General features: G+C 36.6%; 951 protein-coding genes, 1 other RNA gene, 22 pseudogenes, 14 riboswitches and 4 other annotated features (2 of these 992 only partly in view). Of the genes and pseudogenes, 746 read left to right on the forward strand and 228 right to left on the reverse strand.

Annotated elements, in window-relative coordinates; translation table 11 throughout:
* From FI644_RS17880 to FI644_RS17890, 3 genes are all read left to right on the forward strand, one after another.
* A protein-coding gene (locus tag FI644_RS17880) for a spore germination protein (RefSeq protein ID WP_379999331.1) crosses the window boundary here: on the forward strand, positions 1-1,242 show its 3' portion. 228 nt of this gene lie to the left of the window's left edge; only the last 1,242 of its 1,470 coding nucleotides appear in the window; its start codon lies beyond the left edge, outside the window; the stop codon is at positions 1,240-1,242.
* A 149-nt stretch (positions 1,243-1,391) separates the two neighbouring features.
* Complete coding sequence (gene lysA, locus FI644_RS17885; protein ID WP_056685463.1) at positions 1,392-2,711, forward strand: diaminopimelate decarboxylase; 1,320 nt, start codon at positions 1,392-1,394, stop codon at positions 2,709-2,711.
* 464 nt (positions 2,712-3,175) lie between these two features.
* Positions 3,176-3,547: a GNAT family N-acetyltransferase gene (locus tag FI644_RS17890; RefSeq protein WP_142108682.1), complete on the forward strand. Its 372-nt coding sequence runs from the start codon at positions 3,176-3,178 to the stop codon at positions 3,545-3,547.
* Here the strand turns inward: FI644_RS17890 and FI644_RS17895 are convergent, their stop codons facing one another.
* Together FI644_RS17895 and FI644_RS17900 are read right to left on the reverse strand one after the other, a co-directional pair.
* The gene (locus tag FI644_RS17895; RefSeq protein WP_056685460.1) at positions 3,548-4,096 is read right to left on the reverse strand and encodes a DUF309 domain-containing protein; all 549 of its coding nucleotides are present in this window, start codon (positions 4,094-4,096) and stop codon (positions 3,548-3,550) included.
* A gap of 123 nt (positions 4,097-4,219) precedes the next feature.
* Positions 4,220-4,315 (reverse strand): YjcZ family sporulation protein, encoded by a 96-nt coding sequence (locus FI644_RS17900; protein WP_075209178.1) that lies wholly within the window; start codon positions 4,313-4,315, stop codon positions 4,220-4,222.
* A gap of 351 nt (positions 4,316-4,666) precedes the next feature.
* Between FI644_RS17900 and FI644_RS17905 the strand changes: the two genes are divergently transcribed.
* The 17 genes from FI644_RS17905 (at position 4,667) to FI644_RS17985 (ending at position 20,593) form a co-directional block, all read left to right on the forward strand.
* Positions 4,667-5,428, forward strand: coding sequence for a segregation/condensation protein A (locus FI644_RS17905; protein WP_053476863.1), 762 nt, complete (start codon positions 4,667-4,669; stop codon positions 5,426-5,428).
* Positions 5,424-6,011: an SMC-Scp complex subunit ScpB gene (scpB, locus tag FI644_RS17910; protein WP_053477580.1), complete on the forward strand. Its 588-nt coding sequence runs from the start codon at positions 5,424-5,426 to the stop codon at positions 6,009-6,011. The genes FI644_RS17905 and scpB overlap by 5 nt, the downstream gene beginning before the upstream one ends.
* A gap of 128 nt (positions 6,012-6,139) precedes the next feature.
* Positions 6,140-6,559 carry a hypothetical protein gene (locus tag FI644_RS17915; RefSeq protein ID WP_053476862.1) on the forward strand — a complete coding sequence of 140 codons (420 nt, stop codon included), beginning with the start codon at positions 6,140-6,142 and terminating at the stop codon, positions 6,557-6,559.
* A 146-nt stretch (positions 6,560-6,705) separates the two neighbouring features.
* The gene (locus FI644_RS17920; protein ID WP_053476861.1) at positions 6,706-7,596 is read left to right on the forward strand and encodes a superoxide dismutase; all 891 of its coding nucleotides are present in this window, start codon (positions 6,706-6,708) and stop codon (positions 7,594-7,596) included.
* Between the two features lie 100 nt (positions 7,597-7,696).
* The gene (locus FI644_RS17925; RefSeq protein ID WP_053476860.1) at positions 7,697-8,842 is read left to right on the forward strand and encodes a D-alanyl-D-alanine carboxypeptidase family protein; all 1,146 of its coding nucleotides are present in this window, start codon (positions 7,697-7,699) and stop codon (positions 8,840-8,842) included.
* Positions 8,835-9,422: a nucleoside recognition domain-containing protein gene (locus tag FI644_RS17930; protein WP_053476859.1), complete on the forward strand. Its 588-nt coding sequence runs from the start codon at positions 8,835-8,837 to the stop codon at positions 9,420-9,422. The genes FI644_RS17925 and FI644_RS17930 overlap by 8 nt, the downstream gene beginning before the upstream one ends.
* A 304-nt stretch (positions 9,423-9,726) precedes the next feature.
* Positions 9,727-10,263, forward strand: coding sequence for a spore maturation protein (locus FI644_RS17935; protein WP_053476858.1), 537 nt, complete (start codon positions 9,727-9,729; stop codon positions 10,261-10,263).
* A 169-nt stretch (positions 10,264-10,432) separates the two neighbouring features.
* Positions 10,433-11,152, forward strand: coding sequence for a 23S rRNA pseudouridine(2605) synthase RluB (rluB, locus tag FI644_RS17940; RefSeq protein ID WP_053476857.1), 720 nt, complete (start codon positions 10,433-10,435; stop codon positions 11,150-11,152).
* A 165-nt stretch (positions 11,153-11,317) separates the two neighbouring features.
* Positions 11,318-11,842 (forward strand): thiol-disulfide oxidoreductase ResA, encoded by a 525-nt coding sequence (resA, locus tag FI644_RS17945; protein ID WP_053476856.1) that lies wholly within the window; start codon positions 11,318-11,320, stop codon positions 11,840-11,842.
* A 19-nt stretch (positions 11,843-11,861) separates the two neighbouring features.
* Positions 11,862-13,487 (forward strand): cytochrome c biogenesis protein ResB, encoded by a 1,626-nt coding sequence (gene resB, locus FI644_RS17950; protein WP_142108683.1) that lies wholly within the window; start codon positions 11,862-11,864, stop codon positions 13,485-13,487.
* Between the two features lie 12 nt (positions 13,488-13,499).
* Positions 13,500-14,684, forward strand: a complete 1,185-nt coding sequence (gene ccsB / locus FI644_RS17955) for a c-type cytochrome biogenesis protein CcsB (RefSeq protein WP_053476854.1) — start codon at positions 13,500-13,502, stop codon at positions 14,682-14,684.
* Between the two features lie 132 nt (positions 14,685-14,816).
* Complete coding sequence (locus tag FI644_RS17960; protein WP_053476853.1) at positions 14,817-15,533, forward strand: response regulator transcription factor; 717 nt, start codon at positions 14,817-14,819, stop codon at positions 15,531-15,533.
* A complete protein-coding gene (locus FI644_RS17965) occupies positions 15,530-17,311 on the forward strand; it encodes an ATP-binding protein (RefSeq protein WP_053476852.1) in 1,782 nt (593 codons plus the stop codon). The genes FI644_RS17960 and FI644_RS17965 overlap by 4 nt, the downstream gene beginning before the upstream one ends.
* 350 nt (positions 17,312-17,661) lie before the next feature.
* A complete protein-coding gene (gene sigX / locus FI644_RS17970; protein ID WP_142108684.1) occupies positions 17,662-18,213 on the forward strand; it encodes an RNA polymerase sigma factor SigX in 552 nt (183 codons plus the stop codon).
* Positions 18,188-19,417: an RsiX family anti-sigma factor gene (locus FI644_RS17975; protein ID WP_053476850.1), complete on the forward strand. Its 1,230-nt coding sequence runs from the start codon at positions 18,188-18,190 to the stop codon at positions 19,415-19,417. The genes sigX and FI644_RS17975 overlap by 26 nt, the downstream gene beginning before the upstream one ends.
* Before the next feature lie 119 nt (positions 19,418-19,536).
* Positions 19,537-19,716 (forward strand): hypothetical protein, encoded by a 180-nt coding sequence (locus tag FI644_RS17980; protein WP_056685453.1) that lies wholly within the window; start codon positions 19,537-19,539, stop codon positions 19,714-19,716.
* 64 nt (positions 19,717-19,780) lie between these two features.
* Positions 19,781-20,593, forward strand: coding sequence for a histidinol-phosphatase (locus tag FI644_RS17985; RefSeq protein ID WP_053476848.1), 813 nt, complete (start codon positions 19,781-19,783; stop codon positions 20,591-20,593).
* 256 nt (positions 20,594-20,849) lie between these two features.
* On the opposite strand, the gene serA is transcribed toward FI644_RS17985, so the two are convergent.
* A complete protein-coding gene (gene serA / locus FI644_RS17990; RefSeq protein ID WP_142108685.1) occupies positions 20,850-22,430 on the reverse strand; it encodes a phosphoglycerate dehydrogenase in 1,581 nt (526 codons plus the stop codon).
* Between the two features lie 208 nt (positions 22,431-22,638).
* Positions 22,639-22,842: riboswitch (FMN riboswitch) on the forward strand.
* 164 nt (positions 22,843-23,006) lie between these two features.
* Here serA and FI644_RS17995 point away from each other — a divergent pair.
* The gene (locus tag FI644_RS17995; protein WP_053476846.1) at positions 23,007-23,591 is read left to right on the forward strand and encodes an ECF transporter S component; all 585 of its coding nucleotides are present in this window, start codon (positions 23,007-23,009) and stop codon (positions 23,589-23,591) included.
* Positions 23,592-23,693: 102 nt separating this feature from the next.
* Here FI644_RS17995 and FI644_RS18000 read toward each other — a convergent pair whose 3' ends face one another.
* Positions 23,694-23,942, reverse strand: a complete 249-nt coding sequence (locus FI644_RS18000) for a ferredoxin (RefSeq protein WP_053476845.1) — start codon at positions 23,940-23,942, stop codon at positions 23,694-23,696.
* A gap of 304 nt (positions 23,943-24,246) precedes the next feature.
* Here FI644_RS18000 and FI644_RS18005 point away from each other — a divergent pair, with 304 nt between their 5' ends.
* From FI644_RS18005 to FI644_RS18025, 5 genes are all read left to right on the forward strand, one after another.
* On the forward strand, positions 24,247-25,308 hold the full coding sequence (locus tag FI644_RS18005; protein ID WP_246066966.1) for a YpbB family protein: 1,062 nt from the start codon (positions 24,247-24,249) through the stop codon (positions 25,306-25,308).
* A complete protein-coding gene (locus tag FI644_RS18010) occupies positions 25,305-26,810 on the forward strand; it encodes a RecQ family ATP-dependent DNA helicase (RefSeq protein WP_056685447.1) in 1,506 nt (501 codons plus the stop codon). The genes FI644_RS18005 and FI644_RS18010 overlap by 4 nt, the downstream gene beginning before the upstream one ends.
* Positions 26,810-27,409: a CPBP family intramembrane glutamic endopeptidase gene (locus FI644_RS18015; protein WP_142108686.1), complete on the forward strand. Its 600-nt coding sequence runs from the start codon at positions 26,810-26,812 to the stop codon at positions 27,407-27,409. The genes FI644_RS18010 and FI644_RS18015 overlap by 1 nt, the downstream gene beginning before the upstream one ends.
* The gene (locus FI644_RS18020; RefSeq protein WP_142108687.1) at positions 27,402-28,094 is read left to right on the forward strand and encodes a LysM peptidoglycan-binding domain-containing protein; all 693 of its coding nucleotides are present in this window, start codon (positions 27,402-27,404) and stop codon (positions 28,092-28,094) included. The genes FI644_RS18015 and FI644_RS18020 overlap by 8 nt, the downstream gene beginning before the upstream one ends.
* Before the next feature lie 85 nt (positions 28,095-28,179).
* Positions 28,180-28,638, forward strand: coding sequence for a YpbF family protein (locus FI644_RS18025; protein WP_053476841.1), 459 nt, complete (start codon positions 28,180-28,182; stop codon positions 28,636-28,638).
* 41 nt (positions 28,639-28,679) lie between these two features.
* Here FI644_RS18025 and FI644_RS18030 read toward each other — a convergent pair whose 3' ends face one another.
* The 3 genes from FI644_RS18030 to FI644_RS18040 form a co-directional block, all read right to left on the reverse strand.
* Positions 28,680-29,249, reverse strand: coding sequence for a manganese catalase family protein (locus tag FI644_RS18030; protein WP_053476840.1), 570 nt, complete (start codon positions 29,247-29,249; stop codon positions 28,680-28,682).
* A gap of 80 nt (positions 29,250-29,329) precedes the next feature.
* A complete protein-coding gene (locus FI644_RS18035; RefSeq protein WP_053476839.1) occupies positions 29,330-29,590 on the reverse strand; it encodes a spore coat protein CotJB in 261 nt (86 codons plus the stop codon).
* Complete coding sequence (locus tag FI644_RS18040; protein WP_053476838.1) at positions 29,587-29,814, reverse strand: spore coat associated protein CotJA; 228 nt, start codon at positions 29,812-29,814, stop codon at positions 29,587-29,589. Before FI644_RS18040 ends, FI644_RS18035 begins: the two co-directional genes overlap by 4 nt.
* Before the next feature lie 137 nt (positions 29,815-29,951).
* Here FI644_RS18040 and FI644_RS18045 point away from each other — a divergent pair, with 137 nt between their 5' ends.
* The 5 genes from FI644_RS18045 to FI644_RS18065 all read left to right on the forward strand — a co-directional run bounded on the left by FI644_RS18045 (position 29,952) and on the right by FI644_RS18065 (position 35,008).
* A complete protein-coding gene (locus FI644_RS18045; RefSeq protein ID WP_053476837.1) occupies positions 29,952-30,584 on the forward strand; it encodes a CBS domain-containing protein in 633 nt (210 codons plus the stop codon).
* A gap of 123 nt (positions 30,585-30,707) precedes the next feature.
* On the forward strand, positions 30,708-31,481 hold the full coding sequence (locus FI644_RS18050) for a metallophosphoesterase (protein ID WP_053476836.1): 774 nt from the start codon (positions 30,708-30,710) through the stop codon (positions 31,479-31,481).
* Positions 31,482-31,591: 110 nt separating this feature from the next.
* Positions 31,592-32,164 carry a genetic competence negative regulator gene (locus tag FI644_RS18055; protein WP_053476835.1) on the forward strand — a complete coding sequence of 191 codons (573 nt, stop codon included), beginning with the start codon at positions 31,592-31,594 and terminating at the stop codon, positions 32,162-32,164.
* A gap of 378 nt (positions 32,165-32,542) precedes the next feature.
* Positions 32,543-33,817, forward strand: a complete 1,275-nt coding sequence (locus tag FI644_RS18060; protein WP_053476834.1) for a Glu/Leu/Phe/Val family dehydrogenase — start codon at positions 32,543-32,545, stop codon at positions 33,815-33,817.
* 225 nt (positions 33,818-34,042) lie between these two features.
* Positions 34,043-35,008 (forward strand): YpdA family putative bacillithiol disulfide reductase, encoded by a 966-nt coding sequence (locus FI644_RS18065; RefSeq protein WP_142108688.1) that lies wholly within the window; start codon positions 34,043-34,045, stop codon positions 35,006-35,008.
* Between the two features lie 52 nt (positions 35,009-35,060).
* On the opposite strand, the gene FI644_RS18070 is transcribed toward FI644_RS18065, so the two are convergent.
* Positions 35,061-36,038 (reverse strand): asparaginase, encoded by a 978-nt coding sequence (locus FI644_RS18070; RefSeq protein ID WP_142108689.1) that lies wholly within the window; start codon positions 36,036-36,038, stop codon positions 35,061-35,063.
* 200 nt (positions 36,039-36,238) lie between these two features.
* On the opposite strand from FI644_RS18070, the gene prsW reads away from it, so the two are divergent.
* The 9 genes from prsW (at position 36,239) to fni (ending at position 44,015) form a co-directional block, all read left to right on the forward strand.
* Positions 36,239-36,910, forward strand: coding sequence for a glutamic-type intramembrane protease PrsW (gene prsW, locus FI644_RS18075; protein WP_053476831.1), 672 nt, complete (start codon positions 36,239-36,241; stop codon positions 36,908-36,910).
* A 132-nt stretch (positions 36,911-37,042) separates the two neighbouring features.
* Positions 37,043-37,900 carry a spore cortex-lytic enzyme gene (sleB, locus tag FI644_RS18080; RefSeq protein ID WP_053476830.1) on the forward strand — a complete coding sequence of 286 codons (858 nt, stop codon included), beginning with the start codon at positions 37,043-37,045 and terminating at the stop codon, positions 37,898-37,900.
* A 14-nt stretch (positions 37,901-37,914) separates the two neighbouring features.
* Positions 37,915-39,264, forward strand: a complete 1,350-nt coding sequence (gene ypeB, locus FI644_RS18085) for a germination protein YpeB (RefSeq protein ID WP_142108690.1) — start codon at positions 37,915-37,917, stop codon at positions 39,262-39,264.
* Positions 39,265-39,370: 106 nt separating this feature from the next.
* Complete coding sequence (locus FI644_RS18090) at positions 39,371-40,027, forward strand: flagellar brake protein (RefSeq protein ID WP_053477578.1); 657 nt, start codon at positions 39,371-39,373, stop codon at positions 40,025-40,027.
* A 71-nt stretch (positions 40,028-40,098) separates the two neighbouring features.
* Positions 40,099-40,278, forward strand: a complete 180-nt coding sequence (locus tag FI644_RS18095) for a YpfB family protein (RefSeq protein ID WP_053476828.1) — start codon at positions 40,099-40,101, stop codon at positions 40,276-40,278.
* A 123-nt stretch (positions 40,279-40,401) separates the two neighbouring features.
* Complete coding sequence (gene cmk / locus FI644_RS18100; protein WP_053476827.1) at positions 40,402-41,076, forward strand: (d)CMP kinase; 675 nt, start codon at positions 40,402-40,404, stop codon at positions 41,074-41,076.
* A gap of 3 nt (positions 41,077-41,079) precedes the next feature.
* Entirely contained in the window at positions 41,080-41,661 is a 582-nt protein-coding gene (locus FI644_RS18105) for a lysophospholipid acyltransferase family protein (RefSeq protein ID WP_056685431.1), read from the forward strand.
* Positions 41,662-41,813: 152 nt separating this feature from the next.
* Positions 41,814-42,953, forward strand: coding sequence for a 30S ribosomal protein S1 (rpsA, locus tag FI644_RS18110; RefSeq protein ID WP_053476825.1), 1,140 nt, complete (start codon positions 41,814-41,816; stop codon positions 42,951-42,953).
* A gap of 12 nt (positions 42,954-42,965) precedes the next feature.
* A complete protein-coding gene (fni, locus tag FI644_RS18115) occupies positions 42,966-44,015 on the forward strand; it encodes a type 2 isopentenyl-diphosphate Delta-isomerase (RefSeq protein ID WP_053476824.1) in 1,050 nt (349 codons plus the stop codon).
* A 285-nt stretch (positions 44,016-44,300) separates the two neighbouring features.
* On the opposite strand, the gene FI644_RS18120 is transcribed toward fni, so the two are convergent.
* Positions 44,301-44,441, reverse strand: a complete 141-nt coding sequence (locus FI644_RS18120; protein ID WP_075209177.1) for a YpzI family protein — start codon at positions 44,439-44,441, stop codon at positions 44,301-44,303.
* 119 nt (positions 44,442-44,560) lie between these two features.
* Between FI644_RS18120 and FI644_RS18125 the strand changes: the two genes are divergently transcribed.
* The 37 genes from FI644_RS18125 (at position 44,561) to FI644_RS18305 (ending at position 79,008) form a co-directional block, all read left to right on the forward strand.
* Complete coding sequence (locus tag FI644_RS18125; protein ID WP_246066967.1) at positions 44,561-45,178, forward strand: YphA family membrane protein; 618 nt, start codon at positions 44,561-44,563, stop codon at positions 45,176-45,178.
* Positions 45,175-46,068, forward strand: coding sequence for a YIEGIA family protein (locus FI644_RS18130; protein WP_056685428.1), 894 nt, complete (start codon positions 45,175-45,177; stop codon positions 46,066-46,068). Before FI644_RS18125 ends, FI644_RS18130 begins: the two co-directional genes overlap by 4 nt.
* Positions 46,068-46,253, forward strand: a complete 186-nt coding sequence (locus FI644_RS18135) for a capping complex subunit for YIEGIA (RefSeq protein ID WP_053476821.1) — start codon at positions 46,068-46,070, stop codon at positions 46,251-46,253. Before FI644_RS18130 ends, FI644_RS18135 begins: the two co-directional genes overlap by 1 nt.
* 608 nt (positions 46,254-46,861) lie before the next feature.
* On the forward strand, positions 46,862-48,172 hold the full coding sequence (gene der, locus FI644_RS18140) for a ribosome biogenesis GTPase Der (RefSeq protein ID WP_053476820.1): 1,311 nt from the start codon (positions 46,862-46,864) through the stop codon (positions 48,170-48,172).
* An 83-nt stretch (positions 48,173-48,255) separates the two neighbouring features.
* Entirely contained in the window at positions 48,256-49,296 is a 1,041-nt protein-coding gene (locus FI644_RS18145) for an NAD(P)H-dependent glycerol-3-phosphate dehydrogenase (RefSeq protein WP_053476819.1), read from the forward strand.
* A 365-nt stretch (positions 49,297-49,661) separates the two neighbouring features.
* Entirely contained in the window at positions 49,662-49,862 is a 201-nt protein-coding gene (locus tag FI644_RS18150) for a DUF2768 domain-containing protein (RefSeq protein ID WP_053476818.1), read from the forward strand.
* 66 nt (positions 49,863-49,928) lie between these two features.
* The gene (locus FI644_RS18155) at positions 49,929-50,642 is read left to right on the forward strand and encodes a YphF family lipoprotein (protein ID WP_053476817.1); all 714 of its coding nucleotides are present in this window, start codon (positions 49,929-49,931) and stop codon (positions 50,640-50,642) included.
* A gap of 226 nt (positions 50,643-50,868) precedes the next feature.
* The gene (gene spoIVA, locus FI644_RS18160) at positions 50,869-52,347 is read left to right on the forward strand and encodes a stage IV sporulation protein A (protein ID WP_053476816.1); all 1,479 of its coding nucleotides are present in this window, start codon (positions 50,869-50,871) and stop codon (positions 52,345-52,347) included.
* A 496-nt stretch (positions 52,348-52,843) separates the two neighbouring features.
* Positions 52,844-53,116, forward strand: coding sequence for a non-specific DNA-binding protein Hbs (hbs, locus tag FI644_RS18165; protein ID WP_053476815.1), 273 nt, complete (start codon positions 52,844-52,846; stop codon positions 53,114-53,116).
* A gap of 250 nt (positions 53,117-53,366) precedes the next feature.
* Complete coding sequence (gene folE, locus FI644_RS18170; RefSeq protein ID WP_142108691.1) at positions 53,367-53,933, forward strand: GTP cyclohydrolase I FolE; 567 nt, start codon at positions 53,367-53,369, stop codon at positions 53,931-53,933.
* Between the two features lie 260 nt (positions 53,934-54,193).
* A complete protein-coding gene (mtrB, locus tag FI644_RS18175; RefSeq protein WP_053476813.1) occupies positions 54,194-54,430 on the forward strand; it encodes a trp RNA-binding attenuation protein MtrB in 237 nt (78 codons plus the stop codon).
* A gap of 202 nt (positions 54,431-54,632) precedes the next feature.
* A complete protein-coding gene (locus tag FI644_RS18180) occupies positions 54,633-55,445 on the forward strand; it encodes a heptaprenyl diphosphate synthase component 1 (protein ID WP_142108692.1) in 813 nt (270 codons plus the stop codon).
* Between the two features lie 5 nt (positions 55,446-55,450).
* Positions 55,451-56,158 carry a demethylmenaquinone methyltransferase gene (locus FI644_RS18185; RefSeq protein ID WP_053476811.1) on the forward strand — a complete coding sequence of 236 codons (708 nt, stop codon included), beginning with the start codon at positions 55,451-55,453 and terminating at the stop codon, positions 56,156-56,158.
* 96 nt (positions 56,159-56,254) lie between these two features.
* Complete coding sequence (gene hepT / locus FI644_RS18190) at positions 56,255-57,217, forward strand: heptaprenyl diphosphate synthase component II (RefSeq protein WP_053476810.1); 963 nt, start codon at positions 56,255-56,257, stop codon at positions 57,215-57,217.
* Positions 57,218-57,322: 105 nt separating this feature from the next.
* Positions 57,323-57,769 carry a nucleoside-diphosphate kinase gene (gene ndk, locus FI644_RS18195; RefSeq protein WP_053476809.1) on the forward strand — a complete coding sequence of 149 codons (447 nt, stop codon included), beginning with the start codon at positions 57,323-57,325 and terminating at the stop codon, positions 57,767-57,769.
* A 145-nt stretch (positions 57,770-57,914) separates the two neighbouring features.
* Entirely contained in the window at positions 57,915-59,003 is a 1,089-nt protein-coding gene (locus FI644_RS18200) for a sensor histidine kinase (RefSeq protein WP_172797654.1), read from the forward strand.
* A gap of 13 nt (positions 59,004-59,016) precedes the next feature.
* On the forward strand, positions 59,017-59,649 hold the full coding sequence (locus FI644_RS18205) for a response regulator transcription factor (protein WP_053476808.1): 633 nt from the start codon (positions 59,017-59,019) through the stop codon (positions 59,647-59,649).
* 157 nt (positions 59,650-59,806) lie between these two features.
* Positions 59,807-60,739, forward strand: a complete 933-nt coding sequence (locus FI644_RS18210) for an ABC transporter ATP-binding protein (protein WP_053476807.1) — start codon at positions 59,807-59,809, stop codon at positions 60,737-60,739.
* A gap of 13 nt (positions 60,740-60,752) precedes the next feature.
* The gene (locus FI644_RS18215; protein WP_053476806.1) at positions 60,753-62,015 is read left to right on the forward strand and encodes an ABC transporter permease; all 1,263 of its coding nucleotides are present in this window, start codon (positions 60,753-60,755) and stop codon (positions 62,013-62,015) included.
* Positions 62,012-63,109 (forward strand): ABC transporter permease, encoded by a 1,098-nt coding sequence (locus tag FI644_RS18220; protein ID WP_053476805.1) that lies wholly within the window; start codon positions 62,012-62,014, stop codon positions 63,107-63,109. Before FI644_RS18215 ends, FI644_RS18220 begins: the two co-directional genes overlap by 4 nt.
* A 117-nt stretch (positions 63,110-63,226) precedes the next feature.
* Positions 63,227-64,000: a CheR family methyltransferase gene (locus FI644_RS18225; RefSeq protein ID WP_053476804.1), complete on the forward strand. Its 774-nt coding sequence runs from the start codon at positions 63,227-63,229 to the stop codon at positions 63,998-64,000.
* 196 nt (positions 64,001-64,196) lie between these two features.
* Entirely contained in the window at positions 64,197-65,369 is a 1,173-nt protein-coding gene (aroC, locus tag FI644_RS18230; protein ID WP_056685419.1) for a chorismate synthase, read from the forward strand.
* Between the two features lies 1 nt (position 65,370).
* On the forward strand, positions 65,371-66,453 hold the full coding sequence (gene aroB / locus FI644_RS18235; protein WP_053476802.1) for a 3-dehydroquinate synthase: 1,083 nt from the start codon (positions 65,371-65,373) through the stop codon (positions 66,451-66,453).
* 2 nt (positions 66,454-66,455) lie between these two features.
* A complete protein-coding gene (gene aroH, locus FI644_RS18240; RefSeq protein WP_053476801.1) occupies positions 66,456-66,833 on the forward strand; it encodes a chorismate mutase in 378 nt (125 codons plus the stop codon).
* A 46-nt stretch (positions 66,834-66,879) separates the two neighbouring features.
* A complete protein-coding gene (gene hisC / locus FI644_RS18245; protein ID WP_053476800.1) occupies positions 66,880-67,998 on the forward strand; it encodes a histidinol-phosphate transaminase in 1,119 nt (372 codons plus the stop codon).
* 71 nt (positions 67,999-68,069) lie between these two features.
* On the forward strand, positions 68,070-69,176 hold the full coding sequence (locus FI644_RS18250; RefSeq protein ID WP_053476799.1) for a prephenate dehydrogenase: 1,107 nt from the start codon (positions 68,070-68,072) through the stop codon (positions 69,174-69,176).
* Between the two features lie 49 nt (positions 69,177-69,225).
* Positions 69,226-70,509, forward strand: a complete 1,284-nt coding sequence (gene aroA, locus FI644_RS18255) for a 3-phosphoshikimate 1-carboxyvinyltransferase (RefSeq protein WP_053476798.1) — start codon at positions 69,226-69,228, stop codon at positions 70,507-70,509.
* Positions 70,510-70,673: 164 nt separating this feature from the next.
* Positions 70,674-71,573 (forward strand): hypothetical protein, encoded by a 900-nt coding sequence (locus FI644_RS18260; protein ID WP_053476797.1) that lies wholly within the window; start codon positions 70,674-70,676, stop codon positions 71,571-71,573.
* Between the two features lie 40 nt (positions 71,574-71,613).
* Entirely contained in the window at positions 71,614-72,870 is a 1,257-nt protein-coding gene (locus tag FI644_RS18265) for a tetratricopeptide repeat protein (RefSeq protein ID WP_142108694.1), read from the forward strand.
* A 49-nt stretch (positions 72,871-72,919) separates the two neighbouring features.
* Positions 72,920-73,471 carry a ReoY family proteolytic degradation factor gene (locus tag FI644_RS18270; protein WP_053476795.1) on the forward strand — a complete coding sequence of 184 codons (552 nt, stop codon included), beginning with the start codon at positions 72,920-72,922 and terminating at the stop codon, positions 73,469-73,471.
* Positions 73,472-73,615: 144 nt separating this feature from the next.
* Positions 73,616-74,080, forward strand: a complete 465-nt coding sequence (locus tag FI644_RS18275) for a YpiF family protein (RefSeq protein WP_053476794.1) — start codon at positions 73,616-73,618, stop codon at positions 74,078-74,080.
* 149 nt (positions 74,081-74,229) lie between these two features.
* Entirely contained in the window at positions 74,230-74,736 is a 507-nt protein-coding gene (locus FI644_RS18280) for a QcrA and Rieske domain-containing protein (protein WP_053476793.1), read from the forward strand.
* A gap of 3 nt (positions 74,737-74,739) precedes the next feature.
* On the forward strand, positions 74,740-75,414 hold the full coding sequence (gene qcrB, locus FI644_RS18285) for a menaquinol-cytochrome c reductase cytochrome b subunit (protein WP_053476792.1): 675 nt from the start codon (positions 74,740-74,742) through the stop codon (positions 75,412-75,414).
* 51 nt (positions 75,415-75,465) lie between these two features.
* Positions 75,466-76,233, forward strand: a complete 768-nt coding sequence (locus FI644_RS18290; protein ID WP_053476791.1) for a menaquinol-cytochrome c reductase cytochrome b/c subunit — start codon at positions 75,466-75,468, stop codon at positions 76,231-76,233.
* Positions 76,234-76,767: 534 nt separating this feature from the next.
* Complete coding sequence (lhaT, locus tag FI644_RS18295; RefSeq protein WP_053476789.1) at positions 76,768-77,361, forward strand: lipoprotein heptaprenylglyceryl N-acetyltransferase LhaT; 594 nt, start codon at positions 76,768-76,770, stop codon at positions 77,359-77,361.
* Between the two features lie 108 nt (positions 77,362-77,469).
* Positions 77,470-78,258, forward strand: coding sequence for a sporulation protein YpjB (gene ypjB, locus FI644_RS18300; protein ID WP_142108695.1), 789 nt, complete (start codon positions 77,470-77,472; stop codon positions 78,256-78,258).
* A 69-nt stretch (positions 78,259-78,327) separates the two neighbouring features.
* Positions 78,328-79,008, forward strand: a complete 681-nt coding sequence (locus FI644_RS18305; protein ID WP_142108696.1) for a zinc metallopeptidase — start codon at positions 78,328-78,330, stop codon at positions 79,006-79,008.
* Between the two features lie 63 nt (positions 79,009-79,071).
* On the opposite strand, the gene FI644_RS18310 is transcribed toward FI644_RS18305, so the two are convergent.
* Positions 79,072-79,944: a YitT family protein gene (locus tag FI644_RS18310; RefSeq protein WP_053476786.1), complete on the reverse strand. Its 873-nt coding sequence runs from the start codon at positions 79,942-79,944 to the stop codon at positions 79,072-79,074.
* Between the two features lie 184 nt (positions 79,945-80,128).
* Here FI644_RS18310 and FI644_RS18315 point away from each other — a divergent pair, with 184 nt between their 5' ends.
* From FI644_RS18315 to FI644_RS18400, 18 genes are all read left to right on the forward strand, one after another.
* The gene (locus FI644_RS18315) at positions 80,129-80,458 is read left to right on the forward strand and encodes a nucleotide pyrophosphohydrolase (RefSeq protein ID WP_053476785.1); all 330 of its coding nucleotides are present in this window, start codon (positions 80,129-80,131) and stop codon (positions 80,456-80,458) included.
* Between the two features lie 12 nt (positions 80,459-80,470).
* The gene (gene dapB / locus FI644_RS18320) at positions 80,471-81,271 is read left to right on the forward strand and encodes a 4-hydroxy-tetrahydrodipicolinate reductase (RefSeq protein WP_142108697.1); all 801 of its coding nucleotides are present in this window, start codon (positions 80,471-80,473) and stop codon (positions 81,269-81,271) included.
* A gap of 14 nt (positions 81,272-81,285) precedes the next feature.
* Positions 81,286-81,717, forward strand: coding sequence for a methylglyoxal synthase (gene mgsA, locus FI644_RS18325; protein WP_053476783.1), 432 nt, complete (start codon positions 81,286-81,288; stop codon positions 81,715-81,717).
* Positions 81,698-82,414, forward strand: a complete 717-nt coding sequence (bshB1, locus tag FI644_RS18330) for a bacillithiol biosynthesis deacetylase BshB1 (protein WP_056687224.1) — start codon at positions 81,698-81,700, stop codon at positions 82,412-82,414. The genes mgsA and bshB1 overlap by 20 nt, the downstream gene beginning before the upstream one ends.
* Positions 82,411-83,559, forward strand: coding sequence for an N-acetyl-alpha-D-glucosaminyl L-malate synthase BshA (bshA, locus tag FI644_RS18335; RefSeq protein WP_053476782.1), 1,149 nt, complete (start codon positions 82,411-82,413; stop codon positions 83,557-83,559). Before bshB1 ends, bshA begins: the two co-directional genes overlap by 4 nt.
* Positions 83,556-84,755 carry a CCA tRNA nucleotidyltransferase gene (locus FI644_RS18340; RefSeq protein WP_056685414.1) on the forward strand — a complete coding sequence of 400 codons (1,200 nt, stop codon included), beginning with the start codon at positions 83,556-83,558 and terminating at the stop codon, positions 84,753-84,755. The genes bshA and FI644_RS18340 overlap by 4 nt, the downstream gene beginning before the upstream one ends.
* Entirely contained in the window at positions 84,740-85,723 is a 984-nt protein-coding gene (locus FI644_RS18345; protein WP_082446637.1) for a biotin--[acetyl-CoA-carboxylase] ligase, read from the forward strand. Before FI644_RS18340 ends, FI644_RS18345 begins: the two co-directional genes overlap by 16 nt.
* A gap of 273 nt (positions 85,724-85,996) precedes the next feature.
* A complete protein-coding gene (gene panB, locus FI644_RS18350) occupies positions 85,997-86,833 on the forward strand; it encodes a 3-methyl-2-oxobutanoate hydroxymethyltransferase (RefSeq protein WP_142108698.1) in 837 nt (278 codons plus the stop codon).
* On the forward strand, positions 86,830-87,684 hold the full coding sequence (panC, locus tag FI644_RS18355) for a pantoate--beta-alanine ligase (RefSeq protein ID WP_053476778.1): 855 nt from the start codon (positions 86,830-86,832) through the stop codon (positions 87,682-87,684). The genes panB and panC overlap by 4 nt, the downstream gene beginning before the upstream one ends.
* 11 nt (positions 87,685-87,695) lie before the next feature.
* Positions 87,696-88,079 carry an aspartate 1-decarboxylase gene (gene panD, locus FI644_RS18360; protein WP_053476777.1) on the forward strand — a complete coding sequence of 128 codons (384 nt, stop codon included), beginning with the start codon at positions 87,696-87,698 and terminating at the stop codon, positions 88,077-88,079.
* A 162-nt stretch (positions 88,080-88,241) separates the two neighbouring features.
* Positions 88,242-91,043 carry an ATP-dependent DNA helicase DinG gene (gene dinG, locus FI644_RS18365; protein WP_142108699.1) on the forward strand — a complete coding sequence of 934 codons (2,802 nt, stop codon included), beginning with the start codon at positions 88,242-88,244 and terminating at the stop codon, positions 91,041-91,043.
* A gap of 193 nt (positions 91,044-91,236) precedes the next feature.
* Positions 91,237-91,407: a YpmA family protein gene (locus FI644_RS18370; RefSeq protein WP_075209175.1), complete on the forward strand. Its 171-nt coding sequence runs from the start codon at positions 91,237-91,239 to the stop codon at positions 91,405-91,407.
* 14 nt (positions 91,408-91,421) lie between these two features.
* A complete protein-coding gene (locus FI644_RS18375) occupies positions 91,422-91,895 on the forward strand; it encodes a cell wall elongation regulator TseB-like domain-containing protein (protein WP_053476775.1) in 474 nt (157 codons plus the stop codon).
* 13 nt (positions 91,896-91,908) lie between these two features.
* Positions 91,909-93,099 carry a pyridoxal phosphate-dependent aminotransferase gene (locus tag FI644_RS18380; protein WP_053476774.1) on the forward strand — a complete coding sequence of 397 codons (1,191 nt, stop codon included), beginning with the start codon at positions 91,909-91,911 and terminating at the stop codon, positions 93,097-93,099.
* 406 nt (positions 93,100-93,505) lie between these two features.
* Positions 93,506-94,801 (forward strand): asparagine--tRNA ligase, encoded by a 1,296-nt coding sequence (asnS, locus tag FI644_RS18385; protein WP_142108700.1) that lies wholly within the window; start codon positions 93,506-93,508, stop codon positions 94,799-94,801.
* 152 nt (positions 94,802-94,953) lie between these two features.
* The gene (locus FI644_RS18390) at positions 94,954-95,664 is read left to right on the forward strand and encodes a DnaD domain-containing protein (protein ID WP_053476772.1); all 711 of its coding nucleotides are present in this window, start codon (positions 94,954-94,956) and stop codon (positions 95,662-95,664) included.
* A 25-nt stretch (positions 95,665-95,689) separates the two neighbouring features.
* Positions 95,690-96,343: an endonuclease III gene (nth, locus tag FI644_RS18395; RefSeq protein ID WP_056685403.1), complete on the forward strand. Its 654-nt coding sequence runs from the start codon at positions 95,690-95,692 to the stop codon at positions 96,341-96,343.
* A complete protein-coding gene (locus FI644_RS18400; protein WP_056685400.1) occupies positions 96,343-96,867 on the forward strand; it encodes a YpoC family protein in 525 nt (174 codons plus the stop codon). Before nth ends, FI644_RS18400 begins: the two co-directional genes overlap by 1 nt.
* 31 nt (positions 96,868-96,898) lie before the next feature.
* On the opposite strand, the gene FI644_RS18405 is transcribed toward FI644_RS18400, so the two are convergent.
* Both FI644_RS18405 and recU read right to left on the reverse strand, forming a co-directional pair.
* Positions 96,899-99,529, reverse strand: coding sequence for a penicillin-binding protein 1A (locus FI644_RS18405; protein ID WP_053476769.1), 2,631 nt, complete (start codon positions 99,527-99,529; stop codon positions 96,899-96,901).
* A 53-nt stretch (positions 99,530-99,582) separates the two neighbouring features.
* Positions 99,583-100,194, reverse strand: a complete 612-nt coding sequence (gene recU / locus FI644_RS18410) for a Holliday junction resolvase RecU (RefSeq protein WP_053476768.1) — start codon at positions 100,192-100,194, stop codon at positions 99,583-99,585.
* A gap of 116 nt (positions 100,195-100,310) precedes the next feature.
* Between recU and FI644_RS18415 the strand changes: the two genes are divergently transcribed.
* From FI644_RS18415 to FI644_RS18425, 3 genes are all read left to right on the forward strand, one after another.
* Positions 100,311-101,306, forward strand: coding sequence for a DUF2515 domain-containing protein (locus FI644_RS18415; protein WP_053476767.1), 996 nt, complete (start codon positions 100,311-100,313; stop codon positions 101,304-101,306).
* Between the two features lie 404 nt (positions 101,307-101,710).
* Positions 101,711-101,983 (forward strand): hypothetical protein, encoded by a 273-nt coding sequence (locus FI644_RS18420; protein WP_053476766.1) that lies wholly within the window; start codon positions 101,711-101,713, stop codon positions 101,981-101,983.
* Positions 101,984-102,051: 68 nt separating this feature from the next.
* A complete protein-coding gene (locus tag FI644_RS18425) occupies positions 102,052-102,426 on the forward strand; it encodes a YppE family protein (protein WP_053476765.1) in 375 nt (124 codons plus the stop codon).
* A 38-nt stretch (positions 102,427-102,464) separates the two neighbouring features.
* Here the strand turns inward: FI644_RS18425 and FI644_RS18430 are convergent, their stop codons facing one another.
* Positions 102,465-102,647, reverse strand: coding sequence for a YppF family protein (locus FI644_RS18430; protein ID WP_053476764.1), 183 nt, complete (start codon positions 102,645-102,647; stop codon positions 102,465-102,467).
* Between the two features lie 215 nt (positions 102,648-102,862).
* Between FI644_RS18430 and FI644_RS18435 the strand changes: the two genes are divergently transcribed.
* The 3 genes from FI644_RS18435 (at position 102,863) to FI644_RS18445 (ending at position 106,828) form a co-directional block, all read left to right on the forward strand.
* Positions 102,863-103,456 (forward strand): YppG family protein, encoded by a 594-nt coding sequence (locus tag FI644_RS18435; protein ID WP_075209174.1) that lies wholly within the window; start codon positions 102,863-102,865, stop codon positions 103,454-103,456.
* Positions 103,457-103,578: 122 nt separating this feature from the next.
* A complete protein-coding gene (locus FI644_RS18440) occupies positions 103,579-104,442 on the forward strand; it encodes an ABC transporter permease subunit (RefSeq protein WP_056685397.1) in 864 nt (287 codons plus the stop codon).
* Positions 104,435-106,828, forward strand: coding sequence for an ABC transporter permease subunit (locus tag FI644_RS18445; protein ID WP_053476762.1), 2,394 nt, complete (start codon positions 104,435-104,437; stop codon positions 106,826-106,828). Before FI644_RS18440 ends, FI644_RS18445 begins: the two co-directional genes overlap by 8 nt.
* Before the next feature lie 36 nt (positions 106,829-106,864).
* On the opposite strand, the gene FI644_RS18450 is transcribed toward FI644_RS18445, so the two are convergent.
* Together FI644_RS18450 and FI644_RS18455 are read right to left on the reverse strand one after the other, a co-directional pair.
* Entirely contained in the window at positions 106,865-107,335 is a 471-nt protein-coding gene (locus tag FI644_RS18450; protein WP_053476761.1) for an Hsp20/alpha crystallin family protein, read from the reverse strand.
* 131 nt (positions 107,336-107,466) lie between these two features.
* Complete coding sequence (locus FI644_RS18455; RefSeq protein ID WP_053476760.1) at positions 107,467-108,159, reverse strand: Crp/Fnr family transcriptional regulator; 693 nt, start codon at positions 108,157-108,159, stop codon at positions 107,467-107,469.
* 209 nt (positions 108,160-108,368) lie between these two features.
* On the opposite strand from FI644_RS18455, the gene FI644_RS18460 reads away from it, so the two are divergent.
* The 9 genes and pseudogenes from FI644_RS18460 (at position 108,369) to FI644_RS26415 (ending at position 117,430) form a co-directional block, all read left to right on the forward strand.
* Complete coding sequence (locus FI644_RS18460; protein WP_142108701.1) at positions 108,369-110,654, forward strand: DEAD/DEAH box helicase; 2,286 nt, start codon at positions 108,369-108,371, stop codon at positions 110,652-110,654.
* Positions 110,644-111,909, forward strand: coding sequence for a DUF6340 family protein (locus FI644_RS18465; RefSeq protein ID WP_053476758.1), 1,266 nt, complete (start codon positions 110,644-110,646; stop codon positions 111,907-111,909). The genes FI644_RS18460 and FI644_RS18465 overlap by 11 nt, the downstream gene beginning before the upstream one ends.
* A gap of 324 nt (positions 111,910-112,233) precedes the next feature.
* Positions 112,234-112,551 (forward strand): CotD family spore coat protein, encoded by a 318-nt coding sequence (locus FI644_RS18470; RefSeq protein WP_053476757.1) that lies wholly within the window; start codon positions 112,234-112,236, stop codon positions 112,549-112,551.
* A gap of 173 nt (positions 112,552-112,724) precedes the next feature.
* The gene (locus tag FI644_RS18475; protein ID WP_053476756.1) at positions 112,725-113,291 is read left to right on the forward strand and encodes an SLOG family protein; all 567 of its coding nucleotides are present in this window, start codon (positions 112,725-112,727) and stop codon (positions 113,289-113,291) included.
* A gap of 78 nt (positions 113,292-113,369) precedes the next feature.
* Positions 113,370-113,672 carry a cell division regulator GpsB gene (gpsB, locus tag FI644_RS18480; RefSeq protein ID WP_053476755.1) on the forward strand — a complete coding sequence of 101 codons (303 nt, stop codon included), beginning with the start codon at positions 113,370-113,372 and terminating at the stop codon, positions 113,670-113,672.
* An 81-nt stretch (positions 113,673-113,753) separates the two neighbouring features.
* Positions 113,754-114,156: RNase P RNA component class B (rnpB, locus tag FI644_RS18485), an RNA gene on the forward strand.
* Between the two features lie 175 nt (positions 114,157-114,331).
* Positions 114,332-116,044, forward strand: coding sequence for a putative bifunctional diguanylate cyclase/phosphodiesterase (locus tag FI644_RS18490; protein ID WP_053476754.1), 1,713 nt, complete (start codon positions 114,332-114,334; stop codon positions 116,042-116,044).
* Positions 116,045-116,054: 10 nt separating this feature from the next.
* Positions 116,055-117,188 (forward strand): annotated as a pseudogene (locus tag FI644_RS18495) (THUMP domain-containing class I SAM-dependent RNA methyltransferase).
* A 68-nt stretch (positions 117,189-117,256) separates the two neighbouring features.
* Complete coding sequence (locus FI644_RS26415; protein ID WP_156319134.1) at positions 117,257-117,430, forward strand: hypothetical protein; 174 nt, start codon at positions 117,257-117,259, stop codon at positions 117,428-117,430.
* Between the two features lie 63 nt (positions 117,431-117,493).
* On the opposite strand, the gene FI644_RS18500 is transcribed toward FI644_RS26415, so the two are convergent.
* A complete protein-coding gene (locus tag FI644_RS18500) occupies positions 117,494-118,705 on the reverse strand; it encodes an MFS transporter (protein ID WP_053476752.1) in 1,212 nt (403 codons plus the stop codon).
* A gap of 1,280 nt (positions 118,706-119,985) precedes the next feature.
* Between FI644_RS18500 and FI644_RS18505 the strand changes: the two genes are divergently transcribed.
* A complete protein-coding gene (locus FI644_RS18505) occupies positions 119,986-121,911 on the forward strand; it encodes an ATP-dependent DNA helicase (RefSeq protein ID WP_053476751.1) in 1,926 nt (641 codons plus the stop codon).
* Between the two features lie 32 nt (positions 121,912-121,943).
* Here FI644_RS18505 and FI644_RS18510 read toward each other — a convergent pair whose 3' ends face one another.
* The 7 genes and pseudogenes from FI644_RS18510 to FI644_RS18535 form a co-directional block, all read right to left on the reverse strand.
* Entirely contained in the window at positions 121,944-122,243 is a 300-nt protein-coding gene (locus FI644_RS18510) for a metal-sulfur cluster assembly factor (protein WP_053476750.1), read from the reverse strand.
* Between the two features lie 12 nt (positions 122,244-122,255).
* Positions 122,256-123,506 carry a hypothetical protein gene (locus FI644_RS18515; RefSeq protein WP_142108702.1) on the reverse strand — a complete coding sequence of 417 codons (1,251 nt, stop codon included), beginning with the start codon at positions 123,504-123,506 and terminating at the stop codon, positions 122,256-122,258.
* Positions 123,507-123,514: 8 nt separating this feature from the next.
* Entirely contained in the window at positions 123,515-123,721 is a 207-nt protein-coding gene (locus tag FI644_RS18520; RefSeq protein WP_053477575.1) for a DUF2249 domain-containing protein, read from the reverse strand.
* A gap of 5 nt (positions 123,722-123,726) precedes the next feature.
* Positions 123,727-123,960 carry a DUF2249 domain-containing protein gene (locus FI644_RS18525; RefSeq protein WP_053476748.1) on the reverse strand — a complete coding sequence of 78 codons (234 nt, stop codon included), beginning with the start codon at positions 123,958-123,960 and terminating at the stop codon, positions 123,727-123,729.
* 34 nt (positions 123,961-123,994) lie between these two features.
* A complete protein-coding gene (locus FI644_RS18530) occupies positions 123,995-124,684 on the reverse strand; it encodes a Crp/Fnr family transcriptional regulator (protein WP_053476747.1) in 690 nt (229 codons plus the stop codon).
* Positions 124,685-124,830: 146 nt separating this feature from the next.
* A complete protein-coding gene (locus tag FI644_RS27165; protein ID WP_256376266.1) occupies positions 124,831-124,965 on the reverse strand; it encodes a hypothetical protein in 135 nt (44 codons plus the stop codon).
* 5 nt (positions 124,966-124,970) lie between these two features.
* Positions 124,971-126,137, reverse strand: a pseudogene (locus FI644_RS18535) (MFS transporter); the annotation flags it as partial.
* 193 nt (positions 126,138-126,330) lie between these two features.
* On the opposite strand from FI644_RS18535, the gene FI644_RS18540 reads away from it, so the two are divergent.
* The 3 genes from FI644_RS18540 to FI644_RS18550 all read left to right on the forward strand — a co-directional run bounded on the left by FI644_RS18540 (position 126,331) and on the right by FI644_RS18550 (position 129,172).
* Entirely contained in the window at positions 126,331-126,564 is a 234-nt protein-coding gene (locus FI644_RS18540; protein WP_053476745.1) for a DUF2249 domain-containing protein, read from the forward strand.
* A gap of 118 nt (positions 126,565-126,682) precedes the next feature.
* On the forward strand, positions 126,683-128,197 hold the full coding sequence (locus FI644_RS18545; RefSeq protein WP_053476744.1) for a carboxypeptidase M32: 1,515 nt from the start codon (positions 126,683-126,685) through the stop codon (positions 128,195-128,197).
* A gap of 57 nt (positions 128,198-128,254) precedes the next feature.
* Positions 128,255-129,172 carry a DMT family transporter gene (locus FI644_RS18550; RefSeq protein ID WP_053476743.1) on the forward strand — a complete coding sequence of 306 codons (918 nt, stop codon included), beginning with the start codon at positions 128,255-128,257 and terminating at the stop codon, positions 129,170-129,172.
* 34 nt (positions 129,173-129,206) lie between these two features.
* Here the strand turns inward: FI644_RS18550 and FI644_RS18555 are convergent, their stop codons facing one another.
* The 3 genes from FI644_RS18555 to FI644_RS18565 are packed head-to-tail and all read right to left on the reverse strand — an operon-like array spanning position 129,207 to position 131,509.
* Positions 129,207-130,859, reverse strand: coding sequence for a b(o/a)3-type cytochrome-c oxidase subunit 1 (locus tag FI644_RS18555; protein ID WP_053476742.1), 1,653 nt, complete (start codon positions 130,857-130,859; stop codon positions 129,207-129,209).
* Positions 130,859-131,335, reverse strand: a complete 477-nt coding sequence (locus FI644_RS18560; RefSeq protein WP_053476741.1) for a cytochrome c oxidase subunit II — start codon at positions 131,333-131,335, stop codon at positions 130,859-130,861. Before FI644_RS18560 ends, FI644_RS18555 begins: the two co-directional genes overlap by 1 nt.
* A gap of 21 nt (positions 131,336-131,356) precedes the next feature.
* Entirely contained in the window at positions 131,357-131,509 is a 153-nt protein-coding gene (locus tag FI644_RS18565; RefSeq protein ID WP_053476740.1) for a cytochrome c oxidase subunit 2A, read from the reverse strand.
* A gap of 382 nt (positions 131,510-131,891) precedes the next feature.
* Positions 131,892-131,993, forward strand: a riboswitch (purine riboswitch).
* A gap of 145 nt (positions 131,994-132,138) precedes the next feature.
* Between FI644_RS18565 and FI644_RS18570 the strand changes: the two genes are divergently transcribed.
* Both FI644_RS18570 and FI644_RS18575 read left to right on the forward strand, forming a co-directional pair.
* Complete coding sequence (locus FI644_RS18570) at positions 132,139-132,735, forward strand: xanthine phosphoribosyltransferase (RefSeq protein ID WP_053476739.1); 597 nt, start codon at positions 132,139-132,141, stop codon at positions 132,733-132,735.
* The gene (locus FI644_RS18575) at positions 132,732-134,039 is read left to right on the forward strand and encodes a nucleobase:cation symporter-2 family protein (protein WP_053476738.1); all 1,308 of its coding nucleotides are present in this window, start codon (positions 132,732-132,734) and stop codon (positions 134,037-134,039) included. Before FI644_RS18570 ends, FI644_RS18575 begins: the two co-directional genes overlap by 4 nt.
* A 570-nt stretch (positions 134,040-134,609) precedes the next feature.
* On the opposite strand, the gene FI644_RS18580 is transcribed toward FI644_RS18575, so the two are convergent.
* Entirely contained in the window at positions 134,610-135,068 is a 459-nt protein-coding gene (locus tag FI644_RS18580) for a chemotaxis protein CheX (RefSeq protein ID WP_053476737.1), read from the reverse strand.
* 283 nt (positions 135,069-135,351) lie between these two features.
* On the opposite strand from FI644_RS18580, the gene FI644_RS18585 reads away from it, so the two are divergent.
* The 6 genes from FI644_RS18585 to FI644_RS18610 all read left to right on the forward strand — a co-directional run bounded on the left by FI644_RS18585 (position 135,352) and on the right by FI644_RS18610 (position 143,015).
* Positions 135,352-136,440 carry a type III polyketide synthase gene (locus FI644_RS18585; RefSeq protein ID WP_053476736.1) on the forward strand — a complete coding sequence of 363 codons (1,089 nt, stop codon included), beginning with the start codon at positions 135,352-135,354 and terminating at the stop codon, positions 136,438-136,440.
* Positions 136,441-136,444: 4 nt separating this feature from the next.
* Positions 136,445-137,005, forward strand: a complete 561-nt coding sequence (locus tag FI644_RS18590; RefSeq protein WP_056685384.1) for an isoprenylcysteine carboxyl methyltransferase family protein — start codon at positions 136,445-136,447, stop codon at positions 137,003-137,005.
* 319 nt (positions 137,006-137,324) lie between these two features.
* Complete coding sequence (locus FI644_RS18595) at positions 137,325-140,984, forward strand: dynamin family protein (protein WP_142108703.1); 3,660 nt, start codon at positions 137,325-137,327, stop codon at positions 140,982-140,984.
* A 4-nt stretch (positions 140,985-140,988) separates the two neighbouring features.
* Positions 140,989-141,180, forward strand: a complete 192-nt coding sequence (locus FI644_RS26650; protein WP_053476733.1) for a hypothetical protein — start codon at positions 140,989-140,991, stop codon at positions 141,178-141,180.
* Positions 141,177-142,022, forward strand: coding sequence for a sulfurtransferase (locus FI644_RS18605; RefSeq protein WP_053476732.1), 846 nt, complete (start codon positions 141,177-141,179; stop codon positions 142,020-142,022). The genes FI644_RS26650 and FI644_RS18605 overlap by 4 nt, the downstream gene beginning before the upstream one ends.
* Positions 142,023-142,127: 105 nt before the next feature.
* The gene (locus tag FI644_RS18610; protein ID WP_053477574.1) at positions 142,128-143,015 is read left to right on the forward strand and encodes a 5'-3' exonuclease; all 888 of its coding nucleotides are present in this window, start codon (positions 142,128-142,130) and stop codon (positions 143,013-143,015) included.
* A gap of 33 nt (positions 143,016-143,048) precedes the next feature.
* On the opposite strand, the gene sspL is transcribed toward FI644_RS18610, so the two are convergent.
* Positions 143,049-143,186 (reverse strand): small, acid-soluble spore protein L, encoded by a 138-nt coding sequence (sspL, locus tag FI644_RS18615; protein ID WP_053476731.1) that lies wholly within the window; start codon positions 143,184-143,186, stop codon positions 143,049-143,051.
* A 100-nt stretch (positions 143,187-143,286) separates the two neighbouring features.
* Between sspL and FI644_RS18620 the strand changes: the two genes are divergently transcribed.
* Both FI644_RS18620 and FI644_RS18625 read left to right on the forward strand, forming a co-directional pair.
* The gene (locus FI644_RS18620) at positions 143,287-143,745 is read left to right on the forward strand and encodes a divergent PAP2 family protein (protein ID WP_053476730.1); all 459 of its coding nucleotides are present in this window, start codon (positions 143,287-143,289) and stop codon (positions 143,743-143,745) included.
* A gap of 64 nt (positions 143,746-143,809) precedes the next feature.
* Complete coding sequence (locus FI644_RS18625; RefSeq protein ID WP_053476729.1) at positions 143,810-144,085, forward strand: DUF6123 family protein; 276 nt, start codon at positions 143,810-143,812, stop codon at positions 144,083-144,085.
* A gap of 171 nt (positions 144,086-144,256) precedes the next feature.
* Here FI644_RS18625 and FI644_RS18630 read toward each other — a convergent pair whose 3' ends face one another.
* A complete protein-coding gene (locus FI644_RS18630) occupies positions 144,257-145,183 on the reverse strand; it encodes a DMT family transporter (protein ID WP_053476728.1) in 927 nt (308 codons plus the stop codon).
* A gap of 18 nt (positions 145,184-145,201) precedes the next feature.
* Positions 145,202-145,588 carry a reverse transcriptase-like protein gene (locus FI644_RS18635; RefSeq protein ID WP_053476727.1) on the reverse strand — a complete coding sequence of 129 codons (387 nt, stop codon included), beginning with the start codon at positions 145,586-145,588 and terminating at the stop codon, positions 145,202-145,204.
* Positions 145,589-145,738: 150 nt separating this feature from the next.
* Here FI644_RS18635 and FI644_RS18640 point away from each other — a divergent pair, with 150 nt between their 5' ends.
* A complete protein-coding gene (locus tag FI644_RS18640) occupies positions 145,739-146,395 on the forward strand; it encodes a reverse transcriptase-like protein (protein WP_142108704.1) in 657 nt (218 codons plus the stop codon).
* Between the two features lie 32 nt (positions 146,396-146,427).
* Positions 146,428-146,604, forward strand: coding sequence for a zinc-finger domain-containing protein (locus tag FI644_RS18645; RefSeq protein WP_075209173.1), 177 nt, complete (start codon positions 146,428-146,430; stop codon positions 146,602-146,604).
* 45 nt (positions 146,605-146,649) lie between these two features.
* On the opposite strand, the gene cspD is transcribed toward FI644_RS18645, so the two are convergent.
* Positions 146,650-146,850, reverse strand: coding sequence for a cold-shock protein CspD (gene cspD / locus FI644_RS18650; protein WP_053476725.1), 201 nt, complete (start codon positions 146,848-146,850; stop codon positions 146,650-146,652).
* A 304-nt stretch (positions 146,851-147,154) separates the two neighbouring features.
* Here cspD and FI644_RS18655 point away from each other — a divergent pair, with 304 nt between their 5' ends.
* The 9 genes from FI644_RS18655 (at position 147,155) to mntR (ending at position 155,585) form a co-directional block, all read left to right on the forward strand.
* Positions 147,155-147,442: a hypothetical protein gene (locus tag FI644_RS18655; RefSeq protein ID WP_053476724.1), complete on the forward strand. Its 288-nt coding sequence runs from the start codon at positions 147,155-147,157 to the stop codon at positions 147,440-147,442.
* 177 nt (positions 147,443-147,619) lie between these two features.
* Positions 147,620-148,225: an alpha/beta hydrolase gene (locus FI644_RS18660; protein ID WP_142108705.1), complete on the forward strand. Its 606-nt coding sequence runs from the start codon at positions 147,620-147,622 to the stop codon at positions 148,223-148,225.
* A 177-nt stretch (positions 148,226-148,402) separates the two neighbouring features.
* Positions 148,403-149,014 carry an NAD(P)H:quinone oxidoreductase gene (wrbA, locus tag FI644_RS18665; RefSeq protein WP_053477573.1) on the forward strand — a complete coding sequence of 204 codons (612 nt, stop codon included), beginning with the start codon at positions 148,403-148,405 and terminating at the stop codon, positions 149,012-149,014.
* Positions 149,015-149,218: 204 nt separating this feature from the next.
* Positions 149,219-150,145, forward strand: coding sequence for a metal ABC transporter solute-binding protein, Zn/Mn family (locus tag FI644_RS18670; RefSeq protein WP_053476722.1), 927 nt, complete (start codon positions 149,219-149,221; stop codon positions 150,143-150,145).
* An 11-nt stretch (positions 150,146-150,156) separates the two neighbouring features.
* A complete protein-coding gene (locus FI644_RS18675; RefSeq protein ID WP_053476721.1) occupies positions 150,157-150,906 on the forward strand; it encodes a metal ABC transporter ATP-binding protein in 750 nt (249 codons plus the stop codon).
* 10 nt (positions 150,907-150,916) lie between these two features.
* Positions 150,917-151,858, forward strand: a complete 942-nt coding sequence (locus FI644_RS18680) for a metal ABC transporter permease (protein ID WP_053476720.1) — start codon at positions 150,917-150,919, stop codon at positions 151,856-151,858.
* Positions 151,848-152,726: a metal ABC transporter permease gene (locus FI644_RS18685; protein ID WP_142108706.1), complete on the forward strand. Its 879-nt coding sequence runs from the start codon at positions 151,848-151,850 to the stop codon at positions 152,724-152,726. Before FI644_RS18680 ends, FI644_RS18685 begins: the two co-directional genes overlap by 11 nt.
* 127 nt (positions 152,727-152,853) lie before the next feature.
* Positions 152,854-155,007 carry a DNA topoisomerase III gene (locus FI644_RS18690; RefSeq protein WP_142108707.1) on the forward strand — a complete coding sequence of 718 codons (2,154 nt, stop codon included), beginning with the start codon at positions 152,854-152,856 and terminating at the stop codon, positions 155,005-155,007.
* Positions 155,008-155,150: 143 nt separating this feature from the next.
* Positions 155,151-155,585: a transcriptional regulator MntR gene (mntR, locus tag FI644_RS18695; protein ID WP_053476717.1), complete on the forward strand. Its 435-nt coding sequence runs from the start codon at positions 155,151-155,153 to the stop codon at positions 155,583-155,585.
* Positions 155,586-155,595: 10 nt separating this feature from the next.
* On the opposite strand, the gene FI644_RS18700 is transcribed toward mntR, so the two are convergent.
* Entirely contained in the window at positions 155,596-155,814 is a 219-nt protein-coding gene (locus FI644_RS18700) for a DUF3892 domain-containing protein (protein WP_053476716.1), read from the reverse strand.
* A gap of 180 nt (positions 155,815-155,994) precedes the next feature.
* On the opposite strand from FI644_RS18700, the gene FI644_RS18705 reads away from it, so the two are divergent.
* Together FI644_RS18705 and FI644_RS18710 are read left to right on the forward strand one after the other, a co-directional pair.
* Complete coding sequence (locus tag FI644_RS18705) at positions 155,995-156,678, forward strand: class I SAM-dependent methyltransferase (protein ID WP_053476715.1); 684 nt, start codon at positions 155,995-155,997, stop codon at positions 156,676-156,678.
* Between the two features lie 16 nt (positions 156,679-156,694).
* Positions 156,695-157,387, forward strand: a complete 693-nt coding sequence (locus tag FI644_RS18710) for an AIM24 family protein (RefSeq protein WP_053476714.1) — start codon at positions 156,695-156,697, stop codon at positions 157,385-157,387.
* A gap of 973 nt (positions 157,388-158,360) precedes the next feature.
* Here the strand turns inward: FI644_RS18710 and metA are convergent.
* Positions 158,361-159,266 carry a homoserine O-acetyltransferase MetA gene (gene metA / locus FI644_RS18715; protein ID WP_053476713.1) on the reverse strand — a complete coding sequence of 302 codons (906 nt, stop codon included), beginning with the start codon at positions 159,264-159,266 and terminating at the stop codon, positions 158,361-158,363.
* A 174-nt stretch (positions 159,267-159,440) separates the two neighbouring features.
* On the opposite strand from metA, the gene FI644_RS18720 reads away from it, so the two are divergent.
* From FI644_RS18720 to FI644_RS18805, 18 genes are all read left to right on the forward strand, one after another.
* Positions 159,441-161,129: a formate--tetrahydrofolate ligase gene (locus FI644_RS18720; RefSeq protein ID WP_053476712.1), complete on the forward strand. Its 1,689-nt coding sequence runs from the start codon at positions 159,441-159,443 to the stop codon at positions 161,127-161,129.
* A gap of 13 nt (positions 161,130-161,142) precedes the next feature.
* Entirely contained in the window at positions 161,143-161,664 is a 522-nt protein-coding gene (locus tag FI644_RS18725; protein ID WP_142108708.1) for a hypothetical protein, read from the forward strand.
* A gap of 231 nt (positions 161,665-161,895) precedes the next feature.
* Complete coding sequence (locus tag FI644_RS18730) at positions 161,896-164,961, forward strand: GNAT family N-acetyltransferase (protein ID WP_053476710.1); 3,066 nt, start codon at positions 161,896-161,898, stop codon at positions 164,959-164,961.
* Between the two features lie 10 nt (positions 164,962-164,971).
* Complete coding sequence (locus FI644_RS18735) at positions 164,972-165,826, forward strand: amidohydrolase family protein (protein ID WP_056685358.1); 855 nt, start codon at positions 164,972-164,974, stop codon at positions 165,824-165,826.
* Between the two features lie 97 nt (positions 165,827-165,923).
* The gene (locus FI644_RS18740; RefSeq protein ID WP_053476708.1) at positions 165,924-166,772 is read left to right on the forward strand and encodes a DegV family protein; all 849 of its coding nucleotides are present in this window, start codon (positions 165,924-165,926) and stop codon (positions 166,770-166,772) included.
* A 301-nt stretch (positions 166,773-167,073) separates the two neighbouring features.
* Positions 167,074-167,733: an HD domain-containing protein gene (locus FI644_RS18745; RefSeq protein WP_172797652.1), complete on the forward strand. Its 660-nt coding sequence runs from the start codon at positions 167,074-167,076 to the stop codon at positions 167,731-167,733.
* Complete coding sequence (locus FI644_RS18750) at positions 167,730-169,610, forward strand: ABC-F family ATP-binding cassette domain-containing protein (RefSeq protein WP_053476706.1); 1,881 nt, start codon at positions 167,730-167,732, stop codon at positions 169,608-169,610. The genes FI644_RS18745 and FI644_RS18750 overlap by 4 nt, the downstream gene beginning before the upstream one ends.
* 129 nt (positions 169,611-169,739) lie before the next feature.
* A complete protein-coding gene (locus FI644_RS18755; protein WP_056685352.1) occupies positions 169,740-170,867 on the forward strand; it encodes a conserved virulence factor C family protein in 1,128 nt (375 codons plus the stop codon).
* Between the two features lie 375 nt (positions 170,868-171,242).
* Positions 171,243-172,955, forward strand: a complete 1,713-nt coding sequence (ilvD, locus tag FI644_RS18760) for a dihydroxy-acid dehydratase (protein ID WP_056685348.1) — start codon at positions 171,243-171,245, stop codon at positions 172,953-172,955.
* 75 nt (positions 172,956-173,030) lie between these two features.
* A complete protein-coding gene (locus FI644_RS18765; protein ID WP_056685344.1) occupies positions 173,031-173,465 on the forward strand; it encodes a BrxA/BrxB family bacilliredoxin in 435 nt (144 codons plus the stop codon).
* A 76-nt stretch (positions 173,466-173,541) separates the two neighbouring features.
* Complete coding sequence (locus FI644_RS18770; RefSeq protein WP_053476702.1) at positions 173,542-174,315, forward strand: class I SAM-dependent methyltransferase; 774 nt, start codon at positions 173,542-173,544, stop codon at positions 174,313-174,315.
* A 433-nt stretch (positions 174,316-174,748) separates the two neighbouring features.
* A complete protein-coding gene (locus FI644_RS18775) occupies positions 174,749-175,354 on the forward strand; it encodes a YpjP family protein (protein ID WP_053476701.1) in 606 nt (201 codons plus the stop codon).
* An 89-nt stretch (positions 175,355-175,443) separates the two neighbouring features.
* A complete protein-coding gene (locus FI644_RS18780; RefSeq protein ID WP_053476700.1) occupies positions 175,444-176,025 on the forward strand; it encodes a TerD family protein in 582 nt (193 codons plus the stop codon).
* 84 nt (positions 176,026-176,109) lie between these two features.
* Positions 176,110-176,883, forward strand: a complete 774-nt coding sequence (locus FI644_RS18785; protein ID WP_053476699.1) for a TerC family protein — start codon at positions 176,110-176,112, stop codon at positions 176,881-176,883.
* 156 nt (positions 176,884-177,039) lie between these two features.
* Positions 177,040-178,251: an HpcH/HpaI aldolase/citrate lyase family protein gene (locus tag FI644_RS18790; RefSeq protein WP_056685334.1), complete on the forward strand. Its 1,212-nt coding sequence runs from the start codon at positions 177,040-177,042 to the stop codon at positions 178,249-178,251.
* Positions 178,178-179,545, forward strand: a complete 1,368-nt coding sequence (locus tag FI644_RS18795) for a phosphoribosyltransferase family protein (protein WP_075209172.1) — start codon at positions 178,178-178,180, stop codon at positions 179,543-179,545. Before FI644_RS18790 ends, FI644_RS18795 begins: the two co-directional genes overlap by 74 nt.
* 193 nt (positions 179,546-179,738) lie before the next feature.
* On the forward strand, positions 179,739-180,857 hold the full coding sequence (locus FI644_RS18800) for a cysteine protease StiP family protein (protein WP_053476696.1): 1,119 nt from the start codon (positions 179,739-179,741) through the stop codon (positions 180,855-180,857).
* Positions 180,854-181,657, forward strand: a complete 804-nt coding sequence (locus FI644_RS18805; protein ID WP_142108709.1) for an HAD family hydrolase — start codon at positions 180,854-180,856, stop codon at positions 181,655-181,657. Before FI644_RS18800 ends, FI644_RS18805 begins: the two co-directional genes overlap by 4 nt.
* On the opposite strand, the gene FI644_RS18810 is transcribed toward FI644_RS18805, so the two are convergent.
* Positions 181,654-181,902 (reverse strand): hypothetical protein, encoded by a 249-nt coding sequence (locus FI644_RS18810; protein ID WP_053476694.1) that lies wholly within the window; start codon positions 181,900-181,902, stop codon positions 181,654-181,656. The genes FI644_RS18805 and FI644_RS18810 overlap by 4 nt on opposite strands.
* 282 nt (positions 181,903-182,184) lie before the next feature.
* On the opposite strand from FI644_RS18810, the gene FI644_RS18815 reads away from it, so the two are divergent.
* From FI644_RS18815 to FI644_RS18845, 7 genes are all read left to right on the forward strand, one after another.
* Positions 182,185-183,822, forward strand: coding sequence for a YceG family protein (locus FI644_RS18815; RefSeq protein WP_142108710.1), 1,638 nt, complete (start codon positions 182,185-182,187; stop codon positions 183,820-183,822).
* 4 nt (positions 183,823-183,826) lie between these two features.
* The gene (locus tag FI644_RS18820; protein WP_142108711.1) at positions 183,827-184,936 is read left to right on the forward strand and encodes a toxic anion resistance protein; all 1,110 of its coding nucleotides are present in this window, start codon (positions 183,827-183,829) and stop codon (positions 184,934-184,936) included.
* A 67-nt stretch (positions 184,937-185,003) separates the two neighbouring features.
* Positions 185,004-185,618: a TerD family protein gene (locus tag FI644_RS18825; protein ID WP_053476692.1), complete on the forward strand. Its 615-nt coding sequence runs from the start codon at positions 185,004-185,006 to the stop codon at positions 185,616-185,618.
* Between the two features lie 188 nt (positions 185,619-185,806).
* Positions 185,807-186,508 carry an anthrax toxin lethal factor-related metalloendopeptidase gene (locus FI644_RS18830; RefSeq protein WP_142108712.1) on the forward strand — a complete coding sequence of 234 codons (702 nt, stop codon included), beginning with the start codon at positions 185,807-185,809 and terminating at the stop codon, positions 186,506-186,508.
* A gap of 71 nt (positions 186,509-186,579) precedes the next feature.
* On the forward strand, positions 186,580-187,374 hold the full coding sequence (locus FI644_RS18835) for a thymidylate synthase (protein WP_053476690.1): 795 nt from the start codon (positions 186,580-186,582) through the stop codon (positions 187,372-187,374).
* The gene (locus FI644_RS18840) at positions 187,371-187,856 is read left to right on the forward strand and encodes a dihydrofolate reductase (RefSeq protein WP_053476689.1); all 486 of its coding nucleotides are present in this window, start codon (positions 187,371-187,373) and stop codon (positions 187,854-187,856) included. The genes FI644_RS18835 and FI644_RS18840 overlap by 4 nt, the downstream gene beginning before the upstream one ends.
* A 103-nt stretch (positions 187,857-187,959) precedes the next feature.
* A complete protein-coding gene (locus FI644_RS18845) occupies positions 187,960-188,691 on the forward strand; it encodes a lysophospholipid acyltransferase family protein (protein WP_142108713.1) in 732 nt (243 codons plus the stop codon).
* Positions 188,692-189,017: 326 nt separating this feature from the next.
* Here FI644_RS18845 and FI644_RS18850 read toward each other — a convergent pair whose 3' ends face one another.
* Complete coding sequence (locus tag FI644_RS18850) at positions 189,018-189,254, reverse strand: hypothetical protein (RefSeq protein WP_053476687.1); 237 nt, start codon at positions 189,252-189,254, stop codon at positions 189,018-189,020.
* A 186-nt stretch (positions 189,255-189,440) separates the two neighbouring features.
* Between FI644_RS18850 and ilvA the strand changes: the two genes are divergently transcribed.
* The 4 genes from ilvA (at position 189,441) to FI644_RS18870 (ending at position 192,333) form a co-directional block, all read left to right on the forward strand.
* Positions 189,441-190,709 carry a threonine ammonia-lyase IlvA gene (gene ilvA / locus FI644_RS18855; RefSeq protein ID WP_053476686.1) on the forward strand — a complete coding sequence of 423 codons (1,269 nt, stop codon included), beginning with the start codon at positions 189,441-189,443 and terminating at the stop codon, positions 190,707-190,709.
* Between the two features lie 238 nt (positions 190,710-190,947).
* Complete coding sequence (locus tag FI644_RS18860) at positions 190,948-191,145, forward strand: twin-arginine translocase TatA/TatE family subunit (protein ID WP_053476685.1); 198 nt, start codon at positions 190,948-190,950, stop codon at positions 191,143-191,145.
* Between the two features lie 86 nt (positions 191,146-191,231).
* Positions 191,232-191,990 carry a twin-arginine translocase subunit TatC gene (gene tatC / locus FI644_RS18865; protein ID WP_053476684.1) on the forward strand — a complete coding sequence of 253 codons (759 nt, stop codon included), beginning with the start codon at positions 191,232-191,234 and terminating at the stop codon, positions 191,988-191,990.
* 91 nt (positions 191,991-192,081) lie between these two features.
* Entirely contained in the window at positions 192,082-192,333 is a 252-nt protein-coding gene (locus FI644_RS18870; RefSeq protein WP_053476683.1) for a DUF2535 family protein, read from the forward strand.
* 80 nt (positions 192,334-192,413) lie between these two features.
* Here the strand turns inward: FI644_RS18870 and FI644_RS18875 are convergent, their stop codons facing one another.
* Positions 192,414-192,917 (reverse strand): PCYCGC motif-containing (lipo)protein, encoded by a 504-nt coding sequence (locus tag FI644_RS18875; protein ID WP_056685323.1) that lies wholly within the window; start codon positions 192,915-192,917, stop codon positions 192,414-192,416.
* Positions 192,918-193,123: 206 nt separating this feature from the next.
* Here FI644_RS18875 and FI644_RS18880 point away from each other — a divergent pair, with 206 nt between their 5' ends.
* The 5 genes from FI644_RS18880 (at position 193,124) to FI644_RS18900 (ending at position 198,048) form a co-directional block, all read left to right on the forward strand.
* Positions 193,124-194,740: a sensor histidine kinase gene (locus tag FI644_RS18880; RefSeq protein ID WP_053476681.1), complete on the forward strand. Its 1,617-nt coding sequence runs from the start codon at positions 193,124-193,126 to the stop codon at positions 194,738-194,740.
* A gap of 66 nt (positions 194,741-194,806) precedes the next feature.
* A complete protein-coding gene (locus FI644_RS18885) occupies positions 194,807-195,787 on the forward strand; it encodes a nucleoside hydrolase (RefSeq protein ID WP_053476680.1) in 981 nt (326 codons plus the stop codon).
* A gap of 108 nt (positions 195,788-195,895) precedes the next feature.
* Complete coding sequence (locus FI644_RS18890) at positions 195,896-196,471, forward strand: SCO family protein (RefSeq protein ID WP_053476679.1); 576 nt, start codon at positions 195,896-195,898, stop codon at positions 196,469-196,471.
* Between the two features lie 174 nt (positions 196,472-196,645).
* Entirely contained in the window at positions 196,646-197,467 is an 822-nt protein-coding gene (locus FI644_RS18895) for an SGNH/GDSL hydrolase family protein (RefSeq protein WP_053476678.1), read from the forward strand.
* Positions 197,464-198,048 (forward strand): YpmS family protein, encoded by a 585-nt coding sequence (locus tag FI644_RS18900; protein ID WP_053476677.1) that lies wholly within the window; start codon positions 197,464-197,466, stop codon positions 198,046-198,048. Before FI644_RS18895 ends, FI644_RS18900 begins: the two co-directional genes overlap by 4 nt.
* Positions 198,049-198,075: 27 nt before the next feature.
* Here the strand turns inward: FI644_RS18900 and FI644_RS18905 are convergent, their stop codons facing one another.
* On the reverse strand, positions 198,076-198,840 hold the full coding sequence (locus tag FI644_RS18905; RefSeq protein WP_053476676.1) for a DUF4397 domain-containing protein: 765 nt from the start codon (positions 198,838-198,840) through the stop codon (positions 198,076-198,078).
* A gap of 353 nt (positions 198,841-199,193) precedes the next feature.
* On the opposite strand from FI644_RS18905, the gene rsgA reads away from it, so the two are divergent.
* The 8 genes from rsgA (at position 199,194) to FI644_RS18945 (ending at position 207,115) form a co-directional block, all read left to right on the forward strand.
* On the forward strand, positions 199,194-200,273 hold the full coding sequence (gene rsgA / locus FI644_RS18910) for a ribosome small subunit-dependent GTPase A (protein ID WP_172797714.1): 1,080 nt from the start codon (positions 199,194-199,196) through the stop codon (positions 200,271-200,273).
* 172 nt (positions 200,274-200,445) lie between these two features.
* On the forward strand, positions 200,446-200,616 hold the full coding sequence (locus FI644_RS18915; RefSeq protein WP_142108714.1) for a YjcZ family sporulation protein: 171 nt from the start codon (positions 200,446-200,448) through the stop codon (positions 200,614-200,616).
* Between the two features lie 174 nt (positions 200,617-200,790).
* Positions 200,791-202,143, forward strand: a complete 1,353-nt coding sequence (locus FI644_RS18920) for an aspartate aminotransferase family protein (protein WP_053476673.1) — start codon at positions 200,791-200,793, stop codon at positions 202,141-202,143.
* The gene (locus FI644_RS18925; RefSeq protein WP_053476672.1) at positions 202,143-202,835 is read left to right on the forward strand and encodes a 3-oxoacid CoA-transferase subunit A; all 693 of its coding nucleotides are present in this window, start codon (positions 202,143-202,145) and stop codon (positions 202,833-202,835) included. The genes FI644_RS18920 and FI644_RS18925 overlap by 1 nt, the downstream gene beginning before the upstream one ends.
* On the forward strand, positions 202,820-203,458 hold the full coding sequence (locus FI644_RS18930) for a CoA transferase subunit B (protein WP_053476671.1): 639 nt from the start codon (positions 202,820-202,822) through the stop codon (positions 203,456-203,458). The genes FI644_RS18925 and FI644_RS18930 overlap by 16 nt, the downstream gene beginning before the upstream one ends.
* Before the next feature lie 35 nt (positions 203,459-203,493).
* Positions 203,494-204,759, forward strand: a complete 1,266-nt coding sequence (locus FI644_RS18935; protein ID WP_142108715.1) for a peptidase — start codon at positions 203,494-203,496, stop codon at positions 204,757-204,759.
* A 97-nt stretch (positions 204,760-204,856) separates the two neighbouring features.
* Entirely contained in the window at positions 204,857-205,702 is an 846-nt protein-coding gene (gene ablB / locus FI644_RS18940) for a putative beta-lysine N-acetyltransferase (protein ID WP_053476669.1), read from the forward strand.
* Between the two features lie 12 nt (positions 205,703-205,714).
* A complete protein-coding gene (locus FI644_RS18945; protein ID WP_075209171.1) occupies positions 205,715-207,115 on the forward strand; it encodes a sigma-54 interaction domain-containing protein in 1,401 nt (466 codons plus the stop codon).
* A 58-nt stretch (positions 207,116-207,173) separates the two neighbouring features.
* Here FI644_RS18945 and FI644_RS18950 read toward each other — a convergent pair whose 3' ends face one another.
* Positions 207,174-207,881, reverse strand: coding sequence for a Crp/Fnr family transcriptional regulator (locus tag FI644_RS18950; RefSeq protein WP_056685320.1), 708 nt, complete (start codon positions 207,879-207,881; stop codon positions 207,174-207,176).
* 196 nt (positions 207,882-208,077) lie between these two features.
* Here FI644_RS18950 and FI644_RS18955 point away from each other — a divergent pair, with 196 nt between their 5' ends.
* From FI644_RS18955 to yodN, 24 genes are all read left to right on the forward strand, one after another.
* The gene (locus tag FI644_RS18955) at positions 208,078-209,109 is read left to right on the forward strand and encodes a FecCD family ABC transporter permease (protein ID WP_142108716.1); all 1,032 of its coding nucleotides are present in this window, start codon (positions 208,078-208,080) and stop codon (positions 209,107-209,109) included.
* A gap of 35 nt (positions 209,110-209,144) precedes the next feature.
* A complete protein-coding gene (locus FI644_RS18960; RefSeq protein ID WP_053476665.1) occupies positions 209,145-210,161 on the forward strand; it encodes an ABC transporter substrate-binding protein in 1,017 nt (338 codons plus the stop codon).
* Between the two features lie 12 nt (positions 210,162-210,173).
* A complete protein-coding gene (locus FI644_RS18965; protein ID WP_142108717.1) occupies positions 210,174-210,962 on the forward strand; it encodes an ABC transporter ATP-binding protein in 789 nt (262 codons plus the stop codon).
* 32 nt (positions 210,963-210,994) lie between these two features.
* The gene (locus tag FI644_RS18970; protein ID WP_053476664.1) at positions 210,995-211,951 is read left to right on the forward strand and encodes a magnesium chelatase ATPase subunit I; all 957 of its coding nucleotides are present in this window, start codon (positions 210,995-210,997) and stop codon (positions 211,949-211,951) included.
* An 11-nt stretch (positions 211,952-211,962) separates the two neighbouring features.
* Positions 211,963-212,436: an AAA family ATPase gene (locus FI644_RS18975; RefSeq protein WP_082620687.1), complete on the forward strand. Its 474-nt coding sequence runs from the start codon at positions 211,963-211,965 to the stop codon at positions 212,434-212,436.
* Complete coding sequence (locus tag FI644_RS18980; protein WP_142108718.1) at positions 212,423-213,190, forward strand: hypothetical protein; 768 nt, start codon at positions 212,423-212,425, stop codon at positions 213,188-213,190. Before FI644_RS18975 ends, FI644_RS18980 begins: the two co-directional genes overlap by 14 nt.
* A gap of 69 nt (positions 213,191-213,259) precedes the next feature.
* Positions 213,260-213,805 (forward strand): vWA domain-containing protein, encoded by a 546-nt coding sequence (locus FI644_RS18985; protein WP_142108719.1) that lies wholly within the window; start codon positions 213,260-213,262, stop codon positions 213,803-213,805.
* Between the two features lie 15 nt (positions 213,806-213,820).
* Positions 213,821-216,103, forward strand: coding sequence for a cobaltochelatase subunit CobN (locus FI644_RS27170; protein ID WP_082620684.1), 2,283 nt, complete (start codon positions 213,821-213,823; stop codon positions 216,101-216,103).
* 8 nt (positions 216,104-216,111) lie between these two features.
* Positions 216,112-217,575 carry a cobaltochelatase subunit CobN gene (locus FI644_RS27175; RefSeq protein WP_142108720.1) on the forward strand — a complete coding sequence of 488 codons (1,464 nt, stop codon included), beginning with the start codon at positions 216,112-216,114 and terminating at the stop codon, positions 217,573-217,575.
* A 275-nt stretch (positions 217,576-217,850) separates the two neighbouring features.
* Entirely contained in the window at positions 217,851-219,275 is a 1,425-nt protein-coding gene (gene kamA, locus FI644_RS19000) for a lysine 2,3-aminomutase (protein WP_053476661.1), read from the forward strand.
* A 12-nt stretch (positions 219,276-219,287) separates the two neighbouring features.
* Positions 219,288-219,572 (forward strand): YokU family protein, encoded by a 285-nt coding sequence (locus FI644_RS19005; RefSeq protein ID WP_056685313.1) that lies wholly within the window; start codon positions 219,288-219,290, stop codon positions 219,570-219,572.
* Between the two features lie 148 nt (positions 219,573-219,720).
* Positions 219,721-219,912: a hypothetical protein gene (locus FI644_RS19010; protein WP_053476659.1), complete on the forward strand. Its 192-nt coding sequence runs from the start codon at positions 219,721-219,723 to the stop codon at positions 219,910-219,912.
* Between the two features lie 307 nt (positions 219,913-220,219).
* The gene (locus FI644_RS19015; protein ID WP_142108721.1) at positions 220,220-221,053 is read left to right on the forward strand and encodes a class II fructose-bisphosphate aldolase; all 834 of its coding nucleotides are present in this window, start codon (positions 220,220-220,222) and stop codon (positions 221,051-221,053) included.
* A gap of 25 nt (positions 221,054-221,078) precedes the next feature.
* Positions 221,079-221,777 carry a triose-phosphate isomerase gene (locus tag FI644_RS19020; RefSeq protein WP_142108722.1) on the forward strand — a complete coding sequence of 233 codons (699 nt, stop codon included), beginning with the start codon at positions 221,079-221,081 and terminating at the stop codon, positions 221,775-221,777.
* 2 nt (positions 221,778-221,779) lie between these two features.
* The gene (locus tag FI644_RS19025) at positions 221,780-222,289 is read left to right on the forward strand and encodes a YjbQ family protein (protein WP_053476656.1); all 510 of its coding nucleotides are present in this window, start codon (positions 221,780-221,782) and stop codon (positions 222,287-222,289) included.
* A gap of 102 nt (positions 222,290-222,391) precedes the next feature.
* A complete protein-coding gene (locus tag FI644_RS19030) occupies positions 222,392-224,371 on the forward strand; it encodes a BglG family transcription antiterminator (protein ID WP_181758129.1) in 1,980 nt (659 codons plus the stop codon).
* A 28-nt stretch (positions 224,372-224,399) separates the two neighbouring features.
* Entirely contained in the window at positions 224,400-224,867 is a 468-nt protein-coding gene (locus tag FI644_RS19035) for a PTS sugar transporter subunit IIA (protein WP_053476654.1), read from the forward strand.
* Positions 224,864-225,148: a PTS sugar transporter subunit IIB gene (locus tag FI644_RS19040; RefSeq protein ID WP_053476653.1), complete on the forward strand. Its 285-nt coding sequence runs from the start codon at positions 224,864-224,866 to the stop codon at positions 225,146-225,148. The genes FI644_RS19035 and FI644_RS19040 overlap by 4 nt, the downstream gene beginning before the upstream one ends.
* A gap of 17 nt (positions 225,149-225,165) precedes the next feature.
* A complete protein-coding gene (locus FI644_RS19045) occupies positions 225,166-226,482 on the forward strand; it encodes a PTS galactitol transporter subunit IIC (RefSeq protein WP_053477571.1) in 1,317 nt (438 codons plus the stop codon).
* A 21-nt stretch (positions 226,483-226,503) separates the two neighbouring features.
* The gene (gene rpe, locus FI644_RS19050; RefSeq protein ID WP_053477570.1) at positions 226,504-227,145 is read left to right on the forward strand and encodes a ribulose-phosphate 3-epimerase; all 642 of its coding nucleotides are present in this window, start codon (positions 226,504-226,506) and stop codon (positions 227,143-227,145) included.
* Between the two features lie 100 nt (positions 227,146-227,245).
* The gene (locus tag FI644_RS19055) at positions 227,246-228,724 is read left to right on the forward strand and encodes an aldehyde dehydrogenase family protein (protein WP_053476652.1); all 1,479 of its coding nucleotides are present in this window, start codon (positions 227,246-227,248) and stop codon (positions 228,722-228,724) included.
* Positions 228,725-228,766: 42 nt separating this feature from the next.
* Positions 228,767-229,033, forward strand: a complete 267-nt coding sequence (locus FI644_RS19060) for an HPr family phosphocarrier protein (protein WP_053476651.1) — start codon at positions 228,767-228,769, stop codon at positions 229,031-229,033.
* A gap of 236 nt (positions 229,034-229,269) precedes the next feature.
* Entirely contained in the window at positions 229,270-229,491 is a 222-nt protein-coding gene (locus FI644_RS19065; protein WP_053476650.1) for a YozE family protein, read from the forward strand.
* 153 nt (positions 229,492-229,644) lie between these two features.
* A complete protein-coding gene (yodN, locus tag FI644_RS19070; protein WP_053476649.1) occupies positions 229,645-230,343 on the forward strand; it encodes a germination protein YodN in 699 nt (232 codons plus the stop codon).
* Here the strand turns inward: yodN and FI644_RS26420 are convergent.
* Positions 230,340-230,510, reverse strand: a complete 171-nt coding sequence (locus tag FI644_RS26420; RefSeq protein ID WP_156319132.1) for a hypothetical protein — start codon at positions 230,508-230,510, stop codon at positions 230,340-230,342. The two genes, yodN and FI644_RS26420, sit on opposite strands and share 4 nt — an antisense overlap.
* A 174-nt stretch (positions 230,511-230,684) precedes the next feature.
* Here FI644_RS26420 and FI644_RS19075 point away from each other — a divergent pair, with 174 nt between their 5' ends.
* Both FI644_RS19075 and FI644_RS19080 read left to right on the forward strand, forming a co-directional pair.
* Positions 230,685-230,858, forward strand: a complete 174-nt coding sequence (locus tag FI644_RS19075; RefSeq protein ID WP_075209169.1) for a YozD family protein — start codon at positions 230,685-230,687, stop codon at positions 230,856-230,858.
* Positions 230,859-230,993: 135 nt separating this feature from the next.
* The gene (locus FI644_RS19080; protein WP_053476648.1) at positions 230,994-231,764 is read left to right on the forward strand and encodes a sporulation protein; all 771 of its coding nucleotides are present in this window, start codon (positions 230,994-230,996) and stop codon (positions 231,762-231,764) included.
* Positions 231,765-231,805: 41 nt separating this feature from the next.
* On the opposite strand, the gene FI644_RS19085 is transcribed toward FI644_RS19080, so the two are convergent.
* Positions 231,806-232,645, reverse strand: a complete 840-nt coding sequence (locus FI644_RS19085; RefSeq protein WP_231690095.1) for a glycerophosphodiester phosphodiesterase — start codon at positions 232,643-232,645, stop codon at positions 231,806-231,808.
* A gap of 351 nt (positions 232,646-232,996) precedes the next feature.
* Between FI644_RS19085 and FI644_RS19090 the strand changes: the two genes are divergently transcribed.
* Positions 232,997-233,305 carry a hypothetical protein gene (locus FI644_RS19090; RefSeq protein ID WP_053476646.1) on the forward strand — a complete coding sequence of 103 codons (309 nt, stop codon included), beginning with the start codon at positions 232,997-232,999 and terminating at the stop codon, positions 233,303-233,305.
* A gap of 19 nt (positions 233,306-233,324) precedes the next feature.
* On the opposite strand, the gene yoyE is transcribed toward FI644_RS19090, so the two are convergent.
* The gene (gene yoyE, locus FI644_RS26425; RefSeq protein ID WP_165571569.1) at positions 233,325-233,474 is read right to left on the reverse strand and encodes a protein YoyE; all 150 of its coding nucleotides are present in this window, start codon (positions 233,472-233,474) and stop codon (positions 233,325-233,327) included.
* A 20-nt stretch (positions 233,475-233,494) separates the two neighbouring features.
* Positions 233,495-233,623: a hypothetical protein gene (locus tag FI644_RS27180; protein ID WP_256376268.1), complete on the reverse strand. Its 129-nt coding sequence runs from the start codon at positions 233,621-233,623 to the stop codon at positions 233,495-233,497.
* Between the two features lie 191 nt (positions 233,624-233,814).
* Here FI644_RS27180 and deoD point away from each other — a divergent pair, with 191 nt between their 5' ends.
* The 6 genes from deoD to FI644_RS19120 all read left to right on the forward strand — a co-directional run bounded on the left by deoD (position 233,815) and on the right by FI644_RS19120 (position 239,687).
* Complete coding sequence (deoD, locus tag FI644_RS19095; RefSeq protein ID WP_056685309.1) at positions 233,815-234,519, forward strand: purine-nucleoside phosphorylase; 705 nt, start codon at positions 233,815-233,817, stop codon at positions 234,517-234,519.
* A gap of 281 nt (positions 234,520-234,800) precedes the next feature.
* Positions 234,801-235,652 (forward strand): M15 family metallopeptidase, encoded by an 852-nt coding sequence (locus FI644_RS19100; RefSeq protein ID WP_053476644.1) that lies wholly within the window; start codon positions 234,801-234,803, stop codon positions 235,650-235,652.
* Between the two features lie 109 nt (positions 235,653-235,761).
* Positions 235,762-237,228 (forward strand): lmo1851 family serine protease, encoded by a 1,467-nt coding sequence (locus FI644_RS19105; protein ID WP_053476643.1) that lies wholly within the window; start codon positions 235,762-235,764, stop codon positions 237,226-237,228.
* A gap of 99 nt (positions 237,229-237,327) precedes the next feature.
* Positions 237,328-237,726 (forward strand): hypothetical protein, encoded by a 399-nt coding sequence (locus FI644_RS19110; RefSeq protein WP_053476642.1) that lies wholly within the window; start codon positions 237,328-237,330, stop codon positions 237,724-237,726.
* Positions 237,726-238,643: a CobW family GTP-binding protein gene (locus FI644_RS19115; RefSeq protein ID WP_056685308.1), complete on the forward strand. Its 918-nt coding sequence runs from the start codon at positions 237,726-237,728 to the stop codon at positions 238,641-238,643. Before FI644_RS19110 ends, FI644_RS19115 begins: the two co-directional genes overlap by 1 nt.
* A gap of 198 nt (positions 238,644-238,841) precedes the next feature.
* Complete coding sequence (locus FI644_RS19120) at positions 238,842-239,687, forward strand: hypothetical protein (RefSeq protein ID WP_142108725.1); 846 nt, start codon at positions 238,842-238,844, stop codon at positions 239,685-239,687.
* 19 nt (positions 239,688-239,706) lie between these two features.
* On the opposite strand, the gene FI644_RS19125 is transcribed toward FI644_RS19120, so the two are convergent.
* Positions 239,707-239,949, reverse strand: a complete 243-nt coding sequence (locus tag FI644_RS19125) for a hypothetical protein (protein WP_053476639.1) — start codon at positions 239,947-239,949, stop codon at positions 239,707-239,709.
* Between the two features lie 105 nt (positions 239,950-240,054).
* Here FI644_RS19125 and yoyC point away from each other — a divergent pair, with 105 nt between their 5' ends.
* From yoyC to FI644_RS19155, 6 genes are all read left to right on the forward strand, one after another.
* Positions 240,055-240,327: a protein YoyC gene (yoyC, locus tag FI644_RS19130; protein WP_075209168.1), complete on the forward strand. Its 273-nt coding sequence runs from the start codon at positions 240,055-240,057 to the stop codon at positions 240,325-240,327.
* A gap of 83 nt (positions 240,328-240,410) precedes the next feature.
* Complete coding sequence (locus tag FI644_RS19135) at positions 240,411-241,388, forward strand: YncE family protein (RefSeq protein ID WP_053476638.1); 978 nt, start codon at positions 240,411-240,413, stop codon at positions 241,386-241,388.
* Positions 241,389-241,390: 2 nt separating this feature from the next.
* Positions 241,391-242,074, forward strand: coding sequence for a response regulator transcription factor (locus FI644_RS19140; protein WP_053476637.1), 684 nt, complete (start codon positions 241,391-241,393; stop codon positions 242,072-242,074).
* Entirely contained in the window at positions 242,071-243,468 is a 1,398-nt protein-coding gene (locus tag FI644_RS19145; protein ID WP_053476636.1) for a sensor histidine kinase, read from the forward strand. The genes FI644_RS19140 and FI644_RS19145 overlap by 4 nt, the downstream gene beginning before the upstream one ends.
* Positions 243,469-243,545: 77 nt before the next feature.
* On the forward strand, positions 243,546-244,010 hold the full coding sequence (locus tag FI644_RS19150; protein WP_053476635.1) for a FixH family protein: 465 nt from the start codon (positions 243,546-243,548) through the stop codon (positions 244,008-244,010).
* 430 nt (positions 244,011-244,440) lie between these two features.
* Positions 244,441-245,211 carry a CAP domain-containing protein gene (locus FI644_RS19155; protein WP_142108726.1) on the forward strand — a complete coding sequence of 257 codons (771 nt, stop codon included), beginning with the start codon at positions 244,441-244,443 and terminating at the stop codon, positions 245,209-245,211.
* A 283-nt stretch (positions 245,212-245,494) separates the two neighbouring features.
* On the opposite strand, the gene FI644_RS19160 is transcribed toward FI644_RS19155, so the two are convergent.
* The gene (locus FI644_RS19160; RefSeq protein ID WP_142108727.1) at positions 245,495-245,968 is read right to left on the reverse strand and encodes an Hsp20/alpha crystallin family protein; all 474 of its coding nucleotides are present in this window, start codon (positions 245,966-245,968) and stop codon (positions 245,495-245,497) included.
* Positions 245,969-246,154: 186 nt separating this feature from the next.
* On the opposite strand from FI644_RS19160, the gene FI644_RS19165 reads away from it, so the two are divergent.
* Positions 246,155-246,928: an SDR family oxidoreductase gene (locus FI644_RS19165; RefSeq protein WP_053476632.1), complete on the forward strand. Its 774-nt coding sequence runs from the start codon at positions 246,155-246,157 to the stop codon at positions 246,926-246,928.
* A gap of 50 nt (positions 246,929-246,978) precedes the next feature.
* Here the strand turns inward: FI644_RS19165 and FI644_RS19170 are convergent.
* Positions 246,979-248,258 (reverse strand): annotated as a pseudogene (locus tag FI644_RS19170) (MATE family efflux transporter).
* Positions 248,259-248,425: 167 nt separating this feature from the next.
* Here FI644_RS19170 and FI644_RS19175 point away from each other — a divergent pair.
* Positions 248,426-248,737 carry a hypothetical protein gene (locus FI644_RS19175; protein ID WP_053476630.1) on the forward strand — a complete coding sequence of 104 codons (312 nt, stop codon included), beginning with the start codon at positions 248,426-248,428 and terminating at the stop codon, positions 248,735-248,737.
* 82 nt (positions 248,738-248,819) lie between these two features.
* On the opposite strand, the gene FI644_RS19180 is transcribed toward FI644_RS19175, so the two are convergent.
* The 4 genes from FI644_RS19180 to FI644_RS19195 all read right to left on the reverse strand — a co-directional run bounded on the left by FI644_RS19180 (position 248,820) and on the right by FI644_RS19195 (position 252,467).
* Positions 248,820-249,383: a GNAT family N-acetyltransferase gene (locus tag FI644_RS19180; protein ID WP_053476629.1), complete on the reverse strand. Its 564-nt coding sequence runs from the start codon at positions 249,381-249,383 to the stop codon at positions 248,820-248,822.
* A 492-nt stretch (positions 249,384-249,875) separates the two neighbouring features.
* Positions 249,876-251,000, reverse strand: coding sequence for an amidohydrolase (locus FI644_RS19185; protein ID WP_053476628.1), 1,125 nt, complete (start codon positions 250,998-251,000; stop codon positions 249,876-249,878).
* Between the two features lie 80 nt (positions 251,001-251,080).
* Complete coding sequence (gene uptA, locus FI644_RS19190; protein WP_053476627.1) at positions 251,081-251,662, reverse strand: undecaprenyl phosphate transporter UptA; 582 nt, start codon at positions 251,660-251,662, stop codon at positions 251,081-251,083.
* A 25-nt stretch (positions 251,663-251,687) separates the two neighbouring features.
* Positions 251,688-252,467 carry an undecaprenyl-diphosphate phosphatase gene (locus tag FI644_RS19195; RefSeq protein WP_053476626.1) on the reverse strand — a complete coding sequence of 260 codons (780 nt, stop codon included), beginning with the start codon at positions 252,465-252,467 and terminating at the stop codon, positions 251,688-251,690.
* 241 nt (positions 252,468-252,708) lie between these two features.
* Between FI644_RS19195 and FI644_RS19200 the strand changes: the two genes are divergently transcribed.
* From FI644_RS19200 to FI644_RS19220, 5 genes are all read left to right on the forward strand, one after another.
* Positions 252,709-253,032 carry a DUF4870 domain-containing protein gene (locus FI644_RS19200; protein ID WP_053476625.1) on the forward strand — a complete coding sequence of 108 codons (324 nt, stop codon included), beginning with the start codon at positions 252,709-252,711 and terminating at the stop codon, positions 253,030-253,032.
* A 109-nt stretch (positions 253,033-253,141) separates the two neighbouring features.
* The gene (locus FI644_RS19205) at positions 253,142-253,351 is read left to right on the forward strand and encodes a PLD nuclease N-terminal domain-containing protein (protein ID WP_053476624.1); all 210 of its coding nucleotides are present in this window, start codon (positions 253,142-253,144) and stop codon (positions 253,349-253,351) included.
* A complete protein-coding gene (locus tag FI644_RS19210; protein WP_142108729.1) occupies positions 253,351-254,259 on the forward strand; it encodes an ABC transporter ATP-binding protein in 909 nt (302 codons plus the stop codon). The genes FI644_RS19205 and FI644_RS19210 overlap by 1 nt, the downstream gene beginning before the upstream one ends.
* Positions 254,256-255,032: an ABC transporter permease gene (locus FI644_RS19215; RefSeq protein WP_142108730.1), complete on the forward strand. Its 777-nt coding sequence runs from the start codon at positions 254,256-254,258 to the stop codon at positions 255,030-255,032. Before FI644_RS19210 ends, FI644_RS19215 begins: the two co-directional genes overlap by 4 nt.
* A gap of 96 nt (positions 255,033-255,128) precedes the next feature.
* The gene (locus FI644_RS19220) at positions 255,129-255,971 is read left to right on the forward strand and encodes a patatin-like phospholipase family protein (RefSeq protein ID WP_142108731.1); all 843 of its coding nucleotides are present in this window, start codon (positions 255,129-255,131) and stop codon (positions 255,969-255,971) included.
* Between the two features lie 58 nt (positions 255,972-256,029).
* On the opposite strand, the gene FI644_RS19225 is transcribed toward FI644_RS19220, so the two are convergent.
* The gene (locus FI644_RS19225) at positions 256,030-256,590 is read right to left on the reverse strand and encodes a YdcF family protein (protein WP_142108732.1); all 561 of its coding nucleotides are present in this window, start codon (positions 256,588-256,590) and stop codon (positions 256,030-256,032) included.
* Positions 256,591-256,717: 127 nt separating this feature from the next.
* Between FI644_RS19225 and FI644_RS19230 the strand changes: the two genes are divergently transcribed.
* The gene (locus tag FI644_RS19230) at positions 256,718-257,491 is read left to right on the forward strand and encodes a hypothetical protein (RefSeq protein WP_053476619.1); all 774 of its coding nucleotides are present in this window, start codon (positions 256,718-256,720) and stop codon (positions 257,489-257,491) included.
* A gap of 122 nt (positions 257,492-257,613) precedes the next feature.
* A complete protein-coding gene (locus tag FI644_RS19235; protein ID WP_142108733.1) occupies positions 257,614-258,183 on the forward strand; it encodes a TlpA disulfide reductase family protein in 570 nt (189 codons plus the stop codon).
* A gap of 40 nt (positions 258,184-258,223) precedes the next feature.
* On the opposite strand, the gene FI644_RS19240 is transcribed toward FI644_RS19235, so the two are convergent.
* Positions 258,224-259,018 carry an EcsC family protein gene (locus FI644_RS19240; protein WP_053476617.1) on the reverse strand — a complete coding sequence of 265 codons (795 nt, stop codon included), beginning with the start codon at positions 259,016-259,018 and terminating at the stop codon, positions 258,224-258,226.
* 177 nt (positions 259,019-259,195) lie between these two features.
* Between FI644_RS19240 and FI644_RS19245 the strand changes: the two genes are divergently transcribed.
* The 6 genes from FI644_RS19245 to FI644_RS19270 all read left to right on the forward strand — a co-directional run bounded on the left by FI644_RS19245 (position 259,196) and on the right by FI644_RS19270 (position 265,762).
* Positions 259,196-260,497, forward strand: a complete 1,302-nt coding sequence (locus FI644_RS19245) for an NCS2 family permease (RefSeq protein WP_053476616.1) — start codon at positions 259,196-259,198, stop codon at positions 260,495-260,497.
* A 110-nt stretch (positions 260,498-260,607) separates the two neighbouring features.
* Positions 260,608-260,752: riboswitch (FMN riboswitch) on the forward strand.
* A gap of 127 nt (positions 260,753-260,879) precedes the next feature.
* A complete protein-coding gene (gene ribD / locus FI644_RS19250) occupies positions 260,880-261,971 on the forward strand; it encodes a bifunctional diaminohydroxyphosphoribosylaminopyrimidine deaminase/5-amino-6-(5-phosphoribosylamino)uracil reductase RibD (protein WP_053476614.1) in 1,092 nt (363 codons plus the stop codon).
* A 4-nt stretch (positions 261,972-261,975) separates the two neighbouring features.
* Positions 261,976-262,632, forward strand: a complete 657-nt coding sequence (gene ribE / locus FI644_RS19255) for a riboflavin synthase (protein ID WP_053476613.1) — start codon at positions 261,976-261,978, stop codon at positions 262,630-262,632.
* 25 nt (positions 262,633-262,657) lie between these two features.
* Positions 262,658-263,851 carry a bifunctional 3,4-dihydroxy-2-butanone-4-phosphate synthase/GTP cyclohydrolase II gene (locus tag FI644_RS19260; protein WP_053476612.1) on the forward strand — a complete coding sequence of 398 codons (1,194 nt, stop codon included), beginning with the start codon at positions 262,658-262,660 and terminating at the stop codon, positions 263,849-263,851.
* A 15-nt stretch (positions 263,852-263,866) separates the two neighbouring features.
* Positions 263,867-264,334 (forward strand): 6,7-dimethyl-8-ribityllumazine synthase, encoded by a 468-nt coding sequence (gene ribH, locus FI644_RS19265; RefSeq protein WP_053476611.1) that lies wholly within the window; start codon positions 263,867-263,869, stop codon positions 264,332-264,334.
* A 183-nt stretch (positions 264,335-264,517) separates the two neighbouring features.
* On the forward strand, positions 264,518-265,762 hold the full coding sequence (locus FI644_RS19270; protein WP_053476610.1) for an EAL and HDOD domain-containing protein: 1,245 nt from the start codon (positions 264,518-264,520) through the stop codon (positions 265,760-265,762).
* 41 nt (positions 265,763-265,803) lie between these two features.
* Here the strand turns inward: FI644_RS19270 and FI644_RS19275 are convergent, their stop codons facing one another.
* Entirely contained in the window at positions 265,804-267,630 is a 1,827-nt protein-coding gene (locus tag FI644_RS19275) for a DNA ligase D (protein ID WP_053476609.1), read from the reverse strand.
* A 150-nt stretch (positions 267,631-267,780) separates the two neighbouring features.
* On the opposite strand from FI644_RS19275, the gene ku reads away from it, so the two are divergent.
* The 5 genes from ku to FI644_RS19300 all read left to right on the forward strand — a co-directional run bounded on the left by ku (position 267,781) and on the right by FI644_RS19300 (position 273,695).
* Positions 267,781-268,611, forward strand: coding sequence for a non-homologous end joining protein Ku (gene ku / locus FI644_RS19280; RefSeq protein ID WP_053476608.1), 831 nt, complete (start codon positions 267,781-267,783; stop codon positions 268,609-268,611).
* 125 nt (positions 268,612-268,736) lie between these two features.
* Positions 268,737-269,285, forward strand: coding sequence for a glycerol-3-phosphate responsive antiterminator (locus FI644_RS19285; protein WP_053476607.1), 549 nt, complete (start codon positions 268,737-268,739; stop codon positions 269,283-269,285).
* Between the two features lie 164 nt (positions 269,286-269,449).
* Positions 269,450-270,274 (forward strand): MIP/aquaporin family protein, encoded by an 825-nt coding sequence (locus FI644_RS19290; protein WP_053476606.1) that lies wholly within the window; start codon positions 269,450-269,452, stop codon positions 270,272-270,274.
* Positions 270,275-270,309: 35 nt separating this feature from the next.
* A complete protein-coding gene (gene glpK / locus FI644_RS19295; RefSeq protein WP_053476605.1) occupies positions 270,310-271,800 on the forward strand; it encodes a glycerol kinase GlpK in 1,491 nt (496 codons plus the stop codon).
* A 230-nt stretch (positions 271,801-272,030) separates the two neighbouring features.
* Complete coding sequence (locus FI644_RS19300) at positions 272,031-273,695, forward strand: glycerol-3-phosphate dehydrogenase/oxidase (RefSeq protein ID WP_053476604.1); 1,665 nt, start codon at positions 272,031-272,033, stop codon at positions 273,693-273,695.
* A gap of 180 nt (positions 273,696-273,875) precedes the next feature.
* Here the strand turns inward: FI644_RS19300 and FI644_RS19305 are convergent, their stop codons facing one another.
* From FI644_RS19305 to FI644_RS19315, 3 genes are all read right to left on the reverse strand, one after another.
* On the reverse strand, positions 273,876-274,670 hold the full coding sequence (locus tag FI644_RS19305; RefSeq protein ID WP_053476603.1) for a nucleotidyltransferase domain-containing protein: 795 nt from the start codon (positions 274,668-274,670) through the stop codon (positions 273,876-273,878).
* Positions 274,671-274,766: 96 nt separating this feature from the next.
* Complete coding sequence (locus FI644_RS19310) at positions 274,767-275,027, reverse strand: DUF3006 family protein (RefSeq protein WP_053476602.1); 261 nt, start codon at positions 275,025-275,027, stop codon at positions 274,767-274,769.
* A gap of 2 nt (positions 275,028-275,029) precedes the next feature.
* Positions 275,030-276,235 (reverse strand): MBL fold metallo-hydrolase, encoded by a 1,206-nt coding sequence (locus FI644_RS19315; protein WP_053476601.1) that lies wholly within the window; start codon positions 276,233-276,235, stop codon positions 275,030-275,032.
* An 813-nt stretch (positions 276,236-277,048) separates the two neighbouring features.
* Between FI644_RS19315 and FI644_RS19320 the strand changes: the two genes are divergently transcribed.
* From FI644_RS19320 to FI644_RS19335, 4 genes are all read left to right on the forward strand, one after another.
* Complete coding sequence (locus tag FI644_RS19320) at positions 277,049-277,249, forward strand: cold-shock protein (RefSeq protein ID WP_053476600.1); 201 nt, start codon at positions 277,049-277,051, stop codon at positions 277,247-277,249.
* 327 nt (positions 277,250-277,576) lie between these two features.
* The gene (cshA, locus tag FI644_RS19325) at positions 277,577-279,031 is read left to right on the forward strand and encodes a degradosome RNA helicase CshA (protein ID WP_053476598.1); all 1,455 of its coding nucleotides are present in this window, start codon (positions 277,577-277,579) and stop codon (positions 279,029-279,031) included.
* Between the two features lie 123 nt (positions 279,032-279,154).
* Positions 279,155-279,355: a cold-shock protein gene (locus FI644_RS19330; protein ID WP_053476597.1), complete on the forward strand. Its 201-nt coding sequence runs from the start codon at positions 279,155-279,157 to the stop codon at positions 279,353-279,355.
* 129 nt (positions 279,356-279,484) lie between these two features.
* Positions 279,485-279,892: a hypothetical protein gene (locus tag FI644_RS19335; protein WP_053476596.1), complete on the forward strand. Its 408-nt coding sequence runs from the start codon at positions 279,485-279,487 to the stop codon at positions 279,890-279,892.
* Positions 279,893-279,938: 46 nt separating this feature from the next.
* On the opposite strand, the gene FI644_RS19340 is transcribed toward FI644_RS19335, so the two are convergent.
* The gene (locus tag FI644_RS19340) at positions 279,939-280,226 is read right to left on the reverse strand and encodes a DUF6509 family protein (protein ID WP_053476595.1); all 288 of its coding nucleotides are present in this window, start codon (positions 280,224-280,226) and stop codon (positions 279,939-279,941) included.
* A 587-nt stretch (positions 280,227-280,813) separates the two neighbouring features.
* On the opposite strand from FI644_RS19340, the gene FI644_RS19345 reads away from it, so the two are divergent.
* Positions 280,814-281,026 carry a cold-shock protein gene (locus FI644_RS19345; protein WP_053476594.1) on the forward strand — a complete coding sequence of 71 codons (213 nt, stop codon included), beginning with the start codon at positions 280,814-280,816 and terminating at the stop codon, positions 281,024-281,026.
* Between the two features lie 69 nt (positions 281,027-281,095).
* On the opposite strand, the gene FI644_RS19350 is transcribed toward FI644_RS19345, so the two are convergent.
* Positions 281,096-281,275: an H-type small acid-soluble spore protein gene (locus tag FI644_RS19350; protein ID WP_053476593.1), complete on the reverse strand. Its 180-nt coding sequence runs from the start codon at positions 281,273-281,275 to the stop codon at positions 281,096-281,098.
* A gap of 148 nt (positions 281,276-281,423) precedes the next feature.
* On the opposite strand from FI644_RS19350, the gene FI644_RS19355 reads away from it, so the two are divergent.
* Entirely contained in the window at positions 281,424-282,770 is a 1,347-nt protein-coding gene (locus FI644_RS19355; RefSeq protein WP_053476592.1) for an amino acid permease, read from the forward strand.
* Positions 282,771-282,811: 41 nt separating this feature from the next.
* Here FI644_RS19355 and FI644_RS19360 read toward each other — a convergent pair whose 3' ends face one another.
* The gene (locus FI644_RS19360; RefSeq protein ID WP_053476591.1) at positions 282,812-283,441 is read right to left on the reverse strand and encodes a LysE family transporter; all 630 of its coding nucleotides are present in this window, start codon (positions 283,439-283,441) and stop codon (positions 282,812-282,814) included.
* Between the two features lie 186 nt (positions 283,442-283,627).
* Between FI644_RS19360 and FI644_RS19365 the strand changes: the two genes are divergently transcribed.
* From FI644_RS19365 to FI644_RS19385, 5 genes are all read left to right on the forward strand, one after another.
* A complete protein-coding gene (locus tag FI644_RS19365; protein ID WP_053476590.1) occupies positions 283,628-284,302 on the forward strand; it encodes a response regulator transcription factor in 675 nt (224 codons plus the stop codon).
* A complete protein-coding gene (locus FI644_RS19370; RefSeq protein WP_142108734.1) occupies positions 284,299-285,675 on the forward strand; it encodes a sensor histidine kinase in 1,377 nt (458 codons plus the stop codon). Before FI644_RS19365 ends, FI644_RS19370 begins: the two co-directional genes overlap by 4 nt.
* A gap of 107 nt (positions 285,676-285,782) precedes the next feature.
* Positions 285,783-286,169 (forward strand): hypothetical protein, encoded by a 387-nt coding sequence (locus FI644_RS19375; RefSeq protein ID WP_053476588.1) that lies wholly within the window; start codon positions 285,783-285,785, stop codon positions 286,167-286,169.
* Positions 286,170-286,291: 122 nt separating this feature from the next.
* Positions 286,292-286,951, forward strand: a complete 660-nt coding sequence (locus tag FI644_RS19380) for a TVP38/TMEM64 family protein (RefSeq protein WP_053476587.1) — start codon at positions 286,292-286,294, stop codon at positions 286,949-286,951.
* 335 nt (positions 286,952-287,286) lie between these two features.
* Positions 287,287-288,948: a peptide ABC transporter substrate-binding protein gene (locus FI644_RS19385; RefSeq protein WP_053476586.1), complete on the forward strand. Its 1,662-nt coding sequence runs from the start codon at positions 287,287-287,289 to the stop codon at positions 288,946-288,948.
* A gap of 57 nt (positions 288,949-289,005) precedes the next feature.
* On the opposite strand, the gene FI644_RS19390 is transcribed toward FI644_RS19385, so the two are convergent.
* Positions 289,006-289,512, reverse strand: coding sequence for a DoxX family membrane protein (locus tag FI644_RS19390; protein ID WP_053476585.1), 507 nt, complete (start codon positions 289,510-289,512; stop codon positions 289,006-289,008).
* A gap of 259 nt (positions 289,513-289,771) precedes the next feature.
* On the opposite strand from FI644_RS19390, the gene FI644_RS19395 reads away from it, so the two are divergent.
* From FI644_RS19395 to FI644_RS19430, 8 genes are all read left to right on the forward strand, one after another.
* The gene (locus FI644_RS19395) at positions 289,772-289,999 is read left to right on the forward strand and encodes a hypothetical protein (RefSeq protein ID WP_053476584.1); all 228 of its coding nucleotides are present in this window, start codon (positions 289,772-289,774) and stop codon (positions 289,997-289,999) included.
* A 194-nt stretch (positions 290,000-290,193) separates the two neighbouring features.
* Positions 290,194-291,279, forward strand: a complete 1,086-nt coding sequence (locus FI644_RS19400; RefSeq protein WP_053476583.1) for a SpoIIE family protein phosphatase — start codon at positions 290,194-290,196, stop codon at positions 291,277-291,279.
* Entirely contained in the window at positions 291,280-291,726 is a 447-nt protein-coding gene (locus FI644_RS19405) for an ATP-binding protein (RefSeq protein WP_053476582.1), read from the forward strand.
* A 13-nt stretch (positions 291,727-291,739) separates the two neighbouring features.
* Entirely contained in the window at positions 291,740-293,425 is a 1,686-nt protein-coding gene (locus FI644_RS19410; protein ID WP_053476581.1) for a methyl-accepting chemotaxis protein, read from the forward strand.
* A gap of 15 nt (positions 293,426-293,440) precedes the next feature.
* The gene (locus FI644_RS19415; RefSeq protein WP_197282531.1) at positions 293,441-293,752 is read left to right on the forward strand and encodes an STAS domain-containing protein; all 312 of its coding nucleotides are present in this window, start codon (positions 293,441-293,443) and stop codon (positions 293,750-293,752) included.
* Positions 293,753-293,978: 226 nt separating this feature from the next.
* Positions 293,979-298,562 carry a glutamate synthase large subunit gene (gene gltB / locus FI644_RS19420; RefSeq protein WP_142108735.1) on the forward strand — a complete coding sequence of 1,528 codons (4,584 nt, stop codon included), beginning with the start codon at positions 293,979-293,981 and terminating at the stop codon, positions 298,560-298,562.
* A 16-nt stretch (positions 298,563-298,578) separates the two neighbouring features.
* On the forward strand, positions 298,579-300,057 hold the full coding sequence (locus tag FI644_RS19425; RefSeq protein WP_053476580.1) for a glutamate synthase subunit beta: 1,479 nt from the start codon (positions 298,579-298,581) through the stop codon (positions 300,055-300,057).
* 26 nt (positions 300,058-300,083) lie between these two features.
* Entirely contained in the window at positions 300,084-301,385 is a 1,302-nt protein-coding gene (locus FI644_RS19430) for an ammonium transporter (protein ID WP_053476579.1), read from the forward strand.
* 14 nt (positions 301,386-301,399) lie between these two features.
* Here the strand turns inward: FI644_RS19430 and FI644_RS19435 are convergent, their stop codons facing one another.
* Together FI644_RS19435 and FI644_RS19440 are read right to left on the reverse strand one after the other, a co-directional pair.
* Entirely contained in the window at positions 301,400-302,035 is a 636-nt protein-coding gene (locus FI644_RS19435) for a LysE family transporter (RefSeq protein ID WP_053476578.1), read from the reverse strand.
* A gap of 152 nt (positions 302,036-302,187) precedes the next feature.
* Positions 302,188-303,012, reverse strand: a complete 825-nt coding sequence (locus FI644_RS19440; RefSeq protein WP_053476577.1) for an aldo/keto reductase — start codon at positions 303,010-303,012, stop codon at positions 302,188-302,190.
* A 176-nt stretch (positions 303,013-303,188) separates the two neighbouring features.
* Between FI644_RS19440 and FI644_RS19445 the strand changes: the two genes are divergently transcribed.
* A complete protein-coding gene (locus tag FI644_RS19445) occupies positions 303,189-303,497 on the forward strand; it encodes a hypothetical protein (RefSeq protein WP_053476576.1) in 309 nt (102 codons plus the stop codon).
* 117 nt (positions 303,498-303,614) lie between these two features.
* Here the strand turns inward: FI644_RS19445 and narI (FI644_RS19450) are convergent.
* The 4 genes and pseudogenes from narI (FI644_RS19450) to FI644_RS19465 form a co-directional block, all read right to left on the reverse strand.
* A pseudogene (gene narI, locus FI644_RS19450) lies at positions 303,615-304,285 on the reverse strand (respiratory nitrate reductase subunit gamma).
* Positions 304,261-304,836, reverse strand: a complete 576-nt coding sequence (gene narJ, locus FI644_RS19455; RefSeq protein WP_053476575.1) for a nitrate reductase molybdenum cofactor assembly chaperone — start codon at positions 304,834-304,836, stop codon at positions 304,261-304,263. The pseudogene narI (FI644_RS19450) and the gene narJ (FI644_RS19455) overlap by 25 nt, the downstream one beginning before the upstream one ends.
* Positions 304,837-304,919: 83 nt before the next feature.
* Positions 304,920-305,975, reverse strand: a pseudogene (gene narH / locus FI644_RS19460) (nitrate reductase subunit beta); the annotation flags it as partial.
* 94 nt (positions 305,976-306,069) lie between these two features.
* A complete protein-coding gene (locus tag FI644_RS19465; protein ID WP_053476574.1) occupies positions 306,070-306,768 on the reverse strand; it encodes a Crp/Fnr family transcriptional regulator in 699 nt (232 codons plus the stop codon).
* 184 nt (positions 306,769-306,952) lie between these two features.
* Here FI644_RS19465 and FI644_RS19470 point away from each other — a divergent pair, with 184 nt between their 5' ends.
* Positions 306,953-308,155: a nitrate/nitrite transporter gene (locus FI644_RS19470; protein ID WP_053476573.1), complete on the forward strand. Its 1,203-nt coding sequence runs from the start codon at positions 306,953-306,955 to the stop codon at positions 308,153-308,155.
* Between the two features lie 74 nt (positions 308,156-308,229).
* Here FI644_RS19470 and FI644_RS19475 read toward each other — a convergent pair whose 3' ends face one another.
* A complete protein-coding gene (locus FI644_RS19475) occupies positions 308,230-308,436 on the reverse strand; it encodes a hypothetical protein (RefSeq protein ID WP_053476572.1) in 207 nt (68 codons plus the stop codon).
* A 461-nt stretch (positions 308,437-308,897) separates the two neighbouring features.
* Here FI644_RS19475 and FI644_RS19480 point away from each other — a divergent pair, with 461 nt between their 5' ends.
* Positions 308,898-309,617 (forward strand): YebC/PmpR family DNA-binding transcriptional regulator, encoded by a 720-nt coding sequence (locus FI644_RS19480; protein WP_053476571.1) that lies wholly within the window; start codon positions 308,898-308,900, stop codon positions 309,615-309,617.
* 566 nt (positions 309,618-310,183) lie between these two features.
* Here FI644_RS19480 and FI644_RS19485 read toward each other — a convergent pair.
* Together FI644_RS19485 and FI644_RS27390 are read right to left on the reverse strand one after the other, a co-directional pair.
* Positions 310,184-310,378, reverse strand: a pseudogene (locus FI644_RS19485) (spore coat protein); the annotation flags it as partial.
* A 411-nt stretch (positions 310,379-310,789) separates the two neighbouring features.
* The gene (locus tag FI644_RS27390; protein WP_369692254.1) at positions 310,790-311,263 is read right to left on the reverse strand and encodes a CBO0543 family protein; all 474 of its coding nucleotides are present in this window, start codon (positions 311,261-311,263) and stop codon (positions 310,790-310,792) included.
* Positions 311,264-311,485: 222 nt separating this feature from the next.
* Between FI644_RS27390 and FI644_RS19490 the strand changes: the two genes are divergently transcribed.
* Complete coding sequence (locus FI644_RS19490) at positions 311,486-311,611, forward strand: hypothetical protein (RefSeq protein WP_439952620.1); 126 nt, start codon at positions 311,486-311,488, stop codon at positions 311,609-311,611.
* A gap of 63 nt (positions 311,612-311,674) precedes the next feature.
* On the opposite strand, the gene FI644_RS19495 is transcribed toward FI644_RS19490, so the two are convergent.
* Both FI644_RS19495 and FI644_RS19500 read right to left on the reverse strand, forming a co-directional pair.
* Positions 311,675-311,968, reverse strand: a complete 294-nt coding sequence (locus FI644_RS19495) for a spore coat protein (RefSeq protein WP_053476570.1) — start codon at positions 311,966-311,968, stop codon at positions 311,675-311,677.
* A 20-nt stretch (positions 311,969-311,988) separates the two neighbouring features.
* On the reverse strand, positions 311,989-312,192 hold the full coding sequence (locus FI644_RS19500; protein WP_053476569.1) for a hypothetical protein: 204 nt from the start codon (positions 312,190-312,192) through the stop codon (positions 311,989-311,991).
* A 140-nt stretch (positions 312,193-312,332) separates the two neighbouring features.
* Between FI644_RS19500 and FI644_RS19505 the strand changes: the two genes are divergently transcribed.
* The 3 genes from FI644_RS19505 to FI644_RS19515 all read left to right on the forward strand — a co-directional run bounded on the left by FI644_RS19505 (position 312,333) and on the right by FI644_RS19515 (position 314,380).
* Positions 312,333-312,785, forward strand: coding sequence for a YndM family protein (locus tag FI644_RS19505; RefSeq protein ID WP_053476568.1), 453 nt, complete (start codon positions 312,333-312,335; stop codon positions 312,783-312,785).
* Between the two features lie 281 nt (positions 312,786-313,066).
* Entirely contained in the window at positions 313,067-313,342 is a 276-nt protein-coding gene (locus FI644_RS19510; RefSeq protein ID WP_075209165.1) for a YqhV family protein, read from the forward strand.
* 249 nt (positions 313,343-313,591) lie between these two features.
* Positions 313,592-314,380 carry a TraR/DksA C4-type zinc finger protein gene (locus tag FI644_RS19515; protein WP_142108737.1) on the forward strand — a complete coding sequence of 263 codons (789 nt, stop codon included), beginning with the start codon at positions 313,592-313,594 and terminating at the stop codon, positions 314,378-314,380.
* 113 nt (positions 314,381-314,493) lie between these two features.
* On the opposite strand, the gene FI644_RS19520 is transcribed toward FI644_RS19515, so the two are convergent.
* The 7 genes from FI644_RS19520 to FI644_RS19550 all read right to left on the reverse strand — a co-directional run bounded on the left by FI644_RS19520 (position 314,494) and on the right by FI644_RS19550 (position 322,912).
* Positions 314,494-314,928: a GtrA family protein gene (locus FI644_RS19520; RefSeq protein ID WP_142108738.1), complete on the reverse strand. Its 435-nt coding sequence runs from the start codon at positions 314,926-314,928 to the stop codon at positions 314,494-314,496.
* The gene (locus FI644_RS19525) at positions 314,882-315,919 is read right to left on the reverse strand and encodes a glycosyltransferase family 2 protein (protein ID WP_142108739.1); all 1,038 of its coding nucleotides are present in this window, start codon (positions 315,917-315,919) and stop codon (positions 314,882-314,884) included. Before FI644_RS19525 ends, FI644_RS19520 begins: the two co-directional genes overlap by 47 nt.
* Positions 315,920-315,937: 18 nt before the next feature.
* Positions 315,938-317,596: a DUF6044 family protein gene (locus FI644_RS19530; protein WP_379999324.1), complete on the reverse strand. Its 1,659-nt coding sequence runs from the start codon at positions 317,594-317,596 to the stop codon at positions 315,938-315,940.
* Between the two features lie 187 nt (positions 317,597-317,783).
* A complete protein-coding gene (locus tag FI644_RS19535) occupies positions 317,784-318,230 on the reverse strand; it encodes a flavodoxin domain-containing protein (RefSeq protein WP_053476564.1) in 447 nt (148 codons plus the stop codon).
* Positions 318,227-319,273, reverse strand: coding sequence for a ribonucleotide-diphosphate reductase subunit beta (locus FI644_RS19540; protein WP_053476563.1), 1,047 nt, complete (start codon positions 319,271-319,273; stop codon positions 318,227-318,229). The genes FI644_RS19535 and FI644_RS19540 overlap by 4 nt, the downstream gene beginning before the upstream one ends.
* 22 nt (positions 319,274-319,295) lie before the next feature.
* Entirely contained in the window at positions 319,296-321,584 is a 2,289-nt protein-coding gene (locus tag FI644_RS19545; protein ID WP_053476562.1) for a ribonucleoside-diphosphate reductase subunit alpha, read from the reverse strand.
* Between the two features lie 165 nt (positions 321,585-321,749).
* A riboswitch (cobalamin riboswitch) is annotated at positions 321,750-321,929 on the reverse strand.
* A gap of 125 nt (positions 321,930-322,054) precedes the next feature.
* A complete protein-coding gene (locus FI644_RS19550; protein ID WP_053476561.1) occupies positions 322,055-322,912 on the reverse strand; it encodes an MBL fold metallo-hydrolase in 858 nt (285 codons plus the stop codon).
* 208 nt (positions 322,913-323,120) lie between these two features.
* Here FI644_RS19550 and FI644_RS19555 point away from each other — a divergent pair, with 208 nt between their 5' ends.
* The 8 genes from FI644_RS19555 to FI644_RS19590 all read left to right on the forward strand — a co-directional run bounded on the left by FI644_RS19555 (position 323,121) and on the right by FI644_RS19590 (position 331,877).
* Complete coding sequence (locus tag FI644_RS19555; RefSeq protein ID WP_231690132.1) at positions 323,121-323,207, forward strand: hypothetical protein; 87 nt, start codon at positions 323,121-323,123, stop codon at positions 323,205-323,207.
* 140 nt (positions 323,208-323,347) lie between these two features.
* Positions 323,348-324,826 (forward strand): methyl-accepting chemotaxis protein, encoded by a 1,479-nt coding sequence (locus FI644_RS19560; RefSeq protein WP_142108740.1) that lies wholly within the window; start codon positions 323,348-323,350, stop codon positions 324,824-324,826.
* A 165-nt stretch (positions 324,827-324,991) separates the two neighbouring features.
* Positions 324,992-325,174, forward strand: a riboswitch (cobalamin riboswitch).
* A gap of 212 nt (positions 325,175-325,386) precedes the next feature.
* The gene (locus tag FI644_RS19565) at positions 325,387-327,261 is read left to right on the forward strand and encodes an anaerobic ribonucleoside triphosphate reductase (RefSeq protein WP_056685239.1); all 1,875 of its coding nucleotides are present in this window, start codon (positions 325,387-325,389) and stop codon (positions 327,259-327,261) included.
* On the forward strand, positions 327,258-327,707 hold the full coding sequence (nrdG, locus tag FI644_RS19570) for an anaerobic ribonucleoside-triphosphate reductase activating protein (protein WP_053476558.1): 450 nt from the start codon (positions 327,258-327,260) through the stop codon (positions 327,705-327,707). Before FI644_RS19565 ends, nrdG begins: the two co-directional genes overlap by 4 nt.
* A gap of 47 nt (positions 327,708-327,754) precedes the next feature.
* Complete coding sequence (locus tag FI644_RS19575; protein ID WP_053476557.1) at positions 327,755-328,069, forward strand: YciI family protein; 315 nt, start codon at positions 327,755-327,757, stop codon at positions 328,067-328,069.
* Between the two features lie 237 nt (positions 328,070-328,306).
* Positions 328,307-330,145, forward strand: a complete 1,839-nt coding sequence (locus FI644_RS19580) for an SLC13 family permease (RefSeq protein WP_053476556.1) — start codon at positions 328,307-328,309, stop codon at positions 330,143-330,145.
* 211 nt (positions 330,146-330,356) lie between these two features.
* The gene (locus FI644_RS19585) at positions 330,357-330,638 is read left to right on the forward strand and encodes a DUF1450 domain-containing protein (RefSeq protein ID WP_053477565.1); all 282 of its coding nucleotides are present in this window, start codon (positions 330,357-330,359) and stop codon (positions 330,636-330,638) included.
* A gap of 6 nt (positions 330,639-330,644) precedes the next feature.
* Entirely contained in the window at positions 330,645-331,877 is a 1,233-nt protein-coding gene (locus tag FI644_RS19590; RefSeq protein ID WP_053476555.1) for a hypothetical protein, read from the forward strand.
* Between the two features lie 57 nt (positions 331,878-331,934).
* Here FI644_RS19590 and FI644_RS19595 read toward each other — a convergent pair whose 3' ends face one another.
* Complete coding sequence (locus FI644_RS19595) at positions 331,935-332,093, reverse strand: VanZ family protein (RefSeq protein ID WP_082620704.1); 159 nt, start codon at positions 332,091-332,093, stop codon at positions 331,935-331,937.
* A gap of 130 nt (positions 332,094-332,223) precedes the next feature.
* On the opposite strand from FI644_RS19595, the gene FI644_RS19600 reads away from it, so the two are divergent.
* Together FI644_RS19600 and FI644_RS19605 are read left to right on the forward strand one after the other, a co-directional pair.
* Positions 332,224-333,273, forward strand: coding sequence for a DUF418 domain-containing protein (locus FI644_RS19600; protein WP_142108741.1), 1,050 nt, complete (start codon positions 332,224-332,226; stop codon positions 333,271-333,273).
* Positions 333,264-333,523, forward strand: a pseudogene (locus FI644_RS19605) (sensor histidine kinase); the annotation flags it as partial. The gene FI644_RS19600 and the pseudogene FI644_RS19605, both read left to right, overlap by 10 nt.
* 129 nt (positions 333,524-333,652) lie before the next feature.
* Here FI644_RS19605 and FI644_RS19610 read toward each other — a convergent pair.
* Together FI644_RS19610 and FI644_RS19615 are read right to left on the reverse strand one after the other, a co-directional pair.
* Entirely contained in the window at positions 333,653-333,847 is a 195-nt protein-coding gene (locus tag FI644_RS19610) for a hypothetical protein (protein ID WP_053476552.1), read from the reverse strand.
* A gap of 66 nt (positions 333,848-333,913) precedes the next feature.
* Positions 333,914-334,279 (reverse strand): Na-translocating system protein MpsC family protein, encoded by a 366-nt coding sequence (locus FI644_RS19615; protein WP_379998740.1) that lies wholly within the window; start codon positions 334,277-334,279, stop codon positions 333,914-333,916.
* Between the two features lie 239 nt (positions 334,280-334,518).
* A riboswitch (cyclic di-AMP (ydaO/yuaA leader) is annotated at positions 334,519-334,654 on the forward strand.
* A gap of 345 nt (positions 334,655-334,999) precedes the next feature.
* Here FI644_RS19615 and FI644_RS19620 point away from each other — a divergent pair.
* The 4 genes from FI644_RS19620 (at position 335,000) to uvsE (FI644_RS19635) (ending at position 339,583) form a co-directional block, all read left to right on the forward strand.
* Positions 335,000-336,337 (forward strand): TrkH family potassium uptake protein, encoded by a 1,338-nt coding sequence (locus FI644_RS19620; protein ID WP_053476551.1) that lies wholly within the window; start codon positions 335,000-335,002, stop codon positions 336,335-336,337.
* A 97-nt stretch (positions 336,338-336,434) separates the two neighbouring features.
* Entirely contained in the window at positions 336,435-337,388 is a 954-nt protein-coding gene (gene uvsE, locus FI644_RS19625) for a UV DNA damage repair endonuclease UvsE (protein ID WP_056685227.1), read from the forward strand.
* A gap of 193 nt (positions 337,389-337,581) precedes the next feature.
* Positions 337,582-338,598, forward strand: coding sequence for a DUF3231 family protein (locus FI644_RS19630; RefSeq protein ID WP_053476549.1), 1,017 nt, complete (start codon positions 337,582-337,584; stop codon positions 338,596-338,598).
* Positions 338,599-338,617: 19 nt separating this feature from the next.
* Positions 338,618-339,583, forward strand: a complete 966-nt coding sequence (gene uvsE / locus FI644_RS19635; protein WP_053476548.1) for a UV DNA damage repair endonuclease UvsE — start codon at positions 338,618-338,620, stop codon at positions 339,581-339,583.
* A gap of 208 nt (positions 339,584-339,791) precedes the next feature.
* On the opposite strand, the gene FI644_RS19640 is transcribed toward uvsE (FI644_RS19635), so the two are convergent.
* Positions 339,792-340,214 (reverse strand): pyridoxamine 5'-phosphate oxidase family protein, encoded by a 423-nt coding sequence (locus tag FI644_RS19640; protein WP_053476547.1) that lies wholly within the window; start codon positions 340,212-340,214, stop codon positions 339,792-339,794.
* Between the two features lie 13 nt (positions 340,215-340,227).
* On the reverse strand, positions 340,228-340,593 hold the full coding sequence (locus FI644_RS19645; RefSeq protein ID WP_142108742.1) for a carboxymuconolactone decarboxylase family protein: 366 nt from the start codon (positions 340,591-340,593) through the stop codon (positions 340,228-340,230).
* 206 nt (positions 340,594-340,799) lie between these two features.
* Here FI644_RS19645 and FI644_RS19650 point away from each other — a divergent pair, with 206 nt between their 5' ends.
* Positions 340,800-341,045, forward strand: coding sequence for a transcriptional regulator SplA domain-containing protein (locus FI644_RS19650; RefSeq protein WP_053476545.1), 246 nt, complete (start codon positions 340,800-340,802; stop codon positions 341,043-341,045).
* Complete coding sequence (gene splB, locus FI644_RS19655; protein WP_056685221.1) at positions 341,042-342,070, forward strand: spore photoproduct lyase; 1,029 nt, start codon at positions 341,042-341,044, stop codon at positions 342,068-342,070. The genes FI644_RS19650 and splB overlap by 4 nt, the downstream gene beginning before the upstream one ends.
* 94 nt (positions 342,071-342,164) lie before the next feature.
* On the opposite strand, the gene FI644_RS19660 is transcribed toward splB, so the two are convergent.
* Entirely contained in the window at positions 342,165-343,103 is a 939-nt protein-coding gene (locus FI644_RS19660; protein ID WP_056685218.1) for an AEC family transporter, read from the reverse strand.
* 115 nt (positions 343,104-343,218) lie between these two features.
* Here FI644_RS19660 and FI644_RS19665 point away from each other — a divergent pair, with 115 nt between their 5' ends.
* The 3 genes from FI644_RS19665 to FI644_RS19675 all read left to right on the forward strand — a co-directional run bounded on the left by FI644_RS19665 (position 343,219) and on the right by FI644_RS19675 (position 344,783).
* Complete coding sequence (locus FI644_RS19665; RefSeq protein ID WP_053476542.1) at positions 343,219-343,971, forward strand: YqcI/YcgG family protein; 753 nt, start codon at positions 343,219-343,221, stop codon at positions 343,969-343,971.
* Between the two features lie 111 nt (positions 343,972-344,082).
* Positions 344,083-344,256 carry a hypothetical protein gene (locus tag FI644_RS19670; protein ID WP_053476541.1) on the forward strand — a complete coding sequence of 58 codons (174 nt, stop codon included), beginning with the start codon at positions 344,083-344,085 and terminating at the stop codon, positions 344,254-344,256.
* A gap of 197 nt (positions 344,257-344,453) precedes the next feature.
* Positions 344,454-344,783 carry a DUF378 domain-containing protein gene (locus tag FI644_RS19675; protein WP_053476540.1) on the forward strand — a complete coding sequence of 110 codons (330 nt, stop codon included), beginning with the start codon at positions 344,454-344,456 and terminating at the stop codon, positions 344,781-344,783.
* Positions 344,784-344,913: 130 nt separating this feature from the next.
* Here FI644_RS19675 and FI644_RS19680 read toward each other — a convergent pair whose 3' ends face one another.
* Entirely contained in the window at positions 344,914-345,342 is a 429-nt protein-coding gene (locus tag FI644_RS19680; RefSeq protein WP_053476539.1) for a YugN family protein, read from the reverse strand.
* A gap of 199 nt (positions 345,343-345,541) precedes the next feature.
* On the opposite strand from FI644_RS19680, the gene FI644_RS19685 reads away from it, so the two are divergent.
* From FI644_RS19685 to FI644_RS19700, 4 genes are all read left to right on the forward strand, one after another.
* A complete protein-coding gene (locus FI644_RS19685; protein WP_053477563.1) occupies positions 345,542-346,474 on the forward strand; it encodes an MBL fold metallo-hydrolase in 933 nt (310 codons plus the stop codon).
* A 123-nt stretch (positions 346,475-346,597) separates the two neighbouring features.
* The gene (locus FI644_RS19690; RefSeq protein WP_142108743.1) at positions 346,598-347,194 is read left to right on the forward strand and encodes an AAA family ATPase; all 597 of its coding nucleotides are present in this window, start codon (positions 346,598-346,600) and stop codon (positions 347,192-347,194) included.
* Positions 347,195-348,073: 879 nt separating this feature from the next.
* Positions 348,074-349,096, forward strand: coding sequence for a polysaccharide deacetylase family protein (locus FI644_RS19695; RefSeq protein WP_082620679.1), 1,023 nt, complete (start codon positions 348,074-348,076; stop codon positions 349,094-349,096).
* Positions 349,097-349,204: 108 nt separating this feature from the next.
* On the forward strand, positions 349,205-350,032 hold the full coding sequence (locus FI644_RS19700) for a DUF2935 domain-containing protein (RefSeq protein WP_053476537.1): 828 nt from the start codon (positions 349,205-349,207) through the stop codon (positions 350,030-350,032).
* A gap of 35 nt (positions 350,033-350,067) precedes the next feature.
* Here FI644_RS19700 and bcbE read toward each other — a convergent pair whose 3' ends face one another.
* Complete coding sequence (bcbE, locus tag FI644_RS19705) at positions 350,068-351,324, reverse strand: bacillibactin exporter BcbE (protein ID WP_053476536.1); 1,257 nt, start codon at positions 351,322-351,324, stop codon at positions 350,068-350,070.
* Positions 351,325-351,480: 156 nt separating this feature from the next.
* Here bcbE and FI644_RS19710 point away from each other — a divergent pair, with 156 nt between their 5' ends.
* From FI644_RS19710 to trpA, 8 genes are all read left to right on the forward strand, one after another.
* Entirely contained in the window at positions 351,481-352,119 is a 639-nt protein-coding gene (locus FI644_RS19710) for an MOSC domain-containing protein (RefSeq protein WP_053476535.1), read from the forward strand.
* Positions 352,120-352,181: 62 nt separating this feature from the next.
* Positions 352,182-352,432, forward strand: a binding site (T-box leader).
* A gap of 37 nt (positions 352,433-352,469) precedes the next feature.
* Positions 352,470-352,740: a binding site (T-box leader), on the forward strand.
* Between the two features lie 65 nt (positions 352,741-352,805).
* Positions 352,806-354,206, forward strand: a complete 1,401-nt coding sequence (gene trpE, locus FI644_RS19715; RefSeq protein ID WP_082446617.1) for an anthranilate synthase component I — start codon at positions 352,806-352,808, stop codon at positions 354,204-354,206.
* The gene (locus FI644_RS19720) at positions 354,190-354,801 is read left to right on the forward strand and encodes an anthranilate synthase component II (protein ID WP_142108744.1); all 612 of its coding nucleotides are present in this window, start codon (positions 354,190-354,192) and stop codon (positions 354,799-354,801) included. Before trpE ends, FI644_RS19720 begins: the two co-directional genes overlap by 17 nt.
* A complete protein-coding gene (trpD, locus tag FI644_RS19725; RefSeq protein WP_053476532.1) occupies positions 354,773-355,798 on the forward strand; it encodes an anthranilate phosphoribosyltransferase in 1,026 nt (341 codons plus the stop codon). The genes FI644_RS19720 and trpD overlap by 29 nt, the downstream gene beginning before the upstream one ends.
* On the forward strand, positions 355,799-356,593 hold the full coding sequence (gene trpC / locus FI644_RS19730) for an indole-3-glycerol phosphate synthase TrpC (protein ID WP_053476531.1): 795 nt from the start codon (positions 355,799-355,801) through the stop codon (positions 356,591-356,593).
* Positions 356,590-357,225 carry a phosphoribosylanthranilate isomerase gene (locus FI644_RS19735; protein ID WP_053476530.1) on the forward strand — a complete coding sequence of 212 codons (636 nt, stop codon included), beginning with the start codon at positions 356,590-356,592 and terminating at the stop codon, positions 357,223-357,225. Before trpC ends, FI644_RS19735 begins: the two co-directional genes overlap by 4 nt.
* Entirely contained in the window at positions 357,200-358,399 is a 1,200-nt protein-coding gene (gene trpB, locus FI644_RS19740) for a tryptophan synthase subunit beta (RefSeq protein WP_053476529.1), read from the forward strand. Before FI644_RS19735 ends, trpB begins: the two co-directional genes overlap by 26 nt.
* Complete coding sequence (gene trpA, locus FI644_RS19745; protein WP_053476528.1) at positions 358,399-359,184, forward strand: tryptophan synthase subunit alpha; 786 nt, start codon at positions 358,399-358,401, stop codon at positions 359,182-359,184. The genes trpB and trpA overlap by 1 nt, the downstream gene beginning before the upstream one ends.
* A gap of 57 nt (positions 359,185-359,241) precedes the next feature.
* Here the strand turns inward: trpA and FI644_RS26430 are convergent, their stop codons facing one another.
* Positions 359,242-359,397, reverse strand: a complete 156-nt coding sequence (locus tag FI644_RS26430; protein WP_172797648.1) for a hypothetical protein — start codon at positions 359,395-359,397, stop codon at positions 359,242-359,244.
* 148 nt (positions 359,398-359,545) lie between these two features.
* A complete protein-coding gene (locus tag FI644_RS19750) occupies positions 359,546-359,737 on the reverse strand; it encodes a hypothetical protein (RefSeq protein WP_056685203.1) in 192 nt (63 codons plus the stop codon).
* A 297-nt stretch (positions 359,738-360,034) separates the two neighbouring features.
* Here FI644_RS19750 and FI644_RS19755 point away from each other — a divergent pair, with 297 nt between their 5' ends.
* On the forward strand, positions 360,035-360,586 hold the full coding sequence (locus FI644_RS19755; protein WP_053476526.1) for a hypothetical protein: 552 nt from the start codon (positions 360,035-360,037) through the stop codon (positions 360,584-360,586).
* Here the strand turns inward: FI644_RS19755 and brfA are convergent.
* Positions 360,572-360,808 (reverse strand): ribosome rescue factor BrfA, encoded by a 237-nt coding sequence (gene brfA / locus FI644_RS19760; protein WP_053476525.1) that lies wholly within the window; start codon positions 360,806-360,808, stop codon positions 360,572-360,574. The two genes, FI644_RS19755 and brfA, sit on opposite strands and share 15 nt — an antisense overlap.
* A 47-nt stretch (positions 360,809-360,855) precedes the next feature.
* On the reverse strand, positions 360,856-361,185 hold the full coding sequence (locus FI644_RS19765) for a hypothetical protein (protein WP_053476524.1): 330 nt from the start codon (positions 361,183-361,185) through the stop codon (positions 360,856-360,858).
* A 191-nt stretch (positions 361,186-361,376) separates the two neighbouring features.
* Here FI644_RS19765 and FI644_RS19770 point away from each other — a divergent pair, with 191 nt between their 5' ends.
* The 20 genes from FI644_RS19770 (at position 361,377) to FI644_RS19860 (ending at position 377,373) form a co-directional block, all read left to right on the forward strand.
* The gene (locus FI644_RS19770) at positions 361,377-362,459 is read left to right on the forward strand and encodes a respiratory nitrate reductase subunit gamma (protein ID WP_053476523.1); all 1,083 of its coding nucleotides are present in this window, start codon (positions 361,377-361,379) and stop codon (positions 362,457-362,459) included.
* On the forward strand, positions 362,446-364,623 hold the full coding sequence (locus tag FI644_RS19775; RefSeq protein WP_053476522.1) for a molybdopterin oxidoreductase family protein: 2,178 nt from the start codon (positions 362,446-362,448) through the stop codon (positions 364,621-364,623). The genes FI644_RS19770 and FI644_RS19775 overlap by 14 nt, the downstream gene beginning before the upstream one ends.
* On the forward strand, positions 364,624-365,187 hold the full coding sequence (locus FI644_RS19780; protein WP_053476521.1) for a 4Fe-4S dicluster domain-containing protein: 564 nt from the start codon (positions 364,624-364,626) through the stop codon (positions 365,185-365,187).
* Positions 365,188-365,199: 12 nt separating this feature from the next.
* Positions 365,200-365,727 (forward strand): Rieske (2Fe-2S) protein, encoded by a 528-nt coding sequence (locus FI644_RS19785; protein WP_053476520.1) that lies wholly within the window; start codon positions 365,200-365,202, stop codon positions 365,725-365,727.
* Positions 365,717-365,908: a hypothetical protein gene (locus tag FI644_RS19790; protein ID WP_053476519.1), complete on the forward strand. Its 192-nt coding sequence runs from the start codon at positions 365,717-365,719 to the stop codon at positions 365,906-365,908. The genes FI644_RS19785 and FI644_RS19790 overlap by 11 nt, the downstream gene beginning before the upstream one ends.
* 5 nt (positions 365,909-365,913) lie before the next feature.
* A complete protein-coding gene (locus FI644_RS19795; protein ID WP_053476518.1) occupies positions 365,914-366,225 on the forward strand; it encodes a hypothetical protein in 312 nt (103 codons plus the stop codon).
* Between the two features lies 1 nt (position 366,226).
* Positions 366,227-366,499, forward strand: a complete 273-nt coding sequence (locus FI644_RS19800; RefSeq protein ID WP_053476517.1) for a hypothetical protein — start codon at positions 366,227-366,229, stop codon at positions 366,497-366,499.
* Entirely contained in the window at positions 366,492-367,997 is a 1,506-nt protein-coding gene (locus FI644_RS19805) for a nitrate/nitrite transporter (protein ID WP_053476516.1), read from the forward strand. The genes FI644_RS19800 and FI644_RS19805 overlap by 8 nt, the downstream gene beginning before the upstream one ends.
* An 11-nt stretch (positions 367,998-368,008) precedes the next feature.
* Positions 368,009-368,659: a sensor histidine kinase gene (locus FI644_RS19810; RefSeq protein WP_053476515.1), complete on the forward strand. Its 651-nt coding sequence runs from the start codon at positions 368,009-368,011 to the stop codon at positions 368,657-368,659.
* A gap of 84 nt (positions 368,660-368,743) precedes the next feature.
* Positions 368,744-369,397, forward strand: coding sequence for a response regulator (locus tag FI644_RS19815; RefSeq protein ID WP_053476514.1), 654 nt, complete (start codon positions 368,744-368,746; stop codon positions 369,395-369,397).
* Positions 369,398-369,412: 15 nt separating this feature from the next.
* Positions 369,413-369,850 (forward strand): GAF domain-containing protein, encoded by a 438-nt coding sequence (locus tag FI644_RS19820; RefSeq protein WP_231690092.1) that lies wholly within the window; start codon positions 369,413-369,415, stop codon positions 369,848-369,850.
* A 22-nt stretch (positions 369,851-369,872) separates the two neighbouring features.
* Positions 369,873-371,600 carry a sensor histidine kinase gene (locus FI644_RS19825; RefSeq protein ID WP_053476512.1) on the forward strand — a complete coding sequence of 576 codons (1,728 nt, stop codon included), beginning with the start codon at positions 369,873-369,875 and terminating at the stop codon, positions 371,598-371,600.
* Positions 371,601-371,860: 260 nt separating this feature from the next.
* Positions 371,861-372,643 (forward strand): threonine/serine exporter family protein, encoded by a 783-nt coding sequence (locus tag FI644_RS19830; RefSeq protein ID WP_053477561.1) that lies wholly within the window; start codon positions 371,861-371,863, stop codon positions 372,641-372,643.
* 22 nt (positions 372,644-372,665) lie between these two features.
* The gene (locus FI644_RS19835) at positions 372,666-373,121 is read left to right on the forward strand and encodes a threonine/serine exporter family protein (protein ID WP_053476511.1); all 456 of its coding nucleotides are present in this window, start codon (positions 372,666-372,668) and stop codon (positions 373,119-373,121) included.
* Between the two features lie 68 nt (positions 373,122-373,189).
* A complete protein-coding gene (locus FI644_RS19840; RefSeq protein WP_053476510.1) occupies positions 373,190-374,905 on the forward strand; it encodes an ABC transporter ATP-binding protein in 1,716 nt (571 codons plus the stop codon).
* A 141-nt stretch (positions 374,906-375,046) separates the two neighbouring features.
* Entirely contained in the window at positions 375,047-375,181 is a 135-nt protein-coding gene (locus FI644_RS27185) for a hypothetical protein (RefSeq protein WP_256376269.1), read from the forward strand.
* An 89-nt stretch (positions 375,182-375,270) separates the two neighbouring features.
* Entirely contained in the window at positions 375,271-375,690 is a 420-nt protein-coding gene (locus FI644_RS19845; RefSeq protein WP_053476509.1) for a hypothetical protein, read from the forward strand.
* A 268-nt stretch (positions 375,691-375,958) separates the two neighbouring features.
* A complete protein-coding gene (locus tag FI644_RS26945; RefSeq protein WP_246067087.1) occupies positions 375,959-376,087 on the forward strand; it encodes an NUDIX domain-containing protein in 129 nt (42 codons plus the stop codon).
* A 263-nt stretch (positions 376,088-376,350) separates the two neighbouring features.
* Positions 376,351-376,914, forward strand: a complete 564-nt coding sequence (locus FI644_RS19855) for an MOSC domain-containing protein (protein ID WP_142108746.1) — start codon at positions 376,351-376,353, stop codon at positions 376,912-376,914.
* A gap of 18 nt (positions 376,915-376,932) precedes the next feature.
* Positions 376,933-377,373 (forward strand): GNAT family N-acetyltransferase, encoded by a 441-nt coding sequence (locus FI644_RS19860; RefSeq protein WP_056685197.1) that lies wholly within the window; start codon positions 376,933-376,935, stop codon positions 377,371-377,373.
* Positions 377,374-377,464: 91 nt separating this feature from the next.
* Here the strand turns inward: FI644_RS19860 and FI644_RS19865 are convergent, their stop codons facing one another.
* The 3 genes from FI644_RS19865 to vanR form a co-directional block, all read right to left on the reverse strand.
* Positions 377,465-378,412: a D-alanyl-D-alanine carboxypeptidase family protein gene (locus tag FI644_RS19865; protein WP_053476506.1), complete on the reverse strand. Its 948-nt coding sequence runs from the start codon at positions 378,410-378,412 to the stop codon at positions 377,465-377,467.
* A 90-nt stretch (positions 378,413-378,502) separates the two neighbouring features.
* Positions 378,503-379,630, reverse strand: coding sequence for a vancomycin resistance histidine kinase VanS (vanS, locus tag FI644_RS19870; protein WP_053476505.1), 1,128 nt, complete (start codon positions 379,628-379,630; stop codon positions 378,503-378,505).
* Complete coding sequence (gene vanR / locus FI644_RS19875; RefSeq protein ID WP_056685195.1) at positions 379,620-380,315, reverse strand: VanR-ABDEGLN family response regulator transcription factor; 696 nt, start codon at positions 380,313-380,315, stop codon at positions 379,620-379,622. Before vanR ends, vanS begins: the two co-directional genes overlap by 11 nt.
* A 199-nt stretch (positions 380,316-380,514) precedes the next feature.
* On the opposite strand from vanR, the gene FI644_RS19880 reads away from it, so the two are divergent.
* From FI644_RS19880 to trhO, 5 genes are all read left to right on the forward strand, one after another.
* Complete coding sequence (locus tag FI644_RS19880) at positions 380,515-380,880, forward strand: cupin domain-containing protein (protein ID WP_142108747.1); 366 nt, start codon at positions 380,515-380,517, stop codon at positions 380,878-380,880.
* Between the two features lie 8 nt (positions 380,881-380,888).
* On the forward strand, positions 380,889-381,356 hold the full coding sequence (locus FI644_RS19885) for a hypothetical protein (protein ID WP_053476502.1): 468 nt from the start codon (positions 380,889-380,891) through the stop codon (positions 381,354-381,356).
* Between the two features lie 58 nt (positions 381,357-381,414).
* Positions 381,415-381,978, forward strand: a complete 564-nt coding sequence (locus tag FI644_RS26655) for a hypothetical protein (protein WP_056685190.1) — start codon at positions 381,415-381,417, stop codon at positions 381,976-381,978.
* A gap of 550 nt (positions 381,979-382,528) precedes the next feature.
* Positions 382,529-383,446 (forward strand): UDP-N-acetylmuramate dehydrogenase, encoded by a 918-nt coding sequence (gene murB, locus FI644_RS19895; protein WP_056685188.1) that lies wholly within the window; start codon positions 382,529-382,531, stop codon positions 383,444-383,446.
* A gap of 99 nt (positions 383,447-383,545) precedes the next feature.
* Positions 383,546-384,520 (forward strand): oxygen-dependent tRNA uridine(34) hydroxylase TrhO, encoded by a 975-nt coding sequence (trhO, locus tag FI644_RS19900; protein ID WP_142108749.1) that lies wholly within the window; start codon positions 383,546-383,548, stop codon positions 384,518-384,520.
* A 256-nt stretch (positions 384,521-384,776) separates the two neighbouring features.
* Here trhO and FI644_RS19905 read toward each other — a convergent pair whose 3' ends face one another.
* Positions 384,777-385,412 carry a helix-turn-helix transcriptional regulator gene (locus FI644_RS19905; protein ID WP_053476498.1) on the reverse strand — a complete coding sequence of 212 codons (636 nt, stop codon included), beginning with the start codon at positions 385,410-385,412 and terminating at the stop codon, positions 384,777-384,779.
* Between the two features lie 220 nt (positions 385,413-385,632).
* Here FI644_RS19905 and FI644_RS26435 point away from each other — a divergent pair, with 220 nt between their 5' ends.
* Positions 385,633-386,169, forward strand: coding sequence for a CueP family metal-binding protein (locus FI644_RS26435; protein ID WP_172797647.1), 537 nt, complete (start codon positions 385,633-385,635; stop codon positions 386,167-386,169).
* Positions 386,170-386,261: 92 nt separating this feature from the next.
* On the opposite strand, the gene FI644_RS26440 is transcribed toward FI644_RS26435, so the two are convergent.
* The 6 genes from FI644_RS26440 to FI644_RS19940 form a co-directional block, all read right to left on the reverse strand.
* Positions 386,262-386,411 carry a hypothetical protein gene (locus tag FI644_RS26440; protein ID WP_156319130.1) on the reverse strand — a complete coding sequence of 50 codons (150 nt, stop codon included), beginning with the start codon at positions 386,409-386,411 and terminating at the stop codon, positions 386,262-386,264.
* A 76-nt stretch (positions 386,412-386,487) separates the two neighbouring features.
* Entirely contained in the window at positions 386,488-387,660 is a 1,173-nt protein-coding gene (locus tag FI644_RS19920; RefSeq protein WP_053476495.1) for a Ger(x)C family spore germination protein, read from the reverse strand.
* Positions 387,657-389,117, reverse strand: coding sequence for a spore germination protein (locus tag FI644_RS19925; RefSeq protein ID WP_056685185.1), 1,461 nt, complete (start codon positions 389,115-389,117; stop codon positions 387,657-387,659). The genes FI644_RS19920 and FI644_RS19925 overlap by 4 nt, the downstream gene beginning before the upstream one ends.
* On the reverse strand, positions 389,114-390,196 hold the full coding sequence (locus FI644_RS19930) for an endospore germination permease (RefSeq protein WP_053476493.1): 1,083 nt from the start codon (positions 390,194-390,196) through the stop codon (positions 389,114-389,116). The genes FI644_RS19925 and FI644_RS19930 overlap by 4 nt, the downstream gene beginning before the upstream one ends.
* A 373-nt stretch (positions 390,197-390,569) precedes the next feature.
* Positions 390,570-391,586 (reverse strand): DUF3231 family protein, encoded by a 1,017-nt coding sequence (locus FI644_RS19935; protein ID WP_053476492.1) that lies wholly within the window; start codon positions 391,584-391,586, stop codon positions 390,570-390,572.
* A 143-nt stretch (positions 391,587-391,729) separates the two neighbouring features.
* Complete coding sequence (locus tag FI644_RS19940) at positions 391,730-392,071, reverse strand: cupin domain-containing protein (RefSeq protein ID WP_053476491.1); 342 nt, start codon at positions 392,069-392,071, stop codon at positions 391,730-391,732.
* 208 nt (positions 392,072-392,279) lie between these two features.
* On the opposite strand from FI644_RS19940, the gene FI644_RS19945 reads away from it, so the two are divergent.
* The 3 genes from FI644_RS19945 to FI644_RS19955 are packed head-to-tail and all read left to right on the forward strand — an operon-like array spanning position 392,280 to position 393,618.
* The gene (locus tag FI644_RS19945; protein ID WP_053476490.1) at positions 392,280-392,480 is read left to right on the forward strand and encodes a DUF1657 domain-containing protein; all 201 of its coding nucleotides are present in this window, start codon (positions 392,280-392,282) and stop codon (positions 392,478-392,480) included.
* Positions 392,481-392,536: 56 nt separating this feature from the next.
* Positions 392,537-392,743: a DUF1657 domain-containing protein gene (locus FI644_RS19950; RefSeq protein ID WP_053476489.1), complete on the forward strand. Its 207-nt coding sequence runs from the start codon at positions 392,537-392,539 to the stop codon at positions 392,741-392,743.
* 14 nt (positions 392,744-392,757) lie between these two features.
* Positions 392,758-393,618, forward strand: a complete 861-nt coding sequence (locus tag FI644_RS19955; protein WP_053476488.1) for a DUF421 domain-containing protein — start codon at positions 392,758-392,760, stop codon at positions 393,616-393,618.
* 221 nt (positions 393,619-393,839) lie between these two features.
* Here the strand turns inward: FI644_RS19955 and FI644_RS19960 are convergent, their stop codons facing one another.
* Complete coding sequence (locus FI644_RS19960; RefSeq protein WP_056685182.1) at positions 393,840-394,355, reverse strand: hypothetical protein; 516 nt, start codon at positions 394,353-394,355, stop codon at positions 393,840-393,842.
* 305 nt (positions 394,356-394,660) lie between these two features.
* Between FI644_RS19960 and FI644_RS19965 the strand changes: the two genes are divergently transcribed.
* From FI644_RS19965 to FI644_RS19975, 3 genes are all read left to right on the forward strand, one after another.
* Positions 394,661-395,914 carry a coiled-coil domain-containing protein gene (locus tag FI644_RS19965; RefSeq protein WP_053476486.1) on the forward strand — a complete coding sequence of 418 codons (1,254 nt, stop codon included), beginning with the start codon at positions 394,661-394,663 and terminating at the stop codon, positions 395,912-395,914.
* A 165-nt stretch (positions 395,915-396,079) separates the two neighbouring features.
* Positions 396,080-398,257, forward strand: coding sequence for a malate synthase G (locus FI644_RS19970; RefSeq protein WP_053476485.1), 2,178 nt, complete (start codon positions 396,080-396,082; stop codon positions 398,255-398,257).
* Positions 398,258-398,288: 31 nt separating this feature from the next.
* Entirely contained in the window at positions 398,289-399,056 is a 768-nt protein-coding gene (locus FI644_RS19975) for an IclR family transcriptional regulator (protein WP_053477560.1), read from the forward strand.
* A 170-nt stretch (positions 399,057-399,226) separates the two neighbouring features.
* On the opposite strand, the gene FI644_RS19980 is transcribed toward FI644_RS19975, so the two are convergent.
* Positions 399,227-400,081 carry a glycerophosphodiester phosphodiesterase gene (locus tag FI644_RS19980; protein WP_053476484.1) on the reverse strand — a complete coding sequence of 285 codons (855 nt, stop codon included), beginning with the start codon at positions 400,079-400,081 and terminating at the stop codon, positions 399,227-399,229.
* 150 nt (positions 400,082-400,231) lie between these two features.
* On the opposite strand from FI644_RS19980, the gene FI644_RS19985 reads away from it, so the two are divergent.
* From FI644_RS19985 to clpP, 17 genes and pseudogenes are all read left to right on the forward strand, one after another.
* Positions 400,232-401,365, forward strand: coding sequence for an ABC transporter ATP-binding protein (locus tag FI644_RS19985; protein WP_142108750.1), 1,134 nt, complete (start codon positions 400,232-400,234; stop codon positions 401,363-401,365).
* Positions 401,362-402,276 carry a carbohydrate ABC transporter permease gene (locus tag FI644_RS19990; RefSeq protein WP_142108751.1) on the forward strand — a complete coding sequence of 305 codons (915 nt, stop codon included), beginning with the start codon at positions 401,362-401,364 and terminating at the stop codon, positions 402,274-402,276. Before FI644_RS19985 ends, FI644_RS19990 begins: the two co-directional genes overlap by 4 nt.
* Positions 402,273-403,085, forward strand: coding sequence for a carbohydrate ABC transporter permease (locus FI644_RS19995; RefSeq protein ID WP_142108752.1), 813 nt, complete (start codon positions 402,273-402,275; stop codon positions 403,083-403,085). The genes FI644_RS19990 and FI644_RS19995 overlap by 4 nt, the downstream gene beginning before the upstream one ends.
* A gap of 20 nt (positions 403,086-403,105) precedes the next feature.
* Positions 403,106-404,470 carry an ABC transporter substrate-binding protein gene (locus tag FI644_RS20000; RefSeq protein ID WP_053476481.1) on the forward strand — a complete coding sequence of 455 codons (1,365 nt, stop codon included), beginning with the start codon at positions 403,106-403,108 and terminating at the stop codon, positions 404,468-404,470.
* A gap of 214 nt (positions 404,471-404,684) precedes the next feature.
* Positions 404,685-404,795 (forward strand): annotated as a pseudogene (locus FI644_RS27395) (hypothetical protein); the annotation flags it as partial.
* On the forward strand, positions 404,772-406,748 hold the full coding sequence (gene fdhF, locus FI644_RS27400) for a formate dehydrogenase subunit alpha (RefSeq protein ID WP_369692296.1): 1,977 nt from the start codon (positions 404,772-404,774) through the stop codon (positions 406,746-406,748). The pseudogene FI644_RS27395 and the gene fdhF, both read left to right, overlap by 24 nt.
* A gap of 298 nt (positions 406,749-407,046) precedes the next feature.
* On the forward strand, positions 407,047-407,442 hold the full coding sequence (locus FI644_RS20010; protein WP_053476478.1) for a GntR family transcriptional regulator: 396 nt from the start codon (positions 407,047-407,049) through the stop codon (positions 407,440-407,442).
* Positions 407,429-408,334: an ABC transporter ATP-binding protein gene (locus FI644_RS20015; protein ID WP_053476477.1), complete on the forward strand. Its 906-nt coding sequence runs from the start codon at positions 407,429-407,431 to the stop codon at positions 408,332-408,334. Before FI644_RS20010 ends, FI644_RS20015 begins: the two co-directional genes overlap by 14 nt.
* On the forward strand, positions 408,309-410,264 hold the full coding sequence (locus tag FI644_RS20020; RefSeq protein ID WP_075209164.1) for a DUF6449 domain-containing protein: 1,956 nt from the start codon (positions 408,309-408,311) through the stop codon (positions 410,262-410,264). Before FI644_RS20015 ends, FI644_RS20020 begins: the two co-directional genes overlap by 26 nt.
* 34 nt (positions 410,265-410,298) lie before the next feature.
* Positions 410,299-410,820 (forward strand): RNA polymerase sigma factor, encoded by a 522-nt coding sequence (locus FI644_RS20025; RefSeq protein ID WP_231690089.1) that lies wholly within the window; start codon positions 410,299-410,301, stop codon positions 410,818-410,820.
* A 99-nt stretch (positions 410,821-410,919) separates the two neighbouring features.
* Complete coding sequence (locus FI644_RS20030) at positions 410,920-411,603, forward strand: response regulator transcription factor (RefSeq protein ID WP_053476475.1); 684 nt, start codon at positions 410,920-410,922, stop codon at positions 411,601-411,603.
* A 1-nt stretch (position 411,604) separates the two neighbouring features.
* Entirely contained in the window at positions 411,605-412,609 is a 1,005-nt protein-coding gene (locus FI644_RS20035; protein ID WP_053476474.1) for a sensor histidine kinase, read from the forward strand.
* A gap of 86 nt (positions 412,610-412,695) precedes the next feature.
* Complete coding sequence (locus FI644_RS20040) at positions 412,696-413,379, forward strand: ABC transporter ATP-binding protein (protein WP_142108753.1); 684 nt, start codon at positions 412,696-412,698, stop codon at positions 413,377-413,379.
* Positions 413,376-415,964, forward strand: coding sequence for an ABC transporter permease (locus FI644_RS20045; RefSeq protein ID WP_053476472.1), 2,589 nt, complete (start codon positions 413,376-413,378; stop codon positions 415,962-415,964). Before FI644_RS20040 ends, FI644_RS20045 begins: the two co-directional genes overlap by 4 nt.
* A gap of 114 nt (positions 415,965-416,078) precedes the next feature.
* Entirely contained in the window at positions 416,079-416,804 is a 726-nt protein-coding gene (locus FI644_RS20050) for a (S)-benzoin forming benzil reductase (protein WP_053476471.1), read from the forward strand.
* A gap of 262 nt (positions 416,805-417,066) precedes the next feature.
* Positions 417,067-417,759, forward strand: a complete 693-nt coding sequence (locus FI644_RS20055; RefSeq protein ID WP_053476470.1) for a sigma-70 family RNA polymerase sigma factor — start codon at positions 417,067-417,069, stop codon at positions 417,757-417,759.
* Positions 417,760-417,776: 17 nt separating this feature from the next.
* Positions 417,777-418,358: an ATP-dependent Clp endopeptidase proteolytic subunit ClpP gene (gene clpP, locus FI644_RS20060; protein WP_053476469.1), complete on the forward strand. Its 582-nt coding sequence runs from the start codon at positions 417,777-417,779 to the stop codon at positions 418,356-418,358.
* An 84-nt stretch (positions 418,359-418,442) separates the two neighbouring features.
* On the opposite strand, the gene FI644_RS26445 is transcribed toward clpP, so the two are convergent.
* Both FI644_RS26445 and FI644_RS26450 read right to left on the reverse strand, forming a co-directional pair.
* Positions 418,443-418,616 (reverse strand): hypothetical protein, encoded by a 174-nt coding sequence (locus FI644_RS26445; protein WP_156319128.1) that lies wholly within the window; start codon positions 418,614-418,616, stop codon positions 418,443-418,445.
* A 24-nt stretch (positions 418,617-418,640) separates the two neighbouring features.
* Positions 418,641-418,781, reverse strand: a complete 141-nt coding sequence (locus tag FI644_RS26450; RefSeq protein ID WP_156319127.1) for a hypothetical protein — start codon at positions 418,779-418,781, stop codon at positions 418,641-418,643.
* Positions 418,782-419,126: 345 nt separating this feature from the next.
* Here FI644_RS26450 and FI644_RS20065 point away from each other — a divergent pair, with 345 nt between their 5' ends.
* From FI644_RS20065 to FI644_RS20090, 6 genes are all read left to right on the forward strand, one after another.
* Positions 419,127-419,849 carry a class I SAM-dependent methyltransferase gene (locus FI644_RS20065; RefSeq protein WP_246067090.1) on the forward strand — a complete coding sequence of 241 codons (723 nt, stop codon included), beginning with the start codon at positions 419,127-419,129 and terminating at the stop codon, positions 419,847-419,849.
* 1,006 nt (positions 419,850-420,855) lie between these two features.
* Positions 420,856-421,194, forward strand: a complete 339-nt coding sequence (locus tag FI644_RS20070; protein WP_053476468.1) for a DnaJ family domain-containing protein — start codon at positions 420,856-420,858, stop codon at positions 421,192-421,194.
* A 98-nt stretch (positions 421,195-421,292) separates the two neighbouring features.
* On the forward strand, positions 421,293-421,553 hold the full coding sequence (locus tag FI644_RS20075) for a hypothetical protein (protein ID WP_053476467.1): 261 nt from the start codon (positions 421,293-421,295) through the stop codon (positions 421,551-421,553).
* A gap of 129 nt (positions 421,554-421,682) precedes the next feature.
* Entirely contained in the window at positions 421,683-422,078 is a 396-nt protein-coding gene (locus FI644_RS20080; protein WP_321172061.1) for a group-specific protein, read from the forward strand.
* Positions 422,079-422,094: 16 nt separating this feature from the next.
* Positions 422,095-422,610: an RNA polymerase sigma factor gene (locus FI644_RS20085; RefSeq protein ID WP_053477558.1), complete on the forward strand. Its 516-nt coding sequence runs from the start codon at positions 422,095-422,097 to the stop codon at positions 422,608-422,610.
* On the forward strand, positions 422,591-422,842 hold the full coding sequence (locus FI644_RS20090; RefSeq protein ID WP_053476465.1) for a hypothetical protein: 252 nt from the start codon (positions 422,591-422,593) through the stop codon (positions 422,840-422,842). Before FI644_RS20085 ends, FI644_RS20090 begins: the two co-directional genes overlap by 20 nt.
* Before the next feature lie 77 nt (positions 422,843-422,919).
* Here the strand turns inward: FI644_RS20090 and FI644_RS20095 are convergent, their stop codons facing one another.
* On the reverse strand, positions 422,920-424,293 hold the full coding sequence (locus tag FI644_RS20095; protein WP_053476464.1) for an MDR family MFS transporter: 1,374 nt from the start codon (positions 424,291-424,293) through the stop codon (positions 422,920-422,922).
* A gap of 234 nt (positions 424,294-424,527) precedes the next feature.
* Entirely contained in the window at positions 424,528-425,025 is a 498-nt protein-coding gene (locus tag FI644_RS20100; RefSeq protein ID WP_053476463.1) for a DUF6985 domain-containing protein, read from the reverse strand.
* 342 nt (positions 425,026-425,367) lie between these two features.
* Here FI644_RS20100 and psiE point away from each other — a divergent pair, with 342 nt between their 5' ends.
* From psiE to FI644_RS20125, 5 genes are all read left to right on the forward strand, one after another.
* A complete protein-coding gene (psiE, locus tag FI644_RS20105) occupies positions 425,368-425,778 on the forward strand; it encodes a phosphate-starvation-inducible protein PsiE (RefSeq protein WP_053476462.1) in 411 nt (136 codons plus the stop codon).
* 296 nt (positions 425,779-426,074) lie between these two features.
* Complete coding sequence (locus FI644_RS20110) at positions 426,075-426,641, forward strand: sigma-70 family RNA polymerase sigma factor (protein ID WP_053476461.1); 567 nt, start codon at positions 426,075-426,077, stop codon at positions 426,639-426,641.
* Complete coding sequence (locus tag FI644_RS20115; RefSeq protein WP_053476460.1) at positions 426,638-427,756, forward strand: DUF4179 domain-containing protein; 1,119 nt, start codon at positions 426,638-426,640, stop codon at positions 427,754-427,756. Before FI644_RS20110 ends, FI644_RS20115 begins: the two co-directional genes overlap by 4 nt.
* A gap of 411 nt (positions 427,757-428,167) precedes the next feature.
* On the forward strand, positions 428,168-428,935 hold the full coding sequence (locus FI644_RS20120) for a 3-hydroxyacyl-CoA dehydrogenase (RefSeq protein ID WP_142108755.1): 768 nt from the start codon (positions 428,168-428,170) through the stop codon (positions 428,933-428,935).
* A gap of 87 nt (positions 428,936-429,022) precedes the next feature.
* Entirely contained in the window at positions 429,023-429,676 is a 654-nt protein-coding gene (locus tag FI644_RS20125; RefSeq protein WP_056685150.1) for an HAD family hydrolase, read from the forward strand.
* 297 nt (positions 429,677-429,973) lie between these two features.
* Here FI644_RS20125 and FI644_RS20130 read toward each other — a convergent pair whose 3' ends face one another.
* Positions 429,974-430,204, reverse strand: a complete 231-nt coding sequence (locus FI644_RS20130) for a ricin-type beta-trefoil lectin domain protein (RefSeq protein ID WP_053476458.1) — start codon at positions 430,202-430,204, stop codon at positions 429,974-429,976.
* Positions 430,205-430,225: 21 nt separating this feature from the next.
* A complete protein-coding gene (locus FI644_RS20135; protein WP_142108756.1) occupies positions 430,226-430,783 on the reverse strand; it encodes an isochorismatase family protein in 558 nt (185 codons plus the stop codon).
* A gap of 272 nt (positions 430,784-431,055) precedes the next feature.
* Between FI644_RS20135 and FI644_RS20140 the strand changes: the two genes are divergently transcribed.
* From FI644_RS20140 to FI644_RS20155, 4 genes are all read left to right on the forward strand, one after another.
* The gene (locus FI644_RS20140) at positions 431,056-431,553 is read left to right on the forward strand and encodes a GNAT family N-acetyltransferase (protein ID WP_142108757.1); all 498 of its coding nucleotides are present in this window, start codon (positions 431,056-431,058) and stop codon (positions 431,551-431,553) included.
* 32 nt (positions 431,554-431,585) lie between these two features.
* A complete protein-coding gene (locus tag FI644_RS20145) occupies positions 431,586-431,786 on the forward strand; it encodes a hypothetical protein (protein ID WP_053476456.1) in 201 nt (66 codons plus the stop codon).
* 96 nt (positions 431,787-431,882) lie between these two features.
* Positions 431,883-432,503 (forward strand): HAD-IA family hydrolase, encoded by a 621-nt coding sequence (locus tag FI644_RS20150; protein ID WP_053476455.1) that lies wholly within the window; start codon positions 431,883-431,885, stop codon positions 432,501-432,503.
* Between the two features lie 55 nt (positions 432,504-432,558).
* Entirely contained in the window at positions 432,559-433,536 is a 978-nt protein-coding gene (locus FI644_RS20155; RefSeq protein ID WP_246066969.1) for a DUF2268 domain-containing putative Zn-dependent protease, read from the forward strand.
* Positions 433,537-433,626: 90 nt separating this feature from the next.
* Here the strand turns inward: FI644_RS20155 and FI644_RS20160 are convergent, their stop codons facing one another.
* Together FI644_RS20160 and FI644_RS20165 are read right to left on the reverse strand one after the other, a co-directional pair.
* Positions 433,627-434,499 (reverse strand): AraC family transcriptional regulator, encoded by an 873-nt coding sequence (locus tag FI644_RS20160; protein WP_053476454.1) that lies wholly within the window; start codon positions 434,497-434,499, stop codon positions 433,627-433,629.
* Positions 434,500-434,588: 89 nt separating this feature from the next.
* On the reverse strand, positions 434,589-435,479 hold the full coding sequence (locus FI644_RS20165) for an aminoglycoside phosphotransferase family protein (RefSeq protein WP_142108758.1): 891 nt from the start codon (positions 435,477-435,479) through the stop codon (positions 434,589-434,591).
* A 117-nt stretch (positions 435,480-435,596) separates the two neighbouring features.
* On the opposite strand from FI644_RS20165, the gene FI644_RS20170 reads away from it, so the two are divergent.
* From FI644_RS20170 to pssA, 6 genes are all read left to right on the forward strand, one after another.
* The gene (locus FI644_RS20170; protein ID WP_053476452.1) at positions 435,597-435,803 is read left to right on the forward strand and encodes a DUF5316 family protein; all 207 of its coding nucleotides are present in this window, start codon (positions 435,597-435,599) and stop codon (positions 435,801-435,803) included.
* A gap of 205 nt (positions 435,804-436,008) precedes the next feature.
* The gene (locus FI644_RS20175; RefSeq protein WP_142108759.1) at positions 436,009-437,154 is read left to right on the forward strand and encodes an acyl-CoA dehydrogenase family protein; all 1,146 of its coding nucleotides are present in this window, start codon (positions 436,009-436,011) and stop codon (positions 437,152-437,154) included.
* A gap of 14 nt (positions 437,155-437,168) precedes the next feature.
* Positions 437,169-438,320, forward strand: coding sequence for a thiolase family protein (locus tag FI644_RS20180; protein WP_053476450.1), 1,152 nt, complete (start codon positions 437,169-437,171; stop codon positions 438,318-438,320).
* Positions 438,321-438,506: 186 nt separating this feature from the next.
* Positions 438,507-440,069: a fatty acid--CoA ligase gene (locus FI644_RS20185; protein WP_053476449.1), complete on the forward strand. Its 1,563-nt coding sequence runs from the start codon at positions 438,507-438,509 to the stop codon at positions 440,067-440,069.
* 24 nt (positions 440,070-440,093) lie between these two features.
* On the forward strand, positions 440,094-441,197 hold the full coding sequence (locus tag FI644_RS20190) for a CaiB/BaiF CoA transferase family protein (RefSeq protein WP_142108760.1): 1,104 nt from the start codon (positions 440,094-440,096) through the stop codon (positions 441,195-441,197).
* Between the two features lie 142 nt (positions 441,198-441,339).
* Positions 441,340-442,029, forward strand: a complete 690-nt coding sequence (gene pssA, locus FI644_RS20195) for a CDP-diacylglycerol--serine O-phosphatidyltransferase (RefSeq protein WP_053476447.1) — start codon at positions 441,340-441,342, stop codon at positions 442,027-442,029.
* Positions 442,030-442,247: 218 nt separating this feature from the next.
* Here the strand turns inward: pssA and FI644_RS20200 are convergent, their stop codons facing one another.
* Entirely contained in the window at positions 442,248-442,625 is a 378-nt protein-coding gene (locus FI644_RS20200; RefSeq protein ID WP_053476446.1) for a nucleotide excision repair endonuclease, read from the reverse strand.
* Positions 442,626-442,908: 283 nt separating this feature from the next.
* Here FI644_RS20200 and FI644_RS20205 point away from each other — a divergent pair, with 283 nt between their 5' ends.
* The 8 genes from FI644_RS20205 (at position 442,909) to FI644_RS20240 (ending at position 453,446) form a co-directional block, all read left to right on the forward strand.
* Positions 442,909-443,679, forward strand: coding sequence for an ABC transporter ATP-binding protein (locus FI644_RS20205; RefSeq protein WP_142108761.1), 771 nt, complete (start codon positions 442,909-442,911; stop codon positions 443,677-443,679).
* A gap of 65 nt (positions 443,680-443,744) precedes the next feature.
* Positions 443,745-445,661 (forward strand): AMP-binding protein, encoded by a 1,917-nt coding sequence (locus FI644_RS20210; protein ID WP_181758131.1) that lies wholly within the window; start codon positions 443,745-443,747, stop codon positions 445,659-445,661.
* Positions 445,661-446,545, forward strand: coding sequence for a branched-chain amino acid ABC transporter permease (locus FI644_RS20215; protein WP_053476444.1), 885 nt, complete (start codon positions 445,661-445,663; stop codon positions 446,543-446,545). The genes FI644_RS20210 and FI644_RS20215 overlap by 1 nt, the downstream gene beginning before the upstream one ends.
* 4 nt (positions 446,546-446,549) lie before the next feature.
* On the forward strand, positions 446,550-447,611 hold the full coding sequence (locus FI644_RS20220; RefSeq protein ID WP_053476443.1) for a branched-chain amino acid ABC transporter permease: 1,062 nt from the start codon (positions 446,550-446,552) through the stop codon (positions 447,609-447,611).
* Positions 447,612-447,685: 74 nt separating this feature from the next.
* Positions 447,686-448,861, forward strand: a complete 1,176-nt coding sequence (locus tag FI644_RS20225; protein WP_053476442.1) for an ABC transporter substrate-binding protein — start codon at positions 447,686-447,688, stop codon at positions 448,859-448,861.
* A 142-nt stretch (positions 448,862-449,003) separates the two neighbouring features.
* Entirely contained in the window at positions 449,004-449,792 is a 789-nt protein-coding gene (locus FI644_RS20230; RefSeq protein WP_142108762.1) for an ABC transporter ATP-binding protein, read from the forward strand.
* On the forward strand, positions 449,792-450,964 hold the full coding sequence (locus FI644_RS20235) for a phenylacetate--CoA ligase family protein (RefSeq protein WP_053476440.1): 1,173 nt from the start codon (positions 449,792-449,794) through the stop codon (positions 450,962-450,964). Before FI644_RS20230 ends, FI644_RS20235 begins: the two co-directional genes overlap by 1 nt.
* A 316-nt stretch (positions 450,965-451,280) precedes the next feature.
* Positions 451,281-453,446: a sensor domain-containing protein gene (locus tag FI644_RS20240; protein ID WP_181758132.1), complete on the forward strand. Its 2,166-nt coding sequence runs from the start codon at positions 451,281-451,283 to the stop codon at positions 453,444-453,446.
* A 105-nt stretch (positions 453,447-453,551) separates the two neighbouring features.
* Here FI644_RS20240 and FI644_RS20245 read toward each other — a convergent pair whose 3' ends face one another.
* The gene (locus FI644_RS20245) at positions 453,552-455,591 is read right to left on the reverse strand and encodes a molybdopterin oxidoreductase family protein (protein ID WP_053476438.1); all 2,040 of its coding nucleotides are present in this window, start codon (positions 455,589-455,591) and stop codon (positions 453,552-453,554) included.
* A 267-nt stretch (positions 455,592-455,858) separates the two neighbouring features.
* Here FI644_RS20245 and FI644_RS20250 point away from each other — a divergent pair, with 267 nt between their 5' ends.
* Both FI644_RS20250 and FI644_RS20255 read left to right on the forward strand, forming a co-directional pair.
* Complete coding sequence (locus tag FI644_RS20250) at positions 455,859-457,220, forward strand: MATE family efflux transporter (RefSeq protein ID WP_053476437.1); 1,362 nt, start codon at positions 455,859-455,861, stop codon at positions 457,218-457,220.
* Between the two features lie 231 nt (positions 457,221-457,451).
* Positions 457,452-457,536, forward strand: a riboswitch (cyclic di-GMP riboswitch).
* Positions 457,537-457,617: 81 nt separating this feature from the next.
* A complete protein-coding gene (locus FI644_RS20255; RefSeq protein WP_053476436.1) occupies positions 457,618-458,799 on the forward strand; it encodes a sensor domain-containing diguanylate cyclase in 1,182 nt (393 codons plus the stop codon).
* 53 nt (positions 458,800-458,852) lie between these two features.
* Here the strand turns inward: FI644_RS20255 and FI644_RS20260 are convergent, their stop codons facing one another.
* Positions 458,853-459,062, reverse strand: a complete 210-nt coding sequence (locus FI644_RS20260) for a methionine aminopeptidase (RefSeq protein WP_082620676.1) — start codon at positions 459,060-459,062, stop codon at positions 458,853-458,855.
* A gap of 189 nt (positions 459,063-459,251) precedes the next feature.
* Here FI644_RS20260 and FI644_RS20265 point away from each other — a divergent pair, with 189 nt between their 5' ends.
* The 3 genes from FI644_RS20265 (at position 459,252) to FI644_RS20275 (ending at position 461,761) form a co-directional block, all read left to right on the forward strand.
* The gene (locus tag FI644_RS20265) at positions 459,252-459,794 is read left to right on the forward strand and encodes an NADPH-dependent FMN reductase (RefSeq protein WP_056685102.1); all 543 of its coding nucleotides are present in this window, start codon (positions 459,252-459,254) and stop codon (positions 459,792-459,794) included.
* A 266-nt stretch (positions 459,795-460,060) separates the two neighbouring features.
* The gene (locus tag FI644_RS20270) at positions 460,061-460,819 is read left to right on the forward strand and encodes a TerC family protein (protein WP_053476433.1); all 759 of its coding nucleotides are present in this window, start codon (positions 460,061-460,063) and stop codon (positions 460,817-460,819) included.
* Positions 460,820-460,942: 123 nt separating this feature from the next.
* Entirely contained in the window at positions 460,943-461,761 is an 819-nt protein-coding gene (locus FI644_RS20275; RefSeq protein ID WP_053476432.1) for a squalene/phytoene synthase family protein, read from the forward strand.
* A gap of 57 nt (positions 461,762-461,818) precedes the next feature.
* Here the strand turns inward: FI644_RS20275 and rluF are convergent, their stop codons facing one another.
* Both rluF and FI644_RS20285 read right to left on the reverse strand, forming a co-directional pair.
* Positions 461,819-462,526 carry a 23S rRNA pseudouridine(2604) synthase RluF gene (gene rluF / locus FI644_RS20280; RefSeq protein ID WP_056685097.1) on the reverse strand — a complete coding sequence of 236 codons (708 nt, stop codon included), beginning with the start codon at positions 462,524-462,526 and terminating at the stop codon, positions 461,819-461,821.
* A gap of 131 nt (positions 462,527-462,657) precedes the next feature.
* On the reverse strand, positions 462,658-463,497 hold the full coding sequence (locus FI644_RS20285; protein WP_056685094.1) for a formate/nitrite transporter family protein: 840 nt from the start codon (positions 463,495-463,497) through the stop codon (positions 462,658-462,660).
* Positions 463,498-463,813: 316 nt separating this feature from the next.
* On the opposite strand from FI644_RS20285, the gene FI644_RS20290 reads away from it, so the two are divergent.
* Positions 463,814-464,686, forward strand: a complete 873-nt coding sequence (locus tag FI644_RS20290) for a TRM11 family SAM-dependent methyltransferase (protein WP_142109072.1) — start codon at positions 463,814-463,816, stop codon at positions 464,684-464,686.
* A gap of 405 nt (positions 464,687-465,091) precedes the next feature.
* Here the strand turns inward: FI644_RS20290 and FI644_RS20295 are convergent, their stop codons facing one another.
* The 3 genes from FI644_RS20295 to FI644_RS20305 all read right to left on the reverse strand — a co-directional run bounded on the left by FI644_RS20295 (position 465,092) and on the right by FI644_RS20305 (position 468,466).
* Positions 465,092-466,006 carry a nuclease-related domain-containing protein gene (locus FI644_RS20295; protein ID WP_053476428.1) on the reverse strand — a complete coding sequence of 305 codons (915 nt, stop codon included), beginning with the start codon at positions 466,004-466,006 and terminating at the stop codon, positions 465,092-465,094.
* A gap of 91 nt (positions 466,007-466,097) precedes the next feature.
* On the reverse strand, positions 466,098-466,322 hold the full coding sequence (locus FI644_RS20300; RefSeq protein ID WP_245637793.1) for a hypothetical protein: 225 nt from the start codon (positions 466,320-466,322) through the stop codon (positions 466,098-466,100).
* Between the two features lie 116 nt (positions 466,323-466,438).
* Positions 466,439-468,466, reverse strand: coding sequence for a bifunctional diguanylate cyclase/phosphodiesterase (locus FI644_RS20305; RefSeq protein ID WP_142108764.1), 2,028 nt, complete (start codon positions 468,464-468,466; stop codon positions 466,439-466,441).
* A 332-nt stretch (positions 468,467-468,798) separates the two neighbouring features.
* Between FI644_RS20305 and helD (FI644_RS20310) the strand changes: the two genes are divergently transcribed.
* Positions 468,799-471,072: an RNA polymerase recycling motor HelD gene (gene helD / locus FI644_RS20310; RefSeq protein WP_056685083.1), complete on the forward strand. Its 2,274-nt coding sequence runs from the start codon at positions 468,799-468,801 to the stop codon at positions 471,070-471,072.
* Between the two features lie 40 nt (positions 471,073-471,112).
* Here the strand turns inward: helD (FI644_RS20310) and hmpA are convergent, their stop codons facing one another.
* Positions 471,113-472,402 (reverse strand): NO-inducible flavohemoprotein, encoded by a 1,290-nt coding sequence (hmpA, locus tag FI644_RS20315; RefSeq protein WP_142108765.1) that lies wholly within the window; start codon positions 472,400-472,402, stop codon positions 471,113-471,115.
* Between the two features lie 243 nt (positions 472,403-472,645).
* Between hmpA and FI644_RS20320 the strand changes: the two genes are divergently transcribed.
* Positions 472,646-473,752 (forward strand): HD-GYP domain-containing protein, encoded by a 1,107-nt coding sequence (locus FI644_RS20320; protein ID WP_053476422.1) that lies wholly within the window; start codon positions 472,646-472,648, stop codon positions 473,750-473,752.
* Positions 473,753-473,785: 33 nt separating this feature from the next.
* On the opposite strand, the gene FI644_RS20325 is transcribed toward FI644_RS20320, so the two are convergent.
* A complete protein-coding gene (locus FI644_RS20325; protein ID WP_181758133.1) occupies positions 473,786-474,556 on the reverse strand; it encodes a S1 family peptidase in 771 nt (256 codons plus the stop codon).
* A 226-nt stretch (positions 474,557-474,782) separates the two neighbouring features.
* Between FI644_RS20325 and FI644_RS20330 the strand changes: the two genes are divergently transcribed.
* The 11 genes from FI644_RS20330 to FI644_RS20380 all read left to right on the forward strand — a co-directional run bounded on the left by FI644_RS20330 (position 474,783) and on the right by FI644_RS20380 (position 488,483).
* The gene (locus tag FI644_RS20330; protein ID WP_053476420.1) at positions 474,783-475,499 is read left to right on the forward strand and encodes an MBL fold metallo-hydrolase; all 717 of its coding nucleotides are present in this window, start codon (positions 474,783-474,785) and stop codon (positions 475,497-475,499) included.
* 3 nt (positions 475,500-475,502) lie between these two features.
* Positions 475,503-476,063 carry a TetR-like C-terminal domain-containing protein gene (locus FI644_RS20335; RefSeq protein ID WP_053476419.1) on the forward strand — a complete coding sequence of 187 codons (561 nt, stop codon included), beginning with the start codon at positions 475,503-475,505 and terminating at the stop codon, positions 476,061-476,063.
* Between the two features lie 127 nt (positions 476,064-476,190).
* Positions 476,191-477,192 (forward strand): LLM class flavin-dependent oxidoreductase, encoded by a 1,002-nt coding sequence (locus tag FI644_RS20340; RefSeq protein ID WP_053476418.1) that lies wholly within the window; start codon positions 476,191-476,193, stop codon positions 477,190-477,192.
* A 419-nt stretch (positions 477,193-477,611) separates the two neighbouring features.
* Positions 477,612-479,801, forward strand: coding sequence for an NAD-dependent epimerase/dehydratase family protein (locus tag FI644_RS20345; protein WP_053476417.1), 2,190 nt, complete (start codon positions 477,612-477,614; stop codon positions 479,799-479,801).
* Complete coding sequence (locus tag FI644_RS20350) at positions 479,794-480,681, forward strand: hypothetical protein (protein ID WP_142108766.1); 888 nt, start codon at positions 479,794-479,796, stop codon at positions 480,679-480,681. Before FI644_RS20345 ends, FI644_RS20350 begins: the two co-directional genes overlap by 8 nt.
* Positions 480,671-482,506: a DUF2194 domain-containing protein gene (locus tag FI644_RS20355; RefSeq protein ID WP_181758134.1), complete on the forward strand. Its 1,836-nt coding sequence runs from the start codon at positions 480,671-480,673 to the stop codon at positions 482,504-482,506. Before FI644_RS20350 ends, FI644_RS20355 begins: the two co-directional genes overlap by 11 nt.
* Entirely contained in the window at positions 482,507-483,934 is a 1,428-nt protein-coding gene (gene pelF / locus FI644_RS20360) for a GT4 family glycosyltransferase PelF (protein ID WP_142108768.1), read from the forward strand.
* Positions 483,922-485,322, forward strand: coding sequence for an exopolysaccharide Pel transporter PelG (gene pelG / locus FI644_RS20365; protein WP_142108769.1), 1,401 nt, complete (start codon positions 483,922-483,924; stop codon positions 485,320-485,322). Before pelF ends, pelG begins: the two co-directional genes overlap by 13 nt.
* A gap of 39 nt (positions 485,323-485,361) precedes the next feature.
* Complete coding sequence (locus tag FI644_RS20370) at positions 485,362-487,053, forward strand: CotH kinase family protein (protein WP_142108770.1); 1,692 nt, start codon at positions 485,362-485,364, stop codon at positions 487,051-487,053.
* Between the two features lie 28 nt (positions 487,054-487,081).
* On the forward strand, positions 487,082-487,780 hold the full coding sequence (locus FI644_RS20375; RefSeq protein WP_142108771.1) for a polyphosphate polymerase domain-containing protein: 699 nt from the start codon (positions 487,082-487,084) through the stop codon (positions 487,778-487,780).
* 22 nt (positions 487,781-487,802) lie between these two features.
* Entirely contained in the window at positions 487,803-488,483 is a 681-nt protein-coding gene (locus FI644_RS20380) for a DUF4956 domain-containing protein (protein ID WP_181758135.1), read from the forward strand.
* Positions 488,484-488,530: 47 nt separating this feature from the next.
* Here FI644_RS20380 and FI644_RS20385 read toward each other — a convergent pair whose 3' ends face one another.
* Positions 488,531-489,358: an endo alpha-1,4 polygalactosaminidase gene (locus tag FI644_RS20385; RefSeq protein ID WP_053476409.1), complete on the reverse strand. Its 828-nt coding sequence runs from the start codon at positions 489,356-489,358 to the stop codon at positions 488,531-488,533.
* A 41-nt stretch (positions 489,359-489,399) separates the two neighbouring features.
* Positions 489,400-489,484: riboswitch (cyclic di-GMP riboswitch) on the reverse strand.
* 165 nt (positions 489,485-489,649) lie between these two features.
* On the opposite strand from FI644_RS20385, the gene FI644_RS20390 reads away from it, so the two are divergent.
* Together FI644_RS20390 and FI644_RS20395 are read left to right on the forward strand one after the other, a co-directional pair.
* Positions 489,650-489,871: a DUF2187 family protein gene (locus FI644_RS20390; protein ID WP_379998650.1), complete on the forward strand. Its 222-nt coding sequence runs from the start codon at positions 489,650-489,652 to the stop codon at positions 489,869-489,871.
* Between the two features lie 227 nt (positions 489,872-490,098).
* Positions 490,099-490,440, forward strand: a complete 342-nt coding sequence (locus FI644_RS20395) for a zinc ribbon domain-containing protein YjdM (protein WP_142108773.1) — start codon at positions 490,099-490,101, stop codon at positions 490,438-490,440.
* 118 nt (positions 490,441-490,558) lie between these two features.
* Here the strand turns inward: FI644_RS20395 and FI644_RS20400 are convergent, their stop codons facing one another.
* The 4 genes from FI644_RS20400 to FI644_RS20415 all read right to left on the reverse strand — a co-directional run bounded on the left by FI644_RS20400 (position 490,559) and on the right by FI644_RS20415 (position 493,632).
* Positions 490,559-490,861 carry a DUF5634 family protein gene (locus tag FI644_RS20400; protein WP_053476407.1) on the reverse strand — a complete coding sequence of 101 codons (303 nt, stop codon included), beginning with the start codon at positions 490,859-490,861 and terminating at the stop codon, positions 490,559-490,561.
* An 86-nt stretch (positions 490,862-490,947) separates the two neighbouring features.
* Positions 490,948-491,667: a toast rack family protein gene (locus tag FI644_RS20405; protein WP_053476406.1), complete on the reverse strand. Its 720-nt coding sequence runs from the start codon at positions 491,665-491,667 to the stop codon at positions 490,948-490,950.
* Between the two features lie 371 nt (positions 491,668-492,038).
* Positions 492,039-493,019, reverse strand: coding sequence for a biotin synthase BioB (gene bioB, locus FI644_RS20410; RefSeq protein WP_053476405.1), 981 nt, complete (start codon positions 493,017-493,019; stop codon positions 492,039-492,041).
* Entirely contained in the window at positions 493,003-493,632 is a 630-nt protein-coding gene (locus FI644_RS20415) for a biotin transporter BioY (protein ID WP_053476404.1), read from the reverse strand. Before FI644_RS20415 ends, bioB begins: the two co-directional genes overlap by 17 nt.
* Positions 493,633-494,082: 450 nt before the next feature.
* Here FI644_RS20415 and FI644_RS20420 point away from each other — a divergent pair, with 450 nt between their 5' ends.
* The 7 genes from FI644_RS20420 (at position 494,083) to mtnA (ending at position 503,425) form a co-directional block, all read left to right on the forward strand.
* A complete protein-coding gene (locus tag FI644_RS20420) occupies positions 494,083-495,789 on the forward strand; it encodes a HAMP domain-containing methyl-accepting chemotaxis protein (RefSeq protein WP_053476403.1) in 1,707 nt (568 codons plus the stop codon).
* A gap of 83 nt (positions 495,790-495,872) precedes the next feature.
* On the forward strand, positions 495,873-496,997 hold the full coding sequence (locus FI644_RS20425) for a sugar ABC transporter substrate-binding protein (protein WP_053476402.1): 1,125 nt from the start codon (positions 495,873-495,875) through the stop codon (positions 496,995-496,997).
* Between the two features lie 372 nt (positions 496,998-497,369).
* The gene (locus FI644_RS20430) at positions 497,370-498,482 is read left to right on the forward strand and encodes a sugar ABC transporter substrate-binding protein (protein ID WP_053476401.1); all 1,113 of its coding nucleotides are present in this window, start codon (positions 497,370-497,372) and stop codon (positions 498,480-498,482) included.
* A gap of 104 nt (positions 498,483-498,586) precedes the next feature.
* Complete coding sequence (locus FI644_RS20435) at positions 498,587-500,095, forward strand: sugar ABC transporter ATP-binding protein (RefSeq protein WP_053476400.1); 1,509 nt, start codon at positions 498,587-498,589, stop codon at positions 500,093-500,095.
* 2 nt (positions 500,096-500,097) lie between these two features.
* Complete coding sequence (locus FI644_RS20440; RefSeq protein WP_053476399.1) at positions 500,098-501,099, forward strand: ABC transporter permease; 1,002 nt, start codon at positions 500,098-500,100, stop codon at positions 501,097-501,099.
* 16 nt (positions 501,100-501,115) lie between these two features.
* The gene (gene mtnK / locus FI644_RS20445) at positions 501,116-502,354 is read left to right on the forward strand and encodes an S-methyl-5-thioribose kinase (protein WP_053476398.1); all 1,239 of its coding nucleotides are present in this window, start codon (positions 501,116-501,118) and stop codon (positions 502,352-502,354) included.
* Complete coding sequence (gene mtnA / locus FI644_RS20450) at positions 502,355-503,425, forward strand: S-methyl-5-thioribose-1-phosphate isomerase (RefSeq protein ID WP_142108775.1); 1,071 nt, start codon at positions 502,355-502,357, stop codon at positions 503,423-503,425.
* Between the two features lie 55 nt (positions 503,426-503,480).
* Here the strand turns inward: mtnA and FI644_RS20455 are convergent, their stop codons facing one another.
* The gene (locus FI644_RS20455; RefSeq protein WP_053476396.1) at positions 503,481-504,242 is read right to left on the reverse strand and encodes a DeoR/GlpR family DNA-binding transcription regulator; all 762 of its coding nucleotides are present in this window, start codon (positions 504,240-504,242) and stop codon (positions 503,481-503,483) included.
* Between the two features lie 338 nt (positions 504,243-504,580).
* Between FI644_RS20455 and FI644_RS20460 the strand changes: the two genes are divergently transcribed.
* The 15 genes from FI644_RS20460 to FI644_RS20530 all read left to right on the forward strand — a co-directional run bounded on the left by FI644_RS20460 (position 504,581) and on the right by FI644_RS20530 (position 515,917).
* On the forward strand, positions 504,581-505,369 hold the full coding sequence (locus FI644_RS20460) for a class II aldolase/adducin family protein (RefSeq protein WP_142108776.1): 789 nt from the start codon (positions 504,581-504,583) through the stop codon (positions 505,367-505,369).
* 17 nt (positions 505,370-505,386) lie between these two features.
* Positions 505,387-506,961, forward strand: coding sequence for an aldehyde dehydrogenase family protein (locus FI644_RS20465; protein ID WP_142108777.1), 1,575 nt, complete (start codon positions 505,387-505,389; stop codon positions 506,959-506,961).
* Positions 506,962-507,291 carry a BMC domain-containing protein gene (locus tag FI644_RS20470; protein WP_231690086.1) on the forward strand — a complete coding sequence of 110 codons (330 nt, stop codon included), beginning with the start codon at positions 506,962-506,964 and terminating at the stop codon, positions 507,289-507,291.
* A gap of 14 nt (positions 507,292-507,305) precedes the next feature.
* Positions 507,306-507,596 (forward strand): BMC domain-containing protein, encoded by a 291-nt coding sequence (locus tag FI644_RS20475; protein ID WP_053476392.1) that lies wholly within the window; start codon positions 507,306-507,308, stop codon positions 507,594-507,596.
* Entirely contained in the window at positions 507,593-507,964 is a 372-nt protein-coding gene (locus FI644_RS20480) for a BMC domain-containing protein (RefSeq protein ID WP_075209162.1), read from the forward strand. Before FI644_RS20475 ends, FI644_RS20480 begins: the two co-directional genes overlap by 4 nt.
* A 27-nt stretch (positions 507,965-507,991) precedes the next feature.
* On the forward strand, positions 507,992-508,267 hold the full coding sequence (locus FI644_RS20485; RefSeq protein ID WP_053476391.1) for a BMC domain-containing protein: 276 nt from the start codon (positions 507,992-507,994) through the stop codon (positions 508,265-508,267).
* A 47-nt stretch (positions 508,268-508,314) separates the two neighbouring features.
* Complete coding sequence (locus tag FI644_RS20490; RefSeq protein ID WP_053476390.1) at positions 508,315-508,590, forward strand: BMC domain-containing protein; 276 nt, start codon at positions 508,315-508,317, stop codon at positions 508,588-508,590.
* A 14-nt stretch (positions 508,591-508,604) separates the two neighbouring features.
* The gene (gene pduL / locus FI644_RS20495) at positions 508,605-509,270 is read left to right on the forward strand and encodes a phosphate propanoyltransferase (RefSeq protein WP_082446605.1); all 666 of its coding nucleotides are present in this window, start codon (positions 508,605-508,607) and stop codon (positions 509,268-509,270) included.
* 15 nt (positions 509,271-509,285) lie between these two features.
* A complete protein-coding gene (locus FI644_RS20500; RefSeq protein ID WP_053476389.1) occupies positions 509,286-509,570 on the forward strand; it encodes a EutN/CcmL family microcompartment protein in 285 nt (94 codons plus the stop codon).
* Positions 509,571-509,691: 121 nt separating this feature from the next.
* The gene (locus FI644_RS20505) at positions 509,692-511,023 is read left to right on the forward strand and encodes a CoA-disulfide reductase (protein WP_142108778.1); all 1,332 of its coding nucleotides are present in this window, start codon (positions 509,692-509,694) and stop codon (positions 511,021-511,023) included.
* A 66-nt stretch (positions 511,024-511,089) separates the two neighbouring features.
* A complete protein-coding gene (locus FI644_RS20510) occupies positions 511,090-511,923 on the forward strand; it encodes a CoA transferase subunit A (protein WP_142108779.1) in 834 nt (277 codons plus the stop codon).
* Positions 511,920-512,645, forward strand: a complete 726-nt coding sequence (locus FI644_RS20515; protein WP_053476386.1) for a CoA-transferase subunit beta — start codon at positions 511,920-511,922, stop codon at positions 512,643-512,645. Before FI644_RS20510 ends, FI644_RS20515 begins: the two co-directional genes overlap by 4 nt.
* Positions 512,646-512,970: 325 nt before the next feature.
* Complete coding sequence (locus FI644_RS20520; RefSeq protein WP_142108780.1) at positions 512,971-513,744, forward strand: GNAT family N-acetyltransferase; 774 nt, start codon at positions 512,971-512,973, stop codon at positions 513,742-513,744.
* A 129-nt stretch (positions 513,745-513,873) separates the two neighbouring features.
* Complete coding sequence (locus FI644_RS20525; protein ID WP_142109074.1) at positions 513,874-515,349, forward strand: protein adenylyltransferase SelO; 1,476 nt, start codon at positions 513,874-513,876, stop codon at positions 515,347-515,349.
* Positions 515,350-515,410: 61 nt separating this feature from the next.
* Positions 515,411-515,917, forward strand: coding sequence for a VOC family protein (locus tag FI644_RS20530; RefSeq protein ID WP_142108781.1), 507 nt, complete (start codon positions 515,411-515,413; stop codon positions 515,915-515,917).
* 109 nt (positions 515,918-516,026) lie between these two features.
* On the opposite strand, the gene FI644_RS20535 is transcribed toward FI644_RS20530, so the two are convergent.
* Complete coding sequence (locus FI644_RS20535) at positions 516,027-516,563, reverse strand: DinB family protein (RefSeq protein ID WP_142108782.1); 537 nt, start codon at positions 516,561-516,563, stop codon at positions 516,027-516,029.
* A gap of 218 nt (positions 516,564-516,781) precedes the next feature.
* On the opposite strand from FI644_RS20535, the pseudogene FI644_RS20540 reads away from it, so the two are divergent.
* From FI644_RS20540 to FI644_RS20550, 5 genes and pseudogenes are all read left to right on the forward strand, one after another.
* Positions 516,782-517,841, forward strand: a pseudogene (locus FI644_RS20540) (LLM class flavin-dependent oxidoreductase).
* Positions 517,842-518,049: 208 nt separating this feature from the next.
* Positions 518,050-518,106: a hypothetical protein gene (locus FI644_RS27405; RefSeq protein ID WP_369692297.1), complete on the forward strand. Its 57-nt coding sequence runs from the start codon at positions 518,050-518,052 to the stop codon at positions 518,104-518,106.
* Between the two features lie 275 nt (positions 518,107-518,381).
* Entirely contained in the window at positions 518,382-518,519 is a 138-nt protein-coding gene (locus FI644_RS26455; RefSeq protein ID WP_172797645.1) for a hypothetical protein, read from the forward strand.
* A gap of 163 nt (positions 518,520-518,682) precedes the next feature.
* Positions 518,683-519,540: an MBL fold metallo-hydrolase gene (locus FI644_RS20545; RefSeq protein ID WP_053476381.1), complete on the forward strand. Its 858-nt coding sequence runs from the start codon at positions 518,683-518,685 to the stop codon at positions 519,538-519,540.
* 90 nt (positions 519,541-519,630) lie between these two features.
* Positions 519,631-520,692 (forward strand): C45 family autoproteolytic acyltransferase/hydrolase, encoded by a 1,062-nt coding sequence (locus FI644_RS20550; RefSeq protein ID WP_053476380.1) that lies wholly within the window; start codon positions 519,631-519,633, stop codon positions 520,690-520,692.
* A 110-nt stretch (positions 520,693-520,802) separates the two neighbouring features.
* Here FI644_RS20550 and FI644_RS20555 read toward each other — a convergent pair whose 3' ends face one another.
* Entirely contained in the window at positions 520,803-521,012 is a 210-nt protein-coding gene (locus FI644_RS20555; RefSeq protein ID WP_053476379.1) for a hypothetical protein, read from the reverse strand.
* A 272-nt stretch (positions 521,013-521,284) separates the two neighbouring features.
* On the opposite strand from FI644_RS20555, the gene FI644_RS20560 reads away from it, so the two are divergent.
* The 8 genes from FI644_RS20560 to FI644_RS20595 all read left to right on the forward strand — a co-directional run bounded on the left by FI644_RS20560 (position 521,285) and on the right by FI644_RS20595 (position 529,147).
* Entirely contained in the window at positions 521,285-522,070 is a 786-nt protein-coding gene (locus FI644_RS20560; protein WP_053476378.1) for an NUDIX domain-containing protein, read from the forward strand.
* Between the two features lie 59 nt (positions 522,071-522,129).
* Positions 522,130-522,825, forward strand: coding sequence for a nicotinamide riboside transporter PnuC (pnuC, locus tag FI644_RS20565; RefSeq protein WP_053476377.1), 696 nt, complete (start codon positions 522,130-522,132; stop codon positions 522,823-522,825).
* Positions 522,826-523,854, forward strand: coding sequence for a multifunctional transcriptional regulator/nicotinamide-nucleotide adenylyltransferase/ribosylnicotinamide kinase NadR (gene nadR / locus FI644_RS20570; RefSeq protein WP_142108783.1), 1,029 nt, complete (start codon positions 522,826-522,828; stop codon positions 523,852-523,854).
* 16 nt (positions 523,855-523,870) lie between these two features.
* Entirely contained in the window at positions 523,871-524,713 is an 843-nt protein-coding gene (locus FI644_RS20575; protein ID WP_142108784.1) for an ADP-ribosylglycohydrolase family protein, read from the forward strand.
* Between the two features lie 192 nt (positions 524,714-524,905).
* A complete protein-coding gene (locus FI644_RS20580) occupies positions 524,906-525,097 on the forward strand; it encodes a hypothetical protein (protein ID WP_053476374.1) in 192 nt (63 codons plus the stop codon).
* Between the two features lie 94 nt (positions 525,098-525,191).
* Complete coding sequence (locus FI644_RS20585) at positions 525,192-526,145, forward strand: ribose-phosphate diphosphokinase (RefSeq protein WP_379999311.1); 954 nt, start codon at positions 525,192-525,194, stop codon at positions 526,143-526,145.
* A 198-nt stretch (positions 526,146-526,343) separates the two neighbouring features.
* Positions 526,344-527,675: an aminotransferase family protein gene (locus tag FI644_RS20590; RefSeq protein ID WP_142108785.1), complete on the forward strand. Its 1,332-nt coding sequence runs from the start codon at positions 526,344-526,346 to the stop codon at positions 527,673-527,675.
* Between the two features lie 47 nt (positions 527,676-527,722).
* Complete coding sequence (locus tag FI644_RS20595) at positions 527,723-529,147, forward strand: aldehyde dehydrogenase family protein (RefSeq protein WP_142108786.1); 1,425 nt, start codon at positions 527,723-527,725, stop codon at positions 529,145-529,147.
* A gap of 131 nt (positions 529,148-529,278) precedes the next feature.
* Here FI644_RS20595 and FI644_RS20600 read toward each other — a convergent pair whose 3' ends face one another.
* Positions 529,279-530,709, reverse strand: coding sequence for a hypothetical protein (locus FI644_RS20600; RefSeq protein WP_053476371.1), 1,431 nt, complete (start codon positions 530,707-530,709; stop codon positions 529,279-529,281).
* 255 nt (positions 530,710-530,964) lie between these two features.
* Between FI644_RS20600 and FI644_RS20605 the strand changes: the two genes are divergently transcribed.
* On the forward strand, positions 530,965-531,648 hold the full coding sequence (locus tag FI644_RS20605; protein WP_142108787.1) for a peptidylprolyl isomerase: 684 nt from the start codon (positions 530,965-530,967) through the stop codon (positions 531,646-531,648).
* A gap of 87 nt (positions 531,649-531,735) precedes the next feature.
* Here FI644_RS20605 and FI644_RS20610 read toward each other — a convergent pair whose 3' ends face one another.
* Positions 531,736-532,041 (reverse strand): hypothetical protein, encoded by a 306-nt coding sequence (locus FI644_RS20610; protein WP_053476369.1) that lies wholly within the window; start codon positions 532,039-532,041, stop codon positions 531,736-531,738.
* A 164-nt stretch (positions 532,042-532,205) separates the two neighbouring features.
* Between FI644_RS20610 and FI644_RS20615 the strand changes: the two genes are divergently transcribed.
* Positions 532,206-533,714 (forward strand): mechanosensitive ion channel, encoded by a 1,509-nt coding sequence (locus FI644_RS20615; RefSeq protein WP_142108788.1) that lies wholly within the window; start codon positions 532,206-532,208, stop codon positions 533,712-533,714.
* Positions 533,715-533,797: 83 nt separating this feature from the next.
* Positions 533,798-535,099 (forward strand): hemolysin family protein, encoded by a 1,302-nt coding sequence (locus FI644_RS20620; RefSeq protein ID WP_142108789.1) that lies wholly within the window; start codon positions 533,798-533,800, stop codon positions 535,097-535,099.
* Positions 535,100-535,168: 69 nt separating this feature from the next.
* On the opposite strand, the gene FI644_RS20625 is transcribed toward FI644_RS20620, so the two are convergent.
* Positions 535,169-535,561, reverse strand: a complete 393-nt coding sequence (locus tag FI644_RS20625) for a hypothetical protein (RefSeq protein WP_053476366.1) — start codon at positions 535,559-535,561, stop codon at positions 535,169-535,171.
* A gap of 155 nt (positions 535,562-535,716) precedes the next feature.
* On the opposite strand from FI644_RS20625, the gene FI644_RS20630 reads away from it, so the two are divergent.
* From FI644_RS20630 to FI644_RS20655, 6 genes are all read left to right on the forward strand, one after another.
* On the forward strand, positions 535,717-536,658 hold the full coding sequence (locus FI644_RS20630) for a magnesium transporter CorA family protein (RefSeq protein WP_053476365.1): 942 nt from the start codon (positions 535,717-535,719) through the stop codon (positions 536,656-536,658).
* A gap of 228 nt (positions 536,659-536,886) precedes the next feature.
* Positions 536,887-537,120: a hypothetical protein gene (locus FI644_RS20635; RefSeq protein WP_142108790.1), complete on the forward strand. Its 234-nt coding sequence runs from the start codon at positions 536,887-536,889 to the stop codon at positions 537,118-537,120.
* Between the two features lie 196 nt (positions 537,121-537,316).
* A complete protein-coding gene (locus FI644_RS20640; RefSeq protein WP_053477550.1) occupies positions 537,317-537,643 on the forward strand; it encodes an STAS domain-containing protein in 327 nt (108 codons plus the stop codon).
* The gene (gene rsbW, locus FI644_RS20645; RefSeq protein ID WP_053476363.1) at positions 537,640-538,122 is read left to right on the forward strand and encodes an anti-sigma B factor RsbW; all 483 of its coding nucleotides are present in this window, start codon (positions 537,640-537,642) and stop codon (positions 538,120-538,122) included. Before FI644_RS20640 ends, rsbW begins: the two co-directional genes overlap by 4 nt.
* Positions 538,088-538,870 carry an RNA polymerase sigma factor SigB gene (sigB, locus tag FI644_RS20650; protein ID WP_053476362.1) on the forward strand — a complete coding sequence of 261 codons (783 nt, stop codon included), beginning with the start codon at positions 538,088-538,090 and terminating at the stop codon, positions 538,868-538,870. Before rsbW ends, sigB begins: the two co-directional genes overlap by 35 nt.
* Before the next feature lie 316 nt (positions 538,871-539,186).
* Positions 539,187-539,621 carry a hypothetical protein gene (locus tag FI644_RS20655; protein ID WP_053476361.1) on the forward strand — a complete coding sequence of 145 codons (435 nt, stop codon included), beginning with the start codon at positions 539,187-539,189 and terminating at the stop codon, positions 539,619-539,621.
* Positions 539,622-539,743: 122 nt separating this feature from the next.
* Here FI644_RS20655 and FI644_RS20660 read toward each other — a convergent pair whose 3' ends face one another.
* Positions 539,744-539,998: a GlsB/YeaQ/YmgE family stress response membrane protein gene (locus FI644_RS20660; RefSeq protein WP_053476360.1), complete on the reverse strand. Its 255-nt coding sequence runs from the start codon at positions 539,996-539,998 to the stop codon at positions 539,744-539,746.
* Between the two features lie 243 nt (positions 539,999-540,241).
* Between FI644_RS20660 and FI644_RS20665 the strand changes: the two genes are divergently transcribed.
* Together FI644_RS20665 and FI644_RS20670 are read left to right on the forward strand one after the other, a co-directional pair.
* Positions 540,242-540,568, forward strand: coding sequence for a YflT domain-containing protein (locus FI644_RS20665; protein WP_142108791.1), 327 nt, complete (start codon positions 540,242-540,244; stop codon positions 540,566-540,568).
* A gap of 114 nt (positions 540,569-540,682) precedes the next feature.
* On the forward strand, positions 540,683-540,862 hold the full coding sequence (locus tag FI644_RS20670; protein ID WP_053476358.1) for a hypothetical protein: 180 nt from the start codon (positions 540,683-540,685) through the stop codon (positions 540,860-540,862).
* Positions 540,863-540,966: 104 nt separating this feature from the next.
* Here the strand turns inward: FI644_RS20670 and FI644_RS20675 are convergent, their stop codons facing one another.
* A complete protein-coding gene (locus tag FI644_RS20675; RefSeq protein ID WP_053476357.1) occupies positions 540,967-542,328 on the reverse strand; it encodes an amino acid permease in 1,362 nt (453 codons plus the stop codon).
* Between the two features lie 171 nt (positions 542,329-542,499).
* On the reverse strand, positions 542,500-543,084 hold the full coding sequence (locus FI644_RS20680; protein ID WP_053476356.1) for a LysE family transporter: 585 nt from the start codon (positions 543,082-543,084) through the stop codon (positions 542,500-542,502).
* A 115-nt stretch (positions 543,085-543,199) separates the two neighbouring features.
* Between FI644_RS20680 and FI644_RS20685 the strand changes: the two genes are divergently transcribed.
* From FI644_RS20685 to FI644_RS20695, 3 genes are all read left to right on the forward strand, one after another.
* The gene (locus FI644_RS20685; RefSeq protein ID WP_142108792.1) at positions 543,200-543,754 is read left to right on the forward strand and encodes a helix-turn-helix domain-containing protein; all 555 of its coding nucleotides are present in this window, start codon (positions 543,200-543,202) and stop codon (positions 543,752-543,754) included.
* 135 nt (positions 543,755-543,889) lie between these two features.
* Positions 543,890-545,218, forward strand: coding sequence for a radical SAM/SPASM domain-containing protein (locus FI644_RS20690; RefSeq protein ID WP_056684987.1), 1,329 nt, complete (start codon positions 543,890-543,892; stop codon positions 545,216-545,218).
* Positions 545,219-545,788: 570 nt separating this feature from the next.
* Complete coding sequence (locus FI644_RS20695) at positions 545,789-546,274, forward strand: GNAT family N-acetyltransferase (RefSeq protein ID WP_350494519.1); 486 nt, start codon at positions 545,789-545,791, stop codon at positions 546,272-546,274.
* A 362-nt stretch (positions 546,275-546,636) separates the two neighbouring features.
* Here FI644_RS20695 and FI644_RS20700 read toward each other — a convergent pair whose 3' ends face one another.
* Positions 546,637-547,527, reverse strand: a complete 891-nt coding sequence (locus FI644_RS20700; protein ID WP_053476351.1) for a helix-turn-helix domain-containing protein — start codon at positions 547,525-547,527, stop codon at positions 546,637-546,639.
* A gap of 433 nt (positions 547,528-547,960) precedes the next feature.
* On the opposite strand from FI644_RS20700, the gene FI644_RS26460 reads away from it, so the two are divergent.
* From FI644_RS26460 to FI644_RS20720, 5 genes are all read left to right on the forward strand, one after another.
* On the forward strand, positions 547,961-548,107 hold the full coding sequence (locus FI644_RS26460; protein WP_156319124.1) for a hypothetical protein: 147 nt from the start codon (positions 547,961-547,963) through the stop codon (positions 548,105-548,107).
* A 104-nt stretch (positions 548,108-548,211) separates the two neighbouring features.
* Complete coding sequence (locus tag FI644_RS20705; protein ID WP_053476350.1) at positions 548,212-548,961, forward strand: glucose 1-dehydrogenase; 750 nt, start codon at positions 548,212-548,214, stop codon at positions 548,959-548,961.
* Positions 548,962-549,062: 101 nt separating this feature from the next.
* Entirely contained in the window at positions 549,063-550,022 is a 960-nt protein-coding gene (gene msrA / locus FI644_RS20710) for a peptide-methionine (S)-S-oxide reductase MsrA (RefSeq protein WP_053476349.1), read from the forward strand.
* 307 nt (positions 550,023-550,329) lie between these two features.
* Entirely contained in the window at positions 550,330-550,830 is a 501-nt protein-coding gene (locus FI644_RS20715; RefSeq protein ID WP_053476348.1) for an Lrp/AsnC family transcriptional regulator, read from the forward strand.
* Entirely contained in the window at positions 550,830-551,987 is a 1,158-nt protein-coding gene (locus tag FI644_RS20720) for an aminotransferase (protein ID WP_142108793.1), read from the forward strand. Before FI644_RS20715 ends, FI644_RS20720 begins: the two co-directional genes overlap by 1 nt.
* A 75-nt stretch (positions 551,988-552,062) precedes the next feature.
* Here FI644_RS20720 and FI644_RS20725 read toward each other — a convergent pair whose 3' ends face one another.
* From FI644_RS20725 to FI644_RS20740, 4 genes are all read right to left on the reverse strand, one after another.
* Positions 552,063-554,003, reverse strand: a complete 1,941-nt coding sequence (locus FI644_RS20725; RefSeq protein ID WP_053476346.1) for an FtsX-like permease family protein — start codon at positions 554,001-554,003, stop codon at positions 552,063-552,065.
* The gene (locus FI644_RS20730; RefSeq protein WP_053476345.1) at positions 553,993-554,754 is read right to left on the reverse strand and encodes an ABC transporter ATP-binding protein; all 762 of its coding nucleotides are present in this window, start codon (positions 554,752-554,754) and stop codon (positions 553,993-553,995) included. Before FI644_RS20730 ends, FI644_RS20725 begins: the two co-directional genes overlap by 11 nt.
* Positions 554,755-554,857: 103 nt before the next feature.
* Positions 554,858-555,862, reverse strand: coding sequence for a sensor histidine kinase (locus FI644_RS20735; protein ID WP_053476344.1), 1,005 nt, complete (start codon positions 555,860-555,862; stop codon positions 554,858-554,860).
* Positions 555,855-556,550, reverse strand: a complete 696-nt coding sequence (locus FI644_RS20740; protein ID WP_053476343.1) for a response regulator transcription factor — start codon at positions 556,548-556,550, stop codon at positions 555,855-555,857. The genes FI644_RS20735 and FI644_RS20740 overlap by 8 nt, the downstream gene beginning before the upstream one ends.
* A gap of 184 nt (positions 556,551-556,734) precedes the next feature.
* On the opposite strand from FI644_RS20740, the gene FI644_RS20745 reads away from it, so the two are divergent.
* The 10 genes from FI644_RS20745 to FI644_RS20785 all read left to right on the forward strand — a co-directional run bounded on the left by FI644_RS20745 (position 556,735) and on the right by FI644_RS20785 (position 566,461).
* Positions 556,735-557,712 carry a ring-cleaving dioxygenase gene (locus FI644_RS20745; protein WP_053476342.1) on the forward strand — a complete coding sequence of 326 codons (978 nt, stop codon included), beginning with the start codon at positions 556,735-556,737 and terminating at the stop codon, positions 557,710-557,712.
* Positions 557,713-558,305: 593 nt separating this feature from the next.
* Entirely contained in the window at positions 558,306-558,455 is a 150-nt protein-coding gene (locus FI644_RS26465) for a hypothetical protein (protein ID WP_156319123.1), read from the forward strand.
* Positions 558,456-558,477: 22 nt separating this feature from the next.
* A complete protein-coding gene (locus tag FI644_RS20750) occupies positions 558,478-559,233 on the forward strand; it encodes a GTP pyrophosphokinase (RefSeq protein ID WP_142108794.1) in 756 nt (251 codons plus the stop codon).
* Between the two features lie 24 nt (positions 559,234-559,257).
* Positions 559,258-559,878 carry a TetR/AcrR family transcriptional regulator gene (locus tag FI644_RS20755; RefSeq protein ID WP_053476340.1) on the forward strand — a complete coding sequence of 207 codons (621 nt, stop codon included), beginning with the start codon at positions 559,258-559,260 and terminating at the stop codon, positions 559,876-559,878.
* Between the two features lie 186 nt (positions 559,879-560,064).
* Positions 560,065-560,850, forward strand: coding sequence for an SDR family oxidoreductase (locus tag FI644_RS20760; protein ID WP_053476339.1), 786 nt, complete (start codon positions 560,065-560,067; stop codon positions 560,848-560,850).
* 120 nt (positions 560,851-560,970) lie between these two features.
* Positions 560,971-562,851 (forward strand): molecular chaperone HtpG, encoded by a 1,881-nt coding sequence (gene htpG, locus FI644_RS20765; protein WP_053476338.1) that lies wholly within the window; start codon positions 560,971-560,973, stop codon positions 562,849-562,851.
* A gap of 70 nt (positions 562,852-562,921) precedes the next feature.
* On the forward strand, positions 562,922-563,395 hold the full coding sequence (locus FI644_RS20770; protein WP_053476337.1) for an SRPBCC family protein: 474 nt from the start codon (positions 562,922-562,924) through the stop codon (positions 563,393-563,395).
* Positions 563,396-563,488: 93 nt separating this feature from the next.
* Complete coding sequence (locus FI644_RS20775) at positions 563,489-564,457, forward strand: bile acid:sodium symporter family protein (protein WP_053476336.1); 969 nt, start codon at positions 563,489-563,491, stop codon at positions 564,455-564,457.
* A gap of 22 nt (positions 564,458-564,479) precedes the next feature.
* Positions 564,480-565,430 carry a DMT family transporter gene (locus tag FI644_RS20780; protein WP_350494551.1) on the forward strand — a complete coding sequence of 317 codons (951 nt, stop codon included), beginning with the start codon at positions 564,480-564,482 and terminating at the stop codon, positions 565,428-565,430.
* Positions 565,427-566,461: a DmpA family aminopeptidase gene (locus FI644_RS20785; RefSeq protein WP_053476334.1), complete on the forward strand. Its 1,035-nt coding sequence runs from the start codon at positions 565,427-565,429 to the stop codon at positions 566,459-566,461. Before FI644_RS20780 ends, FI644_RS20785 begins: the two co-directional genes overlap by 4 nt.
* Positions 566,462-566,717: 256 nt before the next feature.
* On the opposite strand, the gene FI644_RS20790 is transcribed toward FI644_RS20785, so the two are convergent.
* Positions 566,718-568,625, reverse strand: coding sequence for an endonuclease MutS2 (locus tag FI644_RS20790; protein ID WP_142108796.1), 1,908 nt, complete (start codon positions 568,623-568,625; stop codon positions 566,718-566,720).
* Between the two features lie 602 nt (positions 568,626-569,227).
* Here FI644_RS20790 and FI644_RS20795 point away from each other — a divergent pair.
* Positions 569,228-569,686 (forward strand): SRPBCC family protein, encoded by a 459-nt coding sequence (locus FI644_RS20795; RefSeq protein WP_142108797.1) that lies wholly within the window; start codon positions 569,228-569,230, stop codon positions 569,684-569,686.
* A gap of 61 nt (positions 569,687-569,747) precedes the next feature.
* Here the strand turns inward: FI644_RS20795 and FI644_RS20800 are convergent, their stop codons facing one another.
* The gene (locus FI644_RS20800; RefSeq protein ID WP_231690084.1) at positions 569,748-570,161 is read right to left on the reverse strand and encodes an acyl-CoA dehydrogenase family protein; all 414 of its coding nucleotides are present in this window, start codon (positions 570,159-570,161) and stop codon (positions 569,748-569,750) included.
* A 176-nt stretch (positions 570,162-570,337) separates the two neighbouring features.
* Here FI644_RS20800 and FI644_RS20805 point away from each other — a divergent pair, with 176 nt between their 5' ends.
* Genes FI644_RS20805 through FI644_RS20815 form a run of 3 tightly spaced genes read left to right on the forward strand, consistent with a single transcriptional unit; the run spans position 570,338 to position 574,031 of the window.
* Positions 570,338-571,834: a spore germination protein gene (locus FI644_RS20805; RefSeq protein ID WP_053476330.1), complete on the forward strand. Its 1,497-nt coding sequence runs from the start codon at positions 570,338-570,340 to the stop codon at positions 571,832-571,834.
* Between the two features lie 30 nt (positions 571,835-571,864).
* Positions 571,865-572,962: a GerAB/ArcD/ProY family transporter gene (locus FI644_RS20810; RefSeq protein ID WP_172797644.1), complete on the forward strand. Its 1,098-nt coding sequence runs from the start codon at positions 571,865-571,867 to the stop codon at positions 572,960-572,962.
* Positions 572,946-574,031, forward strand: a complete 1,086-nt coding sequence (locus FI644_RS20815; protein WP_053476328.1) for a Ger(x)C family spore germination protein — start codon at positions 572,946-572,948, stop codon at positions 574,029-574,031. The genes FI644_RS20810 and FI644_RS20815 overlap by 17 nt, the downstream gene beginning before the upstream one ends.
* Positions 574,032-574,118: 87 nt before the next feature.
* Here the strand turns inward: FI644_RS20815 and FI644_RS20820 are convergent, their stop codons facing one another.
* Both FI644_RS20820 and FI644_RS20825 read right to left on the reverse strand, forming a co-directional pair.
* Positions 574,119-575,318 carry an MFS transporter gene (locus FI644_RS20820; protein ID WP_056684978.1) on the reverse strand — a complete coding sequence of 400 codons (1,200 nt, stop codon included), beginning with the start codon at positions 575,316-575,318 and terminating at the stop codon, positions 574,119-574,121.
* Between the two features lie 306 nt (positions 575,319-575,624).
* Positions 575,625-576,542, reverse strand: a complete 918-nt coding sequence (locus FI644_RS20825; RefSeq protein ID WP_246066974.1) for a spore germination protein — start codon at positions 576,540-576,542, stop codon at positions 575,625-575,627.
* A 135-nt stretch (positions 576,543-576,677) separates the two neighbouring features.
* On the opposite strand from FI644_RS20825, the gene FI644_RS20830 reads away from it, so the two are divergent.
* Together FI644_RS20830 and FI644_RS20835 are read left to right on the forward strand one after the other, a co-directional pair.
* A complete protein-coding gene (locus tag FI644_RS20830; protein ID WP_142108798.1) occupies positions 576,678-578,048 on the forward strand; it encodes an aldehyde dehydrogenase in 1,371 nt (456 codons plus the stop codon).
* Between the two features lie 75 nt (positions 578,049-578,123).
* On the forward strand, positions 578,124-578,381 hold the full coding sequence (locus tag FI644_RS20835) for a hypothetical protein (protein ID WP_053476323.1): 258 nt from the start codon (positions 578,124-578,126) through the stop codon (positions 578,379-578,381).
* 38 nt (positions 578,382-578,419) lie between these two features.
* Here FI644_RS20835 and trhA read toward each other — a convergent pair whose 3' ends face one another.
* The gene (trhA, locus tag FI644_RS20840) at positions 578,420-579,067 is read right to left on the reverse strand and encodes a PAQR family membrane homeostasis protein TrhA (RefSeq protein ID WP_053476322.1); all 648 of its coding nucleotides are present in this window, start codon (positions 579,065-579,067) and stop codon (positions 578,420-578,422) included.
* 141 nt (positions 579,068-579,208) lie between these two features.
* On the opposite strand from trhA, the gene FI644_RS20845 reads away from it, so the two are divergent.
* The 10 genes from FI644_RS20845 (at position 579,209) to FI644_RS20885 (ending at position 586,748) form a co-directional block, all read left to right on the forward strand.
* Entirely contained in the window at positions 579,209-579,796 is a 588-nt protein-coding gene (locus FI644_RS20845) for a DUF1836 domain-containing protein (protein WP_053476321.1), read from the forward strand.
* A 355-nt stretch (positions 579,797-580,151) separates the two neighbouring features.
* Entirely contained in the window at positions 580,152-581,216 is a 1,065-nt protein-coding gene (locus tag FI644_RS20850) for a multicopper oxidase domain-containing protein (RefSeq protein WP_053476320.1), read from the forward strand.
* A 167-nt stretch (positions 581,217-581,383) separates the two neighbouring features.
* Complete coding sequence (locus tag FI644_RS20855) at positions 581,384-582,745, forward strand: right-handed parallel beta-helix repeat-containing protein (protein WP_053476319.1); 1,362 nt, start codon at positions 581,384-581,386, stop codon at positions 582,743-582,745.
* The gene (locus FI644_RS20860; RefSeq protein ID WP_053476318.1) at positions 582,735-583,208 is read left to right on the forward strand and encodes a nitrous oxide reductase accessory protein NosL; all 474 of its coding nucleotides are present in this window, start codon (positions 582,735-582,737) and stop codon (positions 583,206-583,208) included. The genes FI644_RS20855 and FI644_RS20860 overlap by 11 nt, the downstream gene beginning before the upstream one ends.
* 38 nt (positions 583,209-583,246) lie before the next feature.
* On the forward strand, positions 583,247-584,200 hold the full coding sequence (locus FI644_RS20865) for an ABC transporter permease (protein WP_053476317.1): 954 nt from the start codon (positions 583,247-583,249) through the stop codon (positions 584,198-584,200).
* Position 584,201: 1 nt separating this feature from the next.
* Positions 584,202-584,900, forward strand: a complete 699-nt coding sequence (locus FI644_RS20870) for an ABC transporter ATP-binding protein (RefSeq protein WP_053476316.1) — start codon at positions 584,202-584,204, stop codon at positions 584,898-584,900.
* Positions 584,901-585,021: 121 nt separating this feature from the next.
* Positions 585,022-585,171 carry a hypothetical protein gene (locus FI644_RS26470; protein ID WP_156319122.1) on the forward strand — a complete coding sequence of 50 codons (150 nt, stop codon included), beginning with the start codon at positions 585,022-585,024 and terminating at the stop codon, positions 585,169-585,171.
* Between the two features lie 32 nt (positions 585,172-585,203).
* On the forward strand, positions 585,204-585,839 hold the full coding sequence (locus FI644_RS20875) for an FMN-dependent NADH-azoreductase (protein ID WP_053476315.1): 636 nt from the start codon (positions 585,204-585,206) through the stop codon (positions 585,837-585,839).
* 388 nt (positions 585,840-586,227) lie between these two features.
* Positions 586,228-586,488 carry a CGCGG family putative rSAM-modified RiPP protein gene (locus FI644_RS20880; RefSeq protein ID WP_053476314.1) on the forward strand — a complete coding sequence of 87 codons (261 nt, stop codon included), beginning with the start codon at positions 586,228-586,230 and terminating at the stop codon, positions 586,486-586,488.
* On the forward strand, positions 586,473-586,748 hold the full coding sequence (locus tag FI644_RS20885; RefSeq protein WP_053476313.1) for a hypothetical protein: 276 nt from the start codon (positions 586,473-586,475) through the stop codon (positions 586,746-586,748). Before FI644_RS20880 ends, FI644_RS20885 begins: the two co-directional genes overlap by 16 nt.
* Before the next feature lie 33 nt (positions 586,749-586,781).
* Here the strand turns inward: FI644_RS20885 and FI644_RS20890 are convergent, their stop codons facing one another.
* Positions 586,782-587,921 carry a CAP domain-containing protein gene (locus FI644_RS20890; protein ID WP_053476312.1) on the reverse strand — a complete coding sequence of 380 codons (1,140 nt, stop codon included), beginning with the start codon at positions 587,919-587,921 and terminating at the stop codon, positions 586,782-586,784.
* 216 nt (positions 587,922-588,137) lie between these two features.
* Here FI644_RS20890 and speD point away from each other — a divergent pair, with 216 nt between their 5' ends.
* Entirely contained in the window at positions 588,138-588,950 is an 813-nt protein-coding gene (gene speD / locus FI644_RS20895; protein ID WP_053476311.1) for an adenosylmethionine decarboxylase, read from the forward strand.
* A gap of 94 nt (positions 588,951-589,044) precedes the next feature.
* On the opposite strand, the gene FI644_RS20900 is transcribed toward speD, so the two are convergent.
* A complete protein-coding gene (locus FI644_RS20900; protein WP_142108799.1) occupies positions 589,045-589,956 on the reverse strand; it encodes a MerR family transcriptional regulator in 912 nt (303 codons plus the stop codon).
* Between the two features lie 242 nt (positions 589,957-590,198).
* Between FI644_RS20900 and FI644_RS20905 the strand changes: the two genes are divergently transcribed.
* The 10 genes from FI644_RS20905 to narI (FI644_RS20950) all read left to right on the forward strand — a co-directional run bounded on the left by FI644_RS20905 (position 590,199) and on the right by narI (FI644_RS20950) (position 600,257).
* A complete protein-coding gene (locus FI644_RS20905; RefSeq protein ID WP_053476309.1) occupies positions 590,199-590,858 on the forward strand; it encodes a TetR/AcrR family transcriptional regulator in 660 nt (219 codons plus the stop codon).
* A 14-nt stretch (positions 590,859-590,872) separates the two neighbouring features.
* Positions 590,873-591,643: a CPBP family intramembrane glutamic endopeptidase gene (locus FI644_RS20910; protein ID WP_053476308.1), complete on the forward strand. Its 771-nt coding sequence runs from the start codon at positions 590,873-590,875 to the stop codon at positions 591,641-591,643.
* 82 nt (positions 591,644-591,725) lie between these two features.
* Entirely contained in the window at positions 591,726-592,454 is a 729-nt protein-coding gene (locus FI644_RS20915) for an AAA family ATPase (RefSeq protein WP_053476307.1), read from the forward strand.
* A gap of 224 nt (positions 592,455-592,678) precedes the next feature.
* Positions 592,679-593,104 carry a hemerythrin domain-containing protein gene (locus FI644_RS20920; RefSeq protein ID WP_056684965.1) on the forward strand — a complete coding sequence of 142 codons (426 nt, stop codon included), beginning with the start codon at positions 592,679-592,681 and terminating at the stop codon, positions 593,102-593,104.
* A gap of 40 nt (positions 593,105-593,144) precedes the next feature.
* Positions 593,145-593,456 carry a hypothetical protein gene (locus FI644_RS20925; RefSeq protein WP_245637792.1) on the forward strand — a complete coding sequence of 104 codons (312 nt, stop codon included), beginning with the start codon at positions 593,145-593,147 and terminating at the stop codon, positions 593,454-593,456.
* A gap of 14 nt (positions 593,457-593,470) precedes the next feature.
* Positions 593,471-593,767, forward strand: coding sequence for a hypothetical protein (locus FI644_RS20930; RefSeq protein WP_053476304.1), 297 nt, complete (start codon positions 593,471-593,473; stop codon positions 593,765-593,767).
* Positions 593,748-597,431: a nitrate reductase subunit alpha gene (locus FI644_RS20935; protein WP_056684960.1), complete on the forward strand. Its 3,684-nt coding sequence runs from the start codon at positions 593,748-593,750 to the stop codon at positions 597,429-597,431. The genes FI644_RS20930 and FI644_RS20935 overlap by 20 nt, the downstream gene beginning before the upstream one ends.
* Positions 597,421-598,923, forward strand: a complete 1,503-nt coding sequence (gene narH / locus FI644_RS20940; RefSeq protein WP_053476302.1) for a nitrate reductase subunit beta — start codon at positions 597,421-597,423, stop codon at positions 598,921-598,923. Before FI644_RS20935 ends, narH (FI644_RS20940) begins: the two co-directional genes overlap by 11 nt.
* Positions 598,920-599,522 (forward strand): nitrate reductase molybdenum cofactor assembly chaperone, encoded by a 603-nt coding sequence (gene narJ / locus FI644_RS20945; protein ID WP_053476301.1) that lies wholly within the window; start codon positions 598,920-598,922, stop codon positions 599,520-599,522. The genes narH (FI644_RS20940) and narJ (FI644_RS20945) overlap by 4 nt, the downstream gene beginning before the upstream one ends.
* A gap of 42 nt (positions 599,523-599,564) precedes the next feature.
* Positions 599,565-600,257 carry a respiratory nitrate reductase subunit gamma gene (narI, locus tag FI644_RS20950; protein WP_053476300.1) on the forward strand — a complete coding sequence of 231 codons (693 nt, stop codon included), beginning with the start codon at positions 599,565-599,567 and terminating at the stop codon, positions 600,255-600,257.
* Between the two features lie 125 nt (positions 600,258-600,382).
* Here the strand turns inward: narI (FI644_RS20950) and FI644_RS20955 are convergent, their stop codons facing one another.
* The 3 genes from FI644_RS20955 to FI644_RS20965 all read right to left on the reverse strand — a co-directional run bounded on the left by FI644_RS20955 (position 600,383) and on the right by FI644_RS20965 (position 602,955).
* The gene (locus tag FI644_RS20955; RefSeq protein WP_053476299.1) at positions 600,383-601,876 is read right to left on the reverse strand and encodes a nitrate/nitrite transporter; all 1,494 of its coding nucleotides are present in this window, start codon (positions 601,874-601,876) and stop codon (positions 600,383-600,385) included.
* A 134-nt stretch (positions 601,877-602,010) separates the two neighbouring features.
* Complete coding sequence (locus tag FI644_RS20960) at positions 602,011-602,439, reverse strand: cell wall hydrolase (protein WP_053476298.1); 429 nt, start codon at positions 602,437-602,439, stop codon at positions 602,011-602,013.
* A gap of 69 nt (positions 602,440-602,508) precedes the next feature.
* Complete coding sequence (locus tag FI644_RS20965; RefSeq protein WP_053476297.1) at positions 602,509-602,955, reverse strand: OsmC family protein; 447 nt, start codon at positions 602,953-602,955, stop codon at positions 602,509-602,511.
* 156 nt (positions 602,956-603,111) lie between these two features.
* On the opposite strand from FI644_RS20965, the gene FI644_RS20970 reads away from it, so the two are divergent.
* Positions 603,112-603,867: an exodeoxyribonuclease III gene (locus FI644_RS20970; protein ID WP_053476296.1), complete on the forward strand. Its 756-nt coding sequence runs from the start codon at positions 603,112-603,114 to the stop codon at positions 603,865-603,867.
* A 60-nt stretch (positions 603,868-603,927) separates the two neighbouring features.
* Here the strand turns inward: FI644_RS20970 and FI644_RS20975 are convergent, their stop codons facing one another.
* Genes FI644_RS20975 through FI644_RS20985 form a run of 3 tightly spaced genes read right to left on the reverse strand, consistent with a single transcriptional unit; the run spans position 603,928 to position 605,874 of the window.
* A complete protein-coding gene (locus FI644_RS20975; RefSeq protein WP_142108800.1) occupies positions 603,928-604,638 on the reverse strand; it encodes a hypothetical protein in 711 nt (236 codons plus the stop codon).
* A complete protein-coding gene (locus tag FI644_RS20980) occupies positions 604,635-605,513 on the reverse strand; it encodes an ATP-binding cassette domain-containing protein (protein ID WP_053476294.1) in 879 nt (292 codons plus the stop codon). Before FI644_RS20980 ends, FI644_RS20975 begins: the two co-directional genes overlap by 4 nt.
* The gene (locus FI644_RS20985; protein WP_053476293.1) at positions 605,506-605,874 is read right to left on the reverse strand and encodes a GntR family transcriptional regulator; all 369 of its coding nucleotides are present in this window, start codon (positions 605,872-605,874) and stop codon (positions 605,506-605,508) included. Before FI644_RS20985 ends, FI644_RS20980 begins: the two co-directional genes overlap by 8 nt.
* A gap of 566 nt (positions 605,875-606,440) precedes the next feature.
* Between FI644_RS20985 and FI644_RS20990 the strand changes: the two genes are divergently transcribed.
* From FI644_RS20990 to menC (FI644_RS21000), 3 genes are read left to right on the forward strand one after another with little or no spacing between them, the layout of a single operon-like run.
* The gene (locus tag FI644_RS20990; RefSeq protein ID WP_053477549.1) at positions 606,441-607,592 is read left to right on the forward strand and encodes a M20 peptidase aminoacylase family protein; all 1,152 of its coding nucleotides are present in this window, start codon (positions 606,441-606,443) and stop codon (positions 607,590-607,592) included.
* Positions 607,589-608,416: a GNAT family N-acetyltransferase gene (locus tag FI644_RS20995; protein WP_231690082.1), complete on the forward strand. Its 828-nt coding sequence runs from the start codon at positions 607,589-607,591 to the stop codon at positions 608,414-608,416. The genes FI644_RS20990 and FI644_RS20995 overlap by 4 nt, the downstream gene beginning before the upstream one ends.
* A gap of 24 nt (positions 608,417-608,440) precedes the next feature.
* Positions 608,441-609,547: an o-succinylbenzoate synthase gene (gene menC, locus FI644_RS21000; RefSeq protein WP_056687201.1), complete on the forward strand. Its 1,107-nt coding sequence runs from the start codon at positions 608,441-608,443 to the stop codon at positions 609,545-609,547.
* 424 nt (positions 609,548-609,971) lie between these two features.
* Here menC (FI644_RS21000) and FI644_RS21010 read toward each other — a convergent pair whose 3' ends face one another.
* Complete coding sequence (locus FI644_RS21010) at positions 609,972-610,598, reverse strand: LysE family translocator (RefSeq protein WP_056684954.1); 627 nt, start codon at positions 610,596-610,598, stop codon at positions 609,972-609,974.
* 190 nt (positions 610,599-610,788) lie between these two features.
* Positions 610,789-610,889: riboswitch (purine riboswitch) on the forward strand.
* 87 nt (positions 610,890-610,976) lie between these two features.
* On the opposite strand from FI644_RS21010, the gene FI644_RS21015 reads away from it, so the two are divergent.
* From FI644_RS21015 to FI644_RS21085, 15 genes and pseudogenes are all read left to right on the forward strand, one after another.
* Positions 610,977-612,146, forward strand: coding sequence for an MFS transporter (locus tag FI644_RS21015; RefSeq protein ID WP_142108801.1), 1,170 nt, complete (start codon positions 610,977-610,979; stop codon positions 612,144-612,146).
* Positions 612,147-612,201: 55 nt separating this feature from the next.
* Entirely contained in the window at positions 612,202-612,759 is a 558-nt protein-coding gene (locus tag FI644_RS21020; RefSeq protein ID WP_053476289.1) for a hypothetical protein, read from the forward strand.
* Between the two features lie 118 nt (positions 612,760-612,877).
* Positions 612,878-613,087 (forward strand): hypothetical protein, encoded by a 210-nt coding sequence (locus FI644_RS21025; protein ID WP_056684951.1) that lies wholly within the window; start codon positions 612,878-612,880, stop codon positions 613,085-613,087.
* Between the two features lie 276 nt (positions 613,088-613,363).
* Positions 613,364-613,627: pseudogene (locus FI644_RS21030) on the forward strand (DinB family protein); the annotation flags it as partial.
* A gap of 38 nt (positions 613,628-613,665) precedes the next feature.
* On the forward strand, positions 613,666-614,148 hold the full coding sequence (locus FI644_RS21035) for an HXXEE domain-containing protein (RefSeq protein ID WP_053476287.1): 483 nt from the start codon (positions 613,666-613,668) through the stop codon (positions 614,146-614,148).
* Between the two features lie 222 nt (positions 614,149-614,370).
* The gene (locus tag FI644_RS21040) at positions 614,371-614,733 is read left to right on the forward strand and encodes a VOC family protein (RefSeq protein ID WP_142108802.1); all 363 of its coding nucleotides are present in this window, start codon (positions 614,371-614,373) and stop codon (positions 614,731-614,733) included.
* 433 nt (positions 614,734-615,166) lie between these two features.
* Positions 615,167-615,544, forward strand: a complete 378-nt coding sequence (locus FI644_RS21045; RefSeq protein WP_056684945.1) for a VOC family protein — start codon at positions 615,167-615,169, stop codon at positions 615,542-615,544.
* A gap of 175 nt (positions 615,545-615,719) precedes the next feature.
* Entirely contained in the window at positions 615,720-616,499 is a 780-nt protein-coding gene (locus FI644_RS21050) for an ABC transporter permease subunit (RefSeq protein WP_245637791.1), read from the forward strand.
* A complete protein-coding gene (locus FI644_RS21055) occupies positions 616,492-617,421 on the forward strand; it encodes an ABC transporter permease (protein ID WP_053476283.1) in 930 nt (309 codons plus the stop codon). The genes FI644_RS21050 and FI644_RS21055 overlap by 8 nt, the downstream gene beginning before the upstream one ends.
* A 238-nt stretch (positions 617,422-617,659) precedes the next feature.
* A pseudogene (locus FI644_RS21060) lies at positions 617,660-619,669 on the forward strand (S9 family peptidase).
* Between the two features lie 282 nt (positions 619,670-619,951).
* On the forward strand, positions 619,952-620,479 hold the full coding sequence (locus FI644_RS21065; protein ID WP_053476281.1) for a GNAT family N-acetyltransferase: 528 nt from the start codon (positions 619,952-619,954) through the stop codon (positions 620,477-620,479).
* 87 nt (positions 620,480-620,566) lie between these two features.
* Positions 620,567-620,902 (forward strand): hypothetical protein, encoded by a 336-nt coding sequence (locus FI644_RS21070; RefSeq protein WP_053476280.1) that lies wholly within the window; start codon positions 620,567-620,569, stop codon positions 620,900-620,902.
* Between the two features lie 55 nt (positions 620,903-620,957).
* Positions 620,958-621,514 (forward strand): annotated as a pseudogene (locus FI644_RS21075) (class I SAM-dependent methyltransferase).
* Positions 621,515-621,724: 210 nt separating this feature from the next.
* Positions 621,725-622,186, forward strand: coding sequence for a VOC family protein (locus FI644_RS21080; protein ID WP_053476279.1), 462 nt, complete (start codon positions 621,725-621,727; stop codon positions 622,184-622,186).
* Positions 622,187-622,505: 319 nt separating this feature from the next.
* Positions 622,506-622,968, forward strand: a pseudogene (locus tag FI644_RS21085) (NUDIX domain-containing protein).
* Between the two features lie 148 nt (positions 622,969-623,116).
* On the opposite strand, the gene FI644_RS21090 reads toward FI644_RS21085, so the two are convergent.
* Positions 623,117-624,022, reverse strand: coding sequence for an NAD(P)/FAD-dependent oxidoreductase (locus FI644_RS21090; protein ID WP_053478074.1), 906 nt, complete (start codon positions 624,020-624,022; stop codon positions 623,117-623,119).
* Positions 624,023-624,452: 430 nt separating this feature from the next.
* Here FI644_RS21090 and FI644_RS21095 point away from each other — a divergent pair.
* The 17 genes and pseudogenes from FI644_RS21095 to FI644_RS21170 all read left to right on the forward strand — a co-directional run bounded on the left by FI644_RS21095 (position 624,453) and on the right by FI644_RS21170 (position 640,709).
* Positions 624,453-625,585 (forward strand): IS3 family transposase gene (locus FI644_RS21095; RefSeq protein WP_425388891.1). Its coding sequence is split into 2 segments (ribosomal slippage): positions 624,453-624,687 and positions 624,687-625,585, totalling 1,134 coding nucleotides; the frame shifts between segments, so codons are not numbered across the junction.
* A 112-nt stretch (positions 625,586-625,697) separates the two neighbouring features.
* Positions 625,698-626,393 (forward strand): annotated as a pseudogene (locus FI644_RS21100) (amidase family protein); the annotation flags it as partial.
* A 588-nt stretch (positions 626,394-626,981) separates the two neighbouring features.
* A complete protein-coding gene (locus tag FI644_RS21105) occupies positions 626,982-628,055 on the forward strand; it encodes a phosphotransferase enzyme family protein (RefSeq protein WP_172797642.1) in 1,074 nt (357 codons plus the stop codon).
* 187 nt (positions 628,056-628,242) lie between these two features.
* Entirely contained in the window at positions 628,243-628,992 is a 750-nt protein-coding gene (locus tag FI644_RS21110; RefSeq protein ID WP_053476278.1) for a 2-phosphosulfolactate phosphatase, read from the forward strand.
* Positions 628,993-629,136: 144 nt separating this feature from the next.
* Positions 629,137-629,760 (forward strand): alpha/beta family hydrolase, encoded by a 624-nt coding sequence (locus tag FI644_RS21115; protein ID WP_246066975.1) that lies wholly within the window; start codon positions 629,137-629,139, stop codon positions 629,758-629,760.
* Between the two features lie 181 nt (positions 629,761-629,941).
* Positions 629,942-630,259, forward strand: coding sequence for a hypothetical protein (locus FI644_RS21120; RefSeq protein ID WP_379999924.1), 318 nt, complete (start codon positions 629,942-629,944; stop codon positions 630,257-630,259).
* Between the two features lie 675 nt (positions 630,260-630,934).
* Positions 630,935-632,089, forward strand: coding sequence for an MFS transporter (locus FI644_RS21125; RefSeq protein WP_053476277.1), 1,155 nt, complete (start codon positions 630,935-630,937; stop codon positions 632,087-632,089).
* Positions 632,090-632,353: 264 nt separating this feature from the next.
* Entirely contained in the window at positions 632,354-632,578 is a 225-nt protein-coding gene (locus tag FI644_RS21130; protein WP_142108804.1) for a hypothetical protein, read from the forward strand.
* 555 nt (positions 632,579-633,133) lie between these two features.
* Positions 633,134-633,556 carry a DUF1801 domain-containing protein gene (locus tag FI644_RS21135; protein WP_082446599.1) on the forward strand — a complete coding sequence of 141 codons (423 nt, stop codon included), beginning with the start codon at positions 633,134-633,136 and terminating at the stop codon, positions 633,554-633,556.
* Between the two features lie 55 nt (positions 633,557-633,611).
* Positions 633,612-633,770: a hypothetical protein gene (locus tag FI644_RS26475; RefSeq protein ID WP_181758137.1), complete on the forward strand. Its 159-nt coding sequence runs from the start codon at positions 633,612-633,614 to the stop codon at positions 633,768-633,770.
* Positions 633,771-634,003: 233 nt separating this feature from the next.
* Positions 634,004-634,702, forward strand: a complete 699-nt coding sequence (uppS, locus tag FI644_RS21140; RefSeq protein ID WP_053476275.1) for an undecaprenyl pyrophosphate synthase — start codon at positions 634,004-634,006, stop codon at positions 634,700-634,702.
* A 210-nt stretch (positions 634,703-634,912) separates the two neighbouring features.
* On the forward strand, positions 634,913-635,485 hold the full coding sequence (locus tag FI644_RS21145) for a histidine phosphatase family protein (RefSeq protein ID WP_053476274.1): 573 nt from the start codon (positions 634,913-634,915) through the stop codon (positions 635,483-635,485).
* Between the two features lie 129 nt (positions 635,486-635,614).
* Positions 635,615-635,841, forward strand: a binding site (T-box leader).
* 98 nt (positions 635,842-635,939) lie between these two features.
* Positions 635,940-636,506, forward strand: a complete 567-nt coding sequence (locus FI644_RS21150; RefSeq protein ID WP_053476273.1) for a GNAT family N-acetyltransferase — start codon at positions 635,940-635,942, stop codon at positions 636,504-636,506.
* A 249-nt stretch (positions 636,507-636,755) separates the two neighbouring features.
* Positions 636,756-637,214 carry a DinB family protein gene (locus FI644_RS21155; protein ID WP_142108805.1) on the forward strand — a complete coding sequence of 153 codons (459 nt, stop codon included), beginning with the start codon at positions 636,756-636,758 and terminating at the stop codon, positions 637,212-637,214.
* A gap of 462 nt (positions 637,215-637,676) precedes the next feature.
* The gene (locus tag FI644_RS21160; protein WP_245637790.1) at positions 637,677-638,063 is read left to right on the forward strand and encodes a hypothetical protein; all 387 of its coding nucleotides are present in this window, start codon (positions 637,677-637,679) and stop codon (positions 638,061-638,063) included.
* Positions 638,064-638,679: 616 nt separating this feature from the next.
* Positions 638,680-639,663 carry a phosphotransferase enzyme family protein gene (locus tag FI644_RS21165; protein ID WP_056684912.1) on the forward strand — a complete coding sequence of 328 codons (984 nt, stop codon included), beginning with the start codon at positions 638,680-638,682 and terminating at the stop codon, positions 639,661-639,663.
* A 479-nt stretch (positions 639,664-640,142) separates the two neighbouring features.
* Positions 640,143-640,709 (forward strand): CBO0543 family protein, encoded by a 567-nt coding sequence (locus FI644_RS21170; RefSeq protein WP_053476269.1) that lies wholly within the window; start codon positions 640,143-640,145, stop codon positions 640,707-640,709.
* A 234-nt stretch (positions 640,710-640,943) separates the two neighbouring features.
* On the opposite strand, the gene FI644_RS21175 is transcribed toward FI644_RS21170, so the two are convergent.
* Positions 640,944-642,155 (reverse strand): aminotransferase class III-fold pyridoxal phosphate-dependent enzyme, encoded by a 1,212-nt coding sequence (locus FI644_RS21175; protein WP_181758138.1) that lies wholly within the window; start codon positions 642,153-642,155, stop codon positions 640,944-640,946.
* Between the two features lie 365 nt (positions 642,156-642,520).
* On the opposite strand from FI644_RS21175, the gene FI644_RS21180 reads away from it, so the two are divergent.
* Positions 642,521-643,081 carry a sugar O-acetyltransferase gene (locus tag FI644_RS21180; RefSeq protein WP_053476267.1) on the forward strand — a complete coding sequence of 187 codons (561 nt, stop codon included), beginning with the start codon at positions 642,521-642,523 and terminating at the stop codon, positions 643,079-643,081.
* A 346-nt stretch (positions 643,082-643,427) separates the two neighbouring features.
* On the opposite strand, the gene FI644_RS21185 is transcribed toward FI644_RS21180, so the two are convergent.
* Positions 643,428-643,769, reverse strand: coding sequence for a DapH/DapD/GlmU-related protein (locus FI644_RS21185; protein WP_142108807.1), 342 nt, complete (start codon positions 643,767-643,769; stop codon positions 643,428-643,430).
* Between the two features lie 8 nt (positions 643,770-643,777).
* On the opposite strand from FI644_RS21185, the pseudogene FI644_RS21190 reads away from it, so the two are divergent.
* From FI644_RS21190 to FI644_RS21205, 4 genes and pseudogenes are all read left to right on the forward strand, one after another.
* Positions 643,778-644,137: pseudogene (locus FI644_RS21190) on the forward strand (TetR-like C-terminal domain-containing protein); the annotation flags it as partial.
* 192 nt (positions 644,138-644,329) lie between these two features.
* Positions 644,330-644,437: pseudogene (locus FI644_RS21195) on the forward strand (GNAT family N-acetyltransferase); the annotation flags it as partial.
* Between the two features lie 422 nt (positions 644,438-644,859).
* Complete coding sequence (locus tag FI644_RS21200) at positions 644,860-645,609, forward strand: alpha/beta fold hydrolase (protein ID WP_056684902.1); 750 nt, start codon at positions 644,860-644,862, stop codon at positions 645,607-645,609.
* A 6-nt stretch (positions 645,610-645,615) separates the two neighbouring features.
* Entirely contained in the window at positions 645,616-646,197 is a 582-nt protein-coding gene (locus tag FI644_RS21205; RefSeq protein ID WP_053476265.1) for a TetR/AcrR family transcriptional regulator, read from the forward strand.
* A 519-nt stretch (positions 646,198-646,716) separates the two neighbouring features.
* On the opposite strand, the gene FI644_RS21210 is transcribed toward FI644_RS21205, so the two are convergent.
* Both FI644_RS21210 and FI644_RS21215 read right to left on the reverse strand, forming a co-directional pair.
* Positions 646,717-647,988, reverse strand: coding sequence for an IS110 family RNA-guided transposase (locus FI644_RS21210; protein ID WP_056681801.1), 1,272 nt, complete (start codon positions 647,986-647,988; stop codon positions 646,717-646,719).
* A 315-nt stretch (positions 647,989-648,303) separates the two neighbouring features.
* Positions 648,304-649,173, reverse strand: a complete 870-nt coding sequence (locus FI644_RS21215) for a LysR family transcriptional regulator (RefSeq protein ID WP_142108808.1) — start codon at positions 649,171-649,173, stop codon at positions 648,304-648,306.
* Positions 649,174-649,301: 128 nt separating this feature from the next.
* On the opposite strand from FI644_RS21215, the gene FI644_RS21220 reads away from it, so the two are divergent.
* The 25 genes and pseudogenes from FI644_RS21220 to FI644_RS21335 all read left to right on the forward strand — a co-directional run bounded on the left by FI644_RS21220 (position 649,302) and on the right by FI644_RS21335 (position 666,337).
* Positions 649,302-649,487, forward strand: coding sequence for a hypothetical protein (locus FI644_RS21220; protein WP_053476263.1), 186 nt, complete (start codon positions 649,302-649,304; stop codon positions 649,485-649,487).
* Positions 649,477-650,370, forward strand: coding sequence for a DMT family transporter (locus FI644_RS21225; RefSeq protein WP_056684895.1), 894 nt, complete (start codon positions 649,477-649,479; stop codon positions 650,368-650,370). Before FI644_RS21220 ends, FI644_RS21225 begins: the two co-directional genes overlap by 11 nt.
* Positions 650,371-650,639: 269 nt before the next feature.
* Entirely contained in the window at positions 650,640-650,840 is a 201-nt protein-coding gene (locus FI644_RS21230; RefSeq protein ID WP_056684892.1) for a hypothetical protein, read from the forward strand.
* 40 nt (positions 650,841-650,880) lie between these two features.
* Positions 650,881-651,108: a DUF4181 domain-containing protein gene (locus tag FI644_RS27415; protein ID WP_056684889.1), complete on the forward strand. Its 228-nt coding sequence runs from the start codon at positions 650,881-650,883 to the stop codon at positions 651,106-651,108.
* 285 nt (positions 651,109-651,393) lie between these two features.
* The gene (locus tag FI644_RS21240; protein WP_053476259.1) at positions 651,394-651,912 is read left to right on the forward strand and encodes a hypothetical protein; all 519 of its coding nucleotides are present in this window, start codon (positions 651,394-651,396) and stop codon (positions 651,910-651,912) included.
* Between the two features lie 66 nt (positions 651,913-651,978).
* Positions 651,979-652,146 carry a hypothetical protein gene (locus FI644_RS26480; RefSeq protein WP_156319120.1) on the forward strand — a complete coding sequence of 56 codons (168 nt, stop codon included), beginning with the start codon at positions 651,979-651,981 and terminating at the stop codon, positions 652,144-652,146.
* A gap of 32 nt (positions 652,147-652,178) precedes the next feature.
* Positions 652,179-652,367: pseudogene (locus tag FI644_RS21245) on the forward strand (hypothetical protein); the annotation flags it as partial.
* A gap of 88 nt (positions 652,368-652,455) precedes the next feature.
* On the forward strand, positions 652,456-653,001 hold the full coding sequence (locus tag FI644_RS21250) for a DUF1697 domain-containing protein (protein WP_056684887.1): 546 nt from the start codon (positions 652,456-652,458) through the stop codon (positions 652,999-653,001).
* A gap of 211 nt (positions 653,002-653,212) precedes the next feature.
* Positions 653,213-654,433, forward strand: coding sequence for a translocation protein TolB (locus FI644_RS21255; RefSeq protein ID WP_142108809.1), 1,221 nt, complete (start codon positions 653,213-653,215; stop codon positions 654,431-654,433).
* Between the two features lie 294 nt (positions 654,434-654,727).
* On the forward strand, positions 654,728-655,369 hold the full coding sequence (locus FI644_RS21260; RefSeq protein WP_056684880.1) for a DUF6944 family repetitive protein: 642 nt from the start codon (positions 654,728-654,730) through the stop codon (positions 655,367-655,369).
* 511 nt (positions 655,370-655,880) lie between these two features.
* Positions 655,881-656,861 carry a glycerophosphodiester phosphodiesterase family protein gene (locus tag FI644_RS21265; RefSeq protein ID WP_056684877.1) on the forward strand — a complete coding sequence of 327 codons (981 nt, stop codon included), beginning with the start codon at positions 655,881-655,883 and terminating at the stop codon, positions 656,859-656,861.
* Between the two features lie 312 nt (positions 656,862-657,173).
* The gene (locus FI644_RS21270) at positions 657,174-657,887 is read left to right on the forward strand and encodes an MOSC domain-containing protein (RefSeq protein ID WP_056684874.1); all 714 of its coding nucleotides are present in this window, start codon (positions 657,174-657,176) and stop codon (positions 657,885-657,887) included.
* Positions 657,888-658,216: 329 nt separating this feature from the next.
* Positions 658,217-658,786 (forward strand): dihydrofolate reductase family protein, encoded by a 570-nt coding sequence (locus FI644_RS21275; RefSeq protein WP_056684872.1) that lies wholly within the window; start codon positions 658,217-658,219, stop codon positions 658,784-658,786.
* A gap of 180 nt (positions 658,787-658,966) precedes the next feature.
* On the forward strand, positions 658,967-659,260 hold the full coding sequence (locus FI644_RS21280) for an antibiotic biosynthesis monooxygenase family protein (RefSeq protein WP_142108810.1): 294 nt from the start codon (positions 658,967-658,969) through the stop codon (positions 659,258-659,260).
* A gap of 327 nt (positions 659,261-659,587) precedes the next feature.
* The gene (locus FI644_RS21285; RefSeq protein ID WP_053476253.1) at positions 659,588-659,866 is read left to right on the forward strand and encodes an ArsR/SmtB family transcription factor; all 279 of its coding nucleotides are present in this window, start codon (positions 659,588-659,590) and stop codon (positions 659,864-659,866) included.
* A gap of 108 nt (positions 659,867-659,974) precedes the next feature.
* Positions 659,975-660,358: a VOC family protein gene (locus FI644_RS21290; RefSeq protein WP_053476252.1), complete on the forward strand. Its 384-nt coding sequence runs from the start codon at positions 659,975-659,977 to the stop codon at positions 660,356-660,358.
* A 342-nt stretch (positions 660,359-660,700) separates the two neighbouring features.
* Positions 660,701-661,393 carry an aspartate/glutamate racemase family protein gene (locus FI644_RS21295; protein ID WP_053476251.1) on the forward strand — a complete coding sequence of 231 codons (693 nt, stop codon included), beginning with the start codon at positions 660,701-660,703 and terminating at the stop codon, positions 661,391-661,393.
* 162 nt (positions 661,394-661,555) lie between these two features.
* Positions 661,556-661,960: a VOC family protein gene (locus FI644_RS21300; protein ID WP_053476250.1), complete on the forward strand. Its 405-nt coding sequence runs from the start codon at positions 661,556-661,558 to the stop codon at positions 661,958-661,960.
* A gap of 247 nt (positions 661,961-662,207) precedes the next feature.
* A complete protein-coding gene (locus FI644_RS21305) occupies positions 662,208-662,522 on the forward strand; it encodes a hypothetical protein (protein WP_056684863.1) in 315 nt (104 codons plus the stop codon).
* 325 nt (positions 662,523-662,847) lie between these two features.
* Positions 662,848-663,330 (forward strand): DUF2975 domain-containing protein, encoded by a 483-nt coding sequence (locus FI644_RS21310; RefSeq protein ID WP_056684860.1) that lies wholly within the window; start codon positions 662,848-662,850, stop codon positions 663,328-663,330.
* 10 nt (positions 663,331-663,340) lie between these two features.
* Positions 663,341-663,562, forward strand: a complete 222-nt coding sequence (locus tag FI644_RS21315) for a helix-turn-helix domain-containing protein (protein WP_053476247.1) — start codon at positions 663,341-663,343, stop codon at positions 663,560-663,562.
* A gap of 111 nt (positions 663,563-663,673) precedes the next feature.
* On the forward strand, positions 663,674-664,465 hold the full coding sequence (locus tag FI644_RS21320) for a DUF817 domain-containing protein (protein WP_156319149.1): 792 nt from the start codon (positions 663,674-663,676) through the stop codon (positions 664,463-664,465).
* Positions 664,466-664,810: 345 nt separating this feature from the next.
* Positions 664,811-665,395, forward strand: coding sequence for a ribonuclease FAU-1 family protein (locus FI644_RS21325; protein WP_380000828.1), 585 nt, complete (start codon positions 664,811-664,813; stop codon positions 665,393-665,395).
* A 187-nt stretch (positions 665,396-665,582) separates the two neighbouring features.
* The gene (locus FI644_RS26485; RefSeq protein WP_075209159.1) at positions 665,583-665,888 is read left to right on the forward strand and encodes a hypothetical protein; all 306 of its coding nucleotides are present in this window, start codon (positions 665,583-665,585) and stop codon (positions 665,886-665,888) included.
* A gap of 101 nt (positions 665,889-665,989) precedes the next feature.
* Positions 665,990-666,337, forward strand: coding sequence for a hypothetical protein (locus tag FI644_RS21335; protein ID WP_053476245.1), 348 nt, complete (start codon positions 665,990-665,992; stop codon positions 666,335-666,337).
* Positions 666,338-666,421: 84 nt separating this feature from the next.
* On the opposite strand, the gene FI644_RS21340 is transcribed toward FI644_RS21335, so the two are convergent.
* Entirely contained in the window at positions 666,422-667,225 is an 804-nt protein-coding gene (locus FI644_RS21340) for a hypothetical protein (protein ID WP_053476244.1), read from the reverse strand.
* Between the two features lie 1,049 nt (positions 667,226-668,274).
* Here FI644_RS21340 and FI644_RS21345 point away from each other — a divergent pair.
* The 4 genes and pseudogenes from FI644_RS21345 to FI644_RS26970 form a co-directional block, all read left to right on the forward strand.
* Positions 668,275-668,802: an RNA polymerase sigma factor gene (locus FI644_RS21345; protein WP_053476242.1), complete on the forward strand. Its 528-nt coding sequence runs from the start codon at positions 668,275-668,277 to the stop codon at positions 668,800-668,802.
* Complete coding sequence (locus FI644_RS21350; protein WP_142108811.1) at positions 668,786-669,865, forward strand: DUF4030 domain-containing protein; 1,080 nt, start codon at positions 668,786-668,788, stop codon at positions 669,863-669,865. Before FI644_RS21345 ends, FI644_RS21350 begins: the two co-directional genes overlap by 17 nt.
* A 299-nt stretch (positions 669,866-670,164) precedes the next feature.
* The gene (locus FI644_RS21355; RefSeq protein WP_053476240.1) at positions 670,165-671,007 is read left to right on the forward strand and encodes a DUF2935 domain-containing protein; all 843 of its coding nucleotides are present in this window, start codon (positions 670,165-670,167) and stop codon (positions 671,005-671,007) included.
* A 307-nt stretch (positions 671,008-671,314) separates the two neighbouring features.
* Positions 671,315-671,449, forward strand: a pseudogene (locus FI644_RS26970) (GNAT family N-acetyltransferase); the annotation flags it as partial.
* A gap of 132 nt (positions 671,450-671,581) precedes the next feature.
* On the opposite strand, the gene FI644_RS21365 reads toward FI644_RS26970, so the two are convergent.
* On the reverse strand, positions 671,582-672,301 hold the full coding sequence (locus tag FI644_RS21365) for a hypothetical protein (RefSeq protein ID WP_056684858.1): 720 nt from the start codon (positions 672,299-672,301) through the stop codon (positions 671,582-671,584).
* A 110-nt stretch (positions 672,302-672,411) separates the two neighbouring features.
* On the opposite strand from FI644_RS21365, the gene FI644_RS21370 reads away from it, so the two are divergent.
* The 7 genes from FI644_RS21370 to FI644_RS21395 all read left to right on the forward strand — a co-directional run bounded on the left by FI644_RS21370 (position 672,412) and on the right by FI644_RS21395 (position 678,469).
* Positions 672,412-673,164, forward strand: coding sequence for a gluconate 2-dehydrogenase subunit 3 family protein (locus FI644_RS21370; protein WP_053476238.1), 753 nt, complete (start codon positions 672,412-672,414; stop codon positions 673,162-673,164).
* 50 nt (positions 673,165-673,214) lie between these two features.
* Entirely contained in the window at positions 673,215-674,930 is a 1,716-nt protein-coding gene (locus FI644_RS21375; protein ID WP_053476237.1) for a GMC family oxidoreductase, read from the forward strand.
* A gap of 21 nt (positions 674,931-674,951) precedes the next feature.
* On the forward strand, positions 674,952-675,143 hold the full coding sequence (gene tatA, locus FI644_RS21380) for a twin-arginine translocase TatA/TatE family subunit (RefSeq protein WP_053476236.1): 192 nt from the start codon (positions 674,952-674,954) through the stop codon (positions 675,141-675,143).
* A 199-nt stretch (positions 675,144-675,342) separates the two neighbouring features.
* On the forward strand, positions 675,343-676,350 hold the full coding sequence (locus FI644_RS21385; RefSeq protein WP_053476235.1) for a ketoacyl-ACP synthase III: 1,008 nt from the start codon (positions 675,343-675,345) through the stop codon (positions 676,348-676,350).
* Positions 676,351-676,454: 104 nt separating this feature from the next.
* Positions 676,455-676,598: a hypothetical protein gene (locus tag FI644_RS26490; RefSeq protein ID WP_172797603.1), complete on the forward strand. Its 144-nt coding sequence runs from the start codon at positions 676,455-676,457 to the stop codon at positions 676,596-676,598.
* Positions 676,599-676,881: 283 nt separating this feature from the next.
* The gene (locus FI644_RS21390) at positions 676,882-677,499 is read left to right on the forward strand and encodes a nitroreductase family protein (protein WP_380000820.1); all 618 of its coding nucleotides are present in this window, start codon (positions 676,882-676,884) and stop codon (positions 677,497-677,499) included.
* Between the two features lie 31 nt (positions 677,500-677,530).
* Entirely contained in the window at positions 677,531-678,469 is a 939-nt protein-coding gene (locus FI644_RS21395) for a ring-cleaving dioxygenase (RefSeq protein WP_053476233.1), read from the forward strand.
* 170 nt (positions 678,470-678,639) lie between these two features.
* Here FI644_RS21395 and FI644_RS21400 read toward each other — a convergent pair whose 3' ends face one another.
* Positions 678,640-679,077, reverse strand: a complete 438-nt coding sequence (locus tag FI644_RS21400) for a GNAT family N-acetyltransferase (RefSeq protein ID WP_053476232.1) — start codon at positions 679,075-679,077, stop codon at positions 678,640-678,642.
* 199 nt (positions 679,078-679,276) lie between these two features.
* Between FI644_RS21400 and FI644_RS21405 the strand changes: the two genes are divergently transcribed.
* The 4 genes from FI644_RS21405 (at position 679,277) to FI644_RS21420 (ending at position 683,613) form a co-directional block, all read left to right on the forward strand.
* Positions 679,277-679,849 (forward strand): helix-turn-helix domain-containing protein, encoded by a 573-nt coding sequence (locus FI644_RS21405; RefSeq protein WP_053476231.1) that lies wholly within the window; start codon positions 679,277-679,279, stop codon positions 679,847-679,849.
* A 252-nt stretch (positions 679,850-680,101) separates the two neighbouring features.
* Positions 680,102-681,337, forward strand: coding sequence for a CynX/NimT family MFS transporter (locus FI644_RS21410; protein WP_053476230.1), 1,236 nt, complete (start codon positions 680,102-680,104; stop codon positions 681,335-681,337).
* A gap of 264 nt (positions 681,338-681,601) precedes the next feature.
* On the forward strand, positions 681,602-682,888 hold the full coding sequence (locus FI644_RS21415; RefSeq protein WP_056684855.1) for a histidine--tRNA ligase: 1,287 nt from the start codon (positions 681,602-681,604) through the stop codon (positions 682,886-682,888).
* A 281-nt stretch (positions 682,889-683,169) separates the two neighbouring features.
* Complete coding sequence (locus tag FI644_RS21420; RefSeq protein WP_053476228.1) at positions 683,170-683,613, forward strand: SRPBCC family protein; 444 nt, start codon at positions 683,170-683,172, stop codon at positions 683,611-683,613.
* 179 nt (positions 683,614-683,792) lie between these two features.
* Here FI644_RS21420 and FI644_RS21425 read toward each other — a convergent pair whose 3' ends face one another.
* On the reverse strand, positions 683,793-684,608 hold the full coding sequence (locus FI644_RS21425; RefSeq protein ID WP_053476227.1) for an MBL fold metallo-hydrolase: 816 nt from the start codon (positions 684,606-684,608) through the stop codon (positions 683,793-683,795).
* 263 nt (positions 684,609-684,871) lie between these two features.
* Between FI644_RS21425 and FI644_RS21430 the strand changes: the two genes are divergently transcribed.
* The 25 genes and pseudogenes from FI644_RS21430 (at position 684,872) to ppsA (ending at position 714,317) form a co-directional block, all read left to right on the forward strand.
* Entirely contained in the window at positions 684,872-685,288 is a 417-nt protein-coding gene (locus FI644_RS21430; protein WP_053476226.1) for an Rrf2 family transcriptional regulator, read from the forward strand.
* Positions 685,289-685,337: 49 nt separating this feature from the next.
* Positions 685,338-685,582 (forward strand): annotated as a pseudogene (locus FI644_RS26975) (NUDIX domain-containing protein); the annotation flags it as partial.
* A gap of 190 nt (positions 685,583-685,772) precedes the next feature.
* Entirely contained in the window at positions 685,773-686,252 is a 480-nt protein-coding gene (locus tag FI644_RS21440) for a GNAT family N-acetyltransferase (RefSeq protein WP_380000813.1), read from the forward strand.
* Positions 686,253-686,758: 506 nt separating this feature from the next.
* Positions 686,759-689,014, forward strand: a complete 2,256-nt coding sequence (locus FI644_RS21445; protein WP_056684848.1) for an ATP-binding cassette domain-containing protein — start codon at positions 686,759-686,761, stop codon at positions 689,012-689,014.
* A 122-nt stretch (positions 689,015-689,136) separates the two neighbouring features.
* Positions 689,137-689,353, forward strand: a binding site (T-box leader).
* A gap of 48 nt (positions 689,354-689,401) precedes the next feature.
* Positions 689,402-691,093, forward strand: coding sequence for an arginine--tRNA ligase (gene argS, locus FI644_RS21450; RefSeq protein ID WP_053476224.1), 1,692 nt, complete (start codon positions 689,402-689,404; stop codon positions 691,091-691,093).
* Between the two features lie 291 nt (positions 691,094-691,384).
* Entirely contained in the window at positions 691,385-692,614 is a 1,230-nt protein-coding gene (locus FI644_RS21455; protein WP_056684846.1) for an MFS transporter, read from the forward strand.
* Between the two features lie 281 nt (positions 692,615-692,895).
* Positions 692,896-693,621 (forward strand): beta-ketoacyl-ACP reductase, encoded by a 726-nt coding sequence (locus FI644_RS21460; protein WP_056684842.1) that lies wholly within the window; start codon positions 692,896-692,898, stop codon positions 693,619-693,621.
* Between the two features lie 37 nt (positions 693,622-693,658).
* Positions 693,659-694,114: a GNAT family N-acetyltransferase gene (locus tag FI644_RS21465; RefSeq protein ID WP_053476221.1), complete on the forward strand. Its 456-nt coding sequence runs from the start codon at positions 693,659-693,661 to the stop codon at positions 694,112-694,114.
* Positions 694,115-694,266: 152 nt separating this feature from the next.
* Complete coding sequence (locus FI644_RS21470) at positions 694,267-694,692, forward strand: SRPBCC family protein (RefSeq protein WP_056684840.1); 426 nt, start codon at positions 694,267-694,269, stop codon at positions 694,690-694,692.
* The gene (locus FI644_RS21475) at positions 694,693-695,025 is read left to right on the forward strand and encodes an ArsR/SmtB family transcription factor (RefSeq protein WP_053476219.1); all 333 of its coding nucleotides are present in this window, start codon (positions 694,693-694,695) and stop codon (positions 695,023-695,025) included. It begins immediately after the preceding gene.
* 142 nt (positions 695,026-695,167) lie between these two features.
* Positions 695,168-696,202, forward strand: a complete 1,035-nt coding sequence (locus FI644_RS21480) for a DUF3231 family protein (protein WP_142108812.1) — start codon at positions 695,168-695,170, stop codon at positions 696,200-696,202.
* A 117-nt stretch (positions 696,203-696,319) separates the two neighbouring features.
* On the forward strand, positions 696,320-699,532 hold the full coding sequence (locus FI644_RS21485) for a DEAD/DEAH box helicase (RefSeq protein ID WP_056684838.1): 3,213 nt from the start codon (positions 696,320-696,322) through the stop codon (positions 699,530-699,532).
* A 35-nt stretch (positions 699,533-699,567) separates the two neighbouring features.
* Complete coding sequence (locus FI644_RS21490; protein WP_056684836.1) at positions 699,568-700,746, forward strand: DHH family phosphoesterase; 1,179 nt, start codon at positions 699,568-699,570, stop codon at positions 700,744-700,746.
* Between the two features lie 163 nt (positions 700,747-700,909).
* The gene (locus tag FI644_RS21495) at positions 700,910-701,446 is read left to right on the forward strand and encodes a GNAT family N-acetyltransferase (protein ID WP_053476215.1); all 537 of its coding nucleotides are present in this window, start codon (positions 700,910-700,912) and stop codon (positions 701,444-701,446) included.
* Between the two features lie 20 nt (positions 701,447-701,466).
* Positions 701,467-702,024 (forward strand): histidine phosphatase family protein, encoded by a 558-nt coding sequence (locus tag FI644_RS21500; RefSeq protein ID WP_056684833.1) that lies wholly within the window; start codon positions 701,467-701,469, stop codon positions 702,022-702,024.
* 33 nt (positions 702,025-702,057) lie between these two features.
* Positions 702,058-702,687 (forward strand): kinase, encoded by a 630-nt coding sequence (locus FI644_RS21505; protein ID WP_056684830.1) that lies wholly within the window; start codon positions 702,058-702,060, stop codon positions 702,685-702,687.
* 59 nt (positions 702,688-702,746) lie between these two features.
* Positions 702,747-703,550, forward strand: a complete 804-nt coding sequence (locus FI644_RS21510) for a GNAT family N-acetyltransferase (protein WP_056687192.1) — start codon at positions 702,747-702,749, stop codon at positions 703,548-703,550.
* Between the two features lie 23 nt (positions 703,551-703,573).
* Entirely contained in the window at positions 703,574-703,996 is a 423-nt protein-coding gene (locus tag FI644_RS21515) for a DUF1801 domain-containing protein (protein WP_056684827.1), read from the forward strand.
* Positions 703,997-704,028: 32 nt separating this feature from the next.
* Positions 704,029-704,280: a hypothetical protein gene (locus FI644_RS21520; RefSeq protein ID WP_056684824.1), complete on the forward strand. Its 252-nt coding sequence runs from the start codon at positions 704,029-704,031 to the stop codon at positions 704,278-704,280.
* A gap of 4 nt (positions 704,281-704,284) precedes the next feature.
* Positions 704,285-705,505 carry an MFS transporter gene (locus FI644_RS21525; RefSeq protein ID WP_056684821.1) on the forward strand — a complete coding sequence of 407 codons (1,221 nt, stop codon included), beginning with the start codon at positions 704,285-704,287 and terminating at the stop codon, positions 705,503-705,505.
* A 202-nt stretch (positions 705,506-705,707) separates the two neighbouring features.
* Positions 705,708-706,163 carry a GNAT family N-acetyltransferase gene (locus FI644_RS21530; RefSeq protein ID WP_056684818.1) on the forward strand — a complete coding sequence of 152 codons (456 nt, stop codon included), beginning with the start codon at positions 705,708-705,710 and terminating at the stop codon, positions 706,161-706,163.
* 588 nt (positions 706,164-706,751) lie between these two features.
* Complete coding sequence (locus FI644_RS21535; protein WP_056684815.1) at positions 706,752-707,318, forward strand: RNA polymerase sigma factor; 567 nt, start codon at positions 706,752-706,754, stop codon at positions 707,316-707,318.
* Positions 707,296-708,912, forward strand: coding sequence for a DUF4179 domain-containing protein (locus FI644_RS21540; protein ID WP_142108813.1), 1,617 nt, complete (start codon positions 707,296-707,298; stop codon positions 708,910-708,912). The genes FI644_RS21535 and FI644_RS21540 overlap by 23 nt, the downstream gene beginning before the upstream one ends.
* A gap of 341 nt (positions 708,913-709,253) precedes the next feature.
* Positions 709,254-711,590: an RNA polymerase recycling motor HelD gene (gene helD, locus FI644_RS21545; protein WP_142108814.1), complete on the forward strand. Its 2,337-nt coding sequence runs from the start codon at positions 709,254-709,256 to the stop codon at positions 711,588-711,590.
* Positions 711,591-711,707: 117 nt separating this feature from the next.
* The gene (ppsA, locus tag FI644_RS21550) at positions 711,708-714,317 is read left to right on the forward strand and encodes a phosphoenolpyruvate synthase (protein ID WP_053476205.1); all 2,610 of its coding nucleotides are present in this window, start codon (positions 711,708-711,710) and stop codon (positions 714,315-714,317) included.
* A gap of 220 nt (positions 714,318-714,537) precedes the next feature.
* Here the strand turns inward: ppsA and FI644_RS21555 are convergent, their stop codons facing one another.
* Positions 714,538-715,473 (reverse strand): serine hydrolase domain-containing protein, encoded by a 936-nt coding sequence (locus tag FI644_RS21555; RefSeq protein WP_342668489.1) that lies wholly within the window; start codon positions 715,471-715,473, stop codon positions 714,538-714,540.
* 180 nt (positions 715,474-715,653) lie between these two features.
* Here FI644_RS21555 and FI644_RS21560 point away from each other — a divergent pair, with 180 nt between their 5' ends.
* The 3 genes from FI644_RS21560 (at position 715,654) to FI644_RS21570 (ending at position 717,842) form a co-directional block, all read left to right on the forward strand.
* Positions 715,654-716,289 (forward strand): NUDIX hydrolase, encoded by a 636-nt coding sequence (locus FI644_RS21560; RefSeq protein WP_321172058.1) that lies wholly within the window; start codon positions 715,654-715,656, stop codon positions 716,287-716,289.
* A 9-nt stretch (positions 716,290-716,298) separates the two neighbouring features.
* On the forward strand, positions 716,299-716,835 hold the full coding sequence (locus FI644_RS21565) for a small multi-drug export protein (RefSeq protein WP_075209158.1): 537 nt from the start codon (positions 716,299-716,301) through the stop codon (positions 716,833-716,835).
* 74 nt (positions 716,836-716,909) lie between these two features.
* Complete coding sequence (locus FI644_RS21570) at positions 716,910-717,842, forward strand: UCP032817 domain-containing protein (RefSeq protein WP_231690074.1); 933 nt, start codon at positions 716,910-716,912, stop codon at positions 717,840-717,842.
* 56 nt (positions 717,843-717,898) lie between these two features.
* Here FI644_RS21570 and FI644_RS21575 read toward each other — a convergent pair whose 3' ends face one another.
* Genes FI644_RS21575 through FI644_RS21595 form a run of 5 tightly spaced genes read right to left on the reverse strand, consistent with a single transcriptional unit; the run spans position 717,899 to position 722,510 of the window.
* Positions 717,899-719,062 carry an ABC transporter permease gene (locus FI644_RS21575; RefSeq protein WP_053476203.1) on the reverse strand — a complete coding sequence of 388 codons (1,164 nt, stop codon included), beginning with the start codon at positions 719,060-719,062 and terminating at the stop codon, positions 717,899-717,901.
* A gap of 15 nt (positions 719,063-719,077) precedes the next feature.
* Positions 719,078-720,334 carry a hypothetical protein gene (locus FI644_RS21580; RefSeq protein ID WP_053476202.1) on the reverse strand — a complete coding sequence of 419 codons (1,257 nt, stop codon included), beginning with the start codon at positions 720,332-720,334 and terminating at the stop codon, positions 719,078-719,080.
* Positions 720,331-721,209 (reverse strand): ABC transporter ATP-binding protein, encoded by an 879-nt coding sequence (locus FI644_RS21585; RefSeq protein WP_053476201.1) that lies wholly within the window; start codon positions 721,207-721,209, stop codon positions 720,331-720,333. Before FI644_RS21585 ends, FI644_RS21580 begins: the two co-directional genes overlap by 4 nt.
* Positions 721,196-721,969, reverse strand: a complete 774-nt coding sequence (locus tag FI644_RS21590) for a hypothetical protein (RefSeq protein WP_053476200.1) — start codon at positions 721,967-721,969, stop codon at positions 721,196-721,198. The genes FI644_RS21585 and FI644_RS21590 overlap by 14 nt, the downstream gene beginning before the upstream one ends.
* A complete protein-coding gene (locus FI644_RS21595; RefSeq protein ID WP_053476199.1) occupies positions 721,953-722,510 on the reverse strand; it encodes an RNA polymerase sigma factor in 558 nt (185 codons plus the stop codon). The genes FI644_RS21590 and FI644_RS21595 overlap by 17 nt, the downstream gene beginning before the upstream one ends.
* Before the next feature lie 329 nt (positions 722,511-722,839).
* Here FI644_RS21595 and FI644_RS21600 point away from each other — a divergent pair, with 329 nt between their 5' ends.
* The 3 genes from FI644_RS21600 to FI644_RS21610 all read left to right on the forward strand — a co-directional run bounded on the left by FI644_RS21600 (position 722,840) and on the right by FI644_RS21610 (position 725,700).
* The gene (locus tag FI644_RS21600) at positions 722,840-723,964 is read left to right on the forward strand and encodes a serine hydrolase (protein ID WP_056684806.1); all 1,125 of its coding nucleotides are present in this window, start codon (positions 722,840-722,842) and stop codon (positions 723,962-723,964) included.
* A gap of 97 nt (positions 723,965-724,061) precedes the next feature.
* Complete coding sequence (locus FI644_RS21605) at positions 724,062-724,781, forward strand: ABC transporter permease (RefSeq protein WP_053476198.1); 720 nt, start codon at positions 724,062-724,064, stop codon at positions 724,779-724,781.
* 13 nt (positions 724,782-724,794) lie between these two features.
* Positions 724,795-725,700 carry an AraC family transcriptional regulator gene (locus FI644_RS21610; protein WP_231690073.1) on the forward strand — a complete coding sequence of 302 codons (906 nt, stop codon included), beginning with the start codon at positions 724,795-724,797 and terminating at the stop codon, positions 725,698-725,700.
* Positions 725,701-725,704: 4 nt separating this feature from the next.
* Here the strand turns inward: FI644_RS21610 and FI644_RS21615 are convergent, their stop codons facing one another.
* The 3 genes from FI644_RS21615 to FI644_RS21625 all read right to left on the reverse strand — a co-directional run bounded on the left by FI644_RS21615 (position 725,705) and on the right by FI644_RS21625 (position 730,196).
* Positions 725,705-726,940 carry an MFS transporter gene (locus tag FI644_RS21615; RefSeq protein ID WP_181758139.1) on the reverse strand — a complete coding sequence of 412 codons (1,236 nt, stop codon included), beginning with the start codon at positions 726,938-726,940 and terminating at the stop codon, positions 725,705-725,707.
* A gap of 318 nt (positions 726,941-727,258) precedes the next feature.
* Positions 727,259-728,806 (reverse strand): sensor domain-containing diguanylate cyclase, encoded by a 1,548-nt coding sequence (locus tag FI644_RS21620; protein ID WP_053476196.1) that lies wholly within the window; start codon positions 728,804-728,806, stop codon positions 727,259-727,261.
* Between the two features lie 196 nt (positions 728,807-729,002).
* Entirely contained in the window at positions 729,003-730,196 is a 1,194-nt protein-coding gene (locus FI644_RS21625) for a chromate transporter (protein ID WP_056684801.1), read from the reverse strand.
* Positions 730,197-730,467: 271 nt separating this feature from the next.
* On the opposite strand from FI644_RS21625, the gene FI644_RS21630 reads away from it, so the two are divergent.
* From FI644_RS21630 to FI644_RS21645, 4 genes are all read left to right on the forward strand, one after another.
* Entirely contained in the window at positions 730,468-731,481 is a 1,014-nt protein-coding gene (locus FI644_RS21630; RefSeq protein WP_056684799.1) for a S66 family peptidase, read from the forward strand.
* 26 nt (positions 731,482-731,507) lie between these two features.
* The gene (locus tag FI644_RS21635) at positions 731,508-732,110 is read left to right on the forward strand and encodes a hypothetical protein (protein WP_053476193.1); all 603 of its coding nucleotides are present in this window, start codon (positions 731,508-731,510) and stop codon (positions 732,108-732,110) included.
* Positions 732,111-732,154: 44 nt separating this feature from the next.
* Complete coding sequence (locus FI644_RS21640; RefSeq protein ID WP_053476192.1) at positions 732,155-732,625, forward strand: GNAT family N-acetyltransferase; 471 nt, start codon at positions 732,155-732,157, stop codon at positions 732,623-732,625.
* A 134-nt stretch (positions 732,626-732,759) separates the two neighbouring features.
* Positions 732,760-732,972, forward strand: a complete 213-nt coding sequence (locus FI644_RS21645) for a DUF3951 domain-containing protein (protein WP_053476191.1) — start codon at positions 732,760-732,762, stop codon at positions 732,970-732,972.
* A 75-nt stretch (positions 732,973-733,047) separates the two neighbouring features.
* Here the strand turns inward: FI644_RS21645 and cydS are convergent, their stop codons facing one another.
* The 3 genes from cydS to FI644_RS21655 are packed head-to-tail and all read right to left on the reverse strand — an operon-like array spanning position 733,048 to position 735,528.
* Entirely contained in the window at positions 733,048-733,146 is a 99-nt protein-coding gene (gene cydS, locus FI644_RS27490; RefSeq protein ID WP_425388901.1) for a cytochrome bd oxidase small subunit CydS family protein, read from the reverse strand.
* A gap of 13 nt (positions 733,147-733,159) precedes the next feature.
* Complete coding sequence (locus FI644_RS21650) at positions 733,160-734,185, reverse strand: cytochrome d ubiquinol oxidase subunit II (protein WP_056684795.1); 1,026 nt, start codon at positions 734,183-734,185, stop codon at positions 733,160-733,162.
* A complete protein-coding gene (locus FI644_RS21655) occupies positions 734,182-735,528 on the reverse strand; it encodes a cytochrome ubiquinol oxidase subunit I (RefSeq protein WP_053476189.1) in 1,347 nt (448 codons plus the stop codon). Before FI644_RS21655 ends, FI644_RS21650 begins: the two co-directional genes overlap by 4 nt.
* Positions 735,529-735,852: 324 nt before the next feature.
* On the opposite strand from FI644_RS21655, the gene FI644_RS21660 reads away from it, so the two are divergent.
* The 4 genes from FI644_RS21660 (at position 735,853) to FI644_RS21675 (ending at position 738,300) form a co-directional block, all read left to right on the forward strand.
* On the forward strand, positions 735,853-736,764 hold the full coding sequence (locus FI644_RS21660) for an aminoglycoside phosphotransferase family protein (protein ID WP_053476188.1): 912 nt from the start codon (positions 735,853-735,855) through the stop codon (positions 736,762-736,764).
* Positions 736,765-737,007: 243 nt separating this feature from the next.
* Complete coding sequence (locus FI644_RS21665) at positions 737,008-737,439, forward strand: NUDIX hydrolase (RefSeq protein ID WP_053476187.1); 432 nt, start codon at positions 737,008-737,010, stop codon at positions 737,437-737,439.
* A gap of 72 nt (positions 737,440-737,511) precedes the next feature.
* Entirely contained in the window at positions 737,512-737,721 is a 210-nt protein-coding gene (locus FI644_RS21670; protein WP_053476186.1) for a hypothetical protein, read from the forward strand.
* Positions 737,722-737,889: 168 nt separating this feature from the next.
* Positions 737,890-738,300 carry a VWA-like domain-containing protein gene (locus FI644_RS21675; RefSeq protein ID WP_053476185.1) on the forward strand — a complete coding sequence of 137 codons (411 nt, stop codon included), beginning with the start codon at positions 737,890-737,892 and terminating at the stop codon, positions 738,298-738,300.
* Between the two features lie 39 nt (positions 738,301-738,339).
* Here FI644_RS21675 and FI644_RS21680 read toward each other — a convergent pair whose 3' ends face one another.
* Positions 738,340-739,923 carry a GNAT family N-acetyltransferase gene (locus FI644_RS21680; RefSeq protein ID WP_056684792.1) on the reverse strand — a complete coding sequence of 528 codons (1,584 nt, stop codon included), beginning with the start codon at positions 739,921-739,923 and terminating at the stop codon, positions 738,340-738,342.
* Between the two features lie 351 nt (positions 739,924-740,274).
* Here FI644_RS21680 and FI644_RS21685 point away from each other — a divergent pair, with 351 nt between their 5' ends.
* The 9 genes from FI644_RS21685 (at position 740,275) to FI644_RS21725 (ending at position 749,258) form a co-directional block, all read left to right on the forward strand.
* On the forward strand, positions 740,275-741,510 hold the full coding sequence (locus tag FI644_RS21685; protein ID WP_053476183.1) for a dicarboxylate/amino acid:cation symporter: 1,236 nt from the start codon (positions 740,275-740,277) through the stop codon (positions 741,508-741,510).
* A gap of 139 nt (positions 741,511-741,649) precedes the next feature.
* Positions 741,650-742,111, forward strand: coding sequence for an NUDIX hydrolase (locus FI644_RS21690; RefSeq protein WP_075209156.1), 462 nt, complete (start codon positions 741,650-741,652; stop codon positions 742,109-742,111).
* On the forward strand, positions 742,101-743,681 hold the full coding sequence (locus tag FI644_RS21695) for a putative polysaccharide biosynthesis protein (protein WP_142108815.1): 1,581 nt from the start codon (positions 742,101-742,103) through the stop codon (positions 743,679-743,681). Before FI644_RS21690 ends, FI644_RS21695 begins: the two co-directional genes overlap by 11 nt.
* Before the next feature lie 91 nt (positions 743,682-743,772).
* Positions 743,773-743,869: riboswitch (guanidine-I (ykkC/yxkD leader) on the forward strand.
* 61 nt (positions 743,870-743,930) lie between these two features.
* Entirely contained in the window at positions 743,931-744,269 is a 339-nt protein-coding gene (locus FI644_RS21700; RefSeq protein WP_056684786.1) for a DMT family transporter, read from the forward strand.
* Positions 744,266-744,580 carry a DMT family transporter gene (locus FI644_RS21705; protein WP_053476180.1) on the forward strand — a complete coding sequence of 105 codons (315 nt, stop codon included), beginning with the start codon at positions 744,266-744,268 and terminating at the stop codon, positions 744,578-744,580. Before FI644_RS21700 ends, FI644_RS21705 begins: the two co-directional genes overlap by 4 nt.
* Before the next feature lie 142 nt (positions 744,581-744,722).
* Positions 744,723-746,408 carry a methyl-accepting chemotaxis protein gene (locus tag FI644_RS21710; RefSeq protein ID WP_056684784.1) on the forward strand — a complete coding sequence of 562 codons (1,686 nt, stop codon included), beginning with the start codon at positions 744,723-744,725 and terminating at the stop codon, positions 746,406-746,408.
* Positions 746,409-746,583: 175 nt separating this feature from the next.
* Entirely contained in the window at positions 746,584-747,036 is a 453-nt protein-coding gene (locus tag FI644_RS21715; RefSeq protein WP_053476178.1) for an HIT family protein, read from the forward strand.
* Positions 747,029-747,838, forward strand: coding sequence for a PP2C family serine/threonine-protein phosphatase (locus FI644_RS21720; RefSeq protein WP_142108816.1), 810 nt, complete (start codon positions 747,029-747,031; stop codon positions 747,836-747,838). The genes FI644_RS21715 and FI644_RS21720 overlap by 8 nt, the downstream gene beginning before the upstream one ends.
* A gap of 247 nt (positions 747,839-748,085) precedes the next feature.
* Positions 748,086-749,258: a TraB/GumN family protein gene (locus FI644_RS21725; protein ID WP_056684781.1), complete on the forward strand. Its 1,173-nt coding sequence runs from the start codon at positions 748,086-748,088 to the stop codon at positions 749,256-749,258.
* A gap of 153 nt (positions 749,259-749,411) precedes the next feature.
* On the opposite strand, the gene FI644_RS21730 is transcribed toward FI644_RS21725, so the two are convergent.
* Positions 749,412-750,284 (reverse strand): DUF1259 domain-containing protein, encoded by an 873-nt coding sequence (locus FI644_RS21730; protein WP_056687186.1) that lies wholly within the window; start codon positions 750,282-750,284, stop codon positions 749,412-749,414.
* Between the two features lie 385 nt (positions 750,285-750,669).
* On the opposite strand from FI644_RS21730, the gene FI644_RS21735 reads away from it, so the two are divergent.
* The 4 genes from FI644_RS21735 to FI644_RS21750 all read left to right on the forward strand — a co-directional run bounded on the left by FI644_RS21735 (position 750,670) and on the right by FI644_RS21750 (position 754,394).
* Complete coding sequence (locus FI644_RS21735; RefSeq protein ID WP_056684778.1) at positions 750,670-750,891, forward strand: hypothetical protein; 222 nt, start codon at positions 750,670-750,672, stop codon at positions 750,889-750,891.
* A gap of 376 nt (positions 750,892-751,267) precedes the next feature.
* A complete protein-coding gene (locus FI644_RS21740; protein WP_142108817.1) occupies positions 751,268-752,320 on the forward strand; it encodes an ATP synthase beta subunit C-terminal domain-containing protein in 1,053 nt (350 codons plus the stop codon).
* Positions 752,321-752,780: 460 nt separating this feature from the next.
* The gene (locus FI644_RS21745; RefSeq protein WP_053476173.1) at positions 752,781-753,356 is read left to right on the forward strand and encodes a nitroreductase family protein; all 576 of its coding nucleotides are present in this window, start codon (positions 752,781-752,783) and stop codon (positions 753,354-753,356) included.
* Between the two features lie 192 nt (positions 753,357-753,548).
* On the forward strand, positions 753,549-754,394 hold the full coding sequence (locus tag FI644_RS21750; RefSeq protein WP_056684773.1) for a DUF2785 domain-containing protein: 846 nt from the start codon (positions 753,549-753,551) through the stop codon (positions 754,392-754,394).
* A 140-nt stretch (positions 754,395-754,534) separates the two neighbouring features.
* Here FI644_RS21750 and FI644_RS21755 read toward each other — a convergent pair whose 3' ends face one another.
* Together FI644_RS21755 and FI644_RS21760 are read right to left on the reverse strand one after the other, a co-directional pair.
* Positions 754,535-754,732, reverse strand: a complete 198-nt coding sequence (locus FI644_RS21755; RefSeq protein ID WP_056684770.1) for a YwbE family protein — start codon at positions 754,730-754,732, stop codon at positions 754,535-754,537.
* Positions 754,732-754,926, reverse strand: coding sequence for a hypothetical protein (locus tag FI644_RS21760; protein WP_056684767.1), 195 nt, complete (start codon positions 754,924-754,926; stop codon positions 754,732-754,734). Before FI644_RS21760 ends, FI644_RS21755 begins: the two co-directional genes overlap by 1 nt.
* A 160-nt stretch (positions 754,927-755,086) precedes the next feature.
* On the opposite strand from FI644_RS21760, the gene FI644_RS21765 reads away from it, so the two are divergent.
* The 6 genes from FI644_RS21765 (at position 755,087) to FI644_RS21790 (ending at position 761,576) form a co-directional block, all read left to right on the forward strand.
* Complete coding sequence (locus FI644_RS21765; RefSeq protein WP_056684764.1) at positions 755,087-755,815, forward strand: nucleotidyltransferase domain-containing protein; 729 nt, start codon at positions 755,087-755,089, stop codon at positions 755,813-755,815.
* 78 nt (positions 755,816-755,893) lie between these two features.
* Entirely contained in the window at positions 755,894-756,958 is a 1,065-nt protein-coding gene (gene murG / locus FI644_RS21770; protein ID WP_056684761.1) for an undecaprenyldiphospho-muramoylpentapeptide beta-N-acetylglucosaminyltransferase, read from the forward strand.
* Between the two features lie 504 nt (positions 756,959-757,462).
* Positions 757,463-758,917, forward strand: coding sequence for an Msr family ABC-F type ribosomal protection protein (locus tag FI644_RS21775; protein WP_142108818.1), 1,455 nt, complete (start codon positions 757,463-757,465; stop codon positions 758,915-758,917).
* Between the two features lie 160 nt (positions 758,918-759,077).
* Positions 759,078-759,425 (forward strand): PadR family transcriptional regulator, encoded by a 348-nt coding sequence (locus FI644_RS21780; protein ID WP_053476167.1) that lies wholly within the window; start codon positions 759,078-759,080, stop codon positions 759,423-759,425.
* Entirely contained in the window at positions 759,406-760,044 is a 639-nt protein-coding gene (locus FI644_RS21785) for an HAAS signaling domain-containing protein (RefSeq protein ID WP_053476166.1), read from the forward strand. The genes FI644_RS21780 and FI644_RS21785 overlap by 20 nt, the downstream gene beginning before the upstream one ends.
* A 71-nt stretch (positions 760,045-760,115) precedes the next feature.
* Entirely contained in the window at positions 760,116-761,576 is a 1,461-nt protein-coding gene (locus FI644_RS21790) for a DUF4153 domain-containing protein (protein WP_053476165.1), read from the forward strand.
* A gap of 221 nt (positions 761,577-761,797) precedes the next feature.
* On the opposite strand, the gene FI644_RS21795 is transcribed toward FI644_RS21790, so the two are convergent.
* Together FI644_RS21795 and FI644_RS21800 are read right to left on the reverse strand one after the other, a co-directional pair.
* Positions 761,798-762,013 carry a hypothetical protein gene (locus FI644_RS21795; protein WP_053476164.1) on the reverse strand — a complete coding sequence of 72 codons (216 nt, stop codon included), beginning with the start codon at positions 762,011-762,013 and terminating at the stop codon, positions 761,798-761,800.
* Positions 761,997-762,492 (reverse strand): annotated as a pseudogene (locus FI644_RS21800) (NAD(P)-dependent alcohol dehydrogenase); the annotation flags it as partial. The gene FI644_RS21795 and the pseudogene FI644_RS21800, both read right to left, overlap by 17 nt.
* Before the next feature lie 78 nt (positions 762,493-762,570).
* Here FI644_RS21800 and FI644_RS21805 point away from each other — a divergent pair.
* Genes FI644_RS21805 through FI644_RS21815 form a run of 3 tightly spaced genes read left to right on the forward strand, consistent with a single transcriptional unit; the run spans position 762,571 to position 764,394 of the window.
* Positions 762,571-763,083, forward strand: coding sequence for a sigma-70 family RNA polymerase sigma factor (locus FI644_RS21805; RefSeq protein ID WP_053476163.1), 513 nt, complete (start codon positions 762,571-762,573; stop codon positions 763,081-763,083).
* Complete coding sequence (locus FI644_RS21810; protein ID WP_082446586.1) at positions 763,067-764,092, forward strand: anti-sigma factor; 1,026 nt, start codon at positions 763,067-763,069, stop codon at positions 764,090-764,092. Before FI644_RS21805 ends, FI644_RS21810 begins: the two co-directional genes overlap by 17 nt.
* On the forward strand, positions 764,077-764,394 hold the full coding sequence (locus FI644_RS21815; protein WP_053476161.1) for a hypothetical protein: 318 nt from the start codon (positions 764,077-764,079) through the stop codon (positions 764,392-764,394). The genes FI644_RS21810 and FI644_RS21815 overlap by 16 nt, the downstream gene beginning before the upstream one ends.
* 34 nt (positions 764,395-764,428) lie before the next feature.
* Here FI644_RS21815 and FI644_RS21820 read toward each other — a convergent pair whose 3' ends face one another.
* The gene (locus FI644_RS21820) at positions 764,429-765,439 is read right to left on the reverse strand and encodes an AI-2E family transporter (protein WP_053476160.1); all 1,011 of its coding nucleotides are present in this window, start codon (positions 765,437-765,439) and stop codon (positions 764,429-764,431) included.
* 217 nt (positions 765,440-765,656) lie between these two features.
* Here FI644_RS21820 and FI644_RS21825 point away from each other — a divergent pair, with 217 nt between their 5' ends.
* The 7 genes from FI644_RS21825 to menC (FI644_RS21855) all read left to right on the forward strand — a co-directional run bounded on the left by FI644_RS21825 (position 765,657) and on the right by menC (FI644_RS21855) (position 772,691).
* Positions 765,657-766,340, forward strand: a complete 684-nt coding sequence (locus tag FI644_RS21825) for a M50 family metallopeptidase (protein ID WP_053476159.1) — start codon at positions 765,657-765,659, stop codon at positions 766,338-766,340.
* 350 nt (positions 766,341-766,690) lie between these two features.
* Positions 766,691-767,797, forward strand: coding sequence for an ABC transporter ATP-binding protein (locus FI644_RS21830; RefSeq protein ID WP_053476158.1), 1,107 nt, complete (start codon positions 766,691-766,693; stop codon positions 767,795-767,797).
* A complete protein-coding gene (locus tag FI644_RS21835; protein ID WP_056684758.1) occupies positions 767,787-768,590 on the forward strand; it encodes an ABC transporter permease in 804 nt (267 codons plus the stop codon). The genes FI644_RS21830 and FI644_RS21835 overlap by 11 nt, the downstream gene beginning before the upstream one ends.
* Entirely contained in the window at positions 768,587-769,387 is an 801-nt protein-coding gene (locus FI644_RS21840) for an ABC transporter permease (RefSeq protein ID WP_053476156.1), read from the forward strand. The genes FI644_RS21835 and FI644_RS21840 overlap by 4 nt, the downstream gene beginning before the upstream one ends.
* Positions 769,387-770,460, forward strand: a complete 1,074-nt coding sequence (locus tag FI644_RS21845) for an ABC transporter substrate-binding protein (protein WP_053476155.1) — start codon at positions 769,387-769,389, stop codon at positions 770,458-770,460. Before FI644_RS21840 ends, FI644_RS21845 begins: the two co-directional genes overlap by 1 nt.
* Before the next feature lie 101 nt (positions 770,461-770,561).
* Entirely contained in the window at positions 770,562-771,332 is a 771-nt protein-coding gene (locus FI644_RS21850) for a divergent polysaccharide deacetylase family protein (RefSeq protein WP_053476154.1), read from the forward strand.
* A 252-nt stretch (positions 771,333-771,584) separates the two neighbouring features.
* Entirely contained in the window at positions 771,585-772,691 is a 1,107-nt protein-coding gene (gene menC / locus FI644_RS21855) for an o-succinylbenzoate synthase (RefSeq protein WP_056684754.1), read from the forward strand.
* 169 nt (positions 772,692-772,860) lie between these two features.
* On the opposite strand, the gene FI644_RS21860 is transcribed toward menC (FI644_RS21855), so the two are convergent.
* Together FI644_RS21860 and FI644_RS21865 are read right to left on the reverse strand one after the other, a co-directional pair.
* The gene (locus FI644_RS21860; protein ID WP_053476152.1) at positions 772,861-774,093 is read right to left on the reverse strand and encodes an ATP-binding protein; all 1,233 of its coding nucleotides are present in this window, start codon (positions 774,091-774,093) and stop codon (positions 772,861-772,863) included.
* 164 nt (positions 774,094-774,257) lie between these two features.
* Positions 774,258-776,000 carry an AAA family ATPase gene (locus FI644_RS21865; RefSeq protein ID WP_056684751.1) on the reverse strand — a complete coding sequence of 581 codons (1,743 nt, stop codon included), beginning with the start codon at positions 775,998-776,000 and terminating at the stop codon, positions 774,258-774,260.
* Between the two features lie 185 nt (positions 776,001-776,185).
* A riboswitch (TPP riboswitch) is annotated at positions 776,186-776,288 on the forward strand.
* Positions 776,289-776,354: 66 nt separating this feature from the next.
* Between FI644_RS21865 and thiT the strand changes: the two genes are divergently transcribed.
* The 5 genes from thiT to qoxD all read left to right on the forward strand — a co-directional run bounded on the left by thiT (position 776,355) and on the right by qoxD (position 781,264).
* Positions 776,355-776,954 (forward strand): energy-coupled thiamine transporter ThiT, encoded by a 600-nt coding sequence (thiT, locus tag FI644_RS21870; RefSeq protein ID WP_056684748.1) that lies wholly within the window; start codon positions 776,355-776,357, stop codon positions 776,952-776,954.
* Between the two features lie 512 nt (positions 776,955-777,466).
* The gene (qoxA, locus tag FI644_RS21875) at positions 777,467-778,390 is read left to right on the forward strand and encodes a cytochrome aa3 quinol oxidase subunit II (RefSeq protein WP_053476149.1); all 924 of its coding nucleotides are present in this window, start codon (positions 777,467-777,469) and stop codon (positions 778,388-778,390) included.
* Positions 778,391-778,438: 48 nt separating this feature from the next.
* The gene (qoxB, locus tag FI644_RS21880) at positions 778,439-780,388 is read left to right on the forward strand and encodes a cytochrome aa3 quinol oxidase subunit I (protein ID WP_053476148.1); all 1,950 of its coding nucleotides are present in this window, start codon (positions 778,439-778,441) and stop codon (positions 780,386-780,388) included.
* A complete protein-coding gene (gene qoxC / locus FI644_RS21885; RefSeq protein WP_053476147.1) occupies positions 780,385-780,981 on the forward strand; it encodes a cytochrome aa3 quinol oxidase subunit III in 597 nt (198 codons plus the stop codon). Before qoxB ends, qoxC begins: the two co-directional genes overlap by 4 nt.
* A 1-nt stretch (position 780,982) precedes the next feature.
* Positions 780,983-781,264 carry a cytochrome aa3 quinol oxidase subunit IV gene (qoxD, locus tag FI644_RS21890; protein ID WP_056684746.1) on the forward strand — a complete coding sequence of 94 codons (282 nt, stop codon included), beginning with the start codon at positions 780,983-780,985 and terminating at the stop codon, positions 781,262-781,264.
* Positions 781,265-781,285: 21 nt separating this feature from the next.
* Here qoxD and FI644_RS21895 read toward each other — a convergent pair whose 3' ends face one another.
* On the reverse strand, positions 781,286-781,513 hold the full coding sequence (locus tag FI644_RS21895) for a hypothetical protein (RefSeq protein ID WP_053476145.1): 228 nt from the start codon (positions 781,511-781,513) through the stop codon (positions 781,286-781,288).
* A gap of 168 nt (positions 781,514-781,681) precedes the next feature.
* Positions 781,682-781,822 carry a YwzD family small protein gene (locus FI644_RS26495; RefSeq protein ID WP_172797641.1) on the reverse strand — a complete coding sequence of 47 codons (141 nt, stop codon included), beginning with the start codon at positions 781,820-781,822 and terminating at the stop codon, positions 781,682-781,684.
* Positions 781,823-782,062: 240 nt separating this feature from the next.
* Here FI644_RS26495 and FI644_RS27190 point away from each other — a divergent pair, with 240 nt between their 5' ends.
* The 3 genes from FI644_RS27190 to FI644_RS21905 all read left to right on the forward strand — a co-directional run bounded on the left by FI644_RS27190 (position 782,063) and on the right by FI644_RS21905 (position 785,168).
* On the forward strand, positions 782,063-782,191 hold the full coding sequence (locus tag FI644_RS27190; protein WP_256376270.1) for a hypothetical protein: 129 nt from the start codon (positions 782,063-782,065) through the stop codon (positions 782,189-782,191).
* A gap of 126 nt (positions 782,192-782,317) precedes the next feature.
* Positions 782,318-784,477 (forward strand): beta-propeller domain-containing protein, encoded by a 2,160-nt coding sequence (locus FI644_RS21900; RefSeq protein WP_142108819.1) that lies wholly within the window; start codon positions 782,318-782,320, stop codon positions 784,475-784,477.
* Positions 784,478-784,586: 109 nt separating this feature from the next.
* Entirely contained in the window at positions 784,587-785,168 is a 582-nt protein-coding gene (locus FI644_RS21905; protein WP_053476143.1) for a glycerol-3-phosphate acyltransferase, read from the forward strand.
* Positions 785,169-785,186: 18 nt separating this feature from the next.
* Here FI644_RS21905 and FI644_RS21910 read toward each other — a convergent pair whose 3' ends face one another.
* Positions 785,187-785,579 carry a globin domain-containing protein gene (locus tag FI644_RS21910; protein WP_053476142.1) on the reverse strand — a complete coding sequence of 131 codons (393 nt, stop codon included), beginning with the start codon at positions 785,577-785,579 and terminating at the stop codon, positions 785,187-785,189.
* A 238-nt stretch (positions 785,580-785,817) separates the two neighbouring features.
* Here FI644_RS21910 and FI644_RS21915 point away from each other — a divergent pair, with 238 nt between their 5' ends.
* Positions 785,818-786,000: a hypothetical protein gene (locus FI644_RS21915; protein WP_439952624.1), complete on the forward strand. Its 183-nt coding sequence runs from the start codon at positions 785,818-785,820 to the stop codon at positions 785,998-786,000.
* Positions 786,001-786,229: 229 nt separating this feature from the next.
* On the opposite strand, the gene FI644_RS26500 is transcribed toward FI644_RS21915, so the two are convergent.
* Positions 786,230-786,388 carry a hypothetical protein gene (locus tag FI644_RS26500; RefSeq protein ID WP_156341146.1) on the reverse strand — a complete coding sequence of 53 codons (159 nt, stop codon included), beginning with the start codon at positions 786,386-786,388 and terminating at the stop codon, positions 786,230-786,232.
* 130 nt (positions 786,389-786,518) lie between these two features.
* Here FI644_RS26500 and FI644_RS26505 point away from each other — a divergent pair, with 130 nt between their 5' ends.
* Both FI644_RS26505 and FI644_RS21920 read left to right on the forward strand, forming a co-directional pair.
* The gene (locus tag FI644_RS26505; protein WP_172797640.1) at positions 786,519-786,659 is read left to right on the forward strand and encodes a hypothetical protein; all 141 of its coding nucleotides are present in this window, start codon (positions 786,519-786,521) and stop codon (positions 786,657-786,659) included.
* Positions 786,656-786,970, forward strand: a complete 315-nt coding sequence (locus tag FI644_RS21920; RefSeq protein ID WP_053476141.1) for a DUF3889 domain-containing protein — start codon at positions 786,656-786,658, stop codon at positions 786,968-786,970. Before FI644_RS26505 ends, FI644_RS21920 begins: the two co-directional genes overlap by 4 nt.
* Before the next feature lie 48 nt (positions 786,971-787,018).
* On the opposite strand, the gene metH is transcribed toward FI644_RS21920, so the two are convergent.
* The 4 genes from metH to FI644_RS21940 are packed head-to-tail and all read right to left on the reverse strand — an operon-like array spanning position 787,019 to position 794,616.
* Positions 787,019-790,471 carry a methionine synthase gene (gene metH, locus FI644_RS21925; protein ID WP_142108820.1) on the reverse strand — a complete coding sequence of 1,151 codons (3,453 nt, stop codon included), beginning with the start codon at positions 790,469-790,471 and terminating at the stop codon, positions 787,019-787,021.
* The gene (locus FI644_RS21930; protein ID WP_053476139.1) at positions 790,449-792,314 is read right to left on the reverse strand and encodes a bifunctional homocysteine S-methyltransferase/methylenetetrahydrofolate reductase; all 1,866 of its coding nucleotides are present in this window, start codon (positions 792,312-792,314) and stop codon (positions 790,449-790,451) included. The genes metH and FI644_RS21930 overlap by 23 nt, the downstream gene beginning before the upstream one ends.
* Positions 792,315-792,316: 2 nt before the next feature.
* Complete coding sequence (gene metC / locus FI644_RS21935; RefSeq protein WP_056684725.1) at positions 792,317-793,507, reverse strand: cystathionine beta-lyase; 1,191 nt, start codon at positions 793,505-793,507, stop codon at positions 792,317-792,319.
* The gene (locus tag FI644_RS21940) at positions 793,495-794,616 is read right to left on the reverse strand and encodes a methionine biosynthesis PLP-dependent protein (RefSeq protein ID WP_056684722.1); all 1,122 of its coding nucleotides are present in this window, start codon (positions 794,614-794,616) and stop codon (positions 793,495-793,497) included. Before FI644_RS21940 ends, metC begins: the two co-directional genes overlap by 13 nt.
* 83 nt (positions 794,617-794,699) lie before the next feature.
* Positions 794,700-794,810: riboswitch (SAM riboswitch) on the reverse strand.
* A 411-nt stretch (positions 794,811-795,221) separates the two neighbouring features.
* On the opposite strand from FI644_RS21940, the gene FI644_RS21945 reads away from it, so the two are divergent.
* Both FI644_RS21945 and odhB read left to right on the forward strand, forming a co-directional pair.
* A complete protein-coding gene (locus FI644_RS21945; protein WP_142108821.1) occupies positions 795,222-798,062 on the forward strand; it encodes a 2-oxoglutarate dehydrogenase E1 component in 2,841 nt (946 codons plus the stop codon).
* A gap of 1 nt (position 798,063) precedes the next feature.
* Positions 798,064-799,323, forward strand: coding sequence for a 2-oxoglutarate dehydrogenase complex dihydrolipoyllysine-residue succinyltransferase (odhB, locus tag FI644_RS21950; protein WP_053476135.1), 1,260 nt, complete (start codon positions 798,064-798,066; stop codon positions 799,321-799,323).
* A 120-nt stretch (positions 799,324-799,443) separates the two neighbouring features.
* Here odhB and sda read toward each other — a convergent pair whose 3' ends face one another.
* Entirely contained in the window at positions 799,444-799,575 is a 132-nt protein-coding gene (sda, locus tag FI644_RS21955; RefSeq protein WP_053476134.1) for a sporulation histidine kinase inhibitor Sda, read from the reverse strand.
* A gap of 309 nt (positions 799,576-799,884) precedes the next feature.
* Between sda and FI644_RS21960 the strand changes: the two genes are divergently transcribed.
* The 5 genes from FI644_RS21960 to FI644_RS21980 all read left to right on the forward strand — a co-directional run bounded on the left by FI644_RS21960 (position 799,885) and on the right by FI644_RS21980 (position 803,341).
* Positions 799,885-800,682: a VOC family protein gene (locus tag FI644_RS21960; RefSeq protein WP_142108822.1), complete on the forward strand. Its 798-nt coding sequence runs from the start codon at positions 799,885-799,887 to the stop codon at positions 800,680-800,682.
* A 163-nt stretch (positions 800,683-800,845) separates the two neighbouring features.
* Complete coding sequence (locus FI644_RS21965) at positions 800,846-802,489, forward strand: AMP-binding protein (RefSeq protein WP_181758221.1); 1,644 nt, start codon at positions 800,846-800,848, stop codon at positions 802,487-802,489.
* Positions 802,490-802,583: 94 nt separating this feature from the next.
* Positions 802,584-802,820 carry a hypothetical protein gene (locus FI644_RS21970; RefSeq protein ID WP_053476132.1) on the forward strand — a complete coding sequence of 79 codons (237 nt, stop codon included), beginning with the start codon at positions 802,584-802,586 and terminating at the stop codon, positions 802,818-802,820.
* Between the two features lie 48 nt (positions 802,821-802,868).
* A complete protein-coding gene (locus FI644_RS21975; RefSeq protein ID WP_053476131.1) occupies positions 802,869-803,072 on the forward strand; it encodes a DUF6501 family protein in 204 nt (67 codons plus the stop codon).
* A 68-nt stretch (positions 803,073-803,140) separates the two neighbouring features.
* Positions 803,141-803,341, forward strand: coding sequence for a GNAT family N-acetyltransferase (locus FI644_RS21980; protein WP_142108824.1), 201 nt, complete (start codon positions 803,141-803,143; stop codon positions 803,339-803,341).
* Between the two features lie 43 nt (positions 803,342-803,384).
* On the opposite strand, the gene FI644_RS21985 is transcribed toward FI644_RS21980, so the two are convergent.
* Positions 803,385-803,948: a YhcN/YlaJ family sporulation lipoprotein gene (locus FI644_RS21985; protein ID WP_142108825.1), complete on the reverse strand. Its 564-nt coding sequence runs from the start codon at positions 803,946-803,948 to the stop codon at positions 803,385-803,387.
* Positions 803,949-804,090: 142 nt separating this feature from the next.
* Between FI644_RS21985 and FI644_RS21990 the strand changes: the two genes are divergently transcribed.
* On the forward strand, positions 804,091-804,474 hold the full coding sequence (locus FI644_RS21990) for a fluoride efflux transporter FluC (protein WP_053476129.1): 384 nt from the start codon (positions 804,091-804,093) through the stop codon (positions 804,472-804,474).
* A complete protein-coding gene (gene crcB, locus FI644_RS21995; protein ID WP_142108826.1) occupies positions 804,475-804,846 on the forward strand; it encodes a fluoride efflux transporter CrcB in 372 nt (123 codons plus the stop codon).
* Between the two features lie 24 nt (positions 804,847-804,870).
* Here the strand turns inward: crcB and yidC are convergent, their stop codons facing one another.
* Together yidC and FI644_RS22005 are read right to left on the reverse strand one after the other, a co-directional pair.
* On the reverse strand, positions 804,871-805,656 hold the full coding sequence (gene yidC / locus FI644_RS22000; protein ID WP_053476127.1) for a membrane protein insertase YidC: 786 nt from the start codon (positions 805,654-805,656) through the stop codon (positions 804,871-804,873).
* Positions 805,657-805,685: 29 nt separating this feature from the next.
* Entirely contained in the window at positions 805,686-805,976 is a 291-nt protein-coding gene (locus FI644_RS22005; protein ID WP_053476126.1) for a hypothetical protein, read from the reverse strand.
* Positions 805,977-806,149: 173 nt separating this feature from the next.
* Here FI644_RS22005 and FI644_RS22010 point away from each other — a divergent pair, with 173 nt between their 5' ends.
* A complete protein-coding gene (locus FI644_RS22010) occupies positions 806,150-807,073 on the forward strand; it encodes a lysylphosphatidylglycerol synthase domain-containing protein (RefSeq protein WP_053476125.1) in 924 nt (307 codons plus the stop codon).
* 27 nt (positions 807,074-807,100) lie between these two features.
* On the opposite strand, the gene FI644_RS22015 is transcribed toward FI644_RS22010, so the two are convergent.
* The gene (locus FI644_RS22015; protein ID WP_142108827.1) at positions 807,101-807,682 is read right to left on the reverse strand and encodes a biotin transporter BioY; all 582 of its coding nucleotides are present in this window, start codon (positions 807,680-807,682) and stop codon (positions 807,101-807,103) included.
* 172 nt (positions 807,683-807,854) lie between these two features.
* Here FI644_RS22015 and FI644_RS22020 point away from each other — a divergent pair, with 172 nt between their 5' ends.
* Both FI644_RS22020 and nadE read left to right on the forward strand, forming a co-directional pair.
* Positions 807,855-809,330, forward strand: coding sequence for a nicotinate phosphoribosyltransferase (locus tag FI644_RS22020; RefSeq protein WP_053476123.1), 1,476 nt, complete (start codon positions 807,855-807,857; stop codon positions 809,328-809,330).
* A gap of 11 nt (positions 809,331-809,341) precedes the next feature.
* Positions 809,342-810,166, forward strand: coding sequence for an NAD(+) synthase (gene nadE / locus FI644_RS22025; protein WP_056684711.1), 825 nt, complete (start codon positions 809,342-809,344; stop codon positions 810,164-810,166).
* Positions 810,167-810,448: 282 nt separating this feature from the next.
* Here the strand turns inward: nadE and FI644_RS22030 are convergent, their stop codons facing one another.
* The 4 genes from FI644_RS22030 to pflB all read right to left on the reverse strand — a co-directional run bounded on the left by FI644_RS22030 (position 810,449) and on the right by pflB (position 814,905).
* A complete protein-coding gene (locus FI644_RS22030) occupies positions 810,449-810,670 on the reverse strand; it encodes a hypothetical protein (protein WP_142108828.1) in 222 nt (73 codons plus the stop codon).
* 22 nt (positions 810,671-810,692) lie between these two features.
* Positions 810,693-811,772, reverse strand: coding sequence for a hypothetical protein (locus FI644_RS22035; protein WP_142108829.1), 1,080 nt, complete (start codon positions 811,770-811,772; stop codon positions 810,693-810,695).
* A gap of 95 nt (positions 811,773-811,867) precedes the next feature.
* A complete protein-coding gene (gene pflA, locus FI644_RS22040) occupies positions 811,868-812,596 on the reverse strand; it encodes a pyruvate formate-lyase-activating protein (RefSeq protein WP_053476119.1) in 729 nt (242 codons plus the stop codon).
* An 83-nt stretch (positions 812,597-812,679) separates the two neighbouring features.
* Entirely contained in the window at positions 812,680-814,905 is a 2,226-nt protein-coding gene (gene pflB, locus FI644_RS22045; RefSeq protein ID WP_142108830.1) for a formate C-acetyltransferase, read from the reverse strand.
* A gap of 468 nt (positions 814,906-815,373) precedes the next feature.
* Here pflB and safA point away from each other — a divergent pair, with 468 nt between their 5' ends.
* Positions 815,374-815,886 carry a SafA/ExsA family spore coat assembly protein gene (safA, locus tag FI644_RS22050; protein WP_053476117.1) on the forward strand — a complete coding sequence of 171 codons (513 nt, stop codon included), beginning with the start codon at positions 815,374-815,376 and terminating at the stop codon, positions 815,884-815,886.
* A gap of 39 nt (positions 815,887-815,925) precedes the next feature.
* Here the strand turns inward: safA and FI644_RS22055 are convergent, their stop codons facing one another.
* The 3 genes from FI644_RS22055 to modA all read right to left on the reverse strand — a co-directional run bounded on the left by FI644_RS22055 (position 815,926) and on the right by modA (position 817,952).
* Complete coding sequence (locus tag FI644_RS22055; protein ID WP_053476116.1) at positions 815,926-816,378, reverse strand: cupredoxin domain-containing protein; 453 nt, start codon at positions 816,376-816,378, stop codon at positions 815,926-815,928.
* A 99-nt stretch (positions 816,379-816,477) separates the two neighbouring features.
* Positions 816,478-817,131, reverse strand: coding sequence for a molybdate ABC transporter permease subunit (gene modB, locus FI644_RS22060; protein ID WP_053476115.1), 654 nt, complete (start codon positions 817,129-817,131; stop codon positions 816,478-816,480).
* Positions 817,132-817,136: 5 nt separating this feature from the next.
* Entirely contained in the window at positions 817,137-817,952 is an 816-nt protein-coding gene (gene modA / locus FI644_RS22065; protein WP_053476114.1) for a molybdate ABC transporter substrate-binding protein, read from the reverse strand.
* 119 nt (positions 817,953-818,071) lie between these two features.
* On the opposite strand from modA, the gene FI644_RS22070 reads away from it, so the two are divergent.
* Positions 818,072-819,004 (forward strand): substrate-binding domain-containing protein, encoded by a 933-nt coding sequence (locus tag FI644_RS22070; RefSeq protein WP_053476113.1) that lies wholly within the window; start codon positions 818,072-818,074, stop codon positions 819,002-819,004.
* 46 nt (positions 819,005-819,050) lie between these two features.
* On the opposite strand, the gene FI644_RS22075 is transcribed toward FI644_RS22070, so the two are convergent.
* Positions 819,051-819,293 (reverse strand): YkuS family protein, encoded by a 243-nt coding sequence (locus tag FI644_RS22075; protein ID WP_172797639.1) that lies wholly within the window; start codon positions 819,291-819,293, stop codon positions 819,051-819,053.
* Between the two features lie 113 nt (positions 819,294-819,406).
* Between FI644_RS22075 and FI644_RS22080 the strand changes: the two genes are divergently transcribed.
* The gene (locus tag FI644_RS22080) at positions 819,407-819,544 is read left to right on the forward strand and encodes a YuzL family protein (RefSeq protein ID WP_075209152.1); all 138 of its coding nucleotides are present in this window, start codon (positions 819,407-819,409) and stop codon (positions 819,542-819,544) included.
* 50 nt (positions 819,545-819,594) lie between these two features.
* On the opposite strand, the gene FI644_RS22085 is transcribed toward FI644_RS22080, so the two are convergent.
* A complete protein-coding gene (locus FI644_RS22085; RefSeq protein WP_053476111.1) occupies positions 819,595-821,214 on the reverse strand; it encodes an ABC-F family ATP-binding cassette domain-containing protein in 1,620 nt (539 codons plus the stop codon).
* A gap of 230 nt (positions 821,215-821,444) precedes the next feature.
* Between FI644_RS22085 and FI644_RS22090 the strand changes: the two genes are divergently transcribed.
* Together FI644_RS22090 and FI644_RS27195 are read left to right on the forward strand one after the other, a co-directional pair.
* Complete coding sequence (locus FI644_RS22090) at positions 821,445-823,811, forward strand: penicillin acylase family protein (RefSeq protein ID WP_053476110.1); 2,367 nt, start codon at positions 821,445-821,447, stop codon at positions 823,809-823,811.
* Between the two features lie 141 nt (positions 823,812-823,952).
* Positions 823,953-824,087: a hypothetical protein gene (locus FI644_RS27195; protein WP_256376271.1), complete on the forward strand. Its 135-nt coding sequence runs from the start codon at positions 823,953-823,955 to the stop codon at positions 824,085-824,087.
* Between the two features lie 61 nt (positions 824,088-824,148).
* Here FI644_RS27195 and FI644_RS22095 read toward each other — a convergent pair whose 3' ends face one another.
* The 3 genes from FI644_RS22095 to FI644_RS22105 form a co-directional block, all read right to left on the reverse strand.
* Positions 824,149-825,168, reverse strand: coding sequence for a DUF3231 family protein (locus tag FI644_RS22095; protein ID WP_053476109.1), 1,020 nt, complete (start codon positions 825,166-825,168; stop codon positions 824,149-824,151).
* Between the two features lie 138 nt (positions 825,169-825,306).
* Positions 825,307-825,906: an SCO family protein gene (locus FI644_RS22100; protein WP_053476108.1), complete on the reverse strand. Its 600-nt coding sequence runs from the start codon at positions 825,904-825,906 to the stop codon at positions 825,307-825,309.
* A 229-nt stretch (positions 825,907-826,135) separates the two neighbouring features.
* Complete coding sequence (locus FI644_RS22105; protein WP_053476107.1) at positions 826,136-827,620, reverse strand: aldehyde dehydrogenase family protein; 1,485 nt, start codon at positions 827,618-827,620, stop codon at positions 826,136-826,138.
* A 394-nt stretch (positions 827,621-828,014) separates the two neighbouring features.
* On the opposite strand from FI644_RS22105, the gene FI644_RS22110 reads away from it, so the two are divergent.
* The 6 genes from FI644_RS22110 (at position 828,015) to FI644_RS22135 (ending at position 833,592) form a co-directional block, all read left to right on the forward strand.
* Positions 828,015-828,611, forward strand: coding sequence for a 4Fe-4S dicluster domain-containing protein (locus FI644_RS22110; protein WP_053476106.1), 597 nt, complete (start codon positions 828,015-828,017; stop codon positions 828,609-828,611).
* Positions 828,612-828,724: 113 nt separating this feature from the next.
* Positions 828,725-831,265, forward strand: a complete 2,541-nt coding sequence (gene napA, locus FI644_RS22115) for a nitrate reductase catalytic subunit NapA (protein WP_053476105.1) — start codon at positions 828,725-828,727, stop codon at positions 831,263-831,265.
* A 17-nt stretch (positions 831,266-831,282) separates the two neighbouring features.
* A complete protein-coding gene (locus tag FI644_RS22120) occupies positions 831,283-831,699 on the forward strand; it encodes a nitrate reductase cytochrome c-type subunit (RefSeq protein ID WP_053476104.1) in 417 nt (138 codons plus the stop codon).
* A gap of 170 nt (positions 831,700-831,869) precedes the next feature.
* Positions 831,870-832,133 carry a chaperone NapD gene (locus tag FI644_RS22125; RefSeq protein ID WP_053476103.1) on the forward strand — a complete coding sequence of 88 codons (264 nt, stop codon included), beginning with the start codon at positions 831,870-831,872 and terminating at the stop codon, positions 832,131-832,133.
* Complete coding sequence (locus tag FI644_RS22130; RefSeq protein WP_053476102.1) at positions 832,130-832,687, forward strand: 4Fe-4S dicluster domain-containing protein; 558 nt, start codon at positions 832,130-832,132, stop codon at positions 832,685-832,687. The genes FI644_RS22125 and FI644_RS22130 overlap by 4 nt, the downstream gene beginning before the upstream one ends.
* Positions 832,688-832,698: 11 nt before the next feature.
* Positions 832,699-833,592 (forward strand): NapH/MauN family ferredoxin-type protein, encoded by an 894-nt coding sequence (locus FI644_RS22135; RefSeq protein WP_231690072.1) that lies wholly within the window; start codon positions 832,699-832,701, stop codon positions 833,590-833,592.
* A gap of 113 nt (positions 833,593-833,705) precedes the next feature.
* Here FI644_RS22135 and FI644_RS22140 read toward each other — a convergent pair.
* Positions 833,706-834,301 (reverse strand): annotated as a pseudogene (locus FI644_RS22140) (nucleoside transporter C-terminal domain-containing protein).
* 178 nt (positions 834,302-834,479) lie between these two features.
* Between FI644_RS22140 and FI644_RS22145 the strand changes: the two are divergent.
* The gene (locus tag FI644_RS22145) at positions 834,480-835,670 is read left to right on the forward strand and encodes an MFS transporter (RefSeq protein ID WP_380000843.1); all 1,191 of its coding nucleotides are present in this window, start codon (positions 834,480-834,482) and stop codon (positions 835,668-835,670) included.
* Positions 835,671-835,832: 162 nt separating this feature from the next.
* On the opposite strand, the gene FI644_RS26510 is transcribed toward FI644_RS22145, so the two are convergent.
* A complete protein-coding gene (locus FI644_RS26510) occupies positions 835,833-835,976 on the reverse strand; it encodes a hypothetical protein (RefSeq protein ID WP_156319115.1) in 144 nt (47 codons plus the stop codon).
* A gap of 219 nt (positions 835,977-836,195) precedes the next feature.
* Here FI644_RS26510 and FI644_RS22150 point away from each other — a divergent pair, with 219 nt between their 5' ends.
* A complete protein-coding gene (locus FI644_RS22150) occupies positions 836,196-836,339 on the forward strand; it encodes a cold-inducible protein YdjO-related protein (RefSeq protein WP_231690071.1) in 144 nt (47 codons plus the stop codon).
* 205 nt (positions 836,340-836,544) lie between these two features.
* On the opposite strand, the gene FI644_RS22155 is transcribed toward FI644_RS22150, so the two are convergent.
* Positions 836,545-836,724, reverse strand: a complete 180-nt coding sequence (locus tag FI644_RS22155) for a hypothetical protein (protein ID WP_053476096.1) — start codon at positions 836,722-836,724, stop codon at positions 836,545-836,547.
* A 132-nt stretch (positions 836,725-836,856) separates the two neighbouring features.
* Positions 836,857-836,991 carry a protein YhfH gene (gene yhfH, locus FI644_RS22160; protein WP_075209151.1) on the reverse strand — a complete coding sequence of 45 codons (135 nt, stop codon included), beginning with the start codon at positions 836,989-836,991 and terminating at the stop codon, positions 836,857-836,859.
* 252 nt (positions 836,992-837,243) lie between these two features.
* Between yhfH and FI644_RS22165 the strand changes: the two genes are divergently transcribed.
* A complete protein-coding gene (locus FI644_RS22165; protein ID WP_053476095.1) occupies positions 837,244-839,403 on the forward strand; it encodes a PAS domain-containing protein in 2,160 nt (719 codons plus the stop codon).
* A 43-nt stretch (positions 839,404-839,446) separates the two neighbouring features.
* Here the strand turns inward: FI644_RS22165 and FI644_RS22170 are convergent, their stop codons facing one another.
* Positions 839,447-840,217: a hypothetical protein gene (locus FI644_RS22170; protein ID WP_056684699.1), complete on the reverse strand. Its 771-nt coding sequence runs from the start codon at positions 840,215-840,217 to the stop codon at positions 839,447-839,449.
* A gap of 323 nt (positions 840,218-840,540) precedes the next feature.
* Between FI644_RS22170 and FI644_RS22175 the strand changes: the two genes are divergently transcribed.
* The 3 genes from FI644_RS22175 to FI644_RS22185 all read left to right on the forward strand — a co-directional run bounded on the left by FI644_RS22175 (position 840,541) and on the right by FI644_RS22185 (position 843,196).
* Positions 840,541-841,122, forward strand: coding sequence for a TerD family protein (locus FI644_RS22175; RefSeq protein WP_053476093.1), 582 nt, complete (start codon positions 840,541-840,543; stop codon positions 841,120-841,122).
* A gap of 95 nt (positions 841,123-841,217) precedes the next feature.
* On the forward strand, positions 841,218-841,796 hold the full coding sequence (locus FI644_RS22180; RefSeq protein ID WP_053476092.1) for a TerD family protein: 579 nt from the start codon (positions 841,218-841,220) through the stop codon (positions 841,794-841,796).
* 134 nt (positions 841,797-841,930) lie between these two features.
* Positions 841,931-843,196 (forward strand): glycosyl hydrolase family 18 protein, encoded by a 1,266-nt coding sequence (locus tag FI644_RS22185; protein ID WP_053476091.1) that lies wholly within the window; start codon positions 841,931-841,933, stop codon positions 843,194-843,196.
* An 11-nt stretch (positions 843,197-843,207) separates the two neighbouring features.
* Here FI644_RS22185 and FI644_RS22190 read toward each other — a convergent pair whose 3' ends face one another.
* Positions 843,208-843,483, reverse strand: coding sequence for a hypothetical protein (locus FI644_RS22190; protein ID WP_053476090.1), 276 nt, complete (start codon positions 843,481-843,483; stop codon positions 843,208-843,210).
* A 204-nt stretch (positions 843,484-843,687) separates the two neighbouring features.
* On the opposite strand from FI644_RS22190, the gene FI644_RS22195 reads away from it, so the two are divergent.
* The 6 genes from FI644_RS22195 to FI644_RS22220 all read left to right on the forward strand — a co-directional run bounded on the left by FI644_RS22195 (position 843,688) and on the right by FI644_RS22220 (position 848,144).
* Positions 843,688-845,757, forward strand: coding sequence for a transglycosylase domain-containing protein (locus FI644_RS22195; protein ID WP_053476089.1), 2,070 nt, complete (start codon positions 843,688-843,690; stop codon positions 845,755-845,757).
* A gap of 178 nt (positions 845,758-845,935) precedes the next feature.
* The gene (locus FI644_RS22200) at positions 845,936-846,130 is read left to right on the forward strand and encodes a hypothetical protein (RefSeq protein ID WP_053476088.1); all 195 of its coding nucleotides are present in this window, start codon (positions 845,936-845,938) and stop codon (positions 846,128-846,130) included.
* Between the two features lie 305 nt (positions 846,131-846,435).
* A complete protein-coding gene (locus FI644_RS22205) occupies positions 846,436-846,873 on the forward strand; it encodes a peptidylprolyl isomerase (RefSeq protein ID WP_053476087.1) in 438 nt (145 codons plus the stop codon).
* 96 nt (positions 846,874-846,969) lie between these two features.
* Complete coding sequence (locus tag FI644_RS22210; protein WP_053476086.1) at positions 846,970-847,161, forward strand: YbxH family protein; 192 nt, start codon at positions 846,970-846,972, stop codon at positions 847,159-847,161.
* Between the two features lie 114 nt (positions 847,162-847,275).
* On the forward strand, positions 847,276-847,800 hold the full coding sequence (locus FI644_RS22215) for a mismatch-specific DNA-glycosylase (RefSeq protein ID WP_053476085.1): 525 nt from the start codon (positions 847,276-847,278) through the stop codon (positions 847,798-847,800).
* An 86-nt stretch (positions 847,801-847,886) separates the two neighbouring features.
* Positions 847,887-848,144: an MGMT family protein gene (locus FI644_RS22220; protein ID WP_053477534.1), complete on the forward strand. Its 258-nt coding sequence runs from the start codon at positions 847,887-847,889 to the stop codon at positions 848,142-848,144.
* Positions 848,145-848,209: 65 nt separating this feature from the next.
* Here the strand turns inward: FI644_RS22220 and FI644_RS22225 are convergent, their stop codons facing one another.
* Positions 848,210-848,467, reverse strand: a complete 258-nt coding sequence (locus FI644_RS22225; RefSeq protein ID WP_053476084.1) for a YpbS family protein — start codon at positions 848,465-848,467, stop codon at positions 848,210-848,212.
* Positions 848,468-848,599: 132 nt separating this feature from the next.
* Between FI644_RS22225 and dacB the strand changes: the two genes are divergently transcribed.
* Positions 848,600-850,078 carry a D-alanyl-D-alanine carboxypeptidase/D-alanyl-D-alanine endopeptidase gene (gene dacB, locus FI644_RS22230; protein WP_053476083.1) on the forward strand — a complete coding sequence of 493 codons (1,479 nt, stop codon included), beginning with the start codon at positions 848,600-848,602 and terminating at the stop codon, positions 850,076-850,078.
* A 253-nt stretch (positions 850,079-850,331) separates the two neighbouring features.
* Here the strand turns inward: dacB and FI644_RS22235 are convergent, their stop codons facing one another.
* Positions 850,332-850,865, reverse strand: coding sequence for a YceI family protein (locus tag FI644_RS22235; protein ID WP_053476082.1), 534 nt, complete (start codon positions 850,863-850,865; stop codon positions 850,332-850,334).
* A 198-nt stretch (positions 850,866-851,063) separates the two neighbouring features.
* Between FI644_RS22235 and FI644_RS22240 the strand changes: the two genes are divergently transcribed.
* Positions 851,064-853,631 (forward strand): DEAD/DEAH box helicase, encoded by a 2,568-nt coding sequence (locus FI644_RS22240; RefSeq protein WP_053476081.1) that lies wholly within the window; start codon positions 851,064-851,066, stop codon positions 853,629-853,631.
* 272 nt (positions 853,632-853,903) lie between these two features.
* On the opposite strand, the gene FI644_RS22245 is transcribed toward FI644_RS22240, so the two are convergent.
* Entirely contained in the window at positions 853,904-855,037 is a 1,134-nt protein-coding gene (locus FI644_RS22245) for a zinc-dependent alcohol dehydrogenase (protein WP_053476080.1), read from the reverse strand.
* Positions 855,038-855,195: 158 nt separating this feature from the next.
* Between FI644_RS22245 and FI644_RS22250 the strand changes: the two genes are divergently transcribed.
* The 4 genes and pseudogenes from FI644_RS22250 to FI644_RS22265 all read left to right on the forward strand — a co-directional run bounded on the left by FI644_RS22250 (position 855,196) and on the right by FI644_RS22265 (position 857,718).
* The gene (locus FI644_RS22250; protein WP_053476079.1) at positions 855,196-855,846 is read left to right on the forward strand and encodes a spore coat protein; all 651 of its coding nucleotides are present in this window, start codon (positions 855,196-855,198) and stop codon (positions 855,844-855,846) included.
* A gap of 131 nt (positions 855,847-855,977) precedes the next feature.
* A pseudogene (locus FI644_RS22255) lies at positions 855,978-856,079 on the forward strand (helicase-related protein); the annotation flags it as partial.
* Positions 856,080-856,203: 124 nt separating this feature from the next.
* On the forward strand, positions 856,204-856,782 hold the full coding sequence (locus FI644_RS22260) for a hypothetical protein (RefSeq protein WP_075209149.1): 579 nt from the start codon (positions 856,204-856,206) through the stop codon (positions 856,780-856,782).
* A gap of 15 nt (positions 856,783-856,797) precedes the next feature.
* The gene (locus FI644_RS22265) at positions 856,798-857,718 is read left to right on the forward strand and encodes a DUF1002 domain-containing protein (RefSeq protein ID WP_053476078.1); all 921 of its coding nucleotides are present in this window, start codon (positions 856,798-856,800) and stop codon (positions 857,716-857,718) included.
* 22 nt (positions 857,719-857,740) lie between these two features.
* Here the strand turns inward: FI644_RS22265 and FI644_RS22270 are convergent, their stop codons facing one another.
* Complete coding sequence (locus FI644_RS22270; RefSeq protein WP_053476077.1) at positions 857,741-858,100, reverse strand: hypothetical protein; 360 nt, start codon at positions 858,098-858,100, stop codon at positions 857,741-857,743.
* A gap of 138 nt (positions 858,101-858,238) precedes the next feature.
* Here FI644_RS22270 and desA point away from each other — a divergent pair, with 138 nt between their 5' ends.
* From desA to FI644_RS22345, 15 genes are all read left to right on the forward strand, one after another.
* Positions 858,239-859,273 carry a Delta(5) desaturase DesA gene (gene desA / locus FI644_RS22275; RefSeq protein WP_053477532.1) on the forward strand — a complete coding sequence of 345 codons (1,035 nt, stop codon included), beginning with the start codon at positions 858,239-858,241 and terminating at the stop codon, positions 859,271-859,273.
* Positions 859,274-859,337: 64 nt separating this feature from the next.
* On the forward strand, positions 859,338-860,456 hold the full coding sequence (locus FI644_RS22280; protein ID WP_053476076.1) for a sensor histidine kinase: 1,119 nt from the start codon (positions 859,338-859,340) through the stop codon (positions 860,454-860,456).
* A 15-nt stretch (positions 860,457-860,471) separates the two neighbouring features.
* Positions 860,472-861,071 carry a response regulator transcription factor gene (locus tag FI644_RS22285; RefSeq protein ID WP_053476075.1) on the forward strand — a complete coding sequence of 200 codons (600 nt, stop codon included), beginning with the start codon at positions 860,472-860,474 and terminating at the stop codon, positions 861,069-861,071.
* Between the two features lie 261 nt (positions 861,072-861,332).
* A complete protein-coding gene (locus FI644_RS22290; RefSeq protein WP_053476074.1) occupies positions 861,333-862,424 on the forward strand; it encodes a branched-chain amino acid aminotransferase in 1,092 nt (363 codons plus the stop codon).
* Between the two features lie 55 nt (positions 862,425-862,479).
* Positions 862,480-862,586: riboswitch (TPP riboswitch) on the forward strand.
* A gap of 78 nt (positions 862,587-862,664) precedes the next feature.
* Positions 862,665-862,754, forward strand: a riboswitch (TPP riboswitch).
* Between the two features lie 90 nt (positions 862,755-862,844).
* Positions 862,845-863,534 carry a thiaminase II gene (tenA, locus tag FI644_RS22295; RefSeq protein WP_053476073.1) on the forward strand — a complete coding sequence of 230 codons (690 nt, stop codon included), beginning with the start codon at positions 862,845-862,847 and terminating at the stop codon, positions 863,532-863,534.
* 18 nt (positions 863,535-863,552) lie between these two features.
* Positions 863,553-864,299, forward strand: coding sequence for an ABC transporter ATP-binding protein (locus FI644_RS22300; RefSeq protein WP_053476072.1), 747 nt, complete (start codon positions 863,553-863,555; stop codon positions 864,297-864,299).
* Positions 864,286-865,053: an ABC transporter permease gene (locus FI644_RS22305; RefSeq protein ID WP_053476071.1), complete on the forward strand. Its 768-nt coding sequence runs from the start codon at positions 864,286-864,288 to the stop codon at positions 865,051-865,053. Before FI644_RS22300 ends, FI644_RS22305 begins: the two co-directional genes overlap by 14 nt.
* A 24-nt stretch (positions 865,054-865,077) precedes the next feature.
* Positions 865,078-866,076, forward strand: coding sequence for an ABC transporter substrate-binding protein (locus tag FI644_RS22310; protein WP_053476070.1), 999 nt, complete (start codon positions 865,078-865,080; stop codon positions 866,074-866,076).
* A gap of 29 nt (positions 866,077-866,105) precedes the next feature.
* Positions 866,106-866,627: an energy coupling factor transporter S component ThiW gene (thiW, locus tag FI644_RS22315; RefSeq protein WP_053476069.1), complete on the forward strand. Its 522-nt coding sequence runs from the start codon at positions 866,106-866,108 to the stop codon at positions 866,625-866,627.
* Complete coding sequence (gene thiD / locus FI644_RS22320; RefSeq protein ID WP_053476068.1) at positions 866,596-867,402, forward strand: bifunctional hydroxymethylpyrimidine kinase/phosphomethylpyrimidine kinase; 807 nt, start codon at positions 866,596-866,598, stop codon at positions 867,400-867,402. Before thiW ends, thiD begins: the two co-directional genes overlap by 32 nt.
* A gap of 21 nt (positions 867,403-867,423) precedes the next feature.
* Entirely contained in the window at positions 867,424-868,227 is an 804-nt protein-coding gene (gene thiM / locus FI644_RS22325) for a hydroxyethylthiazole kinase (protein ID WP_053476067.1), read from the forward strand.
* A complete protein-coding gene (thiE, locus tag FI644_RS22330) occupies positions 868,224-868,841 on the forward strand; it encodes a thiamine phosphate synthase (RefSeq protein ID WP_142108831.1) in 618 nt (205 codons plus the stop codon). Before thiM ends, thiE begins: the two co-directional genes overlap by 4 nt.
* A 145-nt stretch (positions 868,842-868,986) precedes the next feature.
* Entirely contained in the window at positions 868,987-869,859 is an 873-nt protein-coding gene (locus FI644_RS22335) for a 2OG-Fe(II) oxygenase (RefSeq protein WP_142108832.1), read from the forward strand.
* Positions 869,860-869,973: 114 nt separating this feature from the next.
* Positions 869,974-871,224: an ATP-binding protein gene (locus tag FI644_RS22340; RefSeq protein ID WP_053476064.1), complete on the forward strand. Its 1,251-nt coding sequence runs from the start codon at positions 869,974-869,976 to the stop codon at positions 871,222-871,224.
* Between the two features lie 77 nt (positions 871,225-871,301).
* Entirely contained in the window at positions 871,302-871,631 is a 330-nt protein-coding gene (locus tag FI644_RS22345; RefSeq protein ID WP_053477531.1) for a rhodanese-like domain-containing protein, read from the forward strand.
* An 18-nt stretch (positions 871,632-871,649) separates the two neighbouring features.
* On the opposite strand, the gene FI644_RS22350 is transcribed toward FI644_RS22345, so the two are convergent.
* Both FI644_RS22350 and FI644_RS22355 read right to left on the reverse strand, forming a co-directional pair.
* Positions 871,650-872,111, reverse strand: a complete 462-nt coding sequence (locus FI644_RS22350; protein ID WP_246066976.1) for a CBO0543 family protein — start codon at positions 872,109-872,111, stop codon at positions 871,650-871,652.
* Positions 872,038-873,192, reverse strand: a complete 1,155-nt coding sequence (locus tag FI644_RS22355; RefSeq protein WP_369692255.1) for a DUF2515 domain-containing protein — start codon at positions 873,190-873,192, stop codon at positions 872,038-872,040. The genes FI644_RS22350 and FI644_RS22355 overlap by 74 nt, the downstream gene beginning before the upstream one ends.
* Positions 873,193-873,267: 75 nt before the next feature.
* Between FI644_RS22355 and FI644_RS22360 the strand changes: the two genes are divergently transcribed.
* From FI644_RS22360 to FI644_RS22385, 6 genes are all read left to right on the forward strand, one after another.
* Positions 873,268-875,166 (forward strand): terpene cyclase/mutase family protein, encoded by a 1,899-nt coding sequence (locus FI644_RS22360; RefSeq protein WP_053477528.1) that lies wholly within the window; start codon positions 873,268-873,270, stop codon positions 875,164-875,166.
* Positions 875,167-875,290: 124 nt separating this feature from the next.
* On the forward strand, positions 875,291-876,202 hold the full coding sequence (locus FI644_RS22365) for a hypothetical protein (protein WP_053476063.1): 912 nt from the start codon (positions 875,291-875,293) through the stop codon (positions 876,200-876,202).
* A 13-nt stretch (positions 876,203-876,215) separates the two neighbouring features.
* Positions 876,216-876,872 carry a DUF4129 domain-containing protein gene (locus tag FI644_RS22370; RefSeq protein WP_053476062.1) on the forward strand — a complete coding sequence of 219 codons (657 nt, stop codon included), beginning with the start codon at positions 876,216-876,218 and terminating at the stop codon, positions 876,870-876,872.
* Positions 876,873-876,880: 8 nt separating this feature from the next.
* The gene (locus tag FI644_RS22375; protein ID WP_053476061.1) at positions 876,881-878,020 is read left to right on the forward strand and encodes a DUF4350 domain-containing protein; all 1,140 of its coding nucleotides are present in this window, start codon (positions 876,881-876,883) and stop codon (positions 878,018-878,020) included.
* Entirely contained in the window at positions 878,017-878,946 is a 930-nt protein-coding gene (locus FI644_RS22380; RefSeq protein ID WP_053476060.1) for an AAA family ATPase, read from the forward strand. Before FI644_RS22375 ends, FI644_RS22380 begins: the two co-directional genes overlap by 4 nt.
* On the forward strand, positions 878,897-880,255 hold the full coding sequence (locus FI644_RS22385) for a DUF58 domain-containing protein (RefSeq protein ID WP_056684691.1): 1,359 nt from the start codon (positions 878,897-878,899) through the stop codon (positions 880,253-880,255). Before FI644_RS22380 ends, FI644_RS22385 begins: the two co-directional genes overlap by 50 nt.
* Here the strand turns inward: FI644_RS22385 and FI644_RS22390 are convergent.
* Positions 880,233-881,213, reverse strand: a complete 981-nt coding sequence (locus FI644_RS22390; RefSeq protein WP_053476058.1) for a stage II sporulation protein M — start codon at positions 881,211-881,213, stop codon at positions 880,233-880,235. The two genes, FI644_RS22385 and FI644_RS22390, sit on opposite strands and share 23 nt — an antisense overlap.
* A gap of 128 nt (positions 881,214-881,341) precedes the next feature.
* Between FI644_RS22390 and FI644_RS22395 the strand changes: the two genes are divergently transcribed.
* On the forward strand, positions 881,342-882,142 hold the full coding sequence (locus FI644_RS22395) for an RDD family protein (protein WP_053476057.1): 801 nt from the start codon (positions 881,342-881,344) through the stop codon (positions 882,140-882,142).
* 403 nt (positions 882,143-882,545) lie between these two features.
* On the opposite strand, the gene FI644_RS22400 is transcribed toward FI644_RS22395, so the two are convergent.
* Positions 882,546-883,667, reverse strand: coding sequence for a glycosyl hydrolase family 18 protein (locus tag FI644_RS22400; RefSeq protein ID WP_053476056.1), 1,122 nt, complete (start codon positions 883,665-883,667; stop codon positions 882,546-882,548).
* Between the two features lie 108 nt (positions 883,668-883,775).
* A complete protein-coding gene (locus FI644_RS22405) occupies positions 883,776-884,546 on the reverse strand; it encodes a hypothetical protein (protein ID WP_142108833.1) in 771 nt (256 codons plus the stop codon).
* A 195-nt stretch (positions 884,547-884,741) separates the two neighbouring features.
* Here FI644_RS22405 and FI644_RS22410 point away from each other — a divergent pair, with 195 nt between their 5' ends.
* Complete coding sequence (locus FI644_RS22410) at positions 884,742-885,314, forward strand: TetR/AcrR family transcriptional regulator (RefSeq protein WP_053476054.1); 573 nt, start codon at positions 884,742-884,744, stop codon at positions 885,312-885,314.
* Positions 885,315-885,407: 93 nt separating this feature from the next.
* A complete protein-coding gene (locus FI644_RS22415) occupies positions 885,408-886,343 on the forward strand; it encodes an SDR family NAD(P)-dependent oxidoreductase (RefSeq protein WP_053476053.1) in 936 nt (311 codons plus the stop codon).
* Between the two features lie 284 nt (positions 886,344-886,627).
* Here FI644_RS22415 and FI644_RS22420 read toward each other — a convergent pair whose 3' ends face one another.
* Positions 886,628-887,131 (reverse strand): DinB family protein, encoded by a 504-nt coding sequence (locus FI644_RS22420; RefSeq protein ID WP_053476052.1) that lies wholly within the window; start codon positions 887,129-887,131, stop codon positions 886,628-886,630.
* 147 nt (positions 887,132-887,278) lie between these two features.
* Between FI644_RS22420 and FI644_RS22425 the strand changes: the two genes are divergently transcribed.
* Positions 887,279-889,231: a GTP-binding protein gene (locus tag FI644_RS22425; RefSeq protein ID WP_142108834.1), complete on the forward strand. Its 1,953-nt coding sequence runs from the start codon at positions 887,279-887,281 to the stop codon at positions 889,229-889,231.
* Between the two features lie 38 nt (positions 889,232-889,269).
* Here FI644_RS22425 and FI644_RS22430 read toward each other — a convergent pair whose 3' ends face one another.
* Positions 889,270-889,707, reverse strand: coding sequence for a DUF6376 family protein (locus tag FI644_RS22430; RefSeq protein ID WP_053476050.1), 438 nt, complete (start codon positions 889,705-889,707; stop codon positions 889,270-889,272).
* Positions 889,708-889,925: 218 nt separating this feature from the next.
* On the opposite strand from FI644_RS22430, the gene FI644_RS22435 reads away from it, so the two are divergent.
* The 6 genes from FI644_RS22435 to FI644_RS22460 all read left to right on the forward strand — a co-directional run bounded on the left by FI644_RS22435 (position 889,926) and on the right by FI644_RS22460 (position 896,857).
* Positions 889,926-891,155 (forward strand): DUF438 domain-containing protein, encoded by a 1,230-nt coding sequence (locus tag FI644_RS22435; RefSeq protein WP_056684686.1) that lies wholly within the window; start codon positions 889,926-889,928, stop codon positions 891,153-891,155.
* 138 nt (positions 891,156-891,293) lie between these two features.
* Complete coding sequence (locus FI644_RS22440; protein WP_231690070.1) at positions 891,294-891,833, forward strand: putative ABC transporter permease; 540 nt, start codon at positions 891,294-891,296, stop codon at positions 891,831-891,833.
* 118 nt (positions 891,834-891,951) lie between these two features.
* Complete coding sequence (locus FI644_RS22445; RefSeq protein WP_056684683.1) at positions 891,952-893,619, forward strand: ribonuclease J; 1,668 nt, start codon at positions 891,952-891,954, stop codon at positions 893,617-893,619.
* Positions 893,620-893,737: 118 nt separating this feature from the next.
* Positions 893,738-894,667, forward strand: coding sequence for a D-2-hydroxyacid dehydrogenase (locus FI644_RS22450; RefSeq protein WP_142108835.1), 930 nt, complete (start codon positions 893,738-893,740; stop codon positions 894,665-894,667).
* A gap of 68 nt (positions 894,668-894,735) precedes the next feature.
* On the forward strand, positions 894,736-895,869 hold the full coding sequence (locus FI644_RS22455; protein WP_142108836.1) for a glycerate kinase: 1,134 nt from the start codon (positions 894,736-894,738) through the stop codon (positions 895,867-895,869).
* 22 nt (positions 895,870-895,891) lie between these two features.
* Complete coding sequence (locus FI644_RS22460; RefSeq protein ID WP_142109082.1) at positions 895,892-896,857, forward strand: 2-hydroxyacid dehydrogenase; 966 nt, start codon at positions 895,892-895,894, stop codon at positions 896,855-896,857.
* A 37-nt stretch (positions 896,858-896,894) separates the two neighbouring features.
* Here the strand turns inward: FI644_RS22460 and FI644_RS22465 are convergent, their stop codons facing one another.
* Positions 896,895-897,515 carry a DUF3298 and DUF4163 domain-containing protein gene (locus FI644_RS22465; protein ID WP_075209148.1) on the reverse strand — a complete coding sequence of 207 codons (621 nt, stop codon included), beginning with the start codon at positions 897,513-897,515 and terminating at the stop codon, positions 896,895-896,897.
* A gap of 359 nt (positions 897,516-897,874) precedes the next feature.
* Between FI644_RS22465 and FI644_RS22470 the strand changes: the two genes are divergently transcribed.
* The 6 genes from FI644_RS22470 to rbsB all read left to right on the forward strand — a co-directional run bounded on the left by FI644_RS22470 (position 897,875) and on the right by rbsB (position 903,620).
* Positions 897,875-898,861: a LacI family DNA-binding transcriptional regulator gene (locus tag FI644_RS22470; RefSeq protein WP_056684672.1), complete on the forward strand. Its 987-nt coding sequence runs from the start codon at positions 897,875-897,877 to the stop codon at positions 898,859-898,861.
* A 5-nt stretch (positions 898,862-898,866) separates the two neighbouring features.
* On the forward strand, positions 898,867-899,775 hold the full coding sequence (gene rbsK / locus FI644_RS22475; protein WP_056687179.1) for a ribokinase: 909 nt from the start codon (positions 898,867-898,869) through the stop codon (positions 899,773-899,775).
* A complete protein-coding gene (rbsD, locus tag FI644_RS22480; protein ID WP_053476043.1) occupies positions 899,772-900,167 on the forward strand; it encodes a D-ribose pyranase in 396 nt (131 codons plus the stop codon). Before rbsK ends, rbsD begins: the two co-directional genes overlap by 4 nt.
* Before the next feature lies 1 nt (position 900,168).
* Positions 900,169-901,671, forward strand: a complete 1,503-nt coding sequence (locus FI644_RS22485) for a sugar ABC transporter ATP-binding protein (RefSeq protein WP_056684669.1) — start codon at positions 900,169-900,171, stop codon at positions 901,669-901,671.
* Positions 901,668-902,612 carry an ABC transporter permease gene (locus FI644_RS22490; protein WP_053476041.1) on the forward strand — a complete coding sequence of 315 codons (945 nt, stop codon included), beginning with the start codon at positions 901,668-901,670 and terminating at the stop codon, positions 902,610-902,612. The genes FI644_RS22485 and FI644_RS22490 overlap by 4 nt, the downstream gene beginning before the upstream one ends.
* Positions 902,613-902,681: 69 nt before the next feature.
* A complete protein-coding gene (gene rbsB / locus FI644_RS22495; protein ID WP_380000687.1) occupies positions 902,682-903,620 on the forward strand; it encodes a ribose ABC transporter substrate-binding protein RbsB in 939 nt (312 codons plus the stop codon).
* Positions 903,621-903,668: 48 nt separating this feature from the next.
* On the opposite strand, the gene FI644_RS22500 is transcribed toward rbsB, so the two are convergent.
* Complete coding sequence (locus FI644_RS22500) at positions 903,669-904,259, reverse strand: guanylate kinase (RefSeq protein WP_053476040.1); 591 nt, start codon at positions 904,257-904,259, stop codon at positions 903,669-903,671.
* Positions 904,260-904,574: 315 nt separating this feature from the next.
* Here FI644_RS22500 and FI644_RS22505 point away from each other — a divergent pair, with 315 nt between their 5' ends.
* From FI644_RS22505 to FI644_RS22585, 17 genes are all read left to right on the forward strand, one after another.
* Entirely contained in the window at positions 904,575-905,453 is an 879-nt protein-coding gene (locus tag FI644_RS22505) for a proline iminopeptidase-family hydrolase (RefSeq protein WP_056684666.1), read from the forward strand.
* 35 nt (positions 905,454-905,488) lie between these two features.
* Positions 905,489-905,737 carry a DUF2085 domain-containing protein gene (locus FI644_RS22510; protein WP_142108837.1) on the forward strand — a complete coding sequence of 83 codons (249 nt, stop codon included), beginning with the start codon at positions 905,489-905,491 and terminating at the stop codon, positions 905,735-905,737.
* Positions 905,738-905,787: 50 nt separating this feature from the next.
* The gene (locus tag FI644_RS22515) at positions 905,788-906,234 is read left to right on the forward strand and encodes a hypothetical protein (RefSeq protein WP_053476038.1); all 447 of its coding nucleotides are present in this window, start codon (positions 905,788-905,790) and stop codon (positions 906,232-906,234) included.
* Positions 906,235-906,297: 63 nt separating this feature from the next.
* The gene (locus tag FI644_RS22520; RefSeq protein ID WP_053476037.1) at positions 906,298-907,542 is read left to right on the forward strand and encodes an aminopeptidase P family protein; all 1,245 of its coding nucleotides are present in this window, start codon (positions 906,298-906,300) and stop codon (positions 907,540-907,542) included.
* 145 nt (positions 907,543-907,687) lie between these two features.
* On the forward strand, positions 907,688-908,473 hold the full coding sequence (locus FI644_RS22525) for a class I SAM-dependent methyltransferase (protein ID WP_231690068.1): 786 nt from the start codon (positions 907,688-907,690) through the stop codon (positions 908,471-908,473).
* Between the two features lie 132 nt (positions 908,474-908,605).
* Entirely contained in the window at positions 908,606-908,791 is a 186-nt protein-coding gene (locus FI644_RS22530) for a hypothetical protein (RefSeq protein WP_053476036.1), read from the forward strand.
* A 13-nt stretch (positions 908,792-908,804) separates the two neighbouring features.
* A complete protein-coding gene (locus FI644_RS22535; RefSeq protein ID WP_053476035.1) occupies positions 908,805-909,059 on the forward strand; it encodes a spore coat protein in 255 nt (84 codons plus the stop codon).
* A 154-nt stretch (positions 909,060-909,213) separates the two neighbouring features.
* Positions 909,214-910,212: a glycosyltransferase gene (locus FI644_RS22540; RefSeq protein ID WP_142108838.1), complete on the forward strand. Its 999-nt coding sequence runs from the start codon at positions 909,214-909,216 to the stop codon at positions 910,210-910,212.
* Positions 910,213-910,382: 170 nt separating this feature from the next.
* Positions 910,383-911,633 (forward strand): CYP152 family fatty-acid peroxygenase CypC, encoded by a 1,251-nt coding sequence (gene cypC, locus FI644_RS22545; protein ID WP_142108839.1) that lies wholly within the window; start codon positions 910,383-910,385, stop codon positions 911,631-911,633.
* Positions 911,634-911,992: 359 nt separating this feature from the next.
* Positions 911,993-912,592, forward strand: coding sequence for a nitroreductase family protein (locus FI644_RS22550; RefSeq protein WP_053476032.1), 600 nt, complete (start codon positions 911,993-911,995; stop codon positions 912,590-912,592).
* 218 nt (positions 912,593-912,810) lie between these two features.
* Entirely contained in the window at positions 912,811-913,296 is a 486-nt protein-coding gene (locus tag FI644_RS22555; RefSeq protein WP_053476031.1) for a CBO0543 family protein, read from the forward strand.
* 15 nt (positions 913,297-913,311) lie between these two features.
* On the forward strand, positions 913,312-913,785 hold the full coding sequence (locus FI644_RS22560; protein WP_053476030.1) for a hypothetical protein: 474 nt from the start codon (positions 913,312-913,314) through the stop codon (positions 913,783-913,785).
* Between the two features lie 117 nt (positions 913,786-913,902).
* The gene (locus FI644_RS22565; RefSeq protein ID WP_142108840.1) at positions 913,903-914,922 is read left to right on the forward strand and encodes a DUF3231 family protein; all 1,020 of its coding nucleotides are present in this window, start codon (positions 913,903-913,905) and stop codon (positions 914,920-914,922) included.
* A 258-nt stretch (positions 914,923-915,180) separates the two neighbouring features.
* On the forward strand, positions 915,181-915,978 hold the full coding sequence (locus FI644_RS22570) for a hypothetical protein (RefSeq protein ID WP_142108841.1): 798 nt from the start codon (positions 915,181-915,183) through the stop codon (positions 915,976-915,978).
* 193 nt (positions 915,979-916,171) lie between these two features.
* Positions 916,172-916,555: a VOC family protein gene (locus tag FI644_RS22575; RefSeq protein ID WP_053476027.1), complete on the forward strand. Its 384-nt coding sequence runs from the start codon at positions 916,172-916,174 to the stop codon at positions 916,553-916,555.
* A gap of 108 nt (positions 916,556-916,663) precedes the next feature.
* Positions 916,664-917,623: an aminoglycoside phosphotransferase family protein gene (locus tag FI644_RS22580; protein WP_056684656.1), complete on the forward strand. Its 960-nt coding sequence runs from the start codon at positions 916,664-916,666 to the stop codon at positions 917,621-917,623.
* A gap of 107 nt (positions 917,624-917,730) precedes the next feature.
* A complete protein-coding gene (locus FI644_RS22585; protein ID WP_142108842.1) occupies positions 917,731-918,228 on the forward strand; it encodes a kinase in 498 nt (165 codons plus the stop codon).
* 302 nt (positions 918,229-918,530) lie between these two features.
* Here FI644_RS22585 and FI644_RS22590 read toward each other — a convergent pair whose 3' ends face one another.
* Both FI644_RS22590 and FI644_RS22595 read right to left on the reverse strand, forming a co-directional pair.
* Entirely contained in the window at positions 918,531-919,379 is an 849-nt protein-coding gene (locus tag FI644_RS22590; RefSeq protein WP_231690067.1) for a cytochrome c oxidase assembly protein, read from the reverse strand.
* Positions 919,336-919,854: a DUF2243 domain-containing protein gene (locus FI644_RS22595; RefSeq protein ID WP_142108843.1), complete on the reverse strand. Its 519-nt coding sequence runs from the start codon at positions 919,852-919,854 to the stop codon at positions 919,336-919,338. Before FI644_RS22595 ends, FI644_RS22590 begins: the two co-directional genes overlap by 44 nt.
* A gap of 495 nt (positions 919,855-920,349) precedes the next feature.
* Here FI644_RS22595 and FI644_RS22600 point away from each other — a divergent pair, with 495 nt between their 5' ends.
* From FI644_RS22600 to FI644_RS22615, 5 genes are all read left to right on the forward strand, one after another.
* A complete protein-coding gene (locus FI644_RS22600) occupies positions 920,350-920,724 on the forward strand; it encodes a GntR family transcriptional regulator (RefSeq protein WP_053476023.1) in 375 nt (124 codons plus the stop codon).
* Between the two features lie 11 nt (positions 920,725-920,735).
* A complete protein-coding gene (locus FI644_RS22605) occupies positions 920,736-921,605 on the forward strand; it encodes an ABC transporter ATP-binding protein (protein ID WP_197282539.1) in 870 nt (289 codons plus the stop codon).
* Positions 921,589-921,930 carry an ABC-2 transporter permease gene (locus FI644_RS27200; RefSeq protein ID WP_256376272.1) on the forward strand — a complete coding sequence of 114 codons (342 nt, stop codon included), beginning with the start codon at positions 921,589-921,591 and terminating at the stop codon, positions 921,928-921,930. The genes FI644_RS22605 and FI644_RS27200 overlap by 17 nt, the downstream gene beginning before the upstream one ends.
* Before the next feature lie 37 nt (positions 921,931-921,967).
* The gene (locus FI644_RS27205; protein ID WP_252240213.1) at positions 921,968-922,246 is read left to right on the forward strand and encodes an ABC-2 transporter permease; all 279 of its coding nucleotides are present in this window, start codon (positions 921,968-921,970) and stop codon (positions 922,244-922,246) included.
* Positions 922,247-922,676: 430 nt separating this feature from the next.
* On the forward strand, positions 922,677-922,746 hold the beginning of the coding sequence (locus FI644_RS22615) for a DUF4256 domain-containing protein (protein ID WP_053476021.1). It continues 512 nt past the right edge of the window; only the first 70 of its 582 coding nucleotides appear in the window; its start codon is at positions 922,677-922,679; its stop codon lies beyond the right edge, outside the window.

Below are 922,746 nucleotides of genomic sequence, written 5' to 3' on the forward strand. Positions count from 1 at the left end.
GAAAACAGGTTAGTTCACCAATCAGTTGCCCAAATAAAAACAATGGATGAGCTTGTGGACCAAGTCTTATCAGGCCTAATTGTTGTTGTAATGGAAGGGGTTACCCATGGATTAGTTATTGATGTCCGCAGTTATCCGGGCAGAACACCGATGGAGCCGGATACGGAAAAAGTGGTGCGGGGATCAAGGGATGGGTATGTAGAAAATATTATCATTAATACTGCACTGACAAGAAGAAGAATTCGAGATGAAAGACTTCGCTTTGAAATTATGAGAGTTGGTGAAAGATCAAAAACGGATGTGGCAATAGGATACATTAAAGATGTTGCCAATCCCGATTTAATTAATATCATTCGAAAGGAAATTGCAGCCATAGACATTGATGGAATTACAATGGCTGATAAAACAATCGAGGAATTTCTATTAAAACAAGGATTTAATCCTTTTCCGCTAGTACGTTATACAGAGCGAGCGGACGTTGCTGCAACCCATTTGCTCGAAGGGCATGTTCTAATATTTGTGGATACCTCACCAAGTGTGATGATTTCACCTACAACATACTTTCATCATTTGCAGCATGCGGAAGAGTATCGACAATCCCCTGCAGTAGGTACGTTTATCCGCTGGATTCGTTTTCTTGGAGTAGCTTCTTCTTTGTTTTTGCTGCCGCTTTGGTTTTTATTTGTATTAGAGCCGTCACTATTACCCGAAAGTATTGCATTTATTGGACCGAACGAAGAAACAAATATACCTGTGATTCTTCAATTATTTCTTGCTGAAATAGGGATTGAATTGCTGCGGATTGCTGCCATTCATACACCAACTCCATTATCAACAGCTATGGGCTTAATTGCGGCTGTCTTAATTGGACAAATTGCTATTGATGTTGGTTTATTTGTTCCGGAGGTCATTTTATATGTGTCACTTGCTGCAATTGGGACTTATACGACACCAAGCTATGAATTAAGTATCGCAAACAAGCTATTCCGGCTTTTATTTTTAGTTCTGGTCGCAATATTCCATACACCGGGATTTGTCGTTGGGATTACGCTGTTTATCCTATTCCTTGCGAATATGAAACCGTTGAATACACCGTATTTATGGCCATTTATTCCGTTTCATCCAAAAGCATTATGGCGAATTTTAGTTCGTGCATCAGTACCTGGTTCGAGTATACGACCGAGTATTGTTCATACGACAAACCGTTATAAGCAGCCGCCAAAAAACAGTTCCTCAAAATGATGTCTACTCATTGCGAACTTCACTGAATTGTGTTAAAATTTCTTAAAATTAATAAACAAAATATGACAGCAAGCAGAAAATAGACAGTTTCTTATAAAGATACTGTCTATTTTCTAATTAATATAAGCCAAGAGGGAAGAGGTAGATCTATGCATTTAAACGGTACATCGAAGGTTAATAACAAGGGACATTTGGAGATAGGCGGATTGGACACTATAGAGCTAGCCGAACAATTTGGTACACCTTTATACGTTTACGATGTTTCTTTAATTAGAGAAAGAGCGAGAGGATTTAAGCAAACATTTGATAAATTAGGGGTAACTGCTCAAGTAGCATACGCGAGCAAAGCCTTTTCTACGATTGCGATGGTTCAGCTTGCTGACGAAGAAGGGCTTTCACTTGATGTTGTTTCTGGCGGAGAATTATATACAGCGTTAGCAGCTGAATTCCCAACTGATAGAATTCATTTTCATGGGAACAACAAAAGCAAAGAAGAGTTGGAAATGGCTCTTAAACACGGTGTTGGCTGTATAGTAGTCGATAATTTCTATGAGTTGGAGCTCCTTCAATCCATTTGTGAAGAGATGGAAACGAACGCGAAGATTCTATTACGGGTTACACCTGGGGTTGAAGCACATACACATGAATATATTACAACTGGGCAGGCAGATTCTAAGTTTGGCTTTGATCTTCAAAATGGACAAGCAGAGAAAGCAATGAAGGCTGCTTTACAATTTTCCAAAATTGAACTGCTGGGCTTGCATTGTCATATCGGTTCACAAATATTTGAAACTGCTGGGTTTCTTGTAGCGGCACAGAAAATATTTGAGAAACTAAATGAATGGAAAGAGTCATATGCTTTTGAATCAAAGGTATTGAACTTAGGTGGCGGTTTTGGTATTCGCTATACGAATGAGGATCAGCCTCTGCCGGCAGGTCAATATGTGGAAGAGATTATCGAAGAAGTACAAAGACAGGCTGATCATTTTGCAATGAACATGCCCGAAATATGGATTGAACCAGGTCGTTCTCTTGTTGGGGATGCCGGTAGCACATTATACAAGATAGGCTCTAGTAAGGATGTTCCTAGCATACGCAAATATATCGCTGTGGATGGTGGAATGAGCGATAATATTAGACCCGCTCTTTATCAAGCAAGGTATGAAGCCATCTTAGCTAATAAAGCATTAGAGAAAGCAGAGGAAACTGTCTCTGTTGCTGGAAAATGCTGTGAATCCGGTGATATGCTCATATGGGATATTCCACTTCCAAAGTCGGATCATAATGATTTGCTAGCAGTTTTTTGCACAGGGGCTTATGGATATGCGATGGCAAATAATTATAATCGAATTCCAAGACCGCCTGTCGTCTTTGTTGAAAATGGGGAAGCAAAGCTAGTTGTAAGAAGAGAAACGTATGAAGATCTCATTCGGATGGATTTATCAATCAAAGAAAAGATTAATAATTAATCGTAGCATTTTATTAGTTAGAGAATGCAGTGAAAAAGCTTGTAGGATAGGAGTGCATGTTATTTGGGTCATTAACTGGACGTGCTTCCTGCAGGCTTTTTTGTATTTAATCGTATTAATTAATCGAGTAGCATGGAAAAATAGTAAGGATTCGTGTAGAATAGAACTAATCCTTGGATATGTGAAGACATAATGAGTTTGTAACAGGAGGTTTTATGAAAAAAAGCAATTGGATTCTTTTTATTCTATTAATAGCGATGAGTTTAGCATGGGGACTTTATTATTGGTTTTTTATCGTTCCATCTAAGTAGAGCCCAGTAATAATTTTTAGAATAAGTAAACAGTTAAAAGATCAGTTATTAGTGTACAAACTAGTGCTGTATACATATATTATTATTACAGTTTGAAATACTAAATTTTTGGGGAAAATAAGATGGAATGCTAAAATCTAATGAGGGATAAAAATGTTAATTCGATATAAAAAAACATTCGAAAAGATTGCTATGGGTTTGTTATCTTTTATGCCAAATGAAAAAGATCTCAAGAAGCTCCAGCAAACGATGAAACAATACGAAAGTGAGGAGAACCTGCAATTATTTCTATGGAAAGCAGGGGAAGATATAATTGGATTAGTGGGTGTTCTTATGAATGAAGATTCAGCCAAGATCCAGCATATCTCTGTCAATCCTTCTCATAGACAGCAAGGGATTGGGAAGTCAATGGTCAAGGCATTAAACGAACTATTCCCAGACAAAAAGATCATAGCAAATGATAATACCGAATCATTCTTGAGCAAGTGTGATATTACGATTCATACAGAAAAAGGCAGCGAATAATTATTCATTGCCTTTTTTTATGTGTTGTTGTATGAATCTTGTGTTCCTTTTTAATGCTTCTAATCGTTCCTCGATGACACTGCTTCGGTCTCTAGTGGAATGGCGATGAACCACTTCTATATTATTCATATCACTAACTGATCCCCATATGAAACCGCGATCGATGCAGCCAGCTTGGCAGCTCGCAATTAACATCGGATCAATGATTGGAATTGTATAGCTATCATAGGGTTTTCCTAAGGCAATAGCCTTTTGTCTTAATAGGAGGTCGTACATTAATTTATCAGCATCGATTCCTAAAGGGAGAAGCTTATTTTTTTCGTTTTTTAGGATGGCAATTGATTTGGCAATGGTCTTTTTAGCACCAAGGTAATTTTCACGCCGGTGATGATAATTTGAAACCGCTAGGAGGATCAGACCTACCCAAATAGACTGTTTATTGTTTGGGTCAATCTCTTTCCAGTATTCTTCAAGGACTTCATGACATTCGAAATAATCTCTATCCCCATGAAAATGTATCAAAAATTCGATATATGCTTTTGGATACACCACTTCACCTCCCTATTAATATATGTTAATCATATCATAGAACACTCGTCCTAAAAATCAAACAACAGTTTTAAATCAAACAAAAAAACCCGGAAAAAACCGGGTCATAAATACATAATTAGCTTAGCACCAAGCAGCTCCTACAATAATCAGCAGGATGAACAAAACGACAAGTAAAGCAAACCCTGTTCCACCGCACCAGTTGTTTCCTTTAGACATACATCATACCTCCTGTTTCCTTTTTTTGTTTCAAGATCATTTTATGTAGGCAAATACCAAATTGTATGGGCGAATGAAGGAATAATTTCATATGCTTTGAATCAGATAGTTGTCTGGCTACAGCGCCTATCGCCTATCAAACTTCAGGTCCCCTCCCTACGATAAGTCAGCATCGGTTCGCTTACACTCACCGTGTTTCCTTTATCTCAGTCGTGACCCTTCCAGTTTGTACGGCGATGACCAAGGCGTTTTCGCATTTCTAATATTTTTCTATTGGATAGCTCACTTTTATAATTTATACTATAGTAGTCTTTAATGAGGAACTTAATAAGGAAATTTTGGTGAGTAGTAATGGAACATTATAATGTAAAGATTGATGCGTTTGAAGGACCGCTTGATTTGCTTCTTCATTTAATAAATCGGCTTGAGATTGATATATACGATATTCCAGTAGCGGAAATTACTGAGCAATATTTATTGTATATCCATACGATGCAAGTGCTGCAGCTTGATGTGGCAAGTGAATATCTTGTTATGGCGGCCACGTTGCTTGCGATTAAGAGCAAAATGCTTCTCCCAAAGCACGAGGAAGATTTGCTTGATGATGAGTTAGGCTTAGGACATGAAGAAGACACGATGGAAGAGCTTGTTGAAAGATTAGTTGAATACAGAAAATATAAAGAGGCTGCAGTTGATTTTAAAGAAATGGAAAAAGAGCGAGGCTTAATGTTTACAAAGCCTCCAAGTGATTTAAGCGATTATGCAAAAGACATTCAACCGGAAAAAACGGAATTAAACGTCTCCTTGTATGACATGCTTGGAGCATTTCAAAAACTATTAAGAAGACAAAAGCTGCAAAAACCGCTTTCAACAAAAATAGCACGTCAAGAAATCCCAATAGAAACGAGAATGGCTGAAATCCTTGATGATTTAAGGCAATTCAAGGTGCGTAAAAGCTTTTATGACCTCTTTCCCGTTCTTGACCGTGAAAATATTGTGGTTACTTTTTTAGCAGTGTTAGAGCTAATAAAACGCCATGACATCTTTATTGAGCAGGAAGGCAATTTTTCGGAGATTTATGTAAGTGCAATGGAAGGGGGAGAAGAGTATTAATATTATAAATTGGAAGGGCATTGTTGAAAGTCTATTATTTGCTGCAGGAGATGAAGGACTAACTTTAAAGCAGATGGCTCTTGTTCTCGAAGTCGAGGAGCTGCAAGCAGAAGAGATTATTCATGAATTAATGGAAGATTATCGTAATGATGCCATGCGAGGCATCACAGTTATAGAGCTAGCAGGCACTTTCCAGCTCGCTACAAAAAAGGAGAATTCAGCCTATCTAAAAAGGCTTGTCGTTACGCCGCAGGCTTCGACATTATCGCAAGCAGCGTTAGAAACACTAGCAATTATTGCTTATAAACAGCCCATTACAAGAGCAGAGATTGAGGAAATAAGAGGAGTGAAAACGGAGCGGCCAATACATACACTCATGGCTAAGGCACTCATTAAAGAAGTGGGTCGAGCAGATGGCTCGGGAAGAGCATACCTATATGGCACTACGAAAGAATTTCTTGATTATTTTGGATTAAAAAAGATTGAAGAGCTGCCGCCGCTTCCTGAAAAGATAGAAGATGATTACCAGCAGGATGATGCAGATTTGTTTTTTGGCAGGTTTCAAGAAACAATGGACTCTTGAATTTTTCATACAATTTAATTTTTTTGTGATAATATATACTTGTAAAATAATGCTTCATTTTCAAAATGGAGCATTTTCTATATCGTTTTTGTTATTACATATGGGGAAATGTTCGAGGAGGCGTTAAGATGCTAATTAAACAATGCAAGGGATATGAACTGGAAAAGGAGAAATCGAATACATCTGAGGATTTCTTTAATCGAAGTGAAGTTACCTTTGAAGAAGATGGACAAGAAAAGACACTACATGTCCTATATGTCAGGTATTTTGATGAACTGGTTCATGAATTTACTTCATTTGAAGCAAATCCAATTTTTAAAGCAGGGACTAGGGAAGTTGAATTTAAAGATATTGTGGCACTGATTTGTTTATTGAAGAATCCAGGTTTCCGCCATCGCAAGCGTGTATACATCAATTCTAAGTTTGATTTCGCATCCTATTTCCAGGATGTTGACTACGCTAAGCTGCCAGCTATCTTTGAAGATTTAGAAACGAAAAAAAGCTTTAATCTTCGTTCACCCTTAGAGTACATTGTTCAGCCTCAATAAGAATATTATTTTTTAAAAGGAGCAGCCTTTAGGTTGCTTTTTTTATTAGAAAATTGCCAGCTGTTTGCATATAAAACACTGGAAAAGCAATTTTTCTTCTGGCTGCTCATACGATAGAAAGGGACTATTTAGGAAAGAGGGATCGTATGAGCAAAATGAATGACTATATTCATGATGTGTTTAAGTGGAATAAGGAACTTCGGGCGTTTCTCGAATCAGAAAATGTCGACGAAAACAATGAGCTTTGGCAGAAGATGAATCGCATGACTGATATTATGGAGGGAATCCAAAATCCATTAGATAATCATGAATTGTTGGAGATTCAGAACTATGTAGAAGAACTGCACGCGGACATGGAGAACTATTTCGTGAAAAGGCAAGAGCTTGGAAGTGTTTATGTCAATCCCCCTCAAGTTGCTGCGGGCAATCATTCATTGCCTCCTTTGCCATATGCATACAATGCATTAGAGCCGTATATTTCTGAGGAAATTATGAGATTACATCATGAAAAGCATCATCAATCATATGTAGATGGACTGAATAAAGCGGAAAAAGAGCTAAATAAGGCAAGGAAATCAGGAGATTTTTCTTTAGTTAAGCATTGGTCACGGGAGCTTGCCTTTCATGGGTCCGGTCATTATCTTCATACGATTTTCTGGAATAATATGATGCCTAAAGGCGGGGGAAAGCCCTCAGGAAGCTTGTTAAAAGCAATAGAAAAGTATTTTGGCAGTTTTGAAGCATTTAAAAAGCAATTTACTGAAGCAGCAAAGCAGGTGGAAGGTGTTGGCTGGGCTGTTCTTGTCTGGTCACCTAGAGCCCATCATCTCGAAATACTGCAATCAGAGAGGCATATGCTTTTAACACAATGGGATACGATCCCTCTGCTTGTATTGGATGTCTGGGAGCATGCCTACTATCTTCAATATAAAACTGACCGTGCTGGCTATGTGAAAAATTGGTGGAATATTGTTAATTGGAAAGATGTGGAACAACGGTTTATGAAAGCTTCTGAGCTTAAATGGAAACCATTTTAATAGATTTAAAAGGCGAAAAACAATCTATGTTTTTCGCCTTTTATTGTCATATCAATACTTGTCCTGCATAAAATTGTACAAACCAGTGAAGGAGACTGCAATGAAAAATATGAAAAAGCTGATAATCTTTCCCCTGATTGCTGCAATTCTAATCTCGTTTATTCCTCAGGTGGCACATGCTTCTTTTTCTGTTAGTGCACATAGTGCCATTTTAATGGAGCAAAGTTCTGGCCGGGTTTTATATGATAAAAATGCAAATAAGCCGATGAGAATTGCAAGTATTACAAAAATCATGACAGCTATTTTAGCTATTGAATCAGGAAAAATGGATGAATTGGTAAAGGTAAGTGAAAAGGCAGTCCGTGCTGAAGGCTCCTCCATTTATTTAGTTCCGGGTGAAAAAATAAAGCTGGAGGATTTAGTTTACGGTCTAATGCTCCGATCAGGCAATGACGCAGCTGTTGCTATTGCAGAGCATGTTGGTGGAAGCCTGGATGGTTTTGTTTATTTAATGAATCAGAAGGCAGAAGAAATTGGTATGAAGAATACTCATTTTGCCAATCCGCATGGGCTTGATGACCATGAAAATCATATGTCAACGGCATATGATATGGCACTTTTAACACGTTATGCAATGAATAATGATGATTATGAGAAAATTTCAGGCACGAAAGTCCATAGTGCACCACATCCAACAGAAGAGTGGGATCGGAAGTGGAAGAATAAAAATAGACTGCTAACAGAGCTTTACAAATATACAACAGGTGGAAAGACAGGCTTTACGAAACGTGCGAAGCGCACATTAGTAACGACAGCTGCAAAAGGGGAGCTGAACTTAATTGCTGTGACTCTAAATGGTCCGGATGATTGGAATGACCATATTCAAATGTATGAGTCAGGGTTTAATACTTATCGTTTAGTAGAGGTTTTGCCAAAGGGAAATATTGCCCAGGTGAAGGATAAATTTTATAAAAAGAAGGTATATGTTGAACATGGATTTGACTACCCAGTAACATCAAAAGAAAAGAAACAATTCAAAATTGAATATAAATTAATAAAGCCAGAAAAGGAATGGAAAGAGAATCCCCCTGAAATTGTTGGTCAAGTAACTGTTTATTTCAACAAACAGCAGGTGAAAAAGATGCCAATATATTACAAGCATGCTGATAATAAAGACAAGCAATCGTTTTTTGAGCAATTTAGAAATATATTTCTCGTGATGATTGGTGTGAAAAAAGATGGTTAATATTATATGGGTGTTCTTAACAGTCATAGGGATTATCTTTGCAATGGTTAATGGGACGATGGATCAAGTGAATGAAGCTATCTTTAATGGGGCAGCGGAAGCCGTTACTTTATGCATCGGATTAATCAGTGTTCTTGTTTTTTGGCTAGGAATGATGAAAATAGCCGAGGATGCTGGGCTATTAAAAAAACTGTCACTCTTATTTAGACCAATTGTGAAAAAGCTTTTTCCGGATGTACCGAATGATCATCCTGCAATGGGCTACATACTTTCCAATATGATGGCAAATATGTTTGGGCTTGGGAATGCAGCAACCCCGCTGGGAATTAAGGCGATGGAAGAACTGAAACGATTAAATGGCGGATTGGATGTAGCCAGCCGTTCGATGATCACCTTTCTGGCGATTAATACTTCAAGTATAACGCTAATACCAACGATGGTTATAGCCATACGGATGAAATATGAATCCGCATCTCCGACAGAGATTGTCGGTCCCACGTTAATTGCATCCTTCTGCTCTGCAATAGGCGCCATAATCATTGACCGATATTTTTATTATAGAAGAAAGAAAAAAGCGTAAACGCCTTGAATAGTCCCGACAAGTATAAGACAAGTCTCACTAAAAAGGTGTACTTTACCTTTCTGGGAGGGTTAGCTTGTGACTTCGAGGTCGACAAATACGCGACGTCCTCTTAAAAGCTTCACTTTTAGTCGTGCGATGCATTGCTGACGAAGCTTTCCTTGTCCTGTCGCATTGTCGAAACTAGGACGTCCTGTACGTCGGGGCTAGACAGCTTGCGCTTGGTGCAGAAAATTAACTCAAAAAGAGGTGGACATCATATAGATGAAAACTATCTAAAAGAGCGAGAAAAGGATGAAGTCGTATGCAAGTTGTATCGGTTATCTCCCTCTGGTTTATTCCTGTTCTAATTGGTTTTATATTAATATATGGGACGATAAAACGTGTGCCTACTTATGAAAGCTTTGTTGAAGGCGGAAAAGAAGGGATAAAAATCGCTGTCTCGATTATCCCTTTTCTTGTTGGAATGCTCGTGGCTATTTCCGTTTTTCGGGCTTCTGGAGCCCTGGAGTATTTCATGGAGTTTATTCGGCCAGTGCTGGAGGCAATCGGCATACCTCCTGATATTGTCCCGCTCGCCATCATTCGTCCGATTTCAGGTTCAGCCGCACTTGGAATAACAAGTGATCTTATAGCCGTTCATGGCCCAGATTCATTTATCGGAAGGTTAGCATCTGTTCTCCAAGGCAGCACAGACACAACTTTTTATGTTTTGACTGTTTATTTTGGTGCGGTTGGAATTAGGAAAATGGGAGACGCCTTAAAGGTCGGACTATTGGCAGATTTAATTGGAATCATCGCAGCAATCGTAGTTGTGACGCTAATTTTCGGCAGAATATGAAAGATACAAACAATCTAAAAACCCATCAAAGATACCTAAAACAATAGGTATTTTTTTTGCTTTATTATTTGAAAAAAGCGTCTACTTTGAAAAAAAGATGATTTATGTCATAATTCATAAGGATGGAAATAGGTATAATTCTTATTAAGTATTAGTCGGGGTGACATAAATGGAAAGATTGCAAAAGGTAATTGCTCATGCAGGATTTGCTTCACGCAGAAAAGCAGAGGAGCTTATCAAGGAAGGTCATGTAAGGGTTAATGGAAAAACTGTAAAGGAACTTGGTGTTAAGGTTTCATCTTCAGATCGAGTAGAAGTGAATGGCATTCCAGTTGAAAGGGAAGAACCCGTTTATTTTCTTCTATACAAACCAAGAGGTGTTATTTCAAGTGTAACGGATGATAAAGGGAGAAAAGTGGTAACTGACTTTTTTCAACAAATTGAGCAGCGAATTTATCCAGTAGGGCGTTTAGACTTTGATACTTCAGGCCTGCTTCTTTTAACAAATGATGGGGAGTTTGCGAATCTGCTCATGCACCCAAAGAATGAAATTGAAAAGGTGTATGTTGCAAAGGTGAAAGGAATTCCTTCAAGAGAGAAAATGAGAAGCCTTGAAAAAGGAGTTCGCCTGGAGGATGGGAAAACAGCTCCTGCAAAGACAAAAGTGCTTTCAATTGATAAGAAAAAGCAAACCGCAATCATTGAATTAACCATTCATGAGGGGCGAAATCGTCAAGTCAGAAGGATGCTCGAGGCAATCGGCCATCCAGTCATAAAATTAAAAAGAGAAAGATACGGCTTTTTAACACTGCAAGGGTTAAAAGCGGGAGAAGCAAGAGAATTAACAGCACATGAAGTCAAGCAATTACGCACGCTATCCAAATCATAAAATCTTTTGCTTATTTGTGTTAATTTTCGACCAATTAAGGGAAATTTCATAGAAAAGTCACAGTTACTTCAAATTGTAAACATTATTAGAATGTTGATAAATGGTATAATAAAAATCGGCTGTTTCGTTTTAAGACGCACAGTGTTTTTTAAAGGGGAGAGTGTGATGAAAAAGCGTCGTTTAGTGATAAGAACGATTATTTTGCTAATTTTGGGTGCAGCTGTCGCCTATACTTTGTATGCAAATTTCACAAAAGATGATATTAAAAAGGTTGTAATTGGAGAACAAGCACCTGATTTCGTTCTCGTCGATTTGAATGGAGAAGAGCATCGTCTCTCAGATTATAAAGGTCAGGGTGTCTTTCTTAATTTCTGGGGTACATATTGCAAGCCATGTGAAAAAGAAATGCCGTATATGGATAACCAGTACAAGCAATTTAAAGACAAAGGTGTACAAACTTTAGCTGTTAACGTAGGTGAGTCTGAGTTATCGGTTAGTAAATTTGCTGAAAGACATAAGTTAACTTTTCCAATTGTATTGGATAAAGACGGGCAAGTTCAGACTGCTTATAAAATTGGCGCACTTCCTGCAACATTTATGATTGATAAAGATGGAAAAGTTGTTAAATATCACACAGGTCAATTGACGGAAGAAATGATTAAAGAGTTAATGGAACAAGTTCAACCATAAGCTACGGGGAGTTTTTTAAATGAAACATGTAAAATGTGAATGCGGGCATGTGAATCCGCATGGAACCATTCTTTGTGAAGCATGTGGAAGAGTTCTTCAGGAATCGGAAAAAGATAAGAAACTTGTTGATATGCGCTATGAAGGCAGTGCACGTCGATCACAAACATACAACAAAACAATCATTGATAAAATTTGGAACTTTTTCTCATCTGTAAAAATTGGTGTTTGGCTGATAGTTATTACACTGATTGCTTCAGCACTCGGAACGATTTTACCGCAAGAAATGTACATACCTCCTGTTATGCCTGCTGCAGAGTATTATGAGGATCAGTATGGATGGATAGGGAAATTGTATTATGAACTTGGATTTCATAATTTGTATAGCTCATGGTGGTATCTTGTATTAATCGCATCAATTGGTATTTCCTTAGTCATATGCAGTCTTGACCGGATGATACCGTTATGGCGGGCTTTAAAAGCGCAACGTGTCGCAAGGCATGAAGGGTTTTTAAAACGCCAGCGAATCTTTGGCGTCTCAGAGGCTAGCAATCTTGATGTATCCTATGAAAAGATAAAAGAAAGATTAAAAGCAAAGAGATATAATATCCGAGAAGAAGATGGGAATATTCTTGCAGAAAAGGGCAGATTCTCTAGATGGGGTCCATATGTTAACCATATCGGTCTAATTATCTTCTTAATCGGCGGAATGCTTCGGTTTGTTCCAGGGATGTATATTGATGAAGTCCTTTGGGTTCGTGAGGGTGAAACAAAAGTTATTCCGGAAACAGACGGACAATACTATTTAAAGAATAATAAGTTTATTTTAGAAGTTTATGATAAGGATAAAGATAATAAAGCGTTTAGTAATGCAATTGAGGAAAAAGGGATGGTAGCTAAGAATTACCAATCAGATGTAACCCTATATAAAAAGAAGGGTGAAACGGTTGCAGGACAAGCACCAGAACTTGAGAAGGTAAAGGATTATTCGATTAAAGTAAATGAGCCGTTAAAGTTTGAAGGATATGCACTCTATCAAGTTAGTTATAAATTAGATGAATTAAATCAAATGACCTTTAGACTGAATAAAAAGGATTCAGAGGAATCGTTTGGCGAAATAAAAATTGATTTAAATGACCCGAAGGATCGCTATGATCTTGGCAATGGCTATGCAGTAGAAGTAGTAAGCTATTTTCCTGACTTTGAATTTGATGATAGCGGGGAGCCGATCACGAAATCAAAGGTTCCAAACAATCCCGCTTTTGTATTCAAAATGATTAGCCCTGATAAAAAAGATGGAGAAATCAGCTTCGTAGCGATTCAGCAAACGATCGAGCCATTTGGTGATAATGAATATAAAATGAATTTTGCTGGTATTGATACGAAACATGTTTCATCCATAACAGTTCGTAAAGATTTAACACTATGGATCATCGCTTTAGGCGGACTAATCTTTATGATAGGCGTTGCGCAAGGATCGTATTGGAATCATCGCCGTATCTGGCTTCGCAGAGTAAATGATGAAGTTTGGATTGCTGGACATACGAATAAAAACTGGCATGGATTAAAAAGAGAAATTCAGTCTGTACTAGAGGGTACTGGAATTGATGATCCTGAAGATCAAGTGCAGAAGGAAACTAAAGAATAAGGAGGGAAATCAGTGGTAAGTTTGAGTGGAAATTTATTATTTTCTTCGTTTATCCTGTATTTAATCGCCACTGTCTTTTTTGCTGGTTCGATTAAGGATAAAAAAGGAAAGATGAAAGAAAAAGGCCCAAATAAATGGGCGAAAATTGCTGTTTTTATAACAATTGTTGGATTCATTTGTCAATTAGGTTATTTTATTACTCGCTGGATTGTTGCTGGACATGCTCCAGTAAGTAATATGTTTGAATTTGGAACGTTTTTTGCATTATCATTAGTCGGTGCATTTATCGTTTTATACTATATGTATAAAACACCATTGCTCGGTGTATTCACCTTGCCTGTAGCACTCTTGCTAATCGCATTTTCAAGCATGTTTTCACGTGATATATCACCACTCATTCCTGCACTGCAAAGTCATTGGCTTTATATTCATGTAACAACGGCGGCAATGGGACAAGCAATTTTAGGAATGAGTTTTGCAGCAGGCTTAATTTATCTTGTAAAAGCAGTAGACCAATCAAAACCAAGTAAACGGACTTTTTGGCTAGAAACAATCATGTTTGGTCTCATTTGTACTCTTGGATTTGTACTTGTAACAACTACATTTTCATTATTAGATTATAAAGCTGAATTTAATTGGATTGATAAGAACGGACAACAGTTAAAACAAGAATATACGATGCCTGCGATCACTGGCCCGAATGAGGGCGAGTTATTAACAGCAGGAAAATTTGAGCCGCTTGTAGAAATGCCTGGCATTATTAATGCGAAAAAGCTGAATACCGTTATATGGTCCTTATTGTCAGGAACTATTATATACTTATTATTCAGGTTGATTATTCGTAAACGTGTAGGGGCTGTGTTGCAGCCAGTAGTGAAAAATATTAAACTAGATTTAGTAGACGAAATTGGCTACCGCTCAGTGTTAATTGGTTTCCCAGTATTTACCTTGGGGGCATTAATATTTGCCATGATTTGGGCCCAAATTGCTTGGACACGATTTTGGGGCTGGGACCCGAAAGAAGTTTGGGCACTCATCACCTTCCTATTCTATGCAGCTTTCCTGCACTTACGATTATCAAAAGGGTGGCATGGCGAAAAGTCTGCTTGGCTAGCTGTTATTGGATTTGTCATTATTATGTTTAACTTTGTAGCAGTAAATCTTGTTATTGCTGGTCTGCATTCCTATGCAGGTTAATCAAGCAGTAATATATTTTCGAAAAAGAAAGAGTATCGACTTAAATTAGGGAAAAAGCCTTCACTTCACGTTAGTGAAGGCTTCTTTTAAAAGATATTTTGGGGGATATATGAAAAGAGGGGGATATGAGTTATGGACAAAGACGTTAGGATTTTAGTAGTGGATGATGAGGAAAGGATTCGACGTTTATTAAAAATGTACCTAGAGAGGGAAAACTATTTCATAGACGAAGCTGAGGATGGGAATGAAGCGGTAGCAAAGGCATTAGGAAATGAGTATGATGTCATTCTGCTCGATTTAATGATGCCCGGGAAAGATGGAATCGAAGTATGCCGTGAAGTAAGAGAGAAAAAAGCTACGCCAATTATCATGTTAACAGCCAAAGGGGAGGAAGTTAACAGAGTACAAGGTTTTGAGGTTGGCACTGATGATTATATTGTGAAGCCGTTTAGTCCAAGAGAAGTTGTTTTGCGTGTAAAGGCATTGCTGCGCCGTTCATCAAAAACATCTTTCATTCAAACAGAAACGACTGCGAAAGATGTCATTGTCTTTCCTCATTTAACAATTGATCATGATGCGCATCGTGTATTAGCGGATGGAAAAGAAGTAAGTCTTACTCCGAAAGAATATGAACTGCTTTATTTCTTAGCAAAATCTCCTGATAAAGTTTTCGATCGGGAACAATTGCTTAAAGAAGTGTGGCATTATGAGTTTTTTGGTGACTTAAGAACGGTCGATACACATGTAAAGCGCTTGCGTGAAAAGTTAAATAAAGTGTCAGAACAAGCGGCAAAAATGATTGTAACTGTTTGGGGAGTCGGCTATAAGTTTGAGGTTATTAATGAATGATGCTGTGGCGCAGTGTTGTAGGTAAACTGTGGATTACCACACTTTTGCTCGTATCTTTTGTGTTATTTATTTTAACGATTATGCTCCTTGAGTTCTTTGAAAATTATCATATCAACGAAACAGAAAAAGGGCTTACAGATACTGCGCAAAAAATTGCTCGGATTCTGGAGGAACATGAGAAAGAAATCGGGCTGGAAATTGCGTGGGAATTAGTTGATGACTTTACAAAAATTGTTATCATTCACAAAGAAAATGAATACAATTATTCACCTAATAAAAACCAATCATTTCAGTTGCCTTTGTCGTACTTAACGGAAGATAAAGATTTACAAAAGGTATTTACCGAAAAGAAAACAGTACAGAAGATTTCCCCCTTTTCTATAAAAGAGGAAATGGATAATGATAAGACGAAAATATTAATTATTGGTGTGCCTTTAAAGGAAACAGATAATGAAAATGGTGCTGTTTTTATATACCAGTCATTAGAGGTTATGCAGGAAACAACTCGGACGACAACGAAATTTATTTTTCTTGCTGCGGGTGTAGCCATTATTTTAACAACTATTTTTGCCTTTTTCTTATCCACTCGTATTACTGCTCCACTTCGTAAAATGAGAGAGGCTGCATTTGAAGTGGCAAGGGGGAAATTTGATACGAAAATCCCTTTAACCTCTCATGACGAGATTGGTGAATTGGCGATTGCCTTTAACCAAATGGGGAAACAGCTGAAATTTAATATGAATGCTTTAAGTCAGGAAAAAGAGCAATTTGCCAGTATTTTAAGTGGGATGGCAGATGGTGTCATTACGTTTAATAGAGATGGTACGATTTTAATCACTAACCCTCCTGCAGATCGCTTTTTGCATAATTGGTATTATGAACAAGAGGAAGGCAATGCAGATACAGCGGCTGTTCCTTCAAAAGTAATGGAGCTTTTCCAACAGGCTGTTAATACAGAAAAAGAACAAGTTGGTGAAATCTCTATTCAGGGAAGGTTCTGGGTGATGATTGTAAGTCCACTCTATAATAATAAATATATTCGTGGTGCGGTAGCTGTTATCCGTGATATGACAGAAGAAAGACAGCTGGATAAGCTTAGGCAGGATTTTATCGCAAATGTTTCGCATGAACTTCGGACACCCATTTCAATGATGCAAGGGTATAGCGAAGCCATTGTAGATGATATAGCTGGAACTGATGACGAAAAGAAAGAGATGGCTCGAGTCATTTATGATGAATCCTTAAGAATGGGCAGGCTTGTCAATGAATTGCTAGATCTTGCTAGAATGGAAGCTGGTCATATCCAATTAACAATTGAAGAGATTGAAGTTCATTCTTATTTTCAAAAAATTATTCGGAAGTTTCAAGGACTTGCAAAAGACAAGGGGATTATGCTGGAGCAGGAACTTGAAGGAACTGAAGCTTGGTTTAAATTTGATCCTGATCGATTAGATCAAGTATTAACCAACCTAATTGATAACGCGATTCGCCATACACCTGAAAATGGATTTGTAAAGGTCTCCGAACAAATGGATGAACGCGGCTTGATCATAGAGGTGAAAGATTCGGGTTCAGGTATTCCAGAGGAAGATTTGCCTTTTGTTTTTGAACGGTTTTATAAAGCAGACAAAGCGAGAACAAGAGGACGATCAGGAACAGGATTAGGACTGGCCATTGCCAAAAATATTGTCAATGCACATAAAGGTCAAATTACCGTACAAAGCAAGCTTGGTCAAGGAACGACATTTTCTATCCTTATTCCTCGAAAAAACGAATAATATTGTAGACCATGCCGATTGTTCTTGATTCACGGGAAACAATAGAAAAGCGGAAGCGCCTTGATCATCGCCGTACAAACTGGAAGGGCCTGTTCTTTCGATAAAGGAAACACAATGAGTGATAGCGAATTGATGTTGACTTATCGTAGGGAGGGGACCTGAAGTTTGGTAGGCGATAGGCGCTGTAGCTAGACAATTCTCGTCTTTTTAAAACAAATGAATCATGAACAAATGCAAAAGGAAGGATTCCTGAGAAAATCCTTCCTTTTTTGTATAGAAAATACTATATTTAAAGGTGTAACTTTTTCATTTTTTTATTCGACTAAATTAATGAACGGGGAGGGGAATCGATGGACTCCGTTTTTGATGAATTATATAGAAAATATCATCATGACGTTTTTCAATTTCTTTTTTATATGGTCAAAAACAAAGAACAGGCTGAAGACCTTGTACAAGAGGTATATATAAGAGTATTAAAATCGTATGAAAGATTTGAAGGAAAAAGCAGTGAAAAGACATGGCTTTTTTCGATTGCCCGTAATGTGGCAATTGATTCTTTTCGTAAACAAAAAGGGTGGAAGCAAAGAATTTTAGAAAAGTTTGATTGGTCTACCTCTCAGGTTAAGGATGATCAGCCCATACCTGAAGATATCGCGGTACAAAATGAGGAGATTCAACAAATATACAAGTGTTTGGATCAGTGTACGGTTGATCAGCGGCTTGTCATCGTTATGAGGTATATTCATGAGTTTTCAATCTTAGAAACCGCGGAAAGCTTAGGCTGGACGGAAAGTAAGGTAAAGACGACTCAGCACAGAGCATTAAAAATTTTAAAGAAACAGATGGAAGAAATGATTGGAAAGGAGGGGATGGAAAGTGAAAAAATCAGAATGGAGCGATGAACAGCTTAAAGAATTATTAAGCCAAATGCCAAAAATTAAAGATGAACGTGATCCTCGTGAGATATACCAAAATATTACCATTCGGATGAATAAGCGAAAACAACGAACATGGATCATGCCTTCTGCAGCAGCTGCTTTAGCCGCCGTTCTATTTTTTATTCTTGTCCCTAACCTTTTTAATTGGCAGAGCTCAGAAGAACAGGTGGCAGATCTTGCAAATCAATCGGAATCCTCTCAAAAAATTTCAATGAAGGAAAATGCTGATTTACAAGAAACAGAGGAAAAAGTAAGCATTGAAGAAGAAAATGCGATCCCGTATACGGCAGAGCAGAACCCTGAAGTGCAAGACAAGATGGAAATCAGATCATTGGACATGGAAGATCTAACAACGGCTGTATATGAAGAGGATATTGGCGGGATGGAAGTACTGACTTATGCGATCCCTGATGAAAAGGCAATGATGGCGGTACCAGTTAGTGTACTAGTAGCAAAGGAAGAAGATAAAACCAAATTTGATCTTTTTGAAGAAAATATGATGAATTTAAATGAAAAAGAGTGGGGACTGAAGGATTATTTCCCATTAAAAGCAGAATTTATGCTTGATGAGCAAAGCAAAGTACTAACAGTCGATTTTCCTGTCGACCATCCATACGGAGACGGTTCAGCAGCTGAAACGGTTTTTAATGTAGCGCTTAGCTACACGCTGTCCGCTTTAGATATTAGTGAAATTAAGTTTACAACAGATGGGAAGCCTGGGATGGACCTTGGGAATAGTGGCGTTATAGAAGAATTTATACCTGAATATGGAAATCATGCGTATTATTTTTATTATCCGAATGAGACGGTAAAAAAGCCTTATATTGTTCCGTATGGAGAAAAGTTTAGTTCAATCAGCGAAGCATTAGCGGCTATGAAAGAAAACCAGGAAAAAGCAAAATTATTTGCTTCAATACCTGATGATATAAATTTTGAAACAGAGGTAAACCAGGAAGAAAAGAAGTTAACCATTCACTTTGGAGAAGGTTCCGTCATTAATAACGATGAGTCTACATTGCATACAATCGAGGCCATTCTTTTAACAGCTAAAGACTTTAATTACCAGGCAGTAAAAATGGAGAATGCGAAAGTAGAGATGGTAGGCAGATTTAATTTAACCGAGGAAATTAAAGTACCGGTTGCAGCAAATAAGCGCAGCTTACCATAAGTAAAGCGGAAGCGACTTCGTAACAAATAAAAACAGTTTGGTAAAGAACAAAAGAAGATGAGCCAATGGCTTGTCTTCTTTTTATGTAATAAACATAAGATCCACATCATATGGTGAATATGGCAGGAATTAAAGAAAGAAGAGGAGCGGGGAGCAAGGTGGATTACATCAAACGTTTTATTATTGCAATTATAATGGTACTCTGTGTCAGCCTATTATTTCTTGGCGGAAAAAATACACGGGCACATCACGCAGAAGCAATAGACACACCAGTGGAGTTATCTCAATTTATTTCATAGAATCTATGATTTGCTAGTCTGTAGCCTTCAAAGTATAATAGGTAAAAATTAGGGAGGCGAAAAGGTGCTTACAGATTATCATAATCATTTGGAAATGGGTACTTTGAGTTTAGACTATTTACGGCAGTTTACAGATATGGCAAAACAAAAAGGAATAAATAGCTTTGGTATTTCAGAGCATGCCTATCATTTTTATCAGACAGCAGACATTTTGCAGAATCCATGGGTAAATGAGAGACGTTATTATGATATGAAGGATTATATAAGTCTATTTCAAGAAGCATGGACAAAAGAGATAGATGTAAAAATGTCGATCGAAATGGATTACACTCCAGGGAAGCATGAGGAAATGAAGCAATTCATTCAAGCCTATTCCTTTGATTATGTAATAGGCTCGATCCACTGGATAGGCGATTTTGGCATTGACTTAGCAGAGTATAAACATGAATGGGAAAAAAGGGATATTTACGAAATTTACAAGCAGTATTTTGACCAGGTTGTTACCCTGGCCCAGTCCAATTTGTTTGATATTATTGGACATATTGATTTAGTAAAAATCTTTAAATATGTACCGGAAAATGAGGAGTTTCTTTTAGAACAGTATGAGCGTGCTACAGATGCTTTAGCCGAATCAAAGACATGTGTGGAAATAAGCACAGCAGGCATAAGAAAACCGGTGGGAGAGCTATACCCAGATAAACGGCTATTAGAAAAATGTTTTGCGAAAAATATCCCAATCGTATTGTCATCAGATGCTCATTTCCCGGAGCATGTGGGTGCGGACTTTGATCAAGCAATAACTTTGGCAAAAGAAGTTGGATATACATCAATCATGACTTTTTCAAAAGGAGAACGACAAACATACCCACTAGGTTAATAAAATAAGAAAAGCGCAAGCGCCTTGATCATCGCCGTACAAACTGGAAGGGACAACGACAGCGATAAAGGAAACACGGTAAGTGAGCGAACCGATGTTGACGCAATCGTTGCGGAGGAGACCTGAAGTTTGATAGGCGATAGGACGCTTGCGCTAGACAATTTCCTTTTTCCAAAGTTATCCACAACATTCGATTTTATTATTTCCTAGACTACAAGAAAGGGAGGACTCCACTTGCGAGTCATCCCTTTCTTGTTTAATCAGATACTGTTATTCGATTGATTGAAATAATATCATCAAGCTTTGTTAGTAATGCGAATGTGTCGTCCTCCAATGGCTTATCAAAAGAAAGCACCATGATGGCCTCACCGCCTGCCTCTTTTCTTCCTACCTGCATTGTCGCGATATTAATGGAATAATCCCCTAGTATTCTTCCAACACGTCCAATGACACCAGGGCGATCCATATGCTGAATGTAAAGGAGGTTTCCTTCTGGGAGAAAATCAATATTAAATCCATTTAGATAAACAATACGAGGCCCGTAATGCTCAATATATGTTCCTCTGATTGTAAATGAAGTTTCTTCACCCTTAGCAGTTACAGTAATGCAGTTAGCATAGCCATAAGAATCAGCAGATATTTTTTCTCCAACGGTGATGCCACGTTCTTTGGCTGTCAGCAGGGCATTTACTTCGTTAACATTAACAGCGATTCTATTTTTAAAGAATCCTGCTAATGTTGCTTTCGTCAAATAGGAAGTTTCTAATTCGGCAACAGTTCCTGAATATGTAATCGATAGTTCACGAATCCCTTCTTTTATGCATTGAGATATAATATAACCCATTTGTTTGGACATTTGATGAAATGGACGAATTTTCTCAAAAATATCTTTTGAGATTGCCGGTAGATTGATAGAGTTTGAGACTGGATTATTTTCTAAAAATAATCGCACTTCCCTTGCCACTTGGGTAGCCACATTTAGCTGTGCTTCTTTTGTTGAAGCGCCTAGATGAGGAGTGGCAATCACATTATCGAATTTAAACAGTGGATTTTCACCTGGAGGCTCCGTTTCAAAGACGTCAAGAGCAGCACCGGCTACATGTCCAATCCCAATATACTTAGCAAGTGCTTGTTCATCAATAATGCCTCCGCGGGCGCAATTAAGAAAGAAAACCCCTTTCTTCGTTTTGCTTAAAGCTTGTTCATTAATCATGCCTTTTGTTTCTGCAGTGAGTGGGGTATGGACAGTTATAATGTCCGAGTCCTGTAATACTGAATCAATGGGACAAGACTCAACTCCTAGCTTTGCTGCGCGGTCTTTTGTTAAAAATGGATCAAATACTTTAATCATCATGCCAAATGCTTTTGATCGCTTAGCAAGTTCTGTACCAATCCTACCCATCCCGATAATACCTAATGTTTTTCCAAAGAGCTCTGTTCCAAGATAGTTATTTCGCTTCCATTCTAAATTTTTGACTGTTTGATGGGCTTGGGGAATATTTCTCATCATGGAGGCCATCATGGCAAAGGTGTGTTCGGCGGTAGAAATTGTATTGCCATCAGGTGCATTAATGACAACGATGCCTTTGCGTGTGGCTGCATCAACTTCAATATTATCAACTCCTACACCAGCACGGGCGATAATTTTTAAATTCGGCATCTTGTTTAATAATTCATCGTTAACCTTAGTTGCACTTCTTACAAGTAAGGCATCAATGACCTCTAGGCTAACTTCTGGATCTGAGGCTTTTTTTTGAATAATCGTAGCATTATCCATTTCTAATAACGGTTGTAAACCTTCTTCGCTAATTGCATCAGCAATTAAAATAGTAAACATGTAAACACCTCGAATGGAAATAATATTCAGATAATTTTACAAGACAGACAGACATCTGTCAATTCACTAAGCATACTTATTTCGTTTGGAAGCGCTTTAATATTATAAAGTTAATAAATTGTCATTTTATAGCCTGAATGGTGGCAAAGTTAAAGCCTTCCCTTTTTATTTTTTTTCGAGTATAATAATATTTGTAAAAAATTATACGGTCTATCTTCGGGGCAGGGTGAAATTCCCGACCGGCGGTGATGAGTATTATTTACTCTAAGCCCGCGAGCCTATAATAGCTAAAGCATAATTCAATGAAACCTTAGCAGCAAAATGCTGATGTGATCTTTGGATGTTCTAGCTTGGGGCAGGATTTGGTGCGAATCCAAAGCCGACAGTACAGTCTGGATGGGAGAAGATGGAGGTTCTGCAGACGTTCAAAAAATGCAGGTTATTTGAACGTTTATTTAGTGAGCCTTTGTAATCTCCCTCAAGCGATGTGCTTGAGGGTTTTCTTTTGCTTAGGCTTTATAATACTGCTGAACCTTTCTTCTTTAGGAGAGATAGTCCTAACAAGGAGAGAGGAACATGAAAAAACTTACGGTTAAAGCTTTAGTTGGAATTGGGATGCTCAGCAGCATTTCGTACATTTTGATGCTATTAAATTTCCCATTGCCGCCATTTCCAAATTTTCTAATGATTGACTTTAGCGATATACCTGCATTGATTGCTGCGTTAATCTTTGGTCCAGTGGCTGGGATTTTAGTGGAATTGATTAAGAACATATTAGATTACTTTATGACTGGAAGTGCAACTGGTGTGCCAGTAGGCCATATTGCAAACTTTGTGGCGGGTATCCTATTTATATTACCGACATACTTCGTGTATAAGAAATTAAAAACAAAAAAAAGTATGACAGTTGGATTAGTAATTGGCACCTTTATCATGGCTGTGATCATGAGTGTATTAAATTACTTTATCATTTATCCGGCATATACCCTCTTTTTGAATATGCCAGCAATGTCTGCTCCAGAAATACGTACAGTCGTTGTAACGGCTATCTTGCCTTTTAATATTATCAAGGGGTTATTAATTACTCTTGTATTTATGCTATTATTTACACGCATGAGTCCTTGGATTAACAAGCAAGGTTCATATAAGAATGCGATCTAATATAAAAAAGAAAGCAACGGCCTGCACCGTTGCTTTTTCTTTATATTAAAAAACTCCCTTTTAATAAAAAAAGGGAGCAGTAGCGTTCACTATAAAAGAAAACTATTCGAATTTAAGTGGATCTCCATCGAATGAATCATCAGCAACTTTAATGGAATCAGTTGGGCAGCCTTCGAAAGCATCCATCATATCGTCGATTAATACATCTGGAATTTCAACAATTCCTTGGTTATCATCTAGTGTAACGAACGCAATGCCTTCGTCATCGTAATCATAAATGTCTGGTGCTGCAGCTCCACATGCCCCACATGCGATACATGTTTCTTTGTCAACAATTGTATACTTTGCCATGAAAAAACCTCCCAAAATTTAAAACAAATATTCTGATATTTTTTGAAGATTAAAACGTATTCCTCATACCTATTGTAAAACTGAATGGTCAACATTTCAATAGAAAAAGTATTGAGAATGCTTATCACAACAAGTTTGAGCGATTTCCTATAAAAGTGAGATTAAATCAGACTCAAAATTTTTATTCATGATAAAATGTAAGATGATAGAAAGTTCCTATCATAAAAAGAATAAATTTCCAAAGAAAAATAGAATTATTTTAATTATGGATATGTTTGTTTCAGTAAATCTAAGGCTGTGTGATATGATGAAAAATTCTTATCTTTCTATGATTGTTTTATACTGTTTACATAAAATAAATGGGGAGCGGACCATTTATTCCATTCTTCATCTATTGAATGGAAAGAAATCATCGCAAACTATTCAGGATGCTCACATTTTTAATTTAACGACATTTTTTAGTACGTTCCCATTACTAAAAAGAGCAGAATTAGACATGTACATTGACATTTTGAACAAACAAGGATTCGTTTCAACAAATGCGGAGCAGAGCTATTGTGTGACGTCCGTGGGTTTAAAGCAGCTTGAAGAGTACTTCAAACCAAATCCTATTCCCGCCAATTTGAATGGCTGGAAATTTCATAACTTAACAGATCTTTTTTGGGAAAGGCTTTCACTAGCTATCCAAGTAATCTCCCATCTGAAAAATCGCAATTCTAAATATTTGCCCATTCAAAAGAGCAAGGAACATCATAAGTGGCTAAAGGGTTACTTATATAAATGTAAGCTTAGCAAGGATGAACTAGCTGAGAAGTTATATGATGAACTTGTGGCATGCCTGGAAACAATGGACGGTCTAGATCCGTCTATATTTGTGAAGAGAGTAACAGGCTATCAAATAATTGGATTAACTGAAGCACAGGCTGCTGATCAATTTGACATGGATGAAGAAGCTTATCATATACAATTCCTTAGTATACTTCATTATATGCTGGAAAAAGTCGGAACGAAACAAGGCGATTTTCCGCTTCTTAGCTGTATGATTGAGGACAAAAAAAGGGCCACGCCACTCACAGAGTCAAGTAATCGAACGTTTAATCTATTACAGATGGGATACAGACTTGAAGAAATTGCCCAAATGCGGAAATTGAAAAAGAACACGATTGAGGATCATCTCGTCGAAATCGCCTTGAATATTCCTAATTTTGATATCTCAGCCTTTGTAAATATAGACAAGCAAAAGGAAATAAAAATGGCAATCAACTCAGTATCATCAAAACAGCTTAAACATATTCGAGAATTAGTTCCAGATGTAGACTATTTTGAAATCCGTTTAGTTTTAGCAAAAGGCGGTGAAAAGAAATGAAGCTGGAGGAGCATTTGAAAAAGTATTTTAACTACACGACTTTTAGAACTGGACAAAAAGAAGTGATTTCCTCCATTTTAGAAGGGAATCATACGATAGCGATGCTCCCCACTGGAACGGGAAAATCATTATGCTATCAGTTGTCAGGTTATTTGTTAAAAGGACAGGTTATCATTATTTCTCCACTTTTATCTTTAATGCAGGATCAGACGGAGCAGTTAATGATGAACGGGGAAAAGAGAGTAATAGCATTCAATTCTTTTTTAACGCCACAGGAGAGAAAACAAGCCTTATCTCAATTGAATACGTATAAATTTATCTTTCTTTCTCCAGAAATGCTGAAATCTGATTTTATCTTGAATAGACTGAGGGAGCTTCAAATCGCACTTTTCGTTATTGACGAAGCACACTGTATTTCTCAGTGGGGGTACGATTTTAGACCTGATTATTTAAAGCTTGGGGATTTCAGGCGGAAATTAGGAAATCCGTTAACCCTTGCGTTAACTGCAACGGCAACACCTGAAGTAAAGGAAGAATTAATTTCTTCACTAAGCTTGAAAAATTGGAATGAATATATATATTCAGTAGACCGCCCGAATATTGTATTAGCTGTTGAGGTCATTGACTCCTATCATGATAAATCTGATCGATTAGTGGAGCTGGTACAAAACCTTGAAGGTCCAGGGATTGTATATTTTTCCAGTAAAAAAATGGCTGAAAAGATGACAATTCACTTAAAGCAAAATGGGATCGATCGGGTGATGGCGTATCATGGAGGGATGGAACAAGAAAATAGGGTTCTTATTCAACAGCAATTTCTTCATGACCAGCTGGATGTCATTTGTGCTACTAGTGCATTTGGGATGGGGATTAATAAAGAAAATATTCGTTATGTGATCCATTTTCATATGCCGCTCCAGCTCGAATCCTATTTGCAGGAAATTGGGAGAGCAGGCAGGGATGGAATGAAAAGCATTGCCCTCCTTCTATATTCTCCAGGAGATGAGCAGCTGCCATTTCAGCTTGCAGAGGGAGAACTGCCAAGTGAGGCACAGCTTGATTTTGTCTATCATTTACTTGAAGAAAAAAATAATTCAATTAATGATTTAGGTGAACTTGAAAATGAACTGATAAGTCTTTCCGGCTTAACAGAGGTCCAGTGGAGGGTAGTAGCAGATTATTTATTTGGGAACACTAAAGAGCCTATGCAGCAAAGGTATGTACAATTAAAAGTCTTCATTAACGAGCGTTTACAGGTGAAGAGGAAAAAAATTAACGATATGCTTATATGGACACAAGCACAATTAAATGGCTGCAGAAGAAAAAATATCTTGAAGTATTTTAAAGAAGACAAGACAATAGAGATAGATGATTGCTGCGATCAATGTGGAATTGATTTAACTGTTTTTTATCCGAAAACAAAAAATCATAAAACTGCTGATAATTTTTTTGATTGGAAAAAACATCTGGCAAAAATTCTTTTAGTAAGTGAGCGAGGCTGATGAAGAACAATTATGCTGATATGATTAAGGAAATTTCTACTAAACAGCTATTATTTCATCTCTATTTTACCCAATTGATCCTATTAACGATTTCACTTATTTTAGGTATCATTTTATTTGATAGTCTTTCAGAGTTTTTGAACCTGTTTCAATGGACTGATTATCGGATATTTTTAATTGGGGGAGTGGCTGGATTAGCAGTGGTCTTACTTGACCTTATTTTAATGAGAATCCTGCCGGCATCTTATTATGATGATGGGGGATTAAATGAGAGAATCTTTCGTAACCGAAATATCATACACATAGCATTCATTGCAGCAGTAGTTGCCTTCTGCGAGGAAGTATTATTTCGGGGCATTATCCAGACGCATGTCGGATTAGTATTCTCTAGTATAATTTTTGCTATCGTTCATTATCGCTATTTATTTAACTGGTTTTTATTTGTAAATATTATTGTTTTAAGCTTTTTTATTGGTTATCTTTTTTTACTAACGGGGAATTTATGGGTAACCATTTTTATGCATTTTATTATAGATTTTTTACTTGGTATACTTATAAGGAACCGTAATAACAAACAGGAAGGGATGTTCAATGAATAGAGAAGATCCTTACAGAGATCAAGCTGAACGGCTTAGGAAGAAAATTGAGAAAAATTTAGATAATGAAAATGAACCGGTTAAAGAAAAATTGCCGCCGAGGAGCAGGCTTCACCACCAGAAAAAAAAGAAAAATAAATGGAAAATAAAGTATCCTGTCATTAGTTTACTTGCTTTATTTTTTATCTTGCTGCCAATAGCGGTTTTAAGTATTTATCATTCTTTGAATGGTGATAGCCCGAGAAGTTCTGAAAAGGCGAGCACAGCGAATTCAGGGTTTGAAACGGTAGGCTACGAAAATAAAAAAGACAAAGAGACAGTGATAGAAGTAAAAGAAGATACCCCGAATACAAAAGATGACGCAGCTAAAAATAATAATCAGGCAGATTCTGATTCTTCTATCCCAACTCCAAGGGATCCAGTTAATGGCGACGAAAATGATAAAGGTTTGACGGAAACCTCAAAAGAATCCGAAAATCAATCAAATCAAGAACTGCCAAAAGAACAAGAAGAACAAAAAGAGGAAGTAGCAGTCATTTATCATACAGTTAAGTCAAATGAAAATCTGTTTCGTATTGCTTTGAAATATTACCAATCTCAAGATGGCGTTGAAATTATAAGAAAGGCGAATAATTTAAACGGTACCGACATTCATGTAGGTCAAGTATTAACGATTCCCAAGAAGTAATTTCATCTTCCTTAATCATATACCTGCGTACAAGCTCATATAGTAGGAGTATAGTGAGCTGTATGGGTATACGAGGAGGGGGAAAATGGAATCATCGATTAAAATGCTTGATGAAAGAACGGATCAAGCAACAAGAAAAATGCTTCAAAAGGTAGTAGAAAGAAAAAGAAAGTTTGATAATTTTAAGCGCCGACATTTATATGTTATGTGGGCAACGGTTTTTATAACCTTCTTCTACTTACTTTATATTAATCAAACCGTGATTGAACCGTATTCCTACTCCTTTGCTGCCATGTTTTCTGCTTATGTGAATAATTCAGCTAATTTATATTTAATTGTTTTTACAGTTGGATTGTATGGGTTAATGAATTTATTAAAAGCCAAAAGAGAAAAAGCAGAGAAAGAATACCATGCATTAAGATGTGAAATCATTGATAAAAGCAAGGATCTCTGGAAGAAGGAAGAGGAATGGAAAAACAGGCATCTTGTTTTTGACATGATGAAAGCAAATTATGATATTAATCTTTTTCATGAAAATAAATAAACTAGAAAAGAAGCATGGTGAATTGCTTCTTTTCCAGTCTATTAAAATATTCTCTTTTTACCTTGTTCATCTTTCAGGATTTCAACGGCCTCTCTAAAGCGCTGGGAATGTATAATCTCTCGTTCTCTTAAAAAGCGTAAACTATCATTTAAATCTGTATCGTCACTCATATTGATAATCCATTGATAGGTAGCTCGAGCCTTTTCTTCCGCAGCAATATCCTCGTATAAATCCGCGATCGGATCTCCTTTTGCTTGAATATACGTAGCAGTCCAAGGGACACCGCCCGCATTTTCATAGTAAAGGGCGTTATCGTGATTTGCGTAATGTGCACCTAACCCTGCGGCCTTCATTTGTTCTGGTGTTGCATCTTTAGTTAGCTTGAATACCATTGTGGCAATCATCTCTAAATGTGCAAACTCTTCTGTTCCGATATCTGTTAAAAGTCCTATCACCTTATCTGGAATCGTATACCTTTGGTTTAAATATCTTAATGCAGCTGAAAGTTCTCCGTCCGCTCCGCCGTATTGTTCAATCAAAAATTTTGCAAGCATCGGGTTACAAGTACTGACTCGAACAGGATATTGTAATTTCTTTTCGTAGACCCACATAGAACCCCTCCTTCATTCTTTCTAATAATACTTTCAAAATCTGCTATCTTACTGCCCGAACCGAATCCTTCCTCCAGTCCTTAAACTTGCCATGGCCATGGGGCATCGTCCCAATTCCAAGGGGTACCTGAATAGCTGTGGCCGAAGTGCATTAGTGGACCGTACCTGCTTTCATATGCTTTCCTTAACTTTTTCCGCTCACTGACATAATGGTTAAATTGCTTTATTGCCTCTTCATCTCCATTATGTGTGTCAAGGTATAAATTTAGTTCAACTAATACGAAGTCTACTGCCTGAAGCTGTTCTAAAAGCTGATAATATTCTGCTGGCAGCTGTTTCATGAGCGTCCCTCCTTTACCTTCTCATATGGACTGAAATATGGATCATAGAATGGTTTCCATAGAGTTCCTGCTCTGAGAGCCTCCATGGGGCTGAATTGAGGAAGATTAGGAGGCTGAAAACCCATATAAAGATTGGGGGGAGTGGAGTAGGTTTTTACTTTAATGGGTGGGCAAGGATCGAAAGGACTAATATATGGGTAGTAAGCTTTAGTAGGTGTAAACATGTAATCCCTCCTTTGTAAGTAGGTCATTCAATCATATGAATAAAATTTTGCTTTCATGTTAAATTTTAAGAAGGGTTTTGCTGTTTCGTGTGGAATAATAAATTTGTAGCTGTAAATAATACTTTGAGGTGATAAATATGTTTGTGAAAAGCGTCATGATTCCAAAGTTTAAGAGTTATACGATTGATCACGACAAGACAATTAAGGAGGCCCTTGAAAAATTAGAAGAACATCAAATTGATGGGTTACCAGTTTTAGATGGGGATTCCTATGTTGGAATTGTTACACGATACGGAATTTATGAAAATTATTTTAAAGCTGAACAAACGAAGGAAGATTATTTACAGAATACACAAGTGAAGCAAATTGCAACTCATAAAGAACATTATTTACGTGGGGATGAAATATTTGAACATACCCTTATTGATTTGAAAGATTTCCCATTGCTTGCTGTGTTGGATGACAGTCTTAAGTTCTTGGGGGTCGTGACACGTTATGACGTTCTTGCACAATTTCAATCTGCTTTTGGAATGAATAAGCCAGGCATTCGAATTGCTTTTACTTCATCTGAAACAGAGGGAAGACTGGCACGTTTAGCAGATATCTCCCAGCAGTTCCACGAACAAATTATCTCTCTCGTTACTTTTGATGAAACGGATCGACTTATTCGAAGAATCGTCATGAAAATCGAGAAGAAAGACAACATTGACAAGTTTATTGAAAAGCTTGAAGGATCAGGTTTTCGTGTTCTTGATGTAAAGGAAAGCTAGCATTAAAGAGGAATAATGGGCACCCCCTCTCACACAATTATAATGGGAGGGGATTTTTTTGTTTCGATTATGGTATTATTTCTAAAGACTGAAAATAGCTAGGAATTTTGAGCAGGAGGAAATATGGGATATTTGTTCTTAGTCGTATTTATCTTAGTAATTGGACTGATTATTTATATGGTAAAGGAGGCCTTTGCTAATCGTGTCATTTATAAGGAGATTACTTTTTCTGATTTTCCCGAAACGTTTGGTGAAGTAAAGCTGTTTTTTATTTCTGATATACATAAAAGAGTTATTTCGGATCATATTATTCAAGAAGTTCAGCGTTCGAAAGCGGATATTGTAATTATTGGCGGCGATTTAGCAGAGAAAGGTGTTCCTTTTGAAAGAGTAAAAGAAAACCTCCTCAAATTGAAGACGCTCGGGGATGTTCTTTTTGTATGGGGCAATAATGATTATGAGGTGGATTATCGGTATTTAGATGCACTAATGCTCGATTGTGGTGTGAAAATTCTCGATAATACGGCTGCTTTTTTTGAATCAGCAGAAGGCGAACGGCTGATTTTTATGGGAATTGATGATATAAGCTTGAAAAGAGATCGATTTGACCTTGCATTAGCAGATGCAGGCATTGATGAGGGCTTCAAAATCCTGGTAAGCCATAATCCGCAAGTAGTTAGCAAAATAAAAAGCGAACATCAGATACGACTTGTTTTAAGTGGACATACCCACGGGGGGCAAATTCATATTCTGGGATACAGTCCATATGAAAAAGGAAAACTAAAAAAAATGAAACAGACGACACTGTTAATAAGTAATGGGTATGGAACAACTGCTCTCCCGCTTAGATTAGGTGCCAAAGCGGAAACCCATCTAATTACCTTAAAAAGAGGATAATATGGCTTAAAAAATATAAGCGCCATTTAGTATATGGGTGGACGACTCACAAACATTAATTGCTCTCATATACTAAACAAAAGAGTTGGTTCACGGCAGGGGGCATTTACATGCGCTTAGAACGATTGAATTATAATAAAATCAAAATTTTTCTAACGTTAGATGATTTATCAGAAAGAGGTTTGACGAAAGAAGATATATGGAAAGATTCCATGAAATGGCATCAGCTATTCCATGAAATGCTTGAGGAAGCAAGTGATGAGTTTGGTGTGGAATTTCAAGGGTCTGTTGCAGTTGAGATATTTTCTATGCAGGCACAAGGAATGATTATGATCGTTACGATGGAAGAAGAGCAGGAAGATAGCTTTGAAGACGGCTTTATCGAGATGCAATTAATTATAGAGGGCAAGGATATTCTTTTTGAATTTGAGGAATTTGAATATGTAATCCAGCTAACGAAAAGGTTATGCACGATTCCGATGAATTTTGGTTCACTATATGCTCTTCATAATAAATATTATATTCACCTCGGGCTAAACGACCCGAATGAATTAAACAAGCTTATTGCGATCCTTGCTGAATATGGAAATCCATCATTAGTAAGTATTCATACATTGCAGGAATATGGAAAAGAAGTTATCAAGGATCATGCCATTGAAACAATTATCAAGTATTTTCATTGAAAAGGGGAGAGATAGCACTCTCCTCTTAAACATATATCCCTGTTTTTAAATTCTTAAAAGAATAAGTATAACATTTTAGAATTTGGCAGCTGTCTAGCACAAGCAGTCTATCGTCTATCAAACTTCAGGTCTCCTTCCTCCGATAAGTCAACCTCGGTTTGCTCACGCTCAACGTGTTTCCTTTATCGCTGCAGTTGTTCCCTCCAGTTTGTAAGGCGATGATCAAGGCGCTTGTGGTTTTCGTATTTGAGAGCGTTTACATAAAATTATCGAAAAATGCAAAAAAAACCTTTTTTCATCTTGCATAAATTAAACAAAGGTGTATACTATGTCATGAAAGCGGACAACAAATGAAAGAGATTTCTAGGAGGTTTACTAATGGTAGCCAATAATGGTACTGAAACGAATAAAGAAGACAAACTTGACGTATTAAAGTCAACTCAAACTGTCATTCACAAGGCATTGGAGAAGCTAGGATATTCAGATGAAGTGTTTGAGCTTTTAAAAGAGCCACTTCGGATGATGACAGTGAAAATTCCAGTCCGGATGGATGATGGAACTGTGAAAGTCTTTACTGGCTACCGGGCGCAGCATAATGATGCAGTTGGCCCAACTAAAGGTGGTATTCGTTTCCATCCAGGTGTTACAGAGAAAGAAGTGAAAGCACTTTCTATTTGGATGAGTTTAAAATGTGGAATTGTGGACCTTCCCTATGGCGGGGGAAAAGGCGGAATTGTATGTGATCCAAGAAACATGTCCTTCCGTGAATTAGAAGCGCTAAGCCGTGGGTATGTTCGTGCAATTAGCCAAATCGTTGGCCCGACGAAAGATATCCCTGCACCAGATGTCTTTACTAACTCACAAATCATGGCATGGATGATGGATGAATATAGCAGAATGGATGAGTTTAACTCACCAGGGTTTATTACTGGGAAACCTTTAGTTCTAGGTGGATCTCATGGCCGTGAATCTGCAACGGCAAAAGGGGTAACTATCTGCATTAATGAAGCAGCTAAAAGAAGAGGGTTTGATTTAAAAGGTGCAAGAGTGGTTGTGCAAGGATTTGGGAATGCAGGAAGTTTCTTGTCTAAATTCTTACATGATGCCGGAGCAAAAGTAATTGGTATTTCAGATGCTTATGGTGCATTACATGATCCAAACGGTTTGGATATCGATTATTTACTTGACCGTCGCGATAGCTTCGGAACCGTAACGAATTTATTTAATGATACAATTACTAATAAAGAGCTTTTGGAATTAGAGTGTGATATATTAGTTCCAGCAGCAATTGAAAATCAAATTACAGATGAAAATGCTCATAACATAAAAGCTAAGATTGTTGTTGAGGCTGCAAATGGGCCAACTACTTTAGAGGCAACACAAATTTTGACTGAGCGAGGCATCTTGTTAGTTCCAGATGTATTAGCTTCTGCAGGTGGAGTAACAGTATCCTATTTTGAATGGGTTCAAAATAATCAAGGGTACTACTGGTCTGAAGAAGAAGTTGAAGAAAAATTGGAAAAGATTTTAGTCAAATCTTTTGAAAATATTTATGAAACTGCTGAATCCCGCAAAGTAGATATGCGTTTAGCTGCCTATATGGTTGGTGTTAGAAAAATGGCTGAAGCATCAAGATTCCGCGGTTGGGTATAAAGTGTATTTGAATATTTTCAAAAAATCCCCTATCCTAATGGATAGGGGATTTTTTGAAGACTCTTATCTAAAAAGTATTGTTTTGTCATATGAAGGACGACTGTTGAAAAAATACAAAGTTGACTGAAGCGTAAGTCAACATCTACCGCTATATTTAATTAGCAGCAAAACTATTTACGAAAACACGGTTTTGTAATGAAGTATAACAATTAAAGGAGTAAAAAAATGTATAAAGAAGATGCCATTATCGTTGGGGGAGGTCCATGTGGGCTTGCTGCAGCCATTGCACTGCAGGAGATTGGGCTAAATCCTTTAATTATTGAAAAGGGTAATATTGTGAATGCGATCTACCATTATCCAACACATCAAACTTTTTTTAGTACAAGTGAAAAGTTAGAAATAGGGAGCATTCCTTTTATAACGGTTGAATATAAGCCTCGAAGAAATGAGGCTTTAACCTATTATCGTGAAGTGGTTAAAAGAAAAAATATTAAGGTGAATGCATATGAAAAGGTTACCAAAGTAGTAAAGCAGGATGGAAATGATTTTCTAATCATGACAAACAAGAATCAATATGCAGCAAGTCATGTGATTATTGCAACAGGATATTATGACAATCCGAACTTTATGAATATTCCAGGTGAAGATTTATCAAAGGTGTTCCATTATTTTAAAGAAGCCCACCCATATTTTGATAAAGATGTTGTTGTTGTAGGAGGAAAGAATTCCAGTGTAGATGCCGCGTTAGAATTGGTTAAGGCTGGGGCAAGGGTAACAGTCATTTACCGGGGAAAAGAATACTCTCCAAGCATTAAACCTTGGATATTGCCAGAGTTTGATTCACTCGTTCGAAATGGGGTGATCCGAATGGCGTTTCAATCACATGTGAAAGAAATTCTTGATGATAAAGTCATCTATACAAAAGAAGGGCGAGATTTCGAGGTTAAGAATGATTTTGTATTTGCAATGACAGGCTATCACCCTGATCATCGTTTTTTAGAAGCGATGGGTGTTCAGATAGACCATAAATCAGGCAGACCCTTATTTAATGGTGAAACGATGGAAACAAATATAGAAGGCATTTATATCGCCGGAGTGATAGCTGCAGGAAACAATGCGAATGAAATTTTTATTGAAAATGGACGTTTCCATGGAGGACTTATTGCACAAGCGATTAAAAATAAGCAATAAATGTAAGCGAAAAGAAATCAGCTGGATGGCCGATTTCTTTTCGTTCAAACGATTAAACTTGGAATATTTTCTCTATATCCATTATGTTTTGTGAGCTCTCTAGTCCAATTAGGAGTTTTAGTCTTGCTTTTTGTCCATTCAACCCATTAGAAAAGATAACCCCAAAATCTTTTAAATGTTTTCCGCCGCCTTCATATCCATAAACATCCTGAGCAATCCCGTTAAAACAGCGGGAAACGATAACGATCGGGATATTTTTTTCAATCAGTGCTTTAATCCCATCAACAGTAGCAGGCGGTAAATTGCCCTGTCCCAGAGCTTCGATAACTACACCATGATATTCCAAATCTCTTATCGCCCATAAAAGAGTAGAATCCATTCCAGCATGAGCTTTAATTAATGCGACCTTCTTTGATATTCCGGAAATTTGATAATATTCATTTACAGTCGGTAGATGGTGGAAAAATACCCCTCTCTTCGTGACAATTCCGATAGGTCCATATTGTGGGCTTTGGAAAGTGGAAACATTACTTGTATGGGTTTTAGTTACATTTTCTGCGGTATGAATCTCATCATTAAGAACAACAAGAACTCCTTTGTTCTTTGCCTCTTCACAAGAGGCAACGCGAATAGATGAAATTAAATTGTAAAGACCATCTGCACCAATTTCATTGCTTGAACGCATGGCGCCTGTTACAACAATTGGCATGGATGTTTCAATGGTTAAGTGAAGAAAATAGGCAGTTTCTTCTAGTGTATCTGTTCCATGTGTAATGACTACACCTGAAATTTCATTCAAAGCAATATATTTATCAATTAATTTTTTTAGCTCGTACATTTCAACAGGAGTAATGTGTGGAGAAGGAAGATGAAATGGTTCCTCGATGACAATGTCTGCTAAAGTTAATAATTCATTTGTTTTTTGTGTCAGTGGGTTATTTTCGGTTGGTTTCACAGCTCCAGTAGAGGCATCTTCGCTCATAGAAATTGTTCCGCCTGTATGGATAACTAATATCTTTTTCTTCTGCATCTTACATTCCTCCGAGGTTGAATTTAAATGACTGTCTTGCTCCTGTGCCCAGCGGCTAGTTGTACTTAAGGCTCCTCCAATACATACATTGCTATGCATGGCACTTTTCGCATTTCGATTCCAAATTTTGAAAAATCATTTTCAATCTTTACATATCATGTTACGATTAAAGAAAACTAAAATTGAAATGAGGGCAGCTCATGCTTGGAATATTATCTGCGGGGATTGCTCCAGGATTAGCATTATTAAGCTACTTTTATTTGAAGGACCAATATAGCTCTGAGCCCATTTCAATGGTGTTCAAAACCTTTTTTTTCGGCGCGCTGCTTGTTTTTCCAATCGCGTTTATTCAGTATGTACTTGAAACGGAAAACTTGATTCATTCAAGTTTTATAAATGCTTTTCTCTCAGCGAGTATGCTAGAAGAATTTTTTAAATGGTTTATCCTATTTTATGCTGTGTATCAGCATGTAGAGTTTGATGAACCATATGATGGAATTGTGTATGGTGCTTCTGTTTCATTAGGATTTGCTACTTTAGAAAATATATTTTATCTAATTGCCCACGGGGTGGACCATGCTATAGGAAGAGCGCTTTTACCAGTATCTAGTCATGCCTTATTTGGTGTCATCATGGGTTATTATATCGGAAAAGGGAAATTTACAGCAACCAAAAAATTCAAATGGATATTTTTATCCTTATTTTTTCCTTTTGTTCTTCATGGAACATATGATTTTATTTTAATAACGCAAAAGAACTGGATGTTCATTATGTTTCCATTTATGATTTTCCTATGGTGGCTGGGTTTAAGAAAGGTTAAAATGGCACGGGCATTAACTGCCAAACATATAGAAAATCAGCTTCACTATTAAAAAACTCTTCATTGTGAAAAATGAAGAGTTTTTTTTATTACACAATTATCACTATCATCATTGCATAAAAAGTTAGTTACTACAAAATATAGAGATAATGAGATAAAGATTTCCACTGGAGGTTACAATTCCATGAAAAAGAATTTGTTTATAACGAAAGTCATTTTAATCATTTCTCTCTGCATGCTGTTTGTGCCAATTAGCGGAAATGATAGGAAGGTAACAGCCTTTACAAATCAAGTCATTCAGCAAGGTGCTGTAGGGGATGATGTAATTGAACTTCAATCAAGGCTGCAATATCTTGGATTTTATAACGGAAAGATTGATGGGGTGTTTGGATGGGGGACATATTGGGCTTTAAGGAATTTTCAATATGAATTCGGGTTGGATATTGATGGAATGGCAGGGGGAAAAACGAAGAAAAAGCTTGTAGATGCGTCAAAGTATGATAAGGCATTTGTGAAAGAACAAATAAATAAAGGAAGCAAATTTACTCATTATGGGGGAGTGGATTTAGAAAAGCAGAAAAAGCCTGCTGGGCAATCTGCAGAGAAGCCAAAGGCACCTGCAAATAACAATGGCGGCGGCCAAAAAGCCGAGCAGAAACCAACAGCAACTAACATCCCTAATGGATTTTCTCAAAATGATATCCAATTAATGGCTAATGCCGTTTATGGGGAAGCGAGGGGAGAACCATATACAGGTCAGGTAGCTGTTGCTGCTGTCATATTAAATCGTGTAGATAGCGCATCCTTCCCAAATACGGTTTCAGGCGTTATTTTTGAACCGCGTGCCTTTACAGCTGTAGCGGATGGGCAAATATGGCTAACACCGAATGAAACAGCTAAGAAAGCAGTTATGGATGCTTTAAATGGATGGGATCCAACTGGAAATGCCCTTTATTATTTTAATCCTGATACAGCTACAAGCGGCTGGATTTGGTCTCGCCCGCAAATAAAACAGATCGGCAAACATATTTTTTGTAAATAGAGAGGTGAAGAATATTGCTTAGAGGAATATTAATTGGTGTACTTGCGTTAGGTGTGGCAGGAACTGCTTTTTGGGGGTATCAGGAGCATCGTGAAAAGAATGCTATCCTGATCAATGCAGAAAATAATTATCAACGAGCCTTTCATGATTTAACCTATCAAATAGATGTTTTACACGACAAAATTGGGACAACTTTAGCAATGAATTCTCGGAATTCCTTATCGCCAGCATTGGCTGATGTTTGGAAACTTACATCTGAGGCACATTCCAATGTTGGACAGCTGCCATTAACCTTGCTGCCATTTAATAAGACGGAAGAATTTCTTGCTAGCATTGGAGATTTCAGCTATAAGACTGCAGTAAGGGATTTAGATAAGGAGCCGCTATCTGAGAAGGAATACCAATCATTGAAGAAATTGTATTCACAGGCTGGAGAAATCCAGCAAGATTTACGAAAGGTACAGCATATGGTGTTAAAAAATAATCTTCGCTGGATGGACGTGGAAATGGCATTAGCGACGGATTCTCAGCCAGCAGATAATACAATTATTGACGGGTTTAAAACAGTTGAAAAAACAGTTGATGGCTATGGAGAGACAGATTTTGGTCCAGCATTTGTAAATATGCAAAAAAAGGACGAAAATTTCAAATACCTTGAAGGCAAAGAAATTACAAAAAAAGAAGCTGAGAATATTGCGAAAAAGTATGCTGCCTTCGGTAATAATGTAAATATAAAGGTAACAGAAAATGGAGATGGATCGAAATATGGCTTCTTCAGTGTAACCGTTCTAGACAACAAAACAAAGAATGAAGCAAACATGGATATCACAAAAAAAGGCGGCTATCCAATCTGGTTCATCCTTGCAAGAGATGTGAAAAAACAAGTAATCAGTCTGAATGATGCTAGTATAAAAGCAATACAATTTTTGAAAGATAATGGGTTCGAAAGCTTGGATTTATTTGAAAGTGCACAGTATGATAATGTAGGTGTATTTACATTTGTAACGAACGAAAATGATATCAGAATTTATCCGGATTCTATAAAGATAAAAATAGCGCTGGACAATGGAAAATTATTAGGGTTTTCAGCAGAGGATTATTTGAGAGCCCATCATGTTCGAGATATTCCTAAACCTGTAATAACTAGAGAAGATGCACGTTCAAAAATTAATCCCCAAGTAAAGGTCATGGAAGAGGGCATGGCGATTATTATAAATGATATAAATCAAGAAGTTCTTTGCTACGAATTCCTTGGCACATTAGGGGATGATACGTATCGAGTATTTATTAACGCAGACGATGGCAATGAAGAACGAGTAGAGAAATTAAAAAATGCAGAACAAATATTTGATGATGTTGTTTAAAGGAAAAGCCGCAAGGCTTTTCCTTTTAATATGAATGACAAAACTGTTTATCCATGTCATAATTAAGTATCTAGATGATCCTTTTGAACAAGAAAGTGTGGTCTGTATGATAAATATTGGTGATGTTTTACTGTTAGAACCTAGTCATTCTGAAAAAGTTGAAAAATATAAATGTAAGATTGTTGAAAAGTCAGAGAGCAAAATATATATCGATTACCCGATTAATATGGATACCAATAAAACAGTATTTTTGATGGATGGCACTCAATTAAAAGGGACGTTTGTTTCTGAGGATGGTTCTGTGTATTTATTTGAAACGGAAGTCCTTAGAAGGGTGAAACAGAAGATTCCAATGATTGTTCTTTCCTATCCTGGTGAAGAACAATTAGTTAGAATTCAGCGAAGACAATTTGTCAGAGTGGAAACAGCTGTCGATGTTGCGATGCATCCTATACATATGGAATTTTCTCCAATGATATCTATAACAGAGGATATTAGTGCTGGCGGAGCAGCGATTATCTGCCAAAATTCATCAGTGATTAAACCAAATATGATGATACATAACTTGTTTGTATTGCCAATGCAAAATGGAGAAATTCATTATTTAAAGTTAAAGAGCAAAATAGTTAGGGTGCTCGAGAAAAAGGATTCAAAGCCTGTCGCTTCTGTCCAATTTGTAGATACTTCGCCTAGTGACCGTCAAATGCTTCTTCGTTTTTGTTTTGATAGACAGCTCGCGTATAAGAAAAAAGGGTTAAAATAAAAATGATGGAATAATTTTTTCAAAATGATCGCATACTAATCGTAAAGTAAAAAAAAAGCGGAGCGATTGTGATGAAGACATTTGAAAGAATCCTAGTGAAAATTGCCATAATACAATGTTTATTCCTAATTATTACGCAAATATTTTTTCACAAATTGAATGCTTTTCCCGAATTAAATCAGATCAGCCAGTATGAAGGTGTGACAGATAATAATTTCATGGAATTGCTAGAAACATTTAAAGGGAAATAAGTAAGCAGACAAATTGTCTGCTTACTTTTTATTTTTAAGTAAAGATTAAAAAAGCTCATTTTGTATCATCATATGTTAAAATATAATCTAAAATAGAGCATTAAGGTTATTTTAGGAGGCATTATGACGAATAAAATTTCAATTGCAATTGATGGGCCAGCAGCTGCTGGGAAAAGTACAGTTGCAAAAATCGTAGCAGAAAAACTTTCTTATATTTATATTGATACAGGTGCTATGTACAGGGCATTAACGTATAAAGCAATCTTAAACAATAGTAACTTAGAAGATGAACACGAACTAATGAAAATATTAAATGAAACAGTTATTGAGCTGCAGCCTGGAAATCAAGGTCAATTGATTTACTTAGATGGAAAGGATGTAACAAGCGAAATCAGAACATCTGAGGTAACCAATTCTGTGTCCATTGTAGCTAAACATAAACTGGTTAGAGAAGAAATGGTTAGAAGACAGCAAAGCTTTGCAGTAAATGGCGGTGTTGTTATGGATGGAAGAGATATCGGAACACATGTGCTGCCTAATGCAGAAGTGAAAACCTTCCTTTTAGCTTCGGTGGAGGAAAGGGCAATTCGCAGACATAATGAAAATATTCAAAAAGGGTTTTCGTCTGATTTGGAGAAATTAAAGGAAGAGATTTCTTTAAGAGATAAGTTGGATTCTGAACGCGAAGTGGCCCCGTTAAAAAAAGCAGACTGCGCTGTTGAAATTGATACAACTGCCTTATCGATTGAACAGGTTGTAGAAAAAATTATGAACCTGGCTAATGAAAGGATCGGATGAATCGTGACGTTTTACTCTTTTGCAAAATCGGTCGTATATGGAGTATTAAAACCTATCTATCGATTTGAAGTAATTGGGAGAGAGCATTTTCCTAAAGAAGGCGGTGTGCTCCTCTGTTCAAACCATATTCACAATTTTGATCCTCCTGTGGTTGGCATCAATGCCCCAAGGCCTGTTCATTTTATGGCAAAGGAAGAACTATTTAGTGTTCCGATTCTCGGGAAGCTCGTCCCGCATTTAAATGCATTTCCAGTTAAAAGGGGAATGAGTGACCGAGAGGCATTAAGAAAAGGACTTTCTATTTTAAAGGATGGCCATGTTCTAGGACTGTTTCCAGAAGGTACACGAAGCCAAACTGGCGAATTAAAAAAAGGGCTAGCAGGTGCTGGTTTTTTTGCCCTGCGAACAGATGCAGCTATTGTTCCTTGTGCAATTATTGGTCCTTACAAGGCTTTTAAAAAATTAAAGGTAGTTTACGGAAAACCGATAGACATGGAAAATTTACGTGAAAGAAAAGCTTCTGCTGAAGAGACAACAGAAATAATTATGGGTGAAATTCGCAAACTGATTGACGAACATCGCTAGACCTTCTTGCTTGACAAAAGAAGTCGTTTGTAAGAAGTTAAATAAAAGGCATTTTTTTAAAATAGAATAGGTGTATAACAGTTTGGTTGCTATTTAATCTTAGCATCATCTAACTAAAGCACTTTTCGCATTTTAAATTAGGAGGAATACATATGTCAGAAGAGATGAATCAAGTTGATGTGAGAAATTTCGAAGTTGGCGATAAGGTTTCTGGCCTTGTTACGAAAGTGGAAGAGAAGCAAGTCATCGTTGATATTAGTGACAGCAAATTAGATGGAATTATTCCAATTAGTGAACTATCAAGTCTTCATGTTGAAAAAGCTAGTGATGTAGTTGCAGTTGGGGATCAGCTAGACCTTGAAGTATTAAAGGTGGAAGAAGAAGCACTAATCTTATCAAAGCGTAAAGTAGATGCGGAAAAATCTTGGCAGGAGCTTGAAGAGAAATTTAATAATGGCGAGATTTTTGAAGCAGAAATTAAAGATGTTGTTAAAGGTGGACTTGTTGTTGATTTAGGTGTGCGCGGATTTGTACCGGCATCACTTGTTGAAGCATTTTTTGTTGAAGATTTTTCTGAGTATAAAGGAAAAACGATGACATTTAAGATTGCAGAGTTAGAAAAAGATAAGAACCGCTTAATCCTTTCTCATCGTGCAGTAGTAGAAGAGGAAAAAGGAAAGCAAAAGCATCAAATACTTGATTCGTTGAAACCTGGTCAGATTATTGAGGGGACCGTACAAAGAATTACTGATTTTGGCGCGTTTGTTAACATTGGCGGAATTGACGGACTTGTTCATATTTCACAGCTTTCATATGAACATGTTGATAAACCATCAGAAGTAGTTGAAGAAGGACAAAAGGTTCAAGTGAAAGTGTTAAGTGTTGACCGTGACAATGAGCGAATTTCTTTATCGATTAAAGAAACATTGCCTGGACCTTGGAGCAATATTGCAGAGAAAGCACCAAAAGGAAGTTCACTTAGCGGTGTCGTAAAAAGATTAGTTTCCTACGGTGCGTTTGTCGAATTATTCCCAGGGGTAGAAGGTCTAGTTCATATCTCACAAATTTCTCATAAGCATATTGGAACTCCACATGAAGTATTAAAAGAGGGTCAGGAAGTTCAAGTGAAAGTTCTGGATGTAAATGAAAAGGATCAGCGATTATCATTAAGTATTAAAGAACTGCAAGAAAGAGAACAGGAATATGTAATTGACTATGAGCTTCCAGAAGAATCAAAAGGATTCCAGCTCGGTGAAATGATTGGGGATCAATTAAAGAATTTAAAAAAATAATGGTGATAAATGGTGTCTAGATCAAAAAGAAAATGGGATCATATACGGCTTGCTCTAGCAACTGGGCAGGAAAGAAATGCTGGTTTTGAGGATATTACCTTTATCCATCAAAGCTTGCCAAATACTTCTTTAGAGCAGGTAAAGCTGGACACGAAAATTGGCGAACTTTCCGTAAGTTCGCCAATTTTTATCAATGCGATGACTGGTGGCGGTGGAACCCGTACGTTAGAAATCAATCGAGACCTTGCTTTTGCTGCTAAAGAACTGGGGATGGCAATTTCTGTCGGATCACAAATGTCTGCACTAAAGGACCCGGCAGAATCGGAGTCTTACCGGGTAATACGAACAACATATCCGGATGGAATCGTGATTGGAAATTTAGGAAGTGAGGCAACAATTGACCAGGCAAAAACAGCGGTTGATATGATTGAAGCAAATGCGCTGCAAATTCACTTAAATGTTGTCCAAGAGTTGACGATGCCTGAAGGAGATCGGAATTTTTGCTCTGCGCTTACACGGATTGAAGATATTGTGAAAAGTTTAAATGTCCCAATTATTGTAAAAGAAGTTGGGTTTGGTATGAATAAAGAAGCGGTATCAAGGCTCCTTTCAATCGGTGTGTCTGCGGTAGATGTGGGTGGGTATGGCGGAACTAATTTTGCTAAGATTGAAAATAATCGTCGGGAAAATGCATTTTCCTTTTTTAATGATTGGGGAATTTCAACCACTGTATCTATTGCAGAAGCTAAAGCTGCGGGTAAAGAATTATCAGTGTTAGGCTCTGGAGGGGTACAGAATAGCTTGGATATAGCAAAAGCTATTGCTCTTGGAGCAGATGCTGTCGGTGTGGCAGGCTATTTCTTGAAAATCCTGATGAAAGAGGGAGTGGATGCTCTAATAGAAGAGCTTCATCTCATTCATGGAGAAATTACGATGATGATGACCGCACTTGGTGTTAGGACAATAAAAGAGCTTCAACTAGTCCCAATTATTATTTCCGGTAAAACTCATCATTGGTTAAATGAAAGAAATATTGATACAAAGCAATACAGCCAAAGATAAAAAATTAACAAAAAAAGGTTCTCGCATTTGCGAGAACTTTTTTTGTTGCAAATGAAAATTTAAAATCATCTGTTGTGTACCACTTTGTGAATAGTTTGGCTACGTTCAGCTCCAGCACCTACCCCCTCTTGGGGCTAAGCCAAGCCTCCCAGAAAGGTAAATTACACCTTTCCGTGATGCGCGTCTTATGCTTGCCGGGGTGAGCACTAAGGAAAGCTTCTTAGAATAATCTCCGCAGGAACAATCGGGTTTAAGATTGTTCCGAAGGCGCTTCCGCATTTGTTCTTATAGTTTATTATTATTCAAATCTCTAGCTTCTTCAGGGCTTTGCATTTTCGTAGCTCCAGGATAATGAAGGGCTTGGTCACGATCTGATTCCACCTTTTTACTTTGTTTTAATTTTCTTTCCTGACGATCCTTACCCATAAATACACCTCCCTCTCTTTAACATGGAACGAGTATGGCGAATTTAATCGTAAATTTATTTATTTCTTTTGATAAAGATTAAAGTACATAGTAGACAGCCATAATGGGAATAGTAGGAGGTGAGTATTTTGGAAGGATTAACCTTTTATTGGGTATCATGGTTTTTTTGGATTATAGCAACCTTTTTTATGAATAAGAATGGTCGTTCAAGGCTCATGCTATCATTGTTTCTTTTACTATTAATAATTGTCTCTCCATACACGGTTGTGCTTTTCAATTTTGAGTTATCGATTGCTGGTCTATTACTATGCTGTCCATTATATTCTTTTGCTGCACGTTTAGATTGGAAAAAGAGGATGTATTTATTAATTTGTTCTTTTATTATTATGCTGGCATATGTTTGTTTCCATTTATTTGCCCTATTTGATCCGGTATGGCTTATTTTTCCTCGTAATTGGATGCTTGCTGTCATACTCATGCTCTTGTCTTTTGTATTAAATGGAAAGAAAATCCATCGAATGTATATCGTTGTACTTGGGGCAATCCAAGGTGAGTTTTTGTATGCACTTATTTTAAGTAAATATTCATTTCCCTATGTAATTGGTTCACTGACATTCTTAGATGTTCTTTCACTTTCAACGATACTCATTGTTTTGTGGAGTGGAATGGAGTCATTAGCGTCATTCTATGAAAGACATTTTAATCAACTGGAAAGGGAGAAACAAAAACTATCATGAATGAATATACATTACCGATTATATTCGGGATCACAATTGGCACTTTAACAAGAATATACATGCTAAGGACTGACTATCGCCAGTATCCCACCTATCTTCATGGGAAAATTATTCATACGGCACTTGGTTTTATAGCGGCTGGTCTTGGATCAGTGGCCATCCCATCTATCCTGAATGAAGAATTTACAGCGATTACTTTTCTAACGTTAGCTGCTTCCCAATTTCGAGAGGTACGGAATATGGAAAGAAATACATTAACTGAGTTAGATAGCTACGAAATGGTTCCTAGAGGAAAGACGTATATCGAAGGAATAGCTATTGCTTTTGAAAGCAGAAATTATTTGGTCATCTTTACTTCTCTTGTCAGCGTTCTTGGTTATTTGCTATTCAATATTTGGGTTGGACTCATCTTTGCAGTGATTGCCTTAATAATCTCAAGAGTCCTTATGTCGGGGGGCAAAATAGGTGATATTGTAGATGTTGAATATGTTAAACCACGCTTTGATGGTGCAGGTTTATATGTTGATAACATTTATATAATGAATATCGGACTTCCGCAAAGACAAGAAGAAGTTTTAAGATATGGAATGGGGTTTATTCTTAGACCAAAGAATTTTAATGCTCGCTCAACCATTGCCAATTTAGGGCAGAGACAAGCGATTCTCCATGATGTGTCAACTGCATTGGGTGTTTATCGGGATTCAGGTACACCTGCACTTGTGCCGCTCGCCAAACGAGATTTAAATGATGGGAGAGTAGGAGTATTTGTCTTGCCGCAAGAGAAAAATATCGATAAGGCTTTAAAGATCATAGGGGCTGTACCGACCCTTGAAAACGCGATTCGTATGCCTACAGAAAGAAATACTTCCGAAGAAAGGAGTCAATCGTGATGGTGCTGGAAAAATATATACTCGCAGTTATTACGACAAATCCTTCGAAGGTGCCTAGCGGTGCAACGGTATTCTCTTGCGAAAACAAAGAAGAAATGGAATCGATCGCCGCAAATCTTGAAGCTATTCTTGACGGAATCGCACACGCATTAAATGAAGAATTATATGTAATAGTGAAACATTAACCACTCTGCCAAGTTTTTCTGCATTCAGCTCCACAAGGACCACTTCGGCAGCATAGGCATCAAACGAGTATAAGCGGTAGCTTATAGGAGGAGCGCCTACCCCTGACGTACAGGACGTACTAATGTCGACAATGCGACAGGACAAGGAAAGCTTCGTCAGCGATGCATCGCACGACTAAAAGTGAAGCATTTAGGAGGACGTCGCGATTTTGTCGACCTCGAGGTCACAAGCTTGTCTAGTTGCGGCTCCTAGGAACTCGTGTCTTTAGCCAATCCCTTTCAGAAGGCAAAATACACCTTCTTACAGGTCTTGAATTATGCAGTCGTCCCTGGACAGTCGCCTCCACATTTCAATCAATCCTCCCAGAAAGGTAAAGGACACCTTTCCGGAAGGCTTGTCTTGTGCTTGTCAGGGGTGATTAAGGCGCTTGCGCATTTGTTCTTGATAGTATGGTACTGCTTTGATAATATAATGAAGTTAGGCCCTTCTATTTAAGAAGGGTTTATTTTATAAAGAATTACTTTTGTACGTTCTTAGGCTGCAGGTTAGGATACATTCGAATGTTTAAGTAATGTTTGAAAGAAATAAAGGTAAAGGGGTGATGTTCATGGCAAAACCAGTAGTGGCGATTGTCGGACGTCCAAACGTTGGAAAATCAACGATTTTTAACAGAATTGTAGGTTCTCGAATTTCAATTGTTGAAGATATTCCTGGTGTTACAAGGGATCGTATATACAGTTCAGGGGAATGGCTAACACATGAATTTAATATTATTGATACAGGTGGAATCGATATAGGGGACGAGCCTTTCTTAGAGCAAATTCGCCAGCAGGCAGAAATTGCTATTGATGAAGCGGATGTGATTATTTTTCTTACAAACGGAAGAGAAGGTGTAACATCTGCAGATGAAGAGGTAGCAAAAATCCTTTATAAAGCAAAGAAGCCTGTAGTACTCGGTGTAAATAAAATCGATAATCCGGAAATGAAGGACCAAATTTACGACTTCTACGCATTAGGATTCGGGGAACCATTCCCTATTTCGGGTTCACATGGGTTAGGACTTGGTGATTTACTTGATGAAGCAGCCAAGCACTTCCCGAAATCGGGTCAAAAGGATTACGAGGATGATGTGATTAAGTTTTCTTTAATTGGGCGTCCGAATGTTGGGAAATCCTCTCTTGTTAATGCAATTCTTGGTGAAGATCGAGTGATTGTGAGCAATATTGCGGGCACGACTAGAGATGCGATTGATTCCGAGCTGAAGTTTAATGGGGATAAATATGTCATCATTGATACAGCGGGTATGCGTAAAAAGGGAAAAGTTTATGAGACAACTGAAAAGTATAGTGTTCTTCGGGCATTAAGAGCGATTGAACGTTCTGATGTCGTTCTCGTTGTTATTGATGGTGAGGAAGGCATTATTGAACAGGATAAACGTATCGCTGGATATGCGCATGAAGCGGGAAGAGCGGTCGTTATCGTTGTGAATAAGTGGGATGCTGTTGAAAAAGACGAAAAGACGATGAAAGAATTTGAACAAAAAATTCGCGAACATTTCTTATTTCTTGACTATGCTCCAATTGTTTTCTTATCTGCAAAAACAAAAAAACGAATTCATACCTTGATTCCAATGATAAATAAAGCAAGTGAAAATCATGCACTGCGTGTAGAGACTAGTGTGTTAAATGATGTCATTATGGATGCGGTGGCTATGAATCCAACTCCGACAGATAAAGGAAAGCGTCTAAGAATATATTATGCAACACAAGTCGCTGTAAAGCCGCCTGCTTTTGTTGTGTTTGTAAATGATCCAGAGCTTCTGCATTTCTCATATGAGCGTTTCTTAGAAAATAGAATTAGAGATGCTTTCGGCTTTGAAGGAACCCCGATTAAGATATTCGCTAGAGAGAGAAAATAACTAGAAAAGCGAAGCGGCTTGCCCAGGGGCATTAAGCCCCTAGCCATGCAAGATAGACAATATCATTTAAAGGTAGTGATCTTATGGAGCGGAAAAGGGAAAGCATTGCTGTCATCGGAGCTGGCAGTTGGGGAACTGCTTTAGCAATGGTGTTAGCTGATAATAATCATGAAGTAAAGCTCTGGGGACATAACCCTGAACAAATTAAAGAAATAAATGAACACCATATTAATAAAAAATATTTGCCAGATATCCTGCTGCCAGATGGAATTACCGGCTTTGCATCATTAGAGGAAGCCTTATTTGGAGTAAATACAATTATTCTTGCGGTCCCTACGAAAGCGATTAGGGAAGTGATCGGCAAAATTCGCGCCATTAGAAAAGAACCTTTGACCGTTGTCCACGTAAGTAAAGGGATTGAACCAGATACGCTGCTGCGCATATCTGAAATGATTGAAGAAGAAATGCCAGCAAGCCTTTTAGCAAGCGTAGTTGTGCTTTCAGGACCAAGTCATGCGGAAGAGGTTAGCTTAAGGCATCCGACAACAGTCACTGTCTCATCTAAAAATATGGCAGCTGCGGATCAAGTTCAAGATTTATTTATTAATAATAATTTCCGGGTATATACAAATCCGGATATTGTTGGTGTTGAAATTGGCGGAGCACTTAAAAATATTATTGCTCTGGCTGCAGGAATTACGGATGGCTTAGGTTATGGAGATAATGCCAAGGCTGCATTGATTACACGTGGTTTAGCTGAAATTGCCCGCTTAGGAATGAAAATGGGTGCAAGCCCGTTAACCTTTTCTGGGTTAACAGGAATAGGCGACTTAATTGTGACATGCACGAGTGTCCATTCCCGAAATTGGAGAGCGGGTCATTTGCTTGGGAAAGGCCAAAATCTTCAAGAGGTTTTGGACAATATGGGAATGGTCGTTGAAGGGGTAAGAACGACAAAGGCTGCTAAGCAGCTCGCAGAGAAATATGAAGTCAACATGCCGATAGCAGATGCTCTTTATGACGTCTTATTTAATAATATAAATGCAAAAGATGCAGTTGACCGCTTGATGGCTCGTGGAAAAAAAGATGAAATGGAGGACCTCACAAACGTTCTCGATATATAAAAATGAGTATCGATGCAAATAAATATTTGAAATATAGGCATTCGAGGATACGCGAGAGAAACTATTTGCATACAATGCAACGAAGCAAACTGGTGAATTGAACAGGGTATTAGGGTTATTTAGTCACAGGCTAAGTTAAAGAATTGCCCCTCTTTAACTTGGCTTTTTTTTCGTTAAGAGTGTTTAAGGGTAGAAACATCGGTTTGTGCAGCTAAACTGGCTGTAAGACCCCACTTCAAGAAGTTAAGGGAATAGAAATTTTTAAGTAGGGGAAGAAGGAGTTCCTTACTAATTGAAGTTTCACTTTATGTGCCAATCGTCTTGGTGATATGATATAATACTTCTCGGAAAAAGGAGTTGAAATCATGTCACCATCATTAATGAAAATGTGGATATCACTTGCGTCTATGGGGTTTATGTTTTTGGCCATATTACTGATATATTTTAGTCGTTTTAAATTAGGCGGGGTTTTTAAGTTTGTAACCGCTCTAGTTGCCTATATTTTAATGATTGTATCAGGAATTATCATATTTCTTGTTGTCTTTAGCGGTCCCACCCCTGAGTAGAAGAGGAAATGTAGCGGCCGTTTTATGAAAGTACAATAAATACATAGCCAAAAAGGATTGATTCGGTTGAAAAAGGAAATACGGCTTCTTTCTTTGCTTCTATTAGTTATTTCAGTATTATCGGGATGCATGTATCCTGAAGAAAGACTTGCAGAAAATCAAATCCCTTATGAGGACCAGATTCAAGCTGTTCAATCAGTAATAAATAAATATAAAGAGGATACTGGAGGACTTCTTCCAATTAAAACGAGGGATCAAACGACTCCTATCTATCAAAAGTATCCGATTGATTTTAAAATGGTCGTACCAAAGTATATGGCGGAACCGCCCGGAAATGCATTTGAATCCGGGGGCATTTTTCAATATGTACTTGTTGATGTAGAAACGAACCCAACAGTTAAAATATTTGATTTAAGAATGGCTGAAACCATTCGCGATATTAAACTGCGGATAAAAACTCAAGGGTATCCACCATATAAAGAACAAATTGCTGACCATGTTTTTTCATTGGATTTTAGCAAATTAGGCTATAAAGAAGATCCAACAGCTAAAAGTCCATACACGGGACTTCCTTTGCCATTTGTTGTAACAGGAGATGGGGAGGTTTATGTGGATTATACAAGTGATCTTTTTGAAGCAGTAAAAACGAAAAAAATGAATTATCAGCCGGGTGAAGATATCAGAGGGATACTTGTTGAAGACTCAGCATTTGTGCCTGCTTATTCTTTGCCATATACAATTGATGAGAATACGAAACAGCCAATCTTTTTGGCGAAATAGTCATAACCCTTCTTCTGCAAAATATATTGTAGGAGAAGGGTTTTTTCTTCGTTTTGATTATGACCTTAACAGTAATGAATTGGAAATAAAGTGTTTAAGTTTTACTTTCAAAACGGGGTGATTTAAAAAAAACTGTCATAACGGAGTAGGACAACATCATAAACATATAATGTCCAAACGTAATTGATAGGATAATTTTATCCCACAGATTTTAGGAGGGGATCACTTGGAAAAGGTAGATATTTTCAAAGATATTGCCGAAAGAACTGGCGGTGATATCTATTTCGGTGTAGTTGGAGCTGTACGTACAGGCAAATCAACTTTTATAAAAAAATTTATGGAGCTTGTTGTATTGCCGAATATGAGCAATGAAGCTGACCGCGCTCGCACCCAGGATGAACTCCCTCAAAGTGCGGCCGGTAAAACAATCATGACAACTGAACCGAAATTTGTACCAAACCAGGCAGCTACTGTTCACGTTGATGAAGGTTTAGATGTAAACATCCGCTTGGTCGATTGTGTCGGCTACACGGTACCTGGGGCAAAGGGTTATGAGGATGAAAATGGTCCAAGAATGATCAATACTCCATGGTATGAAGAACCAATTCCTTTCCATGAGGCAGCAGAGATTGGTACAAGGAAAGTGATTCAGGAGCATTCAACGATTGGGGTTGTTATTACTACGGATGGTACAATTGGCGAAATCCCGCGTAGCAACTACCTTGAAGCTGAAGGAAGAGTGATTGATGAACTAAAAGAAGTTGGAAAGCCATTTATAATGGTCATCAATAGTGTTCAACCGCACCACCCTAATACGGAAGCGCTTAGGAATGAATTAGCTGAAAAGTATGATATCCCAGTACTGGCCATGAGTGTAGAAGGAATGAGGGAATCGGATGTATTAAACGTCATGCGTGAAGCATTATATGAATTCCCTGTGCTTGAGGTGAATGTGAATTTGCCAAGCTGGGTCATGGTTTTACATGAAAACCACTGGTTAAGAGAAAGCTATCAAGACGCCGTAAAAGAAACAGTTAAAGATATTAAGCGACTAAGAGATGTCGATCGAGTGGTCCATCAATTTAGTGATTTTGAGTTTATTGATCGTGCCGGCTTAGCAGGAATAGAAATGGGTCAGGGAGTAGCCGAAATTGATTTGTTTGCTCCAGATGACCTTTATGATGAAGTATTAAAAGAAATTGTCGGGGTAGAAATAAGAGGGAAAGATCATTTACTTGAGCTTATGCAGGATTTTGCACATGCTAAAACAGAGTATGATCAAATCTCAGATGCTTTGAAAATGGTAAAACAAACAGGTTATGGGATTGCGGCACCATCACTTTCTGATATGAGCTTAGATGAACCGGAAATCACCCGCCATGGCTCGAGATTTGGTGTTAGATTAAAAGCAGTTGCCCCTTCCATTCATATGATTAAAGTCGATGTTGAATCGGAATTTTCGCCAATTATTGGAACAGAAAAACAGAGTGAGGAGCTAGTCCGCTACTTAATGCAGGATTTTGAGGATGATCCGTTATCTATTTGGAATTCAGATATTTTTGGACGCAGCTTAAGTTCTATTGTGAGAGAGGGAATCCAAGCGAAGTTAGCGATGATGCCGGAAAATGCCCGATATAAACTAAAAGAAACGCTTGAAAGAATAATAAATGAAGGTTCAGGCGGATTAATTGCAATAATTTTATAATTAAAGGACTCCATTGGGGGTCTTTTTCTTGTTTTATTCCCTAATAAAAGAGGGATAATCAAACATTTTCGTCAAAATATATGAAAACTTCCCATTTAAACATGAAATATTCTTGATAACCGCAAATGATTGTGATAATCTTTAAACTGAATTACACGAAAAGTGCTCTAACCCTTAGTATTAAAGGTTTTTTAATACAAATGAATTGATATTTTTTCAAATATGATTTATTATTGGGCATGTTAAACAAAAATACATGAAAATGTTTAGAAATCAGTAAATTTGTTTACAAATGTAAGTAAGAATACTATTATGACTTAAGAAGATTCTACTTTTACGAGTTAGACAGATGTCTAGCTTCAGCGCCTAGGGGCTCGAGGTCATAAGCCAATCCGTCAAGAAGGTTAAAGTACAACCTTCCTGCCGGCTCGTCTTATGCTTGTCGCCCCTGATCAAGGCGCTTCCGCATTTCGTTTTTTGGGAGGAGGTGAAAGGCATGAATAAGACAGAACTAATTAATGCAGTTGCTGAAAGCAGTGAGCTTTCTAAGAAAGACGCTACTAAAGCAGTTGATGCTGTTTTTGATGCAATCTTAGATGCTTTAAAAAATGGTGATAAAGTTCAACTAATTGGTTTCGGAAACTTTGAGGTACGTGAGCGTGCTGCTCGTAAAGGACGCAACCCTCAAACAGGTGAAGAAATTGAAATCGCTGCAAGCAAAGTACCTGCTTTCAAACCAGGTAAAGCATTGAAAGATGCAGTTAAATAAGTACATATTGTGCTAAAAGCTTTTGCTTGAGCTAAAAACCGCGACTCTCTCGCGGTTTTTTCTTTTAAAAAAAACAAAAATATACATACTAGAAATTTTGCAAAAGGATCAATGGATTTTATTGCTTTTTTACAAAGATTAACTGTATGGCCAGCTTCCGCTTTTCTTTTTTGCTAGTAACGAAATGATTGTGCTAATATGGACATATTACGTTAGATTTAGATAGTTGTGAACTTGAGGAGGATGTATGATGGCAGAGGTAAATCGTGCGCAGATTGAGGATGCGGTACGTTTAATATTAGAAGCAATCGGAGAGGATCCTAATCGTGAGGGTCTGCTCGATACACCGAAAAGAGTGGCAAAAATGTATGAGGAAGTATTCCAAGGATTGAATCAAGATCCAAAGGAATATTTTGAAACGGTATTTGGCGAGGACCATGAAGAAGTTGTACTAGTAAAAGATATACCTTTTTACTCTATGTGTGAACATCATCTTGTCCCGTTTTACGGCAAAGCTCATGTTGCTTATATTCCAAGGAACGGAAAGGTAACAGGATTAAGTAAGCTGGCAAGAGCAGTGGACGCAGTTGTGAAAAGGCCGCAGCTGCAAGAAAGAATAACATCAACCATTGCGGAGTCAATCTTAGAGAAGCTTGATCCACATGGAGTTATGGTCGTTGTAGAAGCAGAGCATATGTGTATGACCATGCGCGGTGTGAAGAAGCCTGGTTCACAAACAGTGACTACTGCAGCAAGAGGCGTATTTGCTGATGATGAAAGAGCACGTGCTGAAGTGCTTTCATTGATTAAATTCTAAACTGTGTTAAAGGTGAATGTTGATTGCCGCAGAACGTACGAGAATCCTCGGAAATGCTGTCGTATTGACTAGATGCGGTGTTAGTATTCAAAGATGCTTATTCTGCAGGAGTAGGACAGGTAAGTCGCCACATGAGCTTGTTCTTCGATAAGGCTTACTGTCCATTCTGCGATAAGCGTGTGCTTCCAGCGAAAATCAACTGCAACATTCAGCACAGCCAAATTCTAAGATCAAATCACTATAGGCAAAAGGGTGTTTATATGGAGAATAGAATTCAAGTAGGAAATGAATATGTCATTATTAAAGCAAAAGAAGACGGTGTAAATGTAATTGGGTTGACAAGAGGGTCAGATACTAGATTTCATCATTCTGAGAAACTAGATCATGGAGAAGTAATGATTGCTCAATTTACTGAACATACGTCTGCAATAAAAATTAGAGGAAATGCCGTCATAATGACTGCCTATGGAGAAGTTGAAAGCGAATCCAAAAAATAAAATTCATACTAAATGTAAATTAACGTTCACAAAGCCGCGGTTTCTTCGAAAATTCCCTGACATTGATTTGTAATATATGATATAATGGTCTCTGCCTTATGTATACGTAAAAATAGACTAGTAAAGGGTCTATTTTCCTTAAATATAAATAGAGATCTTATTGAAATGAAGAAGAAAACTCAGGGAAAACAAGGGTGATTGTATGCAAAACTTGATGGTTAAATTAGCAGATGTGAAAGAGCAAATCAATGAAAAGATTAAGCACCCTTATTTACTTAAGCATATTGAACCGCCAATAATCGATGAAGACAAGCTTTTGCTCCTTCTTTCACTTCTTAATAAAGGAAGTGTACCGGAATTAATCGCGAAAAAATATTGCATAACAATCATGCTTATTCAAATTGCCCTTGATACTCATGAGCTTGTATCGAATCACAGACTAGATTCTGAGGAACTAAAGTCTAGGCAGCTTACCGTACTAGCTGGTGTATATTATAGCGGATTATATTATAAAATTCTTGCCGGTATTGATGATATTGAAATGATTCGTTCATTAGCTGAAGGGATAAAAGAGGTAAATGAACATAAAATTTCCCTCTACCAAAAATCAGCTAATACTTTTGATGACTTAATGAATGATATAAAAAAGATTGAGTCTTCTTTATTTGTAAAGGTCGCTTCTTATTTGGATGACACGGAATGGAATGATTTTTCAGCTAATCTTTTATTCGTCAAAAGGCTAAACGCTGAGAGAGAATTATTCCTACAAGGAAGAAAGTCAATTGTTTTTGAAGCAATCAAGAATATAGTTGGCAAAAATGAAACATGTCATGATACGAATGATCAAGACAAGGATTTGCTCGCTATTTGTGATCATTATATTGACTGCTCAAAAAATCTCATTCAAAAGCAATTCAGGAAGTTCCCAATAATGGATGAATTATTAGTTAAGAAAATTCAGTCGGTACTTAGTAAGAATGAATCCTATGCAAATACATTAGTGGAAGAAGGGTAAGCAGTATGCAGCAATCTAAAGAAGAACGTGTCCATCATGTATTCGAAAAGATTTATGGGAATTATGACAAAATGAATTCCGTCATCAGCTTTCAGCAGCATTTAAGATGGCGTAAAGATACAATGAAGAAAATGAACGTCCAAAAGGGTGCGAAGGCTCTTGATGTGTGCTGTGGAACAGCTGATTGGACAATTGCATTAGCTGAGGCAGTCGGTCAAAAAGGCGAAGTGATCGGATTAGATTTCAGTAAAAATATGCTGAAAATCGGGGAACAAAAAGTAAAAGAAATGAATCTTAAACAAGTCCAGCTAGTGCATGGAAATGCGATGGAACTCCCTTTTCCTGATAATACTTTTGATTTTGTAACAATCGGATTTGGTTTGCGAAATGTACCGGATTATTTACAAGTATTAAAAGAAATGCATCGAGTTGTAAAGCCAGGAGGATTGGCTGTTTGTCTTGAAACATCTCAGCCAACGATGATTGGCTATAAACAAGCTTATTACTTCTATTTCCGCTTTATTATGCCGATGTTTGGTAAGATATTTGCGAAAAGCTATAAAGAATATTCATGGCTACAAGAATCTGCACGAGACTTCCCAGGAATGAAGGAGCTTGCCCGCATGTTCGAAAATGCTGGTTTTGATCAGGTTAGCTACAAACCATATACCGGAGGAGTAGCAGCTGTTCATATAGGGAAAAAAGAAAAATAATATTTTTTCTGAATGCTTTTTCATAGGAATGTTTGTGCATATAATAACATGATGTATGGAAGCAGCAGACAGGATATAAGCTGGGTGAGTATAGATATGAAGTTGAAAATGATGTATTCATTTTTGAATTCAGATTTAACGATTATTGAAGAAGCACTCGAGGAGACAGTCCAAGCAGAGTCTCCTTTATTGCATCAAGCATCCTTGCATTTATTAAAAGCCGGGGGAAAACGAATCCGCCCAGTTTTTGTTTTGCTAGCTGGAAAGTTTGGAAATTATGATATCAGTAGAATAAAAAATGTTGCTGTATCGCTCGAACTAATTCATATGGCCTCACTTGTTCATGATGATGTCATTGATGATGCTGAACTAAGAAGGGGCAAACCTACGATAAAGGCTAAATGGGATAATCGCATTGCGATGTATACAGGGGATTATATATTTGCACGCGCGCTTGAATTAATGACTAAGATTGAAAAGCCATTTGCTCATCAAATTTTAGCGGATACCTTAGTTGAGCTATGTATTGGTGAAATTGAGCAAATTAAAGATAAATATAATTTTGATCAGAATGTACGTAATTATTTTCGGCGAATAAAAAGAAAAACGGCGATTTTAATTGCTGTTAGCTGTCAGCTAGGTGCGATTGCAGCTGATGTTGAAGATGAGGTGCATAAAAAGCTTTACCAATTTGGCTATTATGTTGGAATGTCTTATCAAATTATTGATGATGTGCTTGATTTCACTGGTACAGAGAAACAGCTAGGAAAGCCAGCAGGTGATGATCTCCACCAAGGAAACATTACACTTCCCGTTTTATTTGCGATGAAAAATGAGGAAATCCGCGAAAAAATAATTAAAGTAAATGTGGCGACAAAGCGTGAGGAAATTGAACAAATGATTTCTTTGATTAAGAATTCCGGTGCAATTGAAAAGTCTTTGAAGGTAAGTGACAATTACTTAAATAAAGCGCTTGAAATCTTAAATGAGCTTCCACATAATCGAGCTAAAAAAACACTAAGAGATATTGCTAATATGATTGGTAAACGGAAGTTTTAAACGCTGTATTCCGAATATATTGCTAAATTATCAAAAAAATGTTACTATTTTCATGGGTTGTCTTCTTAGGTAATTCACTATACATATGTTTTAGGAGTGGAAATCATGGAAAAAACATTTTTAATGGTAAAGCCTGATGGTGTTCAACGTAATTTAATTGGAGAGATTGTCTCTCGTTTCGAAAAGAAAGGGTTTCAACTTGTAGGCGGTAAGCTTATGAGCATTCCGCAAGCGCTTGCAGAGGAGCATTACGGAGAACATAAAGAGCGCCCATTCTTTGGAGAATTAGTTGACTTTATTACTTCTGGACCTGTATTTGCAATGGTTTGGGAAGGTGAAAATGTCATCGCTACAGCTCGTCAAATGATGGGGTCTACTAATCCTAAAGATGCAGCACCAGGTACAATCCGCGGTGACTTCGGAGTTACAGTTGGTAAGAACATCATTCACGGATCCGACTCACCTGCAAGTGCTGAACGAGAAATTGGTCTTTTCTTTAAAGAGGAAGAACTTGTAGAATATGCTAAACTAATGAATGAATGGATCAATTAATTGATTTGTTTGAAAAGCACTTGCTTTTAGCGAGTGCTTTTTTTGTTAGGTCGTTTAGATATTTTCATTTCTATATTGACCAATGATATCCAATTTGTTACGTTAAATCCATCTTTATTTAATAGAGTTGATGGGTGGAATGATCTTGCTTTCTTTTCGTATTCGTTTTATTTTATTATTTTCAATTTGGGCATTAATCATCCTTTCTCCTAGTAAGAATACTGGCGTGTTCGTATTGCTCTTTTGTGCTCTTTCACTATCTGTTTATTTTCTTCTTCCTCTTTTTAAAAAAAAGCTGCCTATTACCCTAATCTTACTAGCTATTACGTACATGTATGCATTTTTATTTGAGGAAAAACTCATGCCATTTTTTGTATTATTAATTCTCTTATATAAATTGGAGTCTGCTTTTTATTTATCTCCACTCTATTTTCGTAGTTTGCTAATTGGAGTAAATATTATTTTAATAATTTACCTTGTTGTAACGGTGGAGTCAGCAAGTGTACTGGCAAGTCTGTTTATTTTGATCCTCCTCCTCTTTTATGCTTTTTGGTACTTAAATACTCATTATTTTAATCTCATTCATCAATCCCAATTATATGAACAGCTTATTGATGAATATAGAAAGGTAAAAAGATATGCAGCAAAAAATGAGAAAGCAATACGAATGGAGGAAAGGACTCGGATCGCAAGAGAAATGCATGATTCTGTCGGACATAAGCTAACCGCTCTAAGTATGCAATTAGAAATACTCCTTATGAATGAGAAAAATGATGTCCTTCAATCGATGAAGGACATTGTTAATGAAAGTTTAGAAGAGACAAGAAAAGCTGTTAGGGCTTTAAATATGGATGATGTCGAAGGAATATCTTCAGTTATTCAATTAATAAGAAAACTGGAATCAGAGAGTCACTTACGAGTACATTTTACAACAAAGCAGGGAGCTTTAAGTCTCACCTTATCTAATCAAAACAGCATCACCTTATACCGGGTTTTACAGGAATCCTTAACAAATGCAATGAAGTATGGACAATCTAGGGAAGTGTTTGTCACATTAGGAACAACTCCGCTTGGCCATTTATATTTTGATATTAGAAATTCATATGATCATATGAAACCATTTCATGAAGGTTTTGGTTTGAAAAATATGAAGCAAAGGGTGGAAGAAGCGGGTGGTACGCTCGAAATTTATCAATTAGATCATACCTTTATTATTGAGGGGTCATTGCCATAGAGGAGAGATGAAATTGATTCGTGTATTAATTGTAGAAGACCAAAGCATCGTCCGCCAAGGGATAAAAATGATTCTGGAACAAAACGAGCTATTTTCCGTTGTTGGAGAAGCGGAAAATGGCTTAGTGGCGATTGATTTTTTGGAAAATCATCTTGTAGATGTTGCTTTAATGGATATACGGATGCCGAAGATGAATGGAATAGAGGCAGCTCACAAAATGAAAGAAAGATGGCCGAATATTAAGATTCTAATCCTTACGACATTTAATGATGAGGAATATGCACTCCAAGCCTTAAAGCTTGGTGTAGATGGATTTCTGTTAAAAACCTCAGATGGGCATAAGTTAATTCATTCAATAAATAGCTGTCTTGAAGGTGGCATGGCAATACATGAACAAGTAGCAGCAAAGGTGCTGCCAAGGCTGTTAGAAAAACCAGAAATCGATTCAATCGACATTCATTTAACACCAAGAGAATTAGAAATTACAAAGCTGATTGGAAGAGGAAAGACGAATAAAGAGATTGCAAGTGAACTCTACTTGTCCATTGGGACGGTTAAAAATCATCTAACACAGATTTTACAAAAACTTGGTTTAAGAGATCGCACTCAGCTGGCGATCTTTGCTATTAAGCATGATCTTCTATAAGCAAAAGCTTTTTTTATGAGTTATGTCAATTGACATAGCTTTTTTCATGATAAGGAAAATGACTAAGGTCATGGATAAAGGGTTTTTTAATGACTTAGGGCAGTGTAGAAAGCTTTAAATCTTTTCTATACTAATCATGTACAAAGGAGGGAATTTCATGTTAGAAGTGGTGGAGTTATCCAAGCATTTTAAAAATAAAAAGGCAGTTAAAGGAGTTAACCTGTATTTGGAAAAAGGGGAGACAGTTGGCTTGCTCGGTCCAAATGGTGCAGGAAAGTCAACAACGATATCATTAATCTCTTCATTGGTTCATCCAACGAGCGGAGATGTTCGGCTTAAAAATGAAAGTATAATAAGGAAACCGGAGAAAATAAGAAAGATTCTAGGCGTCGTTCCTCAGGATATTGCCCTGTATATGGATTTAACAGCAGAAGAGAATCTCGAGTTTTTTGGAAGGATTCATCGTATTAAGAAAAAAGACTTACAGAGAAAAGTGGAAGAAGTATTAGATATAATTGGCCTTACAGATCGAAAAAAGGATTTGGTAAAAACCTTCTCAGGTGGGATGAAAAGACGTTTAAATATTGGTGTTGCATTACTTCATGAACCTGAATTAATCATTATGGATGAGCCGACAGTCGGCATTGACCCCCAATCAAGGAACTATATCCTTGAAACGGTCAAACGATTAAATACGGAAAAAAATATAACTGTATTATATACAAGTCATTATATGGAGGAAGTAGAGTATCTGTGTGACCGTATTTATATAATGGACCATGGGGAAGTGATTGCAGCAGGCACGAAGGAGGAAATAAAGGCCATATTATCTTCAGAACAGTCCATTGCAATAAAAGTAGAAATCTTGAAAGGGGAATATTTACAACTTCTGCAAGCCCTTCCTAATGTAAAAAATATCTCAGTTCAAGACCCAGCAATTACTTTAATTGTCCCTAAAAAGGCAAATATTCTAAAAGACCTTTTCAAATTAGCAGAAGAGACAAAAACAAATATTATCTCTGTTCATATTGAGACACCCACTCTGGAAGATGTGTTCCTCCATTTAACAGGCAGGCAATTAAGGGATTAGGGGGAGGACGAAAATGATAGCTCAATTAATTAAAAAAGAATTGCTCATGGTATGGAGAAGACCACGTGAACTAGTCATCCTCCTCTTTATGCCTTTTGTCCTCATCACTATTTTAGGAGCTGCATTAGGATCAATTATTGATGGTGAAGCTCCTGATTTGGATATTAAACTCGCAGTTATTCAAAAGGATGATGCCGCTTACGGAGAAGAAAAAATGATTAAAAAAATGGCAAGCTTGCCGATCTCTCCAGAAGAAAAAGCAGTGGCAATTGAAGGAATAAAAAGCTTCAATCCGATAAGAATCTTATTTGATGACGTATTTGCAAGCGAGGAATTTAAAGATAGTATTCAAGTAACAGAAATGGAAACTGTGCCATCTGACAAAGAGGCACTTGAATATAGTGGAATTCTAGAGATTCCTGCAGGCTTTACGGAACAATTTTATCTTCATGCTTTTTTTAATGAGGACGAAGTCCCTAAATTAAACCTTAAACTAAATGAATCAAGCACACTAGAAGGCAGCGTGTTAAATGATATATTTACCTCTTTTCAAGAAGATATTTCTCTATGGTCAGCTCTGCCATCACTAGGAATTGATCCGGAAACACTGCAAAACAGTATTATTTCTAAAGTAGGAAAAACAGAAACAGTAACAAAGAAAAAGCCAGTTAATGCTGTCACTTATTACGCAATTGGGATGTGCGTGATGTTTATGTTTTACGTAGCAGGAAATTCGGCGGCGTTGGCATTAGAAGAAAAGGAAAATCAGATTTATGGACGGATTTTGTTAGCAAACGTACCCGTACCGATATTTTTTGTTGGCATTTTTGTGTCAACGATTATTATCACCTTTGTGCAAATGAATATATTGTTTGGCTTATCTGCACTTATCCATGGTGTAAGCTGGCCAAATGTTATTGATTATTTTGTTGTCACTTTTACTTTATGTGTGATGGTTGGAGGGTTTGCTGTTTTTATTTCAGCAATTAATTATCGTTCGAATTCAAGAAGTGCAACACAAGTATTTTCAAGCTTTTTAATACCAATTATAGCTTTTGTTGGCGGAAGTTTTATTCCAGTTTCACAAATCGGTGGTTTTTTTGAAATGATATCTCAATACTCACCTGGTGGGGCAGGGATTTCTGCCTACTATAAAATCATGCAGGGATATTCTCTAAGTGACGTATCAAGTCAATTATTGTCTGTGTCGATTACAACTGTCCTGTTACTATTGTTGGCAATTTTGATCCGGCCGAGAAGAGGTGAATCGATATGAGAGGAATCATATGGGCGAATTTCCGCTTGCTACTTAGGAAGCCAGGTGCATTTATTACAACGACGATTATTTGTATCGCATTTGCCTATTTATTAGGGAAGTCATCCTTCACAAAAGTTGAAGTTCCCGTTTATAGTTCCTTACCTGAAGAAGAGGTAAATTTAATTATAGAAGATCTTAATAAGGGTGACGCATTTGAATTTGTCGTTGAAGATGAACAAGAGGTTAAGAACAAGGTTGCTGCAGGAAGTGTAGAAGCAGGTATTTTACTTGAAGCTGATTCCTTTACATTATATCAAGTGGGCAATACTGAGAATTTTCATCTGATTAATCAATATGTGGAAAGATACTATATAAAAAGATTAAAAGAAAAAGCAGTCATTGACCTTGCTGTTGATACAAATAAAGCGTTAGAAAAAATTAATGAAGTGAAAGAAAATCAACTTTTCCAGCTTTCCTTAGCATCTTTTTCAGATGAAGAACAATGGGTTTATGATCCGGGTCTGCAATCATTATTTGGATTTGCCTTGTTCTTCTCAATTTATACTGTTGCATTTAATGTAGTTGAAATATTGCGAGAGAAACAAATGGGAATTTGGGATCGGCTGATTCTATCTTCTACGACAAAGATGGAAATGTATATCGGGAATTTACTTTATTGTTTTTTCATTGGCTATATACAGATTGCCTTAATATTTGTCGTTTTTAAATACGGTGCAGGAGTGGACTTTTATGGTTCATTTGGTAAGACCTTGATCCTGATTATTCCTTATTTATTTTCGATTGTCGCATTATCAATCTTTTTAACTGGCATCGTTAAAACAATCGGTCAATTTAATGCATTAGTTCCGTTAATAAGTGTGAGCTTTGCTATGCTTGGTGGAGCTTATTGGCCAATTGAAATTATTACTTCTGAGACACTTTTAACTATTTCAAAGGCTATCCCCATTACATATGGGATGGAGCTTTTAAAAGGGGCAACGATATCTGGATTATCATATAGCGAATTATTATATCCGATTTCTATATTAATTTTAATGGGTGTAGTCATGATGGGGATTGGCATTCGGTTAATGGAAAGAAGGCATGTATAATCGCGAGTCACCCACATTTTACGCAAAATTTTCAACAAAATACACTCCAATATGCCAAATTTCAGCTATACTAATAATGTATATAAGAAAAATTAGCAATGAATAGAGGAGTAGGCAATGTCGCAGGATTATCAGAATTTCATTGTAAATATTAAAAAGAAAACAGGGATAGATTTATCCTTGTATAAAGAAGCACAAATGAAAAGAAGGCTCCAATCGTTATATGAAAAAAAGGGGTTTAAGTCTTTTAACGATTTTTTTGATTCTATGAATAAAGATAGAGAATTACTAAATGAATTTCTTGATCGAATGACAATTAATGTGTCAGAGTTTTATCGAAATGCCAAAAGATGGGAAGTGCTTGAAAAAAAAATTATTCCAAAACTGCTTACGAAGAATAAGCGTTTGAAAATTTGGAGTGCCGCATGTTCGACAGGAGAAGAACCATATACACTTGCCATGGTTATGTCGAATTTTATGCCATTATCACAAGTCCAAATCTTAGCAACAGATTTAGATGAAAATGTAATTGCTAGAGCAAAAATGGGTGTGTATCCGGAAAGGTCTTTAAATGAAGTGCCAGAGGAAAAGAAAAAGAAATATTTCACGAAAGATGGAACTTTTTTTACAGTATCTGATGATGTGAAGAAAACAGTAACCTTTCGCAAGCAAAATCTCTTAGCTGATACTTTTGGGGGTCCATTTGATTTAATCGTCTGCCGAAATGTGCTTATTTATTTTACAGAAGAGGCGAAGGATGAGCTCTATTATAAATTTAGCGGGGCATTAAACAAAGATGGCATCTTTTTTGTAGGAAGTACGGAGCAAATCTTTAATCCAGGGAAATATGAGTTTGAAACAGAAGACACATTCTTTTATCGGAAAAAGTAACTGAGGACCTGGAGAAATCCAGCCTCTTTTTTTTACATTGCATTGCTTTTCTTTTTTGAGTAACCAACCATTTCATGTTAAAATGCATTAAATATAGAAATAAATTATAGGAATTTTCTTTTTTTAACTATTTTTATTATTTATCCTATGTTATATTGGTACATAATCCTTTAATGAGTTGAAGGGGGAAAGAGTTTTGCGATACTTAACTTCGGGTGAATCCCATGGTCCGCAGCTGACGGCCATTATTGAAGGGCTGCCAGCAGGTTTGCCGTTACTGGATACAGATATTAACTTTGAATTGGCAAGACGGCAAAAAGGACATGGCAGAGGAAGAAGAATGCAAATCGAAAAAGATACTGTCCAAATTGTAGGAGGCATTAGACATGGGTATACCCTTGGATCGCCAGTTGGATTAGTTGTTGAAAATAACGACTGGAAGCATTGGACGAAAATTATGGGACAGGGACCAATTGCCCCTGATGAAGAGGAAGAAATCAAAAGAAAGATTACACGTCCTCGCCCAGGTCATGCTGACTTAAATGGTGCACTAAAATATGGACATCGGGATATGCGAAATGTTCTTGAGCGCTCATCGGCAAGGGAAACAACAGTGAGAGTAGCGGCAGGAGCAGTCGCAAAAAAACTATTAAAAGAGCTTGGAATCGAGGTTGCTTCACATGTTATTGAAATTGGCGGAGTGACGTCTGCTATTAAAGAATATGAATCTCTTCAAAAATTACAAGAAATCACTGAAGGTTCGCCAGTAAGATGCCTTGATCCAGTCGCAGAAAAGAAGATGATGGATGCCATTGACGAGGCAAAACAACAAGGTGATTCTATTGGTGGAATTGTTGAAGTTATTATCGAAGGTATGCCTCCTGGAGTAGGAAGCTATGTTCATTATGACAGAAAGCTTGATGCGAAACTAGCTAGTGGAATGATGAGCATCAATGCATTTAAGGGCGTTGAGATTGGTATTGGTTTTGAAGCTGCTAGTAAGTCTGGCAGTGAGGTTCATGATGAAATTGCCTGGAGTGAGGAACGGGGCTATTACCGGAAAACCAATCGTTTAGGCGGCCTTGAGGGCGGGATGTCTACAGGCATGCCAATTGTTGTCAGAGGGGTAATGAAGCCGATACCTACTCTTTATAAACCGCTTCAAAGTGTTGATATTGAAACGAAAGAACCCTATTCGGCGAGTATTGAACGTTCAGACAGCTGTGCTGTTCCCGCTGCAGCAGTCGTTGCCGAAAATGTGATCGCTTGGGAGCTTGCAGCTGCGATTGTTGATCAATTTTATTCTGATCGATTGGAAACATTGAAGGAGACAGTTGATAGGCAAAGAGCTTTTGCAAGGGAGTTTTAATATGAAACAAATTACCATTCAAACTGCCTCAAAAACATATCCTGTTTTTGTTGGTTCGGGTGTTATTAAGGAATTGTGTACATTTATTAATAGTGCATTCTCTTCCATATCAAAAGTAATGATTATTACGGATGAAACTGTTGCCGATTTGTATTTATTTGACATTGAACATGCGTTGGCAGATTTCCAAACACATACATGTATCGTCCCAAGCGGAGAAATAGCAAAAACGTTTGATGTGTATTACCAATGCATAACCTTTGCGCTTGAGAACAAGCTTGACAGGAAATCGCTTGTCATTACGTTTGGCGGAGGTGCAGTTGGTGATCTTGGAGGATTTGTTGCTTCTACTTTTATGAGGGGAATCCCATTTATACAAGCGCCGACAACCATTCTTGCCCATGACAGTGCAGTAGGTGGGAAAGTAGCTATTAATCATCCTTCGGGGAAAAATATGATTGGAGCCTTCTACCAGCCGGAAGCTGTTTTTTATGACTTGAATTTTCTTCAGTCGCTTCCATTGCATGAAAAAAGATCTGGCTTTGCCGAAGTGATTAAGCACGGACTGATTCATGATTCATCCTTTTTTTTCTGGCTGCATGATCACATTCTTTCATTGGAAAAGCTACCAGTGCCTGATTTAGGTTATATGCTTGCTAGAGGAATTGAAATTAAACGGGATTTTGTTTCTGTTGATGAAAGAGAGACAGGCATTCGTGCATTTCTCAATTTTGGTCATACACTTGGCCATGCGATCGAAGCGGAGGCAGGTTACGGCAAGTGGACCCATGGAGAGGCAGTTGTAATTGGAATGTTATTTGCATTGGAGCTAAGCCGGAAAAAAATTGGTCTATCTTTTAATCATGAACATTTGAAGAGATGGCTCGAGCAGTTGGGATATGCTACAGAACTTCCGAAAGAATTAAGACTTAATAAACTTCTTGAGCGTATGAAACAAGACAAAAAGTCGATCAATCAAAAGGTGAATTTTGTATTGTTAAAGGATATTGGTAGCCCCATCTCATATGAAATGACGGATGAAGAGTTATTAAATGGGCTGTACATATTTCAGAAGGGGGAATGATTGTGATTCGAGGTATAAGGGGAGCCACTACTGTAACTGAGAATATAGAAGATGAAATTATCGAAGCTACAGAAATCCTGCTAAGACAGATGATTGAACAGAACAAGATTGAAGCAAATATGGTTGCATCTGTTTTTATTTCTGTGACAGAAGACATTACTGCTGCATTCCCGGCAAAAGCCATCCGTTTAATTAATGGCTGGACGTTTGTCCCTGTTATGTGTATGAGAGAAATTCCTGTTCCATCTGCATTGGCAAAATGTATCCGCGTTATGATGCATGTAAATACAATGATTCCGCAAGAAGAGATAAGCCATATTTATTTAGGTAATGCAATAAGTTTAAGGCCAGATTTGAAAGTTGAGAATAAGTCCTTATAATTCATAGAATTGTATTCGCAAAAATGATAGGAAAAGGTGAATGATCATGAAATGGAAAGAGCAGCTGCTTCAATTAACTCCCTATCAGCCAGGGAAATCAATCGATGAAGTGAAAAAGCAATATGGCCTAGATAAGATCATCAAGCTCGCATCCAATGAAAATCCCTTTGGGTGTTCAGAAAAAGTTGTTGAAGCTTTAAATAATGCTCCTTTAACATTCCCGTTATACCCAGATGGATATGCGACAGAATTAAGAACAGCAGTAGCAGAACATTTGAAGGTCAATGAGGAGCAATTAATCTTTGGGAATGGTTCAGATGAGATTATTCAAATGATTTCAAGGTCATTACTAGGAAAAGGAACAAATACAATCATGGCAGAACGGACATTTCCACAGTATAAGCATAATGCCATTGTTGAAGGAGCAGAAATTCGGGAAGTTCCTTTAATAAATGGAGAACATGATCTTGATAACATGCTAGCGTCTATGGATGAGAATACGTCTGTTGTTTGGATTTGCAACCCGAATAATCCTACAGGCCATTATATTCCTGAGCACCAATTGCTCTCTTTCTTAGAAAAAGTACCGAAAGATGTTCTTGTTGTTCTTGATGAAGCTTACTGCGAATATGTGGATGCTTCAGATTATTGTGAATCTATTTCTCTATTGCAGCTTTTTCCTAACTTGATTATTCTGCGAACATTTTCGAAAATTTATGGGCTTGCAAGCTTGCGTATAGGCTATGGAATTAGTCTGCCAAATACTATACGTGCACTAGAACCAGTTAGAGAACCCTTTAATGTGAATCGTGCAGCACAAGCAGCGGCAATTGCTGCGATTAATGATCGATCATATGTTGAGCAATGTAAGCAGAAAAATCGGGAAGGGCTGGAACTTTTCTATCATTTTTGTATGGAAAACAAGCTCGAGTGTTACCCTTCACAAGGCAATTTCCTTTTAATTGACTTCAAAACAGATGGAAATGAAGTGTTTCAATATTTACTTGAAAGAGGATACATTGTACGCTCCGGTAAGGCTCTCGGTTTCCCGACTTCGGTTCGTGTAACTGTTGGGTCAAAAGAGCAAAATGAGGGTGTAATGAAAGTAATGGGAGACTATTTAACGTATAAAGCATCGTGCTTGGAGAGTGCGAAAGCTCAGTAATAATGATAAAAGTGTAACTTTTCAGAGGCTGTCTATAGCCTCTGAATTTATTTAAAAAGGTGGTGAGGAGCTTGAATGGCCGCGTATTTATCATTGGATTAGGATTGATTGGAGGTTCCCTCGCACTATGTATCAAGAAGCAGCATAAGAATGCAACTATTATTGGCTTTGATGTCATTTTCGAGCAGGCAAAGCTCGCAAAAATGCTTTCTGTTATTGATGAAATTGCCCCTTCAATCGAAGATGGTGCGAAAGAAGCCGATCTCATTTTAATCGCTACACCTGTCCAAGAGACGGAAAGAATTATGCAAGCTTTAGTGAATATGGAGCTAAAGGATCAAGTAATTATCTCAGATGCTGGGAGTACAAAAAAGGAAATCGTTAAGCGGTCAAAATTATTGGCAGATAAAGGGGTTGCATTTATTGGCGGACATCCAATGGCTGGATCTCATAAAAGCGGGATCACTGCTGCAAAGTCAATCTTGTTTGAAAATGCTTTTTACTTGTTAACACCTGAAGATCATATTCGTGCTGAACAGGTACAGCAGCTGCAAAGCTGGCTTTCAGGGACGAAAGCAAGATTTATCACGTTGTCTCCAGATGAGCATGATTATTTAACAGGTGTTATTAGTCATTTTCCTCACGTAATTGCAGCTTCGCTTGTGCATCAAGCAGAGAAAACAAGTGAAACGAAAAAGCTTGTTCCACGTTTAGCAGCCGGTGGTTTCCGCGATGTGACGAGAATTGCATCTAGCAGTCCTGAAATGTGGAGAGATATTTTATTACATAATAAAGAGGTTCTTCTAAGTCTATTAGTAAACTGGCAGGAAGAAATGCAAAAAGTTACAAATATGCTGGAAACTGAAAATAGTGAAGAAATCTATGATTACTTTTTAAGAGCAAAGCAATTTAGGGATGAATTGCCGCAAAAACAAAAGGGGGCAATCCCTGCCTTTTACGATCTTTTTGTAGATGTTCCTGATTATCCTGGTGTCATTTCAGAAATAACAGGAATTCTGGCCAAAGAGGAAATAAGTATTACAAATATTCGTATTCTTGAAACAAGAGAAGAAATATACGGTGTACTAGTAATTAGCTTTCAAACTGAAGAGGATCGTGAACGTGCGGAAGCATGTATTCATTTACATACAAGCTATGAGACTTCAGTTGCCCTATAAAAGATTATGAATATTAGTTTCCATTAATATTTGCGAAAGGATGATGAGGATGCCAAAAAAACTAGTAACCAAAGTGGAAGGCTTGAATGGGGAAATTGCCATTCCAGGAGATAAGTCGATTTCCCATCGGTCAATCATGTTTGGGTCAATAGCGGATGGAAAAACTGTTGTGACAAATTTTTTATTAGGTGAGGATTGTTTAAGTACAATCGATTGTTTCAAAAAAATGGGTGTCATGATCGAGCGGCAGGAAGAAAAGGTTATTATTCATGGCAATGGCTTTGAAGGGCTAAATGAGCCTTCAGAGATACTAGATGTTGGTAACTCTGGCACGACGATCCGTTTATTATTAGGGATATTGGCTGCGCGGCCGTTTCACTCTGTTTTGATTGGTGACCAATCAATTGGAAAAAGACCGATGACAAGAGTAACAAAGCCTTTGCAATTATTTGGTGCAGCCATTAATGGGAGAAAGAATGGTGAATTCACACCTTTATCCATTAAGGGCGGGAATCTAAAAGGAATTGAATACGAGCTTCCTGTAGCGAGTGCTCAGGTTAAATCTTCGCTACTTTTTGCTGGTTTACAAGCTAGCGGAACGACAACTGTCATTGAACCGGTGAAAACAAGAGATCATACTGAACGAATGATCAAACAATTCGGCGGAGAAGTAGAGAAAACCGGAACAGCGATCCGAATAAAAGGCGGACAGAAACTAACGGGTACATCGATTCATGTTCCAGGAGATATTTCATCTGCAGCCTTCTTTTTAGTTGCGGGTGCCATTGTACCAGGCAGTGAAATTAAATTGACAAATGTAGGTCTGAATCCGACCAGAACGGGCATTATTGATATTATGAAAGAAATGGGTGCAAAGATAACGATTAAACAGCTTACAGAGGATGAGTTTGAGCCAAGAGGAGATATCGTCATTCAATCATCTGCATTAAAAGGAATGACGATTGCAGGTGAGATCATTCCAAAGTTGATTGATGAAATTCCGATTATTGCTTTATTGGCTACCCAAGCCGAAGGTGTTACAGTAATTAAAGATGCACACGAATTAAAGGTAAAGGAAACGAATCGGATTGATACCGTTGTGGCTGAACTAACGAAGCTTGGAGCTACTATTGAGGCAACCGAAGACGGAATGATTATCTATGGCAAAACAGAATTAATTGGTGGCACTGTATCAAGTCATGGGGATCATCGGATTGGCATGATGCTATCTGTTGCGGCGACATTATGTAAAGAGGATGTCTACCTTGAGAATGAAGAGGCTATTTATGTATCCTATCCTACATTCTTTACTCATTTACAAAGTCTTATTTAGTTATTTGTCCACTTGGAGCTGCCTAAGCAGCTCCTTTTGTGTGAAATGTAAAACGTCAATCGATATTTACATGCTTGGTTGTGAACATTGCTCTAATAGATATTTGTCATATTTTATTTAACAAATACATAGCTTGTCATAAGACCGTATAAGAGGGGGGTTTTATGACTTATATTATTGAAAATGCAACCATATTAAAGGAACGAAAGATGACAAAGGCGTCACTGCTGATTGAAAATGGGAAGATTTTATCGATTAAACCGGATTATAAACGTTATGGGTTTATTCGAATGAATGCAGCTTCTTTTATTATGACCCCCACATCGACTCTTTTACTTAAAGAGTTCCCGTTAAATTTGCCTTTCCAAGAGTTAAAAAAATTCTTTATTGATGAATTCATTCTCAAAGGTTGTACAACCTTTTTAACGTTAGCTGTGGTTGCTCATGAGCAAGCGTTATTGAAAGAAATTAAACGAATTCATACACGGTTGTTAAATAGTCCAATCGATTATATTATTGGTGTAAAAATCTCTTCACGATTATTAACTCCGTCTATATTAAGAAAGTGCAAGCGTGAAAAGGTACCTGCTATCTTTGTAGAAATACATCATGTGGACGAGTTAGATGTTCTTCCTTGGGGATGGCTGAGGGAGGCAATGTTTCCATACAATAGTCCGCTGATCCCGATTTTTGTAAATGACAATGAGAAAGAAAGAAACGAAGCAAAAATCAAATGGAAGCGGGTCATGGAAAAAGAAAAAATTCCATCTATTAATGATGAAATAGCAGAAAATGAACCGATCCCATATCCTGTTTTGAAAAAAATAGGAATTTTCCCGAAGAAATCAAGTATTCATCAAGGCCTTGAGTTATCATATAACTTATACTTGAAGAGCAGGGAAATCAGAAATATTGAAGAAGTCGAGCTCTTTCATTATCATAGACATATGCTTGTTCATACTATCCATAAGGGCGAAGTCATCCGGGCACAGGATTATATTGATTTTCGTCCAGGGTTCGGTGAACATGTTAAAATAAACACACCATCCTATTTTACTATTTAATATACTGTAAGTTAGACAATCGTCCTGAAAGGAATTAATTATGGAAAAAGTAGATAATATTATTGAGCTAATAGAAAAAGGCCAGCATGAAGAAGCGATGAAGCAGCAGAAACAAATTTTGCTGCAAGGATCCCATGAGGAAAGATTTGTACTTGCGGAAGAGCTGTTTCAATATGGTTTTGTAGAGGAAGCAAAGGCTTTGTTTGAGCGATTACTGGAAGCATATCCAGAAGAAGGGGAGCTGCTCGTTCTTCTAGCAGAGGCTCATATCGACCTTGGTCAGGAAGATGAAGCAATCCTCGTCCTTGAACGAGTGCAGGAGGATGATCCAAGCTTTCCGCAATCGCTTCTCCTGCTAGCGGATCTTTACCAAATGGAAGGACTCTATGAGGTCAGTGAACAAAAGCTGCAGGAGGCTAAGTCCATCTTGCCAAATGAAATCATTATTGATTTTGCACTTGGAGAGCTATATGCTGAGCAAGGTAAATTTCTAGAAGCTACAAGAGCTTACGAAATGGTATTGCATAAAGAAGATGTAATTGCGGGTGTGAATGTTAACCAACGGATGGCTGAAGTCTTGAGTGTTGGTGGTGCATTTGAGGAATCAATGCCTTATTATGAAAAGGCATTGGATGATAAAATTGAAATTAATACATTGTTTAGCTATGCGTTCACAGCAATGCAAGCAGGCTTTAATCGGACCGCGATTGAAAAGTTTAATGAGCTAAAAGAGCTGGATCCTGAGTATCATTCTTTATATTTAAATCTGGCAAAAGCCTATGAACGGGAAGATGAGCTTGAAAATAGCTACCAAGCGATAAAACTGGGAATCAAGCAGGATGAATATAATAAAGAGCTGTATTTTAGTGGTGGGAAGCTTGCATTAAAGCTTGGCAAGGGAGAAGAAGCGGAAAAGTTATTTAGGGAGTCATTAGCTTTAGATCCAGAGTTTACAGAAGCTGCTGTCACGTTGACAAAGCTGTTCCTTAAACAAGAGCGGTATGAAGATATTATAGAAATTACTGAAATGATGAACGATCTTGAAGAAGAAGAGCCACGGCTTCTATGGGATGCTGCAATCGCCCATCAGCACCTTGAAGAATATTCACAGGCATTAAACAAATACGACAGTGCATATACTTTTTTTAAGGAGCAGCCAGATTTTCTTTCAGACTATGGATATTTTCTAATTGAAGAAGGAAAAAGTGCCGAGGCTGCCGAAATTTTTAATACACTGATAAAAATAGAACCAAACAACTTAGAATATCAAGATATAGTACAAAGACTCTCGGAATAATCAACGAGGAGCTTGTCGCATTACAATTTGCAGAGGAGGGAATCTAATCATGTCAGCCCCTGTTTCTGTCAACGAGAAGAAAGATTTTATTCGCTGGTTTCTCAATCATTATCAATTAAAAAGGCGAGAATGCGTATGGATATTAAATTATTTAATGAGCCACGACCAACTAATGGAAAAGGTCCATTTTGTAGAGCAAGCGCAATATTGCCCAAAGGGTTTAGTGATGTCTACTCATTGTGTGGATGAAGTCCCTTTTCGTTTTTATAAGGAAAATGTCATGACTACAGACGCGGAGAAATCATTCCATGATATTAGATTGAACCGGGAGGAAGAAATCTTTATTCAATTAAACTTTCATGCATCAAACAAAACCCACCAATATGCAGCTGTTCTTGAGGAAAATCCTTTCATGCCAAAAAAGCTTCGAATTAATGAAAAAGACCGGCTGATTGCGGAACGATTCTTAGATAACTGTTTAGAAAGGTTTCAAAGGGATCATCTCTTGCAAAAAATTGATGAAGCGCTTGATAATCATGATGAACAGACCTTTTTACTGCTAACTGAGAAATTAAAAAAACTAAAGACAGATTTTCATTAGCTTGCTATACTGGCAAGCTTTTATTTTTTGCTTTGCTAGTGTGCTAAACTTCCTTTTAGTAAGTGAATTATAGTGATATGATTAGAAAGGATTATGGAATGTCAGTTATTTATTAGGACAAATTAAAGATATGGAGTGAAATGGATGAAGTGGATTTCCCAGGATATTGATATGTACTTAAAATCAAAGGAATATGTAGATACAGCTGTCCTGCCTTTGTTTCCTGTATCGTTACGAGATGATATAAAGCAAACGGCTGCGATGTCAGAGTTTATTTCTTTATTGAGTATTCAGCTTGAAAGACAGTTCAGAGGAAGATTGGTTATGTTCCCAGGCTATTCTTACTTAAAATCATTCCCTGAGGACAAGCTTATAAGTGATATAAAGCTATGGGAGAAAGAACTGACAGAGAAAGGATTCAAACACGTACTCTACTTAACATCTGATAGCAGTTGGAAAGCGCTTGAAAGTCAATTTGATGGTGGATTGATATGGCTGCCTTCCCTTCCGCTAGAACATATGGATGAGCAGTATAAAAATACGATTCTTGATGATCAAGTAAAGCAGCTCCTTCAATTGTTTCTGCAAAAATGGCAATCAGGCGAGTAAATGGCAATTTTAGTCACACAGTTGACATGTTTTCGTCAAACGATATATTGACCTTCAATTAAGATTGATATATCATTGTTATGTCCTAGTTTTATATTGTGTTGAATTTTGTCCGTTGGACTTAACTTCATAATAGAGGGGGGAAAGGTATGAGCAAAAATCGTGTTTCAAGACGTCAATTTCTAAGCTATACACTAACTGGTGTAGGCGGCTTCATGGCTGCTGGAATGTTGATGCCAATGGTTCGTTTTGCAGTTGATCCAGTATTGCAGGCAAAAGCTGGCGGTAATTACATTCCAACTCCGCAAAAGGTTGCTGATATTACAGAAGTGCCAACTCGTGTTGACTTTACATTTGAACAACAGGATGCATGGTACAATTCTGAAGAAACTGGAACTGCGTGGGTATACAAGGACGACAAGGGAGAAATTGTCGCACTTTCACCTGTTTGTAAGCATTTAGGGTGTGTGGTTAACTGGGAAGGGGATAAATCTAATCCTGACCATTTCTACTGCCCATGTCATGGAGGACTTTATACAAAAGATGGTACAAATGTTCCAGGTACACCACCTATTGCACCACTTGATGTATATCCTTACATTGAAAAAGATGGTTACCTGCACTTAGGTAAAGCAGAGCCAAAGAAGGGGGCGTAATCCTTGTTAAACAAAATTTATGATTGGGTAGACGAGCGTTTAGATATTACGCCTTTATGGCGCGATATTGCAGATCATGAAGTGCCAGAGCATGTAAACCCTGCCCATCACTTTTCTGCTTTCGTTTATTGCTTCGGCGGTTTAACATTCTTTGTTACCGTTATTCAAATTTTATCTGGAATGTTCTTAACGATGTATTATGTTCCAGATATTAAAAATGCATGGGAATCCGTGTATTACTTGCAAAACCATGTGGCATTTGGACAAATTGTTCGAGGAATGCATCACTGGGGAGCGAGTTTAGTCATCGTAATGATGTTCTTACATACGTTACGCGTATTCTTCCAAGGTGCTTACAAGAAACCGCGTGAATTGAACTGGGTTGTCGGCGTATTAATTTTCTTCGTTATGCTGGCTCTTGGTTTAACAGGCTACTTACTGCCTTGGGATATGAAAGCATTATTTGCAACAAAAGTTACAATGCAAATTATTGAATCTGTTCCGTTAATTGGGGTATATCTAAAAACCCTCATTGCTGGATCACCGGATATTGTCGGAGCGCAAACAATTACTCGTTTCTTTGCGATTCACGTATTCTTCTTGCCAGCAGCATTGTTCGCATTAATGGCTGCTCACTTTGTAATGATTCGTAAGCAAGGTATTTCAGGACCATTGTAAGATGAAATGAACAAAAAGAGGATTTTTAGATAAAGGAGGGGGAATCGCCCAATGCATCGTGGTAAAGGTATGAAATTCGTAGGAGACTCTCGTGTTTCTGCTGAACGAAAACCGAACATTCCGAAAGACTATTCGGAGTACCCTGGCAAAACGGAAGCATTCTGGCCTAACTTCCTATTAAAAGAATGGATGATAGGTGCCGTTTTCCTAATCGGATTTTTATGTTTAACAATTGCACATGAGCCGCCACTTGAAAAAATCGCGGATCCAAGTGATACAGCATATATTCCATTGCCAGACTGGTATTTCTTATTCTTATACCAACTATTAAAGTATACTTACGCATCAGGTCCATTTAATATTGTAGGTGCCTTAGTAATTCCAGGTCTTGCTTTCGGAGCATTGCTGCTTGCACCATTTATCGACCGTGGACCAGAACGCCGTCCATCAAAGCGTCCATTGGCAACAGGCTTTATGTTATTGGCAGTAGCAGCAATTACATTCTTAACTTGGCAGTCTGTAGCAACCCATGACTGGGAAGCAGCAGCGAACCAAGGGAAAATTGTTGCAGAAGTTGAAATTGATACAGAAGCTGAAGGCTACAAGATTATGGAAGCGAATACTTGTTTAACTTGTCATGGTGGAGAACTCCAAGGTGGAGGAGGAGCACCTGCTCTTATTGACACTGGTCTAACTCCTGAAGAAATAAAAGAAATAGTTACAAACGGTAAAGGTGCAATGCCAGGAGGACTTTTCAAAGGTACGGATGAAGAGTTTGACAAATTGGCTGAGTATATTTCAGGTATCGTAAGTGAATAAATAACAAGGCTGACGTTGATTCGTCAGCTTTTTTATTTTGTCTAGCGCAAGCAGCCTACCCCCGACGTACAGGAAGTACTAGTGTCGACAATGCGACAGGACAAGGAAAGCTTCGTCAGCGATGCATCGCACGACTAAAAGTGAGGCTTTTAGGAGGATGTCGCGCTTTTGTCGACCTCGAGGTCACAAGCTTGTCTAGTTGCGGCTCCTAAGGACTCGTGTCATAAGCCAATCCCTTTCAGAAGGAAATACACCTTCTTACAGGTCTTGTCTTATGCAGTCGTCCCTGGACAGTCGCCTCCACATTTCGATCAAGCCTCACAGAAAGGTAAAGAACACCTTTCCGTGAGGCTCGTCTTGTGCTTGTCGGGGGTGAGCACCAATGCAAACTTTCTTGAATATTCCTCGCAGGAACAAGCGGGTTTTGCTTGTTCCGAAGGCGCTTCCGCTTTTTTTAGTTTGCGTGCATATATTGTTCAGGCCTCTATGGTAAAATAATGAAGAAAATAAACATATATAGAGAAGAGGACAATCATGAAGTGGATTTATCCTGTTTTAGGAAATAAAGCTGTATTATGGCTACTGTTAGTTATCAATAGTGCAGGGACGATATACGGGTATATTTGGTATAAATGGCAGCTGGTTGATACACCTGCAATATTCTTGCCTTTTGTACCTGACAGTCCGACCGCAAGCCTATTCTTTGTATTTGTTTTAATTGCTTTTCTGTTAGGAAAAAATTGGCCATTATTTGAAGCTTTGGCAATCGTAACGTTAATTAAATATGGCATCTGGGCTGTTGTAATGAATTTATTAGTATTCCAAGTGACCGGAGAGCTTGATTGGATAGCATTGATGCTTATATTCTCTCATGGGGCAATGGCTATACAGGGAATGCTATATGCGCCTTTTTACCGTGTAAAAACGTGGCATCTTGTTGTTACAGGTATTTGGACGCTGCATAATGATGTCATTGATTATGTGTTTTTTATGCTTCCGCGCTACACGATTTTGGACTTATATACTCCACAAATTGGCTATTTTACATTTTGGCTAAGTGTATTTTCTTTAGGGATCACTTACTTTTTGACGATTAAAAAAAATCGTTTTCAACTAGAAATTAAATAACTGCTAATACTAATAGATAATAGAATTTAAACAACCGAAAATGGATTTCTGGTCTATCCTTGTCCCATCTCTCATACATATTTAATAGTAATTTGAGGGGGGACAAGTATGAAATCCAGAATAATGATTGCAATCATGATTTTTCTTCTATTGCCTATAGCAGGATATGCGGAAGAAACCTCATCTATTGATAGATTGGATCAATTATCAGATGAAGCACTGCAAATGGTCAAGCTTCATCGATATGAGGATGCCAAAAAGCTTCTAGATTATTTTTCAGATCAATTTCGTGCAACATCAGGACAAGTTAGCATATTGACTTCTGATGAGATGCGAATCCTTACTGTTTCTCATGATGAAGCGGTACAAGCTACCGCTAATGCCACTATTAATCATAATGAGAAAATCAATCGAGTAACAAAGTTTAGACTCGTTATGGATGCCATTTCCTCTCAAAATCAGCCTTTATGGACAGAAATGGAAGCCCCGATTATGACTGTTTTTGGAGAAATGAAAGAGGCAGTCTACAACGGAAATAAAGAACATTTTCAATCGAAATTTAATACTTTTTTGTCTTTATATGATGTTATTTATCCAAGTATGAAAATTAATGTAACTGGGGAACGTATTCAAAGATTAGATACTCGTATTGATTATATCGATCGTTACCGTCCTCAAGTGTTGGCTGATGAAGGGACACAGCACGAACTTGAGGCGCTCGAAGCTGATTTACAGCTTTTATTTGATGAAATGTCTGATGATGAAGCAGATCCATCTCTCTGGTGGGTGATTATTTCAACAGGCAGCATTATTATTCTTACATTGTCTTATGTTGGCTGGAGAAAGTATAAGGGGGACCAGCAAAAGGAAAAGAACCGTTCAAGAGGGCAAAAATAGTGACTTCATATTTCAGCAAGTGTACAATATAAAAAAACAACTAGAATTAGCGGAAATGGGAGGTTAATTATGGGTGGATACCTTATTTACTTCGCTATCATCATTTTAGTGCCTCTTTGGGCACAATTTAGAGTAAAGGGCTCTTATGCAAAGTATTCAAAAGTCTCATCTTCATCCCATATGAGGGGGGCAGAAGTAGCGAGAAAGATACTAGATGCAAATGGTTTATTCCATGTTGGAATAGAAGAGACAAGAGGACATTTAACGGATCATTATGATCCTCGTTCAAAGACTGTCCGTCTTTCTTCAGTGAATTATCATGGACATTCTGTTGCAGCTGCAGCAATAGCAGCACATGAAGTTGGTCATGCGATACAGGATCAGCAGGATTATGCGTTTTTAAGATTCCGCCATGCGCTTGTCCCGGTTGCAAATCTCGGGTCTAACTTTTCCTGGATATTAATTATGATTGGATTTCTTGCAGGCTACAGCGGCTTTGTTTTATTAGGGATTATCTTTATGGCAGCTGCTGTTGTTTTTCAGCTTATTACCTTACCGGTCGAATTTAATGCATCCAATCGAGCGATGGATCAGGTGGTTTCACTTGGCGTCATTCGAAATGATGAAGAAAGAGAGACCAAAAAGGTTCTAAACGCGGCAGCTCTCACTTATGTAGCTGCAGCAGCAGTAGCAGTGATGGAACTGCTTCGTTTAATTCTAATTTATACTGGTATGCAAAGAAATGATTAAAACCAGCCACTTGGCTGGTTTTCTTTTGTCTTATCCTTGTCGAGGCTGAACAGTTTCAATGGATTAATGTTCGAGTGGTTTTTTGTTTTCATCTAATGTGAACCCTTCTCCAAGGACGTCATGAACAACGCTAACGGAGACAAATGCATGTGGGTCAACGGATGTAATGACATTCTTCAACCGGACAATTTCATTTTTCCCTACAACACAATATAGGACTTCTCGTTCTTTTTTTGTAAAAGAGCCGTGCCCCTTTAAAACAGTTACTCCTCTTTCCATTTCATTCATAATTTTAGCGGCAATTTCTTCATTGAGATCTGAAATGATCATTGCCCCTCTAGCAGAATAGGCTCCTTCCTGCATGAAATCAATCACTCTTGCACCGACAAAAACGCAAACAAGCGTATACATGGCTTCTTGATAGGACAGGTAGAAAATTAAAGAGAGAGTAATAACAACTGCATCAAACATAAACATTGTTTTCCCCATGCTCACCCCAGCATATTTATTTACTAAACGGGCGATAATATCAACCCCGCCAGTTGTACCGCCAAAGCGGAAGATAATACCAAGTCCAACACCAATAAAAACCCCGGCAAATAAAGCGGCTAATGTTAAATCCTCGTTCAGCGGCATGTTAATTTGATAGCGCTGGAAAATCCATAAAAAGACTGAAACGCTGACTGTTCCGATTATAGTATACAAAAAGGCGTTCCGCCCTAGCAATTTCCATCCAATAAAGAAAAGTGGGATGTTTAAGAGTAAATTCGTGTAAGAAGGATCCCATTTGAAAAGGAAGTATAGAAGTAATGTAATTCCAGTAAAGCCACCCTCAGCCAAATTATTTTGCATATTAAAATGTACAATCCCAAATGAAAAAATGATTGATCCAAGAAGGATAAAGATAATATTTTTAAGTTTAAGTCCAATTTTCATATAAACCCTCCACTACCAAAATTTCACTTAGATAATTGTGCATGTAATGGAATAGGAAAGTCAAGTTTGTTCATTAAAGGAATCAAGCGAGGGCAAAAATGTTTGTAAAAGAACCGTTGATTAGCTAACATGAAAGAAGGCAAATGAATCAATTTTCAAAGCATTAAAATGGAGAGTGGAATAATTGAAAGAAAAAACAATGAAAGAGCTTCAAACAGAAGTTGATGAATACATTGGTCAATTTAAAGAGGGTTATTTCAGCCCGCTTGCGATGCTAGCAAGAATGACTGAGGAGCTTGGTGAGCTTGCTCGGGAAATCAATCACCAATACGGTGAGAAGCCAAAGAAATCGTCTGAGAAAGATAAAGCAATTGAAGAAGAAATGGGTGATATGCTGTTTGTTCTCATTTGCCTTGCAAATTCTTTAAATATTGATCTGGAGAAAGCACATGATCTAGTAATGAACAAATTCAACACCCGGGATAAGGACCGATGGACGAGAATCAAAGAGTAGAGGAGTAATATAATGAGGGATATTAAGATTGTCATTGCTGGTCCCCGTGGACGTATGGGGAGAGAGGCGGTCAGACTTGTACAACAAACAGATAATTTTCATTTAGTTGCTGTTGTTGATCATAAAAATGATGGTGGATCTTTAAGTGATTTTGACGGGTTTTCAGGGCTGGATATTCCTGTTTATACGAATATAGAAGAATGCTTTCAAAAGGTGGAAGCTGATGTTCTTATTGATTTAACCACTCCTGAATTTGGGATGCTGCATACAAAGACAGCACTATCATACGGAGTGAGACCTGTGGTGGGAACAACTGGGTTTACAAAAGAGAACGTAAATGAGCTTGAAGCCATTTGCAAGGAAAAGGGTCTTGGCTGTATTATCGCGCCTAATTTTGCGATTGGAGCCGTTCTTATGATGAAATTTGCCCAATTAGCAGGTAAGTATTTTAACGATGTGGAAATCATTGAATTACATCATGATGAAAAGCTAGATGCTCCTTCTGGAACAGCAGTGAAAACTGCAGAAATGATCGCAGAAGTAAGAGAGGCTAAGCAGCAAGGACACCTAAATGAAAAGGAAACGATAGCTGGTGCAAGAGGTGCCGATTTTGATGGTATGCGTATTCATTCTGTCCGTTTGCCTGGATTAATTGCCCATCAGCAAGTAATGTTTGGAGCGACCGGACAGACGCTAACCATTCGTCATGACTCATATAACCGTGCTTCATTCATGTCTGGTGTAAAGCTGGCTGTAGATACAGTGATGAAAATAGATACGCTCATATACGGGCTAGAAAACATTATTGAATGATGGAGGGCAAAACGATGAATATAGCTTTAATTGCTCATGATAAGAAGAAAGACCATCTCGTCAGCTTTACGACTGCTTATAAAGATATATTGTCTAAGCATCATCTTTTTGCTACTGGAACGACAGGTTTAAGAATAATTAATGAAGCAGGCCTGGATGTTCATCGCTTTCAATCTGGTCCGTATGGAGGCGACCAAGAAATCGGCGCATTGGTTGCGAATAATAAAATGGATATTGTCATTTTTTTTCGTGACCCTTTAACATCACAGCCACATGAGCCTGATATTAGTGCGTTAATTCGGTTATGTGATGTATATTCTGTGCCGCTTGCGACAAATCTTGGAACAGCAGAGATATTAATCAAAGGGCTTGAACGAGGAGATTTAGCTTGGAGAACGATTGTGAATGGAAGAAGTGGTGAAACAAATGGAGCAGATCAAGCTTGATATACTTGCATTTGGCGCACATGCAGATGATGTTGAAATAGGCATGGGTGGTTCCATTGCAAAATATGCAGAGAATGGAAAGAAAATAGGGATATGTGATTTAACAAAAGCGGAGCTGTCATCAAACGGAACGGTTGAAATTAGGCAAATGGAAGCAAAAGAAGCGGCAGAAATCCTAGGAGTTGTTACAAGGGAAACACTTGATTTACCTGATAGGGGACTTTTTCATAATCAGGAATACATAAAAAAAGCTGTTCGTGTAATTCGTAAATATCAGCCGGCTATTGTGTTTGCTCCATATTATAAGGATCGCCACCCAGATCATGGCGGCTGTGCCCGCTTGGTTAAGGAGGCTGTATTTTCTGCAGGCATAAAGAATTATGATCCAGAGGATGGGATTCCTCCCCATAAGGTGAAAAATCTATTTTTTTATATGATCAATGGATTTCTTGAACCTGATTTTGTTGTCGATGTATCTTCCTATATGGATAAAAAGATAGCTAGCTTACAAGCGTATAAAAGCCAATTTACAAAAACAGCTCAATCCTTTAATACGCCATTAGTAAACGGTTATGTTGACATGATTGAAGCAAGGGAAAGACTTTTTGGCAGCCAAGTGGGTATTACATATGCGGAAGGTTTTAAACAAAATAAACCGCTAATTATGAATGATGATTTATTTGGAGAAGAGTTATGAAAGAGAAAAAATTAAAAATCGGCATTACCTGTTACCCAACTGTTGGGGGATCAGGTGCAATCGCAACAGAGTTAGGAAAAATGCTTGCGGAAAGAGGACATGAAATTCATTTCATTTCTTCAAGTGTTCCTTTTCGTTTAAATAAAATGAATCCGAATATTTATTATCATCAAGTTGAGGTAAATCAATATTCTGTTTTTCAGTACCCGCCATATGATATCGCCTTGGCAAGTAAGATGGCGGAAGTAATTAATCGTGAGAAACTGGATCTCCTACATGTGCACTATGCCATTCCTCATGCAGTTTGTGCCATCTTAGCGAAACAAATGTGTGATAGAGATATCAAAATTGTAACAACCCTCCACGGAACAGATATAACAGTCCTAGGCTATGATTCAACTTTAACGGATGCGATCCGATTCGGAATCGAAAAATCAGATGCTGTAACGGCGGTATCAAATGCTTTAATCGCTCAAACATATGATGTCGTCAAACCGAATAAAGAAATCGAGGTTGTTTACAATTTTATTGATGAACGTGTGTATCGATTAACTAATTCTTCGTATTTAAAAAAAGAGTTTGGGATTAATGAAGGGGAAAAGGTAGTCATTCATGTTTCGAATTTTCGAGCAGTAAAAAGGGTTCAAGATGTAGTGAAAGCATTTTCGAGAATGGCAGAAGATATTCCTGCCAAGCTTCTTCTAGTCGGTGATGGTCCAGAAATGACGGTCATTTGTAAGCTTGTTAGCCAATTAGGGATTGCCGATCAAGTTATCTTCCTAGGGAAGCAAGATAATCTAGAGGAATTATATTCTATCAGTGACCTTATGCTTTTACTATCTGAAAAAGAAAGCTTTGGATTAGTGGCGTTAGAAGCCATGGCTTGTGGTGTTCCGTGTATAGGGACGAATGTTGGCGGAATTCCAGAAGTAATTAAGGATGGAAAGAACGGCTATTTATGTGAATTAGGGGATATAGAAGCAATCGCCATAAAAGGTGTTTCATTGCTTACTGATGAAAATCTTCATCAAAAATTTTCTACGGAAGCGGTAAATTCTGCTTATATTCATTTTCGTTCAGGACTTATTGTAGCTCAATATGAAGAAATTTATTATGATCTTTTAAAGAATAGGGAGGACATATGAACGAGCCATTTTTATCTGCTGTTCCCTTACTAACAAAAATTGAAGATGAGGGATTCGAAGCTTATTTTGTTGGAGGCTCTGTCAGAGATTTATTACTCGGAAGGGATATAGCAGACATTGATATTGCGACATCGGCAACTCCTCAAGAGATTCAAGCTATTTTTCCGAAAACGATTGATGTCGGTGTAGAACATGGAACAATTGTTGTTCTATTTAGTGGGAAGACGTATGAGGTAACAACCTTTCGTACAGAAGCAGAATATGAAGATTGCCGTAGACCATCCGAGGTACAATTCATTCGATCACTGGAAGAAGACTTGAAGAGAAGAGATTTTACGATGAATGCCATTGCGATGGATAAGAGAGGGCAGTTCATTGATCCCTTTCATGGCAAACGAGCAATAGAGAATAGGGTGATTCAAACGGTTGGGAAGGCTGAAGAGCGTTTTAGCGAGGACGCATTAAGAATGATGCGTGCTGTACGGTTTTTCAGTCAGCTTAATTTTCAAATTGAAACCACAACAAGAGCTGCGCTTATTCAATATGCTCATTTGCTCAAACACATTTCAACGGAAAGAAAACTCATTGAGTTTGAAAAATTATTAGTCGGAAAAAATCGTAAGCATGCATTAGAAATGCTGCATGAAACTAGATTATATATGTATTTGCCTGGAATGGCTCCTTATTCAGAAGGATTAACTCGAATGTGCAAATACGATACTACGAGTTTGACAATTGAAGAAATGTGGGCATTTCTTATTTATCAGTTGAGAATAAATAATGATGAAATCAATTCCTTTTTGAAAACATGGAAGCTGCCTGTAAAGAAAATCAAAAAAATTATTCACTTAGTAAAATGGCTAATGATAAGATTGAAAATAGATTGGACGGATGAAGCCCTTTATAAGGCCGGAATGAATACAATTTTTTCAACAGAAAGAATATATAACTTATTACATAATCAGGAAATAGACAGCCGAATTGATCGCTTATTGGAACAATATGAAACACTGCCAATTAAACAACGAAGCGAGCTTAATGTGACAGGAAATGATTTACTGGATTGGTTTCAGAAGAAGCAAGGTCCTTGGATAAGGGAAAAAATAGAAATGGTTGAAAAGGCTGTGATTCATCGCAAAGTTAGTAATCACAATCAATCCATAAGGGAGTGGCTAATCGAGTGCAATCAGAACTAAGAAAAAAGCTGCTTGATGCATTTTCCAATAATCAGGAAGAGTTTTTATCGGGACAAGCGCTAGCCGATTTAGTAGGATGCTCAAGGACGGCAGTCTGGAAGCATATTGAAGAGCTGCGAAAAGAAGGCTTTGAACTGGAAGCTGTAAGAAGAAAAGGCTATAAGATTATTAAGACTCCTGAGAGGGTAACTGCTGATGAAATAAGACTTGGGTTAAAAACGGAATTCATGGGCAGACATATTCATTCGGAGGATGTTGTTGATTCCACTCAAAAAGTAGCCCATCGCCTTGTTTTTGAGGGGGCGTCAGAGGGAACAATTATTATTGCTGAAGAGCAGCTATCAGGGAGAGGACGAATGGATCGAAAGTGGCATTCGCCTAAATATACGGGTATTTGGATGAGTGTCATTTTACGTCCGAATCTTCCGCCTGCAAAGGCGCCACAGTTAACTTTAATTACTGCTGTTGCAGTTGTCCAAGCGATTGAGGAAATGACTGGTATGACACCAGAAATCAAGTGGCCAAATGATATATTACTAAATGGGAAGAAAGTAACCGGTATTTTAACGGAAATGCAGGCAGATGCAGATCGTATCCAATCGATAATTATCGGAATTGGAATCAATGTGAATCAGCAGTTGGAAGACTATCCTGAGGAATTAAGACCGATAGCAACTTCCCTAGCGATCGAATATGGGAAGAAGCTGGAACGGGCTGAACTAATTAAAGTTCTGCTCGTAAAATTAGAAAAGCTGTATTCCTTATATTTAGATCAAGGTTTCTATCCAATTAAGCTTCTTTGGGAAAGCTACGCCATCAGCATCGGGAAGAATATTACAGCAAGAACGATAACGGGAAGCATATCTGGACAAGCATTAGGAATAACGGATGATGGAGTTCTAATGATCGAGGATTCTCACGGGATCGTTCATCATGTCTATTCCGCTGATATTGAATTGGAAAAATAATATTTTTGTAGTCAGGTTATTCCTTGATTTGATATACTTTATTTGAAAAACGAAAGTGTTTTTCTCGGGCAGTATCCTCTTGTTGAACTGCACCAATTTGATATCAAATAAATTAAAGATTTCTGCCTAGATCCATAATGGACCGGGACAGAGGGATGAATTGCAAATCTGAGCTAAATTTCTATCCTTCTGTGTATTCAGAAGGGTTTTTATTTTGCAAAAAATAGCTCTAGCTTTATATCACCCTCTTCCTTAAAAAAAGGAGGACAAGAAATGAAGCAAACGACCGATTTCATGAAAATGAAAGAAAATGGTGAAAAGATTGTCATGTTAACGGCCTATGATTATCCAGAAGCGAAACTAGCTGAGAAATCTGGAGTCGACATGATATTAGTCGGGGATTCATTAGGAATGGTTGTCTTAGGGTATGAATCAACCATTCCGGTAACAATGGATGATATGGTTCACCATGCGAAGGCAGTGAAGCGCGGAGCAAAGGATACATTTATTGTTGTCGATCTTCCGTTTATGAGTTATCACTTATCCATGAGAGACACGCTTTTAAATGGAGCAAGACTGATTCAAGAAACAGGTGCACATGCGGTCAAGATCGAAGGGGCAGATGAGGTTATTAACAGCATTCGCGCATTAACAAAAGCAGGCATTCCAGTTGTCGCTCATTTAGGACTGACTCCGCAATCGGTTGGTGTTTTAGGAGGATATAAGGTTCAAGGCAAAAATGCAGAAGCTGCGAAAAAGTTAATTGAGGATGCCAAAAAATGTGAAGAGGCTGGGGCTTTTGCCCTTGTATTAGAATGTGTTCCCAAGCAATTGGCAAAAGAAATTTCCACATCCATTAAGATTCCAACAATTGGAATTGGAGCTGGAGTGGATACTGATGGACAAGTTCTTGTCTACCATGACGTGCTTACTTATGGTGTGGAACGTGTTCCGAAATTTGTTAAGCAATACTCGCAGTTGAACGATCATGTTGAACAAGGGTTAAAATCCTATTGTCAGGAAGTGAAACAAGGTTTATTTCCGAATGTTCAGCACAGCTTTACGATGAAGGAAGAAGAATTGCTTAGTTTGTACGGAGGGAAAGCATGAGAGTAATAACAACAATTGAGGAAATGCAGAACACGATATCGCATGCAAAACAAGACGGACAATCAATCGGATATGTTCCAACAATGGGCTTTTTACATGAAGGCCACTTAACCTTGATGGAAAAAGCCCGAGAAGAAAATGACATAGTTGTCATAAGCATTTTTGTCAACCCACTTCAATTTGGTCCAACGGAAGATCTCAGTTCTTATCCAAGGGATTTTGAAAGAGACAAAGAATTAGCGGAAAAGAAAATGGTTGATTACATCTTTTACCCATCGGTGGAAGAGATGTATCCGCACCCATCTTCTATTACGATAAAAGTAAATGAAAGAACAGATGTCTTGTGCGGGAAATCTCGACCTGGTCATTTTGATGGTGTGGCAACTGTGCTGACAAAACTCTTTCATATTGTACAACCTGAAAGGGCTTATTTTGGGACGAAGGATGCACAGCAGGTGGCTGTCGTGGAAGGGCTAGTAAATGATTTTCACTTTCCGATTGAAATTATTCCTGTCGAAACGGTCAGAGAAATGGATGGGCTGGCAAAAAGCTCAAGGAATGTAAACTTGCTTCCAAATGAAAGAGAACAGGCTCCTATACTTTATCAAAGTCTTTTAAGAGCAAAAGAAATGATTCTTGAAGGAGAAAGAAATCCACAAACAGTGATCACTTTCATAACAGAGATGATAGCTGAGAATACGGATGGCAAGATTGATTATATTGAAGCATATTCCTATCCGATGCTGGAAGAAATGACTAAGTTAAATGGGAAGTTTATTATTGCGATGGCAGTAAAGTTTTCGAAAGCACGTTTGATTGATAATATCATTTTAGAAATTAATGAAAAATAGGGGGAAACATCATGTTCCGCACCATGATGAACGGCAAAATTCATCGTGCCGTTGTCACAGAGGCAAATTTAAATTATGTAGGAAGTATTACGATTGATACAGACATTCTTGATGCAGTCGGCATGGTTCCAAATGAGAAAGTGCAAATTGTTAACAATAATAATGGTGCAAGATTTGAAACATATATTATCCCCGGGGAAAGAGGTTCTGGTGTTATTTGTGTAAACGGAGCGGCAGCACGCCTTGTTCAAGAGGGGGATATCGTTATTATTATTTCCTACGCAATGATTGCTGAGGAAAATGTTCCGAATCATGAACCAAAAGTAGCCATCATGGATGAAAACAATCGAATCAAAAATATGATCAACCATGAACCGGAGAAGACGATTTATTAAATGTGATGATCAATAGCTGACTGGATATATCTGGTCAGCTTTTCTTATTCAGGTATGGATACAGGTAAATATAGCTAAAAATATAATTAGAAAGGTATATGTCTTTTTCTTTTTCCATTTTTGTGATACCGTTTGATTGACTGAATGTTAGAGGTGTTTAGTATGGGTAATAAATATGTTGTAATTGATTTAGAAACAACTGGTAACGCTCCAAAGAAGGGCGATAAAATCATACAATTTGCTGCAGTTGTCATTGAAAATGGAAAAATTACTGAAGAATATTCTTCTTTCGTCAATCCCGGAAAAGCGATTCCGCCTTTTATTGAAGAATTAACCGGCTTAAATGACCAGATGGTTGAGAATGCCCCTGATTTTTCAGAAATTGCCCCTAAAGTATTAACCCTATTAGAGGGAGCATATTTTGTTGCCCATAACGTACTTTTTGACCTTTCATTTTTACAAGAGGAATTAATTGAAACAGGGTATAACGGATTTTATGGCCCAATATTGGATACAGTGGAAATGTCGAGAGTACTTATGCCAACGGCAGATAGCTTTCAATTATCTGAACTTGCGATAAGAGAAGGGTTAAACCATGAACGTCCACATCAAGCTGATAGTGATGCATACGTTACAGCAGAGCTTCTTTTGCGTCTTTTAGAAAGACTTGAGCAACTGCCATTAAATACGGTAAAACAGCTTCATAAGCTTTCTAGCGGCTTAAAAAGTGATTTAGACCTTCTTATTGACAATATTATTGTAAAAAAAGAATCGTCGATCGAAACTATTCCAGATATTCTTGAAATTCATCATGGAATTGCGCTTAAAAAAGGAATGGATCAAACAGAAAATAGCAAAATGCAGCAAATTAACTATCCCGTGGGCAATGAGGAGAAAGAGGAGCTATTTCGAAAAGCTTTTCCCGCTTTTGAAACCCGCTTAGGTCAATTCGACATGATGGATTCTGTTTATGATGCTTTTAATCAAGAGAGGCATGCGATGATCGAAGCAGGTACTGGTGTTGGAAAATCCCTTGCCTATTTGATTCCTTCTGCTATTTATGCGAAAGAAAATAACCGAACGATCATAATTAGTACATATACGACTCAGCTGCAGGAACAATTGCTGTCTAATGATATTCCAAGGCTTGCAAAAATGCTTTCTTTTCCAATTAAAGCGGTGTTGTTAAAAGGCAGAAGCCATTATATAAGCCTTACCAAATTTGAACAAACATTAAAGGACCAAGACGATAATTATGATACGATTCTTACGAAAATGCAGATTCTTGTTTGGTTGACAGAAACGAATTATGGAGATATCGATGAGTTGAATTTATCTAGTGGGGGGATGCTCTACTGGAATAAAATAAAAAATGACGAAACCGTCTTCTTGAAAAATAAATCTTGGCTGTCTAGGGATTTTTATATGCGTGCAAGAAAAGAAGCCTTGCAATCAGATATAATTATTACAAATCACTCCTTACTTTTAACCGATCTTGTAACAGATCATAAAATATTGCCTGAATATACCCATGTGGTTATTGATGAAGGACATCATTTTATGAAAGTATCGGGAAAGCATTTCGGTTTTACTTTTGATTATTTATCTACCCGATTGCTTCTTAGTCAAATTGGTCTCATCGAGCAAAAGCAACTGTTGCATAAGCTAGAGCAAATTTTGGAAAAGGAATGGGTAAACAAGCATGAACTCATTCATTCTTTTGAAGTGAACCAAATGATGGCTGAGCTAAGTATAGAAGCAGATGAACTATTTAAAGTGATCAGCTATTATGCTAAAAAGAGAAAGAAGTCGAGTAAAGGATATAACAGAATTAGCTGTCGATTGACTGTTGATGATGCAAATATGGAATGGAGAGCGGTTGAAATTTCTGCTGAGCGATTTATTTTCTTCGTTAAAGATTTCGTTGAAATGGTTCATGCAAGACTTGATTTCATCAAAACAGTTCAGGAATCGTTATCCGCTAGGGAAAAGTCCTCAATGGAAGAATTAACGTCACTTGTTGAAGAATTAAAGGACCTCTCTTTCGTTGTCAAAAATATCTTTTTACACCCTTCTGAGCAATTTGTATCATGGATTGAAATGGACGAGCGTGCCATGCAAAATGCAACAACAGTGTACGCACAGCCAGTTACTGTTGAGAATTATTTAAAAGAGCAATTCTTTGAAAAAAAGAAGTGTGCAATCATAACTTCTGCAACTTTATCAGTGAAAAATTCGTTTAATTATATGTTAACAGAGCTTGGATTAACGGCATCAGATTGTTCAGTACAGCAAATTCAATCACCATTTAACTATAAGGAACAAGTAAAGCTTATTATTCCTGATGATCTACCTGAGGTAAATGCCGTTCCGCTGGAAGAATATGTTGCATCGATTACGGAACATATTATTTCCATTGCAGAAGTAACAAAAGGGCGAATGCTTATTTTATTTACCTCTCATGAAATGCTTAGAAAAACGTATGAACTCATAAAGGAATCAGGATTTCTAAATGACTATGCAATTATTGCCCAAGGAATTTCAAGTGGAAGCAGGTCAAGATTAACAAGGAATTTTCAAAAGTTTGATAAAGCAATCCTATTAGGAACGAGCAGCTTCTGGGAAGGTGTAGATATACCTGGCGAGGATTTAACTTGTTTAATTATTGTTCGCTTGCCTTTCTCACCTCCGGATGAACCGTTAACAGATGCGAAGTGCGACCAAATTAAACAAAGCGGCGGTAACCCTTTCTCTGATTATTCATTGCCAGAAGCGATTATCCGTTTTAAACAAGGCTTCGGCAGATTAATTCGAACGAAAAATGACCGAGGGCTCATTTTTATTTTTGACCGCAGGCTAGTGACTACCAAATATGGGAAAGCATTTTTACAATCGATACCGGAAGTACCAGTTGAAAAAAGTGGGATAAATGAAATTATTCCATTGATTAAAGAGTGGATTTAAAAAAATGCTGCGCTAATTCTAGCGCAGCCAAAAGACGTAAGTGGATTAGAAGAAATTTAAAGTTGATATTTAATGCAAATCATTTAGCTGTTATACTAATTTAAAGGTTTGAACAGTTACGTACATATAGTTTATCCGTATGAATCAAACATATAAGTTACAAATTTTGTTGCCTATGAGGAGGATTTCCAGTATGGAAAGTAAAATTGAAGTCATTTCGACAGTTAAAATTCAGTTAAGCCCAGATCTTTATAAGGTGGTTGATGTGTTAAATCGTACATTAAAAGAAAAGGATTTAATGTTTGGGTTAGCACTTGACAAAGAAGATCAAAATAAAGCTGTATTTTCAATTTATCGTACATAAGAAGAGTGACATTCGTGAAAAAAATAATTATTATAAGTATATTCATAATTCTCATTGTTTTGGTTTCTGGAACAATTATTTATCAAAAAGCATTAAAGCCTGTGAAAACAGCTGAGGAAAAAGCCGTTCAAACAGCGATGGAGGAAACGGAACTTACGAAGGCAGAAGATTTTTATTTATACAACGGACAAGAAACTTATTATGTTGTAAAAGGTAAAAATGCTAAAGGTACAAACATTTATGTATGGATTCCTGAAAAAGAAGGAAGAATCATTGTTCGGAAGCAGTCAGACGGTGTTTCTGAAAAAGAAGCGGTAAGTAAACTTCGTGAGGAAAAAAATCCGAAAGAAATAGTTTCTGTACGCTTAGGGATAGAAAAAAATATTCCCTTATGGGAAATTTACTACCGTTCCGAAGGTGATTTAATCAATTATTATTATGTTAACTTTGAAACAGGTGAATGGCTGAAAAAAATTGAAAACTTATAGATGGAGGAAGAAAATGGAGATCCAATTAGCACAACGAGTGAAAACATTAACCCCTTCTTCAACATTGGCAATTACTGCGAAGGCGAAAGAATTGAAAGCACAAGGTTTTGATGTCATTGGTTTAGGCGCGGGGGAACCAGATTTTAATACCCCACAGCATATAATTGATGCGGCGATACAATCAATGAATGAAGGGCATACGAAATATACTCCTTCTGCTGGACTTCCGGCTTTAAAAAAGGAAATCGTAAATAAATTTGCTCAAGATCAAGGAATTACTTATGATCCAAGTGAAATTATCGTTACGAACGGTGCTAAGCATGCATTGTATACATTATTCCAAGCCTTCCTTAATGAGGGGGATGAAGTCATTATTCCAACTCCTTATTGGGTCAGCTATCCTGAACAAGTAAAGCTAGCGGGCGGACTTCCTGTTTACATTGAAGGAAAAGAAGAAAATGATTATAAAATTACTCCAGAGCAATTAACGTCGGCAATATCTAAGAAAACAAAGGCAGTCATTATTAACTCACCGAGCAACCCAACAGGAATGCTCTATTCACAATCTGAGCTAGAAGCAATTGGTGAAGTTTGTCTGAAGCATGAAGTTTTAATTATTTCGGATGAGATTTATGAAAAATTAGTATACGGCAATAATAGGCACGTCTCTATTGCTGGGCTTTCACCAGAATTAAAGGAACAAACGATAATCATTAATGGTGTATCGAAATCACACTCAATGACTGGCTGGAGAATTGGCTATGCTGCAGGAAATAAGGAGCTTATTAAAGCGATGACAAATCTTGCAAGCCATAGTACATCCAACCCAACAACAACAGCACAATACGGATCTATTGCAGCTTACGCTGGATCACAGAAAATGCTTCAAGAAATGCGTGAAGCGTTTGAGCATAGACTTAATACCATTTATGAAAAATTAATTGCCATTCCTGGTTTTACATGCTTAAAGCCGCAGGGAGCCTTTTATCTATTTCCAAATGTAAGCAAGGCATGCGAATTAACAGGCTTTGCAAATGTAGATGATTTCTCCCAAGCTTTATTAGAAGAAGCGATGGTTGCAGTGATTCCTGGCTCCGGTTTTGGTGCACCAAATAATATTCGTCTATCCTATGCAACATCACTTGAATTATTAGAAGAGGCTGTTCGTCGGATGCATGAATTTGTTGAAAGCAAACTGAAATAATTTGTGAGCTGGCAGCCGAATTAGGCTGCCGCTTTTATCATTATAGGGCATTGGCGAATATGTATGGTATTTTGGCGAATAAATTGAATAGCACGGCGCATATATCGGCTGCTACGGCCAATATATGCGAATAACGGCGAATAAACATACCATATTGGCGAATAAGTTTAAGTCGGGGCTGAACAGTCGCCTCCGCTTTTCATTTGTCTAGCTGCGGCTCCTAGCCCCTCGAGGTCATAAGCCAAGCTGGCTAGAAGGTTAAAAAACAACCTTCTAGCCAGCTTGTCTTATGCTTGTCGGGGCTGAACCAGTCGCCTCCGCTTTTCTTAGTTGCTTGTCACAATGTCGGAAGGTATAATAAAAAGGATACATAAGTCGAGATTTACTAGTTTTTGGAGGGAACACAGTGGTTAAAACAACGATATCTGAAGTTTACAAATATGAAGATCAAGAAGTGAAGATTGGGGCTTGGATTGCTAATAAACGCTCAAGCGGAAAGATTGCATTCCTTCAGCTTCGTGATGGAACAGGCTTTATTCAAGGGGTTATCGTAAAAACAGATGTACCTGAAGAAGTATTCCAAGAAGCAAAATCAGTAACACAAGAGTCATCCGTTTATGTTACTGGAAAAGTACAAAAGGATGAGCGTTCTCCAATTGGCTATGAATTGCTTGTAACGAATATTGAAGTCATCTCAAGAGCTGTAGATTATCCAATTACTCCAAAGGAACATGGAACAGAGTTTTTAATGGATAATCGTCATTTATGGCTTCGTTCACGCCGTCAGCATGCGGTGATGAAAATTCGTAACGAAATTATTCGTGCTACGTATGAATTTTATAATGAGCAAGGATTCGTGAAGGTGGACCCGCCGATATTAACTGGAAGTGCACCAGAAGGAACATCTGAATTATTTGCAACAAAATATTTTGATGAAGATGCGTATCTTTCACAAAGTGGACAATTATATATGGAAGCAGCTGCAATGGCGCTTGGAAAAGTATTCTCTTTCGGGCCAACCTTCCGTGCGGAAAAGTCAAAGACACGCCGACACTTAATTGAGTTCTGGATGATAGAGCCTGAAATGGCATTCTATGAGCATGAGGATAGCTTAAAGGTTCAAGAAGAATATGTATCATTTATCGTACAATCTGTTTTGAAAAACTGCAGCCTAGAATTAAAAACGCTTGGCCGTGATACATCAAAGCTTGAAAACATTAAAGCACCGTTCCCGCGTATTTCTTACGATGATGCAATCAAATTCTTAAATAAAAAAGGCTTTGATGATATTAAGTGGGGCGATGATTTTGGTGCGCCACATGAAACAGCTATTGCTGAGAGCTACGATAAACCAGTGTTTATTACTCATTATCCGAAAGCAATAAAGCCATTCTACATGCAGCCTCATCCTGAGCGTGATGATGTTGTTCTATGTGCAGATTTGATCGCTCCTGAGGGGTATGGAGAAATCATTGGCGGCTCTGAGCGTATTCATGACTATGACTTAATGAAGAAGCGTCTTGAAGAGCATAATTTAGAAATGGACGCTTATAAATGGTATTTAGAATTGCGTCAATATGGATCTGTACCACATTCTGGGTTTGGACTTGGACTGGAAAGAACGGTTGCCTGGATTAGTGGGGTTGAACATGTTCGTGAAACGATCCCATTCCCGCGTCTATTAAATCGTTTATATCCATAATTATTTAAGGGAAAATCCGCTTTTTGCGGATTTTTTCTATTAAAGTGAAGAAACTCTTTAATGTCAAGTAGCGATTAATAGGAATGATTGCCTTTCATATTCTCCTTACTAGCTAGGGGTGTTCATGCTATACTTATGAAGAGGTGTCTAGAATGTCAAAAACAAGTTTATTAAAGTGGATCCAGGAAGGAAATGTAACGATCCCTGGAGTTTTACTCACTCATTATAAAGAGATGAATTTAGATGAAAATGAGCTAGTGCTTTTACTGCAAGTTATCTCCTTTATTGAAAATGGAAATGAATTTCCTACTCCTTTTGAATTGTCTTCCCGCATGACTATATCCGTTTCAGAATGTACTGGAATTCTCCGAAAATTAGTTCAAAAAGGATTTATTGAAATAAAAGAAAGTTATTCAGGAGACGATGTTCGATATGAAAGATATGATGTAGAACCGTTATGGGGAAAATTAATTGATTGCTTTTTGCTAAGAGGTAAACAGGAAGCTGTGATAGCTAATCAAAAAAATGAAACGGATTTGTATACTTGCTTTGAACAAGAATTCGGGCGCCCTTTATCTCCATTCGAATGTGAAACACTTGCTATGTGGATGGATGATGATCATCATGACCCGCATATTATAAAAGCTGCGTTAAGGGAATCGGTTATTTCCGGCAAGCTAAACTTTCGTTATATTGACCGAATTTTATTTGAATGGAAAAAGAATGGAATTAAAACCATTGAACAAGCCAAGAGCTACGGAAAAAAATTCAGACAAAGTCAAACTCCGCAGCGAAACAAACAAAATGAGGATGCCAATCCAACATTAAAATCTGTTCCGTTTTATAATTGGCTTGAGCAATAATTAGAAGAAGTAAGTGGTGGGATACATGTTAAATAAAACTCAAATAAGATATTGTCTTGATCAAATGGGGGAAATGTTTCCCCATGCACATTGTGAATTAACACATTCCAATCCTTTTGAACTAGTCATTGCAGTGGCTTTGTCAGCTCAATGCACGGATGTTTTAGTAAATAAAGTAACAAAAAACCTATTTCAAAAATATAAAACACCTGAAGACTATTTAAATGTTTCTTTAGAAGAGCTGCAAGGGGATATTCGTTCAATCGGATTGTATCGGAATAAAGCAAAGAACATTCAAAAATTATGCCGGATGCTACTGGATGAATATGGTGGCATTGTTCCGCATGATCGGGATGAATTAACAAAGCTTCCTGGAGTCGGACGGAAAACGGCAAATGTTGTTGTCTCAGTTGCGTACGGCATTCCAGCAATTGCGGTTGACACACATGTAGAGCGAGTAAGCAAAAGATTAGCCTTTTGCAGATGGAAGGACTCCGTATTAGAAGTAGAAAAGACATTGATGAGAAAAGTACCCATGGACGAATGGTCTGTTACGCATCATCGAATGATATTTTTTGGAAGGTATCATTGCAAGGCGCAAAATCCCCAATGTTCTGTATGTCCATTGCTCGAACTTTGCAGAGAAGGGAAAAAGCGCATGAAGGAGAAGGGTGCATAATGAGTGAGCAATTAATTTTATCCATTCCGAATGAATTGAATAATCCTTTCTTTTTTTCTGCTAATGAAAGAATGACTGTTGAGAAAAGTCAATTACAAAATATGGTACTGAACATTCCTTTTCTGTATGAAGCAGCCTTTTATGCAAATATTGAGGCACTTAAGCCCTGGCAGTCACATGAGAATTCCATTCCTTTAATAAAAAGTGAGTGGGATACTGAAAAAAATAAACTTGAGCAAATCTTTACCAAAAGAAATTATAAGGATGCAATCGTACCTATGAAAAAAGGGATAGGTTTATTTTTGCAGTTTGTTTATTGGGCAAATGGTCAGCCCGTTCATTTTGGTATGCCATTATCAAGTAAATCATTAAAAGTTCAGCCTGTAAATTTAGAGGAGAGAATCGGCTTTATTATTCAGCGGCCAGCTCTTTATCATTCTTTTATACAATTAAATGAGCTTTTGATTGAAATGGAAAAGCAGTATGTAAAACATATGGCTATCAAAAAAGCGTCTAAGCAATAGCTTAGGACGCTTTTTTTTATATTTCATATTCTTATTGTCCGCCTGATCCTTGAGTCCCATCTGGATTGGTTGATCCATTGTTTGTATCGTCTCCGCCTGAGGTGTTTCCGCCGCCTTGGCCATTTTCGGTCCCGTTGTTATTTCCGTTACCGTTACCCCAGCCAGAACCCGAACCATCGCCATTTCCATTATTGCCGTTTCCGTTGTTTCCAGATGTTCCATCTTCTATCTCTTCTTCTTCTTCAAAGTCATCCATTGGATCACCGTCTCCAAATCCATCATCAATTTCAGATTCTGGAATAGGTATTTCAACTTTTACAGCAGCTGGATCACTGCGCATTTCACCTCGAATGGCAACTACCTTAAATTGATAGATGCCTCCAGGTACAGGATTGGCAATTTTTATGCCTTTTTCTGATACAACCTGTAGTGGCTGCTCTGTTCCATCATTTAGTGCAACCGAGACTTCATATTGTACATCTTCTGCTTCCTCAGGATATTCCCAAGTTAATGCAATTTCATTTGTTAGCTGATCATAAGATCCGTTAACATTTACAGGTGCATCAAGCTTTTCGAATTTGTCAGAAACCTCCTTAGGTGCCTGGCCTTTTACTGCATATTCGTAAATGATCTGATCTTTAGGTGTAAACTCACTTGCAAGCTTAGCAGGCATGGTTCCTTTTTCAATTGCTACCTTTTCAACACTATTTGGCATTTTAAAGTCTGGTGTATCAACATCCTTTGAAACATATGCCATTAAATTTTTGAACAATGCTTGGGCTATCTTTTGATCCTTAGGAGCAATCGAACTTTTCATGTTTGGATATCCAGTCCATATGGCTGCTGTATAGTTTGTCGTATAGCCAGCAAACCAAATATCAGGAACACCGCCGCTTTGGATTTGCCAATCTTTCTTTTCTTTAGAAGAATAGTTTGTCGTACCTGTTTTTCCTGCTAAATGGAGGTTAGGTACATTCGCTTGCTTACCAGTTCCGAAGGAATCCTTCACAACACTTTTTAAGACGTCAGTGATCATGAACGCTGTATAATCCTGCATAACAGCTTCAGTCTTAGGTGTCGCATCAATCGTTGTCTTATCTCGCATTTCAATCTTCTTAATGGAATGTGGCTCAGTATAGAAGCCTTCGTTGCCAAAAGCACTATAAGCCCCAGCCATTTCTAATGATGAAACTTCCTCAGTACCAATTGCACTTGATTCATAGACTTCATCCATATCAATACCCAGTTTATTAACGAATTCCTTTGCCTTATCTAAGCCAACCTCTTTTTCAACTGCCTGTAATGTTTGCAGGGCAGCCGTATTACGTGAACGCGCTAGCGCTTCCCGTAATGACATTTTTCCCATATGCTTCCGGTCCCAGTTATTCATCTGCTGACCGCTTGAATAGGTGGTAGGTTTATCATCAAGGGTATGGTACGTACCCCATTTTAAATATTCAACTGCTGGACCGTAATCCATAATTGGTTTAAATGTCGAACCCGCTTGTCGTTTTGAATCGGTAGCATAATTAAATCCTCTTTTTACTTCTTGATTTCTGCCACCGCCAATTGCTCTAATTTCCCCTGTTTTCGTATCAAGTAAGGTTATTCCTGCCTGAAATTCATCATTTGGAAATTGAACAATATCGTTCGAACTTAGCATTTTTTCAACATAGTCCTGTGCTTTTGTATCTAATGTTGTATAAATAGTTAGTCCATCAGAAGAGATATCTAAATCAGGATATTTACTTTCTACTTCCTCAATTACTACATCAACAAAGGCATCATATGGTGAATCATTTCTTTTTCTATCTTCTTCCTTAACTAGACTTGATTCGACTGGGATGGCTTGTGCAGCCTTCATTTCTTCCTTTGTAATAAATCCGTGCTGATTCATTAATGAAAGAACAATATTTCTTCTTTTCTCTGCACGGTCTGGATGTTTAAATGGGTTGTAATTTTCTGGGCTTTGTGGCATCCCGGCCAGCAAAGCTGCTTCGTGTAATTCTAATTCGTTAAGTTCTTTGCCAAAATAAATATGGGAAGCAGTCAATACTCCATGGCTTCTCTCTGACATCCATATTTTATTGACATACATTTCAAAAATTTGCTGTTTCGTATATTTCCGTTCTAGCTGGAAGGCAAGCCAAGCCTCCTGTGCTTTTCTGCTTAACGTTTTTTCATTATTAAGGAAGGAGTTCTTTACAACCTGCTGTGTAATCGTACTAGCTCCCTCTGATCCAAAACCACGGGTAACGTTGGCAAGTACTGCACCGCCTAAGCGGATTAAATCCATACCGTTATGCTTATAGAATCGGACATCTTCTGTAGCGAGAAATGCATCTTCAACTAGTTTAGGAATGTCCTCATAATTAACGTATTCTCGATTTTCTAAGCCAACTTCCGTAATTAGCTCTCCATTAATATCGAGAATTTTTGAAGAAATAGGGTCCTTTAATGCTTTCTCATCAAGCTTAGGTGCATCCTTTACCATAAAGGCAAAGGTAGCGGCACCAACTAGCATACCTGCAATGCCAAGGGCAATTAATATTAAAAAGATTCGTTTAAAAATACCTTTAGAAGGCTGTTTTCCGCCTTTTTTCTTTTGTTTAGAAGCATGCTGTTTTCTGCGCTCCTCTCTTGATTGATAATTCTCTGCCATATCTATTCATCCTTTCTGGACTGTAAAGAAAATATGATTCCTTTTAAATTTGTTTAACTAAGTTTATAAAGATAATCGATTTTTTTAATATAGTCAATTCTGGGCTGATATCCAAGTGGAATCAGATGACCAAATGTTTCAATTTCATCCTTTGTAATCGATTTTCTTCCTCCATCTTCCATCCTTTTCCAGAAGGTGAGCAAATGATCTGCTTCAAGAAGAAATATTTCTTCAGTAAGTGAAAACCTGAGCAGGACAAAGCAAATACCATCTTGCTTAAGGATCGTTTCCATGTGCTTGATCTGGTGATCATGAAAATTCTTTAATGGAAAAGATGTTGGATTTTGTGTTTCCTTTGCTTCAAAATCAATATATCTCCCTTTATATACCCCATTATAGTCGGTTGTAGAAGCTTGTTTAAAATAAGCTTCCTTAATGACTGCTGCACTTCTTTTAGGGTAATCGACTTGAACGATTTGAAGAGGTGTTGGTTTTTTATGGATGGCTGCAATGTTCTGTTCCAAGTAATATTCGTTTGTTATGTTAATATCTTCCTCCAAAGTCATTCCACGGTTGCTGTAGGACCATTTTTTCTCTTTCTTTATTTTTATTGTCTCCTTTTTTTCCGGTATATATCTCTTGCCGTTAGGATAATTGAAATTCATTACACTCACCTCACAAGCTATTTCTTATCATACCAAAACTTTGTTCGATTTGGTTGAATAAAAAGTATTAGTTTGCAAAAGTTAAGCTAAATGCTTAAGGAGAGGCTGAGTGAACAATGTTTTATCAAAAAGGACTAACATTGAAACAGCTTTCCGTGGAGGAAATTGAATTAATTACCCAAATTAATAAAAAGACGAAAAGATGTAATATGGATAACATCTCCAGAACAAAAGCCTATCATCATTATTATAGTAAAAATCCGGAAATTAAATGGTCCTTTCTTGCCAGTATGGTATCCCGAAATGCTGGGTGGAACATGTGTGATCTTGAAGGGACTTTATTTTTAAGAGCATTAGATAAAGGTTTTCGGAAAAAGCTTTTTTTTACATACGAGCGTGCTAACTGGCTTATTTTTCAGGATGCTTTTCCACAATTGCTGCTCTATCAATATTCGACGAAAATAAAACGGCCAATGTTTCATTTATTAAAATTTTTTCATGTTTCTTCTTTTATGGAAAGAGAGTGGCAAATGTTTTGGGAGGAACGACATGTAAACAGATTAATGACGTCATTAATTATAAATGAGCAGAATGTGATTCAAAAACCAGTTATAAAGCATCCTGTCTATGAATCTACTGTTTTTCGTTCATTTTTATTTTTTTTTCAAGATTGGCTTCATTTTAGCTCAGTTATTTTTCCAACATGTGAAGGTGAATTATTTGGGGCCAGTGTGAATGGGTTTAAGTCCGTTTCTAAACGAATTGATTTAGGGAAGAGATTAGCAGATATTTTGTTTGAGAAGATGCTTTACCCTAGATTTTATGAATTTGCATATCGTACAGAGCATACGGGCTCAAGATTTGACTATGAACAATATTTTGCGCAAAAAAAAATAAGAACAACTCCATTTTTACGTTGTACTTATCCGATTGTGAAGCATCATCGCCATGATCGGAGAGACTGGTCAAGATCTGGACGAATTAAGAAAAAATGGATAAAAGAGATGGTAGATCATAAACATCCCATACAAATAACTGATTGGTATGAAAAGAAGCAGGATCAATTAAAAAAAGGGGTCTATTTAAGCGAATGGGTTAAATCTAACAAATAAAAGAGCTGAAATCGACGCGTGCTGATTTCAGCTCTTTTATTTATAGCACAAGCTGCTAGCTAAGTCTCTTATGTAGAAGGGCGGTCAGGTCCTTCAAGTTTTTTATCGCCGTACCCTGTTTTTGTTTCGTTTAGATTCTTGGGCTGTGTTTTATTTTGTTTTTGTTGCTTTTTCATTTTTCACACCTCCTTTAGTTAGTGTTCTTTTTTTTCATCACTTTTATTCTGATTTAATCTTGTCGAATAAGCGGGTTAGTGATTAAAAAATACTTCTTTATTTGCCGAATCACTTCTAGTTTTGTCAGTGATGAAGGATTGATAAAAGACAAGACGAATAGTGTGTAATAAGACAACATACATTTGGGTTAGATTGTGTACTTTTGCATTAATAAGGAGGCCAAATCAATGGATAAAAAGATCATTGCAAAAGAAGAACTGTTAAGCATGCTTACGGAGATTTCTGACCAATTGGAAGAACTGGAAGGGATTTTGGAAACGAGTCTATCTAAAGCTCGTCAAAATGTCCAAAGTGAATATACCGCAAAAATAATTGCATGTGAAGAACAACTTACTGCACTTGAAAATGAGACAGCAAACACCTTAAAAGAAAATGAAGCACTTGCAAATGCCAGTAAATTACATCGTCCAAATAGCATGAAGCTTGAACTAGGATATTAATTAAATTACAATGAAATGATCAGCAGCTTGAAATATAAAGCTGCGTTTATTTTTGGAGTTGAAGAGAAATGAAAGATTATAAAGAGCTTTTACAATTAACACAAAAATTACTTTCATACGTAGATACCCTTTCATTGAAATACATTCAAGTTAGAGAAACAGGCGAGAGCGGAGACTTTTTCGGAGAAGTAAAGCCATTTGCAGATGAAGTGAAGGAAGTAAACGATGAATGGAAGAAGCAGGCATATGAATGGATTAAAGATGTGGGACCAAAAAACTTGTATCATCAGCAAATCGATTCTGCCTCTGAACATATTGAAACCATTTCGGTCCAAGCATTTTTCCCGAACACGAGCCGTTCAAGATTTAATGATGTAGTAGCTTCAGCAAAATTTATCCTAACAAGTATCATTCATGAAATAGAAGGGGAGTCCTTGAAATAAGGACTCCCTTTAATTTTTTTGAGCATTTGGGAAATAGATTAGAAGCTTTCAGGAACTTCTGCTCCTTGAGCTTCGAGCTCACGAACTAGCTGCCGATAAACATTAATACAAATATCATTTTGAATATACGCCTTCTTCGTAAAATCTAGTAATTCATTTACATTTTCAGGACTGTAATTTCGCATTTGAAGAAACTTCATGTTTAGTTCGTGAACATTCATTTATAATTCCCTCCTCAAATTTGTATAAAAATGCTTTTTTCTTTTTATATATACTATCATGAAATTGAAGCTGTCCATTATTTTTAAAAAATTTAGACTTCCGACAGTTTATTTCATAATCTGACAAAGTGTTTAAATTTCATTTTTATTCACATGGTGGGCATTATGAACATAAATTACATTAATGAATAATACATTAAGGAGGAAGTCTGCCCATGTTTGGACGAAGAGGACACTCAGCATATACAGCTCCATTTCCTGCCCATCAGCCGTATTCAAACATGAATCGCTATGGACCGAGCATGTACAATCAACATTTTTACCGTCAGCAACAGTCAGCTTTTTACCCGAATCTCCCAGAACAATGGGGAAGTTCCTATTCCCAGCAAACAGTACCATATAATCAAATGCCACCCCATGGATATAATCCCTATCCGATCTCGCATCCATCGGTAAATCCATACCATGGGGCGGCCCCTTACCATAATTATGGCATACAGCCGTATGGACAGCAGAAACAGCCTAATGATATCCAAAGTATTTTTCAAAACCCGTTAGAGCCTGAACCAGACTCTAATTTTACAAACTCGAAGCAGCAATATTCTGTTAATCCATACATGAATCCTTATCCTAAACAATCATTTATTGCGAAACAGCCTTCAGGAGTTAAATCGATTATGAACTCCTTTAAAGGTCAGGATGGAACGCTAGATATTAATAAAATGGTTGATACAGCTGGTTCGATGATGAATGCTGTGAGTCAGGTCTCTTCAATGGTAAAGGGGTTAGGGGGAATAATAAAAGTGTAGGAAGAAAAATGGCTGTATGGCCATTTTTTTCATTTGTAGAATTATATGAATTCACATAATTTTATTGACAATTGCTAACGTAAAGTGAAAAAATAGATTTTGATAAGAAAGGAGGAGTGGATGTGTTAAGAATCATACAGCAATTTATTATTATCTTCCTCTTAATACTTTCATTAGCTGCACTGCCGATGATCATAGAAGTGAATTCGGCTGAGAACAAGCTGGAATGGAACTTTGAACAACTACCTAAAATATATGGATCATTTATAAGTGAAGTAAGTAAAGGAAGTCTCGGCTCATACCAATTGGGCACACAGGTTAGGGAAATCGAACAAGACATAGGAGACAACTTTTTAACGAGTTTAAAAGTTATGCTTATCGGAGTAAATGCAAGCATAATCATCAGTTTGCTATTTGGCATTTTCCTTAGTCGTTTCCGGTTAACTAAAATATTCAACTTTTTTATTAATATCTTGGCTGCCATACCCGATTTTATTATCATAATTATGTCAATGATTCTTGCTGTGAAAATTTATAGATGGACAGGAATAAGAGTAATCTCGCTAAGACCAGATGCGGGTGCATTAAATACTTGGTTTCCAACACTACTCGTTGCAATCGCACCAACGCTCTATTTATTTAAATTAATTGCTGTTAAGTATTTTCAAACGAGCAGCGAAGATTATATTAAAACAGCTGTCGCAAAAGGGATGAGTTTAAATTATATAAATTTCCAGCATGTATATAAAAATATTGAACCTTTCATTACAGCTGAATTAGTAAAGGTCATTTCTCTAGCGATTGGAAACCTTTTTATCATTGAATACATATTAAATGTTTCAGGCATTACAAAGTTTATTTTTCAAAGCAATGAGATTCAGCCGATTGCGATTGGGCTGTTTGCCATGCTGTTAATATCAGCGATTGTCTATGTATCAGTAAGATTAGTATTCTATCTATTCAAACGAGGATTTATTTATGAATAAACTATTAAAAATTAACTTCTCACTATACATAGGAATATTCTGTGTTTCGCTCTTACTTTTTCTATGTGTATTTGGACCGATGATGGCGTCGCATTCGTTGACAGAAACACTAGAAACACAGTATACGGATGGAAAAGTTATATCACCCCCAATGGAGCCGTTTGAATCAAAGGACTATCCATTAGGAACCGATAAATGGGGGTACGACTTACTGTCAATGATTTTTCATGGCATTCGTTATACGGTGTTTATTGCATTAGCAATCACATTGATAAAAATGCTGGTCGGTACGGTACTTGGTTTATATATAGGGCAATGGAAAAGGACACCTAGCTGGATGATTGCCTTTGAAAATGCATGGAGCTACGTGCCTTTATTTTTGATTCTTTACTTTTTTATGAGACCGATCAATTTTAATAGTCAGCTAGAAACGAATACACTGCTAGGCTATTTTATTCTTATTGCATCCATAATAAGTATACCGAGTATTGTTTCTTCTGTTAGGCTGAAAACAGCTGAACTAAATAAATCCGTTTATATAGAGGCAGCAAGAGCGTTAGGAGCAAGTAGGAACAGACTCATTTGGAAGCATATTTTTCCGCAATTGAAAGAAACCATTTTAGTTATGTTTATTCTTGAAATTGTCTATGTCATTACTATTATGGGTCAGCTTGCTTTGGTAAATATATTTGTTGGAGGAACGCTCGTGCGTTTTGACCCACTTATTTACCTTTCAGTAACGAAGGAGTTATCAGGCTTAGTTGGTCAGGCAAGATTAAATATATATGGGAATACTCATATTCTCATTGTTCCATTAATCGTGTTATTATTTACGACTATTTCATTTAGTCTGCTTGCAAATGGTTTGAAGAATCGATTTCAATCGAATTATGCTAGGACACCTTGGATAAAAATTGGACAAGTACCACGTATGAAGCCTGTTAGAAAACAGTTTGGCGAAAAAAGTAAATTTTGGTCACCGAGCGGGGAAAAATTAGCATTCCTTTCATTGATTATCGTCTTTATTGGGGCAGGCACATATGTTTATTTAACGAAAGATTCTGATGTGGGTGTGAAGAATTTTAGTAAAGCTGCGTACGAAATGCAGCTTGAAATGGATGAAAATGGGGAATTTGATACGGCAGTAACCATTCAAGTGAAGAACAAATCGGATGATGATTGGGATGAGCTCGTATTTTATTTTATTCCTAATGTATTTAAAGAGGGGCATGCTTTTGAATCAGTTAAAGGCAGTGCCAAAGTGAAAATGAAGGAGATTGAAGTAAATGGGGAAAAGGCTGATTACAGCTTGGAAAAGGATACACTAAAGATAGTCCTCCCTAACAATATGAAAGAAAAAAGGAAACATACGGTAAAGGTTGAATATGAGTTTACCCCTCCAGAACAGGGAGTTCGCTTTTCCAAAGAAAAAGATAATTATTACTTAGCTCAATGGTATCCAATGCTTGCAACTTATCAGAATGGCAAGTGGAACAAAGAGGATTATTCTGATGGTGTAGAGACCTATCATGTTGACTTTGCCAATTATAGGGTAGAATATAAGCTTCCAGAAGGCTATACATTAATTTCCTCCGCGGAAAAGGACCCTAAACCTGGAGTAAATAAGGGAACTGTAAAAATGAAAAAGGTAAGGGACTTTTTCATTGCTGTTACAAAGGATATGGATATCCATGAAACGACTGCAAATGATGGAGTGAAGATCCGCTTGTTTACAAAAAGCGATCATGACAAGAAAATCGATGATTCATTAGCACTTGCTAAAGGTGCACTTTCATTCTATCAAGAAAAAATTGGTGCTTACCCTCATAAACAATTGGATATCATCCTTGATAACGGACCTTTTATGGAATACCCTGGAGTTGTAACGATCAATCCGTATATTCAAGATATGAATTTTTACCGTACCTCGATAGTCCATGAAATTGCCCATCAATATTTCTATGGGGTCGTGGCGAATGATCAATATAATGAGGGCTGGATTGACGAAGGGATAACAGAATTTGCGACATCTATGTATTTTTATGCTGCGGAAAATCAGAGGGAGGAACAGGCGTTTGCTATTCCTAAACACCGGATGGATTTGATTAAAGAAGCTGGTCTGGGCAGACAATATTCTAACGTTCCAGTCCATGAATTGAAGCATACCGGCTACATGTATGGGCAGCCTACAGTCGAATTGTTAAAAATGATGAAGGTAAAGTATCGATTAAAAGGGGATGATGTAAAGGAAGTGAGCATGCAGTTCCTTTCAGATTACTATCATCACTTTATGTATAAGGAAGTGAATACGGAAGAATTTGTTCGTTTTACAAAGGATTATTTCTTAGTTCCATCTGGTTATTTTAATGGTTGGTTAAATAAATAGACAAAAAAACAAGCAGTCTAAAACGCTGCTTGTTTTTTATTCGATTTTATCAATCATTATTTTTTTTCCTTTTTGCTTAGGTATACGTATTTTTAATAAACCATTTTGATAGGAAGCTTTTACTTTATTTTCATCGATTGGCTGTGGAAGAGGAATACTTCTAATTGATTTTTTCATTGAAGTCTGTTTTTTGATGATTTCCTTATGATCGTTTTCTTCTTTGATGGATTCTAAGGAAAGGACAGTGATTGTGACATAATTATCAATCACATCAAGTTGGATTTGTTCTTTATTCACACCTGGAAGTTCAGCGGAGATGACGTGCTCATCATCCGTTTCGCTTACACTTACCTGAAATGATGATGCAGAAGAAGTGAACGGATTTTTGAAGAATTCATCCATCGTTTGTAACAAACCTCTTACAGGCTTTTCATGGAAAAATTGATTCATTGATTTCATTAAATCTCCAAAAGGCTCATTTTTTTCTTTTTTATTCCGCTCATTCATAATTATAGCTCCTTTCATAGAAAAGCGTAGGCCGTCTTTGTAGTATTTACGCCATGATATCTTATGAAAAAAGGTGGGTAATTGTTCCAGTTGGCGAAAAAAAGAAAGAACCGTAGGAATCACGGTTCTTGTTAAATAATCTCTTCTAATAACTTTTCGGAATCGATAATGATATTGCCAGAGGCATCTGTTTCAATTAATTTATCTTTTTTCAACTTAGTTAACGTCCTGCTGACAGTTTCTCTTGTCGTACCAATCATATTGGCAAGATCTTTGTTTGTAAATTCAGCTTTCAAAAGGAATAAACCATTTTCAAGCACCTCTCCATGAAGCTTTGCTAAACGTACGAGTAGTTTAATTATTTGTTCATACGTGTTATTTAATACTTGTGCTTCCAATCGTTCTTGTAAATCCACAATTTTTTCACCCAGAACATTAAATACTTTAATGCATAATTCAGGGTTTTCAATTAAGACACTCTCAAACTGATCAATCGGAACAACAACTAGTTTGGCATTTTCGAGTACTTCTGAGAAAGCTGGATATCCCCCTTTACGGAAGAAGCCGACATGAGGGAACATATCCCCGCTTTTGGCAATTGTGACAATCTGCTCTTTTCCGTTTATATCACTTTTATAAATTTTGATCCGGCCGCTTTGAATGAAGTAAACATTTTCAAGCGGATCGTCCTGCATAAAGACGTGGCTTCCTTTCTTCCATTCTCTTGAGATTGAAATACCGACTATTTTGTCCATCTCTTTATCACTAAGCCCGCGGAAAAGGGTAAATTGAGAAAGCATTTTTTTAATTTCGATTGTTTCCATATTTTCACCTCTACTGGTAAAAGCCATTATTACCAATATTGTAACAAAAAAAACATTTGAAAAAAGCGTATTCATGACAAAAATTTGAACGTTATATGAAAGGATTTAATGAAAGGGTAAATTTGGCAATGGAAATAAGAAAAAAATACAAGGAATCTCTTTTTTAACGAACGCTTATTCGCTAGAATGATAGGTATGAGGTGAATGAAATGAAAGTGCGAAAAGATCTTAATGAAATAATGAATCATTTAAAAGTAGCTGAATCATTTAAAGAAAACATTGTTCATTGGCAAACAATTGAAGAAAAGGAAGCTAGTACGGATGAGCTGCCTTTAGACATACACCCAGCTCTTAAGGAAGCATTACAGAAACGGGGAATTACAAGACTTTACACCCATCAGAAATCTGCTTATGAAGAAGCCATTCAAGGAAAAAGTATTGTGGCTGTTACTCCGACTGCTTCAGGGAAAACATTATGCTATAACCTGCCAGTTTTGCAGACGATCATAAATGATGCAAATTCTAGGGCATTATACATGTTTCCGACAAAAGCCTTAGCACAGGATCAAAAGAGTGAAATTAATGAAATTATCGAAGAGGCAGGCCTGCCAATTAACAGCTATACATATGATGGAGATACCCCTTCGAATATTCGTCAAAAGGTACGAAAAGCGGGACATGTTGTAATTACAAATCCGGATATGCTCCATTCGGCTATTTTACCTCATCATACGAAATGGGTCTCGCTATTCGAAAATCTGAAATATGTTGTGATTGATGAACTCCATATATACAGAGGTGTTTTTGGAAGCCATGTAGCAAATGTGATCAGACGTTTACAAAGAATTTGCAGGTTTTATGGAAGTAATCCTACCTTTATTTGTACATCTGCGACGATTGCCAATCCGCTTGAGTTAGCAGAAAGTCTCACAGAAAAACGTATTTCTCTTATTGATAATAATGGAGCACCAAGTGGGAGGAAACATTTTGTCTTTTACAATCCTCCGATTGTTAATCATCCGTTAAATATTAGAAGAAGTGCTACACTAGAAGTAAGAAAACTTGCAAGTGAACTATTGAAAAATAAGGTTCAGACGATTGTTTTTGCAAGAAGCCGTGTGCGGGTGGAGATATTAGTCACTTATCTGCAAGAGCTTATCAAGCATAAATTGGGGCCAAAAGCTATACGCGGGTATCGTGGAGGCTATTTGCCAACGGAAAGGCGTGAGATCGAAAAAGGCCTCCGTTCAGGCGAGATATTTGGAGTAGTAAGTACCAATGCACTTGAATTAGGTGTTGATATTGGGCAGCTGCAGGTTTGTATTATGACAGGATATCCTGGAACGATTGCAAGCGCATGGCAGCAGGCTGGACGGGCAGGAAGAAGGCATAGTGAATCCCTTGTGATTATGGTCGCATCAAGCAGTCCTCTTGATCAATTTATTATTCAAAACCCTGATTATTTTTTCAAGCGCAGTCCGGAAACGGCAAGAATTAATCCAGATAATTTGATCATATTAATTGACCATATGAAGTGTGCAGCTTACGAGCTTCCATTCAAGGCAGGTGAGCAGTTCGGTTCCTTTGAAACAGAAGAAGTGCTTGAGTACTTGGCAGAGGAGCGGGTTCTTTATCAAAATGGCGATAAATATTACTGGATGAATGACTCATTTCCAGCTCACAATATAAGCCTTCGTTCTGCCTCCCAAGAAAATGTTGTCATTATTGATCAAACTGATGTAGCGAATGTTAAGGTTATTGGTGAAATGGATCGTTTTTCCGCAATGACTTTATTACATGAGGAAGCCGTTTATTTGCATCAAGGCAGACAGTTTCAAGTAGAACTGCTTGATTGGGAGGAAAAGAAGGCATTTGTAAGAGAAGTGGATGTTGATTATTTCACAGATGCTAATCTTGCCGTGCAGCTAAAAGTTCTAGAACAGGATAAGCAGCAATTCATCTCATCAGGCGAAATCGGTTATGGGGATGTAAGTATCACAGCAATGGCAACAATTTTTAAGAAAATTAAATTTGAAACACATGAAAATATAGGTTCTGGACCGATCTCGCTCCCAGAAGAGGAACTGCACACAAGTGCTGCTTGGATTTCTTTACATAAAGATATCGGGCAATTTAATCAAGAAAGATTAGAGCAAGGGCTAATAGGTACATCACATGCGCTTAAATCAATTGCTCCTTTATTTGTCATGTGTGATCCACAAGATATTCATGTTGTTCCTCAAGTGAAAGCAGCTCATAATGAAAAACCAACTATTTTCTTCTATGATCGCTACCCAGGAGGAGTCGGATTGAGTGAAAAAATATTTGATGGATTCCAGCTTGTTTTGAAAGAGGCTAGTGATCTAGTGAAGAAATGTCAATGTGCCCATGGATGTCCTTCATGCATTGGCATTGATTCCTCTTCACAAACAGCAAAGGCTGATGTTCTGAAAGTATTTGAAACGTTTATGAATGGTGAGATACATGTCAATTAAAAAGAAGCTGAACAGGCTAAAATCACATCTGTCACACGAAGTGAGCACAAAAAGTGTCCTCACAACATGTCAATCCATCGAAAGTGAAATTCCCTTTATAGAAGTATGGGAAAACGAAGGCGTGACTCCTTATTTTTTTGATGGAAGCTATTGCCTAATTAGAGAACGAAGGTTTCCAATTGACCAACAACATGGAATCTATACATTTTCCCAATTCTCAATTGCAGTGAATGCTTGGAATGAAAGCGGGATGAAACATCCGCTTTCAGCTGCAGGCATTAAACCTGAAAGCTTCGTTTTCTTTGATACAGAAACAACAGGTTTAGGCGGAGGTGTGGGAAATTCAATCTTTATTCTTGGCCATGCTAGATTGTCAGGAGATGAAATTCATTTAAAACAACATATCCTTCCCTCTCCTGGAGCAGAGGTCCCTTTATATCAAAGTTTTCTTGAAAGTGCGGACTATACAACGATGGCTACGTATAATGGGAAGTCCTTTGATTGGCCACAGGTAAAAACCCAGCATACATTAATACGAGAACATGTGCCTAAACTCCCATCGTTTGGACACTTTGATTTATACCATGCATCAAGAAGAATGTGGAAGCATAAATTAGAACGAATGAAGTTGTCTATTGTAGAGAAGGAAGTGCTAGGAATTGAACGAAAGGATGATCTTCCAGGCTTTTTAGCACCGATGATCTATTTTGACTTTGTGGAAAGGAAAGATCCACAAGGAATGCTAGGGATATTAAAGCACAATGAAATAGATATTTTATCGCTCATCAGCCTATATACACATCTGTCATTTCAAATTCTTGGCCTTGATCAAAAACAAACAGCTAAGGAAATGTATGAAATAGGAAGATGGTTTTCTCACGTAGGAGAAGCAGAAGGAGCGAAAGAATCATTTTCTCGTTTGGCAAACACCACTAACAGTGAAACGGCTGCAGCCAAGCATGCACTTGCATTTGAATACAAGAAAGAAAAAAAATGGATGGATGCACTACACATATGGGAAGACGTTGTGGATCAAGGAAATGAAGACGTGATAAGGCTAGAGGCATGTATTGAAATAGCAAAGATATATGAGCATCGAGAAAAAAATCTGCAAAAGGCGATTCATTTTACTAGAAATGCAGAAGCAATTTCTCAAAAATTGCAAAGTGTTAACAATAGGAAACTAACAATTAGTCATCAAGAAATCATGAAAAGATTAGAGAGGCTTAACAAGAGATTATATCGTTCATTTTGAGCAACTATCAAATTATTTTAAAAACCCACTATTTCCTAGTTGTTTGTCCATATTGAAAACTGTAAAATGTATAATTGTGTGGTGTATTTAGGCAGGAATAATTTATGTGAGGCTGACTGGCATGTATAAGACAATCTTGTTCATATTTTTTATCGTTATTATCTTTACAGCTATACTTTTTAGTAATTTTAGAGATAGTTTTTATAGCATGTTTTAAATTCATTTTTAAATTGGGTATAAATTAGACTTTTTCATTAGTACAAGATTAACCCTTTTAACATAGGCTGTTAATGTAAGTAAACTATGTAGAAAGGGGATCTTTAAATGTATTGCGGACCAAGACCTACTAATGTATTGCCAGCAATTGTTCATCCAACAAAATGTTGTGTAAACCATACGTTCCAAAACAATGTGGTTCCACATATTCATCCAACACATACAACGAATGTAAACCACATTAACTTCCAGCACCAACATTATTTCCCACAAACGCAATCAACTGTGAATCAAGTAACGAATCAGCAGTTTGTTGCATCACCAGGTCCAGTTCCTGGTGGCTTTGGCGGGCCTGGCCCAGGAGGCTTCGGTGGCCCAGCAGCAGGAGGCTTCGGTGTACCAAGACCGGGCTTTTTTGGTAGATAGGTAGGTTTGCGAAAGAGATGCGGTTTCGTTTGGAACAAGGGCATAGAGCCCTTGTTTCCTTATATAATATAATAATAAATGCTAATTTTCCTAATAAAAATAATAATTGACTCTCATTCCCTTTTAAGGCAAAATTTCAAGTATTAGAGCATACATAGAGGGGCTTACGAAAATTGGCAAAGATTGCGATCATTTCAGGTTACAAACCTTTTGAAATTGGAATCTTTAAGGATGATGATCCTGCAGTTGCATTTATCAAGAAAGCAATAAGAAATCAGCTTATTTCTTTACTGGAGGAAGGGCTGGAGTGGGTGATTATTAGCGGCCAGCTTGGTACGGAATTATGGGCTGCTGAGGTTGTCTTTGAACTGCAATTAGAAGAATATCCTGACCTGCAGCTAGGGGTAATTACTCCTTTTCTGAACCAGGAGGAGACTTGGAAAGAACAGAACAAGGAATGGTATGAATCGATTTTAGCCCAAGCGGACTTTATTGACTCTGTTTCAAGAAAGCCCTATGAAAATTCTTGGCAATTTCGCTTAAAAAATCGATTCTTTGTCGAAAAAAGTGATGTCCTTCTGCTGTTTTATGATACAGAAAAAGAAGGAAGCCCAAAGTACCTATTTGAGACTGCAAAAAGACAGCAAGAAAAGAACAATTATGATATTCGCTTAATTAATTTTTATGATTTACAAGTAATTGTTGAAGAAGAACAAATGAAAGAACAAGACTATTTTTAAAAGAGTAAGAAAAATTGACAAATATGCATATCTTTGAAAAAATATAAATACTGATTGGTGTATATTGAGGTGAGTGTTATGCATTCGGATAAAATCAAATTAACAGCAAAAGATATTTTAGAGAAAGAATTTAAGTCAGGCATGCGAGGCTATAAACCAGAGGATGTTGACAAGTTCTTAGATTTAGTCATTAAAGATTACGAAATGTTTTATCAGGAAATTGAAGATTTGCAGCAGGAAAACATGAAATTAAAGAAGCAATTAGATGATGCTTCTAGGCGACCAACAGCATCACAAACAGCGGGTACGACAAATTTTGACATTTTAAAACGTTTATCTAACTTAGAAAAACATGTTTTTGGCAGCAAATTGTACGATTGACATTTTTTTCTATTTCTTCAAATTAAATACCATTGCTATATGAGCGAAAGTTGCATATAATAACTTTTGTACTCATTAATGACGTTCGGGTAATCGCTGCAATGAGCATTATGCTACATTGTAGAGGAAAGTCCATGCTCGCACGGAGCTGAGATGCCTGTAGTGATCGTGCCTAGCCAATTCATAAGCTAGGGCAGTTTGGCTTTAAGCTGAACTGACGGCAGGGAAAATGCCTAAGTCCTTTGGATATGGCATGACTACCTTGAAAGTGCCACAGTGACGGAGCCTTTTCAGAAATGAAAAGGGTGGAACGAGGTAAACCCCACGAGCGAGAAACCCAAATAATGGTAGGGGCACTTTCTCTGAGGAAATGAACAAGGAGAAGGACAGGTGACGAATGGTAACCTGTAGATAGATGATTACCACCTAAGTACGAGGTCTATGACCGTTTGTAGTACAAAGGAACAAAACATGGCTTACAGAACGTTATTGGTGAATAATTTATGAAACATGATTAAAGCTCTCCTTTTTTAAGGGGAGCTTTCTTGTATTTACGCATAAATACATATATGATAAGAGGATGTGAATGACTTATCAAACGTGATAATAGAAGAAACGTAAAAGACTCATAACGTTATGCGAGCAAGGATGAATATATTATGTTGGAGTTTATAAAACAAAGAGATTCACTTAATATCGTTAAGATTGCAATGAAAGTCTTTGAAAATACGAGTGAAGGAGTTATGATTACCGATGCCCGCGGCAGAATCATATCAGTCAATCCCGCATTTGAAATTGTCACAGGTTATAATGCGGAAGAAGTAATTGGTAATAATCCTAATATCCTGCAATCGGGTGTACATGATGAAGCTTTTTATCAAACTATGTGGAAGCAAATATATAAAACGGGCGTATGGAAGGGTGAAATCTGGAATAAACGTAAAAACGATGAGCTCTATCCGGAATGGCTGACGATTAGCGTGATTAAAGATGATAGTGGAAATGTAACAAACTATGTTGGTGTATTCAGTGATATTTCAGATCAAAAGACCACAGAAAAACAGCTTAGGTTTTTAGCACATTATGATTCATTAACAGGTGTTGCGAATAGGTACAGTTTGAATAAACGATTAGAAGGTTTATTACAAACGGCAGAAAAATATCAGCAGCAGCTGGCCATCCTATTTCTTGATTTGGATCGGTTTAAGCAAGTGAATGATACGTTAGGACATAATTATGGGGATTTATTGTTAAAACAAGTATCTTCTAGGCTAAAAGGCTTGCTCAAAAATAAAGATATGATAGCCCGTCTTGGCGGAGATGAGTTTGTCATCGTTTTGCCAAATTTTAAGCACCCGAAAGAAGCTATTCATATCGCTGAACGTATCATCGAGTCTTTATCCAAATCATTTTTTCTTGATAGGTATGAAGTGTATGTCACAGCAAGTATCGGTATTAGCCTGTATCCACTTGATGGAAGCGATGCGGAAACCTTGCTAAAGAATGCAGATAAAGCGATGTATGATGCAAAATCTGGCGGGAAAAATCAGTACGAGCTTTACCATCAGGATATGCATCAGAATGAAACTAAACAAATGATATTAGAGACATACTTACGGAAGGCTTTGGAACGTAACGAATTATATCTTGTTTATCATCCAATTGTAGATACAAATACAATGGAAATAGTAGGTGTGGAAGCACTTGTAAGGTGGAAACAAAAAACACTTGGCAATATCCCTCCATCAGAATTTATCCCTCTAGCGGAAGAGACAGGGCTAATTGTTCCATTAAGTGAGTGGATCATCCAAAAGGCATGTGAAGACCTAAACAGCATCCATCTAAACGGCTCAAAAATTAGAATGAATATCAATGTTTCTTCCCTCCATTTTAGTCAGGATGGATTTATTAAATCATTAAATGAGATTTTCCAAAAGACAAATGTTAGCACACGACATATTGTATTAGAGCTAACAGAAAGCATGATCATGCCAAATGCACTAGAAACAGTAGATAAACTTGTTAAACTAAAGCAGCTTGGTATAAAATTATCAATAGATGATTTTGGGACTGGCTATTCCTCATTAAGCTACTTAAGACGCTTTCCTCTCGATACATTGAAAATTGATCAAAGCTTTATTAAAGGAATAGCCATGTATAAAGAGGATAGTTCGATTGTTGAAGCGATCATTATGATGGCTAATCGCTTGAATTTAAAGGTCGTTGCTGAAGGGGTAGAAAATAAGAAACAATACGAACTATTGAAAAAAGAAAAGTGTGACTATATTCAAGGATATTACATAACAAAACCACTCCCGAAACATCAGCTACTAGCATTATTGCAAAACTGGGATGAGAACAATTTAATATAAGGGTGAAATTATGTTTGATTTAATTGCAACATCAGCTATGGGGCTTGAAGCCTTAGTAGCAAAGGAAGTACGAGATCTTGGATACTAATGCGCGGTTGAAAATGGACGAATCTCATATAAGGGGGATGCGTCAGCAATTGTGCGCTCAAATCTATGGCTGCGGACAGCTGACAGAATTAGAATTAAGATTGGAGAGTTTAAGGCAACAACCTTTGATGAGCTTTTTGAGAAAACAAAAGCACTTCCATGGGAAAACTTTTTGCCTGAAGATGCTGAATTTCCGGTTACAGGGAAATCTGTTAAATCCAAGTTGTTTAGTGTATCAGATTGCCAGGCAATTGTAAAAAAGGCAATTGTTGAAAGAATGAGAAAGCACTATAAGAAATCTGGCTGGTTTGATGAAAATGGTCCACTTTTTAAAATCGAAGTGGCACTTCATAAGGATGTAGCCCTATTAACAATCGATGCCAGCGGAAGCGGACTGCACAAACGCGGGTACCGTGCGGGACAAGGGGAAGCGCCTTTAAAAGAGACACTTGCTGCAGCTCTTGTTATGCTAACGAATTGGACACCAGACAAGCCGTTTGTTGATCCGTTTTGCGGCTCTGGTACGATTCCGATTGAAGCCGCATTAATTGGCCAAAACATTGCTCCTGGCTTCAATCGAGAATTTGTTTCTGAAGGCTGGCACTGGATTCCTGAAAAGGTTTGGGAAGAAGCAAGGCTGGAGACAGAAGATTTAGCAAACTATGATCAGCCATTAGATATTACAGGTACTGATATCGATCATAGAATGGTAAAAATTGCTGAAGAAAATGCATTTGAAGCAGGTCTTGGCGATTTAATTCATTTCAAGCAAATGCAGGTGAGAGATTTCACCACAACAAAGGAATATGGTGTAATTGTAGGCAATCCGCCATATGGAGAACGGTTAGGAGATAAGGATGCAGTTCAAAAAATGTATGCGGAAATGGGTGCGGCATTGGCTCCTTTGGATACATGGTCTGTTTATATCCTTACTTCGAATGAACAATTTGAGCAATTCTATGGAAAACCTGCCACTAAGAAGCGAAAGCTATTTAATGGATTTATTCGTACAGATTATTATCAGTATTGGGGAAAACGCCCGCCTAGAACAAAATAACGGGCATATATTCTCCTGATCATGAATACCATATACTTATATCAAAAATGGTCAGGAGGGCTCTTTATATGTACGATACAAGAATTGATTTTAATAAAATCTCCCAATCTTTAACTGATACGATCGAAGCAATAAAGGCAGATCCGAATATATTATCAACCACAGCTCTCGAACAGCTTCAACATGCACAAAATGAACTCCATCAAGCCATGTCCTACTCATTCTCAACCTTACATAAATAGAGAATGAAAAATAATGATTAAAAATCCCCGTTTGTTGGCAAACGGGGATTTTTTTATTTTGACTTAAGAAACTTTATTAGTCACCTCTACGTTCGTTCTAAGCTGCTTAAACCTGAGATAGAAGGAGGCTGTCATAAACAGGGATAACGCACCAAAAATGATGGCCATATGCTGGAGACCTACTGTATCTAACAAGAACCCTGTCATTAAAAGTACGACCTGGAAGGTAACACGATCAAGCATATTTTTGAATGAAAAGAATCTGCCGTGAAACTCCTTTGGTACTCTTGTTTGAAAAATGGTTGCAGCTGTTGGGAAGAAGCAGCCAACAGCAAAGCCGAATACTAAAAAGGCCAAAACAGTTAATATCGGTACATTTGCAAAATAAAGCAGGAGCTGAGAGAAGCCGATAACAAATGAAAACAGAAACAGAATCGTGTACGGTGAGCTTCTTAAGCTAATTTGCTTTACAAGGAAAGCACCAAGCATGAAGCCAATCCCTTCTGTTGCGTAAATCCAGCTCTTAATAACTGAACTATCTTGAATCTCACTTATATTTATGACCATTAAATTAAATCCGCCGATAAACAAAAGTGGGACAAGCGTTAATACTAAGGTCATTAACACAATAGGAAGCCCCTTGATAATCGGAAATATATCCTTAAAGCTTGTGCTAGCAGCCGACGCTTTGTTTGGATGGTTCTGTAATGTAATTGGCTCATTAATTTTCAGAAAGCATGTAATCACGAATAATCCCGCATATGCTGCTAGAGACATAACATAAAGCATAGATAATGGCATAATAACTAATAAAATGCCGGCAACCGCAGTTCCTAGTACACGTGAAAGAGTGGACACATTCATGTGCACTCCGTTAAGCTGTAAAAGGTTATTTTCTTCAACAACAAGTGGGATTGCTGCTTGTAAAGCTGGGAAATAGAAGGCAGCGGAGATTTGGAGAAAAACAAGAAAGACAACCATCCACCAAACAGAACCTGTTTCAATAGCGATTAGCATAAAAACTACACTTACTGTCCGAACGGCTCCAGAAACAAGCATAACTGTTTTTTTGTTCATTTGATCAGTAACTTTTCCTGCCCAGGGGCCAACTGCAATACCGGCAAGCAATCCTGCCGCCAGAATAAGTGATTTGACAAAATCAGAGGGGACTTTTTCCTGCATAAACTCAAGATTTCCAATAATACCAAGCCAAAGTCCTAAACCAGCAATAAATTCACCGATAAGTAAAATCCATACATTTTTATTTTTCCACATAAATCTGCCTCTCGTTCGTTTGTATTTCGTCTCTCTAAAGATACTACAAATAATATTGAAAATGAATCAATTTTATAAATATTTTTGCAGATTTAAAGATGACGCACTTCAGCTAAGCACCATAAAATTTCAAATAAGCGCTTGGGATAAGTTAACCGGAGGTCGTTCATGTGGTTGATGGAGACCCAAATCGAGTAACAGCAAGGGGGAAAGTTCATTCATACAGCAAATGAAGTCCCCAATCGAGGAAGGGCACGAAAAAAAGGTTGTCTTACTACTGATGAAGTCCAATATGACATAAGTGAAACGAAGCAAAGTAGTGACTTTTTTTTCGGGGAAAAGCAGTTTGAATTCCTTCACATTTCTCATCACTGCAGTTTCAACGGATTCCTCGTACCTGCATTCTTGGCAAATGCATATTTTACCATTAATGAAAACCGAAATAGAGGTGCAATTGTCACAAGTAATTCCTTTTTGCAGCTGCTCGTATTTATAAGAAGGCAATAGTTTAATAGGAGAGTCTTCAATATGGTGGAAAATGATTTTGTCAGCTAACCATCTGTGTTTTTCATTTAAATTAGAGGAGTTCAGATTTAGTTTTTTCAAATAACTATTAATTTGTGTTGGCAATATAAATGGTTTATTGAGAGGTGTTTGATATAAAATGAATTCGGGGTTGATAAATACGACTTTTACATTGATGGGTAGATTGGATCCAATGGTTTGAAGGAACTGACCCAGAAGGGATTCACTTCTATTCATTTGAATTAAAGGATTAATAATTCAGATTTAGTTCGAGGTTTAAATAACATAGTCTACTCCCTTTCCTGTTTTTAAAGCTCCAAAACTATTATAATAAAAAAATGGATCAATTTTTTCAAAATAAATGAACACTTTTATAAATTGCCATAACTATTCTTTATTAGAGCAGAGTCTTGCGTTAAGAGGCTGCTGTTTATACATATGAAATAGTGTCTATAATATATTAAACTGTTCCGCATTGTTCTTTGCAAGCATGCGAATAATAGCAGTTACATATTGCTAATGATGAAAGAGCGGGCAGAAGGCACGCTCTTTCACTATTTATTACCTATCCAGAAACATTACTTGACACTGTCTCAATATACGTTAAAATGATTGTTGGTCTTTTATTTATGAAATCGTATAAAAATATTAAATTCCTAGAGCGGATTGAAGGAGAGAACTCGTAGTGTTGGGAAAAAGAAAGCTATCCCAACCGTTATACCTCTAACCTTCGAACTCTAGAACGGAGGGATACTATGCAAAGCAGAATGCCATTTGCATTGTCCAAAAGTGAATCGTTTTTTGAGAAATTAAGTGAATGGATTGGTGATGTTTTTTACGATATATTGCCTGAAGCAGGCTTTGAATTACGTGATGAACAAATTTTTATGGCTTTTCAGGTGGAAAAGGCATTTAAAGAAAAGAAGGTTATCTTTGCAGAAGCAGGTGTGGGAACAGGAAAAACACTTGTTTATTTACTCTATTGTATTGCTTATGCTAGATATGTAAATAAGCCCGCGATTATTGCCTGTGCGGATGAAACATTAATTGAGCAGCTCGTGAAAAAAGAAGGAGACATTGCGAAGCTTGAAAAAGCGCTAGGATTAACAATTGATGTAAGGCTGGCGAAATCAAGAGATCAATATTTATGTTTAAATAAGCTCGACCGGCTGATTGCAACAGAAGATATGGATGCATATAACTCTATCTATGACCGACTCCCAGAATTCGTACACACTGGCTCTTCTATGCAGATTTTTGAAAAATATGGTGACCGAAAGGAATTTCCAGAACTCCCTGATGAGAAATGGGGAAATATTGCTTGGGATCCACTTCAAGATTGCTTCACATGTGAAAAGCGTCATCGTTGTGGACAAACCCTCAATCGGGACTACTATCGAAATGCGAAAGATATCATTATATGCTCGCATGATTTTTACATGGAGCATATATGGACGAAGGAATCCAGAAAGCGGGAAGGACAGCTGCCATTGCTGCCAGAGAGTTCTTGTGTGGTATTCGATGAAGGGCATTTGCTTGAATATGCTTCTCAAAAAGCACTCACCTATAGACTGACTGAACAAACGCTTGAAACACTTTTAACAAGATTAATGGAGAATGATGTAAGGGAAAAAACTTTAAATATTATTGATGAAGCGATTATTCAAAATGAGCTGTTCTTTTCTGCCTTGACGAATACTTCAACTGTTTCTGAGGGATCGGATAAAAGAACGATTCAAAAAACGGCAGAGGTTATGAAACAAGGAAAAAAATTGCTTGATTTAATAAGTGCACTTGAAGAAGAGCTTGTGTTTGAGAGTGAAATGTATGTAATTAATGAGTATGATTTAAAAATTGTTGAAGAATATTTGGAACAGATCTCTTATTCCCTTTCTCTTTTCTTAAAGGATTTAAAAGGGATTACTTGGTTTGAAGAGAATGATGGGGAAAGGACACTCGTCATTATGCCGCGTATGGTTGAGGATATTATGAGAGAAGAAGTCTTTTCGCAAAAGAAACCATTCATTTTCTCTTCAGCTACCTTATCAGAAAATAAATCATTTGATTATATGGCAAAAAGCCTTGGAATTGATAATTTTTTATCTTTTTCCGTAGCCTCTCCATTTGATTATGAAGAGAATATGGCCATTTCCATGCCTAGTTTTTCTGAAAATAAACTCGAAGCAAAAATGCAATATGTCCATGAGCAAATTGAAAAATCTGAGGGCAGAGCATTAGTATTGTTTACAAATAAACAAGAGCTTGCAAGCTTTAAAAAGTATATAACTGGAAAGACCACTCTTTCTCTATACTTTGAAGGGGATGCTGAAATTAGCACATTAGTATCCAACTTTCAAAATGATGAGCATTCTGTCCTTTGCTCTGTTCATCTATGGGAAGGGTTGGATATTCCAGGAAGATCACTAGAAAATGTAATTCTATTTACATTGCCTTTTCCTCCACATGACCCTGTTTTTACAGCAAAAAGGGAAAGTGTGAATGATCCTTTTAAAGAAGTCGATTTGCCATACATGCTCCTTCGTTTAAGGCAAGGCATTGGCCGTTTAATTCGAACACATGAGGATAATGGAACCGTTCATATTTTAATGAGGGAAAATGAAAAACCAGAAGTAATCGAATTCGTGAAAAGTGTGCTGCCTACTGCATTGTCAGTGAAATAAGAAAATCCCCTCATTGTGAGGGGATTTTCTTATTAACGGCCGATTTGCTTTAATCCATCCGGAGTCATCTTTTCAGGTGACCAGGCAGGCTCCCATACGAGATTAACCTCTACCTTCGAGATTTCCTCCATCTCTTCAAGACAGTATTTTACACCGCTTGTTATGCTGTCATGCAAGGGACATCCAGGTGTTGTTAATGTCATTGTAACATAAACAAAATCCTCTTCAGGAAACTCAATATCATAAATTAAGCCTAAATCAACAACATTTATATTAAGCTCAGGATCCATTACTCTTTTTAAATTGCTTAGTACTTTTTCTTTTAATGTCATGATAGAACCCTCCTATTTTGTAACTACTTTGGCAATGGCAAAACAGAATAAGAAGCAGGCGATTGTAAATAATAACTGACCAGATATGAACAGTGCCTTGCTGCCGATGAATAAAGAAAGAGCTACACCAATTATTCCGATTACTAGACAAGCAAACACAGGTGTAGATGCTCGATCATTGACCATATCTTTTAGTGATGGAACATCTTTTTTTCCAATTTCCTTGCTGTACTTTGCTGTCCACCATAAGAAGGGGACAATTTTATACAAGTAGCCAATGATACTAAAGGCAATCCAAAAGAAAAGATACATCATTAATAAAGGACCAACTGCTTTTGAAAAAACACCGGTTAGTGCTGTGATAAACGCAGCAAAATGAATTAATCCGCCACTTAAAATAGCAATTAATGCAAATGTAAACGAACGGTCAAGCTTCTTTTTCACTCTTTTTTTAAGGATGAGCGAAATATGATAAATAAATATGGCAAAACCAATGAGCTGCAGCAATAGACCAGCTATTAAAGCAACGCTTGACTCTGTAAAGAAGGAGACAATTGCTACAAACAGTCCTCCAGCATAAAACGGATAAACAAACTTCGCAGGCTTCATGCTGTATCCATGGGATAGAGAGAACATCGGCACCATTTTATAAGAAAAGCCGAAAATTAGCATCGTAAACCAGCCAGCCGTTCCAAGCAGTAAATGGCTTTTAAAGATCGCAAAATATTGATTGGCTGCTGCACCTGATTTCATGCTATAAAGCATAGTGATACCAAGTCCAATCGTTAGAAGCAGACAAACTAATGCGGTGCCAACATATAATGTTAATATATTTGGCTTTGCTTGTTTACGTAAGGTCATAAACATTTGAAAAAGGAACATGAGTATCCCAATTAACGTAATGATTCCTGGGATGAGCGCATTTTGTGGATCATGAAACAAGAAATGCGCGAATGCAAAAGTCCCGATGGCAGTCACACCAAATTGAATAAAACCGAATTTTTCATTCCAAATGGGGGTCAAGAAAGCGACGGGAACGAGCTGGTACATCGCTCCCATTGCTATCATTAATGCCCAGCCTAAAATGAACAGATGAGCTGCCGACCAGATGCCAGGAACACGGAATTGACCATCCATTAAAAAATCGCCCTGAAATAAAAGTAGAATCTGTGATGCCAACAAAGCGACCATGCTGACAAAAATAAAAGAAAATGGGAGTTTAATATTTGTTTCATTGCCTGAAGCTGAAGGACCCAACTTCATCACCTTCTTTATTTCGTAATTTCAATTAAATAGCTTCCATCTTCCCGTTCAGATGTTACATGTTTATATCCTTTTTCATCTAATTGTTCATATAAAAACATCGGTCTTCGATCATTAATAATTGATAATGTTTCACCAACGGATAAGGATTCCAGCGCATCAAGCGTCCTCATCATTGGCTGAGGCGGTTCAAGACCCCGATTATCTAGAATCATAGCCATTACCCTCTTTTCGTAAAAGTAACTTTCCAATGTTTCTTCTCTAATTCCTCTGCTTCATGTTCAAACCCTTTTGCTTTCAAAACAGTAAATAAGGGAGCTGGCTTAAATGGAGCATGAAGGATAAATACATCTCCTTTTTCCAGTCCGTTTATCGCTTGCATGATCTTTTGAAATGGTTCTAATTTGTTTTTAATATCTTCTCTAACATCTAATTCGATTACTTTATTTTCCATGTTTAACTCTCTCCTTCAAATATGAAATATATAATTATAGAATTTCTTGTTTAAGACCATCTCGATTAACTAGAAAGAATCCCTCTTCATCCGTTAACAAAAAGTCCTTTTTCTTTAATTGGCTGATTGTTCTGCTCACTGTTTCCCTCGAAGTTCCAATCATATTTGCCAGTTCCCGATTGGTGAAATGAGTAGTGATTTTATATAAATCATCTAATTTCATTCCATTTGTTTTGCAAAGCCTTAAAAATAGCATGATTATTTGCTCATACGTATTATGAAGAATTTGTTCCTCCAGCCGGTTTTGTAAATCAACAATCTTTTCCCCTAATACTTTGAATAGCTTAATACAAAGCAATGGATTAGTAAGGAGGATTTTTTCAAAATCATCGATTGGGATTGTTATTAGTTGTGCTTCTTCAATCACTTCCGCGTGTGCTGGATAATTCCCTTGTCTGAAAAAACCAGCGTGGGGGAACATTTCTCCGGCTTCAAGAACGGAAACAATTTGCTCTCTGCCAGATGTATCTGTTTTATAAATCTTTATTTTCCCCGAATGGATGAAGAACACGCGATCAAGCGGATCGCCCTGCATGAATACATATAATTTATACTTATACAATCGGGTTTGGGCGATATCTACAATATGGGAAAGCTCCTCTTTCTCTAAATCTTTAAATAGAGGAACTGCCTTGAGGCGTTTTTCAATATCCTCAATTCTCAATTAGCTCACCTTCTTACAATTTTCTAGCTTAATATAAACCAAGTGTAGCACGATATTTTTGGAGAATAAGTGACCTGAATCATAGTAAATAAATATTTTGATTCTCATTCTCAACTAAGAAAAAGCAGAAAAAAAGGAACCCACTCCTAAGTGGATTCCTTTTCCTCTGCGCAATCAAAACAAAGTGTTTGCTGCTCATCTGTATGAATACCATTGAAAAAACCATCGATACAATAAAGATCCTTCCCGCATAAGTGACATTTACTTACGAGCTCTCTCAATATTTTCACTCCATTCCTTCATGTAATGCTGCTTTTCTTTTGAAATAAATAAATATCCAAATACTGTTAGCAAATAGTAGACAGGCTGCAATAATAAATCCTGTACTAAAAGAAACAGATAAAATGCCTGTTAATGAAGACCCAGCAACAACACCGAGTGAGAAAAATGCATAAAACAACCCAAATGCTTTTCCTCTTGTCTCTTCATCCGTTTGTTCAACAAGCATGGCAGATATAGAAGGAAATAAAAAGGCAAAGCCAGCACCGTATAAAATCATACAAATAAATAGATATGGAAGGGAAGCTGCATTGCTTAATAGAATGAGAGCAAATCCAATGATGGTCATTCCAAGCACCATCGTATGATGATGCGGATATTTATCAAATATCCGATTGGTCGGCAACCCGAAAATTAAAATCGCAGTAATTCCGAATGTACTTAGCAGCATCCCGCTAAAATGAGTTCCGTAGTTAAGCGATTCAACCTGTAAAGGAAGCATATAAGCTAAAACACCTTGAGCGAACATCAATGAAAAAGCACCAATGAAACTAAAGGCTAATACAGGAGTCTTCAAAATGGAAAACAACGTATAAAAAGACGATTCGACCTTGCTGCTCAGTGTGACTGATCGATTTGGCAAAATAAACGCTGAACAACCCGCAATCAGCAGCATTGCACAGGCGATGATTATAAACACCCATTCAACATTGTATTTAGATGCGACAATTCCTCCAAATGCAGGACCGATAATAGCGGAAATCCCAACAGCAACGCCTGAAATTGCCATTGATTTCCCCTGTTTACTCTCTGTTTCTCTATTTGCAAGAACAGTAAATGCAGCTGGAACGAGAAATCCGCTAAATAAACCATGAAAGAACCTTACGGCCATTAACTGGCCAGGTGTAGTGACGATCGTATACAGCAGCAATATTGCAGCGGTTAGGGGAAAGCCGAAAAGTAAAACCTTTTTGCCGCCTTGTTTATCAATCCAATAACCGGCCAAAATATTTCCGAACATATTAGAGAATGAGTACATCCCGACAATTAAACCAATGAAAGCGGGGGATGCACCTAAGCTTTTAGCAAAAGGACTCATGATCGGCAATTGGGAGAACATATCGAAAAAAGATATCAAAACGATAATTAAGATAAATTGTTTCATATAAACTAATCTCTTCCTATTATATAGATTTCCTTATTCCTATTATAACGGTTTCTAAAAAATAAAACGATGATTGTTCATTTTGAACCGATATTTTTGCTGTGGGGGAAATATCATAGGATAAATGTGACCCCTCTCACTAATTGTTTTCCACTAATTATATAAAATGAGGTTGTTAATAAATGATTAGGGGGAAAGAAACATGAAAGAATTTGCTCAAACAATCAATGCACCTGATTATCCGCCAAGAGAAAAGCATCCAACAATTTTTAAAGCATTTGATTCATTACAATCAGGTGAATGTATGCAATTAATCAATGATCATGACCCTAGACCGTTACAATACCAATTTATGATGGAAAGAGAAGAGCAGTTTACTTGGGAATACCTTGAAGAGGGTCCTGATACTTGGAGAGTAGCAATCGGAAAGAAATAGACCTTTGCTTCATTATATTGAACGAAAAGGCAACAGTTTGAATGCTGTTGTCTTTTTCCATTTTTCGAAAGAATATGATAATATAGAAGGGGTCATATGAAAATGAGGGGGAATATGAATGAGCGAGACTGTAAAACTAGTAGAAAAAGAGTTTTTGGATTACGTGAAAAAGATGGAAGCGTATAAAGAAGCCCTCGGATTAATTTATTGGGATTTACGGACAGGGGCTCCAAAACAAGGGGTGGAGCAGCGCTCGGAAGTAATTGGCATGTTATCTACTGATGTATTTAAAATGTCTACGTCAGAAGAAATGGAAGCTTACATAGTAGAATTAAGTGGCAATGAGTCGATTCTCTCTGAAATTACGATGAAAACACTACTTGAATGTAAAAAGGAATATGATCTCAACAAAAAAATTCCTGCTGAAGAGTATAAGGAATATGTCATTCTCCAGTCAAAGTCTGAAAGTATTTGGGAAGAAGCAAAAGCAAAATCAGATTTCGAAATGTTTCGCCCATACCTTGAGAAGCTTGTAGCAATGACAAAGCGTTTTATTCAGTATTGGGGTTTTAAAGGGAATAAATATAATACATTATTAGACATGTATGAACCAGGTGTGACGGTGGAAGTGCTCGATCAGGTATTTGGCCAGTTGAGAGAAAAAATCGTCCCGCTTGTACATAGTATTTCACAGTCAGAGCAAAAGTTAGAAACTGGCTTCTTATTTGAACATTTCCCTAAGGAAAAGCAGCGTGATTTTAGTTTAGAAATTCTTAAGCAAATGGGCTATAACTTTAATGCTGGGCGCCTTGATGAAACAGTACATCCGTTTGCGACCGGGTTAAATCCTGGTGATGTTCGTGTAACCACTAAATATGATGAACACGACTTCCGGACAGCTGTATTTGGGACGATTCATGAAGGTGGTCATGCACTTTATGAACAGAATATATCTACAGATTTAATTGGTACGCCTTTATGTGATGGAACTTCAATGGGAATTCATGAATCTCAATCACTTTTCTATGAAAACTTTGTTGGAAGGCATTACTCCTTCTGGAAAAAGAATTACGATTTACTAAAGGAGTATTCTGCCGGACAGTTTGATGAAGTTGGCTTAGATGACTTTTATCGGGCGATAAATGAATCGAAGCCTTCCCTCATTCGGATAGAAGCAGATGAATTAACTTATCCCCTGCATATCATCATTCGCTATGAAATTGAAAAAGGTTTATTTAACGATGAAATGGAAGTAAAGGATTTGCCGGAAATTTGGAATAAGAAGTATGAGCAATATCTAGGTGTTAGACCAGAAAATGACGCGCAAGGGGTTCTGCAGGATGTTCACTGGTCAGGCGGAAGCTTTGGATACTTCCCTTCTTATGCATTAGGATATATGTATGCAGCACAACTGAAGAATGCGATGATCAAGGATCTCCCAAACTATGATCAATTAGTAGAAGAGGGGAACCTATTGCCGATTAAAGAGTGGTTTACCGATCACATTCACAAATTTGGAAAGATGAAAAAGCCGCTTGATATCTTAAAAGATGTTACTGGTGAGGAATTAAATGCAAATTATTTAATTGATTATTTATATGAAAAGTATAGTAATGTGTACCAATTAAAATAAGTAGGATGAAGGGGATGGCATCTGTCATCCTCTTTCATCATATATGGAGAGAATGCTTTGAAGAAAATATTGCCTTATATCATGATTGCATCAGGAGCAAGCCTATGGGGGATAATTGCTTTCTTTGTTAAAGGGTTAGGAGCATATGATTTTACAGCGATGGAAATTGTGGCAATTCGTGTGATATTTGCAGCTGTTTTTTTACTAATTATCGGCATTGTCCGATATCCGAAGGAGATGAAACTAAAAGAAGTAAAGGATGTCAGGCTATTTGTCGGAACAGGAATCTTGAGTATTGTATTTTTTAACTTTTGTTATTTTACAACCATAAGTCAAATGAATATTTCTGTTGCGGTTATTCTCCTTTATACATCTCCTGCATTTGTGACAATCCTTTCCTTTATTTTTCTCAAAGAAAGCTTAACTATAACAAAGATCGCTGCAGTAGCAGGGACAATCCTAGGCTGTGTATTAATTGCGGGAATATCAATGGAAGATAGCAATATTACCTTTTTGGGAATTATCACTGGATTAGGGTCAGGGCTAGGATATGCACTGTACACGATATTTGGAAAGTTTGCCCTAAAAAAATATCAGCCCTTCACGATTACTTTATATACTTTTCTTATTGCGGCAATTGCACTCATTCCGGTAACAAGGCTTTGGACCAGGCTTGAAATATTAATGGACATGAAGGTTTTGCTGTATGGGATTGGCTTAGGATTAATTCCTACTGTACTAGCTTATTTCTTGTATACCTGGGGACTAGAGAAAACAGAGGGGAGCAAAGCGGCTATTATTGCCACAGTAGAACCAGTTGTTGCAACAATGTTAGGCGTATTCCTATATGGGGAAAGACTTGGCGTATTTCAAGTAATTGGTGCCTTATTAATCCTAGGATCTGTATTAATCGTTAACCTCTCTTTCCGGAAGAGGAGATTGAATGAAAGTGGGAATACGGATATAGCACAATAAAAACACTCCGATCGATTGATCGGAGTGTTTGAACTTACCAAAGTTTAAATCCTTTTGATCCTGGAGGAGCATTTTGAATTAAATCAATGAGCGGAAGAGTGTAAGCGAAAACGATAAGTATAGCTGAAATTCCAAGCCATAGCTTCCAATTATCGAATACTAATGGTGTTTTTTCTGCCCCTTTAGCTACTTCACCAACAGGGAATTCTTGTTCTCCTTTAGGAGCAAAGAAAGCAAGATTAATAAAGACATAAACCATAAGAATGATAGAAATGAATAGAATTGATCCACCAACTGCTTGAGCAATTTGATATGGTATCCATTCCGCAGCTTGAGCTGCTCCGCCATATTCAGAGAATGCAGAACGACGTGGTCCTCCGAGCAGCCCCTGAATATGCATTGAACTTGACATGAATAACATACCGATTGTCCATGTTATTCCTTGGATCATCGCTAATTTATTCATTTTCTTTGTTAAAATTCTTCCTGTTAAATGAGGGATTAGCCAATAAGCAACCCCATAGAATGTTAGAATAACAGCAAATGCAACAGTCATATGGAAGTGTCCAGTAATCCAAATCGTATTATGGACAAGCTGGTTCATTTGGTGTGAAGCGTTAACAATACCGCCTGCACCGCCTGGAATAAATCCTAGCATACCAATGAACGGAATCGTAAATCTTGCATCACCCCAAGGCAGCTTTTTGAACCAGCCAAAAAGTCCTTTTGCCCCTTTCGAACGTCCATAGCTTTCAAACGTTGCGAATAATGAGAATGCGGTCATTAAAGAAGGAATGACAACTAAGAAAGTTAAGATAACTTGTATAAACTTCCAAGCTGGATCAATTCCAGGCTCTACTAACTGATGGTGTAAACCGACAGGAATGGAGAAAAATAAGAGCAATACAAAAGACAAACGTGCTAAAGAATCAGAGAATATTTTTCCGCCAATAATTTTCGGAATAATAGCATACCAAACCATATAAGCTGGCAATAACCAGAAGTATACAAGTGGATGTCCAAAATACCAGAATAATGTTCGTGAAAGACCAACATTAATCGTTTCTACCAACCCTAGAGACCAAGGCAATATTTGGAATAAAACGGTTGTCGCTACACCAATCGTAGCGATATCCCACATCATTAATGTAATTACTGCCATAAAGGTTAATAATGGGCTTGATTGACCTGGATTAGCTTTTCTCCATTCACCATATTTCATGAAAACAGCTGCACTGCCTACCCAAGAACCAACGACAACTAATGTTAGTCCTATGTAAAAAACTGCATGAGCTTGCAATGGTGCATAGAAAGTATAAAGTACAGATGCTTCATTTAATAGGATCATAATAGCTGCCATAATTGTACCAATTGTTAATAAAGCAAAACTGATCCATGCTAAAGTACGCTGGCGATTTGTATAAGTACCTGCAGTTTTACTAACGACTGCATGTAAGAAGCCCATAATAAAGAATGTAGTCATAACGAGTGCTAAAACAACGCCGTGCAGGGTTAATAATTGATAATAGCCAATTCCAAAGGGTAATTCAAATTTACCGGATCGAACGAATGTTTGTAATAAACCTGCTAGACCCCCTATTGCCAAAGCAACGATGAAAACATAGAAGTGAGCCATTGCTAGTTTTCCATCACGCGGATCCACCTTAAGTTTCGCTTGTATGTTCATTATTCAACCACCTCAATCATCGAGTGCATCATATGGTGTCCAACACCACAATATTCATTACATACAATTAAGAATTCACCTGGGTTTTTAAATGTTGTTACAACTTCACTTATATATCCAGGTTCAAGCATCATATTGACATTTGTACCTGCAGCTTGGAATCCGTGCATAACATCCTTTGATGTAGCGATTACTTTTACCTTTGCTCCAAGCGGTACTTCGACGCGTGCCGGGCTATAAGAGAACGCAGAAGCTACAAAAACTAATTCGTAATCCCATTCTTTTCCTTCTACCTTTTTCAGTCCTGGCTCATTAAATGGTGCAGTAGTGTCAACCTTTTCAGGATCAATTGTTGCCAAACAGCTTGGCGGCTGGTTTCCAAGATAAAATGCGCTGACACCAATTACTGTTAGAAATACTAACAGCGCACCAAACCCAAAAATAAGCCAGATCTTTTCAAACTTATGCATGTGCATGGTTTTTTTCCCCTTTCATTATTAACGGCTTAAAAATAGCATATAAAGTCCAACCCATGTAATAATTAGGATAGCTCCTAGAATCATTACGGAAGCTAATGTTCCATTTAGATTTGTACTATCCTCAACTTCTGTTTCAGTATCTATCTTCCTGTTGAGTTCCGTCTTCGCCATTTTCTTTCACTCCCTTCGAAAATTTGAAAAAAGTAAATGATTACAATTTCATAATACAAGACAATCGCTAGGAATCTACACCGTTATTGGGATTTCACAAAATGTTCATTCCTAACTTAATTACTATAGTAATAGTGAAAAATTGATTTTTCAGTGATAAATATCACGTCTAGAGTGTGATAAATGTGAAGAAATTGTGAAGCTTAATATGGTATCTTGACAAGGTTATTTATCAAACAGAATATTTCGTGAAATCAAGTAAAAGTCTATAGATATTGAATATTTTAAATACACGAACATTTGTGGTTTTTGGTTTAATATAGTTCGTTTTGTTTTTGGGAAAACTATTGATTTTTAAAAAGAGGATGGTATAATAACTTTATTAATTTAATAGTCTTTCACTCATATAATCGCGGGGATATGGCCTGCAAGTTTCTACCGAGTTACCGTAAATAACTTGACTATGAGTGAGCAATGGATAGAGATTTTCTGTCTCTTTCTCGCCATTCACTTTACTTGTAAAGCCTGAAGGTCATTGCTTCACTCATTTTATGATGTGAATGCATTGTCCTTCAGGCTTATTTATATTTGATCAACCTGAAGAAATCATTAGAGGAGGTACAAACAACATGGATTTACTTATTCAAACGATTAAAGAGGAAGGAATTGTTCTGTCTGATTCAGTATTAAAAGTAGATTCCTTTCTAAATCATCAGATTAATCCTCAACTAATGTTTGAGATCGGGAAGGAATTTGCAAACCGTTTTAAAGAGGATGGAATTACAAAGATCGTAACGATTGAGTCTTCTGGAATTGCACCATCCGTTATGGCAGGCTTACAATTAGGCATTCCAGTTATCTTTGCTCGAAAGAAGAAATCACTAACATTAGTAAATGATTTACTAACGGCGAAAGTTTATTCATTTACAAAGCAGGAATCAAATGATATATCCGTGTCGAAAAAATATATAAATGAAAATGACCGTGTTCTTATTATTGATGATTTTCTTGCAAACGGTCAGGCTGCGATTGGACTAGCGGAAATTGTCAAACAGGCAAATGCAGAAATTGCAGGTATTGGGATCGTCATTGAGAAAGGCTTTCAATCTGGCGGTAAGCTTCTTCGAGAACAAGGCTACAGAGTTGAATCACTAGCAACCATTCATTCACTAAATGAAGGAAAAGTGACATTTACATTGGATAAAACAGAGGAGGCAGTAAGATGAAACAGCACCCATTTAAAATTGCTTCACTAGGTATCCAGCATGTATTAGCCATGTATGCAGGTGCTGTTATCGTTCCGTTAATTATTGGAGGAGCACTTGGATTAACTGGGGAACAGCTGACTTACCTCGTATCAATTGATATTATGACAAGTGGCTTGGCAACCATTCTGCAAGTATGGAGAAATAAATATTTTGGCATTGGACTTCCGATTGTCCTCGGATGTACATTTACTGCAGTAGCTCCAATTATTGCGATTGGAAATTCATACGGGATTTCGGCGATTTATGGAGCCATTATTGTATCAGGTATATTTGTCGTTTTAATCGGTAAATACTTTGGCAAGCTTGTTCGATTTTTCCCTCCGGTTGTAACAGGATCTGTTGTAACAATTATTGGGATTACACTTGTTCCGGTTGCTATGAACAATATGGCTGGCGGACAAGGAAGTCCAGACTTTGGCTCATTATCCAATATTGGTCTGGCATTTGGAACGTTGCTATTTATTGTTCTTCTTTTCCGTTTTTCGAAAGGATTCATTCGTTCTATTTCGATTTTAATTGGCTTAATTGCTGGAACAATCGTTGCTTTCTTCATGGGAAAGGTTGATTTTAGTGCTGTTGGGGATGCTTCATGGTTCCATATGGCAAAGCCATTTTATTTTGGAATGCCAACATTTGAAATAACTCCAATCATTACAATGATTCTCGTGGCAATGGTAAGTTTAGTTGAGTCTTCTGGTGTTTATTTTGCACTTGGGGATATTTGCGGAAAGAAAATTGAAGAAAAGGATCTTGTTAAAGGCTATCGTGCGGAAGGGTTAGCAAGTATTATTGGCGGGATATTCAACTCATTCCCATATACAACCTATTCACAAAACGTGGGTCTTATCCAAATATCAGGTGTAAGAACAAGCAATGTCATTTATACAGCTGCTGGAATGTTAATTTTGCTTGGGTTTGTTCCGAAAATTGGTGCACTCACAACCGTTATTCCTCCATCCGTTCTAGGTGGCGCAATGATCGCAATGTTTGGGATGGTTGTTGCTTCTGGGATTAAAATGCTAAGTAAAGTAGAATTTGCTTCACAGGAAAATTTATTAATTATTGCTTGTTCAGTAGGGATGGGACTTGGTGTCTCCGTTGTACCAGGATTATTTTCACAGCTCCCAGAAAACATCCGAATTTTAACGGAGAATGGAATTGTCGCTGGAAGCTTAACTGCTATCTTGTTAAATATCTTATTTAATGAATTAAAAATAAAACAAAAGCAGCCTGATATCATTGAGGAGCCAAAAGCTTCTTAAGGTGTTTTTAATTTTAATGTGGCTTTGCGAATACTAATAAAGTTGAAACTATCGTAATTTTCATCATTTAACTCTTTATCAAAAAAACAGCTAATCAAGATATTAGCTGTTTTTTTGTAATAAAAGTCAGTTTCTTCACTCTATCTAACAAGAAAAAATATGAGTTCCTGATGGAGGAATTGAATTTTCACCTCATAAATTAGGTGATTTAGTTATACCATTTACCTTGACAAAACTATTTGCAGAGAAAAACCATGCTTCATCAATAATTAATGCCTTATGGGAAAATGAATAAATCAAAAAAAAAACTTTTCTTCACACATTCATCAAAGGAGTAATATGATAGCTTATAGTTTACATTCAGGATGTGTATTGAAGATGATGGAGAAATATTATTGCGATAACTGCAGGCTTTTATATAATCAAGAAGGAAGTTGTACAGTATGCGGTACAATAGTGAAAAACAAATTAGTCATTGAAGTGCATAAGCAAAATAATTCGAACAATTATGCAGAACCGGAGTAATCCGGTGTTTTTTTTTTGAAGAAAACGGTACTGTAATGTACCGTTTTAGCTTCCTTCTATCATAAGCACAATCATTAAATCTCCAACATTTTGAATTTGAATAGGTAATTTTAATGCCTTAGAAAAGCCATAAACCTTCGCACCCCCAACAAGAACGGTTGGTGGGGTAATATCCATTTCAAATCCTTTATCGGAAATAAAAGTAGAAAGATTGCCAGCGATCATATTTCCAAGTTCTCCAGAAAATGATTCCAGCATTTCACCTTCAAGTGCCATTCCAAACATTGCCTCGCCAATTTTGCCAAAAACAATTGAATCGCCATCAATTATTATTCGGCCTCTTACATCGCCTGTCATCCCGATTAAGACACCAATAGAATGCTGCGTGAAAGGTTGTGTAAATATTGATGGTTTATCTACAGTTATTTCTAACGGCAATATGGCTTTGACTGCATGTATAGTACCGTTTAAAATGTCTGTTACACTTTTCGTAATTGTTGTCACACCGCATTCCTCCAATAAAAAGCTATTTTTAATATTATCATATTTGTCGAATTTTAGATGTAAAGAATCATAAAAAACTATGCAATTTTTTCATAGATGATAGATTAAATAAAAGTTGGAAAATATTTGTTAATGAAGAGGGTGTGAAATAATCTTATAATGAATGTGCACAACAACTCCTTCAAAACAATATGCTTCCTCCGTAATGGGGGAAGTATTTTTTTTGTATAATAATTTCCTTTGTGGAAAAAATATCCTTAACTAGTTGAAGGAGAGGGTATGTATGCCATCAATTGTTTCGGTAGGGGAGGCCATACCTAAACATATATTAAAACAGGATGAAGTAATGATTTTTGCCAAGGAATTATTTTCTGAATCCTTTCGGGATATCGGTCGATTATTAAATGTGTTTCATAATGGTCAAATCGAAAAAAGACATTTTGTAAAAGGGATGGATTGGTTTCGTGAAGATCGATCATTTAAAGAAAGAAATGATGCTTACATAGATGGAGCTGTCGAGTTGGGGATTGAGGCCATTGAGAACTGTTTAAAAAGTAATCGATTTCTAAAAAAAGAAATATCGACAAATGATATTGATGCAATCTTTTGTATATCAAGTTCAGGCCTTGCTACGCCAAGTATTGAAGCGCGAATTATGAATAAGCTTCCCTTTGCACCACATACAAAAAGAATTCCGATTTGGGGTTTAGGTTGTGCAGGCGGTGCATCGGGACTTTCCCGAGCATATGAATATTGCCTTGCTTTTCCCGATGCAAAAGTATTAGTGCTTACTATTGAATTATGCAGCTTGACATTTCAAAGAAATGACCGCTCCAAAAGTAATTTAATAGGTACATCTCTTTTTGCGGATGGGGTCGCATGTACACTCGTAACTGGTGATCATACGGACAAAGCTTCCTTTCAAAGGCTTGAATGCAGTCCCTTAATTATTGCTACACAGTCGACGCTATTGCCTGATTCTTTGGGTATTATGGGGTGGGAAGTGAAGAATGAAGGATTGTATGTTGTTTTCTCGAAGGATATCCCTTCGATTGTTGAAGGCTGGCTCAAGCCGAATGTAACTTCCTTTTTATCCGAACAGCAGATGGGGATCAAAGAGATTCAGCATTTTATTGCCCATCCAGGCGGAAAGAAGGTGCTTGACGCATATGTTCAATCATTAGGGATTGATCCTTCTATGACCAATAAATCACTAGAAGTATTAAAATCTTACGGAAATATGTCTTCATCAACGATTCTATATGTACTGAAACGATTTATGGAGGAAGGACGGGCAGGTGATTACGGACTTGCTACAGCACTAGGACCTGGATTTAGCTCTGAGTTGCTCTTATTGAAATGGGAGGCATAAACGGATGTTATTTTATACTTTTGTTTTCCTTTTAATTAGTCAAAGGGTGTTAGAATTATTGATTGCTAAACGAAATGAACGCAGCTTGAAACAAAAGGGCGCAATCGAATTTGGACACTCCCATTATCCTTTTATTGTGGCTGTCCATAGTTTATTTTTTGTTTCTTTAATCTTAGAAGTAATTCTTTTCCAAAAGCATTTAACGCCAAGTTGGCCGATTTTTCTTTCTCTTTTTTTAATTGCTCAGTTTGGCAGACTATGGGCGTTAACTTCACTAGGGACATTTTGGAATACGAAAATTATTGTCTTGCCCGAAGGGGATATTGTCAAAAAGGGACCTTACAAGTATGTAAAGCATCCAAATTATATCATTGTTTCGATTGAGCTGATCGTCATCCCACTCCTATTTCAAGCCTATATGACCGCCCTATTATTTACGATTCTTAATGCTATTATCCTAAGTATCCGTATCCCTGCGGAGGAAAGAGCATTAAATTCATTAACTGAATACAAAGAAGCTTTTGCAAAAGACCCTTCCCAAATAAATGATGTTAAAAAAGTGTGACGATTTAACTTTTATATTGATAATGATTATCGTTCGTGATAAAATTCTAATTGAAGATGAAAATTGTTCTCATTTCAATTTTAACAGGAAGGTGTTGTTACATATGGTAGCGATATTTATTGCAGGCACAGTAACCGCCTACGCATTAGTAATGAAGCATGTTTTAAACAATGTTGTGAAGCCGCATACTCGATAAATTTGATAGGATAGATGGAAACCAGGTGCCCCCCTGGTTTTTTTATTTTGTCTAGACATAGGAATTATTAGAAAAATCATTTAAAATAGAGAGTAAATTTAATGAACAAGGGGATACGAATTCATGGTTCAAAAGGTATTACAACTAGAAGCAACGGAACTTATGAGTAAAATAATTGCTTTATATGATTATTTTCATACAAATGGAGATAAGAAGACGGCTGAGAGGGCAAAGGATTTAGCCGTGAAGCTCAATAAAGAGGAATATTCGATTGCCTTTTGTGGGCATTTTTCTGCCGGGAAATCGAGTATGATTAATCAAATCATTGGTGAAAATTTACTGCCATCCAGTCCGATTCCAACGAGTGCTAATCTGGTGAAAATCAAATCGGGAGATAGTTACGCAAAAGTGGTTTTTAAAGAAGGGAAATCGCGAATCTATCCGGCTCCTTATGATTATGATCAAATTAAATCATATTGCAAGGATGGTGACCAAATACATTCGATTGAAATTAGCTATGCGAACACGAGCCTACCGAAGGATGCCATAATTATGGACACACCTGGCATTGATTCAACAGATGATGCACACCGGATTGCAACAGAGTCCGCTCTGCATCTTGCTGATCTCGTATTTTATGTCATGGATTATAATCATGTACAGTCTGAATTAAACTTTCTTTTTACAAAAGAATTAACAGCTGCTGGGAAACAAGTTTATTTAATTATTAATCAAATTGATAAGCATCGTGACGATGAATTAAGCTTTGATGAATTTAAGTCAAGTGTACAGGATTCATTTGCCTCATGGGGAGTAAAACCGGCAAGAATCTTTTACACCTCTTTAAAGGATTTGTTTTATGAAGAAAATGAGTTTTCTGACCTGCAGCAATTCATCGAAGACACGATCACGAAAAGAAAATCATTGCTTCCTGAATCCGTTTTACAGTCATTAACAAAATTGACGGAGGAGCATCTAATCTTTTTAGAGGAAAAACAATGGGAAGCTAGAGAGAAATACGAAGGTATTCTAGCTGAACTATCTTCTGAAGAGAGAAAGTTATTACCAGAACAATTGGAAGCGAACAGAAATATGTTAGCTGAAATGACAGCAATCGCAGCGACTACCGAAAATAGTCTCAACAATAAAGTAGATGAAATATTAAAAAATGCCTATTTAATGCCTTTCCAAACGAGAGAGTTGGCTGAGGCGTATATCGAGTCACGGCAATCTAATTTTAAGGTCGGCCTTTTCTTTTCAAAGCAAAAGACGGAACAGGAAAGAGAATCTCGTTTGAGTCAATTTCATAAAGGCTTTTTAGAAAATGTTCAATCACAGCTTGATTGGCATTTAAAAGAACTGTATGTGAAGGAAATGAAAAAATTTGATATTCATGATTCAGCACTTTTGGCAAAAGCACAAAGCTTTCAGCTAGATGTGCCAGAATCGTTGCTTGTTCAAGCTGTAAAGGACGGGGCCATGTTATCTGGTGATTATGTTCTCCAATATACAAATGAAGTGGCAGAGCTCGTTAAAAAGCTAGCAAAAAATAGCTTATTGCCATTAAAAGCCTCATTCCTTGAAGCACTGCAATCAATAAATGAGCATGAGAAGCAAAAGCTGGAAAAAGAATGCAAACAATTAAAAATTTATGCGGATGCATGGGAAGGATTAAAAAGTATAAAAGAAGTTCAAGGTCAATCCAAGAAACAAGTCTCTGATTTTCTAGCTGGGAAATTTTCAATGGAGCAAATGGAAGAAAAAACGGAACAATTATTAACTAGTGCAACAGAGGACGCAGAAATTGTCTATCAAATAGAGGAATCATCCATAAATTCTGAAAAAGACGAGCAGGATATTAAAGAAGAAACCGATGTACTAATAAAAGATAAAAAAGGTCTTGATCCATCTTCCATTCATAATTTAGTAGAGAAACTAAACTTTACGGCAAAAAAAGTTCAAACTGTTCCAGGCTTTAAAAAAATGGCTGAAGAGTTAGTACAAAAAGCAAAACGTCTTCAGAATAAGCAATTTACTGTTGCACTTTTTGGTGCTTTCAGTGCAGGAAAATCTTCTTTTGCCAATGCACTAATTGGAGAAAAGGTTCTTCCAGTTTCGCCAAATCCAACAACAGCGGCAATCAATAAAATTATGCCGATAAATGGGCAGCATGGACATGGAACGGTGTTAGTAAAGGTAAAGGATTCTCATATATTATTTGACGATGTGAGCCGTTCACTTAAATTATTTGATTTGACCGCTATCGATTTTGATGATGCATTAAAAAAAATAGCTAAAGTTATAAATGGAAAAATAGATTTTGAAGCAAATGAAAAGACTCACTTTGCCTTTTTACAAGCTTTTTTACGAGGGTTTGAAGCATTCCGTCAAGTACTTGGAACAACTGTGGAGACGGATCTAGATCAATTAAAGGATTATGTGGCAATCGAGGAAAAATCTTGTTTTGTAGAAATGATCGAAGTGTATTATGACTGTGCGCTCACTCGACAGGGAATTACGCTCGTGGATACACCTGGAGCAGATTCGATTAATGCTCGCCATACAGGCGTTGCTTTTGATTATATTAAAAATTCAGATGCCATTCTTTTTGTTACTTATTATAACCATGCATTTTCAAAGGCTGATCGCGAGTTTCTCATTCAACTTGGTCGTGTAAAGGATTCATTCGAGCTTGATAAAATGTTTTTCATTGTGAATGCAATTGATTTAGCTAATAATGAGGAAGAAAAAGATTCTGTACTTGAGTATGTGAGAGAACAGCTCACCCAATATGGGATTCGCCGGCCGAATCTATTTGGCCTATCCAGTCTCCAGGCATTGGCAGAAAAGCTAAATCAAAAGGCAGCGACCGAGTCAAAATTGAGTATTTTTGAAGAAAGCTTTTATTCATTTATAACGAATGAATTGATGGAAATATCCGTAACATCGGCTGAGATGGAATGGCAGCGTGTGTTAGAGCAGCTTAGAAACTTTATCCAATCATCCCAGGACGATAAAGAAAGTAAGAATCAGAGACGAAATCATTTAGAAAATGAGCAAAAAATGATTGAAGATATGATTCGCAAGCAAGATGCAGCTTTTTTTTCACAAAGGCTGACACAGGAAGCAGACGAGCTTGTCTATTATATAAGGCAGCGTGTTTTTTTACGATTTAATGATTTTGTTAAAGAAGCGTTTAATCCAGCTCTCCTTAAAGACGATGGAAGAAATTTAAAGAAAGCGCTGCAAACGGCACTCACTGATTTTCTGCAAAGCTTCGGCTTTGATTTTGCTCAGGAGCTGAGAGCAACAACCGTTCGAATGGAGGTATATATCGGAAAACTTCTAAAGGAAGCGCAGGATAGACTAATTGCTTCAACACGTGAAATTAATTTAGAGCTTAAGTTTAGTCCGTTTGAAGGGAAAAAGCTTGAAGGCATCGATTTTGAAACAGCTTTCCAGAATGAAGACCAAGCCCAATTTAAAAAGGCACTTGCTCATTTTAAAAACCCGAAATCCTTTTTTGAGAAGAACGAACGGAAACATCTAAGTGATGAGCTTGAGGAAAATATGCAGGACCCTTCTGCTATTTATTTGCAAACGGAAAGTATGCGGCTGAAAAATTATTATGAGGACATGCTGAATGAAGAATTTGCTCGTTTTCTAGCCGTTCATATGGAGCAGGCAGAGGAATACTATAATGGTTTGTTAGCTGTCTTAAGGGATGACTTCCCGATTGAACAGCTAAAAGAAATGGAGAAGGAAATAACGGGCAAAGGGTGAAAAGATGAATATTGAAGCCTTTCATGCGTGTGCAACCTGTATCCACTTCCATGCTGAAAAAACTAAAACGGGAATGAGTTATTTTTGTAAGCGTTTGGGCTATGAAACCCGTCCCAATTATCAGTTTAACTGCTGGACACCGAAAAAACATGTCCAAGAATTAATCAATAAGCGAATGGAGGAGAAGAACCGATGAATTATTTTATTGAGAAAGAATGGCTGCTGGAGCATTTACAGGATAAGAATATTCGAATTGCCGATTGCCGATATAATTTGGGTTTATCTGAGGAAGGGTACGACTCTTACGTAAAGGATCATATTCCAGGAGCAGTTTATTTCCATTTATCAAAGGATTTATCAGGTCCTGTTTCTGTACATGGCGGCAGACATCCATTACCTGCTATCGAAGATTTACAGGAAACGTTTAGTCTCGCTGGAATTTCTGAGGAAACAACTGTCATCGCATACGATGGTGGCGAAGGTTCATATGCTGCTCGTCTATGGTGGCTATTAAATTATGTTGGTCATGAAAAGGTTTATATTTTGAATGGAGGATATAAAGCCTGGAAAGATGCTGGATATCCAACAAATGACACTATACCAACGTATTTAAAGACAGAATTTAAGGTTCATTTGAACGATAAAATATTTGCCTCGCAGGAAGAGGTAAAGAAAATGGTTGAAGCGAAGAATGACGAAACAGTTATCATCGATTCTAGAGAAAATAAACGCTATTTAGGCATGGAAGAGCCGATTGATAAAAAAGCGGGCCATATTCCGGGAGCAATTAATAAAGTTTGGACGGAAGGCTTTGAAAATGGCCGTATCAAATCCATTAAAGAACAAGAGAAAAGATTTAAAGAAATAGATAAAGATAAGCAAGTGATTGTCTACTGTGGTTCAGGAGTGACAGCAACGCCAAACTTCATCGCACTTAAGATGGCAGGCTATAACAATGTCAAACTATACGCCGGAAGCTTCAGCGATTGGATCACATATGAAGAAAACGAAGTGGAAACGGGAAAAAATGTTAGATAAGGATATTTTCAGCTATCCTAGTTGTAAAAGTTTACATTCTTATTCACACAAGACCCATGTTATAATGGTATTTATGAAATAAAGGACATGGGAGAGAAAAAATTGATTAATGAAAAAAAACCTTCATTTATGCTAGTAGATGGAATGGCTTTATTATTTAGAGCCTATTTTGCCACTGCTGTTACAGGGCAGTTTATGATCAATTCGAAAGGGATTCCAACTAATGGAGTATATGGATTTGTGAAGCATTTTCTAACTGCAGTTTCCACATTCAATCCATCCCATGTAGCCGTATGTTGGGATATGGGAAGCAAAACGTTTAGGACTGACATGTATGATGGGTATAAAGCAAATCGACCTGATGCTCCCGTTGAATTGATTCCTCAATTCGATTTAGTAAAGGAAATGGTTGAAGCCTTCGATGTGCCTAATATCGGACTGGCAGGCTATGAAGCAGATGACTGTATTGGAACGATTGCCAAAGATGTCGGGGGAGATGCGAGTGTTAGAATCATAACGGGAGATCAAGATATTCTGCAGCTGATAGATGAACATATTACCGTTGCTTTATTACAAAAAGGCTATGGGAACTATTTAGTTCATACAAAGGATACCTTTTTTGAAGCAAAAGGCATTCTACCGAAACAAATGATTGATTTAAAAGCATTTATGGGTGATTCTAGCGATAATTATCCAGGAGTGAAAGGCATTGGAGAAAAAACTGCCCTGAAGCTTTTACAGCAATACGAGCATATAGAAGGTGTACTTGCTAATTTAGAACTGCTTACAAAGGGACAAAGGCAAAAGATCGAGCAAGATCTTGAAATGCTGCATTTAAGTCGCCAGCTAGCAGAAATTAAATGCGATGTTCCTATTCAATATGATATAAATAAAGCCATTTTCCAATTTAACCGCGATAAGGTAATGGGCAAGTTCGAGGAAATTGAATTCCGTGGACTTCATCGTTTTCTGGATATAAAAGAATATGCATAAAAAAGTGCTGTCTCAATTTGAGACAGCACTTTTTTACTTTGTATTTTTCTTTTTCGCCGCATTCTCTAATTTACTTTTTGGTTCTTCAGCAAATTCAGCATCCTGCCCATAACCTTGTGGTGTCACACCAGGTGCTTTGGTTCCTCGATTTCGGTTCTTACGGTTACTCATTTGTGATACCTCCTATAATTTTTCCTCGCAAGTAGTAGTATTTCCTAAAAGAATAATATCACTCCGATTTCTTCACACTAGAGGTAGAGGTGAATTGATTATGAATAAAGGGGTTTACATTGCCTTATTAAGTATAGGACTGGCTCAAGGGTTAAAGATTCCAATCCATTTTATTAAGAAAAATGAATTTCGTCCTGAATTGTTTTTTCAAACAGGCGGGATGCCAAGCTCTCACTCTGCGGGAGTAGCGTCATTAACTACATTTATTGCGTTAAAACGCGGATTGCCGACCATTGATTTTGCTCTTTCCCTTATCTATGGATTAATTGTTATGTATGATGCACAGGGAATTAGAAGACAGACAGGGGAATTAACATTAAAAGTGAATAGTATGGGTGAACTAATGGAGAAAATCCATAAAGATGAGGCAGTCGAATTTAAAGAAGAAAAGCCAAGAAAGCTGAAAGAAATGCTAGGGCATCAGCCCGCAGAAGTAATTGGCGGAGCATTGCTAGGAGTGGTAACAGGATTAATCGGCCATAAATTAACAAAAAAATAATAGATAATTGTCAAAATTTGCGATAAAATAAATAGGGCTTTGGGAGTAAAGGGAGTGGGATGGCATGTCTTTAATGACAGTGGAAGAATATATACAATTTTTACAGGGAAAAGGATTTCAGCTTCAAGAAGATGCAATCGGTTTTATTCAATTTGGCAAACAATACACTAATGCTTCAGATGAACTGACAAATACAGCGATTGAATTAACATTAAAGGCACAAAAAGGTTTTGACGGAAGCTTCTATGTTTCATTGCTTGAAATGCTTGTTTCAAATCAAATAAAAACGAGGCCTGAAGCTATAAAATATGTCAAAGAAAAAGATTTAATTTCTATTTAATTCTAGAAACGCGTGCCGAAAACATGCCTTTTTTGTCTAGCGTAAGCGTCTTACCCATGACGTACAGGACGTCCTATTGTTCGATAATGCGACAGGAAAAGAAGAGCATCGACAGTGACACATCGCACGAACAAGAGGGTTTTGCTTGTTCCGAAGACGCTTACGATTTTCTTACATTGCCTCTTTCTGTTTCTTTTTTAAGAGCTGCTGCGTCTTTTTCAGTGGGACTTCTGCAAAAATCATTCCAGCAAAGATGAGAAGGCAGCCAATGATTGCACTATATGAAAGTCGTTCATTTGCCCAGAGAAAAGCTGTTCCAGCTGCAAATACAGGTTCCATCGCAAAAATAAGGGCAACTCTCGTCGGTGTTGTGAATTTTTGGAATCTTGTTTGTGCAAAAAATGCAAGTGCTGTTGCAAAGACAGAAGTAATGACTAAAGCAGATATTACATTTCCTTGAAAGATCACCTCAGGATTGATCGCCTGTCTCCAGTCCTCAGTAAAAAATGCGAATACAATCGACAGGACGGAAACGGTTGTAATTTGGATAACTGTTAATAGCAGTGAAGGAAAATGACTGCTGTACTTCCCAGTAAAGATAATATGCATGGCAAATCCAATTGCACAAATAAATACAAGTCCATCACCAATATTTAATCCAACCCGATCGGTCATTGTCAGTAAATATAAACCAACTGTAGCAATGGATACACCAATTATTGCATTCATTCCAGGCTTACTTTTTAATAATAGCAATGAAAATAATGGAACCAATACTACGCTTAGTCCTGTGATAAAGCCAGCTTTAGATGATGATGTATATAATAGCCCCATTGTTTGAAAGGCATAGCCGATAAATAGCCAGATCCCAATTATGATTCCCGAAACGACTATTTTCCAGTTTAATTGTTTTAGCTGTTCTATTTCAAAAATGAGAAGCCAAGCACACAGCAAGCTGGCTGCAATTAAAAATCTTAATCCATTAAAAGAATGAGGCTCTAAAAAGGCAATGGCGTTTTGGACAATGACAAATGTAGCTCCCCAAATAAATGCAACAAGTAAAAGGCTTGCATCTGCAAAGAAAACGTTTTTTTTCAATCGAGTTTCTCCTTCCGTCTAGTTTAATCGTATGGCAGCTCTAGCGAGTTCATCAGCTGTTTTGTTTTCGCTGCTAGGAACCCATTTCATGAAAAATAAATCTAACTGCTTGCTTAATCCTAAAGCTTTTTCTAAAAGAGGGGCATATCCTTTATTTTTTACATATTCCTTTTCAATCGCTCGGTTCACTGCTTGGGAATCCGTTCGAAACGAAACGACCTTGTAATTATTCTTTATACAGATTTCAAGTGCTTGAATTAAGGCTTGAAATTCTGCTGCATGATTTTCCATATTTCCAAGAGGGATAGAGAATTTTTCTACTTTGCCATCATAATTTATAAAAATGCCAGCACCACTTGGTCCAGGATTGCCAGCACTTGCTCCATCTATATATACTTCAATCAATAGAAACTCCTCCAATATTTAATTCAGATTCACCATACTTATTATCAAAGGGCATATCAGGGTAAGATAAAGTGAAACTTCTATCAGTTAGGTTCTTACTGCCCGTTAATCTGCGATAAAATTAGTTTATCATAAGAAAGGCTGAAAAAAATGAAATATAAATTAGAATGGAAATATAAACTAAAAGGAACAGAAGGAACCATTTTTACATCAGATTGGTTAGATGGAGAGTTGGCATTACAAATAGGCGAAGACCTTGAAAGGAGTGGAAAGACTTCCGAGGTTATTTATCATGACGAGCGTGGCACAACCTGGATCACAAAGGAAATGAAAAAGCTATTAGAAGAAATTGAAGAGGATCCACATGACTTGACCATTTATTTTGATGGCGGATTTAATAAAAAGACTTTCCAAGCGGGGTTAGGAGCGGTCATTTATTTTAAGCAAGGGAAAAAGAAATACCGTATTCGCTCGAATGAGCTGTTTGATGAAATTGAAAATAATAGCGAAGCAGAGTATGCTGCAATGTATTATACAGTTAATATGCTTGAAGAAATGGGAGTTCACCACATGACCTGTGAGTTTAAAGGAGATGCACAAGGTGTGTTAATGCAGCTAAAAGGGGAATGGCCATGCTACGAAGAAAACTTAAATCGCTGGCTTGATCGAATTGAAGAAAAGCTGAAATCACTGAAGGTTGATGCAAAGTTTACTCCAATCCCCAGAACTGAAAATAAAGAAGCAGATAAGCTTGCAACCCAAGCACTTGAAGGGAAAGTGATCAATAGTAAGATGCAAATTATTTAAGCTGATGTGAGGTGAAAGGACGGTGTCAGGGATTGAAACGAAAGCAATTATTTAATGAAGTTGAGGAATTATTAAACAATTACTGCGATGGATGTTTTCTTTATAAGCATCATAAGGCTGATAAAGGTCGTCTATATGCGCATAAATTCTGTATTTCAAAATGTACAGTTGGCGAGAAAATAAAGGCAATTGGCAGTAAATTGTCTTGAGAATAAATAAAGGCTGGCAAGATGCCAGCCTGATTATTTATTAGATTATAGTTTAACAACGTTTGCAGCTTGTGGTCCACGGTTGCCTTCAACGATTTCGAAAGAAACTTCTTGACCTTCTTCTAATGATTTGAAGCCTTCGCCAGTGATAGCTGTGAAGTGTACGAATACATCGTCTCCGCCTTCAACTTCGATAAAACCAAAACCTTTTTCATTATTGAACCATTTTACTTTACCGTTTTGCATGTAACTTTTCCTCCTAAACCTTTCAAGACACGTTAAAGGTGTCTTCGATGAATATTATCACTCAACATCCTACACAACAGATATTTTCTAGAAATAACGGAAATATATTCTGTTAAATGATGCCTTTAATATACACGATACTTCATTATCAGTCAAGGAGTTTCACAGGATTTTCACAAAAAACTATTAAAAATTCGAAATATTAAAAAATTACTTCTTTACTAGATTTAATTCTTATTCATAATTATCAAATTTTCTCATAGCTATTATTAATTATACTCTTTTTAAGCAAGAGGGTGAAGCAATGTACCGATTTTCTATTGGCAGTCAGGAATGGATTTTGCGATTTTCTCCACATATTGAAATTGAGCCAGAAATTAAACAGGCTATTGTAAGCACGATCCTCCAGCTTGGAAGTGAACTTCAAACATACTCACATGGTGAATCTTTTGTAATCATAAATGACTACGTAGGCATAATTGTCTTTAATGTTGAAAAACTCCCTTCTTTCATGTTAACAGTCTCAAATATTGTCAGTGAGGAGAATTGGTACATTCAAAATAATTTAACGCTTAAAAAATACAAGCAGTAAATTATTAAAATCGGCTAGTTGCCGATCTTTTTCTTTTAGAAGGAACGATAATCATGTTTGACAAAAAAGTAACAATCCATTATTATCTTGAATTAGAGATTATTTAATTAAAAATAATTAAATTCAAATGATTATTTTCGGCAAGTAATGAAAAAATATAAAAAAGGAGAAAAAAGCATGAAGCATATTTTCGAAAAAGGAACAGATTTAATTAAACCAACTTTATTATTACTTCATGGTACAGGAGGTAATGAATTAGATTTATTGCCGCTTGCTAAAGAAATCGACAAAGAGGCTTCAGTGTTAAGTGTCCGGGGAAATGTGCTTGAAAATGGAATGCCTCGGTTTTTTCGGCGATTAGCCGAGGGTGTTTTTGATGAAGAGGATCTCGTATTTCGAACGAAGGAATTATATGCGTTTCTTGATGAGGCTTCAATTTCATATGGATTTGATAGACATAATGTAATTGCTGTTGGCTATTCCAACGGAGCGAATATTGCGGCAAGTTTATTATTTCATTATCAAGATGCATTGAAAGGAGCGATCCTTCATCATCCAATGGTTCCAAGAAGAGGGATTGAATTGCCCGACTTAACAGGAAAAAAAGTGTTTATTGGTGCAGGGAAGAACGATCCGATATGTCCTTCTGAGGAATCGGAAGAACTAAAATTTTTATTGGAAAATGCAAATGCTAACGTTCTTTTACACTGGGAAAATCGCGGCCATCAGCTGACATTTGATGAGGTTGCTGCGGCAGCAGAATGGTTTCGAAAACAAATTTAAAAATATTAATTAGGATGTTGTCATCAAGAATAATCTCCCTTTTTAAGGACAAGATTTTATATGAATCAATTGTTTTTAGAATAGGGGGTTGATTAGCATAAGAATAAACTAGGGGTGTAGAAATTGGGTTTTTTAAATAAATTATTTGGCAGAACAAATGATCAGGAGGAACAAACAATGACAAATGTAAAGCTAGCGGTAATCTATTACAGTTCCGGAGGCACTAACTTTCAATTAGCAAAATGGGCTGAGGAAGGTGCAAAAGACGCAGGTGCCGAGGTGAAGGTATTAAAAATTCCTGAAACAGCTCCACAAGCAGCCATTGAATCAAATCCTGCATGGAAAGCACATACGGAAGCAACTAAGGATGTACCAGAAGTGACCTTAAATGATTTAGAATGGGCAGATGCCATTATTTTCAGTGTGCCAACACGCTTTGGAAATATAGCCTCACAGGTTCAAGCCTTTATAGATACAACAGGCGGTTTGTGGTTCCATGGGAAGCTTGCCAATAAAGTAGTAAGTGCGATGAGCTCAGCACAGAACCCACACGGAGGACAAGAGGCTACTATTTTATCACTCTATACTACCATGTATCATTGGGGTGCCATTGTTGCAGCACCTGGTTTTACAGATCCAGTCACATTTGCTGCCGGCGGGAATCCTTATGGAACTAGTGTAACAGTAGGGCAGGACGGAAAGATGATTGAGGATGTTCAGGCAGCAGTTAAACATCAAGCAAAACGTACTGTCACTGTTGCGGAATGGGTGAAAAAAGGAAATCAATAATTAATTAAATAAGTATAAAACAAAAAATCGGTGAAAGCCGATTTTTTTATTTTGTCCAAGCTTAAAATGTTGCATAAGGGAAACTTTTATAGTTTAATATAAAACAAGTGGATAAACAAAAAATATGTGCACTTAAGTAAAAAAAGTGCATAGACTCATTTAAGAGGCTGTAACAAAAATCATAAAAAAGGGAGATGGGAAAAGATGAAAAAAATAGTAGGGATATTTCTTGTTATTTCTTTGATCTTTGTCAGCGCTTGTTCGAAGCAGAAGGTTAATGAAGGAAATGATGACAGCAAAATAATCGTAACTACTACGATTGGGCAAATTGCTGATGCGGTTAAACATATTGGCGGGGAGAAAGTAGCTGTAAAAAGTCTGATGGGACCAGGAACAGATCCACATTTATATAAAGCAACACAAGGGGATATAGCTAAGCTTGAAAAAGCCGATATTATTTTCTACAGTGGTCTTCACCTTGAGGGGAAAATGCTTGATGTATTAGAGAGAATAAACAAAACGAAACCAACCTATGCGATTGCCGAAGCAATCGATAAAGAATCGCTATTATCTGCAAACGGTGGCAGCTATGCGTATGATCCACATGTGTGGTTCGATATAAACCTATGGAAACAGGCACTGGAGGAAGTGAAAACAGGCTTGATTGAAATAGACCCTGATAATGAGGCCTACTATGAGGAAAATGCGCAAAACTATTTTAAACAGCTTAATGAATTACATGCGTATGCTGCTGAGGAAATGGCCCGAATTCCGGAGGAGCAAAGAGTGCTTGTCACTGCACATGATGCATTTGGATACTTTGGCAAGGCATTTGATATGGAAGTGATGGGGCTGCAAGGTCTAAGTACAGATTCGGAGTATGGTCTCGGAGATGTCCAAAAATTAGTAGATACATTAGTTAAGAGAAATATTAAAGCGGTGTTTATTGAATCAAGTATTTCTGAACGTTCCATCAATGCGGTCATTGAAGGGGCTAAGAAAAAAGGGCATAAAGTGAAAATCGGCGGAGAATTATACTCAGACGCGATGGGTAAAGAAGGAACGGATGAGGGTACTTATATTGGCATGTATAAACATAACGTGAAAACTATTTCAGAATCAATTAAATAGGAGGGAGTAAAATGAAGCCTGTTGTTGTGGAAAATCTAACAGTTGCTTATCAGAAAAAGCCTGTTTTATCAAATGTCAGCTTTGAAGTGCCTGAAGGTAAGTTAATTGGAATCATCGGACCGAATGGGGCTGGAAAGTCGACATTGATTAAAGCTATTTTGGGCTTGATACCAAAAGCGGCTGGGGAAATAAAAATTTATGATAAAAAATATCGCGCAAAAGATAGAGTTGTTGGTTATGTTCCACAAAGAGGTTCTGTAGACTGGGATTTTCCGACAAATGCCCTTGATGTTGTATTAATGGGGCGATATGGCCATGTCGGCTGGTTTAAGCGTCCTGGAAAAAAGGATACAGAAATAGCTATGGAATGTTTAAAGAAAGTTGGAATGGAGGAATACGCAAGCAGACAAATCAGCCAGTTATCAGGAGGACAGCAGCAAAGAGTCTTTCTAGCACGTGCTCTTGCACAGGATGCAAAGGTTTATTTCATGGATGAACCGTTCGTAGGGGTAGATGCAGCCACAGAAAGAGCCATCATTGAATTATTAAATGAATTGAAAAGGCAAGGAAAAACCGTTCTAGTTGTTCATCATGATCTGCAGACCGTCAAAGAATATTTTGATCATGTCATTTTATTAAACGTCAACACCGTTGCTGCTGGAGCAACAGAGGAAGTATTTACACTTGAGAATCTGCATCGAACGTATGGCGGAAAACTATCCTTTTTGGAAAAAGACCAATTGGTTGTAGAACAAAAATGAGGTGCTGAGGATGAACGATCTTTTGAAAATGATTCTTTTTGATGCGAATACTCAGTGGGTATTGATCGGGACGATGCTGCTAGGAGTTGCAAGCGGAGTTCTTGGAAGCATTGCACTTTTAAGAAAACAGAGTTTAATAGGGGATGCTGTAGCACATGCGGCGCTGCCAGGCATATGTATTGCATTCTTGCTTTCCGGGGAAAAATCTTTATTTGTCTTATTGATTGGGGCAACCATGACAGGACTATTGGCTGCCTATTGTATTCAGTTCATTATTTCTTCATCAATTATTAAAGAAGATGCCGCCATCTGCTTAGTTTTATCTGTGTTTTTCGGCTTTGGAATTGTACTTTTAACAAAGGTATCTCAGACTCCATCCGGTAATAAGAGTGGGTTAGATGATTTCATTTTCGGTCAGGCTGCTTCTCTAGTTGGAAATGATGTGAAACTAATGGCAGGTGCAGCAGCCGTTTTAATTTTTATAACAGCATTAATTTTTAAAGAACTGAAGGTATTAACCTTTGATCCTTCATTTGCTAAAGGGCTTGGATTGCCAACAGGCTTGCTGAATTTTCTTTTCCTCTCCCTGCTAGTTGCTGCTGTTGTCGTTGGAATTCAGGCAGTAGGGGTCATTTTAATGGCTGCTCTCCTTATTACGCCTGCGATTGCTGCACGATATTGGACGAATTCATTAAGTAAAATGATTGTTATATCTGGTATATTTGGCGCTTTATCAGGCATGGCAGGAACGCTTATAAGTACGATAGGTGAGGGACTCCCGACAGGGCCATTCATCGTTGTAACTGCAACGGCATTATTTCTTCTTTCGATGCTGTTTGCTCCTGAAAGAGGTTTAGTAACAAAGTGGGTAAAAAGAATGGCAAATAATAAGCAGCTTAGAAGGAATAAGCTTCTGCAGGGAGAAAAAAGGAGCGGTTTTCATGAGCTATGAGTCTTGTATTTTAATTGTAGGTTCCTTAGCTGGGATTACGTGTGGAATTACCGGCTGCTTTTTGATATTGAGGAAACTCTCAATGCTTGCTGACGCGATTAGTCATACTGTCTTGCTTGGGATTGTACTCGCGTTTATCGTCAGTCAAAGCATGAGTGGAGTTTATATGCTAATTGGGGCAGCTGTTGTCGGCTTACTCACTGCCGTAGGTGTCCAAATGCTCCATCAGGCTGGGATACAGGAGGATGCTTCAATTGGGGTAGTGTTCACATTTCTGTTTGCCGTAGGGGTTATTTTGATTACAGTGTTTGCAGATGATGTTCATTTAGATGTGGATCATGCGCTAATGGGAGAAATTACTTTTGTTCCTTGGGATCTCGTGCAATGGGGCTTCCTTCCAGAGCTTCCAAAAGCATTCTTGATGCTATCAACGGTGCTAGTCATTAACCTAGTTATTATTGGATTATTTTATAAAGAACTGAAGATTACTTCATTTGATCCTCAAATGGCCGCTGCCATCGGTATACCAGTCTTGCTAATCCACTATTTGTTAATGGGATTAGTATCTATTACAACGGTGGCCTCCTTTGATAGTGTAGGAGCCATTCTAGTTGTCGCTATGCTGATTGCCCCCGGTGCCTCCGCCTATTTAATAACGGATAAATTAAGTATCATGCTTCTTTTAAGCGCATTAATAGGGGTTGCAGCAGCTGTGATCGGCTATTATCTTGCTAGCTGGCTAGACGTGTCAATTTCAGGAAGCATGGCAACGATTAATGGAATCATCTTTGCTTTAGTTTTCTTATTCTCACCAACAAAAGGGTTACTATCGAAGAAAATTTCAATGAAAAGGTTAAAAATGGATTGAGTGTAAGCTCCTCGTTATTTTAATGAGGAGCTTTTTTATTGTACCATGTTTTTCCTAGTCCTTTACTGATTAATTGAGTAGAATTAAAATAAGTATCTAATCTAGTAAACTGGAAGTGAGCAAAAAAATGAAACTCATTATTGCGGAGAAGCCTGACCAAGGGCTGACTCTTGCTTCTATTTTTAAAATAAAAAAGCATCAAGGGTTTGTTGAAATTTTCCCAAATGATGTTTTTCCTGAAGGTGCTTATGTAACGTGGGCAGTAGGGCATCTTTGTCAGCTCGTTGCACCGGAAAGTTATAATTCTCAGTGGAAGAAGTGGTCATTGACTACTTTACCGATCATTCCTTCTCAATTTGAATATGAAGTAACGAAAGATAAAACGAAGCAGTATGCTGTTATTAAAAAGCTGATAAACAATCCTTCTTTAACAGAAGTCATACATGCTGGAGATGCAGGGCGAGAGGGAGAGTTGATTATTCGTAATATCCTTCGTATGACGAAATCAAGCCTTCCGATGAAAAGATTATGGATCTCCTCATTAACACCAAAAGCAATCAAGGAAGGATTCCTATCATTATTAAATGAATCAGATACTAGAAACCTCTATTATGAGGCATATACGAGAGCTTGCGCGGATTGGGTTGTTGGAATGAATGCTTCAAGGCTGTATAGCCTTCTTCTTCAGCAGCAAGGATTCTCTGATGTTTTTTCAGTAGGCAGAGTGCAGACACCGACACTTGCACTAATTGTCAAACGAGAATTAGAGATTCAAAGCTTTGTTTCCGAGCCTTTTTGGGAGGTACAGGCTAGATTTAATATCGATGGAAAAAAATATCTAGGAAAATGGGAAAAGGATGGGGAAACAAGAATTAAGACGAAGGAGCTAGCTGAAAAGATTGCTGCTTTTTGTGAGAAAAAAGCAGCAGAGGTCACAGATGTTAAGGCTGAAAAAAAGGAATTTCTTCCGCCTATGCTCTATAATTTATCTGCCCTCCAAGCAGAGGCAAATCGACGATTCAAATTTCCGCCAAAGAAAACGCTCGATGTGCTGCAAAAGCTGTACCAAAAAGGAATTGTCTCTTATCCCCGTTCTGATTCAAGGCACGTTACACAAGGGGAAGCAGAAATGTTTGCTGAAACATTGAATAAAATAGCCGCGATCGATGAATACAAAACGCTCTTTCCTTTGCCGACCAGTTCAATTATGGATAATAAGAGATATGTAAATGACAAGAAAGTGACCGATCACTACGCCATTATCCCAACAGAACAAGTTCCTGGCATGAATAAGCTTTCTCCAGATGAAAACACTCTTTATGACCTCATTGTAAGAAGCTTAATTGCTGCTCATTATGGGAAGGCAGTAACCGAGTATACAACAGTCACCACCCTTGTCGATGGGAGGGCTGCATTCCTATCAAAAGGAAAGGTTCAGCTTGAAGAGGGCTGGCGTAAGGTAATTCCGCCGTTTGAAAAGGATAAGGAGGCACTTCTCCCTTCGATACAAATAGGAGAAAAAGGAAATGTCATGAAGGCAGAGGTGAAAGAAAGCAAAACTCAGCCGCCAAAAAGGTATACGGAAGGCCAGCTGATTACACTGATGAAAACAGCCGGAAAGCATATTGAGGATAAGGAATTAGAAAAGGTACTTATGAAAACAGAGGGTCTTGGTACTGAAGCAACAAGGGCAGGAATTATAACGATGTTAAAAGATCGAAAGTATATTGATATTAATAAGAACCTCGTGTATGCAACACCGAAGGCAAAAATATTAATTGGTGCAATTGGATCTGAAATTCTTGCCTCCCCTGAAATGACGGCAAAATGGGAGAAGCGATTAAAGGATATTTCGGAAGGAGAGGCTTCACCGAAACAATTTATGGAACAAACGAATAAAATGATATCACACCTCATTGAAGTATCTGTAAAAAACGCAGGGGATTGGGCTTTTGATGAGGAGGACAAAAGCAGCTTTACCCCAGCGAAGTCTAAATTTAAACGTCCAACTCAATTAGGGAAATGCAAGCAATGTGATGGCCAGGTTATTGACAAAGGCAGCTTTTATGGCTGTTCATATTACAGCAAAACAAAATGTAATTTTACAATCTCCAAAAAGATTTTGGGTAAATCAATCACTCAAAAAATAGTCAAACAGCTCTTGAAAGACGATGAGACAGAAATGATAGAAGGTTTTTCAAATAAGGACAAATTATTTTCAGCTAAATTAACTTGGAATGATAATGAGCGGAAATTAAAGTTTATTTTTCCAAATAAATAGACACATTCCTTCTATAATAGATAACCTTGTCTCGCCTACCCTTATATAGTAAACTTTTACTTGACTGTCTTCATAAAATGTAATGATTGATAAAAATGGAACTAACAGAGACCTTCAGCACGGTTCCTATGGGAGGGTTTGGGATGCCAACACCTAGTATGGAAGATTATATTGAACAAATATATATATTGATTGAAGAGAAAGGGTATGCCCGTGTGTCTGATATAGCAGAAAACCTTTCCGTTCATCCCTCCTCTGTAACGAAAATGGTTCAAAAGCTCGATAAAGATGAATATCTTGTTTATGAAAAATACAGAGGACTGATTTTAACTCCAAAAGGAAAGAAAATTGGCAAGCGGCTTGTATATCGCCACGAATTACTTGAACAGCTTCTTCGCTTAATTGGGGTTAAGGAAGAAAATATATACGAGGATGTAGAAGGAATTGAGCATCATTTAAGCTGGGATGCAATAGACCGAGTAGGAGACCTTGTTCAATTTTTCGAAGAGGATGATAGCAGGATTGAAGCGTTAAGAGAGATTCAAAGAAATAATGAGGATATAGCAGAGGGTCCATAAATGGACCCTTTTAGTATACATTCGGCAACTCATCAAATGAGGATGTGAAAGCTGGCGTAAGATAGGGAGTACCATTCTGCCCTTCTTCTATAGTTACCCCGGTTATTACCCCTTCCTTCGCTTCTTTCAATGCTTTTCTGTAAGAAATCATTCTCCCCTCAGAAGTTTGAAAAGAAATGATTTCCCCCAGATAGTTGCGATGAACAGCGACTAACTGTTCTCCTAACATATAATCAACTCCTTCCGAGTCATAATTAAATTACTCGTCTATTCAATCTACATCTTCATTGTTGCACCATTTTCTTTTCTTTAATCAAAGGGATATTTACTTTTCTTGGCGAAAATATAATAGTCTGAAACTTTTTAAGCGAGTGAACGTATAAATGGTGAGGGAAAAGCGAGGGATACGATGAGCGATTTTAATTGGAGTAAGGAAGCAGAAAAACAATGGGATGAGCGTTCATCTGGATGGAATACAATGAGTAAGGAGATGTGGAAGTCAGGAAGCCGGAAGGAGATTGCTCCGTTTTTCGCAAAGCATGTAGAGCTTAATGGAGCGGTTTGTGATCTTGGCTGTGGAGATGGGTATGGATCATTAAAGTTAGCTGAATTAGGTTATTTAGTAACCGGTTTAGATGTTTCAGAGGAAATGATACATAAAGCGAGAGGAACAAATAAAGGAAATACGGCTCAATTTATTAAGGGAGATATTTCAAATTTACCATTTGAGAATGATTCCTTTGATGCGGTATTAGCCATTAATTCACTTGAATGGACAGAAGATCCGCTTAAAGTGATAATGGAAATTCAGCGGATTGTAAAGCCTGGAGGGTTTGCTTGTATTGGCATTCTTGGTCCTACGGCTGCCCCAAGAATAAATAGCTACCGACGCCTATATAATGAAAAAGTCATTTGTAATACGATGATGCCTTGGGAATTAGACCAGCTTGCTGAAGAAAATGGCTGGGGCAAGGCTGATAGCTTAGGGGTATATAAGCGAGGGACTGATCAAATGCCTATTGGATCATTGTCTACTGAACTAAGGCAAGCCCTCTCGTTCATGTGGGTTTCCATGCTTAGAAATAATAAATAAGAAGGGTTGGAATACGATGAGTCGCTATTCAATTGAAGATTTTGTAAAACAAACACAACAGCAAGATAAAGGAGAAGGGTTATTTGAACTAGAATCTCCGAGAATACTTGAAATCAATTTAACGAACCAAATATGGACAAAAGCTGGAGCTATGATTTCTTACCGCGGAAATATTAAATTTGAACGAGAAGGAATTTTCGAACACGGCTTAGGAAAATTATTTAAAAAGGCACTAACGGGTGAAGGAACTGCCTTAATGAAAGCTACAGGAAATGGGAAGCTTTATGTGGCTGATCAAGGGAAAAAAATATCCATTTTAAATTTGCAAGGGGACTCCATTTTCGTTAACGGCAATGATTTACTTGCTTTTGAACCATCAATAAGTTGGGACATTAAATTAATGAGAAAGGTCGCTGGTATGCTTTCTGGCGGATTATTTAACGTGCGTCTTGAGGGGAGTGGAATGATTGCCATCACTTCCCACTACGAACCACTAACCCTGCTAGTTACACCAGATAATCCGGTATTTACTGATCCGAACGCAACTGTCGCATGGTCAGGAAATCTGCAGCCTGAATTTGTGACCGATATTTCCTTTAAAACCTTCTTAGGAAGAGGTAGCGGCGAATCTGTACAAATGAAATTTGCTGGGAATGGATTTGTTGTCGTTCAGCCGTTTGAAGAGGTCTACTATTCAGAGCAATCTTAAATGCTAATCATTAAATTCAGGATCGTTTTTAAAAAGGCAGCAACAAATATTAGAGCATATGCAGAAGCTCAACATTAACTTTCACTAAAGAAAAAAGAATATTATATACTTAAAGAATGGCTCATGATTTAGAGCCATTTTTCTATTTTAAGTGGATGGTTATACGCATTTTTTGCTTGTTCTACGAGAATTCCCTTTAGTTCAGACGAGACTATTTTTACTCAGCTTTACCTGTCAAATTAGCTTAATAGATCGTAATTTTGGGGTAGTAAAGTCTAACCTAAATCGACCTCTGACATCTTTGTTAATATTATGGGTAATCGAGTCCGAACTGCGGTGTAGTTTAGATAGCTATGGTGATTCTAGGTGAAGTGAGTCCGAACCGCAGTCGAGTTCAGACAGCTTTTGTGACTTCCAGGTGGATCGAGTCCGAACACCAGTCAAGTTCGGACAGCAATGGCGATTTTAAGGTGAATCGAGTCCGAACACCAATCAAGTTCAGACAGCAATGGCGATTTTAAGGTGAATCAAGTCCGAATAGCAGTCGAGTTCAGACAACTTTGGCGATTTTCAGGTGAAATGAGTCCGAACACCAATCAAGTTCAAACAGCAATGGCGATTTCAAGGTCAATCAAGTCCGAACACCAATCAAGTTCAGACAACTTTGCCAAGACTCGAGTTCTGATAGGACCAGGTAACTTTCATCTACCCTTATCTGAAAACCACTATCAATAAATATTTTTTATTTCTAATATACTCAGATCTGAAAATAACACCTTTCAATCACCGAAAAAATAATTATTTCCACTCTTTTGATTCCTCCTTGAATAGACTGCTTATAACTCCATTGCTATAAAAATAACAAAACACACGATATTTCCAATGTGAAATGTCGTGTGTTCCAATTCAACTTTATTAATAAACTACTTATTTAAACAGGTTTGTCTGTTTTTCTTGCATCTTTTTCGGCAGCTTAATCCCATTCAAACGGAGTTTCTTGGTATACATAATAATTTAACCAATTCGAAAATAATAAATGGGCATGTGATCGCCACTTATTTGATGGGCTTTTCGAAGGATCATCATTTGGAAAATAATGCTGTGGAAGAATATTTAGCCCTTTTTCCAAATCCCGTCTATATTCTTCTGCTAGTGTACTAGCTTCATATTCTAAATGGCCGGTGATCATAATTTGCTTGCCGTCATTGGCACACATAATAAATGGACCTGCTTCTTCAGAAGAAGAAAGTAATTTAACAGTTGAATTCGCTTGCAGCTGCTTGATAAAAATATCTGTATTTCTTGAATGAGGTGCTAAATAAACATCATCAAACCCTCTTAATAATTTTTCTGATTTGTCGTCAATATGATGCCAGAAAACACCAGTGCATTTTTGTGGAAGCTCATATTTCATGATGCCAAAGTGATGATACAACGCTGCTTGTGCTCCCCAGCAAATATGTAGAGTAGATGTTACATTATCTTTCGTCCAATCCATAATATCGGTAAGCTCTTTCCAATAATCCACCTCTTCGAATGCAAGCAGTTCGATTGGTGCTCCAGTGATGATCATTCCATCAAATTTCCGCTGCTTAATCTCCATGAAGGTTGTGTAGAATTGATCCAAGTGCAGCGAGCTTGTATTTTTTGATTCATGCGAAGCTGTCTTCAGAAACGAGATATTAACTTGCAGAGGGGTGTTTCCTAACAGTCTTAAAAGGTGTGCCTCCGTTTTCTCTTTCTCCGGCATTAAATTTAATATAAGGATATTGAGCGGGCGAATATCTTGTGTTAATGCACGATCCTCATCCATAACAAAAATGTTTTCTTCTTCTAATATTTCTCTGGCTGGAAGCAGTCTTGGAATTTTAATTGGCAATTCATTATCCCCCTTTTAGAAAATTCAATTAAATTCATTATAAAGACGATTAAACCTCACCGCAATCATATGTTTAAAAAATCACAAAATTGACTATCTACTAATATGGCATGGAATGGTACAATGTAATAGTAGGAAAACGTTTTCAATAATTGAATGCTTAGGGGGATATTTATGAACGTAAAACCTGTTGTCAAATCAGACATTGAAATCGCTCAACAATCATTTATGAAACCAATTACAGAGGTCGCAGAAAACATCGGCCTTCATGAGGATGACCTCGAATTATTTGGAAAATATAAAGCAAAATTATCGACAGAGGCATTGAAAAAGCTTGAAACAAAGAAGAGTGGGAAAATTATTCTTGTAACTTCAATTAATCCAACACCAGCTGGAGAAGGAAAATCAACAGTAACTGTTGGATTAGGAGATGCATTTACGAAAATTGGCAAGAAAGCAATTATTGCCATGCGTGAACCGTCTCTTGGACCAACGATGGGTGTGAAAGGGGGAGCAACTGGCGGAGGATATTCGCAAGTATTGCCGATGGAAGATATTAATTTACATTTTACTGGTGACTTGCATGCGATTACGACTGCTAATAATGCACTTGCAGCCTTCATCGATAATCATCTTCAGCAAGGGAACGAGCTTGGCATTGACCAGCGCAGGATTGTATGGAAGCGTGCCCTTGATATGAATGACCGTGCTTTAAGAAAGGTAGTGATCGGCTTAGGTGGTCCAATGCAAGGGGTTCCTCGTGAAGATGGTTTTGATATTACGGTGGCCTCTGAAATCATGGCCGTATTGTGCTTATCAACCGATCTCCAAGATTTGAAAAAGCGCTTAGGTCAAATGGTCATTGCCTATAACTATGATAAACAGCCTGTAACAGTAGCAGATCTTGGTGTTCAAGGGGCATTAACAATGCTGCTGAAAGAGGCAGTTAAACCGAACTTAGTACAAACCATTGAACATACGCCTGCATTTATTCATGGTGGTCCTTTTGCAAATATTGCCCATGGATGCAATAGTGTCATCGCTACCAAAACAGCGTCAAAGCTTGCTGATTTTGTTGTTACTGAAGGAGGCTTTGGAGCTGATTTAGGAGCCGAAAAGTTCCTTCATATTAAGGCTAGAAGTGCAGGGATTAAACCAGAAGCAGTAGTCATCGTTGCAACGATTCGTGCATTAAAAATGCATGGAGGTGTACCGAAAACCGACCTTAGCCATGAAAATGTACAAGCACTTACGACAGGATTTGCCAACTTAAAGAAGCATATTGAAACAATTGAAAGCTTCGGCTTGCCGTTTGTCGTTGCGGTTAATAAATTCATTACAGATACGGACCAAGAGGTTAAAACACTAATGGATCTTTGTGATCAAACAGGCATTCCTGTGTCCTTAACTGAAGTATGGGAAAAAGGCGGGGAAGGCGGAGTAGACCTCGCAAACAAGCTGTTAGAGGTCATTGATAAGAAAGAGTCAAACTTCCAGCCATTATACGATTTGTCCGACTCACTTGAAAATAAAATTCTTACGATTGCCCAAAGGGTTTATGGAGCTGAAAAAGTCGAATTTTCATCAAAAGCGAAGAAACAGCTGAAGGATTTTGATAGCTTTGGCTGGAGCCACTTACCAATTTGTATGGCAAAAACGCAGTATTCTTTATCTGATGATCCAACAAAGCTTGGACGACCAACTGGGTTTACAATCACAATTCGTGAATTTAAACCTTCCATTGGTGCTGGATTCATCGTCGCTTTAACAGGAGATGTGATGACAATGCCTGGATTGCCTAAGTTACCTGCCGCACTGAGGATGGATGTGGATGAGAACGGCAATGCCATTGGACTATTTTAACAGGTTGACTTGAATGTTTGATCCAACTGCATTTGAAAATATGAAAGTTGTCATTGATGGCGCGATATATGATGAGGATTTATCAGGTGGTATCACAATTATTGATCGAAATGATTTATTAAACTCTGCAAAGCTTTCTCGGAAATACGAAGTAACTTTTACTTCTCAAGCGGATAACCGAGTTGCTTGCACATTTATGATGGAGGCAGGATTGGAAAATTTGGCTGCCGAGCTATTGCCATCTGCTCAATCGGATATTCTTGCTGGGTGCCAATTGTTTGTGAAATTTACTTTTATGCATCCGAATGAACACTACTACTTTCAAACGATTGAAAGATGTCTTAAAGACATTTGGGGTCCTGAACGGACAATCAGTCAATCTGCCTTCTTCAATCCTTTTGACGAGGACAATACGATAAAGAATGAGGCAATCATTTCTTTTAACCGCTTAGTTTACGAAGATCAAATGGATGATATCCTAGAGATGGTTAATTACATGATTATTAGCCTAGAAAGATTGAGGGCCATAATATAACCACGAAAAGCTCTGCCTGTACACGTTCAGGCGGAGCTTTTTTATCAGAAATGGAGGTAGAAGATTCAAAATTATCTTTACATTACAACGAGCAGCTTTTACGATATAGAAGAATGTGGAAAACATTCAAATAAATTAAAGGAGGAGAAGGTAATGAGTAAGATAAAGGCAAAAGGTGAAGGAATCGATAGAAAAAGGAATGAAGTAACCTAGTTAGGGAGGAACAAAAGGATGAGCCAAATGACGAATACAATCATCATCACGGAATACCGAGAAGAACATGCACAGGCAATTGCGAAAATGTGGAACCTTAGCCGTGACAGCTGGGGTGGGGATACAAGGGTTCATACGGAAGAATCGGTCAAAACGAAGGAAGCGAATGCGGGGAATATTGCTCTATATTTAGCTATAGATGGGGGAGAGGTTGTAGGCTATTGCAGCTTGTCTGAATATAAGGAGGATGTTGGCTCCTTATACATCCCTTTGCTAAATGTTAGACCTGATTATCATGGCAAGAAGATCGGTAAAATGCTTGTTATGAAAGCAGTTGAAAAAACAATTGAGCTTGGCTGGCCAAGGGTTGATCTATACACATGGCCGGGCAATGTAAAGGCTGTACCTCTGTATAAGAAATGTGGATTTTTTTGGGAGGATCGGGATGACACAACCCACTTGATGAATTTTATTCCTGCGGTCATCAATACACCCCTATTAAAGTCAGTTTTCGCAAAAGTAGATTGGTATGATGCAAGTATAAGAGAAATAGAAGTTAAACCGGACGGATTGAAGGAAAATGGCTTTACCTTCTACGAATATGAGTGGAAAGATCAACAGACGAGTGCACGTGTAAGATTTGAACGAAGCGGAAGAGGCATTAGCTTGATTGAAACGGATGATTATCTGCTCGAGCTAAAAATGGCTGACCATGAAGTAATTGAAGAGATGTCACAAAAAGTTGAACTGCTATTTGTAAATAAAACGGCTAAACCAGCCATGTTAAAAGTAGACGGAAACGATCATGAGCGTACTGTATCTGCTTTTAAGGATGAATTATTAGTAGCAAAGCGAGCGATACTCTCAGATCAAGTGATTTTTAAAAAAGGGGAAGAACCAAGTGAGTGGAAAACACACCCGTTTTTCTCTGTAAATGTGTCCATTAATGGAGAAGAATGTGAATTGAGGCTTGGAGTGAAACCAAAACAGCCAGCGAAATTAACCGCAAAAATTGATGGGAACTTGAGCTTCCTAGGCGAAAAAAAAGGGATAGAACTAGAGGTAGAAAACAGTGTAAAGGAAGAGGCTGTTTTTGAACTAGTTTTTTCTTCGGATGAACATGTCGAGTTAGAAAGGAACACTTTCTCTGTTTCTTTAAAAAAGAATGAGAGAAAACTAGTTGTGATTCCATTTGTTGTGAAGAAATTTGGTTATTACCAGCCACATATTACGATCACAGCACAAAATGAGAATGGTTCAGAGTATACCTTTGAAAATAACTTAGTTGGAATAGCTCTGAAAGGCTTTGGTGAAAAATTTGGCGGGGAAACGAAAGATTTTTGGCATATATATAATGGCAGTTACCAAGTGAATATACGAAAACGGGATTTTTTAATAACGGCTGGAAGAAATCAACAAATGAATCATCCTTTTGCATTTTTTGTGCCAAAGCTCGGTAAGCCCTATTCAACGGAATTTTCTAAGCAAAAGCCGGTAACAGTGGAGTGGTATTTCAATGACACAGCGATGATTTTTAAAATGGTTTTTCACTCTACTGAATTTGCAGGAGTCACCCTTACTCTTTATACAGCCCTCTATGGGGATGGAATCGTGAAGAAGTGGGCTGAGGTTGAGAATGAAAGCAACGAAACTATACAACAACTATACTTGAATCAATCACTGTATCATGAAAAAAGTCATGCGTATTTCCCGCTTGAAAAAGAAATAATTGAGTTTTCGGAAATAAAAGCTGTCGATTTTGGAGATATTCACTCTCAGCATTTAACAGAGAATTGGTATTTTACAGTGGATCATGGAGAACCAACTGGCTTTTGCTGGCCAGCAGAATGTAAGGCAAATTTTGAAGGCTGGCAATTTTACTTAGAATATGAACTTGGGGCCATTCAGCCAAAAGAATGTAAACGACTAGAACCATGTTATTTATCTATTGGTGCGTTTCGGACATGGCAGGAGCAAAAGGCATTTGCAAATAAAGTGTCGAATGTGGTGCCTACCCAATCTATTAACGAAAAATCATTAAAATTAGAGAGTAATAATCCAGTCGTTTACAAAGATCATCTATCCTTAGAGTTGCAGACCTCCCGTACGAGCTTTATTAGCGGATCTATTGAGCTGTTTTTAAATGGTGAACCGAAGCTATCTGATCAAATTTCATCAGAAGATGAGAGAACAAATTATCAAGCTTCTATCCCAGTTATTGATGCACAGCCTATCTCATTAGTAATGGGAAGTATGCAAAGTGATAGTACAACGACAAACTTAAATCAATTAATGGTTGTTCCAAGAGGTAAAGTGGAAGCCTTTACTGAAGCAGAACAAGGGATCACTTCCTATATTTTAGATAATGGCATCATTCGAATCAAAGCGGCACCGGAATTTTACCCAGGTTTATATTCACTCGTCTATAATGAGAATGAATGGTTTGATACTTCCTTTCCTGAGAAAGTTGCAAAGGGATGGTGGAATCCTTGGGCAGGTGGAATGAAAACATCCCCTGCACAGCTAAATACATTTTCATTAATGAAAGAGTGCACAACTGCTGAGTTTATGGATATTGAAGATAAGCATGGAAATCAGTGGAGAAGCATCGCCTTGCACACGAAAATAGTGAATCATCCAATTTGGAAGGGGCTTCACTATACACAGTATTTTGCACTTCTTCCTGGTGTGCCAGTTCTCGCCTATTTTGTAAAGGTCGTTGATTCTGGCGGCAAATCATTGCTTTCAGAGACGTTGGAAACGGACATTTACTTAGTAGGAGAATCTTTAAAAGATCTTAATGTCATTTCCAATTTCAATGACAATAAAATAAATGCAGGAATGGAAGAACAGGGATTAAATTTGAAAAATGTAAGCTACATCTCCTCAGAGATCAGAAAAGAAAAACTTTATCATATTGAAGGAGAAGAAAATGATATCTTTGAAGGATATATGAATAAAGATGCGTTTGAAGTGATCCTTCTCCAGGAAATAAAGGAAACAACAAAACCGGGGTTTATTTTATTTGATCAAAGAGAGATTTCGAAAGCAATCCTCGAGAATCTTCGGCGGATCGTATTTTAAAGGAGACAATATGAAGATTATTGATGCACACGTCCATTTCTCGAACATCCAATCCTTTCACCAAACAGCTAAAGAGCTTTCTTTTGTCGACTATTCTTTTGAGGGATTTGTAAAAGAATACAGCGAGGCAAATGTCGCTTTAAGTATAGCGATGGGGGTTACAGAAACGAATGGAATGGGATTTCCAGATTATGATGTAACAACACCGATGGGGATTGACCTGGCTGAGGCAATTCCTGAAAAAATGGTCTATTGTCCTGGGATAAATCCCTATGATTTAAATGAACAGACTCTGGAAAAGCTAGAGCTTGAAATTCAACATCCGCGGGCTGTTGGGATTAAAATATATTTAGGCTATTACCCTTTCTATGCGTATGATCAAGTGTATGAACCTGTTTATGCATTAGCACAACAATATCAGCTGCCTGTTGTGTTCCATACAGGGGATACGTATTCGGAGAGAGGCCTGTTAAAATATGCACATCCATTAACGATTGATGAGGTGGCAGTGAAGCATCGCAAAGTAAATTTTATGATGGCTCATTTTGGTGATCCGTGGACACTTACAGGCGCTGAGCTCATATATAAAAACTCCAATGTGTATGCAGACCTTTCGGGTTTAATCGTCGGAACGGAAAAGGAATTGAAAAAACATAGTGAAAGCAGATTTTTGGATCATTTACGGCACGCACTTGTCTTTTCTGATTCATATGATAAGCTCTTATTCGGTACTGATTGGCCGCTGGCACCTATTGGCCCATATATTGAATTTATTAAAGCATTAATTCCTGAACAATATCATGAGGATGTTTTCTACAATACAGCATTAAAGGTATTCCCAAAGATTAAGCCGTTTTTAACATAAGCAATATATGCTGGAGACTGGCATTTTTTCGTCAGTCTCCAGATATTTTAAACCGCGATTCCTACATAATAAATGAAACAGAAAAGGGGTAGAGATTTTGACAAAAATCGCATGGGTTATAGATAGTACAGCTTTCATTGATGAGGAATTGATCAACCACCCTCATGTGTATCCCATTCCAATTACGATTTTACTTGATGAAAAGGAGTATACAGAAGGGGTAGATATTACACCAACCGAGCTCTATGAAAAATTGAAAACGTTAAAAACTCCTCCGAAAACATCGCAGCCCTCGATTGGGGCATTTCAGGAATTATATGAGCGTTTGAAAGAGAAATACGAGCTTGTTATTGCCGTGTTGCTTTCTAGTAAATTAAGCGGTACCGTTTCTTCAAGCGAGCAAGCTGCACAGCTGGTTGATATCCCGGTTTTAACCATTGATTCGAAAATATTAACTTATCCCCTAACAAGAATTTTGAAAAAAGGTGTGGAACTGGCAAATTCAGGTTTTGAACCAGATGAGATCAAACGTAAATTAGAAGAGTTAAGTGATACAAGTGAAACGTACGTATTGATAGGAAGCTTAGAACAGCTGCATAGAAGCGGCAGAATGTCGGGTGTGCAATTTTTCCTTGGAAGTATGCTCAATGTAAAGCCGATCATCTCCATTGAGGGTGGTACTTTGCATGTGAAAGAAAAAGCTAGAAGTGAACGAAAGGCGAAGGATAAAATAATTCAGCTGCTCCGTATTGCTCATGAAAAGAAGCCTTTAAAAGAAGCATACATTTTATATGGATTACATGAGGAGGAGGCACTGAATTGGAAAGAAGAACTCATTAAGGAATTTCCTGAGATCGAATTCGGACACTATCCAATCGGTGCCGCAATCGGCGTGCATGCTGGAGAAAATACATTGGGGATCAATTGGTTTAATGGATTGGATTAATTTTTGAGGTTCATTTTTACCTTATTATGTAAAAATAGGTAACGTAAATTAGTATATGAGCTGTAATTTTCTATATTTTGGGATATAAGGGTTCAAAAAGTGTTTTGGAGCTCAATTTTACCGTTTAATGTAAAATCGAGTATTATAAAAATATTATAGAGCCCTTTATTCCTATATATTGGAATAATGCAGTTCCAACCCTTATCTTATAAATTAAAGTGCTGAATAAAGCACTTTTTCTTTTGCTTATTTTTCTTCCTATCCTCCTCTTCATGGTAAAATAAATCTGGAATGAAAAAGGATGGTGCTTTTAGTGAAAGAAGATATGATTGTGAGAACGGAAAGCTTTGTGAGAGATGTGCTTAGTGATGACAGTACCGGACATGATTGGTATCATATTGAACGCGTAAGAAAAAATGCCTTATATATAGCGGAAAAAGAAAACAAGGGCGACCGTTTTATTATTGAAATGGCTGCATTGCTGCATGATATTCCTGATGAAAAGTTGAACGAATCGAAAGAGGCTGGGGAAAAGAAACTAACGGATTTCCTCGAATTATTAACACTAGAAAAAACGACTCAAGAGAAAATTGTTGAAATTATACATTCCATCTCCTTTAAAGGTGGAAGAAAGACAGAATTAATGAGTGTGGAAGCTGAAATTGTTCAGGATGCAGACCGATTGGATGCAATTGGAGCGATTGGGATTGGACGGACCTTCGCTTACGGTGGAAAAAAAGGTCATCTTCTTTACGATCCAACGATTAAAGTTAGAGAAGAAATGACAGAGAAGGAATACCGCACTGGAAAATCATCAACGATCCATCACTTTTATGAGAAGCTATTAAAGCTAAAAGATCTGCTTAATACGGATACAGCACGAGAATTGGCTTCGAAACGGCATCAATTTATGGAACAATTCCTTGAGCAATTTTACAGTGAATGGAATGGTCAGATATGAAAATGCTTTCAGTTGAACATGTAACAAAAACATATGGGGAAAAAGAGCTTTTTAACGATATTTCCTTTACGATTTCTGAAAAGGACAGGATTGGACTTATCGGTGTAAATGGAACAGGTAAGTCTTCCTTATTAAAAATAGTTGCAGGTGTGGATCTTCCAGACTCTGGTGAAATCAGCTCTCCGAAGGATTATACAATTTCCTACTCAGCCCAGCAGCCGGATTTAAATCCTGAACTTTCTGTTCTGGCACAGGTGTTTGCAGGTGATGCACCAGTACTTGTCTTGCTTCGAGAATATGAAGAGACACTTCTTGAGTTAAATAAGACTCCTGATAATCAAGCGATTCAAGAGAAGCTTTTTGAGCAGCAAAAGAAAATGGATGCCTTGAACGCTTGGGATGCAAGTACGAATGCAAAATCAATTTTAACGAAACTTGGTATTGAAAGTTTTGATAAAAAAATCGGGGAGCTTTCCGGTGGACAAAAGAAAAGGGTTGCCCTCGCCCAAGCACTTATTCAGTCACCTGATTTGCTGATTCTTGATGAGCCGACAAACCATCTTGATTATGAGTCGGTTAAATGGCTTGAAGAATACTTAGGACGATATCAAGGTGCTCTCTTACTCGTTACCCATGACCGCTATTTCCTTGACCGTGTAACCAATCGAATGTTTGAACTGGATGGCGGGAACTTATATAGCTATAAAGGAAACTACGGTGCCTTTCTTGAAGCGAAAGCCATTCGTGAAGAAAACGAAGCCGCCACGATAGAAAAAAGAAAAAATCTTTATCGAAGAGAGTTAGAATGGATTCGTAGAGGAGCGAAAGCGAGAACAACAAAACAAAAAGCACGAATCCAGCGTTTTGATCAATTAGATGATCAGCTTGCGTCTGTGAAACAAACAGAAAAGCTTGATATGTCTTTAAACGGAAGCCGGCTTGGGAAGCAAGTGTTTGAATTAAAGGATGCGTCAAAGAAATATGCGGATCAAACCATCTTACATTCATTTGACCTTCTTGTGAAGCCTGGAGATCGAATTGGAATTATCGGAAAGAATGGAACAGGAAAATCGACTCTTCTCAATATCCTTGCTGGAAAAATCCCATTAGATTCTGGTGAACGAATCATCGGACAAACAGTGAAAATCGCTTACTACACACAAGAAAGCGAAGATATGGACGAGAATAAGCGAATGATTGAGTATTTGAAGGAAACGGCACAAGTTGTAGAAACCTCAGATGGGAAAACCATTTCCGCAGCTCAAATGCTTGAGCGCTTTCTTTTTCCCACCTTTACACATGGAACCCCGATCCGCAAACTTTCAGGCGGGGAGAAGCGCCGTCTGTATTTATTGAAAATCTTAATGACAGAACCGAACGTTCTTCTACTGGATGAACCAACAAATAATTTGGATACACAAACATTAACGGTGCTTGAGGATTATCTTGAAGATTTCCCCGGAGTAGTTATTACTGTATCCCATGATCGCTATTTCTTGGATAAGGTGGCTGATCAGCTTCTTGTCTTGCAAGGAGAGGGACGGATTGACACTTTCTTTGGCAATTATAGCGAATATCTTGAAAAAGAAAATGAAAAACCTGTTGTGCAAGTAAAGACCGCGGCTCCTGTTCTCAAAGAACAGGAAAAACCAAAGAAGAAAAAGCTAAGCTATAACGAACAGCGTGAATGGGAAGGAATCGAGGATAATATAGCGAATACAGAAGCTCGTTTAGAGGAAATTGCTGTAGAAATGAACAATACAGGCAGTGATTTCGAAAAAGCAAGCTCATTAATGGAGGAAGAAGCCACTCTAAATGAAAAACTGGAACAGTTGATTGAGAGATGGAGCTATCTTTCAGAGATTGCCGAACAATGAATTTACAGCAGCCTGCCCTATATGGGCAGGCTGCTTTTGTACATGAAGCTCATCTTATGATTCGTAACATCTATTATGTTAAAATGATTTTAGTTATTACTGTGACAATATTGCAAAGGGTGAAAAACTGTGAAAATAAATGCAATTGAGCCAACACCAAGTCCAAATACGATGAAGGTTATTCTGAATGAAGAGCTTCCAATGGGGAAAAGCAATAATTATAAAAAAGATCATCGTGAAGGTGCACCTAAAGTCATTCAAGATATTCTTGAAATTGAAGGCGTAAAGGGTGTTTACCATGTAGCTGACTTCTTAGCTGTTGAAAGAAATGCAAAATATGATTGGAAAGATCTTCTGCCGCAGGTAAGAAGTGCTTTTGGCGAAGACGCGGAGACAGATACTGAAAACCAATCTGCGATGAATGAACACTTTGGTGAAATAAAAGCGTTTGTCCAAAAGTATAAAGATATTCCTATGCAAGTAAAGCTAACTGACGGGACAGAGGAACGGAGATTCGGATTGCCTGAAGCGTTTATGAATGCATTGGCAGCAGCACAGCTTGAAGGAGATAATGTAGTTTTAGTTCGAAAATGGGTAGAGGTTGGAGTCCGTTATGGCGACTTCGAACAGATTGGCCATGATGTAGTTGAAGAATTAATTGCAGCCTATCCTGAAAGCAGATTACAAATGCTTGTTGATCAGGCAATAAATCCAGACAATGTGCATGAGAAGCATAGCCGGCAGCTGCTGAAACTTACATTAGGGGATTTAGATCATCCGGATTGGCGGGAACGCTATCAAAAACTAGAACAAATGAATGATCCAGAGCTAGAGGATTTACCTGTTTTAGAAAAAGCATTACAAGATGAAAAAGCTTCAATCCGAAGACTGGCAACGGTTTATTTAGGTATGATTGAAGATCAAAACGTTCTTCCGCTCCTATATAAAGCTTTAAAGGATAAAACGGTCACAGTGAGAAGAACAGCTGGTGATTGCCTATCAGATCTTGGCTTTAAAAAAGCAATGCCTGCTATGATAGAAGCATTGAAGGATACGAGCAAGCTCGTGCGCTGGCGGGCAGCGATGTTCCTCTACGAAGTAGGGGATGAAGAAGCCATTCCTGCATTAAAAGCAGCAGAAAATGATCCTGAATTTGAGGTAAGCATGCAAATTAAGCTTGCGATTGAAAGAATTGAGCAAGGGGAAGAAGCAAAGGGCTCTGTTTGGAAGCAAATGACGGAATCTAGAAAGAAATAATAGTAAAAATAAGATATATTTGTGGAAATTATTTGCAAATCCAGATTTTTAATTGCAAAAAACTAAATATATTTGCAAATCCAGATTTTTAATTGCAAAAAACTAAATATATTTGCAAATCCAGATTTTTAATTGCGAAAAACAAATTATTTTTGCAAAGCTATGTTTTGTTTGCGAAAAACCAAATATCATTACAAAATCTGAATTTTAGTTTGTTTACGATAGACAAGATATTTTTATAATTTCAAGACGCCATCGCTCTTTGCAGCATGGCGTCTTTCTGTTTGTGGAATAAAATTAATTTTGGGAAAATTGTTGCAATTCTATTGAAAAAGGTCTATATTGGAAAGAAATTATTTTTGGGGGGAATCATCGATGTCGAAGGATTTAAGAATTCGCAGTCATGTAATTAGTGATGATGAAAGAAGGGCACCTAACCGGGCGATGCTCCGAGCGGTAGGATTTACAGATGAGGATTTTCAAAAACCAATGATCGGGATTGCAAGTACTTGGAGTGAAGTGACACCATGTAATATACATATTGATGAACTAGCTGTTCAAGCAAAGAATGGGGCAAGAGAAGCTGGGGGTGCTCCGTTAATTTTTAATACAATTACTGTTTCTGACGGAATTTCCATGGGGACAGAAGGAATGAGGTATTCGCTTCCAAGCCGTGATTTAATTGCCGATTCTATCGAAACCGTTGTAGGCGGTGAATCTTTGGATGGATTTGTGGCAATTGGAGGCTGTGATAAAAACATGCCAGGCTGTATGATGGCTATCGCCCGAATGAATTTGCCTTCTATTTTCGTCTATGGCGGCACGATCAAACCAGGGAAGCTGCATGACAAAGACATTGACATTGTTTCCGTCTTTGAGGGGGTTGGTCAATTCAATGGAGGTGCTATTGACAAGGAAGAGTTAACAAAAATCGAATGCCATGCTTGTCCAGGGTCGGGTTCCTGTGGTGGAATGTATACTGCAAACACGATGGCAAGTGCGATTGAAGCACTTGGACTAAGCTTGCCAGGAAGTTCTTCGAATCCAGCCGAAACAGCCGAAAAGCGCAATGATTGCGTAGAAGCTGGCAAGGCAGTATACAAACTGCTAGAAAACAATATTCGCCCGCGTGATATTTTAACGAAAAAGGCGTTTGAAAACGCAATAACAGTCGTGATGGCACTTGGAGGCTCAACCAATGCGATCTTGCATTTAATGGCCATTGCCCATGCGGCAGAAGTTGATTTGTCTTTAGATGATTTCAATCGATTGCAGAAAACGGTTCCCCATATTGCTGACCTAAAGCCGAGCGGCAAATATGTGATGCAGGATCTCTTCGAGGTCGGCGGAGTACAAGCAGTAATGAAGCTGCTATTAAGAGAAGGCTTGCTTCATGGGGATTGCTTGACGGTTACAGGCAAGACTTTAGCTGAAAACCTTGCAAAAGCAGCAGACTTAAAGGAAGGTCAAAAGGTTATCTACCCGCTTCAACAGCCGTTAAGAGAAAATGGACCGCTAGTTGTTCTTAAGGGGAATCTTGCACCTTCTGGGGCAGTTGCTAAAGTTTCGGGATTAAAGGTCACCCGTATGACTGGACCTGCAAAAGTATTTGATGACGAAGAGTCAGCCACAGTTGCAGTTATGAACGGTGACATTCAGGCAGGAGATGTTCTTGTTATCCGCTATGAAGGGCCAAAGGGCGGACCAGGTATGCCAGAAATGTTATCGATTTCGGGTATTTTAGTAGGAAAGGGCTTAGGAGAAAGTGTAGCCTTATTAACGGATGGCCGTTTCTCAGGCGGTTCGCACGGATTCGTTATTGGTCATATTGCGCCAGAAGCACAAGTTGGCGGCTCAATTGCATTAATTGAGAATGGTGACTTGATTACGATTGATAGCGAAACCCAGGAATTATCTGTAAATTTAACAGGCGAAGAATTTGCTAGAAGGAAGGAAAACTGGACTGCACCTCCTTTACTATCTAGAGGAACATTGGCAAAATACACTAGGCTTGTCTCTTGTGCATCTAGAGGTGCGGTGACAGATTACTTTGAAGAGGCAGAAGAGAAAGTCAACCAGAAAGTTTAAACACTTCCTTTTGCAAAATAACCATAGATTATAGTATGCTTACAATACAAATGTTGTAATGGAGGCTGATTGAACATGTCTATGGCATATGAGGAATATATGAAGCAAATGGTTCAACCGATGAGACAAGAGCTTGTAAATGCTGGGTTTAATGAATTACTATCTGCAGAGAAAGTAGAAGCATTTATGGAAAAGACTGAGGGGACAACGCTTGTTGTTGTTAACTCTGTATGCGGTTGTGCGGCAGGACTTGCACGTCCAGCAGCAACGCAGGCTGTACTAAGAACTGAAAAGAAACCAGATCATTTAGTAACTGTATTTGCAGGACAAGATAAAGAAGCAACAGCGAAAATGCGAGAGTACTTTGCTGGATATGAGCCATCTTCTCCGTCTATGGCTTTATTAAAAGGAAAAGAAGTTGTCCATTTTATCCATCGTTATGATATTGAAGATCATCCGATGGAAGCAATTATGGAAAACTTGCTTGCTGCATTTGAAGCGAATAATTAAAGTGAAAAAACAAAAGGATGTCTAATGACGTCCTTTTGTTTTTTCGTAACTCGAAGGAAAAGGTGACATCATTACAATGATTATTACGACAGCAGGCAGGACAAATGAAGAAATGACGAGGCAAGCGATCAAAGTGGCTCAAAATTTAGATGGCCGCTTTGTTGAAAGGAAGAAGCGTTCGGTCCAAATGATTCAGCAAGTGGAGAAAGAGGATTGCATAGTTGTAGGGAAAGAGAGGTTAGAACTCTATCCAATCGATGAATTGGAACCATTCTTTTTCCACCCTAATTCCGCCATGTTTAGAGTGAAGCGATTAATGAAGGGGGAGCATGATCCGTTTGTGGATGCAGCGAGGCTTCATGCAGGCAAAACGCTTCTCGATTGCACATTAGGTCTTGCCTCTGATAGCATTGTTGCGAGCTTTATCATTGGAAGAGAAGGAAAAGTGACCGGTATCGAAGGAAATCCGTATTTAGGTTACATTGTGAAAAATGGGCTGCAATCATGGGTCTCTGGGATTCAGGAAGTGGATCAGGCGATGAAAAGAATACAGGTAAAAAATAATATGACCTTGCCATTCCTAAAAAGTATTCCTGATCAATCCTATGACTGCGTATATTTTGATCCAATGTTTGAGGAGCATATTCTGGAATCTGATGGCATTAAAGCATTAAGTCGTTTTGCTATTTACGAGGAAATGACTGAACAAGTGATAGAGGAAGCTAAGAGAGTAGCGAAGGAATGCGTTGTTCTAAAGGATCATTTTCGAAGTCCGCGGTTTGAAAGATTCAACTTTCATGTACATAAGAGAAAAACAGCAAAGTTCCATTTTGGGGTCCTTGAAAAATAAAAACGGAATAGAGATTGGACTCTATTCCGTCCCACTTATTCTGCAATAGCTAAATAGACAAAGTAACCTAGCAAGATAAATGAAATAATAACAATAAATACAGTCCAGTCCATATAGAGCTTCTCCTTTCTTTTGGCTAATCAGAATTTATGTCTATAAATTCTGAACGTATAAGAAAAACTAAGGCATTTGCCGAAATGCTTGGCGAATGCCATGCCTTTCTAATATTTAATTTAGTTATATGGTCTTTTTCCCTTACTATTCCCTAAATAAAAATAATTATTCATAGCTTATATTTTTTTTGCGAAAAATTAAGCCTATTTTTCCATTTTTCTAAAGAACAAAGTATAATAATAGAATAAGAGTATTTCAGGATTTAAAAATCGATTGAATTAGAGATAGATGGTTAAAGAATAGAAGGGAGACTAAAATCATGCCAAATTGGCTTCGTAAATCGTTCGTCGTCATGGTAACTATCTTAACCTTTGGACTAGTTACCCCTTCACATGCTATATTTTATGATAATTCTAGTACAGATAAGAACCCGAAAAGGGATATTATTGAACCTACAAATGAGGAAGGCCGTTCAGCCAATATCCAGTCTTCTACTTCCGAAGAAATTGGGCATATTAATAAAGAAGAATTTATCAGGAAAATGATACATGAGGCTGAAAATCAGTCATATGCTAAGTTTGGACCAAAAATAAAACCTGTAATTGAAAATGAATTTTCTGAAGTCGTTCTGCCAAATATCGAAAAAGCAATTCAAAACGTGGCTGAGCAGTATCCAGAGGAAGAATTGGCTTTTTTAGCGGTGACTGAACGTCCTGGCGGCGGTCAATCCGAGAAAATTTTCCATATAAAAAATGAAACAACAGATGAAGACATTATCCGTTTTCATGTTAGAAGAGATCAGCCGCCTCAGCAGGGCTATTGGTTTAATTTTCATTACCATACTTACCATGATCAATTTCAGGTACACCATGAGCTAGGAACAATTTATTGGGATAAAAACACCCCGCCAAAATGGATGAGTTAAATTTTGGCAAGGGATTTTTTATATTTTTTTTGAAACCTTTTTGAAAACCTATCGTATTAAAAAGTATTCTATTAAATGGAGGTAAAAAAATGGCAGTTAGCTTATCAAAAGGACAAAAAGTAGATTTAACAAAAACAAATCCAGGACTAACAAAGGTGGTAGTAGGTGTTGGTTGGGATGTTAACAAATATGATGGTGGAAATGATTTCGATCTAGATTCATCCGTTTTCCTTTTAGGAGATAATGGAAAAGTAACTTCTGATAGTGACTTCGTATTTTATAATAATGCGAATGGCGGAAATGGTTCTGTTGTACATACAGGGGATAATCGCACTGGAGCAGGAGATGGGGATGATGAGCAAGTAAAAGTAGACTTAGCTAATGTTCCAGCCAATATTCAGCGTATTACATTTACAATTACTATCCATGACGGGGAAGCCCGAAATCAAAACTTTGGTCAAGTTTCAAATTCATATGTCCGAATTATGAGTGAAGATTCTGGTGAAGAATTGATTCGTTATGATTTAGGTGAAGATTTCTCGATTGAAACAGCTATTGTAGTTGGTGAATTATACCGTCATAATGCAGAATGGAAATTTAGCGCAATTGGAAGCGGCTATCAAGGTGGTTTGGCAGCACTTGCGAAAGATTTTGGACTGCAAATTGGCTAAGTAGAAAATTTTTGAAAAGATTCGGATTAACTGGGTCTTTTTAAATCAAAATTATAGATATATAATCAGGAGGAACATACAAGAATGGCGATTTTAGAAGGTATATTAAATACCTATGCCCAGTTTTTTGATTGGGGAATGTGGGTAGAGGTTTTAACAAATCCAGTCAGCTGGGGATTAATTGGAACACTGGTTATCATGGAAGGGCTTTTATCAGCGGATAATGCACTCGTTCTTGCGGTTATGGTTAAGCATTTACCAGAAAAACAGCGAAAAAAAGCATTGTTTTATGGATTGCTAGGTGCTTATATTTTCCGTTTTATTGCGATTGGGATCGGTGTATTCTTAATCGAACTTTGGTGGGTAAAAGTATTAGGAGCAGGATATCTTGCATGGCTAGCAATTAAATATTTCATTGATAAGAAAAAAGAAGCAGATAGTGAAGATGAAGAAGAAGCTCAAGGAATAAATAAAGGCGGCATCCTCATTCGACTATTTGGAACATTTTGGGGAACCGTTGCAGCTGTTGAAATAATGGATATTGCCTTTTCCGTTGATAGTGTTCTTGCTGCCTTCGGGATTAGCCAGGAAGTATGGGTCTTGTTGCTCGGAGGAATGCTTGGTGTATTGATGATGCGAGGAGTTGCAGGCGTATTCTTGAAATTAATTGATGCAGTGCCTGAACTGGAAACCTCTGCATATATTCTCATCTTGATCATTTCTGCCAAAATGCTATTGGGTGTTTTCGGCATTCATATTGAACATATTTATTTCTTCATCCTATTACTAGTTGTATTTGCAGCTACATTCATTATCCACTTCATGAATAAAAAGAAAGAAGCAACTAGTGGAGAATAATTAATTGCATAATCAATAAACCAAAAGGGAACAGACAATTGTCCGCTCCCTTTCTTTTTACCTTTTTAAGGGAATTAATGAGGATTCTATGCTATCCTATCTTTTATAAAGTTATAATCAAAGACCTATTTATTTTTTTGAAACGGAGTTAGTGGGATGAGATTATTTTCAGATCTTCATGAAGAAGAATATGACCGAATTTTCTATAAAAAACCTTATCATTTTTCAAAAAATTCTCAGAGGAAAATCCTTGCGTATGCACTAGGTGCAACCCTTTATATGCCAGCAACCCGGCCTAACATCCATCAAGATTTACTATCGAAGAAACACGCCGGACTGACTTCGATGGTTATTGATTTAGAGGATGCGATTGGTGACGAAGAAGTACAGGTAGCTGAAACACTTCTCATTGAGGAACTGAACAACTTAAGTCAAGAGATGGAGAAAGGTTTGCTAAATGAGGATGACCTTCCGTTAATCTTTATTCGGATAAGGGATATTGATCAATTTATGCGGCTGAAAAATCGTATACAGAAAGGGCTGCAACTGCTCACGGGCTTTGTTATCCCTAAATTTTCTCCAGAACATGGCGAACCCATTTTACAAGAAATTAAACTACTAAATGATAGAGGACATCAACTATATGCTTTACCCATTTTAGAAACAAAAAAAGTGATTGAAAAGGAAACGAGGCTACGGGAGCTTCTTTCTATTAAAACTCTCGTTGATCAGTATGAGGAATATATTTTAAATATTCGTATTGGTGCAACTGATTTTTGTGGTCTTTATGGCATCCGCAGAAACTCAGATACAACGGTATATGATATTGCTGTAATAAGAGATTGTATATCAGATATTATCAATGTATTTTTACGCTCCGATCATCCGTACGTTATCTCAGGTCCTGTATGGGAGTACTTTTCTTCGAAGGAAAGAATGCTGAAGCCTCAATTAAGACAAACGCCATTTCGTGAACGCTTTGGCCAGGATGGAATAGATTTAAGATCGAAGTTAATTGATAAGCATATGGATGGCCTTATTCGGGAAATTCTGATGGATATTACGAATGGATTAACTGGAAAGACAATTATTCATCCGACACATATACGTCCTGTTCAGGCATTGAATACTGTAACCTATGAAGAATATTTGGATGCAAAAAGCATTATTAGCCAAGCGAATGGGGAAATCGGGGTAATGAAAAGTGCGTTCCAAAATAAAATGAATGAAATAAAGCCTCATTATTATTGGGCGCAAAAAGTACTTTTGAAATCAGAAATATACGGGGTGCTAAATGAAGAATACACATACATTGACCTGCTTACCAATGAAATTAACACTTCCAATCCTGAACCAGTTAACAGTTGAGATAGAAATTACGGATAATCCATATGGGCTAACACTGGATGATTTATTTCAGATGGCTGCCAGAATGAATAAAAAAAGATCGTTTCTATTTGTTAGTAAAGTATTGGGAAAGCATATTCCAATCAATCCGAAAATGGGGCTATTAACCGGAGCATTGCTGGCAAACCGTTATATAGAAACGGTGAAAGGGATTGAGACAGGATGCAGGGAGGATTTGCTTTTCTCGTTCTTAAACGATTCAAAAAGGTATGTAGACGATCCATTTATTGATGAACGAGTGAATCCTGTCATCATCGGCTTTGCTGAAACAGCTACTGCACTTGGACATGCATTCTATCATTCTTTTAAACAGGCGGATTTCTTCCATACAACAAGGGAGGAACTGCTGGGAATCGCCCCGGTTATTACATTTGAGGAAGAGCACTCACATGCGACATCTCACCGCTGCTATGTAGATGAATCGATTCTAAATAACGATCGTGAAATCATACTTGTCGATGATGAAATGACGACAGGAAAAACAAATGTGAATATCATTCGTTCCATACATGCAAGATTTCCAAGAAAGATGTATACAGTTGTCTCCATATTGGATTGGCGTGCGGAAGAACATCTACAATTGTATAAAAAACTTGAACATGAACTAGGAATTACCATTCATTCAGTTAGTTTACTTAAAGGGAACATCGAGGTAGCAGGTTCCCCAGAGATTGAAGAACAATTATCCGAAGAAACAGAGAGTATATGTCCTACGGCAGCAGTATCGACTATTCATATAAATGAAAGATTTTCTAATGAGTTAACACCAATTAATTATTCCTCTATTTCCCAAGAGAGGGTAGTCAGGGATATTCCTTTTTCAACTGAAACGGGACGCTTTGGTTTAAGTGCCGGATCGAATAAGCTGATTGATCAATCACTTGAGGAAATAGGACAATTTTTAGCAACTGTGAGAACCGGGAAAAAAGTCCTTTGTCTTGGGACAGGTGAATTTATGTATGTGCCGATGAAGCTAGCTTCCTATATGGGACAAGGAGTCAGCTACCAATCAACCACACGAAGTCCGATATATATAGAAAATCACAAACAATATGGGGCAAAATATGGGATCGCCTTTCCAAACCCAGAAGATTGGGGAATCAAGCAGTTTGTTTATAATATTCCTCCGAATGAATATGATCAGTTATTCGTATTTTTTGAAAGAGCTGTTTCAATGGATAAATTGCAGCCAATGCTAAATGAGCTGATGAAAGCAAAAATTCCTGAAATAAAAGTAGTTTTCTTTAATGGTTAGGAATTTAGTATCTTTGAATTTTGATTACTGTCTAGCTTCAGCGGCCAGCAGCTATTGTACTTCGGTCGCTTCCCTTCGATAAGTTAACATCGAATCGTTATCGATCTTCGTGTTTTCTTTATCTTAGGCGGAGCTCTTCAGTCCATACGTTGCTATGCGGGGCGCATATGTATTTCTAATGGGAGTTGTTAGAATGAATAAAGTTATAGACAAAAAAAGTCAGTTTGGCTCATATCATGAGAATGATGTTATTTTTTTATTAAAGGATTTAAGTAGCTATGAGCTTGAAGGCACTACTGAGAATCGAGAGAAAAATATTCAGTCAGGGCAGCATTATAGTGAGACATTGCCTATTGAGTACCAGCCGCCAGCACATTATATGCAGGTTTTCAGGAAAACGCTTGAAGAGTACAAGCGAATGGTTGCTTTATGTTCGGGGATTGTTGCTGAGCAAATTTTTCACCAAAAAGGAAAAAATACTGTTTTGGTGTCTTTAGCTCGTGCAGGGACTCCAATTGGCGTTCTCATTAAACGTTATATTCTATCAAAATATCAAGTGGATCTTCCACATTATAGCATCTCGATTATCCGGGACAAAGGAATCGATGAAAATGCTATTCATCATATTCTAAATAATCATCCTGAAAAACAAATTCAGTTCATTGATGGCTGGACTGGAAAAGGGGCGATATCAATTGAATTGACAAAAGCATGCAAGGTATATAAGGAAAAGTACGGGATTGTTCTTGATGATACACTCGCTGTTTTGGCAGACCCAGGACAATGTACAAGTCTTTATGGAACAAGAGAGGATTTTCTCATCCCGAGCGCATGTTTAAATTCTACTGTTTCAGGCTTAGTCAGCAGAACGGTATTAAATGATCAATTGATCGGACCGAAAGACTTTCATGGGGCTAAATATTATGAAAACTTGATTGATACCGATGTTTCCAATGAGTATATTGATATTGTTTCAAAGGAATTTCCAGCGATCCAGAAAGAGGCATTTGAAGAGTCTGAACGGTTACTGAAAAATCAAAATGAGGCTGCTTTTAAAGGGATGGATGAAGTGGTAAGAATGGCTAAAGAATTTGATGTTGATTCCACCCATTTTATCAAACCGGGGGTCGGAGAAACAACGAGAGTCTTGCTCCGCAGAGTCCCTTGGAAAATATTAATGAAAGATCCTGATAGTCCATATGTTCGGCATATCTCGCTGCTAGCTAAAGAAAGAAACGTGGAGGTCGTTCATTATCCAAACATGAGCTATACCTGCTGTGGACTAATAAAAAAGGTAAGTGATAGTCAATGATGATGTTTGCCTCTGATTTAGACCGTACCCTGATCTATTCCAATCGGGCACTCGCTGATTTTAAGCAGCAAACAGTAAGCGATCTAATTGCTGTTGAGCTAAAAAATGCTCAAGAAGTTGCCTTCATGACAAACAAAGCATACAGTTTATTAAAGGACCTAGCTGCTTCTCTTTTATTTATCCCTGTTACAACGAGAACATATGAGCAATATAAAAGAGTTTTTATTTTTACAGAGTCTTTTTGCTTAAAATATGCAGTCACATCAAATGGAGCAACAATCATTTATAATGGTCTTCCCCTTCAGGAATGGAGAGAATCCGTTCAAAAACGGCTAGAAAATGAGTGTGTACCTCTTCAGAAAATGATGGAAGAAATGAACGGGCTGGAGATAAATGGTGCCTTAAAAAAAGTAGAAAATCTTTTCTTTTATTATATTTTAGAGGCCCCATTAGCTCTGGATGCAAAGAATGTTATTCAAAAAATTGCAGACACGAGCGGCTGGAGAATTTCCATCCAAGGAAGAAAGCTGTATTTAATGCCGAAACCAGTTTGTAAAGGGGAAGCAGTTAAGTTTATTAAAGAAAGGGAAGGGATCCATACTGTTTTTGGTGCGGGTGATTCCATCCTTGATAATGATTTCCTAAAAATATGTGATTACGCATTTGTTCCTTCCCATGGTGAATTAAAAAATGAGGGGATTCATTGTTCCAAATATTTATTTACTGTTCAGCAAGGAGTGATGGCGGGAGAAGAAATTTTACATAGGATTTCAAACGCAGCGACAGAAAAGAGCTCTTAATTTTGTGGTTCTTTCATCCATCTTCTTAAAAACAAGTGCAGGCTTGCTCCAAAAATATAGGAACTAATAAAAATGGTACATGCCCCAAGTAATGAAAAATGAAGGGATAATGTGAGTAGGGTCATTAATAGTGACCAAAAAAACAAATCTATGAAAATAAAAAAGTCAGAACTCAAAACATCCTCTACTACTTTTGTATCCAATTCATGTGTACGGTATTTTGCCCTTCTATAAAGAAACCTCATAGCTGCTCACCTTCTAATCATAGTACTCAACTATATGCATGGACAAGTTGAAAGGTGAAAGGATAAAACGAAAGAAAATTACGATATGCGGGTTTAGCCGCAGGAACTTGAATGATTTTTTATGATATTTGGAGGAATCGTTTTAGAATTCAATGGCACGTATGGTATCATGGTAATAAGTTTACATTTATTTTTAACTCCATTCCTTTTTGGAGTTAGATTTTAGTAGTTTTTATTATTCTTTATTACAGTCTTTCGCTCATAGAGGGAAGGGATTATTAAATGAACGAGACATATAGTCAAATGAAACCTCATTTATTGCCGATTTCTAATGAGAATTGGCTACCAACATTAAAAAAAGAAACAAAGGAAAGGCCGCAATTTTCCATTGAACAAAGAACGATTCATTTTGGTCAAGTGGTTGCTCGTTTTTTGGGTGTTCCATTAGATGAAGATGAGTACTACAACAAGCTGTATGATTTTATTCATACGGAAGCAGCAGGACTTGTTTTGCTAAGCGAGGACACCCTTGATAAAACGATTGATAATCAGCAATTTCAATCCATCCAAAAGGTTTTGAATATTAATCGGGAACAGAATTTATCAATTAATCGATTTGTTGCCTTCCTTGATGGAGAACAGCTTTTACTGAAATCAACCATTCCTTCATTACATAGGAAAACAAGAGAAGCGATGATTGCTGTTCTCGAGCTGTTTTCAATCCAGGAACCAGAGGGATTAAAGAGTCAGGAATTGAGACGTGTCCTTGTTGATATCATTAAATGGACCATTAATCATCTTGGTGTGGATTGGAATAAGGTAAACCCTGAAAAGTCGATGCCAAAATTTTTATGGTATGGGAATTCGAATAAAAGCCAGCATTATTTTCTATACTATTTATTCCAAATGGGATGTGACATCATTGTTTTCTCTCCATCCGGGGATGACATTGCAATTGGTGGTCATACAGAATTAGAGAAAGCGTTTATTCACAACTATCCGGAGCAAAAACAGCCTGAGCCATTCCCAACTGAAAAAAGCAGGCGTTCTTCTACCGTTGCCTATCGTGCTTCTAGAGAAATTGAATCCATATTAAACCATGAAGGTTCGGGATTTTATAAGCCGTGGCAGCTTCGAGAGTATACTCCATTATCGGTAACGTTGAAAACGACCTATGATGAACTATTTCTTTTAATTAAGGAAAAGGCAATGGTACGGCCAAACTTTGAGGTGAAGAATGGCCAAGTGAAAATTCCTGCTATTTTTGCTAAGGTGCAGGGAGTGAGCAAGAACCGGAAAGAATATTGGGATCGATTACAGATGATTACCCAAATGGATCATAGTCTTCTTATCCAAAGGTTTCCATTCACGAATAATGTTAACAACGATTTCCGTTTTCATTATCGAAATGCACTCGGAAATGATGGCTTACTCGATACGAAAAAAATGGTGTCAGCTCATTATTGGAAGTATCAGCAATTGCCAACAGGGCTTCAGAACGGGATTGCAACGGCTATCCGTAATATATGTGCGAGACCTTACATTAAGCCGGTTTATCATGAGGATATAGAGGAACTCGGATCATTTCTCTTTACTCAAGGAATGCAAATACCTGTCAGTATTTTGCAGCTTCTGCAAAAGTTTGATTATTCCCAGGACGTACCAAAGCTAGTTCTATATAATAATGAGCTTAATGGCACGATGACGCGAACAGACGCTGCATTGCTGTTGTTACTTAATCAATTTGGCATTGATATTGTTTTGTATAATCCTCCAGGGCATAATGATTTAGAAAACTTTATTGAAGAAGGGGTCTATGATGTCCATTGGCTAGAGGATGTAGTTTTCGAACAAGAATTTAAAGAACCATCACTGTTAAATAGAGTAAAGGGCATTTTCAAAAATTTAAGAGGAGATTGAAGCAATGAATCAAATACAGCCAACAAATCTTGATCCTACATTAACGAAACCAACAGAAGATAAATTGACGGAAACCACTGCTTCAGAAATTAAGCTGGCTCTTCGTCAAGACCCAGAAGTGCAAAATCTAGCACGGTCGATTGATGAACGAGATCAAATTCAAATTCTTGAATTCGGGAAAGAGCCAGCAACACAAATCTCTCGTTTCTCCGATCAAATTCTAGGCAATATGCGAGCAACAAAGGTCGAAGATTCAGGTGAATTATTAAAGCAGCTCGGTCGTATCATGGATAAGTTTGATAAGAAGGATTTTGAAAAAACTTCAGGCGGATTATTCGGAAAGCTGTTCAAAAAAGGTGAAAAGCTTATTGATAAGCTGTTTGGAAAATATCAAACGATGGGACATGAAATTGACAAGGTATATGTAGAAATTTCAAAGTACCAAAATGAGATGGTTGAATCGACAACCATGCTGGATCAAATGTATGAGCAGAACTATCAATACTATTTAGCACTTGAAAAATATGCGGTAGCAGGGCAAATGAAGGCGGATGAGCTGAAAGCCAATCAGCTTCCCCAGCTGGAATCACGAGCAGCTGCTGGCGACCAAATGGCATCGATGCAGCTGGATACCCTCAGAAATGGCATTGAATTACTAGAGCAGCGTGTATATGATCTGGAAATGGCGAAAATGGTTTCCTTACAAACCGCACCCCAAATACGTCTTTTACAAAGAGGAAACACAAAGCTTATCGGGAAAATTAATTCAGCTTTTGTAACAACAATTCCGATATTCAAAAATGGAATCATTCAAGCCGTTGCAGCGAAAAGACAGAAGCTTGTGGCTGACTCAATGAATGAGCTTGACAGAAGAACAAATGAAATGCTTTTGCGCAATGCACAAAATATTTCTACCCAAAGTGCTGATATTGCAAGACTTGCAGGTAGTCCAAGCATTAAGATTGAAACCATTGAAGAGTCTTGGAACATCATTATTAAAGGAATGCAGGAAACAAAAGCAATTGAAGAAGAGAATAAGCGTATGCGTGAAGAAGGAACAAGAAGACTTGAACAGCTTCAGGATAATTTTAAAAAAATTAAGCTGCAAGGTTAATAGGCAATTGGTTTTTTGCCAATTGTTTACATAAAATTACAACCAATAAAATTATGAGGTGAAAATGATGGCAATTAACTTACAAAAAGGACAACGTGTTGATCTTACAAAAGGAAATCCAGGTCTTTCAAAAATCATGGTAGGCCTAGGCTGGGATCCGGTTCAAAACCGTGGTGGCGGCGGGCTGCTTGGCTCTTTATTCGGAGGTGGCGGAGGAGGTGCAAATATCGACTGTGATGCGTCCGTGATTATGCTTGGTGAAAATGGAAAAATTAGAAGCAACAGTGATGTCATTTATTTCGGAAACTTAAAGAGCAGCGATGGTAGTGTCCAGCACACAGGCGATAATTTAACAGGAGACGGAGACGGCGATGATGAGCAAATCTTAGTTGATTTAAGCCGTGTACCTTCTCAAGTACACAAGCTTGTCTTTGTGGTTAATATTTATGATTGTGTGAAAAGAAAGCAGCATTTCGGAATGATTCAAAATGCATTCATTCGTATCGTGAACTCAGCTAATAATCAAGAAATGATCCATTTTAACTTAACCGATGATTACAGTGGACAAACATGTCTAGTTGTTGGCGAAATTTACCGTCATGGAAATGAGTGGAAGTTTGCAGCAGTGGGAACTGGGACGTCAGCACCAGGCTTAGGTGATGTTGTCCGTTCATTCTCTTAATCAATTGAATGTTGCTTAAAGCAGGGACCAGACAATATTGTCTGTGTCCTGTTTTTTTGGAAAACATTGGACCGCCCCCTATATTCTTCTAGATAACAACTACTCAATTAGATATTCCCACATGATATAATAATAGTATTCTATTAAAAATCACTTGACCTCAACGAATGATAGAAGGTGTACTTCTTATGCGAAAAGTGAGCCTATTTATATTTATCCTGTTTATTTCTCTAGCATTAATGGGCAGTTCTCAAGCAGCAATGGGTGGTATCCAGCTAAAAGATTATCCAAGTCACTCAACCTTAAAAAAATCACTTGTGCTTAATTCTCCATCTGTTCTTGGAAGTATTATTCTTTTACCAACGGACCCATTTGATGAGCGTGAAGCCTCACAAATTATTTCTAGAGTAGATAATTTGCCATTTTCCTTATTATCAAAAGTAGGGGAAGAAAATATTAAACTTAAATTATTTATTGGCAGACTAACTGATAATCCAACGGCAGCCCATCTTGAAGGAATGATTCCAAGAGGATATAATGGCGGAACAACATGGGATGACGTACCTGGCATTGGAGGGTCCAAAACAGTCCTAGTGAAGATTGGCTTCAGTGATAAGGGAAGTGGTCATAGTTCGGTGAATTTAGAGCTTCATGAGCTAGCTCATTCTATTGATCGCTATGTTTATGATGGGATGCGTAATAATCAGAAATTCTTAAAGATTTGGAAGAAGGAAAAACCGTTAATATTCCCAGCACAGGATTATTTCTTAACCTTTCCTGAAGAATATTTTGCGGAGACCTTTGCGATGTATTTCCTTGGTGGGGATTCAAGGAATCTGCTCAAGGCCAAGGCACCCGAAACATATCGTTTTATGAAAAGCTTAAAATAGAGGAAAGTATTTTTTTACCCCTCCCAATTTGATACAATAAAAACAATGCGAAAATAAAAGGTTGGGTTGAAATGAAACAATATTTAGAGCTTTGCAAGCATGTCCTTGAAAAAGGAGTGAAGAAGGAAGATCGAACAGGAACGGGCACGATTAGTACATTTGGCTATCAAATGCGATTCAATTTAGCAGAAGGTTTTCCGCTTTTAACAACAAAAAAGCTGCATATGCGGTCAATCATTTATGAATTGCTTTGGTTTTTAAATGGGGATACAAATGTCAAATTTCTTCAAGATAATGGTGTAAGGATCTGGAATGAATGGGCAGATAAAAACGGAGAGCTTGGTCCTGTATATGGTCATCAATGGCGTTCATGGACAGGGGCAGACGGGAACACGATTGATCAGATCAGCGAACTCATTCAGCAAATAAAAACAAATCCTGATTCAAGACGGATGATCGTAAATGCGTGGAATGTCGGTGACCTTGATAAAATGGCTTTGCCTCCATGCCACTGTATGTTTCAATTTTATGTAGCAGATGGGAAGCTATCATGCCAGCTCTATCAGCGTTCAGCAGACGTATTTCTTGGTGTGCCATTTAATATCGCTTCATATGCTCTGCTTACACTTATGATTGCACAGGTTTGTGATTTAGAGCCAGGTGAATTTATCCATACATTTGGAGATACACATATTTATTTAAATCATCTCGAACAAATTGAGCTACAGTTAAGCCGTGAGCCGCGAGCTCTTCCAAAATTGAGAATAAATCCAGAAGTGAAGGATCTCAACGGATTTCAGTTTGAAGACTTTGTTCTCGAGGAATATGATCCACATCCACATATTAAAGGAGTGGTAAGTGTATGATTTCACTCATGTGGGCAATGGACAATAACCATGTTATTGGTTATAATAATCAGCTTCCTTGGCATCTTCCAGAAGATTTAAAGTTTTTTAAGAGAACTACGATGGGACATCCAATCGCAATGGGCAGGAAAACATGGGATTCCATTGGACGGCCGCTTCCTGGAAGAGAAAACATCGTAATCACTCGCAATCCTGAATTCACATGTGAAGGATGTACCGTCCTAAACTCAGTTGAAGCCCTTCTTGAATATAGCCGACAAAAAGAAGAGGAAATCTTTGTGATCGGCGGGGCGGAAATTTTCAAACTCATTTTGCCTGATGCGGACAAGCTTTATTTAACTCGAATATACGATGAATTTAAAGGAGATACCTTTTTCCCAGCACTAAATTTGGAAGAATGGTCCTTGCTCTCTCGAGAAAAAGGCATTAAAGATGAGAAGAACCCATATGATTATGAATTTATGATTTATGAAAAAAAATAGTGTACAGAAGCTGCTCATATGTGAGCAGCTTTTCTTTTGATCCTAGTTAAAATAGCCTATCTATTATATAATGATAAGATGCAGATAGATTGGGAGGAACAGCATGATTCGATTAATCGCATTTGTAGTATATATGATTAGCTATTTAGTTTATAGTTTGCCGACTCTAGCAAAAATGAAGAAGCTACATCCAGAAATGCCAGTTGCTGAAAGGGATCGACTCATTCATCAATTACCTAGTAAATGGTCAAGCACAATCATGAAGATCACTGGCTCAAAGGTGGAAGTGAAGGGACAGGAATTTTTACCTGAAGGTCCAGTTGTGTTCGTATGCAATCATGAAGGTGATTTTGATATTCCGGTTTTATTAGCGTGTATTGATAAGCCATTTGGTTTTATTTCAAAGGTAGAAGTGAAAAAGGCACCGATTATCTCATCATGGATGGAAGTAATGAATTGTGTCTTCATTGATCGTAAAGATCGGAGAAGTGCGGTCAAATCTATTCGGGATGGGGTTGAAAAGCTAAAGAGCGGGCATTCCATCGTTATTTTTCCTGAAGGTACAAGAAGCAAGGGTGGACCTATTGGGGATTTTAAAGCAGGGGGCTTACGATTGGCGAAGGATGCTGGGGTTCCGATTGTTCCAATTGGAATAAAGGGCACCGCAGATATTTTTGAAAAGAATAATCGGCTTGTTCGTCCTGCAAATGTTCAAATTATTATTTGCCAGCCAATTGAACCACACTTGATTCGTGAAAAAGACATGAAAGAAATTGCCACAGACGTAAGAAATATAATTATTTCGAGCTTTATAAAAGAGAAAAAAGCTTCGTAACAATCAAAGACTCCTGAAAATGTGTCTGAAGGCACCAAAATTGGTACAACTGTATTAGGACATTTCTTAACGATTATAGAGGCGCTTCAAGTTCAGACAAGAATGTGCTTTGAAATACGAAAGCAGTCCGAAGCGGTTTAGAGTTCAGCCAAGATTGTACTTTAAAAGTCAAAAGCAGTCCAAAATAGCCACAAGTTCTGATTTGTTAGTAACGATCGAATTAGTTTCAAGTTTTTTAAAATTTACATAATAAGGGTGCATAACAAAAAATAGGGTATGAAACTATTGCAGTTTCATACCCTTTTGCTGCTTTGCTCATGTGTAGGCTAGTACGTCGGATTGATCAAATAGTCTGTTAATGCATTCACCATGACTTGAAACTCATTTGGATCACAAAATTCCTCAGGAGAAAAATTACTTTTTACCCATTGGATTAATTCGTGTGGAGTGTTGAAAAACTCCCCACTTGAATCACTTTTGCGAATCATATACCGCCCGTTATCCTCATCCAATGTCACTTCCACCGGCAGTGCACAGTCAAGACTGCATAATGAAAACTCCACTTTTCCACCTCCCGAGAAATTATAGGAATCTGTTTTACTTAACTTTCGATTAGTATATGTAAATATCCTTCTTTTCTATTCAGTTAAATATCGGAAAAATAAAAATTTTTAAATTATATGATTGAAATCAAAAACTCACATGGTATAATGAACAAATTAATATCGGAAGAGAAATGAGGGGGACATATGGAACAGAAGGTAATGAAGAAAAAATGGGTGCAGTTGGAGGAGATTTTGATTGCATACCAGCAATTGAAGGATATTGTTGCCCATACCCCACTGCAAAAAAATGAACGCCTATCAGAGAAATATAGCTGTAATATTTATTTGAAGAGGGAAGATTTACAACATGTACGATCATTCAAACTGAGAGGAGCATACTACTCGGTTAAATCATTGAATGAAGAAGAGGTCAAAAATGGGGTTGTCTGTGCAAGTGCAGGCAATCATGCACAAGGTGTTGCTTATGCTTGCCGTCATTTAGGGGTACGTGGAAAGATCTTTATGCCAGCAACGACGCCTAAACAAAAAGTATTTCAAGTTGAAATGTTTGGAAGGGAATTTGTCGATATTGTTCTCATAGGTGATACTTTTGATGATTCCTATGAACAGGCAATGAAATGTGCTGAGGAAGATCAGAGTGCTTTTATCCACCCATTTGATAACGAGAAAGTAATTGCCGGACAAGGAACGGTTGCTGTCGAACTACTGAATGATTGTGAGGAGCCAGTGGACTATGTTTTTGCAAGCATTGGAGGCGGAGGACTAGTCGCAGGAATTAGTACATATGTTAAAAGCATTTCCCCGAATACAAAAATTATTGGTGTTGAGCCGGCTGGAGCACCATCTATGCTCACTTCTTTTCAAAATAAGGCTGTCATCGCATTAGATGAGATTGATAAGTTTGTAGATGGGGCAGCGGTGAAATGTGTAGGATCAAAAACCTTTGATATCTGTTCTGAATTGGTTGATGATATTTTGCTTGTTCCTGAGGGAAAGGTTTGTACAACGATTCTTGAGTTGTACAATGAGCACGCGATTGTGGCTGAACCAGCAGGTGCGCTGCCAATTTCCGCATTGGATTTGTATAAAGAGGAAATCAAAGGGAAAAATATTGTATGTATCGTAAGCGGTGGGAATAATGATATTGAACGGATGCAAGAAATGAAGGAACGGTCTTTATTGCATGAGGGTTTGTTGCGTTATTTTATTGTTAATTTTCCTCAGCGTGCAGGGGCCTTACGTGAATTTCTCGATGAAGTGCTTGGAAAATCAGATGATATTATTCGCTTTGAATATACGAAAAAAAATAATAAAGAAAATGGACCGGCATTAGTAGGAATTGAGTTGAAGAATAAGGGAGATTACAGCAGCTTAATTGAGCGGATGGATAAAAAGGGGTTCGCTTATAAGGAGATAAATAAGGACAGTAACCTTTTCCATTTGCTTATTTAGTTGGTTTAGGAGTAATATAGTACATGTAGGAATGGCTGTCCGTAAATGGATGGCATAGGAAAGGCTAGTGAAAAGAAATTTAAATTGTTCAAGATAGAAATGAAAAAAGTCACATATTCAAAAATTAGTTTTTTTATGTGAACTAAATATGAACTTTTTTATTCTTTTCCCACAAGCTGCGCTAAAACCACTATAATGATACTAGAATGACTAGTAAGCACTTTAAGGAGGATGTTTTATGCTATCAAACATCGGTATTCCTGGATTAATATTAATTCTTGTATTAGCATTAATTATTTTTGGTCCAAAAAAATTACCTGAAATCGGTCGTGCATTTGGGCAGACGTTAAGAGAATTTAAAAAATCTACGCGTGAATTAACAAGTGATGTCATGGAAGAATTTGAAGAAGACGATAAGAAAAAAACGGTTAAATAAGGTGCGAGATTTAATATCTTGCCCTTTTTTTATCGTGTTTTTCATCGTTTAATAAGATATTCACTTCAAATTGGCAGGAGAAAAATATGACAGATAAAGAATTGAATTTAGTTGATCATTTAGATGAATTAAGGAAAAGGCTCATTATTACAGTTGGTGCATTTTTAGTTTTTTTTGTTGTTGGATTTATATATGTCAAAGATATTTATCAATGGTTTGTTCGAGATCTTGATGTAAAATTAATTGTTCTTGGTCCAAGTGACATTGTTTGGGTTTACTTTATGATTGCCTCTGTCATTGCAATTGCGGGGACCATACCGATTTTAGCTTTGCAAATATGGTTATTTGTTAAGCCTGCATTAAAACCGATCGAACGAAAAATTTCTCTATCGTATGTTCCAGCTCTATTTATTTTATTTATCATTGGACTTTGTTTCGGCTATTTTGTCATTTTTCCAACCGTACTAGGTTTTCTAGTTGAATTGGGGGGGCAAATGCTAGAGACCAATTTTACAGCTGATAAATATTTTAGATTTATCATGCATATGACAATCCCTTTTGGTATTCTTTTTGAATTGCCGGTAGTGATAATGTTCTTAACATCACTCGGTGTAATTAATCCATATGCCCTTCAAAAGATCAGAAAATATGCGTATTTTATTTTGATTGTTATTTCTATAGTTATTTCTCCGCCAGATTTTATGTCAGATATTCTTGTGGCGATACCATTGCTGTTTTTGTATGAAATTAGTATTAATTTATCAAAAATTGTTTATAAGCGTAAGCTGAAAAAAGAAAAGGAATGGGAAGAAAGCAACGAATTTGAAACGCTGGACGAGAACTAGTAAAAATTTTTTTACTCCCCAAAATTAGACAGTTTTTGAACAGAAATTAGGGTATAATATAGTCAAACGGGTGAAAAAGAGGATTGATATTTTGCTATTCAAAAGCCTAGAGTTCAAAAATGCTGTTGGACAGAAGGTAAAGATCACAGAAATTCCTGTATTGAACAGAAATAGCCCTGATTATTTCATGATTCAAGTCCGTTTGCAAGCCTTCATACAATCAATTTATGGGGTTCAGAAAAAGGATGCCATATACTCTTATCGAGAGTATTTGAAGAGAGTCTTAAAATGGCCTGATTACCAGAAATTATTTAAGACTCCAGAACTAAAAAATAATGCATAATATTTTCGAGTACCGGCAGATTTTGCCGGTGCTTTTTTTGATCATGCATAAAAAAAGCCTGAGCATATTGCTCAGACTCTTTAACCTGGAAATGGAGTTGGTGTAGGTTCTGCGTAGCCTTCTTTGTAAGTATCATCTATGTATTGGCGAATCTCTTTAATTGATTTTCCTTCATTTAACATATTAATGCTCTTTGCTGCTGTATCTAGACAGGTTCCACACCGAGTTCCATGATCATCCCATACAACTGCGCCATTTTCTTTGTTCTCATTGATAAAACAATCATAATTATCTTTATGGGCTGCTGAATCGCCGCATCCGCAATAACATGGAATATCTTCTAAAAGATCCTGGTATTCTCCGACAGCACTATAAACCATTTGGATTTGTTCATGTTGATCTTCGAGAAATATAGGGGCCACAGAAAGGGAGGCCGTCGTTTCTCGTAAATCACCATTTTCTGCATGATAAGAATGCTTGTCTTGATTCTTATCTGCTTTTGATTCTTCTGTCGATGAACAGGCTGATAACAAAATGATTATCGTTGTAAAGAATAGGAAATATGCAAATATATTTCTTTTCATAAAATTATCACCTATTTTCTCCTTATTATTCACTTCAATCCCATCATAGCATAATCGCAAACACGAATTATAAAAAAACAGCCCTATACTTTTATGAAAAACTCAATTGTGCTTAAATCGTAAAATTTTGTGTTTTTAGAGGATTTATGTAAACCTCTGTCGAATGGAAGATTTATAAAGTGGAAAAAGGACTCGGTGAATGAATAATGAAGGAACAAATAAACAACTTGCCTTTATTCAGAAAAATTTTGTTATTCTCCTTTTTTGTAAGCTTAACTTTAGTTATTGCAACAGCTGGAATTAGTTTATTGCTTCAAACGAAGCAAATGGAAAAGCAGCTCCGGTTTCGCGTTGTTGAAATGTCAACATTATGGGGAACAATTATTGATATCGATGACATTGCAAAAGTAAAAGCGGAAAGAAACCGGGAGTATTCCTCTTTTCAATCCTTAAAGCATAGCTTAACAATTGTGAATGAAAATGCTCCTTATTCAAACGCTGTTTTACTTTCACCGGAAGTTTCTGCTAATGGAGAGGTATTTGTTCTTGTTAGCTCAGAAGACTACGAAAAAAAAGGTGTAAAGTCACTCTCATCCTTGGAGGTTGATGAAACATATTTAGAATCATTCAATGAAGCCATTCGAAAAGAGATGGTTGTATCTAGTCCATTGTATCGGGATGAATTAGGTTATTGGATTACTTCATTTGTTCCAATTTTAGATCATAATGGTAAACTTGCTGCTATTTTAGCAATGGATATTAATGCTGCCATCCTAAGTGAATACCAAAAGAATATTACCTTTTACCTAATCGGAATCTTTGTTCTTATATTAATATTATATTATTACATATTGAAAAGAGGGCTAAGGAAATTCCTAAACCCTGTGAATGAAATTATTTCTGGATTTAATGAAGTTAGTAAAGGAAACTTTGAGGTGAAATTAAAAACGTCTGATGAGTCAGATTTAGGGATATTGGTCGAACGATTTAATGCAATGACAAATCAGCTATCCCAACTTTTTGAGCGTTTATCGGCAACAACTGAACAATTTGGAACGATTAATAAAAATATTGCTCCATTGCATCGATTTGAAGAGGCTATTGATGAAATGGAACAAATTCTGCAAAGAACAAAAATTCAGCGTGAGCTCCAACGTGCAGAAAAAATGAATGCCATTGGTCAGCTGGCAGCTTCAGTTGCTCATGAAATCAGGAATCCAATGACCGTTGTGAAAGGCTTTCTGCAAATCTTCTTGGCAAAAGAGCAGATGAGTGAAGAAGAACGAATGTATATCAGATTGATGATTGAAGAAATGCATAGGGCAGAAACGATTATCAATGATTATTTATCTTTAGCTAAGCCTGATATTGAACATATGGAACTGGTAGATGCTGGTGAATTTGCTTCGAGGGTAATGGATTTAATGAACTCATATGCGATGATGTCTAAGAATATTTCAATTGAGATAAGTTTAAACCATGGGGTATACATAAAGAGCAATCCAAGTGAGTTAAGGCAAGTCCTCATAAATATTTTAAAAAATGGCATTGAAGCGATGAAAGATGGAGGAAATCTGACTCTTTCTGTTTTTAAAGAAAATGGATATGGGGTATTTAAAATTAGTGACACAGGTATAGGTATGTCAAAAATAGAATTGGATAGATTAGGCACTCCCTTTTACTCATTAAAGGAAAAGGGCACGGGAATTGGCATGATGGTATGCTACCAGATTATTGACAGAATGAAAGGGAAGATAGAGGTAGAAAGTGAAGTTGGCATAGGAACGACATTTAACATATTTATCCCATTAGCTGATGAATAAAGCAATGAAAATATTGCCATTTATTCCATCCTCCAGAATATGTTAATGAAGAGGAGGTGGGTAAGGATGAAAAAGAAAAATGTCCTTTTATTCAGTGATTTTGGGATTGATGATGTTGTTGCAGCTATATTTGCTCTCTTTTCTAAAGAAATAAATGTAGTCGGTATAGTTGCAGATTATGGAAATGTTTCGAGGAAGGATGCATTAAGAAATGCTGCCTTTCTACAAAATGTAACAGGAATTACGACTATTCCAATATTTGGCGGAGCTGTGCTTCCATTAACAGGTGAAAGACCAGTCTACTATCCTGAGGTGCATGGCTTTGAAGGCCTTGGCCCCTTAGATCCCCAATTGGAAGTAGATCCAGATTTACTGGAAAACTTTAACGAAATTGTTCCATTAATCGAACAACATGAAAATAACTTGTTAATTGTTAACATCGGCAGATTGTCTTCATTAGCCACTGCATTTATTTTGTACCCAAATCTAATGAAGAAAATTACTGATTTCTATATTATGGGGGGAGCATTTAACTTTCCAGGAAATGTAACTCCGGTCGCAGAGGCAAACTTTTATGGGGATCCTTATGCTGCGAAAATCCTGATTAATGAGGCGCCAAAAAAACTTCATATCATTCCATTAAATGTAACGATGTCTGCCATTATTACACCATCTATTATAAATACGCTTCATCAGCATTATCAAAAAACGCAGAACAAAACGGGTTTGATTGTCAAACCGATGGTTGATTATTATTATTCATTTTATCAAAAAACGAATCCAGGTATAAGCGGGAGCCCCTTGCATGACGTATTTACTTTATGGGCGTTATTTAACGAATCAGAAGTTGTCTATCAGGAAGCCCCTGTTCAAGTCGTTGTTGATCAAGGAATTGCTTTCGGTCAAAGTATTGGCGATTTCAGAAAAGCTCCTGATTTAGAATCGAAAGACTTTAAAATTCATAATGTTGCTGTACAGTTTAATTATCGTTCTTTTATTAAGTCTTTTTTTGATATTATGAAAAATCATAATGGGAATTTTGCATAAAAACAGAAGATTAAAAGTTAGTTCACAAGTTTGTCACCGAATTTTCTTCCTTCTTTCTTATACGTCTGCTAAAATAAGTTCGTATATGGATAGGAGCGGATATTAAAAATGAAAATACGATTACTGACAATTATAAGCATACTAACAGTCATTCTTCTTTCGGCATGTGGCAAAGGTGAGTTAAAGGATGCTAAGAACTGGCCAGTTCCAGATTTTACTTACACAGATCAAAATAATAAATCTTTTGGATTAGCAGATCTAGAAGGCAAGGTTTGGGTTGCAGATTTTATTTATACAGCCTGCCCAGATATTTGTCAGCCAATGACTTTTAATATGAGTAAACTACAAGAAATGGCAAAAAAGGAAGAAGTTGAAAATATTGAATTTGTTTCCTTTAGTATAGATCCTTCAGTTGATAAACCAGAGGTGTTAACTGAATATAGCAAGCAATTTAATGCAGATTTAAAGAATTGGCATTTTCTCACTGGTTATGAACAGAAAGATATCGAAGCATTTGCAAAAGGTTTCAAAACAATCGCACAAAAGCCGGAAAATAGTGATATCGTTATTCATCAATCATACTTCTATTTAATTAATCAAGAAGGGAAAATTCAACAGTTGTATAAAGGGGATAAAGAAGTCCCATATGAAGAAATTATTGATGATATAAAAACATTGCAATAGACCTAGTCGATAGGTCTATTTTTTCTTGAAACTTTTCGTAGTCAATATTTACTTACAGATCAATCAGGTTTGAAACGTTATGTATTCCATTTTACGTGTTATAATATCAATACGAAAGTGTCAAACAGCCCTACAGCTAGATGCTTCACTTTTCTATATAAGCCGGGTGATAATATGAGAAAGATCTTGCCATTCATTCTATTTAGTTTACTGTTTTTGGCTTCATGCAATTCTAATACGTTCATAAATGAAAAACTAGAACAGCATAAAGAAGTTACGTTAATGATCAAGGAAAAGGTTCCAGAAGAATTTTTTCCTCAGGATGTTAAAATTGTTTCTGTAGGTGATTCATTAACACAAGGTGTTGGAGATAGTACGAATCGTGGCGGCTATGTCCCATATCTGGAGGAGCTGCTTGAAAAAGACAAATCGATTAATGATGCTTTATTTGATAATTTTGGCATAAGAGGAAATCGATCGGATCAGCTCTTAAAAAGGATTGCATCAAGCGAGGTAAGGGATGCTGTGAAAGAAGCTGATTACGTCATTGTAACTATTGGGGGCAATGATGTAATGAAGGTTGTACGAGAGAATTTCTCAAACTTGAACCTCAAAGCATTTAGTCAGCAAAGAAAAGTATATGAAAAGAATTTGAAGGAAGTATTGACTACCGTTCGCAACGACAATCCAAATAGCAAAATCATCTTAGTTGGCCTGTACAATCCGTTCTTTAAATGGTTTGCAGATATACGTGAAATTAATGAAATTATTGGGGAGTGGAATCAAGTAAGTCAAGATGTATTAATGAAATATCCCAATACTTATTTTGTAGGGATTGCAGATCTTTTCTATGATGAAGGAGAAAATCTTCTGCACACAGATTATTTCCATCCGAATGATCAAGGATATGAATTAATTGCGAATCGAATTTTTGAAAAAATAAATGAAGAAGTACTAGAAAAGGCTTCAACTGAAAACAAGGAGAATGGAAATTGAAGGATCAGAAATGGAAAAAGCTATTTTTTCTTTTGCTAAGCCTCATTGTTATATTTATACTGGTCATTTTCATCTTATTGAAAACACCAGCAACTGAGGAGAATTATATTGCAGAAAATTTAAATACAGACGATTATGTCCCTTTTAAAATACAGACAGATAAACAAGATCTAAATAAAGTAATCAATCATTATCTCAAAAAAGAAGGATTGACAGGGGCAATTGATTATAAAGTGTTATTAAATGATGAAGTTGAGTTATATGGGCTGATTCCGGTATTTAGTCAAGATATCCAGCTAAAGCTTACGTTTGAACCACAGGTTTTAGATAATGGAGACATCGTTCTGCAGCAGAAGTCTATATCTGTAGGGAAGCTTCAATTACCTGTATCGTATGTATTAAAATTTATTGGCGACAAATACAAGCTTCCAAAAGGGGTAACCATTCATCCGAACGAAGAAAAAATATATGTTTCATTGCAAAAAATGAAATTAAAGAGTGATGTCAAAGTAAAGGTTGATGAATTCAACTTAAAGAATGATGATATTCGGTTTACTTTATTAGTTCCGGTAAAAGAGTAAAAAGGCGTGACAACAGTCATGCCTTTTTTATCCTTCAAGCATTATGGCTTCAAGATCAGGTCCGTCAGTAACTGAACCTATTAACAAGATTGAATATACTTTATTCGGTTCTAAACGAACGTGTGGGATGGATAATACCACATTTTTGGACCCTGCAATTCGTGTCTCAAGATCAACGGTCATTGGTGAAAGTCCGAGATAGCTTGTGAATTTTCGGTAGGCAATATTAGAAAAAATCACATCTCTGTTTTTTACTGCTATATCGAATGCAGGTGCATCATGTGCTAGATGAATGAACCTTACTTTTGTTTCCCCGTATGGCACGTGATGCTCGTCTTCCAATGCAAGCCATTTTAAATTTTTCCCGGTCCCGCTGAATAGAAAAGAGTAGTTTTTTCCTTGTCCCACAATAATCTTTCTGCTTAATACGGTTGATACCATATTTCCTGCAGGATAAATATCGACTTGGTATTTTCCTGCAGGAAGAGATAAGTAGGTACTTGCTTCTTTAAATGGAAAGTCATTTAATACCCTTAAACCATTTACATAAATATCAACATTTGATGCATCATTGGAGGCATGAACGAACCGAATCTTTGCAGGGAATGCCGTCCCGCTTTGAGGTGGGTTCATTTGCGTGCGCAAGGAATGAGCAGCTAATGTCATATATTTTAAATGCTTCTGATAATAAGCAATATGCTTAGCTGGGTCTATATATTTATAATAATTGGCTAATAAATCGTATTGTCCCGCTTTTTGAAAGTGACTATCCTGATTTCTATTTAGAGACATACTCCTCGCTCCTATCTAGATCGTATACTTTAGTAACATATGCAAATCGAACTAGGTTGGTGTCACGAGTTAGGACTTCAAAGTAAAAATATAGTTTTATGAAATTTTTACGAAATGACAAAATTTCAGCTTTACTTATGGCTGAAAATTCCATATAATAAATTTATATCAACGGAAGGCGGGTGAAGTGTAATGGAAAACTTATTAATTGTTCGTACATTAATTGTTGTTGACACTTGCACAGCCCAAATCCATTCTGTTTGATAGTTGTAGAATTTCGTATGTCTTTCTATGCTTATTAAACCATGGGCTGTGCTGCCTATGGTTTTTTTGTTGTACTTAATTTAAATAGCATGGAGGAACAAACATTGAATTTACAAACATTTGGTTTTAACGATTATTTTGAAAAAGAATTTGAACAATATCAAGATGCGGGCTATGCTGTTGGACGGGTAGCTCTTGAACATAAAAGAATGTATCGGGTTTGGACAGAAGAGGAAGAGCTTTTATGTGAAGTATCAGGTAAATTCTCCTTTTTAGCAGAATCAAGGGATGATTTTCCGGCAGTTGGAGATTGGGTTGTTTTGAAAACGCGAGCTGGAGAGAATCGCGGAACGATTCATGCAGTTTTACCTAGAAAAAGTAAGTTTTCAAGAAAGGCAGCAGGAACAAATACAGAAGAGCAAATAGTTGCCGCGAATGTTGATACTATCTTTTTAGTTAATTCACTGAATGATGATTTAAACCTAAGACGCATAGAAAGGTATTTACTGCTTTCTTGGGAGAGTGGGGCAAATCCTGTAATTGTCTTAACAAAAGCAGATTTATGCAAGGATCTAGAAGAAAAGCTTGCTGAAGTTGAATCGATTTCGATGGGCGTTCCTGTCGTATCTGTCAGTGTGGTTGAAGAGAGTGGCCTTGCTGGGTTACAGCCCTATTTATTACCGGGAAAAACGGTCGCACTCCTTGGGTCGTCTGGTGTAGGAAAGTCTACTTTAACGAACTACCTTTTAGGCGATGATAAACAAAAAGTACAAACGATTCGTGAAGGGGATGATAAGGGCAGACATACAACCACCCATCGGGAATTGATTCTGCTTCCACAGGGAACTGTATTGATTGATACGCCGGGTATGAGAGAGCTACAGTTATGGGATAGTGAGAATGGTCTGGCTGAAAGCTTTACAGATATTGAGAACATGGCAGACGAATGTAAATTTCGTGATTGCACACATGTGAATGAACCAGGCTGTGCGGTCATTCAAGCAATTGAAAATGGCTCGTTGGATCAAAATCGCTTAACTAGTTATAAAAAACTTCAAAAAGAACTAGCTTATCTTGAAAGAAAGCAAGATAAGCGGGCACAGTCTGAAGAGAAAAAACGCTGGAAAAGCATCAGTACCGGTCTGAAGCAAAAATATAAAAAAGTTTGAGTTCGAACACAATGCCTCTTCGTGATGAAGAGGTTATTTTTATATTAATTTGGGTCTGTGAACAGGTAATTGCACTTTTCCATTTTAAATGGGCAAATACCCGTACAGGTCAAGCACCTACAACATAACTTAATATAGAAAATGCCCTAAAACTTATGAGGAGTGAATGAAGATGCAATATGGACATGATTGCGGTTTTGATCCATGCTTTTCAGGTTACGGTTATCCGGTAGCCGGAGCTAATACAGGAAATTGTTGCGGATTCTCAGGTGGCTTTGCATTGATCGTTGTATTGTTTATTCTGCTAATTATCATTGGTGCCAGCTGCTACGGTGCTTGGTAAATAAAAAACTTAGTTGCTGTCTCCTTATGGGAGGCAGCTTTTTATATTTTTATTAAAAAGAAGTAGAATAATAGAATTTCATATTCTCTAAGAAAGAATCAGACAATCCTTTCATATACTTAATTAGTTGAAATTTAAAGCCTAGCAGTGCTTCAAATTGGATGGAGGGAGCTTATGACGCAAACGAATTTAATTAAGCCAATGCTCGAAACGCTTTATCCCGTCATTGACTATGGAAAGGGAGTCTACTTGTACGACAAAACTGGAAAGGAATATTTGGATGCGTCATCGGGTGCGATTACAGCGAACATTGGTCATGGTGTAGAGGAAATTATTGAGGCCATGCATGAACAAGCGAAGCGGGTTTCCTTTGTCTACCGTTCACAGTTTACAAGTGAAGCTGCAGAGAATCTCGCAAAAAAGATTGCTGAATTGTCAATTGGTGATTTAAATTGGAGTTTTTTTGTGAATAGCGGTTCAGAAGCTACAGAGACGGCAATGAAAATCGCAATCCAATATTGGCAGGAAAAGGGAATATACACAAAAAACAAGGTTCTTTCGCGCTGGATGAGTTATCACGGCATCACACTTGGAGCTCTCTCCATGTCTGGGCATACTGGCAGAAGAGCTAGATTCATCCCGCTTCTTGAAGACTTCCCTGTCATTCATCCACCATATTGCTACAGATGCCCTTATAATCGTGAGGCACCAGAATGCGGATATGTTTGTGCACAGGAGCTTGATACCGTCATTAAACGGATAGGTGCAGAACAAATCGCGGCATTTATTGCGGAACCAATTATTGGTGCTTCGGGCGGAGCAATCACGCCTCCGAAAGATTACTATAAGGTGATCAAAGAGATATGCGATAAAAACAACATTCTTTTCATCGCTGATGAAGTGATGACAGGGTTCGGTCGGACTGGTCCGATGCTGGCATGTGAGCACTGGGACATTGAACCAGATATCGTCGCACTTGGAAAAGGAATGGGTGCTGGGTACGCACCGATTGCTGCTGCATTAGTTAGTGACCGAATTATGGAGCCCATTCTACAAGGATCAAAAGTTGTTATGAGCGGGCATACATTAAGTGCAAATCCGCAAAGCTGCGCTGTTTCCCTGGCAGTCTTGGAATATTTGGATAAAAACGAAATTATGAAAGAGATCGATGAGAAAAGCACATATATATTTCAAAGACTAAAGGTGCTTCAGAAGATGTTTCCATTCATAGGAGATATTCGTGGAAAAGGACTGATGATTGGTCTGGAATTTGTGGAAAATCAAGCTAATAAAACTCCATTTCCACGCTCATTTCTTTTCACACAAAAGCTCATTGGGCAAGCGGAAAAATGCGGATTAATCCTATATCCGGCAGGAGCAGGGATAGATGGGGTGAACGGAGATGCTATCTTAATTGCTCCTCCTCTAACGATAACGATTCCGGAAATAGATGAATTAGTGAAGCGTCTACATGAAACATTCCAACTATTCACAGCAAACAATTTAATTAAAGAGGATGATGCTTAATGGAAAACGCCTTTAATAAAATCATCACAATTGAACAAGCAATGGAGAACTTTCATGATGGAATGACTATTATTTTTGGCGGATTCGGGGGAATTGGATCACCACCAACGATCATTGATGGCCTCCTTGAAAAAGGAGTAAAAGAATTAACGCTAATTGGAAATGATACAGGATTCCCTCACATCGGGATCGGCAAAATTGTAAGTGAAGGAAGAGCGGTAAAAATTATTGCCTCACACATCGGTTCAAACCCTGTCGCAGGGCAGTTAATGACCGATGGCAAGCTGGAAGTTGAATTTTCACCACAAGGAATTTTAGCCGAAAGAATTCGTGCCGGTGGAGTAGGATTGGGGGCGATTCTATCAGATATCGGGATGGACAATGAAATGGTTGCAGGCGGAAAACAAAGAATGTTAGTGGAAGGAAAGGAATACTTAGTTGAAACCGCTTTAACGGGTGACGTCTCTATTATTTTTGCAAAAAAAGCGGACCCGTATGGAAACTTAATTTATGACAAAAGTGCGCGAAATACGAATCCTTTAGTTGCAATGGCTGGGAATATCACCATTGCCGAGGTAGAGGAAATTGTTTCGCTAGGAAACTTGAAACCTGATGAGATTACAACCCCAGGTGTGTTTGTTGATTATATAGTTCCTTCAAAAGGGGTGAATTGGACATGGGCTTGGGAATAGATGTTAGAAATCGGATCGCTAAAAGAGCAGCTGAGGAAATAAAAAACGGAATGGTTGTGAATTTAGGGATTGGCATTCCATCTCTTGTACCCAATCATTTACCGGATGATATCAATGTCATGTTTCATGCGGAAAATGGAATCACGGGGATGGGGCCGAGCCCGAAAAAGGGAGAAGAGGATGAAAATCTATGCAATGCAGGCGGTTTTCCTGTAACAGTAGTATCGGGAGCTTCTTATTGTGATAGTGCAATTTCCTTTGGGATGATCCGGAGAGGAAGAGTAGACATGACGATCCTTGGTTCTTTAGAAGTTAGTGAAAATGGTGACCTTGCCAATTGGATCGTTCCAGGAAAAAAAGTGCCGGGAATGGGTGGTGCCATGGAGCTTGCTCAAAAAGCCAAAAAAGTTATTGTGTTAATGAATCATGTCGATAAGCAGGGGAAGCCAAAAATTGTGAAAGAATGCTCTCTCCCTCTAACATCAGCGAGATGTGTGGATTTAATCATTACGGAAATGGGTGTATTTGAGGTTACGAATAATGGCTTACACTTAAAAGAAATTTTCCCACCATATTCATTTGAAGAAATTAAAACAAATACAGGCTGTGATTTTCATTGGTAAGCACGTTTCCATAGGATGAAAAAGGGAGTGTTGTCATGCAGGCAGAAAAGAAAATAAAAGAGTGGCTCGGTGAAAATCGTCCAAAAGGAATACGCTTTCTTCAGCGGCTTGTACAAGAAGGAAGTACAAGAGGAAATGAAAGCAAAGCACAGGCAATTATCATAGAAAAATGCCGAAAGCTTGGCCTTTCATTAGATATTTGGGAAATTGGGGAGGATGTGCTGCTAAAGCATCCTGTTTTTTGTTCGGATCGAACGGATTTTACGGGAAATCCAAATGTTGTCGGAATATTAAAGGGAACTGGCGGAGGACGTTCCATTCTATTAAATGGGCATATCGATGTTGTTCCTGAAGGAGATCGGAAAGATTGGCAGTGTGATCCTTTTAGCGGCTTATTGGAAGACGGGAAATTATATGGCAGAGGCTCAACAGATATGAAGGGTGGGACCGTATCTCTTATTCTTGCAATGGAAGCGATCATTCAATCCGGGATTCAATTAAAAGGTGATATTATTTTTCAAAGTGTCATAGAGGAAGAGAGCGGAGGTGCAGGGACCTTAGCAGCCGTATTAAGAGGCTATACAGCGGATGGAGCGATTATCCCAGAGCCGACTAATATGAAGCTCTTTCCAAAGCAGCAAGGCTCGATGTGGTTTCGAATCACAGTGAAAGGGCGCTCAGCACATGGCGGGACTCGTTACGAAGGAATCAATGCCATTGAAAAAGCGATGCTCGTGATAACGAAGCTGCAAGAGCTGGAAGAGAAGCGAAATGAGAAGATCACCGAAACTCTGTATCAAAACACGCCAATTCCGGTTCCCATTAACATAGGAAAAATTTATAGCGGGGAATGGCCTTCATCGGTTCCTGATCTAGCAATTATTGAAGGAAGGATCGGTGTTGCACCGAACGAGGAAATGAAGGCTGTTGAAAAAGAATTGGAAAACTGCCTGCTAGAACTAACACAAACAGATGAATGGCTAAGTAAGAATCTACCGACAGTCGAATGGTTTGGAGGAAGATGGCTGCCTGGAAATCTAGATGCAAATCATCCGCTGATGGAAACAATAACGAATAGCTTTGAAAAAGTAAAAGATTCAAGCCCCATCATTGAAGCATCGCCATGGGGAACAGATGGCGGGATACTATCACGGGTTGGCGATACCCCAGTTGTCGTATTCGGACCTGGTGTGACAGAGGTTGCACATGATGCAAATGAATATATTTCAATTAATGATGTGTTTGCAGCAGCCGAAATCATTGCCTTAGCTATTCTAGATTGGTGTGAAATAGATTCCTAGTTTATATTAGTAATAAGCTGACTAGCATGACAATATTTGAATAATAAAGCCCGGCCATATTCAGCCGGGTATTTTGTGAAAAAGGGAGTGAGAATGAATGGTTGCTGATACCCATCGGATAAGGACAGAAAACTGCACGGCAGAAATATATATAGATGTTTTTAATAAACGTCTCCGTGTCGACGATATAAGGGGAAACATGGTCGAAGCAATTGAAAAAGCTGAAGAATTAATACAAGTTTTTCAAGCAGAAAAACTAATTATTAAGGGAAGACAAGAGCAATATGTAATGTTAGTCGAATATGGATTTAAATGTGAGGCAGTGATTGAGGGCTATTTTCTCGGTTCCAATCTATTTTTCTTTTGTAAATATTACACGAATGAAAGAAGGACAAACCATCAGTGGCTACAAGAAGACCAAATTGTCAAACAGGTTCTTGCACTTGAAGGCCAGAAACAAACAATGCCTCCAGCAGATTACCAAATGAAAAAATGCAGTTATGAAGATGTCGATGCTCTCGCATCCCTCTATGGAAAAGTGTTTCAAATCTATCCAACTCCACTTAATGATCCGCAATATATTAGAAGAACGCTTGATGAAGGAACGATCTATTATGGATTCCAAACCAATGGAGTAATAGTGAGTGCTGCCTCCGCTGAAGTAAACTCCTTTTACAAAAATGCAGAACTAACCGATTGTGCTACATTACCTGAACATAGAAAACATGGATTAATGAAAATTTTATTAGAAAAGCTAGAAGAAGAGCTAAAGTTGGCTGACATCTATTGTGCATATTCAATCGCAAGGTCTCTTTCCTTCGGGATGAATGCAGCACTACATCAGCTAAGTTATTCCTATAGAGGTCGATTAATGAATAATTGCTACATTTTTGACAAGCTAGAGGATATGAATGTATGGGTGAAAAACCTTTCGAAAGGATAGGGGGAGATTGGAATCACTGAAATGAAAGTGAATTCAAGTGAGGTGCTTTCGGCAATATTAAATGCAATTGATGAAGGAATTCATGTTGTAGATCTGCATGGGAAAACTATTTATTATAATGAGATTGCTGCAAAACATGATGGAATGACTGTAAAAGAAGTATTGGGAAGGCCATTATTATCCGTATTTCCATCCTTATCTGAACAAACAAGTACATTGTTAAAGGTCATGAGGACAAGTAAACCGATTTACAATCAGACCCAAGGCTATGTCAATGTTCATGGGGAACAAATTGAGACAATAAATACCACCCTGCCCATTTGGGTAGAAGGAGAAATTGCAGGAGCAGTTGAGATTGCCAAAGATTACTCAAGAATAAAAAAACTTTCTGAGAGTTTACTGGATTTACAGAAAAAAATGAATGGACAAACAAAGAAGAGAAGGAAAAATCCAAGCGGCACACAGTATACACTTGATAGTTTGTTAACAGTAAATCCTGAACTAATAGAAGTAAAAAAGGAAGCAAAGAAGCTGGCAAAGTCTAATTCTCCGATTATGGTTTTTGGGGAAAGCGGCTGTGGGAAGGAACTATTTGTTCAAGGAATCCATCATGCCTCTTTACGGCCGAATGGACCATTTATTGCACAAAATTGTGCAGCTATACCAGAGACCTTATTAGAAAGTATATTATTTGGTACATCGAAAGGCAGCTACACAGGGGCTGTTGAGCGGCCAGGCTTATTTGAATTAGCGGATGGAGGGACACTTTTTCTAGATGAGATTCATATGATGCCGATTGAATTGCAGGCCAAGCTGCTTAGGGTGCTTGAAGATGGGCATGTCAGAAGGATCGGCAGCACAGAAAGTAGTTTCGTGAATGTCCGTATTATTGCAGCAATGAATATTCATCCGAAAAAGGCACTTGAAATAAAGCAAATTCGTGCAGATCTTTTCTATCGTCTGAATGTTCTCACCTTCAAACTTCCTCCATTACGAGAAAGAAAGGAGGATTTAAGTTACTTAACTAATCATTTTGTCCTATTATTTAACGAGATATTTAAGAAAAGTGTAAAGGGTGCAAGTGAGAAACTAATGTCCCTTTTTCATACTTACAGCTGGCCTGGGAATGTTAGAGAGCTCAAACATACGATTGAATATATGATGAATGTATGTGAACAAGAGCTTCTGAGTGAAAATGATCTTCCGGTTATGCTGAAGCAGCATTTTCAGTCATCAGCCAGGAAAACAAATCAAAAAAGTTTATCCCTGAGAACAAATTTGCTGCAGCTAGAAAAGGATCTTATTTCTAATGCCTTGAGGCAAACGGACGGAAATATCAAGCAAGCAGCTAAAATCCTCGATATTCCAAGGCAAACATTACAATATAAAATTCAGAAACTGCAAATTGAATAAAACAAAAAGGGTGAGCCTTTTCTGAAATTAAAAAAGAAAGGGTTCATCCTTTTTGTCCTTATCGCTCATGAAATTCAATCAATCTACTTAACTTCTTTTTATGTATTAGAATATTTTCTTCAACTGTAAATTTAATTACACCTTGTTTCCTTAAATCATTTAAATACCGATTAATCGTTTCTCTAGTTGAACCAATTAGGCTTGCTAATTCACGATTAGAAAAATGATTCTGAATCAAAATCCATTCATTATTAAGTTCGTGCCCGTATTGGTCACGAAGCCTTATTAATAATAATATGACTTGTTCACAGAGTGGATAGAGCATTTTTTCTTCTAATCGCGATTGTAAATCAATCATTTTATCCTCCATTATATTGATTAATTTTTCGCAAATAATAGGATTTTTGTTAATGAATCGGTTAAATGGCTGTAAAGAAATGGCTAGAGCAGCTGTAGTTTTCATCGTTTCTGCATAGGCGGGATAAGATTGCGGCCGGAAAAATCCAATATGCGGAAACATCTCCCCTTCACAAGCGATATTTACAATTTGTTCATTTCCTCTATGATCCATCCGATAAAGCTTTACCTGACCCTCCAACAAAAAATAAATATGTTCTATTGGTTCAAATTGTGCAAATAATTGTGTTTTTCTTGTGAACGTTTTGCTTTGTGTATCAATTGAAATTTCTTCGAGCTGATAGTTATGTAAGTCTTTGAAAATTTGAAATGTCTTTAAATGATTCAAGATATCTGTTGCGGCTGCCAACAAAATCACTCCTGTTTGAATTGATGAAATATTAAAAGTATGTGATTGCAATCACATGTAATGAGAAGTATTATCAATTACAATTATACACATATTAGCTAATATTGATAATCATTTTCAATTAAAAAGGTGATGATAAAAAAACATAAATTAATAGATTTTAAGAAATTAAGGAATTGTATGAAGGGATCATGCTATGAATCAGATAAATGAACAAGTAGAAACAAACAGACAACATGTTCTGCAAAAGAGAAGAATGCTCTACATTATTTGTTTTTTACTAGTCATTGCTTCCATTTTGTACGGACTGGCAACAGGATCGGTTCAGCTTTCGATTAATGAGATATGGGCTGGATTAACAGAGAAGAATCAAACGTTAGAACACCAAATCGTATGGAATTTACGGCTTCCAAGGATATTAACGGGGATGCTAGTAGGTATGTGCCTAGCTGTTGCTGGAGGCTTGCTGCAAGGAATTATGAGAAATCCCCTTGCAGATCCAGGAATTATCGGAATCTCTTCAGGTGCAGGGCTAGTTGCTATCATTACCATGCTTATTTTTCCCCAGTATACAAGCTTATTGCCTTTTGGGGCATTTCTGGGAGCTTTCATTGCAGTAGCATTTGTATATTTGCTTGCTTGGGACGGGGGAGTTTCACCATTAAAGCTTATATTAGCGGGGGTTGCAATCAATACACTATCGGGAGCGATTACATCTGCAATTATGATTATTTACAGTGATAAAGTTCAAGCTGTTCTCCCGTGGCTAATGGGTGGGTTAAGCGAAAGAAGCTGGCCACATTTTTGGATGATATTCCCCTATGCTTCAATCGGATTGATTCTCTCATTATTTGCAGCAAGAACAGCAAATATTTTACGGCTTGGAGACGATACAGCCAAGCTATTAGGTCATCATGTTGAAAAAAGCCGCTTCTTATTAATCCTGCTGAGTACTTTTCTTGCGGGTGCAGCTGTTAGTGTTGCTGGCTTGCTCGGCTTTGTAGGGCTTGTTGTACCGCATATCATCCGAATCCTTATTGGCGATGATTATCGTTACCTACTGCCAATATCCGCATTATTTGGAGGGATGCTCGTTGTTTTTGCAGACACAGCTGCACGAAGCTGGTTTGATCCCATTGAATTGCCTGTAGGTATTTTATTAGCTAGTGTAGGCGGACCATTCTTTTTATTTTTATTAAAAAAAGGAAGCATTATTGGAAAAAGATAAATGAGACTATGGAGAAAAGATGAGGGATATAGAAGATGTTAAATAGAAAAAGTTTTATTTCATTCGCAATATTGATAATTTTATTACTAACTGTTTCTGGATGCGGAAAGAACGAAGCATCATCAAAGGAAAAGACAAATGAGGAACACGTCTCTGAAGAGAATCAGGAGGTTTCAAAAGAGGAGAAAGCAGAACAATCAACACCTATTACTGTTACAGATCTTGCAGACAATAAAGTGAAATTTGAAGAAGCTCCGAAGCGAATCATTGCATTTAGTTCAGGGGATATGGAAACCATTTATGCCTTGGGAGGAGAGGTTGTTGGCCGGCCAACTATTGAAGGAGAACTCCAAGTTGAGGAAGCAAAGGATGTGTCGGAAATCGGTTCGACAAACAGCATTAATATTGAAAAGGTCGCTGAGCTTAGCCCTGATTTAGTTATTGCACATAAACAACTAAATGCAAAGGATATTCCTGCATTAAAGCAACTTGGAATTAATGTCTTATTAACTGGTGCACAATCCATTGATGAAATTAATCAATCCATTGAAATGCTAGGAACAGTGATGGATAAAGAGGAAGAAGCAACGAAATTAATGACTGAAATCAATACGAAAATAGCGGAATTTAAAGATTTAAATGACGAACAGCTTCGCTCAATGATCATATTTGGTGTTCCAGGCAACTGGATGGTGGCATTGCCAAATTCATTGTCAGGCAATTTCCTAGAAGCCATTGGCGGCTATAACATTGCAAAGGATTATCCGAAATTAGAAAAATTCCCTCAATATGCACAGTTAAATATTGAACGGATCATTGAAGCGGATCCAGAAGCCATTTTCTTAATTACACCAGGCTCTGCTGAAGCGGCAAAGGTTAGCTTTATGAAGGAAATGGAAAAAAATCCATCATGGAAAAATGTGTATGCTGTTAAGAATGAACATTTTGTATCATTGCCAAATCACTTATTTGGATCGAATCCAGGGCCGCGTGTCATTGAATCATTAGATTACTTAAACAAAGAACTTCAGAAGATTTTGCAGGGAAAGTAAAGGAGGATTTTGATGCCAATTTCATTAGCAGCAGAGCATGTCAGCTATAAGCAGTCATCAACTTTTTCCATACATAATTTATCTTTACACGTTCAATCAGAAAAAATTACGAGCATTATCGGTCCGAATGGGTCAGGAAAATCAACATTGCTGCGAATAATGACGAATTTGATTCATCCAAACGAAGGCATTGTTTCAATTGATGGAAAAAAAGTTTCTATCATTCATTCACGTGAATTGGCGAAAACGATTACGATGCTTTCCCAAACTCAGAATTATGAACTTGAATTAACCGTTAGGGATCTTGTTTCACACGGCAGGCTCCCACATCGTAAATGGTATGAAAATTTATCACAAAAAGATGAGGAAATGATTAATTGGGCCATTTCTATTACAAATCTTACTCATTTACAGCATCAATCGCTTAAGAGACTTTCTGGCGGTGAGCGGCAGCGTGCCTGGATTGCGATGGCTTTCGTTCAATCTCCAAAAATTCTTTTGCTCGATGAGCCGACAACCTATTTAGATATTGCTCACCAGCTAGAAATTATGGAGCTAGTAAAGTATTTAAATAAAGAATTACAAATGACGATTATGATGGTGCTTCATGATATTAATCAAGCTTCTAAATATAGTGATCACATCGTTGTCATGAAAAATGGGGAAATTTATACATCAGGAAAACCAATGGATGTTATTAATCAAAACCTATTTAGAACCGTTTTTTCAATAGATGCAAAAATAAGTGAGGAAGACGGTGCCCCTTTTTTTACACCAAAAAGCCTAATAACTAGAAACTAGTACGTGGTTTAGCAACTACAAGGAGGATAAAAATGGTTCAACATAAATTGTATCCTTTAACAGAAATTGTTGGTCAGGAAAATATGAAGCTAGCATTAATCTTAAATGTAATTAATCCATTTCTTGGCGGAGTGTTAATTCGCGGGGAAAAAGGAACAGCGAAATCTACCGCGGTCAGGGCACTAGCAGAAATTATTCCTTCCTGGGCAACGAAAGAAGAGTATTCATCTGTATCATTAAAAGTCATTGATTTGCCAATTAGTGCAACTGAGGATCGGGTAGTGGGAACAATCGATGTGGAATATGCCATTAAAACAGGTGAAAAGAAATTCGAACCTGGCATTCTAGCCGAAGCACATAACCAGATTTTGTACGTCGATGAAGTTAATCTTCTTGAGGATCACATTGTTGATGTCCTTTTAGATGCCGCGGCTATGGGAGTAAACATGATTGAACGTGAAGGAATTTCACATTCCCACCCAGCTAAATTTATTTTGGTAGGAACAATGAATCCAGAAGAGGGTGATTTAAGACCACAGCTCCTTGACCGATTTGCTTTATCAGTAGAGGTTTATGGGGAGAAGGAACTGAGTAAGCGAATGGAGGTTATTCAGCGAAGATTACAATTTGAAGATAACCCCGATGCATTTATTGAACGGTTTAATGACGATCAGCAGCACTTAAGAAATTCGATTTTATCAGCAAGAGACATACTTAAAGATGTAGTTGTTCCTGATCAGCTGATTGAAATGGCTGTGAAGATAGCAATCATGAATGAAGTGGAAGGGCATCGATGTGATATAACGATGATAAAGACGGCGATCACCATTGCTGCATTTGAAAATCGAACAGAGGTTATTGTTGAGGATATTTCAAGAGCAGCAGCCCTTGTTGTGCCCCATCGCTTAAAAAGAAAGCCTTTTGAAAAACGCACATTTGATACAGCTATTATTGAATCGGTAATTAATAGTTGTCAAGTGCTGCAATAGAGGTGTCAAAAATGAATGGGAAATGGTCGTACCCCTTTACAGCGATATATGGACAGGAGAAAGCCAAAAAGGCCATTCTCCTTGCCTTAATAAACCCAAAAATTGGCGGTGTATTACTTGCAGGTGATAAAGGGACTGCTAAATCTACTTTAGTCAGAGGAATCTTGCCGTTGCTAGAAGAGTCAGCCTCATTAATTGAGCTTCCGCTAAATGCAACGGAAGAGCAGATTCTCGGAGGAATAAATTTTGAACATGTATTAAAGACTGGAAAAAGAAAATTCCAGCACGGGTTATTGGCTAGAGCCCATGGGAAAATCTTATACATAGATGAAGTCAACCTTTTATCTAATGGTGTGGCAAATATACTAATGAATGTGAAAGAAACGAAAGAAATTAAGATCGAAAGGGAAGGGATCTCATCTGATTATTATTCTGATTTCTTGTTAATTGGAACGATGAATCCAGAGAGGGGTGCTTTCATCTGAATTCTTGGATCGGTTTGGTTTGTATGTACATGTTAAGGGAGAAACAGATATTCAGCTAAGAAAGCAAATTATTGAGAGCAGATTGGCATATGAACGTGATAAAGAAGGCTTTTGTAAGCAGCAACAGTGGCAGCTTGCTGATCTGCAAAACCACATCCAGCTGGCTAAGAGATTACTCGCGAAACTCTCCGTGCAAGAAGAAATAGAGAGGTTTGCAGCCGAAATTACATTACAAGCATGCTGTGAAGGGCATCGTGCCGACTTGCTTCTTATTGAAACCGCTAAGGCAATGGCTGCGCTCAATCAAGAAAACACACTATCTATAAAGCATATACAGGAGGCAGCCGAATTTGTGCTTCCGCACCGAATGCGTGATGTGAATAATCAGCAGCAAAAAGAATCAAATAAAGATGAGTCTTTTCAATCTGATATAGGGAATGATCAGTTAGAGATGGAGAGTATAGAGGAACCGTTTAAAGCAGAACAGACAAATAAGGATGAGGAACTTGAACAAGAAAGCATTATAAAGGAAAGTGTAGAAGCGCCACGAGAAATAATTGATTTATCTCTTATCGAGCCTTTTGTGCAAAAAAGCTCAATAAGAAAAGAAGGCAATGGAAAAAGGACACGTACAAAAACGTCAAAAAAAATTGGCCGCTATATTAAAAGCAAGCTTCCAAAAGGGAAACCATCCGATATCGCTTTTGATGCCACAATAAGAGTAGCAGCAAGATATCAAAAAGTGAGGAAATAGAATGGCAATTTTATTGTCATTCATTCTTCAGATCTTCGGCAAAAGGTGAGGGAAAAGCGGACAGGAAATTTGATTTTATTTTTAGTCGATGCAAGCGGTTCGATGGGTGTAAAAAAACGGATGAGCATCGTTAAATCGGCGATATTATCTTTACTGCAAGAGGCGTATCAAAAAAGAGACAAGGTTGGGTTAATTACCTTTTCAAATGATGAAAGCAAGGTTCTGCTTGAACCGACTAGAAGTATTGAGCTTGCAAATAAAGAATTAGCCGAAATTCCAACGGGCGGAAATACCCCTTTAGCATTAGGGCTTGAAACGGCCTTGAATAAAATAAGGTTGATCAACTATAAAGATCCTGATTATGCACCGTTTCTAGTTTTGATCACTGATGGTCGTGCTAATTCAATGAAATCAGCTGAGAATCAATGGAAGGCAGCAATAACAATATGTGATGAGATTCAGTCTCAAAAGATAAAAAGCATGGTTATTGATACAGAAACAGGATTTATCCAACTGGGACTTGCGAAAGAATTAGCAAAGGAATTAGGCGCATCGTATTGCAAAATGGAAGATATTTGTTCAGACAGTATTGTGAAAGCAATTACTTCTAGTTGAAAAAGTGGAGGAAGAATGATGCATATTACATTCATCACATCGGCAACTGCTATATTAGCAGATTCTGCAACAGCCTATCGAAAATTTAATACGAACTATCCGAACGTTTTAACAATGAGTTTGTTCGATGCAAAAGGCTCTGTTGAAAATAATGAGAAGAGTCGTATATTAATAGAGGCAATTAAGAAATCTGACTTGATTATTGTTGATTTACGACTCTGTCCAGAAGAATGGGTAGCGGTTATTGCTGAATATCTGCAATATGCACGTCCTGATGCAGAAAAGGTATACTTCTCGATTCAGGATGAACTGATGAAAAGTCAATTTAAATTAGGATATTTAACTGGTGAGGACGTGTTCCAGGTTCTTGTCAGCAATGGAAAGCCCGCATCTTTATTTGTCTTAGATAACGAGGATAAGATAAATGAATACACTTCAAAGTTGCCTGAAGAAAAGAGGGACAATTTTCTTCAGCTTGCGACGATTGTAGAATATTGGATGTATGCAAATGAGGAATATGTAAATCAGCTGCTTATATTTCTTGCTAGAGAGTATGGAGAAGGAGATAAACATTATTTACCAGTGCCGTATAAGCCACTTATTAAAGATGAGCTTTATATTTATGATGATAAACGAAAAAAGGTATATGATTCATTAATTGAATATGAGAAAGAATTTCCTTTTGATCAAGAAAAACCGGTTATAGGTGTTTTGTTTTTAGGCTATCATTTTCGTGCCAGCAATGTGAAATGTGTCCAGCAAATTATTGAGAGACTTAAGCCGATGGCCAATATCATCCCGATTCTAGCACCTGGTGTAGCTAGTATTGATGTTAATCGTTTTCGAAATTTGCTAGTCAATGAAAGCATTAAGGTGAATGTACTGCTGAATTTTGTGCCATTTCGTATTGGTGCTGGTCCTATAGGAGGGAATTCGAATGAGGTTGTCCCTTTTTTAGAGGAGTTAGATGTGCCGATTTTTCACCCATTTTTTATCACAAGAAGAACAGTTGAAAAATGGAAGGAATCCATTCAAGGAATAGATTCATCTGAATATTTAACATCTGTCATGCTGCCTGAATTAGATGGCTCTATTGGAACATTTCCGGTTGGGGCACTTGAGGATGTGAATGATGATCAAACCTTTGAATTTAATCATCAAGAACTTGTCTTAATAGAAGAGCGAGTCCAGAGTCTTTTAAATCGGGTGGAGAAAACTTTAGCGTTACAGAAGAAAGAAAATCGGGACAAAAAGGTTGCGATTATTTGCTATAACTATCCTCCAGGTGAGGACAGTCTATTTTCTGCTTCCTATATTGATACATTTGCTTCTGTCATAAATATCCTAAAATTATTGCGAACAGAAGGATATTCAGTACCAGAAGTAACGAAAGAACAGCTGATGGATCAATTCACTGCTGGAAAGCTAGTCAATTCAGGGAAATGGGGAACAGAGAAAACCTTCAGTGGTTTCCTGCGATATCAATCAGCTGCATATGAAAGCTATATTGAAGAGAAGAAAATTTTTAAAGAGCTGACCCATGACTGGGGACATACTCCGGGGACGATCATGGCAGACGGATCAGATTTTCTTATACCTGGCATGATACTAGGCAATGTATTTATAGGATTACAACCTGCTAGAAGTTCTGATGACAAACTAGCAAATACGTATCATGACAAGTCATTAAATCCCCACCATCAATATGCTGCTTTCTATTGCTGGTTAAAGGATGCCTTTCAGGCAGATGCCATGGTCCATGTTGGAACGCACGGTACACTTGAATTCTTAAAGGGAAAGGAAGTTGCCGTATCAGGTGATTGTGTTCCTGATGAGTTAATTGGGGATGTCCCTCATGTATACATCTATTATATTGGAAACCCATCAGAGGCTATGATTGCTAAACGGCGTACACATGCTGTCTTAGTAAGCTATCAAACTCCTCCCTTTGTGACTAGTGATTTATATGGGGAATATGTAGAGCTTGAGGAGCTTCTAGCTAACTATTCTGAAGCAGAAAAGCTGGACCCGAATCGATGTGCCAGCTTAAATACGGAAATTATGAAGAAAATTCATGCTCTTCATTTCACAGCAACTACTATTCATGATATTGAAATCGAATTATATCACATGAAACGATCGCTCATCCCTAAAGGGCTGCATATCTTTGGCAAAGGCTATAATGATGAAGAGGCAAGAAATTATATGAAGCATGTTCTTCGGTATGACCGTGGATCGTTAAAATCTACAAAAGAATTATTTCAGAGGATAATGGAAAGGATTACAGCAAGATACTAGAGGATTGTTTGCAAGAAGAAATGGAACAGCTAGATGAAGTGGAGAACCAAATTGTTAATCAATTTATTGAAACATGCTATTTTGATAATTGTTTACTTGCATCGGAGGAATCCCGCAAAAACTGCTATGAATCACTGAAATTTGGTTATCATGCCTTTATGAATAGTATGAAAACATATGAGGAGCAAGGCTTGCTTCAAGCATTGTCAGGGAAATACCTTCCAGTAAAATTAGCCGGGGATATCGTGAAAAATCCAGAGATTCTTCCATCTGGGCATAATCTATACCAATTCGATCCACGTCTAATCCCTGAAAAAACAGCTGCTGAAAGAGGGAAGATCATTGCAGAAAATACAATCGCTCAATATTACGAGGAATTTGGCAACTATCCAGCTTCAACAGGGATTGTTCTTTGGGGATTTGAAACCTCCCGCACTCAAGGTGAAACCATTGGGCAAATTTTGCACTATTTAGGTGTCCGTGTGCAAGCCTCAAAGGGAAGCTTTAAACCAAACTATGAAATTATTCCAATTAAGGAGCTTGGAAGACCTAGAATAGATGTTGTCATTTATATGACTGGCTTTTTCCGAGACATTTTCCCAAATGTAATAGAGGACTTAAGCGACCTATTTTTAAAGAGAGCTAGATTAGATGAATCTGACAATAATAATTGTTTGAAAGCAAATACAAAGAGGATATTCGAACAATTAATCAGTCAAGGATATGAAGTGGAGGAAGCTAACCAGCTTGCCGCAGCAAGGATATTTGGTCCTTCAGAAGGTGCGTATAGTACAAGGGTTACAAGCCTTGTCGGGGAAAGAAATTGGCAAGAGGAAGCGGATTTGGCAAAAGGCTATGTAAATGACATTCAATATGTATATGGAATTGGCTCTCGGGGCAAACCGAGCTCACAACTGTTAAAGCTTCATCTGCAAGCAGTTGATCTAGTATCACAAATTAGAAGTAATTTAGAGCTTGAAGTGATCGATCTTGACCATTACTATAAATATTTTGGCGGTTTTTCAAAGGCGGTTGAGGTTGAAAGAGGAAGGAAGACACCAGTCTATATTTCTGATACAACAGGAGAATTGGTCCAAACTGAAGATGTGAAAAAATCCATTGAGCGGGGTGTACGTACAAGAGTATTAAATCCGAAATGGATTGATGGTTTACTTGCCCATGAACAGCATGGTACTCAACAAATCCTCGAAAGGTTTGAAAACCTGATTGGATTAGCTGCAACAACAAATAAGGTGGATAGTTGGATTTTTAGTGAGTTGAATTCTACGTATATAGCCGATGAGAAACGTAGAGAAGAGCTAATGAAGAATAATCGCTTTGCACTCCATAGTATGATGGAAAGATTGCTTGAAAGTCAGACACGAGGCTATTGGGAAGCAACTGAAGATGAGTTTCACCAGCTTAAAGAAGCCTATTTACAACTGGAGGGTTCAATAGAAGAAAAGGTGTAAATATAGTTGTGCTAAATAATCGGCATGTGAATGACAGTTTTCTGGCAGCTTATATAAGCTGAAAAAGTATATAAATGACATTTTAAGAAGGAAAGAGTGCCGATAAATCGGCACTCTTTCCTATTTTTTCCTTGAATATCAATAAAATAAATAAGGTGTGAAAATATTTATAACTGTCACATAGAACGGCTGGGGCATATTCTATAGTGATTATTCTGAATATTGGCACGGAAGTTGCATGGTAGGTATAAAGAGAATTTATAGGAGGAATTTGAATGAAATCATTCTTATACAAGCCTAGCCGTTATTGGAAAGACATTGAACTATGGAAAGATGTGACAGAAGAACAATGGAATGATTGGCTATGGCAGCTGACGAATACCATTCGTACTGTTGATGATTTAAAGAAAGTGATTAATCTTACACCTGAAGAAGAGGAAGGTGTACGCATATCCACGAAAACGATTCCATTAAATATTACTCCTTATTATGCTTCACTTATGAACCCAGATGATCCGCGATGTCCGATCAGAATGCAGTCAGTCCCTATTTCTAAAGAAATATATAAGACTAAATACGATCTCGAAGATCCGCTTCATGAAGATGAAGATTCGCCTGTTCCTGGACTTACTCATCGATATCCTGACCGCGTGTTATTTCTTGTTACTAACCAATGCTCTATGTACTGCCGTTATTGTACGAGGCGAAGATTTTCTGGCCAGATTGGCATGGGAGTTCCGAAGAAGCAGCTCGATGGAGCAATAGACTATATTAGAAATACCCCAGAAGTTAGAGATGTACTCATTTCTGGCGGAGACGGTCTATTAATTAATGACAATATATTAGAATACATCCTAAAAAATCTAAGGGAAATTGATCATGTCGAAATTATTCGCATTGGAACGAGAGCACCAGTTGTTTTCCCGCAAAGAATCACGGAAAACCTTTGCAGCATATTAAAAAAATATCATCCCATTTGGCTGAACACTCATTTCAACACCTCGATTGAAATTACCGAGGAATCGAAAAAGGCATGTGAGATGCTGGCAAATGCGGGTGTACCTGTCGGAAACCAGTCAGTCATCCTCGCGGGCATTAATGACAGCGTTCCAATTATGAAAAGACTTATGCATGACCTAGTAAAAATTAGAGTGCGTCCATATTATATTTACCAATGTGATCTATCTGAAGGGATTGGCCATTTCCGTGCACCTGTGTCAAAAGGGCTTGAAATTATTGAAGGACTCCGTGGACATACTTCAGGATATGCAGTGCCGACATTTGTTGTAGATGCTCCTGGGGGCGGAGGGAAAATTTCACTTCAGCCTAATTATTTAATCTCCCAAAGTGCTGATAAAGTGGTTTTGCGGAACTTTGAAGGGGTCATCACTACCTATCCAGAACCAGAAAACTATATTCCAGGAAGAGCGGAAGGGTATTTCAAGGAAGTATACCCTGATATGGATGAGAAGAGGTCTAATGTTGGAATTGCTGCTTTAATGAATGATGAAAAATTTAATCTTGTGCCTGAAGACTTGGTAAGACTAAATCGAAGAGAGCAATATGAGCATGACCCAACACATGCATCATTAAAAAATAAACGTGAGAAGCGTGATGAACTAAAAGAAAAGAAATTTATTGCACAGCAGCAAAAAGATAAAAAATACGATCAAGAAGAAAAAGCTGTTACGAGCGAGTAGGGGGCAATATGCATGAGTGAACAATGTGAATGGTGTGAGAGTAATAATATTACAAAGGGAACAGATCATGTTTATTGGGAGCTTCCTGACGGTACGAGAGCGATTAAAATCAGTGATGTCCCATCAACCATTTGTCATGATTGTCAAATGATTTATCAATCGGATTTACTAATTAGAGAAATTGAGGATCAATTGTTTTTAATTAATACGAAGGAAATCGGTCCGGAAACAAGCTTTACTAACCTGATGGCTCAGCCTAGGCTGTTGAAAAGAAACTATTTTGATTTCACTTCTTAAATAAGTCAAGGATATATTTCACAAATTATTCAACATTTAACGTAAAATCCTAACCTTCTCCCTATATAATAAATTTTAGTACCTATTCCATTCAGTGTTAGCATGTAAGGAATATTCTTTTAAAGAATTTGAATTTGGGGGATATGGAATGAAAATTGTTTTAATGATTATGCTTGCGGCTGGGATGTTTGTATTGTTTTTCTGCGGTTATTTTACAGGTGTAATAAAAGAAAAACTCGGGAAAAATTGGCTACTTGCTGTTCCTATTTCCATTTCATTATTAATGTTTAATATCATTTGGGCGATTACGGAATTAGCAAAAGCAGATCGTTGGCAATAGAACTTAAATAAAAGATATCAATGAAAAGCAATCCAAAGCTGGGTTGCTTTTTTCTATGATTATAAAATTACAAAACATTTTAACTATGAATGTTCGTATATGTGTATTCATTGTGGCAGGACAAATGATAGAAGTGTAGCGGAGAATGCTAGCAGCATTTGTTTCGTAATGTCAGATAATAAGGAAAATACAGAAATCATTTCTTTTTTCATTAATAATGTTGAATTAGAACAGAATGCAAGGAAAACGCTTACATAGTATGTTATTTATAAGCGTTATAACATGAAAAGGAGGTGAATAAATAACGATGCTTGTTACTTCAAAAAAGTTATTTGAAATTGCTTTAAATAAATGTTTTGCCATTCCTGCAACAAATTTTGTTGATCAGAACACATTGCGTGCATATATCTCGGTTGCAGAAAATAAACGGTTTCCACTTATCATTTCATTTGCTCAAGCACATCATGAGGTTATGTGTTTAGAAGAAGCTGCTTTACTCGGAAAATTTTATGCAGAAAAAGCAAAAGTTCCAATTGTTCTTCATTTAGATCATGGGCAGGAAATCGAATTTGTAAAACAAGCGGTAGATCTGGGCTTTACTTCAGTCATGATCGATGCATCAAAAGATACGCTCGAAGACAATATTGCGAAGACAAAAGAGGTTATTGCTTATGCACGGCAAAAAGGAGTTGTTGTGGAAGCGGAGATTGGTCACGTTGGTTCAGGAGAAAACTATGAAGATTTGGAGCAGACGGAGTCACTATTAACAACTGTAAATGATGCAAAGGAGTTTTATGAAAAAACGTTAGTAGATTCATTAGCGATTTCTATTGGGACGGCTCATGGTAATTATACTGGAACACCAAAAATTAATTTTGAAAGACTCCATGAAATTTCTCAAATAGTCCCTATTCCGCTTGTATTACACGGTGGATCTTCATCTGGAGATTCGAATCTTCGTCGATGCGCTTTAAGCAACATTGTAAAAATAAATGTGTTTACTGATTTAATGAATGCTGCTGTTCGTGATTTAAAGGGTGAACTAAACTACTTTGATATTCAACATCAGTTACGCGCTGGAATGGAAGAATGTCTTGTACACTACTATTCAGTATTTAATACGCAAACAATCCGTATCTAATTAAAAAAGGGGGTAGTTCCAGACGGTGAATAATGAGAAATTACAAGCACCTTTTTTTGTTATTAATCCGAAGACTTTCTTAATTGGAGAGAAGTTACTAGATTTAGCAAGACATGCGAACCGTTTAGCAAAACAATATCATGTAACTCTCTTATTTACTGCTCCGCATACCGAATTAGGAAACATCGTAAAGGAGTGTCCGAGTCTTATTGTTACTGCTCAACATATGGACAGTATCGCACCTGGTGATTCAATGGGACATATTTCAGCGCATTCATTAGTATATGTAGGAGTACAAGCTGTAGTATTAAATCACGCTGACCATCCTATGACCTTAACGGCGATTGCAAAAGCAATTGAGCGAGCAAAAGAAGTAGGAATACTAACAATTGTTTGTGCAGATTCGGTTCTTGAAGCGCAAGCAATCGCTATGCTTGGCCCGAATGTAATCTTGGCAGAACCAACAGAACTCATTGGTCAAAATCAAAAAAGTGATCGGTTCTATGTAACATCAACAATTGCAAAAATAAAAAAAGTGAATCCGGATATATTAGTCGAACAAGGAGCTGGAATCCGTTCTGAAAAAGATGTAACGGAACTGCTGGAACTAGGGGCTGATGGGGTAGGTGTGACAAGTGGAATCGTGAAAGCATATAATCCGAAAGAAATGATGGAAAAAATGATTCAAGCAGTTGCCAGCTATCAAGAAAAAGGAAGTGTTTGAATGTGGTTTATTCAGGAAAACTGACGCTTTCTTCACATGGAGGGCGCGTAACTTATCATGAAATAACACAACAAGTACGAGATATTGTTGGAAAAAGTAACATTAAAGATGGAATTTGTGTTGTTGCATCTCCTCACACAACCTGTTCCGTTATATTTGAAGAATTCTCATATGATCAAAACTCTTATGGTTATGAATATTTACAAGTAGATTTAAACATTCTTTTAGAAAAGCTCATTCCAAGATGCACAACTGAAGGGCAATATTATCATCCAGGTCCGAAACACATAAAAGTCGGATTAGAAGACTTTAAAGGAAAGATTAGTCCAGAAGCTTATACGATGTTAAATACAGATGCACATCTAAAAAGCACATTATTAGGAACAAGTGAAACCTTTATTATTGAGAATGGAGATTTACAATTAGGTCTAGTAGGCTACATCTATTTTATCGATTGGGATCAAATTCGACCTAGAGATCGAACTTGCCATATAAAAATCATAGGAGAGTAAATTTATATTCGGATTGGTCGAAAAATGGACTTCATATCACATGGCAATTCGGAAAGTTGAAACAGAAATCGAAGACTTTTATGATACAAGGATGTGTCAATATTGTTTGATATTACATCGCGTCAAGCAAAATTACTCGATTTTCTTTCAAAAACAGAAGAGTATTTACCGGCGAAACAGTATGCAGATTATTTAAATGTTTCGGAGAGAACCATTTTTAATGATTTGGATAAATTAGAGAAAATCTGTAAGAGTTTTAATCTAGTTATAGATAAAAAGCAGAATCAAGGAATTAAGCTGATTGGAGATACCTCCACTTCTAACGGATTTATTCAAAAAGTAATCACGAATCATAAAGCGAAGGATCGGGATGCATTATCATCTTTGGAACGTCAAATCCTAATTACTAAGTGGTTGTTGATTAATAGTCAAACTGTAACTTACCAATCTCTCTCATTGGATCTGTATATTAGTACGAGTTCATTAATTAAAGACATCAACCGCATTCGCAGTTTTATGGATGAGGAGTTGCAGCTTGTTTCTAATGGAAAAGGTACTAGGGTAAATGGAAATGAGATTGCCATCCAAAGGACAATTAAACGATTTGCTTACTATTTGATTGAGAAAGAGCTGAATAATAATTCCCTATCAACTTATGCGCATATTCTTGAACCTCTGTTTGATAAAAAAATCATAGAAGCTGTATATGACACGGTTTTCGAATTCCTATCTGTTATGGAGCATAGTATTTCAGAACAATATATCAAGTCACTCTTTATTTCTATATTGATTTTAACCGAGCGCTCTTACCGTGGATTTCATTTAACCAAACTTCCTGAAATACAGTTAGAGGGAGCAGAGTATTTAACAACCTATCCATTAGCATTTGAAATGTGCCGTAAAATCTCTTCTGAACTACAATTTGATTTTACTGAACTGGAGCATCACTTTGTTAGTAATCAATTATTTGCCCATCGTATTCAAGTCAAAATAAATAATAAGCAAATTGAAAAGTTAATTTCAGAAGATATCAAGGACATGATTACAGGTGTAAGCAGAGCAATTGATATTGACTTAAAAGAGGATGATCGATTATTTGATTCACTCATCTATCATGTTTTCCCAATGATCTACCGACTAAAATCAGATATTAACGTCTATAATCCGTTATTGAATGAAATAAAGAATAATTATGGCGTACTTTTTCGTATTATTTGGTATTCAATAGAAAGTTTTGAAAAGAAATATGATATCAAATTAACAGATGATGACGTCGCTTTTATTACGATACATTTTCAAGTCGCCATTGAACGGAAAAATCAAATGTCACAAATATTAGTTGTTTGTCAATCTGGTCTAGTAACATCGGACTTAATTATTCACCGTATAAAAAATTTATTACCATCTAATATTCAATTTAAACTAATCGCAAAACCTCTTTTGAAAAGCGAAGACTTATCAAAGGTTGATTTTATTATTTCATCTGTTCAACTGAAAGAACAATCATGTCCGATTGTTTATGTGTCTCCTTTAGTGAGGGATTCTGATTTGAAAAAGATTTATGATTATTATTTAAAGTATTCCTCAAAAAATAGAAAACAAGAAGATGTTGTATTAACCCCCCATCTAATCTCCAAATATATTAATAGTCGCTATATGTTCATTAATGAAGAGGTAGAGACGAAGGAAGACTGTTTAAATAAAATGATTCAAAGGCTTGAAGAAGATCAAATTGTGAAATCCTCATTTAAAAAGTCGGTGTATGAACGAGAAAAATTAGGAAATACGATTGTGCAAGGATGGGCTGCCATTCCTCATGCAATGTCAACTATGGCGAATGAGACAAAGATTTCCATAATGATGACGAAACAGCCGATTAAATGGAACCACGAAACTTACGTGTCATTTATTATTTTACTAGCAGTAGCTGAGGAAGATCTTAATCAAGTTCGTAGTTTACTAGCCCATCTATATAAAATAATTATTAATTCAGATCGACTTGGGAGTGGTCATTCGTTTAAGTCGATGACTACACCTGATGATTTAATAGCATTTTTACTATGTAAAGATACAATTCAATAAATCTCTCTCGAATATTGGAGGAAGCAACATGTATGTGGAAGAAAACTTAATTTTCTATAATCAACGATTCGAATCTCAGAGCCAGCTCTTTGATTTTATAGCTGATGAATTAGAGGAGAAAAATTATGTCACAGAACAGTTCAGGGAAGCAATTAAAATCCGCGAACAAAACTTTCCTACTGGTTTACAATTGCAGAATTTGAATGTAGCGATTGTGCATACAGAAGTCGAATATTCAAGAACAGAAAAGCTTGTCATTATTAAGCTTGAAAAACCGATAACGTTTAAAAACATCGAAACATTAAAACCATTGGAAGTGGATTTTATTATTGGTCTTATATTACAAGATAGTTATAAGCACTTAGAGGTTTTACAAAAGGTTAGTCGTTTATTACAAAATGAAGAAGTTATTCAAGAAATTCGACAAGCATCTTCTCATGCTGAATTAACAATCCTTATGCAAGATTATTTTAATAAAAAGGAGAATGAAATATGAAAAAGAGAATTGTTGTTGCGTGCGGAGCTGGGCTTGCTACTTCCACAATGATTTTACAGAAAGTTGAAGAGTTTGTAAAAGAACTTGGAGTTAGCTATTCAATCTCCCAATCGCAAATTTATGAGTTAGATTTTTATGATGGGGAAGCAGATTTATTTATTACTTCGATGAAATTAGACCAATCAAAATATAAGACACCAATCGTTGTCGGCACTCCATTTTTAATAGGGTTAAATGAAGATGTGCTGAAAGAACAAATAAAACAAATTCTATTAAATTAAGGGGGATTCATGTGGGCATGATCGATTATTTTTTATCTCTTGGTTCAACCGTTTTTGTACCTATCGTATTGATAATTATAGGCTTGATTTTAGGGCAAGGGATATTACGCTCAATTAGAAGCGGGATTATGGTTGGAATTGGCTTTATTGGTTTAGGTTTGGCGATTTCATTAATCTCTGATCGATTAGAACCAGCAGTAAATCAAATTGTTGAACGATTCTCCTTTAATCTTACAGTAATTGATATTGGATCTGGTGCTGCAGCAGGAGTTGCGTTTTCCACATTAGTTGGTGCTCTAATAATTCCAGCGGTATTCCTGCTTAATATTCTTTTGTTAATAGTTGGTTTTACAAAAACGATGAACATTGATATTTTTAATTATTCTCATTATGCGTTTACAGGAGCGGTTGTTCATTTAATAACAGGGAGCATCGTACTTGGAATTGGAGCCAGCTTAATCCAAGCGACCTGGTCATTATTATCTGCTGATTATTCGGCAAAAAAAGTACAAGAATCTCTAGGAGTCGAAGGGATATCCATACCACAAGGATACGCTGCTAGTACTGTCCCTCTTTTTACAATACTAGAAAAAATATATAATCGTATCCCATTTTTACGTAATTCCCAACTTGATATTTCTTATTTACAAGGAAAAATCGGTATGTTTGGAGATCCAGTCATAATTGGTGCAGTTCTTGGGGTAATTTTAGCTCTGTTAGCAGGTTACAATTTTGTAGAAGGTACAAATCTGTTAATGAGTGTAGTGGCTATAATGGTGCTTTTTCCAAGAATGGTAAAAATAATAGTAGAAGGCTTGCTTCCGATTTCTGAATCAGCAAAAAGCTTCTTTAATAAGCGATTCAAAGGAAAAGAAGTGTTTATTGGGTTGGACTCTGCGATAACGTTAGGTTTGCCAACTACACAAATCGTTGGAACTATGTTAATTCCAATTACGCTAGTACTAGCTGTTATTTTACCAGGAAATCAGGTCTTACCTTTAGGTGATTTAGCATTTGTAGCTTTCTTTACATGCATGGCGACGATTATTCACAATGGGAATATTTTGAAGACTATCATAAGCGGGATTATAAACATGATTGGAGTTCTTTATATAGCTAGTTGGTTCGCACCTTATTTTAGTAAACTTTCTGCAAATAGTGGAGGTACCTCAATAAAAGGTCAAACGACGGCACTTTGGAACGGAAATGTATTTGATTATATTATTGCTCAAATCGGTGGATTTGGAATGATTGGCTTAATTGTGTTGATTGTCATAACGATTCCAATCGGACTATATGTCAAGAAAGTGACAAATCCAAAATCTGCCAGGTGATAGAGGAAGTGAGTGGATTACATGCTAGTTTCAACTTCGATTTTAAGTGCTGATTTTCTAAATCTAGAAAGAGATATTTTGCAATTAGAAGCAGCTGGTGCGGACTTTATCCATATTGATATTATGGACGGTGTATTTGTATCCAATGTAACTTGGGGTTCGTCTACTGTGAAAGCCATTCGTAAACTAACATCATTGCCATTAGATGTTCATTTGATGATAGATAAACCTGAACGTTTACTTGACAGTTATTTAGAAACGAAGGCAGACATCATTATCATTCATCCAGAAAGTACGAAGGTATTGAGAAAAACTTTACTCAAAATTAAAAGTTTTGGTGTGAAGGCGGGGGTGGCATTAAAGCTTGAAACTTCAGTTGATTCAATTCAACATTGTTTAGATTTACTCGATGTTGTTCTTTTTCTCACTTGCGATGAAGGATTCGGGGGGCAAACATTTCATCCTCCTACCTTAGAGAAAATTGCACAAGTAGCAAAATGGCGGAATGAAAAAGAGTTGAGCTATCTTATTGAAGTTGATGGCGGTATCAATCCAAAAACATGCCGGGATTGTAAAGAAGCGGGAGCTGATATTGCAGTTGCTGGATCTTATGTGTTTAACAATAGAATGAAATCAGCAATACAGGAATTACAAAGTATTTAATATCTTTGTGTTATCGAATAAAGAATCTGTTGAATAGACAGAATATTATATCTATTAAAAGTATTAATTGATAATGTAATAGAAATGGAGGGAGACGATCATGAATCAAACATATCAACTTTCAAAAAAAGTGTCAGATTTTTTAAAAGGGACAAAGAAATTATTCATTAATGGAAGTTTTGTAGAATCTGACATGGGGAGAACATTTAAAACGTTTAATCCTTCGAATGGAGAAGTTTTGGCGGATGTGAGTGAGGCTCAAACGGGAGATATCGATAAAGCTGTTAAGGCAGCTAAAACAGCTTTTGAAGAAGGACCTTGGTCTCGGATGAGCTCAGCTGAACGAGGAAAACTAATGTATAGACTTGCAGATTTAATAGAAAAAAACAAACAGGAATTAGCTGAAATCGACTCGCTTGATAATGGAAAGCCTTTACGTGATTTGCTGGATAATGATATTCCAAATGCAATAGGTCAATTTGAATATTATGCAGGATGGACTACGAAAATTGTTGGGCAAACAATTCCGGTTTCAGGGCCTTATTTTAACTATACTCACCATGAACCCGTAGGTGTAGTTGGGCAAATAATCCCTTGGAACTTTCCATTGATGATGGCGGCTTGGAAAATAGCGCCGGCACTAGCTACAGGCTGTACAGTTATACTAAAGCCTGCAGAACAGACTCCATTATCCGCACTGTATCTTGCAGAACTAATAACTGAAGCAGGTTTTCCAGATGGTGTAATCAATATTGTCCCTGGTTTTGGAGAGATTGCAGGAGATGCTCTTGTCAAACATCCACATGTGAATAAAATCGCTTTTACAGGCTCGACGATAGTCGGCAAGCAAATTATGCAAGAAGCTGCAAACACTTTGAAACGTGTTACGCTGGAGTTAGGAGGTAAATCTCCAAACATTATTTTACAAGATGCTGATTTAACGAAAGCAACTTCAGGAGTCTTTACTGGGATTATGGCGAATCAAGGGGAAGTTTGCAGTGCTGGTTCGAGAGTGTATATTCAAAAAAGTCATTTCGATAATGTTGTTGCTGATTTGGTGTCTTACGCTAAAAATGTCAAGCTTGGAAGTGGATTATCTCCAGACACAGAGATGGGACCACTGGTTTCAAAAGAGCAGCAAAACCGTGTTCTCAATTATATTAATAAAGGTAAAAACGAAGGTGCAGAAATGTTATGTGGTGGTGGACACACTTCAAAAGGATATTTTGTAGAGCCAACAGTATTTGTAAGCGTAAATGAGAAGATGTCGATTGCAAGAGAAGAAATCTTTGGACCTGTAGTGGTGGCGATGCCTTTTGACAGCCTAGATGAAATGATTAATCGTGCAAATAATTCATCATTTGGTCTTGCTGCTGGTCTATGGACGGAAAATTTAAAAAATGCGCATTACGTAGCTAATCGATTAAAAGCCGGTTCGGTGTGGGTGAATTGCTATAACGTGACAGACCCGGCATCCCCTTTTGGCGGGTTTAAAGAATCTGGTTTTGGTCGTGAGATGGGATCCTATGCATTAGACAATTACACCGAAGTGAAAAGTGTGTGGATAAATTTGGATTAAAAATTCTTGATTGATATATAAAAGGAAGGAAGGCTAGTTTATATGGTAGAAAAAGATTACAAAGTGATTGATTATGCTGGTATTCATGCGCGCCCAGCATCTTTATTAGTACAGGTTGCGAACCAATATAATTGTGATATAGATATTATGTTCAATAATAGGAAGGCAAACTTAAAATCGATTATTGGGGTAATGTCTTTAGCAATACCGCTGAATTCCGTAATAAAAATCTGTGCATCTGGTTCAGATGAAAATGAAGCAATTGACGCACTTAGCGATATAATTTTACAGCAAGAACTAGGTGTTTAAGATGGAAAGAAACGGAATTAGTGAATTGGCAGGTAATGCAATCGTCACTATCTATAGTTTGAAAACTAGGAGTTAGCAATAGAAAAAAGAGAAATAAAAGAAATCGATGAAAAAGCAATCCAAATTTGGGTTGCTTTTTCATATAGACGGAAGGGCACTTTTTCGTATATAGTAATCGATAGAATATGTATACAATAGAATAAATACCCGTACTTTAATAAAGGCTGGTGATAAAGATGGCAAAAACCTTCTATCATTATTTAATGAAGTATCGACATCCCAATCCAAAAGACTCTATTAGTAAATTTGCTAATCATGCATATAAGGATCATAGTTTTCCGAAGACTTCATCAGATTATCATGAGTTAAGTTTGTACTTGGAATTAAATGGATCTTATATTGAGAATATGACGATATTTGATGAGGCGTGGGATTTATATTTGAATAGTGAAGCTTAAGACAGGCGATCACAAAAACACTCCATTTCATGAATGGGGTGTTTTCATTTCTTATCGGTCCAAACTTCTCCTATTCCGGAGCGATTTTTCCCTTCCATGCATATACTAAAGCAAAGAATTACTCACGACTGAATACTTGAGAGGATGGAGGACATGAGCGATCGAAAAAAACCAAAATACAATATCGGTGATACAGTCGTGATCACTATGTATGGAACCGTAGGGAAAATCACGGATGTAAAGTGGCTAGATGGAATGCATGTTTACGAAGTAAACAAAAGTGAAGGGCTCTATATGGAATCCAGTCTTCAATTATTATCGGATTATGAAGGAGAAGTACTGGAAAAGGAACATATTGATATAGAATATAAATATTTCTTTGGTGATTTAGTTCAAGTGAAAGGATACGGTTCTGATTTATTCAAAATAATGGGGTTTCGAACTGAAATTTGGCGATATAAAGAGGATGCATGGGAAGATATCATTTATGAGCTTTCGAGAATTAGTGATGGGGAATGGCTAGAAGCGGGGGAAGATGAATTGACTCTTGTTGCCGATGCGGAAAGTGCCGATGTTTTTATAGAAAAGTTAGGTCTCCTATATTTTATGAACAAAAAAGAAAAACTTCCTGAAATAAAAAAACTGCAAGGAAACACTTTTCGTAAAGCTGAAAGGGAGTTGCTGGCAAATATTAAAGAAAAAAGAATGTTAATTGATGGATTGCTAGATATTTATAATGATTACCGAATTTTATATGAACTGTTTCAAGATGAAGAGTATTTGCATATCATGCGTGTGATTGTTAGAAAGCTGAAACTAATTGTTAATAATGATGGAAAAAGCACAGTTTAGCGGAGGTTACTTAGCTGCAGTACGAGATAAACTAGCAAAGGTATACCAACCCCTAATGATACCTTAAATAAGCCATTTAAAAACCGGCTAAACACCACAAGAATCATACTCTCTTCTTTATTCAAATCTTCCTTTACTTCTGCTATTGCTCTAGAAATACTAGTCATTTTCTTCCTCCATTTTCTAAATATTTTCTTATGTTCATATGTATGCTTGACCTTTTATAAAATGTCAGATTATCAGATTTATTTGTGTTGAAAGTTAAAGAATTCCTTTTTCAAAAGAAGATTTGCATGAAACCGGAAAGGACATCATACATTCTCTACAAAGGGGGCGATGCTGTGAGGGAAATTGAAGTATTTATTGACACGGAAGAAATTGCAGAATTTTTCTTTCATGAGCTGACAAAACGAGGATTTGTGCCTGCTGAAGGAGAAATAGAGGAGCTTGCTGATATTACCTTTGACTACTTATTACAAAAATGCATTATTGATGAAGAAATTGAAGAGGAATAAAAGAACGAAATGGCGAGGGTGATCTCGTCATTTTTTGCTTTTATGAAAAAATAAACTAATTTTTGAAACCATAAAGTGAAAACACTCGTATAATTTGTATAAGGAAAAAAAGTGATCACTAGGAGGAGTTTGAAAATGTCATTTTTCAATAAGATGTTAGCGAGTGTTGGGATCGGTTCGGCAAAGGTAGATACGAAGCTTGATAGCGATACAGCTATACCAGGCGGAGAAATTCGGGGAGTCGTTGAAATTCAAGGGGGAAATGTAGAACAAAGAATTGATGATATCTATTTAACTTTAAATACGACGTATATAAAGGAAGCCGATGATAAAAAATATACAGTTCCAGCTCAAATTGATAGATTCCGATTAACAGAATCGTTCATGCTTATGGCAAACGAGAGAAAAGTTATTCCATTCTCATTCATTCTTCCTCCAGACACACCTGTATCAATTGGAAGAACGAAGGTATGGATTGCGACAGGCTTAGATATAAAAAATGCGGTGGATCCAACAGATAAAGATTATCTTCGAGTTGTACCTAATCAGTTAATGGATTCCGTGCTTCAAGCAATTAATGGTTTAGGTTTCAGATTAAGGGAAGCTGATTGTGAACAAGCACCCCATCGTTTACGCCGAAGACTTCCGTTTATCCAAGAATTCGAATTCGTACCAGTTTCAGGTCCATTTCATGGAAGATTAGATGAATTAGAAATAACTTTTTTCCCTGCTTCTGCCAATGACATTGAAATTTTGATGCAGGTAGATCGAAAAGTGCGAGGATTAAGCAGTCTATTCTCAGAGGCGCTAAATATGGATGAATCAAATCTTCGTTTTACAGTGAACCAGGGAGATATACCACATATGCAGCAAAAAATTCAATCAATCATTCAAAGCTATTCTTGATCTAAAAAAATAAGCCTTAACAGGGCTTATTTTTTTGTCTATCATTGAAAGATTAATGTAAGGAGGTTACTGTTTGATTCTTTACATTCCTCATCTGAAATAATGCCATTTACACCCAATCTTTGCATTATTTGAAATTGATACTGTTTTTTTATTGTCCACGAAAAAATATCAAACCCGTATTGTTTTGCCTGATGAATAATGGACTTAGAGAGGAGGTGATGATTGACGGATAGGAATGAGGCAAACTTTCTATAGGTTTCAAAATGAAGGATATTAAGCGGTTTTTCTAATAGAATTCCTGAGGAAATAGTTGGAGTTAATTCATGGAATTTTTTTATCTCGTTTATATTGAAGGATTGAACTTTTAATGTGGAAGGTTTTACGCCGTTATCTATATATCTCATCAATATATCTGATAATACCTTTGTCAATTGAGGCTGATTTTCTGAAGATTTCATATCAATAAGTAATCCAATCTTCCCGCCAAATTGCTTCAAAACATCCTCGAGTAATGGAATTCTTTCATTGGAGAATTCAGGGGAATACCAGGATCCTGCATCAAGCATTTTAATTTCCTGAACAGTTAAATCCCCGATATAACCGACTCCATCCGTTGTCCTTTGTACATCAGCATCATGGATAACAACAAGATGGCCATCCTTGCTTAACCGAACATCAAACTCAATAAAATCAAAGCCAAGATCAACAGCTTTTTGAAAAGCAGCCATTGTATTTTCAGGTGCATAGAACGATGCACCACGATGAGCAATAGATTGAAAAGGCTGTAGAGGGTGAAGAATAAAAGAAAATATAGAAATGATTAACCATATGATGAGTGATAAGAAAAAAGGTTTTTTGGCTGCTGTGGAAACCCACAATTTACATCCCCCCATAAGAAGTAGGTTATTAATTACTCTGTTTATCTCCAGCTCCTAGCTTGACGTCCATGATGTACTTGTGTCGACCTCGAGGATTTGGCTAGTAGGTTAAAAAACAATCTTCCATCCAGCTCGTCTAATGCATGTCGGAGGCTGAACAGTCGTCTCCTTTTTCTATAGTATATGAGAGAAAATCCAAAATGTAAGCGCTGTCATACCGATAAATTGTACTATCGACAAAAATCGTATTTTTTCTTTGAAGGAAACGACAGGAGTAAAGGCGAAAACGATATTTAAATAAAGACAGTTATTTTGATTATTAGAATGAAGGGATGCAGGAGGGGAGACACATTGCTAAAAGAGCTTACTAGGGTGAAAACAAAGCTATTTGATGTGACCATTTTTCAAACGCCTGAATTTCGGCAAACAAAGGGATATAGACAAGTGTACAGGCTGTCAATGGAGGGGGTCGATCATGAGGAATGCTTATATTCCGTATTTGCGACATTTAATGTCCCAGATCTCATTCCTAAAGATTTTTCAGGCCGCTTTATTGCGACAGGTGATATTTTATTTATTGATGAAGGGCGTAAAGGGCAATATTATTATCAATTGCAGCCTGGTGGATGGAAGATAATTAATCGTATACAAATTAGATAGGGAGAGCATTATGCTCTCCTTATTCCGTGTTGGAACCGGGGTTCCCCTTTCTTCCTCCGCTTGCGGAAAATTCCTTCCCATGTGCTTCCTGCTCAGCGATGATGGCTTCTTTAGGAATATGGTTATTTTTCTTCGGTGAATTGATTCGGTTTCGATGTTTTTTTCCCATAATGATGCTCCTTTATTTATTTATTTATTGCTTTTTGTTTTCACTGTTTTAGAAGTATGAGGTTCCGTATTTGCTCTTGATGTTGGGTTTGTCTCATTGGCATGTTGAACAGCCTGTCTTAATTTCTTTCTCATTTTTTCCTGTGACATGAATGCAACCTCCTTTGGAAAAGCTATTGATAGCTTTCCCGTATCCAATAAATTAATGCTTAAACTTAAAGTGAATCTTCAATCAGTGGGGGGCTTACAGCCCGTTATTCTGCGATAAACGCTTATCGGAAAGTGTTATATATGGTATAGTGGGAAAGACAGGTAAGTTTTTGATAAATGGAGGTTACATAATGAGTGTTCATATCGGTGCAAAAGAAAATGAGATTGCAGAAACGGTTCTTTTACCAGGAGATCCGCTTCGCGCCAAATATATTGCTGAAACATTTTTAGAAAATACTACTTGCTATAATGAAGTTCGTAATATGTTTGGATATACGGGTACATATAAAGGAAAGCGCATCTCTGTACAAGGGACAGGAATGGGTGTCCCTTCGATATCAATTTATATAAATGAATTAATGAATAGCTACAATGTGCAAAATCTAATTCGGGTAGGTACTTGTGGTGCTATTCAAAAAGATGTAAAAGTAAGAGATGTTATTCTTGCGATGACAGCTTCTACAGATTCACAAATGAATCGCCTTACTTTTGGCGGTGTTGACTTTGCTCCGACTGCTAATTTTGAGCTATTAAAGAATGCATATGATGCAGGCACGAAGAAAGGCTTAAACTTGAAAGTCGGAAATGTATTTACAGCTGATATGTTTTATAATGACAACGCAGAATTAGAAAAATGGGCAAAGTATCAAATTTTAGCGATTGAAATGGAAACTGCTGCTCTTTATACACTTGCTGCAAAATTTAATCGAAAAGCATTATCCGTTTTAACAGTCAGTGATCATATTTTAACGGGTGAGGAAACAACAGCTGAAGAAAGACAAACAACATTCAACGAAATGATTGAGGTAGCACTCGAAGCAGCAATTAAAGAATAATGAATGGTTTATTGAACTGGTTCATACATTGAGCCAGTTTTAATTTTTTATAGGCGATATTAAAGCTATTGCTGATTTTTATACTAGTTGATAGTAGCTGAAAGCGAGTCTGGTAGTGGAAATCAACAGCAAAGATTAATATAGTCATTTATAATTAAATTCAGGTAGTCGTACCTATATAGCATGTTCCAATTTTGGGATATTATTTAACTCTGAAAATGTTATTTTTTCATGTTAAAATAAATAATGCTTACTAGTTTTATAGGGAATAGGTGGAAAAAATGAAAAAAATCATTGCTTTAACAGTTATTTTAAGCTTGCTGCTCGCTGGATGCAGTCAATTAGATCCCATTTTGGAAAAGATTCCGTTTTTGAAAAAAAATAATGAATCTGAAAGTACGGCAGATGTAATTGATGAAGAAGCAGAAAAGAATAAGGAAGAAGAGAAAAATCAAACAGAGGAACAAAGTCAGCCAGAAGATGATGTACTAACGCTTGAAGCTGCTTTTTTTAATGATGTGAAAGTTGTTAATGGAAGAAATGTCATTCAAAATCCGACAAACTTTATGGTTTTAGTAAATAAGGAATTCAGCCTCCCTGACGGTTATACCCCAGAGGATTTAGTGCGCCCAAATGTATTGTACTCATTTGGGGATCAGGATATTGAAAAAGCCTATATGCGAAAAGATGCAGCTGCAGCACTTGAAACGATGTTTGCCGAAGCAAAAAAACAAGGGATTCACTTGTTTGCTGTTTCAGGCTACCGGTCCTTTAACAGGCAAACGCAAGTATATAATGCAGAGGTAAGTAAATTTGGGGAAGAGAAAGCAGCCTTAGCAGTAGCTGTTCCAGGGACAAGTGAACACCAAACAGGCTTGACTATGGATTTATCTAGTCAAAGTGCTAAATTTGAACTCTCTGAACAATTTGGGGAGACGCCTGAAGGGAAATGGATTGCAGCCAATGCCCATCTTTATGGATTCATCCTGCGCTATCCAAAAGGAAAAGAAGCCATTACAGGTTATAAATATGAACCATGGCATTTTAGATATGTAGGAAAAGAAGCAGCAACAACAATTTATAATAAGGGTTGGACCTTAGAGGAATATTTCGGAACAGTTAAGAAAATATAAATGATCAACTGTAATTGATTGCTTAACTTTGTTATTTCTATCAAAAAAATGGTATTCTATTCAATAAGGATTAGAGGAATTTTTATGTAATACGAAAGTGGTGAAGGTTTTGCAAACGGAGGATTTAAACCAGGATCAACCAGAAAAGCCAACTGGCTTTATCCGAATGAAGAAGTTTCCATTTGTCATGATGCTTTTATTAGTTGTAATTATTTCTGCGGGGATTACAGCTGTTGCATTTTTGATTGGTACACAAAAGGCAGTGAATAGCAGTGGAGGAGATCGTAATGAGTTTCAAAAGCTATATGCTGCCTTTGATTCGCTAAAAACCTCCTATTTTCAGGAACTAGATGAGGATAAGTTAATTAATGGAGCGATTAACGGGATGGTAGATGCCCTAGAGGATCCATATTCTGATTATATGAGTGTAGATGAGGCAAAAAACTTTCATCAAAGCATCTCCTCTTCATTTGAAGGCATTGGAGCTGAAATTCAAGAAAAGGAAGGATCGATTGTCATTGTTTCTCCTATAAAAGGTTCACCGGCTGAAAAAGCTGGACTAAAGCCAAATGACAAGGTAGTATCTGTAGATGGAAAAAGCCTGCAGGGCATGAGTTCATCTGAGGCTGTACTTTTAATTAGAGGAGAAAAAGGAACAAAGGTGGAGCTTTCGATATTGCGTCCAGGAGTAGATGATGCAATGACCGTTCCGATTGTCCGCGATACGATTCCTATAGAAACGGTATATGGAGAAATGCTTGAAGATGGCATCGCAAAGGTGCAAATTACTTCTTTTTCTGAGAATACTTCCAATGAGCTTGTAACCAAGTTAAATGAATTGCAGGATCAAGGGATGAAAGGCCTCATTCTTGACTTAAGACAAAACCCTGGTGGATTATTAGATCAAGCGGTTAAAATTTCAAGTTTATTTGTACCAAAGGGAGAAATTATTTTCCAAGTAGAAGATCGGAGTGGCAAGCGAGAGGAATATAAATCAGCTGGCACTAAAAATCCAAAGATTCCGCTCGTAGTCGTCATTGATAAAGGAAGTGCAAGTGCATCAGAGATTCTTGCTGGAGCGGTAAAGGAAGCGGCTAATATCCCACTTGTAGGAGAAAAATCATTCGGAAAGGGTACTGTCCAAAGAGCACAAGATTTTTCTGACGGTTCTAATATGAAGTTTACAACAGAAAAATGGCTAACTCCGAAAGGAAACTGGATTCATAAGAAAGGAATTACACCTGATTATGAAGTAGCATTGCCTGAATATGCGACATTGCCTTTCATTAATCCAGATTTGGAATTAAAGCTTTCTATGTCTTCAAAAGAAGTGAAGGCAGCTCAGCAGATGCTTATTGCTATTGGTTATAACCCTGGCAGGGAAGACGGCTTCTTCGATGAGCATACAAAATCGGCTATTGAAAAGTTCCAATCGGCAGAAAAGTTAAAGGCGGATGGAGTGCTAACGGGTCAATCTACCCTCGTTCTCATGGAGAAGTTACGAGAAAAGCTTGATAAAGACGACACACAAATCAAAAAAGCCGAAGAAATTCTAAAGCAGGAAATGGGTTCATAGTCTTTATAAAGAAAAGCGCTCTCCTAATTTTTGGTGGGTGCTTTCTTTATGCACAGATATAAAAGGTCTAACAAAGAGCAAACGCAAAGAGGTGTTACTTTGAAACAAATTCCTCATCTTAATGAACAGATAAGACAGGAAATTATGAATATTGAATTGCAATGTGAACGTTTAGGTCAAAAGCTGGAAACTATTTTTACCGATGATTTTCATGAATTAAAAGAACAAATTGTCATTGAACTGATTCGTGAGGTAAAAGGGCGACCAGCGAAAAGCGAGGATATCTTTAATGAAAACTATGAGTCCTATCTTGAGGTGGGTGTCGAAAAGAAAGACGTGTATTTTCCGAATGCATATATCCCTGTCTGGAAATGTAAAAGAGAGATGTTTCATTCGATTGGATTATTAATGAACGATAATTTAAACTTACTTGAAAAGAAATTATGCAAAATTATTACTGAAATGCACGAAGATCATATGAAGGAAAGGGATTCTTAATGAATAAAACGGAAATATATATTTTATCTGGTTTTTTGGGGAGCGGAAAAACTACTTTACTTAAACAGCTTTTAACGGAGGAGAAGAAACAAAATCGAAAAGTTGCTGTGATGATGAATGAGCTTGGAAAAGTGTCAATTGATTCGGATGCAGTCGATGAGGACATTCCGCTTAAAGAATTGCTTGATGGCTGTATTTGCTGCACGATTCAGGATAAGCTTGAGTCGCAATTACAAGGGCTGCTAGTGATAGATAAACCTGATGCAATATATATTGAGGCAACAGGAGCTGCTCATCCGGTCGAGGTTTTAGATGCAGTTATGTCCCCGTTATTTGCAGATCGAATTGAAGTTAAGGGGATCATCTCTGTTGTTGACGGAAAACGCTGGCTAAATCGACACTCACTCAGTCCTCAAGTACAGCAGCTTCTCATTGAACAAATACGTCATGCTGATTTAATTTTACTAAATAAAACGGATGAGTTAACGGATGGGGAGCAATCGAAACTAACGATGGAAATCCAAGCCCTTAATTCTCATGCATTTTCTATTTTGACGACTTTTGCGAAAGTACCGATGCAGCAGATAAAAAGATTATCTTCAAGTATAAAAACAGATAGAGCACAAGCACATGTAAGTACAGACTTAAAGTTAAGTACATATGTGTATCAGTTTAAACAAGCCATTGGCCAAATGGAATTTGAATCCTTTTTAAGAAAGCTTCCAGATACGATATATCGAATAAAAGGATATGTAAAATTTCATTCTGCGGAGTTTCCAAGTCTGTTTCAATATTCCTACGGCATGCCTTTATATATGAAGGAAAATATGAATATGCCGCTTAATATGGTTTTTATCGGTGAAAATATTGACTGGAAGCAAGTAGAAGAAGAACTACATGCACTAGAGGCCAGATAAATCTTCATTTTAGAAAAACGTGTTCAGTTTAAGATGAACACGTTTTTTTATTGGAGAATTTCAAACTTCAGTCTCCTTTTGTTTGTATGAAGATGATTATGGAGCTTGTGCATTTATTATGAATACAAACTCTTCCATTATGGAAAACTTTTTAAATATAGGGTTTTTGAAAATAAATAATGAAATTGAGTGGGAAATATGAAGTTCCGTATTGCAGTTATATTAGTGATTGCTGTGCTATTAAATAGTTCACCTATACTTGCAGACAAGAGCAATGTAAGTATCCAGATTGAGATGCTTCCATGGGATAAGGTAAATAAAATTCTTCCAAAATATAGTAAATTTATTGTTATGGATGTTGAGACTGGAGAGAAATTTCATGTGCAAAGACGTGCAGGTAGTAATCATGCAGATGTTCAGCCGTTAACCTCGAAAGATACGAAGATCATGAAGAAAGTATATGACGGAAAATGGAGCTGGAAGCGAAGAGCGATTATTGTTATTAATGGGAATCAATGGATAGCAGCCTCCATGCACGGAATGCCGCATGGTGCAGGGGCACTAAAAAATAATTTTCCTGGGCATTTTTGTATCCATTTTTATGGGAGTGCAACCCATCGAACAAATTTTATGGATCTATCACATAAATTAATGATCTTAAAATCTGCTGGTAAGCTACAAGAGTATATAAACCAAGCTGACCCTTATGAAGTCATTCGTGCATTTTTTGCCGGAATGAAACAGCAGGATATTCGAATTGTTTCTGCAGTCTCCTTGCAGAAAATTGAATGGAAAAATCATCTTAAATATGTAGAAAACATAAATTTATCGCGTATGCTCGTTATGCCGATAGAAGATCTTTCAGAAGACTTAAGTCTTGAAATTCCTGTTGAGGTTGATATGGTCATAAAAAATTCCGGGAGAAGGTCTTTCAAAGGCAAAGTGTATTTAGTTAGATTTTCTCCTTATGATGCTTGGGAAATTGACAGCATCCAATTTTTAGAGGACAGCAAATTATTATTTATAAGCAATAAAAAAGCTTGAGAGGATGGTCTCTCAAGCTTTAATTTTTTTCTCCGAACTTGATAAAGGTTCTTTCATCCTCTACTAAACCGCAGGCGCCGCATTGAACCCGATAATCTGGACCTCTATATCCCATATGGAAAGGGCTTAAATTTTCACTCGTGTATTCTTCAAGGATCACACCGGAATGGGGATCCATTTTAACCGATTGTGGAACTTGTTTTATAATGTTAAAGCGGCTCTTATTTGTTTTACAATTGGGACAGCAATATGGCGAACTCATGTAAAATATTCTCCTTTCGTAATTATTTACATCTATTTTTTGCACAATTGTTTTTATTTATGTAAAAATGGGAGTGATGCTAACGGTGAATAGGAGGAAGCCCCATTGAATAAGGAAATAAATTTTAATCAATTATTAATAGAATATCGTACATTATGGAATAACCGTCTGCTTTCTACAGATGAAGAAGCCGAATATATTCTTAAAACTGCAATAACAAGAGAATTAAAGGATGAAAATTCTCATCCAAGAGTAAGGAAATCGCCACATGAGAAATTTTATTTTGCTGTGAAAAGAGTGATGGAATCTCACTTAACTGAGAATGATAAACAGCTGCTTATTCAAGTTCATCTTGAAATGATGGAGAATATAAAATAACAATATCCACAAACCCATTTCACATTTTTATCACAAACTTTGTGTATGATGAGGGATAGTATATGTGAAGGAGATTCCTGAAAATGATGCGGAGTTTACTTAAAGTTGTGATTTTCCTGGTTGCTGTTTTTTTTCTATCATCCTGTTCGAATAAAGGATATCCGCCAATCCAAGAGGATCGTTCGATCGCAGCAACTGTGAATATTAAAGATAAATCCCTTTCATTTATAGACCTGGACAAAATGGAAAAAATGCTTGATTGGGAAATGGACAAGCCATATACCGGAGCTATTATTTTTCCTGATGGAGACACGATTCTTCTGTATGGCAAGCAGGTGGAAACGGTTGATCTTTATTCACTGAAAAGAGGACAGAAGATTGATAGCTGGAAAACAGGCAAAGGGATTGTTAATGGCAAATTGCTGCAAGTGGGTTCAGAGATTGCCTTAGTTGATCAGGATTTAAACAAAATTAGGTTCTTTAATCTTGAAGGGGAAGAACTATGGAAAGTGAGCACAGAATTAAATCCCCTTACTATACTAGAGGCAGAGAAGGAGAAAAAGCTTTTTGTTCTTAGTTTTAATAAAGAACAGTTAACAGTTATTGACCTAGTGAAAAAGGAAAAAATGGCTGGCTATCCCATTCACCCATCGGCAGCAGGGGCGTGGTTAAATGAAGAGAAGGGTGAAATTTGGATTGGCGGACATGGAACGGGAGCAGAAATTGAAAGAGATATTCATGTGTACGACTCCATTTCAGGGAACTTTAAACGTAAGATCCCAGCCCCATCTATGCCAATAAACTTTATTGGCAATCACAATCATGTATTTGTCCTAAGCCATGGAACAAGTAAGCTATATCAATTAGATGAAGATGGAAATGTGCTCGGTTCAATTGTTGTTGGGGCGAATCCATTTGAAATGCTGCTTGTTGACAATCAATTGATCATAGCAGGATATGATAGCAATGATCTTCATATTGTTGATTCAGAGAATCTAAAAATAATCAAAACGATTTCCGTCGGAAATGGGCCATTTCAAATTGTAGTGAGGGAGAGATAATAATGGGGCAAACAAATATCTTAATAATCGATGATGAAGAAGATATGCGTCATCTTGCGGAAATGTATCTCGAAAACTCTGGCTTCCATTGCTTTCTTGCTGCTAGTGGACTGGAAGGGTACGAAGTATTAAAAAATAAAACGATCGATTTGATTATTCTTGATATCATGATGCCTGATGAAAATGGTTATCAAGTTTGTGCACGAATAAGGGAGAAGTATAATATTCCGATCATTTTTTTATCAGCAAAAGGTGAGGAATGGGACAAGGTGAAAGGATTACAGCTTGGTGGGGATGATTATATCGTAAAGCCATTTAGTCCTGGAGAAATGATTGCAAGGATACAGGCTGTTTTAAGAAGAACAGGAATGACCGCTACAGAGGCACAGTCACGCATACAATTAGGAGAAATAGTTATTGAGCGAATGGCAAGAACAGTGATGGTAGCTGACACGATGGTTGCTCTTACATTGAAGGAGTACGAGCTATTGCTTTTTTTTGCTGATCATTATGCGCAAGCTTTAAGCAGAGAGCAGCTATTGGAGCATATTTGGGGGATCGATTACATAGGGAGTTTACGTACTGTAGATACACATATAAAGACACTCCGAATGAAGCTTGGGGTAGCGGATTATATTCAAACAGTGTGGGGAATTGGCTACAAATTTGAGGTACAGACGAAATGACATTCAACATGGATAGCATTGCAAAAAAGCTTTGGCTGACGATCACGGCTGCCATTGTCGTTACGATTATTTACTCTTATTTTTTGTCCTATCTTTTTTATGAAAAGCTTTATGTTGAAAATGTAGAAGAAAATTTACTCGAAGAAGGGCACCGTCTTGCTGCTGAGTATGAAGGTGGCCCGTTAACGGACGAATTGAAGGATAGGATTGATTGGTATAGTTCAAAATCCGAAACAGAAATATTTATTGTTAGTAATCCAAGAGAATTAAGCGCATGTCTCCCTTTTGATATTGATTATGAAACATTAATTAGCGGAACGGAAAGAGAAAAACTGCTTAAAGGGAAACCAGTCCAGAAAATAGGCTACGAAGAGCGGTTTGATAGAAAAATAATGGCAGTTGTCATTCCTTTATTGGACGAAAATCGATTGGAAGGCATTATTTATCTCTATATTCCTTTAGCAAAAATATCAGAGGTAATGACAGATTTTGCTTATTTGTGGATGATTGCAGGGATTTTATTTCTCGTCATTGCCATTTTTACAGGTACGATGCTCGTTAGAAAACTGACAAAACCGTTAATTGATATGAAGGATGCTGCAGAAAAAGTGTCACTAGGAGACTACTCAGTAAAAATTACGAATGATTCCATGGATGAAATTGGACAGCTTGCTCAAGCATTTAATCATATGGCTTCTTCTATTCAAAAAGAGGATGAACGCAAGAAAGAGTTTCTTGCAAATGTATCACATGAATTAAGAACCCCAATTAGCTACATTAAAGGGTATAGTGATGCTTTACATACTGGAATTATCAAAGAAGAAGATCAGAGCAAATATTTAAGCCTAATTCATCGGGAAGCAGGCAGAATGGAGAGGCTTGTTGGAGATCTTCTTGATCTGTCAAAGCTTGATTCAAATGAATTTAAGATTGAAAAAACCCCTCTTCCACTCGGGCAATTAATTGAGGATTCCGTTCAGAAATACATATTAAAGATGAGAGAAAAAGAGATCGAATTTAATTATGAAGTAGATCCTGACATTATCATTAATGGAGATGCTGGAAGAATAGAACAAGTGCTTCAAAATATTCTCGATAATTCGATTCGTTATACAGATAAGGGTAGGATTACATTGAAGATGTTTAAAACTTATAGTGGGTGTTCGATTGAAATTACTGATACTGGTGTTGGGATACCTGCTGAGGATATGGATAAAATCAAACAGCGTTTCTTTCGGGTGAATAGAGCGCGAACAAGAAAAGATGGTGGCACAGGCTTAGGGCTCGCAATTGCTGAAAAACTCATTTCACTTCATGGTGGTACATTAAACATTGATAGTCAGCTTGGAAAAGGGACAATGGTACAAATCAATCTACCTGTTCTAGATATTTAAAATTTTTTTCACATATACCACACAACTTAGAGTTAATATGACTGCAAAGCAAGACTAAGATAAAGGGGATCATACAAATGAGAAAATTATTATTACTGCTCGTTTTATTAGTAATCGCAGTTTTTACTGCAGCATGTTCATCAGAGAGTAAAGAAGAAGAGCTTGCCATTCTTGATGTGAAATTAACAATTAATCCGGAAAAAGCTGAAATAAATGAACCAGTTGTTTTTGAGGCAAACGTTACGTATGGAGAGGAAGAAGTGACAGACGCGGAGGAAGTCAAATTTGAAATTTGGCGGGCAAATGACGAAAACCATGAAAAAGTGGCAGTTGAGCACGCAGAAAATGGCATCTATCGATTAGAAAAAAGCTTTACTGAAGAAGGCACCTATTATATCTATTCACATGTTACGGCAAAGAATATGCATAGTATGCCAAAAAAAGAGTTCGTCATCGGTCAGCCAAGTGAGCCTGAGCAAGATAACTCCGAAATGAAGATGGATATGGATGGGGAAGAAGGAGAACACAGTGGTAATCATTAAAGAAAGCAGCCAAGAGGCTGCTTTTTAGGTTTTAAGATGGCTATTCCTCCTATTCCTTCCATTCTATCCATCATGGTACATTCACAAATGTAACATCCGCGTAATATAAGTAAAAGAAGTACACCGTCAAAAAACCTGTCAATACTAATTTTCTAGTATTAAACTGGAAGTTTCTTAATTGGAGCACCATATATGTAAATCTTACCCACGGAAAAATTAGCCAGAGATTTAATACTAAAAACTAGTTAAATAAAGGTTAATCTCTAATTCTAGTATTTTCACAAACTTTCAATTTTCTAATAATTGCTAGTAAACTAGTTAAATGTAAATTCCTTCCTAAAATATTACTAGAAACTGTGTGTTATGATGATTGTGCAAGTTACACAGCACTACAAAAAATAAACCAAACACATCAGGGAGGATTTATATAATGAATAAAAAAGTAATTTTTTCAGTAGCAGCTGCAGCAGCATTATTAGTATCTAATCCAGTAGTGAACAAGGCGGACGCAGCATCAAATTGTCCAACTCCACAACAGGTGAAAGTTGTTAACTTACAACAATCTACTATTATTAATAAGGATCAAATCAATAACGAGATTCAAAAATTAATGAAAGAATACAATATTACTTGGAATCAAGCAAATAACCAAATAGTAAAGCAGCCAGTACAAACTCAGGCTCAAAAGCCAGCACAAACTCAGGCTCAAAAGCCAGCACAAACTCAGACTCAAAAGCCAGCACAAACACAAACTCAAAAGCCGGCACAAACACAAACTCAAAAGCCAGCACAAACACAGCCATCAACACCTGCATCCTCATCAGTAAGTGCTTATGAGCAAAAGGTGTTAGATTTAACAAACCAAGAACGTGCAAAAAATGGCGTACCTGCTTTGAAGCTTGATGTAGAATTAAGCAAGGTTGCACGTGCAAAATCAGCTGATATGAAGGCAAAAGGATATTTTGATCATAATAGCCCAACTTACGGATCACCGTTCGATATGATGAAGCAATTCGGTATCACATATAAGTCAGCTGGTGAAAATATTGCCATGGGTCAACGTACACCTGAAGAAGTAGTGAACGCATGGATGAACAGTGAAGGCCACCGTAAAAACATTTTAAATGCAAGCTATACACATCTTGGAGTAGGCTATGTTGCAGATGGAAACTATTGGACACAAATGTTTATTGGAAAATAAGTAAATAAAAACAAATGAACAGTTCCATGAGGGACTGTTCTTTTTGTATTCCGGGAATTTATATTATCAGATATTGTGTATAATTATGTGATGAATTGATTTCCGTTCAGATCCATTAGAAATGCTTCAGCAGCATTTACTTCGCACGAGTGTTAGAGATAGCTTATAGGAGGAGCCTCCCTCTTTGGGGCTAAATAAATCCTCCCAGAAAGGTACAGAACATCTTCTTGTGAGGCTCATTTTATGCTTGTCGGGGGTGATTAAGGCGCATCCTCATTTATTTTTATAAAATATCAGTAACATCAACTTCAGAAAACTGCATATCTACATTTTTGGGAATTTTCACTTCCAGTATGTCATCCTTGATATGGGCAGTCGTTCCTTTTTTTTTGACAAGGGCTGGGAGTGTAATGATATGCTTATCTTCATATTCCGGGATATGCTCAATAATCATTTGGTTTGAGGTATGAAAGAGCCTCAAATTTTTCCGCCATGACTCTTCTTTTAGCGGGATTCTTACAAATACAAAATCATGTGTTTCAAATACTGAAGAGGAAAATGTAGAAGAACTGGAGGGCTGTTGCTTCTGCTCTCCAAAACCTTGCATGAAATCTTGAGCATTCATCATCCCCTGCATTTGTTCGGGGATCATTTGTCCCATCATGTTTTGGATATATTTATTGATATCTTCAGGGTTCATTTGCTGCATCGCTTTTTTAGCATCTTTATGAAATGGGAAGAGATTCCAAGGAAACATGGGGCATCATCCTTTCAAATACAGGAAAAGTCATTTAAGAATTATGGATTCTTTTCATAATATGCTGAGAAGGACTTAATCGTTAAGGAAAGTTTTGAGATAATAGGTAAATACATTTCATTTGCATATCCTTATGGTTACGAATAATATATTAGATAAAAAGCTATATTACTGTGGGGTATGCTTGTGAGAGAAAAAGCCGCATTAATAACTGGAGGGGCTACTGGAATCGGAAGACAAACAGCTTTTATCCTTGCCAAAAACGGGATTCATTTAGTTATTAATTACCGAAACAGCAAGGAAAGAGCTGAATCGCTCGCCTATGAGTTGTCTGAAAGGTTTGGAACAAGGAATATTGCTGTAAGCGGTGATATATGTGATGTAGCGGATTGCCAAAAGATTGCAGCGGCAGCACTTTCAGCTTTTTCAACGATTAATATTCTGGTACATAATGCTGGCCCTTACATACATGAAAGAAAAACGATGACGGAGTACTCATTTGAAAACTGGCATTATATTATTAATGGGAACTTAAACGCTGTTTTTTATTTATCCAAATTATTACTTCCTAGAATGAGAGAAGAACGGTGGGGCCGCATTATAACAATTGGCTTTGATCGTGTAGAGTCAGCTCCAGGATGGATATACCGTTCAGCCTTTGCTGCGGCAAAAAGTGGAGCTGTTTCATTAACAAAAACAATGGCTCTTGAGGAAGCGGATAACGGAATTACTGCTAATATGGTTTGTCCTGGTGATATTACAGGTGAATGGAAGGAAACGGGAATTCTTAAGGCGCTTGAAGGAATGGATGGAAATTCTCCTGTTGGCAGGCCAGGAACAGGGGAGGACATTGCAAGGGTTATTCAATTTCTAATCGATGAAAAATCTGATTTCATAACCGGCAGCGTGATTTCTGTAACTGGTGGAAAAGATGTATTAGGAAAGGTATTCAGGGACTAGGATAAAAAAAGACTAGGGAAGTAAGAATTTTCTTTCTTCCCTAGTCTTTTTTATATAGCAGATTTAGCGTTCAATCTTTTTCTCTGTATAAAAATGAGTCTGCTTGATAAGCAGATTGCACCTGCTGCAAGCCCAATAATTAATCCAATCCAGTAGCCGAACGCTCCCCAGTTTGTATGGTTTGCTAGGTAATACCCGACAGGCAAGCCGATAATCCAATACGAGATCAGTGACATAATAAATGTGATGTTGACATCCTTATAGCCACGTAAAGCCCCTTGTACAGAAGCTTGAATCGCATCTGATAGCTGGAAAAAGATTGCAAATATTAAAAATTGTGCTGTTAGTTTAATGACCATTGGATCCTTCGTATAAATGCCTGCAACTTCTGGGCGAAAGAAGAGGAGAATTACTCCGCAGACAAAAGCCATGAGGACGGCGATAGACACACCTATCCAGCTATATTCTTTTGCATCTTTTAATCTATTCGCGCCTACCTCAAATCCAACGACTATTGTCAATGCCATGGAGATGCTCAAAGGAATCATGTAGAGAAAAGATGAAAAGTTTAATGCTGCTTGATGTGCAGCAATCGTAGCTGTGTCAAATTCACTCATAAACAGTGTAACCGCTGCAAAAATACTTGTTTCAAAAAAGATAGAAAACCCAATAGGTACACCAATGACCAAAATTTCCTTCCATTTGCCTAAGGAAATTCGATAGAATGTCTGGAATATCCCAAATCCAGAAAAGGGCATTTGCTTATGAATGATAACAATCGAAATAACTGTAATTACCCAATACGTAATTGCCGTTGCATAGCCTGCTCCGACTCCACCTAGTTCAGGAAACCCTAACTTACCGTAAATGAGGAGATAGTTAAAGATCACATTTATCGGCAGGGTAAGCAGGGTGATCATCATAGTTACACGTGTTTTGCCTAGTGCATCAATAAATGAACGAAGAACACTATAAATAAATAAAGGAATCATTCCGAAGCTTAAAGCAATTAAATAATCACGTGCTGTTGCGTAAACCTCGGCTTCAAGACTCATTCCATTTAAGACTGGAGTAAGCGCAAAACTGCCGGAAATGATAACGATGATAGCCATAGCAACCGCAAGATAAATGCCTTGGATAACCAATTTGCAACCTGATCCCGTTTTTTGCCGCCGATTAACTGAGCAACAATGGGAGTGATGGAAAGGAGTATCCCGCTAAGACCAGTGAATACTGGCATCCAAAGTGAAGAACCAATTGCAACTCCTGCTAAATCCTTTGAACTGTAGTGACCAGACATAGTCGTGTCAAAGAAACTCATTGAATACATAGCAAGCTGAGTGATGAGAATGGGAATCAAAATAATCAGCAGCTGCTTGATCTTCCCTTTTTTGCTAAATGTTTGATTCATATCAATTATCCTCTTTCTATTTCAGTACAAAATAAAATTATAGCATATTTTATTCATGACTGTTCAGTTCTTAGGAAATTAGCATTTTGGGTTATTTTTGTCAGAAAGAAGACATAACAATTTTGCAATTATGTGAACTTTTAAAAATTGTGAATGAAATGATATTCAAATGTGAAATATATTTAGTAAATGAAACAGTCTATTGTATTGAAGGAATTGTTAATGAAGGAGAGATGGTCATGAACTTCAATTTAAACAGAATTAATCCAAATCAGACCCAGGTGTTATTTCACGATGGCCGCTTTGAAACACTAACAAACGAAGAACTAGAAGATCTAATGGCACAGATGGGGATCAGTGAGAGGGCAGATGAATTGGAATCGAATGTAACAGATTAGGAGCTGCTCAAATGTATGGGCAGCTTTGTAAAAATAAAAAAAGCCAATTTTAATTAAAAAATTGGCTTCGTTTATGCTAATATTAAGCTTCCAGCAGATGTGAGGACTCTTGAAAATCGGCTGCGCCGTTTCGTAAAACATCCAACGTGTATAAATCCTTTGGAATCTCATATAAATTATATATCGGTCCATTTGCATTAAGCTGTTCATAAATAGCTTTTCTAGTTTCATTGGCAGAAATGACATATGGCAGCTTCTCTGCTGCTTTTTGGGAACGAATATTTTCTTTTCTAATTCGCATGAAAATTGTATCAATTCCCATTTCATAGAATAGTTCATTAAAAAAGGCATCTTTCGCTAATTTATTATAGCCTTTTCCATGGTATGGTTTTCCAAGCCAAGTGCCTAAAAATCCAGCATTCTCTTGAATATCAAATAAATTTATTGTCCCAATCGGAGCTCCCCATTCATCAAGAATCGTGCGTGAAATTAGTTCTCCACGTTCTTCTGCTTCGATTGTTTGTTTTGTCATAAAAACAAATTCATCATAGGAATAGGCTTTTTGGCGCACAAAAGGAAAGACATCAGGATGCGTCATTAAATCATATAGTTCATGGCATTCTTGGAAATCACGTTTCTTGAGCATAGGTTATCCCTCCATTATGAGGACGTTCCTACTCCATGCCAAATAGAGCATACGGTCCACCCTCGAAATTTTTTGTATGTTGCTAAAAAATTTCGGGGTGGGAATCGAACCCACTAGAACCAGTATGACTGGTGGCGCACCATTTGCCTTCCCTATTCTATCGTTACCGATATTATGATTTTCTAAAAGATAAGCAGATATAGCTTTGAAGTTAGAGTTGTCTAGCTCCAGCGCCTATCGCCTATCAAACTTCAGGTCCCCTCCCTACGATAAGACGACATCAATTCGCTATCGCTCATTGTGTCTCCTATATCTCAGTCTAGGCCCTTCCAGTTTGTACGACGATGATCAAGGCGCTTCCGCTTTTCTAATTTTGCTAAAAAACGATTTCACTATCGTATAATACTAAAAAAAAATAAAAAAGGAAATAGTTTTTTTACTTATTTTTATTGCGATTTTGTGGCAAAAATCTACAGCGAATTTCTACAAAATTCAAGCTTCTTCATATTCGAAAGTACCGCTGATCATTGTCCATTTTGGTTTAGCAAGATAATGAAATGGATGATGACTCCAAAGAACTAAATCAGCATCTTTTCCTTCTTCAATACTTCCTAGACTTTTATCAATCCGCAAGTTTTTTGCAGGCAGGATGGTAATTCCTTCTAATGCTTTTTGCTCAGACAATCCCTCACGTACAGCAATGGATGCGCACACATTTAAATACTGAATCGGAATATAAGGATGGTCGGTTGTAATTGATACTTCAACACCATTATTTGTAAGCTCCTGATATGTTTTCCACGTTTTATTTTTCAGTTCAACCTTTGAACGCCTTGTTAATGTTGGACCAACTGAAACCTTTAAATCAAGTCCAGCTAATTCCTCGGCAATGAGGTGCCCCTCTGTACAATGCTCGATCCGCAAATCTAAATCAAATTCCTCTGCGAATCGCAGTGCAGATATGATATCATCTGCACGATGAGCATGGATACGCACAGGAATCTCTTTATTTAATGCCTGTATAATGGGGGCGGTTCTAAGGGAATCGGGGTGATATAATTGACTGGCATCATAGAAAGCTTCCCTGAGCATTCCCATGATTCCCATTCGAGTGATAGAATCCTTATTTCCTTGGCTATGTATACGTTTCGGATTTTCGCCAAGAGCAATTTTTAATCCAGCCGTTTCTTGTACAATCATTTTTTTAATATTCTTTCCAGCGGTTTTAATAACAGATGTAGTACCCCCGATCACATTGGCGCTTCCAGGCATGATATGTACAGTTGTAATCCCATGCTTAACTGCATCGGAAAAGGCTGGATCTAGCGGGTAAACACCATCCATGGCACGAACATGAGGACTCATAGCTTCTGCTGTTTCATTTGCATCATTGCCAGCCCAGCCTGTCCCTTCATCATACAAGCCTAAATGTGTATGAACATCAATAAAACCAGGGAATAAGTAGCTGCAGTTACAGTCAATGATCTTTACATCCGAATCTGTCTTGATAAAATCCCCGATCTTTGAAATTTTACCTGTATCTACTAAAACATCTCCATGAAATGCCGGAGACGTAATTGGATGAATAAAAGCATTTTTTAATAAGATTTTAGTCATGGATTTCCCTTTCTCACTCAGTAATCAATTGTTTTTACTATTTTAACAAGAGATATGTTGATAGGAAATACAAATTTAGTTTACTGTCTTTTTTTATAAAGAAAATAGATGACGACTGATGTAATAGCAAAAATAATGATGGGGAGTAGAACAGGTTTGGCATATTCTTTAATTTCTCGCCAATGATCACCAAGCTGAATGCCTAATAATAGGAATAATACGGTCCAAGGGATCATTGCTGCTATCGTATACATGCTGAAGGTTGATAGCGGCATTTTTGCAATGCCTGCTGGGATGGAGATCGCATGGCGGATGACAGGAACGAAGCGAGCAGTAAAAATAACACCGGTTCCATATTTTTGAAACCATTGCTCGGATGCATCTAAATGTGATTTCTTAATTAATAAAAATTTCCCATATTTATCAAGAAATGGTCTTCCGCCATATAGTCCGATCCAATAAAGAAAAAGCTGGGCAATGGTTCCGCCGATTATACCTGCAGCGAGCGCTCCCCAAAAGTGAATTTTCCCTGTACTTACCAAGTAGCCTCCGTAGCTGAGGACAATTTCACTAGGAATGACTTCAACCATTAATCCTAGGGCAATCCCTATGTATCCAAGCTGGGATAAAACCTCGAATATAGAAAAGAAAAGTTCTTTCAACTTCCTATCCCCTTTATCATAAAAATTAAAAAATGCCTGTCATCTGTAAAATGAGTATGGAAGATCCTAAGATCCAAACATAAACAGCAAATATTTTCAAGGACTTCCGTTTAAGAAAATTAATCATGTACACAACGGCTATGTAGCCAAATATTGCGGAGGCAAGTGTTGCCACGAACAGGCTGCCAATTGAGATAGCTTCGATATGTCCAGCTGCCATTTCCCCAAATTGGAGGATAATTCCGCCTGCAATTGCTGGAATGGAGAGAAGAAAAGAAAAATAAGCAGCGGTCTCTCTGTCTAATTTTCGGATTAATCCTGCCGCAATTGTGAGACCCGATCTTGAAATAGCAGGAAAAATGGCGGCTGCTTGAAAGGTTCCAATAAATAAAGCATCCCCATAACTAATTGTCTCCATTTTCTTTCTGCCGTTTTTAATGCTGTCTGCAAACCATAAAATGAATCCAGTAATTAAAAATTCCCACCCAATTGTAACGCCTGTTTTTGAAATAGAATCGAATAGATCACTGAATAGAAAGCCAACAATAACAGCAGGAATCGTTCCAACGACAAGAAGCATAGAAAGTTTCCCAAAAGGATTCTTTAAAATCTGAAAGAGCTCGTTTTTATAAACCACAAGAACGGCGAGCAAGGTACCAACATGAAGCATCGTATCAAGAAATAAACCTGCATCATCCAGGCCGAATAAATGCCGGCCTAAATATAAATGGCCAGTACTTGATATTGGCAGAAATTCTGTCAGTCCTTGAATGATTCCAAGAATAAAAGCTTCTAATTTAGACATCAAATTCCATCATCCTCTTCATATATGAATATAGGTTGTCTTTACCAATTTTATTCAAGTTGTCCCAAACAAGAACTGAAATTAGATAAAGCAAAGAGAGAAGGAATTTATAAATCCGCTAAAATGTATGAAACTTTATTCAAGTTAGCGCGTACATAATATCATAAGAGAACTCATCCTAGCTTCATATATAAATTAGAACTACTTAAGGAAGTTTTCGAATGAAAAAGGAGGAACGAACATGCCATCAAATGATGAAAGGTTGCTGGCTACAGCTATTTACGTTACAAGTTTCTTTACAACCATTATTGGACCACTGGTAATCTGGCTGTTAAAGAAGGATGAGTCCGAGTATATTAACTATCATGGAAAAGAGTATTTCAACTTCATTATTTCTTATGGAGTATATTCCATCATTAGTATGATTTTAATGATCATTTTAATCGGGTTCCTTACAATTTGGATTGTTGGGATAGCGGCATTTGTCTTTACGATTATTGCAGCTGTGAAAGCTTATGAAGGGAAGGAATATCGTTTCCCTCTCGTCTTCAGACTTATACGATAATCGGAAAAATCCAAGAGATTTCATCTCTTGGATTTTTTTTTTGAACGAAATTGAAACTTGTGCGTCTTATAGGTAATTACAGATGAAAGAAGCAAAGGAGGATTTTGAAATGGAACTATCACAGGTTAATTGGGAAGTTATTATACCAATTGTTGCACCTATCATTTTGATTCAACTAATACTTTTGGCCATTGCCATTATTGATTTAGTGCGGATTGAAAAAGTAAACGGGCCTAAATGGGTGTGGATTCTTGTTATCCTTTTCGTAAATATTGTCGGACCCATTCTATATTTTGTAATCGGAAGGAGAAATGATTAATGTCAGTTGTTCATGTGAAGAACCTCAAGAAAAACTATCAAAAGCATGAAGTGATAAAAGGGATAGACTTCGAATTAATGGATAAGAAATGTATCGCATTGCTAGGTGCGAACGGGGCTGGAAAAACAACCACTTTACAAATGCTTTCAGGATTAATGAAGCCAACAAATGGGGAAATCTTATTCTCAGGATCCCGGGAAGGAGATGATTTTCGTCATTTAATCGGTTATCTTCCACAACACCCGGTGTTTTATGACTGGATGACCGGTAGGGAATTTTTAGAATATGCTGGGAAGCTTTCAGGTTTATCAAAAAAGGATTCAAAAAAAAGAACACAGGAATTATTGGAATTAGTTGGCATTGAAGAAGCGAAAAATCGTCGAATTGGGAAGTATTCAGGAGGGATGAAGCAAAGATTGGGGATTGCCCAAGCGATTATACACCGTCCTAAATTGGTTATCCTAGATGAACCGGTCTCTGCCCTTGATCCATTTGGACGAAGGGAAGTACTTGAATTGATGGGAAGATTGAAAAAGGAAACAGCTATTCTTTTTTCAACTCATATCTTAAATGATGCCGAAGAGGTGTGTGATGAAATTCTCTTTCTTCATAATGGAAGATTAGTAGAGTCAGGTACAATGGAACAGCTTCGAGATAAGCATCAGCAGGCAAAAATAGATCTTGAGTTCAAAGAGGACGCTGCACGTTATGCGGAACTGTTCACTGCTCTTGTAAAAGTACAATCACACGCCATTAAAAGAAATAAAATAAGTTTTTTCGTTGAAGATATAGAGCTTGCGAAAATAGGTTTTCTAAAGGTGATTGCAGAGAGGAATCTTCCGCTTGTGAAATTTGAGATTAGCCGCACAAGTTTAGAGGAAGTATTTATGAAGGTGGTAGAGAAATGAAACAGTGGATGACTTTGTTAAATAAAGAGCTGCTAGAGATGACACGAAATTTCAAATGGATATGGGTTCCTATTGTTTTTATTCTAATAGCGGTAATGGAACCGATTACCGCCTATTATATGCCGCAAATAATTGATTCTCTTGGTGATTTGCCAGATGGTGCTGTAATTGAATTACCAGTACCATCTGCGGAAGAGGTATTAGTTGCTTCGTTAAGTCAATATAATACACTAGGCCTGTTAGTGATTATCTTAAGTTCCATGGGGATCATCGCAGGTGAAAGAAAAAGCGGGGTTGCAGGATTAATATTAGTAAAGCCTGTTTCATATACGGCATTTGTAACTGCAAAATGGGCTGGGGCCATGCTATTACTTTGGATATCTTATTTCATCGGGTATTTTGTATCCTGGTATTATGTTGGAATCCTTTTTGACACGATTCCTTTTATAGATTTTATCCAATCGTTTTTCATATACGGTTTATGGCTTTCTTTCGTTCTTACGATTACGGTTTTCTTTAACTCATTTCTAAAATCACCAGGTGCAGTCGGATTTCTTTCGTTCGCAGCTGTTATCGTATTAATCGTTATAAGCGGGACATTTTCGAAATGGTTTGAATGGAGTCCAGCTCAATTACTTTCCTATGCAAGTACGTTTATAATGAGTGGCCCAATCTCTTCTGATGTTTGGGCGGCGATTATCCTATCCGTTTCCGGAATCATTATGTTATTAGGAGGAGGCATTGCTATTTTTCGACGAAAAGAACTTGCATAAGTTCATTCATTTTGTCAAAGCAAAATCTTAACCTCCTCACTAAAAGTTTTGGTAAGATAATAAGCGAAACTGTAAATGAGAGGAAGAAGATCGGTAATGAATGATATTGGACTCGTTTTGGAAGGAGGAGGGATGCGGGGCGTCTATACGGCTGGTGTTCTAGAATATTTCTTGGAGCAGGAAATAAATTTTCCTTATGTGATTGGCGTTTCCGCTGGTGCCGGTGTAGCTGCCTCCTATTTATCAAAACAAAAGGGACGGAACAAAATTGTAAATATTGAATATGTATCAGATCCCCGCTATATTTCATGGCGAAACTTCATTAAGTCCCGGCAATTTTTTGGGATGGATTTCATTTTTGATGAGATTCCTAACAAATATGTTCCCTATCACTTTGATGAATTTTACGGCAATCATGCGGAATTTGTGATAGGAACGACGGATTGTCAATCAGGGGAACCAGTCTATTTCGGAAAAAAGGACTATGGAGAGGATCTGCTGAAAATTGTTAGAGCTTCCAGCTCATTGCCATTTATTGCTCCTGAAGTGCATTTTAAAAATCGTATTTTGCTTGATGGAGGAATTAGTGATCCAATCCCAATAAAAAAAGCTCAAAATGATGGCTTCAATCGGTCGGTAGTTATTTTAACTAGAAACAAAGGATACAGAAAGAAGCCTTCGAAATTTCATTTTCTTGTCAAAAGAAAATACCCGCAGTATGACGGATTACAGCAAGCATTGGCAAGCCGTTATCAAAAATATAATGATACGGTCCGCTATCTCGAAGAAGAAGAAAGAAACGGCAGAGTTTTAATCATTCAGCCTCTAGAACCTTTAGAGGTAGGAAGAATGGAAAGAGACCCAAATAAGCTGGAAAAATTATATCTTCAAGGATTTGAAGATGCAAAAAGGTATAGAGATAGAATCCTCAATTGGTAAGCAATTATTGTTATTTTATAATGAAAAGCTATCGTTTTCACGATAGCTTTTTTCTATTTTATGAACCAAATACTTTCATTTTAATGACTGCTGCATATTCGCGGATAAAAAGTGTTGCCTTCACTACCTTTGGCGTTTCAGCAGCTAAAGGGTAGCCGATGATGCCAACTTTATTTGCGAAAGTGGTCGCTCGATAGAGATGAAAGTCATTACTGACAATGACAGCTTCATCAATTTCGTAAAGTTCTTTAGTGAATTTTAAGTTTTCGTATGTGGAAGTGGAGCGATCTTCAACCAGGATACGGTTTTCATTAATATGATTCTCAATGAAAAATCGGCTAAGTGCATCTGCCTCTGTAATATTTTCGCCTTTTCCTTTGCCGCCAGTAACAATGACAACGGTGTTAGGGTTGTCTTCTAAATAGGAAAGTGCTGTTTTTGCTCGATAAAGCAGACTTAGAGACATTTCCTCCCCGTTCACTTTTGCTCCGAGAACGATAAGGTACGGAATATTTGCAGGAGGAGTCTGATTCGCGGTTTTGACCATCTGGGTATGAATTATCAAAATGATAACAAGCGGGATTATCAGCAATCCACCAAAATAGATGAATTTTTTCATGTTTTTCCTCCTAAAAATCATGTTTGGGAAAGTTCTTTAATAGAATATTAGAGATTCAATTAATTAATAGCATATTTTCAGTTTAGAAGGAAGGATTTTCCTTCTTGCTTAGTTAGGAGTTTTACATATGAATATACAGCAATATTATAGAAGAACAGCATCCCTTTCCTTAAGTGTCAGCCTCGCTACACTGATTCCTCTATTTTTTCTTATTATTTACGGAATTATGATTGCAAGGGATGGAAGAGTTGTCTTGGTTGTTCTTCCCTTTCTTGTATATAGTTTTTTTTGTTATCAACATTATTTGGTCTGTGATCGGCGGTCGAAAGCATTTTCAGAGAACCTGCTGGAAAATAAAAACAAGAATGAAACACTAGTAAAGACAGATTATGTACTGCTTCATTTTTTGCCGGCTCCCTCATTACGAATACTATTCTTTAGCAGTGATGGGCAATTATTGGGAGAGCTTAGAGAAAGGAAACTTCTTTTCTTTAAATGGTTTTTACCGCGTTTTTTGGACAAGCTTTTGGAAAGAAAGTTTGGGCTTTATGATGAATCAAACCATATGTTTGCAATCTTTACATTTAATAAGAATCAGATAGAAATAATGGATAAAGATCAGAACTTAATAAATATCATCAGCGTATTGGATGAAATGCGTTCAAAAACAATTTTTGAAAGTAAGGGAGAGGAAATCGTTGTTACGCGTGCACATATGTATATGGATTATCAGTTTTTCCATAATCAAATAAGGGTTTCTAGGCTCCAAAAGGGCATAATGCCGATAGAGTGGGAGAATAAAATTAAGGATCCGAATACGCCAGTACTTTCTTTCGAAAAAAGTTTAAGTGAAGAACAAAAATTAAACATGTTCGCTATCCTTGCGAATATCCTCCACTAAATAATGGTGTGCCAGGAACTGTTCAGGTTTTTGAGGGTGGAAATTTAATGCACCTTAATAGTCTTTAGGTGAAGGGTCATGTATGATATAGCATATAGGATTCATCTTAAAGAGGTGCGTGTATGAAGAAATGGATTGTAGGAGCAGCAATTGTCATTGTTCTGTTAATCATCGCTGATAGGTATATTTTTAATGACAACAATAATGAGATTGAACAAATAGATAAATATGAGAAGTTAGAGAATGCTAGCGAGCTGCCAATTGGATTAATTGAAGGAAAACGGGCACCTGAATTTGAATTAGTTGATTTAAATGGGAAGTCAGTTCAGTTAAGCGATTATAAAGGCAAGCCTGTTCTTCTTAATTTCTGGGCGACCTGGTGTCCGCCTTGTAAAGATGAAATGCCTCATATGGAAAAGCTTTATAAAAAATATAAAAAAGATGGGTTTGAAATCCTTGCAGTCAATGTGACAACTTCAGAAAAAGACCCAAAGCATGTGGGGCAGTTTGTAGATGAATACAAACTGACATTTCCAATCCCATTAGATGAAAATGGGGCTGTTTTTCATGATTATGCAATCATTGGCTATCCAACAAGCTTTTTCATTGATTCAGATGGGGTCATTCGAAGAAAAGTAATGGGTCCGGTAGAGGAAGACGAATTAGAAAAGGAAATCCTGAAACTTTTATAAAAGAAAACGGTGCTGCCATTTTGAGCAGTACCGTTTTCTTTTATTCAGCTAATCGTTCTTTAATTCTTCTTTTTCGGTACAGCATCATGCCTGCTTCAGCAATATCATTAACAGCTGAGCGATTAATAAAGGCGCCAAATAGCAAACCAGCAATCGGAATCATCTGAAAGAGCTTTTTCCAGCCAACCTGATCTCGATAAGTAAATACGACTTCCCGCCATCCTTGAAGTTCTGATACCACTTCTCTTTTCGCCTGTTCATCTTCTGGGGAGTCGATGAGAGAAAGCTGATTTAAGATCGCTTTTTTTCCAACAATATCGGAAGAGACAAACTGTAGAACTTTAACAATGTACATTCTTTCTTTTTTATCATTCGGATTATAGCCATAGCATATCGCAATATCCTGAAGGGTTTTTAACTGCATACCAAGCAGTAATGGGATATCAATTGTTAGCGTAAAGATGCCTCCGATTCCCGTACTCGCCCCTTGAACGGTGGCAAGTTTTTTGCGGTTTCCGGTTAGCTTTGTAACTGTTTGATCCATTTCAAGGATCGGTATCGCTGCAACATCCTCTAAATTTTCCACATCCCGATTAGGGTAATACGACTTAATGGAGGAAACGGAGCTTAAATAGCTTCCTCCTGATTGTACATATTGACCTAATTCATCCAAGATAACGCCGATCTTATTTTGCAAAAAAGCAGGGGTAAACTTGTCCAATAATTTAAAGGGCAGCCGGCCGATTTTCTCCCAAAACCATAAATCACTTTGATCCTTTTCCCAATCCTCACTCTTTTTCAATTCAGTTAGCAATTGTTCTTTTGTTTCATTCACAGTCCATGTATCCTTCCATTCCTAAGATATAATTCTATACGTGCCATTGTACAAAAAAGTTTCATACCTATTGGCAAACTGAAAAATTTTTGTTAAAATAATGCCTTGTGGCTCACCTGAAATTTTCAGGGGGAGCGGGTAGGGAGAGGGCTAATTGAATAGTTAGGTCGTTTCATTATGAAGAAAAACTGGTTTACCCATTTCTTTCAGCTTGAGGAAAATCAGACTTCGATTAAACGTGAAGTTTTGGCAGGGATGATTGGATTTTTTACAATCGTATATATTATTGCCGTTAATTCACTTATTTTATCGGAAGCTGGGATTCCACTTGAAGCAGCTATTTTTGCAACGATAATTACATCTGTTGTTGGCTGCCTATTAATGGGCTTATGGGCAAATGTGCCAATTCTTCTTGTACCAGGCATGGGGATTAATGCATTATTTTCCTACACCATTGTTCAATCAATGGGAATGTCTTGGCAGGAAGCGTTAGCCGTCGTCTTTGTTTCTGGTTTAATCTTTACTTTTGTTGCCTTTTCTCGTTTTTCGACTGTTTTAAGTGAATCCATTCCACAATCTTTGAAAGAAGCAATAACAGTGGGACTTGGATTATTTTTAATGCTAATCGGACTAGAGAAGGGCGGAATTGTCGAGAAAGGGACAAATTCAATCATTGCTCTTGGTGAACTTGGAGAACCGCAAGTACTTGCGACCATTCTTACCTTCCTAATAGCCATAATTCTTTTTATGCGCAATACACCGGGGAATTTTTTGATTACGGTGGTTGCAGGCTCAGTAATTGCATGGTTATTTGGCTTGATTGACTTTACACAATCAGAGGAGAAGGCATTCTCATTATCGGATTATATGGAAGTTTTCGGTGCCATGTCATTTGATAATATCCTATCAATTACCTTCTGGATTGCCGTCTTTTCATTAACAATGGTTCTTGTGTTTGAAAATATCGGTTTAGTTCATGGCCATGTTTCATTTATTAATCGTTCAGATAGGTTTACTCGTGCTTTCCAGGCGAATTCGATATCGGCGATGTTATCCGGGGTATTTGGAACAAGTCCAACTGTGGCAACAGTTGAAAGCACAGCTGGTATGGCGGCAGGAGGCAGAACAGGATTAACGACAATCATCACTGGTTTGCTCTTTTTACTTTCTGCGTTTTTTATTCCGGTTATTAAGCTGATCCCAAATAGTGCCATTGCACCGATTTTAATGATTATTGGCGGATTGATGCTGCAAAATATTCGTAATCTAGATTTGAAAGATTTAAGTGAAAGCTTTCCAGCGTTTTTTATTATTGCGATGATTCCGTTTACGTATAGCATTGCAGACGGAATCGCTGTCGGGTTTATCCTTTATCCGATTCTCAAAATTGCGATTGGCAAAGCAAAGGAAGTTTCCTTATCCTTATATGTCATTGCAGGACTCTTTCTTTTTAATTTTGTTTTTCATGTGATAGGTTAATAGATTGTAAATAGATGAAAGAAGTACTTTTGGGTGTTTCTTTTTTTGTAGAAAAAACACTTCAAATTGTAAATTTTATTTACTCGTGATAAAATTCAACTAATCGAATAGGATTCCTTCGGGGCTGGGTGAAATTCCCAACCGGCGGTGATGAGGGTGACCTCTTAGTCCGTGACCCGTTTTCAAATGTTGAAAACGGTGGATTTGGTGAAATTCCAAAGCCGACAGTTAAAGTCTGGATGGGAGAAGGAATGACTAATTTGCGTAAAAATTGTATTGTTTTACGCTTCTTTGGTTATGTTTTTTTGCCCCGTACATATTTGTGCGGGGCTTTGTTTTTTCTGGAGAAATCAATGGATGAAAGGAGAATAAGAAAACTAGTATGAAAGATGAAGAATATATGAAACTGGCATTAAGAATGGCACTATCTATGAAAGGGCAAACAAACCCGAATCCGATAGTTGGAGCTGTTGTTGTTAAAAACGGCCAAATCATTGGAATGGGCGCTCATTTAAAAGCTGGAACTGCCCATGCGGAAGTACACGCCATTCGTATGGCTGGGAATGAAGCAAATGGAGCGGATTTGTATGTTACCCTTGAACCTTGCAGCCATTTCGGAAAAACACCCCCTTGTACAGCATTAATCTGTAAATCAGGAATCAAAAGGGTTGTTATCGCAGTGCTTGATCCAAACCCTCTTGCAGCTGGTCAAGGGATCGCTCAACTGAAAAGGGCTGGTATTGAAGTAGAGGTAGGCGTTGGAAAAGAAGACGCCTATACAATGAATGAACCATTTTTTCATTTTATTCAGACGAACACCCCTTACGTAACAATCAAATCGGCAGCCTCTTTAGATGGAAAGACTGCTGCAAAAACAGGTGACAGCAAATGGATTACCTCTCCAGAATCCAGATTGGATGTTCATCAACTAAGACACGAACATGATGCTATCCTAACAGGCGTGAATACGATTATTCACGATAATCCACATTTAACCACCAGACTGCCCCGAGGTGGAAAAAATCCCATTCGAATCGTATTAGATACACATCTACGAACACCTGTTGAATCCAATGTCATACAGGATGGAGCCGCAAAAACCATTATATTTACCGGAAGAGAAATAAATGAAAATAAAGTAGAAGCAATCCAGCAATATGGAGTAGAGGTTTTTCCTTTCTCAACACAGACTGTACTTATTCCAGATGTATTAAATGAACTGGGAAGTAGAAACATCATGTCTGTTTTAGTAGAAGGCGGTTCTGAAATTCATGCATCCTTCGTCAAAAATGATGCATTCCAGCAAATCGTTTTGTATATAGCGCCCATAATCATTGGCGGAAAAGAGGCAATTCCTTTTATTGGGGAAACTGGCATTGAATTCGTCAAACATGCAAAAAAGCTTTCATTTGAATCCATTGAGTATGTTGGTAAAGACATAAAGTTATTGGCAAAGCCTATAAAGGAGGGATAACGCTTTGTTTACGGGAATCATTGAAGAACTCGGTACAGTAAATAGTGCCGTCAAGTATGGGAAGACAATTAAGTTAACAATTAAGGCATCTAAAATCTTAAAGGATATTCATTTAGGAGACAGTATTTCCGTCAATGGTGTTTGTTTAACTGTAACAGAAATAAATAGTGATGAGTTTTCCACAGATGTCATGCCAGAAACTTTTAAAAGCACTTCATTATCATCTGTTAAAGAGCAGACAAAGGTTAACTTAGAAAGAGCGCTGGCGGTTAATGGAAGATTTGGAGGGCATTTTGTCACAGGACACGTAGATGGCATTGGACAAATACTAAAAAAGGCTGTTAAAGAAAATGCTATATATTTTGATATTTCAGTCCCTATATCATTCAGTCACCTCCTTTTAATGAAGGGCTCAATCGCAATAGATGGCATATCCTTAACCATATTTGGGGTAACGGATGATTCGGTAACTGTTTCGATTATTCCACATACAGCAAAAGAGACCGTACTAGATATGAAACATGTAGGTGATACAGTCAACATTGAGTTTGATATGCTAGCAAAATATTTGTTTTCATTTATGAAAAGAGAACAAAAAGAAACGAGTCGCAAACAAATTTTGTCAGAAAGCTTTCTACAAGAACACGGCTTTCTTTCTTAAGAAAGGACAATTGGAGGTAAATGAAATGCTTAGTGAAATAGAAGTAGCCATAGAAGATTTAAAGTCAGGGAAGGTCATTATTGTTTGCGATGATGAAGACAGGGAAAATGAAGGTGATTTTGTTTCGATTGCACAGTATGTAACACCGGAAACAATCAATTTTATGGCGAAAGAAGGAAGGGGCCTAATTTGTGTCCCGATTGCAGAATCATTGGCTACAAAGCTGGATCTGCAACCGATGGTAACTAGTAACACGGATAGCCATAAAACAGCTTTTACTGTCTCAATCGATCATAAAGATACCTCAACCGGAATTAGTGCATTTGAGCGTTCATTAACAATTGAGAAAATGCTTGATAAGAGTGTGTCTCCAACAGATTTTAACCGCCCTGGACATATATTTCCCCTTATTGGGAAAGAAGGCGGCGTCCTTAGGAGAGCAGGTCATACTGAAGCAGCCATTGACCTTGCAAGACTAGCTGGAGCGGAACCAGCAGGAGTTATTTGCGAAATTATGAAAGATGATGGGACAATGGCCCGTATGAATGACCTTGAAGCTGTTGCTCAAAAGTACGATTTAAAAATAATAACGATAAAACAATTAATCGAGTACCGATACAAGCATGAAAATCTTGTTAAAAGAGAAGTAGACATTCAATTACCAACAGAGTTTGGATTATTTAGAGCTATAGGTTATTCGAATTCAATTGATGGGAAAGATCATGTTGCATTAGTTAAAGGAGAGATCACTAAAGATGAACCTGTTTTATTGCGGGTCCATTCGGAATGCTTAACAGGTGACGTTTTTGGCTCTAATCGCTGTGACTGTGGTCCCCAATTGGAAGCGGCTCTTACACAAATCGAGAAAGAAGGAAAAGGAATACTTCTTTATATGAGGCAGGAAGGCAGAGGGATAGGACTTATAAATAAGTTGAAAGCTTATAAGCTGCAGGAAGAAGGATATGACACAGTCGAAGCAAACCATAAACTAGGCTTTGCAGATGATTTGCGCGATTACGGAGTTGGTGCACAAATACTAGTCGATTTAGGTGTAAGGAAAATGAGGCTCTTAACCAATAACCCGCGAAAGATTGCCGGATTAGGAGGATATGGTCTTGAAATAACAGAGCGTGTCTCATTGCAAATGCCGACGAAAAAAGAAAATGATTCATATTTAAAAACTAAAAAGTCAAAGCTTGACCATTTATTAACTTTTTAATAGGAGAGATGAGAGATGAAAAACGTAATTGAAGGCCATTTAGTTGGCACAGGTTTAAAAATGGCAATTGTCGTTTCCCGCTTTAATGAGTTTATTACTAGCAAATTATTAAGTGGTGCTGAAGACGCCTTAAAACGTCATGGTGTGAATGAAGAGGACGTAACAATCGTTTGGGTGCCTGGAGCTTTTGAAATTCCTCTTGCAGCGAAGAAGCTCGCTCAATCGGGAGCATATGATGCTATCATTACTCTTGGAACAGTCATTCGTGGAGCGACACCTCATTTTGATTATGTCAGTAATGAGGTTGCTAAGGGGGTTGCATCCACTGGAATGGAAAGCGGCATTCCCATTATCTTTGGTGTTTTAACAACAGATACAATTGAACAGGCGATTGAACGTGCCGGGACGAAAGCAGGTAATAAAGGCTGGGATTCTGCAGTGGGAGCAATAGAAATGGGTAATTTATACAAACAGCTTAAATAGCATTTTGATAGAATAAAGAAGTAATGGGGCACTGAATAATTCAGTGCCCCATTTTAATGACAGAAGAATTAAAATATGAGAGAATATTTTTGTAATCAACATATTTCGACTTTTTAAATATTTGTTTTTATATATAATGAAAAAAGTGTTATATTTTGTTAATTTTTTGTCGGAGGTAAGATAATGGAAGTTTTTGTTGCAAGGCAGCCGATTTTTAATCTTACAGAAGAAGTGTTTGGTTATGAGCTTCTTTATCGAAAGGATAAAAATGAGAATGCTTTCCCTGAGGTAGATGGAGACCAGGCAACCACTGAACTTATTATAAATAGCTTTTTAAGTATTGGGATTGATAAGCTTTCTAATGGCAAACCTTGTTTCATTAATTTTACAGAGAATTTGCTTAAGTTAGGCCTTCCAACGTATTTTAGACCTCGAGAGATCGTCGTAGAAATTTTAGAAACGGTTATCCCGAGTCCGGAATTAATCGAAATATGTATGGATCTGAGAGCACAAGGCTATCTAATTGCACTAGATGACTTCGTACTGAATGAATTAAATCCATATACACATGATCTATTAAAATTTGCGGATTTTATTAAAGTTGATTTTTTGTCTACTCCTTTTGAGATGAGGGAAAAAATAGAAGCGATTGCGAAAGATTTGAATATTGAATTGGTCGCTGAAAAGGTCGAAACAAGAGAAGAATTTGAAGAGGCAAAGAAACGGGGCTATCACTATTTTCAAGGTTATTTCTTTGCGAAGCCGGTAATTATTTCGACACATGATGTACCGACCTATTTTCATTCATATTATGAAATGATTCAAAATTTGTCGATGACTGAACCGAATATTGATCGAATTACGGAGTTAATTGAACGAGATATTTCTTTATCGTATAAGTTATTAAAATTAATCAATTCTCCCGCTTTTCGACCAAAGCAAAAGATTAATTCAATCCGGCAGGCGGTTGTCTTGCTTGGACTAATTGAGCTTCAAAAATGGATTTATGTACTTGCTGTTCGGGAATCAACAATTGGGGAAAGAGAGATTTCTCAAGAAATGATCCATATTAGCCTTACAAGAGCGCGAATGTGTGAAGAAATCGAAAAAATCAGACAGAACCGGCCATCCTCACCAAGTAATTTTATGACAGGCATGTTTTCTATGGTTGATTCATTATTGAGTATGCCTATGGAAATGATTCTAAGAGATTTACCGCTAGAAGAGGAGATTTGTGAAGCATTAACGGGTAAAGATAATCAGCTAAAAGATGTGCTCGATCTCGTTCTCGCTGTTGAAAAGGCAGAGTGGACGGTTATCAGTGAAAAATGTAAAGATCTAACAATTGATGAGAAGGATTTATTCAAAATTTATGCAGAATCACTTAGCTGGGCGAATGAGCTCAGTTTTGGAGAACAATTGATCTAAATGATAGAAGACCTGCCATATGAAGATTAGGCAGGCTTTTTCTATTTTTTTAAGAAATCAAGGACAGGCTGAAGATTTTGTTTTTCTTTCGCTGCAAAATATTGATGAAAAGGGTCACCATACTGATTAATTCTTTTTAGAATGGCAGGAATTTGAAAGTCAGCGATCCGTAAATGTTCATTTACTTCTTCCCAGTGAAGGGGAGTAGCAACTGTGGCTTCTTTAGTTCCTCTTGATGAATAAGGAGCAATAATCGTTTTCCCTTCTGCATGTTGAATATAGTCGACGTAGAGGCGATTGCCACGATTTTTTTTCATCCGTTCAATTGTAAAGGAATCTGGTTCTTTTGAGACTAAGTAATCGGCAATAAAGGCTGTGAATAGTCTAGTCTCTTCAAACGTATACGTATTTTCCAGGAGAGGAAGGTAAATTTGCAATCCTTTATTCCCGGATGTTTTTACAAAGCCAATTAGTTCAAGCTGATCGAGAATTTCCTTAATATATTTTGCGGCTTTAACGGCAAGTCCAAATGCCTCTCTTGATGGAGGATCAAGGTCAAAAACAATTTCACATGGTCTATGATTATTTATCGTTTGAAAAGGAATATGATATTCAAATGCAAGCTGATTCCCAAGCCACAGTAAGGTTTTAAGATTATTACAAACGATGTAATTAATCCCATCAGCCATTTTAGTTTCAACGAAATCTGGCGCATATTCTGGGCAGCTCTTTTGGTAAAAAGACTCTCCGAAAATTCCATGTGGGTAGCGGATAACTGTTAATAATCGATCTTTTAGAAAAGGAAGCATATATGGGGAAATCTCTCTTAAATAATGGATGAAATCAATCTTTTGTAAAGGAGGCTCTTCCCATAATGGTTTATTTGGATGGGTAATGATCACATCTGGCGGCAGATTCTTCTGTCCCTGAATGAATTGATCATACGTACACGAATCCGGTTTTATTTCAAATTTAAATTGATGGAAATGTGGTTCACGCATCTGTTCCTCATAGATTTCCAAATATTTGATTTCTACACAAATGGCCGGCTCTACATAAATATATTGATTGTCCTCATCTGCTTTATTTTCTTTAATGATTTGGGCAAGTGCTTTCTTCTCATCGGGCTTTATACCAAAGATAAATTGCCCAATAGGAATAATTGTCTGATTCCTGTATACACCAACATAAAAATAACCATTGGATTTTTCATATGAGGTGATAAAACAAGTGGCATATTTCCAATTTTTATATTTAACCCATAAAGAGGTTCTTTTTCCATCTTCCCATCTATTATTTTGCTGTTTGGCTACAATTCCTTCTCCATCATAAAGAGTAACCTTTTCCCAAACCTCGGCGAAATTTTTATAATATGGAAGCATTTGAATGAGTTTAACACTTTTTTCATCGGGTTTAAGGGGGAGATCACATTGTTTAAATAATGCCAGCAATATTGCTTTCCTCGAAAGATACAGTTCATTTACTACTGATTTTCCGCTTAATTCGATTACATCAAATATGAGAAGTCTGCAAGGGGAAGCATTTGCTTTATCCGCAATCCTTTTTTTTGACCGCATTCTTCCCCTAACTTGAATGGAGCCAAAATGTGCCTTATAGGCATTTTCGAGAAAGACCAATTCTCCATCTAAAGTAAGAGGCAGATAAGGGGCAAATTTGTCCTTGTTCGTTTCAAGGAATAATCGTACTTCTGGAAATAATTCCAATAATGATTTGCCGTTTCTGCTCGTAAGCGTTATTTCATTATCGTCCCAATGTAAAATCGCCCGAAACCCATCGTACTTAACTTCATAAAGCCACTCTTTTCCTTCAGGAATCTCAAAAGAAAGACTAGGCAGCATCGGCTTCAAATGGTTAAACCTCCTAAATTGCAAACGTATCTTTTATTTTTTCCAGTTGTATAAAAACTACTCTTTCTAAAAGAAATCTTTCCAACATTTAAAATGTATGCATTAGGTACAGTAACGCAAATTAAGAACAAAAAGATAGGAGCATGCATTATGCATACAATCTGGAAAGGCAGCATTAGCTTTGGACTTGTCAACATACCAATCAAGCTGCATGCAGCCACCGAAGATAAGGATATCAAACTGAGAAATCTGCATAAAGAGTGTCATTCGCCGATTAAATATGAAAAAGTTTGTCCTGTTTGTGATGTAGAGGTTAAGACGGAGGAAATTGTTAAGGCATATGAATATACGAAGGGGAAGTTTGTCGTTCTTGACGAGGAGGATTTGGAAAAGTTAAAGAAAGAGAATGAAGATAAAGCAGTCGAAATTATTGATTTTGTAATGATGGAACAAATTGATCCGATTTATTATGACCGTACGTACTATATGTCACCTGGTGATGGAGGGGGAAAGGCATACTCTTTATTGCGGAAAGCGCTGGAAGAATCTGAAAAAGTAGGGTTGGCAAAAATTATTATCCGCTCTAAAGAGCAGTTAGCTGTGCTCCGTGTGTATGAAAACACACTTGTTATGGAAACCATTCATTACCCTGATGAGGTTCGAAAAGCGGGTGATGTTCCTAATGTTCCTGCTGAAGATAAAGTAACGAAGAAGGAAATTGATACGGCAATTCTGCTAATTGATCAACTAACAACAGATTTCGAGCCCGATAAATATACGGATGAATACCGAACAGCGCTTCTTGAGCTGATTGAATCGAAACGGACTGGAAAAGAAATTGTTACACCGGTTGAAAAAGCACCTGCTACAAATGTGACTGATCTAATGGCAGCACTACAAGCGTCGATTGACAAGACGAAACCGAAAAAACCTGCGGCAAAAAAGAAACGTGTGTCTTCAAAAGCCAAAAAAGAAGCATAAAATTGAATGGATCATGTAAAAGCCGATTTTGAATTAGAAAATCGGCTTTCTTTCAATTTATTATTGAGTTATTTTCTATTTCCTTCTAGTATATGGGATATAGTCATAAACTGGAGCTGAAAAAAATGGAACAAAAAATATTGCCTGCATCGACAACGATGAAGGAGTTTGAGCACTTTTTGAAAAGCCCCTATAAAATTGGTGTCTTTTTGGACATGCATATTGCCCAATTGAAAAATGTAAATCAAATGGCTAAAGCATGTAATAAAAAAATGATTTACCACGTTGATATGATTCATGGAATAAAAAGTGATGATTATGCAACAGAATATATTTGTCAAGAGTATAAACCGTTTGGAATAATTTCTACGAAATCGAGTGTAATTTTAAAAGCAAAGCAAAAGGGAGTTGTAGCGATTCAAAGGATATTTCTCATTGATTCTCATGCGCTTGAAAAAAGCTATAAGCTAATAGAGAAAACGAGGCCTGATTATATTGAAGTCATGCCAGGAGCGATGCCATGGATGATAGAAGAGGTCAATCAGCGGTTAAATACACCCATTTTGGCTGGAGGTCTTATAAGGACGAAGGAAGAAGTAGTAAATGCATTGCAAGCTGGAGCCTCAGCAATCACCACTTCCAAGATAGATTTATGGGAAATATTTAATGACTAAATCTAATTGACAACGTTTTCATAGAGTTGTATACTCAATTTACAAGTTAATTCTATGTGTCGGAGATTAGGAGATTCACACAGTTTTGCCTTTTTAAGGTGTATTCTGTTGTGGATCTCTTTTTTTCGTCTATTTTGTCTTTAAGATGAGAGAGGGGATATGAGATGTCAGCTTTTATGGGAGAAGTTGTCGGAACGATGATTTTGATTTTATTTGGGGGAGGCGTCGTTGCCGGAGCGAATTTAAAGAAAACATTCTCTTTTAATGGAGGATGGATTGTCGTTACAATTGCTTGGGGTTTAGCGGTAACAATGGGGGTATTTGCAGTTGGATCGATTAGTGGTGCCCATTTGAATCCTGCTGTAACCATTGGTTTAGCTTTAAATGGGGATTTTCCTTGGGCGGAAGTGCCTGAATATATTATCGCTCAACTTATTGGTGGATTTTTAGGCGGTGTACTTGTTTTCCTTCATTACTTGCCGCATTGGAAGGCAACGGAGGATCAGGGAGCGAAATTAGCTGTATTTTCAACCAGCCCTGCCATTCCTCATACTTTTTCGAATCTATTAAGTGAAGTGATAGGTACATTTATTCTTGTCCTAGGTCTATTATTTATAGGTGCAAATAAGTTTTCAGAAGGTTTGAATCCGATTGCAGTGGGACTATTGATTGTAGTAATCGGAATGTCACTTGGGGGTACTACAGGCTATGCAATTAATCCTGCACGTGATCTTGGTCCTCGTATTGCGCATTTTGTGCTTCCAATTCACGGAAAAGGGAAGTCAGGCTGGGGCTATGCGTGGATCCCTGTTCTAGGACCGATTATGGGAGGATCACTTGGATCTATTTTCTATCAGATTTTCTTTACGGAAAAACTTTCAAACATGTTATGGACAGTTCTAGCTGTTAATATAATAATATTAATCATTGTTTATCTTATGGGTAAAAAAGAAAAAATGAATACAGAATCTTCTAAAGCTGCGGCATGATCGAAAGATTTTAAGATTGAACGGGGGAAGGGAAAATGGAAAAATTTATATTATCACTGGATCAAGGGACAACGAGTTCAAGAGCGATTCTTTTTAATAATGATGGGGAGATTACGCATTCAGCTCAGAGGGAGTTCACGCAATATTTTCCAAAGCCCGGCTGGGTAGAGCATAATGCTAATGAGATCTGGGGTTCTATTCTTTCTGTTATTGCTGAAGTGCTTTCAGAATCAGGGGTCAAACCAGAGCAAATTGCGGGGATCGGGATTACAAACCAGCGCGAAACAACGGTTGTATGGGATAAAGAAACAGGGAAGCCAATCTACAACGCGATTGTTTGGCAATCAAGACAAACAAGTGATATATGTGAAGAATTGAAAGCGGCAGGATATAATGATACTTTCAGAGAAAAAACAGGCTTATTGATTGACGCTTATTTTTCTGGGACAAAGGTGAAGTGGATCTTAGATCATGTGGATGGGGCAAGAGAAAAAGCAGAGCAAGGGAAGTTATTGTTTGGTACAATCGATACTTGGCTCATTTGGAAGCTTTCCGGTGGTAAAGCCCATGTGACTGATTATTCAAATGCTTCACGAACATTAATGTTTAACATATATGAGTTAAAATGGGATGAAGAGTTGTTGAAAATTCTAGGTGTTCCAGCTTCCATGCTTCCTGAAGTACGGCCATCTTCAGAAATCTATGGGCATACAGTTGATTATCATTTCTTCGGCAAAGAAATTCCAATTGCAGGTGCGGCAGGAGATCAGCAGGCAGCCCTTTTCGGACAAGCATGCTTTGAAGAAGGAATGGCAAAAAATACTTATGGTACAGGCTGCTTCATGCTGATGAATACAGGTGAAAAGGCAGTGCGATCTGAAAATGGCTTACTAACTACGATTGCTTGGGGATTAAATGGGAAAGTGGAATATGCCTTAGAAGGTAGTATTTTTGTCGCTGGATCTGCCATTCAATGGCTGCGAGATGGAATGAGAATGCTTCATAATGCCAAAGACAGTGAGGGCTATGCGAAAAAGGTAGATTCAACGGATGGTGTTTATGTTGTTCCTGCTTTTGTTGGGCTCGGAACTCCTTACTGGGATAGTGAAGTAAGAGGGGCAGTATTTGGTTTAACAAGAGGTACATCTAAGGAGCATTTTATCCGTGCTACGTTAGAATCGCTTGCCTACCAAACGAAAGATGTACTGTCCGCTATGGAAGCAGATTCAGGAATTGAATTAAAGACTTTGCGTGTCGATGGCGGGGCAGTAAAAAATGACTTTCTCATGGAGTTTCAAAGTGATATCTTGAATGTGCCAGTTGAAAGACCGACAATTAACGAAACGACGGCTCTAGGCGCTGCCTATTTAGCAGGACTTGCAGTAGGCTATTGGAAAAATGAAGATGAGATTTCGAATCAATGGGCAATTGACAAATCCTTTGAACCAAGCATGGAAGAGGAAAGCCGCAAAAACTTATATAACGGCTGGAAGAAAGCTGTGAAGGCAGCGATGGCATTTAAATAAATGTTTTCAATGATTATAAAGTATGATATAATGAAGATAAGTTAATAGCTCGGCAGGAGAACCGGAGAGACCACAAAGTCATTATCGCTAGTCGATAATGTATTTTGTGGTCTCTTTTTTGTGTTCTTCTCCAGTGCCAAACCATGACCGCATGTGCATTTATTGTTGCGGGCTGTCATTAAAGGGAATAACTTATACTAATTACCTTTTAATAAAGGGAGGACAAAGAAATGAATTTCTCAAATCATAATCGAAGTGATATTATAAATAAACTTAAAAATGAAACGTTTGATGTGTTAGTGATTGGCGGGGGGATTACAGGTGCTGGGATCGCATTAGATGCATCAACTAGAGGGATGAATGTTGCGCTTGTAGAGATGCAGGATTTTGCAGCGGGAACGTCTAGCCGATCAACAAAGTTAGTTCATGGTGGACTTCGTTATTTAAAGCAATTTGAAGTGCAGATGGTTGCAGAGGTGGGAAAAGAACGTGCGATTGTTTATGAAAATGGTCCTCATGTAACAACTCCTGAGTGGATGCTGCTGCCAATGCATAAAGGGGGCACATTTGGTAAGTTTAGTACTTCTATTGGCTTAAGAGTATACGACTTTCTTGCAGGGGTTAAAAAGGCAGAACGCAGAACGATGCTTAATGTGCAGGAAACAATCAATAAAGAGCCTTTAGTTAAGAGAAATGGACTAAAGGGCGGTGGCTATTATGTGGAATACCGTACAGATGATGCCCGTTTAACAATCGAAGTGATGAAGGCTGCAGCGGATAAAGGTGCGATACCGTTAAATTATACGAAGGTTGACCAGTTGCTATATGAAAATGGAAAAGTAGTTGGTGTCCTTGTAGTTGATCAGCTTACTGGAGAAAAATATGAAATTAAAGCAGCGAAGATTGTCAATGCAGCTGGTCCATGGGTTGACACGATTCGTGAAAAGGATGGCTCGAAAAAAGGGAAGACATTAAAGCTGACAAAAGGGGTTCACTTAGTGATAGATCAATCTCGTTTCCCTTTAAAACAAGCTGTATATTTTGATACACCAGATAAAAGAATGGTCTTTGCCATTCCGAGAGAAGGTAAAGCATATGTAGGGACTACGGATACCTTTTATGGGGACGATCCAGTAAGCCCGCACATGACTTCTGAGGACCGTACGTATATTATTCAAGCAATTAATTATATGTTCCCAGAGGTGAAAATGACGGAGGCAGATGTTGAATCAAGCTGGGCAGGTGTTCGTCCGCTTATATGGGAAGAAGGAAAAGATCCTTCTGAAATATCTCGTAAGGATGAAATATGGGAGTCTGAAACGGGCCTGATCACTATTGCTGGAGGGAAATTAACTGGCTATCGAAAAATGGCGGAAACGATTGTTGATGTTCTTGCAAAGAAATTCACTGAAGAACAAAATAGAAATTTCCCAAGCTGTCAAACCAAGCATTTGCCAATCTCTGGTGGGGGAGTTGGCGGCTCAAGTAAATTTAAGGATTTTATTGCTGGACAAATTGAAACAGGCGTTGCTGCCGGCTTAACGAAAGAGGATGCGGCACATCTTGCGGCTATGTATGGTTCAAACGTTTCAGCTTTATTTAAAATGGTAGAAGATCAAGGCAAAAAAGAGGCTGAAAACTATCAATTGCCAGTAAAATTATGGGTTAAATTAAAATATGCTCTTGAAAATGAAATGGCAGCAACACCAATCGACTTTTTCAACCGCAGAACAGGTGCCATCTTGTTTGATATTGAAACGGTAAAAACCTACCAAGAGCAAGTAATTAATTATATGGCAGACTACTTTGAATGGAATCAGGATGTAAGATCAAAATTTGAAGCGGGGTTACACCAAGCACTAAAAGATGCTACAATTCCATCTGATTTGCAATAATATTTTTTGAGGGAAATGAATATTTAAGAAGAGTGAACCAGACCCAATCGTTTTCGATTAGGTCTGGTTTTTGTTGAAGAAATAATGACTGTAAACGTTGAAAAAGTGCAATGGCTGTAACCAAGTGGTACATATAGTGAACAGAAACAGCCCTCTACATCTTAGATTTTCTAAATCTGCTTAACCCCATACTTCCTCTAAAGTTTCTCTGAAAATCTCATTCAAATATTGAGTTGGATCTGTAATGTGTACGTTCAAACTCCTAGCATAATCCTCTAAATGGTTGATTTCTTTGTCTAAAAAAAGATTAATTAGATCAATTCTCGGTTCCAAATCCAACTCATCACCAGACATTTTTCTTTTCAATAAAATATCGATTTCGTTCCTAAGCGCGCCCGAAGGCAATAGATCCTCAACTAAGCTCTGAAACTCAATAGGTGGAAGAGTATTTTTCTTTTCGATCCATTTTGCTGCTAAGATTGGCCTAAGCACATAAAAATATTTTTTTATTTTTACATGTTCACCTTGTAGATACTCTCGATAATTGCCTTTTGCCATATTGAGGTAATGATATGTACAGGATGCTGGTGAAAACACCTTCTCTGCTAAGGTTTTTAATTTTTCCTTTGTTGAGAATGCCTCATAATAGTCGATGTTTGAATGTAACCATTCCAAAAGTGGCGGATTTGACTTTCTAAACAGTCTCAAGGCTTTCGTTAACTCCCAGCCACTTACATCTAAGAGTTCATCAATTGGAATGGAAATCGGGTCATTTTTGGGTATTTCAATCACATCTCGACCACGGTCAATGGAAAGATACCAATTTTTTTGATGAATATAAATAAACCGAACATCATAATCACTGTCCTTAGAAGGGAAGCCCCATGCACGACTGCCAGATTCACAGGCATAGAGTATTTTTATTTTGTGATCAATCTCTATTTGTTTTAATACTTCCTGAATATGTTTTTCCAACATTCATCCTCCATTTTTATAGACCTCTTTAATTATTTTCTCCAATAATTATAAACCTGCACCAAAATGAAGGAGAGGCAGGTATTATAACTCTACTTATTGTTTATATTTACTCCCTTTACTTTTTAGACGAATCTTTTCCATTAAGTCATTCGTATTCTGTTTTTCAGAAAAGGAGGTTTGATTGCTGTGCTGAATAGAAATTAGGTCTCTATCTTTAATCGTTAAATCAAACCACATACCTGGTTTGCTTCCAAATGGTAACTTCGCTTGTTTAATAACAAATTGTTCGTTTATTTCTTCGACAAGAATAACGGCAAGTTGTTGATCTTCTATTCGATCGAAATAACCTTTCATCTTCATCCTCCCACACAGGCTATGCCCTCTGATTGAATCTCTTTTATTCTTGCAGGACCAATTCCTTTTATTCTTGATAAATCTTCAACAGATTCGTAAGGTCTTAGTTTGATTAAGTCATCGGCTCGCTCAGGTCCAATATGAATAATTTTTTCTACTTGTTCTTGTGATGCATGGTTTATATCAATACAGCTATTATTTGGTTGTTTTTGTTTTATTACAGGAGGCTGTTCATCAGGACTTTTCATAGTCTCTGTTTTTTTTTGAGCAGATGGGATAATTTTACCGTCATGCTCCGCTTTTATTGAATATGAACTGCCATCAGTTGTAACAATAATCGTCCCATGCACATTTGTCCCGTATAAATCGATGCCAGATTTCTGAATTAAGCTAACGACTTCTTGATGCGGATGCCCATAGGAGTTATCAACTCCTGCACTATATATTGCTGCTTGCGGTTTCACAGCCTGTAAAAATTCCTTGCTAGTTGAGGTAGAAGATCCATGATGCCCAAGCTGTAAAATATCAGCTTCTACATTTATTCCACTAGCAATCATTTCTAATTCGTTTTCTGCTGCAGCATCTCCTGTGAAGACAAAGCGGACATCTCCATAGGTTAGTTTTAATGATATGGATTCCTCATTTGTTTTTCCAGTTAGCTCTTTTGGATATAGCACATCTATTTTCAATGGCCCAACTTCATAATGATCACCCATTCTAGGCTCTTCATACTCAGCTCCAGTTTCATCAATTGCTTCTAAAACCCTTTGGAAGGTCTGAGAACTACTTGGATTACCAGAAAGCCATACTTCACCAACGGTAAATTGAGTAATTACCTTATCTAATTGACCAATATGGTCGGCATCAGGGTGTGTCCCGATCGCGATATCAATATCTGTAATATTTTGCGAGTGTAAGTATTGTATGACATCATTCGCATTAAAATCCCCAGCATCAATGAGGATGGCGTGGTTTTTGCCACCATCGGTAAATTGAAGGAAGGTTGAATCCGCTTGTCCTACATTTATATAATGGACGGTCAATTCATTTTCCAGTTTGTTTTGTCCAACTTCTTCTGAAATCGTTTTTGTTGCTTGTGAATGTTCTTCTAGTCCCTTGTCATTAATGAATGTGGGATTTGTTGCACATCCTCCTAATATAATGAATACTAGGAAAAAAATAAGGAATTTGCGAATATTTATTAACATAACTTTCCCCCTCATTCTTATATTAACACAAGGATTAGATAGGGAAGGGTGCATCAATTCAGGCAAATAATTGGAAAATGTAATATTTATTTATTAAAGGTTGACATCAATTGCTATTTTTGTTATATTAATTATCGATGTATTTGGGATGTAGAGGTATGTCGTGAGTTCAGACAAAATGTCACAGTTGGAGACGTCTCATTTTGTAGAGAATACGACTTTTTATTTTTTATCGATAAGTTAAATTATGCTCTTTTTGATTAAAGTTGCGCAATAGGTTTGGAATTAAGAATAATTTTGTGGACAACAGATTATGTTGAATTTCTTCTTAAATCATCCTCTGACAAACAGAGAGGACCTCGCTTTTTACACTTCAGTTTTTACACATAACTTGAAAATCACGAGAGAGTGAACATTTCCCTTATAATTTTTGTAATACCTGATTCCCGCTGGCACGGCCTAGGAGCCGTAAGGATGGAAGAGAGGAAGGGCTTTCATTGTTTTAGGTTTAAGAATTTGCGAAACGTCTTTGCGAACATTACTTTGACGCTTACGCTAGACTAGAAAATGAAATCTCGAATATATCGAATGGAATGACTCGATGTCATGAAATAAAAAAGGTTTGACAAATGAGGGGTATGCCCTTATGATTAGGGTAACGCTAAAGTTCGTTATATATTTTATGGATAAGTGGTCGTAGCTGCAATGAAATGTAGGCGATTTTTATTCCCCCATTTCATTGTACTACGACTTTATTATGTTTAAGTTTATATAATAAAGACTTATAGTGAACACATTTTTGGAGGTAATCTCATGAACACAGGTAAAGTAAAATGGTTTAACGCAGAAAAAGGTTTCGGATTCATCGAATCTTCAGAAGGTCAAGATGTATTCGTACATTTCTCAGCTATCCAATCTGAAGGCTTCAAAACTTTAGAAGAAGGTCAAGCTGTAACTTTCGAAATCGTTGAAGGTAACCGTGGACCACAAGCTGCTAACGTAGAAAAAGCATAATCATTGAAAAATGAGGTGATGCATGTCAGTCATGCATCACTTTTTTACGTTTAAAAAATATGATGCTTACACATTTGTTCGAGTTCTCCACTTTGTATTCTTCATTTATTCCTCAAAAGAGAATCCAATCACTGTTTGCTTTTTCGGAATTGTAATTTCACTTTTTCCTCGGGAGCGATTTGGAAAAAAGGCTCTAATGAATGTTGTTTAAATGGAAAAATAAATAAAGCACATGTAAAAAAGATGCAAACTGGAAAACCTATTAACGTAACTATTGATTTTAGAAAAAACCTTGAAATAGATAAGAAATAAGGAGGAACAACTACTTTGACAACTTTTTCAGATTTTGGTCTTAGTAATGAATTAGAAAAAGCATTATCGAATATGGGATTTGAGGAGCCAACTCCGATTCAGGCACAGGCGATTCCAATTGGCCTGCAAGGGAAAGATATGATTGGACAGGCACAAACAGGAACAGGGAAAACAACTGCATTTGGTGTTCCGTTGTTAGAGCAAGTTAGCAAAGAAGAAGGCGTTCAAGGACTGGTACTTGCGCCAACGCGTGAACTTGCAGTCCAGGTTGCGGAAGAATTAAATCGTATTGGCCAAGTAAAGGGAATTAAAACCTTGCCAATTTATGGTGGGCAGGATATTAACCGTCAAATTCGCGGATTGAAAAATAGACCGCAAATTATTGCTGCAACACCTGGAAGATTAATTGACCATATTGAAAGAAAAACAATTCGTCTTGCCGACTTAAAAATGGTTGTTTTAGATGAAGCGGATGAAATGCTCAATATGGGCTTTATTGAGGATATTGAAAGAATTCTTGGTGAGATTAAAGGGGAACGCCAAACAATGCTTTTCTCTGCAACCATGCCAAAAAGAATTCAATCACTTGCAGAAAAATTCATGCAAGAACCTGAATTAGTAAAAATCAAAGCAAAAGAAATGACTGTAACAAATATTGAACAGCATTATATGGAAGTACATGAAAAACAAAAATTTGATGTGCTTTGCAGCCTCTTAGATATTCAATCACCTGAGCTTGCGATTGTATTTGGCCGGACAAAAAGACGTGTAGATGAAGTGGTTGAAGGCTTAATCAAGCGCGGATACTCGGCAGAAGGAATTCATGGTGATATTCCGCAATCAAAGCGTGATCAAGTGATCCGCCGTTTTAAAGAGCAAACAATTGATATTATGGTCGCAACGGATGTAGCAGCAAGGGGTCTAGACATTAGCGGGGTTTCTCATGTATACAATTTTGATATTCCTCAGGATCCTGAAAGTTATGTCCACCGGATTGGAAGAACTGGACGTGCTGGAAAGAAAGGGCTTGCAGTTACATTTGTATCACCAAGAGAAATTGATCATTTGAAAATTATCGAAAATGTAACAAAAAGCAAGATGGCGAAAATGCCAGTTCCATCTATTAAGGATGTGCTAATTGGAAATCAGCAGGCAACGATTAATCGCTTAATGACAGTAATTGAAAATAATGATCATGCGGATTATAAGAGGATTGCTGAGTCATTGCTTGATGATACAGATTCTGTTTCATTACTAGCAGCTGCGTTAAAATTGTTAACGAAAGATCCTGATGTCACTCCGGTTAAATTAACGGCTGTTGAACCAATTCGCGTAAGAAAGCCTAGAGGCGATCGTGGCGGAGATAGAAAACGTTATAATGACCGTGGCAGAGATCGTGGAAGAACTGCTGGCGGTGGCGGCGGCAGAGACAGAAGAGATAGAAGCAGAAATAGAACAAGAAGCAAATAAAACTTCTGTTTTCTATTCATTTTCATCTATTTAAATGGATAAGATCCGAAATAAATAGCTATACTAATTGATGCAGGATAACTATCGTGTTCTGTTAGCGTTAATATTTAGGAGGATTTGAAAATGGCAACAGGTAAAGTAAAATGGTTTAATTCGGAAAAAGGCTTTGGATTCATTGAAGTTGAAGGTGGAGAAGATGTATTTGTACACTTTTCCGCGATACAAAGTGAAGGCTTTAAAACACTTGATGAAGGCCAAGAGGTTCATTTTGACATAGAAGAAGGCCAACGTGGCCCTCAAGCTGTTAATGTAACGAAAGCATAAACCTTAAACCATAAACAAAAAAGAGCCCGCTTAGGGTTCTTTTTTATTTGGATTCATCTATGAGATGTAGGTAATAATATGAATGCTTCAATATTTGTGTTAGATTAGTAAAGAAAAGGGGGAAAGACCATGAAAGAATTTACAGTTCAATTTCATAAAGAAGATCAAGTGGATGCAATGAAGGTGCAAAAGTTAAGTGAAGAGGATTTTGAAAGGCTAACCGAAGGCGGGACAAGACATTTATTTGAGTTAGATACGAATATCGGATTTTTTATTTACTTTGATGCAGTTGATGCGAATGGGAACGAATCTTATATGGTTCTTCAATATGAAGAAGAAAATGAAGACCCAAGTGCTTGCTATGCATTTGAACTGAAAGATTTCTACCAATTTGCGGCTTTGCATTTAAATGATCTTGAGTTTAATGAGGAGTATGAGGATGAAGAGGAAGATGCTGAGGAAGCGTATAGTCCGATTCATCATCTAGCACACCTTATGTACCACATTGCAGAAGATGGAAAGAATATCGAAGTTTAAATGAGGAATTTTCAAGATGAAAAAAGAGCAGGAAATCCTGCTCTTTTTATTCTTCTGCATCTGACAGATGTTCATAGCAAAATTTTGTAACGATTTGTTCTTCTTCCTCATCAAGTGCAAATTCTAATATTTTTTCGGAAGCAAGAAAATGATAGTTCAATATTCGACAATCTTCGTCATTCTTATAAAAAAGCACTCGAAGCTGTATACCATTTTCTGAAAACAATTCATCTTCTTCATCTACTTCGATATCTAAAAAGAATTCAAAACGCTCTCCTATCAAAATGCCAGTTGGATCATTTAATTGTTCAACGGAGTAGCCTGTGATCTTCATAGGTTTCACCCTTCCTTTTAAAGCGTAAACAGAACTTAACTAAAACATTATACACCTTTCCCATAAGGATAGGATAGTATTACATATAATTTGAAAAAGGTTTTCACTTTTTGATATATTATTGTGGCATGGAGGAATATTTGTCCTATTTGCACAATATAATAAAGTATCTGAAATAAGATTTTGACGATGTAGGGAATTTATGTTATACTAATAAATGAACTGAACATTGAAAATAAGTTGCCCATAATTCACTTGTTATTTAGAGTTGATATTTTTATGTCCCTTTATTTAACAAGTGTTTTTATTTTTTTTGCGAATAAAAGTCAAGGTTTTGTCCAGCTACAGCGCCTACCCTGACGTACAGGACGTACTAGTGTCGATAAAGCGGCAAGACAAGGAAAGCATTGTCAGCGATACATCGCACGACTAAATGTGAAGCTTATAGATGGACGTCGCGGCATTGTCGGCCTTGAGATCAAAAGCTAATCAACCCAAAATGGTAAAGAACACCATTCCGGGAGGCTTGTCTCCTGCTTGTCGCGGGTGAAAAGGCGCTTGCGCATTTCTAATAGGAGGTGCCTAATATGGCAATGGGTTTTGGGAGAAAAAACACTGAAGAAGTAAAATTGGAAGAAGTAAAGGTGTGGGAATGTACTTCAGAGAAGTGCAATTGCTGGATAAGAGACAATTTTAAAAGCAGCCAGACACCAGCATGTCCAATCTGCAAGAGTGAGATGAGAGAAACAACGAAAGAATTGCAGGTTGTCAATAATAATAGCATTTATGCGAATAGCTGATATACAAAAAGTTAAGAAATAGAAATTACAATGCCACCCACATTTAATAAAAGGGGTGGCATTTACTTTTTATCCTTCTTTTAATTCTGTAATATCAACTTCAGATCGTTCCTCAAGTGGTCCCCGTAAATGTACGGTAGCTGTTTTTCCATCTTCATTTAACTGGTCAATCCAGACGGAAGCACCATTATATGTTACTTCTATTTCTGCAGACGAAGATAGGATTTGTTTGACTCGTCTTATATCCACTGATATCACTCCTCATCAATTATCATTATATTTTTTGTTAGATCCCACGTTTTATACGTAAAAAACATTTCTTCGCCATTTAGCAAATATGGCACATAAACTTATGTCCTTCGTTCAATAATAATTTGGATTGAATGGAGGGAAAATGATGGAGATACCAGTGCGTTCTGGCGGACAAGGAGATAAGAAAAACGACAAAAAATTATCATGGTGGCAGCTTTCATTAATAGGGGTTGGCTGCATTATCGGGACAGGTTATTTTCTCGGATCAGGTATTGGAATTAAAATGACAGGTCCTTCGATTTTGATCTCCTTTATTCTCGCTGGTTTAGGTACTTATATTGTCGCTGATGCCCTTGGGAAGATGTCTGCACAGGATCCACAAGAGGGATCATTTCGCTCTTATGCAAAAAAGGCTTATGGTCCTTGGGCGGGTTTTAGCAGCGGGTGGGTATATTGGTTTTCAGAAATGCTTATTACTGGAAGCCAGTTAACAGCTCTTTCAATTCTTTCGCGGTTCTGGTTTTCAAATGTTCCTCTGTGGATTTTTGCTTCAGGGTATGCCGTTCTAGGTATAATCGTAGTCATTATTGGAACAAAGGGATTTGAACGTGCACAAAATGTGTTTGCAGTTATCAAGATTGCTGCCATTTTGATGTTTATTATTTTAGCAATTTCTGTTTTATTTGGTTTGTTCGGTGGAAGCAGTAGGGATTTTACGATTCCAAATGAAATGAATGAATTTATGCCAAAAGGTGTAAAAGGTTTATGGTCTTCACTCATCTATGGGTTTTACGCATTTGGCGGAATAGAAATTATGGGCATAATGGCACCGAGATTAAAAAATAAAGAAGATGCACGAAAATCTGGAACGATTATGTTAATGATCTTAATGACTATCTATTTAATCTCCCTTGCGTTGGCAACTGGGCTAGTAGCAGTGAATAAATTTAATACGAAAGAAAGTCCATTTGTCATTGCTCTAGATAAATATAATTTAGACTTTTTTCCTCATGTCTTTAATGGCGGGATAATTATTGCTGGATTTTCAACGATGGCAGCATCTTTATTTGCTGTGACAAGCATGCTTGTCACATTATCAGAGGACGGGGATGCACCGAAAATCTTTTCGAAAAAAGGAAAGTTGAAGGTACCGCCTCTTGCATTAAGTTTAACAATCTGCGGGCTTATTACATCGATTGTTCTTTCGCTCGTTATGCCAGATAGTATTTATGAATATATTACGACTGCCGCAGGATTAATGCTTCTATATAATTGGTTCTTTATTCTTGTTTCATTTCCAAGACTAATTAAGGCAACCGGGTTCGATCACTTTAAAAGGTTTGCCGGGATGGCCCTTATTTTAACAGCGGTTAGTGGGACATTATTACACAAGTCAAGCAGACCAGGTTTTTTCGTCAGTATATTAATTGTCGGTCTCGTTCTAATTGTCCTTACTATTATGCATTTTATAAAAAAAAAGAAAGCAAGCTAAAAAGTGAAGAACTCCACTTTTTCGAAAATGGAGTTCTTTATCTAGATAGGAAATATTAGAATTAGAGCTTGATATCCAAAGTAAAAGCCAAATCCAATCAAAGACAGTCCAGATAACATGGAAATCGCTGTAAGAACCTTCATGGATAAAAATCTCCTGAAACTGCTGGAAACACCTGCCATCGTGATATCCCACAGCAATAATCCGATAATGATAGCGAGACTGTAGATGGCTACTTGTGTTTGGTTATACTTAGTAGCTGTTTCTGCCAGAACTGAACCATAGATGCCGAGCCAGAAAAGGATAGTTAGCGGGTTTGATATCGACATGAAAAATCCTGAGAAAAAAGACTTTATGGCTGATTCCTCGTTATTCCTAGTACTAGAAACGATTTTGCCTGCACTGATTAAACTTTCTATCCCTGTGTAAACGAGAACAAAAAAGCCAAATGACCACAGGAATGCCTTCATAAATGGGATTTCTAGAAAGTGAACGATACCAAGAAAAACGGCCAACATATAAATAATGTCTGCAATCATAGCGCCTAGGCCAACTAGCCAAGCGTGGAAAAATCCGCTTTTAATCCCCTTATCCAATTGTGCTGCATTCACTGGTCCGATAGGTGCGGCGAGGGATAGTCCAAGAAAGATATAGCCAATAAAAATACTCATAAGTACCTCTCCTTATATTGCTGTTTCGTTCTTACCTATTTTATTCATAGTGGAAGGCTTGTACGACAATAATTTCTACCATAGCAGCTAATAATGAAGCGTAGTTGCATTGAAGAGTGAATTCCTAATGGAGTAAAGTGAATATTTTCTTTAAAATAGAAGAGATGATTAGAAGAGGGTGAGAAAATGCAATCGGTGCTAGTAACTGATGATGATCAGCATGTGCGTTATTTAGTGAAGGAGCTTTTAATGAGAGAAGGATTTAAGGTTATTGAGGCTAGCAATGGGGAAGAGGCTTTAGAATTACTCCAGCAGCATGCATGTGTTATAGCCGTTGTCGATATTATGATGCCTTATATGGATGGTTACACTTTAACAGAAGAAATAAGAAGAATTTATGATATTCCTATTGTTTTACTGACTGCAAAAAGTCAAATTGAAGATAAGGAAAAAGGATATTCATCTGGTACAGACGATTATTTAGTTAAACCGTTTGAACCAAAAGAACTCTTATTTAGAGTGAATGCTTTACTAAGAAGATACGGAAAAGCAGGTGAATCAAATATAAAAATCGGTTCCATCCTTATTAATAAAAAAAGCTATGAGATTGATTGGAACGGCAAAACATTCATTCTGCCATTAAAGGAGTTTGAACTTTTGTATTATTTAGCATCACGTCCAAATCAAGTGTTTAGCAGGGGCCAATTGATTGAACAAGTGTGGGGAATGGATTATGTGGGGGACGAAAGGACAGTCGATGTACATATTAAACGTTTAAGAGAGCGTTTTTCGAAAGCATTCGATGATTTTTCAATAAAAACGATAAGAGGCATTGGCTATTCTCTTGAGGTTCATAAATGAAGTCACTTTACTCAAAATTTGCTGTCACAACGATTTTAATTATGTTTTTTAGTGGAATTCTTTCATTTTTGTTTACTAATATGTATTATCAAAACCAATTAAAAAAGCAAAATGACCTCAAAATGGTAAAAATAGCAGCTGAAATTTCAGGCTTTCTTCATTCACATGAACAGATAAATTTGAATGAATACCTAGAACATCTTGGATCAATTGGCTATCAGTTGTACCTAACCGATGGTCAAGGAATGAACGAGTTTTATGGTGCAGAATTCAGAGAACGTGAACTATCGAAAAATGCTGTAAACAAAGTGTTAAATGGCAAAACCTATCATGGGATCATTCATTTCCCACATAAAACTTTTGTGACTGGTTTTTTTGCAAATGAATTAAAAAATACAGTAGGAGTCCCGATAGAATATGAAAATAAAACCTATGGGCTCTTTCTCCGTCCTGATATTAAACTATTATTTAACGAAATGCATTTTATGTTTGGCTGGCTTGTAGCTGGTATGATACTAATTAGCATGATTTTCGTATTAATTAGTACAAAATTTCTAGTGAATCCAATCAGTAAACTGAACAAAGCTACAAAATTAATAGCAGAAGGGGATTTTGGGATTCAGCTTTCTATTCATCAGAAAGATGAAATTGGTGCCCTTGCAGCAAGCTTTAAAAAGATGGCAAGCAAGCTTGAAAATGTAAATGAAATGCGTAAAGAATTTATTTCAAATATTTCACATGATATTCAATCTCCTTTATCAAATATAAAGGGATATATAAAGCTATTGAAATCAAGGAAATTAGATAATGAGGAGAAGCATTATCTCGAAGTAGTCGAATCTGAAGTAACTCGTTTATCCAATTTGACAAAGCAGCTTTTATTATTATCCTCCATCGATAGTAAAAAGGATTTAATGGATGTAAAGCGTTTTGATGTAAGTGAGCAAATCAAAACCGTCATTAGGCAGTTCCAATGGAATTTAAGTGAGAAAGAAGTAATGATGAGTTATACTTTGCCGGAAACCTATGTCTCTGGCGACCCATCTTTGCTTTACTCAGTCTGGGAAAATTTATTAACGAATGCAATAAAATATAATGTCGACAATGGAGAGATTGACATTTCTCTCACGGAAAGCGATTCGTGCTTTGTGATTACATTTAAGGATACTGGTATTGGAATGGATGAAGGAGAGGTAAAGCGCATTTATGATCGGTTTTATAGGGTTGATTCTTCAAGAACGCGTGCTGTTGAAGGAACTGGACTGGGCTTAGCCATTGTTTATTCAATCATTGAGATGCACCACGGTGAAATAAAAGTAGAGAGTAAAAAAGAAAGAGGGACTGCGTTTACTATTTATTTACCGAAAAGTTAAGGGAAAACAAAAAGAATTGTAATGTTACATTCATCATCTGTTCATATTCATTATATAAATTAACATTATGGAGATAGTGATAATTTATATTAAGGGAGAATCGTTTGATGAACAATAATTACAGTTTGTTATTGCTAAGATTATCAGCTTTGTTTGCATTAATTGGTGCATTCTTAGGTTCACATATGGCAGGTTCAGGCAGTTATGCCTTTAGACCAATTCATGCGCATATTTTAGTTGTTGGCTGGTTAACAATATTTGCGTGGGCCGTTTATTATAAAATATTTACACCCAAAATAGGACTGCTAGCAAAGCTTCATGTATACTCAGCTATTGTAGGTTCAATAGGGTTAACTGGGGGAATGACTATATTTATATTTAAACCTGCGTTCCTCCCTCCTATGATGAATACAATCCTATATATCACTGGCGGCTCTGTATTATTACTAAGCTTTTTATTCTTTTTTTTATTAACCTTTACTAAAGAAAAATAAGGTAGAAAAGTACTTGGATGACCAAGTGCTTTTTTATCTTTTTTTCACATCGGTTTCATCCAAATTTGATATGATGATAGTAAGACATTTTAGAATTATTTGGGGGTGGCGTTATAAAATCTTTGTATAAAATAATCATTCTATTGACAGTGCTTATCGTCGCCATTTATTTCTTGTTTCATTCAAACTTATACCACGTGTTAAAATCTGGCGAAATTGAAACAATAACAACCTTTCTCGGTGAAAATTTATATTATACACTGGGCATCACCTTTATTATCATGATCATTCAAAATTCATTTACCATTATTCCGCTTATCCTAGTTATTTCTTTAAATATTGCTTTGTATGGTTTGTATTATGGCTTTTTATGGAGCTGGATAACGAGCATAATTTCAAGCATTTTCGTTTTTCTTGGCATTCGGTTCGGTTTTCAGGATTGGATATTGAAAAAATTAAAACCAGAACTGGTAAATTTAGGAGAAAAGCATGGGTTTTTATATGTTCTTCAAGCAAGAGTCATTCCCTTTATTCCGACGAGCATTATTAATATTACTGCAGGATTAAGCCCCATTCGATTGAAGGAATTCATTACAGCTACTTCTATCGGTAATTTTATCTATTTTATCATTTTATCCCTTATTCCAGCGGGATTATTTTCAGGGAAAATAAACGAATATGTATTAGGAATTCTAGCATTCTTCTTCATATTACTTTTTTATTTAATTAAGAAATTCTATCACAAAAATAATAGGAATACAGCAGGAGAAAAGCAAGAATAAGCTTCACAAGTGCATATAATCCAAAGGTCATGGATAATATTTCTGTCAGTTTTTATTCAGAAAAACAGAAGATGAGACTGACAGATGTTTCAAAAAATTGAAAACTACTTGCATAAAGTTTTCCGACTATTTATAATAATCTTAACAGACGGAGTTTTACAAAATTGTTACAAAACTTAATCCTTTGCGACTATTTATTTACATTCGTGCTTAAAGCTAGTAATCTTCGGGACTAAACTACTAGTGAATAATTAAAATACATAAGGCATATGGTCGCGTATTAAGTGATAGCAAAGTGTAACATCCGTTTGAGATAAATTATAGGGGGGAAAATTGTGAATAAGAGATTATCGTTCTTTTTTAGTATGCTTCTTGTTCTTAGTATGTTTCTCGCTGCATGTAGCGGCGGCAAAAGCAATGAACCAGCTTCGGGAGGCGAAAAGGCTGAAGGCAATGAAAATGCTGAGGCAAAACCTGATGTACCACAAAATTTACGTGTAAACATTAATACTGAACCACCTTCACTGCATCCTGGATTAGCAAAAGATGCTACTTCTGGAACAGTACTTCGTCAAACATTCGAAGGTTTGACTAGAATTAATAAAGATGGTGCGCCTGAAGAGGCTGCTGCAGAAAAAATTGATGTTTCTGAAGATCAAACGGTTTATACTTTCACTTTACGTGATGCTACATGGTCAAATGGCGATCCTGTTATTGCAAAAGACTTTGAATATGCTTGGAAATGGGCATTAGATCCGAAAAACCAATCCGAGTATGCATACCAGCTTTATTATCTTAAAGGTGGGGAAGATGCAAACTTAAATGGCGGATCACTTGATGATGTAGGTGTTGTTGCAAAGGATGACAAAACACTTGAAGTTACTCTAGCAAATCCAACTCCTTACTTTTTAGAGTTAACAGCATTCTATACTTATCTGCCAGTTAACAGCAAAATTGCTGAAGCTAACCCTGAGTGGGCAAATGATGCAGGTGAAAACTATACGTCTAACGGACCTTTCGTTATGACTGAATGGTCTCATAGTGATAAAATCCTTCTTGAAAAGAATGACACATATTGGGATGCAGACACAGTAAAATTAGAAACAATTGAAATGATTATGATTAATGATCCAAACACGGAATTATCCATGTTCGATAACGGTGAGCTTGATTGGGCAGGTGCTCCAACAGGTGCCCTTCCAACTGATGCAATGCAGGCACTTAAAGATGATGGACGTTTAATTACTCAACCAATTGCGGGTGTTTATAACTATAAGTTCAATACAACTGAAGGACCAACTGCTAACGTAAATATTCGTAAAGCTCTTGCACATGCAATTAACCGTCAGGAATTAATTGATAATATTACTCAAGGTGCACAATTGCCGGCAATGGGGATTGTACCGCCATCTATGTTCCCTGAAAATGAAAAAGGACATTTCCCTGATAATGATGTTGATGCTGCAAAAGAATTTTTACAAAAAGGTTTAGAAGAGCTTGGCTTCAAAGATCCTTCTGAGCTTCCGGCTATTGTGCTTTCATACAACACATCTGAGGCACACCAAAAGATTGCTCAAGCAATTCAAGATATGTGGAAGAAAAACCTTGGTATTGAAGTAACTCTTGATAACCAAGAATGGGCTGTATATTTAGATAAAGTACATGCGTTAGATTACCAAGTTGCTCGTATGGGCTGGTTAGGTGACTTTAACGATGCTATCAACTTCCTCGAAATGTATCGTGATGCTGCAGGTGGTAACAATGATACAGGGTGGGAAAGCAAAGAGTTCCAAGATTTATTAGCTAAATCTGCAACTGAAGGCGACCATGATGCACGTCAGCAGTTATTAAAAGATGCTGAAAAAATATTTATGGAAGATATGCCAGTTGCACCTATCTATTTCTACACAAATAACTGGGTACAAGCTGACAATTTGAAAGATGTGGCTGTTTCTGGTCTTGGTGATGTTCAGTATAAATGGGCTTATTTCGAATAAGCACAAATGTAATAAAAGTAAAAAGGCTGTCGAGATGTCTCGACAGCCTTTTTCTTATTAAGAAGCGATAGATTCACCGGAAGAGAATCTTCCTTTCGATTGTTTACGAATAAATGGGATAACGTAACGATCGAGACCGATTTTTCCAGCGTTGAACCCAGCAATTAAGATGAAAAATGTTAACAAAACCATTTGGGCATTTGTGCTGACAGTTCCTGAGAAAAGGAATGAGAAGTTCATTAATATTCCAAAGAATGCGGCAGCAGTAGTTAAACATCCTAGAATAAGTCCAAGTCCAACTAATAGCTCACCCCACGAAACAAGGAAACTGAATAAACCAGCATTTGGTATTGCAATCCCTTCTAAGAAGCTCGCCCACCATGCTTGCACCGCAGGATGATCTCCAGTGGCGTTAGCAACTGCCCCTTGTAAGAAACCTGAAGCATCAAACCCCCCTGTCAATTTACCGTAACCAGCAGTTATCCATGAATAGCCAACATATAAACGAATAATCGTTAATATCCCTGCAGCAATTTGACTTTCTCTAATCCATTTGATAAACATAAAGATTGCTCCTTCCAAAACATATTTAAAGATTACATCTAAAAAATACCATAAATATGAATCTCGAATTAATCTTTGTGATAAAATTCACACATACGTAAAATTGTTATGAACATATTATGAACATTTTAATTTAATGATGAGAAATAAAAATCAATAGAGAAAATTAAAAAAAAATGACAATTTAGTGAGCTAAATCATTTAGTATATGCTGGAAATAGATTATAATAATTATAATTAGATGAAGGGAGGGAAAAGTTTGATACGGATAACAGCTGCTGGGATTGGGGGATTTATCCTCGTTTTCATTGAAGCCTATATAGTCTTGTTATTAAAAAGCTACCAAACAATCGATTTTGGTGGCATTGGACCGTTTGTATCTGTATGGGCGATGAACTTTTTTCTTCTATTTTCGATCTTCACTCACTTAAAGCTATGGTATGAAGAACGTGAAAAAGCAAGAGGAGAAGTAGTCCAAGAAAAATAATTGGAAAACTTTAATAATTATTTTGTTTAAGGCACTAACAGTCGTTAGTGTCTTTTTTTCACTTGTTATACATAATTTATTGAAATGATTGTGAACTCTGTTTGTAAAGATATGAAAAATAGGTAAAAAGTAATAAAATAATTTAATGGGAAAAATCGACAAAGAAGGTGTAGGAAATAGCAATAGAAAAAAACATGGATCATAGAGGGAACAATGATGATTTACATAAACTGCTTACTTCCTCAAATGTCGTTTATTCAGTATTCCAAGGAATGAAAGAAGGCCTAGTTATTACAGATATAAATGCAAATATCCTAAATGTCAATCAAGCATATTGCACGATTACAGGCTATTCTGTACAAGAATTAATAGGGAAAAATCTTAATATTATTAAATCTAACCTTCATGATCAAGCCTTTTACCGTGAATTATGGAAGAGGATTACTTCGGAAGGGAGATGGGAAGGAGAGATATGGAATCGGCATAAAAGTGGTCGTTTGTTTCTTCAAAAGCTAAGCATCATTGCTGTTAGAGATAAGCAAGATACTATTAACCAATACGTGGGGGTTGTGTCCGACATCTCAGAGGAAGAAAAATTGCGTAAGGATATCGTAAGAACCGGTATGCTGCAAAGAACCTTGCTCCCTTCACCAATGAATATAAAAATGCTAGAAATCGAAACTGTTTTCAGGCCGTTAAATTATCTTGGAGGCGATTTCTTTGATTATTACTGGGACCCTGAAAAAAGGATTTTATCTGGTTATATCATCGATATAATGGGTCATGGGGTAACTGCTTCTTTCCAAAATTCAGTATTACGAGTCTTGTTCCGTCAAAACTTTGATCACAATCGTACGCTAGTAGAGGTACTGAAGACCATTAACCAAGAGTCAATGAGCTATTTTTTAGAAGATACTTTTGCTGCGGCTCTTTGTTTCAGAATTAATTTAGAAGATGGTCTATTGACATATGCCTGTGCAGGAATAAATAAATTTATTAAATGTCAATCAAATGGTAAATTAAAGGTTATCAAACAGCCTGGCCCATATTTGGGAATATTGAGTGATCCTGTTTTTGATGAGATAACAGAGGAGATTAAAATGGGAGAATTACTGTTTTTCATGACTGATGGTTTTATGGATATTTTTGAAATGAATAATCCATTAAATGCAAATGACTTAAAAGGATATATGAACAAGTTAAGAAGGATTAGCATTTCCGATTTAAAAGATGATGCATCCGCCATCGGAGTCTTGGTAAAACAAGTTGGAGGGGGATGAATGAATACACTTCAGCTTAGATTTCGTACACATGAAGAATTTCGTCAGCTTCGTTCTTTAATTAAAGCAGATGTGCAGCACATTTTTGGTGATAAAGATTCTTTTCTAATGGAAGTGGCAATTAATGAAGCGGTAAATAATGCCCTATGTTCTACCCATTCGCGGAAACCAATTACATTGAGTATGAGAGTTACCGCTGGCAATCGTCTCGTTATTCGAATTAAAGATTCAGGTGCGGGTTTTAATGTTAGAAAAGCACTAGAAGAGATGGCAAGTTGCCCAGAGTTATTATTTGAGAAAAATTTAACGAGTGAATGTGGGAGAGGGCTTAGCATCATAAGAATGGCTTCTGATAAAATGATTTATAATCGAAAAGGTAATGAATTGCTTCTAATGAAATACATAAGACAGAATGTAATAAAAAAGTCCAAAACAAAAAAGCGTTGAGGTGCTCAGATAGATGTCGAAGTTAACCAAGAAACTCCTATTTTCGTATTTTATTATTGTTGTTATGATGGCCGGACTTGGCGTTACAGCAGTATCGACACTCTCCTCAGTAAATGATAATGGAATATTAATGCATGAGGACAGTGTTGTTCCGTTAAGTCAAATTGCTGAAATAGCCAAGTATTCAGAGAATACTAGAGTTCAAATGGTAACAGCCGGAAATACAAAGGATCCTGCTCTAACAACGATTGCTGAGGAAAATATTGCCTATATAAGTGAACTAATTAGTGAATACGAAAAAGGCAGCATGAAGTCAATTGAAAAGAAAAAGTTTGATGAGTTTCAAACGAATTGGACGTTGTTTACAGATCGTGTCGCAAAAAATATTTCCCTTATTAGAAATGGGAAGTATGAGGAAGCAAATGAAGGATTAAAGCTAGGTAGGGAACCTTTTACTCTTGCTAGTGAGAACTTAAAAGAGCTGATCGTAATCAAGAAACAAGTTGCTGAAGATTTAATTAGGCAAAGTGAGAAAGAATATGTTCAATCAAGAATAACATTATTAATTATTGTTCTATTTGCTGTTGTATTAGCAATTGGAATTGGATTATTTGAAGGGAAAATGATTGCCCAGCCAGTAAAAAAAATATCTGAAAGAGCCTTCAAGATAGCTAATGGAGATTTGACGGGTGAAGCGATTCAAGTGAAAAATAAGGATGAAATTGGTGATCTTGCACGCTCATTTAATGAGATGAATACATCTTTGCGAAAAGTAGTTTCTTCTGTTTATCAGTCTTCGAATGAATTATCAGCATTTTCAGACGAAATGGCGGCATCAAGCGAACAAGTAGCTGCTTCAGCTACAGAGGTGTCAGTTTCAATGAATCAAGTAGCTGAGAACACTGAAAAAGGAAACCAATCAGTCATGGATGTAACGAAGGTTTTGTTAGAGCTATCCTCTCTCATCCAAATTGCTAAGGGAAAAGCTTCATCAGCTTTACTCAATTCAAAATCTACCTATGAGACTGCAAGCGAAGGCAAGGAAATTGTAAATGAATCCATTCATAAAATGGAAACCATTAAAAGAAGAACAATAGAAACAGAAGGACTTATTCAGCGATTAGATCAGTATTCCATCGAAATCGGACATATAACGCAAATGATAACAAGCATAGCTGATCAAACGAATCTTCTAGCGTTAAATGCTTCCATTGAAGCTGCAAGAGCAGGGGACCAGGGACGTGGGTTTGCAGTTGTTGCAGAAGAAGTACGTAAATTGGCAGAACAATCCAATGATGGAGCACATCAAGTAGGAGAGCTTGTAAGGAAAATCTCTGGCAGCACGGGTGAAGCGGTACAAGCAATGCAGCAGAATAGAATGGAGGTTGAGCATGGGGTGAAAATTGTAGCTAGTGCCGGTCATGCACTAGATCGCATACTTTCAGCTGTTTCTGTCACATCAAAGGAAGTAGATGGGATTACAGATGTAACAGATGAAGAAGTGGCAAGCTCTGAAAAAATTGTTTCACTTATTGATGAGCTATCAACCGTAATGGAAAATACTACTGCGAAAACAGAAGAAGTCTCCATTGCGACCGAAGAATCGACAGCGGCAATTGAGACATTATCGGGGAGTGCAGAGGAAGTAAGTGCGATGGCCATGGAACTAAAAACATCCGTACAAATTTTTAAAATATAAGGAGATTAACCGGCCATGATGAAGAATATGGAGATTTCATCAACTACACCAACTAGGATAAAGGTTGTTTTGGAAGGGGATTTATATGTTGAAGAGGCGGCAGAATTACGTGAACGACTTCTTCGGCAGCTAGATAAAGGTATTCATACGATGGATATAGAGATAGGCGGATTAAACTATATAGATAGTTCAGGCTTAGGTGTGCTCATTGCTCTTCATAAAAGATGTACACAAAAGGGAGGGGCATTGACAATAAAAGGTGTCCGCGGGAAAATAAAGGAACTGTTTGAACTAACTAGATTAAATAAAGTATTTGATATGGAATAAAAAAGCTGTGATGGATGAATGTGTAAGAACAATTCATCCAACACAGCTTTTTTTATTGAAAAAGTTAATTAATCTAAAAGTTAGATTGATTTCATATAAAATACGTATTGATTAGATTGATTGTAGAATATACAATGTAAAAATAAGAAAATTATAAATATTTAATCAGATTATTAATTAAAAAGTAATCTTTTATTTTTAATAATCATCAAGAAAGGGTGAAATGATGAAAAATAACATGATTCCTTTGAAACAAGGTTTATATGATCCGGTGTTTGAACATGATGCATGCGGAATCGGCTTTATTGCCAATGTAAATGGCTGTATATCCAATCAAATAATTAGGCAGGGATTATCGATGCTTAACCGGTTAGAGCATCGAGGAGGTCAAGGAAGTGACCCGGCCACTGGAGATGGGGCAGGTATCATGACTCAGCTTCCCCATCAGTTTTTCTTAACGAAATGTGTGAAGATGAGCATTCCTGAAATCGGAAATTATGGGGTTGGAATGATCTTCTTACCGCAAAAGCCACAATGGCGAGAGCGCTGTGAACATGTATTAAAAGAAATCATTGAGGAAGAAGGCCAACAATTATTAGGGTGGAGAACGGTGCCAACCGATGATTCCACTCTTGGAACTTCTGCGAAAAAAAGTCAGCCATATATTCGCCAAGTGTTTATTGGGAAATCGGATAAAGAAATGGAAGATGCTTCATTCGAAAGAAGGCTCTATGTTATCCGAAAAAGAACGGAAAAAGCCATTCAAGAAAAACAATTGGCCGGAAATGAAATATTCTATTTTTCCAGTCTCTCTTCCCGTACGATTGTTTACAAAGGGATGCTGACTCCCGAACAGCTGGATACTTATTATGTTGATCTGCAAGAGGAAACGTTTGAATCATCCTTTTCTCTTGTCCATTCAAGATTTAGTACGAATACCTTTCCAAGTTGGGAAAGGGCACATCCAAATCGATATTTAATTCATAATGGAGAAATAAATACGGTAAATGGGAACGTCAATTGGATGAAGGCACGTGAAAAAATAATTGAATCTTCAGTTTTTGAAACAGAAATAAGTGAAATATTGCCTATTATTGATTTAGAAGGCAGTGACTCTTCATCATTTGATAATTGTTTAGAATTTTTAGTGTTATCTGGGCGCTCCCTACCTCATGCAGCATTGATGATGGTACCTGAACCTTGGGAAAAAGACGAAGGAATGGAGGATTCATTAAAAGCATTTTATGAATATCACAGCCATTTGATGGAGCCATGGGATGGACCTGCAGCTTTTGCTTTTACGGATGGTAAGCAAATCGGCGCGATGCTTGATCGCAATGGTCTTCGTCCAGCACGCTATTATGTAACAGCAGATGATTCGATCATATTCTCATCTGAGGCAGGAGTCATTGATATAGAGCCTGATTTAATTATTCAAAAAGGCAGATTAAGTCCTGGAGAAATGCTATTAGTAGATTTACAAAAAGGTCGAATTCTATTGAATGAGGAAATAAAACGAAACATGGCTAAGAGCTCTCCCTACCGCAAATGGTTAGATGAGAAGCAAATTCATTTGAATGGGCTCATGGAAGTGAAAGAGTCTCACCAGAAAAACAGCTTTAAGCTGTCACAGTTTCAACGAGCATTCGGATACACGTATGAAGAATTGACAAAGCATATTGAACCAATGGCGATAGAAGGAAAAGAGCCTGTTGGTTCTATGGGAAATGATACACCATTAGCTATTCTCTCCAATCGATCACAGCTTTTGTACAATTACTTTAGACAGCTGTTTGCCCAAGTGACGAATCCTCCAATTGATGCCATACGTGAGGCATTTGTTACCTCAACAATCACTCTGCTAGGTGGTGAAGGGAATTTGCTTAATCCAACATCAGAAAGCTGCCGCCGCATTCGGATGGAGACGCCCATTTGCACGGAGGATCAGCTTAACCGGCTACGCCATAATCCCTTTGATTCATTTAAAACCGAAACATTTCCTATTATATTTGATATTAATAATGAGGAACGAGGCTTAGAAAAGGCATTAAATCATTTATTTTTTTCGGTTGATCAAGCGGTTAAAAGTGGGGTCTCCATCATTATTTTGTCTGATCGTAATATGGATAAAACTGCTGCAGCCATTCCAGCACTGCTTGCGGTTAGCGGGCTTCATCATCATTTAGTACGACAAGGAACTAGAACAAAAGTAAGTATTATCGTAGAAACAGGGGAGGCGCGAGATGCTCATCATTTTTGTATGCTGATCGGATATGGGGCTGATGCAGTTAATCCTTATCTTGTATTTCAGACGATTAGAAATATGCTAGATAGCAGGAAAAATCAAACATTAGATACCTTTGAAGCAATAGAGAACTATATTCAAGCTGCAACGAATGGAGTGGTAAAGGTCCTATCTAAAATGGGGATTTCTACTATTCAAAGTTATCGAGGTGCACAAATTTTTGAGTCTGTTGGGATTGATTCTCACGTTATTGATAAGTATTTTACTGGAACACCAGCAAGATTAGGTGGATTGAAACTTGAAGCAATTGCGAAAGAAACGCTGCTTCGACATGCTGAAGCATTCCATTTGAAGAATAAAAAAGATTCATTAGAGAGCGGCAGTGACTTTCAATGGCGTCAAGGAGGGGAAGCCCATGCTTTTCGTCCAGAAACCATACATCTTCTGCAGCATGCATGCCGTACAAATGATTATCAGCTTTATAAAAAATATGCAGAACTGGCCAATGAAGAACAACTTATATTCTTGCGTGGGATGTTGGGATTTAGAAAGTCTTCACCGATTCCTATAAATGAAGTGGAAAGTATTGAATCCATTTGCAGACGTTTTAAAACGGGGGCGATGTCATATGGTTCTTTAAGTCAAGAGGCACATGAAACAATCGCAATTGCAATGAACCGGATTGGCGGCAAAAGCAATAGCGGGGAAGGGGGAGAACATCCTGATCGCTGTATTCCTGATGAAAATGGCGATAGAAGAGGAAGTGCGATTAAGCAAGTCGCTTCAGGAAGATTTGGTGTATCAAGTCATTATTTAGTTCATGCCGAGGAAATTCAAATTAAGATGGCTCAAGGGGCAAAGCCGGGTGAAGGAGGCCATTTACCTGGGAGCAAAGTATATCCTTGGATTGCAGAGGTGCGAGGTTCTACACCAGGTGTTGGTCTAATTTCACCACCGCCGCACCATGATATCTATTCAATAGAAGACCTCGCCCAGTTGATTCATGATTTAAAAAATGCCAATCCGCAGGCAAGAATTAGTGTCAAGCTAGTCTCGAAGGCGGGTGTTGGCACAATTGCAGCAGGTGTTGCAAAGGGGCTGGCAGATGTCATTTTGATCAGCGGATCTGAAGGAGGTACGGGTGCTGCACCGAAAACGAGCATCAAGCATACAGGTATCCCTTGGGAGATTGGACTTGCAGAAACGCATCAAACCTTGATACTAAATGGACTAAGAGACAGGGTTGCAATAGAAGCGGATGGGAAAATGATGACAGGCCGTGATATTGTCATAGCAACTCTTCTAGGGGCAGAGGAATTCGGTTTCGGAACAGCGCCCCTCGTTGTCCTAGGCTGTGTTCTTGTTCGAGCTTGTCATTTAAATACTTGTCCTGTTGGGATTGCTACCCAAGACCCAGAACTGCGCAAAAAATTCCATGGGGAAGCGGAATATCTCGTTAATTTCATGCGATTTATTGCGAAGGATGTTCGTGAAATTATGGCAGGGCTTGGATTTAGAACAATTAATGAAATGGTTGGGCAAACAAATAGACTAATGCAGATAGATAAATCAAAAATACATTGGAAAACAAAAGACTTGGATCTTTCAACAATATTATATGAGCCAAATGATTTAAATAATGGGGGATCGTATAATCAAAGGCGACAAAATCACAAGCTTGAACATTCTCTTGATCAGAAAGAGCTTCTCGCTGTTTGTCAGCCTGCAATTACACAAAAAAAGAAAGTAAAAGCAAGTTTTCCCATTCAAAATATACACCGGACAGTGGGCACGTTAGTAGGAAGTGAAATAACAAAACAATATGGGCAAGCTGGTCTTCCCGAAGATACGATTGATTTGCAATTTTCGGGAGCTGCTGGTCAAAGCTTTGGTGCCTTTTTACCGAAAGGGGTTACGTTAACTCTTGAAGGCGAAGCGAATGATTATGTCGGCAAAGGGTTATCTGGTGGAAAAATCATTGTAAAGCCATCAGTAAAATCTGTTTTTATCCCTGAAGAGAATATGATTATCGGAAATGTTGCCTTCTATGGAGCGACATCTGGTGAAGCGTACATTCGTGGTTTAGCAGGTGAGCGTTTTTGTGTGAGGAATAGTGGTGTACATGCGGTTGTAGAGGGAATGGGCGATCATGGCTGTGAATATATGACAGGGGGGCGTGTTGCTGTCCTTGGTCCGGTTGGCAAAAATTTTGCAGCTGGAATGTCTGGCGGGATAGCTTATGTCTTTGCGGAGGAGTATGAAAGCTTTTATAAAAAATGCAATCGGTGTTTAGTTTACTTGGAGCCGCTTGAAAAATGGGAAGAAGTAGATGAGCTTAAGCAGCTGATTCAAAACCATCACATGTATACCAATAGTTCACGAGCTCAATATATTCTCCAACATTGGAATGACCTATTATCGACATGGGTAAAAGTGATCCCGAAGGAATATAAACGTGCTGTTCAAAAAGAGGACCGAAATCAAAAGAGGGCAGAAAGATTAGCTGATGTTTTTAATCCGAATCAAGCAGATCCGATATCAAGAACTTTAAGCTTAATGAATTAAAGAAAGGAGTGCATCGATGGGGAAGCATACTGGTTTTATTGAATATGACAGGAAAGTCCCGATAGAAAGAAAACCAAGCGACCGCTTGAACGACTGGAGTGAATATCAGCTGCTTCTTTCGAAAGAAAACTTGGAAATACAAGGTGCACGATGTATGGATTGTGCTACTCCGTTTTGTCATACAGGGATTCAATTAGGAAGATCAATGATAGGGTGCCCAACAAATAATTTAATTCCAGAATGGAATGATCTTATTTACCGTGGAAGATGGAAGGAAGCACTTGAGAGGCTAGTCAAAACAAATAATTTTCCCGAGTTCACAGGTCGTGTATGCCCAGCTCCATGTGAAGGATCCTGTACAGTTGCTATCAATGATTCAGCCGTTGCCATAAAAAGCATTGAACGGGCAATTATTGATAAAGGTTTCGCAGAAGGGTGGATTACTCCAAACCCGCCAGCAATCCGCACTGGTAAGACAGTTGCAATAGTCGGTTCAGGTCCAGCAGGGCTTGCATGTGCAGATCAATTGAACAAAATGGGGCATTCAGTGACTGTTTTTGAACGTTCAGATCGGATAGGCGGATTGCTCATGTATGGCATCCCGAATATGAAGCTTGAAAAAGATATTGTTGAGCGAAGAGTGTGTTTATTAGAAGCTGAAGGCATACTGTTTGTTGCAAATACGGAAATTGGAAAAGACATTCAAGCAAACGAATTACGCGAGAGTTTTGATGCAGTAATTCTATGTACCGGTGCACATAAACCACGAGACTTATTTATAGAAGGAAGAGAGCTAAAGGGAATCTATTTTGCTATGGATTATTTAACAGCAAATACGAAAAGTCTGCTAGATTCTAATTTGGCGGATCAAGCTTATCTTTCGGCAGAAGGAAAGGATGTCGTTGTCATTGGCGGAGGCGATACAGGGGCAGACTGTATCGCAACTGCCTTACGACATAAGTGTAAAAGGATTGTACAGTTCGGGAAGCATCCGCAGCTCCCAATGGAGCGTACAGCTGCTAATCCGTGGCCCGAATTTCCAAATACCTTCTCGTTGGATTATGCATATGAAGAAGCGAGTGTACAAACAGGTAAGGACCCAAGGGAATATTCAATTTTAACGAAGAGATTTATTGGCGATGGCAGCGGGCGTGTAAAAGAGCTGCACACAGTACAAATAGAGACAACAACGGACCAGCATGGAAATACTTTTATTCGTGAAATCCCCGGGAGTGAAAAAATATGGCCCGCAGATCTTGTACTAATTGCCATTGGATTCAGTGGCCCAGAAGAGGAAGTGCTTCAAGCATTTGCACTCAAACAAGATAAACATCAGAAAATAAAGGCAACGAAAGAAAAGTATGCAACAAATAATGATGGAGTATTTATGGCTGGCGATGTGCGAAGAGGTCAAAGTTTAGTTGTCTGGGCGATCCAAGAAGGGAGGGAAGCTGCTATAGCATGTGATCGTTACATGATGAGCAAGTTAGATTAGTCAAATAAAAAAATGGAGGAATGAGAATGGCTGAATTATTTTTAGTAAACAGTTTATGGATTATGTTAGGTGCAATTTTGGTCATTTTCATGCAGGGTGGGTTTATTTTATTAGAAGCAGGATCAACTAGGATGAAAAATGCTGGTCATATTGCAGGTAAGACCATATTTTCTTTCGGTATTGCCTCTATTATTTTTTGGGCAGTTGGCTACGGTTTTATTTTTGGCAGCAATGGAAACTTTTTTGTAGGTATGTCTGACTTTTTCTATTCAGGACAAGAAACGGGAGAAGCTAGTTATTCTAAGGCTGCATTCTTCGTTTTTCAGCTTGCGTTTGCAGGAATTGCCTTAACCATTGCATTTGGCGGCTTTGCAGAGCGGGCGAAGTTATCGGTATATCTTATTTTCGCCCTTATTTTTTCAAGCATCATTTATCCGATTGTTGCACATTGGATATGGGGAGGAGGCTGGCTGGCAGAGCATGGGAAACAAGATTTTGCTGGTTCGACAGTTGTTCATTTAACAGGGGCGATGGCTGCTCTTGCAGCAACCATTCTATTAAAGCCGCGTATTGGAAAATACAATAAGGATGGCTCTGCAAATAATCTTCATGGTCACAACCAGGTATTCACTGCTTTAGGCGTACTGATTTTGTGGATTGGCTGGTTTGGCTTTAATGCAGGAAGTACTTTAGGAGTTGAAGGAGGATTCTTTGGATTTATTGCATTAAATACAAATTTGGCTGCAGCTGCAGGTGCTATCAGTGCTTTGCTTATTTCATGGGCAATGATGGGAAAATCGGATGTTCCGACAATGTTGAATGGGGCATTGGCAGGACTCGTTGCCATTACAGCCTCATGTGCATTTGTTGAAACATGGGCAGCGGTTGTTATTGGGATCATTGCCGGATTATTAGTTTTTTACGGAGCCAGGCTTGTTGAAAAACTAAAGATTGATGATCCGATTTTTGCACTTTCCGTCCATGGCATAGCAGGTATATGGGGAACTTTATCTACAGGATTGTTTGCTACACCTGAATTAGCATCAGTTGGCAAACCAGGCTTGTTTTATGGTGGCGGGCTTTCACAGCTATGGGTCCAACTAATGGGTGTGACTGTATCAGCGGTTTTTGCTTTTACTGTCTCATTCACTGCATTATTTGTAATGAAAAAAGTAATGAATGGTATCCGAGTGACAAAAGAAGAAGAATTAATGGGCTTAGATTTAAGTGAACATGGCAGTTACGGATACCCTGAAGAATTTACAAAAAAGGAACAAAAAAACTCGAATGATTTAATTGTGCAACCAACATTGAATACTCAGTCTTAAAAAGTTATATTGGATTAGCCTGTAAGTAAACTCACTATTCCTTGATAGCCAAAATAAAGTCCAAAACCAATTAAGGAAAAACCAGAAATAATTGAAATCATTTTAAGGCTTCTGCTATTTAGAAATCTTCTAAAACCAGTAGTCAGCCCAGCAACAAGAATATCCCAAAGTGTTAAACCGAGAAATATCATACTGCTGTAAATTAATAGCGATGCGGTTCCATTCGTTTGCGCCGTTTTTGCCAAGACTGAACCATAAATGCCTAGCCAAAAGAGAATCGACATAGGGCTTGTAATTGACATAATAAATCCTGTAAAAAAACATTTCATAATTGATTCTTTTCCTCTGCTATCAGCTAGAGTAATTGAGCCTGCTCCGATGATACTTTCAATGCCAGAATAGAAAAGGATAAATCCGCCGAATAACCAGAGAAAGATTTGGACGATAGGAATCTCAAGAAAATGAACCATTCCTAAATAAACGATCATCATGAAGATGCCATCCGCGATCATTGAACCAGCACCAACCATCCATGCATGCCAAAATCCGTTTTTTATCCCTTTATCTAAACGTGCAGAATTTACCGGACCAATCGGAGCTGCTAGGGTAAATCCTAATAAAATATAGCTAAGTAAGATACTGCTATTCAAACATCCACCACTCCACTCAGAATAGAGTTCTATAACTTGTACATTTTATGTGTCAATTCGGACGATATGACAACTAGTCCAACAAATATTCATGAAAAAAAGACCTTACGTTGAAGGTCTTTTTTCATTGTGTTTAGCATTTATTTTATTTTTTATCTCATATTCATTTCGCTTGGTTTTGGTCCTTTGCGTTCGTTGCGATTTAGCTTATTGATTTCTTCCATTTCGTTTGCAGAAAGTTCAAAATCAAATACATTGAAGTTTTCCTCAATTCTAGCTGGTGTTACAGATTTTGGAATGACAATGGTGTTATTTTGTAAGTGCCAGCGCAAGACGATTTGTGCTGGTGATTTCCCATGGTCTTTTGCAATTTTTTGAATGATTTCTTCGTTTAGCACTTCGCCGCCTTGTTGTAATGGACTCCATGCTTCGACAAAAATTTCATGCTTCGCACAAAAGTCTTTCAGCTCTTTTTGATCAAGGTACGGATGACACTCAATTTGGTTAAGGACTGGCTTGACATCACATTCTTTTAAAATACGCTCTAGATGTTCGATGTCAAAGTTACACACCCCAATCGCTTTCACACGTCCAGCATGATAAAGTTTTTCTAAAGCCTTATATGTATCAACATATTGATCGAACTCTGGCGTTGGCCAATGAATCAAGTATAGGTCAACATAATCAAGGCCAAGCTTTTCTAAGCTTTCATCAAATGCACGTAATGTATTTTCATACCCTTGATCACTATTCCAAACTTTTGTAGTAATAAAAAGCTCTTCACGTGGAACAGAGGAAGCTTGAATGGCTTTTCCGACCCCACTTTCATTCTGATAAATCATTGCAGTATCAATAGACGTATAGCCCACTTCAATTGCCTTGGCTACGGCAACCTCTGCTTGTTCATTTTCCACTTGCCATACACCGAAACCAAGCTGCGGCATTTTTAATCCATTATTTAAGGTTACAAAATTCATCAAAATGTCTCCTTTATAACTTATTTCCCTTCAATTGCAGTATTAGGATAACAATTTGGGATAGAAATATCAAATAATTGAAACGATAAAAGGAGTAAATATTTCAAGTTTAGGATGAAGAAAAAAGCGCAAATTAATATTGCCTTGTTAAAAATATGATTAGGAGGGCGCTTGTTATGAAGAAAAAATTACTAGCTACAGTTGTAACTGCTGTATTTTCATTAGGTGTATTATCTGCTTGTGGTGTAAATAACAACAGAATGAACGATACAGAGGATGTAAACTATCGACCTGTTCGATATGAACAGAATAATAATGATCGATTGGATCCTGCAGACTCAAATATGAATCCGGCTAGAGATAATCCAAATAATAGGGATAACAACCGTGGATTGTTAAATGATGTACAGCAAAATGACCGGTTATATAATGATGGCAGAAACCATCAAAATCCTGGGACAGGCGGTACGATGAGAGGGCAATAAACGTATGGGAGCTGTGGAAAGAACTCGGTGAGAATTGTAGGCTAATTGAAATGAATAAACAGGTTTTAATTAACCTGTTTATTCATTGGTTTTCTATTGGCCAACATGAATATTTTTCTACATATGTTCATGTCTCGGTCTGCGTTTACGATAAATAACATAGCTTCGAGTTAAATATCGAACCGGCACACTAAATACATGTACAAGACGTGTGAATGGCCATGCGGCAATTAAACCAAATGCTGCGAGCAAATGAATTTTGAACCAAACGGGAACATCTATTAATAGGCTTGAATCAGCACGGAAGATGGTCCAATTGTTGTCCGATAATCAAATCCGTGGGAATTAATATTTGAAAAAGTGGCAGACATGCCTGATAAAATGACAATAAGTAAACAAAAAAGAGAAACCCAATCACCTTTTGTACTATTTGCAATAAGTCTGCGTACAGTCATCCAGCGGTAAAGGAGAATGAATATCCCAAAGGTAGCAGCAATTCCAGCAGGGATTCCCCCTATAAGAGCAATCGTATGGTACTGATGCATAGAAATCCCCATAGTTTCATACACACCAATAGGAATTAACATCCCCATTACATGCCCGCCGAAAACAAGGATGATTCCCCAATAAAATAGATTGCTGCCAAATCGAAGGAGTCTCTTTTCCAACAATTCGCTTGATTTGGATGTCCATCCAAATTGGTCGTTTTGATAGCGATAGATATGTCCGCCGATAAATATAGTCAGAACAATATAGGGGAGGACTATCCAGAGAAACTGGTCGAGCATAGTGCTGCACTCCTTCTTGCAGTTTTGGTAATTCCAATCGCCTCAAGAGCTAATATAATGGCTTTCATTATGTGCCCATAATGATTATCTTCTGGGTTAATATTTTCAGAAATTTCCTTTATGCTTGCAAAGTATCTGGAGAAAACAGGCATTATTGTTTCTTGGTCTACATGGCTTGCAAATTCAAGCATAATCGGCAGATAGTCTGGAAGTTCTTGATCAGTTATATCAAACCCATGTATTTTGTAATAATTTTTTAAAAAAAGGAGATCCATTCCTCGTTCACGTTGTTCTCCATTTGACATATACGTGACATATAGATTGGTTTTCTTGCCAAAATCAAACGTATTTATATACACAGAAATCAGTTCAGACGGCGACATCTGTTTGCATTTTTGAATAAACTTTAATAACTCCTCTTTAATAAAAGGAAAAGTGGGGGAATCAATATCCTCGTTTAGGTCATCAATAGAATCAAGAAATTCTTTATTCGGATAGCTTAATAAATAGGAACAAACTTGAAAAGTTTGTTGAATTTCATGAAAAATCATTTGTTTGCCACCTGCTTCCTATTAAATATAATCGTCAGACCTGCTAAAAAAGGGAGGGAGATGAAATACCTTCATCAGAATTCCTAGAGCGTTCCACAAGCTCCTGGTCCACCAGCAAATGCAAGGCCGCAGCTTCCTTGTTCATCATATAGATCTGCCACCTCTTCACGATGGGAAGCTGGGATTACAAAACGATCTTCATATTTAGCAATGGCTAGCAGACGGTACATATCTTTAATGTCTTGTTCTGTTAATCCTAGCCGTTCAATTAGGGAAGTGTTAGGCAGCTTTTTTGTTTGTACACTTCTCATATAAGTTCTCATGACAGCCATTTTCTTCAAGACCTTCCGAATATGTGATTCATCACCTGCCGTAAGTAAATTGGCTAAGTATTGGATTGGAATCCGCAGTTCATCAATTGCAGGGAAAATGTCCTCTGCATTTGATGAACTGCCAACTCCTTCAAACATATTCATAATTGGGCTTAGTGGCGGAATATACCATACCATTGGCATCGTCCGATATTCAGGGTGAAGCGGCAGCGCAATTTTCCAATCTATAATCATTTTATAGAGAGGTGATTTTTGTGCTGCTTCAATGAATTCCAATGGGATGCCTTCATTCTTAGCAGCTTCCACGACATCAGGATCATTAGGGTCTAAAAAGATGTCTAATTGTGCATGATAAAGATCTTTTTCATCAGATAAAGCGGCTTCTTCGACCTTATCTGCATCATAAAGCATAACTCCGAGGTAGCGAATACGGCCAACACAAGTTTCAGAGCAGATTGTTGGCAGTCCAGCCTCTATTCTTGGGAAACATAAGGTGCATTTTTCTGCTTTATTTGTTTGCCAGTTGAAATACACCTTTTTATAAGGACAAGAAGTCACACAGTGTCTCCATGCACGGCAAGCATTTTGGTCAACAAGAACAATCCCGTCCTCATCCCGTTTATACATAGCACCTGACGGGCATGCACTCACGCAGGATGGGTTGATGCAGTGCTCACATATTCTTGGCAAGTACATCATGAATACCTCTTCAAATTCAGTGCGAATTTGATTTTCCATTGCGACAACATTCGGATCCTGTAACCCAGTGATATGACCACCAGCAAGGTCATCCTCCCAGTTTGGACCTGTGATTTGCTTAGAAAAAGAAATTTGTGTGAAATAGAAAGGCTGACATAAAAAAAGACTGACAATTTTATGTCAGTCTTTTTTACTATGATTCTTATTCAATACTGCAATAAGTAGCAGGGCAATTTTCACAGCCAATTTCTTCTTTAAGGAATTTGAGATTATGGACTGTAATTTTCCCTTTCTTAATGGAGATAATTCCTTCTCGCTTTAATTCATTAAGCATTCGGTTCGTGCTTTCTCTTGATGTTCCACAAAAATTCCCTAGCTCTTGGTTTGTTAAAGGAAGATCAATTAGAATGCCATCACTTTTTTTTATCCCATAGCTATTAGTCATACGAATAAGAGTAGAGAATAATGCTCCTTTTTTCCCGTTTAAAACAAGGTCACGAAATTTTGTTTGCGTTTTACGAAAATGATCACTCATCCATTTCATAAATTCGAATGCTAGTGCACTATTTTGGAAGATTTCCCTTTCAATGACTTCTTTCTTGATCGCTGCTATTTCGCCATCTTCTAGTATTAGGGCACTTAGCAAATATCTTGGTGCATGTGTAAATAAAGTTAATTCCCCACAAATATCATTATCTCCACAAATTCGTAAGGCAAGCTCTCGGCCATCCTTAGAAATTTTACTTATTTGGACTTTACCGGAAATGATTAGGTAAAGTTCCTCTGCATGTTCTCCTTCTTGAAATAAATATTGTCCTTTAGTCGTTTTTATTGTCCGATCTGCTAGCTGAAGCAATTCTTTTATCTCAATTGAATGTGTTGGTTTCATTGATTGCACCATATGCTTATCACCCTTTATTTTAACATCCATGTTGTTAACTATATTCTAACACTAAGGGGTGGAAAACTGTCTGTTTTAAACTGTGAATTATTTATGAACTTCATTTGAAATGTGAAGATCTTCACATCTTATCACATCCAAATTTTTTACGATGTACTCAAATAACCGAAAGGGGAATTTTAAAATGAAATCGAAAGCGATACAATTACCTCTTCAAACACTTAGTTTAGTTGCTGGATTTATGGTATGGGTCATTTTATCAGCATTAATGCCTTTTATTAAAGAAGAAATCCAATTATCAGCCAATCAATTAGCACTAGTAACAGCGATTCCAGTAGTCCTAGGATCAATATTAAGGATACCGATAGGATATTGGACGAATCGTTTTGGGGCAAGAAAATTATTTTCTATTAGCTTTATTCTGTTGCTTTTTCCAATTTACTACATCAGTATATCTAGTTCATTCACTGACTTACTCATCGGAGGACTATTCTTAGGGATTAGTGGAGCAGTATTTTCAGTGGGAGTTACTTCTTTACCTAAATACTATCCAAAGGAGAAGCATGGATTTGTTAACGGTATCTATGGTGTAGGGAATGTCGGAACTGCGATTACTACATTCTCAGCACCGGTCATTGCCACTCAATTTGGATGGCAGACAACTGTTCAGCTATTCTTAATCATTGTATTAGTTGTGGCGGTAGTGAACTTTTTCTTAGGTGATAAAAATGAACCAAAAGTAGTCACTCCATTAAAGGATCAAATCAAAAGTGTTTACAAAAATGAAAAGCTATGGTGTTTAAGTTTGTTCTATTTCTTAACATTTGGTGCATTTGTTGCATTTACAATTTATCTGCCAAACTTCCTCGTAGCAAATTTTGAGCTGGATAAAGTTGATGCAGGTTTAAGAACAGCAGGATTTATTGCAATCGCAACGTTTGTCCGTCCATTAGGCGGATGGCTTGGTGATAAATTTAATTCATTTAAGATTTTAATGATCGTTTTTGCAGGTCTAACCTTATCAGGAATCTTATTAGCATTTAATCCAACATTGACATTTTATTCTATCGGCTGTTTAACAATTGCCTTCTGTGCGGGTATTGGCAATGGAACTATTTTCAAGCTGGTACCGATGTATTTCTCAAAGCAAGGCGGAATTGTTAATGGGATTGTTTCAGCAATGGGAGGCTTAGGAGGATTCTTTCCACCGCTCATGCTCTCATTCTTATTTAATTTGACTGGCCATTATGCAATAGGGTTTATGGCGTTGTCTCAAGTAGCACTTGCTAGTTTAATTATCGTTGTTTGGATGTATTATCAGGAAAAAATGGGGTCTGCTGTTCAAAAAGGGAAACCATTTAATGGAAGAGGGCAATTATCTCAATAATAATAATAATAATAGGAAAATCCTCAAATGCTTATGAGGATTTTTCCTTTATCAAGTCATATTTTTGAAAGTTTTTATTCCTCAAAGAAAGCTCTAAATGTTTTTAAATCGGTATTGTTTTTGTTTTGAAGATAAGGATTATCAATAGTTGAATCCTTTGGATCTAAATTGGTTTTTATTTCTAACATCGGTCCAGTTGTTCTTCGTTTAGCAATAATCCGATCATTTAATTCATTAAAATCGGGAAGACTCTGATTACCTGGTTGTCTCGGTTCTGACATTCGGGCACCTCCTTTAAATTAGCTTGCTTATATCAATCAAATATATGTGATGCCAATTAACCGATCTTATGATTATTTTTATAAAGAATAAGCACAATAAGAAGGTACACAAAGTTAAAAAGGGGGGAACGAAGTGTCAAAAAATTAACAAACACCTTCTGCAGAAGTCGATCAAAAGAAATTATTAGACGACAAAGTTGAAGCCCTTCGAAAAAACAACTTTGAAGATGACCATGTTCGAAGAGTTACTTCAAATGGGGCCCAAGGGCAATAAGGAAGAAAAAAGGAGTTGCAAATGCAGCTCTTTTTTTTGAATATATAACTTAACAAATGAATCAAATAGGTATAAAATAATTTAGTGATAGATACCAAGGTTAATTTTATTAAAATATGATTTGGTTTTTTTGAAGCGACCAATTCATATTTGATTTTTGATTCAATCTCGAAAGTGAGTGTTCATTATGGGTCGTAAATGGAATAATATTAAAGAAAAAAAAGCGGCAAAAGACGCAAATACAAGTCGGATTTATGCAAAATTTGGCCGTGAAATTTATGTTGTTGCAAGACAAGGTGAGCCAGATCCAGAAGCAAATCAGGCATTAAAGTTTACATTAGAACGTGCAAAAACATACAATGTACCTAAACATATTATTGACCGTGCAATAGAAAAAGCTAAAGGCGGTTCAGATGAAAACTATGACGAGCTTCGCTATGAAGGCTTCGGACCAAATGGATCAATGGTCATTGTAGATGCTTTGACAAATAACGTCAATCGTACAGCTGCAGATGTACGCGCTGCCTTTGGTAAGAATGGCGGGAATATGGGCGTGAGTGGATCGGTTGCCTATATGTTTGATGCGACAGCTGTCATTGGATTAGAGGGAAAAACGGCAGATGAAGTGCTTGAAATCCTAATGGAAGCAGATGTTGACGTTCGTGATATTATCGAAGAAGATGAATCTGTGATCGTTTACGCAGATCCTGATCAATTCCATGCGGTGCAAGAAGCGTTTAAGAATGCAGGTACTACGGAATTTACAGTTGCTGAACAAACCATGCTTGCACAAAATGACGTAACTCTTTCAGAGGATGCACAGGCAAAGTTCGAAAAAATGATTGATGCACTAGAAGATTTAGAAGATGTTCAACAAGTGTATCATAATGTTGATTTAGGAGAATAGAAGAAGCAGACCTTGTTTTAGAAGGTCTGCTCTTTTTTATTTTTGTGCAATTTATATTAGCAATTACCAGTTTATATTTAGGTGAAGAGGCGTCGGTCGATGATTTTAAGGGATAGCTTAAATTAAGAACGAGGCAATTGCAATTGCAGATAAAAAAATTAAGGTTGTGACGGCTTTGTAGAATACCTCTTAAAAGAATAAACCAATAACAATAGTACAAATCTTGAAAGAGTTAGAGCGAATGAATAAGAAAAGTTTAATAAAGCTAATGTTAAAACTTATAAGAGAATAAGCACTATTAGAACGGAATGCTGCCAAATGATTTTTGAATATTTTTCCTTTTGTTTGTTTTATTAATGATATTCGTGATAAAAAAGCTAGAAGAATAAATAGACTGATATTAATAATTTTGATAAAAAAGTTAAGTGCAATTATTAACAAAAATGCACAGTTCCAAGATTTAACATAACAAAAGAGTAATTATGTATAATAAAAAGAGCCTTTTTAGGCTCAGAAGTCGATTAGAAAAATACTATCGTGAATTGTTATCTATATAGGCTGAAAACTTAAATTGGTTCAGACAATGCTTTATTAGCTATATTTACATCGTTTTTAAGTAATTTATTTAGATTATATGAAGGATAAAAACCCTTATCATACATGTATTTATAAACATTAGCATGAGTGTCAATAGCTCGTAGAAGCTGTTGAGTTAATACCTTTCTTAGTGATGGTGTTGCAGTTTCGGTAATTGCAATAGCATTGTTTCAAACAGATGTTTTCGCTGAGGGCGTGCATTATTGTGTTCCATTTACCTACCTCCTAAAAATACTCTTTAATACTGTATTCATGTGGAAGGTTCTGGGACATTGTCTTTACAATTTTATGCTTGTACTATTAAAACATTTGTTTACAGGGCAAGCATGCGTTGAAGGTTGAATATGTTAGGATTTTTTTGGATCTTGCCCTGTAGAGCTAAATATAGGAATATAGAATATAGCTCATTATTTTAGAGTTCCCAATATTTAATAAAGAAATACAGATAAATGAATATGATGCCGAGCAAAACCTGAATCTTTTGAGTTCTCGTTCTTCGGAGGGCCTTGCTTGGCATGGATTAAAGTACCCAATTTTGATTTGTATATGCAAAAGAGTAAAAAGGTAAAAAACTATTAAGAATTCCTATTTTTATTTAAAGATTTAAGAAATTTGAAGTGCAATAATTGAAGCCACAATAGAAATGGGTATGAGAAAGCTGAATACAGGTATTTCCAACCGTTGTAATAAAAATAACCAGCCACTAAAGAGATGTATTCGAAAACCAAACTAAAAATAGTCCACCCAATAATGTAAAGTAACTTACTCATTAATGGTTTTCTATTCGGATAGAAATTTATGAATACAATACCTGCAACCGGAAAGAAAATTAAAATCGGCAAGAAGCCTAAGTATTGGACACCAGGATAAATATAGCCATACAGATGATACTTAATGTCAAAAACTACATCTACCATCAAGCCTAAGAGAATTGAAAATAATGCGATTGTGTATTGTTCAGACTTCGTTATGTTTTTGGGAATCAGATATAGCACAAATATAAAAATAAAACAAAAGAAAATTAAGAAGAAGGTCATTTTATATATCATTCCCTATAAAAACAAGAATTAAAAATTAGTTTATCCAATCATGAAAAAATAATTCGATTAAAGTTTGATTTTTAATTTGAAGAAGATTTTCAACTTTAAGCTGGATTAATAAATTATCTGCTTGGGCTGAGGAATTGCAAAATAGGAAATTGGATTTAATCGAAATTACTTCAAACGCATACAGAACTTGCATATTGTGCTCCTTTCAAAAATGCACAATTGTTGCTTACCGCTGCAGAATCAGGATATACATACATCATTTTACGGAAATTTCAGCTTTGCCGTTTTTGCTTCGGAAGCTTACTTATAAAGGGGGAAATTCCTGGAGTAATAAAAGAAAGTTGGTAACACAGTCTTGGAAAAACCCCTTGAAAAGAAGGGGAATACTTCTTTTTTCAAGGGGTTTTTCCATTAAAACTGGTTGTCAGGGTGTAAATTATTTTGCATAAATTCTTGCACCTTGTGTATTTCTTCAATAGAGGCTTTTTCAGTTTTATACCAGCCTTTTTCATTCATTATTTCATAGAGCCTGTATTGATTGGTATTTGCATTATCAAAGCACTGCTGGTATATTTCACGCAAATCCTTATGGCTCGATTCTAATATAGCATTACTTACACTTCTGCATCTTCCTTTCTCTAATTCCAGGCAAAGCTGCAGCGTTTCTCGATCTGTTAAGCCACGCCCCTCCATATTATTTGGCATTTGTATGTCTCCTTTCCTCGTTATTGGATCATTTTCGAACGATTAAAATATTGTGAAAGTCCGGCGATTTTTAATTGATGACTTTCTGCTAGTTGTTCAAGAATTTTTCTTAGTTCTTGGTCCTCACACAGAGATGCACACCAATTCATTGTTTTGGCAGTAATTTCCTCAGCGCGGATCTCATCCTCTATATATGAAAGTTCTTTAGTCGTTAGTTCATTCATTCTTTTCACCCCCAGGAACAATAATCCTTTTCTTTGCTAGTATTCATAGAAATGCTCCATTTTATCCACATGACAATATACTTGATTATTGAATAAGATTAAATTTATGATCCAAAATATTGTTTAAAGGAGATGAAAAGATGAAACATGTAATAGCATTTGCCGTAAAAGGTATTGCAAGCCTTGTCCTTTTATATTTAATACTTGGCATGATGTTTGGGATGAGTTTTGGAAATGTATTGTTCATCACCTTAGTTTTGGGGATGGTAGCTTATATAATTGGTGATATGCTCATCCTGCCGAGGACAAATAACTTAGTAGCATCAGTTGCTGACTTTGGGCTTGCATTGATGGTCATTTGGCTAATGAGCAGTGTTCTACCGAATGGCGGGAATTTGTTCTCAATGTCCTTAATTTCATCATTAGGGGTCGCACTTTTTGAGTTTTTTTACCATAAATATATTTCAAATAATGTGATTAATAATTCTCAGACATCTCAAAATTATTCTGGAAATTTACGTTTTCAAACAGAGGCTTCAGAGGAGCTGACACCGAAAAGGGCAGAAATTAAAAATAGGAAAGAAGATAAATAATTGCCAAACGGGATACACTTGAAGGATTTTCATTCTTCAGGTGTTCTTTTTTGTTGGTCTTTCAGTTTTTGCTTGATATAGCAATTCTTTAATATGATAAAACAAAGATAACCACCTCATCTGAATAATTCAGTTCATAGCATCAACCTAGTATTTTAGAAGATGTAAAATGGGTGTATATCCTTCGGTTAACGGAAAAAGTATTCTTCATTAAAATAACTTGTCCTTCTCCAAGACGATGGTGCATATATTAGTGGAAGAAATCGTTTGGGAGGATTATTATGTTTCAAATTTTTGAAAAGGCAATTATGGGCATGGCATTATTACGAATTCTTTCGGGCAGCATCGAAATCTTTGTTGCCATATTGATTTTAAGAATTAATGATATTGAAAAGGCGCTTTTTGTTAATAGTTCTCTAGCTTTAGTTGGACCCATTATATTGATGATCACAACAACGATCGGCCTTGTTGGATTATCTGAGAAGGTTTCTTTTATAAAACTTATTTGGATATTTGGAGGAGTTGCATGTATCCTTTATGGTGTTAAAAGTAATTAATTATTGATGGAATGTTAGGAAACTAAACATTACAGAGTACATCAAGTGAGGTTGGGTTAAGAAAATAAGACTTATACATTACATATATTTGAAAAGAAAACCTGTGCGTATATGTACATATGATAAGGGATCAGGCAAGGCAGATCGAAATGAATCATTTATCAAGAGAAGATTATCTTGTTATAAGAGTTTCAAAACAAGGGAAGCTTATACTTAATGGTTAAGAGTAAATGAAGGGACTGTTTAAGTATGCTTTCAAATCAGGAATTATCCCAGTTTAAGGAAAGACTAAACCATTTAAAACAGGAAATTCAGAGTAGGTTCAAGCAAAATGAGCATTTTGGTTTAAAGGAATCATTTTGGAAGGAATCAATGGGCGAACTTTCAAATTATGACAATCACCCGGGAGATGCTGGGACAGAGCTATTTGAAAGAGAAAAAGATATCGCCTTAAATGAACATTTAGAAGATGAGTTGAAGAACATCGACAAAGCTTTAATAGCCATACAAAATGGGACCTATGGAAAATGTGAAGTTTGTTCGAAGGATATCCAGTCTGAACGATTGGACGCATTACCTACAACTACTTTCTGCATAGAACATTCACAGGATCAACGCACATCTCACAAACGCCCTGTTGAAGAAGAAATTATCGGGCCGCCTTTTAAAAAGTTTTTCAAAGATGAGGACGGAGATGAAAATGTTGCCTTTGATGCAGAGGATTCATGGCAAGAGGTGGCAAAATGGGGAACAAGCGAATCGCCATCTGATATGTCTGATCCGCCAGACGATTACAATGAAATATATACAGATTCAGGAGAAAATGTAGGGTATGTTGAGGATTTTGAAAATTTCGTTGGTGTCGATATTGAAGGAAAAAATATTACAGTTTACCGAAATGCCCAGCATGAGGAGCTAGAGGATCGGTTAGATGAAGAAGATATTATGACATCTTATGGGGATTTACCTGCCTATGAAAAAGACCCATACACTGCTGAATATCTTGAAAGAGAAAGGGATAACGAAGATAATTCTTAAGGAGCCGTTAAATAATATTTCTGTTTTAAAGGACGATCTCTAGAAGATTTCGTCCTTTTTGATTATATTTCAGGAAGGATGATGATGTGAGTAAGTAATACTGAAATTTTCTATTATTTTCTAAAAACATAAAGCCTTTGCCCGAAGTAATTCGTGATCATATAGACTGCAGTTCCAATTATTATAGCTGAATTTTCGCCAGTAAGCCTGATAAGGGGAAATTTACCTATAATCATACCAGCTGCCATTTCACTTACTTTATATGAAAATAAGTAACAAAAAAGAATGACTGCGATGAAGCGGGGGACACTTTTTTTGATCGTAACTTTAGATTGAAAAGTAAAAGTCCGATTTAAACTATAACTGACAATCGCTCCAATACTATTCCCAATAAAAGTAGAAAACCAATAGGAAAGTTCTGCAATATTTAAGAGCAGAAACATCGTACTAAGACCAGTCAGTGTATTAATGACCCCCACGATAAAAAAACGGATAAAGGAATTAGTTCGTTTCAGGCAGCTTTCCAAGATCAGTGCGATAGAACTCATTTTCATTCCCTCCATCATTTATAATATGGCGGGGCATCGGCATATTAAATGTATCAATGTCGATGATATATTTCGGTCTTCTCTTGGATTCTTTATATATTTTTCCGATATATTCCCCAACTAGTCCAATGGCAATAAGCTGAAGTCCACCAATAAGCCATATGGAAATAATTAAAGATGTCCAGCCTATTTCTGTCTTCCCAAAAAACTTTAAGCCGAGAAAATAAGCACCGAATAAAAGACTAATAAAGAAAGATAAAACACCAGCTAACATGACGAAGCGAATAGGGGTAACAGAAAAAGATGTAATTCCTTCAAATGAGAAGGCAAGCATTTTTTTAAATGGATATTTTGTCTCACCGGCCAGCCGTTCCTTTCGGTCGTAGTACACATTAGTTGACTTAAAGCCGATAAGGGGAACAATACCTCGCAGAAACATATTAACTTCCTCAAAATGTTGGAGCTCATGTAACGCACGTTTGCTCATTAAACGGAAATCTGCGTGGTTATAAACAAGATTCACACCCATTTTTTTCATTAGCATGTAAAAGCCCTGTGCTGTGCTTCTTTTGAAAAAAGTATCGCTATCTCGTTTTCTCCTTACGCCATAAACAATTTCACAGCCTTCTTGAAATTTAACGATAAATTCCCGAATGACAGTAATATCATCCTGAAGATCTGCATCAATGGAAATCACACAATCAGATGCCTCTCTAGCAGCTGCTAAACCAGCGAGAAGAGCATTCTGATGCCCCACATTTCTTGAAAGTTTTAATCCACGGATATTCTCGTCATGTAAGCTTTTTTTGTAAATAATCTTCCAAGTTTCATCCTTACTTCCATCATCCACAAATAATATTTTGCTTTTATTTGAAATGAGTCCTTCTTCCTTTATCTCTCTAAGAAAACTGCTTAGCTGCAAAATCGTTTTTGGAAGAACATCCTCCTCGTTATAGCAGGGGACGACAATAGTAAGTACTGGATTTTTCATGTGGCATTCTCCTATCCTCTATATTGCTTTATAAAGGTAGATTTTCCAGGCAGAGCTTTTTGATTCAAACGTTTTTTCTAGCACTAGGCTATTTTCTGAAGCGTTATCAATTGGAACCGCTGAAAATATGTATCTCCCACCCATTTCTTTAAAGGGCTCTATATTAAGCTCCAGTTTTTTCAGCCTTTTTTTTGTCTTTTTTTTAAACATATAATGCTTCCCAAGTTCGGCCGTAAAGATATAACAGCGACCGCCCCATTCATCAAAGTATGTCCGAATAGTTTTGTTTTTGGCAAGTTCTTTTTCAATTATTTTCCTGAACTGATATTTATAGCTTAAAGGATAAAAGTTATTATATGTATCAAGCGTGTAGAACCCATTGTACTGTGCGATTGCAGGATGAATGCCGATACTGGCCACTCGATAATCCTCTTGAGGAATGCCGATAAAATCCTTAATATTATTGAATTGTTCTTCCGCATAAAATTGCTTAACTGTAGGCTTATTACGAAACAAAAACTCTTCATTGGCAAATGAAACAACTAAAATCTGTGCAAGGACAAGGATAAGCCCGATTCTTTTCCAGTTTTTCAAATAAGAACAGATGATTTTTAATGACAATGCAAACAACAAATATACAATAAGAGGTCTTAAAAAGTGATACCTCGCAAAGTTAAATGTGTCAAGAAAGTGGAAACGTTGAGTAAGCGGAAGCCACCCTTTGTAAAACCAAAATGCATACCAAGCAGATAAAACAATGTTTAGCAAAAATAAAAATACAAATACTTTTTCCATTCTCCACTTTTTTTTCATAAAAACGATTGCTAAAGCAATAAGCATCGCTGGCAATATGATAAAAGTATGTACAGTTGCAGCATGATGGTGACCATAAATAAAATTCTTAAAAGTAAGGCGGAGTGCGTGGGTAGCTGATAATCTAGCATGAAAATATTCATCCCGACTGTTTGGGTCATCATCAAATAATAAGGAATATACGAGCCGATATTCAACTAGTAAAAACATGACAGTCATATAAGCGATCGATAAAAGAAAGCGAAAATTCCACCCTTTTCCTCTAATCAAGTCTGAAAGCCAGAATATCCCCATAGCACTAAGAAAAAAGAAAAAACCAAGTACAATACTAGAATAGAATGGGAGAACGGTTAAAACGAGATAGTTCTTCCACAATCTTTCCCCATTCCGTATATTCAAGAAAGCCCATAATGCGAGTGGCATACCAAGTGTACTTAACATCCCTGAAGGCCAAAAAGGAGTAAATGCAAAAGCTAGTGAGATGCCAATATTGAAGGCTATCCATTCCTTATCTTCAAGGAAGTGTGTTTTCAAAAGTAAATACATGCCCAAAAATGCCGTAAATCTTGTTATTGTTTGGCTTATTGCGTAGGCAATCATGGTTGGGAATAGTACATAAAGCCAGACAATCAGGCTATATTCAGTACCAAAGGCATTCCGTGACAAATTCCCGTTAATTATTTGAGGAATAACAGCGTTTGCAGGTCCGGTAATTTGACCGCTTTCAGCTAGGACTTTATACCATGCAAGATTGGAATCCAAATTATCATGGACGCGTATGTGAGCATTGTCTCCTAATATAAATAAGGGGGAGATGAAGATAGTCAATGCAAGTAATGACAAGATAATTAGTAATTTCTCTATATAATTATTTCTTTTTGACAGCAATCTTTACGCACCTCTGAATACAATTCTTTTCTAAGTGAACTTTATTTAAGGTTGCACTATCGTATGAATAATATTCCTTTTGAGTTGTAAATCTTCAATTGAAAAAAGGCCAGATCGAAAAAAAACACCGTCATATAACGGTGTCTAAATGTTAACCTATAGCCTATTGCAAACTTGTTTGTATCCGTTCAGTAAACAACTCAACAAACTTTTTACACTTGGATAAGTCTTGTTTTTGCGGCAATAATTCAACCTTTAAGGTTACAGCTAAATTCGTATTTGTTTTTAATGCATTTTTAAACGTATCGACAGCTCCGCAGTAGTGGGGGTAAAATCGGTCACCCGTACCAAAGATAGCTGTAACCATTTTTTTATCTCTTAAACCTTTAAACTCATTATATATAGGCTCCATTTCTATGGGGATTTCTCCGTCTCCCCATGTATAAGTGCCAATTGCGATTGCATCGTATTCAGCTAACTCGTGAACCGGGAAGTCAGTTATGTTCATTAGTTGAGATCTATATTTCTGTTCAATTAATAGTTCATGTAGTAATCGTGCTAATTCTTCTGTATTGCCGGAAACAGATGTATAAACAATACCAATTCTCATAACTCATCAAAGCCATTGTCTTGGGAGACTTTGGTATATGTTCGTGACTTCTGTTCGAAGAAATCGGACTTCGTTTCGTTCATCATTTCATCACTGAATACATGAATCCATGGCATTGGATTTTCTCGATCTTCATAGAGATTTTCAAGTCCTAGTTGGCGAAGCCTCTTGTTTGCTAAGTACTCAACATAGCCTTCAAATTCTTCAATGTTAATTCCTTTAATGTCTTTTAATATATAATGTGCCCATTCTTTTTCAAGCTGAACTGCTTTATGGATGGTATCATAAACAAATTCAATATTACTCTCTGTATTTAATTCTGGCATTTCAGTTAATAAAATCCGAACAAATTGTGAAATGAAATAGGCGTGCTGCATCTCATCGCGTTGGATATAGCTTATCATTGTGCTCGTTTTTAACATTTTTTGCTGACGTGCTAAGTGGTAGAAGAAAGCAAATCCAGCGTAAAAGTAAATTCCTTCAAGATTTATTGAGTTAATACAGAGCTCAAATAAATGTTGTGGAGTTGGCTCGTTTCGAAATTTTTCGTATGCATCCAAAATAAGCTCATTCCGTTTTCGAACGATGGGATCATCCTTTGCTTGATCGAACCGAGCGTTTTGTTCACTTAGTGGAACAAGTGAGCTCAAAATATAGGAATAAGATTCATTATGAACAGCTTCTTGCTGTGATATAACTGCAAAAATAGCCTTAAAGCTTGGGTCGGTTACATAATCCATCACTTGTGTCATTGTAGGTGTTTGTAAGCTATCGAGAGAAGCCAGCTGTGTATTGATTCTTAAAAATACATCTTGCTCAGTTGTACTTAATAAATCCCATTGTTTAATATCATCCTGCATATTAATTTCTTGGGCTTTCCAAAAATTTGATAATAATGTTTGATACATTCGGTACATTTGCGGATATTTAATGTCGTTCCAATTTAAAATTCCGGAAGAATGACCATTAATGATCCGAGTTGCTTTATTTGGATACTCTGGATTAAGCAGTTTTATTTTAGTAAGGGCTTGTTTGGTGCTCATTTGACTACATCCTCCTCAAGATTTAGCTATGACAAGCTTCACATTCATCAATTTCTGTTTGTGAAGTACTGCGTACATAATATGTCGTTTTCAATCCATGCTTCCATGCTTCCAAATGAAGCTGCAATAATTCCCGCGCTTTTATATCATGGCGAACATAGAGATTAAAGCTAATGGATTGATCAATATGTCGTTGACGTGCAGCATTGTGCTTAATACTCCATAATTGGCTTAATTCATGGCGAACACGACGGTAATAATTGTAAGTATGGTGATTTAAATCAGGAGCAGTCACTTTAAATTTAAAGTTTTTCTTTTCCTCTGCATATTCAATCGCATATAGTGGATCAATTCCATCAGTTGATCCGCCAATTTTTGCTGTAGACGAATTAGGCGCAACAGCAAGCATCCATCCATTCCGAACTCCAAATGTTTGAATATCCTTCTGCAGCATAGTCCAGCGCTCGGAAGTGTAGCCTTTTCGTTCAAAGTAAGCGCCAGTTTGCCATTCAGATCCAGAAAACATTCGATAGGATCCTTTTTCCTTTGCAAGCTCCATTGAAGAATGAATAGTGTGATAACTGATTTCTTCGTACAAAGCATCTGCAAATTCAACGGCTGCTTCAGATTCCCAATGAATTTCCTTGAGTGCAAGTAAGTGATGCCATCCAAACGTTCCTAGTCCAACAGCTCGATACCTTTCGTTTGTCCATTTGGCTTGTCCAACTGAAATATTGTTAATATCAATCGTATTATCGAGCATTCGCATTTGAATTCGGATGAGTCGTTCTAACACATTCGATTGTATTGCATTAGGAAGATGGATAGATGATAAATTACAAACTACAAAGTCTCCTGGTTTTCTAACTATGACAATATTGCCATCATCGTCTTGAAATTCTTTCTGAATCACTGTTGCAGACATATTTTGCATAATTTCAGTACAGAGATTACTGCAATAAATAGAAGTGTGTCCTCTACCTTTCACATGCTTATTTGGATTTTGACGATTTACCTCATCTCTATAGAACATATATGGAGTACCTGATTCTAGCTGAGATACCATAATTCGAGCCATAATATCCATCGCCCGGTATGTTCTTCTTGGAAGTAGAGGGTGATTAACAGCTTCTTCATATTTTTGAGTAAAATATTTAATATCTGTCTCATCGTAATAGTCTTCTAGCCCTAATGGATTCCCAACTTCATCTTTCCAGCCCATGATTTGCTTTACTTGGTGTGGACAGAAGGTATGCCATTCACCAATGCTTCTTCCTGTTTCATCAACTTTCTCTAATTTTTTCATGAATAAATCAGGAATGGCTACACCTGTAAAAATATCATGAGCTTTCCGTCGCTCATCCCCGTTATTCGTCTTTAAATCTAAGAATCCATTCATAATGTCTTTATGGAATATATCTAGATAAATAGCTACAGCTCCTTGCCTTTGTCCCAATTGATCTACGCTGACTGCTGTATCGTTGATTAGTCGAATCCATGGAATGACACCTGAGGAGTTCCCTTTAAATCTCTTAATATCTGAACCTAAAGCACGCACCTTTCCATAATAAATACCGATTCCTCCACCGTCTTTGCTTAATCTAGCAATATCCCAATTATTTAAATAGATACTATCCAAAGAATCTTCAACTGTGTCAATAAAGCAAGAGGATAGTTGACCATAACTTTTCCCTGCATTAGCAAGAGTTGGAGTGGCAACCGTCATATAAAGATTGCTTAATGCCCAGTAGGCCTCTTTAACAAGAGAAAGTCGATTAGATTTACTTTCATGCTTCATTAAAGTCATCGCGATGATCATAAATCGTTCCTGTGGCAATTCAAAGACATTTTTTTCATAGTCTTTCGCTAGATAGCGGTCGGCGAGCAGGAATAAGCCAACATAATTAAATAAATAATCCTTTTCCGGATCAATTGCATTTTCAATTTCAGCGATCTCTTCCTTAGTATATAAATTTAATAAATCATCTGAATAAATTCCTATATTTGTGAGTTCTTTAATAAGTTCATAGAAAGGTCCATACTTTTGTTCCTTGTGATAACCTCTGTTAACAGCTGCTTTTGAATAAAGATCATTTAAATATAACCCGGCAGCAAGAAAGGTCCAATTGGGCTGTTCCATTGAGATCTTGTTCAAGGAATAATGGAGTACCTGTTCATTCGCTTCAGAAAAAGTCTGATCATTCTCCAATATTTTCTGTTTTATCTCCCGGATGTCAATATTGTAAATAGTAGCTGCTCTTTCTAAAGCATCCAAAACAGAATTTAATTCATTTTGAAGCATTGTTTTCATAATATAAATTCCCCTTTCATTACTTTCATTCGATTCTTGGAATAGGGGGAAAATAAAAACCCATCACTCAATAAAGAGGATGGGTTTAACAAACGTTGATAAGATCATAGACAAAAAAGGTCTATCAAAATACCCTCGTTCTATCTTCCCAGCTCCCGAAGAAGATAACACGTTATAAATATGGCAGGTCTCCTGACTCGTGCTTTGCACCTACTTTAAGTCCTTCCCATCCTAATGGACAGTGGATCACTTATTTCGTCAGCACTTACAGTTGCGGGAACAGCTCTGGAATTGCACCAGATTCCCTATTAAGTCTTACTAGACACCGTATTTATAGGTTAATCACTGTATATTGTAGTATTGTGATCGTGTAAATACTATATATGTACTTTTATGATTATAAGCTAAACTCCAACTTTAGACAACCTATTTAGAGATTTGTTTAAATTAGGATGTGGTAAACTGTTGATCTAATGCAGGTTTTTATCAACATATTTCCCAAAGTCAGGTACTGCAATTTGATCAAAGTCATGAACAAGTTTTTCAAGGCTTTTTGTTAATAGTTCACCTGACATTGGCAATCCATGCCCTGTAATTGCAACAGATGGGCTTAAAGATGCTAATTTGATTACCGATTCTTTAGCAGCTTCCCAATCAGTTGTAAAATATCTGGGAGGTCCGTTTATCTCTTGTTTTTGGGTAATTACTTTATATAGTGAATCTTGTTTGACGGTTACAAATGCGTCTCCAACAATCAATGTATTGTCTGATTCCCTGAATAAAGAAATGTGTCCAGGAGAATGTCCGGGAGTATGAATCCAGCAAAAATCAGGCAAATATGGAATCGTCCCATCTGCAGGAAGCTTTTCCACATGATTGTCTAGGTTAATTGGTTCATTTGGAAACAGTGGAGACATTTTTGCTATCAAGCCTCCTTCAACTGTTGGGTCAGGTTCAGGATAACTCTTCTGTCCAGTTAAATAAGGCAGCTCTAATTCATGAGCATAAACAGGTATTTCCCAATGCTTAACCAATTCAATAATTGCACCTACATGATCAAAATGCCCATGTGTCAAGATGATTGCTTTCGGGTGGCTATTTGCGCCATAGTATTCTTCAACAACGGAGATGATCTCATTTGCTGAATGGGGCATTCCAGCATCAACTAGAATAAAATCTTTTGTATTAGGATCCCCTGCTAATATAATATTGACAATTTGTACAGTGTGGCAAAACAAGTCAGGCAAGACCTGAATAGTCATTCCACTCCCTATGGAAGTGGCGGGAATGTATTTATAATCACTGCCATAATTCATATCCTTATCCATTGGCTGTATCCTCCTTTAGATTAATTTCATTGATTCTTGGAAGCTGTTATTAGTATTTAAGGGGATATTTATTTTATACATAGGTAGGATTATTTATGGAAATAAGGAAAAAAAGATTACCTATTTAATGCATTATTTCTGCATTTAAAGTGAAAAAAGGGCAATCCCTTTATTTAAGCAGAATAAGATTAGACCTATAATAGATCAAATATTCCCATTTGCAGATATCCAACAGGCACATTATCATATGGAGGCAAATAAGAATATAAGGAAATTAGTGATACTTGTTAGCTAAATGAAGTTCAATTAAATTCTAATGTTTTAAAGAGATCCACTAGGAAAATAAATTGTTCCAGCTTTTATTATTTTTATCGAAAAATACCTAACATAGCCGATAATATTAAAAAGTAATTATTATTCTAGCGGGGGAACAAAATGAATGCAATCGAACAATTAAAGCTAATGGATTTGAAAAGTAAAAACAAACTAATGCTAACAATATACTTGATATCAACGGTCATTGGGTTAATCAGTATGTTCGCATTAGACCCGAAATCTATAATGACTATGCTAAACCTAGTACAAGTAATTATCTATCCTATTGTTTATTTTATGACGAATAAAAGTAAGAGAGAGTATTTATTTCCCTATGTAATTGTCATAGGAATGAATACATGTATGTTGATTACGACTTTAATAACGGGGGGCAATCTAGCTGGTGTTATTAGTGTATTTTTCTTTACTATTTTTGCTGCAGTTCCCTTTAATAAAAAAATCTTTGGAATCGGTATTGTTTTTGGTTTAATCATCCTTTCCTATAATAGTTTTTTTCCAGTAGCAACATACGCTTACTTGAAAGAGGAATTTGCATCGTTTTTCCTAATATATTTGCTATCAACGGTCCTTTTAAGCGTTTTAATTCATTTGAATGATAAGCAATACAAAATGCTCCAAGAATATATGGATCAAGAAGAAGCAAATTCAAGAGCAAAGGAAGAACAAAAAGTTAAGCTTGAAAAAGAGCTGTTTACCATTGTAGACAGTTTAAGTAAGGTGAATGAAAAAATTCAATTTAGTGTATCTTCACAAGATGAAATGAGAATTGCCATAAGTGAAGTTTCAGCAGGCAGCCAGGTTCAGAGTGAACAAATCTCAGGCATTGCTACCAATGCACATAATAATTTAGTGGTTTTGAATGATATGAATCAGTCAACTAAGGAACTTATTGAAGAATCTGTTCAATCTAGTATTGCTGCTGAGGAAGGTCAATTGAAAGCAAAGCATCTAATGAATGAGATGGATAACTTACAAATGGTTATTAAGGAGCTTAATAAAAACTTTAGGACATTAACTCAAAAAATTGAAGAAACAAATCAATTTGCACAACAAATTCAGCAAATTACAGAGCAAACAAATTTATTGGCATTAAATGCTTCAATTGAGGCTGCGCGAGCAGGTGAAGCAGGGAAAGGATTTTCTGTTGTAGCAGAAGAGATTAGAAAATTAGCTGATACAACGAAAGTAATCACAATTAAAATTACTGAAAATCTCGTAGAGGTTAACAAAACAAATGAATTAGCCCAAGGAAATATGAAAGACAGCAGTGTGAATTTGAACCAAAGTGTCGAATCATCTAACGAAGTGGAAAAAAAATTCTCTGAACTTCATTCAATGCTGAAAAAAGTAAATAAAAAGTTTCAGGAATTTGACACTCTGTCTAAAAAAGTGGGAAGAAATAGTGAAAAAGTTGAATCATCTACAAATGATTTTGCTGCAATTATTGAGGAAGCAACAGCAAGCTTGCAGCAAGTAAATGCATCAATTGAAACAATCACAGCAGATAATCGATTAATCGCAGAATATATCCAACAAACAGCAGAGAGTGCAGAAAATATTAAGAAATCATTTATATGAGAATAAGTGATAACGAGAAGAGTGAAATTGGTATGGTGCTGATTTTACTCTTCTTTTTTTTACTTACGATTAAGATAACTATTGTCAAAATAAAGTCAGTTCAATATAATTAAGATGCAAATACGATATGTTGTATTTGTTTTATGGTAAATACACTATATATAGTGTTAACCAGATAAATGAGGTGCTCTTTCAAGGGCTGAAAAGGGAATCTGGTGTGAAACCAGAACTGTACCCGCAACTGTAAATGCTGATGATTCAAACAAGAACCACTGTCGTTTTTGATGGGAAGGTGTTTGAAAAAAATGAAGCATGAGTCAGGAGACCTGCCTTATTTATACCGTGTTATCTTCTTCGGGAGCTGGGAGGATGGAACGATGGTAGATTTGTAGAATTTTTCTGCAAGTGTGTCAACGTGATGTCAGCCATTTCTCTAAAGAGAAGTGGTTTTTTTATTCTCTTATTATCCTTGGATACATCATGGTTTAGAAAAAGTAAGGAGGTTAAAAAGCAAACCACGTAATTGAATTTTTGGAAAATGAAGTAATGGGGGAGTTACAATGGGACAATTAAGCTACAAGGTGAACAAAAGTACATGGGGGTTAATTAAGAGTTTTGAGGAAATAACAAATGCTTCAGATCAAGAAATTATGAATGAGAATGCAAATATGGACGGAAGATCTCCAATGGGTCAAATGAATAAATTTGGAAGTGAATCCGCCAAATTCTATGCAATAGAGCATCAACTGTCGGAGTCGATAAAAAATTCTGTATTGGAAAATTATATTCATATTCATGACATGGATTACATGCCAATGGGTACGACAACTTGCTGTCAAATCCCTCTAGGTAAGCTTCTTTCTACCGGTTTTAATACAGGGCATGGCTTTATGAGGCAGCCGCAAAATATTAAAAGTGCATTAGCTCTTGCATCAATTATTTTACAGGCAAATCAAAATATGCAGCATGGCGGACAAGCTTATCCGATGTTTGATTATGATTTGGCTCCTTATGTAAAGTTAACATTTGAAAAGCATTTAAGCCGAATTAATGGGTATGAAACAACTTACACAACCGAAGAAAAAGAAAAAATTGCTTGGAAGGAAACTGATCAAGATGTATACCAGGCATGTGAGGCATTTATTCATAATAGTAATTCCATGCATTCACGAGGAGGTTCGCAAGTTCCATTTATTTCAATCAATTATGGAACTGATACGTCAAAAGAGGGCAGGATGATTACTAAGAATATTCTATTAGCTACACAAAGTGGGCTGGGAAAAGGAGAAACTCCGATATTTCCTATTCAAATATTTAAGGTGAAAAAAGGAATAAACTTTGATCCTGATGAACCTAATTATGATCTGTATCAATTAGCATTAGAAACAACAGCCAAGCGTCTTTTTCCGAATTTTAGTTTTATTGATGCTCCCTTTAATCTTAAATATTACGATGGAACGCCAGAAAGTGAAATTTCCTATATGGGCTGCCGTACAAGGGTAATGGCAAATCGCCATGGGGAGGAAAATAGCATTGGACGGGGAAACCTTTCCTTTACAAGTATAAACCTTGTAAAAATAGCATTAACAAGTAATAATGAGGAACAATTTTTTAATAAATTGGATTATTATTGTGATATTGTCATTCAACAATTATACGAGCGATTCTTATATCAGAGAAAGAAAAGCGCACAAGATTTTGCCTTTTTATATTCTCAGCGGATATGGCGGGGAAGTGAGGAACTAGGGAGAGAAGATACACTCGAAGAAGTGCTCCTGCAGGGGACATTGTCCATTGGATTTATTGGACTTGCCGAAGCTTTAAAAGCCTTAATTGGCACTCATCATGGAGAGAATGAGGAGGCTTGGAAACTTGGCTATAAAATTGTTGAATTTCTAAGAAAAAAGGCGGATCAAGCAGCTGAACAGCGTAATCTAAATTTCACACTTATAGCAACACCTGCAGAAGGCTTATCAGGAAAATTTACGAAAAGAGATCAAGCTGAATTTGGGGAAATAAGGGATATAACGGATCGATCTTACTATACTAATTCATTTCATATTCCAGTCTATTATCCAATAAAGGCGATTGATAAAATTAGAAAAGAAGGCCCCTTTCATGAGCTCTGCAATGCCGGTCATATTACATATATCGAATGTGATGGGTATTTAAAAAATAATCTTCAAGCCATAGATCAGCTAGTAAAAGCTATGTACGATAATAAGATTGGCTACGGTTCTATCAATCATCCAGTAGACTACTGTAAGAAGTGCAGCTATTCTGGCATTATTCATAACGAGTGTCCAAGCTGTCATACGACTGATGAATCGGATATTTCTAGAATTCGACGCATTACAGGGTATTTAGTAGGTGATATGTCTAAGTGGAATGTTGCTAAAAAACAGGAAGAAAAAAATCGAGTAAAACATTTATGAAGGTAATGGGCATACATCATGATTCTGTAGTTGATGGAGTAGGATTAAGAACTGTAATATTCTTCGCAGGATGTCCACACCATTGCTTCGGCTGTCATAATCCTGAGAGCTGGAATCTTAAAAACGGGAAAGAAATGTCAGTGGAGGAGATAATGGATGAAGTACTGTCAAATCCACTCACCGATATTACTTTATCGGGAGGAGAACCATTCTATCAGGCGAAAGAGGTAAAAGAACTAGCAAAGGCATTAAAAAATCTTAATAAAAATATTTGGATATACAGTGGATATAAATTAGAACAGTTAAAAAGCTGCGAGGATAAACATGTCAATGAATTGTTGGAATATTGCGATGTGCTAGTGGATGGTCCATTTATAATAGAGAAAAGAGATATCACACTGCCATTCCGCGGAAGCTCCAATCAAAGAATTATTAAACTGAACTAGAGTAGTTTAACAATGTAATAAAACTTATTATAGAAGGAGGTTATCGAATGGAGAATAGCCCCTATGATAGTAATGTTCTTTATGTAATTTTATTATCTATTAATCATGGAAAAAAGCTAACTGAACCAGTCATCCGTGAACATATTTCATTTTTAAGAAAACTTGATGAGAAGAATCAGTTAGTTCTTTGCGGCCCTTTTCTTGACTATAAAGGCGGAATGGTGATAATTCGAGCAACATCCATGGAGGAGGCAAAAGCAATAGCTGAAGCTGATCCATTTATAACATCTGGGTTGGAAAGCTATGAAATTCGTACAATGGAGGTTTCCTCTGAAGAGAACAACCATCTTGGTATGGGATAAGAGTTGTATAACATCTAAGTTTTGGCCGTTGGTGTAACAGTACTAACGGTCTTTTCTTTACAATAATGGTTTTCTTTATCCATATACATAGTTAAAAGACGTTTGTATACAATTTATGAACTTTGCAGTAGCAAAATGATTTTCTTGAGAACAATACTTATAATGGAATAGATAGGAGAATGGAAGTACAGTAGCCTATTCATCAGATGATTTTAACAGAAAGGGTTTACTTTTAAAATGCAGCTTATATTAACATTTGTCATTCTAGGTCTAATAATCTTTCTTTTTATGAGTAATCGTATCCGTGCAGATTTAGTCGCTATTCTCGCATTGCTGGCATTTGTTATTGCTGGTATTTTAGAGCCTGCTGAGGCACTGGCGGGCTTTTCGAATTCAGTTGTGATTATGATTGCAGCATTATTTGTTGTAGGAGCGGGGATTCTTCGTACAGGTCTTGCAAGAAAGGCAAGTAATTTGCTTTTGCGCTGGACTAGTAATAGCGAGAAAAAGTTATTTTTTCTCTTGCTAGTCATTGTTGCTTCTGTAGGAGCCTTTATGAGCAATACAGGGACGGTAGCGATTATGCTGCCAGTTGTTATCAGTATTGCTGTAAGTATGAAGGTGAGCTCATCAAAGTTTTTGATTCCACTTTCTTATGTTGCGAGCTTATCAGGATTATTAACACTAATCGCTTCTCCCCCCAATTTAATTGTCAGTCAAGTCCTTGTTGATCATGGTATTGAGCGACTTCGTTTTTTTGATATTACGCCAGTCGGTATTGCGGCAGTCATAACAGGAATTATTTATTTAATGATTGTCAGAAAAGCCCTGCTACCGAATAGCAACAATAAGAAACAAATGAGCAATACTCAACTTTCTCCAAAGGAACTCATTCAGCATTATCATTTGGACGAGAACTTACATCGTGTTCATGTACTAATTGAGTCCCCGATGGTGGATCGGCCATTATCTGAATTGAAAATTCCAGCATTGTATCATCTTTGTATATTGAAAATTGACCGTAAATCAGCTGAGGGCAGGAATCTTTTACCTATTACCTATCAAGAAATGGCTGGACCAAAGAGTGTCATACACGGTAAAGATATCCTCTATATTCAAGGATCGAAAAGCCAAGTAGAGAAATTAGCCAAAGATTATCAGCTTGTGTTTGAAACAGATCAATCAAAGAATGATTTAGTTTCAAGTCAACTTGGTATTGCTGAAGTACTGTTAACACCACATTCAAGTTTGATTAATGAAACGATTGAGGATATTGGGTTTAGAGAAAAATACAATTTGAATATTATTGGAATTAATCGAAAAGGCACTTATATTTTAAAGGATATGTCCAATGTACGACTTCGTTTTGGAGATGCTCTCCTTGTACAAGGCTCATGGGAAGAAATCGAATTGCTTTCAAGAGAAACCAAAAATGTTGTGGTCGTTGGTCAGCCGAAAGAGCACGCAAGCGTGGCAGCAGCAAATGGAAAAGCACCAATTGCTGGTGGAATCATGCTTTTAATGATTGCAATGATGATTCTGGAAGTGTTCCCAACTGTTATTTCTGTATTAATCGGTGCTGTTCTTATGATCATCACTGGGTGTTTACGAAATATGGATGATGCCTATGGCCATTTGAATTGGGAAAGTATTGTGTTAATCGCCTGCATGCTCCCTGTGGCAACGGCATTAGAAAAAACAGGGGGAATGGTGCTTCTATCAGAAGGTATTATAGATGTAGCTGGCGGGTATGGACCATTAGGTGTGTTAGCTGGTATTTATTTGATTACAATGGTTTTCGGTCAATTTATTAGTAATACGGCAACTGCGGTGTTATTTGCTCCGATTGCGATGAATGCGGCTATGAATATCGGGGTTAGCCCCTATCCATTCTTAATAACGGTAGCGGCTGCAGCGAGCATGGCATTTGCAACTCCAGTTGCATCCCCAACAAATGCAATGGTCATGACAGCGGGAGGATATAAATTCAGTGACTTTTTAAAGATAGGAATCCCCTTACAAATAGTCATGTTCCTTGTTATGATGTTTATCATTCCGTTAATTTTTCCATTTTAATCAGGCGCTCTCCTTAATGGATAAGCGCCATTTTTTGTATAGGAATATTGTAATTCTGAACTTTATGTGAAATTATTGAGCTTTATTTTAAATTTAGGTGTCTTAGAAAAACGAAATATTTGATTGCCTAATTAATTTAGAGATATATTTAATGCAGTTAATAATTATATGGTTTATAAAAGATTCCAACTTAATAAGGAATGTGACTGCTATGAAACGATTGACTAAATTATTTTCAAAACAAAAAAAGGTTCAAATTGATTTTTGTGAAAAAAATCTTGATCGGTTTTTAAACGAAGAAAATAGCCCTGATTATGAGCGTTTCCTGAATCAGAATCATATTCAATATAAGGAATACAGCTGTCAAAGCAAATGTGAGCAGTGCAAGAAATCCCCATATGCGATTGTAGACGGTGAGTTCATTGCAGCAGAAAATTCCGATGAACTCTTAGGAAGGCTTAAACATATCGCAAGTAACAATAATAAGGAGTAGAGAGCAGTGCCAAGATTATTTGTTCATTTTACATTTTTCTTTTTTACGCTAACAGCTTTGTCAGGTGTTTGGATGCGTATTGTCCCATTTAATCCGACTACTTCGATTCCGTATGAAAATGTGCTTCATGGGCATTCCCATTTAGCTATTCTAGGATGGGCATTTTTGGGTGCGTTTATTATTTTCCTGTCTGTATATTGGCGTACGATTAGGCAGCGGAATCAGGCAATCGCACTGACCATGACGTTATTTTTTACATCCCTATTGATGTTTGCCGCTTTCTTATACCAGGGGTACGGTATCATTTCTATCGTCATGTCTAGTATTCATATTTTTGTAGAATATTGGGCAGCAGTATTTATTTTACGGCAATTAAAAATTCAGAATGAAGTGCCAAAGTCAGGGTTATTATTTATTAAAGCCTCTTTATTAACATTAGTTATCTCATCATTTGGCCCATTTTCACTTGGATATATTTCGGCAAACGGGATTAAGGATTCGATATTCTTTGATGTTGCGATTTATTTTTATTTGCACTTTCAATATAATGGCTGGCTATATTTATTCTTAGTCGGTATGTTTATCATTCTTGTCCATTCGAAAAATATTTTTATTCAAAGCTCTTTTATAAGCTATGGATTTTGGTTCTATATAATCTCCTTGTTCCCAAGTTATTTTTCTAGTATTTTGTGGGTCGATTTAGGTGAAATCAGTATGATCCTTGCAGCTATTGGGAGTATTGGACAATGGATTGGAGTTATTTTTACCTTGGTTGCTTTTAAAGCAATTGGAGGAGAGCTTGCCCGTCACTTTTCGAAATTTACTATAACTTGTCTTTACATAACCTTTTTGTTGTTGTTTTTTAAAAGTACAATGGAGTTAGGATTAATATCGCCTACTTTAGCAAATTTAATCTATGATACGAGAAGTATTGTTATAGGTTATTTACATTTTACTTTATTAGGCTTTGTTAGTATTTTTATTTTAGCTCAATATCAGATGATGAATATTATCACTTCTAAATGGTTATCTATTCTCGGTTTTTCAATTTTTTTTGCAGGATTCCTTCTAAATAAACTTCTATTATTCGGCCAAGGACTTCTTCAATGGCTTGATTTTCCAAGATTAACTTTTGATACAGGTGGCCTTTTACTTGCAAGCGGCCTACTATTAATTGGGATTCTCATTCTTTGGCTTTCTTTTTTTCAGAAAAATAATAACCGTCTAGTAAATCATTAGTTGAATAAGAAAAAATAAGCCCGTTCGCAATGAATAAAAGCGAACGGGTTTTGCTGTTTAATAGAGCTGAAATATTCTTTTGAATGCAGGATAAAGTAAATAACCAATAAAAATTCCAAACAGATTTAAAATAAGATCGTCAATATCTAAACTGCCGCGATGTGTGATAAATTGCAGAATTTCTATTAAAGAAATGAATAGAAAAGGTATTTCTATTGGATGGCTCCGTTCGTAAACGGAGTTATTTTTATTTAAGGTTTATGTAAGGTTTACATTCATTTCGTGTAAGGTAGGTGAGCTATGATGATTATACAATTATAAAACAATTATTAAGGAGTTTAACAGAATGAATCCATCCATTACACAAAAAGAGAGAATCATTTCATTAGACATTATACGTGGAATTGCGTTATTAGGTATTTTGTTTATTAATGTAGGAGCATTTAAGATTGTTATAGAAGGGGGGCCAATGCCAAACTATAGCGGGATAAATGGCGTGATTGACATTTTAATTGATATCTTTATAGAAAAGAAATTCTTTTCGATTTTTTCATTTTTATTTGGAATCGGGTTTTATATATTCGCTTCCCGTGCTGAAAGCCGTGGAGACAAGCCAAGACTACGATTTTTCCGACGTTTAATGGCTCTGTTATTGCTGGGGATTATTCATATATTTATTTTTTGGGGTTCGATCCTAGCAATATATGCCATCATAGGTTTATTTCTTATCCCTTTTTACCATGCAAAGATATCGATAATAGGCAAATGGCTTGGGGTAATCATAAGTCTTCATATTATTTCGAACCTAATTATGCTATATGTTTCTGATATAGGTATATTAACTAATATTATTGCGTTTCTTGCTAATGATGTAATTGCCATCTTCATTATGTTCTTATCAGGATTTTTGGCTGCAAAAGCAGAATGGATTATGCATATTAGCAAGTGGTCCAAACAAATTAAATGGATACAAGCGGGGACATTGCCTCTATTTATTGGATTCTCTATTTGGATATGGTTTTCTTCCCAAGCAAAAAGCCAAAGTCTCGATACAATCATTTCATTAGGTGTATTGCCTACGACTTTATTTTACTTATCTACCTTATTTTTAATCTTAGAAAATAAACTCATTGCGAAATTTCTCCAGCCAATTGCGCGTGTAGGACAAATGGCTTTTACTAATTATGTAGCACAAAGCATTATTGGGCTGGTAATCATCTCAGTTTTAGGTCTTGAGGCTGTATCACCAAATGATATTATCATCATTTCAGTTTTGATTTATGCCCTCCAAATCATCTTTAGTGTCATTTGGTTTAAGTACTTTAAGATGGGACCGCTAGAGAAGGTATGGAGATTTATGACCTATGGAAGAATGAGTAACCTAAAATCATCGTAAAAGTCGAAAAGAATGCTAGAACGACTATTAGGATTGAGGATCAAGGAAAAGGAATAAAAAAGAAGAATTGGACAGAAATTTTGACCGCTATTATCGGGGCACAAATACTGGAGAATCACACAAAGGATCTGGTCTAGGAATGGCAATTGCGAAGGATATCATTAGGGCACACAATGGTGAAATAAACGTCAAAAGTTCACTTGGATGTGGGACAACGATTGAAATTTTTATAAGGACTGTAATCAAATAGTTAAAATCCAGTGAAACAAGTAAGGTAACATTAATAAACCTGTCAAAACCCTTTTATAACAAAGGTGTATTGACAGGCTTTATATTTTCTATAGATTGCAATGTTTATATTTTCTATAGATTGCAATGTTTATATTTTTCTAGAAAATAGCTTTAGTAACGGATGCATTTTCCTATCTATGATTTTTAACTCATTCATTAATAAATCATCCTGATGCTCAGCTAACCATTTCTTTAGTTCATGTTTGTCCTGACAATGGGTTAAATAAGTTTGTCCGCCTTTTCCGACAGCGTTAACAATAAATCTACAAGAGGATTTCCTCATGCTTTCCCGCCTTTAATAAAAAATATGAATGTCCGTCAATTCTGTGAAGTGAATAATCTATAAATATCAGCTGAAACATTTCTCTAAGTCTTTATCCATAATGAACACTTCAATTCTTTCTCCAGTTTTTGTACTAATATCGCTATGAGAAGATAGAACCTTGCAGCCAGTGTGATGTTCTACGATGTTTTCATAATCTTCACTGTACATTTCACGGAGAAGCGATCGCATTTGTTTTACAAGTTTTTTACCAGAAGTATTATTGACAAGATGTTTTTCTTCAACAGTAAGGACACCTTTAAAACGGATGATTAGCATATCATTGATAATATAAGTTTTGGCTTCCTGTGGTCCTCTACCGATTAGATTACGCTGGAATTTAATAAATGCTGCACTTATTTCAGCTTCTAATTTCTTTTTAGAATTTAACATAATGCCTCCATTAGTCTTCTGATTTTCATGAAATTTATCATAATGTCCACGCTTCATTCTTGTCAAGATAAAATTATGTTGATTAAGTTTTCGAAAAACAAAGGAATAATTAGCAAGGTCGAGTTTTTATAGTGTTATCTTATGAAAATGAACGGATATAGATAAATAGGACAATTTATTGACAAAAAAGGGGGTTTACAAAGATTTACAGCTGGCGTAAAATACTTCCATAAATAATAATTTGATATCGGCCAAATCTCAATTTTGAGAACGGAGGACCCAATTTTTGGGGTTAATTCTGCATGCAGAAGGGATGAGTTACTCTTTCGCCATCCTACCCGTCAGCTAACTTCGTCGGCTAAAGCGAAGGAGGTCATAAGACCACCTTAATTCAGGGGGCTTTTTTGTTATGTGAAAGCAAGGGAGCAGCCTGACTAATACGTAGGTCTTTTTGTTATGCGTATGAATATTAAAGTTTCTTGGAAGACGGAACGCAAAGAGAGTTTAATGACTTGCTGGGCGTTAAGTAGACCATGATTACTTTCTCTTTATAAAGAATGTGGAAATGCAAAATTTATCAAACAACAGTCAGGTGCGTGATAGTCTTTCACGACATGACCAGGACAGATATTGCATGCCATATTTTGGAGAAACGTTATCATGGTCTTTTTGTGTTCAGTTTATTGGTATTAAATAGGTCAGAATAGTCAGGAGATAACAATGAAAAAACATAAATTCAATCTTGATCCTCCAAAACTTCTTGTTTTGGGCTTTGCAGCTGTCATTCTAATAGGCGCGTTACTATTGACTCTCCCCGTTGCTACAGAAGATGGGAAAGGTCTTTCATTCATTAATGCATTATTCACTGCCACATCTGCCACTTGTGTAACAGGTCTTGTAGTGGTAGATACGGGTGATACCTTTACAATGTTTGGTGAATTGGTGATATTATCTCTTATTCAAATTGGCGGTCTAGGATTTATGACATTTGCCACTTTTTTATTTCTTCTTCTTGGAAAAAGGATTTCATTGAAAGATAGATTACTTTTGAAAGAAGCTGTTAACCATCTTTCCATTGCAGGTGTCGTAAGGTTAGTGAAACGAATTCTGCTTTTTACTGCTTTGATTGAGATGGCAGGTGGAATCATTCTTTCTATTCGTTTTTCTCTGGATATGCCAATAGGGAAAGCGATTTATTACGGCTTCTTTCATGCGATATCCAATTTTAATAACGCTGGCTTTGATTTAATGGGCAACTTTCAGAGTTTAACGTCCTATGTAGGAGATCCAACAGTAGTTCTTACGATTAGTGCGTTAATCACACTTGGTGGATTAGGTTTTCTTGTAATGAATGATTTGTATGAATATAGGGAGACCCGCCGGCTATCCTTACATTCAAAGGTTGTAATTTATACAACATTAATGCTAACGATCGGAGCAGCGATTTTCATTTTTCTCTTTGAATTTGGAAATGTTAAAACAATAGAACCGCTATCCATTCAAGGAAAGGTATTAGGCTCTTTGTTTCAAGCGGTAACCCCAAGAACGGCAGGTGCTAATACGTTGCCGATAGGGGATTTAACACACTCGACTTTATTTTTGACAATCATTCTAATGTTTATTGGTGCAGGTTCTGGATCAACAGCAGGGGGAATCAAAATAACGACCTTAGCCGTCTTAGCAGCTGCAGTTTGGACACAGATCAGGGGAAAAGAAGATGTTGTGCTTTTTAGACGCAAAATTGTGATGGAGACGATATTAAAGGCCCTTACAGTTACCGTAATCGGACTATTTATCGTTGTTACAGTAACCATGATTCTATCCATTACAGATAGAGGGCACAATTTTATTATGTATCTCTTTGAAGCTACCTCAGCTTTTGGAACTGTAGGGCTTTCCATGGGATTAACACCAGAATTATCTTTGATGGGAAGAATTATAATCATTTTAACTATGTTTGCTGGGAGAGTCGGTCCTCTTACCATTGCACTTGCAATAACAATGAGACGTAAGCGGGATGCTTTTCATTATCCAGAGGGAAAAATAATGATTGGTTAATTTGCTAGGACAAAGGGAGAGGAAAAATTGTCTAAGCGGGTGTTGGATAAGAAAACGAAATGGAAATTCCGAATGATAAGAAATAAAGGAGATATCAATGAAGATTCGATTTGGCTATGTGGCAAACGCATTAGGTTTATGGGATGCGAGTCCTTCAAAGTCCTTAACATTTGCTCGCTATTCGGCACTTCCTAAGGATGAACGGATGGATAAGGTAAAAGAAGTAACTGCACAAAATATACATCATACAAAGAGAATTCTATATTATAACATGGCACATGAAATAGAATTGTATCGGTTCTCAAGCTCACTTGTTCCACTAGCCACTCATCCAGAAGTTATGTGGGATTTCATGACACCGTTTAAAGCAGAGTGGGAAGAACTAGGACAAATAGTAAAAGATCAAAAGTTACGTCCAAGCTTTCATCCAAATCAATTTACATTATTTACAAGTCCGCGGGAAGAAGTGACAGTGAATTCGATTAAAGATATGCAATTTCATTATATGATGCTTGAAGCCATGGGGATTACCGAACATGCGATCATTAATATTCATATTGGCGGAGCATATGGGGATAAAGAAACGGCTTTAAGACGATTTCATCAAAATATTAAAAGCTTGCCTACTCATATAAAAAAATTAACAACACTTGAAAATGATGATAAGACTTTTAATATAGTAGAAACACTCCGTACTTGTGAGAAAGAGAATATGCCAATGATCCTTGATTATCACCATTACATGGCAAATAAAGGAAATGGTGACCTTTCACAGTATTTGCATCGAATTTTTAACACGTGGGAAAATTCTGGGCTCATTCCGAAGGTTCATCTTTCTTCACCAAAGTCTGAAAAGGCATTTCGATCTCATGCAGATTTCGTCTCATTGGATTTTGTCCTTCCTTTTTTGAAAATGGCTAGAGAACATAATACCGATATAGATATTATGATAGAGGCAAAACAGAAAAATCTTGCGATGCAAAAGCTTGTAGAAGAAATAGCCACTATCCGTGGAGTAAAACGGTTAACAAGCTCGTCATTAGTATGGTAAACGGGACAGAAGGGCAAGAATATTGTCCTTTTTGTTTTGGTTATGTAGCTAGGTAAACTTTTAATGCATGAGACTAAAATTAATGAAAGATTATTCAACTAGATATCATCATATCCTTGAGTCATAATTATACGCTAATTGGCAAATAATATTTTTTATATCAAAGAAAATATTATTTGGAGGGAATACAGTTATGACTGTCCATCATCCTCAATTGACTTCTTCTGAAATTGCTTGTTTTTGGACTTCTTACTTGAATGATAGTATGTCCCAATGCGTCTTAGGGTATTTTTTAGCCACTATAGAAGATGAAGATATACGTCCGATTATTCAATTTGCTTATAATCTATCTTCCACCAACATAGAAAAGATGACTCGCCTATTTCAGGAAGAAGCCATTGCATTACCAATAGGATTTACTGAAAGTGATGTGAATTTAAATGCCCCACGCTTATATACGGACCCTTTTATGCTTTCGTATATAGCTCATATGGCAAAAGTTGGGATGCTTGCGTATGGTGGATTTGTTTCTATGAGTGCTAGGAAAGATGTAAAAAAATATTTCATGGAGGGTCTTCAAAAAACTTCGGATTTATTTGATAAAAGTACGGATGTTTTACTTTCTAAAGGTTTATTTATTAGATCACCTTATATTCCCTATCCAACTAAAACAGATTATGTAGACAGTAAAAAGTATTTAAGCGGGTATTCTCTTTTCAGTAAACAAAGACCACTGAATGCGGTCGAGATCTCACATTTATATATGAATGGGTTAACGAATCAAATTGGAAGTAAGCTATCACTTAGTTTTGCACAAACTTCTCCAAATAAAAATATTCAAAAATGGATGTTAAGAGGAAGAGATATTTCACAAAAGCACTTGAAAATATTCGCAGATGCTCTCAATAATAATAATGTACAAGCACCTGTTTCAGCAGATGTCTCTATTACTGATTCAACAATCCCACCATTTTCAGATAAACTAATGATGTTTCATATGGCATTATTAAGTGCAGCAGGAACAGGCAACTATGCAACATCAGCAGCTGCAAGTCAACGAACCGATCTAGTATTGAATTATGAACGACTATCTCTTGAAGTTGCAATATACGCCAAGGATGGAGCGGACATCATGATTAAGAATGAATGGATGGAACAGCCGCCCACTACATCTGATAAAGATAAACTCGCCAAGAAAAAAGAGAAATAGTTATGTGAGGATGTGGAGAATGACGATTGTAAGACTTGGCTATGTGGCAATGAGTATGGAGTTAAAGAATGCTTCTCCTTCGAAAACAATGACCTTTTCACAGTTTCAGAAGATTGAAGATCGTGAGGCAGCGGTTCGAAAACTAGAGAGAATTTCGATATCAAATCTTGAAAATACATTGAGACTGCTCAGGCATAATGCAGCATCATCCATTCACTTTTATCGCTTAACTTCTCGGCTGATTCCGTTGGCTAACCATGAGGAATTGCTTGACTGGAATTATATGAAGCCGCTTAAGGCGTTATTAAAGGAAATTGGGGATTTTTCTAAAAAACATCAGATGAGGATTGATTTTCACCCAGATCATTTTGTCGTACTTAATTCTCATAAAGAGGATGTTTTGAAAAATTCTATATTAACACTTATAATGCACTATCGTTTACTAAAAGGAATGGGAATCGATCCTACACACCGGTGTGTCATGCATGTTGGTGGCAACTATAATGAAACTGAACAATCCCTTGAGCGATTTATAGAAAATTGGATGGATGTCCCAAAATCAATCCAAAAAATGATCATGCTTGAAAATGATGACACTAGTTTTAACCTTGAAGATACGCTGTACTTGTGTGAAAAGCTCGGAATTCCTCTCGTTTTTGATTACCATCACCATCTAGCATTATACCAAAATCCTCGTTGGGAGGTAAATTGGGAACGAGTCGTGGATACGTGGAAATACTCGCTACTTCCACTGAAAATCCATATATCAAGCCCAAAATCTGAAGAGAAGTTCCGGCATCATGCTGATTATATTGATCTTTCCTTGTTCTTTGACTTTTTAAAAGAAGTGAATGGGTCAATTCCACAAATTGATTGTATGATTGAAGCAAAAATGAAAGATCAAGCACTTTTTCAATTAATGGAAGAAGTAAAGCAGAGGAATGATGTTGAGTTGATTGATGGATCTAGTTTTAAATTATTATGAAAAAATCATTTTTATATGCTCATACTAAATACGAATGAAAATTGTCTGTATAGAAAAAAGGGAAGTTGTAGTGAGGCACTAACAAATGGTTTTGAACTCATTTTAATCATTACTCTGATGGCAACATGGAAATTTAAGGAAAGTGCTGGGTGGTTAATCATTATAAATAAATGATAGGGACGGGGAATTTTCCCTGTCCCTTGACTCTTTACAAAATCAGTTCTTGTGATGGCTCTCCATGAATGTTTAAGAGCCGAATCACTTCTGGCTGTATTTGAAGTAATACATAATTGGGATCTTCAGGTCCATCAAACCAGTTAGAAAAAGATTCGTTCCATAATTTTGTTTTGACTTCTGGGCTGTCTTTTATCATCGTTTTTCCGGAAATTTCAACATAGGCATCTTCTAGCCCTTTGTCTTCAAATCCAAGGAGAATAGAAACTGAAGGATTTTTTTTCATTTCTTCTATTTTTTCAGTACCCTTCTTCGTAGGTGTAAATAAGGTCAAATCATCATTATAAAAAGTCATATATCGTGAATGGGGTTTATTATTTTCAACTGATGAAAGGACCCCAGTCCGATGGTTAGAAATAATCTTAACAATTTGTTCCTTTAAATCTTTTTGGACCATGCATTCTACTCCTTTATTGCTTTCTTTGGTTCAATTCCCCAATACATTCTTGAACAAGAGTAACTCCCTGACTCATGGATGCTCCACCGCCAAAAGCTGCTGTTACACCGACAGCTTCAAGAATTTCTTGTTCAGAACATCCTTGGTCAAGGCAGCCCTTTGTATGGTAAATAATACAATATTCATCCTGTGCGTGAAGACTAATCCCTAGTGCGATTAATTGCTTCTCTCTTTGAGTTAACGAACCTTCTTGAAAGCAAGCTTCGGTAAAAGAATTAAAATGACTGGCAAATTCAGGCATTTTTTTCATAAACATGCCGAGTCCTTCTTTGTATTTAATAAGTGCAGCTTCAGTAGAGTTCCTAGCCTCAAATGTCATTTTGCAATCAACTCCAATTTCATATTTAGGTGTATCAAAGGTTATTATGAGCTGATTAAAGAACTTTAAACAAAAAAGTTCTATTCGCCAAGTTTAACACTTTCCATAAAAAAGAAAACATAAACTCAAGAACAAAAGGCAAAATTGTATAGAGAGATAACGGGACAAAGAGATAGGAACCTTGTCCCAATTAATGAGGTGAGATAATGAATAATTTTCAAGCAGGCGATGTTGTTTATGTTTTCTACCGAAATCCGCATACACAGGATGTGGCAAATATTCAAGCGGCAGCTGTAGTGAATAATCCTGATAAACCTAACGAGTTGGCTTTGTTTTTATATGAGACCTATTATCCTTTATCAAATGAAATGGCTGTTTATTCCACTGAAGAAGAGGCAAATGCTGCTTATAATTATTATTACGGAGATTTGTCTGAAGGGGTGTTAGAATGAATAAACCGTTTACACCTAGACTTGTATATTTTGAGCCACAAAGCTTAGATTATCCATTAGGAAAAGAACTACTGGAAAAATTTAAAAAGATGGATGTGGAAATTCGGTATACTACTTCTCACAACCAAGTAAGGAATCTCCCTGGTGATAATGATTTACAAAGATACCGGTTGGCAAAGTCAACGCTCGTTGTTGGTATTCGAAAAACATTAAAGTTTGATACGTCAAAGCCATCAGCCGAATATGCCATTCCATTTGCAACAGGGTGTATGGGACATTGCCACTATTGCTATTTACAAACAACGATGGGGAGTAAACCATATATTCGAACTTACGTAAATGTGGATGAAATTCTAGAAGCCGCCGATAAATATATGGAAGAGCGGGCACCAGAGCTGACAAGATTTGAAGCGTCCTGTACATCTGACATTGTAGGGATAGACCACTTAACCCATTCCTTGAAAAGGGCAATTGAGCACTTTGGAAAATCTGAACTTGGAAAGCTGCGATTTGTCACAAAGTTTCATCATGTCGATCATCTGCTTGATGCGAAACATAATGGAAGGACAAGGTTTCGCTTTAGTGTAAATGCAGATTACGTCATTAAGAACTTTGAGCCGGGGACTTCTCCTTTAGAAAAAAGAATAGAGGCGGCAGGGAAAGTTGCAAGAGCGGGATATCCCCTTGGCTTTATCGTCGCCCCCATTTACCTGCATGAAGGCTGGGAGGAAGGTTACTATCATATGTTTGAACGATTAGAAAAGGAACTGCCTCCAGAAGGGAAAGAAGATTTAACCTTTGAGTTCATTCAGCATCGTTTTACAAAACCAGCAAAAAGAGTCATTGAAAAGAACTATCCAATGACAAAATTAGAGTTAGATGAAGAGAAGCGACGATACAAATGGGGAAAATACGGGATTGGTAAATATATTTATCAAAAAGAGGAAGAAGAGGATTTGAAAAGTCATCTTTTTGAATATATGAAAAAGTTCTTTCCGAATGCAAAACTTGAATACTTCACTTGATCAAAAATCTGCCTTGATAAAAGGATGTGTAACTAAAATGTAGGTACACCATGTGATACAAACACTAAATAAATTTTTACAAAGTCAATATGCATTAAAAATGAACATAAATAATGTTTAGAATCAAATATAGCAATGGGATGGTGACGATACATAGCAAAGTAGTGATTAATACACCTAACGAAGCAAATAAAGTGTCTGCACCATATTTCTGTGAGAACAGTGTGATCGTTGGGGCAGCAGGCATTCCAGATACGAGAATGGCAGTAATCAGCAATGAAAACGGAAAAGATATAAAAGCAAACGGGAGTAATAAAAAGGGAATGAATAACAGTCTAGCTATTGCCATTTTCCATAAGTATCTATTTTTGATCGATAGAAAAAGATCTTTATAATTTACATTGGCGACCAGGCTGCCAATCAGCATCATGGAAAGAGGAATTGTCATTTTGCCCACGCTTTCTAATCCACTAGAAACCATTACAGGCAAATTGACTGGAAGCAGAAAAAGAATAAGTCCGACGAATGTAGAAAGAATTCCAGGATTCAAAAAAATTTGTTTCCAGTTGATTGTACTATTACTAAATAGGAATATTCCGTACGTCCATATGAGTATTAAATAACATAAATTAAAGATAGTTAAATAAATAATTCCTTGCTCTTCAAAAAGAATGAAACTAACAGCATAGCCAATAAACCCTTGATTCCCAAAAATAATCAAGCCCTCATATACATTTTTTTGTTTCTTTTCAAGCCTCGCCCGTTTTTTCATCCACTTTGCTAAAAAGCAAGAAAGGACAAGGATATACATAGACATAGAAATGAGCCAAAGAAAATCTTTTACAATATCGACGGAAAATGAAATATCTAATGAGAATAAAATGAGGGCAGGTAATGTGATAGATAAAATCAAATGTGTCAGCACATCATTGGCGTGTTCATTTAAAACTCCTTTTTTCCTTACAATAAACCCCAGAATCCCAATACCGTACAGTACAAACATTTCTTGCAAAAAAACTCCTGCAGAAGACATTGTATCACCCCTTGCTACTATATGTACTAAGTATCAGGGACGTTAATTTCCCCTTAAAATGAAACACTCTTAGCATCCTCAATTAATATGATGAGGGGAGGAGGGGATAGTTCAAATGCAACTATTAGAAGGAAAACAAATTGAAAGTGTTCCCTATTTATTAGATCAACAATGGCAATATGAGGCATTTAAACATTTTAAAGAAAAAATGTCCGATACCAATGGTCCTTTTCCATGTATCCCTGCTACTATTGGTTTTAAATTAAATCACTTTAGATATGGTTTTTTAGGTGATCCGAGGCTAAAAGAAACGTCAGCTGAACTAGCTGAATTACTTAAAACCTTTGGTCAAAATTCGAAAAGTTTTGGTCACTATACATCATTAATTGCTATATTCCATACACCAGAAGATTTAATTAGAAAATATTCATTAGCAGACTATCGTCTGCTATTTTGGTCTCTATTAAGTGAAATAAGTAAATTAGACGAAAGAGAATGGCCACCTCATATCCCGCGAGATCCAGAACATCATGTTTGGGAATACTGCTTTGGAGGAGAGCAATACTTTATGTATTGTGCTACACCCTCTCATAAGAAAAGGAAAACCAGGCATTTTCCTTACTTTATTTTTGCCATTACTCCACGTTGGGTGTTGGTAGAATTCAATTCAGCGATTGAATCAGCAAAAAAGATGAGAGAAAAGATACGAGAAAGAATTGTTAATTATGATACTATAGAGATTCATCCAGATTTAAATCTATATGGAAGCAAAGGGAATTTTGAATGGAAACAATATTTTCTTAGCGATGATCTCTCAACCCCTTCCCGCTGTCCTTTTACATCGTTTCATGCAGACAAATTTGAGTAAAGAGTAAGTTCCCAAATCCTCTAACTGTTTAAGACAGTATAATTCCCCTTTCGAAGGTGAAAATAAGAGTGGTGATACACACCACTACCTGCGATGTGGAGGGAAATAACAATGAAAATACGTGAAGGGTTAATACCTACTGCATTAGGATCAGCTGTCACAGCAGCGGGATACGCAATGAAGCAACAGCGTCGTTCAAATAAAATGATTGCCAATACAGTTTTTGGTTTTGGCTTAGCACACGTAGTATTAGGTGTTATTGACCTAGTTGAACATCGTCGTTAAGAAATGTCGAGTACCATTGGTACTCGACATTTTCAGTTCAATAAAGCTGTTTATTTAGTAGTTAATAATGACAAAACTTATTTGTATGAAACTTGTTATTAATACAAAGGATAGTAATGTATCTTAGACGATGCTTAGATCCAATTTATCAAAAATAATCTTTCATTATCGTGCTATGAAAAGGAGATGTCATGTAAATGAGGACTTTACAACGTATTGCTTTAGCGCTTACCATTATTGGTGCGCTCAATTGGGGTCTAATTGGATTTTTTAATTTTGATTTGGTTGCTGCTATATTTGGTGGACAAGACGCTGCTTTTTCAAGAATTATCTATAGTCTTGTTGGACTAAGTGGAATCGTCTGTCTGTCTCTTCTGTTTAAAGAGTGGGAAGAGAAAGATACTGTCACAACAACAAATCGTCAGGGATACGGAAAAGTCAATTACGGGACGGAGTTTGCAGAAGAAACAGATTTATCAGATCTAAGCGATCGTTCATTAATAACGGACGACGATAAAAAAGAATAATACAATATATTTTAAAAAGTCGAGTGCTTACGAACTCGACTTTTAATCTTATTGATTGTCTTAATTAAGATATTGGAATTATTTGTATTGTAAATATCCTTTGGGAGCTAAACACTTGTCTGCAAACTTGTTATGAGCTTAAGAGTGTATCAATCGAATTTAAAATCCGGTTAATTTTCTCTTCTCCTGCCAATTCCCATCTACTCTTATCTCTTATGTACCCATCTTTATCAAGAGGCTCCTGAAATTGAGTTAGCCCTGTTGTACCTGTCAATAAGGAGTGTTCATCATAATCCAAACCAATATTTACTACATGTTTAATTACATAAGGTGTACCAAATTCAATATAGGCACTCGAATGATCTAATGCTCCCTCCAGAACATTAATCGGAACTCTTAAATAAATAGTTTCACCACCCTCACGCCATAGAACCGCGTCAAATTTCCCCTGGTGGTAGTCAAAATTACTGCAGAAACTGCATCCGTTTAAGTCAAATAAATCTTTTACAATGCCAAAATAAGCTCTTTTTCCTTCTATTTCAGACTGCAGCTTTATCATAATTATTCACTCCTGTAAAAATGTTTGTTACTATTTTGTACAAAAAAGTGAAATAAATACCAATAAGAATTCTCGATGAAGTTGAAGAAAGCAGGAGCTCTCTTATGTGTATTTCTTTATTAAAGCAAGGAATAGGATATCTACCAATTTTTTGCTATGATAAGGAATATGAAAAATTTTTGTTGGTGAGGAAATGATTGTGAGAAAACGATATGAAAATTTGGATCGTGTAGAGAATAATCATTCATTTAAGGCATTGTCCCAGTGGCGAAAGGAACGTCGAGCGAAAGTTAAGAATTTAACGATCCAGATTCCACAGGCTGAAAACAAAGAAATAGAGGCGCTTCAACTTAATCGTGACAAGGCAAGTATAACTTGGATAGGTCATTCTACTTTTCTTATCCAGTTAGATGGGCTAAACATATTAACGGATCCCGTCTGGGCGAAATGGCAGGGCACAGATAAGCGGCTAACAAATCCAGGAATTGCAATAGAGGAATTGCCGGAAATTGATATGGTTGTTATTTCACATGGTCATTATGATCATTTGGATTTTGGTTCGATTCGCCGTTTAAAAGGGAATCCAACCTATTATGTTCCACATGGATTAAGAGGACTTTTTGTCAAAAGAGGTTATCACAAAACAGTTGAGGCAAATTGGTGGGATTCATTTGCTAATCAAAATCTTAAAATAACTTTTGTTCCGGCCCAGCATTGGACACGGCGTAGCTTATTTGATACAAACTCTTCTCATTGGGGAGGATGGATAATAGAAGAAGCATCCTCTGGCAAAACGATCTATTTTGTTGGTGATACCGGTTATTTTCGCGGTTTTAAGGAAATAGCAAAACGATTTCATTCTATTAATTATGTGTTAATGCCAATCGGAGCGTACGAACCTGAGTGGTTCATGAAAACCTCACATATCAACCCAGAAGATGCGGCTAAAGCATTCAGAGAATTAAACGCCTCCACCTTTATCCCGATGCATTATGGTGCATATCGTTTAGCTGATGATACAGGCCCAGAAGCACTTGATCGTTTGTATAAAGAGTGGGAACACCTCAAATTGAACAAGGAACAGTTGCGTGTGCTTGATATTGGCGGTACTTTATGGATGGACGCTGAGTAGGAATTGCTTTAGAAGATCGAGTATAGAGGTTAAAGGTAAGGATTTTTTGTGAATTCATATAATAAATTCAAATTGAATATACCTATTTTCAGTCGGTTAATAGTGAAACTAAAGGATGGTTTTATGATTATTTGGATAAATGGCACTTTTGGTTCGGGAAAAACGACAGCTGCTTATGAACTGCATAGGAGAGTTGAAAATTCTTTTGTGTATGATCCAGAGAGATTTGGATATGTATTTATGAGGAATGTACCGAAGGATTTAGCAAAAGATGATTTTCAGGACTATCCATTATGGCGTGAAGCAAACTATACATTATTAAAACAACTATCTGATGAATTTAAAGGAGTCATTATCGTACCAATGACACTTACAAATGAATTATATTTCTTAGAGATTATCGGAAGGCTCAGAGAAAATAATGTACTAGTGAAACATTTTACATTAACAGCTTCAAAATCTACAATACAAAAACGTCTAAGGAAGAGACTAGAGGGAAAAAATTCTTGGGCTATTCAGCAGATGGATAAACGGTTGAGCAGTTTATCGAATGGCTTATTCAAAGAACATATCCAAACGGATGCTATGTCTATTGTAGAAGTTGTAGAAACGATTGCGAAAAATTCAGGTATCGCTTTGAAGCCAGATAACCGTTCGATATTTAGAAAAATGGCAGATAGATTAGGTGTGAAGGCAAAAGAAATTAGTATTTTTAAATGAACCGATGATAGATTAATGTAAAATTTACAATTGCTTTAGCCTAGTATAATGCTTGGGGATAAATCCTCAAGCTTATTTTGCATTATCTTATCTGAGAAATAAGAAGAAAAGAAGCTATAATTTTTGGGGAAATTATTTTGAAAGCTGGAGGTATTCTCAAAAATTGTCGAATTGGAAAACCCAATTAGTCATGGTGGTAACAATTCTTTTTTAAGACGCATATTGTCAATAATTTTGGGGGCAGAATGATTTTTTTCCTAGATACGAATAAAACAATTTATTGGAGGTAACTTCCAGGTAAATTAAAAAAGTCCGCTTCCATAAAGAAGCGGAAAAGAAAAAGAGACTATGGATCGAGTTGAATTAGTGAAATCAAACGACATATAGTATATGAAGTGAAATATATATACTATATATCGTTAAATGTGATTCTAGCATATTAGCAATGAATTAGCAATAATTTTATGGATATTTCTTAATTTTTACACAATTATCGTCTCTTATGCAATTATTCCTCTAGCATCCTCGCTACTTAATATTCTATTCCATTTGATGAATACAAAAAATATGTGAAAATAATCACTCCATTTTTCCATAAGGAATTGAAAACACTGTAAATATTATGTAGAGTTAAGAGAGTAGATTTATAGCGAAAATTTAATAGTTTTGTAAAATAAAACAGAAATATGACAACTTTTTTTACATCTCTAACGTCTATTTTATAACTACACAAAAGCAATGATTATACAAAACATCCAGAAAATGAAAAGGAGTGATAATTTACTCGTACTTTTGTTATACAACCTGGTTGACAGTAAAGAGTTCTTTATTGTTTATGATTGCTTCTAAGATTAACAAGAAATGGAAAGGTGAATTCTCGTGAGAAGAACAAGGGCAGGAAGAAGTAGAAAATTAATTAAGACAAAGGAAAAAGTAATCATTTCGGCTTTAGTATGTATCGCTTTAGTAGCAATGATTTTACAACCAGGAAGCAATAATGAAGCATTAGCTGTATCTAATTTCAAGCAACCAATTAATATGATGTATTCTTTTATGTCTCAGAGGAATTTTAATCAAGTTGATGAAATGAACGGCTCCATTTATCATTATTTCCGCTCAGTACATCTAAAGAAAAAAGAGGCAGTAAGTAAGCAAGATCAAGCAACTCCTGATGATAAGGTTCCGGACAAAGAGGTGAAAAAAGAAGAAGATACTGAGGCTGAAAAAGATGAGAATAATAATCAGGTAGGTTCAGAGAAAGCCGACAACCAAGGTGTAACACAGGTGCAAGATCATCAGGATGTAAACCTTCAAAAGGTTTATCTAACTTTTGACGATGGACCATCAGCCTATACGACTAGTATTTTAGAATCACTAAATTCACACGGGATGAAGGCAACATTCTTTATGCTCGAACCAAATATGAAAAAGTATCCTGATGAACTCAATCAAATCATTAATGAAGGACATGTCCCAGCATTACATGGGGTAACCCATGACGTATCGAAAATTTATCGTTCGGAGCAAACAGTTGTTGATGAAATGAAACAAGGGCAAGCAACATTATTGAACTTAACAGGGGCATTAACGCATTTAATCCGTACACCTTATGGGTCTGCTCCATATATGAAGCCTTCATATAAAGAGGCGGTTCAAGCGGCAGGTTTCCAATTATGGGATTGGACAATTGACAGCAACGATTGGAAATATCATAACGGTGAATTCGTCGGTCAGGTTATTCAACAAATGGAGAATTACCGATATAAGAGCAGCCCGATTGTTATTCTCCTCCACGATCGCAAATCAACGGCAGAGTATTTGCCATCTCTTTTAAAGTACTTACAATCACATGGCTATGAAACAGATGTTCTTAATGAAAAGCTATCTGCCTATAATTTTTAAATAAGAGTCCCCGGCATCCATTTGTGATGCCGGTATTTTTTTGTCAAGAGGCAGCGTTTTTATATCTGGATTCATGTCATAAAAGACATATACAAACGATAAGCTGTTATGAGTGAATGTAAAAAGGGGGAGTGGAAGTTGGCTGTAAGCTTTGAAAAGACCGCTAAATTTGAGCACCGGTTTTGGCTGCAGGTGCTTGGTGATCATGCTCGTTTTTTGCATGATTCTTTAGCACCACAGGAAACTGAGCTAATTGATGCGGCAAACTATTTTATCCAAACGTTTGATCAGCTATTAGGCAGGGTTGAAGTAGATCATTTAATTGAGTTGAGTGTAAGGGCTGAGGAGGAATCTTTAAAACTAAGAGAGTACAAATTGACTATTATTGAACGGCATCTTGTTGGAAAAGTGACCATTCACCTTGGTCCAACCTTTATTAATCATATGGTAAATGAACTGGATGAATATGTATTACTATTAAAGTATTTGAAAAAAGGGGAAGTGCCTCCAGTATTTCATGAATTACATCATCATTTAATTTGGTTATTGGATGCGGCTGGTCATTCAGGGGCAATTTCAGATAATATGGATCGGATTGAAAAGAAAATTAAAAGTGTAAGTGATGGGTACACAAAGGATTTTGAAGCCTTTTATTTAAAAGCAGTGGAAATGGCTGGATTTTTGCGTACGGGGGTGACCTCTTTCCCGGCGTTAGATAGATTTAATAATGACATTGCAGCAGAAATGAAATTATATATGAATTTTCTTCATGAAATTGAGGAGCTTGAGCTTAGTAAAGAAGCATTAGGAACATTTGCTCCTTTAATGGCTGATCACATGTATAGAGAAGAATGCTATTATTTAACGAAGCTAGCCGAAACAACACAAATAGAAGCACCTAAATGTGACCCGACAAAGCCAAGATTAAAGGAATGAAAAAGGACGAAAAGACCGCAATATACCTATTGCGGTTATTTTTCATCTGGCTTAATAGCTTTAAAGGTGGCTATCGCCGCTACAAGGGCGAGGATGCTTAGTATATAAAACAATGATTTTTCAGCATGCTTCATCAGGACTGCGATTGCAGGAGGACCAGCAGCAACTCCGACAAATCTCATTGAGCTATAAATAGATGTAATCGTTCCTCGTTCCTGTCTTTCTATTCCTTCTGTAATCAAAGTATCCAGGCATGGAAGACCAACACCAATCCCGATACCGCCAAATAGGAATAAGATGATCATAAACCATAAACTATCTGAAAAACTGAGGATAGCAATTGAAATGGCGGTAAGAACGGACCCGCCAAAAATAAGCCATTTCATTAATACTTTATTTTCCTTGATTACTTTCCCGGTTATAAAAGAAGCTGTACATAGAGCTCCAAGCGGGATGGCCAGGAAAAAGCCTTTTTTCACATTTTTTATATCATACGTTTTCTCTAGAATATCTGATAAATAAAACAATACACCAAAAAGAACAAACATCAAGATAGCGCCAATAATAAAAATAGCATATAACCATCTTCCGTTATTCTTAAAGGTTTCTTTAATGTTGGCAAAAAATTGTTTAAAAGGGACTGGCTCGAACTCCATATTTGCAGTTTTCACAAGAAAGATCATAAGTAAAATCGATATTAAACAAAAAACGGGAAATGAAAAAAAAGGTAAAAACCAAATAAATCCTGCTAATAATGAACCGAGTATTGGACTTAATACTTTTCCAAATGTATTAGCTGTTTCAATAATTCCAAGAGATGTACTCATCTCATCTTCATTTTTAAATATGTCTCCTACTAAAGGCATGACAATAGGTGCTGCCCCTGCAGCCCCAATTCCCTGTATCGCCCGCCCAATTAAGATAAGCCAATAAGCATCATTCATTTTCCAAGCAGCCCAGCCAGAAATAAGTCCGCCAATACCAGCTATCAACAGACTAGGGATAATCACTTTTTTCCTCCCAATATGGTCTGAAATGATTCCAGCAACCGGTATTAGGATGATGGCTACGATTGAATACACGGTTAAAATCATGCTTGCTTGAAATGATGAAATGTTTAATTGCTTCTCCATTGCTGGCAAAACAGGGATAAGCATTGAGTTGCCAAGCGTCATTACAAGCGGGATTGATGCAAGAGCAAGGATTGCCCATTTTTTAATGGGAACATCGCCACCGTTTTTCCCATTATTCGAATCCTTACCGTTGCTCTGCAACTTTTCAACATGCTCCATTTGCTATTCCTTCCTTGAACATAATCAACCTACTATTAATATGGATTACTTTCATAAAAGTAAAAGATACATTTTTTGGTAAAATTACGAATGGAAAAAACTGTTTAGCTTTAAAGGTAATAAAAGGATAAAATGTAAAAAAACAGAGGTGATTAAATGGAGCAGAAATTACTTTCACTAAATATTGGCAGACCGAATTTACATGTTTGGAAGAGGAAGACGGAAAATTCGGCAATAGCAAAAAAAGGAATAGAAGAAGTTCTGTTGACGAAAAATGGTTTTATAGGAGATTATGTTGCTAATCGTGAATTTCATGGGGGACCCGAAAGAGCAGTTTGTCTATATCCATATGAACATTATTGGCAATGGGAACAGGAGTTTAACCAGACATTGTGCAATCCAGCTTTTGGAGAAAATATAAGTGTAGAAAATATGCTGGAAGAGAATGTTTATATTGGGGATACTTTTACATTGGGCGATGCGATCATTCAGGTTTCTCAAGGACGGATTCCGTGTTCCACGATTTCAAAGCATAATCGTGTGGATTCACTGCTAAGGAGAATCGTCGAAACGGGCTATACGGGTTATTTCTTTCGTGTTCTGCAAGAAGGGACTATAACAAAAAATTCTAAGCTCACTTTAATCGATCGTAAACAGGAGAAATTTTCAGTGCTTAAAGGCAATCAGTTAATGTTCCATGATCGAAAAAACCGTGAGGCGATTGAAGAATTTCTGGAAATAAAGGAGCTCGCGGAAGTATGGAGAGAGAAATTTTTGAGGATGTTAGAAAATTAAAATAATTACGAAAGTCCTCTTGACACTTCATTCATTTTCAAATATTATAAAAAACAATATATCGGAAGGCAATGACGAAGAAGAGTAGCAAATACGGATACTTAAGAGAGCTGATGGCTGGTGTGAATCAGTGTGGATGTATGTGTGAATGGACTTCAGAGCCCCAAACTGAAAGCTGGTGAAAGCAAGTAGGCTTTGGCGAAAAGTCTCATCGTTACAGGAGACAGGCATTTAAATATTTTTTTTAGATGCTTGTTAAGTGAGCTGAATTTTTAGCTAATGAAGGTGGTACCACGGGTTTCTCGTCCTTTAGTGACGGGAAGCCCTTTTTGTGTTTACAAAACTTAATAATGAAATCGATGAGTAAGAGTAGTACATTGATTCGAATCGTTTCAGAGAGCCGGGAGAGGTGTGAGCCGGCACGAGGAGAGCAATCGGAATGGACTTACGAGAGGCTTCTTGAATGGCAGTAGGGGAGCACGGAATTCCACCGTTAATGGGATAGGGTATCGATGGAAATGTTTTTTTAAATGCCATTTTCAATCCGTACCTGATTGAGGGAGCATCTTTTATGCTCCGAACTTGAGGTGGCACCACGAATCAGCTTAAATCGTCCTCTATACGCACAAATTTTTTGTGTGTATAGGGGACTTTTTTATTTTTAAATAGGGCAGGAGGGAAATATTTTGGAAGCGGCAGAGCCATTTTTATTAACGGAAATAGAAGGAGATTTGTTCACACCTATTTTGATTTATCAAAGGTTAAGCGGTAAGAAAAAGTTTCTGTTGGAAAGCTCTTTAAAGCATGAGAATTCTGGGAGATACTCTTTCATCGGCGCTGACCCAGTTATGGAGTTAAAGGGGTTTGGTAATCAAACAATGGTTATCTCAGCTAAAGAGGCGGAATGGATACAAGATAAACCATTAGAAGTCTTGAAATCGATGATGCCGGAGAAAAAAATCGTACAGCAGGAAAGATTCCCTTTTTTCGGCGGAGCGGTAGGCTATGTTGGGTATGATGCGATTGCGCAATATGAACAGATTGGACTTACCCCGATTGATGAATTAGGTATTCCAGATGTGCATCTTCTGCTTTTTGAAGATGTAATCATATTTGATCATTATGAACAAAAGGTATTTTTTGCTGCCACTTCGCTATCAAATGATACCGATAAATCAAAGCTCAAACTTCGGCTTGAGAAGAGAAGAAAAGAAATTATGTATGGAACGGTTTGTGAAGATAGGAATCGCGTATGTATATCAGCCTTTTCACCTTTTATGAAAAAAGAGGAATTTATTCAAAAGGTAAAAATAGCAAAGGAGTACATTGAAAGCGGTGATATTTTTCAAGTGGTTCTTTCTCAGCGGCTTCAAGCAACAATAAAAGGCGATCCTTTCTCCTTTTATCGGAAGCTGAGGGTGCAAAATCCATCTCCATATATGTATTATCTGGATTTTGGTTCCTATCAGATAGCCGGGGCGTCACCTGAGAGCTTAATTAAAGTGAAAAACGGCAAGATGACTGCAAATCCAATCGCGGGGACGAGACCAAGGGGAAAAACGGAAAAGGAGGATCTAAAATTAGAGTTTGATTTGCTTACGGATGAGAAGGAGCTTGCTGAACATCGCATGCTTTTGGATCTAGGGAGAAATGATCTTGGACGTGTTTGTGAATTTGGCTCGATCCAGATAGAGAAAAACATGAAGGTTGAAAGATTCAAGCATGTCATACATCTCGTTTCTGAAGTAAGCGGCAAATTAACTAACTCTTTCTCGACAATGGATGCATTGATTTCATGTTTGCCAGCGGGGACTGTCTCTGGCGCACCCAAAATAAGAGCTATGGAAATTATCAATGAGCTGGAAGAAGTGAAACGAGGTCTATATGCAGGTGCGGTCGGTTATGTTTCCTGGAATGGTAGTTTGGATTTTGCTCTAGCCATCCGCACAATGGTTATTAAGGAGGGCAAAGCCTATATTCAGGCGGGTGCGGGAATTGTCCATGATTCCATCCCAGAAAAGGAGTACGAGGAAACACTTCATAAATTAAGAGCATTTTTGGAGGATCAAGATGATACTGCTGATTGATAATTACGATTCGTTTACGTATAACCTATATCAGTATTTAGGGGAATTAGGTGAGGATGTACTTGTTGTTAGAAATGACAAAATTACAATAGATGACATTGTTGGTTTAACTCCTGATGCAATTGTCCTTTCGCCAGGACCTGGAAGACCGGAACATGCAGGGATCTGTCTAGAAATCATACAAATATTTTTTCAAACTGTGCCTATTCTAGGCATTTGCCTTGGGCATCAAGCGATAGGATTTGCCTTTGGAGCCACTATTGATCGTGCTAAGGTGATCAAGCATGGAAAAATATCAAAGCTCAAACATAATGGCTCAAGTTTATTTCAATACATGCCACAGCCAATTGATGTCATGCGTTACCATTCATTAGTAATTATTTCAGGCTCTTTGCCTGGAAGCTTTAAGGTGCTTGCTAGATCATTGGAAGACAATGAGATTATGGCGATCCAACACGAACAATATCCCTTATTTGGATTGCAATTTCATCCGGAATCAATTGGAACAGTGCTAGGGAAAAAAATAATCGAAAACTTCTTAAATCATATTGGGAGGGAGAAGAAGAATGAAGCACATTCTACAGCAGCTATCTGAAGGGAAGTCATTATCCTCAGACGAAATCAATCGTGCCTCAGAAAGTCTCTTTTCAAAGGAGATAACCGATAGTGAAATAGCTGCCTTTTTAATCGGATTGAAAATGAAGGGAGAAACGGCAGAAGAAATTGCTGGGATTGCAGCAGCATTAAGAGAAAGATCGCTGAAGTTTGACAAGAGAATTCCGGATATTATGGATAATTGCGGGACAGGTGGCGATGGAGTAAAGAGCTTTAATATTAGTACAACATCCGCATTTGTCATTGCTGGTGCAGGAATACCTGTAGCTAAACATGGAAACAGGAGCATTTCAAGTAAGACAGGGAGTGCAGATGTTTTAGAGCAACTTGGCATCGATTTAGCCTCAACTCCAGAGGTGACAGAAGAAACGTTGGAAAAGGTGGGGATTGCCTTTTTATACGCTCCTCATGTTCATCCCCAATTAAAAAAGATCATGAAGGTTCGAAAAGATCTGCGAATACCAACCATTTTTAATTTAATTGGCCCACTGACAAACCCAGTTGAATTAGAAACACAGCTACTTGGTATTTACAGGCGTGACATAGTTGTTCTATTCGCAGAGGTATTAAAAAAGCTAGGCAGAAAACGGGCGATTGTCATTAATGGGGCCGGATATATGGATGAAGCTTCTCTTCAGGGCGAGAATTTTTTAGCCATTCTGGAAAATGGATTGATCACGGAAAAAGTATTACACCCTGAAGAATTCGGTCTATCTATCTATTCAAATGATTCAGTCAGAGGAGGAGATGCAAAGGAAAATGCGGATATTCTTCTGAGAGTGTTAAAAGGCAAAAAAGGACCGTATAGAGAAACCGTTCTTCTTAATGCAGGCATTGGTATATTCACCGCTGGGAAGGCAAAGTCAATTCATAAAGGAATTGAGCTAGCAAAAGAAAGCATTGATTCCGGGACTGCCCTTAATAAATTGCAGCAGCTTATTACAGAAAGTCAAAAGAATCAAAAACAGGTGATATAAATGTCTACTATTCTTGATGCAATATTGGCAGAAAAAAGAAAGCAGATTGTGAAATTAAAAGAGGAAATGAATGAGGTTCGGCTGCCAGTCCAACGTAAAAAAAGGTCATTTATTAAACATCTGCAAACAACGGATGATCTTGCAATCATTGCTGAGTTCAAACGGGCTTCCCCATCCAAAGGGGATATAAATGTAAATATGAATCTACAAGCTCAAGTACTTGATTATGTTCATTTTGGTGCAGATGCCATTTCTATTTTAACGGATACTCCTTTCTTTAAAGGCAGCTTTGCAGATTTGGCTGCAGGTAGAGGGGCAGTGGATGTACCGATCCTATGCAAGGATTTCATTATCGATGAAGTACAAATGATGAAGGCGAAAATGGTTGGAGCGGATTTAATTTTATTAATAGCGGCTGCATTAGATGAATCAAGATTGATAGAGCTCTCTCATTTTGCAATGGAACATGGGCTCGAGGTATTAATGGAGGTTCATAATGAAGCAGAAATGGAAATGGCACTATCGTCTGGTGCAAAGTTGATTGGGGTAAATAACCGAGATTTAAAATCCTTTACCGTCGATTTATCTGTAACTGAAACGCTAGGTCCTATCATTAGAAAAGAGGGAGCTTTTCTAATTAGTGAGAGCGGGATCAAATCCCCGGTGGATGTGCAGCGGGTGATAGCTGCAGGAGCAAATGGTGTTCTTGTTGGTGAGACGTTTATGGAAGCAGATAACCTAGAAGAGATATTTAAAGGAATGAAACATCCTCATATAGGAGGGACTGTAAAATGAAGATAAAGATATGCGGTATTACAGATCTTGATACAGCAATAGCGGCAGTTGAATATGGTGCGGATGCTCTTGGTTTCGTGTTTGCTGAAAGTAAAAGAAGAATCACCATTGATCGTGCGAAAGAAATTATTAAGGTACTTCCTAAAAATTTTTTAAAAATAGGTGTATTTGTGAATGAGCAAAAGGAAACGATCGAGAGAATTTTAGAGGAAACTGAAATTAATGCGATCCAGCTTCATGGGGATGAGTCACCGGATGATTGTGCCGGCTTTTTAACTCCAGTCATAAAAGCAATAAGTATTGGATCAGCAAAGGATATATTAAAAGCCGATGAATACGAATGTGAGTATCTATTGCTTGATAGTCCTAAAGGCAAATACCGAGGCGGGAATGGCACCTCTTTTGATTGGGGAGTAGCAGCTGGGCAAAAAGTGAAAAGAAAAAAAGTCATTTTGGCGGGAGGTCTAACACCTGGTAATGTGATAGAAGCCATTCAAATCGTTCAACCTTATATGGTTGATGTCAGCAGCGGGGTTGAATTAGATGGGAAGAAGGATAAAGAGAAAATTAAAAGGTTTATAGATGAAGTAAAGGGGAGGAAGAGAAATGGAAACATACAAATTGCCAGATGAACGCGGGCACTATGGAATGTATGGAGGCAAATTTGTTCCTGAAACATTAATCCAAGCGATTGTAGAACTGGAGGATGAGTATAAGAAAGCAATTGAAGATGAACAATTTAACGATGAATTAAATACGCTTTTGAAAGAATATGTTGGACGTGAAACGCCCTTATATTTTGCGGAACGACTAACGACATTTGCAAATGGTGCGAAAATTTATTTAAAGCGTGAAGATTTAAATCATACAGGCGCACATAAAATTAATAATTCTTTAGGTCAGGCGCTTTTAGCTTCGAGGATGGGAAAGAAAAAAGTGGTCGCTGAAACGGGTGCTGGTCAGCACGGGGTTGCAACAGCAACCGCATGCGCGTTATTGGATCTTGATTGCATTATTTTTATGGGGGCAGAGGACATTAAAAGGCAGCAGTTAAATGTATTCCGAATGGAGCTACTTGGTGCAAAGGTGATCAGTGTTGATACAGGAAGTGCAACCTTAAAGGATGCTGTTAATGAAGCACTGCGATACTGGGTTGCGAATGTAGAGGACACCCATTATATTCTTGGATCAGTTATGGGACCTCATCCATTCCCAATGATTGTCCGTGATTTTCAAAGTGTAATTGGGATGGAAACGAGACAGCAGTATGTGGAAAAGGAAGGAAGACTGCCTAATGCAGTAGTCGCTTGCATTGGGGGTGGAAGCAATGCAATGGGAATGTTTTATCCATTTATTAATGATGAAAGTGTGCGAATGTATGGAATAGAAGCAGCAGGATTCGGGCTAGAAACGAACAAACATGCGGCATCATTGACGAAAGGCAGTCCAGGCATCCTCCATGGGGCATTCATGTATTTGCTGCAAGATGCGAATGGACAAATTCAGGAAGCCCACTCGATTTCAGCTGGGCTTGATTATCCAGGGGTAGGACCAGAACATAGTTATTTAAAAGATATTGGCCGTGTCCAATATGAATCCATTTCGGATAAAGAGGCATTGGAGGCTTTAAAGCTTCTTAGCCAATTAGAAGGAATCATTCCAGCTTTAGAAAGTGCTCACGCTGTTGCCTATGCGCTTAAGCTTGCGAAGAAACTGAATGCCGATGAAGGGCTAGTGGTTTGCTTATCAGGTAGAGGAGATAAAGATATGGATACTGTTAGAGCTAAAATGGGAGGGGGAGTATAATGAATCGAATTGAAAAGGTGATGCGAAGGATAAAAGAAAATAATGAAAAAGCGTTTATTCCATATATAATGGCGGGTGATGAAGGATTAGATGCATTGCCAAAACAAATAACCTTCTTGGAGAAAGCAGGGGCAACAGCTATAGAAATCGGCATCCCTTTTTCAGATCCTGTTGCTGACGGACCCGTAATTCAAGCGGCTGGGATAAGGGCACTGCAAGAAGGCACGACACTAAAGGCGGTCATTCAAACAATGGCAGGGGTTCGTCCAATTGTTCATGTCCCCCTAATTATAATGACATACATGAACCCCATCATTGCTTACGGGATTGAGAAATTTATTGAAGATAGCTATCATGCAGGAGTTGATGGACTGATATTACCTGATTTACCAGTTGAGGAAGAAGGGCTGGTGGCTCCTTTAGCAGAAAAATACGGTGTTGAAATCATTAGGCTTGTGACATTAACGAGTCCGCTTGAACGTATTAAGGAGATCTCATCGAAGGGAAAAGGATTTATTTATGCGGTAACGGTAAAGGGGATTACCGGCGCAAGAAATAGGTTTGATAAGCAGGTCGGGGAGCATTTGCAAAGGGTAAAAAGTGTTAGCTCCTTGCCAGTATTTGCTGGGTTTGGCATTTCAACCCCTTTGCATGTAAAGGAAATGAATCGTTATTGTGATGGAGTCATAGTCGGAAGTAAGATTGTTGAGCTATTTAGAGAGAAAGAACTGTCAGCGATTGAAGAGCTGATTAAAGCTGCAAACATAATGAGGACAATAAAATAGTGAACAATATTTATAGTAAGGTAAAAATCCCCATTTAAATTAACGGGGATTTTTACCTTACTTTTTATTCACTTGCTTTCCGCTTTTTTTCTGACTTTGTGAAGAATTATTCCTAATTTGGAACTCTGAACCAAGTTCGATATCATTATGCTTATCTTGTTTTTCAATTTGTCCCCTAGTTTGATCAGAGTTAGAATGTCCTTGTTTATTCATTGTAAACCCTCCAATAAAATGATTACATTATTAATATGCACATTTTGTATTGGGTTAGTCAGGTGATTTCTTCCTTCTTTCATAAGAGGATTCCGTTAAATCAAAATATTTTTCAATAGTTTAGGGTTTCAACGTTTAATCAATAATCTTATTCCTGGTTGATAGACTTAGGGTAAATAATCTTTTTGAATTTTTTAAATAGCAGCTTGAACCCTTTAACCGAAGCAAGTTCTAAATTTGAAGGGCCAAAGACCCTTTTGTTTACAAAAAAATAAATCAGCTCTTCAACAATGGCAATCACGCAAATTGGAATGACAAACAATAGGATCCAGAAAGTCATGTTTTTCCCCTTCCTTCATTCGCTTTCTTCATGTATATTCAAAGGAAACAATGATTTTACCTTTTTAATACCCAATTCTATATAATTTTTGTATAATATTGGATATGAATAGTGGGACAGAATTTGTTATGATTTTGTTATAGAAGATTCATCCCTACTTCTCAAGTCCTAGAGAATAATAGTTCTCTAGATTCTTATGGCGATTGTTAGACTTTGATTTAATAAAAGCGTAAAGAACGAATAGGATTATGATTTTAGATGATTCCTTTTCGATAAGTGATTGCAGGAGGATGATTTATGGGAGAAAGGAAAGTGTATCTTCTGCTTACCGATACAGGGACATTATTTACTAGAATGATAAGGTTATATACGAAGGAAAGTCATAACCACGCATCCATAGGCTTTGATTGTGATTTAACGGAAGTATATAGCTTTGGCAGAAAAAGACCAAGAAATCCATTTATTGGCGGATTTGTAAAGGAAGATATGCATTCGGAATTATTCCGAAATGCCACATGTGCAGTGTATGTTTATTCGGTAACAGAAAAGCAGTATGAAAATATGCTTCGTCTAATTAAGGAAATAGAAGAGAATAAGCAAAAATATCGCTATAATTTACTAGGTTTATTCGCACTGGCTTTAAATAAGCGAATTCAACGCAAGCATGCTTATTTTTGTTCTCATTTTGTCGCAACTATTTTAAAAGAAGGCAAGCTTTTAGAAACAAACAAACATCTTTGTATGATTACCCCTCAGGACTTAAAACATGCATCTTCTAAAAAACTAGTTTATCAAGGGGATCTCCAATCTTATTTTTCATTTAAAGAAAATCAATTAGAAGTCAACTGATTTTGCCATTATATTCTTATTTATATAAACAAAAGAACCATCACTTATATCATTATAAGGTAGATGGTTCTTTTGTTTTTTCTGATAAAGTAAATCTTTTTTTGTTTTGGTTTTTCTTGTCCGCATATCTGCAAAAACAAATGGACTTCGATTCTCTTCCGGATTCCTTTTTCCTTCGCGAGTTAACTTTTCACGAATTTTCTTCGCTTTTGATTTTGTCATTACCTAACACTCCTTTTTTTATCTAACTTCATAATGAAAGAATAAACCTAAGCTGGCGAGATCACATTTGTTATTAGTAGTACAAAGAAAATGAGCCCTATAAATAGAAAAGTGATCGAAGCAAAGATAACATAGTTCAAACGTAAAGTAAATTCCTCTCTTTTCGATATGATTCCAGTCATTGCACTTGTCTGGCTGTCAATATGTCTTGTCATTGCCCCTCCACTGCTCGAAAACGAGATCGTAATTGCCGAAAATGCAATCCCAGTAAAAAACATTAATTCAATAAAGCGAACAGAGAACCATCTGGCAAGCAGCATCGTTAACCCAATTTCTATAATTAGTATTAAGGCAAATTTTAACATATTTTTCTTCATTTAATTGCCCCCTCTATTAAGTATACGATCGAATAGGTAAAAGGTTTCGAATATTCATTCAGTTAACTGTTTTATATATGATTTTAATATCAGGGGATTTCCCCAAAAAGATAAGGAGTTTCCCCTATATATTATAAATCTACAAACTTCTACAATGAAAGTAAGTTAAATGTTTTGAGGGGGAATATGAAATGCAGGCAAAAGCTGCTGTTAACGAAAAGCCGGTCCATTCAATTAATAATGCATTTGCTTCAAAGTTTGCAAAATCTATGTTTCTGGCTATCTGTGGACTTTTCATCTTAACATTCATTGGTACTAGGATGTTCACACATATCGATTTAAATTTATATGGCTATATGGTTGGAACGATTGTCTTTCTTGGCGGGTTCTTTTACCGATTTATTGCTTGGGGAGAAAGACCGCCGACAAAAATAATTATTAAAAAGGGAATCAAGCTGCTTTTTAGAAAATCAACACCCAAAACATCTGTAGAGCATTTAGCCACATATCGTTTCATCTGGAATAGGGGAATTTACCGATGGACGCAGCACGTGTTAATCGGCTGGGGATGTATCCTCGCTTGCTGTGTAACATTCCCGCTCGTGTTTGGCTGGATGTACTTCACAATGGATGATAATGGCATGTACAATATTATTCTTTTCGGAATGCAAATCTTGACAGTACCAGCTGATGGAATTATCGCAAACCTTTCCTATAATGCCTTGAATATTACTGCTGTCATGGTAATTGCAGGTGTGTGCATGGTGCTTTACCGCCGTTTCAAAAATATGCAGGCAAGAGCAGAACAGAAATTCATGTACGATTTCTTGCCATTAGTTATGTTGATATTAGTAAGTGTGACAGGATTACTTCTAACCTTTTTAAATATGTTTATGCATGGTCATGGTCAGCCAGCCATGTCTTTAATCCACCAATGGACAGTTATTATTACTTTAATCTATCTTCCGTTCGGAAAACTTGCTCATATCCCGTTCCGTCCGTTGAGTGTATTTGCGAAAAATTACCGCGAGTACTATGGGGAGCAATCGATGAAAAAATGTAAAGTATGTGAAACAGAATTTGTCTCAACAGAACAATCAAAAGATGTCGTCGAAGTTCTCGGCGTGAACGATATTCATTTTAAAACAGAGGAAGGCTACCATCTCGCTGAATTATGTCTTCCATGTCGCAGAAAATACCGGATTGCACAATTTTCCGGCTTCCCTACCCATGAGGTAAAAGTGAAGGAGGCAAACCAAAATGCAAAGGGATAAGTTCTTCAAAGAAATAGAGAATGTAAGACATCCGAATGAAACGCTCGTAAAAACACATTGCAGCTATTGCGGTATGCAATGCGGCATGAATTTACGGGTAAATACGTTAACAAATAAAATCATCGGGGTTGAGCCCCGTTATGATTGGCCGGTTACAGTTGGAAAGATGTGTCCGAAAGGGGTTACCGCTTACCAGCAAACTAATCATGATGATCGAATCTTAAAACCGCTTATTCGTGATGATGCTTCATTAAAAGGAACGAAAGAAGGCTTCCGTGAAGCAAGCTGGGAAGAAGCATACGATTTAATTGCTAAGAAATTTACTGAAATGCAAAAACAATATGGGAATGACACACTATCCGTATTCAGCGGTGTGTCAATGACGAACGAAAAGTGCTACTTAACAGGGAAATTTGCACGTGTAGCTCTCGGAACACGCTATATCGATTATAATGGGCGCTTCTGTATGTCAAGTGCTGCCGGTGGCTTCCTCCGTTCATTTGGGGTGGATAGAGGTTCAACATTGCCTTGGACAGATATTCATGAAACAGACTGCTTGTTCATTGCCGGAAGCAACACAGCGGAATGCCATCCAACATCGATGTTCCGGGTCTGGAACGTACAGGAAAGAGGCGGCTACATTATTGTCGCTGATCCGCGAGAAACACCAATTGCTAGAAGAGCAGATGTACATCTCGACTTGAAACCAGGAACAGATCTTGCACTTGCAAATGGAATCTTAAATCTATTAATTCAAAACGGGTATGCAGATGAAGAATTTGTTAATCAGCATACGAACGGATTTGAAGAAACAAAAGAGCTGGTTAAAGAATTCACTCCAGAATATACAAGTGAACTAACAGGTGTTGCACCAGAAAAAATCATCAAAGCAGCAGAAATTTACGGGAAAGCTCCAAATGCAGTTGTCATGTTTGCACGTGGAATCGAACAACAGCATAAAGGGGTAGATAATGTATCAGGCTACACAAATATGGCGCTAGTTACAGGTAAAATTGGCCGTCCGAAATCAGGTGTTGCGACATTCACTGGCCAAGGGAATGGTCAAGGCGGCCGTGAGCATGGACAGAAATCCGATTTGCTGCCAGGCTACCGGAAAATTACGAACCCTGAGCATGTAAAGGAAGTATGCCAAGTATGGGGTATTACACCAGATGAAATGCCAGAGCCAGGGGTTTCTGCCTATGAAATGTTCGAATTAATGGAAGAAAAAACAATTAGAGGCTTATACCTATTATGCTCAAACCCAGCTGTATCTGCTCCCAACTTAAATTTTGTCAGAAAAGCATTAAAAGGCTTAGACTTCATGGTATGTGCTGATTTCTATCTTTCTGAATCAGCAGAATTTGCGGATGTTGTTCTCCCTACGGTTACATGGTCAGAGGATGAAGGAACAGTGACAAACCTTGAAGGCCGTATTATTAAAATTAACAAGGCACAAGAGCCGCTTGGCGAATCCAAGCCGGATTGGCAAATTCAAGCAGAGCTTGCAGAACGGTTAGGCAAAGGAAAATACTTCTCTCACTTAAAAACAGCAAAAGACGTAGCAGACGAATTCCGCTTGGCAAGTAAGGGCGGTTATGCAGATTACTACGGTGCGACATGGGATAAAATTGATAAGCAAGATGGTGTGTTCTGGCCATGTAAGGATGAAAATGATCAAGGGACTCCGCATATGTTCCTAGACAAGAAATTCTATCATCCAGACGGAAAAGCAAAAATTTGCGCACTTCCTTACCGTCCGCCAGCAGAGGAGCCAGATGAAAAGTTTCCATTGCGCTTAACAACTGGACGTGTTGTTTACCATTACCTATCAGGGAACCAAACGAGAAGAATTCCATTCCTTCGCGATATGTGTCCAGAGCCGTTTGTGGAAGTGCATCCGGAAACAGCAGCAAAATATAAGATGGAGCATGAAGAAAGAGTCCGCCTATTTACAAGAAGAGGCGAAGCTATTTACAAAGTAAAAATAACAGAAGCGATTCGTAAGGATACGGTCTTTGTTCCATATCACTTTGGTCACGAACAATCTATTAATCTATTAACAATTGCAGCATTGGATCCAATTTCAAGAATGCCAGAATTTAAAGCATGTGCTGCACAATTAGAAAAAGTAGAAAATGCTGAAATGAAGAAGGTGCAATAAATGACTAAAAAGAGGCTGTATTTAGAACTAGAAAACTGTATCGGCTGCCGTTCATGCCTTGCAGCATGTACACAATGCGGCGGACACGAAGAAAGAAACAGAAACTATGTTTATGATGTAAACCCTCTAGTTAACAGACAAACGATGCCTTTAATGTGCCTTCATTGTGTCAATCCTGCATGTGCGAGAAGCTGTCCGGCGCAAGCGATACAAATCCATGAAACAGGGGCTGTTTTATCTGCTTTAGTGGAGAAATGTATTGGCTGTCAAAACTGTACGATTGCTTGTCCTTATGGCATACCGAAATTTGATACAGAACAAAACTTAATGTATAAATGTGATTTATGTATTGACCGGACAAAGGATGGCATTCCGCCGATGTGTGCAAGTGTTTGTCCATCTAATACACTTCAATGGCTAACAGACGAAGAGATTGAAAACAAGAAGCAGCAATTCAATTTAGATAATGGCAAATGGGTAACAAGCCTGCCTTATCTAGAAGGTGAAACAAACGTGAAAGTAAATCTCCCTGGTATTTTACAGGGTGTTACTAAGCTATTTTAGGAGGGATTCGGAATGCCATCAGATAAAAATAATAAAATTCCCTTTAATGAAGATAATTACACACACAATATTGAACGGAATAATGAAAGAAAATTGGATAGACGCGGGTTTATGAAAACATTGGCTGGGGCTGCTGGTGTATTCGCTGTTTCCTCCCTTCCATGGGGAGCTGTTGCAGCAAAGGAATTAATGGGACTAGGAGAGAAAGAGTATCCGCATAAAAAAATTACGGATGTAAGCAAATTAGCGGTAGGAGATTCATTGGAATTTAAATTCCCTGGTGATCATGATGATGCGATTATTATCAGACTAAATGAAAACAAATATGTTGCTTATCAAAATGCATGTACACATCTTCGCTGCCCAGTATTTTGGGTGAAAGAACAAAACCAAATGGTTTGTCCTTGCCATCATGGGTTCTTTGATGCAGAAACAGGTGCACCGACAGCCGGACCACCAAGACGTCCGCTTCCAGAAATTCAAGTGAAAGTAGAAAATGGAGCAATTTATGCAGTAAGGGTGAAACGTTATGAAGCGTAGTTACGTAGGAGTTGCCGTCCTTGCATTCATTTTGTTCCTAAACATTATTTTTACACAATATATGGTTCATCAATTCTTTTATGAAAATTATGTCAACACATTGATATTTTGCGGATTAAATATCGTGTTGTTCCCAATCGCATTATTTGCTTATAAAAAGATGAAAAATGTAAAGGCGTGAGTCAAATGAACAGTGAAACATACCTTGATTTTTGTTTTATTAGAAAATCTTCCGGAAATTTTGCAGCAGAAGTAGACGAAATGTTATCGAGGCTATTTAAAGGTGTTCGCTTAAATTGGTATTTAGACGAGAAAATTGAAGATGACATGGAAATTGTCGTAGCTGAAGTAAAAGGCATGAGCAAATGGCAATCAGAAGAAGAAACCATTGCCTATATTGAGGAACATGCAGAAGATACATTTTGGGATACACTTCAAGGCTATAAAATGTTTATCTATCCGGCAAAGAGAGGGTGCGGTAGCTGTGGGACCCACTGAAATGGAAAAAATCGAGTCATTTATTTCCCATCGGGCTGAAGTAGCGATCTTAGATCAGCCCGGTGAAGATCAAGCACCTTTTGTAAAAAAAACGATAACGAAAACAGGACTATGTCCTGATAAGACGCATCTGCGTATTTACTTTGATGATAAATATTTCTTCGCTGTGCCGTTAAAAGCAGATGTGAAAATGAGCAAATATGAATGGTCTGCATATGACCATGAAGCAGGATTAAATTATGTTATTAGAAGAGAGCGTGGACCAGATGCTTAGAAAAATACAGCTCCCATTACAAACATTAAATCTTGTAGTCGGCTTTATGATTTGGGTGTTGATATCATCTTTACTTCCGTTTATTAAAGAAGATATTGCCATTCCCGATAATCAATTGGCACTTGTGACAGCTATCCCAGTTATTCTAGGGTCAATATTACGTGTTCCGCTCGGGTATTATGCCAATCAATTTGGGGCAAGGAAAATTTTTCTCATCAGCTTTGTTCTGCTATTATTCCCAGTTTATTATATTAGTGTTGCGAATTCTTTAGCAGATTTATTGGTAGGGGGATTATTTCTTGGAATTGGTGGAGCCGTGTTCTCTGTTGGGGTTACTTCTCTGCCAAAGTATTATCCAAAGGAAAAACATGGGTTTGTAAATGGGATATACGGTGCCGGAAATCTTGGTACTGCCATATCTGCATTTGCAGCACCTGTGGTTGCAACAAAATTGGGCTGGTCAACAACTGTACAGCTATATCTCATTATTCTAGGTATTTTCATTATTGCTAACTTCCTTTTAGGGGATAAACAAGAAACAAAAGTAAAAACACCGCTTTTAGAACAAATTAAAGGTGTATATAAGAATGAAAAGCTTTGGCTGCTAAGCTTGTTCTATTTTATCACATTTGGATCCTTTGTAGCTTTCACCATCTATTTGCCAAACTTTCTAGTTGCGAATTTTGGTCTTGATAAGGTAGATGCAGGTTTTCGTACAGCTGGATTTATTGTCATTGCCACACTTATGAGACCAATAGGAGGATGGCTGGCAGACCGTTTTCATTCACTAATTCTTCTGATGTTTGTATTCGGCGTTTACACGGTTTCAGCCATGATCCTATCATTTGCTCCATCCATCGGCTGGTATACGTTCGGGTGTTTAACAATCGCACTTTGCGCTGGTATCGGGAACGGTGTGATCTTTAAGCTGGTACCGATGTACTTTAGTAAACAAGCGGGAATTGTGAACGGGATTGTTTCGGCAATGGGTGGATTGGGCGGATTTTTCCCGCCAATTATCCTCACCTTGCTATTTAATCTGACTGGTCACTATGCGATTGGCTTTATGGCTCTGTCAGAGGTGGCTCTCGCAAGCTTGATTTTAGTTGTTTGGATGTATTTCCAAGGGAAAATGAGTCTTGCTAATGAAGTTATAAATCACACAGTTGAGGGGATTATGATTACAGATATGAGCGGGAAAATCATTTCTGTCAATCCAGCTTTTACTAAGATTACAGGCTTTGAAGCAGCTGAAGCAATTGGAAAGAACCCGAATATTCTTAAATCGAATAAACAACCGAAGACTTTTTATGAAGATCTCTGGCGTTCAATTGAAACTAACGGGTTCTGGCAAGGTGAAATATGGAATAGCCGTAAAGATGGAGAGGAATATCTCCAATGGCTGACGATTAGTGCAGTAAAGAACGATGCTGGTGAAGTAGTTCAATATGCGGGGATGTTTAGTGATATTTCAAATCATAAGAATAAAAAGGCATAAGGAGGGGTGACATGGAAAGACAGCCAGTTAAAAACGATATTAGTTCCTATATTATTCAATCTCAGGAAGAGGAGATTAAACGAATTGCACTCGAACTGCATGAAGGGGTCGGACAAACATTATATAGTCTTTATACAGGGATGCAGTTTATTGGGAATGCGGTTGAACAGGTTGAGATGAAGGGATATGTTAGTGATATGGCTGAATTGCTTGAAAAAACGATTCAAGAAATCCGGCTGCTGGCTGTTGAGCTCCATCCTCCTACTCTTACGACTTTAGGGCTGCTTCCTGCGATGAAAAGCTATCTAAAGCTGTACACTTCGACATACGGAATAGAGGTAGAGTTAGAGACTTCCGGTAAAGAAATTCCGTTAGAGGAAAGGCAAAGAATCACTCTCTTTCGAGTATGTCAAGAAGCTTTGGCGAATATTGCAAGATATGCAGACACAGTGAAGGCAGAAATGACTTTTGCGTGGCAATTCGATCATTTATCCATTATCATTAAAGATAATGGCAAAGGATTTAATATTGATAAAGGGTGGCATCAATCGACTGGACTTGCAGCGATGAAGGAAAGAATGCATTTAATCGGGGGAGAATGGCATCTTTCATCAAAGATTGGCGAAGGGACAGTAGTCGAACTTTATCTTCCATTTATATAAGAGAAAAAACAAGGGATTTGCGAAAATGCAATCCCTTGTTATGTATTTTCACTTTACAATCGAACAAAGATAGGGGGAGCTGGCATGATCAAAATTCTGCTTTGTGATGACCATGCAGTCGTAAGAATGGGGTTGAAAATGCTTTTAAACAATCATTCAGATATAGAAGTGATAGGGGAAGCTTCTGAAGGGAATGAAGGCATTCAAAAGTCACTCGAATTAAAGCCAAATGTCGTTGTGATGGATTTAAGCATGCCGCATGGGAAAGATGGTCTTTCAGCAACAACAGAATTAAAAAAGCTGTTGCCTGAAACGGCCATCCTCATTCTAACAATGCATGATGATGAGGAATATTTATTCAGAGCCATTCAAGCAGGGGCCTCTGGATGTATTTTAAAAAGTGCTCCACATGATGAACTTCTTTCAGCGATCCGTTCAGTAGCTGCAGGTAATGCTTATTTGCATCCTTCAGCTACGAAAAGATTAATGGAGGAATATATTGGAAATGCGAGAAATGGGAATGTTGACACGTTTAATCTTCTTTCTGATCGGGAAAAAGAGGTGCTGACTTTAATTGCGAAAGGATTTTCAAATAAGGAAATTGCTGAACAGCTAGTTATCAGTGTCAAAACGGTTGAAACTCATAAAGGAAATTTGATGGAAAAACTTCAAATGAAAACAAGGCCAGAGCTTGTTGAGATTGCGTTGAAAAAGGGGTTACTAGGATATGGAATTTAAAGGGGGAGTGCAATCTTGAATCAATCATTTGAGATTGCTCATACATGTGAATCCATTTTATCTAAAATAGCTACTGATTTTGTTGGCCTTGCCCTACAGAATAGAGAAGGACCTGATGTAAGGTGGCATTATGCGGCTGGGAATAGTAATGACAAATATAAGAAAATCACTGTTCGATATGGAAAAGGCATTGCTGGGAAAGTGATCTCGACAGGAAGTCCGATAACGATTAATAATTTTCCTGAGAATATCCATGGAAAAGCACTTGAATATCCGATAATGCTTGCTGAAAAGCTGCTTTATGCTTTCGCCGTTCCGATTTTTTATAAGGGTGCACCAAAAGGTGTTTTATTGGTAGGGCGAAGAACGAATACACCAATAAACAAAGAGGAACAAAATATTGTCAGACAGGCGGCCATTACTTTGGAAGGGATGATAAGCAGTCTGTTTTAAATGGCAATCAGGAGGAACAGATATGGACAGGGATAGTCAGATACAATTTAATAAAAACAATACTCCTGCTTCGGGGGATGCGACTATTCTAGTGAATGAAAAAGGGATAATATCAGATTCGAATCAACGGGCATGTCACATATTTGGCTATGAAAGGATAGAAATGATTGGGGCAGAGCTAAATAAATTTATGCCTGAGATGAATCTTTTTGCTGCAGAAGAAGGAATGATCATTCATCAGTTTGGAAAACATCGAGAAGGTCATGATTTTTCATTGTTTTTTCGGATAAATGCTTTTTCACTTGGAAATGAAAATTACTTCCTAATTATTTTTAATAGTGTAAAAGATCAATCAAGACTAAAATCTCAGAATGCCTATCAATTAAATGAGCTTGTTGATTTAAAGTATGCCCTTGATGCATCAACAATTGTTGCTTTTACTGACCAAAGGGGAATTATCACTTATGTAAATGAAAAATTTTGCGAGGTTTCGAAGTATTCAGCTGAGGAACTAATAGGGAAAGATCATCGAATTATTAATTCAGGTTATCATTCAAAGGAATTTATGAAAGAACTTTGGCAGACAATTGGAAATGGGGAAGTATGGCGTGGGGAAGTTAAGAATAAGGCCAAGGATGGTTCCTATTACTGGGTAGATACGACCATTGTTCCTTTTCTTAATGAAAAGGGCAAACCATTTAAATATTTAGCTATCCGTAATGAAATAACGGAGTATAAACAAGTTGTGGAAGAACTGAAGAAGTCGGTTAATGAGTTGAGTGACCTTAAATTTGCTCTTGATGCATCGTCTATTGTTGCTATTACTGATCAAAAAGGGACTATCCATTATGTTAATGACCAATTTTGCCGTATTTCTAAATATTCAAGAGATGAATTAATTGGAAGAGATCATCGGATTATTAATTCGGGATATCATCCTAAACGATTCTTTGCAGATTTGTGGCGAACCATAGCGTCAGGCAGAGTGTGGAAGGGTGAAATTAAAAATCGTGCGAAAGATGGTACATATTATTGGGTAGACACGACAATCGTTCCATTCCTGGATGAGTATAGACGACCATATCAATATTTGGCTATTCGACACGAAATAACTAAGAGAAAAAAGGTAGAAGAAGAACTCCAATTAATGATGGCGAAAATCATAAATGTTCAGGAGGATGAGCGAAGACGGCTATCTCGTGAACTGCATGATGGGATTGGGCAAAACCTTTATAGCCATCTTATTACAATCAATCGTTTGCAATCGGAATTTAATCATCTTTTATTAGATCAAATGCAGGAGGAAGCAACTGAAATTATCGAAGAACTAAGGGATCTTTCTTGGGCATTGCGGCCTTCTGTGCTTGATGATCTTGGATTAATTCCGGCTATTCGTTCCTACCTTGTACGTTTTTCTGATCATAGTCATATTAATGTTCATTTTGACTGTTATTTGAATACAAGACTGAGTGAAAATAAAGAAATTACCATTTATCGAATAATTCAGGAGGCATTGACGAATATACGAAAATATGCGGATACGGAAGAAGCAACGGTAACGATTCGAGAAATGGAAGATGAAGTAAGAGTAATGATAGAAGATAAGGGAAAAGGGTTTGATATACTAGAGGTTTCTCGTGGAGTTGGTCTTTTTAGTATGGAAGAAAGAGCGAAAGCCGTTCAAGGGAGCATCACGATTCAATCAATTAAGGATAGAGGGACAAAGATTATTTTAGACGTTCCGCTATAGTTGAAAAGCTGCCTGTTCGGCAGCTTTTTTCTCTGGTTGTATCATGAGGCTTTTGTCGAAACATCGATATTTCCGATTTTTCGAAGATAAACCATCTACTTTCGGAGATATATTTACATTTTGTAGATAAATTTATTATTTCGCAGATATAATTATATTTCGAAGATTTTTATATTGACGTGCAAGGCAAAACTTTCTTGATTTCTCTTTAATTCATGATACATTTCCTTTATTATGAAGAAATATAATTGAATGTGGCAATGTATTATTGTTTAGGAGGGAAAAGGGTGGAAAATAGATTTCCCCAAACATATGAAGTGATTGAATTATGTCTGCTTGCTGGGAAAATTATGCTGCAGTGCGGAGGAGAAACGTATCGAGTAGAGGATACAATGACAAGGATTGCTGCTACGTTCGGCATTCCCCAATCACATAGCTATGTAACACCGACAGGGATTATTTTTTCTATTGATGGAACAGAGCCTGCCAAATTTATTCGAATATCAGAGCGAACAACGGATTTATATAAAGTAACGCTGGTAAACGGGGTTTCCAGGAAGTTAAGCAGCGGGGAGTTGACAGCTGAACAAGCTCTGAATCGATTGAAGGAAATTCAAGATGCAGACTTTACTTTTCCAATCTATCAGCAAATCATTGCAGCCTCCATTTCCAGCGGCTGCTTCTTAATGATGTTTTTAGGCCAATGGAGCGATTTTATACCAGCCGTCATCGCAGGAGGATTAGGATTTGTCTGTTTTGTCTATATTCATCAAATTCTAAAGGTCCGATTTTTCTCGGAGTTTGTTGCCTCACTTGTAATCGGTTTAATCGCCTTTCTATTTGTAAAAATTGGTGTCGGAACACAGCTTGATAAAATCATTATTGGTTCTGTCATGCCGCTAGTTCCAGGTTTATTAATTACGAATGCTGTAAGGGATTTGATGGCCGGGCATTTAGTGTCTGGATTATCAAAAGGGGCAGATGCATTTTTAACTGCTTGTGCAATAGGTACAGGAATTGCAGTTGTCGTCGCCTTTTATTAGTGTAAACGGAGGTATACAGTAAATGATTGTACACTTAATAACAAGTTTTATTGCCTCTGCAGCGTTTGGTATACTTTTTAATGCGCCTAAAAAGTCATTACTTAAATGTGGGTTCGTAGGCATGGCTGGCTGGTTTATTTATATCTTCCTCGTAAATAAGGAATTCGATGCAGTTGTCGCTTCCTTAGTTGCCGCATTTGTGATTGCGGTTATCAGTCAGACTTTTGCTAGAATGTATAAAACACCGATTATCATTTTCAGTGTTTCTGGGATTATTCCCCTAGTTCCAGGTGGCTTAGCATATGACGCGATGCGTCATTTTGTTGTCAATGATTACAATGTTGCTATTCAGTTAGCAGCAAAAGCATTTATGATTTCTGGTGCGATTGCCGTTGGCCTTGTTATATCAGAAGTACTCAATCAGTTATTAATGAAGATAAAATTTAAAAAAAAGAAAAAAGCTAATGAAGTCAATTAACTTGTATGTTTATCAGCTACACCATATAATCCTAGTAATTATAGTTTGAGGACAAGGAGAAAAATGTTATGATTCGCCGATTTTTTTCGTATTATAAACCGCATAAAAAACTTTTTACGATTGATTTTAGCAGTGCAGTCATAGTCGCGATTTTGGAGCTTGCATTCCCGCTTGCTGTACAATGGTTTGTTGATGATTTACTGCCAAGTGGAAACTGGTCAAAGATTGTTTCCGTCAGTGCCGGACTTTTAACGCTATATTTAGTAAGCACATTTTTGCAATATATCGTAAACTATTGGGGGCATATGCTTGGCATCAATATTGAAACAGATATGAGGCAGCAGCTGTTTCAGCATGTTCAGCGTCAATCCTTCCGTTTCTTTGATAATACAAAAACAGGTCATATTATGAGCCGTGTAACAAATGACCTGTTTGATATTGGAGAACTTGCCCATCACGGTCCAGAGGATTTATTTATTGCAATCATGACATTTGTTGGGGCATTCTGGATTATGCTTACGATTAATGTGAAACTAGCATTGGTGACGATTATTATCACACCATTTCTTGTTTGGCTCATTTCCTTCTGCAATATTCGTATGAATAAAGCATGGAAGAAAATGTACGGTGAAATTGCTGATGTAAATGCTCGAGTAGAAGACAGTGTTTCAGGCGTGCGTGTTGTACAATCTTTTACTAACGAAGAATATGAGATTAGCCGATTCAGAACGAACAATCAGAGATTTCGATTAGCAAAGCTTTCTGCTTACAAAATTATGAGCTTTAGTTCGTCAGGTATATATATGCTAACGCGCTTAATGACACTTGTCGTCTTAGTATTTGGTGCGTGGCTAAGCTTTACAGGCCAGCTAACATATGGTGAACTAGTCGGTTTCGTTCTTTATGTGAATGTTCTTTTGAAACCAATTGATAAAATTAGCGCATTGCTTGAGCTGTATCCCAAAGGTATGGCAGGATTTAAACGTTTCCTTGAATTATTGGATTCAGAACCAGAAGTGGAAGATGCAGAAGATGCCATAGAAGTGGCTACCCTTCGTGGAGATATTACGTTTAACAATGTTACCTTCAGCTATGATGAACATAAACCTGTGCTGGAAGGGATTAGTCTTCGAATGAATAAAGGGGAGACTGTCGCTTTTGTCGGTCCTTCTGGTGCCGGGAAAACAACCATTTGCTCTCTTATTCCCCGATTTTATGATGTAAACAGTGGAAGTATAACAATCGATGGCATGGATGTAAGAGATATAACTAAGAAATCGCTGCGGTCACAAATCGGAATTGTGCAGCAGGACGTATTTCTTTTTACAGGAACGTTAAAAGAAAACATTGCTTATGGTATGCTCGGTGCAACAGATGAACAAGTAGAAGAAGCAGCAAGAAGAGCCCATTTGGAAGATTTCATTGCTTCACTCCCACTTGGCTACGAAACGCAAATTGGGGAAAGAGGATTGAAGCTTTCTGGCGGTCAAAAGCAGCGGATTGCGATCGCACGAATGTTTCTAAAGAACCCGCCTATTCTTATTCTTGATGAAGCAACATCTGCATTAGATACAGAAACAGAACAAATAATTCAAACAGCATTGACCGAGCTTGCACAAGACCGGACTACACTTGTCATTGCACATAGACTAGCTACGATTCGCAATGCTGATCGCATTGTTGTCGTAACTGAAGATGGAATTGCAGAAGAAGGACGCCATGATGAATTGATTGACCTTGGTGGCATATTCGCAAATCTTCATAGAGTTCAATTTCAGAGATAAAAAAATGCACAAGCATTATGCTTGTGCATTTTTTTTGCCTATTTTTATGAATATAGGGTGTTTCATTATGCATGTCCATAACTCATACATAACATGGAACTGTAAGGGTCCCTTAAATCTTTATGAAAGGGGGGACTATTTATGCTAGTAATCCTTCTTCTTCTAATCATTCTGTTGTTTGCTTGGATTTTGGCGTTGATTTTTGGCAGTGAAAGTCAAGCGCATGCTATCAGAAAAGCCATTCGTTCATTATTTGTACAAGCACCTGCTGCATAATTAGAAGGTACACTGGGAAATGATCCTCCCAGTGTATTCATTAGAAGTTGCCTATATTTTTTTGCAAATTTGAAGGGAGAGTTCACCAAGTGACAAGTAATAGTGAAGGAACTGTAAAGCAATTCCTTAATAATCAATCAGCGATGACCTTAGTTGAAAGCCTGCTTAAAAATGAAGATTCACTTAACTACAGTGCTTTAATGAATATGGCAAACAAACTATTGAATGATGAAACACTAATGGAGCTGGTTGGAGAAATTGGCAATTCACCTGATGAAATGAAGGAAGAGCAGGATTTACATCAACAAGAGGATCAAAAGCTTTACGTTTTACAAAAACAAATAGAGGCGATGAACAAAGAGCTTACAAAAACAAAACAAGAATTAGCCAGCTTAAAGAAGCAAGACACATCAATCATTACTTTAGGTATGAAGGTCATTCATGCAGCAAGCCAAGATTTGAAAAAAGGTGTAAACATACTCACTGGAGTAAGAAATCTATTGAAATAGAAAGCATTGCTTTTATAGTAATGCTTTTTAACTGGAGTTCAAAAAGCTACTAAATAATCATAGAAGGAATCTAGACTTTTGATGAAGAATAAAGATATTAATACAAATGAATAAGAGAGCGAGTCTATGTTTTTAAAAGGGGTATTTATGGTCAATGGGATCAAATGAAGGAAATATCATCGGGTGAGAAAGGCATATGGCTATGTGACAAGAATGAAAGATGGCAAAAGACAGCTGTTAATATTCCAGCATTCCATTCCTGATACAAATTCCTAAAGGGACTGTAAAACCTAATGAGAATACATATAAGGCAGTTATAAGAGAATTGGAAGAAGAAACGGGATTAAAAGATTTTGAAATTGAAAGTTTAAATTGCAGAGGATTATTGGGCAGTTGATGATGGTGTAATACATAATCGATTTTTTTATAAAATAACAGTAAGAGATGCCCAAGATAAGTGGGACCATCGGCAAACAGGCGGAGGAGAAGAAGAGGGATTAACATTTAAACTATTTTTGGATATTTTCTATAAAGGAAGTTGATCTTGTTCAAGGTCATGGGGATTACTTACATTATATTTTGGATTATAATTAACCGGGGAAATCATCAAATCTCAGCTTGATAGCACAAACTGAAAAAATAGAGAAATGGAGAACATTGATGAATATACATGAAGAGAATTTGAAAAGCGGAAAAGTACTTGCTGTAAGCTTGAGCAGTACCCATACATTTAGTAAGAAGAATATAGATAGGATTAAATTAGTGGCAGGATTTGGGGTTGAAGGAGACGCACATTTTGGCTCAACAGTTAAGCATCGTTCTAGAGTGGCGCAGAATCCGAATCAACCTAATTTAAGACAGGTTCATTTGATTCATTCCGAATTGTTTGAGGAATTAAAGGCACATTTTGATATTAAGCCTGGACAGCTAGGTGAAAATATTACGACTCAAGGGATCAATCTTCTTGAACTGCCTACTGACACAATTCTGTATATAGGGGAAGAAGCGATTATTAAAGTAACAGGTTTACGAAATCCGTGTCCACAAATAGAAAACTTTAAACCTGGTCTTTTGCAAGCTGTTTTAGATAGAGATAGTGAAGGGAATCTTATTCGAAAGGCTGGTATTATGGGGGTCGTTTTAAAAAGCGGTGAGGTTAATCCAGAGGATTCTATCCATATTCAATTGCCCGCCAAGCCATATCGTAATCTTGAGCGTGTATAAGCAAAAGGAGTGTAATCTATGGATATTAAATATGTATATTTTGATTCAACACCTGATAATAAGATAATGGAAGGCATTTTATTTCTACATAAGAATATCTTTGGCAATTCTGATCACTTGTGTCACCGAATGGAAAGTAAAACAAATTTATTAATTAATATTGCTATACAAAATTCAAAAGTAATTGGCTATAAAATTGGTTATTCTTTGGATAACGATAAATTTTATAGCTGGTTAGGTGGAGTGGATGTAAAGTATAGAAATCAAGGAATAGCAAGCTATTTGATGGAAAAGCAGCATGAAATGCTGAGAAAAAAAGGATATATAGCAGTTCAAACAAAAACGAAAAACAAATGGCGCAGTATGCTAATATTGAACATTAAAAATGGCTTTGATATCATTGGTACTTATACTGATGATGAAGGTGAACCAAAAATCATTCTAGAAAAGAAGTTATAAATAATTCTTAAAAACGATTAATGTACCAAGTATAAAATATAAAAGGGAACCCCGTTTAAATAGTATGGGGTACCCTAGTATAATAATAAGATTATAATTGTTTATATACTGCAATTGCATCTGTTATATTGTATTGTTCTGTCTGATGATCTCCATTTGCACCTGCGGTTATAAGGAGATATTCCTGCCCATTAATTTCAGCGATGCTCGCCAGACATAGTCCAGCTTGCTCCGTATAGCCGGTTTTTCCGCCAATAATCTCCCCGCTCATTAAATTGGAGGACTCGATATTTTTAAACATACTGCTCTTAAACGTGATCCCATCTGGATGAAGATTTGATGGTGATGTAGAATACCTTTCTGCTGTAAAAATGGTTCGAAAGGTTTGATTTTTCAATGCATATTCCAGTAACATTGAAATATCCTTCACACTAGAATAATGATCTCTGTGATGAAGACCAGTAGCGTTTGTAAAATGAGTATCCTCCATCCCGAGCTGCTTTGCCTTCTCATTCATAAGATGAACAAACGCTGTTTCTGATCCAGCAATCTCATTCGCCAGTCCAATAGAAGCTTCGGCACCAGATGGAAGCATTGTTCCATAAAGCAGATCAATGGCAGCTACTTTTTCATTTGGGAGAAATCCTGCCATGGATGCATTAGCCGTGTAAAGGTCAGAAAACATGTTTTCAGGAAGGGAAATCCGCTTTTTTAAATCAGATATATTCTCAATTGCGACCAAGGCAGTCATAATTTTTGTGAGGGAGGCAGGGAAGATAATTTCTTTACTGTGTTTTTCCATCAAGATTGTTTGATCATTCAAATTTATTAAAATGGCATTTTGACTATGCAGATCACTATTTATTGTTTCATTGCTATCGAGTGTGGTATCACTTTCTGAAGGATATTCCGTCGTATAATGATTAAGCATGTCCTGTATCAGTCCATCAAACTTTTCATAAGGTATAAAAAAAATCGTTAAGACAATTAAAAAAGTAAAGATCCAAGCAGTACGATTTGTACGTTTTCTTTTTCTCATAAAAACAACTCCTTCTCATTGCTTCACTAATTAAAACATGAAAGAAGGAGTTAGTTTTTAATTTTCCATTATTGAAATCTTAAGATTTTCTTAAGAGTGGATCGGAATCGTAACCGTAAATACCGTTTTTTCATCAATACTTTCCGCAGAAATGCTCCCTCCATGAGCATGGACAATTTCTTTAGCAATAGCTAGCCCTAATCCAGCCCCACCTGTCTGAGTAGCACGTGAAGTATCTAGTCTATAGAATTTTTCAAAAATCATATCTAACTTTTGAGGAGGAATGATCTTCCCTTTATTGGTAAAAGTAATGATTGCCTGTTCATTCTTCCTAGTACCGCTAATTTCAATGATGCTATTCTCATAGCTATAGGCGATTGCATTTTTCAATATATTGTTAAATACCCTTGCTAATTTATTTGCATCAGCATCGATCTTAAGATCTTCCTCGACCTCCACAATTGCTTGCTTTCCGTTTGGGGCAAGTAAGGGATAGAATTCATCTGCCATTTGCATGAGCATATAGTTCAGATTGATTGTTTCTTTTTCAAGCAAAATCGATTGTAAATTGAATCTTGTAATATCGAAAAATTCATTGATCAAATGTTCTAAACGCGTTGCTTTTTCCAACGTAATTTTCAAATATTTCTCTTTTTGCTCCATTGGCATATCGGATGCCTCATCTAAAAGACTTAAATAGCCAATGACTGATGTCAATGGAGTTTTTATATCATGGGCTAAATAGACGACAAGATCATTTTTTCGCTGCTCTGCTTCCTTTGCATCCATTGCACGCTTTTCAAGTTTACTTTTGACGGTATTCAGCTTTTTTTCCATAAAATCCAATTCCGCAGGAAGTTGAATTTCGGCTTCTGATTCCTCAGTTAGCCTATCAACTCCTTCACTAATTTTATTAAAATAGCGTGTAAATCGAGAGAGTGCCAGGTAAAAAATAACAAGCAGCAATAGTATGAACCCAATCGCAAGCCACAATGGTTTATTCAGTTGAAATATAGATGAGTAAATATTTTGTGCAGTATAGAAATCGAGCTGAAGCACCTTTTCACAAAAGTTAATAAACATATTGGCAAAAGGAGCCTGCAAGACACCATCAATTAAAGCAAAGTAAATAAAATAACCGACAATGATCGTTAAGAGTAAAATTAAAGTAATCTGAAGAATGATTTTCCTTTTTAATTTGCTAAATTCATTTTTCAATCGTATACCCCACTCCCCAGACCGTTTTTATATATTTGGGATTTTCAGCGGAATCAGTCATTTTTTCACGTATATGTCTAATATGAACCATGACCGTATTATTGCTGCTAAAATATTTTTCACCCCATACTTCCTTGAATAATTCCTCTGAACTAACAACACGACCTCGATTTAGGCATAGAAACCAAAGAATGGAGAATTCTGTCGGTGTCAGCGATAAGGTTTTTTCGTTTAATTGGCACTTCCTCGTATTTTGATCAAGGACTAAACCTGAGATGGTGATGATATGTTCATTTTCTTCTGTATCCTGCTGATTATACTTTGTAAATCTCCGAAGCTGAGCTTTTACACGGGCAATCAGCTCCAAAGGACGAAAGGGTTTTGTTAAATAATCATCCGCACCTAATGTTAAGCCAGTAATTTTATCGATTTCTTCATCCTTGGCGGTTAGCATTATAATAGGGAAATGGAATTTTTCTCTGATTTTCTGACAAATGGCAAATCCATCTATTTCCGGCAACATCACATCAAGAATGGCAAGGTCCAGTTTTTCCGTGTTAATGCAATTAAGAGCTTCCTTAGCAGTATAAAACTTAAAAACAGTATAATTTTCATTTTTTAAATAAACTTCGACTAAATCTGCAATTTCCTTTTCATCATCAACGACTAAAATATTTATACTCATTTCTATGGTTCCTCCAAAAATTTCTTCCCTTCATTCATACTTTAACAGCTTTTCGCTTGGATTCAACTATTTGGACAAGTTGATACAATTGTAAAAATAAATAAGCCAAAAAAGAGGAATGTATTCTGAAATAACGAATCTAGTAATTTAAATACAAGAAGCATTTGCTAACTTTTCTAAATTATAGGAGGGCGATTTTATGAAGATCTATTCTTTTAATAAAGATAATGGAAAAGAAATCAGAAAGTTCAATTCTGATTTTAAAATGTCACGTATCATTCAAACAAAAGCAGAAGCACATATCGGATGCATGCACTTAGGTGAAAATGGAGTTATTGGGTATCACCAAGCGCTTGTACCCCAGCTTCTTTTAATTGTTAGTGGTGAAGGCTACGTACGTGGGGAAATAAAAGAGTATGTAAAGGTACATCCCGGAGAGGCAGTTTTTTGGGAGAAAGGCGAGTGGCATGAAACAAAAACAGATGCAGGGTTAACGGCAATTGTTATAGAAAGTGAAGAATTATGTCCATTGGATTTTATGCCATTGAAGAATACGAATAAGTAGGTATTTTAATGAAAAGGGTGCATATTATATCGTTATTTTTATTGATTTTCATTATGTTCGGATGTACAAGTGAGGCTAAAATAGTGAATCCCCAAAATGATAAGAGTGATACGGAGCAATCTAACAAAAATATTACTTATTTTGGAGAAGGGGAAGAATGGTTCAGTACGTATACAATATCAAGAGTAAGAACTTCAGTCTTTGAATCCTTATACATTCAGTATATTACAGATCGAACAGCTTCAGTTGAAGAACAAGGAACACATGGAATTGGGGAAATTGAGTATTCACTCAAGATTGGGGATTCATCTAGTTTGGAAAGCAGCTTTCCTCAGCCCTTAAAGGGAGTCCGTAATTTTCATACAGCAACTGAAATAAATGCAGAATTAGTTAATGGGGATTTTCCAGAAACGATTAAATTAACAATTATGTGGGATGAAAAAAAAGAAATGATCGAGTTAGTAAAGCAAGATTAATAATTTTTTCTAAGATGAAAGCAACGATATAACAATTCACATATAAAGGCAGTTGAAAATGAAAAAATTTTTTTACTTTATTTTTGGAGGGTATATTGTTCTATACGTGTTAATTTATTTTGGTTACAGTATTTACATCCATTCACTTCATCCTACATTTAGTGGTTTAAGTGTATCAGCCATTCTTATGCCAGTGGGCCTATTAATTTTATTATTACTAGTTTTATGGAAGTATACGGATATAAGGCATCATAGGGAGGGGAGATTTGCTTGTTTGATCGTTACAACCCTATGCTTTGTACTCCTTATCTATTGTTTTACTGTTATAGGTAGGAATGAAAACAAAGCAAATTTTTCTTCCGAACGTTGGCTGGCTAAATCTGATGAGCGAGTATATATGGTTGATGATCTGCTGAGTAGAACTAAATTAATCGGGCTGTCAAAAGAAGAGGTCATCACGTTATTGGGAAAACCTGATGATACAGAGTATTTTACAGATGATAACAATATTGTCTATTACCTTGGAAATGAGAGGGGATTTATTAGTATAGATAGTGAATGGCTGGTTATTTGGTTTGATGTTGACGAAACGGTGTTTAAATATGAAATTCAGACAGATTAGTAAAATGTAAAAATAACTTGTTGTTAAAATATTTTAAGTTACTCAAATTTCTGAGTAACTTTTTTAAATCTTGAATTCAAGATATTCTGCTTGATCGATTTTAAGTTGAGGATTAAAGTGAAATGAAAGATAGCCATGTAGATGGAAACGATATGTGAGATCGTATGATGGATCTGGTCAACAAAGATTCATGACATAAATTGACTTTGGTAGCATGCAAAAAAATAAAATGGTGAAAAAAATTGAGCTGATTGCTGCAGAGATCCTCCCAGCAATCCAAGAGGAGAAACAATTACTGGCATTGTAATCGTAGAAATTTGTGATGGGAGTTAAATAAATGAATTGATTATAACGAATAAATAATTACTTTTTCGAAAGGATGAAAAAATTAGGATAGTATGGTATAGTAGCAAGGAGTTTTTATACATTTTGGTATAAAAACTTAATAATGTTCTATCAGGGGTAGTCATTTGATCGAACACATTTCTAGGATAGATATCATTAAATATAGGGGAATAGGATATCTATTTAGGATTGAAGGAGAAAAATGATGAGTGAATATCAGCTTTTTATGAACAGTATATCGGATGAGGTAATGGAGGAAAATATTAAATTATTGGAGCCGATTAAACATCATACGTTTACAAAACTTGGTGGAGAGGCAGATCTTTTTATTACGCCATCTAGTTTATCTGAAATAAAGACAGTCTTGAAGCAGGCAAAAAAGTTCAAAATTCCTGTCACAATACTTGGAAGTGGTTCTAACGTCATCGTGAGAGATGGCGGCATTCGTGGAATTACTTTATGTCTTTCAAAGTTTAATCATATAAGTATAAAAAATGATGTTATAACAGCTCAAAGCGGAGCTGCCATTATTGCTGTCTCTAGCTTTGCATTAGAACATGAATTGACTGGTTTAGAGTTCGCATGTGGAATTCCAGGTAGTGTTGGCGGAGCATTATATATGAATGCTGGTGCATATGGAGGACAAATTTCAGATGTACTTGATAAAGCTACGGCTTTGACAAGGGATGGTGAAATTTTAACTTTATCAAAAGAAGAATTGCAACTAAACTATCGTAAAAGCATTTTCATGAATAGGGACTATGTTATTTTAGAAGCTGTATTTCAGCTGAAAAAGGGTGATCCCAAATGGATCAAACAAAAGATGCATGAATTCACCACTGCCAGAAAATCAAAACAGCCGCTGGAATATCCGTCTTGTGGGAGTGTTTTTAAGCGACCACCTGGACACTTTGCCGGGAAATTAATTCAAGATAGCAAGCTTCAAGGTACCAGAGTTGGCGGAGCAGAGGTATCGACAAAACATGCTGGCTTTATCGTTAATATTGATCAGGCTACCTCAAAAGACTATATTGATTTAATTAATGTAATTAAAGAGACAGTTAAGAAAAATTTTGATATTGATTTAGAAACAGAAGTAATTATTATAGGTGAAGAATTATAGAAATAGTAAAATTGTAAGAATAGCAATAAGGTATGTTTGATCCTACCTAAATGCATTAATATCTTGCAAATATTAATAATGATAGGTGGTAGTTTTAAAATGTCAGAACAAAATAAACCGTTTAGAGTCCTTTTGTATTATCTGTATGTTCCTATTGAAAATCCTGAAGAGTTTGCAAGTGACCATTTGAAATTGTGTAAAGAGCTTGAACTAAAGGGCAGAATTCTTGTCGCTGAAGAAGGGATAAATGGAACGGTTTCCGGTACATTCGAACAAATCGAACGTTATATGGAGACAATGAAAGCAGATACTCGATTTGCAGAAATTGTTTTTAAAATAGATGAAGCTGAACACCATGCTTTTAAAAAGATGCATGTACGTCCAAGAAAAGAGCTTGTTACTCTTCGTTTAGAGGATGACATTAATCCGAAAGAGGTAACCGGTCAATATTTAAGCCCGAAAGAATTTTATGAAGCGATGCAGGATGAGAATACAGTAGTGATTGACGCTAGAAATGATTATGAATATGATTTAGGTCATTTTAGAGGTGCAGTAAGACCAGACATTAAGGCATTCCGCGAATTACCTCAATGGATAAAGGAAAATAAAGAGGAGTTTGCTGATAAAAAAATCCTAACTTACTGCACTGGCGGCATCCGCTGTGAAAAGTTCTCCGGCTGGCTAGTAAAAGAAGGATTCCAAGATGTAGGCCAGCTGCATGGGGGTATTGTGACGTACGGAAAAGATTCTGAGGTTCAAGGGGAACTTTGGGATGGACAATGTTATGTATTTGATGAGCGAATTAGCGTTCCGATTAATCAGAAAGAACATGTTATTGTTGGGAAAGATTACTTTTCGGGAGAACCAAGTGAGCGCTACGTAAACTGTGCTAATCCTGAGTGCAACAAACAAATTATTTGTTCCGAAGAAAATGAGCACAAATATTTACGCGGATGTACACATGAATGTCGGGTTCACCCACGAAACCGTTATGTGAAAGAACATGAATTAAGGGATGAAGAGGTTTCTGAGAGATTGAAGTTAATAGAAGAAAATATGGTAGAAGTTAGATGAGAACCCCTGAATTTGTGTATCATGAATAATAGTTTGTCAATTTCCCGATAAGATTTGATGTCATATCTTATCGGGAAATTTTTATTTTTCATGCAGTTTTACAGTATCAAGATTATGATCATGTGCCCATGAAAGTTAAAAGAGAGAAAAAAAGGTAACAAGAGAAGGCAGCATGTGCCCGACAAAGGTCAAAAAAGCGAGATCACGGTAACAAGAAAATAAAAAATGCTAACGATAAAGGTTCGTTAGCATTTTTCTATTTCAAGTCAGTATCCTTCATTAAAAATCTACAGTGCTCATCATTATCAGCTTTACAGGTTAATCTTTTTACATTGCTGGTTCCTAAGACTTCCTTAAACATTTCAGTTTCACAAGAACAAGCTTTTTTATACTCTTTTGCTACAGTAAAGATAGGACAGTTATATTCTACTAATTCATATGTCTCGTTATCTATTTTTGTTACATCTGCCATATATCCCTTTTTTATTTGAATATTTTTAAGCTCTTCTATCTTTTCTTCGAAGTTCTTATTTTGCATGTTTTGTAAGTAACTATTTTTAAGTCGTTCACTTCTTTTTTCTAGTAGATAATCAATCATTCCTTCTCCATGTAATTCTTTTAGATCATGGAGAAATTCAACGGTTAAATTTTCATAACTTTTTGGGAATAGCTCTTCTGCTTTTAGAGATAATGAATAAACCAGGATGGGTCTTCCCATTGGTTGTCTAACCTCATTTATGACAAGGAATGAATCTCGTTCTAGAATATGTAAATGTTTTCGGATAGCCATTTCTGTAATTCCTAAAGACGTCGAAAGTTCACCAACAGTTAAATTAGTCTCTTTTTTTAATAATTCAAGTATTTTATCTCTCGTAGAGACCTTAGATACCAATGACAGTCACCGTCCCTATTTTTGACTAATAAGCATTAAATAGTATATATAACATCCTTAATAAATAAAAAAAAGTAAAAATGATATAATGGAACTAGAATGTTTATTTTATCATATTTTTGACAAAGAAAATACACATGTTCAGCTAAATCAAATGCATAAAATCTGCATATTTTTTTGGTATAGTAAGCATTGATTGTGAAAGGAGGATAAATCGTAGATGAAAAGATTAATTCTTGGTATTACTTTATTGGTTTCCATTGTGTTAGCTGCTTGCAGCGGCGGAGACACGAAGGAAGAAGCCTCTCCAAAAAAAGAGAAGACAGAAGACATTAAGGAACTGGTGCAAGATTACAGTGTCGGCAACATAAAAGATCAGACCGCTTCAATTACATCAAAGCAACTAATTGTAACCGACAGTGATGAGAGTCAGTTAACCTATGACTTACCTGAGGGTGAATTTTTCGTATCAATCGCCCCTTACGTGAATGAAACTCATCCATGAACGAATCATAGCTTGACAGGTTGTCAAGGTGAAATGGTGAATGAAGAGTTTGACGTATACATTGAAGATACAGAAGGCAACGTAATTGTAGACGAAACAATGAAATCTCAAGCAAATGGATTTATTGATTTTTGGTTACCGCGAGATAAAAAATATCGTATAACGATCTCTAAAGATGGAAAAACGGTGGAGTCAGAGCTTTCTACTTATGAAAATGACGCCACATGTATAACAACCATGCAATTAACATAACAGAAAGAAACCATTTTGATTTCCTTTGATTCAAAATGGTTTCTTTTGTTTGTCTAAAACTATGGCCCTGTGAAAGATGCTCTAAGGAGAAACTATTGGCGTCTTTTATCAGTAGACTGCTGAATGGATACATCTTTTGGACGTTTTGGATAGGAAGCCTTTCCGTTATCGTCAGGTCCAGTAAGATCATTTCTTTGATCCAAAACTCTTCCTGTATATTCAATAGGTTGTTTGTCTGGCATTTATTATCTACTCCATACTCAATTTAGTGTTTAATGACAACACTTGAGTTATTATTATTTAACATTCGTCTCTAAACTAATCATGTATTACTATTTTTTGTTTTTTAAAGGAACCTGAATGCTGAAGTGAAATATAAGCTTTGAAATCATTAATAATATCTTCCTCAAGAAATGGCTCATTGTTTTTTTTCATTTGTTTCCATTCTCTATTGTGTTTTCGATATAATTGATGTTCTATGTTTAAAAAATCTATATTTTTGTCTAAACCCAATTGATAAAAATCCTTTATTTGAGTAATTATGTTGTCTTTAACAAGATTTTGCATATGTTTTACGTTTAAAACGTTATTTTTTAGTCTATTGCTGATATATCCATTAGCAAAAAAAACTACATCATATTTATATTTTCCATTTACATTAATGGGTATGATTTTTACATATTTTTCTTCAAAAACTGCAAGAAATTCAGGTTTTTCTTTACTTGGAACTAAAATTGGAACCCGTTTTGATTCTGATGCAATCCAGCGAATGCCTTTAATATCATTTAATTCGAAAAAACCCTTATACTCTTTATTATTAAGAAAAAAGGCTCCATTTATTGCTAGTTTCGGCTCGACCCCTTTATTTTTTTTCCACTGTTTCTTGTTGATTGTTAATGTAGGAATATATGTTGTTTGGACGGGTTCCAATAGCTCCCTAGCAAATTTATTTAATTTAATGGGTCTAATCCATGAACTTTGTTCATATGAGCTCTGCGGGCTATGCAATATTGTATTCAATGAGGATTGATTAAAAAAGCCATTGGTAGATAATATATTATCAATCGGTTCCAACGTCCCAAAAACCCAAGGTGTAGATCTAAATTCATAATATCTTGTTAAGCCATCATAAATATTTTCTATCCCTTTATTTAAGGCTGATTCACTAAGAACAATAGCTGTTACATGCGCCCAAATAATTCGTTCTTGAGAAGTTCGGTAGGCCTTGAAAAATGCATCAATGAACGTTTCTCCAATTGTTTCTGATATATATACCTGAGGAGGAACATTTGTGCCATCTTCTAATTTTGCTACGGAACTTAAACCTAACATTTGAATATAAATATGGAATTTGTCATCTTTAAAGTCTACCCCTATTGCTGTTCCAAAATTTAGATTTTGAACTTCATTAATATCATTGTTACATCCTGAAATTAATAATAATGAAGGAAGTAAGAAGAGGATTCGTAATTTAAATAACATGTTTTTCATCCTTTTCCCCTTTTCTGCAACATTTTCGCGGTGAAATTTCTCCGCTTAAAAGGGTTAACTAGTAACGCTGATAACATTTCTTTGATGTTTAAGGAAGATATTGGTTCAAGATAGGCTATTTTAAATGATTCAAGCCGGGATATGTAAACAAGGATACTTAGGGCACTAATAAATAGCCCATAAATCCCTAAGAATATACAAATTGACATAACAAAGATTCTTAGGATACTCACAGTACCTACCAAAGATTGATTAACCAGCGTGTAGTTAGCAACTGCAGTCATTGCAATAATTACTATCATAGTTGGAGATGCGAGACCTGCTCGAATAGCTGCATCCCCGATGATTAATCCCCCAACAATTGAAATGGTTTGTCCAACTACTGTAGGCATACGAATGCCTGCCTCTCTAAGAAACTCAAATAAGCCTAGAATAATAAATGCCTCTAAGGCGATTGGGAAAGGTAACCCTGCTCTTGATACTACAACAGTTGATAAAAGGGAAAATGGGAGTTGATCCATATTAACAGAAGCTAAAGAAATCCAAAAACCTGGAAGAAATATGGCGATTGCTAATCCTAATATTCTTAAAATACGTTGAAATGCAACGATATAAAAAGGAAAATGGACATCTTCTGGTGATTTAACAAGCTCAAAAATATTTATTGGCCCAATGAGCGCTAAGGGGGATCCATTTACAATGATGATGAATCTTCCACGCAATAGGCATTCGATTGCAAAATCTGGTCGAGTAATGTAATCGAGTAATGGGAATAAAGAATATGTACGATCTGAAATCCATTGCTCTAATTGCCCACTGCTTGTCACACTTTCTGTTTGAAAATTTTCTAAGCGAGTTCTTACTTCATTTATTATATCGATATTTATTTTGTTTTTTAGGTAAAGTAGTGCAACCTGGGTTTGACTTAAGGACCCTATTTCGAAAGATTCACAGTATAAATCAATTGTCTTTATTCTTTTTCGTATAAGTGAAATATTCACATGAAGTTCTTCAGTAAAACCATCTTTTGGCCCCTTGATTGATACTTCTGTATTGGATTCTTCAGGTGTTCTTTGCGGAAGCTTTGAAAGATCAACTCCATAAAAATATTGCTTGCCTTCTTTGTACAAAATCAAAAAACCAGAAAATGTCTTTTTAATCATTTCTTCTGTATTGCCAATTTGAATGATTGGAGGTAAATCTCCATAGTGAGATCGGTTTATAAGATTATTTTCATTCTTAATATGCAGAAGAAGATTATTAAAAATCTCATTAAGCTGAACAGTATCAATCATTCCAGTACAATAAAACAACTGAATATCGATATCAGTATTAATTGGAATAAAATGGATATCAGAATAGTGGCACATCATCCCTTTTAGCTCTTCACCAGTTAATTTTCCCATTTTAAGTGAATGATTTATAGTGGTTATACTATGTGTTTTGTCGAAATTCATGTGCTTATTATTCCTTTCCGTAAAGGTAAAAAACTGATGATAAACAGGAATAATGATATGAAGAAAGCTAATATAACAGAACTTGAATAAAAATATTTTCCTACCATATGTTGAACCCACATATCACTAATTGGAAAAATGGTAACACTCGCTAATATAATTGAGAAAAAGATAAATATAAGACTTTTTGTCTTTTTTGAATTAGTTTCAATAACATCTGATACTAAAAATAAACATAAAGATATTCTGATGATCGCTCCACTTAATAATTGAAATACAGCTAAAAAATCAACATGTGAAATGTGTTGGCCAAGCGTGATTAGCCTCCATTGTTCAAATGCTGGAAATCGCATATCAGCAGCAATGCTCGGTCCGAATGCAGCAAGTGATCCTAGTGTGGGACCAAGAACGAGTCCGAGCAAAATAGAAATTAGAATAAATATATATATAAAGGAGTACGATTTATTTAAATGATGCTGAAGAAGTAGTAGAACTAGTAGGTCAACACTTCCTCCTAATATAGTAATAGTCCCCTTCATAATAGGATTATATCCATTTATTAATACAGGGAAAATATATGAATAATCTTTAGCGTCCATTGTGAAAAAAGCAACAAAATGCCCCAAAAGCCAGACAAGGGGCAATAATACTGTAGATATATATACGATTGATTTCAACCCGCTATAAGCTGTCCAAACACAAAGGAGTAGGAAGGGCAGCATGACTAACCAACTAGGTGAGAGTGGAAGGAAATATATTTGAACGGTTTGAATTAAATCATAAAAGGATATTACACCTACAGATACAATATATAACATTAATAATGTGAGGATGAATTTTGAGAGTTGTTTTCCAGATCTTGCTTGTAGCCAATAATAAAGTTTCTGTCTTTGTGAATTTTTTGAAATAATACGATAGATTAAATATCCCCAGCAAAGCAAGATAAAATATGCAAAAAAGACACAAACCCATGAATCCCGTTTTGCACTGCTTAATAAATGAGGCAGAATAAGTACATGGTTTGAAATTCCAATGAATAAGATTAATACAAAAAATAGCTGAAGTCTGGAAAACTGCATATATGCACCACCAATATTTCATTATATTATGGTAGTATTTGTGATTTTATCGTTTTTATGTAAATAAAAAATATAAATAGGCAAGCATACGAACATGCCTGCCTAATATTTACACAAAAGCGGAAAAGAGCGATACGAAAAGAATATTCATGCTTAATTGTAAGAAGGCATTCTTAGCAATTCATCTAATTTCCAATTTATTTTTTTCATTAAGAATGCACTTTTTATAAACAACGTTAAAAAAGCAGAAAGTAAGCGGAAAAGAATATTCAAGATGTATCCCTCCACATTTAAATTTAGTGTTAGTAGTTAACACTAGTTTTATTATTAATCGGTGAAACCAAATTTATTCAGGTGAGAAAAATCATCCTATTCATTTTTTATTTTTTCCTTTTATTATTTGAGGTCGATCCTCCATTTGCGGTGGTTCTTCTAGCCAGCCATTTTTTATCATAATTTTAATGCCATCATTTGCATAAAAGAAGATATCTTTGGCAAATAATGAAGTTTTCAAGATGACATCATTTCTTAAACTAAATACTGCTCCGAAACTTCCGCCGACAATTCCAAAACTATTAAGAAGGTATACGCAAAACATCATAAGTTTTTGAGAAAATGGAGCTATTGTTGAGGGTGTTACAATGCTTCCAGAATTTGCAGAAAACTGAACATCGCTTTCAAGAAGTATTTGTTCAAATTCTTTTATTTGTTTCTTTGCCAGCTCCTTCCCCTTTACAAAGAATTGTTTCACTTCCTCATCATCTGCACATTGTGCAAAACCAGTAATAAGCTGCATGCCAATATTATTTGTTTCAATCCCATGATGAAGATATCCTAATTCAATGTCATTTAATGATCGCTTGTCGCCAAATAGTTTAAAACCCTTTAAATAGCTCTTGCTTTTTATAAACTCTGTTGATTTGGGCATTGTTACATTTGGAGGAAGCGTGAGTATTCCTCTTTCAAGCAAATACAAAGTAGATAGTTTATAAATTTTTTGGGTAACAGCAGTTAGTCCTTCATATATAGCCATTACATCATCACGGTACGCCATATTCAGGTTTATTGTGTACATCCCCATGCTTATTTCCTTTAATATTCGAATAAACATGATATCAAACCCATTGTCAAATAATTTCGGTGCTTCTAAGTTGACATCTTCATTTGTAAACCCTTTGGGAATCACAGCTCCTTCATTTTTAAAAATTTTCTCTATTTTTTGGACATATAAATGAAGCTCCTGCCATAATCCGCCCATAATATTAATAGCTTGCTGGTCATCAGCTTTCGCAATGAAGTACTCTAAAACTCTTAGAATGAGGGTTTTTTCTTGGTATGTAAGCCATAGCGCTCCAAGCTCCGATGAACTTAAAGGATTTTCATTATTCATGAGTTAATCACTCCACAAACTTTTTTAATTAAATTATGTTCTTTAAAGCTATGAATTATTCTATTAATCCAAATTACGATTTCGTCTCTCTAAATTAATAAAAAAGACTGGAGAGAATCTCCAGCCCTTCTAAAACCATATCATTAAATATTCTGTACATACCTTTCATCGGGAATCTTATTTAACATAACATACAAAGTTGTATTTACATTTCCATTGTTTAAAAAGGCAAATTCCTCTTCGCCTCCAGCTAAAATGACATCTTTTTCATTTACCTCTGCAGGGACCCCATCAATTGTTAAGGTACCGCTTCCTTGAAGCACCATTAAATAAACGCTCGTTCCAGGATGCTTATGTGCAGGAAGCTGTTGTCCAGGCATAAAGTTTAGTACAAACACGGTACTTTCTTCTTCACGAAAAAGAATTCGTTTTGTAAATTGTTTATCATTGAATTCTTGAGCAGCGGCAATTGATTTTTTCTCCATTATAATTAACCTCCATATTAGAGAGCATATTGTACATATTAATGATAATTAATCTCAATTAAGGGAGGAGTGATGATTATCACATTGATCGGAATTGAAACAAGTTTTTCATTGCTTTTTATTTTTTCCAGAAAGTAGCTTTCATATTGTGGAGGAAAAAAGAAATAATATCTCTGTAAGATATATCTAAAAGAAAGAAGGAAATGAAATGACTGTAGGAACGAATATTAAGCAAACAATAGCAGGGTTAAAAAGTGCACAAGCAAGCTTTGAAACGTTCGCATTAGCGACGGATAATAAAGCAGCAAAGCAGTTATACCAAGATGCAGCTCAACAGACTCAGGCGATTATTGACAATGTTCAACCACGTCTGCAGCAAATTCAGCAAGAAGAGCCGCAATATAAATAATAGCTTGAATGGTTGGCTTCTTGCCAACCTTTTCATCATTTTAAAGAGGTGGAAGGATGACAACAATTTCAAATGTGAATCAATGTGTAGCAACTATTCGTTCGATCGAAGCACAGCTTTCAAGTTTAGCATTGAATTCACAAGAAGTAACAGTCCAAAGGACTTTCCATGACATGATGAATATCATGAATGAAATTAAGAAAGATCTCCAATACCGGGTGAATGAAATGGTGTTAGAGGAACCACAATATAAACAAACATAAGGTGAGGTGAGAATATGTCGGATTGGAGCCATATTATTGTTCGTTCAATTTTATTTATGATCGTTTTATTTTTCTTTACAAAAATATTAGGGAAAAAACAAATTTCGGAAATCTCCTTTTTTGAATATATTTCTGGTATTACGATAGGAAGTATAGCAGGGGAAGTTATTATGGGACTGGAAAGTAATATGGCTCATGGGATTCTTGCCATTTTCTTATTCGGAAGCATAACATATTTAGTCGATTTTCTTTCCTTAAAAAGCAATTCATTCCGTGATTTTGTCGAAGGAAAAAGCACGATTTTTATTAAAGATGGAAAGATCATGGAGGATAATTTAAAGAAAGAAAAATATTCTACGGATGAGCTGGGAAGCCTACTAAGACAAAAGAATGTCTTTAATGTAGCTGACGTTGAATTTGCTGTCTTAGAACCGACAGGCGATTTAAGTGTACTATTGAAAAGGGAAAACAGATCTTTAACAGCAAAAGACTTAAATATAAAGGTGCCAAATGAAAAAGCACCTCAGATGATCATTAGAGATGGAGAAATTGTTTATGATGCACTTGCTGCGGTGGGGAAGAGTAGAAAATGGCTAGATCTTGAATTAGAAAAGCTCAATGTGACATTAGATAATGTCTTTTATGGACAAGTTGACTCGTATGGAGAACTGACTGTTGATTTATTCGATGATAAAATCCAAGTGCCGACTCCGCAAACAAGACCATTATTAATGGCAATGATGAAAAAATGTCAGGCGGATTTGGAAATTTTCAGCCTTGAAACCGAATCCGAAGATGCAAAAAAAATGTATGAGAAAAATGCTAAAAAACTTAACGAGGCCATTAAAATATTGGGACCATATTTAAGTAACTAAGAAAACCCCCAGCTAAAAAGCTAGGGGCTCATAGAAGGAGAGTTACAAAACTAAGGATTTTTTGGCCACCGACCGGTCCATTGCCATAGTTGGTCATCGGTTACGGGTAATAAAGTAAATGGTTATTAGTCATTGGTTTGCCTTCACCATAATACTGTACTTGAAAGGTACATAGATCTTCTCCTTCTATGCCTTGAAGCGGAATCTCACCACTTCAAGGTTTAGAAATATCTTTCACTGTCAAAATCCAATTCAACCGTATAATTTTTCGCATTAATTAAATTGGACAGCCTGTTTGCCTGACGATCCATATCAAGTGCTTTCTTGCGATAGTCTTCAGGGTCAAAAAGTGCCACTTTAATCATTGATCCTGAGTCACCGAGAGGATAGAGAAATTCTTCCTTTAATGCAGAACCGAACTCTTTGTATTTGCGTGCTCTGGCCCGGAGCTGTGAAGCAAGTTCAATTGCTTCGACTATAGGAAGAGACTCCTTGTTAAATTGTATTTCATAATCGATATTTGCTCTATACATTAATCGATCGAGCAGTCGAAAGTCCAGTCGAACCTGTTCCATTTCTCCTTCTACATCCTTCAATTGACGTGACTGTTTTGGCAATTGGCTTCCTTTTTCTATTTCGATAAAGGAAACACGGTCCATTTCCTCCTCTAATTCATGAATTCTCTTTGATAATACACTTTTTAGTTTAACAGCCTCTGCAAGCGAGATTTTTGTCATATGAAATCTCCTTTACTATAGTCATAGGGGTACAATAATAACAACTTGATTATATTACCAATAATTCACTAGTATTTCCAGCCAAAATACATATTAAAACTATTTTACAATTTTTTGGAACTGAATGAAATATTCTTGTAATATTAATAACATCTTCCTGTCAAATTACGATGATATAATTCATCATGGAAGTGGAAGAAATAGATATTTTGTCAAAATAAATCGAAATAACAAGAAAAAATACATATCATTTGAAAATTATACATATAAAACCAACTAGAGTATATCGGAAGGCAGGCAAAATAATGAAAAAGCAACTAGTAATCTTAAATACGACATTAATGCTTGGATTAGGAGGAGCGTTTGCAATTCCGTCTGTAAAAGCTGATTCCTTAAATACACAAAAATCATCGATTCAAAAACAGCGACAAGGCATTCAATCTAGCCTCTCAAAGGCAGATCAGGAATTAACTTCAGTCCTTGAAGAACTAGCAAAACTAGATACCCAATTAAAAAGAATTGATCAAGCTATTCTTGATAATACTCAATTAATAAAGAAAACAGAAACAGACATTACTAGTACGAATGCAGAAATCGAAGAACTCAATAAAGAAAAAGCTGTCATTCAAGAAAGAATTGACAAGCGAAGCGTTATTTTAAAACAACGTGCAGTTTCTTACCAGGAAAATGGAAGCTCACCGATTGGCTATGTTGAGGTCCTTCTAGGATCAACTAGCTTTGGTGACTTTGTTGAAAGAGTCGGTGCTGTAACAAAAATCGTGCAGGCAGACCAAGATATTTTAGCTGAGCATGAAGCAGATAAAAAAGTTTTAGAAGAAAATCAAGCAAAAATAGAAAAGAAGTTAAGTGAACTCCAAGAAATGAAAACAGAGCTTGAAGGTATGCAAGTGTTAATGAATGAGCAAAAGGCACAAAATGATGCATTAAAGAAAGACCTTGAAGCAAAGGAAAAAGAAATCGCTGTACTTAAAGAAAGCTTACAGTACAAAGATAGTGAGCTTGCGGCTAGAGAAGCAGAAATCAGACATAGAATTGCGAGCCAGTTCACACCAAAAAGTGTTACTGTAAGTTCAAATTCAAGTTCAAATTCAAGTTCAAATTCAAATTCATCTTCGAATGAAAGCAGTTCTTCCAATATTGTTCCTTCTGCAAGTGGTGACTTAAGTACAATCATTTCAGCTGGATATAAATATATCGGGAATTCCGTGTATGTTTTTGGTGCGGGAAGAACAGCCTCAGATATTGCGAATGGAAGATTTGACTGTTCAGGTTTTGTTTCATGGGCGTTCTCCCAAGGCGGAATCAATCTTCCTGCAAGTACTTCATCATTAAGATATTCAGGATCGAAAATATCACCTAGTGATTTAAAACCAGGAGATTTAGTATTCTTTGACACATATAAAAAAGATGGACACGTAGGCATCTATATTGGTGGAGGAAGATTCATTGGTTCTCAAACCTCTACAGGTGTTGCTGTTGCCAGTATGACAAGCGGGTATTGGAAAGACCATTTTAACGGACATACTCGTCGTATATAAGAAAGTATAAGACCACGGATGCAAACTGCACCTGTGGTTTTTTTATTTTGCTGATTTTTTAGAAAATTATTGAAACAATTCCTGAACCTATGCTATTCTTTTTTTAACGATAGAATGGAACACTGTTTCGTAATAGCAAACAAAAAAATAAAGGAGGCAAAAATAATGACAAATTATCAAGGGGTTGGAAATTTACAAGTCGCAGTCGAGTTATACGATTTTATTAATTCTGAAGCACTGCCTGGATCGAGTGTGGAACAGGAGAAGTTTTGGCAAGGATTTGGAGCAATGGTGAAGGAGCTTTCCCCTCTAAATAAACAGCTCCTTACTGAACGAGGAGAGCTTCAAAACAAAATTAATGCATGGCATCGAGAGAACAGAGTCTTTGATTTTGCGAGATATAAAACCTTTCTAGAAGAGATCGGTTATCTTGAGGATGAAGGAGAAGATTTTGAAATAACAACAGATGCAGTTGATGAGGAAGTTGCTATTCAGGCAGGTCCGCAGCTAGTAGTGCCTGTAAATAATCATCGCTATGCACTTAATGCAGCTAATGCTCGTTGGGGCAGTTTGTATGATGCGCTATACGGAACGGATGTCATAAGTGAGGAGAATGGTGCCAATCGCAGTGGAGGATACAATCCAGTTCGAGGAGCAAAGGTCATTGCCTTTGCTCGTGCATTTCTTGATCAAACCGTCCCATTACTTGATGGATCACATAAGGATGTGGTGCAATATAAGATTATGGATGGGCGATTCCTAGCACTATTGAACAATGGGAATGAAAGTAAATTAATTAGCGACGAAAAATTCGCAGGCTATCAAGGGGATACGCATAATCCTTCAGCTATATTATTAAAAAATAACGGATTACATTTCGAAATACAATTGGACCGCAATCACCCGATCGGTAGAACAGATGATGCAGGTGTGAAAGATATTCTTCTTGAAGCGGCATTGTCAACGATTATGGATTGTGAGGATTCTGTTGCAGCTGTTGATGCGGAGGATAAAGTCCAAGTGTATCGCAGCTGGCTAGGTTTAATGAAGGGGGACCTGACTGCAACTTTTACCAAAGATCATAAAACTGTTATAAGAAAGTTAAATCCTGACCGCAATTATACTTCACCGAAGGGCCAAACTTTCGCTTTGCATGGGCGGTCATTAATGTTTGTTCGCAATGTTGGTCATTTAATGACAAATCCCTCTATTTTAGACGATAATGGGGAGGAAGTGTACGAAGGAATTCTTGATGCGGTTGTTACAAGCTTAATTGCAAAGCATTCACTAATTGGTAATGGGCAATTTCAAAACTCAAAAAAGGGTTCTGTCTATATTGTTAAACCAAAAATGCATGGTTCAAAAGAGGTCGCTTTTGCAAATGAATTATTTAATCGAGTAGAAGATTTACTCGGTTTAGAAAGAAGCACGCTTAAGATTGGAGTAATGGATGAAGAGCGCAGAACCTCCCTTAACTTAAAAGCTTGTATACGCGAAGTAAAGGATCGAGTAGCCTTCATCAATACAGGCTTTCTTGACCGTACTGGGGATGAAATGCATACATCAATGGAAGCTGGGCCAATGATTCGTAAAAATGAGATGAAGTCATCGATTTGGCTGCATGCCTATGAAAAGTCAAATGTGAATAATGGGCTTGCAACAGGGTTTCAAGGTCGTGCCCAAATTGGTAAAGGAATGTGGGCAATGCCTGACTTAATGGCAGAAATGATTAAGCAAAAGGTGATGCATGTAAAATCAGGAGCAAATACGGCTTGGGTGCCATCCCCAACAGCTGCCACCCTGCATGCCCTCCATTACCATCAAGTCGATGTTAAAAAAGTACAAAACGAATTATTACTTGAATTGACAAGCTTACGGGATGAAATCTTGCAAATTCCAGTTGCTGCTAATCGAAACTGGGGAGATGAGGAGGTACAGGCAGAACTGGATAATAATGCACAAGGAATACTTGGCTATGTTGTCCGCTGGGTTGAACAAGGAATTGGCTGTTCCAAAGTACCTGATATAAATAATATTGGTCTAATGGAGGACCGTGCCACATTAAGAATTTCCAGCCAGCATGTAGCTAACTGGCTCCATCATGGGGTATGTACGAAGAAACAAGTGGAAGAAACTTTAAAGCGAATGGCTAAAGTTGTAGATAAACAAAATAATGGGGATCCGATGTATCGTCCAATGGCTCCAAATTATGAGGAGTCTGTTGCCTTCCAAGCAGCATGCGAATTGATATTCTCCGGGTATGAACAGCCAAGCGGTTATACAGAGCCGATCCTGCATCGTAGCAGACTGGAAGCTAAGGGGAAGTTTGCGATCAAGCAGTAATCAGGCGTTATCAATCAGGAGTTGAGGAATGTTGGATAGAGAAAATATGGTGAAATCTGTTAGTCGGGCACTTGATATTATTAATCTTGTCAGCATGAAAAAAGGCGGGCTTGGAGTAACAGAGATTGCTAATCAGATGGATATTAACAAAAGCTCCGTATACAGAATCCTTTCCACACTCGTTCAATATGGGTATATTGAACAGGATAAAGGCACGGAACGGTATAAATTAGGCTATCAATTTTTAGAAGTGAGCTCAAGACTGTTAGAATCACTTGATTTACGGATAGAGGCGAAGCCATTTTTACAAGAGCTTGAAAAAGAGACAAACGAAGTCATTCATCTCGTAGTATATGATCAAGGAGAAGTCGTATATATCGAGAAGCTAGATGGAAATGAAGCATTGCGAATGCACTCCAAGGTTGGAAAAAGAGCGCCGATGCATTGTACGTCTGTGGGTAAAGCTATTCTTGCCCATCTGCCGTCAGAAATTGTTCAGGAAATAATAGAAAGAAAGGGTCTGCCAGTTCACACAGATAAGACCATTACCGATATAAATGTTTTTATTGAGGAACTTAAAGAGGTGAAGAGGAAAGGATTCGCTCTTGACTTGGAGGAAAATGAATATGGGATTACATGTATTGCAGTTCCGATTCTTGATCATTTAGGAAAAGTTGCCGCTGCTGTCAGCATTTCAGGACCGACGATTAGAATGACTGAGGCGAGGCTAATAGAGCTTGAGCCTCGAATGATTGAAATTGGCAAGCTAATATCAGCAAGGCTTGGGTTTATAAATTAAGAAAAGTCCGAAACACATTTAATATGGTGTTTCGGACTTTTTTTGATGAAAATCCTGCTGATTTTAATGAAATTCGGTCATTATTTAACAAACCACATTTTAATCTTGTTTGAAAAAAAAAATTTTGCAAATTTTATATTATTCTTGCGAACACCATGTAAGATACTAGATTATTTTTTCCATTCCTTTGAAAGTGAATCTGTTAAATCTGTAAATACCCCGGTAATACCCCATTTGATTAACTGATCCAAGTCTTGTTTTGAATTGACCGTATAGGGATGAACAAGCAATCCCGCTCTTCTAGCCTTTTTAATATATGCTCTATCAACCATTTGATAATTGGGGCCAATGCCAACTGCATATTGTTTCCATTTTTTGATTTCTGCTTCCGTTAATTTTGCAGGCTTTTGATATGAGAGAAGCTGGATTAAAGGAATCTTTGGCTCGGCTTTATGGATTCGTTTAAGGCTTTTTTCGCTAAAGGACTGAATAATCACCTTTGCCCCATCTATAAGATCATAGCTCCGAAGTAATCTGATGAGTTTTTCCTCCATTTCTGGATATTTATCAGGTGACTTGGTCTCGATATAATAGTTTGTCTCTTTCCCGAAATGGGCAAAAATTTCTTCTAAAGTCGGAACGGTTAAATATTCATATTTAGAGTCAGCATATAATGGGAATTTTTTATTGAACCATGAACCTGCATTAAGTCTCTTTAACTCCTCTAGTGAATGAGATTCTACGCTTCCAATTCCGTTTGTTGTTCGATCTACCGTCTGATCATGCATGGCAACAAGGACGCCATCCTTTGACATTTGCAAATCAATTTCAATATAATCAGCACCTAGTTCTTGCGCTAACTGATAGGATACGAGTGTATGTTCAGGAGCATAGGTTGAGGCCCCGCGATGACCTATGATAATAAAAGAATCTGAAATAATAGATGGATCGGGTGTCTCTGGCTTCGTGCATCCCCCAATGAAAAATAGGGTAAAACCCCATATTAATAGTGTTTTTTTCTTCATCTTTATCTCCTTATTTTTAATAGGATGAAAGACTCCTTGTATAGGCAATTTTGATATTGTTAGCATATTTAAGTTTTTTTCTAATTAGAATAAAAGGAGAGAAATTTTTTCCAATCTTAAAGCTCCCAAAAGGCATGGAGGGATGAATAGTTGAAAAGAGTAGAGCTAATGAATGTTTCAAAGACTTACGATAAAAAAACAGAGGTCATTTCTAATATTAATGTAATGATAGAACCAGGTGAATTTTTCGTACTAGTTGGTCCTTCAGGCTGTGGGAAAAGCACAATGCTGCGGATGATTGCAGGTTTGGAGGAAATAACAGGAGGGATCTTGCGAATAGGTGAAAAGGAAGCCAATCACTTACCTCCCAGTAAAAGAGATATATCAATGGTCTTTCAAAACTATGCGCTTTATCCACATTTAAGTGTTATGGAAAATATCGTTTTTGGTCTGCATGTGAAGAAAATACCAAAGCTAGAACGAAAGACTCGATGTAAGGATGTCGCGGCCATGCTTGGCTTAAGTGAGTATTTAAACCGAAAGCCTCGTGAGCTTTCAGGTGGACAGCGCCAGCGGGTGGCCCTCGCTCGAGCAATTGTGAATGAAGCGCCTATTTGTTTAATGGACGAACCTCTATCCAACTTAGATGCAAAACTGCGAGCACATATGCGATCGGAAATTAGACAAATTCAAAGACGCCTCGGGATTACGATGATTTATGTTACCCATGATCAAGTGGAGGCAATGACGATGGGGGATCGAATAATGATTCTTCACGATGGCAAGATTCAGCAGGTCGGTAAGCCGATTGATATTTATAATCATCCTGCAAATCCGTTTGTTGCAACGTTTATTGGCTCCCCGCCGATGAATATTACTGAAGGCGTAATGAAAAGATTGCAATCTGAAATACTGGTTGGCGATGAATGTGAAATTAAAATTCCGGTCGAAGATAGCAGGCTTTTACAAACGGAGCAGGTTCTCGTAGGCATAAGGCCAGAGCATATAAAGGTAGCATCAAAAGAGACGAGCCATGAGAATCGTATGGTAGTAGAAGCGATCAATGTAGAAATCCTCGGCAATGAAACGATCTTTTCGTTTAAAATTGGCAGTCACGAATGGATGGCTAAATGGAATGGCCAATGGCACTTACACATTGGTGATCAAATACCGATTCAAATGGATTATGAATCACTATGTTTATTTGATCGTAAAACAAATGAGCGGATAAAATCAGCAACAGATATTGAAAATAATATCCTCGATAAAGAGGTGTTTTTATGAAAGGCAGCAGTAGTCTTCATGCAAAACAAAGCATCTGGAAAAAATCATTAAATGCTCGAACCGCACTGCTTTATTTGTTCCCTTCGATTTTGCTGTTTTCTGTGTTTGTTTTTTATCCGATGTTTCGGACAATCTATTTAAGTTTCTTCTTAACCGATCAGCATGGGAGTGCGGCTCTGTTTGTCGGGCTTGAAAACTATGCCTACTTATTGGAATCGCAAGCTTTTCGCAATAGTATAAAGGCGACAGTATTATTTGTTTTATATACAGTTCCTGCAGGCGTTATTCTTGCTTTATTCCTGGCGCTTATTGCAAATGAAAAACTGAAAGGCATCGGCTTTTTTCGAACAATTTATTCCTCTTCGATGGGGATCTCAGTTGCTGCTTCATCTGTTGTCTGGCTTTTTCTTTTCCATCCAAGCGTTGGTATGTTTAACCGTCTATTAACTCTCGTGCATTTGCCAGAGGTTCAATGGCTGCTGGACCCGGATTGGGCATTGTTGTCCGTCTCGATTTCTACAATTTGGCTGAATACAGGATTTTCATTCCTGATTCTTTTGGGCGGCCTGCAAAACATTGATGGGTATTTATATGAAAGTGCGAAAATTGATGGGGCAGGCTATGGGTATCAGCTCCGTAGAATAACAATCCCGATGCTGTCGCCGACTTTGTTTTTTATTATTACTATTTCATTAATTAATGCTTTTCAATCATTTGGACAAATTGATATTTTGACAAAAGGCGGTCCCTCGCAGGCTACAAATTTAATCGTCTATTCCATTTATCGGGAGGCGTTTGTAAACTATCAGTTTGGTACAGCAAGTGCTCAGGCAGTCTTTTTATTTTTGTGCATACTTATTGTTACGATTTTACAATTTAAGTTTGGCGAAAGGAAGGTGCATTATCAATGAGCTTTCCAAGAAAAGTCGTTTTCTACTTCCTGCTGTTATTCTCAGCCTTCCTGCTCTTTTTCCCTGTTCTGTACGCTTTCATGATTTCCTTTATGACAGGTGGGGAAATCATGCAAGGCAAGTTCTTTCCACAAACATTCACTTTAGATAATTATTTCAGAGTATTTGAACGTTTGCCATTGATGAAATATTTAATGAATAGTTTTGTTGTTTCAACCGGGGTAATGATGGGGCAGTTAATCGTTTGCAGTATGGCCGCCTATGTATTCGTATTCATTCCCTTTAAGGGAAGGGATTTAATCTTCTTCCTATTCATATCAACGATGATGATCCCTTGGGAAGCAACAATGATCCCGAATTTTTTTACAATCCAAAAATTGGACTGGACAAACACGTACCAAGGATTGACTGTCCCATTTTTCGCACTGGCATTCGGTACATTTCTGTTGAGGCAGCATTTTAAAACGATTCCGAAAGAATTATTTGAAGCCTCGCAAATTGCAGGTTTAAGTCGGTTTGCTTTCTTTTGGCGGGTGATACTTCCAGTTTCAAAAACAAGTCTGGTCACTTTAGGTGCCTACGGATTTTTAACGACTTGGAATATGTATTTGTGGCCTTTATTAGTTACAAACAACGATCAAGTTCGAACAGTCCAGATTGGACTGAAGCAGCTCCAGTCCCAAGAGGTCGCAACCGAATGGGGGGTGGTCATGGCTGGAGTAATTGTTGTTATTATCCCAACATTGCTGCTGTTGTTTATCGGTCAAAAGCAATTGCAAAAAGGATTAACCCAAGGGGCATTAAAGTAAATTAGGGGGCGTTGGCCATCGTGAAAAAGAATGTTAGGCTACTTTTTATATTCAGCGTAATTTTCAGCGTGATGTTTATGACAGCCTGTACGAATAATGAAAGTAAGCCGGAGCCATCGAATATGAATGAGAAGCAGAAGGGAACAGAGGAAAGCCCAGGCAAGGTGGAAATAAACTTCTGGCATGCGATGTCTGGTGCGGGCCAAGAAGCTTTAGATCGCATTGTGGCTGATTTCAATAGCTCACAGGATAAGTATACAGTCAATGCCGAATTTCAAGGCTCTTATGAGGAGTCATTAACAAAACTTCGCAGTGTAGGTGGAACAAAAGATGCACCGGCAATCACACAAGTATTTGAGGTCGGTACAAAGTTTATGATTGACAGCGGCTATATTGAGCCGATGCAATCGTTCATTGATAAAGATAATTATGATCTCTCACAACTGGAAGAGAATATCTTAAACTATTACCGAGTAGATGGTAAATTGTATTCGATGCCATTCAATTCCTCCACACCGGTGATGATCTATAACAAGGATGCATTTAAAGAAGCAGGGCTTGATCCTGAAAAGCCGCCACAAACATTTAATGAAGTAAAAGCAACAGCAGAAAAGTTGACAAAGCCTGGTGAGCAATACGGTTTTTCAATGCTAACTTATGGCTGGTTCTTTGAACAGCTTGTTGCTACACAAGGTGGTTTATATGTAAACGAAGAAAATGGACGTGCAGGCGATGCGACTGAGGCAGTATTCAATGGGGAAGAGGGGTTACGTGTCTTTAATTTCTTAAATGAAATGAACAAGGCGGGTACATTCGGGAATTATGGCACGAATTGGGATGATATCCGCGCAGCCTTCCAGACAGGAAAAGTAGCGATGTATATGGATTCGTCCGCAGGTGTTGCTGCTGCTGTTAACAATTCTCCTTTCGAGGTGGGTGTTGCGTTTATCCCATATGCAGATGAAGTAGAGCGGCAAGGGGTAGCCATTGGCGGGGCATCTTTATGGATGTCAAAAGGTATTGCAGAGGAAGAACAGGAAGCAGCATGGGAGTTCATGAAATACTTAACTACACCGGAAGTTCAGGCAAAATGGCATATTGGAACTGGTTATTTTGCTATAAATCCCGCAGCATACGATGAGGATATTGTAAAGGCAGAGTGGGAGAAATACCCGCAATTTAAGGTAACGGTTGATCAGCTTCAGCAAACGAAGCCGTCTCTTGCGACACAAGGTGCGCTCATTTCAGTCTTCCCAGAATCACGTCAGCAAATTGTTACCGCTTTGGAAAACCTGTATCAAGGGGCGGACCCGCAGGAAGTTCTTGATCAAGCAGCAGAGGGTACAAATCGGGCAATAGAAATTGCAAACAAAACAAAGAAGTAATAAGTAAGGTCATTGAGGTTTAGAAAAGAATCAGTCCCTATGATTGGACTGATTCTTTTCTATAACGCTAACCCATTTTTCAAATATTCATAATGTAGTATAATAGAAAGTGTATTATGTGAATTGTGAAGTGATATGAGGAATATTGGAATCGCTTTCAAAAGATAGGGAAGAGGTTGAATTCAACTATTCTTACGTAAAGGGAGGATAAATGATGAGTGAAGCTGCAAAGATAAAAACAGTCTGCGGCTATTGCGGAACAGGCTGTGGGCTCGTTGTCGAAGTTGACAATAATAAAATTGTGAAGATACGAGGAGATAAGGAAGCGCCTGTTAATAAAGGGCAAACATGTGTCAAGGGGTCGTTTGCTTATGAATATGTTCATGATAAAAGCCGTTTAACTTCTCCATTAATCCGCAAAGCGGGAGAGCTTGTAGAAACTACTTGGGAAGAAGCATATGCTTTTATTGCAGAGAAGCTTCAAGCAATCAAATCACAATTCGGTCCTGAAGCTATCACGATGTTTGCGACGGCTAGAAGCACAAATGAAGTGAATTATGTAACCCAGAAGTTTATGAGAACGGTCATCGGCAGCAATAATATTGATGGCTGTAACCGAACGTGACACGCTCCGAGTGTTGCCGGTCTGGCAACTGTATTTGGAAGTGGATTTCCAACGAATAGATTAGAAGATTTTGATCATACGGAAGTTCTATTACTCATGGGTTCGAATACTACCGAAGCCCATCCAATCATTGCTAATCGCATGAAAAAGGCAGTAAAATCCGGCTTGAAAATCATTGTGATCGATCCGCGTCGGATTGATATGGTGAAAAGCGCCCACCGCCATTTGCAAATTCATGTCGGTTCAGATATCGCCTTAATGAATGCTATGATTCACGTTATTATTGAGGAAGAATTATATAATCCAGCCTTTATTAATCAATTCACAGTTGATTTTGACACGTTAAAAGCACAAGTGAAAAGGTATACGCCAGAATTTGCTGCAGCCATTACTGGACTTGAACCGCAGGATATTATTGAAACGGCAAGAGAATATGCAAAAGCAGATAAAGCCATGATTGCCTACACACTTGGAATTACAGAGCATCATTGCGGGGTCAATAATGTTTTTGATATCGCAAATCTAGCTTTATTAACTGGCCATATCGGAAAACCTGGAAGCGGGATTATGCCTCTTCGCGGGCAGAATAATGTGCAAGGAGCAGGCGATATGGGCTGTCTGCCGAACCAGCTGCCAGGTGCAGTCAGCCTAACAAATGATGAATACCGTGGCCGATTTGAAAAAGCTTGGGGCATGGAGATTAACCCTATCGCAGGCGATACGCAAACAAGAGCATTCGATAAAATGGAAACGGGAGCAGTCAAAGCGCTTTATTGTCTTGGCGAAAATCCGTTAGTGGCAGATGTTCATATGACCCACACAAGAAAGCTGCTCGAAAAATTAGATCTTTTAGTTGTTCAAGATATTTTCTTAACGGAAACGGCGAAGCTAGCTGATGTGGTTTTGCCTGCAAGGTCATGGGGAGAAGTGGAAGGCACGTATACGAATACAGACCGTCGAATTCAACGTGTACGAAAAGCAGTCGATGCCCATCCGAATACGAAGGATGACTGGGTCATTCTTTGTGAACTAGCCACATTAATGGGGTATCCGATGAGCTATAATAATAGTGAAGAAATTTGGGATGAGCTGCGTGAGCTTGCATGGGAAATGTATGGAGGGATGCCTTATTCAAGGCTGGAAAAAGAATACAGTCTCCATTATCCTTGTCCAGATGAGTCCCATCCGGGTACATTTATTTTGCACGAAAGATATCATAACCCGGAAGCAGCAAGCGGAAAGCAATCTCCATTTGTTCCAGTTATGTATACGGAGCCGGTTGAGCTGCCAGATGAGGACTATCCATTTACGCTTACAACCGGTAGACGGTATGAATCGTATAATACCCATACGCAAACACGTTTTTATGCAGGCGGGGTAAAAATAAAACAAACAGAGGAATCACTTGATATTCATCCTGACGATGCAGCCAAGTTAGGTATTGAAACGGGTGAACTAGTTGAAATCAGCTCAAGAAGGGGCAGCTTGCAGGTAAAAGTGAAAGTCACTGAGCAAGTTGCACCAGGATTAGTATTCATGAGCTTCCATTTCAGTGATGTTCCAACGAATGTTTTAACAATCAATGAATTTGATCCAATTTCAGGTACAGCTGAATTTAAAGCATGTGCGGTAAACATTCGGTCATTAAAATAATTGCTTAAAGGAAAAGTGCCCAGCACTTTTCTTTTTTTTTCCTAGAATGAGGTCTATTTCATTTTATACATAAATCTGATTTTATCTAGTAATTCTAAATAGTAATCTAGCACTTCTTATAATGTATCTAGCATTATCTAAACTTTATCTAGCAATTTTACATGTTTATCTAGCATTTTGAAAATAGCCTCTAAGAATTTTTAAAAAGGGATTGATTTCCTACCAATTTGTACTATAATCAAACTGTATCAACTGTACTATGATTCGTAGTACAGTACATACAGATGGGAGAGTGCATATGTTCGAGTTGGATATAAGGAGCCGCAAGCCGATTTATGAACAATTGGTTGAAAGGCTTAAAGAACTCATCATAACTGAAGTGTTAAAAACAGATGAACAGCTGCCTTCCGTCCGGACGCTAGCCCAACAGCTAACGATCAATCCGAATACGATTCAAAAAGCGTATCGCGAACTTGAAATCCAAGGATACATCTATTCGATTAAAGGTAAAGGAAGCTTTGTCAGTCCGGCAAATGACAGCCAAAATACAGAAAAGCTTCTTAAAGTAAAAAACGACTTAATGAAGCTGTTATCAGAAGCGATGTATTTAGGTATAACTGCGGATGAATTAATAGAAGTGATAAAAGAAGTACATGCTTCGATCGGGGGAGGGATAGAAAATGATCAAAATTAGTCATATCCGAAAATCATTTGATGGGTTAGAAGCAGTAGAAAATGTAAGTCTAACTGTCAATAGAGGTTCGATTTACGGCTTGCTCGGCTCGAACGGTGCAGGGAAAACAACCCTTTTAAAACTTTTAACAGGGTTATATGTGCCAGATGAAGGATTGATTTCGATTGACGGGCAGCCAGTCTATGAAAGCCCGGAAGTGAAAGAAAAGATCTTTTTTATCCAGGATACACCCTATTTTCTGCCGCATTACACGACCAAACAAATGGCACAGTTTTACGAAAGCATTTACCCACGTTGGAGTAATGAACGCTTTCAAGAGCTTGTAGCTATTTTTCAGGTGGATGTACATAAGAAAATTCATCGTTTTTCAAAAGGAATCCAAAGACAGGTGGCATTTATTCTTGCCTTATCGACACTTCCAGAAGTATTGATTCTTGACGAGCCTTTAGATGGATTAGATCCGGTCATGAGAAAAAAGGTAAAGAGTCTTATGATTGACGATGTCGCTGAAAGAGAAATGACCGTCTTAATTTCTTCACACAACTTAAGAGAAGTAGAGGATCTATGTGATTTTGTAGGAATTATGCATAAAGGACAAATGATGATTGAAAAAGATTTAGATGACCTTAAATCAGATACACATAAAGTACAGATCGCATTTAAGGGTGGTGCCCCGATTCCACCAAGTATTTTGGATTCTGTTAAAGTGCTGCATAAAGAGAAACGGGGTAGTATTCTCTTATTAATCGTAAAAGGAAAAGAAGAGGAAGTTACGGAAAGTATAGTAAAATATCAACCTGTCATTTTCGATATCCTTCCATTGACGCTTGAAGAAATCTTTATTTATGAAATGGGGGATGTTGGGTATGCAGTCGAAAATATTCTTGGTTAATAAAGAAATCCGAAAGACGATTATGAGAAGTATCGGTTGGGTTGCGATCGTTCACTTTCTAGGATTAATTTTTGCAGTTCCATTAGAAATTTTAATGACGACTACAGGAGAACAAAGACAATATATTAGAGCAGAAAGCTTATTCTATTTTCACTTTGAGATTCAAGCAGTTTTAAATATTGGGATTCCTGTTATACTAGCAGTTTTTTTATTCCGATACCTGCAGGTGAAGCCTTATAGTGATTTCATGCATAGTTTGCCGATTAAGAGGGATCGACTCTTTCATCAATATGCATTAACAGGAATGATCCTATTAATCTTGCCAGTATTGTTGATTGCGATCATCATTTCAGCATTGTATATTCCGCTGAATTTATCTGAGTTTATTACATGGGCAGATATTTTTAAGTGGCTTGGCATCACGATTATGTTTAATCTTCTTGTCTTTTTGGCAGGCGTTTTTACAGGGATGATTTCAGGTATTTCAGCAGTACAAGGGATTTTAACGTATATATTTTTACTATTGCCAATGGGATTACTCGTCTTATTAGCTTATAATCTTCCATTCTACCTGTATGGATTTGCTGATCGGTATGTGATGGAAAGTAAGGTTGAATCATTTTCTCCATTAGTTGCACTCAGTCAAGTAGATTACAGACCACTAGGGGCAATTGAAATCATTGTTTATTGCCTACTCATATTCATTTTATACGGTGTTTCTTTATGGGTATATAAAAACAGAAGGCTTGAAGCTGTCACACAATCACTCGTATTTCCCTTGTTAAAACCAATTTTTAAGTATGGGATGACCTTTTGTACGATGCTGCTAGGCGGTTTGTACTTTGGAATTATGGAGGGAAATACGACTTGGCTCATTGCAGGCTATGTGATTGGGGCTATCCTTGGTTATTTTGTAGCTGAGATGGTTCTGCAAAAATCTTGGCGGATCATTATTCACATAAAAGAGCTTATTATTTATGCAGGGGCAATGGCACTGTTAGTCATTCTTTTTCAATTTGATTTCACTCAATTTGAAAAAAAGGTGCCCAATTTAAGTGAGGTCGAGCGGATTCACTTAAGTGAAAATTATTTTATGTATAATGATGCCAATGATCCATTTTTCCTGACTAGTGCTGAAAATATGGATTTAATTAGAAGGCTTCATAAGGAAATTGTTGCTAATAAAAATCAAAACAAAAATAGAGTAAATGACAGTAGTGATCATGCCTTTTTTGTGTATGAATTGAAAAATGGCAAGAAGCTCGTACGGGATTACATGATAGATAAAAAGGAATATGCTCATTTTTATAAACTGATCCATGAGTCCGAAGAATATAAAAGGGTAACTAATGGGATTTTCAAAGTGAATGAGGAGCAAATTGAAAAAATCTCGATTCACCCTTATGGACCTACTCAGAAAAAAGCTGTAATTGTAGATCCAGAGGACTTGAAGGAAGCAATCGCAGTATTAAAAGATGAAATCAATACAGCAACCTATGAGGAAACAATCGATAATAGAGATCCTCATGCATTCATCGAAATCATGCAAAAAAATGACAAAACGGTGGGACTTGAATGGAGAATTTCATATAAGAAGTTTGAGGAATGGCTGGATAAAAAGGGGTTACTGGAACAGGCAAAAGTAACTGCAGCCGATATTTCATATGCCTATATTGTTGACACGAACGATCTTCAAATCAATTATGCTCAAGGCTATTCCTATGAAGAGCTATTTGAGCAAATGAGTAAGATTGGCCGTTCCATCAAAGTGACAGATAAAAACAGACTTGAAGAAAGCTTATTAAATGCCAGCGGATTCCATGATGGTCCATACATGATTGGCTATTATTATAAAGCGGACGGGTCTATTGATATTAAAAGCTTTAGTGGTGAGCATATTCCTGATTTCGTTCAGCAATATTTTAATTAAGTCAATGAATTTAAGGCAGAGGGGAGGGATAAGAGTGGATTGCTTCTGTATGGATATGAACGAACTATGTAAATTGTATAATAAACGGTTATTTCAAGTTGCCTACGGTATCACTAGAGACTATTATTTGGCTCAAGATGCCGTGCAGGAAGCATTGATTAAGGCTTACCAAAAAATGGATACAATTGAAGACCCTGAAAAAGTGGGGGCATGGCTGTCAGCAATCACAACAAGAACAGCCATTGATATTGTCCGAAAGGAAAGAAAGTTAAACGATCGAACCGCGAGCAATATTGAAATAGAGACAGCTAATATCAAAATGGACCAAAACGTCGAACAGGAAGTGGAAATGAACCTCTTAAAAGAACAGATCAATCTAGCTATTAACTCTCTTTCCCTTGATCAAAGGAAAGTGTTTCTTCTAAAAATAAATAGCGGTTTAAAGGAAAGAGAAATTGCCAAGCTATTAAAGATAAACCAAAATACAGTTAAAACGAAAATATATCGAGTAAGAAAGCAGCTGAAGGACATGTTAATGGAAAGCTTTTCTGCATAAATTTTAAGAAATATAAATAGAAAACACATGGCCATTTATAATAGAAAATTGCCATGTGTTTTTTTGTAATACATATACAGAAGGCAGGATGAGGATCATATGAAAATTTTAATTGTTGAGGATGATAAAACCATTGCATCTGGGCTTGAGTATTCCCTGCAGCAGGATTCCTATACAACCGTCATTTGTTATGATGTTGCTTCAGCAAAAAAGATACTAGTAGAACAATCTGATCAATTGGATATATGCTTATTCGATTTAGCCTTGCCAGATGGCAGCGGCTATGAATTATGTAAGCTTGTGAAGGAAAAGAGCGATACGCCAGTCATATTTTTAACAGCAAATGATGATGAGATCAATGTCGTCATGGGACTCGATATGGGGGCGGATGATTATATTACGAAGCCTTTCCGTATTCGAGAGCTTCTTTCGCGGATTAAATCAGTCCTCAGAAGATACAAAAAACATCCACAAATAAATTCAACCATCGCTATAGAAAATATTCGTATCAACTCTCTCGAAGGCAAGGTTTATAAACATAATGAAGAGATAACCTTAACAGCTCTTGAGTACCGATTATTGCTTACTTTTGCCAATCATATTGGACAAGTACTGACAAGGAATCAGCTGCTTGAACAAATTTGGGATGTAGCAGGAGATTTTGTCAATGACAATACTTTGACTGTTTACATAAAGAGACTCCGCGAAAAACTGGAGGATGATCCACAAAATCCAACAATGATTAAAACGATAAGAGGAATGGGCTATAAGGTAGGTGGGTAGGGTGCTCCGTAATCGAGAAATTGTGATTTTGCTGACGTCCATGTGCATAATTTGTGTAGCATCTTTTATAGCTGCGGCTGCTTTTTTTTCATTTAAGGCAGCATTGTTTACCTTGATTACATCTGTACTTCTAATCGGGTGCAGCTTGTTATTTACCCGCTGGCGGTATAGAGAAATAGAAAAGCTTTCAAGTTATCTGCGTCAAATAACTAGCGGCAATTATTCCCTCGATGTACGTGATAATCAAGAGGGAGAGCTAAGTATTTTAAAAAATGAAATGTACAAGGTGACACTCATGCTGTCTGAACAAAAATCACTTCTAAAACGGGACAAAGTTTTGTTAACAGATGCGATCTCTGATATATCTCATCAGCTAAAAACGCCATTAACCTCGATGATGATGATGGCTGATTTATTAAATGAGGCCAAGCTTCCAGTGAAAAAAAGGGCTGAATTTTTACACAGTATTCGTATGCAGCTTGAACGAATGGAATGGCTTGTTTCCTCCTTATTAAAACTTTCAAAAATTGATGCGGGCACCGTTGCATTCAAAAACGATCAAATAATCGTAAAGAAACTAATTGAAAAAGCATTAGAGGCCGTAATGATTCCGATGGATATTAAAGAACAAACTGTATCGATAAAAGGGGAAGATAAAACCTCCTTTATTGGGGACCTCAACTGGACGTGTGAAGCGATCATAAATATTTTAAAAAACTGTGTAGAGCATACGCCAGCAGGTGGTGCCCTATCCATTTCTTTTTCTGAAAATGTGCTTTTTACGGAAATATCGATTGCTGATAACGGTGAAGGTATTCCAAAGGAAGATATACCATACATTTTTAACCGTTTTTATAAAGGGAAGAATGCTGGTGAGGATAGCGTTGGCATTGGCCTTGCGATGGCTCACAGTATCATCAAAAGTCAAAGTGGCGACATTTATGTTAAAAGCAAACGGTATAAAGGCACACAATTTCAACTGAAGTTTTATAAACAAATTATTTAAGTGACTAAATTGTCATATTCTAAGTCACTTAATAGTCATTTTAGGCAGATAAACTAGTACCATCAGCAAAACATGGAGGGATATCAATGGATATTTTAAAAATAGAGAATCTGTCTAAAATTTACGGAAAAGGGGAAACGGCAGTAAAGGCACTTGATGATGTTTCATTTTCGATCAAGAAAGGGGAGTTTGTCGCGATTATTGGTCCGTCTGGATCTGGTAAATCTACCTTGCTTCACATGCTTGGAGGAGTAGACAGACCGACAAAAGGAAAGGTGCTTGTTGATAACACAGATATTTATCAGCTAAATGAAACTCAGCTTGCTATTTTCAGGCGCAGACAAATTGGCTTAATCTATCAATTTTATAATCTTATCCCTGTTCTAACAGTAGAGGAAAATATTACTCTCCCATTGCTGTTGGATGAACATAAAGTTGATAAGAAGCAATTCAAAGAGGTTGTAAACATACTAAATCTGCAAAACCGTTTAACTCATCTTCCTAATCAGCTTTCTGGCGGACAGCAGCAAAGGGTTTCGATCGGCAGAGCTTTGATTAGCCATCCTGCGATTATGCTGGCAGACGAGCCAACAGGCAATCTTGACAGTAAAAATAGCAGTGAAATCATTGATCTTTTAAAAATGTTTAATAAAACCTATAACCAAACACTTATTGTGATTACCCATGATGAACGAATTGCATTGCAAGCGGATCGAGTCATAACCATTGAAGACGGAAGGATTGCCAATGATGAGGTGATTCGTCCATGAATATCGTGAATAAATTAACGATTAGGCATTTGAAGCAAAATAAGAAACGGACACTTGTGACAATTATTGGTGTCATTATTTCTGTTGCAATGGTAACAGCTGTTGCAACGCTCGGATTCTCGTTTATGGATCTGATGCAAAGACAGACAATTGCAAGCGATGGAGAATGGCATGTTCAATATAAGAACGTCAATCAAGATCAGCTCCAAGCAATTACAGCGGATGAAGAAACGGAAAAAGTGATCCTATCAAGGGATATTGGCTATGCATTCTTAGAAGGAAGTGATAATGATTACAAGCCGTATGTATTTGTGAAAGAATACAATGATGATGGCTTCAAGCAGTTCCCTATAGAATTAAGTCAAGGAAGACTTCCAGAGTCACCGAATGAAGTTGTCCTTTCAGAAGAAATTGCTTTAAATTCGAAAGTTGAGTATAACATGGGGGATTCATTGCTCCTTGAAGTGGGTGACCGGATAAGTCCAAATGGAGACAAAATACTAACACAAAATGACCTATTGCAAATAGAAAATGGGGAATTGCTTGAAAGCTTAAATATTGAGCAAACAAAAAATTACACTATTGTCGGTTTTATCAAGCGTCCCACATGGGAGCCGGCATGGTCACCAGGTTATACGATTCTCACATATTTGGATGAGCATGCGATCTCGGAAAAAAATACCGTAAATGCAACCGTCGTACTAAAGAAAGTTAAGCGTTCATTATATGATCATGCGGAAAAATTGGCGAAGAAGAATAATATTCCGACAAAATCTATTGCCTATAATAATGATTTGCTGCATTATTATGGTTTGACAAATAATAATGGACTTAAGAATACGCTTCTTTCTTTATCAGTCATTATTATGGCAGTCATTATTATTGGATCAGTTTCATTGATCTATAATGCCTTTGCCATTTCCGTCTCGGAACGATCTCGTCACTTAGGAATGCTTTCAAGTGTTGGAGCGACGAAACGGCAGAAGAGAAATTCTGTGTTTTTTGAAGGCGTGATTATTGGTTTAATCAGTATTCCTATAGGGATTGTTAGCGGACTTGCTGGCATCGGGATTACTTTTTTGTTTATTAACTCGATTATTCAGGGTGCTCTAGGGGTTACTGAAAAGTTAATGGTTACTGTCACACCAGTCTCTATTCTTATTGCCTGTGGCGTTTCTGCAATAACCATTTTTATTTCAACTTTTGTCCCAGCAATGAGAGCATCAAAAATTTCTGCTATTGATGCCATTCGACAAACAGCAGATGTGAAGCTAACTGGGGAAGCAGTAAAAACGTCAAAATTCATACGTAGGCTTTTCGGCATTGAAGCAGAAATCGGTTTGAAAAACTTAAAGAGAAACAAACGCAGATACCGGGCAACAATTTTTTCTTTAGTAATTAGTATTGTTTTATTTTTATCCGTGTCTTATTTTACAGCGAGCTTGAAGAAATCATTAGAATTGTCGCAGTCCGGTGTAGAATTTGATATACAGGTTTCTATTGAAGATGAAAGAGATGACCTAATAGAAAAAATTACATCCCTAGGGGATGTGAATGAATTTAATGTGATTAAAGAATTAAGCGCGACCTCAATGATAAAAGAATCTGCAATTGCCAATGAATTAAAGGTAATGGTAGAGGCTGGGGAAACCTCCCTAGAAAATGGGAAGTATTCGTATTATATTCGATTACATGCACTAGGTGAAGATGCCTTGAAATCATATGCGAAAGTAACAGGCACGGATGTTGAGAAGCTTAACAATCCAGAGCATATCGCAGGTATTATTGTTGATACAATTACGTATGAAGATATGAATGCAGGAAAGTTTGTTGAAACAAAAGCGATTCATACGAAAATTGGGGAAAAAATTAATTTACTTTATGCAGATTGGGAAACTGGAGAGCAGACGAAGCTCGAAAATATTGAAGTGGCAGCAACGACTGATCAATACCCTATGGGCGTTCAATCAGGAGGAGTTGGCGGATTAGATATCATTGTTTCTGAACAAGTGATGAAAAAGCTGACTGATCAGCTTCCTAATCCGGAAATTGCCACCTCCATTTATTTGAAAAGCTCAGATCCGATGAAAACGCAGCAGGAAATGGAAGAGATGAAGGAAAATGGGCTATCTATTTATAATGTTTTTCAACAGAGACAACAGGAAGAGCAAATGATTATGCTTATGTCCGTTTTTACTTATGGATTTATTGTCTTAATTACGGCTATCTCGATTGCAAATATTTTTAACACAATCTCGACAAGCATTGCCCTTCGAAAACGTGAATTTGCGATGCTAAAATCAGTTGGAATGACACCAAAGGGCTTTAATAAAATGATTAATTATGAAAGCATCTTTTATGGAGTCAACTCATTACTCTTTGGACTCCCAATTAGCATCATCGTCATGTATTTAATTTATAAGGGAACGATGAACAGCTTTTCTTACGCATTCTCCCTCCCTTGGGTCAGTATATTGTATTGTCTAATTGCGGTCTTTGTCATCGTCATTTCTGCCATGCTTTACTCAAGTACAAAAGTGAAAAAAGAAAATATTATCGACGGATTGAAGCAGGAGAGTATATAGAGTTCCAAATAAGAAGATGAGTTTCTACAGTATGTGGGATTCATCTTCCTTTTTTTATGAATGATGTGTTACCTTCATATATAGCTACATATTGTAAAAAAGGGGAGAAGACAAATGAACGTCTATATCATAACAGGTGCATCAAAAGGAATCGGGTTTGAACTTGCAAAACAATTGAGCGAAGCAGGGGAGTATGTTATTGGAGTTGCACGAACAGATACAAGTCTAAAGGGAGTAAAATGTTATCAGGCAGATTTATCTGTGTTAGAGAAATTAGAATCACTTATGAGTGATATCGTTGCCTCTGTCCCGCAAGAGGTAGAATCCTTCACACTTATAAATAATGCAGGAATGGTTGATCCCATTGGAATAATTGGTACTGTACATGCTGCAGAAATGGCAAAGGCAATGGCAGTTAATTTAACCGCACCCATGATTATTTCTAATGTGTTTATCTCAAAGCTGGAGAATTATAACGGGAAAAAGCAAATTGTTAATATCTCTTCTGGAGCAGGCAGAAATCCATATGAAGGCTGGGGAACGTACTGCACGACAAAAGCAGGTTTGGACCATTTTTCAAGGGTTATTGCTCTTGAGCAAGAAAATGCAGAATATCCAGTCGAAATTATTTCGATTGCCCCAGGGATTATCGACACCGGCATGCAGGAAGCCATACGCGCTAGCAGTGAAGAGGCATTCCCACTCTTAGACCGGTTCATTGATTATAAAGAACAAGGAAAGCTAGTCAGTGCGGAGGAAACTGCAAAGAAACTTATATCAATTATAGAAAATGGCAATTTTAATGAGATCGGTCCCATTGCTGATATTCGGAATTTTTAAGTGTAAGGGTGATTGTTAAGGGGAAAAAGGCAAGTAGCGGTAAACATAAGAGCATGATGATGCCCGAAAACAAGAAAAAAGGGATCAGCGGTAATAATAGGAGTTTTATGATGCCAAAAAAAGAATATGTCAAAAGTGGTAATAAGAACTCACTTAGCTAAATAGAGTAAGTAAAATAAAAGTAAGTTTTTTTTCGTACCCGTATCTTTCTTCCCTCCTATATCCGTTATAAAGGCAAGGAGGTTCAAAAGGAGTGAATAGAATGGTTTCTAATAAAAGCTTGTTTGCCAATGAAGGGGTTCAGATAGAGAAAGGAAGTAGTCACTTGAATCAGCTGTATCCAGGCCTTTTGCGGTATTGTCGTTTTTTAGCGAAAAACAAATGGGATGCTGACGACCTTGTTCAGGAATCAGTCTTAAAAGCGATTCAGCATTATCATTCTTCCGATGTAAGTCCTGCACTTTTGAACAAAATCGCTTACCATCAATGGATTGATACCATTAGAAAAAGAAATCGCGAAGTTGTTGGAGTGCTCGAGGATCAATCGGGGAAGGTTGATGCAATTAGCACAGATGAACTGCTTGATACAGTAAAGCTATTAGTAAATAATTTAACACCAAAACAAGCAATCATTTTCTTATTGAAAGAGGCTTTCAGCTACCAAACAAAGGAAATTGCTGATTTGCTGGATACAACAGAAATGGCTGTGAAAGCGATCATCCATAGAACAAGGAAACGGCTGGAGAAGGAAACGAACCTGCAATCAGTGGATTCCTACTGGTGTGAGGAAGAAAGGGAAATGATAGGGAATCTGATATATCAATCCTTACAATCTGAAGACCCATCCATTTTAATTGAGTATGTATCTGACATTCCTCCATTGGCAGAAGTCCCTAAGCTTGCTAAGAAAACGTATACTCAATCTCCTATTGACCTTTATAGTTTCGCAGCATAATAAAGGGAGGAATTTTTATGGGTACGATTCCATATGTGATTGAACATTCCAATCGTGGGGAACGATCTTATGATATTTACTCACGTCTATTGAAAGACCGAATCATCATTATTGGCGAAGAAATTAATGAGCAGGTTGCAAACAGTGTCATTGCCCAGCTATTGTTTTTAGAAGCTGACAATGCAGAAAAAGATATTTCCATTTATATTAATAGCCCTGGCGGCTCGACAACTGCAGGCTTTGCGATTTTTGATACAATGGAGTACATTAAACCAGATGTAAGCACGATTTGTATGGGAATGGCTGCATCATTTGGAGCATTGCTGCTTATCGCTGGTACGAAGGGAAAAAGGTATGCCCTTCCAAACAGCGAGATTATGATCCATCAGCCGCTTGGCGGTGTAAGAGGACAGGCAACAGAAATTGAAATCTCTGCACGAAGAATTCTCAAACTCCGTGATCATGTCAATGGAATTATTGCCGATCGCACCGGACAGCCGGTTGAAAAAATCGCTAAAGACAGTGACCGTGATTTCTATATGACTGCCCAGGAAGCACTGGAATATGGGATTATTGATAAAATTATTACCAAAAAATAAAGGAACCTATTATTAGGCTATGTTAAAGCTTAATGCTGATTTGTAAGTGAAATGAAAGGAAGCCATTACAGTGGCTTCCAATTTTTATCTATTGCTTCCATTTAAGCTATCATTGTATATTTGTATCCATTTTTTACGCTTTGAAAGAAAGATTGAAAGCAAAACAACCTCACCCACAACTATTAAACTTAATCCTAAAACTAAACCACCAAAAAACAAAAATTCATTAACTTCCCAAGAGAAGAAAAACCAACCCATTATCCCAAACACACCTAATGCTAACTAAATTGTCCCCGCAATTAGGGCTTGTGGCAGAAAGAGACCTGTTTTCTTAATCATAGCGGAACCATATTTAAAGCTTATAAATAATGCTGCCATCAAAAAAATCACATATATCATCATAACAATATCTATCTTATTCACTCGTTAAACCCCCCTTAAAACGATTTTACCATAAAGTACCATTCTCTTTTTGGATTGTAAAAAGTTAGGGTGAACATTTAATTTTGGTAGAGGTAAACTGTACATTAATGACCGTCATTTCAAATGCAAATGATATCAATAAAAATTCCTGGCTGGTATGTTTGTACTTTCGTTACTGCTATTCTCTACTAATAAGTACAACCTATTATTTAAACAACGGTAAGGAGTAAAGTTCTTTTTTTTGTATAAAGTTAAATGTTAGAATTTGTGGTAAAATTTAGAAAAGGGAGAGTGTGTATGTTAGTAGATAATTTTGAAGAATAGGAGGACCCAAAGGCTTACGATATTGAAAACGAAACGTATAAAGAGGACCTTCCTTTTCTAATGAAGTGGGCTGCGAAGATAGACGGAACGATTATCGATCTAGCTTGCGGGACAGGCAGTGTAACGATTCCGCTAGCTAAAAAAGGATACAAGCTAGTAGGTGTGGACATTCATAAGGGAATGCTAGCTGAAGCAAGGAGAAAATCAGCTAATCAACATTTGCCAATCAAATGGATTGAACAGGATTGTACGAATCTCCATTTGAATGCAAAAAGCAGGTTCATTTTTACAGTTGGCAACTCATTTCAGCATTTTCTAATGAATAAATCACAGGATGGATTATTGGACTCTGTGAATAGACATTTGGAATTGGGCGGAATATTTATCTTCGGCACACGGTTTCCAAGTGCTGAGGCGCTGCTCCAGCCAAGTACAGAAGAATATTGGAAAACATATGTAGACAACGATACGATGAATAAAGTGGATGTATACACGATAAGTAAGTATGACCCCCTTACCCAAGTTCAACATTATATAACGATTAGAAGAATGATAAATAAAGCGGGAGAAATAATTGAAGAAAAAAAGACAAATATACTTTTGCGCTATACGTACCCGAGAGAAATGGAACGCATTTTATCTGCAAACGGCTTTGAAATTGTTGATCTGTATCAAGATTGGAATGAAACGTCAATAACTGATGACAGTACGCAAATGGTATATGTTTGTAAGAAAGTAAAGTGATCCATTAATGATGAGGGTTAGAAATGTATGTGAAAATGTACTAAATTCCTTTTTTGACTTTCTTTTAGCTCCATTTAATTTATTTCTAATCGCCGTTTGTATTGTGATTGTTGCCATTATAAGAGTTTATTTTTTAAAATAAAGAAAACAGTGGTGATAGCTGTAACGGATGTTGCAATAGGAACAATCCTCATTTTCAACCAAATGAAATACACCACCTATGAAAAGTAATTTGCAAATCAACTCAGTAGAGCTGCTTGTTTCCCATTTTTAAAGAATTCGAGTGAATAGTGTACTCAATAGGACTGCTTGTTTCCCGTTTCTAAAGAATTCGAGTGAATAGTGTACTCAATAGAGCTGCTTGTTTCCTATTTTTACAAAATTCAAGTGGATTCTGTACTCAATAAGGCTGCTTGTTTCCCATTTTTAAAGAATTCGAGTAAATAGTGTATTCAATAGGACTGCTTGTTTCCCGTTTCTAAAGAATTCGAGTGAATAGTGTACTCAATAGAGCTGCTTGTTTCCTATTTTTACAAAATTCAAGTGGATTCTGTACTCAATAAGGCTGCTTGTTTCCCATTTTTAAAGAATTCGAGTAAATAGTGTATTCAATAGGACTGCTTGTTTCCCGTTTCTAAAGAATTCGAGTGAATAGTGTACTCAATAGAGCTGCTTGTTTCCTATTTTTACAAAATTCAAGTGAATACTGTACTTAATAGGGCTGGTTGTCTCCGATTTACAAGAACTCTATCAAATGTGTCTTCATTAAGGTTGATAGGTGCCAATTATCCAAAGTCCAAGTGATTTTTAAATATCCATAGCTTTTTTGTGAAATTCTCATAATTATTCTTTCGGCTCACCATTTTCAGCATATACTGGATAGACGCTGGACTCAAGTGACCAGGACGAGGAGGTAGGCTCCTTGTCCCATTAATTATATGGGACAGTAAACGTGACTCTCTGTCCCAAAAAGGGATTGACTAGTTAGATAATAAGGAGAGGTTCTATGGACAGGGAATACAATGATCTAATAGGTGAGATTTTGGAGCGTGCTGGTGAGAAAGATAATTTTGATTATAAAGGTAAAGGAAAGCCGCTATCTAAAGAATATTTGCAGATGGACACATTCCAGCACTTTCAAAAGATTGCAAAAGATGCTGGATATTTACCACAATGGGTGAAGCTGCAAAAGGAAATCTCCCAATTAGTCCATTCTTGTAAAACAAATAATGATGTAGAAGAGATTAATAAAAAAATCAAAAAATACAATAAGATTTGTCCACATCAATTACAAAAGGCACCTATAAGCTTGGAGCATATTGAAAAGTATAAGAAAATTTGGTAAAAGAACGGTTATGCTCTATTAATTATATTTTCAGGTACCGAGAAGGAGTATAAGAATCTGCTAAATAACTAAGCTAAATTATTGGGGGTAGGTAAAGCATGGAAGAATTTATGGGTCTTTTGTTAGGTGCTTTGAAGCTGTTTTATCCTTTACTTATAGCATCAGTCATATTTTTTATCTATGCACTTATAAAGCGATCTTGGAAACTGATGTTGATGAGTGCCATTTTACTTTATCCGGATGCTTGGTATTTTAGCGAGTCCCCACGATTTCCTTGGGCAATATTTGTTCCTCTTATTCAATTCGTATTAGCAATATTATTTTATCTAAAAAGAGAAAATTCAAGGGAAATTGATTGAAAGTTCATTCAGGAGGTATAAAAGGCTTTAATTTAAAAATATGGATAGCTTCTCCACAGCTAACATTCATTAATTGAAAAAAATTCACTTAAAATGAACTCTTTTCCCTTCTCATATGTAATGTAAGTAATGAGAGAAAAGGAGTTGTTACTAATGGATACTGGCTGGATTATTTCCCTGATTGTGGGTGGAGTGTTCATGGTGCTAATATTAGCGATTGCGATTCCAATGGATCGTAAACATATTGTCCGTGAGAATGGTAAAATCAATTTTAAGAAGACAAAAATATATTTACGCTGGAATGTTTTTGATACACTTACACTCTGTCTAGCTATTTATGCAATAATTTGTGTTCAAGTTCTAAATCTATTAATTTCGAACGGACAAAATGTAGAGAATAATTTTGTCCAGTTTTTTACGAATCAAGCACAAGTATGGACACTTGTATCAATGATTTACTTAATTTCAAGAGTTTCACTAACGCTAAAGGCGATTAAAGAGCGCTGGGGAGATCAAATTGATTGAGCGTGCAGATGAGTTAATGATTGCTTATCAAAATGGGGATGATGATGCATTGGCAGGTATTTATACCCTTTTAAAGCCTGCTTTATATTCGTTTATTTATCGATATACAAGGGATCAGCAATTATCGATTGATATCGTTCAAGATTCATTTGTAAAGCTTCAGCGTTACAAACATCATTATCATCCAGGCAAAGGGAAAATTAAATCCTATCTTTTTCAAATAGCTTACCGTTTATTGATAGATAAATTAAATCGGCGCAAAAAATGGCAATCGTTTATGCCTTTTCTTACCCCAATAACGAAAGAAGAACTTCATCATACAGATCGGCTGACGATTCGGGAAGCCATTTCAAATCTTCCTGATAAACAGCGGGCAGTCATTCTTTTATTCTATTATCATGATATGAAACATGAAGAAATTGCAGAAATACTTACTATACCAAAAGGTACGGTCAAATCGAGATTACACACAGCAATCCAAAGTTTAAAAGTAGAATTGGAGGATGATTTCAATGAATCACGATCCCTTTAAAAAAGAAAATCATCTTCGGACAAAGTTAGATGAATATCATTTGGATATACCCGATTTTCAAATGAAACCTAAAGGGAAAAGATGGGAGCGTATAATCAACTTTCTTGCCTCACCTGCTAAAGACCCATTAGAGCCACTAGTTTCAACAACAGCAGGGTTTACTGTATTGAAATTGGCCCCAATTATGGGAATGGCAGCCATCTCTATTATTCAGCTTTTCTTTTTCCTTTAAAAAAATAGGGACGAGGGGTCTGGCCCCTTGTCCCATCCATTTTATTTTCAGTTATATAAGACATTGAACATGTCCCTCTATCTTACGGCAAGTTCAGACTCTTTCTTTCTAATAAGTACACCTGTTACAACAAATGAACAGATGGCTAAGACAACGAGTAAGATAAATACGGAATGCAAGCTTGATTCTAATGCGGGTCCTTTTAGCTGATCACTTAGCAATAGACCGGAAACGGCGATTCCGATGGTTTGTCCTAAGTTTTTCATTAAATTATGTGATCCCATCGCAGCACCTCGGAGATGCCATTCAACAGCTGATTGTACGGCAACCGTAAATGCGGTAAAGGCTAGCCCAAAACCGAGTCCAATAAATGCGGTAACCACCATCATGATATGCACTGGCGTATTTGTCTGGAAGAATACAAATCCTGTACAGCTTAGAATAACCACTAAAGTACCTATTAAAGTAACATGGGCAATCGATTTATTTCCTAACCATTTTCCGCAAAAGATCGCTCCAATCGGCCATGTGACAGACATTGGCAGCATCGCGATTCCCGAATAGGTGGCATTTAAATTAGTTACTCCCTGAACCCATAATGGAATATAGAACGTTACCGTTACAAGGATAAAGCCTAATAAAAATCCGGCAATATTCGAAACGGTAATAAATGTATTTTTAAATAGAGAAAGTGGCAGCATGGGCTCTTTCCCTTTAGCTTCAATCCAAATAAAGAAGCAAAGACCAATAAGAGCAACAACAAGGTATGCAGTGATGCTTCCTGTTAATTGCTTGTGCTCTTTTAGCAGTGTTAGTGCGTATAAGAAGGATGTCATACATATGGCAAACATGAGAATCCCGGCATAGTCGATTATTTGCTTTTTCTTTTCAATTTGCTCTTTTAAAGAAACCCAAAGTAGGATTAATGAAATAATCCCAAATGGCAGATTCATGTAGAAAATCCAATGCCATGAGATGGTGTCGACAATAAACCCGCCGACAAGCGGACCTGCAATACCTGCAATTCCCCACATACTGCTGATCCAACCTTGAATTTTCGCTCGCTGTTTAAATTCAAATACATCTCCAATAATGGTGAATGGAATCGTTGTTAAGGCTCCAGCTCCAATCCCTTGAATCAATCGGAATAGAACAAGCTGTTCCATCGTTTGTGATAGTCCGGATAACATGGAACCAATGAGAAAGATAATTGTTCCAATAGTAAACATTAGCTTTCTGCCGTATAAATCAGCGAGTTTTCCAAATACTGGTGTGCTGATAACTGTAGCTAAAAGGTAAACAGATATTACCCAAGTATATAGCTCACTTCCGCCTAAATCTTCCACAATTTTTGGCATTGCCGTACTTACAATTGTGCCTTCAATTGCGGTCAGAAAGGTTGCAATTAACAAGGCAACAATAACGGATTTATGCTTTGTTTCGTTATTCAATTTTGTCTCCTCTTTTCTTACTTAATTCGCCAATAGAAAACCTTCCAATTGCAGAAAATTGGAAGGTGATTAATATGCATTATATAGTATAGCATGTTTTACTGAAAAAATTTATTTGAAATATTGTTTTTAATTAGCGTTAATAGATTTATAGAGAAAATAATAGAATATAGAGGATCTATTTATTTCCTTTTTGTAAGTAGTATGGATGAAATTAAAACATATCTCTAAAGATTACACAACAGCATCATCTATCGTTCCAACGGCAGCTATTTCTTCGTTTTTAAGTAGAATGCCTAATCCATGACCAGGTTCCCAACTGCATTCGAAAGTAATTCCCATTTTCCTTAAGCCTGCTTCTTCTCTATCGGCAATAAAGATGCCCATATCTGTTAATAAACTGCCAATCTCATTTTTATTTTTTAAAAATGGGGCATCATACACTTCACGATTATTTTGGTAGTATTCAAATATGGCAGTTTCTAGATTTGAGATGATTTCATGGCGTTTTTCCTGAAATTTCACCAATGCTTCAACTTGCTCTTCTTGGAAGTATCCTTTTGTATCTTCTTCAAATTCTACGACCTGTTCGAATTCTTCATCATATTCCAGGAAATCAATATTTGCTTCAAATGTCTTATTAAATATGGATATTTTTCTAACCTGCCTCCATACGCATTGTTCCTCTTCGAAATGAAACCTACCTAATAATACATGATTTATTTCTTTCATTAATAACCTCTCCCGTTCTAAAAACCCTTTCCTAATTATGGTAGTTCTTTAAAGGAACTTTTACAAGTAATATTCACTCACTTTATAAAACAGGAGTTAATAATACTAGGTATAAAATTTACTTATTCTGCACGGCAAGCCACCATCTACTGTAAAATATGTTTATATTTACTGCCTAGCTGCCCTAATTTAAAGTGAAATAGCTGCAAGGAGTTACTGAGAATATGGAAAAGATGTATGGTATCCTAATATATCTTTACATAAATTTTACGTAGTCTGGCTATCTTTATGTCTTAATTTCTTTTTAATATTAAAGAAAGGAAAGATAGGCAGGTGTATAGGATGAGAAGTGATTTTGAAAATAAAATTAAGTGGATCCCGTTAATATTACAAATCATTTTGAATGTTTCTCTAGTACTGTTGGCTGGGATTTTATCTGTTTTACTAGTAAAAGAGTTACTTGTTTTTTTTCAAATGCTTTTGAATAATGATAGCAATGACTATAAGCTTTTTCTTGCCAATATTCTTATCTTCTTTTTGTATTTTGAATTTATATCAATGATTGTAAAGTATTTTAAGGAGAATTATCATTTTCCGCTGAGATATTTTATCTATATTGGCATTACCGCGATGATTAGGTTAATTATTGTAGACCATGATCATCCCCTGAATACATTACTCTATTCAATTGTTATTTTAGTTTTAATATTTGGGTATTACATCATGTACATTACCCCTCGTGAAAAGAGGTAGATTCGCTTATTGCCTTTCATAGATCTCATGCAAAAATGTGACCAAAATTGTAAAGTGAATTTTACGAAGGAGCCTTGTCCAATTATTATTGGACAGGTTTTTTTAAATGATGGAATATCCTATTTTGTAGTTAAATGGAGTTAGTCTGCCAGATTCAATATTCTGATGCAAAATGTTTTTCGAACCGTAATGAGCGTTAAATAAAAATATATATTTTTTGAATTTGCGAGAAAAAATCTTTTTCATCACGTTGTATAGGTTGTAAAAGCTTTTACAAAAGAATAAGGGGAATTGATATGAAATGTAATGAAAACAATTATATCCAACGGTTGCAGCGTCAAAAGGAAGATGCGTTAGAGTTTATCGTTGATAAATATTTGCCATTAATGAAGGGGATTGCCTATAAGATCCTTTCCCCGCTTCAGAATGATGGAATTATTGAAGAATGTGTTAACGATATTTTTCTATCAATATGGAACCATTCAAAGAAATTTCAAGGAGATGCCATTGATTTTAGAAAATGGATATGCGCGATTGCTAAATTTAAAGCAATTGATTACTACCGAAGAACGAGTAATGGGAAGGAATTTTCTAGAGATATTATTGAGGAGACTGTTGAGAAATCAGCAGAGGATGAACTAGTAATTTTAGAAGATAAAACAGAATTAATCCGCTTAATTAATCAGTTAGAACCTGTTGACAGGAAGATTTTTATAATGAAATTCTACTTGGGTTTAAAAACGGAGGATATATCAAAAAAGCTTGGATTAACCGAATCTGCAATAAGCAATCGAATTTATCGGGGAAAAAAGAAACTGCATACAAAAGCAGCAAATCTTGATTTTGGAGGGAGTCTCGTATGAAGGATATTTATGAATTATTAAATGATATAGACATTGACGAAACTGAATTTGAAGAAATCGAAGTGGATGAACTGGAAAAGGCAAGAGTGAAAAAAGCATTAAAAAAATCAATCCGCCAAAAGAAAAAAAGAATGGGATGGAAAAAGAATGTAGCTGCAGCAGCCATTTTATGCGGCTTATCAGTAACCACCATTGGATTAACGTTTCCAGCATACGCTGGCAGTATCCCCGTTATTGGAGATATTTTTAGATTTTTGGATAATGGGCGTACAGGTCTTTATGATGATTACAAAGAATATTCGACAGAGATCAATATGACTGATGAAAGCAATGGCATTAGAGTGACGCTCAATGATGCAATCTTTGATGGAAAAACGATTTCATTAACTTATTCAATCGAAAGCGAGCAGGATTTAGGAGATCAGCCTATCTTAGAAGACTTCTTAGAAATTAAAGGAGTGAGCAGCCAATCAGGGAGTGCGCACATCTCAAAAGTGGACGACCACAATTATGTTGGCATCGTGACAGCTACTAATCTTGATCGTGATCAAGAAGATGTGGCTAAGATCAAGTGGGGGATCGATCGCATTACATTGCCAGATCAGCAATATAAAGAAATTAAAGGCAGTTGGAAGTTTGCTCTTGCTTTAGATGCAACTGAAAGAAAAGACTTTATTAGTGAGGGTAGTTCAGAACTTGCGGGAGTAAAGGTGAATATTGGAAAAATATCCTTCACTCCGATGTCATTCATTGTTTATTACGATCAGATCATTTCTAAGGAAGTTAGAGACAAATGGCATGCAGTAGATGTTGAAATTGAGATTAGAGATGATTTAGGAAACTCGTATTCCGGTGAAGGAAATGGCGGTTCAGGTGACGGCTATAACATGAACTGGAGTAAGACCTTTGAAAAACTAGATGAAAATGCATCAAAACTAATTATAACCCCTCAAATTATGTTAAGAGAACATACACCTGATAATTTCGGCTCAGTCGAAATCACGAAAGATGGACCAAAGGAAATTCCAATCCCTGAAAAACCAGGCAAAGGGAAAGAAGAATTTGTATTAGAGGATATAGTAATTGATATTAACGGGCTCTCAACTGAAGAATAAACAAGAAAAAAAAGGCAAATCAAAAAGTGTTAATCATTCATATTCATAATAAAAAAGGCAGGAAAATTTAAAAGAAATTTTCCTGTTTTTTCTTATGTTCTAAGTAAAATAACCTTCCTATGTAAGATAAATTATTTGTAAAATGAGGGGAGATCCTTCATTGGGGATATGAAGTCCCAACTTGAGTGGAAAATGTGCGAGAAGGTCCTTCATCGAGGGTATGAAGTCCCAACTTGAGTAGAATACGTGAGGGAAGGTCCTTCATCATTAGGTAGACTCTCCGTCTATACTATAATCTGACATCCTTTTGCCACTTTAACTAATAGTTTTAAAAATTCTAATTAGTATTGCAGGAGAATACATATATGAAATGGAAAACAGTAAGCAAACAACTAATTTGGGGGTTATCAAATGAACATAAAGCATTGTCGGGCGATTGTGACTGGCGGAGCTTCAGGTTTAGGGGAAGCAACGGTAAGAAATATTGTGAAAAAAGGGGGAAAAGCACTAATTCTTGATGTATCAGAAGAACGTGCTAAAAAGCTTAAAGTGGAGCTTGGCGATCAAGTTACATACAAAATAACGGATATTACAAATGAAACAAAAGTAAAGGAAGCAATTGACTTTGGCTGTGAACAGCTTGGTTATATCGACACTGTTATAAACTGCGCAGGCATTGGAAATGCAGCCAAGCTTCTAGGTCGTAAAGGTGTTCATGAGCTTGACATGTTCACGAAGGTGATTTCGATTAATTTAATTGGAACATTCAACGTGATTCGGCTGGCAGCGGAGCGGATGGTGCAAAATAAGGCGAATGAAAATGGCGAAAGAGGCGTCATCATTAATACGGCTTCCGTTGCTGCCTTCGAAGGGCAAATCGGCCAAGCGGCATACAGTGCATCAAAGGGTGGTGTTGTCAGCATGACAATACCGATCGCTAGAGAGCTTGCAGCATACGGCATTCGAGTGATGACAATTGCTCCCGGTCTATTCCATACCCCAATGTTTGATACTCTGCCAGAAGAAGCTAGAAATTCTTTAGGAAAAATGGTGCCATTCCCATCTAGATTAGGATTACCTGAAGAATATGCCATGCTGACAGAGAGTATTATTACTAATCCGATGCTGAATGGGGAAACTATTCGATTGGATGGCGGGATTCGGATGCAGCCGAGGTAAATGGGTACTAATGAAAAGTGAAGAGATGAGTCAGTGTAATGGAACTGATGAATGTTTTGACCAAAATAATATATTTGAGGTGTATAAATGTTAAAAGCTGTAATATTTGATTTTGATGGAACAATTGCAGATACTCTACCTGTTTGTTTTTATGCCTTCCAAGCAGTATTTAAGGAGTTTGATAACATAGAATATACAATTGATGAAATTAAAGGGATGTTTGGACCATCTGAGACAGGAATAATTACTGGAAATCTTCAAAATGAAAATCATAATGAGGCTATTGAACATTTTTATAAAAAATATGATGAAAAACATAGTGATCATAATTACTACAATGACGAAATGAATGAGTTATTGCAATATTTAAAGATGGAAGGCTACAAAATAGGGATTGTAACAGGGAAAGCAAGAAGAAGTTTAAATATTTCATTGAAGTATCTTAACATGGAGAATCTGTTTGATGTTGTTATTACAGGGGATGATGTATCCATGCCAAAACCTCATCCAGAAGGAATTAATAAGGCACTGGAGCAGCTTGGAATTTTAACTAGCGAAGCTATTTTTGTTGGGGACAGTGACGCCGATATTCAGGCAGGAATTCAAGCAAAGGTATTTTCAATCGGTGTACAGTGGCTTCCAAATTATCAAACTTCTGATTTTGCATTTCAGCCAAATCTTACTTTTTATAATGTGTCAAAATTCAAGGAAGCACTAGTAAAAAAGGAGATTCTTCTTTAAACACTGAATTTTTGGTTTAGTTGAACTCCAAAGAGATAAAAAAGCATTTGGGGATATATTTATCTTGTTGCTTCCTTATCTATATTATTTGTTTCCATCCGCATCTTTACTTTAACTTAAATATGAAAATAATAGGTGATCGAAAAAAAACGTAAAGGGATATTTAGCTGACTATTTTGGGATCCAGCTACTTATGATGGATCGCAGGGGAGAAGGGAAAATGTACGATTATCCCACTCCCCTACGACTCAGAAAAGTAAATTGATTATATAACAATTATCCGATTGTTCCTTTTTCTCAAGAACGCTCATTTCCTCTTTTAAAATTACCTGTGATCTTTGCTAATATCAATTGTACAGCCTTTTCATCCTCTGCATGTTTAATTTTCTCCAAACATCTTTCAGCTTCTTTTCCGCTTAAAATTCTCACTTGTTTCCCATAATATTCTATAAATAGTTTATTGTTTTTAGTGACTCGGTAGCTAAATGGAGCTTCGTCTAATCGATTCCTTTTATCAATCTTGTCCATGTAGGTCTCCACAAGGTTCAATCAACGGTAGTCATTATGGGTTGGTTTAAACAATTCCTCTTGAGTATTCCTGACCATGGAAAAATGATCAACATTGTAATGACCATGAAGGATTTTGTTATGATGGTTAATGATCTGTTCGGCATGCAGAATGGAAGAATTAGTTGTCGAATGACCATCCCCCACTAATGTGACATCAAAATGATTAACTGTTGCAGTCCTTACAGCAGTATCAATACAGTGTTCTGTTTTACATCCCATCAACACAAGATGTTCAATCTGATTATCCTTTAAAAAGCTTAATAATGGTGTGCCATAAAAAGAATTTGTCGCCTTCTTATCAAATATTTTTGCTGCTGAAGGTACCTTAATGTCTTGATGAATTTGAAATCCCACACCTCCCCCATTAGCTACATCTGTATCTCTAATAAAAACTACGATTGCATCTGATTCATACGCTTTTTCAATGGCAATATTAATGTTATTTACAAGTTTTTCTTTATTAAAAACACTTTCCTCTTTTTCATTTCCCTCAATTAATTCTTGCTGGGCATCGATGACTAGCAGTGCTTGCTTCAATAGAATGACCTCTTTTCATTTAGTTTGTTCCCCATCAATTTCGTCATTAAAGGGAGACAATCCTTTTTTTTATATAAAAAGCTTTTTGGGGGCATGATCGTTATGGGCGTAAAATGATTACAAGGAAAGGGGGATGCCATATATATTTTTAACTGTATAGCTCTTTATTAGGGTTTATGCGTATTGAAGAAGTGAATTTAAAGTATGTTCATAGAAATAGAATTATGTAGTAAAATGGAAACAATAGGAAGATTAGTGGGAGTGAATAATCAATGTTGATTAGAAACATTCGTCCGAATGATTCAGAAAAATTTGTGAAATTAGTTAAGGCTGTTGAAAATGAATCAAATTTTATGCTTTTTGAACCTGGTGAAAGAATGATGGAACCTGGGCAACAGAAAAGAAGAATAGAAGCAATGGAAAAAGAGGGGAATTCAACCATTATTCTAGCAGAAGACAATAATGATTTAATTGGATACTTAATCGCAATCGGAGGAAGTGCGAGGAGGAAAAGGCATTCAGCCTATCTTGTCATTGGGATTTTAAAAGAATATAGGGGTCTAGGAATAGGAACAAAACTATTTAAAAATCTCGAGGAATGGGCTCATGAACATCATATTCATAGATTAGAATTAGCAGTTATCGCCAATAATGAAGCAGGATTGGGTCTATATAAAAAAATCGGCTTTGTATCAGAAGGTATAAAGAAGCATTCGTTATTGATAAATGATAATTATGTTGATGAATACTATATGGCTAAGTTGCTATGAAATATGAGATTAAGCAATAGGGGGAGTTGTGTATGTCAAAGTATATTAGTATTTTCTTTTTAAGTGTTATGATCGGTGTCATTCTATTTATGATTTTAGGAGCTGTTTTTATGGGAGGCGGCGACCCGGCAGAGGAAGTAGTTTATATCTTCGGAACGATTACGGTGATCCTTCTTTCATTCATAATATCACAATTATTTTATTTAATTGATACGATTAACAAGAAATTTTAGTGTTTATAGAATACTGGGTTTTATACGAACCTAGAAAAAATTGAAAACAATTTTTATTAAGAATGAAAAAAATAAAAAAAGATAGGATGTTTCTCTATGTTAAAGTATGTCATTTTTGATTTTGATGGGACAATTGCTGATTCCAGAGTCGTGTTTGTTTCAGCCTGGAATGAAATCGCTGAAAAATATCATTTCAAAAAAATGAAATTAGCTGAATTAGAAAATATGAAAAAATTGACCATAAGAGAACGCTGTAAAATGTTGGACTTCCCAATGTATAAAATACCTATTTTCATTCCTCAACTCTATAAACTATACCGTCAATCAATAAATGATTTACTCTTGTATGATGGCATGAAGGATGTTTTAAACGAACTGAATAAAAAAGGGTATAAAACAGCGATCATTTCCTCCAATTCAGAGGAGAATATTAAGCTGTTCCTTAGACGAAACAGCATTGAAAATGTTACAGATATTCTCTGTTCCAGCCATATATTCGGAAAGGACAAGCTGCTGTCAAAATTTTTAAAACAAAAACAGCTGGATACAACAGAAGTTATTTACGTAGGGGATGAGCAAAGAGATATTATTGCTTGTAAAAAAGCCGGAATAAAGATTATTTGGGTTACATGGGGCTATGATTCTATTGAAGTCGTCCAATCAGAAGAACCAGATTACAAGGCATCATTGCCGGGAGAAATTATGCAATTAATTTGATACGTATAGAGATTTTTCATTTAAGATAAAGCTCGCAAAATAGGGGGAGGAAGTAGTGAATTATCTTATAAAAATAACAATCTATTTAAGTATGTTAATGCTAATCGTTATTATAATGGCCTCTTGTGAGCAAAAGGAACCCGCCTCGATTGATGAGCAAGATGAAATGAAAGAACATCACGCTTCGGAAGAGCTGTTCGAATCATTTAAGAATTCGCAAACAGGGCAAACGGATATAATCGTTAATGTATATAAGCTGTTTACTAATTACATAGATAAGATGGAAAAAAATCCTGATGCTTCACAGCTCCATACATATAAAAAAGAAGTAATCGAACCGATTTATAATGATTGTTTTCAAGGTGCAGAGTATCTTCACATGGTCGAATCCCTAATAAATGAAGCACCCAACCGCTATACTGTGTTGAAAAAAATAATCGAAAAGATTGAAATGGAAGATACAAATACAATGATCAAGGAAGCATTAGAAAAATCTGCATCCTTTTTGCCTTCCGATAACGAAACAACAGTTTGTATATTCCCTTCAGCTAATGGGAATTCTGCGATGGTAAATGCCGGAACTGGAAAAATAATCGTACTGTATAATTTGTATTATACAGAAGGAATAATGAAAGCTGGAATCGCCCACGAATACCATCACAGTGCATGGACTGAAAAGTATTTAAGAAAAGCTTTACCCATCTCTGTATTAGATAATCTAATTTTTGAAGGAAAGGCTGTCATGTTTGAAAAATTAGTTTACCCTGAACATGTTCTTACCCCAATTAATATGAACTATGAAAAGGAATATTGGTCCAATATTGAAGCTGACTTGGGCTCCTATGATTTTAATAGGTCTCAGGAAATTATTATGGGCGGCAATGACCTTCCACCTATATACGGATATAGTGAAGGATACAAAATGGTTAAATCATACCTAGATTTAAATCCAGATGCAACAATTGAAGAATGGACAGCTATGAGTGCAAAGGACATATTTGAAAAAGGGAAATACGCGGAAAAATACGAGTGATGTGATGAAAAAGAAAAACCTAAATAATATCCTTATTAAGGATATTATTTAGGTTATAGAGTGCTGAATTGGACCAGCAGTCACTAAACATTATTTCTTCTTTATTGGGATCCATATTTCGCTGACAAAAGCTGGTGAGGTTACATCCTTATCCTTATTCCATAAGATTTCTGGACCATCTACTTGTTCATAATGAGAGGATGGGAACCATTCAGAATAAATTCGCCCCCACACATTTTGCAAAGTCTCAGGAAATGGACCAACTGCTTCAAAAACTGCCCAAGTGGATGCAGAGACTTCAAGAAGTGTTAAGTTTGGAGGACATTTCTTAGTTGTGGCAACCCCAATATAGTGATCAAGCTCGCCCTTTTCTTCCATTCTCCCTTCAGAAAAGTTCGTAGATGCACTAAGAAGTCCGATCGGTTCAACATTAGATAGCGCTTTAAGATCAGTGATGGTTTCACTACTTAAACTTTCCCACATAGAGGCGATCTCCGGATTCACCCCATTAAAAATGATAGGTACCCTTTTCTTAACACCAACAATGTGAAATGCCTCTTTCTCAACAATGCGATAGTTCATTTCGTTTCCCCCTTTAATTGATAAATGGAAGGTCATTGGAGGAAAAGCTTTGAGTGAATGGCCAGTATGTCTTGCTTCAGATGGTGTAACCCCGTGCATTTGTTGAAAAGCTCTAGTAAATGAATCGGGTGAGTTATATCCGTATTTCACCGCAAGGTCAATAACTTTTACATTGCTTTCTTTTAAATCAAATGCTGCAAGGGTAAGGCGTCTATGACGAATATATTCTGCAAGTGTAATGCCTGATAAGAAGGAAAACATTCTTTTGAAATGATATTCTGAGCATATTGCAATACGAGCAACTTCTTGAAAGTCAATTTCATTTGTAAGATTATTTTCAATATACTTGAGTGCCTCATTCATTTGTTTAAGCAAATCCATTTAATGACCTCCTTCATTTTTAGAATAGCAGGGGCTAGAACCTTCCATCCGACTTTTCGTGCACAATATTGCAGGGCACTGTATAAATTCTATATTAAAGATTTAAGCTGAGAGAACCTGTCAAGAGCCGATTCCCAATTCATCTTTTGCTTATTTTTTATCACATGTAATAATTCATGAAATACAGGCTGTAACCCGTAAAAGGTACGCACTCTATTAAAAATTAAGTCAGCACATTCCGTGTTGTTGTACCAGGATAGAACCTTTTGGGTAAAATCAGGACCAAATGTCCAATATAATCCAGCAAAATCGAATGCTGGATCACCGAATTGAGCGTCAGTGAAGTCAATAATACCATCAATTCGGTTTATTGTTTTATTAAAAATAATGTTTGAAGGTGTCAAATCTCCATGTATTAGCGTTTTTTTATAGGAAAGGGATGAGTAGTTATTTATAAATGAAATAAATACTTCGCTAATCTCGCTTTGCTGATACGTATTTAAAAAAGGGAAGACATCCTGTTTAACTAAAGAATATAGATTTTCCCAATAATGAAGTGTGTGAATTGCTGTTAAATTTGTATCATTCATAACTGAAATATCAATGCTATGGAGTTTAGTTAGAAAATCAGCCATTAGTTTAGCGTTTTCAGGTTCCTCATTTAATTGACAATCAGTATATTCACTTAAAGACTTGCCTTTAAGAAAGGCATATTTAACACCAATTAATTTATTATCGTTAAATACCGGCTCATATTTTGGTATTTTGATAATAGGTTCTATCACTGCTAAATGATCCAGTATTTTCATTTCATCAATCACCTTTGTTATTAGGTGTTCTGATTTTGGGAACCTAAAGACTATTTCATCGTTTATGATTAGAATGTCATTATCCCAGCCATTATTATTTATTCGTACTTCATTTATTTCTAAGTGGGGATATGTTTTTTTTATAATCATTAAGTTTTCAGTCGGCAGCATATGGAATACCTCCTTTTTATACAAGTTTACTATTAATCTATTTTCAAAGGAAGAAATATGGAATATTATACTTTATAAGCATGATTATGTAATATATTTGGAATAAGAGGTGCTCAAATGATTCAAATTTTCCTCACGATTGGAGTATTCTGTATCATTATTTCTGGATTAATATTAGGCGTATGGACTGATGGTGAACGACAGAGAGCAGTTTTCCATTCGGAGTCTGAGCAGTATAGAAATTTAAGAACGAAAATTGCTTTGTATGCGGGGATAGTGGGGGTAGTCTCTTTATCCATAGCTGGAATAGGGTATTTTTTATAATGTTCCTTCTGTACTAGAAATTTTCTAAGGAGAAATAAAATGAGTCTATATCGTTTCATTGCTTCTGATAAGCCTTTGCTTGAAGTAGATTAGTTATTTCATGGATACTGGATTGAGGCGAAGAAATAAACGGAATGAATTCTGAATGTTCAAAAAATCGTCAATAAGGTACAATAGAAAAAAGTGCAGTTGAAAGGAGATCTATATGACAGCTCCATATATAAAAGAAGAACATAAAATCTTTCGTAAATCACTGCGAAAGTTTTTAGAAAAGGAAGCGTATCCATATTATGAACAATGGGAAGAAGACCGAATGATCCCCAGGGATTTCTGGCTGAAAATGGGGGAGCAGGGATTTCTTTGCCCAACAATTGAAGAACAGTATGGCGGAAGTGAGGTGGATTGGGGCTTTTCTGTAGTCATCAATGAAGAACTGGAGCGTGTTGGCTCTGGCTTAGTCGGTATCGGTCTCCATAATGATATCGTTGTTCCCTATATTACCGCCTACGGAACAGAGAAACAGAAACAAAAATGGCTGCCGCGCTGTGCAACAGGGGAAATCATCACTGCGATTGCGATGACTGAACCAGGTACAGGCTCTGATTTAGCTGGCATCAAAACAACCGCACGACTAGAGGGGGAACATTACGTTGTCAATGGGCAGAAGACCTTCATCACGAATGGCATCCATTCTGATTTAATTATTGTCGCTTGCAAAACAAATCCTGATGCAGTGCCAGCTCATAAAGGCATCAGCCTGCTTTCGATTGAACGAGATGCACCTGGCTTCACGAGGGGAAGAAAGCTGAACAAAATCGGCCTCCACTGTCAAGATACAGCAGAGTTAATTTTTGAAGACTGTATCGTGCCTAAGGAAAATTTAATTGGTCAAGAAGGAAAAGGATTCCTTTATTTAATGGAAAAATTGCAGCAGGAACGCCTTGTTGTTGCTATTGCCGCACAAGTTGCTGCCGAGGAAATGCTAAAAATGACGATTGATTATGTTAAAGCGAGAGAGGCATTTGGAAAATCAATCAGCCGCTTTCAAAATACCCAGTTTAAAATCGCAGAAATAGCGACTGATGTTGAAATGGGCAGAGCGTTTCTCGATCAGCTGATTTCTGAACATATGCTTGGAAAGGATGTCGTCACAAAAGTATCGATGGCAAAGTGGAAATTAACTGAGAATGCAAGGAAAATAGCTACAGAATGCATGCAGCTTCATGGAGGGTATGGCTATATGGAAGAATACGAGATTGCAAGAAGATATCGAGATGTACCGGTTGCCAGTATTTATGCGGGAACGAATGAAATAATGAAAGTGATAATAGCAAAAAATATCGGTTTATAGAGAGGAAGAGAAAGATGCGTGAAGCAGTCATTGTAGAAGGAATCAGAACGCCGGTAGGGAGAAGAAATGGATATTTAAAGGATATTCGGGCAGATGATCTAGCTGGACATTGCTTAAAAGCGTTAGTAGAGAAAGCAGGAATCGATCCGGCAATCATTGACGATGTAATACTCGGTTGCGTGTCACAAATCGGTGAGCAGAGCGGGGATATTGCAAGGGTGGCTGCCCTCATTGCTGGATTGCCAATTGAAGTTCCAGGTACGACGATTGACCGTCAATGTGGATCAAGCCAGCAAGCAGTTCATTTTGCTGCACAGGCTATTCTTGCTGGAGACATGGATGTTGTCATTGCAGGCGGAGTAGAGAGCATGTCAAGAGTGCCGATTGGTTCAAGTTATCAAGGTGTTCCATTCAGTGAAAAATTAACGAGCCAGTATGAAATTATTCATCAAGGGTTGTCCGCAGAGAGAATTGCTGAAAAATATGGGTTTTCTCGTAAAGAATTGGATCAATTTTCATATGAAAGTCATCAAAAGGCTTTGAATGCACAGGAGAACGGTTATTTTAACAGGGAAATTACTCCAATTGAAGTGACACTGCCGGATGGAGAGACATTCACGGTTACAGAAGACGCTGGTCCGCGAAAGGAGACTACTGTTGAAAAGCTAGGTACGCTAAAGACAGTCTTTAAAGAAAATGGTGTGATTCATGCAGGGAATGCCAGTCAAATTAGTGATGGTGCAGCTGCATTATTAATCATGTCCCGCGAGAAAGCAGAGGAATTAGGGCTGAAGCCAAGATTCCGCATCCTTGCCCGTTCTGTTGTCGGCTCAGATCCAACGTTAATGCTTACAGGACCCATCCCCGCAACGGAAAAAGTATTAAAGAAAGCTGGCTTGACAATAGAGGAAATTGATATTTTTGAAGTAAATGAAGCCTTTGCACCAGTTACGCTGGCTTGGCTGAAGGAGACGGGAGCCGATCCAGCTAAACTGAACCCGAATGGCGGCGCGATTGCTCTTGGTCATCCACTTGGTGGCAGTGGAGCTCGATTAATGGTGACCATGTTGCATGAACTTGAACGAACAGGCGGAAGATACGGGCTGCAAACCATGTGCGAAGGTCATGGAATGGCCAATGCAACAATAATTGAGCGCTTAGATTAAATGGAAAGGGGAGGTACCGCCTAAATGAAATAGTTGTCCTTCACAATCATTTAAAGAGATAATAATTTCTTTTATCACACAAAAAGCAAATAGAAGGTAATGAAAAAGAAGAAAACGTACCCTCATCAATCAAAATAACAAATCTGCGGTAACAAACAGGCATTATTAAAAAGGAGGAAAGCTAGAATGGCGACAACGATTGGAAAAGTATTCGATTTAACGGTTGGCAAATATCCGAACAAGGAAGCTCTTTTTGATGTCAGAAAAAATTTGCGTCTTACCTATAAAGAATGGAGTCTGGAGATCGATAAGCTAGCCAATGCTCTCTTGCAGGAGGGAGTGCGAAAAGGGGATATTGTTTCAACCTACTTATTTAATACAGAAGAACTGGCTACTGCCTTTTTTGCCTGTGCGAAAATAGGGGCGATCTTTAATCCAATAAATTTTCGGTTAATGTCTGAAGAAGTGGCATATATCTTATCAGATGCCAATCCGAAGATCGTTTTGTTTGAAAAAATGCTTGAATCTGGTATTGACCCCATCGCTAAACGTTTTCCGCAGACTGCTTTCTGGTATATTGATGAAGATGCACCGTCATATGCAGCAAGCTATAAAGCAAAGGTAGCTTCTGCACCTAGATCAAAAGTTAAAGCCTCTATTGATGAAAATGATGTTTATGCCATTATGTATACGAGTGGAACTACCGGAAGACCAAAGGGTGTTCTTCACCGGCACCGGGAAATTGTCGAACAAAGTTTAATCGTTATTAGTGCAACAAAACTAGATAGTAATGATAATGGTCTTGTAACCGCACCAATGTTCCATTGCGCTGAACTTCATTGTGCCTTCCTTCCACGTGTGCATGTCGGAGCGAAAAATACCATCCTCCATCATTTCGAACCGAAGCAAGTACTCCAATTAATTACAGAGGAAAAAATAACCAAGTTTTTCGCTGCACCCACGATGTGGAATATGCTTCTGCAGGAAAATTTCGATGAATACCAGCTGGATAGCTTAACATTAGGTCTTTACGGAGCAGCTCCTATGGCGCCAACACTTGTATATGCCTGCAAGGATAAATTAGGGATATCCCTTGTTCAGGCATATGGTATGACAGAAATGGGTCCTGCGATTACCTTCTTATTCGATGATGATCAAATACGAAAAGCTGGATCAGCTGGGCAGGCATGCCTAAATCATGAAATAAGGATTGTGCGCCCGAATGAGGATGGTCCATCAGATCCAGATGATACAGTTCCGGCTGGTGAAACAGGTGAAATCATTGTCCAGGGACCATGCATGATGAGCGGATATTATCATAATGAAGAAGCATCAGCCAATTCCTTGTATAAGGGATGGTACCATTCTGGTGACATTGGCTATCTTGATGATGAAGGGTATTTATTTGTTAAGGATCGTGTGGATGACATGATTATCAGTGGCGGAGAGAATATATATCCTCGTGAAGTGGAGGATGTTTTGTATACACATAATGGTGTTCTTGATGTTGCCGTCATTGGTCAGCCAGATGATCGTTGGGGTGAAACGGTAACCGCATTTATCGTGAGAAAGGATCCAGACCTTACAGAAGAGATGCTCGATGAAGTTTGTAAAAACAGTGAAGAACTGGCGAATTATAAACGGCCGCGGCAATATATTTTCTGTGATGCCTTACCGAGAAATGCAAGCGGGAAGATTCAAAAATTCATGCTGCGCAAACGGCTGGAGGATTTATTTTCAAATGGGTAAACATGAAAATGAAAGGGTGATTCGATGTTAAAAGGTGTAAGAATCATCGACTTTTCAAATTATCTTCCAGGACCTTATGCGACGATGAGATTAGCCGAGCTTGGCGCAGAAGTAATCAAAGTAGAACCGATAGAAGGCGATCCTGCAAGGCATCTTGGGATTAAAAAAGATGACACAGGCATTGTTTTCTTAGCAAATAACCGCCAGAAGAAAAGTATTGCCCTTAACTTAAAAGAAAAAGAGGGGATAGAACTGGCATTAAAGCTAATCGAAACAGCGGATGCTGTTCTTGAAAGCTTTCGCCCAGGTGTTATGAAAAAGCTTGGTCTTGATTACGAAACAGTGATCAAGCATAAAGAAGATATTGTTTATTGCTCCTTAACCGGTTATGGGAATGCTGGCAGCTTCTCTCATCTTGGAAGCCATGATATTAACTATATGGGGGTTAGCGGCGTTCTTTCTCAATTAAAGGATGAGCGTGGGAAACCAGTTCACCCATCGATTCAAATTGGAGACTATTTAGGAGGAATGGCGGCGAGCGAACGGATATTGGCAGGGATTGTTGCTAAGATACTAACAGGAAAAGGAAGCTATCATTGTATCTCTATCGCAGAAACAGTTGCTTCAATTATGGGGAATCATCTACTTATCGCGCAAGAAACGGACGATCAAACAGGAATTAAAGAATTAAACGGGGTGCTTGTTTCCTATGCAATGTATGAAACGAAGGATCATCGTTATGTGACATTAGGTGCTCTTGAACAAAAATTTTGGTTGAATTTTTGTCAGGCACTAGGTAGAGATGAGTGGATTAATGCTCATTTTTCTAAGGCTGAAACAAACAACCCAGTATTCATGCAGGTATGTGAATTATTTCGAAGCCGGGAATTAACAGAATGGATGGAATTCGGAAAAATAGTGGATTGTTGTTTAACACCTGTTTTAGAACCAAATGAGTTGCATTCATTTGCATACTTCCAAGAAAAAGAAATTTTATGGGAAAATAACAACGAAAGCATGTATGTAAAAATGCATAGAAATCAAAAACAGAATGGGGCATCCTCGCCAGCATTAGGTCAAAATACAAAGGAACTTGTAGCAGAATTAATTCGTAAAGCATCGGAATAACCGATGCTTTTTTAATTATTTTTCATTAAGGACATTTAACGACAGGAATAAAATGTTATAATTCTAGTGGCCGGTATTCCTTTGTGTGAAATAAGAGTTTTCTACATAAAATAAAGAAAATAATTAGGAGTGATACATCCTCGTGCGATTTACTAAAGCGATTCCTAATATGGTGACATTAGGAAATTTATATTGTGGTTTTTTATCTATTGGTTTTGCTGCAAATGGGGGATTCAAAAATGCAGCAATATTAATCTTAATTGGGATGATGCTTGACAGTATGGACGGAAGACTTGCGCGAATGTTGCATGCAGATAGTACATTGGGGAAAGAGCTGGACTCTCTTGCAGATATCGTTACATTTGGAGTTGCGCCATCATTTTTAGTCTATTATACATATTTTTATCAATTTGGCATGCTAGGGTTTGTTGTTGCAGGTTTATTTCCTCTGTTCGGTGCTTATCGTTTAGCTAGATTTAATATTAGCTCAAGTAAAACATCCATGAATTATTTTGTTGGGGTTCCAATTACGGCAGCAGGTGGAATATTAGCCATTCTTACATTATTTGGCCATATTATTCCACAAATTATTACGACAGTTGTTTTTACAGGTATGTGCTTTTTAATGGTGAGTAAAATCCGTATTCCAAGCTTAAAAGAAGTACCTCTTCCAAAATACGGTACAATCGTGACCATTTTTCTTGGCTGCGTTCTATTTATTATAGTCAAAGGAACTCACGGCCAATTTCCTTACTTGATCTACATCGCCACTCCATTATATATTGCATACCTCGCATATCGTTTTGTGAAAGGAAAAAAAGATAAAGAATAAAAAAAGGAGGAAGACCCTCCTTTTTTTAAAAAAGATAAGAAAGTATAACTTTGGAGTTAGAGAATTGTCTAGTTCCAGCGCCTACCGCCTATCAAACTTCAGGTCCCCTCCACAACGATTGCGTCAACATCGGTTCACTCTCGCTCACCGTGCTTCCTTTATCGAAAGAACCGGCCCTTCCAGTTTGTACGGCGATGACCAAGGCGCTTGCACTTTTCTTATCGATAGAATACTTTTTCAATATTATATTTTGCTTTAAGTGTATTAATAATATATGTTTCGTATATTTCTCTTTCCATTGGATCCTCGACTAAACATACAGCAATTTTATAAACTTCATCTCGATACTTTTTCATTGGAGAAACAGTATCCTCAAAATGCTTCTTGACTCTCGGTCTTAATTTCCTCGCTTTTCCAACAAATAAAAGCTCCTCATCTTTATTAAAGAAAAGAATCAGTCCACCTTTATCTCTCGGGATACGATGATATTCTGTAAATCCGTAAACACTGCTAATCTCTGACCCACTTGTCTCTCCGGCTAGATTCCGTTTTTTTGTTATCACAATTTCTGGAGAGGGCATATCAATTTTTATCATTATTATCACTTCCTAATCTTAATAGATGGTATCACACTCTAACAGTAAAAATCTACATGCGCTATGAATAAATATTTCTAATGAACCATTCATTCATCCATTGATGTATTTTCTAAAAATACATCTTATATAAATTAGTATACTTGCATAAATAGTCATTATTTGCGGATGAAAAAATTTCATAAATTGAAGGAATAATATGAACAGCAGAGAATATATTTAAATATTCTAAATTTTTAAAAATGTAAGCGTTTTTTGTAAGAGATTGGAGGATGAAAGTCGAGTGGGAATTTTAGAAATTAATGATGTAACACTAAGGTTTGGAGGAGTTGTGGCACTTGACAAAGTTTCTTATGAGGTAAAGAAAGGGGAGATATTTTCTTTAATTGGGCCTAATGGTGCCGGTAAAACGAGTATGCTGAATTGCATTAGCGGGCTGTACAAGCCATCCTCAGGTTCGGTGTGCTTTAACGGAGAAGAAATTACACACTTCAAGCCCCATAAACGTGCAGCACTTGGAATCGCTAGAGCTTTTCAAAATATCGAATTGTTTCCTCATTTATCTGTATTAGACAATCTGATGCTGGGCAGACACGTCCGTATGAAAACTGGAATTCTCTCTGGTGGATTGTATTGGGGGAAAGCTCAAAAGGAAGAAGTGCTGCATCGCCAAAAAGTAGAGGAAGTAATTGATTTTTTGGAAATTGAACATATCCGTGACACGCCTGTTGGGAGACTGGCCTATGGATTGCAAAAGCGGGTCGAGGTCGGTCGTGCATTAGCATTAGAGCCGGAGATTCTATTATTGGATGAACCAATGGCTGGAATGAATAGTGAAGAAAAGGAGGATATGGCTCGCTATATCATTGACATTCATGAGGAAATGGAAACTACGATCATTCTAATTGAGCATGATATGGGTGTTGTCATGGATCTTTCTGATCATATTGCTGTTCTTGATTTTGGAAAATTAATTGGCTATGGCACTCCATATGAAATTCAAAATAACCAAAAGGTGATTGACGCGTATCTTGGAGAAGAAAATGTTGGCTAGGAAATATCTCGACTAAAGAGTAAAGGCAGTGGATATTAGGTGCTTAAAGAGGAGGCAGCCATTATATGTCAAGCTTGAATATGACATTTCCTCAATTATTACTTGAGAGGACGGCAAGAGCTGGTTTGAAAGTTGCTTTAAGAGAAAAAGATTTTGGTATTTGGAATGAGATTACGTATCAAGAATATTTAGATCAAGTAAAAAGTCTAAGTCTTGGATTTGCGAAGCTTGGCTTAAAAAGGGGCGATAAACTAGCAATAGTTGGCGATAATCGGCCTGAGTGGGTTATGAGTGAACTGGCAGCCCAAGCGTTAGGAGGAATTTCAGTCGGAATTTATCAAGAATCGCTGCCGAATGAAATGAGCTTTATTTTGGATCACTGTGATGCAACGATTGTTGTGGTTGAAGACCAAGAGCAGGTCGATAAGATGTTTGAAATTAAGGAAGAAATTCCGAACGTAACAAAAATTATTTATTATGATCCGCGTGGAATGAGGAATTACCAGGACGATGCTTTGATAAGCTTTGAAGAAGTCCAAGCCCTCGGGAGAATGCTTGATGAAGAAGATCCCGCCTTTTTTCAATCAGAAGTAAAAAAAGGAAGTGAGCATGATGTCGCAATTTTTTCTTATACATCCGGTACAACAGGCAATCCGAAAGCAACCATGCTTACATATAAGAACCTTCTTGATATGGCAAAAAACTTATCAACTATTGACCCGCTAACAGATAAGGATGAGTATGTATCCTTTTTGCCCCTTGCTTGGATAGGCGAGCAAATGATGACCATGGGAATGGGCCTATATAATGGCATGACGATAAACTTCCCTGAAGAACCTTCCACTGTGTTAGAGAATCTGCGTGAAATTGGACCTCAAGTTATGTTCTCACCACCTAGAATCTATGAAGATATGGTTTCAAGATTTCAAGTGAAAATTCAAGATGCCGGCTGGCTAAAAAGAAAGATTTACAATTGGTGCAAGCCAATCGGTGAAAAGGTGGCAAGAGCCTATTTTGAAAATAAAGAAATTTCATTTACAACAAAGCTGCAATACAAAATAGCCGATTATTTCATGTTTAGTGCGATAAGGGATCACTTAGGCTTGCTCGGCATGAAGCGTGCATATACTGGTGGTGCTCCTCTTGGACCGGATGTTTTTGAATTTTTCCATAGCATTGGTGTAAATGTGAAGAGTATTTATGGGCAAACAGAAGTATCTGGTATTTCGATTGTTCATCGTGATGGGGATATAAAGCTGGATAGTGTTGGCATCCCGATCCCTGGGACAGAAGTGAAAATTTCAGATGAAGGAGAAATACTCATCAAGAGCTCAAGTATTTGCAAAGGCTATTATAAAAATGAAAAATCAACGAAGGAAACAATACAATCTGGGTGGCTGCATACTGGAGATGCTGGCAGATTGGATGAAGAAGGGCATCTCTATGTCATCGACCGGATAAAGGATGTCATTCGCTTGAATTCAGGGGAAATGTTTTCACCGAACTTTATTGAAAATAAACTGAAATTTAGTTCGTATATCCAAGAGGCTGTAGCTATTGGCAAGGATCGACCATATGTCGTAGCTATGATAAATATAGACATGGAAAATGTCGGCAGATGGGCGGAGAAAAATCAAATTAGTTATACAACCTATACAGATCTGTCCTCGAAGCCGGAAGTGTTGGCGTTAATTCAGAAACAAGTGAATGATATTAATCAAACATTGCCAGAGAAAGCTCGGGTAAGAAAATTCGTTCTTCTTTATAAAGAGCTTGATGCAGATGATGAAGAGCTGACAAGAACAAAGAAGGTAAGAAGACAATTTGTTGCAAAAAAATATGAGACGCTTATCGAAGGGATGTATACACAAGAAGAACGGATAAAGGTTGAAGGAAAAATTAAGTATCGTGATGGAAAGGAACAAACGATTCATACAACACTTCAGGTGATCTTTATGGATGAAGGAGAGGGAGCTGCATAATGGCCTTTTTTTTGCAAATGCTCGTTACGGGGATCGTTGTTGGCAGTGTATATGCCCTAGTAGCACTCGGATTTGTACTAATCTATAAATCTAGTGATGCCATCAATTTTGCACAAGGTGAATTCCTATTAATTGGGACCTATGTTTGTCTCACGTTAATAACTGCTTACAATATTCCATTTATTGCTGCACTATTCATAGCACTTATGTTCAGCGCTATTCTTGGATTTGTCATAGAGCGAATTGTTCTTCGGCCATTTATTGGAGAACCAGTTATCTCTATGATCATGGCAACCATTGGCTTATCAAGTGCATTAGCTGGGCTTGTTCATATCATTTGGGGGCATGAAACAAGAGTTTTTCCGCAGATTTTCCCAGAGGCACCCGTTCGGTTAGGAGAAGTAGTCATATCACCTGTATATATTTGGTCGCTTGTCATCGTAGTCATCATGCTCGTTATTTTCACCTTCTTTTTCAAATATTCAAAGCTTGGGATTGCCATGAGAGCAACCGCAGATGATCAGCAGGCAGCAATGTCAATGGGGATTAGTGTGAAAACTATTTTCGCCGTTTCATGGGCTATTGCTGCAGTCGTGTCTGCTGTAGGGGGAATCCTCCTGGGCAATATTAATGGAGTGAATGCCTCACTTTCAGCTATTGGGCTGAAAGTATTGCCAGTTGCCATTCTTGGCGGACTTGATAGTATTCCCGGAGCGATAATCGGAGGTTTAATTATTGGTGTTATTGAAACGATGACTGGCGGTTACTTAGATCCATTAGTAGGCGGAGGATTAAAAGAAGTCATGCCATTTATTATTCTAGTATTTATACTCATGTTCAAGCCGTATGGGCTATTTGGGAAAAAAGAAATCGAGAGGGTGTAATCGGATGAAGAATCCTTTTGTAATGGGGTGTGGAGAATTCCATGTGAACTATAAACAAGATATGGCTATATGGAAAATCTCCCGTGTAAGGGTGCGTGTCATGATTATGGTCGCATTACTAGCCATCTTTCCATTAATTGCTTCCGATTACATTGTGGGTCTTGCCACCTTATGTGGAATCGCCGCGATTGGTGCTATAGGACTTAATATTTTAACTGGTTTTACAGGACAAATATCGATTGGAGTAGGCGCCTTTTTAGGGGTAGGCGGTTATACATCGGCCATTTTAACTGCAAAACTTGGTTTAAGCTTTTGGATTGCTATGCCGACCGCTGGTATTATTACTGCAGTCGTAGGCGGTCTTTTTGGATTGCCATCCTTAAGACTGAAAGGACTGTACTTAGCAATTGCGACGCTTGCTGCACAAGTGATCATTCTGTTTGTCATTTCGAGATGGGATACATTGACTGGCGGAACGGCAGGAATGGTGCTTTCAAGGCCGGAAATTGGCAGCTTCGTTTTTAATAGTGAAACAAGCTATTACTATTTAATGTTTGTGATTCTTGTCATTACCACTATATTTACCTTGAATCTTTTCCGGTCTCGAGTCGGAAGAGCGTTCATTGCAGTAAGAGATCGAGATATTGCCGCAGAGGTTATGGGGATCGATTTATTTAAATATAAAGTTCTTGCTTTTATTGTCAGTTCTTTCTTTGTAGGAGTGGCGGGTGCCTTGCTTGGACATTATACGATGGTAGTGAGCCCAGAATTATATAGTATAACCGTCTCTATTGAATATCTGGCTATCATTCTAGTTGGTGGACTTGGCAGTGTTTTTGGTTCTATCTATGGAGCTGTTTTTATTACATTGCTGCCTGTTTTCCTTCGTACAGGAGTAGAATTATTAAGCGGTGTATTCCCTGATTTATCAAATGTGCTAAATGGGATGAAAGAGGTCGTATTTGGGCTTGTTATTATTCTATTTCTAATTTACGAACCAGAGGGGCTAGCGAAAATATGGAAAAATATAAAAGACTATTTTAAGTTATGGCCGTTTTCCTATTAATTTAGTAATGATGAAAGTAATTCTATAGAACTTTCATTTATGAAAGAATTTTTCACATTATGAGGGGGAGAAGAATGAAAAAAATTTGGTCGATTTTTCTCGTATTCGTTTTAGTAGCAGGAGTACTTGCGGCATGTTCAGGCGAAGAAAAAAGTTCAGGCAGCGGCAAAGGAACAATCAAAATCGGTGGAATCTTCGACCTTACTGGTGGAACGGGGGATGTAGGTACACCGTATGCTGAAGGAGCTGAAGCCTATTTTGACTCTATCAAAGATGAAGAGATCAATGGCTACAAGCTTGAGTTAATTGGTGACGACTATGCATACAAAATTCCAGAAGCTCAAAAAATGTATCAAAAATTAAAATCAAAAGATAAAGTTTCAGGCATTCTAGGGTGGGGAACAGGCGATACTGAGGCACTAAGGCAGCAAGTCGCTGCTGACAAGCTTCCATATTTCTCGGGCTCATATTCTGAAAACCTTAAAGATATTAAAGAGAGTCCATATAATTTTTTAACGGCAGCCTCCTATTCAGATCAGGCAAGATCCGCGTTGACTTGGATTAAAGAAAACCATAGCGGCGGTACACCAAAAATCGCTTTCCTATATAATGATACAGCCTTTGGAAAGTCTCCTATTGAAGATGCGAAAAGCTTTGCAAAGGAATTAGGCATGGAAGTTGTTGATGAGCAAATTATTGATGTGCAGGCATTAGATGCAACTTCACAACTTTTAAATATGGAAAAGAAAAACCCTGATTATGCAATCATCCAGCAAACATGGGGGGCAACAGCAACCATTTTAAAGGATGCGAAAAAGCTTGGGATTGATACGCAATTCATTGGTTTAAACTGGGCGACAGGAGAAGGCTTAATTCCGCTTGCTGGGGATGCGGCAGAAGGATTCATTGGTGTTGTTACCCATGCGTTTCCTTATGAAGATCTTCCAGGAATGGAAGAAATCAAAAAGTATTTGGAAGGCAAAGGAGAGAAATTAGAGGATAAAAACCAAAAATTTATCCAAGGATGGGTGTCAGCAAAAATTATGGTTGAGGCGATTAAAATAGCAGACGACCCAACGACAGGAGAAGGAATCCGTAAAGGAATTGAAAAGCTAAAAGAGTTAGATCTTGGCGGATTAGCTGCACCGGTTACATTTACAGCAGATAATCATGCAGGTACGAACAAAATCCGTCTTGCAGAAGTAAAGGGTGGGAAATTTGAAGTCATAACCGATTATATTAGTTACTAAGAAATAGAGGGAGCGTTCGGTAGACGCTCCTTTTTTATAAGTAAGGCAGTGGTCGATTAATGGGAGCAAGTAGCCCGTTAACGATAATAATTGGGTGATAAGACCATACGGCAGTAGCAAAAACGGCAGGAGGAGGTAGCATATGCTGACGATCAATAATGTAGAAGTGATGTACGATCGGGTCATTCTTGTGTTAAAAGGAATGTCGATGGTCGTTCCAAAAGGGAAAATAGTCGCGCTGCTAGGAAGCAATGGCGCTGGAAAAACAACGACACTTAAAGCTATTTCTGGTCTATTAAAAAGTGAAAATGGCGAGGTAACGGATGGATTTATCGATCTGTATGGCGAACGGATTGATATAAGTGATGCTGAAACAATTGTCAAGAAGGGAATTTTCCAATGTATGGAGGGGCGCCGTGTATTTGAACATTTAACCGTAGAGGAAAATTTAATTGCGGGTGCACATACAAGAAAGGATCGAAAAAATATTAAGGATGATATCCAAAAGGTGTATCACTACTTTCCAAAACTAGAAATGCTGAAAAATAGACAGGCAGGGTATTTGTCCGGAGGAGAGCAGCAAATGCTTGCCATCGGCAGAGGAATTATGGCAAAGCCGAAAGTATTGCTATTAGATGAGCCATCACTTGGATTAGCCCCTTTACTTGTAAAAGAAATCTTCGCCATCATCAAAAAAATAAATGAAGAAGAGGGAACGACGATTCTAGTAGTAGAACAAAACGCAAATGTGGCGCTATCCATTGCGGATTACGGCTATATTATGGAGAATGGCAGAATTGTTATGGACGGAACGGTTGAGCGGCTTTTAGCAAACCAGGATGTGAGAGAGTTTTATTTAGGTATGAGTGATAAAGGTAGAAAAAACTATAAACATATTAAATCATATAAAAGAAGAAAGAGGTGGCTGTGATGGATTCGCTTCAGGCTGTTATCCAATATGCATTCGATCATGCGGCTGGCTTTAAAAAACGAATGGTTAAAGCCGGATTGAGTCCCATAGATATTCAATCAAAAATGGATTTGTCTAAGATTCAGGTAATGAAAAAGGATGATTTGCCTGAAATACAAAAAGAAAATCCGGCATTCGGTCTTTTAGCAACTATCAGCACAACTGAGATGGCAAGAGTTTTTATGTCCCCAGGACCGATTTATGATCCGCAAACACATGAAAAAGATTTTTGGCGTTTTTCTGAAGCACTTTACGCAGCAGGTTTTAATGAAAAGGATATTGTCCAAAATACTTTTTCCTACCATTTGTCCCCTGCAGGATTTATGTTTGATTCCGCACTAAGAGAATTAGGAGCAACGGTAATTCCAGCAGGGACTGGTAATCGAGAACTTCAAATTCAAGTAATGAAAGATTTACAGGTTACTGGATACGTAGGTACGCCAAGTTTCTTCTCGATTTTACTCGATGCAATAGAAGAGAAGGGCTGGACGTTTGGAAAAGATATTCACCTGGAAAGGGCATTTTTTATCGCCGAAATGCTGACAACTGAGATGCGAAAAAGATGCGAGGAAAAAGGGATATCTGTATTCGAAGGCTATGGAACGGCAGATTGCGGCTGTCTAGCATATGAAGATAAACAAGGCCCAGGATTAAAGATATCAAGTTCAGCCATTGTCCAAATTTGTGATCTTTTGACAGGAGAGGAGCTTTCAACCGGTGAAGGAGAAGTGGTTGTCACACTTTATGATAAAAGCTATCCGCTTATTCGTTTCGGAACGGGTGACCTTTCGAGATGGGTTGAGGGCTATGAAGGAAAAAGAATAACAGGTGTTCTAGGCAGAATTAGTGATGGAGTGAAAGTGAAAGGCATGTTTGTGAGGGAAAAACAGCTCTTAACTGTGCTTGAACAAGCTGGTTACAGCAACTTTCAAGGAATCATTAAAAGAGAGAATAATCAAGATGTATTCCAGTTATTCGTTGAGTCTGATGAAGAACTTCAAAGGGATTTAGGTGAAAAAGTGCAAGATGTTATACGTGTATCACCAATTCTTACAAAAGTGGATAAAGGTCACATTAACCGGAGTGAAAAACGATTAATTGATCAGCGTTCTTATGAATTGAAAAAATCCTAGAAATAAATGGAGAGTAAAACAGCTCTCCATTTATTTTTTTGTAATAAAAATGCATAATTATTCACTAAATGGTAACTTTTAAAAATATTATCATGGTGGCTGAAATATTACAAATTATTCATAATTCTAGCTGTTTTTTATTACAAGTCTTTATAATTCAGCTTTTTTTATTCGCACCATGCGTACAGTGTAAATTCGACATAATATTGTACTAATTGACAATATATGATAAAAAAGAACTAGTATAATAATGGTATCCATCATAATGTATAAAAATGAGCTCTATAGTTTTTGTTTTGGGTTAGGGAGTGAGTATATGTTCGATCAGAATCAAGTGCAGCCATGGATTGATTCTTTACAGGAGATTTTTAGAAATAGCCGTTCGAATTATAATAATTTGCTTCAAATGGAAAAGGATATTCAGCAAATAAGCACCTTTTTAGAGGATTATGCAAATTTGCGATATGCGTTAGATGCTTCAGCAATTGTTGCTGTTACAGATACGAGCGGAAAAATAATCTATGTTAATCAAAAGTTTTGTGAACTGTCAAAATATTCCACAGAAGAGCTAATTGGCCAAAATCATCGAATCCTCAATTCTGGCTACCATGAGAAGGGATTTTTTGGAAAAATGTGGAGAACAATTAATAAAGGCGACATATGGGAGGGTGAGGTAAAAAATAAAGCAAAGGATGGGACCTTTTATTGGGTAAAAACGACGATTGTTCCTTTAAAGGATCAGGATGACAAACCAATCATGCATATTGCGATAAGAACAGATATATCAGAAGGAAAGCTTGCCCAAGAAAAGTTGGTTGAAGCATTGCAAAATGATTTCACACATGTCGTTAATTCCATGAATAACTTAATTTTCAAAGTAGCAAAAGATCCAGATGAAAAATTTATTTACATACTGAATGAAGGAAAACTTGCCTATCAATTAGGCTTAGAAAATGAGAAAATGCGTAACAAAAGACCTAATGAAGTCTTTCCATCAGAAATTGCCAATATGCTAGTAAGTAAATATGAGCAAGCTTTTCTTGGTCAACCGATTACATATAATTATGCTTATAAGGATCGACAACTATTAACCTACTTATCTCCGATTCATCGTGATGGCAAGGTTGTTGAAATTATCGGCTGTATTAATGACATTACGGAGCTTCATCATGTTCAAGAAGAAGTAGAATTTATGGCCTTTCATGACATATTGACAAGTTTACCAAATCGAAGAAAATTCTGTGATGACTTACATCACTTAATGGGAAAATCTCAAGAAAAAAAAGAGAAAATCGCCGTTTTTTTTCTTGATTTAGATCGGTTTAAACAAGTTAATGATTCTTTAGGACATTCGGTTGGAGACCAATTAATTAAGGCAGTAGCTAAAAAATTGAAAAAGGGTATAAGACCCAATACGGAAATTTATCGTCTTGCTGGAGATGAATTTATCATTATTTATCCAGAACTGACAAGTACTGATATGGCTAGTAAATATGCTGAAGAGATTCTATCAATCTTTGACCAATCTATTCAATTAGATAGAAATGAAATTATTACCACATGCAGCATGGGAATAAGCTTTTATCCTGAGCACGGGGAAGATTGTGATTCTTTATTAAAGAAAGCAGATATTGCCATGTACGCGGCAAAGCTGAAAGGGCGTAATCATTTTTGCATCTATGAACAGGAAATGAACCAAGCGAATGAAGAAGCCCTGCTAATTGAAAATCATTTGCGTAAAGCCATTGATAACAATGAGCTTGAATTATATTTCCAGCCAAAATTAGATTTATATACAAGAAAAATCAATGGAATGGAGGCTTTATTACGGTGGAAAAGTCCCATGTTTGGAAATATCCCGCCGGATAAATTTATCCCCATTGCTGAAGATACCGGTTTGATTATTAAGATCGATAATTGGGTTCTAGAAAAAGCTTGTGTACAAAATAAGGAGTGGAATCATACTTGCTTTTCCACACCCTTAAGAGTGGCGGTGAATATTTCGCCATTACATTTTCGATTGCCAAACTTCCAGCAAGTAGTCGAAGATGTATTGGAAAAAACGGGTTTGGACCCACAATTGCTAGAATTAGAAATTACGGAGAATAGCTTTATCGACAATATAGACGAATGTATTGAATGTTTAGAGAAGCTAAGAAAAATGGGCATAGTTGTTGCTATTGATGACTTTGGAAAAGGGTACTCTTCCTTAAACTACTTAAGAAAATTCCCCATTCAGTCACTTAAAATTGACCGGAGTTTTATTCATGAAGTATCAAAAAATAGAGAAGATATTGCTATAGTGAAAGCGATTACTTTTCTTGCACATGAATTAAATTTAAAGGTTGTTGCAGAAGGGATTGAAACGAAGGAAGTTATAGACATACTAGAGGAAATAGGCTGTGATGAAATTCAAGGGTATTATATTAGCAGGCCGCTTCCTAAGCAAGAGTTCGAAACCATCTATCGTACGTGGATCTAATAAAATAATAAAAAGTGCTTAGTATTTAATGATCCATTTGGTCTAAATACTAAGCACTTTTTAAATTCTAGTAAATGTTAAGATTTGGTTTTAGTAATATTCTAATTAAAGCTTACTTATCGCCACTCGTCCTGAAAAGAAGGTTGCGCCACCGCCCATATCAGACAAACGATCCGGTGTAAGAGTGTTTACAAGTTGTTTTGTTCCCGGAATATTTGCCCATAGACCTTGTGAAACGATCACGCCAGGAAGAACATTGTCGCCAACGGAAACCTTTAATTCACATTCTCCGCGCTGATTCCAAACCATTACAGTTTCTCCGTTCTCAATTCCCTCAGCCTCTGCATCAAGAACATTCATATGAATCCGTGGCTCTTTTTCAAGCGATTGATGCTTTTGAATATTTGAGAATGTTGAGTTTAAGAAATTATGATTAGGTGCTGGAACGAATAAGTATGGAAAATCACCATCATCAACAATTGGAAAATATGTTGGCAATGGGGGATGACCATCCTGTTTCATCTTCTCTGAATATAACTCAATTTTACCACTTGGTGTTGGCAGTTTTCCAGGTAAAAGCGGCTTCACATTCGCCTTCACGTATTGCTTTTCAATTAAAGACTCATATTGAATGTCTGTAAGGTAAGGATTTTCAGGATGATCGAGTGCACGAGTAATCATTTCAGCTTCTGTTTCTGTAAAAGCGTCCTCAGTGAATCCCATTCCTTTTGCTAATAAACGAAAGACCTCTACATTTGATTTGGATTCCCCATAGGATTCAATGACAGGCTGTTGAATTTGCATATAATGATGCCAGTAAGAACCATAAAAATCGGTATTCTCAAATGAAGATGTCGATGGCAAAACAATATCAGCATATTTGGCTGTTTCAGTCATGAACAAATCATGAACGACAAGAAATAAATCCTCTCGTCTCAAGCCTTCCCGAACCTTATTTCCCTCTGGTGCTACAACTGCAGGGTTACAGCTATATACATACATGGACTTAATCGGGGGATCTAATTCGAGCAGCTTTTTGCCAATTTCATTCATATTAACTACACGTGTTTCTTTGTTTATTAATAGATCTGGCCGTTGAAGCTTTTCTTCATTAAATGCTAAAAAGCCGGAATTTGATTTTATAGCGCCTCCGCCTTTGACAAGCCATTGTCCAGTTAAGGCAGGCAGACAAGCGATTGTACGTGTGGACATCCCGCCGTTGTCATGATGCTGCAGGCCGTTTCCAATTCTAATATATGAAGGAGTAGTCTCCCCATACATTCTTGCTAGCTTATAAATGTCTTCTACAGGTACACCAGTAGTTCTCGAAACGGATAAAGGATCATATTGCTTCACATGTTCCCGAAGTTCATGATGGCCTACTGTAAATGCTTGTAAAAATTCTTCATTAACCATGTTTTCAGCAAATAAGATATGCATCATTCCAAGTGCTAGCGCGCCATCTGTCCCTGGTAAAATCGGAATAAACCAATCTGCCATTCTGCCAGTTTGATTTTTATGAACGTCAATAACAATCATTTTTGCCCCGTTTTTTCTCGCTTTTTGGGCAAGGGTAATTTGATGCATGTTCGTACTTACTGCATTGATTCCCCAGAAGATAAACAGCTTTGTATGAATGGTGTCTTCTGGATCTATGCCAATATTTCCGCCCATCGTATATTTATAGCCTGTCGTACCTGCAGACTGGCAAATGGTTCGATTTAACTGTGACGCTCCTAACCGATGGAAGAATCGACGATCCATTCCTTCAGCAGTAAGGTTTCCCATGTTTCCATAAAAGCTATAAGGAAGAATACTTTCTGGACCATCTATATCGATTAACTTCTTCCAGCGCGAAGTAATCGTATCGATCGCTTCTTCCCAGCTAATTTGTTCAAATTTCCCTTCTCCTTTTGCTCCTACTCGCTTCATTGGAAACTGCAGACGGTTTTTATCATATATTCTTTCTTTCATATTCCGTACTTTGTTGCAAATATTACCCTGGGTTATCGGATGATTCGGGTCCCCCTCTACCTTAATAATTTTTCCATCCTCCTTATGGAGCAGTAATCCGCATTGATCAGGGCAATCTAGTGGGCATACAGATGGAAATATCCCATCGCGTTGGTTAACAAAAGTGGTCATAGTAATCTCCTTTTCTGTTTTTTAAATAGTTGTCGGTAAGCTTAATTGAATAAGACTTTATGTATCAGCATAGTAAATGAAGAGCAGCCGACTATTTCATAATGAGTTCTTAAATATTTTTATTATCGAAATATTTGTTGTTATTATCATAAAATAGATTAATAAGTCTAGCAATAAAAGATTGTTATAAAAATTAGTGAATTCTATTTAAGTACAAATACGAGTCTGCTATTATGGGATAATATTATATTCAAGGAGTATTTAATAATGAACCAAACATTTACCATACAGGAAAAGATGAAGCAAATATTCATTTTATTGATTCCTATTTTAATTACACAGCTCGGCATGTTTTCGATGGTATTTTTCAATACGATTATGTCAGGAAAGTATCATTCATCTGATCTAGCAGGAGTCGCAATAGGGTCATCCATTTGGAATCCAGTATTTACAGGGTTGAGTGGAATTCTTCTTGCCGTTTCACCAATTGTCGCCCAAAGCTACGGGGAGAAGAAGACAGGGGAAGTGACATCGATTGTTAAAAATGGCATATACTTAGCGATTATGATTGCCGTTTCAGTTATCATTATTGGTTTCTTCCTGTTAGACCCTTTATTAACGAAAATGAATCTCCCAAGCGGTGTGCAAGATACCGCTCGTAACTATTTGATCGGGCTTAGCTTTGGAATTATTCCGTTATTTGCTTTCAATGTATTAAGATCCTTTATTTATGCATTGGGAAAAACTCGTGTAGTCATGGTTATTTTGATCGTGGCTTTACCGATAAATTTATTATTTAACTATGTACTAATTTTCGGGCGTTTTGGCTTTCCTGAGCTAGGTGGTGCAGGGGGAGGCTATGCAACTGCAGTCACGTATTGGTTTATTTTAGGAATGATTATTTTCGTCATTAAAACGCAAAGCCCTTTTTCATCCTTTAAAGTATTTGCAAGCTTTAAAGGGTTCTCACTGGAAAAGTGTAAAGAAATACTGAAAATTGGTGTGCCAATGGGGCTTTCAATTTTTTTTGAAACAAGTATGTTTGCCGTGGTAACGATTCTATTAAGTAAATTTAATGTGACGACAATCGCAGCTTATCAATCAGCTCTAAATATCGTTTCTTTTTTATATATGATACCAATGAGCATTTCGATGGCTCAAACTGTACTTGTTGGATTTGAGGTTGGAGCAGGAAGGTATAAAGATGCGAGGGCATATAGTTGGTTGGGCATCTATTTATCCATTATTATTGCGTTAGTAACAGGCTTACTAGTCGTTTTATTTCGATATCAGGTTGCGGGATTCTACTCTAATGAAGCGGCAGTAATTACACTCACCGTCCATTTTCTAATTTATGCGCTATTTTTCCAAATATCTGATGCCATTCAAGCCACAGCACAAGCAGCTCTAAGGGGATATAAGGATGTAAATATATCATTTATCATTACATTAATTGCTTACTGGTTAATCTGTCTCCCGGTTGGCTATCTCCTTGCACATCAAACAAATTTAGGAGCAACGGGATATTGGATTGGGTTAACGATTGGCTTACTTGCCGCAGGTGTTTGTCTGTCACTAAGGCTTATCTATATTCAGAAGAAGAAGTATATTATCGAACAAGCGGGCTAATTTGTTTAAAAGGGAATTTATCTTTCCCTTTTAAGCATTACAGTATTAAAATTTAGCATCTGTATGATAAAATATAATCAAAAAGCTCAAGTTAAGAAGGAATGACCTGCTCCTATTTCTTTAACCAGCTATTTTTAGCATGATTTCTATGAAAATCAATTGACTATGGTAAATAAGAACTATATAGTATTAATATAACCATTTTGTGATTTTTCAGAATTCTAACTTAATAGGAGAAAAGGGCAAATTCATTGAAAAATGAGGACGCAAAGCTAGAGGGGCTAAAGTCATTTGATCATGCCAGCCAGCTGCCGAATATAACTATAATTGAGTTAGGTTAATCGGTATGCGATTAATCTTTTTCTTGTGAAAAAATAATACGTTGGAAGTGTATGGAATGAGTAAGCAAATGGAAGGAATTCATAAAGTTCTTCGGATTGTTACAAAATTGCTGAAAAAAATCGGCTCTGAAAAAAACATCATTACACGGGATGTATATTCAGAAATAGTATGTTCAGTTGGGGACTGTGGAGATAAAGAAGCGATTGATTCCTTATTATCACAATTGCAAAAAGTGAACGTTCAAATGGAAAATATGAGCTGGCTAAACGAACATTATAAAATTTTGCATGATTTTGCCCAAGTATGCAGCAAAACATTAAACGAAGAAATTCTTCTCAAGAAGGCATATGAAATGGTTTCTCAAGTAATGCCGACTGATTCGTTTTTTATCGCTTTATATACAGAAGGAAATCCGCTTATTCACTTTATTTTTATGGTGGAAAATGGAATTTTCTTTCCGCAGGAATACATAAAAATGGGAAATAATTTTACTTCAAGAGCAATCAGAACAAAAGAAATTGTTCATCCGAGAAAAGTGAGCCAAGATCAGACTGATTCAACGTTCGGAGTAACAGATACGAAATCAGGCATTTTTGTACCAGTCATCATTGATGATCAGGTGAAAGCAGTTATTTCTGCACAAAGTGTGTCTGATTTCGCTTATCGAAAAGAACATGAAGAACTATTGCAGATTATTGGAAACCAGGTCATTCATTCCATTGAAACGGCGAGACTTTATGAAAAAATTTATTTAATGTCACAGACAGATGAATTAACCGGATTGAAGAATCACCGTGCATTCCATAATGATCTCTCCAATTTAATCGGCGAAGATGGGAAAGAAATAACCTTGATGATGATTGATTCAGACCGATTAAAGAAAGTGAATGATAATTTTGGTCATGATATTGGAGATTTATATTTAAAAGTATTAGGGGATGGAATTAAAAGCATTTGTAATGATGATATTGTGGGCTATCGGTATGCTGGAGATGAATTTATGATTATCATAAATTCTAGTTTAAATAGCTTGGCTGAAACTATCCATGAGAATTTATCTGAGTATTTAATACAGCACCCAATCAAAATAGGAGAAAATGAAATAACTGTTTCGATTAGTACAGGTGTTGCCATTTTTCCAGAGCACGGGTCTAGCGTTGATTCGTTAAAGAAATCAGCTGATCAAGCCCAATATAAAGCAAAAAAACAGGGTGGAAACCAGATGGTTACTGCTTAAAAACGAAAGTGCCGGGACTGCAAAAAAGGATCTTTTGCTGTCCCGGCACTTTCTTATTGGTATTCCTCCCAGTCTGAGTATGTGCCGCCTCCGTTACAGCCTGGACAATCATATAAATTTGCGTGATAGGCATATTCGTTACCTGGAAAAATGGAAAACCCTCGTCCGTAGCACTCTGGACATTTATTCTCATCCTTCATATTCGATAGATGTTTTTCGTGTCGATTGGCCCTCCACTCATTAAAAGAATTTAGTAATCCCATATTATTCACCCCAAGCTTTTTTACTTAGTTTTTATTAAATTGGCTGTTTTTATACGCAATGTGTTTTAATTCTCATTTAGCAGGAAAAAGTGTATGATAAAAGCAAGAAAAGTAACTATCGTTCGCATATTGGTAATAACAATAAACAGGTTCGAACGGCAGGAACATCATAGGAAGGAGAAACATCGAATGAAATTACTCGGAATATCTGGCACTATCTTAGGGGCAAAGACAGCCATTTTAGTGGACACTGTTCTAAAAAGGGTAAAGGAAAAATACCCTGAAATAGAAATTGATCTTCTTGACTTAAGAGACTATCAAATGGAATTTTGTGATGGCAGAAATCCGGATCTGTATAATGAAGACACGAAGAAATTAATTCAAGCGGTTTCGGAAGCAGATTTTTATTTAATCGGATTTCCTATTTTTAATGGTTCATTTCCTGCGCCTTTAAAGAATGTGTTTGATATTGTTCATCCATCTGCTTTTCGTCATAAAGTGATGGGGTTTGTTGCAAATGGAGGGACTTATCAGCATTATCTTGTCGTTGAAAATCAGGTGAAGCCAATTGCTGGGTATTTGCGTTCATTTGTTGCACCAAGCTATGTGTATGCAAATGGGGAACATTTCAATGCAGATAATGTAATTGTTGATGAGGGTGTTTTATCCCGAATTGACGCACTTGCAGAAGAATTAGTTTTGATGCACAAAGGCTTGTCAAATAAAAGATAAACCCTAATCCAAAATGGAACAAAAAACAACTGGATGGTATACCCATTCAGTTGTTTTTTATTTTGATTGATATCGAAAACAGGTTAAAGCAGTGGCTATTTAATTGGTATTTTAGTATAATTATAATAGAATTAGCCCTCAATTTTAGACAGGACTGTTTAATATGCATAAAATTTGCGCTGTGCATGACACTAATTGATAGCTTTAGCTATCTTTTTTTAGTGATTTATAAATGCAAACATTTTATTTTTAAAGGGGTCTTTTAAGTGGAAATCCTGAATCAGCTGTTAGACACATATGCCTCGTTTTTCGATTGGAAAATGTGGGGAGAGGTGTTAACAGATCCAGTATCATGGGGGTATATCGGCACATTAGTGATTCTGGAAGGTCTATTGTCTGCCGATAACGCATTAGTACTGGCTGTAATGGTGAAGCATCTGCCTAAACAACAACAGAAGAAGGCGTTAACATACGGATTGTTTGGCGCATATTTCTTTCGTTTCTTATTCATAGGTCTTGGCATGCTTTTAATTAAGTTTTGGTGGATCAAGGTGATAGGTGCTGGATATTTAGCATGGCTTGTAATTAAACATTTCTGGATTGGTGAAGGAGATGACGAAGCCGAAGGATTGAAAAAGGACAGCTGGCTCACCCGAACCTTTGGGGTTTTTTGGGCAACAGTTATATCTGTTGAGATTATGGATTTAGCGTTTTCGGTTGATAGTATTTTAGCTGCATTTGCAGTATCTGAGAAGGTTTGGATATTGCTCATTGGCGGGATGCTCGGAATCCTAATGATGCGGACTGTTGCGAAGGGATTTCTTGTCCTCATTGAAAAAATTCCAGAGCTTGAAAATACAGCCTTCATTTTGATTGCAATTATCGCTATTAAAATGTTCTTAAGTGTATTTGGCATTGAAATTGACCATCTCATATTTTTCGGTATTATCATTTTGGCTTTCGTTGCAACCTTTGCGGTCCATTACTTCAAAAAGAATCATGATGGACAAGATAAAATAGCTTAAATGATTAAAATAATGAGAACATGTGTACAAAAGCTGTTCACTTTTTGTGAATAGCTTCTTTTATTTGCACTCCAAACAAAGGAATATTACAATCAACATATAAGAAAAAGGGGGCAGCATACGGTGAGTGAAAAGACTAATTTACATAATGATGCGATAGAGATGTTAAAGGAGACGAGTCGGACTTTTTTTATTCCCATTAGTCTTTTAACACCGGGTTTAAAAGAAGCAGTATCCTCTGCCTACTTATGCATGAGAGCTATTGATGAAATTGAAGATCATACTGAACTTGAATCAGCGGTGAAGAGTGAACTATTGCTATCTGTAAGCAAATTATTACGTAGGCCATTTCATGACAATGAGTTAATGGACATTTTCCAACCATATCTATCAATCTTACCTGAAGTCACCATTCGACTTGGTGACTGGATTAAAGTATGCCCGGAAATAATTAAAGAAAAAATTCTGGATGCTACATCTGTTATGGCGGAGGGAATGGCAAAATGGGCCAGAAAAGATTGGGATATTAAAGATGAAAATGATTTAGATGAGTATACGTTCTATGTTGCTGGATTGGTAGGGGTTATGCTGACAGATATTTGGAAGTGGTATGATCAAACCGATACAGATAAAGATCTTGCGATTGCGTTTGGACGTGGATTACAGTCAGTGAATATTCTCCGTAATCATGCGGAAGATGCGAGCAGAGGGGTTAACTTTTTTCCTGTAGGATGGGATTTTGAAGATATGTTAACGTATGCACGCAGAAATTTAGCCTTAGCTGACGAGTATGTGAAAGATATTAAAACGGCTACAATTCTCCATTTTTGCAAAATCCCGTTAGCGCTAGCACATGGTACGCTAGATGCTTTAACAGCTGGGAAGGAAAAAATGAGCAGATCCGAAGTAACCGAGCTAGTAAGCCGAGTAGTTGGAAAATAAGAAAAGCGCTTGGTCTCCTTTTTCATAAATACTTGGAGCCAGGCGCTTTTTCTATTTTTACCATTCTTTCGGCTGGTAGTTCAGTTCATTAAATAAGGCAGTACGTTCTTTTTTGGTTAAATCGCGCCATTGTCCAACAGGCAGGTTGCCTAAATGGATATTCATAATACGGATGCGCTGCAAACGATACACATCGTATCCAAGTTCGGCGCACATACGGCGAATTTGCCGATTTAGCCCTTGAGTCAATATAATTTGAAAATCATATTTTGATAACTGTCTTACTTCGCAAGGAAGCGTTTTTGTCCCGAGTATTTTCACACCATCAGACATTTTCTTCAAAAAATCTGGAGTAATCGGCTTATCTACTGAAACAATATATTCTTTTTCGTGTTTATTCTCTGAACGAAGTATTTCGTTAACGATATCTCCGTCATTTGTTAAAAGAATAAGACCATCAGAGTCCTTATCGAGTCTTCCAATATTAAAAACCCTTAGTGGATGATTAACTAAGTCAACGATATTTCCTTTTACATTTTTTTCAGTAGTGCTCGTAATCCCAGCAGGTTTATTTAAGGCAATATACACATAGTTTCTTGCCATTCGGATCGGGTGTCCGCTAACGAGAACATCATCACCAGGTTCAACTTGACTGCCAACCTTTGCAACTTTTCCGTTGATTGTGACTCTTCCTTCACTAATTAATTTGTCTGCACCTCGCCTTGAGGCATAACCAGATTCACTAATGTATTTATTAATACGCATGATAACCAATCCTTAAGAAGTTAATTTTTTTCAAGAATAACATGAAAAATTTGATCATATCAAGATTAAATAGCAAATTAATCAGAAGGATTCAAGTGTATCATGTTGAGAAAAGTTAGGAAAGCTGTTTTCTACAAACCTTTAATCCTAAGAGCAGTTGGCTGGCTATTTAAATCTACATTTGTTTTTTTCTTGTGATTTACTAAATGCAGGGCTAATCCGGTAAAGATAAATCCGCCAATAAAGTTACCGATTGTGACCGGAATTTGATTCCAAAGCCACCAGTCTCCAAATGAGAGGTCTGCACCCATAAGGATGGCTGTTGGAATGACAAACATGTTTACGACAGCGTGCTCAAATCCATGGGCGAAAAATAAAAATACCGGAAGCCACATTGCAGCAATTTTTCCAATCGTTGAGCTAGAAACGAATGCCATGAATGCTCCTAATGTTACCATCCAATTACATAATACAGCCTTGGTCAAGGCAACGATAATCCCTTCTCCACCAAGGTTTTTATATGTAAGTGTTTTTGCTTCTGCAACGCTAACAATCTTATCAATCATTGGTCCATCTGTTACATGCCCAAGCTTCGTTGCGGATATATAAAATAAAAGACCATACAAAAGGCAGCCTAAAAGGTTTCCTGTAAAAGCCCAAAAGAAGTTGTAGCTAATGTTTGTGATGGTAGTTTGTCCTCTTAATCTAGCAAGTGGGAGCATGGCAAAGTTTCCAGTCACCAGTTCTAAGCCTAATAATAAAATAAGTACAAAACCAACAGGAAAAACAAGTGCTCCAACAATACTTAAATTTGTCTCTATTGTAGCTGTATATGCAAGTGTAGTGGCAAAGCCTAATAAGGCACCGGATAGAATTCCTTTAATTAAGATATCCCTGATTCCCAGTTTTGATTTATAAGCACCTGCTTGTGCAACATCCTCTACTAGCTGTGCTGGTTTAATATAATCCAAGCTCATTCCTCCAAATTCATTAAAATTTAGTTAGGCTTTATTTATTGTAATGAGGGGGAAATCAGTATATCAAGCATTATTTACAAAAAATTACATTTAATATTTTATATAGTGATTACCTTATGTACAGTGGTAAATATGATATTTAAAGAGTGGTTTTAATTGATTTTCTTCTGCAATACAGATATGGTTTGATAGGAAGAAAGAATTGAGTAACTAAAAGGATGGTAATTATTTGTTTATAAGAAAAGAAAGACCTGAATTTATCTATACATTTGCATGCCAAAAGGAAGAACAATCGCTTTCTCATTTAGAAATGCGCTCCTTTTTTGGAGAACAGGCAGAAAACAATATTCTAAAAAGTACGACAGAAATCGATCCAAGCCGCAGTCCATTTATTAAAGAGCGGATTGAAGTGATATATGAAGGAGACAGCTTGCCGGAAATCGTGGAACAAGCTGGTCAAATCGATATGGAGGAGTCAACCTTCAAAGTTATCTTTGTTAAAATCAATGATTTAGAAGCTAGTGAAAAAATTGAATATGATAAGCGGCGTTTGATTGAACGAGAAATCGGCTGGGAAATCAAGGGAGAGGCAGATGTGCGTCATCCGGATCATTTGTTTGGAATAGTCACTTTGGGTGGACGCTGGTACTTTGGAAACTTACAAAAAAATGAAGCGCTTTGGCTGCACCATATGAAGAAACCGCAAACTTTTTCTACTGCTCTAAGCACACGGGTTGCTAGGGCTGTGGCAAATATCGCTGTACCTGAACCTGATGGAGTGATAGCTATAGATCCTTGCTGTGGAATTGGAACGGTTTTAGTAGAGGCGCTTTCCATGGGCATTGATATTGTCGGGCGTGATATTAATCCGCTTGTTACATCAGGATCAAGGGAGAATATTGCCTTTTTTGGTTATGAAGGGGATGTCAGGGTGGGTCCTATATCAGATGTAACTGAACAATATGATGTAGCTATTATTGATTTGCCTTACAATTTGTATACCCATGCTACACCAGAGGAACAGTTTGCCATTCTGAAACATGCTCGCCGCATAGCTAGGAAGGCTGTAATTATCACGATCGAGACAATTGATGAAATGATTATGGAAGCAGGATTTAAAATCCAAGACCGCTGTATAGCGAGTAAAGGGGTATTTTCTAGGCAAATACTTGTTTGTGAGTAATAGAGGCTAGATGGCTTTACAGAGAAGATACGTATGTCGTCAAATTAGGAATTATATGTGCCTATGATAGCAGAAAAAGCAAGAGAGCGGTAACAAGAAGGGCGCACATGTGCCCGTGGAAGCAGAAAAAGCAAGAAAGCGGTAACAAGAGGGGCACACATATGCCCGTGGAGGCAGAAAAAACAAGAGAGCGGTAACAAGAGATGTGCCCTTGTGCCCGTGACAGCCGAATAAACTATAGAGTGGTTACAAGCAGAGCTTATATGTACTAGTGAAAGTATAAAAAGCTATAGACGGTCACATGCACAGTTTGCATGTGACCGTAAACATTCTAAAAAAGTATATACGTTCACAAAAATAGTAGATGTCACCGAGTAACAAATAAAAATCATTAATAGAAACTTATTAATCACTTACATAATATGACGAACTGCCATAGCCAATATGTTTAAAGTTCGTTCTTAGAATTCTCCGAATCGTTTTCCTCGATTTAATCACTGCACACCATTCATAAATCATTTGCGTCGTGATCTTCTTATCAGGAAAAAGCAGCTTAAACTCCTCAACACTGCGCAAAACTGCTAATTCAACAGGCTCAACGCATCCACACTTCAGGCACACCACCTTATCCTTGTTCAAATTAAGATTAATCGAACTGCATGACGAACAGACTATGCCCTTATTTAGTTGTTCATAATCATAATCAGGTATTTGAGTATAAAAGGAAGTTGTTTTATGAAGAGATATTAATAGTTTAGCCATTTTAGAGTGTCTATCATTTAATTTTGCAGTCTGCTTATTTAATTTATTTTTAAAACGTTCTAGCTGTGCTGGATAAATAATCGGCAGGTTCATAGGGGCTTGGTAAAGGTGGAAATGGGGATTGATGAATACAAGGAGTGCTTCAGTAGAATAGTTAGGAAATCCAAGGCTACGGATCAGCTGCTGTAATAAGTAGTCACTTCGCTTTAGCTGGAGCAGAGGATCTTTAATTTCTGATCGAGATAGGGTAAACCATTTTGCTGATTCATAATAATAGTCACCATCATAATTCTTCACATTAATTAAGTAAAAAGTTTCATGAGTGATTAGTAGTGTATCAATTTGAAAAACATTATGATCATATTCAAGCAGTAAATCATTTAAAATGAAACAATCGCATGAAAGATTTTCTGTCCACTTGTCAAACTCTTTTTCGCCTTCATAACCTTTAAGGAGCACCGAATAATTTTTCATCTCCGTTGCAGATAACGCTGATCTGACTTTTATATATTTCATTATCTCCAATTCTATTGGTTCGCAGCGTTCTTTTATAATCATGTCCCACTTCCTGTTCATTTTCACCTTAATTTTAGGAGTATTCGTCTTTGATTACAAGAGCAAAAAAACATCCTCAGTAAAAGGATGTTTTTCACGATGTTTTTTTCTCTGTATCATGGATTTGTATGAGTGAGCCTTTTTTTATCCAATATTGAAAGCTATCTAATGGAAAGACACCTCTGCAATCAGGATCGTTCATTTGAATGATGACACTTGACGATGTAACGTCCAGAACCTTTAATGAATGAGAATTGCTAATGTTTGGTGTGAAGCAGCTTTTTATTTCGAATTCCATATTACTCGTTAAATCTAACACTTAAACACCTCCTTATATTAAAAGCGGAAGCGCCTTGTCGGGGCTAGGCGCGGAGCTAGATATTACTAAATATTCCCAGACCTAGTATACCCGTATTCTTTGCTTATATCCACCAATTAGCTATTGCTCTTAATCCATTCCATCAATTCGTCAGGAATCATTGGTTTAGCAAAATAATAGCCTTGTAATAAGAGTAGGGATCCTGAAGAGGATAAAAAGTCTACTTGATTTTTAGTTTCTACCCCTTCAATAACCACATTTAAATTTAATGAATGACCAAGTGCGATAATCGCTTCTAAGATAGCTGAATCTTTTTCAGATTGAGGCACTTCATCCACAAAGGACTTATCTATCTTAAGGGTTGAAATAGGCATTTGTCTTAAATTTGAGAGCGAGGAAATGCCAGTCCCGAAATCATCGAGTGCAACGGAAAAACCGGTTTCTCTAAAGGTATTTATTGCTCTCATAGAAGATTCTGCTGATTCCATGACGCTCGTTTCTGTTATTTCCAGTTCCAAATGACTAGGACTAATGCTATATTTATTTAATGCTTTTTTTAATGTTTTTAATAGTCTCGGAGAAGTAACATACTCTCCAGGGATATTAATCGCTATTTGGTAAAGAGGTAATTTCTGCTCCTCCCAAATTTTAATTTGATTACACACTTTATAAATGACCCAGTTTGTCACGTCGCTTATCCGATGGCTTTGTTCTAAAATTGGGATAAAAACACCTGGGGAGAGAAATCCATGTTCAGGATGATTCCATCTGATCAGCGCTTCCAGTCCTACCATTTTATGTGTGCCAGCATATACTTTCGGTTGATAGACTAGAAAAAGATCATCATTTTTCATCGCTTGATCAATGCTATTTAAAATCTCTTGCTCAAATGAATATGTATGAATGAGCGGATCGAAACGGATGACCTCGTTCTGATATTGAATACCCGGACTGGATAGTACGGCAAGAATATCTGAATATAACCTTTTTGGGCTTTGATGATCATCTATAGTTGAAATGGCACAGACACCCTGTAAGAGAATTTTCTTTTCTTGGATCATAATCGGTTGAGTCCATTTTGCAGAGAGGATTTTCATGGCCTGCTGAAGCTCAACAAGTCGGTCTTTTCCCTGCAAAAGCAGTGCTAGGCGATTTCCATCAATTCGATAAAGGCTGCTTAATGGGAGGTTTAGCTGATGTAAGGCATTAGCAGCATATTGAATCACTTCGTCACCAAAATGATATCCTTGATCATTATTCACCTTTTCGAGATTATGGAGATTCCATACGGCTATGCTTCGATAGACATCTTCATCGTTAATAGCCTTCTCAAAACTGCGTCTATTTGGCAGTTTAGTCAATATATCAATATGACTCACTCGAAAATCTACATAGCGATCGACTAAACTTGATAATTGCAACAAACCTAATAATAAGATAATGCCGATTGTGACCCCAGTAATCAATAATGTCATGTTCATATGATGCTCAGTAGCCATCGCTTGTTGTCGGGGCAGATAAAAGGTTGTCCCTGCCATACCGATATAATGCATACTCGGAACTGCTAATCCCATCATGATTGATGTAATGGCTTTTATATAGTTATTTTTCGCATATCTTTGCTGGCGGGAAAATATATAAATAGCAACAAATGAGACCAAGATAGCAATGATAATGGAGGTGATAAACATCCATGGATTATATACATAATAGGCGTCCATGACCATTGATGCCATACCGGTATAGTGCATGGTGGCTATGCCGATCCCCATGAAAATTCCTGATAATAAATAGGACGCAAAGGATCGCTTTTTTTGGTTCACGATGTAAAAGGCCAAAAATGAAGCAATAATAGAAGGGATAATGGATAAACATGTAAGTAAATAATCATAATGCATCATAAAAGGGAGTGAAAGTGCACTCATACCTACAAAGTGCATGGACCATATACCAAAACCCATTGCAATCGATGCTAATATTAACCAAAAATTACGGTGGAAGAAGCTGTTTTTTTGGATTCGTTCATTCATAGAAATAGCTGTAAATGATGCAAGACTAGCGATGATGATGGATAAGATAACGATTGGAAGTGAGTATTCCCCACTGACCTCAATGCTGTTATTGATTGGAGGTGGTGAAAACACGATAAACCCTCTTTCTAAAACTATGTAATATGGAAAATATGACTATTAAACTACTCATGATTTTAGAAGGATTACACTATAAGGTCAATAGAAATGCTATTAATCATTATTTTCAAATTATTCGTGGGACACAAAAGAAAAAAGCAGGCAATTCGCCTGCTTGTGACATAATATGCATATGTAAAAAAAGCGCATTGCACAAAAAGCAATAGCATGCTAAAATAAAAGTCGCGTCTAAATGTTTAATTAATGTAAAAATTAATATTTATCCACCTTTAACATTATCACAAAAACAACCAATTGTCAAACATTGAAATATTGGGAGTGATTTCATGAGTAATGAACAAATGGAAAAACAAGAAGAGCAAAAAAGAATTTATTTTATCGCAGAGGGAATTCAGCAAAAAATAGACAGCCTTAGTCAGCACGTGAAAAAAGTCAGTTCTGATGCTCTTGAAATAAGAAAAACGTTTTGGGATGATGTGAGGGTTAACATGGATGGACCAGATGACATCGATGAAACATTCTTCAGTATTAAACAGCAAGCAGAGCTGCTTCTAGAACGTGAAAGAAGTCAAGGGCAACTAGATCGGCAAATTAAAACACTTAACAGATTAAAGCATTCTCCCTATTTTGGTCGTGTAGATTTTAAGGAAGAGGGTGAATCCAATCTGGAATCGATTTATATTGGCATTACTTCCTTCTTAGATAAAGAAAATGAAAATTTCCTTATTTATGATTGGAGAGCACCGATTTCCAGTCTTTATTATGATTATCCGCCTGGGGAGGCAAGGTATACAACACCTGAAGGAATCATTGAAGGGGATATGACTCTTAAAAGGCAATTTATTATTCGCAACAGTGAGATAGAAGGTATGTTTGATACGGGCGTTACCATTGGTGACCAAGTTCTTCAGGAGGTATTGGGCAATAATGCGAATACCCAAATGAAAAGCATCGTTGCTACCATACAAAGAGAGCAAAATCAAATCATTCGCAATGAAAAAAGCAAGCTATTGATTGTTCAGGGAGTTGCCGGAAGTGGAAAAACATCTGCAGCCCTTCAGCGGATTGCCTATTTGCTCTATCGATATAGAGGCATGTTATCTTCCCAAAATATTATGCTTTTTTCACCTAATCCACTATTTAATAGTTATGTCGCGACCGTACTCCCTGAGTTAGGGGAGGAGAATATGCAGCAAACAACCTTCCAAGAATATTTAAATCATCGAGCAGGCGGCTCATTAAAGCTAGAAGATCCGTTTTCACAGCTAGAATATTTGCTTAACACAGATGAATCATCTGAATATGAAAATCGTGTCCGCAGCATTCAATTAAAATCAAATCTCCAGTTTAAAGACATCGTTGACAGTTATCTCCGATTTTTAAATACAGGAGGATTTCTGTTTAAAGATATAAAACTAAAGAATAAACCATTATTAACAAAAGAGCAGCTAAGTGAAAAATTTTATTCCTTTAACACAGCTATTTCCATTCCGAACCGGATTCAGCTTTTACAGGAATGGATTGTAAAAGAATTAAAGAAACGAAAGAAATTAGAAAAACGTAAGGATTGGGTGAAGGAAGAAATTCAATTCCTAGAAAAAGAAGACTATGCTGAAGTATTTAAGAAACTTCAAGTTGAAAAACGATTTAGTGAAGATACGTTCGATGATTTCGCCCAAGAAGAAGAGCTGCTGTCTGAAATTGTCGTCACTCGCTATTTTAAACCGATTATTAAACGAGTGAGATCATTCGGTTTTATTCATTATTTGGGTATGTATAATCAGCTATTTAAAGAGAATATGCTAAACAAATTGAATGTGCCTATTCCAGAAAATTGGGATGATATACGTAAGTTATCATTCATGCAACTTAATTCGCTAGAAATCAGCTATGAAGATGCTACTCCATTTGTTTACTTTAAAGACAAAATAGAAGGAAGGAAGACGCATTCGTCGATTCGCCATTTGTTCATCGATGAGGCGCAAGATTATAGCCCGTTCCAGCTTGCTTATTTAAAACAATTATTTCCTAATAGTAAAATGACGTTACTCGGAGATATCAATCAAGGTATCTACATGCATTCACATGAAGAGGTAGCGATGGCAGCAAACGGATTAGAAGAAGAGGACAAGGAAATGATTGTGTTGACTCGAAGCTATCGCTCTACTCGTCCAATCGTTGAATTTACAAAGACATTGCTAAAAGATGGATATCACATAGAAGCATTTAACCGTGATGGGGATGAGCCAACTTTAACAATAGTAGAAAAGGAGCAATTAATCCCTTCTATTATTGAAAGAGTGAAGGAATTGAATAGAAACGGTCATGAAACGATTGCGATTATTTGCAAGACAGCAAAGGAAAGCACAGAAGTATATGAGAAGATTAGCGGAGACTTACCTGTACGTTTAATGGAAAAAGGAACTGTAACATTTGAAACAGGTGTTTTAGTCATCCCATCTTATTTAGCAAAAGGCATTGAGTTTGATGCAGTCATTATCCATAATACGTCAGCCTACGGTAAAGATAGCGAGCGCAGACTTTTCTATACAGCATGTACTCGAGCGATGCACGAGTTACATCTCTATTCAACAGAATAGGGCCAGGGGATTTACCCTGTCCCTATTGCCAAATTTCATCCTACTCCACATTTGCATCCAAGTCCCCAAAGGAACCAAAAAATTCATAATGAATTCTATCAGAAGGTACTCCCCATTGTTTTAAAGCTCGATTCACTACCCTCATAAAAGGTTCTGGTCCACAGAAATAATAGTCAGCCTCCTTTGTTGGAAGAATCTCCTGGAGCCACTCAAGTGTAACATAGCCTTCTTTAGCTATTACTCCTGACTTCCGGTCTTCTTCTGATGGATGATCATAGACAAAAATGGATTTTACTTGTTTATTTTCTTTTGCAAGCCCCTCTACATGCTCCTTGAATGCATGTACACGACTGTTTCTCGCAGCATGAATAAAGTACACTTCTTTCTCCGGCTGTTCAGCGATTAAAGCATTTAGCATGGAGATGGTAGGAGTGAGTCCCACTCCTCCACTTAATAAAACAACAGGCAGAGGACTCTCGGTATTTAAATAAAAATCACCTGCAGGAGCTGTCATTGGTAAAATATCGCCAGCTTTCATTTGATGATGGAGGAAGGAGGAGACAATCCCAGCTGGAATATCATTTTCCTTCTCATCCTCCCGTTTTACACTAATACGGTAATAGTCAACCCCTGGGCGATCTGACAGGCTATATTGCCGTAAATGAGTATTGATTTGACCGGGAATTTCAGCTTTGATTGTGATATATTGTCCTGGAATAAATCGTGCGATATCTTGTCCATCCTTTGGCTTTAAATAAAAGGAAGTAATAATTTCACTCTCGTCCACTTTTTTATCGATGATAAAGTCTCTGAAACCGCCCCATCCTCCAGGCTGTGCCTCAGTTGTTTTGTACATATTACTCTCCATGCGAATAAAGACATCAGAAATGATTTCATAGGCATCTGCCCATGCATCAAGTACTTCTTCAGTTGCTCCACCGCCTAATATTTCCTTTATCGCACCAAGGAGGTTCTCGCCTACAATTGGATAGTGTTCAGGTTTAATTTGCAAGCTTCGATGCTTTTCTCCAATTCTCTCAAGTGCCGGCATGATTTTACTCATATCTTCAATATTGGCTGCCGCTGCATAGACTGCATCTGCTAATGCCTTTGGCTGATGTCCAGTCTTTTGATGTGTTTGATTAAAAATATTAAGTAATTCAGGATGACTTTTAAACATTCGCTGATAAAAATGCTTCGTAATCGTCTCACCATGTTCCTTCAGGATTGGTAAGGTAGATTTTACAATCTCTAATTTTTTCGGGTCTAATTGCTTAACGATTTTTAAAACTTCTCTCCATTCATTTTTTTCCTTTAAAAAGTTGTTCATCTGCATATCCTCCACAAAATTTTTAGCCCTTGTTATTTTAACCAACAGCAAATGATGCATCCTTCTGTTTAGAAGGGAAAATTTTGAAGCATGACAGGAAAGAAAATTTAAAATGTATGCGTATTTTTATACAAATATTTCGAATGGTATAGTATCATGTACCTATAAGAAATTAGAGGACAAAAATTAATAGGAAATAAGCAACTTGAATATATATTTATAGGGGAAACTGGAGAAGGAATCATGCGTTTAATTAAATTGGATGGATGTAAAACGGGGACGAGATTAGGTAAATCGATTTATCAAGAGAATGGCAGGGTTCTTTTGACAAAGGGAACGTACTTAACCGATAGTTTGATAAGAAAACTAATGAATTTCAATGTATCTACAGTATATGTTGAGGATGAGATGTCTGAAGGGATTGAAATCGTGGATTCTATTCCTGAAGAATTACGCGTTGAAGCAATGAATGTAATTACGGAAGGGTTGGATGATATAGCAGGGTTGAATCCTTATAAATCTAAATTAGAGCATATGGCTAAATCAGGCAGAGCGGTTCGCAGCATGCAAAAGATTTATAAGGATATTCTCTGCAGTTTAACTGAAAACAGAATAGCACTTAATTTATTAGCAACGACAAAAGTATATGAGAATCATGTTTATACACATAGTCTAAATGTGTCGATCTATGCTTGCCAGCTGGCAATAGAGAATGGCCTGCCGCTTAAAAATATCGAAGAAATTGGCCTAGGTGCGATGTTACATGATCTGGGGAAAATATATATTCCCAGGGAAGTTCTAAATAAACCTGGAAAATTAACGGAAGATGAATATGAGCAAATGAAATCCCATTGTGAATTAGGATTTGATCACCTTAAAAGAATTCACGAACTCCCCTTAACTGTTGCACATTGTGCACTCCAACATCATGAACGAATAGATGGAACAGGTTATCCGAGAGGATTGCAGAACAACGAGATTCATAAATACGCAAAAATATTGAGTGTAGCTGATGTATTTGATGCGGTTACGAGTCATAGAGATTATCGTCCGGCCATGCTTCCTCACCAAGGTCTTGAAATTCTGTATAGCGGGAGTGGCACTCAATTCGAAAGTAACCAAATTCAATTATTTAAAAATTGTATTGCCATCTACCCACCTGGACTAACTGTGAAATTAAATGATGGGAGAACAGGCATCGTATCTAAATACAATTTCAATGCGGTTGGCAGACCAGAAATTAGAATTTTAACAGATGAGGAAGGTCTGGAAATAACCCCGTATGAAATGGATTTATCTTTGAAAGAATATTTAACGGTGGAAATTGTTGAGGCAGATGCTTTGTTATAAACGGAGGGGCGAGGGATTAACCCTCAGTCCCATCTAATATCCCTCTGGTAAATGCTCCAACACTTTTTCTATCGGAATAGCAAGCCCTGTCTGGTCTTTTGTTGATAATGCAAAGACCACTCCAATGACATTTCCTTTTGAATCAATTACTGGACTTCCGCTATTCCCTTTATAAATCGGTGCTGAAAGCAGAAGAACCCCGTTTTTATCAGATCCTTCAAGTATTTCTCCATCCATTGCAATTTGATTATGTAAAAGAGGGTTCCCAATTACATAAATTTGATCTGAAATGCTCCAATTACCGGTTTCACTTAAGGAAAGAGCTGGTAAGTTTTCCCCTTCAATATGTAAAAAGGCAAGATCGAGGTCAGGATTAGATTGTAAAATGGAAGCTTGAAAGATTTCTCCGTTAGGGAAAGTAACCGTTATGGGATACATGTCATCGACTACATGGTCATTCGTAACGATTAATCCATTTTTATTGATATTAAATCCAGTTCCTTTGGAATGTTGGTCTTGAACGGTAACAACTGCTTCTTTATATTTTTGGATTTCCTCTTGTTTCGATAACTCAGCTGATTTATGCAAAAAATTAATCGAAGATAGATTAAAGACTTGCGGCCAAATTTGAAGCAAGCTTACTAGTAATGCAATCGCCACACCGATTGTAATGATCCTCTTTGCAATGGTATTTCGCCTTTTCTGCTGTTCGCGTACCCTCTCATCCTCTTCATTAGGTAAAAAATCTTCTAATGGAGGTTCTTCGAAGTGTTCTTCATTTGCATTCTTATCATAATGATTCATCCAATAAAACCCTCTCATTATGTTTTTGTTGAGATTCCGATAGAAGCATTTATTTAAATCTACTATACAATTGCCATAACATTTTTGCGAATAAAAAGGCAAGGTCACTGATGAAAATGGGGAAAATCATTTTAGAACAAAATAATAAATACCTATTGCCAAAAACTAATGCTATTAGTTATTATAAAACTAACGATATTAGTTTTTAGGATGGGGGAATAACTATATGAAAATGACAAAAATAGAAACTATTTATCAAATGACCTTTTTGGCTAATATTTTTCCTGTGAATTGCTATTTAGTTGAGGAAGAGGATACGCTAACACTTATTGATGCAGCAATGCCATTTAGCGCAAAAGGGATATTAGAAGCTGCTAAGAAAATTGGAAAACCAATTACTCGAATCGTCTTAACGCATGCACATGATGACCATGTTGGTGCATTAGATCATTTAAAAGCAGCATTGCCACACGCGGATGTACTGATTTCAGAGAGGGACGCCCGTCTAATGGAAGGGGATCGAAGCTTGGATGAAGGAGAAGCTCAAACACCGATCAAAGGTGGTGTACCAAAATCATTAAAAACACGAGCGAATATTCTGCTTCATGAAGGGGATCGGATCGGTTCACTTTTGTCCATAGCTACTCCAGGACATACACCAGGTTCTTTTTCCTTTCTTGATACACGAAATCAGTCTCTGATTGCTGGTGATGCATTTCAGTCTAGAGGCGGAATGGCAGTAGCGGGACAAGTACAGCTAATGTTTCCCTTTCCAGCTTTTGGAACGTGGAGTAAAGAGGACTCTGTTAAGAGCGCATTAAAAATACGGGACTATTCACCAGCCTTGCTAGCAATTGGCCATGGAAAAATGTTACTTCATCCTCACGAGCAAATAGAGTTAGCTATTAAACGGGCAGAATACAATTTAGGGAAAGGGAGATAAACGATGTCACCAAGAATAGGACTTGATTTGAATACAATTGTAAAGGCAGCAGCTGAAATTGCAGATGCAGATGGTCTAGAAGCAGTGACATTGGCGACCTTATCAAGAAAATTAAATATTCGTCCGCCATCCTTATATAATCATATTGAGGGGTTACCAGGACTTCGCAAGGAATTAGCCTTATATGGGATTGAAGAACTTGAGCGATATTTGTCTCGAGCCGCGGCAGAAAGAGCTGGAGATGATGCAGTTCGTGCTATGGGTGAAGCCTATCTCACATTTGCTCGCAGGAAACCTGGACTTTATGAAGCAACTTTTTACACAATTGATATGGAAGATACCGATATAAAGCTTGCATCAGAAAAGATAGTGAACTTAGTTATTCAAGTTTTGCAGCAATACGGACTTCATGGAGTAAATGCAGTTCATGCGACGAGAGGATTCCGCAGTATTTTACATGGCTTCGCTTCTATTGAACAAAAAGGCGGTTTTGCTATGGAATTAGATATAAATGAAAGCTTCTACTTCCTTATTGAAACTTTTTTAATAGGAATAAAAAAATAAATGCTTTAAGACAACAAATGAAAGTAGAAATGAATAGCCATAAATCAGTCGTAAGCAAATAAGTTTGTTTCTCTTGTCCCAATTGTTACTATAGGAATGAATCTTCAATAAGGAAGGGTAATTGGTAATGACAAATATACAAATTCCAGTATCAGTCTTAAATCTTGCACCGATCCGTCAAGGGCAGGGTGCGAAAGAAGCGATTGATGCGCTGGTTGATTTAGCGCGAGCAACGGAAGATATGGGCTTTTCTCGCTATTGGATTGCGGAACATCATAATTCCCCAACTCTTGTAAGTTCAGCTACTTCCATTTTAATTAAACACGTTTTAGAACATACAAAACAAATACGTATCGGGTCTGGAGGAATTATGCTGCCTAACCATTCCCCATTAGTTGTCGCTGAACAATTTGGGACGATGGCAACCATTTATCCGGATCGTTTAGATTTAGGTTTAGGCCGTGCTCCAGGTACAGATATGATGACAGCAGGTGCACTTAGACGCTCCAAAAATGATTCAGTCTACACGTTTCCTGAAGATGTGAAGGCTTTGCTTACGTATTTTGGCCCAGAAGAAGAGCAAAGTTATGTTAGAGCTTATCCAGGAGTTGGAACAAATATACCGATCTATATCCTTGGATCATCTACGGACTCTGCTTATTTAGCTGCTAAATTAGGCTTGCCTTATGTATTTGCTTCCCATTTTGCCCCAAAATATATGGGCGAAGCAATATCCATTTATCGTGAACGGTTCCAGCCATCGGAATATCTAGCTTCCCCATATATGATGGTATGCTTAAATGTGATTGCAGCTGATAGTGATGAGGAGGCCAAATTCGAATCAACGACGATGCAGCAATTTTTCTTGAATGTTGTCCGCGGTTCGAGAACCCTATTAAGTCCGCCAGTTGATAACATGGATCGTATCTGGAGTCAGCCTGAAAAAGACATGGCTTCAGCCATGTCTAGTGTGACTTTGCTAGGAAGCAAAAAATCCATTCGAGAACAGCTTATTAGTTTTCAAAATCAATATAATGTGGATGAAATCATGGCTGTGTCTTATATTTTTGATCCGGTTAAACAAAAGCGTTCCTATGAAATCTTAAAGGAAGTCGTAGACGGGAAATAAACTTCATAAAGTCGAAGAAGACGAGGTCGATTAGGACTTTCGTCTTTTTTTATAGAAAGTATAACAATTTTAAAAATTTTAGAACTGCTAGTTCCAGCGCCTATCTCCTATCAAACTGGAAGGTCTCCTCCCTACGATAAGTCAACATCGGTTCGCTCGCGCTTACCGTGTTTCTTTTATCTCAGTCGGAGACCTTCCAGTTTGTACGGCAATGACCAAGGCTTATGGTATTTTGTTCAGAAATTGTTCAGAAGTGGGTATTAAACTATATATTGGGCTATTTATGAAATTACTATAGTGTAAATAAGGAATATAGAATTTAATAACTGCTATATTGTAAAATAACGTAATAGCACATGAAGGTCCTTTTTTTTCGGTCATGAAATAGGATTAAAGAAATAGTCAAAAAGGGGTATTCTATGAAAGTGTTAATTACTGGCGGATACGGTTTTATTGGATCTTATGTTTCAGAGAAGTTTTATCGGGAAGGTCATGAAATCCACATACTTGATAATTTGACTACCGGGAAAAAGAGCAATGTTCAATTCCGCCATCAATCTTATCTTCTTAATATTGATGATGAACAATGTGAACAAATATTTAGAACGAATAAATTTGATATTGTGATACATTTAGCTGCTCAGGTTGATGTAGAAAAGTCTATTCAGAGTCCAGCATTGGATTCTAAAGTAAATATGCTGGGGCTTGTTAATATTTTGCAGCTTGCAGGTAAATATAAGGTTTCAAAATTTGTGTTTGCGTCTTCTGCTGCTGTATATGGAAATAATGAAGAAATTCCATTAAATGAGGAATCAGCGTGTAAACCCTTCTCACCTTATGGGATTAATAAACAGCTAGGTGAATACTATTGTCAAAAGTGGAATGACCTATACCAGCTAGATACTACTTGCTTCCGGTTTTCGAATGTGTATGGTCCAAAACAGAGAAGTGAAGGAGAAGGCGGTGTTATATCCATATTCTCTAACAAAATATTAAATAATGAAGAATTAACGATTTATGGTGACGGTACACAGACAAGAGATTTTATCTACGTGGAAGATGTCGCTGAAGCCATTTTTCGTTCCGTTTTAAGTAATGTAACTGGACTAATGAATCTTTCAACGAATACGGAAACGAGCATTAATCAGCTTGTGGAGTATTTTAAAGAGATGGCTGATCTACCAGAAATAGTTTTCAAGCCAGTGAGAATAGGAGACATAAAATATTCCAGACTTGATAATCATAAAGTAAAACGAGAAGTTGATTGGAGTCCTAAGTATCCCTTAGAAGAGGGAGTAAAACGAACGTACGAATGGTTAGCGGCAGAAAAAAATAGTTCTGTTAAGGAGAAAAAACGTGAAAAAAAAGGAAAAGTGCACGCATCCACCAAATTTAACCATTCTGAGAAAACGTATCTACCCTACATTGAAAATATTATTCTATTTATTTTTATTGCCTTTCTTCATTTAAAAGTGGGAGATTTTTTATTCAATATTGATTTATTACTTTTATATATTCTTTCTGCTGGAATCATCTTTGGTAAAGTACAGGCTCTAATTGGATGTGGGCTTTCGGTTCTAGTATATAGCTGGCAAGGTTTAATGAATGGAAGAGAAATCGTGTCGTTGTTTACAGATCATACGACCTTAATCCAATTCGCTGTTTATTTATTTGTTGCTCTACTCGTTGGATATGTCATTGATCGTAAACATTTAAGAGAGGAAACCGCAAAAAGTGAATTGCAGTTATTTCAAGATAAGTATCAATTGCTTGATGATATTTATACGGAAACCCGGAAAGTAAAGGACGAATTACAAACTCAAATCCTATATTCTGCGGATAGTGTTGGAGAAATATATTCGATTATCAAGAAGATTGATAGTCTTGAACCTGATGATGTATTCAATGGAGTTATTAGTGTACTAGAACAAATTATGAAAACAAAGGAAGCATCTATCTATCTAGTTGGTAAAGGAAATCGTTTTTTACGACTAGTTTCAAAGTCCAATGTTGAGAATTCTCAATTTCCAACATCGATAGAGATCATTCCAAATACTCCTTATGCGAGAGCAGTAGAAGAAAATAAAACTTTTATTAATCGAGAAATGGATCCGAATTTTCCGATGATGATTGCACCAATATGGAAAGATGATCATGCGGTTGCTGTTATATGTACGAATGAAATGAATTTTGACCATCTAACCTTATATCATGAGAATCTATTTCATGTAGTGACCAATCTAATTACTGCATCTGTTGCAAGGGCATATGAGTTTGTCAATGCTACACATCATGAACGCTATATAGAAGGAACAAATATTCTGAAGCCAGACTATTTTAAAATGGCAATAGAGAGTAAGAAGAAAGCAAAAGAACAACTCAATATCCCTTATTACTTATTGCGTATTGTACCTATAGAGAATATGGTAAATGTCATAAATCGAATACATGCTTCATTAAGAGATTCTGACAGCATAGGCAAGGCTGAGGACGGCACCTACTGGATTCTTCTTTCTAATACAGATAAAGAGAATGCGAAATCAGTGATCAATCGTATCCAAAAGGTTATTGAACAACACCATTATAAAGAGGGAGAAGTTCATGTTTAGTGCTTTATTTGTATATTACCTTGCTGCTGTTATTTACTTGATGGTTGAATATCGGAAAAGTAAAAGAAATTTTCCTGTCAAGTTAGTGATGACGTTTTTCTGTCCTTTTGTCGGCTTCATCATTTTGTATTTTATGTTTCATCAATTAAGAAATGAAGGTCAAGTTATTCCAGATAGCTTGATAATAAAAAATAAAGAACAAGTGAAAATTTTACAAAAGATTGATTTTGAAAAAGAGACTAGCATTGTTCCAATGAAGGATGCTTTGTTATTGAATGATATTCAGACGAAGCGCAGAATGCTAATGGATCTATTAAAAAATGATACATTTAATCATATTGGAATATTGCAAACAGCACTACAAAATGACGATACAGAGACATCGCACTATGCTGCTACAGCGATACAGGATATAAAGGGAAAGCTGTTAAATACTATTGGACAGATGGAATATCAATTAGAGGAAAATCAGAATGACTTGGAGCTTTTGATTGCATTTGGACAAGTGATTAAAAACTATTTAAATACAGGATTCTTGGATGATCGAACAGTGAAACAGTATTCCTATCGATATTCACAAATTCTAGAAAAAATAATTGAAATCATGCCAATTGAAAAAGAGTTTTATATTGAAAAGATTAATTGTGACCTTCAGCTAGGAGAGCTCGAAACAGCTGAAAAATACAGTCAAATCTTTTTACAGCACTGTTCAAATGAAGAGGAAGCCTATTTTATGTCAATGAAACTCTACTATTCAGTTAAAAATCAAAAGAAGTTTCATGAAATTTTACAGATGCTTAGACAATCATCTGTTAGACTTACTCCCCAAGGATTAAATAAAATAAGATTTTGGTTATATGGTGAGACAAATGGATTATAAATTTAAATTGGGAAAAACAATATACCTTGTTATCTTGTTTGTATTAATTATTGGAGTGTTTCTAGGGGTATTTAACTCAAATTATATTCTTAAATACTTGCCTAATAAGGCAATCATCGGTGTAAATGACAACGTATCAAGTATTTCAAGACTTTCAGATGAAACGTTAAAAGGATTAAAAGAAGAAGAGTACTTACTCCTCTATAATGAAAAGGATTCTTCAAGTATGCATTTGAAGGATAATATTGCGCAAACACTCAGCTATATGAAGAAAAAATCAACGGCTGTCACACTTTCAAATATTCCAGCTTCATTCGATCAATATAAGAATGTTGTTGTTACATTTGAAGAAATTAGTGCACTGCCAAATATGAAGATGCTTGAAGAATACACGGCTGAAGGCGGGAAAGTGTTTTTCGCAATTCGTCCTGAAATAAAAGGTTCTTTGCAAAATTTATATCGAAAATTAGGCATCTATGAGATTGGAGAATTTATCATTCCTAATGGGTTGAAACTTACTTCCAATCTATTAATTAAACAGGACAACCTAGTCATGAAGAACGGGGAGATACCAGAGAATTCCTCTTTATCTGTCGGCCTAGATGAGCGATCTACTATTTATGCTGAATCGATTGATCATGTTCCTTTGTTATGGGATACAACTTATAAAAAAGGAAAATTTATGGTCTTCAATGGGACGATGCTCGAAACAAAAGAAAATAGAGGGATAATCACAGGTGCCTTTAGTTTGTTAAATGAAGACTTTATTTATCCAATTATGGATATGAAGGTCGTGTATATTGATGATTTCCCTGCACCTATTCCGGAAGGAAAGAACAAGATTATCTATGATGAGTATCGAAGAGATACCCCGAGTTTTTACGAGGATATTTGGTGGCCAGAAATGCAAAAAAGTGCCGCTAATTATGATGTGAAATATACGGGGCTTGTGATTCAAACATATACTGATAAGGTCACCCCTCCCTTTAAAGTAGAAGAACATGACCGGAATACATATGTTCAATTCGGTCGTGAGTTGTTAAAGATGGGAGGAGAAATTGGCATCCATGGCTATAACCATCAATCTTTAACAGTGGACCCTAAAGCTGTAGAAGATTTAGGGTATCATGAATGGGAAAATCAGGAAGACATGGAGGCATCGCTGAACACAGTGGAAAACTATGTAAAGTCTTTATTTCCTAATTATGAAATAAAGACTTATGTCCCTCCTTCTAATCGGATTGACGAAGTAGGGGAAGCAGCACTTAACAATGCGATTCCATCAATAAGTATTCTGTCATCCATATATATTCCAGATAGCGTAGAATATACAACTGTACATGAATTTAGCAAAGGAGATCCCTTTATTTACTTTCCAAGAATCACATCTGGCTATGAATACACGAAGAAAAAGAAATGGGCCATGGCAAATGCTATGACATCGCTTGGCGTATTTTCTCATTTTATCCATCCTGATGATATTTTAGATGATGACCGTTCAGCGAAGAAAAAATGGAGCAAGCTTGGGAAGGAATATAACCAATTCATGAGTGAAGTTCATACAGATTATCCTTGGCTAAGGAGTATTACGGCAAGTAATGCAGGAAAACAGCTTACTAACTATTTACAAGCTGATGTATATATTGAAGAGAAAAAAGATCGATTAACTATCCAAATAGATAAATTCTCTGGTGAGTTACATTTTATCCTTCGAACGAAGAAGAAAATTGGGAAGCTGGAAAATTGCGAGGTACAAAGAATTGATGATGATGTGTACTTCGTGAAAGCAAAAAAACCAACGATTGAGTTAGGGTTGATTGAGTAAATGAAAATATGCATCATTGCGGAAGGCTCCTATCCATATGGAACGGGAGGGGTGTCAAGTTGGGTTCAAACGATATTAACAAATATGTCAGAGCATGAATTTATTATTTATGCGATTGGCGCAGAAAAAAAATCAAAGGGGAAATTTAAGTATCAGCTTCCCCCTAATGTCAGTCATGTGGAGGAAGTATTCTTAGATGACTTTACTGAGGAAGAAGACAAGTGGGGCCGTGACTATAAATTAACAGAAAAAGAGAAAAAGGCACTTAAATCGTTGTTAGATAGCAGAAAGCCTGATTGGGACACACTGTTATCTATGTTTTCAGGGGAAAGAATTGATTCAGCGGTCAATTTTTTAAAGAGCAAGGATTTCTTTGATATTGTTCATGAAATATGTTTAGAAAAATATGACCAGATCCCGTTTACAGATATGTTTTGGTCGATGCGATCCATGGTTTTGCCGTTGTTAATATGTATTAAGCACCCCCTTCCAGAGGCAGACCTCTATCATAGTGTTTCAACTGGCTATGCGGGAGTCCTTGGCAGCCTAGGGAAATACATGTACCAAAAGCCTTTTCTAATGACTGAACATGGGATCTATACAAGAGAAAGAGAAGAAGAGATCATTAAAGCCCAATGGGTAAAAGGGTACTTTAAAGATTTATGGATTCAATATTTCTACAATATGTCAACTTGTGCATATGATACTGCGGATAAAGTCATCACATTATTTCAAAAGAATATGGAGATACAAGAAGAACTCGGATGTTCTCCAAGCAAAATATCCATCATCCCAAATGGGGTGAATTCCGAAGATTATCATCAGCTGCCAACTGGGAATGCAATTAATCAGAATGGATTAAACATTGGTGCAATTGTACGTGTGGTGCCGATAAAGGATATTAAAACGATGATACAAAGTTTTGCCATCGTAAAACAAGAACTGCCAAGCTCAAAATTCTTTATTATGGGTCCAACCGATGAGGACGAAGAATACTATGAGGAATGCATCCAATTAGCCGAAAATTTGCAAGTAGAAGATGTGATATTCACGGGTGAGGTGAATGTTCGTGAATATATTAAACGAATGGATGTTCTCGTGCTATCAAGTATTAGTGAAGGACAGCCACTTGTGCTTCTCGAAGGCATGGCCAGTGGAAAGCCTTTTGTAGCAACAGATGTAGGAAATTGCAGAGGTATATTGATGGGAGAACGTGATGATTTAGGACAAGCGGGGATCGTCGTTCCAGTCATGCAATATGTTGAAATGGCTAGGGCTATTATTCAATTATGTAAAGATGATCAGAAAAGGCAAAGTATGGGGGCAATAGGAAGGGAACGAGCGATTCTTTTTTATTCGAAAAAAAGCTTTATTGCTCAATACAAACAACTCTACAAAGATATGGTGGATAACATATGGCAGGGATAGGTTTTCAATTAAAAAAAATGTTTAATGAACGAGGGCTTTTGGCTAATGTCCGTGCATATAGCTATTCTGCAATCGTTACAGTCGGACCGCTTGCATTATGCATTTTACTCATGACTGTCGCACAGCAGCTGCTTATTTCTGTGAATACCCCATATGCTGAAAGAGAATTGTTTTTGGCTGCAACCCAGTATGCCTTGATTTTTTCTCAAATAATTACTGGCGGCTTTAACTTAATTGTATCAAGGTATATAGCAGATCAACTATTCTTAGAAAAATACGAGAATATATTAGCTTCGATGTTTGGTGTGATTGCCATATGCGTGTTCTTTGGCGGTATGAGTGCATTCGTATTTTTTTCCTTTTCTCCATTGGACATAACGTTTAAAATTGTTTCCTACATTCTTTTTGTTGAATTGATTATCGTCTGGATCCAATGCATGTATGTGTCTGCATTGAAGGATTATATGAAAATTGTTAAAAGTTTTTTAATCGGTGTGATTATTTCAGGTTTGGCTGTTTATATCTGTATTAAGTTTCTTCATATTTATAGTGCGACAGCGATGATGATTTGTTTGGATATTGGATTCTTTTTCATGCTGATAAAGTTTACGCAGTATATTCGAGATTTCTTTAAGGTGAATAATTTCAAATACTTTCTTTTCCTATCGTATATGAAGAAGTATCCTTTGCTGTTTATATGCGGCTTTTGCTATACATTAGGGCTATATGGTCATAATTTTATTGTCTGGCAGGGGAAGCATCAGCATATCGTTGAAGATACATTCGTGATTGCACCTTTTTATGATGTACCTGTGTTCTTTGCATACTTAAGTGTCCTTCCCGCGATGGTATTATTTGTTGTTTCTGTTGAAACGAACTTTTATACAGCATATAAAACCTACTATAATCGTATATTAAACTCATTTCCTCTAAAGGATATCTTATCTGCAAAGAGAGATATGTTTAAGGTTTTATCGCTTGAACTGTCTTTTATTGCAGAAATTCAATTATTTGTAGCGATATGCTCTATTGCATTAGGGTTAAAATTTCTTCCCTTATTAGGACTAACCTATGACCAAATTCAATTATTTATCTTTTTCGTTTTAGGATTTCTCTTTTTTATTATAATGTATACCGTTGTTTTATTACTTCTCTACTATGATGATCAAAAAGGGGCAAGCTGGACAACGATTATTTATACAGTAGGGAGTATGCTTTTAACTTTCATTTTCTTGAATATTGGAAATTATGGCTATTCGATATTTATCACTGCATTTATTGGTTTATCGTTTGCATTATGGAAATTATCCAAATACTTAAATAGAATTGATTATTACACGTTTTGCTCACAACCGCTTATACCGAAGAAAAAAATAAAACAATTCTAGTTTGGCAAATAAGAGTTGTGAGTTGGAGGAATTAGGAAAATGAAAAAATATATTTTATGGTTCTCTTTGATCGCTTCCATACTGATGATTTCTGGATGTACGGACGATATTGGAATGAATAAGGAAGATAAAAATGAGATCCCGCCAGTTCAAACAGAGGATAGTGAAGAAAAAGTTTTTGGTGAGGATCCACGACTGTACGAATTTGAGAAAAAGGATTCTGTCGTTACTTTTTACATTACGATTGGGAAAGAAAATGAAGCATCATTTTATGAACTGAATAATTGGTATAGTATTCATAATAGTGAGACTACCTCACCTAAACTAGATATTATGATTCAGGAGGGGACAGCTAAGGGGATAAAAGAGGGCTTGTTCGGATTCGATGAAACAGAAATGAATGCATCGATTCAATTAAGGGGAAAGTCAACACGTGTCGCTGCTCAAAAATCCTTTAAAATAAAATTGTATGATAGTGCTGGCCTTTGGAGAGGACAAAAAACGTTAAATTTAAATAAACACCCGTATGATGCGACCAGAGTCCGCAATAAACTATCATTTGATTATTTTACGAAAATTCCTGGTTTGACAAGCATGCGTACACAGTTTGTACATTTATATGTAAAGGATTTAACGAAAAAAGATTCAACTGGTAAATTTGAAGACTATGGGTTATACACACAAATTGAGCAGGCGAATGAACGCTTTCTTGCAGCACATGGGCTGGATTCAAATGGGAATCTCTATAAAGCAACAAATTTTGAGTTTTTCCGCTATTCTGACCAATTGAAGCTAGAAACGGATTCATCATTTAACAAAGATGAATTTGAAATGATACTAGAAAGCAAGGGGAGTAATGACCATCGTAAATTACTCACTATGTTAGATGATGTTAACAACCAAAAATTAAATATTAATGAGGTAGTTGAGCGTCATTTTGATAAAGAAAATTATTTAACATGGATAGCAACCAACATACTTATGGGAAATAGTGATGTAACCACACAGAACTTTTATTTGTATTGTCCATCTAATTCAGAAAAATGGTACTTCCTCCCTTGGGATTATGATGGCGCTTGGAGGTCTTCACCTACAGAAGAAAAGCATTCAGAACTGGCAGATTGGCAGGATGGATTATCAAATTACTGGGGCTCTGTCCTTCATAAGCGCTTCTTCAAGGATCCAAAAAATGTTGAAGTGTTAACGAAGAAAATCGAAGAACTAGCAGCAATTATTAATCCCGAAACCACAAAGAAATTATTAGATCAATACTACCAAACAGTTAGTCAATTTGTTAAAAAGTCACCTGATAAAGATTACTTAGATGTAGAAATTGCTGATTTTGATGATGTATATTACGGAATTGTAAATGAATCACTGCTTAATAAGGAAGTTTACTACAAAAACCTTGAGAAACCCATGCCATTTTTCTTAGATGATTACAAAAATGAGAAAAATCAACATGTATTTACATGGGACCCATCCTACGATATCCAAGGAGATGATTTATTCTATACGCTGCAAATAAGTACAGATCCAGCATTTTCACATATCGTTCACGAGAAAAAAGATATGATAGAAACGCAATACGCTTATCAGCTATCAAAAGGGACTTATTATTGGCGAGTTGTTGCAAAAGATGCAAAAAATAATGTTCAAACAGCATTTGATCTTTATGAGGATGAGGATGGATCAAAATATTTTGGGGTCAAAAAAATGATCGTTAATTAATTTATTAATGACTAAAGGGAAGTAAAGGATGAAAAAGTTACGTCATGAATTGAAGTTTTATATTAATGTCAGAGAGTATGAGCTTTTAAGAAAAAAATTACAAATAGTACTTAAAAGAGACGTGAACATGGTGAATGAAGAGGGATATCACATTCGCAGTCTTTATTTTGACAATGTGTATGATAGTGACTTGTTTGAAAAAAATTATGGCATTTATAAGAGGAAAAAGTTGCGGATCCGTATATATAATCAAAGTGATCACATCATCAAGCTTGAAAAAAAGAATCGGTATGGAGAGATGATTAACAAAGAATCCATATCTATATCAAGAGATGAATATGAGCGGTTATTAATGTGGGATTATGATTTTTTACTTGATAAAAATAACAGTGTTGCAAAGGATTTTTATCTATTTATGAGAACCCAGCATATGTCGCCCAAAATCATTGTCGATTATGTAAGAGAGGCTTATAAGGAAGATATCGAGGATGTACGAATCACCTTTGATAAGTATTTAAGTGCGGGTATTAATTCGATCGATATCTTTGAAAAGGATATCGTTACAATTGAAGCGCTACAGGAACCTTTAATGATTATGGAAGTAAAATTTAATACCTATTTGCCAGACTACATTCGAGATATTCTGCAGCTCGATAGCCATCAGCGCTCAGCCATTTCCAAGTATGTGATTTGCCGGGAAGCAGGCATGACCTATTATAAGCAATAGTGTAGAGAGAGGACATATTTATATGAGTGATCGGATAAATTTTGATGACATTATCAAAAAAAGTATTTTAAATTCAGATACATTTACAAGTGTATCGGTTCTAGAAATTTTCTTTGGAACACTTGCTTCATTCATTGTTGGACTATTTATTTATTATGTGTATAAGAAAACGTTTCGAAGTGTTGTTTATAGTCATAATTTCAATGTAACACTCGTTTTAATGACGATGATTACTTCTCTTGTCATTATGACAATAAGCACGAATATCGTTCTGTCCTTAGGGATGGTCGGAGCATTAAGTATCGTACGTTTTCGGACAGCACTGAAGGACCCGCTGGATATCGTGTTTTTGTTTTGGGCGATTACAGCAGGTATTGCGATTGGAGCAAACGTATATCCAGTAGCGATTTTTGGATCCATTTTTATTTCCATCGCTGTCTTCTTCCTTTCAAAAAAGAAATGGAAGGACGAAACGTATTTATTAGTGATTCATTATGACGAAATGGCCTACGATGAGATTAAAGCACAGCTTGTTAAGTTCAATTATGATCTGAAATCGAAAATTGTTCGAAATAATTGGACAGAGCTAACATTAAAAATCAAGCTTAAGGTGGATAATACCGCATTTGTTCATAAATTATCGAATCTAGAAGGGGTTAAAGATGTATCGCTTGTTCAATACAGCGGTGATTATGCATCTTAATTTCATAATATGAAAGGTCAGCCTCGGGAAAAAAGGCAGACCTTTTATTAATTATAGATACTATTTTTGTTCTCGTATGAAACGAAGCCTTGCTTTTTACTGTAATTTGCACTGCTTTTATTAGGTGCCACAGTAAATACTGCAATATTATCTTCCTTTTGCAGGGTTTGGAAATATTTGATCCAATTTTGTCCCCATCTGCTATTCGTTAAACGCTCTTTATTAAAGCCTTCCCACATAATCGCATCCACGTAATCCTTGGAAGCAGTTTTCAAAGTTTCGAATCCCCAATTTTGCAGTAACAGCAATTCTTTATGTTTACTTGTTATGACTTGAAGAAGCTCGACATACCCATTACGGAGGTCTGCGGCCAATTCCTCGTTATCGCTGTAAAAATCATCAATATCGCCAACAGTGTCTAAAATGATCCCGTCAAACTGCTTTTGAATAATTTCTTCTTCAATTTCTTCAAGCAATAATTGCTGATAATGCTTATTAGTGATATCCATTAGATAGGTATCCCAATCCTCAACATAGACCTTTTGACCGTTAACTTTTAAATAGTCATCTGCCTGTATTTTGGCTACAAACGCGTCATCCCAGTCCTGCAATTCCATAATGCTAATATAACCGAGTGTTATTGTGCCGCTTTTTTTCAATTCAGCCACTTGTTCTTTTGTTGTTTCGTGAGGCTCAATAACAACCAGATCATTTTTGCCAAGCTGTTTGGTTTTTACATCATTTAAATGACCATAGTAAATTTGATAATTATTAACGTCCAATAAAGGGTTTTGTGCTTGTCCCATTGCAGGAAAGCAATGGGTTAATAGAAGTGGAAAAATAAACTGAAGAGCGAGAAAGGTTTTCTTAAACATAGGGTAGAGCTCCTTTACGATTTATCTTATGTAAGAGTAAATACGGCAACCCAGCCATCATAGTATGACTACCTTAGATCTGTGGTTTTGCGTCTCAATTTTTCAATTGATTTGCTATTGCTTTTATTATAGTTCAAAAGTCTTTTTCATTAAAGTGACTTTTGACATCTTTACTCAAAGATTGTTGTTAAGCAATTTTGTATAAAGTTGTATGGAGAAGAATTTTGGTCATACTAAAAACGAAGGAAATTGATTCACTTACTCAATAGATGAAAAAAGGGGGTATGCAAAATGGCTGAAGATATGACTAAAAAACAGGATAGCAAAGTGAAGAACACGAAAAAACCAAATATGGGTGACATGATACAAATTATTAAAGGGGAGGCAAAAGGGAAAAAAGGAAAAGTAATTGTCCTTCGGGATAACTCAGTCATTGTAGAAATCGGAGTAAATACAAAAACGGACGAACCGATAAAAACGGTTGTCAATCACAAGAACTATAAATTGATTTAGTAAGAAACAACAAAAAATAATGTTAGAGGTCTACACATTATTTTTGTTGCGTAGAAAATGATACAAAATAGTTTATTGTTAATGATTTCCCATCATCTCCTAATCTATCTATTTTTGTATCAAGTTTTACTGTAAGATAAGAGAGTGTGCAGATGGTCTATTCAATGATTAAGATTTTCTGTACCGTAAGAAAATAGAAAAATAATTACGAATAGGGGAAAATGTTCATGCAAGGTTTGCCAAAATGTCCAAAATGTCATTCTGAATATACATATGAGGATGGGAGTCTTTTCGTTTGTCCCGAGTGTGCTCATGAGTGGAGTTTAAACACTGAAAATGACCATACCGAGGAAAATAAATTGATTAAAGATGTAAATGGAAATGTCTTAAATGATGGCGATTCAATAACTATTATTAAAGACCTAAAGGTAAAAGGGAGCTCATCCATTTTAAAAATAGGTACAAAAGTAAAAAATATTCGTTTAGTCGATGGAGATCATAATATTGACTGCAAAATTGATGGATTTGGTGCTATGAAGTTAAAATCAGAATTTGTTAAAAAGCTATAAAATCGGTACAGCTAGGTGAAATAAAAATAACAGCTAGAATGGCAGTATTTGAAGCAACATATCATTCAACTGGCAATCAGCGGGGATGGTGGAGAACCCCCGCTGATTATGTTTCACTTTATAGATCAAGAAATGCACTCTCTAAACTGTGATATCCTTTTAGATCTGTTTTTTGCGGTTCATCTGATTCGATCGTCCATTCGTTTATTATGGGAGAAAGCCCACCGTGTGTGTCTTTTCTATACGGGCTATGAATATGATGCGTTTTCCCATCCTTTTTAATTGTGTAGCCAAAATAGTAAAGATCATCCTGGCCTTCTTCTTCAAAAACTCCAATATCATCCAATCCATATTGATTTATATACATCTGAAACGATTTTTGCATATTATTAATAAGCTGTTCACGGGATAAAGATTCCATCAAATTGACTCCTTTCCAAACACTAAACTCTATCTATAATATGGCTTTCTTTTCTTTTTATAAACACACGTTTCTTGATGAACTCGTTATTCTTCAATAATAAAATCTGCTTTTCCAATGCCCAATTCTGCGTTGACATTGATTTTTATCTTGGCATTTTCATAAGCCTCGTTCACATAGACATCATCTCCCATTGAAATAAATCCTCTAAATTCAGAATGACCGATTCCCTTGGAAGATTTAACTTGAACGCCGACATCTTTAGGTAAAATAATGGTTGATTTTCCAACACCCATTGATAATTGAACATCGAAATCCTGCTCCCAATCACCTGACAGATCAATGGTTGTATCTCCTACACCTACATTCACATTCAAATCACTTAATTGTAGTCCCTGCAAATCAAGGTGTGTTTCAGATGCACCTGTATTTACATTTAAATCAATTGGAACTTTGTTTGAAAGTTGAAGATCCCAGTTACTCTTCATATTTGGACCTTTAAGATCAGAAAATTTTTTATTAGTATGTTCGATTACGATCTTTCCTTTTTTGCCTGACTGTTTGTAGGAAACATTAGGTCTCAATATATCAGTACTATATTCAAGCTCCCCTTCGACCCATTCTTTTGCACCTTCCGAAACATGTAATTTTCCAGCAGCAATGTTCAAGGACACATCTAATTGTTCAGCCTTGTCCTTTTCTATAAGAACGTTGGCGTGATCTTCTTTTGTAATCACATTAGTGCTGCAGCCAGCTAGTACGAATGAACTAACAAGTATTGATCCAGTGAAAAATAAGCTTTTCATTTTAAGTCCTCCTCTAAATACATTCCTTACTTAAATAGTAAATGAAATAGAGGATGGGCTAAAAAGGCTCTGGAATGATTTTCCACTAAGGCTTAAGACTTAGATGCAGGAATCCAGTGCATAAGAAAGTGAACTTCAACTGTATGTTGAAAAAATAAATTTATATGTTTGTTATGCGATTAACTCGCTCCTCTAATGAACTTTAGTTTTCTGAAGCATTTCTTATTATGGAATGTTCTATCAGAAATACTAGCCAAAACTAAAAAGCAAATGATAAGCCTATCTGGTTTTATCATTTGCCTTTTATTTATTTGGTATATAAGCGATAACATATTAAATAGGGGAACCCTTACTGTCAGAGTAGTATCACATTATGCTGGACAATAATCTATTTCAAATCCAAGATCTGTCAACATCTGATGGTCGGCAGTTTCTTCTTGCCCAGCTGTTGTAAGATAATCACCAACAAAGATTGAATTGGCAGGGAATAGTCCAAGTGGCTGCAAGCTTCGCAGGTTAACTTCTCGACCGCCTGAAATTCTTATTTCTTTCGTTGGATTGATAAAGCGCATAAAGCAAAGGACCTTTAAACAGTATCTTGGATTTAATTCGTTCGTTCCTTCCAGCGGTGTTCCATCGATTGCATGCAGAAAGTTAACAGGAATGGAGTCAGCATCCAGTACTTTTAAGCTTCTTGCCATTGCTATTACATCATCCTTCGTTTCCTTCATTCCTATGATAACGCCAGAGCAGGGAGATATCCCAGCTTGCTTAATTAATTCAACAGTTTTCACACGGTCTTGGTATGTATGAGAGGTAGTAATGTTCTCGTGATGGTTTGCTGAGGTATTGATATTATGGTTATACCGATCAACTCCAGCTTCTTTTAATTTCGCTGCTTGCTCTGGTTTTAGCAAACCTAAGCAAGCACAAACCTTCATTTGATATTGTGCTTTTATGTCTTTAACTGCCGAAGCCACTTCATCAATTTCATTGTTAGAAGGGCCTCTGCCACTAGCAACAATGCAATAGGTGCCAACATTTAAGTCATGGGCCTTGGCGGCACCTTTTATAATAGATGCTTTATCCATCATTCGATATTTGTCAATCGGTGCGTTTGAGACACTTGATTGTGAGCAATAGCCGCAATTTTCGGGGCAAAGACCAGATTTCGTATTGATAATCATATTTAGTTTTACCTTATTCCCGTAATAGTGATTGCGAATCTTATAAGCACTTTGCAGGAGAGATAATAGCTCCTCGTCGGGGCAGTCTAATATATTCAATGCTTCAACATCTGTTAACTCGTATCCTTGAAGTACTCTTTCCGCAAGATCATCCCAATTTTTCATTTTTTACTCCCCCATTCAAATTAGTACTCTGAAGCTTTCTGAGTTGACTCCGCGACAGTACACGTTTTTCCAATCGATGCGCCATTAAACCGGCACATACAGCCAGAATGATATCCTTTGGCAGCGGCGGAATCATCCATAGCCAAGCCATTTGATAGGTAAAGCCATCAGGAGCAGAAGCCCATAGCTTATAAGCAAAAAACATCCAATTGGTTCCAAATAAATAATTAACTGTCATCCCAACTAAAGCAGCTATTATGTAGATTGAAACACTTTTATTCCGCTCAATTAATTTTCCAGTTATATAAGCAGTAAAAATAAATGAAATAATAAATCCAAAAGTTGGACTTAGAAAATGGCTAACTCCTCCGCCGAATTTAGCAAAAACCGGTGCTCCAGCTAATCCGATAAAGGAGTAGACAAGCATGGAAATTGCACCTAAACGACTTCCTAGAATGGCTCCAGCTAAAATGGCAAAGAACGTCTGCAGTGTAATAGGCACACCTCCAACGACCATAAACGGCACGATGGAGGTAATATTTGCACCAATACACATTAGTGCTACAAACATCCCCGCAATGGTTAATTCAAAAGTACTTAAATTTTTTTTCATAAACTACCTCCATATGAAGAATATAAAAAAAGAGTAATAGATTTATAGTTATATTGTCAACTTAAAATAAGTAATGGTTAACATAAATTGTGCCATTAGAAATCAAATAAGGGTTTCCTAAAGTGTCTTTAAGGAATTTGTCATGTATTTAAGTAGGGGATTGAAGCAGAAAATTACTTATTGATTGATAGTTTTGTTTTGGGGGTTCAATTTATTCTCTTTAGTTGGTTCACAAGGTGGACAGGGCGATATGAGCATAAAAGAAAGAAAGCCATAAAAAAGTATTACTAACTTGCGTATTTACTAAGCAACGGATTTAGAAACCTGAGTAAAAAGAAACATTACAATTCAAAAAAGTATGTGTTTTTAACTAAATTATGTTATATTTGTAGGTATTAAACATTAATTTCAATTGTACTCATGTGGTTTTATGTGGGAGGAGACGTATGTATGCAACATTTAAGTGTGGGTAAAAAAATAATGACTGGGTTTGGGATTGTACTTATTTTACTCGTTGTATTTGCTGTTGTAACAATAAATAGGATGTTTCATATGCAAGATAAAACAACTTCCATTGTTGATGAGTGGATGCCTTCAGTGGAGCTAATCAACTCGATAGGCTTCCAAACTGAGCATGTTATTACACTTTCATTAAGATATATCCAGTCAGATGATGGACAAGAAAAAGAAATGCTCAATAAAGAAAGAACGATTTTCATAGATGAAGCGGAAAAAACGATGGCTTCCTATGAAAAGCTTATAAACTCAAAAGAAACAAGAGAAAACTTCGATAAATTGACATACAAATGGGCATTCTTTCTAAAGGTAAATGAGGAGACACTAAAGCTTAGTGACAAAGGAAAATCAGAATTCGCCTATCTATATTTTAAGAAAAGTGCGAAAGCCTTTGATTCCATGAAACAAAATATGGATCATCTCGTTTCCATTAATAAAATGGGTGCGGAGCAAGCTGGGGAGGATTCTAAAAAGGTATTTGACCAAACGGTTATTACGATTATAACTTGTATCATCATCTCTTTGATATTAGGAATTGGTGCTGCTCTATTTATAACTAGAATGATAGCGAAGCCTTTACGATTAGTTACAAAAAGAATCGATGAAATATCGAAAGGAAACTTATCCATACCATCTATTGAAATAAACAGCAAAGATGAAATTGGGATTTTAGCAAAATCTGTAAATGAAATGAAAAACAGTCTACATAAAATCGTTACAGAGGTTGTCAATGTTTCTGGATTTGTTAATAAGCAAAGTGATGAGCTTACTGTGTCGTCAGAGGAAGTGAAACTAGGCAGTCAACAAATCGCAACAACCATGCATGAATTAGCTTATGGAGCCGAGGAACAAGCAAACTCTGCATCTGAATCGGCTAGGGCGGTTGAGGATGTGAATGTTCAGATTAAACAAGCTGATTTCGCGGGGAAAAACTTGAAGGAAGCTTCAAATGAAGTTCTGGAAAAAGCACAAGAAGGAACAAAATTAATGAATCAATCTGTTCACCAAATTGAGTCAATCAGTCAAATTGTATCTGAATCAATGGAAAAAGTAGTTAATTTAGATTTGAAAAATGAAAATATTTACCAGTTGGTCCACGTGATACAAGATGTTGCTGCACAAACCAACTTATTGGCGCTGAATGCGGCAATTGAGGCAGCGAGAGCAGGGGAGTATGGGAAAGGCTTTGCGGTTGTAGCTGATGAAGTGAGAAAATTAGCAGAGCAAGTTTCAAACTCAGTTCAAGATATTACTCATATTACACAAGATATCCAAAGTGATTCCAAACAAGTTGTAGAAACCCTTCAAAATGGTGTTTTACAGTCAGAGATTGGAAATAAGCAAATAAAAACTACTGGTGAAACGTTCCATGCGATTTCTAATCTAGTTTTACTTATGGTTGAAAAAATTGACCAAGTAGCTGCCAACTTAGACCAGATTCAACAAGGCAGTGAACAATTAAGCGCGTTCAGTGAAGAAATTTCGGCGGTAACTGAGCAATCTGCTGCTGGGGTACAGCAAGTGTCAGCATCAGCAGAACAACAAGTTGCTTCAATGGAAACAATTTCAGCGAGCACTCAATCACTTAAAGTCCTATCTGCTCAATTGGAGAGCTTAGTTAAGCATTTTAAAATCCAATAAGAAATCTAACTTTAAAAATGGATACGTCAAATTCAAATCGACTGTTAGAAACTATTATTGGTTGAAAAGGGAGATAAGAAAAGATGAAGGAAGGCAGAATAAGATTTATAACCATTAGTTTTATAGTATTAATCATGCTTTTAACTGGATGTGCAAGCAAGAGTGATAAAGTAGTCACGAAAGAAGCAAGTAATCAAGATGGTGTGGGATCACTGGAAAATATTCCTGAAAAGTTTAAAAGTGGTGATAAAATTAAAATCAAGGTTATTCGTAAAATTGGCGGAGATGATCATACAAAACAATTTCTTGCAGGAGCCAAAGAAGAGGGCGAGGCAATGGGGTTGCAGGTAGATGTTTTTTCTGCTGATGGGGATAACCAAAAATTTCATAATGAGATCAAGAAAGCTTTGGATGAAGGATACGATGGATTTATCATTTCCCATGGGGATGATCCTGAAACAATAGATAGTGTGAAAAATTTAGTAGAAAAAGGCAAGAGTGTTGTAACGTTCGATTCAAATATGGAATTAGAAAAAATAGATAGTGTTACGTCTACCTCTCAAAACGATGAGGTATTAGCTACATTTGCGATGGAGCAATTAATTGAGGATTATGATGGACAAGCAAATATTGCTTATTTATGGGTAGATGGATTTCCGCCAATGATCAGACGTAATGCTGTCTACATTGAAAAACTGAAAAATAATCCAGGGATTAAAGAAGTTGCAAGATTTGGGGTTGCATCAGCAGATACATCAGGGGAAACGAAAGCAGCTGTTGTTGAAATGCTAAAAAAGCACCCTAAAGGAGAGCTTGATGCCATATTTGCCACATGGGATGCTTTTGCAATAGGCGCAGTTGAGGCTATTAAAGAAGCAGGTAGAGATGAAGTGAAAATTTATGGCATAGATGTATCGAATTCAGATTTAAAATTGATGAAAGAAAATGGGAGTCCTTGGAAATATACAGCTGCGGTAGATCCGAAATTAATTGGCGCATTAAATATGAGACTTGTTGCCAAAAAAATAGCTGGAGAAGAAACGCCCAAAAATTATAATCTTGAAGCTTATTTGATTGGACAAGATGAACTACAAGTTTCTAAAAAAGATGTAACTATGGATAATCTAGGTGAAGTACTGCCTGGCTGGGGTTTGTCAACCGAATTAGAAGAAGACTGGATGAAAGCTTTAAAAATGATGAACGAGTAGGTCCGAATAAAATACCGATATTCTTTCTAGAATATCGGTATTTTTTTATTATAAGGAAAACATGTTGGTTTTAAAGGGATTTTTGTTGTTTTGACTACAATAATGACTAATAAGGGAAGTGTTATATTGAATATTAAATAGAATTATCATTAAACAAATAAGATATAGGGGTAATTTCCGGTTCGTAATATAAGAATTGCGTATAAAACCAAAAAAACTATGAATAATTCAAAATAAATATTGTATAAGATTTGCTCACATGATAAAATTTAGTTAATTTAGAAATGAAAGCGCTATACAATTTCTATCCGCCTATTATTCTATCGGAAAATAAGGAGGATGGACATACTATCAAAGAAGGAGAATTATAGAATGAAAAACTTTTTAAAGAGTGCATTAGTCCTAATGTTAGCTGTTTCACTTCTTTTAACGGGCTGTGCTTCGGGTGAAGAAAGCTCTAAGCCTAAAGAAGGAAACAAGAATGTTTCACTTGATAATGTGCCTGATCGCTTCAAAGATGGCAAAGAAGTAAAAATTAAAGTGGTAAGAAAAATTGGTGGAGACGATCATACTGCTCAATTCTTAGCTGGTGCAAAAGAAGAGGGAGAAGCACTTGGATTTAAAGTAGATGTTTTCACTGCTAACGGAGACACTGCAAAATTCCATGATGCGATTGCTCAAGCATTACAAGAGGATTTTGATGGATTTATTATTTCGCATGGCGATGATGCTGCTACAGTAGAAGATGTAAAGAAAATTGTAGAAGCTGGAAAGAGTGTAGTAACATTTGATTCCAATGGAGATATTGCCTCAATAAATGGAGTGACATTAACTTCACAGGATGATGAAGCATTGGCAACATTATCATTAGACCAATTAATTAAGGATACAAATGGGGAAGCGAATATTGTTTATTTATGGGTAGACGGTTTCCCGCCGATGGTAAGACGTAATGCAGTTTATCAAGAAAAACTAAAAAGCAACCCTGGTATTAAAGAAATTGAGAGATTTGGTGTAGCAGCAGCTGATACATCTGTTCAGACACAAAACGCTGTGGCTGCGATGTTAAACAAACATAAAAAAGGTGAAATTGATGCGATTTTTGCTACTTGGGATGCATTTGCGATTGGTGCGGCTCGAGCAATTAAAGAGGCAGGAAGAGATGAAATTGCCCTTTATGGTATTGATGTATCGAATGCAGACCTTCAAATAATGCAAGAAGAAAAAAGCCCGTGGAAATATACGGCGGCTGTTGATCCAAAACTAATTGGTTCTGTAAACATGAGAATTCTTGCTAAGAAAATTGCTGGTGAGGAAACGCCTGCGACATTCGATTTAGAGGCATCTATAATTTCACAAGAAGCGCTGCAAAAATCAAGCTCTCCTGTTAATATGGTAAACCTTGCAGAGGTTGTTGAAGGCTGGGGGGTATCAAGTGCATTTGAAGAAGAATGGATGAAGACTTTAAAAGAATACTATAAATAATTAAATTTGAAACCTTATATCAGAGATAAACAGCTGGTATAGGGTTTCAAAACCATTATAGGCCTTAAATTGTTGAGAATACTGATTGAAATAGAAGGAGGCTTATGTGCGTGACAATATTATTAGAAATGAAAAATATATCTATAGAGTTCCCTGGGGTAAAAGCGCTTAATGAAGTCTATTTTTCTACTAAAACGGGAATGACTCATGCATTGATTGGTGCGAATGGGGCTGGTAAATCAACATTAATGAAAGTTCTTTCCGGAGCCTATGGACACTATACGGGTGAAATCTATATTGATGGAAAGAAAATCGACATACGTACACCGAAGGATGCCCAGGATAATGGGATACAAATCGTTTATCAAGAAGTGGATACAGCATTAATTCCATACTTAACGGTTGGAGAAAATATTATGTTAAATGAAACCGTTAATGATATGGGAAAAAGACAGTTTGTCAAATGGAACCAAATTCACAAAAGAGCTACAGAGATACTTACGCGAATGAATGTGAATATCTCTTCGAAAACACTTGTAAGTGAATTAACTTTAGCTCAAAAACAAATGGTCCTTATTGCTAGATCCATCTCTAAGCAATGTAAATTTTTGATTTTGGATGAACCAACTGCGCCTCTCAGTCATTCTGAAACGACTGAACTATTTAGAATCGTTCGTGAGCTGGTAAAAGAAGATGTAGGCATAATCTTTATTTCTCACCGATTACCGGAGTTATTTGATATTTGCGAAGAGATCACCGTTATGAAAAACGGCGAATTTGTCATTAAGGAAACGATTGCTGAAACAAATCAAAACAGAATCGTGGAGTATATGCTTGGTGAAAAGCTTGAGGAACAATTTCCGAAGTACCACGTTGAAATCGGAGAAACTGTCCTTTCTGTTGAAGGGCTTCATGATATAGGATTAGTGAAAAATTTTAGTATGCATGTAAATGAAGGAGAAATTGTTGGAATTGCCGGTTTAGTCGGGGCTGGAAAAACAGAGATATGTAAAGCGTTATTTGGTGCCTCTAAGGTAACTAAAGGTGAAATAAAAATTAAAGGAAAAAATGTAAAAATTAAGGATCCAAGTGATGCGGTAAGGAAAGGCATTGCTCTCGTGCCAGAAGAGCGGAGAAAAGAAGGGATTCTCGTTCAAGAATCTGTTTCTACAAATCTTACATCAGCTAGTCTAAGTAAATTCTCGAAGTTTCTCAGCTTTGTAAATACAAAGGAAGAAAAGAAAATCTCAATAGAAATGATAAAAGATTTAGGAATAAAGACACCATCGGAAGAAGCCAAAGTGCAAAATCTTTCGGGGGGGAATCAACAAAAAGTGGCTATTGGAAAATGGCTGATTTCGGATGCTGAGGTGTACATTTTTGATGAACCTACAAAGGGCGTAGACGTAGGGGCAAAAAAAGATATTTTCGAATTGATTTCGGGCTTGGCAAAGCGTGGGAAGTCTGTCATTTACGCATCTTGTGAACTTTCAGAAATTCTCGGGATTACAGACCGTGTATATGTTGTATATGACGGGGAAGTGGCAAAAGAGCTTGAAACAAAAACAACAAATGAAGAAGAATTATTATTCTATTCAACAGGAGGTAAATGAGGATGAACACGGCAAATCCTGTTACAAACACTAAGCCTGTAAAAAAAGGGTTTGAACTTTTTGAGTTCTTATATAAATATGGAACGATTATTACAATTTTTGTTTTGATAGCTATCTTTGCGATCGCTAATCCAAGTTTCATTCAAGGAGCAAACATTGTTAATATTTTAAGGTCTATTTCCATTGTTACTATTATAGCTATAGGGATTACGATTTCGCTTTCAGTAGATGGATTTGATTTATCAGTAGGTTCTACTGTTTCTCTTTCAAATGCAGTTGTAGTTTCTATGTTTGTGTGGTTTTCGCAAAATATATTTATTGCCATTCTTGCAGCTATTGGAGCGGCGCTTCTTGTTGGAGCTTTTAACTCTTTTATGATCGTTAAAGTGAAAATTCCAGACATGCTTATGACGCTTGCAACAATGTTTATTATTCAAGGGATCGCTCTTACATATACGAAAGGGGCAACTGTGTCACAAAATATGATCATGCCTGATGGAAGTTTCTCAACGGGTGTGATTCCGCCGTTTTTTGCAAAAATTGGTCAAGTGCCATGGATAATTATTATCATGGTTGTAGTAGTTGCACTTGTTCATATCTTTTTAAATTATACAAAACATGGCCGTTATATGTATGTGATTGGTGGAAATAAGGAAGCTGCAAGACTTTCAGGTATTCCTGTTAATAAATACAAAGTGCTTGCTTACTTATTGTCTGCTACCTTCGCGGCAATTGGAGGAATTGTTCTTGCCTCTCGAGTCATGACAGCTGAGATTAACTCCGGTGCTCCTTACTTAATGGATGCTGTAGCTGCGGCATTTATTGGACTATCTGTTTTAGGTGCTGGAAAGCCAAATGCTTTTGGTACCTTTGTTGGTGCAGTTTTAATCGGAATATTATCGAATGGATTAGTCATGATGTCCGTACCGTACTATGCCATGGATATTGTTAAGGGAACAGTCTTAGCACTTGCGCTGGCATTGACTTATTATCGACAAAAATAAGGTGGAGGGATTTATAATGAAGGATTTTACGAAAGAATATTTTACGATGACTGAAGAAGATGCGATTGATTATGCAAAAGCTAACCTTGATCTTTTTGATGAGGATGCAAAGCTTCAATGTGAGGAAATCGGGGACGGGAATTTAAACTATGTTTTTAAAGTAGTTGATTCAAAAACAAACCGGTCAGTGATCATTAAACAAGCTGGTCCAGTTGCTCGTATTTCTGATGAATTTAAATTATCTCCAGATCGGAATAGAATTGAAAGTGAAATCTTACAATTGCAATATAAATTAGCTCCAGGTTCTGTACCAGAAGTATATAAATATGATCCAATTATGAATTGCTGTACGATGGAAGATTTGTCTGATCATGAGATGATGCGTGCAGCTCTAATTGCGCACAAGAAATTTCCGCTTTTTGCTGAACATATTTCTACCTTTTTAGTCAATACGTTATTATTAACTTCTGATGTCGTAATGGAACATAAGGAAAAGAAAGCCTTAGTAAAGAGTTTTATCAACCCTGAGCTTTGTGAAATTTCTGAGGACCTTGTGTATTCTGAGCCATTTTATGACTGCCCGCGTAATGATGTTTATCCAGGGACAAGAGAATTTGTACAAAATACAATTTGGAACGATGATGCATTGTTACTCGAGACAGCTAAATTAAAATTTGAATTTATGACTAATGCACAATCCTTAATACATGGTGATTTACATACGGGGTCCATATTTATAAAAGAAGACTCTACTAAAGTTTTTGATCCGGAGTTTGCTTTTTATGGACCGGCAGGCTATGATATCGGAAATGTTATCGCAAATCTGATATTTGCTTATGCGAATGCGAACTTTACAATTGAAGATGAATTAAAGCGAAAAGATTATCTTGATTATCTAGGGAATACGATCAAGGATGTAATCGATTTATTTAATGAGAAATTTATCAGAACTTGGGAAAATCATGTAACAGAATCTGTTGCGAAGTATGCTGGATTTAAAGAATATTATCTAGGCAATGTTATTAGAGATACTGCTGCTGTTGCTGGTCATGAACTTATTAGAAGAATAATAGGGTTAGCACATGTTAAAGACATTACGTCTATTTCAAACGCAGAAGCTCGAGTGCGCGCGGAGAAAATATGTTTGACAATCGGAAAAACCTTTATACTTAATAGAGAAAATATGAAAACAGGTGCTGAGTTTATTGATGTCATTCAATCAGCCGAAGAACAGCTTCTAAAGGAGGCAGAATAAATGGGAAATCCAGTAGAAGTAATACAGTCAGTTAAATTAGATGATGAAAACAGTACATTAATTCTTTTAGACCAAACAGTATTGCCGAATGAAACGGTATTTCTAGAATTGAAAGAAATGGAAGATGTTTGGGATGCAATCTATCAATTAAAGGTAAGAGGAGCACCTGCAATTGGGATTGCAGCAGGATACGGTGTCTACCTAGGTACGAAGAAATCAACAGCAGACACATATGAGGAGCTTTATAGTGATTTTTTAAAGGTGAAAGAATACTTAGCTTCTTCAAGGCCTACTGCAGTTAACCTTTTCTGGGCATTAAATCGAATGGATAATAGATTTAAAAAAGAGGTAGGCAAAAGTGTACCTGAAGTAAAGGCTGCTCTAAAGGAAGAAGCTGAATTAATCCGAGCAGAAGATGAAAAAATTTGTGAATCAATTGGACAGTATGCACTTTCATTGTTAGAGCCAGGCTGGGGCATACTCACTCACTGTAACGCGGGAACAATTGCAACAGCCAAATACGGTACTGCTTTGGCTCCGATTTATTTGGGACAAGAAAAAGGCTATGACTTTAAAGTATATGCTGATGAAACTAGACCCTTGCTTCAAGGTGCTCGCCTAACAGCTTGGGAACTGCAGCAAGCAGGAGTAGATGTAACATTAATTTGTGATAATATGGCTTCAATTGTAATGAAGGAAGGGAAAATTCAAGCGGTTCTTGTTGGTTGTGATCGGGTAGCCGAAAATGGAGATACAGCGAATAAAATCGGGACTTCCGGTGTAGCTATTTTAGCTAAGCATTATAATATACCATTCTATGTATGTGCACCACTATCCACTGTGGACTTAGAATGTAAAACAGGGGACGATATACACATTGAATTAAGGCCGTCTGAGGAAATTACAAGTAAATGGTATGAAAAACCAATGGCGCCTAAAGAAGTGAAGACGTATAATCCTTGTTTTGATGTGACAGATCATACTTTAATTACAGGGATTATTACTGAAAACGGCATTGCGTATGCGCCTTTTAATGAGTCTCTGCCGAAAATGTTCAAAAGCACGAAGTAAAAAGTAAAAGGGCTGAGGTAATTACCTCAGCCCTTTTAGATTATTTTTATTTAGTTTATTCACATTCGTGAAGGGTGACATTTTGTTCTTTTAAAAATTGCTTCCATTCTGTAGAAAGTGTTTTGTCTACTACAACATGATTAATTTTGTCAAAGTCACATATTCTTGCAAAGGATGTTTTATCAAATTTCGTGTAATCAGCAATAAGATAAACGTTGTTGGCGTGTTCGGCAGCTAGTTTTCGGATCCCTGCTTGTTGCTCGTTCGAATCTGTTATGCCGTGCTGCATGCTAACAGAACGGCATGAAATGAAGGCTGTATCAAAGAAGTAATGATTTAACGTGTATTCTGAGCTTCTTCCTGTATTAGACAGTGAAGTGGGAGATAAAGTACCTCCGATGACAACAATATTAATATTCGGTTTTTCAACAAGAGAGTTGATCACTTTAAGAGAATTCGTCACAACTGTTAATTTTTTGTCTTCGAGCATACTAGCAATGACCAAAGAAGTTGTGGAGGCGTCCAAGAAAATCGAATCTCCATTTTTAATAGAGGAAATACACTCTGCTGCAATTTTCTTTTTCCCTTCTACATGGATATGTTCTCTTAAATTAACATTGACATCGTTTTGAACGCCTTCAGATATGTATGCTCCGCCATAAGTACGGTTTAATACGCCTTCTTCCTCAAGTTGTTTCAAGTCCCTTCGAATCGTCTCTTCCGTCACATTAAATTGACTTGTAAGATCAGCAACAGTCACGCTCTTTTTTTCTAGAATGATTTCTTTTATCTTTTTCTTTCGTGCGATTGGAAGCATGATTTTCTCCTTAATTTTATTAGTTTGTAAAAAAATTATACCATATTATGTGGTATTTAATAAGTTCACTCCAAGAAAATAATGGATTAATTTCAGCTAAATACCCATAAAAAAAGTATTTATTACACGTGTGATTTGGTTTCTTGTGTAACTACAATAAAATACAACAAGAAATAACTATAAAACCAAAATAATATTTGACAAAACCACAAATTAGTAAGAAAATTATAAGTAGTAAAAGAACATAAATATGACTGTTTCAAGAGCTCTTAAACGTACCTAAACGGATTAGGTGAATGATGAAATAGACCGTATGTAAGATTAAGGAGTTGTAACGAATGATAGATAAACAAAAATACTATTCAGATTTTGAAGCGAAAAAGCTAATCTGTGAGATTGGTAGAAGAATATATAATAAGAATTTTGTAGCTGCTAATGATGGGAATATATCTGTTAAGGTAGGTCCAAATACAATTTGGACTACTCCTACAGGGGTTAGCAAAGGGTTCATGACGCCAGATATGATGGTGAAGATGGACCTTTCAGGGAAGGTTATTTCTGGAAAGATGAAGCCCTCTTCAGAAGTGAAAATGCACTTAAGAGTATACAATGAAAATCCAGAAGTGAATGCAGTTGTCCATGCCCATCCGCCAGTAGCGACATCGTTTGCAATTGCTGGGATAAACCTTGATAAACCGGTATCACCAGAAGCTGTTGTTCTTCTAGGAACTGTGCCAGTTGCTCCGTATGCAACTCCGGGTACACAAGAAGTCCCTGATTCAATTGCACCATATTGCAAGGATTATAATGCAGTGCTATTAGCCAATCATGGGGCACTTACATGGGGTGCGGATTTAATTCAAGCTTATTACCGCATGGAATCTCTTGAGCACTACGCACTAATGCTTATGTATTCTAATAATATTATCAATAAAGCGAATGAATTAAGTTGTTCGCAAATCTCAGATTTAATCAACATTCGAGAATCAATGGGTATTAAAACTGGCGGGGTCCCACAATGTGAAATACAAACGCAAAAATCTGAGCCGGTAAACAATAAAGGTGCAGTAATAGAGAGTATTGTACGAAAAGTAACTGAAGAAATCCTAAATAATTATATGAAATAGTATAAGGAGGAGGAACAATGGGAGTAAATATGTCGGAGCAGGATATTCAGAAAATTATCCAATCTGTTCTGCAAAATATAGAATCTGTATCCGAACAGAATTCAGGACATCAAGTACTTCATTCCAATGACAATACAAATACACCGAAACCAATACAGATGGAGAGAGTTCTGCCATTATCGCAACAAATAAATCCGGCAGAACTACCACATCAGGTTCATGAATCAGGTGCTAATGGTGTTTTTGATCGTATAGAGGATGCAATCGAAGCAGGTTACATAGCGCAATTGAACTATGTTAAACAGTTCCAACTAAAAGATAGAGAAAAAATAATCACTGCCATTAGGGAAGCTGTTATTGAAAATAAGGAAAAACTAGCTCAAATGGTTTTTGAAGAAACGAAGCTAGGCCGTTACGAAGATAAGATTGCGAAGCATGAACTTGTTGCCCGCAAGACGCCAGGCACAGAAGATATAACTACAGCTGCTTTTTCAGGAGATGAGGGCTTAACAATTATAGAACAGGCTCCATTTGGATTAGTGGGTGCAGTAACACCAGTAACGAATCCAACTGAAACAATCATTAATAATTCGATTAGTTTATTAGCAGCCGGCAATGCAGTTGTTTTAAACGTTCATCCGTCTTCTAAAGTATCCTGTGCGTTTGTTGTGAACCTTATTAATCAAGCAATAAAAGATACTGGTGGTCCAGAGAATCTAGTATCGATGGTTAAAGACCCAACATTAGAAACTCTCAATAGAATCATAGAAAGTCCAAAAGTTAAATTGCTAGTCGGCACTGGCGGACCTGGAATGGTCAAGACTTTATTAAAGTCAGGGAAGAAGGCAATTGGTGCAGGAGCTGGAAATCCGCCAGTCATTGTGGATGAAACTGCTGACCTAAAACAAGCTGCCAAGAGTATTATCGAAGGTGCATCATTTGATAATAACCTTTTATGTATCGCGGAAAAAGAATTATTTGTTATTGACTCCGTAGCAGATGATTTAATTTTCCATATGTTAAATGAAGGCGCATACATGCTTGATCAGCAGCAGCTATCAAAATTAATGAGTTTTGCACTTGAAGAAAATGTTCATCAAGAAGCGGGTGGATGTTCACTTGATAATAAACGTGAATACCATGTTTCGAAAGATTGGGTTGGCAAGGATGCAGTTTCTTTTCTTCGACAATTAGGAATAGCTCACGAAGAAGATATTAAGCTATTAATTTGTGAAGTGGATTTTGATCATCCGTTTGTCCAGCTAGAACAAATGATGCCAGTCTTCCCTATCGTTAGAGTCGGGAATCTTGATGAAGCTATAGAAATGGCACTTCTAGCGGAACATGGAAATAGACACACAGCTATTATGCATTCAAAAAATGTGGATCATTTAACTAAGTTTGCTAGAGCAATCGAAACGACCATATTTGTCAAGAATGCTTCTTCCTTGGCGGGTGTAGGATTCGGAGGAGAGGGACATACAACCATGACAATTGCGGGTCCTACGGGTGAAGGAATAACATCCGCAAAGACATTTACAAGACAAAGAAGATGTGTACTAGCAGAAGGTGGATTCCGAATCATAGGGTAGGTGAGCATATTGTCAAAAGCAGTTGGTTTTTTAGAGGTTCAAGGCTATAGTATCGCACTTGCTTCAATGGATAAAGCCTGTAAAGCAGCAAATGTAACGATTGAAGGAATTGATGTAAATAATCCCAAAAACGGTGACCAAGCTGCCATTCCTGTTGTCGTACAGGTGAAATTTAGCGGGGAAATCTCCGATGTAAAAGTAGCTCTTGAGGTCGCAGAATACGAGGCAAGGAAATATATCGGTGAAGGAGATATTCTTACTCATCTAATCCCTTCTTCAATGGAAGAAATAGCGAAGTTACTTACAATTGGAAAAGTAAAACGCAAGTAAAGAGGTGTAGGGGAATGTATCGATCTTTCGGTCTAATCGAAGTCATTGGCTTTGTAACAGCTACAGCTTGTATAGATGCTATGGTTAAATCGGCTTTTGTTGAACTTCATGATATGAAGCGTACCGGCTCAGGAATGATTACGATCATTATCAAGGGAGATCTTGCCTCTGTTAAGGAAGCTTTAGAACTTGGGGCAGAAATAGCTCATCGACATGGTGAAGTAATAGCAATGAAGGTAATAGCGAGACCTTACCCGGGTCTTGAAAGACTGCTTGATCCCGAAGAAAAGGGTGAGAAAGAATGAAAAATTACGAAGCATTAGGGGTAGTTGAAACACAGTATTTTACCGTCGCAATGGAATTGTTGGATCAGATGTGTAAGTCTTCAGATGTAGAATTGCTTGCAAGTGAAAATTACTTAGGTGGTAGACTTGTTACTTTGATTGTTGGCGGAAGTTTTTCTGATGTGGATGTAGCTGTTCAAGCAGCTAAGCAAGCAGCAGAACATAAAGCAAATAACCCTTTGAAAATGGCGCTTGTCATTTCCAATCCTCATTCAGAAATTATGAAATACATTGTTTCTTCACAACCAAATATGGTAGTGGAGGACACTGAATTAGAATCTGTGAAAACAGAAAATTCAAAAGGTAAAAAAAAGACAGCTAAAAAATAATAAAAATTTGATTTGGAGGATATTATCATGAATGGATCTTTAGGAATTATTGAAACAAGAGGTTTAACAGCAGCGATTGAGGCAGCAGATGCCATGCTTAAGGCAGCAAATGTTGAAATTGTTGGCAGTGAAAAAATTGGTTCAGGGCTAGTTTCTGTTATTATTCAAGGTGATGTTGGTGCGGTAAAAGCTGCAACAGAGGTTGGAGCTGAAGCAGCTGGAAGAGTTGGAGAACTTGTTGCAGTTCATGTTATTCCAAGACCACATGGGGATGTCTCTAAATTGCTACCAAGTTTAAAATAAATTACTAGTAGAAAGAAAACAAAAAACAAACATTAGGAGGATTTAAAATGAGCAAATCTTTAGGAATCATTGAAACAAAAGGATTAACAGCAGCAATTGAAGCAGCGGATGCCATGCTTAAAGCAGCAAATGTTGAGATTGTCGGCAGTGAAAAAATTGGTTCTGGATTAGTGTCTGTAATCGTTCAAGGTGAAGTTGGAGCAGTTAAAGCTGCAACTGAAGTTGGTGCAGAGGCGGCACAAAGAGTAGGTGAACTGGTAGCGGTTCATGTTATTCCAAGACCACATGCAGATGTTGAAAAATTACTTCCGTTTTTAAAGTAAGCTGGTGATGAACTTTGAATAACACGAATCAATCTGAACTGATCGAAAACATTACTAGATTAGTAGTAAGAGAGCTTGAAAGTCATCGACTGATCGAAAGGGAGAGAAGAACTCATGTGCCGGTAAGCATTTCGGCAAGACATCTTCATCTTCAACAAGAGCATGTTGAGTTATTATTTGGCAAAGGACATGAACTAACAAAATATAAAGAAATATCCCAGCCTGGCCAATTTGCATGCAATGAAAAAGTAACTTTAAAAGGCCCAAAAGGAACAATCGAGAATGTTCGTGTGCTTGGCCCTTTAAGAAAACATACCCAAGTAGAAATATCACGTACAGATGCAAGAAAAATAGGCGTAGCCCCGCCTGTAAGAAATTCTGGGAATATTGCAGGCTCTGCAAGTATTACATTGATTGGTCCAAAAGGTTCCATCTCCATTCAAGAGGGATGTATTATTGCTGACCGGCACATTCATATGACTCCAAAAGATGCGGATGAATTTGCAGTAAAGGACAAGCAAAGGGTGTCTGTCCTTATTGAAGGAGCAAAAGGCGGTGTGATGGGGCAGGTAACAATCAGAGTGAACGATCGTTATGCATTGGACATGCATATTGATACGGATGATGCGAATGCTTTTGATTTAAAAGGAAATGAGTGGCTAAAAATAATAGCTGATTAATGGAGGTTCACAAGGATGATTATCGGCGAGGTAATTAGCAGGGTGGTTTCTACAAGAAAATATGATAGCTTGCAAGGATTCAAGCTTTTAGTTATTCAGCCTTGCTTTGGCAGTAAGGATGACTGCTTTGTTGCAGCGGATGAACTTGGAGCAGGAGAAGGAGAACTCGTTTTAGTTGCTAGAGGACAAGCTGCTCAACATGCCTTAATTAAAGAAACGCCTATTGATGCTCTTGTTGTGGGACTCATTGATGAGAAACCGGCTATTACTATGAGTAATATAGATAGTAAAAATGAATAATAAACCAAGGTCCTAGCTGTTAGTGATCCTGACGTATTCGCCTACACGGACCCAAGAGATGTAAAAATCGATCATTTTGGAAACGTAGAGAGTGCAAATTGACCGTAGGAGATGCGAACATATGAAGTTATTAGTCATTGGAGGGGTAGCAGCCGGTATGTCTGCTGCCTCTAAACTTAAAAGATTAAATAAAGACGCGCAAATTGTTGTTTATGAAAAAGGCAAATTTTTGTCTTATGGTGCATGTGGACTCCCTTACTATGTATCGGGAGAAAACGATGATTATACAAAAATGATTGCCAGAACAAAGGAACAATTTGAGGAAATGGGTATGGAGATTTTTCTTAAGCACGAGGTTGTTAAGGTTGTACCTGAAAAGAAACAGGTGATGATAAAGGATCTTGTCAAGAACAAGCTTTTTATTGATACCTATGACAAACTGATGATTGCTACTGGAACAGTCCCTATAATACCGCCATTTCCAGGTGTCGGTATGAAGAATATATACGGGTTGAAAACCTTAGAAGATGGCATTCGCTTAAAGGAAATTACAGAGCAGCCCGGGATTCAAGATGTAGTAATTGTCGGCGGCGGATATATCGGAATTGAAGTGGTTGAAGCGATGATTAGACAGGGGAAAAGAGTCAGAGTGATCGAGCTTTCAGACAGGATATTGAAAACGTTTGATAAGGAATTGACTGATCTTGCCGAAGAAGAGTTAGTTAAACATGGGGTTGAGTTAAATCTCGAAGAAAAGGTTGAAGCCTTTATTGGTTCGGAACAAGTTGAGGCTGTACAAACAGATAAGGGTACCTATCAAGCTGATCTAGTCCTCCTATCTATAGGTGTTAAGCCAGCAACAAAGTTTTTAGAAGGTTCTGGCATTGCTATAAGCGAAAACGGTGCAGTCATTATTGATAGAGAGATGAGAACGAATATTCGAGATGTGTATTCTGCTGGGGATTGTGCACAGGTCTATCATAAAGTAATGGAGGAAAATACACATATTCCTCTTGGAACTAATGCCAATAAGTGTGGACGAATCGCTGGTTCAAATATAGCAGGACAGCATAATAAATATGTTGGGACACTTGGCAGTGCAGCGATCAAAGTATGTGACTTAGAAATGGGACGAACGGGTCTATCAGAAGAAGAAGCCAAGAAATTAGCAATAGACTACACAACTGTTTTTGTGAAAAGTGCTGACCATCCAAGCTATTACCCAAATCAAACCCCGATATGGATTAAGCTAATCTGCGAAAAGAGATCAAGAAGGATACTTGGTGCTCAAGCAATAGGAAATAAGGGAGCAGTCCTCCGAATCGATATATTTGCTGTTGCTATTCATAATCAAATGACTGCTGATGAATTAGGTATGACTGATTTAGTGTATGCGCCTCCATTTGCGGGTGTATGGGATGCAGTTCATATCGCTTGTAATGCGGTAAAGTAATACATTGCTTTTTAAAAATTAAAAATAGACTACTAAAATGACACCTGAAAGATGGAGGTGGCCAATATGAAAAAGGTTAAAAGCTTAAAGGATGCGGTGAACCTCATTTATGATGGGGATACAATTTCATTCGGAGGAAATGTTCTTCATCGTGCACCAATGGCAGCCGTTCGAGAAATAGCTCGGCAAAATAAAAAATCTCTAAAGCTAGTGAAAACGGCGGGAGCTCAGGATATCGATTTATTATGTGCCATGGATTGCGTGGAATCAGTAGATGCAGGATTTGTCAGCTATGAGACGAAATATGGATTAGCTAACCATTATCGCCAAGGGGTACAATCAGGAAAAATTAAAGGAAACGAACATGCTTGCTATACGGTCATTTGCGCCCTCAGAGGAGCTTCGATGAATGTGCCCTTTATGCCTGTGAAGGGGCTAAATGCTGGTGATCTATTAGTTAAGAATGATTATTTTGTAGTTGTAGAGGATCCGTTTAGTGGAGAACCAATTACCCTTGTAAAATCAATTGTCCCTGATGTTGCGATTATTCATGTACAAGAGTGCGATGAAAATGGGAATGCAATCATTTATGGACCTAAATTTGAAGATATACTCTTAAGCCGAGCTGCAAATAAAGTCATTATTACAACTGAACAAATCGTTCCAGTGAGCAGGATCAAATTAAATGCAGAACGAATAGATATTCCAGGATTTTTGGTTCACTCTATTGTTCATGTTCCGAATGGAGCAGCTCCTGCCTCATGTTACAAAAAGTATGAAGTCGATGATAAATCGGTTGCAGCATTTATAAAAATGAGTAGTAAGGATGAGATTAGGGCCTACTTGAAAGCGTATGAAACAAAAGATTACTTAGGAGAGAGGATGGGAAGACGACTATGAGGACTGAAGGATATAGGGTTAGTGACATCATGACATGCTGTATTTCCAATATGCTTCAAGACAATGAAACCGTCTTTCACGGAGTCTCCTCTCATTTGCCAATGGTTGCTATGAAGTTAGCTAAATCGATGCATGCACCAGATTTAGTACATTTAAACATTCCTGGCGGTGTAAATCCAAGTTCAATCAAACATGCATCCTATTCATCTGCAGGTGCTGATTTATTGGGTACAGCTGAGGCATATTTTCCTTTAGAAGAAGTATTTGACCTTTCTATGCGTGGAAAGCTAGATGTTGCATTTCTTGGAGGAATCCAATTCGATTTGAATGGGAATGTGAATGCATCGGTTATTGGTGATTATCATAAACCTAAAGTTAGACTCCCTGGCGGGGCAGGCAGTGCAGTTCTTATTCCCACTGCCAAAAAAGCAATCATTTGGAGAGTCAAGCATGACAAAAGGACGTTTGTAGAGAAGGTTGACTTTACAACAACAAGAGGGAATTTGTGGAAAATCGTCACTCCTCTTTGTATTTTTGAATATCGCAAAGGAAAACTGCATCTTGAAAGCATCCATCCGACATCAAGTCTAGAAGAAGTAAGGGACAATACTGGTTTTGATCTGATATATGATGAGATCAAATATACGGCTTCTCCAACTAATCATGAGCTTGCTATGTTGAAGAAAATAGACCCATATGATTTTCGTTCAATTGAATTTTAGTATGCAGAGATCTTCATGTTTTCTAACGATCATGAAGGTCTTTTTATTTTTTATTAATCAAGCAGGTTACTTTAACATTCAATATATAAAAAATAATTTGTTCACGTTATAATTGTAATAAAACATTAACTTCAAGGAGTAAGGTTCTAATGAACCCAAGAAATGTCCTAGATGTGGTGCGGGGTTGGTTATGAGTTGGTGTAAGCAGCCATTCCAATTACATGATCGTTCTTTAAACGAAGTGAAGTAGCAACAGCAATCAGAAAAATGTTTGAAGAAAGCAATGTAAACTTATGAATCTTTATTCGAATTTGGAGGTGAGGAAATGGGAATCATTCAAATAACGAAAAGTACAATTGAAACCGAACACATCTGCTGTGCCTTAGGGGCAAAACAATATGAACATGCAGTAAAAGAAAAGAAAAAGTGGCTAAGAGAACGAATGGATGAGGGGCTAGTATTTAGTCGACTAGATGAACGTGCAAAAGTATTTATTGAATATTTGCCAGCTGAAATGGCATGGGTTCCTATACAAGCACAAAATTACATGTATATTAACTGTTTGTGGGTTTCGGGCAAGTATAAAAATAATGGGTATGCAAAGCAATTGTTAAGTGAATGCAAAGAAGATGCAATGAATCGTGGAATGGATGGGATTGTACATATCGTTGGCCAGAAAAAATACCCGTATTTAAGTGATAAAACGTTCTTAGAACATATGGGGTTTGAGACAGTTGACCGAGGAGAACCATATTTTCAATTAATGGCATTAAAATGGAATGACCAAGGTGTGATCCCATCATTTAGCAAACAATTAAAGACAGTATCAGATGATAAAGGGATAGCCATTTATTACACTGCCCAATGCCCATTTGCAGTTGGTATCATAGATGAGTTAAGAAAAGTAGCGGAGAATAAAAATGTAACTTTTAAATCTTTCCAGATTACATCTAGAGAAGAAGCACAAAACTCACCAACCATTTGGACAACGTTTGGGTTATTTTATAACGGAGAATTCATTACCCACGAAATAATCAGTCCAAACAAATTTGAGAAATTATTAACGAAACTTTTAACAGAAGATTCTATTCAAATATAGATGAGGAAATGGGTATGGGGCTTCAGTCAGTTGAAGTCCTTTTTTTATAATATAGAAAGGGGTCATCTTTTACATAGAAGGGTATAATAAATGGAAATGAAAATTGAAAGAGGATGTGAGTTCATTCCAATGGAAGAACAATATAAATTAAATGAAGCTGGCTGGAATTTTGATAATAGTTATGCTAGGCTGCCGAATTCATTTTACTCTAGCATGAGTCCAAATCCTGTTCATGAACCAAAGCTCGTCATTCTTAATGGTTCATTAGCAGCATCATTAGGGCTCGATTTACAGGAACTACAATCAGAAGAAAACGTTTCTGTGTTTGCCGGAAATCAGTTTCCTAAAAGTGCCTCACCACTTGCACAAGCATATGCGGGTCATCAATTTGGTCATTTTAACATGTTAGGGGATGGGCGAGCTATCCTAATAGGAGAGCAGATTACTCCTAATGGTGAACGGTACGATATTCAGCTCAAGGGTTCAGGCAGAACACCATATTCCCGAGGAGGGGATGGCCGTGCTGCACTTGCACCTATGCTTAGAGAATACATTATTAGTGAGGCTATGTACGGGCTTGGAATCCCAACTACCCGCAGTTTGGCAGTGGTAACAACAGGTGAGTCCATTATTCGTGAAACCTATTTACCGGGTGCTATTCTAACGAGAGTGGCAGCCAGCCATATTCGGGTTGGAACTTTTCAATACGCTTCAAAATTGAGCGCAGAGGAAAATCTTAAGATTCTTGCAGATTATACAATTGATCGCCATTTTTCGGAAATTGATTCAAGTGATAAACGTTACCTTTCCCTTCTAAAGGAAGTGATCAACCGTCAGGCAAAGCTGGTTGCCAAGTGGCAGCTAGTAGGTTTTATTCATGGGGTGATGAACACTGATAATATGAGCATTTGCGGGGAAACGATTGATTATGGCCCATGTGCTTTCATGGATACGTATAATCCTGCAACGGTATTCAGTTCAATCGATACAAGAGGGCGCTATGCTTATGGCAACCAGCCGTATATCGCTTCATGGAATCTCGCACGATTAGCTGAAACCCTTTTACCGCTTTTGCATGAAAATGAGGAAAAGGCTCTTGAAATGGCGCAGGATGCGATAGGACAATTTACTGAATTATATCAAGCAAACTGGCTAGCAGGAATGAGAGCAAAACTAGGAATCTTTAATACGGAAGAGCAAGATGAAGACCTAGTTAAAGACCTTCTTAAAATGATGGAGATATATCAAGCAGACTTTACTAATACATTCCGTTCCTTAACATTTGATAGGCATGAGGATTTAGTTTTATTTGGCAAGGATGAATTTAGTCAATGGGTAGAGTTGTGGAAGGCAAGACTGCAAAGGCAGCAGGAATCAATAGAATCCTCTAAACAATTGATGCGGGATTCTAATCCAGCAGTGATTCCTCGTAATCACCGTGTGGAGGAAGCATTGGATGCCGCAGTAGATGAGGGAGATTATAGTGTCATGGAACGTCTTCTTGAAGTTCTATCAAAACCATATGCGCACACAGAAAAACAAGCAGAATATTGTACACAGCCTTTACCGTCTGATCGCCCATACCGAACTTTTTGCGGAACTTAATAAGGGGTTCTATTTATTGATAATGATGATTATTTAAGTTTTTAAAATGGAGGGCATACTTTTGGAAAATAAAATCCAGAAAATCTCTGCGAACCTATGGTTTGATACACAGGCTGAAGAAGCGGCGGAATTTTACACGACTATTTTTAATCATTCCAAAATAGAGAGAATCATCCGTTATGGGAAAGAAAGACATAATATAGATGGAATAACTGAAGGCACCGCTATGACTGTAGAATTTGAATTAGAGGGACAAACCTTTGTCGCATTAAATGGAGGACCACAATTCAAATTCAATGAAGCAATTTCTTTTATTGTTAACTGTGAAACCCAGGAAGAAATTGACTATTATTGGAACAACCTCTCTGAAGAAGGAGACGAAAAAGCACAAGTATGCGGCTGGCTGAAAGATAAATACGGTGTCTCTTGGCAAATCGTTCCTTCTAATCTGAATCAATTGTTAAGTGATCCCAGTCCTGAAAAAACAGAAAAAGTGATGAAAGCACTCCTTCAAACGGAGAAAAAAATTGATATGAACGCATTAATGAAGGCGTATGAAGAGGAATAATTGAAAGCTATGCTAATTCATGAAATCATAAAAATCATCTAACTGGCCCCGATTCCGGCAAAAAAGATCAATCTCTCCAGATAAACCTAATCAAGGGGATTGATCTTTTTCATTTCGGCTCTCTTTTTTTTAATATACTTAAATATTCTATCCAAGGACCAACATCTTTTGTGTACCTTTTTGCCATGACTCGTACGATTTGTGCGATATGGGTTAAATCATGAGCAACCCAAGTGGAAATCACTTCTCTTAACTTCACTGAACCAAATACGGGGTGTGTACCCGATAATTCAAGGTGCTTTTCAGGGTCTATCAAACTTTTTAGTTTCGAAATATTTTGTGATCTTAAAGTGTTAAATTCCTGCAGCTTTTGTTCTAACGCAACTTCGGTATTATTATTTAAATGTGCAAACCGATCATATGGGGGAAAGGTTTTATGACTATCATCAGAAATGATCAATTCTAATCTTTGTATCCAATTATTTTTCTCTCCCTCAATGAGATGTTCAACGACTTCAATAGCATTCCACGTTTCTTCGCCCTCATTACAATGCAGCCATCCATCTGATAAACCAGTTAAAAAATACGTTAATGTTTGTGGGGTTCTTTCCAAAACCTCAATTGCGTCTTTCATATTAAAATTCATAGTATTGCTCCTTTCCAATATAAATTCTCTAAATATTAAACCCTAAGTTTATAGTAATGGATGAATGTTGTTATAAATGCTTTTTTCTTGCTAAAAATAAATTAAAACAACACTATTAAGTAAGTACTTTATTTACGTATAAATTATACTAGATTAATCAGTTAAGTATGCTAACCTTTGGTATAAAAAAGTAAATAGTTTCAGAAGGAGAAATTCAAATGGAAATTGGAATAAGCACATTTGTCGAAACAACACCAGATGTTAAAACAGGTGATGTCATTAGTCACGCACAGCGTATTCGTGAGGTTGTGGAAGAGATTGTCCTAGCAGATAGGGTTGGCTTGGATGTGTTTGGAGTAGGTGAACATCACCGCATCGATTATGCCGCATCATCACCTGCTGTCATCCTAGCTGCAGCTGCGTCTCGTACAGAGAAGATCAGACTTACGAGTGCAGTAACTGTCCTATCTTCAGCTGATCCAGTTCGAGTATTTCAGGATTTTGCAACCGTTGATGCCATCTCAAATGGTCGTGCAGAAATCATGGCAGGAAGGGGCTCTTTTATCGAATCGTTTCCATTGTTTGGCTATGATTTAAATGACTATGACGAGTTGTTCGAAGAGAAGCTTGAATTGTTGTTAAAAATTGTGGCGTCTGAGAAGGTGAATTGGAAAGGCGGACATCGACCAGCCATTAAAAATCTTGGTGTGTATCCACGTCCGGTTCAGGACCCGCTTCCCGTATGGATTGGAAGCGGCGGAAATTCAGAGTCTGTTGGTTCGTGCTGGAATATTAGGTCTTCCGCTCGTACTTGCTATAATTGGCGGCCGTCCTCTCCAGTTTGCCGCACTTGTAAAGCTATATAAAAGAGCAGCAGCCCATGCTGGACATGATTTATCAAAGCTAACTGTTGCTTCTCATTCACACGGGTTTATTGCTGAAGATACGGAAACAGCAGCAAATAAATTTTTCCCTTCCACTCAGTATGTAATGAATACATTAGGGAGAGAGCGTGGCTGGGGATCGTATACTCGTTCTAGTTTCGATGATGCCCGCAGCATAGAGGGTGCCTTATACGTTGGTGATCCGCAAACCGTAGCAGAAAAAATCATATACTTACGAAAGAATGTAGGGATTACTCGTTTCATGCTTCATGTACCAGTTGGAACAATGCCGCATGAGGAAGTCATGGGGGCCATTGAGTTGTTAGGGAAAGAAGTGGCGCCTTTAGTTCTTGAAGAGATAGCTAGATGGGAAAGTGAAGGAGTAGAAAGTTAATATTCTTCCTTTATAGGTAAAACTAAAGGCCTTCATATATAAATATAAGAAAATATATCCATTTTTCAGACAAATCAAATAACTATTAGAACAAACGTTCTTGTTGTGCTATAATTATAATAGCAATAGTATAGGAGACTCAAGGGTGGTTAGCATTCCCTAGTGAAAGGGGGTGCTGCCTATGTCGATCTTTCAGACAATCATGATCATGATTGCGTTTGCAAGTTTGATTGTATCGATCATCGCTTTAACACAGAAAAAGTAATCCACCCTTGAGCTCGCCCAGCAAGAGAGATGGATTACTTTTTTAATCTGCTGATCCCCTTAAGGGACCTGGCTATTGCATCGACCGTTCAGTGTAACCAGCACTGGCGGTCATTTTTTATTATATGACTGTTCTATATTTTTATTATACTTAAAGTACTTGAAAAAGCAAACAACAGCATTTGAAAAATATTGTATATTTCCTATTTTCCAAACAGATAATATAAAAGTTAGCATAGCGAGGAAGAATTAAAAACATATTAGGAGATGGGAAAAATGAAAACAAAGGATAATTTTCTAGAGGGCGCTAAGGTGACTAAAGATAATCAAATATTTGGTACACCGAATAGTAAGAGTAAGAATGGAACTGGTGATTCTCCAAATGATCATACAGGTAAAAAGAATTTAAAGTGAAACATCTGGAATACAGCCAAGAAATTCTTGGTTGTTTTTTATTTGTTCGTGGAAATTACAGGTCTATATTTTTCTTTCAGGGTGACTGATAGTTTAGTATTCTAATATGGATAAAGTTTTATTATGGCTAGCCAAAGAATATAAGTGAGTAGGTGGAATAAACATGCAAACATTTGAGAAAATCAGTGACCGGTTTTGGTATCAAACACCCGTATCCAAGACGGATCGACCTATTTTGGGAGTAGTTATTGGGGATAAACGCTCATTAATGATCGATGCTGGCAATTCAGAAGACCATGCGAAATATTTTCTTAGTGAGTTAGAAAAGAATAATATTCCGGTCCCGAGTATAGTAGTACTTACTCATTGGCATTGGGATCATACTTTTGGATTATCCGGTTTAGACATGATTTCAGTTTCTTCTAGACGAACAAAAGCTGAGCTTGAAAAGCTGGTCACGTTTGAATGGACTGATGCTGCCTTGGATGAGCGAGTTCAGTCTGGTGTGGAGATAGAATTTTGCGCAAATGCCATTAAAGAAGAGTATGGAAGAGAAAGGAATATTACAATCACACTTCCAGAGATAACTTTCGAAACGAAGATGGAGATCGATCTTGGAGGAGTCACTTGCCAGCTTCAGCATGTTGGCGGAGATCATGCTCAAGACTCTGTCATTGTTTATGTAAAGGAAGAAAAAATATTGTTTTTAGCAGATGCAATATACGCTAACCTTTATTCTAGTAAAAGAAATCACACTGTGAAAAGGACACTACAGCTATTAGATATGATCGACCAATTTGATGCGGAAACCTATATTCTCTCTCATTGGAAGCCAGTATCTAAGCAAGAGTATCAGCAAGAAGCCAATTTGTTGAGGGGAATCGCAAGGTTAACTGAACAATTTGCAGGGCGAAAAGAAGAGATTGTGAGTGCTTATCAGGCACATATTAAACGAGATTTAAATGAAGATGAGCTTGAAACGATTGAGTATTTTATTAATGGTTTTGAACTTGAAGGATAAAGGAAAGAATGCAGATTAACTCCCCTTTTCTTTATTTTTATACTCAATCCGCGTATCCTAGATGTAATGTAGAAAATGGAGGATTTAATCATGAAAAAAGTATTTGCAGATGTCATACCATTTCGTGGCACACATTATGATTTTGGTCTTTTTCAAGGAGAAGGGCTTAAAGATTCATTATTGATCAAGAATAGGGAGCGGCAATGGAAAGTAAGAAAACCGCTCTTTAAGATTAATCTTGAAGAAACTGAACGAGTATTCCAGAGGCTGGCACCCATGATTTGGGATGAGCTGCTAGGATTGCGGGATGCTTTGGGATGGCCAATGGAAAGGGTATTGCAGGAATTTGGCGGGTACAGAGTAAATTTTAATCCTTCTGGGTGTTCTATTTATGTGGGTGACCATTATATGATTCGCAATTATGATTATCATCCCAAAACGTACGACGGCCGATGCGTCATTTTCCAACCAATAGATAAGGGATATGCGACGATTGGCTTGAGTCAGAAAATCACAGGAAGATGTGATGGGATGAATGAAAAAGGTCTAATTATGGGTTATACCTTTATGAATAGGAAACGTCCGGGCGATGGCTTTGTTTGTCACATGATCGGCAGGCTTATTCTCGAATTGTGCGCAAATACCGAAGAAGCGGTTGATTTATTGAAAGAGATTCCACATCGTGGTTCTTTTAGCTATGTATTATACGATTCAAGAGGGGAGCTACCGTTTATTGTGGAGACTTCGCCTAGAAGAGTAGAGGTGCGACAGGGAAATTCTTGCACGAATCATTTCAAAATCATGACGGAAGAAAATCGTCATGTCCTTGATGATTCAAAAAAGAGATTGCAAATAATTGAAGATCACCAAGGATATCCGTTAAGTGGATATGAGGCATTCCAGCTATTAAACGACACTGATAGAGGGATTTTTTCCAAACTTTATGGAAGCTGGGCAGGAACAATTCATACTTCTGCTTATTTTCCACAAGAATTGGAAGCTTGGATTGCACTAGGTGGAAATCAAGAACCAACAAAAATTGACTTTTCTAACTGGTTAAATAAAGAAGACCTCCCTTTTAAGCGGATAGAGGGGATGGTAGAAACGGATATTCCTTTTGTAAATATGGAGCAGGCAGACTGGTATCGATAATCTATAGCAATGAGTAATTAATGATACTAACAAACTTATTTGTTTTAATATTCATTCTATACTTCGATAAACAAAGTGCCAATTTCTATTAATAGAAATTGGCACTTTGTTTATCTTGATGTTTTTGGCGGCTGGCACACATCACATTTCCGTTGATGATTATTTTTAAATTTCGTAAATGTTTTTTCGAAATTGCTGCCACATGCACATTTAAATAGTAGCTTTTGAGAAAAGCCGAGATATTCTGTCGTTAGCAACTTACTTTCCGAATTCTTCTCAACAAATTCTTTAATTTTATCGATTGTCCATCGCTTATTCATTTTTCTTACCCCTCCAGATTTTATCACTAGGCGGAGGCTACTCTGGCTCCGTTCTAAATTCGTAATTATCCTAAGTTTTTAATTATAGCATGCGTATCCCCATATTTAAAGAGATCATTAGTTGAATCGATAGGCGTCATTCTATTAGGAAAATTTTAAAGGGAATTCGTTAAAATTAGGTAATTTCAGCTAGTGACAGCAAATAAATGTTATGTTATTATTTTAATAACAATTAACGAATTGTTAATTAAAAAATAAAAGGTGTGAAGCAGATGAGTGATACTATTTTCCCTAATTATGATGTAAGCAACTATCGAACACCTGACGGATATACGAGTGATATTGCCGTATTCACAATTATTTCAACCGAAGTTGGTCCATATAAGCCGCCTGAAAAAACATTAAAAATTATGTTGATTAAAAGAACTGAGAAAACAAAAGAAGGCGACCTCAATATAGAAGGGGGAAAATGGGCATTGCCGGGCGGTTTTATAAAACCGGAAGAAACCGCATATGATGCGGCAGGTAGAGAATTAAGTGAGGAAACAGGAATCACAGGGTTAAAAATCAAGCATTTTGGTGTGTACGATCAATTTGGCCGTGATAAACGGGGATGGATTATATCAAATGCCCACTATGCGATTGTTCCAGAAAATAAGCTAGTTAATAGGAGAGCGGCAGATGATGCAGCGGAGGTAGAACTTTTCACTATGGACGAAGTGTTTAAGCTGGACTTGGCTTTCGATCACAGAAATATTATTGAAGAAGCCTTATGGTTCATTAAGAAGGATTTATCCTTAACTACAGTTGCGAAAAATTTTTTACCAAAACAATTTGTTCTTTCGGAACTGCAAGGGGTCTTGTTAACTGTTATGGATGAGCCCTGGCTTAAACTTGATGCCCAATTTTTCCGTAAAGCACCGTCTTTACCTTTTATCGAAAAAGTCGTAAAGGATGGAGAACCGCAAAAGACCAATCGCTGGTCTAAAAATAAAGCACAGCTGTATCGTTTTAATGATTATGAGCCATATGTTTCCATATACAATGCAAAATATTAATTTTTTTGGATATTACAATTAACAAATTGTTAATTGACGATTGATTTGGAGGGATGAAAATGAAGATCATGAAAGATTGGACTGTTTTTGAAAGGATATGGCTTTTAACCTTTACGCTAATCAATATTTACTTGTTTTTTGCTTGGGATGATACGATTCTTGGTCTGATCACCTCCATTTCTGGCATGTTGTGTGTAGTGTTAGTTGCGAAAGGGAAAGTGAGTAACTATTATTTTGGCATTATCCAAACAGGAACCTATGCCTACATCGCTTACGGTTATGGTCTTTATGGTGAGGTGATGCTCAATGCTCTGTTTTATTTCCCGCTCCAATTTGTCGGTATTTATTTATGGAAGCGGCATACAACTGACCGCAAAATAAAAGGGGAAGATATTCAAATCAATGTGTTAACGAAAAGAGGATGGATCGGAACGATCGTGTCATTTCTGGCAATCTTTATACTGTATGCGCTCTTCTTGAAACAACTAGGAGGAAATGTGGTATGGATTGATTCTGCTACCACAACCTTATCTGTCATTGCTCAAATCCTCATGTTAAAACGATACACACAACAATGGTTATTCTGGATCGCTGTAAACGTGTTATCGATTGTACTCTGGCTGAAGGCATTGATCGTACAAGGTGGCAACGATGTATCCATGCTTGTGATGTGGTCAGCGTTTCTAATAAACAGTGTATACGGATATTACAACTGGTCTAAAGTTTATAAGAAACAGAAGGGAGAACGGATGTAAATGAAAAAGGTTGGATTCTTTGGAGGTAAATTTCTGCCATTGCATCAAGGCCATGTGTATTCAATCATAAAAGCTTCCACGATGGTAGATGAGTTATATGTTGTACTTTCACACAGTGAAAAAAGGGATCAGGAATTATGCGCTGGAAGCAGTCTATCCTCCATCCCATGTCACATTAGGCTGCGCTGGCTCTCTCAATTGACAAAGGAAATGGACAATGTAAAGGTCGTGGAAGTAGAGGACCAGGAAGGCAATGATGATTATAATTGGAAGGAAGGATCCTTAAAAATTCGGGAAGCGATTGGGAGAAAAATCGATGTTGTTTTCAGTTCTGAGATCGAATACGCACCTACTTTTAAGGAACTGTATCCTGAAGCAAAACACATATTAATTGATGAAAATAGAGAGCAGGTCCCCATTTCAGCAACCAAGATTCGGGAAAAAGGAGTGTTTGCATATTGGGATTATATTCCTGAGGTGGCCAAACCCTATTTTATTAAAAAGGTTGTTATTTTAGGGACGGAAAGCTGCGGGAAATCCACTCTAACTAGAAATCTAGCACTTATCTATAACACAACCTATGTCAAAGAGTACGGAAGAGAATATTGCGAAATGTTAGGGGGCTGTGATGGGATTATTTTAGAGGAAGATTACCCGATGATTGCGTACGGCCATAAACTGAAAGAATATGAAGCGATTAGGAATGCAAATAAAATTGTCTTTATTGACACCGAAGCAGTAGTTACTCAATTTTACTCTGAGCTGTACAATCAAAAACATCAAACGGTCCTAGATGAAATCGCTCAGATTCAAAAATATGATCTATGCCTATATCTAGAGCCTGATGTTAAATGGGTCGATGATGGATTAAGAGTACATGGGGATAAAAAGGTGCGTGAAGATAATAATCACCGCTTGAAGGAATTGTTGAAGGAAAATGGGGTTAATTTTGTTAGCATTGGCGGAACGTATCAAGAACGTTTGGAAAAATCGGTAGAGCTGATACGCAGAACATTTAAGGAAATATAAAGGTGCAGGGGATGAGATGAGAATGTTAAAAGATGCTGTTTATGGATTTGCAGTAGGCGATGCATTGGGGGTGCCTTTTGAATTTCAAAGAAGAGGGTCGTTTCAATGTACGGATATGGTTGGGTATGGGACTTGGAATCAGATAGCCGGGACATGGTCAGATGATACCTCTATGCTTTTAGCAACTTGCGATTCCCTTAAAGTACATGGTGCAACCATTCATTTAGACGATATGATGGATAAATTCGCTCGATGGTATTCAAAAGCGGACTATACAGCCCACTGTGAGCGATTCGATAATGGAAATACAACCGCTGCTGCCCTTGAACAATATCAACTAGGTTCAAACCCAGTAAAATGTGGTCAAACTGACATTTTTTCAAATGGGAATGGCTCGCTCATGCGAATATTACCCCTCACTTTTATTCAATGTGAAGAGAGTGAAATTATGAATGTATCCAGCCTTACCCATGCCCACTACTTATCGAAAGAAGCATGTGTCATTTATGTGAAAATAGCAAAGCAATTATCACAGGGAGAAGCGATTCAATCCATTCTTTCGAGCGGTCCATGGAAAGAACCGTTTGAAAGAATGGGGAAGCTGTCAGAGCTCTCCGTATCTGAGATCAAGTCATCTGGCTATGTCATAGATACATTGGAAGCAGCTCTTTGGTGTGTTTGTACAACAAATAATTATAAAGATTGTGTGTTGAAAGCTGTGAATCTTGGTGAAGATACAGACACTGTAGCCGCAGTAGCTGGAGGTCTTGCAGGCATCATGTACGGATATGAACAGATCCCTATTGATTGGGTAGACAAACTGGCAAATAAGGCATTGATTGATAGTTGTTTGTTTTAAGAGTGATTGAGTCATTGTCCAAAATTTTTGAAAGGAAATTCTAGGAGGATGGCAACTTTTTGAAGCTGGTAAAGAAACAATTTGAACACTGCAAATAGAATCAGGAGGAGCAACATAAAGGCTCAGGCTAGCAACTTAAAAGATTTTAAGATATCTTTTTAGTAGTAAATAATTTTAACTAGAGGATGAGTAATGAAGAGATATCGTTTAATTAATGAATTTAAAAGCTATGAGAGAGGGACTAAATTTTATGTAGTTGCTGAATCTGAATTTATCGGAGTAAAAGAATATGTATTGCGTACCAGAGATTTAAAGCGCAGGTTAATCATAACTGAAGTTGAATTAAATAGAAATTTCTTAAGAATATATGATGAACATTTGTGATAAATGGAAAAGCCTAATATAGTTTCTTGAGGAGCCCATTTCATGTAAAATAGGATAAGGAAAAAAAATTATTGCAAATAGGCTTGGAGGAAAAATAGTGTCATACATACTTAAGAAGAATTTCAAAATGTTTGCACTTAATTCGAATCGAGGGGTCGCTGAAGAAATGGCGCAGCTTTTAGGCTGTGAACTTGGGAAAAGCTCAAGTACACAATTTAGTGATGGGGAGCTGCAAATTCATATTGAAGAAAGTGTTCGCGGAAGTGAAGTTTTTTTAGTGCAATCTACATCAGAGCCGACTAATGAATATATCATGGAGCTCCTTATTATGATTGATGCCTTGAAAAGAGCTTCAGCAAAGATGATAAATGTTGTCATGCCTTATTTCAGCTATGCCCGTCAGGATCGAAAAGCCCGTTCTCGGGAGCCGATCACAGCGAGGCTCATTGCCAACCTTTTGGAGACGGCTGGAGCTTCTAGAATTTTAACGATAGATTTCCATTCACCGCAAGCTCAAGGATTTTTTGACATACCGGTGGATCATTTAACTGGGATTCCCATTCTTGCGGATTATTTTAAGAAAAAGTCATTAACAGATCTTGTTATTGTTGCCCCGCATAATGGGGGAGTAGTTCGTGCCAGAAAGATAGCTAATATCTTAAATGTGCCCCTTGCCCTGATTGATCGTCGGCGTCCGGAACATGATGAAACAGAAATCATGCACATTATCGGAAATATTGAAGGGAAAAACGCCATTATTGTCGATGATTTAATTGATACAGCTGGCACCATTACGACTGGTGCAAACGCATTGATCGAAAATGGGGCAAAAGCGGTTTATGCTTGCTGCACACATGCGGTGCTATCAGGACCAGCAATCGATCGTATTAAGTCCTCATCCATTGAAGAATTAGTGATAACAAATACGATTAGAGTGCCTGAAGAAAAACGGATTGATAAAATGACAGTGTTATCTGTCGCTCCATTACTTGTAGAAGCAATTGATCGGATTCATAATCAAAAAGCGGTAAGCCCATTATTTGAATAAAAATAATTCAGACCGGACATGCATACAGCATGTTCGGCCTTTTTAATTTCTGAGGAATTTCATCATTTTATAGAGTAGTTACTTTTTGTTTTTTGATAGAACAGCATGGGGGCACTAGAAGAATTATTAAAAAATGGCATAAAAAATGCATCTAAAACCTATATAAGTATAAAACTATTATTTCAGGAGGAATCAATCATGGAAAAAGTTAAAAACAGTGTGCAGGAATTAATGGAGTTAGATAAGAAATATTTTCTTCATCCGACCTCTCCGATTAAACAACAGCAGGATCAAGGACCCTCTTTTATTTTTACTGAGGGAAAAGGTGTCATGCTTACAGATATCCTCGGAAATACGGTTATTGATGGAATGTCCTCATTATGGAATGTGAATGTTGGTCACGGGAGAGAGGAATTAGGAAAAGTGGCGATGGAACAAATGTCAAAGCTTGCATTCTCTTCGTGTTTTGCGACGTTTAGCAATGAGCCAGCGATTCGATTAGCTGCAAAACTTGCAGAAATTGCTCCGGGAAATTTAAATGCCACGTTTTTTACTTCTGGCGGTTCCGAGGCAAACGATACGGCATATAAATTAGCGCGGCATTATTGGATATTAAAAGGGCAGCCCAATCGAAAGAAAATTATTTCTCGAACGAAGTCCTATCATGGCGTTGCGATGGGTTCAACAAACGCGACTGGTTTAAAGCCGTTTCGTGAGTTTACAAACGCTTTTGATCCAGATTTTTGCTATGCGGATCACTTTTCGAGTGAAGACTTACGGAGAGTTATTGAAGCGGAAGGACCTGAAACAATTGCCGCTTTTATTGCTGAGCCGATACAAGGAGCAGGTGGACTCCATGTTGCCCCTGACGACTATTTTAAAGAAGTTAAAAGCATTTGTAATGAATATGGCATTCTATTGATTACAGATGAAGTAATTACAGGGTTTGGTCGGACAGGAAAATACTTTGGGATTGAACATTATGGTGTAGTACCTGATATGATGTGCTTTGCAAAGGGAATAACGAGTGGGTATGCCCAATTAGGCGGTGTAATGCTATCGGAGACTATTCATCAAGATTATATGGAACTTTCGACAGGTACTCTTTTGCATGGATACACGTACAGCGGGCACCCAATGGCTTGTGCGGTTGCATTAAAGAATATAGAATTAATTGAGGAAGAAGGTTTAATTGCAAATGCTGAAAAAATGGGAGCTGAGATGCATAAAGGCTTTCAATGGATAGAAGGAGAACGAAAAATCATTGGCAAGGTAAAAGGTCTAGGGCTAATGGGCGGTTTAGAATTAGTAAAGGATCGCAATACAAATGAAAAGTTCCAAAATCCTGTTGCGCCTTTAGTTGTGACGGAAGCGGCTAAACGAGGACTTATTTGCCGATCGGTTGTTTTCGATGGGCAGGATACAGTTGTATTTGCTCCTCCTTTAATTATTTCTAAGGAAGAGATGGCCAAAATGATTGATATTCTTCATGACGCAATTGCTGCAGTTGAAGCAGAGGTTTTACAATAATTATAGATTTGCCAATGTAAAAGTTTTTATAAAGGAGAGGTTCACGAATGAAAAAGAAGTTATTCATTAATGGAGAGTGGGTGGAAGGGAGCCAATATGCCACTCTTCGATCTCCATATAGTGAAGAGGTAGTAGCAGAGATTCCGACAGCGACGATGGAAGAGGTAGAGAAGGGTCTCCAAGCCGCTTATCATGCGCGAAAAACGATGGCAGTTATGCCGAGTCATCAGCGTGCATCCATTTTAGAAAAAGTAGCCGTTCTATTAGAAAAGCAAGCAGAGGAAGCGGCTGAGATAATTGCCACTGAGGCGGCCAAACCAATTACAGCTGCACGTGCGGAGGTTGCTCGAACCATTCAAACGTATAAATTTGCTGCAGAGGAAGCGAAACGGATTCATGGGGAAACGATTCCGCTAGATGCAGCACCAGGCGGAGAAGGTAGAATCGCTTACACAGTACGAGAGCCGATCGGTGTGATCGGGGCGATTACCCCTTTTAATTTCCCAATGAATTTAGTTGCTCATAAGGTTGGTCCTGCAATTGCTTCTGGTAATTCTGTCATTCTCAAGCCTGCAGGGCAAACACCTTTATCGGCTTTATTTATCGCCGAATTATTTCAGGAAGCTGGACTGCCTGCAGGAGCTTTAAATGTCGTTACAGGAAGTGGCTCCCAGATTGGAGATAAGCTTGTAAAGGATGATCGTGTCCAAAAGATCTCGTTTACAGGCAGTCCAGCGGTAGGGATTGGCATCCGGAATAAAGCGGGTTTAAAGCGTGTCACCTTGGAGCTAGGCTCGAATGCGGCAGTTATTGTTGATAAAGATACGAACTTAGATAAAATCATTTCGCGCTGTGTAGCGGGGGCATTTGGCTTTCAAGGTCAAGTATGCATTTCCTTGCAGCGCATCTATGTACATGAACAACAATATGAAGACTTTGTGGATAAATTTGTAACTGCAGCGAAGGGGCTCACAATCGGTGATCCGCTTAATGCGAAAACAGACGTTTCCGCATTAATTACCCCAAAAGATGTAAGCCGAACCCTTGAATGGATTGAGGAAGCAAGGGCGCAAGGAGCGAAAGTCGTTATTGGAGGTAGAGCTGAAGGAAATGTTTTACTGCCTACTGTGATTGTCGAGGCTGAACCGACAATGAAGGTTTCATGCCAGGAGGTTTTTGCACCAATTGTCTTGATTAATAAGGTGAAAACGGTTGAAGAGGCTATTGAACGAGTAAATGATTCAAACTACGGACTTCAGGCAGGTATATATACTGAAAATATTCATACTGCTTTAGCTGCAGCCGAGCAGCTTCATGTTGGAGGAGTCTTAATTAATGACATTCCTACCTTCCGTGTAGATCATATGCCATATGGAGGGGTAAAAGAAAGTGGTGTTGGCAGGGAAGGCATAAAGTATGCAATCGAAGAAATGACTGAGTTGAAGCTCGTTGTGTTCAATAAGAATGAATAAGCGAGGGACTGCAAAATCTTTAGAACAAAGATTTTGCAGTCCTAATTCAAATCATATTAAAACTAATAATCTATTTATCTGCATTTTCTACCTCTATCTCCTAATTCTATGCTTCGTAAATATATTGCAAGCTAAAATATCATCAACCCAACAAACGTGGATAGGATCAACCCAATAATAACTGGCAAGAAGCTCTTCCGAACAAGCTCCATTACTGGCACTTTTGCAAACCCTGCCACAGCAACAAGAGAGGACCAGGCGATTAATGTACCGCCGCCAACCCATACGGAGCCCATTTGTCCAATAGCTGATAATGTAGCAGCATCCACTCCAACACTATCCCCTAATGCCCCTGATAATGAGCCTACTAATGGCAAGCCGGAAAAACCTGAACCATCTAAGCCAGTAATGGCACCAATTAAAAGGATGCCAAACCCTGCAATAAAGGAGCTTTCTGGAATGTATTGCTGACCAGCCACGACTAAGTCGAATAAGAAGGATGGTGCTTCTTCAGTACCAGTGTTTAAAATCTTTGCAGATAAGTCCCCACTACCTATAAAAAAGAACCCTGCAATAGGGATGACAGGTCCCATTGCTTTAAAGGCAAATACAAACCCCTTCACGAGATGATCGCTAACATTATTCAGTGAAGATCGGACACTTCGGAAGGTAGAAGTCACAATAAGGAGGATTGCCGAAGCACCACCTATTAAAGCGGCCCCTGTTCCTCCTTCGATGACAGGAATTGCATCAGAGAATTTTGCGAGAGCCATATAGACTACGATGATTAAAAATGTTACAGGAACAAGGATAGCGAAGAGGAGACTGTATTTTCTTTTCCTTCCTTGATTATTCCCTGCTTCGTCCTGAAGGTCTTCATTGATTTGACCACTATTTTCCCAAGCAGTAAGGTGTTTGCTAGAAGGCTTTAAAATGTCCTTTTTTAGCATGAAGTAAGCGATAATAATAGCTGCGGCACCAGTGATGATTGACAATACAAAAGCACGGTCAGCTACTGGGCCAACATCTATTCCCGCAGCTGTGGCTGTTAAGGTTGGAGCAATTTGAATGACATAATCTGACGATAAGGCCATACCTTGCCCAGCCAGTGAAATGGCAATAGCCGCGCCAATTGGCGGCAGTCCTGACCGAACAGCTACTGGTATAAGCAAAGCTCCGACAAGTGGGACAGCAGGCGTCGGCCAAAAGAACAGAGAAATGGCATACGTGACAAAAATAATCACCCAATATGAAATATGCCCATTTTTCATGACCTTCTGAAATGGTGTAATCATTTGCTGATCAGCCCCTATTGATTTCAAAGAATGCAGCAAGGCGGTCATAATGGCAATTATGAGGAAAATATTAAACAACTCGCCAGCCGCTACCAAGCTGCCATTAAATATCGTTTGCAGCCCAGCTGTAAATGAACCAGTAAAAATCCAGCCAACTAAAAAGGTGACAATAATGGAAGGGACAACAACATTTTGCCTAAATAACATCGTGATAATGATGATACATGTTCCAATCAAATACATCCAATGAGCGGCTGTTAAATCCATACGCAAGTAACACTCCCTTCAAGATGAATTACATGATAACTATTGTAAAGTAGGGTATGCGTACATTTGGGCTTTGGTGAAAGGGGGTGCTAGTGTATGAAGGAAGAAATTCACAAAAGTGTTACAATCTTAAATTTAATTCATGAAAATGAATTTTCTTATAGATATCAGCATTTTCCAAATGAACCATAAATGCTATAATAGTGCCATTCGTCTTACTAGAATATTCATTTCATGAGGAGGATTATGTAGAATATGTTATTGAGACATAGATCTTTAGCTTTCATTTTTTCAGCATTGCTGGTTCTATTCAGCCTGGCTGGATGTGGAACAAAAGCAGATAATGGAACTTCAAAAGATAGCAGCGGTGGAAAATCAGAAAACCAAGCAAGAGAAAAATCAGGATATCCGTCCGATGTAACTGAAAATCCTGTTGTTACGATTACGATGGAAAATAATGATGAGATTAAGCTTGAATTATATACGGACATTGCACCGAATACAGTAGCGAATTTTGTTACTTTAATTAACAAAGGTTTTTATGATGGATTAATTTTCCACCGAGTCATCCCGGATTTTATGATTCAAGGCGGGGATCCGGCAGGAAATGGGACAGGCGGTCCGGATTATTCAATTTTTGGAGAATTTGCAGCAAATGGGTTTGAAAATAATTTAAAGCATGAACGTGGGGTCCTATCAATGGCACGGACGAATGATCCAAATTCGGCAGGGTCCCAATTTTTTATTATGGTTAACGAATCCTCTCAACTTGATGGGCAATATGCTGCTTTTGGCAAGGTGATAGAAGGTATGGAGGTAGTGGACTCCATTGTTTCTGCGGAAAGGAACGGGGCAGATCTGCCATTAAAGGAACAAAAGATGAAAACGGTGAAGGTGGATACAAAGGGATATAATTATCCAGAGCCTGAGGTTCAATAAACTTATCAAACATATAAAAAGAACGCTCCTTTTGTTGGTTAATAGGAACGTTCTTTTTGTATATATAATGTTGCATAAATTTTTATTCTATTCCTCTTTATTATCTAATTCGTCTTTCTTTTCTCCATCATCGATGCCATTATCTTGATCCACGCCATCTCCAACTCCCTTTTCCTTTAATGTTTCTTCAATATTTTTTTTCGCTTCAGCCATATTTTCCTTTGCTTCTTGCATAGCATCCTTTGCATCCTGTTCTGTATCGTTATCTACTGCATCTTTTTGCTCTCCATCACTGATGCCATTATCCTGATCAACACCATCTCCACATCCTGTTAGCCCTCCTAATATAAGAAGTGCAGCTAATCCGCCTGTTAAGAATGTTTTCCTATTCATTTCTAAACTCCTCCTTCTATTAATTGAACTGTTGATTGTATTCCCAGCACCAAACAAGATGAAACATGGTATTTTCGAGTGAGAATTCCAATGTTTTGAAATAAATGGACAGGGTATTACATAATCCGACCTACCAATTCAATTTGAAAAAGGGAGAGATGTTTATGAAAGTAGAAGAAATTACGGCTGGATGGTATAGATATACTGATCTGATTCCGAATCTATTATTAGCACTTCTCGTATTATTAATTGGCTATTTCGTGTCTAAAGGAATTGGAAAAGCAGTGGAAGGGTCATTAAAGAAAACAAGTTTAGATAATCGTTTATTTTCAAATGTAGGTAATCGAAAATACCCATCAGAAGTGATTATTGGAAAAATAGTTTTCTATATTTTATTCGTCTTTGTGTGGATTATCTTTTTTAATATGCTTAATTTGAGCCTGATCGCAACACCACTCGTGAGTATGGTTTCAACATTAACTTCGGCTATTCCCAATCTATTAAAAGCTGCTCTTATTCTGCTATTTGCTTGGATCATCGCATACCTCGTACGAATATTCATTGAAAAGGGTGTTAAATTAAGTCATATCAATCGTCGCCTAGTCAATTGGAAAATGGCAAAGAGTGAACAAGATGCTACGAGCAAAGTGAATAGTTTGGCAAAGGCAATCTTTTATTTTATCATTTTGTTATTTTTACCTGGGGTACTTGGGGCTTTGCAAATGGAAGGCATTTCTGAACCATTTTCAAAAATGTTGTCTACGATTCTCGCTTTTCTCCCTAAGTTATTTGCGGCCACAATCATTGTGTTAATCGGTTGGCTAGTAGCAAAATTTGTTCGAGATTTATTAACGAACTTTTTAAGCAGTATTGGAACAGATCGTATCGGGCAGCGAATGGGTATAATCAAAAGTGCAGGAGGAACCAATTTTTCAAGCATTCTTGGGAATATTGCGTATATATTCATTTTAATACCGACAATCATTACAGCATTAGAAAAATTAGAACTAAAAGGTATTTCTGAGCCTGCCATTGCGATGCTGCATGATGTATTAACGATGATTCCGAATTTACTAGTAGCTGTAATCTTCATATTAATTGGTATGTGGCTAGGAAAATGGGTTGAAAAAATGGTCGTGCAGATGCTGTGGCGTTTAAAATTTGATCAAGTATTTCACCAGATAGGGATCGGGGCACTAACACCGCAGCAATCAAAGAATTCCTTGTCACAGTTAGTAGGATTACTAGCAAAAATAGTAGTTGTTTTCTTATTTATTGCTGAAGCATTACAAGTTGTCCATTTAGACTTTTTAGTCAATATTGCATCAGGTATCATTGCCTATTTGCCAATGCTGTTCACTGCCATATTAATCTTAGGAATTGGATTATATGTAGGGCATTTAGTAGAGCGTATCCTACAAAATCTATTAAAACTAAAATATTCCCGTACACTCGCAGCTGTTGCAAAGTATTCTATCTTTGCGATGACCCTATTCATGGCATTAGACCAGCTAGGTGTTGCTCATTCGATTGTAAATGCTGCCTTTATTCTGATTCTTGGCAGTTTGGCATTAGCATTTGGCCTAGCGTTTGGGTTAGGAGGAAAATCGTTTGCTGCAAAATATTTAGGGAAATTAGATGAGAAGTTAGAAGAGAAAACAGAGGAACTTTAAGTTTGAACGTTTACAATCCGAAATCTATTCACGATTTCGGATTGTAAATGTTTGATAGAAATGGATTAAAGGGGGTAGTCACATTGCTTTTATTTAATGTATTGCTGATTATTCTATTAATAGCATTAACTGCCTTTTTCGTAGCAGTTGAATTTGCCATTGTTAAGGTACGGAGATCAAGAATTGAACAATTGATGGCTGAAGGGAAAAAGGGTGCTTTTTCTGCTAGAAAAGTAGTTACCCGCTTAGATGAATACCTATCCGCTTGTCAACTAGGGATTACGGTGACAGCCTTAGGACTAGGCTGGTTGGGAGAACCTACGGTGGAAAAGCTTTTTCATCCTTTATTAGCGGCATTCCAAATGAGCGAAACGATTACCCATTTTATTTCCTTCCTTCTCTCATTTGTTTTGGTCACATTTATCCATGTTGTTATAGGAGAGTTAGCTCCTAAATCAATTGCCATTCAAAAAGCGGAAGAAATTACACTACTCTTCGCAAAACCAATCATCATTTTTTATAAGATAATGTATCCGTTTATATGGCTATTAAACAGCTCAGCACGATTACTTGTTGGTCTATTCGGAGTAAAGCCTGCTTCTGAACATGAATTAGCGCATTCTGAGGAAGAACTGAGAATTCTCCTAGCAGAAAGCTATAAAAGTGGGGAAATTAATCACAATGAATGGACATATGTGAACAATATTTTTGAGTTTGACGAACGTATTGCTAAAGAAATAATGGTTCCGCGTACGGAAATGAGCTGTATATCGGTTCATGATTCAATACAAGAGATTGTTCAGAAATTAAAGACAGAAAGCTATACTCGTTATCCAGTTGTTGAAGAAGATAAAGATCATATCATTGGTATGATAAACATTAAAATGCTCTTAACCGCTACATTCCTGAAAAAAGGTTCTGATCAAGATTGGAATATCAAAACTTTTATACAGCCGATCGGTCAGGTTATTGAATCCATTCCCATTCATGACTTACTAATAAAAATGCAAAAGGAAGGAACCCATATGGCGATTTTGATAGATGAATATGGCGGTACTTCTGGATTAGTAACGGTTGAAGATATTATTGAAGAGATTGTTGGCGATGTAAGGGATGAATTTGATACAGATGAGGTCCCGGATATTCGTAAAATTTCAGATTCTCATTATATTTTGGATGGTAAGGTCTTAATTAGTGCAGTTAACCAATTGCTTCAAATTCATTTATCTTATGAAGAAGTAGATACGATTGGCGGCTGGTTCCTCACACAAAATACTACTGCCAAAATAAGTGAAGGGGCAGTAGTGGAAGAAGAGGGATATGTATTTACAATTAAGGAAGTAGATGGCTATCACATCTCCTTTTTGGATGTAAAAAAGAGTTAAGCCTCAAAATGGGGCTTTTTTCTTTGTAGAAAAATAGTGATTTCTTCCGTCAGGTTTGAAATATGACATTTATTTTTTCTTCAATTCTTTATTTAAAAACTTAGTTAATATCTTTTGAATGGCTGAAAGCTTCAACAAACAAAAAATAAAAATGACTGTTCCAGCTATCGTTATAATTTCTGTCATTCGTATATCCTGTGCTAGGAATTGACTTATGGATGAAATGATTACAGCAAGAGAAAAGGCTCCGAATAATATAAGAAAGGTGGCTAATTTACGGCGAACGGGATGACCCAAAATAAGCTCGGATTCATCAGTTGTAAATCCTGTTCCAGTCATCATTGAAATAACCTGAAACCTAGAAACTTCTACTTTTAACCCAGTTAAACGAAATAAAATGACAAATATTTCAATTACAACCAAGATAATAATTAGATAAATGAATAAAAATAATATATTCATAGGTCACCTCATAGAATTCTCAAATAATCGTGCCTCAACAGTAATATAAACCTTTAAATACCCATGATTATTTGTACTAAAACATACAGGTTCAAGTTTGGCTTAATGAAGGGAGGGGGAAGAATAATAAAAGGTTACGATAAGGGGTGGATTACTTGCAGGAATATATCGGTGTAAATCAATGGAAATGGGTTCAGGTGAAACAAACTGAAATAGATAATCCCCAATTACAAATGGAAGAGGACGAGTCCATAGACTCATGGCTGAAGGATGTTGACAAAAATAATAAGAATTGCATACGAGTGGACTACTTAAAGAATGGGGAAAAAGCGATGAAAGGTTCACTCATTTATAAACAAAATTTTGAAGTAGAGGAAGACTTTAAAATCTTTCATTTTTATCTGACGTCTGCTCGTTTGATCACGATCAATCTTGATTTCCACATACTAAAACAATTCAATCTCGAAACTTTTCATAAAAGAATAGAATTGACAGAGAATGCAGTTGATGGGTTTTTACTATTTCTTGGTGATCTGATGAATGAAATGTTAGTGGAGATTGATCAGTTTGAAGAAGCGCTAAAACAACTTATTTGGAGTATACGAATAAGGAATGGAACAGGAATTCTTGAACGAGTATTTAAATGCAGACATGAACTATTCATTTGGAAGAATTTATTCATTCCAATTAATGAATTGAAAATGGCTATCGACGAAATGAACTTTCAAGATAGTAAGAAAGGGGAGATCTTAACCTGTACATGTAAGAGGATTGAGCGAGCGATGGTACTATTAGATGGATACGAACGGGAAATCGATTCGATTATTAATCTTGAAGAAGTTATTTCCTCACATCGAGGGAACGAAATTATGAAAACGCTAACTGTTATAACGACGATTTTCACTCCTATTATGGCATTAGGGGCATTATGGGGAATGAATTTTAAGCATATGCCAGAGCTAGAGTGGAAATTCGGTTATATTTTGTCCATTATCTTAATTATTACGTCTACTCTCCTTCTTTATGCTTATTTAAAAGTAAAAGGATGGACTGGAGACCTGCTAAAAGGGAAAAAGAAGGGGTCATTTTTTAAGTAGCAAAGGCTTTTTACTAGATTACAAATATTTCAAACAGATTAAATTCCCAGGTAGAGAGTTTTGTATGTATCTTCTAGTGGTAAAACACTAGCAAGGTTATAAATTAGGTAACCTGACCGACTCAAAATCTAGGAGATGGAGAGTGATAGAAATATGTATTTGCTAGAAAAGAAGACTTAAATGATTTAGAAATGTTAACGATTCATTACTTAAAGGGAGGAAAAGTATATGAATATGAATGACCTTAATATTGTAGATATGTTGATAGAAGAAAATAAAACGAATAAAAGTGGTACAAAAAAGCAAGAAGACGAGTATCTTAAACAGGACAGCCAAGTATATGGACATGTCACTGATAAAGATATGCAAGAGCAAAGCGGAATCCGATATGGAAATATCACTTCCGAGGATAACGTAAAAGAAAAGTTAGAAAATAAAGAGGAAGTGTCCCAACCGAAATAGGATTTGAACATTTGAATGAATGTGAGAATAAAAAGACTTGCACAATAAAACGTGCAAGTCTTTCTAACTTGAAATCTCTCGTCTGCTCTACATACTAATATTTTATAGTATTAAAATTTTTTAATAGAAAAGAGTTTCAATTTTAATAGGCGAGGGTATAAAAAAACAAATATTTAAAAGGTGTGATGATATGAAGATGAACATCAATAAACAATATAAAGAGAAGGAAGTATTGGTGTTTGTAGAAGGAGAAATCGATGCATTTACAGCTCCAAAGCTTAGAGAGGAACTGTGGCATTTGTCTGAAAAGGAAAACGCAACCGTGACTATTAATCTAAAGGAAGTCACCTATTTAGATAGTACTGGTCTCGGTGTATTTGTCGGATTATTCAAGCGATTAAATAGTAATAATGGAGAGTTGAAGCTAATTGAGTTATCTAACAGACTTTATAAACTCTTCGAAATGACAGGCTTAATAAACATAATGGATATTTGTGTGAATTCTGAAGATGGAGGGCGATGATGGAAGTGATGGATTATATTGAAATGAAGTTACCAGCTAAGCCTGATAATATTGGGATCGTTAGACTAACGTTGTCAGGAATAGCCAGCAGCATGGGATTTACATATGAAGATGTTGAGGATCTTAAGATTGCTGTTAGTGAAGCATGTACGAATAGTGTTCAGCATGCTTATGATAATAATGAGGGTGGAGAAGTAGTTATTGGATTTGGGATTTATAAGGACAAGCTAGAAATGATGGTAGCCGATAGCGGAAGGAGCTTCAATTTTAACCGGATTAAAGCAGAGCTAGGCCCATATACCGAATCAAGTACTGTGGATCAGCTTGCAGTGGGAGGGTTAGGGTTGTATTTAATCGAAACACTCATGGATGAAGTTCGTGTAATGAATCATTCAGGGGTAACGGTCTACATGATGAAGTATCTAAATGGGGAGCGTGAAAATTATGGCACAATCAACCCAATCGGTAAGACGGTCTAAGGAAGAGATTGAGAGCCTAATTTTAGAGTTTCAAAATGGAAACTCAGTAGCCCAAACGACATTAGTAGAACATTATACTGCACTTGTAGCAAGCCTCGCAAGAAAATATTCCAGAGGGAGAAATTTTCATGAAGATATCGTACAGGTAGGGATGTTGGGGCTACTATCTGCGATAAGAAGATATGACGTAGAAAAGGGAAGCTCATTTGAATCTTATTTATTTCCTACCGTTATCGGAGAAATTAAGCGATATTTAAGGGATAAGACATGGAGTGTCCATGTACCGAGGCGTATTAAAGAAATTTGGCCGAAATTAAATTCAATAGTGGACGAACTCACTAATCTAAATCAGCGATCACCAAAGATTAACGAAATCGCCTATTATCTTGGTATTTCAGAAGAGGAAGTACTTGAAGCAATGGAAATGGGCAAAAGCTATCAAGCTGCTTCAGTCGATCAGCCGATTGAAACTGGGAGAGAGGGCAGCATATTAACTACCTTGGATGTAGTAGGATCGTCAGATATAGGCTTTGAGAGAGTGGATCGGAAACTATTACTTGAAAGTGCACTTCATGTATTAACAGAAAGAGAAAAGGAAATCATCCATTGCACGTTTATTGAGAATAAAAGCCAAAAAGAAACAGGAGAGCAATTGGGTATTTCTCAAATGCATGTTTCAAGACTTCAAAAAAAGGCAATTGAAAAATTACGAAAAGAGCTTAAAATAGAGTTGGACAATAGCTCATGATAAGCATAACGTGTAATTACATTGTAAGCTATTATTAATAGCACAAATTGAGCCGCCCGAAAAGGTAGTATTAATCTTTCCGGGCGGCTCAATTTGTTAATTAGTGGTAGACACTACAACATCCTGACTGTCAGATAATGTCGCTTTTATTCAGAAGATGTAAATGATGCAGCTGGGAAGAAAAATTCACCACAGCTTAGAGATTAGACTTTACCAATAAGAAATTCAAAATAAATGATATTCTCTGCTTTCGTTTAAAGGGTTTAAGTGATAAATGATGAATAGATTAAAAAGAGTAAAAATGAGGGGGGCTTGAATGAAAAGAATTCTTATCAATATATTTATTTTTACTATCTCCGTAATAACTCTTATTGGATGCTCAAATAATAATTTCCTTAAAGAGTTTGATTTGAACCAGCTAACTAGAGTTGATGTTCAAATATTCACAGGTGAAAAAAGTGATACTGAAACAATAATTTCAGAGGAAGAAAAGATTGTAACTTTAAGAGAATTATTTGCAAAAGTTGAATGGGAAGAGAACGTAAAGGCTGAAATGGCTCGAAAAGAAGATGTGAAATCAACTTTATTCTTCACATATGATAAAAATATGCCAGAAAGATTAATTGAATATTATATATGGTTTAATCAAGGCGGCACAATAGCGACGATTATGGACAGAGAAAAGAATGCTCTAGGAACATTAGACAAAGAAGATGCCCAAACATTAAAAGATACTCTAGTGAATAACTAAAAGAGCAGGATGACCTGCTCTTTTTTGTGTGATTTGGTAGATTGAATTTTAATATTAATTCAAGTTTTTCATTCGAGAAGAGAACCAGTTAGGATGTTACTGAGACATCCCTTTTAGCAATTTTAAGCGGAGCGTCTCACACTTCTTAAAACGATGCTGACAATGAATACTAGAGCAACGGCACCTATAAGTGCTGGTATAAAGTGAAAACCACCAATAACAGGTCCCCAATTCCCTAAGATGAATGATCCTAGCCAAGCTCCGATAAATCCTGCGATGATGTTTCCGATCACTCCACCTGGTACATCACGACCAAGAATGAGCCCTGCTAACCATCCAATAATTCCTCCGATTATTAATGCCCAAATAAATCCCATGTTACATCACTCCTTTTAAATAGTTATAGCTAATGTGTACCCGCCTCTATAAAAAATAAACATTTTCGAAAGAAATGCATGTTCACACATATATATTTATCTAAAAATCCTACATCTATTTAATAGATTAAGTTAAACAAATGTTTTGAAATCTCATAAACTGGATATACAACTAGTAGAACCACATGCTGATGAATATATCAATCAGCCAAAAGATTTTTTACACTTAAGGAGGAAAATCAAATGGCAAATGTGATCATTGTAGAAAATGGCGTGGAGGCAAAGGAACAAATTCAGCAATTCATCGATCAAGGATTTACGAAGGAAGACATATATTTATTAGCTCATGATAACAACCGTTCGAATGATCTTACAAATGCTTTGAATATAAAGGATATCGGGGTAGAAGAACAAGGTTTTTTTGATTCATTCGCAAATGTTTTTCGAACAAGGGGAGATGAGCTTCGGTCGAAATTAAAGTCACTTGGTGTTTCTTCATTAGATGCGGAGCAATATGAAAGAGAAATGGATCAAGGAAAAGTGGTAGTCCTAGCAACTAGATCTGCATAGGCTGAAATAAAAGAAGAATTGCTAGGAAATTAAAAGCCCCCTTTTGTTTCCTAGTAAGCCTTTTAATTAGTTTTAAATGGATAAGGTCTAATTAAAAATATGAGGTGAATGGATATGAAAATTTCTAATCAAAGCTTAGATACATTATTAGGTGCTGTGAAAACGGCTAGACATACTAAGAGGGAAAAACGCACGTTAGAAGATTATTTTAGGAATCCAATTATTCATAGGGAGATAAGTGGGGAGAGGGTATATGTTCCCTTAAATATAAATAGGGTTTGGAATGAGGTTTAAACCAAATAGTGGAGAATTAGTAGTTGGAAAAATGGGAATATAGAAAAGGCAGATCGCTTCAATAAGCATCTGCCTTTTGTTTTCTGTAAAAACTCTTTAATTATTTATATATTTGCTGATTCCGCCCTCGTTTTTCGTATGAAATAAATAGTAATAAGAAGGATGAACCATACTGGAGTGACGAATAAAGCAACCCGTGTATCTTCGGCAAGAGCAAGTACTACAAGAACAAAGGCGAGAAAGGCAAGAATTAAATAATTTGAGAAAGGATAAAGCGGCAATCTGAATTTGCTCGTTCGTGCTAAGTCTGGTCTCGTTTTGCGATATTTTAAATGACAGATAACCGTTATACCCCAGATAAATAGAAAACATACAGTAGAAATACTTGTAATCAGTGTAAAAACGCCTTCAGGCATGACGTAGTTTAATATAACAGCAATCAAAATGACAACAGTGGAAAAGAATAACGCATTAGAAGGCACCTTCCGTGAAGTAAGCTTTGTAAGCGGGATTGGTGCATTCTTATCCTTTGCTAGCGAATATAACATCCGGCTTGTACTAAAAATAGCACTGTTACACGCAGATGCAGCAGACGTTAGAACAACAAAGTTAACGATACCTGCAGCCGCAGCAATCCCAATTGCAAGGAATACTTGTACAAAAGGACTTTCTGCTGGATTAATCGCATTCCACGGATAAATACTCATAATAATAATTAAAGCACCAACATAAAAAATTAATATTCGGATAGGGATATTATTAATGGCTTTAGGAATAACTTTTTCCGGATCTTCTGTTTCACCAGCAGTTAATCCCACAAGCTCAATGCCGACAAATGCAAACACAACCATTTGGAAGGAGAGGATAAACCCATTTATCCCATTAGGGAACATTCCGCCATGGCTCCATAAATTTGTAAAGCTAGATACGCCAGAGTCAGTCGAAAATCCTTTTACAATCATGATTAGCCCAATAACAATTAAAGCTAATATAGCAATAATTTTTATTAGAGCAAACCAGAATTCCATTTCACCAAAAAGTTTAACAGTTGCTAGATTCATAAACAGTAAGATAACAAGAGCGATTAAGCCTGGCATCCATTGCGGCACTTCCGGGAACCAAAACTGAGTATAAAGTCCAACAGCTGTTAAATCTGCCATTGCAATTGATATCCAGCAGAACCAATATGTCCAGCCAGTAATAAATGCAGCCATATCTCCTAAATAGTCTTTTACAAAGTCAACAAAGGAATGGTATTGTAGATTGCTTAACAGCAGTTCGCCTAGTGCACGCATAATTAAAAAGCAGATGATTCCAGTAATGATGTAGGCAAATAGAATCGATGGTCCAGCCAAATGAATTGATTTCCCTGCACCTAGGAATAATCCAGTACCAATTGCTCCCCCAATTGCAATGAGCTGTACATGCCTGTTTTTTAGACCTCTAGCTAGTTTTTCTTCCTGCATAGATATTCCCACTTTCTCTTATCTAGTTGTTTGCATATACTGCTATAATTTTTTTCTATTATTTTAGCTGTGTACTACGACAGCTTGTTAAAGATTGTAACATACTATATGTTAAATCAAAATACTTGAAAAATAAAAATTAATAGAAAGGGTCACAGGACCCATTTCATGTTAAACAACTAGTATAGAAATTGCACAGTACACTAATAACAAGGCCATGACAATATTGAATTGACGTCGATACTTTACAAGAAACCTTTGAAACAACGAACCAAAAAGACTCCATGTAAATGTACTTAGAAATCCTACAAATGCTAGAAATAATGAGAAAAGGAGCAGACTCAAATTGGACGTGTGATAGGGTAGGATAAAGGTAGATACGACTGTCAGACCATACAATATTCCTTTTGGATTAATGAATTGTAAAAGCATTCCTGTTAAGAAACGGTTGTTTTTGTCTGCTTCATCGCTTGACTCATTCGCTTTACTGGTGAGTATTTTATAAGCTAGATATAGCATATAGATCGTCCCAATAATCATCATGACAAATTCAATTTTAGGAATAATGTTTTTAAGAACAAGATTGAAGTAGCTGGAAGTGATCATAATAACAAAGAACCCTGCACTTACGCCTAAACAAAAACGAATGGTCTTCTTTAATCCATATTTGTTAGCAAATAACATCGCCATGATATTATTCGGACCCGGAGTAAAACTTGCAATAAAAACGTAAAGTAAAAAAGATAATATTGGCATATTGGAACCCTCCATTTGTTTGTATGTTATAATGTTCTAAATAATCAATATAACGACTTACTTTTTATTGTACATAATGGACGTTATATTGTACAGAAGAAAAGGGTGATATAATTTGGAAGAGATTCATTTAATCCTTGCCAAAAATTTAAAAGCCTTTAGAGAAAGAAAAAAATTTAGTCTAGAAAAGGTTTCAGAATTAACAGGGGTAAGTAAGACAATGATTGGTCAGATAGAAAGAGGGGAGTCAAGCCCAACGATTACGACAATTTGGAAAATCGCGAATGGGTTAAAGATTTCATTTACTTCCCTCATCAATCAATCGCAGCCAGATACTATAGTCATTCCAAAAAAGGAAGTACAAGTTTTAACTGAAGATAACGGAAAATATCGAGTATATCCCTATTTCCCATTTCATGATGAAAGGCGCTTTGAGGTTTACACAGTAGAAATTGAGTCAGGAGGATTTCTAAGTGCGGATTCTCACGGGGAAGGTACGGAAGAATTTATTACTGTGTTTGAAGGGGAATTAATGATCCAAGTAAATAATATGGATTATACCATTAGAAATGGTGATTCCATTCGATTTAAGGCAGATAGGCCACATACTTATCAAAACTCGGGTGAAACAATTACTAGATTAAGCATGACTATTTACTATCCAGCATAAAAAATCCTATTCAGCAGAATAGGACTTTTTTTGTGGTTTGATGCAAATCACAGAAAATTTTCAAATGAAATTATATAATGAAACATACGTCAAAATTTTTGTCTTTGTTTGGTTAATGAAAAGAGGTTTTTGAAAATGCAGGGCAACAATACATATATTCCTTCGAGGTTTAATGCCATCACTCATACAGATGATAATGGAATCGTCCTATTAAATAGTTATAATGGGGCTATTTGTTATTTTTCAGAAAAAGAGAAAGATGAGGTACTGAATTCTCTAAAAAGAGCAGGTACGAATGAATTAGCATCTGAAATAAAACAAGAGTTATATGCAAATGGTTACTTAGTATCTGTACAGGTTGATGAGAAGAGGAGAGCTCAATTTCTCCATCAATCCATGCATCGGACAGATTTAATGCATCTAGTACTTTTACCTACGGAGGCTTGTAACTTTCGTTGTTCCTATTGCTATGAAACATTTCCTCGGGGAAAAATGAATAGAGAAACCATACGTGGATTACATGCATTTGTAAAAGAAAAAGCGACAACCTTATCGAACTTAAATATAAGTTGGTTTGGTGGAGAGCCACTGTTGGCTTTAGATGTGATTGAAGAGCTGTCTACTTCATTTTTAACAATTGCAAAAGAAAATAACATTCATTATTCTTCTGACCTTGTGACAAACGGATATTTTTTAACAAAAGAGGTATGTCAAAAATTGCTGTCTTGGGAAATACGGCAACTGATGGTCACTATTGATGGAATTGGCAAGATTCATGATCGTAGAAGATATTTAGCAGGCGGAGGGAAAACTTTTGACAAAATAATAGACAATCTAACGAAAGTAAAAGAAATATCAGGTGATTTTGATATGACGATTCGTGTGAATTTCGATGAAAGTAATTTGCAAGAAACGTCAAAATTAATTGAATTCCTGAAGGGTCAATTTGCAGATGATAAAAGATTTGGCATCTTCTTTCGACCAGTTGGTAGATGGGGGGGAGCAAATGATGATGAACTCCCTGTGTGCAGCCAGATTACTTCCAATAAAAAAATTTGGGAATTTACAAATGAAGCAATTACAAATGGATTGGGAATTAGTTCAATGATTTCAGGCTCCCTCATGCCAACAGGTTCGGTTTGTTACGCGGCCAAACCAAATTCTCTAGTTATTGGGTCTAATGGACAGTTATACAAATGTACAATTGCACTTAACGAAGAAATGAATAAGGTTGGAAATATTCATGAAGATGGCAGTGTAACACTTGATTACGACAAAATTGCCGTATGGACAACATCTGGGGAAGAAACGGATTCTGTCTGCCAATCTTGCTATTATCGTCCTGCATGCCAGGGAAACCATTGTCCTCTGTATCGAATGAGAACCGGTGATAGACCTTGTCCATATGAAAAAAGAAATATAAAAAAAGTATTAAACATTATTTGGAAAAATAGTTTGAATTAAAATTTGCTTAGAAGATTTTTGCTCATACAAAGGGGGTGAAATGATGCGTGTTCTACGTCCTGCTACATCACCAGTTACTAATATGAACTCAGGAAAAGTGATAAAATCGGTACCTGGAAACCTAAATTAAGATTAGAATCCTGCCTCCCTATTATCAAAGAATGGGAGGCAGGATTTTTCTATACATCAGAATCTTTATCTAATCAATGTTTATTAAAGACCAGAGTTCAACAAGATGATGAAAAAGATAAAGAAATTATACCAGGATTTTTTAGGGTTTTTACTCTGATGTCTGAGTGTGAGGGTGCATCTGAAACGGCTAAGAAAGTAACTGTAAAACAAATCAGACAAATAGTGGAAGAAACCAGTTCTACAGCTAATTTTGTAGTCTGTTTTTTCGAGAAATTATTTAATTATCCCAATTATACAAATGATTATTTTATAATTAGATAGGATGATGAATTCCCTTGTCCCAGATTTAGAAAGGAGTTTTAAGACATGTCCTATCAGAATAAGAACGAGTTTCCAATCCTTTATACAGATCGCCTAGTCTTAAGGGAGGTCACATATTTGGATACTAATGACATCTATCATTATCTCTCAGATGAAGAAGTGATGAAGTATTATGGGTTAGCCCCTTTCGAGTCCTTAAAAGATGCGGAGGAGGAGATTGACTGGTATCGTAAAATTTTTGATCATAATACCGGTATACGCTGGGGTATAACTTTAAAAGGCAATGATAAGGTAATAGGAAGCTGTGGATTTCTTAACTTCACGAAACAGCATTCACGCGCTGAAGTTGGGGCTGAAATAGCGAGAGAGTTTTGGAGAACCGGAATTGTTTCTGAAGCTTTTCAAGCTATTTTAGCTTACGGATTTAAGGAAATGGAACTGATGAGAATACAGGCTCTGATTGAACCGGAAAATATTGCATCGAAAAAACTTGCTGAAAAAAGCGGCTTTGTGAGAGAAGGGCTTCTTAGAAAATATGAATACACGAATGGAAAGTTTGATGATTTGCTCATTTATTCAATTTTAAGGGAAGAATTCCTATAAAGAAATAATAATTGTTTTAAGAATAATACAAGATAGTATTTACATAGTGTTCTATAAAATGCCTAATTTTTTGTAGTTTGTTAATAGGGAAAGATCAAGCTGTTCTGCTTTTGGGAAGGAGCTGGTCACTATGTATAGAAATAAAAATAAAGGAATTGTTTTAATTTTATGCTCAATCCTTTTCATATTTCTAATTGTGAGTGCTTTCCGTAACATTTCAATTTATGTTGTGTATAGTTCAGGTTTCGGTACCTTCATTATTAGTGGATTACTGATACTGGCAATCATTTTTGCATATGTAAAAGGAAAATAAAACAGTTCACGCAAATAAGAGGGACATTATTTTGCCCCTCTTCCCCAAACTACTCACTGCCTAGAAATTCTCCCTTTTTCTTGTTAACCATTTGAATGTATTCTTGTCTATCTAATAATTGGAAAATGAAAATGGATGTTTTAAATGCAATTCTTATTTTTTGTGGATCAGCATTTAATTCTTCTAAGGACAGGCCTTGTTGGTAATAAAGCTGACCAGCCATTGATACATCTTCATTTTCTGAAGAAAGCTTAATTCCTAATTCAGCATGGATTAGGGAATGTTCATAATCCTGCTGTAAAAAATATAGTTTTGCTAAATTATAATGAATTTTTATTTGAAATCGATGATGCTGTTTAAGAAAATCATGATAGGATAGTATGGTATTATATTGCTGCAGACTTTTTTGAAACATACTATTTTCTGCATAAATAATTGCCAGGCTGTTTTGGATTTTGAAATCTATAAAGTCTTGCCCAAAAAGGGGATGATTGCTGTCTAATAAGTCTTCAAGCATAATTACCGCTTTTTTCCAGTTTAATTTTTGTAAATAGTAACTAGAAATGATATGTACCCATTTAATTAATTGATCGAATTTGTATCCTAAATTCCTAGTAGATTGTTTTAGTTCATTTGAGGTAATTTCAAATGTTTCATTGTAGTCTTTTTTTTTCATTAATTCTTCAAGCATCCGTTCAGTGTCTTGTATGTAGCCTTGCGCATCATTCAATAATATTTTATAAAAATAATCCAAGCTTACCTTTAATCGAATCGAGAGTATGTATAGTATATCTACGCTTGGATATCCCCTTCCAGCTTCAATGCCACTGATAGTTGCTTGCGTGCAAATCCCTTCTGCAAGCTGAGCCTGTGAAAGATTATTTGATTTTCTCAATCTTTTAATTTCTTCGCCTAGAGCTTTAGCATTTAAAACTATCATTTTCTCACCATTATATAAAAAATTTTATATTATTTTAGAAAAAACTATTATTTCCAACTATTATTATATCATACCCCTTTTAACAGCCTAGAATCGAGAACGCAACAAAATATGAATTCTTTTAGAATACAATTATAAATATAAGGATAGGGTGATGAAAAAATGAAAAAAGTAGTAGCAATTCTATTATTAGCAGGAATTTTATATTCACAAGTTGGAGTATCCGTTCCAACAGTAAGCGCAGCTGGAGGAGATGTCACACTACCGTTCGAACATTAATATTTTGTTAGATCAATATCCAAAGCATGTATTTGCTTTGGATATTGACATTTTTAAAAAGAAAGAATATCAGCTAAAAGATGTTTGAGATCGTAATGAATTATTCATACAACCCTGGTATTGGGCAACCTTTATAAAGGTGGGGGATGATTTGGTGTCCTTAGGCAATAAGGTGAAATATAATGAAGATATTTATATCATTGTTCATATATATGAATCCGGTTTCGTAGAAATCAAAGATGTCAAACATCTTTATAATGTAGAGCTGGTTCGTATGTCAGATATTAAAGTAATCGAATAATCGATCTAACGAAGCACTCATTAATCCAATGGGTGTTTTTTTCTTTTTTGCATTAAAAATGCAATAATGTAAAGATAAATATTAATGATAAAGGGGTCGCGGGAATGGATTTCAGAAATAGAGTCGTTGTAATTACCGGTGCATCTAATGGCATTGGAAAAGTACTAGCTGCTGCTTATGCTGAAAAAGGAGCTAAAATTGTCGTTGCTGATATAGATGAGAAAGCTGGAAAACAAATTGAGTCAGATATTAATAACGATAAAGGGAATGCCCTTTATATTCAGACCGACGTTCGGAAAGAAGAAGAAATCATGCATTTAATGAAAACAACGAAGGCGGAGTATGGGCAAATTGATATCCTTATAAATAATGCTGGCATTTCAAAATGGAAATCGCTGTATGAATTATCAGCTGATGAGTGGGATAATATTTTACATACAAATCTTCGCAGTGTATTTCTTTGTTCAAGAGAGGCAGCGAAGTATATGAAAGAAAATAAAAATGGCGGAGCGATTGTCAATCTTGCTTCCACGCGTGCTCTCATGTCAGAACCGAATTCGGAAGCGTATGCAGCTTCGAAAGGGGGGATTGTTGCATTAACACATGCGATGGCTGTTTCATTAAGTAATGACAAAATTATCGTTAACGCCATATCTCCAGGATGGATAGAAACAGGTAATTATAATAACTTAAGAAAAATTGACCATGAGCAACATCCATCTATGCGTGTTGGCAAGCCAGAGGATATAGCTAGAGCTTGCTTTTATTTAACATCAGTGGAAAATGATTTTGTAACTGGTGTGAATCTTGTGGTTGATGGAGGGATGACAAGGAAAATGATTTATAAAGAGTAAACAGCTTCATCAGTGTTTTTCTTTTAAATATAGTGGTAATCTTAGAATATACACTTAAAGTAATAATATAGTACTTTTAAAATGAAGGAGTGAAAGTATCAATGTCTAATCATTATGAAAAAGCAACATTTGCAGGTGGCTGTTTTTGGTGTATGGTAGCACCTTTCGATGAACAGCCAGGGATTAAAGAAGTGGTTTCTGGCTATACAGGCGGGCATACTGAAAATCCTACATATGAAGAGGTTTGTTCAGATACAACGGGTCATTATGAAGCAGTCCAGATAACATTTGATCCAACGATTTTCCCTTACAAGAAGCTGCTTGAGCTTTTTTGGCAGCAAATTGACCCAACAGATGCAGGTGGACAATTTAATGATCGCGGTCTATCCTATCGAACAGCAATATTTTACCATAATGAAGAACAAAAAGTTATGGCCGAAGCTTCAAAAGATGAGCTTGCAGCAAGCGGACGTTTCTTGAAGCCGATTGTTACGGAAATATTGCCAGCTACTCCATTTTACAGAGCGGAAGAAAAGCATCAGCATTATTATAAAAAGAATGCTTTCCACTACAATCTATATAAAGAGGGTTCTGGAAGGGCACCCTTCATACGTGAAAACTGGAAAAAGTCGAAAAGTGATGCACAGTTGAGGAAAGAATTAACTGAGATCCAGTATGAAGTGACAAGAAATAATGCAACAGAGCCTCCATTTCGGAATGAATTTTGGAATCTTACAGAAGAGGGAATATATGTTGATATTATCTCGGGCGAGCCATTATTTAGTTCGAAGGATAAATATGATGCTGGCTGTGGGTGGCCAAGCTTCACAAAGTCACTGCGCAGTTCAGAAATCGAAGAGAAAATGGATACTTCACATGGCATGCGCCGTATCGAAGTTCGTTCAAAAACATCAGACTCTCACTTAGGACATGTCTTTGATGATGGTCCAGGTCCTTTTTATAATCGGTATTGCATTAACTCTGCGGCACTTCGATTTGTTTCGAAAGATAAATTAGAGGAAGAGGGTTATGGCGAGTATTTGAGTTTGTTTGAAAACTAAATGTTTATTTAAGTATTTTATAAGCGCTTGTCCCCTGGTATTTGATAAGGGGAAAAGCGCTATTTTTTATTGGGAAGATATAACCAATGCTGAAAAAAGATGTATGCTTCTATTATTTCTACACTATAGGAATCAAATTTTATATCTATACGGCCTAACCTCTTACGGGATATAGCTATATTCATATCTCTTCCAAAAATGAAGATACTGTTAAAAAAGAAAGGTTATTCTATCGAATGGATTCTATTCTAATCCACGCGTATTTGATATAATAAGACGTATTTTTAAGACATATGGAGGTTCTTCGATGAAGCTGACACATAAGGAATTGGAAATTGTAGAGATTTTGGAAAAAGATGCGCGAATACATACGGATGATCTTGCAAAAATGGTCCAATTAAGCATGCCTGAAACAAAAGAGATCATCAAAAAACTGGAAGAACAAAAGGTAATAGTAAAATACACGTCAGTGATAGATTGGGGGAAAGTAGAAGACCATTCAGGCCTAACCGCTATGATTGATGTAAAAGTAACACCTAAGCGTGGCGTAGGCTTTGATGAAATAGCTGAAAGAATTTACCGCTATAAAGAAGTAAAGTCTGTATATTTAATGTCAGGTGCTTATGATCTATCCGTTGAAATTGAAGGGAAATCCATGAATGAGGTTGCCCATTTTGTTTCGCAGAAGCTATCAACCCTTGACTCTGTTATCTCAACAACTACTCATTTTATATTGAAAAAATATAAGCATGATGGCACCATTTTTGAGTCAGGCGATGATGACAAACGAATTGTGGTGTCACCATAATGAAGAAAAACTATTTATCCAAAAAAGCTCAAGCATTAAAACCTTCAGGCATTCGCCGGTTCTTTGATTTAGCTGCCGGTATGAAAGGTGTCGTTTCCTTAGGCGTCGGTGAGCCGGACTTTGTCACACCTTGGACGGTAAGGGAGGCAGCTATTCTCTCCATTGAGCAAGGCTATACATCGTATTCGGCAAATGCGGGATTGCTGGAGCTGAGGAAAGAAATTTCTGGCTATATGAAAAAGCAATTTAATGTAATGTATTCTCCAAGTTCAGAAATTATTGTTACAGTCGGTGCCAGTCAGGCAATTGACATTGCAATGCGAACCATTCTAGATCCTGGCGATGAGGTTATTATTATTGAACCATGTTTTGTCTCATATTCACCGATGGTTGACATGGCGGGTGGTGTCCCAGTTCATGTACAGGCTTTGAAAGAGAATGATTTCAAAATATTGCCCTCTCAATTAGAAGAAGTAATAACTGAAAAGACGAAAGCCATCTTGCTCTGTTCGCCCAATAATCCAACTGGATCGATGCTGAATAAAAAGGAACTTGAAGAAATTGCAGAGATAGCGGTTAAATACGACTTACTTGTCATTGCTGATGAAATCTACGCGGAGCTTGTTTATGATGAGGAATATACAAGTCTGGCATTGATCAAAGGGATGAGAGAAAGAACGATATTAATTTCTGGTTTTTCTAAAGGATTTGCGATGACAGGCTGGCGTCTTGGATTTGTCTGTGCACCAGAAGAGATTACACAAGCCATGCTGAAAATTCATCAATATGCGATTATGTGTGCACCAACAATGGCCCAATTTGCAGCGATTGAAGCACTGAAAAATGGTCGTTCAGATGTTGAAGAAATGGTGAAAAGCTATCGCAGACGACGTAACTATATTGTTCAGTCATTCAATGATATGGGTTTAACATGCCATACGCCTGGTGGAGCTTTTTATGCATTTCCTTCGATAGAATCTACAGGACTTAGCTCTGAAGAGTTTGCTGAAAGGCTGTTACTTGAAGAGAGTGTAGCTGTTGTCCCAGGAAATGTCTTCGGTGTAAGCGGGGAAGGGCATATCCGCTGTTCTTATGCGACATCCATGGAGCAGCTGCAGGAAGCAGTCAAACGGATGAATCGATTTATAAATAAATAAGTTAATATAGAAAAAGCGCTTGTCTCCCTATTTTTTATTTAGAGAGAACAAGCGCTTTTGTAATTTATTAATAAATTACAATGCATCTTTAATTACTTTCTTAGAATATAGAACAGATAGGACTCCAAATATGGAATACAAAGCTGTGTAAAGAACCATAACAATGATCATTGGTGTCCATACTTCGGAGCCAAATAGAAACCATCCTGATTGAACAGCAAAATAGCTGTGCAGAAGTCCTATGACAAGGGGAATCCCAAAATTAAAGAATTGTTTTGCTTGAATTCCTTTTAAGAGGTCTCCCCGAGTAAATCCAAGCTTTCTTAAGATCGTATAATTTGGTTTCTCATCTTCACTTTCATCCATTTGCTTGAAATAGAGAATACAACCAGATGTTATCAAGAAAGTTAACCCTAAAAATCCAACAATGAACATGATGAGTCCCATATTAATTTTTTGATTTGTGCTCATTTCTAATTGGGAATCATTTCGGCCAGTGAAAGTAAATTCTTGAAATAGCTTATTCGCTTTTTCAAGGTTTTCATCGTCATTAAGATCAATACCGATATATATATTGGATTCCATTTGGATTTCTGGATTTAAATCTTTTTTCAATCGTTCGAATATGGATTCATCCACTATTGCCACGGGCAAGCCACCGCCAGTGAAATAATAAGGAATGATGAAATCCTTATTCAAACCTAAATATTTTTGTGAAATATTTTCCGACTTTCCTAACAGGCTAATTTCGCCAGAGTCTTTAAGTGTCATGAATTTTTGGAGTAAATCATTATAGCCAGTAAAAAGAGTTTCGTTTGAAGATAAATCTAACCCTTCGATTTCATTATCACTAACAACAGGAATCTGCATAACATTTGGATCAAAATTCATTCCATTTAGGTTAAAATCGGCGATTTCCTTTATATTTGCTTCAATCTGAAGGACGTTAATTTTTTTCTCGGTATACTTCATATGATTTTCATCTAACGCCTTTTTAAATTGTTCTGAATCTTCATTGTCTGTTAAGGTAAAATGAGCGGGAACATTGTTCTCAGCACTTTTTTCAGCAGAGTAATAAGAAATAAAACTTAGAGAAAGTAAACCAATAGCAAGTGCTGATACTGTTGTAATAATAGTTAGTAACAATGCATTTGATCTCATTCTGAACATAATGGTTGAAAGAGACAATACTTCATTTATATTCAAATAGCCGTCTTTCTTTTTTCGAATGAGATTAAAAATAAAACTGACAGACCCTTTATAAAATAAATACGTTCCAATAATTACGGATCCAAGTATAAAGAGCATAGCAAGCAGCAGCTCAATCATCGTTGTAAAATCTCCGCCAAAAAGCTTAGAGGAAACATAATAGCCCATGATAATTAAAGCAATTCCCACTATACCAATGAAGATTTCAAAAATTGACAGTTTCTTCACTTTTCCTTCTGTTTTTGAGGTTACCCTGAATAAAGAAAGAATAGTTTGTCTTTTAATAAACAAATAGTTCATAAGCATGATTAATAGGTAAATAGCACCAAATACGATAATTGTCTGGATAAGTGCCTTTAAAGAAAATTGAAGGGAGGCAATGCCTTCAATGCCTGTAATTTTTAACAAAATCATAATGATTAATTTTGATACAGAGAAACCTAACAGGATTCCGACAATTAATGAACCAAAATATAGAAACAGGTTTTCTAAAGTAAGAATGCGGAAGATTTTTCCCTTTGTCATCCCGATTAATTGAAATAACCCAACTTCTTTACTGCGTCTTTTAATAAAGATATTATTGGCATATAAAAGGAAGATTGACACAATTCCAATAAGCAAGACCGTTGCAGCACGAATGGAAGCCGCTCCCTTCACTGTTCCCTTTGTTTCATTCATGGATGGATCATATTGTAATGTGACAAATGCGAAATACAAAGCAACACTAAAGATGAGGGCGAAAACGTAAAGATAATAGTTCTTTAGATTTTTCTTCAGATTGCGGATGATCAGATGATTAATGCTCATTTTGCACCCCGCCTAGTATCGCTTGCGTTTTCATGATGTCATTAAAGAAGGTTTGCCTTGTTTCTTCGCCTTTATTTAATTGAGTATAGATTTGCCCGTCCTTAATAAAAATCACGCGATTGCAGTAGCTTGCTGCAACTGGGTCGTGAGTAACCATTATAATGGTTGCTTGTCTTTTCTTGTTCAATTCACTTAATTTATTTAATAAATCAGACGCAGATTTAGAGTCAAGTGCGCCAGTTGGTTCGTCGGCAAAAATGATGCTTGGCTCATGGATAAAGGCTCTTGCTGCTGAAGTGCGCTGCTTTTGTCCGCCAGATATTTCGTTAGGATACTTATTTTTTAACTCTAAAATACCTAAATCTGCCGCAACCTCATTAAATTTTTTATCTGCTTCTTTCTTGGATATTTTTCGAATAGATAACGGCAATAAAATATTTTCTTTTACCGTTAGCGTATCAAGCAAATTATAATCTTGGAAGATAAAGCCTAAGTAATGTTTCCGAAATATAGCAAGCTGTTTTTCCTTCATGCTTGTCATTTCTTTTCCTTCAATCGTGATTGAACCTGTGCTTGCTTTATCAATGGAGGATAGTACATTTAGCAAGGTAGTTTTTCCTGAGCCGGATGCTCCCATAATACTGACAAATTCTCCTTTGTCTATTTTTACATCTATGCCCTTTAAAACCTCTTGTTTGTTAAATTTATTGCCATAGCTTTTATGGATCTTACTAGCTTCTAAGATATTCATTGTCTTCTCCTTTAATAGTGAAATTCTATTTTTATTATAGAGTTCTCCATTTTGCTATTCCTTCGATTGTCCGAACAAATAATAATAGCATGTGACAATTTTGTCACATGCCTGTTATGTTTACAAATTCATTTTTTTTCGGAAAAATGAGCGTGAAGGTCGTTCCTGAACTAAGCTTCGATTGGACATCGATGTGGACTTTCAAAGATTCTGCCGCTTTTTTGGACAAATATAGTCCCATACCTGTAGCGGAAGTATCTTGATGATTGGTTGTTGAGGTAAATCCTTTATCAAAAATACGCGAAAGGTCCTTTTGCTCGATGCCTCGACCAAAGTCTCTTACATCAAGCATGGTTTGCTCATCCCGCTGATAGCTTTTAATGATAATATCGGACGAGTCACTATATTTCACTGCATTTGTTAACAGCTGACGAATAATGAAACTAAGCCACTTCGCATCACTAAGCACCTCTTCTACTTCTAGATCAATGTCAAAGCCAATGCCTTTTTGCATACACCAGGATTGTAATGTTTTGATTTCCTTGAAAATCAAGTGTTCCAAATTTGTATGTTCGATATATAAATCATTTTTAATAAAGGGAATCCGTTTTTGATGAAGCTGCTGATCAAGTAAAAGATGAATCCGAAGCCATTCGTAAGTCATCTGAGATTTCAGCATTTTATCATCTATACGATCAATCATTAAATTTATTGCAGTCAACGGTGTTTTCACCTCATGTATCCATGAAAGCAGGTCATCCTTTTCTTGCTCTAGCAACAGCAGATTTTGTTCTGATTCATTTTTTAGCCTCATTACTTGATTTGTGATGCTATTTTCGATGATCCATTCAAAAGGGCTTTCTGGTTCTGGAATGCTAGAAACATCGAAGTCATTGTCACGTTCTTCCAAGCTTAAATAAAAGCGAGATTCTTTATGATAACGCACAGTGATAAATACAATAAAAATAATTGTTGATAGAAAAACATAATACTGGACAGATCGGAATGAACCTGCCGAATCTATATATCCGATGATGAGCGAGAGCAATTGGATTGTAATAAAAAACAGAATCCAGCTGCGTCTTTCTTTGAGATAGGTTCTAATCATGGGGATAGTCCTCTTCAATCGCTATATACCCTTGTCCGACCTTCGTTTCTATATAACAGCCTAATCCAATTTCATCTAGTTTTTTTCGTAGACGATTGACATTAACTGTTAACGTATTATCGCTAATAAAGCGTTCATCATCCCAAAGGCTTGTAATGAGTTCCTCACGGCTTACAATTTGATTTTTTCTATCAATAAGCAATTTTAATATAAAGATTTCATTCTTTGTTAATTCTACAGTCCCAGCTTCATTAGTAACCGTATTTTTTTCAAAATCGATCTTCGCATCATACCAGGTTTTTAATTTATTCGCTGTCGTATTGTAATTATAGACACGACGGAGAATGGCCTGTATTTTGGCAACGAGTACATCAAAATGAAAAGGCTTCTGTATAAAATCATCAGCACCCAGCTGCATGGACATCACCATATCAGTTGGATGATCACGTGACGATAGAAAAATAATCGGAACATTTGAATGTGTTCGAATGTTACGGCACCAGTGAAATCCATCGAATTTCGGCAATTGAATATCGATAATGACTAAATCGGGATCCACTGCAGTAAATTCTTGAATCACCTTACTAAAATCTTGAATACCGTATACATCGTATGACCAACCCGTTAATCTTTCTTTTACTTCATTAAATAATGTACGATCATCTTCAATTAATAACAATTTAAACATTTTAAACACCACACTTTTTTTTATTACCTAAATTAATTGTAAAGGAAAATCTTGTTAAGTGCTATAAGTGAAAGGAAAGGGAATAATAGGATAGAACTTTACATTGAATTTATTTCATGTTATATTTATCTCGAATTAAAAATATATTAATTAAGTGTATTTTATATAAATGGAGGAATTATAAATGAATGGATTAAAGGGAATACATCATGTAACAGCTATTACAAGTAGTGCAGAGAAAAACTATGAATTTTTCACCTATGTATTAGGGATGCGTTTAGTAAAGAAAACAGTCAACCAGGATGATATTCAGACCTATCATTTATTTTTTGCGGATGATAAAGGCAGTGCTGGTACAGATATGACCTTCTTCGACTTTCCCGGGATTCCGAAGGGTGTACACGGAACGAATGAAATTTCCAAAACGTCATTCCGAGTTCCAAGTGATGCAGCATTAGAGTATTGGGTCAAGCGCTTTGATCGTCTAGAAGTGAAGCATACCGGAATAAAAGAACAATTTGGCAAGAAGACCCTTTCGTTTGCAGATTTTGATGACCAGCACTATCAGTTAATCTCCGATGAAAAAAATGTAGGGGTTGAAGCTGGTACCCCATGGCAAAAAGGTCCGATTCCGCTCCAATATGCAATCACAGGCTTAGGACCGATTTTTGTTCGCGTAGCAAACTTTGATCACTTTAAAGAAATGATGGAAAAGGTGTTATTATTTAAAGAAATTGACCAAGAAGAATCGTTTCATTTGTTCGAGGTTGGAGAAGGAGGCAACGGTGCACAGGTTATTGTCGAATACAATACCATTCTCCCACAAGCAAGACAAGGGTTTGGAACAGTGCATCACGCTGCATTCCGGGTTGAAGACCGCTCTGTTTTGGAAGAATGGATTGAACGAATGGGGACCTTCGGATTCCATACATCTGGCTTCGTTGATCGTTTCTTTTTCGCATCCCTTTATGCAAGAGTGGCTCCACAAATTCTTTTTGAATTTGCTACAGACGGTCCGGGTTTTATGGGAGATGAACCGTACGAAACATTGGGAGAGAAGCTATCACTGCCTCCATTCCTTGAACATAAGCGAGAGCAAATTGAAAGATTAGTTCGCCCGATCGATACGGTTAGAAGTACGATTGAATTTGATAAAGAATAAGTTAGAAACCTTACTATGCATTTATTTGTGTAGTAGGGTTTTTTCTATTATTAGACTCAGGTAAGAGAAAGCTTCATGTACCCCTGAAAGTAGAAAAAGTGAGTTCATGGTAACAAGAGTGTGTGTCATGTACCCCTGAAAGCAGAAAAAGTGAGTACACGGTAACAAGAAGGTGTGTCATGTACCCCTGAAAGTAGAAAAAGTGAGTTCATGGTAACAAGAGTGTGTGTCATGTACCCCTGAAAGCAGAAAAAGTGAGTACACGGTAACAAGAAGGTGTGTCATGTACCCCTGAAAGCAGGAAAAGTGAGTTCACGGTAACAAGAATGTGTGTCATGTGCCCCTGAAAGCAGAAAAAGTGAGTTCACGGTAACAAGAGTGTGTGTCATGTGCCCCTGAAAACAGAAAAAGTGAGTTCATGGTAACAAGAGTGTGTGTCATGTACCCCTGAAAGCAGAAAAAGTGAGTACACGGTAACAAGAAGGTGCGTCATGAGCCTAAGAAAGAAAAAAAGCAAGCCATAGTCATAAATGACACGGTGTCATGAAAAATATTGACATATGACAAAGTGTCGTTTAGGATAAATGTATAGGATGACAAGTTGTCATATTGGAGTGAAGAAAACAATGGATATTGAAAAATTAAAGAAGCTCATCAATGAGTTAAAATCAAAAGGTGTCAATGCCTCATTATGTAAAAGACCAGCAATTATTCAAAAACCAATTACTGCTAACGGGCGTTAACCACATAAAAAAGGAGAAAAAGATGGAAGACAAAACACCTAGCAATTTAACGCAATTAAAGTTATTAAAAACAGAACTCATTCGTTTCATGATGTCATACAAGTTTGCATTAGACGAAATGAATACGAAGATAGATATTTTAAAACAAGAATTCCAATATATTCATGACTATAATCCGATTGAACATGTGAAATCTAGGATTAAATCTCCTGAGAGTATTTTAAAGAAGATTCAGAGAAAAGGGTATGAGCTTTCCTTGCCATCTATTAGAAAAAATATAAAAGACATTGCGGCCATTCGTATCACCTGTTCTTTCATTTCTGATATTTATGAAATCAGTAAGATGCTCCAGAATCAAAAAGATATAACAGATATTGATTGCAAGGATTATATAAAAAATCCTAAACCGAATGGATATCAAAGTCTTCATTTAATCCTACAAATCCCGATTTTTATGTCCGATAGAGAGGATCATATCAATGTAGAAATTCAAATCCGTACCATCGCCATGGATTTCTGGGCAAGCTTGGAACATAAAATTTACTACAAGTATAATAAAGAAGTCCCTCAAACGATTAAAGATGATCTGCGTGAAGCAGCAATGACTGCCACACAATTGGATAAAAAAATGGAGAGTATTCATAAAGAAATGAATAAAATCAAGGAACTTATAAATCATGAAGAAGACTTGAATGAAGTATCAATCAATAATGAAAGATTCCGTCTCCCTAAAGACTTTTTATTACCGATTATGAAAAGAGCAAATTTAGTTGAATAATTAGTAGAATAGGAAGCGAGCAAATTGCCAAAAATTACATTTTTTAACTTACCTGAAGATAAGAAGGAAACATTAATCCAAGCAGCAAAAAAGGAATTTTCAAGGGTGCCCTTATATGATGCTTCGATTACGAATATTATTAAAGAAGCTGGTATCCCACGAGGCAGCTTTTATCAATATTTCGAAGACAAGGAAGACGCGTTTTTCTTTTTATTAAATGAACTGACGAAAGAGCATAAGTATATTTTTATACACTTATTAAGCAGTAATAATGGAGATATATTCGAAACAATGATTGATTTTTTCCGAGTAATCATCTCTGAAGAAGAAAATTTTAATTTCTTAAAGAATACATTTTTGAATATGACTCATCGAATCGAAAGTACTTTTTCAAGAAGCTTTAGCTCGAATGAGAGAAATGAAAACTTCGAGAAATTCAGTTCATTCATTGATAAAAATGTATTAAACATATCAGATGAAAATGAATTGTTTTATGTTTTCCAAATCATTGCAGCAGTTACATTCCGGAGCTTTGTCGATAAATTTGCTCGGGATCTTCCGATTGAAGAAGCAATGAATACGTATTTGATCGAAATGAATTTGTTGAAGAAGGGGCTTTATCGAGATTCGCTTGAGCCAAAATAGGATTTTTAGTAGAGGTGCTTATTCAAACTAAATTATGTTTGGACGAGCACTATTTTTATATTTAAATTTGCTTTTTTTCCTTATTGTCTTAAACTGATAACAGAAGTCTGGTTTATTTTGTAAAAGTATAAGAAGAACTATGCTGCTGTTTGGAAAAAGCCTAAGGAACATGAGGAGGAGTGTTCAATGGATTTAAATCTTAACGGAAAAGTTGCACTTGTTGTTGCCTCAAGCCAAGGTCTAGGAAAAGCAATTGCGACACAGCTTGCCAAGGAAGGGGCTCAAGTTATGATTACGAGCCGTAACTTAGAAAAACTGCAATCGGTCCAAGCTGAATTGCGTGAAGAACATCATTGTGAAGTGAAATTCCATGTTGCTGACATTACAAAGCCAGAGGATATTAAAACGCTTGTGGAAAAAACAAGGGAAGTCTTCGGGAAAATTGATATTCTTGTTAATAATGCAGGCGGACCGCCAGGAGGGACTTTTGAACAATTATCTGATGAGGAATGGGAAAATGCCTTTCAGTTAAATTTATTCAGCTATGTCCGAATGATTCGTGAAGTACTGCCTGATTTAAAGAAAAGTGGCGGCAAAATTATTAATATTGCCTCTACCTCGATTAAACAGCCTATCACTGGACTGATCCTGTCGAATACGTTTCGTTTAGGGATTGTAGGGATGACAAAGACTTTAGCAGAGGAGCTCGGTCCATACAATATTCTCATTAATACAGTGGCTCCTGGCAGAATTGCTACTGATCGAGTAGACTATTTAGATCAATTAAATGCAAATAATCGTAATGTATCTAAGGAAGTGATCGTTGGAGAAGCAATCAGCGCAATTCCGCTTGGAAGATACGGAACACCAGAGGAATTTGCCAATGTAGTTACCTTCCTTGCCTCTGATGTTAACACCTATATTACTGGCAGCTCTATCCTAATTGATGGTGGCATGGTAAAAGCGTTGTGAAAAAAATGAAGTACATATATTGACTCAAAAAATAGGATATGTTATTTAATAGATGATAGGTTTTAGCACTCTGACTGCTAGAGTGCTAAAATGGTGAAATGACTGAAAGGAGCGTTTAATATGGAAAAAAAGCAATTTCAAGCTGAATCTAAAAGATTATTAGAAATGATGATCAACTCTATCTATTCTCAAAAAGAAGTGTTTTTACGCGAATTGATTTCAAATGCAAGTGATGCAATTGATAAAATTTATTATAAGGCACTAACAGACGAGCAGTTAACCTTTGAAAAGGATAGCTACTACATAAAGGTAGTTCCTGATAAAGAAACACGAACATTGAAAATTATTGATACGGGGATTGGAATGACGAAAGAGGAGCTGGAAAACAATCTCGGTGTCATTGCGAAGAGTGGCTCCTTAGCATTTAAAACTGAGAATGAAATCAAGGATGGACACGATATTATTGGTCAATTTGGTGTTGGTTTTTATGCAGCATTCATGGTTGCGGATGTCGTAACTGTTATCAGTAAAGCTCAAGGAAGTGATGAAGCTTACAAATGGGAATCTGAAGGAACGGATGGCTATTCAATCGAGCCCGTTCAAAAGGATTCTGTAGGAACAGAGATCATTTTAAAAATAAAAGAGAACACAGAAGATGATAATTATGATGAGTATTTAGAATCGTATTCATTAAAGTCTACCATCAAAAAATACTCTGATTTCATTCGCTACCCGATTAAGATGGATATGAGCAGCAGCCGTCCGAAAGAAGGCAGTGATAATGAATTTGAAGAGTATGTGGAAGAACAAACAATTAACAGTATGGTTCCAATTTGGCGGAAAAATAAAAGCGAGCTGACGGATGAAGATTATGAGACATTCTACATGGAAAAGCGTTATGGCTTTGATAAGCCATTAAAGCATATTCATGTAAGTGTAGATGGAACGATTCGCTACAATGCGATCCTATTCATTCCTGAGAAAATTCCTTTCGACTATTATTCTAAGGAATTTGAAAAAGGATTGGAGCTTTATTCAAATGGTGTTTTAATTATGAACAAGTGCGCAGATTTACTTCCTGATTATTTCAGTTTTGTTAAAGGGATGGTCGATTCTGAAGACCTGTCTCTCAACATTTCAAGGGAAATTCTTCAGCATGATCGCCAGTTAAAGCTAATAGCAAAAAATATCAGCAAGAAAATCAAAAGCGAGCTTCAAAGCCTACTAAAAAATAATCGTGAAAAATATGATGAGTTTTATAAATCCTTTGGTCGCCAGTTGAAATTTGGCGTATACAGTGATTTCGGCAGCAATAAAGAGATGCTGCAGGATTTATTAATGTTCTATTCTTCAAAAGAAAAGAAAATGGTTACACTCGATGAATATGTCTCAAGAATGCCAGAGGATCAAAAATATATTTACTACGCTTCAGGCGATTCAGTTGAAAGAATTGATAAGCTACCACAGACAGAGATTGTTGCTGAAAAAGGCTATGAAATTTTATACTTTACAGAAGATATTGATGAGTTTGCGATCAAAATGCTGATGACTTATAAAGAGAAGGAATTTAAATCTGTTTCTAGTGGTGATTTAGGCATTGAAACAGATGAAAATGATAAAAACAATGACGAGCAGAAAGAGGAAAATAAAGAGCTCTTTAGTGCAATGAAAGACATTTTATCAGGAAAAGTCAAAGAAGTAAGAGCCTCAAAACGGTTGAAGTCCCATCCTGTTTGCTTAACAGCAGACGGGGAAGTGACGATTGAAATGGAAAAAGTATTAAATATGATGCCTGACAATCCAAATGTAAAGGCAGATAAAGTATTAGAAATTAATTTAAATCATGATGTATTTAAGTCATTGAAAGAAGCATTTGAACAAGATAAAGAAAAACTGAGCTTGTATACAAATTTGCTTTATAATCAAGCACTCCTTATTGAAGGCTTGCCTATTCAGGATCCAGTTGAATTTACAAATGATATTTGTAAAGTAATGGTATAATATAAAAAAAGTCAGCCCTACTAAATGAATAAAGTAGGGCTGTTCTATTATCGTTTGGAGGTATTTACATATGCTCGCAGTTTTAGAAAGTGTTGAAGGCGGTTATCGTGCAATATTTGAACGTCATCTCAACCATGGAGTTGAACAAGTCTGGGCGATGCTAACTGAAAATGAAAAATTAGCTGCTTGGTTTACTGAGTTAAAAGTAAATGAACTCCGTAAAGGTGGATATATCAAGTTTGATATGGGTGATGGCACGTTTGAAGAAATGGAAATTCTCGAGTTAACAGAAGAGGCTGTTATAGAATACACATGGGGTGAGGACATCATCCGCTTTGAATTGTCAAAAGAATCTGAAGGCTGTAATTTAGTCCTAATTGAAAAAATCAATAAACTCACGGATCATACCCCAAGAGACCTTGCCGGCTGGCATGTATGTTTAGATGTAATCGAGAAACTGCTCGATGGGAAAACAATCCATTCCAGAAACGAAGAATGGCAAAAGTGGTATGAGCATTATGTTAAAGCAGTAGAAGTATTATAATCATTGATTTTTGTGTAAGAAAACGGTTTCTCCGAAAAAAGGAAGAATCGTTTTCTTCTAATAAAAATTGTTAAGTGATGAGGAGAATAAATCTTGTTACAAAAACTGAACAAACAACTAGAAAGAATGATGCCGTTAATCACGCCAACCAGTGTTGTAATAGGTGTTTTGCTAGCTGGTATTTTTAAAGACTATTCTTTTTTAATTCCATGGATTTTTGCATTTATGACTTTTGCAGGCAGTCTTAGTTCCAATTTTTCTTCGTTGAAACAAACATTGAATCATCCATTCTCCTTGTTCTTAGTTCTGTTTATTTTACATATATTGATGCCTGCCTGGGCTTGGGGAGTAGGGCATATTGTATTTAGCGGGGATTTATATACAATTACTGGCTTTATTTTAGCAATGGCAATACCTACTGGAATTTCAAGCTTTATATGGGTATCGATTTACAGAGGAAATATTCCTTTTACTCTAGCCATTATTTTAATTGATACATTCCTATCTCCATTTATCGTGCCATTTACTTTATCTATTTTAGTCGGTGAAAAAATAGAAATGGATGTATTCAGCATGATGAAAGGCTTAATTGGCATGATTGTTCTTCCATCAATGCTAGGCATGTTCTTGAATCAATGGACAAAGGGGAAGGTAAAGGATGTGTGGAGTCCTCGGTTAGCTCCATTTTCGAAAATTGGTATGGGTCTAGTAGTTATTTTAAACGGGGCTGTGGTTGCTCCGTATTTGCAGGAAGTGAATATAAAACTAGTCATTATAACTATAACTGTTTTTTGCATTGCCTTTACTGGTTATTTATTTTCCTTTTTCATAGGAAAATGGTGTAAGTGTGATAAAGAAACAGTCATTGCTTTAACTTTTACCGGTGGGATGAGGAATATAAGTGCAGGGGCTGTTATTGCTGTTTCCTACTTTCCTCCTCAGGTCGCTGTTCCGGTCGTTATTGGCATGCTCTTTCAGCAAGTATTGGCATCCATTTATGGGTTGATGATGGATCGTTATTTTAATCGAACAAGTATGGTAAAAGAAAAGCAAGCAATGTAAGCAAATGTGATTGATGAAAGAAGTGACTCGATTGAAAAAACAGCAGACCTATTTTATTTTGTTTTTTGTTATGGTTGCATGGGGATTCAATGTCACAGCAACTAAAATGTTAGTCGAAAATTTCATGCCTGTAACAATGACAGCACTCCGTATTTTTGTTTCTGGGATTACTGTATTCCTTATTCTTTTTTCGATTAAGAAAGTTCGAATGCTTACAAAAAAGGAATTCCCTTATGTCTTTTTTGGAGGGTTATTTAATGTGGTTGCCCACCAGTATTTTTTATCGACTGGTCTTACACAGACCACTGCTACGAATGGAGGATTGATCCTTGGACTTGGCCCACTGTTAACAGCTATTTTGGCTGTCATTTTTTTGGGAAATGTTCTAACAGGCATTCGTGTCATAGGCATTGTATTAGGACTTGCCGGTGTATCTTTTATTGTGTTTCAAGGCAGCAGCGGGATTGATGGCGTTTCAATAGGAGATATTTACATATTCATTTCTATCCTTGCACAGGCAGCCAGTTTTATCCTTATCAAAAAGGGATCAGAGACATTGGATCCTAGGCTAATGACTGGCTATATGCTGTTAATGGGTGCTGTTCTTCTCTTTGTGATCAGTTTATTTGTGGAGCCTGAAGGTTTAGCGAGCATGGCTAATCATTCTATCAGTCTATGGGCTGTATTCTTTGCTTCCGCCAATATTGCAACAGCAATCGGTCATATGGTCTATAACAGTGCCATAGGAAAAGTAGGAGCAGCGGAGGCTTCCATGTTTCTAAATTTAAATCCTTTTTTCGCACTAGTAGGGGCAGCGTTTTTTTTAGGAGAGAATATTACCATCACACATATGTTGGGCTTTATCCTTATATTGTTTGGTGTTGTGCTCGGTTCAGGTGCTTATGAAGAGATATATCGTAAATTTAAAAGGAATCAGGAGATGACAGTGGAAAATAGGGGGAAATACATGTGAAGATAAGAAATCGCGGAATAACAATTGGAACTCTTTTACCGGGAAAAAAGAATTGCATTACTGATGTACAAGGAGTAAAAGTTGGACATGTAACCTTGGACTATCCTTTGGATGAAGGAGAATATGCATGCACAGGAGTGACCGCTATTCTGCCTCATGGGGATAATCTCTTTAAAGAAAAAGTTATTGCAGCAAGCTATGTGCTAAATGGGTTCGGAAAAACAACAGGTCTTGTCCAAGTGAATGAGTTAGGTGTGCTTGAATCACCAATTATGCTAACAAATACGTTTGGAGTTTCTGCAGTAACACAGGGCACTTTAGAGTATATGCTTCAAGAAAACCTTGAGATCGGTGATACAACAGGTACAATAAATATTGTCGTTGGCGAATGCAATGATGGTCAGTTAAATTCAATTAGGGAATTTCCTGTAAAGCCAAACCATGCGATTGAAGCGATACAGACTGCAACTGCGGATATCTCTTTGGAGGGGGCAGTCGGTGCGGGGAAAGGTATGGTTTGTTTTGGGTATAAAGGGGGAATTGGTTCCTCGTCTAGAGTGATTGAAGAGGGCAATCAAAAATATACAATCGGCTGTATGGTACTTAGTAATTTTGGCGGGAAGATAGAGTTTCCGTTTGAAAAGTATCGTGGGATTAAAGATGTCCGGAAAGGAATCGATGAAACTTCAGATGGTTCTATCATTATGGTTCTTGCAACAGATGTACCGTTAAGTGACAGACAGCTATTACGTGTTGCTAAACGATGCGGCATAGGATTAGGCCGAACGGGCAGTCATTTTAGCCATGGCAGCGGGGATATCGTCATTGCCTTTTCAACTGCTACTAAAATTCCCCACAATAGCGAAGCCATTCTTCAAACCACAACACATATTAGAGAGGATCATCCACTGATGAACCAGCTATTTGCCGGTGCAGCTGAAGCAACAGAGGAAGCGATTTTAAATTCGCTCTCACAAGCTGTAACAACAAAAGGCAGAAACGGGTTAGTAGTAGAATCAATGTTTTCTTAATAGGTTGAGGACTATAATAATATTATGTAAACAAGATAAAAAATTACAATTAAAGGGAAATTTAGTTTCATAAAAGACTTAAAGGACCTCAAATTAACAATAAAAGGAATAAGTGGTTTCATAAAAGTAAAACGGTGAACAGAAATTACATAAACAGGAAAAAGAGGGCGCCTAGAATATGTTTAGTGACCAGTATTAACAGTAAAAGGAAATACTGGTCACTAAAATATTCAGTGCGAGGAAGCTAGGCATCCTACTAATTATTGTTTTTTCGATTTTTTATCTCTGCATTCACTTTTTTCAATGCTTTTTTTGAGCCTCTATCTATATCTCGCTGGAATTTCCGTTCTTCATAACTGACAAATAATAAATTCATATCGTATCCATCCGGGTATAATTCACTAGCTTTTATCTCAAGCTCCAATCTTTTTGCATTTACCTCTATGAATGCTTCTTTATAAAGGACAGCTACATGATTAAATGAATCTTTCTTTTTGTATACGATCCCAAAATCATCATATTCTGTTAACTTCACTTTATCTCCAACTTCAAAATCATAATCGGCAGCCTCTTCAAATGTCTCTTCATTGTTTTTGCGTATTTTACTATCTTTTACTCGTTCTAAATCGTATTTCTTATTGTTTATATATTGCTGTGCCTTTTGCAAAATATGCTCAGGGATATCCATTTTCCTCGCTATCCACAGTGCATTGCTATCTCCAGATTTCCCAATTATTAGTTTATACAAAGGTTCAAGTGTGTCACTATTGAATTGCATCGCGGCATTCATGAAATCGCTGTGAATCTCTGAATATCGTTTAATTTCTCCGTAATGTGTGGTTGCAACGGTGATGCAACCTTTCTTGTAAAATTCCTCAAGAATAGCGATGGCTAAGGAAGCACCTTCATTTGGTTCTGTTCCACTTCCTATTTCATCAAATAGCAGCAGTGTATGATTATTTGATGCTTTTAATATTTCTGAAAGATTTTTCATATGTGATGAAAAGGTACTTAGTGAATTTTCAATGCTTTGATTATCTCCGATATCAACATATATATGGTCAAATACGGCAAGCTCTGTTCCTTCATCAGCTGTGATGTGAAAACCTGACATAACCGCTAGTGATAAGATCCCAATTGTTTTCAGAACGATCGTTTTTCCGCCTGCATTTGGACCAGTAATGATTAAACTGCGATAATCCTTCCCAATTTCAAAGTCTAGAGGCACAATATTCCCTTGTAATAGAGGATGTTTGCACTTTACCAGTTTGATATATCCATGATTATTCAATTTAGGTTCAATGGCATCCACGCTTTTACTAAACTTAGCTTTAGCAAAGATCATATCGTACTGGCTTATTAATTCAATATTAATCCTAATTGCCCGAATCTCTTCAAGGATTATTCCTGAAAGGGTAGCTAAAATCTGATATTCTTCAATGGCTTCCTCGGCTTTAAGAACAGCTAATTCTGCATTTAATTTTGAGACGGATGCAGGCTCGATAAACACAGTGGATCCTTTAGAAGAAACCTCTACAATCGAACCAGCCACTTTGTTTTTATACGAGGCTTTTATAGGAATCGTAAAGCGGTCATCCTTTTTACTTATAAAAAATTCTTGAATGCATTCTTTGTTGGCACTGCTTCTAAGAAATTTATTTAAGCGTTCCTCAATTTTTTCTTCCGTCTTTGATATGTGATTGCGAATTCGTTTTAACTCTTTACTTGCTTCCGAGTCCACGCTGTTTCCTTTAATCGAGAAATTAATTTCATCTTCAATCCCCCTAAACTCAGTCATTGAGTGCGCATAAGAGTGCAAAATCGGAGCGAAAAATTCTTTGTCCGCCATAAACTTCTTAATGTTTCTGCAGCCTCTTAAAAAGTCAGAAATCGCGATTAGCTCTGATGGACTTAACATCATGCCTTTTTCTAGCTTTTCGATGTGATTGCCGATATTTTTAATCCCTTTTAATGGAAGATGGCTTTCGGCATTCAATAAATTCCGTGCCTCTGTTGTCTCGTTTAATCGGGTTCTTACAACTTTCATGTTTGTGCTTGGGTGAAGTTTATCAATTAATTCCTTACCAAGACTGCTGCTGCAAAAAGTTTTCACGATTTCTTTAAGCTCATGATATTGTAATTTTTCAAAAGTCATTGTATTCATATTTGCCTCCATTGTATCGTCTTAGATATAAAAAAATGCCCGCAAAAACTCTCCTACCTTTCCAAATAACGTAAAAAAATTGTTATTTGGGTAGAAAGCTCCTGCGGGCATCTGCTTTGTATGAAACAAAGCATAAATATCGTCAACAATAAGGGGAATGAAGCAAAAAAGCATGACAGGACAAATCCCGCCATGCTTTTCGTCATAACATACTTAATGTTACACGAATATATGGAAAAGGAAGCAGTCTTAAGGTAGGCATTCACAATGAAACACATTGTGAAAAAAGGCAGACTTAATAAACTGGCTAAACCAGTTATTAAAACCTTATTCAACTAAATTAGTTGATACCTACTCCCGACATAAATCCCCACACCTTTTTTTAGAATAAATAAAATATAGCATTCATAAAATCATGAGTCAACTTAATATTTTATAAATCAGCAAAATTAATTTAAATCAATTAAGCAGGAAAAATAAATAAGTAAGTTGAATTTAAAAGGGACTTTACAAATCAGGAGCTGATTTCATCATTGCAAACTTAAAAAACAGAATGGTTAAACTAAATAGAAATATAAGGAACCTTTATGAGGAGGGAACACATGACTATCCCATCATTTGTTTATGTGACTTATATTGCAACAACTCCTGAAAAACTTTGGCATGCACTTACTGAAGGAGAAATGACGGAGAAGTATTTCTTCGGCAGTAAGATTGAATCAAATTGGCAAGTGGGGTCAGAGGTTACTTATTCTAGAAATGGGACAGTTTGTGACTATGGAACAATCCTTACTTGTGAGCCAAAGCGTTTGCTTTCTTTTACATGGACGTATGTAAATGATAAAGCCATCCGTGACGAACCCACTATTGTAACGTTTAAATTAGCATCGATGGATAATATTGTTAAATTAACTTTAAAACATGAAAACCTGGTTTCGAGTGATATGGTGGAGCAGGAAGATACGTTTGAAGGATTTAACAATGGATGGCCTGCAATATTAAGCAATTTAAAGAGTTTGCTTGAAACAGGCCATACCTTGTCGCCAATTTCAATTACTTAAATAAGAAAGTCGTCCATTTTAAGTAATCGATATTTAAGACGGACGACTTCTTCATTTTCGTTTATTCAATTTCCTTTAAGGCAATTTCCTGATAAACCTTGAAAATGGATGAGCAAAAATCATCCCATTCTATGGCTGCGTCAATTGAAACATCATTAACCTCACCTAGTACAGGTCTTTGTAATAAATCTTCCAGCTGTAAGCTAAACTTATATTTCTTCTCCTCTGATGTACCATCTAAAATACTCGCAACAAATTCAGCAGGAGAATACCAATCCGATACTCTTTGAATATCACGGAAGATTTGCGTCAATAGAAGATTTCGCGGTCCTTCCCATTGCTCATTCACAACAACGTCTCTGAATATTCGCGGCAATGATGAAAATTCCTCCATTACCCCGTGCCCAGCAAAGACTGATATGGCTTCTCGCAAAACATCCGCTCCTTCATTTGTAGTACAATTTTTTTGCAGCAATACTAATTCTCTCAAATTGAATAATTGCTTTCTTAACTCAAGTGGTATTTCTGTTGAGATGCTTTCTGCCTTCTTAAATATTAGGAACAAAAAAGAAAAAGCGTATAATTTAAATGCTTCTTGTAAATTATGAAAATAGGTACTCATTTTGTTATTTTTAAACGGGTGATTTGTAGATGAGAATTTGGAGGAATAAAAAAAAATTAGACAAAAATGAAAAGGATCCTAAAAAGGATGATTCTTTCCAAGTTTTGTTGCAGCAATTATCGGAATCTGACGAATTTACGCAATTTACGTATGCATCAAGGTCATCAACGCTTTGTATAGGATATTACACATCTTTAATAGATACAGAAATTTTGCATCGGGATATTATGCCCTACTTAAAAGAGTTGGAAGTTATTACTTCCTTGCCTAATGTCATTCCCATAGAAGAAGTAACCCTTGAAAAGGATACAACAATAATTCAGGATCAATTGTTAAGAGGTCATGTAATCATTTTTGATGTAAATAATTTAAACCAAATGGGTCTTGCAAAAGCAAGTGTTGAAAGAACACGTCAAGTAGCCATTCCCGAGGTGGAATTTAGTGTTGTAGGTCCGAAAGAGGCATTTGTAGAATCACTTGATACGAATATTAACCTCGTTCGAAAAAGATTGCCATTGCCAGAGTTAATCATAAAGGAATTACATATTGGAAAAATATCAAAAACGAGAGTTTCTGTACTTTATATTGAAGGAATCGCGAATAAAGAGAACGTGAATACAGTTATTCAAAGGTTATCAGAGCTACAGGTGGACCAAATTAATGATAGTTCTTATCTCACACAGTTAATACAGGACAATCAAAATTCGCCATTTCCGCAATTAATCGATACGGAGCGTCCAGATCGGATTGCTTCGGTGCTTGGGGAAGGGAAGGTTGCCATTTTAGTTGATGGTGCTCCTCACGGCTTAATTGGACCGACAACCTTTTTTGAATTTTTTTCTGCATTTGAAGACTATTTTTTAAATTGGACGGTCGCCTCTTTCTTCCGTTTAGTGAGATTTTTTGCCGTCTTATTTTCTATTTTAGTCACGCCCATTTATGTCGCAGTTCTTACATATCATTATGAATTAATTCCTAAAGACATGTTAAGTACATTAATTACTTCAAGAAGCGCGATTCCATTGCCTCCGATCATGGAAGCACTTGTACTGGAATTGACGATTGAATTATTAAGGGAAGCAGGAGCTAGACTCCCTACAAAGGTTGGACAGACAATTGGTATCGTTGGCGGTATTGTTATTGGGACAGCCTCGGTAGAAGCAGGTTTAACAAGTAATGTTTTATTAATTATTGTTGCCTTGGGGGCATTAGCATCCTTCACTACTCCTGTTTACCAAATGGGCAATACGATCCGATTAATTCGTTTCCCCTTTTTATTGATGGCGCATTATATCGGCTTATTAGGCGTTGCAATTAGCTTTTGTTTCCTTCTTATTCATTTATTAAGATTATCTTCACTTGGGAGACCGTTTCTTGAACCATTTTATCCCCTTAGAGTTCAGGATTTAAAGGATTCTCTTATCCGCCTGCCATTTTCAAAGCAAACGAAAAGGCCAATCCTTGAGCAAACGGAAGATACGATGCGATTTGATCCAATGAAAGCAAAAGAAAAGAATGACATATAAAGGGATAGAGAAAGGGAGCGTGTGTTTGATTTGGAAACAAAAGAACTGCAAATATCACCTTTTCTCGTTTTCTTTATCATTAATGCTGTTCAAGTTGGGATTGGCGTGTTAGGATTCCAGCGGGTCATTATGAAGTCCGCTGGGAATGACTCTTGGATGGTTGTTTTAGCTGCGGGTATGATGGTAAGTTTCATTATTTGGTTAATGTATCTACTACTTAACAGACATCAGAAGGATATTGTACAGATTCAAAAGGATATATTTGGAAAGTGGGTTGGCAGCTTCATAAGCTTAATATGGATTATTTATTGGTTATTGATAGGAATTGTAACTTTAAGAAATTATATTGAAATTGTTGAGGTATGGATGTTTCCTACAATAAATATTTACATGTTTAGTCTGATCTTTATTATTCTTGTCTATTATTGTGTATCTGGTGGTTTCCGCGTTGTTACTGGTCTTAGCTTTTTAGGTGTATGCATTCCATTTTATTTATTTTTTACATTTCTATTCCCAATCGAGTTTGCACATTTTCGGAATTTGCTGCCCATTTGGAACCACTCCATTAAGGATATCACTTTTTCTATTAAAGATATGATTATAGGATATTTAGGGTTTTCAACCTTGCTCATGTATTATCCATATATTAAGCACCCAAAAAAATCGCAAAAGTGGGCGCATTTAGGGAATTTATTAACGATGGTCATTTATTTATTCATTTTAATCATCACTATTGGATTTTTTAGTGAGAAGCAAGTAAGTAGGCAAATTTGGGCAACCTTATCATTATGGAAAATTGTTGAAATGCCATTTGTAGAAAGGTTTGAGTACATTGGTATTACATCATGGGCTTTGATCATTCTTCCAAATATCTGTTTATCTGTTTGGGCTTCAACAAAAGGCATTCAAAAAATTTTTAATTTAAAGCCAAAAAGAGTGGTAATCGTAATACTGAGTATATTATTTTGTGTAACTGTAGCAGTACAGGGAAGAGAGGATATTGCTCTGTTAAGTAAAACGATGTCGTTAATAGGATTATGTTTAGGCTTCATTTATGTTCCTTTGCTCACCTTAATATCTTTTCTGCTATCTAAAATGAGGAGGGGGAAGTTTGAGAAGGGTACCTAATTTCCTAATTCTTTGCCTAACAATGCTACTTTTTCTTTCGGGATGTATGAATATTAAGGCAAGAGTGCTGGATGATATTCAATTGGCTACAGCAGCGGGTTACGAATACATTGATGAAGATAAAATAGAGCTTACTGCAGTTTTCCCGAATTTTCAACCAGATAAATCGGTGAAAAATGAAACATTGGTTGCTTCTTCTATTTTAAGTAAAGAAGTTCGCGATAAACTTAGTTTGCAATCAGAAAAACCTTTGGTCAGTGGGAAACTAGAAGTAACTTTATATGAAAAGAAAACTGCAGAAAGAGGAATTAAGGATTTATTAGACACATTGGAGCGGGATCCATCTGTAGGGTCAAATGTTTATCTTGCAGTGGTTGACGGAAGCCCAAAAGAATTGCTAAATAAGCAGTATGGAAATATGGATAATGGGATATTTTTATCTAATCTTATCGAGCAAAATATCGAATCAGGTTTAATTCATAAAACGAATTTACATCAATTTTCATATAAGTATTACGCAGAAGGAATAGACCCGATGCTTCCTATAATTGAACAAAAGAATGGCAAAATAAACCTTAAAGCAATCGGTTTATTTGATGAGGATAAATTGGTCGATCAAATTGAAGAGAAAATGTATTTTTATTTGAAAATTCTCTTGAATCGAAAAGGGGAAAATGATACTCATGCAATTCAATTGGGTGAAAAAACTAAACTTTCTATATTTAATATTAGCTCAAAGAGAAAGTATCATATTCCAAAACCAATGACAAACTCTGAGATTACTGTAAAAGTAAAGTTAAAATCAATGATTCGAGAATATAATGATGGGGAATTAACCGATCGTAAGATAAAGGAGTTAGAAAAGGCATTTGAAGAGGATATAAAACGTAATTCGGAAGAAATGATTAAACAATTTCAAGAAAAAGAAATTGATCCTTTAGGCATTGGTGAAGAGGTTCGTTCTCGAACGCGTAATTGGAATAAGGAAAAATGGGAAGAAATCTATCCGGATATAAAAATATCTGTACAGGTCACGATGGATATTATTCAATCAGGAATCGTTGAATAGCACAGAACTTAATAAATATATATGAAGTAAAAAAATCTTCCTCCGGACGAATAGATTGTAGCGGAGGAAGATTTTAAAATAATGCTCCTAGGCCTTTTGAACTTTCCTAGTTTTTGAAAGCATACCAAGATAAAGAATGATAGAGCAAAGTACAGAAACTGCTGAAACAGCATAAATAGCACTGTATCCAAACCAGTGGGCAATTTGTCCAAACATGATCGCACCGATTCCGACACCAAGATCAAAGAAGGAGAAGAAAGTTGCATTCGCCATTCCTCTGCGATTAGCAGGTGCCTCTTTAACAGACCAAGCTTGTAAAGCAGGCTGAACAGTCCCGAATCCAAGACCATACAAAATCGCAGCAATATAAAGAAATAGACTGTTTGGCAGCCATGATAATAGGATCATAGAAATAATAATTAATAGTGCGCCAGGAATGAAAACAGCACGATGTCCTTTCTGATCATACAGTTTTCCTGCAAAAGTTCGACTAACCATTAAAGCTAGTGCATAGAGGAGGAAATACCATTGAATACCAGGGATTCCTTTCTGAGCTGAATAGATGGGAAGAAAGGATGCGATTCCCCCGAATGTAACTGTGATAAAAAATAAGAGCATGGATGGAGGGAGGGCACTTTTTTCGTAAATATCCCATTTTTTAAGCTGTACAGTCTGCGGCTCAACTTTCTTATATCGAATCGTGGAGGATAAGAAAAATGCAGCAAGGCCAAGAATTGCACAGATTAAAAATAGCTGGGTGAAAGAAACCACACCGACTAAAGCAAGACCTAATGTCGGTCCGAATGCGAGGGCCAAGTTTCCTGAAAGACCATAATAGCCCATCCCTTCCCCGCGTCTTTTAGCTGGTATTAAATCTGTTGCAATTGTACCGGAAGCTGTTGTTGAAAAACCCCATCCCAGTCCTTGGATAATCCTCATAATAAACAAGAAAACTAAACTTTTAACAAATCCAAACGAACCGACAGATAGGACGAAAATTCCAAGTCCAGTCAGGTATACAAACCTTCTTCCTTTAGACTCTAGTGCATGCCCTGCATATGGCCGTAGAAGAAGGGCAGAAAAAGTAAAAATCCCCACAACGATCCCTATTAGTTGATCATTTCCTCCAAGCTCCTCTACAAATAATGGAATTGTTGGCAAGGTCATTTGAAACCCAAGAAAAATAAAAAAATTAGATAAACAAATGATAACAAAATCACGAGTCCATATTTTCTCGGTATGTATCTGCTGTTTTACTGCAGATTCAGAACGTGAATCACTACCCATTAAAGATTTCCTCCTATAATGAAAACTTGTTTTTAGGATACTTTTCCAGAATAATTGCTGATACTGGTAAAATTGCATCCGATAAAGAATAATATTTAGAGTCGCTAAATATATTGTCTATTCTACTAGAAATTTGCTCATTTTTCTATTGGAAGAGGTCAAGAATAAAACGAAATCATTTCAGTACGCCTAGTAAGGCACATACAAATGTCGCCGCTGTTAATGAAAACACAGCAATAGAACCTGCTTTTTTTTTATCTCTCCACAGTGTAATTGTAAATCATAAAGAATAAAGTGAGATAATCATTAAAACAATATTAAATAGTGATCTTCAGAAATATGGAAGAAAGACCAAAAGGTAGCTGGCAGCACTAATGAATCCGGTGAATTATCCATTAACAAAACAATATAACCATCTTCGAGAAAAGCTGAAGCTCGATCCGGTCTTTCTGTATAAAGAATGGATGGGAATAATGAAAGCTTTCTCTCCTCTATATGCTGCTCCAGCAAGGCAAGGTTTTGCACAGAATCTACATTTAATGAGTTAACCCTATTTTTGATATTGTCGAGCAATTGCTCATTTGCTAAATCTTTGATATAGACAATAAAGAGTTCATTATTTGTCCGTTTAGATAAAACAGCCGATTCTACGATAAGGTTTTCATCCCTAATTCTTTTTCGAATGAGAGAGATATTGGACGCTGCCTTTTCAGTAAATGCTTCTTTAGGCCCTTTAAGAACGATTTCATTATCAGCATTGCTTACATCTCTTCCTTGAAAATTAGCAGCCGTGATGCTATAGGCTTTCGTGTAGTCATCAATAAGTAATATAGCATTCCCTTTATTGATTTCATAGATTGCATCCTTATTACAATCGACAGTAGATAAAGCTTGTACCGCTAATAAATTCTCGATACTACATGATGGGTTATCATTGTTCAGCAACGGTTGAATCGCGTATTCATCTAAAAGCTTAATATCGGTTATGGTTGAAATAGAAATAAGACAAGCCTGCTTATTCAATCCGCCAATTTGAAACGTTCGGAATTTGACATCTTTATTATCAGGAAAGGAATAGATTTTTTTAAATATTGACATTGAATATTCAATGTCAGCATGAATTTTTTGTTCTTTAATTTGAATTTCTTCTGTGTTTGATTTTTCATAAAACGGATTGTTCTTCTTATTTGACGAAAAAGTTTTTTTTAGTAAATCACCTAACATTTGCTACCCCTCCCAATAGTAAGTGTTCCACAGTTATATGAAGTTATGTAAAGACTTTCGCGGAGGAATGTTAATCATTCTTGGATAATGCTACAATTTAATTAATTCAATCATGATGAAAAAGGGGGCGCTAAAGTGGAGAAATATGGAGACTTGATAGAGAAACAAAGGAAGTTCTATTTACAGGGAAAAACGAAGGAGCTATCTTTTCGGCTGGAAGCCTTGAAAAAACTACAAAGTCTTATTCGAACAAATGAACAAGAATTGATGGATGCTTTAAAGAAGGATTTAAACAAAAGTGAATTTGATACGTATTTAACAGAAATAGGAATTGTACTTGAAGAGATAAAATTTACTCTGAAGCATTTGCATGCTTGGGCCAAACCGAGAAGGGTGAAATCTTCTCTGGCAACGCTTGGATCAAAAAGCTATATCTATCCAGAACCGTATGGAGTTGCTCTAGTAATCTCTCCGTGGAATTATCCGTTTCAATTAGCTATAGCCCCACTGGCAGGTGCGCTTGCAGCTGGAAACTGTGTAATTTTGAAGCCTTCGGAATTAACACCGAATACATCTGCTTTGTTAGACAAACTGATTAGTGAAAATTTCCCTGAAGAGTATATTGCTGTTGTTGAAGGCGGTGTTGGGGTGAGCACGGCTTTGCTGAATGAAAAGGTTGATTATATCTTTTTTACAGGCAGTGTGTCCGTTGGAAAGGTAGTTATGCAAGCAGCTGCAAAAAATTTAACTCCAGTTACCCTTGAGTTAGGAGGAAAAAGTCCGTGTATTGTTCATGAAGATGCAAACCTGAAATTAGCAGCAAAGAGGATTGCTTGGGGCAAATTTACAAATGCAGGACAAACTTGTGTAGCACCTGATTATTTATATGTACACAGTCGTGTGAAGAATGAATTTTTACATGAACTAAAACTGGCTATTCATGACCTATATAGTGAAAATATTTTTGATGCCGGTCAATTTACAAAAATAGTAAGTGAGAGGCATTTTAAGCGGCTAATATCCTTTCTAAATAATGGCGAACAGTATCTTGGCGGGAAATATGATGAAACCAAACTTACCATCGAACCGACGATATTAGATATGATTCACTGGAATGATGAAGTGATGCAGGATGAAATATTTGGGCCGATTTTGCCTGTGATGGATTATGAATCCTTGCCGAAGATTATCAGTGAGATTCAAAGTAGACATAAACCACTTGCATTATATATTTTTACAGAAAATGAAAAAATACAGAAAAAAATATTGAACGAGATTTCATTTGGCGGGGGCTGTATTAATGACACCGTTTATCACCTTAGCTCCCCTTATTTGCCATTTGGCGGAGTAGGAGAAAGCGGAATAGGCGCGTATCATGGTAAGGGGAGCTTCGATGTATTTACCCATGAAAAAAGTATTTTAAAACAAACAACCATGTTTGATCTTCCCTTTAGATACCCAACAATGAAAAATGGATTAAAATTTATCAAAAGAATTCTGAACTAAAAATCCAATGTAATAATTCGGTAAAAATAGTATAATATTAAATTGTGGAATCATTCTGCAAAAGGAGGGACCTAGATGGAATTTTCATTAGGGTTACTTATTAGTGTAGCTGTGACGATTTATTTAGTAATAGATGCACCTAAGCATAATAAAAGTCCTGTATTATGGGGGATTCTCGGCTTTATTTTAGGATTGCTAGGCCTTGGTATATACCTGATTGTTACTGGAAGAAAAGTATTAGGATGGATCATTGTTGTTCTATATATTATCCTTGTCATTATAATTATTTTGTTCTTTGCAGTAATCTTTGCCGCACTATTTAATATGCAATAAAAAAAACCGTTCTGCTTATTAGCGCAGAACGGTTTTTACTATATCACGTATAAGAAAACACTTAAAAAATGGGCGAGGCTGCCAAGCATAATAAAAATATGAAAAATTTCATGAAAGCCGAAATGTTTGAACTCCAAAAATTTAGGTTTTATTGCATAAATGGCTCCGCCAATGGTGTAAAGAACCCCTCCAAAAATTAATAAAAACAGACCAGGGGAACTTAATGATTCTGAAAGTGGAGAGAATGCAAATATAATAATCCAGCCCATTGCAATATAAAGAGCAGTTGAAAGCCATCTTGGACAGTTGAACCAGATCATTTTAAATAATATGCCAGAGATGGCTACTGCCGTAACGATTCCAAATAATAACCACCCTGTTACTCCGTTTAAGCTGATCAAGCAAAATGGTGTATACGAGCCTGCAATTAATATGAAAATCATGGAATGGTCAAGCCTTCTTAAAAATGCGATTACTTTGTCTTTAGCAATGACCATATGATAGGTTGCCGAAGCTGAATAAAGCAGTATCATGCTAATTCCAAAAATGATTACTGCTGTAATGGCAAGTGCAGATGAGGTTGTCATAGAAGCCTTAATGACCATAGCTAACAACCCAATGAAAGAAAGAATGGCGCCAGCGAGATGGGTCAGTCCATTAATTGGCTCTCGAATATAAGAATTCATAAGTAAATCCCCCTATTAGCGTTTGATGTAGTATTGATAACTACTTATAATCATATAACCATTCTATCAAGTAGTCAACATTTACATAACCCTTTTTTTTAAGTAATATTAAATTAATAAATATTATAGTAGGGGAATAGAATGGATCAAATACAGGATATGATAGATAAACTTGGCTTAAATAATCAAATTACATTAGAAGAGATTCCGCAAATCGATTTATACATGGATCAGGTCATCCAATTGTTTGAAAATAAATTCAGCAACTCTAAACGGAATGAAGATGAAAAGGTTCTAACAAAAACGATGATTAATAATTATGCTAAAGGCAAATTGTTTTTCCCAATCAAGAACAAAAAATATTCCAAAGAACATCTCATTTTAATAAGTCTCATTTATCAATTAAAAGGGGTACTTTCTATTAATGATATTAAGGAGACACTTTTTAAAATTAATGAAAAAACGAGTATGAATCAATTTCATCTAGACGGTTTTTATGAAAGCTATCTGCATGTTGCAAGCAAAAATATCGAAAACTTCAATGAGGACATAGTCGCAAAATCAATCGTTGTCAAAAATGAAATCGATTTGCTCGAAGATCCTGAAAAAGAAGATCTTCAAAAAATATTAATGATAGCTTCCCTTGCAAATATGAGTAATCTTTATCGTAGAGCTGCAGAAAAGCTCGTTGATGAATTAGCTATCGTACAAAAGAAAAAAGAGAAGTAATCTGTAGGAAAATAAGGGACAACAATCGCTTTTAAGGTATACAAAATCGTCTTAGCAAAGAAAAAGGTACGAAACCATGATGGAGGTTTTCGTACCTTTTTTATGTTAAATGTTCAGACTTAAAGAAATCGAGTAGATAGGAAGGCTGAAACTAGACAAGTTCCTCCTTTATCGATCAGGTTAGAAATATTTTCGCAATAATTTCAGAACAAAACAACCTTTATCACTTGATTACACACTTCTTCACAAATCCTTCACACATTTATATGCTTATGTGAGAAAAATCACCTATTTGGATGCGGAATGTCATTATTATAAAAGTATGAAAGGAAATTAAAAAGAGGGGGAAACACAAATGAATAAAGGTGTAAAAATTCTTCTTACTTCCGCTTTAGGCATTGGACTTTTAACAGGATGCAACCAACAAGCAGCAGATTCAAAAAACAACAAGGATATGGAACAAAAGGTATTGGCAGCAGAAAAAGGTGAGGTAGAAGTAATTAAGCCGCATCAAGGGCTGAATCAAAAACCAATTCCATTAAAAATGGAGCGAGTTGGCCCGAACGAAGTAAACGTGGAAATGACTTCACAAATAACTGATATTGAAATTGATAAAGGAAAAATGTACAAGGCATGGACTTTTAATGGAGAGGCACCAGGGCCATTAGTAGTAGTAAATGAAGGAGATACAATTAACTTCACACTAAAAAATATGGATCCAGCCATTCCGCATAGCATGGACTTTCATGCTGTACATGCATCACCTTCAAAGGACTTCACAAATGTAGAGCCTGATGAAACAGGAACATTCAGCTATCCAGCAAATAAACCAGGTGTCTTTATGTATCATTGTGGAACATCACCAGTACTATCACATATTGCGAATGGTATGCATGGAACAATCATTGTTAAACCAAAAGCTGGGTATCCGACAGATAAAGATATCGATAGAGAATTTGTTATCGTTCAAAATGAATGGTATAAGTACAATGATTTAGAAGACTTTACAAATGGTGTTCCTAGTCATGTGGTCATGTCTACAAAAGCATTGAAAGAAGGCGACCAAAACACAAATGGTGATACATTTAGCCTTAAAGATAAACCATTACTAGCTAAGGTTGGTGACAAGGTTAGAATTTATGTTAATAACGTAGGTCCGAATGAAGTAAGCTCATTCCATGTAGTTGGAACTGTCTTCGATGATGTATATATGGACGGCAATCCATTTAATCATATGAAAGGTCTTCAAACAGTTATGCTTCCAGCTAGTGGTGGAGCAGTTGTAGAATTTACAGTTACACGTGAAGGCAGCTATTCAATTCTAACACATCAATTCAACCATGCTCAAAAAGGAGCCGTCGCTATCTTAAAGGTGACTGAAACTGGAGAAGATGACGGCACGGCAACAATGGGCCATTAATAAATTTTCATAAAAACAACACACACATATTATATATAAAAACAATACAAAAGTGAACCCTTTTTGACAAATTAATGGGCAGTACTTTCCCTGAATGATAAAAAATAGATCAATTGGGAATGCTGCCCTTTTATATGGTGGAAATGTGCAGGGCAGGTGAAGCTCACATGTATAAGAAGATTGGAATATTTATCGTGCTCGTTTGGTTCATTTTTATTGGTAAGGCAAATGCTGAAGAAGTTTCAGTAACGGATGGGAATGAGCTGCAAGAGGCATTAGCAAATACGAGTGAAAACAGAGTCATAAAGTTAGAGGCAGGAGAGTATGTAGGAGCTTTTACGATTAGTAAACCCGTCCATTTAATTGGAGAAGAAGGGGCAAAACTGATTGGTCCTGGAAGCGGAAATGTCCTAACGATTGAAGCGGATGATGTGACAGTAGAAGGTCTTCAAATTGAAGGCAGTGGATCACAAAATGCTGGAATATATGTGAAAGGAAATCGTTCCTTTATCCATAAAAATATCATCCAAGATGTTTTCCATGGAATTTATGCTAAGGAAAGCTATGGGCATCGGATGGAGAATAATGTGATAACTAGTTTTAAAGGAAGCAGCAATCATAAAGGGTATGGGATTTATTTAGTAAAAGCACCGAATTCTGTGGCTACAAGCAACTTTATTTATGATACTCAGGATGGTATTTATGTTTCGTATTCCAATTTCTGTGAAATTAGAGGGAATCAAATGGTAAGGGCAAGGTATGGTGTACACACGATGGATTCAAGAACTGTACTCATTGCACAGAATGAGGTCAGGGAAAGTGTAAATGGGTTAATGATTATGCAGAGTAATGAAATATCCATCGTGGCTAATTCTTTCTATTTAAATACGAAGATTGATGGAGCAGGCATGTTTATCTTTGATACCTTTGATTCGAAAATCTCTTCTAATATAATGCAAGGGAACTTTAAGGGGATTTTGCTTGAAAATGCGAAGCGCAATACTTTCGAGTTTAATACCTTTATCGGAAATCACACAGGGCTGGAATTGAGAGAAGCTTCGGATGAGAATACGATTTATTTAAATAATTTTTATCATAATACAAGGCAAATCATTTCAGATCAGGAAAATACAAATCTTTTTACTCAGGATAATTACGGAAACTATTTTGATGATCATGGCTCACTTAATTTGAATAATGACGAGCTCGTTGATTATGCTTACAAAAGCGGAGATGTTTTTTATAATATGACGAGCGAGGAGCCCTATTTAAGCATTTTTTATCAAAGTCCAGCAGTGGAGCTATGGAATATGATTGAGCAGTACACACCGATGCCATCTGATTCCTTTGTTATTGATGAATCTCCGCTTGTTAAGCCTGCACCAGTTAGCTGGAATAAAGGAAATTCTGAGGAAGCGGTTATTTCAAATGCTACATTTAATGTAATGCAGATTGTCACCTTTCTTATTGTTTTAATTGGAAGTCTTTCAATTCTTTTGAAGTTGGGGAGGGGTAAGCATGAAGTGTAAAGTGTTGATGCTAATGATTGGATTTATACTTTTATTAGCAGGCTGCCAGTCGAAGGCTGCTGCACCAGTTGAAATAAAGGCAAATGAGGAATCATGTGCTGAATGTAAAATGGGTATTGAGGAGCTGAAATCAGCCGCACAAATTATTTTAGAGGATGGAAAACCACTTTTATTTGATGATATTGGCTGTATGATTAATTATCTACAGCAGAAAAGCCCTAAATATGAAGCAGCATTTATTCATGATTTCGAAACAGAGGAATGGATAGATTTTGATAAAAGTACTTTTGTCCAAGGTACGTCCATTGAAAGTCCAATGAGTTATGGAATTGCAGGATTCGAATCCGAAGAAAAAGCTTCTCAATTCCAAAAAAAACATGATGGTGATATGTATTCGAAAGAGGAGCTATTAAAAGCAGATATGAAAAGCTTTAAGTCTGGAGGTATGGAACACGGTCATTAGGTAAAGGATGATGGTCAACCGATTAGGAGGCAATGGATATGAAGCCTACATTACTATTATCAATGGTAAAGCACGAATTACAACTATTATTACGCAGTAAGTGGCTTTTAAACTTCATGATATTATTTCTATTTTTATCTGTATTACTATATTTTTACGGTTTACAATCGATTAAATCAGATCCTGTAGAAACCACATATGGATTAGAATCAGTTAATACAAATATTGAGACGATGAATGTGAATCCGGAATGGTATGGATTAAAAGAGATTAAGAAAGAGGTTAGCTCATCAGAAGAAGTGAACCAATCGGCATATAATAGATCCATTGCGATGTTAATCAATTTATCCTTATGGCTTATTCCAATCATCTGTTTAATACTAGGAGCAAATTCAATCATTGCTGATAAGGAGAGTGGCAGGTTTTCATTGTTTAAGACCTATCAGGTTTCGTATTGGCATTATATGTGTAGCAAGTTTGTTTCTTTAGTCTTATCATTATTTGTTGTAATGGGGATTTCATACGGCTCATTTGGTCTCATTCTATCTCTGATAGGTAAATCATTTGAAGGATCGATCTATCTTGTTTTTATGGCGGTTAACATGCTGCTCATCGTCGTATTTTCCGCAGCAGCTTTATTCATCGGAGCAGTCAGCAAAACAAGAATGCAAGGTTTATCCTTTGCCTTATTTTTCTGGAGTATTGTTGTATTTGTCTATGAATTTGTCATCTTTTCGATTGTCGATTGGATCCCTTATTCAATGAAGCTAGGGAGTCTATTCTCACTCATCTTACTAAACCCTGTGGAATCCATTCGTGTGTGGTCAATATCAAAATTAAATGCAGAATATGTATTTGGTCCAGAATATTTAATGATAGAAAAATGGGCAGACAATGGCATGCTAACTGGTGCTCTTTTCCTATCGATAATCATTCTACTGTTTCTAACCATTGCCTCATCCACTTATTTATTGAAAAAAAGGGGTGTTTAATATGATTTTAGAGCTGCAGAATATTTCAAAAAAATATAAAAACAAAATAGCCTTGGCCCCTGTAGATCTTACAATAAATAAAGGAGAATGCATTGTATTATGCGGCGGGAATGGTGCTGGAAAAAGTACAATGATTAAAATCTTAACAGGCATTGAAAATTCATCTACTGGCCAGGTCGTTTTTCACTCGGAAAAGAAGAAGCCATTTGCCTATATGCCTGACCAAATGAATTTTCCTCCCGAATTTACCCCTATTGAGATATTAAATTATTATGGGACATTTTTGAACACACCAAAAGTGAGAATTCAAGAAGTTCTAGTAGATGTTGGCTTATGGGAGAAACGTAATCAAAGGGTTGGAGGGTTCTCTAAAGGGATGTCTCAGCGGTTAAATTTAGCCCAATGCCTATTAGCGAATACAGATATTTATATCCTAGATGAACCGACGAACGGTTTGGATCCGTATTGGGTCATTCAATTTAAAGAAGTCATTCAAACATTGAAAAAACAGCAGAAAACGGTGATTGTTAGCAGCCATATTATGAGAGATGCCATTGAAATCGCAGATAAAGTATTAATCTTATTTAATGGAAAGGTTAAGTCATTTGGAACTTTGGACTGTATATATCGTGACTACGAGTGCAAATCGTTAGAAGAAGTATTTTTGTCCATTCATCAAAAGGAGATTAGTGCAAGTTAAAAAGCCAGAACGTCAGCATTCTGGCTTTTTTGATTTTTTTATAAAGAAAAGGGAATGATAATAGTATACCTTCTATATGGAGAAGGACATTATTTACAGAAACATTGGAGGGGGTAAAATAATGAATCAGCAGCCCTTGCATTATGATGGAAGATTTCAGCGAGACAGTAAAAATAACCATGAACTACAAAAGGAAATTCCATTCGAACTAACAGAGGAAATGAGGACAAGTATTGGGCAAAACCCATATTCAGTAAATAGCGAGGATTAGATTTAAATACATTAAGGAAGGTTGAGTGAAAGATGGCAAGAGTTCTATACATAACAGCACACCCTCATAATGAAACACAATCATATAGCATGGCAGTTGGAAAAGCATTCATTGATACTTATAAAGAAGCTAATCCGAATGATGAAATTGTGACCATTGATTTATATAAAGAGCAGATTCCACATATTGATGCAGATGTGTTCAGCGGGTGGGGGAAACTGCGTACTGGTTCAGCTTTTGACGATTTAACAGCAGAGGAGAAAGGTAAAGTGAGTCGCCTGGATGAATTAAGCAGCCAGTTTGTAGAAGGGGATAAGTATGTGTTTGTGACTCCTTTATGGAATTTTTCCTTTCCTCCAATCATGAAAGCATATTTGGACTCTGTCGCAGTAGCAGGAAAGACATTTAAATATACGGAACAAGGACCTATTGGACTACTGCCGGATAAAAAAGCCTTACATATTCAGGCTCGAGGAGGTTATTATTCAGAAGGTCCAGCTGCTGAAATGGAAATGGGCCATCGTTATATTCAAATTATAATGCAATTTTTTGGCATACCAATATTAGAAGGATTGTTCATAGAAGGACATAATGCACAACCAAATAAGGCAGAGGAAATTAAGGCAAATGCGATTGCTCGAGCCAAGGATCTAGCTCATACTTTTTAATAAAAAGAGAAAGTGATCAAACGTCTAGGTGTTGTCTAGACGTTTTTTGATTGATAGTCGTCATACGCGGTAAAGCTGGAGGAAGATGGACGATAATAGATCCTCATTTTTTTTGATAATCTGGAGATCAATTAAAATTTGGTTTAATCTTGCTCCATGGCCTTACTATCTGTTTAAGTTAATGCATATCGCTCCTTATCAACATAAATAAAATAACCAGCATTTCTTGCTCTTTCTCTGCTTATGATTTCGATTCAATCTTGTTTTTTTTGACACAATAATTCCGCCTAAAATGGATGCGATTTAATTTTTTTATATGATATGATTGGAATATCTTCATTACCACAAAAGATGAAGCAGGAAGTTATCGGCCAAGGGGGAATAATAGGTGGGGAAAAATTGGTCAATGGATCTTGAGCATAATGAATATGAAGACAATGTTGATCTAATCATTGAGGATGGGATTAAAGCAGTGCAGGAGACTGAACCAGGCTACTACGTGAATTTAGTAACCTCAGGACAATTTGGAAATCCAACTGATTATTTCGTCCCATTATTAACAGAGGTTTTTGGTGATACGATTCAGATGAAATTTATCGATCAGTGCGGATGTGGGGGGTATGTATTACGAGTATGGAAACAACATTAGCTAATATACATTCTCTAAGCCAATTTAAAAATCAACAAGTGATTATAAACTTTTACGAAGAAGATGAATTAGTTCAAAGAGAAGGTCTTTTTTTTGAATCCCTTCAAATTGTCGATTGTCTGCTTCAATTCAGCAAGGAGGGAATGATTGTTTTTGCACTTCCTTTTGATGGATTTATGTACTTCACACAACGGACTGAATTTAAGAATTTTTATTTTTTGGAAAAAGACAATAAACGAGTAGAGTTATACTTTCCCTAAAAATTTGGCTGGACCCATCCATAGCCCAGCCATTTACCTTCTGAAAAAATTCTCTGTGTAATAAGGATGTGAGTCCTCATTAAAAGCAACTCCGACACCTAAATATTGATATTCGGGACGAAGGATGTTTTCTCGATGCCCAAGTGAATTCATTAGTCCTTCATGTGCAAAAATGCTGCTGAACTGTCCAGTTGCCAAATTCTCTCCAGCAAATGTATAGAAAATATCATCCTCACTCATGCGGTCAAACGGGGATAGTCCATCAAGATTTGTATGAGAAAAGTAATTATTTTCTGCCATATCCTTGCTATGTTTCCTTGCCGTTTCTTTGACGTGTTCATCCCATCCTAATACATTCAATTGATGATTAACTCGAGCAGCATTCGTTAAGTCAAAGAGCTGATATTCAAAGCCTTCTTTTAATTGTTGACTACCGTTAGAATAAAAATTTTTTTTATTTGATTCAAGTTCTTGGGTAATAATTTGAAGAGAAGTGACAGTATTACCCTTGTGCTTATCGTAAAAAATAGTCACAAAACTTTCATCTAGAACGTACACATCATAATCACGATCGTTCTCCAGTTGAAAGTAGGTCATTCCTTTACGGATTTTGTCTAATGGATCTCCTAATTTTTCATGGACGTCGTTTTTTGTACTCCCTTGTTCAATGCCAACAGAAGAAGTAATTAAATCTTGGTTCGTATACAACCCAACAACCGTATTATTTTCATCGTATGCAATCATTAAAAAATTTTGATAATCATCATGATACGTATGCCATTCAGTTCCATATTCATTCCAAGAGGTACGCTTTGCCGTTCCGATTTCTTCCTCCACTTCAGACAGTTGTTCTCCTAGAATGATGTTATGAATCGAAAAGACTTGTTCAGTCGGGATAGATAAATTGGGTTTTTTTACTTGATTTGTTTCAGAATTATTATTTTTATTCGGACTAAGTGGTGAAGGATCTTCGTTTCCTGTTATTTCATTGACTTTTTGATAAATGCTATTTAAGGCGGCAGCAACATCTGGATGTTCGACTATGCCGCGAATTTCCGTCTTTATCGATTCCAATATAGGATAATATTCTGTTTTCTGAATCTGTTTCTCGATAAAAGGCCATGAAACAATGAAAATGAACAGCAGGACTAAAGTACGGAATAACCTTCTCAATGCTTACCCCACCTTTCTGCCATTTAATAAAATCATTTATTCCCTATATTATAAGTTTTAATAATAAAATTGAATAGCAGGACCTCTTTCCCTTTTTTTGGTTACAAATAAATTTGGCAAAATACTTATAAAGGAAAAGGCTGATTTTTATCGGTGAAATAGGGTAATATAACAATATTTAATTGAGGGAAAAACCTTTATAAGGGGGAAATACGATTGGAATTAACGCCTGAACAGCGAATTGAATTGCACGGATTTAATAACTTAACGAAATCGTTGAGCTTTAATATGTATGATATTTGTTATACAAAAACAAAAGAGGAGCGCGAAGCATACATTGAGTACATTGATGAAGAGTATAGTGCAGAAAGATTAACAAAAATACTTAACAGTGTTTCAGATATTATTGGTGCACATGTGTTAAATATTGCCCAACAGGATTATGAGCCTCAAGGTGCAAGTGTGACAATGCTTGTATCGGAAGGACCAGTTGTTGAAGTCCCAACAGAATCATACAATGAATCACCCGGACCTCTTCCAGGGTCAGTTGTCATGCAGCTTGATAAAAGTCATATTACAGTACATACGTATCCTGAATATCACCCGTCTGAAGGGATTAGTACATTTCGGGCAGATATTGACGTGTCTACATGTGGAGAGATTTCTCCACTGAAAGCTTTAAATTTTTTAATTCATTCTTTTGATACGGATATCATGACGATTGATTACCGGGTAAGGGGATTTACAAGGGATAAAGACGGGCATAAGCTTTTTATTGATCACAATATTAGTTCCATTCAAAATTATATTCCAGAAGAAGTGAAAAATGAATTTGATATGATTGATGTCAATATTTATCAATCCCATATTTTTCATACAAAATGCAGAATTCGTGACTTTGATCTCAATAATTATTTATTTGGCTATACGAAGGAAAAGCTCGATTTAGAGGAAGTAGAAGAAATTACTGAAAGATTGACTACTGAGATGGACGAAATCTTTTATGGAACGAATTTTGAATCTATATAATCCACATTATACCTGACACCCCAAGGGTGTCAGGCACCACACGTGGACATTTTCAATGACTATTATACGTTTGTGCTAGACTAGTGCCTGCAGATTATTTCCAGAACTTCCACCATGTCTCCTTCTTTTCTTCGCCTGCCGCAGCACTTCTAAAACTTAAAATCATATCTTGGAACATCACTTCACGCTGGTTGACGTCCCTCCAATACTCCTCACGTTCTCTATGAATCGTTTCCAAATAAATTTCCCGATCTGCGTTTAAAGTCTCAATAAGTGCGCTTATTTCTGTATGTGTAACCTCGGCAGAGCTAGAAATATAGTGAATCATCGTTTTAAACTCTTCTGCTGCAGCTTCTGAAGAATCCGCCACACGATGTGCAAGGTTGCGAATTTGCTCTGTCGTACCTTTTGAAGACTTTGCAATTCTTTTTGATAAAGTTACAAGCTTTTCTGAAGTATGCTCAGAAATTTTATGTATGTCCTCGGAAAGATGATCAATTTCGGCGATCGTTCTTTCGTTTGATTTATATATGGAATCTGATAGACTTTTAACTGTGTGTACTGAACCTTTGAGGATTTCTTTTTTAACCTCGTCAATTACTTCTTTACGAACCCCGTGCCGGATTTCATCACGTACATCATCGATTATTTCGTCCTTCCATGATTTCATTGCTGCTAGAAATTCGTCAATATCATTATTTGATGTGGAGGATTCCACTTTTTCTGATCGTACTGGTAATAATGTTGCTTCGGCAGTGTTGGATACCTTCTGTAATTGAAAATCCTTTTCGATAATTCCTCTGATCATGTCTTTGCTAAGACTTTTATCATAAAGCTGTTTGATTGTTTCCAGCAGACTCATTTCATCATCTGTATAATAACGTGCTCCCTGCTTAGTACGGGGAATCGCGAGCAGCCCATCAAGCTCTTTTTCCCACTGCCTTAATTTTCCAGGTGATACACTTAATTTTTTTGCTGCTTCTTTAATCGCGTATGATTTATTCATTTTGTTTTCCAGCCCTTTCTGAGAAATGAAATGTCTATATTGGATTCTTTTTTTACTAATTCAGCAAGGACCCTTCTATTTTCCTGCCTCGTGACAAAAGCTATCAAAAGAAGACGGATTTCAGCAAAAAAGAAGTATTTTGTAAAAATGACTACTCTGTCATTTATTTATTGACAATGAATAGCTTATGCCATACTATAAAAATGACAGTGATGTCATTTTTACTATAGAAGGTGGTTACTATGCCAAAGGTCAACCATGAATATGTGATAAGAAAGAAAAGCAGCATTATAGAAGCTGCTTTATCTGTGTGTAAGGTTAAACCTCTATATGAAATTACGATGAAAGATATCATTAATGCATCAGGATTAAGTCAAGGTGGAATCTATCGATATTATTCGGATTTAGACGAGATACTTGTTGCAGTGATTAATCAGTCCAATTCAAATGTAGAATATACGCAAGAAATTGATGCAATCATTGATAATAGCAATTCTCCCAAAGAAACAATAGAAAATTTGTTTACTTTCCTTGGTGAATACATAAAAGAAAACTTATCAACAGTTGGTAAAATTCAATTTGAGCTCACAATCATATTTGCAAATAATCCTGAAAGACAGAAGAAAATGTTATCAAACATAACTGAAAATGAAAGCGGCCAATATTTGATCGAGCGGTTATTTAGTACAATTCATGAGGGAATTTCAAATGGGAGCTTTAAGCCAGTAGTTTCACTAGAAGACTTATTTCCGTTTATTATGACTTCTATTGATGGCATTGTAAGAGATGTGGTTTTACAAAAATGTTATGGTATGTTCCAAAATGAAGAAAAGCAACTTGACGAAATTCGTCTAATGGATACACTGTGCAAGTCCGTATTATTATTCTTAGGGTCTAAATAAGGGGAGGGTCACGTTTGGGAAAGGGGATAAGAAGGTTTCTAGTTTACACATTTGTTTCCTCATGGATACTATGGGGCAGTTTAGCCATATTAACACAGTTTAATCTGCTCAGCTTTGGAACTCCATTTTCGATGGTGTTGTTTATTCTTGGTGGTGTTACTCCAGCCATTTGTGAGATATGGCTGAAAAAGCGACATAGTTCTAAAGAAGAATTTCAATCATTTGTAAATAATATAAAAAATCCTAGACACCCATTAGGATTGTATCTATTTACCATTGGACTTGCTTTTTCAGCTTGTTTTTTGCCGACTCTTTGGGATGGAGCAACCATGGAGAACCCTTTATATCTGGCGTTGATTGAATTTCCAATTATGATTATTGGAGGCGGATTGGAAGAGATAGGCTGGCGTGGCTATTTACAGTCTGCTTTGCAAAAAAAGTGGTCGTCATTTTCTAGTACGCTCATTGTTGGATGTATTTGGGCAATCTGGCATCTGCCATTATGGTTCGTGGTTGGTTCAAATCAAATGAGTATGAACTTTCTTTGGTTCACTCTTTGTGCACTGGGATTATCTTTTCTGCTTACTGTCATTTATTTATCTTCAAATAGTATTTTTCTATGTATTATTTTTCATGCACTAATCAATTCATTCTGGGATGTATATATCCCGGTTACGAATATTCCGTCTGGATTATATACACTTTTGTTTGCCCTATTTATTTTTACCGTATTTGAAATTAATCAAAAAAGAAATAGTACAAAAGGGCATAATTTACGACTTTAATGACAATGTTTGCAAGCAATCTTTAAATCATACCTCATTATTTTTCCAATAATTTTTTCTAATTGAGGAGGTTTCTTTCATTATGTTTTTAAAAAGAATTAGCCTTTTACGTGACGAAATCCCATCCGCTAATCAGTATCCATTTTCTATCCCTTCCATCAGTAGTATCGAAGAACTTAAGTTGGATCATGCTGTTACATTTTTTGTAGGTGAAAATGGGTCTGGGAAATCAACTTTATTAGAAGCGATTGCTGATAAATGTGAATTTAATACGGCTGGTGGCGGAAGAAATAACATATATGATGTACATGCATCTGGTTCTTCTTTAACGGATTTCATACGTTTATCCTGGATGCCAAAGGTGACAAATGGCTTTTTCCTAAGAGCAGAATCCTTCTATCATTTTGCCTCCTATTTAGATGAGGTTGATGATACAGGATATAGGCAATATGGTGGAAAGTCCTTGCATGAGCAATCACATGGGGAATCTTTTTTCTCTCTATTCTTAAATCGTTTTAAAGGAAATGCTATTTATCTTTTAGATGAGCCTGAAGCAGCACTATCACCGCAAAGGCAGCTGTCCTTCCTGCGGATTATTCATGATTTAACCCGTAATGGAAATGCTCAATTTATCATTGCCAGCCATTCACCTATTCTACTAGGCTATCCGAATGCAAAAATATTTAGCTTTGATCATGGAGAGATTGCTGAAGTGGCCTATGAGGATACGGATCATTACCAGATAACAAAATACTTCTTGCAAAATCGGGAACGGTTTTTGAAGGAACTTTTTTTAGACGATGGTGAATAAGGAATCCTATGACATAGTAGTAAACAAATAGATAACTTTTATTAAGAAGATGGATGTTTCCAAACTGGAGCCATTCATCTTCTTTTTTTGCAAATTACGTCAAAAACTCATAATGTTCACAATTTAAGTCGTATTGACAAGTTTAGTAACTACTAATGTGGGGAAACTGACTAATAAATTTACTAGGACTACTAGACAGTAGTTTGGAAGGATGGAGATAGCGAATGTCAGGACCAAGTTTAAAAAAACCAGATGCCCATTCATCGATCCATGAGGCGGCATTAAATGAAGCAAAGGAATTGAGAGATATTTTTCAGCGCTGTTTGGAGGATGGGCAAAAGGAAAAAGCACTCCAAGTTGCTGAAGTGATCATTGAACATTGGGAGACACGGACACTAAAGCATGCAGAATCGGAAGAAGAGGGCTTATACAAAGAAATGGTCATGGAAAATCCTGAGTTAAAGGATTTAGTCGTTCAACTTACTCGAGATCATGACATCATGAGAAGAATTGTCCAGCAAATGAAAGAATTGCTTCAAAAACAAGAGGTTGATGGGGAGTTCACGACATTAATGGATGGCGTTATCATTGTTGATCTGGTCCATAACGAGGATGAAATGAATAAATTACTGCACAATAGCAAACACTAACGCAGGGAAATTAAGGAAATTGGTAGCGAGGAGGATGCAAATGGGAGAGTTCAAACTGCAAAAGGAAGAATCATTACGGATTGCTGCTCCGAATGTATATAGAAGGATGATAGAAACCTTTGAGAAATATAATATCCATCCGTATGATGCCCATGGAACTGTAATCAAAACGCAAGAGGGTCTAGAAATTACTTTAAGGCTTTCAAATCATTTCAATGAGATCGCGAAAACAGAAATTAGTTTTGAACAAGCACAGCGGCCTGATGAAGAACTTTCTTGCTTTTTCGAACAGGCAGCTGAAAAATGCAAGAATCAATTAATCACTGACTATTTTAAAATGATTAAGCTTTAGAAAGGGCTGGTAGCGTGTTTTCATTTGAAACAGATGCATTACTTGTAAATGATCGAGAAGACCTAATTGCTGTATTACGTATGAGATTCGGATCCCTATCTGGAGAAATCATAGAGAAAATATATGAAATAAATGAATATAGTACATTGCAACGACTCATTCTTGCGGCAGCCAATGCTGCGAATTGGGCTGTTTTTGAAGAGGAATTACTAGCTAGCAAGGACTCATTTCGCATTCTGGGAGAGGAATTTAATCCACTAAGAGATAGCTTAAAAGGAGGAGAATGCATAGATGGAGCAAAGACAAAATAAGCTCATTCAGGCACTCAGGCATTTAAAGCGCGGCGAACGAATCAATGATGGCTGGACGGAAGAAAGCCCTCGTCCTCGTAACTCAGAAGATCTCTATAGAAGGCGTTGGCAGTACGATAAAATCGTTCGCTCTACACATGGAGTAAACTGTACAGGCTCCTGCAGCTGGAGAATTCATGTCAAGGATGGAATTATTGCTTACGAAACTCAGCAAACAGACTATCCATCTACTGGTGAAAACTTTCCAGATTATGAACCCCGAGGATGTCCAAGGGGTGCAAGCTTTTCTTGGTATACGTACAGTCCGACTCGAGTAAAGCATCCATACGTACGAGGGGATCTATATGAATTGTGGAAAGAAGAATTGAAGGCAGCTGATAATCCTGTTCAGGCATGGGAGAACATTGTCACAAATCCTGAAAAGCGAAATAGATATGTGAAGGCAAGAGGGAAAGGGGGGTTTGTCCGTGGAAGCTGGAAGGAGCTTTGTCAATTAATTGCAGCGTCTACCATATATACAATCAAAAAATATGGACCTGACAGGATTGTCGGATTCAGTCCAATTCCAGCGATGTCGATGATTAGTTATTCTGGCGGAACAAGATTTCTATCACTAATTGGCGGAACGATTCTAAGTTTCTATGATTGGTATGCGGATTTGCCGCCAGCTTCTCCCCAAGTATGGGGCGATCAAACGGATGTTCCAGAGAGTGGTGATTGGTACAACACGAAATACTTCATTATCTGGGGGACAAATATCCCGCAAACGAGAACGCCAGACGCGCATTTTATGGTGGAATCCCGCTACAACGGTACGAAAGTTGTCGGAGTGAGTCCAGACTACGCTGAATACGATAAATTTGCCGATATCTGGCTGCCAGCAAAGCCTGGTACAGATGGGGCACTTGCTATGGCAATGACCCATGTCATTTTAAAGGAATTTTATGTAGATAAAGAAACACCATATTTTAATGATTATGCCAAGCAGTATACAGATCTTCCGTTTCTAGTCATTTTAGATAGGAAGGAAGGAGAATTTCGTTCCGACCGCTTTTTAAGAGCTTCCGATATTGAAACGAATCATGAGCTCGGTGAATGGAAAACAGTCGTTTGGGATGAAAAGACGAATCAAATGGTTATTCCTACAGGCAGTCAAGGCTTTCGCTGGGATAGCGGCAATAAGTGGAACCTTGATTTGAAGAGTGAAGACGGGCAAGAAATTAATCCAAAGCTTAGCTTCCTTAAAGATTCAGATCAAGTCGTCATGGTAGATTTCCCTTATTTTGCTGAAAAAGAAGGCGGAAAGGTCGGCCGAGGAGTACCTGTGAAGGTGATTACAGATCAGTTTGGCAATGAAATGACTGTTACAACTGTTTATGATTTAATGATGGCACATACAGGAATTAATCGTGGGCTTGAAGGTAATTATCCTGATGATTATAACGATCCAGATAAGCCGTATACACCCGCTTGGCAGGAGAGTATTACTGGTGTGAAGAAGGAACATGTCATTCAAGTTGCAAGAGAATTTGCCGCTAATGCCGAACAGACAAATGGAAAATCAATGATTGCGATGGGTGGCGGGACGAATCACTGGTTCCACAGTGATCAAATCTATCGTTCCATTTTAAATCTTATTTTATTGACAGGTTCTCAAGGGGTAAATGGGGGTGGCTGGGCTCATTATGTTGGACAAGAGAAGGTACGTCCAATTGAAGGCTTTTCCCAAATTGCCTTTGCAAATGATTGGGTAAAATCACCTCGGTTTATGAACGGTACATCATTTTTCTATTTTGCAACAGAGCAGTTTAGATATGAATATTTAGCTGATGGTGAGAAGAATGAGTGGGGTGGAAAATATAGCAATATGCATCCTGCTGATTTCAATGCAATGTCAGCACGGTTAGGCTGGCTGCCAAGTTTCCCACAGTGGACACAGAATTCACTAGAAGTGATGAAGGAAGCACGGGAAAAATATAAAGACGATGACCAAGCGATTATAAAGGATGTTGCTAAACAAATTTCGGATGGAAAAATAAATTATGCAATCGAAAACCCAAATGATCCACGGAACTTTCCTCACATTTTCTTTAACTGGCGCTCAAACCTTCTTGGAGACAGTGGAAAAGGACATGAATATTTTGTTAAGCATTTAATTGGTGCTGATGACTCAGTCCTGACAGATACGGAAAATTCTTGGCAGCCAGAGAAGATTAAAATTGATGAAAAGCCACCTGAAGGAAAGACCGATTTATTTATTGCAATGGATTTTCGGATGACAAGCTCGGGGCTGTTTTCCGATATTATTTTACCAGCTGCAACATGGTACGAGAAATTTGATATTAGTACGACAGACCTCCATCCATTTGTTCATCCTTTTAATGCGGCAATCTCACCGCCATGGGAAACCAAGAGCGATTGGGATGCTTTTAGAGAAATTACGAAGGAATTTTCCGAGCTTGCTAAGGTGCATCTTCCTGCACAGGAAGATCTAGTGATGTCCCCGTTGGCGCATGATACGGTCAATGAAATTGCACAGCCGATGGGTAAAGTGAAGGATTGGCGAAATGGGGAAGTGGAAGCGATTCCTGGGAAAACGATGTCAAATTTGAACATTGTCAAACGTGATTACCCTAATGTATACAATATGTGGACTACGGTCGGGCCAAATATTCGAAATGGGTACGGAACAAAAGGCGTAAAGGTGAATGGAGAGAAGGCATATCAAGAATTATTAAATCGTCTTGGTGTTTCTAAGCGTGAGGGGGTTGGCAAAGGACATCCAGATCTTTATTCGGATAAACAAGCAATTAATGCTATTCTCCTCATGTCAGGTGCCACAAATGGAAAAAGAGCTGTTGAAGGCTGGAAGTCCATGGAGGAAAAGACTGGGAAAAAGCTTGGTCATATCTCAGAGGCGCGTGAAGAGGAAGATTATACTTTAGATGCCTTAAGTGTTCAGCCTCTTCAAACGATATCAACCCCGGTTTGGAGCGGACTAGAAAATGATAATCGACGCTATTCACCGTTTACAGTGAATAAGGAATACAATATTCCTTGGCATACACTGACAGGCCGCCAAAGCTTTTATATTGATCATGAAGTGATGCTGGATTATGGCGAAGGGCTTCCATTATATTTGCCACCTGTAAATTTATCGCCATTTTTAAAAGGGGAAAAAGAAGTGGAGAACAAAGGGAAATCCTTAACACTCCGCTACATGACGCCACACCAAAAATGGGGCATTCATACAATGTTTACTGATACAAATCAAATGGTTCAGCTATTCCGCGGCTGGCAGGTTGTATGGCTAAATGAAAAGGACGCTGCTTCCGCAGGAATTAAAGACAATGATTGGATTGAAGTATATAACCGAAATGGTGTCGTAGCAGCAAGGGCAATCCTAACATACCGTCTTCCACGCGGTGTTGCCTACATGTATCATGCGCAGGATCGAACGATGGGAGTACCCGGAAACACGATCAACAAAAAACGCGGAGGTACTCATAATAGTGTGACACGAATTAATCCGAAGGCGACACATATGATTGGCGGGTATTCCCAGCTAAGCTATGGATTTAACTACTATGGCCCGACGGGAAGCAACCGAGACACAATGACCGTGATCCGTCCGTTGAAGGAGGTCGATTGGCTTGAGAATTAAAGCTCAAGTAGCGATGGTGATGCACCTGGATAAATGTATTGGCTGTCATACTTGTTCAGTGACATGCAAGAACACATGGACAAACCGCCCTGGCATGGAATATGTCTGGTATAACAATGTGGAAACTCGCCCAGGACCAGGCTACCCGAAGGAATGGGAAAATACAGACCGCTACAAAGGCGGATGGACGTTAAGAAATGGACAGCTGCATTTACGCGCAGGCGGACCTGTATCAAAGCTAGCAAATATTTTCTACAATCCGAATATGGCAACGATCGATGATTTTTACGAGCCATGGACATATGACTTTGAGCATCTTCATAAAGCTCCCAAAAAGGAGAATTTACCAGTTGCACGTCCTAAGTCAATGATTACCGGTAAATATATCGATAAGCCAGAATGGGGATCAAATTGGGATGATGACCTCGCAGGCGGCAGTGAAATTGTGCCGATGGATCCAAATGTGCAAAAGCTGCAGGAACATATTGCGATGGAATATGAGAAAACATTCATGATGTATTTGCCGCGGATATGCGAGCATTGCTTGAATCCATCCTGTGTTGCTTCTTGTCCATCGGGGGCGCTTTATAAAAGAGATGAAGACGGGATTGTCCTTGTAGATCAAGATGCTTGCCGAGGGTGGCGATTCTGCATGAACGGCTGCCCGTATCATAAGGTGTACTACAATTGGAATACACATAAAGCAGAGAAATGTAATTTCTGTTATCCAAGAACTGAAGCGGGGCTTCCGACAGTTTGTTCAGAAACATGTGTGGGACGGATTCGTTATATAGGTGTTGTGCTATATGATGCGGATCGTGTAAAGGAAGCGGCATCTGTTGAAGATCCTAAGGATTTATATGAGGCACAACTATCAGTTTTCCTCGATCCTAATGATCCAGATGTGATTGAAAAAGCGCGTGAAGCAGGCATTAATGAGAGTTGGATCAAAAGTGCGCAGGAGTCACCAATTTATAAAATGGCCATGAAGTGGAAGATTGCTTTGCCGCTCCATCCTGAATATCGCACACTCCCAATGGTTTGGTACGTTCCGCCGCTTAGTCCAATTATGAATCATATTACAAATGAGCAAGATTTAAGCATGGATGGCTATATTCCTGCGGTAGATGATATGAGGATTCCGATGGAATATTTAGCTTCGTTATTATCAGCTGATGATACGAGTGTTATTCGCAGGGTTCTGCTAAAGATGGCTGCGATGCGCGTTCATATGCGAGCGAAAACGGTCGGAGGTATGGATGAAATGAAGGCGAGCAAGCTGCTTCAGGAAGCTGGAACAACTATGGAAGAATTAGAAGATATGGCACGTTTACTAGGCGTAGCAAAATACAATGAACGGTTCGTTATTCCGACTGGAAGACGTGAAATGGATGATAACTTACATTATCGTCAAGGAGCATGCAGTATCGAAGGGTTAGCGCCTGCTGAAGGCATGGTGACGTATCCGTATGAAAGAAGTGATCTTGGATGAAAGAAGAACTAGCAGAAATACTTGTTGTTACTTCACGCTTCCTGGATTATCCTGATCAACAGTTTTATCAGGAATGTTCAAGCTTGGATACTTACTTAAATACTTTCATCACTGCTGAAGAAATGCAAAAGGAAATGTATCAGCGGTTAAAACCACTTTTTTCCTTAGGATTAAAGGATTTACAGGAACTCTATGTGGAGACCTTTGATTATAAGGAGAAAACGGGATTGTATTTAACAGCTCAAGAATTAGGTGATAGCAGAAGACGCGGGGATGCGTTAATTCGCTTACAAAAATTAATTGCTGATTTAGGATTTGAAAAGGTAGGAATAGAATTGACGGACTATATTCCGATGCTGATGGAGCTACTGGCTGTAGCTCCTGAAAACGAGGAAATTCGCCACTTAAAACGGAGACTTGCTTATGCGATCCATCGAATCTTTTCACAGGTTTCAAGCAGCAACCCATACTTTCAAATTTTTGATTCATTAATGACTCATGTCTTTGAGGCACCGAGTTCAGAAGAGATTGCTCGATTGCTCAACGAACGGGAGGAAGCCGATTTAGATGAACTGCCTTACCCGATGCTCTATCGCTAATCGCTGTAATCATATGAATGAAATCTATTAAGGAGGACAGACATGGGATTTTTTTGGTGGGGGATTTTTCCTTATATTGTCGGTACGATTTTAGTCGTTGCTTCTGTTTATCGCTTTGTCTTTCGCGGGACAAGCTGGCATGCACCATCTACAGAAATTTTTGAAAAAAAATGGTTAAGGATCGGTTCATTGCTTTTTCATTGGGGAATACTCTTAGCCTTTATAGGGCATGTAATGGGAGTTTTGATCCCGATTGAATTTTATGAGTCAATTGGTGTGACTGACCATCTTTATCATTTTGGAGCAATTGCAGGTGGAGGAATTGCGGGTCTAATGGTTGTTATTGGTTTGATTATCCTGCTGATTCGTAAGTTTTCAAACCCAAGAGTGAAAGTGCATGCATCATTTGCTGACTATTTTACAGTAATCTGGCTAATTGTCGTTGCTGGTTTAGGTACGTATATGACTCTTGTTTATAATACGACGGTTGTGGCATATGAATATCGGGTAACAATTGGTCCTTGGTTCAGAAGCCTATTTACCCTCCAGCCTGAGTATGAGCTGATGACTGGAGTACCATTATTGTTCCAATTACATGTGTTATCGTCATTCATCTTATTTGCAGCTATTCCTTTTACACAGCTGATCCATATGTTTAGTTTTCCGGGCCGTTATCCTGCTCGTGCACCACAGCAGTATCGGGCACGTGACGGATATAAGAACAGCCGTCCGTAAAAAAATCACTTTCCGTTTTGGAAAGTGATTTTTTTTAATGCTTTTTATTAAATTGAGAGCAACTGCGAAGTTTTATCGAGCATTTCTTAAAATTTATCGTGTCATCATAGATTGATTAAGCATTTTTATTGATTGGTAATATCACTAAACATAGCCACATGCTTTTTTGGATGACCGGAATCGTCCTTAAGTGTACTGATCGTTAGCCATTCTAAATAGGTTTCGCCATTTTTTCGTTTGTTCCAGATTTCTCCTTGCCAATACCCAAATTCATCAATTTCTTTCCACATATGTTTGTAAAATTCCTTATCATGCTTACCCGAATGCAAGATATTTGGTGTTTTGCCGACAGCTTCATCCAGTGTGAAACCAGTCACTTTTGTAAAAGCTGGATTAACCTGCTGAATAATACCATTTAAATCAGTGACCATTATTCCTTGACCAGTGCTTTCCACAATTTGATTGGCAAGACTCAATTTGTCTTGGTAATAAAGCCAAACAACAAGAATTGTACTTGCTAATGCAAATTCAGATAGGGACATGAACCCAATGGCATAGTGACCAGTCCAATTGTGCAAAATGGTTAAAATGATTGGAGGGAAGAAGCCTCCTAGTCCACCCATTGCAGATACGATTCCATTGACAATACCTGCTTGCTTTGAAAAATAAAGCGGGACAAGCTTGAAAATAACTCCATTTCCTATACCAGCACAAATAGCTACTGCCAAGCAGCCAACTGTGTAAATGGGAAGGGAGGGTGTAAAGGATAATAAGAATCCAGCAAAGGTAAGGCCAGAAAAGACAACTACTAAAATTAAAAAGGAATTAAACTTGTCACCTAACCATCCCCCAATAGGACGGAGAAAAGTTGCTAGAGCGATAAAACCTGCTGTTCTAAAGCCTGCATCCACTTTCTCTAATCCAAAATGGTTAACTAGAAAGTTTGGAAGGTAAATCGTAAACGCAACAAATGATCCAAATGTAATGAAATAAAATAGGCTAAGCAGCCAAAGCTTTGGATTTTTATATACACTTTTAAATTGCTGTGAAAAAACAGCATGAACTTTTTTCTCTTTGCGGTCGCCAAGTGTGAAGTTTAATAGTGCCACTAAAATTAATAAGATGATATAAAATTGAATCGTTAATCTCCAGCCAAATGAATCAGCAAGAACGGGTGCTAAAAACGATGTTAGAGCCGTCCCAATATTACCCGCCCCATAAATACCATTTACAAAGCCGTGCTTTTCCTTCGGATAATATTTAGGAAGAGAGGTGACTCCTACTGAAAAGACGGCACCTCCAATTCCGACGAGCAAACCGCCAAGAATCAACATGAAAAATGAATTGGCTAAACTAATGATAATGACAGGCAAGATAAGGATGATAAAACTAATCGTAAAGATTATTCTTGCTCCATATCTGTTTGTCCAGAATCCAATTGGTATTCGAAGGAGTGATCCCAGAATAACAGGTGTAGCTGTTACTAAGGTCATTTGATTGGCTGTAAGTGTAATATCAGCAGAAATGTAGGGCATTAAAGATGAGAGAATGACCCAGACCATAAAGCCAAGAACAAGGCTGGATGTTTGTAATGTTAACTGGAAATTTCCTTTCTGCATGATAAGCTCCTTTCTATTCAATACTATTTGTAGTTTGTGTTTATAGACGCTTTTCATACTTATAACCGTTTTACCCATATAATACACATAAAATAAAAAAATGCTTACTCCACAGTCGGAATAAGCAAAGATGTTTAAAATGTATTATAGACATTTTCACATTCAACAGCTAATGGCTCGTAAAAACAATGCAGTTTAAATCGACCAACGAGTGGTTGGTTGTACCAAGTAGGTGGACAATCCCCGGGAGGACGGAAATACCATAAAGCATATTTTGCTGGCCAAGGCCTTTCTCCTCTTACTGCACGACGAGCTAAACGTCTCTCACTTTCCCTTGGTCTTTGATAAAAATATCCTTTTTGAACTGCTTCAAATGCATGTGGCTGATAGACCATATCTGGAATCGTCCTTAAACCTTTGAAATCAGAACAATTTGCTCGTATTCTGTTTATTCCTACTGCGCCAACAAGCATCATCCCTTGAACTCCTTCACCTTCAGCCTCAGCCCGAAGCAATCTTGCTAACAAATCAATATCTGCTTGTTTATGTGCGACAACTGCCATTTAATCACCACCATTGATGTTATACAGTTAGCATATTGTCGAGGATACAAAATGATGTTTGTCTAAGAACTAGTTCTTCAAAATAGCTGCTTCTAGTTCGATCTCTACATTTCCTTTTAATGCACGTGAAATCATACATGAAGTTTCAGCTTTCTGAGCAAGCTTTAGCGCAAGCTCAGAGTCCTCGTCAGTCGCATCTTTTTTAAGAACAATGACTGGACGGTGAATAATTTTTTTATAGGTAATAATGCCTTTAGTCACATCAACAACACCAACCGACTCCATCGTTAAATCAACTTTTTCCAGTTTGCTTCGCTCCATCATTGCAGCTAACGTAATGATGTAACAAGTCGCTGCAGCTCCAAGCAGCATTTCATCTGGATTTGTTCCTATTCCCGGTCCATCCATTTCAGGTGGGATGGAAACCTTTGTTTTCAATTGTCCTGATTCAATATCACCAACATCATTGCGCAAACCAGGCCAATGAGCCTTTAAATGAAATAGATGTTCTGCCATGTAAATTCCTCCTTTTTTTAACTATAAACGATTTTCAAAAAAACTTCGCTTTATAAAGTATTCTTTAATCTACTGCGAATATCAATATTATGCATGAAAGAGCGATTCATGTTAATCTAGTATTCTAATAGATTTTTTATAAGGAGTATTTCAACAATGAAATTTGTTTCATGGAATGTTAATGGACTTAGAGCCTGCGTGAAGAAGGGCTTTTTAGATTATTTTAATAAAATTGATGCAGATATTTTCTGTATTCAGGAGTCAAAGCTGCAGGAAGGGCAGATCGTGTTAGAGCTAGAAGGGTATCATCAATTTTGGAATTATGCGTTGAAAAAAGGATATTCAGGAACGGCTGTTTTTACGAAGAAAAAACCAATTTCTGTTAAGTATGGAGTAGGGGAAATAGAGAGTGAAAATGAAGGCAGAATTATTACGCTTGAGTTTGAAGACTTTTACCTAGTTAATGTGTATACACCGAATTCGCAGAGGGATCTAGCCCGACTCTCTTATCGATTGGAATGGGAAGAAGAGCTTCGAACATATCTTCAAGAGCTTGATCAATTAAAACCAGTTGTATATTGCGGGGATTTAAATGTCGCTCATAATGAGATAGATTTAAAAAATGCAAAATCTAATCATGGAAATTCTGGATTTACAACAGAAGAACGGGAGAAAATGACGACACTACTGAATTCTGGTTTTGTTGATTCTTTCAGATATGTTTATCCTGATGCTGAAGGTGCTTATACTTGGTGGTCCTATATGATGAAAGTAAGAGAGAGGAATATCGGCTGGCGGATTGATTATTTCATCGTTTCTGAACGATTAAAAAATTCGATACAAGCGGCTGAAATTCACAGTGAAGTCATGGGGAGTGACCACTGCCCTGTTGTATTGGAAATGGATATTTAGGAATTCGTCGTAAGCAAAAAGAAAAGACATCATATGGTGCCTTTTCTTTTTTTGTTTAATTTAAATACTAAAATTTAGTTTTGTGCATCTTTCAAGTGGGCCGTTTCTCATTATAAAATAGGATAAGACAATCAGAAGACAAGAAATGCCAGCTAAAATATGAACAAACGCAAGATGCTCGTTATTCACGAATTCGATGAATGGGATAATTTCCCCTAAAGCTATATAGGAGATGGCAAGGACGAGAAGAAATGTTGCACCGATCATTGTTCGTACTGTACCAAAGTAGAACCAGAAGCTGCTAACAAATAATCCGATACCGAAAAGAATGATCCCCCATAATAAATCGATCCAAGGATAAAGAAGGGGACTACCGCCATTAACTAAATCGCCCATATGAATTAATGAAGTCGATATAATCCCCTGATTAGATAAATAATCAGTAAGGTAATAGAAAAAATTTAAGATGAATGTGGTCATTAGTAGAAATAATCCAATGTTTGCAATAGTGCTGAGTAAAAACTGTTTTCTCGTACCGCCTAAAGAAAGCGTGTATTTATATGCTTTTGTATAAGCTAAGAAAGGGTAGTATATATACAAGCTATAATAAGGTCCAAAGCTTGCGCCAATTGTAAAAGTATCGTGTGATGACAATATCTTGCCTATAATTAGATAGACAATGGATAGGACCACGGTGGCCCCAGTCAAAATATAAAATTGGATACGCAAATCTTCGAAAATGACACGAAATGGTCCTTTAAATGTATTCATTTACGTTTTGCCTCCTTATTTCTCTTTGTAATATTAACTAGATAGTCCTGTAGAGGTGCTTTCTCAATATTGATATTCATCTGGGCTGCCGTTGAAATCCATTCCTCATTGAACGGTTCATCTAACATGACACTTAGCTGATTGCCTAATTTGCGCTGTTCTAGGATTCTGCTTCGAGCGGTTAGAGGTTCAATTGAAGAGGCATCACCAGTTAATAAGATTCCGAGCATTTTCATATGCTCTGTCTCATCATAATGGGTAATCGTTTGTTTATCTACAATAGCAATTTTTTCACAAATCGGTTCTATTTCATCAATATGGTGGGAAGATAAAATAAATAAACGTGGATGCTCTTCATGCGTATCAAGCAGGGCATCGTAAAAAACCTTTCTCATATATGCATCGAGACCATTCGTCGGTTCATCCATGATTGTAATGGGGGACTTACTTGCTAATCCAATCACCATCGTTGTCATCGTCTGCATCCCTTTCGAAAAACTTTTTATTTTTTTTCTTCTTGGCAATTCGAACCTTTCAACGAGCTCTTCTGCTAAATCTTGATCCCAGTTCTCATTGAAATACGAAGCGAACCGAAGTGCATCGTTCACGTTCCAAAACTCAGAAAAGGGGTGATTTTCTTGCAAATAGCTAATATATTTCATGCCGTCGCTATTATTATAAGGTGAAAGATTTTTCACGAGTATTTGGCCTGTATCAGGTTTTTCTTGTCCGGAAAGCAATTTCATTAACGTTGTTTTCCCTGCACCATTTCTGCCCCATAAGCCGACAATGATTGGTTCTTCCTCAAGTAAATTGACATTTGTTAGCGCAGGTGTATGCCCATATGAAAATGATAAATCCTTTACATTAATCATTTGAGTCCTCCTTAATAAAATGAATAATCTCCTCTTCCGTTAAATGAATCCGCTTAGCTTCATCTAACATTGGCTGAATATACTGCTTATAAAAATCCTGTTTGCGTTTAGCAAGCAACATCTTTTTGGCACCTTCTGCAACAAACATACCAACACCCCTTTGTTTAAATACAAGGCCAGCATCAACAAGAATCGCTAAACCTTTTTGTGCAGTTGCTCGATTGATCTGATAGAACTTTGAAAGCTCAGTTGTCGAAACGACTTGATCTCCTTCTTTTAACTGTCCATCAACGATATCATCAGCAATCATATCTGCAATTTGCTGGAAAATTGGTTTTGAATCATCAAAAGTAGACTTCACATTTCTCTCCTTCTTTTCATTTATTGTTGATCGGTTGATTACTTGTGTAATCAACTATAACATAAATGGAACTAAATTGAAAACTTTTTTTACAGAAAAATAGAAATTGGGTGTGGAAGGTTGATTTAGGAGGAGGCAAGGTCTTTTTGCTTAAGGGGAATCGAATTTATTTTAGGAAAAGTAGGAAAGCTCACTCATGAATTCTTCTGGTTCCATGATGCGAATAGGCTGTTATTTTCCTGCTTCCGAGAGGTAAATAAATTTTCATGCGTTCACGATGGACGATATACAGACGCTTTTGTTTCGACAAATACTGGTTTTACTTTACTAGAGTGAAAGAGAACCCTTGCATAATGAACTCCACTATTTTAAAACAATAATAGTCGGTTAATTTTCAGAATAGTCATTGTATTAATGGTGAAAATATGTTAGGTTTTTATAAACGAAGTAAAAACTTCATAAAATTAAAATATAAAGTACAAACTGCGTTTCGGGGTGAAAAAAGAAAAGATTATTATGAAAAACGAGATGTTGCCACTTTTTTATTAAGTCAGGGGGAAGTTAGATTGAAAGAATATGTACAACTACTAAAACCGGAAATGAACGAACTATTTACACACTTACATCAAAATCCTGAACTTAGCTGGAAGGAATATAAGACAACGGAGCATTTAAAGAGTTTTTTAGAAGAAAAAGGCTTTCAAGTACAAACTTTCGCAGATTGTCCAGGACTTGTTGCAGAAGTGGGGGAAGGCAGCCCTTGTGTGGCATTAAGGGCAGATATGGATGCACTATGGCAGGAAGTGGACGGTAAATTTCAGGCGATACATTCCTGTGGTCATGATGCCCATATGACAATGGGGATGGGTGCAATTCTCCTTCTTCAAAAAATCGGTTTTCCAGCAAATGGGAAACTTAAATTTATCTTTCAGCCAGCTGAAGAAAAAGGCACCGGCGCATTGAAGATGATCGACCTAGGTGTAGTAGATGATGTGGATTATTTATACAGTGTCCATCTTAGACCGATTCAAGAGCTTCATAATGGGTATGCCTCTGCGGCTATTTATCATGGGGCAGCTAGATTTTTGACAGGAGAAATCATTGGGGAGGACGCACATGGAGCACGTCCCCACCTTGGTCAGAATGCGATTGAAATTGGTGCTTCACTTATTCATGAAATAAATAATATCCATTTAGATCCAATGGTGCCTCACTCAGCGAAAATGACGAAATTTCATGCAGGTAGTGACTCTGGGAATATTATTCCAGGAAAGGCAGCTTTTAGCCTAGATTTACGTGCGCAAACGAATGAAGTAATCAATGAATTGACTGAAAAAATCTTAAATATAACAGAATCCTTAGCAAAATTATATGGAGTAACAATTACATTAGAGACGGGAGCAAACGTTGCAGCAGCACACGTTAATCTGGAAGCAGTTAGTTTTATGGAAAAAGCCATCACCGAGGTGCTCGGAGAAGAACATTTGACCCCTCCGATTATTTCGAGCGGGGGCGAAGATTTCCATTTTTACACATTAAAGAAACCTCATATAAAAGCAACCATGCTTGGCTTGGGGTGTGATTTACAGCCAGGCCTTCATCATCCCAAAATGACCTTTAATATAGAAGCCATATACGCTGGAATGGAAATACTGGCAAAAACGCTCATACTCACTTTGGAAGAAAATCGTGAAAATCGAATGGAGGAGTCACGGTGAATTCGGAAATTGAGATTAGGATTTTAAAAACAGCAGCTGATATGAATCTTATTCAAAAATTGGAGCGTGAGATTTGGAATATGGATCCACTTCCGGTTCATCAAACCATCACGGCTTCGCAAAATGGCGGTCTGCTGCTTGGTGCATTTCTAGAAAATGAGCTGATTGGTTTCAGCTATGGTTTTGCAGGATTTCAAAAAGGCAAAGGATATTTATGTTCGCATATGCTTGGCATTGATCCGAAGCATCGAGATAAAGGAATTGGCGCTCTGTTAAAAGAGAACCAAAAAAGATTTGCATCAGAGCTTGGGTATGACTTAATTACTTGGACATTTGATCCGCTTGAAAGTAGAAATGCTTATTTAAATCTATCTAAATTACATGCTATTTGTTCCACTTATGTTGAAAATTGTTACGGGGAGATGGAAGATAACTTGAATAACGGACTTCCATCGGATCGATTAAAGGTAGAATGGTGGATTACTAGCTCACATGTTAAAGAACCAAATGTCATTGAATATAGGAAAAAGCATAGCCCTTTTCAGTGGCGAAAGACAGAGGAGGGTTTTCCGGAACTTGTACCATGTGAAGATATAGAGTTAATTCCTGAGAGTAGAGACGAACCGATCCTCGTCCCCATCCCGGCAAATTTTCAAACAATTAAAAAGCAGAATCATCAGCTTGCTTTGAATTGGCGCTTAACGATAAGAAAAGTTTTGCCATTACTATTTGCTAAAGATTATGCGATGGTTAGTTTATTGAAAGAAAAAAAGGAACTAGTCCATTATTATGTATTGGTTCCAAGAGAGAAACTCAAATTTTAATAATGGATAAAGGTGGTTATGATGGTGAAAGTGACAGAAGTTGTTTTACGTCAGATGAAAATGAGAATGAAATCCCCGTTTACAACAAGCTTTGGAACATTCCAGGATAAAGAATTTCTTTTACTAGAAGCGAAGGATGAAAACGGTCTAAGCGGATGGGGGGAATCTGTAGCCTTCCATTCCCCTTGGTATAATGAAGAAACGTTAAAAACGAATTGGCATATGCTTGAAGACTTTATTATTCCCCATCTATTAAATAAAGAAATCTCACACCCTGACGATGTGTCAGGCATGCTTTCAACCATACGGAAAAACAATATGGCAAAATCCACATTTGAAGGGGCTGTCTGGGAATTATATGCCAAGCAAAAGGGGATTCCCCTTGCAAAAGCACTCGGAGGATCGAAAAGCCAAATTGACGTTGGGATTAGCATTGGCATACAAAATACGTTCGATGACTTGCTGAGTCTTATTGAAGAATATGTAAATGAAGGCTACAAGCGAATGAAGGTGAAGATCAAGCCAGGCTGGGACGTAGAGGTTATGAGAGAGGTCAGAAAGCACTTTCCAAAGGTTCCTCTTATGGCTGATGCTAATTCTGCTTACCGACTGAAGGACATTTCTTTATTAAAACAACTGGATGAATTTGATCTTATGATGATTGAACAGCCGTTAGCCTCGGATGATATTATAAACCATGCTGTCCTGCAAAGAGAAATCAGTACGCCGATATGTTTAGATGAAAGCATTCATTCCTATGAAGATGCCAGAAAAGCAATTGAATTAGGCAGCTGCAAAATTATCAATATAAAAATTGGCCGAGTTGGTGGGTTAACAGAGGCAAAGAGAATTCATGATCTTTGTCAAGAACTTGGTATACCGGTATGGTGCGGCGGGATGCTTGAGGCTGGTATCGGACGTGCCCATAATATTGCTTTAACTACTCTTTCTAACTTTATCATGCCAGGTGATACAGCAGCATCCTCAAGATATTGGGAAAAGGATATAATTGAACCAGAAGTTGTGGTCGAAAACGGAATGATTACAATACCGGAAATGCCTGGTATCGGTTATGACCCCAATTTGGAAACGATTAAGCAATTTACTGTTTTTGAGAAGACGTATTCTTAATATCAAAGAGAAGGATAGAGAGGAATACTCTGCCGATCCTGGCTCTAGCTAATGAGATTTCTCCAGTCTTTGGTATGTTAATGTTCATTTTATAATTAGGAAAAATCTATAATACGGCAGTTGGCATGTTATATGCATTCACCGCAAGATTTGTAAAGAGAGAAAGCCAAAAGTTCAATTTATTCGTTACTGTATTTGTTTTTGCTGGTTTCGGTGCCAGCTTCATCGGCTTTATTACATTAGTCAGTACTGTTTATCCTCTAACAGGGTACTTAGGCTTTATCCATTCTTTATTCCTGGATAATGAAGATAAGAAAAGGGAAGCATATAGATTCTGAGATTAATATGACATAAAATAATATCAGTCCAAGGCTGTTCCAAGAAGGAATCTATGGACAGCCTTTTATGTTGTAATTTCTCCTGACTATCGGCTCTGAAACGCGACTTTTAGACCAAGACTAATATAGATGACTCCTACAATCCTGCTGCTCCAATGGCCAATCCAGGATATTCGCTTAACTAAGCGACTTAAAAGCTGTATACTCATTGCTACTATCGTTGTGTAAATTGCTCCTAATAGTACGAAGATCAATCCAAGAATCAAAAACTGTAGAAAAGATGAGCCTTGCTCCGGATGAACAAATTGCGGCAAGAATGACAGAAAAAATAGTGCTGTCTTTGGATTTAAAACTTCTATGAAGATTGCTTGGCTATAAGTATTTGACGTTTTCTTCTGAGAGTCATTTGGTAATTGAAGATCTGTTGGCTTTTCTAAAATCGCCCTTAACCCTAGGTAAATTAAGTAGACTGCTCCAATAATTTTTACGAAATTAAAAGCAAGTGATGAAGTCATCAATATGGCTGAGAGTCCAATTGCAGCAAATAGTGTATGAATAATATCCCCAGTGGCGATTCCAAGACCTGCAATAATTCCTGCTTTACGGCCACTTTGTGCTGTACGAGTGGCGATAAGTATAACGGCTGGACCGGGTATTAAAAATAAACCAATAACAATAACTATGAATGTACTTAACGTAGAAAGAGTGAACAATTTAATCTCCTCCAGTCGGTATTTCGAATGTTGGGAATATTGTATCAGTAAATTCTTGATTACGTAACCGATTATGATAAGCAAAAATTTATTTTTGAATAATCGAGAGTAGTATATATACTGAATTTGGTGTAGAAAGAATGTTTTACTTGAAAAATAGAAGGATGCGTAGTAATATGTACAAAGTGATCACAATTAATATAATATAACCTGTATAACCTCAAGAATATGGCTTGAGGGTCTCTACCAGGAACCTTAAAAATCCTGATTACAGAAAATGAATGAATCATTTTTTGTAATCTGGATTTTTTTGTTTTCTAAAAAAGACCTTCAAGCCTATTTCTTTTAGATTCCATTAGAAAGGATGAGTAATAGATTATGAATTTGAAAATCTTTATTTTAGCCTTATCCACTGTTGCAGTTGGGTTGGTTGAATTAGTCGTAGGCGGGATCTTGCCGACGATCGCTGATGATTTTAACATTTCAATAAGCGCTGCCGGACAGCTGATTACCGTGTTTGCTCTAATATATGCTATTGCCGGACCTGTTCTGCTTGTATTAACGAGTAAAGTAGAGCGTAAGAAACTATATCTAACTTCTTTATTTATCTTTTTCCTTGGTAATGTACTAACATATTTCAGTCCTAATTTTACCTTTATGATGATCGCAAGGGTGCTAACCGCAACAAGTACTGCATTAATCGTTGTACTTTCTCTAACGATTGCAGCGAAAGTTGTTGCTCCAGCTCACCGTGCAAAGGCTCTTGGGCTTATTTATATGGGAATTAGTTCGTCACTTGTGCTTGGTGTACCATTAGGTATCTTAATTTCAAATACATTTGGATGGCGTATCATATTCCTTGGAATCGCCGTATTATCAATTGGATCAATGGTGTTGATTTCCCTATTTTTGGAGCGTATTCCTGGGGAAAAAACGATTCCACTTACACAACAATTAAAAGCAGTTGCCAGTGCAAAACTTGGCAGTGCTCATCTGGCAACCTTATTTATGCTTGCCGGACATTATACACTTTATGCTTATTTCACGCCATTTTTGGAAACAAATCTTCATTTAAATTCGAATTGGATTAGTATTTGCTATTTTGTATTTGGAATCGCAGCTGTAAGTGGAGGAGCATTTGGTGGAACACTTTCTGATTGGATTGGTCCACATAAAAGTATTATCATTGTCATCAGTGCATTCGCTATCGTTTTAAGCTTATTGCCATTTACGACTTTCTCACTTGCCTTATTCATACCAGTGATGATGGTTTGGGCTGCATTAAGTTGGAGCCTCGCCCCACCGCAGCAAAGCTATTTGATTCAAACGGATCCTGTAACGTCAGACATCCAGCAAAGCTTTAATAATTCCGCATTGCAAATCGGGATTTCTCTAGGATCGGCAATTGGCGGAATCGTGTTAAACCAAACCGGCACCGTTTCAAGTACGGCCTGGTTTGGAAGTGTCATTGTTATTATCGCCTTACTATGTGCTGTATTTTCTTTGACAAGACCTACAATGGCAAGGGAAAACACAACTGCCGCCTAGACTTTCCTATCGTCTGATGTTAGATTAGAAGAATATGGATGGTGAAATACAACTCATGGAAAAAGTGCTTAATGACTACAAGCATATAGAGATCATGTATCTATTTACCAATGAGTCAGTTCTGGACTTTTACCCGAAATTTGGTTTTAAAAGAACAGATGAAACGCTTTATAGTGTAGAAGTGCAGCCGAGAAGGAATAGTAATCCACCTAAAATTCGAGATTTAATTTTTATTTACGAATGTACTAAAAGAAGGCAACCTTCATCTCATTTCGAAACGAAAGAGAATGAAGAACTGTATATGTTTTACGCAATGAAGGTCTTCGCAGAGGATGTGTACTACCTGGAGCAGGAATCGGCTATTGTTATCAACGAGACGGAAGGCACAACTCTTCATCTTTATGATGTGATCTCTAGTAAGCAAGTAAATCTAGAGAGGATAATAGATCAATTGAGTACAGATACGACATCGAAAGCAGTATTTCATTTTACACCCGATCTTGCTGGCGTTCATAAGGAGAAATCTGAAAACGAAAATGTTCTTTTTATTAGGAACACTGGCAATCTTGAATTTCCTATGTATTTTAAACATCCAATTACCGCACAGGCATAACAAAGTAATCTCTGAACTTGAAAATCTATAGATAGTTGTAAAAAGTTGTACCAAAATTTTCAATTTATTTTCTCCGCTGATAGTAAAAATCGGCTAACATTAGAGCAGGGGGGAAAATATGTTAGCTAATATTGGTGTACCTAGTTTAGTTCTAGTGGTTAATATTATTCTTTTGATTGTTGGCTTATTTATTCTGTATTTAGTAGTTTCAACAGCAGTCAGAACTGGTATTAACAAGTCTGTGGTTGGTCAATTAATCGAAAAAAAGTATGGAGTCGAAGAGAACAAAAAATCATTTCTTGATCGTGATTTAAATAATGATAAGTAGACCGGTTTATTAAGCTAGCTAAGCTAGCCTTGCTACACATAGAATCTAAGCTGCCATTATAGGTAGCTTTTTTTGAACCAAAATTAAAGAGTAGGTATTAAAAAGAGTAGGAATTATTTGTTTCTAATAATAAATAAATGTAGGAAATCAAGTGTTTGAAGATTTCCAATTTTACCTTTAACATTTAAGGGTAAAATATAAGGTTGTTCCATGAAGGATTAAAGAACTCGTTTGTTGAAGTTATTGTACTTAAGGGGAGGTCAATCATAAAGAGGATTAGAATTAGGGGACAAGGCAAGAGAAAAAATAAAAAAACATTCCCTTCATTATTACATAGATGAATTATCTCAAGTTAGAGAAAAGACCTTAACATTCCTTAAATCGAAAAAGGATATCTGGTTATTTGAAGAAAACTGCTGGGGGAATGGTGTTCCTTATAATAATTACTACCTCTGGTTTCACGTGATGGAAGATGAGATTAGCCATCGCGGTCAGATTAGAACCATTAAACGGTTACTTAAAAACGAGTTGATTTCATAGTTTAACTGTTAAGGGAAGAAAGGAAAAGAGGTAGTATTATGAAAAGTTATTATGCTATTTTCTTTTGTTTAGCAATCACATTACATAATCTAGAAGAAGCATTATGGCTCCCTCAATGGTCTCAAATAGGATTTTTTATACAAAAGCCTGTCACACCAAATGAATTTCATTTTGCAGTACTTATCATTACTTCACTTGCCTATTTAATTACTTTTCTTTATTTAAGTTTTCCTGATGCAAATCTATTAAAATGGGCATTTATTGGATTTTTGGGCTCTATGATTTTTAATGCCATTTTTCCACATTTGATTGCTACCATTTTTTTGAAAACTTATGCTCCGGGTCTTGTTACAGCCTTATTATTAAATATACCTATTAATACCGTCATCCTTTATAAATTACAAACGTCAAAGCATATTACGATAAAGGAAGTTCTGATTTCTACAATTGTTGTAGGAATTCTATTAATAGCAATGATTCCTCTTTTGTTTACACTTGGAAACAACATAATCAATTATTAATTTTATTTAAACTACATTAATGTTTAACAGAGCATAATAAAGATTAGAATAATTTTTAATATTTAAGAACGCGCCTTTTTTAAAAAGAATCATTTAATCGAGGAAGATTAACAAGAAAAATTGAATCCTTATGGTTATGATAGTATGGTGTTTGTGAAAGATTATTCGTTAAACTAACTTGGCAGGATATTTTTTAAATTATATTTAATGGGAGGTCAGACTATGAGAATAAAAGGTTTCGGTGGAGTTTTTTTGAGATCAAAAGATATTGATGCATTAAAAAATTGGTATAAAGAAACACTAGGAATTTCGATGGGAGATTGGAATGGAACTGTCATCAAACCAGATGCTGACAACGAAACGATCTTTTCTTTCTTTAATGAAGAAAGTGATTATTTTCCTGAAGAACAATCTGTAATGTTAAATTTTCAAGTAGAAGAAATTGAAGCTTGGATGGAGCATTTCAACAGAATTGGAATACCTCTTCTTAAAGAGCCTGAAAAAAGCGAGTATGGAACATTTATTTGGATTTCTGATCCAGAAGGGAGATGGATTGAAATTTGGGAGAAAAAATCACTTAATTAAAAATTGATACACTATTCACTTCTTATGCTAACGTGGACGTTAATTAAAGAAGAATTAAATGTTTTTTAGTTTGAGAACTTTTTTTAGTTATTCAACAAAAGGTCGCGATTGATGAACAAGAAGTAAAGGAGTGTTTTTAGTCCCAGATGATGGGGAATCATACTTATTTTAAGAATTTAAACAGGCAGACAAAATTTCTGCCTGTTTTTTTAATGCCTATTATTTGTTAGAATTTTCTACTAAAATGAGTAAAGAATACTCTTTGATAAATTGGAGATTGGAGTTAAAGGATAGAATGGCTATAGTAATAAGATTTATCGTCGAAATTTTACTTAGTGTTTGGTAGATTAGTGGAATGCGGCTGTAAATAAAAGGATTTTAATGTAGAAAAAGCGAAATAAAAATAGATTATATATTTAATGGAGGGAAGGGAATGAATCAACCACTTTTGAAAGGGATGGAAGGTGTATTTATACCTGTCAAGGATCCTAAATTATCATCAAAATGGTATGAAGAAAATCTTGGATTTAAATTAATCTATCTTGAGGAAGAGGCTGCCGTGATGAAGATTGCGGAAGAGTCCCAAACGGTAGTATGTCTTGTGCGAACGAATAACCATCAGCCAATGAAATTTCCTGAAAATGACTTTGGTGTTGGTAAATACTATAACTTTATTCCTCGAGACATTGATGTGACATACAGAGTGTTACTTGAACAAGGTGTCAAAGTGAATCCGATTGGTGGAGAAGGATATACTAAGTTTTTCACTTTTTATGACCCTGACGGAAATCCATTAGGTGTATGCCAATGAATTGCACTGGTGTCTAAGTTATTTAGAATAAACAGCTCTCGTGAAATTTTAAAACTTTTGAGGTAGGGATTAGCATATGAGCTATCTAAAATTTTTTGTTATTCAAGCTGCTAGCATAATCTTACTCTTTTTTCTTGCTGCCCTACCGTTATACCTATACAACATGGACGGGAGGTTGATTTTTCAGCCTCTTGAAATTCCTAATGAAATTGCAAATTTCATTATTGGGTTATTTACTGGTGAATCTTATTTTTATATGCAAGGGGACAGAAGGAGATTTTTATTAAGTGATCTTTCGAGTTTCTTTCTCTCTTCTTACTTTTATTTATCAATATCATTGCTCATCGTTATCATATTATCCTTTATTCTTGGAATTTGGTTTTGGAAAAAAAGTGAGAAATGGGTTTATTCTGCTTTAGGTTTTATCGGGATTATTCCTGATTTTATCCTTGTGCTCTTACTTCAATTATTAATTACATATATTTATAAAAAAACAGGAGTTAAAGTATTAAAGGTAGCATCATTATCGATGGATGATCCAGCTATCTTTTTACCGATATTTACTCTTTCTATCTTGCCATTATTTTATTTGATTCGGACATTGAATGATAAAACATATGAGGTTTTAACAGAAGATTATATTTTAACAGCAAAAGCGAAAGGATTAACGAAAAGATATATTTATTTAAACCATGTAATTAGCAATGTCCTTCCTTTCTTAAAAGCTGATTTGTATAAAATTGTAGGAATATCACTTAGCAATCTTTTTATTATTGAGTATTTATATAATACAAGAGGATTGACTGAAATTCTATTCGAATATCCCAATAACTTTGGTTATCAATATAATTTAGTTGTGATTACACTTTTGTCTTTCTTTGTATTATACATTGTAACTCTATTGACAATTATACTTTTTATCTTCTTAGTAGAGAGGATTTTTATAAATGGGTAGATTGAATGTAAAGTTAATCATTGGCCTCATTATGATCAGTTTTTTCTTGCTGATCGCTGTCTTTGGTCCTATTTTTGCTCCTTATAAAGTAGATGAACTAGCAGAAGTAAAATATAACTCTACAGAAGAAGGAAGAACGCTATCCGCTCCTCCATTTCCTCCTTCTAAGGAACATCTCTTTGGAACAGACCAATGGGGGTATGATATTCTGACACTGCTATTGTATGGTGCGAAATATACTATTTTTACAGTAATTATCGTAGCTTTATTAAGAGTGATAATTGGGGGTTCTCTTGGTATTTTTGTTGCATTAAATCAGAATTCTCTAAACTTTCCAGCGAAAAGTGCTAAGTTGAAAATCAATATATTTAGCGGGTTTCCAGTCTTTATTATTCTTTATTTCATTTTAATCAGGATCAATATTGAGCCAGTTTTGAGCCCACTCACATTAAGTGCTATAGTTGGCACCTTAATGGTTATTTTGGGTGTGATAGGTGTTTATGAAAACGTCTACAGCAAAACAATGGAATTGCAAAAAAAATTATATATTACTGCTTCCCAATCGTTGGGAGGGAACAAAATACATATTGCGAAACAACATATTCTTCCTAGCCTTAAAAGTCAAATGTACATTATTTTTATGAATGAAGTAATACAAGTTCTTCATTTGATTGGTCAATTAGGGATCTTCAATTTGTTTTTTGGCGGTACTTTCATTCGGATGGATCCGCCTGTCTTTATTTCGATTACCAAAGAATGGGCTGGGCTAATTGGACAGTTCCGCTCAACCATATATTATTATCAATGGATACTTTTCTTTCCATTGATAAGTTATTTATTATTGCTATTTTCTTTATATTTAGTTTCACAAGGGATCATTCAACAAGAAAAAGTAAATCAGAGGAAGAATCCAATATTATAGTAAGAATTCTTTTTCTATAAGAATCTCGTAAATATACTATGTATTTACAGTTAGTTTAATCAAGATTTACTTTTAATAAATGGTATAAAGTGGTTTTGGATGCAATTTAAAAATAATAAATTAGACAAAAATAATACTGAGAATTTTATGTCATTAACTAGTTTGCAACAAGAAATGATAAATTAATTTTTTGATTATGCCTATTTGATTATAGCTTCGAGGGGGTTTATTAAAGAAAATGAATGAAAAAACATATTTAAGTATAGAAGAGATTATTTCATTACCAACCTTATCAGGTACAAATATAAGTGGTGATGGCAAAAACGTAGCATTTGTCAAGAAGACAGCTAACTGGAAAGACAATAAATATAGGAATCATGTATGGATATATGAAAAAGATAAGGGGCAGTGTTACCCATAAACAACTAGGGATATAGATAGTACATATCCATTATGGTCTCCAGATTCTAGAGATATCGCATACCTTAGCCCAGTTGGTGACGGGGATAATAAGAAAAATCAGATCTTTGTTAAGTCAATAGATGGTTATAGTGGGGTTCAAATTACTGATGAGAAAGAAGGGGTCAGTAAATTCAAATGGGAGCCAACTGGCAAGGGTTTTTATTATGTTGCACAGTCAAAAGAATCTGAGGCGATAAAGAAACGTAAGGAACTATATGGAGATTTCCATCATATAGGTAAGGAATACCAGAATGATTGTTTATATTACATTGAAATAGAAAAAGTGATACAAAATGATAAATATCAACACCAAGAAAGTTTTGATAGAGCTGGTGAAGATAAAGATGACCACGAAAATAGCGTTGTTTATCAACTAACTGATGGTAATGATTTTCATATCCTAGAATTTGATATTTCAAATGATGGGAATAAGGTTGTATTTATGGCTACACCAAGCCCAAATATGGGAGATTATATAAATGGAGATCTATACATACTAGATATTAAAGCTGGAGAGCTACAAAAGATGAATATAGATAAGTTGTTGGGAGGGAGCATTTGCATTTCTCCTGAAGGTAGCAAAATTTGTTATTCAGCAAGTATAAGGGAGAAGGATTACTATAAGACCCATATACAAGACAGTACACTAGAGATATATGATATTAATAATGGAGAGCTAATTCAGCATTTAACAGATTTTGATAGTACGGTTATTCCATTACGGTGGACAGCTAAAGGAATTTTAATTAGATGGCAGAATAAAACTAATTATCATATTGGGTTGTTATCTGAGAATGGCACTGTGGAAATGTTAAGCGAAAAAGTAGATAGCTTCATAATGGATGCTTCTATAACAAGGGATGGAAATCATATATCCTATAATATGGCTATAACAAATGAAACCTTTGAAATCTATTTAGACGATAAAAAAATAACGAATGAAAATAGCTTTTTCAAAGGAAAGCTTATAAGTAACAGGGAAGTAATCTCATGGCAAAGTAGTGATGGTCTTGAAATAGAGGGAGTTTTAACAACCCCAGTAGAGTTTGACGCAAATAAAAAATATCCCTTATTAGTGGTAATCCATGGTGGTCCGGCTTGGGCATCCTTTCCAATATTTTCAGACTGTTTTAATGAGAAATATCCTATTGAACAGTTTATCGAAAAAGGCTTTATCGTTTTAGAACCAAACTATAGGGGGAGTTCTGGGTATGGGAATGAATTCTTAAAAGCAAACTATAGGAAATTGGGAATTGCTGACTACGATGATGTTATATCTGGAGTGGATAAACTAGTTGACAGAGGGATTGCAGATAAAGATAGAGTAGGCGTTATGGGATGGAGCAACGGTGGATATATATCAGCTTTCTGTTCTACATTTAGTAGTAGATTTAAAGCTATTTCAGTTGGAGGTGGAATTACTAATTGGAGTACCCATTATGTAAATACAGATATCCCTTACTTTATTAGGATGTATTTAGGAAATAATCCATGGAATGATCCAGAGATATATACTAAAACATCACCAATGACATATATTAAATCAGCCTGTACTCCCACTTTAATCCAACATGGTGAAAAGGATGCAAGAATTCCAACTCCAAATGCATATGAGCTATATCAAGGATTAAGGGATATGGAAGTTGATACAGAATTAATTATATTTAAAGGAATGGCATATAGTTCTGACCATCCAGGAATGAATGTGGCTATTATGAAGCAAAATTTGATGTGGTTTTCACACTATATTCTTGGAGAAAGTAAGAAAGATTTTAGGGTTTTATGATTAATAAATAGATATCCTCACAGGATACATTAGGATGAAACAGTCTTCATAAGGAAGCTTTTTTTCTTATTCCACTAAATTATCTGTAGTCTACTTGACCTTATAATTTCTGTCTAACTTAGTGTAGCCGATCCAAAGGTTTGGTATAAAAAGAAGGACTTGAAATAAAGAAATTGAAGAGCGGGACAACTAATGGGATATTATATACTATCTTTTTAATGATTCTTTATTAAAACAAATTTGTTGTAAAACAACCAATCATACTTTCTACGGAGGTGCACAATGATATATATTGAAACATCAAGATTGCATTTACGCGACTGGGAAGAAACTGATTTAGAGCCATTTAGGCGATTAAATAGGGATGTAAAAGTTATGAAGTATTTTCCTAAAACCTTATCAGCCGAAGAAACAAATAAGTTTTATCAATCAATTGTATCTGAATTTAACGAATGCGGATTTGGGTTATATGCCGTAGAGGAAAAGGAAAATAAAGAATTTATGGGGTTTATAGGATTCCATAGGGCAATATTCGAGGCTGATTTTACACCATGTATAGAAATTGGCTGGCGACTAAAAAAAGAAGCATGGGGAAAAGGATATGCAACAGAGGGTGCCGGAGCATGTTTGCACTACGGATTTAATGAATTGGGGTTTCGTGATGTATACAGTTTTACAGCAGAAATTAATAAGCCTTCGATAAATGTAATGAAAAAAATCGGTTTGAGTTTTATAAATAATTTTGATCATCCCAAAGTTGAAAAGAATAGTCCATTAAATAAGCATGTTCTATATTATATAAATCAATAAAACTGCTGAAATTTAAATATATTATTTTAACTTTTAAACTCAATCGTATGGCACATATGGCATATTGGCCGAATCAATGAAATGACTATGAATAAATTGGTCGCAAATGATCAGCAAATTCTTTTCACTGACAGCTGGCAAGAAAAAATGAATAATGAATTCTCTCATTCAGATAATGATATGACCTTTGAAGACATTGCTAAGTTAAGTGCAACAATCAATTTTGATTCATTTCTTGCATATAGGGAAGCTGTAGGAAGGCAAACACGGAACATCATTTCTAAAATGGTTGTTGGTCAATTTAAAATGAAGGTTGACCATAGCGGTATTAAACGATTGTTTGATGAAAATGCAGTTTTACTAGAATCACAATGGTTAGCCGAGTACTTGAGTAAAAAAACGATTGCCGGATTAATAAGCTGAAATTGAAATGATAATCACAAGTCAATGGCAATATATATGAGAATACATACCGTTAATGCCTACAGACTCCGCAATCCTAATAAAGGACTTTTTCCCTGAAAGGAATGTTAAGGATATGCTTCTACCAGGTATTGGATATGGTAGAAATGCGAAGGTTTTCATTGAAAACGGTATAAAAGTTACAGGTATTGAGATTTCAAAAACAGCAATTGATTTGGCAAGGGAAAATGGGCTTGATAGTAGAATTTTTCATGGTTCAGTAACTGACATGCCTTTTGATGATAAACTTTACAATGGTATATTCTCCCATGATTCACTTATTGAATAAGCATGAGAGAGAAGTTTATTAAAGATTGCTATAATCACTTAAAGCCAAATGGATATATGATTTTTACGACTGTTTCAAAAAAAGCCCCAATGTTTGGTAAGGGCAAACTATTGGATAAAAGACTATTTTGAGATAATGGAAGTTGTAAAAATGTTTTTTATGATTCTGACTCCATCAAACAAGAATTTGGACTGATAGAGATCTCAGAAATTGACGAGCAAAGTAAGGACATGAAAAATAAACCTCCAATGAATTTTATAATGATAAAATGTAAAAAAAGATAATAGGTCTTCCTTCTTCTATTTTATGAACAAAATCAGGATTAGCCTATCTATAACCTGGGATATCATCCTTAATTTCAGACCATTTATATGTAAAGGCTAATATAAATTCCGAAGGTCATGGTTACAACTAAAGTCGTAGGAAGTTTGGGACTTTTCTATGAAGTTATTTATTTGTCTAAATGATAACCTTAATTTCAAGGAGGTCTTAAAATGATACTAGGATTATATGAAGCACATTTACCAGTAAGTGATTTAAAACGTTCAATTGAATATTACAAAGGACTTGGTTTGGAATTATCCCATAGTCATGATGACAGCTTGGCGTTCTTATGGATTGAAAAGAATAAAAGTTGGTTGGGGCTATGGGAAACAAACAAAGTTGAACTTGAATATCACCCTTCTATAAAGCACATAGCTTTTCAAGTTTCTTTAAATGGGTTAAAAAATTCTGTTGCTTGGTTGAATGAAAAAGGATATGAACCCAGAGAGGCATTTGGCTTTAAACCAGTTGAACCATTTGTAATGGCACATAATGGCATGGCTCATGCCAAAATCCACTTTAATGACCCAGATGGGAACAGTTTAGAATTTATATGTAAACTTGAAAACCCTAAAAATATGTCAAAGCGTATGTATTTAAGTGAATGGGAACAGTTAAACGAATTAAATTAGTACCCCATCGCCAATTTCTTATTAACAAATGCTTTTTAGGAATAAAAGTGTAGTCTACATACAGTAAAAGGAACTACCGTAGGGCGCAACCCTTGTACAAGGAATTTTGTTTATTAGTTATGATTTGAACAGGGTCTGAATCCATGAAGGCCTTGTGTAATAATATGCAGCTTATTCTAAAAAATGGCGCTATCCTGGAACAATGAATAGCGCTCCTTTTTCATTTTTGGGCCAAATAGTTGAATAAGACATTATAAGATAAACCCGAAAGAATTGTTTCTGTTGTAAAATATGGAGAGATAAAAAAGGGGAGATTTAAGTGCATATTAGAAACTCAGCAAAAGCTATTATCATTAAGGATGCCAAGATTTTACTAACAAAAAATCAAGATAATGAGGGGTACTTTTATCTTTTCCCTGGTGGAGGACAAGAACACGGAGAAACACTTCATAACGCTTTAATAAGAGAGTGTATTGAAGAGGTTGGACAGCAAATAGAAATCGGAGAACTTCTCCATATTCGTGAGTATATTGGTAAAAACCACGAGCATTCTTCATTTGATTTTAATGTTCACCAAGTTGAATATTATTTTGTTTGTAGACTCAAAAATGAAATGAATAACTACATAAAACCTACTAAACCTGATAGCTACCAAGTTGGGATAATGGATTCATATTAATGATTTGCTTCAATACAGATTATATCCAAAAGAGTTTAGAAAATATATAGTGAAACATTTTTTTGATGAAAAATCTCCAGTTTATTTAGGGGATATTAATTGAAACCTTGTCCACCACGGGTACATTCTTGTAATAAGGATCAGTGCTTTTTTAATTTTAACGCCATTTAATGGAGTGTGAGTCTTTAAGTTGTTAACTCTCATAATAAAATAGGCTGAAGAGTTGTATTTGTAACTCATCAGCTTTCATATTAAAATCTTTCTAATGTAATATCCATGTTTATACTGAAAGCAGCCTTATTGCCGTCGGCTGCTGTAATCATTAAAGAAGAGGGGCCAGCTTTTTCAGTTTCACCTGCAATATATATCCCATACACTGTTGTTCGTCCAGCGCCGTCTGTGATAATTCCACCATTTTCATCCACTAGACAATTTAATTGTTCAGCAAATTGATTCGGTCGATAAAAACTTGGAACAACAAAGCCACCACTTCGTAGGATGTTTTCACCTGATTCTAATTCAATGCTTTCTAAATGACCATTATCTCCATGTAATTTTTTAATAACTTCACCAAAAACCTTAATCTTGTTACTCGCAAAGTCATTTCGCACTTTATTGGATAGTTGATGACCATTTGTAAAAACAATTAAATCTTTTGACCAATTAAAAACCAATTTAGTCATATGAATAATGTGTTCATCATCTTCTGCAATGATAGCTAACGGCTGGTCTCTCAGCTCCCAACCATCACAATAAGGGCAGCTGAATAGACTTTTACCGTAATATTGTTTAATCTGTGATAAGGGGAATTCTTCTTGAATACCTGTGGCTAACATAATTTTTTCTGCTATAAATGATCTATTGTTCGATGTATTGACTAAAAATCCATCATTTTTGACATCTTTAATTACCTCCGTAACTGTCTCATTCCAAATTGATACAGAAGGATAAGATTCTAAATCTTTAATTGCTATATCTTTAAATTCTTTCGGTTTAATTCCATCCCTTGTTAAAAACCCATGTGATTCATGAGTTACACGATTTCGATTTGTTCCATTATCAAATAGGGCAATCTTTCTACGCGCTCTCCCTAAAGTTAAGGTTGCACTTAATCCGGCTGGCCCTGCACCAATTACAATACAATCATATTTATCCATCAATTATTATCCTCTCTTATCTATAATGCATATTATAGAGTTTTAATATCTGTAATTTAGATATAAGACATTATGATTAATATAGATGTTTTTATTCATTTTGTTAACCAGATCTACTATTCTTTTATGATTCTAGTCGTTACTAATGTTAACTTAAAATGACAATTCTTATTACGGACTTAATATATCTATAATATCCACTTTAGTATTTAATGTCAAATACTAAGATTATTCAATAGACAGCTGCAATTCTGCTGCAAGAATTACACTCTTTCTTTATGTTAAAGTTCAGATTGTGTAATAACTTAGGTAAGTAATGCCTTATATACCTATATATCAAATAGTAAACAGGATTTTGGAGCTAGTATAGAAGTATGGACACATTTTAGTTAAGTCCTTATCCTAGAAATTAAGAGAGGACGTGTCCGTTATGAAACAAAAACGTTACAATCAAGAATTCAAAGAAACGATTGTTGAACTTTATCGTGCTGGTACTCCCGTCAACCAGCTTGCTAGCGAATATGGTGTCTCAGAAGTAACTATTTATAAATGGATTAAAGTGCATTCTCCTATTGGGGGAAATGAGTCATTAACACCCGCTGAAATCGCAGCTATTCAAAAAGAAAATTTACGTTTAAAACAAGAGGTAGAAATATTAAAAAAGGCTATGACCATATTCGCGAAAAAGTAATGGATCAAGAAATTATCGAACATATCAATGAAGAAAAGGCACACTATCCTGTTCAAACCATGTGTCGTGTATTAAAGTTGCCTAAAAGTACTTATTATCAAGCTGCCCATAAAATGCCTTCGGCCTATCAAATAGAAAATGAGGAAATAACCAAACGTATCCGAGAAATCCATAAAGCAAGTAAGGGTCGTTATGGAGCTCCTAAAATTCATTACTTATTGCGTAAAGAAGGATTTCAGGTGAGCATCAAACGTGTACAACGCTTAATGAAACAGGCTGGAGTTCGTTCTATTATTGTTAAAAAATATCGTCCTTCATCATTTCAAGGTCATATAGAAGAACGTGAAAACAGATTAGAGCAGGATTTTCAAACAACCTCTATTAATGAGAAATGGGTAGCTGATATTACATATATTCACACACATAAAGATGGCTGGTGTTACTTAGCTTCAGTGCTAGACCTTCATTCTAAGAAAATCGTAGGATATAACTTTGCCCGACAAATGACGGTTGAATTGGTTACACAAGCACTAGACAATGCCATTCAAAATCAAGACCCTAATGAAGGGGTTATTTTGCATACGGATTTAGGCACACAATATACGAGTGAAGCATTCCAAAAGCAGTTAAAGCAACATGGATTCATTCAATCGTTTAGTCGAAAAGGTTGTCCGTATGACAATGCATGTATGGAATCATTTCATGCAACATTGAAAAAAGAAGAGGTTTATAGGAACCGATATCTGGACTTTGAAACTGCAAAAGTAGCCTTATTTACTTACATTGAAAGCTGGTACAACCGAAAGCGAATTCATGGAGCAATAAACTATTTAACACCAGATGAAGTAGAAACATTATGCCGAGCAGCATAAGGAATGGGACTTAACTTTTTTATGTCCAAGATATTGACTTAGATCCATTTCTTAATGCAACTATAGAAATTATAAATAGGATCATAAAAAACATTAGGACTGGTTTACTGTAATGGTGATATGTTTTAAAAGTTTTTTTAGAGAAGAACTGTCAATTCATGAGATTCAAGTAGCTATGGATAACGGAGAAATAACTTCAAAAGAATTAGTTATGTATTATTTGTATAGAATTGCAAAGTATGACCAGAATGGACCAAAAATTAATTCCATGCTTGAAATAAATCCTGAAGCGATATTTATTGCAGAAGGACTAGATAATGAAAGGAAATTAAAAGGCGTTAGGGGGCCATTACACGGCATTCCGGTTGTCCTGAAAGACAATATAGAAACAAAGGATTCCATGCATACGAGTGCGGGAACCATTGCATTAGAAAACCATTTAGCTAGACAGGATGCATTTATTGTGAAAAAACTTCGTGAGGCAGGAGCTGTTATATTAGGTAAGGCAAACATGACAGAATTAGCAAATGGAATGTCTAGTGAAATGTGGGCAGGATACAGTTCAAGAGGCGGACAAACATTAAACCCATATGGGGATCCAACACTTTTTGTTGGTGGTTCAAGTTCAGGGTTCGCAGTGGCAGTTGCTTCGAATTTTTCAGTTTTATCGGTAGGAACTGAAACGGATGCCTCCATTCTCAGTCCTGCAATTCAAAACTCAGTCGTTGGCATTAAACCCACTGTTGGTTTAATAAGCCGCAGTGGTATTATCCCTTTTACATATTCTCAGGATACAGCAGGACCGTACCTTTCAGTTAAAGAACTATATTTTTCGAATTTTTTCTTTCCTTCTCTTGAAACAGTTATATTAGGAAATTGGGATCTATGTTTTCCTGTATATAGTAAGAAAAAAGACGGATTTAAGAAGTGTAAGGAGATTATTGAACGAAATCAATTATTTATTAGAGAGTAATCTCCTTAATAAAGTACGAATTTAGAAATGAATACTTTAAATGATGTTCTCTGGAACTATTGTTTTTCTATTCAAGAAAAGGGGCGTTTTTCTGAAATAAGGAAAGCGTCTTTCTTCATGAAAAGGGCCAGATTGTTAAACAACGCCTTTTAAGAAAAATGGGTATCTATGTTAATGTTTAGAAGAGATTGTGGAGAAATGTACTTAAAGTAAAGTACAGTTAGTACAATAAGCAATTATTTATCGAACAATTATTTCAATAGAAAAAAGGGATATGTGGAATTTATAGAATACTTTTAATCAGCTTATAAAATTTTGTAGTCAGGAGTTAATTTAATTGGAACTTATGCACGAAGGATGCAGATCCTTCAAATCATTACTACCAGAGTTTTTAACTACTTTAGTAGCTAAGGGAGAAGATTCATGACTCATAATGAGGTTGCTGAAATATGCGAAGCTTATTTACTTCCACTAGTATCAGAGTTGTATGAGTTGGAAGGTTATGAAACAAGTCTAATTAATGCTCATGCAGGAGGGCGGAATGTCGTTTATAACTGTGAGAAAGAGGGCGCTAGTGCAAAAATACTCAGAATCACCTATTTAAATGACAGGAGCCGAGAGGATCTGTTGGGCGAAGTTGAATATATCCAATATTTATTCGAGCATGGCGGTAATGTCTCGAATGTGATCAGCTCCAGGAAGGGAAATCTAGTGGAAGAGATCACTCATAATAATCACACCTTTTTTGTCTGCCTGTTCGAAAAGGCTAGGGGAAAAAGGCTGGTTGAAAATCATTATCAATATCGCGAAGGAGTTCCTATTACGGAATACTATTATAACTGCGGTAAAGTTCTGGGTAAGCTGCACCAATTGTCGAAAGGCTATGCTCCCGTCCATCGCCGGTATAGTTTCTTTGATAAATACAATGTAGAGTATATCGATAAACTGATACCTGGTACGTTATCACTGCTTAAGGAGAAGATGGTAGAGCTCCTTAAAACTTTAGAACGATTGGACAAGAACTCTGAGACTTTCGGGATGGTACATTTTGATTATAGTGATGGTAATTATATGATTGACTTTGATACCGGACAAATCACTGTATTTGATTTCGATAATTCATGTTTTTGTTGGTATATGTATGACTTGGCAAATCTCTGGACACTCGGAATGGGCTGGATACAATTTGAGCCAGACGCCGGTAAACGAAAAAACTTTATGAATGATTATTTCAGAACAGTACTCGTGGGATACACATCCGAGACCAAAATCGAAGATTCGATGTTGGATAAATTGTCTTTATTCATCCAAATAATCCTCATAGAGAATATTGTAGATGCATTCGAGGTAATGCGGAACAACGGTGAAGAGACGAAGTGTGATGAGAGGCTGGCATATTGCATAAAATGCCTTGAAGATGATATCCCGTATTTTGGGTTTTTCCATGAAGTTTTCACATGTGAAGAACCATTTGAGTATGAGGCACGAAATATTTAGTCTTTTTGTAGCAGCCTTTGATTTGAATATTTTTTCAAAATGGATTCTTTTTATTTATCATAAAATGCCGGTTTATAAGGTGTGTTTGTACAAACTTTATTTTAAAGCGACATGAGCGCTTTTTTCTTTTTAAAGTAACAGAAAGAGTTTAATGAGGAATTATATTTCCGATAGAGGTGATGGTTTGATGTTTGATCAATCCCCATATGTTTGTCGTGTGGAATGGGGTAAACGAGGTGCAAGAGAAGCAGCTGAACGTGGCGATATTATTATAATCGTTGATGTTCTAAGTTTTTCAACAACAGTTATATCTGCTTTAAACAATGGAGCAATAATATATCCTTATCCTCCTAATTTAGACGGGAAAGAATACGCTGACAAATTGGGGGCTGAATATATTTTAGGAAGAGCAGAGGCAGCTAAAATAGGAAAACCCACATTATCACCAGTTTCCTTTAATAAAGAACATACAAAAAGGAAGTATGTTTTGTCTTCACTTAATGGTGCATTTTGCACCTGGGTTGCATCTAAGGTTCCCGCACTATTGATTGGTTCTTTACTGAATGCCTCATCAGTGGCATTAGTTGCAAATCAATTAAGATTACAAACTCAAGCAAATATTACTGTCGTCCCTTGTGGTGAACAATGGAGTAACGTAAGAGAATTTGAAGATACTCTTCGACCATCAATTGAAGATTATTTAGGTGCTGGTGCTATTCTATCTTACTTAGAAGGGGAAAAATCACCCGAAGCAGAAGTTTGTATTGGTGCATTCCATAATACAAAACAAAAAATAGATGCATTGATTTGGGAAGGTGGAAGTGGAAGAGAACTGCGTGAACGAGGATTTGAAGCTGATGTAAAGCATAGTAGTCAATTAAATGTTTATCAAACAGTGCCAATATTACATAAAGATCATTTTGTGGTTTCATCATGACAAAGTCTTTCTTCAAACAAACCTGCGCTTAAATGAAATATTATGAAATAATGTATTTAAGCTAGCGGGCAGTTGTCACGAAGAAGGAATATTGGTTTATAGTGAAGAATAGGGAAGAATTATAATGTTGTGGGGAGTGAGAAAATGATGAACAATAATGAAATTATAGGTTCTAAAAATATCCCTTTTAGATTGATTGAGCAAAAAGAAGAAACAACTAACTTAGTTATTGTGTTACCAGGAGCGGGTTACACAACACAAGCTCCATTGTTACACTTTACATCTGGGTTATTTTACAATAAAGGTTTTGATGTATTACACATTAACTATATATTTAGTAGGCAAGAAATGTCTGTTCTAAATGAAAGGGATTTTGCAAGAGATGTACAACTAGCAATCGACAACGCAATTAAGGACAAGAAATACAGTAATTATTATGTAGTGGCTAAATCAATCGGAACTAAAGCTTTGAGTTATCTGCTCGATCATACAATGTTGAAAGATGCTAAAGTAGTATGGTTGACTCCATTACTACAAAATGATGTCGTATTTAATGCAATGGTTAACAGTGATCATAAAGGACTTTGTATTTTTGGAGAAAAAGATCATTTTTGTTTTATTGTGGAACGCTTTGAAAAATTGAAAACTAATCAAAATCTTATATTAAAAGTGGTTGATGGTGGAAATCACAGTTTAGAGCTTGATAAAGAACCCATAACATCTATTGAAATATTAAAAAGTGTAATTTCTGATATAAATGAATTTTAAAACTAACGGGGGCGAAGGGGTATTGCTGTTTTTTGTTGAAGCAATTCAACTATCGGTCAGGTTAATTCAAGTAGAGAATAGTACTATTTATGTTGAATATGTCCTTTTTATTAATTGGCGAGATTGTGGAAAAATTTATGTTAAAATTAAATCAGATTAAAAAGTGATTGGAGATTAAAACATGGGGTTATTCATGGGAATTATTCGTATTGTACTACCTGTCGTAATAGTGGGAGGGATTGCAGTGTTTGTAGTTAAAAGGCTCAAACATAAATATGACCAAGGGAACCTAGGTAAGAATAAATCAAAGGGCGCTCAAGATTTATTAGATAGTTTAATACCACTGGGAATGCTTTTTGGTAGTGCTATCGGTGTAATTTTTAACATGTTTTTCTCAACCTCTCTACTTTTTACAGTTAGTTTAGGAGCTGGAATAGGCTTATTATTTGGATGTGTTGCTTATGGAATTTACAGTAAGAAAAGAACCAATCATTCATAAATAGCTACCTTCCAGAAACTGGCGCTTTCCTAGAGTTAAGGATTCGCGCTTATTTTCATTTAAGGGCCATATAATGGAATAATTTCAAGTAATTCTATCACTTATGAATAAGACCGATAAAATATCAGTTCAGCTTTACCTAATAGGAGAACCATGCCAATAATGAACTCTAAGGTGGTTGCTTTTTTTATCAAAATACACTAAAATAGATAAAATTAATCAGTGAGAAAGGAGGCAAAAAGTAATGGAAACTGTTTTCAGAAGTATAGCACTAGAAGTAAAGTCATTTTTACAATTAGGAGATTTACGTACCACGGGATTAGTCTGTCCTTTTTTAAGTAAACTTCATATGGAAAACAGTTTCCGGAAACTTTTTGTCTTTTTATTTTAGGTTTATAGAAGACAATATAATTGTTAGTGCATTCTGAATAAAACTAAACAATTACTAGATGCCGGTTTTCGCCGGTGTCTTTTTTTGTTCTAAAGGAGAAAAGATTGAGTTGAGTATGTATACAAGGCCTCTTATTGGATGAGAGGTATGAAAAGTTAGCTAGAAAGATGTCGTTAGAAAGGGTGAGGCCAGTGCTTAAAAAACTTAGGCAATATAGAAACGTTTCAGTGTTCCAGGCGCTTCTGAATTGAATTTAAAAAAATTTAGAAGCGAGGAATCTCTATATGGAAAATCAAAGAATATTAAACAAATCATTTCTTTTCATATTTATTAGCAACTTTTTAATTTTTATTGGATTTGAAATGTTGCTTCCTATTTTACCGGCTTATATGATTAGCCTTGATGCGTCACCCATTCAAATAGGTTTAGTGACAACGTTATTCACGATAGGAGCTGTATTAATCAGACCTTTTGTGGGATACTTTCTAATTGATAACAAACGGAAAGCTTTAGCCATCGGTGCTAGTGCATTATTAATGATAATTACCCTTGTTTATCCTTTTCTTAACATTATTTGGATGTTGCTATTGTTACGATTTTTTCATGGTACTGCATGGGGCGTATCAACAACAGTCAATAGTACAATAGCAGTCGACTCGATTCCTAAGTCACGCTTAGGAGAAGGATTAGGGTATTTCTCTATTTCAACAACAGTTGGGGCGATTATAGCACAAAGTTTAGGTATCTTTATATATGGCTTTTATTCTTTTGACATTGTAATTTGGTCATCAGTTATACTCAGCCTATTAGCGTTCATTGCACTTTTATTCGTAAATTCGCACGCCCCGATAAAGAAAGAGAAAGAACCATTTCGTTTTTTTGAAATGATTTTTGAAAAAAGCGTATGGTTCCCAGCATTACTGACGGTCATTACAACACTTGGTTTTGGAGCGATTATTACGTTCTTAGTTGTTTTTGGAGAACAACAGAACTTGGATAATGTTTATCTGTTTTTCCTTGTCAATGCGACAGTCTCAACTTTGCTACGTCCTTATACAGGAAAATGGTATGATAGAAAAGGACCTTGGTCTATTATCATAGTGTCTGCCATTTTAGGATTTTTATCTTTAGTTGTGTTGTCTTTTGCAACTAACGATTTTCATCTTATTATCGCGGCGATTTTATTTGGAGCAGGTTATGGAACGGTTATGCCATGTCTACAAACACTGGCGGTTCAAAATGTAAGTGAAGAAAAAAGTGGCGCAGCTAACGCAACCTTTTTTTCTAGCTTCGACATCGGTGTTGGGGTTAGCGCATTCACATTTGGTATTTTAGCTGAATGGATTAGTTTAGAGATGATTTTTCGGATTGCTAGTATTAGCTTTCTTGTTGTTGCTGTTTTAGTCTATAAGGATTATTTAAATAAAAAAAATAAATAGACTTATAAACGAATCCACTTCTGTGTTACTATGTGGTGGATTTGTTTTTATAACTTAAATCACACAAATCTTCAACAGGCAAAATTATATATTGAAGATTGTAGACTTGTTGTTAAAACCTTTTTACGAATGAAATTATTAACTTTTGATCTTCAACAATCGGGAGTGCTCAAAATGAACCGAGCAATTTAATGAGCTATGGTTCTGCTTGTTTTTCACTTTGGTTCATTAACCAAAGAATTTTCGATAGAAAGGAAACTGGAAGTGCTCAAAACATTAGGATTAAAAATTCTTGATGGGACACCAAATTACTATGTTATTGAGGACATCGGAAGGATATCCTCAATAATACACTTTGAAAAACTTCTGCAAGAGATGATGGAATATGTAACAGAGAAGGGGACTCAATCTGTATCAATCGTCTTAAACGAAAAAGAGGCTGCGAACACTGATTATCTTGATCTACTTGAAGCTTTCGATTTTTGGTAGCAGGAAACACAATATTTTTATAAACGAGATCTGTCTTCTTTTAAAGAACACAGAGGGATACTAGAAAAGGTTGGGGTTCAACACTTCACACACTTTCCTTGCACTTCCTTAAAAAAATTGGAGCTACTTATTATATAGGGGCAACTGGACATAAAAATATTCCTATGCAGCGCATCTTTCAGGCGAATGGTTGTCAATTGTTCGAAAAGAAATTCACCTATAGATTGAAAGGACATTCTATTTGAACTGTTGTAGAATCAAACCTGGCTTTTTCCGTATAATTGTAGTTGCTTTTGATCATCTCACTCAATTTCAAAACTTCGTCAATTGTGCGTAATTCTGTAGTAAGAATTACGCTCTTTTTTATATAAAGGGCTATTTAATGAAGGAAGAATCTCAAGGAAAATTAAATACTTATGGTATCAATAGTATGGTTTTTATGAAAACATGTACTTAAACTTGAGGATGGTTAGTTTAATAAAATTAATTTATTTAGTAATATATAGAAAATCGGAGTGTGATTAAAGAAAAATTTTAAGAGGTGATACAGTAATAATGACTACAAATAAAAAATCAAGTGAAAGAATGAAGTTGAATGGTCCCGAGCAGGTAGCAGAATTTATGAACAACCTTGAACATCCACTTAAAGAAGAAATAGAAGAAGTTCGACATATTATTTTAAGCACTGATGATAAAATTACTGAACATATTAAATGGAATGCCCCTAGCTTCTGTTTTGAAGGTGAAGATCGAATTACATTTAATCTTCATGGAAAAGGATATATTCGACTTGTATTTCATTGTGGTGCTAAGGTAAAAGACCGAATGAACAATGAACCTCTAATTGTAGATCATAGTAGTATATTAGAATGGAAAGCAGCCGATAGAGCTATAATGAAATTTACTGATAAAAATGACGTTAAAGCTAAAGAAGAAAAACTTAGAGAAGTGATAACCATGTGGCTTAAAGTTATTTAAGATGGGTGATGCCTCTTCTTCCACTAACGGGTAGCTTTAGTTTAAGAGGGTATAAGTGATTTTAGGAATGATGAAATATTTTGGAATGCTATTAATTGGCGCGTTTGTTCAAGAACGCGTCTTTTATATTAAGGGTTTTAATGGAGGAAGAACCTCAAGATTATTGAATACTTATGGTAATGATAGTATGGAGTTTGTGCAAGATTGTAATTAAATTATCGAACACATTTGTTCAATAACTGTTGCTTATTTACAGTAATAATATTAATATTTCTATATACATAGAATTTCTATATACATAAAATAACTAAGTATTGATAAATAAATTTAATCTATTTTGAAAAGGGGGAGAGCTATAAAATAAATAAAGTTTTTTGTAGAACTTATTAGTTTAATAAATAAAAATCTCCATTAATAAATAAACGATGAATTCTTAGGAGGCTTTATATGCAAAACATTCCGACACATATTGCAATTATGATGGATGGAAATGGTAGATGGGGAAAAAATAGAGGACTAACCAGAAGTCAAGGTCATTTTGCTGGTTCCAAAGCAATGGAAAATATTATTGATGCCTCTTTAGAAATAGGAATAAGAATATTAACGTTATATGCGTTTTCTACCGAAAATTGGACACGGCCAAAAGAAGAAGTAAATTATCTTATGGATTTACCTGCAAGGTATTTAAATGAAAAATTACCTGAGTTTATGAGAAAGGGTATAAAAGTTATCATATCGGGTGAAATTGATGGCTTACCAATACATACTAGAGAAGCAGTAAAAGCAGCTGTAAGTAAAACATCAAATAATAGTAAACTAACCATAAATTTCGCTTTAAATTATGGAGGCAGAAATGAAATATTATTTGCAGTTAAATCTATAGTTAAAGATTTTAATAATGCTAAAATAACACCAGAAGATATTAGTGAGAATATTTTAGAAAATTATCTTTATACAAGCGGACTTGCAGACCCAGATATCATTATTCGTACCGGAGGTGAAAAGAGAATTAGCAACTTTTTATTATGGCAAGCTTCAAAGTCTGAAATTTGGTTTACTGATACTTTTTTCCCCGATTTCAACAAACAAATGCTTATTCAAGCAATAAATGAGGTTAATCAAAGAAAGTTGCTTAATAGGAATTAAATCATAAGTTGCTATGGTAGCTTTTTCTAAATTAGTTAACAACGAGCAAATTAAGAATTGGTTGCGGGATAATGCAGATCAAAAACGAGTTGTAAACTTAAATTATGAACATAGCGATTATATATGGATCCTCCAGAGTAAATTCGTGTTGGAAATAAGAAGTTAGTTATGTGAGGAAGCATTATATTAAAAAATTTCCGGAGGGATATTATGAGAACTTTCATATATATGGTAAGACATGGAGATTCACCAAAAGAAGGAAATGATAGAACAAGATGCTTAACTGAAAAAGGAAAATTAGACGCTCAAAGAATAGCAGATGTTTTAAAGGATGAAGGGATTAACACTGTTATCTCAAGTCCATACACTCGTTCAATTTTAACTATTGAGCAGTTAGCTACACAAATAGGACAAGAAGTTTTAGTGTTTGAAGACTTAAAAGAGAGAATTTTTTCTGATGAGGAAAAGCGAATACCTGATAAAGAATTAATTCCTTTATTGGAAAAATCGTATTTAGACCCAAATTTTGCTTTAGATGGTGGAGAATCAAATACCGATTGTCAAAAAAGAGCTATAACAGTTTTAAAAGAGATATTAAATACTTATAAGGGGCAAAAAGTAGTAATTGGCACTCACGGAGCAGTCATGACCCTGATGATGGGGTACTATGATTTAAACTATGATTTGACTTTTTTACATAGTACATCTAAACCTGATATTTATAGAATGGAGTTTAATGGACAGGAATTAGTTGAGGTTAATAGACTATGGGAAATATCATAGTATAAATATTAAACACATTTCTCTGTAATCTTTAGGTTGTTTAATCTTCAATATCGGAGTATCGTCATTTACACAATATAAATATTATTGACAAGCACTTTTAATGAGGTATAATATTTTAAAAATAAAGAAAACACTGTGAATAATAGTAGTAAGGAGTCAAAGTTGTTCAGAGAGCTATCGGTTGCTGAGAAGGTAGTCAACAAAACTCCCTAAGTCGCTTATGAGTGGTCAGACTGAAATTAAGTAGGTTTGAACGGATAGACTTCGTTAACATGTAACAAGATTATTTGTTTTTAACAATAGACAAATTAATTAGAGTGGTACCGCGTTAGGTTAAGCCTATCGTCTCTATGGAGACGATGGGCTTTTTATATTTATTAAAAAGGAGGGTTAATGAGCTTTCCAGGCTTATTAAAAGGTACATTAAGACTAAAAACAGGAGTGATAAATGATGAAATTCGATAAAATGTATTATTCAATTCATACTGACAGGTTATATTTGAGGCTATTTGAAAAGAATGATGCAGATAAGGTTAGAGAATTATGTAATAATTTCAATATTTATAAAAGTACACTTTACTTGCCATATCCATATACTTTAAACGATGCATTGGTTTGGATGGAAAACCATAAGAAAAACTTCGATGAAGATCGTTCATATGAGTTTGCTATCACCGATAAAGAAAGAGGAGATATATTAGGAGCAATTTCATTATCTAATAATCAAAAGTTTAAAAATGGAGAAATCGCTTATTGGATTGGTGAAGAATATTGGAGTAAGGGTTATGGTACAGAAGCTGCGAAAGCATTAATAAATTTTGCATTTATAGAAAAGAAATTACATAAGGTATTTGCACGTTATTTTAAATCCAATCCAGCGTCAGGTAGAATTATGGAAAAGATCGGTATGAAACAGGAGGGTTTATTGAAAGATCAGGTAGTAAAAGATGGAAAATATGAAGACTTAATTTATTACGGAATAATAAATCCGTATGAAAGTGACAAAGAACAAACTTAATAGATGTGCTATAAATATAACAATATCCTGGGTAATTAGATTATGAATTAGTACACATTTGTTTAGCCAATGTTAATGATATTAGTTTATTTAGATCAATGTTTTTTTTGAAAGAAAAACTCAACAAAAAAATATAAATAGGTTATTCTGCTCTATATATAGTTATTTTATTTTTAAACAAGGAAAAAAACGTTAGAAAACGAATAATAAATATATTGATAATCATGTTTTTTCGAAAGGAGATTAAAGATGAAAGAACGACATATTATTCTATTCAAGCAATTAGAAGCTTACCGAGAAGAAACTCTCCATTGTCTGAAAGATATAAGTGCAGAAGCAGCGGAAATAGTCCCAAATAATTTCAAAAATAATATTAGATGGAATATGGGGCATATTTATCTGGATCAATACCTATGGATTGAGGCTTTAACAAAGAAGAAAACACAGGTCCCAGATATTTTTCGCAATTGGTTTAGTTATGGAACAACGCCGGCTCATTTTTCAGCGGAAACCCCTTCTTATAAAGAACTTAAAAAATTGCTGAAAGAACAACCGGCAAAATTGAAGGAGAACTATGGACATGTTTTAGAAGAAGAGTGTCCTCCTACTGAAATGGGTATACGAACAATCGAGCAGGTGTTAATTCGAACGATCTTCCATGAAGGAATGCATTTACAAGCCATTAACGATATTAAAAAGTGTTTATAATAGAAAGAAGAGATTGAACAATGAAAGTAATTTATTTTTTTCAGCTGCCATTGGCAGCTTTTTTTAAATTTTTTGGTACGAAGGATTAATTAAAAACGAAGATACTTTGAAAACCGAAACGAATAATGAGGAACCAATTGAAGCTATCATTCAATATAGAACAGAATTTAGTTATCCATTTTTCATAGATTTATATTGAACTAAACGGGTGCGCTTTTTAAACAAGAAATAATTGATTTTTAGGTTCGAGGATAATCTAAGTATTCGATTAATGGCGCATTTCTGAGCAAGAAATGCGCTCTTTTTAATGAGTTGGGCAAGATTCTTGAACACCGTCATTAATGATAATTGGATATTTATGGTAAAAAATAAAATGGTTACGGAATACATAAAAGCTAACGGGCAGTTGAAGAAGAAACTTTTGATAGGAATTACCGTCTATATAATAAAGGGGAGAATGTGATGATACAAAGATTATTTTATGTTTTGATTACATTAAATTTATTTACTATTACAGGATGCTCTAATAATGGAGAAACAACAAAAGTAACAATTGACAGTATTGATGCCGAAGAAGTTTTAACATTAGATCCTGATGCTGATATTTTTCAGTATGATGGAGTAATCTACAAGACTGATATTGACTGGGTCGAAGAACTAACTTTAACAAAAGACGTTCAAATCGGTAAAATAAAATCAAGAAATGATGCTAATACAGTCTTCAAAGATGAAATGTCGAATAAACTTCCTATTGGTGCAAAGATATACTCTGCCAAGGATAGAGGAGATATTTTAATCGTTGAATCCAATGGAGAAATTTTGAAATACCTTGCAATCGTTGAAGGGTAATCAATTTATATATTCTTCAATAATCGGGAGCAATTCTGCAGGAATTACGCACTTCTTTATGTAAATGGACATAATCTTGAATGATTGGAAGATAATAGAAAGAAAATTAAAATATTTCAAGGAATTACAATTAAGTAATTGATTTTTAATGAATAAGTTGATATAATTTTCACAATATTATGGAAGGGAGTGAGAATACGCAATGACAAATTTCATGAAGATAACCTTGGAAATTAAATTTATTGCCTCTCACTCATACGGTTTAAATTAGTTAGAAGTTGGTTGATTTGACCTATGATTAGAGCTTGGGCAATTCAAAGCACAGGCTTTTGTTATGAATTAAACATTTTAAGCCACAGGGTTATGTAAAATAATTCTGTGGTTTTTTTGTTTGATTTAAATATCAAAAATTTAATTCCAGTTGGTATTTTCAAAATTTTAATGGATGTAAACAAATGAATTTACAAACACTCGATTGGATGATTTTTTTAAACTCATTTTGAAAGCTATCAAAAACAGTTATTTGAATTACACAGATTAAGTACAAATAGACGATATTGAGAAAAAAATTGAACAAGAACTGATGCTATTTTGGTAATAAGGAGTTGTCTGTTTTATGTTAAAATTAAAATACCTTTTTGACAATGTGAATTTAGCAGAAATGTTATTGGGAAATTGGGAATATGATAAAGAATCTATTGATTTATTTAAATATTATAGAATATCTTCAAATGCTATTTATCCTTTTCAAGCCCGAGGCAAGACACAAATGTTAAGATTTTCTCCAAAATCTGAGAAGTGGCAGGATAATATTCTAGCAGAACTTGAGTTTATTACTTATCTGCGTACTAAAAAGTATGGCGTTTTAGAAACAGTTGTGTCAAAAAATGGGGAAGAACTTGTTGAAGCACAAACTCCATGGGGCGATTACTTTGCTTCTGTATTTAAACGTGTGGCAGGTGTACAGCTTAACAAGACCGATTTAAGTGATAGCATCATCTTCAATTATGGAAAAGCATTAGGAAAACTTCATCAGTTATCTAGTGAGTATAATCCAATTAAAAACAAGCGATGGTCATACAGTGACGTGTTAAATTGGATTCAAACGGTTCTAATTGACTTTCCAAATGAAACATCAGCTTTAATGGAAACAAAATTACTGCAAGACTATTTTGACTCTATTCCTATCACCAAAAACAATTTTGGACTGATTCATTATGATTTTGAATATGATAATGTATTCTATGATGAAAAGTCTCAATCTTGTAACATTATTGATTTTGACGATGCCATGTATCACTGGTATGCAGTAGATATTGAGCAAGCTCTATATAGCTTGCAAGATTGTATTCCAGCTGAAATGTTTCAGCAAAAACAACAATGCTTTTTGGACGGATATCGTACCGAATATGAACTTTCAGCTGATATGATGTCTTTATTACCAGCTTGTAGACGTTTTGCTAATTTATATGGTTATGTTCGTGTATTAAGATCTGTAGAGGAAAAGTGGGAAAATGAACCTGAATGGTTAGTAAATTTGAGAGAGAAATTGAAAGAGGCTATGAAAAATGAATCTTCTTGTTTTGGATTGGATATTTAATTTTAGGAGTTTGCGAATAGTTTAAAGTCTTATTCAAGAATAGGGCGCAATTCTATTATTAGAATTACTATCTTTTATAAAAAGGACAAAATGTTAAGTAAAACCTAGATTTTTAAACGTTTTTATTGTTATATTTTATAGCTAGTAAGTATCTTACATTAAATATTAAACAATTATATTTTTAACCCCGTCCTAATTTTAGAACGGGGTTAGCCTTGATTAAGGATAATATTAAATATATTTTCCACTCTGGGGTGGAAGTGATGTTTTGGATAATGAAATAATTCTCCATCTAATCAACTCCTACATGTCGATTGGTATTTTATATAATTTTTTTTATATTTATATCAATCATTTGATTCTTGTTATTGTTGCCGAACTTACTAGGAACAAAATTGGAAACAGTTAAAGTATAGAAGGAAGATAAATTGCAAAAGATAACCCTTAAGACATACAAAATGGTGGGGTTGGGTTGAAGTATGACAGTTGAAGAAGGCATGAAACAAACGGAAAATGCATACGAACTGCTAATTAAAGTGAATAATTTAATGTCCGAAGCAGTCGTTAACGCTTATATGTTTACATGGGAATGGTGGTTTGGGGTTGGATTATTTATTATTCCATGGATAGTTTGGTTTCTGTTTAGAGATAAGGAAAGTACGGGTCGGCTTCTAATTGGAGGCTTTGTAACCATCATTATATCACTAATTATTGATCTTATAGCCTTGGCTTATGGGCTGTGGTCTTACCCGATGAAATTTTCACCAATAGCTCCACTATTATTTCTCCCTTATCATTTTGCTTTAGATCCGGTTGCAATCATGTTTGTTATTCAAATTAAACCAAGAACTAATCCACTTTTAAAAGGTTTAATATTTGCTGCAATTGCAGCCTTCGGGGGTATGAATTTTTTTGCAATGATTGATTATTACAATCCAAAAGGATGGTCCACGATTTATGACTTTTTTATTTTTCTATCCACTTTCTTAATAGCGTATGGGTTCAGCAACATGGATAGTTTTAAAAAATTAACAGATCGCTCTTGAATGATGGGAAGTTATTCTAAAAGAGCCTTCGTTTTGTTCAGTATTGGATGGCATTTCTGCAATATTTAAGATCTAATATAGTCTAGTATATGACTACGCTCTTTCGTTAAATGGTGCTTTCCTAGTATAAGGATTGGCGCTCCAATAGTATGGTATTTCGCAACGTCATTAAGTTTATGTTATAAAAAAACACCTCCGAAATTGGATGGTGTAAAAGTAAAAAAATGCATGTAACTATCGTTCATCGTTAGAGCTTAATCGAGTTTCCTCTTTTACTAGTAAGGATGTCAAACAGGTCAACATATCATTAATATCAATTTCACGAATGGTCAATGCTGGATAAAAACGAAGAAGATTAGCCCTCCAACTCGAACCAACCAAAAACCCTGATTGAAACAGATTCCGATGAATTCCTGATAAATGTTCTGTGCCAAGAGTATCATTAAACTCTGCAACAAGCATCATTCCAACACCTCTAACTTCCTGAATCAAATGACTGACATTAGATATTTCAATCAATTTACGTTTGAATTGTTCACCCAACAATGCACTTTTATTTATTAATTGTTCCTGCTGAAGAACTTTAATCACTTCAAGAGCAACTGCACTACCCAAGGCATCATTTTGATGTGATTGTGCGTAAACGAAGCCTGTGCCGTATACTCTTTTAGCAATATTACTGGAAAGTACAGCTACACTAACCGGGTAACCATTTCCTATACCCTTACCAATAGCCACCATATCTGGAACAATGTCGTAATGCTCGAAACCAAACCAGCGACCAGTACGGCCAATGCCAGTAGTCACTTCATTAGCAATAATTATTCCTTCTTGTCCCTTTATCCTCTTAACAATATTTTTTATAAGTCCTTTTGGAGGTAATTTGGCCATTCCTGATGTATTACCTGGCTCAAATACGAACCCTCCTATGTTATCAAATGGGATTTTTTTTAATATTTCGCAGCCAGGATTACATGTTTCTACAAAAGTGCAACCCTTACATAGGCTCAAGTCAAAAGAAAACCATTCATTGTCTGCTTTTTTGCTAGCAGACCCAAGTGCACTTAAATATGACCCTGACATGGTAAGTAATAGAGGCTTTGCCATGATCCTTTTGGCCATTTGAACGACTAGTTCGACTGCTTCACTCCCTGAGCTAAGGAAAATACATTTTCCATTAGGAAGTGATGTAATACCAAGTATTTTTTCTGCAGCTTCTTCGACGATTCTGCTTTTATACCGATACCCAAGATGCATTATATTCTGTAACTGCTCATAGATTACACCATTAATATGTGGATGACTATGTCCAAGAACGGTACTCCATACTCCTGCTTCGAAATCAATAATCTTGTTACCTTGTTCATCGTATAAGTAGCAGTTTTCTCCCCTCACAATGTATGTATCGTACACCTCATATCCAGTAGAGTTAAATACATTTCTCATTTCTACACCGCCTTTTATGGTTAATAATTCCATTAGTATTTATAATTACCTTTTGTAAATTATGAATAATTCTTGAATTATTTTTTTAATGAAGGAACAGTGTTCATGGGCATTTAATGCTGCCCATGAAAATCGCAAATTAAATCCGCCTTTAAGGTTTGCTGGTTTATGCCAGCTTTTTATTTCCGTATGGAATAGTTGATGAAACTATACCGTAATATCTACCATAATCGGGCGATAGAGTTGAATACCTTGTGGATCGGAAACGGCTAATTATTATCGACTATCGGAGCATGTAAGTGAAAAAGAAAAGTGAATGAGCTAGAATATTTGTAAGTACATTACATATGAAAGTAGGTAACAAAATGAAAACCGAAAAAGAAAAAATGTTGGATGGAGAAATGTATAATCCAGCTGATGCAGTCCTGTTGAAGGAACGTAAGGAAGCAAGACGAAAGGTTAGGATTTATAATCAAACTTTAGAAACTGAAGGAGAAAAGCGAACTGAATTATTAAAGGAATTACTCGGTTCAACTGGGGAAAACGTATATATGGAGCCAAATATACGCTTTGATTATGGTTATAATACACATGTAGGTGAAAACTTTTTTGCAAACTTTGATTGTACCATCTTAGATGTATGTGAAGTACGTTTTGGGGATAATTGTATGCTTGGGCCTGGGGTACAGATATATACTGCAGCACATCCACTTCATCCCATTGAACGTAATTCAGGTAAAGAATATGCAAAACCGATTGCTATTGGAAACAATGTGTGGATTGGTGGAAGCGCAGTAATAAATCCTGGAGTAACGGTTGGAAACAATGTCGTTATTGCTTCCGGTGCTGTAGTTACTAAAGATGTACCAGATAACGTTGTAGTTGGTGGTAATCCAGCAAAAATCATAAAATATATTAAAATATAATTTTCACTTTAAGATCTGGCTGCCAAATCAGGTAGCTTTTTCTTATTGAACTATCGGAGCAGTTTTGTTTAGGAAATTTGTGAAGGTGAAGTATTGCTCTTAAACTTTCGGGGGGTTGTAGTGAAAGGAAAATAATGGATTTTATGATAAAGATCATATTGTGTCATTCATTAAACGGTGCAATTCCAAAAATTGCACTCTATTTTTATTAAAAGGGGTATTTAATAGAATAAGGCCTTATGAAAGTAATAAAATTCAAATTATTACGGAACGAAAAGACAGATTGAATACTAAAAGCAAAGGAGGTGGAAGAATAGTTCTAACAATTCCTTTGCTTTTAGTGCTATTACTTTGAATTAATACTTATTTTTTTTACAACTTTTGCTGGCACTCCTGCAACAACAGTGTTTTCTGGAATATCCTTAGTCACCATAGCTCCTGCTGCAACAACAGAGTTGTCGCCAATCGAAACGCCAGGTAGTATAGTTGAGTTTGACCCAATCCACACATTTTTGCCAATTATGTCTGGAGAGGGGGATGTCGTGTTTCTTGTTTCTAATGATAAACCATGATTAAGTGTTGCAATCGTGACATTCATACCGATCATTGAACAGTCTCCAATAGTGATTCCACCTCTATCTTGGAAGGAACACCCTGTGTTTAAAAACACGTTTTTTCCGATGGAGATATTTTTGCCAAAGTCATATCCAAAACATGGCTAATCTTTGTGAATTGGAAGCTGAAATGGATTGGGTTGAATCGACAGTAATCTGTATGGAATATCTTGAAAGTAATTATTTATTTTTTTCGATGATGTTGGCGAGTGAAGGAGCAAGATATTTTCGCAGCAGGTTTGTTCAACATAATATCGAAGAGTTCAAAAAAGACGTGGATGTGACTAAAGGCAAAAATCTCGGTCAAAACGAAGAGATAGTTGCCGAATTTGTTGCAAATGCTTACGTAGGTGTAGTGGAATGGTGGTTAAAAAATGACATGCCCTATCCACCACAGGAAATGGCAGAAAAAGTGGGGGATTTATTAGACAGGATTATATAGATTGATCGCATAAAAAATCTCTCATATGTATTATAGAATGAAGAGGATAATGTGACTTTGGTCTTCAATAAATATGGTGTATGTGAAGGGTTGCTCATAAACGATCGGGGAGTTAGTTAAGGAAAAATAAGCAAATTTTCATCCGTGTTTCTATTATCGTTGTTCTATTATTTTACACTTTCCTGTAACAGTATTATGTTAGAGACACAAAATAATAATGTAAGTGAATGTAAGTTTTATGAACGGTATGGGTTCATTATTGGTGGATTTGACAAACTTGTCTACAAAGGCATCAATTAGCTAACTGAAGAAGTTGCGATATTTTGGTATTTAATATTTGAATAGTCCCTTAGCGATGGAGTCGTTACGATTAGGATAACGATCTTTCATATGTGGCGCTTTTCCTAAGTTAGAAGGCGTCTATTTTATATGTCCATACACGTTAAGGGAATAGATTTTGTTACGGTAAAGTTTGATTCTGAGAATTTATACTTATATTAAAAGGTGCGATACTTCAATAACGAAGTATCGTTTTTCGTATTTAACTATATGACAGCATTAGTTGAATATCCAAATACCGATCAGGCTGTTTTTTATTATTCAACAAACAGGGCAGAATTTTGGAATAAAATAGGCGTTTTTCTAATTTATTATTGACTAAACGTTCAGTCAATAATAAAATTAATTTGAATTATAAAATATTGACGAGATGAGGTGTTCGAGTGGATTTATATTATGAGGTTAAAGGACGTGGAAAACCTCTGGTTCTTATTCATAGTGGTGGTTCAGATATCCGTGACTGGACTTATATTGCTCCAGTTTTGTCAAAACATTTTTTGGTGATTACCTTTGATGGCAGGGGTGCCGGAAAGTCTCCTTCTCTCTTACAGCCTGTTAATTATGTTGAGGATTTAAGAATGCTCTTGGAACACCTGAAGATAGAGAATGCAGTAATTATTGGGCATTCCATGGGTGGCCAAATAGCTACTGAATTTTCGCTAACTTACCCGGATAAAGTATCTGAGCTTATATTAATTGCTCCTGGACTAACAGGATTTAATTACTCAAAAGAATTTCAAAATAGTATGAAAGAAGTTAGTGAAGCTGCACCGAATGTTGAAAAGATGGTTCAATTAGCGCTTGCTGTACCAACCAACCGCATTGTGATGAACAGCACACATCGTGAATTAATGATTGATATGATTCGCCAACATATAATAAATACATTTGAGTGGCAATCCTTTGAGATCATTTGGTCTGATCCACCTTCTATAGAAAGGCTTGGAAGTATTAAAGCGAATACGCTTTTCATAATTGGAACAGAGGATATTCCGGATAATTATGCGGTTGCTGAATCGTTCAAGCTGGTTCCTAACATAGAATTTACTGAAATTGCAGGAGCCGACCATATGGTGACATTAACACATCCGGAACAAGTGTCTCAATCGATAATCAAATTTTTAAAGGGATGAAGTGCTATGCCACGAACAGTAGAAGAAAACGAGCGTATTCGTCATTTATCCAAGGAGAAAATCCTTGAAACTGCGATGGGGTTATTTATAAAAAAAGGCTATCATACAACTTCAATAAGTGAAGTCGCCTCACACGCTGGTGTCTCTAAAGGTTTGCTTTACAATTATTTTAAAGGGAAAGAGGAACTTCTTGCATATATGATCAGTTCTAGAGTTACTGGAGTAAGTGAAGTTATGAGTAATGCAATAAGATTTGAAAGACCTGAAGACCAACTAAAATATATTATTGAACATGCACTAGATCATGTTTATGAAAATCCGGCAGAGTTTCGGTTTTATTTAAATTTGCAAACACAGCCGGAGGAAGATGAGCTATTAAATAAATACAGTAAAGTGCTTATAGAAGAAAATGCAAATCAGTTTGAAATTCAATGCAAGATTTTTGAAAAGTTAGGAATCGAAGAGCCAAGAAAACGGTCATTGTATTTTTCATCCACCCTTCACGGGGTCATGCTAATGATAATCTCCTACCCTAAAAATTTCCCTTTAAATGAAATAAAGAAGCAGATAGTTAGGGAGTTCTGCTAACAACCATAACTGCAGTTGTTGATCTCAAGAAGTCACATAACTAATCGAGATAATTATTGGACACGAGCCTATAACATCTCTTTTGAAAACAACTTACTAAAAGAGGACATTTTAACTCCCTCAGATAGATTCTGTTTTCTCTCAAATGCTCGCTTATTCGCAGGATTTCAAACCACTTTGTAAGAACAATAACGGATGATTGAAATAATTATAGATATTTGGGCTACATGAATGCATGCGGGAATAGAGGAGTAGAACAAATACCCCACTTATTTCCAGTATACTGCACGCTTACTCCACGCCGCCCCTGGAGGCTATCCCTCCCATGTCTCAACGGGTCTAAGCCCTTTCATTCCTTCGTCATGCCTATCCAAGGGGTGGAGGCCGGTTTTGCTAACGGAATGGGTCGCAATGCCCTTTTGTTTAAGTATTCCAGTACTCCGTGCTTTCTTTGAGATCCTACGAATAAGCCAATATTCAACAATTTTTATTAGTCGTGTTCAACTGAAGATAATTGGGTTATGCTGCTGGTATTAATGGGTATACTTTTTCTGGACAATAAGACTCGTTTCGCCGGGCCACTCCAACTAATAATCTTGCCAACTTACCAATAAGTTTCATTATTGACTTCATTTTCTTCATCTTTTTAACCTCAACATTATAAGAGTGAAGAGCTTTAAACTCAGGATTATTTGCCACAAGACTAAGTGTTGCTAGAAATAAATATCGCCTTAAACGAGACCTTCCTCGTTTAGAAATTACAATTTGTCCTTTCCATTTACCTGAGCTAGCCTCTACTAGATGTAGACCTGCATGACGTAATAGAGAATTACCATGTGCGAACTTACTGAGGTCGCCAGTTTCACCTAAAATGCCACCTAGGGTTACTTCAGTTAATCCTTTAATACCAAGTAATTTATCTGAAAAAGTAATGTTTTTAAGTACTTCACTTACTTCTTTTTCGACTGTTTCAAGTTGGATTGTGGCGAGATCAAATTCGTCGAGTAACATTTTTAGGTGTAGTTTATAAGCATCGTAGGCTTGAGTGGTACCTACAGAATTCTTAGATAGCTTAATCAATAATTGAGCTTTCTTCAAGCCAGGTTGTCGTTTCATTAATGATTTCCATCCATTTACTATATCTTTGACATCTAAGGAACGCAGTTCCTTTGGTGTTGGAAATAAGCGAAGAGTCGTAATGGCTCCTTTTCCTTTTACATCTTTAAAAACCTCCCGAAATTCAGGGAATACAACATCTACCCATCGGTTAATTTGATTCGCAGAGCTCACAAGACGTTTAACAATAACGTCTCGATTTGACATTAGTACTCTAAGTTCCTCAAATGCTTCCGAAGTTGGGCGAATAAAGGAGTAGTATCCATTCTTGACCATATCCGCAATCACAAGGGCATCCTTCTTATCACTTTTGGATTGGGTGTTATCACGATTTTCTTTGTTCCTTTTAACAAGATGAGGATTTACAGTTACTACATCCACACCTTGATCGTATAGCCATTTAGATAAGTTTAACCAGTAATGTCCAGTCGGTTCCATACCAACTATTTCGGTACTATAACCTTTTGAAATTTTTAACCTATTAATCCACTGAAATAAACTGTCGAACCCTTCTTCATTATTTTCAAAAGTAAGGGGTTCACCAATCACTATTCCACGAAAATTCACAGCTCGGGCAACATGCGTTTTTTGTGCAATATCTACCCCAACAACGAGATGTTTATCTGAAATTCTTTCTATTAGTTGATTTTGTTTGTCTTGCATTTTAAACTTCATATTAGAGCTTCCTCCTTAGAATGTGAGTTTTAGAGTGGTGTCTATACTCATATCTTACTGAGGGGCTCTATTTTTTTCAAAGTTGATAATTAACGTTCTACAGGAATGCTAACGGGTAGCGATACTTCGATTACGAAGCATCGCTTTTCTTATTTAACTATAGAGGCAGGTTGTACAAGAAGCATTATTAAGAGTTATTTGAGATATTTTAGACAGACTCTTTTATATTCGTTTAAGAAAGTGGGAAGAGAAATCATGATTAAAATGATGGAGTGTTTTAACAATGTGATTAAATGATTTCTCCATCACACTTTTTCACTCCCTGTTTCTATATGATAAATATTCTAAAAATCTTTTGGACGCAAGGGAAAGTGATTTTTGTTCTCTTGTGGCAATACCAATATTTCTAAAAGCAGGAACTTCAAGCTCTTTCGCGATAATTTTGTGAGGGATACGCTGTAAAATCAATTCTGGTAATATACTAATTCCTAGCCCGTTTTCCACCATAGACATAATTGCATAGTCATCCCATGTTGTAAAATTAATTTGTGGTGAAATTTGGTGCTTCTCGAAAATTTCAGAGATTTCTGCTTTTGCACCCTTTTCCAATAGCATAAACGGACTGTTCAATAGTTCGTTGATTGGAAACTTTTTGCAATTAGCGAGTGGATGATTTTGCGGAATCACTACCAGCAAACGGTCTTGCTCCAAAAATGTAGTTTCAAGCTCTGCTTTTGACGGCAGTCGCACAAATCCGAAGTCAACACGTCCATTTTCAATCCAGCTTTCAATTTCTGTATAATCACCAAGCAGAAGTTCAAAGTCAATCTTTGGGTAATCCTTCTTGAAAATTCTAATAATGTTAGGGAGCCAATGGGTTGCTACGCTGGAAAATGTCCCAATTCGAATCATCCCGGACTGCATATCGTGTAAGTCTTCGATCTGTGTCATTAAGATTTCATGTTCAATACAGATACGCTTTAATTGGGGAAGTAACTTTAAACCATCCGAGGTTAAACTGATTCCTGCACGTCCTCTTTCGAAAAGGGAAACCTCCCATTCCGTTTCTAAATCGTTAATCATACGGCTGATCCCAGATTGTGTATAGTCCAAGCTTTGTGCAGCTTTTGTAAAGCTACCGTATTCTACTGCTTTGACAAATGCCATATATTTTTGGATATTCAAATCTCATTCCTCCATCCATCCGGTTTCGTCATGCGTTTCATGAAAAACATTCGTTTTTGTAATAGATGTGAATATGATATGTTATTACTATTAAAAATTCAAGTTGGGAAAAGAGAAGGTGGTTAAAGATGATATTTGTGAGTGAAGTTATGGAAAAAGAATTAGACATCTATAAGTCTCCGCTACAAGAAATGGTCTACGAATCATTGACAAAGTTTCAGCTTTCATTTGAACGAGTGAATACAGATGAAGCAATTTCATCTGCGAACTACAAGCTGTTTCGCAGATTCGAGGGAGTAGACATTGAAATCTAAAATTCAGTTTATATTATCAATGATTATTTTTGGAACAATTGGTTTAGTTGTTCGATACATTAATTTGTCTTCGAGCGAAAGAGCTTTACTAAGCAGTTTCATAGGTTTCTTATTTTTACTGTTAATATTCATTATGATTAAGAAAAGAATATCGTGGAATTTAGTTAAATCGAATGCTTTATTCTTGATTCTTTCAGGAATTGCATTGGGAGGAAATTGGATATTTCTTTACCAATCGTATGACCATACGACAATTGCCAATGCAACGCTAGGTTATTACTTTGCACCTGTGTTTGTGATGATTCTTTCTCCCTTTGTACTTCGTGAACAATTATCCATTAAAAAAATTGTGTGTATTGGTGTTGCGCTCATAGGTATGTTAATGATTGTAGGAGAAGGCATCAGCGCATCTAGATCTGATGATATACTTGGGCTTTCCTTTGGATTAATCGCAGCAGCATTTTACGCCGCGTTATTGCTTTTAAATAAATTTATTATAGATATGGAAAAGTTAGAGCTGACTATCATTCAGCTTGGAATAACTACTTTGCTCCTAATGCCATATGTTTTCTTGACTTCTGGCTTTGGTATCTTTGAAGTATCAAGTTCTTCCATTCCTTTTATTTTCATTTTAGGGATCATCAATACTGGGATTGGATTTTGGTTGTTTTTCGCTGGTATGGAGAATTTAAAAGGACAGAATATAGCTATGCTAAGTTACGTGGATCCATTTGTAGCTATATTGATTTCTGCAATTATATTGCAAGAGCAATTGACAATTGTTCAAATGCTTGGTGGTGCATTGCTACTAGGCTCTACATTTGTTAGTGAAGTTAGATCAATCAATCTTCTAAAACATTTAATGAAAACACGAGCCGAATAATGATAAAAACAGTGCGGACCATTTGATTCCCATTGTTTTGCATTTTAAAGTGTTTTTAGATTAAGAGTTTAATATAAAGTATAATTAAATAATCTTTTCCATACCCTACAGAACGATAGACAATACTTAACTTTTTTACAGGGTGAAGAATTGTATTTAATGTTACGAGTTGCGTTAATCTAAAAGGATTGACGCTTTTTTCATATAGTGAATTGTACGAATAAAGGGGTTTAGTGAAATAAGAAGGGATTTCTTAAGGTTTTGTAGAAGTGGTAAGTTTATGGGAAAATATTAAATATCGGGTAGGAAAGGATCGGTTACTTTTGGCAAGGTTTATAGAAGATTTAGCTGGGGTAAGTTATGATTTCTATAAATTTATTTTCACAAGTGTATGTTACCTTTTGGCTGGGATGTTCATTGTTGGTGTTCCACTTTATCCAATAGCTGTCGCATTTACAATGTTTGATTAACGGCTTCGTTTTTTCAAAAAAGGAAAGACGATTTTTTATTATGGAAGCAGAATACTTACACAAGACAATCGGAAAATTTAAAAGTAGCATAAGTCTAAAGTGGTTTTGGATAGTTTATCTTACTTTTTTATCAGGTTCTCAATCTTTTATGGAGTGGAAGTATATTAAAAACTCAAAACAATATATTACCACACTTATTTTTCTAATTTTAGGATTAATTATTATTTATAATATTGAACACATTTTTTCAATATTAGGCTGGAATTAGTTGTTGAACTTTTTAGACATCAAAAGAGTGGTCTTATAGTACGGGGGTGGTTACAATAGGAATGAAACAAAAGGCTATCAAAACAGTTAAAACCTGAGTTGGAATTATTCAAGGTGATAGTTTGTAAGAAAATATACTCTAGCTAACTTGTTCAAGAGTTGAAGATCAAGGAAGGATTAACATCTTTTTCTTGGCAATGGAGCTTCTTAGTGCAATAAGAACTTTACAGTTAGGAATAGAAGTAATTAGAAGTAATTTTCATTTTTATAGGAAGGTCGGAGTAAAATGAGGAAAGTAGTTACATATTTTGCAGGTGGATTCCTTGTTATTTTAGCAATTATTATAAGTTTTCAAATAGATAAGGATAAATCAGAATTAAGCTTAGAAGCAGTGTTGGGTAACTCAATTTTTAATGCATGGGATAGTCTTAATGAAATTGTTGAAGATTCAACAGAAGAAATTTCAATTGAATCTATAAAAGTGATGAATGAAAATCTAATTTCAATAGAAGCTTATGCGAATGTTATTGATAGAATTGTGGCTGAAGATTTACTTTTACCTATTGTGAGTAAATTATTGAATATAGGAAAAGAAATTGAGGAAAATCATGATAAAAACGGAGAATTTACTGAAGTAGATATAGAAAAATACAAAGTAATTGTAAATGAAGCAAAAAATGTTATTGAGCAAATATACATAGTCTACTATGTTCCTGATTCTGAGGGAAAAGTAAAATTAGAAATTGAGAACTTTAGGGAATTGGCAAATATCAACGAGCGGTTGAATGTTTATGATTTTGAATAATAATCTCTATTTCACAAATGGATTCCTTTTATTAAAAAGCTACTAATTGAATGGTAGGTGGATATAATGAAAAAAAACAAATTTATCATAGGCTTTTTTACAGGATATATTGTCTGTATGTTAATAATCTATTTTATCTTTGATTACTTTTCATGGTCATTTGTCGTCGGCTCATTAACAGGAATAGCCTTATTTGGAATTATAATTAACGTTGTAAGCAAGAAAAGTATATAGGTATTCATTTCAAAAATATTAAATTTAGATGAATTAAAATAAATTGTGATTCAACAAATGATAAGAGTCATGTAATCCCAGAAAAACTTGGTTTTGTATCAGAAGGTACTTTTATGAATGATGATCTTTCCGCAGATGGTAGCAAGCTAACTGACACTTATATTTTATTTGGCTATAAAGTGAAGGATTTCTGTCAGGTGAGCGGATCCAAGAAGGATTAGCTCATTTTTTATAGAACATATTATTCGAACAGGTGTAATCAATAAGATTTATTGGGTTGATAAGTAAAAAGTTGTAAGGAGGATAGTTATGGTTTATATCGCTCTCCTTCGGGGGATAAATGTCGGTGGAAAAAATAAAATTGACATGAAGTTGCTTAAACAAACATTTGAACAAGCCGGGATGAATGATGTGGTGACATATATCAATACAGGTAATATTATTTTTTCATACAAAGGTACATCAAAAACTGAACTATCACGTATTTTGGAAGAAGCGATACAAGGTGATTTCAGATTACAAATAAAAGTAGTAGTTCGAAGTATCGATGATATTAGAGGAATCATTAACGCTATTCCTGACACTTGGAAAAATGACAAAGACATGAAAAGTGATGTCATGTTTTTATGGGATGAAATTGATGATGAATCTGTACTTATGAATTTAATCATTAAACCAAATATTGACACGGTGATATATGTTCCTGGTGCGATTTTATGGTCTGTTGACAAGAAAAATGTAACCAAAAGTGGTATGTTAAAAATAATTGGATCAAAGTTATACAAACAGGTTACGGTAAGAAATGTTAACACCGCTCGTAAGATATATGAACTCATGCAAATTCAAGTTTGTTAGTTCTCCCGATGTTAATTGTACAATAGGTTCTAAATGTAGCAGCAAAACTTTTAAGTTATAGAAAGAGTTAAGTAATGAAGATTGTCATACAGGCAGTCGTTTTTTGTGTTAACAACGGTGAGTAGCCTGTAGTAAGCTGAAAATAAAGTGATAGAGCATTATAAGAATCTCCGTCAAATATCAGGACATCCTATTGTTAGGAGGGATGTTCTTGGGATCTCGTATTTTATTACTGCTAATTTTCTTGTTTTTTCATATATCAATAAAGGTAAATGCAGAAGCCACCCTTACTGCAGCATTTATTCGTGACAATCAACTATGGATTAAAAAAGGAGAACAAGAAATTCAAATTACTAAGAATCGGTATGTATATTCCCCGAAATGGTCCTATGACGGTCGATTTATAGCTTATATTGATGGAGATGAACATGGTGAAAAATCGGATTTATTCATATATGATACGAAAACAAAAGAAAGTTACCAGCCTTATACAAGAGTCGAATCAACTGACTTTAAATGGTCACCGATTAAAAATCAATTAGCCTATATAAATCATGGGGTATTAAACGTAACGAAAGAAAAGAATGGTCGCCCAGAAGGGTTTGTTAATGTTTCATTAGGTGTAAGTGGGTTTGAATGGTTTCCGAATGGGAAAGAATTTATCGTTTCCTCACAAGCAAGTTTACGACCTTCCGGATGGGGTCCAATCCCACTTTATAAAATTCCAGTCAATGCGAATCTTGCAAAAGATAAAATGAAGCTATTTTATACCATTCAAACAAATGAAACGGATTTGTTTGCGATTTATGCTGACCAATTCAAGTGGAGTTTCGATGGAAAATGGGTAAGTTTTATCGCTGTGCCTACAGCTTCCTGGTCCATGGATAGTAATACATTATGTGTTCTTTCTAATATCGGAATCCCATTTCAAACTGTAGGAAAAATGCTAGGATACGAAGATTGGATGAAGTGGGCTCCATCAGTAAATCAGCTAGCATATATTTCAGGAGAAGGAAGATTTTTCGTTGAAAACAAGAACACTACCATTGCCGACATGCCAACAGCTATACAACAAAAAGAATATACGCCTAAAGGGTATGTAGACCTTGATTTAGAATGGTTCTCATCAGATAAGGTAGTTGTTGCACGAGCGATAGAAAACAAGGAGTGGAAGGAAGGACCTGTTCCAACGATGTTAACAGCCCTATACGCCATTAATATAAGAACAGAAGACCAAAAACAAATTTCCTTTCCAAAGAATAATGAAATAGATGAAGATCCCCAAGTGATTGGCTCTCTTCTTACTTGGTTTCGCAAAAAGGAAAAAGATTTTCACGGTGACGTTTGGGTGAAGGATGGTTTAAGTGGTCAAGAGCATAAGTGGCTTAAGAATGTTGAAAACGCTCCTATCTTTTTTACGCCAAAAGAGTGATATTGAAAAAGTGTTAATTAATTTCTTAAATGGATTATCGAACAAGTTAAGAAGTCAAAAGCTTTTCAGGTTCGATAATATTGAGTACGATGAATTTTTAACATTTTGGAATGAATAAATGGGGATTAAAGAACAAGATTATACTGTACAAATAACCTGAGTTATACGAAATGAATCATATGAACCTTAATTGGTAAGAAAATTCACTGATGAAGGAAACATCATCTAAAAATTCAACAATCATACATCGGATGAATATATTGCGAGTAATATCTATATGGGCGGTGGTGAGAAATGAATAAAGAAATGGAACTGCTGCTGACGGGGACAGGGTTTTTGGTGGCGGGAACGTTTTTCTCCGCTGTTGGAGCAACTAAAGTATTCGTGACTAGGGAAGATGATGGTCTTGCATATGTTGTGAAAGGAAATACGATTGAAAGTATTAGAAATAGTCTGCAGGCGATTGCACGTGAAAAATTATTAGAAGATCGAGAAGCAAATGAAAAGGAGCTTTTAGCAATTATCGGCTGCTGGTTTCAAGCGGGAGGAAATGCTGCGAATGCAATTGCATATGAAATGATTTTAAACCGAGTTGAAGAAAAGGCTGGTTTTCAACTGAATGCGATTGGCAGCGGAATTCAAGCGGTCGGTGGTTCGTTTGAGGCATATGGTGTACAGGATGAGGGAAAAGGGGTTGTTCTTGGTGCTGCGCTCATTTCGCTAGGCTCCCTGTTCGATGCTATTTCCAATCTATATATTCTTCGAGAAAAGGAAGATACGGGCAACGCAATTGCAATGGCAGGAACATACATTGAATTTACTGGTTCACTGGTTGCTTTGGCCGCCTTGACACAGTTAATACAAGCAGAAGCAGCAGAGAAAGAGACTAAACGCTATCAATACTCACATTCTTCCATTTGTTTGTCAGATTCATAGTTTTTTCAAGCTTTGGAAGTAGAAATATAAAGATATCGAAGTAGGGATAGTAATGAGAACTATATTGATAATTTGGCTGGAGGAATTTATGATTCTGTCAATTGATACTCACAAGTAGGAGTGCAACTTTATGTTATTGCAGTAGAACAGTGAAGACTTTTGGTTCAAGGATTATTCACAGCCCTTGTATTAATTGTATACAATGGAGAAGCAGTAATAAACTATTTTTCTAATGGTGCGGTATGCTGGGAATCTTCTAATGATGAACTTGATGGAATTTATGTATATGTAAAGTGAGTATTTATCTTAAGATATTACAAAATACTCAAAGCACAGGTAGAAAACCTGTGTTTTTTATTTCAGAAGGCAGTTTTAAAGAAAAATTCTGAATCGTAATTTTCAGTCTATTATCATCGTTTTGTTATTTTTCAACTATTGAGTATTTTTTAAGCATTTATTATCCTATTCATAGTATTTCGGTCATTTTTATCTAATAGAAAAATTGGAGGATATGAAAGTGAAACTTAGAAAAGTATTAAAGTGGGTATCATTTCTAATTCTATTTTTAATCTTGTTTATTTTTGTTAATAACACTGCCATCTTTACAAAGGAGCGTGATGGAAAACCTATTCTTTTAGCCCATCGTGGCTTGGCACAAACCTTTAATATGGAAGGAATAACAGGTGAAACCTGTACTGCGGAGCAAATTTATGAGCCGGAACATCCATATATTGAAAACACCATCTCTTCCATGAAAGCTGCTTTTGATGCTGGTGCAGATATTGTAGAAATAGATGTGCATGTGACGAAAGATGGGGAGTTTGCGATTTTCCATGATTGGACCCTCGATTGTAGAACTGATGGTACGGGAACAACAAGAGATTATACAATGGATGAGCTGAAACAATTAGATGTTGGTTATGGGTATACGGCCGATAATGGGAAAACATATCCTTTTCGTGGGAAAGGCGTAGGGCTAATGCCTACGCTTGATGAAGTTCTATCTAAGTTTCCAGAGAAGTCCTTTCTAATCCATATTAAAAGCAACGACGGAAATGAAGGAAAACAATTAGCTCTGTACCTCTCTAAATACTTAGATGATAGGTTAAGTAAACTTTCCGTTTATGGTGGAAACAAACCAATAGCTGCCTTTAAGGAAAAACTTCCAAATATGCGTGTCATGTCCAAGGAAACATTGAAGAGTTGTTTGCTACCTTATATAGCAGTGGGGTGGATTGGGCATGTTCCATCGTCGTGTAAAAATACTCAATTACATATTCCAGAAAAATATGCTCCTTTTTTATGGGGATTTCCAGACAAGTTTCTTAATCGAATGGATCAAGTGAATACAAGGGTCATCCTTGTTGGGGGAGACGGCGGGTGGTCAGAAGGTTTTGATACAGAACAAGATCTGGATCGTCTTCCGGAAAATTATAATGGTGGGATTTGGACCAATCGAATTGATGTGATTGCTCCTTTCTATAATGAATAAACGCAATTGAACATAAATTCTGAGTAGGTATCCGGAGATCTTTTTTCTTTTGGACTAAGGCTGCTGTTTAATGGATGAAGCAGGTGAAACATTTTTATATTCGTAACGACCAATTATTTAAAGGGGAAGCGTATGAGGAAATTTGTGATTAAGAGCAGACTTGTTAATCTAAGAAGGGAGCGCTCTTTTTAGTAGAATTCATTTAAATAACGAGCAGAATAGATCAAAAGGTATTTTTCTTTATTAGGCGAATTTTTTCTTTGAAACTTTTACAAGAATTGTATAGGCTATTTCAAAAGTAGGGGTGAAACTTTGGCTAGAAATAAGGAGTTGTTAGGGATTGTCAAGGAAATCCGCCGGTTTCCTGTAAAGTCAATTTTAGGAGAGTCTTTATCATCAGTCTCAATAGACAAGAGAGGTCTCTTAGGTGACCGTTTGTGGGCAATAAAAAACCAGAATGGAAAATTTGGGAGTGGTAAGTCAACACGTCGTTTCCAGCAAATGGATGGGTTATTTAAATTTAGTGCAAAATATGAAGGGTCTATTCCAATCCTAACTATGCCAGATGGAACAGATTTTCGTGGTGATAACAATGCTGTCAATGAGGCATTGACTAAGTTTCTCGGATTCCAAGTAACCTTGGAAAGAGAAGAATTAATATCTCATTTTGATGAGGGGCCAATAAGTATCATTACAACTTCTGCTTTACGTTTATTAAGTCAAGAATTAGGAGAGCTAGTTGACTCTCGTCGTTTTCGAGCAAATCTTTTAATTGATACAGAACTAATGGGACATCTCGAAGATGATTGGGTGAACCGACTAATCAAAGTTGGACCAAATGTAACCTTGAGAATTGTTGCCCCTCTTCAAAGATGTGTTATGGTGAACAATTCTCAAGAGGAACTAAAACAGGATGTTCGGGTACTCCGAAATTTGGTAAATTATCATGGTGCCATGTTTGGGGTTTGGGCAAACGTTGAAGTTAACGGTGAGATACATGTGGGAGATGAAGCATTCTTTGAATAAGATCATAATTTTACTAATATAGTAGAACACTTGAATAAGATTGGTTGAAATGGAGAAGTATGGTTGACGTATCAACGAATTTCTCTTAATTAAAAGGGCTATTAAGAACCAGATGAAAATGTAAAAGAATCAAACTTAAGAAATGACCACACTTTTTGTTCATTCAAACGCCTATTTGGATTCTTTAAAATGACTTTTTTCTTTGAGGATCTATATTCTCACCTTTTAAATTAATCATGCCTTATTTGTCATGTTTTACGGATAGTATAGTTTATACCTTATGATTTTATTAACAAGGTGAATTCTACAAAATAAAAGGAGATAAAATTATGGATATGAAAGAAAGACCTAGAAGAATCATTTTAGATTTAGCAGTTTCTTTAGATGGATTTATTGAAGGGCCGAGAGGAGAAGTCGACTGGTGTATTATGGACTCTGAAATGGGGTTTATTGATTTTTTAAATCATATTGATACAATTTTTTATGGGAGAAAAAGCTATGATTTATGGGGGCAATATACTCCAAAAAATGAGGTCTCTGATACTGAAAAAGAAATTTGGAAATCAGTTCATGGCAAAGAAAAATTTATGTTTTCAAAAACTGAAAAAAGGGATGGCCATAAAGTAACAGTCATAAATGATAATATTATTGAACAAGTAAATAAATTAAAAAATAAGCCTGGTAAAGACATCTGGCTTTATGGAGGGGCAAGCCTAATTACATCTTTTTTAAGATTTGGTCTCGTTGATGAATTTAGGTTATCCGTTCACCCAGTTATTTTAGGGGAAGGAAAACCTTTGTTTATTGACATAAAGAAGAGATTGAATTTAAGACTGGTAGATACAAAAAGATTTTCCTCTGGTGTTGTTCAACTTTGCTATCATCTAAAAAAAGAGTAAATGTTACGTATCATGATATGTTTAATTCATGGTGAAAACATATTTCTTCTCCAAATTATAAGAGATTTTGCGAAATAAGAATCATAAAAAACAAAGATCTATTATTAATATTAAAGATTGATTTTAATGAACAAAATAAAAATATTATAGAATAATAATCTATTAAAAGGGGGTGATGGAATGATTTTAGAATCTGTTATGCTGCAAGTTAAAGATGGTATGGAAGAGGATTATGAGGAGGCATTTCGTGAAGCTTCAAAAATCATTTCTTCAATGAAAGGGTACATATCTCACGAATTACAAAGATGTATGGAAGTTAAAGGAAAATATTTATTGCTGGTTAAGTGGGAAACTTTAGAAGACCATACAGTGGGTTTTAGACATTCTAAAGAGTATCAAGAATGGAAAAAGCAACTACATCATTTCTATGACCCATTTCCAACAGTCGAACATTTTGAGAATGTTGTTCTTTAGAAGGTTATCGTACTATCGGAGTGCTTTAGGTGAAGTATGGATGTTGCTGTAGTATCACTTTTTCTAATGTCACAAACGGGACAGTTTAGTTGAATAAGAAAAAGTGAAAAATAAAAAAAATCGGGGGGCTTATAAATTTAACTAGTGTGTTGATCCAATAAGGATTAATGCACTTTTTTGCTGAAATTCAGTTTATATTTTAATAATGGCACCACTATAATAATGTGACTATAACTTGTTAAAATTTCAGGATATGATTCCTTTTTCACGCAACCGTAAAGTTGCTTATGTTTGACAAGCAACCATAGAGTTGCTTATACTTAATATATGAATGGGGACAAAGACGCTATATTCAAAGCACTTGGCGACTCGACTCGGAGGCTTATTTTAGACGAACTGTCTGAACGCAACGAGCTGACGTTGTATGAACTTACGGTACGTCTCATTATGAAGTACAACCTTTCCATTTCGCGACAAGCGATAGCTAAACATCTTTCTGCATTAGAAAATGCAGGACTTGTAATTTCAAAACGAAAGGGAAAATATCGAGTAATTATATTCAACAATGAACCACTTAAAAATTTGCTGAAAGGATGGATAGAGTAATTTTATAAAATCAGAACAGGAATTCTAACTAATGGGTGGGTTATTTTTCTTGCAGCTAGAATGTAAAACAGCACAATAAGTCACAATTATCGAAGGGGAAATTACAGAATGAAAATCATTGTTACCAGTATATTCGTAGAAGACCAAGATAAGGCTCTAGAATTTTATTCGGAAATGCTTGGATTTGTAAAAAAGCATGACGTTCCCACTGGAGAATTTAGGTGGATAACGCTAGTTTCTCCCGAGGAACAAAAAGGTCCCGAGCTTTTACTTGAACCGAATAAGCATCCAGCGGCAAAAGAGTATCAAGAGAAGTTATTTGCTGAAGGCATCCCAGTAACAATGTTTGGGGTTGCAGATATTCACGCAGAGTACAAAAGATTAGAAGATAAAGGCGTAAGGTTTACTATGGAACCGACAAAAATGGGCGATGTCACAATAGCTGTCTTCGACGATACATGCGGCAACCTTATTCAGATAATTCAGGAGTAACTTTATAACGAAATATCCTAGATCTAACGAATTTATTGGTATTCTTTAAGTTCGGTGAAATTTTTTTATCAAAGAATAAAAAAATTTATGTGAACCCTGTCCCTATTTTTAGGATGGGGTTATCAATATTACAGTCAAAAAATAAATGAGATTGGTTTCATTTTACAAGAATGAATGATTGAAAATAAGTTAACTTAAACTTACGGGTGAGATACTTAAATAACGAAGTATCGCTTTTTCTTATTCAACTTTAGAGGCAGGTTTGTTTTAATAAAAAAATATGATTTCATTAAAATTATTGAATAATTGGATATTATTACAATATTTTATGGAGGAAAAATTATGAAGACTATAGGGCTAATTGGTGGAATGAGCTGGGAATCGTCGGTTGAATATTACCGAATCATAAATGAAGAGGTAAAAAAAAGATTGGGTGGATTACATTCGGCAAAATGTCTTCTATACAGCGTTAATTTTGAAGAGGTCGAACGTTTCCAGGCAGAAGGTAAGTGGGAGGAAGCGGGTAATCTATTAGGGGATGTAGCTCATGCTTTAGAAAAAGGAGGGGCAGATTTTATTGTTATTTGTACAAATACGATGCATAAAGTAATAGAGTATATTGAAGGAAAAATAAATATACCTATTTTACATATTGCCGAAGCAACTGCTAATCAAATAAAAAAATCAAAACTGAATACTGTAGGATTATTAGGTACTAAGTACACAATGGAGCAAGACTTTTATAAATCACGAATTGAGTCAAATGGTATAAAGGTTTTAGTACCAAATAATACTGAACGAGAGATAGTAAACAAGGTTATATATGAAGAGTTGTGTTTAGGTAATATCCAGTCATCATCAAGAGATTATTACAAAATGGTTATTAAGAATTTAATTAATAATGGCGCTGAAGGAATAATATTAGGATGTACTGAAATAGGATTATTAGTAAAACAAGAAGATTCAGAAGTTCTATTATTTGATACAACATTAATCCATGCGATTGAAACAGTTAATCTAGCATTAGAGAACTAATTTGAAGACATTTTTCATTCGAGGCACCTTTCTTAAATCTTTTTAAATAAACAGGGCGTTAATCTAAGAAGGATTAACGCTATTATTGTTGAGGTTCTTGAACCAAGAGGGCAGAATAGTTTCAGAAGAAAAATTGGAAGTGAAAAACTAAAGGAGAGAAACATGACTGCAAAATTTGTTCACCATATTTGTATCCAAACAAATAATTACGAAGAATCCTTAAATTTTTATAGGGATATTCTTGGTTTTGAATTAATAGCAGAATTTCCTAATTTTCATAATCGTTATTATAACTCTTGGTTAAAATTGGGTGAATTCTATATAGAGCTTCAAACTGGTAAAATAGGTGAGAATCTTAATAGTGTTAACCCAAACACAACGGGGATCATTCATTTTTGTCTTTGGGTAGATGACTTAGTTAAAGAAGTCCAAACTATTAAACAATTGGGTTATAATTTTATACTGAAAAATGGTGAAGAAATTTATCAAGTGGAAAATGGCTGTTTGTGTAAATTGATTGCACCTGAAGGTACAATAGTTGAATTAAGGGATAACAGAGGAATATAACAAATACTATAGAAGTTCTAAGAAATTGATTAGAAATTTACCGATTTGTTCATGGTGGAAGTACAGTGCAAGAAAAAGAGTAATGAAAGACAATTTTTCTGTTATTGGTACTGATGATATTCTGTAATAAAAACGATTTTGCTAATCCATTTAAATAGGTGCGATACTTCAAAAAAGGATTGCTTTTTTATAGTAGTAATGAAGCAGGGGTGTTTATCAAGCATGAGTATTTAAAGGGGGATTATATATGAGTGGCATGCTTAATTTTGGCAGCCTCATGCTAGGACTAATTGCATGGATATTACCTATTGTTAATCTTACACGATATAAAAAGCATGACTCAAGAAATAGGTTTGTTCTTTCTATTTTGAGCATTAGTGCTTGTGCTATTTCGCTCTGTTTTCAGATTTTCTATATCTATCATCTGGTTAAGATTGAGGATTGGTCTGCTCTTATGGACACATCGAGTGCTGTGGTATTGGCAGCAGCAATTCTTCTAATCGTAACCATCATATTAAATGTAATTACTCTGATTGTAAATCGTGATAAAGCAGCCAAGTAGGTTGTCAAAATTCCAGTTGGTATATCATAATGTAAATGAATTAATTCACACAGAATTTATTATGTTTTGAGGATTGTGTAAGGATGTACTTTATGATCGAATTCGTTTATTATTCATCAAAGCATATAGTTGAGGAAATAAAAAATTCAATACCTTGTATTAAAAGAGCATTTCTTTGTATTAAAGAATGCTTTTTATTTTTCTTTAAAATAAAAATAATATTTACATAACGATAAGAATATAATTAAAAATAATAATTTTTTATTGAAAATCGATAAATTATCTGCTAAAATCAAATTGAAAATAAATCAGTGAGGTGCTTTTTATGAAACAAGTGTCAACACTCTTTTTAAAGATAGCAGTTATTCTTATTGGAATACCAATTCTTGCTATGTGCATTTTTTTGGTCCCTGAGATAGGGAATATTGCTGCAGAATTGCTTCCAAAGTTTGCTTATATCAAATATCTCGTTTTCATCGTATTTTATGCTTCAGCGATCCCTTTTTACTTTGCTTTGTATCAGGCTTTTAAACTTCTGCGTTATATTGACAAAAATATGGCCTTCTCGCAAATGTCTGTAAATGCTTTAAAGAAAATCAAATACTGTGCAATCACAATCAGTAGTTTACATGTACTAGTCTTGCCGCTTTTCTATCTGTTTGCAGAGATAGACGACGCTCCAGGTGTTATTTTTATCGGCTTGGTTGTACCTTTTGCATCGCTGGTTATCGCAGTTTTTGCAGCTGTACTCCAAAAACTTTTACAAGAAGCAATTGATATAAAATCAGAAAATGACTTAACGGTCTGAGGTGATTAACATGGCAATAATAATTAATATTGATGTAATGCTAGCTAAAAGAAAAATGAGTGTAACAGAACTTTCGCAAGAGGTTGGAATAACAATGGCTAACCTTTCTATATTGAAAAATGGAAAGGCAAAAGCGATCCGATTGACAACTTTAGAAGCAATTTGTAAGGCTTTAGACTGTCAGCCTGGAGATATTTTAGAATACCGAATGGATGAAGACACACAGGATTAGTAGAATGGGGATATTTCACATTAAAAGGAAAAGAAGATTTCCTTTTCCGTTATTTCATAAGAGGGAGAGCTATTCATGAATTTAACCATGCACAAAGGAAGACAGAAAAGCATGAGAGCAATAAAACAGCTCGTTCATTTTGGGTGGGAACAGGCTTTATCCTGTTTGTTTCCTGTCGTTATTTTTGCTTCGTTGGCTTTAACAAAGTTCTTGCCGCTTCCCTTCCTGCCTCGGTATGACTGGCTGCTTATCATTTGTCTTCTGATGCAGTGGTGGATGGTACATTCTAGGCTTGAAACACGAGACGAACTAAAAGTTATTACATTGTTTCACCTTATTGGTCTTGCTCTTGAACTTTTTAAGGTACACATGGGCTCCTGGTCTTATCCAGAGCAAGGATATTTCAAAATTTTTGGAGTGCCTTTGTATAGCGGATTCATGTACGCAAGTGTAGCGAGTTATCTTTGTCAGGCGTGGAGGAGATTGAAGGTTGACCTGGTAAAATGGCCGCCGTTTTTGCTAGTTGTCCCTCTAGCAGCTGCAATTTACTTAAATTTTTTCACCCACCATTATTGGATTGACGTTCGCTGGTGGTTATCTGGATTAGTCATTATTGTCTTTTGGAAATCTTGGGTCACATATGAGGTTGGTGGAATTCGTTACCGTATGCCACTTGCACTTTCCTTCGTGCTCATCGGATTTTTTATATGGATCGCCGAAAATATCGCAACATTCTTTGGGGCCTGGGAATATCCAAACCAAGCCGATGCATGGAGTCTCGTTCACTTAGGAAAGGTGAGTTCATGGCTCTTACTAGTGATTGTTAGCTTTCTTATAGTAGCGACATTAAAGCAGGTTAAAGGGAAAAATTATCCTAAGATAGACTCTAGTCAATTCTTATAACTGTATATACCCTTGTTTAAAAAAGCCGGTTCCTTAGTATAGCAAGGAACCGGCTTTTTTAGGATGAAGTTCCACTTGCCGTTAGTAAAAAAGAAGGTGTATTTGATTGAATTGTAGAAATTGAAAAATATCGTAAAAAAGGAGGAATATATTATTTAAAGGGTATGCAACTCCTGATAAAAAAGTAATAATTAACAAAATGATTAAAATTTTGTAGTGGTATTTAAATATATCTTCTTCAATAATGTATATTGATATAATAAAATAATCATTAAATGCGGATAAGGATTAAAGTAAAATCTACTATAGTATTATAGTGATCATAGTTTTGGGAAGGGATATTAAATGGAGAGAGAAACTAGAACAGTGATGAATGAAAGCATTCCAACTTTTCAACTTGGGGATAAAATAATAGAAAGAAAGATACGGTACGACTCCGAAATAGTAGAATACAGTTGTCGGCTGTTACAAGCACAAAATCAAAATGTAGTGCTTTTCCATCTCATACAAGATTCCTTTACAATGATAGCAAACCAAACTAAATTAACTATTCCTACAGGTAGTTACACAATTGCCTGTTACTGGAAAGATCGTCCATATAATCTTTACATCTGGAGAGATAATAACGGGCATCACTTAGGTTGTTATTTTAATATTGTAAAGAACACTTATATAACCGATAAAAAGGTATCATTTGAGGATTTGATTATTGATATATTGGTTCTACCAAATGGAGAATACTTTATTTTAGACGAAGATGAATTACCTGAGCCATTAGAACAGTATGAGAATGGTTTTGTCTTAAAAGCTCTAAACTCATTAACGGAATCTATTGATATTCTTCTTCCTCAAATGATTTTAGAAGCTGAAAATACCTATAAACATGAAGGATTTCTTCCTTGGTTGAACAAGAAGAACATTAAAGAATAACCTTTTCATAATTGAATTTGTTAGAAACAGAGAAATATTACTGACATTGATGGAATGTTAAATAACAATTAGGTTATGTAGAAGGATATTTATTGCTGAAAAGTAAATCTATTGAATCCTTTTAAGAAAGAAATCGTATTAATATTAAACTCTTTGTTTTGTACGGATTTCTTTAAGGGGGGAGTTTATGGCTGAAACGATAATATTGGTGATTTTCATGATACCATTTTATGGTATCATGCTTTGGACTTATAAATTTCCTGAAGATAGTATATTGGCTGGAAAGAGATGGATGTATTCTAAAGACCCAGAAATCTCAAAAGCAGCGATCCGTTATACAAAATTCGCTTCAATAACAACGATGGTCGGATTACCTATCGTAATATTAAGTTTCATTTCAAAATTTTACTTTCTCAGATTGTCGATAATGGTATTTTTTTTAATGTTTATATTTGGCACACTTAAAATATTTACTGATGACAAAGATGAATAAATTAATAACATTTTTTTTGCAAAGGCAGAGTGAATTACCAAGATTTTTCCATATTACATAATTATATAAAGTAATGGATTAAATATAGAGAGGGTTATGATATGCCATGTGTACATGAATTTGGGATCATTGATAATTTCGACAATATGAAAAATTACAATGACTATACTCCACAGAAATACAGTTGTATTTCTGTAGATGATGACCTGATTAATAGTTTAAATGAAAAATTATCAATCATGAAAACGTACTTTCATTCATATAAACGTCCGGAATTTGGTTTAGCCTATTGGGGAATTACAATCATTCCACCTGAGTCATTATCATTATTTTATGATGTCGTTTTATCTTCAAGATACTTTAAGAAATCTGCAGAACTTCATGAACTGGCTGCAAAAATCATTCAGGCAACAGAAGAAAAGAAATATATGATACATTATGGGGTTTAATTAACTAAGTATAGATGATCCATAAGAGTAATGAGCAAAGAAAAAAGTACACTGCTTAAAAGCAATGTACTTTCTATTTGGAAGTTATTGATTAAAATAGCGGTATAGCTTTCTAATAATTTTACTGTCTATATCAATAAAATACTGATTATTTAAAGCATAATACAATTCCTCTATTTTGTTCAAAGAATTCATATAGGCATGTTTTAATTGATTTTTATCTAGTTTTGAGGTAAATGAAACATAGTCCTTATAAGATTCGGCACTTATATCCACCTCTAAATTTTTCGTACTGTTTAACCAGCGTTCAACGTTTTTTTCCTGTACTCTTATTAATTGTAATACATACTTTTGTACATGTGTAAGTACTTCTAGAGAACGTGCGAGCTCTCCTCTTTTCATCACGTTTACACCCATCAACCAAGCATTGACAAAATTATTGAAAGCGAAGTTCACATTTTCATTCGTCATTCTTTCTGGCACGGATCCACTTAATCCATCAAGTAAAGGCTTTAATCGTTCTGTAGAATCATAAAGATACATAGACTCAGTATCTGGAAAAACACCTGTTGGCTTGAAACTTTTTATAATATCCATTTCTGATTCAGGAAGAAAATGAAATTCCCCGCGGATCATATTTGAAAATATAGCTACTTCGGTCCCATGTTCATTGAAAAATAATAAATCAACAGCGTTTACCTCAGAAATCCAGTGTCTAGAGTTGAAACGATTTATTAAATCATCTGCAATAAATATATAAAACTCAACATCTGAATGCTGATCTCCTTCACCTTTGGTGAAAGATCCGTACATCATACAAGCTGAGACTGAATCATCTTGAATACATTTGTCTTTAACAATATTAATGATTTTATTTTGAACAAACATACCTAAAACTCCTTATCGTATTTTTCTTTTTAGATAAGGTTTTTATCAACAATTGGACAACATGAGCAGCACATGTGCAATGCTCCTTCCATTCTAAATTACTATCAGTATATCATAATTCTCAGGTTGTTTTATGCGTGAATGTGATGAGATAAAATTGGATCCTGTAATATGGAGGAATTATAGATTTACTATTATTACATTTATGCACTTTTGCGAACGAATTTATTATGAACTAAATTATTGTGGCCAATGAGAAGAAAGTCTGATGTCAGTGCAAGTTCAGACAGGATCGAGAGAAAAAAGCCTGGTCGAGTCTGAAGTCAGTCCAAGTTCAGACAGGATCAAGAGAAAAAAGCCCGATCGAGTCCGAAGTCAGTCCAAGTTCAGACAAGAACAAGAAAAAATAGCACCATCGAGTCCAAAGTCTGCACAAGTTCAGACTGAACTAATAGAAAAGAGCCCGATGAAGTCAAAAGTCTAATTAAATTACCATAACATGTATTAATTACCTCAGGAGAAATGATATATGTACCCGAAGTAACTTATTCGATATGGAAGTGCTAGCGTCAAATTATAGAAGGAATTATTAATAGAAGAAGAGAATAGCAAATTACACATGTAAAAAATAACTAAAGAGAGAAGGACAGTCAAAACCTTCAGATAGCAGCCAGAAATTGTTTTTGTAATTGTAGGATTAGTATGTATTTCTTTCTCAATATTTATGTTTTCACCAGGAAGTGCAGAAATCATTTCGAATTTATTAAATAGGGATTAATAGAAAATCGAAGCAATAATCGATTAGTATTTGTTCAATCGTTTTCAAGGATATTAAAAGATGCCTCTTTGTATACAAAACAGACTATATATGCCTCTATGAAATGGAAACAAAAGTGCTGCGATGCTTCAATAACGAAGGGTCGCTTTTCTTATGGAATCAATGAAACAATACAGAAAAACAATCTTTTAAAAAAGAGATGCAAAAAACACAACTTTTATTTAGCATTTACGCCTAAGCAGTGAACTTTCAAGAAAAGGAGGGTTGAATTTTGTCTGAGTTTAGAAAAAAGGAAATAACGAATTGGTATGACCATCATAGTAAATCAATATTAAGTTTTATTTTATTGATGGTTAAGGATTATCAGCAAGCAGAAGATTTAACTCATGATACATTTGTTAAAGCGTATTTATTTTATGATACTTTTAAACAGCATTCTAGTGAAAAAACATGGCTATTCAGCATCGCACATAACGTAACTGTAGATTTTTTAAGAAGGCAAAAAACTAGCTTATTCTTTAAAGAAAAAATTCTTTCTCACAAGGACAATCACCCATTGCCAGAAGAGATCATTCAAATAAAAGAGGAATCATATGAACTTTATAAAGCATTAGGAGAACTTAAAGATACATATAGAAAAGTAATCATATTAAGAAAGATCAAGGGCTTTTCAATAGAAGATACATCAAAGATATTAGGCTGGTCGGAGAGTAAAGTGAAATCAATGCTTTTCAGAGCCATTCCTGCACTAAAAAAACAATTAATAAAGGAGGGGTATTGGAATGAAAAGACAAGTTGAAGATAACGATTTCGATGTTTCTTTAAAGAAATTAAATACCGATTTAAAGTGGAAAACAAAGCGAAAACAAGAATTGAGAAACCGAATTATCACTGATATTGATTCTTTGGAGACCAAAGAGAATAGCAAAAACTTTTTTCTATCAACTCGTAAAAAAAGAAAGGTGATCAGGAGTCTATCATATACTGGCATTGCTTTGCTAATAGGGTTTGGTTTATTTATCGGCTCTACATTTATTTCCCCTGCAATCGCAGAGGTAGCAGCAAAAATTCCATACTTAAATAAGATATTTCATTCAGAACCTATAAATCGGACGATATGGAAGGAATTAGAGGAAAGAGGTTACCATCTATCTGGGGTAGGTGGAAATGCCAGATATCTTCACATATCCATTGATGGATCCGAACAATATTATCAGGATGTTCGTGATGAGGTAAAAGAAATTGCAGCAAATATATTAAAAGAAAAAGATTATGATGGATACAAAATAGAAGTGGAAAGTCATGTAAATCGAGTTCCATCGATTTCAGAGCGGGATCAAGCCATATCAGAAGCCTTGGAAGAAAGTTATAATCATTTAATTGAATTGCAATTTAATGTTCTTGCCCAAGGGTATTCCTACTCTGCGCCTAACTCTGAGAAAGTAATTGTCCACATTGATATTCCGAACACTGAAAAAAGGATAGAAGAACTAAAGAATGTCGTCAATGAATGTTTAAAGGCAAAGAATATTGACTCATACTCAATAAAGATTAATAAAATAAATCTTTCCCAAAAAGAAAAAGAAGCCAGGTGGAATGAAATATTCCAAGTGATTATTGAAGGATTAACTGCAAAAAAGGAATATAAAGTAACTGGATTTGCTTACTCCTTTCATCCAGCACCTCTTCAAATTATTATTAAAACATCAATAAATGCTTCTGAAAAAGATGCAGACGAAAAAGTACGTATCATAGAGAGGACGATCAATGAATTCCTAAATTCTGAGGAAATTCAAAGTAAGATTGGCGGGGATCAATATAAAATTATTATTAGAGGCAAGGATAAACAAAGAATAAATTAGATATGTAACTAATAACAAAGTTTATGGAAGTTGCGCTGTAGAATTACATTGCTTTGTAAAAATATAGATAGTTTATTGCAAACCTTTTTTGTGGAAATTTGCGATTCTTCGTTTAGAAGGGTCGCATTTTTTTTACGCTTATTTAGGCAGGACTTTTTTTCGTGATCAGAAAAAAATATCTTAGCCCTTTATTGCCAAATTAATAACAAAATATTGTATTCAAATGAAGTATTTTTATAGATAAATGCTAATACAATTTTAGTGGTGGTTTTTTATCTTGGGTAAGGGGTGACATCGTGATGAATGCTAACTCACAAGATTTGAATAGGGAAATGAATGCTGAAATGTTTGTTACACGATCTTTAGATGAAATTCGATTCTGGTCTAGAATCATGAAAGAACATTCATTGTTTCTCAGGTTAGGGTTTCGATGTGACGATACACAATTAATCGAGGAAGCAAATCAATATTATCGATTGTTTGAACAAATTGAACAGCGATCTTATTCATTTACTAATCAAACGGACCCAGAACAAATAAAACGATTTAATTCAGAAGTTCAACAAGCTGCTACGGGTATATTTGCTTTTAAACGAAAAATATTAGGGTTAATTCTGACATGTAAATTGCCGGGTGCAAATAATTTTCCTTTGTTGGTTGATCATACAAGCCGAGAGGCGAATTATTTTAGAAAACGATTAATTGAATTAAATGAGGGGAAGCTGAAGCCGCTAGCGGATGCAATTATTAAAGAAAATGTTTTTTTCTTAAGAATAATGGCAGATCATGCAAAGTTTATTGGACATCTGCTGGATCCATCGGAAAGAAAGTTAGTTGATATGGCTCGAAACTTTAGCAATGATTTCGATACATTAGTTTTTCAAGCTAGAGATTTAGATTCAATGAGACCACAATCTCAAACAGTTCCTCTGTTAGATCAATTCCTTGATGAAAACCGCGTATCCGTCGTATCACTACGTGACTTTAAGAAAACTGCAAGAGACTTAATCGAAGAATGTAAAATCAAAAGTATCATTCATCCACTTTTAGCAGATCATGTTTTCCGTGAGGCAGAAAGATTTCTTGAAATTATAGATATGTTTGAATCTCATCTTACAGGGGGAAAACCCAAACATAGATAAGAAGTATTATCGAGCCCTCCTGTTTTTCTTTACGTTTCATTATTGTTACACAGAAAATATTCCTAGCTAACAAAATAAAGAGGTACGAATTGGGAGGAATCACATTGCTTTCGCATAGTGATTCTTTTTATTTAAGAACAGGTATTCATAAATTTTACGAGGCAAGGGGTGCTAAATTACTAAAATCTAAAAAAATAAATATATAGGGGAAAGAATTAACTCTTATAGTATATCAATGGAAAGGTTTGAATCATATCCTTTCAAAATAAAAGTGTGTAAGTTCTTTCATTGAGAAAGTGGGTTTAGTGTGTTATCAACCAATCATAGGGCAATAGCTTTGTACAAAAGTATGGGATTTGTAGAGGAAGGCAGAAAAATTAAAGAAGTTAAGTTTGACGAGGACACATATGCAGATGACATTCTAATGTATAAATTCGTTTAATCCATTTTAATAAACAGGGAGAATAGGTGAGTTAAAGAAAGCAGGGGATTTTTTCCCCTGCTTTTTGCAGTTATTTCGATTGCTTAAAAATTTACACAAGTAACAAGAAACTGGGGTCAGTTCCCTTGCTTTTTATTTTTCCTTTGTCATTTTGATAAGCGTAATAATGTCCTTTGAAACTTCATTATAAGGAACGGTGTCTGCTTTTATATCGTTTTTTATCTTTTCAATCAGCTCAACCGCTGCTGGATTCGTTACCGTTAGTGTTTGTACATTGCCATTAAAGACCTTGTTCATAAAACTCTTAGCTTTAATGAGGTTATCGTCCTCTTCTTGAGCGGCTGTAGTATTAGCTGTATCTTTTTTATTTAAGTCTTTTCTAGACATTCCATCGACACCATTCAGTGTATGCTCCTGCATAGCGTCGTATTGAGTAGAAGTCACCTCAGGAGTTGCACGTGCAAGGATGACAGTATCATCAAGAACAAACACCTTTATGCCTGTAATACCTTCACCGCCCAATCTTGATTCAAGATGAGAAGAAATCCCGCCATCATGCAACCCAGAGCTTCCTATTAAGCTGTATACATTTGTTCCTGTTCCATGAGAGGTTCCGCCATGTTCATCCGTTGTTTGCCTTTTTGCCCCGTTTTCACTAGGAATAACTAAGCCATCATTTAAATTTCTTGTTGTTACACTTTTATCATAGACATTTGTTCCTGATGATCCATGTTTGGCATGCTGTCCTTCCTCCGCTTTAACAGTTTCATCCATTCCATTTTGTTGACCTGCACATGCGGAGAGGAAAAAAACCCCGCTAAGGATCGCTGTATTTTTCCAAATTTTTTTCATAATCTTCCACCTCAAAAAATTAGATTTAGTGTTATCATGCCCAACTTTTTTTTATGTATGAATGAATTTTTTTGGGGCAATCTAACCTTAAAATGTAGGAGGTGGATTTTATGCCAGAAAACACCAAACAACAGGATAAGAATGAATCTCTCACACGGCGCAGATTTCTCAAGAGTTCTGGGATAGCACTTGGCGGATTGGCTGTAGGTGGTGCATTAGGCAGTTTAATCCCATTTAAGGAAAAAACAAGTGTTGAAAATGTAAAGAGTGACAAGAAGACTGAAAACTATAATTTAGCATTAATGTATTTTACTCAAGAGCAATTCAGAATGGTGGAAGCTGCAACCGAGCGTATTTTCCCTGCCGACGATAATGGTCCGGGGGCTAAAGAGTTAGGTGTAGCCTACTTTATTGATCACCAGTTAAGTGGAGATTGGGGCTTTAATTCGAGAGAATACATGCAGCCTCCCTTTTTCAAAGGTGAAAAGGTCCAAGGATATCAAGGTCGAATAAGAAGACGTGAAATATTTGATATTGGATTACGAGAACTTCAAAACTATAGTTTAACGAAATATAAAAAAAATTTTATTGACCTGAGCGATGAGGAACAAGACGATGTTTTAACTGATTTTGCAGAGGACAAGGTAAACCTAACAACGATTTCCGCAAGCGGATTTTTTACTATGTTAAGGAGCGGCACATTAGAAGGGGCTTATAGTGATCCATTATATAGCGGGAACCGTAATATGGAAGGCTGGAAAATGCGGAATTACCCAGGCAGTCAAATGGCCTATACGGATGTCATTGATAAAAAATTTACTGTTATTCCGCCAGTAAGTTTAAAGGATCATCTAGGACATTAATTGCACCTAGAAAGAGCTGTATGAAATTGACTAAGAATGAGGTGTAAGAAGTGGCAAAAAAATTACCAAAGGTTGATGTTGTCATCGTTGGCGTTGGCTGGGCGGGCGGAATTATTGCAGCTGAGCTAACAAAACAAGGCTTAAATTGCGTCGGCTTAGAAAGAGGAAAGGAACGAAAAACAGAGGATTATTTTATGGTGCATGATGAGCTTCGTTATGCACTAAGGTACGAGATGATGCAGGATCTATCGAAGGAGACGATTACCTTCCGCGGAAATGAAAAAATCCGTGCGCTGCCAATGCGGCAATATGGATCCTTTTTATTAGGGGATGGTCTAGGAGGAGCCGGTGTCCATTGGAATGGGCAAACATATCGCTTTCTTCCCTATGATTTTGAGATTCGCAGCAAAACAATTGAAAGATACGGTGAAAAAAAGATTCCAAAGGATATGACCATACAAGATTGGGGCATTACCTATGATGAATTGGAGCCATATTTTGATAAATTTGAAAAAATGGCTGGCATTTCAGGGGAAGAAAACCCACTTGGAGGGAAAAGGTCAAATCCATATCCAACCCCACCGATGAAAACAACACCAGTTCTTGAAAAATTTAAAAAAGCTGCGACAAATTTAAAGCTTCATCCATACAATCGGCCATCTGCAAATCTTTCTGAAGCTTATACAAATCCGGACGGTGTATCGCGTGCGGCTTGTCAATATTGTGCTTATTGTGAGCGGTTTGGGTGTGAATATGGGGCAAAAGCAGATCCTGTAGTTACCGTTCTTCCAGTAGCAAAAAAGACAGGGAAGTTTGAAATTCGCACACATTCCAATGTTCGACGGGTATTGAAGACTGGAAATAAGGCAACCGGAGTTTTATATGTAGATACAACAACCGGAGAAGAAATTGAACAGCCCGCAGATATTGTTGTGTTAACAAGCTATGTATTTAATAATGTGCGCTTACTGTTACAATCAGGCATCGGCCGTCCATATGACCCAAAGACCGGGACGGGGGTCATTGGAAAAAATTATGCTTACCAGGTTCAAAAAGGTAGTGCAACGGGTTTCTTTGAAAAGGAAGAATTTAATACCTTTGCTGGTGCAGGTTCGCTTGGTATGGTGATCGATGATTATAACGGAGATAACTTTGATCATTCCAAACTGAATTTTATTCATGGAGGCTCCATTGCCATATCTCAAACAGGTTTGAGGCCAATTTCAAATAACAAGGTTCCTAAAGGTACTCCGTCATGGGGGAAGGAATTTAAAGAGAATTCGATTAAATATGCAAATCGTACACTATCCGTAGGAGGACAAGGGTCAAGCATGCCCTTTAAGCATCATTATTTGGATCTGGATCCAACATATAAGGATGAATTTGGAGATCCGCTTATTCGGATTACATACGATTTTGAGGAACAGGATCGCCAACTAGCTAAGTATTTAAATGAACGATGTGTAGAAATCATGAAAGAAATGGGAGCAGACCAGATTGATTCGATGAATGAGCTAGGTCCTTACGATATAACCACGTATCAATCCACTCATAATACAGGCGGTGTCATTATGGGAGCAGATCCTAATACTTCTGCCGTTAATAATTATATGCAAATGTGGGATGCTGAAAACGTCTTTGTCATCGGTGCAACAGCATTTGCCCATAATGGCGGCTATAATCCAACCGGCACGGTCGGGGCATTATCTTATCGGGCAGCTGAGGGTATTCTGTCCTATAAACAAAAAGGCGGTATCCTAGCATAAAAGACGAAACGAGGGGCAAATATGTTATCAAATATAGGTATCCCTGGCTTACTATTGATTCTAATCATAGCACTAATTGTCTTTGGTCCAAAAAAACTTCCAGAAATCGGATCTGCTTTTGGAAAAACATTATCTGAATTCAAACGGACGGCTACCTCGATCATCGATGATGAAGAGGAAAGTCTTAAAACAAGTAAAAAAGAAAATTCATAAGCGATTAATGAATTCATTTTGTTATGACTTTACGCAAATTAGAAAGCACCCTAAAGGGGTGTTTTTTTGTTTAGGACAACCATGTTATTGTCCTAAAGGATAGAAACAAAGGAAAATATTTGCTTTTATTCAAAATTATTAGCTATAATTAGTACTAGATACTATAACTAACTTCTAAAAAGGATCTGAGGTGTAATTGATGATAGGGGCAAGAATTACAGCAATAGGGACATTTGTCCCCGAAAAAAAATTAACAAATTTTGAGCTAGAACAAATGGTCGAAACGAATAATGAATGGATTATTCAAAGAACAGGCATTCATGAACGCAGAATAACCCGTCCAGATGAATTTACAAGTGATATATGTGTATCTGCTGTAAAGGATTTGATGTACAGATTCAATAAAAAAGTTGAAGATGTAGACATGATTATAGTAGCAACAAGTACACCAGATTTTCCATTCCCCTCAGTTTCAAGTATCATCCAAAATCAGTTAAAAATTTCTCAAACAGGAGCAATCGATTTAAGTGCAGCTTGCGCTGGATTTGTATATGCATTGCATACTGCTCACAGCTTAATTTCCAGTGGTCTTCACAAAAAGGTATTAGTGATTGGTGCAGATACACTTTCGAAAATTACTGATTATACAGATAGAAGTACATGTATTTTATTTGGTGATGGAGCTGGTGCAGTGTTAGTTGAAAGAGATGAAGAATCAAAAAGCTTCACTGGATTCCATCTTGGAAGTGATGGGAGCGGCTCCCAGCATGTATACCGCTCTGGGTTATCAAAAAAGGTTAATGGAATTGAATTAATTGATACCCAATTTCTTGTACAGAATGGGAGAGAAGTTTTTCGTTGGGTTGTTAGGAATATTCCCGATAGTGTTAGGATGATTTTGGAAAAAACACAAATGAGTATAGATCAAATTGATTGGTTTATCCCTCATAGTGCTAACTTAAGGTTGATTGAACCGATTTGTGAAAAATTAGAATACCCTATAGAAAAAACACTTTACAGTTTAGTCAACTTTGGAAATACGTCTGCAGCAACCATTCCATTAGCTCTTGATTTAGGAATTCGTACTGGAAAAGTTAAAAATGGAGATCGAGTGTTAATGTATGGTTTTGGATCTGGTTTGGTTCACGCGGGACAACTTTTAGAAATCAATTTAGATGAGCAAAAGAATACACCTAGACCTCTTTGATATTATTTTTAGTCTATAAAAACATTGTGTATTCACAAAGCTTTCACTTCCTTCGATAATATTTATAGTTTATGGACATTTTATTATTATTGGGGGTGAATATTTTGACAGAAAAGGACTTTCAAAATGTTAGTTTAGGCGGAAAGATAGTAAAGGAAAAGGGAAATGGTGGAGATCAAATTCACGGGCACGAGAAAGAAAATAAAAATGGAAAATTTAATACGAATCCCAAAGTTGATTTAAAGTAATAATTATTGAACCAGTTGACCTTTTAGTTAACTGGTTTTCATTTGTTCAAAGTTGATGATAGATTTGATTGGAAAATAGAGCCGAAAATGCTAATAAAATAAATAATTGAAATATGTTTTTTCAAAAAGTTATTGACTAGAGTAAATATAAGTAATAAAATTATTTTGAATTAAAGATATTTTAAATAAAGATATTGTTTTATACATAGTTCTTGAAGATTAACCTTCTTTATACGAATTATTTTATAAGAAATAACAAACTTTTATTACGAGGAGAATGGAAATGGATTTTGTAAATTTGGTACAGGATAGACGATCAGCGAGTAACTTTTTAACAGATCAAGTAATTGAACAGAAAGAATTAAATGAAATTTTTGAATTAGTAAAGCTTGGTCCATCGGCCTTTAATTTACAGCATACAAGATATGTAACTGTTGTAGACCCTGATTTGAAAGAAAAAGTTAGGAAAGCAGCAAATGGACAGTATAAGGTTTCAAGTGCTTCTGCAGTTATTTTTGTAGTTGGTGATAAAAAAGCTTATCAGCAGGCTCCTGAAATTTATGAAGGATTACAGCTATTAGGAATAGTAAATAAGCAAGAATATGATCATATGGTTAATGATACAGTCTCATTCTATGAAACAAGGGGCGAAGTATTTCAACGAGACGAGGCTATCAGAAATGCATCGCTATCAGCCATGCTATTTATGTTAGCTGCTAAGGAAAAAGGGTGGGATACATGTCCGATGATTGGATTTAATCAAGAGGAGATAAGGGGTTTATTGAAGATCGATGAACAATATGAGGTTGTTTTGATGATTACAATCGGGAAAGAAAAGGTTTCAAGCAGAAAACCTAGAGGCTATCGAAAGCCTGTTAGTGAATTCGTCACTTACATCTAAAATTCTAGATTTTAATAAGGAGTGAAAAATAATGAAAAAACAAACGATGGGGATCCACCATATAACAGCAATTGTTGGCCACCCGCAAGAAAATGTAGATTTTTATGCAGCGGTACTAGGACTGCGCTTAGTAAAAAGAACAGTAAACTTTGATGATCCGGGTACATATCATCTTTATTTCGGTAATAATGAAGGAAAACCCGGAACGATAATTACATTTTTTCCTTGGCCAAATGCTTACAAAGGAAAAATCGGAGATGGGCAAGTTGGAGTCACTTCATATGTAGTCCCAATTGGTGCAATGGAATTTTGGGAAAAGAGATTAGAAAAGTTCAATATTCTATATACTAAAACAGAGCGTTTTGGAGAGAAATATTTACAATTTGATGATCCACATGGACTTCACCTGGAAATTGTTGAACGAGAAGGTGGGGAAGAGAATACTTGGGCTTTCGGAGATGTGAAACCAGATGTTGCAATTAAAGGCTTTGGCGGAGCAACGCTTTTCTCAAAACAGCCTGAACAAACAGCTGAAGCACTAGAGAAAGTCATGGGACTCAAGCGAATAGGGAAAGAAAATGATCTTGTCCGTTATCAATCTACAAGTGAGATTGGAAATATTATTGATTTAAAATTGTCGACAGCTGGCCGAAGTCAAATGGGTGTTGGAACAGTCCATCATATTGCATGGAGAGCAAGTAGCGACCAAGATCAATTAGAGTGGAAGAAATATGTTGAAGGCTTTGGCTATGGGGTTACACCTGTGAAAGACAGAAATTACTTTAATGCCGTTTACTTTAGAGAACATGGAGAAATTTTATTTGAGATTGCTACAGATCCTCCAGGATTTGCTCATGATGAACCGGAAGAAACAATGGGTGAACAATTAATGTTGCCTAGCCAATATGAGCCACATAGAGAAAAAATTGAAGAAATTATCCTTCCTATTGAAGTGAGAGAGTTAGATTAAATATAAACAATCGTATATTTAGGAAATGAAATTTTTACATCCCATTAAGCGGAAAAAGTGATGCCCAAGATTTAATTACAGTAAGTGAATCTGGAAAGTTAATTGTTTTTAAACCATAACTAGAATGTTAAAAAGCAACATCTTTAAAATAGATGTTGCTTTTAATGTATTTACAATTGTTTAACCATAATAATATGTGGACCAATAGGGGGATAGTCAAAAACTTCCCCATGAACTTCAAAACCTAATTTAGAATAATATGCTTGTACTGTTGTTCTTCCTTTGCACCATAGCAGGTCAAAGCCTTGCGATTTAATTGAATTTTCCGCATAGGAAATAAGCGATCTCCCTGCACCTAACTTTCGAAACTCCTCGAGAGTTGCCATCCCTCTTAGCCGATACTGCATTTCCGTTTGAAAATCAGGATTTTTCTCGATACAAAATGATCCAACACTTATTAGTATTTTTTGATAAAAGACTCCAACATGAAAGGCACCATTCCCGTGGTCAGTGTCATATTTGCAGTCCTCGATCGTTTGGTGGGGGCGCAATACGGAATGTCTAATAATGTACGTCAACTCTGGCTCTATTTCTCTAATTTCAATCATGCTGTACCTCCCGCTTATTTACATGAATGATAGGAACTTTGTATTAAATAATTCTAGGTTCATTCTATTAATCCTGCTTAAATAAAAAGCTGTATTTATTAAAGGGTAAAGGTTTGTTTCTTATTTTGAGTAAACTATAATATAAGTAATTACTTTTATGTGTTTTGGGTTTTTAATAACAATTTAAAGTGAGGATAAAATGAATAAAGGACCGGATGAACAAAAACAAGTCGTATTACAAGTCGGAGCTGTACTTAAAAAACTCCGTAAAGAAAAGAAATGGAGTCTTGAAGATTTATCGGAATTATCGGGAGTAAGTAAGCTAACTCTAGGAAACATTGAGCGCGGAGAAACAAACCCAACTATAGGAATGTTATGGAAGATTTCGAAAAGCTTATCGATTCCACTCATGTCATTATTTTCTAATGAGGATAGTAGTGTGAATCTGTCCCGTGCTGGAAAAGGATTAAGAATTTCTGGAGAGGAGAAAAACTGGGCAATTGAGCCAATTTTTCAACATACGAATAATGAAATGGAAATGTATCGGGCTTATTTACAACCAAATAGCTCATACTATCCAGAAAAACATCACCAGAATACGACAGAATTAGCAACAGTCATGTCAGGGACCATTTTAATTCAAGTTAATAATGAATCCTACATTTTAAACCAATATGATTCAATTAGTTTCCGTGCAGATGGGGAACATTCTTATACTAATGATTCAAACGAAGTTGTAGTTCTCCATATCATATTAAAATATAGCGTTTAATCATTATATTACATTGTAAACGTTGATTAGCCCTCTATCAATATAAAGGATAGGGGGTTATTCTTTTGAAATTCATAGAATCGGGATGAGAATATAAAAACATAGACAATTTACAAATGATATATTATAGTATACAAAAAACATGTTAAAATATATTTTGCTTTACGACTATCAACTGGAATACTGAAAATGATACTTTATTAAATATAAAGTAGAGGCACAGAGATATTCCATGTAACTGGAGGAAACACCATGAATACAACAAATCAAGCAACGATCGAACAGGAAATAAAGACAGCCCCAAATGGCCGTAAATCATCAGCCTTTTGGGTAATGATCATAGGAATCATATTTGTTGCAACTAATTTACGTTCACCTTTAACTTCGGTAGGGCCATTAGTAGGTTTTATTAGGGATTCAATGCATATTTCAAATACTTTGGCAGGAATGATTACGACATTGCCATTACTTGCTTTTGCATTTTTCTCACCTATTGTCCCTAGGTTAGGACGAAAATTTGGAATGGAACCTATTGTTCTAGCATCCCTCATTATTCTTACACTTGGAATTATCTTGCGTTCTCTTTCTGGAGTAGCAACCTTATATATTGGTACAGCTGTCATAGGTTTAGCTATTTCCGTTTGTAACGTATTGTTGCCAAGTCTTATAAAAAGAGAGTTCCCGACAAAAATTGGCTTAATGACGGGTGTGTATTCCATTTCTATGAACCTACTTGGAGCAATTGCCTCTGGTATTAGTGTACCAATTGCCATTCATTTAGGATTTGGCTGGCAAGGTGCATTGGGAATATGGGGTTTTTTAAGTTTTGTATCCATTTTAACTTGGCTGCCGCAAATGAAACGTCGAAATCGGAATGCAGCCAATATTCATATAAAAACAGATGACAGTAGAGTAAATGTATGGACTTCCGCAATAGCTTGGCAAGTATCATTGTTTATGGGATTACAGTCCATGTTGTTTTACGTCCTTATCGCGTGGCTGCCTGAAATTTTAAAGGTACAAGGAATAAGTTCAGATCGATCTGGCTGGTTGCTTACTATTATGCAGCTAGCTTTGCTCCCATTTACATTTATCGTTCCCGTCATCGCTGGACGAATGTCCAGTCAACGTTCCTTAGTTACCATTACGTCAGGTTTATTATTAGCTGGAACGCTAGGATTGCTATACGGCAGTTCAAGTTTAATTGTTTTGTGGGTGATATTATTTGGTATTGGCGGGGGCTTTGCCTTTAGTTTAGCAATGATGTTCTTTAGCTTGCGTACAAAAAATTCACATCAAGCAGCAGAGCTTTCTGGAATGGCACAATCAGTCGGTTACCTGCTTGCAGCTATTGGTCCAACGCTCTTTGGATATATACATGATGCAACCAGTAGCTGGACGATCCCACTTCTTATCTTGGTTGGTGCTTCAGTTTTGCTCTTAATATGCGGACTAGGTGCTGCTAGAGATCGATTTATCGGTAAATAATATAAAAAATTTATTCATTAATTATTTGCTGTTTATCTATAAATATGATAAATTAATTGGAAATTAGAGGTGGATAAAATGTTTACTTTAAGAAAGTTAATTTCATTGTCTCAATTACATCATCATATTGATTAGCCTTGCTATACGATTTTAAAAGAATCGCTAATAGGAAGGCTATTTATCATTAAACCGTATTTGATTAAGTTCAACACTTACATCAAGTGCGGTTTTTTATTTTCAAAAAAATAGTGGAGGGTTCTGAAAATGAGAAAAATGAATATTCAAAATGTAAAGGGTACACAAGATTACTTGCCAAATGCTGAAATGGTAAGGAAGGAAATTACAAAAATATTAGAAGAGACGTTTGTCCAATACGGCTGCAAGCCTCTGGAAACACCCATTTTGAATTATACTGAATTACTTGCTTCAAAGTATGGCGGAGGAGCTGAAATTTTAGAGGAAATGTATACATTATCAGATAGAGGAGAAAGAGACCTTGCTTTAAGATATGATCTCACAATCCCTTTTGCAAAGGTTGTTGCAATGAATCCGGCAATTAGGATGCCCTTTAAGCGATATGAAATTGGGAAAGTATTTCGAGATGGTCCCATAAAGGCTGGTAGGTTCCGCGAGTTTACTCAATGTGACGTTGATATTGTTGGAGTCGAGTCTCAAATAGCAGAGGCAGAATTAATGAAAATGGCATTAGATGCTTTTAAAAAACTTGAATTGAATGTAATCATTCAATATAACAATCGAAAATTATTGACTGGAATGCTCGAATTCTTTGAAACAGATAATAAACAGATCAATAAAGTAGTACTAATACTTGATAAACTTGAAAAAGTAGGATTAGAAGCTGTACTTTCTGAGCTCACTAAACTAGGATTACAAGCTTCAACTATTAAATTGATCGAACAATTTTTGATTGATAAAAATAATAAAAATTATAGCTACTTTGAGCCAGCCTCCAAAAAAAATGATCTTGTTAAACAAGGACTAGAAGAGTTAAAGGAATTAGATATGTATTTGGAATATCTTGATATTAATGGACAATGTGTATTTAATCCATTTTTAGCAAGGGGGTTAGAAATATATACTGGTACTATTTATGAAATTTTTTTAGCAGATCAATTAATAAAGTCTAGTATTGGAAGTGGCGGAAGATATGACAATGCAATCGGAGGACTGATGGGGACGAATGAAAGCTTTTCTACAGTTGGAATATCGTTCGGATTAGATGTTATTTATTCCGCTATTACGTCATCGGGCAATATTTTTCTGGAAAATTCGAATGTGGATTTTTATATCATCCCATTAAATACAAAGAAAGAATCGTTACTGCTGGCAAGTTATTTAAGGACTAAAGGTTATAATGTTGAGTTAGAGTTGGGTAATAAGAAGATTAGTAAAGCACTTGATAAAGCAAACAAGGAAAAAGTTCGTAACGTCATTATAATCGGTGAAGATGAAGTCAAAAATAATCAATTTAAAATAAAAGATATGGGATCTGGTGAAGAAAAAAATGAAGATTTTATGTTTAAAAAATAGGTATATTGATCGGAAACTTCATTAATGTTAAAAGTGATCCTGTAGGGAGATTTTTTTTACAACCAACAACTATATTATTTTTGTAATCATTTCGACAAGATTTTTTGGTTTGTTAGGTTAAGTGTCATAAATTTAATAGTAGAAAAATTTTTTTGGGAGTCATACTATAGAGGTATGACTTTTTTATCCAAGAAAGATATGGTTAGCTAAATAAAAAGACCACATAAATATTCTTCTAAACTTGGGTTATAAAAATATATTTGAAGGAAGGTTGATCCATAATGGATACACAAATAACAACAAAGTTTAAAATAAATAAATCTGCAAAAGAGGTGTTTGAAGCGATAGTTGATCCAGTGGAAATAGGAAACTTTTGGTTTTCTTCAAGTTCTGAGAGATGGGAACAAGGAAGAATGATTACTTTGAAATATGATGAATACGGAGCGGAAGGAATTATACATGTTTTAGAAGTAGATCCAAACAAGAATATCGTGTTTACATGGGGAGCAGAACATGATGAAGAAACGGTGGTAACAATTACATTAAATGAGTTAGATAAGATGAGTACAACTATAGAAGTATGCGAATCAGGTTTTAAAAAAGAGGATCCTGAACTAGTAAATAAAATGGTAGGTCAAAAGGGAGGTTGGGTATATATGTTATCTTGTTTAAAGAGTTACTTAGAGAATGATGTTAATAATTTGAGGGCTTCCATGCTCAATTAAGTATCGATAGAATATGAAGAATAATATCATGAAAAAGAATGATTAAATTTTAACATTGGAATTATATTTTAATTAGCAGGCTTGTTGTAGAAAAAATGAAAAAAGCCTAAATTCTTAAAAGTAAGCAAGAAACCAGGCTTTTAATTGATTTGGATTTCCTAACATTCATTAATATTGATTTAACTGATCTTAACCTGAACAATCGAGTTTATTATGTGTATGGAATCCCATTCTCCTGAAGAAAACAAGGTGATGGGGTATTTTTTTGGAAAAAGTGTGCTGTTAATCTGGTCTGGTGTCAATCCATCAGTATGGAGCTTGATTACCTTTTCTTGGAGATCTAACAAATAATCTAGCTTTTTTTGTAAAGCAGTTCGCCCATTCTCTAAGTAGCCAGCATGGCTGCAAAACACATCATCAAAGTTATAGGTTAATATTTTATTCAGAGATTCAATGATCGTTGGAATACTTTCTTCACGTAAAATGACCTTTGTCTTTTCCTGGCAATACAAATCACCTGTGAATAGTTGACCGGTTTCACGATTTAAAAAAGCTAAGTGGTCAATTGAATGACCAGGTGTTTCAATGACGTCCCATATTGCATTTCGGGATGAAAAGGTTTTTCCGATTGCCATTGCATAGAATGGACTTCGTTTCCCCCAAAATAATTTTCGATACATGGGATAATCTGGCTTCTTTTTACAGTAATCAAGCATTTTATCACTCATATTAATAGGTAACTGGAGTTCTTTATGTAAAATGGCAGCACAGCCTGTATGGTCCTCATGAAAATGCGTGACCACCACTTGATTAATATCCTGTTGTTTAAAAAATGACATAAATTGCTGTTCTAATGATTTTGCTCCCGTATCAATTAAAACACCATCAACAACGAAACAATGAACATTTAAATGTACCCCTCGAAATGCTACTGTACCGTTTCCGATTTGAACCCCATTTATTGTCTGCTGTTTAAAATTTCTCTTTAATAACAAAAATGAAACCTCCCCATAACCTCCCTTTTGATAAATTCTAACGCAAAATGAACGAAAATTCATTATTATTTAAAAATATTGGTAAAATTATGAAGTGTTGGACTTTAGCGATTGTCCGTATTTTCGCTGAACTAGAACTTTTGCAGCAAAATCAAACAGTGATTATTAGAAATAATAGAATTCTCTTGATATTTTTTTTTATTTATTTTAAGATCAATTACAGTCTTTAAAGGTCTTTAATGTATTTATAAAGGAGAGAAGTGATGAAATACTCAAGAGCCACAAATTATGCATTACACACTATGGTTTATTTAACTTTACAACCAAAGGGAAAAACGATTGGTGTAGAACAATTAGCCAAAATTCAAAATCTCTCACCAACTTATCTATCTAAGATTTTAACAAAACTTGTGAAAGCAGGATTAATTGAATCCATCCCTGGTGTAAAGGGTGGATATAGCATTGTAAGACAGTCTAATGAAATCACTTTTTTAGATGTTATACATGCAATTGAAGGAAAGACATCTTTGTTTAATTGTTCTTTTGATCATGAAGATTTACAAAATGGAGATTGCTTAATTGAAAATGTAATGATCGAGGCAGAAAAAAAGATGAAAGAAGAATTAAACAGCAGATTAATTCTTGATATTGCAAACCAAATCAATAAAGAAACATTATAATAATGACTCTTTTTTATAATATTTATAATATTAAAAGTCTGTAAATAGGCGATTGGAAGAAGGGGAATCACTTAGGAAGCAGCAATCAGGGAGACAAAAGAAGAATCGGGCATAGAAATTGAAGTGACCAAATTTTGTGGTATTTTTCAAAACTTTGATCGATCAATCTGTAATACATTGTTTTTGGGTAAAATGGTAACTTGGAAGAATTTTAGACAAAGAATAGAATACTGTTTGGATGATCGTTATCAGCCCTTTTATGTAGAGTTTACTGGAAGCGGTAATGAGAGTTAATCTCCCCAGCTTATGATCAAAAAATAAAGAAATCTAGATAATAAATTTATTATTATTAATTATTTGATTCTAAATGGATGATCATTCGTAAAAGCTAGATCAGCGGGAGGAAAGAAAAGCGCCAAATAAAATATTTAATTCCAATGTGCTTTATGAAAATGAGTATTTTTTATTAATGATATTTTTTGGGATGATACAAAAAAATTGTGGAGGACTGAAAGTGAAACAAAACAATATCAAAATTATAAAATATATTCCTAAGTATGCAAAACAAACGGTGGAAATGTGGCGAGAATGCAAGGAACTGGCGATTGGTCAGAAAGAAACTCATAGTTTTGACAATCACTTATATTTTTTAAATCATATATTAACTGATCATTTTCAAGTAGACTTAGCGCTTATCGATGAAAAAGTTGTTGGAATGATTGCATATAATGATAGAGAAATAAATCAACTCTACATACATATAGAGTTTCAAGGTATTGGTATCGGCCAAACCTTGTTGGATAGAGTAAAAGCACAATCAAGTGGAAGATTAACATTGTACACATTCGAAGTAAATGAAAAAGCTCAACGATTCTACGAAAAGCATGGATTTGAAATGATAGGCAGAGGGTATGAAAATGAAGAAAACTTACCTGATATTCAATATGAGTGGTCAGCTAAATAATGCATCTTGGATATAACTAGGGGATTTGAATTACAAATAAAAATGATCGAAACTGAAATTAAAACAATATGGATGGCACATAGTATCCCAGGAATGGCTATAGCACTTGTTAATGAGGTTTTATCACATCAATTGATTAAAAAAATTGAACACTAAATCTTGTAACAATACCGTAATATTTGTAAAATTCAATTTTAACCAATATAATTTAGCGGGTACTGCTGATGCATCCTGCTTGATGAATGAAAGCAAAACGGCCGCATGTACTTGCAGCCGTTTTATTTTGGAACAAGTACGTACTTGGTTTATGGTTAAAGATGATCGCCCTTGTCTAAGCTTTACATATACAATTTATCATTTTTGATTACACTATGAGTTTTCCAAAAAGCAATCGGATCACTCCCTGAATAGAACAATAACATTGGCAAGTTTGCCAGACTTTCTATGCACGATGTATGGTACAATGCGATAAAAAGTAGAATAACACAATCGGAAGGATGGTAATCATGAGTGAATCTAATCAGGAATATATCGTAATCTCGGCTGCAAGGGAAAACAATCTCAAGAATGTATCCTTACGTATTCCCAAGCGGAAGATCACAATCTTCACGGGGGTATCTGGATCAGGCAAGTCTTCCATTGTATTTGATACAATTGCCGCTGAATCCACGAGATTGCTGAATGAGAACTTTAGCATGTTTGTGCGTAATTTCCTGCCCCGCTATCCGCAGCCAGATGCGGACGCGATCGAGAATCTAAGCATGGCTGTTATTGTAGATCAGAAGCGGCTGGGTGGTGGTTCCCATTCCACGATGGGCACGATTACCGATATCTCTCCTATTCTCCGCCTTCTCTTCTCCCGAGCGGGTCAGCCCTATATTGGTCAAGCGAACATGTTCTCGTTTAACGATCCTCAAGGCATGTGTCCCGAATGTAACGGGATCGGTAGGAAATTAGGAGTAGACATGAGCATGGCGCTGGATAAGTCAAAGTCGTTGAATGAAGGGGCAATTATGCTGCCTGACTATAAGGTGAGCGGATGGGATTGGTCGATGATCGTGCAATCAGGTTTCTTCAATCCTGACAAGAAGGTGAGCGATTATTCGGATGAAGAACTGAAACAGCTACTGTATGGCAAAGCAAGAAAAGTGAAGATGGATTTCGCAGGGAAGGCAACGAATATTACAGTAGAAGGAATTATCGAGAAGTTCACTAACAAATACATCAAGCGGGATGTGAAGACCAAATCCGAGCGTACACAAAAAGCTGTTGCGCCGTACATCTCTGAGGGTCCATGCCCCAGCTGCCACGGAGCAAGGCTCAGTCAGGCTGCGCTTAGCTGCAAAATTAATGGACTCAACATTGCGGAGATGTCGTCCATGGAGGTCGGACAGCTCATCCGCGTCGTTCGGGAGATTGTCGACGCGACGGCCGCTCCAGTTGTCAAGTCGCTAATGGAGCGGCTGCAGCATTTGGTAGATATCGGACTAGACTACTTAACTCTTGACCGTGAGACTGATACATTGTCTGGAGGAGAGTCGCAGCGCGTAAAGATGGTAAAGCATCTGAGCGGAAGCCTAGTGGATGTCACTTACATCTTTGATGAGCCTAGCGTTGGGTTGCATCCCCGTGATGTACACAGGTTAAATGAATTGCTTCAAAAGCTGCGCGACAAGGGCAATACTGTGATTGTTGTCGAGCATGATCCCGACGTGATCAAGTTGGCGGATCATATCATCGACGTCGGACCCCATGCAGGCAGCCGTGGCGGCACCATTGTGTATGAAGGAAGCTTTCAAGGTTTGCTGGAGGCAGGTACTTTGACAGGCACTCATATGAGGAGGCCGCTTCAGTTGAAGCATGATTGCAGGAAACCATCCGGCAAGCTGTCTGTCAAGGATGCAACAATGCACAACCTCAGGAATGTGAGTGTAGATATTCCAACTGGAGTGCTGACAGTTGTTACGGGTGTTGCCGGTTCGGGCAAGAGTACGCTGATTAACAAAGTATTCCTTGGCCAGCATCCGGATGCGATCGTCATTGACCAATCAGCGGTAGGAGTGTCAACACGCTCGAATCCCGCAACCTACACGGGTATTATGGATGATGTGCGCAAGGCATTTGCTTCCGAGAACAAGGTCAATCAAGGCTTGTTCAGCTTCAACTCCAAGGGGGCTTGCGAGAACTGCCAAGGGCTGGGTGTAGTGTATACAGACCTTGCATTCCTCGACAGTGTAAAGCTGCCATGCGAGGTATGCGATGGAAGACGGTTCAAAGAAGAGGTGCTCGCATACAAGCTGAACGGCAAGTCAATTGCAGAAGTGCTGGAGATGACTGTGGAGCAGGCTTTGAATTACTTTCAGCTGAAAGAGGTCGTGCGCAAGCTCCAAGCGTTAAGTGATGTGGGGCTGGATTATATTACACTTGGTCAGCCACTCAGCACGCTCTCAGGCGGTGAATGCCAGCGCATCAAATTAGCAAGTGAGTTGCATAAAAAGGGCAGCATCTACGTGATGGACGAGCCTACGACTGGCCTTCATATGTCAGATATTGGTCACCTTCTTGAGATCATGAAACGGCTTGTGGAGGCGGGTAATACGGTAATCGTTATCGAGCACAACCTTGATGTTATCAGCCAAGCGGATTGGATCATCGATATGGGACCGGACGGAGGCAGCAAAGGTGGCCAGGTGGTGTTCGAAGGCACACCTTCGCAGATTATCAATAAGGAGCAGTCGATCACAGGAAAATATCTAAACTAATGCAATAATTTCTACTTTTGAAATGGATGGGATTCATAACTTATTTATCAAGTGGTTTTTTAAATATACAAATAAGTATTGCAATTTATATAAGAATGGCTATAATGATTTAAAATACTTCTTAAAAATCAATGACAAAGAGAGTAGTTTTTTGTAACGGCAAAGCGAGTCAGGGATGGTGGAAGCCTGATCATGGAGCAAAAAGTGAACCGCACTTTGGAGATGCTTTCCTGAATACACGTCTTAGGGGAAGTCGGGGTGAACCCCGTTATCAAATAGAGTGGTTTTTATAAAACAAGTAGAGTGGTACCGCGGGTTAATAGGAATCCCGTCTCTTTTTCTTAGGAAAAAGAGACGGGATTTTTTTATTTTGAGGAGGAAAGAGAAATGGATTATAAAATGGCATTGGCAGATGTTCTATACGATCAATTAAAAGATCATTTAAAGAAAAGTAAGTTACTGAATATGATTGAAATACCTAAATTTGCGAATATGGGTGATTTAGCCTTTCCTTGTTTTGAATTGGCTAATATTTACCGTAAGTCACCACAGAACATAGCACTTGAACTCGTACAAAACGTAGAGCTGTCAAACTGTTTCCAGAATGCAGTAGCAGCTAGTGGCTATATCAATGTATTTTTAAATAAAAGTGAAGTATCCTCACGAATTATTCAGGAAGTCATCTCAAGAAAAGAAAAGTATGGAGATATAAACATTGGCAATCAGAACGTTATAACAATTGATTTTTCATCCCCAAACATTGCAAAACCTTTTTCAATGGGACATTTACGTTCCACAGTAATTGGGAACGCACTTGCACTCTTGTCTGAAAAATGTGGGTATAAGCCAATTAGAATAAATCACTTAGGTGATTGGGGCACGCAGTTTGGAAAGTTAATTGTAGCCTATAAAAAGTGGGGTGAAGAGCAAAAGGTAAGACAAAATCCGATCAAAGAGCTGTTAAAATTGTATATTCAATTCCATGAAGAGGCTGAACAGGATACTGATTTAAATGATCAAGGGAGACTGTGGTTTAAGAGGCTAGAAGAAGGAAACGAAGAAGCTTTAGAATTATGGAAATGGTTTAGAGATGAATCATTGAAAGAGTTTTCGAAAATATATACATTATTAGGTGTGAACTTTGATTCAACTCATGGCGAGGCTTTTTACAATGATAAAATGGAGCAAGTAGTTCACCTGCTTGACGATATGCAGTTATTAAAAGAATCAGAAGGAGCAAAAATAGTAGAAATAAACAATGATTCACCTCCTTGTTTAATTAAGAAAAAAGATGGAACCACTCTCTACGCAACCCGTGATTTAGCAGCAGCAATTTATCGGCAAAATCATTACGGATTTGTTAAGTCACTATATGTTGTAGGGAATGAGCAAACACTCCATTTTAAGCAATTATTCGAAGTATTAATGAGAATGGGTTATACATGGCATGAAGGACTTATGCATATTCCTTTTGGAATGATGTTAAAGGATGGTAAGAAAATGTCAACAAGAAAAGGAAAAGTTGTATTATTGGAGCAAGTCTTAATTGATGCGATTAATATAGCCAAGAAAAACATTATTATGAAGAATCCAGAGCTGGAATATAAAGATACGGTTGCTCGTCAGGTTGGCGTCGGTGCCGTCATATTCCATGATTTAAAAAACGATCGATTAAATAATATTGAATTTTCTATTGAAGATATGTTGAGATTTGAAGGAGAAACCGGTCCATATGTTCAATATACACATGCACGTGCATCTTCCATATTGAAAAAGGGGAAATATGAGGAAAGTAATGAGAAGTTTGCCGACATTACCGATGATGAAGCATGGTCAATAATAAAGAATCTCATGGCTTTTCCAGTCGTAATTAAGCGTGCCTTTAATGAATATGATCCATCACAAATTGCCAAATATGTACTCGAACTTTCCAAGGCATTTAATAAATACTATGGATCAGTTCGCATTTTAGATGATCATGAGCGAAAACAAGCAAGATTATCACTCGTTTTCGCAGTTCAAATTGTTCTAAAAGAGGGCTTACGACTATTAGGAATTGAAGCACCAAAAGAAATGTAAACGTAACTAAAGAAAATAACTAAGTTATCAAAACAATCATATTCTATGATAAAATGGAAAAATAAGGCGTGTGAATTGTATGATTTGGTTTCTCATCCTTTTTGTTCTTATGATATTCACATTTGCTTCATTTATAGATAGGAGACATATAAAAATAATAATCATCCTCAGTTACTAATCAATCCACATGCAATGCCAGGAGACCGATCAAACGATATGTGGGGGATAATAAGGACACAGGTGAATTCAATAACTGAGACAATTTTCACTTAATAGAAGAGGAGTTTTCCATTGAACCGATCCTTTTATGCTTTATTAGTCAGTCAAACTTCAACGAATCTCGGATTTGCTTTATATACAATGGTTGTTGTATTACATCTTTATAATGAATCGGACTCTACTGCATTGTCAGCAGCGGTCACCTTAGTAAGTTTCATCGCAAGGATGGGTAGCGGGCTTATTTTGCCAGCCGTATCAGATCGATATAAGCCTACACATTTATTGATGTTTGCTCAGATAAGTCAACTCCTGTTGCTTGCGGGATTATTTATCCTTTTTCAAATAGAACTGACGACGACTATATTAGTAATTGTCTTTATGGTATTAGCTAGTATTTCATTTTTTAATGGATTTTTTTCTCCAATTAAAAGCACTTTAGTAAAATCGATTGTCCATGAAAGTACGAGGGTGAAGGCAAATAGCCTCATTTCCAGTGTGGATCAAACTTTTTTATTTGCAGGATGGACATTTGGCGGCGTGTTGCTTGCATTTTTTGGGAAAGATACAACCTTAGCCTTCACATTTGGACTACTAATCACTTCAATCGTCAGTTTATTATTAGTGAAGGTACAAAAGTCAGTTACTATTCAATCTCAAGACGGATTTTTAGCAAGAATCACGAGCGGATGGCAACATCTTTTTCAACATAAGGGGTTAAGAATCTTAGTTATCATGGATTTAATGGAAGCCTGGGTTGGAACGATATGGATAGGTGCTGTCACTTTAACCTTTGCAAAGGAAGCGTTAGGAAAAGGAGAAATGTGGTGGGGATATATTAATGGCGGGTATTATCTAGGTACTATTATAGGAGGTTTACTTGTCTTTCGATTTTCAAAATGGATGCAAGGTCGCTTAACTCTTTTTATGCTTGCAGGTTCTTTCTTATTTGGGCTGCTCACGTTTTTTTATGGATTTGTTTCTACCCCGTATCTAGCATTAGTGCTAGTTCTCTTAATGGGTCCAGCGTATCAATTAAGAGACTTAGCACAGGAGACGATGTTTCAAAATAGTATAGATGATCAAACATTGATAAAAATCCTAGCTGCACGATCAACGCTAGTCCAGCTTATTTTTATTTTATCGGTTATTGGAATTGGCGTTTTAACAGACCTAATCGGTGTTCGATTAGTTTACATTTTGTCGGGGAGTTTATTACTGTTTTCAGCTATTTATGGATTTTATTATCTCCATATTCAAGGGAATGGAGCATCTTTAGAGTCTAACAAGGTAAAAGCTTCTTAAGTCAAATTGTTTAATTTATGTATGGAAAACGGGTATATTAGATCAATTCGTAAGCGAAATCACGGTTGATTGTGAATGAACAAAGAATGCTTGGATAATTTCCAAGCATTTTCTGTTATATTTGTTTGATATTCCTGTTTACGTTTTAACGGTAGCTATGAGTGAATTATTTTTAGTAGACGTACAAAAATCTTCTAACATTTAATCACAATCTTTTTTTATAAGTATGGTAAACTAGAATTGTGTAAATTCTGAATTTTGACTTTTAAAGGGTGGTTTATATGAGATTACAAGGGAAAACAGCTGTTATTACTGGTGGTGCAAGTGGCATAGGTTTAGAAGCTGTTAAGCTTTTTGCTAGAGAAGGGGCAAATGTAGCAATTGTCGATTATAATGATAAAGCGGGAAAAGAACAAGAAAATGGACATAACATTTTATTTTTCCAAGCCGATGTGGCTAATCGTGAAAGTGTTGATCACGTGATCCGAGATGTAATAGAGGTATTTGGTAAAATCGATATTTTAATTAATAATGCAGGAATTACAAGGGATGCAACTTTACAAAAAATGACGATAGAGGATTTTCAAAAAGTGATTGATGTAAATCTAACTGGTGTTTTTCATTGTACACAAGCAGTTCTTCCATACATGCTTGAGGCAGAAAAGGGGAAAATCATCAATACTTCCTCTGTTGCAGGGGTTGGAGGGAATTTTGGGCAAACCAATTATTCTGCAGCCAAAGCAGGTGTTATTGGATTAACGAAAACATGGGCAAAAGAATTAGGGAGAAAAGGAATAAATGTAAATGCAGTTGCACCAGGTTTTATCGAGACTGATATGATTAGCACGATTCCCGAACATATTCTTGTGCAAATAAAATTAATCACACCGAGTAGCCGGTTAGGGAAACCAGAAGATATTGCTAATGCTTATTTATTCCTCGCTTCAGATGAATCTGATTTTATTAATGGGCATGTATTAAGTGTTGATGGAGGAATGATGAAATAATTTAATTAGTTATAGGTATATAAGAGGGGGAAGAGCAATGATTAAAAAAATTGAGATTACTAATAAACGGAATGCTGAAAATGTAATGAACATTCAAATTCCATCATATGAGATAGAAGCTGAAATAATCGGCTATTTTGATATCCCGCCTTTAAAGGATTCGATCCCTGCATTAATGCATTGTGGAGAAACATTCATTGGATATTACATAAATGAAGAGTTAAGCGGTGTCCTTTCTTTTAAGTGTGAAAAGGACATCATTGATATTCACAGACTGATGGTACATCCATCCCATTTTCGAAAAGGAATTGCAAAGGGGCTCTTAGAGTATATCGAAAGAAATGCTATGGGGATTAAAACATTAATAGTGTCCACTGGTTCAAAAAATATACCAGCTATTCATTTCTATGAAAAATTCGGCTTTGTAAAAACGGGAGAAACTGTTATAAATAGCCAGTTATCTCTATCTTCTTTTATGAAAAAAATAAAATAGACTTATAAAGGAGCTGCATCTAAGCTCCTTTTTTGTACTATTTTGGACATTTTAGGTAAAATATAAAACAGCTTGACGTGAAACTAAAAGGTGTTATATTATTATAAGTGAAACCAAAAGGTGTTATATTTTCTACTTAGAGGAGCGTAAATATGTCAAATCAAAAAAAAGTAAAAGATATCGAACAAAAAGTAATTATTGAGGCGCCGATTCAAAAGGTGTGGGATAAAGTTGCAAATGCAGAAGGGATTGCTTCATGGTTTATGCCAAATGATTTTCAACCTGAGGTAGGTCATGAATTTCATATTCAATCACCATTTGGACCATCCCCATGCAAGGTGTTAGAACTAGATGTACCCAACCGACTCTCCTTTTCATGGGATAAAGATGGATGGATTGTTTCATTTATTTTGAAAGATTTGGGTGGTAAAACGGAGTTTACTCTCATTCATGGCGGATGGAAAGAAGTGGACGCTGTTGTACCAAAAGCGGGTGAACAAGCATCAGTTATTCGCGATCGTATGAATCAAGGCTGGGTTGGAATTACAGAGAAGCTTAAAAAGGTTGTTGAGAGCTAAGTGTCTCAAGCAGCACAAAACTATGATGTATTTCAAGCGATTGCTGATCCTACACGCAGAGAGGTTCTAAGGCTGCTTTCTCAAAAGGAAATGCCTATTTCAAAAATTACAGCACATTTTCCGATGACCCGTACAGCTATTGCCAAACATCTACATGTCCTATCAGAAGCAAAACTAGTTTATGGGCGAAAAGAAGGCAGAGAAAAAATTTATCAGTTGAATCCCGAGCCATTGGAAGAAGTTCAACACTGGCTATCATACTATGAGAAATTTTGGAACAACAAATTATCTATGCTTAAATATCTTGTTGAAAAAGAAGAGAAAAAAGAATGAACCTTAATTAGAGTGACCGACAAGGACAATTGTCGGTCTTTTTATTTATAAAATGGTTTTTTGAAGTGTATCAAGATACCTCGAGAATATATTTTGAATAGAGGAAAATACTATCAAAAAATCAGGCGAAGGAGATGTTATCTTGCAAACCATTAAGCCGATTAAACTAGGTACAACTAAAACAAGCCTTAAGGAAAAGCTAGGATCAGCAGAAATGGGCAAACTGTGGGCAACTTATATGGGGAACAGCATGTCAAAATGTATAATAAGCTACTATCTCCAACATGTGAAGGATCCTGATATTAGAACATTATTAGAAAATGCATTGAAATTATGTAATGAATTCATGAAAATAACAACTGAAATATTTAACAAGGAAAATTTCCCTATTCCAATTGGTTTTGGTAAAGATGATGTCAACCTAGGCGCCCCAAGATTGTTTGAAGATGAATTTTATGTGCATTATTTAAAATATACAGCAAAAGCTGGAATGAGTATTTATAATATTGCCATACCACTTGTATTTAGAAAGGATGTGAAGGAATTTTTTATTTATTGCATGAATTGCACAATTACTTTGATGGAGCAGATCAAAGAACTATTAATGAATAAGGGATTTATCATAAAGCCGCCTATTATTCCTGTTCCAGATAAAGCTGAATTTGTTGATAGCGATTTTTTAAATGGCTTTTTTGGACATGTGCGGCCATTGCATGCATTAGAAATTGCCCATTTCTATGATAATATTGAAAATAATGTAACAAGTAAAGCTCTTATTATGGCATTTGCACAAGTTGTTAAGGATGAGCAAATTAGAGAATTATTTGAAAAGGGAAGAGATTTAACAGCAAAAAATATTGAAAGTTACATGAAAGTACTGCATATGGAAAATTTGCCTGCACCATCATTTCTAGATGATTTAGTGACAAAATCTACTTTCTCTCCATTTTCGGATAAAGTAATGTTATTTCATAAGGTGGATATGTTTTCAATGAAAATTAGAGCGTTTGGCAATTCAATAGCAGTAAATGGGAGACATGATATCGGTTTGCTTTATACGAAGTCATTTATGAAGATTGGAGTATTTGTTGAAAAAGCAGCAAAAATAATGATTGAGAAGGGTTGGATGGAGCAGCCTCCCTATGCTGTTGATCGAAAAAAATTAGCATCTGAATAGTAGGCTTCTCTAATGGCATCATCTTGTATTAAGTGCTATTGTAAAATCAAATGAGAAGACTATTAATTGGAATCTTTAGGTGAATAGAGAGAAAGCAGGTACGAAGGGTGAGGGCATTTGTATATAAAATTAAATCAGAAAATCATTACAGATATGTGTGGAATCGTCTCCTATAAACGAGGAGACGCTTTTTATCGTGCGAATAAAGTAAGTTTTGAACATCATGATTCAAATGGCTGCAAAGCAATCGTTGCTGGGAATGAAAACTTTTTTGTAACAATAAAAAAAGAAAAAAATAATGAGTACTTTACAGAATGCAGCTGTCCAAAGCTAGCTTCTTTCGATAAGGATTGTCAGCATATAGCAGCAGTATTGATTGCAATCTCGGAACATCAACGTAATAGAGCGATCCCTTCAAAAAAGCCCCAATCAGATTCAGGAAATAATCATGGGCTCACTGAAGAAATGATGTCCATTTTTAGTGACAAAATTGTCCGTTCAAGCGGTCATCAGAGACACTTTGAAAATAGACAAGTCATTGAAGCAGATTTTATTTGTAGACCTGTTTCTATTGATAAGAGCAACATATTATTAGGAATTGAAATAGCCATTGCTACAACTCAGGTGAAAAATATCCGTGAATTTTTAGTGAATATTAAAGAAGGAAGACCAAGCTTTCTTTCTAATGCATTTACATTTAATCCACATTATCATTGTTTTCATAGGGAATCAGATGCTGTAATCGGACAGCTAATTGAAGTTGTCAAAGTTGAAGACGTGTATAGAAAAAGTTTGTCAGACGAATTAAATAATAAAGTCAGCAATGAAATGTTACTAATACCGCCAACATCATGGGAGAAACTACTTCCTCTATTCACAAGAGCGCCTTCGATTAAACTATCCTATGACGGAACATTATATGAAGGATTTCGATTATCTGATAAAACATTGCCATTACAATTTCACTTTGAAGGAGCCGACGATAAAAGCTATATGTTAAGGATCAAGGGCTTGAATCAAATGATCATCCTTCATGCCTATCGTTCTGTTTTACTAAAAGGAAAGTTTACAGAGTTAAAAAGTGACGATTGTAACCGACTTTATGAACTGAAGAATATACTCGATGCATCCGGTACGAATCAAATTCCCATTCATCGAGACCAAATTGATTTTTTTATTGAAAAAGTAGTTCCTGGTCTGAAGAGATTAGGATATGTCCAAATAACGGAGTCAATTACAAAGCAGTATTTGAAGACACCTTTAATTGCTAAGCTGTATTTGGATCGTGTGAAGAATCGTTTACTTGCTGGACTAGAATTCCATTATGAACATATAGTCATCAACCCGTCCGATGAGCAAGAAGTACTGACGACATCTTTACTGATAAGAGATGATGCAAAAGAGGATGCCATTTTAAAACTGTTGGAAGACAGTTCATTTACGAAAACAGAAGGTGGATTCTTCCTGCATAATGAGGAACTAGAGTATGAATTTTTAACTCATATCCTCCCGAAATTACAAAAGCATGTCCAAGTTTATGCAACTACTGCAGTTAAGAATCGAATTTTCAGAGAGGCTGCACATCCTCAGGTCCGAGTTAAATTGAAAAAAGAACGAACCAACTGGCTTGAATTCAAATTTGAAATGAATGGTGTTTCTGAGAAAGAAATTCGGGAGCTTCTTTCCGCTTTGGAAGAGAAGCGAAAGTATTACCGTTTGCGAAACGGATCGCTGCTCTCATTAGAAACAAGGGAATATCAAGAAATTCAGCGTTTTCTTCATGCACTTCCTGTTCAAAATGAGGATCTTGAAAGTGGTTTAAATGTCCCCATTGTAAGAGGGATCCAACTTATCGACTCCATTGGAGATAGTAAACTATTGACGTTGGAGGAATCATTTAGACATTTTCTTGAAACATTAACTAATCCTGAGAGCTTCGATTTTCATGTTCCTGCTCATTTACAATCGAAATTACGTGACTACCAGAAGACTGGATTTAAATGGATGAAGGCACTTGCAAATTATGGATTTGGCGGAATTTTAGCTGATGATATGGGGCTTGGAAAGACAATACAAAGCATAGCATTTATTTTATCTGAGCTTCCAGTTATTCGTGAAAAGAAGCAACCGGCACTTATTGTTTGTCCATCCTCTTTAACATATAACTGGATGAATGAAATGATGAAATTTGCACCTGAGCTTCAAGCTGTTGTCATAGATGGGACGAAAACAGAAAGAGTTCAATTACAAAAAAATATACTAGGTTTGGATGTTGTCATTACCTCCTATCCGTTAGTGAGAAGGGACATCAAATGGGTAGAAAAACAATTCTTTCATACCGTATTTTTTGATGAGGCTCAATCATTTAAAAATCCGATCACACAAACAGCACGTGCCGTGAAAAAAATTCAGGCAAATCATCGCTTCGCATTAACAGGTACACCGATTGAGAATTCGATCGAAGAATTGTGGTCTATTTTTCATGTCGTTTTTCCTGAGCTGTTCCAGGGTTTAAAAGAATATAGTCATCTATCAAGAAAAACGATTGCCCGAAGAGTCCGACCATTTTTGTTGCGCAGAATGAAGGAGGATGTCCTGTCAGAGCTTCCTGATAAAATCGAGTCAACAGAATCAGCTGAGCTGCTGCCTGATCAAAAGCGGCTCTATGCAGCATATTTAGCAAAATTAAGACATGACACACTTAAGCATTTGAACAAAGATACTTTACGAAAAAATAAAATTAGAATACTGGCTGGATTGACAAGGTTAAGACAAATTTGCTGTCACCCTGCCTTGTTTGTTGACGACTATAAGGGAGATTCCGCAAAGTTTATTCAGCTTATGCAAATTATTGAGGAATCAAAGCTTTCAGGAAGAAGAGTCCTAATTTTTTCTCAGTTTACGAAAATGCTGGAACTCATCGGAAAAGAATTAGCCATTCGAGATATGCCGTTTTTTTATCTTGATGGACAAACGCCATCGGAGGAACGAGTAAAAACCTGCCATCGTTTTAATGAAGGAGAAAGGGACCTCTTTCTCATTTCCTTGAAAGCTGGTGGGACAGGGCTAAATTTGACAGGAGCAGATACTGTGATTCTTTATGATATTTGGTGGAATCCTGCAGTGGAAGAACAAGCAGCTGATAGAGCCCATCGTATTGGTCAGACAAATACAGTGCAGGTAATTAAGCTTATATCACGTGGTACGATTGAAGAGAAGATGAATGAGCTGCAAGAAAAAAAGAAAGATTTAATAGATGAGATTATTGATTCTGAGAAGAACACTGCATCTTTAACTGAAGCAGATATTCGAGAGATACTGAATATATAATCATTTAATAACCATACTACTTTAAGGGTGATACTATGTATAAACTATTGACTCACAATGATTTGGATGGAGTTGGATGTGGAATTTTGGCTAAGCTTGCCTTTGGCAATGATGTGAAGATTCGCTATAATTCCGTATCTGCTCTTAATCGGGAAGTAGAATGGTTTTTGGAAAATGATGAGAAAGAAACCTTTCTAATAATTACAGATTTATCAGTTAATGAAGAAAATGAAAAAAGACTAGAGTCATTTTATCAAAATAAAGGGAAAGTACAATTAATCGATCATCATAAAACATCCCTATCCTTGAATGATTATGAATGGGGTCATGTAGTTGTTGAAGATGAAGAGGGAAAATTAACTTCAGCTACATCTTTGTTATATGACTACTTAATCAAACACCAACAGTTGAATCCAACAAATACTGTAACAGAATTTGTTGAGCTAGTTAGACAGTACGATACTTGGGAATGGGAGAAGAACAACAATCATCATGCACGCCGGCTGAATGCACTTTTTTATCTTCTCTCTATCGAAGAATTTGAGGATAAGATGATTCAGCGATTGCAGTTGGATGATATTTTCTCCTTTGATGAATTTGAGAAGAAATTGCTTGATATGGAGGATGACAAGATTGAACGCTATATTCGCAGGAAAAGAAGAGAACTTGTTCAATCTCATATCGGTGATCATTTCGCAGGAATTGTGTATGCTGAGTCCTATCATTCAGAACTAGGAAATGAGCTAGGAAAGGAATATCCTCATCTTGACTATATTGCAATTATAAATATCGGTGGAAAAAGGTTAGGCTTTCGCACGATTCACGATCATATTGATTTATCCGAAGTGGCAGGAAAATACGGAGGCGGTGGACATGCAAAAGCATCGGGATGTACATTGACAGCTGAGACCTATAAACAATTTGTGATTGATACTTTCCATCTAGAGCCGCTGAGGGAGGATGCTAGACATAATCGATTTAATCTAAAACGCTCTACATTCGGGTCATTATACCAAGATCGAGAAGATAGTCTCTTTCTTCTATATCCTCTAAATGAACAAGAGTGGGCTATTACCGAAAATAAAGCACAGATTGAAATGCTTTTTGCCAGCTTTGAAGAAGGCGAAAGCTTTTTAAAAAGAAAGTTTGCTGTATGGCTAGTCAAAGATGATATATTCGTTCGTTATTTAATGAATGAAGTGAAAAATAGCTAAATTAAGATAAAACCAAGCGATCTTCAGTGACTGAGGATCGTTTTTTGTTAAATTCTTTTGTTTAAGAAATGTGATTATTATAATATTAATAAATTTTATAGTTGTCTGAAAACATTGCTCGTATTAAAGTAAGAGGATAATAAATATTTTGAGGTGATCAGATATGAACAGTCATGTAAAGGTCGAGCAAATAAAAACAAATACAGGAAGAATTAATGAGTTATCTGAGCTTTTAATAAAGGTAGTAGAACATGGTGCATCTGTTGGCTTTTTATCGCCGCTGTCTAACTTTGAAGCTTCAAAGTATTGGGAAAAAGTTTTAAACAATGAAGAGATTCTTTTATTTGCTGCAATTAAAGACAATCGAATTGTCGGAAGTGTTCAGTTGCATTTATGCACAAAACAGAATGGGATTCATCGAGCAGAAATTGCAAAGTTAATGACACATCCAAATTTCCAGCGAAGCGGAATAGGCAGACGACTAATGGAGAATGTAGAAGAACGAGCCAAACAAGAAGAGAGGTCATTATTAATGCTTGATACAAGAGAAGGTGACCCTTCTAACAGATTGTACAAGTCATTAGGATATGAACTGGCTGGAAGAATTCCTAATTATGCAAAATCTTCTAATGGTGAATGGGATGCATCGATTTTCTATTATAAGACCATGGACGATAAGCACTGTCCGAATAAAATATAATTTAATAGAGGAGAAGAAATATGCTGACAAAACTATATTTTGTACGTCATGCACACTCCATATATACGGCTGACGAGTGGAAAAGGCCGCTATCAGACAAAGGCTTTTTAGATGCAGATAAAGTAACAAAATTATTAGAAGCAGAAAAAGTCGATTATGTTATATCAAGTCCATACAAAAGAGCCATACAAACAGTTGAGGGAATTGCAAAATATATCGGGAAAGAAATTATAATCGAAGATGGTTTTAAAGAACGAATTTTATCAGTAGAACCTGTTGAGGATTTTGATTTGGCAGTTCAAAAAGTTTGGCATGAACCTTCATTTTCTTGGATAGGCGGAGAATCAAATCAAGCTGCGCAAACGAGAGGCATTCATGCTACCTTTCAAATATTAGATCGATTCGAAGGAAATAATATTGTCATTGGCACACATGGAAATATAATGGTTTTAATTATGAACTTTTTTGATGGAAAATATAATTTCGAGTTTTGGAAGGAACTTTCCATGCCAGACATATATACACTTGAATTTGATAATGGAAAACTGAGGGATGTTAAGAGATTATTTGATATATGAATTACTTTTTTAGTGAAAGTGAGAAAAAATGAGATGACAAATGAGGAAATAACTAAGGGAATACTTATTAACTATTCAGCGCGTATTAGTAAACAACGTCCGTTCATTGTGGCGTTTGACGGGTTAAGCGGGGCTGGAAAAACAACACTTGTACATAGGATTGATCGTGAATTAAGAAACAATGGCTGTAAGGTTGTTATTATACATATTGATGATCATATTGTTGAGAGAAATAAACGATATGATACAGGTTATGAGGAATGGTATGAATATTATTATCTTCAATGGGATGTGAATCTGCTCTCAACCGATTTATTTAGGAAACTGCATAATAACAAGAATAACCTTATACTTCCATTTTATAATCATTCGGAGGATACATTAACATTAAAGAAAATCTCTATCCCAAATGACTCGATCATTCTTATTGAAGGCATCTTCCTCCTGAGGAAAGAATGGAGGAGTTTTTATGACTACACAATTTTTCTGGATTGCCCTCGTGATGTAAGATATGAAAGAGTGCTAAAACGAGATTCATATATTGGAGATTACCAAGAGAGGCTAAATAAATATAAAAGAAGGTATTGGCCAGGAGAGGGATATTACCTAGAAGGTGATAATCCGATTGGACTAGCTGATCTGGTTATAGACTCTATTGAATAAAGAGGGTGGGAAAACTGGAATATTCATCGATTCATTTTACGGAAAGAATGTTGAGACTTATGAGAAAAGCAGAAAAGGCAGCAAACGAAGACAATGTGTTAATGCCTATTCATCTATTGATAGCAAGCCTTCAGGAAAAAACGGGTGTCCTCGGGGAGATTTCACTAAAATGTGAATTGCAACTATCTTCATTAAGAGAATTTGCTAGAAATGCGCAAGCAAATTCAACTGAGTTTCAAAAAAATAATGTTCTTTTTAATATTCCGGTATCTAAAGAGGTCCAGCTCGTTTTTCAAGAAGCAGTCGAATATATGAAAAACTATAATCAAGTGTTTGTAAATGAAGGGCATTTACTCAAAGCATTATTAACAACAAAAGTCATTGACCATTATTTATCAATTGAAGACAAAAATATCATTATGACCCTCGGTACGACCCCAAGAGATATGATTACTCATTTAGGTCAATTAAACTTTCCACATTCTGATTCAAACATTGTTCGGAAAGCAAATAAAAATGATTATTCTTGCTTATTACAATTTGTTGAAACAAATTTTTCATCTGAATGGTCGAAAACATTGAGGGATGGTTTTTTATTAACTGACCCTTCAATATATATTGCCGTTAGAGAAGAAGAAATTATAGGTTTTGCAGCCTTTGATGTGTATAAAAGGAGAAAATGCTATTTTGGTCCAATGGGCGTATCCAAATCGAATCGGATAAAGGGGGTGGGAACATTACTCCTGCATCATTGTTTAAGAGAGATGAAAGAAATCGGATATGAGTATGCCATTATCGGTGGAGCAGGTCCGATTGAGTTCTATGAAAAAGCTTGTCATGCAGTTGTTATACCTAATTATTGATCCAAAAAAGGAGTGTATCCATTATGTACGAACTAAAAACTAAAAAAACAGATAACAGTGTCATCGAATTTATTGAAGCAGTTGAAAGTCCCAAAAAACGTGAAGATGCCTACAAATTATTAGATATTTTTAAAGAAACTACTGGATTTGAAGCAAAAATGTGGGGACCAAGCATAATAGGATTTGGTTCTTATCATTATAAATATAATTCCGGTCATGAGGGTGATGCACCTCTTGTTGGTTTTTCACCAAGAAAAGCAAAAATTAGCCTTTACTTCGCACCAGGTGAAACGAAACGAGAACAATTGTTAAAGAGTTTCGGAAAACACACAACAGGAAAAGCCTGTGTATATATTAATAAAATCGAAGATATTGATGAAAATGTATTAAAAGAATTGATTATTGAATCAGTAAAATTTTTACGGGAGACCTATCCTGAAAAGTAAATGAAATCTGGCAATTTTCAAAGGGTGATCAAATGAACACTCATCTATTTTTATTTGGCGGGAGCCCGCCGTTTACAAATGTCCACTTTACAGAATGGGACGATGAGAGCCATTTAAGAAATGCAGTGAATAAATTACAAACTTCTTTTAATTATGAGATTGATGAGAAAACAGGTGCCTATTTTCAAAATGGTTATCTCGAAGCCACAGAAGGGAATGGTGTTTATTCAATAAAAAATGGCGTATTAGTTAAAATAAGCGAAAAAGCTTTTGAAATTAGGTGAATAAATGAAGTCTTGGAAAAATCCACTTTTATTGATAGCTGGGATTGGCATATCATATTTAGGCAACTGGATTTACTTAATTGCTCTAAATCTATCAATATTAAACTTAACAGGTTCAGCAGCTGCAGTGGCAGGGCTTTACATGATCAGACCCATTGCCGTATTAATAACAAATACTTGGTCAGGTAGTATCATTGACCGTGTGAATAAAAGAAAATTAATGATAATGGTTGATGTTATTCGGGGGGTATTTGTACTATGCATTCCATTTCTGGGCTCGCTTTGGGCTATCTATGCATTACTCTTATTGATTAATATTGCAGGTTCTTTTTTTGGTCCAAGTTCATCTGTTTATATGACTAAACTTGTTCCTGCTGAAAATAGAAAAAGATTCAATTCATTAATGAGCATGATCAGTTCAGGGGCATTTCTTGTCGGTCCTGCACTTTCTGGATTTCTAATTATGCTTGTGGGAACAAAGTTTTGTATTTTTATAAATGCAATTACATTTTTTATTTGTGCATTTTTTATTTACCTTTTACCGAATGTGGATGAGAAAGTAGAAAATAAAAGAGAACAGATCAATTGGCGAACGCTTATTCAGGATTGGTTAGTAATACGAGATTTTGCCAAATCAGCAAAATACTTTATTACTGTATACATATTATTTCAAAGTGCGATGATAGTAGGCTTTGCCCTTGATTCACAGGAAGCAACGTTCATTAAACAGTATTTACAGTTATCTGATCAGGATTATGGGTGGATTGTTAGCATTACAGGTCTTGGAGCATTGGCTGGTGGGTCTGTCGCTGCTTTTGCAGCAAAAAAGATTCAATTACGCTTATATTTAGGTGTAGGCATGTTTTTAACTGCAGTTGGCTATGTATTTTTTTATGCCTCCTTTAATTTCTTATCGGCAACATTGGCATTTATATTCTTAGGTTTTTTCATGGCCTTTGCAAATTCAGGCTATCAAACCTTTTTCCAAAACAATGTACCAGTCGAACTAATGGGGAGATTTGGAAGTATTGCAGAAATGGTACAGGGTATGATTCAAATTGGATTGACATTACTTCTCGGATTAACTGCTGATTGGTTTTCATTACAGGCAGTTTGTATTATTTTCTCAATCGTTAGTACAGGATTTGCTGGAATACTCTTAGCAACGGTCATGATTCCAGCAAAATCTATGTATTTCGAAGAGAATGTGAAAGTGAATTTGTAAAAAAGTATAGGAAAATAATGTTATTTATGATAGACTTTAAAAGTTCTTAAATATACAAATATTAAAATTTAGAACGATTGATTGGTAAAGGAGGCGTTCAATTATGTTAAATAAAATACTAGTTGTCGTTACGATTAAAAAGGGGAATCTGCCTAGTTAATGTAACTTTGCTATTCCCCTATATTTGAGAGGGGGAATTATCATGATTACAGAGAATATTAAACTCAAGGAATTAAATTCAGATAATTGGTATGAATGCTGCCTATTAGAGGTTTCTGAAAGTCAGAAGGCATTTCTTGAACCGAACGCGGTATCAATCGCACAATCTAAATTTGAACCAACTTTAAAACCATATGCGATATATCTTGAAGATAAAGTAGTAGGCTTTCTCATGTATAATACTGTGCTAGAAGAGCTAGATGGCTATTGGGTATACAGAATTATGGTTGATGAAAATTACCAAGGTAAGGGCATTGGCAAAAAGGCAACGGAGTTAATGATTGCAAAGATTGCTAAATTGCCGAATGCGGAGAAAATAATAGTAGGTTATCACCCGAGTAATTTAGGTGCACATTATTTGTATTCAAGCATAGGATTTATAGACAATGGCGACCGTTTTGGGAAGGAAATGGCGGTTGTAAAGTATATTAATAAATAAGATTTTTTAACAGGTTAAACAATATATTTCAAGGGTAAAATCATTTGATTTTACCCTTATTATTATCAAATATAAATCGTATGCTGCCCATTATTTTGGCGCAGCATTTTTTAATGAATAAAAAAACGAATTGGGCTTAACTTTTGAAACGTTTTACAAGACTCATTTGTCTAACAGGTAGATACTAGATGCGATTTGTGGAAGCGGTTCTGGTGATATTGAAAATGGAGATATTTTGACATGCAAATAGAAGTAATTGTTGATAATAAGGGCACAAGAAATCCAATCTGGTTAGATGATGCTAACGGGAAGAATTTATCTATCTTTAAATGATAAACCATTTGCAGAAAGAATAGAAGGGTATTCAGATTAAAACCGCAAAGTACCTGAAACCAATCCAATATGAAGAATTTGTCATTGAAACACCATAGATGGCTCTTAGCCTTTTCCAGCTTTGGAAAGTGGCTTTTTTTGACTTGAAATAAAATTATTTGATAAACAATGAAATTATTTTACGCCATAACTCGTTTTAATAGGTGTAAGATGAAAACAAGACATGCGCATGATTGTTTTAGCAAGGAGGTCAAAATGGAAGATGAACTTCAATGGGTGCAGGAAGTGCTTTCAGGGAACAAACAAGCCTATGCACACATTATTAATAAATATAAAAACCAATTATATGCCACAATTTTGCGAATGACAAAAAATCCGCAGGATGCGCAAGATCTAGTGCAGGAGGCATTCATTAAGGTATACAACCAGTTAGGAAAATATGATCAAAAAGGACCGTTTTCGAGCTGGATGTATAGGGTAGCGATTAACCATTGTATGGATGAGTTCCGGAAGAAACACTATCAAATGAAGCAGGTGGAAGTCAACGACGAAAAGGTTATTAATCCGAATCATCCAGAAATTATTTTCCTGAAAAAAGAAAAACGCAGACAATTGGAACGGCTAATTGGTACGTTGCCTGAAGATGAGCGAATGATTATTCTTTTGCGATATGTAAATGAATTAAGCTATGACGAGATAAGTGATTTAGCCGAAATCCCTCTCTCACAAGTTCGCAATAAACTTCATAGGGCTAAGAAAAAAATGAGAGATACAGTAAAACGTGAAGGAGGATATTTTCATGGGATGTCATGCGGCAGATAAACTTTCACAGTATGTTGATGAGTTACTTATAGAACAAGAGCAGGTTAAGATACACAATCATATTAAAAACTGTGGAGACTGTTTGCGAGTAGTAAATGCTTTTAAAGAGGAACAGCAATTTTTAAAAGAAACACTGCAAACGCCACCGTTACCTGATCATTTCTCAGAAATGATACTTGATCAGTTAGAACCATATGAACATAAGATAGTCAGTAAGAAAAGAAAACCTTGGAAACGAATTATGTATTCCGCAGCAGCAATTCTGCTAACACTAGGTCTTGGTACAGCACTCAGTCCTAGCTTTGCGGAATGGATAGGTGGGTTATTCTCAACAGATCAAGTTGATGATGGGCTGCGCATGGCATCTGAAGCAGGACTTGCTGAACGGGTCAATCTTGAAGTGAAGAATAACGGACTTACCTTTAAAGTAGAGGATGTAGTCGCCGATACCTCCAGGATAGCCTTGTCATTCCAAGTGTTAAATGAAAAAGGAGAACCACAGGACACATATCTTGATATTCCAGAATCGCGAAATAAGATTACAGCAATTGATCAAAATGGAAAAACGCTTAATCATCTAGGGAGCGGATGGACAGAAGGCAGTGATTACGGGTTAGTTGAACTATCATTACGGGAACAGCCTGCACTTGATAAAGTTACCATTATGTTTGATTTAGTCGAACTAAATGGTGTAAAAGGCAGCTGGAAATTAAATGTTCCAGTGGATTTAAAAGATAACAGGAAATATACAACAACCCTTCCTCTAAAGGAAGCAAAAATAAGCACAGATGGAGTGGCTATTCAAATGAAGGAAGTGCGATTTGCACCTTCTTCTAACGAATTGTTATATGAAACTGCATTTACAAAGGAAGAAAGAACACGAGTGGCAACTGAAATTGATATGCTTAAAAGGAAATTTGGCGAGGGAAATATCCATTCTTTTACCAATTACGGAACAGCCATTCAATATCATATTGAAAATGAGCAAGGAGAGGCTGTATATTATCATAATACATTTATGGAAGGTAAAGGGCATCCGAGTGGTGAAGGACTTATCCAAGGTTCTGGACAGGATATGGAACAACTTGGTCAAGTGATGTGGAACGAATCATTTATTCCGCAGAAAAATGATCAAAATCTTACTTTTGTATTAGATGGTGTGACAAAGACCGTTCCTTCTAATTTTTCGATAAAAGTCAAACCAAAGGAATTAAAAAATACTCCTGTCAAATTTGAATATGAAGGCAACTATATGACTATTAAAGAAGCGGATACAAAGAATAAATTATCCCTTCGTAAGTCGCTTATTCCAATTGAGAAGGAAACAACCTTTACTATCGAGATGGAAGGCGGAAAAGAACTGCCTGGATCTGACCTGGGTGACTGGGTTATTACTGACAACAAAGGGAAGGTCTATCAAGCCTTTCATAGTGGTTCCGTTTTAAATGAGAAAGATAAGAATGGACGTTATAAGACTACTATCGAGCTCAAAGTGTATGACATTAATGAGATACCAGAAGAGGTAACATTACACTTGCTATCTGTTACTCGTTATTACGATGTTGAAGATAAGTGGGAGATTCCATTATATTAAAAAGAACAAAACATTAGGAACGAAACCAATTATGGCTTCGTTCCTATCTTTTTATTTGCTGTGCAAACTTGCTCCTCCCACTTAAGTTAGCTAAACAACAGAGCTATTAGGGGGTACCGCCAAAGTTGACGGTACCCCCTAGAAGACATGTAAAGAATCGCTCATGAATCGACAAACATAGAATTCAATAAATACATTGATAAAAGTGAGAACTTATGGTAAATTTATATAGATATACATCGTTTATATATTTTTTAATATATTATCCCTATTTTAATTATACGATGTGATCGATGCGTTAGTCAACCCTTTTTATTAATTTTTTTAAAGGAGTGTTTGCTATGAATTCGGAACTTCAGCAGGAGCAAAAACGAGTAGACAGTGTAATGACGACAATTACACAGGAAATCAACAGATTAGAGGAAGAAACCTCCAGGCGTAGAAACGAAGTGGTTCATATCCGCAAGCACTTTTGGGATGAAATCAAGGTAAATACGGATACCTTTGATGATTATCTTGAGACCATTATCGGCTTGAGGCAAGAGGCTCAAGCTCTGGCAGTAAACCAAAGTGCCCATAGACATGCTTCTAAGCGTTTGTCCACGCTGCGGCAAATGCACGAAATTCCCTATTTTGGACGGATTGATTTTATTGAAGAGGGTACTTCAACTCAGGACCAAATCTATATTGGTATCTCATCGCTTAGTGATCCTAGTGGCGAAGATTTCCTTATCTACGACTGGAGGGCTCCGATCTCAAGTGTCTACTACGATTACCAGCCCGGCCCGGCTAAATATGTAACACCCGGAGGCACAATCCAAGGCGTATTGGAGAAGAAGTGGCAATATTTAATCCGAGGCAGCGTTCTTCAATCCATGTTCGATACGAGTCTTACCATTGGAGATGAGGTTTTACAGCAGGTTCTGGGAAAAGGGACCGACAAACAAATGCACAATATTGTAGCGACCATTCAACAGGATCAAAACCGGATCATCCGTCATGATCAAGGGAGACTGCTCATTGTTCAGGGGGCAGCTGGGAGTGGCAAGACTTCAGCAGCTATGCAACGAATTGCTTATTTACTCTACAAATATCGAGATCGTCTGAATGCTGATCAAATCATTCTTTTTTCGCCTAATTCCATCTTTAATAGTTACGTGTCGAATGTGCTGCCGGAACTCGGCGAAGAGAATATGCAACAGGTCACTTTCCAAGAATATATGGACCATCGTCTGAGCAAAGAGTTTCAAATTGAAAATCCATTTGATCAATTGGAATATGTTTTAACAGCTGCGAATACTTCTTCGTATAGGTCTAGGGTTGCGAGTATACAATTCAAAGCATCTACTCGTTTTTTTGAAGCAATCAAATCATACAGACAATCCCTAGAAGGTTCGGGAATGCTATTTAAGGACATTAGCTTCAGAGGGAAACCAATCGTTACTGCACGACAAATAGCAGAAAGGTTTTACAGTCATGACGCTTCACACCGTTTCCATAACAGACTTGAAAGTTTGAAGGATTGGCTCATTAAGAAAATAAATGAGGCCCAAAAGGTCGAACAGACAAAGCCATGGATTTTGGAGGAAATCGAAGTCCTTAGCAACGATGATTACCATAAGGCACATTGCTACTTAGCAAAAAAACGAGGCTATAAAGCAGAAGTGATAGCCGATTATGAGATCGAACCAGAATCACTCGCCAGATTGATTGCTCACCAGAAAATGAAGCCCTTACGAAAACAAGTCCGAGCGTTTCGTTTCGTTGACATGAATGGGATGTATAAACAGCTATTTGCTGATCCACTAAAGATCAGTGATTGGATAGAAGGTGAGAAACCGGAAAGGTGGCCGGATATTTGTCGAATGACGCTGGAAATGCTAGATGAAGGTAAACTTTTTTATGAGGATGCTACTCCGTTATTACTTTTGAAAGAGCTGATTCTAGGCTTTCAGACGAACAGTTCCATTAAACACCTCGTTGTTGATGAGGCACAGGATTATTCCCCATTTCAATTTGAGTTTTTGAGGCGTTTGTTTCCTGCAGCCAGGATGACTGTGCTCGGCGACTTTAATCAGGCGATATTCGTACATGCCAGCGAAATGGTTGATTTCACAACCCTAACCAACCTATATGGTCTAGATGAAACAGAGGTAATCACAATAGCAAGGAGCTACAGATCTACCAAACCGATTATCGAATTTACACGAAGACTCGTTCCGAACGGTGAAAGTATTATCCCTTTTGAACGGGAGGGTGAACAACCCGTGCTGAAACAAGTTGCCGATCATACAGAATTGCACAGATACATTGCCTCTAATGTCGCAGATTTTAGAGGTTTAGGGTTTAGTAGCATTGCGATTATATGCAAATCTGCTGAGGAAAGTAAAAGTGCATATGAAGCCCTATCTGGCATCGAAGAAATTAAACTCCTGAAGAGTAACTCGATTGAATACGAACAAGGAGTTGTTGTCGTACCATCATATTTGTCCAAAGGTATCGAATTCGATGCTGTCATCATTTATGATGCTTCAGAGGATGTATATGGTGATGAGAATCTGCGCAGTGTTTTCTACACCGCCTGCACCAGAGCTATGCATTATTTGCAGCTTTACAGCGTAGGTGAACCGAGCCAGTTATTGCGAAACGTATTACGAGAAGGTTTCATCCAAGCTTAACTCAGTTTTTAGGCTTGTCATAAAGCGTACTTTTTGACAATAGAAGCACATAAAAAACGCAAAGGTTTAAATATATCAAAAAAAATAAAAAATGTAATGGTTAGGGGAAATGTAGAAATGAATTCTTTGGTTCTTGGTTTCCATGAAATGAAAAAAACACAGCTTTTGCTCGTTGGTGGAAAAGGGTTAAATTTAGGGGAAATATCAAAAATTGAAGGAATTCAAGTACCAGAAGGATTTTGTGTTACAACAGAAGGATATCAGAAAGTAATCGAACAAAACGAAACGTTTCTAGCATTGTTGGATCAACTAACAATGCTAAAAGAAGGGGATCGAGATCAAATTGGTGAAATCAGCAGGAAGATTCGACAAAGCATCTTGGAAGTAGAAATACCTTCCGATGTTGCGCGTGATGTTGGTCACTATCTTTCCCAGCTTGGTGCAGAACATGCTTATGCAGTGCGTTCTAGTGCGACTGCTGAAGATTTACCACATGCCTCTTTTGCTGGTCAGCAAGACACCTATTTAAATATCATCGGAAAAGAAGCAATCTTGCAGCATATCAGAAAATGCTGGGCTTCTCTTTTTACGGATCGAGCGGTAATATACCGAATACAAAATAGATTTGACCACAGACAAGTTTATTTATCTGTTATCGTTCAAAGGATGGTTTTCCCACAGGCTTCAGGGATTTTATTTACCGCTGATCCAATAACCTCTAACCGAAAGCTGCTATCAATCGATGCCGGTTTTGGGTTAGGTGAAGCATTGGTCTCTGGCTTGGTGAATGCCGACTGTTATAAAGTACAGGAAGATAAAATAGTAGATAAGATGATAGCTAACAAGAAATTGGCTATCTATGGACCAAAAGAAGGTGGAACAGAAACTCAACAGATAGATCACGATCAGCAAAAAACACAAACACTTACTGACCAACAGATTTTACAACTAGCAAGTATTGGAAGACAGATCGAAGCTTATTTTGGTAGCCCACAAGATATCGAATGGTGTTTAGTTGATGATATATTTTATATCGTCCAGAGTCGGCCAATCACGACTTTATACCCGATCCCCGAAGCAATTGATCATGAAAATCACGTTTACGTATCTGTCGGTCATCAACAAATGATGACCGATCCTATGAAACCGCTGGGATTGTCTTTTTATCTGTTAACGACTCCTGCACCAATGCGTAAAGCTGGTGGAAGGTTGTTTGTTGATGTCACACATAATCTTGCCTCACCTGTAAGCAGAGAAATTTTATTAGATACCCTTGGACAATCCGATCCGCTCATAAAAGACGCCCTTATGACCATAATAGAGCGAGGAGATTTTATTAAATCGTTACCAAATGAAGAACAAAGTCTCGATAAAAGCAATAAACGTATGTCGTCTGTGGGTTTTCAAACACAAATAGAAAAGAATCCGAAAATCGTTTCTGAGTTGATTAAGAGTTGTCAAACATCGATTGAAGAGTTAAAGCATAACATCCAAACGAAATCTGGCGCGGATTTATTTGATTTTATCCGAAAAGATATCCAGCAATTAAAGAAGATTTTATTTGACCCACAAAGTTCGGGTGTGATTATAGCAGCACAGGATGCTTCATCATGGATCAATGAAAAAATGAACAAGTGGTTGGGTGAAAAAAACGTAGCAGATACGCTTTCTCAATCTGTACCAAACAATATTACTTCTGAAATGGGCCTGGCGCTATTGGATGTTGCAGATGTGATTCGTCCTTATCCGGAAGTAATTACTTATTTACAACATGTAAAAGAAGATCACTTTTTGGATGAACTGGTTATGTTAGATGGGGGACAGGAAACTCTAGACGCAATAATTGCTTATCTTAACAAATATGGAATGCGATGTGCCGGAGAAATCGATATTACGAAAACCCGTTGGAGCGAAAAACCGATTACACTTGTCCCTATGATTCTTAGTAATATCAAAAACTTTGAGCCTAATGCCGGTAATCGGAAATATGAGCAAGGACGGCGTGTTGCTTTGAAAAAAGAACAAGAGTTATTAGATCGATTGAAGCAATTACCGGATGGTGAGCAAAAAGCCAAAGAAACAAAACGAATAATCGACCTAATCCGGAATTTCAGCGGGTTTAGGGAATATCCAAAATACGGCATGATTAATCGTTACTTCGTTTATAAGCAGGCATTACTGAAAGAAGCCGAACAACTTTTACAAGCAGGTGTTATTGATGAAAAAGAAGATATATACTATCTCACTTTTGAAGAACTTCACGAAGTCGTCCGCATAAATAAACTAGATTACCAGATCATCAGCAATCGAAAAGACGAGTACAAATTATATGAGAAACTAACTCCGCCACGTGTTATCACGTCTGATGGTGAAATCATTGCAGGTAAGTACAAACGAGAAAATCTCCCAGCCGACGCTATTGTTGGTCTGCCTGTTTCTGCTGGAGTTATAGAGGGATGCGCTCGTGTCATCTTAAATATGGAAGATGCTGATTTAGAAGATGGAGATATATTAGTCACCTCCTTTACTGACCCTAGCTGGACACCATTGTTTGTATCCATAAAAGGCCTAGTAACAGAAGTTGGTGGATTAATGACCCATGGAGCAGTTATCGCACGTGAATACGGCTTACCAGCAGTTGTCGGAGTAGAAAATGCTACTAAACTAATAAAAGACGGACAACGAATTCGCGTGCACGGTACAGAAGGGTTTATAGAAATATTGTAATTGCTGAATACGTCCAAATTTAATTAGCAGCACCGCTCCAGAGGGTACCGGAGCGGTGCCTCACCAACCGTTATAAATAAAAATGATATTAGGTCACAGCACCAAGATTGATAGTAGAATGAATTAAAAAGAGTAAGCTCTGTAAATATCTCCAATAATCCCTTTCAATTGATGAACACCGAGGTCGGTATTTGTCATTATGACTAGCCCGGTTTCCAAATCAGGCTACCATCATACATTGAAAACCTACACCCCAGCCAAATGATGAAATTTCAATTCCTTTTTCGTTTTTCTCAAGAAAAACACCTAGCCTAGTCCAGTCTTTACCACCTTGTGGAGTTACCAATTCAATGGCTTTATTTACAGGAAGATTAAGTTTACTTTCTCCTTTTAAGGAATTTAATAATTCTATAACCAACAGAGCTAAATCTGAAGGGGTTGTCCATAAACCAGAAGCAGCAGGATATGGATAAATGGGATACTTTCCATTTACTTCATCACCAACTTTGTTATGACCAGCTGAAAAATTGGATAGATCAGCTTCTCCAATAGGAAGTTCAAATGTGCTATTTCCCATAAGTAATGGTTGAAAAATATATTCATTCATTACTTTGTTAAAAGTTTTTCCAGTCACATCTTCTATCAAGAGCTGTATAATACAATAGCCTGCATCTGAATATTGAAAGTCGCTTTCAGGTTCATACTTCATTTCAATAGGAACTTTACAATAGGGGGTTTTTCCTTCTAATAGCTGGACTATTGTAGGAAACCCTATTTTCGAATCGAGTTCAGGAAAACTGCCTTCAGGATCGATCATTCCTGATTGGTGACAAAGTAAATTTCTTAGGGTTACTCTTTTTCTTATATTCCATGCATTATAAGGAATTTTCCACGATACAAGTTTTTCATTTACATCCTGATCTAAATCAAGAATACACAGGTCTGTCAATTTCATTACTAACATTGATGTTAGAAATTTACTAATTGAACAGGCGCTAAATATCGAATGACTATCTACGCTTTTTACTGTATTTGTATTAAGTAAACCGTAGCATTCTGTCCTGCTTATTGTACAACCTTCAATACAAGCCATGCTAAGTCCAGTTACATGATAATTATCCATAAGGTTTTGAATATTGATATGCGGTAATTTCATATGAACCTCCATCATCAACTTCCAAGATAAATATAATCTTACTTTACTATATTTTCATTATAATGGTACATTTCTGTATTCGTGTTCTGTTGTTTAAAAGTAAAAAAGAATCATAGTTGAGTTCATAAGCTATGATCTATACAATAAGATTTATAGTGTTTTGGTAAAAATATATAGGATGTGGAAATATTGGAAAATGAAATGCTGAAAATATTTGACCAACAACGGAATCAAATAGGCATTGCTTCAAGAGAAGAAGTCCATCGGGTAGGTTATTGGCACGAAGCCTTTCATTGTTGGTTTTTTAGCAGAGAAGGGGAAGAATGTTATATTTACCTTCAAATTCGGAGCAAAATGAAAAAGGATTATCCGAATCTAATCGATATCACCGCTGCAGGGCATCTCTTAGCACATGAAACAGTTGATGATGGGATTAGAGAGATTAAAGAAGAAATTGGCATTGCTGTTTCCTTTAACGAATTAATTTCAGCAGGTATTTTTAAATATTCTGTTGTAAAAGGAAAATTTATCGATAATGAGCTGGCTCATATTTTTCTATATGAAACGAAACATTTCCTACATAATTTTATATTACAAAGAGAAGAAGTATCAGGGATTGTTAAGGTAAAATGGAAAGAATTCTATGATCTTTGGTTAGGCAAAATAGATAAAGTCAACATTCAAGGGTTTGAAGTAAATAAGGAAGGGCAAAGAACTTCAATTAACCGATTTGCTGGAAGAAATCACTTTGTTCCTCATGATTTGTCTTATTATGAGCATGTTATTAAAACGATTCAAAAAATTAATGAAGATTAGGGTGATCAAATGATAGTATCCTATTTTTTAGTGTTTTTATTGGCGGCTATTCCATTATTTGAGCTGATTACAGTCATCCCTTTAGCAATCATAGGCGGATTGGCGCCGGTTCCGGTAGCTATCCTCGGTTTCTTAGGGAATCTATTAACTATTCTATTGTTAATTGTGTTTGTTGATAAAATTAAACTCCTTCTCAGAACTAGAAAGCAAAAACGTAATGTGGTTACTGAAGTTGAGGGCGGGGAAGACCAGTATACGGAAGGAACAGAACCAGAACAAGATTCCAAAAAGCAAAAACGAGCAAGAGTACTCTTTGATAAATACGGTCTTCCTGGCTTAACAATTTTTGGGCCACTTTTAGTAGGATCACATATTTCTGCATTCATGGGAATGAGTTTTGGATCAAGCAGAGGGTTGGTGACAGGCTGGATGATTGCAAGTCTAGTTATTTGGACCATTGTCTCAACAGTTTTAGCTAATTCAGGGGTATCATTCCTGGCACCTGATTTGAAAGAGAATGGTTTTCTGCTTCGTATCTTCCAGTAAGGGGAATAGGATATATTTGCGCTTTTCATAAATAAAGATTGATGTCAATCTATTAGTGTGGAGGGGTGGAATTTGTGGAAGCATTTATTTTTATCCTTATCATTGGCTTCATTTTTTTATTCGTGTTTCTAAAATTAAATAGAAAAAAGCGTAAACTGCGTTTGAAAAATGAAAGTGTACCATCACATTTAGGCATGCATGTTTCAGAGGGGAAACTAATTGTAAAGGCTTTGGATGCTTCATTCCCCTCCATATTTAAAAGCAATGTAAAAACAAGGATCTTAGAGCAGCATCCTAATTGGACAGAAAATGAATATCAATGGAGATTTTTTGAATTAAAAAGATATTTTGTTATGAATAGCTTGTTGAAATCTGTTCCTATGTTCAGTGAAGAAGTCGATGAAGTTTGGCATGAAATGTTAATGTTTACGAAGGATTATGAAAAATTTTCGATGAAATTTTATGGAGAGTTTTTGCATCATATGCCCAATATGGAATCTGAACCGATACCGGGAGAAAGAGCCTTTTTTGATTGGATGTATTTGAGTTTATTTGAACCAAGATTAAACAGTCATTTACTATGGGGTGTTTTCTTGAAACATCCTATTAAGAAGGAAATTCTTCTAGACTTTAAACATCTTTCAGATGAGGAGCTCTTAAAGAAATATTTTCGGCAAACGACACAATGGGATAACGTAAAGAAATACTTGATCAATAAATTGAAATTAGAAATCCAACAGGCAGAACAATTCCAGCATGAAAAAAATCCATTTATTAAAATAAAGTCGGAAAATGAATTTCACATTATTCTTCCTGCTGCTGTATTCTTCTCCCTTTATGGGGTCGATCACTATGAAAACAATATAAACAGCTTAATTCCTTTTTATTCAGCTAAAGCTGCTGCTTCAGGCAGCTCCTGCTCAGGTTTCGGGTGCGTAAGCTCATCTGATAGTGATTCAGGTGGAGGATCGAGCTGTTCGAGTTGTGGTGGGGGGTGCAGCAGTTAGTTGAAAAGCAAAAAACAAGATCTTCCAGCAAGATCTTGTTTTTCTACTATAAAGATTCAATCCGTTATATCAATCCTTTGTTTTCTCTTGACTTTCCAGCTGATAGCTGCAGTTGGAATCATGATCATGATACTGTAAATAATCCCTATTTCCCATTGAGTTCTTGTAAGGAAAAAGGCTTCAACAGGAAGGGCGCGAGTTTTAATAAGCCAATAGACAACTGCAAATAGTGGCAGTAGTATACCGATAATTGAAATATAGTTCTTGCATATACTTGATACAAAGATAGCTAGTAAACTCATTGACAGCATTATTACATATGTAAGTAAGACCGTCATAAGAATTAATTGAAGAAAAGTGAAATCATACCAATACACAGAACCCATAAAAGAGTTAATTTCACTTTCAAGAAACATCCCAATATCGTTAGTAGAATACATCCCGTAATAAACGATGATTAAAAATGTCGTAATAATGAAAGCTGAGAGCATGCCAGCAGCAACTTTTTTCATAAACAAGCTTCTGCCAATCTTAGAGCTGTATTGTAATCCAAACATATTATTCTTATAATCTCTAATAAAAATGGGAGAAATCATAAAGATGACGCTAACTAGGATCGTAATGGCAATGGAATGACTGATCGTTTGAAAATTGTCTTGAACAGGGTAGGCTGGGAAGATAGCATTCACCGTTCCAGATTGAACGATTTCCTGAATTCTCAGTTCCTGTTTATCAGTTAATTTTCCATCGGTATAACTATAGCCATATCTTTCATTAACAAACTCCATCTCCTCAATAATATTCTCTCTTTCAGGGATCTCCCAGAATAGATCAACCCCATCTTCAAACATAATTCTTGAAGACAATCGCTCAATGGCAGGATTCTCATGATCTCCATTTCTCATTTCTTGGTATTCTCGATAATTTGTAATCCCTAATTTAGCAAATTCTTGATCAGCTTGAATGTACTTATCTGCTTTATTTATTTCCTGTCGAAACACCTTTTTAAAGTCTTTTAATTCATCTTCATCTAATTCATACCCATATTTTTCGACCATTTCAATTCCGATATTGTACATATCAGTTGCTGGCCTTCCGTTTGGAAAAACAGTTACATCAAAATCTATAAAAATATAATACATAAGCAGGTTGATCAATACGAAAATAAGCATCATGACTGGGTGAAAAATCTTCTTCATTTCCTCTATAATGATCCGCAAAATTATTCAACTCCTTTACTTTAAATCGCATTTCCGGAAACTTCTAGTACAGTACATAACAAAGAGTAGTAAAATGACAAACCAGGCAACGATTGTAATTATTTCATAATAAGCAGTAAACGTTATTGCTCTTTGCATAAACCAAACAACTGAATTCAATATGAGATGAACGGGTGTAAAGGAGCCTAGTAAAAATAAAATACTACTATTCGGAAACAGTCCTTGATTGATAAATATCACACCAAATAAACAGAGAAAGGTAAAGAAGACGAGATAACTATTCCGAATCCATCTGGCTAGAACAACAGTCATCAAGGTGAAAAGAACAATTAATAGATAGGCTAATACAATTGCCGCCGCTAAATATTCGATAAATGATAGGTTCCACCATGACATAAACCATTCCTTGCCTGCGTTAAAATAACTGCTAATTGGCACATGCCAAAACTCCTTATACGAAAATACACTGAAATAAGCCGCCAAGCTAATCACAAAGAGAATGGACAAAATAGAAATATTGGTAATTAACGAAGCACAAAATTTATCCAGCCATAATTTTCTTCCTCTTTTAGAGCTATAAGTAAGTAAATAGGTTCCTCGATCAAACTCAAAGTTCATGATATATGCAGTCACTAGAACCGTTAAAATCAGACTTTCTATTAGAAGCGCTTTAAACATTGTTTTAAACAGTAATAAATGAGTTTCCCATACACTCTGAGCAGGGAACAGATGCTTATATTCATTATTTTCATGAACCTCTTTGTATCGTTCCGAAAAATTATCAAATTGACTTCTAATTAATTCCGCTGCTGGTCCGCTGATTCCATATACCTTCAGCTCATATTCAGCTATTTTAATCGGATCACGCGAAAGGAAGCTTTCCTCGATATGAAGACTATTGTTATAGTAAAAATCTAACAAAGCGGTATTATTGAAAAGTTGAATATTTTTCTCAGAAAACTTTTCGGGAATATAAAAGGTACGGTCAGAATATAACTCATCCATGTTTTGATATTTCTTAGACACTACACTGTTAGTTATCTCATTTACTTTTTCCAATGATGCTTCATAATCACTCTGCATCCTTTTTAGCATCTCAGCATTTATTTCTGTTCCATACATATGAGCCAGTTGATTTATGCTGCGTAAATCATCCTTAATATAGGAATTCTCATAGATGAGAAAGAAGTTAAAGCCGAGAAAAAGGACTGTAAGTGCCAGAATAACAGGGGAAAGGATTACTTTGCGAATTTCATACAGCAAAATTCTCATTTCAGTTGCTCCATTACTTGATCCTGATATTCAAATAGAAAGACATCTTCTAACGTCGGACTTACTTGATTCCAATTTGGAGAAGAACATTCTTCTGCAATATAACGAATCAACATTTTGCCATTTTCCTGACGCTCAGAAAGAGATAAATATTGTTCCCGAAATGGCTGAACTTGTCCAAATTCCATCTCTGTTTCAAATACTTTGCCATTAAGCTTTTGACAAATGGCTTGAATACTATCTTTAACAAGGACTTGTTTATCCTTAATCATGATAATTTGATTGGCAATAGACTCGACATCTGAAACGATATGCGTGGACAAAATGACAATTCTGTCTCTTGCCAAGTCTGACAAAAGATTTCTGAACCGAACGCGTTCTTTTGGGTCTAATCCTGCTGTCGGTTCATCAAGAATTAAGATTTTTGGGTCATTCAGCATTGCTTGTGCAATCCCAACTCTTTGAATCATTCCACCCGAAAATGTCCTCATTTTCTTTTTGATGGCATCTTCTAATGCAACTAGCTTAAGTAGTTTTGGGATTTTATTATTTGCTGCTTGTTTAGAAATTCCTTTTAATGCAGCTAGGTATTGTAAATATTGATAAGGATTGTAGTTCTTGTAATAACCAAAGGCTTGCGGGAGATAGCCGATTAAATCTCGGTAATTTTCTCCCATACTAAAAATATTTTGACCTTCAAATAGAATTTCGCCTTTTGTTGGATATAGCAAGGTTGTGAGCATTTTAATTAATGTTGTTTTCCCTGCACCATTTGGGGCTAATAAACCGTATACTCCGTTAGAAAACTCAAGCTGAATATCTTCTAAAACGGAATCCTTCCCAAAGTTCTTACTTACATTATTAACCGTTAACATATCCGTTCGCCCCTCTCATCTTATTGTGACGCATGAATTCTTTCATTTTTTTTACGTATAGGCAGGTTGACAGACAAATAATCGTTCCGTATAAATACCATGGCACTGATACGAGAAACTGATAATAGATAGCTGAATCAAGCATGACTAGTAATAGATTGATGCCTATCCAACAGAATATGATCCCGATCTTTGCAGCTAGTGTTTTTATGATAGAAAGCACATAGATAAACAAAAGTGAAAATAACAGCAAAGAGGTGGTCGATATCAAAAATGCCTGAACAAAGTGCACACTAGAAAATTTCAGTGCCATTGAAATAATCCAAACGGTGTTTAATAGAAAACAAAGAATGCTAAATATAAGCATACGAAAAGCAGCAATTTGATATATATTATATTTACACGACATTTCCACTTCGAATGTTCCATTTAATTTGTTCTGAATAAATGGGAAAATAGAAAGTACAATGTAAAGAATTGGTGAAACAAGCATAATAATGCCGTAATAATTAGTATGTGTGTTATATCTTTCCTGTCCATTAGTCGTCACAACATACATAAAGAATGCCATCAAGACAAAAGCGGTTATGATTACTATATAATCCCTCATAATAAATCGAATCCCAATCTGCTTATACATGCTGCTTAGGAGATTTTTTAAAGAATCTCGTTTGACCATTCCTTTGGCAACAATTGTGTTAATTTCACATTCAACAAATTTCTCATCTGGAAAGGGGGGCTGATCACGCTTGTCCACCATTGTCCCTCACTCCTTTTCTTACAAACTTTATACTGCGATAATATTTCGTTTTTACTGTAGATTCTGGAATCTGTAAGGAGGCAGCGATTTCCTGAAAAGTGTACTCTCCAAACAGTTTTAAGCGAAAAATTTGTTGATGGGATGTTTCCAACCCATTTATAATCTTCATGACAGCGCTAAATTCCTCTTTATACAAAAGCGATTCTGTAAAATCCTTCTTTTCTCCAATTTCAATAGTATCGAGAGAATCTGAAAGATTTCGGAACTTATAATGCTTAGAACGAAAATAATCCACCATTTTATAAGTAGCAATTTTATATAACCATGTTCGAAAAGATGCTCTCTTCCCTTCAAATTGATGTAACCCTTGGAGCATATTAATAAAAATTTCTTGCGTTATATCACGTGATTGTTCCTGATCAAGTGTCTGTTTAAAAACATAATGATAAATTTCGCGGTAATAGTGAGATACAAGCTCATTTGCTGCCGCTTCATTGCCTTTTTTCTGTATCTGTTTAATCAGCTTCAAGTCTCGGTCCATCTTTCACCACTCAATTTCTGAAAATAGTTAAGGTTAAGCAACGTTTTACCTCTAGAAGTATATAAGAGTAAGCTTACATTTATATATTCGTATAAAGATAATGAATAGTTTTGGCTTTTTATCATTTTCTCTAATAAATATAAAAGAAAGTTATACGAGTGTAATAATAGATCTCTTTTCAACCATACATTAATTTAGGAAAATTCCTCCATGTTTTCTTCACGCAATAAAGTTATTTTTTTCTATTTAAAGAAATTTCTCCAATTACATTGAAACTTTCCAACTTTCTTTCCGTAGAAATAATAGGCTGAAATGACGGAGGAGAAACCTTGAAAATATTATTTTGGTTGATTATTGGAATAGTCGCTTTATTTGGAATCGTGATAGGTATTGGGATTCTCAAATATAAAAAAGAAATAAAAGGAACGAACCCGGAATATATAATTGATCTTTTCAAGGAAAAAGCAAAGGATAACAATATTTCGTTATCGATTCATCACAATAATGAGAAGTGGGTAGAAATTAACGAAAAAAAGCTGCTTCCTTTAGCAAGTACAGTAAAAATCATTGTCGCAATTGAATATGCGCAGCAAGTGGCAGAAGGTCGAGTGGATCCGAAGAAAGAGGTAAGTTTACAAGAATTAGACGCATATTATGTTCCAAAAACAGATGGAGGTGCCCATAAGGCGTGGCTTTCAAAATGGAGGAGTGAAAAAGATATCGATCATGTACCTTTAAGCGAGGTTGCGAAGGGAATGATCGATTTCAGCTCGAATGCGAATACTGATTATTTGATGCAGATACTGGGCTTAGAAAATATCAATCGAGTGGCTGAAAGCCTAGGAATAACAAATCATGAGCCTCTATATCCGATTGTTAGTGCACTTTTTATTCCTTCAAGGCTGATGACGGAAAAGAAATTATCAAAAATAGAGACGTTGCAGGAGCTCAAACAGATGGACTTGAATGACTATCGAAATTGGGCGATTGCTATTCACAAACACAATCTCAGCCAGCCGCTAACTTCCCAAGAGAAACAACAATTAATTAAAGTGATGAATATGGATTTTCAAAAAATCTGGTCAGACCGTTTAACACGTTCAACGACAGAAGCCTATGCATCAATTATGAGGAAATTGAATAGCAAGGAGTTTTTTCATAAGAATGTTCATGAACATCTTGATCCAATCATGGAGCAATTAATGAGAAATCCTATCAATCGTGAATGGCTCCAACACGCTGGGCAAAAAGGGGGGTCTACCGCATTTGTTTTTACAATGGCGATGTATGCGACTGATAAGGATGGGAATCAAACCGAGTTAGCCTTTTTCGCCAATGATTTAACGTTAATAGAGCAAACAAAACTATCTTGCGTGATGAATGAGTTTCAGCTGAAGTTTCTAAAGGATTCAGAATTTCGAAAACTTATTAAATCGGAACTGGCACATTTATAAAGGGCATTTGATATGTTCTTTTTAATTTCAATAACAATTAAAAAATAGTAGATTTCTCCAAAGAAAAGCCTAAAATGAATAATGGGAGGTTTTATTCATGCAAGAAATTAGCAATCTCGCATTATTTATTATTCTTTTATTTGTGTTTGTCCCGATTATTATTTCGATGAATCAAAAGTTAGGAATGGGCAAGGATATCCTCTATTCTTCTATTAGAGGATTTATTCAATTATTATTATTAGGATTTTTTATTTCTTTTTTGTTTAGTTTAGAAAATGTTTTCGTCGTATTTGGCTATATTTTTCTAATGATGATAATTGCTTCATTAAATGCATCGAAAAGAGGAATGGACAGGAAGAAGTCTTTTTTTATTTTACTTGTTGGAATTGCACTGTCTGTCCTTCTCTGTATTTGTATTTGGCTAGTTTTTGAAATTATCCCGCTTGAAGCGCAGTATCTCATTCCAGTAGGTGGAATGTTTATTGGAAATGCGATGATTGCTGGCGCAGTTGTTTTAGAAGCAATGAAAAACAATCCAGAAATGGAAGAAGAATTTTTGAAAAAGAATGCTATTAAAATTGCAATGATACCGACAGTTGATATGTTAAAAACGGTAGGTTTGATTCAAATACCAGGAACAATGACTGGCATGATTCTTGCCGGTGCAGATCCTTTCGGTTCCGTAAAATATCAGATTTTCATTATTTTTACCTTATTAGTTGTATCCTCTTTGGCAGCGATAATCGTCTGTTTACTAAATTATAAATATATTATGAAGGAAGTCTCTGTCCAACAGGATACAAGTATTACATTATAAGAGGATGAAATATGTGCAGCAAATTCAAATCCTGCAAAAAGTCATAGATTACATAGATGAACATATAAAAGAAGAGATTTATCCAAAGGACTTAGCTAATCTCGCTGGATATTCTCCATATCATTTTTATCGATTATTTAATAGGCATATTGGCTTTTCTATCATGGAATATGTTTTAAGAAGAAAGCTGCAATATGCCTTATTTGAACTTGCAAATGAAAAGAAAATAATTGAAATTGCCATGGAGTATGGCTTTCATACACATGCTGGATTTACAAAAGCGTTTAAGAGATGTTTTGGATGTCCTCCGAGTCTTTATAAACTTCATTGTCCAGTATCTCGCCCGAACAGGCTAGATTTAAAGAAATTACAGCAAAAGGAGGTTGGAGGGATAATACTCCAGCCAAAATTGATTTCTAGAAATGCCTTTTGGGTGGCTGGAAAAATGTTTGAAATCCAAGCGGGCAATATTTCATTCACAAGAGATGCACCTGCTTTCTGGGAAGATGGTGGATTTAACGATGGCTCAGTAGAGACAGATCTATATAAATTACTCAACCCCAAAAAGCATGGAGAGTATTGCTTTAATATTAGTCATGATATATTTGAAAATCATTTTACGTTTCTCTTTGCAGTAGACTATGATCATATTACTGAAATTCCGCTAGAAATGGTTAAATGGGAGATTCCTGCAGCCACATATGCTGTTTTTAGAACCCCATTGGTGGAAGAAGATCAGTTTGTTTCTTCTATTAAAGGGACTTGGCGCTATATTATTGAAGACTGGCTCCCGCATTCAGGCTATGAAGTAGACGAAAACAGCTATGATTTTGAATACTATGATGAATATTGTCATCATTGGGAGCATGAGAAAATTTTTATGGAAATACATCTCCCAGTGAAAAGAAAAGGAGGGTGACTACTCACCCTCTTGAAATTTTTAATGCTTTTTTTAGTAAGAACAAAACAGGAGATAAGAGGATTGCACTAATAAGGATAGCCGTTTTGATTGAAAATATTGAAGCGATTCCCCCAATGATTGGACCTCCACTAATTTGACCAATCGCATCTACTTGCCCTTTCATTGAGAAAAAGGTTGCACGGACAGATGATTCAGGAATGATTGTATTAAGCCATATTTCTTCCAGCGGCTGCATGATCTGTCTTGCCATTTGAACAATCACATAAAATATAAGCAAAGTGATTAATGACGTCGAGTATGAAAAGCCAATTAATGAACAAATAATAAGGAAGCTTCCAATAAATAAAGAGATATAGATTAACTTCAGGTGCTGATGAATAGAGCTGCGATTAATTATATGCAATACAAAAAAAGAGCCAACAACAACTAAAAATTGAATCCCTCCAGTTACAAGTACAATGCTTCTCTCAGAGAAAAAGGAGAGTTTAGATGCTTCTAAGAAATGTGATAACCATAAACGATCAAAGCCCTCACTATAAAACCCAAAAAACAATGCAATGAGAAAAAGTAGTCGCATCAAGCGGTTTGCCTTAGAGTATATAGCAATTTTGCTTACATTCATCTTCATATTCTTCCATACAGATGATTGACCTTCTATCCTCAATGGTACGAACTTTTCTTCTTTCATATAGATCATTAAATAAACTGCTAGACCCAGCATACAAAGTCCGCCAATTATGATAGGGAGGTTCAGCATAAATATTCCAGTAAAGATACTTAGAGGAATCGCAATCACTTGACCAAGGTTGCCAGCTTTTGCTCCATTAATAAATGCACCAGCCGCAAGTTCTTCGCCAACTTCATCACTCACCCATGCTTGTAATGATCCACTCGTGAATGTATAACCGATCCCCCATAATATTTGAGAAAAAATCACTGCTAAGAAGAAAGGAAACAATCCTTCAAGCAGAAATCCGAATCCGATTAAAAAGTATCCAATAATAATAGAAAGTTTTCTGCTCTTCATATCAGATACGATCCCAGTAGGAATTTCAAAAATAAAAACAGAAAGTTCCAGGACAGTTCCAATCAAAACAAGTTCAAGTGGGTTAAGATTGACAATTTGTACATGATACAACAAATTTACAGTGAAAATATAAGTAAAGAAAAGCTGGGATAAAAAGCAAGTATGGATATAAACGTAATATGGATTTTTCATAAATAACTGTTTCATCATTTCTTCCTCCTTACAATTATCATAGAGGGGAAAAATGGTTATTTCTTTTCCAAACTTGCGGAATAGCAATAAGAAAAGCGCAAGCTCCTTGATCATCGCCGTACAAACTGGAAGGGCTTCGACTGAGATAAAGGAAACACGATGAGTGAGCGAACCGATGTTGACTTATCGTAGGGAGGAGATCTGAAGTTTGATAGGCGATAGGCGCTGGAGCTAGACAATTTCCTCTCTCCAAAGTTATCCACAACATTCGATTTTATAATTTCCTAGACTATCAATAAACCCTGTCCTTTGTTAAAGATTAGGACAGGGTTTTAATTAATTCTTATTTGCAGCAATAACTTTATTTCTTCCTTCTTGCTTTGCTTTATATAATGCTTGATCTGTCATGTCCAGAAGTTCAGAGAAATTGTCAGTGGACTCTGGAAGATGACCTACACCGATAGAAACAGTTACTGGTTTTCCAGTCGGACTGATTGTCGTATCTAACGTTTTTCTTAAACGCTCTGCAATTAATAACGCTTTAGCTAAATCAACGTCAGGAAGGATAATGAGGAATTCTTCTCCGCCCCAACGGAAACAAAGGTCCGTTTCAATAGTAACCTCTGTGATTAATTTTGCAATGTATTGAATGACTTCATCGCCTTTAAGATGACCATACTGATCATTTATTAATTTAAATCGATCAATATCGAAGAGGATAATGGAATATGAATCTGAGTTTAGAGCTAATTTTTCCAGTGCACGGCGATTATAAAGACCTGTTAGATGATCTCGTTTTGATTCGCTTTCTGCAAAATGCAGTTTTTTCTGGTAAAAGTCGATAGCAATTAGAAGAGTCCGTTTCAATTCTCTTATTTCAAAGTACCATTCTGGGATTATTTCTGTTGGTACTGGTTTGTTTTTTGTAACTTGACGAGCATATATTGCTAAATCCCTAATTGGATTAACAATTTTGATTAACATATAGATAGTCAAAACGAATACAAAAATCATAAATGGAATCGTATAGAGGCTAATTTGTTTTCCTAGTTCATACGTTGGTTTATTTACGGCTTTCTGTGAGGTTTGAGAAACAATTCCCCAGCCATTTGAATTCACTGTTGCATAGCCCGCCAACATTTTTTCTCCCAAAGTATTAATAACAACCCTACTGCCACTGTTTCTTTTTATTAATTCTTTAACCACTTCATTTTCTTTTACATTGTCATTAATTCTATTAATATTAGGATGAAAGATGATATTTCCCTTTGAATCAACGACATAAACATATGAATCGTTTTGATGCTTTGGGTGCTGCCCAAGAATTGCCTTTAGGCTATTTTCTTCATGCAGATTAATCGTACCAGCAATAAAGCCAATATATGTACCAACATCATTAAAAACAGGAACAGATATTAGAATAACTAATTTTTCATTAATTCCTACGTATGGGTCAGAAACTGTATGCTTTTTTCTCGTTAGAGCCTCTTGAGTACCAATTGAATTGACCTTTGTTCCTTCAACATTAATATCCGGAACAGATGCAACAAGGATACCGTTGCGGTCAACAAATAATGTGCTGTTAAAATAGGTTGTTGAGTGAAGTAAATCATATAAATCTTTATAAATATACTTTGAATCTAATGTTTTATAATCTTCGTCCCTTGCTTCTACACTTAAGTTTGAAAACATATCACGAAAATGCAAATTCGTTGTATCAGCGAGTTTTTTTGCATAAAATTGATTTTCAATTAGATAATTCTTTTCAAGTGTATTTTTACTTACTATTTGGCTTGATATCAAACTGCCCACATATGTGCCGATCATGGCAAAGCTCAACAAGAGCAAAATTAATAATTTTATACTTAGTTTAATTGGTTTCATATCATTTCCCCAAAAAAAAGTATTATTCATAGTTAGAATAGCCTTATGAAGAGTATACTATTATTTTTGAAACGATAACAATATGAAATTCATTAATAATTGTATAGAAATGTTGGAAATAGCAGATTTACTAATTTTCTAGACGTTTAGTAGATCGGGAATCTCTCAAACATCTCATAAATTTATTTTTCTACTATTATAATAATGTGAGGACCCATCCGCCTAATGCTCCAGCAGCAACAATAACCCAAGGAGGGAGCTTCCAAAAAACGAGCAGGCTAAATAAAATGGCTGCAAAAACAAAGTCAATTGGAGATAATATTGAGGTAGTCCAAATTGGATGATACAGTGCAGCAATTAAAATCCCAACTACAGCAGCGTTTACCCCCATTAATGCACCTTTGATTTTCGGATTTTGCCGTACCATTTCCCAAAAAGGGAGGGCACCTAGAATTAACAAAAATGCAGGTAAGAAAATACCGATTGTAGCGACAATTCCGCCTTTCCATCCATTCATTACTGCACCGAGATAGGCTGCAAAGGTAAATAAAGGACCAGGTACGGCTTGGGCAGCTCCGTAACCGGCTAAGAAGCTTTCTTCACTAATCCAGCCGGTTAGAACAAATTCACGCTCAAGTAAGGGGAGGACGACATGACCACCGCCAAAAACTAAAGAACCGGACCGGTAGAAACTGTCAAACATTGCAATCCAGTAGGATGAAGTTGTTTCTCGTAAAAATGGCAATATAATTAGCAAACTAAAAAATATGATAAGACATCCAATAGCAAAGCCCCGTGATAATGGGAAATTAAATTTTACATCCTTATTTTCATGATTTTGTTTAAAAAGGACTAAGCCAATAAGTGCAGATAAAACAATGATCCCAACTTGAATAAATGCGGTTTGCCATAAGAAAGTAGCAGTTAGTGCAAATAAAGCAATGGCTTTTCTGCTTAAATCTGGGACTAGTTTCTGACCCATACCCAAAATAGCATGGGCGACAACTACTACTGCAACAATCTTTAATCCATGAATCCATCCTGCTTCTCCAATATTAAAACGATTAAGCATAAGTGCAAATAATATCAAGACGATTACCGAGGGCAAGGTAAATCCAATAAACGATACTATCCCACCTAGTACACCGGCACGCATCACTCCAATACCAATACCTACTTGGCTGCTTGCAGGCCCGGGCAAGAACTGGCATAAGGCAACTAAATCAGCATAGCTTTTTTCGTCCATCCATCTCCTTCTTCGAATATATTCTTCATGAAAGTACCCTAAATGGGCGATAGGTCCTCCAAAAGAAGTAAATCCGAGGCGTGTTGAAATGATAAGGATTTCAAATAAAGACGTAATATAATTTTCTGACCTTGTTTTTTTCACAGATGATCACCTTCTTGTTTCTGTTTTAATAGCTAGGAACTGTTGAGCTCTTATTCGCAGTAATTAGCATTATTAAAAATATAACATTAGTTATATTCCAATCAGATTGTTCAATCGAAATTTTACAAAACCTTTACATTGTAATATAGCGATCTTAATACAAACTATATATGAATGGTTATAGGAGGAAAAGATTAACAAATGTCGAATTCTTTATATTATGAGGATTTGATATTTATAATTAGATTCATTAATTAAGGAAGTGTTCAAAGTGATTATGTATCCATTTTTAGAAAAGGGAACAACAATTGGTGTGACGGCGCCTTCCTCTGGAGTAAAACCTGATCTGCATGTGTTGATTAAACAATCGTGTGAACGGATGCAATTAAGAGGATTTGATATTAGATGCGGAGATACAATTTGGACTCAAGACAAAGCCAAATCTGCATCAATTAAGAAACGGGCGGATGAATTTAATGAAATGATGGCTGATGAAAATATTGGCCTAGTCTTTCCTCCTTGGGGCGGAGAATTGCTAATTGAAATACTTGCTGGAATTAATTTTATCAATATTCGAAACAAGTGGGTATTAGGCTATTCAGATACGAGTGTATTATTGCTTGCCATCACTTTAAAGACGGGGCTTGCAACTGCACATGGGACAAATTTAATCGATTTGAGAGGGGAATATTCTGACGAAACGACAGCAATGTGGGAGAAGGTGCTTTCGACTAAGCAAGGTGAATCTGTCCTGCAGCATTCGTCCAGCAAACATCAAGAAAAGTGGCAGCATGATCATCCTACTCCATGTGTATTTCATTTATCAGAACCAACAATATGGAAATCGATTTCAAATAAAAAGGTTGAGATGGAAGGACGATTAATAGGCGGATGTATTGATGTCATCCGACATTTAATTGGGACACCAGTTGGTGATGTTAGAAGCTTTAGAACAAAGTATATCAACGATGACCCAATCCTCTGGTATTTTGAAAATTGTGAGATGACCACCACTGATTTAAGAAGATCTTTAGTACAAATGAAATTAGCTGGCTGGTTTGAAAATTGCGCTGGGATCATGTTTGGCAGAAGTGCAGCGAATACGCCAGTTGATAATTATACAGTTGAGGATGTTTATCAAGATCTTTCAAAAGAACTTCAAATTCCAATTGTTTATGATATCGATTGTGGTCATGTTCCGCCACAAATGACTTTCATCAACGGTTCATATGCTGAGGTAATTGTGGAAGAGGGGAAGGGTACGGTACGCGAATACTTTATATAATGCGTGATTAGAAGGGAGGAGTTCTAATGAAACGAATGAGATATATAAGACCAACCGATTATTATGATGAACGTATTTCGACAATTGATGAACAGCTATGCCATTTAATACAAAAAAGGAAAGAGCTTTCAAACAATGATCCCGGGTTTCCACCTGATGAGTGCATCTCAAAATGGGCTGAAAAATTCGACCTTTACGAGGATTTGTTGAGATCGATATTTGGAACGTTGAAAATAGATGAGGAATTTAAACCTCGTGTTGAACCAACAAATTTTATCAAGCATGTTGCAATTTTAAAAGCAGCTGAGATAGACAAACATTTATACACTTTAACTTTTATTCGGCAATTTGAAAACGCGAGCGTAGTTCAATTAAATGTCGATTGGGATGGCTCAAATGATTCTCATGAAGATATACACCATCGCCATTCCTTTGAAATGAACATAGGAGAGCAATACGATTGTCGTTTTTTTGGAGGGGGTGGATCTACTGGCCGTTATACACACAATTTCGTTGTATCCCCTCCAATCCCAGACAATCCTTCTGGACTTACATTCAATTTTGTAGAATATGATTCCTTTTTTAAAGATAAGCCAACAGGTGTTGAGGTGAAAATTTATGTAGAGTAACGTTCAAATACATTTGGATTAGATAAGCTTGTGAGGGTCTTAAGATGCAATTTTATATTAGAAGAATGACTGAACTTTTTGCAGTGGAAATTCTTAGTTGGAAATATGAAGCTCCCTATGATTTTTATAATAATGACCTATGTTCAGATAATATTCGAGAATTACTTAATCAAACGTATTATGCAGTGGTTAATGATAATGACCAATTAATCGGCTTCTTCTGTATTGGCAGTGCTGCCCAAGTACCAATCGGTTATGAATTTGGTGCATATTCGGATGATCATATTGATATTGGGCTTGGAATGAAGCCAGAATTAACAGGAAATGGTTTTGGATATACATTCTTAGCTTATATCCTTCAATATATTAATGAGACTTATACAGATAAAACCATTCGTTTAACAGTGGCCAAGTTTAATCACCGTGCGATTCATCTGTATGAAAAATTTGGATTTAAAAGAAAAATCGAATTTAAAAATAATTCAACTATTTTCACAACTATGCTAAAGGAATAAGGAAGGATTTTTCGGAAAGGAATGGCCTCCATTCGAATAAAAGTTAATCATCCATTTATCTATTTTTTACCGAGCCAAAGATACTATAGCGTGAAGCTTAGATAATTCATATTATCCTTAAGGGAGGTAATCTGATGAATCCGATGAATATAATGGCATTAGGATTACCATCTGTTATTGTTATATTAGTAATAATTGGATTTTATAAAGTGTTTGTAAAGAAGAAAAGTGTGACGCCTTTTTATACTCCATTTGATAAGATTACTGGTCAAACGGAAGTAGAATTTCATGAAGAACAAGAAATTCTTGCTGAGGATGAGGGAGAAGGCGACGATAAAGATCGGTAATAAGTGCCGGAATACGGGTATTAAAATAAAAGGAAATCACCACATCCTGAATTGATGTGGTGATTTTTTTAGAGATTATTCAACTAAATTATCTTTAGGCACGACCCAAAAAGCAGCTGCTATAGAAAGAAATAAAACAATAAATGGTGCATAAAAAATCATAAAATAACTCATAAAATCTCTCCTTTTAAGGATGATTGCTTTGTTTTCCCTGTACATACTCCTTATTAAACAAAAACAATCTGAGAAGAAGGATCAGCGATGGAATTAATAAAGCAAGTCCGGCAATGAAAGCAATGATTAGCGCTGTTGCCATAGCTTCATTAGTAAAACTGTCATAAATCGTTAGATACGTATACAGTAAATATGGGTAATGAGAAATGCCGTAAGCGAAAAAAGCAAGTGCAAATTGCCCTGTTAAAAGACCAAATGCCAGCCCGTATCTGTGTCGTTTCCATAATAAAATAACGGTTCCAATAAATAATACGAGCGAGATCGCAAATAACCACCATAATTGAATTAAGCGAGTAAAATGTTCATAATTATGTCCATGCATTTCAACAATAATTCCAGCAGCGGTAAGGATACAAGGGCCAGCCCAAATAAGTGCATATTTCCGCATTAGTTCGGTCGCATCCATGTCATTGGCATGATCCGCATACCATGTCAAAAATACAGCAGAAATATATAATACGGCTGTCAAACTTAAAACAACTATGCTCCAACTTAATGGACTCGTAAAAAGCTTAAAATAATCGAGAATTGGACCAGATTGCTCCATATTGACAAATCCGCCTTCCGAAATAGTTATTACAATGGATAAAGAAGCCGGTATAAACAATCCTGATACACCATATAAAAAGACATATATTTTATGTTTAAGACCACCATAAGTTGTAAAGGCGTAATAGGATCCCCGAATAGCCAGCAAAATGATCGCAATGCTAACTGGAACGAGTAAAGTTGTTCCATAATAATAGGCGGTTTTTGGAAAAAATCCGACAATCCCTACAAAGAAAAACACGAGAAAAACGTTCGTAACCTCCCAAACAGGGGATAAGTACCGTTGAATAATTTTCGTTAAAATATGCTGTTTTCCTCTATATAGACTATAGGCATTAAAAAATCCAGCCCCAAAATCAATGGAAGCAACGATAATATACCCAAAAAGGAATAACCAAAGGACTGAAATTCCGATCACTTCTAGAGTCAATACAGTTCACCTGCTTCCTCTAATTCTCGATCAGCTAATTCTTGTTCTATTGTATTTTTCCGAAACATTCTTGAAAGGACAATGTTACTGCCTATTCCTAAAATAATGTATAATCCTGCGAACAAAAGAAGCATCGTATCAACTTGACCACTTGATGTTGCAGCATCCTTTGTTTTCAGAATTCCACGTAAAACCCACGGTTGACGCCCAACCTCATCAAGCCACCAGCCTGCTTCAATCGCAAGAATAGAGAGCGGACCTCCTATGACAATCAACAATCGATACCATTTGGAACGTACGTACGTCCATTTTTTCCACAATCCGACTATGTATGTGATAGATAATACTAACATCAACATGCCGATTGTAATCATTGCATCGAATAAATAGTGAATATAGAGTGGAGGGGTTTCATCCTTTTGAAAGTCATTAAGTCCAATCACTTCGGAATTAGGATTTCCGTGTGCTAATATGCTAAGGGCAAATGGGATTTTGAAAGCATATTTCACTTCACCATCTTCTAGGATTCCATAAAGGATAAGAGGAGCCTTTCCCTCCGATTCAAAATGCCATTCAGCTGCAGCTAATTTTTCCGGCTGGTATTCAGCTAAATACTTGCCAGAGAAATCACCAATGATAACCGTTGCAATGGTAAATATTAACCCAACTTTCATTGTGAAGAATAATGCCTTTTTATGATAAATATGATTGGACCCTTTCAATAAACGGAAAGCAGCAATAGATGCAAGTACAAATGCAGAGGTCATATATGCAGATACAAGAACATGCGCAACCTTAGTAGGCATCGCAGGATTAAACATAGCTAGCAAAGGTTTAATATTTACTAAATGACCATCTATTATGTCAAAGCCTTGGGGTGCATTCATAAATGCATTCACAATCGTTATAAAAATTGCCGAAAAAGAAGCACCAAGAGCTACTGGAATAAGGAGCAGCAAATGCTTTTTCTGGTTTTCAAATCGATCCCATGTGTATAGATAAATGCCTAGAAATATCGCTTCAAAGAAAAAGGCAAATGTCTCCATAAATAATGGAAGGGCAATTACATTCCCAGCAAGCTCCATAAAGTTTGGCCATAGAAGTGAAAGCTGTAAGCCGATCGCTGTACCAGTAACAACACCAACAGCTACTGTTATTACATAGCCTCGCGTCCATCTCCTAGCTAATAGTATATAATGTTCATCATGCTTTTTTATCCCCACCCATTGAGCCATCATAATCATGAGAGGGATACCTACTCCAATTGTGGCGTATATAATATGGAAGGACAAAGTCATTTCAGTTAATACCCGACTGAAAAAAACAGCTTCTTCATTACCCATTTCAAAAACTCCTTTTCTTATCCTGCAAAAACGCGGCCAATAAATGATAAGCCCATAATCATGGCTACAATAAATACTAACCAAGTTAATTTTCTTTCGTGATTTTTATACATGAACTTACACTCCCTCATTCATTCCCTTAATATATCTTTTTCCAAAAGGTAGCATTTCATTTATGAAAGAATATTGCAATAATTAAATAATAGGTAAGTTTACGATATGGGAAAAGATTTCAGGAAATACCATAATCTGTTAGAATTGAAGAAGATACATTACATTTCTAAAGTAAAATACCTATAAAAGATAAAAAAGGAAATCAAACTAATGTTGCTAACAAATACAGAATTAGAGAAATTAAGTCTAAAGATCACTAATGTACTAACGCATGAAATGAACTGGAAAATTAAGGATATTCGGTTGATTGGCAGCGGAGTTATAAATGCCGTATTTTTAATTAAGGATAAAGAAAGAGGGTTGCTTGCGGTAAGAACGCCTTGGAGATCGGAAGAACGGATGATGGACAAAAATTCAAGCGGAATCATTTCTTTGCAAAAGGAAGCGGGAATAGCAGAGCATTGTTATAAACATCAAATTCCCGTTCCAAAGATACATAAGCTTTATTTTAGTAATGAAATCAACTTTCTAGTATCTAATTTTGTGACTGGAGATGATCATGAAATTTCATCTTTTGATGTGGGGAAGTTAACATCAAAAATTCACAAGCTTCCTACGGATGGCTTAACAATTATTGATCAGCAAGAACAAACATTAAGTAAAATTATTTCTGAAAGAATAACTGAACGAGTAGTGTCATTAAGAAAACTAGTTTATACAGATCTTTTCGTTCCAGATTCAGGTGAATTGGAAGCAATATTAAATACTTCAAAAATAACTAATTGCCTCTTGCATCTAGATGTTAGAAGACCAAATATCATTGCAAAAAACGGAATCATTCAAGCGATAATTGATTGGGATAATGCATTTATCGGGAATCCAATAATGGAGTTAATGAGAATATCTGAGACACAGGAGTTAGACGAGGTAGAGTTTCTAAAAGGATATAACGCCGAAAAATTACTTAAAAATACGGAGAAAGTAATTCAATCAATTTATCGTCTTGATACAGCTTTAATGCTTTCTATTTTGTTTATTTCGTTTTTAAATGACAAAGAAAAAAGTGAATACTATATAAATCGTGTTCAATTGTTATTCGATGAAATAAACAAATACCTTTAGAGTTTCCATACGTTGGCTAGATTGTATTAAACAAAAATTTAAAAAATTTATAGATGGGAGTGCTTTATTTTGACCAAATGTGACGACTGTCATTCTATGCAGTAGTTTATAAGAAATTACAAAATATGAATACAAATATGTAAATGTCTCTTAGAAAGAAAATTGGGAAAGTGTGTACGTACATACAATAACTTAATAGAAAGAATCTATAACGAAGTTAGTGTTGGAAAGGAGGGAAATTCGGTGCAAAATGAAAATAAGATTTTGGTTGGGGTAAAAGCAGTTATTGTAAATGAGGGGAAAGCATTAATTATTAAACGCTCCAAAATAGCTCACTTTAGCGGAGGTACGTGGGAGACTGTTGGTGGGAAGGTTGAATTTGGAGAGGATTTAGAAACAGCCTTGAAACGAGAGGTAATGGAAGAAGTAGGTTTAGAAATTAAAATAGAACATATTTTGTATGCGGCTACTTTTAAAACAGATCCGTTTAGACAAATGGTGATAATAACTTATTTATGCAAGAGTGAAAATAAGGATGTAAAATTGTCATCTGAACATGAAGATTACCTTTGGGCTGGTCCAAAAGAGTTAAAACAACTCCTTCCGACGAACATAAATAATGATTTTGATAAGAATCATGTTTTTTCGTTGATTGAACAAAGCAAAATTTCTTAAAGGATAATGAAACTTTCATATGCGATAACCGTACTAAATAGTAAAATATTGTAACGGAGGAGGTAAGCTATTTTGGATAGGAAGAGAAAAGAAAAAATCATAACATGGTTAATAGTCGTTTTAATAGCAACACTTGCTGGCTCGATTGGTTTTATGATTTTAGGCTATTTCAAAATAGGATTAGCATCAGGTGGAATATTTATGTTCGTAGCAGCATTTCTTGCTGAATGGACACGAGACAAAAGCACCGTATATATACATAGAAAAGAGTATAAAAGGTGACTGAGGCTGTTTGGAAATATAAGTACAATTTACTGAATATTCTTTCTTTTGATTAAGATAAGCTTAACACTAACTAGTATTTTTTTTCGTAATTATCCAATCATAAACCTTTTCTTATTCATCCAAAATAAGATGGCTTGTTCATTCAAACAAGGGGGATGATTACGGTTGAAATGGCATAAAAGAATGCTTTCTTTATTGCAGCAGCAGCAAGGTAAAAAAGTCGCATTATGTGTAGATACATCGACAAATGAAGTTCCGAAGATGTTGATTAATAATATTGTGAAGCTTTTTGAACAATTAAAACCTGATACATTATTAGTTCAAGCAGATTTTAAAATAAGAAGCATTACCCCCATAAAAAGTGATACGATTAAATATTACACACATGGAAAATCTTCTTACACACTCGTACTTGAGTGGGCACATGAAGAAAAAATTGATACACTTTTTTATATTACAGATGTGACTGGTTTTATTCCGGATGAGATGAATACGGTCGATTTTGAATTATTTTGGCTCGTTCCTGATGATTTCATCCCGCATGTTCCATTTGGGAAAGTGATTAAGGTAGCCTAACAGAAAAGATCCCTCATTAAAAGTGAGGGATCTTTTCTGTTAGCTATGAATGTGTTGCTGTTTTTTTTGATAATCTTTATAAATCAAATGCCATTTTCTAAATTTTGTCCATGCTTTTTCAAAGTCAGGCTGGATAATCGACAGCTGGACCCAGCCTCTTTCAGCCAAGTAAGCACTCTTATAATGCAATTCGAAACCTGATAGGGCTGCATCCTCTGCCATATATTGATCATCTTCATTTCCTTTTAATGTGACAATCATTGGATATCCTTCCGTTGTTAAAAACGACATTTCCTCTTCATTTTCTGCAGCAAGCAGTTGCTCATACCTGCTTTGTAACAGTGTATAGCGCTCATCATTTTCATATGCATGAAGCGCTTGCTCAAAGCTTTTAAATAGCTGGGAAGAGTAGGTGAAAGGGATATTTCCATTTGCATATAACCCTAGATCAAGATAGGAAGGCAAATTCTTGTCAACATCTATCACATGATTGGAAAAAACAACAGCAATCCCGCTCATCGTTCCAATCGCTTTCCCGCTAACTCCTGTTGCTAAATATACATCAGCTAAGGAGAAGGGCAGTGAACCAAATGAACTCACACAATCGACGCATAGTTTGACCTGAAATTTCCGGCAAAGCTGCTGAATCAATTGTAAATTATTAAGCATGCCTGTTGAAGTTTCACCATGCGCCATTAGAAGCCATTCATATTTATTACTTTCAAGCTTTTCATTCATTTGAGCCTCATTAAATGGTTCGCCCCATTCATATGATAGTAAATCGTATTCAAGATTCCACCGATCTGCTTGTGCATGTAATCTTTCTCCAAAAGCCCCATTTGTAAGAATTAACCCTTTCCCAGATAGACGGCTAATTTGCCCAACCATCGCTTCATTTGCAAGGGTACCACTGCCTGTCAATACGTGTACATATTTAGCCTCACTCATTTTCAGAAGTCGATTCTGTACTCTTTTTAACGAGATGGAGAAATCATAAGAACGGTGAGAAATAGGCTCTTGCAGCAAGGCAGCACGAATGTCATTCGTTAATTGAACAGGACCTGGGAAAAAGGAGTACGTTTTTTGTTTTAATCTTGCAGCAACAGACTGTTCATAACGAGCTCTAGTTAGAACCATGGGAATAAATTGCGCATCATCAGAACCAACTGGCTCTGCAAAAGCTTCAAATCCCATTTGATCATATAGTTTTAATTCGCGTACAGTTCCAGATATTACTGCAGCGCTATACCCTTTTTTATAAGCATAATCGGATAATGCCCCAGTAAGCATAAAGAATACACGCCCATTCCGATGCTCTTTCCTAACAGCAAGAAGACGGATTTCACAAAGCTTTCCAGTTAACGCATCCTGTGATAACAGGTTTTCAACAGGACCAAGCTTCTTATCTAAAGAGAAGGGACGTTGATCACGAATAGCAATCATTCCAACAAGCTCTTGCTCTTTTAAAACAATAATATATTGATTTTCATTATGAAATGGATCCACACGTACTCCATTGGGATCTGGGGCGTGTTGTGGAATCTCTTCTACAAAGGTTTCATAGTTTAATTTTGCAATTTCGGCAAACTCTTTTTCAGTACGTGCAATTTTACACCAATACATTTGGAAAAACCTCTCTTTTACAAAGCTACATTCTAATGATATGTATCATGACTAAAATCTATTTTCGCATAAGAAGAGATATATGGAAATACCTTTCTCCTAAAAATGGAAACCTGTTATTGAAATTAAAGGTATTTCTTATGTATGTATGATTTATCCTATTTTATTATTATTGTCAGTTTAATAGAATCAATAGTTAATATTTTTGTTTAAATTTGAATAGTAATAACTCTATGGATTGCAGATTGCCTCGCTTTTATTCCAAATTACACCCCCTAGAACATTAGCCCTATTGTTTAAAATAAAGAGAATATTTATAATTATCTGTATATTATATAAAGGAGGCTAAATATGTCTTTAACGAAAAAGATCCTTTTGGGGATGGGGCTAGGGATCGTTGTTGGATTAATCCTAAATTTAGCTTTGCCTGGTATGTATGATACTGTTCAATCGTATATTTTATATCCATTAGGTAAAATATTCGTCAATCTAATTAAAATGCTGGTTGTACCAATTGTTGTTGTATCCTTAATTCTTGGGACTGCAGGAATCAGCGATCCGAAGAAATTAGGGCGAATTGGTGTGAAGACCATCTCTTTCTTTCTTATCACAACTGCAATAGCTATTATATTGGCAATAGGAATGAGCTACTTGTTTCATCCTGGATCAGGAGACTTTCAATTAGATGGAGCAGATTATGAGGCAACAGAAGCACCACCTGTCATTGATACACTTGTGAACATTATACCAACAAACCCTGTCAATGCGATGGCTCAGGAATCGATGCTGCAAATCATCGTTTTTTCGATTTTTATTGGATATGGTTTGTCCAGACTTGGTGAAAAGGTGAATGGAATCTATCGGCTCATTGAGCAGGCAAATGATGTATTAATGTTTCTAGTTAATGTAATTATGAAATTTGCTCCATTTGGTGCTTTTGCGTTAATTGCTACGGCAATTGGCGGTCAAGGCTTTGATGCGATTATGGCGATGGGCAAATATATGTTTGTTGTATTATTTGTTCTTCTTCTTCAACTGGTACTTGTTTATGGATCAGCTCTTTCCTTCTTAGGAAAAATGAATCCAATCAAGTTTTTTAAAGGATTTTCTCCTGCTATGATTGTTGCTTTCAGCACGTCGAGCAGCAGTGCTACATTACCTATCTCAATGAAATCAGCACAAAATAATTTAAATGTATCTAAGAGTGTCAGTGGTTTTGTCCAACCGCTAGGTGCGACCATCAATATGGATGGTACAGCCATTATGCAAGGTGTTGCAACTGTATTCATTGCGCAGGTTTATGGGAGTAATCTGAGTTTAAGTCAATTGCTTACGATTTTATTAACTGCAACATTGGCTAGTATCGGGACTGCAGGTGTGCCAGGTGTTGGGCTTATCATGCTATCGATGGTATTGACATCCGTAGGGCTTCCTGTTGAGGCAATTGCGTTAGTCCTCGGGGTTGATCGTTTACTTGATATGTGCAGAACCTCTGTCAATATTACCGGCGATGCTGTATGTGCAGTTATTGTAGATCGCTCGGAAGGAAAACAGGAAGATTTAGTATCAGAGGAGAAAAGTGCATAATGTTCTTCATTCTTCAGACTCCCATCGGGAGTCTGTTTTATTTCTTCCTGACTATTTTTGTAAAATGTTTCATAATAAACTATAATAATATCAACTATTAATAGAATTAAAAGTTTTTTGTAAATTGATGGAGGAGCCTATGGAACCAATACGTACTTTTGGCAAGAAGGATCCAAATAATACGTACATAGAGAGACCCGCAGTCTATGCGGTTGTATTTAATGAAACAAATGAGAAGGTAGCGGTTGTCCAAGCAGATTGTGACAAGTACTTTCTTCCTGGCGGTGGTATAGAGGGGGAGGAAACACACACCGAATGCTTAAAAAGAGAAGCAATCGAGGAATTAGGCTCGGAAATAGAAATCATACAGTATATTGGATTCGCTGAAAGATACTTTTTTTCAACAAAGGAATATAGGGATTATTTGAGTCAGGGTTATTTTTATTTATGCAAGCTAGGAAAAAAGCTTTGCGAACCGATTGAAGACGACCATCATTTAGTATGGATGGAATTTGCCGAGGTTCAAAAGAAATTATTTCATGAACATCAAAGCTGGGCGGTGAAAAAAGCATTAGAAATAGGTAGACAAAATGGCAAATAAATTGCTAAAGGGCACTTTTTTACTTTCCTCAGCATCCTTTATATCAAAAATTCTTGGATTTATTTATATTGTTCCTTTAACAGTATTAGTTGGGACTTCTGGCTATGCCTTATACAGATATGCATATGGACCATATACGATTATGCTAAGTCTTTCAACGATGGGCATTCCTTTAGCCATTTCTAAATTAACTGCCAAATACAAACAGCTTAAAAGGGAGGACATCGTTCGAAAAATAGTAAAGTCCGGTATGGCATTCATGCTCGTTACTGGCATGACTTCATTCTTACTATTATATATGCTTGCCCCGCTGCTCGCTGGAATCGTTGTTGATGGCAAAAATGATGGAAATTCGTTAGAGAGTATTACCTATGTCATTCGCGTTGTCAGTTTTGCCTTGATAATTATTCCGCCCATGAGTCTTTTGCGGGGATTTTTTCAGGGGAATGAATCGATGGGACCTTCAGCTATCAGTACAGTTGTCGAACAGCTATCTAGAGTACTATTTATTTTAGCAGGTGTGGTCGTTTCTTTAAAGCTCTTAGATTTATCAATTAAGCATGCTGTAGGGGTAGCAGCATTTGGTGCATTTATTGGCGGAATTGCGGGACTTGCTGTCCTTTTATTTTATTTTCGGAAGAGAAAAAAATTTCTTCTGAAGCCAAGACATGAGATCGTCATACACAATGATATATCAGTCATTTCTATTTTTAAAGAAATGATCAAATATTCCATACCATTTGTCATCATGGGATTAAGCCTGCCACTTTATCAAAATATTGATACGTACTCAATAAATATGGTATTAAGTAACAATGGCTATAACAGGATGGATCCTGAAAATGTTAACTCTGTAATTGGACTCGCACAAATTCTAGTGCTCATTCCCGTTTCCATTACTACTGGACTTAGCGTAACGATTATTCCTAATATAACAAAATCGTTTTTTCAGAATAATTTTTGTTTGTTAAAAGAGCAAATCGGTCAATCTTTATTAATTCTTATGTTTATTATCATCCCTGCTGCTACAGGCATTTATGTGCTCGCAGAACCACTATATCTTTTGTTATTTACAGAAAAGAACTTGCCAATACTTGGTGGTGAGCTGCTGAAATTTTATGCTCCAGCAGCAATTTTGATCGCTTTTTACGGTGTGACTACATCAATTCTTCAGGCAATAAATCAGCAAAAAATATTAATTCTCGGACTTTTTTCAGGAATCCTTATTAAAATTATCCTGAACCTTGTGCTGCCTGGAATATTTTTAGAAAAGGGCTTTATCCTAGCAACTTATTGTGGGTATCTTGTATCACTTACTTTTAACATGATCATCATTCGAAAAAGAATTGGAATGGATCTGATAAAAATCAAATATCGAATTGTCACTGTCATTATCTCGACTTTCATTATGGCTTTTTTTGTTAATATACTGGAAAAGTCTTTAAGTCAATATGTAGGGACATTTTTAATTGTTTTAATATGCAGCTCTTTAGGAATTCTTATTTATATTATTTCTTTATATGGCCTGAATATTAAAAAAATCTCTAAAGGGACAGTAAGTAAGAGATAATTAAAGAATCATTAAGCATTTATAAAGAAATTTACAGATTTTGTTGTTTGCCACGATGTTTTACCTATGTTAAAAATAATATGAATTGAATAAGAATGTTTTCTAGGGTTCCGCAAATTTATTTGGACTGGTCCGAGAGAAAACTCACAGCGTTTGTTGTGCCACGGAAGGATAAAAGCCTGGGAGATGACTGTTTATACAGATCTCTTTGGCTTTTTTTTGATTAAAGGATGATTTGGAGGAACAAGAATGAACTGGGTTAAAGTTTTTATTGCAGCATTTTTTGAAGTATTCTGGGTGATTGGCTTGAAGCACGCTGACGACCTATGGACATGGACAGGGACAGTGATATCGATCATTGTTAGCTTTTATTTAATGATTATGGCTGGGAAAAAACTTCCAGTTGGAACGGTTTATGCCGTATTCGTTGGAATGGGTACAGCTGGAACGGTACTTTCGGATATTATATTCTTTCATGAACCATTAAAGATATCTAAAATTATCCTCGTTTCCATTTTATTAATTGGTGTTGTTGGTCTGAAGCTTGTAACGAAAGATGAACAACTTGAGGGAGGGGAAACAGAATGAGCTGGATGTATCTAGTACTTGCGGGCATCTTTGAAATGATCGGTGTAGCGATGATCAACAGTTTACACAAGAATCGCAACTGGCAATCACTTCTTTTCATGCTTGCTGGTTTCGGATTGAGCTTTTTATTTCTTGCATTTGCCATGGGAAAATTGCCGATGGGAACGGCTTATGCGATCTGGACAGGAATTGGGGCATCAGGAGGAGCCATCTTAGGAATGGTTCTTTATGGGGAACCTAAAGACTGGAAACGTCTGCTTTTTATTACGATGGTGTTAGGAGCTGCGATTGGATTAAAAATCGTATCATAATAAATTTTTATTGGACTGAACATTATGTATTAAAACTTTCCATCACTTTACCGATATAATAAAGTGCGATTAATAATTGTATAAACTGCCTAAAGCTAAACAACAATTCAATTATTTAACACCAAATGGGAGTGACGGAAAGTTGAAAATTAAAACGAGTTTAATCTCTACCATATCCATATTAATATTAACGATAATTGCTCTAGGTTTGTTTTCTATATCTATTATCAATTCAACCATTGATCAAAATCAGTTATTAAAAAATAAAATGGAAGTTCAAAAAGGGATAGTAAAAGTTCAATACCGTCTGACTGGTCTTTCAAATGATGAAAGAGCATTTATCATTACAGGGGATGAACAATATTCTCATGGAATGCACAATAAGGCGAATGAAATTAAGAAAATGCTTAAAGATATTGGAAGCTTAATTAAAGAAGATCAATATAAAAAAGATCTTGCCTCACTTGAAAAGAGCTTCAATGAATTTTGGCAATTGAATCAGCAGGTCATCAGAACTTTCCGCGACAATCCTTCAGAAGCTAGAAGTTTACATTTTGGTGAGGAGAGAGCATTAAGGAAAGAGGTATTAGATCCCGCGGTCAACAAACTTGTTGATGTTCTAGAGAAAGATGTAAATAGTCTTAGTAATATGATAAAAAAGGAAGGGAAATGGAGTAAAACAGCGCTTCTTTCCTCCTCAATCATTGCCACTATCATCGGCATTGTGTTAGGCTTTTACCTATTAAGATCGATCCTGATCCCCCTTGGACAGATTAACAAGCAATTAGAAGAAATTGCTAAAGGAGAGGCTGACTTAACGAAACGTGTAAAAATCAAAGGGGAAAATGAGTTTGGACAATTAGCACAATCGTTTAATTTATTCGTTGAATCATTGAGAGAAATCATTAAACAAGTTGGCAGTTCATCCGAGCAAGTTGCAGCATCATCAGAGGAATTGACAGCAAGTGCAGAACAATCCAAGGCAACCACCGAGCTAGTATCTGCATCAATGCAAACAATTGCAGACAGTAACACACAGCAAAGTGATATGATGGAGAATAGTTTACAAGCAGTTAATCAATCACTGCAAAACTTAGTAGAAGTGACAGGAAACACTGCAAATGTGGCAGAGGTATCCTCAGCTATGAAAATTCAGGCTGAAAGTGGCTCAGAATCTGTTAAAAAGGTTGTGGAGCAAATGGAGTCTATTCATCAGTCTGTAGACTTGGCTGGTGAAGGTGTAAACTCCTTAGTATCAAGTGTTCAAGAAATTAAAGAGATTTCATCTTTAATTACTGATATTTCCAGTCAAACCAATTTGCTTGCACTAAATGCAGCAATCGAAGCAGCAAGAGCAGGTGAACACGGAAAAGGATTTGCTGTAGTGGCAAATGAAGTGAGAAAACTGGCAGACGAAACGAATCTTTCAGTCAATAAAATCCATCATCTAGTTGCAACGATACAAAGTGAATCGGCTGATACGGTTAGCAACATTATTCAGGTGAAGGAAAATGTCGCCTCAGGTATTAATATATCTAAAGAAACGGTTTCTAATTTTAAAGAAATTCTTGATTCAATTGAAAAGGTTACATCACAAATTCAAGGAGTGGCTGCGACCTCACAGCAAATTACTGCTGGTTTTGAATTGGTACAGCATTCAATTGAAGGAATTACTGAAGGAACGAAAGAAACTGCAGCAAGTACAGAAAACATTGCTTCCTCTACAGAAGAGCAGCTTGCCACAATGGAAGAAATCTCATATGCAACTGCATCATTATCTAAATTAGCAGAGGACTTGCAATCAATGGTATCACGATTTAAAGTATAAATTTCTTATAAATTGAGTTTTAAATTTGGCTTAAAACACAGCGCACTGCTGTATATGACACCCCCATATGGGGTGTTTTTTTAGTAGGAAAATAAAATAAATTTAGGAAATTATACCAATCTATGTGTTTATATATTATAATTTTAAGAATATTTAAAAAGGGAGAAGATTAATTATGAATGATTGTTTTATTTGTCATAAACATAGTGGAGCTATAAAAACTGATGGCGTAATAATCTATGAAAATGAGTATGTTTATGTTGGTCATATTGATAGGAAAGGAAAACCTAATTACTTAGGGCATATTATGATAGACTTAAAAAGACATGCACCAACGCTTGGTGATATGACAGCAGAAGAAGCTAAAGCATTTGGGTTAATCATGGCTAAGGTTAGTAAAGCTCTAGTAGAGTCTGAAAAAGCAGAACACGTATATGCTGTTGTTTTAGGGAACTCGGTTCCGCACCTTCATCTTCACCTAATGGCACGATATCCAAATACGCCAAAAGAATTTTGGGGTCCATGGGAAGTATATGATTGGGAGGATGCGCCAATGGGTGACAATAACGCTGTTATTGAACTTTGCACTCGTATAAAAACACACCTAGAGAACAATTCAAATGAGTAATTCAATGAAAGAATTCACATGGATTGGTTGTGAGGAAAATTTTGTTGATAAGATAGATGTTCAAAGAATTAATCAGATAACCATTGGACGTTTTGGAGGAAATTCAACAGCAGGACAGGATAAAAATGAAGATGGCTGTTTGATATGGGTAGACGATAAGAGGGAGTGGGAATTTGCTATCATTTTGGATGCACATCATTCCGCAGAAAGCGCAGAAATAGTAATTGATACATTTATAGTAAAAAAAACAGAAATTGTAACTATATTATCAATGCCGATTAACCAATGTTTTAAAAGACTTGAAGAAATAGTCTTGGATCTATTTCAAGGAGAAGAGTTTCTTTCTTCTTGTCGGAAAGTTAATGGAGAAACTGCCTGTTTAATTGTCGCTCGAAAAAATAAATATGTTTGGTGGCTTTCAGTAGGTGACTGTTCCTCATATATCTTTCACCCAGAACTTGCTTCTCTTGGTCAATACCAAATGAACCAACGGCAATTCTTTGAATGGGTTGGACAAGTCAACACGTTTGAACAAACAGTTCCTTGCTACAGCAGTGGCAAAAGAGAACTAAGAAAAGGATCAAACCGTATATTTTTAACAACCGATGGACTTATTGAATGTCCTAATGAACCCTTTTCAAATCCAAAAGAAATATATAAGATGTTTTCAAGTTCTGAAGATGAAGTGAGCATAAAGCTGCTCCTTCAAAAAATTCAGGTTAACCATGTAAGGGATAGTACTACAATCATTTCTTGGAATGTGAACATTACGAATCAAGTTACAAGACCAAGCAATGAATAGGGAATCTTCTACTACAATGTTAACAAGAGGTGCAATTTGCACCTCTTGTTTTTTAAATGAACAATAGTATCATTTTTTGCTGTTGATAGGTAGTTATGGAATAATACAGCATAATTAACGTCCTCTATTAGCAAATCATTTCAGGAAGCTGAAAATCCTGTTATACTATATTAAGTAAATGTTAGAATTGAATGATAAGCATTCCTTAATTGAAACTAGTTAATTATTGATAAAAGGAAGGGAATATATGTCTGTTGGAAATGAAAATATAACTAGATTGCACATAGAAAATAAAGAATACATATTAATTGGAACTGCACACGTGTCTAAGCACAGCGCGGAATTAGTTAAAGAGGTAATCGAGGCAGAACAGCCAGATGCTATTTGTATTGAATTAGATGAACAAAGATATAAATCCATTATTGATGGGAATAAATGGAAGGAAATGGATATCTTTCAGGTGATTAAAGAAAAAAAAGCCTCCTTGCTTTTAATGAATCTCGCTATTTCTTCCTTCCAGAACCGTATGGCCAAGCAGTTTGGCATAAATGCAGGTCAAGAAATGATTCAAGGGATTGAATCAGCGAAGGAAACGGGTGCTGAACTCGTTCTCGCTGACCGAAATATCCAGATTACCTTTTCTCGCATTTGGGGAGGAATTGGATTAAAAGGAAAAGCAATGCTATTAACACAAGTAATAGCTAGTATATTCAGTAAAGAAAGTATCTCAGAAGAAGAACTGGAGAAGATAAAGGAACAGGACACAATCAATGCCATTTTAAATGAATTCACTGAAACATTTCCGAAATTAAAGACTCCTTTAATTGATGAGCGAGACCAGTATTTAGCTGAGAAAATCAAAAACGCTCCTGGAGAAAAAGTTGTTGCAGTATTAGGTGCCGCACACGTTCCCGGTATTACAAAAGAAATCAAAAAAGAACATGATTTAACCCGCTTAAACGAAGTACCACCTAAATCGAAAGTTCCAAAAATTATCGGATGGCTCATTCCGATCTTTATTATTTCCATTATCGCTTATACCTTCTATACAAACCCATCTGCAGGTATGCAGCAAACATTGAGCTGGGTGCTCTGGCATGGAGCTTTCGCCGCACTTGGAACAGCCATCGCCTTCGGACACCCGTTAGCAATTGTAACAGCCTTTATTGCTGCCCCAATCACTGCATTAGATCCAATCACTGCTGCAGGTTGGTTTGCTGGAACTGTACAAGCCTACTTCCGTAGACCAAGTGTAAAAGATTTTGAGACGCTATCTGAGGACGTTTTTAGTTTCAAAGGATTTTGGAAAAATAAAGTAACTCGAGTACTCCTTGTTGTTGTGCTGGCAAATATCGGTAGTTCACTCGGAACTTTTATTGGCGGTGCAGATGTCATTCGATTATTTATAAAGCATTTATAATGAAAAAGGATGTTGTCTATGAATATAGATAACATCCTCTTTTATAAAAATGAGCCAGGTATGATCCTTGCATCGTTTTAAATAGTTAGAAATCCTAAGCTATGCTTGGAATTATCCCTCTAAGGAATTTGCAAAAACAGTAAGGTTTACCTTTTATTTAGAATTAGGTGTTATCTTTCTTGTTGTGAGTACCTTCATAGCATCCTCTACATCATTTGCAAAGCGAATTGGATTTTCAATTTTTTCAAAATGAATATACATCAGTCTTGGGTCATCAAAAAGCCAATGATTATGAAAGGCTGTCACAATAATATTATGTTCGCGAAGCTCGCTAATGAATGGATTTATCTCTTCTTGTAGAATCACCGTTTCTCCACTGCATAGTGCTCTGCCGTCCGCTGTTAAAGATTCAAAGGCAAACATTTGTGGAATCAATAAAAATGATCTACCACGCCTTCCAAGCACTCGAGGCATAATATTTGTCCGCGATTTCATCACTATGCAAATCCCATCTTCAAATGTATGCATGCTACCTTCCAAAATTCTATTGAACTCTTCACATAGTTCTTCTCCTCGTCTGTTTGATGCTTTTTGAACTCTGCGAGAACTTCCAACATTGCGCGTGATTAATACGTCTAATGCTCTTCTTACTTTTCGAGCAAAAGCCAAAGGTTCATCAATAGATTCGAAATGCATGTACATTAGCCGGGGAATATCAAAAAGCCAGTGATTGTGAAGGGCAGTTACAATGATTCCCTCTTTACGCAAAATAGTCATAAATGGGTTAACTTCTTCTTGAAGGAGAACAGTCTCACCAAGACATAATGCCTTTCCATTCTGATCTAGGTTCTCAAAAGAATATGCCTGTGGAACAAACATAAAGGATTCAGCTCTCCGGCCTAATACAACAGGGTGAATATTTGTCCGGGATCTTGTCGCAGTACATACGCCATTAATAACAGAAGGTGTAGCCCCCAAAATTTCCGCAAATTCCTGGCAAAGAGTATCTGGGTTCATGTTGCTCATATTGTCCAATTTCAAATCATCTCCTGAATATTAAATTTCAGGACATTATATTCATGTACCTAAATTAAGGAACTTGACTGAATGATTGGAAGTGAAAGTCTAAGTGTTTTACCAATGCAATAGGCTAAAATTAAGTACAAAATTAGATATAGATTAGAAAGAGTTTTGATGTCTATGAAAAGAGACAATCCCCTTTTTATAAAATTGGGCAGTATGCTCATTGCGTCGTCTAATTAGAAAAAGAGTAATGAGGAGAGAAGTCTGGAGCATCAAGTAATCAATTTAGTTTATTTAGATAATGAAATAAAATCAAAACCAACATAGGATTCCGGTAACTCTTTGTGTAATATATTAGTATAGCAGATATTATGTCAGGAGGGATAATATGACAGGAGCCATTGCTATTGTTATGGTTTTTTCTATTCCAATCATCGCCATCGTAACCGATCACTTTCAAAAACAGTCAAAAATCAAGCATAAAATGATCCAAGATGAATTAGAACTGGAAAGGTTAAAGCATCAAAACTATCTAATTGAAACGCAAAAAATGAGGCTTGAGCTGGAACAAATGCAGCTTGGAGAACAAAAAGATAAGAAGGTACTGTAGGGAGGTATATTATTTGTGTTTTATTGATTGCGGGAATCATTGGTATGATATGATTCCTGCTTTCTTTTAGTTTCTGATAAAAGGTTATTTTGCACTCTCTGATGCTCTCTCGCATTGGTTTTTTTTGCAAAGGGGAATCATCTGCACTCTCTGATGCCGCTCTCATCTATTTCTTACCTACCAAAATTTTTTCATATGTTACCTTCTCAAAGAGTTACAAACCATTTTCCATTCTTTGTCTTGAACTATTAAAGATTATATTTATTAAAATATAAAAAACTGAATTTAAATCGAAAAAAAATTACGCTAAAGAGTAAAATTTATTGCGTTTTAACAGAAAATAATTTACTCTTGAAAGTAAGAGGAGGTGTAAATCTTGGAAGTTCTGAGATTAAATGTTTCACTATTACGAAGAAGAGTTCCTAATTTAACAACTGCTGCGAAATCTGTAGGTCTAAGACCTGCTACCGTTTCTAATCTTTGTACGGGTAAGATCCCTGTCGGACGTTCAGAGGTTCGCACATTAGTTGCACTTGCTTCCTTGGCAGAGTGTAGTTTGGATGAGTTGATCATAAGAGGGGAGAAGATTGAGATGATTGAGACGAAAATTAAAACATTGGATTTATTTGCACCACTTGCTAAAGGAGGTACAATTGGGTTAGTTGCTCGCCATGGAATGGGTCAGCTTGTTCTACTGTCGGAGTTATTCTTCCGCTTAAAAAAGGATGACTTTACAACCATTTTGCTCATTCCAAATGGAAACTATCCTGAATTAAATGATGTAACAGAAAATACTGACTTCATCGCTCATACAATCAATGAGGTATATGAAGAAATAGCTGTGAAGGGAAAAACATCAGAAATTGCATTTGCTGCAGATCGAAGAAATGTTGTAACTGGGGAAATTTACGACCTTCAAGAACGATTACAGGGTATAGGGATCACGACAGTCACCACTTTTTTAGTCGATTTAACTGGAGAAGCGGTTGATGAAGACCTGCCATATGGTCCACTTGAAACATTATGGCAATTTGATGCTGATTTATCTGCAAGACATAAATTTCCAGCAGTCAACCCAATTCATTCAACCTCTTCCGTTTTAGAAGGAGCCCATCTAGATCAAAATCACCTCACCACTCAACAACGCGCACAAAAACTACTACGTCGATACCGAGAGCTCCGATCATTAGTAAATGTACGAGGATTGGAGCATCTCCCAGGAGCTGAAATCCAAACATTTAAACGTGGCGAACGGCTGGAAGCCTATTTAACACAGCCATTCTATGTCGCAGAAGCCTTTACAGGACAAAAGGGGGAATCTGTAGCCTTATCAGATACAATTAACGATGTCAGAAAGATCTTAGATGGGGTGACAGATTCCATCCAAGCAGATCAGTTAAGCTATATTGGGCAGTATATTGCGGATTAACAATAAGTTAACAAAATTAGAACTCAGCTATTGGGTTCTTTTTTTTTATGATTATTGATGCAACATTTGTGAAATTACAATACAGAAAAGTTGTTGCAATTATCTACCTACTCTAATTTATATTAGGTATGCTCCTTTTTTCTTAAAATTCAGAAAATATAAAACGTACTATATTCAAAATCATATTGCTTTAAAGAATCCTTTGTTATAAAGAACTAGTAAGGCTAACGAAGTAGTTGTTCTAAGGAGATATTCATCATGGAAACTTCTTCCTGTTGTTTTAGGTTAACTATCTTGGAATAAAGTTTATATTTAATATGGATCATCATTGAGTGTAATACTAGGCAATTATTTACAGTTATGTTATACTAAAAGGGATGTAATTGAGAATGATTTTCAAATTGAACGATAAGTTACATACTTACTATTTTACAAGAGCTAAGAAAGGGGGATTTCCAGAATGAGTAATCAAGAAGGAATAAATGCTGTCGAACAAAACATTATAAATCGTAGAACAATTACATCCTTTAAAAAGGATTCAATCAGTCCTGAGGAGATCATTGAGTTGCTGAATGTGGCCAAGTGGGCGCCCAACCACAAGTTAACAGAGCCTTGGAAATTTCAATTATACGTAGGTGAGGGGAAAGAAAAATTTATACAAGCCTACATTCATTCACAGCCAAAAGTTGATGGCGAGATCTCGGAAAGAGTGAAGAAAAAAGCACAATATTTTAGAGATATTCCCGTGCATTTGGTAGTCATCATGCCCGAAGATCCCCGCCAAAGAAGGTGGGATGAAGATTATGGAGCTGTCTCCTCACTCATTCAAAATTTTCAACTTGCGGCATGGCAAAGAGGAATCGGTATGATTTGGCGTACGAATGATTGGATTTACGATCCAACGTTCAGGGAGGAAATAGGTGTAACTCCTGGCGAGAAAATAGTGGCGACATTGATGATTGGCTATCCTGAATATGTACCTGCTGCTCGGCAACGTACCGATATTCGAGAGCTTCTTAAAATTATAGATAAATAGTGAAAGGAAAAATAGAACGCAGCATTTGGTTCTTTTTTTAAAAAAAATCTGTGATTATCATACATATCAAAGGGTTTAATTCAGATAATTCTATATATTCTATATTGTTATAGAAATACATTTGTGAAATGGGTTATAATTTTACTTAAATTGACAATATTTATTGGCCATTAATATCAAGGGGATGGAAAAATGCATAATACTAAAACAAAATTAATGCAGGATCTTATAAGAATTCAGAAGGAACATTATCAGCTGCAGGAAGGGGAGGAAGTACAGGATTTCGTTACACAGATGCTGCAATATATTGGTGATCCTCAGCCTGAGCTGCGTGATGATCTTATCTATACAACTTTCCAAAAGTGGATTTTTGAAATGAATAAATTTACAGATGAGGAACTGCGAAATCTCTTGTCTATTTTAATCGATAAGCAGCATTTGTTATATCATCTCGGCAATGCAGGTGACCTGACAGTTTTAACAAGAGCTTTTTCTGTCTTGCCCATTGCTCTAATATTACACCGCCACTTGAAACAGCCTTTCTTGGCGTTTTCTGATTTCCAAGCAGTTAAGAATGCATTGCTTCGCTTTTATAAAGAGGAGAAAGATTTACGCGGCTATTTACCTGTGGAAGGCTGGGCTCATAGTGCAGCCCACGGTGCTGATGCTCTAGAAGAGCTCATACAATGCCCTGAAAGCGATATGTCTTTGCAACTTGAGGTATTAGATGTGATAAAAGGGATGCTTCATAATGGCATCTACATTTTCTGTGATGAGGAGGATGAACGGATTGCAAGTATTGTGGATACAATGATTGTCAAAAACCTGATTCCTAATGAGAAAATCACTGACTGGTTAATCTCCTTGGCAGACTGCGCTGATTGGACGAGAAACCGCGATCAAATGATTGCTCAAATAAACAGCAAGAATTTTATACGAAGTCTTTATTTTAGGAGAGAATATGTAAGCCATAATAATCAACTTGCAGCTGCTTTACTTGAAGCAGAAGGTAAACTAAATAATTTTGCAACACATTAAGTATAAATTTAAAAATTATCAATAGATAAAATGGCAAACAAAAATACGGAATAAATTGAGGGGCTTTTTAAAAAAATCGAAGGTGAATACATGTAAATAAAAAAGCATTCTAGGAATACCCATGAATGCTCTTTGTTTTCTTATTTAGAATGGATGTGCTGGATTCTTCCAACTTGCCCGTCTGTTAGTCTAACTTTGATTCCGTGCGGGTGTGTTCCAGAGTTCGTGAGGATGTCTTTAACGACTCCTCTTGTAAGCTTTCCAGTTCTTTGATCCGCTTTTAAAATAATGTCAACTGTTACCCCTGGTGATATATCTTTACGATTATTCCCATTCATTAGCTGCCCATTTTTCTGCGGGTATTACTTGGTTTCTTCGTTTGCTGGCTTTTCATCTTCTTTGCTGAAAGGTCAACATTTGCTTTTCCTTTACTAGATGAATTCTGGTTTTTTTTGTTTTCAAGCTGCTTTTTCATTGCCTCTTGCAGGCTTACTTTCTTTTTTGGTGCTTCAGATTGATTGTTTTCAGTCATAAGAAATTCCTCCAATTGGAATATGTTAGTTAGAAGTATAATCTATTTTTATGATTTATGAAAGAATAAAGAGTGGATTCATTTCACTTCTATAATAATATTTAATCATTATTTGAGGGAGAACAGTAACAATCTAATTAATTTATCAGGGGTGAATAGAATGTGTACTCAAAATAAATTACCTCCCATTGAAGCCGCACATCAATTTATCAATAAACATTTTCCTAATTGTCAAGGGGCTTTATTAGCAGGAAGCGTCGTTCGTGGAGAAGCAACAGAAACATCAGACCTTGATATAATAATTTTTGATAAAAATATTTGTGCATTTTATAGGGAATCGTTAATAGACATAGGTTGGTCAATAGAGGTTTTTGTACATGACTTAACCTCCTATAAATTATTTTTTGAAAGTGATCGGAAACGAGCGAGACCCTCTTTGCCAAGGATGGTTTCAGAAGGAATTATTCTAAAAGATGATGGTATTGTAGAATCTATTAAAAAAGAGGCACATGACTTGTTAGAAAATGGACCAGAAAAATGGTCAGTAGAAACGATAAAAACAAAGCGCTATTTTATAACAGACGCATTAGATGATTTTATTGGATGTTCGAATAGGGCAGAAGAACTCTTTATTGCAAATACTCTTGCTGGATTAGTAAGTGAATTCATTTTAAGAATAAATGTCCAATGGATTGGTGCATCAAAGTGGATCGTACGCTCTTTAAAACATTATGATGAAGAGTTCACAGAAGAATTTGTAGAGGCTTTTGATGTTTTTTATAAGAATGGTGACAAGAGGCAAGTTATTCAATTAGTCGATTCTATCTTGAAACCATATGGCGGACGTTTGTTTGCTGGTTTTTCATTGGGGAAAAATGAAGGATTCTAAAATGAATTAGTATAAGAACTTAAAATTCATACAAATATATTAAAGTTATGAATAAATGACAAATACGGAGGTCAACTAGTGAATAAAACAATTGTATTTACTGGAGGCGGTTCGGCTGGTCATGTAACTCCAAACATTGCCATAATAAGTGAAATGAATAAGGATTGGGATATCCATTATATCGGTTCAAAAAAAGGGATAGAAAAAGAATTAATTCAACGCTTGAATATTCCTTACTTTGGAATTCATAGTGGAAAGTTAAGAAGGTACGCAGACAAAGAAAATTTGATTGATATTTTTAGAGTAATGAAGGGATGTTTTGAAGCAAGATCGATCTTAAAAAAGTTAAAACCAAGTTTAGTTTTTTCTAAAGGCGGATTTGTTTCTGTACCAGTTATTTTAGCTGCGAAAACTCTAAAAATACCTATTTATATTCATGAAAGTGATAAGACTCCTGGATTGGCAAACAAAATCTCTCAAAGATTTGCAACAAAGATATTTACTTCTTTTGATGAGACAAAGCATTATTTTCCAGCACATAAAACGTTTGCCATCGGATCTCCGATTAGAAAAGAAATAGTAAACGGGACGGCTGACAAAGGGAGAAAGCTTCTTGGCTATACTAATCATTTACCGATTTTAACGATCATGGGCGGAAGTTTAGGAGCAAAAAGAATCAATGAGGTAGTTAGAGAATCTTTAAATCAGCTAACAGCAAATTATCAAATTGTCCATATTTGCGGAAAGAATAATCTTGATGGTACGATTACAACCAATTCCAGATATATACAATTTGAATATGTGCAAGATGAATTGCCAGATATTTTAGCTGCTACTGATATTGTCATTACAAGGGGTGGTTCAAATGCTATTTTTGAATTTTTAGCACTACATATTCCCATGATAATCATACCTTTAGGGATGCATCAAAGTAGAGGGGATCAAATTTTAAATGCAAAAGCGTTCGAGAAAAAAGGCTTTTCACTTACATTAGAAGAAGATAGATTAAATCAAAAATCATTAATAGATAGTTTAAATTCAATGAACAAAAACAGGAGTTTTTATCGTGAAAAAATGAAAACCTCTTTTCAGGGGGATGCATTGCAAATATTAGTAAATGAAATAAATAATATTCATATTTAGGTTAGGCAATAATGAAAGGATTTACTGATAATTAATTTGCTTCCCCAAGGATTTTTTTGACAAATTAGTAAAACGACTATATAATATAATTGTAATTTTAAATCATAAGGGAGGATTATTAAAAAATGACACACGCAATGAGACTACGTTTCCAATCTTTGAACCTGTAATTGAATACGTTCAGGAGCTCTGTTAGTGAATGCAGAGTAAATGGGATTAGTCTGTCCTTTTTTAATGATCTTCATTTCAAATATATTTATGTATATGAAGAAAGGCGGATCGTTCTGCCTTTTTTTTAAAATTTTTTCTTTTATATTATGTAAAGGAAAGACTAAATCCTCTTACTCAAAAACCACAGGCAGACGTCTGTGGTTTTTTATTTTAAAGATGAAGGAGAGGAAAGAGATGCAATATTTATTGTTTCATTGATACGGGCGTGCAATAGAAGCTCGTATCGATCCTAGCTATCGATACGAAATCCAAAAAATTTCGGAGGTAGCGAAAATGGAACAAATATGTTTTGAAATAGAAAATGTTGAAGTAACTTATTTAGATAAAGAAATATTGAAGATTGACAGATTAGCAGTCCATCAATTTGACCGCATTGGCGTTGTAGGCAAAAATGGTGCTGGGAAGAGTACGTTAATCAAGTTATTAGCTGGAAAAATATCGCCAACGAGTGGAAGAGTGAATCGTTACATTGATTGTGGATTCTTCGAACAGCTTGAAGCTCCAGCAAAAGTAGAAGCAGATTTATCCTTGCTAGGAAAACTAGCAGTTCCGAAACATTCAAAACAATTAAGCGGCGGGGAGCAAACAAGGCTAAAGCTAGCCCAATTGTTTACTCACTACTATGAAGCTTTGCTAATCGACGAGCCAACAACTCACTTGGATCAAGAAGGGATTTCATTTCTAGTTGAAGAGCTAGCGTATTACTATGGTGCACTTGTGTTAATTAGTCATGATCGCAGCGTATTAGATAAACTCGTCACCACAATTTGGGAAATAGAAGATGAAAAGGTGAATGTTTATACTGGAAATTACAGTGAATATATGGAGCAAAAGCGATTAGAGCGTCAACAGCAAAGACAAGCGCATGAACAATATATGAGGGAAAAGAACCGACTTGAAAAAGCAGCCCAAGAAAAAATGAAAAAGGCTGAAAAAATTGCTCAAGCAGGAAGTATGTCCAAGAAAGAAGCGAATGCAAAACCGAACAAGATGTTTATGACGAAATCTAAAGGAACAATCCAAAAGGCAGTTCAGCGTGCAGCGAAAGCGATTGAACATCGAATGGAGAAACTTCAAGAAGTTGATGTAGTACAAGAGGAAAGAAAAATCATTTTTCGTCAGTCTGAAACATTAGAATTGCATAATAAGTTTCCGATAATGGCAGACCAGTTCACTCTTCAAGTGGGGAATAAAGTGTTACTGGAAGAGGTGAGTTTCCAACTGCCTCTCGGTAAAAATATTGCGATTACTGGACGAAATGGTAGTGGAAAGAGTACGCTGCTTCACCATATTGCGAATCAGACAGCAGGAATTACAATTTCTCCTAAAGCCAAGATTGGCTGGTTCCGCCAAATGAGCTATCAATTCTCAAGTGACGAAACAGTTCTTCAATTTTTGAAAAGTCGCTCAGACTATGATGAAGGTTTTTTAAGAAGTGTATTACATGCAATGCATTTTACTGGTACAGACATACGAAAAAGGGTGATATCATTAAGTGGTGGAGAAGCGATACGCCTCCAGCTTTGTTATCTGTTTTTAGGAAAATACAATATATTATTGCTAGACGAACCGACCAATTTTTTAGACGTACCTACCATTGAGGCACTAGAAAAGTTTATCGCTGCATATAAAGGAACGATTATTTTCGTATCCCATGATCGTGCATTCATCAATAACACAGCAGACATCAAGTTTAATATTGCGAGTAAAAGATTAAATCAAGAGTGATAGAACTTTTGAAATAAGCTGCCTATAATGTTAGGTGGCTTATTTCTACATCCAAGCATTTATTAAGGCAGCTATTTCAAAAAGGATTAAATTCCCTTTACAATTTCATCACACAAGTGTAGAATCTCTATATACCTAAAAAAACTAGGTAGGTGAAAATATGTTTAATCGTGAATTGGTAAAAGGAAGTACATCGCTCTTATTGCTCCAACTGTTAGAGGAGCGGGACATGTATGGCTATGAACTTGTAAAAGAGCTAGAGAAACGAAGCGGAAACGAATTTTCTGTGAAAGAGGGTACGCTCTATCCAGCGCTTCATAAACTCGAAAAACAGGAATACATTGAATGCTATTGGCAGGAACAAGAGAAAGGACCGGCAAGAAAGTATTATTGCATAACCAATGCAGGCAAGGACATGCTTCTTGAAAAGACACGGGAATGGAATGACTTTGTATCAGTGATGAACAAGCTGATAGGGAGAAAAAAACATGGAACGGCTGAAGAATGAGTTTTTAGCGGAGCTAGCGCAGAGACTTGTCGAACATCCAGATAAAGAATCGATATTGAACGATTATGATGCGCATCTTGATGATCTTCTTGTATCGCTATACAAAGTAGAAAACGAATCAGAGCTACGGCAACAGGTTTATTCAAGATTCGGATCACCGAAAGAGATAGCTGAAATGTGGAAAGAAGAGCTGTCTGTTACTCCTAGTAAAATGAAATGGCTATTCCTTGCAGTAAATATATGTTTGTTTACAGGAGGAGCGATCCTCACTATCGCACATAATCTCCTTGATTGGCGTTGGCTTTCTAATCTATGGGCTCAATTAACTTCATTTCCAATCATCATTGCACTGATTTATTTATTCTTTTGGGCGCTGCTAGGCTATGAAATTGGGAGAGGATTTGGACATAAAGGCAGAAAGCTAATGAAAGGAACATTCCTGTTAGCATTGCTGCCAAATATTCTCTTAATGATATTAACGGTATTCAAAATCATTCCTCATGAATGGTTTAGTCCGCTGCTGACTGAGACGTTTATCGTTTTCTGCATCCTTTTCACCATTCTTTTATATCCCATTTGTCTAATTAGTTACAGGTGGGGCAAAAAAGCTTCTGTATAAGCTTTTTTTTAATCATATACATAGAAATTCTATATATATAGAAAAACTATATGCTTTTGGAGGTTTTTATCATGGAATTGAAAATAGAAAAGGTAGACTGGTTGTTTTTTCTTCTATGCCTATTTGCAGGGGTACTTGCTGAAGAAGCATTTTTCAGGGGCCAAATCGGTGTCTCCTATTTTGTTTTTATTGCTGTTTTCTATACTATATTCTTTTGGCGCTTTCATTCATTTTCGTTTTCACATCAGCGAGTAGGGTATCTTATATTAATTTCAATTTGGCTTTTGGCTGCAGGCTACTATTTAAATGACACCGTTCTTTTTTATGCTCTGAATATACTTGTGATTCCATCCCTTGTTATCTTTCATTTAGCATTAATTACATCACCCAAAAAGATTGAGTGGAATAAGCCATTTTTCATTCTTTACACTGCTTTAAGATTTGGACAGGGAATTCGCTATGCGGGTATTTTCATTAGCTATATTGCCAAAAAATTAAATCGTAGCAGCAACCCAAAGCAGTTTGATGTTTGGAAAAAAATTCTCATCGGTGTTGCTATCGCTATTCCTTTCTTATTTGTCGTTCTTAACCTGCTGATTTCAGCTGATGCCCAATTTGAAAAGCTTGTAAACAACCTCCCAAATTTGTTTAGCTTTCAGACAGAATATGTCTTCCGTGTCATTACCATGCTTATTTATGGATTAGGATTTTTTGGGTTTATGCAAGTTCTTATACAAAAAAATGTCCGAATAGTAAAGAAAGAAGGCACATTAAAGCTTCTTCAAATGGATGGAATCATTACTTTGACTGTGCTGCTGCTTTTGGATTTGGTCTATATTTTATTTGTTATTGTCCAATTTAAATATTTCTTTAGCGGCACACTTGATAACGGCTTCACTTATGCCGAATACGCAAGAAGGGGATTTTTTGAGCTCCTATTTGTTACCCTAATTAACTTGACCATAACAACGGGCGTTATTACTTTTACAAAGGGTGTTCAAGGAAAATTGAAAATAGCCATTCGTTCCGCCTTAACCATACTCGTCTTATCAAGCGGTGTCCTGCTTATATCAGCATTTATGCGCATGTCGATGTATGAGGATGCATATGGCTTCACATTTACAAGAGTTCTCGTCAATTCGTTCATGATTTTCCTAATGGTCATCTTTGCCTACACCCTTGTGAAAATCTGGCTAGACCGACTGTCTTTATTTCATTTTTACTTTATTGCATCTCTGATCTATTATGCCGGCATGAATATCATCAATTTTGACCAGATTGTGGTAGATCGTAATATCGCACGCTATGAGACAACAGGAAAAATTGATATCCATTATTTAAATAGCTTTTCATCAACAGGAATTCTTGGACTAATAGAGCTTTATGAAACAAACCCTGATGTACCAGGTTTAAAAGCATTACTAAAACAACGGAAAGCAGAAAGAGAGTATTTACATCCAGATACATGGCAGTCGCAAAATCTTGTGAGGGATAAAGCGTATAAAAGGCTGGGAGAATTGGATTTAAGGTGATATTTCTCAGTAAAACTGAAAGAAATGTAGTTTAAATAGATTAAGAAGAAAGAATCCATTTTGATAATTTTTACAAAAAAATGGATTCTTTCTTCTATCGCCTATTCATCTTTGATTATCAATGTGATTGATATTCGTCTATTTTTATTTGATCAATAACCGAATTCACATCATAAAAGCCGTCTATTCCATTCCTTTTCTATTTCCTCTAATGGTTTTCCTTAAATATTTTGCAACTTTATTTCTAATTGATCTTGATTGTAAACCTGCTCAATCTTCTCTAAACCATAGGAATCAATTAAAAAAGTAATAAATGATCCTGCATGTGTGTAGCTAATCCATTTTACGATGTAATCTGCATACTCAACTAAAGGTGGACGAAAAAAGAAATCATCGATTGTTAGATCCATTAACTTATTTTCTAGTACTGCAAACACCTGTTACTTCAGCCCCAAATGATTTGGCAATTTGAACAGCGAACGTACCGACCCCGCCAGATGCCCCGTGAATTAATACCTTTTGATTTGTCTTAATTTTACCTTTATCCCTTAGACCCTGTAAGGCTGTAACACCCGCCATAGGTGAAGCGGCTGCTTCCACATACGTAATATTGGGTGGTTTAAGGGCTAGAGCCTCTTCAGCGACAGCTGTATATTCGGCAAAACCACCCCACCGCAAATAGAAAGGTCACCAAACACTTCGTCACCAGGTTTAAATTGTTTAACATCTTTTCCTACTTCTTCAACTTGACGGCTATATCACCCCCGGGAATGGAGTATTTTGGCTTTGTTAATTCGAAAGCAAAGCGAGCAAGAAATGGTTGACCTTTCAAAAGAACTAAGTTACCAAAGTTCAAAGATGATGCATGAATCTTAACTAAAACTTGATTAGCTAAAGGTACAAGTTTATAGAATATGCTAGATTTTAAAAAATCCTCCTAATTTGCAACTTTTTGTTATGCTGAAACGTGGATAGGATGAAAGGGGGCACAGCTTTGGAGTTAGATGAGGCATATGAGGTATATGTAAAGGATCTATACCGTTATTTGTTATCCCTTTCCAAGGATCATTTTACAGCAGAAGACTTAGTACAAGAGGCGTTCTACCGTGCGTATATCCATTTAGGTGATAATGAAATCAATAATATAAAGGCATGGCTATTTAAAGTGGCTTACCGTGCATTTATTGATTTTTCGAGGAAAAATAATCGTTTGGTTATCAGTGACAAAATCGAAGGTATGAACAAAAATCCTATCATTCTTGAAAAGAATCCTGAGAATCGTATGTTAGAGAAGGAGAGCTTTCAACTATTGATAGAAGATATCCATTCTTTAAAGGAAACGGAAACACATGTGATTCTTTTATGTGATTTACATCAGTTATCCCTGAAGGAATCAGCGGAGATACTTGATATAAATCTAAATACATTAAAAAGTCATCTTGTACGCGGTCGAAAAAAATTGATTGAAAGGGTAAAAGACAGGAGGATGAATGATGAAAGAGGATAATCAGAAAGACAAAGAAATTTATCAATCGTATATTAATCATTCCATTCAAGACTTTGAAAATAGTCAGTCCATTAACGTAAAAGATCAAAGGTCTATGATTAAAAAAGGAAAATACATGGCATTAATCACTTCGATTATGATAAGTCTTGCAATACTGCTATTAATCATTCCTGGCATGACACTCGGATCCTATTTATATTATGCCGTCGGCGGGAAGGCAAATCATTTAATTGAGATTGCCACAAAAACGGTCTATGTAACCGAGCCAAACATTAGTTTAGAGGAAATGGAATTGGAGGAAAATATTAAATTCTTCTCTATGGATATTCAATTTGAAGTATTTAAGCGAATTGGTAAAGAAGATTATAAGGCTGGGGAATACCTGATTAAGTATGCGTTTGATAAACCTAGGTTTCCAGAGAAGACGATCCTATTAGATCGGCCATTGCCCAAGATAGCAAGCATGGAATCAAATCGCATATTTCATCCGGATGCTTTAAAGCCACCAGGGCTTGAAGTTGAATGGGACCTATTAAAAAAATTGCCTGATGGGACAGTTAGTGAAGTATATATCTCTTTAAGTAAATTAATGAAGGCAGGAGAATTAGAAAAACAACTTGGAAAAAATGTAGAGGTTCGATGGGTTGCAGTTGATACTGGACTTGAAAAGAAGCAAATAGATAAGGAAGGCTATCCAGTCGCTCCGATTGGCTATCCTTTACAGCTTGATCAGACCACTTGGTCACCTTTTAATGGACGTGATCAAACAAATGAAGAGGTATTTATGGATATACTTGAATTCCTAAGAAACAATGAAGAAAATGCTGCAAAAATAGCAAGTGCAAAAAGCCTTGCCCTTGAAGAAAGAGTTCCTTATTTAAAGAAAAATGGGATTTACGTATACGGGGCTGTAGTGACAGGACCAACCTCAGAATTAAGAAAACTTCAAAAAAATGAAGCCATTCGAACAATGAAGGTAGGGGAAGTTAAACTATGGAATTGGAAGTAAAGAGCAAAAAAAAGAAGCGTCAAAGGCAAAGAGTTCCCACTGTCACAGGTCTTCTTTCCTTTGTTACTGCAATCATAGCACTTGCAGGATTAAATATAGCATTGTTAATGGATTATGATGAGTTTCCAGATTTTTTTCTTATAAAACTGCCTTTAGTTGGTTTGATCCTAGGCGGAATTGGACTTTTCACACAGAAAAGATCAAGATTGTTTTCAATTTGGGGCATGTTCTTATGTCTTTTCATATTTATTTTTACCTTTACGATGTTTGGGCTGGCATGGAGCATTAACCCCAAACCATAATAAAAAGGCAGGGAAATTTCCCAGCCTTTTTTATTTATACTTCTACCTTCTTATCCCTAACCTCTAATACATCCAAAAGGAATACAAACACCGGAATCCCAACAATCAGACCCCAAACACCAAAGAAATGTTCTCCAAAGATTAACACGATAAATGTGTAAAAAACAGGTAAGTCCGTCTTAGCAGACATTAATTTTGGATTAAGAATGTATGCTTCAATTGCATGGATAATCATGATTACAATAAGGATATAGATTACTTGAATAAAGCCCCCAAGTGTATAAGCAATTGTACAAAGCGGGATTAGTGAAATGATCACGCCTGCAACAGGTATTAATCCAAGTAAAAAGATTAAAATCGATAATCCCATTAATTGAGGGAAGTCCATAATCCATAATGCTAATGTAGTCAATCCGCAATTAACAATAGCAATAATAAACTGTGCTTCAATTACTTTACCAAATGTGAGGACAAACTTTTTTGCAAAGAACTCAATTTCATTGTAAAAAGGTGCAATTTTACTGTTTTTAAATTTGGAAGTAAATTCGATTAGCCTTGGCTTTTCTAATAAGAAGAATAAACTTAGAATAAGCGAAAGCATAACCTGGATGGCGATATTACTTACACCGCTAAAGTACTTTAGTAAGAATGTAAATCCTTGCTCCAAATATTTCGAGATTTGGTTCGTTTCTATAAAACTCATGACATAGTTTATAATAATATTATCGTGCTGCTGTGTATAGAAAACGGTAATCTGTGTGACTAGTTGGGAGATTTCAGCAACAATGATCGGCAAGTACTTGCTTATCCCAATCGTTAACAGCCCGATAATAGCCAAATATACAATGAGCACGGTTACTTTTCGATTCAACTTAATCTTTCTAGTAATTAGGTTCACTAATCGATTAAGTAAAAATGAAAAAATAAATGTGATTAGAATTAAATTAATCATGCTTCTAAGTAAGTATAGAACGAATAATAAAATTCCGAAAATAATAAATCTTTTGAACGCACTTTTTTGTAATAAAGTTTGAATCGTCTCCATTAACGTCATATTCCTCCAATATATCGTAGCAGGCGGCTACACTTCTTATCTTCTATTTTAGTCTATTTTTAAAGATAATCATAATGATTTCATAAAAAAACAGATACTTTTTCACATTCACTTCAAGTATATTACATGATTTAATTAAAATGATGAAACCTTCCTAAATTTGGAACGTAACAGTATAATATTTACATATTTTCTAAAGGAGACCAGAATGAGTAGAATCAAGGAATTAATTAGTTGGAAATTTTTATTATTTATTGCAATCGCTATTATTCTGACAAATGTGCCGATCATAGGAAACTACTTTCGTGTGGTGAATACGGTCATTCATGAATCAGGCCATGCCATCGTTGCCCTTTTTGGAGGGAAGGTACATGAAATTTCTCTGTTTATGAATACCGAAGGAGTAACCTACACAAGCCATTCATCCTGGTTTGGCGGCTTTTTCACTGGAGGTGCAGGGTATGTGTTTTCTTCCTTCATTGCATTTCTATCCTTTTGGTTTATTAGCAGAAAACAATACAAGCCGATAATCATTATTCTTTTAGCATTAATTGGGTTAAATCTCATCTTTTGGGTAAGGAATTTTTACGGCATTTTTTGGCTCATCACCTTTGGAGCTGCATTTATCTTTCTATTATTTAAAGGAACAGCCGCCATTGTTGAACATTTCTTACTCATGATAGCAAGTATTCTTTTAGTAGAATCTATTGGGTCATCCTTTACGATCTTCCTCTTAAGTTTTACACAGCCATATTCGGCGGGGGATGCGACAGGACTTGCACAGTCAACACATTTTATTCCTGCACAGTTTTGGGGAATTGTCTTTTTATGTCAAGCCCTTGGATTTGCAATAGCCGGATTTAAGGTTGGGGCTTATCGAATAAATAAATAAATTCTTACATTGTAGACAAGGATGTATTGAGCATACATCCTTGTCTTTTTTGTCTTATAGAGAAAAAATCACCAAAGTTCTTTCTTTAATATGCAAATTTTTCAATAAAAATCTGCCTGTACTGATAGGAATATGGTATTATTACGTTTGAATGTTTGTAAATGTCTAGCTCCTGCGGCAACCCCCGACGTACAGGACGTCGAGTTATGTCGAACTCGAGGTCACAAGATAATCCTTTCAGAAAGGCTCGACTTATGCTTGTCTGGGGTGATCAAACCGCTTGCGCTTTTCTATGTTTCGATTTTTTTCGATGAATTCAAACATACACTAAATGATTGAAGGAGATAAAAATGACAGATCATACAATAATTCGTTTTGAACAAGTAACGAAACAATATGATAATGATCCCCCAGTTTTAAATGACGTAAGCTTTGAAATCGAAAGAGGGAAATTCTATACGCTTCTAGGACCATCTGGATGTGGGAAAACAACGATTCTGAGATTAATTGCTGGATTCATTGAGCCGTCTAAAGGAAAAATCTTTATTAATGGAAAAATTGTTAACGACGTGCCTGCAAACAAACGTCAAGTGAATACAGTTTTTCAGGACTATGCTTTGTTTCCGCATTTAAATGTTTATGAAAATGTGGCATTTGGCTTAAGAATAAAGAAGTTAAAAAGTAATGAGATTGATCGAAAAGTGAAAGAAGCATTAAGGTTTGTCAATCTTGAAGGATATGAAAAAAGAGAAATAAAAGAAATGTCGGGCGGGCAGCGCCAGCGTGTTGCCATCGCACGAGCGATTGTCAATGAACCAGAGGTTATATTATTGGATGAACCTCTTTCTGCACTTGACTTAAAGCTCCGTACTGAAATGCAATATGAATTACGTGAACTGCAGCGCAGACTAGGGATCACATTCATTTTCGTTACCCATGACCAAGAAGAGGCACTTGCGATGTCTGATGAAATCTTTGTTCTTAATAACGGCAATATCGAACAAAGCGGAACGCCAACTGATATTTATGATGAACCTATTAACCGATTTGTTGCAGACTTTATCGGAGAATCAAATATTGTTCCGGGCGTTATGTTAAAAGATTTTTCTGTACAATTTGCTGGAAAAACGTTTGAATGTGTTGATGGTGGTTTTGATCCAAATGAGGCAGTCGAAATTGTCATTCGACCTGAGGATTTAGAAATTACGATGCCAGAAAATGGGAGGCTTCGTGTACATGTTGATTCTCAATTATTCCGTGGGGTTCACTATGAGATTAGCTGTAATGACCAGGACGGTAATGAGTGGCTTGTCCATTCAACAAAGAAGGCAATTGTTGGTGAGGAAATAGGGCTAACGTTTGATCCTGAGGCTATTCATGTTATGAGACATGGGGAGACGGAAGAGGAATTCGACAAACGACTAGAAGCATATGAAGAGGGAAGCTATGAAAAGTAAATCACGGAATTTTTACCTCATTCCATATGTTATTTGGATCGCCCTTTTTGTCGTTATGCCGATTCTCCTGGTTCTATATTACTCATTTTTCGATATAGATGGACAATTAACGTTTGATAATTACAAGAAGTTTTTTACACCAGTTTATTTAAAAATGACGTTTAGCTCTTTTTGGTATGCCTTTTTAATTACTATGTTTACATTACTTGTTGCATATCCAATTTCTTACTTGCTTACAAAAACAAAGCATAAACAGCTTTTACTTTTATTAATTATCCTTCCTTCTTGGATCAATTTATTGCTAAAAGCTTACGCATTCATTGGTATATTCGGAACATATGGAGCAGCTAATAGCTTCCTTGAAGTAATTGGGATCGGAACAAAGCAAATCCTTTTCACTGATTTTAGCTTTATCTTTGTTTCTGTATATATATTCTTGCCATTTATGATCCTGCCTATTTTTAACGCATTGGATGAATTGAATCCGTCACTTGTTGATGCATCCAATGATCTTGGTGCATCTAAATGGATTACATTTAAGCGTGTAATATTCCCGCTGACCATTGATGGTGTTAAATCAGGGTGTCAAATTGTTTTCATACCAGCCTTGTCGCTGTTCATGCTTACAAGATTAATAGCTGGTAATCGAGTGATTACACTTGGTACAGCTATTGAACAGCATTTCTTAGTTACGCAAGACTGGGGAATGGGCGCAACGATCGCCGTCTTTTTAATCATTGCCATGGTATTAATTATGATTCTCACTGGGAAAAGAAAGCGGGGGATCTTATGAAGAAATTATCTAAACTATCTACAGTTTATTTAATCATTATGTTTTTCATTCTGTATGCCCCGATATTATATTTAATGTTTTATTCCTTTAATAGCGGGGGAACGATGTACCATTTTGAAGGATTTACACTTGATTGGTACAAGGAGTTATTTGGCGATTCAAGACTGTTGATCATCGTACTAAATACAGCCATTATTGCTCTGCTTTCAGCTGCAATTTCTACGATTCTTGGGGTTGCAGGTGCCCTAGCTATCTACTATGCAAGAAGAAGAAGAGTGAAAAACACATTGCTTTCGCTGAATAATGTTCTGATTGTTAGCCCGGATGTTATTATCGGTGCATCCTTTTTAATTTTGTTTACGATGGTTGGTATTAAGCTTGGGTTTATCTCTGTATTACTTGCTCATATTGCTTTTAGTGTGCCAATTGTTGTCATTATGGTTCTTCCGAAAATTGAAGAGATGAATACATCAATGATTTATGCCGCTCTTGATTTAGGTGCTAGCCGTTGGGATGTCTTGACAAAAGTCGTGCTCCCATATATTACACCAGGGATTTTTGCGGGATTCTTTATGGCATTAACGTATTCATTAGATGATTTTGCTGTTACCTTTTTTGTAACGGGCAATGGCTTTACCACCTTATCAGTGGAAATTTATTCACTTGCCAGAAGAGGGGTTTCCTTAAATATTAATGCTCTTTCAACACTTTTATTTATTTTTACCATGCTCCTAGTTGTCGGTTATTACTTCATCACTAAACGTAATAACAAACCGGGTAGAATGGGGGTTAGATAATGAAACAGCTAATTCGTGCATTATTAGCCGTGTTAATCGTTTCGTTTGTTTTAATATTTATTGTTTTCAGGCTAAATTCCTCACAGGGCTATACGAGCGGAAATACGTTAACCATTTTTAACTGGGGCGATTATATCGATGAGGAACTGATTAAACAATTTGAAGATGAGACAGGAATAAAGGTCATTTACGAGACATTTGATTCCAATGAAGCGATGCTGACGAAAATCGAACAAGGAGGGACCGCCTATGATATTGCCGTTCCTTCCGAGTACATCATCGATAAAATGATTCAGGAAGATCTGCTTCTTCCGATCGATCATTCAAAGCTCCCGAATTTTCAATATCTGGATTCCCGTTTCTTAGATTTGCCATTCGATCACGGGAACAAATATTCGATTCCGTATTTTTGGGGAACGGTAGGCATATTGTACAACACGAAAATACTTGGCGATCGAGAATTAACTAGCTGGAATGACCTTTGGGATCCTGCGTTTAAGAATCAAATTTTGCTAGTTGATAGTGCGCGTGAAGTATTAGGTATGTCATTAAATAGCCTAGGCTATTCATTGAATGATAAAAACAAAGATCACCTTCAGGAAGCAAAGGAAAAGATAGATGCATTAACACCTAATATAAAGGCAATTGTTGGGGACGAAAATCGTTTATTATTGCAAAATGAAGAAGCAGCGATAGGACTTGTCTGGTCTGGGACCGCCCAAGAAATTATGTGGGAAAATGAAAATGTGGAGTATGTGATTCCGAAAGAAGGATCGAATTTATGGTTTGATAATATGGTTATTCCAAAAACGGCGAAAAATGTCGAAGCTGCACATCAATTTATCAATTTTATGCTCGATCCAGAAGTAGCTGCACAAAATACAGATTATGTCGGCTACTCTACACCTAATAAAGAAGCACTAAAATATATGGATGAAGAAGTAGTAAATGATGAGCGTTTTTATCCGGATGAAGAAATGACTTCAAAGCTTGAGGTATATGAAAACCTAGGAAAAAGAATGCTCGCTCATTACAATGATCTTTTTCTTGAATTTAAAATGCATACAAAATAATTGTGAACTGACCGGCTAATAGCTGGTCAGTTTTTTTTGTACCTGTTCTTATCATATTCTTATTGAATTATGGAGAAATTAATGGAAAAAGGAGTGGTGAAATGAAACGATTACTTTGCCTGCTTGTTCTTCTCTTTTCTTTAAACCAGCCCTTATTTACAGAAGCTTCTCAAATGAAAAGAGAACTAGCTATTGTAATAGATGACCTTGGAAACAATATGAAAGGAACAGAAGAAATATTAGAGCTTCCTATTACTTTAACTGCAGCAATCATGCCCTTTATGCCGAGCACGAAAGCAGATGCAGAACTCGCAAAACGAAATGGACATGATGTGATCGTCCATTTGCCAATGGAGCCAAAGAAAGGAAAGAAGAGCTGGCTTGGTCCAGGTGCAATCACAACAGACTTAAGTGATGAAGAGATACGGAAACGAGTTGTTGCTGCGATTAAGGATGTCCCACATGCAATCGGCATGAATCATCATATGGGATCGAAAGCGACAGAAAATGAGCGAGTCATGAGAATTGTCCTGGAGGTTTGCAAAGAATATGGATTTTTTTATCTCGATAGCAAAACAACTGCAAATAGTGTAGTGGGGAAGATTGCCAACCAACTAAACATCCCCTATTTAGAAAATAATTTGTTTTTTGATGACGTATATACCACTCGCCATGTGACAAAACAAGCGAACCTATTAGCCGGAAAGTTGAATAAAAGTGAGCAAATCATTGCAATTGGACATGTTGGTGTTTCTGGTCCAATTATGGCGAGTGTCTTAGAAGCGTATATTCCTGTTTATAAAAACAAAGCAGAACTTGTTCCGCTTTCCAAGCTTATCCCTGGATATGAGTTGCTTGATGAGGGCATTTAAAATGTAAAAACAAACTGGTTGTACTTTGACCAGGTTATTTCTTTTCAGTATAGAAAATAACAAAAAAGCCGCCCACATTCTGATCTGGTTAGTCCCGCAGTCGCTGCGAAAGTAGAAGAGGTGGACGGCCGTGATACTAGTATATGTTTTAGTGAAAAAAAGATTCGAGTTCACACACATTTAGTGAAAGGAAGGGAGTTTTCCACTATTATTAAAGATGATAAGAAATTTTTAGTAATTGAGGTGGAACATATGAAGATTCGTGAAATCACATTGCGACATTTAAAAATGAAAATGAAATCTCCGTTTTCGACAAGTTTTGGGACAATGCAAGATAAAGAATTTCTTCTTCTTGAAGCAAAATCAGAAAATGAGCATATCGGTTGGGGAGAGTCCGTAGCCTTTGACACACCCTGGTATACAGAAGAAACGGTAAAGACGAATTGGCATATGCTCGAAGATTTTATGATCCCGGCGGTAATAAACGAAGAGCTTGACCATCCAAATCAAGTTTCAAATATTCTCTCATCAATAAGAAAAAACAATATGGCTAAATCAACAATTGAAGGGGCTGTATGGGATTTATATGCGAAAGAAAAGGGGTTAAGCCTGACCAAAGCACTTGGAGGAAATAAGAAGAGAATCGAAGTTGGAATAAGCATTGGTATTCAAAATACTATTGATGACCTCTTACAATTAATTGATGGGTATACTGCTAAGGGATACAAGCGAATGAAGGTGAAAATTAAACCAGGCTGGGATCTTGAGGTCATTCGAGAAATCAGAAAGCATTACCCAAAAGTCCCATTAATGGCTGATGCAAACTCAGCGTACACGTTAAATGATATCGATCTGTTTAAATCAATGGATGAATATGGTTTAATGATGATTGAACAGCCATTAGCTGCAAATGACATTATTGATCATGCAAAGCTTCAAAAGGAAATTACAACACCGATTTGTTTGGATGAAAGCATACATTCATATGAGGATGCGCGTCTAGCCATTGAATTGAAAGCCTGTCAAATAATTAATATTAAAATTGGCAGGGTAGGGGGACTATCAGAGGCAAGAAGAATTCATGATCTATGCAAAGAAAACAAGATTCCTGTATGGTGTGGCGGCATGCTTGAAGCAGGCATTGGAAGAGCACATAATATTGCTTTAACTACATTATCTAATTTTATTTTGCCAGGTGATACAGCTGGTTCTTCACATTATTGGGAACAGGATATCATTTATCCAGAGGTAGTAGTAGAAAATGGATATATCAATGTACCAGCGCATCCTGGTATTGGCTTTGATCCAAATATGGAGACCATTCGGCAATTTACTATAAATGAAAAAATATTTTCTTAATAAGCTCCCAGGACATGTGGAGCCTGGGAGTAATTATAAATTACGAAATATTCAATCAATATTTCTTGGGAAAGCGCAGATTCAGACATTTCCTTATTAAAATCGTCATTCTGCAAGTCTGAATTTGTCGTATGTAAAAGATGTTGTCGGTTCTTGAGGAGAGAGGCGGTTACAATGGGAATTTCATATGAAAGGTTGTCCCCGCACTTTCTTTACTAACAATTTTGTAATCGCCATTCATACGTTTAATGATATCAAAACTAATCATTAAACCAAGACCAGTTCCTTTTGTTTTGGTTGAATAATATGGCTGTCCTAGCTGCTTAATCTGATGGGAGGAAATACCAATTCCTTCATCTTTAATATTTATTTTCGCATGTCCATCTTCTTGATAGGCATGCAATTCTAAATTTCCGCCAGAGGGCATGGCCTCAATCCCATTCTTGATTAAATTGATTAATAACTGCTTACATTCATTTGTATTTCCGTTAATAACTAAATTTCCTTCAATATTTGTAATAAGAATAACATTAGACATTACAGCAAATGGATGCATAAATTCTGCAACATCCAATAATGTTTGTGTAAGAGGAATCGACTCGCAAAAATGGCTTGAAGGGCGTGCAAGCGATAGAAAATCTCCAATTATTTTCTGTGTCCGATCCAATTCTTCAAGTGAAACAGATATAAACATTCCTTGTTTGGATGTTAAGTTATTTTCGTCCTTCATGATTTGCAAAAAGCCTCGGATCGTTGTCATTGGATTGCGAATTTCATGTGCAACTGAAGCAGCGAGCTGACTCACTGCATTCAATTTATCTGCGTTTTGTAATTGTTCCAGCATGGCTAGCTGAAGCTTATTCATTTCGATTAAATAGATAATGATCGCAAGTGTCAGTAATGAAACAATGGAAAATGAGCATAGAAATAGGAAATCTTCTGAATGTCCTGATTGTATAAAAGCAATTATGCGTGTACCAGTAATTAAAATATAGAAAGTGACACCAATACAAAGTTTCTTCCAAGGATTTCCTCTTTGATAGTTTTTATAAACAAAGCCAAATAAGGGTATGATGATTAAATAATTTATTAATAATACCAATAATTCCTTAAACTCTCCAAATACGTTTACTCCTAATAAAGCACCAATTGTAATACCACCAGATAGTGGACCCATATAGAAAAAAGATATAAAAATAGGAATAAATTTCAAATCAAATGCCATGCCATCTGCAACTCTTACAGGAAAGGACATAGTCAATAGAAGTGAAAATATAATCGTGATAAGAAAAACAATATATGTTTTCAGTCCTTTTTTGTGTCGGCTAAGTATGATATTTACTAAGGGGATCATCATCATAATAAAGAAGTGAAAAAATAAATCTGCTACAAAATCCTTCAAGAGCACCATTCCTCCATGCTAATCGTTCCATATCTAATTAAACAAGCAGGGAGGGGAATCCTTTATAATATGTAGATAAATGTTGAATGAACAGGAAAAATAATTCTTTCATATTTTACAAAACTCGACAAAAAAATAACCGGCTCATGATGAGCCGGTAAATCTTAAGAAAGAACGAGTTGCTTTTCATTTATCGATGGGTAAATATCCACAAGTTCTTGGACTTCTGTCCCATCTAAAGTCTCTTGCTTTAAGAGGGCTTCTACTAAGTTGTCAAATTGGACTCTGTTCGTATTTATTAGCTTTTCTGATCTCTCTAATGCTTTTTGGAAAAGTTCTTGCATTTTTATTTCTTTATCTGACTTGTTAAAGGTTAAAGTAAAACCATCATCAAGTAAGCCTGTGTCAACCATTTGTTCAATCATCTGTTTTGCCTGTTGAACATCGCCGCCAACACCTATGCTGTGCTCGCCAAGAATCATTCTTTCGGCAACACCGCCAGCTAAAATCATTGCTACTTGATCAAGCATGTCGCTTGTTGTCGAGAGATGCATTTCTTTCGGAACCGGCGCAACATAACCAAGTGCTTGTCCACGGGGAATAATGGTCGCTTTACGAACAGACCCGGGCTTTGTAATTGCTGCAACAAGTGCGTGTCCTGATTCATGGATTGCAACACGTCTTTTCGTTTCTGTGTCCTGAAGCGCACGTGTTGAGCTTCCAAGCACGGTTCTGTCTAAAGCGAAATCAATATCTTCCTTTGAAATGCAAGCTTGTCCATTTTGTACAGCTCTGCGACTGGCTGTTTCAAATAGTGATTGAAGATCGGCACCGGAAAAACCAGAAGTGCTTTCAGCAAGTTCTTCAAGAGAGTTCATTACATTTGTAGCTAATTTTCTATTTTTCGTATGAATCTCGATAATTTCTTTTCTTCCTTTCGTATCAGGAAGAGGCACATGAAACGAAAAGTCAATCCGGCCAGGTCGAAGAAAGGCATCATCAAGCATATCTTTCCGATTTGTCGCCGCAATGAAAAGAATGCCATCATTAGAGTGTCCGCCATCTAGCTGTACTAGAAGTTCAGTTAACGTCTTCTCACTTTCTTCACCGCCATGCTGCTTTCTTTTACCAGCAAGGGCATCGACTTCATCGATAAAAACGACTGCAGGCTTTTGCTTCCTTGCATTTTGGAACAATGTTCGCACGCGGGATGCACCAACACCTACAAACATTTCATTAAATGCTGAGCCGCTCGTTGAAAAGAAGGTTGCACCTAGCTCTTTAGCAATCGCTTGTGCCAGCAATGTTTTCCCTGTTCCAGGAGGACCATATAATAGTATCCCTTTCGGTTGCTTTAAACCCATTTGAATTGCACGTTCCGGTTCTTTCAAAATAGAAAGAGTTTGCATGATCTCATCTTTCATTTCACCTTGAATTCCTCCAACATCAGCAAGAGAAATAGGTGGAAGCGGCTTTGCCCTCGATACACTTTGCTTCATTGTATTTGTTGCACCAAGGCCGCCTCTGCCAGACTTATATAAATAAATGCCTATGGCAGTAATTAAGACAGCGAGCCCGCCCAAAATCCATGGTGTATATGGACTACTAGATGAAAATGTATATTCAACATGATAATTTTCTACTAATTTACCAATCAATTGACTATTTGGCGGGACATGTGAAATAAATTTACCATCACCAGTAATAATCGTAAGTTTTCCATTTATATGTTCATTTATTGTAACCATTTCCCCATTTTGCGATGCAATCAATTCTTCGACAGAAGAATAGGGGACTGTTACGGATTTATTCCCATTCTGAACAACAAAGAAAATGGCTGTTGCTATAACTAATAAGCCTACAATAATCGGAACAATTGTTGAAGCTTTTCTAAAATTTAATTTCAACTTTTTCCCTCCTCATTGTACCTTTTCATTATAAGTACGAAACATATGTGTGAATAGTAGATGATTTATGTAAAAACTAGAAAATATTGTTAAATAACTTATATAGCAAAGATATCCTTAAAAGTACTATTTCCCCTTCACAAATATTGGAAAGCAAGATATAATTACATAGGATATTAAATAAACGTAACCACAAGGGGAGCGTAAAGCTGAGAGTGAACAGTTCGCTGTTCTGACCCTTCGAACCTGTTAGATAATTCTAGCGCAGGAATGTGGATTGAATAGGTGTTTTTTTGTTTTGTATGCTTATTCTCCCCTTGAGGTGTCGTACCATTTGAAAAGGGGAGTATTTTTATGAAAAAATTAAGTTTAATCGCATTGATTGAGGCTTCATTTTTTGCAGCATTTGCCATTATTTTGGATTTATTGCCATCAATCAAGCCAACGCCCAATATATCAATTTCAGTTGCCATGCTGCCCATCTTCATCTTGGCCTTTCGATGGGGGTTTCGTGTAAGTATGATTTCTGGCTTTATGTGGGGCATTCTCCAAATTGTCATGGGAGATGCTTGGATAGTAACACCTGTACAAACATTTATTGAATATGTCTTGGCTTTTGCATTCATCGGTTTTGCTGGACTATTTTACAATTTCATTCAAAAAGATCTGAGATATGGAAAAAAGAAAACTGCGCTTACTTGGATTGTAGCAGCTATATTTATCGGAAGTCTTGCTCGCTATTTCTGGCATTTCTGTGCTGGTATTTTATTTTTTGGCAGCTATGCACCAGAAGGCATGTCACCGTTTCTATTCTCTTTTGCAGTAAATGGAGCAACAGCACTTGGATCATGGGTACTATGTTCAATTGTTGTCGTACTTGTCATTGCCACTGCACCGCAAATAATTATTAGAAAAAATGACTCATTGGCTATAACACATAACAAAGCTTCGTGAAAGATAAAAAATCCTCTCTAAACTTTTTAGAGAGGATTTTTATTTATTGAAAATGAAATGTAATACTATTTTTGAATCATCATATTTAGTGGATAATTATGTGAAGAAAAGAGAGTTGCTACTGGAAAAATATATTGAATATGGAAAAATAATCATTATTTCAGAAAAACTGATTCGAAAGATTTAACAGAGAATTACGAGAACTTTTTAATAATTTTACAAATATGTGAACAACTTTTGAAATCTGAATCAGCTTCAAAAGTTATTTTTTCCTCTAAGAAAGTAGTTTAAATGCAATGTTTATATGTATTCATTGTTATTTCGATATATTAGTTGATCCAATAAAGTAAAAATATTCCTTCGGTTATTTGTCACATTCTTTTCGTTAACAACATGTTAATATTGTAAATGAACCAGCAAGAACATGTTTAGGTGTTCTTTTGTTGAAGATTGTGAAAATATGTACACAATAATTGGTTTTTTTGATTTCTAATAAGAAAGGAGCCCCTGTTATGAAATTGAAATGGGCTGTATTAGCGGTATTTTTCACTATTGTCACTGTGTTAACAGGATGTGAACCATTAACGGTCTTTGATCCTAAAGGGCCTCAAGCTGAAAGGCAAGCCAATGACATACTATTATCGATAGGAATTATGTCGGTAGTTGTTATTGTTGTTTTTGCTATTTTAATATATGTGTTGGTGAAATTCCGCGCTTCAAAACAAAGTGAAGACTATGAACCACCTCACATGGAAGGGAATCCATGGGTCGAAGCAATTTGTGTAGGAATTCCTGTGATAATTGTTGCTTATTTATCATTCGTTTCCGTACAAAGTAACTATATCGTTGAGTCTGCTCCGAAAGGCTATGAAGAACAAGAACCATTGGTTGTCTATGCTTCATCGTCCAACTGGAAATGGCATTTTAGTTATCCTGAAGAAAACATTGAAACAGTCAATTATTTATATATACCAACAGACCGTGCACTTGAATTTAAATTATATTCAAATGGACCGATTACAAGTTTCTGGGTTCCACAACTAGGCGGTCAAAAATATGCAATGGCTGACATGATTACAACATTGCACTTAGCTGCAGACGAACCTGGCGAATTTATGGGTCGTAATGCTAACTTCAGCGGAAAAGGGTTTGCTGAAAATGCATTCAATGTCACTGCCATGTCTCAAAAAGATTTCGATGATTGGGTAAAGGAAGTAAAAGAAACGGCTGATCCACTTTCTGAAGAAAAATACAATGAATTATTAAAGCCTGGACACCTTGGTCAAATGACTTTCACTGGAACTCATTTAGAATTCGCACCACCACCTGAGCATGACCATGGTTCATCAGACAGTGAATCAACAGAAGAAACACATGAAGGACATTCTGATTCTCACGAATCAGAAGAAAATCATTCAGATCATAGCAATCATTAAGAATAACAGAATAGTAAAATAACTTTTCTCGAAAGGAGAAACATACGGATGGAATTCTTTGAACGCTTTGCCATACCACATCCAAGTCCTGCAATTTATGCATCAATGGTTGTTATTGGGCTAACAGTGATCGCAATTATTGCTGGATTAACCTATTTTAAAAAATGGGGCTATTTATGGCGTGAATGGTTGACAACGGTTGACCATAAACGAATTGGTTTAATGTATTTAATATCCGCATTGCTGATGCTTTTTCGTGGTGGGGTAGATGCCATCATGATGCGTGCTCAGCTTGCTACACCAGATAGTAAATTACTTGATGCACAACACTATAATGAAATTTTTACTACACATGGGGTCGTTATGATCATTTTTATGGCGATGCCTTTCATATTTGCATTTATGAACTACATTGTGCCATTACAAATTGGCGCGCGTGATGTTGCGTTCCCACGTTTAAATGCAATTAGTTTCTGGCTATTTTTCATGGGAGCAATGCTATTTAACATCTCATTTGTCATTGGAGGTTCACCTGATGCGGGGTGGACATCATATTTCCCGCTTGCAGGAAATGAATTTAGCGAATCCGTTGGAACGAATTATTATATGATCGCGATCCAAATATCTGGACTTGGTTCTTTAATGACAGGTATTAATATGATCACAACGATTATGAAAATGAGAGCCCCTGGTATGACTATGATGAAAATGCCAATGTTCACATGGTCTACTTTAGTTGCAAACCTTATCATTGTTACAGTGTTCCCAGTTTTAACAGTGGCTCTTGCTATGGGAACAATGGACCGACTTTTTGCAACCAACTTCTTTACAAGTTCGAACGGCGGTATGGATATGCTTTGGGCGAACCTATTCTGGGTTTGGGGACATCCTGAGGTATATATCTTGATTTTGCCAGCTTTCGGAATATACAGCGAGATAATTTCTACTTTCTCAAGCAAAAATTTATATGGCTATAAATCAATGGTCGCTTCTATGGTTATCATTTCAGTACTTTCATGTTTAGTATGGGCTCACCATTTCTTTACAATGGGTCAAGGGGCAGCATCGAATAGCTTCTTCTCGATCACAACGATGGCGATTGCTGTACCAACTGGGGTTAAGATTTTCAACTGGTTATTCACCATGTGGAAAGGGAAGATTCGGTTTACCGTTCCTATGCTTTATTCAATAGGATTTATCCCACTTTTCACAATTGGCGGAGTGACAGGGGTCATGCTTGCGATGTCAGCAGCTGATTACCAATATCATAATACAATGTTCTTAGTTGCTCACTTCCATAATACAATTATTCCTGGTGTTGTATTTGCGATGCTTGCAGGTCTTACGTATTATTGGCCAAAAATGTTTGGCTTTATGTTAAATGAACGAATCGGGAAATGGACGTTCTGGCTCCTCTCAATCGGCTTTGTTCTTGCATTCTTCCCAATGTATATTACTGGTCTAGATGGGCAAGCGCGTCGTATGTACACTTACTCTGAAGCAACTGGCTTCGGTGCATTGAATATGATTTCATTTGTTGGTGCAGGGATTATGGCAATAGCTTTCGCTTTAATCGTCTACAATGTTTATTATAGCATTCGTTATTCACCAAGAAATATCGGTTCAGACCCATGGGATGCTCGTACATTAGAATGGGCAACAAATACACCAGTTCCTGAATATAATTTTGCAATTACACCACAAGTGAATTCTATTCAGCCATTCTGGGATTCTAAGAAAAAGGGACATGTACTTTTCCCAGCTAAGTTAGACAAAATTCATATGCCAAATAACAGTGGCATGCCATTTATCTTATGTTCAATCTTCTTTGTATGGGGCTTTTCATTTGTATTTGCTATCTGGCCGCTTGTCATCCTTTCAACAATCGGAATCTTCGCATGTTTGGTATTGCGCTCATTCGAAAAAGATCACGGACGTTATATTTCTATTGAAGAAATTAAAGAAACGGAAGAGAAAACAGGGGGGGCTAAATTATGAAACTAGATCACTCGCAACCTCTTGAATATAGTACTGGGCAAAATAATCTAAATATATTCGGTTTCTGGATTTTCCTTGGTGCCGAAATTATGCTTTTCGCAACACTTTTTACAACTTATTTTACATTAGAGCACCGAACAGGTAATGGTCCTACCGGCGCAGAAATTTTTGAAATAACACCAGTATTAATTGAAACAATTTTGCTTTTAACAAGTAGCTTCGTGATTGGTCTTGGAATTCATGCCATGCGTTTAGGCAAGATAAAAGCAATGATTAGCTTCTTCTCCATCACTTTGCTATTAGGTTTAGGATTCTTAGGGTTTGAAATATTTGAGTTTGTACATTATGTACACATAGGAGCAGGATTGCAAACGAGCGCGTTTACTGCCAGCCTATTAACAACATTAGGAACACATGGAGCACACGTAACATTCGGTTTATTCTGGGGCTTAGCCATCATTCTGCAAGTAAAGAAACGCGGGTTGACTCCTGAAACTGCGAATAAATCATTTATTTTCTCCCTTTACTGGCATTTCTTAGATGTAGTTTGGATCTTCATCTTCAGCTTCATCTACTTGAAAGGAATGATGTAATATGAAAGAATTATTCCCGGCCAAACAAGTAATGGGCTTTGTATTTTCATTAATTCTAACTGCTGTAGCCCTTGCCGTTTATTTCTTAGACATGTCATTCGCAATAGGATTAACAGTTCTTGTTGTGACAGCATTTATTCAAGCATTGCTGCAACTTGTAGTATTCATGCATGCAGGTGAAACAAAGGATAAATGGTCCATATATGGCAATGTCTACTTTATGATTTTCATTGCGTTAATTACAATATTCGGTACACTATTCCTCTTCAACTGGGATATGTAACATATTGCAAAAAAGGAGCATCTAAATGGATGCTCCTTTTTTTGTTTTGTTCAGCATCTCTTCCGTTGCTACAAAGAATATCCCCATCACAAAGATAAAAACCGCACCCATAATTGTTCCAATCCCAATCGGTGTTAATATATTATTCCCGTTTCCAAAGAAACCAAATGTAAAAATGATAAGGCCGATTGTTGATAATGTGACACCAACATAATTTACAATCTTGAGTATGTTCGCATTTAGATTCATTTAACTCATCCTCCTTATATTTAAATTATTCATTTTGTTCACAAAATTGTCAAACTTTTTTTAAAATTTTATTTTATTATTTCTAGATCATAAGATTTAGATACATATAAAAAATGCTTGAAGACAAAGTTTTTTTGAAAACAAGTCTTCAAGCTTTTATGATTTACATTATTTTTTATAGTGTGGCTCCAGTTGTTTTCTAATATCCCTTAGTAATTCCTTAACTGTCATTTGATTTTCACTTTGACCTTTTGTTAATGCAGATTGCATTACCTTCGCTATTTCATTTGAATTTACTTTTGGTTTCATATTCTAACACCTACTAATATTCAATAAACATACGTAATCATTCATTAATGGTGTTACTTTTTTTTAGTATATTCTCCTCCAATACTGTCCGTGAATCGTTGACAATATTACAAAAAAAGTGAAAATCGTAGTTTACAAAATGGAAAAATCGGGTAGTAGGATATTGACCCTCATAAAATGGTAGGGGTCAGCGAATACTGTATTAAAACAAACAGGTCTACATGAAAAGGAGGTCTGATTATGAAAAAGAAGAATATGGATATTGATAAGCTTTTGGATGCAACTAAAGAAATAGCTGATGACGACTTTCACTATATGATCAGACACATCGAAATCGATTCATTGCTTGAAAATACAGAGAACTGGTAAAATAAAAATTCCATACATAGATGGTAAATCCACTCATATTGAGTGGATTTTTATTTTTCATTTTTATTACAAATATGTAACAGTTTTCAATCGAAGTGCGTCAATAGCTATAAAGGAGTGAAAAATATGAAGAAAAAGTGGGTACTAGTAGGCGGCGCTCTCGTGATCATGATGTTTATCCTTACTGGCTTCTTTGTAACTCAATTAAAAGTAGTGGGTGGCTTAGACGAAAAGGAAAATTTGATCGTAATGAAAAACAAACTGTGGAAAATCCATTTTTCCGAAAAACTTGATCCATCAAGCATTAATAACCACACCGTTTTTGTTTTGAATCAAAAGGGAGAGAAGCAAAAGACAGTTGTATCATTGAGTGACGATGATAAAACAATTCTTATTGAACCGCCAGAGAACGGTTACGATTTTACCTCTTATACATTACAACTATCAAAAGAGATTCATTCCATAATGGGCAGAAAAATAGTAACCGGTATTAGTCAGAGCTTTACTGTAAAAGAATCTTTGCCAATTGCTGAATCGAAAAGCAAGTTAAATGAACATATCTTAAAACGAGTGACTGAAATGTGGGGAAATAAGGATTACTCAGTTAAAGAGGAATCTTCAATGGATTCAGCAGCAGGGGATTCTGAAAAGTCACAAGGTCATTCAGAAACAAATGTGCAAGTGGATGGAATTGATGAGGGAGATATTGTCAAAACAGATGGAAAGCATATTTTTCAACTGAAAGATAATACACTGCAAATTATTAAAGCAATCCCTGCTGATAAAATGTTAATAGAAAAAGAGATTACTTTTAAACAATCATTTTATCCTATTCAAATGTATTTACAAAACGATCAATTAATCGTTATGGGCACGAGTTACGAAGGACAGTCGAGCGAGAAAAAACAAGCAGACATGAAAATAGCACCAGTTCATGAAACAACAAAAGCAATAATTTATGATGTGAAGGATAAAAAGAACCCTGTAGAAATAAGACAGATTGAAATTGAAGGAACACTTGTCACATCAAGGTTAATGGATGGTAATGTTTATTTAATTGCCAATAAATACCCAGATTATTGGCTGCTTCGTGAGAATCTAGAAATCGATATTCGGCCAAGATATTCAGATTCAGCTACTCATACACAAATGCAAGCAGTTAATTACGATAAGATTCAGTACTTTCCAGAATCTAAAGAAACCAATTTTACAAACATTGCTGTGATTGATTTAGATAAACCTACTTCCAAAATTGCTCTCACCACGTATTTAGGCAGTGGAGATCAGATATATATGGCAAAAAACAATCTTTATCTTGCCGTTACGAATAATATGCCCATGGCAATTGAAGGAGATTATTCATACAACCCTGATACAACGGTTTATAAATTTACTGTAGATGGAATGAAGGTTGATTTCCACAGCTCAAGCGAAATTTCAGGAACGATATTAAATCAATTTTCGATGGACGAATATAAAGGTTATTTCCGCATCGCTACTACAAAAGGGCAAGTATGGGATGATTCAAAGCCATCTGCCAATAACCTCTATATCTTAGATGAGAATTTAAAGCAAGTTGGACAGTTAGAGGATTTAGCAAGAGGGGAACGAATATACTCGGCTCGTTTTATGAACGATAGAATCTTCATTGTTACATTCAAGGAAACCGATCCGCTCTTTGTCATTGACGGATCAAATCCTAAACAGCCGAAAGTATTAGGAGAATTAAAAATTCCTGGTTTTAGCAACTATCTCCACCCATATGATGAAAATCATTTAATCGGATTTGGTCATGATACAAAGGTAATCCCTGGCAAGGGCTCAGGAGGGGAGCCGCTTATTTTCACAGATGGGGTAAAACTTTCACTATTTGACATAACAAATTTATCGAATCCAAAGGAGAAATTTACTGAAATAATCGGTGGCAGAGGAACGTATTCCCAATTAAACTATGACCATAAAGCTCTCCTGTTTGATAAAAAGAAAAACCTATTTGCTTTTCCGATAACCGTTTATGAAAATGGAAAATCGACGGATGAAATGGAAAGGGATTCAATTTTTACATTCCAAGGTGCTTACGTTTACAACATTGATCTTAAAAAAGGATTTTCATTGAAAGCAAAAATGACCCACCACGACCCAAATTCCATCTATGAAGAGTGGGAGGACAGCATTCAGCGCGTCCTATATATCGGTAACACGTTGTATGCATTATCGCCGAATAAAATTAGTTCTTATGATTTAGGTTCATATAAATTAAAAGGGGAGTTAAACTTTAAAAAATAATGTGAAAATTAGCACCCAAATTATGGGTGCTAATTTTATTGAAGAATTATAAAAATTGCTTCATAATTAAACGTAAACAATTTTTATTTTTAAAAGACTGGAGTAATCTATGAATCTATTTCTTTATTGTGTTAGCTCTTATTTCATTGGGAACATTTTAACCGCACATTTTCTTATAAAAATTCTTCATAAGGGGAAAATTCTTGGGGAAGGTTCAGGTAATCCTGGAGCAAGAAACGCGGGTCGTTTATATGGCAAAAAAGCTTTTGTTCTTACTTTTCTTGGGGATGCCATTAAAGGAGCTCTGGTTGTTGTCATAGGCAGAATGATTGAATTATCAGCCTTGGAACAGATAATAGGGCTTTCCTTTGCATTAATCGGCCACATTAAACCTATTCTTTTCCGGTTTAGAGGAGGAAAGGGAATATCCACTTTTATTGGTGGGGCACTCGCCTTCGAACCTTTATTAGCGATTGTCATCATTATAGCATTTTTAATCACGTATCCATTTACAAAAAGCTTTACTTTTTCCGGTCTTGGTTCCTTTCTTGTCCTGCCTGTTGCCGTTTTTTTTCTGCATGATTCTGTAGAATCAATGTGGGGATTCATTGGGCTAACAATTATTATCCTGTTGGCGCATTCACAAAACTTGATTGAAAAATGGAGAAAAAACAATCCTAACCGAAATTAACTTCGGTTAGGATTGTTTTTATTCAGGATCAGGGCTATTCACCATAATACCAGCAACCTGAGTCAGTCGATCGTAGAAAACAGGACCTGAAGGATGTTCATCAAGCCCTATTTCATGAAAGGCTTCTTTCATACAGCGAAGCCAGCACTTTGCACGTGTTGGTGTAATTTCAAAAGGAAGATGCCTTCTTTGCATCGCTGGGGGGCCAAATTCTTCACTGTAAAGGGCTGGTCCACCAGTAAATTGAGAAAGAAACATCCGCTGCTTTCTTTTTATTTCTTCCACGTCATCCTCAAACAGTGGACGCAAATCTTTATCTGCATACACTCGCGGATAAAAAGCATTGACTAATTTATCAATTGTCTCTGCTCCTCCAATTTCATCAAAAAGATTTTTAAATTTATAATCCATTTTTACTCACCTACTATCGATATTCTATCAGTTATCCTAATTATAATGATTAATAGTATAAATTTTTGTGATTTAAATCACGTTTGGTTAAACGTTCATTAGAGAAGATTTTCTAATTGTACATTATTCATTACTCTTCCTAAAGGATAATAAAATAGAAATATAAATAGGGTAAGGGGAAAAGAAGAAAAAAGATGGTAAAAAATGCGGAAGCGCAGAAGCGGGTCAAAAAGAAGTGGTGAAGGCAGGGAATAGGTTATCAAAAATGCTCGATTTCCAGCATAATAATCTAGTTATCTATTGTAAAAAAACTCTGGCTGCTCTGAATTGTATAATCATCATCTCCAGGGAATGTGCGTGGTTTAATAAAATTTGGCTAAAACAATGTTATTCTCGTTATAAACACGTCCATCATATCTAATGTGCATGAGAAACTGGTTAGGACTCGATTTTTTCTGATTGCAATTAATCTGTCTGAAGACTGCATAGATAAAGACAGAGCTTCCTTTTTATTAGCGATCTTCGTCCAAATTCTACTTTACTACACATATTTTTATTAGCCCTTCAAATTCTGTCATAAACCATTGTGATTTGGGGTATAACCAGCACACGCAATGACCCAATTAGTTTCTAATTTATACATTGTAAAATTAATCTTCAAAAACAAATTTTATTTGCTCATCATGCTTGCTGTTTTCTTCATCCGACATTTCGTAATCCGTTCCAGAGTTTGTTACAGCTGATTCCGTCGTAAATGCACCATTCATGCTTTCTATTAATAATGTCATTTCAGGGATATTATCTTCCATTATCTATTACACCTCCTGATAATAGAGTGCGGAAATTCAACAAAATTATTCACGAACTCATACTCGTTTTGAATAAGCATACTTCCATTAACAAAACCTATAAACAAGTCTGATTGGAGGTATGATTTCAATGGAAAAAGATATTGAATGTTTAGATGATAAAGATATTATGCATCATTTAATGTCCGAACAAATTGCCTATATATGTGTGGAAGAAGAGGAAGAACGAATGCGTGCTGAAGCTAATAATACAAAGGGACAAAGTACATGAAGAAGAATGTATTTGCTTGTCTATTGATTATAGGAGGTTTATTATTTTCTGCCTATCCTTCTTTTGCATCGCCACCTTCCTATGCAAAATGGGGACAACTCGCTGTTAAGACAGCCAAAGAAAAATATCCTCGTGCGAATATTGTAGACTATTTGCATATTGGTAGAGAGGACAAGCCAAATTCTTCGATAGAAAAGTTTAAGCTTTGGGTGGATGATCAGGGAAAAGAGTTCGGGCTACTCATTCAGATTGAATTTGATCCAAAAAATGATCGGGTTATACGTGTAAATACACAAAAAACGAGCAATTAAAAAACCCAATAGCATCCGCACAATACAAGCGGTTGCTATTGGGTTAATTTATACTTTCAACACATTAAAGTATCTTGCCTCAGGATGAGCAAAGACGATAGCCGAAACGGATGCTTCTGGCTCCATCATACATCCATCTGTTAAATGAACTCCGATATCCTCCGGACAGATTAAACGGAAGAGCTTTTTCTGATCTTCTAAGTCCGGACATGCAGGATAACCGAAAGAATAACGCTGCCCATGATATTTAGCTGAGAAACGATCCTTCATTGTCATTTCAACTGGATCAGGGAATCCCCAACGGTCTCTTATTTGACGATGTATGAGTTCAGCAAAACCTTCAGCTGTTTCAAGGGCAAGCGACTGCAGGGCATGGCATTCTAGAAATCTGCCTTGTTCTTTTAAATGGTCTGCCACTTGACGAATCCCTCTTCCAGCAGTAACGGTAAAGAAGGCGACATAATCCATTTGTCCGCTATCTGTAGACTTCAAATAATCTGCTAGACAAAGATATGGTTCAACTTCCTGCCTTGGAAATTCAAATGTTTCAATAATAGCTGTTTGCTCTTCATTATATATAATCACCTTATCGCCATCTGACTGTGCAGGGAAAAATTGATAAACTGCGGCAGGCTTGATCCAATCATTTGCCTTTGATTCCTGAAGCAAGTCATTCACCATATCATTCATTTTAATCGCCTTCTCATCACCTTCATCAAGCAATTTTTCGAACTTGCCTTTTAAGCCAAGATGATGTCCGATTAGCATTTGCTTATTAATATAGGGTTCAATATGTGAAAGGGAATAGGACTTCAATAATCTTCGTTTTAGATCCATTGGAACAAAAACAGGAACATTTATATCTAATTTTGGTCTCATTTTTATGGCGGTTGCGGTATGCGATCCGATTCTTTCAAAAGGTACAGCATTCAAAGCAGCCGTTTGTTTTTCGACCTGCAGAAGCTTCAGTTTTTCTACTTCTGCAGGCTCCTGAAGCTGGTTGGCAAGTGAAAGGCCGTTCATCGCATCCTTTGCATAAAGAACGAGGCCATCATACTCTTTAGCGATTTTTGTATCGGTGAATTTTCGTGATAAGGCTGCACCGCCAACTAAAATTGGGATGTCAATTCCAGCTTGTTTTAAATCATGGGCGGTAATGACCATTTGTTGTGCTGATTTCACAAGCAAACCAGATAATCCGACCATATTGGGCTTTACCTTTTTTATCGTCTCTACTAGCTGCGCTGGTGCCACTTTAATTCCAAGATCAATCACTTCATATCCATTATTGCTTAAAATAATATCGACTAAATTCTTACCAATATCATGTACATCACCCTTAACAGTTGCAAGTACAATTTTTCCTTTTCCAGCTGTTGTGTCATCCTTTTCCAAATAAGGCTCAAGAAATGACACAGAAGTTTTCATCACTTCTGCACTTTGAAGTACCTCGGCTACAATTAGTTGATTATCATTAAACAATCGGCCAACTTCCTTCATTCCAGCCATTAATGGGCCATTTATGATTTCAAGGGGAGCAGGATAGACTTTAAGTGCCTCTTCGAGATCAGCTGTCAGGCCTTCTTTCGTTCCCTCAACAACATAATAGGCAAGACGTTCCTCCAGTGTCATATCAGGTAAAATACTTTTCTTTTCCTTTTTTTTATCACGATAAAAGTCTGTAAACTCTGCTAGCGCTTGATCCGTTGTTTCAAAAAGCAGCTTTTCTGCAAGCAGCACTTCTTCTTTAGGAATAGAAGCGAATCTCTCTAACTTTTCCGTATTGACAATTGCATAATCTAAGCCAGCTTGTGTGCAGTGATAGAGAAAGACAGAATTCAATACCTCACGACCGACAGGAGGGAGGCCAAATGACACATTACTAATACCTAGGATCGTTTGAACTTCGGGCATTTCTTCTTTAATTAACCGAATGCCTTCTACCGTGGCTTTTGCTGATCCAATATATTGTGCGTCACCTGTTCCAACAGGAAAGACAAGCGGATCAAAAATAATATCCTCCGGTTGAATACCGTATTTATTTACAAGTAATTTGTATGAACGCTTCGCAATTTCAAGCTTCTTATCAGCAGTAACACCCATTCCTTTTTCATCAATCGTACCCACGACCACAGCAGCACCATACGTATGAATAAGGGAAGCGGTCACTGCGAATTTTTCTTCTCCATCTTCAAGATTAATCGAGTTAATAATCGCTTTGCCCTGAGAGTACGTCAGAGCCTTTTCTATCACATTTTCATCTGTAGAATCAATGACTAGGGGAGCTTTCACTTTTTTGACAAGTTCTTTCATAAAGTTTTCTACATCTTCAAGCTCTTCTCGATCAGGATCTGCAAGACAAACATCGATTACATGGGCACCACCTTTTATTTGTGCGCGTGCTATTTCAGATGCCTCCTCAAACTTTCCCTCTCTTATCAGCCGCTTAAACATTCGTGAACCAATGACATTCGTACGTTCGCCAACCATAATTGGACGAAGGGTAGGATCATCATAAATAAATGGTTCGATTCCGGAAACTTTATGAATTGTATTTTTTTCAAACACTCGCGGTGAATACTTTTTCATTTCTTCGGCAATTGCTTTAATGTGTTCAGGGGTAGTTCCACAGCAGCCCCCGACAATATTCAGCCAGCCTTCCGAAGCAAAGCCTCCTAGCTTTTGTGCTAACGTCTCAGGGGTTTCATGGTATTGCCCTTCCTCATCAGGCAGTCCTGCATTCGGATAACAGCTAATTGCTGTAGATGCAAGACTTGATAAGGATCGTATATGATCCTGCATGAATTCAGGGCCTGTTGCACAGTTTAATCCAACAGCCAATGGCTTCATATGTTCTAGTGAGATGTAAAAAGCTTCAATCGATTGTCCAGCAAGTGTGGTCCCCATCGGTTCAATCGTTCCAGATATAATAAGCGGCAATTGTTTACCCGTTTTTTTGAAAGCGTTTTGAATGCCAATGAATCCTGCTTTTACATTCAGCATATCCTGACTCGTTTCAAGTAGAAGAAGGTCAACATTTCCATCAATTAACCCTAGTGCTTGCTCCTCATAAGATTGAATTAGTGTTTCAAATGTCGTACCACCTGTAACACTTAATGTTTTTGTTGTTGGTCCCAGAGAACCAGCAACAAATCTCGGAAATTCATCTGTTGATAGTTGATCAGCTGCCTTTTTAGCAATCTGAGCAGATTTCTTATTAAGCTCATAAGACTTGTGAGCTAGCCCATATTCTTCTAAAACAACACTTGTTGCGCCAAAGGTATTTGTTTCAATGATGTCAGCACCAGCATGTAAGTACTCAAGGTGAATCCGTTCAATAAGAGAAGGGAGGGTAATTGTTAAATACTCATTGCAGCCTTCATATTCCTCACCGCCAAAATCATCTGCAGACAAATTAGCATTTTGAAGCATGGTACCCATTGCACCATCCATAATGAGAATTTTTTTCTCTAGTTGTTCAGTTAATACTGATTTTTGCATTTTTGTTCCTCCTCGTAATCTTAGCGCTCACTTCATGTGCATATAATGCTAATTCAGCAGTAAGATCAAAACGCATAAACGGTGTTATCAAGTAAATTCCATTAAAAAGTTCACATGCTGCATCGATTAAAGATTTCGCAATTGCTACTCCTTCACGAGCTGCATGGACTGGGTCATCCTTTAGATTGGCCATACGGCTGCGTATTTCTTCTGATATTTTTATTCCTGGTACCTCATTATGAAGAAACTCTGTATTTTTACTCCCTGTTAATGGCATAATCCCAATGTATATGGGCTTTTTTAAGTGTTTGACCGCTCCATGGATTTCCAATAATTTTTCCAACGAAAAAACTGGCTGGCTAACGAAATAATCTGCCCCATAAGTAATTTTCTTTTCCAGTCTTTGCACGGCTTTTTCGATGGATCGAACATTCGGATTAAAGGCAGCACCAACAGAAAAAACCGATTGTTCCTGTAAATGTTTTCCTGAGACAGAAATCCCTTCATTAAATTGTTTAATCATCTGAATTAACTCAAATGATGATAAATCGTATACGGAAGAAGCCCCAGGAAAATCACCGACTCTTGCCGGATCACCGGTTAACGCCAATACATCATATAGTCCTAATGTGTGAAGTCCCATCAAATGAGATTGAAGACCAATAATATTCCTGTCTCTGCATGTAATGTGTACCAATGGACGCATGCCCATTTCCTTTTTAACCCGATATCCTAGTGCTGAATTACAAATTCTTGGCGTTGCTAGTGAATTATCAGCAAGAGTTATGGCATCAATTCCAATTTCCTTAAAAGCCTTCACACCCTCGAAAAATTTTGCTGTATTAAGGTGCTTAGGGGGATCAAGTTCGACAATAACAGATGATCTCATTTTTACGATTTCCTCTAAAGGAGTATATTCTCTTACAGGTATATTTCCATCAGAAATACGTATCTGCTCACGTTTCTTAATTAATTTTTCTGAAATTGGAGGGAGGCCCTTGAGTTCAGATGCAAAGGCTTGAATATGATCAGGCGTTGTACCGCAGCATCCGCCAATTAATCGAACACCTTGATTTCGAAAAGCTTTTGCAGATTGTCTGAAATAATTTGGGTCTCCTTCATAATGAAATTTCCCATCCGTATAAGCTGGGATACTTGCATTTGGATAAGCCGATAAATAGGCTCGGCTAGGAAGGGGAATATCCTCTAATGTTACTAGCATATGATGGGGGCCAAGACGGCAATTTAACCCAACAACATCTGCACCAAGATTCTCGAGACGTTCGATAGCTTTTGAAATCGGTGTTTGATCCTGAAGAACACCGACTTCATGAAGGGAAACCTGGGCAATAATAGGTAATTCAGTTTCTTTCCGAACAATTTGGAGTACATTTTCCAGTTCTTCAATGTCATAATACGTTTCAAGTAATATACCATCTACCCCTTCAAGAAGGAGACAATAGAGCTGCTCCCGAAAACTTCTTTTTATCTCCTCAAGAAAAACCATATTTGGCTTCATTCCTCGGATTCCGCCAATCGTCCCAACTACATAGCTGTCTTTTCCAGCAGCTTTTCGGGCATTTCGGACTGCGGCAGTATTGATTTCCTTTACATTATCCTCAAGGCCATATCTTTGCAGCTTAATATAGTTGGCAGCATAGGAATTTGTTTGAATGAGGTTTGCACCCGCATGGATATATGCTTTATGAATTTGCTGGATTTGTTCCGCTTGGGATATATTTAATTCTTCAAAGCAGCAATCTGTCCCATAAGAATAGAGAAGGGTACCCATTGCTCCATCAGCAATGAGGATTTCATTTTTCATTCTTTCAAGTAAACTCATTTTCATCCTCCTCTATGAAATACTTTTTCTTCGAAACTACTTGCAGATAGTGCTGTCTTAAAGTCCCTTAATAAATCCTCTGAGTTCTCCAAACCAACAGAAAGGCGAAGGAGACTATTACTAATTCCTCGTTTTTCACGTTCATGAAGGGGCATGGCTGAATGGGACATTTTTGCAGGATAGGAAAGGATGGATTCCACAGCACCAAGACTCACAGCAAACACAGGAATTTTCACCTTTGAAACAAAATCTCTTAATATACTTTCATTTTCAAGTTCAAATGAGAGGACAGCACCAGCATCTTTTGCTTGCCTGCCTTGTAAAACATAGTGTGGATGGTCCTCCAGGCCAGGATAGTAAACATTTTTGATGGCTGGATTTTCCTTAAGGGCTTGGGCGATTTGTTTGGCCGATTGGATAGATTGAGCAAGTCTCACATGTAACGTTTTGATTCCGCGTAGAACGAGCCAAGCATCCTGTACACCAAGCACTGCTCCAAATGAATTTTGCAAAAATCCGATTTTATCTGCAAGAACTGGGTCCTTTACTACAGTAAGACCAGCAACAACATCACTATGCCCAGATAAAAACTTTGTTGCACTATGCAGTACTACATCTGCTCCTAAAGTTAATGGCTTTTGTAATGCTGGTGTTAGGAAGGTGTTATCAACGAAGGTTAAAGCCCCATGAGACTTAGCGATCGAGCTGATTGCTTTAATATCCGTTACTTTCAACAGTGGATTGGATGGAGTTTCAACGTAAAAGACCTTTGTATTTGGACGAATAGCTTGCTTAACATTATCTAAATCAGTCATATCAACAAAAGTATGGTTAATTCCATATCTTGAAAGCACTTCAGTTACAAAGCGGTATGTTCCGCCGTATACATCCTCTGTAATTACTACATGATCTCCCTTTGACAATAAAAGGAATGCAGTTGAAATTGCAGCCATTCCTGAAGAAAATGCAAAGCCTCTAGTTCCTTCCTCCATATCAGCTATAACCGTTTCCAATGCTTCTCTCGTTGGATTTAAGCTTCGGCTATAGTCATACTTTCCAAATGAATCGATATCATACTGATGGAAGGTAGATGCATGATGAATTGGAACACTGACTGCACCAGTTAGATGATCAATTTTTTGACTATTATGAAGAAGCTTCGTCTGAAAACTCCATGACTCTATCTCACACATTGCATACCCTCCGTCCGAGCTTTAGCAAAAGCCTGCTCTAAATCATTTATTAAATCTTCTACATGCTCAATTCCGACCGAAAAACGCAGTAATCGATTGCATACACCTGTTTCAAACCGGATATGTTCTGGAATATCAGCATGTGTCTGAGTTGCAGGGTATGTTATAAAGCTTTCTACTCCACCAAGACTTTCTGCAAAAGTAATGAGGCGAAGAGTTTGTAAAAACGGATTTACCCATCCTTCATCTTTGATTCGGAATGAAATCATTCCGCCTCGTCCTGGATAAAGTACATCGGTAACGGCATCATGTTCAAATAAAAATCTGAAAATTTCCTTTGCATTTCTTTCATGACGTTCCATTCTTAAAGATAGTGTTTTCATTCCACGTATAAGCAGCCAAGAGTCAAACGGACTTAATACCGCACCTGTAGCATTATGATTAGCAGCTAATGCTTCACAGATTTCCTTGCCCTTAGCTACGATAAGCCCTGCCAATACATCATTATGGCCGCCTAAATATTTTGTTGCACTGTGGATAACAATATCTGCTCCTAGTTTTAAGGGCTGCTGTAAAAGGGGGGTGAAAAACGTGTTATCAACAATCAGCAGAAGCTGATGCCTTTTCACAAAATAAGCAACCTCTTCGATATTGGTTTGCTCCATTAAGGGGTTCGTTGGTGTCTCGATAAAAATGGCCTTTGTTCGTTCAGTAATTTCTTTTTCCAGGACTTCAGCAGAAAAAGTTTGAACATATTTACATCGTAATCCCCATTGCTTACAGCCCTGTTCAAAAAGCCGATAAGTACCACCATATAAATCCTTTGAAACGATAAATTCATCGCCAGATTGAAAGAGGGAGAGGACGGTTAGAATAGCTGACATTCCTGAACTACACGCAAATCCTTGGTCGCCTTCTTCAAGCTCAGCAATTGCCTTTTCAAGCAATTGGCGTGTTGGATTTCCGGTACGGATGTAATCATATCCGGTTGATTGTCCAATTCCTTCATGCCGATAGGCTGTAGAAAAGTAAACGGGTGGATTAACTGTTCCTGTATCTAATTCGCTGCGATTGCCAATTTGGGCAAGGATTGTGTCGAGCTTATGCATTATTTACACTCCTTTTGTCTATAAAAATAAAAAAAAGCCTTCTTTAAGAAGAAGACTTTTTCATAATCAATAATTAGCCGTTCTTCTTATCTTTCAAGTTATAAAACTTGCAGGAATTAGCACCTTATTAATCTCATAGATTAATGGTTGCTGAGGTGTCTACGGGCCTTACCCTCGACCTCTCTTGATAAGAAATCATTATTTAATTATTTCAAACTTTACAACATTCTTATAATAAAAGTCAATGGATTTTAAAAAAATGTGTAAAGGTACAATAATATTATTATGTAAACTATCTATTCTTCTATATATTTTTCGAAAAAGGAAGTGATTAAAAAATTAATTGCACCATTTAACATTTATTTATAAGGATCATAAACACTTTTTTAGAATAAGTTTTTCCTTGGAATAGATAAAAAAAATATTTTTCACTATTTTCATATTAAAAACCTTTGAACAACAGGGTTTTACGTGGTAGAATGGCTTTGAAAACGATTTATCCTCTGAAAAATATTATTATTCTAATAATTATCATTTAATGTTAAAAAGTGGATAAATAGTTTATTATGCATTTAATACAAATTCAGTTATGGAGGTCATTTTCCATGAAAAAGCCATTGAATGGCGAAAAGCCTTTTGCTGAAGGCTTTCATGGCCCGAACCTTGGCTATGTCATTGAACTATATGAAGCATATTTAGAAAACCCTGAGTCTGTTGATCCTGAAATGAGAGCGTACTTTGAAACAACAGGATCTCCAGTTGTAGAAAATCGTACAGGGAAGACGGAAATTAGTGGTGTTAATCAAACTGTTCCGCAATTAGAAAAAACATTGTCTGCTATACGTCTGGCAGATAATATTCGCACATACGGCCATCTTGCCGCAAACATTTATCCATTAAATGACCATGAACCTGAAAAAATGCTTTTTGAGCTATCACATTACGGGTTAATAGAAGAGGATTTGTATGCAATCCCTGCTGGAGTCATCTGTAAAGATGCGCCAATTCCGCTAAAGAATGCGTATGATGCGATTGAATACTTAAAAAGCATGTATATGGGTACAATTGCATTTGAATTTCACCATGTATATGACGCAAATGAAAAGAACTGGCTGCGCCGAAAAGTTGAATCAGGCAGCTTAAAGCTGAAATTGCAAAAAGAAGAAAAAACTAAGATTCTAAAAAGATTGACTGAAGTAGAAGAATTCGAAAAATTTCTTCATCGCACATTTGTCGGTCAAAAACGGTTTTCAATTGAAGGGCTTGATTCAATGGTGCCTTTACTTGATGAAATAGTTGCAGAATCTGTATCAAAAGGGGCAAAAACCATTAATATCGGCATGGCTCACCGCGGGCGCTTAAATGTGCTTGCCCATGTGCTTGGGAAGCCGTATGAAATGATTTTCGCTGAATTTCAGCATGCTCCAAATAAAGAGCTTGTACCTTCTGAAGGTTCAATTGGGATTAGCTATGGCTGGACAGGAGATGTGAAATATCATCTTGGACTTGATAAACAAATTAAAGACGAAAATACGACAGTGACACGTTTGACATTGGCAAATAACCCAAGTCATCTTGAATTTGTCGGTTCTGTTGTCGAGGGATTTACACGAGCAGCACAGGATAATCGATCAACAAAAGGCTATCCAATTGAGAATTTAAACTCGGCAATGTCTATAATTATCCATGGGGATGCCGCATTCCCTGGTCAAGGGATTGTAGCAGAAACTTTAAACTTAGGTCAGTTGAAGGGATATAATACTGGAGGCTCCCTCCATATCATTGCAAATAATACAATCGGCTTTACAACAGAATCACGTGATTCACGTTCTACTAGATATGCGAGTGATCTCGCAAAAGGGTTTGAGATTCCGATCTTGCATGTGAACGCAGATGATCCGGAAAGCTGTATAGCTGCAGCAAGATTTGCTAGTGAATACCGTGAAAAGTTTCAGAAAGACTTCTTAATTGATCTTATCGGTTATCGCCGCTTTGGGCATAATGAAATGGACGAGCCAATGGCAACGAATCCATTAATGTATAAAATCATTAATGAACAGCCAACGGTAAAAGAACTGTATGGAAAGAAACTAGTAAATCAGTTAATCATAAACAAAGATACAGCTGACAAAATAGAAGAAGACGTATTAGTAAAACTGAAAGCTGCATATGAAAAAGTACCAGCAACGAAAAAAGAAACAGAAGAATTAAATCCGCCTGAAACGGTAGAAAAAGGCCTGCCAAAACTCAAAACAGCTGTTCCTTTTGAAAAACTTAAGGAAATTAACCAAGAGCTGTTAACATGGCCTGAAAAGTTTACTGTTTTCAATAAGCTAGACAAAATTCTAAACCGTAGAATGAGCGCTCTTGACGGAGAAAAGAAGATAGATTGGGGTCATGCGGAAACTTTAGCATTTGCATCCATTCTCCATGATGGAACTCCTATCCGCCTGACAGGTCAAGATTCTGAACGAGGCACATTTGCCCACCGAAATATTGTTTTACATGACAGCAGCACAGGTAAATCCTATTCGCCACTTCATTTATTATCATCGGCGAAGGCTTCCTTTGCCGTTCATAATAGTCCATTATCAGAAGCAGCTGTTCTTGGCTTTGAATATGGTTATAATGTATTTGCACCTGAAACGCTCGTTTTATGGGAAGCACAATTTGGAGATTTTGCTAACTCTGCACAGGTGATATTCGATCAATTCATCGCTGCGGGCAGAGCAAAATGGGGACAAAAATCCGGGCTTGTCATGCTGTTGCCACATGGTTATGAAGGACAAGGTCCTGAGCACTCAAGTGCACGCTTAGAAAGATTCTTAACACTAGCCGCTGAAAATAACTGGACTGTAGCTAACTTGACTTCGGCTGCACAATATTTTCATATTTTACGTAGACAGGCAGCGATTCTGAAACGTGAAGAGGTTCGTCCGCTTGTCATTATGGCACCGAAGAGTCTATTACGTCATCCGCTCGTTGCTTCTAGCGGACATGAGCTGAGTGAGGGCGATTTTCAATCAGTTATTGAGCAGCCTGGTTTAGGTCAAAATACGGATAAAGTAACTCGGCTTGTTCTCTCCACAGGAAAAATGGCTATTGATTTAGCAGATAACCTAAAAAATGTTGATAACCAAGAGTGGTTCCATCTTTTACGAGTAGAAGAAATCTACCCATTCCCGTTGGAAACGATTCAAACTATAATGAAACGGTATCCAAACTTAAAGGAAATGGTTTGGGTACAAGAAGAACCAAAAAATATGGGTTCATGGAATTTTGTTGAACCAAGATTACAATTTATTGCACAGAAGGAAATAGATGTTTCCTATATTGGCAGACGCAGAAGATCTAGCCCTTCTGAAGGGGATCCAAATGTCCATAAAAAAGAACAAGCACGAATAATAGAAGAAGCATTTATGCACAAGCAAGAGGGAGGAAATTAAGGTGGCAGACATAAAAGTACCGGAACTAGCTGAATCGATTACAGAAGGAACGATCGCCCAATGGTTAAAAAAACCAGGTGATTTCGTAAATAAAGGGGACTATGTTGTTGAGCTTGAAACAGATAAAGTAAATGTCGAGATCATTTCAGAGCATAGTGGGATTTTAAAGGAAGTTAGAGCAGGAGAAGGCGATACAGTTAATGTCGGTGAAACGATTGCCGTAGTTGATGAAAGCGGGGAAGCAGCTGCTGAGTCAGCAGCTGAACCTCAAGCCGTAACAGAAATAGCTCCAATTCAAGAGGCACCGAAACACGCTGCCTTACAAGAAGAAACGGTTCATGTAAGCAATGAGCAGAAGGGACAGCGTCCGATCGCATCTCCTGCTGCAAGAAAAATGGCTCGTGAGAAAGGGATTGATCTGACACAAGTGCCGACAGTTGATCCGCTTGGACGTGTTCGTGCTCAAGATGTATCATCCTTTAGCCCTCGTGAGGAAGTGAAGCAGCAAGCAACACCAGTTCCAAAGCAGCAGGGTGCACCTGCCGTTCAGCCTGCTGGTAAAGAAGTTGAGCGTATTCGTATGACCCGCCGCCGTCAAACGATTGCCAATCGACTAGTAGAAGTACAGCAAACAGCAGCGATGCTGACAACGTTCAATGAAGTAGATATGACAAATGTAATGAACTTGCGAAAACGACGTAAGGATAAGTTTTTGGAAGAAAATGACGTGAAACTTGGATTTATGTCCTTCTTCACAAAAGCTGTTGTTGCTGCATTGAAAAGAAGCCCTTTATTAAATGCAGAAATTCAAGGTGATGAACTCGTTCTGAAAAAATTCTATGATATCGGGATTGCCGTGTCTGCGAACGAAGGTCTAGTCGTACCAGTCGTACGCGATGCAGACCGTAAAAACTTTGCGGAAATCGAAAAGGATATTTTAGATCTTGCCGAAAAGGCAAGAAACAACAAATTAGCCTTACAAGATCTGCAAGGAGGAACATTTACGATTACAAATGGCGGGGTTTTTGGTTCTCTATTATCCACACCTATTCTTAATGGACCACAAGTCGGCATCTTAGGCATGCATTCCATAAAACTGCGTCCAGTTGCTATTGATGCAGAGCGTATGGAGAATCGTCCAATGATGTATATTGCTTTGTCTTATGACCATCGTATTGTCGACGGTAAAGAGGCAGTTACTTTCTTATCTAGAGTGAAAGAATTAATTGAAGATCCTGAATCATTATTATTTGAAGCGTAATAGAGGAAGCAGGGTGGATGTTTGACACCCTGCTTTTTTGTATCATGCGAACTATTTTAAAAAAATAAAAAAGAGCGAAAGGCATCAAAACCTGTCGCTCCACTTCTGAAATTTTCTCATTTACTTTTTAAATGGTTTTAAACCTCGTTTTGTAATCTCCATTTTCAATATCCTAATCCATTCTTTCTCTAACCCAGACTTTAATGCATCACGATACGAGACGACCAATTGTTCATTACTCATAATCTTCATTCTGCATACCTCCTGTAATGGATTGAATATGAAGCTTTCATTCATTTTAATCGTTTCTACTACATTTGAAAACCCCCATTTTCAAAAAATACAAAAAAAGGACTTTTGAACCTTAAAAGTGAAGAAAAAAAGTGGTTTACCCTACATAGGTGAAAAATGGAAGCAAACCTATAGGAGAATGCAATGATGAAATTAGCGAAGTGGATATTTTTTATCCATGCTCATTCTTGTGCTTGCAGCTGATGCTCTCTTTTTTCTTTCCCTTTTTCCATTTACAATAGAAGTATCATACTAAGAAGGAGTGATTCTATGAACTTAGCACTTGATCATATTGTTCACTTTATTAAGGAACATCCTAATGTGGCAGTAGAAAAATGGAAGATGCGCGGTTTTCATGCTGTTATGGGCGGAAGCCATGAAAAATGGGGGACATATAATAGTTTACTTTATGTTGGAGAAGCATATATTGAATACTTAACGATTGAGAATACAGAAATTGCCGCTAAATCTGCTAATCCTTTAATCTCGCAACTTGTTAGAGATCTCACGAACGGAGAAGGGTTTGGTCAAATTTGTTTCCGAACGAATAATATGGTTGACTTGAAAGAACAGATCGAGAATAAAGGATATCAAACATATCCAATTTTTAATGGAAGCAGAAAAAGGCAAGATGGGTCTATAATTAGGTGGAAAATGCTTTTTATTAAAGACTCATCGAGCTTACCTTATCCATTTTTTATTGAATGGGAACAAGAGGATTCGGCTCGGATGAAAGATTTGAAAGATCTTGGATACTTGGATGAAAGTCTAACGAAACATTCCATTCATTTTATTCAAGTTGCTGTGAATGACTGCGAATCTGCAGCAAGGGATTGGGCAAATATATTTGATTGTACCTTACCGGATATTCATATGGATGAACATTCATCGGTGAAAAAGGCAGTACTTAAAGGAGAAACGTTTGAAATTCACTTTTGCCAGCCACATGGTGAGGACAGTCCTATACATAACATCCTATGTAAAAGAGGAGAAAGGCCATTTGAAATTCATTTTGACCCTGTTCTTGATACAAAGTCTTTTACTTTGTTTGGCTCGCAATATAGCTAAATAATAAAAAATGCGTTACAAACTAGTAGCGCATTTTTTATTCCATTTATCATTATTAGAAAATATTGAATATTACGTAATGTGTGATAACATAAAATGTAAGCGTTACAGGGTGGTTCTGTTTATACTGTTTAAACGAAAGGGTGATGTTCATATGTCAGAGTTGTTACATTTCACTGTTGGGAAGCTATTAGAGGAAAAAGCACAGCTGCATCCAGATCATGAAGCAGTTGTCTACGCAGATAGAGGACTGAGGCTGACGTATAAGCAATTGGATGAATATTGTAGACGTGCTGCAAAAGGCTTGATGAAACTTGGACTGGAAAAAGGAGAGCATATAGCTGCATGGTCAACCAATACACCAGAATGGCTCATTACTCAATTTGCAACAGGTCAAATGGGAGCTGTCCTCGTTACTGTTAACACAAATTATCGAACAGCTGAGCTTGAATATTTATTAAAGCAATCTGATGCAACAACGATTATCCTAATGGAGCATTATCGAGATGCATCATACATAGACATGCTGTATGAAATCGCGCCAGAATTAAAAACGAGTGAACCTGCCTGCCTACAGTGCAGCCGACTTCCTTTCTTAAAAAATGTCATCGTGCTTGGTGAAAATCGATACCCAGGGACATTTAGCTGGGAAGATATTTTAGCTTTAGGTGAAGCAGTGCCTGATAACCTGCTTGATGAGCGCTTGAAAAGCCTTGATCCAGATGATGTGATCAATATGCAATATACATCAGGAACAACTGGTTTTCCAAAGGGTGTCATGCTGACACATAATAATGTTGTAAATAATGCATTCAATATCGCTCATTGCATGCGTTTAACAAAGGATGACCGTTTATGTATTCCAGTACCATTCTTCCATTGTTTCGGCTGTGTAATCGGTACGCTCGCATGTGTTTCTGTTGGAGCAACAATGGTTCCCATTCAAGAATTTAATCCAAAAGCAGTACTTCAAACTGTTCAGGATGAGAAATGTACAGCTATCCACGGGGTACCAACTATGTTTATTTCCGAATTAAACGATCCTGATTTCTATCAATATGATCTTTCTACACTCCGTACAGGTGTAATGGCAGGATCTAATTGTCCCATTGAAGTCATGAAGGCAGTGATTGAAAAAATGGGTGTACGGGAAATTACGATTGCCTATGGACAAACTGAATCATCTCCTGTCATTACACAAACAAGAACAGATGATCCAATTGAACTGCGTGTAGAGTCGGTAGGTAAGGCTTTACCAAATGTTGAAGTAAAGGTGGTGGAACCGGGAACAGGTAAAGAAGTCCCAAATGGGATACAAGGGGAGTTATGCTCAAGAGGCTATCAAGTCATGAAGGGCTATTACAAAAATCCTGAGGCAACAAAAGAGGCAATTGATGAAGATGGCTGGCTCCATACTGGAGACTTAGCAGTGATGGATGAAAATGGCTACTGCAAAATCACAGGCCGTTTAAAGGATATGATCATCCGAGGCGGAGAAAATATTTATCCACGTGAAATTGAGGAATTTCTATACTCTCACCCAAGCATCCTTGATGTACAGGTTGTTGGTGTACCTGATGAGATATTCGGCGAAGAAGTTGTTGCATGGATTATATTAAAAGAAGGTAAATTAGCTACAAGCGAAGACATACGTGAATACTGCAAAGGAAAAATTTCTCGTCATAAAATCCCTCGCCATTTTGAATTTACGGATGCCTACCCAATGACAGCATCTGGTAAAATTCAAAAATACCGTTTGCGTGAGCAAGCGAAAGAAAAAATTGAAAGAGTAAATTCGATGAAATAAATTTTCCCAAGATCCATTATCCTCTTAATGTTTAAAACATGCTAAATAGGTGGTATATAACTATTGCCATCTTTTTAGAAAGAGGGTTACTAAAATGGATAATTTTGCGAATGCACGTTTATTAGAATTAGTTTACGATGGGCGGACTTATGAATTTCTAGAATTTATTCGAATAGACCGAATATGTGAAATCACCTATATTACATTAAAGAATGTGATTACGACTGAAATATTTACTTTTGATGAAGAAAAGATCAGAAGTATTCGAATGAAAATTTACCCCCATTCAGAGTCAAATTCAAAAAAACGAGAATCATCTTGCAGGAAGTAGCTCCAATTCTTTATACTATTAAATATAAAGAATGAAGGAGTTGCTACAATGATTCATCTTAATTGGCATGAACGAGAGACAGTGAAAAAGGTTAAATGTGTGCACACAGATGCTGCTAAATATATCGTGAACAGAGCGTTAACAGCTGGCAAAACGTATGAAGTAAAAAATGAAACTGAGGAATTTTATTTTATTATTGATAATTCAGGAAAAGTTGGCGGATTTTACAAAGATTATTTCCAAAATGCATAATGGGAGAAAGGAACTGTCAGTAAAAATGTAAATACTTGCTGCTCACTCATGCATTTGAAATCTGGCAGTTGAATCGTGTTTTTTTCAAAACGTATGCAAGAAATACACGATCTCAGCAGGCCATTGCCCGTCTTGGTGCCGTGAAAGAAGGAGTACTGCGAAAGGATAGAATTATTTCTGATGGCTTTGCTCGTGATACCGTATACTTTAGCATCTTAAAAGAAGAGTGGCCAATGGTAAAAAAGCTCCTTCTAGAAAAAATGAAATAAAGGAAAAGAGGATCAACTTTTGATCCTCTTTTCTTATTAGTCATTACCGTTGATTATTTACATTTGAAGGAAACATCCTGCGGACACTTTCTGTGAACTCTTCAAATAAACCTTCCATTGGTTCCCCATTACGAATATCATTTGAATAGGAAGTCATTCGATCATAAAAATCTGGGTTTGCTGATACATATACATCGTCAATCTCTTGATCAACCGCTTTCACCTGATCAGCAATCTTTCTTTCAACTACACGTGTTAACTCAACACCTTCACCAAGCTGTGCGGCAACATAAGCATTATCATCTGTAACAATTACATTGACATCTTTTACTTCTGGCATAGCCGCAATTCGATCTGCTGCTTTATCAGCTACTCTCATTCTCGGTGAATCATTATTGTCATTTTGCGGGTTATTTCTCACCCGGAGCAAAGGATCACGGTCGTTCAGATCATTTGTACCATTAAAGCGATTCCCATCATTTACACGTACAGGATCCGTTACATCACGGTTTCCGAGAGCTGTATCATTTCCATTGTTATTTGCCCCGCATGCAGTTAGGAAAACAGCCGTTAAAGCTGCAGTAATCATCCATTTATATTTCAACATTCACTCACTCCTTTCAATTCATTCATATCTATTTTTCCTACTTAAATAGTAGTTATCCATGCTTTATTTTTCATAATGATGAGATTTTTTCCTTATGAATGATATGATAGGAAGGTAAAAGTGTGGAAAGCAGGGAAGAAGCATGACTTATGTTTTTATTGGAATTGGCGGGATTGTCGGCAGCTTGCTACGCTATTTTATTTCTGTTTGGTCTGATCATTTATGGATCCATGCTTTTCCATTTGGAACCCTTATTGCAAATTTGACCGGATCGTTTTTCTTAGGTGTTTTCACGAGGATGTACAGTGAAAATGAGAAGGAAAACCGCATGTTAGTTCTGTCAATTGGTACAGGAGCAATCGGTTCTTATACAACCATGTCAACCTTAAACACGGATATAATCAATCTCATTGATAATGGAGAAATTAGTCTGGTGTTTCTATACATTTTGATTAGTTTATTTGGAGGGCTGGGGGCAGCTTGGTTAGGCTACTTCCGTACATTAAAAAAGAGAGGACATAAATAGATGTTGTTTCATATATGTTTAGTTGCAATAGGTGGATCTTTTGGAGCCATTTGCCGCTTTTTAGCAACTTCTTATCTTCAAAGAAAATACCCAGGAAAGATACCATTTGGTACTTTAACAGTAAACTTGATGGGCTCCTTTTTATTAGGCTATCTACTCGGGGCAGCAGAAGATGATAAGTTGACCTTACTTCTTGGAACAGGTTTTATGGGCGCTTTTACAACGTTTTCAACCTTTAATTTAGAAGCAGTAAAGCTGCTGGAAGGCAGAGAAAAAACGTCAGGACTCTTTTATATTGCAGTTACCTATGCAGGAGGAATTACCCTTGCTTTCCTTGGGATGCTTTTAGGAAAAATAGGAAAAGGAGTATAGCATATCGGCTATACTCCTTCATTGTTAATTTGAGCTTACTTCTGTATTTTTTGATTTCTCGGATGGATAAAGTTTTCTCCCAAGCAGAGTTTGCAAGGTTAAGAAAATACCTCCGACTGTCCAATACAAAGGCAAAGCAGCTGGTGCATTTAATGAAATTAAAACAATCATAATAGGGGAGAGAAGCCCCATAAACTTCATTTGCTGCTGAGTTTGAGCAGGCATATTCGCCTGTGAAACTTTGAACTGTAAGTAATAAACGATCCCAGCAACAGCTGTTATCCATATATCTGAATGACCAAGATTAAACCATAAAAACGAATGGGCAGCGATTTCCTCAGAGCCTCTAATCGCATAATAAAATCCCATTAATATAGGCATTTGAATTAGGATTGGAAGGCACCCCATATTAAGCGGATTGACATTATGCTTCTTGTAAAGGGCAAACATCTCTTGCTGTAGCTTTTGCTGTTCTTTCTGATCCTTCGCTGCTTTTAATTTTTTTTGGATGTTATCCATTTCTGGCTTAAGAACATCCATTTTCTCTTTCATTATTTGCTGTTTTTTATATTGTTTTAACATTAAAGGCATTAACAATAATCGAATGGCAAGTGTAATCACAATAATTGCAATCCCATAATTATCATGAAAGAGAACAGCCACTCCATGGATTAAAGAAGCAAATGGTTCAACAACGAACTTTTGGAAGAAACCATCGCTATTTTGAGTATTTGGTGCGCTACATGCGGATAAAAGCATTGTTCCCGCTGCAAGCAACAAAAATAAATGAATGTTTTTCTGATTTTTCATATTTGTCACTCCTCATAATAGTTAATAAATCATGTAACAATTAGAGGAGAAGCACCTTCTGGATCATCACCAGGACTTTGTTTGCTACGAATGCATTTAATCATCCAAATTAATAATGGATTTCTATATTTATAATAAAATAACTGCTGAATCGGTAAATTGGTTGATGTTTCTAATTTATTTGCAGTATTTAATGAGTCATAAAAATGATATTCAATCTTCCAAACCCAAAGAAACTTAACTATCATTCCTAAAAGAAAGCTTGCATAAATTGTGTATTCAGTGGGAATATTCGAAATATCAATTAAAAATTCAGTCATGTTTTTTCACCTCATTACTTAAGGCCAATGGGTAAATTATAGAGTAAATTATCGTTTTAAGCAATTAAGAACATTATCCATTGATTTTTGATACTCAAGGTTTCCTGTTGAACACAAGGGAATAGAGTAATAGAATAGTAGGTAGACTGATTAATTTAGAACGGTGGGGTATTTTGTTATTACCAAAGCAAAAAACACTCGTGAAATATTTAAAAATATTGATTCCCATTTTTATATTATTCATACTTGCCTTTGAATCAAAGGAAATTTTCAAAGATTTTAATTGGCAGCTGCTTAATCATTATTTGGACAAGCTTGCATTAAATAAACTTTTATTTATTTTATTCCTTGGCTTAATTTCCCTTACTCCAATGTTTTTCTATGATGTCATTTTACTTCAAATTTTTCATATATACATACCGAAAAGAAAGCTCATCTTTTTTTCGCTTGCAGCTAATGCTTTTTCTAATCTTATCGGATTTGGCGGAGTTGCAGGAACAACATTGCGATCCTTTTATTATAAATCTCACGTAAGGAATGACACACCATATATCCAGACAATTGCTAAATTATCACTGTTTTATTTGTCAGGACTTTCCATTCTATCCTGGATCACTGTCTTTTCCGACATGCATGTTTATTCCGAAGTGAAATTTATTAAGATTGCTGTCTTAGCCATTGCCTTATACACGCCTATTCTCTTGATCGTATTCTTTCTTAAAAAGTCCTTTTGGAACTTAGGACATGTAAAACGAGGCTATATTAGTGAATTAATGGCTGTCTCTATATTTGAGTGGTTATTTGTTGTCATCTGTATATGGGGAATCGCAAATTTTTTAGGTGTGTCTGTCCCTTTTACGAAAGTATTTCCAATTGTAATCATTTCTGCATGTGCTGGTATTATAAGCCTGATTCCTGGGGGAATTGGCTCCTTTGATCTCGTTTTTCTAATTGGAATGGAGACAAAGGGTGTGCCTGCAGAACTTAGCCTGTTAATTATAATGTTTTACCGTCTAAGCTATTACATCATTCCAGCTATTTTGGGGACGCCATTTATTATGAGGCATTTTATGGTGAAGAAACATATACGAAAATAGGGGCTGTTGATCAACAGCCCCTTACTTTTATAGTGATTCTTGCTTAATATTAGGATGAGTGGAAAATAAGAGGTTTGCAGAAACTAATCTTTTTCGAATGATGATGCCGATCCATGATGCAAGTGCTGCTTTAATCAAACCAACTACGAGGAACGGAGTAAACCCGCCAGCTAAAGCCATTGTCCATGTAAGATCCGCTGATATTTTTAGCCAAGTGGTTCCAAATGCTAAAGTAATGATCATCCCGATTGTATTTGCAATCATTGCATTTTTAAAAGTAAAACTTGTTTTTTCCATATAGAAGCCTATGATAAATGCTGCTGGTACAAAACCAACTAAAAAGCCACCTGTTGGTCCAACCAATTTAGAAATTCCACCTGAAAGTTCTGCAAATACAGGTACACCAGTTGAACCAATGATTAAATATAGTAAAACTGAAAGCGTTCCATAGCGGGAACCGAGAATCGTTGCAGCTAATCCGATGGCCAGTGTTTGTCCAGTTATCGGAACTTGCGGGAGGGGAATTGTTATTTGTGCCAAAACACCGATAATAGCAGCGAATAATGCAGTAACAATCATAGATCTTAATTTCAGTTGCTGATTTGTCATCTCCGTACTCCTCTCTATGTTAACTATAAATACAATAGAGTTAACAATATTAAAATAATATTTTCTTAATCTTTTGTCAAGCTCTTTTTCCTTGATGTAACATGGCTTGTGTAATCATACTTATTTCAGGGTAATATAACAATACTAATCGCTTACAAGGGGAGGTAAATTTATGAGCACATCATATAATGATGACAGTCTTTCTTTACATACAGATTTATACCAAATTAATATGGCAGAAACGTATTGGAATGACCATATTCATAATAAAAAAGCAGTCTTTGAAGTTTATTTTCGTAAAATTCCCTTTGGGAATGGATATAGCATATTTGCTGGCTTAGAAAGAGTCATTGAATTTATTGAGCAATTCCGTTTTTCAGACAGTGATATCGCCTATTTACGTGATGAATTGCATTATAAAGAAGATTTTCTTGAATATTTACGCTCCCTTACATTTACAGGTTCCATTCGTTCTTTAGAAGAAGGGGAGCTAGTATTCGGGAATGAACCAATTATGCGAGTAGAGGCACCGCTTGCGCAGGCACAATTAATTGAAACAGCCTTGTTGAACATTATTAATTATCAAACATTAATTGCAACGAAGGCCGCGCGAATTAAAGAAGTCGTTGGTGAGGAAATAGCGATGGAGTTTGGAACAAGACGGGCACATGAAATGGATGCTGCCATTTGGGGAGCAAGGGCTGCTTATATTGGCGGCTTTCAATCCACATCAAATGCAAGAGCTGGGAAGAAATTTGGCATGCCTGTTTCTGGTACACATGCACATGCACTCGTACAAGCATACCGTGATGAATATACAGCTTTTCATAAGTATGCTGAAAGACACAAAAATTGTGTATTTCTTGTAGATACATATGATACATTGAAATCCGGAATACCAAATGCCATAAAAGTAGCTCAAGAGCTGGGGGATAAGATTAACTTTGTCGGTATTCGGCTAGATAGCGGTGACCTTGCTTATCTATCAAAGGAAGCCAGGAAAATGCTTGATGCTGCAGGTTTCTATCAAACGAAAATTATCGCCTCTAATGATCTAGATGAATATACAATCTTGAATTTAAAGGGGCAAGGTGCGAAAATTGATGTATGGGGAATTGGAACAAAATTGATTACTGCGTATGATCAGGCTGCACTTGGAGCGGTTTACAAGCTTGTTTCAATAGAAAATGAAGCAGGAGAAATGGTAGACACAATTAAAATCAGCGGCAATCCTGAAAAAGTTACAACACCCGGACTAAAAAGAGTGTATCGAATCATAAATAAAAAATTCAAAAAATCTGAAGGGGATTACATTGCTTTAGATTTTGAGAATCCACAAGAAGAAAAACGTCTGAAAATGTTCCATCCTGTTCATACATATATCAAGAAATTCGTTACAGATTTTGAAGCAAAAGAGCTCCATAAAGATATCTTTTTTAATGGAAAACGTGTATATTCATTGCCAGCACTTTCATCCATTCAGCAATATGCGAGGGGAAATTTAAATCTCTTATGGGAAGAGTATCGAAGATCATTAAATCCAGAAGAGTATCCAGTCGACTTAAGTCAAAAATGTTGGGACAATAAAATGAAGCATATTGATATGGTTAAACAAAAGGTAAAAGAGTATTTAGAAAAGAAAAAATAGGGGGAAGAGAAATGACTTTACAAAAAGAAATCATGCAAAGCCTGCATGTAAATCCAGCTATTGATCCAAAAAACGAAGTTAGAAGACGAATTGACTTCTTAAAAGAGTATCTCATTCGTACAAAAGCGAAAGGGTATGTCCTTGGAATAAGCGGTGGGCAGGATTCCACACTAGCCGGAAGATTAGCACAGCTGGCGGTTGAGGAACTCCGTAATGAGGGGCATAGTGACGTATTATTTATTGCAGTCCGTCTTCCTTATGGTGTACAAGCAGATGAAACCGATGCTAAGTTAGCTTTATCCTTTATTAAAGCTGATTACGAATATATATTTAATATTAAAGCAGCGGTCGATGAGGTCCAAAAAGAATTTAACTCTAGTATCCAAAGCCAGCCGTTAAGTGATTATCAGAAGGGGAATGTAAAGGCAAGAATGAGAATGATTGCCCAATACGCTTTTGGCGGAGAAAAAGGACTGCTAGTTATTGGAACGGATCATGCTGCAGAAGCGATCACAGGATTTTTTACAAAATATGGGGATGGAGGGGCGGATGTCACCCCATTAACAGGATTAACAAAAAGACAGGGGAAAGCACTGCTGAAAGAATTAAATGCGGATGAAAGATTGTATTTAAAAGTACCAACTGCCGACCTTCTTGATGAAAAACCAGGACAAGCAGATGAAACTGAGCTAGGAATTACATATGAAGAATTAGATGATTACCTTGAAGGGAAGCAAGTATCTGCAGTTGTCGCTGAAAAAATTGAAAAACGCTATTTAATTACCGAACATAAAAGGCAAATTCCAGCATCGATGTTTGATGGGTGGTGGAAATAAAGCAAACGCTTGGGGATCCAAGCGTTTTTTTAAAAAGATAAGAAAGTATAAACTTGAAGTTAGAGAAATGTCTAGCACAAGCGTCCTATCGCCTATCAAACTTCAGGTCCTCTCCCTACGATAAGTCGACATCAATTCGCTTCACTCATTGTGTCTCCTATATCGAAAAAACCGGTCCTTCCAGTTCGTACAGCGATGACCAAGGTGCTTGCGCATTTCTCATACCCAATATGTAATTGAATCCATGATGCCAATCAACAATAGAATCAAACCCGTCATCCTTTAAATAAATTGACCAATTTTCTTATTTTTCCTCATTAAGGCTCCGTCAATGCCCAATACATAAATGATCATTAAAAAAACGATAAGTGGGACAGAGGTGCCAATCGCAAAAATTGGAGGAAGAAAGGCTCCATAAGATGAATTCAAAACTAAAGGCATAAGCCCAAAAAAGAATAGTGAGAACATCGTCGGACAAAACGAAATAGAGAAGGTTGCCCCCATTAAAAATGATCCCGTTTTCCGTTTACTCAGAAACAGTTTCAACCATCACGATTCTTTTTTGAATAGCTTGATAAAAACCATCTGGATCATCAACATTTAAAATGATACGTTTAACTTCCTTTTTTATCCCGTAAGCGAAGTTCACCACTTGAGGCTCCTTTAGATTTATTTCAAATTGTGGCTTTTCTTGAAAAAAATCGATTACCCTTGCATCAAATAGCTCATTCAGCTCTTTTTTATTCAACTTTTCCGGTCCATCGTAATATTTAATTTCTTTTATTATTTCTAAAGGAAGCTCCATGCTTTTGGAAAAGCCCGGTTGAAGGAGAAGACAATCTTTTGAGAGAACAAAAGGGGTAAGACGAATCGCATGAATTTCAGCCAGAAAATATAGAATGGCATATAAATTAAGAAATAGAAGAATGTAAGAAGCCATTTCATTCCATTGATGAAGAAAATAATGGAAGCCAATCGATTCAATGACTGTCGCATGAATGAGCATAATATAAACGGCATTAACACTCGTCTTTTTATGATAAGTATAGGAATGACCATTTTGAATATTTACCTTTTTTCGCCAAGCAAAGAGGGAATAATAGAATATGGATAACTCCGACAAGAACACAGCGATTAGACGATTATTCGGCAAATGATTTTTAACAGTTCTCTTAACATTTAATTGAAAAAGTGAATCTTGATTTGAAATGGACCGATAATTTCTAATAAGTCTAGGTAACTTGGATATAACCTTGTAAAGAATGAAGAGTTCAACTAGAATGAGCAGTCCTTCCGAAAGGAAAACAATATATGGCAAAAAGGAATATTGAGAAAAATGCTCATTCGGAATAATAAAGTAAGCAGCCCCATAAGAGGCAGCAATTACGAATCCCAAGTACTTAAGTGAATATCTCTTCCGGATGATAAAAAAGTATGCAAGCAAAGGAATCACAATCATGAAATCGAGTATAGATCCAATAACCGCACCACTGGGAACTGGACCTAATACTGGTATTCTAAATAAAATATAATTAGCAGCGAGTATGAAACTAATAAAAATGAAAAATAGAAGAATTTTAGTTTTTTTTGTGTTTTCATTTGTCAAATATAACCACTCCTTCCATTTAATTATACTGTATTTGAAGAAGAAGAAAAACAAAAATGCAGCAATGGCCAAATGCTGCATTTTAGAAAAGTGTGTTAGCTTTTTGTAAGGATTCGGAGAGCCCTTGCAGTTTTTTCTTTGTTTGGCGGCTCGATCTCTTTTAAAGGATAGTCTAGACCGAGCGCTTCCCATTTGTATACACCAAGCTTATGGTAGGGGAGGACTTCAACCTTCTGCACATTTTTTAATGAACGGATGAACTCACCTAGTTTTTTTAAGTCCTGTTCATCATCTGAAATGGTTGGAACAAGTACATGGCGAATCCAAACCGGTACCTCATGGTCAGATAAGTACCAAGCAAATGATAAGATATGTTCATTGGTTAAACCAGTCAGCCTTTTGTGTTTCTCTTTATCAATCTGTTTTAAGTCGAGTAGAACGAGATCAGTATATTGCATTAACTCTTTTAATTGTTTTTGAAATAACGGTGCCTTGGAATAACAGCCACCTGATGAATCAATTGCGGTATGAATCCCAGCATTCTTGCATTCCTTAAAGAGTTCAATAAGGAAGGGGATTTGTAGTAGTGGTTCACCTCCGCTAACAGTAATGCCACCCCCAGATGCTTCAATGAAAGGAAGATAGGATTTTATATCAGACATGATTTCAGAAACAGACATTTGCTTGCCTGTGCCTATCTCCCACGTATCGGCATTATGGCAAAATTGGCAGCGGAGCAGACAGCCCTGTGTAAATACCACATATCGAATGCCTGGTCCATCAACGGTTCCAAATGTTTCAATTGAATGTATGTTTCCGATCATGATAATCTTCCTTTCATTTGAACGGTAAGTGAGTATGAGAGTTTGACAAGGATACCGATTACATTTTTACTTCCGTTTTTTTATTACATAGTCTCGTGAAACGTACGATTTATAACGTCCAGCTGCTGTTCTTTCGTCAGCTTAATAAAGTTTACCGCGTAACCTGATACCCTGATTGTTAATTGCGGGTATAATTCTGGTTGCTCCATTGCATCTACCAATGTTTCCCGATTAAAGACGTTCACATTTAAATGATGCCCAGATTTAATTGTGTAGCCATCAAGTATAGACACGAGATTACGAACACGGCTTTCATTATCTTTACCTAACGCATTAGGCACAATCGAAAAAGTATTTGAAACACCGTCCAATGCATATTGATAGGGGAGCTTCGCTACTGAAGAAAGGGAAGCGAGTGTACCTTTCGTATCACGGCCATGCATTGGGTTAGCTCCTGGTGCAAACGGTTCACCCGCACGTCGTCCATCAGGTGTATTTCCCGTTTTCTTTCCATACACAACATTTGACGTAATTGTTAAAATAGACAATGTATGAACAGAATCACGATAGGTTTGATGCTTTTTCAGTTTTTTCATAAAGCGTTTAAGAATATCAACCGCAATGCTGTCTACACGATCATCATTATTCCCGTATTTGGGATAATCACCTTCAGTAATGAAATCAACTGCTAAACCATTGTCATCACGAACGATTTTTACCTGTCCATATTTGATTGCGCTTAATGAATCAGCAACAACACTTAGCCCCGCGATACCCGTTGCCATTGTACGAATAACATCAGAATCATGAAGCGCCATTTCAATTCTTTCATAGCTGTATTTATCATGCATGAAATGGATAATATTTAACGTATTAATATATAAATCCGCCAGCCATTCCATCATATGATCAAATTTATTCATCACTTCTTCGTAGTTAAGCAGTTCTCCTGTTATCGGTGCATATTCAGGTCCGACTTGAGCATGTAGCTTTTCATCTTTCCCTCCATTAATTGCATAGAGAAGGGCTTTCGCTAAATTGGCACGTGCACCGAAGAATTGCATTTGTTTACCAATTTTCATCGCTGAAACACAGCAGGCAATTCCGTAATCATCTCCGAATTCGGGAAGCATAATGTCGTCATTTTCATATTGAATAGAGCTTGTCTCAATGGACATTTTTGCACAATATTCCTTAAAGTTTTCAGGCAGTTTCGCAGACCAAAGAACAGTTAAATTTGGTTCTGGTGCTGGACCCAGGTTATTTAAAGTATGAAGGAACCGGAAAGAATTCTTCGTTACTAAAGGGCGTCCGTCCAATGCCATCCCGCCAATTGATTCCGTTACCCATGTTGGATCCCCACTAAACAATTCATTGTAATCTGGTGTTCTTGCAAATTTAACAAGACGAAGCTTCATAACAAAATGATCGACAAGTTCTTGCGCTTCTTGTTCAGTCAACACACCGTTTTGAAGATCTCTTTCTAAATAAATATCAAGGAATGTCGATACACGGCCAAGACTCATCGCTGCACCATTTTGTTCCTTTATTGCCGCAAGGTAGGCAAAATATAGCCACTGAAATGCTTCTGCTGCATTGCTGGCAGGATCTGAAATATCAAAGCCATAAATCAATGCGAGCTGCTTCAATTCTTTCAATGAACGAATTTGTTCTGATATCTCTTCACGAAGCCTAATATTCGTTTCTGCCATTACACGGCTCGTTGCTTTTAAATCTGTTTTCTTTTCCTTAATTAGTGCATCAACACCATAGAGCGCTACTCTGCGGTAATCTCCAATAATTCTTCCGCGTCCATAAGCATCTGGTAAACCTGTAATAATTCCGGCTTTACGAGCAAGCTTCATTTCATCTGTATAAGCATCAAATACACCTTGATTATGTGTCTTCCTATATTCAGTAAAAATCTTTTCCATTTCTTTACTAGCTTCATAGCCATAGGATTCGCAGGCGGAAATTGCCATCCGTACACCACCATAGGGCTGAAGGGAGCGTTTAAAAGGCATTTCTGTCTGGAAGCCGACAATTTTTTCTTTATCTTTATTTAAATAACCTGGTCCATGTGAAGTGATTGTTGAAACGATTTCAGTATCCATATCAAGGACACCGCCACTTTCTCGTTCCTGCTTAGTTAGTTCCATCACTTGATTCCAAAGGGAAGTCGTTGAATCAGTTGGACCTTCAAGAAAGTTTTCATTTCCAAGGTATAGAGTGAAATTGTTTATTATAAAATCACGGACATTTACTTCTTTTTCCCAATTTCCAGTTTTAAAGCCTTTCCATTGTTCCATTGTCAATCACCTCGGGTTAATGTTGTATGATACAGGTGCTAAGAACATCTACAATTTGAGTATAACAGATAATTAGTGAAGACAATCACAAACTTTTCGACTGAATTGTGAACATTGATATATCAATGGTTAGATGAAGGTAAATTTGTTAATGTTAAAATTACTCCTTCTATTCTTGATGGACTGTATTATAACTGATACAAAAAATAGTAACCCTGTTATATAAATTCTACTTATCATTAATAAGATTAAACTTTTACCAAAAGAAGAATACAACTAATATGGAAAAATGACGAAATGAATAGGCAGCATTTACCGGTTTAATAGAGTAAGTGAGTTTGGTTTAATAGAATTATGAAAACAATTAAAAAGATTTCACTCACTATTTTGTTGTCTGTCGCTCTAGCCTTTGGACTTTCTATTCATGCAAGCGCTTCTACCATACATACTGTACAGTCCGGTGATACCATGTGGAAAATTGCTGTTAAATACCAAGTAGGTGTTACTGAGATTATCAATGCAAACTCGCAAATTTCTAATCCTAACATGATTTATCCGGGACAAAAAGTAAATATTCCAAGCTTATCAGTAGCTACAACAAGTGTAGAAGATCAAGTTGTACAGCTTGTTAATCAGGAAAGAGCTAAGTATGGACTAAACCCGTTAAAATCAAATTGGGAGCTTGCAAGAGTTGCAAGATACAAATCTCAGGATATGATTGATCGAAAATATTTCGACCACAACTCCCCAACTTATGGAACACCATTCCAAATGATGAAGAGCTTCGGCATATCATACCGTTCGGCTGGAGAAAATATTGCAGCTGGACAGGCTACTCCATATGAAGTCGTTCAAGCATGGATGAACAGCGAAGGGCATCGCAAAAATATTCTTTCAAGCACTTTCACTGAAATCGGCGTCGGTTATGTAAAAGGCGGCTCCTATGGTCATTATTGGACACAGATGTTTATTTTTAGATAATATAAAAAAGACACCGGATTTTTTCCGGTGCCTTTTCTATTAATCAACTACAATGTATGCAATCATCGGTCCGTTTTGTGATTTATCATGATGTGTATGACAAATTAGCCGGTAAACTCCATCTTTTCTAAATTGAAGTGGAACAATGGTTTCCTCGCCTTTTTTCACTATGCCTTCAATATCTGTTCCCTCAATAGAAAAAGGATGCTCTGCACCATTTACACCAGAGATCATTAAATTCACTTTTTCTCCTTTTTCCATAAAGATCGTCCCAGGGTCCCAGCGATATGATTCTATTTCTTTGCCATCGGGCATTGTAGCATTAAATTCCCCTGTAACCATATGAATCTCACGAACTTCATCCTCCGTTTCCTGATTAAAAACTGTTTCAGCACCCGTATTCAAAATTAACCAAATAGATGCCGATGCAACAACAGTAATTAAAATAAGAAACACAATAATGGACCGTTTTTTCAACACAAAAAATGGCATTTTTTCTCCCCCTTACAAATGGTTGTCTATTATTATAGATATGCAGGGAGGGGGGGAGAACTTGTCTACTTTATGATTATTTTCATTGATTTAATCAAACTATTTAATTCTAGTAACAATAAGTAACATAAAAAACGAAATTAAAATCATGGTTAAAACAAGAAGCCACGCAAGCTTCATATTTCCTGATTCAATTGACATATAAATTGCAGTAGACATCGTTTGTGTCTTCCCAGGAATATTTCCGGCAAACATTAATGTGGCACCAAATTCACCTAAAGCTCTTGCAAAGCTAAGTATGGCGCCAGAAATTAGAGAGTGATAAGCAAGAGGCATTGTCACTAGAAGAAATACTTTCCATTCTCCAGCTCCATCTACTCTTGCGGCCTCTTCTACAGCAGGATCAATAGTTGAAAATCCTGTTTTTGCAGACTGATACATAAGTGGCAAAGCAACAACTGTTGACGCAATTACACCAGCCCACCAAGTAAACATCACTGGCTGGTCGAAAATCCACTCTATCCATTTACTCACAGGACTTGTATTCCCAAAAAATACAATTAATAGAAAACCAATAACGGTTGGCGGAAGCACAAGAGGAAGCAAAAGGATTGTTTCAGCGATGACTTTCCCTTTAAACTTCTTTTTAACCATAAATTTTGCTAGGAGAATCCCAAGTATAAAAACAATAATAAGTGACACGAAAGCAATTTTTAATGAGAGTTGTACTGGTAAAAAAAATGAATCATTCATTCCAATCAATCCATTACAATAAATCCGTATTTTTCAAATATTTTTTTAGCGGATTCCTCTTGAAGGAATTGAAAAAAGTTTTCGGCTTCTTGCATATGTTTCGTTCCTTTCAAAATGCCTACAGGATAAACAATAGGATCGTGATTATTGCTATTAGCTTCTTCAACGATTTCAACTTTGTCTGACATTAATGCATCGGTCTTATAAACAATCCCTGCATCGACATTTCCAGTTTCTACATATGTTAACACTTGTCTCACATCTTTTGCAAAGACAAGTTGATTCTCCATTTTATTCCAAAGATTCATATTTTCAAGCGTTTGTTTCCCATATTTTCCAGCAGGGACCGCTTCTGGTGTACCAAGGGCCAGTTTTCCATCCTCAAAGTTTGTCAGATCTTTAAAACCTTTTACCCGATGATCTGATTCTTTTGGTATGATTAAGACAAGCGAATTTTGTAAAAGATCTTTCCCTTTTGTTTTTTCAATAAGATCTTTTTTTATAAGGTCATTGTATTGATCCTGCGCTGCTGAAAAGAAGAGATCAACAGGGGCACCTTGAATAATTTGCTTCTGAAGCGATCCTGAGCCGCCATAATTAAAGAAAAGCTTAATATTTTTGTTTTCCTTTTCAAAGAGAGGCTTCATTTCATTCATCGCATCTTCTAGACTAGCAGCAGCCGAAACCGTAAGTTCTACAGTTTCTGCTATATCTGCATCTGCTGTCTTTTTAGATGGATCATCTGTTTGCTTATTTGAGCATCCACTGATAATCAGCATGAACAGCAAAGACAGAATAAACATTAAACTTTTACATTTCATTTTTCAATCATCCTAACTATTTATATTTTTATTTAACAAGTTATAATTAATTATAATTAGTTATAACTAATTATAACAGTAATATTTATCACATTATTAAAAATGATTGGATGGATTCTATGTCTGATAATGATGTTTCATACACAATTGAAGAAGTTGCTTCCTTATTAAAAGTCTCTAAGCTAACTGTTTATGATTTAATAAAAAAAAATGAATTGCCATCCTATCGGGTCGGCAGGCAAATGAGAGTGGATATGAAGGATTTAGAAGAATATAAAAATAGGAAGAAAACAGGAGGGAGCATAAGAGTACCTGTTAGTAAACAGAGCATTCCTGAAATCCAGCCGAAATCCTTTGTAATTAGCGGGCAGGACCTAGCATTAGACTTACTTGCCAAGCAGCTGGAAAAGGGGGAGACTGAGCTGCGTCCTTTACGTGTATATTCCGGCAGCTTAAACAGTTTAATATCGATGTATAATAACCAATGTGATTTAGTGAGCCTCCATCTTTTTGATGGAGATACAGGGACATATAATATCCCATACGTAAAAAAAATCCTGACGGGTTTTCCGTTTATTGTCATTAACTTTTTATCAAGATGGGCTGGTCTCTATGTAAAAAACGGGAATCCGAAAAACATAAAAGGATGGGCTGATTTAAACAGAGAAGATGTAAAAATTATTAACCGTGAAAGAGGTTCCGGGGCAAGAATCCTATTGGATGAGCAGCTGAGAGTTCATGGGATTAAGTCAAGTGAAGTCAATGGCTATTATCGTGAAGAAACAAGTCATTTAACTATCGCATCAGCGATTGCTGGGGAAAAAGCAGATATAGGAATTGGGATTGAAAAGGCTGCAAAAATTGTTGGAGTTGAATTTATCCCTCTAATTAAAGAACGATATGATCTTGTGTTAATAAAAAGGGAAGAGAATAAAGATATCATTCAACAAATTAAAGACATACTAAGCTCAGGGGAAATGAAAAAAGACATACATTTAATGGGTGATTATGATATTACAGAAACTGGAAAAGTGATGTATGAAACGTTTTAAAAATTAAAAGACTAAAGAGGAAAAATCTTTAGTCTTTTTATCATGTTTATTGTAATCTTGATTCCACCTGTGAACAAACCTCATCTGCTGTTAAGCCGCTAGCCTCAATAACTGGGGCTTTTGTCGATACGTCCTGCATCCCCATTACATTAGAATCAATTCCGCTTACAACACAGCAGGAGCAATTTTCGGCATCGGCAGCCGATTTCAAATCGATGACATCATATCCTTTTTCACGAAGAGCCTCTGAAACATTCGTTAACGATTGTTCAACTGCAATTTTTTTCATAATAAATCACACCTCCTATGTTGTATAATTCCTTTTCTCTCCCCCAATTATTCAACTTTTTTAAGTATAAAAAAGAAAAGAGATTCAAAAAGTAAGGGTGGAGGTGATACATATTGGGAAAGCGTAAAAAGGATCCATCAAAGGCAGGATTGAGCTCCCCGGAAGTAAAAGGGCAGGGGACAACGAATATAGAAACAGGTAATTTCGCCTCATCTTCAGCTCGTCATAAAAAGAAGAAACAGGATATATAAAAAAGAAATCGGCTCTCTCGCCGATTTCTTCCATTCTTTTATTAAATTTCTTATTTATACATATCAGCAATTTGCTTTTGCAAATCCCCATTCTCTAAATATTCATCATATGTCATTTGTTTATCAATCATGCCATTTGGAGTTAATTCGATAATCCGATTGGCAACTGTTTGAATGAACTGATGGTCATGGGAAGCGAAGATCATTGACCCTTTAAAATTAATTAATCCATTATTCAATGCAGTAATCGACTCAAGGTCTAAATGGTTCGTCGGTTCATCAAGCAATAGTACATTTGCACCACTTAACATCATTTTTGATAGCATACAGCGAACCTTTTCTCCTCCAGAAAGAACACTAGATTTCTTCAAAACTTCTTCACCAGAAAATAGCATACGACCTAGGAAGCCTCGAAGGAAACTTTCACTTTGGTCATTCGGTGAAAATTGACGAAGCCAATCAACAAGATTTAAATCACTGTTTTCAAAGTACTTGGAGTTGTCTTTCGGAAAATAGGCTTGAGATGTTGTTACTCCCCATTTAAATGAACCACTATCCGCTTCTAATTCCCCAGCAATAATTTTAAATAAAGTAGTCTTTGCAATCTCATTTGTTCCAACAAGTGCAATTTTATCATCTTTATTCATAATGAAGCTAATATTATCTAATACTTTAACTCCATCAATGGTCTTGCTGATTCCTTCTACACGAAGTAGATCATTCCCGATCTCCCGTTCAGGTGTAAAGCCGACAAATGGATATCGGCGAGAAGAAGGCTTAATATCATCAAGTGAGATTTTATCAAGGAGTTTTTTACGAGATGTTGCTTGCTTTGATTTTGATGCATTTGCACTAAAACGAGCAATAAAGGCTTGAAGCTCTTTAATTTTCTCTTCCTTTTTCTTATTGGCATCTTGAGCCATCCTTGAAGCAAGTTGACTGGATTCATACCAGAAATCATAGTTTCCAACATAGATTTGAATTTTCCCATAATCAAGATCGGCAATATGTGTACATACTTTATTCAAGAAATGACGGTCATGGGAAACAACAATAACTGTATTTTCAAAATTGATTAAGAATTCTTCAAGCCATTGAATCGCTTTGATATCCAAGTGGTTTGTCGGTTCATCCAAAAGGAGAACGTCTGGCTTGCCAAATAATGCCTGTGCAAGCAATACCTTCACTTTTTCAGAACCAGATAAATCAGCCATTTTTTTATCATGAAGATCTTCTCCAATACCTAGACCTTTTAGAAGAATAGCTGCTTCAGACTCAGCTTCCCAACCGTTAAGCTCAGCAAATTCACCCTCAAGCTCTGCGGCCTTCATTCCATCTTCATCCGTAAAATCTGCTTTCATATAGATCGCATCTTTTTCCTGCATAACCTCATACAGACGAGTATGACCCATAATCACAACCTTTAATACTTCGAATTCCTCATACTCGAAGTGGTTCTGTTTTAATACCGCCATACGCTCACCAGGTCCAAGCTGAACATTACCCGTTTGGGCTTCTATTTCCCCTGATAAGATTTTTAGAAAGGTTGATTTTCCCGCACCATTTGCTCCGATTAAACCGTAGCAGTTACCGGGAGTAAATTTAATATTCACATCTTCAAACAGCTTACGATCGCCATAGCGAAGACCTACATTACTTACCGTTATCATCTATTTATATTCCTCCAAAAAACATAATCCTATAAATTATAACATTTTCCTCAACGAATCGCGAATATTATTGAAATGTATTGTATAATAGCCAATCCATCTTTAATGAGCAATAAACCAAAAGAGAAATCAGAAATTTTCGATAACTAGAAGGAAGTGTTAAGAAAGTATCGAATTATAGTAAGAAAGTAAATATTTATTCGCAGATTAGAAGGAGGAAATAAAGCAAAATGGAAGTCGTTCAGAATAGACAAACCAAGCGAAAAACCAATTGGAAGAAAATCTCCGTTTGGTCATTTGCTATCCTAGCTGCAATCATTGTAATTACGGTCATTTCGTTATATCTATATATTTCACGATCACTTCCAATGACAAAGGGGGAAATAACGATCGGCTCCATTTCATCCCCAGTTAAAGTAACGCGAGATGACAGCGGGGTCCCGCATATTCTCGCTAAGAATGAACGTGATTTGTACATAGCACAAGGGTATATACAGGCACAGGACCGTCTCTTTCAAATGGATTTAAGCAGACGGCAAGCCTCAGGAAGGTTAAGCGAGGTCATTGGAGAGGCAACTGTGGAAAATGATAAGTATTTTCGTACACTAGGATTAAAGCGTGCTGCTGAAGCCTCATATGATCAATATTCCGATGAAGCAAAAGAAATTTTGAATTGGTTTGCAGAAGGTGTAAATATTTATATGAAAGAACTTGAAGAAAACGGAAAATGGCCAATTGGCTTCAAGCTATTAGGCTATCAGCCAGAGGAATGGAAGCCAATTGATTCATTAACCATCGGAAAATACATGGCATATGATCTTGGTGGTCATTGGGAAAACCAGGCATTTAGATATTATTTGCTGCAGAATTTTTCAGAGGAAAAAGCATATGATCTATTTCCGTCTTACCCAGCTGATGCACCATACATTATTAGCTCAGATAAGCTCGATATAGAAAAAAGTCTGGCATCAGCAATTATTCCGCCAGAATTCAACGGAAGCAACAACTGGGTTGTCAGCGGGGTGAAAACAGCTTCTGGTAAACCGTTATTGGCAGATGATCCACATTTATCACTAAGTACACCTTCCATCTGGTACCAAATGCATTTGCAGTCACCAGAAATGAATGTAAGCGGAGTTATTTTTGCGGGAATTCCAGGTATTATATTAGGACATAACGATCAAGTGGCATGGGGGGTAACAAATACTGGACCAGACGTCCAGGATCTTTATATCGAAAAAAGAAATCCAGACAATCCAAAAGAGTTTCTTTATAATGACAAATGGGTAGAAGCTACAATAGTAGACGAGCCAATAAAGGTAAAGGGAAAAGAAACTATAGAATATGAAGTAACGATAACTCGTCATGGACCAGTTATTTCTGAGTTTGCAGAAGAAAGCGGAAAAGAAGATGTTTTATCTCTACAATGGACAGCTCTTGAACCTTCCATTGAATTGGAGGCAATCGTCGAAATGAACAAAGCGAGTGATTGGGAACAATTTGAGAAAGCACTTGAACTTTTCCATACACCCGCTCAGAATTTTGTATTTGCCTCTCAGGATGGAACCATTGCTTATAAAGCAAACGGAAAAATTCCTATTCGTAAACAAGGTCAAGGTCTTCTTCCGGTTCCTGGGTGGACAGATGAATATGGATGGGAAGGCTATATTCCTTATGAGGAGCTTCCAAAAACGGTTAATCCAGAGGACGGATTCATCTCAACTGCAAACAATAAAGTCATTGATGAAAGCTATCCTTACCATATTAGCAATGATTGGGCCCAACCATATCGTCAAATGAGGATTCAGGAAGTCCTAAAGACGAAGGAAAAACTCACATCCAAAGATATGATGGCTCTTCAGATGGATCAGAAAAACTTACAGGCAGAAGAGTTCGTTCCAATTCTACTAGAAAATCTGGATGCTTCATTAAAAGGATACGAGAAAGAGGCCATTGCTATTTTAAAAGATTGGGATTATCAAGATAGTAAAGATGAAGCAGCACCATTGATCTTTAATCTCTGGATGAAAAAAATTTCTGATGTACTATTTCAAGATGAAATTTCAACGGAAATGAGAGGATTATTTAAAGGGCAAAAACAAGCAGTCGATGAATTAATTAGAAGAGCCGCAAAAGGCAATGAAGGCCCATGGATAAAGGAAAACGGAGGACTTTCTAATGTATTGCATAAATCTTTACAGCTGGCATTAAAGGATGTCGAAAGTCTTCAGGGAAGCACGCTTGCTAAATGGAAGTGGGGGGAATACCATCAAATATACTTCCCACATTCATTATCTAGTGTCAAACCATTAAACTATTTATTTAATAAAGAAGGCAGCATTCCAGTAGGTGGTAGCTCTGTAACTGTACAAGCAGCAGCAAATAAGGAAGACGGCACCGTTAATCATGGAGGCTCTTGGAGATTTGTTATTGATACAGCGGAGATGAACGTAGGCTATCATCTAGTCGGTCCCGGCCAATCAGAACATCCTTTAAGCAAATGGTATCACAACCAGATGAGGGCGTGGGTTGAAGGTGACTATCATCAAACCTATCTAACAGATGTAAAAGGAGAAGAACTGACACTTAATCCATAAAGGATAATCTTTGAATAATTTGTGAAATATGCCAAAATCCTTATTAAATAATTTTAAAAAACCAACCTATTGTTCATAATTTTTTCATATTTTTCATGTACAATAAATCCATACAGGCAGGATAAAAAAGGAGTTTTTATTGTGGCCAAAAAACAACTCGTCGAATTAGTAACCCGTTTAAAAAAAGCAGGTATTAATGTGAGTTTTACAAAACCAAGATCAAAAATGCTGATTGCACTCCCACAGAACAAAAGATTAACTACATCAACAAATTAGAATAACAAAAAGAGGCTGTCACTAATGTCAATGAAAATGGATTTTAGTGGCAGCCTTTATTCTACTTATTATTTCTTTTAGCTAATTTTTCGCGGTCCTCAAATTGTGGTGGCTGTTCCAGCCAATTTCGTTCAATCATTAAATTCATCCCATCTTCACCATATGCCCCTGCTTTAGACATAAACCCTAAATACATTGAAACGATATCTCTGCGCATACTTGTTGAAATACCAGAACCATATGCAGCTATACCAATATTGGAAAGGGCACCTACTATATAAAGCATAAGTTGATCTGAAAATGGAGGACTAGTCGAATTGGTCACATTTTGATCCCATGACATTGCTGTCGGTACATCACTTTCCTCAAGTACATCATGAATTGAACTCAAGAGGTGTGAACATACATGTTTCCCACGAAGAAAATAGTCTCGCAACACTGGTTCTGTTGCAACTTGTGAAAAACCAACACAAGTAGCTTTGCCCACTTCATTATTTATCGCATTCATTACTAAATGGGTTACCTCAATCCCTAACAGTGCTCGACGTCGGCCAAACCAACCTGTTAAAAATTTTTTTTCGTCGACAAAATCAACCTCTTGTGGATAGGTCATAAAAGGAATCCGTACAAATACACCCTTCGATTGCATACAATGAACGACATGCTGATATAACAGGGCAGTATGCCCCATGAAGTCACGGTACATCTGACAAATATCCTCTCGTGCAGACAGCGTAAGAGCAGTTGTATGGGAGGTGACTCCAAATCTAGCTAACTGCAGAACAAATTGTAAATAAAAAATATCTGAAAATAGTTTTGGTGCATTCGGGACAACATGCTTTTCTACTCGAAATCCTTGTGGCACAACAATTTTTTCTTTAAGAAATATAGCTTCAATAGTATCCTTATGGTTTATTGCTACTTGTAAGGTTTCTTCAAGAATTATTTTTACTTCTGGATCTTCCACCGTTTCCAAAAAATGAGTTATCACACATATAACCATACTATCGTTTATATATGTTCCCCATAAGCTTGAAATTTCTGCACAAGTCAATTTAACAATCTCAGTTTTTTCACCCAATACATCTTCCTCCTTTTTACCTATTTTCCCCGATTTATGGAAAAACCATGCAAACTTCTTTTCTTTGTTATAAGAAGTTAAACAAAAAGCGAGGGAAGAAAAATAACCATTTTTCTTCCCTCGCTTTGAACTTCTTTTTTAAATTTCCTTCATGATCTTTTTAAACACGTCATCCTTATTAAAATCTTCTCCCATTGGGAACTTTTTAATAAATTTATTGTTCTCATCAATTAAGAAAACAAAAGTACTATGAACATAGAACCCATCGCCAGGATCACGATATTGAAATTGGAACGTTTCTGCTAATTCACGAATTTCCTTTTGATCTTGTTTCATATTTTCTTGATCACCTGTCAATAACGTCCAATTGCCATCATCCTCGATGTCAAATGTTTTCATATATTTCATCATTTTTTCTGGTGTATCTCGGTATGGATCAATACTAACAGATAAAAATTCAACATTCTTCCCGAAAACACCTTCAGCAACTAAATCGTTTTTTAAAAGGTTCATTCTTTGGGTTGTTGTCGGACAAATATCTGGGCAATGTGTGTACATAAATTCAACAAGCTTTAATTTTTTGTCTGACTTAGAAAATTCATAGTTTTCATTATGCATGGTTACAAGTGAAATATTATCAGGAATCTTTGAAGTCATGTCACGAATGATAAAAAAAGAAATACCAGCGATAATTCCAAGAACAACAATACTTGAGCAAATAATATATATTTTTTTCATTATTAACCCTCCCTTTATAAGGATAATGAAAACTAACCGAAAATCCTATGGATAATCTGTGAACATGTGATATCAATCATAGGTTTTTCAATGAAAGATTTCAAATTTTGGCGTTATTTTACCATATCCAAGAGTGGAGGGGGGAATAGATACAGAATTGTTTGAGAACATGATAGGTTATCAATAGAAAAAAGGAACCGTCAAGTTCCTTTTTTCTGTTACCTATCGTTTATTTCATTGAAATCCAAACACTTTTCACTTCTGTGTAGTTATTTAGCGCATAGGATCCCATTTCTCGTCCCATACCTGACTGTTTATACCCGCCAAATGGAGAAGCGGCATCAAAGGCATTATAGCAATTCACCCATACCGTTCCTGCACGAAGCTTGCTTGCAACGTAATGGGCATTGGCAATATCACGCGTCCAAACACCTGCAGCTAAACCATACTCGCTGTTATTGGCACGATTAATCAATTCATCCAAATCCTCATACGGTAATGCAGAAATAACAGGACCAAAAATTTCTTCTTTCGCAATGGTCATTTCATCCCGAACATCTGCAAAAATAGTAGGGGAGACAAAATATCCTTGCTCCTGTGGCTTTTCACCGCCAACAAGAAGCTGCGCACCTTCACTGACACCTTTTTCAATATAGCCCAGGACTCGATTTTGCTGTTCAGTTGAGACGAGCGGGCCAATTTCAGTATCTGCATGAATACCTGCACCTTGTTTGATTTTCTTAGCATGACTAACCATATCGGCGACAACATTATCAAATTGCTTCTTTTGGATAAAGACTCGAGATCCAGCACAGCATACTTGCCCTTGATTAAACATAACCCCATTTAATGCACCTGGAATCGCCTTTGTTAAATCTGCATCCGGTAGAATGATATTAGGCGATTTTCCTCCTAATTCAAGCGTTACTCTTTTTAAAGTCTTAGAAGCTTTCTCCATTATCAATTTTCCAACTTCAGTTGAACCGGTAAATGCAATTTTGTCCACTAGTGGATGATCGACTAATGGCTGACCAGCTGTTTCACCAAATCCTGGTACAATATTCACTACACCAGCAGGGAAACCGGCTTCTTCAATTAATTCTGCTAAGTATAAAGCAGAAAGCGGTGTTTGCTCCGCAGGCTTCAATACGACTGTACAGCCAGTCGCGAGAGCTGCTCCTATTTTCCACATCGCCATTAGGAGAGGGAAGTTCCATGGAATAATTTGCCCTACTACACCTACTGCTTCATGGCGTGTATAGTTGAAAAATGGACCGCTTACAGGAATCGTTTGTCCTACAATTTTTGTCGACCATCCGGCATAATATCGCATATGCTCAACAGCTAGCGGAATATCCGCATTAGTTGTTTCACGAATAGGTTTCCCATTATCTAATGTTTCCAATTGTGCTAATTCTGCACTGTTTTCTTCCATTAAATCTGCAAGTTTATACATAAGTCTGCTTCTTTTCGCTGCACTCATCTTTGACCAAGGACCTTCATCAAACGCCTTTCTAGCAGCTTTTACAGCAAGATCGATGTCCTCAGGCCCTGCCTCGAATACATTAGCTAGCACCTCGCCAGTAGCTGGATTATATGTTTCAAATGTTTTTTGAGACTTGCTTTCAACAAACTCTCCATTAATATATAGATGTTTTTTTCCGGTTAGAAATTTTTCTACCTTTTCCTTTAGACTAACTGTTAATTGACTCATCATACTCCTCCTTTAAAATAGTAATCTATGTATTTCATGCTGCTAGTTTAAGAAGAATGCCTTTGTGAACGCTTACAATACTATGTTAACACTATGAAAAATTGATAATCAATGAATAATTAAACAAATATTCTGACAACAATCGACACGTCTTTTCTATGAATATCTTTTTCCATCATTGTAAATATGTCAGAAAAATGGCAGTAGTTTGAACTAATGGTGAACAATTTACCTGTCCGACACGAAAAGCCAGTGTTGATGCTATTTTTCCTCTTTTTGAACATTCTGTGATTTGAGGAATATGTCACAGAACTACGATTAGGTTAAGAATACGATAAAGATAAGTATTTCCAGTAATAACTTAAAAGACCTGTATTCAAAGGGGGGCAAGGGAATGAAGGGTACAGGATTATTCAAAATTTTGATTGGCGGGCTAGCTGCATATGAACTTCTCGGGATGATGAAAGCAGGAAATAAAACTGTTCTGCGGCCCCCGGGAGCAGTTGATGAAGATGAATTTCTTGCCCTTTGCATTAGATGCGGGAAGTGTAATCAAGCCTGTCCCTATGACTCTATCAAAATGGGAAAGGAAAACCTAGGCTTTGGGATTGGAACTCCTTATATCGATGCAAGAGATAATCCATGCCGCCTTTGTGATGACTACCCTTGTGTTAATGTTTGCCCAACAGATGCTCTAACAGGAATTAATAATGTATACGATGTAGAAATGGGCCTAGCTGTTATTGATACGAAACATTGTATTGCTTACCAAGGTATGAGGTGCGAAGTATGCTATCGTGAATGTCCATTAATAGACGAAGCAATTAAATTAAATATTTATGTAAAACCTGATGACCCAACACACGCTGTCTTTGCACCTATTATAGATCCTGAGAAATGTGTGGGCTGTGGGATCTGTGAAGAAAGATGTGTCATAGAGAATCCTGTTGCGATAAGAGTTAAACCACGAGTAATAAAGGGGATCTTTTAATAGCGGTTTTTAGTGGCATGAGCACATAGATTAGATACATACTGCTCAACAAATTTAAGCCACTTTAAATAGATAGATAAAGTCTCTTCATTTAAAAGGGAGGAAAGTAAGCTATGGAATTATCTAGAAGAACCTTGCTTAAAGCAACTGCAATCTCCATGACAATGGCTGTTGCTGGCTGTAAAAAGAAGGAGGCAAAACCTTCAGGAACAGAAGTGGCAATAGCTGGAGAATCAACAGAACCAGATGAATGGAAATCGACTGTTTGCCGATTCTGCGGTACAGGATGCGGTGTATTAGTAGGAATAAAAGATGGGAAAGTTGTAGCCACTAAGGGTGACCCAGATAACCGTTCAAGCAGAGGACTTAACTGTATTAAAGGTTTTTATGTAGGGAAAATCTTATTTGGAAAAGATCGCCTGACAAAACCGTTAATACGGGAAGACAAATCAAAAAAAGGTACAATGGAGGGTTTTAGAGAGGCTTCCTGGGAAGAAGCACTTGACCTGGTAGCAAAGAAGTTAAAGGAAAACTATGAAAAGGATCCAAAATCGATCGCATTCTGGGGCTCTGGTCAGCAGACAATCATGGATGGCTATGTATCTGTTAAACTTTGGAAAGCTGGCTTATTAAATAATAATATTGATCCGAATGCAAGACTTTGTATGGCCAGTGCAGTTACTGGGTTTATGTCTACTTTCCAGTCGGACGAACCGATGGGCTCCTATAAAGATTTAGATGAAGCAGATGTTTTTGTTACATGGGGTGCCAATATGGCTGAAATGCATCCTGTTCTGTTTTCACGTTTAACAGCTAGGAAGATTGCAAATCCAGGCGTTAAACTCTATGACATAACCACTAGACATTCTCGGACTTCTGAAGTTGCCGATTCTGTTTTAGTATTTAGACCGCAATCAGATTTAGCAATCGCAAATGCCATTGCAAACTATCTCATTCAAAATAAAAAATATGATCAAAAATTCATAGATGAACATCTCCAGTTTAAGGCAGGAACAGAGAATCTTGGCCATTCCTTTAAAGATGATTATGATGTAACGGATGGAAAAGATGCGGATAAGGTTTGGAATATCACCTTTGAAGAATATAAACAGAGTGTAAGCACTTATACATTTGAAAAAGCGGCAGAAATTTCCGGAGTACCAGCTGCAGATATAGAAACTCTTGCGAAAGAATTTGGAGATCCTGATAAAAAAATCATGTCTCTTTGGACCATGGGAATGAATCAGCATACACGAGGAACATGGATAAATAATCTTGTCTATAATATTCATTTATTAACTGGAAAAATAAGCAAGCCAGGGAACGGACCATTTTCATTAACTGGGCAGCCTAGTGCCTGTGGTACAGCTAGAGAGGTTGGCGTATTCTCCCACAGGCTCCCTTCGGATATGGTCGTAAGCAACCCAGAGCATAGAAGATATACAGAAATGATTTGGAACTTGCCTGCGGGTTATCTTGACCCGATTGAGAAACCAGGGTTCCATACGGTTAAGATGTTTAGGGAATTAGGGAAAGGAAATGTCAAATTCCTTTGGAGTATGTCCAATAACTGGGGACAAACGATGCCAAAACTCAATCGTTATCGCGGGAAGGATGCTGACGGCAAGGGAGTTCTTGATGGATTTATCGTTGTTTCGGAAGTGTATCCTACTAAATCAACAGAACTCGCAGATGTCGTTTTCCCAGCAGCTATGTGGGTTGAACGGGAAGGACAATTTGGCAATGCAGAAAGACGTACGTCAGTGTTCGAAAAATGCACAGAACCTCCAGGGGAAGCTAAATGGGATATATGGACACTTGTGCAAGTAGCCAAACGTGTACTAGATGGCAAAATGATAGGCAATAAGGCAGCTTTTGATGTCCTCTTTGGAAATATATGGGATTATGATAAAAATGATTTGCTAGAAGATGGCCATGAAGTCAATAGCCGTTTGTGGGCTGAATATCGCTCTTTTACAAATCCCCATGAAAGTACAAACAAAGAAATTCAGGAACTCGGTAAAAAACTTAAATTAAAGGCAAAGCAAATGGCTCCATACGAGGAATATTTCAAACAGCACGGAATTTGCTGGCCAGTCCGTGAGGTAAATGGCAAATGGGTAGAAACAAACTGGCGGTATGTACACGGGAAACAAGAAGAAGGCTATGACCAATATGGAGTAGAGGAATTTGGAACAGTAGGAAAATATAAAGATATTGATTTTTATAAATCGGATGATCACCGTCCAAGTGTCATTTTCCGTCCATTTGAAGATGCAGCGGAAATACCTGATGCCGAGTACCCATTCTGGCTTTGTACTGGACGTGTACTAGAACACTGGCACAGCGGTTCAATGACACGACGTGTTCCAGAACTCCATCGAGCTGTACCAGAAGCTTTCTGTGAAGTTCATCCTGAGGATGCCAAGGCATTAGGCATTCAAAACGGAGACTTGGTCAAGGTAGTATCAAGACGAGGTGAAGTACAAGTAAAAGCCACAACGAAAGGAAGAGGAAATCCCCCTAAGGGACTCATCTATGTACCATTTTTTGCCGAGGAAACATTAATCAATCTTGTCACACTAGATTGCTATTGTCCAATCTCAAAACAGCCAGATTATAAAAAATGTGCAGTTAAAATTGTTAAGGCATAAAGATTGGGGGGAATATCATGAGAAGCAAAGAAATACTATTTGTTGTTGCATTTATGCTAATCATATCGATCGCAATTGGAGCAACAAAATTATCAACACCACAATCATCAGAAACAGATGATCAAACTCCACAGAAAGTGGAAACGGTATCCATCCCTCAGCTGGAAGTGGAAGGAAGGGAAGCCTCTGCAACAATGGTGCTCCTCGGTGCACCGCCAATGCAGCCTGCGGATCACATTGATCGCTGGAACCCTGAGATTCATCATGAAAGCTGTATGACCTGTCATGCAGTTCCGGAAACTGGGGCACCGACGCCTCCAGCAAATCATTATTATGATGAAGACACAAAAGGAACAATCTTTAGAGACAATTGCCAGCAATGCCATGCCACACAAAATGATAGTAAAACTGCGTTTAATGAGGAAGAAAAATAGATTTTATAGATTAGTATGAGGTGCCTTTGGTGTACACGCTCATATCGTTTTATTCAAATAAATAACATAATGAACGGATACACCTTTGGCAAAGAAAAATAGAAAAAACTATTTAAAAAAGCTTATAAATTATGAGAATTTACAAATTTCACAGGAAAGCCGGGGATTTTATGGTGATATCAGGCATTTATATAGAAACGATTCCGGGCGGAGCCAATAATGCAGCTGCATTATTAGCTGAAATAAATGGAGTTGAAGTCCATCATATAGAGGATGATTATAAAATTATTCTTACGATTGAAGCAGAATCAATTAATAAAAGCTATGAAATTGCTGAAACCTTCAAGCCTATTGATGGAATTCTTACGATTTGTTTAGCCTACAGTAATTTTGAAGAGGAACCTGCTTATCAAGAAGCAGGTGTTTTCAGATGAATGAAAGAATAAACAGAAGGCAATTCTTATCTATTAATTTAGAGGCAACTGTTGGTTTTTTGGGGAATTTTCTCGGTACACAAATGGAACAGGAAAGAGATTTTTTCAGACCTCCTGGTGCCCTTAATGAACTTGAGTTTCTAACATCTTGCACGAGATGCGGAAAATGTAAAGATGGCTGCCCAGAGGGAATTATCAATCTATTTACTTTATCTGATGGAGCGAAACTGATAAATACTCCTTACTTGAATCCGAATCAGAGCCCATGTACATTTTGTATGGAATGTGTTGAGGTATGTCCAACAAATGCTTTAAGCAGGATAGGCTTACTTGAAGAACCGTCGATTGGAAAGGCAGAAATTTTAACCAATCGTTGTCTAGCTTTTCAAGAGGTAATGTGTGATTTTTGTGTTCGTTCCTGCCCAGTTAAAGGAGCACTTGTTTCAATGAATGGGATACCAAAGGTAATTGATGAAAATTGTACAGGTTGCGGAATGTGTGTAGCAAACTGTATCTCTGAACAAAAAGGAATACGCATCCAAACATTAGGTTAGGAATGAGCAGGATGAGAAATAAGGTATTTTCAATCCGAAAATGGACAATAGCAAGAAGAATTATTCAATTTTTCATTATCGCCCTTTTTTGCTCACCACTATTTTTTGTTGCAGTAGAGGGAGAAAATTTTTTCTTTGGTTCTTTAAGTTCCTCCACAATTGTCGGGATTGTGCTGTCAGATCCATTCGCCGCATTGCAAGTGATGATGGCATCGAAACAAATCCATTTTGCTTATTTAACTGGAGCACTGATTATTTTTGTGTTTTATTTAATTATTAGAGGCAGAACATTTTGCAGCTGGATCTGTCCTGTTAATACTTTGTTAGAGTTAACTGAAAAATTTAGAAGGTTCATGAAGGTTCCAGATAAGATGTACAATCGGCATACAAAAAAACATTTGGCACTTGCCATATTACTTTTATCATTTCTGGTTGGGGTTCCAGTCTTTGAATTATTTTCTCCTATAGGATTTACAATGAGGAATGCCTTATTTACTTTCGGAATAGGAATATGGATCATCATAGCAATAGTTTTATTCGAACTTCTAATTTCGAAACGTGGGTGGTGCCGTTATTTTTGCCCTTTAGGGGGATTTTATCAATCGATCGGAAAAGCTGGGATTTTCAATGTGAAATTTGATCATGATGCATGTGTTGGCTGTGATAAATGCCGTTCTGTCTGCTTTGCAGATCCAGTTATATTAGAACCTGGTATATTTCGAGAGAGTAAATTTGTTGTGTCTGGTGATTGTAGTCTCTGTGGAGCTTGTGTCGATCATTGTCCATTTGGTGCATTAAAAATTACTGCACAACTTCCGACTTCTAGATATAAAGAAGATTTGGTGATAGGAAAGGAACAGTTTGAGAAGGAAAGACTAGCAAAATGGTATAATATTAAAAATTGAGCCTATTCAACAGGACAAAACCAATTTGGTTTTGCCCTGTTTTTTCTTGGTAAGCTACTGCCATTGCTGGCAGCTTATTCACTCTTATCATTTCTGTTGGAGTTGCTTTTTAACTAAATAAACATTCCTGCAATAGCGGCACTTAATAAGGATGCAAGTGCACCTGCAATTACTGCTTTAATGCCTAGTTTGGCAATGTCGCTTCTTCGTCCTGGAGCAAGATTCCCTAAACCTCCGAGAAGAATAGCCATTGATGAAATATTAGCAAAACCGCATAAAGCAAAGCTAATAACAATCACAGATTTTGGAGACAAATGACTGATTTCAGGTGCAAAAGAGGAGTAGGCAACAAATTCGTTTAACACTAATTTCTGTCCGATATACCCGCCAGCTTGTACAGCTTCATTCCAACTATCGGTAAAACCTGGAAGGCAAATATAGTCCCAATATTAGTCCCTTCAGCAAACAATCCCCCAAAAAGGAAGTTAATTCCTTCATTTGCATAGCCAACAACTTCATTGACTACATTTGTAAACTTCTCTAATGCCTTTTTCCCGTACTCCCATTTTAGTACAATAACAGCAAACCCCACTTGGATTGCAAGCCCTGCAAGGATTGTTCGAATATTAATTGCCTTTCGATTGGAAGAGAGAAGAAGAGCGATAGCAAAGATCGTCGCAATCCCCAATAATCCCCAAATATAATTCATGAAAACACACCTCGTACACAATTTATCATTAGATTTTCCCCAAAATCAAAAGAGTCATACAAAAATATTTTGTCGTAGTGTAAAGATAGTTAAGATTTGCCACTTCAAAAGTGATACAATATATTTTGCATTCTTTTTAAATACTAGAAATTTCAAACTAAACAATATGTGAGGATGAATAATGAAAAAGGATATAAAAAGAAATATATGGACAATGCAATCATTCTATTTACTAACTTTTTTCGGAACTGGAAGTTTATATCCTTTACTAAGTGTTTACTTAAGTGATGTCGAACATTTAAATGGATATCAAATCGGGACAATTATGTCGATTAGTCCGATTGTCATGATATTTTTTCAGCCTATATGGGGAATGGTTTCCGATAAATTAAACGCACCTATCAAAATACTAACAGCTGCCACAGTAGTTGCAGGAATATTTGGGTTAGGATATATCGCTTTTAACGGCTATTATTGGATATTTATGACAGCAACATTAGTTGCCATTTTCCAAAGTGCCATTATACCCGTGTCTGATAGTCTAGCATTAAAATATACAAGTAAGGTCAAGGTGAATTATGGGAATATCCGCTTGTTTGGTTCTCTTGGCTTTGGTCTTGCTGTTTTTATTATGGGAAGGCTATCTGAACTAGATCCAGAAATTATTTTCTATTCTTTTTTCTTTTCTTTATTACTAGCGAGTTTTCTTGCTTCTAGAATGCCGTTTGAAAAAAGTTCAAAAAATCAAAATCTCCTCGGGGGAGTAAAAGAGATACTTTTTCATAAGAAATTTCTTGTCTTTCTTGGAATCACATTTTTAGTTTTTGGTCCAAACCTAGCTAACAATACATACTTTGGATTGTTTATTGATGGGAGCGGGGGAACATATACAGGAATCGGGATTGCTTTTTTACTAGCCGTCTTATCTGAAGTGCCGTTTATGAAGGTAGCTGCAAGCTGGATTAATCGGATTGGATTACTCCAAGTTGCGACTATTGCTGGAATCGTGTCGTTAGCAAGATGGCTGCTTTATTTTGCTGAACCTGATCTTTGGATCATCTATGCTACTTCCATCTTACAGGGCTTCTCAATCGGTCTATTTATACCTGCAGGCTTACAGTATATTCGGGATATCACACCCGTCCATATTACAGCAACAGCGATTACACTTTACTCTGCAATTGGAAATGGCCTAGGAAACTGGTTCTGTACTTTTGTCGGAGGGATCATCTTTGAAGAATCTTCTATTTTTACCGTATACTTATTTTTTGCCATTCTAGCTTTTATTGGGATTTGCTTAAGTTTATGGTTAATTAAGGAGGAAAAGGGAAGCTCAAAAATACGTGCTACTAGTAAAATGAACTTTTAATTTCTAAGCCCTCCATTACGGAGGGCTTTATTTATTTTAAATCTAACTGTATTAGGAAATATATAACAGTTTTAAAAAAAGGAAGTTCTAAAGTGGAAGGAGGGACTGCCATAAAAAAACGAAGCTGGAAAGTACAAAAATTGCTCGCAACTTCATTTGTTCTTATTTACTTCTATTGTCCGATCTCTTTGCCAAAAGTTCTTTTACTTCATTGTATGATAAGCCTGATTCACGATTAAGCCGTTTAACCTCTTCAATATCAGTTCCTACAACAGTGTATTTATTTGTTTTATTATTCATATTCATTGTCATATCCTCCATTTACAATTAGATACCCTAAACTTTTCGAAGGTTAAATCTTCCTTAATATGAACATACTAAGTAAGAAATGCGTAAGTGCCTTCGGAACCATCAAAGTACTGATCGTTCCTGTAAGGGTAATGCTAAGGCGCTAGTACTAGATAAAAGGGGGCGTTTGCTATTTTCTTTAACCGAAAAAATCAAGATGATAAACCAGAAGTCGTCATGTTAGATACGGAAATTTATTCTTGCAGCCATGATGATTGTAATGGATGGATGAGAAAAGATTTTGCTTCAGATGACTTAAAATGCCCATTATGCGGCAATGATACGAATGCTGAAATGCGTGAACTTCCGCAAATTGAATAACGTTTTTCAAAAAGACTGTTGAAGAGAGATAGACAACAGTCTTTTTATATTGTTAAGAAAATGAATATTATCGGATATAATGGATAATTTTGTTCCGAATTGGTCTGCGTCCAACTCGCAAGGAATTTTAGGCAGCACGAGTATAAACGCAAGAGTCTCGACTTATGATTGTCGGGGGTGATCAAGTCACTGGCGTATTTATTCTTTACAAGTTTTCATTTTGCTGGCCTATTTCATTTTCACCAATAAGAATATTGGCAGTTTCTATTGAGTGGTGTTCGTTTAATGCCCCCCCTCTATAATTGTTTTCATTCGGATGCTTCTCATCCTTGCTCATAATCCTATAATCATTAATTCCTTCGTTTGTATTTTTTTGCTTCTTCAATTTTAGTTCTCCTTTCTTCCTTATCAATAACATGACAATTAATTCGACCCCTTATGCATGTTTGAAAAAGAAAATCCCTCTATATAAAGAGGGACTGATCTATCTATATCTGTACTACCTATTTACTAGCTGTTATTCCGCTTTTTTTGATAAGCATCGATCACATTCCAACAGATAGGTTTCTACATGTTCATGAACCCTTTGACCACATTCTGGGCATACTTTACCTTGCTTTCCTTTTGATTTTTCATTTGCCACATTAATCATAGTAACTCCTCCTTTTTATAATACAGACTTATTATTTTCCGATTGTTATAGTACAGTATACACTAACAGAATTAAAATGTGTACAATAATTAAAAGAATATTTAAACATTTTATTATTTTTTAAAAAATTCCCTAAGGTAAGATATATAAAGATATTTCAGATTTTCACTTCCAACCAATGGTTATTTGGATTACAATCATACTTGTGATTATTTTTTTATGCCTTAATTAAAGGGGGCTTTTAGAACATTTATGCTAGACATTTTACAATTGTTTAATCCAATGCTTATTTTTGTTGCGATGGTTCTTACATTTATCGCATCCTATACAGGTTTAGATTTATTCTCACTTACACGTTCTACTGAAAGTAATAAAGGATTTCTATTTTTAGGGGGTACCTTTTCGCTTGGAGTAGGAATTTGGATTATGAACTTTATTGGGATGGTCGCCATTAATATGAATGGGTCCGCGACCTATCATATTCCGTTAACTGTATTATCACTTGTTTTTGGCATTGCATTTACAGGAATGTCATTTTATTGTGTCATTGATATGAAACTTAAATTTCGCCATTTGTTATTAGGCAGTTTTTTTATGACCATAGCGGTCTTGTCGATACATATTACCGGTATGTATGCCATGAAAATGAATATCCATTATAATCCTGTCCTATTTTCAGTCTCAACACTTCTCATCTTTTGCTCATTTGTATTTTCTTATTGGATGCTATTTTATTCTAAAGGTCTTTCACGTATTAATGAAATATGGATTATGCCCATTAGTTCACTAGTCATTACAGGCGCTATTATTGAAGGATATTTACTGTTGCTGCGCGCATCCTCTTCAATGAAAACATCAGGTACTGCACAACAAACGTCTAATCCTGAAACCTATCTGATTTATCTCGTCTTTTTTGTTTCGATACTAATCCTAAGTGGATTAATTGGTTCAAGAACGATTACAGGAAAAATGCTTGCTGTAAGCAACACGAATCTAAGCGATATTAAGTCAGCACTCGATGAATCTTCAATCGTGACCATCACAGATCCAGATGGAAAAATAACATATGTGAATGATAAATTTGTTGAAATCTCAAAATATGAAATGCATGAAGTGCTGGGTAAGACTCATAATCTCTTAAATTCAGGCGTTCATTCTACCCAGTTTTTCAAAGATCTATGGGATACCGTATCATCTGGGGAAATTTGGAGAGGTGAAATATGTAATCGCTCAAAGGAAGGGAAACTGTATTGGGTAGAGACAACGATCGTGCCATTTCTCAATCAGGAGGGAGTACCATATCAATTCGTTTCGATTCGATCAGATATTACTGCTTTGAAAACAACCGAGAAGCATCTAAAAGAAACATTAAAAGAAGTAAGTGATATAAAATTTGCCCTAGATCAATCTTCCATCGTTGCCTTTACAGATGAAAAAGGAATCATTACGAATGTGAATGACCGTTTTTGTGAAATTTCGAAGTACAGCAGAGAAGAAATTATCGGACAAACACATTCTTTGTTAAATTCCATGTATCATTCAAAAGAGTTTTTCCAAGAGCTCTGGAGGACAATCGGACAAGGAAAAGTTTGGAAGGGGGAAATTCAAAATAAAGCGAAGGATGGGACGCTTTATTGGGTTGATACAACGATTGTACCTTTTTTAAAAGAAAACGGGAAACCATATCAGTACTTAGCTATTCGGAATGATATTACCGAGAGGAAGAAAAACGAGGAAATTATGCATCGACAGGACAAGCTGGCAACAGTTGGACAGCTGGCAGCTGGTGTTGCACATGAAATCCGCAATCCATTAACTTCAATGAGAGGGTACACCGAGTTCCTTCAATTAGATGAAACAAATAAAGAACGGCAAGAATATTTAGACATCATCCTTGATGAAATTGATCGTGTAAACAATATTGTCGAAGATTTTATGATGCTTGCAAAACCAAAGGCAGTCGTATTAGAGGAAAAAAACATCATTCCTATTATTAAAACAGTACTTTCATTATTTGAATTTGAAGCAAGGAAGAAAAATATTCATATTTACTTTGAATTTAACCAAGAGAATGTAACTGTTGATTGTGATGAAAACCGTTTGAAGCAGGTTCTCATAAATTTCATAAAAAATGGGATCGACGCCATACCTAATGGAGGAGAAATAAGAATACGCGTAAGGGTTGTTGGTCAAACCGTACATGTATCCATTCAGGACACAGGGATGGGAATTCCAAAAGATAAACTAGAAAAAATAGGTGAACCATTTTTCACAACGAAAAAGAAGGGAAATGGACTTGGTTTAATGGTAAGCTTTCATATTATTGAAAGTCATAACGGTAAGGTTGATGTTGAAAGTGAACTCAATAAAGGTACAACTTTCACAATTAAATTACCTGCCAAAACAGCCTAATAAAAGACAAAAAGGAAGGAGAAACCCTTCCTTTTTACTTTGATCATTTTGAATGTCTATCCTCTTTATCATTTTGATGAACAAAAAAACTTTGAACAGGTTTCACCATTTTCTTGAAATTCTCTTCAAAACTTTGACTTATAAAGGAAGCACGTTCATAAACAACCGTACGGAGGTTATCAAGCTGCCGAATGATTTTCTGCGTTAATGCCTCTTGTACGTCTAATCGTTCCATGACTGTTGTATGGTAGACTTCCTGCACCTCAAGTTGCTTTATCATCTCGTCATACCGTTCTTCTTGTTTCACCAGCTGTTCCGACATCTTTGTTGATATCGATTCAAAATTAGCGATTTTGCCTGTAAGCATTTCTGTTGAATGATGCTGTATCGAAACTTGGTCCAAGATTGCCTGATTGATTAGATTTTCTCGTTCGATTAACTTAACAATGAGCCCATTTCTATTTTCAAGAAGGTCAAGACGTTCGAGAAGCAGACTATTTTCGTTCTCCTGCTGTTCAATTGTCGATAATAAATGGTTTATGAGCCCATCCTTATTTTCTAATTTGTTAATAAGTGTGTTGAAATATTCATTTTGATTCGCTGTAGAAACCACCATTTGATGATGAACATCTTTAAATGAATGGTCAATCCGACTATCCAATTTTCCAAAAGCTTCTGAAAAACGATGGTTCACTTTCTGTTGTTGCTCAAGGACACTCTGCAAATAATTATAGCGAAAGGTTTCTTGATTGGATGTTTCATTTATCTCTTTCCTCTGAAATAGCCTTGGTTCTATGTCACGGTTAGAAAACATTCCTATCGTTCACTCCTTCCTTCTCATACCACATAAAGCAGTACTTTTTTTATGTTATGTTTATAGACAAGAAATGGTTGCAAGATTGGGCTGCTCACTAGACGTGTATAGAGAAAATCCCATAAATTTAACGACAATGGTAAATTTTTGATATATTATTGTAGCCAGTAAAGTTTAACTTTAGTAGAATAGGTTTATAAGAAGGGAACATAGGTGTAAATGTTTTACGTAAATAGATTAAAACGGTTACACTAGTAGATGAAAAGATATCTTTTCACTTCTGTTATTTTGTAAATTAATTATTTGGGAGGATGAAAGCGTTTATGGCTATTTCACTATCTAAGGGACAAAAAGTTGATTTAACAAAAACAAATCCTGGGCTGTCAAAAGTAATTGTTGGGCTTGGCTGGGATACAAATAAATATGATGGGGGCCAAGATTTTGATTTAGATGCAAGCATATTCCTTCTTGATTCTGCAGGCAAATGCGCTTCTGATAAGGATTTTATTTTCTATAACCAGCTAGAAGGCGGAAATGGTTCTGTTGTACATACTGGCGATAACCGTACAGGTGAAGGGGACGGCGATGATGAGCAAGTGAAAGTTAACTTAAGTGCTGTTCCAACGAGTATTGAAAAAATTTCGTTCGTTATTACCATTCACGATGCAGAAAGCCGTGGGCAAAACTTTGGTCAAGTATCGAATGCATTTGTTCGTATTGTTAATGAAGATACGAACGAAGAAGTTATTCGCTACGATCTAGGAGAAGATTTCTCTATTGAAACAGCAGTTATTGTAGGCGAATTATACCGTCACTCAGGTGAATGGAAATTCTCTGCAGTTGGATCAGGCTACCAAGGCGGCTTAGCTCGTATTGCAACAGACTTCGGTTTGCAGGTAGGATAATTTCCCAATTGCTAATTGCTATACAAATAGATAAGCCAGGTAGACATTACTCTATCTGGCTCATTCTTTAAACTAGATTTTAGGGAGGGTTTATGATGGGAATTCAATTATCGAAGGGACAACGAATTGACCTAACAAAAACAAATCCTGGATTAACGAAAGCAATCATCGGACTTGGCTGGGATACAAACAAATACCAAGGCGGACATGATTTTGATTTAGACGCTTCCGCTTTTTTAGTTGATGCAAATAATAAATGTCAAAACGATCTTGATTTTATCTTTTATAATAATCTGCAGCATCCAAGCGGAGCTGTTATTCATACAGGTGATAATCGTACAGGTGAAGGGGACGGCGATGACGAGCAGCTTGTAGTTGATTTTACAAAAATCCCTGCAAATGTTCATCGTATTGGGATTACTGTTACGATTCATGATGCAGATCAGCGTATGCAAAACTTTGGTCAAGTATCAAATGCGTTTGTACGCTTAGTGGATGATGCAAATAATCAGGAATTATTGCGTTTTGATTTAGGAGAAGATTTCTCAATCGAAACAGCAGTTGTTGTCTGTGAATTATACCGTCATGGAAGCGATTGGAAGTTTAATGCCATTGGCAGCGGATTTTCCGGCGGTCTTGCATCTCTTTGCCGAAATTATGGTCTACAGGTGTAGTTATACATTTCTACTCTCAGTAATAAGCTCCTTTCAAATAATTTTTGAAAGGGGTTTTTTTATCCTTAATTGTACTAATAACTGGAGGATATACCATAAACTTAAAAAAAGAGTGGAAAAAGAGGTGTGAAATCATGACAGTTCATGTCGTGAAAAGTGGTGAATCTATATGGTCAATCGCACAGAGCTATCAGGTACCCCTCTCATCAATTATAGAGGCAAATCAGCTTAACCAAAATGAAACGATCATTCCTGGATTAGCACTTTATATTCCTAATAATGGCTTACCTATAAGGTCACAGATCGTTTCACTAGGAGATACCATTAGCAATTTAGCGAAAAAGTTTCAAACATCGATTAATCTTATTCTAATGGCAAATCCAGGGATTAATCCATATCAGCTAAGAATTGGACAAAAAGTAAATATACCTTCTCCACTAAAATTAGTAATGGAAACTCTCGGTTTTATCGTTCCGTATTCTCCAAAGTCATTCCTGCCAGTCCTAAATCAAATAGCTAGTAATCTCACCTATTTATCAATTGTTTCCTACTCATTAACATATGAAGGATATGCGTATATCCTTTTGGATGATACAGACCTTATTACTGAAAGCAGAAGACTGAATGTCGTTCCACTTCTAATGATTAGAAATTTCGTAAATGACGAATTTAGTCCGGATCTCATTGGTAGAGTACTTGAAAACCCGCGTTATCGGCAAAATTTAATAAATAGTTTAATGAGTTTTATTTTACAGAAAGGGTATGGAGGAGTAAGCATTGATTTTGAATTTATTCCTCCGCCAAGAAGACTGGATTTTAATCTGTTTCTTTCCGAATTGAAAGGAGCATTAGGCTCTCTCATTCTACATGTAAATGTCCATGCAAAAACAGAAGACATTCCAACGAATCGAATCATCGGAGCATACGATTATGAAGCCATTGGGAGAGCAGCGGATATTGTTGCTGTCATGACAATTGACTATGGTTACCCAACAGGACCGCCAAATCCTGTTTCACCATTATGGTGGATGGAACAGGTAATCCGTTATGCAACCAGTTTAATTAATCCGCAAAAGCTGCAAATTGCCTTGCCTTTGTATGGCTATGATTGGAGGCTTTCCGATAACAAAACGAGTGCCCATTCTCTCCTTGGCGCACAAAATTTATCTATTGCAACTGGTTCGGTCATCAATTACAATCCTCAGGCTGCTACACCATCGTTTACTTATTGGCATGGAGCGGAAGAACACATGGTCTGGTTTGATGATATTCGAAGCTTTCAAGAAAAATATAAGCTTATCGATCAATACGGTCTTTTAGGTACAACCTACTGGCAGTTAAGCCTTGCATTTCCACAAAATTGGTTTTTTATGGATCAAAACTTTCTAATTACGCAGTGAATCTTGTGTTATTAATCAATTGTCTGCAATTCATCTTCAAAATAAAACATACTCGGATTTTCTTTAATGGTATAAGAATATCTTTTCATATTTGCAATATAACTAGATTTATTTATCGTGACTTTTTCTCCTGTTGAAATTAAAATAACAACTTCATCCGCTTCGAATTTATTATTACGTTTCATTGTCATTCCTTCTTTCTGTTTTATCATAAAGACAAAAGAGTATAAAAAAAGACGCCAATAAGGCGTCTTTTTACGTATTGCGGCGATGACTGCACGCCACATTCGTGCATTTCCTTTGAAGGACTGTCCATCGGCTTACGCAATTAGCTCATCGCATATCTAATATAACATATATAATAAATAATAGCAATCAACACGTAATGACATTTTATTATAGAGCAAAAATGACACTTTATGAAACCTTTTAGGCTCATTTTCGTTTATTATAAAGATATAACTTTGAAATGGATATAGTAGGGAGATACGATGAAAAGAATTCAGCCAATTTGGGAAGCAATTAGAAGGTTTTGGCGTAATAAGCATCTAACAAAAATATTGCTGCTCATTTTACTTACACTTGTATTATTAACCATACTCTTTTTTGCCTTCATAGCCGCTACTGCAAATGTGGAAACGTTAAAGGAAGGATTAAAGCAATCTACTGTCATCTATGATAAAAATGAAGAAGTTGCTAGCCATTTAGCTACTAATCGGTCAGAGGGTGTTTCGATTGAGGAATTACCTGTTTATGTTAAAAACGCAATTGTAGCTATTGAGGATGAACGTTTTTATGAGCATAATGGTTTTGATTTGAAGGGGATTGCACGAGCATTCTTCAAAAATCTGTTTGCCGGAAGAATAACTGGAGGCGGAAGTACAATTACTCAGCAGTTAACAAAAAACGCTTTACTTTCATCTGAAAAGACGTATAAACGTAAAATTGAGGAGCTGTTTCTAGCTGTCGAAATAGAAAAGAACTATAAAAAAGATGAAATATTGCAGATGTATATGAATCAAGTTTATTTTGGGAGCGGAGCTTGGGGCATAGATCAGGCTTCGAATAAATATTTCAATAAAAGTGCTAAAGACTTAACAGTAAGTGAATCTGCATTACTTGCAGGGTTATTGCAATCACCCTCTGGAAGGGACCCTTTTAAGCATTATGATCGTGCGATCGAGCGTAGAGATGTCGTTTTAGGAAAAATGAAGGAACACAAAATGATTAATGACAGTGAATATGAGGAGGCAATTTCTGAAAAAATTGAATTAGAGGAAGGACATGGCAGCTTCATTGAAAGAAAATATCCTTATTATGTTGATGCCGTCCTTGACGAAGCTATTAATCAATACGGACTAACACAAGAAGAAATTTTTACAAGAGGATACAGAATCTATACAGAAATGGATCAAGATCTTCAATCCAATCTTGAAAAGATATATGAAAGGGATTCACTATTCCCGAGAGGAAAAGGTGGTGTCCTCGTGCAAAGCGGTGCCGTATTATTAGATCCACAATCAGGCGGGGTAAGAGGTCTTGTAGGCGGCAGAGGTGATTATGTATTCCGCGGTTTTAACCGGGCTACCCACATTAAAGCTCAGCCAGGCTCAACCATGAAGCCTTTATCCGTATATACACCTGCATTAGAGGAAGGCTACCAAGCAACCTCTATCTTAAGGGATGAGCCAATGAACTTCGGGGACTATAAACCAGAAAATTCTTCGAAACAGTACGGTGGAGACGTTCCAATGTATAAAGCTGTTGAAGAATCTTTAAACATCCCTGCTGTCTGGCTGCTTGATCAAATTGGGCTAGATAAAGGGCTTGATGCTTTAAAACGTTTTGGCATTCCGCTTGAGGAAGAGGATGAATATTTAGGGATTGCTTTAGGAGGAATGCATAAAGGAATTTCACCAATGAAACTGGCAGAAGCGTATTCTACCTTCCCAAATGAAGGGAAGCGACATGATGCTCACCTTATAACTAAAATTGTTGGACCGACTGGCAATATTATTGCTGAAAGGAAGAAAAAAACAGTTAAAGTCACCTCAAAAACTGTAGCCAAGCAAATGAATTCCATGCTTCTTAATGTTGTAGAATCTGGAACAGGAGAAGCAACGAAAATAGATGGCGTTCAAATTGCAGGAAAAACTGGAACAACACAGCTGCCTTACAATGATATAAATGGTACAAAAGATCAATGGTTTGTTGGTTACACACCTAATATTGTCGGAGCAGTATGGTTAGGTTATGATCAAACAGATCGTGAACATTATTTATCGAGCAGCACGACGAAAACGGTTGTCCCTTTATTTAGAGAAATCCTTGAGCAATCGCTTCCGTATATTGAAAAAGATGACTTCTCGACAAAATCTGTAAATGAGAAACTAGCTCAACAGAAAGAACAAAAGGAAGTCAAACAAACCATTAAGGATTCTGCTGAAAAAATAAAGGAAGAACTACCCAAATGGAAGGAAAAGCTGATGAATGTAGTGGAAGAGCTTGACCAATTTGGCGATTTCCTTAAAGATAAATGGAAAAATACTTTTAATAATTAAAATAAAAGGAGAATAGCAGTCCTCAAAAGGACACTATTCTTCTTTTATATTCACAGAGTGTTATAATATGGATTATTAAGCTAGCGATTTGAAAGCAATCGCTATTTCTCAACTATCATACTGCTAGCAAATGATAGCAGTATGATAGATCGCATTTACAGGAGGGTTTTGCATTGTTATGAGTGAAGATAAACGTATTCAATTAAATGTCCGTATTGCAAATGAAACGTCTAAAAAGCTAGATGAAATTGTCGAATATTATCAGCAAAATACAAAGCTTGGCAGAATTTATAAAGGTGATGTGCTGACTGATATTATTGAGAAATCCTACGATGTTATGAAAAAACAGCAGAATGCCAATAAGAAATTCTAAATTTTACCATTAGATTGCATATTTACAAAACGTCATTGTCAAAATAGTTAGAATTATATACTATTCAAATAAGGATGGTGATATAATGCGAACAAGAACAAATAGAGAAACAAAGAATTTAGATCATCTGAAATTTGGATTAACAACCTTATTCTTGCATGTATCATTTTACTGTTTAATCGTATTTATCTTACTTTTTTTTATGGAGCTATTTAGTTAATTCAATTTCTGATGCTATTACTTTTAATTGAAGGGTAAATAATGTTATTATTAAGGCTGAACTTAATAGTAGGAGATGATTACTCATGGCAAAAAAAGGATACATACTTATGCAAGGCGGAGAAAAAATTGAATTTGAACTATACCCGGACGTAGCTCCAGGAACTGTAGCCAACTTTGAGAAGTTAGCTAATGAAGGTTTCTATAATGGACTTACTTTTCACCGTGTAATTCCTGGTTTTGTTAGCCAAGGAGGCTGCCCAAATGGCACAGGAACTGGCGGACCAGGCTATACAATTAATTGTGAAACAGAAGGCAATCCACATAAGCATGAAGTAGGTTCGTTATCAATGGCACATGCTGGAAGAAATACTGGCGGAAGCCAATTCTTTATCGTGCATGAGCCTCAGCCACATTTAAATGGCGTTCATACAGTGTTTGGAAAAGTTACTTCTGGAATGGAAACTGTAAAAGCTATGACTAACGGAGTCGTAATGGAGAAGGTCGAAGTTACAGAAGCATAATAGGTGAAGGATGGAGCCAATTTTTTTGGCTCTTTTTCTTTTCCCGTGTTTTTTCAACGAATAGATCCCATACTAATAAAAAAAGGAGTCGTACTTATGGGAGCAATCGAAAGAAATGGGTATCGTTTTGAGCCAGAGTTCAGTGTTGTAGGAAAGAGTGGAGCTATACATGTAACCAAAAATGGTAAATTCATTGAAGAGGTTCATTTTGATTTTACTGGTGAATTTCCTGAGCATAATCAAATTGAAGAACTTGTCAACCACTATTGCTTTCAACACGGGATATAAATTTTGAAGCCTTGGAGCCTATTTTTATAGGCTCTTTTTCTTTAAATGACTAGACATAGTCATACTTTTTTTGTATTCTCCATAATAAGAATAGGAAAAGAAAGGGTGTCTTTTTTGAACCCCATTAAGGATCATTTAAAAGAAAACCTTGATCTTATATTTGTTGGCTTTAATCCGAGTATTCGATCTGCAGAAACTGGTCATCATTTTGCCAATCCAAATAATCGCTTTTGGAAAATTCTCCATGAATCAGGTCTTACACAGAAAAAATTAGATGCAGAAGAAGACTATAAATTATTAGATATTGGTTATGGATTAACGAATATTGTTTCTAGACCTACAAAGTCGGCAGATGAAATTACGAAGGAAGAATATCAGAAGGGTAGAGAAGAGCTGAAAAAGAAAATCAGGCCTCTTAAACCGAAAATGGTTTGTTATGTAGGAAAAGGAGTATATCAGGAATTTAGTGGTAAAAAATCACTGCCTTGGGGAAAACAGAAGGAATCAGTGATTCCAGGTATCGTTGATTTTGTGGCCCCTTCATCAAGTGGACTAGTACGAATGAAAATGAATGAAGTTGTAGCTATTTATGAAAAAATTCCACCGTTATTAGGCGAATTAAAAAATGTGGAAAACTAAACGAACTGGGAAGAGGAGCCAGACATTTGGAAACTTTTACAGAAAAGGCAGTCGCAATAATAAAAAATATTCCTCCAGGAAGGGTAATGACTTACGGCCAGATTGCCATATTAGCAGGCAGCCATAGAGGGGCAAGACAGGTAGTCAGAATTCTTCATTCTATGAGCAAAAAACATCGATTGCCTTGGCATCGAGTTGTCAATATAAAAGGAGAAATCGGATTAAAGGACGACGAACAATATTCCATTCAAAGACTTTCTCTCGAAAGCGAAGGAGTGGAATTTTTCAATAACGGAAGAATTAATCTCTCCAAGTTTCAATTTTCTCCTGAACAAGACGAATAAAACTCATTTAATAACCTGAAATGTACTTAATGTTAAGTACATTTCAGGTTATTATTATTAAAAGCTTATAATATACTATTTACATATTCCTCAACCATTTCAGACGTTACGTATTTTCTAGCTGGAACAATGCCTTGCTTGGAAATCTCATTCATCATAGAGGTTACTGCATTTATTTTATCCGTTGAAAATGCAAGGTCTCGTTTACAATTTGAAATGGCTTCTTCAATATAAGTCTCACGTTTTTGATCTAACTCCAAGAAGGTTGTAATCATCTTATGTTGCTTGTTTACATGTGCGGTTATCGCTTTATGGACACTCATTTTTTCACCCCTCAACTACAATTACAATCTATCATACCAATTAACTTTATAACCGTTAAGATGAAAATGTTATTTTTCCATCCAAATGGCTATACTAAATAGCTACTGATTTCATTTAAAGGGCTGGTTCAGTTGAGAAAAACTCTTATTCTTTCTATTAGTATCATGTTCATCCTAGCTATTTGTTCACTTATCCATTCGAAACAACTTCCTGTACAAGCAATTGAGGATAGCATTGGACTGGAACAAAAACTAAATAATCTTATTCATAGTGAACCTGATTTAAAAGGTGCCTTGACTGGCATCAGCGTCCGAAATGCGGCAACTGGTGAAATTCTATATTCACAAATGGGCGAGACCCGTTTAAAGCCAGCGTCAAATCTTAAACTATTTACAGCTGCTGCAGCTCTATCTATATTAGGTGCAGATTACACTTTTCAAACTGAAATACTAACAGATGGAGAGGTGAAAAAGAATATACTTAGTGGGAATTTATATGTAAGGGGTAAAGGAGACCCTACTTTATTAAAGGCGAATTTTGACCAAATGGCAAAGGATATTAAATCCCTAGGGATTATTGAAATTAAAGGCGATCTCATTGGAGATGACACTTGGTATGATGATGTTCGCTATTCAAGAGATATGAATTGGAGTGACGAAACTTATTATTATGGAGCGCAAATATCAGCACTAACTGTCTCACCAGACGAGGATTTTGATGCAGGTACAGTAATTGTTGAAGTAAAGCCTGGTACTGAAATTGGAAAGGAGCCATCCATTGATCTTCAGCCCACTACTGAGTATGTTGAAATAATTAACCATGCTAAAACAGTGGGATCAGATGAAGAGAAGACTATTACTATCGAGCGTATACATGGAACAAATACAATTATTGTTGAAGGGACGATTCCGGAGAAAGCAAAGAGCAAGAAAGAATGGATTGCTGTCTGGGAGCCTACACACTTTGCACTTGAACTATTTAAGCAAACATTAGAAGAGAATGGGATTCAGGTAGATGGCAGCCAGAGATTTGCTGCCACACCTATGAACGCCTCAATTTTGAAAAGTTATCAATCAAAGCCTTTATCTGAATTGCTGATTCCTTTTATGAAATTAAGCAATAATGTCCATGGAGAAGTATTGGTTAAGGAAATGGGAAGAGTGGTTAAAGGAGAGGGAAGCTGGGAAAAAGGGCTGGAAGTATTAGCATCTGAGTTATCTGAATTGGGTGTCAGGACCAATACAATTGAATTAAGAGATGGATCAGGCATCTCCCACATAAACTTAGTTCCACCTAATGAAATAACAAGCCTTCTTTTTGCTGTTCAAAAGGAACGATGGTTTAATCACTTTCTTCATTCACTTCCGGTTAGCGGAGCACCTGAAAGGATGATCGGGGGAACACTTAGAAACAGAATGTTAAACTCTCCTGCTCAATGGCAGGTAAGAGCAAAAACGGGATCAATTGCTTCGGTTAGTTCACTATCAGGTTATGTGGATACTAAAAGCGGGGAAAGGCTCATATTTTCAATCATCCTAAACAATTTATTGAACGATGCAAAAGGGAAATTGATTGAGGATAAAATAGCTTTAGTTTTAGCAGAGCAATAATTTTATGAATCACAGTAAAAGAATAATGGGGATTTTAGTACTAAGCAACTGTTTGGAGACTTAAACTTACTAATTATGGGAAAAACGGTCACTAAATCTGCTTTTAGCGACTGTTAATTACTTATATTGGAAAAAAGAGTAACCAAAACAATTATTAGTGACCGATTTTCACATTTTTTTACTTTTTAATGCACTAAACCTCTGATAAGCAAAAAAACGGCTCATACAGGGTGAGCCGCTTTTTTGCTTTTATTTATAAAGCTTTTGCTGCCTGAACATCTAAACTGATTTTCACTTTATCTCCAACTAAAACGCCGCCAGTTTCAAGTGCAGAGTTCCATGTTAAACCATAGTCACTGCGCTTAACGGAACCTTCAACCGTAAAGCCTGCTTTTTCATTTCCCCATGGATCTTTTCCAGATCCTTCATAAGTAACAGTAAACGTTTCAGATTTCGTCACACCATGCAGTGTCAAATTTCCAGTTAAATCATACTCATTATCGCCATTGTTTACAATTTTTGTTGCCTTGAAAGTCATGGATGGATGGTTTTCCACATCAAAGAAATCACCAGAACGAAGATGGTTGTCACGATCTTCATTTCGTGTATCAATGCTTGCTAAATCAACTGTAAATTCAATATTTGCTGATGTTAAATCTGCTGGATTTGCTTCGATCACCGCATCAAATTTATTAAAAGTTCCTTTCACATTTGCGATCATCATATGCTTGATTGAAAAATCCACACTGCTGTGTACCGGATCAATTGCCCATTTTGTGTTTGTCATTTTATTTTGCCTCCATATTGTTTGAATTGATTTAACTTGAATTCAAGATAATTTAATTCTAGATAAATTATATGAAAGAAACAAGGCTTTTGTCAACAAATTATTTTATTTTTTCATAAAAATCTATAACGTTCATGTTTCTATTCGGCTAGTGATACAATAAGGGGTAATAACTAGCGATCGAAGGAGATTCAGAGTATGACGCAGCTGGAGATGACTTACCTTAATGCAATTGAACAGACAAAAAATAAAATAATAGAGGACATGAATAATTATTTTGGTAACAAAAATATTATGCCTACATTCGAGGACTATCTTATTGACAGGGAACAGTATCTTGAACAAATTTGGACAAATATCTGGCTAAATAAGGCAACGAATAATGTACCGAAGCAAGAAAAAATAGCGTTCTTACTGGAAAAAGGGTTTGAAACAGACAATGTAAGCCGAAAGATTATTAATCACCTTTTTCGAACAGAAATGCGGACATATAAACCTTTTGATACATACCAATGGGTAAATGAAAAGTTTCATAACCGAACAGAACTGTGGTCTAATCAATATAAAAAGGCACATGCTGATTTTCTCCAAAAGGAGGAGGAAGACAGGCTGCGTATTGAAATGGTAAGACTGCAGGATCACATAGAACAATCAATAGATAACATAATTGATGCGAATGAAGAGCCATTATATTTATATATCAGGCATTTTACGGCAAAACAGTTTGCATCTGATTTGAAAAATAGACGAAGATTCGCTCCTGTTGATACTTTTGCTCTGGAAGAAAAATTAGTAGAAATTGGCGGGTTTGATGAAACTTCTTTTTCAACAATATCAAACTTCCTTCACGAGCTTACCGGTGATATACATAAAACACGGTACCATGGACGAACTTATTTTGAATACGAAACGTATTATGATCGATATGAAAGACTGTATGCGGAATATTTAGCAGATATTCTCCCAAAAATGGTGGTAGAACAGCTGCCTGATTCGATTGCAAAGGAATATAAAAATACCTTCTCCGAAACAACTTTAACATCGATGATTGAAAACGTACTCGAATATGCGTATGAACCGTTAGCAAATGAGTTGATCGAGATCGTTCAGGATGAATATATATCTGACTTGCTTAAGCTTTTAACGATTCCCTTTGATTTAAATGAACATCAGAAGTTATATGAAGAGGCATTAGAAGATAGGGAACGGAAATGGAAAGAAGAGCAAGAAGAAATGGAGCGTAAAAAGGAAGAAGAGGAACGGATACTTGATGAAATATTTGGTCAAGAATATCACCCTGCTGTGGAACGAAATATTCGCTACACCTTGCATATCGGGGAAACAAATACAGGGAAGACGCACCATGCATTAGAAAATATGAAAGCTGCTGATAGCGGCATGTATTTGGCGCCCCTTCGGCTATTAGCACTCGAGGTATACGATAAGCTGAATGGAGAAGGGACCCCTTGCTCTTTAAAAACGGGAGAGGAGGAAAAGCTCGTCTCCGGAGCAAAACATATTTCCTGTACCGTTGAAATGTTCCATGAAAAAGAATTCTATGATTGTATTGTCATTGATGAAGCGCAAATGCTAAATGACAAAGATCGGGGTTTCTCCTGGTATAAAGCCATTACGAAAGCCAATGCAAAGGAAGTACATATTATTGGCAGCTGGAGCGCAAAAGAAATGATTCTCCAGCTGCTTGGAGATGCGGACATTGAAATATATGAATATAATCGTGACATTCCGCTTGAGGTCGAAAAGAAAGAATTTAAGATTAATCAAGTGAAAAAAGGAGATGCACTTATTTGTTTTTCCAGAAAACGCGTCCTTGAAACAGCCTCAAGACTTGAAAATACTAAGCATTCTGTAAGCATGATCTATGGAAGCATGCCTCCTGAGACAAGGAAAAAACAAGTACAGCGTTTTATACAAGGGGAAACATCTGTGATTGTTTCTACTGATGCCATCGGAATGGGCTTAAACCTGCCTATTCGCCGAATTGTTTTCCTTGAAAATGAAAAGTTCGATGGAACTAGGAGGAGGTTGCTCACATCACAGGAAGTGAAGCAAATTGCCGGTAGGGCTGGACGAAAGGGTATATATAATGTTGGAAAAGTTGCTTTTGTCTCGGATATTCGGACGATGAAAAGACTGCTTGATTCCGAAGATATGCCGGTTCAAACCTTTTCGGTCGCTCCGACAAATGCTATTTTTGAAAGATTTCAGAAATATTACCATGATCTTGAAACTTTTTTTGAGCTATGGGAGCAATTCGAAAGTCCGAATGGAACAAAGAAAGCTTCATTATCTGAAGAGATGGATCTTTATAACCGGATCCGTGGAACTGAAATCGAAGCTAGGCTGTCAATAATGGATCTTTATGGATTTTTGCATCTTCCTTTTTCAAAAAAAGAACCTGAATTAATCTGGCAATGGGAACAAACAATGTATGCGATCTTAAATAATTCCGAACTTCCAGAGCCAAGGATTAAAAAACGAAATCTCGAGGAATTAGAGCTATCCTATAAAGCAATTGGCCTCCATCTCCTGTTTTTATACCGTTTGGATCAACGAACCGAAGCACTTTACTGGGAACGGCTGAGGGAGGAAATTAGTGACCATGTACACGAAAGATTAAAGACAGATGTGAAAAATATGACGAAGAAATGCCGGCGATGTGGAAAAAAACTCCCATGGGAGCATGAATTCCACATATGCGATAATTGCCATATGAACCAACCAAGAAGAAGATACTGGGACTAACATAATGACCCATAGTAAATCACCAACGGTAGCCAATCTAAAGTCTATTGACAACCGTTGGTGATAAAATTTTATTAGAATGGTCCTCAATCAGCCCAATTGGATACCTAAGTGGAAGAAATTCTACCGAAACTTTACTGAATCAGTCCTATTGACTACCTAAGTCTACAGACTTTCACTAAATTAGTCCTCAATCAAAGGTATTGGTTACCGAAATGCCTTTTATATCAGAAAATTACACTCAATCACTAACTCAAAGGAAAAAACACCACTCACGGTTTTAATACTACCTTAATACAGTTATCCTCATGGTCATTAAAGATTTGGTAACCATGACCAGCTTTATCGAGAGGAAGCTTATGTGTGATAATATCTGTTGGATCAAATTCTTTATTTTTAATCATTTCATAAAGCTTGGGCATAAATGGAATCACAGGAGCCTGTCCCATTTTTAAGGTGATATTTCTGACGAAAAATGCCCCTAATGGAAATAAGTTGTAGTTCCCCCCGTAAACACCAGTCATTTGAACTGTACCTGCTTTTTTTACAGCCTTTGTTGCCATTTGAATTGGTCCAAGGGTACCGCCTTGAAGCTTGAGCTTTTGTTCAAGGTATTCAAGCGGAGATTTTTTTCCATCCATTCCAACACAATCAATAACAACGTCTGCACCACCATGGGTAATTTCTTTTAAATGCTCACCCATATCAGGATATTTCGTGAATTCATATACCTCTACATGATTAATCCTTTTCGCATGATTCATACGATAGTCTAAATAATCCACTGCAATCACGCGTTCCGCCCCTTGCATCCAAGCAAATTTTTGTGCCATCAAGCCAACTGGACCGCAGCCAAGGACAATGACAGTATCTCCTTTCTTAACGCCAGCATGGATGACGCTCCAATATGCTGTGGGAAGTACATCAGATAGAAAAAGCAATGATTCATCTTCTAATTCACACGATTCTGGAATTACAAATGGGGTGAAATTTCCAAAAGGGACTCTCAAGTACTCTGCCTGCCCTCCCGGATAGTTTCCGTATTTTTCAGAATAGCCAAAATAGCCTCCTGAATCATAATGTGGATTTGAATTGTCACACTGGCTTGTTAAATCCTGTTCACAGTACGCACAATGACCACAAGCCACATTAAATGGGATTACCACCCGATCACCTTTTTTTACTTTAGTCACTTCTGCTCCAACTTCCTCTACAATTCCCATCGGCTCATGTCCTATGACATAACCTGGAGGCAGGGGCATATTTCCTTGATATAAATGTAAATCAGACCCGCAAATAGCGGTTGAGGTAATTTTAACGATAATATCATCATTCTTTTCTATTGAAGGCTCATCTATATTGTCAATTAAAACATTTTTCGGTCCTTGATACGTTACAGCTCTCATTCCCAACACTCCAGTCAAAAATTATCTTCAATTTAGTATTCACCTGTAACATCTCCTTACTCCATTAAATATTGGTACTGCTCCAAATTTAGTTAAATGAATAATAATTACATTCAGTCGCAAAATAACAGTGATTTTTTATTATGAGGAGGAGACTTATGCAATTCCAAAACCAGCAAGGCCAAGGTCAGATGCATCAAAATATGCATACAGGTATGGTTAATCAACAATTAAATCACGGCGGGCATGAAGTATTTGATGTACATGAAGTATTATCAGGTACAATTGGAACATTAGATTTGTATACATTGCTGCGTCCCCATGTAAAGGACCCAGAGCTGTTAAATATACTTGATCGACAAACTCAATATATGAAAACAGAGTACAATACAACAGTAGATTGTTTTAAAACTGGACAAGACCCTGCAATCCGAATGCAGCCTTACAATATGACACAAGGTAATGATTTTGTATACGGATTAAAGCCTTCCCAGCCGAAAAAACCCTTACAATCCGCATCCGAACTTACTGATGAGTGTATTTCCAGCTATATGCTTGGTTCACTAAAAGCAGGAGCAGGCTCAAAAGCACTGGCTGCGTTAGAGATAACCAATCCTGTTGTACGAAGAGTCATTGCCGACTCCGTTCCAAACTGCATTGAAATGGCTTATGAACTGGCTGTATATCAAAATAAACATCATTATTATCAAGTACCGCAGCTTGCCGAACAGGATATGGAGCAATTAGTCAATTCCTTTGCACCTGCTCCAATGAATGGGCAAATGCAAAATCCTGATACAGCGCATTAATCGTTTAGGCGATCCCATAATCGGGGGTCGCCTTTGTTTATGAGATAAAATTTGCTATTTTAAAGGAAAACAAGCAAAATAATAAAATAGGATTTATGGAAAGTAGGGGGTTTTTTGCCTGATTTTTTAATGCTGCAAGAGGGCTTGATATTGACGGAGTGACACATGTGTTTAACTATGACATCCCTCAGGACGCTGAAACCTATGTACACAGGATAGGGCGGACAGGAAGAGGAACACAAATCAGTTAGAAAACAGAAGACCACAACTATTTCCAATGGTTTGACTAACCCTTCAAAGGGAAAAGGAAAAGCAAGCCGAAGTAAAAATAGAAGAACACGATAAAGAGGTGTAAACATGCTACATACAAAAATTACAAATTATTTTTCCGACGAAAAAACAGCATCATTTAAAGAAGAAATCGAATATGCAAGGAAGCATCAGATTATTGATGAAACAAGAACGATAATGGAAATAGATCCTGCTGCACGTTTCAATGATGCATATATTGAACGCAGCGATAAAGAAACAGAAGAGTTTCTCGGAGAAGAATCAGCAGGCTTCTTAAATCAGCCTATTCATTATTTAAAACAGTATCTTAATGAATTTATCTACATTGAATCAGACTGTTTTCCAATGATTCATACTGAATCGATTTGTCTTGAAGTAGATGATATCTTTCGTACATATGAAGTCATGCTTGGTTTAAAGCTTCAAAAAAAATATGAAAAAGGAATCAAAGCCTACTTGGAACAAGAATTAATCGGAGAAATAAAAGTAAGTTTACTATTTAACCAGACTGATGGATTATGGGATTTCAACTTCGCACTGAATAATATAAAAGGATTCAATGAAGACTTAACAATCGGCGAAGTCCTTGTTCTTGTATACCGTTTCCTTTTCAAATTGGCTGAAACGGTTGAAGAAAATAAATAAGGGGAGTTGTATAACATGTTCAAACATACTAGTAAATGGATTGTCATTGCTTTATTATTCCTTCTGACAATGACGATTTCAACAAGTGCACTTGCCTCCAATGGAGATAATAATAACGAAGACAGTATTAACGAAAAGTTCGGCCTCCCAGTTGTTGTATATGGGTCAGCCTTGACACCTGCACAGAAGGAAGAGGTCCGTAAATTATTAGGTGTAAAAGATCCAAAGATGGTGAAGGAATTAACAGTTAGTGGAGAAGATTTAGAAAGATACATTAAAGGTAATAAACATTCTAATATGTATTCATCTGCAAAAATTACGCTTAAGGATTCAGGATCTGGTCTCTATATTAATCAAGTAACTCCAGAAAATATTACGGAAGTTTCAGATGAAATGTATGCAAATGCGCTTTTAACTGCAGGCATTCAAGATGCAGTCGTTGATGTGGCATCTCCAGTAAAAGTAAGTGGTCACTCTGCTTTAGTTGGAATATATAAAGCCTATGATGAGGGCGAAGGAACTGAATTAAATACAGAACATACAGAAGTAGCCAATGAAGAATTAAGCCTGGCATCTAAATTAGCACAGCAGGAAGGGCTAGATAAGGACAAAATTTCCGAGCTCCTAACGGAAATTAAGAAAGAAATTGCCGCGCAAAATCCTGCAACAAAAGAGGACATCGAAAAGATTATCAACGAGCAATTAAAGACGCTTGAAATCAAATTAAGTCCTGAGGATCGCCAGCTGCTTGTAGATCTATTTGAAAAAATGCGCAGTCTTAATATTAACTTTGACAATGTAAAATCACAGCTTGAAGACTTGTCGAAAGACATCCAGAATCGAATTGAAGAAGCGGTTGGCGATAAGGGCTTCCTGCAGGCGATTGGGGATTTCTTTAAAAATTTAATCGATGGAATTAAAAGTCTATTTTCTTAAAAGCAGGGCATCCCCTGCTTTTTTATTTTTCTAACTCTGGGAATTTAATAGGCGTAAGTAAGGAATACTTATCCCGATAAGAGCGATAAGCAACTAGCTGCACATTTCGTGCTCGTACATCCACTTGTAATATTGATGAATGTTTCATTTCTAAATAATAATGAATTCCATCCAGTTTCATTTCATAAAAAGTAAACTGTAAGCCTAAGAAGTCCTTTTTCGTCACTTTGCTATCGGGATGATTTTTAATAAAATCCGCAATTTCTTTTACCGATGCAGCAGATGTACCAGTAATACTATAGAATCTTTCTTTCATTTTTGCATTCGCTTGATTGTACGTTACCTTGGCTTTATGAATCATACTATCCACTAGGTTTTTCATAAAAAACTCCTCACTTTTTCATAATAATCCTTATCATAACATGACACTTATCATGGGGTGTGCATGACACGTGTGTCTTTAAAATTAATTCTTTCTTCTATAGTATTATCATTAAAACGGCGGAAGGATACAATGAATATGACCAAACAAAAACAAATTCATTTAAAGAAGCAAATGGCTCCGTACGAACAATCGAATACAAAGGAAAGTAATTGGCAGCTGATAAATACTATTTTGCCTTTTATCGGTCTCTGGTTTTTGGCATATAAAAGCTTATCCGTATCCTATATTTTGACACTTATCTTTGCAGTCTTAGCAGCAGGGTTTTTAGTAAGAATTTTCATCATTTTTCATGATTGCTGCCACCATTCTTTCTTTAAAAACCGGGTCGCCAATAAAGTTATCGGGACAATCACAGGGATCATTACCATCTTCCCGTATAGCCAATGGCAGCATGATCATTCTGTTCACCATGCGACTAGCAGCAATTTAGATAAGCGTGGGGTTGGCGATATTTGGATGCTAACAGTTGAGGAATACATGGAAGCATCTGCTTGGCAAAAAATTGCCTACCGTTTATACCGAAACCCAATTATTATGTTTGGTCTTGGACCAATCTATGTCTTCCTTATTAAAAATCGATTTAACAGAAAAGGTGCTCGTAAGAAAGAGCGAATGAATACGTATTTAACAAATGTTTCAATTGTTTCCCTATATGGTCTGCTGTGCTGGGGTATTGGCTGGGAAGCATTTCTCCTTGTTCAATTACCAATCTTCTTAATCTCAGGAGCTGCAGGTATCTGGCTTTTTTATGTACAGCATACGTTTGAAGATTCCTATTTCGAGGAAGATGCGGAATGGGAATATGTAAAAGCTGCAGTGGAAGGCAGCTCATTCTATAAACTCCCGAAACCATTGCAATGGATTACAGGGAATATTGGCTATCACCATGTTCATCATTTAAGCCCGAGAGTGCCAAACTATAAGTTAGAAGAGGCCCATAATAATACAGAGCCGCTAAAAAATGTGCCAACTATCACGCTAAGTACAAGCTTACAATCACTTAAATTCCACCTATGGGATGAAAAAGAAAAGAAATTTGTCGCCTATAAAGAAATCACAAATTATCTCCAGAATACAAAAAAAAGTGAGATGGCTTCTAGATTAAAGTAGTACAATATGGGTGGAGCCACTTGCGTGAGCTTCACCTATTTTTTTAATCTAATGAGGGAATCAGATGATAAAAAACTATTTTACAACTTTAAAAAGCTCTGGCATATCTCCTTATATTTGGAGTGTTTTTGCCATTTTGCCATTTTACTTCATTTTTCAATCTTCTTCGACAATTGAAGTCATTGTTGGTATTTTATTAACAATTATCTTTTTTATTTCTTATCGCTTGGCTTTTCTATCGAAAAAATGGCCTGTTTACTTGTGGACGGGAATTCTCATCGCCATTTCCACCGCAATGACGATTATCTTTCAATTTGTCTATTTTGCCTTCTATATTGCCTATTATAATGGGAATATCAAAAACAGAATTGCCTTCTTAACGTTATATATTATCCATCTTGTATTTACAATTGCATCGATTAATTATAATTTAGTTCTAGGAAAACCATTGTTTTTGAAGCAATTGCCGTTTGTCATTATCATTGGGATAAGCGTGATCCTTCTCCCATTTAATCTTTATAATAAAAAGAAGCAGGAGAAACTAGAGGAACAGCTAGAGGTCGCGAATCAGCGAATTGCAGAGCTTGTGAAACAAGAGGAGCGACAACGGATTGCGCGAGATCTTCATGATACATTAGGACAAAAGCTTTCATTAATTGGGCTAAAAAGTGACCTCGCGAGGAGACTTGTATATAAAGATCCTGAAGCATCTCGAAGTGAAATGAAGGATGTGCAGCAAACAGCAAGAACGGCCTTAAACGAAGTTCGTACAATGGTCTCGCAAATGCGAGGGATTCGCTTGGAAGAGGAGATTATCCGTGTCAAACAAATCCTTCAAGCAGCAGAAATCTCACTTATTGTTGAGAATGATGTAAATCATCTAAGTATTTCAATCTTTCTTGAAAATCTTCTTAGCATGTGTATGAAAGAAGCAGTAACAAATGTCGTAAAACATAGCAAGGCGACATTCTGCCAAATTAAATTTGAGCAATCAGCAAATGAAGTATGCATTATAATTAAGGATGATGGTATCGGTATTCCTGACCAATATTACTTCTCTAAGGGCAGTGGTTTACTTGGAATAAAAGAACGGCTAGAATTTGTGAACGGCAGCTTAGATGTAAAAACGATTGATGGAACGACGATTACAATGAAAGTACCAAGTGTTGTAAAACAGACTTAAAAAGGAGGAGCAAGAATGATTAGAATTGTAATTGCTGAAGATCAGCGGATGATGCTTGGTGCATTAGGATCCTTGCTCAACCTGGAAGAAGATATGGAAGTGGTCGGAAAAGCAAATAATGGAAAGGAAGCCGTCACTTTAGTTAAGCACCATCAACCTGATATTTGTATCATGGATATTGAAATGCCTGAGAAAAGTGGACTTGAAGCAGCTGAAGAGTTAAAAGGATTCGGTTGTAAAGTCATTATTTTAACAACTTTTGCACGTTCTGGTTATTTTCAAAGGGCTCTACAAGCAGGTGTGAGTGGGTATTTACTGAAAGATAGCCCGAGTGAAGAGTTAGCTAGCTCCATACGAATGGTTATGGACGGAAGACGGATCTATGCACCTGAACTAATGGATGATGTATACAGTGAAGAAAATCCGCTTACCGAACGCGAAAAAGCAGTTCTTGAGCTTGTTGCAGATGGGAAAAACACAAAAGAAATTGCTGACGAGCTCAAAATCAAAACAGGAACAGTCAGAAACTATATCTCACAAATACTTGACAAGCTTGAGGTTAAAAACCGAATAGAAGCGATTACACAATCGAAGGAAAAGGGATGGTTTAAGTAAACCATCCCTTTTTTATTTGTAATATGGAAAAAGAGTATCTGTTCCATCATTAATATACTTGGAAGTAGACAGGAGAACATAATTATTTATTTTTCGAATTTTTTAAAAAATCACTCGACAAAGTATATGAATTGGAGGATAATTGTAAAAATAAATAATTCACTTTTACTAAGTACCGCTTAAAAGAGTTGAAAAACAGCAAGGCTTTTAAGCAAAAAACTCATGAGAATTACATATTAAAAAGACAGGGAGAAGAAGTGGATGAGAGACTATCAAATGGAAATCAGCTTAACCGCAGCGAGAAAACAAAAACCGGCATTTGACCAGCTTCAGTTTGGAAGACATTTTACAGATCATATGTTTGTGATGGATTATTCTACAGAAAAAGGCTGGTATGACCCGCGAATTATTCCTTATCAACCTGTCACATTGGAACCATCGGCAATGATTTTTCATTATGGGCAAACAGTATTTGAAGGGTTGAAGGCATATCTCTCAAAAGAAGGACAAGTTTTATTATTTAGACCGGAAAAAAATATGGAACGAATGAATCGTTCGAATGCGAGACTTTGCATGCCTCCAATTGATGAGGAATTTGCGTTATATGCATTAAAACAATTGCTTTCTATTGAAAAGGACTGGATCCCTTCATATGAGGGCACTTCTCTTTATATACGCCCATTTATCATCTCAACTGAGCCATTCTTAGGTGTCGCACCTTCAAACAGTTATCGATTTATGATCATTTTATCCCCTGTTGGGGCTTATTATAAGGAAGGCATTAATCCAGTGAAAATTTCCGTTGAACAAGAATTTGTTCGTGCAGTTCAAGGCGGGACTGGTAATGCAAAAACAGCTGGCAACTATGCTGGCAGCTTAAAAGCACAAGAAATGGCAGGAAATTCGGGATACTCCCAAGTTCTTTGGCTTGACGGAAAAGAAAAGAAATATATCGAGGAAGTCGGCAGCATGAATGTATTCTTCAAGATAAACGGGGAGGTCATCACACCTGTTTTAAATGGAAGCATCTTAGACGGTGTTACCCGTGATTCAATCATTCAGTTAATTGAACATTGGAATATTCCTTTTTCTGAACGAAAAATTTCAATGGAAGAAATCTATCAGGCACATAAAGAAGGGACTTTAGAAGAAGCTTTTGGTACGGGTACAGCTGCTGTCATCTCGCCAATTGGGGAGTTCTTCTGGCAAAATGAACAACTTGAAATCAATAATGGAGAAACCGGGGAACTTGCGAAAAAATTATATGATACACTAACAGGGATTCAATACGGTACACATGAAGACCCGTTTGGCTGGCGTGTAGAAGTATTAGAGGAGGCTTTAAATATTTAATCATTTTTGCTTGCAATATTCAAAATACATGGTATGCTATGAATTGAATTCAAATAAGAAACACTAGGGGTGTCTTGTAAAAGACTGAGATTGAACGGCCGTTCTAAACCCTTTGAACCTGATCTAGTTCACACTGGCGTAGGGAAGTGGTAAATGGTTGAACACTTACGTATACATCAACCCCCACTCATATGTCTAAAAGAGTGGGGGTTTTTTATACTTAAATACTAACTAAATACTTTTTTCTGCTAGGGGCGCCTTATGGCTGAGAAGTAACCCTTTGAACCTGATCTAGATCATACTAGCGTAGGGAAGTAGGTAAGATGATTACGACTATTTGTGCGTAATGATTTAACCGCTTTCCACATTTGGAAAGCGGTTTTATTTTTGCTTTAATTGAAATTCGAAGGAGGAAATAAAATGGATATTGTAAAAATAAAGAAATTCACTGATAGGCTGTTTGAAAATGTTCAGCCGATCTGGGAGAAGAATCATAATCATCCCTTTGTTCAAGAGCTTGGAAAAGGTCAATTAGATGAGGAAAAATTCATTCACTATATGAAACAGGACTATGTGTATTTAATCGATTACGCAAAGCTATTTGCCGTGGGTGTCCTAAAAGCACAAGATCTACATACGATGGGGAAGTTCGCTCAAATTCTCGATGAGACATTAAATGTTGAAATGGAGCTTCATCGCCAGTTTGCTGCTGAATTTGGCATTTCCCGTGAGGAGTTAGAAGCTACAAAGCCAACACCAGTTAATCTTGCGTATACACGCTATATGTTAAACGTTGCCCAAAATGGCAGTTTAGCCGAGGTCGTTGCTTGTCTATTGCCTTGTGCATGGGATTACTGGGAGATTGGGAAATTGCTTAGAAAACAATATGGAAATCAAATTGAGACAAATCGATATGGCAAATGGATTGAAACATACGATTCTGAAACCTTCGGTGAAGGAGCAAAGTGGCTTATACGGCTGATGGATGAATTAGCGGAAGGAAAGCCAGAACGGGAGCTCGCCATCCTTGAGGAGCATTTTCAAATGACCTCAAAGTACGAATATTTATTCTGGGAAATGAACTATTACAAGCAAGAATGGCCTATATAACTGTAAGTGGGTGAAGAAATGACGCTCGTGTTAAAAAATGTTTCCTACACATTTACGAATAAAGGAAACCAACACAACAAAGTGATCTCGGAATTAAGTATGCAAGTAAATCGTGGGGAATTCGTCTCTCTCATTGGCAAAAGCGGCACAGGCAAAAGCACGATATTAAAATTGGTAACTGGCCTGCTTAAACAAGATGAAGGAGAAATATCCATAAACGGCAAGTCCATTTCGCTTGGGGATGTTGGCTATATGCCCCAGCGAGACCTGCTGCTTCCATGGCGATCAATCATTGATAATATCATAATTGCAGCGGAATTCCGGAAGGATTTACAGATTACTAGAGAAGAAGCAAGAAATTGGCTGAATCATGTTGGCCTGATTGAATATGAAAACGCCCTGCCTAAACAATTGTCTGGAGGGATGCGGCAGCGTGCAGCCTTCCTTCGGGCACTGCTGACAGGCAAAGACTTGCTATTGCTAGATGAACCGTTCGGCGCTCTTGATGCATTTACCAAAAGAGAGATGCAAGCATGGCTGTTATCCATTTGGCAGGAGCTAAATAAAACGGTTTTGTTTATAACCCATGACCTGGAGGAAGCATGTCTTCTTAGTGACAGAATCATCCTGCTGCACCCAGACAAAAAGATAGAAGAAATAAATGTAGATCTGCCGCGTCCACGATTTCCTGACCTGCTGCATTCAACAGAATTGGCTGGATTGCGACACGAACTGGAGAAAAAGATTGCCAATGAAACAGATTAAGAGATGGATTCAGAGTTATAGTCTATTTATCGTTTTTGCAAGTTTACTATTAATCGTATTTGAATGGCTAGTCAGGGGAGAGATAATCCCTTCATTTATTATACCTGCCCCAACCAGCGTCATTGTGATGATCCTGGAAAATTGGCGGCCATTAGTTTTGGAGCATTTAAGCGCAACCATGCTTGAATTTTTCATCGGCTTTTTTATATCAGTTATAGGCGGTGTATTACTTGCAGTTTGGATGTTTTTTTCAAAAACAGTTGAGAAAATGTTATATCCTGCTGTACTGATTTCACAGATGATGCCGATTATTGCCCTATCACCAATCTTTGTCCTTTGGTTTGGCTATACGTTATGGAGCAAGGTTGCCGTGACCGTATTAATCTCATTTTTTCCAATTGTTGTTGGTACATATGATGGTCTTAAGTCAGGGGATAAAGAATATATCGAGCTACTTCGATCGATGGGTGCAACACGATGGCACACGTTTACAAAGCTGAACATTCCAATGGCTTTGCCATCCTTTTTCTCTGGGTTGAAGCTTGCAACAGTCTATGCACTTGTTGGAGCGACGATTGGCGAATGGCTTGGTGCAAGTGAAGGGTTGGGTTATTACAGCAGGCGAATGTCTGGCAATTTAAATGCAGAAGGGGTTTTTGCAGCCATCACGATATTGACGATCATTGGCATCCTTCTTTTTTCCGTCATGACAGCTATTGAAAAGAAAGCATTACACTGGAAAAATACAGAATAACAAACAACTGGAGTTGGTTAGTAGATGAAAAGAATTTTGTTTCTTATTTTAATAATGGCAATGCTGCTTACAGCTTGTTCAGAAAATAATACAAATAGCAATGAGAAAGAGAAGCTAGAAGATATTAGCATCATGCTAGATTGGTATCCAAATGCAGTACATACAGCTATTTATACTGCAAAAGAAAAGGGCTACTTTGCCGATGCAGGGCTAAACGTCAACATTGAGATGCCTGCAGATACGAATGATCCGTTGAAGCTTGCGGCTACTGGAAAGGTCGACTTGGCAATCAGCTACCAAACACAGCTTTTAGTCTCAAGAGCAGAAGGGATTCCGGTAGTATCAGTCGCTGCTCTTGTCAGACATTCACTTGATGCAATCATGTTTAAAAAGGATAGCGGAATACAATCACCAAAGGATTTGGAAGGGAAAAATATTGGGTATCCATCAGCATCTGTCAATGAAGCAGTCGTTTCTACGATTGTAAAGAAAGTTGGCGGAGACATGAATAAAGTGAAAATGACCGATGTTGGCTGGGATTTAATGTCGTCACTTGCGACTGATAATGTGGATGCGCTTACTGGTGCTTATATTAACCATGAACTTGTCCTGTTAAATAAAGAAGGCTATGACATGGATATTCTTAAACTAACTGACTTTGGAGTTCCAGATAACTATGAACTTGTAATTGTTACAGGAGAGAAAACATTAAAGAAGAAAAAAGCAGCCTTTGAAAAATTCTGGCAAGCGGTAACAAAGGCACAGGAAGACGTTAAAAAAGATCCCGCTGCCGGTCTTAAAGTTCTGCTGGATCATGAAAATGATAGCTTTCCTCTAGATAAGGAAGTGGAGACTGAAAGTTTACAAGTGCTTTTACCCCTAATGGAGGAGGCAAATGTGCCGTTCGGGTATCAAGAGGAGGACACTTGGAATGAAGTCGCTATTTGGCTTTATGAATCAAAGGTAATAAAGGAGAAATTGAATGCAAAAGAAGCATTCGTTAATATCGTTTCCAAAGAATGAAAACTACAAAACGAGAGGGAGGATTTAGTATGGATAAAACAAAGAAGCTTACATTAACTGCGCTCATCGCAGCCATTACAACTGTATCAAGCAGTCTCATTTACATTCCAGTAGGATTTGCGAAGATCTTCCCGATTCAGCATTTTGCCAATGTCTTATCAGCTGTGCTGCTTGGTCCATGGTATGCAGTCTTTCAAGCAGTTATTTCCTCAACATTAAGGAACATGCTCGGGACTGGAAGTATTTTTGCTTATCCCGGCAGTATGATCGGGGCATTTTTGGCAGCCATTCTATATAGGAAAACAAAGAATCTTAATTTTGCAGCAGCAGGGGAAGTAATCGGGACAGGGATACTTGGAGCAATGGCCACCTATCCAATTTCCATTCTGTTATTAGGACAGGAAGCAACATTGTTTGGCTTTATACCTGCATTTATGATCAGTTCATTCACTGGTGCGCTCATGGGATATGGCTTGCTGAAAATATTAGTTCGAAATAAGGCAATTGGAGGAATGCTCGATGAAAACAGCACTTACAATCGCGGGCTCTGATTCTGGAGGCGGAGCTGGCATTCAGGCAGATTTGAAAGCATTCTCAGCACATGGAGTTTACGGAATGTCGGTTATAACGGCCGTTACAGCACAAAATACACAAGAGGTTCGATCCGTACAAAATATTGAAAATTCTATTATAAAGGATCAAATGGAGGCTGTTTTTGATGATATTTGTGTGGATGCTGTAAAAATTGGCATGCTATCATCTGCAAAAACTGCAGAGACAGTCGCTGCTTCATTACAAAAATATCAACCTGCGTTTGTTGTTCTTGATCCTGTCATGGTATCTAAAGGAGGGCATCATTTACTACAGCTTGATGCTGTGTCAGCATTGAAAGAAAAAATAATTCCAATGGCAACCTTAATAACCCCAAACATCCCTGAAGCTGAAGTGTTAGTGATGGATACTATTCATACGCCTGAAGATATGATGGCAGCCTGTCTCGCCATTGCAGCTCTCGGGGCTAAAGCTGTCCTACTAAAAGGCGGACATCTGCATGGCGATCCGAACGATTTATTATTTGATGGGGAAAATTTCACTTGGATAACAGGAACTCGGATTCATACAAAAAACACACACGGAACTGGCTGCACATTGTCATCAGCCATTACTGCAAATCTAGCAAATGGTGCTTCGTTAATAGACTCTGTTCAAGAAGCTAAAAAATATATTACATTAGCCATTACACATAGTCTAAATCTAGGCAAGGGGTACGGACCGACGAATCATTTCTACGAGCTTTATAAGAAAGCAGACCTAGTGACAAAGTAATAACGCAGGGGGATATAACATATGCAAAAACATGAGATTAAGGACTTATTCTTAAGAGTAAAAGAACAGAACCCATTAGTGCACCATATTACAAATCATGTAACGATCAATGATTGTGCCAATGCAACGCTTGCGCTTGGAGGCTCACCTGTCATGGCAACAAGTATCGAAGAGGGAGCAGATATGGTGAAGTTAGCAAACGCCCTTGTCATAAACTTTGGCACCATTGATGATGAAACATATGCTGCAATGGTTCGAGCGGGGCAAGCAGCAAATAAAAAGGGGATACCAGTTATATTCGATCCAGTTGGCGTAGGAGCTACCCCCTTTCGTACCAATCGAGCAAAGGAATTTTTAGAGCATGTAAGGGTATCGATTGTTAGAGGGAATGCATCGGAGGTATTTGCCTTAATCGGCGGAGAAGCAAGCACAAGAGGGGTTGACTCAGGCACCTTGTCCATTTCAGTAAGAGATTTAGCTAAGAATGCAGCAAATAAGCTTCAGGCAATTGCAGTGATTAGCGGGGAATTGGATACCGTTTCAAATGGAAAAAAAATAGTCCAAATCGAAAATGGAGATATTTGGTTAACTCGAATTACTGGAACAGGGTGTATGACAGCTTCCTTAATTGCATGTTTTTCCGGGGTTACTGAAGATTGGTTCTTGGCTGCGATTGCAGGGATGTCTGTCATGAGCTTAGCAGGAGAACGTGCAAAAAAAGCACTTCAAGACAATGAGGGGATCGGAACATATCGTATGAAGCTAATGGATGAAATCTTCCTCATGGATAACCAAATCTGGGCAGAAGGAGTGCGTTTATCATGAAGCCGGATTACACGTTGTATTTAGTTACAGAGGAGTCCATGCCATTAGATCAACTGCTGCGTACAGTTGAAGAAGCTGTCAAAGGAGGCGTCACTATCGTCCAGCTTCGAGAAAAAAATGCTTCGGGAAAAAGCTTTTTTGAAAAAGCAAAAAGCATGAAGACTTTGCTATCTGCCTATCATGTTCCACTGATCATCAATGACCGTGTGGATGTCGCTTTAGCTGTTGGTGCCGACGGTATTCATATCGGACAAAGCGACCTTCCATTAGCAGCAGTTAGAAATATTGTCCCTTCATCTATGTTTGTAGGAATTTCTGTTTCTACAATTAACGAAGCAAAAGAGGCAGAGAAAATTGGTGCGGATTATATCGGGGTCGGTGCCGTATTTCCAACTCATTCGAAAGTGGATGCCGAAGTATTACCCGCAGGAATGTTAGCAGAGATTACGAATGCTGTTTCAATCCCTGCTGTAGCTATTGGAGGGATTAAACTTGATCATATCTCTAAGCTTCGTGAAATGAATATTGCTGGAGTGGCGATTGTATCTGGCATCATGAAGGTAAATGATCCTTACAATGCAGCAAGCTCTTACAGGAAGGAAATGGAGATTTAGCATTTATAATATTTTTTTTAGGTCAACTAGTTATCTAGTTGGCCATTTTTATTCATATTCCTAAATTTACAAGTTGTTTCAGAAAGTCTGGAAAAGTTCTATAATAAAAATATAAAAACAATTTCAACAATAAGGAGAATCTGTTATGGAAAAGATTACCCGCATTTCAAATGAACTGAAGGACTGGATTCTACAAACATTAAAAAGCGGTGTAAATCCTGAATCAATTGTTGCTGCTATGGTTAAGAAAGGATTCGACCAAGATTTTGCCTATTTAACAATGTTACGTATCTTAAACAATCAATCTTTAAAAACCGTTGATGGCAATCAAAGCCCATATATGTATGAATCTATTGAAATAGCAAAAAGGGGAAATATTATAACAACAACTGACCGAGAAGTTATGGTGCTTTTGAAAATGGACAAGCCATGCATCATTTATCTTGATAATGTACTAAGTATAGAAGAATGTGACCAGTTAATTCATTTATCAACGAATCGACTTCAACCTTCAGAAATTATCGACCCAATAACAGGAGAAAAAAAAGCGGTACCTGGAAGAACGAGCAAAGGTGCCTATTATCATTTAAATGAAACAAATCTTATTGCCACGATTGAAAGAAGAATAGAAGAAATAACGAGTCACCCGCTTAATCACGGAGAGGGCCTTCAAGTGTTGAACTATAACATTGGCGAGGAATATAAGGCCCATTTTGATTACTTTCCTGCCAATCAAATTGATATGGATAAAGGTGGACAACGGATCGCAACATTCTTAATCTATTTAAATGATGTAGGGGCAGGCGGTGAAACGATTTTTCCAAAAGTCGGATTATCTATCGTTCCTAAAAAGGGAACGGCTGTTTATTTCCATTATGGTAATAGTCATGGTCAAGTGGATCGGATGTCTTTACATAGCAGTATTCCCGTTATAACTGGGGAGAAATGGGTGGCAACAAAATGGATCCGTCAAACAACTATTTGCCAGAACAGTCAAATGAATGAGGTTCTAACTTAATAAAAGAATTTATTATTCAATAAATAATAATTCAAACAAATCCTAATCTTGCCAAAATATAGAATATAAACGTAAAATAAGAGAAAGGTTTTTGTGACACAGGGAGTGTGCCCGATGGAAATGATGAACGGCTTGCTTATTAATCTTCTCTTTATTCTTATTTTCGTTTTACTTACAAATATGCTATTATTACACAAAAATAAATTTATTCAATCCTCAGTATGGAACTTTTATTTTGTTTTTATCATTTGTACGCTAATTGTCATCTGCCTGCAATTATCTGTTTCAGTAGGACATGGTTTTATTTATGATTTACGGTTTGTCCCATTTCTTCTAGGTGGTTTATATGGCGGGAAACGTATAACAATTGGATTAGGAATTTTTCTCCTAACTATTCGATTTATTCTTGGCGGAGATGGGTTTTGGTTATCTTTGTTTCTAATAATTATTTCAACAATTGGTATTTTCATGATCTCACCGATCTATGTAAAAAAGTCACTTTGGACTAAATTAAGCATTGTATCTATATTTTCCATTGGATATGCAGTCATAGGCTATTTGACCCCTGCATTATTATATGGTTTTCACGACCTTACGGAATTTGCAATTTATAGCATTATTTTAGTCATTTCTACCTTTTTTGTAACGTATCTTGCAGAGATCCTCAGAACTGCATTTGTATTACAGCTCGAGGCAATGAAATTCGAGAAAATGGAAATTGTCAGTCATTTAGCAGCTAGTATCAGTCATGAAGTAAGAAACCCGCTAACTGCCGTTATCGGCTTTCTACAACTAATAGGGGAAAGCGAGCATACAAATGAGAAAAGTAAATCATATGCCATGTTTGCTATTGAAGAAGCCAATCGGGCTTCTGACATCATAAATGATTATCTAACCTTTGCTAAGCCACACTCAAATGAAGAATGTTTAATGAACATTGAAAAGGAAATCAATAAGTGTCACGATATTCTACGCCCGCTTACTTTAAAGCAAAATGTAGATATAGAATCTTTTTTTCAACATGCGGGTTCGATTAAAGGGGATCCCCATAAGTTCCACCAAGTATTACTAAATATTGTTAAAAACAGCATTGAAGCAATGCCAGAAGGAGGCATGTTAACAATCCAAACGTTTGAAAACCGTGGTCGTATCCATATAAAAATAACCGATACCGGACATGGCATGAAGCCTGAACATATTGCTAGACTTGGGGAGCCATATTTCTCATTAAAGGGGCAAAAAGGGACAGGCTTAGGAATGATGGTTGTTTATCGAATTGTAGAAAGCATGAAGGGTACAGTAACTGTAATAAGCGAAATCGATATTGGCACATCCATTACTCTGTCGTTCCCGAGTTTCTCGTAAGGTCATTCATTCTTTGTTACCTGTTTTTCATGTATAATATGGATGAGAATACTAGTTTGGGGGGACATCCATTTCTTATGAAAACAATAAAACCAGTTGAATTAAGTAACAGATTGCAGAAGAATGAAGAAGTATTTATTCTCGATGTAAGAGCAGAAGAAAAATACAATCATTATCATATCAAGGAACAATATATACATAGTGTAAACATCGAAAAAACACATATTTTTGATGAGAATGATATGGAGTCAATTTCTAGCTTGCCGAAGGATAAAGAAATAATCATCACTTGTACAACAGGAAACTCAGCAAGAAAATGTGCGGAAATTTTAGCTGAAAAAGAATTCAATGTTACCTTGCTTGAAGGCGGAATTACTGCATGGAAGGATTATAAAGCTACTAAGTAAGCGGTTAAGAATGACCGCTTACTTTTTTATATACATAATGAACTGATTAAAAGAGAGTATCATTGTGAAGTAGATTCCGTAACCAATAAACGAATACAAATGTTTCCAAGAATGATGATGCACAAATACTCCTAATCCTTCAGCTTGCTTTTCGAAAACAGCCATGAGCATGCTAAGAGCTATAATAAACATTGCAATTTTCCAACTCTTTAACTTCCTGCATACAATTAAGAAAAATACAGTCAGTAATGGAAGACCAATGAGAGAAAAAGCAATATGTATAGTGAAAATTTCGGGCAATGGTCTTGCTGGAAAAGAATAAAGCCCTCTACCAACAAAATAAAGGTCTAGGTATGTTCCATATAATGAAGAAAGCAGGATGATCGGAAGGAAATCCATCATGCTTTTAATCACGGAATGAAATGGCTTTTTTCGTGATAACCGCGAGTTCGAGCCTTTCAAGTGTTTTGCAATAGTCATTCTCAATCTCTCCATCTATTATTTCTTCCACACGGGGTAAGTAATTGATTACCCCTGCATCCTTATACCAATCTCCTATTTCCGCACAAGGATGGTTTTGATTTTTCCATGCAAATTCTAAACTTGGACTATAAATACGCGATGAACCCGGAATAATTTGACATGATTTTATCCGTTGTTTTAAAATTCTTCCAGGGACTCCTTCATCCACATCATGAAAAAAATGTGGCCAGTAATCCATTCGCGAACCCGAATGCGGATGCTCATTAGCCCATTGAACAGTCATTTCAAATCGTTCATTATTATTAAACAGGACATGATATAATCGTTTTCCAAGTAAAATACGTTCATGTAAACTTTCAAAATGACGTAATGTTTGTCCAGCAAGCTTTTGCTTCCCATTACATGAATAGGGAAAAAGAATATGATTCATAGATAGGAACTCCTGCAGCTTGAATTCCAATGTATTAAACACCTTCTTTTTAAAAGAAGAGTTTTGTAAAACTCTCGCCTCCAAATAGCTTTGTTCATTCACGATTAAAGCCATCGTCAACAGATATACATCTCGTTCCTTCCAAAACTCATTCCAGATAACTTCCATAAAGATGGAAACGTTTAAATTTGGCAGTAAGTGAAATAGATTCGTCCTGCTATTTAAACTTGCTTCATAGAGCAAGAATTGTGGAAAAGCATCTTGAAAAATCAGCCAATTTCCCCGCTCTAAAAATGAAAAAAACGACTTAGCTTCTTTGCTCGTTAATAGCTTTGAAAGAATCCCTCCCTTCAAGTCTGTCATATTCCACCCACCGTTCCTAGACACCATATGTCCTAAAAAAGCCCAGTGTATTTCTGGATGCCGATTAAAAAAGGCGAGATATGCTTTTGTTCTAGTTACATTGTTTTGATTTAAACGATTGGTCTCCCTTTTGATCTTTTGTATAAAATCATTCTCACTCTGGGATAGTGTTTCTATTTGTTTCGGTTTTTTAGACCTTTTTTTCAGCTCCTTTTTAAGTCTTAATAGACGTTCAGAAAGTTGAGGTTTTTCTAGTTTCTTAAGCTTACAAAAGATGTCCACCACCCCCTAATGAATGGTTCTTGCAAAAGTTGAATATGTATTTGTATATATCAAAAAGCAGGGAGAGAAATAAAAATGATGAAGAGCCGCATCAGTGCAGGAATAAACCAGCTGATAGAAAAGCTGCAGCAAGATCAATCACCTAATGGTTCATGGGATTATCCGTTCGAAACAGGAATATCCACTGATTGTTATATGATCATTTTATTAAGAACATTAGAAATTCATGATGAAATCTTAATCAAACAGCTGACAGATCGAATAATAAGTAAACAGGAGAAAACCGGAGCATGGAAACTTTATTATGATGAAGGAGAGGGTAATATTACAGCCACCGCAGAGGCTTATTATGCACTCCTTTATTCTGGATATTACAGGAAGCAGGATCTTCGGTTAAAAAAGGCAAGACAGTATATATTAGCAAATGGCGGTTTAGACAACGTTCATCTGCTTACAAAACTCATGCTTGCGATGACTGGTCAGCTGAAATGGCCAGCTCGATTCCCGTTGCCCATAGAACTAATATTGCTGCCGCCTACATTCCCAATAAATTTTTATAGTTTTTCCGTGTTTGGCAGGGCAAATATGGCTCCAATCATGATTCTAGCTGATCGAAAATATTGTCTTCGCTCAAAGGACAGTCCCGATTTGTCCGATTTATTGACTCGAAAGCATGATCACTCTGACAACGATTCTGTTCATTTTCATAACACGGAAGAATGGCGTTCCTTATATGAAACGATTGAGAAAGGAATCAAATGCCTTATTGGGCTGCCAAGCTATATTCATAAACTAGCAACGGAGCAGACAAAACAATATATGCTTGCACGTATTGAACCGAATGGAACATTCCTAGGTTACTTTAGCTCCACGTTTTTAATGATATTTGCCTTGTTGTCATTAGGTTATTCGAAAAAGGATCCGATCATTATTAAGGCAGTGAAAGGCTTAAAGTCAATGAAATGTGAGATAAATGGTCAGACTCATATACAATATACGAATGCTGCTGTTTGGAATACTTCATTAATTAGCTATGCTATACAGGAAGCTGGGCTCTCGACAAAGAAACAAATGCTAGAAAGGGCCAACAACTATTTGCTTAGTCAGCAGCATTATAAATACGGGGATTGGATCATTCATAATCCTTCCAGCTTTCCAGGAGGCTGGGGATTTTCGGATAATAATACGCTTCATCCTGATGTGGATGATACAACGGCTTCTTTACGTGCGATTGCAAGAAATGTCCAAAACGCCCCAAATTACCGTCAATCATGGGATAGAGGAGTTATGTGGGCATTATCCATGCAGAACGATGATGGAGGATGGCCTGCGTTTGAAAAAAATACGAATAGCAGGCTAGTAAAAATGCTGCCGATTGATAAAGCAGAATTTCTGCTGACTGATCCATCTTCAGCAGATTTAACAGGGAGAACTTTAGAATTTCTATGCTCATGTACAAATCTATCAAAAAATCATGAAGCAATTAAAAACGGAATGAATTGGCTCCTTCGTAATCAAGAAAAGGATGGCTCCTGGTATGGACGGTGGGGGATTTGTTATATATATGGAACATGGGCAGCAATAACCGGACTCCGTTCTGCAGCTGTAGGAGAAACTCATCATTCCGTTAGGGCTGCAAGCGTTTGGCTATTATCTATTCAAAATCCAGATGGCGGCTGGGGGGAGTCATGTAAAAGTGATAGTAAACAATCCTATATCCCATTAAAAGCAAGCACACTAACTCACACGGCTTGGGCGGTGGATGCTTTAATTGCAGTCTCTGACAAACCAACAAAAGCAATAAATGCCGGAATAAATTATCTATTGAATCATCTCCATCATAAGGACTGGACAACGGATTATCCTAAGGGGCAGGGAATGGCGGGTGACTTTTATATTCATTACCACAGCTATCGTTTTATTTTTTCTTTACTTGCTTTGGCACATTATCAAAACAAATACCATACACGTCAATAGAACTTATATTTTATCTCTCATTTTCTGCGTTTCATATCAATTTACATGTTTTTACACAATAAATGCCAGAAAAATGTTAAAATAGGCGATATGACTATTATTCTAATTAGGAGGATTTCAACTATTGGATACTAAATTTAATAAGCCCAAAACCTTTGGCGAAATATTAGATCATACGTTCATCTTAAGTAAAAACCGCTTTAAAGACTTTTTCTTGATTTTACTTATATTAATGGGACCTATTTATTTACTGCAAGCAATTATTCAGCTTTTATCAGGGGTTAGTTTTTTCAGAGAACTTGGAAGTGGAGAATTATGGTTTGAGCAAATTCTTTCGAGTTTTGATGAAACAGCTATCCCGCTTGACAGTTCGATTGGTGCTAATATTTCATTAATATTGACTGGTTTATTTGGAATCATCTTGTTCCCAGTAGCAGAAGCAGCTGTTCTTTTTGCGATAAATCACATCCGAAAAAATGAGGAATATTCAGTAGGTTCTGTCATTAAAGAAGCCTTTTCCCGTTTTTGGCCAATTTTAGGAAGCACGATTTTATTTGGACTAATTACGTTTGGATTAATCATTGTACCCATTCTTATGATTAGTTTTACAGGTGTTTTCGGAGCTATCATTCATCCGGCAATCGGGATCATTTTTGCTGTTTTACTATTTTTGGGTTTTGCTGTTGGCATTGGATACTTATTGACTCGCTGGAGCTTTTACTTTGGCTCTGTCGTTCTAGACCGGGAATCACCTGGCTTTACCCGAAGCTGGCGGCTTACGAAAAAGCGTACATGGCTGCTCATGGGGCTTTATATTATCTTTTATATCATCATAACGACAATTAGCAGCGCAATCGAGATCACCTTTGGGATCTTTCTAGGAAAAAGTGTCCTATTATCAATCATTGTCAATTTAGCAACCATTTTGACAACTATGCTACTCACTGTTGGATACGCCGTCATGTATCTTGATTTGAAAACAAGACATGATGCGGATGATATTAAAGATATGATTGAAGATTACAAGTCTTATTAAAAGGTGACGATCAATGTTAAAGGATAGCAAGGCAAGAGATGAGCTTGAGGAAATACTTAAGGAACGCGAATATCAGGCTTATTACGATGATTCGAAAGGATTAATTTCCATATGGTGGGAAAAGGTGAAGGATTGGTTTGCCGATTTGTTAGCAGATTTATTTCCTTCCTTTGCTCCTTCTAGTGCTGCAGCAGGACCCATCCTCATTGGAATCATTGTTATCATGATCATTTCCCTTGGTGTCATTGCTTTTTTTATCTTTCGGAATAGAAAAAGAAATCGGATGCTGCATGATCATAAGCCATTACAATCTATGAATGAAATGAATTGGTCCTTTCAAAGACATCTATCAGAATCGCAAAAACATGAAGCAAACGGAGAGTATACATTGGCAACCCGCCATTTATTTTTAGCTTTGCTTCTCTATTTTCATGAAAAAGAATGGCTTGTTGCTCGAATTTGGAAGACGAACTGGGAGTATTATGATGAGCTCCGTAAAGTAAATCAAGAGTGGGCGGATCAATTTTATCACCTTGCACGATTATTTGATGAAGTGACTTATGGTAAGCACAATATCCAAATAGAGGAGTTTTTACAGTTTCGAATCACTGCAATGAAGTGGCTCGAAAATTCAGAGGAGATACGTGAATTTGGTGTAGAAAGGAGGTAGCTGCTAATTTGCAAAAGACACTTGAAAAGAGACGACCATGGATTTGGCTAGGTATTCTTCTTATTCTATTTATACTCCTTAGTTATTTCGGTCTTTCCAAACAGCCAAAACCATATCCAAATTATGTGTCTGAATCTCCATCACCAACTGGAGTCAAGGCATTTTATACATATTTAAAGGATAAAAGAGAAGTAAACAGATGGTTGCATTCTCCTGAAAACCTGCCAAAAAGTGAAGATGAGCATTTGCTCCTAATGGTGGAGCCTTATTTTATCCCTGAAAAGGAAGAAATGGATGCGTACTTGGAGTTTATGGAAAAAGGGAATACCATCCTATTGTTTCATACGAATCCGAAAGGGATGTTTGATATTGAAATCGAGCATTTGAGCTCTGACACTTATTTGGGCGAGGATTTACGTGTAAGTGACAATAATGGGACTGGTTATCGTGCTGATTTGCATTCGCCTATCCGTCTTCAAACAAACGAACAAGATAAAATTTTGCTAAAAGATGAAGCTGGAGTACTTGCCTTCAAACGATCGTTTGGCAAAGGACAATTAATTGTCTCTAACTCTCCTGAATGGATAATAAATGGCAGCATTTTAAGCGTTGATCATCTTCCTCTTATTCTTTCTTTAATAAATGAAGAAGAGAATACAAGTCTCTTATTTGATGAATTTGTTCATGGAGCTCAAAACAGCTCCACATTTTTGACATTGTATCCAAAATGGTTTTTACTGTTGCTGCTGCAAAGTGCGCTCATTGCGATTCTATGGCTAATAGCACACGGAAAGCGATTCGGACCGATCTTTATCCCGAGGGAAGAGAGCGTTCGATTTAGTGATGAAGGCATTCGCGCCTTGTCTGCCTGGTACTTAAGAGGCCGGCGATACCAAGAATCATTATCATATCAAGCTGATTATGTGAAGCTTTTGCTTCAAGAACGATGGGGGATTCCAGTCAGCAAAGAATGGAAAGATCTTTCTGCTCCATTAGAACGAAAGTGGACAAACATACCTGCATACGAGATTAAAACATTTTTAAATGAACTAATCACAATCCTACAAAAAGAACATGTAAACAAGCAAGAATACTTGCTATGGTCAAAAAGGCTTGACCGTTTAAGGAAAGAGGTGGAGGAATCTTGAAGACAGAAATAACATCTTTATTGGAAAAATATGAAGAACGAATTTTAGGTCAACATACAAATCTTAGACTCCTATTATCAGCTATTTTAGCAGGGGGGCATGTCCTTCTAGAAGGAGTACCTGGTACAGGTAAAACTCAAATGGTCAGAACTCTCGCTGCACTGCTCGGAGGAGATTTTAGCAGAATACAGTTCACTCCTGACTTGCTTCCAAGTGATATTACCGGAAGCACGATTTACAATATGAAAGATAACACATTTCAAACGATTAAGGGTCCCGTTTTTACGAATATCCTTTTAGCTGATGAAATTAACCGTACTCCAGCGAAGACACAAGCGGCACTTCTTGAAGCGATGGAAGAAAAACAAGTAACGATACAAGGCGAAACCTATCTATTACCTGATGTATTTTTCGTTGTGGCCACACAGAACCCAATCGAGTTTGAAGGTACCTATCCGCTGCCTGAAGCTCAGCAGGATCGTTTTCTATTCAAGCTTCACATTGATTTTCCATCTTTTGATGAGGAAAAAAATGTCCTAAAACAAGTGATTGAAAAAAAATTTGATAAACAAACCCTTGGATCCATTCTTGATATGGACACTTTTTCAGCAGTCAAGAAAGAGATTGAAAAAGTAACAATGGAAGATCAGGTTATTGATTATATTATGCAGTTGGTCAGAAGGACAAGGGAGACTGAATCGATTCGTTTCGGTGCGAGCACGAGAGCCGGGATTTCCATTGGGAAAGCGGCTCAAGCATGGGCTTACCTCTCTGGACGGGACTATGTGACACCAGATGATGTAAAGATGGTTTCCAAACCTGCATTAAGGCACCGTATTCAACTTTCCCCACATGTGGAATTGGAGGGATTGACTGTTGACCAAATCATTGAAGAGCTTGTGGGCTCGATTCCTGTTCCAAGGTAAAGGAGTCTTACCGACCAAAAGGTTATTATTGCTTTTTACTCTTTTATCTATTGCTTTAGTCATTGTATCCATTTGGGACATTTCTTGGACGTTCTTACTTACGGTAAATATACTTGTTTTGATTGCAAGCCTATTCGATTTGCTGTTTTCAGCGAAAAAAAAGGAGCTTTCTTTTAAAAGGATGGCTCCTGCAGAAATGGAAAGAGGCATTACTTATCAAGTCCAGATTGAAATAAAAAATAACTCGCCTTATTCTTTATCGTATCGGTTAATAGATGGCATCCCACAATCGTTTATTCAGCAATTCCCGCTAAAAGGGAATGTTTCTACGCAAACGACTGTTCTTGCTGCATATGAAGTGATTGCACCGGTACGGGGAGAGTATGAGATCGATAAAATCTATTTTCGCTATTCAAGTCCATTAGGTTTATGGGAAAAACAGCTAACGATTGAACAGTCAAATGCTGTTAAAGTGATTCCAGATTTAACAGAAACGAAACAATACTTGGAGAATGCACAAAAATTTTTACTGTATGAAGGAGTGAAAATCCGAAAGCAGCAAAGCGGTGTCGGTGAGTTTGCCAAAATTCGATCGTATGTCGTAGGGGATGATCCACGCAATATCAACTGGAGACAAACAGCAAAGCTCAGGGAAGTGATGACGAATGAATATGAACCCGAGCATGGAAAGCATATGACGATCTTAATTGATTGCGGCAGAATGATGGGAGCAGAACTGAAAAAAGGGAACCGTTTAGAAAAATCATTAGAGGCTGCCATCACTGTTGCAGCAGCAGCTCTCCAAAAAGGGGATTATGTATCTGTACTTGCTTTTTCAAAGGATGTAAAAGTGTTCGTTCCCGCAGCAAAAGGGATGGCACACTTGCAAACCATTCTCCAAGCGATATACAACATCGAGGTGGATGCAGCGGAATCGAATTACGCTGCAGTATTGCATTATTTAGAAACGATGCAGAAGAAGCGCAGTTTTATCCTATTATTCAGTGATGTCCGTACATTCCTGCATGAAGAAAGTGCTTTAACCTATTTAAAAAGGATGAGACAGCGACATTTGTTTCTCATGATAGGGATTGAAGATATGACGATCCAGAAGAGAATACAGATGCAGCCAGAAAATGTACAAATGGCCATGATAAAAAGTATCGCTCAGCAGCAAATGCTCTTTAAGAAAAAGGAAAAGATCAAATGGGAAAAACAAGGCCTCCAAATGATAGAGGCCCGGGAAGAAAGATTAGCAACCGCAGCTGTATCTTCTTATATTGATATTATGAATCGAAATCTGCTGTAGGTCTATTTTTCAAAAGTAAAAGCTTTCCAATCATCACATAGAGGAACAGACCAATGACGGTTATAAAGGCAACGATATATTTAGCTTCTAGCGAAATGGCTGCTGGGGTAATAAAGCCTTCAATGATTCCAGCAATGACAAAGAGCGGGATTGTACCGAGTAGCAGCTGGACTGACCGTTTCGCTTGTTGCTTTAATTGGTACCCTCTTGAAAACTTACCAGGGACGAAGAGCTTATAGCCCATTAATAAACCTGCTCCGCCTGCAATAAAGATGGCTGTAAGCTCAATCATCCCATGAGGAACGATGTAAGCCCAAAAATCATACGATTTTCCATGATGCCAAAATAGAGCAGCAAGCGCACCTACAAGGATGCCATTATAAATTAGTAAATAAACGGTCAAAAGACCAAAGGTAACGCCACCTGCAAAAGCCAGTATGGCCACTTGAATGTTATTTGTCATTATGCTCGCAGACATAAATGAAGAATCGACCTCTCCATCACTTGATCCTAATGCACTAGGATCGACTCCTTGTGCTATCTCTGGCGGTAGGATGGCGTACATATGCAATGGATCATTAACAACAGAAATGAAGCTTCCTGCAGCACCGAGGGTAAATAAAATCATCGCAGCAAGGACAAACTTCCATTGCTCTACTAATAAACCTATAAATTTCGTACTAAAAAAGTAACGAATCTGCTTCAAGCTTGAAACTTGGTCTTTATATAATAGATTATGTGATTTCGAAACGAGGCCATTTAAGTATGGTGTGACTTCTTCGGCCGGGAAGTATGTTTGGCAGTATGACAAGTTCTGTGCTGCCTTTTGATAGAGCCGATGAAACTGATCGATATCTGCTCCAGCTATCCGATTTCTCCTTTTGTGGAGGTTGGTCACGAGCTGTTCAAGCTGTTTCCATTCCTCCCGGTGCTGTTTAACAAATTGTTTTACATTCATATTAACACCTTCTTTAGGTTTGACTTTTAAATAATGGGAATATGTTTCTTTTCTCCTTATTATAGTAATTTTGTAGAAAAATAGAAACCGCTTTAGCGAAATTCAACAACAGAAGAGAGGGAAACTAAATGAATCAAGAGAATGTGGGGATTAAAACACCTGAATTTGTCTCCCTTCAATTTCAGCTTGCAGGATTAGGCAGTCGAACGGCTGCATTTATTATCGACCAATTGCTCTTAATGGTTGTAAATATTCTAATCATCGTTGCTTTTTTCTTATTTATGTATGGAACAGCAGATATAATGCTTTTGGAGATGACTTCACTACCATTAGCGATTACCATTATCGTCATCTTTCTCATTAACTGGGGCTATTTCTTTGTCTTTGAATTTTTTTCAGGTGGAAAAACGATTGGAAAGAAAATGATTGGGATTCGGGTCATTCAAGATAACGGACATAGTTTAACATTGCTTTCAAGCTTTATCCGGAATCTGCTCCGAATAATTGACTCCTTGCCAGCTAATTATTTTCTTGGGCTGATTATGATCTTTTTCCATTCAAAACATAAGCGGATTGGCGATCTTGTCGCAGGGACAATCGTTGTCCATGAGCGAAAAGCAAAGAAGAAAAAGAAGCTGACTGCTATTGATCGCGAAATTGAAAAAAGAGGACTTGCAAAAGAAGATCTGCTTATTGAAGAATGGACCCTGAAAACATTAAGCTCGAAGGAATGGAATCTAGTTAAAACATATTGCAGCCGGTTTCCGCAATTGCCATTAGAAGAAAGAAATGAACTTACCCTACAAGTAGCTGAAATCCTCTTCAAAAAGAGTGGCATCCCACTAGAAGGAAAAAGCGGTCGTGAAATTGAAGATACATTACTAATCCTTTACATGATTTTGAAAGACGAATGGGAATTTGAGTTGTAGAGTGGGGATAAATAAGCTTAGCAGCTAATTACAAAGAAAAAAGGGAACAAAACCGTAATGGTTTTCGTGCCCTTTTTTTGACTTTGGACTAGTTTTTTAAGTTAAAGGGCATTTGTATCTGAACCTGTTGCTGCTTCAGACAGGTTTAGTAATTTCATAAACTTGGATGTCCGAATTTATGGTTACTTCGGACAGGTGAGGTGAAATCAAGCGCATTCGGGTCCGAACCTGATCTACCTTTGGACAAGTATAGTGAACTCATTGACTAGGATGTCCGAACTCGGGGCCACTTCGGACAGGTTTAGTGAAATCAAGTAAATTCGTGTCCGTACCTGACTCCAAATTATTTCATAGCTTATATAGTTTTTCTCCCCCTGCATAATAAAGGAGTAAAGTGTCTTGATTACTTGATTTCCTTCATTTCTTCAGAGATAGCTGCTGTCAAACTATAAGCATCCTTTGCATCTAGTCCCACTTCCCACATCATCATGCCCCCAAAACCATGATCAAGTGCGAGTTTCGTTTTCCTTTGAATCGTTTTTTCTCCATTATAATGATAGGTTGTCCCATTCAAGCTTACAGAATCTCTTCCTGCATTGTCAGGATTATTATTAATAAGAGCCTCATAGGAAACTTGTTTACTATTTGGATCCTCTGGCTGTGCATAAAAAGGAACTCCAAGGACAAGCTTTTCCTTCGATAGATTGTGTCTATCAAAAAGAGCAGTCCAATAGTTTACGATATTCTCTGTAAACGGATAGGGGGATAAATTAGCTGCATTATATCCGCCATCCCATTGGCCGTCATATGCCATAATGTTTACATGATCAACATACTGAAACATAGTGGGCTCATAAACGACAAATCCAAGCTCAGTTCCAGTTACACTATGAATCTTTGAGTGTACTGCAATGGAAAGTTCCTTTCCTTGAGGGTGAAGCTTTGAGCTTAATTCTTGGGTAAAAGCATTGAGGTCCTCTGCATCTTTCTTTGAACGCGGATGTTCAAAATCGATATCAATGCCATCTAAATTCTCAGTCGCTACCAGATTCATCAGTTCATTAACGAGCTTTGTCCGTGCATCAGGGCTCGCAATCGCAGATTTAAAATAATCATATGACTCACCGCCATTTATATGGAACCAGCCCCCGATGGCAAGTATTGCCTTTGTTTTGTTTTGATGGGCTTTTGTAACCATTGCGCGTAAATTGTTAAGAGCGGTATCTCCGTTAAATAAAAGCCTTCCATCTTTCGTCGGATGGGCAAATGAAAAGATCACATGTGTTAATTGACTGTAGTTCACTACAGACGGATCCCGAAAATCCTGAACATAGCCAATCAGCAATTTTGATGCTATCTGCTCTAGTTTTGGTGCTGCCTTTTGTTCTAATTCTTTCGAAGACGGAGGGTTTAGACTGATAGTTTTTGGTATTGATGAGCTGTTTTTCATAGAAAAAAAAGAGCCAGCTATAAATCCTCCTGAAAAAATTAGAATGATCGCAAGCAGCAGATATAATTTTTTCATCCATTCATCCCTCCAAATTCCTTCAACTTTAAAAGTGTAACAAAAAAGGGAAGAGGGAAGGGGTGGTAATTTTAAGCAAAAAAGCTAAATGAACGTGACCACGTTCATTTAGCTTTTTTTTAACTTGGAAGGGTTATTGATCTTGTATAAAACTGGGTTTGTAACAATAAAATCTTCTTCGGCATCTTTTCCATTAGGCAATTTTTTCTTCACGATTTTCCCATCGAATTCAAGTTTTTCACCAGGTGCAAGTTCAAATTTCTTCAATGTTTTAGAGTGGGCACACCAGGCAAGTCCAATTTTAATTGGATTTTCCTGTTCGATCACAATATTTTCGAAAACGACGACTTCATCATTTTCTTCATTGAAATGATTCCAGCTTAAAGCAAACTGCTTAACCGTCGCTGTAAAATGGACCTTTTCTTCAGGCAATTCAATTTTAGTTTGTTTTTCTTTCTTTGTTGCCGTCTCTTTTTTTACAGCCTTTGGTTTGGCGGCATTAGGCTGCTCGCTTTTTTTCGACGGTGCTGGGGATGGTTCAGCAACGTCAGAGAATGACACCTTCCCAAAGCTTGATGCCTGCATTTCCTTTAGATAAGCTGGATGAATGCAGCTCAGGTTTCCATCTTGAAATTCAACTATGACCGTATTAAATTCTTCAGCTTGCCCATATGTCTCAAATCCTTTAATCTTAACAATGCGCTGATGATCTCTTTCCTTGTACCAGAATTCCTTCTTCACTTCTTTTGTAGTTGATAATCCCCATTCACGAACCTTTTCAATATAGTGGGATTCATCTGTAAAACGTTCAAACTCTCCCTTTGGCGGAAGATATGTAGTCCGGTTTGCATCTTCAATATGCGGTAATGTAATCGCCATCCTTACACATCCTTTCATGCTTATTGTACCATTTTAGATTTTAATAAAAGAAATATCCACCCCTTTAGGCTCGAATTGGGTACAAAACTTTTTAAATTTCATGTTAAAATTATATTTACTTTAAATAACCTTTTACCGCGAAAAAAAAGATGTTATACTTATAATTAACCAATGGTCAATAAAGGAGTTGAAAAGATGTCTCCTCGTAAAACCACTTCTCAAGAACTGACAAGAGAGATCATCTTACAGAAAGCACGAACTCAGTTTGTCAAACAAGGTTTTCAGCAAGTTTCCATGCGAAGCATTGCAAAACTGCTAGACTGCAGTCATGGTGCGATTTATTACCACTTTAAAAATAAAGCTGAACTGTTTTATGCAATTGTAGAAGATGACTTTTCTAAACTAAACAATTTATTGGAAGAATCCATTCAAGGTCCTGAAGATAACACAACAAAGCTCTATAACGTTTTTATTCGCTTTATTGAGTTTGGTTTAAACCACCAAAGCCAGTATGAAATCATGTTTATGGTAAGAAATACGGAGGTAGATAGTTTATCTCAAACAGCAGCCAACCTTAGTTATCAAAAGTTTGCCCAAACAGTCCAATCCTTGTCCACGAAAAAACATGAATTAATAGATATATGGTCTGCATTTATAGCACTTCATGGTTTTGTTTCTCATTACCGCGGATATGTTAAAAATTTTGACGAAGCGAAGCTGGCGGCTAAGTCACATGTTATTTTTATAATAAAAGGATTAAATGGATAGAACTACTCTAAATCATTTTCTGGTTTAGAGTTTGCATATATATTTTTTTGTATTATTTGACCAGTGGTTAATAATTAGGAAAGGAAGTTATTAATGGAGAAAGCATTAGTACTAGGTGCGTCAGGTGGAATAGGCTATGCATTAGTTCGTGAATTGAATAATCGTGGGGTGGATGTAGTTGCTTTTGCTAGAGGAAAGGAAAAATTACATGATCTTTATCAGCATGAATCAAGGGTAACTATTTTTTCAGGGGATGTATTAGTGGAAAAGGAGGTACTCGAGGCAGCAAATGGTGTGGATGTAATCTTTCATGCAGTGAGCTTTCCTTATCAAGATTGGGATAAGAAGCATCCATTGTGCATGGAAATTTTGGTTCGGGTTGCGAAGATACAGCAAGCAAAAATTGCTCTAGTGGATAATATTTATGCTTATGGGAGGCAATCCAAAGCAGAAGTAAATGAAGATGCAAAGAAAGAACCACATACTAAAAAGGGAAAAATCAGGCTTGCAATGGAACAAACATTGAAGAGAAATAACGTTCCTTATTTAATTGTCCATCTGCCAGATTTGTACGGACCTAACGCAGAAAGTACCCTCCTACATGAAACTCTCAAAAATGTGATTCAAAACAAAGCTGCAAATTTTGTTGGTGATCTCAAAGTAGCTCGAGAGTTCATTTATACGTTTGACGGTGCACAGGCGGTGGTGGAGCTAGCTTCTAGAAAGGATACTTACAATCAATGCTGGAATATCCCATCAGCACATCCGATAACGGGAGAAGAAATTATTGAGATTTTGCGTAAGGAACTAGGATATAAAAAGTCGATTAGAATCGTGTCAAAAAAAATGATTTTCTTCCTAGGAATGTTTCAGCCATTTATGAGGGAGATGGTAGAGATGATGTACTTAACAGAGGATCCCGTAATTTTAAGCGGTAAGAAGTATGAAGCAAAAATAGGGCACTTACCGCGGACAACGTATAGAGAAGGAATTATGAAAACAATAAATTGGATGAATAAGGAAGTATAATGGAAAATTTTAACATATGATGTTGAAGGAATTAATTTGTTTTATATATTAAAAAATAGGGTGAATTTCTAATACAAGGAATTTTACCCTTTTTAAATTCCCTCTGATACGGGTATTGCTTCTTTAGACCATGATGTACAACGGCGATTAATGATAAAGGGACAAAGAAAATACTTTCCTTATCCCTTTGAAGTAATTCAATAATCCAGTCAAACTTCTTTTCTAAAGCGGTTATTTTTAAGATACATAAGTTAAATATTGTGACAGATTAATTTCATTAGGAGTTAATTCGTAGGAGCTTCCATTCCAGCATCTGCCCATTCTTCCCGAGAAGGACCATACATCCCAGGAACTCTGAGCCCTGCTAGACGCATTAAAACGGTTAATTGACCTCTGTGATGAATTTGGTGTGAGTTCAGAACTGATAATGTAAGACTTTTTGGCCATTTTTCTCCATACATATCGTCCATTTCATTTAAAGATTGATCTGTCCATTGTTTTTTCATTGCTGCAATCATATTTTCACTTGCCATCAAGTAGCTGTCTGCTATTTCCTTAGCATTCGATGGAACTAATGCCTCATGCTCGGCACCAACAAAATCAAGTCCTGTCCGGGAAAGCATCTCATGAAGGGATGTTACAAGATGCCACGCAAGACTGCCTAGCGAACGATACTCAGGGGTAGCTCTCAATGATAAAGATTCATCTGTTAGATGCTCTAAAACCGTTTGCGTCAAATTCGCCTCATGAGTCCATTCATTCAAAAATTCTTCAATTGTATGATACAATGTTTATTCCTCCTTAAATTAAATACTATTCCATATTCTTCTTTTACATATTAAATCCTTCTTATTCACGAGATTTTTACATTTTTCACAAGAAAAAAGCATTTGTTATAATAGAATTGAAAGATTTCAAAGCAGAGAGGACACAAAATGAACAAAACGATTGGAATACTGGCACATGTAGATGCCGGAAAAACAACATTTTCCGAACAGTTGCTTTATCATACGAAGAGTATTAAACAAAGAGGAAGAGTCGATCATAAGGATGCCTTTCTTGATAGCCATGAAATCGAACGTCAGCGTGGGATCACCGTTTTTGCAGATCAAGCTATGTTCAGCTATCGGAATTCCAATTATTATCTAATCGATACACCTGGCCACGTCGACTTTTCTACTGAAATGGAGCGAGCCATTCAAGTGATGGATTACGCTATCATTATCATTAGTGCGGTGGAAGGAATTGAAGGGCACACAGAAACCGTTTGGGCGCTTTTAAGAAAATACCAAGTGCCTACATTTTTCTTTATCAACAAGACAGATCGCGTAGGAGCAGATGTTGAAGCCGTGCTTGAGGAGATTAGATTAAACTTAACAAAGGATATTTTTGAGATAACAGACTCCTTTAATGATGGTGAGATGGATGAGAAGTTCATTGAATTTGTGGCAGAGCGTAATGAGAATCTTTTAGAACTGTACATGGAAACCGGCTATCAAAAGGATATATGGCTAAAAACACTACAAAAAATGATATATCAAAACCAAGCTTTCGTTTGTTCAAGCGGATCAGCGCTTCAGGATATTGGCATTGAACAATTTCTAGCTGCGATTGATCAATTGACAGTTACTAATTATAGAACTGAGCAAGCCTTCTCAGGCCGTGTTTATAAAATTCGTCATGATGAGAACGGAGCAAGAATCTCTTTTATCAAAGCGTTAAGTGGCGGTTTAAAAGAAAGGGATGAGGTAAGATACTGGAATGGTCAGAATGAGATTTCAGAAAAAATTACTCAAATACGAGTATATGGCGGGAATAAATATAATAAAGTCGATCATGTTAAGGCTGGCGAACTTTTCGCTGTCACTGGGTTATCAATGACAACTGTTGGGAGGTGCATGGGTGAAAAGACAGAGACCGTTGATTTTGAAATGATGCCAGCCTTAAAATCAAAAGTCCTTTTTGAACCATCTGTAAATATAAAAGAAGCATTGCGTTTCTTCAAAATTTTAGATGCAGAAGACCCATCATTAAATGTCATTTGGGAAGAGAATCTGCAGCAAATACATATCCATGTCATGGGGACGATTCAGCTAGAGGTATTAGAGCAAGTAGTTTTGGAACGATTTCAGTTAAACATTTCATTTGAGGAACCGGAGATTCTATACAGAGAAACAATCGTTTCGACCGTTATCGGATACGGTCATTTTGAACCTTTAGGGCATTATGCTGAAGTTCATCTCAAATTAGAGCCCGGCGAAAGAAATAGCGGAATTACCTTCTGTAATGCTTGTCATGCGGACGATTTGACTATTGGAAATCAAAATTTAATTGAACAGCATTTATTTGAAAGGGAACACAATGGTCTTTTAACTGGATCTCCTCTCACTGATGTGAAAGTGACTTTGCTAACCGGGCTAGCCCATAATAAACATACATCTGGCGGTGATTTTCGCGAGGCAACATTTCGGGCATTACGGCATGGCCTAGAAAAAGCTTCAAACAATTTACTAGAACCTATATATGAGTTTAAGATCAAAGTAACTATCGATCAGATGGGCCGCGTATTAGCCGATATTCAAACTGCATTTGGCAAATTCAATCCGCCTATAACGGAAGGAAATAAAGCAATATTAACAGGAACAGTACCAGTAGCAACCTTTATGACATACAGTACTCAGCTTGCTTCTTTCACACAGGGAAAAGCGACGATAAATCTTGTATTTGCAGGTTATGATCGCTGTCATAATGAAAAAGAGATAATAGAAAGAATTGCTTACAATAAAAATGCCGATCCAGCATACACTTCTTCCTCCATTTTTTGTTCAAAGGGACAAGGTTATTCAGTCCCATGGGACGAAGCGGAAAAGGAAATGCATTGTTTGTAAAAGGTCAAAAAAGAGCTTCACCAATTGGTGGAGCTCGCTTATAAACCTAATTCTTTCAATTGATTTAATAATGTAGTAATCTCATTGATCGTTGTAAATATCTCTGTGGATTCAATTTTATCTAATAAAATTTCACCATCGGCCATCACTTGATTCATTTCCTCAATAATTATCTCATTCTTTTCAACAAGCTGTTGGTGGATATCTTCAGCAATGGATGGAGGATCAATAGCATTAAATTTTTCCATTTTTTCTATGAGAGTTTTTAATTGATTCTCTAGTTCCTCTTTCGCTTCTCCATTTGTAGCAGCATCTTGTATCATCTGCGGTGCAGTTTCAGCAAAATTACTTAATGTATTTATATGATCTGTCGCCTTATTGGCATAATCTAAGGAATCATTGACTTCTCCTAAGAACGAACAGCCACTTAACATTAAGGATACGAGTACAGCAATTAATAAATTAAGTTTTTTCATAATGATTCTCCTCGTAATTATTTTCGTTCTTCTACAATTACATTACGAAACTACACTAATAAAGTTTCATTCTTACGCTTACTTATAGGCAAACAATAGCAGATATTTTTGCTTCACCATGATTTGAATCACAATCATTCATTTAGATTAATGGTATTTTATTCATGAGAAACATTATCACTTGTATTTATTATGCCATGAAGCGAAGGAGAATCTTAATGAGTGAATTCATTAATAATCGTGAACTACAATCCACTAACCATACAGATCGTCTGGCTATCTTAAGACAAATATTTAAAGATCTTTACAATGGAAAAAATATTAAGGAAGTGAAAGCACACTTCGATGCCTTTATCGGTAAGGTGACTGTCGAAGAAATCTCTCAGCTTAAACATGAAGAAATGCTTGACAATGATCTGCCAGTAGAAGAAATTCAGCGGTTATATTCCTTGCATACAGAGATTTTTAGAGATTCAATTGAAGAGACTCCACGAACCAAGCATCCAGAAGATGAACCTGGTCATCCAGTTCATACATTTATTTTGGAAAACAAAGAAATTGATAAGCTGATAAAAACGAAGGTTCAAGCCCATTTTGAGCAATTTATTCAGGATGATTCTGAAGAAAATGTCTACCAATTACTAGAGGATTGCAATCTTTTACTTGATATTGATAAGCACTACAGCCGAAAAGAAAATCTAATATTCCCTTATTTAGAAAAGTACGGTATTTATGGGCCGACCAACAATATGTGGAGAATTGATGATTTTATCCGAGATTCCATTAAAGAGGCAAAGCAAAAATTAACAAATTATGATGGGGATAAGCAGGCTGTTGCAGGAGTCGTCAGCTTTATAATTCAAGAAGTCGTTAATATGATTTATCGGGAAGAAAATATCCTGTTCCCAATGGCCCTGCAAAACTTAACAGAGGATGAATGGGTAAAGATTGCCCGTGAAAGTGATGAAATTGGCTTTTGTTTAACTGGCCCTGCTGGAGAGTGGAAGCCTGAAAGAAATGAAATAAGTGAGAAATCCATTTCTGATGGATATATAAAAATGGAAACAGGTTTATTATCCTTAAAACAACTGGAGCTGCTTTTAAATCATCTGCCTGTTGATATTACATTCATTGATCAGGATGATGTCGTTCGCTACTTCTCACATGGAAAAGAACGAATCTTTGCAAGAACAAAAGCAGTCATTGGACGTACCGTACAAAACTGCCATCCGCCTAGAAGTGTTCATGTAGTAGAGGAGCTATTAGCAGACTTTAAAGCCGGCAGAAAGGAACATGAAGATTTCTATATAAAGTTCCGAGATAAATATGTATACATTCGCTACTTCGCTGTCAGGGATGAAAGCGGGGAATATGTGGGTACACTCGAATTCACTCAAAATATTGACCCGATTCAGGCAATCAACGGGGAAAAACGAATCTTATCTTAGTAAAATCACCTAGTACAGTTTTTGTACTAGGTGATTTTTTGCTGTTAAAAAATCACAAAAGAGCTAAATAGTTGTATACCTGTTATTTAGTTTGCAAAACCTATAGTGAGTATAATGAATATGGAGGTTGTAAGCAAAATGACTAGCATGATTTTCATAAAAGAAGCAGGTATGGCTATGTATTTTTTTACCATTTATTCACTTTTTGGATGGCTGTTGGAGAATTGTTATAACCTCATTACCAACCGCAAATTTTTCAAACCCAACTTTCTCATTGGTCCTTTTAAACCGATGTATGGCTTTGCACCTTTGTTATTGGTTTATTTCGTCACACCTGAAACAAATTGGATGATTGCCATTCTTCTATGCTTCCTAATCCCAACTATTGTTGAATATGCAAGTGGGATGCTGCTGCAAAAGATTTTTAATCGGCAATGGTGGGATTATTCAAACCTCCCACTTCAGCTGCACGGCCATATTTGTCTTCCTTTTTCAGTCTGCTGGGTTGTGTTGTCCTTATTCTGTTTAAAGATAATCCATCCTGTCGTTCTTACCTCCTACGAAGGTATTGGTCTGATATGGAATTTCCTTTGGCCAATCACGTTATTTTACTTTTTTGTAGAATTCGTTGCTGCCATTCGCAGGCATACTACGCTCGCTCATTCAATTAGTCACTAATACACGGGGACGGCTCTCTCGTTTTCTTGTAAACAAAAGAACCGTCCCATATTGTGCTCGCAGATAAAAACAAAAATCATGGAAATACTAAAGCAAATTGATATTAGGAGGAATTCAAATGGGGATAAAAGGGAATGTAATATCTGTTTTTTCCCTTGGCGGCTTAAATGAAATCGGAAAAAATATGTATGTCATTGAATATGGAAATGATATTATAATTATCGATTGTGGAAATAAGTTTCCTGATGAAAGTTTGTTAGGGATTGATTTAATTATCCCCGATTTTTCTTACATTATCGAAAATAAAGATCGAGTGCGTGGCTTAATTGTTACACATGGCCATGAAGATCATATTGGGGGAGTCCCTTTCTTCTTAAAAGAAGTAAATGTGCCAGTATATGCGACACGATTCACATTGGGACTAATTGAACTCAAATTAAGGGAACATCGTTTTTTACGAGAAAGTGAACTGATTGAAATTAATTCAGATTCGGTCGTCCAAATCGGTGAAATGAATATTAACTTTTTCAAAGTAAATCATAGTATTCCCGATTGTTTAGGGATTGTATTCAATACTCCTGAAGGAACGATTGTACATACTGGGGACTTCAAGTTTGATTGGACCCCTGCGAATAATGAGCGTCCAGAAATTCACAAAATGGCTGAATTCGGGAATAAAGGTTTACTCCTCCTTTTATCGGAAAGTACCAATGCTGAGCGAACTGGCTATACTCCTTCCGAACAAATGGTAGGTGAAAATTTAGATCAGATTTTTATTAGGGCGAGACGAAAGGTGATTGTATCTACTTTCGCTTCAAATGTTAGCCGTATTCAACAGGTTGTCAATGCTGCGGAGAAAACGGAGCGAAAAATAGCATTACTTGGTCGGTCGATGGTGAATGTAGTAGGTGTGGCGATGGAACGTGGCTACTTAACCATTCCTAATGGTATGTTAATTGAAGCTCGTGAAATTAATGGCTTGCCTCCAGAAATGGTGACTATTTTATGCACTGGGAGTCAAGGAGAGTCCATGGCAGCCCTTAGTCGTCTGTCCACTGGAAACTTTCGTGATGTAGAGATTTTATCCGAAGATACGGTTATCATTGCAGCAGGTCCAATCCCTGGGAACGAAAGGAATGTAAGTAGTATTGTCGACAACTTATATAAACTTGGAGCTCATGTTATTTATGGATCTGGAAGTAGTTCAGGAATACATGTTTCAGGTCATGGGTATCAAGAAGATTTAAGGCTCATGCTAACTCTTATGAAGCCGAAATACTTTATTCCTATTCATGGGGAATATCGAATGCTGCATCATCACCGGATGCTTGCAGAATCAGTAGGTGTAGAAAAAGGCCATACTTTTATCTTAAGAAATGGTGATGTTGTAGATATAGAAAATGCTATTGCCCGTAGTACGAGAAACATCCCGAGTGGGAACACATATGTTGACGGAGTGGATATAGGGAAAATGGAATTTGTATTACGGGACCGTAAACAAATTTCAGAGGAAGGAATGCTCATAATTATTATACCGATGAATAAACAGGAAGGAAAACTACTATCCGAACCTGAAATTATTTCTCGAGGATTTGTCGATCAGAATTTCTCTGAACTCCGAAAAGGAATGAAACAAATGACGATTGAAACAATCAATGAGCTACATGAAGCAAATAGATATTCATGGAATGTCATAAAAAAACAATTAAAAAGGTCTGTTGCACAATATGTAAAAGAAGGTACGAGAAAGGAGCCAATGATTGTTCCTATCTTGATGGATATTTAAATTTGAAAAACCAATAATTTTCCCGTAAATAGTTAAATACGATAAAATAAGGCACAACGAGCGGTAAAAACCTGCTTGCTGTGCCTTATTTCGCGAATAATAATCTGGAGGAATTCTAATGGACATTAAAAATATACTTGTGGCCGGAGAATATGAAGAACTTTTTCAAAAACAATTAACAAATGAAGAATCTCAACATTTCCGATTTATTCCTGTTGATGAAATCACATTAGAAGATTTATCGTGGGCAGAAGCATATATTGGGTCTAAACCGTGTCCTAGCTTCAATCCATCAAATTTGAAATGGGTTCATTCCTTTAATGCAGGTGTAAATAACTTTTTAGAGATTGATGGATGGAAGGAAAATACCCTACTTACTCGTACCTTTTGTTCTTTTGGTGAAAGAATTAGTGAGTATTGCCTAAGCTATGTGTTAAGAGACCTCCAATTTCATAAGTATTTTAAGGAAAAACAGAGTCAAAAGGAGTGGGCTCCAAAGACGCCAAAAATGGTGAAGGATCTAACAATTGTTATTTTTGGATCGGGAGAAATTGGACAAGAAGTTGCAAAGACATTTGATCAGTTTGGTGCAAAGGTTTACGGCGTATCTCAAAGTGGAAAGCAAAAAGATTTTTTTAAAGAAGTCACGAAAACTACTTCTTCGGGTCCATTGCTAACACTTGCAGATTGGATAATAAGCACACTGCCTTTGACAAAGGAAACAAATAAACTTTTTGATAACGAGTTATTTAGCAACTTTAATGGGGCTGCTTTTATCAATGTCGGCAGGGGTGCAACAGTTGATGAAAAAGCACTGATTGAAGGTTTGAATGCAGGTAAAATAAGGTACGCAGTATTAGACGTACTTACTACTGAACCCCTTCCAGATGACTCAACATTATGGTTAAGAGACGATATTATTATCACCCCACATATTTCAGCAGTTACGGATCTGAATGAAGCGATTTCATACTTTTTTGACACATTACGTAAAATTGAAAAAAACGAAAAATTGCTTAATCAAGTTGATTTTTCAAAGGGGTATTAATTTACTAGTTTGTGATATATTGTAAGCAGAAAGATAAAATATTCGAGTTTAATATTGGAGGTGCTTCAGTGAAAATAGTCATCGCACCTGATTCTTTTAAAGGAGCCATCTCCGCACGAGATATTTGTACATCTGTGAAAGCTGGTGTGCATCGTGTTTTCCCAAAGGCAGAAGTATTAGAAGTTCCTTTAGCTGACGGCGGAGAAGGGACAATGGAGAATTTCGTCTATTCTTCTGGAGGTTCCTTCATAGAATTTGAAGTTAAGGGACCAATAGGAACACCCGTATTGGCAACAATCGGTTTATTAGGGGATCAAGAAACTGCGGTTATTGAAATGGCTCAAGCTTCTGGTCTTACACTCTTATCGAGAGAGGAAAGAAATCCATTGCTGGCAACAAGTTATGGAACTGGTGAACTAATCAAGCACGCACTCGATAGAAACTATCGCAAGTTTATTATTGGTCTCGGTGGAAGTGCAACAAATGATGGAGGCACCGGGTTGTTGAAAGCATTAGGGGTAAGATTTTACTCAAATGATGGGCTTGAACTAGCTGAAGGCGGAGCAGCTTTAATAAACTTGGCATTTATAGATGATTCAGATATAGATTCGCGAATTAAAGAGTCATCCATTTTAATTGCAAGTGATGTAACGAATCCTTTATGTGGTCCGAATGGGGCTTCAACAATTTTTGGTCCGCAAAAGGGCGCTTCTGCAAGTGACGTAATGAAATTGGATCAAGCATTATTTCATTATAGTAAAATTGTTCAGAAGCAAAAAAATATGAATCTCTGCAAGATTGTTGGCGGAGGAGCAGCTGGAGGAACTGGTGCAGCCTTAGCAGCCTTTTTCCGTTCTTCGATACGATCTGGAATAGAAGTTGTAATGGGGGCTATTCAATTTGAAGAGAAAATAAAAGGGGCAGACCTCATCATTACAGGTGAGGGAAAACTAGATAGCCAGACACTCTCTGGAAAAGTAATCACAGGGGTTAGTAAAATAGCAAAAAAGCATCATATTCCAGTAATTGCACTATGTGGCAGCTTACTTCTAGATGAATATCAAATGAACGAACTGGGCATTAGCAGTGCATTTTCAATTGTACCTGGTCCTTGTTCACTTGAAACTGCCATGGCGAATTCATCAAAGTGGACGATCGAACGAACGGAGCAAATTATGCGTTTTCTTAGCGCTCTCACATAAAAATTTCATGGAGGAAATCATGTTGAAGCCGAAAATATTTATAACTAGAAAAATACCTATCCCAATCATAAATCAACTAGAGAAAAGCTTCGATGTATCTATTTGGGAGCATGAAGATATACCAGTTCCACAGAAAGTATTAGAAGAAAAAATTGCTGAGATAGATGGATTATTTTGCTTATTAACTGAAACAATTAATAAAGAATTACTAATTAACGCCACAAAGCTAAAAGTAATAAGCAATATGGCAGTAGGATATAACAATATTGATATTGAAGCAGCCTCCAAGAAAGGGATTATCGTTACTAATACACCAGGTGTGTTAACAGAAACTACCGCTGACCTGACATTTGCTCTTTTAATGGCTACTGCAAGAAGGATTCCAGAAGCGTCATCCTATATGCGGGAGGGAAAATGGGAGACTTGGTCTCCAATGCAGCTTACTGGTCAAGATATATTTAATTCCACAATTGGGATTATTGGCTTAGGGAGAATTGGAGAAGCACTAGCAAGGAGAGCAAAGGGATTCAATATGAATATCCTTTATCATAATCGAAACAGAAAGCTTCAGGCTGAGAAGGAATTAGGATTACAGTATACAACATTAGAGGACTTATTAAAAAAATCTGATTTTGTTTGTATCATGACTCCTTATACACCCGAAACACATAACATGATTCAGAAGGAGCAGTTTCTATTAATGAAGGATACAGCCATTTTGATAAACACTGCACGCGGAGGAATTGTGAACGAAAACGACCTATATCAAGCGCTTGCTGATGGAGAAATTTGGGCTGCAGGTCTTGACGTTTTTGAAATGGAGCCTGTCTCATTAGATCACCCATTGCTTACATTACCAAACGTAGTGACACTTCCCCACATAGGAAGTGCCAGCATCGCTACGCGAATGAAAATGGCAGAAGTTGCTGCAGATAATCTTCTCCTTGTGTTAAATGGAGATATTCCAAAGAATGTTGTGAATAAGTAACAGCTGCTATTTATAAGAAGATTGTCTTCTATTCACTTTAATTGTTCTCTGCCATCCTGCCCAGCGGACCATTTTCATCAATGATATCCTGCAGATCATAGACGGAAATTGGGAACATTGGGAAGCCAAATACATAAGGCGTTATTTCATAAAGCTGAAAATAGATGACAAGTGCTTTATCTGCAATGTAAAAGTCTTGATTTGGCTTAATTTCAGTTAATGGATTAAGAAGCTCGATATCTCGTTGTTTAATTTGCTTTTCTATCAAATCAGTTAGCCTTTTTGCATAATTGCTGCCCGGCTTAAATAAATCCTTAAGTGTACAAAGCTTTCCTTCATTTAAATCAAATGTTAATGATTTAATAATCGTCATGCCATGTGCTGCATGATAATGGTACGTATAATTTGAAAGTGATAGGCTAAGAACTTCCCGCTGGTTATTTTTTATTTCATAAGAACCGATTATTTCAACGACGGATGATGGATCTCCACCAACTAATTCATTAACAAGTAGTTGGGTCTGATGAACAATCTTTTGGTTAATATTTTGTTCTAATTGTACATTCTTCATTTTAAACACTTGAGGGTAATAAATATTTTTATCTTTACCACCACTTATCTTTTCTGTTCTAATACTTACAGGGAACGAAATCGGCATACTACTCCATCCTTTAAACATTTTTAACTATCTTATTCCAAATGAATAAATGGGTGAATGTAGAAAAATCTAGTAAGCAGTGAAGGGAATAGAATGAGAATCATAGGAATTTCTATTCTCAATTCCTCTATTAATTTATTGACAAATACTTTTTAAGCAATTAAAATTCAATTAAAGTTACCTATGCTATGCAAATGTATAGAAGGTAAGATTTTTTTCATACTATTTGAAAGCGATTACCTATTAGTTAATATTAAACATTCAGAAATTAGCAAATACTAAGTTTTTCTTTATCTTTTATAGAAACTATTTTTTTATTTTGATGTGTAACCGGTTACATGTTAGAAAGAGGGTATGATGTGAGCACAATTAAAGATGTAGCAAACGAAGCAAATGTATCTGTTGCTACTGTTTCAAGAGTGTTAAATAATAATGGCTATGTAAATGAGGATACGCGAAAAAAAGTTTTAAAGGCCATAGAGAAATTGGACTATAAACCGAATGCGGTTGCTAGGAGCCTTTTTAAAAAACAATCTAAAACAATTGCTCTCATCGTACCTGATATTAAAAACCCGTTTTTTCCAGAAATCGCTAGAGCAATTGAAGATGTTTTAAATAACAATGATTATACATTAATCCTTTGCAATTCAGACGAACATGAGGATAAGGAAAAAAAATATTTTGATGTCATGAAGCAAAAATATGTAGACGGTGTCATTATTGTTACGAGTACACTTGCACCGAACTATATTGAGAAAAATAATATCCCAATCGTTTCGCTTGACCGTCCCATTCATCAAAGTATTCCATCTGTTTCGGTCAACAATTATGAAGGAGCAAAGGAAGCGGTACAATACCTAAAAGCGATTGGATGCAAAAAAATTGCCCATGTTCGAGGTCCAGTAAGTGTTATTAACGCTGACGAACGTTATAAAGGCTATTTAAGTGAAGTATGTAATGAGCCTTGGTTTAGTGAGGAATTTATTATAAATGGAAATTATAACGTACTAGAAACTGCAAAGGCGACGATGGTACTATTATCCAAGCACCGTGATATTGATGGAATCTTTTCAGGGAATGATTATATGGCTTTAGGTGTATTGAAAGCCGCAACACAAATGGGAATAAGAATTCCACAAGATCTTTCATTGATTGGTTTTGATGGCATTCAGCTTTGTGAACTAACAAGTCCAGAAATTACAACGATGGCACAGCCTATATATGAATTAGGGGAGTCAGCAGCTAAACTTTTACTAAATATGATTGAAGGAAAAGCTGTAAATCCTGCACAGCAAGAATTTAAAGTATCTTTAAAAATAGGTCAATCAACTAAGGTCTTGAGGTGAAAATGATGACAAAAAAGAAAATCACTGTCATCGGCAGTATTAATATGGATATTGTAACAAGTACAAATATCCTTCCAAAAATGGGTGAAACGGTTTTAGGAAAAGCGTTTCACACCATCCCCGGTGGCAAAGGGGCAAATCAGGCAGTTGCTGCTGCAAGATTAGGCGCAGATGTAAGCATAATCGGGTGTGTCGGAAGAGATACATTTGGCAAAGAGTTAAAACAGCATTTGAATAACCAAGGAATAGATGTGCAAAATGTGGAACCGGTTACAGAAACTTCAACCGGCACAGCTACTATAACCGTTTTTGATGGAGATAACAGTATCATCGTCGTTCCGGGAGCCAACTATCATGTCACACCTGTTTATATCGAAAGATTAGAAAAAATCATTGCAGAAAGTGATGTTGTTTTACTTCAGCTGGAAATACCAATAGAAACAGTTGAGAAAGCGGTCGAAATTGCCAGCAAGCATAATGCAACAATCATTTTAAATCCAGCACCGATTCAGCTTTTATCAAAAGAACTTCTATCTAAAATTGACTATATTACACCAAATGAGCATGAACAAGAAATGCTGCTGACTTCTTCTGATTGGACAGACGAAGAAAGAAAAGAAATTATTAAAAAGTGCATTGTTACAAAAGGTTCAAAAGGTGTTTCCATTTTGAAGCGGAATGAACTCCAAATTCCTAGTTTCAACGTGGATGTCGTGGACACAACAGGTGCAGGTGATACGTTTAATGGCGCACTTGCTTATTGCTTAAGCATCGGTTATGAGCTAGAAGAAGCCTGCCATTTCGCTAACGCTGCCGCTGCCTTATCCGTAACAAAATTTGGTGCTCAAGGCGGAATGCCTACCCTCCAGGAGGTAGAGGAATTCCTGCAGCTAAGAGGGGAAAAGAGAAAATGAAAAAATTAGGGATATTAAATAGTCATATATCTGAAGTGCTTTCGCGACTTGGCCATACCGATACGATCGTTATTGCAGATTGTGGACTTCCTATTCCAGATGAAACGATTCGAATCGATTTAGCATTAAAACAGGGAGACCCTAGTTTCATTGATACGCTAGAAACATTGCTTGAAGATATGGCAGTTGAAAAAGCAACACTTGCTGTTGAAATTAAGGAGCAAAACAAACAAATCGATGAGAAGGTTACCTCTATTCTTAAAGATGTATCAATAGATTATATTTCCCACGAAGAATTTAAAGCACAAACAAAAAAGGCAAAAGCAGTCATCCGAACGGGTGAAGTAACTCCATATGCAAACATTATTTTACATGCAGGAGTGATTTTCTAATATGAATAGCCAACCAATTATTCAAATGAAAGGCATTTCAAAAGCATTCTCCGGAAATATCGTTTTGGAAAAAGTAGACTTTGAAATTATGCCTGGGGAAGTACATGCCCTCATGGGAGAAAATGGGGCTGGTAAATCAACTTTAATGAAAATTTTAACAGGTATATATGAAAGGGATGCCGGAACTGTTTCTGTTCGTGGGAGTGAGGTACATTTCAAAAATGCGAAAGAAGCAGAAATGGCAGGAATAGCCGTTATTCATCAAGAGCTAAATATCATACCTTATTTAACAGTCACTGAAAATATGTTCTTAGGAAAAGAGCTGACATTCGGGAAATTCGGAATGACAAAAGATAAAGAAATGAAGCAAAAGACGAAAGAATACTTAAACCGTCTTGGGATCGATATAGATCCTGCCATTGAGGCTGGCAATTTATCAGTCGGTCAGCAGCAAATGATTGAGATTGCTCGAGCGGTTGCTGCAAATACAGAAGTATTAATTATGGACGAGCCTACTGCGGCATTAACGGATCGAGAAATTGAAGCCTTGTTTAAAGTGATCCATTCCCTTAAAGAACAAGGGGTTGGAATTGTATATATTTCTCATCGAATGGAGGAAATATTTCAAATTTGCGATCGAATATCTGTTTTACGGGATGGACAATTCATCGGAGTGAAAGCGATTCCAGAAACAAACTTTGATGAAATTGTCAAAATGATGGTTGGCAGGCAGCTAGGTGACCGCTTCCCGGAACGAGATACAACCATAGGTTCTGAAAGGTTAAAAGTAGCTAATTTCTCAAGTAAGGGATCCTTTGAAAATGTCCATTTTACTATTCATCAAGGAGAAATTCTGGGTGTAGCCGGTTTAATGGGTGCTGGCCGGACGGAAATTATGGAAGCTATTTTTGGCTATCGGAAGGTACAGGAAGGAAAGCTCTTTATTGATGGAAAAGAGACAAAAATCAAATCACCATATGATGCGATAAAAGCTGGAATCGGCTTTATTACGGAAGACCGTAAAAGTGAGGGGCTAGTACTCGATTTATCCGTACGAGAAAACTTCTCATTGACCAACCTTAACAAAATTTCAAAAAAGAATATCATTTCTACAAAAGAGGAAGCAAGCTTTGTAGATGAGATGATTCAAAAACTACATGTAAAAACATCAAGCAGTGAACAATTAGTAAAATCACTCAGTGGCGGAAATCAACAGAAGATCGTAATTGGGAAATGGCTAGGAATTAACCCAAAAATCTTAATATTAGATGAGCCAACCCGTGGTGTGGATGTAGGAGCAAAAAAAGAAATTTATCAAATCATGAATGAATTAACAAAACTAGGTGTTTCTATTATTATGGTTTCTTCTGAGCTTCCAGAAATCTTAGGAATGAGCGACCGAATACTTGTTATTCATGAAGGGAAAGTATCCGCAATATTAAATAAGTCCGAGGCTGACCAAGAAATGATCATGCAAGCCGCGACAGGGGGAAATAAAAAATGAAGTCCTCAGCATTATTTTCGAAACAGTTACAAAAATTAGGACCTTTATTAGGATTAGTCATCATCACCGTCATCCTGGCAATTGTAAGTCCAAGCTTTTTAACAATGGACAATATCTTTAATGTACTACGTCAAGTATCAATCAATGCTTTAATCGCATTCGGAATGACATTTGTTATTTTAACAGGAGGAATTGATCTCTCGGTCGGTTCAATACTTGCTCTTTCATCAGCTGTTACTGCTGGTTTGTTAGCTAGTGGAATGGACCCGATCTTAGCCATTCTTATTGGCCTACTAGCAGGTGCTGTAATGGGGGCAATAAATGGATTCATAATTACAAAAGGGAAAGTCGCTCCTTTCATTGCCACATTAGCAACAATGACAATTTTTCGCGGATTAACTCTCGTATATACAGAAGGACGTCCGATTACAGGCTTATCAGATAGTCAGGTCTTTGAATTAATGGGGCGTGGATACCTAGGCTGGATACCGGTTCCTGTTATTTGGATGCTCATTTCCTATTGTATCCTTTACTTTATTTTAAAGAAGACTACATTCGGACGTAAAGTTTACGCAATTGGCGGGAATGAAGAAGCATCTATTTTATCTGGAATTCGCGTTGACAAAGTGAAAATTTGGATTTATTCCATAACAGGAACATTATCTGCACTTGCAGGAATAATTTTAACATCTCGTTTGAATTCTGCTCAGCCTACTGCAGGTGCATCCTATGAATTAGATGCAATTGCTGCAGTTGTATTAGGCGGTACAAGCTTATCTGGCGGAAAAGGCTGGATTTTCGGAACATTGATTGGAGCACTCATTATAGGGGTTTTAAATAATGGATTAAATTTGATGAATGTAAGTTCCTTTTATCAACAAGTAGTTAAAGGAGGTGTCATTCTTCTAGCAGTCTTATTAGATAGAAAGAAAGCGGCATAGTTTAATGCTCTAGTAATTTGTCCGCAGGAACATCTTATTTAATTTAAAACATTTTAGGAGGTCAATTACGTGAAAAAAGCATTTAAAGGATTATTGTTTATTACATTAATGATGGTTTTATTAGCTGGCTGTTCAACAGAGGCTCCCGGATCATCAGATAAGAGCGAAAAAGAAACTAGTGGTAAAAAGGACGATAGTGTAAAAATTGGTCTTTCTGTTTCTACTTTGAACAATCCATTCTTCGTTTCGTTAAAACAAGGTGCAGAAGATGAAGCAAAAGCTCAAGGTGCGGAAATTGTGACAGTTGATGCACAAAACGATTCTGCTAAACAAGTAAGTGATATCGAAGATTTAATTCAGCAAGGTGTTGATGTATTACTCGTTAATCCAACAGATTCTGCTGCCGTAGCAGTTGCAATTGAGTCAGCAAACAGTGCAAATATTCCTGTAATCACGGTAGACCGTAGTGCTGAAGGCGGAGAATTAGTGGCACATATTGCTTCTGATAACGTTGCTGGCGGCCAAATGGCTGGAGAATTTATTTTAGAAAAGTTAGGAAATAAAGGGAAAGTCGTTGAATTAGAAGGGATTCCTGGATCATCCGCTGCTCGTGAACGTGGAGAGGGTTTCCATAAAGCGGTTGACGCTGTTGCAGATGTTGAAGTAGTTGCAAAACAAGCGGCAGATTTTGACCGTGCAAAAGGCTTATCTGTAATGGAAAACATTTTACAAGGAAATAAAGATATTCAAGCAGTCTTTGCTCATAACGATGAAATGGCTTTAGGTGCATTAGAAGCTCTTCAAGCAGCTGGCTTAACTGATGTGATTGTTGTTGGTTTTGATGCAACTGACGATGCAGTCAAAGCTGTTGAAAGTGGAAATATGGCAGCAACTGTTGCTCAAAAGCCTGTTATTATTGGTCAGCAAGGGGTAACAACAGCTTTAAAAGTTGCTGGCGGCGAAACAGTTGATGAATTTATTCCGGTTGAGTTAGAGTTAGTAAAATAAGTATAGAGTATAAAAAAACTGCCGTTCATTTGAACGGCAGTTTTTATGTTAATAATCTGTAATAATGATATCCCTATCTAAAATCGTTTCGACAACTTCACTTACTTGAAATGAAACTTGCGGGGAATCATAATTTTCAAATGCATATTCGCATTTTGCCTTATAGCCCATGTTTTCAGTATAGTGAGCCATATGCCGATTAATATCTTCCTCTTTATCCTGTCTTGCTTTATGCCTTTCAATAACCGTGTCTCTATCAGCATATATAAAAAATCGAATGACACGATCCCCATACATCTTTTTTAATTTTTCAGTTCCTTCAGGATTTAAAGTCAAATAAACGAGGGCATGTGATTCAAAAGCTTTTATAATATCTTCTTCACGTATACCATAATAGAATCCATCAATTTTTACACATTCTAGAAATTCATTATTCGCCTCCAATTTTTTAAAAGTTTCTTTTTCAACAAAATGATAGTCTTCACCATCTTGTTCATAATGACGAGGGGGTCTAGTTGTATAGGAAAGGATTGTTTCCATATCAAACATTGTCGCGACCATTTTGGCAATCGTTTTTCTGCCAGATCCATCTGGACCTGTGTAAATAAATAATTTTTCTTTTTCTTTAATTTCGTACATAGATTTACCTCCTTAAATAGTTGATTTGATAGTGACGGTAAATGACAAAGCAGCAGCTTAGTAAAGAAAAAACTTCTGAGGGGGATAACTACGTGATAGTAGAGGAAAATCATTTAAATCAACTTTTTAGAAAGTTGATTTAAACAGCCTAATTATATCAGTTTTTTCTAAAAATTGGGGTTAATTGAACGTTTTGTAAAAATATTTTAAAACTTGTAACTAATTAAAATAAAGGAATACAATAGTTATTGTCGAAATGTGTTCATATAAAATTGTAAATGTTAAGTTTATTCATCGATGATAGGAGAGATCTATATGTCAGTTAAGGAAGGATACATAAAAGTTACAGGAGGGAACGTGTGGTATCAGATTCACGATACGTATACAGATAAAACACCTGTTATTATTCTACACGGCGGCCCAGGTTCATCCCATTATTCGCTCCAAGGCTTAAATGTTCTTTCTGAGGATCGTCCCGTTATCTTTTATGATCAATTAGGCTGTGGAAAATCGGATCGACCAGCAGACCCCTCTTTATGGAAGATTGAGAGATTTGTAGAAGAATTAGTGAAAATTAGAACTGCTCTTTCTTTAGACAAAGTCCATATCCTAGGACATTCCTGGGGAACAACACTAGCAGCAGCTTATATTTTATCAAAACCAGAAGGTGTAGAAAGTGTTATTTTTTCAAGCCCATGTTTAAGTGCCCCACTTTGGGCAGAAGACCAGGCGAGAAACCGGCAACAATTACCAGTGGAGGTACAAGCAGTATTAAAAGCATGTGAAGATAATGGAACAACTGATTCAGAAGAATATAAGGCTGCCACCGCTGAATTCAATAAACGCTTTGTCTGCCGTCTTGACCCAATGCCTGCTTTCTTAAAACAAGGTGCACAATACAAAAATCCAGATGTCTATAATATTATGTGGGGGCCATCAGAATTTCATGTAACTGGAAATTTAAAAAACTTCGATTGCACTTCACAATTAAAGGATATGGGTATCCCAACATTATATACGTGTGGCCGATATGATGAAGCTACCCCAGAATCAACGAAATATTTCAGCAGCCTTACACCCGGAGCGAAATTCCATGTTTTTGAAAACAGTGCACACATGCCTTATTTAGAGGAAACGGATGAGTATATGATGGTAGTAAGGGAATTTTTAAGCAGTGTAGATCATAACAGTTAATATGCACGAATAAGTAGGTGAGATATTTGTTTTTCATGTCAAGGTGTAAAGGAATTTCGGCAGGGTATCTCTTCTTTCCGATCTTATTCTTTATAGACATACATATTTCCATCTTGCTTGGACTATTTCTAAATATTCCAATGATCATTGACGGATTGACCCAGAAGTTGAAGTTTAGAATGAGCAATAATGGATTACGATTCCTGACAGGGGTCATTTGCGGACTGGGGCAAAGTATTTTAATTGTCAGTATAAGTGATTACATTGTTTCTCTGATCCAATAAAATAAGACGACAGAAATTATATATATTTATACCCGGGAGTGGAAAATCAATTGAGCAGAGAAAAAATCGCACTAAACTATGCACTAATGATTGAAATGATAAGAAGAAGCGGAACAACAGATCTCAAAATGATTCATTTGCTAAAAAATGGTATTAGCAAGGATTTTACTCCTTACGGAGAAGGGATTCCTGACTGGCAAACGTTTATTGATTTTTATAGAACCCATTCCGAAAGATTAGAAAAAGCCATTTTAAATGGGTATAAAATTACTTTTCTCACAAAAAATGCACTAAAAAGACTATTAAAAATTAAATATGGTTTAGAAGAAAATATTGATTATCAGGTCTTTGAGGACTACTTAGATGGACTGGTCTTTACAAAAAGTCAGTTTGATGACTTACAAAATACTATTTCTATAAACTGGAAAGTAATAGATAAGAATTCTATTAACGAAAAACATCATATTAAAATCGAGTTACACTATAGGAAGTATTGAAAACGAGTATGTTATGATATAACTATACTTATAAATTCATATCTTTTGAAAAGAGGGAATTTTATGCACAAGGATTTTTTCATTACTAATCGCAATCATTTATATGAGGAATTAAAGGATCAATTTCTTCTAGTTTTATTTGCTGGGAAAGCGCCGCAAAAATCAGCAGATGAGGCATATAAGTTTGTTCCTAATCGTAATTTTTATTACAATACAGGGATCGACGAACCAAATATTATATTTATGGCTCGAAAAAAAGGAAGTAAAGTTGAGGAATTCCTTTTTATTGAAAAATCTGATCCCATTTTAGAAAAATGGGTAGGAAAGTCTATTTCCATCAGCGAGGCAATTGACACATCTGGAATCGACAACATTCTATATCTTGACCAATTCGAATCTACAGTGTCTCAAACGCTTATTTCAGAATCAGTTTTTCACGTTTATTTAGATCTAGAACGCAGAGAATTAGATTCTTCGACAACAAAGGCACAGCAATTTGCTAGTAAAATCCAAGCAAATTATCCATATGTTCAAATAAATAATGTTTATCCAGCTATTAGCGAACTTCGCGTTTACAAAACACCGGAAGAGATTGAAAAAATCAAAAAAGCGATTGAAATTACCCAAAATGGCATTAGAAATGTAATGAAGCATGCTAAGCCAGGTATGAAGGAATATCAGCTTGAAGCCCATTTTGACTTTATTTTAAATACTGAAGGTGTTAGAGAGCACGCGTTTCCAACAATTGTTGCGAGTGGAAAAAATGGCACTGTCCTTCATTATGAGAAAAATAATGCTCTTGTTGAAGACGATCGTCTCGTTCTTCTTGATTTAGGGGCACAATTTGAATACTATAATGCCGATATTAGCTACACCTTTCCAGTAAACGGGAAATTTACAGAAAAGCAAAAAGTGTATTACAATATCGTCTTAAAAGCTTTGAGAGAAACAACCGCTCTTATTAAACCAGGAGTGCCATTTGCAAACCTAAATGAAATGACAAAGAAAATACTTGCAGAAGAATGTATGAAAGTTGGATTAATTAAAGAGGAAAATGAGATTAGTGAATACTATTATCACGGTGTCAGCCATTTTCTTGGTTTAGATACACATGATGTAGGAAGTTATAAAGATTTAGTTTTACAGCCTGGAATGGTACTTACTGTGGAGCCAGGTCTTTATATTGCAGATGAAGAAATCGGCATTCGAATTGAAGATGATGTATTAGTAACAGAAGAAGGGCATGAAGTGCTTACGAAAGACATCATTCGTTCGATAGAAGATATAGAAGCGTTTATGCAAAAATAAGTTGCAAAGCCATTATTACTTAACGTAATAATGGCTTTTTTTATTAATTACTAGCATAAGATTTACTTGACATAAAGTTAAGGCTATTCATATAATAGTAATTGATAACAATTATCATTATCAATAAGTGGAAGGAAGTGATTTTTTGACTTCAATTATACAAACAGATTTTTCAAAAATGCCAGGTCATTGGGTACTCGCTAAAATGGGAAAACGTGTCCTGCGCCCTGGTGGGATTGAACTAACAAAAAAGATGCTCGATCACTTACATATAACAGAAGATGATGATGTAGCTGAATTTGCTCCTGGTCTGGGGATTACAGCAAAAAGCGTCCTAGAGAAGAAGCCTAAATCTTATATTGCTATTGAACAAAATGATGTTGCTGCTAAACAGGTTATTAAATACCTGCCTCCAAACAATGCTATTTGTATAATTGGTGATGCTCAAAATACAAAACTACCGAGTCAATCGGTTGATGTCTTATACGGAGAAGCAATGCTGACAATGCAATCACCGCAGCAAAAAGAAGAGATTATTGAAGAAGCTTATCGAATCTTACGTAAGGGTGGAAGGTATGGGATTCATGAGCTCTGTTTAAATCCAAATAACATCGATGAAGAATTGAAATCGACGATTCGTCGTGATTTAGCAAATGTCATTCGTGTAAATGCTAAACCGCTGACTGTATTTGAATGGAAATCTCTTTTTGAAAATAAAGGTTTTAATGTTGTAATCATTGAGATGCGGCCCATGCATTTATTAGAAAAGAAGAGGATGATTCAGGACGAAGGAGTAAAGGGATTTGCAACAATCGTAAAAAATATTGCGGTGAATCCTGATGCAAGAAAACGAATAGAAGATATGCATGGTACTTTTAAGAAATATGAAAAGTATTTAGGAGCGATTAGTATTGTCATGGAGAAACAATAAACAGCAGATATAAACAGGGAGAGTAAATTAGATATTTACTCTCCTTTTTCCATTTATTAATTAAATAAAGAATTACATTTATTTACATGGAGAAGCTAAATTTGAATACTTAAGAAAGGGGAATAAGACATTATGCAAACGTTGACACAAACAGAAGTGGAAAATTTGCGAAGAATCATTGGCGAACATGGAATGATCGCTAACAAATTAGAAGCTTATGCTCAAACAGCCATGGATCCTGAATTAAAAACGATGCTGCAAAGGGATGCTCAAGCAGCAAAAACAGCGCAGCAGCAGCTTTTGACATTCTTACAATAAGGAGGAACTCTTTGTGCTACAGGATAAAGATATTGTTAATGATTATTTAAATGGATTAAATGCAAGTTTAAAAAGCTATGCAGGTTACATTAGCGATACAAATAATGCCGAGTTAAGACAAACCTTAATTCAATTAAGAAATGCTGATGAGTCTCGGCAGCGGACTGTTTATAATTATGCTCTTCAAAAAGGAGATTATAAGCCTGCACAATCAGCCACACAAGAGGAAATTCAACAAGTACGAACAGAGTTAACATCTGGACAATAATAAAGTTTAAACAGCAAAAATCCACTTGTTTCCCATTATAAGCAAGTGGATTTTTGCTGTTTAGGGGCAGTAAAATTTCATTGATTTATTATTATGGTAAAATAACTCTATTCAAAAAACAACATTCATGCAATGTTTGATAAGGGGTAAAGTAATGACAAAAGTAGGGTTAGTAATGAGGAAAATTCAATTTACGGAAGCACAAGGTCCACGGATCTTCGCTGAACGTCTCAAAACGATTGGAGAAGAACTTGGCATTGAAATTGTTTTCATATCGCCGGAACGGCATGTGAGCGGATATGACTGGCTTCCAGGATATGAGCATGAAAAAGGAGATCTCGTTAACTATGACATTGTACTAGATCAAATAAATACGCAAAAAATTGAACATGTTATCTACACTGTTTCCGGTTTTACTTATTTAAAAATGTTTTTGAAAAATAGTGTGCTTTTTCCACATAGTTTTCCTGATCCGGCTTTGACAGGATATGAGATGATGAAGCCTTTCTATCAAATCGTAGATAAAGCAATTGTCCAAACCGAATTTTTAAAAAGGGAAATGGCACGTCATTTTGGTGTTCGCGATGTAACTGTTATTCCGATCGGATTCAATGAAACTCTTGCGAATAAATACTATGATCCTTCTCAAGTTGTAGATAATCGGATCCTTTGGATTGGCAGAGATGAAGAAAACAGAAGACCTGATATAGTGATCGAGTATGCTCGGAGAAACTCAGATAAAGAAGTATATATGGTCTTCGGAGGTGAGCGGTATCGAGAAAGTATGAAAAAATATCAAATTCCTAGCAATGTTAAACTACAGTTTGCACTATCACAAGATGAAATCTTCACCTTGATGAATTCTGCAAAGGTGTATTGGAGCTGTTCTAAGTTTGACACTTTTGCAATGCCTTTAACAGAAGCTTTAGCAATGGGGAAAATTATCGTTAAACCAGAGCATCCATGCTATGATCATATCAGTGCAAAGCATTCCTTCTCCGGTAACGAAAAGAACTGGTTTGAACTTGTTAATATGGCTGCTTCCGTTCCAATTAAAGCATCAAAGGAGAATCGTAATTATGCATTTGATGCCTTTTCGAACACGGTGATGAGAGAAGGCTATCGTACATTCTTTAATGAGTGGATAAAGTAGGATTAAACTTTAAAAGCAATTAGCCGATTGGTAGACAATTCACCGATCGGCCATTTTTATCCAATAGCGCATTCATGATTAAATATTATTAAGGTTCAAACTTTTTGTGAGTAAACAAGAAAGTATGACAAAGAATAATCGTAATACTTAAAAAAATGGAGATGGATCCCATGTCAAACACGAATCAAATACCTCGCGAAGATGGAATAGATCATAGCTTGAGCCTTTTGAGAGAAGGATATATGTATATTTTAAATAGACGCCGGAGCTTTCAATCTGATATCTTTGAGACCCGCTTACTTGGAAATAAAGTAATTTGTATGGGTGGAAAGGAAGCAGCTGAGGTTTTTTATGACACTGAAAAGTTCAAAAGAAAAAATGCAGCACCTAATCGGGCGGTGCAAACATTGTTTGGAAAAAATGGTGTACAAAGTTTAGATGATAAGGAGCATAAACAGCGAAAGGAAATGTTTATGTCCGTTATGTCCCCTGACGAATTAAAAAAACTGATTAACATGACAAAAGAACAATGGCAGGTTGCAGTAAATAAATGGAGGGATATGGATGAAGTTATCCTTTATGATGAAGTACAGGAACTTTTGTGCAGAACCGCCTGCCAATGGGCAGGTGTGCCGCTTCCAGAAGAGAAAGTTAATGAGCTGTCAAAAGATTTAGGAGCAATGTTCGAGTCTGCTGCTAAAGTAGGTCCAAGTCATTGGAAAGGGAGAAACGCAAGAAATCAAGTAGAAAAGTGGGTTGGAGATCTCATTGATAAGGTTCGTGCCGGAAACGTACAGCCTCCGAAAAATTCTGTATTAGATCAATTTGTCTGGCACCGTAATCCTGATGGAAATCTACATGACACTAAGACTGTTGCTGTAGAGATCATCAACATTTTACGGCCGATTGTGGCGATCGCCATATATATCAACTTTCTAGCATTGGCCGTGTATCATCATCCAGAAGAAACTAAAAAGCTCAAAACTAATGATAAAAATTATCCTGAACTGTTTATACAAGAAGTCCGCCGTTTCTATCCTTTTTTTCCTTTTGTAGCGGCTTTGGTAAAAAAGGATTTTACTTGGAAGGGCTATACATTTAAAAAAGACACATTGACATTGCTGGATATCTACGGTACAAATCATGACACAAATATTTGGGATAATCCTGATCGATTTAATCCCAAACGATTTGAAAACCGTGAAGAAAATCTATATGATTTTATCCCTCAGGGTGGTGGTGATTATTTTTTTGGCCATCGCTGCGCTGGGGAGTGGTTAACCCTTGAAGTATTAAAAGTAAGCCTTGACTTTTTAGTAAACCAAATAAATTATGAAATCCCTGACCAAGATTTAAGTTTTAGCATGGTTAGTATGCCAAGTATTCCTCATAGCAGAATAGTGATTAAAAATGTCAAGTAATCACCATTAGCGATTGATCAGTTATTCCATACATTATAAAACGGTGATTAAATCCAACCATTTAACTCACAACTATTTACGATTATAAAAGTTTGAACCGCCTTTACATTTGTGTATGGCGGTTTTTTTACTACACTCGGTTTCCTACATTAAAATAATGAAAGAAAGCCTATGTTATACTTAAATATCATATTTGAAGGTTTTTGATATACAATTACCGACTAATAGATAAAGAATAGGGAAAAATAAAAGCAAGCATTAAATCAAGCATGCTCACATTCATATAAGCTGGGATAGATGCATTGTACTCAATTTTTATTACAGATTTTATTAAATCAAAATTATGGAGGATTTTAATTATGTCAAAAGATTTTTATTCTGTTTTAAAAGAAAGACGTTCATATTATGGAATTAATAAAGATATCTCCGTATCTGAAGAGAGAATTAAGGAAATTATTGAATTTGCAGTAAAATATACTCCGTCTGCCTTTAACTCTCAAACGGCACGCCTAGTTGTATTAACTGGAGATGCACATAATAAATTATGGGATATTACAACAAAGACTTTAAAAGAAGTTGTTGGAAATGGGGATTTCACAGGGACACAGCAAAAAATGGACTCATTTAAAGCAGGGTATGGTACTGTCTTATTTTTTGAAGATGAAGCAATTGTCAAAGCCCTTCAAGAACAATTTGCTTTATATGCTGATAATTTTCCTATTTGGTCCGATCAGGCTTCTGGTATGCACCAATTAGTAGTGTGGGCTGGATTAGAGGCAGAAGGTCTAGGTGCCTCATTACAACACTATAATCCACTAATTGATAATGAAGTAAAAAGAGAATGGGGTATTCCTTCTAATTGGAAATTAATTGCTCAAATGCCTTTTGGAAATCCAACTGCACAACCTGGTGAAAAAGAATTTAAGCCACTTGAAGACCGTGTTAAATTCTTAAAATAAAGAGAATTTATCTTAACCTGATAATAAGCTTATTATCAGGTTTTTTTATTCACGTAATAAACCATGTAATGTGCTAAAACCATTATTCAGTTTTTGATAAAGAATAAATTGTTCATAAATTTGTCTTATCGAATGTATAAAGAAAGTATTTTTACGCATAAATAAAATCTTCCAGGGAATTTTAAATATATTAATAAGAGAAGAGGCGGATATCATAGATGGAGAAAAAACTATTAAATCTACTTTTCGGCTTGTGTATTTGTACAGTCCCTTTTTTGTTTAAAGGGGAAAAAATGCGAGAAAACTTAGTTGTTTTTTTCTCAAAAGGAGTTCTAGCTACACTAGTTGATGCTTATGTTGTTGGTACGAAAAGGGTTGCCTATCCAGTACGCCCCTTTCCACAAATATTTAAGACTAACCTCATTTATGATATATTATTTTTCCCTATTTTAAGTGTGATCTGGGTAAAAATTTCTTACAATGATAGGTTACCTATTATTCTTCTAAAAAGTTTAATATTTAGTGTACCCATGAGTATTGGACAGTGGTATTTTGAAAAAAACACTAAACTATTTAAGTGGAGTAATTGGTCTGCTTTCCATACATTTGGCAGTGTCTGTTTTACTTTATTTACAATTAGAGGATTTGTTGGATTAATTAAAAAAATTGATTTTTTAAAAAATAAACAACCTGCCACAGAATAGTGAAGGTTAATTATTATGAAAAAAGTACAAAAATTAGAAGCCATTTTATGGAGCATAGCTTTTCCAGGTTTTGGACAGCTCCTAAATAGACATTTATTAAAAGGATTTGTTTTTATCTTTTTAGAGTTTATCACAAATGTTAACAGTTTCTTTAACCAAGCCATTATGTACAGTTTTCTCGGAAAAATAACGGAGGCTGAATTTGTGGTTAATCATCAATGGCTCATGTTTTACCCTTGTCTGTATATGTATGCTATGTATGACGCGTACAAATTTGCAGATGGGGAAAATCCTCAATATTCGTATGTCCCATTTGCTTTTGGAGCCTATTTTGTCACAGTTGGTCTTATGTATTCCCAAAATAAATATTTTGGTATTTATTTTGGACCAATTTGGCTTCCAATGCTGTCTCTGATTCCAGGGTTGGCCGTTGGGTTCATTATTCGTTATTTTATAATTAAATATCATTCACGCCCAAAAAGAGGTTAAGCTAGCTTCCCCATATTGTTAAACAGAAAAATTAATTGTTCCTTCTTACAAATAGAGTAAGTGTCGAATTTAAATGGGATACTAAATCTACAATATATAGAGGGAGGAATTATCCAATTGGAATCTGAAAAAAAGCAAGTAAATATTGAATTGTCTTGCACAGAAATTGGTGGTCTTTGGGGTGTATATTTACAAGAAAGTATGAATTCATGTTTTCTTATATACTTTTTGCATCACCTTCAAGATGAGGAAATTATTCCATTAGCAAAAGAAGCACTACAAGTTTCTCAAGTACGATTAGAGGAGATAAAAAAAATTTTCCTTTCAGAAAATTTCCCATTGCCTGCTGCTTTTTCAGAAGGAGATGTGAATTTAGCAGCCCCTGCATTATTTAATGATGTGTTTACATTAAGTTATATTTATATGATGAATCGTTTAGGAATGATTAATTTTAGCTATACTGCATCAAACAATGTTCGGCTTGATGTGCTTGATTTTTTTACAGAGTGTATTCATACCTCTATAGAAATGTTTGGAAAAGCAGTCAAGATGATGTTGTCAAAAGGCATTTATGATCGACCGCCTAAAATGAACTACCCTAAAGAAATTGAATTTGTCCAGAAGGATTCCTTTCTATCAGGATTTATAGGTCCTAAACGTCCGTTGAATGCCATTGAATTATCCGAAATATTTTTTAATATTGAACGTAATTACTTTTCGATACTTATTATGCTCGCCTTTGCTCAGGTAGTAAAAGGCAAGAATCTAAAAAATCATATTATTAAGGGAAAAACAATTAGTGAAAAGCAAATTTCCTTCTTCAATAATTTACTAATGGAAGAAGAACTTCTTGGGACTGTGACCGTTGGCATGGAAGTAACTGACTCTACATTATCACCTTTTTCAGACAAACTTATCTTTTCTATGATAAATGTATTAAATTCCGTAGATATTAGCTTAATTTCACATGCAATGTCAGTAACGATGAGAACCGATCTTACTGCTCAATATAGTAAAATCATTGCAGAGGTTATGCTGTACGCAAAGGACACTTTCGATATAGTGGTGGAGAAGAAGTGGCTAGAACAGCCCCCTCTGGTGACAAATAGAAAAAAACTAATAAATAATAAAAAATAAGAAAGTAGTACGCAATACTTTTACTATTAAATATAAATAAAGGGAAGCCAGATTGTAAATAAGGTTTCCCTTTATTATTTTTATAAATATTGAAAATTCCCACAAAGAATTAGACCGATCACTAACAACCTCCCATATAAATGGAGACGCTTTTTTCCTACGAAATATTGATTTTGATTAATCAATCTTTAAATTTAATGTGTAATCTATTGGGAAACTTTGATACCATAATTTATATCATATAGAATAGGGGGATTTATGAAATTAGAAATAACATTTCAAAACAATGTGATAGAGTACATACTTAATAAAATTGCAGCGCTTGGTTTGTTAATATTTATTATGTGTATATATTTAATATCGAGAACTGGATTTGATCTAAATGAGTTTACGGAATATTTATCAAATATAAAGATTTGGGGATTAATTTGCGGATATGCACTTGTGATGACTATACTAATCGATTTAGTTAAGCATAAATGGATAGATTTCACATTAAAGACGAGTATTCTTTTACATTGTTTAGCAGGTTTCATTGTATTTTTTCCATTTATGGGTATTCATTTGTTTTCGCTGATAGCTGGAAGTGTCGGTGCATTATGTGCGTTTATCTATTCCATTAGCTACTACTTTATTAAGAAAAAAAATCATTTCGTTTGGATTGTTCTTTTAGTCTTCCCACTTCTATTAAGTATAAGATTAGTCGATTTTACTATAAAAGAAGAATGGACCGAAGAAAAGACAAAATCATCATTTTCCGCAGAGTTTGAACGTTTCAATGGAAAGCACGAGATTCCATTGCCATTGGAAAAGGGGGACATAGTAACAATTTATATATCCTTTGACCAAATAAATGAGGGAGGGTATGGGTATCATATTTCAGATAATTATGGGGATTTAGTAGGAATAAAAGAGCTAGAAAAGACTTATAAAGAATATGGAGATATTGATACGAAACCCATCCAATTTGAAGCCAAAAAAACAAGTGTATATAAATTAATAGTCACAGGAGATAATTTGAAAGGAAAAATTGATGTTAAATGGAAAATAGATTAATTCAAAGTATGTCTAATTATCCCGTCCATCTTAACATAATATTTCAGTAATCTATATGGTGTTTATTTGAACTACCCGTGTACACTTAATAACTGAGATAGAAAATATACTAGCTTCAAAGGATTACAAACTCCTAATAAAAGATAATTCTTATGAAATTTAAGTATAAAAAAAAGAGAGAGGTTTTGTGAATATGCCTATAAAAAAATCACCAATTAAAAACCGAATCGGCGGTGTGTTTGTTCCAGTTCGTGACCTTGAAAAAGCAAGAGAATGGTACAGCAAAATACTAGGTGTGAAAGGTGGAGAAATATACTTTGGACATCTATACACCGCACCAATGGAAGGTACTGCTAGTTTAATTTTAGATACAATGCCAAAGTGGAGAAATGAAGATGGGCATGTTTCAACTTATCAAGTACCATCAATTCAGTTTTTAACAAATGATATTCATGCATCTTATCAATTTCTGAAAGAAAATAATGTAGAATTATTAACAGGAATTGAGGACGACTTTTATTTTGTGTTTAAAGACCTAGATGGTAATTTATTGATGATTTGTAAAGAAACATCTTAATTTAGCATATCAAATTATCATGATAAAGGGTTGTTGCAGCAACTCTTTTTTCATTGTACGAATATGGCAGGATAAAGGAGTAGTAAAAAAATTTGTTGGAGGACTTTTATGGACAGGATTAAGAAAATTATGAAAGTTCATTACAATACAGATATTACTAACATAAGATCACTTAAGGGCGGATGGGCATCACTTGCCTATCAAGTTTCTAACAACAACAATCAATTTTTCTTAAAAGTATATGAAAAAAGTCGATCATCTACTCGACAATTAACCAGAAGTATAAATAACTATGTTCCTATAATAGAATGGCTAACGCATAATAGTGAACTTAAAGAGAAAATCTCCGTCCCCTTATTAGCGGATGATGGGAGTTATAAGTGTGAAGATGATTATGGAATATACCTTCTTTATGATTATATAAATGGTGAAACAATAGGAAATCAAGAATTAAAAGATGTGCAAGTTTATCAGCTATCAGGGTTTATATCCACTCTTCACAGTTATGGTCAAGAAATCCCTATAGATACAAGTTCTATTAAGGAGAATTTTGAAGTACCCTTTTTACAATTTTTTAGTAACATACTCAAAAGAGAAAATAATCAAATACCAATTGAAATAAGAGAATCTGTAAGTTCCTGCATTCCCCAATTAAAAGATGTGATTAATAAAGTGGAGAAACTAGCAGCATATTTGAAAAATAGTGATTTACGAATGGCACTATGCCATACGGACTTGCATAATTGGAATTTGATGCAAACCTCAAAGCAGTTGATTTTAGTTGACTGGGAAGGATTGAAAATAGCCCCTGTCGAAGCTGATTTAATGTTTTTTGTTAATAAACCATATTTTAATACATTTTTGAGAAGGTATCAGGAAACACATAAGAATTTCAAGCTTAACCTTGATGCATTGCATTTTTATCAAGGAAGGCGTAAGTTAGAAGACTTAGGTGAGTTACTGGAGCAGCTTTTATTTGATTCGTTAAATGAACAGGGAAGAGTTGTTACCATAAATTATATTAAAGAAGAGCTAAGAACTCTAAATGAATGTTTTTATGAGGAGTAAAATTAATATCATTCAAGTATTTCGTACTTATACTTAAGAACCCTTGCGAACCGTCCAGCCATTACTTTTTATACTTTATAAAAATAAATTAGAAGCTGGGGGATAATATGGAATCTATGCTAATTATCATACGAGGAAACTCTAGAAGTGGAAAAACTACGACTGCAAAAAGTCTTCAAAATCTTCTGGGACAAGGAACTCTCTTAGTTTCCCAGGATACCGTTCGCCGTGAAATGTTGAAAGTTCACGATAGAGATGGGAACCTTTCAATTGATTTGATTCGTCAAATTACAGAATATGGAAAAGATAAATGTAAATTTGTTATTGTGGAAGGAATTTTATATAGAAATCGATATGGTGAAATGCTGAATAACTTAATCCAGTTCTATAACCAAAAGACATATACTTTTTATTTTGATTTATCTTTTGAGGAAACAGTCCTACGTCACAACTTTAGTTCTAAAAAGACGGAATTCGGAGAAGACTCTTTACGTGCCTGGTGGAATCCAAAGGATTATCTTGGCGTGGATGGAGAGATGATATTGACTAATGATATGTCACAAAATGATGTCTTAAAACTGATATTAAATCAGCTGCAAAAGTAATAATACGATGTGATTTCTACCCAATTGAAAGCATACTTAATTTCTGCCGACTTATTCTTATTAAGTAAAGTTTTATGATAGATTGCACTAAAACTAAAGGGTAGCAGGAATTGAAGATCTAGTGAGGATTAGCAGCTCTCTTTTTTGATTTCATTAACGGTGCTAGATAGTGGAATAAGTACGAATTTTCATCAATATAATATGGAATTTTTTATACTAGAAAGCCCGATTTCCCTGTTACTACAATGAGAAATCGAGCTTTTACTTTCAAGATATAATATCGATTAGCTTTATTCCTTTCACTACTGACCTATAGCTAGTCCAATTCGAGGTCGGGTTGCTCTAAACCAATGTAAACAAAGGATGAAAATTAGAACAATGTCAATGGCATCTCCGCCATAATACATAAGCATGCCTCCAATTTCTGCCTCTTTTAAAAGAACCCCATTAGGAGGGTGAGCGTAAATATACTTTGATAGAATACCATGTCCAGCTATGGCAGCAGCTAATAGGATTGCACGATCTAAAAAAGGAAACCGATGGGGGATCGGATCGATATAGATCATTGACACTGTAAATAAATAACCGGCTAAAAATACGTGGAAATGCACTACTAGATGCAAAAGAACACTCTCATGCATAAGCGAGTATAGACTAGTAGTATACAATAACCAAAGACCTCCTATATTTAGGAAGGATGCAGCAATGGGATGGGTAAACATAATTAATGGCCAACTCCTTAGAACCTTTAAAAGCCGTCTTGCAAAGGGAACGCTTAGCGTCCGGAGTAAAAGGGTCATCGGTGCAGCCATGGCCATTAGCAAGGGAGCAAGCATTCCCAAAAGTAAATGACCAAACATGTGAGCAGTAAAGTCCACATGTGCACGATTAGCCAGGGGACCTGCAACTGCAATAGTAGCCAAGACAACACCAAAAGCCCAGCAAACCGTTCGGTATATCGGCCATGACTTGTAACGCCTATTAGTAGACCATACTGCAAGAAGGTAAAAAAGCAAAGCCAAAACAAATGGCAGTGCCAAGAGTAGCTGTGGAATGAATCCAAATGTATGATAAAAAATATTGATTCCATGAGGATAGCGGATATGACTATTCATGATCATGTGCAATAGCCTTTCCAGGTTGTTGTCCATTTCGTCTACTACCTACAAGACTAAAACCAATAATGATCATGAAAATAGCCAGTATGTTCCATATTAGATCGTAGACAATTACATTTTCTACATAACGAATCTGGTGAATCCGCATCAGTTTATGCTGGATTGTACCATCGTATAACTGAAATCCACCTGCACCGACCAAAACTCCTCCCCACCATCTTCTAAGCCACAATGCATTTCTCCTTCGCAGATCAGCAAAAATAAACAGGCCTCCAATAGTCGCAAACCAACTAAAAGCGTGAAATAGCCCATCCGAGATTAATCCAATATCGGTTGTGGACTTGTCATAAAAATGATGCCAACGCAATAGTTGATGAAAAATAGTCTCATCTATAAAAGCAGCTAGACCAATTCCAAACAGAAACCCCGACACTAGATTGCGACTTTTGTACTTTGAGCAATTCATATTATTTGAATTGTTTTTTGGATATCCATTTTTAGTATCCATCTACTTCTCCTTCGCACATATCTTACATATACTTTCATTTTTTCCACATACTCATCTTAATAAACAGACTTGAGAAAAAGATCTCCATTAAAGAAGTTAAAGAAATCAACTAGGAATTATTAAGGGAAGTATTTGATGAAGAATTATTTGGTCAATTAGACGAAGTGTATGTAGATTGAGGTAAGACGCTAGCTAAGCAAATAGCTAACGTAAGAAATTGGATTGAAAAAGAAGATATCATATTGATTCAAATTAATGCTGATATAGAGAATAAAATAGCGTTGGATTTTTGGGAGAAAATAAGGTTCCAAAAAAATTTTTCAGCTTATCAAACCATTTATAATTCCGAATGATTTAAAATTTACCTAAGACCTTCGAACAAACGAAGGTCTTAATTTATTGACATTAATCATTATTAAGCTAATCAATCTGGATGAGATTGACTTCGGTGTTATATCAGTATATACAGATATAACGAATGGAGGAATGTTATGAGTGAATATTATTATCTCAAACTCTGCGGATGAACCAATTTATTTACAGTTAGTAAATCAATTAAAAGAGCAAATTATTAAGGGAGAACTGGTAGAATCCCAACCTCTCCCATCAATTAGGAATTTAGCTAAGGGACTAAAAATCAGTGTTATTACAACTAAACGAGCCTATGATGAACTAGAAAATGAAGGATTTATCGTTACAGTTGCCGGAAAGGGTTCATATGTTGCAGCAATTAACAAAGATATGTTTCGTGAGACCAAAGTAAAAATGATTGAAGAAAAAATGATAGAGGCAATCGATACAGCAAAACTGGTTGGCTTAACATTAGAAGAGCTTCAAGATATGGTCAAAATTATATATGAGGGGTGGTAAAAATGAATAATATGATGGAAATTACCAATTTATCGAAAAGCTTTAAAGACTTTTCTTTAAAAGGAGTTAATATCACTCTTGAAAAAGGGTACATAATGGGCTTCATCGGTCCTAATGGTTCTGGGAAGAGTACTACTATAAAACTAATTATGAATTTAATAAAGAAAGATAGTGGAGAAATAAAATTTTTTGGAATAGACAACGAATCAAATAATATCTCAATTAAAGAAAGAATTGGTTTTGTTTATAATGAAAATCATTTTTACGAAGAATTAACTGTAAAAGAAATGAAAGAAGTCATAAGTCCATTTTATTGTAGATGGGATGAAAGAATTTTCAATAAATACGCTAAAGACTTTGAACTGCCTATAAATAAAGAAATAAAGCATTTATCAAAAGGAATGAAGATGAAATTCTCTTTAGCCATTGCTCTTTCCCATCATGCCGAACTATTAATAATGGATGAGCCAACTTCAGGATTAGACCCGCTTATACGATCTGAACTATTAGAAATTCTGCAATCATTGTTACAGGATGAAAACAAATCCATTTTCTTTTCAACCCATATTACATCTGACTTAGACAAAATTGCCGATTTTATTACTTTAATTAATAATGGTGAAATCATTTTGAGCAAAACAAAGGATGAACTTTTAGAGGAACACTGTATCGTAAAAGGCAGTAAAAAACAATTGACTACCAATGATCCATTAAACTTTATTGGACTAAAACAAAACGATTTTGGATTTGAAGCATTATGCAAAGATAAAAAAGAAGTAATTAAACAATATGGTAATTCCGTAATAATTGAAAAACCGACGCTAGAAGATATTATGGTGTTTTACACGAGAAGGAGTGATCATCATGTATCATCTTATTAAAAAGGATATTTTGATGCAAAAGAGAGCTTTAAAATTGTCTGTTCTATTAATAATCTTTTTTACCATAACCCTTTCTAATATAGGTCCTGCTGGACTAACAGTAGGTGTCTTGGCTATAACCTATCAATTAGTGTTAGGAGCAAGTGCACTAGAAGATAAGAATAATAGCGATATCATTCTCATTAGTTTGCCTATCAAGAGAGCTACCATAGTTTTATCTAAATACGTGTCTATTTATATTTATGCTGCATATGCAGCTATTGGATTTTATCTAATATATTTTATTGTTAATTTACTAAATCTTCCACTTGATATTCCATTTTAATTTTTCAGGATTAATTGGTGCAATTATTACTGTTACCTTGTTTTGTTCGATATCCTTTCCTTTAATTTTTAAGTACGGCTTTTTAAAATCTAAAATGGCAAACTTAATTATTTTCTTTGTTTTTGTTTTTGGTGGAACTGGATTGGTAAGTTATTTAAGTAAAAACAATAAACTGATGTTGAGCCAGGACATAGTCACATTCATCAGTAATAGCTCAGATATTGAACTTTTACTGATATTAGCAGTTCCACTCGTTCTCATTCTAATTTGCTCATATTATATTTCACTAGCTTTTTATAGGAAAAGAGAATTTTGAAGCAAAAAGAGAGGTGAGGAACTACAAAATATTCATTCGGTTAACGAACCTTCTCTATCGGAGGAAATGTTAAGGTATACTCTCGAAATGAAATATTAACTCAGCAAATGGCTAAGACTATTAGCAATGGGGGTTTGTAAATTCCAATGAGGATTAACACACTTTTTTCATTGTTCTAGTAGGTGATTCATGCAGCAAACGCCATTCACGCTAACCGAGGTTATAAGAAAAAGCATATATAGGTTCAGGCTTATTCTGCAGGGCATAAATACGAAATATTATACGCATTTCAAAAATAATTTGTTTTGAGGTAAAATTAATTAGGCTTGTTTGATTTTTATATTTAAAAAGGTTGATAATCTCCTGATTTCTTAGGTGTTTCAGAAAAACGATCTATTATTATTAGTAAAAAAATAAGGAGGAAAAGAACATGACTGAGGGAAATAAGGACGACAATAAAAAAGAGATGTCACTAGAACAACACGAAGAATTACTTAAAG

Origin of the sequence: Cytobacillus solani (genome assembly GCF_006704205.1) — a bacterium.
GTDB lineage: Bacteria > Bacillota > Bacilli > Bacillales > Cytobacillaceae > Cytobacillus > Cytobacillus solani.

Excerpts from the sequence above, each read along its gene's own strand:
- FI644_RS22340 (WP_053476064.1), top strand. The coding sequence starts at position 869,974 with ATGGAAATGATGAACGGCTTGCTTATTAATCTTCTCTTTATTCTTATT.
- FI644_RS21535 (WP_056684815.1), top strand. The coding sequence starts at position 706,752 with ATGGAAGATGAACTTCAATGGGTGCAGGAAGTGCTTTCAGGGAACAAA.
- FI644_RS19700 (WP_053476537.1), top strand. The coding sequence starts at position 349,205 with ATGAGTGAATGTAAAAAGGGGGAGTGGAAGTTGGCTGTAAGCTTTGAA.
- FI644_RS19470 (WP_053476573.1), top strand. The coding sequence starts at position 306,953 with ATGAAATCGAAAGCGATACAATTACCTCTTCAAACACTTAGTTTAGTT.
- hisC (WP_053476800.1), top strand. The coding sequence starts at position 66,880 with ATGAAATGGAAAGAGCAGCTGCTTCAATTAACTCCCTATCAGCCAGGG.
- FI644_RS19150 (WP_053476635.1), top strand. The coding sequence starts at position 243,546 with ATGAGAAAATTATTATTACTGCTCGTTTTATTAGTAATCGCAGTTTTT.
- FI644_RS17925 (WP_053476860.1), top strand. The coding sequence starts at position 7,697 with ATGAAAAATATGAAAAAGCTGATAATCTTTCCCCTGATTGCTGCAATT.
- FI644_RS18565 (WP_053476740.1), bottom strand. The coding sequence starts at position 131,509 with ATGGCGAAGACGGAACTCAACAGGAAGATAGATACTGAAACAGAAGTT.
- metC (WP_056684725.1), bottom strand. The coding sequence starts at position 793,507 with ATGTGTGAGATAGAGTCATGGAGTTTTCAGACGAAGCTTCTTCATAAT.
- FI644_RS20030 (WP_053476475.1), top strand. The coding sequence starts at position 410,920 with ATGAAAATTTTAATTGTTGAGGATGATAAAACCATTGCATCTGGGCTT.
- FI644_RS21910 (WP_053476142.1), bottom strand. The coding sequence starts at position 785,579 with ATGGATTATAAATTTAAAAATCTTTTTGATGAAATTGGAGGAGCAGAG.
- FI644_RS19780 (WP_053476521.1), top strand. The coding sequence starts at position 364,624 with ATGACTAAAAAGAGGCTGTATTTAGAACTAGAAAACTGTATCGGCTGC.
- sigB (WP_053476362.1), top strand. The coding sequence starts at position 538,088 with ATGGCACAATCAACCCAATCGGTAAGACGGTCTAAGGAAGAGATTGAG.
- FI644_RS18675 (WP_053476721.1), top strand. The coding sequence starts at position 150,157 with ATGAAGCCTGTTGTTGTGGAAAATCTAACAGTTGCTTATCAGAAAAAG.
- FI644_RS22440 (WP_231690070.1), top strand. The coding sequence starts at position 891,294 with ATGACTAGCATGATTTTCATAAAAGAAGCAGGTATGGCTATGTATTTT.
- FI644_RS22240 (WP_053476081.1), top strand. The coding sequence starts at position 851,064 with ATGACGCAGCTGGAGATGACTTACCTTAATGCAATTGAACAGACAAAA.
- FI644_RS18450 (WP_053476761.1), bottom strand. The coding sequence starts at position 107,335 with ATGAATGAGCGGAATAAAAAAGAAAAAAATGAGCCTTTTGGAGATTTA.
- FI644_RS22530 (WP_053476036.1), top strand. The coding sequence starts at position 908,606 with ATGCAAACGTTGACACAAACAGAAGTGGAAAATTTGCGAAGAATCATT.
- FI644_RS19885 (WP_053476502.1), top strand. The coding sequence starts at position 380,889 with ATGAAAAGGGTGCATATTATATCGTTATTTTTATTGATTTTCATTATG.
- FI644_RS22435 (WP_056684686.1), top strand. The coding sequence starts at position 889,926 with ATGAGTGAATTCATTAATAATCGTGAACTACAATCCACTAACCATACA.
- FI644_RS19205 (WP_053476624.1), top strand. The coding sequence starts at position 253,142 with ATGGAACTATCACAGGTTAATTGGGAAGTTATTATACCAATTGTTGCA.
- FI644_RS20955 (WP_053476299.1), bottom strand. The coding sequence starts at position 601,876 with ATGCAGAAAGGAAATTTCCAGTTAACATTACAAACATCCAGCCTTGTT.
- FI644_RS19360 (WP_053476591.1), bottom strand. The coding sequence starts at position 283,441 with ATGAGTATTTTTATTGGCTATATCTTTCTTGGACTATCCCTCGCCGCA.
- FI644_RS21210 (WP_056681801.1), bottom strand. The coding sequence starts at position 647,988 with ATGAAGTTTAAAATGCAAGACAAACAAAATCAACTAATAGAAAGAATT.
- folE (WP_142108691.1), top strand. The coding sequence starts at position 53,367 with ATGGCAGAGGTAAATCGTGCGCAGATTGAGGATGCGGTACGTTTAATA.
- FI644_RS20100 (WP_053476463.1), bottom strand. The coding sequence starts at position 425,025 with ATGAAAGAAATAAATCATGTATTATTAGGTAGGTTTCATTTCGAAGAG.
- FI644_RS21820 (WP_053476160.1), bottom strand. The coding sequence starts at position 765,439 with ATGGAGACGATTCAAACTTTATTACAAAAAAGTGCGTTCAAAAGATTT.
- FI644_RS21540 (WP_142108813.1), top strand. The coding sequence starts at position 707,296 with ATGGGATGTCATGCGGCAGATAAACTTTCACAGTATGTTGATGAGTTA.
- htpG (WP_053476338.1), top strand. The coding sequence starts at position 560,971 with ATGGAAAAAAAGCAATTTCAAGCTGAATCTAAAAGATTATTAGAAATG.
- FI644_RS22415 (WP_053476053.1), top strand. The coding sequence starts at position 885,408 with ATGGAGAAAGCATTAGTACTAGGTGCGTCAGGTGGAATAGGCTATGCA.
- FI644_RS18795 (WP_075209172.1), top strand. The coding sequence starts at position 178,178 with ATGAAGAATACACATACATTGACCTGCTTACCAATGAAATTAACACTT.
- FI644_RS26445 (WP_156319128.1), bottom strand. The coding sequence starts at position 418,616 with ATGGGTTGGTTTTTCTTCTCTTGGGAAGTTAATGAATTTTTGTTTTTT.
- FI644_RS19195 (WP_053476626.1), bottom strand. The coding sequence starts at position 252,467 with ATGTCTAAATTAGAAGCTTTTATTCTTGGAATCATTCAAGGACTGACA.
- FI644_RS21580 (WP_053476202.1), bottom strand. The coding sequence starts at position 720,334 with ATGAGAATTTTGCTGTATGAAATTCGCAAAGTAATCCTTTCCCCTGTT.
- FI644_RS21070 (WP_053476280.1), top strand. The coding sequence starts at position 620,567 with ATGAATAAATTGGTCGCAAATGATCAGCAAATTCTTTTCACTGACAGC.
- FI644_RS19055 (WP_053476652.1), top strand. The coding sequence starts at position 227,246 with ATGAATCAAACATATCAACTTTCAAAAAAAGTGTCAGATTTTTTAAAA.
- FI644_RS18835 (WP_053476690.1), top strand. The coding sequence starts at position 186,580 with ATGAAACAATATTTAGAGCTTTGCAAGCATGTCCTTGAAAAAGGAGTG.
- FI644_RS21220 (WP_053476263.1), top strand. The coding sequence starts at position 649,302 with ATGATATTTGTGAGTGAAGTTATGGAAAAAGAATTAGACATCTATAAG.
- FI644_RS19990 (WP_142108751.1), top strand. The coding sequence starts at position 401,362 with ATGAAAGGCAGCAGTAGTCTTCATGCAAAACAAAGCATCTGGAAAAAA.
- FI644_RS19940 (WP_053476491.1), bottom strand. The coding sequence starts at position 392,071 with ATGGAGAAAAAATCAATTGCCGCTGCTCAAGAATTCAATGATAAACAA.
- FI644_RS19495 (WP_053476570.1), bottom strand. The coding sequence starts at position 311,968 with ATGCCAAATAATATGGAGGGGCGTGGCTTAACAGATCGAGAAACGCTG.
- FI644_RS21690 (WP_075209156.1), top strand. The coding sequence starts at position 741,650 with ATGGAACCAATACGTACTTTTGGCAAGAAGGATCCAAATAATACGTAC.
- FI644_RS22220 (WP_053477534.1), top strand. The coding sequence starts at position 847,887 with ATGACTTACGGCCAGATTGCCATATTAGCAGGCAGCCATAGAGGGGCA.
- FI644_RS20070 (WP_053476468.1), top strand. The coding sequence starts at position 420,856 with ATGGACAGGGAATACAATGATCTAATAGGTGAGATTTTGGAGCGTGCT.
- FI644_RS22055 (WP_053476116.1), bottom strand. The coding sequence starts at position 816,378 with ATGCCATTTTTTGTGTTGAAAAAACGGTCCATTATTGTGTTTCTTATT.
- FI644_RS18930 (WP_053476671.1), top strand. The coding sequence starts at position 202,820 with ATGGGCTTGGGAATAGATGTTAGAAATCGGATCGCTAAAAGAGCAGCT.
- FI644_RS18435 (WP_075209174.1), top strand. The coding sequence starts at position 102,863 with ATGTTTGGACGAAGAGGACACTCAGCATATACAGCTCCATTTCCTGCC.
- FI644_RS19330 (WP_053476597.1), top strand. The coding sequence starts at position 279,155 with ATGGCAACAGGTAAAGTAAAATGGTTTAATTCGGAAAAAGGCTTTGGA.
- FI644_RS19320 (WP_053476600.1), top strand. The coding sequence starts at position 277,049 with ATGAACACAGGTAAAGTAAAATGGTTTAACGCAGAAAAAGGTTTCGGA.
- FI644_RS18825 (WP_053476692.1), top strand. The coding sequence starts at position 185,004 with ATGGCAATTAACTTACAAAAAGGACAACGTGTTGATCTTACAAAAGGA.
- FI644_RS21505 (WP_056684830.1), top strand. The coding sequence starts at position 702,058 with ATGACAAATGAGGAAATAACTAAGGGAATACTTATTAACTATTCAGCG.
- rbsD (WP_053476043.1), top strand. The coding sequence starts at position 899,772 with ATGAAAAAATTAGGGATATTAAATAGTCATATATCTGAAGTGCTTTCG.
- FI644_RS20170 (WP_053476452.1), top strand. The coding sequence starts at position 435,597 with ATGATTCAAATTTTCCTCACGATTGGAGTATTCTGTATCATTATTTCT.
- FI644_RS20965 (WP_053476297.1), bottom strand. The coding sequence starts at position 602,955 with ATGGCAGAACATCTATTTCATTTAAAGGCTCATTGGCCTGGTTTGCGC.
- FI644_RS19115 (WP_056685308.1), top strand. The coding sequence starts at position 237,726 with ATGAATAAAACGGAAATATATATTTTATCTGGTTTTTTGGGGAGCGGA.
- FI644_RS20130 (WP_053476458.1), bottom strand. The coding sequence starts at position 430,204 with ATGGACAAGATTGATAAAAGGAATCGATTAGACGAAGCTCCATTTAGC.
- FI644_RS22485 (WP_056684669.1), top strand. The coding sequence starts at position 900,169 with ATGAATAGCCAACCAATTATTCAAATGAAAGGCATTTCAAAAGCATTC.
- FI644_RS20705 (WP_053476350.1), top strand. The coding sequence starts at position 548,212 with ATGGATTTCAGAAATAGAGTCGTTGTAATTACCGGTGCATCTAATGGC.
- FI644_RS20440 (WP_053476399.1), top strand. The coding sequence starts at position 500,098 with ATGAACACGGCAAATCCTGTTACAAACACTAAGCCTGTAAAAAAAGGG.
- FI644_RS18595 (WP_142108703.1), top strand. The coding sequence starts at position 137,325 with ATGGTTCAAAAGGTATTACAACTAGAAGCAACGGAACTTATGAGTAAA.
- thiW (WP_053476069.1), top strand. The coding sequence starts at position 866,106 with ATGGATAAAACAAAGAAGCTTACATTAACTGCGCTCATCGCAGCCATT.
- FI644_RS21660 (WP_053476188.1), top strand. The coding sequence starts at position 735,853 with ATGTTGCTAACAAATACAGAATTAGAGAAATTAAGTCTAAAGATCACT.
- FI644_RS17905 (WP_053476863.1), top strand. The coding sequence starts at position 4,667 with ATGGAACATTATAATGTAAAGATTGATGCGTTTGAAGGACCGCTTGAT.
- FI644_RS21495 (WP_053476215.1), top strand. The coding sequence starts at position 700,910 with ATGAACAGTCATGTAAAGGTCGAGCAAATAAAAACAAATACAGGAAGA.
- FI644_RS18890 (WP_053476679.1), top strand. The coding sequence starts at position 195,896 with ATGAAAATACGATTACTGACAATTATAAGCATACTAACAGTCATTCTT.
- FI644_RS18705 (WP_053476715.1), top strand. The coding sequence starts at position 155,995 with ATGAGCGATTTTAATTGGAGTAAGGAAGCAGAAAAACAATGGGATGAG.
- FI644_RS19375 (WP_053476588.1), top strand. The coding sequence starts at position 285,783 with ATGAACAATAATTACAGTTTGTTATTGCTAAGATTATCAGCTTTGTTT.
- FI644_RS21430 (WP_053476226.1), top strand. The coding sequence starts at position 684,872 with ATGAAATACTCAAGAGCCACAAATTATGCATTACACACTATGGTTTAT.
- FI644_RS18420 (WP_053476766.1), top strand. The coding sequence starts at position 101,711 with ATGGATAAAAAGATCATTGCAAAAGAAGAACTGTTAAGCATGCTTACG.
- FI644_RS26420 (WP_156319132.1), bottom strand. The coding sequence starts at position 230,510 with ATGACTAGTATTTCTAGAGCAATAGCAGAAGTAAAGGAAGATTTGAAT.
- FI644_RS20720 (WP_142108793.1), top strand. The coding sequence starts at position 550,830 with ATGAAGAAAAACTATTTATCCAAAAAAGCTCAAGCATTAAAACCTTCA.
- FI644_RS19260 (WP_053476612.1), top strand. The coding sequence starts at position 262,658 with ATGCTTAGTGAAATAGAAGTAGCCATAGAAGATTTAAAGTCAGGGAAG.
- FI644_RS19795 (WP_053476518.1), top strand. The coding sequence starts at position 365,914 with ATGAACAGTGAAACATACCTTGATTTTTGTTTTATTAGAAAATCTTCC.
- FI644_RS18775 (WP_053476701.1), top strand. The coding sequence starts at position 174,749 with ATGCCAAATTGGCTTCGTAAATCGTTCGTCGTCATGGTAACTATCTTA.
- FI644_RS20725 (WP_053476346.1), bottom strand. The coding sequence starts at position 554,003 with ATGAGCATTAATCATCTGATCATCCGCAATCTGAAGAAAAATCTAAAG.
- FI644_RS20850 (WP_053476320.1), top strand. The coding sequence starts at position 580,152 with ATGAATAAAGGTGTAAAAATTCTTCTTACTTCCGCTTTAGGCATTGGA.
- FI644_RS21370 (WP_053476238.1), top strand. The coding sequence starts at position 672,412 with ATGCCAGAAAACACCAAACAACAGGATAAGAATGAATCTCTCACACGG.
- FI644_RS18585 (WP_053476736.1), top strand. The coding sequence starts at position 135,352 with ATGCCATCAATTGTTTCGGTAGGGGAGGCCATACCTAAACATATATTA.
- FI644_RS21090 (WP_053478074.1), bottom strand. The coding sequence starts at position 624,022 with ATGGATAAATATGATTGTATTGTAATTGGTGCAGGGCCAGCCGGATTA.
- FI644_RS19675 (WP_053476540.1), top strand. The coding sequence starts at position 344,454 with ATGAGGACTTTACAACGTATTGCTTTAGCGCTTACCATTATTGGTGCG.
- FI644_RS18700 (WP_053476716.1), bottom strand. The coding sequence starts at position 155,814 with ATGTTAGGAGAACAGTTAGTCGCTGTTCATCGCAACTATCTGGGGGAA.
- FI644_RS21695 (WP_142108815.1), top strand. The coding sequence starts at position 742,101 with ATGGCAAATAAATTGCTAAAGGGCACTTTTTTACTTTCCTCAGCATCC.
- FI644_RS20370 (WP_142108770.1), top strand. The coding sequence starts at position 485,362 with ATGAAAAAATATATTTTATGGTTCTCTTTGATCGCTTCCATACTGATG.
- FI644_RS21585 (WP_053476201.1), bottom strand. The coding sequence starts at position 721,209 with ATGTTAACGGTTAATAATGTAAGTAAGAACTTTGGGAAGGATTCCGTT.
- FI644_RS18145 (WP_053476819.1), top strand. The coding sequence starts at position 48,256 with ATGGAGCGGAAAAGGGAAAGCATTGCTGTCATCGGAGCTGGCAGTTGG.
- FI644_RS20230 (WP_142108762.1), top strand. The coding sequence starts at position 449,004 with ATGCTGACGATCAATAATGTAGAAGTGATGTACGATCGGGTCATTCTT.
- FI644_RS22120 (WP_053476104.1), top strand. The coding sequence starts at position 831,283 with ATGAGAAGCAAAGAAATACTATTTGTTGTTGCATTTATGCTAATCATA.
- FI644_RS18030 (WP_053476840.1), bottom strand. The coding sequence starts at position 29,249 with ATGTGGGTCTACGAAAAGAAATTACAATATCCTGTTCGAGTCAGTACT.
- FI644_RS22405 (WP_142108833.1), bottom strand. The coding sequence starts at position 884,546 with ATGGCGATTACATTACCGCATATTGAAGATGCAAACCGGACTACATAT.
- metH (WP_142108820.1), bottom strand. The coding sequence starts at position 790,471 with ATGCAAAAATCAGTATTAACTGAACAACTAGAGAAAAAAATTCTCATT.
- FI644_RS18150 (WP_053476818.1), top strand. The coding sequence starts at position 49,662 with ATGTCACCATCATTAATGAAAATGTGGATATCACTTGCGTCTATGGGG.
- psiE (WP_053476462.1), top strand. The coding sequence starts at position 425,368 with ATGAGAAGTGATTTTGAAAATAAAATTAAGTGGATCCCGTTAATATTA.
- FI644_RS18880 (WP_053476681.1), top strand. The coding sequence starts at position 193,124 with ATGAAGGAACAAATAAACAACTTGCCTTTATTCAGAAAAATTTTGTTA.
- FI644_RS22555 (WP_053476031.1), top strand. The coding sequence starts at position 912,811 with ATGGAGAAAAAACTATTAAATCTACTTTTCGGCTTGTGTATTTGTACA.
- FI644_RS20740 (WP_053476343.1), bottom strand. The coding sequence starts at position 556,550 with ATGTTTAAATTGTTATTAATTGAAGATGATCGTACATTATTTAATGAA.
- panC (WP_053476778.1), top strand. The coding sequence starts at position 86,830 with ATGAGAGTAATAACAACAATTGAGGAAATGCAGAACACGATATCGCAT.
- FI644_RS20670 (WP_053476358.1), top strand. The coding sequence starts at position 540,683 with ATGAAAATTTCTAATCAAAGCTTAGATACATTATTAGGTGCTGTGAAA.
- FI644_RS27190 (WP_256376270.1), top strand. The coding sequence starts at position 782,063 with ATGAAAAAGAAGAATATGGATATTGATAAGCTTTTGGATGCAACTAAA.
- FI644_RS22335 (WP_142108832.1), top strand. The coding sequence starts at position 868,987 with ATGGAAAAGATTACCCGCATTTCAAATGAACTGAAGGACTGGATTCTA.
- FI644_RS18065 (WP_142108688.1), top strand. The coding sequence starts at position 34,043 with ATGTATAAAGAAGATGCCATTATCGTTGGGGGAGGTCCATGTGGGCTT.
- FI644_RS22595 (WP_142108843.1), bottom strand. The coding sequence starts at position 919,854 with ATGGATACTAAAAATGGATATCCAAAAAACAATTCAAATAATATGAAT.
- pelF (WP_142108768.1), top strand. The coding sequence starts at position 482,507 with ATGAAAATATGCATCATTGCGGAAGGCTCCTATCCATATGGAACGGGA.
- FI644_RS20330 (WP_053476420.1), top strand. The coding sequence starts at position 474,783 with ATGAAAATGACAAAAATAGAAACTATTTATCAAATGACCTTTTTGGCT.
- FI644_RS18750 (WP_053476706.1), top strand. The coding sequence starts at position 167,730 with ATGAAAATGCTTTCAGTTGAACATGTAACAAAAACATATGGGGAAAAA.
- FI644_RS19660 (WP_056685218.1), bottom strand. The coding sequence starts at position 343,103 with ATGTCTTCTGCAGGAGTTTTTTTGCAAGAAATGTTTGTACTGTACGGT.
- FI644_RS18520 (WP_053477575.1), bottom strand. The coding sequence starts at position 123,721 with ATGATTCTAGATAATCGGGGTCTTGAACCGCCTCAGCCAATGATGAGG.
- FI644_RS19290 (WP_053476606.1), top strand. The coding sequence starts at position 269,450 with ATGTCAGCTTTTATGGGAGAAGTTGTCGGAACGATGATTTTGATTTTA.
- FI644_RS21930 (WP_053476139.1), bottom strand. The coding sequence starts at position 792,314 with ATGAGTTTACTTGAAAGAATGAAAAATGAAATCCTCATTGCTGATGGA.
- FI644_RS20555 (WP_053476379.1), bottom strand. The coding sequence starts at position 521,012 with ATGAATAAGCGATGGACAATCGATAAAATTAAAGAATTTGTTGAGAAG.
- FI644_RS17995 (WP_053476846.1), top strand. The coding sequence starts at position 23,007 with ATGAAAAAACTTACGGTTAAAGCTTTAGTTGGAATTGGGATGCTCAGC.
- FI644_RS26455 (WP_172797645.1), top strand. The coding sequence starts at position 518,382 with ATGAAAACAAAGGATAATTTTCTAGAGGGCGCTAAGGTGACTAAAGAT.
- FI644_RS17960 (WP_053476853.1), top strand. The coding sequence starts at position 14,817 with ATGGACAAAGACGTTAGGATTTTAGTAGTGGATGATGAGGAAAGGATT.
- trpA (WP_053476528.1), top strand. The coding sequence starts at position 358,399 with ATGAATCGAATTGAAAAGGTGATGCGAAGGATAAAAGAAAATAATGAA.
- hbs (WP_053476815.1), top strand. The coding sequence starts at position 52,844 with ATGAATAAGACAGAACTAATTAATGCAGTTGCTGAAAGCAGTGAGCTT.
- FI644_RS20405 (WP_053476406.1), bottom strand. The coding sequence starts at position 491,667 with ATGAAAAGCTTATTTTTCACTGGATCAATACTTGTTAGTTCATTCGTA.
- ilvD (WP_056685348.1), top strand. The coding sequence starts at position 171,243 with ATGTCGAAGGATTTAAGAATTCGCAGTCATGTAATTAGTGATGATGAA.
- ablB (WP_053476669.1), top strand. The coding sequence starts at position 204,857 with ATGGTTGCTGATACCCATCGGATAAGGACAGAAAACTGCACGGCAGAA.
- FI644_RS18225 (WP_053476804.1), top strand. The coding sequence starts at position 63,227 with ATGTCGCAGGATTATCAGAATTTCATTGTAAATATTAAAAAGAAAACA.
- FI644_RS21590 (WP_053476200.1), bottom strand. The coding sequence starts at position 721,969 with ATGGTGGACAAGCGTGATCAGCCCCCCTTTCCAGATGAGAAATTTGTT.
- FI644_RS19445 (WP_053476576.1), top strand. The coding sequence starts at position 303,189 with ATGAAGAAAAAATTACTAGCTACAGTTGTAACTGCTGTATTTTCATTA.
- FI644_RS20970 (WP_053476296.1), top strand. The coding sequence starts at position 603,112 with ATGAAATTTGTTTCATGGAATGTTAATGGACTTAGAGCCTGCGTGAAG.
- FI644_RS20680 (WP_053476356.1), bottom strand. The coding sequence starts at position 543,084 with ATGCCAATATTATCTTTTTTACTTTACGTTTTTATTGCAAGTTTTACT.
- ribD (WP_053476614.1), top strand. The coding sequence starts at position 260,880 with ATGAAAGATGAAGAATATATGAAACTGGCATTAAGAATGGCACTATCT.
- FI644_RS19800 (WP_053476517.1), top strand. The coding sequence starts at position 366,227 with ATGGAAAAAATCGAGTCATTTATTTCCCATCGGGCTGAAGTAGCGATC.
- yoyE (WP_165571569.1), bottom strand. The coding sequence starts at position 233,474 with ATGGGAAAAAAACATCGAAACCGAATCAATTCACCGAAGAAAAATAAC.
- FI644_RS19665 (WP_053476542.1), top strand. The coding sequence starts at position 343,219 with ATGCAACTATTAGAAGGAAAACAAATTGAAAGTGTTCCCTATTTATTA.
- FI644_RS21135 (WP_082446599.1), top strand. The coding sequence starts at position 633,134 with ATGACTACAAATAAAAAATCAAGTGAAAGAATGAAGTTGAATGGTCCC.
- tenA (WP_053476073.1), top strand. The coding sequence starts at position 862,845 with ATGGATATTGTAAAAATAAAGAAATTCACTGATAGGCTGTTTGAAAAT.
- FI644_RS19035 (WP_053476654.1), top strand. The coding sequence starts at position 224,400 with ATGTATGTGGAAGAAAACTTAATTTTCTATAATCAACGATTCGAATCT.
- FI644_RS20435 (WP_053476400.1), top strand. The coding sequence starts at position 498,587 with ATGTGCGTGACAATATTATTAGAAATGAAAAATATATCTATAGAGTTC.
- FI644_RS18800 (WP_053476696.1), top strand. The coding sequence starts at position 179,739 with ATGAATAAAGTTATAGACAAAAAAAGTCAGTTTGGCTCATATCATGAG.
- FI644_RS21900 (WP_142108819.1), top strand. The coding sequence starts at position 782,318 with ATGAAGAAAAAGTGGGTACTAGTAGGCGGCGCTCTCGTGATCATGATG.
- FI644_RS21325 (WP_380000828.1), top strand. The coding sequence starts at position 664,811 with ATGGAGAGAGAAACTAGAACAGTGATGAATGAAAGCATTCCAACTTTT.
- FI644_RS19525 (WP_142108739.1), bottom strand. The coding sequence starts at position 315,919 with ATGAAAAATCCAGTACTTACTATTGTCGTCCCCTGCTATAACGAGGAG.
- FI644_RS20665 (WP_142108791.1), top strand. The coding sequence starts at position 540,242 with ATGGCAAATGTGATCATTGTAGAAAATGGCGTGGAGGCAAAGGAACAA.
- FI644_RS20535 (WP_142108782.1), bottom strand. The coding sequence starts at position 516,563 with ATGAATTTTAATATGAAAGACGCAATTGAGGTTTTGGAAAGAACCCCA.
- FI644_RS22520 (WP_053476037.1), top strand. The coding sequence starts at position 906,298 with ATGCACAAGGATTTTTTCATTACTAATCGCAATCATTTATATGAGGAA.
- FI644_RS20080 (WP_321172061.1), top strand. The coding sequence starts at position 421,683 with ATGAGAGAAAAGGAGTTGTTACTAATGGATACTGGCTGGATTATTTCC.
- FI644_RS21295 (WP_053476251.1), top strand. The coding sequence starts at position 660,701 with ATGAAGACTATAGGGCTAATTGGTGGAATGAGCTGGGAATCGTCGGTT.
- FI644_RS22300 (WP_053476072.1), top strand. The coding sequence starts at position 863,553 with ATGACGCTCGTGTTAAAAAATGTTTCCTACACATTTACGAATAAAGGA.
- argS (WP_053476224.1), top strand. The coding sequence starts at position 689,402 with ATGGATTATAAAATGGCATTGGCAGATGTTCTATACGATCAATTAAAA.
- FI644_RS21170 (WP_053476269.1), top strand. The coding sequence starts at position 640,143 with ATGACAGTTGAAGAAGGCATGAAACAAACGGAAAATGCATACGAACTG.
- safA (WP_053476117.1), top strand. The coding sequence starts at position 815,374 with ATGTGGAAAATTGCTGTTAAATACCAAGTAGGTGTTACTGAGATTATC.
- FI644_RS20335 (WP_053476419.1), top strand. The coding sequence starts at position 475,503 with ATGTCACCAAGAATAGGACTTGATTTGAATACAATTGTAAAGGCAGCA.
- FI644_RS21320 (WP_156319149.1), top strand. The coding sequence starts at position 663,674 with ATGAGAGCAATAAAACAGCTCGTTCATTTTGGGTGGGAACAGGCTTTA.
- FI644_RS22280 (WP_053476076.1), top strand. The coding sequence starts at position 859,338 with ATGATAAAAAACTATTTTACAACTTTAAAAAGCTCTGGCATATCTCCT.
- FI644_RS19400 (WP_053476583.1), top strand. The coding sequence starts at position 290,194 with ATGGATCATAGAGGGAACAATGATGATTTACATAAACTGCTTACTTCC.
- FI644_RS18790 (WP_056685334.1), top strand. The coding sequence starts at position 177,040 with ATGAGATTATTTTCAGATCTTCATGAAGAAGAATATGACCGAATTTTC.
- FI644_RS21735 (WP_056684778.1), top strand. The coding sequence starts at position 750,670 with ATGACAGGAGCCATTGCTATTGTTATGGTTTTTTCTATTCCAATCATC.
- FI644_RS19060 (WP_053476651.1), top strand. The coding sequence starts at position 228,767 with ATGGTAGAAAAAGATTACAAAGTGATTGATTATGCTGGTATTCATGCG.
- FI644_RS17980 (WP_056685453.1), top strand. The coding sequence starts at position 19,537 with ATGGCAGGAATTAAAGAAAGAAGAGGAGCGGGGAGCAAGGTGGATTAC.
- FI644_RS18815 (WP_142108710.1), top strand. The coding sequence starts at position 182,185 with ATGAACGAGACATATAGTCAAATGAAACCTCATTTATTGCCGATTTCT.
- FI644_RS18935 (WP_142108715.1), top strand. The coding sequence starts at position 203,494 with ATGCAGGCAGAAAAGAAAATAAAAGAGTGGCTCGGTGAAAATCGTCCA.
- aroA (WP_053476798.1), top strand. The coding sequence starts at position 69,226 with ATGCCAAAAAAACTAGTAACCAAAGTGGAAGGCTTGAATGGGGAAATT.
- FI644_RS20465 (WP_142108777.1), top strand. The coding sequence starts at position 505,387 with ATGGGAGTAAATATGTCGGAGCAGGATATTCAGAAAATTATCCAATCT.
- FI644_RS26465 (WP_156319123.1), top strand. The coding sequence starts at position 558,306 with ATGACAAGTTGTCATATTGGAGTGAAGAAAACAATGGATATTGAAAAA.
- FI644_RS19860 (WP_056685197.1), top strand. The coding sequence starts at position 376,933 with ATGGATATTAAATATGTATATTTTGATTCAACACCTGATAATAAGATA.
- FI644_RS21065 (WP_053476281.1), top strand. The coding sequence starts at position 619,952 with ATGATATATATTGAAACATCAAGATTGCATTTACGCGACTGGGAAGAA.
- FI644_RS18780 (WP_053476700.1), top strand. The coding sequence starts at position 175,444 with ATGGCAGTTAGCTTATCAAAAGGACAAAAAGTAGATTTAACAAAAACA.
- FI644_RS19965 (WP_053476486.1), top strand. The coding sequence starts at position 394,661 with ATGAAAAAGCAACTAGTAATCTTAAATACGACATTAATGCTTGGATTA.
- FI644_RS17900 (WP_075209178.1), bottom strand. The coding sequence starts at position 4,315 with ATGTCTAAAGGAAACAACTGGTGCGGTGGAACAGGGTTTGCTTTACTT.
- FI644_RS19805 (WP_053476516.1), top strand. The coding sequence starts at position 366,492 with ATGCTTAGAAAAATACAGCTCCCATTACAAACATTAAATCTTGTAGTC.
- FI644_RS20180 (WP_053476450.1), top strand. The coding sequence starts at position 437,169 with ATGCGTGAAGCAGTCATTGTAGAAGGAATCAGAACGCCGGTAGGGAGA.
- FI644_RS19185 (WP_053476628.1), bottom strand. The coding sequence starts at position 251,000 with ATGACTAAAATCTTATTAAAAAATGCTTTTATTCATCCAATTACGTCT.
- FI644_RS21640 (WP_053476192.1), top strand. The coding sequence starts at position 732,155 with ATGCAATTTTATATTAGAAGAATGACTGAACTTTTTGCAGTGGAAATT.
- trhA (WP_053476322.1), bottom strand. The coding sequence starts at position 579,067 with ATGAATTCTTATATTCGAGAGCCAATTAATGGACTGACCCATCTCGCT.
- tatA (WP_053476236.1), top strand. The coding sequence starts at position 674,952 with ATGTTATCAAATATAGGTATCCCTGGCTTACTATTGATTCTAATCATA.
- FI644_RS22550 (WP_053476032.1), top strand. The coding sequence starts at position 911,993 with ATGTCAAAAGATTTTTATTCTGTTTTAAAAGAAAGACGTTCATATTAT.
- FI644_RS18185 (WP_053476811.1), top strand. The coding sequence starts at position 55,451 with ATGCAGCAATCTAAAGAAGAACGTGTCCATCATGTATTCGAAAAGATT.
- FI644_RS22310 (WP_053476070.1), top strand. The coding sequence starts at position 865,078 with ATGAAAAGAATTTTGTTTCTTATTTTAATAATGGCAATGCTGCTTACA.
- FI644_RS22180 (WP_053476092.1), top strand. The coding sequence starts at position 841,218 with ATGGGAATTCAATTATCGAAGGGACAACGAATTGACCTAACAAAAACA.
- FI644_RS21810 (WP_082446586.1), top strand. The coding sequence starts at position 763,067 with ATGATGAAAGAGGATAATCAGAAAGACAAAGAAATTTATCAATCGTAT.
- FI644_RS20500 (WP_053476389.1), top strand. The coding sequence starts at position 509,286 with ATGATTATCGGCGAGGTAATTAGCAGGGTGGTTTCTACAAGAAAATAT.
- FI644_RS18210 (WP_053476807.1), top strand. The coding sequence starts at position 59,807 with ATGTTAGAAGTGGTGGAGTTATCCAAGCATTTTAAAAATAAAAAGGCA.
- FI644_RS18670 (WP_053476722.1), top strand. The coding sequence starts at position 149,219 with ATGAAAAAAATAGTAGGGATATTTCTTGTTATTTCTTTGATCTTTGTC.
- yodN (WP_053476649.1), top strand. The coding sequence starts at position 229,645 with ATGAGCGATCGAAAAAAACCAAAATACAATATCGGTGATACAGTCGTG.
- FI644_RS20395 (WP_142108773.1), top strand. The coding sequence starts at position 490,099 with ATGCAAGGTTTGCCAAAATGTCCAAAATGTCATTCTGAATATACATAT.
- FI644_RS21525 (WP_056684821.1), top strand. The coding sequence starts at position 704,285 with ATGAAGTCTTGGAAAAATCCACTTTTATTGATAGCTGGGATTGGCATA.
- FI644_RS21975 (WP_053476131.1), top strand. The coding sequence starts at position 802,869 with ATGATTCATCTTAATTGGCATGAACGAGAGACAGTGAAAAAGGTTAAA.
- FI644_RS20110 (WP_053476461.1), top strand. The coding sequence starts at position 426,075 with ATGAAATGTAATGAAAACAATTATATCCAACGGTTGCAGCGTCAAAAG.
- FI644_RS19560 (WP_142108740.1), top strand. The coding sequence starts at position 323,348 with ATGAATGCAATCGAACAATTAAAGCTAATGGATTTGAAAAGTAAAAAC.
- FI644_RS20210 (WP_181758131.1), top strand. The coding sequence starts at position 443,745 with ATGTCAAGCTTGAATATGACATTTCCTCAATTATTACTTGAGAGGACG.
- FI644_RS18060 (WP_053476834.1), top strand. The coding sequence starts at position 32,543 with ATGGTAGCCAATAATGGTACTGAAACGAATAAAGAAGACAAACTTGAC.
- nadE (WP_056684711.1), top strand. The coding sequence starts at position 809,342 with ATGACTTTACAAAAAGAAATCATGCAAAGCCTGCATGTAAATCCAGCT.
- FI644_RS21655 (WP_053476189.1), bottom strand. The coding sequence starts at position 735,528 with ATGGGTAATGAAGAAGCTGTTTTTTTCAGTCGGGTATTAACTGAAATG.
- thiM (WP_053476067.1), top strand. The coding sequence starts at position 867,424 with ATGCAAAAACATGAGATTAAGGACTTATTCTTAAGAGTAAAAGAACAG.
- FI644_RS21355 (WP_053476240.1), top strand. The coding sequence starts at position 670,165 with ATGAATGCTAACTCACAAGATTTGAATAGGGAAATGAATGCTGAAATG.
- FI644_RS18710 (WP_053476714.1), top strand. The coding sequence starts at position 156,695 with ATGAGTCGCTATTCAATTGAAGATTTTGTAAAACAAACACAACAGCAA.
- FI644_RS19755 (WP_053476526.1), top strand. The coding sequence starts at position 360,035 with ATGGGAGAAAGGAAAGTGTATCTTCTGCTTACCGATACAGGGACATTA.
- murB (WP_056685188.1), top strand. The coding sequence starts at position 382,529 with ATGAGTGAATATCAGCTTTTTATGAACAGTATATCGGATGAGGTAATG.
- FI644_RS20115 (WP_053476460.1), top strand. The coding sequence starts at position 426,638 with ATGAAGGATATTTATGAATTATTAAATGATATAGACATTGACGAAACT.
- FI644_RS20580 (WP_053476374.1), top strand. The coding sequence starts at position 524,906 with ATGAAGAGATATCGTTTAATTAATGAATTTAAAAGCTATGAGAGAGGG.
- FI644_RS19220 (WP_142108731.1), top strand. The coding sequence starts at position 255,129 with ATGAATGATATTGGACTCGTTTTGGAAGGAGGAGGGATGCGGGGCGTC.
- FI644_RS18130 (WP_056685428.1), top strand. The coding sequence starts at position 45,175 with ATGAATGAATATACATTACCGATTATATTCGGGATCACAATTGGCACT.
- FI644_RS19340 (WP_053476595.1), bottom strand. The coding sequence starts at position 280,226 with ATGAAGATCACAGGCTACTCCGTTGAACAATTAAATGATCCAACTGGC.
- FI644_RS21565 (WP_075209158.1), top strand. The coding sequence starts at position 716,299 with ATGATAGTATCCTATTTTTTAGTGTTTTTATTGGCGGCTATTCCATTA.
- FI644_RS18500 (WP_053476752.1), bottom strand. The coding sequence starts at position 118,705 with ATGTGGAAAAATAAAAATGTATGGATTTTACTTATCGGTGAATTTATT.
- FI644_RS20745 (WP_053476342.1), top strand. The coding sequence starts at position 556,735 with ATGAATGGATTAAAGGGAATACATCATGTAACAGCTATTACAAGTAGT.
- FI644_RS22185 (WP_053476091.1), top strand. The coding sequence starts at position 841,931 with ATGACAGTTCATGTCGTGAAAAGTGGTGAATCTATATGGTCAATCGCA.
- bshA (WP_053476782.1), top strand. The coding sequence starts at position 82,411 with ATGAAAGAGAAAAAATTAAAAATCGGCATTACCTGTTACCCAACTGTT.
- FI644_RS17920 (WP_053476861.1), top strand. The coding sequence starts at position 6,706 with ATGAGCAAAATGAATGACTATATTCATGATGTGTTTAAGTGGAATAAG.
- FI644_RS20075 (WP_053476467.1), top strand. The coding sequence starts at position 421,293 with ATGGAAGAATTTATGGGTCTTTTGTTAGGTGCTTTGAAGCTGTTTTAT.
- FI644_RS21700 (WP_056684786.1), top strand. The coding sequence starts at position 743,931 with ATGAACTGGGTTAAAGTTTTTATTGCAGCATTTTTTGAAGTATTCTGG.
- gpsB (WP_053476755.1), top strand. The coding sequence starts at position 113,370 with ATGCATTCGGATAAAATCAAATTAACAGCAAAAGATATTTTAGAGAAA.
- FI644_RS22070 (WP_053476113.1), top strand. The coding sequence starts at position 818,072 with ATGTCTGATAATGATGTTTCATACACAATTGAAGAAGTTGCTTCCTTA.
- modA (WP_053476114.1), bottom strand. The coding sequence starts at position 817,952 with ATGAAATGTAAAAGTTTAATGTTTATTCTGTCTTTGCTGTTCATGCTG.
- FI644_RS20690 (WP_056684987.1), top strand. The coding sequence starts at position 543,890 with ATGCAGGGCAACAATACATATATTCCTTCGAGGTTTAATGCCATCACT.
- FI644_RS18020 (WP_142108687.1), top strand. The coding sequence starts at position 27,402 with ATGAATAGAGAAGATCCTTACAGAGATCAAGCTGAACGGCTTAGGAAG.
- FI644_RS20185 (WP_053476449.1), top strand. The coding sequence starts at position 438,507 with ATGGCGACAACGATTGGAAAAGTATTCGATTTAACGGTTGGCAAATAT.
- FI644_RS18470 (WP_053476757.1), top strand. The coding sequence starts at position 112,234 with ATGTATTGCGGACCAAGACCTACTAATGTATTGCCAGCAATTGTTCAT.
- FI644_RS19735 (WP_053476530.1), top strand. The coding sequence starts at position 356,590 with ATGAAGATAAAGATATGCGGTATTACAGATCTTGATACAGCAATAGCG.
- FI644_RS26655 (WP_056685190.1), top strand. The coding sequence starts at position 381,415 with ATGAAAAAATTTTTTTACTTTATTTTTGGAGGGTATATTGTTCTATAC.
- FI644_RS19785 (WP_053476520.1), top strand. The coding sequence starts at position 365,200 with ATGCCATCAGATAAAAATAATAAAATTCCCTTTAATGAAGATAATTAC.
- FI644_RS22075 (WP_172797639.1), bottom strand. The coding sequence starts at position 819,293 with ATGAAAAAAATTGCAGTTGAACAATCGTTAACGAATGTTTCAGAGGCT.
- FI644_RS21745 (WP_053476173.1), top strand. The coding sequence starts at position 752,781 with ATGAGTAATCAAGAAGGAATAAATGCTGTCGAACAAAACATTATAAAT.
- ribH (WP_053476611.1), top strand. The coding sequence starts at position 263,867 with ATGAAAAACGTAATTGAAGGCCATTTAGTTGGCACAGGTTTAAAAATG.
- FI644_RS19710 (WP_053476535.1), top strand. The coding sequence starts at position 351,481 with ATGGAGCAGAAATTACTTTCACTAAATATTGGCAGACCGAATTTACAT.
- FI644_RS27180 (WP_256376268.1), bottom strand. The coding sequence starts at position 233,623 with ATGTCACAGGAAAAAATGAGAAAGAAATTAAGACAGGCTGTTCAACAT.
- FI644_RS19945 (WP_053476490.1), top strand. The coding sequence starts at position 392,280 with ATGACTGTAGGAACGAATATTAAGCAAACAATAGCAGGGTTAAAAAGT.
- FI644_RS18620 (WP_053476730.1), top strand. The coding sequence starts at position 143,287 with ATGAATAAAGGGGTTTACATTGCCTTATTAAGTATAGGACTGGCTCAA.
- FI644_RS21715 (WP_053476178.1), top strand. The coding sequence starts at position 746,584 with ATGAATGATTGTTTTATTTGTCATAAACATAGTGGAGCTATAAAAACT.
- FI644_RS21415 (WP_056684855.1), top strand. The coding sequence starts at position 681,602 with ATGAGAAAAATGAATATTCAAAATGTAAAGGGTACACAAGATTACTTG.
- FI644_RS18425 (WP_053476765.1), top strand. The coding sequence starts at position 102,052 with ATGAAAGATTATAAAGAGCTTTTACAATTAACACAAAAATTACTTTCA.
- FI644_RS27390 (WP_369692254.1), bottom strand. The coding sequence starts at position 311,263 with ATGATATATAAAATGACCTTCTTCTTAATTTTCTTTTGTTTTATTTTT.
- FI644_RS19225 (WP_142108732.1), bottom strand. The coding sequence starts at position 256,590 with ATGAAAAAATTCATCTATTTTGGTGGATTGCTGATAATCCCGCTTGTT.
- FI644_RS17935 (WP_053476858.1), top strand. The coding sequence starts at position 9,727 with ATGCAAGTTGTATCGGTTATCTCCCTCTGGTTTATTCCTGTTCTAATT.
- FI644_RS19575 (WP_053476557.1), top strand. The coding sequence starts at position 327,755 with ATGGAGAATAGCCCCTATGATAGTAATGTTCTTTATGTAATTTTATTA.
- cspD (WP_053476725.1), bottom strand. The coding sequence starts at position 146,850 with ATGCAAAACGGTAAAGTAAAATGGTTCAATAATGAAAAAGGTTTTGGT.
- FI644_RS19980 (WP_053476484.1), bottom strand. The coding sequence starts at position 400,081 with ATGAAGAAAAAAACACTATTAATATGGGGTTTTACCCTATTTTTCATT.
- FI644_RS19640 (WP_053476547.1), bottom strand. The coding sequence starts at position 340,214 with ATGGTCCAAAAAGATTTAAAGGAACAAATTGTTAAGATTATTTCTAAC.
- FI644_RS22235 (WP_053476082.1), bottom strand. The coding sequence starts at position 850,865 with ATGACAAACACAAAATGGGCAATTGATCCGGTACACAGCAGTGTGGAT.
- FI644_RS22370 (WP_053476062.1), top strand. The coding sequence starts at position 876,216 with ATGTTAAAGGATAGCAAGGCAAGAGATGAGCTTGAGGAAATACTTAAG.
- FI644_RS21785 (WP_053476166.1), top strand. The coding sequence starts at position 759,406 with ATGGAACGGCTGAAGAATGAGTTTTTAGCGGAGCTAGCGCAGAGACTT.
- FI644_RS26415 (WP_156319134.1), top strand. The coding sequence starts at position 117,257 with ATGTACGATACAAGAATTGATTTTAATAAAATCTCCCAATCTTTAACT.
- FI644_RS20385 (WP_053476409.1), bottom strand. The coding sequence starts at position 489,358 with ATGTTTAAGAAAACCTTTCTCGCTCTTCAGTTTATTTTTCCACTTCTA.
- FI644_RS19300 (WP_053476604.1), top strand. The coding sequence starts at position 272,031 with ATGAATTTCTCAAATCATAATCGAAGTGATATTATAAATAAACTTAAA.
- FI644_RS20125 (WP_056685150.1), top strand. The coding sequence starts at position 429,023 with ATGTTAAAAGCTGTAATATTTGATTTTGATGGAACAATTGCAGATACT.
- FI644_RS22150 (WP_231690071.1), top strand. The coding sequence starts at position 836,196 with ATGTTAGATACGGAAATTTATTCTTGCAGCCATGATGATTGTAATGGA.
- FI644_RS18785 (WP_053476699.1), top strand. The coding sequence starts at position 176,110 with ATGGCGATTTTAGAAGGTATATTAAATACCTATGCCCAGTTTTTTGAT.
- menC (WP_056684754.1), top strand. The coding sequence starts at position 771,585 with ATGAAGATTCGTGAAATCACATTGCGACATTTAAAAATGAAAATGAAA.
- FI644_RS22590 (WP_231690067.1), bottom strand. The coding sequence starts at position 919,379 with ATGGACAACAACCTGGAAAGGCTATTGCACATGATCATGAATAGTCAT.
- FI644_RS22605 (WP_197282539.1), top strand. The coding sequence starts at position 920,736 with ATGATGGAAATTACCAATTTATCGAAAAGCTTTAAAGACTTTTCTTTA.
- FI644_RS22450 (WP_142108835.1), top strand. The coding sequence starts at position 893,738 with ATGGACATTAAAAATATACTTGTGGCCGGAGAATATGAAGAACTTTTT.
- FI644_RS18180 (WP_142108692.1), top strand. The coding sequence starts at position 54,633 with ATGCAAAACTTGATGGTTAAATTAGCAGATGTGAAAGAGCAAATCAAT.
- FI644_RS20415 (WP_053476404.1), bottom strand. The coding sequence starts at position 493,632 with ATGAAAAAAAATTTAAGTACTTTTGAATTAACCATTGCGGGGATGTTT.
- FI644_RS21490 (WP_056684836.1), top strand. The coding sequence starts at position 699,568 with ATGTATAAACTATTGACTCACAATGATTTGGATGGAGTTGGATGTGGA.
- FI644_RS22245 (WP_053476080.1), bottom strand. The coding sequence starts at position 855,037 with ATGAGAGCTGTAACGTATCAAGGACCGAAAAATGTTTTAATTGACAAT.
- FI644_RS19080 (WP_053476648.1), top strand. The coding sequence starts at position 230,994 with ATGTCATTTTTCAATAAGATGTTAGCGAGTGTTGGGATCGGTTCGGCA.
- FI644_RS20760 (WP_053476339.1), top strand. The coding sequence starts at position 560,065 with ATGGATTTAAATCTTAACGGAAAAGTTGCACTTGTTGTTGCCTCAAGC.
- FI644_RS20150 (WP_053476455.1), top strand. The coding sequence starts at position 431,883 with ATGTTAAAGTATGTCATTTTTGATTTTGATGGGACAATTGCTGATTCC.
- FI644_RS20635 (WP_142108790.1), top strand. The coding sequence starts at position 536,887 with ATGAATATGAATGACCTTAATATTGTAGATATGTTGATAGAAGAAAAT.
- FI644_RS21250 (WP_056684887.1), top strand. The coding sequence starts at position 652,456 with ATGGTTTATATCGCTCTCCTTCGGGGGATAAATGTCGGTGGAAAAAAT.
- FI644_RS20200 (WP_053476446.1), bottom strand. The coding sequence starts at position 442,625 with ATGATAAAAATTGATATGCCCTCTCCAGAAATTGTGATAACAAAAAAA.
- FI644_RS19545 (WP_053476562.1), bottom strand. The coding sequence starts at position 321,584 with ATGAAAACAATGCTTCAAAATGAATTAAATTCTGTTTTGGATGCTTTA.
- FI644_RS22400 (WP_053476056.1), bottom strand. The coding sequence starts at position 883,667 with ATGAAAAAATTATATCTGCTGCTTGCGATCATTCTAATTTTTTCAGGA.
- rluF (WP_056685097.1), bottom strand. The coding sequence starts at position 462,526 with ATGCGTATTAATAAATACATTAGTGAATCTGGTTATGCCTCAAGGCGA.
- FI644_RS19505 (WP_053476568.1), top strand. The coding sequence starts at position 312,333 with ATGAAACATGTAATAGCATTTGCCGTAAAAGGTATTGCAAGCCTTGTC.
- FI644_RS21895 (WP_053476145.1), bottom strand. The coding sequence starts at position 781,513 with ATGAATCTAAATGCGAACATACTCAAGATTGTAAATTATGTTGGTGTC.
- FI644_RS20935 (WP_056684960.1), top strand. The coding sequence starts at position 593,748 with ATGGAGCAAAGACAAAATAAGCTCATTCAGGCACTCAGGCATTTAAAG.
- narI (WP_053476300.1), top strand. The coding sequence starts at position 599,565 with ATGGGATTTTTTTGGTGGGGGATTTTTCCTTATATTGTCGGTACGATT.
- FI644_RS20475 (WP_053476392.1), top strand. The coding sequence starts at position 507,306 with ATGTATCGATCTTTCGGTCTAATCGAAGTCATTGGCTTTGTAACAGCT.
- FI644_RS22015 (WP_142108827.1), bottom strand. The coding sequence starts at position 807,682 with ATGACAAATCAGCAACTGAAATTAAGATCTATGATTGTTACTGCATTA.
- FI644_RS21945 (WP_142108821.1), top strand. The coding sequence starts at position 795,222 with ATGAAAAAGCCATTGAATGGCGAAAAGCCTTTTGCTGAAGGCTTTCAT.
- uvsE (WP_056685227.1), top strand. The coding sequence starts at position 336,435 with ATGAAGATTCGATTTGGCTATGTGGCAAACGCATTAGGTTTATGGGAT.
- FI644_RS19140 (WP_053476637.1), top strand. The coding sequence starts at position 241,391 with ATGGGGCAAACAAATATCTTAATAATCGATGATGAAGAAGATATGCGT.
- FI644_RS26650 (WP_053476733.1), top strand. The coding sequence starts at position 140,989 with ATGAATATTGAAGCCTTTCATGCGTGTGCAACCTGTATCCACTTCCAT.
- rpsA (WP_053476825.1), top strand. The coding sequence starts at position 41,814 with ATGTCAGAAGAGATGAATCAAGTTGATGTGAGAAATTTCGAAGTTGGC.
- FI644_RS19935 (WP_053476492.1), bottom strand. The coding sequence starts at position 391,586 with ATGAATAATGAAAATCCTTTAAGTTCATCGGAGCTTGGAGCGCTATGG.
- pflB (WP_142108830.1), bottom strand. The coding sequence starts at position 814,905 with ATGGAACAATGGAAAGGCTTTAAAACTGGAAATTGGGAAAAAGAAGTA.
- trpB (WP_053476529.1), top strand. The coding sequence starts at position 357,200 with ATGGAAACATACAAATTGCCAGATGAACGCGGGCACTATGGAATGTAT.
- FI644_RS26480 (WP_156319120.1), top strand. The coding sequence starts at position 651,979 with ATGAAAAAAAACAAATTTATCATAGGCTTTTTTACAGGATATATTGTC.
- FI644_RS19690 (WP_142108743.1), top strand. The coding sequence starts at position 346,598 with ATGATTATTTGGATAAATGGCACTTTTGGTTCGGGAAAAACGACAGCT.
- FI644_RS18875 (WP_056685323.1), bottom strand. The coding sequence starts at position 192,917 with ATGAAAAGAAATATATTTGCATATTTCCTATTCTTTACAACGATAATC.
- napA (WP_053476105.1), top strand. The coding sequence starts at position 828,725 with ATGGAATTATCTAGAAGAACCTTGCTTAAAGCAACTGCAATCTCCATG.
- FI644_RS19615 (WP_379998740.1), bottom strand. The coding sequence starts at position 334,279 with ATGTTAAATTCTAAAAAGAAATTAGAAGCTGAAATAAGTGCAGCATTT.
- FI644_RS19480 (WP_053476571.1), top strand. The coding sequence starts at position 308,898 with ATGGGTCGTAAATGGAATAATATTAAAGAAAAAAAAGCGGCAAAAGAC.
- FI644_RS20140 (WP_142108757.1), top strand. The coding sequence starts at position 431,056 with ATGTTGATTAGAAACATTCGTCCGAATGATTCAGAAAAATTTGTGAAA.
- FI644_RS19005 (WP_056685313.1), top strand. The coding sequence starts at position 219,288 with ATGAGTGAACAATGTGAATGGTGTGAGAGTAATAATATTACAAAGGGA.
- FI644_RS20750 (WP_142108794.1), top strand. The coding sequence starts at position 558,478 with ATGGAAGACAAAACACCTAGCAATTTAACGCAATTAAAGTTATTAAAA.
- FI644_RS19430 (WP_053476579.1), top strand. The coding sequence starts at position 300,084 with ATGGCTGAATTATTTTTAGTAAACAGTTTATGGATTATGTTAGGTGCA.
- FI644_RS20260 (WP_082620676.1), bottom strand. The coding sequence starts at position 459,062 with ATGGGATTACTAAATTCTTTTAATGAGTGGAGGGCCAATCGACACGAA.
- FI644_RS21595 (WP_053476199.1), bottom strand. The coding sequence starts at position 722,510 with ATGGACCGAGACTTGAAGCTGATTAAACAGATACAGAAAAAAGGCAAT.
- FI644_RS21940 (WP_056684722.1), bottom strand. The coding sequence starts at position 794,616 with ATGCATAAGCTCGACACAATCCTTGCCCAAATTGGCAATCGCAGCGAA.
- FI644_RS20480 (WP_075209162.1), top strand. The coding sequence starts at position 507,593 with ATGAAAAATTACGAAGCATTAGGGGTAGTTGAAACACAGTATTTTACC.
- FI644_RS22085 (WP_053476111.1), bottom strand. The coding sequence starts at position 821,214 with ATGATAACGGTAAGTAATGTAGGTCTTCGCTATGGCGATCGTAAGCTG.
- FI644_RS18215 (WP_053476806.1), top strand. The coding sequence starts at position 60,753 with ATGATAGCTCAATTAATTAAAAAAGAATTGCTCATGGTATGGAGAAGA.
- FI644_RS20865 (WP_053476317.1), top strand. The coding sequence starts at position 583,247 with ATGAAGCCTACATTACTATTATCAATGGTAAAGCACGAATTACAACTA.
- FI644_RS18040 (WP_053476838.1), bottom strand. The coding sequence starts at position 29,814 with ATGTTTACACCTACTAAAGCTTACTACCCATATATTAGTCCTTTCGAT.
- trhO (WP_142108749.1), top strand. The coding sequence starts at position 383,546 with ATGTCAGAACAAAATAAACCGTTTAGAGTCCTTTTGTATTATCTGTAT.
- FI644_RS18120 (WP_075209177.1), bottom strand. The coding sequence starts at position 44,441 with ATGGGTAAGGATCGTCAGGAAAGAAAATTAAAACAAAGTAAAAAGGTG.
- FI644_RS20190 (WP_142108760.1), top strand. The coding sequence starts at position 440,094 with ATGTTAAAAGGTGTAAGAATCATCGACTTTTCAAATTATCTTCCAGGA.
- FI644_RS18090 (WP_053477578.1), top strand. The coding sequence starts at position 39,371 with ATGATAAATATTGGTGATGTTTTACTGTTAGAACCTAGTCATTCTGAA.
- rsgA (WP_172797714.1), top strand. The coding sequence starts at position 199,194 with ATGGAGGAACAAACATTGAATTTACAAACATTTGGTTTTAACGATTAT.
- FI644_RS21830 (WP_053476158.1), top strand. The coding sequence starts at position 766,691 with ATGACAGATCATACAATAATTCGTTTTGAACAAGTAACGAAACAATAT.
- FI644_RS20160 (WP_053476454.1), bottom strand. The coding sequence starts at position 434,499 with ATGGATTTGCTTAAACAAATGAATGAGGCACTCAAGTATATTGAAAAT.
- prsW (WP_053476831.1), top strand. The coding sequence starts at position 36,239 with ATGCTTGGAATATTATCTGCGGGGATTGCTCCAGGATTAGCATTATTA.
- FI644_RS18765 (WP_056685344.1), top strand. The coding sequence starts at position 173,031 with ATGTCTATGGCATATGAGGAATATATGAAGCAAATGGTTCAACCGATG.
- FI644_RS21760 (WP_056684767.1), bottom strand. The coding sequence starts at position 754,926 with ATGACTGAAAACAATCAATCTGAAGCACCAAAAAAGAAAGTAAGCCTG.
- mtnK (WP_053476398.1), top strand. The coding sequence starts at position 501,116 with ATGAAGGATTTTACGAAAGAATATTTTACGATGACTGAAGAAGATGCG.
- qoxA (WP_053476149.1), top strand. The coding sequence starts at position 777,467 with ATGAAATTGAAATGGGCTGTATTAGCGGTATTTTTCACTATTGTCACT.
- FI644_RS18050 (WP_053476836.1), top strand. The coding sequence starts at position 30,708 with ATGGGATATTTGTTCTTAGTCGTATTTATCTTAGTAATTGGACTGATT.
- FI644_RS21105 (WP_172797642.1), top strand. The coding sequence starts at position 626,982 with ATGACTCATAATGAGGTTGCTGAAATATGCGAAGCTTATTTACTTCCA.
- serA (WP_142108685.1), bottom strand. The coding sequence starts at position 22,430 with ATGTTTACTATTTTAATTGCTGATGCAATTAGCGAAGAAGGTTTACAA.
- FI644_RS20505 (WP_142108778.1), top strand. The coding sequence starts at position 509,692 with ATGAAGTTATTAGTCATTGGAGGGGTAGCAGCCGGTATGTCTGCTGCC.
- dinG (WP_142108699.1), top strand. The coding sequence starts at position 88,242 with ATGGGTAATAAATATGTTGTAATTGATTTAGAAACAACTGGTAACGCT.
- FI644_RS20610 (WP_053476369.1), bottom strand. The coding sequence starts at position 532,041 with ATGAATAGGAAAACATTCTTAACAGGCGGATTAGCTGCACTTCTTATA.
- FI644_RS20040 (WP_142108753.1), top strand. The coding sequence starts at position 412,696 with ATGGATATTTTAAAAATAGAGAATCTGTCTAAAATTTACGGAAAAGGG.
- FI644_RS19970 (WP_053476485.1), top strand. The coding sequence starts at position 396,080 with ATGACAAATTATCAAGGGGTTGGAAATTTACAAGTCGCAGTCGAGTTA.
- recU (WP_053476768.1), bottom strand. The coding sequence starts at position 100,194 with ATGAATTTCAATTATCCTAACGGCAAGAGATATATACCGGAAAAAAAG.
- FI644_RS20220 (WP_053476443.1), top strand. The coding sequence starts at position 446,550 with ATGAAGAATCCTTTTGTAATGGGGTGTGGAGAATTCCATGTGAACTAT.
- FI644_RS20870 (WP_053476316.1), top strand. The coding sequence starts at position 584,202 with ATGATTTTAGAGCTGCAGAATATTTCAAAAAAATATAAAAACAAAATA.
- FI644_RS20550 (WP_053476380.1), top strand. The coding sequence starts at position 519,631 with ATGAAAAAAGTATTTGCAGATGTCATACCATTTCGTGGCACACATTAT.
- FI644_RS21280 (WP_142108810.1), top strand. The coding sequence starts at position 658,967 with ATGATTTTAGAATCTGTTATGCTGCAAGTTAAAGATGGTATGGAAGAG.
- FI644_RS20050 (WP_053476471.1), top strand. The coding sequence starts at position 416,079 with ATGAACGTCTATATCATAACAGGTGCATCAAAAGGAATCGGGTTTGAA.
- der (WP_053476820.1), top strand. The coding sequence starts at position 46,862 with ATGGCAAAACCAGTAGTGGCGATTGTCGGACGTCCAAACGTTGGAAAA.
- FI644_RS21835 (WP_056684758.1), top strand. The coding sequence starts at position 767,787 with ATGAAAAGTAAATCACGGAATTTTTACCTCATTCCATATGTTATTTGG.
- FI644_RS19045 (WP_053477571.1), top strand. The coding sequence starts at position 225,166 with ATGATCGATTATTTTTTATCTCTTGGTTCAACCGTTTTTGTACCTATC.
- FI644_RS18035 (WP_053476839.1), bottom strand. The coding sequence starts at position 29,590 with ATGAAACAGCTGCCAGCAGAATATTATCAGCTTTTAGAACAGCTTCAG.
- FI644_RS18885 (WP_053476680.1), top strand. The coding sequence starts at position 194,807 with ATGAAAAAGAAAAATGTCCTTTTATTCAGTGATTTTGGGATTGATGAT.
- FI644_RS19345 (WP_053476594.1), top strand. The coding sequence starts at position 280,814 with ATGGCAATGGGTTTTGGGAGAAAAAACACTGAAGAAGTAAAATTGGAA.
- FI644_RS18960 (WP_053476665.1), top strand. The coding sequence starts at position 209,145 with ATGTTAAATAGAAAAAGTTTTATTTCATTCGCAATATTGATAATTTTA.
- FI644_RS21025 (WP_056684951.1), top strand. The coding sequence starts at position 612,878 with ATGTTAGCTAATATTGGTGTACCTAGTTTAGTTCTAGTGGTTAATATT.
- FI644_RS18720 (WP_053476712.1), top strand. The coding sequence starts at position 159,441 with ATGAACGTAAAACCTGTTGTCAAATCAGACATTGAAATCGCTCAACAA.
- FI644_RS20735 (WP_053476344.1), bottom strand. The coding sequence starts at position 555,862 with ATGATTAGAACCTATCTCAAAGAAAGACGCAGCTGGATTCTGTTTTTT.
- FI644_RS20905 (WP_053476309.1), top strand. The coding sequence starts at position 590,199 with ATGCCAAAGGTCAACCATGAATATGTGATAAGAAAGAAAAGCAGCATT.
- FI644_RS19465 (WP_053476574.1), bottom strand. The coding sequence starts at position 306,768 with ATGGTGCAATCAATGAAACCAACACATTCAATTGAGATAAAAGAATTG.
- crcB (WP_142108826.1), top strand. The coding sequence starts at position 804,475 with ATGTTGTTTCATATATGTTTAGTTGCAATAGGTGGATCTTTTGGAGCC.
- FI644_RS20120 (WP_142108755.1), top strand. The coding sequence starts at position 428,168 with ATGAACATAAAGCATTGTCGGGCGATTGTGACTGGCGGAGCTTCAGGT.
- FI644_RS18280 (WP_053476793.1), top strand. The coding sequence starts at position 74,230 with ATGAGCAAAAATCGTGTTTCAAGACGTCAATTTCTAAGCTATACACTA.
- FI644_RS18575 (WP_053476738.1), top strand. The coding sequence starts at position 132,732 with ATGAAACAGCACCCATTTAAAATTGCTTCACTAGGTATCCAGCATGTA.
- FI644_RS18505 (WP_053476751.1), top strand. The coding sequence starts at position 119,986 with ATGCAAAGCAGAATGCCATTTGCATTGTCCAAAAGTGAATCGTTTTTT.
- FI644_RS18340 (WP_056685414.1), top strand. The coding sequence starts at position 83,556 with ATGAACGAGCCATTTTTATCTGCTGTTCCCTTACTAACAAAAATTGAA.
- ypjB (WP_142108695.1), top strand. The coding sequence starts at position 77,470 with ATGAAATCCAGAATAATGATTGCAATCATGATTTTTCTTCTATTGCCT.
- FI644_RS26495 (WP_172797641.1), bottom strand. The coding sequence starts at position 781,822 with ATGAAACCAAAAGTAAATTCAAATGAAATAGCGAAGGTAATGCAATCT.
- FI644_RS20265 (WP_056685102.1), top strand. The coding sequence starts at position 459,252 with ATGAAATTACTCGGAATATCTGGCACTATCTTAGGGGCAAAGACAGCC.
- FI644_RS18405 (WP_053476769.1), bottom strand. The coding sequence starts at position 99,529 with ATGGCAGAGAATTATCAATCAAGAGAGGAGCGCAGAAAACAGCATGCT.
- FI644_RS19580 (WP_053476556.1), top strand. The coding sequence starts at position 328,307 with ATGCAGCTTATATTAACATTTGTCATTCTAGGTCTAATAATCTTTCTT.
- FI644_RS19930 (WP_053476493.1), bottom strand. The coding sequence starts at position 390,196 with ATGCAGTTTTCCAGACTTCAGCTATTTTTTGTATTAATCTTATTCATT.
- FI644_RS21285 (WP_053476253.1), top strand. The coding sequence starts at position 659,588 with ATGAATGGGGACAAAGACGCTATATTCAAAGCACTTGGCGACTCGACT.
- FI644_RS22265 (WP_053476078.1), top strand. The coding sequence starts at position 856,798 with ATGTTCAAACATACTAGTAAATGGATTGTCATTGCTTTATTATTCCTT.
- FI644_RS19230 (WP_053476619.1), top strand. The coding sequence starts at position 256,718 with ATGAATATACAGCAATATTATAGAAGAACAGCATCCCTTTCCTTAAGT.
- FI644_RS21290 (WP_053476252.1), top strand. The coding sequence starts at position 659,975 with ATGAAAATCATTGTTACCAGTATATTCGTAGAAGACCAAGATAAGGCT.
- FI644_RS19100 (WP_053476644.1), top strand. The coding sequence starts at position 234,801 with ATGAAAAAAATCATTGCTTTAACAGTTATTTTAAGCTTGCTGCTCGCT.
- FI644_RS18770 (WP_053476702.1), top strand. The coding sequence starts at position 173,542 with ATGATTATTACGACAGCAGGCAGGACAAATGAAGAAATGACGAGGCAA.
- FI644_RS18830 (WP_142108712.1), top strand. The coding sequence starts at position 185,807 with ATGCGAAAAGTGAGCCTATTTATATTTATCCTGTTTATTTCTCTAGCA.
- FI644_RS19410 (WP_053476581.1), top strand. The coding sequence starts at position 291,740 with ATGTCGAAGTTAACCAAGAAACTCCTATTTTCGTATTTTATTATTGTT.
- FI644_RS18510 (WP_053476750.1), bottom strand. The coding sequence starts at position 122,243 with ATGACATTAAAAGAAAAAGTACTAAGCAATTTAAAAAGAGTAATGGAT.
- FI644_RS21465 (WP_053476221.1), top strand. The coding sequence starts at position 693,659 with ATGATTAAAAAAATTGAGATTACTAATAAACGGAATGCTGAAAATGTA.
- FI644_RS19535 (WP_053476564.1), bottom strand. The coding sequence starts at position 318,230 with ATGAGAATTGGTATTGTTTATACATCTGTTTCCGGCAATACAGAAGAA.
- FI644_RS18055 (WP_053476835.1), top strand. The coding sequence starts at position 31,592 with ATGCGCTTAGAACGATTGAATTATAATAAAATCAAAATTTTTCTAACG.
- FI644_RS19610 (WP_053476552.1), bottom strand. The coding sequence starts at position 333,847 with ATGAGGAAATCCTCTTGTAGATTTATTGTTAACGCTGTCGGAAAAGGC.
- FI644_RS18010 (WP_056685447.1), top strand. The coding sequence starts at position 25,305 with ATGAAGCTGGAGGAGCATTTGAAAAAGTATTTTAACTACACGACTTTT.
- bioB (WP_053476405.1), bottom strand. The coding sequence starts at position 493,019 with ATGAAAAATTGGGATGATCTTGCGGAAAGAGTACTTCAAGGATACGAG.
- FI644_RS21470 (WP_056684840.1), top strand. The coding sequence starts at position 694,267 with ATGTCAAATCAAAAAAAAGTAAAAGATATCGAACAAAAAGTAATTATT.
- FI644_RS18310 (WP_053476786.1), bottom strand. The coding sequence starts at position 79,944 with ATGAAAATTGGACTTAAACTTAAAAATATTATCTTTATCCTTCTTGGA.
- cypC (WP_142108839.1), top strand. The coding sequence starts at position 910,383 with ATGTCAAACACGAATCAAATACCTCGCGAAGATGGAATAGATCATAGC.
- FI644_RS19355 (WP_053476592.1), top strand. The coding sequence starts at position 281,424 with ATGGAGATACCAGTGCGTTCTGGCGGACAAGGAGATAAGAAAAACGAC.
- FI644_RS20175 (WP_142108759.1), top strand. The coding sequence starts at position 436,009 with ATGACAGCTCCATATATAAAAGAAGAACATAAAATCTTTCGTAAATCA.
- FI644_RS21970 (WP_053476132.1), top strand. The coding sequence starts at position 802,584 with ATGGATAATTTTGCGAATGCACGTTTATTAGAATTAGTTTACGATGGG.
- FI644_RS20055 (WP_053476470.1), top strand. The coding sequence starts at position 417,067 with ATGGTTTCTAATAAAAGCTTGTTTGCCAATGAAGGGGTTCAGATAGAG.
- FI644_RS21720 (WP_142108816.1), top strand. The coding sequence starts at position 747,029 with ATGAGTAATTCAATGAAAGAATTCACATGGATTGGTTGTGAGGAAAAT.
- FI644_RS18070 (WP_142108689.1), bottom strand. The coding sequence starts at position 36,038 with ATGCAGAAGAAAAAGATATTAGTTATCCATACAGGCGGAACAATTTCT.
- FI644_RS22540 (WP_142108838.1), top strand. The coding sequence starts at position 909,214 with ATGACAAAAGTAGGGTTAGTAATGAGGAAAATTCAATTTACGGAAGCA.
- FI644_RS20090 (WP_053476465.1), top strand. The coding sequence starts at position 422,591 with ATGAATCACGATCCCTTTAAAAAAGAAAATCATCTTCGGACAAAGTTA.
- FI644_RS20245 (WP_053476438.1), bottom strand. The coding sequence starts at position 455,591 with ATGACCACTTTTGTTAACCAACGCGATGGGATATTTCCATCTGTATGC.
- FI644_RS20400 (WP_053476407.1), bottom strand. The coding sequence starts at position 490,861 with ATGGAATCTTTATCCCGTGAACAGCTTATTAATAATATGCAAAAATCG.
- FI644_RS18095 (WP_053476828.1), top strand. The coding sequence starts at position 40,099 with ATGAAGACATTTGAAAGAATCCTAGTGAAAATTGCCATAATACAATGT.
- FI644_RS20425 (WP_053476402.1), top strand. The coding sequence starts at position 495,873 with ATGAAGGAAGGCAGAATAAGATTTATAACCATTAGTTTTATAGTATTA.
- FI644_RS19620 (WP_053476551.1), top strand. The coding sequence starts at position 335,000 with ATGAAAAAACATAAATTCAATCTTGATCCTCCAAAACTTCTTGTTTTG.
- FI644_RS27170 (WP_082620684.1), top strand. The coding sequence starts at position 213,821 with ATGATGCATATTACATTCATCACATCGGCAACTGCTATATTAGCAGAT.
- FI644_RS21605 (WP_053476198.1), top strand. The coding sequence starts at position 724,062 with ATGCAAGAAATTAGCAATCTCGCATTATTTATTATTCTTTTATTTGTG.
- FI644_RS21920 (WP_053476141.1), top strand. The coding sequence starts at position 786,656 with ATGAAGAAGAATGTATTTGCTTGTCTATTGATTATAGGAGGTTTATTA.
- FI644_RS19720 (WP_142108744.1), top strand. The coding sequence starts at position 354,190 with ATGATACTGCTGATTGATAATTACGATTCGTTTACGTATAACCTATAT.
- FI644_RS20165 (WP_142108758.1), bottom strand. The coding sequence starts at position 435,479 with ATGCTGCCGACTGAAAACTTAATGATTATAAAAAAAACATATCCCCAC.
- FI644_RS19835 (WP_053476511.1), top strand. The coding sequence starts at position 372,666 with ATGATTGTACACTTAATAACAAGTTTTATTGCCTCTGCAGCGTTTGGT.
- FI644_RS22390 (WP_053476058.1), bottom strand. The coding sequence starts at position 881,213 with ATGAATGTAAAACAATTTGTTAAACAGCACCGGGAGGAATGGAAACAG.
- FI644_RS18015 (WP_142108686.1), top strand. The coding sequence starts at position 26,810 with ATGAAGAACAATTATGCTGATATGATTAAGGAAATTTCTACTAAACAG.
- desA (WP_053477532.1), top strand. The coding sequence starts at position 858,239 with ATGACCAAACAAAAACAAATTCATTTAAAGAAGCAAATGGCTCCGTAC.
- FI644_RS21990 (WP_053476129.1), top strand. The coding sequence starts at position 804,091 with ATGACTTATGTTTTTATTGGAATTGGCGGGATTGTCGGCAGCTTGCTA.
- FI644_RS18685 (WP_142108706.1), top strand. The coding sequence starts at position 151,848 with ATGAGCTATGAGTCTTGTATTTTAATTGTAGGTTCCTTAGCTGGGATT.
- FI644_RS20420 (WP_053476403.1), top strand. The coding sequence starts at position 494,083 with ATGCAACATTTAAGTGTGGGTAAAAAAATAATGACTGGGTTTGGGATT.
- FI644_RS20085 (WP_053477558.1), top strand. The coding sequence starts at position 422,095 with ATGATTGCTTATCAAAATGGGGATGATGATGCATTGGCAGGTATTTAT.
- ndk (WP_053476809.1), top strand. The coding sequence starts at position 57,323 with ATGGAAAAAACATTTTTAATGGTAAAGCCTGATGGTGTTCAACGTAAT.
- FI644_RS20875 (WP_053476315.1), top strand. The coding sequence starts at position 585,204 with ATGGCAAGAGTTCTATACATAACAGCACACCCTCATAATGAAACACAA.
- FI644_RS19825 (WP_053476512.1), top strand. The coding sequence starts at position 369,873 with ATGGACAGGGATAGTCAGATACAATTTAATAAAAACAATACTCCTGCT.
- FI644_RS18660 (WP_142108705.1), top strand. The coding sequence starts at position 147,620 with ATGAAGCATATTTTCGAAAAAGGAACAGATTTAATTAAACCAACTTTA.
- FI644_RS17930 (WP_053476859.1), top strand. The coding sequence starts at position 8,835 with ATGGTTAATATTATATGGGTGTTCTTAACAGTCATAGGGATTATCTTT.
- FI644_RS20345 (WP_053476417.1), top strand. The coding sequence starts at position 477,612 with ATGAAAGTGTTAATTACTGGCGGATACGGTTTTATTGGATCTTATGTT.
- FI644_RS21115 (WP_246066975.1), top strand. The coding sequence starts at position 629,137 with ATGATGAACAATAATGAAATTATAGGTTCTAAAAATATCCCTTTTAGA.
- FI644_RS19500 (WP_053476569.1), bottom strand. The coding sequence starts at position 312,192 with ATGAATGAACTAACGACTAAAGAACTTTCATATATAGAGGATGAGATC.
- FI644_RS21705 (WP_053476180.1), top strand. The coding sequence starts at position 744,266 with ATGAGCTGGATGTATCTAGTACTTGCGGGCATCTTTGAAATGATCGGT.
- FI644_RS21165 (WP_056684912.1), top strand. The coding sequence starts at position 638,680 with ATGTTAAAATTAAAATACCTTTTTGACAATGTGAATTTAGCAGAAATG.
- FI644_RS21300 (WP_053476250.1), top strand. The coding sequence starts at position 661,556 with ATGACTGCAAAATTTGTTCACCATATTTGTATCCAAACAAATAATTAC.
- FI644_RS22210 (WP_053476086.1), top strand. The coding sequence starts at position 846,970 with ATGGGAGCAATCGAAAGAAATGGGTATCGTTTTGAGCCAGAGTTCAGT.
- FI644_RS21385 (WP_053476235.1), top strand. The coding sequence starts at position 675,343 with ATGATAGGGGCAAGAATTACAGCAATAGGGACATTTGTCCCCGAAAAA.
- FI644_RS18895 (WP_053476678.1), top strand. The coding sequence starts at position 196,646 with ATGAGAAAGATCTTGCCATTCATTCTATTTAGTTTACTGTTTTTGGCT.
- FI644_RS21520 (WP_056684824.1), top strand. The coding sequence starts at position 704,029 with ATGAACACTCATCTATTTTTATTTGGCGGGAGCCCGCCGTTTACAAAT.
- FI644_RS21985 (WP_142108825.1), bottom strand. The coding sequence starts at position 803,948 with ATGTTGAAATATAAATGGATGATTACTGCAGCTTTAACGGCTGTTTTC.
- FI644_RS21015 (WP_142108801.1), top strand. The coding sequence starts at position 610,977 with ATGAATTTGAAAATCTTTATTTTAGCCTTATCCACTGTTGCAGTTGGG.
- FI644_RS19790 (WP_053476519.1), top strand. The coding sequence starts at position 365,717 with ATGAAGCGTAGTTACGTAGGAGTTGCCGTCCTTGCATTCATTTTGTTC.
- FI644_RS18045 (WP_053476837.1), top strand. The coding sequence starts at position 29,952 with ATGTTTGTGAAAAGCGTCATGATTCCAAAGTTTAAGAGTTATACGATT.
- FI644_RS20020 (WP_075209164.1), top strand. The coding sequence starts at position 408,309 with ATGCAGTCGAAAATATTCTTGGTTAATAAAGAAATCCGAAAGACGATT.
- pflA (WP_053476119.1), bottom strand. The coding sequence starts at position 812,596 with ATGATCGGAAACATACATTCAATTGAAACATTTGGAACCGTTGATGGA.
- hepT (WP_053476810.1), top strand. The coding sequence starts at position 56,255 with ATGAAGTTGAAAATGATGTATTCATTTTTGAATTCAGATTTAACGATT.
- FI644_RS18515 (WP_142108702.1), bottom strand. The coding sequence starts at position 123,506 with ATGAAGTTGGGTCCTTCAGCTTCAGGCAATGAAACAAATATTAAACTC.
- FI644_RS21960 (WP_142108822.1), top strand. The coding sequence starts at position 799,885 with ATGAACTTAGCACTTGATCATATTGTTCACTTTATTAAGGAACATCCT.
- FI644_RS26505 (WP_172797640.1), top strand. The coding sequence starts at position 786,519 with ATGGAAAAAGATATTGAATGTTTAGATGATAAAGATATTATGCATCAT.
- FI644_RS21445 (WP_056684848.1), top strand. The coding sequence starts at position 686,759 with ATGAGTGAATCTAATCAGGAATATATCGTAATCTCGGCTGCAAGGGAA.
- FI644_RS18590 (WP_056685384.1), top strand. The coding sequence starts at position 136,445 with ATGTTATTTTATACTTTTGTTTTCCTTTTAATTAGTCAAAGGGTGTTA.
- FI644_RS21205 (WP_053476265.1), top strand. The coding sequence starts at position 645,616 with ATGCCACGAACAGTAGAAGAAAACGAGCGTATTCGTCATTTATCCAAG.
- FI644_RS20010 (WP_053476478.1), top strand. The coding sequence starts at position 407,047 with ATGTTCGAGTTGGATATAAGGAGCCGCAAGCCGATTTATGAACAATTG.
- FI644_RS21365 (WP_056684858.1), bottom strand. The coding sequence starts at position 672,301 with ATGAAAAAAATTTGGAAAAATACAGCGATCCTTAGCGGGGTTTTTTTC.
- FI644_RS18270 (WP_053476795.1), top strand. The coding sequence starts at position 72,920 with ATGTCAGCCCCTGTTTCTGTCAACGAGAAGAAAGATTTTATTCGCTGG.
- rpe (WP_053477570.1), top strand. The coding sequence starts at position 226,504 with ATGCTAGTTTCAACTTCGATTTTAAGTGCTGATTTTCTAAATCTAGAA.
- FI644_RS22345 (WP_053477531.1), top strand. The coding sequence starts at position 871,302 with ATGAAAACAATAAAACCAGTTGAATTAAGTAACAGATTGCAGAAGAAT.
- FI644_RS19955 (WP_053476488.1), top strand. The coding sequence starts at position 392,758 with ATGTCGGATTGGAGCCATATTATTGTTCGTTCAATTTTATTTATGATC.
- FI644_RS19765 (WP_053476524.1), bottom strand. The coding sequence starts at position 361,185 with ATGAAGAAAAATATGTTAAAATTTGCCTTAATACTAATTATAGAAATT.
- helD (WP_056685083.1), top strand. The coding sequence starts at position 468,799 with ATGAGTAATGAACAAATGGAAAAACAAGAAGAGCAAAAAAGAATTTAT.
- modB (WP_053476115.1), bottom strand. The coding sequence starts at position 817,131 with ATGAATGATTCATTTTTTTTACCAGTACAACTCTCATTAAAAATTGCT.
- FI644_RS22260 (WP_075209149.1), top strand. The coding sequence starts at position 856,204 with ATGCTACATACAAAAATTACAAATTATTTTTCCGACGAAAAAACAGCA.
- FI644_RS18555 (WP_053476742.1), bottom strand. The coding sequence starts at position 130,859 with ATGAACATACAAGCGAAACTTAAGGTGGATCCGCGTGATGGAAAACTA.
- FI644_RS20350 (WP_142108766.1), top strand. The coding sequence starts at position 479,794 with ATGTTTAGTGCTTTATTTGTATATTACCTTGCTGCTGTTATTTACTTG.
- FI644_RS22020 (WP_053476123.1), top strand. The coding sequence starts at position 807,855 with ATGAGCACATCATATAATGATGACAGTCTTTCTTTACATACAGATTTA.
- FI644_RS21635 (WP_053476193.1), top strand. The coding sequence starts at position 731,508 with ATGAAACGAATGAGATATATAAGACCAACCGATTATTATGATGAACGT.
- sspL (WP_053476731.1), bottom strand. The coding sequence starts at position 143,186 with ATGAGTAACCGTAAGAACCGAAATCGAGGAACCAAAGCACCTGGTGTG.
- FI644_RS21815 (WP_053476161.1), top strand. The coding sequence starts at position 764,077 with ATGGAATTGGAAGTAAAGAGCAAAAAAAAGAAGCGTCAAAGGCAAAGA.
- FI644_RS18655 (WP_053476724.1), top strand. The coding sequence starts at position 147,155 with ATGTACCGATTTTCTATTGGCAGTCAGGAATGGATTTTGCGATTTTCT.
- FI644_RS22170 (WP_056684699.1), bottom strand. The coding sequence starts at position 840,217 with ATGTTTTCTAACCGTGACATAGAACCAAGGCTATTTCAGAGGAAAGAG.
- FI644_RS20525 (WP_142109074.1), top strand. The coding sequence starts at position 513,874 with ATGGAAGAACAATATAAATTAAATGAAGCTGGCTGGAATTTTGATAAT.
- qoxD (WP_056684746.1), top strand. The coding sequence starts at position 780,983 with ATGAAAGAATTATTCCCGGCCAAACAAGTAATGGGCTTTGTATTTTCA.
- FI644_RS20215 (WP_053476444.1), top strand. The coding sequence starts at position 445,661 with ATGGCCTTTTTTTTGCAAATGCTCGTTACGGGGATCGTTGTTGGCAGT.
- FI644_RS19135 (WP_053476638.1), top strand. The coding sequence starts at position 240,411 with ATGATGCGGAGTTTACTTAAAGTTGTGATTTTCCTGGTTGCTGTTTTT.
- FI644_RS21390 (WP_380000820.1), top strand. The coding sequence starts at position 676,882 with ATGGATTTTGTAAATTTGGTACAGGATAGACGATCAGCGAGTAACTTT.
- FI644_RS19415 (WP_197282531.1), top strand. The coding sequence starts at position 293,441 with ATGATGAAGAATATGGAGATTTCATCAACTACACCAACTAGGATAAAG.
- FI644_RS19120 (WP_142108725.1), top strand. The coding sequence starts at position 238,842 with ATGAAGTTCCGTATTGCAGTTATATTAGTGATTGCTGTGCTATTAAAT.
- bshB1 (WP_056687224.1), top strand. The coding sequence starts at position 81,698 with ATGGAGCAGATCAAGCTTGATATACTTGCATTTGGCGCACATGCAGAT.
- FI644_RS19865 (WP_053476506.1), bottom strand. The coding sequence starts at position 378,412 with ATGAGAAAAAGAAAACGTACAAATCGTACTGCTTGGATCTTTACTTTT.
- FI644_RS19925 (WP_056685185.1), bottom strand. The coding sequence starts at position 389,117 with ATGAATTTCGACAAAACACATAGTATAACCACTATAAATCATTCACTT.
- FI644_RS18725 (WP_142108708.1), top strand. The coding sequence starts at position 161,143 with ATGTTTGATCCAACTGCATTTGAAAATATGAAAGTTGTCATTGATGGC.
- FI644_RS18970 (WP_053476664.1), top strand. The coding sequence starts at position 210,995 with ATGGTTCAACATAAATTGTATCCTTTAACAGAAATTGTTGGTCAGGAA.
- FI644_RS19880 (WP_142108747.1), top strand. The coding sequence starts at position 380,515 with ATGAAGATCTATTCTTTTAATAAAGATAATGGAAAAGAAATCAGAAAG.
- FI644_RS18455 (WP_053476760.1), bottom strand. The coding sequence starts at position 108,159 with ATGGAAACAATCGAAATTAAAAAAATGCTTTCTCAATTTACCCTTTTC.
- wrbA (WP_053477573.1), top strand. The coding sequence starts at position 148,403 with ATGACAAATGTAAAGCTAGCGGTAATCTATTACAGTTCCGGAGGCACT.
- FI644_RS20515 (WP_053476386.1), top strand. The coding sequence starts at position 511,920 with ATGAGGACTGAAGGATATAGGGTTAGTGACATCATGACATGCTGTATT.
- FI644_RS21045 (WP_056684945.1), top strand. The coding sequence starts at position 615,167 with ATGAATCAACCACTTTTGAAAGGGATGGAAGGTGTATTTATACCTGTC.
- FI644_RS22200 (WP_053476088.1), top strand. The coding sequence starts at position 845,936 with ATGAGTGAAGATAAACGTATTCAATTAAATGTCCGTATTGCAAATGAA.
- FI644_RS19405 (WP_053476582.1), top strand. The coding sequence starts at position 291,280 with ATGAATACACTTCAGCTTAGATTTCGTACACATGAAGAATTTCGTCAG.
- FI644_RS20885 (WP_053476313.1), top strand. The coding sequence starts at position 586,473 with ATGGAAACAACATTAGCTAATATACATTCTCTAAGCCAATTTAAAAAT.
- FI644_RS22105 (WP_053476107.1), bottom strand. The coding sequence starts at position 827,620 with ATGAGTCAATTAACAGTTAGTCTAAAGGAAAAGGTAGAAAAATTTCTA.
- panB (WP_142108698.1), top strand. The coding sequence starts at position 85,997 with ATGAAGCAAACGACCGATTTCATGAAAATGAAAGAAAATGGTGAAAAG.
- FI644_RS20790 (WP_142108796.1), bottom strand. The coding sequence starts at position 568,625 with ATGAATACAATGACTTTTGAAAAATTACAATATCATGAGCTTAAAGAA.
- FI644_RS18730 (WP_053476710.1), top strand. The coding sequence starts at position 161,896 with ATGAGCCAAATGACGAATACAATCATCATCACGGAATACCGAGAAGAA.
- splB (WP_056685221.1), top strand. The coding sequence starts at position 341,042 with ATGAATAAACCGTTTACACCTAGACTTGTATATTTTGAGCCACAAAGC.
- mtrB (WP_053476813.1), top strand. The coding sequence starts at position 54,194 with ATGGAGAATAGAATTCAAGTAGGAAATGAATATGTCATTATTAAAGCA.
- FI644_RS21780 (WP_053476167.1), top strand. The coding sequence starts at position 759,078 with ATGTTTAATCGTGAATTGGTAAAAGGAAGTACATCGCTCTTATTGCTC.
- FI644_RS19155 (WP_142108726.1), top strand. The coding sequence starts at position 244,441 with ATGAATAAAAAAGTAATTTTTTCAGTAGCAGCTGCAGCAGCATTATTA.
- FI644_RS19770 (WP_053476523.1), top strand. The coding sequence starts at position 361,377 with ATGCAGGCAAAAGCTGCTGTTAACGAAAAGCCGGTCCATTCAATTAAT.
- FI644_RS22195 (WP_053476089.1), top strand. The coding sequence starts at position 843,688 with ATGAAAAGAATTCAGCCAATTTGGGAAGCAATTAGAAGGTTTTGGCGT.
- FI644_RS20290 (WP_142109072.1), top strand. The coding sequence starts at position 463,814 with ATGCGCTCCTTTTTTGGAGAACAGGCAGAAAACAATATTCTAAAAAGT.
- FI644_RS21110 (WP_053476278.1), top strand. The coding sequence starts at position 628,243 with ATGTTTGATCAATCCCCATATGTTTGTCGTGTGGAATGGGGTAAACGA.
- FI644_RS20560 (WP_053476378.1), top strand. The coding sequence starts at position 521,285 with ATGAGTGATACTATTTTCCCTAATTATGATGTAAGCAACTATCGAACA.
- FI644_RS18570 (WP_053476739.1), top strand. The coding sequence starts at position 132,139 with ATGGATTTACTTATTCAAACGATTAAAGAGGAAGGAATTGTTCTGTCT.
- FI644_RS21845 (WP_053476155.1), top strand. The coding sequence starts at position 769,387 with ATGAAACAGCTAATTCGTGCATTATTAGCCGTGTTAATCGTTTCGTTT.
- msrA (WP_053476349.1), top strand. The coding sequence starts at position 549,063 with ATGTCTAATCATTATGAAAAAGCAACATTTGCAGGTGGCTGTTTTTGG.
- FI644_RS19920 (WP_053476495.1), bottom strand. The coding sequence starts at position 387,660 with ATGAAAAACATGTTATTTAAATTACGAATCCTCTTCTTACTTCCTTCA.
- FI644_RS18845 (WP_142108713.1), top strand. The coding sequence starts at position 187,960 with ATGATTCGATTAATCGCATTTGTAGTATATATGATTAGCTATTTAGTT.
- rbsK (WP_056687179.1), top strand. The coding sequence starts at position 898,867 with ATGACAAAAAAGAAAATCACTGTCATCGGCAGTATTAATATGGATATT.
- FI644_RS20485 (WP_053476391.1), top strand. The coding sequence starts at position 507,992 with ATGAATGGATCTTTAGGAATTATTGAAACAAGAGGTTTAACAGCAGCG.
- FI644_RS22510 (WP_142108837.1), top strand. The coding sequence starts at position 905,489 with ATGTCAAGGTGTAAAGGAATTTCGGCAGGGTATCTCTTCTTTCCGATC.
- FI644_RS22580 (WP_056684656.1), top strand. The coding sequence starts at position 916,664 with ATGGACAGGATTAAGAAAATTATGAAAGTTCATTACAATACAGATATT.
- narJ (WP_053476301.1), top strand. The coding sequence starts at position 598,920 with ATGAAAGAAGAACTAGCAGAAATACTTGTTGTTACTTCACGCTTCCTG.
- FI644_RS19510 (WP_075209165.1), top strand. The coding sequence starts at position 313,067 with ATGTTTCAAATTTTTGAAAAGGCAATTATGGGCATGGCATTATTACGA.
- FI644_RS19670 (WP_053476541.1), top strand. The coding sequence starts at position 344,083 with ATGAAAATACGTGAAGGGTTAATACCTACTGCATTAGGATCAGCTGTC.
- FI644_RS18810 (WP_053476694.1), bottom strand. The coding sequence starts at position 181,902 with ATGAGGTTTCTTTATAGAAGGGCAAAATACCGTACACATGAATTGGAT.
- FI644_RS22090 (WP_053476110.1), top strand. The coding sequence starts at position 821,445 with ATGGAAGTCGTTCAGAATAGACAAACCAAGCGAAAAACCAATTGGAAG.
- FI644_RS18925 (WP_053476672.1), top strand. The coding sequence starts at position 202,143 with ATGGAAAACGCCTTTAATAAAATCATCACAATTGAACAAGCAATGGAG.
- mgsA (WP_053476783.1), top strand. The coding sequence starts at position 81,286 with ATGAATATAGCTTTAATTGCTCATGATAAGAAGAAAGACCATCTCGTC.
- sleB (WP_053476830.1), top strand. The coding sequence starts at position 37,043 with ATGAAAAAGAATTTGTTTATAACGAAAGTCATTTTAATCATTTCTCTC.
- FI644_RS18540 (WP_053476745.1), top strand. The coding sequence starts at position 126,331 with ATGAAAGAATTTGCTCAAACAATCAATGCACCTGATTATCCGCCAAGA.
- FI644_RS20045 (WP_053476472.1), top strand. The coding sequence starts at position 413,376 with ATGAATATCGTGAATAAATTAACGATTAGGCATTTGAAGCAAAATAAG.
- FI644_RS22130 (WP_053476102.1), top strand. The coding sequence starts at position 832,130 with ATGAATGAAAGAATAAACAGAAGGCAATTCTTATCTATTAATTTAGAG.
- FI644_RS19160 (WP_142108727.1), bottom strand. The coding sequence starts at position 245,968 with ATGTTTCCTTGGAATCTCTTCCCATTTCATAAAGATGCTAAAAAAGCG.
- FI644_RS18745 (WP_172797652.1), top strand. The coding sequence starts at position 167,074 with ATGGTGCTTTTAGTGAAAGAAGATATGATTGTGAGAACGGAAAGCTTT.
- FI644_RS26500 (WP_156341146.1), bottom strand. The coding sequence starts at position 786,388 with ATGGAAGATAATATCCCTGAAATGACATTATTAATAGAAAGCATGAAT.
- narJ (WP_053476575.1), bottom strand. The coding sequence starts at position 304,836 with ATGATTTTTCATGAAATTCAACAAACTTTTCAAGTTTGTTCCTATTTA.
- FI644_RS19630 (WP_053476549.1), top strand. The coding sequence starts at position 337,582 with ATGACTGTCCATCATCCTCAATTGACTTCTTCTGAAATTGCTTGTTTT.
- FI644_RS20575 (WP_142108784.1), top strand. The coding sequence starts at position 523,871 with ATGAGAATGTTAAAAGATGCTGTTTATGGATTTGCAGTAGGCGATGCA.
- FI644_RS21410 (WP_053476230.1), top strand. The coding sequence starts at position 680,102 with ATGAATACAACAAATCAAGCAACGATCGAACAGGAAATAAAGACAGCC.
- FI644_RS22570 (WP_142108841.1), top strand. The coding sequence starts at position 915,181 with ATGAAATTAGAAATAACATTTCAAAACAATGTGATAGAGTACATACTT.
- FI644_RS18605 (WP_053476732.1), top strand. The coding sequence starts at position 141,177 with ATGAATTATTTTATTGAGAAAGAATGGCTGCTGGAGCATTTACAGGAT.
- FI644_RS22005 (WP_053476126.1), bottom strand. The coding sequence starts at position 805,976 with ATGACTGAATTTTTAATTGATATTTCGAATATTCCCACTGAATACACA.
- FI644_RS19365 (WP_053476590.1), top strand. The coding sequence starts at position 283,628 with ATGCAATCGGTGCTAGTAACTGATGATGATCAGCATGTGCGTTATTTA.
- FI644_RS22175 (WP_053476093.1), top strand. The coding sequence starts at position 840,541 with ATGGCTATTTCACTATCTAAGGGACAAAAAGTTGATTTAACAAAAACA.
- FI644_RS19065 (WP_053476650.1), top strand. The coding sequence starts at position 229,270 with ATGGCAAAAACCTTCTATCATTATTTAATGAAGTATCGACATCCCAAT.
- mtnA (WP_142108775.1), top strand. The coding sequence starts at position 502,355 with ATGGGAAATCCAGTAGAAGTAATACAGTCAGTTAAATTAGATGATGAA.
- nrdG (WP_053476558.1), top strand. The coding sequence starts at position 327,258 with ATGAAGGTAATGGGCATACATCATGATTCTGTAGTTGATGGAGTAGGA.
- FI644_RS21160 (WP_245637790.1), top strand. The coding sequence starts at position 637,677 with ATGATACAAAGATTATTTTATGTTTTGATTACATTAAATTTATTTACT.
- FI644_RS18445 (WP_053476762.1), top strand. The coding sequence starts at position 104,435 with ATGAATAAACTATTAAAAATTAACTTCTCACTATACATAGGAATATTC.
- FI644_RS20145 (WP_053476456.1), top strand. The coding sequence starts at position 431,586 with ATGTCAAAGTATATTAGTATTTTCTTTTTAAGTGTTATGATCGGTGTC.
- FI644_RS22110 (WP_053476106.1), top strand. The coding sequence starts at position 828,015 with ATGAAGGGTACAGGATTATTCAAAATTTTGATTGGCGGGCTAGCTGCA.
- FI644_RS20240 (WP_181758132.1), top strand. The coding sequence starts at position 451,281 with ATGTTCGATCAGAATCAAGTGCAGCCATGGATTGATTCTTTACAGGAG.
- clpP (WP_053476469.1), top strand. The coding sequence starts at position 417,777 with ATGGGTACGATTCCATATGTGATTGAACATTCCAATCGTGGGGAACGA.
- FI644_RS20845 (WP_053476321.1), top strand. The coding sequence starts at position 579,209 with ATGGATCAAATACAGGATATGATAGATAAACTTGGCTTAAATAATCAA.
- FI644_RS21555 (WP_342668489.1), bottom strand. The coding sequence starts at position 715,473 with ATGAAATTACCGCATATCAATATTCAAAACCTTATGGATAATTATCAT.
- FI644_RS21400 (WP_053476232.1), bottom strand. The coding sequence starts at position 679,077 with ATGATTGAAATTAGAGAAATAGAGCCAGAGTTGACGTACATTATTAGA.
- FI644_RS22190 (WP_053476090.1), bottom strand. The coding sequence starts at position 843,483 with ATGTGGCGTGCAGTCATCGCCGCAATACGTAAAAAGACGCCTTATTGG.
- FI644_RS27200 (WP_256376272.1), top strand. The coding sequence starts at position 921,589 with ATGTATCATCTTATTAAAAAGGATATTTTGATGCAAAAGAGAGCTTTA.
- FI644_RS19315 (WP_053476601.1), bottom strand. The coding sequence starts at position 276,235 with ATGTTAATAAATATTCGCAAATTCCTTATTTTTTTCCTAGTATTCATT.
- uvsE (WP_053476548.1), top strand. The coding sequence starts at position 338,618 with ATGACGATTGTAAGACTTGGCTATGTGGCAATGAGTATGGAGTTAAAG.
- FI644_RS18260 (WP_053476797.1), top strand. The coding sequence starts at position 70,674 with ATGACTTATATTATTGAAAATGCAACCATATTAAAGGAACGAAAGATG.
- FI644_RS20390 (WP_379998650.1), top strand. The coding sequence starts at position 489,650 with ATGGCTGAAGATATGACTAAAAAACAGGATAGCAAAGTGAAGAACACG.
- FI644_RS21680 (WP_056684792.1), bottom strand. The coding sequence starts at position 739,923 with ATGTATTGGTGTAAAATTGCACGTACTGAAAAAGAGTTTGCCGAAATT.
- FI644_RS18525 (WP_053476748.1), bottom strand. The coding sequence starts at position 123,960 with ATGGAAAATAAAGTAATCGAATTAGATGTTAGAGAAGATATTAAAAAC.
- FI644_RS27415 (WP_056684889.1), top strand. The coding sequence starts at position 650,881 with ATGGAAGCAGAATACTTACACAAGACAATCGGAAAATTTAAAAGTAGC.
- FI644_RS21275 (WP_056684872.1), top strand. The coding sequence starts at position 658,217 with ATGGATATGAAAGAAAGACCTAGAAGAATCATTTTAGATTTAGCAGTT.
- FI644_RS18905 (WP_053476676.1), bottom strand. The coding sequence starts at position 198,840 with ATGTCTCTAAATAGAAATCAGGATAGTCACTTTCAAAAAGCGGGACAA.
- FI644_RS21055 (WP_053476283.1), top strand. The coding sequence starts at position 616,492 with ATGGGTAGATTGAATGTAAAGTTAATCATTGGCCTCATTATGATCAGT.
- FI644_RS22165 (WP_053476095.1), top strand. The coding sequence starts at position 837,244 with ATGCTAGACATTTTACAATTGTTTAATCCAATGCTTATTTTTGTTGCG.
- FI644_RS20835 (WP_053476323.1), top strand. The coding sequence starts at position 578,124 with ATGGAATTTTCATTAGGGTTACTTATTAGTGTAGCTGTGACGATTTAT.
- FI644_RS21315 (WP_053476247.1), top strand. The coding sequence starts at position 663,341 with ATGGCAATAATAATTAATATTGATGTAATGCTAGCTAAAAGAAAAATG.
- brfA (WP_053476525.1), bottom strand. The coding sequence starts at position 360,808 with ATGACAAAATCAAAAGCGAAGAAAATTCGTGAAAAGTTAACTCGCGAA.
- FI644_RS19010 (WP_053476659.1), top strand. The coding sequence starts at position 219,721 with ATGAAAATTGTTTTAATGATTATGCTTGCGGCTGGGATGTTTGTATTG.
- FI644_RS26485 (WP_075209159.1), top strand. The coding sequence starts at position 665,583 with ATGGCTGAAACGATAATATTGGTGATTTTCATGATACCATTTTATGGT.
- FI644_RS20615 (WP_142108788.1), top strand. The coding sequence starts at position 532,206 with ATGAAAGTAGAAGAAATTACGGCTGGATGGTATAGATATACTGATCTG.
- FI644_RS19565 (WP_056685239.1), top strand. The coding sequence starts at position 325,387 with ATGGGACAATTAAGCTACAAGGTGAACAAAAGTACATGGGGGTTAATT.
- FI644_RS20430 (WP_053476401.1), top strand. The coding sequence starts at position 497,370 with ATGAAAAACTTTTTAAAGAGTGCATTAGTCCTAATGTTAGCTGTTTCA.
- FI644_RS22135 (WP_231690072.1), top strand. The coding sequence starts at position 832,699 with ATGAGAAATAAGGTATTTTCAATCCGAAAATGGACAATAGCAAGAAGA.
- FI644_RS20380 (WP_181758135.1), top strand. The coding sequence starts at position 487,803 with ATGAGTGATCGGATAAATTTTGATGACATTATCAAAAAAAGTATTTTA.
- FI644_RS19960 (WP_056685182.1), bottom strand. The coding sequence starts at position 394,355 with ATGACAAAAATCTCGCTTGCAGAGGCTGTTAAACTAAAAAGTGTATTA.
- FI644_RS18560 (WP_053476741.1), bottom strand. The coding sequence starts at position 131,335 with ATGCACATGCATAAGTTTGAAAAGATCTGGCTTATTTTTGGGTTTGGT.
- FI644_RS19235 (WP_142108733.1), top strand. The coding sequence starts at position 257,614 with ATGAAGAAATGGATTGTAGGAGCAGCAATTGTCATTGTTCTGTTAATC.
- rluB (WP_053476857.1), top strand. The coding sequence starts at position 10,433 with ATGGAAAGATTGCAAAAGGTAATTGCTCATGCAGGATTTGCTTCACGC.
- FI644_RS21350 (WP_142108811.1), top strand. The coding sequence starts at position 668,786 with ATGAAAAGACAAGTTGAAGATAACGATTTCGATGTTTCTTTAAAGAAA.
- FI644_RS26440 (WP_156319130.1), bottom strand. The coding sequence starts at position 386,411 with ATGCCAGACAAACAACCTATTGAATATACAGGAAGAGTTTTGGATCAA.
- FI644_RS26430 (WP_172797648.1), bottom strand. The coding sequence starts at position 359,397 with ATGAATAAACAAGGACATTCTAACTCTGATCAAACTAGGGGACAAATT.
- FI644_RS19335 (WP_053476596.1), top strand. The coding sequence starts at position 279,485 with ATGAAAGAATTTACAGTTCAATTTCATAAAGAAGATCAAGTGGATGCA.
- FI644_RS17890 (WP_142108682.1), top strand. The coding sequence starts at position 3,176 with ATGTTAATTCGATATAAAAAAACATTCGAAAAGATTGCTATGGGTTTG.
- FI644_RS21420 (WP_053476228.1), top strand. The coding sequence starts at position 683,170 with ATGGATACACAAATAACAACAAAGTTTAAAATAAATAAATCTGCAAAA.
- thiD (WP_053476068.1), top strand. The coding sequence starts at position 866,596 with ATGAAAACAGCACTTACAATCGCGGGCTCTGATTCTGGAGGCGGAGCT.
- FI644_RS21340 (WP_053476244.1), bottom strand. The coding sequence starts at position 667,225 with ATGTTTGTTCAAAATAAAATCATTAATATTGTTAAAGACAAATGTATT.
- FI644_RS20980 (WP_053476294.1), bottom strand. The coding sequence starts at position 605,513 with ATGATTAATGTAAAGGATTTATCATTTTCATATGGGCATACACCTGCG.
- FI644_RS19995 (WP_142108752.1), top strand. The coding sequence starts at position 402,273 with ATGAGCTTTCCAAGAAAAGTCGTTTTCTACTTCCTGCTGTTATTCTCA.
- FI644_RS22575 (WP_053476027.1), top strand. The coding sequence starts at position 916,172 with ATGCCTATAAAAAAATCACCAATTAAAAACCGAATCGGCGGTGTGTTT.
- FI644_RS22500 (WP_053476040.1), bottom strand. The coding sequence starts at position 904,259 with ATGTACGAAATTAAAGAAAAAGAAAAATTATTTATTTACACAGGTCCA.
- FI644_RS20805 (WP_053476330.1), top strand. The coding sequence starts at position 570,338 with ATGAGAATTTGGAGGAATAAAAAAAAATTAGACAAAAATGAAAAGGAT.
- FI644_RS22030 (WP_142108828.1), bottom strand. The coding sequence starts at position 810,670 with ATGGGGGCAACCTTCTCTATTTCGTTTTGTCCGACGATGTTCTCACTA.
- FI644_RS18275 (WP_053476794.1), top strand. The coding sequence starts at position 73,616 with ATGAAGTGGATTTCCCAGGATATTGATATGTACTTAAAATCAAAGGAA.
- FI644_RS18955 (WP_142108716.1), top strand. The coding sequence starts at position 208,078 with ATGAATCAGATAAATGAACAAGTAGAAACAAACAGACAACATGTTCTG.
- FI644_RS18820 (WP_142108711.1), top strand. The coding sequence starts at position 183,827 with ATGAATCAAATACAGCCAACAAATCTTGATCCTACATTAACGAAACCA.
- FI644_RS18920 (WP_053476673.1), top strand. The coding sequence starts at position 200,791 with ATGACGCAAACGAATTTAATTAAGCCAATGCTCGAAACGCTTTATCCC.
- FI644_RS22490 (WP_053476041.1), top strand. The coding sequence starts at position 901,668 with ATGAAGTCCTCAGCATTATTTTCGAAACAGTTACAAAAATTAGGACCT.
- FI644_RS19370 (WP_142108734.1), top strand. The coding sequence starts at position 284,299 with ATGAAGTCACTTTACTCAAAATTTGCTGTCACAACGATTTTAATTATG.
- FI644_RS22585 (WP_142108842.1), top strand. The coding sequence starts at position 917,731 with ATGGAATCTATGCTAATTATCATACGAGGAAACTCTAGAAGTGGAAAA.
- FI644_RS19270 (WP_053476610.1), top strand. The coding sequence starts at position 264,518 with ATGGAAGTTTTTGTTGCAAGGCAGCCGATTTTTAATCTTACAGAAGAA.
- FI644_RS22445 (WP_056684683.1), top strand. The coding sequence starts at position 891,952 with ATGGGGATAAAAGGGAATGTAATATCTGTTTTTTCCCTTGGCGGCTTA.
- hmpA (WP_142108765.1), bottom strand. The coding sequence starts at position 472,402 with ATGAACAACTTTTTAAAGGAAAAAAATGAATGGAGAGAAGTTTTAAAA.
- FI644_RS20855 (WP_053476319.1), top strand. The coding sequence starts at position 581,384 with ATGTATAAGAAGATTGGAATATTTATCGTGCTCGTTTGGTTCATTTTT.
- FI644_RS20460 (WP_142108776.1), top strand. The coding sequence starts at position 504,581 with ATGATAGATAAACAAAAATACTATTCAGATTTTGAAGCGAAAAAGCTA.
- FI644_RS21530 (WP_056684818.1), top strand. The coding sequence starts at position 705,708 with ATGATTACAGAGAATATTAAACTCAAGGAATTAAATTCAGATAATTGG.
- FI644_RS18305 (WP_142108696.1), top strand. The coding sequence starts at position 78,328 with ATGGGTGGATACCTTATTTACTTCGCTATCATCATTTTAGTGCCTCTT.
- trpD (WP_053476532.1), top strand. The coding sequence starts at position 354,773 with ATGAAGCACATTCTACAGCAGCTATCTGAAGGGAAGTCATTATCCTCA.
- FI644_RS26510 (WP_156319115.1), bottom strand. The coding sequence starts at position 835,976 with ATGAATATGAATAATAAAACAAATAAATACACTGTTGTAGGAACTGAT.
- resA (WP_053476856.1), top strand. The coding sequence starts at position 11,318 with ATGAAAAAGCGTCGTTTAGTGATAAGAACGATTATTTTGCTAATTTTG.
- FI644_RS22360 (WP_053477528.1), top strand. The coding sequence starts at position 873,268 with ATGAAGAGCCGCATCAGTGCAGGAATAAACCAGCTGATAGAAAAGCTG.
- nth (WP_056685403.1), top strand. The coding sequence starts at position 95,690 with ATGTTAAATAAAACTCAAATAAGATATTGTCTTGATCAAATGGGGGAA.
- FI644_RS19040 (WP_053476653.1), top strand. The coding sequence starts at position 224,864 with ATGAAAAAGAGAATTGTTGTTGCGTGCGGAGCTGGGCTTGCTACTTCC.
- FI644_RS19550 (WP_053476561.1), bottom strand. The coding sequence starts at position 322,912 with ATGGATAAGGATATGAATTATGGCAGTGATTATAAATACATTCCCGCC.
- FI644_RS18390 (WP_053476772.1), top strand. The coding sequence starts at position 94,954 with ATGTCAAAAACAAGTTTATTAAAGTGGATCCAGGAAGGAAATGTAACG.
- FI644_RS19285 (WP_053476607.1), top strand. The coding sequence starts at position 268,737 with ATGGAACAAAAAATATTGCCTGCATCGACAACGATGAAGGAGTTTGAG.
- FI644_RS21150 (WP_053476273.1), top strand. The coding sequence starts at position 635,940 with ATGAAATTCGATAAAATGTATTATTCAATTCATACTGACAGGTTATAT.
- FI644_RS20915 (WP_053476307.1), top strand. The coding sequence starts at position 591,726 with ATGTTTTTAAAAAGAATTAGCCTTTTACGTGACGAAATCCCATCCGCT.
- vanR (WP_056685195.1), bottom strand. The coding sequence starts at position 380,315 with ATGAGTATAAATATTTTAGTCGTTGATGATGAAAAGGAAATTGCAGAT.
- FI644_RS22290 (WP_053476074.1), top strand. The coding sequence starts at position 861,333 with ATGAGAGACTATCAAATGGAAATCAGCTTAACCGCAGCGAGAAAACAA.
- FI644_RS20545 (WP_053476381.1), top strand. The coding sequence starts at position 518,683 with ATGCAAACATTTGAGAAAATCAGTGACCGGTTTTGGTATCAAACACCC.
- uppS (WP_053476275.1), top strand. The coding sequence starts at position 634,004 with ATGCAAAACATTCCGACACATATTGCAATTATGATGGATGGAAATGGT.
- FI644_RS21035 (WP_053476287.1), top strand. The coding sequence starts at position 613,666 with ATGAAAAGTTATTATGCTATTTTCTTTTGTTTAGCAATCACATTACAT.
- FI644_RS22250 (WP_053476079.1), top strand. The coding sequence starts at position 855,196 with ATGCAATTCCAAAACCAGCAAGGCCAAGGTCAGATGCATCAAAATATG.
- FI644_RS18860 (WP_053476685.1), top strand. The coding sequence starts at position 190,948 with ATGCTATCAAACATCGGTATTCCTGGATTAATATTAATTCTTGTATTA.
- thiE (WP_142108831.1), top strand. The coding sequence starts at position 868,224 with ATGAAGCCGGATTACACGTTGTATTTAGTTACAGAGGAGTCCATGCCA.
- mntR (WP_053476717.1), top strand. The coding sequence starts at position 155,151 with ATGCCAACACCTAGTATGGAAGATTATATTGAACAAATATATATATTG.
- FI644_RS19815 (WP_053476514.1), top strand. The coding sequence starts at position 368,744 with ATGATCAAAATTCTGCTTTGTGATGACCATGCAGTCGTAAGAATGGGG.
- FI644_RS18400 (WP_056685400.1), top strand. The coding sequence starts at position 96,343 with ATGAGTGAGCAATTAATTTTATCCATTCCGAATGAATTGAATAATCCT.
- FI644_RS20225 (WP_053476442.1), top strand. The coding sequence starts at position 447,686 with ATGAAAAAAATTTGGTCGATTTTTCTCGTATTCGTTTTAGTAGCAGGA.
- FI644_RS19540 (WP_053476563.1), bottom strand. The coding sequence starts at position 319,273 with ATGAGCACCAAACAAGCCCTTACTAAAATAAAACTGCTTAATCCAGAG.
- FI644_RS19215 (WP_142108730.1), top strand. The coding sequence starts at position 254,256 with ATGAAACAGTGGATGACTTTGTTAAATAAAGAGCTGCTAGAGATGACA.
- FI644_RS20325 (WP_181758133.1), bottom strand. The coding sequence starts at position 474,556 with ATGAATCATTATGATAAGAATGCAAATGAAGAACACTTCGAAGAACCT.
- FI644_RS18805 (WP_142108709.1), top strand. The coding sequence starts at position 180,854 with ATGATGATGTTTGCCTCTGATTTAGACCGTACCCTGATCTATTCCAAT.
- FI644_RS20730 (WP_053476345.1), bottom strand. The coding sequence starts at position 554,754 with ATGAATATCTTAGAAGCTAGTAAGATCCATAAAAGCTATGGCAATAAA.
- FI644_RS21175 (WP_181758138.1), bottom strand. The coding sequence starts at position 642,155 with ATGAGAAATGTATTTAACTCTACTGGATATGAGGTGTACGATACATAC.
- FI644_RS22505 (WP_056684666.1), top strand. The coding sequence starts at position 904,575 with ATGTCAGTTAAGGAAGGATACATAAAAGTTACAGGAGGGAACGTGTGG.
- FI644_RS22350 (WP_246066976.1), bottom strand. The coding sequence starts at position 872,111 with ATGACTATTGCAAAACACTTGAAAGGCTCGAACTCGCGGTTATCACGA.
- FI644_RS21460 (WP_056684842.1), top strand. The coding sequence starts at position 692,896 with ATGAGATTACAAGGGAAAACAGCTGTTATTACTGGTGGTGCAAGTGGC.
- FI644_RS20590 (WP_142108785.1), top strand. The coding sequence starts at position 526,344 with ATGGAAAAAGTTAAAAACAGTGTGCAGGAATTAATGGAGTTAGATAAG.
- FI644_RS21730 (WP_056687186.1), bottom strand. The coding sequence starts at position 750,284 with ATGAGCAACATGAACCCAGATACTCTTTGCCAGGAATTTGCGGAAATT.
- FI644_RS20320 (WP_053476422.1), top strand. The coding sequence starts at position 472,646 with ATGCGTTTAATTAAATTGGATGGATGTAAAACGGGGACGAGATTAGGT.
- FI644_RS20520 (WP_142108780.1), top strand. The coding sequence starts at position 512,971 with ATGGGAATCATTCAAATAACGAAAAGTACAATTGAAACCGAACACATC.
- FI644_RS18025 (WP_053476841.1), top strand. The coding sequence starts at position 28,180 with ATGGAATCATCGATTAAAATGCTTGATGAAAGAACGGATCAAGCAACA.
- ku (WP_053476608.1), top strand. The coding sequence starts at position 267,781 with ATGCATACAATCTGGAAAGGCAGCATTAGCTTTGGACTTGTCAACATA.
- FI644_RS20770 (WP_053476337.1), top strand. The coding sequence starts at position 562,922 with ATGCTCGCAGTTTTAGAAAGTGTTGAAGGCGGTTATCGTGCAATATTT.
- FI644_RS18965 (WP_142108717.1), top strand. The coding sequence starts at position 210,174 with ATGCCAATTTCATTAGCAGCAGAGCATGTCAGCTATAAGCAGTCATCA.
- FI644_RS22125 (WP_053476103.1), top strand. The coding sequence starts at position 831,870 with ATGGTGATATCAGGCATTTATATAGAAACGATTCCGGGCGGAGCCAAT.
- FI644_RS18265 (WP_142108694.1), top strand. The coding sequence starts at position 71,614 with ATGGAAAAAGTAGATAATATTATTGAGCTAATAGAAAAAGGCCAGCAT.
- FI644_RS19145 (WP_053476636.1), top strand. The coding sequence starts at position 242,071 with ATGACATTCAACATGGATAGCATTGCAAAAAAGCTTTGGCTGACGATC.
- FI644_RS19600 (WP_142108741.1), top strand. The coding sequence starts at position 332,224 with ATGAATCCATCCATTACACAAAAAGAGAGAATCATTTCATTAGACATT.
- FI644_RS20795 (WP_142108797.1), top strand. The coding sequence starts at position 569,228 with ATGACTATCCCATCATTTGTTTATGTGACTTATATTGCAACAACTCCT.
- FI644_RS20600 (WP_053476371.1), bottom strand. The coding sequence starts at position 530,709 with ATGGATTTAACAGCCGCTCATTGGATGTATTTGATTGGAACATGTATC.
- FI644_RS20355 (WP_181758134.1), top strand. The coding sequence starts at position 480,671 with ATGGATTATAAATTTAAATTGGGAAAAACAATATACCTTGTTATCTTG.
- trpC (WP_053476531.1), top strand. The coding sequence starts at position 355,799 with ATGTCTACTATTCTTGATGCAATATTGGCAGAAAAAAGAAAGCAGATT.
- FI644_RS18220 (WP_053476805.1), top strand. The coding sequence starts at position 62,012 with ATGAGAGGAATCATATGGGCGAATTTCCGCTTGCTACTTAGGAAGCCA.
- glpK (WP_053476605.1), top strand. The coding sequence starts at position 270,310 with ATGGAAAAATTTATATTATCACTGGATCAAGGGACAACGAGTTCAAGA.
- FI644_RS18465 (WP_053476758.1), top strand. The coding sequence starts at position 110,644 with ATGTCAATTAAAAAGAAGCTGAACAGGCTAAAATCACATCTGTCACAC.
- FI644_RS20675 (WP_053476357.1), bottom strand. The coding sequence starts at position 542,328 with ATGCAGGAAGAAAAACTAGCTAGAGGTCTAAAAAACAGGCATGTACAG.
- FI644_RS18735 (WP_056685358.1), top strand. The coding sequence starts at position 164,972 with ATGAAGATTATTGATGCACACGTCCATTTCTCGAACATCCAATCCTTT.
- FI644_RS18370 (WP_075209175.1), top strand. The coding sequence starts at position 91,237 with ATGGAAAGTAAAATTGAAGTCATTTCGACAGTTAAAATTCAGTTAAGC.
- FI644_RS21155 (WP_142108805.1), top strand. The coding sequence starts at position 636,756 with ATGAAAGAACGACATATTATTCTATTCAAGCAATTAGAAGCTTACCGA.
- FI644_RS19180 (WP_053476629.1), bottom strand. The coding sequence starts at position 249,383 with ATGCTCAAGAAACGTGATTTCCAAGAATGCCATGAACTATATGATTTA.
- FI644_RS20015 (WP_053476477.1), top strand. The coding sequence starts at position 407,429 with ATGATCAAAATTAGTCATATCCGAAAATCATTTGATGGGTTAGAAGCA.
- FI644_RS19245 (WP_053476616.1), top strand. The coding sequence starts at position 259,196 with ATGAAGAAAAACTGGTTTACCCATTTCTTTCAGCTTGAGGAAAATCAG.
- FI644_RS21125 (WP_053476277.1), top strand. The coding sequence starts at position 630,935 with ATGGAAAATCAAAGAATATTAAACAAATCATTTCTTTTCATATTTATT.
- FI644_RS22205 (WP_053476087.1), top strand. The coding sequence starts at position 846,436 with ATGGCAAAAAAAGGATACATACTTATGCAAGGCGGAGAAAAAATTGAA.
- FI644_RS19520 (WP_142108738.1), bottom strand. The coding sequence starts at position 314,928 with ATGAGTTCTATCGCACTGATCTTGGAAAGCTGCCTGAAACGAACTAAT.
- FI644_RS18415 (WP_053476767.1), top strand. The coding sequence starts at position 100,311 with ATGTTTTATCAAAAAGGACTAACATTGAAACAGCTTTCCGTGGAGGAA.
- nadR (WP_142108783.1), top strand. The coding sequence starts at position 522,826 with ATGAAAAAGGTTGGATTCTTTGGAGGTAAATTTCTGCCATTGCATCAA.
- FI644_RS20605 (WP_142108787.1), top strand. The coding sequence starts at position 530,965 with ATGTTATTGAGACATAGATCTTTAGCTTTCATTTTTTCAGCATTGCTG.
- FI644_RS22225 (WP_053476084.1), bottom strand. The coding sequence starts at position 848,467 with ATGAGTGTCCATAAAGCGATAACCGCACATGTAAACAAGCAACATAAG.
- FI644_RS21395 (WP_053476233.1), top strand. The coding sequence starts at position 677,531 with ATGAAAAAACAAACGATGGGGATCCACCATATAACAGCAATTGTTGGC.
- FI644_RS20295 (WP_053476428.1), bottom strand. The coding sequence starts at position 466,006 with ATGATTATAAAAGAACGCTGCGAACCAATAGAATTGGAGATAATGAAA.
- gltB (WP_142108735.1), top strand. The coding sequence starts at position 293,979 with ATGAAAAATAACATGATTCCTTTGAAACAAGGTTTATATGATCCGGTG.
- FI644_RS17915 (WP_053476862.1), top strand. The coding sequence starts at position 6,140 with ATGCTAATTAAACAATGCAAGGGATATGAACTGGAAAAGGAGAAATCG.
- FI644_RS20455 (WP_053476396.1), bottom strand. The coding sequence starts at position 504,242 with ATGCTTCCAATCGCACGAAAGAAAAAGATAAAAGAAATCATTCTAGAA.
- FI644_RS18840 (WP_053476689.1), top strand. The coding sequence starts at position 187,371 with ATGATTTCACTCATGTGGGCAATGGACAATAACCATGTTATTGGTTAT.
- qoxB (WP_053476148.1), top strand. The coding sequence starts at position 778,439 with ATGGAATTCTTTGAACGCTTTGCCATACCACATCCAAGTCCTGCAATT.
- FI644_RS19840 (WP_053476510.1), top strand. The coding sequence starts at position 373,190 with ATGATTCGCCGATTTTTTTCGTATTATAAACCGCATAAAAAACTTTTT.
- tatC (WP_053476684.1), top strand. The coding sequence starts at position 191,232 with ATGACAGATAAAGAATTGAATTTAGTTGATCATTTAGATGAATTAAGG.
- FI644_RS22285 (WP_053476075.1), top strand. The coding sequence starts at position 860,472 with ATGATTAGAATTGTAATTGCTGAAGATCAGCGGATGATGCTTGGTGCA.
- FI644_RS20235 (WP_053476440.1), top strand. The coding sequence starts at position 449,792 with ATGGATTCGCTTCAGGCTGTTATCCAATATGCATTCGATCATGCGGCT.
- FI644_RS18000 (WP_053476845.1), bottom strand. The coding sequence starts at position 23,942 with ATGGCAAAGTATACAATTGTTGACAAAGAAACATGTATCGCATGTGGG.
- FI644_RS21500 (WP_056684833.1), top strand. The coding sequence starts at position 701,467 with ATGCTGACAAAACTATATTTTGTACGTCATGCACACTCCATATATACG.
- FI644_RS22430 (WP_053476050.1), bottom strand. The coding sequence starts at position 889,707 with ATGAAAAAACTTAATTTATTAATTGCTGTACTCGTATCCTTAATGTTA.
- FI644_RS19750 (WP_056685203.1), bottom strand. The coding sequence starts at position 359,737 with ATGACTTTCTGGATCCTATTGTTTGTCATTCCAATTTGCGTGATTGCC.
- FI644_RS20490 (WP_053476390.1), top strand. The coding sequence starts at position 508,315 with ATGAGCAAATCTTTAGGAATCATTGAAACAAAAGGATTAACAGCAGCA.
- FI644_RS18975 (WP_082620687.1), top strand. The coding sequence starts at position 211,963 with ATGAATGGGAAATGGTCGTACCCCTTTACAGCGATATATGGACAGGAG.
- FI644_RS19950 (WP_053476489.1), top strand. The coding sequence starts at position 392,537 with ATGACAACAATTTCAAATGTGAATCAATGTGTAGCAACTATTCGTTCG.
- FI644_RS20375 (WP_142108771.1), top strand. The coding sequence starts at position 487,082 with ATGAAAAAGTTACGTCATGAATTGAAGTTTTATATTAATGTCAGAGAG.
- FI644_RS19125 (WP_053476639.1), bottom strand. The coding sequence starts at position 239,949 with ATGAGTTCGCCATATTGCTGTCCCAATTGTAAAACAAATAAGAGCCGC.
- FI644_RS21265 (WP_056684877.1), top strand. The coding sequence starts at position 655,881 with ATGAAAGTGAAACTTAGAAAAGTATTAAAGTGGGTATCATTTCTAATT.
- FI644_RS21850 (WP_053476154.1), top strand. The coding sequence starts at position 770,562 with ATGAAACGATTACTTTGCCTGCTTGTTCTTCTCTTTTCTTTAAACCAG.
- cydS (WP_425388901.1), bottom strand. The coding sequence starts at position 733,146 with ATGAGTTATTTTATGATTTTTTATGCACCATTTATTGTTTTATTTCTT.
- FI644_RS22425 (WP_142108834.1), top strand. The coding sequence starts at position 887,279 with ATGAACAAAACGATTGGAATACTGGCACATGTAGATGCCGGAAAAACA.
- FI644_RS19810 (WP_053476515.1), top strand. The coding sequence starts at position 368,009 with ATGGAAAGACAGCCAGTTAAAAACGATATTAGTTCCTATATTATTCAA.
- FI644_RS21310 (WP_056684860.1), top strand. The coding sequence starts at position 662,848 with ATGAAACAAGTGTCAACACTCTTTTTAAAGATAGCAGTTATTCTTATT.
- FI644_RS21120 (WP_379999924.1), top strand. The coding sequence starts at position 629,942 with ATGGGGTTATTCATGGGAATTATTCGTATTGTACTACCTGTCGTAATA.
- FI644_RS18915 (WP_142108714.1), top strand. The coding sequence starts at position 200,446 with ATGCAATATGGACATGATTGCGGTTTTGATCCATGCTTTTCAGGTTAC.
- FI644_RS27185 (WP_256376269.1), top strand. The coding sequence starts at position 375,047 with ATGCTAGTAATCCTTCTTCTTCTAATCATTCTGTTGTTTGCTTGGATT.
- FI644_RS19650 (WP_053476545.1), top strand. The coding sequence starts at position 340,800 with ATGAATAATTTTCAAGCAGGCGATGTTGTTTATGTTTTCTACCGAAAT.
- FI644_RS19585 (WP_053477565.1), top strand. The coding sequence starts at position 330,357 with ATGAAACGATTGACTAAATTATTTTCAAAACAAAAAAAGGTTCAAATT.
- FI644_RS19210 (WP_142108729.1), top strand. The coding sequence starts at position 253,351 with ATGTCAGTTGTTCATGTGAAGAACCTCAAGAAAAACTATCAAAAGCAT.
- FI644_RS21905 (WP_053476143.1), top strand. The coding sequence starts at position 784,587 with ATGAATCTATTTCTTTATTGTGTTAGCTCTTATTTCATTGGGAACATT.
- helD (WP_142108814.1), top strand. The coding sequence starts at position 709,254 with ATGAATTCGGAACTTCAGCAGGAGCAAAAACGAGTAGACAGTGTAATG.
- FI644_RS21080 (WP_053476279.1), top strand. The coding sequence starts at position 621,725 with ATGATACTAGGATTATATGAAGCACATTTACCAGTAAGTGATTTAAAA.
- FI644_RS21615 (WP_181758139.1), bottom strand. The coding sequence starts at position 726,940 with ATGATGAAACAGTTATTTATGAAAAATCCATATTACGTTTATATCCAT.
- FI644_RS22305 (WP_053476071.1), top strand. The coding sequence starts at position 864,286 with ATGAAACAGATTAAGAGATGGATTCAGAGTTATAGTCTATTTATCGTT.
- FI644_RS19830 (WP_053477561.1), top strand. The coding sequence starts at position 371,861 with ATGTATTATTGTTTAGGAGGGAAAAGGGTGGAAAATAGATTTCCCCAA.
- FI644_RS21765 (WP_056684764.1), top strand. The coding sequence starts at position 755,087 with ATGTGTACTCAAAATAAATTACCTCCCATTGAAGCCGCACATCAATTT.
- FI644_RS21180 (WP_053476267.1), top strand. The coding sequence starts at position 642,521 with ATGAAAACCGAAAAAGAAAAAATGTTGGATGGAGAAATGTATAATCCA.
- FI644_RS18490 (WP_053476754.1), top strand. The coding sequence starts at position 114,332 with ATGTTGGAGTTTATAAAACAAAGAGATTCACTTAATATCGTTAAGATT.
- FI644_RS18135 (WP_053476821.1), top strand. The coding sequence starts at position 46,068 with ATGGTGCTGGAAAAATATATACTCGCAGTTATTACGACAAATCCTTCG.
- pnuC (WP_053476377.1), top strand. The coding sequence starts at position 522,130 with ATGAAGATCATGAAAGATTGGACTGTTTTTGAAAGGATATGGCTTTTA.
- FI644_RS22100 (WP_053476108.1), bottom strand. The coding sequence starts at position 825,906 with ATGAAAAAAATATATATTATTTGCTCAAGTATTGTTGTTCTTGGAATT.
- pelG (WP_142108769.1), top strand. The coding sequence starts at position 483,922 with ATGGCAGGGATAGGTTTTCAATTAAAAAAAATGTTTAATGAACGAGGG.
- FI644_RS21750 (WP_056684773.1), top strand. The coding sequence starts at position 753,549 with ATGCATAATACTAAAACAAAATTAATGCAGGATCTTATAAGAATTCAG.
- FI644_RS21405 (WP_053476231.1), top strand. The coding sequence starts at position 679,277 with ATGAATAAAGGACCGGATGAACAAAAACAAGTCGTATTACAAGTCGGA.
- FI644_RS19390 (WP_053476585.1), bottom strand. The coding sequence starts at position 289,512 with ATGTTTATCAAATGGATTAGAGAAAGTCAAATTGCTGCAGGGATATTA.
- FI644_RS20925 (WP_245637792.1), top strand. The coding sequence starts at position 593,145 with ATGGGAGAGTTCAAACTGCAAAAGGAAGAATCATTACGGATTGCTGCT.
- FI644_RS20860 (WP_053476318.1), top strand. The coding sequence starts at position 582,735 with ATGAAGTGTAAAGTGTTGATGCTAATGATTGGATTTATACTTTTATTA.
- panD (WP_053476777.1), top strand. The coding sequence starts at position 87,696 with ATGTTCCGCACCATGATGAACGGCAAAATTCATCGTGCCGTTGTCACA.
- FI644_RS21775 (WP_142108818.1), top strand. The coding sequence starts at position 757,463 with ATGGAACAAATATGTTTTGAAATAGAAAATGTTGAAGTAACTTATTTA.
- FI644_RS21825 (WP_053476159.1), top strand. The coding sequence starts at position 765,657 with ATGAGTAGAATCAAGGAATTAATTAGTTGGAAATTTTTATTATTTATT.
- FI644_RS19200 (WP_053476625.1), top strand. The coding sequence starts at position 252,709 with ATGCCATCAAATGATGAAAGGTTGCTGGCTACAGCTATTTACGTTACA.
- FI644_RS22410 (WP_053476054.1), top strand. The coding sequence starts at position 884,742 with ATGTCTCCTCGTAAAACCACTTCTCAAGAACTGACAAGAGAGATCATC.
- FI644_RS21685 (WP_053476183.1), top strand. The coding sequence starts at position 740,275 with ATGTCTTTAACGAAAAAGATCCTTTTGGGGATGGGGCTAGGGATCGTT.
- FI644_RS19475 (WP_053476572.1), bottom strand. The coding sequence starts at position 308,436 with ATGTCAGAACCGAGACAACCAGGTAATCAGAGTCTTCCCGATTTTAAT.
- FI644_RS21755 (WP_056684770.1), bottom strand. The coding sequence starts at position 754,732 with ATGAATGGGAATAATCGTAAAGATATATCACCAGGGGTAACAGTTGAC.
- FI644_RS21260 (WP_056684880.1), top strand. The coding sequence starts at position 654,728 with ATGAATAAAGAAATGGAACTGCTGCTGACGGGGACAGGGTTTTTGGTG.
- FI644_RS22395 (WP_053476057.1), top strand. The coding sequence starts at position 881,342 with ATGAATCAAGAGAATGTGGGGATTAAAACACCTGAATTTGTCTCCCTT.
- FI644_RS18005 (WP_246066966.1), top strand. The coding sequence starts at position 24,247 with ATGATGAAAAATTCTTATCTTTCTATGATTGTTTTATACTGTTTACAT.
- FI644_RS17965 (WP_053476852.1), top strand. The coding sequence starts at position 15,530 with ATGATGCTGTGGCGCAGTGTTGTAGGTAAACTGTGGATTACCACACTT.
- FI644_RS19515 (WP_142108737.1), top strand. The coding sequence starts at position 313,592 with ATGCTTTCAAATCAGGAATTATCCCAGTTTAAGGAAAGACTAAACCAT.
- FI644_RS19645 (WP_142108742.1), bottom strand. The coding sequence starts at position 340,593 with ATGACATTTGAGGCTAGGAACTCTACTGAAGCTGCACTTATTAAATAC.
- FI644_RS18545 (WP_053476744.1), top strand. The coding sequence starts at position 126,683 with ATGAGCGAGACTGTAAAACTAGTAGAAAAAGAGTTTTTGGATTACGTG.
- FI644_RS21335 (WP_053476245.1), top strand. The coding sequence starts at position 665,990 with ATGCCATGTGTACATGAATTTGGGATCATTGATAATTTCGACAATATG.
- FI644_RS20825 (WP_246066974.1), bottom strand. The coding sequence starts at position 576,542 with ATGTTAGGTGATTTACTAAAAAAAACTTTTTCGTCAAATAAGAAGAAC.
- FI644_RS18290 (WP_053476791.1), top strand. The coding sequence starts at position 75,466 with ATGCATCGTGGTAAAGGTATGAAATTCGTAGGAGACTCTCGTGTTTCT.
- dapB (WP_142108697.1), top strand. The coding sequence starts at position 80,471 with ATGAGGGATATTAAGATTGTCATTGCTGGTCCCCGTGGACGTATGGGG.
- FI644_RS19310 (WP_053476602.1), bottom strand. The coding sequence starts at position 275,027 with ATGAAAGGTTATTTCGATCGAATAGAAGATCAACAACTTGCCGTTATT.
- FI644_RS21020 (WP_053476289.1), top strand. The coding sequence starts at position 612,202 with ATGGAAAAAGTGCTTAATGACTACAAGCATATAGAGATCATGTATCTA.
- ilvA (WP_053476686.1), top strand. The coding sequence starts at position 189,441 with ATGGAACAGAAGGTAATGAAGAAAAAATGGGTGCAGTTGGAGGAGATT.
- FI644_RS20975 (WP_142108800.1), bottom strand. The coding sequence starts at position 604,638 with ATGAATACATTTAAAGGACCATTTCGTGTCATTTTCGAAGATTTGCGT.
- FI644_RS21620 (WP_053476196.1), bottom strand. The coding sequence starts at position 728,806 with ATGAAACCAATTAAACTAAGTATAAAATTATTAATTTTGCTCTTGTTG.
- FI644_RS20960 (WP_053476298.1), bottom strand. The coding sequence starts at position 602,439 with ATGGCAGTTGTCGCACATAAACAAGCAGATATTGATTTGTTAGCAAGA.
- yhfH (WP_075209151.1), bottom strand. The coding sequence starts at position 836,991 with ATGATTAATGTGGCAAATGAAAAATCAAAAGGAAAGCAAGGTAAAGTA.
- FI644_RS21240 (WP_053476259.1), top strand. The coding sequence starts at position 651,394 with ATGAGGAAAGTAGTTACATATTTTGCAGGTGGATTCCTTGTTATTTTA.
- thiT (WP_056684748.1), top strand. The coding sequence starts at position 776,355 with ATGAAAAAATTAAGTTTAATCGCATTGATTGAGGCTTCATTTTTTGCA.
- lhaT (WP_053476789.1), top strand. The coding sequence starts at position 76,768 with ATGAAGTGGATTTATCCTGTTTTAGGAAATAAAGCTGTATTATGGCTA.
- FI644_RS21515 (WP_056684827.1), top strand. The coding sequence starts at position 703,574 with ATGTACGAACTAAAAACTAAAAAAACAGATAACAGTGTCATCGAATTT.
- kamA (WP_053476661.1), top strand. The coding sequence starts at position 217,851 with ATGAAATCATTCTTATACAAGCCTAGCCGTTATTGGAAAGACATTGAA.
- FI644_RS19680 (WP_053476539.1), bottom strand. The coding sequence starts at position 345,342 with ATGATAAAGCTGCAGTCTGAAATAGAAGGAAAAAGAGCTTATTTTGGC.
- FI644_RS21040 (WP_142108802.1), top strand. The coding sequence starts at position 614,371 with ATGAGAATAAAAGGTTTCGGTGGAGTTTTTTTGAGATCAAAAGATATT.
- FI644_RS20340 (WP_053476418.1), top strand. The coding sequence starts at position 476,191 with ATGACAAATATACAAATTCCAGTATCAGTCTTAAATCTTGCACCGATC.
- FI644_RS18380 (WP_053476774.1), top strand. The coding sequence starts at position 91,909 with ATGGAGATCCAATTAGCACAACGAGTGAAAACATTAACCCCTTCTTCA.
- sda (WP_053476134.1), bottom strand. The coding sequence starts at position 799,575 with ATGAAGATTATGAGTAATGAACAATTGGTCGTCTCGTATCGTGATGCA.
- FI644_RS20715 (WP_053476348.1), top strand. The coding sequence starts at position 550,330 with ATGAAGCTGACACATAAGGAATTGGAAATTGTAGAGATTTTGGAAAAA.
- FI644_RS20625 (WP_053476366.1), bottom strand. The coding sequence starts at position 535,561 with ATGAATATATTATTTTTATTCATTTATCTAATTATTATCTTGGTTGTA.
- FI644_RS21305 (WP_056684863.1), top strand. The coding sequence starts at position 662,208 with ATGAGTGGCATGCTTAATTTTGGCAGCCTCATGCTAGGACTAATTGCA.
- FI644_RS20510 (WP_142108779.1), top strand. The coding sequence starts at position 511,090 with ATGAAAAAGGTTAAAAGCTTAAAGGATGCGGTGAACCTCATTTATGAT.
- FI644_RS18680 (WP_053476720.1), top strand. The coding sequence starts at position 150,917 with ATGAACGATCTTTTGAAAATGATTCTTTTTGATGCGAATACTCAGTGG.
- yidC (WP_053476127.1), bottom strand. The coding sequence starts at position 805,656 with ATGAAAAATCAGAAAAACATTCATTTATTTTTGTTGCTTGCAGCGGGA.
- FI644_RS21790 (WP_053476165.1), top strand. The coding sequence starts at position 760,116 with ATGGAATTGAAAATAGAAAAGGTAGACTGGTTGTTTTTTCTTCTATGC.
- FI644_RS21440 (WP_380000813.1), top strand. The coding sequence starts at position 685,773 with ATGATACAAAAAAATTGTGGAGGACTGAAAGTGAAACAAAACAATATC.
- FI644_RS20660 (WP_053476360.1), bottom strand. The coding sequence starts at position 539,998 with ATGGGATTTATTTGGGCATTAATAATCGGAGGAATTATTGGATGGTTA.
- aroB (WP_053476802.1), top strand. The coding sequence starts at position 65,371 with ATGAAACAAATTACCATTCAAACTGCCTCAAAAACATATCCTGTTTTT.
- FI644_RS26470 (WP_156319122.1), top strand. The coding sequence starts at position 585,022 with ATGAATCAGCAGCCCTTGCATTATGATGGAAGATTTCAGCGAGACAGT.
- FI644_RS22270 (WP_053476077.1), bottom strand. The coding sequence starts at position 858,100 with ATGAAAAACCTAGTGGATAGTATGATTCATAAAGCCAAGGTAACGTAC.
- FI644_RS18460 (WP_142108701.1), top strand. The coding sequence starts at position 108,369 with ATGAAAGTGCGAAAAGATCTTAATGAAATAATGAATCATTTAAAAGTA.
- FI644_RS21840 (WP_053476156.1), top strand. The coding sequence starts at position 768,587 with ATGAAGAAATTATCTAAACTATCTACAGTTTATTTAATCATTATGTTT.
- cmk (WP_053476827.1), top strand. The coding sequence starts at position 40,402 with ATGACGAATAAAATTTCAATTGCAATTGATGGGCCAGCAGCTGCTGGG.
- FI644_RS19440 (WP_053476577.1), bottom strand. The coding sequence starts at position 303,012 with ATGAATTTTGTAACCTTAAATAATGGATTAAAAATGCCGCAGCTTGGT.
- FI644_RS21145 (WP_053476274.1), top strand. The coding sequence starts at position 634,913 with ATGAGAACTTTCATATATATGGTAAGACATGGAGATTCACCAAAAGAA.
- FI644_RS18430 (WP_053476764.1), bottom strand. The coding sequence starts at position 102,647 with ATGAATGTTCACGAACTAAACATGAAGTTTCTTCAAATGCGAAATTAC.
- FI644_RS21645 (WP_053476191.1), top strand. The coding sequence starts at position 732,760 with ATGAATCCGATGAATATAATGGCATTAGGATTACCATCTGTTATTGTT.
- lysA (WP_056685463.1), top strand. The coding sequence starts at position 1,392 with ATGCATTTAAACGGTACATCGAAGGTTAATAACAAGGGACATTTGGAG.
- FI644_RS18690 (WP_142108707.1), top strand. The coding sequence starts at position 152,854 with ATGAAACTCATTATTGCGGAGAAGCCTGACCAAGGGCTGACTCTTGCT.
- qoxC (WP_053476147.1), top strand. The coding sequence starts at position 780,385 with ATGAAACTAGATCACTCGCAACCTCTTGAATATAGTACTGGGCAAAAT.
- FI644_RS19775 (WP_053476522.1), top strand. The coding sequence starts at position 362,446 with ATGCAAAGGGATAAGTTCTTCAAAGAAATAGAGAATGTAAGACATCCG.
- FI644_RS20250 (WP_053476437.1), top strand. The coding sequence starts at position 455,859 with ATGAACCAAACATTTACCATACAGGAAAAGATGAAGCAAATATTCATT.
- FI644_RS20900 (WP_142108799.1), bottom strand. The coding sequence starts at position 589,956 with ATGAATAAATCATACGCGATTAAAGAAGCAGCAAAAAAATTAAGTGTA.
- FI644_RS20820 (WP_056684978.1), bottom strand. The coding sequence starts at position 575,318 with ATGGGTAGTGATTCACGTTCTGAATCTGCAGTAAAACAGCAGATACAT.
- rsbW (WP_053476363.1), top strand. The coding sequence starts at position 537,640 with ATGATGGAAGTGATGGATTATATTGAAATGAAGTTACCAGCTAAGCCT.
- FI644_RS22560 (WP_053476030.1), top strand. The coding sequence starts at position 913,312 with ATGAAAAAAGTACAAAAATTAGAAGCCATTTTATGGAGCATAGCTTTT.
- FI644_RS20595 (WP_142108786.1), top strand. The coding sequence starts at position 527,723 with ATGAAAAAGAAGTTATTCATTAATGGAGAGTGGGTGGAAGGGAGCCAA.
- deoD (WP_056685309.1), top strand. The coding sequence starts at position 233,815 with ATGAGTGTTCATATCGGTGCAAAAGAAAATGAGATTGCAGAAACGGTT.
- FI644_RS19855 (WP_142108746.1), top strand. The coding sequence starts at position 376,351 with ATGAATATACATGAAGAGAATTTGAAAAGCGGAAAAGTACTTGCTGTA.
- FI644_RS19425 (WP_053476580.1), top strand. The coding sequence starts at position 298,579 with ATGGGGAAGCATACTGGTTTTATTGAATATGACAGGAAAGTCCCGATA.
- FI644_RS19015 (WP_142108721.1), top strand. The coding sequence starts at position 220,220 with ATGCTTGTTACTTCAAAAAAGTTATTTGAAATTGCTTTAAATAAATGT.
- sigX (WP_142108684.1), top strand. The coding sequence starts at position 17,662 with ATGGACTCCGTTTTTGATGAATTATATAGAAAATATCATCATGACGTT.
- FI644_RS18625 (WP_053476729.1), top strand. The coding sequence starts at position 143,810 with ATGTCTTTAATGACAGTGGAAGAATATATACAATTTTTACAGGGAAAA.
- FI644_RS20640 (WP_053477550.1), top strand. The coding sequence starts at position 537,317 with ATGAACATCAATAAACAATATAAAGAGAAGGAAGTATTGGTGTTTGTA.
- resB (WP_142108683.1), top strand. The coding sequence starts at position 11,862 with ATGAAACATGTAAAATGTGAATGCGGGCATGTGAATCCGCATGGAACC.
- FI644_RS20920 (WP_056684965.1), top strand. The coding sequence starts at position 592,679 with ATGTCAGGACCAAGTTTAAAAAAACCAGATGCCCATTCATCGATCCAT.
- FI644_RS20255 (WP_053476436.1), top strand. The coding sequence starts at position 457,618 with ATGAGTAAGCAAATGGAAGGAATTCATAAAGTTCTTCGGATTGTTACA.
- FI644_RS20655 (WP_053476361.1), top strand. The coding sequence starts at position 539,187 with ATGAAAAGAATTCTTATCAATATATTTATTTTTACTATCTCCGTAATA.
- FI644_RS20700 (WP_053476351.1), bottom strand. The coding sequence starts at position 547,527 with ATGATAGTTTTAAATGCTAAAGCTCTAGGCGAAGAAATTAAAAGATTG.
- FI644_RS21725 (WP_056684781.1), top strand. The coding sequence starts at position 748,086 with ATGTCTGTTGGAAATGAAAATATAACTAGATTGCACATAGAAAATAAA.
- bcbE (WP_053476536.1), bottom strand. The coding sequence starts at position 351,324 with ATGGAGCATGTTGAAAAGTTGCAGAGCAACGGTAAGGATTCGAATAAT.
- FI644_RS18640 (WP_142108704.1), top strand. The coding sequence starts at position 145,739 with ATGAAATATAAATTAGAATGGAAATATAAACTAAAAGGAACAGAAGGA.
- FI644_RS22465 (WP_075209148.1), bottom strand. The coding sequence starts at position 897,515 with ATGCCGATTTCGTTCCCTGTAAGTATTAGAACAGAAAAGATAAGTGGT.
- FI644_RS21510 (WP_056687192.1), top strand. The coding sequence starts at position 702,747 with ATGAGAAAAGCAGAAAAGGCAGCAAACGAAGACAATGTGTTAATGCCT.
- ppsA (WP_053476205.1), top strand. The coding sequence starts at position 711,708 with ATGAATTCTTTGGTTCTTGGTTTCCATGAAATGAAAAAAACACAGCTT.